We start from the raw sequence: 922,746 nt of genomic DNA on the forward strand, positions 1-922,746 counted from the left end.
AAAACTGTGGCGCACGCGCAGCGTGCGCCACAGTTTTTGGGGTTTTATATTTAATTGCGTCCAGTTACTTAGTACTAAAGCTATATAGCTTGGTTTTTTGAAATTTTTTAGCATAATGCTTTCTTAGAACTAGATCATGAAGCTCTACAAAACAATAAAGAGCGTCTTTTAGGAACGCTCTTTATTAGTTTAAGGAATTAAGGGAATAGTTCTGCTACGAGTAAATTGCTCATAGGCGGACTCTAAATTTAGAGGATAGATACCTTTAAATTTGTAGTCTTTGTAAGCATCAGGTACTTTCGCGAATTTCTCCAATACTTGCTCCTTTGTTAAAATCTGAGCTTTCCATTCCAAAGCTGTGCGCTCTAACCAACTGAAATAAGCCTGCTGAGCTTGTAAACCAGTTACATCAGTGACATCACCATGTCCGGGGACAACCTTCGCTTCAGGGAAAGTGGCAATCAAGCGATACAAGCTGCCTTGCCATTGACGAATATCGCTATCGCCAGTGTAGGGAATTCGCTTATTGAAAACCATATCGCCTGTAAATAGGACTTTGGCATCGGGAACATAGGCAACCAGATCCGTACCCGCCGAATGTCCATCGACACGTTCAATGCGGACTTGGCGATCGCCTAACCAAATATCAGTCTGGCTATTAACAATCACCGTTGGTGGGGTAATGCCATTAGTATTATTTTTTCCGCTCTGGATATATTCACGAATTACACCACGTCCAATCACAGGAATATTTTGCTTTACAAAGGCAACGTTACCGCCTGTATGGTCAAAGTGATAATGGGTATTCAAAACATACTTGATTGGCTTATCTGTCAAGGATTTTACTGTCGCAATCAATAGTTCAGCTAAATCTGAGGTTTGAAATGGGTCAATCACCAATACACTCTCGCTACCGATAACAATCCCACCATTGGCGATCGCGACCGCAGGACTCGCAGGTGGGAAATCAGTACTAGCAATCAGTGCATATACACCTTGAGCAACCTCTTGTAACTGTAAACCAGCATTTTGCAAACTAATAGTTTGAAGTGGTGCTTCCGCAGGTTTTTGGGCTTGCTTTTGAACTTGATTTTGTGACTGATTTTGAGCTACCACAGGCTCCCAACTTTGCCCAATTGTCATTGACATGATGGCAGCGATCGCCGCAAGGGCAAAGGCAAGAAGGTGTTTAAGCTTTAGCTTTTTCAGCATTTTTATTCCGTATATATTTCACTAATATTTACTAATAACCAGAAAACCAGAAACTTCCTGCTTAAGTATAGGAAAACGGCTCTTTTCCCATTACAAATAAAACCATATTTGTGACGAAATATAAGTTCTGCAAATGACAGGGATTTACTTTAATCCCAAATCTTAAAGTAGTAATACCAAAACTAAAAATGGCGTAGCCATTTTTAGTTTTGGTATTACTTGGTAAGCAATAAAATAAGGGAGGTGCTACACCTCCCTTATTTTATTGCTTTGATGAGAAAAACCCAGAGTTATGAAAGCAATACTTGAATACTTCCATAATTCTGGGCTTTTCTTGAAGGTTGAACTTTAGAGTTTTACTTCGATATCGACACCAGCAGCAAGATCGAGCTTCATGAGAGCATCGATGGTTTTTGCGGAAGGTTGATAAATGTCGATAATCCGACTATGGGTACGAGTTTCAAAATGTTCGCGAGAGTCCTTATCTACGTGGGGCGATCTGAGAACGCAGTAGATGCGACGGCGTGTTGGCAGAGGAATAGGGCCAACGGCAGCCGCGTTTGTACGATTAGCAGTTTCGACGATTTTTTCGCAGGAAGAATCTAGCAGGCGATGATCGAAAGCTTTGAGACGAATCCGAATCTTTTGTTGTTGAGGTGCCACAGTCTTAGGGATGTATTCGGGTAAAATTTTCAGCGTTTCTTATGTTAGCACCCTAACAAACTAAAATCAAACACAAATTTTGCTAGATTCTATGCAACCTAAAAATCTGGTAGTCCGATTTTCTGTGTTAGGGATGGGCGGCTGCCCATCCCTAACACAGAAAATCGAGATGGAACTTTGGTCATGTTGATTTTTTGAGTTGCGCGATTACTATACTGTTACAATCTATTAACAGATACACCTACACAATCCTGTATAGAAATATGTCGTTTCTTCTCTCTGCCCCAATGCTTGCCGCAATTGTGTATGCCGCGATCGCAGGTACATATTTACTTGTTTTACCTCTGATCATTTTGTTTTATTTCAAGGCACGTTGGTACAAAACAGGCTCTCTTGAAAGAGTATTCATTTGTTTTTTAGCCTTTTTCTTCTTCCCCGGTTTATTAGTACTCTCACCCTTCTTTAACTTCCGCCCCGAAGCACGCACTATTTAAAGCACTAGTTAAAAATGCCTTTAAATCAGCGCTTAGCGCTGATTTAAATAAATATTTGAGAGATTGAAGATTATGCGCCGCATTGATGCCATAGCAATTATGGTTGCTTTTTTTGGATTTGGTGGAGTTGCCTTTTGGGCTTTTCGCGCCTACGGCTTCGATGCAACCAATGCAGGCGTTTGGAGTCAGGTTGTCCTTGTCGGTGTGTTGCTAGCTTGGATTTCTACCTATGTCTTTCGAGCCGTCACTCAAACCATGACCTACAATCAGCAACTTGATGATTACAAAAAGGCAGTTTTGGCAAAGCAACTTGAGGAAATGTCTCCCGAAGATCGCGAAAAGTTGCTTGCTGAGGTAGAGGCAGAAAAGAAACTAACTCAAAATGTCGTCAAAGATGAATGAATCAGCGATCGCCCTATTATTCTCTGTTTCATCCTAAGCCGCTCGCGAGGCGGGTTAGTTCCTTTGGCTTTCCGAGAGACTTGGGCGATCGCTTTCAAATTATTCAACGGTGGTTATGCTTTGCCAATGATGGCGAACCGTCGAATCTAATTGCGGAAGCGCAGTTTTTACACGATATTTTTGTTGATATTTTGGGGTACAAATCCCCCTTCGAGACGGCAGGGGGGGCTTGGGAACTAGAGCTACATCCCAAACCTGCCGTAGGTTTTTTTACAGAAACTTCGGTTAATGTCATTGCCGAAATTATTGTTAATGCTGCCGAAGAAGGGGCGATCGTCAAGCCTGAGCCGCAGCATGAGACGACTGAATGGATGATCGTGCTGGACTATCGTGAGATCTGTCTTTACCATCGCGATGTTTCAGGACTGTTTTGCCAAAGATTTGCGTGGGAATCGCTGGCGGATTTAGAACAACTTAAGGCTTTTTATTTTTTACTATCGCGGCGGACACTTTTGCGGGGCATTGCTAATAGTGAGGAGCGATCGCGTACCACCCAGCTATTAGAAGAATCACACCAACTGGAAGCTGAAGTTCTTAAAAATTTTCACAGTCACTATTACAAAATTCGTAGTCAGTTAATTAAAGATTTTCGCTATCGTTTGCTCTTGCTTGCCCAAGCCCCCAATACAGGCAATTTGGACTCACATCTGCAAATTAGTACCGAAGATGTCATTGCGATCGCGATTTATCAAGCCCAGAAATTATTGAATCGCATCTTATTTGTCGCTTGTTGTGAAGATCGCGGATTACTGCCTGAACATCTGATTAAAGATGCTTACGAGTTTATCAATCCCTATGTAGAGCAACATATTTGGGAAAATTACAAGGCGGTTTTTCGTTGGGTACAAAAGGGGAATCCCAATTATCACAATCCGATTAATGCTTATCCATCGAGTTTATTTGAAAGCGATCGCATTTTAGATGGTGCGCTGTTTGTGGGGGATGAGCTATGTCGTCAGATTAAAGAGATTGCGCGGTTTGACTTTGGGGAAGATATTACTCGCCATATTCTGACCGCACTTTTTGATGATTCCATTAAAGAATTGTCGCAATATCGCAAAGATCTGGGCAATCTCAGCAAAAGACGTACTCCTAAGTTACCTTGCAAAGCAATTCTCCACAGTGAGTCCGTTATTCGCACTTTACAGCAGCATTTGTCTCTAGGAAATAAAGATGACGATCGCGATCGCCAGTTTGCTCAAGACACCTTGGCATATTGCAAAGCATATCAAGAGCGTTTACTCAATATCAAAATTGTGCATCCAAAATGTGGTGCAGGCGTATTTCTGACTACGGCACTGGAGTTTTTAATTTCTGAACATGAGCGTATCCATCATCTCTTAACCAAATTCTCTCCCCATCCTGAAGTCCTTGTGCATAGGAATCCCACGGAAGTAATCGCACATATTTTGCAGCATAATCTCTTTGGCTGTGATGTGGTCGAGGAATCTATCGAAATCACCCGTCTATCTCTATGTTTGCGATCGCTCGAAATCAATCCCGCCATTCCCAATTTTGAGCAGAATATTCAATTAGGTGAGTTGGTAAATTGTGATTTTGGTGAAGAGTTTCAGCAAGCAAGCGATCGCGATGAGATCGTAATTCTAAAATAAGGCAATGGCGGCGCGAAGCGCCGCCATTGCCTTTTAAGGTAGAATATTCACTCTTACTGTGATTGTGGAATAGTTAAAAGGCTTATGCTGGCGAAACGGATTTTGCCTTGTCTTGATGTAAAAGCAGGTCGAGTCGTCAAAGGGGTGAACTTTGTCGATCTCAAGGATGCTGGCGATCCCGTAGAACTAGCACAGGCTTATAACCAAGCAGGAGCCGATGAACTAGTATTTCTTGACATCACTGCTACCCATGAAGATCGCGGCACGATTTTAGATGTGGTCTATCGTACTGCTGAGCAAGTTTTTATTCCCCTCACCGTTGGTGGTGGTGTCCGCAATCTCGACAATATTCGCGAACTGTTACGGGCAGGAGCCGATAAGGTCAGCATGAATTCCGCCGCCGTTCATGATCCTGACCTCATTAATCGCAGTAGCGATCGCTTTGGTAATCAGTGCATTGTTGTAGCGATCGATGCCCGTCGCAGAAACGATCCCCAGAATTTAGGCTGGGATGTATATGTACGTGGTGGGCGTGAAAATACGGGTATTGATGCGCTCTGGTGGGCGCAGGAAGTTGTTAAGCGTGGTGCAGGGGAAATCTTGCTGACCAGTATGGATGCGGATGGAACCAAAGCTGGTTACGATCTCGAACTTACGCGCCAAGTTGCGGATTTAGTAGAAGTGCCTGTAATTGCTTCAGGTGGGGCAGGTAATTGCGAGCATATTCTCCAAGCCGTGACAGAAGGTAAAGCCGAAGCAGCATTGCTAGCCTCACTACTACACTATGGCGAATTAACGATTACTGAAATTAAAGAATATCTCAGCGCTCATCAAGTGCCAGTGCGATCGCTTTAGAAAAAATTCTGCGCCGCAGAATTTTTGGCATTCATATACTTAACACACCAAAGTCATCTTTGCCCTCACCCCTAGCCCCTCTCCCGCAGGAGATGGGAACAAGAAATCTTACTCCCCTTCTCCTGCGGGAGAAGGGGGTGGGGGATGAGGGATGCGTCAAGTATATTAACGCAGAATTTTTTAGGGGGTAACTTTACTAGCGATCGGCATTCTCCAACCAGAGCCAAAGGCGCGATCAGTAATTTTTAAACCAGGGGCAGCTTGGCGGCGTTTGAATTCGGCAATTTTGACCAGACGCACTACGCGATCAACCGTTGCTTGCTCATGTCCAGAGGCAATGATTTCGGCTGCCGATAAATGCTGGTTAATTAATTTATGCAAAATATCATCGAGAATATCGTAGGGCGGTAGGGAATCTTGATCGACTTGATCGGGCTTTAGCTCTGCACTAGGGGGCTTTGTGATGATATTTACAGGAATAACTTCCGCAACACCCTGCTTAATTGCTAGCGGTGAATTAGTGCGATTGAGCCATTCGCAAATCGAAAATACTCGCGTTTTTGGGACATCAGCGATCGCCGCCAGACCACCATTCATATCCCCATAGAGAGTGCAATAGCCCACGGACACTTCAGATTTATTACCCGTAGAAATTAGCAAATGTCCGAATTTATTGGAGATCGCCATGAGCAAGCTCCCCCGAATCCGCGATTGTAAATTCTCTTCAGTGACATCACTGGCGCGTCCCGCAAATAGATGCGCCAAACTATGATCAAAAGCCGACATCATTGGCTGAATGGGAATTGTTTCTGTGGTAATTCCTAAATTCTGGGCAAGGGCGATCGCATCGGTAATCGAATGATCGGAACTATAGGGAGAAGGCATCATCACACCCAAAACATTCTCTTTGCCGATCGCCTCTGTGGCGATCGCCGCAACTAGCGCTGAGTCAATACCGCCACTTAAACCAATGACGACCTTCCGAAAGCGACATTTCTGCACATAGTCCCTTACACCAAGAACTAGAGCCGCAAAAATTTCCGCATCGTCACTTTCATAGCTTGATAAATTTGGACTCTGACCAACTTGCTCAAAATCAATTACAAGTAAATCTTCATCAAAACCTTTGCCCCGCGCCACAATTTCGCCATCGCGATTAAACGCCATACTGCGCCCATCAAAAATCAGATCGTCATTTGCGCCGACCTGATTGGCATAGAGCAAGGGCAAGTTATGCACGATCGCACTATGGCTGAGCATGGCTTCACGTAATTTCTGCTTACCGACAGCATAGGGAGAAGCGGATAAATTAACCAGCAAATCCACTTCTTTTTGCGCTAGTTCCGCCACAGGATCATCCGCATAGTTCCGTTTTCCCCAAAACTTCTCATCATTCCAAATATCCTCGCAAATGGTCACGCCCACTCGCAATGACGCTTGGTCTGACAGCTTTAATGTAAAAACTTGACTCCCCTCACCCACCTCAAAATAACGATCTTCATCAAATACGTCATAGGTCGGCAACAATCGCTTATGGAAAATTTGCTGCACTTTGCCATCCTGTAACAAAGCGGCACTATTAAACAGAGGCTTGCCCCCCACCTGACTTGCCTGCGGATTTATGGAAACTGTCCCCACTAGTACTGCCACATCATGGGGAAGTTTCTTGGCTAAATCGGCGATCGCTGAGTCCATATCGCGCACAAATTGGCGACTCATCAATAAATCGCGAGGCGGATAGCCACAGATAGATAGTTCAGGGGTGAGGACTAACTGCACACCCTGCGCCGCCAAATTTTGGATCGCAGACAACAGGCGATCGCAGTTACCCACCAAATCACCAATGATCGGATTAAGCTGGGCGATCCCAAATTTTAAGGTCATATCGGTATATCTCGTTGGAAAGTAGCTTTTGGCTGTTAGCTTTTGGCTTTTAGCTTTTAGTGATTAGCTTTTAGCTTTTGGATTGCTATATCTTAAAAAAGGTATTGTGAGATGCTTGTCTTGCAATATCCTCACAATACCTTTTTACCTTTTTAGTCATTCATAGCTGCAGCTACTTTCCATAGCCAAAAACTAACAGCTAATCGATAACAGCTAAATTAACGCAAGAAACAAGCATGGAGCCACATGACTAACAAAATAATTGCCATTTGGATAGGGCTAGGGAAAAATCCATCGCTTACCAAACGGGACAATACTAAAACTTGGTTAGTCAAAGCCGCAAGCACTACCCCCACAGTGATCCCCGACAAGGAAATCAACAGAGCGCGTCCAAAACGATTTTCTTTGCGAGTGAGTAAATAGACACTAACAATCAAGCCAAATGAGAGCCAAGTGGTGGTGGCGGTTGGTACAAAAAAGCTGATTGCCCCAAGTCCAGTAAAAATCCCCAGAGAAATGTAAATGTCTTTTTGACTAGGACTGTCTAGTAATCTTGATAACCAAGAGGGAGCGCGACGTTGGGGATTATTTTGTAAAGCCGCAGGAATCGCTGTCGATAGGCGTTCAGGATAGCGAATCCGATCGGGAACAGCTATTTTGCCTTCTTTACGGGCGCGTAAACGATCCATAAGGATGGCATCGTAGGCAACCTCGATCACTTCTTGTTGAGACTCATCCCCCTCATATTCGCGCAATAGGCGATCGCGTGCATCACGCACTTCTTCAAAGGAGGCTTCGTCATGGACTCCTAGTTTTTCGTAGGGAGTTGGTTCGCTCATTTTTCCAACTGTAATTTCTAACTTTAAGTGTTTGTAGAATTCACTATGGAATTCACGCAAAAGACAGCCTAGCAACTAATCAGAAAATAGTATGCAGCCTATATCTAACCATAGTATAACGCTTGATTTAAAATCCTTATGTGAATTTTTAGATATATAGCGATCGCTAGTCTAATGAGGCAAATTTCCCCTCTTCGGCGAGAAATTTGTCCTATCTGCTTGAAAATCGCTAACTAGCGATCGCTATATTTCTATAAAAGTCATGTTTAAAATATTATAGTTACTGCTCTTCGCGCTGTAACTATAGAAATAGCAATCGCTATTTCTATAAAAGTCTTGCCCCAATCATATATCTACTGCGCGAAGCGTAGTAGATATATAAACTAGCGATCGCTATATTTTTGTAAAAGCCATGCCCCAACCTCAGATTGAGATTTTTCGCGGCTGAGTCTTAGGGCAAATTCGAGATCGGCGATCGCTAAACCACCTAGCAACTTCGACTCCGTAATCTGACGACTGCCACCATTGAGCATTTCAAAGGCAATGATTCTTACTTCTTGGACATCAACAACCCAATATTCATTAGTTCCCAATTGCTCATAAAGTAATCGTTTCTTGCCTAAGTCGTCGCCTAGCGTAGAACTAGATATTTCGATCACCAAATTAGGAACGGCAAATTCATCGAGATTTACTACGAAGTTGCTGCGTGGCACTAAACTTGCAGATTCACCGATGTAGTAAGAGATATCGGGTTGACACCCTTGAACTCCTGTTTTTGTATAGCTGCAATTGATCAAACCTCTTGCAGGAATAGCAGCTGCCAATGTGCAGTACAAGCTAATTGCAAAAAGAGTCATGCCATGATCGAGTGCGTGTGCAGAGTTAACTAACTCTGTTTCAATCCTCATTTGCCTAAATTGATTTTTGTCGTAATAACATCGCGAGTCTGCATATAGAGGATTTTCGAGAATCTGCACAAACTCTTCCCATGTTGCGCTAATCCATTGATCGGTAAGGAGTGGCTGGGATATTGGCTCTTGATTTTTGAGACGAGGAGTAGCGATCGCTGTCATCTTGATAATCTCCCAAAGACAAAACTTTGATAAAACCCAAAAAGTTGTGGCGCACGCTGCGCGTGCGCCACAGCTTTTTGGGTTTTATATTTGCGCCTAGCTAGTCATATGCTATCAAACCAAAGCAGTGAAAAGAGCCACCTTGCAAGAGTTTTCATTTCTTTGAGTTGATGAAATCTGTAAGCATGTGACCCTAATAACGCATTTGCGATTGAGATCGCCATACAATTCTGTAGACTGACATCAGGTATTAATTATTTAAAAAATTACTTCTGCACAATTTGTTTCTAAAAAAATCTTTTATTTTTATATGGATCTGTCCACATGGATTTAGACCTAATTGTTTCTAATGTTCTCAATCCGCCGATCTTGTTCTTTTTCTTAGGCATGATGGCAGTATTGATTAAGTCGGATTTAGAAATTCCGCCGCCAATTCCGAAATTATTCTCACTATATTTACTTCTAGCGATCGGCTTTAAGGGTGGTGTCGAGCTTGTCAAAAGCGGGATTAGCCAAGAAGTAGTACTGACAATGGTTGCAGCAATCCTCATGGCTTGCCTTGTCCCCGTCTATTCATTTTTCATTCTCAGAATTAAGCTTGATGCCTATAATGCTGCTGCGATCGCCGCAACCTATGGCTCGATTAGTGCTGTTACCTTCATTACCGCTAGCTCATTTTTGGGACAGTTAAATATTCCCTTTGATGGCTATATGGTCGCTGCTTTGGCGCTGATGGAGTCCCCCGCAATTATTGTCGGATTGATCCTCGTCAGTCTATTCACCGCCGCAGAAAAAGCCGAAAAAGGCGAAGAACGAGAATTTGCATGGGGGGAAGTCCTCCGTGAAGCTTTTCTGAATAGCTCCGTATTTTTGCTAGTTGGTAGCTTAATTATTGGCTGCCTCACAGGGGAAAGAGGTTGGCATGTCCTGTCACCCTTTACCCAAGATATGTTTTATGGCGTGTTGACTTTCTTCTTGATGGATATGGGATTAGTCGCCGCAAAACGTATTAAAGATTTACAAAAAACAGGCGTATTTTTAATTGCCTTTGCGATTTTGATGCCAATCTTAAATTCGGGTGTGGGGATTGCGATCGCCAGATTAATTTCGATGTCTCAGGGAGATGCCCTTCTATTTGCAGTGCTATGTGCTAGTGCATCTTATATCGCCGTACCTGCCGCGATGCGTCTGACCGTGCCAGAAGCAAATCCCAGCCTCTATGTCTCGACTGCCCTAGCTGTCACATTCCCCTTCAACATTATTGTCGGAATTCCTTTATATTTATATGTAATCAATTTATTTTGGGTCTAGACTCAAAATAATCTTCTAAATGCCTATTGATATAGTGCTTTTCAAGCTAGCGAGGTACAGAGAGTTGTGTCCTCTCTAAAGGCGAGGAAACAAACCCTTACTTCCCTAAAACTAAGAAACGCTATATTTGCCAGTAAGGTGATTTCCTAAAAAGCTTGCAAAACAAGTCTTTGAAGAAATCACTAGGGTTTCTAGTAGTACAAAGCAATATAAACAGTCTTGTCATGCAAGGCTGTTTTTTTTAACCAAATGTTAACTAGTCCGAACTTACGTTAAATAAAATGCAAGATCATCCACCTTACGAATAAAAGCACCCATAATTTAGGTGGATCTCCATATTTAGAATAGATAGCGCCAAGCGTTAGTCATTCTAGAATTTATTATTTTAGTCGAGATAAAACTATGCACGCGGTGAAAAGGATCGAAATTGTATCTGATTCTGTCGAATCCCATAAAATCATCAAGGTTTTAGAAACCGTTGGGGTTTTAAACTATACGGTCATCCGTAATGTGGTGGGCAAAGGAGTCAGTGGTACAAACTCAGGTGATCTGGATATGAGTATGCTGGAAAATGATTATGTGATTGCATTCTTCTTGGCAGATAAAACCAAATTATTAGTCGAAAATCTCAGACCAGTGATTAATAAATTTGGTGGTGCTTGTTATGTTTCCGATGCAATGGAAATTAATTCTATTCAATGTGTCGCTTCGTAGTGCCGCTTCGTAGAAGTCCTAAGAGAGATGTGGCGCAAAACTTCTCATCTCTCTTGTAAATGTGCAAAGCGCTATAGTAGTAAGCAAATGTAATTTGAGCAGCTATGACTCCATTACCGAAATATCGACCGAAACAGTTATCGCTTGGTCCCTTAGAGTCGGAACTCCTCAATATTATTTGGGATAGCACAAGAATTAGTGCGACGGATATCCACGATCGCATTCTTGCCGATCCCGATCGCGAGTTAGCCTATGGCTCAGTGATGACAGTATTGCGCCGCCTCGAGCAAAAGGGTTGGATCGCCTGCGATAAAGAGGGACGTACCTTCTATTGGCAGACCCTAATTTCCCGAGAGGAAGCACAAGCCTTAACTGCTTATCACCAACTCAATCGTTTCTTAGAAGTGGGTGATGCGGACATTGTGGCAGCCTTTGCCAATGATCTTGATCGCGCCAGTATGGACAAGCTTGAAGCGATCGCGACACGTCTCAAAACTATTCGCCAATCTAGAGAACAGTCACAGGAAGGTTAGCCATGCTATTTTTCTCGATGCATTCTGTGATGCTTGTGGGTTCTCTCGGCTTAGCGTGGGGTTTGCGTTACGGTTGGCAGAGTAGCCATAATTCATCATTAACTTGGCAAATGCGTTGGCATAGAGCCTTATTTTGCTTTGTACTGCCGCCGATGCTAGTCGTCACGACCGCGATCGCCGTGCTATGTATGGGAGCCGAAGGTCAAATGATCGGTTTGCAAGCTGGCTATGTCAGCTATGCGATCGCCTTTATATTTTTGATGTATAGCATTTTTCGCAGTGGACAACTTGCCTTGATTGGCTGGCAATCCTTACAAAAATTGCAAAAGTTAGTTATCAATAGCGAAGTAGCAAATAGCTCAGATCCCATGCAGTTGCTAAATATTCCAATGTTGTTTGCCGCGCAAATTGGGTTTTGGAAATCAAAGCTTTTTGTGAGCCAAGGTTTGCTCGATACCCTTGATGCCGAACATCTCGAAGCAGTTTTACTCCATGAACGCGCCCATGCCCATTACCACGATACATTCTGGTTTTTCTGGCTAGGTTGTCTCCGTCAAATTATGCCTTGGTTGCCCAATACCCAAGAACTTTGGGAAGAGTTGCTACTATTACGTGAACTACGTGCTGATCGCTGGGCAGCTCAATATTTAGATGGCTTATTACTCGCCGAATCACTATTAGAAATGGTCAGCTATAATATGCTGCCATCCGAAACCTTTGCCGCCGCTTTTGGTTCAACAAATACAAGCGATCGCCTAGAAGAACGGATTAACTTTTTATTAGCTGAACCTGAGCCACTGCCCAAGTTTTCTTGGCGATCGCTATTTTGGCTAGGATTTTCCTTATTGCCACTTACTGTATTGCCATTGCATTCCTAAATATTAGAGAGGAAAAAAGCGGCATTTTTATTTTGGGGTTTAGCATTACTACATTTCTTAAGATAGAGGTGACGCAAAGCAACACTTCTATCTTTTTAGTTTAGCGCTAAAGTATGTATTAGATTATCTGAGCAAAACTACAATTCAGCTATGCTCAAGGCGAGCAACTATGAATCAACTGCCCAAGGAGCAAAAGCTCCAGTTTATCCGCATTGATCGAGGTATTAGTCAGTTTAATCATGACTATTACGCTGCATTGGGTTTGCCAATTATCACTAGCCCCATTTACATCCGCCATGTCTATCTGAGCATTGCTCGTATTTTGCACCCCGATGTTTACGGGTTTTCGCCAGAGGAAAAGGCAGTTGCAACGCAGTACCTCGCAAAGCTAGTCAATCCTGCCTATGACATCTTGATGAAAGAGCAGGAACGCCAAGCCTATCAAGGGATATTTAAATTACTTGCTAAGCGCCTCATGCAGAAGTCCCGCAATGTGCCGATTCATTCAGCGATCGCCTGTGAGTTACTATTTGCGCCTAATGATGGTTTGTATGAGCGTTCAGTTTCTGCGATCGCTAAGGTGCAATATCAATCTCTAGACAATATTTTGCAATATACGGGACAAATTAGTGAATTGAATCTGGTCTACATTCTCTACAAAGAAGGGTACATATACGGTGTGCCGAATATGCCACCTGTCCTATTGCCAATGATTCAGCCTAAAAATGCGTACTTCCCACCAGCCTATCCCCCATCAGCAGTACAAAATCCTTATACAAATTCTACTTACGCCAATGTGAGGTCTACATATCAAACCTATCAACCAACAGCAAATAGCCAGAATGACGACGATGCAACAGTAATTCAGACTAATGAAGAAGTATTAAATAACAAGGAGATCGCAGATCGCTTGAAAATCTGTGAGGTGTATATCAGTCAAAACGACTGGAAAAATGCTCTCAAGGAATTACGCGAAGTTTTGCAAATGAATAAAGATAATAGTAAATGTCTTGCAATGTTGGGTGTGGTTTATAAAAATACTAATCAGCCCCAAATGGCAAAAATTAGCTTTCAGCGATCGCTTCAACTAAACCCTAAAGAGCCACTAGCCCTAAAACATATTAAAGATCTAGGTAATTCTAATCCTGAGCAAAAAAGTGAGCCAAAGCCAAAGCCTGCTATTTCTAATGAGAAAAAATCTCTCCCACCACCCCAACAACGAGGTTGGTTATCCAATTTGCTCGGATGGGCTTCTCCTAATGATCCTAAATAAATGATGGATAGAACGAATCGCCACTCATCATTATAAGTAGGTGGGCGCAATTAAATATAAAACCCCAAAACCTGTGGCGCACGCGCAGCGTGCGCCACAGGTTTTGGCTCTGATTTTTAATTATGCCCAGCTACTTATTTATGACAAAATATTCAGTAAGCTGCAAAATATCAAAACCCTTTAGATTATGTCCAAAACCAATTTAGCAACGATTACTTTAATAGTTAGTTCTTTGATTGGTATGAGTGAGTTATTTGTCAATAAATTTAACTTTGTCAATCAAGCAAATGCCCAAGATTTAGATTGTTTCATGGTTAATTCTAAAGGGCGGCGCATCGATCTCAGTGGTCTATGTAGCGGTAGCCAAAATGAAACAGTCAGAATTCCCATTAAGAGACGTATGCGTGGTATTCCTGTTGTTGAAGTAACTTTTAATGGTAATCGTGTCTATGAAATGATGTTAGATACTGGAGCAAGTAGAACTTTAATTACTGCCGAAATGGCTCAAACACTGAATGTTGTACCCGATACTTCAGAGGAGTTTGATATTGCCGATGGAAGTAAGGTTAACTTTCCTATCGGCAAAGTAAAATCAATTTCATTGGGCTCTCTCAAAGTTCAAATGATGCCTGTCCCGATCGCCACGAAAGCAAATATAGGATTGTTAGGTCATGATTTCTTCGGCAATCTCGATATCAAAATCGGACGGAATGTGATTGAGCTATCTCCTCGTAGATTTTAAAGTTTTTATAGTTGAGCAAAACTCATGCTTAAAGAGGATCTCCTCAAAAATCTCTACAAATGATGATTGCGAAATTAGTACTTTATTGGATAGACAAAGAGACTGTTCCCCATGAGGTGCAGTATAGTCCATCAGATCGAAGTTCGGCAACTGCATAGGAAGTATGGGGAAAGCCATGTTGACGCGCAAAGGTAAAACTAACATTTTTTAAAATACTCGGCAACATAGCCAAATATAAGCCTCCATGAGCAACTAGAACAACATTTTGATCAGAGTATCTTCCATTTTCTACTAATCTTTCAATAAAGGGATTGAACCTTGCTTGAATTTCGCGAAAGCTCTCTCCGTTTGGCATCTTACTATCAAGGTTTTGATGAATAAACCAGTCATCTTGAACTTGATGGTGCAGATCCCATCCAATTTGAGCAGTTGTACCTTCGTAAATACCTACGCTCCATTCTTGTAATGCTGGTGTGATTTCTAGAGGTGCTTGTAAGTGGTCGGATAAAATTTGGGCAGTCTGTAAGGCTCTCAAGATAGGGCTAGAATAAATCTGGGTAATCTGCAAACTAGACAATTGATTTGCTAATGACTTCGCTTGATTGATTCCATTCTCAGTTAGAGGATGTTTGCAGCCAGTGTTAGAAAATTCTTGGAGCAGGTTAGCGAGACTTTCACCATGACGAACAAAATAGAGTTTTAGCATCACAATTTTTAATTGTTTATCTTAAGGGACTCTCTCAAAAAGGCTAAAGAAGTTGTGCATTGTCAACATGATCAGAAACTCGGTCGCTTTTGAACCTTGCAACGCTTTGCATCCACAAAACGTTGCTGAATAACTATTCTGCTAATTGGGCTAATGCTGCACCCGTAACCCGACAAATGCGCCAATCGGGAAGAATTTCTGCGCCAATGCGAGTATAAAAGGCGATCGCAGGTTCATTCCAATCCAAAACTGACCACTCAAAGCGACCATAGCCTCTGGATACTGCAATCTGAGCAAGGTTAGTAATTAGAGCTTTACCAATGCCGATACCTCGATATTCCGATAGTACAAATAGATCTTCGAGATAGATGCCGCGACGGGTGAGGAAGGTGGAATAGCTGGTAAAAAACAGGGCAAATCCTACAATTTGATTCGGTTCTATCTCCGCCACGATCGCTTCAATACAAGGATTTTCGCCAAATAGATCTGCTTGGAGAGTTTGACTATCGCCTGTGACCTGATCCGAGAGTTTCTCATAGTCAGCAAGGGCAAGAACTAGCGAAAAAATGGCTGGAACATCCTGAATTGTAGCGGGACGAATCTTAAATTGCGGTTGAGTCATTTTATTAGAGGTAAGAGACATGCAGGAAAATAAAGAACCGATTTTTAGTGGCGCGGCTTCGCCGCGCCACTAAAAATTTGGTTCCTTATTAAATCGCAGAACCCTAAGTCGATTTTTCCTGTAGGATAAGCTTAACAAAAGTTAACTTTATTGATCGCATATTTCGACAAACTGCTATGAGCCTGACTTTAACTCCATCACAAATACTACTCTATGGAATTGCGATCGCTGGGGGATTGATCTACTTGCCTTACATCGTTGTCGCCTATGGACGAGTGAGTGTTGGCTATGACGTAAATGCACCGAGAGCAATGTTCGATCGCTTGCCTGACTATGCCAAACGCGCTACATGGGCGCACCAAAATTCCTTTGAAGTATTTGCCTTATTTGCGGCTGCTGCCCTCACGGCCTATGTTAGTAACTCTGCCTCTGATAAGACTTCCCTCGATATATTGATATTTTTAGCAGCAAGGGTTTTGTTTACCTTGTTCTATATTCTTGATTTACCTTGGTTGCGATCGCCAATGTGGGCAATCAGTATGGTCTGTATTGGTGGTCTATTTTCTGCAAGTCTTTTCTAAAAAACTATTTCATGAAGGCGGCGCGAAGTGCTGCCTTCATGAAATAGTTTTTTACTTTCTTCCCAAATAAAATCCCAATGATGTGCCAGTCATGGCAATCAGCGCCACCAAGATCAGGCTAAAAAAATCTTTAGCTTCCGCAAAAGTAACTTTATTTAAAGATACTGCTAATGTCAGCAAAATCAATGACAGTCCGCACACTGAGGCAAAGGTAATCACCAGAATTAGCGTGATCGCATTACTAATCTTGTCTGGCAAAGTTCCTAGATGGTCTTTTTTAGCTAATTTACTTTCTTCTATCTCGATCAGTTTAGACTCTTGCGAATTTTCATAATTCATGGGTATTGGCATTTACTTTGGGAATATTTTTAGGGAAGAATAAGCGCCGCTTATCCTTCCTGATCGTCACCGAAAAGGCTGTCCACTGGGTAGCTTTTTTATTTTTGGAAGGCAGAAAGATCCAATCCGTCAATGGGTTGTAAGAAAGCGAATAATTGATTTGTAATCTTGGCAACGCCACCTTGAATATTCGATTCAATATTTAAAGGCATTACAGGATCATGTAATGAGAGCCGTAGTAGAAACCAGCCATTCTCATCATCAGCAGTACAGGAAACGCGGATACCTTCATAATTATTCGGTACGATCTGCCAATCGGTTTGGTTCGAGGAAAAGTCTTGTAAATCTTTAATGACCTTCTCTCCTAAAGATTTAAAATCCTCTACCAGCATTTTGATACGAAACTCTTCGCTTTCGACTGGCTCTTGTAAGTTGGCAATTAAATCGGTGAGCGATTTTCCCGCTAATTTAGACTTGGCTAATTCAATCAGGAGCTTACTTACCAAATAAGCGCCATCATCAAGGAAATAGTTCTCCTTCATTGCACCGTGTCCTGAAGTCTCGATCGCTAGCCAAGACTCTTGCCCTGATTGATTAAGACGGATTGACTCGTTGATTACATTTTTGTAACCACGTTTGAAGCGATGGTGCACACCTTGCAAATCCTCGGCAATGAATTTAGCCAGTCCATCGGAGGTAATCGAATCAGTGACAATGGCTGAGTTGGGATGCTCCTTGAGGACGATCGCCGAAATAAGCGCAATTAAGCGATTACGATTAAGCTCTTTGCCAAATTGATCGACCGCTGCACTGCGATCGACATCAGTATCAAAAATAATCCCAAAATCTGCTTGATGTTTAACAACTGCTTCACAAATAGAAGCCATTGCTACTTTATCTTCAGGATTGGGAACGTGATTGGGAAATGTGCCATCGGGATCGAGAAACTGGCTACCCGTAATATCTGCACCGAGAGGTTCTAAGACTTTACTAGCATAGAATCCACCAGCCCCATTCCCTGCATCAACGATGATTTTTAATCCCTGAAGTGGTTGTTCGTAATGGTCGGGATGATTGACTGCTTCACGAATTTTGGTGACAAATTGATTCGCATAGACTGAGATAAAATCATGCTTGGTGATATTTCCTTGAGAAGCGGAAATTACAAATTCGTTCTTCTCGGCAAGATTGAGAATATCAGTAATATCTTTTTTCTCTAAGCCACCTTGAGCCGTAAAAAACTTTAAGCCATTGCGATTGAAGGGTAGATGACTCGCCGTGAGCATAATTGCCCCATCACAGTTAAAGCCATCGGTAACAGTACTCATAAACATCGCTGGTGTCGATGCGATCGCAAAGTCATATACCTGACTACCAAGGGACGTTATTCCTTCCATTACTGCTTGCATTAACTCCGCACCCGATAGTCGACTATCGCGCCCTACGGAAATTAGTAAGTTTGAGGTAGGTTTGTCTAGTTTCTGAGATAGCCAAATTGCAAAAGATTGTCCGAGGATTTTGGCAATGGCAGGAGTTAGGTTTACGTCTTCATTGGGTACGCCTGCGATCGCTACGCCACGAATATCTGAGCCATTTTGCAGCTTTTTCCAATTGAAATCTTGCATCGTTATCTTGCTTTCATACGCTACTACTAAGTAGTTCAGCATAAGTAAACTAAAAACCTGCTTGTGTCGCCCGCTACGCGGGCGACACAAGCTCTGTTTTTGGGGTTTTAACGATGCTGAACTACTTAAGTAGTCTAAGGTTCTAATCCAAGACTTATGTAGATCGATATTATTTATCCATATTTCGAGCTTAAGGAATTGCAGCGCATCACGCAGCAATTCCTTAACTATAATATTACTAATCAAAATAGTTCTAATAATAATCAAATGACCTCAACGCAGAATAAATCTGTCCAAGCTGCCCGTGAAGCCTTTATCCCAACAATGCGCGAATTAGTCAGAACCTATCAAGCATTGTCGGCTTATTCCGAAACCCATATCCGCCAATTTGATCTTACGCCTGCTCAGTTTGATGTTATTGCTTCCCTTGGTAATACCAATGGCATGAATATGGGGGAGTTAGGCGAAAAAACTTTAATTACTAAAGGGACTTTGACTGGGGTGATCGATCGCCTAATCCAAAAAGAATTAGTAACCAGAGAAACTCCCTTAGATAATCGTCGCTGTGTGAACGTGCAATTAACGACAAAGGGGCAAGAGGTTTTCGAGCAGGTCTTTCCAGCCCACATTGCTCATATTAAAGAACGGTTTGAGAAACTTGAACCTTCGGAGCTAGAGTTACTCAAAGTTTTACTCAGTCGTCTTAGACAAGCTTTTTAAAGATGAGTTGCTGCGCTTCGCGCAGCAACTCATCTTTCTGAGCTATTGACAACCTAAATTACAGGCACTAATCTATGAACATAGTTCTAGCTAGAACTATTCTATATAAAACATATATATGGACAGCTTACCCGCAATTTTCTTATCCCACGGTGCGCCAGATTTACCGATTCGAGATGGTACTGTTAGTGATTTTTTGAGATCGCTACATCAGCAATTTCCTAAGCCCAAAGCAATTTTGGTGATCTCGGCACATTGGCATTCTGATCCCCCAATGGTGAGCGCTGCGACTCATCCCAGAACTATCTATGACTTTTCAGGATTTCCCAGCCAACTCTATGAACTGAACTATCCTGCATTGGGATCACCAGAACTTAGCGATCGCGTAGTTACATTACTGACGCAAGCAGGTATTCCCTGTGAAACGCATCCCACAAGAGGCTTGGATCATGGAGCTTGGACTCCGTTGTTTCTTGCCTATCCAGCCGCCGATATTCCTGTGACGCAGCTATCGATGCAGTCCTACCGCGATCCTCTCCATCATTGGCAAATAGGCAAAGCCCTAGACCCCTTACGTCATGAAGGTGTATTGATTATCGGCAGTGGTAGTGCTACTCACAATATGTATGCTTTTGGCAAATCTTATAATGCCGAACCTCCCGATTGGGTGCGCGTTTTTGATCAATGGCTTGCCCAAAATATTTCTGAAGGCAATCAGGAAGCACTATTGCAGTACCGACAACGCGCTCCCTATGCCAAAGAGAACCATCCGACAGATGAACATCTAATGCCTTTGTTTGTAGCTATGGGCGCAGGAGGTGCGAAAGGGAAGCAACTGCATAGTAGCTATATCTATGCCGCTTTTAGTGTGGCAGCTTACGCATTTACGAGTTGAAGTGGTTACTTTGCGATTACTTCAATAAAATTCAAATGAGAGAGGATCATGTCAGTGTGTATCTACGCAGTTCCATTTGCTTGTAATCCATTGATGGAACCGTATAGTTCTAAGGCAAAATCTGGATACTATAAAAAAGGGCAGTAGTCCTAAAACGCAATGCCCAAACTGCAACAAATAGCAATGATTAGTCAAATCAGGAACGAGAGTTCGGATTATTGTCAAAAGCCTATTGACCAAAGTAAAAACAACACCAAAATCATTTTATAAATTTTCTGAAAATCAAAATAGTGATTATTAGCTAAAGTTTTGTGCCGATAAGCAATAAAAAATTATAAATTTTTTGGAAAAATGCGATCGCTAAGTGGTATAGGGGTCTAGCTTTAGGCAGAATTTGGTAACTGTATTAGCGATCACTTCGGTTATCCGAAGCTTGTATCCTCAACAGTCGGGTAATATATACTTGTAGTCCAAAATCGTATTAAATATCACGTTTGGCGCAATTCTCCGTTTTTAAATCCCCGTTTTAACTGCATTCGGTAGCTATGTTTAACCTAAAAAACCTGATTGGCGATCCTAATAAGCGCAAGCTCGATAAACTCCGTCCCGATGTGGCACTCATCAACTCCCTCGCCCCAGAGTTAGCGGCGCTGAGCGATCGCGAATTGCAAGGAAAAACAGGAGAGTTTAAACAGCGACTCGAAAAAGGCGAACCCCTCGATGACTTACTGCCCGAAGCCTTTGCTGTAGTCCGTGAAGCAGCTACCCGTGTTTTAGGATTACGGCACTATGACGTGCAAATGCTTGGGGGCATGGTCTTGCATCGGGGGGAAATTGCCGAAATGAAAACAGGGGAAGGCAAAACCCTCGTCGCCACATTGCCTAGCTACCTCAATGCCCTCTCAGGTAAAGGCGTGCATGTAGTTACCGTTAACGACTACCTAGCGCGACGTGACGCAGAATGGATGGGGCAGGTACATCGCTTTTTGGGTATGTCGGTGGGCTTGATTCAAAACTCGATGGAACCAATTGAGCGACGCAAAAACTATAACTGTGATATCACTTACGCTACTAACAGTGAACTAGGGTTTGACTATTTACGCGATAACATGGCGACCAGCATCGAAGAAGTGGTGCAGCGTCCCTTTAATTTCTGTGTCATTGACGAAGTTGACTCGATCCTGATTGATGAAGCCCGTACTCCGCTAATTATTTCGGGTATGGTCGAGCGTCCAACGGAAAAATATTTGGGTGCAGTAAAGATTGCCGAGCAGTTGCAACAAGAAACTCACTACGAAGTTGATGAAAAGCAACGTAATGTAGTGATGACCGATGAAGGCTTTGAACTTGCCGAAAATTTACTAGGGGTTAAGGATTTATTCGATCAACAAGATCCTTGGGCGCACTATGTATTTAATGCTCTCAAAGCTAAAGAGTTATTCCTCCGTGACGTAAATTACATTGTCCGTGATGGCGAAGTAATTATTGTGGATGAATTTACAGGGCGCGTCATGCCTGGTCGCCGTTGGAGTGATGGCTTGCATCAAGCGATCGAAGCAAAGGAAGGTGTACCCATTGAAAATGAAACCCAAACTCTAGCAACAATCACCTATCAAAACTTCTTCCTGCTTTATCCCAAATTAGGCGGCATGACTGGTACTGCAAAAACAGAAGAGGCAGAACTAGGCAAAATCTACAACCTTGAAGTAACCACTATGCCCACTAATCGGAAGAGTGGACGGGGTGACTGGTCGGATGTGGTTTACAAAACGGAAGCAGCAAAATGGCGCGCTGTAGCTGAAGAATGTCGCGAAATGCATGAAACAGGTCGCCCTGTTCTAGTGGGAACTACAAGTGTTGAGAAATCAGAAGTTCTCTCACGGTTATTAACTGAGAAAGGAATTCCCCACAACTTGCTGAATGCGAAACCTGAGAATGTAGAACGAGAAGCTGAAATCGTGGCTCAGGCAGGTCGTAAAGGATCGGTGACGATCGCTACCAACATGGCTGGTCGTGGTACAGATATTATCCTTGGTGGTAATGCTGACTATATGGCGCGTCTGAAGGTGCGGGAAAACTTTATGCCGCAGATTGTGCGCCCTGAAGATGATGATGACTTTACCAATGAGGGGCAGCGCATGTTTAGCGATCGCCCCCAAAAAGGACAGGGCTTTGGTGACACCTCAGAAACTAAAAAGAAAAAGACTTGGAAAGTTTCTGATAGTCTTTATCCCTGCGAACTGTCTAAGGATGCTCAAATTCTGTTGAAGGAAGCAGTTGACTTCGCAGTTGCTAAACTGGGCAGAATGAGCCAAACGGAACTTGAAGCTGAGGAAATGTTGGCTGTTGCCTCAGAAAAAGCACCGACCGATGACGAAGTCATTCAAAAATTGCGCGATGCCTTTACATTGATTAAGCGTGAATATGAAACTGTCACTGGTGCAGAACATGAGGAAGTAACTAAGCTCGGGGGGCTCCATGTGATTGGTACTGAGCGTCATGAATCGCGTCGTGTGGATAACCAATTGCGTGGTCGTTGCGGTCGCCAAGGTGACCCCGGTTCGACCAGATTTTTCCTCAGCCTCGAAGACAACTTGATGCGGATTTTTGCAGGCGATCGCGTGGCAGGTTTGATGAATGCCTTCCGAGTCGAAGAAGATATGCCGATTAGTTCAGGAATGCTCACCAGCGCTCTCGAAAATGCTCAGAAGAAGGTGGAAACCTACTATTACGACATTCGGAAGCAAGTGTTTGAGTACGACGAAGTGATGAACAATCAGCGTCGTGCGATTTACGCCGAGCGTCGTCGGGTGCTAGAAGGTGAAAACCTCCGCGATCGCGTCATCGAATATGCCGAGCGCACGATGGATGATATCGTCAATGCCTACGTCAACCCAGAGCTACCTCCCGAAGAATGGAACCTCACCGCTATGGTGAAAAAGGTCAGAGAATTTGTAAATCTCTTGCAAGACCTTGAGCCAGAGCAACTTGATGATATGTTCTTGCCTGAAATGCAAGCCTTCCTCCGTGAAGAAGTCCGTCGTGCCTACGAAATTAAAGAAGCACAGGTAGAAGCATTACAAGCTGGTTTAATGCGCCAAGCCGAAAGATTCTTTATCTTGCAACGGATTGACTCACTCTGGCGCGATCACCTCCAAGCGATGGAGGCATTGCGTGAGTCCGTTGGTCTCCGTGGCTATGGTCAGAAAGATCCTTTGATCGAATATAAGAGTGAGGGCTACGAAATCTTCCTCGATATGATGACCCAAATCCGCCGCGATGTGGTCTACTCACTCTTTGAGTTTGATCCTCGTCCTAAACAACAACCTGAAGCGATCGAAGCTGAGTTTGTCTAAAAAAAGGGGGAGCGCATAGCGCTCCCTTTTTTTAGATGGCGAGAAAAATCTTCTTGCTACCTAAGATGTTATTTTCCCATTGCTTTGACTAAGAAAATACCACCAAAGTACAGGATGCCAACTGCACCTGCAAGTAAACTCTGTGTCATTGGATCTGTGGAAGGCGTGAGGACTGCCCCAAGAATGACAGCGCCAAGCACAACATAGCGCCAGCCTGCCAACATCCTTTCTGAGTTAACGATGCCTGTAAGTGCCAATAACGCCTGAATAACGGGGATTTGAAAGGCGAGCCCTGTGCTAAACAGTAACAGCAACACAAACTCAAAATAGCGATCAATTGACCAAAACTGCTCAACTACATCACCGCCATAGCTGATAAAAAAGTTTAGGGCAGCAGGAATTAACAATTGATAAGCAAAAACAATGCCTAGTACAAACAAAATACTAGAGCCAAATACTATCGGCGCGATCGCTCGTTTTTCCTTGCGGGTCAAGCCAGGTAAGATAAAGCGCACAATTTGATACAAAATGGCAGGGCTAGAAACTAATAGCCCGCTATAGCCTGCAACTTTAATCGATACGAAAAAATATTCCCCTGGAGCCAGTTGTAAAAACTTTACCCCCTGCGCAGGGATTTCCAGTAGCGCCACGATTTTATTAACAAAGGTAAAACAGACTATCACACCAATAAAAACTGCGATTAAGGCGTAAAAAACCCGCGATCGCAACTCTTCAAGATGATCGAATAGAGACATCTCTACGTCATCAAGGGCATCAAGATCATCTTCAACGGATGCTGGCTCGGCAATAGCGATCGCTGACTCATTTACATCCTCAATCGCTGCCGCATCCGAAAGATCCTTTGGTTGCTCTGCTTCACTTACCGTCTCTAGCATGGTGTCATTACTAAAATCTACTTATCGATTACTGCTTAACAAACTATCAAATAATCGAAGTCTTATCGATACTATAGCAATCAAAAGCGTTTTACAGCGCTTTGCGCTCAAACCCGAACCAAGAAAATTTTTTGAAAGTGTTGCAAAGCAACACTTTCAAAAAATTTTCTTGTGGTTCATTTAAAAACTCAAAAATAAAAGCCTTGCGTAGCAAGGCTTTTATTTTTGAGTTTTGAGATAGGGTTTGCTATGCAAACCCTATCTCAACAACCAGTTTCAAATTATCCCGAACTCGCGTTACAGCCTATTTAGAGTTTGTGTAGTACAGATAAATTTTGAAAAAGCTTGCGAAGCAAGCTTTTTCAAAATTTATCTGGTTTTTGAGAAAGCGCAAAGCGCTGTACTTATTATGCAGAGCAGCAAATGCAAACCTTGTACTTCTCTAAAATTATGTAAACTTTATGACATTTGGCGGTAAATATTTAATACCAATGTTAGTTTTAATAAGAGTGGGCTAAATAAGGTGTCATGTTGCGGTTCACCATGTAAAAGCTAAGGAAGGTTTAAATGGCTTTATTCAAAATTCTGGGGTTTTTAGCGATCGCAGGTAGTGCTTTTTCTTTAAATGTGGGGCAGAGCGACGCGCAAGTAAGTATTGGGAGGGCGCAATCTAATGATTTATCGCCTGCTCAGCAAATCCTCTTAGAAATGCAGCAAACCAATGCACCAGCAGTAGGCGGCGGTAGTATGCAGTTGTTACGGTTCACCGATAAAAACGTATCATTTGCACCTTTAGAGGGTTTAGATCGACTTTTTAATTGGCAGATTTCAGATGACACAGGAATTCCGTCTGAGAAAACTATGGGCGATCATGTTGAAAAATTTAAACAAGATCAACGTCGGCAAATAATTTCTGATAGCCAGATGCTTGAAGCAATTAATCGCATTTATCGACCTGTTGATAAATAGGTTAATGGTCAGTTAAAGCATGAAGGAATCGTATTGGCATGAACCTGCGATCGCCTTTTATACTTGCATTAGCTCAGAAATTCTTCTCGATTGGCGCATGTCGGCTTATCTAGTGCAGCATTAGTCCCATTAGCAGAATAGTTATTCAGCTACTTTGTGGATACGAAGTGTTGCTAGGAAAATGACTATGGCAATCAGATATAGCAATAAAGCGATGGGAAATGATGTTTCTACTATTTCCCAATGAGGGGTCTTATTTGCAAAATCCCTAAGATTCTCATTGCTTAAAAGCTCTTGAATAAAGGAGTAACAGCTTCTGCCTTGATTCCAGCCATAGCAACTAGCGGGACTGGTCAAGATTTTGATGCCTTGAAATAGCAAAATACATCCAAGTAGATATTTGTTATACCTAACCGTGGCATGACGATTTTTTAAATTAGTGCTAACTATGGAAGCAATACAAAGGCTATAGAAAGGTAAAAGGACAAAGATGACAATAATACCAGCAGGAGAAGTGAAGGAAGTTAGCAGATAAACGAATAGACTCGCAACTGTATAAATACAGAAGTATCTAGTAAATTGCTTAAGAGCGATCGCCTTAGACATGATCAAGATCACAATCTATATCAATTTTCAAATAAGCATATAGCGTATACCAATCTATTGAAGTAGAGGATTGTGTCCCCGCCTGCGGCGGGGACACAATCCTTTGTAACTCGTGGCTTATTTGAAAACTAAACAATCACACATTAAAATCAAGCCCATAGGAGAGTTGCGCCGCAACTCTCCTATGGGCTTGATTTTACAAAAAGCTTTAACAATCACGATTAGATATGAGTCCATCAGGCAAGACGGTTTTACATAGTTTTGCTTTTGCTAATTGAACTTCTGATATGGTTGCACTAGTGAGATCGGCTTCTGTCAAATCAGTTTTATCAAAAATTGCATTCGTAAAATCGGTGAGTAACAGTTTAGTATGCTTGAAATTAACATAGCTAAGATTCGCTCCATTCAGATTAGCGCGACTCAGATTTGAAAAAGTAATATTGGAGCCTACTAAATTAGCTCTACTCAGATCAGAAGACAATATAAACGCATAATCTAATTTACTAACGGGTAAATATGCCCCTGTTAAATCGCAAACTTGGCAGGCTTTAGTAGTTTGTAACTTGACAATATGGCTAGGGTTCGCGGCTATTGCTGGTAAGGGAAACAAAAGCAAAATGATAAGTAGCGCGATCGCCGAATAGATGCGATATTTCATAGCTAAAGTTCTCTTAGAGTTAAATTTTAGAGATTTTGGGTGTTGTGGAAGATCGCCCCAAAGGATTACTCTTCCACAAAATATTTTTGATTAAAGCGTAAATCACCATATTTAATCAATCGTCACAATGACGGGAGTATGATCGCTCGGTTGCGTTAACTTACGTGGCTCAACATCGATTTCACAAGCAGTTGCCCTTTCGTAGAGAGATTCCGTCAAAAAATGATAATCAATTCGCCAGCCACGATTACGTGAAAAACCTCCAGAACGATAATCCCACCAGCTATAGTACCCGCCATCCGATTCAAACTTCCGAAATACATCCTTAAATCCCAGATTCAAGACTTCTGCTAGAGCCTCTCGCTCAATATCCGTGGACATCACCTTTTTCTCGCGCCCCTTGGGATCGTAAATGTCGATATCAGCGATCGCTACATTAAAATCGCCGCAAATCAGGACATTGGCATTTTTGCTGAGCAAAGTTTGCAAATATTCTGTTAAGAGCTTCAGCCAGCGCAACTTGTAGGCATATTTCTCACTATCGACCTCAGAGCCATTGGGGACATACATATTCACAATTTGGACATCACCAAATTTAGCCGCAATCAAACGCTTTTGGTCATCTAGGCTAGGGTCAGCAATTTCTCCCAATACCGAAACAAAGCCAGTTTGAATATTTTCTAAAGGCGATCGCGAAATTATTGCTACCCCGTTATAGGACTTCTGCCCATAAATATAGGTCTGATAGCCCAAATCGGTAAAAGGCTGATGGGGAAAGTCTGCATCAATTACCTTGGTCTCTTGTAAACACAACAGATCGACATCAGGATTTGCTTGTAACCAATCACAAACATGATTGATCCTTGTGCGAACTGAGTTGACGTTCCAAGTTGCGATTTTCATTAAATCCCTAAATCTCTGTTGCTAATCAAAAATTTTCATAAAATTAAGTGTCTGGGCAAAATTAACAATCAGAGTTAAAACCTGTGGCGCACGCGCAGCGTGCGCCACAGGTTTTAGTTTTTGATAATTATGTCCAGCTATTTAGCAAGGTAGCACAAATGCTAAGTCCCTAATCTGGCAATGTGGCACAATGTGAACAGCCCAATTTAGATTTTGTAAATATTTGAGTTTGCCCAACATGATTTCTCACAACTACATTGCCGAATTAATTCGTACTGCTTTACCCAATGCCAAAGTTCAGGTTGAAGATCCTAATCATGATGGTCAACACTTTGCTGCGATCGTGGTTGCTGAACAGTTTGAAGGCTTATCGATGATTAAGCAACACAAATTAGTCTACGGTGCAATTCAAGAACATCTCGATACTGGCGCAATCCATGCCCTACAGCTAAAAACCTATAGCCTCTCTCAATGGGAAAAGATGCAAGTTCAAGTTCTCTAAAAATCAAAACCCAAGCTAAAGGTGCTTTGCGCCGCCACCTTTAGCTTGGGTTTTATGTCCTAAGTAACCTTAGATAAAAATCTAAAATAGAGTTGCGCCGCAACTCTATTTTAGATTTTGATATCTTTAGAAATTCCCCAATCTCGCCTTAACGATTAAATCAATATTCTGCCATTCTTCAATAGATTGAGATAAGGATAGATACTTCTGCGAACCCAATTTCAACGTGTCTTCAATCTCATAGTACAGGTCATGTTGATTTACAGATGGAGCCGACAAAGAATACTCAACTATGGCAATATTGATTGCAAACCACAGGCAATAAATCAAGTAGCAATAACTATCATTTCCCAATTCCCCTAAAGCCTTTTCTATTGTTGATGCAATACTAGCGAACTCTTCTTCTGCTTTTGTATTAGCCACTCCCATTTCGCATACCAGATCATAGTTGAGATCAGAATATTTATTTTTTGCCTTAGTCCAGAATCTATTAAAAAGTTCATCGCTATTAGCTTTTTTGGAGTTTTCTCGTTCATTAACGATTCTACAAATTGAGTTTACAAGATCATCAATTGCAAAATATAAAGTGTAAACTTTGGCTTTATTGTTCATATTTAATCGCGCCCAGCTAATTATGAGCCTCATTCAGTTGAACCACATTGCCTGCAATGAGTTGCCATTGACCATTTAACATCGCCCAAGTTCTTCCATATCGGTAATAGCTATGAAAGTCTTGACCATTCATAGTGCCACTGATTTCCGCTTTAACGGTTAGGTAATGTGTCACAATTGTTGGAGCATTCAAAGGGATTGAAACGAAAACTCATAGCTGTTGATAAACAGACCAATGACAATATCATGCATCACAATGGATTTAGAAAAGCAAATCGTCTTTCTAGCTAAACGCTTAATCCGCGTTCGCAAAGTTAGATATTTTCGTTCAATTTTCTGAGTGTTTCTCTTGCCAATTAGGTGAGTGTGAGGCTCAAGAATCCTTTCGTATGCACCCCATGCATCGGTGAAAAAATGCTTGATCCCAAAAGGTTTTAGCAGATTCACCAGTTTAATCAAGGCTTCATCTTTATGTGGGGCTAAAACATAAGCTAAAACCCTTCCAGTCAGATGATCAATAGAGGGCGCATAGCCATCTTTGCTGTTTCTTGCTACCAACAAAACTCCACATTTCATCCATTTCTGCGTCGTCTACTTGATAAAGGTCAACATCAAGTGTTTCTATATCAAGTTGCTCTAGCAGAGGATAGTTGACGGATTCAATGTCTTCCTCTTTTTTTTAACTCTTTGATCACCAATACTTCGGACAAAATTAGAAAGCAATAGCGCCGTAAGAACAAAGGTCTGGGAACCTAGGATGAGATTTAATCAAAGTAGAATCCAAATCTAAGAGGGAAATAAAGCGTTCCAGTAAATGCCGATTTAGAGCCAGACGTTTGAAACTAGCCATAGAGAAAACAAAAGGTTTAGGTGATTGATGAAGTTGACATGCCTCAAACTTAGCGAGATTTAGAGCCATGAGACTAGCATTGAAATGGAAATCAAGCTTAGTCAAGTCACGAGCTTGACAATCGGTTAAACCCGTAAACTGTTTAGCGTCACGGAATATGAATTCAATCTGAAAACGAGCTTTATAGAAATCTAAAATATCAGTTGCGTCAAGGTGAATATCGGTTGAGAACAAAAGTACCCGACCGATTCGTTTTGGATCACGACAGTCCAGCAGAAAAGCAAGACGAACTTTACGTTTAAGGCTCAACGACCAGACAACAACATCGTACAAAAATAGGTTAGGTTCAAGCTCACGGACTAGAGACATGCGACTGACATCAGTCAAATCCACCTTGCCGTCGTATTTGCGATGTCTACCGAGAGGCTTCTGAACACCTGTATAGACATAACGTAAATCAGCATCGCATCGTAATTTGCTAATCACAGCCAACTTCAAGGCAGTGACACCATTAACCCATTTAACTTTGCTGTAAAAGCCATCACTGACTACATAACGGGTTGATTTGGGTAGATAAGGATATGTCGCTTGGAGATGCTCCAAATAGTTATCAATCCGCGTCGTCTCGGTCATTGGTTTTGCAGGTGGAGTTTGCTGTACTGACAAGGTATAGCCTTGCTTTGCATCAACATCCACTATTGCCAATACCGAAATCTCTAGTCCCTTTTCAGCACGTCCAGCACAGCCATTATAGAAATGCTCTATCCCATAGGTTGCTTTGCCACTTTTCGGTACAAATGAGCAGTCAGTCGCGATGATCTGACGAGCAGTTGCTGGAATAGCTCGTTCTATCAGGTCGGCGTTACCTTTGATAAAGTTGAAGGAACGCTGGAATTGCCGACGATAGCTCCGTTCTGATATTTCACTATACCGACTCAGGTTAGTAAAGTTTACTTTTCCGCACACTACAAATATGGTCGAAAACAGCGTTATCAGAAACTTTTGTTGTGGTTTACTCAGTAGACTGGGTAATATGAAATTTAAGCTATTCATTCGGTGCTGGTGTTCAATAACCGCACCTTATACGATGAATAGCTTTTTTTCTATATTTTCTAATTCTGTCCGAAGTATTGATCACAGTATTGGGACTAATCTTTAATACTCGACTTGTATCCCTAATGCCACTGCCATTGACTGCCATTTCTGCCACTTGTTGTTTTACTTCTGGACGATACCCTTGATAGCTGTAATCAAGAATAAATGTCTTTCGCATACAGTTAGTATTTAGACAAATGTATCTTTTCTTGCCTGTGGCGCTTTGTCCATATCGGTGGATATCTACTCCTCCGCAAGTTGGACATTCGACTGCTTCAAATACCATCTTTTCTCTCTTTCCCTAACTTTTTAGGACTTACCTATTGTTATTACACTTTACAACAAATGTGATACACTACCGTCTACTCATGCAAGAACAATATCCAGAATACAAGTTGTATCTAGCTATTCCTGTAAGTGCCTATGACTCTTTTTTCCAACTTCCATTTGTACAAACAACTATTGAGCAGTATCAATTAAGGCTAGCAATTTATGTACCTGAAGAGGAGACGATCTCAAAATGGCTAAACTAACTGAATATCGTGAGAAAGTCCAAAATTTACTGACGGAACTGGCAAATTATGGTTCTTCAGATCATGAGGTTGAGTCACAGTTGATTTTTGATACTGAACGCGATCATTATCAATTAGCTCATGTTGGTTGGCGCAATAAACGACGGATATATGGTTGTGTTGTACATCTCGATATTAAAGATGACAAAATTTGGGTGCAGCATAATGGAACGGAGTTTGATATTGCGATTAGGCTTGCTGAGATGGGAATTCCTAAGCAAGATATTGTTAATGGTTTTCACTCAAGTTATATGCGGCAATTTACAGAGTTTGCTGTAGGCTAAAAGATAACTCCTAGCAAGTTTTGCTAGTACTAAGCTCTAAGCTGACTAGATTATCTGTCAATTTAATTTTAGTGAGTTATGGCTCAACGATTACCCATATTGATACCTAAAGAAGCGATCGCTAGTTTTTGTCAGCGTCATCATATCCGTAAGCTGTCTTTGTTTGGCTCGATTTTGCGGGATGACTTTAGTAGCTCTAGCGATGTTGATTTTCTGGTGGAGTTTGAGCCAGAACATATTCTGGGGTATTTTCATTTGATAGGAATAGAGATAGAACTATCAGAAATGATTAATCGCAAAGCTGATTTACGCACCCCAAAAGAATTAAGCCTTTACTTCCGTCAACAGGTTTTACAAGAGGCGATTGTGCAATATGAATAGAGAATCTATTGCGCCCATCTCTCTGAATTGTTACTCCCATTTTTATTTGCAAAGGCTGAACCCTTGATGCAATTTACCGATAAATGTAGGACTGCGGTTGAGAATTTGTGGTGCGAATGTTGGAGATTTAGGGCAGAGCATTCCCGATGTGAGGTTGTCTGTAAATTGGTGAATTGTGACGGGAATGCTCTGCCCCTACAGGAATCTTTAAACTTTTTGGTAAAAGAATCCTGATATATTTATTAAACTCTCAATGCTTGCAAATAGAGATCTTTAACTTCAGTCAGTTAACCCAAACTTCATGGCTCTATCCTTTGTCGGTCAAGACTTGCGTAATCGCTCCTTTCGTGGACGTAAGGACTTAGCAGGTGCAGATTTTACAAATGCAGATATACGAGGCTGCGATTTTCGTGACGCAGATTTAACTGGTACAAATTTTACGAACGTCACAACTGGCAAAAGCTACAAACAGGTGATTGTTTTAATTGGAATTTCTGCTGCATTTATTCTTGTTTTCGGAACCACATTCTTAGCAATATCTAGGTTTATTTTTATTACTCCAGTTGGCATCCTTTTAGCTGTACTTATTGGCATATTAATGGTTATATATGCTACATCAGATGGTTTTACTTCTAGTTTTTCAATTATTTCAGTTTCACTTGCTTTTAAAGTTGCTTTTATCTTTGCAAGGAAATTTGCATTAATTGCTACGAGTCCAATTTTGATTATTGCTGTATTTGAACATGCAAAATATGCTTATAGTGCATTTATTGGAGGGAACACTTTTTTAATATTAATAAACACTATAATTACGCTGATATGTATTAGTCTTACATTGTATATATGGCGGGGATTAGACACCATGATTCAAAGCGCAACGGGTATAGATTTTGCGCGTGCAGATTTAACTGGTGCTAAGTTTGTCAATGCAAAACTACAAGTTTCTGACTTCACTGATGCCATCTGTGATTTAGTTAATTGGGAGGGTACAGAGTTTAAGCTTTGCAAGTTACCCGCAATTATAGAAGATAGTAAAGTTAGATATCTATGTTGTAATCCTAAAGAAGGCAGAGGTAAAAACTATACATTGACGAACTTTCACAAGGTATTTTTGCAAAATGCCGATCTTGTCGATGCTATTCTCCGTAATGCAAATTTTAACGGTGCTGATTTGCGTGGTGCAAAAATTACTAATGCTGACCTCAGCAACTCGCAAGCATTAGGAACTGATTTCTCAGGTGCAACTCTCACAGGCGCAAGGATATTTAATTGGGGAATTAATCCTGAAACCAAATTTGAGAATGTTATTTGCACGCACGTTTATATCGATGAAGCAGGAAAAGAACGCAAACCTGCGAGTGGTGACTTTGCTGAAGGTGACTTTGCGCTTTTAGTTGGAGAGTTTACCAATACACTCGATTTTCTATTTAAAAATGAAATCAACTTCAGCGCTTTTCAATATGCTATGCAGCAAATGGCAATCAAAAATCCTGAAGTAGAACTATCCATCAACCAAACTAAATTTCTCGGTCAAAATAAAGACGCTCTCAAAAGAAGCTACGATGTAAGCCCTGATGCAGACAAAGGCAAACTCCATGCTGACTTTTCGGAATCCTACGACATTTACAAACGCCTTCATCCAGAAGACAATCAACTCATCAGGGATTTAAACAGAAAAGTCACATTTTTGGAAGGTGAAGTAAAAACTTTAAAAGTTCTCAATGCAGAAAAGGATGAACGTATTGCCGATTTGAAAGATGCAAATGCAGGATTCAAAGAAATTGCCAAAACCCAAGCAACCAAATCTAACGATAAAATCATTATTGGACAAGTTCAAGGAGATCCCATGTCTGACAAAAATCAAAATATTTCGCTAAAATCCGACGGCAACATGACAGGCATAACCGTCGCAGGTGGCGATATTAGCGGCACTGTCACCGTCACGATTCAACAACTCCGTGACAGCGACACCCCCGAAGCGCCAAAACTTGCCGATCTCCTGACTGACTTACAAAAAGTTATTAATGAATCTACGGAATTGACAGAAGAAGACAAGGCAAAAGCTTTGCAATACATCGATACGATTGGCAAGTTTGCTAACAACAAAGAAGATCACGACATGATTGGCACAGTAATTGACAAAATCATCAAAGTTGTTAGCAAAGCTGCAAAATTACTTACCCCCGTCCAAGCGATCGCCGATGGGTTGCGAAAGATTCTACAGCTATGAGGGCGAGAGACTGACAGTGAGTTGTTATAGGATCACTAGCCTCTGCTTTTGATTTCGTTTTTGATCGCCTGTAAAGTATCATTCAACGCATCCTTAAAAATGCCATAAAAAGCATCCGCAGGAGTAGAATCACTCGGCTGAGCATTCACAGTATAAGTAATCAAAACCTGATTAGCAGGACGATTGGGGATTGCAGAAACAGGTTCTATTTTCCAATAACCTTCCATTTTCGATAGATCACCATCAATGAGACGGAAATCAATCTGTTTGCGATCAGTTTCCTCAATAGCAAGCTTGGTGCGAGAAACGATGGAAACAATAAAGACTTGGCGCGTATCTACCTGCTCAATCACCTTGCGATTACCATAGCTCTCAAGGACTTTGCTAGAGGTCATATTCGGGATAAATTTAGAGAGATTGGCATAGTCAGTCAAAACCCGCCAAACCGCATCAGGGGAAGCCGTGACTAATACCCTTGCGACATACTTTCCTTTTTCCCCTGTAACTACCGTTTGCCCATTACGCAAAGAATCACGCTCGATCGCAGGTAAGCGATCAACTGGCCCATCAAAGAGCGCCGCACGGACGGGCATAGTCGGTGTGCAACAGGCGATCGCGATCGCCATCACCACCGCCGAACCAGTAGAAAATTTCGTCATAAACTTTGAGACTAAATTCTGAGAGGACTGCATGGAATTTGGATAGGATGAGTACTTTGTCATGAAATATTGTGCTTGTATGTATATCAAAATTTGCGGGCTTACGAAAATCGATCAGGCTCAGGCGATCGCCCAAATGGGAGTTAACGCAATTGGCTTTATATGTGTCTCGTCCTCACCACGATATATCACTACCTCCGCGATCGCCCAGATTACAACTAGCCTAATACCTGATTATCCTATGCTTGATTTGATCGGGGTATTTCTCAACGCTAGCGTCGAGGAAATTTGTCAAACCGTAGAGCAAGGGGGACTAAATGGCGTACAACTACATGGCGATGAATCACCAGAGTTTTGTCGTGAGGTGCGATCACATCTCGATCAACTGAAGCCAAATATCAAATCAAACCTTAAACTCATCAAAGCCCTCCGAGTCAAAGATCAAACAGGCTTAGAGGAGGCTCAACGGTATAGTGATGTGGTTGATGTGATTTTACTCGATGCCTACGATCCACAAATGGCGGGAGGCACTGGCAAAACTATCGATTGGCAAATGTTGCGCAATTTCCGTCCCCATTGTGACTGGTGGCTAGCGGGAGGGCTATCTCCAGAAAATGTCGAACAAGCGATCGCGCTGGTATGCCCAAGTGGTTTAGACGTATCAAGTGGGGTAGAACGTTCCGCAGGAGACAAAGATCTATCTAAAGTTCAGGAATTTATGCAGAAGTTGGTAAGACCCTCACCCCTAGCCCCTCTCCCAAAAGGAGAGAAGGGAACAAAAAATTAGCTTTACTCCCCTTCTCCCTTAATGGGAGAGGGGGCTGGGGGGTGAGGGTTCCAAACATCAGTTAGAATTAAGATAGATTAAGGAGCTAATTCGCGTTTGTTTGCGTCACATAGTCCCATCGATCGCGGAAACTTAATCAACAGCGTTGAGGAGCTAAATTATGAAAATGCCAGTTTTAAGTAAAGGTACTTGGTTAGGGCTAGTTGGAGCAGCGCTAGTTGGTGGTTCGGCAACGGCAGTATTGCTCAATAGTCATTTTAATCAACCTAACCAACCCAATCCTCAGATATCTGCTCCCGCGTCAGTAAATCAAATTAGCCAGTCCCCACCAGCACAGCGAGCCGTAGATGGTGAATTGGCTGTTTATTGGATTGAATCTAGCAAAAATAAATTAAAGGCTGTCCCGATCGCCATCAAAGCGAAAAGTAATGACGAAGCGATCGCTTCTGGTTTAAATACTTTGATATCTGAAAAGCCATCGGAATCGAGCCTTTATAGTGCCATTCCCGCCAATACAAAAGTCCTAAAGGTACAGGCTAAGGGCAAAGAAATTCGGATTGATCTATCCAAGGACTTTACCAAGGGTGGTGGTGCTGCTTCGATGCAGGGCAGGATTATTCAGGTGCTTTACACAGCAACTAGCCTAGAACCTGAGGCAAAGGTTTATTTATCCGTTGAAGGTAAAGCTTTAAAATATATCGGCGGCGAAGGTTTAGAAGTACCACAACCGATGACACGCAAAGATTTTGCGCTAGAGTTTTAGGGATGCGCGGTGCTTATTGCCGCATATAGTGTTTTCATGTTTCCCCGCCTTCGGCGGGGAAACAAACCTGAAGCGCTATATTGTTGTTTATTTTTTAGTGACTATGCCGATCCATTTGCCTGATATTGATACGTTGAGCCTCGTTGAGCAAGTCTCGCAAATGTTGGTTGTTCGCACCTGTGGAATGCTGTACGACCATCAGATTCAATATCCACAGTGGGAATTAACAAGTAAACAACTACAAATCCTCATTGGTGAATATGGGGTTGGTGGCGTAATTTTAATGGGTGGTAGTGCGGCGGAAATTGCTCTCAAAACACAGCAAATGCAGTCATGGGCAAAAGTACCTTTGTTGATGGCAGCCGACATCGAAGAAGGCGTAGGACAGAGGTTTAGTGGCGCGACATGGTTCCCACCACCGATGGCTTTGCAAGATGTCGGGATTGACTATGCCGAAGCAATGGGGCGCGTTACTGCCGAAGAAGCTTTGGCGATCGGGCTAAATTGGGTACTTGCGCCAATTGTCGATGTCAATAATAATCCGAGCAATCCTGTAATTAATGTGCGTGCCTTTGGCGTTACCGTTGGCGAAGTTATGGGGGCAACAAGAGGATTTATTGCAGGGGCAAAGCAATATCCTGTACTGACAACGGCAAAACATTTCCCCGGACATGGTGATACTGCCGTGGATTCACATTTACAAACGCCGACCTTGACTCACGATCGCTCAAGATTTGAAAATCTAGAATTTCTGCCTTTCAGCAATGCGATCGCCGCAGGCGTAGATACGATCATGAGCGCCCATGTCTTCGCCCCAAATTTAGATCCGCAAAACATAGCTACTTTATCGCCGCATATTCTTACAGAAATTTTGCGTGACCAATTGAGCTTTGAGGGGATTATTACCACCGATGCGCTGATTATGTCGGGCGTTGCTAACTTGAATAGTCCTGAAGCGATCGCGGTACAAGCAGTGAAAGCAGGCGCAGATATTTTATTGATGCCCGTCGATCCGATCGCTACGATTGAGGCAGTATGTGCAGCCGTGGAGTCTGGGGAAATTAGTCGCGATCGCATTAAGCAGTCGGTGCAAAGAATCTGGAAAGCGAAACAAAAAGTATGTGGCATTCCTACGGATTTAAGCAAACTAGGCAATCCCGAAAATCTCGAAATTGCTAAGGTGATCGCGAATAAGTCAATTAGTGTCTACTCTGCAATTCCCCATTTACAATCTGGCGGTACTTCACAACGGCTAAAAGCTAATTACCTCAATCTGATCATTGTGGACGATCTGCTTACCTGCGGCGAATTTCTCAACTCGCGATCGCCTGCGGTGCTATTCCCCAAGAATAGTGGCTATCAGAGAATTATTACCGATGGTCAGACAATAGAACATCTTCAACTGAAGCAATTTACCGATATATTTATCCAAATGTTTAGCCGTGGTAATCCATTTCGCGGAAACACCAATCTGCACGCCAAAACACAGACCTTAGCCAATGCACTCCTAGCAAGCGAAAAATTAGAAGCAATGGTTGTCTATGGTAGTCCCTATGCCCTCGATCCATTTCTGCAAATTTTGCCCGCCAATATTCCTTGGGGTTTTGCCTATAGCCAACAGCCAGAGGCACAGGCAGCAGTTTTAGAAAAATTAGGGTTTGGATAAATCCACTTATGGCAAATTTATTTCGGTTGCTTCTGATTGCTGCAATTACTGTCTCCACTTTAGTCGCTTGTAGTCTTTGGGAAGAGCGCAAACCATTGCTAAATAAGTCATTAGAGAATACGCCACTGCCGTCAGTTCCCAACGTTAACCCTAAAACCATTGATCCAGAAAATCTTCCCGATGCACCTTATCTCCAATCTCCCCGTCAAGTTGTGATCAAAATGCTAGAAATGGCAAAGGTGAAGCCCAATGATGTCGTTTACGATCTCGGTAGTGGTGATGGCAGAATTGTGATTACTGCCGCGCAAAAATTTGGCGCAAAGGCGATCGGGATTGAGATTGATCCTGAATTAATTAGAGAATCTGACAGATCAACAAAGGCAGCACTCAATGAAACACCCCAAATTCGCAATCAAATTAAATTTATTAAGCAAGATCTGTTCAAAGCTGATTTACGTGATGCTACGGTAGTTACGCTATATCTCAGTGAAAAAGCCAATCTGCGAGTAAGGTCAGAACTATTACCCAAATTAAAGTCAGGAGTAAGAATTGTATCGTACCAATATGATTTGGGGGATTTACCCGCTACCCGCACCGAAAAGATTAAAGTTGGCGATCAAGAACATATGATCTATCTATGGATTTTGGATTAAATTAGTGTCGTTAAATTCTGATAAGTAGCTGGGTGCAATTAAATAGCGCATACCAATCTAGTGAAGTACAGGATTATGTCCCCGCCTTCGGCGGGGACATAATCCTCTTTACCTCGCTTCCTTGAAAAGCGCTATATATTTGAATTAAGCCTACTTACTGATCACCTATCTGAGATTCATCAATACTTTCTAGTGGCTTCATCGATTCAATGCAACTTCTGTCTAGCTCATCTATTTGCTCACGTTTTATTTGTCAGTTTATTAGGCGAAATTACCAAGATTCCTTCAATTCATTATTTGTAGCGATCGCCTTAGTTACAATTCCCTTAACAACAACGCTTCCTGCCAATGCCCAGATAAATTCTCAATCAGCGCCAAATCGAATTTGTCCTGCTCAATTGCAACAGGAAGTGGAAAAAATTGCCCAAGCGCCCAAATTAAAACCATCTCGCATAGGAGTATTTGTCCAAACCAGTGAGGCTAAGCCGCAAGTATTAGCCAATCTTGATGGCGATCGCTATTTTATTCCCGCCTCTAACGCTAAATTATTTACCACTGCGATCGCCTTAAAAGTTCTGGGAGCAGACTATCGCTTTGCAACCAAGTTGATGTCCAGTAATTTGCCTAATCCTCAAGGCACGCTAGAACATGGTTTATGGCTAATGGGATCGGGCGATCCCAGCTTTAACTCAGAGACAGGCTTAAAATCCCTCGTTACCCAACTCAAAAATAAAGGGGTAAAGCAGATCAATGGTGGAATTTGGACAAAAACTTCTCGCAAGGGTGACGAACTTGTAGATAGTTGGGAATGGAAAGATCTCCAAGAATATTACGCCGCCAAGGTATCTCCCTTCACGATTAATGAAAATGCCTTGAATTGGACAATCCGTCCTAACAAAATTGGTCAACCCGCCATCTTTGAATGGGAAAATCCTGCATTGGCTAACGATTGGATTGTGGAGAACAAATCCTACACAGCCAGTGATGACTCTACGTTATACATGCTGCCTGATAATGTTTTGAGCGTTGTACGACCCTATGGGCAAAAAACACTGATCATCAGTGGTGGAATTTCTGACAAGGCGGAACCAGAAGAGGGTAGTGTCGCAATTCCTGATCCTAAAGCTAATTTTTTACGCCTATTGCGTAAAGAACTGGACGCACAAGGAATTAAAGTCAACCCATTTACCAATAGCTCCCCAAAGCTTCCACCGACCCAAGACTTAGCGATCGCCTATTCGCCAAAGCTCTCAGAACTCGTCACCACAACCAATAAGGACAGCAATAATCTCTATGCCGAATTATTACTTAGAGCCTTAGGTGAAAAATTTTATGCCAACCTGTTACAAAAAACCTTAGGCGATCGCTTCCATGAAGCTGTTAACTTGAACGGTGTGAGTGGGGGAATTGCTTCCATCAAGGAATATTTGGCTTCTGTGCATATCGATCCTAGTACGGTGGTGCTAGCGGATGGATCGGGACTATCACGGCATAATCTGACTACTCCTAGAGCGATCGCCCAGATCTTACAGCTCGTTGCCAGCGATCGTAATTTTCGGAAATCCTTACCCATTGCCAATGTCGATGGTACATTGGCAAATCGCTTTAAAAATACTGTAGGGAAGGGGGTGATCCAAGCTAAAACTGGCACATTCACAGGGGCGATCGCTTTATCAGGATATGCCAATCCGCAAAATTATCCCGAAGTCATTTTCAGTATTATGATCAATAACAGTACCCTTTCTAGCAGAGAATTACAGCAATCCACCGATGCGATCGCCCAGTTATTACCACGACTTGAAAATTGTCAATAATGTAATCAGTCCCAATCAAGAGAGTTAATGAAAAAATGGTCTACTCCTCATCAAAAATTTCTAATTACAACGATTGGAATTTTGGCATTAATTACTATATTTCTAATTACAACAAGTTCTGTCCCTGATTCGTCAAACAAAACCTTTTCTCTATGTCCAGCTATGACAGAACCAGCAAGCAATTCCAGTAGTCTCCAGTTTCATCCTATTAAAATTGTGGCTGAACCTTGGCGAGGTGAGCATCATGTTTACGCCATATTTGCCCTGCCTTTAAAATATAAAGACATTTACTACCGCTCCAAATTGCGCGTTAAAGGTAGTGATGTTGATTGGTATATCACCATCACCGATGGCAAGAAGTTTGGGGCATCTGCGCCCGAAGGGCATTATTTAGTGATTGGCTTCTTTCGGACTCGTCTCGCCTTGTGGTATTGGCTCCGTGGTAGATTTGCCGACCTGCAACAGCCTTGCAACTGGACACTTTATTTTTTCCCATAAATATTTGGTAGCTCGGCTTCGCCGAGCCACCAAATATCGGTTTCTTGATTAAATCGTAGAACCCTAAGCACAATGTCGCAGTTTCTACTAAAGTTACATTAGAGCGGCTATATGCAAGTAGCGACAGCTATAAGAGGAGAAAGCCCAAATTTTTCCTCAGGGTTTTCCTCTGACAACTTCCTGCTACAGATTAAATTTTTTGGTAAAACGTGGAAATTTTATGTATTAGTAACGGACATGGTGAAGATATCATCGCTGCCCGTATTTGCATTGAACTAGAAAAATTAGGATTTTCAGCGATCGCCTTGCCGCTTGTGGGGGTAGGTCATGCTTATACCAAAAACAATATCCCAATCATTGATCAAGTCACACAGGCGATGCCTTCGGGGGGATTTGTCCGTATGGATAGTCGCCAACTCGCCCGTGATGTCAAAAGTGGATTAGTGGGACTAACTCGCAAACAATTAGGCTTCGTGTGGAAGTGGTCGCGGGAATCACGCAGGGGGAAAAGATTAATTTTGGCAGTGGGTGATATTGTGCCATTGCTATTTGCATGGTTACCCGCAAAGTTTGGTGGTTGTGATTTTGTGTTTGTTGCCACGGCAAAATCAGAATATTTTTGGCGCGATCGCCGAGGTTATTTACCCCATGTCAAAAAGCCCTTTGGGGGATCAAACTTTTTCCCTTGGGAACGAGCCTTGATGAGTAGCAGTCATTGCAAAGCCATCTTTGTCCGCGACTTGCTCACTGCGGAAATTTTGAATAAGGATTTTAAATTACCTGCCATTTATCTCGGTAATTCGATGATGGATGGACTAGAGCCAAAGGGAATTGATTTTGGTATTGACGAAAATGATTGGGCAGTGGCGATATTACCTGGTTCGCGATCGCCAGAAGCCTATGACAACTGGATGACTCTAATGCTCTGCGCCCAAGTCGTTGCGCGGACAATTCCCCATAATGTCCATTTTTTAGTAGCGATCGCCCCAGATTTAGATCTAGAAGTAATCGGACAGAGCATCATTCAAAAAGGTTGGCTCCGCATCGATGAAACCACCTTTAAAGTCCAGAATGCAAGGTTGGTTTTATTACAGGACGGATTTAGTGATTGCCTCCATCAATGTCATTTAGGCTTGGCGATGGCAGGTACAGCGACGGAGCAACTAGTGGGCTTGGGCAAGCCTGTAATTACGATCGCAGGAAATGGTCCCCAATTTACGCGCAAATTTGCCGAAGAACAAGCAGATTTATTAGGCTGTTCTGTAAACTTGATCGATAAACCAGCACAGGTTGCCGATGTCCTCAATCGTATTTTGCAAGATCCTGACTATTTCCAAGAGGTGGGTCGCAATGGTGCAGAACGGATGGGGGCAGCAGGTGCATCAGCAAGTATCGCCAAATATATTGCCACCAAGATTTAGCCAAATGTGCGGCACATTTGGCTAAATACCTATCGCCAGTCTCGTTAGCAAAGTGGCGGCGCGAAGCGCCGCCACTTTGCTTTTCGGGTTTGTAACATCACAAAGCGGTGTAGTTACGGTATAGTACAGATCATTAGCTTCACCAAAATTCAAGATGCTGAATTTAAACGAAATTATGTCACTGGCTCGTCCGATCGCTTGGGGAGCAGGGGACATTCTGATGAAGTATTATCAAGCGCCACAGGATTTAAAGATCACATTTAAGGGTGTTGAAGATGGTAATGTCACATCCGCCGATTTAGCCGCTAATGATTTTATCTTGGGGCAGTTAAAGCAGACCTTCGGCACAGAAAATTTTGCCTATCTCAGCGAAGAAACCGAAGACAGTACCGATCGCCTCGATCATGAATGGGTATGGATCATTGATCCGATGGATGGTACGAGCGACTTTATTCGGCGGACTAATGAGTTTGCTGTACATATTGGGCTGAGCTATCGCCAACGTCCTGTACTGGGATTGGTGGCAACTCCTGCTCAAGATCGCCTGTTTCAAGGGGTTTTGGGCAATGGTGCATATATGGAAACAAGAGATGGCACAAAGCAGCGTATCCATGTCTCTGATAAGGTTAATCTTGAAAAAATGGTGGTGGTGGCAAGTCGTAGCCATCGCAATTACCAGTTAGAAAGTATTCTTCAACAATTGCCCAAGGCAGCAGAAATTGCGGTAGGTAGTATCGGCGGCAAATTTGCCGCGATCGCTTCAGGTAATGCTGATGTTTATATCTCTGTTTCAGGTAAATCTGCTCCCAAGGACTGGGACTATTGCGCTCCTGAAATCATCTTGACTGAAGCAGGGGGGCAACTTACCCACGCTGACCTATCGCCACTGTCCTACAACAATCTCGAATTGCGGCAATGGGGAACCATCGTAGCTAGCAATGGTCATTGTCACGATCAGATTTGTCAAATTAGCCAAGATGCGATCGCGCCAATCAAAAAGTGAAAGAATTATTGGTGCGTGGCTTTGCCGCGCATCAATAATTCTTTCAGTGAGAAGGGCGTATGAAATTACAAGCAATTTTAATTGGTGCTGCTGTCGTTGTTGGTGTAATGGCTATCACCAATCCCAGTAAAGAGCGCTATATCACATATGCCACTGAGCAATTTTCGGAAACAGGGAAAACATCTATTTGTGCTGGTGAGAATATGCCTCTTGCAGCTCAGCAATCCTGTAAATTTGTGATTGCTCAAGGTAAAGGCGTAATTAAGTCAATTGTTGAGAACTCCACAAAGCAGCAAAATTATGTATTGTTCAGCCTTTACGAAACTGATCTACCGAATAAAAAAGTAACGACGATCGCTGCCTTTGGTAATTTTCATATGCTCAAATAAAAACAAGGGGCTTAAGCCCCTTGTTTACTAAGGATTTTACTAAGGATTGTCTTGATCGAATTGCTCCAACAGTTTCCAGACTGATTGCAAGAGCTTGTCTAGCCCCTTTTTCGAGGCAGCCGAAATCGCGAGGATCGGGATATCAAACTGTGACGCAATTTCCTCAACATCTTCAGGCAACATTGCATCAATTTTATTGAGAGCCAGAATCTGGGGCTTATCATCTAAGCCATGACCATAGGCAGCTAACTCTTCTTGAATCGTATGATAAGCCGCTAAAGGATCATCTTGAGTCACATCTATTAAGTGAATTAAGAGCTTAGTGCGTTCCACATGGCGCAAAAAGTCATGTCCCAAGCCAATGCCATCGGATGCACCTTCAATAAGGCCAGGAATATCCGCAAAGACAATACCATCACCTGAAGGCTTAGACACTACACCTAAATTTGGTACTAGTGTGGTGAAAGGATAATCTGCAATTTTGGGACGGGCTGCCGAAACGACTGAGATCAGCGTTGATTTACCAGCATTTGGTAACCCAATAATCCCCACCTCAGCAATAAGTTTTAGTTCTAGATAGAGAGATAGCTCCTCTCCGGGTAATCCAGGTAAGGCATAGTCAGGGGCACGATTTTGATTGCTCAAGAAATATTTATTACCTAAGCCGCCTTTACCACCTCTAGCTACTACCAAGGTTTGATCAGTATCAGTGAGATCACCCAAAACTTCTCCTGTTTCCGCATTCATTACCACCGTACCCAATGGCACTTTGATAATGCGATCGCTGCCACGTTTGCCCGTCATGTTGCTAGGGCCACCACGTTCGCCATCTTCTGCTTTAAAAATATTCTCGAAGCGAAAGTCTAGCAGGGTTTGCAGATCGGTAGTTGCCTGTAAAATCACTGAACCACCATTGCCGCCATTACCACCCGCAGGCCCACCCGCAGGAACATATTTCTCACGGCGAAAGGCAACTAGTCCATCTCCACCATTTCCTGACTTTACTTGTATCGTAACGCGATCGATAAAATGCATTGCTAATCCGATTAATTGCTCTGAGGAGTTCAAGGAAAGTTTAGAAAGGCTGGCTTTGCCAGCCTTTCTAAACTTTCCTTGGGTTTTTAAGTAAGCGCAAAGCGCGCTATATGGGATAACGCAATTTACTTGCAGCGTTATCTTTAATTTAGTTTTATCTCTATTATGCAGTGCTAAAGGTATTCATAACAATATTTAGGTGACGCGAAGAGTCACCTAAATATTGTTTTATGGAGCTTGGCATTTGGTTTCTAGAACACAAGGATGATCGCGATCGCCTGTTTCAATTTGCAATGTGGTATGGGCGATCGCAAAGTGCTGTTGTAAATCTCGACTAATTTGAGCAAGAAATTCATCACTATTGCCTGTGGGCATCACCAAATGTGCTGTTAGAGCCGTTTCCACAGTACTCATATTCCAGATATGCAAATCATGGACTCCTGTTACGCCATCTAGTTCTAATAGATAAGTCCGCACTGCTCGCTCATCAATATCATTAGGCACGCCATCGATCGCTAAGTTAAATGAGTCCTTTAATAGCTCCCAAGTACTGAAAATAATTAGAGCGCTAATCACTAAGCTAAAAACGGGATCAAGCCAAAACCATTTGGTAAATATAATCGCGATCCCCGCAAGGACAACCCCAAGAGAAACTAAGGCATCGGCTGCCATATGTAGAAATACAGCCCTGATATTTAGATCGCCTTTACTACCAGAGGCAAACAATAGAGCTGTTGCCGTATTAATCACAATGCCGAGCGCCGCCACAGCAATAATTACACCACCTTCAACCTTGCTTGATGGTTCCAACAATCGCTGAATTGCCTCCCAGACAATCCCGCCTGTGGTGACTAGTAAAAAAATCGCATTGAGAAAAGTAGCCAAAATCGATGACTTGCGCCAGCCATAGGTATAGCGGCTAGAGGGTTGGCGACGCGACACTAAAATTGCTACCCATGAAATGACTAGCCCCAAAACATCACTGAGATTGTGAGCAGCATCGGCAATCAGTGACACAGAGTTAGAGAAAAATCCAAATCCAAACTCCGTAACCACAAACCCCACATTCAGAATAAAGCCGATGATGAAGGCTTGACTATAGTTAGTTGGAACCGCATGATCATGCCCATGATGGGAGTGACTATGCCCTTTGTGCGAATGGTCATGGTGTTTATGGGAATGCTGATGGGGCATTGTGGCAAAACCTCAAATATTAACCTTTTATAACAAATCACGAAAGTGTGACAACACTTTTGTGATTTGAAAACCAAACCCAGTGAGGTTTTTCAATGAAGAAATGGCAAAGCCGTTTCTTCATTTGATATTAGCTATGACGCGATCGCCCAGCCTGCAGAGTCTTGAGAACTAATGCCATATCATTACTTAAAATTGCGTTGACATCCAGCCACAAACCTACAAACTCTTGGCTACGGATAATTCCTGATTCGTCAGGTTCTAATTTCTCATATTTGCCATTGTCGAAAATAAACCAATCGATTTGACGGTCTAAGGTGCGCCAGACAATGTATTCCTTTACGCCATTACGTTCATAGATACGTTTTTTGCTATGCAGATCGTAGGACACGGTGCTGGCGGCAATTTCGGCGATGAGTTCTGGTGCGCCTGAAATATAGCCATCGGTATCAATTTTTGCATTGCCATCGACACGGAAAAGTACAGCATCAGGCTGAGGCTCGTTGTCATCATCAAGGCGAACGGTTGGCTCAATGCCAACTTCTAGACCAGCGACCATCGATTGATATGTACCAAGCCAAGTGATGATATTGCTATGGGGTTTGCCATGAGGAATAAAGCGGAGAGGAGATGCCACGTGTACGATGCCTTCAATGAGTTCTGCTTTCTTGATATTAGATGCTGTATAACGTCGCTCAAATTCGTCTCGATTGAGGCGATCGCCATTTTCGAGGATGGTTAGTGGTGATGGAGAGTTGGCAATAACCATAGCTTTTAGAGGTTGCGCTTTTGTTGATCTTAACAGTCTTGACTTTAGATACAGCAACTACCGATCAACCAAAACAAGAAGAATTTTAAAAGCGTTGCTTTGCAACGCTTTTAAAATTCTTCTTGTTTTGGGTTTAAGCGAAAAGCGCTGTATCTAAAAAATGGCATAGCCATTTTTTTATTCTTTGGTGATATTGCCAGATCTAACCCAACCTTCTTCTTTGGTGTTTTCGTTGCGAACATATACCCATTCGCGATCGGGGGCTTCTCGAATTACAGAAACTTTAGTATTAAAGTCCGCACCACCAACACTCTTAGATGATTGGCTTGGATCAGCACGAAATACTAGACCAATGCTAGCGTTAACCTTACCTTGATACTTAGCATCATTAGTTTTAGGTTTTGCCTTGACCGTAGGTTGAGGCATCGGCGCAACTTTAATGGCAGCGATCGGTGGTGCTGGTGCTGGAACCGACTTTAGATCATTGGAAAATACAGGTCTTTGGGGATGTTTCTGAAATGGCAAAATGACGTAATACCAGCCTGTCGCCACGATCGCCACAATTATCCCTAGGCTAAAAGCTAAACTTGTACTCGATTTTGCAGTTTCGGGAAATCTCATTCAGGCACACCTATCTCTATCAAAAATCACTAGCAAAATGGATGAGAGATTTACTAAATGAAGATCCAATTATTGGATCTTCATTTAGTAAATCTCTATCTACGCAAATTTGATGATTGGTTGAATAGATTACCTTAAGTTCTCCAAATTTGACACATTTAATTGACATTTTTCCAAGGAACTAACCTGTCACTTGTGGCGGGGTAATTCCTCAGAATTTATACATCTATTGTTTCTGAGACGATCGCCCCGTCACTACTGACCCACGCAATCTGGGGAATGCCACGCGATCGCGCATGGTCACGCACAACATCAGCATCACGAAACTCTAGCTCTAGCTCGATCGCCTCTATTTGCGGTTCTTGGCGTAATTTCGCAGCATGGGCAAAGGCGGCTTGCATCGCATCGGGAGTCTTGGCGACAACTAACCAGCTTGATGTGATGAGAGTTTGGGGTAATTGTTTTTGCAATGCTTGTTGCAGGTCTTCGAGATTAATACAAAAGCCAATACTGGGATAGCTGACATTTTGGGGATGGTAGACACCGAGCAAGCGATCGTAGCGTCCGCCTTGGGCAACGACATAGTTATTACAGGCGACCTCAAAGACGATCCCTGTGTAGTAGTCGAAGGTTTGCATAAAGCTAAGATCGAGGATGAGGCGATCACTAGCATTTTGATTGGTACTTTCCCAGAGATCGATTAAGGATTTGAGATAACTAATTTCGCCTGTCAGTCCTGATGTCCATTTGCTCGTGGAGAGACGACTCAAGACATCCTTGGGCTTGCCACGCAGGTCAACCAATTCAAGGGCATAGCCTTTGACATCTTCGGGTAAGTCCATCTCACTAATGGCAATGCGATCGAGCTTCGCAAGACTTTGGCGGACTTTGGCGCGATATTGTTCTGGCAATAGATCGAGCAATGCGCCTGTGAGTCGAGCATCGCCGAGGATGATTTGCCAATCTGGTAGTTCTACGCGATCGAGGCTTTCGGCTAAAAGCAATAAAATTTCGCCATCGGCTAACAAACCTGATGCACCCAGCAATTCCACGCCAGCCTGAAAGGATTCCTCGGAGTTGCTATTGGCACGCCGCCGAAATACATTGGCGTTGTAATAAAGTCGCTGCGGACAGGTTGCCACATGGCTACCCAAACGGGCGGCATAGGCTCTGGCGATCGAGGCGGTAAATTCGGGACGCAATCCTAAAATATCAATGCTGTTGCTATGCAGTTGGATCACAGATTTAGGATCGACGGCTCCGCCTGCGGTGAGCGATCGCAAATGTTCAACAGTTGGGGTAATGATGCGTTGATAGCCCCATGACTGAAAAACTTGTTGAATGCGGCTCTCGATCCAACGCTTTTGAGCAACGTCTAGGGGAAGTAAGTCTTTTGCGCCAGTCGGCAGTTGATGCACCATACAATTCTCTCAGTCTTCGCCTTTTATCCTATCGCGAATGCTTGCAGAAACAAAAATATAGAGATTTTCATTTTGTCTGCGACAAAATGAAAATCTCTATATTTTTGTCCCTATGTTTTAGTATTTAGTAATATGGATATTGATCCTGATATACCTATACAAACTCAACTTGCGGGTTTGGGACAGTTACGAGATTTGCGGGCTAATCCAAATCTCAAAAGTGCCGATATCAATTTTTTGCTTCAACAAACACCTAGAGAGTTAGAGAGATTCCTCCGAATTGGTGAAATTGAGTCAAAGACTTATAAACAGATTATGAAGGCATTTGAAGGACGTGATCTCGGAAAAAGAGGTAAAAGAAAATGATTAATTCATCAATTATTCGGATCAATATCAGCTACAAGTTGCTTGATTCTCAAGAATGGAAATCTATTGATCTTTTACCTGAAAGCTATTTTGATTTGGAGTCAGATGAGATAGCAAGTTTAGACTCAACTCCTTTCTATAATCACGCGACTGAATATCTTGTAGAAGATTTGCAAATCCAGAAAGAGTCTATTCTGATGACAAAGCTACACCTATGTGATGAGTCAACTCAACATGAGTGTTTAATTACAGAAAGCTTTTGGAACTACGGTCGTAATCGGCTAATTGAACGTCAAGATATTGGTGATAAACCATATTCAGAAATTATTTTAGAAATGTTAGTGAGTGAAGTGCCTGAAGTATGGGAGGTGTTACGGTGCGATCGCCTGTCGGGAGTTCTCAGTCCTTCTTATCATGCAAAGATCCAAGAACATGAGGATGGTTCACAAACAGAGCATCATATAGGTTTAGCGATTAAGTCGGAGTCTAGCTCTTTCAGTCAAGTTGCGTGAAGGCGATCGCTAAATTTTTACATCTAGCGATCGCCGAAAAACATATCAATCCTGTTCTGATGAAGGTAATCGCTGACGTGCTGAAGCGATCGCTTGTTGGAGTTTCGCTGGGAGTAATTCTGGTGGTAAATAAGGCACTCCATCAATTTTGGCCAATTGCATATTCGTCATTTGTAGCCTGCTGCTTGCAGAGAAAAAAGATGGGCATAGCGTCCATCGGTAGCCAATAACTGCTCATGACTGCCCTGTTCGATAATTCTGCCATCAGCCATCACGATGATTTTATCTGCCATGCGGACAGTGGAAAATCGATGGGAAATGAGAACTACCATCTGATCCTTAGTGAGCGAACGGAAATGATTGAAAATATTCATCTCTGCTTCCGCATCCATTGCCGCAGTTGGTTCATCGAGGACGAGAATATCTGCTTGCGATCGCATAAAAGCTCTAGACAGAGCAATCTTTTGCCATTGACCACCTGATAGTTCTTGACCACCCTTAAACCATTTGCCTAGCTGGGTACTAAATCCTTTGGGCATATTGTTAATAAAGGGTTTTGCCATCCCTTTTTCTGTGGCAACTTCCCATTCTTGATACTCATTTAAGCGTTCCACATCCCCAACACCAACATTTTCTCCTACAGTAAATTGATACTGCACAAAGTTCTGAAAAATCACACCAATTCGCTTGCGCAAAACATCAATATCCCAATCATTGAGATCAACGCCATCTAGTAAAATCCTGCCGCTTGTAGGAACATATAACCGCGTCAAGAGCTTAATCAGAGTAGTTTTGCCCGAACCGTTTTCGCCGACGATCGCTAGTTTTTCGCCATGCTTGAGATGTAGGGAAATATCCTTTAAAACTGGCTCTGTACTTTCGGGATAGCAAAATGAAACATTTTCAAATCTAATCCCATCAGGCTCAATACCTCTAGTGATATAACCTTCTAATTTAGGAATTGGTTGTTCGAGAAATTCGTAAAGATTCGCTAAATAGAGATTGTCTTCATACATGCCACCGATGGAAGTTAGCGCCGCCGCAAAAGTAGCTTGACCTTGACGGAAGACAACGAGATACATCGTCATTTCCCCTAAGCTGATTTTGCCTGCGATCGCTTCGATGACAATCCATGCGTAGGCAGCATAAAATGCGCCCGTACTCAGCAATCCTAGCAAATAGCCCCAAATCCCTTTTTGAATCGTGAGATTGCGATCTTCATCATACAAACGATCAAAAATATCTCGATAGCGCCGCAATAACATTCCACCCAATTGATAAAGCTGCACTTCCTTCGCATAATCTTCTCGCGCCAGTAAAGTCTCTAGATAATGCTGTTGACGTGTTTCAGGCGATCGCCATTTGAAGAGACGGAATGAATGTTCGGAGAACTTGGTTTCTGCAATAAAAGAAGGAATAGCAGCTAATACCAAAACAATTACTGCCCAAACTGAAAACTGTAATAGCAATCCACTAAAGGTTAAGAGCGTTAGTGCTGACTGACCTAAACCAAAAATGCGGCTAATTAAGGATAATGGACGGCTAGAAGCTTGCGATCGCGCCTGTGTCATCTTGTCATAAAATTCCGAATCCTCGAAATGGGCTAGTTCTAAAGTAAGCGCCTTCTCCAAAATTAAGACATTCACCTGCTGTCCCAATAGCACTCTGAGCAAAGATTGCGATACATTCAATCCCTTTTGAGCCGCCGCCAAAATCACAATTAATAGCGCCTCAAATCCTACATAACTAAGCGCCAAATTGCGATCGCTAATTAAACCACTCCGTGAAGCTAGCACCACGCCATCCACGATTAGCTTACCCACATAGGCGATCGCCGCAGGGAGCAGTCCACTCATCAGCGTAAAAATAGCGATCGCCACAGTTAATACGGCGCTGGTTTGCCACACTAGTCCTAAAGCTTTAATACCATAGCGGAAGATCGACAAAGACTTTCGCATCGTCTTGCCAATCGATTTCCATCCCTTCAATTCACTTTTTTTCTTTTTTGCCATGCAATCTATGTTATCTCAATCATCTTCAACTAAGTGGAGTTAAACTCCACTTAATTTACTGATGTTACGTGGAAGTCTATAAAGCCCTCACCCCTAGCCCCTCTCCCGCAGGAGAGGGGAACGAGAAAACAATATGGGTTCTGCTCTCCTTCTCCTGCGGGAGAAGGGGTTGGGGGATGAGGGTTCCACGTAACATCGTTTAACTTGATTAAAGCCCTTGCCCAGTCAGGCTTTTGGATTTTTAAAGAAATGGCAAAGCCATTTCTTTAAAAATTGTTGTAATTCTCCGCCAATAGGCTTGAAATGGAAACTGGACATAATCTTGGGTAATTGATAACAACACAAATAGATGACCAAAAAATGTCGCGATCGCCCAAAACTTGGGCAACCATGCCAAGGGAACATCAGGCTCGGTTGGGAACAAATAAACAGCAAATGAGGCGATCGCTGTTGGTACTAATACTAATAAAATTCCCACTACAACTAACCAACGACTGGTAAATACCTGAACTTCATTGGCATTTTCCCAACCCTTACCATTCCAAACCCAGCGCAATGTCGAGATCGTATCCGCCATTCGCAAAATTTGGCGCATGGAGTTTGATTCTTTTTCAATGACAAAAATGTGATTACAAAAATTGCAGCCCAGTGAGTCCATCATGGGCATTTCCGCGATCGCTCCATACCTACAGATGGGGCAAGGCGCAGACATAAAAGAAACAGGTGATCGCGAACTAAAGTAATTCATTGTTTAAGTCATCTTACAAAATTGGTATAGGTTATTGGCAGTTAACATGAAAGCGCCTATGATCCGACTTAACAGATTATTTATCCTAAGCTCAGGAAATTATGTAAAGATATTTGCCCAAATCTTAAATTGTGGATATAAGCTCTTTCCCTAAATTACCTGAGTATTCATAAAATTTGTGGTGTAAAGAATATCATGCTCAATCGAATCACAAGGCTATCATTAACATCTACATTTTTAGCTGCTAATGTTGCTCTATTATCTATTACAAGCGGTAGAGATGCTGCTCAGGCAGAAACAGCACCATCTCAAAAAGCTAATGAATTATCTAACGCATCATCTTTAGTAAAAGCGATCACTAACGACCCAATATCATCGCGATCGCAAACACAAGTTATCCCTGCTCCTGCATCCGATGAATCCGCCCTAGTTCAGAGACTCAACCAAGAGTTGAATGAAACTCTATCCTCGGACAAATCCGCTCAAAATAATGTTACCTCTGTCTCACAACTGCGAGATGTGCGCCCCACTGATTGGGCCTTTACCGCATTGCAGTCCTTAGTAGAGCGTTATGGTTGTATCGCAGGTTATCCTGACCGCACTTTCCGAGGCAATCAAGCAACTAGTCGCTATGAGTTTGCGGCAGGCTTAAATGCTTGTCTTGATAAGATTAACGAAATTATTTCTACGGGCTTAGCCGATAAAGTCAGCAAGGATGACCTCACTACTTTACAAAAATTGCAAGAAGAGTTTGCCGCAGAGCTAGCAACTTTGCGAGGTCGTGTTGATGCTCTAGAGGCAAAAACTGCCAAGCTCGAATCGCAACAGTTTTCGACTACAACAAAGTTGTTTGGACAAGCGATCTTTGGATTGCAAGGGCGTTTCAATAACTCTCCAAGCGTCTTCGGGGTGAAAACTCCTGACACAGGTACAAATCTTACCTTCGGAGGAAGTGTTCAACTCAATTTACTGACTGAATTTACCCCTCGCAGTGTATTGCTTACAGGTATTAGTATTGGCAATATCTCTACAGCCGCAACTGGCAACAGTGGTTTTAACAACACTTTCACCCGCTTAGGCTATGAGTCCTTAACAGGAGAAACGGGCAATACCGTTGTGATTAGTGATCTCACCTATCGCGCTCTTGTAGCTAATAATTTGGCAGTTATTGCAGGACCTGTAGGTGTTAGTCCAGTTTCTGTTTTTCGTGGTCCCGATCGCTATCAGAGTGCGGGGCAAGGTGCAATTTCCCTATTTGCTCAGCGCAATCCGATTTTAAATCTTGGTAGCACCACAGGTGGCGTGGGCTTTGACTGGCAAATTGCCAAAAGAACCAGTTTACAAGGTGTCTATTCCGCAGGGACACCACAGACGGCTAATGGTAATGGCGGTTTGTTTGGTGGCAACTATACCCTAGGTGCACAATTTCTCTTTGCCCCCGTCGAGCCTGTAGATGTTGCTTTGTATTATCTACGCTCTTACACAAACAACTCAACCGTCCCACAATATGGCAGATTACTGACGGGGGTTGGGGATGATATTGTGGCAATTAACGCATTGGGCGGTCCTCTACCTGTTAACACCGATGCTTTTGGCAGCACAGTTAACTGGCGCATTACACCTAAACTAAATTTGGGTGGATGGGTTGGTTTTACAACTTCGACTGTTAGTGGCTTGACAGGCAGTGTTCAAACTTTTAACTGGATGTCCTATCTCACTTTCCCAGATTTATTTAAGGATGGTAATTTGGGCGGTATCTATGTTGGACAACTTCCTCGGATTACAGGTAGTGACTTGAGTAATAATAGTAATGTCCCTGATTATCTCAACAACCCAGTAGCATTAACATCTGGCGCTGCTTCAGGTAGCCAGACTGCTGCTACAACCCATGTGGAACTATTCTATCGGCATCGTCTTTCTAACAATATTAGTATCACACCTGGTTTGATTTTCTTATTTAATACAGGGAATAGAGTTGGTAGTGATACAGTTACGATTGGTGTGCTGAGAACAACTTTTACTTTCTAAACCTGTCATGGAGCTTCCTAGTCATGTTTAAAAAATTATTTATAGCTATTCCCATTTGTGGGATTAGCTTTTCCTCTACACTTTTAACGTTAGTCACACCTGCTAAAGCAGATTCATACGCTGTTGTATTTTCAACTAATATTTATTCCGAAATTAGTTCTCCAATCATTAACATGATCAATAATGAGCAAGGGAATGAAAGTATTGAAGTCTTAACAACAAGTGTTAACTCTCCTATTAGTTTGCCGGGATTACCACCAGTACCGCCACCACCGCCACCACCGCCACCACCGCCACCGCCTCCACCTCCACCTCCAAAACCAGAGCCTGTACAACAGCCAGCCTAGTTAAGGTTTACAAAATAGCTACAGCCTGATTAAGGCTTAAAGTAGTACAGAGAAATTTTTAAAAGCGCGGCTTCGCCGCGCTTTTAAAAATTTCTCTTGTTTTCAAGTCAGCGCAAAGCGTTGTATGCCCTATTGTGATCGGGGAAGGGACTGTTTAAATTAACAAAAAGAAATCTGTAGCATAATCACGCAATAAAGTGTTGTCACCAAAGCGAAATCACTCTTTCTCCTTTAAACAGTTTGCGATCAATCAAGATCAATGTGCGATGAAAGTGGGGACGGATGGAATTTTATTGGGGGCTTGGGTGAATGTTCCTGAGAATGCCCAAATCTTAGATATTGGCAGTGGTACAGGATTACTCGCCTTGATGCTGGCGCAGCGATCGCAAACTTCGGCGATCACCAAAATTGATGCCGTCGAAATTGACTATGCAGCCTATAGGCAGGCTCAGGATAATATTCAAAATTCACCTTGGGGCGATCGCATCAATATCTATCATGGAAAAATTCAGGACTTTGCGGCTACTTGTCCCCAGCAATACGATCTGATTATTTCTAATCCGCCATTTTTTGAAAAAGCCTATAAAGCCTCAGAAACATCGCGAACCTTAGCGAGACATAGCGACAGTCTGTTACAAACGGATATTCTCCACATAGCCAGTCACTTACTCAAACTAGATGGGCATTTAGCAGTAATTTATCCAACAGATTTAGCCCATAAGTTTTTGAGTAAGGCTAGAGATTTTGGCTTGTGGTTCGATCGCCAAGTAAATATCAAACCAATACCGCACAGTCCTATCAAACGAATTGCCTTAGAACTAAGCAAAACCCAATTTCCTCCGCAAGAAACTACGCTTACAATTGAGGAAAGTAAACATATTTATACAGAAGATTACATCTCTTTAGTTAAAGACTTCTATCTAAATTTGTAGGTAAAAACCAGAGAAATTTTTGAAAGCGCGGCGAAGCCGCGCTTTCAAAAATTTCTCTGTACTACTTCAAGCAGTAACAAGCTGTAATATCGCTATCTATTGGTCAACCTAGCTAGAGCTAAATCCCATGCCATCTAATAGTCCGACTATGCCATCTACACAACCTGCGATCGCGAAGGGTACTTTACGACGAGTGCATCATATTGCTTTGAATGTGCGGAATATGCAGGCTTCCTGTGATTTTTATGGCAATATTTTGGGACTGCATCAACTTGTTGGGGATGAGGTTCCCAGTACTCTAATCGATTTAGTCGCAGCAGGCAAAGTGGCGAATTTTAGAACTCCCGATGGCACGATTCTTGATTTATTTGGGGAACCAGAACTTACGCCGCCCGATCCCGATCCACAGCGACAATTTACTCGTGCTAATCATCTCGCCTTTGATATTGCACCTGATTTGTTTGAGCAAGCCGTGGCAGTATTACGATCGCACCAAGTCCAAATCGAGGGTGAACCCGTTACTCGTCCCACTGGTAGAGGCATTTATTTCTATGACCCCGATGGATTTCTGATTGAAATACGCTGCGATCCTAGTTGATACAGAACTCACAAAGTGAGTTTTGTATCAATGAAATTTTGCCAAGTCTCATTGGGTTTCCAGATTTTATGTAAGTCACCGATCGCCTGTTCATGTTCACAATTTAAGTGCAGGCGGCGATAGAGATAGATAAAGGCAGAAACACGCATATTCTTAGCACAATGGACAAAGATTTTTTGATTTTGGCGTTGTTCCATTGCTTGTAGGAATTCATCTAAATCCGCCATCGTGGGACTTTCCCAATTCACAGGAATGGCAATATATTCCATCCCCAAGGATTCCACTAGTTGGTCTTCATTGGCGATCGCGCCGTCAGAAGTCGGTAGCGCCAGATTAATCACGGTTTCGTAACCAGCATCAGCAATTGCTCGCAACTGCTGGACAGTTGGCTGTCCTGCCGTAGCGAGTTTGTCTGAAATTTGCAGGAAATTGGTGATTTCTGCTAGGCGATCGCTATCTTGATTCATAAATCGGTTCATAAACAACTTAGTTCCCATTTCTGTCTTAGCTGAGAAGATGAGGTATAGAATCAAAAATGTGATTCCTCCCAAAAGTTGAAGCCAACCATTATCCATTACATTTGCTGTAAATATTTTTCGCTACCCAGCGACTCTAATTTCTCTTGCTTTTCCATCACCATATCTTTGAGGGATGTGCGATAGGCAATCACCTGTTCGAGCAGTTCAGGATTATGACTAGCTAGGATTTGGACGGCTAGTAGTCCCGCATTATCGGCATTACCGATCGCCACAGTCGCCACAGGAATTCCCTTGGGCATCTGCACGATCGAATAGAGGGAATCTACGCCACTCAATTGACGAGTAGTAACGGGTACGCCAATTACGGGCAAAGGTGATAACGCGGCAACCATCCCTGGTAAATGGGCGGCTCCACCTGCACCTGCAATAATTACCCGAATACCGCGAGTATGGGCAGTTTTGGCAAATTCCACCATCCGTTCTGGTGTGCGATGGGCGGAGATAATTGCGACTTCGTGGCGAATATTAAACTGTTGGCAAATGGCGATCGCGCCTTGCATAGTGGGTAGGTCGGAATCACTACCCATGATGATGCTGACTTGGGGTTGATTGTTCATTATCGTTATGTGATTAGTGTCGTGAACTGAAGCAAGGGGCTTAAGCCCCTTGTTTTAAATGTGATCGGTGTCGTGGACATAGACAAGGGGCTTAAGCCCCTTGTCCTAAAAAGTTGAGGATAGCTTGGGAAGTAATATTGGGGCGTTCTAAATGGGGAACATGACCGCTATTATCAATCCAAACTAGTTTGTTATTGGGAATGATGGATTGGAACTTGGCTGCGTCTTTTGTGCCGAGAATGCGATCGCGATCGCCCCAGAGAATCAGCGTTTCTTGCTGTAAATAGGCTAACTGCTCAGCAAAGGAACCATAGCCGCCACTCTTGGTAAAGGAGATTAATGCTTCATTCCAGCGTGGCATCGCTAAATGGAGTGCGGCACAGACCTCAGCATCACTAGTGACAAAACTAGGATCAGCATAGGCTTTGAGGCTGACTTCTCGCCGAACTTTGGGACTGCGGAGAAAATCAGTTGCCATCCGATCTAAGGGTGGTACAAGGAATTTACCTGCGGCAGTTCCCTTTCGCATTCCTGCACTACCGATGAGAACTAGCTTCTTGACGACTTCGGGATAGGTGAGGGCAAAGTCAATGGCGGCGGCTCCACCCATTGATGCGCCCACGAGAATGATCGGTTTAGCGATCGCGGTTTTCCAGAAATAATAGAGATGATCTTTGATCGTTTCAGGGCTAACTTGACCATCGACAAGGCGCTCAGTTAAGCCAAAGCCAAATAAATCCATCGCAAAGGTTTGATGTGTTGGCGCAAGCCTTGGAATGAGGCGGCGAAACTCAAATAGAGAGCTATCAAACCCATGCAATAGCAAAATCGGAGCTTGCTCATCTCTTGGCTGACCATCACAAACATAGCTCGTCAAAATTACTTCACTGGTAAAGGAGGTTGAGACTAAGCAAAATTGGATTTGGTCAGCAAGGGCAATCGAAGTCGCTTCTGTAAGTTGCGATCGCAGTGGGATCACTTCAGGCGGTAAATTGGACATTAACTATCTACAATGATTCCGAAATCTCATTACTTTCATTATTTAAAGTGAGAGCAGGTGGGGCTGCCTCTACTTTAGCTTGGCGATGTAAACGCATTTTTGCAAGGGTTGCTCCTGTAATCGTGGCATAAAAAGGGGTAAATCCTAGGAAAAACCAGAGAATTCCTCTCAAACTACCCATGCCTCGAAAAATTAACATAATGGCGATCGCGCTAAAGAAGACTAAAGCGACATTCACGACAATCCACCAAAATAATCGCCGCTTAGAAACTGTATTGCCTACACCATTCCAAAGAATCAGCCATTGCAAAATCCCTAATAAAAGCCCTGCTGCAACTAACCATAGGGAATTAGTGACTAATACAGGAAGGCGATCAATGATATTACTCTCAGCGAAAGACCCATCGGCACTGATCACAAACCCAAATTGGGCAGTATGGGCTAAACTCGTTGCCGCAAAGCCAATCCAAGTCCAACCGAAGGTACTTGCCATGATCCACCATGCAGGTGATCGCAGAAAACGGCGCAAAACCAAATATTGCATTAAGCCTACAAATGCACCTACAACCAGAGAACCACTGACAATGCCAGTGGTGACGGGACAGGTAAGACTACCAAAACCTGTATGACAAATTTTTAAATCGATGAGGCGATCGCTTAGGTAATAGACTCCTGCAATACAAGCGAGTATCCCTAAAATATTACCGATCGCAGTACCGACAAAGGTTGCAAGTACCCAGCGCCACCATAGACCTACAGCAGATAAAGGACGTTGTTTTTGCATTGTGTATTCTCATTCCGCCTTGATTTTGCTTTAGACAAAATTAAACTCACGATGATTCCTAGATTAGCTCTTCCGTTACAATCCTACGCAAAATTTCCGTAACTGTAGCAGCCATGCGGGAATCAATTTCTAAAGCTTCGTGATCGGGATCTTTGAGATCAAGGGCTGCCCTGAGGGTCATATTCACAGAACGAAACTTCGGTAAGGGCTGATCGTGGGATGTCGCAAGGCGATCCACAAATTGAATACATGCCGTATAGGTCAGTTCCGAGCGTTTCCGTTGATCGCTATAGCCAAATCCCATTTTCGAGATCACGACGGGATCGCCAATAAAATATTGCAATCCCAAAGCTGCGATCGCTGCATCCACATATCTGGCGGTATCTTGCCCCATCGCATTGATTAAATTACTGAGGCTATGCCATTGAGCATAGGGTAAGCGATTGGTCGGTGGAATATGCCGATGCCATGCCACTAAAGACATAACTCTAGTTAGATCGTATGCTGAAATTAAATTATCACCCCGATGCGGTTCCTTAGTGGGTGGAATTATACTGTTACCGACAACATCTAGTAGTACGGGCTGCTCAATATAGGGCTTTTCGCCATAACGACCTTGAAAAGAGAGTTGATTATTGCCTGTAAGGGATATCAACCAATTTTGTAATTCTAGGGGAGTTGCAAATTGCTTAAACATGGCAGCTAAAGAGTTAGAGGTCATCCCCTCCGAATCAACATAGTTACAAATACGCTGCGCTAGTTCTGAGAAAGAACGTGTTTGTTGCTTGCTACTCGGATCAGTGACTGCACAGTTCGAGATCCCCTGATTGGGTTCTGTTTGGTTTGCCTTACAAATGGTGTATAGCAAAGGCAAGATCTTGGTCGAACTCCAAAACTGGGCATTTCTGAGCGGATTTTTGCCAATCCAACGGGCAAGCATCTGACCATTGACGACACTACCGATGCAGATACATGCCTCTTGAATGCTTTCATGGAGAAACTCTAACCCAATATTTTCGATATTCGGGATTTGTCCAAGGTTAGGATAGGGGCGAAAGCGCACTCTGATCTGAGTTCCCGCCAGCATCGCAATTTCACCATAGGAAACGACATTGACCCCGTCAGGCAAAGTAGAGAGACGGGTGGGATAGGCAGGAATATGACCTAATAAAGGCGATGGAGCAAAGTTACGATTGGGGAGACTTTGCATCGATCCCGCCGCACAACCCGTCACACCACGATCAAGAAAGCCAAGGTGATGGGAGTCGGATTGCCCCATATTCACGAAAATGCGCTGGGAGTTAGTAAATTTTTGTAAGAGGCGATCGCCTTGCCCTAAAATTTCTAGCAAATGTCGGACTACCGCAGGAATTTGCAACAGGCTATTGGTAATTGCTTGGGAATTGGCATCTAAAATGGTGTCGATACTGAGGGCATTGGCAAACTGCACAAATGCAGCTTCGGTTAACTTGCCATAGATGCCATCTACTTCGCCATCATATAACCCTAACTGGAGCAAACCTGCTTGAGCCTTGGTTAGTTCATCCAGCGAAAGCTTGATATCTGTCACCGCCATTAAATTCCTCTACAAAAAAAGCCTCAGTTTGATCGTAATAGTGGGACTTGACACAGCCATTACTATTACTAGTTTATCGAGAAGCTTGACGATTTCAATGTGTTCCCAGACTCATTTGAGAATTAGGACTCAGGGGCAGGTTTTCCGAAATTACCCATACCTAAATACAATTCGGCAACTTCAGGATCATTTAGTAAATCAGTTCCTTTGCCTGTAAATTCATCTTTGCCCAAGTGCATCACATAACCTCGATCGGCGATCGCTAGAGCCTTACGTGCATTCTGCTCCACTAAAATAATCGATGTCCCCGTTTGATTAATCTTTTGAATCAAATTAAAAATGTCCTGCACCAAAATGGGTGATAAAGCTGCCGATGGTTCATCCAAAATCAATAGCTTTGGTTCTAGCATCATCGCTCGCCCCATCGCCAACATTTGCCTTTCTCCACCTGACAATGTGCCTGCTCTTTGATTGCGCCGCTTCGCTAATACTGGAAATGTTTTATAAATTTTGTCCTTGAGATCCTTGATATTGCCATCACGGGTATAAGCCCCCATATCCAAATTGTCGGAAATACTCAGCGACGGAAACACATTGGCGATTTGTGGTACATAGCTAATCCCTAAGCGCACGATTTGCTCTGGCTTCAGCCCAATTAAGTTACGATCGCCAAATAATATTTCCCCAGAGCGCACTGGCACTAGCCCAAATATGGCTTTGGCAAAGGTGGATTTCCCTGCACCATTGGAGCCAATCACTGTTACTAGTTCGCCTTCATAGACCGATAGATTTGCCCCTTGCAAAATATCTACGCCTTCCACATATCCTGCCACAACATTACGGGCTTCAAGGATCAGATTTTGGGAAATTTGGCGATCGCTTAGATCAGCAGATTGACTGGCATTCATAATTGGGATTAAACAATTGGCATTAAACGGCTGCAAGGTTAATATTATCTTTTATATTGCCGAAATGACTACACGGAAGCCGATGTCATTGTAGCGATCGCCTTGCCAATGCCAATCACGACTCGCTGAGCGACATAATTTTGCCTCGTTACTCCATGAGCCGCCCTTCCGCACGCGTCTGCCTGAATTTCCCTCAATCCAAGCTGAACCATCCGCAGGTGCGCCCTTAAAATTATCGTGCCAAGCATCCTCGCACCATTCCCATACGCCACCATGCATTTCGTAAAGTCCCCAAGGATTAGGAACTTTCTGTCCAATCGGTTGCGATCGCTTATTGGAATTATCGACAAACCATGCGTAATCTGCGAGTTGAGCAGGGCTATCACCGAAATGGTAAGCCGTATTTGTGCCAGCGCGACAGGCATATTCCCATTCCGCCTCGCTGGGTAGACGATAAGCATAGGCATGGGGTGATCGCGCAGTTAACCGACGACAAAAATCCTGTGCTTCGATCCAAGAAATATTTTCCATAGGCGCTTGCAAACTTTCACGAAAATTGGCAGAATTGCTACCCATAAGTACTAGCCATTGCTCCTGTGTGACTATAAATTTGGCGATGTAAAAGGCTGGTATATTGACTTCCACTAGAGGAGATTCATTGTCTCTTCTACCAATCTCGTTTAGTGGCGAACCGAGGGTGAATTTCCCCGATGGAATCCTTACCATTTCCATATAGATTCCATTCCCTAAATCGTCTCGAAATGCTTTATCGCCCCTCTTAATTGGATCTCGGGGAGGTTCTGGCAGTTTTGGAGCTTCAGCTATGACGATTGGTTGAGGCTGAGGTTTGAGTTTTTCTAAAAAAAGAGCTATAGCAAACCCTGCGATCGCAGTACTTGTATGGGTCAACAATTGGCGGCGATTGAATTTAATAGGTATTTTCTCTAAGGATTTCACCAATGATTGCGCGATCGCCACTGCCTTGATCGTTGAAACATCTGAACGCTTTGGAGATTTTTCCTCAGTTTTACTGGTTTCACTCAAATTAGGATTATTCTCAATTTGACCAAATTCGTTGCGAAATTCTTCTAAATAGGCGTAACCTTCCAAATATTCACGTACTAAACAATAATAATCATCTTCATTAAAAAAAGCCTGCACCCTTGGCGCAAGGGTATAGTTCTGTCCAATTTCATAAAGCCTATTAGAGATTGACCCATGATCAAAGCCATTCTCGATATGCCCTTGGGCAACAATTTGCCAGCAATAAATTACACATAGCGGCTTAGGTGTGGTGGGTATCTCTAAATTTTCAGCGAGATAAATTGATATGGCGATCGCGCCAATTTGCGCACTATCAAGACATTGCTGAATGTGGTAACGATTGCTGAGAATGGTATCTAAATCCATGATTTAACATTGATCATTTTCCAGACTACTTGTTAGTAATCAAGGTCTATAGAGCTTTTCAAGTAAGCGAGGTACAGGGTTGTATACCCGTTTTCGGCGGGGACGCAACCCTGTACTTTGATATACGCTATATAACTATAATCAGTTAAAAATGGCTAAATAATGCTTCCTCCTTTTATTGTTTTAGATCCGATCCTTGAAGAATGGCTGCGCGAAGATATTGGACGTGGCGATCGCAGCACTAATGGTTTATTCCCAGATGGTAATGCGCCCATCGGCAAAGCGGTATGGATTGCCAAGGCTGATGGCGTAATTGCAGGCTTACCGATTGCGGCTAGAGTATTTCAGTTATTAGATCGTTCCGTAAACTTTGTGGCGATCGCACAGGATGGCAAGCCCGTAAAATCTGGTGAACTGATTGCTGAGATTACAGGTAGTCTTGCCACATTGTTAATGGGGGAGAGGGTTGCACTTAATCTGGTCATGCGTTTATCAGGAATTGCTAGTACTACGGCGGAATATGTTAAGGCGATCGCTAGTTCTCAAACCCGTTTAGTCGATACGCGCAAAACGATTCCCGGAATGCGATTGTTAGAAAAATATGCCACATTTATTGGTGGCGCAATCAATCATCGTTATGGTTTAGATGATGCGGTAATGCTCAAGGATAATCACATTGCGGCGGTGGGAGGCATTACGGATGCAGTGCAGCGAGTGCGCGGGAATATTCCTTTTACGACATCGATTGAAGTGGAAACGGAGTCAATCGTCCAAGTAAAGGAAGCGATGCAGCTAAATCTCGATGTGATCATGCTAGACAATATGCCATTATCGATGATGCGCGAGGCGATCGCTCTCATTCGTCAACATAGCCAACATACCAAAATCGAAGCTTCAGGGAATATTACTCTGACTACTATCGCTCAAGTTGCAGAACTAGGCGTAGATTATATTTCCACTTCGGCAATGGTGACGCGATCGCCTTGGCTAGACATTAGTATGCGGATCAAAACATAAAATTTGTCCATTTACGCCAGAACAGGTTTTAGATATAGATTATCTACCTAGTTGAGAGAAGCGGTGCTTTGCGTCACTAGTTGTTTTCGCATTTTGCTAAAGAGAAAGATTAATAATTATGGAATATGCAATCGATTTTGGAACGAGTAATACTGTTGTTGCGAGAATAAATGAGAAATTAGAAATAGAAACTGTCAAATTAGCTGATTACAGTAGCCTCATCGCGGATAATCCACCATTAATTCCTAGCTTTGTCTATGTACAGGATGCCGTCAAAGAGCAGGTGCTAATCGGTCAAGAAGTTAGCGATCGCGGCTTAGATAACAAAAACACTAAAGGCGAACCGCGATTTTTTAAAGCTTTTAAACGCGCGATCGGTTCAAATGTGTCGATGTTTGTGCCAGAAATCGATGGGTGCGAAGTAGAATTTGAACTAGTCGGAGAATGGTTTTTAAAGAGAATCATTGATCGGCTGCCTGATGTGGACTCGCTGATCTTCACGGTTCCCGTCGATAGCTTTGAGTCCTATCGGAATTGGCTTGGTGGAGTCTGCGAGAAACTAACCGTCAATCAAGTGCGAATCATTGACGAACCAACCGCCGCCGCTCTGGGCTATGGTCTTAGTGGCGGTGGTGAAACTCTCTTAGTTGTGGACTTTGGTGGCGGAACCTTAGATTTATCTTTAGTGAAATTGTCCCTTGCTCCAGCTCAACCAGAATCCAGTCAGGCAAAATCTCCCCTTGGCTTTTTATTAAAATGGGGCGATCGCACCGTTAAAAATTCCTCCGATGCTAATAGCCAAAACTCACAAACTGCTAAAGTTTTTGCGAAAACAGGTCAAAATCTTGGCGGGATTGATATCGATAATTGGATTATTGATTATTTCCATAAAGAATTAGGAGTACCTAAAAATTCTCTCGTAACTCGCTTAGCGGAACGGATTAAAATAGCTCTTTCTAGTAGTGAATCTGCGACAGAAGTTTACTTTAATGATCAAACCTTTGAGTCCTATGATTTAACTTTGACTCGATCGCAGTTAAATCAAATTCTGGAACAGCAGAAATTTTTTACCAATCTCGATAGCGCCCTTGATCGCATTCGCCAGCAAGCAACTCGCCAAAATCTTGACCTAGATCAAATTGATGCAATTCTCTTAGTGGGCGGAACTTCCCAAATCCCTGCGGTAAAAGACTGGGCATTACTACATTTCCCTAGCGAGAAAGTAAAAGCTGATAAACCCTTTGAAGCGATCGCCCATGGTGCAATTTCCCAAGGCTGGGAACTCAAAGATTTTCTCTATCACAGCTATGGGATTCGCTATTGGGATAAGCGATATAAAAAGCACAACTGGCACACCATCGTTAAATCTGGTGCAACCTATCCCTTAGAAAAGCCAGTAGAACTAACTCTTGGCGCATCGATTCCCAATCAACCAAGTATTGAGCTAGTCATCGGTGAGCTAGGTGAAACCAATGTGGAAGTCTATTTTGAAGATCAACGCCTTGTTACCCGTGTACTAGAGGGCAAGCAAGTTGCAGTCCAAATTCTCAATGAAAATAGCAAAGTGATTGCCAATCTCGAGCCTCTGGGTCAAACAGGTAGCGATCGCATTAAAGTCTTTTTCCAAGTTGATGAAAAACGTACTTTACGAATTACAGTTCTAGATTTATTAACAAAGCAGGATTTGCTAAATAATATGCCTGTTGCACAACTAATGTAAAAAGTAAAACCCATATTTCTATATTGTCCGCTTAGCTGGCAATATAGAAATATTTACTTAATTCCACTTGGAAAGGTAGAGTCAAAGATTTGTTCAATTGAGTAGGGGCATTCCTGCGGCAAATCTTTTTCATCTAGGGGTGTTTCTTTTAAAACTAGATCAATCCCATCTTGAAATGCTTCTAAAACTGCTTGGTTGAGATATGACTTCAAACTAGGATTTTCGAGCAGGTGTTCCTTGATACGACGGCGCTGTTCTCGAATAGTGACTCTCCAACTTTTACTCCGAAAATCTGGTTGATATTCCCATTTTAGCAAATGTCCAATGAGAACTCCCAATCGATTTCTGAGTTCCTGTTTTTGCTGCTTTCCCAAAGACCGAATCTCCTCCACTAAATTGGTAATATCTAGGGCATTCAACTTCCCAAGTTGCAATAACTCAGCTTGCTCCTGTGTCCAAGCATAAAAATCAGTTTCATATAAAACTGACTGGTTATTTATGGGTTCCGTAGCGATCGCTTCTAACATAAATAAAATTTAGAAAATGTAAGAGTTAAGGGCAAATTTTATTAATTTTAACCTTCATCCCCAAGATATGCTTCAATCACTGCTTGATCATTCTTCACAATTTCAGGCTGACCGATCGCAATTAGCTGTCCAAAATCTAACACGGCTATGCGATCGCAAAGTCCCATCACCAAAGGTACATGATGCTCGATTAAGAGAATTGTCAAGGCTAAGCGATCGCGCAAGCTCCGAATGAAGTCACTTAATTGTCCCTTTTCATTGGGGTTCATCCCTGCGGCAGGTTCATCTAGTAATAATAATTTGGGCTGCAAAGCAAGAGCGCGGGCAATCTCAAGACGACGTTGATCGCCATAGGAGAAGTTTTTGGCTTTGACATCAGTGCGATCGCTTAAGCCCACTAGTTCTAATAATTCATAGGCGCGATCGTAGGTTTGTTTTTCTTCTTTATGGGTGGGTGGTAAACCTAAAATTCCATTCCAAATGCCTGTTGTGGTACTTAAGTGTCTAGCGATCGCCACATTCTCTAGTGCCGAAAGTTCACCAAATAAGCGGATATTTTGAAATGTTCTGGCAATTCCAAATTTTGCAATCTGATGAGGACGAAGATTAGTAATTTCTGTCCCATCGTAGAGAACCTTCCCACTACTAGGTGCAATTAACCCTGTAATCGTATTAAATAGAGTCGTTTTCCCTGCTCCATTGGGTCCAATTACACCAAAAATCTCATTTTCCTGCACCTCAAAGGACACCTCATTCACTGCCACTAATCCACCAAAGCGACGCGTTACTTGTTGAATGGCTAGGGTTGTTTTACTGCTCTTGTCCATAGAAAATTGCTAATGCTCAATCTGGATTGATCTAGTTTGGGGAAACCCCGATTTTTTAGGGATATTAAATTGATTATCTGTTAAGCATAACCATAACAGTTAGTCGTCATCTGTACCAGCTTTGAGGGACTAAAACTCTTGAAAATTTCCTTCAAGACAAGGAGGTAAGGATGGACGGCGCAAAGCGCCGCCCATCCCCTTACCATATAAATTCTTTTCTCTAAAGACAAGTAAAATATAAAAAGTAAGTAGAATATAACTTTTGTATAACTAGTAATTAACTATTAGCTAACTTTATGGAGACATTGGGCTTCCTCTAGCCTGCGATAATAATGACAATAAAAAAATTCATTCTCATAGACTAAAGGGGGTTTATCAAAATGAAAATTTCTCATCTAATCGGTAGTGCTTTAGTTGCCTCAAGTGTTGCAGCTTTATCTGTAGTTGCATCTCCTCTCACCGCAAATGCTGCCAATTTCAACTTCCAAAACATAATTGGAGGAGACACAGGTGGCGATAGTGTTGTTAGTCAGTTCTCTTTTAGCGTGACCGATAATGGTGCTGGCAAAACATTGTGGAAGTTCAAGAATGCCGCTACTCCTACAAGTAGTAGTGCATCTGTTATTGCTCAAATCTATTTTGAGTGGGCTAAACCAGTATATGCACTAAGTGTTGCTCAACTTAATTCTGGTAACGTTGGAACTGTGAATTTCAGCACTTTTTTCAATGCACCAAATGCCCTCCCACAAAAAAACAGCATTAATGATCTCGCAATTGGGGCTACAAATCCAGCACCTGCTAAGGGTGTGAATTTGGGTGAAACCCTTGGTGTTATCTTTAATAGTGCTAGTGCTAACGATATTGAAACCGCTATTAATAACGGCGATCTGACTGTTGGTATCCATGTCACAGGGATTGCTGCTTATAGTGGCAAGAGCGATTCCTACATTACTGTTCCTCCTACTACTAAGCCAGTTCCCGTACCAGGACTGTTACTTGGTGTAATGGCAGCAGGAGTATTTGGTGGCAAACGTTTACTCAAGAATAAAAAGCAAGTTGCTTAAACTAATTTTCAGTTCAACGAAAGCAGCCAATGGAAAGAATATTTTAGCGATTTTTTTAATTTGCTGCTATTTGTACTGTGATTTACAAGGCACAAATGGCTATATAGCGTATAGCAATCTAGTGAAGCACAGGATTATGTCCCCGCCTGCGGCGGGGACATAATCCTGTGTAACGCGCTTGCTTGAAAATAGATATAAGGAACCGATTTCTAATGGTGCGGCGAAGCAGTGCTATTAGAAATCGATTCCTTATTTTACGCTGAAGTCCTTAGTGCAGATTCTTTTAGAGTTAATGCAAAATTTGAATAATTGTGCCACGCTGTAATAACGGATAGATTTCATCTACATCTTTATTCTTTAGAGATATACATCCCCAAGTCCAGTTGATTTTGCGATCAATCAGCCAGTCTTGAGCTTTCTCCACACCATGAATGCCAATTTCTCCACCAATGTCATCATTTACCTTGACTTCGCCCCTAGCCTTTGCCTGTAAGAATTTGCTCCAAGAATCTTGATTGGGATAATCTAGCAAAATAAACTTTGACCATTCCGAATGGTAATAAAGTTCTTTAACTCGAAATATGCCCTCTGGTGTTCGCTTATCACCTTGGCGTAATTTGTCATCCTTGGGATTTGCGCCCAACACGATCGCATAGGATTTAATCGGCTTTTTTTGATAATAAACCGTAAGCTTATATTTAGATTTTTCGATCACAAGGGAGATTGCTTTTTTATCAAGCTTTTTGAGATTAATTAAACTCGCGATCGCCTTATCTTGATTGAGTAATTCATTAGCTGCTTTTGCCTCGCAGTTAATTAGGCAAGGCAGATAGCCATTTAAATCAGGATTGGCGATCGCATAAATTCCTAATAGACTCGCTACCAATGTAAGGGAGCTAAAAATTTTTAGCGATCGGCGGTGGTTTATGTTGGGTTGTGACATATTTGCTTCATATCTCAGAGGCAATCAGGTTAAGCCCCTTGTTTATGTTTAATAAATATCTTGCGAGTTTTGCGCTTACACCAATCTAAAAATTCGGGAGTAATAATTCCTTTGGGATAAAAAATCGTGCCAACCACGATCAGCACTCCAAAAATAATTAAACGCCCATCTTTCAGAAATTGACCTAACCATGCAGGAACCCCAGTACTCGCAATCCCTCGCAAAGCTTCAGGCAAAGCCGTGAGGAGAATGCCACCAACTACAGGACCCCAAAAAGTACGTGAGCCACCAATCAAGACAAAGGATAAGAAGATAATACTGGCATCAAAAGTTCCCTGACGCGAATTCCATGTATTCAGGAAATGTGCACTCACGGCTCCAACCATACCCGCCAAAATTGCTGCTAGGGTAAAGGCTAATACCTTGTAATAAGTAGGATTGATTCCCATCGAATCAGCCGCTAGTTCATCCTCTCGAATCGCGATTAATGCTCGTCCAACCCGAATTTTTTCGAGGCGATACATAAATGCCATACTCAAGCCCAAAAGAGGCAAAGCTATCCAAAGGTATTCTAAGGCTGATTGAAAGGGTTGAGGAATACCAAAAATCCCGATCGCACCACCAGTGATCTCTAAATTCAGCGCAACCACCCGCAAAATTTCTACAAAGGCAATGGTGGCGATCGCGAGATAAATTCCGCGTAGTCGTAATACAGGAATCCCTAGAATGACAGCCAGTAGACCCGATATTACACCCGCTGCCAACATTTCGAGCAATACCCACCAGATTGGCAAAGTTCCTGTAGTCGCGGGTAAAATCTTAGTAGAGGCGATCGCCGCGATATATCCACCCAATGCATAAAATCCCGGTGTCGCCAGTGACAATTGACCTGCCATCAATGGTAAATAGACGGAAATCCCTAGAATTGCTCCAAAAATTGCCGATACAATTAAAAAGCCATAGGTATTAAAAAATTCAGCCATCGGTTAGATTTGTTATTTTTGAAGAGAGGATGATTAGCACTCCTCTTAAAAAATAACCTCCCATCGCACTAATTAGCTATCATTAGTCAATAAGCAACAGTATCTTAAGAAAGTATTAAGATTTTCTGTAAACCTAAGCACAAATCAAGCAGCAATCATCCTGCGATCGCTGCTTAAAACATCAAACCTTCGCGTAAATCTTTCAAGCAAGATTTTTACGTCAACCTTCGCAACTGGTGAATTTATGATTGGGTCGCATTTTGCACCACCTAAATCATAAATAGCACTACCCAAACCTTAAATTCTAGAGAAGAGAGTATACAAACAGTGGACATTCAAATTGGGCGCGGTAAAACTGCACGCAGAGCCTATGGCATCGACGAAATTGCACTAGTACCAGGGGGAAGAACCCTCGATCCCAACGTTGCCGATACATTTTGGGAAATTGGGGGAATTCGTCGCGAAATTCCGATTATTGCTAGCGCTATGGACGGCGTTGTCGATGTCGATGCAGCAGTGAGACTGTCGGAGCTAGGTGCATTAGGTGTTATCAACCTCGACGGTATCCAAACCCGCTATGACGATCCCAAGCCAATCTTAGAAAAAATTGCCTCCGTGGGTGTTACTGAGTTTGTCTCACTTATGCAACAACTCTATGCTGAACCAGTTAAACCTGAGCTAATCAAAAAACGGATCCGCGAAATCAAAGAAAAAGGTGGTATCGCCTGTGCCAGCAGCATTCCCGTTAATGCTTTTAAATATGGTTTAATCGCTGCTGAAGCGGGTTGTGATTTGTTCTTCTTGCAATCTACCGTAGTCTCTACTACTCACATTGCTGCTGAAGGACTAGTTTCCCTCGATCTCGCCAAATTCTGCCAAGAAATGCCGATCCCTGTCCTCATGGGTAACTGTGTCACCTATGATGTCACCTTAGAATTGCTCAGAGCAGGAGCCGCAGGTGTACTTGTTGGTATTGGACCTGGAGCCGCCTGTACATCTAGAGGTGTACTCGGTGTGGGGATTCCTCAAGCTACAGCCGTTGCAGACTGTGCTGCTGCCCGTGAAGACTTCTTCAAGGAAACTGGTAAATATGTCCCTATCATTGCTGATGGTGGATTGATTACAGGTGGTGATATTTGTAAATCGATCGCCTGTGGTGCAGATGCGGTAATGATTGGCTCCCCCTTTGCGAGAGCCGCCGAAGCCCCCGGACGTGGTTTCCACTGGGGTATGGCAACACCTAGCCCTGTATTGCCACGCGGGACTAGAATCAAGGTTGGTACAACAGGTTCTCTCGAACAAATTTTGCGTGGACCAGCAGGACTTGATGATGGTACGCATAATCTCTTAGGCGCACTCAAAACTAGCATGGGAACTCTTGGTGCAGCCAATATCCGCGAAATGCAGCAGGTAGAAGTGGTAATTGCTCCTTCGCTCTTAACTGAAGGTAAGGTTTACCAAAAGGCACAGCAATTGGGTATGGGTAAATAAGATAAGCAGAAAGTCTTTCATTGTGAGCCTTTCTGTTCCCGAAAATGTAAGATGCGGGTACGAAGTTACTGCACTCATATTTTTGACTAAGTAGTCAAGCATAAGTAAACTTAAAACCCATATTTCTGTACCGTCCGCGTAGCAGGCAGTACAGAAATATGGGTTTCGTTTATAACTATGCCGAGCTACTTACTAAATAGCTATTTAACGTGAGTTAGACATAGCCATATACACCGTGCAAAGCATGGCGTATATGTTGCAACATAGGAAGAATTACTGTGCAATTCTTCCTATGTAATTTCGCCATACTGGCGTTATATTACTGAAGAGATGAGGGTAATATATAAACTATTGCTAGTGTAGAGAGGCGTAATTTTTAGAGCTGATTTTCTGGGGGCGCACAACTGGGGATTACCTAAATCAATATGGCAAAAATTCTGCTAGTTGAAGATAATGAAATGAACCGCGATATGTTATCGCGACGATTGATGCGTAGGGGATTTGAAGTAATAGTTGCCGTTGATGGGGAATTGGGGGTAATCACTGCTGAATCAGAGCTTCCTGATTTGATCGTGATGGATATGAGTTTGCCAGTTTTAGATGGTTGGGAAGCGACAAAACGCTTAAAGCAAATACCTGCTACTTGCAATATTCCGATAATTGGTTGCTCGGCTCATGCGATGGTTGGCGATCGCGAAAGGGGGATCGAAGCGGGCTGTGATGATTACGACACTAAGCCGATTGAATTTGCCCGATTATTAGGAAAAATAGAGAGGCTGTTGGAAAAGTATGCCAGAGATTAGTGAATCTAGCTTGCTAATTGTTGACGATGATCAGATGAATCGCGAGCTTCTCTATCGCCATTTAAAAAATTTGGGGTATGACAATATAATTCTAGCTGATAGCGGTAAAAGAGGACTGGAGATAGTTGATTCCCAAGCGATCGATTTGATCTTGCTAGATATGATGATGCCAGTGATGAATGGATTAGAAGTGCTCGATCATCTCAAATCCCATCAAGAATGGCGAGTTATTCCTGTAATTATCATCTCGGCATTAGATGAAAAAGAGATGATGCTTTCCTGTATTCAAAAGGGGGCTGAGGACTATTTAATCAAGCCCTATGATCGGGTTCTTCTCAAAGCGAGGGTCAGAGCTTGTCTAGATAAGAAAATGCTGCACGATCGCGAAATTTTACATAATCAAAAACTCGAAGCTGCCTATAAAGAACTGGCGATCGCCTACTATGAGTTAGAAATTGTCAAAAATGAGCTAGAGGCACTATCCCATCGTGATGGTTTGACGGGAATCGCCAACCGCCGCTACTTTGATACAGTGTTGGAAAGAGAATGGAATGCGGCGAAAAGAGAACAGAAATTTCTATCGCTAATATTATTTGATGTAGACTATTTTAAGAAATATAATGATACCTATGGGCATCTAGCTGGGGACGACTGTCTATGTCAAATTGCGATCGCGGCATCACGAGTGATTAAAAGACCAAGGGATACCTTAGCAAGATACGGAGGTGAAGAGTTTGCAGTAATTTTGCCAGACACAGACTCAAGGGGAGCCAGCTTTTGTGCTGAACAAATTCGCTTTGAGATAGAAAACCTGAATATTATTCACATATCTTCACAGATAAATTCCTATGTTACGGCTAGTTTAGGAATATCGGCAATCAATCCTCATACAGAATTCACAACTTCTCAGCAATTAATTAAAGAAGCAGATCTTGCGCTCTATCAAGCAAAGCGAGAAGGGAGAAACTGCGTTAAAGTATGGTCTAACAACGGTTAAGAACGGGTGGTCAATATGGTAATGCCAAACTTCCAAGTATTGATAGTTGACGATAATGAAATCAATCGAGATATGTTAGCCCGCCGCTTACATCGAAAAGATTTTAATTTATCGATGGCATCGGATGGTCGGGCTGCCCTATCTATGGTGCAGGTGAATCGCTATGACTTGATTTTGTTGGATATCATGATGCCTGAGGTTGATGGATATGCAGTGTTGCGATATTTAAAACAAGATCCTAGCTTACGGAATATTCCTGTGATCATCATTTCAGCCCTTGAAGAAATGGATAGCGTCATGCAATGTATGGAAATTGGTGCAGACGACTATCTGACTAAGCCCTTCGATCCCGAAATGTTGAAATCGGCAATCAATCGATGCTTGCCGAGTCGCATTCAGAATCCACCACATAATCTTGGTTCTAAAACTACTGATTTATCTACGTTTGTGCCTGTTGATGTTGGGGAGCAAATCACTGCCTTTAATTTACCTGAAGATACTACCCGTGGAAAATCCACCAACTCAATTACACTAGATGAAGTAGTATTGCGAATTATGCAGTCGGGCATTATCAATCGCAAAAGTTATCTATATTTTAGTAAAGCGATTTATAACAACTTATTTGAGAATGTAGGCTTAAGCGAACAAGAAGTTTATCAAATTCGTTCTGTATTTGATGCGATTCAATCAGGGAGGATTAGGGTAATTGATGCAAATTATCCTAGTAAGCTCTAGGAACTTAGAGAGCGAAATTCAAAGCTATTCTAAAAATTTTGGAGGTTATGGCAAAGTGGCGATAAATTGAAGTCATCAAATCCTTTAGCGCTTGATACCTATGGCAATTCCTCAACATTTAACCAAGATCGTTGCCACAATTGGTCCCGCCAGTCGATCGCCTGAAGTATTTCGCAAAATGGTAGAGGCGGGTATCACCGTAGCCCGATTGAACTTCTCCCACGGCAGCTATGCTGATCATGCTAAGACAATTGCAATGATTCGAGAAGTATCGGAAGAACTAGATGTGCCGATTACAATTTTACAGGATTTACAGGGTCCCAAGATCCGCGTTGGTGAGTTGTCTGAAGCTGGGCTTGAGCTAGTTGAGGGTAGATCGATTACACTCATACCCAAAAATAATCCGCAACAAAGCGATCGCCCTGATCAAAAGTCCATCACAATCGATTATTCCTATGTTGCTGAAGAAGCTACTATTGGCACGCAGATCCTCTTAGCTGATGGCATTTTTGAACTCAAAGTAAGTGGTATCGAAGATAATGCAGTTCATTGCGAAGTTGTCAAAGGTGGTATTCTCACAAGTCACAAAGGTGTCAACTTTCCCAGTTTAAATTTGCGCTTACCTTCAATGACCGATAAGGATCGGCAGGATTTAGAATTTGGTCTAGCGCAAGGTGTCGATTGGGTTTCGTTGAGTTTTGTCAGACAAGCCGCCGATGTCAAGTTGCTCAGAGCCTTAATCGCTGAGCAGGGAAAATCGGATGTATCGATCATTGCGAAAATAGAAAAACCTCAGGCGATCGCTAATCTTGAAGAAATTCTGGCGGTAGTTGATGGGATTATGGTGGCGAGAGGAGATCTCGGTGTAGAGATGCCTCCTGAGCGAGTTCCCATGATTCAGAAACATATCATTCGTCGTTGTAATGAAATTGGTATTCCCGTAATTACGGCAACGCAGATGCTAGAAAGTATGATCCAAAATCCGCGCCCAACCCGAGCGGAGGCGAGTGATGTGGCAAATGCGATCATGGATGGTACGGATGCAGTGATGCTCTCAGGAGAATCGGCAGTGGGTGCATATCCTGTGCAGGCGGTGGAAATGATGACCCGCATTGCTTCTGAAGTGGAAAAGGATGTCCAATTTGCCAATTATCCTGCCTCCAGAACCGATGAAGTTCATGCGATCAGTGAAGCAATTCATGCCGTTTCCGATGTGATCGATTTTCGTTGTATCGTCGCCTTTACCGCTAGTGGATATACTGCCATCCTTGCATCAAAGGAACGACTCACAATTCCCATTATTGCCCTTACGCCTAGTATCAATGTTTACCATCGCCTCAATTTAGTTTGGGGTGTAAAGCCTCTATTGCTAGATCAGGAAGTGAATTCCTTTGAGATGGTCATTCAACAGGTAGAAGCTTATTTGCTGGGGCGTAATTTGGCAGCGACGGGAGATCGCGTTTTGATTGTTGGTGGTATTCCGATGGGTGTAAAAGGAGGCACAAACTTCCTCAAAATCCACATCCTGCCTTAGAGCGTGTTTGAGAAGTTTTAACCCCCTCTAACTCCCCCTTGCAAAGGGGGAGAATTTAAGTTTCCCCCCTTTGTAAGGAGGGATTAAGGGGGGAAGCAGAAATTCATGCTAAACGGGATACTTTTCAAACACGCTCTTAAGGATAAGCGGCGCAAAGCGCCGCCATCCTTAAACTCTTGTTTCGCGATCGAGAACTTGTTCTACCTGTTCATAGATAGCCTGCGCTTCTGCGGGACTATTGCCGATACTCGTTAATCCTAATTTGCCAAATTCGGATAGGCAACTCATGAGATGGAATACAGTTCCTGTTTCGGTACTGCTATCGAAATGGAGACGATGATAGGCGATGATATCCATCAAATCATGGGGTAAAAGTCCTTTGTATTGAGGCTTTTGCAAGTTATCCGTTGCTACATAATATTTTTCTTGGCCTTGACGACTGTAAAATTTGCCATCTTCAAGTTGGAATTTGCCATTAGTCAAAAAGCGTAAAGTCATAAAGGGATGGGTCGTTCCCCCTTTACGAAGATTAATCTCGATCGCTTGTAAATTCCAAGTCCCATTTGGTTGTTTCACTGCCACAAAATCTACCCCATAGCGTTCTAATACTCCTTTCTTGGCAAGATTCTGACCGATCGCTAAACCGATTTCTTGTAGCTGAAGGCGATAGGCAGCATCCGCAGGAAAACTACAACCTAGATATACTTGACCATCAAGCCCTCCCAAAATTTGATCGTGGGTGGAGAGGATTTCGATCTCGCCCGTTGGTGCAATGCGACCTTGGACACTGGGCGATCGCTTTTCTTCCCCTTCAATAAATGCCTCGACGATTGCTCCTAGTTCAGGAATCTGTCTGGCATAGTTTGCCCATGTTTCGTGGTTCGACTGAAAGCGCATGGTGGCAAAACTTTCCAAAATCGCGGCAATGCGATCAGCGAGACTTACTTGCCCAATGGGATGCAATTTTTCTGTGAGTTCCTCTAAACATAAAACCGCATTGCCCTCCCCCGAAAATCCTTCATTGAGCTTGACAACCATTCGTTGCAGATGGGGCTGTCTTTCCCACAGTTTGGCAGCCGCGATCGCTAAATCCTGAGATGTCCATACGAGTTGACTACCATCAGGGTGAGGAATTCCTGTTTCCGCAAATACTTGTCGGCTACCGCTTTTGGTTCCTAAATGTAATAAATCGGGATCGACAGCCCATAGAGGAATATCTAACTGGATCGATAACTCACGCTCTAAAGGAGTGGAGTTAAAGCAAATCATATAAGCTTTATCGATGCGTAAGGATTGACGAATTCGCTCAATTAAACGCGGACGTTCGAGAATCTTTTGAGTGAGTGGCTTTTCGGCGGCATCATAGGTAGTGAGGGTGACTAAGCGTTCTCTGGCATGGGAGAAGGGAATCCCCGGTAATAATTGCAGATAGTAATCAATGATGATCGGTGCTAGCGGTTGGGAAGTGATATAAACAAGACGGTTGCGAGGATTGCGAAGACGGATTAGTGAAAAAAGTAAGCGCTCTTCATAATGGTGGCTACCTTCAACTTTTTTGAGTTCCGAGGGATCGAGGGTTAAGGAAGGAACTACGAGAATATCGTAATCACTATGATCAAATTCTTCGATATTCAGCCAGCGATCGCGTAGTTGTGTTTGCAAATCCCGAAATCTAACTGGCGATTCCTGCGAAATGAAGCCATATTTATTCATATGCTAACGACCTCCAGCGATCGCCTATCGATATTTTGTCATGTTGCTTGGCAACATAACAAAATAATAATTGTAGATTTTGATTTATAAGTAGCTGGGCATAATTAAAAAATAGAGAAAAGCTCTATAGGGCAGGGATAGCTACTTATTCTATTAGTTACGAATAGTTAAGAATGGAATTGACCAAGATCGCGATTTGGGTTCTATTTCGCAAATTTAATTGACTTAAAATATTTGTAATATGATTCTTTACAGTTCTTGTCGATATATAAAGTTGATTAGCAATTTCCTCATTATTTGCTCCCGTAGCAACTAATTTGACGATTTGTTGCTCTCTGGGGGTGAGCTTATCCCAATCAGTTGTAGAAACCTCCGAGGTTTCTGGAATTCGTGCAATCACCTTTCTCCCTAAGTTCAAATCTAAGTGCATATAGCCACGATATACAGCTTGAATTGCAAAGGATAATTCCTCTGGTGGGGTATTCTTTAAAATATAGCCAGATGCGCCATATTTCAGAGCTTGCGAGATATATTCTTCGGTCTCATCCACGGTGAGAATCAATACTTTCGTATCTGGAAAACGCTCCCCAATTTGCTTAGTTGCCTCCACTCCATCCATCAGTGGCATTTGGATATCCATCAGCACGACATCGGGCTTGAGAGTCTCCACTTGCGCGATCGCTACCTGCCCATTTTCCGCCTCTCCCACAATTTCTAGAGTTGATTCATCACCGAGGGAAATCCTCAGGGCGCGACGGATAAAGGAATGATCGTCAACAAGTAAAATACGAATTTTCATGGGAATTACCTATTGCAGTTCAGGCGATCGCTTAATACCAGAACTAAAAATGGCTACGCCATTTTTAGTTCTGAAAAACCTCACTGGGTTTGGTTTTTAATCCACGAAAGTGTAATAACACTTTCGTGGATTGGTATAAGTTCAGATTAGCTGCTTCAATCATAGTAATCAAGTGGCGATAGTCCCAATTAAGAATAGGACTAAAGTACTAAGCAAATTCAGGACTTAGTCTTCATGTGGGATTTCTATTTCACCCATAGGATGGAAGAATCGAACTGAGAGGATTACTTCCATGTCCAAAATTCTTGTTGTTGAAGATAGTAAAACTCAAAGAGAATTAATTGCAAATCTGCTTAAAAACAATCAATTTGAAGTGATGACAGCTAAAAATGGGGTTGAGGCTCTTTCTCAAGCGGAAGTGCAACATCCTGATCTGGCAATTTTGGATATTGTGATGCCTGAAATGAATGGCTATGAGCTTTGTCGCAAACTCAGAGATAATCCTGAAACTTGGAATATCAACATCATTATATGTTCGACGAAATCCACAAGTGTCGATCGCCATTGGGGATTTCGCCAAGGGGCAAACGCCTATATCAGTAAGCCTTTTGTGCCAGAAGATTTAGTTGACACGGTAAAAGAGTTGCTAAAAATAGCATAGAAGAGCAATGCCTAGACAATTCGTGACTATGGTGATTTTCATTTTGCCGTAGACAAAATGAAAACTCAAAACCTTTAGAGCATGTTTGAGAAGTGTCCTATGAGGCAATAAATGAGTATGCACGCATTTGCAAAACGCTATAACATAGAAAAATGTTAGACATTAGCTAGCTTCATTGGCTGATGTCTTGCCCCCAAAATAGCAATCTACGAAAAGTGATAGAGAATCAAGTGTCTGGGAACGTATCTACAAATTTGGCAGAAAACCTAGCTGCATCGATCCAACGTACTCGCACCGCCGCGATCGCCCTAGCAAAATTGCCAACTGCCTCCAAAAATGCTGCCCTAGAAGCGATCGCGATCGCCCTAGAGCAAAATGCAGAAACAATTTTGGCAGCCAATCAAAAGGATGTCATTGCCGCGAATGCAGCCCAGTTACCCAGCGCCTTGATCGCTCGTCTCAAGCTTGATACCAATAAGCTCAAAAGTATGGTTGCAGGTGTGCGCGATGTCATTCGCCTTGCTGATCCCATTGGCGATCGCCAGATTCATCGCGAGTTAGATGCTGGATTAGTTTTGGAACGTCGATCCTGCCCCTTGGGTGTAATTGGAGTCATTTTTGAAGCACGTCCCGATGCCGTGACACAAATTGCTGCTCTGGGGATTAAATCGGGCAATGGGGTCATTCTTAAAGGTGGCAGTGAAGCTGTAAATTCCTGTGAAGCGATCGCGGCGGTGATGCGTGAGGCACTAGAGAAACTATATGCTGCAACTCAAGGGGTATCGCCTAATGTGGTGCAGCTATTAACCACCCGTGCGGAAACTCTGGCGATTCTGAAAATGGATAAATTAATCGATCTGATTATTCCTAGAGGTTCTAATCAGTTTGTGCGTTATATCCAAGACAATACGAATATTCCCGTTCTCGGTCATGCCGATGGGATTTGTCATTTGTATGTCGATGCTACTGCCGATGTCCACAAAGCCGTAGCGATCGCTGTAGATAGCAAAACCCAATATCCTGCGGCTTGTAATGCGATCGAGACTTTATTGGTACATAGGGCGATCGCTTCTCAATATTTACCTTTAGCTTTAGAAGCTTTGCAGAAACACAATGTGAAATTACTCGGATGCGATCGCACTCAGCAAATTATTGATGTGCAACCTGCAAAGGATTCTGACTGGTCAACGGAATATTCGGATTTGATTCTCTCGATTAAAATTGTCGATTCTTTAGAAGAAGCGATCGCTCACATTACTACCTACGGCTCTAAACACACTGAGGCGATCGTTACCGAAGATCAAGCCAATGTCGATATCTTTACCAGTGATGTTGATGCTGCGGGTGTGTATCACAACTGCTCTACCCGATTTGCCGATGGGTTCCGTTATGGCTTCGGCGCAGAGGTAGGCATCAGCACCCATAAAATGCCTCCAAGGGGGCCTGTGGGATTAGAAGGCTTGGTCACTTACAAATATCGCCTTGTGGGGAATGGGCATATCGTCTCTGACTATGCAGGGACAAATGCCAAAGTATTCACTCATAGGGATTTATAAATATGCCAAATAAACCCCATTACGAGTACCATTTCGCATCGAGCGAATTCGTCCGCGATATTGTCATTGGCATGTCAGATTGATTAACTGTCCCTTTTACCCTTGCCGCAGGACTATCTAGCTCATTTACCTCAATGCCTTTGGCTATGTAAAGGATAGATTTACAGGTACAACGCCGATCCGCAGTGTTATTCAGACTGTGTTAATTTGGGGGATTGCGGCGGCAGCAGCTTTCTTTATTGCTAAAGCAATCTCGCATTAATTAACGATGGACATGAACCTATGGAAACGGTCTTTCTCTTCCTAGATATTGATGGCGTAGTGAATACAAGCGTTAATGCTGCCTCGCAGTTTCTTGGGACATATCAAGGTAGAGATTTGCGGGGTTCCCCATCGCCCTATGTGCAGCCTTTTCTCCATGCTGTAGATCGAGCAGAACATATCAAGCCGTTTTGGATGTCATCAGGTTGGCGAGAACATTCCAATATTTGGAATCGCTGGGCTGGGATTGCGCCTTGGACTGTGGGCTATCCGATTGATTTCGCGAAGGCGCGATATGTGATGGGACGCTATGGCAAACAGCTTAATCTTGATGAAATCGATGATAGCAAGACTATCGCTGTTCTCTATCATTCTGGCAATACTTCAAAAATCGTCTGGATTGAAGATGGCTTTTCTCAATCTGCTATGACTTGGGCAAAACTAGATCCTAGAGTCACTTTAATTAATACAATCCATTCTGAAGATCCTTCCCTATTAGGGATTCAAAATTGGAATATTGGCTTAATCTCAGAGGTTCTAAATATTACGCTGGAAATAGTTTAGAGAATCTATCTTCTTGGCGATAATGTTTAATTAACTCACCTTACGCAGATAGAAAGCGTCCGAAGAAACGAGTGAGAATGTATACTGGAAATAGGTTTGAGAGTAATTGCTTTGCCGAAACCAAGCTAAGACTAAGAAAGAAGATAAAACCATGAAGACGAACATGTTAGATCTTTATAGTGACTATCTAATTAGTTCTTTTGGAGCAACAACTGCAACAGGATTAGCCAAACTATTGAAGGGAGACATAAATCATGACGAAGTGACGCAATGGCTGGCGCACAAAGAAAGAACATCAGCCGAATTTTGGGTAAAAGTAAAACCGTATGTACGGAAAATTGAAAGTGAAGAAGGAGTCCTAATCATAGATGACAGTATCGAGGAGAAACCCTATACAGACGAAAATGCTCAAATCTGTTGGCACTATGACCACAGTAAAGATCGGCAAGTAAAAGGGCTCAACTTTTTGACAAGCCTGTATAGCAATCAAGATATAGCAATACCAGTGGGGTATCAGCTAATTAGCAAGACCGAATATTATGTGAACAAAAAGACAGGAAAACCAAGCCGTAGGAGTGAGAAAGGGAAAAATGAATATTTTCGAGAATTAGTTGCCCAAGCGGTGCTAAATCAAATCCAGTTTTGTTATGTCCTCAATGATAGTTGGTTTGCTTCAGCCGAAAATATGAGATTCATCCAAGGAGAGCAAAACAAAGACTTCATCATGCCCTTGAAAGGTAATCGGAAGATAGCATTGAGCAAACAAGACAAAGCCCAAGGCAAGTATGTGCAATTAGAAGCAGTGAATTTAGAGGACAATATCAAGAAAGAGATTTATCTTGAAGGAGTTAAATTTCCCTTAGCGAGACTGTCAAGTAAAATGTGTAAAGTCTAGAAGCTAGACGTGGAGACGATCCTCGAAGAGGATGGCAAAGCGATTAAGAGCAGGTTTCCAATCACGAATCGGCATCGTCCACTTCTTCGAGATATTCCGCATTGCTAAATAAACGAGCTTGAAAGCAGCATCATCAGAGGGAAAAATCTGTTGGGATTTAATCACCTTCCGCAAACTACTGTTCATCGACTCAATCGCATTGGTGGTATAAATCGCCCTGCGAATCTCGGTCGGGAAAGCAAAGAAGGGGATAATGTTTGCCCAATGACTGCGCCAAGACTTGGAGATTGATGGATATTGCTTGTCCCACTTTTCAGCAAAGAGTTCGAGATTAAACTCAGCCTCCGATTCCGTCGCCGCGCTATAAATAGCCTTGAGGTCAGCACAAACTTGCTTGCGTTGTTGCCAAGGTACAAAAGCGACCGAGTTTCTGACCATGTGGACAATGCATAACTGCACCTGAGTTTTAGGAAATACCGTCTCAATCGCATTAGGGAAACCAGTCAAGCCATCGACACAGGCAATCAAAATATCTTTGACCCCACAGTTGTGAATTTCGGTGAGTACTGACAACCAGAATTTCGCACCTTCATTCGGAGAAATCCACATACCCAGTAATTCCTTGTACCCGTCCATATTCACGCCCAAGGCAAAGTACAAGGATTTGTTAATCACTCTGCCATTGTCTCGGACTTTGATGACTAGACAGTCCAGAAAGACGATTGGATAGACTGCTTCAAGGGGACGGTTTTGCCATTGCTTCACCTCGTCAATTACTGCATCTGTAACATTGGAAATAAGTGTTGGTGATACTTCAACACCATACATTTCTTGCAACTGGGCTTGAATATCCCTGACACTCATACCTCGTGCGTAGAGAGCAATGATCTTTTCATCTAGTCCTGACAAGCGACTTTGTCCTTTCTTCACCATCTGCGGTTCAAACTCCCCTTGCCGATCTCGGGGGACTGCGATTTCGGCTACGCCAAAGTCACCTTGCACTTTTTTCTGGCTATAGCCATTGCGACTGTTGGTTTGTCCTTCTGGTCTTGGTTCGTGCTTACCGTATCCCAGATGGGTTGATAGTTCTGCTTCCAAGGCTCTCTCCACCAACGCGGTTGTCAGTTGTTTCAGAATGCCTCCTTCTCCGAATAGGTCAGGTGGTGTTTTACATTCTTGCAGCAATTCGTCGAGCAATTCTTTGCGTATATTCATCAGTTTTAGTGTTGGTAATTGTGTGTCTAGATCATCTCTCTGTATATATCCCAGACTTTACACACTTCACTTTACACTCTCCCCTTAGCGCTAATTAAGCAAGTCTTCGTAAACGAAGATCACAGTATTGGTATTCTCTATCTAGTCACTAGCGACCTAACAATCACCTACAAGCAAATTACAACAATCTACCGTAAACGCTGGAAAGTTGAAGAATATCACAAGTCTTTGAAGCAAAACGTTAGTCTATGCAAATCACCGACCAAGACAGTTGATAGTCAAGCCAATCACTTCTTTGCTGCTTTGTGGGGATATGTGAAATTGGAGGTTCTCAAACTTAATTCTAAACTCAATCATTTTGCTCTCAAATCCAAGTTATATATCAAGGCTTTGCAGCAATCTTACTTGGAATGGCACTCCCTGAAACCTTTTTAGACTTCTGCGTAATATGAGTAATTAAATTATGCTGATCAAATGCTTTTTTGCTAATCTTTTTTTCAAGTTTATTCATGTTCTCCCCAATTGCGACTAACATCATTGCAATTCCATCTAGTCGATCCAGTCCATTATCATCACACAGAAAGTCTTCAGGCGAGTTGATGTCTGAAAATCTTCTCTCAATTCTTCTAATTGCTTCCTCAATTTCAAGGAACAACTCTAGAAGCATTGTCCGGCTGATTTAGCTGCGGATTTATTCTTGATTAACCGTGTGATTACTGTCATTGGTCAAGACAATAGCTCTACCCATACCTCTAAGGCGGTACAACTCAAAATTCCTGAGTGGGAACGTAAAGGCTTATTTTTATTTCAATTGCCTACCTATTGCTCTGAGATGAATCCCATTGAATTGGAGTGGTTGCATTTAAAGCGTGACCATCTTTCTGGACAAATGTTTGACTCTGAGGATTATTTATTGTGGGGTATCGAAGATACTCTTTTTTCCCGTTACGATTCTCTTGGCTTTGATACTTCTTATTTTGAGTTTTCGTAATTGCTCAACCTAAAGCAAGCAATGATTTGAGAGGATTCAAAGCGATAAGAATCGACTCAAAAGCAGAGAAGCCTTGTCTTTTTCCAGTATTGACAATCGAGCGAACAGCCGCAAATAAGTCACGTCCCCAATCAGAGCGAAACCCATTCGTAACTTTTCTAAAAATGAGACTCCAACGCAAAGCCTGTTCGCTAGAGTTATTAGTCGGTGGGATCGTGGGGTCATCCAAAAACAGAAATAAGTTTTCTCGTAACTCCAGATAACGTTTCTGTAATCTCAGTCCATCTTCTTGAGTGGGTAACAGAGAGAGAATACTGTCGAGATCTCGAAACAATCGACATCGGTATTGGTAACGGGTAGAGTCAGCTAAATCCGACCATCGCCTTCGCAGCACCAAAGCTCGTAGCAGCAGTTTTTTCATCCTGCCAGAGAAAATATGGTCTCCTGCATCAATTCCATACTGACAATCTCTGAGTTGATGGGCAAGACAAACTTGCCATGCTGTCGCTGGATTGGTCTTTTGGGCGCTAAACAAATCTGATACCCATACCTCTGGTTGATGCTCTGCCATTACTTCGGTGATGACATCTCCACCTCTAGAAGGTCGGATGATATGAAAACATACTTGCTCATTCTGGAATACCCATTCCCATTGATTTTTGCCATTAACCCTTGCACTGGTTTCATCACTGCATACTAATCGAGATGTCCTCAGAGCTTGGATTATTCCTGATACTTCAGATTCTAGTTGTCCTTTTACTCTTGTTAAGAGGTTGGAGATTGCTCCTTCCGATATTTTTAACCCAAATACTTCGCTCAGCATTTGCTGCATTCTTCCATAGCTTATCCCGTGACTGTATCTCATCGTTGTCACTAGCGCGGCGATTCGATCTCCAAAGGGACTTCCTACTTCAAGACCTACGGGTACTGCTGCGATTTGTTCCTGTCCGCAATGCTCACACTTGCATCCATACCTTTCGATTCTAGTCACGATTGGCTTGATTGGTGGTATGTCGATCTTGTCGTATCTTTCCAGTAATACTTGTATTGACTCGCTAATCTCTTTCCCGCATTCTGTACAACTTTTCACGGTTGCTTTGATTGTTTGGTCTGGATTTTCACTCAGTTGACGACCTCCTCCGTCTCTACCTATGCTTCCTGCTCGTTTGCCTTCTATTTCTTCTGGATTATTGATTTCGGCTTTAAATCCTTTGGCTGGTGGCAAACTTGAGTTCTTTGCGGTCTTCTTTGGTTTCTTTTCTAGCTGTTTCTGTAGTTTTTGTAGTTCTTCCCATAACTTCACTATCAAAGCTTCTTTTGCCTCGTCTGTTAGTTCTTTTAGGTTGGGTAGTTCCTTCATTTCTTTAATTTATCAGCTTTTGCCTTTTTGTCAATTTTCCTATGTTGAGCTATTACGAGTTTTCTTATGCCTAGCTACTTAACTGTAGTTAGAAATCGATAATTTAGAAAGATTGAGATTCCGACTTTATTCTCTATAAGCCATTTTGTAGACCACAAAAAAATCGGAGATATGAACCTCGACAACTCGCTTTTAATTTAAAAATAGTGAATAAACTCGCTACAAACGCAGCAAAGTGGAACTTACTGCCCATCTATGCGATTAACTGTCTAAAACTTGGTAAATCTCACCCCTGCTTGAAAACTTATTCTAAACTTTACAGAAACAAAAAACGAAAAGCAAGTCCTTAAATCAATACGATTTGTGTCGAGTTTTTAGATGTATGATTTTTAAATAAGAAGGCTATACTTTTAACTCTGTCAAAAAAATGGTGATCATAATGGTGATCATTATGTAACAGGGGTTTTAAACATTTTGGATGCCAATAGGAAAGTTCTCATCAAAAATTTGTTCAATAGAATAAGGACATTCTTTTGGTAAATCCTTGGGTTTAAGACGAGTTTCTTTTTCTGCAAGAACTAAAGCTAACTCAAAGCCATCAGTGATCGCTTCCGATAGATAGGACTTTAGGCTAGGATTTTTTCGGATTAGTTTTTTTATTTGAATTCTTTGCTCTTTGATGGTCAGTCGCCAACTTTTACCGCGCAACCTCGGCTGCAAATCCCACTTAATCAAATGCCCCAACAAAATTGCTAAACTATTTTCCAACTCAGACCTTTTTTGGCTCCCCAAAGCTTCAATTTCCTCAGCTAAATTTTCTATATCTAAGCCATCCCATTTCCCTAAACGTAAACGCTCAACCTGCTCAACCGTCCAACGATAAAAGTCCGAATCATATAGTAGTGTTGACATCATCAAAATCACCTTTGTTAATCAGATGCTAAGTCAATATTATAAATCTGCTCAACTTATTTTTATAAAGCGATCCCTTCACGGCGTACTTTACTCGCAAAAGATGCCGAGAGATCGCTAAACTCATCTAGCGACATTGGCATAATCGAAACCAACTCGCCAAACTCAGTAGCTAGGCATAATTAAAAAATAGAACCAAAAGCTGTGACGCACGCTGCGCGTGCGCCACAGCTTTTAGGGTTTTATATTTAATTGCGCCCAGCTACTTCTAACAAAAAATATAAGCGAATATCTGCCATCCGCCGAACCTCTTGAACTGGCAACACTTGCTCTTTTAGAACTACTAACACATCAATATCTGAATCAGCAGTTGCTTCGCCTCTAGGGACAGATCCATATAGCAACACTGAAAATAGGCGATCGCCATAAAGCTCTTGCAATTGTGATTTTAGTTCTTGCAAAAGAATCTGTAAGCGATCGCTAATGTTTAGAGTGTTAGTGAGCATAAATTTGGAAATATCTAAGCTTAATAATAGAAAGGCTCGCTTAGCGAGCCTTTCTATTATTAAGCGTTCTTTTTCAAGATTTCTACTTTGTCTAAGCGTTCCCAAGGAAGATCGAGATCGTTACGACCTAAGTGACCATAGGCGGCGACATTTTGATAGAAACGACCACCTCTAGTACTAGGTAGATTTTGTAAATCAAAATTCTTGATGATTGCCGCAGGACGCAAATCAAAATTGTCTTTGACTAGACGTAATAGGGTTTCTTCATCCACCTTGCCCGTGCCAAAGGTATCGATGTGCATACTGGTAGGACGTGCCACACCGATCGCATAACTGATTTGTAACTCGCACTTGCTAGCCAAACCTGCTGCCACAATGTTTTTCGCTGCATGACGCGCCGCATAGGCAGCACTGCGATCGACCTTTGTGGGATCTTTGCCAGAGAAAGCGCCACCACCATGACGAGCATAGCCGCCGTAGGTATCGACAATAATTTTGCGTCCAGTGAGACCAGAATCACCTTGAGGTCCCCCAATTACAAATTTGCCTGTGGGGTTAACCAGATAGCGAGTTTGGTCATTAGGCTTAACAGAAGTATCAGCAAAGCTAGGCAAGACTACATGAGTCCAGAGATCAGCTTTGATTTTTTCCTGTACTTTGGCTTCGTCAGTAATGCCATCGATCACTGCATCATGCTGGGTCGAGATGAGGATGGTGTCGATCGCAACGGGCTTATCACCTTCGTAAACTACAGTAACTTGGGTTTTGCCATCGGGACGTAAATAAGGTAATGTGCCATTTTTTCGGACAACCGATAGCTGACGGGCGAGGCGATGGGCGATCGCGATCGGCATGGGCATAAATTCAGGTGTTTCGTCACAGGCAAACCCAAACATAATCCCTTGGTCACCAGCACCCACTGCTTCGAGGGCAGCATCTTCTTCTTCACCAGTACGGGCTTCGAGGGCAACATTCACGCCCTGAGCAATATCTGGAGACTGTTCATCAAGGGCGACGATTACCGCACAGCTATTTGCCGAGAAACCATTATCAGCATTGGTATAACCAATTTCAGCAATTTTTTTACGGGCAATATCGACGTAATTGACATGCGCTTTGGTTGTAATTTCCCCTGTGATCAAGACCAGACCAGTGTTTACTACAACCTCGGCAGCGACACGCGATCGCGGATCTTGAGCCAACAAGGTATCAAGAATCGTATCGGAAATCTGATCGCAAATTTTATCAGGATGTCCTTCCGTAACCGATTCAGATGTAAATAAGAAGCGACTAGCCAACTATGTTTCCTCCTAAACGTAAGAAGTGTAAGGCAAATTTTTGTATCTCTTAAGATTTATCCATCATAGTACAAGGCGTTATTGCTTTATGACGGGTTTAATTGCCGTCGATCAACCGCGAAAAAGAAGATGGCACTGATTGCCATCTTCTTTTTCTTGGGAAATATTCAAATAATGCTTGGAAAATGTAACTGCCTATGGGTATAGTTCTGATTAGCTTAGCTACTATACTGATTGCCAAAATCGCCCAGTTTGATCAACCTATGGAGGCAAATAACTTGAAATTCCAAACTAGCGCTCAAGAAGCCTGCTATGAAAAAGTAGTAACGTGGATCCAAGAGATTTTTGGCAAATATCCCTGCGCTCGCCAAGATTTCCCCGGATTAGGAATGTTTGTTGGATCAGCCTTAGTAGAAATATTAGTTTTTCCTTGGGACGAAAATGACGCGGTAATTAATACGCGATCATATGTAGTGGTCGGAGCTGAATTAAAACCTGAACTGATGCGATATTTATTAGAAGAAAATGCCAAGATGATTTTTGGTGCTTTTGGAATTTCACCAGACAATGAAATTCTCTTTGAACATTCCATCGTTGGTTCAACTTGCACCATGAAAGAATTGGAAGCTTCGGTAAAGGCGGTGATGGAAATTGCTGATGAATATGACGATAAAATTGTCGATCGCTGGGGTGGTAAAAGAGCCTTAGATCGCATCCATGCAGGTACATTGTCTAATAACGGTTGGTCACTGCCCACATTTTGAGTAATGGGAATTTGCTCCACAACTTCTCATTACTCATTAAATTCTCAAGCGCTATATTTCTAGATAATTTCAATTCAGCAAAGTCCTATGCCCCAAACGATCGCCGATATTAATGACAAAATCAAAGCTGGTAAGGCTAAAGTCCTAACTGCGACTGAGCTTAAAACCCTTGTTGCCGATATTGGGGTTACGCAGGCGACAAAAAAAGTAGATGTGATCGTTACAGGCACATTTGAACCCATGGAATCATCGGGGGCAATTCTCAATTTAGGACATACCGATCCACCGATCAAGATTCGCACTTGCTGGATTGATGGTGTACCTGCCTATGCGGGATTTGGAGCTGTTGATATTTATTTAGGTGCAACCCAAGAACCAGAGGCTAATGATGAAGGTGTCCAAAATCGTGGCGGCGGTCATGTGATTGCGGATTTAATTGCAGGCAAGACAGTTAACTTTAAAGCGATCGGACATCCTAACGATTGTTATCCGCGTGCTAATTTTGAGACGACAATTACGAAGGATTCGATCAATCAGTTCTATCTTTTTAATCCTCGCAATCTCTATCAAAATTTTATTGTCGGTGTGAATGGAGGTGAAGAAACTCTTTACACTTATTTGGGTCCACTTCAGCCACGCTTAGGAAATGCAGTCTATTCTAATCCTGGGGCAATTTCGCCATTATGGAATGATCCTGATTTGCAATTGATTGGGATTGGTACACGTATCTTTATGGGTGGTGGTATTGGCTATGTGGCATGGGAAGGAACCCAGCATTTCCCATTGCAAAAGCGTTTAGAGAATCGTACCCCGATTGGACCTGCGGCGACTTTGGCGCTAATCGGTGATGCTAAGCAAATGACTCCTGAATGGGTGCGTGGTTGCTATTTCCGTAACTATGGTGCGTCGCTGATGATGGGTGTTGCCGTGCCTTTACCTGTAATTGATGAAGAAGTAGTTGCTAGAGCTGCTGTAATAGATGAACAACTCGTTGCACCTGTAATCGATTTCTCCATCCCCCGACGGGTGCGTCCAATATTTGGTTCTGTTTCCTATGCTCAGCTCAAGTCTGGCAAAATCGAAATTTCAGGCACAACTGTACGAACTGCACCTCTTGCTAGCCTGCATCTATCGGAAGAGGCGGCGAAGACTCTCAAGGATTGGATTGTTAAGGGAGAATTCACGCTGACAGAACCTGTGGCACTTTTGCCAAGCGATCGCACCTTTTTACCTCAAGATGTGCGTGGATTTTAAGAGTAAGTTAGGCAAAGCAGATTCTATTAGCTCTTGAGGGCAGATATTGGCTTAATTTCTTCTATCTCTAATACTTCTTCCGATTCCCAATGACTAAGGATAATCGCATTTACGCTATTACCAATAATATTCACGACGGTTTTTAAACCATCGGTAAGTCGGTCAATTCCTGCTACTAAAGCGATCGCTTCTAATGGGAGTCCCGATGCCGAAAGTACTGTTGCCATTGTAATCAAGGCAGCACCAGGCACTCCGGGGGTACTAAAAGAAACAAGTAGGCTACTCAGGGCGATCGCCATTAGTAAGGAAGGAGTTAAGGGAACTTGATAGATTTGCACTACAAATAAAGCATTAAATCCCTGTAAAATTGCTGCACCATCGCGCTTAAGGGCAGTACCTAAAGGAATTGCAAAACTAGCAATCTCTTCGCGTAATCCATAATTCTCTTGAATATTCTGTAATACGACAGGTAAAGCGGCATTAGAGCTAGCCGTACCAAAGGCTAGGGCGATCGCCTCGGACAGACTCCGCAAAAATTTAATCGGGTCAGCTTTGAGGGCAAATAAAATTAGCATATCTAAGCACAGCATGATACTGGAGGATATGACTAAGCCCACTACATAAAGGAATAATTTCGCAACTAGGTCTAAGCCTTGAGTAGCGATCGTTGAACTCATTAAGGCAAATACTCCCAAGGGTGCAACATAGAGAATTACGGATAGAGTTTTCTCGCTAATGTGATAGATACTCTCAATGAATTCCACAAATGGTTTGGCTTTATCCGCAGCAAGTTGGACACCAATCCCTAATAAAACGGCTGAAAAAATGATTTGTAATAAATTCCCATTACTCAGGGCTTCTAAGGGATTGACAGGAATAAGACTAACTAACCAAGATATAAGAGAAGGTGCTTCGGTGATGTTAATCGTCTCAGATACGATCAATCCCGTTACCCCACTCCCTGGTTGTAAAAAATAGGCAGTTCCCATGCCCACGCCTAGAGCGATCGTACTAGTAACCACGTAGCTCGTCATTAATTTGATCGTATATCGCCCAACCTGCCCTGCTCCTTGAATTCTCGTTAAGCCCATGATTAGTGAAGAGAAGACAATAGGAACTACCACAAACTGAATCAACCTTAAAAAAGATTCACCAACTGGAGCCAAAAAAGTTTGATTAATGAGTTCAATATTGTCAGGAAAAGTTGTATTGAGCAAAGTTCCAAAAACAACACCAACACCAAGGGAAAGCAAGATAAATGTAGATAGATTCATATTCCAATTTGCTAATGTAAAAATCGCCAGTCAGATATCAATCAAAGATGCAATTTGTGGTAAGTATTGGCGACCCTATCTCAAGTTAACTTAATAGGACATCTAAGAAAGTCCAATATGAACGGCGATCGCGTTTTATGTTATACCCAGTGCGACATTCGCTTATCTAGGTTTATTATGGCGATTGCTATATAATCAATGCTGCTAGGTTTTCCCCTCTTTAAAAAATATTTAAATTACGAAAAAAGATGTTATGGCGGATCGTTATGTTCGCGTAAAAACTGCCCAAGGACAAGTTTATTACGGGTTGTTAGAGTTAAATCAAGCCGTAAAGGTACTCAATACAGCACCTTGGCTGGGAGGGGAGCCAAATGGTGAATTACTTGCTCCAGATACTTATCAACTTTTGTATCCGTGCGAACCCAGCAAAATTGTTGCTGTGGGTAAAAACTATTCGGCTCATGCAGCCGAGATGGGTGGTGAAGTACCCAAGGAGCCGATTTTATTTTTAAAGCCAACGACGACATTAATTTCTCCTGATGATGAAATTGCCTTGCCACCGCAGTCTAAACGGGTGGAGTATGAAGGCGAACTGGCTTTAGTAATTGGTGAGCGTTGTTTTAACTTGACACCCAATCAGGCGATCGCCGCAATTTGGGGTTATACGATCGCTAATGATGTCACCGCTAGAGATCTTCAACGCAGTGATAGTCAATGGACAAGAGGCAAGGGCTTTGATACTTTCTGTCCCTTAGGTCCTTGGATTGTGCGTGAGATTAGTCCTACCGCAGTATTGCAAACTTTTGTGAACGATGGCAAAAAACCACTGCAATCTGCCGCCATTGATGAGATGGTCTTTTCGCCAGAATATATCGTGTCCTACATTAGCCAGATTATGACCTTACTCCCTGGGGACATTATTATCACTGGCACGCCTGAAGGAGTTGGTCCTATGCAGGAAGGCGATCGCGTATATATCGAAATCGAAGGTATTGGGAAACTGCAAAATACTGTAATTTTGCGAGAACCTTTACCTGTAGAAGCGGAAGTTGAAGAAGGTGAAATTGATTAAAATAAATAGGTAAGGATGGACGGCGCGAAGCGCCGTCCATCCTTACCTATTTAAATCTAGGACTACCGTTAAAACATCCTCTCTTAACTTGTGAAGATTTTGTGAGGATGTGGTAGTGAATTACTTGGAAACATTTTCGCTAAAACCTATGTCATTAAGATATGGTTAGCCCCATAGTTGAACAATATTTTCCATAGACTCACAGCATAACGCCACCATACAAACAAAATAGACATAAAAGCCTTGGGGGGAGATTTATGTTTCGCCATTTGTGATTGATTCACCACTTGATTATTAACCACTCCTTACACACCTGCTAATCCTATGAAACTCCAATTGTCTCCAAAATTTCGACGATCTGCTGTTTCCCTATCAGCGATCGCCATGAGTTTCCCGCTAGCGATCGCGATCGCCTTACCAAGTGTTGCCCAAGTTATCCCCATTGAAACTAATCCCAGTTCTGCACCACTGCCATCTGATAAGCCCAATGATAAAGCCGCAAATCCCACTGACAACAAAACGGCAAGATTTAGCTGTCAAGTGCGTGATGGTCAATATATTGTCGTCTATCAGCCGAAGAGTCAGCCTCAAAAATACTTCCCTTGGGCTGCCCCCAGCGCAATGGGTGATGGTTGGTCACCTGAACGTCGTTGTAATGAAATCAGCCGCCGTCTCGAATCCTATCGTCCTGATGGTTTAGTAGAAATGCGAACCAGTACTGAGAATGGCTATAACGTCATTTGTGCTACGACGGACAAAAATTCTGCTTGTCGAATTGTCTTGACAGTCCCCAATGGTCAAGATCCCATCGCCACTCGCGATCGCGTATTTGGTAATCTCACCACCGCTGATAGTGGTCAGCAAACTACAGCAGTAAATACCTATCGTGGGCGCGATCGATCATTAGGTGACATTACTAGTGACCTCGGCTTGGGTATTGATCTCTCAGGGATCAATGGTGTTCTCAATTCAGTACTATCTTCAAACCGCCCAACAGCTACCACTAATATTCGTGGTGGCAACTTGTACTTGAAGCCCTTCCTTGATCCTAGCGATGGTGGTACTGGTGCAAGTCTAACCAACAGTGGTTTTACGGGTAGCAGTGGCAGAAGACTCAATCCTGATAATTTCCGCTAAATAAAAAAGGGTCGCTCAGCGACCCTTTTTTATTTAGCAAGGCTAATTGAAAAATTAAGCTTCGTTCAAAGCAGCAATACCGGGGAGGATCTTGCCTTCGAGCAATTCTAAGCTTGCACCACCACCAGTGGAGATGTGGCTCATCTTTTCAGCAACACCAACCTTCTCAACTGCGGCTACGGAGTCACCACCACCGATAATGGTGATTGTGCCTTTGCCAGTCAAGTCTGCGAGGGTATGGGCGATCGCTTCAGTACCAACGGCAAACTTATCAAATTCAAATACACCCATAGGACCGTTCCAGATTACGGATTTGCAATCTGCAAGCGCATCTTGGAATACCTTAACGGAGTCAGGACCAATATCTAAGCCCATCCAACCATCGGGAATAGCGTTAATGCTAACGGTTTGAGAATCAGCATCAGGCTTGAAGTTATCAGCAACTACCACATCGGTAGGGAGCAAGAACTTAACACCACGTTCTGCTGCTTTCTTTTCGAGAGCGCGAGCGAGGTCTAGCTTATCTTCTTCAACGAGGGACTTACCAACACTTAAGCCACGAGCTTTGTAGAAGGTGAAGATCATGCCGCCGCCAATGAGCAGTACGTCAACCTTATCGAGCAAGGTTTCGATAACGCCAATCTTGCTGGAAACTTTGGAACCACCAACGATCGCGGCGAGAGGACGCTGAGGATTGTCGATCGCACCACTGAGGTATTGCAATTCCTTGTCGAGCAAGAAGCCTGCAACGGAGGTGCTGATGTACTTGGTTACGCCTTCGGTCGAAGCATGGGCGCGGTGAGCAGTACCAAAAGCATCATTTACATAGATGTCAGCCAAGGAAGCTAACTTTTTAGCAAATTCAGGATCGTTCTTTTCTTCTTCAGGATAGAAACGAACGTTTTCTAGCAAAGCCACATCACCATTGTTGAGGGCATTAACTTGAGCTGCGACCGCATCACCGATACAGTCATCGGTCTTGACTACAGACTTACCGATCAATTCTGACAAACGTGCAGCTACAGCATTGAGGCGAAGACCTTCGGTAACGCCCTTGGGTCTGCCGAAGTGACTGGTGAGGATGACACGCGCACCAGCATCGGTCAAATACTTAATAGTTGGCAACGCTGCACGGATACGGGTATCGTCGGTAATTTTGCCAGTTTCGTCTTGAGGAACGTTGAAATCGACTCTGACTAATACCTTTTTGCCTGCCAAGTCATCAGCAGTCAAGCTTGCTAGATTCTTTTTTGCCATAAAAATTTAAGTTTTTAGTATATAAAGTTGCTTTTTTACAAAGTCTTAATAATTTTACACAAATCTGTCCATCTTGAACTAGTCATGAGTAAAAATACTTATCGTTAAGTTGCTGATTATTTTGGGATAAAAAACACTTGTCCAATGGGTTAGTACCAAAAATGCAGCGATCGCCCCTCAACTCAATCTCAACAACTCGCAATCAATACTTTGTATTGTTCTTAACTAAAATAGGTATAATTTCTACAGGAAGTTTCTCTTTATTGAATGCCATTACATTAATAAACATCAAAATATTGGGATGGTCAAATGACGATTAGAGACCAACTTAGTAAAGAACTCGAACAAATTCCTGACTCGCTAGTTGAGGAAATTCTTGACTTTTGCATATTTCTCAAACAGCGTCAACAAGCTAAAACTAAGGATGTAAAAATTTTAGAAGGTAATTCTGTTTTAATTTCTGAAGATGAATGGCGCGGTATTCAGGAAACAATATATTTGCTCTCAATTCCTAAAATGCGTGAATCAATTGTTGAAGGTTTATCAACTTCTGTTCATGATTGCAGAGAGACATTAGAATGGTGATGTGGAAATTGGTATACACCAAGCAATCTCAAAAAGATGCAAAGGAAATATCTGCAAGTAATCTCAAAGGTAAAGTTGCCGAACTTCTGTCTATAATTCAAATAAATCCATTTCAGAATCCACCACCCTATGAAAAATTGGTTGGTGACTTCTCAGGTGCATATTCACGCAGAATCAATGTTCAACACCGTCTTATCTATGAGGTGATTGAGTCTGAGAAGACTATTAAAATAATTAGAATGTGGACTCATTATGAGTAAGTGTGATCGCCCTCAACTCAATCCCAACAAATTGCGATCGCCTCAATTTGTACAAAAATTATACTGTGACTAATTGAGCTTTGGAATTAGGTAATATTGGCTCGAAATGTAGAATCATGAATTCTTCTGGAGTTAATCCTAATGATTCGTATGTGCGACCATTGCGATCGCTAAACTCGACTTCAAAGGCTTGACCATTGGCAAGTATCTCAACGACTGTGCCAACTTGTCCACGCCATAGATTATCTTGGGGAAGATCGACAGTCAGAGCTACGACATCTAGAAGTTTTACTGAACTTGTTAACATATTTATCATCTCCACTGACTATAGAGGGTAGCAAGTCGTTAGTTTTGGAATATCTGAACCATGTTCAATAATCCATCCACTCCGCAGGATTGCATTTCTATTTTGCCATGTAATCTCAAAATCCACAGTGTATCGTTGCCCAAATCTATCAGATCTGCCTAATTTAGCTTCATGTGTTGTGATAATCTCTAGCAGAATTAGTCTTAATTCTTCAGCATTTTCTGCTTTCATGCCAAGCATTGAGGCGAATAGTCTGGCTTTATGTTTGCCGTCATCATGTTCTAGATTAAGACAGTAATCCCGCAATTTACGAATGTCAACAACAGCGTTGTTAGCGTTGGGAATTAACATATCTAGCTATGACTGTAATCATCGTTTTTATTTTGTCATGCTTGATTATTTTGTAAAAGCGATCGCCCCTAACTCAATCTCAACAACACGCGATCACCTAAAACTCAACTCATCAAAAAGCGATCGCCCCAAAGAAATACATTACAGGGATAGCAAAAAAAGCCAATCCGAATAGCACAGCAATAACTTTAAGTTGATCCCAAATTTCTATTTCCTTTATTAGTAGGCTCCATAGTTTGTCTTTTCTACAAAGAGGTGGTTGGGGTGGATCATAAATCCGTTTCCATATACTTTTCTCTTCCTTCTTGTCATTTTTTCCGCGAAGTATATTATCAATGCGGAATACTCTCTTCCTAAAATTCTTTGACCTATCCCAATTTCTTTGAATGTGATGCCCTGACTCTGAGAGCATTGAAAATGAGTACCAGCAAATAGCCAAACCTGCAAAAGCCGCACTAATAACAATCACATAGAGTTCCAATTTCGCTTTTGATGCATCATAATTAGCAAAATTGGCAAAGATAAAACTGAGAAGTGCGACTTTAAAACCTACAAGCCAAGTGAACATACTAAGCATTGCTGCCTTGATTTTGTCAGCCCTATCTTCAAAGTACATCCACAATTTAAAGTAGTCTTCATCTTTTAGTTCGTACAACATAATGGGGTATCTCTACAACAATTGAATAAAAAGGTGAATAAAAAGGAGTTTTGTCTTAACAGTGAATAGCATCTAATTCTTGCTCAGAAGCGATCGCCAAATCAACCTGTTCTTTATTTACTGCATAAAATCTCAATGCTTCCGTTACCTGCTCCTCGGATAAATCGTATTCATCAGCAATTTGAGCAACACTCATGCTCCACTTGTGAGCAGCGATCGCTAATGTCTGCACCCTTACTGCCGTTCCCTTAACCACAGGAAAAATTTGTCCACTTGCCCCTTGACGATAAGCAATCAGAGAAAATGATGCTTTAAGCGTACTGACCTTTTCTGTAACAGCCCACAGTACAAACTGATCCAGCGAAATTCCCTGACTTTCGGCTAACTGTTCGACTTCCTGCTTTAAGTGATCGGGTAAGTTTAAGGCGTAGGCTGTCATAATTTATGCCATTTGATTTATTTCTAGTTTATCTGATTATGATTTGTATCTATCAGCCAAAGCCAACATCGCATCAATTGAGAATCCATCAACAGACATTGCTCCAAATGCGCAATATCTAGATGTTGTAGACCTGAAATTTTATACGTCCTTGAAAGGACTGAGTATAAGCGCCAGTAGAAACAAACCGAATACGCTTGAGCATGAAATATTGCCCTAACAATGCACTAAGTAAAATGCTGCTAGGCGATCGCTACACTTGCAACGCAAAAATAAGATTAGTTGATTGACCTTAAATATAAAGCCAAGATAAAATAAGATTAGTTGACTAATCTTATTTAAAATTTATGCTTGAAATTTCAGAAGCAGACATTTTATCCCGACTTCGGTTTGATAATCCTTGGTGGGAACAGGGCAGAGAAGGAAAAATAACTTACGAAGATACACCTCGACGTAAGTACTTCGAGACTTTTTATGAAAATATTTTGGATTCAAATGTTCGCCGAGCGATCGTTTTAATGGGACCAAGGCGAGTTGGGAAAACTGTTATGGTTTATCACACCATTCGCGCACTCCTAGATTCTGGTGTAGAAGCAACCAATATTTTATACATTCCCCTTGAAACTCCAATCTACACAGGATTACATCTAGAAAGGATACTTAATTATTTTCAGAAACTTTTTGAACATAAACGCAATACCAAACTATTTATTTTCTTTGATGAAATTCAGTATTTGCGTGATTGGGAAATACATCTTAAATCTCTAGTTGACTCCTATGCAGACTATCGCTTTATTGCTACAGGTTCTGCGGCAGCAGCATTAAGACTAAAGAGTAATGAGTCTGGTGCTGGGCGCTTTAGTGATTATGTTCTACCACCGCTAACTTTTGCTGAGTACTTGATGTTTATTGGCAGAGAAGCGGAACTTGTAGCAGAGCTAGAATCACATATTTATGGAGCTTCAGCTATAAATTATTCTGCCCTAAATATTGCTGCTCTCAATGAGGAATTTATAAACTACTTGAACTTTGGTGGATATCCAGAGGCAGTTTTTTCAGAAACTATCAGACAAAACCCCAGCCAATATATTAAGAGTGACATTATTGATAAGGTGTTACTCCGAGATCTCCCAAGCCTTTACGGTATTAACGACATTCAAGAATTAAATAGACTATTTACGACCTTAGCTTACAACTCTGGGAATGAAGTAAGTTTAGATGGATTATCCAAATCCTCTGGGGTTGCCAAGAATACGGTTAAGCGTTATCTAGAATATTTGGAGGCTGCATTCCTAATTCGGCGAGTTGAAAGGATAGATAACAATGCGAAGAGATTTAAGCGAGCAATGTGTTTCAAGGTCTATTTAACCAATCCATCTATGAGGGCTGCATTATTTGGACAAATTGATGCGAATTCTGAAGCTATGGGATCTATGACTGAAACGGCAATTTTTAGTCAATGGCAACATAGTCAAGTTACGGAACTTTATTATGCGCGATGGAAGTCGGGAGAAATTGATATTGTGCATTTGGATAATGTTAGCCAATTACCCTCTTGGATTGTGGAAGTTAAGTGGAGCGATCGCCCCTATCGGATACTTGCTGAACTTGATAATTGTGTTGAATTTGTGAATAAACATCCCAATATATCTCAACCAATTTTGATTACTAGTCAAACTATTTCAGATAAAGACATTAAATATAAAGGAGTAGAGTTTAAATTTAGCCCCTCTAGTCTTTACGCTTATCTACTAGGCGCAAATTTATTGAAGTATATTGACAATAAGCTGGTTAAGCGGAGAGTTTCAGAAGAAATTTGATGAAAATGCTATGTTTGCCAAAAGTGATCGCAGCCATAATTTTCTCAGATCAGGATCAATGTAACAGTGGTAACGGTAAATTAGTAGTTAGAACCAAAAGCAAAAGCAAAACTAGATATGTTTGATGAAATCGCCGATAAATTTGAGGCGGCTTGGAAAAAGTTACGCGGACAGGACAAAATCTCTGACTCCAATATACAGGGCGCGATTCGTGAAGTACGCAGGGCGCTATTAGAGGCAGATGTCAACTTACAGGTTGTCAAAGAATTTGTCGAAGAAATCTCCAAACAGGCTCAAGGGGCTGATGTAATTGCAGGTGTACGCCCCGATCAGCAGTTTATCAAGATCGTCTATGACGAATTGGTAAAGACGATGGGCGAGGCAAATGTGCCACTTGCTGAGGCTGCCAATGCACCGACGGTAATTTTGATGGCAGGTTTGCAGGGTACAGGTAAAACCACTGCTACGGCTAAATTAGCTTTACATTTACGCAAACTAGAGCGTACGGCGTTACTAGTCGCGACTGACGTATATCGTCCTGCGGCGATCGACCAGTTACTCACCCTCGGTAAGCAAATTAATGTGCCAGTCTTTGAAATGGGCGCTGATGCTGACCCTGTGGAGATTGCCCGTCAAGGTTTGGCAAAGGCAAAGGAATTAGGCGTTAATACTGTGATCGTCGATACGGCGGGACGCTTGCAGATCGATCGCGACATGATGGAGGAGTTAAGTCGGGTTAAGGATGCGATTAAGCCCGATGAAGTGCTGCTGGTTGTCGATGCGATGACTGGTCAAGAAGCAGCAACCCTCACCCGTACTTTCCATGATGAGATTGGGATTACGGGCGCAATCCTCACCAAGATGGATGGCGATACTCGTGGTGGGGCGGCGCTATCGGTGCGGCAGATTTCGGGACAGCCGATTAAGTTTATCGGTGTGGGCGAAAAGGTGGAGGCATTACAACCCTTCTATCCTGAGCGCATGGCTTCACGGATTTTGGGCATGGGTGATGTGCTGACGCTGGTGGAGAAGGCGCAGGAAGAAATTGATATTACCGATGCTGCAAAGCTCCAAGAAAAGATTCTCAGCGCCAAGTTCGACTTTGACGACTTCCTGAAGAACACCCGCATGATGAAAAACATGGGTTCTTTTGGTGGAATGTTGAAGATGCTCCCGGGGATGAAAATCAATGACGCGCAAATTCAAGAAGCGGAAAAGCAACTCAAGCGTTGTGAGTCGATGATTGCGTCAATGACGAAACAGGAACGCAAAGATCCTGACCTCATTGCCAAGAGTCCTAGCCGCAAACAACGGATCGCTAATGGTTCGGGTTACAAGCTTCAGGATGTGACGAAGTTAGTCGCGGATTTCCAGAAGATGCGATCGCTGATGCAGCAAATGGGACAGGGCAAGATGCCGAATTTCCCCGGAATGCCAAATATGGGCGGCGGCGGATTTCCCGGAATGGGCGGTATGGGCAACCAATCTCCTGCGGGCAATCCTGTTTATGGCAAGAAGAAGAAAAAGAAGAAGGGATTTGGAGAATTGTAATGTTTTTAAGCTGTTAGCGATTAGCTGTTAGCTGTTGGCTTTTTGGTGATTGGTGATTGAGAATGAAAAGTCACCTTCAAGAATGAAACCCAACTTCCAATTTCAAAAAGCTAAAAGCTAATCGCTAAAAGCTAATCGCTAAAAGCTAATCCCCAAATTACCCATCCCCAATTACCAATTACCAACAAAAAATGCAACCCAAAATTATCATTCATGGCGGTGCTGGTAGCACTGTTGAGAGCAAAGGTGGTTACGAGCCAGTTCGTAAGTCATTGTTTGCTGTTTTAGAAACTGTTTATCCGATGCTGCTTGATGGCGCGAAGGCGATCGATGCGGTGGTCAAGGCTTGTCAAATGCTGGAAGACGATCCTCGGTTCAATGCGGGGACTGGCTCAGTATTACAGTCCGATGGTCAAATCCGCATGAGTGCTTCGATTATGGATGGCGATCGCCAAAGTTTTAGTGGTGTGATCAATACGGCAAGAGTTAAGAATCCGATTGATCTGGCTAAGCATTTGCAGACTAGCGACGATCGCGTTCTCTCTGATTACGGCTCGGCGGAACTCACTCGCGAATTAGGCATCCCGATTTACAATCCCCTCACCGATGAACGCCTTGCGGAATGGTTAGAGGAGCGCAAAACAAACTTCAATCGCAAAATGGCAGATGTGGCGATGGGAACGATCGGTGCGGTAGTTCTCGATCAATATGGCAGCATTGCGGCTGGCACATCCACAGGCGGACGGGGCTTTGAGCGCATTGGCAGAGTTAGCGACTCGGCAACCCCTGCGGGGAACTATGCCACCAAGTTTGCAGGCGTAAGTTGTACAGGTGTCGGTGAAGACATTCTCGATGAAGGCTTTGCGACTAGAGTGGTGGTGCGCGTTACCGATGGCATGACCCTTCAGCAAGCGGTCGAAAAATCTATTAATGAAGCAAAAAGTCGCGATCGCGATTTTGGTGCAATATGCCTTGATGCTACTGGGGCGATCGCGTGGGGCAAAACCTGTCCCGTATTGTTCGCTGCATATCATGACGGCGAAAAAATGCAAGATACACTATAGGTATCACTAGTTTTTTAGAGTTTTAGGCTCTGAAAAACTAGTTTTGATTTTGTCGCGATTAATTCAAGATGAGCTAAGCTCTTCAAGAGGCATGAACTGAAAATTTATGAAAGATGTAATCGTGATCGGCGCAGGGATGGCAGGCTTAATCTGCGCTCAAAAACTCAAGCAAGCGGGACTAGATGTCACCATTGTGGAGAAGTCCGCAGGTGTGGGTGGAAGGATGGCAACTAGACGCTTGCAAGGCACTTGGGTCGATCATGGCGCACAACTTATTTCTGTAAAAAGCGACAGTTTTGGTAGGTTTATTCGCAAACTGACAGAAAAGCACATCGTCCAAGAGTGGACTCGCGATGTCTATCAGCTTTCTGCTTCAGGTTTATTCCCCCCCGATGCGGATAATCGGCATACACGCTATTGCTGTCCTATGGGCATGACGGCGATCGCCAAATATCTCGGTAGTGAACTGGCGATTATTAACAACACCCGCATTATTGGGGTAAATCACAAAGAGGCGCAATGGCAATTAGTCACCGATCGCCAAGATATCCTTGAAACCAAAGCGATCGTTTCTACCATTCCTGCGCCACAGTTTTTGCCACTATTTGAGGAAGTCCTCGCCGCAGCCCCCAGCTTCTTGCAAGCCCTACAGTCGGTCAAATTTGCCCCTAGTGTAACGATTATGGCAGGCTATAACGCTAGTAACTCTGTACCTATGGAGTGGCAAGCAATTCGATGTGTTAATGATCCGATTCTGGACTGGATTAGCTACGACAGTAGCAAACATGCCGAAAAAGCAGTACAGCCAGTTTTTGTTTTACAAAGTACTGCCGAATTTGCTAAGCAATCGATGGAAGAGCCAGATCTAGAAATTGCGGGCAAACCCTTGCTGAATCAAGCAGGTAAATTATTAGCAAAATGGCTAGCTAGTCCTGAATGGTGGCAAGTGCATCGTTGGCGCTATGCGATCGCCGAAGAATCTTTGGGGGTTTCTTGTCTATCCACATCAATTCCCTTGTCGCTAGTCTGTGCAGGGGACTGGTGTGCTGGCAAAAATATTGAAGCTGCCTATCATTCAGGACTTGCGGCGGCTGAGTCAGCGATCGAGTTACTAAAATAAAACCCAAAATTGTTTCGGTGGGCTTTGCCCACCGAAACAATTTTGGGTTTTATTCCTATGCACGAAGAGAGTGATGGCACTTTAACATAGGCGATGACAGCTATAAGCAAAGCAAAGTTGAGATCAAATCGTAACTTTACCTTGCTAAATCATTGACAATTGATGTGATCTTTTGAGATGATTGATGATTGTGAGATTTTATTGAGCAGCAAGACTCTTGGCTAATGTAATTGTTATTGGGGCACAGTGGGGTGACGAAGGTAAAGGCAAAATCACCGATTTGCTGAGCCGCTCCGCAGATGTCGTTGTTCGCTATCAAGGCGGGAATAATGCAGGACATACGGTCGTCGTCAACGATCGCACCTTTAAGCTACACCTGATTCCTTCGGGAATCCTGTATCCCAAAACGGAATGTATCATTGCCAGTGGCACAGTGATCGATCCGAAGGTGCTTCTTGAAGAAGTGGATCGACTCAAAGATTTGGGTATATCGACGGACAACCTATTTATTGCCGAAACCGCCCATGTCACCATGCCATACCATCGTGTGCTAGATCGCGCCTCAGAGGATCAGCGAGCTGAACACAAAATTGGGACAACAGGGCGTGGTATCGGTCCAACCTACGCTGACAAATCCGAGCGGGTTGGCATTCGGATGATTGATTTAATGGACGAAAAGCGCCTAGCTAAAAAGCTACGTTGGGCGATCGAGCAGAAAAACATTGTTTTACAAAAGCTTTATAATTTAGAACCGCTCGATGCTGACGCGATCATTGAAGAATATCGTGGTTATGCTGAGCGTTTACGCCCCCATGTAGTTGATGCTTCATTAAAAATTGATGCTGCTATCAATGAGCGTCGCAATATTTTGTTTGAAGGTGCACAGGGTACATTGCTAGATCTCGATCATGGCACATATCCCTATGTCACTTCATCAAATCCCGTTGCAGGCGGCGCTTGTATCGGCGCAGGTGTGGGACCAACCTGCATCGATCGCGTCATTGGTGTTGCCAAGGCATACACAACTCGCGTAGGTGAAGGACCATTCCCCACCGAGCTACATGACGAGATTGGCAATCAGATCGGCGAACGTGGAGCCGAATTTGGTACAACTACAGGGCGTAAGCGCCGTTGTGGTTGGTTTGATGGCGTAATCGGTCGTTATGCGGTTCGCATTAATGGTCTTGATTGTCTTGCTGTCACCAAACTTGACGTACTCGATGACCTCGAAGAAATCAAAGTTTGTACCGCCTACGAACTCGATGGCAAGGTGGTTCGTGACTTCCCCAGCGATGCCCGTGCCTTCGCTAGAGCGATTCCTATCTATGAAACCTTACCAGGTTGGAAGCGATCGACTAGCGAATGTAAAACCGTTGACGAGTTACCCCAAGAAGCTAAGGAATATCTCAAGTTCCTTTCTGATTTAACGGGTACTCCGATCGCCATTATCTCTCTAGGCGCAAGCCGAGGACAAACCATTATCGTCGAAGATCCAATTCATGGACCCAAGCGTGGTTTGTTGAGAAATTAAAACTAAGCAATCATAAATTACCCAAATGCAATTACAAATTAACGCCTCTACTCGTACCCTATCCAACAATCGTACCCTCCGTCGCAATGGTCAAATCCCTGCGACCGTATATGGACATAAAGGTGCTGATTCGATCTCAATTACTTTAGATGCTAAAGAAGCAACTACTTTGTTACGTGAAGCAACGATTAATAACACATTGATCGAAGTAAATGTAACCGATGGCGACTTTAAAGGCAAAACACTATTGCGTGAAGTCCAAAACCATCCTTACAAAAACTCCATTTATCACCTCAGTTTCTTTGCGATCGAGTCGCAATCGAAGATTGAAGTAGATATTCCTCTCCACTTTGTTGGCGTACCTGTCGGCGTAAAAGTTGGTGGTGGTTCCGTTGATACCATCAAGAACTATGTACGTGTATCTTGCGCTCCTAATAACGTTCCTGAAAGCTTCGAGCTAGATATTACTTCTCTCGAAATTGGTAAGGGTATTCACGTTAGCGAAATTCCTTATCCTGAAGGTGTTAAACCTGTAACTGAAGGTACTGCTCTTGTAGTTACTATTCTCAAGAAATAAAATCGCAAAGCACTTTGCGTATAAAAAAGGGGGCGCATTGCGCCCCCTTTTTTATACGAGGATAATATGCCGATCGCGATCAACTTTGAGCCAACCTTCATCTTGCAATAACTTCATTGCTCTGGTGACGGTGACGCGAGTACTGCTAATAGCACTGGCGAGATGTTGGTGAGTGAGGCGTACAGTGAGACGAGTACCGCCTTCAACAGGAATACCAACCTCTTGTTTGAGCAACAGTAATATTTGCCGCAACCGCTCCTCCACCCGTTTATTACTGACTAGCGCTAACAAAGCTTCGGTCTGCTGAAGACGACGATTTAGATGTTGCAAAATTCCTTGATAAAGTTGTGGAGATTGCTCCAGCTCAGTAAGGGTAAAACGCATCAAGTCCACATCGGAGAGGGCGATCGCCTGATATGGCTCTAGATTAGTGAGGGGTAAACCAAAGGGCATAGCTTGCACGGCAAAGCCAACCAGCACTTCATCACCTGAAGGATGCAGAGTATTTAGTTGTACGACTCCACGACAAACTACCCATACTTCATGGGAATACATAGGAATAATTTGTCCACTTTTGTAAGTGTGCATGGTTCGACCGCGATAAATTTCTTCGAGCGATCGCCGCCAATCAATTACAGAAGTTTTGGAATTAAGATCGAAATTAGAAAACGTGTATGTCATATCGGCGTGAGGTAGACATTAATGATCCTATGTGTTTCTCGACACTATCAGGTTAAGCTCAGTTTATCAAATCAATAAATTCTTCTTAAATACATATTTCAAGGATTTTTTCTTTTAAAACTCATGCCTTGAAGCTACTTACCAAAGATTTCATCTGCCGTAGGTCAGGGATTCATAACAATTATAAAACTCCAAAAGTAAAGAAACGTCAGTTCGACAAAGGCGGAAAATGGTAAAAATCGCTAAGCGATTTTTACCATTTTCTGCCATTTGTGCGGCGCGAAGCGCCGCACAAATGGCGTTATCGAACTCACGTTAAAGAAGCGGTGCTTATGCACCGCTTCTTTACTTTTGGAGTTTGGTATTACTTGATAACTTCATTGCGATCGCTATCTCGCCAAGGGGTTTCAGCGAAGCTGGGACTCGGAGACTTGAGCAAGCCCCACTTAGCCACTAAATTTTGCAGTACATTGTCTTGCGATCGGTGGAAATCGTCGATATTTCCCTCACCACGATTGACAAGTGCAAACCAAATGGGGCCATGCTGCTGGGTTTGCACCACACCTGCTAAAGCACTGACATCAGATAATGTCCCTGTCTTAACAATTGCTCCCTTTGGCATTTTACGTCCCTCGATCGTGCCGCAGTTACAATCACTAATGGGGAACAGATCCGCAAGGGTTAAGCCTTCGACTTGGGCGCGATTATGTACTGCCATCAGTACTGCAACTACAGCGCGGGGAGAAATTTGATTCGCTTGTCCCAAGCCTGAGCCATTAACTAAGTTAATTTCTGAGATGGGTATCTCTGTGGCATTTGCGGCGATCGCCGCTACTTGTCTACCGCCACCTAATTGAGAGGCAAGCATCTCCGCCATCTCGTTATTGCTAAAGGTATTCATGCGTTTGAGGATTTGCCAAAGAGGTAATGACGCATGACGAATTAATGACTTGCTAGAGATATTGCTGGAGGCAAGGCTGGGGACAGTCCGTATATTTCCAAGAATTACCAATTGTGGTTTTGGCGTTCCCACAGGCATCGTTGCATATTGCTCCGCAACTTCTCCTTCCCATCGGCTGCTATCAAAGGCTAGGCGCAAAAAATTCGCCGCCTTTACCAAGTCAGTTTCAAAATTCATGGCAAATCTACCTGTAACGATCAGATTGCCTTGAATGCGTTTGATTCCCAATTGGTTGATCTTATTTGCCAAAGCGATCGCTTCTTCCCACACAAAAAATGGATCGCCACCACCTTCAATGATCAAGTCACCTTTGAGCGTATCGCCAACCAGATTTCCCGTTATGCTGATATTGGTAATAAAGCGATAGTTCGATCCCCAAGTTTGCAATGAGGCAAGGGTTGTGACAATTTTTGTTAGCGATGCTGAGGGTAGAGGGCGATTTGATAAATTTCCTGAAGCGATTACCCCATCATGGGATTGAATCCATGCACCTTGGGCAGGATTGGGCAGTCCTAATTGTTTGAGTTCATTGAGCATATTCGCGATCGCCTGTTTAGCCACAGGATCAGGCGTAGTATTAGCGCTTACCTCTGAGGCTAAGACAGGACGGGTGGCATAGCTCATTAGCGATCGGGGTACTGTGGCGACCGCACGACCATCGAGAGCTTGGGTCGAAACCGACAATAGTAAAGCGCCAACTAAACTCCACATAGTCATAAAGAAAACCAAAATTAGATTTGTGCTTGTTTCAGCAAAGCTAGTATAGCTGTCGTCGCTTATATATAGGTGTATAGCGCACCATACACCTAATTAAACATAGCTGTTTCGAGTTGATGCATCGCAATTTCTAAGTCGTCATTGACAATGGTGATGTCAAATTCATTGGCAGCCGCTATTTCCAGTTTGGCATGGTGCAAGCGTTTAACAACTTGTTCATCACTATCGGTACTACGTTGGCGCAACCGACTTTCGAGAACTTCCATTGATGGTGGCGCAATAAAAATTCGCTTGGCACTAGGAAATGATTGGGCAACCTGTCGCGCCCCTGCGAGTTCAATTTCTAAGAGAACAATTTGCCCTAAAGCGATCGCCTGATCGATGGCTGGCTTGGGAGTACCGTAGAGGTTGCCCGCATATTCCGCCCATTCGAGAAATTCACCAGCATCTCGCTTTTGTTCAAACTCATCACGGCTCCAAAAAAAATATTCCCTGCCATGTTCTTCCCCTGCACGGGGCGATCGCGTAGTTGCAGAGATGGAAAAGAGAATGCGATCGGGATAGCGTTCTAGTAATTTTTGTAAGAGTGTCCCTTTACCGACCCCACTGGGACCCGTGACAACAATGAGTTTGCCTTCGCCTAATTGACCTTCGCTCAACGTTTCGTAAATTCCTGTAATGTTTATTTATAGCGCTTTTCAAGCAAGCGAGGTGCAGAGGGTTGTGTCCCCGCCTTCGGCGGGGACACAACCCTCTACTTCATCTAGATTGGTATACGCTATAAATCATTCTAGATGACAGAGTCTTATGCGCTGTCATCATAACTAAGATATTTTATTGATATTTATTTGAACTAAGAGGGTAAATACCCCACCGCTCTGCGGTGTGAGTATATTCTAGTAAAAAAGAATTTGATACCCCGTCCGCTTGCGGCGGGGTGATTCATTAAAAATGCTACTTTGACTCACTTTAATCATGAATATCCTAATAGAGGTTTGCCAATGAGTGTATACATGCTCATTGGCAAACTAAAAATCAATCCTAATTAAAAGTTTTTAGGTTGCATTTTGCCATAGGCAAAATGCAACCCGCTATATGCTTATTTTGGGCATAAATTGCTGTAAATACTTGAGATTAAGCGAAATTAAGGCTCCTCAACTATTAAGGAGCCTTAGTTTCGTTTAATCCGTTGCGCCTTCTTTACTAATTACAAAGCGATTGGCAACGGTTTCAGGTTGAATTGCGGATAAAACGACATGACTAGAATCGGTGACAATTACAGCTCTAGTCCGCCTACCATAGGTTGCATCAACCAACTTACCGTGCTCACGCGCGTCGCTAATAATACGCTTAATCGGGGCAGATTCAGGACTAACGATCGCCACAACTCGGTTCGCGGAAACAATATTGCCAAAGCCAATGTTGATGAGCTTGATATCCATAATTTTATCGACCTAAAATCGATTTAGAGGTAATGTAGCTTCATTTTTGCAAGTATTATTGCATTGTCCTACAAAAATCGACTAGCTACGATATATTTTGTCATGTATAGCAGCTATACAGATTGTCTCCAGATTAGGAACATATACTTAGTAATTTTTTTTATGGCAGATGACAAATGAGTAAATACTTAATTTGTCTTAATTTGTGATTGATGTGATCAAGTAGTTCTGTATAGTTAAAGTCCAAAATCGGAGCTTGGATCGCCCACTACGCAAACGATATAAGATGCTAGGACTGAAGCTTGCTTATACCTAGCTACTTATTTATGAAATGAACAAATAAATCAGTTGCAGTATAGGTTGAGGAGCTTTTGTTTGATGGTGGGTAAAATAGATTCCCCTATAAATTCACAATAAGCTTTCTTAAATTTATTATCGAGAATCATTATAAATCTATTTCTTTGATCTAAACTCGAAATTCTAGAACCTCGGTTGTGGTGATAACGAATTCACATCACCGCAATAGAGGTTTTGCCATTTTAGAACGAAAAGATTATGTCAGATACGATCGCACCTTCTTCTGTTCAAGACAATGTTAGAGATGTCGTGATAATTGGTTCAGGTCCCGCAGGCTATACTGCTGCCATCTATGCTGGACGTGCCAATCTCCATCCACTAGTATTTGAGGGATTTCAAAAAGGGGGGATTGCTGGTGGGCAATTGATGACCACGACCGAAGTAGAAAACTTTCCCGGATTTCCCACTGGGATAATGGGACCTCAATTGATGATGCAGATGAAGGAGCAAGCGAGTAATTGTGGTGCAGAGTTGGTGATGGAAGATGTGGTTGCTGTAGATTTTAGCGATCGCCCCTTTACTATCAAATCCTCATCACGTTCAGTGCAAGCCCATAGCGTGATTATCGCCACAGGTGCGACGGCGAAAAGACTCCATTTGCCAAGCGAAACAAAATATTGGAATCGAGGAATTTCCGCCTGTGCAGTCTGTGATGGGGCAGCTCCTATCTTTCGGGGCGTGGAATTAGCGGTGGTTGGTGGCGGTGATACGGCAGTTGAAGAAGCCATTTTCTTAACTAAATATGGCTCAAAGGTACATTTATTAGTACGCAGCGATCGCTTGAGAGCTAGCAAAGTTATGCAGGAGCGCATCTTCAAGCATCCTAAAATTACTGTGCATTGGCATTCTCTTCCTGTTGATGTCTATGGCGAAGAGATTGTACAGGGAGTTAAGATTCGTGATGCGATCACTAATGAAGAACGTGATTTAGCTGTGGGGGGACTTTTTTATGCGATCGGGCATACACCGAATACAGAATTATTTACAGGACAGATAGAACTTGATCCGACGGGTTACATCATTACTAAAGGAAAATCAACAGCCACAAATATTGAAGGTGTTTATGCCTGTGGGGATGTCCAAGACCATGAATATCGCCAAGCAATTACTGCTGCTGGGACAGGATGTATGGCGGCTTTAGAAGTTGAACGTTGGCTTTCTAAGTAGCTAGGCAATAGAATCAAAAGCTATAGCGCACGCGCAGCGCGCGCTATAGCTGAGCAAGATAAACTCACAATTTGCCAGAGAGTCCGGACAGGGACAAGATAAAACCAAGCAAATTTGTTATTCTAGCTACAGTGCCATAAGCACACCAACCAAGATTTAATAGTAGCTAACTCACCAGTCAAGACTCACCGCAATGACCACAACGCCGATCGCTCCCAAAACAAACCCCACTCTCACCAATCGTCCTGACGCATTAGGACGGTTTGGCATTTTTGGTGGCAAATATGTCCCCGAAACCCTAATGAGCGCTCTTACTGAGCTAGAAACCGCTTTTTATCATTATAAAAATGATCCAGATTTTAACAACGAGCTAGACGGCTATTTGCGGGACTATGTGGGCAGACCTAGCCCTCTATACTTTGCGGAGCGATTGACACAGCACTATGGCACGGCCCAAATTTATCTCAAGCGCGAAGACCTCAACCACACAGGCGCACATAAAATCAACAATGCCCTTGCCCAAGTCCTCCTCGCCATCCGTATGGGGAAAAAGCGCGTAATTGCTGAGACAGGCGCAGGACAGCATGGAGTCGCTACTGCTACAGTTTGCGCTCGCTTTGGATTGGACTGTGTGATTTATATGGGTGTACAGGACATGGAGCGCCAAGCCCTCAACGTCTTCCGCATGAAGCTTATGGGCGCAGAAGTGCGTCCTGTCGAAGCGGGAACTGGCACACTCAAAGATGCCACCTCTGAGGCAATTCGTGACTGGGTAACAAATGTAGTCGATACCCATTACATTCTCGGTTCCGTTGCAGGTCCTCATCCCTATCCGATGATTGTGCGTGATTTCCATGCTGTAATTGGCAAAGAAAGCCGCCGTCAGAGCCAAGAGAAATGGGGTGGCTTACCAGATATTCTGCTTGCCTGTGTTGGTGGTGGTTCCAATGCGATGGGGCTATTCCATGAATTCGTTGATGAGCCTTCCGTTCGCTTGATCGGTGTAGAAGCGGCAGGCAAAGGTACAAATACCGAATTTCACGCCGCAACCTTGACCCTTGGACGTGTGGGTGTGCTACATGGCGCAATGAGCTATCTATTGCAAGATGAGCAAGGACAGGTACAAGAAGCCCATTCTATTAGCGCAGGTTTGGATTACCCCGGTGTAGGTCCTGAGCATAGTTATCTCAAGGATCTTGGTCGTGCGGAGTACTATAGCGTCACCGATCAAGAAGCTCTAGATGCGTTTCAACGCCTATCTCGTTTAGAAGGAATTATTCCTGCGTTGGAAACATCCCATGCGATCGCCTATCTCGAAACCCTCTGTCCACAGTTAACTCCCGATCAGCGAATCATCATTAACTGCTCTGGGCGTGGGGATAAGGATGTAAATACCGTCATTCAACATTTACATCTCTAAGTAGTTTAAGAGCAACCTTTTGGGTTTCTCTTAAATAAACGTGAGTTCACAATACTGCCATTTGCGAGGCGCGAAGCGCCTCGCAAATGGCGGAAAATGGTAAAAATCGCTAAGCGATTTTTACCATTTTCCGCCTTCGTCGAACTGACGTTAAATAAAGCTACAAAAGATTTAGGCATGAAAACGTTTATTCAGTTTACCTACTGTGCTTTCTGCCAGAGTTCTCGCAACTATTTTCTCTATTGTCGTCAGTGCGATCGCTGTTGGCATTCTAACTTATCCTTTTTGGGTTAAGTTACGCCGCGATCGCCTCATCGCAAAACCATTTCCTAAGCATTGGTTAGATATTGTCGAGAGCAATGTTGCTATTTATCACTATCTCTCCGTTGAGCAGCAACAACAATTACAAGGCTATATTCAAATATTTCTCAAGGAAAAGCAATTTATTGGCTGTTTGGGTTTACAAGTCACCGAAGAGATGAAGGTCACGATCGCCGCGATCGCCTGTTTATTACTATTTAGCGATCGCAAAACTTACTTCCCAAATTTGCGTTCCATTCTGATTTATCCCCATGCCTATATTGTTAACGAAACAGTAATCACCGATCTTTACGTGGTTGAAGAAAGAAGAGTTGCAAGGTTAGGTGAATCATGGACTAAGGATCAATTAATTCTCTCTTGGGAACAGGTCAGTCAGGACTTACTTAATTGGCAAGATGGACATAACGTGATCCTCCATGAATTCGCACATCAACTCGATCAAGAAGATGGACAAGCAGAAGGTGTACCAATTCTATCAAGGAAATTGGATTATGCTGTATGGGCAAAGGTAATGACAGCCGAGTATTTGCAATTATGCGATCAAGTAGAACGTAATCAAAAGACAGTAATGGATAGCTATGGAGCAACAAATCCTGCGGAGTTTTTTGCCGTAGCAACGGAAACCTTTTTTGAAAAGTCTAAACAGTTAAATCAAAAGCATCAGCCTCTTTACGAACTTCTAAAGAGACACTATCGACTTGATCCTTTGCAATGGCTCTAATCCACACAGTAAATTTTTGGGGTAGTCCTAAATAGGTAAGGATGGACGGCGCGAAGCGCCGCCCATCCTTAACAAAATAAATCTTTTACTTTCTAGTACTACCATTTTTTTGAAAAGACTGCTTTGTAGGCTTTTCAAAAAATTTATTTAAAGTCTACTATATTATAAAATCTATGGGGGCAAATGCAGCCTTCATCGAAATTCTCATCAAATTTAGCAGATTAACTAGTTAAATAGATTGGCTCTACCGAATTCTCGACTTAAAGCATTTTGCTTAATCATTGCCACCATCGCGACAATTGTGGCGATCGCCGCAATGTATTTAGAACATGATGAATTGGTGTATGTCAGTCTTGGCGTGATCTCTGTGATCGTCTTACCAATTCTCTTACCACCATTACTGACGACAATCATCAATTCGCCATTAGGAAAGCATTGGGATATTACCTTATCTAGTGTTATCGCGGGGATTGCCGTGCTAGTTTCTGCCCATGTCACCCAATTTGATGCGGCTTTTATCCGATGGTTTGACAGCCTTAAATGGGAAGCTTTAGGGGCGGTAGGACAAATTTTAATTGCAGTTTTAGCGGTTTGGGTGGCATGGCGACAAAATCAAATTTCAGAAAGTTTAACAGGGCAGCAAAATGTCATTACCCAACAGCAAACCATTGATGCCTATTTTCAAGGGATTTCTGATCTAGTTCTCGATCCCCAAGGTCAATTGGAAGACTGGCCCTTGGAAAGAGCGATCGCTCAAGCGAGAACCGCAGCATTACTGGGGGGCTGCGATGCCGATGGACGTGCCAAAATTGTCCGCTTTCTATCCAGTGCCAATTTACTAACTCCCCTCAAGCGTGATGGATTGCTGGGTCGTCCGATCCTTGATGGGACTGGCGGCTATGTCGTTGATCTTGCCAATGGTGTGCGGGTAGTGAATTTAGGAACTATGTTGGCAGGTCGTGATATTGGTAATACTGATTTGCGAAATGCCGATTTAAGCGGAGCTAACTTACTCAAAGCGAATTTCAATAATTGTGATCTTACAGGTGCGAACTTTGGCGGTGCAATCTTGGCTAAGGCAAATCTGCGTGGTACAGATCTCAGTCGCGTCAAGATGTTTTACGGCAAGTTAGAAACTGCGACTCCCCGCGATCGCCTCCATGCACCAAATTTCGAGACAGGAGAATATACAGGCGCAGTTGTGGAAGATGCCGACTTTAGTAAAGCGATCGACCTATCGGAAGAAACTCGCTGCTATCTATGTGCTTGGTGTGGTAAAAAATCTCGTAAAACTATCCCTGGAGGCTGCGAAGATGTACCAAATCGATTGGGACGTTAAAGATATTAATAGTTCACGGAATAAACTATTGCCTATATTATTTCCTATGAGAAAGAGAAACTTAGCGATCGCCACTTTTATCGGTTTCCAGATCGCCACTCTATCAGTTCCCAATCAAATATTTGCGGAAAACAAGTCTCCATCTCTACAAGAAGATGCTCCCGAAGAAGTTCTGCGTGCAGAAATTTATACCGATGCGCGATCGCCGATTGATGGAAAACAACTATCCGCTGCCGAGTATACCGAACTCATGGAAAAAATGCGATCGCTCGACAATATCCCTCCCGAAGACCTAGTTTCACCTAAAGTCCGAGAAGTAATTGATTTACTAAAGTTGCGTAAATTCCTCCGTCAATTTATTCCATTTATTCCCTAAGCTGCCAGAACTTGAGAATATTCAGGAATAATTAATCAAGCACCTAAATCAGGTGCTTGAGTTGAAAAAAACACAGAAATTCATATAACTTTTGGATAACTTTTTAGGGTTTACTTCTAAATATTTTGTGGTAACTTAATAAAAAGTTCGGCTACAACACAAAACAGAAAATAACGGTCAGCAACAACAAACTCAAACTTATAACTGTTGTGCACTGGGGGGACGTTCTAGTCTGTATGTTGCTAGCCTAACAGGTCGGGGTTACACCATTTAAACTAATAGGGAATAAACACTATGTCTGGCAGTCAGAATACAGGCTCAACCTTTGGTTTGAGCAGTGGGGGTGATGCTTCAATTTTTGGAACAAATCAGCTTCCAGATGTCTTAGGTTTAGTTAGGGAAAGGCTTCAGCAAGCGGCAAGTAACTCCGACCTGTTCGCGCAGGTTTTTGGAGATAAAGCAAATACGGCTGAACTGCAAGCAGTGCGATCGCAGTGGTCTGTAGGCGATTTTAGCCAATTACCTGCCATCCAAATTCTTTCAGCAGCCAACACTAATGGCGCTTTTGGACTATATGCTCATGATACTCAAACAGTTTATCTATCTGACTCGCTATTTCAAGCAAATGCTGCATCAACTAATTCCTTATTCGGAGCAGCAGGCGTTTTAATTGAAGAAACTTTTCATTGGCTAGATGATCGTGTAGGAACTGACACCAAAGGAGATGAGGGAGAACTGGCTCGAAATTTGGTGTTTGGGGCTAATCTTAACAGCACTGAATTAGCGCGTATTAGAGCGGAAAATGACAGTGGGATTATTGTGCTGAATGGTCAATCTATCTCTGTTGAGATGAATGATACGTTGGCAACTGCTGAAAATTTAGGTAGTCTTAATACAGCTTGTTATTATAAAAGTGGCTGGGTAGCTAATTATGTTCCCAACGACTATTATCGTTTTCAAATTAGTAATACCACTCAACTTAACTTGAATTTATCTAATTTAAGTTCTGATGTTGATCTGTATCTCTTAAATGCTAATGGTTCTATTATTACTTCTTCTATTAGATCTGGTACATCTAATGAGAATATTTCATATCAATTGAGTGCTGGCACTTACTATATTCAAGTTCGTCAATTCAGTGGCAGTAGCAATTATAACTTGAGTATAGATTCGACAGTCACACCTCCTGACTATGCTGGGAACAGTACAAGTTCTGCTCGTTACATTGGTACTTTAGGCACAAGCAACGCTAATTATGGTGATTGGGTAGGTAGTGTTGATACTAATGACTACTATCGTTTCGACCTTAATGGCACTCGCAACTTGCGTTTGAGTTTAACAGGCTTAACTGCTGATGCTGATGTTCAGATATTGAATAGTGCTGGTGCTGTAATTGGTAGTTCTGGGGCTAGCGGAACAAACTCAGAAGCGATTAATCTGGATAACTTGGCAGCAGGAACCTATTATGCAAGGGTTTATCGTTTCAGTGGCGATACCAATTACACATTGGGTTTAAGAGGAGAGATTCCTGCACCTCCTGACTATGCTGGGAACAGTACAAGTTCTGCTCGTTACATTGGTACTTTAGGCACAAGCAACGCTAATTATGGTGATTGGGTAGGTAGTGTTGATACTAATGACTACTATCGTTTCGACCTTAATGGCACTCGCAACTTGCGTTTGAGTTTAACAGGCTTAACTGCTGATGCTGATGTTCAGATATTGAATAGTGCTGGTGCTGTAATTGGTAGTTCTGGGGCTAGCGGAACAAACTCAGAAGCGATTAATCTGGATAACTTGGCAGCAGGAACCTATTATGCAAGGGTTTATCGTTTTAGTGGCGATACCAATTACACATTGGGTTTAAGAGGAGAGATTCCTGCACCTCCTGACTATGCTGGGAACAGTACAAGTTCTGCTCGTTACATTGGTACTTTAGGCACAAGCAACGCTAATTATGGTGATTGGGTAGGTAGTGTTGATACTAATGACTACTATCGTTTCGACCTTAATGGCACTCGCAACTTGCGTTTGAGTTTAACAGGCTTAACTGCTGATGCTGATGTTCAGATATTGAATAGTGCTGGTGCTGTAATTGGTAGTTCTGGGGCTAGCGGAACAAACTCAGAAGCGATTAATCTGGATAACTTGGCAGCAGGAACCTATTATGCAAGGGTTTATCGTTTTAGTGGCGATACCAATTACACATTGGGTTTAAGAGGAGAGATTCCTGCACCTCCTGACTATGCTGGGAACAGTACAAGTTCTGCTCGTTACATTGGTACTTTAGGCACAAGCAACGCTAATTATGGTGATTGGGTAGGTAGTGTTGATACTAATGACTACTATCGTTTCGACCTTAATGGCACTCGCAACTTGCGTTTGAGTTTAACAGGCTTAACTGCTGATGCTGATGTTCAGATATTGAATAGTGCTGGTGCTGTAATTGGTAGTTCTGGGGCTAGCGGAACAAACTCAGAAGCGATTAATCTGGATAACTTGGCAGCAGGAACCTATTATGCAAGGGTTTATCGTTTCAGTGGCGATACCAATTACACATTGGGTTTAAGAGGAGAGATTCCTGCACCTCCTGACTATGCTGGAAATTCCATAGGTGCGGCTCGTAATATTGGTACTTTAGGCACAACCAACTCTAATTTTAGTGATTGGGTAGGTAGTGCTGATACTAATGACTACTATCGTTTCGACCTTAATAGCACTCGCAATTTGCGCTTAAGTCTAACAGGCTTGACTGCTGATGCTGATGTTGAAGTACTTAATAGTTCTGGCACAGTTGTCGGTTATTCTCGCTTAGGTGGGACAAGTTCAGAAACAGCTAATATTAATAATTTAGGAGCAGGAACTTACTACGCGCGAGTTTCTGCTTTCAGTGGATTGAATACTAATTACAATCTCAGCCTGAGAGGTGAGATTCCTGATCGCGTTCAGACGAGCTTAGGATGGACTAATGGTGGAGTAGAAAGACATCTTACTTTTCAGCGTATTAACAGTCCAGGATTCATTGAAAATAAACCAACATGGTTAGTTATTCATGGATGGAATGGTGAAGCAGGAAACTTCAATGACTTAGCATCTGCTATTGAAGAATATGATGGAATTCGTGGAGGTGGTAACGAGCAAGTTCTAACTGTTGATTGGAGTGCAGCAAGAACAGGTGGAACATCTCTAAATGCTGCCGCAGGATGGATCGATACCGTAGGGGAATCTATCAAGAATATGATCCAAGCTTGGGGAATTTCAGCATCTAATATTAACATTGTTGGACATAGCTTAGGTGCTTATGTAGCTTATGAAGTGGCTGAGCGACTCAACGGAATTAATCGGCTTGTAGCATTAAACCCTGCTACTACTACTGCTGGTGGTTATGACTTAAATCAGGTTAATTTCAGTCGGTACTCTACATGGTCATGGGCTTTTTGGCACAATAATACAACTGATGGTGGCAATCAAGCCGTGACTGCTGACGAGTCTTTTGTACTAGACCTGCCTTTTGCAAATGTTTCTGAAGGTCATGGCGCAGCTAAAGTACTGTGGACAAATATGCTTAGAGATAGAAACGGTTCAACTAGTTCAATCAATCAATACTTTGGTCTTGAAGACATGACAAGCACTGCCAATAAACCATGGGGACAAAGATCTGGCTGGGAGGCTAGAATTCGTACAAGAGATAACCGAAATGGAATTGGAGATCCAGATTGGGTAGCAACTGGATGGACTGATCCTGGCTTTGTAAATATTGGTTAATAGATTAGTTCGGTAGGTTTCATTAAGGTAATGTAATGCACGCAAATCTTTTTCATACTAATTATTTGTGCATTACACCACTTTTCAAATAAGCGAGGTACAGAGGTTTGTTTCCCCGCAGCATTCGAGAAACAAACCCGTACTTCCCTAGACTGGAAAACGCTATATACTCCGCTAACACGTACTATTAGATTAAATACGATAACAGGATAATTGTTTGATTTGAGATTTAGATGGTATTTGCCCTTCGAGTTTAAAAACTTGAGAGATGATTTGTGTGATATGAGAGGAGATTATTTGTTTTTGATGGAATGAAGGGCTTACTTTTCACGGCATCTTTTTTATTTCAGTGCAACCATCAATATTCCTAACGTTACAAGCCTTATTCTACCGTTGCACATTGTCATTAAGTAAAACTTATTGCAAATATACTTGTTTTAAAAACCCTTGTATATAGAGTATTTTAGAGATGTCTAACAGCAATCTCTAGTTTCGTGAAACGAATCGAAAAATCATTGGTTTGTAGAGTGAGGGGCGATCGTTGTTTGATAGGTGAGATCGGATCGTTGATTTACGGTGTGAAGAGGCGTTCGTTTCGTTGGGGGAGATCGCTTTTTGAAGGGGTAATGTGGTGATCGCTATTTGATTTAAAATTAGGAGTGATCGCTTTTCATTTTAAATAGAAGTCTCAATCAATAAAAGCTGATAATATTATGAGGGAAAGTACTAAGACTTCAGATAAATATGCAAGCAGTAGAAATTAATGGTGGTAAATTTCGGGCAGAAATATTGGTTGAGAAATTGGTTACTTATGGCATGATGCCGCAATTGGTTAGGGAAATGACCCTCGATCGCGTGACATCTGACATATCACTTACTCCCGAAGAGCAGAAAACTGCCCATCAACAGGCTTTTCAACAATTAGGAATTGATGCAGATGAAAAGCTGAGGGTATGGCTAAAACAGCAAGGGATGACCCTTATCGATTTAGAAAAGCGAGCCGAAAAATCGTTGAAGTTAGCTAAGTTTAAACAGGAAACATGGGGAGGTAAAGTTAATTCTATTTTTTTAGAACGCAAAAAACAACTAGATCGCGTTATTTACTCGCTAATTTGTACTAAAGATTTTTGTATTGCTCAGGAACTATACTTTCGGATTAAAGAAGGAGAGCAATCCTTTGATGAACTAGCAAGGGAATACTCACAAGGTCCAGAATCACAAACGGGAGGATTGATTGGACCTGTAGAAATTGGTTCAATTCACCCTAATTTAGCAACGATGTTGATTGCTAGTGATATTGGACAAGTACAACCTCCGACTATGATTGGTGATTGGATTGTGGTGGTGAGACTTGAGAAGTTGTTGCCAGCAATTCTTGATGAAGCAATGCAACGACGGTTAATAGATGAAGGCTTTAGTAAATGGTTAGAAGAAAATGTGGCGCAACAAATGGCAACATTTGTGAGGGTATAAATTAACAATAGTTGAAGGTTCTAGTTATTTAACAACACTTTACGTCAAAATATGGCAGGATTAGGTCGTAAAAAATTTACCTTTTCCTAAAAAGCTAGAGCATTACATCAAAATCGTTTCACAAACGTTTGTATGACATCTATAACACCTCCTATTCAAGACTTTCTCGCCCTTGTACCAGAGCTACAAACGGTCGATCGCCTGACTTTAAAAGAATTAAGTGAACGAGTTCAGCCTTTACGCTATCGCATGGGACAAGTGATTTTGCGCCGAGAAACAATGCCAGCGCAGATCTTATTTTTGATGGAGGGACAAGCAAGGTTACTGGGACAAGTTCCTAAAACAACATCGCCGAATACTTTAGAGATTCTCAAGCCGAATGCGGTCATGGGTTGGGTAAGTTTAATTCGTAATGTACCTTGTGAAACGGTAATTGCTTCTGTAGAAAGTACTTGTTTAGCATTAGAAGCATCAGACTTTTGGCAATTTTGCGATCGCGATCCTGCTTTTAAAGCTGCTTTTACCAATAAAGTGGGCTTGATCGAAGTATTTGACCTCCTTGCCGCAGAAATGTCTCGGCGGGCGCAGATTCCTGCCAATTTAGCACAGCTAGCGCGTGAAGCATTACCAGAGGCATCGGTGATGACCTTGGCAGCAGGTAAAATGCCATTGTCTAAACTTGATCGCGAGTGTGTATGGCTAGTTAGTGGTAGTGGTCATTTAGGTATACCTGTGGGTAGTCGCATTGAGTCGGTAAATGATAATGACTTCCTTGAAGTTCCACAGGATGGGAATGTTCGTTTAATCGGTTTGCGAGATAATTTTGCGATCAAAGTAGAAGTAGTGGAGGAAATGCCAGTACTAACCGCTCTAGATATTCCCTATGCTCCTGAATTACCGACGGTTGGAGAGAGGGCTGAGCCTAAAGGTACTGATTATCCATATTTTTATGGTCGAGGTCCCGTTGATGCTTCCCTTGCTTGCTTCCAAATGTTGGCGAGGTATTGGCAAATTCCTTTTTATCGCCATGTAGTCAAGCGTGCCATTGATAGTCAATTTGCCCGATCACCTAAATTATCATTACAGCTATGTGGGGCGATCGCGGAACTGATGGGCTTAAATGGACAGCTCCTATCGATCCCCGCTAGCTCGATCTCCCAAGTGCCAACACCTGCTTTATTACCTTGGCAAGATACCTTTGCGGTACTTTACAAGGCTAGCGATCGTGAACTGGTTTTAGGTATTCCTGAACAAGGGATCGTTACTAAAAAAACGGCTCAATTTGCCGATCTTTGGGGCGATTCAGGACAAATTTTATTAGTGCAACCAACCAAGGATACACCCCAACAAAAGTTTGGTTTATCGTGGTTTTTACCATCCCTCAAGCGCTATCAGAATACTCTTATCACCGTATTAGTTGCCTCCTTCTTTGTGCAACTATTAGGGCTGGCAAACCCTTTGATCACACAGGTAATTATTGATAAGGTAATTATCCAAAATGCCCCTGCAACGCTGAATACTCTGGGTATTCTCCTTGTGACGATTTCTATATTTGAAGCAGTCATTAGTGCCTTACGAACCTATCTCTTTGTCAATACCACCAACCGTATCGATTTAACCCTTGGTTCCGAAACTATCGATCACCTAGTGCGATTACCTCTGCGCTATTTTGAAAAGCGATCGGTTGGGGAACTATCTAGCCGCATTGGTGAGCTAGAGAATATTCGCCAATTTCTTACAGGAACTGCCCTGACTGTCGTTTTGGATGCAGTTTTTTCCGTGATTTATATCGTTGTCATGATTTGCTATAGCTGGTTGTTGACCCTAGTAGCGCTAGGAACAGTTCCATTATTCGCCTTGCTCACGTTTATTGTGTCGCCAATTATTCGGGGACAATTGCGAACTAAAGCAGAACGCAATGCCACTACACAATCCTATCTTGTGGAAGTCGTTTCAGGGATTCAAACAGTTAAGGCTCAAAGCATTGAGTTAAAGGCACGGTGGGAATGGCAACGTCGCTATGCTCGTTATGTTTCCGCAGGTTTTAAGAACGTTGTGACTTCCACCACTGCGGGATCAACCAGTCAATTTCTCAATCAATTGTCCAACTTACTGCTGCTCTGGGTCGGAGCCTACCTAGTACTTGCTAATAAATTAAGTCTTGGCGAGTTAATCGCTTTTCGGATTATTGCAGGCTATACAACAACACCACTATTGCGATTGATTCAGCTTTGGCAGAACTTCCAAGAGACTGCGCTCTCCCTTGAACGCCTGAGTGACATTATCAATCACCCTCAAGAGCAGGAAGAAGCAGGTCGTCGTAATATCCCGATGCCCGCGATTATGGGCGCAGTCAGATATGAGAATGTCCATTTTCGCTTTGTTCCAAATGGCAATCTCCAACTAAATAACGTCAGCTTAGAAGTTCCTGCGGGTAAGTTTGTTGGGGTTGTGGGGGCTAGTGGTGCGGGTAAGAGTACCCTCACGAAGCTCCTATCGCGGCTATACGAGCCAGAATCAGGACGTATTCTCGTTGATGATTATGATGTTAGTAAAGTGGAACTTTATTCCCTGCGTCGTCAGATTGGCGTAGTTCTACAGGACACTTTGCTCTTTGATGGTACGGTTCAAGAAAATATTGCGCTGACTAATCCTGATGCCACGCCCGAAGAAATTACGGAAGCAGCAAGGGTGGCTTGCGCCCATGAATTCATTATGCAGCTACCTCAAGGTTATGAATCACGGGTGGGTGAGCGTGGGGCAGCCCTCTCAGGGGGGCAAAGACAAAGGATTGCGATCGCTCGTACAGTATTGCAAAAGCCGCAATTACTAATCTTAGATGAGGCAACTAGCGCTTTGGACTACAATACCGAGCGTCAAGTCTGTCTCAACCTTGCCGAAGAATTTCGCGGGCGTACCGTCTTTTTTATCACCCATCGCCTTGCAACAATCCATAGCGCTGACCTAATTTTGGTAATGGATGCGGGACGAGTTGCGGAACAGGGAACCCATCCTGATTTGATGGCAAAACGGGAGAGATATTACACGCTTTATCGCCAACAAGAGGCAGCAGGTGAATCATGATTGATAAGTTACTGATAGAAAGCGAACACCACAAAGCACCATAAGAATTCTTAAATAGGTTTTAGTAGATACAGGTGAAGTGATTATGACTGATGTAAATGTGAAAGCTGTAAATAACGGTTCGAGTCCAGAAGCCAATCGTCTCCAATCTGACGGATCTAATGAAGACAACGAGGGCAAGGCTTCTGAGACTAAAGCTCAGGCTTTTGATCAGCCCCTAGTCCTACGTCAATCACCAAAATGGACTCAGGCAATTTTATGGACTCTGCTAGGTTCTGTTACCTTTGGACTAATTTGGGCTTCGATCGCGAAAATCGAAGAGTCAGTACCAGCCCAAGGCAAGTTAGAACCACAGGGGACGGTCAAAGAAGTCAAAGCGCCTGCCAGTGGTGTACTTAAGGAAATTTTGGTTAAGGATGGCGAACGGGTCGTTGAGGGGCAAGTCCTATTACGCATTGATGCCACTGCGGCAAAAGCTCAGCTTGAATCCTTGCAGAAACTGCGCCAGAACCTCCAAGAAGAAAATCAGTTTTATCGATCTGTTCTCAATGGCGATCGCGCACCAATTACCACTAAAAAAGCTGTAGCTGTCCCTGCCGAACTATTAGCATTAGCCCGTAACCGTGAGGCGCTTGTTTCGGAATCACAACTCTATCGAATGCAGCTTAATGGTGGTGGAGCCGATCTTTCGGGCGATCAGAGGGATCGACTCAGAGCGAATCAATCGGAACTAAGTTCGCGATCGCAAGCGGCGGAGGCGAGTATCTTACAAACGATTGAACAGCTTAACCAAACTCAAACGAAACGGCTTGGTCGGCAAGAATCTCTAGCGATCAATAAAAGGATTCTTGATGGCATTAAAAGCGCCTTTGATGAGGGGGCAATCGCACGGATTCAGTATCTCAAACAACAGGAAGAAGTTAAGAATACTGAGTCAGAAATCCGTCAACTGCAACAGGAAGAAATGCGTCTTAGGGCAGCGATCGCAGAAGGGCGATCGCGACTTAATAACACCTTTGACACTACTCGCAAAGAATTGACAGTGCAAATTGCTGACAATACCAAACGAATTGCCGAAATCGATAGTCAGCTTACTAAGGCCTTAGTCGATAACAGCAAACGTCTTGCCGAAGTTGAGGGGCAGATCAGCCAAGCGGCTGTCACCCTAAAATATCAAGAGTTACGCGCTCCTGTTTCAGGCACGGTTTTTGAGCTAAAAGCAGGGCTAGGCTATGTGGCGAATACTAACGCTTCTGAAAGTGTTCTTAAAATAGTTCCCGACGATCAATTGGTTGCCAAAATATTTATCACTAACCAAGATATAGGCTTTGTTAGAGAAGGAATGCCCGTTGATGTGCGGTTAGATTCTTTCCCTTTTAGCGAATTTGGTGATATTAAAGGCAAACTCGTTTGGATTGGTTCCGATGCGCTTCCTCCCGATCAAGCTAATCCGACCTATCGATTTCCTGCCAAAGTTCAGATTGAGAAACAAGCCATCAAAATCAATGAGAATAGGAAAATTAATTTGCAGTCGGGGATGTCTTTAACTGCCAATATTAAAATCCGCGATCGCACGGTTATTAGTCTCTTTACTGATTTCTTCTTCAAGAATACCGAAAGCCTAAAATATGTCCGCTAAAAGAAAAGAGTTGCCTTGCAACTCTTTTCTATGCGGTGCATAGCCTCAATATTAAAGTGAGTTCGATAATGCCATTTGCGCGGCGCGGCGCGCCGCGCAAATGACGGAAAATGGTAAAAATCGCTTAGCGATTTTTACCATTTTCCGCTTTCGTCGAACTGGCGTAATATTAAATAGAACGAATGGGGATTTGGACTTCGCGCCGCTTGAGGGGGGCTGGTGTATAGGGAGAATCATAGAGAAATTCCCTTGGTTCCCCTGCGATCGCATATTCAGGATGCTTGGCTAGCCATTCCTTTAACTTGGCGATATGTCCTTGATAGCTCTCATAGCCATAGGCTCCCTGCAATCCCAAACTCACAACTAACATCAGTGGATGATCTTCCACTTGAATATCTGATGATATTTGCTGAGGACTAATGCCATTATTGTTGTACAAGAAAGACACCTTCGCTTTACCCCTTTGCACTGGCTGATCGATAGTCTCACTGGGATAACGAGCTTCCACAGGTGTTGTCATCGCAATATTGTTACTACTGATATGCCGAAATAGTGGATTGAAAGCATAACCAGTTGCTTCACTCAAATTGCCCTCATAGGTATATGTCCCTGAGCGATAGGCAGGATATTGCTTTACTTCGATGATGCCGTGAGGTGTGGGTGCGGGAAAGCCGACGGGGAGAGAAGACATATTAATTTTTAGATTGGGCTATGAAGTAAATGCGATCGCTTAACTGTCTTAATAGCTGAGCAATATCGCCATCGGTAGATTGTAGTTGGGCGACCTTTTCGCAGCTATACATCACCGTTGTATGGTCTTTACCACCAACGGCTTCACCGATTTTGGGAAGACTGAGATTGGTATGTTGGCGCATTAAGTACATTACATATTGACGCGCTTGGCTGATTTCACGGCGACGGGAATTGCCTAAGAGATCGGCTAAATCGATATTTAGCATTTCCGTCACCACACTCAAAACCATCTCGGCGGAGACTTCCACAGGTTCCTTGGGAGGATTGAGAACGGGTGCGACATTTTCTACCGTCATTGGTAAGCCTGAAATGGAAATATAGGCAACGGTTCGCACTAAGGCTCCCTCCAATTCACGAATGTTGGAGGTATAGCTAGCTGCAATGTAATGCAGTACATCAGCAGGAATTTTAAGATTGTCGTATTCGGCTTTTTTCTGCAAAATTGCCATACGGGTTTCTAAATCAGGAACCTGAATGTCGGCAATTAATCCCATCGAGAAGCGCGAACATAGGCGCTCTTGTAAACGGGGTATTTGAGCAGGTGGGCGATCGCTTGCCAGCACAATTTGTTTACCCGCTTCATAGAGAGTGTTAAAAGTATGGAAAAACTCCTCTTGGGTATATTCCTTGCCCTCAATGAATTGAATATCATCGACGATCAGCATATCGATCTCGCGGTATAACTCCCGAAATCTCTGCATACTATCCTTGCGAATCGCGGCAATCAGATCATTAGTGAATTGCTCTGTGGACACATAGGCAATCCTTGCCCTCGGTTCGATTTCCAGATGGTAATGGGCGATCGCTTGCATGAGATGAGTTTTACCTAAGCCCACACCGCCGCAGAGAAATAAGGGATTAAATTCGCGTCCGGGGGACTCAGATACAGCTAAGGCGGCGGCATGAGCCATGCGATTGGTAGAACCAACCACAAAGCGATTGAAATTGTACTTAGGATTGAGATTATTATGGCGTGGCGAGCTATGGCTACTCTCAATCTGCGGATCGCTTTGTACCTTGGTAGTAGGAATTGATGCTGCCATCGCCTGCACGGTTTCGGTAGCGATCGCCGTTTCCAAGAGGCTCTCTTGATTGCCTTCCCCCTCGGTTACCTCATCATCGGGCTGACCACTGGGGGGCGCACCACTGGGATCGGCGACAATATAGACCTCGACGGGATAGCCTAAAATTTCGGTGACAGCATCGGTAATGTTTTGAAAATAATATTTATGCAACCAATTTTTAGCAAAAAGTGATGGCGTGCGAATCGTCAAGCGATCAGATGTCAGCTCATCAGCCACAACAGTCTTGATCCATCCTTCATATGTAGGGCGGCTAAGTTGGCTTTCAAGAAGTTCAAGGACTTGATTCCAGAGTGTTTCTAAGGAAATATCAACAGACATTGTTGGTGGTGGTCAAGAGGGCTAACAGCGAATTACGATCTTATCGTGTGTACTAAATTTTTGGAGAATTACTTAAGTGAACATTCTGCGGCATTCATCTTGGAAATCTAAACCCCGAATAGCTCTCACTATAGGTGATCCCGCAGGAATTGGAACGGAAATCATTCTAAAATCTCTTGCCGATCACAATTTACTTGCCCTAGATGCTGAGTTCACAGTGTTTGGCGATTGCCGATATCTGTTGGAAACCTATAAATTATTAAAAAACTTAAAAGATCATCATAGGGCGATCGCCGATCCCAATCATTTAGAGATTATGGATATTTGCACCGATGGCGAAATTTCTCTAGGTGTTGGCAATCGTGAAAGTGGGGCAGCAAGTTTTGCTTATCTTGATGCCGCGATCGCCCAAACTCTGCTGGGAAAATTCGATGCGATCGTCACCGCACCAATTGCCAAATCAGCATGGAAGCAAGCAGGACATGACTATGCGGGGCAAACTGAGTTATTGGCTGAACGTAGTCACATCGATGATTTTGGGATGCTATTTGTTGGCAAATCACCCCATACGGACTGGGTATTGCGAGCGCTATTAGCAACGGTACATATCCCTTTGGGCGAAGTGACCAAACAGCTTACACCTGAACTGATCGAGCAGAAATTAGAATTATTGCGCCGATCGCTATTACAGGACTTTGGGATCACCCATCCGCGCATTGCGATCGCGGGGATCAATCCCCATAGCGGCGAGCAGGGACAATTGGGGATCGAGGAACGCGACTGGCTGCAACCATTAATTGATCGCTATCGCCAACAGCACCCCAACGTCCAAATTACTAATCCGATCCCGCCCGACACCATGTGGGTTAACCCTGTCAAAGCTTGGCGCGATCGCGATCGGGTCGGACTTGGCTACGATGCCTATCTTGCTATGTATCACGACCAAGGTTTAATTCCTGTCAAACTTTTAGCCTTTGATCGGGCAGTGAATACCACGATTGGTTTACCCTTTGTGCGGACATCTCCCGATCATGGTACTGCCTTTGATATAGCAGGTAAGGGAATCGCCGATCCTGCGAGTACGATTGAAGCGATCGCTTTAGCGATCGAACTAGCCCAAATAAGGCAAAAAAATGCAAAAAAATAAACAAGGGGCTTCAGCCCCTTGTTTTATTAAATAAGGCGGCGCAAAGCGCCGCATCTTTGCAACTAAATTATTCAGGAACGACTTGAACTTTGATCGTTGCAGTAACTTCAGCATGAAGCTTGATCGACACATCGTAAGTACCTGTTTGATTAATTTCAGGAATTGTAATGTCGCGGTGATCGATTTCTAACATCGACTTAGCGGTGATCAATTGAGCAACTTCGCGATCGGTTACAGTACCGAAAATTGCATTACCTTCGCCAACTTTTTTCTTAATAATAAAGCCGCCAATGGTTGCGAGAGCGGTCTTACGGCTTTCAGCTTCCTGACGAATAGCGATTAAACGTTGACGCTCAACTTCTTTGCGTCTTTCAACTTCTTTAACAACACCTGCGGTTGCACGAATAGCTAAACCTTGAGGTATGAGGAAATTTTGAGCATAACCAGGCTTTACAGCTACTAAATCGCCAAGTTTACCTAATTTTGTAACATTTTTGGTCAGCATGACCTGCAAATTACTCTTTGCCATGTGCTTTTGACTCTTACTCGTTTAAAGATAGATTTACATCTATGGGGGGTGTGCCTTAGGTACAATCCCTCATAGATAATAATGAGAATTGCGGCTAACTATGGTCAAACAACAATGTTAGACCTAATATAGATACATTAGGATTTACGGTTTTAACCAGACTTCCTAGTATAGCGAAAAAACTGGCTTTGTAGACTCTACAAAAAATTTACGATGCAGCGATGGCAGTTACTTAAAATCTCTAGGCACTTTTGTAGACATTATGTGCCTCTTCTGGTCTTATTTCTAACAGCCACAACGCTGCCTAGTTGTACGATCAGTCAGCCCGCTAAGCCCTTTAGCTCTGAAGCTTTACCGACCGAAGCGATCGCCGAAATTAGCGAAATTCGCAGCTATCCAGTAAGGGTTAAGTATATTAACTCTACATCCGCAAGACCTGCAACTGTTGGTGTACCGCTCAAAGTCAACGAAAGTGTCAGCACCGAAGACTCCTCAACCGCACAAGTAACTTTAAAAAGTGGAGCCATTATTCGCATTGGTGGGAGTGCTAACCTCACCATCAAACCGCAAAACCAAGTGGAGTTTGATTCAGGACGTTTGGTAGCATGGGCTGCCAAAGATAGCAAAGCTCCTGCCCAAATCAAAACCTCCTTTGGCGAAATTTCTAGCAATGATGGAACTCTATATCTAGAAATCCCCGCTAAGGCTGCGGAAGATCGTCGTCTTATTGCCCTCGATGGCACTGTGACAGTCTTACTAAAAAGTACATCGGAAATAGTAACCATTGGCAAAGGAGAGGAAATTAGAATCAAAGCCGATGGTAAGGCAACTACCCCCAAACGTATTGATAAGGAAGGTATTGATAAGCGGATTGCTAATAATGCTCTGATTTTTGGATTTAGCACTCAGCTTGCTAGTCTGCCCCAAATCACCTCCGAATTTGGCGTTACGGCAACGGTCAAAGAAGCAAGCACAATCCAATTCCGACGATCTGACTTACCAAATAAGCCTAGTGAGCCTAAGTCCAAGCCTACTTACACTTCGGGTACAGCTAATAGCGATCGCCGAGAAGAGACTTATGATCGCAGACGTGAAGACTCTACAGCAACGAAACCAGCAGAACCTGCAACCACTGCTAAACCCAATAATGATCCAACACCGACGACAACTACTGCACCTGCGTCACCGACTCCTAGCAATCCCCAACCGACCCCAATCACAACTAATCCTTCGCCCAAACCTGTAGAACCTGCGCCACAACCTGCACCTCTAGAGCCACCACCACAGCCCGTGCAGCCTGAAATTCCTGCCCCTGAGCCACCACCTGTTGCTCCCAAACCTAAGAATTAGAAAAGGGGCGCAATGCGCCCCTTTTCTAATTTGTGGGGCAACCAACATAAAATGATTATTTCTTGTAATTTCTAGTAATTTTGATGTAGCGATCGCAATCTCTTGTGTTACCATCTGACGCTTAAAAGAGTTTAAACAGCGTCTAGAGATAATGGTCAAGATGTTTGCAGCCCCAAAAACGCCAAAATTAAATGTCTCAAATGCGATCACCAAAATAGGCTTAGCTTTAGCAGTAAACATAGCTAGCTGGTTAGCCCTGAGTTATAGCAGTACTAACAACGCTCAAGCCATAAATATCAAAAGTACTAACAATGAGCTAGTGAAGCAAGGAAATTTACTCTCACCATCTACAAGGGTAAATTCTCCGATTGCAAATAGACCATCATCAAGTTTCGATGGTCGCATTAGTGCCACCTTAATTGATAGTCGCGATCGCTTTTGGGTGGGAACTTGGCAAGGTTTGATTCAACTAGATCCGCGCACAGGTCGAGCGATCTCCTCTATATCTTTACCAAATTCTACCGTCACTGCTTTATTGGAGGATAACCGAGGCTATTTTTGGGTTGGTACAACTTCAGGCTTATATCAGATCAGCCCCAACTCAGGCAAAATTGAAAATATTGCGATTCAGCTATCCTCTAGTCGCATTTTGAGCTTAGCGATGGATCGCGCAGGTTTTATTTGGGTGGGAACCGATCAAGGCATTACCCGTATCAGTCCCTATAATGCTGAAACCTATGCGCGAATGCCCAATATTCCAGGGACAGCCGCTAATGTGATGCAGGTCGATCATGCTGGCAATATTTGGGTTGGTACATTAGATGGACTGTTTAAACTCAATCCCGGAACAGCGAAAATTACAGCAAGGATTCCCTTTGTATCTGGACAAATTGTGCAAGCTCTGGCTGTTGATCCGTCAGGGAAAATATGGGCAGGTACACCCCGCAATGTGATCGAAATTAATCCCAAAACCAATAAGGCGATCGCCCGAGTTAATCCCGTCACAGGTAGAGATATCGTCGCTCTAGCAAGTGATAAAACTGGCGAGTTGTGGATTGGCATGAGAGATGGGCTAGTCCTTGCCAATACTTACAATGGCGAAATTACCTCGTTTATCAATAATCTTCCCAATAGTTCTGTTCTCAATTTACTCATTAGCGATCGCGAAGTCTGGATTGGTACTTCGGGTGGATTAGGCAAAATCAATGCCAAACTCAAAACATCACAAATTCCCAACGCAACTGCGACAGTAGTTTATACAATACAGAAGTAGATCAAAAAAGCCTTACAAAAATTGTGGTAAGTATAGGTGGCGCAAAGCGCCGCCCATATTTACGCGCTATCATTTTTTTTGATTGTGTTGTGGAGAGTTAAGCGGCAATGGATGTTTTATTAGAAAAACTGCATGATATCTTCACAGCCCAAGTTTTAGATATTGGAGGAACTAAATTTTCGATCGCCTCGATCGCCATTTTGCTAGGACTGCTTGTCTTGGCATTTTTTATATCAAAGCTAATTAGTGAAACTCTCAGGCGATCGCTACTTAGAAAACTGCGGATCAATCGGGGGCTACAGGAAGCCATTACTGTATTTATTAAATACTTACTGATTACCCTTAGCTGCACAATCATTTTACAAACGGCTGGCGTTAACCTTAGTTCTCTAGCCGTAATTGCGGGAGTCATCGGGATCGGAATTGGCTTTGGTCTCCAAAATCTTTCCAGTAATTTTATCAGTGGCGTAGTATTACTATTTGAGCAAACTCTCAAGGTTGGCGATTATATTGAAATTGGTGAGCTGAAAGGTACTATCGAAAAAATATCCATTCGCTCCACAATTCTCCGCACCGATGATGATCTGTTCGTAATCGTTCCCAATCAACGCTTAATTGAGCATAACACCGTTAACTGGAGCTATGCAGGACATACTTGTCGCATCCATATTCCAATTACCGTAGCCTTAGATACCGATCTACTAGTTTTAACAGAAGCCTTACTCACCGCATCTCGCCACGAACCTCATGTATTACAGTCACCACCGTCAGAAGTCCGATTTCTCAAGTTTAATCGTGAAGCCCTCGAATTTGAACTGTTAGTCTGGATCGATCATCCTGACAACCATGAAGCAATCCGTAGCTCGCTTAACTTTCGGATTGCCTACGAAATTCGCGAAAGAGGTATCCAAATTCCGTTACCAACTAGAGAAATTGTAATTCGCAACCCTGAATTAATTCACGATATTTCTTCTCCCAATCTTTCTCGTAAACCCAAATTACGGCTCACACCAAATCAATCAACAATAGCAGTTACAAATCCTCTTGATGTATCTCCATCTACTGGGATCAATACAAGAAGCCTCCATGATTTATTGCGGAAAATATCTTACTTTGAACGCTGTACGGAAGTAGAACTATTTGCCTTAATCGCAAGGGGGTATCGCAAACAATTTGATATTAGTGAAGTGATTTGTCAAGAAAATGACCCCAGCGAAGAGTTTTATATTATTCTGTCTGGAGCCGTAGAAGTTTTCTCAGAGCGGAATAATCAGGCGATCGCGACATTAGGCGAGGGAGAGTTTTTTGGTGAAATCGCCTTATTAACTGGTACACCTCGAACAGCTAGTGTTCGCGCCCTATCATCGGATACAGTTCTATTTGTAGTCGAACGTCAGCAATTACAAAAACTCCTCAGCGAACATAAGGAGTTAGGCGAGCAAATCGCGTTGAAATTATCGGAGCGGCAGCAGATTTTGATTAGTCTCGGCTTACTCAACGAAGAAGAATTGCAAAGATCTCAACATGCCGCATTATCATGGGTACGCGATCGCCTCAATGCGATCTTTGGAATTAATTTAGGTAAGAGCTGAGTCAGGATATAGGATACAGATAAAATCTTGAAAGTCTTGCAAAGTAAGGCTTTCAAGATTTTATCTGTATCTCTATAAAGTGGCGATCACTTACGAAAATCAAAACTGTTGCTGGAAAATTGTGGGGGTATTGATCCGAAATGGTTCTGCACCTAAGGATGTGGGATCAATCCGCCAACGTTCTTCCTGAGTGCTATATTCTGCTAGTTTCTGATCGCGGCGATTGTGGAGCAGCACATTAAAGTTCTGCTTTTGTGCCTCAGTACCTAGCTTAAATAGGAAACTAAATCTTGTTAGATAATCCGATGTTGCCCATCTAGTTGTATTGATCTTCACGATCGCTTGTTTTGTGGCGGGATCAATCGTGATTTTTTCTACCCATCCTTCCTCAAGGCGTTGTGACTTCCACCAAAGACTTGGTTCAACTAGCTGCTGTGGAATATTGATATCTTCCTCAGCGATCGCCTCAGAATTAGTAAATATAATCGAAATAATCGGAGCGATCGCGCTAATCGTAATTCCTAAGAGGATATGATGAACAACTGGCTTGGCAACCATCTTAAACCTCAATAATACGTTTTCCAGAATTTACCCAATTATAGCGATTATTATAACTGGCGTTCAGAAGAGAATTACAACACCAAGGGTTGTAATTCTCTTCTGGTCATAATTTGCGATCGCTATCCCAAAAAATTGCTATCCAAAAAATTGAGACGGGGTGCAAGCTGCTTCGACTCCACTATGAGTTAATTAGTTCCCAATACAGCGCTTTACGCTGACTTGAAAACCAGAGAAATTTTTGAAAGCGTGGAGAAGTCACGCTTTCAAAAATTTCTCTGTACTACTTTAACGTGAGTTCGATAACCCCATTTGCGCGGCGCTTCGCGCCGCGCAAATGGCGAAAAATGGTAAAAATCGCTTAGCGATTCTTACCATTTTTCGCCTTCGTCGAACTGACGTTACTTTAAACCTGTATATAAAAGAGCCTATGTCGTCCGTAAACGGGCGGCATAGGCTCTAACTACGGAACACTTAGCGCTGCTATGAGAATTAATTCAACCGTTCATTGCCGTGATCTAGAACTTCATAATAAAGGGGTAAATATCCTGACTTGATACCGCCATCTTCCTTAGCTTTGTCCAAATTACCGCTTAGGGTATGGCTATTGTGAACGCTATAAATTTCGTAGCGATCGCCAATAAATACATAGTCAGCAACATCGGTAAATTCTTCACCCTTGACTAATTGCCAGCGATCATTGGCATAGACAAAGTGATAATCTGCCAAGTCTGGACTAGAGGATGGGCGCTCTACGGCAGCCGAAATTTCGGCTGTGTAATGGGGATTTTTGTCGCTGGGTGGAATGATTTTACTGGTGACATTGCGATAGAAGCAGCTCTCGTTGTAGCAAAAGCGGAGTTTTGCCATTTTATTTTTGATAGATTCAAAGCGATCGATGATTTGGCTTGAGGAAAGTTCGTTAGCTGACGATACATTTGGCACAAAGGTATTGGCAAAGGTGATGCCAATACAAATTACACAAATCAAAAATATCTGGGTAAGCGATCGCCAATATTTACTGGCTGTTGTGCTGTTTATAAATTGCATATTTATATAACTTAATAATATGCCTTTGATTCTAACCATTTGGGAGATCTTTTATCCAAAACAGCTCCATAAAAATCTAAATAGGTAAGGCGACGCGAAGCGTCGCCTTACCTATTTAGATCAATAATTATTGAGCTTGTAATTTTGCGTCGATCGCTTTGGTAATTCGATCACTTGTCTCTTCGAGATGGGCTTTGGTGTAAGTGTCGAGTTTGTCACTGCGATCGCGTAAAACATTGGCAAGGCGATCGCGTAGTTGGCGGAGTTGATACCATGCTAGTGTTCTGGCATCTTCGGGTGGATTGATCGTGCGGATACCAACGACCAAATCTAAAAAGTTATCGATCTTATCCATGCTGAACCGATTGCGTAACGCCAGATTGACTAACAAATTCATATGTTGACGCTGAAGCGATCGGCGCAAACTAGAGATTTGAGTGAGATCATTAGTGGGGGCGAGAATTTCTGTCCAAATCCCTTGCTGCAAATTCTCAAATAGCTCAGGAAGGGTGAGGGCATCCCCAGCATTGGTTTTGAGTTCTGTATCACGCAATCTTTGCAAACGATTTGAAGAGAGTAAATCACTTAAGACAAAAGTTTGTAAGGACAAAATGCGGCGGTGAATTGGATAATCGAGGGAAAACTCATCGGGAGAATCGCCCCAATGATTCCAACGAGAAGGAGCCAATTTATTGAGCAGATTTGGTGAAAAGCTGAGGGCATCTGCTGCAAACAGATTTTTTTGAATTGCTGCTAGTGCTTCTCTCTGTTTCGTCACGGGCAATGGTTCAAAGGGCAATCTCCCAATGGCATCGCCAGAGCGATAACGATTAAAAGCTTGACCACCAACATAGGGAACTAACGAATAGAGATTAGCGGCGTAATATCTAAAAACTTGATTGAAAGCAGTTTTTGTATCATCGAAACTCGCACCTTGACCAGGGTAGCGTTTTTCGATGCGATTCCACATCATCCGCGCATTATCAAACTGCCACTGAGCATAGGTAACTAAATCATTGCTCAAATCGTGAGCTTGGGTAAGGGGATCAAGTCCAGCAGATTCATCCTCATCAGTGGCATAGGCGAGTTCTGGCTTGGCAGCAAGACTGGCAATTTTGGTTAATTCTTTTAGTTCTCCTGAAGGCACGATCGCATTGATGGGAGTATAGCCATAGGCGATCGCCCATTCATCATAGGCTCCGACTTTGCTCGTAAAGAATTCACCTTGTTTTACTCCCTGTGGGGCAAGATTCACGCCATTGTAGTCCATGACCGAGGCTGATAAACCTCTTTTGCGGGTGATTTCAGGGTTGTTTAGCTCATCGGGAGAGAGCATCCCACTACCATGAAAATTATGCCGTAAACCGAGGGTGTGACCGACTTCATGGGCAGTTACTTCACGCACAAATTGGTTGATATATTCCTTCATGCGATCGCTACTGGGCAACACGTTATCAAAGAGGGATAGAGACATTGCTCCTAATTTAAACTGAGCCACTGCCTCCATGCCATAGCATAGGTCACTGGCACTAGACATAAATAGATTGTCATTGCGGACTGGAGCATCCGTAGATAGGGCGATCGCCTGTTTTTTGAGAATGGCAAGCTTGTCATACTGCAACCGACGGGCATTCATGCCATAACTACATAAATGGGAATCTCCCGTTAAAAGCGAGAGAAAAGGCATATTTTGCCAATGATTTTGTTGAGCAATATTTCCATAATCCTGTTTAATGGAGCGAATCAAATTACTATCGATGATAATATCGGCATCCAAAATTTGACCCGTGAGAGGGTTCACCCGTGATGGACCCATCGCAAAGAAGGCATCTACAGAATTAAACCAGCGAATCGTGTTATAGCGGATATCGGCAGGGTCCCAATCAGCGCGATCGGGCATCTGTTTGACGACGATCGCATCTTTAAATCCAATTTTTTCAAAGGCACTATTCCACATCAATGCGCCTTCTCTCACGGCATTCCGATATTCTAGAGGAACTGTATTCTCAATCCAAAAGGTAATCGGCTGTTTTGGTGGAGAAATCTGCTCATTAGGATTTTGCTTTTCTAAATGCCAACGATTGATATAGCGGACAAAGGGCGTTTTCGCTGATTTCTTGGATAGGTCTTGATAGGCGGTGACAAAGTAGCCAACCCGCTCATCGGCAAGGCGAGGACGATAGGCATTTTGAGCGGGAAGTTGTGAAAAGCTATAGCGAACTTTGAGGGTAAAGGCATTGCTATCAGGCACAGTAGTGAGGTCGGGAAGGCTGAAGTCTGATTTTGGCAATGTTGTTCCTGCAAAGCCAAATACAGATTCTATTTCAATGTTTTGAGGAAATGTTTGAGCATTGCTGAGATAGGATTTGTTAGGATCTGCCATAAAAGGCGCACCCAGTCGATTAGATAGGGTTTTATTTAAGTTGGTTAAAGCATCACTCAAGATTAGGGGATCGATATCAATTAATAGGGATTTGCTTTTAGGATGAATACTATGGATCGGCAGCGATATCAAAATGGAATCGCTAAAGGATTGGCTGAGCGATCGCTCCTGTGGATCGCCCATTTGCGTGCGAAAGTTGGTATTAGGAATGACAAATTGTAAATTGTTTTTCAGTCGCCGAAAGTTGAACATCAAGTCATTGAGAGGAATACCACGATAAATGCCGCGCTCGCCCAGTCCTGATTCAAGGGTCATCACTGCCAAAAAATTGCGATCCAGTTGATCGGGTCTAATTTCTGCTAAGACCTTACCTGTTTCTGGATGACGGTAAAGAGTGAATAGTCCTTGTAACTTTTCGTGGTCTTTGATAGCTTCATCAAAGGGTTGAAGTTCGGGCTGTCCTTGATTAGGTACAGGCACATTGGTGATCTGAGAAACCTGTGCTGCAACGGGAGAAAGTCTTTCGAGTAATGGTTGAAAAATCAAAATAAGTAAAAAACTGAGGCAAATGACTATCCAAAATCGAACTTTCTTCATTGCAGCGCCTTTAACATGATTTAGTTAAAACAGACTACCCATATTAATTGAAATTAATGGCAATTAATGTCAGTTAGTTTAAATATATAAAATATATAGCTGTAGTTACTCAAATCACGACATAAAAACCTAATAGAGAGTTGTGGTGCTTTGCACCACAACTCTCTATTAGGTTTTAAAATTACTGGCTAAAAGCAGTCAAGTATAAGTAAACTTAAAACCCATATTTCTGCACCGCCCGCGTAGCGTGCGGTACAGAAATATTAGCTATATTTATAAATTTTTCATCTTGTGGCATAGATTTTGCCAATGAGTCCAGATGATTACCATTGCCATCGTATCTAGTCGGCAATATTGATACAGCAATTCCTTCCATTGCGATCGCACGGATGGATCATCGAGATCCCGCAACTCACCATACATTAAGTCCTGATAGGCAAGCATTGCCCCCGCCCCTTCATTGACAACTTGGATGCGATCGCCAATTTGCAACTGTGGTAACACATCATAGGGACTAAAAATTTCGCCATCAACTTCGCGATAATATTCTTGGAAATAAGGAATTTCGTGGAGATAGGGATTAGTTTTCCAAACCGCAGGTAATACACATTTTAAGGAGGTGCGTCCTTTCATTAAGGGATGGAAGTAATGTTTGAGAGTGAGGGCATTCATATCCACTAAATGGGATTTACCCTTATTGCCAAGCTTGGCAGTATTCGCCAACCATGTTTGCAGTTGAGGATTATGGTAGTCATAGGTTTGCATCTGATAATAAATATCCCGCAGGACGCTGTTTTCGTGGGTTGCCCATGTCAAAATTGTGCCGCGATCGCCCAGACATTCCATCAGTGATTCGGCAAATTGAAAATTCGGGAAAATGTTGTTGAGATCGAGCCATTCCGTTTGAATTGGCTCCGCATCTGGTGCAGGAATTGTGTGACAACTCCATTGAAAGGCAACTTGCTCATAGGGTCGCATACCTGCCCGATAGGGAATTGCCATGCGGGAGGTTTCAAAGTCAATAAAGTGAATTGGGTATTCAATCTGTTTGACGATCTGGGGAAGATGCTCGGAGATCCATTCTTTATTTTTTTGCGTATATTCAATTTGAATTAGTTGTCGATAGCTGTAGGTATAGTCATTCAATTCTTCTAAGGGAACATCAAACATGCTCACCTTCTTTTGCTGAATCATTTCATTGACTAACGGTGTTTCATGACCACCAATTCTACCCATTTGATAGAGTTCTAATACATGGTTTTCGACATCCGCTAGATCGCCCCAACATTCCTTGAATCCATCACGGGGATCGCGATCGCTAGCTCGATATTCACAGCCTTTGCAGCTTTTGCTGATCGGTGCAAAGAGTTCGGGGGATTGCTCGATCAGGTAGTCGATATATTTGTGGGCGGAGGCGATCGTTGGTGAGATTAATTCAGATACTTCCGTTTCGATGTTAACTTTGGTAAGCAACTGATCATTATAGATTTCTTGAAGATCTCCCGTAAAATTGACCGCAATGCCATTAAATTTGGAAAAGGAATTGCGATGGGTCGATAAACGCTGAATTTGGAAATAGGAAGCGAGGTGATCAATTTGTGTCGTCTTGGCTCTGTCAGGAACCAGCAGATAGGGGGAAATCTGCATATCTACACTGGGTAAATGTTCTGCCAGCATTTCCTGCAAAATGCCTACTTGATAGGCGATATCTTCAATGATATATCTCCATTCACCACCGACTTTGCCAGTACGTTTGTTGCGAAAGAGCGAGAGATTGCGATATTTAATCAGGTCTTCATGGGCAGCACTATCAAACCCCTTGGCTCTAATTTCAATAATCTCGATGCGATCGCCATGTTTGACCAGAATATCGGCACGGGCGAGTTTATGGGCTGCATAGAGAACAGGCTCAAAGAGAACGATATGCTCCTGTTGTAAATAGGCGATCGTTTCTTGGGCAGCATTGGCAATGCTTTCATCGGAGTTGAGATTTGCAGAAATATAAATGCCTTCAGGATAGAGAAGGTGGGCAATCTTACTGATGATGAAATTCCCATCCGCTAATATTCTGGTATATGGATCTACACGATCAACTGTTGGATAGCCCAACTTCTTGTAATAGAGTTTAGTTGAGCAACTGCGAGCAGTCTTGAGATCAGATTTCGTCAGATAAATAGGATGGGGCATATTGCCTAATATTTTAAAATATGAGTTTTTAGTTAGGATGGGCGGCGCATTGCGCCGCCCATCCTAACTAAAAACCTGTGAACTAATACAAATCTAGCTTTAAAATTTGCAAGTTAGGATTGTAAATTACAAATGTAGATTAAATAAGACCTAAATTTGTTTGGCGCATGAAATCTACCGCATCAAATTTGAGTTTTCAAAGACGCTCGTTATATTACTAAATTTTTGGGAGAGGTGATCATGCTGTCCAACTTCAAAAGGCGATTAAAAGCTTTGTTAAGTCCCAAGTTTATTGGCTATGGGTTGGTGATGACGATCGCCAGTTTAAGTGCGATCGCGACAGGTTTGGGTCTCAATGAAGTAAAAAACCTTGAACGACAAACTCAATCCACCTTTTTTAATTGGCGTGGTCCGATCGCTCCTCCTAAGGACATTGTGATTTTAGCGATCGATGATTTGTCTTTGCGCCAAGGTGAATTTTATGACCCAAAAACTCGCCCTTTTTTAGAACCATTCCGTACTACGACTTGGAAGCGGGTGGTCTATGCTCAAGTATTAGAGAAGTTAGTCAAGGCAGGGGCAAAGGTCGTTGCCTTTGATATTTTATTTGTGACTCCGGGGGATCATGGAATTGCCGATGACGATAAGCTCCAAAAGGCAATTACAACCTATGGCGAAAAGGCAGTATTTGCAGCTAGTTATGAATTTACCCAAATTGGCGAAGCAAATATTTTACAACTCGCTTCTCCTGAATCAATTTTCCAGATCAAACCCAATACATTGGGGCTGATTAATTTTCGCCCAGAAGTGACAGGTAACATTCATCGCTTAGGTGTGCAAGCACCTCCTGATAGTGGTTTGCCGATAGTTCCTACCTTTGCATCCGCTATTCTGGATGTTGCCAAAATTAGTTATCCTAAACCCAAGGGAGATGGAATCTATTTTATGGGAGGAGCTAATACATGGGTGAATGCTCAGCAGCAGATTCCCTTTTATTATGTTGTTGATCCTTATAATTGGAATAGTGAACAGCTTCAGGGAGGTAAGTTCTTTAAAGATAAGATTGTCTTGATTGGGGCTACGGCAGCATCAAAACAGGATATCCAAAACTCGGCAATGGGGAGAATGGCGGGAGTTGAAATCCATGCTAATGCGATCGCAACGCTCATGCAGGGTAAAAGTATGGCGGAATTGTTGCCCACACCTCTACAGCAAGCTATATTTATCTTTTTGCTAGTGGGCATTTCAGGGGGCATCCTCTGCTGGCTCAAACGTCCAAGTATCCAGATCTTAACTGCCTTCGGGATTATGATCGCTTGGATTGGAATTGGCTATGTCAGCTTTATTTATAGCAGTACAATCTTACCTGTGGCATTGCCTGCGATCGCGATCGGTTTAAATGGAGTTGCCCTGCTTGCCACAGGTTCCATCGCCGATCAGATTGATAAACTTTTGCTGCGACGCACCCTAGAGCGTTATGTCGCTGCTCCAATTGTCGAAGAGATTGTCCATCAGCCTGAAGGTTTTCGAGATCTCTTAGAAGGTCGCACGATTAAAGCGGCAGTTCTCTTTTCTGATATTCGCGGATTTACGACCCTTTCTAGCCGTCTACCTGCTAAATTTTTGATTCAGCAATTAAACACTTATCTTGGTGGCATGGTGGATGCCATTTTGGAGTATCAAGGCACAATTGATAAATTCATTGGTGATGCGATTATGGCGGAGTTTGGTTCGCCAGTTTCGCGAGGGGAGAAGGCGGATGCGATGAATGCGATCCATGCTGCCCTGAATATGCGATTGGCACTAATGGAACTTCGCAAAGTCTGGCAATCAGAAAACAAAATTCCTTTCTCCAATGGTATTGGTATTAATTATGGCGAAGTTACCGTTGGTAATATTGGCTCTACACGCCGCCTTGAATATGCTGTAATTGGGGATACGGTGAATGTGGCAAGTCGAGTGGAAGGGATGACTAAGGAACTTGGTACGGATATTGTAATTACGGGGGCTTTGTATGAGATTGTCAAGGATGAGATTGATGTAGTTGATTTTGGAGAACATGCGCTCAAAGGTCGAGTGGGTAATGTGCGCCTGTATGGTGTGATTGGAATCAAAGGTAGCGATCGCAGCATTTACGAGCAAGTGCAAAATGATCTCAAGCGGCATACGGCAGTGATTGATATTCTCAAAAAAGGACAGATTCCAAAATTACGTGAATAATATAAACATCTGTGCGGCGCAAAGCGTCGCACAGCATTTTATAGAGGTCTAAACTTTACTTTGAGTCCATCTTTGGGGCGGAGTGTGGGAATTGGGAATGGTTCGAGATTTTGGTCCGGCAAGATTTCCCAGTGATAGCGGCGCAGGAGATGGGAAGCAATAATCTTCATTTCTAGCTTGGCAAAGGCAATACCGATGCAAATGCGTGCGCCGCCACCAAAGCCAATCAAGCTAAAGGGTTTTTGTTTATGTTCTTGGCGATCAGGACTAAAGCGATCGGGATCGAACTGATCGGGATTGGGATAGATATCTGGTTGTTTGTGGGTAATGATAATCGAATAGAGTGCTAGCCAACCTTTGGGAATGTGATAGCCATTAAACTCAAAGGGTTTGACGACACCACGAAAACCGCCACCAACGGGAGGATGCAAGCGTTCTATTTCTTGGAGAATTTGATCTAGATAGGTCATTTTCCCAATTTGCTCTAGATTTAGTTCTCCTGTTTGGGCTAAGGCAATTTGTTCTTGGCGAGCCTGTTCTAATACTTGAGGATGACGACCTAATTCGAGGCAAAACCAAGTGAGCATTGAGGTGGTGGTTTCATGCCCTGCAAAGAGCATCAGCATGGCTTGAGCTTTGAGTTCTTCTAGACTAAAGCGGCTACCATCTTCGTCTTGGGCTTGGATTAGCATACTCAATACATCATGGGTGGGATGTTGTTGGCGTTCTTTGACGACTTTCGTAAGGTGTTGCAAAAGGCGATCGCGTGCCTTGATAGCCTTGCCTAAGGTGGTAAATGGCAGCTTTAGAGGCAAAATCACAAATAAACCATTGGTTAAGGTGGTAAATAGTTGGCTAAGTCTTTCTACTTCTACCTCATCTCCAGCTTTGGAACCAATTAAAAGCTGACTGGCAATCTCAAAGGTGAGTTTTTTGAATTCATTAAACCAAGTAAATTCTCCCTTTTCTGTCCATTTATCTAGATAGCGCTGGGTGATCTCATCCATAGTTGAGATGTAGCCATTCAGGGCTTGTCCATGAAATGCGGGCATCATGAGCCGACGGTTGCGCCGATGTTCTTCGCCATCTTGCAAGAATAGGGATTCTCCGAGCAGCATTTTGAAGTTGTCGGGCCATCCTTCTTTCCAAGAGAAACATTCCATCTGACTAGATAGGACACATTCGGCAGCCTCAGAACCAATCATCATGACCGTTGGTCTACCGAGCAGGTTTGTTTTGGATATTGCGCCATATTTGGCATATTGCTTGGCGGGAAAGTTGCGATCGAAAAGAAATTGCAGAGTCTGTCCCAAAATTGGTAAGCCCATGTCTCCGGGGGGTAAGGGTTTCTCAATCGGTTGTTCTGCTGGATATCTAGTCATGACAAAGTTGGTATTACAAAAGTCCTGATCAATTAGTGTAATTGATAGTGCTTTGTATCAACGGGTGGAGAAGTTATCAGCCGCATCTGAGAAAACCTTGGTATGCGCTATTCATCTTGCAAAAGTTAGTTTTAGAGCAAGTAGTCAGGGAGTACTTGCTCTAAGGTTTTGACCTTTTACTTTTTGTCTGAGGATGGGCGATCGCGGAGATTGCGAATTACGCGAATCAAAAATGTAAGTGTAAAAATTGTTGATAGGCTTGGATCATGGGCAAAGTTAGGAGGGATGATTGGGTAGGCATGATTAGCTGGGGCGATCTCTTGAGTTGTGACTTGTTGTTGCTCTGAGGTAGACAAATTAGAGGAGGTTTCCGACCACTCAAACTCATTCACTTGTTTCTGTTGAGTTTCTGTCTTTTGATTATGGAGATCTGTGCTTCTGTGAAGTTTGTCAACAAGCTTCCTTACCTTATTTGCCAATCTCACAAATTTCCTCAGCCTCACAATAGTGTTTGTAGCAAGAATGACTTGAGATTGGACTCGTTTTTGATTTTTAACTTGCTTTGAGTCAGACATAATTTTTTGCTCCGAAATAAACTATGCCAACGCTATTAGATGCTTGCTTGAATGACTTTGCGTGACTTGAGTAACTTGCGTGGGTTTGTGGCAAAAGTAAACTTAAAAATGTAGAGATTGGAGATCTCCGACTTTTTCTATCAACTTGCAGATTCTTTTAGGTAGCACAGAAAAAGTCGGAGATCTGGGACTTTAGAGGTTACCTGTGCTTGCCTAATCTTGTTTTTCGCAACTAAATTTTTGTGTGACTTTAGAAAAATGCCAAAATAGTTTTTAGATGTTTGAGGATTAGCAATGTCTAGATCGCTACGAGCTTCTGAGGCAGGTATCAAGCAGATTAAATCGGCGATGAAGCAAGGTGGTTTTACACAAAAGGCTCTCGCTGAGGCTTTGGGGATTTCGAGATCTGTTATTACAGTTTTATTTAGAGGCGAGGCGATCAACAAAGAAAATTTTGATCGGCTTTGTGATTTTCTTTACCTTGATTGGCAAGAAATACGGAGTGAAGAAGCTGACAATGACAAGCGTGGTGACGATCTTGATCGCCTAGTCCAAGAGGTGAAGCAAAAAATCGCGGCGGATGTGACCGATCGCTGTGGAACGATGCGGGTGTTGGATATGACGCAACCTGTCGATCTGGATCGGATTTATACCGATGTGAATATCATTAAGGATGTGACTGGGCGGCGGCGGATTGGGTATGACGAGGTGATGGAGGTATGTACCCGTGAGCATTTTGATCGCTTTTTAGTGGGGACGATTAAAGAACGGGTAAAGGGATTTGAGGCGGTTGAAGAATTTCAAAAGTTGGTAGTTTTGGGTAAACCAGGGGCAGGGAAAACCACGTTTATGAAATATTTGGCGATGTCTTGCCTTGCGGGGAGGTTTCATGGGGAACTTGTACCGATCTTTGTGACGCTGAAGGCTTATGCGGAGGAGAGGGGACAGCCATCGCTAGAGAATTATATTTTGACGGAATTTGCCAAGCGTAAGGTATCACAGGATGTCGCGAAACAGTTACTAGATAACGGTAAAGCCTTGATCCTGTTGGATGGATTGGATGAGGTGAAGAAAGAGGATGATCGGCGCGTTAAGCAGGATATCGATCAATTTTCGCGGGATTGGCTAAAAAATCGCTTTGCGATTACCTGTCGGATTGCGGCGCGAGAATATCAGTTTGAGAGGTTTACGGAAGTTGAGGTTGCAGATTTTGATGATGGACAGATTGAAACATTTGTGAATAATTGGTTTCGGGAGAGAGATGAGTCAAAGGCGGAACGGATGTTAGAGAAGTTGAAGGGGAATGAACCTGTTAAGGAATTGGCTAAAAGTCCTTTGTTACTGACGCTGTTGGGTTTGGTGTTTGGTGAGCGTAACGACTTCCCGCTGAAGCGATCGGAACTGTATAAGGAAGGTCTGGAAGTATTGATGAAAAAGTGGGATGCGAAGCGGAATATCGAACGGGAGATAATTTATAAACATCTGTCGCCACAAAACAAGGAGGATATGCTGGGACAGATTGCCTTTAATACCTTTGTGAATGGCGAATATTTCTTTCGGCAAGAGGATTTGCAACGCCAGATTAAGGACTATATCTGCAATCTCCCTGAAGCTTCCGCCGATCCTGATGCGTTGCGGATTGATAGTGAGGTGGTGCTAAAGGCGATCGAGCATCATCATGGGTTGTTAGTGGAGAGGGCAAGAAATATTTATTCTTTTTCCCATTTGACTTTTCAGGAATATTTTGCAGCAAAGGCTATTGAGCGTGGTCAGCAATTGGAAATATTGGTGCAGAATATTCTTAATCCAAGATGGAAAGAGGTGTTTTATTTGACTGCGGAAATGTTGTGGCGATCAGATAACTTTTTGCAGTTAATGAAGGATCGCATTGATGGAATGTTAGCAGATGATGAGAAGTTACAAGCATTTCTAGAATGGACAGATCAAAAGACAAATTCTGTGGAATTTAGCTATAAAGCTGTGGCAGTTAGAGCTTTTTATGCATACGTTGAAGCCCGCGACCTCGCGCGCGCGCGCGACCTCGCCCAAGATCTCGATCTCGGAAGAGGTCTCGTCTTCGGACGCGACCTCTTCCTCGTCTACAAGGTTGATCTCGACCGAGACCTCGACCTCATCCTCGACCGCGCCCTCATCCTCGACTTCGACCACGCCAGCCACCTCACTTCAGCTCTGAATGATGATGTATTGCGACAAGCCCTGCTAGCACTTAAGTCTAAGATTCCTAACAACCGAGAAAATGTCTATGCTTGGTGGAAAAATTATGGAGAGGAATGGAAAAATGAATTGCGCCAGGTATGTATTGATCGCCGCAATATTGGTCACGACTGGCAATTTACTAATGAGCAAGTAGAACTTCTCAATCAATATTACGAAGCCAATCGCCTCCTTGTCGAGTGCATGAACCGTAGCTACGTCAGCAAACAAGTCCGAGAAGAAATCGAATCAACGATGCTGTTGCCAAGTAAAAAGTAGAAAGACAAAAGGAAAAAAATAGGCGATCGCGCTAAAATAATTGCATCGGCAACATGAAATCTTGCAATGAAGACGATTATATGCCATTAAAAGAACTCTTAAACGAAGCTAAAAATTTAGACCTTCAAGAGCAAATTCAACTAGCCACACAACTATTGCAATGGGTAGAAATAAAAATCAATCAAAAGCCTCAAGACCCTTCATCCAAACGCTTACGGCAAGCAGGACTAGGCTTAGGAACTTGTATATTTACGACTGACTTTGACGATCCATTACCCGACGAATTCTGGCTCGGAGAAACATGAAATTATTACTAGATACCCACACTTTTATGTGGTGGCATAATGCAACTTTAATTAGCCGAGACTCAGTTTTTAAAAATTATGAATGTTCTTTGATTTGGTAATGGTTATATACAGGAAAGCGACAGTCCGCCGAACCACTATAGCTTTTCAGGAAAATAAAAATGTCTAATGTAATTGAAATCAAATATCAGGATAGACAAGGCACATCAACCATTGAATTGATCGACCTATTAAACCTGATTGCACAGGACAAACAACAACTCTCTCAAACCAGACATAGATCTTGATACACCTTGCGAAATCGTTTTAGAACTGATTGATAGTTCCGTTTGGCGCATCTATTCCAAAGACGAAAGATTATTACAACACTTACAGCATGAGTTTAGCAATGTTCGGCATGATAGGTGCGTTAGCATTGCTAACACACCTTAACTATATCGCCTTGAACATCCTGAGAGAGCAAGATCTAAAAACTACAGGCTTGCTGCAACCAAGCATTTTCCGCCTCAGTGAGCAAAGGCGATAACTTCTCGATTACCGCCGCATAGTAACTCTCTAGCCATGCAATCTGCTGAGGATTGAGCTTGTGGCGATCGATTAATTTCTTGTCAAAGGGAATGTAGGTCAAAGACTCAAACTCATACCAAGGCGTTTTATTAGGATTATCACCTTCAGCCTTGGGCGATTCCTGCTTAACTTCCTTTACAAAATAGAGATTCTCCAAACGGATACCACCCCATTTCGGTTGATAGTACCCCGGCTCAATGCTATTGATTGTGCCAAGATCGAGGGATTGATTGACGCGCTTGCTGATGCCATTGGGCCCTTCATGGACATTGAGGAATACGCCCACACCATGCCCAGTGCCATGTCCATAGTCCAGCCTACTTTGCCAGAGAGAAGAACGAGCAATACCATCGATTTGGCTACCTGTCGTGCCTTTAGGAAATCTCTGCATCGCACAATTAATATGGGATTTGAGAACCTCCGTATAGCGATCGCGTTGTTCCGCAGTCGGTTCCCCAATGCTCATAGCGCGAGTATCATCGGTCGTGCCACCGTAAAACTGTGAACCTGAATCTAGCAGGAGTAAATCGCCATTGATCAGTTTGCAAGCTGGGTTGGGGTTACTGTAATGCACAATCGAGCCATTCGCACCCGTACCTGCGATCGTTGGGAAACTGAGGTCGATAAAGCCTTCCTGTTGCTTATATAAACCTTCGATTTTGTGAGCAACATCCCTTTCGCTAATGACATTACCTGCGGTAACCTGTTCTTCGATCCATTTAATTGTCAAGGTCTTTGCCCAGCTAGCCTTGAGATTAGCTTTTTGCATCTGTGCGATTTCGACAGGATTCTTATGGGATTTGAAAGTCTCAATGGGATTATCACCATCAACAATTTTTGCCTTGACTGCCTTTAGTTGCAGATATGTACCGTAAGTAGTTTGCGGTGCGGCTATTAATACAGGTTGATGATCAGCAGCTAGCGATCGCAATGTTGGTAAATATTGCTCATAGTCAAGGATCTGCACTTGCCTCGCAAGGGCTTGCCGCACCGCTTCATCAATGCGCGAAGTATTGGTAAAGAGATAAGCATCGGTCAAAGTGACGATCGCATAGCTAATAAATACGGGATTGCACTCGACATCACGACCGCGCAAATTATAGAGCCATGCGATCTGATCCAGCTTGGTGACAGGTAAAATCGCCGCCTTCTTTTTCCCTAAAGCCTCACGCACCCGTTCTAATTTCTTGGCTAAGCCCTCACCTGTAATCTCATCAGGCAAAGCAATGATCGGTTGATCGCCAAAGGCAGGTATAGGCTCACTCTCCGCCCAAGGACTTTGCGATCGCACCGTATCCACCAAATTTTCGAGGATCGGCACAATCTCAACACCACTAGTATTTAAGCGATCGGCAAAGCGCCGATATTGGGAAATGGTAATCGTAAAGGGATCGATGCCGAGGCGAAAGGTTTTCTCTTGCTTGGTGGCATTTGTTCCCAATTCTTCAAGAACTTCTTCTACGGTCTGATGATCTTCCAATCCCACTTTGCAGACCTTTTGCAACATTTCATCCACCTGCATATCCGCCTGCTCGTAATAGCGCGGATCGACAAATACCCAAGCTTGGGCAGTACCGATTAAAAAATCTCCAGCCGAACCCGTAAAACCACTAATCCATTGACGACGCTGTTTCGCTTCGGGCAAGTACTCATTGAGATGCTCATCCGCCGAAGGAACAAAATAGGCATCAAGTCTATGTTTCGCCAATTGCGATCGCAAAGCCGTAAATTTCTGGGCAACTCCCATTAATTCAGAGGATTGTGGTGATGTGGTGGTTAAGGGCTGCAATAAAACCATGAAGTTTATCTGTGGGTAGAGATTGATCTATCCAAATTTTAACCGATCTTATTTGGAAGGCACAAAACCAGAACTTGTACCCCCTGAGTAGCGAGAGGCACAAGCTTTTAGGTCTTTAGCTGGATAAAGAATTAATAGCTCATTTGCTATAATCTCTTTTCCTATAGCCACTTTGGGATAAAAGTCCCCTTTTATCTAACCCCATAATTACTGCAATGTTAATTACCGAAAATATCGAAACTCGCGATCGCCTCCACAGCTCATTGTCAACATGGACATGGCAAGGACATCAAATCCAATATTCCGTCACGGGTTCAGGTATACCTCTAGTGTTGATTCATGGCTTTGGCGCGTCCATCGGTCACTGGAAAAAGAATATTCCCGCATGGGCTGAAGCTGGCTATCAAGTATTTGCCCTCGACCTCTTAGGCTTTGGCGCTTCCGCCAAACCTTCCCTCGATTATTCCCTCGAACTTTGGGAAGAACTACTTCGTGACTTTCATCAAGAACTAGTCCAACGCCCTGCAATCTTCATCGGTAATTCCATTGGTGCATTGCTTGCCCTGATGTTAGCGGCGAATTCTCCCGAAATTGCGATCGGTGCAGTTTTGCTCAATGCCGCAGGTGGTCTAAATCATCGTCCTGACGAATTGAATTTGCCCCTGCGTTTAGTGATGGGAGCCTTTGCCAAGTTAGTTAGCTCCGAAGTCACAGGCAAGTTTGTATTTAACCAAGTTCGCCAAAAGCGGAATATTCGCAATTCCCTTCGTCAGGTCTATCGCAATCATCAAGCGATCGATGATGACTTAGTAGATATGCTCTATCAACCATCCTGTGATGAAGGCGCACAAAAGGTCTTTGCCTCCATTCTCACCGCTCCTGCTGGTCCTCGCACTACAGATCTTTTAGCCAAGATCGAAAAGCCCTTGTTAGTACTCTGGGGTGATGCCGATCCTTGGACTCCGATCAATGGCGCAAAGGTCTATCAAGAAGCAAGTAAAACCAAAGATATTCAACTCATTCCCATTCCCAATACAGGACATTGCCCCCACGACGATCGCCCTGAAATCGTTAATGCTTTGGTAATTCACTGGCTGCAAAAGTTAACATAAGAATATAGAGAGCTACGCTCTCTATATTCTTATCTGACTCACCAAAATTAAATAGTGATCGCTCTCTCAATTCTAAAAAAAATCACGATTACCATTATCTCTAGATCCCTAAATAATTATTGAAGAGATAAAATAGTCGAAGATTATGAATTCTAGAAATTTGTCGCTAAATATTTAATATGGAAAATCCTGCAATTACCAATCACGAAATTCATCCCTTAATCGCTCAACGTTGGAGTCCTCGTGCCTTTGATAGCAAACTTGTAGAACCTGAAAAACTTGCCCAATTATTTGAAGCCGCACGCTGGGCTTCCTCTTGCTTTAACGATCAGCCTTGGGCATTTATCGTAGCGACCAAAGATGATACGGTGAACTATCAGAAAATGCTGGATTGTCTTGTACCTTTTAATGTGTCGTGGGCACAAGTAGCTCCCGTACTCGGATTAGTGATTGCTCAAAAGAACTTTAAGCACAATGGCAAACCCAATGCTTGGGGTGAATATGATGCAGGTCAAGCAGCAGCAACTCTAGTATTGCAAGCTACAGCTTTAGATCTAGTCGCGCACCAAATGGGAGGTTTTGACGCAGATAAGGCGATCGCTACTTTCAATATTCCTGAAACCGCGAAACCAATTGCTGCGATCGCGATCGGTTATGCAGGAGAACCTAGTAATTTGCCCGCAGAACTACAAGAGAGAGAAACTGCTCCTCGTGCGCGTAATCCCCTATCAAGCATTGTCTTTACAGGTGAATGGGGAAATTCGGCTACGTTTGTCTAGCACTAAAAAAAGAGAGTTCGCTATGCGAACTCTCTTTTTTTAGCTTATAGCAAACCTGCTTGAGACAAGCCCAAAATCCAACCTGCACCAAGGATGTGTCCTAGGCAAGTTACACCAAGCAATTCAGGAACACCAAAGCCTTCAAACAAGCCAGGTAGTTCTATAGGCAAGTTGGGACCAACACCTTTGACTTTAATGCCGTAGCGAGCAACAACTAATGCAAACAAGTTAGCGGTTACCATGATCAAACCAACACCAGCAGACCATGTTGGAGTAGCGGGAACTGCGGCAAGTAAGTTAAGAGTTAGATGTGTCATAAATTTGATTTCCTGAGTTTAATTACCTATTAAAATTTTTTTAACTGCCATAATCCTAAAGTTAAGTACAGACATCAGGAAATTGTTCTTAAGTTAAATTCATTAAACTTAGTAATCGTTTACAGTCAATCAAGAAATTCACTTTACTCACTTCTTTATTTGGCTTAGATTTCTTCTAATACTTTAAAGCGAACATGATTGAGAGCTAATTCACCAATGGAATAGGGCTGAGGTTGAATTGTTTCAAAAAAGATACCTTTACCAATTTCCACATGATACCAAGGAAGTCCCATAAACCAGCGTGTAGGATAGGGGCGATCGCCTGTATCATCAGGATTCGATTCCATTGGCAACCAACCGATACTAGGAATATAGAATTCAATCCAAACGTGGTTATAGTATTGGTGTAAGGGAACGTTCAACATTAAGTCGCCATCATGGGGACATTTATAGCGTCCGACTGTACGGCAGGCAATTCCATTCAATCTTGCAAGAGCGAGTAATAAACCGACATATTCCCCGCAGGAACCTGTACCTCTAAGCAAAACTTCTTCTGGAGCCGCAATATATGGTGTAACGCGATAAGACAGTTTATCATACACATAATCGCGAATTAGGAGCATTTTTCGCAAAATATTAGTCTCATCACCGACGGCTTCTTTGGCGGCGGCTTGAATGATCGGATTGTCCATGCTCAAGCCATCATCATCAATGAGATAGAGCTTCTGCATTTCAGGAGATAGATCTGGTACAAATTCCACTTCACTATCCTTGAGTTCGTATTTGATGCCATGCAATTCCAAAGTTGCTTTCCACCCAAACATACGTGCTTCTTCGGGTTTGAGATTGCCAAGCTTAAAGGCAGCAACTTTCTGTCCATCGACAATTTCCTCCTCAAAGGGAATGCCGATTGGCTCGATCGCTAATAGTTTTTGACGATAGGTATCGGTGGGATAGGCAACTCGCCATGTGAGGTTATAGACAGAAGTTGGTTCCTCAGAAGAGAGTTCTTCAAGATAGATCATTTCCACTTTGTAACCAGAGGTGAGCGTGTAATTTAACTTCCCATCTTGGTATTGATCAAACCTCAATCGATGAATAAAGGTTTTTTCACGGGCTGCCACGGAAAATGGCTCATCTAAATCGTTAGGACTTTCGCGAATGTAATTCTCATCGCCTGAGTAAACTACATATAAATCATCTCCTAGAAATCCTAATCCCATCGGATTGGGGAAAGGTGTCAAGCCACGTTGCAAAATTTCGCCAGACTTTGCCTTGAGACGATAAACAGTTTCTTCGGTGCGATCGCTTACCCACAGTTCTTCACCCACTAAAGTTAATGCTTCAAAACCTGCTCCGGGGGCATCCATAATTCGCAGTAAGGTGCGGGTAGCACGTCCAAATACAAAGATCTTACCAACCTCCCTAGAACTTACATACACGCCACCTTCGGATACGGCAATGCCATCAACCCTGTTAGGCAGTTCCATAAATGGCTGCAAATCAAAGTCAACCATATTGCAGTAATAAATCCCATTGTCCTTAGTAATCCAAAGTGTCTCTCCTGCGATCGCTAAACCTGTTGCGTCTCGAAACTGCGCTGCTGTGTAATTATTCAGTACCGTTGCGCCTTCGGAAAATGGATCGATTTTGAGGAGATGCCCTTGATAGGCATCAACACAAAGCGCATAGGGTTTGCCCTGAGGCGCATCATTATTTGCGTCGGTTTGCCACACTAAACCGTGAAGGTTATAAGCGCCAATGGGATAAATCGTGCTTGGTAAGCTAGGCATAGGGTATTAGGCGAGGGGTTTGATTTGTAATTTAGACAGATTTTCGATTTTCTGCAAATCTTGATCTGACTTTAAAAGCAATATTACTTCCGTAGCGAAGGTAACAGTAGTTAAGTAGATGAGCATAAATGAACCTAAAACCAGAGATTGTTCCGCCCGCTACGCGGGCGGAACAATCTTTTCAGTTTTCAGTTTATTTATGCCTAGCTACTTAGAATTGCACGCTGAGTGTGTAATTTTCAAAAGCACAAGAATTTTTTAAAAGTGTTGGCTTAAATCCATAAAAGAATGGATTTGGTACTTTGTACCAAATCCATTCTTTTATGGATTAGTGGTGGTGATGCCTAATTCAGGACAGGGAACCATTTTTTTGCCTGACCAATTTGTAAATGTAGTTTCATCAAGGTAATGACGTGGGGTTTGTAGCATTAATTTCCATGCTTTATCGGCATCGACCAAGTTAAAGCGATCTGGATAGTGAGTTAATAATAATTCTTGCACCATCGGATAGTAACTTGGATTCATCCCTGGGAAAATATGATGCTCTGTGTGATAAGAAAAGTTGATATGGAGTAGATCAAATATTTTCGGTACACGAATCGAAAGGCTATTAATTAAAGCATCATTTACTGTTGTCATCCGACATAGCATGTGGTTTGTGTAAATGTAAAACATTAAACCCGCATGTCCAATCCAAATTGGAAGAAAATAACTAAGTAAGAGCTTAATAGGAGAAAACTGCAAGCTCCCTAAAATAGCTAGATGTAGGCTAATGATTGTCATTAGTTCACCTACGATTGCCAATCTTTCTTTTTCACTAATGCTGAATGCAAATACTGGATATTGTGCATTTTGTTTATTAAAGAAAAGAACGGATGTAAGGTTACGAAAGGTATGTACCCCCCAAGCATGACCCATCCCAATGGTTAACAAAAATGGATTCACTTCTGATGATGGTACAAAAGCATTTTGAATCCATTTCCCCCAGTTATTTGGTTGTGAAGATAAATAGTTGCGATCGGGATCTTGCTCAGAATTAGTTTTACTGTGATGTTCACGATTATGAACAGCCTTCCACAAAGTTGGTGGCATCCAGAGCATTGTCAATCCTAATAGACTAACTAACTGACGCAACCGAGGGTTACTAATCGCAGAGCTATGTAATAGATCATGGGTGCTAAATAGCAACACAATGATGCTGTTTGCCATAACGATCGCAATTGGTAAATATAGCCAGAGATATTGCCAAGCCCACCGATCTAGATAAGATGCGATCGCCCACCCCACGATCAAGAGCATCAAATTAATTAATAAAATCCAAACTTTGTTGGAATCTGGGAGAAAAGCCTCTGCGGGAAGAAATGGACGCAATTTTTTGGCATAGTCAGCCTGTGTGATCAAGACTGGTTGATCGACAAGATTATTATTCATTATTCACTGTGTAAAGGTCTCACAGCTCGCTATGTTGAAAAATTTTGCCAAGCAAAATTTTTCAACATAGCGAGCTATAGGGTCTCAAAAATTCCCCTTTATAGACTTAACACATGATCTAGAGCTAAACTTAACGATATATTCCAGATTTCGCTTAAATATCTGTAATTTCTAGCTAAATTTACTAAGAACTTTTAAAAGAGTTTGAGTACGTGGCGTAAGCAAAGTTTTTCGATAGGCATCGGCAGCTTTTTTGATCGCATCAGCTTGGGTGGGGTAGGAATGGATCACACCAGAGAGAGTATTTAATCCCTGTTTAGAGGCGATCGCTAAAGTGATTTCGCTAATCATTTCCCCTGCATGACGCGCCACAATGGTTGCCCCAAGAATGCGATCGCTGCCGCGTTGATGCAAGATTTTGACAAAGCCTTCAGTCTCGCCATCATAAATTGCGCGATCGACGGAACTAAAAGGAATCTTAATTTCATCGGTTTCTAAGCCTTGCGCCTTAGCTTCCTTAGCATATAGACCCACATGGGCAATTTCAGGATCGGTATAGGTCACCCAAGGCATGACTAAATCACTGAGCTTACTTTTGCCCAAACCAAAGGGAGAAAAGAGCGTATTTTTAATCACAATCCGCGCCGCCGCATCAGCAGCATGGGTAAACTTCCAGTTCATACAAATGTCCCCTGCGGCGAAAATTCGGGGATTGGTTGTTTGCAGATAGTCATTGACGACCACACCAAGCTGTTTGCTGTATTCCACACCCGCAGTTTCTAGATTTAGTCCTTCCACATTTGGCGATCGCCCTGCACCGACGAGAATTTCATCGACTTCTATTTGATGGTTAACTCCATTTTGTTGATAATGGATGATTTTGCCATTGCTAGTTTTGGTGACTTGAGCGATCGCACAATCCAAAAGCAAATGCACACCTTCACGGAGAAATACCTGTTGCACAATTTCGGCAGCATCAGCATCTTCGCGATCGAGTAAGTGCGAATTTTTGTGCAGTAACGTCACTTCGCAACCTAAGCGCTGAAAAGCCTGTGCTAATTCACAACCAATTGCACCGCCACCAATGACGGCTAATCTTTTGGGTCGCTCAGTGAGGGAAAATACATTTTCATTGGTTAAATATCCTGCTTCGGCAAGTCCTGCTATTTGTGGATCAGATGCTCTTGCACCTGTGGCAATTACCGCTTTTTTAAAGTGCAATTTGATGGTTGATTTGATGTTTGATTTGGTGTTATTAACAGCGATCGCCTTGTGATCAATAAAACTTGCCGAGCCAAGAAACACATCTACACCGAGATTCCGAAATCTCTCCGCCGAATCATGGTGGCTAATGCCAGCACGGATTTTTCGCATCCTTTCCATTACGGCAGCAAAATCGATATCAATATTCTGAGGTGAATTAATGCCAAACCTCGCAGCATCGAGGATATCCGCGACTACTCGCGATGAACGAATCACGCATTTAGAAGGAACACAACCAACATTGAGACAATCACCGCCCATAAGATTCTTCTCAATTAGCGCCACTTTCAAACCTAAACCTAATCCTGCCGCCCCAGCCGCGACAACCAATCCCGCCGTTCCTGCACCAATCACGACCAAATCATAAAGCGCCGCAGGTTGAGGATTGACCCAATCGAGAGGATGCACATTCGCGATCAAATCACGATTATATTCATCCACTGGCTGAATGAATTCTGCATAGCGATCGCTGGAATATTCTGAGGATTGAGTCATGACTTGATATGAGTGAGCTAAAGATAAATGATTGTCGAGAGATGCGAAGCAATGCTTTTTAACTCTTTTTGGTATACCACCATGCCCAAGCAATTAGGACTACTTGCAGTGGCAACCGTCCCCATCGCAATAGGTCTGAGTCAGGGATTCCATCCATTTGAATGCGATTAACTGCCATATTGATATTGGCAGGAAATACGGCAATAAATAGCGCAATCAATCCCCATGCGGCGGCTTGACTAACCATAGGAACGAGTAAACCAACTCCTCCTAAAATCTCAAATATGCCACTGATATAGACCAACACTAAAGGAGCAGGTAAAAAAGAAGGAACGATCTTGACAAAGGGATCGGGTGTTACCCAGTGGAGTGTCCCTGCGGTGATCATAAATATCGCAAGCAATACCCGCAAGACTGATTTAATTGTGAGCATGTTAAAAGAGGGTTAATTGTTGTGGTGGCGGAGTGAGAGCGTCCCAAGGCAATGCTGGCACTGGAACATTCGCTTTTTCTAACATTTCCTGAAAGTACCTTGCATTATCGGGCGATCGCTCTTCGATCGGGCAGTGCATAAAGAAGTATATTTGCTTTCCCTGTGTGAGCCATGCTCGTAAATAAGTTTCCCATTCTTGCCAAAAGCGAATATTCAGATTGCGATCAGGGTGGCTAATAAACCGCACAATACTAAAAGGGGCTGTCACTACAGGTTGCAAAGGCAAATTGGGTTTGCGGCGTTCCTGTTGAACTGGGATCGATAAAGCTGGATCAATGTCATCACCAAAGGGCAAATCATATATGGGGCGCGAATCTAGCAATACCCGACCGATTCCTAAACTCTGTAATAACTGATTGAGGCGATCGCTATGATTCGGCTTAAACCAATCGGCATGACGCACTTCTAGAGCGATTTGATAATCCTGTGTTGGTAATGCTTTGAGGAAATTTTCGAGATCAGTAAAATTCGCAGGGCTATAGCTAGGCGGTAACTGGATAAAGGACACACCCAAGCGATCGCCAAAACCCGATATCAAATCTAAAAACTGGAAAGCCTGCTCGATAAATGGCATCAGCAAACCATTATGGGTGAAATGTTTCGGGAATTTTGAACAAAAGCGAAATTCTGTGGGTGTATCCTTTGCCCAACGCTCGATGGTTTGGCGATCGGGGATCACATAAAAAGTGGAATTTACCTCCACCGTCATCAGGCGATCGCTATAAAGTGGCAAAAATTCCGTTGAACGACTTCCCTTCGGATAAAAATCACCAACCCAACCCTTAAAAGCCCAAACCGCACAACCTAAATAAAATATGTTAGACATTATAAAAACTAATGAAATTATGATTGTGTTATAAATACAGCCTATGTTAATTTGAGTCCATGTTTTTTAGTGGATGAAATCTAGATATGCAACAGTTAAATAAACTCATTGATGCTCCTGTTGATGAACAAATCAATCCCAATCAAGACAAAAATACTTTACGTTATCGGATTGTCCACACTTTAGAGCTAGTCCAAGACGCGATCGCTATTTCTCTATGTATTGGGCTATTCTGCGTCATGGTGTTGCAACTTAAGGAGATTTTCTTATCATTAATTACAACCTTGCGATTTCATGAAATTACTGCCGATATTTTATTTATTCTCATCTTAGTAGAACTATTTCGGCTATTAATTATTTACCTTCAAGAACAACGAGTATCGATAGGGGTTTCTGTCGAAGTGACAATCGTATCGGTCTTGCGGGAAGTAATTGTTAAAGGTTTGCTAGAAGTTGAATGGAAACAGGTATTAGCAACTTGCGCCTTCTTAGTTGCCCTAGCATTACTCTTAATCGTCCGAGTTTGGCTTCCCCCCACATTTGAAGGCATCGATCCCGAACAAAAAGCATCACTACGTTTCAAAGGGCGGAAATAAAAAAGGGGGACTATGCCCCCCTTTTTTATTTCTATTTGACCTGACTAAGTAACTGCTTAATGGTTTTGATTAATTCAGGTGGGTGATAAGGCTTAGTTAAGTAAGCATCTGCCCCCTGCTTCATACCCCAGTACTTATCAAATTCCTCACTTTTGGTTGTACACATAATTACGGGTACATCCTTCGTAGAGGCATTATTTTTGATCCAACGGCATAACTCATAACCATTCATTTGAGGCATGACCACATCGGTAACAACGAGATCGGGAGTAAAAGCCTTAAGCTTTTCTACTGCCTCAGCACCGTTATTAGCTTCCGTAACTTCCATACCATGTTGTTTTAAATGTGCCGAGACCATCTCCAACACCATCGGACTGTCGTCCACTACGAGGACTTTTACCATGACTGCTTTCCTTCTTTTCCAGTTGTGCGTTAGCGTAAATCGTCATCAAAGCCCAACGCCCTTAAGAATTGAGGCAATTTAGAACGATTAATTGCTAAAGCAATCGTAAATTTTCTAAAACCCTAAAAATAAGATAAGGTTAAGAATATTGCCTAATCAACATTAGGTGTTTTTTGATTGTGTCTTTACAGAATTGCTGATCCAACTCTAAATCATCAATGAAAAACATCGATATTGTTGACAGTATATCAGAATGCATCTTGGTTAAAGTGCTATGGCGGCGGTTACAGTTGAAGGTTTGAGCAAAATTTACAATATTGCAGTCAAAGATACGGGACTAGTTGGCACACTCAAGCATTTTTGGCATCGTCAATATCGGCAAATTGCGGCCGTTAAAGATATTTCCTTTGCGATCGCCTCTGGTGAAATGGTGGGATTTTTAGGGCCAAATGGCGCAGGTAAAACTACAACTCTAAAAATGCTAACGGGTTTAATTCATCCATCATCGGGCAATGTCCAAGTCGCAGGGCATATCCCCTTTCGGCGTGATGCAGGCTTTCTCCAAAAAATTACCTTGGTGATGGGTCAAAAACAACAACTAATTTGGGACTTGCCAGCCCTAGACTCATTACGCATGAATGCGGCGGTATATGACATCCCTGACAAAGTATTTAAGCATCGTGTTGGCGAATTGACCGAGATGCTATCGCTTGAAGGGAAACTATCGCAACCAATGCGGAAACTCTCCCTCGGTGAGCGCATGAAGGCAGAGTTGCTAGCGGCGCTATTGCATCAACCGCAGGTTTTATTTTTAGATGAGCCGACCTTGGGGCTAGATGTCAATGCTCAGGCAAGTGTACGTGAATTTTTGCGGGAATATAATCAACGCTATCAGGCCACGATTTTGTTAACTAGTCACTATATGGCAGACATTACCGCTTTGTGTAAGCGCGTATTGCTGATCCATCAAGGGGGACTGATCTATGATGGCAGTCTGGATGGCTTGCATGATAACTTTGCACCCTACCGAGAAGTGCGGGTGGAGTTAGCTCAACCGATAGGCGATCGCAATGATTTACAGAAATATGGTCAGATCCTGAATATTGATGGTCAAGCGGTTTGCTTTTTAGTGCCACGCGAAAATTTGACAAAGGCGGTTTCTCAGATTCTTGCCGAGTTAGAAATCTTGGATTTATCGGTAAATGAACCTGCGATCGAGGAAGTCATTGGCAGCGTTTTTCGAGCTGGTACTGTCAATTAAAGAAATAGTGGACGCTTAGCGCCCACTATTTCTTTATTCTCAAGCATTGCTATAGATTTTTGTGAGGATATCGTGATGTTTAGGAGATTGTAACTTTTGTGTAACCAATAAGTAACTTTCAGGTCTATCCAAAACTTGTGAGCAGCATTAGTGTCTTACTCAGTAGTTAGATTTGCTGATCGATAATTGCATGAAAAAATTAGCTCTAACGAGTAAAGATACCAAATGAGTTCTATCTTTAGTATTACTTCCAGAAAGCCATGTTAAATGCTCCTCAAATATTTCCACGATCTCGCACCTATGGGGAATCTCAGACTGAAAACTTGATGTTTCATGAAATGTTGAAAGAGTTTTCTTTGCGGGTTAGCATTATCTATAATCTGCAAACTAGCGGTGACATCTCACAAAGTGAAGCTTTCTTGCAACTTGCAGAGCTATGGCAACAGCTAGAAAAATCTGCAAACTCCTCAATACCTAAACTCCACAACTAATTGAGGTACTTAGCAACCTCATCAACTGTGAGCGGTTCGTTGGATGTACTGGGGACATCGACAACGATCAAAAATCCTTCAACTTTGCCCTTACCAACGGTATTTAGAGCATCAAGAATCTTAGGCATATCTGCCTTGAGCAAGCTTCCGCGCTGATCATAAAGTTCTAGAGCCGAGAGACAGCCTAAAGTCGCATTCCAATCAAAATATTTTGCCTTGACCACTTTATCTTTATTACGGAAGAAGTCGATCGCTGCACCACTGCCATGAATGCGAAATAGCGATCGCCCGACATTACCTGCCCAATAGCTTTGGAGAATAGGTTGATAGTTGCGCCATGTGGGAGGGAGGAGTGCTTGATAGGATTGGAGATTACCTGTGAATTTTCCTTTTTGATTGGGTAAAAAAGCCTGAACGCCATCCTCAAAAGGCATAAATAGATTCACCAATGAAAATTGTCCATAGGCGTGAAACAATTCATCATCGGGTTGCAAGGAGACTCCTTCCATGCGATAAATTCCCTGTGGTGTGCGTCCATTGGTAAAGTACCAATCGAGATTTCGCAAGGATTGCAGTAATAGCGGAACTGACCAAAGTTGTTTACCGCGTTTTAGGAATTTCCCATTGCTATCCTTAACGATTGCCAAACATAAAACCTCACGATTGGGACGGCAAAGAACGTACATATGGGACTGTTGTGGTGCAATTTGCCATTTCAACAAATCCGCAAGATTGGGAATTGTGGAGCCTTGAGTAGAGTTATCATTACGAGCGGTTTGGATGGTTGCTCGTAAATGTAAGTCCTGCTGCCAACTGGGAAAACGTTGCTGAATTTTGAGAATGAGTTTGTCAAGCTGTGCTTTGCTAAGACTTTGAGCAGGATCGGTGGATTTAGCTAAAGCTGACAGCGATAGTGCTATCCATTGGGAATCGCTACTTTCATTGACTGTGCGGACAAAGTAGGGTTTGAGCTTGCCATATACCGCAGGTTTGAGGGTGTATAGCTGCATCCCTACCTGCATTGCTGTATCGATGATGCCCTTTTGCGGATCGGTGAGATTCGGAGCTGTTGTCATCTGCAAAACATTAGTTAAGGCTTGCACGGCATAGGTTTCTTCAGGTGCTAATACACCGATCGCCCATAGAGAATCTTGCCAATGCGCGGCATTACTGTCAGTAATCGGATATTTTTTGAGATCAAATCTACTAGGATGTGCCTTTTGCTGTTGGTCTTGAATTTGGGCGTTTCTGGCTGTCTCAGTGGCTTTGGGCTGATAGGAACGGATCGGCGGAGTCTGCGCCTTCGCCATTTGAGGTGAGGTAGAGGCGACAAAAAAGGCGATCGCTGCCAAAGCACTAGACATGAATTGATACATAGTTTCTCGAACCGCACAGTGTTCGTGTAATGTATCACAAACTTTTTTTCTCAAAAATAAAGAGATTCCTTAGTAGATGATTTGGTAGTGCTAAATAGGTAAGGATGGGCGGCGCGAAGCGCCGCCCATCCTTACCTCAATAAATCCTTTCCTTTTTAGGACTACCGATGATTTTACCTAAGGCAAAATCATCTACTAAGATTTGGCTTTAGAAATGAGTATCTACTGATTTCTAAAGCGCTATGTTGAATATGGAGCTAAGGGAACTCGAATCCCTGACCCCCTCAATGCCATTGAGGTGCGCTACCAACTGCGCTATAGCCCCGAAATTTGATTTAGGTGCTAATCAATTTATTAGCTTGTCTATAATCGCTCAAATTGGATTTTATGTCAAATGCGATCGCCTAAAAATTGCAAAAAATTTTACTCTAGCAATGTTAAGAGATAGCTAGGACAAATCAAAACCCAAATAAGTGAAGGCGGCACTTCGTGCCGCCTTCACTTATTTGGGTTTTATGTCCTCAGCAATCCTTACATTGCTAGAGCAGTCCTAAATCATTTGTAGATTTTTGGGTTTGTGGAAGCGCACCCCTTCGGGGTGCGCTTCCACAAACCATTTAGGATTGCTATATTGCCAAAGTGATTGGCATTGTTAAGGGACATAAAGGAAAATAAGGAACCTATTTATGTGGCGCGGCTTTGCCGCGCCACATAAATAGGTTCCTTGCGAACTAAACCTAAATAAAATACAAAAATAAACATATGTCAGATCCCGTAAGCAAACCTCTCACCACCTACGAGCGCTACCTTATTTTCGTTGAGCGGATAATTCTCAACATAAATAATGGCAAATTGCTATCTAAAGAACATGTCTATCGCATTCTCAGTGAAAGCTTAGAATCTGGCACAGGGGAAATTTTTGAGCGATCGCTTGCCGAACATAGCAATCTGTTGCAAGCAAATTTTGATGCTCAGACCGATACAGTCAAACAAGCTAAGGCAACCCAAAGCCTGCGTGCTATGAAAATCCTCAAAGATGCGTGGGAGCAGTGGCAAACCAACTATCAAGTTCAGGATACCTGTGCTAGAGGTTTACAGAGGATATTGGACGCTGAGGCGCAAGATCGCTTATTGACTTTAATCCAAGTTCTTGACCCCAATCACACACCTGTTTTTGAACGTCAGCATCTTCAAATCCTTACGGAATTGTTGCAAAAAACTGCGGAGACATTGGTTGATGATTCGGAAGCTTTTCAATTGCGTCAATTTGCGATCGGGCTAACTCGTGGCTTAGCATCCTTTGACCTATTGGAAGGATTTCTCGTCAGTTGGCTCTATGCGTCACAGCGACAGGTGGGCTTTGAACGAACAAAGGTAGCTGGTCCTTGGCAGATCTGGGCGCAGCAGATTGCGAGTCCTTTACCCAAGGAGCTATTTGCTGGACAGTCTCTCAATCAATCGGCAGCAGCGATCGCCCAATCGCAACGGAGCATCGATATTAGTGCTTGGGTAGAGTTATCAATTCTCTTGCGATATTTACAGAATGGGCTAGTGCGCTGGTTTGACCAGCAACCCTATGATGCGAAAGCAGGATTGCATGTGACGGGTATTACCTTTGTTGTCTTTGCGATGATTTGGGGGGAACTCAGCAGTGGCTTCCAAAATGCTCAGAATTTATCAGAACGCGATCGCCAATATTTTGCCAAAATTTGTTTCCGTCTGAGTCTCCAAACTTTGCGAACCTTTGCCCAACGCGAAAACTTTCCCCTCTATGGTGGTGTATTTGCCTCATTCTCAGGGGAAAGCTTCCGCGAAACGATTAACTATCTCGATCAACCTCTTAAGGAAGCAGAAAATACTCAAGAGAAAGCCCGTATCCTCACAGTATTAGGCTATTCCCAAGCTTGGATGGGGCAACATAATCAGGCGATCACACTGCATCAAGAGGCGTTAACCCTTGCCCGTGAAGTCGGTGATCAACGTTGCGAAATTGCTAATCTCAATCATCTGAGTCGGATTAGACTCATACAAAAGGATTTCAGCAATAGTGAATCTCAAGCTCAGAGAGCGGTGATTTTAGCGCGGCAAAATGGCGATCGCCAAGGAGAGGCTAATGCTCTGGCAAATTTAGGTTATAGCGAGGTGATGCTGGCGCGACAACAGGAATATGTGACTCCCGAAGAGATGGAAACGCCGATCAATCATTTAGAACGCGGACAAAAGCTATCTGAGAAATTGAATGATTTGCAAAATCAAGCTCTTTGTTGGGTAGGTTTGGGAACTGCCTATGTGGCGATCGAGCAACCCCAGCAAGCACAAATCCATTTAGAGCAAGGCTTAGCTATCACTCAACAAATTGGCGATCGCGATTTACAAGCTCTCAGTCATGCCTATCTCGGTGAGGCTTTCTATCAACTTAATCAACTAGAATCTGCGACTTATCATGCTTGTTTAGGAATGTATTTGCTAGAACAACGGCATAGCAAAGCATGGCAACAGTCCGCAGCTTTGGTCGTGATTTTGCAAGGGAAATTAGGCTCTGAGGCTTTCTCTAATATTCTGCAACAAATGCGATCGCAGTTTATTGCTCTCATTGGTATCGATGGATTTGATCATTTACCAAATTTAATTGAACGTTATCGCCAAGGAGATATAAAACCATCTTAAAATTTGGTGATGATATCGTGTTTGTGAAGCTAGAGGGCAAGCGTTATGGAATATCTCAGGTCTTGTCTCCTCTAGTTAATCAAAGCGATTTAGAGATGGCATGGCGAGTTTTACGCAAGATTGCAGAAATAGAAGTTTAATTTTTGGATGTTATTAAGCAGGTTGTTTTTCCTGAACAGTTACTGAGAGTTTTAGCCCTAATTGGTTTAGTAATTTAGCAATGGTCAGTAACTCACTGGACTGTTGTTTCGGAAGTAGCTGAGGGTTGATATCTAAGTTCAGATTATTGTTTTTTGAATTGTTTGTAATATCTTGTTGAGCTTCTGCAACATTTTTCAAAGCCAATAAAATATGCTCGAAGTTTCCATCTTCTAAGACTGCATCTAGGTAAGCAGCAGCTTCTAAGGGATCTTTTAAGGATTCAATTAGGTAGGAATGATAGCTTTTATAGGTTGGCATTTTCTCTCCTCTGAAAGTCTACCCAGTAATGCTTTGCTCTGATGATATCTTGATTTTGGGTGTTTTTGTCACCGCCACACAGCAAAAGAATTATGGTTGCTCCTGCTTGAGCAAAATATATGCGATAACCTTGTCCATAGTCAATTCTGAGTTCCATGACGGGTATGTGGATTTCTCCGAATGAAGGTGCGAAATTCTGGTTGTCAGTACTCACCGAAATTCACAACCGTGGGGTCAAAGATATTTTGATTGCCTGTGTCGATGGCTTGACTGGTTTCCCTAATGCGATTGAGACGGTATTTCCTAAAACTCAGGTGCAGTTATGCATTGTCCACATGGTCAGAAACTCGGTCGCTTTTGTACCTTGGCAACAACGCAAGCAAGTTTGTGCTGACCTCAAGGCTATTTATAGCGCGGCGACGGAATCGGAGGCTGAGTTTAATCTCGAACTCTTTGCTGAAAAGTGGGACAAGCAATATCCATCAATCTCCAAGTCTTGGCGCAGTCATTGGGCAAACATTATCCCCTTCTTTGCTTTCCCGACCGAGATTCGCAGGGCGATTTATACCACCAATGCGATTGAGTCGATGAACAGTAGTTTGCGGAAGGTGATTAAATCCCAACAGATTTTTCCCTCTGATGATGCTGCTTTCAAGCTCGTTTATTTAGCAATGCGGAATATCTCGAAGAAGTGGACGATGCCGATTCGTGATTGGAAACCTGCTCTTAATCGCTTTGCCATCCTCTTCGAGGATCGTCTCCACGTCTAGCTTCTAGACTTTACACATTTTACTTGACAATCTCAACGAGTATGATTTAGCTCTTGCTATCATCTCTGGTATCGAAGCTCGTAGTTCTGTAGGTGGTTATCCCATCGAACGTTTTATATTTAATTGTGCCTAGCTACTTATTCGGAATAATTCTCTGATTTAGAGTCTTTTCTTTCTCAACTATTGCAACCATAATTACTTGTCTCCAATTTTCAAATTCCTGCTTTCACAAAAAACTGTTCTGCTGTCACTGCTAAATCTGGGAATAACTCATCGGTTAATAGGCGATCGCCTTGATAAGTTTCAGGTGGACGATCGGGATAGAATACCGTGAAAGTTCTGCTCATCGGATCAATAACCCATACTCGTAATATTCCAGACTTCAAATAATCACCAGCCTTTGCCACAAATTCCTTAAAAGTCTGTCCTTCTGACATAATCTCAATTACTAACTCTGGCGGTACTGGACACATTTCATTACCGACATCACTAGGCAATCGTTCTATCGAAATGTAGGTCAAATCAGGTACGGGACACCAATCTTGATCGTTGCGTGTTAGCACTATTCCCCATTCAGGATAAACAAAACCTTTGCCTTGAAACAAAGTTCGTAAAAAAATCAATAATTCTGCTTGTAAAGATGCATGAAATCTTTTTGGTGACATTTTTCTGATAACTTGACCATCGATAAATTCATAATTCTGATCAGACTCAGGGCTTGCCAAAAATTCCGCCAATGTCATTCGCTGTGATGTTACTGTCTCTATCACTGACGATTGAATCGCTGTAGTCATTTTCGTACTCCTTTTTTGCAAAAAAAATCTGTCCCGATGTAACCACAGATTCGAGATTAAATTAGAGATTTGCGAAACTCTCTTAACATGGCGCTTGTACCGATCGCGATCGCTTGATTTACAAGCTGTGGAATTAGGGTATTGATTGGTATATCTGGAAAAAGCAAACTACTCTCTGACTCTAGATAATGTCCATCGGTCAGTAAAAATATCTGCAAACTATCATTACGATAAATCCAAACTTCAGGCACGGAGATCGCTTCGTAAGCAGATAATAAGGTCTTAGAAGTGACATCCGACTCGATCGCCAAATCAGGTGGCGGATAGATATCCACATCAATACGTTCTTGACAATCACGCACTAAAGGTGAATTGGTAATATACAGACAAGTATCAGGTTCCACACCAGCACTTCCTTTTCGATAAAAGGTAGTTGAGCCAAAATCTTCCCAATCTCTCCCTTGCGCATCTAAAATTGCCGTTACAATATATCTCGCGAGACGATGGGGACGCTCATGTTGGGATAATGGGGAGATAATCTCTAAAGTGCCTTGATAGTATGCAATGCGAGTATGGCGATCTTCACCTAGCTCATTAAGGATGTCTTCACAATCATGCCAACTCTGAGAATGAATGGCGATCGCACTACCATGTCGTAGGTCAATAGATTTGATGGGAATAGTGACGGTCATGCGCTTTCTTCTGCTGATATATAGGTTTTTAAGTTTGCCTATAGCTATCATCAGTCGTATTTTATCAGATATTTTTGATTGTACTTTTCAGGGAATCGCCTGTTCGAGCAAGTAACCAATCAACAAAAAAGCAGCCTGTTTGACGGGCTACTTTTTTATGAGGCGATCGCGTCCCCTAGCTGTTATACCAATTCACGAAAGTGTGACAACACTTTTTTGAATTGAAAACCAAGCCCAGTAATGATTTTAAAAACTAAAAATGGCGTAGCCATTTTTAGTTTTAGTATGAGTAGGGGGGAAGGAAGGCAATCTTGCCAAGTTTAGACCAGTTTTTTCCGCTCATCGACCACCTTCCACCCTAAAGCATCTTTCACCAAGGAAAGGTCTCGCAATCCATCCTCTAGTTCCACTGGGGATGTACTCTACATAATCCCAGTACACTGCTTCCCCGTCACTTTCACGCACGGCGGCTCCAATATCGTAACGCAGTCCGTTTACTCTTTGTCCCACTAAGACATAGCCAACGATATCAAATTCAACTCCGGGACCAGAGCGCATGTTAACCCGTGATCCTCTTTCTTGACCAACAACATCAAAATTGCAACGTCCTCGGACTATGGATTGGGCATTGGCGATCGGGGTGATTTGAGGCAGGAGAGTAATGAGAGGGGCAATGGTTGCTACCAGAATTTTAGTTAATTTCATAGATTTGGATTTAGCTTCAATTATTTATTACAAGCAAGATGGCTAAATAAAATCTTTGTTCCCAATTGATCGCGTCCTCTAAGCAATAGGGAAGCAGAACTATACTGGAGGCAGAGACAATTTAACGTGTTTGCAAATCGTATCCCCTAGCAAGTAAGGGAAACAGATTATAATTGTAGTCCATCTGAGGAGGATGAATAGTTTCTAATTGATCGCGTCCTGCAGCGAGTAGGAGACAGATCTACTACCTTGCTCTAATTGTGGCGATCACAAGTTTCTAATTGATCGCATTCCCTAATGAGCAGGGGAATCCCAAAATGTATTTTGGGCATAGTCAAATTTTACACGTCTCCGACGATTTGGTGCTCTGTTGATTTGATATTGAAGTAGAGATAGTACTGAGAGAGTAATAGATATTTAAACTTCAAACTTTCCCCTTTTTTGTTTGTATCAACTTTCCTCCCTTAATGATTACCAAGGTAGATATAGTAATTGCGACGATCGCTATCAAGATGGTAACAAAGAATTGAGGTATACAATTCCTTAGTGGACAAAATAGAACAATCGCGATCATCAGTTCAATTAGTGTCAATATTATGGCTATGGAACCAGTAATGCCTGCCAAAATCAGAATAAACCCAAGAATTTTTTTCATAGTCATAGATCTTACGGTATAGCAGTGGTTGCGATCGCTCAGAATTAATGCTCCCTGAAGCGATCGCTAACGAGTAGCGAATTTGAAGAAAAATCCTTGGAAATGGAAAAACATGGAAGTTCCCAATTGATCGCGTCCCCTAGCGAGTAGGAGAAGCACTCCAATTACAGATCCAAACAAAGCTAGTTTTGTTTCCAATCGATCGCGTCCCCTAGCGAGTAGGAGAAAAGCTGACTTAAAAGCTAAGCGCGATCGCATGATGTTTCCAATCGATCGCGTCCCCTAGCGAGTAGGAGAAAAGCTGACTTAAAAGCTAAGCGCGATCGCATGATGTTTCCAATCGATCGCGTCCCCTAGCGAGTAGGAGATCCCTACGCCACAATCCGATTCACGCGCGTTCGCTCGGGTTTCCAATCGATCGCATCCCCTAGCGAGTAGGAGACTCTCCAAGCGCGATTTTATTCAAGTGGTTTGGAAAGCAGAGAAATTTCCAATCGATCACGTCCCCTAGCGAGTAAGTACTGTAATACTCATACGCTATTATCTCCTGAGATATCATCAATTAAAAAAACTATGGCTTTATTTCTCGTAACCAGTCTGATCGATGAAGGCATCTATGACAGTAGATTTGAAGTAGTTGAAGCAAATTCCAAGTTAGAAATTGCTGCTCACATGATTAGCAATTCATGGCAATGGGAGCGTTTTTTGCGTAACTCTGTTCCTAGCGATTGGCGTGGCGGTGGCGTGAATTATGGCACTTTGTTAGATTGCGTCAGGCGATCGGACATCACTCCCGAAAGGCTTTTAGAACTAATCGACATGACCAGAGTTGATGGTGATTCTGATGCTCAGTTGGCGATTCATGAGATTACACCAATATCTTTACAGGCGGTGAATGTGAATAAATTTTGATTTTAATTGTTTTTATTGGTAGGGATCGCCTTAATCACCTCTTCTAAATTTTTATAAATCTGTGACAGTAAATTTAATTCTATTCCTGATTATATTTTTTGAAATTTTCGGCTTGTTCAAAAATCTCTTTAAATACTTCATCTTTAGGAACTGGTGGATAGTCGTTTTCGGCAAGGATGAGAATCAAATCTACTTTTAATTCGGCTTTGATATCGTCTCTTTGTGACCAGTCTGTATATTTGGCTTTGTCATCGACGATCGCTTTAACTTCACGGGCAAGCTTAATTAGTTTGTCTTCTGGATAGGGGAACTCGTATTTTTGAGCGACGGATTTTAAAATGTCATAAAAAGCTTTTTCTTCAAAATTGATACCTAGCTCGATAAAGGAATCACGCTCTCTTTGCAATTCTTTGAATAAGTCGGCAAATTGTTGAGCGACATCATCGAGGACATCGTTAGCAAAACCAATATATTCTTTACGCTCGTTATATCTATCTACTAAGGCTTTGAGCTTTTTGGAAAAGTCGATCGCTTTGATTTTGTTGACGCGCTTATATTTGGCAATCGCCTTTTTTAAGAGGTTTTGCAAAAGTTTGATTTTCGTATTTGGCAATTTGATTTTGTCGATTTTTGCCATGTACTCATCGCTAAAGATGTCGATATCAGCTTCTTGATCATCTTGACCGAGTTTAAAGATTTCTTCTACACCGTCACTAACTAGAGCTTCTTTGATCATTTCCCTGACGCGCTCATTCATTTGGGAGCTATCGGGAGCATCGCCTTTGTTGAGTTTAAAGACGATCGCTCTGACCGCAAAGTAAAAATGGATATAGTCGCGTTCTAGTTCTGAAATTTGTTGGCTAGAGCAGCAAAGTTTATAGGCTGAACGTAATTTTTTGACCATGCCCATAAAGCGCTGTTCTAACTCATTGGTTAGCTGCACAAATTCGGCGGCGCGGTTGAGACATTGTAATTTTTTTAAGGGAGTTCCATTAAAGAAGTCATCGCTATTAAATTGGATCAATAATTTGGCTAACAAATCTAGTTGATCTTTGACGATCGCAACGGCTTGATCGATATCTTCAAAGTCATTTTCGCCAACGCTCGAATATTTCTTGAGCGCGAGATTCATACTGGTTTTGATGCCGATGTAGTCCACGACTAAGCCGCATTCTTTGCCTTCGTAAACGCGATTTACTCTAGAGATAGTTTGGATTAGTGAATGTTGTTTAATCGCCTTGTCAATGTAGATGGTGTCTAAAAATGGCACATCAAAGCCTGTCATCCACATATCGACAACGATCGCAATTTTAAAGTTAGATTTAGCATTCTTAAATTGCCGATCGAGTTCCTTGCGATTTTCCTTAGCGCCGATCGCATCGTATAGTTCTTTCGGATCATCCTTATCGCGGGTCATCACCATCTTGATTTTGGCGATTGGTTTGATTTCTTGACGTTCTCTTTCGGTGAGTTCTACGCCTTCATCACATTCTCTGGGTTCTGCCCATTGGGGACGCAGGGCAATAATTTCTTTGTAGAGGTTGTAGGCAATGGGGCGACTTGATGCCACAAACATGGCTTTGCCTTTGATGGTTGCGCCTTCAGATACACGGGTTTCGTAATGTTCTACAAAGTCTTTGGCAACGGCTTTAAGGCGATCGGGATCGCCCAAGATTACTTCTAGATTTGTATTTGCCTGTTTGCTTTCTTCGATTTGATATTGATTAGTGCCTTCTTCAGCACATTTTTTATAATAGGCTTCTATCTCTTGGAGTTTGTCTTCTTTTAAGAGGACTTTGGCGGCTCTACCTTCATAGACAATGCGAACGGTGATTTCATCATCTACGGATTCTTTCATAGTGTAAGCATCGACTACACCGCCAAATACTGCTAATGTTCCGTCAACGGGTGTGCCTGTAAAGCCGACATAGGTGGCATTGGGTAAGGAGTCGCGGAGATATTTAGCAAAGCCATATTTTTTGTCAACGCCTTCTTTGGTTACTTTTGTTTTTTGATCGAGGTCGATTTGAGTGCGGTGGGCTTCGTCTGACATACAAATTACGTTGCTTCTGGTGGTCAGTAATTGCGTGTTTTCCGTAAATTTCTGCACGGTTGTGAGGAATACGCCGCCACTTTTGCGATTTTGAAGGTGTTTTTTGAGGTCTTCGCGGGATTCTACGCAGATGATGTCTTGATCGCCGATGAAGCCTTTGGCGTTGGTGAATTGTTCGGATAGTTGATCGTCTAGGTCGGTGCGATCGGTGATCAGGACGATGGTGGGGCTGGCGAAGTGGGTGCTTTTCATCAGCAAGCGCGTTAGATAGAGCATGGTGTAGCTTTTGCCGCAGCCTGTCGCGCCGAAGTATGTGCCGCCTTTACCGTCGCCGACTGGGTGCATATTGGTTTTGATGCTTTCAAATAGTTTGGTGGCGGCGTAGTATTGCGGATAGCGACAAACGACTTTTTCGTTTTTGGTGGAGGTGTCGGGAAAATGGATAAAGTCTTTGATGATGTCGAGTAGTCTTTGGCGGTTAAACATTCCCGCGATCATTGTATAGAGTGAGTCGATGCCATCGGCGGATTTGCTATTGATGTCGGTTTTGCGCCAAGCATAGAAGTCATCGTAATCGGCAAAGAGTGAGCCGCTTTTGTTATTTACGCCATCGCTGATTACACAAAAGGCATTGTATTTGAATAGTTCGGGAATGTCTCTTTGGTAGCGAACTGTGAGTTGGGTATAGGCATTTTTGATGGTGGTGTTTTCTTTGACTGCGCTTTTAAATTCGAGGACGACTAGAGGCAAGCCATTAATATAAACAATGGCATCGGGTATCCGTTTTTCATAGCCTTGGATTTCTAGTTGATTAACGATTTTGAAGTTATTGTTTTTAATAGTTTGGTAATCAATCAATTGAATAAATAGGTCTTTTTGGTTACGATCTTCGCGTTTAAATAAAAAACCATCGGCGATTAATCCCATAATCGCTTTGTTGCTATCGTAAAGTGTGGAGCTTGGATAGGTTTCTAGTTGGCGAATAATGGTGGCAATTTCGTTAAGGGTGATGTCTTCGTATTGATTGATTAGAAATGCTTTTAAGTCTTCTTTTAGTAAAACTTCGCTGATTTCTTTGTGGATATGCAAGCCGTTATGATGAGTTATTTGTTCGGTTTCAAATAATTCTAAGATGGCTAATTCTAGAGACTCTTCTGTGAATTTCATTTTTTAATTCTCCATTGTTGCCAGTTTTGAAAGTAATAAGTTTTTAAGAATGTTCAATTTTTGATTCTGCTCAATTTCACATTCAATTAACTTAATAACTTTGTTTAAATGACAATCATAGATTTTTAGAATATCCTTGGCAGGTTTAATAATGATCATATTATTTAAGTAAGCCGTTGTCATACTTGGCACAGCAGAACCGACATCTAAAGAATTGAAATTAATTGATTTTAAATAGTAGTAAACATAGCAACCACTATATAAATTTTTAACTATAGAATAAAACATTGTATCAACCGACCAAAAAGGCTTGTTTACAAATAAAATATTATTTAAAGAGCCTTTTCTTGGAATTAAAATTGTTTGCTTATCATATAAATATTTATCTACATATCCCATAATTCCGCCTGAACCATACAAGGGGATTTGTCCATTTTGTAAATGCTTATAGTCTTTGCCATATTTAACTTCAATTAAATTCTCTAGTTTTGTAACTTCCCAACCTTTCGGAATCTCTCCCAATTCACTCTCTACCATTTCACCGCCATTTGATTTATAAGGCTTTCCGTCTTCATCAGGAAACTCAAAATCAACAAACCATTGTTTATAAATCGCTTGAGCCGTTTCTTCTAACTTTTGATTCAGTACAGTCCATTGAGGGATTAAGTAGTACAGTAACAACACTTAGTAAACCAATTTTTGAAGAAATCTTTTTCTAACAAGTAAGGGAAAACGTTGATTAAATGCTGAAGTAGTTTTTGAGAATGAGGTCTAAGCAATCTAATAAAATATTTGAGAACCGACCACATCATCTCAATTGGATTAAAATCAGGAGAATAGGTGGGTAAGTACAAAATCTTAGCACCTGTCGCTGTAATTGCTTTTGCGACCCCCTCAACTTTATGGCAGTTGAGGTTATCCATGATGATCCTATGCTCAGGACGTAATTTAGGTACTAGGTCATCTTGGACAAAGGTGAGAAAATCTGCTCCTTTCATAGAACCCTGAATCGTTTTCAGGCAAACAATCCCATCAACTGAAATAGCGCCAATTATTGTGTATTTCTGACCTTTGTAAAAGGGACGAAGACTGAATACTCTTTTGCCACATTCACTTCTTGCCACAGAGCGTTCCATCCCCTGCCATACTCCCGTTTCATCAATACAAATCAGATCTTCAGCTTTCACTTCATTCAATGCTTCCCAAAATTCACATCTTTGCTGTTGTACTGCCTCACTTTTTACCTTTTCATGGCGATAGGTCTTTTTTTTAGAGTGATGTTATGCCTCTGGAAAAATCGGCACATGCTGCCTGTGGTCACTGATACTCCTGTTTGTTCTGCTACTTCTTCACAGTACTGCCATAGTGTCCAATCTGGATGCTCTGAGACAATTTCGAGGATTTTCTCCTGATGCGCTTCGAGGGGACTTTTGATTGGACTACCTAATGGTTTGTGGTTTAGTTCTCCTGTCTCTCGGTATTGATTCAGTAGTTTTTGCACTGTTTTCGTCGCGACTTGAAATTGCTTCGCTACTTCCCGAATCGATGTATTTCCTGCTTCGTAGTTTGCTACGATCTTTTCTCTGAGATCTAGTGAGTAAGGTGCCATTTTTTACTCTCTTTTGGGTTTTGCTATCCTAGCTTATCTTGTACTACTCTTTCCCTCAATAGGCTGTAAATTATTCAGCGCGATCCGATTTACCAATACATTGTATTCCTTGACAATTTCTCTCTGCTTCCCAATATCAGGAACAGGAAGCTCCATATTACACATCTCTTCCCAACTGAAAATTTCTCTGACACTTCCGTAAGACATAAATCTTGCATAGCGATCAAATTCTGGTCTTCTAAACCACATCATCAGATATTCGGGCAGCAATTTCTCTGTATTTACAATTTCAAAAACTGTATAAGCTTGCGAAACTAAGCCATGATCTTCATCTTCTAATAAAGCGATCGCTATTTTGTCGCCACGTCTTGAAGTATCAGGCACATAAGTAAATTGACGCTTTTTAACAATTTTGTAACTTCTAAAATCTGTGCCTACCGTATTAGCAATTGATTGTATAAATACCTTTTGAGTTGAAACACCAAGCAAATTATCTTTTTTATCTTCTGTATTTCTGATGTCAACTTCACGAATATAAGCACCCAATTTTTTATAATTTGATCTCATAACCCAACTCCTTAAATACAGCCAGTAAATTCTTCTTAGAATGTTCTTCAGCCTTCAATAACTCCGTAAACTCTACTTGCAAAGACAGCATCTTCTCATCAAAATCAATATTTTCATCTCGATTAATAAACTCAATATACTTACTCGGTACAAGCGAAAAATCTTTGTTTTTAACCTCATCAAATGAAGCACTATAACAAAACTCTGGAATATCTTGATAAGTTTTCTCATAATTAGTTGACTGCCAATTGTGGTAAGTCGTACTTATCTTTTGAATGTCTGAATCAGCAAATTGTGTATATTTTTTCTCAAATGGTTCACCCATTTGGCGCAAATCCATAAACAGAATCTCATTCTCTCGATTTCTGTATCTTTTTAACTGCCCATTAAGTTCAACAGTTCGCGCCTTTTTATTTCTATTTAAAATCCAAAGCGTCACACTAATATCGGTAGTGTAAAACAAATTTCGAGGCATCACTAAGATTGCTTCTACTAGATTATTCTCAATCAACTGCCTACGAATACTATACTCAGTCCCCCCACCCGACAAAGCCCCATTTGCCAAAATAAACCCCGCCACCCCATTCACCGACAGCTTAGACACAATATTCAAAATCCAAGCATAATTCGCATTCCCAGTCGGCGGCACATCATAACCCAACCATCGCGGATCATCAACTAACTCATTCGCCCCTCTCCATTCCTTCTGATTAAAAGGAGGATTCGCCATAATATAATCCGCCTTCAAATCCCGATGCTGATCCTTCCTAAAAGTATCTTCAGGCACATCACCCAAATTCGCCGAAATCCCCCTAATCGCCAGATTCATCTTCGCCAGCTTATAAGTAGTCGCCGTATATTCCTGACCATAAATCGAAATATCCTTTTGATTACCATGATGGCTCTCAATAAACTTAATCGACTGCACAAACATCCCCCCCGACCCACAAGCAGGATCGTAAATCTTCCCCTTGTAAGGCTCGATCATCTCCGCAATCAAATTAACGATACTCTTCGGCGTATAAAATTCCCCTTTGCCCTTCCCTTCCGCCAAAGCAAACTTACTCAAAAAGTACTCATATACCCGCCCCACAATATCCTGTTGCTTATCCTGAAGTGTATTAATGTTATTGATCGTATCCAACAAAGAAGCCAACTTACTAACATCCAGACTCAAACGCGAATAGTAATTGTCAGGCAAAGCCCCCTTTAGCGAAGGATTATTTTTCTCCACCGTAAACAAAGCCGTATCAATCTTTAGCGCAATATCAGCCTGTTTCGCGTTTTCCATCAAATAACCCCAACGCGACAACTCAGGCAGATAAAACACATTCTTCATGGTGTAAAACTCCACCATATCCAAATACTTATCCTTTCCCTCAGCGATCAACTCCTGCCGCCTCTCCTCAAACTTATCACTCGCAAACTTGAGAAAGATCAACCCCAAAACAACGTGCTTATATTCCGAAGACTCCACCGAACCCCGTAACTTATTCGCCGAATCCCATAGCTGAGAACTTGCACCATTCTGGAAAGGGGTTGCAAAGAGAGTAAAGATGTGAAAAAAAGGGCGTAGTAGTAAATTAAATAACGATTATGGAAAGCATCGTTAAGCACGCCCAAGGTTTAGTGTATAGCCTAATTTGTCTGATGCCAAGTGTGTATCAAAAAGCAAGTCTGAATGCAATATTAGGGCTATTTCTGGAAGCGCAAGGGCATCCCTATCCAGAACATACACAGGTAAAATCAGCGAGTGCATTAAGCCGATTTCTCAATCACTATAACTGGTCAACAAGAGGACTAATTCGAGCAACAAGGCTGTCAATTTTGGGGCAAATCGCCAAGCATCGCCCATCGAAGAGAGTGCCATTAAAGATACTGATAGACCTGACCACCTTAGAAAAAAGCGGCAAGTTTTTACATTTGAGCAATCCCACCCCAAACGAACCAGACCCATGGGTGAGAATCCTCAACGGAAAGCGAGGACTACATCTGGTTGTACTGTATCTGGTCTATGGAGAGTGGCGCGTACCATGGAGTTTTAGAGTATGGCGCGGCAAAGGATACTCCAGTCCCTCTGACTTAGCTTGTAAGTTATTGGGGACAGTACCCAAGCAACTAACCCAAGGCAAGACTGTGATTGTCCTTGCTGATACTGAGTTTAGTACGGTGAAGTTTTTCAATGCTGTCCGCGCCAAGTCTTGGCGCATCGTTGTCGGTGTCCGCAACAATCGTAAACTTCAAGATGGACGTACCGTCAAACAACTTTATCCCCATGGCAAACGTGGACAACTAATTTTACTGGAAGGGCTAAGTACGCCTTTGACGATCTCTTGGTTCTGGCTCAAAAGAGCCGATAGTAAACGGGAGTTACGCTTTGTGGTCTCTTCTCATCCTTATTCTGGCGCTTATCTGGTGATGTTAGGTCGTAAGCGTTGGGCGATTGAGGGATTCTTCAAAACCATCAAACATCGCTTTGGTTTGCATTGTTTTGGGCAATCTACAAAACTTGGCGTTTATCGTTGGCTTATCCTCTCTCTGCTTTCTTATCTTTTGGCTCATTGGATTGATCAATGGTCGTTTCCTCCCATCTTGGACTGGAAAGCTACCTGTGATTTAACCCTTTCTGTTTTATTCCCTTCTGTCCTTTGGTTGAAACTTCTCAGGTATCTTCAAATTAGTGCCGATATTGCTGCTCGTCATGGCTTTGAAATTATTCTCAAACCCATTCCCACTTGACTCTTTCACGAATGCTGCAAGATCTCAGATAGAGTTTCTTCAATGCTTTTTTGTTTAGTTTGCTTTGCCATATCAGTTTTTAAGCGATCGCGTCCCCTAGCGAATAACAATAATCTCTATTAAACCTCATATTTTGTTCATGGTCTAGATGAAATCTCTGAAGCTAGGAAGCTTATATGATACTTCTCAATAAATTCACTGTAGGAGAATCAGCGAATTTATAACAAGGCGATCGCGCATAAACTTAGCGCTTCTGTCCATTCAACGATCGCACCATAACTATCGCCAGTATGTCCACCGATGCAACGATTGAACCAAGCACCAATTAACCACGCAAAACTAAAACCAATTAAGGTTAAGCCAATTCCTAAATACATAGATTGGCAAATATAGCTGATTATCAAATTGCCCATTGTTAATAAAATCGCCACTAGCCACACTTGCCAATGATGCAAATCCTCTTGATGGAATTTGCCCTTACCGATCACTTTGAGATAGGGATAAACCATAATCGCCCTTAACTGTCCCCACCTTGCCCAAGCCCATACACTAGCTAAAATCCAAAAGCGCTGATCTCTGATTGCCGCAAGCGCAACTACTTTTAAGAATAAAATTGCGATCGCTGCCATTGCCCCAAATGCTCCCGTATTACTATCCGCCATCACCTCAAGGCGACGATTCGGATCGGTGACTGCTAACCCATCAGCCGTATCCATAGCCCCATCGAGATGCAATCCCCCCGTAATTAATAGAGCTAATAAAATCGTCAGTAGCGATCGCAGATAAACGAATTCAGGCGCAGGTTTAACGATTCCTAGCAGCAGATCTAAACAGGCGATCGCGCTACCAATCAAAATTCCAACCAATGGCGCATAGACAGCTATTCCCCGAAAATCTAATGCACCCTGTGGACTCAAAGGTAAACAGGTATAAAAAATTAAGGCTGCTTGAAATTTCCGCCAATACTGCATTTACTAAAAACTCTAAAAATCAAAAAAGACACTTCGTATCCTTTCTAATTTAGCGTCAGTTCGATAAATGCGGAAAATGGCTGCTCGAAATCATATTAATTTGAGGGAGGGGCGGCACGAAGCGCCGCCCCTCCTTACCACAATTTGTTAGGACTACCATTTAATTGACATTGAGGATAAACCCTAGGAGCGTTTTCGATCAAAGAAAGATTAGCTAGGATAGAGACAATAGTTTTTTTGCATCGAGAGTTTGCGTAGAGAGCATGATAAAACAGCGTCGTATTTGGTCTTGGCTTGTGATTGGTTTAATGGCGATCGCCGTCCAGTTTTTTTGGATCGGTGGCGCAAATGCTGCGGTTACAGACTATTTGCAGGAACAGAAATTTCTAACCAATGTTTGGCAAATCGTCAACCGATCCTATGTGGATGATGATTTTAATCATCAAAACTGGTACAAAGTGCGTCGTCAATTTATCAATCGCAAGTTTAATAGTCGCGAAGACACCTATGCGGCAATCCGTGAAATGCTTGCCACACTGGATGATCCCTTCACGCGCTTGCTAGAGCCAGATAAGTTTAGAAGTATGCAAACTAGCACCTCAGGAGAGTTAACAGGCGTAGGTCTGCAAATCGCAGTGGACGAACCTGATAATACCGTGACGGTAATTGCCCCGATTGAGGGTTCGCCTGCGGATGCAGCAGGTGTCAGATCTCGCGATCGCATTGTTGGCATTGATAATATTCCCACTAAGGGCTTAAGTCTTGATGAATGCGCCACCAGAATGCGCGGGGCAATTGGTTCAGAAGTAAAGCTCAGTCTGGAACGTCCGCTTGCGGATGCGAAAGGTTTCGAGAAGCTTGATGTGGTAATTAAACGCGATCGCATTGCCGTTACACCAATCATTGCCAAAATCAATCAAGAGGAAAATCATAAAGTCGGTTATATCCGTTTGAATCAATTCAATGGCAATGCGGCGGCAGACATGGAAAAGACTTTGAAGAAGTTCCAATCTCAAGGTGCAGATCGTTACGTTCTCGACCTACGAGGCAATCCTGGAGGACTATTTGACGCAGGTTTACAAATTGCGCGGATGTGGATTCCCGAAGGTACTGTCGTTTATACCGTAGATCGTCATGGCGTGCAGGAGAGTTTTGAAGCTAAAGGAGATGCGATTACCAATGCGCCGTTAGTGGTACTCACCGATGGCGGTACAGCTAGTGCTAGTGAAATCCTTGCTGGGGCTTTGCAAGAGAATAATCGCGCTCAGCTTGTGGGAACGACAACCTTTGGTAAGGGGTTAATTCAATCTTTATATGAATTGGAAGATGGTGCAGGTTTGGCGGTCACTATTGCTAAGTATGAAACCCCCCAACATCATAATATCCACAAGCGCGGCATCATTCCCGATATTGAAGTCGAGCTAACTCAACCTATTACTCGCAAACAACTCGGCACAAAGGAAGATCCTCAATATGTGGCGGCGCTATCAGTTTTAGATGGAACCTATAAAAACATGGTAGCAAAATCATAAATTAATCGCCCCCTAGCCCCCAATTCTGGGGGAACAATAATTTTCAAAGTCCCCCAGAATTGGGGGATTTAGGGGGCTTGATAAATCACAACAAAGATAGAGAGATTTGTGTGTATAAGATAGATTTTTATGTGGAGTATAAACTCTGTAGAGTTGGAATAAAGGAAGGATAGGAAATTGCGGCGGATTCGGCACGGTTGATTGAGGTTTTGCCTTTGGCAACTAGAGCCGCGATCGCTAAACTCATGGCTATACGATGATCGTCATAGCTATCGACCTCAGTACCCGTCAGCGCTTTACCGCCGACGATTTCCATGCCATCGGGTCGCTCAGTCACATTTGCACCGAGTTTGGTTAATTCCTTCACCATTGCCACAATTCGATCGCTTTCTTTGACCCGCAGTTCTTCGGCATCCTCAATAATGGTTGTTCCTTCTGCACAACTAGCGGCGATCGCTAAAATGGGAATCTCATCAATTAAACGAGGAATGACCGCACCACCGATGCGGCAAGCTTTGAGAGATGCCGAACGCACATGTAAATCGGCAACGGGTTCGCCTGTAACTTCGCGTTCATTTTCATAGGTAATGTCGGCTCCCATTTCCGCAAGAACTTCTAAAATCCCTGTACGAGTGGGATTAATTCCCACATTCTCAATTACTAAATCAGAATTGGGAACGATTGAGGCAGCGACTAGCCAAAAAGCAGCAGAACTAATATCTCCGGGGACGGTTACTTCTTGACCAACTAATTTTGCACCACCTTTAACGGAGACCGTATTGGTGTCAACATCGACACTGACATTCGCGCCAAAAGCTGCCAACATTCTTTCACTGTGATCACGCGATCGCTCTGGCTCGGTGATAATCGTTTCGCCATCGGTCATCAAACCTGCCAGCATGATGCAGGACTTGACCTGTGCCGAAGCGACGGGGGATTGATAGTGAATTGCTTTGAGATTTTGTCCTGAAATGGCGAGGGGTGCACGCGCTCCATTTTCTCTACCCCAAATACTAGCTCCCATTTGGCGCAAAGGATTGACGACGCGGGACATGGGACGCGATCGTAAGGAAGCATCACCTGTGACTGTAAAGAAGCGATCGGGATGGCTCGCTAAAATGCCTAACATTAACCGTAGCGTAGTGCCTGAATTACCTGCATTGAGCACATCTACGGGTTCCTTGAGATTCCCTAGCCCAATCCCCTTGACGATCACTAAATCTGAATTTAGCTCAGATATTTCCGCCCCCATCGCCGCAAAACAAGCTGCGGTACTACGAGGATCTTCCCCCAGTAGTAGCCCACGAATTCGTGTTTCTCCTTCGGCAAGGGAGCCAAGCATTAACGCCCGATGCGAAATGGATTTATCCCCCGGAATCGTAATTCTGCCCTGTAACCCCTGAGGCAACTGGCTAGAGTCAATAGTGAGGATATGGTTGGGGTGCGTAGTGGCAAGGTCAATCATGTTAAAGTCAGTTAGCAATTACTATTAGATTACAGTGCTTTGCGCTCTCCGTAAAACATAGAGTTTTGTTGAAAGTGTTGCCAAATAACCCTTTCAAGAATAGTTGCTCATAGGAAGAAACCATGAATGCCACGCCCAATCCTGAAGATATTAATGCGATCGCTCCTGATAGCAGCACCGATAGCAATACCAGTAGCAATGCTGAAAGTGTTACTCTTCCCGCACCACCACAAAATTTAGGGACATTTCTCGATCGCCTATATGGGACATTATTTTTGCCCCAAGTAACCTTTGAGCAACTCAAGGCACATCCGTCCTTTGTGCAAGCAGCGATCGTGATTGCTTTAGTCAATGCTTTGGAAGCCATTCGCCTTGATCATTTATCGATTGTGAGAATTATCGGCTCGGTGATTGGTGGGAGCATTGGCTGGGTATTTTTTACATTTTTATTGAAACAATTGGCTAATGTGTTTCAAAAGAATGTGGAGATGCTGGAGTTACTGACCCTCACGGGTTTTGCGAGCTTACCTTGGATATTCATGGCTCCTGCCCTCAGCTTGCCACCCCAATCCCGTTTTCTTGGCGCGATCGCGGTGATCATCTGGTTTATTGTCTGGCAGGTATGGAGCGCATCGGTAGCACTAGGTATTAAAAGCTGGAAAACTTTAGCGATCATTCCTTTAGCGATCGCTGGTGGTATCGTTGCCCTGATTTGGCTCGGTAACACCATCAAGTTGCTATTGAGCATTAGCTTTTAAGTAGCTAGGAGTAATTCCAAAATCTGTGGCGCACGCTGCGCGTGCGTCACAGATTTTGGGTTTTATATTTAATTGCACCCAGCTACTTAAAAGCTTTTAAACTAATGTTGGCTGAGAAGTTTTGATTGTTTGTTCGTAATATTTTTGTAACTGGCGCGTGGCAGCATCCCATCCCCATTTTTCTGCTTCGAGACGGGCTTCAATGCACATTGCTTCATGGCGATCGCGTAATAGATTTTGAGTAGCTGTCACCAAGCCATCGCGATCGCTTGGCTCAAATAAATAGCCATTAACGCCATTAGTGACAATATCAGGGATGCCACCTGAGTTTGCGGCGACAACAGGACAACCTGCTGCCATTGCTTCTAATAGCACTAAGCCGAGGGTTTCGGTACGGGATGGGAATAGAAAGGCATCGCTAGAGGCAAAGGCAGAAGCAAGATCATCACCACGCAGATAACCGACAAAATTAGTATTTGTCCCTGAAAAGATTTTCTCTAGCTCCTGACGGTAGGGCCCGTCACCGACGAGGGCAAGGCGACTATTGGGAATAGCCTGTAACACGGGCAGGATTTGCTGAATCTCTTTCTCCGCTGACAGTCTACCTACATATAAAAACAAAGTATCTTCGGGATGTCCTTGCGTAAGGCGCGATCGCATTTCGTCACTTTTAAACCTTGGATGAAACTGCACCGTATCCACACCACGCTGCCACAGGTCGAGCCTTTCTACACCATGCGATCGCAATTCATCGATCATCGCTGTGGACGTACAGAGATTTAACACAGCCTGATTATGCGTATTTTTTACCAAGTCCCACATCAGCCCTTCGAGAAAGCCTAAACCGTAATGCTGTAAATATTGGGGCAAATGCGTATGGTAAGAAGCCATCAAGGGGTAATTCATCTTTTTGGCATAATAAATCCCAGCCATTCCTAAAATTGCAGGATTGACGACATGGATCAAATCAGGTTTGAACTGTTCTAGGGCATGACCAATTGAAGGGCGCGGCAAGGCTAGTTTTAGTTCTGGATATAGGGGAAAGTCAAAGGCAGATACCCCGTAAATCTGAGCGCCGCAATATTCCGTAAGTCCCCCGTCGGGCGAAAATACGAGGACTTGATTACCGAGATTGACCAAATACTCAACGGTATATTTGAGGCGGGTGACGATGCCATCGATTTTTGGCAAAAATGTCTCGGTAAATATGGCGATACGCATAGTTATAACTGCACGGAATCGTTGTCTGTAAGTTGACAGCATCATAAAAGAAAAAGCACCCTATAGGGTGCTTTTTCTTGAAAAGCCTCAATTGAGGAGACTACTAAAGATTAGATAAAGCGCCTCGCGCCCCGTCACGGGAAACTTTGAGATATTCCGTATTAACCCCTGATTCACGGGTAAGCGAAACCTTGCCAGTACGCGCAATTTCGCGAATGCCAAACTTATTTAACATCTTCAAGATCGCCACCATCTTACCAGGGTCACCCACTACCTCGATAGTTAAGAAATCGTCAGCTACGTCAACGATCCGAGCACGGAAAATTTGCGAGATCTCGATAATTTCTGATCGCACATTTGGGGCAGCATTTACCTTAACAAGCATCAACTCACGCTCAACACAAGGAATATCGGTAAAGTCGAGAATAGTGATCGTATTAATTAGTTTTTGCAACTGCTTGGTGATTTGCTCAATCGTATGATCGTCGCCTGAGACAACCATCGTAATGCGCGTAAATCCATCTTGCTCAGCCGTCCCGACCGCAAGGCTCTCGATATTAAAACCTCGGCGGGCGAACAAGCTAGCAATGCGGGTCAGCACGCCTGCCTCATCTTGGACGACAACGGAGAGAGTATGTTTCATGGTGACAAATTCGGCAAATAAACAGCACAGTAGACTATATTAATGACTTTGGTTACTTTATTGCGACTATCAAGCTACATATTGCATAGCCAATTATCTTAGATTTCTAAATTACGCACCAGATTTTCAAAGTCATCACATAATTTATTGACTAAATCTTCTATTTCTTTGAAGAAGGAATCTCCAACTTTTTTACGGTATAAGACTTTGTACTTACGATAGATTTTAGAAAAATCGTCATAAATCTCTTCCTCTGAGACGTTAGATTTTATTTTGGTAATTAATCGTTTACCATCATCAGAGGAAAGAATATAGGCAAAAAATTCATATATCTTTGCCTTAAAGTCACGAATACGCTCTCCCTTTAATTCTTCTTGCTCATTCCGTGCTTCGAGGATGGCAAGAATATCAAATTGATGAACTGTATAGGGAGATTTACCTTCAGCTATTTTGATTGGAGGTTTTGGTTTGGTTTCTTTGGGCTGGGTTTGGACTTCGATAATGCCGATTTGATTGTCAAAATAGACCTCGATCGCATCTTTAATATCATCGGTGCGATGTATCTGATTGTAGATTTTGTTGAATAGGCGCAGAAAATTTAAAAAATGCGGTTCGCTGTATTTTGGCTCTAGAGCAATTACATATTCAATGCGATTGAGAATGGTGAAATATTGGGCGGTTTTGGCTTTGGTGTCGGCAGTGGGTTTGGGATTAGCCTCGATATACTTTTCGATGTTGCTTTCGAGATCTAGGTAGTTTTCGGGATTGTTGGGCTTTGTGTCATCGTGGGCGATCGCCACAAATATATTGAAAAACTCTGCGTAAACATCAGACTTTTTGAGCATTGTGAAGAGAATTTCTAATATGCGTTTATCGCTGAAGGGATCGAAGTCACTCACGACAACATCTGAGAAATGCTCGAAGGCTTCTTTGATATTTTGGACGTTGACATTGTTGTAGGAGAAGTCAACGATTTTGCATTCATTTTTATGTTTGGCGGTGCGATTGACTCTGGATATTGCTTGAATGGCGCTAATACCTTTGATTTCTTTGTCTAGAAATAGGGTGTGCAGTCTTTTTTCGTCGAATCCTGTTTGCAGTTTGGCAACCACGATAATTAAGCCATTTTTCTTGAGGGCAAAGTTTTCTAAGACTTTTTCTTCGGTGAGTCCGTCATTTAGTCCTGTGGCGCTTTGCTCGTCTTGGTTGCTGGAGTAGACGATGTGAATAGGTGCTTCGGCATATTTAGCGTATTTATTTTGTTTGACGATTTCTTGGAAATGTTTAGTGATGGCTTGTTTGTATGCGATCGCTGCCTTAATCGAGTACACGGCAAGCATGGCTTTTGCCGTGCCGCGAATTTTAGGATAGACATCTTTTACGAGTAGATCGGCGATGTATTTGGCGATCGCATTAATTCGTTCTCTTTCTTCATAGATTTGCTTTTTGTCAATATCTTTATAATTAGGTTGCTCAAAACCTTCCATTTTGTTTTGAGGAAGGTCAAATAACATTTTGGAAGCAACAGGGATAATATTTTCGATAGGATTATGAATAAAGCCGTCTTTGATTGCTTCATTCATGGTGTAGGAATCGAAGGGAACCCACAGCTTTTCGCTTTCGGCATAGCCGCTAAATTCACCAAAACGGGCGAGGGTATGGTCGTCAGGTGTGGCGGTGAAGCCGATAATTAAATTCTTTTTGGTACGGAATAGGCTGGTTTGAGTGTCAAAGGGTGTTTGCAGTTCATCGAAGATATTGACCATTTCTTCATGTTGCTCACCACTGTTGGAACGGTGGATTTCATCGATTAGGAAGACAATACGCAATTGCGAGAGTTTTTGCATGGTGTCAGGGGCAAGCATTTCTGCAACTGCACCAAATTTTTGCAAGTTGACGATCACTAGGCGGGTATCGGATTCGAGGGCTTTTTGGAAACTTGCCTTGTTATTTGCTTCCACATACATCCGATTGTCGATGTTCATATTTAGCATTTTTGAGTCGATCTGGCTGCGGAGTTGCAGGCGATCGACGACAATCATGATTTTGTCATAGACATATTCACCATTGCGGCGTAGGTCTTTGAGTTGCAGTGCTGTCCAGCCAATGATGTTGGATTTGCCAAATCCTGCGGCATATTGCAGGAGGAGCGAATAGATATTTTTGTTGTTGGCGTAGGCTTTACGCTTTTCGATGAGTTCGGCGCGTTTGCTAGGGGCGACATGGGCGAGTTGTCGCTCTAGTTGTTTGATGAAGTAATCATCTTCGGTTTCATGATCGAGAAATTCATCGATTTTGGCGAGAATTTTGTCTGTGCCAAATTTTTGTTTGGGACGGGGCGAGATGAGGTGTCCTTTTTCGTCTTTGAGTTCTTTTTTGCCATTAACAAAATAGACATCACGCTCGATGAAGTTGTAATAGAGAATTTCCTTTTCGATGAAGCTTTTGCCGTAATGGTATTTGAATATTTCTTTGAGTTTGTCTTTTTTGTCGGCGTTAGGATTTAGCAGGGGATAGGGTTTAAATACTTTGATGGCGTTTTTTTCGTATTCTTCGCGATCAAACTCTTTATCGCGGCAGGTGGTGAGAATCTCATCAAAAAAGTCAGAGATGGTGCGGATAACGTAGGTTTCGCCGAGGTCGGTGCTGGTGATATGGATTGCTTTTTCAAATATTTTTAAGAAGTCTTTGCGATGAGATTCTTTTTCTTTATCGCTGAGATAGAGATGGCGATCAAAGTTTTCGTAATAGACTCTGACGGCTTCAAAGTAGTCTTTGATGACTTTACCGCGTCCGTTCTTTTTGGCGGTTTGGTTGCTGAGGTTAGATTTTAGTTCGCTATAGCCGAGATAGATGCCATTCACAAATAGGCAAATATCAGGGCGAAAGGAGAAGATGATTTTGTTTTGATATTTGTATTTGTAGGGTAGTTCTTGGACTACGGAAAATATATTTTGATTGAAGAGATTACTATCATGAATTACGCTGTCATCGGTATAAAACAGATGTAGTTTTACACCTTGGAATGTAATGGATTTATTGGCATTAATAAACAGTGCCATGTTGCGACTACTGGCGATTCGTTCTTGGATTAATTCGATGAGTTCTGCTAATAGTTTTTTGCGATCGCCACTATATTTTTTGAGCAGGAGTTCGTAATTTTTTTGATTGAGTTCAGTTTCAGAAATGAAGGTTTGAAGGTCTTCTTCGATGATCAGGGAGTTGGTGACGGTGTTGGCTTTAACTTCTTGATAGCCTAGACTTTCACGAAAGAAGGGGATCAGGAATTTGTCTTGAAGGTGAGTTTCGTTCATGAGAAGCTTTAACCAGTAAGAATATGATAAAGTAAGGATTCCTTACACTGTATTTAATCGAGTTAGAAGGTTTGCGATGCTTGCTAAGTTAACTGCAAAAAATCAGCTTACTTTACCTAAAAGTATCACACGAGAAATTGGTGATTCTGAATATTTTGATGTAAAAGTCGTGGATGGACAAATAATTCTTACGCCTGTGAAAATTCAAAGGGCTGACGCTGTAAGGGCTAAACTGGCGGCTTTGGAGTTAAGCGATCGCGATATTGACGATGCGGTAAATTGGGCGCGGAAGTGATGACCGATCGCATCCGAGTTGTGATTGATACGAATTTATTGGTGTCGGCTTTGATATTTGGGGGGAATATGGCGAAGCTGCGTTTTGCATGGCAAGGCGATCGCTTTATTGCTTTGGCTTCTAAGGCAACGGTTACGGAGTTAATACGGGTGCTTGCTTATCCAAAATTTAAGCTGACGAGGACAGATCAAGAGGATTTATTAGCTGATTATTTACCATTTTGCGAAACGGTTTTGATGCCTGAGCAGTTGCCTGTTATTCCGCAATGTCGCGATCCTTTTGATGAACCTTTTCTAATTTTGGCGCTGGTGGGTTGTGCTGATTATTTGGTGACAGGCGATCGTGATTTGTTATGTCTTGCGGATAGTTTTGCTTGTCCGATTGTGACGTTTGAAGAGTTTTTTAAAGTTGTGAAAATTGTTTGAACACGGATTTTTGAGATTACACAGATTTCACTGATGTTTGAACACAGATTTTTAGGGATTACGCTGATTTCACAGATTTTTTTGGATGCTCGCAAGAAAGTTAAAATCTGTGTAATCCTTTAATCCATCTAATCTGTGATTCAGACTCTTATTAATTGTTGGAACACGGATTAGACAGATTACTCCGATTTCACGGATTTTTTAATTTGTGTAATCCTGTAATCAGTTTAATCTGTGTTCTAAGGTTGTGTGAGTGTATGGAGAATTTTAAGTATGCGGATATTACTCAGAAGATTATCGGGGCTAGTTTTGAGGTGCATAAGTTTTTGGGTAATGGGTTTCAGGAGGTGATCTATCAGAGGGCTTTGGCTTATGAGTTGGGTCAGGCGGGGTTGAGTTTTGCGCGGGAGATTGAGCAGCATATTTTTTATAAGGATTTGCCTGAGCCGATTGGGACTCGTCGGGCTGATTTTGTGGTGGAGGATAAGGTTTTGGTGGAGTTAAAGGCGGTTATTCAGCTTGAGGATGTGCATTTGGCTCAGGCTTTGAATTATCTGAAGGTGTATAAGTTGGAGGTTGGTTTGCTGATTAATTTTGGTAGCAAGAGTATGACGTTTAAGCGGTTGGTGAGGTGATGGTTTGAACATGGATTAGATTGGATTACGCCGATGTTTGAACACGGATTAGACGGATTAAAGGATTACACTGATTTTTGAACACGGATTTGATGGGATTACGCTGATTTCACGGATTTTTTTGGATACTCTCAAGAAAGTTAAAATCTGTGTAATCCTTTAATCCTTCTAATCTGTGATTCAGACTTTTATTTTGCCTGTGACGACATCGTTGATTAGGGTTTTACGCAATTCTTTGAGTTTTTCGATTTGGGTGTTGATGGTTTGGATGATTTGGTCTATTTGTGCGGTTTTCTTATCAAGATAATCTGCGATCGCCTTTTGTTCGGAGAGTGGAGGAACAACAATTGATATAGAACGAAAATTATCTTTATTGAGCTTGGGTTGTGCAGTAGCAGTCATTTGTACTCGAAATTGTTCAAAGCAGCAAATGCTACTAAGATGATAATTGATAAATCTTTTAAATAATCTATTGCTGAAAATTGCTAAGAACATATTAGGACCTAAAGTGGCTTTGAAATTAATTTCAGGAACCATCTTGACCAATCCTGTATAGGCTCCAACATTTGCAATCAATATTTCACCACCATTTATTTTGGTTTTTGCGAGGAATTCATAAGCATTTTTATCCACATACAAACCATCATTTGTTAAGTCATGACGCAAATCAGTCAACCTTACAAGTCGAGCATAGCCATTCTCTTGATAAGTAACGTTCTCAGCTAAACTCGCAAATGATCCATTAGCTGTGTAGTCTGTAAGTACTCGCAAAGAACGTTTTATCAATTCACAACTCCAATGCTCAGGAATTTCACCGATCCACTTAATGCCGCTATCTTTCATCGGCACAGACTTATCAAGCCCGCGAGTCACGGTTTCATTGATGAGAGACTGTTTGAGCTTGCCGTATTGTGTTGCTTTTTGGGTGAGCAGGTCAATTTTGCGATCGCATTGTGCTGTTTTGGTATCGAGGTAAGTAGCGATCGATTCTTGTTCAGAAATAGGGGGAACTAAAATATCAATATTTGATAGGCTATTAAGGTAAATACCTGGCTGAGCGGAATAACTGGTATTAGACCATAATACATTTTGGAAATAAGAAGAACTAACAAAATAGAAGAAAAATTTGCTGTTTAAAATTTTAATAATTGGTCTTAAAGTAGCAAGACTTCTTTGGGTAACAAATTCAGTCATACCTGAAGAGACTAATGCAACCTTCCCCAGAGAGTGTAAAGTGAAGTGTGTAAAGTCTGGGATATATACAGAGAGATGATCTAGACACACAATTACCAACACTAAAACTGATGAATATACGCAAAGAATTGCTCGACGAATTGCTGCAAGAATGTAAAACACCACCTGACCTATTCGGAGAAGGAGGCATTCTGAAACAACTGACAACCGCGTTGGTGGAGAGAGCCTTGGAAGCAGAACTATCAACCCATCTGGGATACGGTAAGCACGAACCAAGACCAGAAGGACAAACCAACAGTCGCAATGGCTATAGCCAGAAAAAAGTGCAAGGTGACTTTGGCGTAGCCGAAATCGCAGTCCCCCGAGATCGGCAAGGGGAGTTTGAACCGCAGATGGTGAAGAAAGGACAAAGTCGCTTGTCAGGACTAGATGAAAAGATCATTGCTCTCTACGCACGAGGTATGAGTGTCAGGGATATTCAAGCCCAGTTGCAAGAAATGTATGGTGTTGAAGTATCACCAACACTTATTTCCAATGTTACAGATGCAGTAATTGACGAGGTGAAGCAATGGCAAAACCGTCCCCTTGAAGCAGTCTATCCAATCGTCTTTCTGGACTGTCTAGTCATCAAAGTCCGAGACAATGGCAGAGTGATTAACAAATCCTTGTACTTTGCCTTGGGCGTGAATATGGACGGGTACAAGGAATTACTGGGTATGTGGATTTCTCCGAATGAAGGTGCGAAATTCTGGTTGTCAGTACTCACCGAAATTCACAACCGTGGGGTCAAAGATATTTTGATTGCCTGTGTCGATGGCTTGACTGGTTTCCCTAATGCGATTGAGACGGTATTTCCTAAAACTCAGGTGCAGTTATGCATTGTCCACATGGTCAGAAACTCGGTCGCTTTTGTACCTTGGCAACAACGCAAGCAAGTTTGTGCTGACCTCAAGGCTATTTATAGCGCGGCGACGGAATCGGAGGCTGAGTTTAATCTCGAACTCTTTGCTGAAAAGTGGGACAAGCAATATCCATCAATCTCCAAGTCTTGGCGCAGTCATTGGGCAAACATTATCCCCTTCTTTGCTTTCCCGACCGAGATTCGCAGGGCGATTTATACCACCAATGCGATTGAGTCGATGAACAGTAGTTTGCGGAAGGTGATTAAATCCCAACAGATTTTTCCCTCTGATGATGCTGCTTTCAAGCTCGTTTATTTAGCAATGCGGAATATCTCGAAGAAGTGGACGATGCCGATTCGTGATTGGAAACCTGCTCTTAATCGCTTTGCCATCCTCTTCGAGGATCGTCTCCACGTCTAGCTTCTAGACTTTACACATTTTACTTGACAGTCTCGGACGATGCCGATTCGTGATTGGAAACCTGCTCTTAATCGCTTTGCCATCCTCTTCGAGGATCGTCTCCACGTCTAGCTTCTAGACTTTACACATTTTACTTGACAATCTCCTTCCCCATAGTCGCTCCAACAACTGCTAATTGTAAATCACCTTCCTTAATCTTCAATGATTTTGATATCGTTTTATAATCTTCTTCTGAGATAAAGCTATCGTCATCTAAAAATATAAATTTTGAATTTACAATGTTTCTAACGCTTAGTAATGGATAACCAATATCTACCCTACTAAAAGATCCATGAGTTCCATCTCTTATATGTGAACATATAGTTTTCGCTTTTCTAACTTCCCAATGCTCAGGCACATCACCCAACCACTCAATCCCACTATCCTTATAAACTGGATACTTTTTAACCGACAATTGATAATTATTCATTAAATACTATATCCTCATAAACCTGTTCAATCTGGCAATTGAAATTAACACTTTTTAGCTCGATCGCATCCCCTTTTTGATAGTTAATAATTCGCCAGTCACCCGTTTCAGTTTTGCGGAATAATTCGATCTCGATCGCATCTACACTGACTAAAACATATTCTTGCAAACTAGGATTACGGCGGTACATTTTAAACTTGTTGCCGCGTTCGCATAGCGTCTCCGAAGGAGATTCATAGGCTTCTGTGCTGGGGGATAAGACCTCAATGATCAGACAAGGATAGGTAATGTATTGGTTTGTCGTCTTATCGCGATCGTCACAGGTCACACTGATATCTGGATAGACATACTTCGTCGCGCCGACAATACTTACTCGGCAATCAGAATTAAGAGTTTTACAGCCGCTTCCGCGCAGATGAGTTTTAAGTAGAGCCAGAAAGTTTCCCGCAATATCCCCATGATCGATCGTGCCGCCACTCATCGCATAAACTTCGCCATCGATGTACTCATGACGTTCTAATTGTTTTTCCTCCCATGCGAAATATTCTTCGGGAGTAAACTTCGGAAAATGTTCTTTTAATGCAATCATCTAAAAAACTTTAAATATTTACTCAAATTTTATTCTGCATGGCAATCTCTAGAAACACAAACATGACATTTAAACATTTAAATAAGCCTTATTTGCCTCAGCATAAATCTTTAAAGCCATAGCCATCTGACGCTCTGCCGAATCCCCCTGAGACTCAAACCACGCCAACACATCTTGATCAATCTTTAACGTTATCGTTGCCTGACTCTTAGGAGCGCGACGTACCACAGCCTTAGCAAACATCTCTGGTGTAACCTCTGGGCAATCAGAAAAATCAATATCCTCATCAGACATTGCATCCAATCTCGCCAAATCAGTTTCAGACTTGTTCAAAATAGACTTGTTGTTCATATTTAGTAGCCTTTCTCGCAGAAATAATACGGACTAAATCATCATTCTCAGTATGAACGACAGCAATTACCCGACCCTGAAACAACCCAAAAGTTACAAATCGCTGCTCACCATAATTATAGCGATCGTCCTCGACTGTTACAGTATCGCCATCAAAAACAGATGAAACATCCGCAAAGTCAAAACCATGCTTACGAATATTAGTTAAACGCTTATTTTCATCCCATTCAAATCTCATGATTAACTATCAATTATTAATTTTTCCAATTCTTGTAGCTCCTGATCGAGAGATGCAATTTCTCCCAAAATCTCCTCAACCGATCGCAACTTTTCAGGCTTATAAAACACCTTATTAAAATTAATCTCCACACCCACCACATTCTCCAAATACTCAAACGGTTTCGTAATATATTTCGCCATAAACGCCGCGATCGCCTCCCGATTTGTCACCTCATCGCGATGAAACGGAATAATCTCATAATCCTTTTGGTAGTCAGGAGTTAACTCCACCGTAATCTCAATGCGTTCTGCCTGAGTTTTAGACGCTTTTTTAAAAGCCGACTTCACCACAATCTTTCCGCAGCCTAACTCATCACGCTTCGAGCCAGATTGTTTGATAATTGTTTCGCGATCGCTATCAAAACTATAAACAGCCTTATCCGTCGTCACCACCAACGGCTGATCCTTATAGTCCAACGAGTCCACAAACGGCTTAATGTCCTGCTCATACAACTCAGCCAACGAGCCAAACTTAGCCGCGTCATAATCGGTGATTGTAAACTCAGTCAGCGATCGCACCCCGTTGTCTAACGCGATCGGCGCTAACTTGAGACTAGTCTTACCATCCTTGAGATGACTCGCAAAACTCCGACCCTGCTCATCCACATTCGTGAGCATAATCCCCTGCTTATTGAAATAGAAAAACTCCTTGTCAAACACCCGCGCATAGTCATTGTCCACAAACCGCGCCAAAGTTTCCGCAATTTCTAAACGGCTTGCCTCATCAATTTCCTTGCGCTTTGAACCCTTGTTTTTCTTGAGCGGCTTAAACTTTTCACTCGCATTAATCAGCATCACCTTATCCTTGCGATCGCTCGACTTGCGCTTATTCAACACCCACAGATAAGTATAAATACCCGTATTAAAAAACTCATCCGTCGGCAACTGGATCACCGCCTCCACAATATCGATATCCAACATCCACTTGCGAATATTGCTCTCCGCCGAACCCGCATCGCCACTAAACAGCGTCGAGCCATTGTGAACTACCACACCCATACCCTGCTCACTCAGCTTCGAGATCAAATGCTGCATAAACAACAACTGACCATCAGAAATTGACGGCACATACTGAAAGCGCTGTGTCTTATCGTCCTTAATTGCTTTTTCGTAACCCTTCCAACTCACCCCATAGGGCGGATTGGCAATCACCACCTCAAATTCATCATTGTAAAACTTGTCATCCGTGAGCGTATTGCCATGCTCGATCTTAGAATCCAACCGAAACCGACTCTCAATCTTTGCCAACGCATACAGCGCATCATTCCAGTCCTGCCCAAAAGTCTGAGTCAGCCGTTGCACCTTGGCATTAATCCGATCCTCCACCCCAAACAGCAAATTTCCGCCACCACAGGTGCAGTCATAAATTTTTAAAAGGCGATCGCTATCCTCAATCTTCGAGGCAATAATTTCCGCAATCAGCCCGATCACATCATCAGGCGTATACTGTTCCCCCGCAGTCTCCGCCGAAATATCCGCCCAACGCCGCTTAATATGCTCCTCTAAAGTCGTGATTGCCGAGTTATCAAAGGGCTTTAAGTCAATACCACTCCATTCTTTGGTGTAGCCCAGCAAAACTTTTTTCGCCTTTAGTTTCGCAATTACACCCTTGATATCCAGAAACTTTTCCCCATCCGTCGCCTCAACGCCTAATAAATCTCTAGTTTCTCCATCAAAACCATGCAAATAAGCCTCAAAGTCAATATCAAAGGATTTATCATTCTGGCAAATATCCTTCAAGGTCTGATTCTTCTCAAAAATAAACTTGTTATAGCCCTGACCGCGATCTTGAATTAGCGTCATCCGATCCTCTGCATCCAGATCCGCCAACTCAGCCTCCCCAATTTCGGCAGTCAGTTCATCCAGCATCCTGATCAAACGACTTTCGATCATCACCAAAGCAAAAAAAGGCATCATGTAAGACGGCCATTCTGACTCCTTAATCCCACAGCCGCGCAGTAGATCCGCCGTTGCCCAGATCCTTGATTCGTATTGAAGAATGTTATTGTTATCAGTCATGCAAAATTTTTTAGCTACAGCTTTTGAAAGTATAGTAGCTACAAGCCACCAAGAAAGATTCGCCCAAAAATTCGATTCAGCTAAACATCAAAAGTATGACTGCTCAGTTTCATCATGTCCCCGTCCTTGCCGAACCCACGATCGCAGGTTTAGAAATCGTTGCAGGTGGAATATATCTCGATTGCACCGTGGGTGGTGGTGGTCATAGCGCCTTGATTTTGCAAGCGGCGGAGAATGTGAGCTTAGTGGGAATCGATCGCGATGAAATGGCGATCGCTGCGGCTAGTGAAAATCTCAAAAACTATGCAGATAGAGTTAGTTTTTGGCGGGGCAACTTTTGTGAATATAAACCCGCACCAGATTTAAAGTTTGATGGCATTCTTGCAGATTTGGGGGTGAGTTCAACCCAGTTTGATGTTGCCGAGCGAGGCTTTAGCTTTCGAGAATCTGGCGATCTCGATATGCGAATGGATAATCGCCAAACCCTTACAGCCGCCGAAATTATCAATCACTATAAAGAAGCGGAACTTGCGGATATCTTTTTTAAACTTGGTGAAGAAAGATTATCGCGAAGGATTGCGCGTCAGATTGTGGAGAAGCGTCCTTTTAGAACTACTTTAGAATTGGCTAATGCCATCTCCGCTTGTGTTCCCGCCAGCTATCGTCATGGCAGGATTCACCCCGCCACCCGCACTTTTCAGGCTTTACGCATCGCCGTTAATCGCGAGTTAGAAAGTCTCGAAAAATGGCTAGCCGTTGCACCCAATTGGTTAAAAACTGGCGGCAAAATTGCGGTGATTACTTTCCATAGTTTAGAAGACCGCATTGTCAAACATACCTTTCGCGAAGACGATCGCCTTCAAGTAATCACCAAAAAAGTGATCATCGCCACCGATGAAGAAATTCGCGCCAATCCGCGATCGCGATCGGCGAAATTACGCATCGCACAGAAAAAGGAATAATCACAACGCAATGTGTTGTGATTACTTTGCCTCCATCCAATTTTTGCCAGTGTGAATATCTACTTCTAGCTTTACCGAAAGCTCTAAAGCTGTTTCCATTGCTAGCTTGATCTTCGGTTGCAATTCCGCAACTTCATCAGGAGGAACCTCGAACACTAATTCATCATGGACTTGCAAGAGCAATCGTGCTTGATAGTCTTTGAGAAGATCATGTACTCTGAGCATGGCAAGTTTCACAATGTCAGCACTGGTTCCCTGTATCGGTGCATTGACTGCCGATCGCAATAGAGCCGCTTTTTGATAGCCAGCCATATCTTTGAGATTGCGGAAATATCGTCTTCTACCTAGCACAGTCTGCACATAGCCATCCCGTTCCGCTTCTATTTCCACGCTTTGCATATAGGTAAAGATCCGTTCATAGCGTTGGTTGAATTTCTCAATGAATTGCTTGGCTTGTTTCACTGGCACACCAATATCACGGCTAAATTTTTGCGCTCCCATGCCATAGATCACCCCGTAGTTAATGATTTTGGCAAGGCGACGTTCTTCACTATTTACTTCTTCTTTTTCTAGAAGTAATTGCGCTGTGACTGTATGCACATCCTCACCAGCGTTAAAGGCTCGCATTAATTCAGGCTCTTGGCTTAAATGAGCAAGAATCCGCAATTCAATTTGAGAATAGTCGGCAGCTAGTAAAATCCAATCTTCTTTGGGTAAAAATCCTGCGCGAATCCGCTTACTGAAAGCAGTACGGATAGGAATATTTTGTAAGTTGGGATTGGAACTGCTTAAGCGACCTGTGGCGGTAACAGTTTGATTGAAATCGGTATGCACGCGCCCCGTTTTGGGTTGAATCAGCGAGGGCAAAGCATCGACATAGGTGGATTTGAGTTTGGCAAGGGTACGGTTTTCAAGGATTGTGTCAATGAGAGGATGATCTCCTTCCAATTTATTGAGAACCGCCACATCGGTGGAGTAGCCTGTTTTGCTTTTGCGAGATTTCTTCGTGAACTTTTCGCCAAGTAGTTCAACTAAAATTTCGCTTAATTGCTTCGGGGAGTTAAGGTTAAACTCTTGTCCTGCCTGTTGATAGGCAGCGATCGCTAAAGCATCTAGGTCTTTCTCTAATTCCTTAGAGAAAATACCCAAATAGTCTTTATCAATCCTAATCCCTCGCCATTCCATTTCTGCAAGAATCGGTTCTAGGGGAATTTCCAGATTTTGGAACAATTCCCACAATTCGGGAACAGATTTTAGTTTCTCTTCTAAAATTGGTCGAATGTGATAGGTGATATAAGTATCCATGCCGCAATATTGAGCGACAGAGGGAATATCTACTTCAGCGATCGATTTAAGTTTGCCAACAAGGGTTTTATAGCTCACGGTGCGGATTTGCAGGAAGTCCATCGCCAGATCGTCAAGCTTATGACTAGCTTCAGGATCGATGACATAGCTAGCGATCATCGTGTCGAATACCACACCTGCTAGTTCAATCCCTGCGGACTTAAACATCAAGCGATCAAACTTGGCATTCTGCAAGTATTTAGTATAGCTAGCATCTTCGAGAATGGGCTTGAGAATCGCGCTTACTTCTTCCCATCGCAGGTTTTGCCCTGAATTATGGCTTAAGGGAATATAGGCAACTTCACTAATAGAATTACCCCAACAGCAACCAATACCAACTAACTCCGCCTCAAAGGGATTTAGCGCCGAGGTTTCCGTATCCCATGCCGTCGGTTGCTTATTATTCAGGATTTTGCATAAATCCTCTAATTTAGAAATTGTGTCGATAATCTGTACATCTAATTTCAAAGAAGCAGTTGCGGCGATCGCTTGATTTTCCTCTTGCTTAGCAAAGTCAAACCACAACTCCTCATCCTCCCCATTCGGAGCCGATGTTTTGCTCCCCTCTCCCTGTGGGAGAGGGGCTGGGGGTGAGGGCTTCTTCTCATAATTCCCTGACAACTTAGCCTGAATTTGATCGACTCGCTTGATAAAATCCTTTAGCTCAAGTTCCTCTAATAGCGGAACTAACTGCTCCGTATCAAAACCTGTCAACTTACAATCAGCGATCGCGACAGGAAGCGGCACATCGGTTTTAATTGTCGCCATGAATTGTGAATGCTTAGCATCCTCAATTCCTTGCTCTAGCTTGGTTTTAACTGCTCCCTTCATACTAGGCAAAGCTGCCAACACATTCTCTAATGAACCATATTCCGTAATTAATTTAACCGCAGTTTTTTCGCCAATCCCTCGCACCCCTGGAATATTGTCGGAAGCATCACCGCAGAGAGCTTTATAGTCTACAACCTGCGTGGGCAATACTCCTAGCCTCTCTTTTACCTGATCGGCATGGTATTCCACAATCTTATCTTTTTGTCCTAAGTTCAGTACCGAAATCCGCTTTTCGGCATCAATTAACTGAAACAAATCGCGATCGCCACTTAAGATCTTGACGGTGTAACCCTCCGCACTCGCCGCCTGTGAGAGCGTTCCCAAGACATCATCCGCCTCAAAACCTGCTTGGGTAATTGCAGGCAAATTCATTGCTGCTAATACTTTTTGTAAGTTCTGAATATCAGGAATAAAGCTCTCAGGGGTTTCTGAGCGATTTGCCTTGTAGGTATCGTCAATTTCATGGCGAAAGGTGGGCTGAGCAAGGTCAAAGGCGATCGCTACAGCAGCAGGTTTTTCGCGATCGAGCATCTCAATTAATGCCTTCAAAAAGCCAAAACAAACACTGGTGGGGATTCCTGTCGAGGTACGCAAGCCGCCTTCGGGATGTTTGCCAAAGGCATAAAAGGCACGAAACGCGAGAGAATGTCCGTCAACTAGTAGAAATGTGGGATATGTTTGTTCGCTTGACATATTTGACATATTTTAAGATAGTTCTCCGATCGCATATTCGATTAGTTTTAACAAAGCCTTGCTCATTTGCTCAAAGCCTTGACGCTTCAGGGCAGATATGGCGATCGCATCGGGATATTTCTCTAAGAGTGCCTGAGGATCTGCAACCGCATCAATTTTATTAAACACTAATAAAGTCGGCCCAACTGCAATCGGCATATCTTTGAGGATTTTATCCACCGATTTAAGCTGATCTTCCCATGCAGAATGGGACGCATCAACGAGATGGACTAATACATCGGCTTCCGATACTTCTTCAAGGGTGGCACGAAACGCATCAACGAGGGATTTGGGAAGTTCGTGAATGAATCCCACGGTGTCGGTGAGTAGAACTGTATGCATTTTGTCCTCTTCACCTGTGAGCGTCAGGCGGCGCGTGGTGGGGTCAAGGGTCGCAAATAACTTATCGGCAGCATAAACATCAGCCTTAGTCATCGCATTCAATAAAGTTGATTTACCTGCATTGGTATAACCAACGATCGCTACCGTCGGCACTTCTTGATCAACCCGTTTTTGACGAATGCGCGATCGCTGAGCTTGTAAATGATTGACTTGCTGTTGAAGGAAGGTAATCCGCTTTTGGATCACACGGCGATCGGATTCTAACTTAGTTTCCCCAGGCCCGCGAGTACCGATACCACCACCGAGTCTGGATAGGGCTTGTCCATGTCCTGCGAGGCGTGGCAGACGATATTCTAGTTGGGCTAGCTCAACTTGTAACTTCCCTTCCGATGATTGAGCGCGTTGAGCAAAAATATCGAGAATAACTTCCGTGCGATCGCTAACTCGTAAGCCGATCATTCTTTCGATATTACGAGTTTGAGAAGCCGTAAGTTCGCGATCAAACACTACGAGATTTGCGCCTTTTGTTTGGGCAGCGATCGCTAATTCTAAAACTTTACCTTCACCCAGCACAGTTTGTGGATGGGGACGTTCTCGCTTTTGCCAAATAGCATCAAGAACTTTACCCCCTGCACTTTCCACCAATTGACCAAGCTCGATCATCGCAAAGGGCATGGAGTCCGATTTCTCTTTTTGGCGCATTAAGCCCACTAGCACCACCCGATCTTGGTTATCGTCGGTAGTACGTCCTGCAAAATTGCGGCTAAATTCTTCTTCTAGCCCTTCCACTAACTCTAAGAAATCTTGCTTCGATAGGGCATCTACCGTCATCAGTTTAGACACGCGCCAAGCTTCTTGCTGCTCAGGTAGTTCCGTATCCGTAGCTGGTAGTAAATGCGCCAAATAGCCACGCTCAGTATAGCCTTTGGGATTTACTGGCAAAATCACCAACGCATCAAGGCGCTGCATCAACATCGCCGTTAAGTCGGTAGGATTTGGATACTCAGCATCGGGGCTAGCACAAATACACCTAATCCCACTGAGGCGATCGCTACCATAGCGCGGTAACTCTAAGGGTGGAATTTTGGTTTGATTGGGCGAACCGATCGCCACGCGGATCACCTGTCCACGGCGATTAATATACAGACAGATCGACTCCTTTAGCTCAGCACTGACGGCGGCAAGGCGTTGAGCCAATTCGGGAGTGGTGAGGCTATCTTGAGGCAAACGCGATCGATAGAGCCGATCTAATTGCTTTAATTGATGAGCCTTGAGTCCTTGGGTTTTTCCGTAAATAGTTTCGATATGCGTTACTCGTTATAATTGTGACTAGTGCTGTGTAAGTAGGCATAATTAAATATAAACCCCTCAAACCTGCGCCGCAGGTTCGATATCTGGATTTTAATTATGCCGAGGTACTTAAAAGCAAATATTATAATTATACTCAAGAGTCTATGAACGCCACCGCGCTTTTTTTTGTAACGCATGGTAGTAGCGACCCCCGTTCGTGGTTAGGATTACAAGATCTAGTTGCCATAGCGCGATCGCAAAGCAATCTCTATATTAGCGGCGGATGTCTGGAAGGTCAGCCCCTTACCCTAGCTCAGCAATTAGAAAAATTTGCCTATGAGATGATTGCTCATGGCATTTCTACCATTGCTGTCTTGCCATTGTTACTGTTGGAAGGAGTGCATGTTAGCGAAGATATTCCCGCAGAGGTAGCGATCGCCCAAAGCAAATTTCAAGATCGCTTGAGTTTTCGGACAATTGCTCACTTAGGAACGCATTCTCAAATTCCTGATTTACTGTTACAGCAATTTGAGAAATATACGGATGCCCCAAGTCAAGAAAAGCCATCTCGCATTTTAATTTCCCACGGAAGTCGTCGAACTGGGGCAAATCATGTGGTTGAGAACTTAGCAAGATCTAGCCAAGCGATCGCTGCCTATTGGGGGATTGAACCCAAAATAGAGACCCAAATTGAGTATTTACTTGCCCAAAACATTTATAAAATTAACGTATTACCTTATTTTTTAACCGAGGGTGGTATTACTGAAGCGATCGCAAATAAACTAAAACCCTATAGTGATCGGGCGCAGATCCAACAGTTGCCAGTACCATTATCAAATGAGCAGCTTGTAAGTTTAGCTTTAAGCATGATCTAGTATATAAACAACTTTAACCGACAAGGGAAACACGTTGGCCGAAAGGTATAAGCATCTAAATCCAATCTATCAAGAGATTCTCAAACAAGAGCGTCTCAAGAATTTAATGCGTATTGCTAAATGTATTGAAAATAGTACGGTTGGAGTTTTTGAAACAGATTTAGATGATCACATTCGGGAAGTAAGTGTATCCTTCTGCGATCTTTTAGGATATAGAGCTTCACAAATCTGTCAACTCAAATACGAGGAAATCTGTCATCCCGATGACCTATCAGCCTACTACTTCCTTAAGGAAAGATTACTATCAGGAGAAATTGATCACTGCTATCTCAATGTACGCTACATCCGTGAAGATGGGCAAATTGTGCAGGTATTACAAAGCACAGATCTCTCTATTGATAACACCAAGGAGCCATACTTTGTCAATAGATTTGAAGATATAACGGATTGGGAACAGACTTCTAAAAACCTACAGGATACTGACAATCGCACACGCTATCTATTTGAGAACAATCCTAATCCGATGTGGATTTATGATCTCGAAACGTTGAGATTTTTAGCCGTCAATCAAGCTGCCATCAATCACTACGGTTATAGTAAAGAAGAATTTCTCTCTATGACTTTGCAAGATATTCGTCCTCCCGAAGATATTCCTAAACTTTTGGAGGCGATCGCTAATGCTAGGGTCTCAATCGGTTTAACGGAACCTGAATTATGGCGACACTGTAAAAAAGATGGTAGCCAGATTTTTGTATCTGTTTCATCGCACACTCTTATTTACAATAATCGTCAATGTAAAATCATTTTAATTAATGATATTACCCAAAAGATACAAGCTGAAGAAGCACTAAAGAAGGCTGAAGCTAAGTATCGCAGTATTTTTGAGAATGCTGTAGAAGGGATTTTTCAGTCTTCAGTGGATGGTAAATTCTTAATTGCTAATCCCATGCTTGCGAAGATCTATGGGTATGATACCCCTGAAGATTTGATTGCGAACCTTACAGATATTGGGCATCAGTTATATGTCAATCCTCAACGCCGACTGGAGTTAGTCAAGCTGTTGCTAGAACAAGAGGATGTCAAATTATTTGAATCTGAAGTCTATCGCAAAGATGGTTCGATTATTTGGACTTCAGAAAATGCCCATGCGGTTTATGATGTCGTGGGTAATCTACTCTATTTTGAAGGAACAGTGGAGGACATTACCGCTAGCAAAAGGGCTAAAGCGGAGATCGAACATCTTGCCTTTCATGATTCGCTCACCAATTTACCAAATCGAGTTCTATTTCGTGAGCGTCTATCCTCAGCTCTAGAACATGCTGCGGAAAAGCTGCAAATCTATCTTGATGAGGTTCAGGAGGTGGCAATTAAGTTGATCCCTCCTTTACTTGCTGTATTGTTTCTCGATCTTGATCGTTTTAAATTAGTCAATGACACAATGGGTCATGCCGCAGGCGATCGCCTGTTGATCGAAGTTTCTAAAAGGTTGAGTGAGTGCATGTTTGAAAGTACTTTCTTGGCAAGGATGGGGGGCGATGAATTTATGATCTTTGTTTCTGACTTGCAAAGTGTGGAGTCAATTCAGCAATTTGCCCAGTTAATTTTGCAATCCTTTGAAGTACCATTTTTTGTAGAAGAAATGGCACTTTATATCGGTACAAGTATCGGCATTAGCCTCTATCCCAGTGATGGCATGGATCACGAAACCTTGATGAAACATGCTGACACGGCAATGTTTCGCGCTAAGGAGCGGGGCAGAAATCATTATCAACTATATAATCATGCGATCGGCGCAAAGGTGATCGAATATGTAGCGATCGAGAATGGGATTCGTCAAGCCTTTGAGCGCTCTGAGTTTCAAGTGTTTTATCAACCCCAGATTAATCTAGCTACGGGGGAGATCGACGGTATGGAGGCTTTGGCAAGATGGCTACATCCTGAGCTAGGCTGGGTTCCGCCCAATCAGTTTATCCCTGCGGCGGAGGAGCATGGTTTGATCGTGAGGTTGGGTGAATTAATTTTACGAACTGCTTGCGCTCAAAATCGGTCTTGGCAACAACAGGGGCTACCCCCAATCAGAATCGCGGTAAATTTTTCTGTTAAACAGTTCCAATCACCAAATTTATGCGATCGCATTATGCAAATTCTTGATGAGACGAATTTAGAGCCGCAATATTTGGAATTAGAAATTACCGAAAGCTTAGTCATGCAAGACCAAACGACCATCATTAAAATGTTGCGACAATTGCAAGCCTTGGGCATGTGCGTATCCATCGATGACTTTGGGACTGGCTATTCTTCCCTCAGTTATTTACGATTATTACCCGTCAGCAAAGTCAAAATCGATGCTAGCTTTGTCCGCGAAACTCCTCATAATCGGGATGATGCCGCCATTACATCGGCAATTATTGCAATGGCGCATAATCTCAATCTCATTGCGATCGCTGAGGGAGTAGAGCGAAAGGAGCAGCTAGAGTTTTTACGCGCCCATCATTGTGACGCAGTACAGGGATATCTCTTCAGTCGTCCAGTTCCTGCCCACGAAGCCACATTATTACTCAAGGCTCAATTTAAATAACCATTTGCGCCGTGCAAAGCACGGCGCAAATGTGTGGGCTATGAGAGAGGATTTGCTACGCAAACCCTCTCTCATCAAATTATTCCGAACTCGCGTTAATTATTGGTGGAGAAGGAATACTTACCAAAGTACTGTAAAAATGGTAATAGGTTTTGTGCGAGTGTAACAGGATCGACACCCATAACCGTAAGCTGATGGGAAGTCCAGATCGCTGTTTTTGAATGCCAGACCGTGGCAGCGATCGCCACATCACTTGCTGTCATCCCTTGGGCTAGTAAACCCCCAATCATTCCTGCTAGCACATCACCACTACCACCTCTAGCTAGTGCAGGCGTACTTTCAGGATTAATCCATACTTGCGAATCAGTAGCATGGGGGAATGCGATCGCAGTTCTGGCTCCCTTAAGTAAAATTGTTGATTGGGTAAGATTTACGACTGTTTGTAAGGCTTCTATCCGTTCAACTTCGCGTAATTCTGGAAAGAGACGACAGAACTCTCCCCAATGCGGCGTGAGAATCGTTGTATTCTTTCTATTCTGTAATTGAGAAATTCTTTGATCTTGCTCCAATGCTGCTACGGTATTTAAGCCATCGGCATCTAGAACTAATGGGCGATCGCTATCTAAGAGCCTTTGGACAATTTGCCTTGCCTCAAGAGAGATCCCACAACCACAAGCAATTGTCTGATATTTCTGCAAATCAAGATCAGGTAATTCGGCGATCGCCCCAGACTCAGTTTCGGGACAGCCAATGACGAGGGCATCAGGAATCTGTGCCAAAATGAGCGATTTGAGGGAATGCGGAACGGCGATCGATAACATACCGATGCCCGTTGCCTTTGCCCCCATTGCTGCTAAAAGTGCGGCTCCTCCATATTTTTGAGAACCGACAACTAGGAGCAAATGCCCGATTTCATACTTATGGGTAGTCGGATGACGTTTAATGGGCAAGCGATCGCTAAGTATTTGCTGGGGATCGATGCGCCAGAGTGGATGTGCATTACCTAGTACTTGCCGAATAAATTGTTCGGGAATATTGAAGTCGATTCTTTCAAGTTCGCCGACATAGGGAGTTGCTAATTCTGTCAGTAAGCCCCGCTTCCATAATCCCAAACAGAAGGTATGCGTGGCTCTAATTGCAATGCCCATTACCTTCCCGTGATCAGTATGGATTCCTGATGGTAGGTCAATACTGACAATTGGGACTTGCCAATTATTGATTGTATTAATGGCGATCGCCACATCTCCAACTATATCCCGTTCTAATCCAAATCCAAAGATACCATCGACAATGAGATCACATTTCTGTAATGATTCTAAGGATACAAAGGGAATTCCTAAGCGCTTGGCATAACAACTATGTACCCTTGTTAAAGGCTTGGATTTCGTAAATGGCGTATAGATACGCACCTCTCGCCCTTGATGATGGAGTTCTCTCGCAACAACTAGCGCATCTCCGCCATTATGTCCCGGACCAACGAGAATACCCACATGCCCATAAACTTCAGCAGGATAGAGTTCCGTTAATCTCTGGGTAATCCGCAGTGCAACTTTCTCCATAAGAGCAGCAACGGGCATTCCTGCTTGGAAGATAAGCTGCTCGATCGCCTGCATCTGAGCAGCAGTAGCGATCGCTTGAGAGGAGAGACAATCGATCATTTAGGGATTTGGCGGTACAAATTTTTTGAGACTTGTTGGCACATGTTGACGCACCCAGTCCTTTACTTGAGGAAATTGCAGCGCCGCAAAACCGCTACCGAGCAATAGAGCAACTAAAATCAAAATGATCATAAATGCTTTATTGGTCTGTCTTGGGAGTCCCAGTTCTGTTTTTGCGGAGTCCATATCATCCATATCAAATCCAGCAGCATCTGTGCTAGATTCAGCAACATCTGCGGCAGTTTCCGAATTATCAGTAATAGGTTCTGTCGTCACTAAAGCTCCTGCTGCATCCACCGCATGATCAGGATTAGGCAAGATATCTTCAGTATCGGCATCATCTTCGTCATCGGAAGCGGTGATCTGCTCAACCATATCCTCATTAGGATCGGGCGGTGCAAAACGACAGCGCATCAGGGCGACGGTAATGTTGTCATGACCATTTAGCTCATTAGCCTGATCGATGAGATCTTGGCAGCTCCGATCAAGAGATTTATCTTCGGTCAAAATTGGCAGCAAATATCTTTCATAAAGCTGCTCAACCCGATCAAAGTCACTTAAGCCATCGGAGCAGAGAAGTAGCACGCAATCTTCATCAATAAAAAATCTTTGCACCCTTGGGACAAGCATATCGGAACCTCTAGTTCCTAAAGCCTGAATTAAGGCTCCACCATCAATGCGTTGTGAGGAGTAGGCGTAAAAGTTGTATCCCAATGTGGTTTCGCGAGTTGCCACATCATCATCGAGGGTGACTTGACGTAAATTATTTTTACTGACGCAATAGAGACGACTATCGCCCACATGCACCACATATACTTCATTACTAGGATGTCCGTGGGGATGGGGTATCACTGCCATTACCAAAGTTGTCCCCATCCGTTGTTGGGCATGACGTTGCTGTTGATCGTTGATGGCAACAATTTGATTGTTGACAACGCGAGCCACCATTTCTAATTGGGCAATAAACCCTTGGGCGGAAAAATCAGGATCATTCTCTGCTTGATGCAGCAGGGTTTTTAGTTGCTGCTCGAGGGTCTTGATTGCCAAGGAGCTTGCAACTTCTCCGCCATCATGTCCACCCAAACCGTCACAGACGATCGCTAGACGATCGCGCAGACTCTCAGCCTGTTCAGTCCGTTTTTGGCGCTTAATGTCAGGATAGCAAGCGTCCTCGTTATGGTCACGCTGTTGACCAACATCAGTAGCACTAGCAATGCGTACTGTGAGCGGTTGCTCCTGCATGATCTTTAATGACAACTGATCGAGATAGGCGATCGCTGTATTTACGTCATATTCCCCTCGTCCCAAACTATAGAAAAACTCAGCGATCGGCTCGGCAATTTCGGGCTTAGCCAGATCTAGCCACTGTACCCAAATGTCTCCTAATTGCGAGATATGTACCGCCGATACATCCGCTTGCAATTCCAACAGGCGCACCCACATCCCATCAACCCTGACCAATTTGGGTTCAATCAAAGTGCGCGTCATATTTTGTTCGGCGAGGGGTTCCCAGAGATTGAGGACTTGCCAGAGCAAATTAATTTGCCTTAACGCCGATGCTTTTCCCCAACTCTCAGCTAAGGTCGGACAAAGATTGCCTTGGCGATCGATGGGGACATTTTCTAATAAAAAGATTTCTGAAAGGTTTAGCTCTTCACCTAGCAACAGCAAACCATAGGGACGCGGTAAATGTAGGCTTAATCGTGATAGCTTCAGGTAAGACACTACATAAGTCTGAAATTCAAGGGGTAACTCAGGTAGTGTGAACGCATCTGTGTCAACGACAATTTGCGAGGACAGGACACGGTAGCGATCGCCAAGTAGAGATGCAGGGGGAAATGCTTCGGTATCTAGTCCGACAGCCCAAAGATATTGCTGCTCAACTGCCGTAGTTTGCTCTTGATTTTCCATGAAGATGTTAGTACTTACCAAACTCAATGGTGAATATATAGATGAAGCTAGGGTATGTCTAAGACATAACAGTATGGACTGATATTATCTGAGAAACTACAGTATTAAATGTTTGGTCTATTTCTTCAAGAGACATTTGGCTATTGTAGCGAAACAAAGTCACAAATTTAGTGGATTTTGCGATGTTTCATGTACTGCCAATCGACAAAGTATGAAGGTCAATCCAACTTACCACTGGATTTCTTGAGAATCTAGGTATGGTAATGGTTAAACTCTTAAGTTATAGAAGTTAAATTTAACAATAAAAACTTAATACTTACTTAATACTTGTTTAATACCTATTTTTATTCTGCTTATTTTTTAATTTATTTTTGCAATTTACATTCAATTTTTATCAAAAAACCTTTATTTATTACCTCTTAGTTAACTCTTAGTACTTTTCTAACATTATTTCTTTACCACAGACTATGAACCCTCAACTTACCCATCGTGAACAAAAAGTCCTTTGGGCAACCATCGATCACTATATTCAAACAGCAGAACCTGTTGGCTCCAAGGCGTTGGTATCTGAGTATGACTTTGATATTAGCCCTGCCACAATCCGCAATGTGATGAATATGCTCGATCGCATTGGTTTGTTATATCAACCCCATACTTCGGCAGGGCGTGTTCCCTCAGACTCTGGCTATCGTGTCTATGTAGATAAGCTGATCGATCCTGCTAGCGAACTCACCTATAGTACCCACCAATTTCTCGCCAGCAAAAGCGATCGCCTTGGCAAGTCCAGCCTTGATGGCGTAATGCGTGATGTTGCTCAAATTTTGGCGACCCTAAGCGGTTGTATTGCTGTAATTACTGCCCCAAATATGCAAAAAATGCGAATTAGGCATTTGCAATTAGTCATGGTCGATGAACGAAAGATCATGGCGATCGCTGTTAGTGACACTTACCACACTGCCTCGGTGACGATGGATTTACCTAGTGAAACAAAGCCAGAGGTATTAGAAGGGGAATTAAATATTCTCAATAATTTTTTAAATGAGCATTTACGGGATAAAAACTGGTCAGACTTAAATAACGCATTGCAATGGGACGATCTTGATCGCCAGTTTCAGCAATATGCAGTGTTATTGCAGCAGTCCTTACAGCAACTGATGAAATTATGTGATCGCACAGCTTTGGGACAAATGTTTATTAGTGGCTTAACGGAGTTATTACGTCAACCAGAGTTTTCTAATTTGCAACAGGTGCAAAATATTGTGCAGTTACTCGAAGCTGATCGCGCTTCGTTGATGGCTCTGATTGTCGATCAACCTAGCCCCTCTGCAAATTCAGTCAGTATCAGAATCGGTTCCGAAATCTCTATTGAGCCAATTCAGAACTGTACTTTTATCTCTAGTACCTATCTCTGTGATGATAAACCTGTAGGAACGGTTGGAGTTCTCGGCCCAACCCGTTTGGGTTATACAAGAGCGATCGCTTCAGTACAGGCCGCAGCATTGCATCTCACTGACGCGATTAGTAAATGGTAGAACTTTGGGTAGGGATGGGCGGCGCTTTGCGCCGCCCATCCCTACCTACCATACAAACCCTGAAATAGCAGGGCTTGTATTTTGAATTAGGCAGCGATCGCTACAGGACTATCGAGCTTTTTCAATTGCTGAACGAGGAGACTGAGGAAGAGCCCGACATCGGTGACTACGCCGACGGACTCTACGGAACCGCGATCGGAGAGTTTCGTCACAACGGCGGGATTGATATCAACGCAAACCATCTTTACACCTGCGGGAGTCATATTGCCTACACCGATGGAATGCAGCATTGATGACAGCATCAAGATCATATCGGCATTGCGAATTTGTTCGCTATAGAGGCGTTGGGCTTCTAGCAAATCCATCACCGTGTCAGGTAAAGGTCCATCATCACGAATGGAACCAGCTAGAACAAACGGAACATTATTCTTGACACATTCGTACATTACGCCAGTCTTCACAAAGCCTGCTTCCACTGCTTTGTGGATGCTGCCATAGCGACGGACGGAGTTAATCACTTTGAGGTGATGGCGATGTCCACCCTTGACACTGACACCACGCTTGAGGTCAACACCGAGGGAAGTTCCCATCGAGGACTGTTCCATATCATGGACAGCGATCGCATTACCACCGAGCATCGACTGCACATAACCTTCACGAATCAAGTAGGCAAGGTGAGGAGCGCCACCAGTGTGTACAACTACGGGACCACAGGAGACAACTAACTTGCCACCGCGATCGCGAATTTGGCGCAGTTCCCATGCGATCTGTTCGACGACAAGTTCGACACGACGTTCGCTAGATACACCTGCACCCATGAAGGAAAATTCTTCTTTCTTGGCATTGTCTCGTGCTTCAGGTTTACGAACTGTCCGTACGCCATCGTAACCAACTACGACGCGATCGCCTACGACTAAATCACGCAAGAGCTTACAGGTGGCAGTTTTGCCATCGGGACTAATCGCGATCGCCGCATCCATCCGTTGATTAGTGCAACGAATCCATTCACCATCGACACAGGCATCGGTGGGATAGATGGTGGTGACATAAAAGTCATCGGGGGCAACGCCATCTTGGAGGACTGGCTCAAGATTGGCATCGGAGGTATCGCGATCCTGTAGGACTGCACCAATTTCAATCAATTCGCCCATGATGGTTTCCATGAGGTCATGGGATGGGGCAGAAATGCGAATCCTTGCTAAGGATGTACTTTGTCTCTGTTCACCAAGATTAAATTCTAAAACTTGGAAGCTACCACCATTATCAGTAACTAGATCGAGCGCCCGATTGATAATTCCAGAATCCAGTAGATGTCCTGTTAATTCGACAATTCTTGCTTCAACACCACTAGGCTCAAGATCAGGCTGTTCACTAGTAATGGGAACTTCAACAGTTCTGAGGGTTAAGCATTTAGCGGCTCCACCTGCTTTGAGGAATTCCGTAAGCGGTGTTTCGATCACATTAAAGCCAGCCTTCGTAATGCGCTGTTTTAAGCCATCGCTAATTTTGTTCATGACAACATTGCGATCGACATTTACAGCATTACAAGCAAAGTTCACCGCATCGGCTTCCTCAATGGCAATCCGCTTTTCCGCAGGAACCCGCATCTCAATCAAACGATTAGAATAGGAATCAAAGGCAGGAGGATAGTAAAGTAAATAGCCATCGGTTAATGGGCAGAAGCAGGTATCTAAATGATAGAAGCGATTATCAATGAGGCGTAGAGATAGTACTTCTACATCTAACCATTTTGCGAGATAAGGATGAGCATCTAGTTCTGAACGGAAGCCATAACCAGCCCATAGCCAGCCACCTGCGCGATCGAATAGAGCGTCACCTGCGCCTTCAAAGGGTAAGTCCTTGGGCAGCTCATACACCGTAAAACCCTTCGACTCAAACCATGCTTTGAAATAGGGTTCTTCGCCCTGACGCTCTTTATGGAGAAAACGGCTTAATACTGCTTTGTCACCTAGTACCAATCCTGCATTTGCCGTAAATACCATGTCTGGCCATCCCTTAGCAGGGGGCACTAGCTCTACATTAACTAAACCCTTGAGGACTCCATATAGTTTTTGCCATTGCTCAACAGCGCGATCGCGGCTAGATTTGTGGACATTGCCTTCCATCCAAGGATTGATCACATAATCTACATCGTAGTGATCAGGGGCGCACATCAGATAATTCAGTGGGGAAGTCATAAATAACAAGTAAATACAAGTAAATATTTGAGGAGGGAATGGTTGAGGGGTAAATACGAAATTTATCTCAATTCTTAAGTGGCAGCTACCAGAAATTACCAAACAATGGTGAAGCTACCAGTCATTAATGATACCGAATACGCCAGACCGTAATCCCTTGTAAAAGTTATCATCTCTTGATAAATGACAAGAGCTATAAAGCGACTCTCTATCATCTATTAAATTTTTTTTGGACTAACTCTTGCAAATAAGTGCTAACTAATGTAGATTAATAGCAGGGCTATCCTATTCCCCCCCGTGTAGCCCTAGTATCCCCGAAATGGCAATTACTTCCGAAAGGGGTAAGCGCAAATCAGTAGACCTAGAGCTATCCGCTACACATACGGTATGGTGGCTACTGATGCCGAAGGGATATTTTGTACTCTTACAACTAAATAAACAAATAAGGCTCGCATAGCGAGCCTTATTTGTTTATTAGACTAAAAGAGAGTGGTAGTGCGAAGCACTACCACTCTCTTTTAGCCACCAATTTGGGACATGGTACGAAAATAACTTTTTTGCTCACCAATGCCGCGATCGCGTTCTTTAAAATTAATTTCCTCTTTTAAATTAAGTAAATCCCGCACTGCCATCCGTAATTCGGCAAAATTTTTGCCCTGACGCAATGCAGTTTTGAGATCAATCTGTCCTGACTCATTTAATAAACATGGTCGCAATAAGCCATCCGCCGAGAGCCGCATCCGATTGCAGCGATCGCAAAAACATTCCGACATTTGACTAATAAAGCCTAAAGTCCCCTTGGCATTGGGGATTTGAAACACATCGGCGGGACCATTGCCCTTGCAGTTGCCAGTATCTAAACCATAGCGATCGCTAATTTGTTGCCGCAAGGTTGCCGAATCCACCCAGCCCTTATGGGTAAACAGGTTGTCATTACCAATGGGCATAAACTCAATAAAGCGAATATGCCAACGGCGATCAATACTGAGGGCAGCTAAATCCAATATTTCGCGATCGTTCACATCTGGCACAACAACCACATTTAATTTTAGCGGATCGAACCCGACCTCATGAGCCGCCAAAATTCCCGCCCATACCTTTTCCCAGAGGTTACGTCCTGTAATTTGGCGAAATACATCGCGATCGAGGGAGTCCAGACTAATATTAATCCGTCTCAAACCTGCTTCGTATAAGGGTTTTGCTAAATCACTTAATAAAAAACCATTAGTGGTCATTGACAGATCTTCCACACCTTGGAGATCAGCGATCGCTTCTACTAACTGCACCAAATCGCGCCTCAATAAAGGCTCTCCCCCCGTCAGGCGAAATTTTTTAAACCCTAATGGAATAAATACCTCTCGCAACAAGTTAATTAATTCAGTATTGGTAAGGCTTTCCTGTGCTTGGATATAATCGACTTCCGAGCCTTCTGGCATACAGTAAGTGCAGCGAAAATTGCAGCGATCGATCAAACTGATGCGAAGGTAGTCAACATTGTTCACAGGGTTTTGTCCTCATGGCTTGCATTTAAGAAATTAATTTTGATACGAAGCATCAAAATTAATTTCTGGGTTTTAATTTGTCATAGCTATATGATAGAAAAATAATTGATCAAGATGTGTTAAACCATGACCTCACAGTACGCCTATATACGTGGAACGTTTGTCCCTCTCGAAGATGCCACAATCAGTGTCCGCACCCACGCTTTTCTATATGGCACGGCTGTTTTTGAAGGGATTAAGGCGTATTGGCTACCTGAAGAAAACCGCATGGCAGCATTTCGCCTAAAAGAGCATTATCAACGCTTAATCCAAAGCTGTCGCATTATCGGTTTGCAACATCCTCTTGATGTTGACACAATGATCAGCCTTACTACCGAGTTATTACATCGCAATCAATGTAACTCAGCGACATATATCCGCCCGATTATCTACAAAGCTGACCTTCGTATTGGACCAATTCTCAAAGTTCCCCATACCCATGATGATTTCTGTTTGTTCAGTGTCCCGATGGATGGCTACCTCGATACTAGCAACGGTATTAAAGTTGGTGTGTCCTCGTGGCGGCGTTTAGATGACAATGCCATTCCTGCAAGAGCAAAAGTTAATGGTGCTTATGTAAATACTGCCCTTGCTAAGACTGATGGCTATGCTTCTGGCTTTGATGACGTTGTCGTTTTGACTAATGAAGGTCATGTTGCAGAAGGAAGTGCGATGAATCTCTTTTTGGTAAGAGATGGAAAGCTGATTACTAGTTCTATTACCGATAATATTCTCGAAGGTATTACTCGCAGTTCGATCATTGAGTTAGCCGCAAAAGAATTAGGACTAGAAACGGTATCACGCACAATCGATCGCACTGAGTTGTATATTGCCGATGAAGCATTTTTTGTTGGTACTGCGACGGAGCTTGCTCCAATCACTAGTTTTGATCATCGTCCTGTTGGCGATGGAACCATTGGTGAAATCACTAAGAAACTCCGTGATTTGTACAGTAAAGCTGTTCAAGGTCTCCTGCCCGATTATCATCACTGGCTAACTAAAGTCTAGAGATCTCTAGTATCAGCAAGAAAATATAGCTATAGCTAAAAGTTAAGATAACCCAAGTTGCTACCTATTCATTCAATACTAAAGTTAAAATAAAAAATGCTAGATTTTTATATAAAAATAGCGTCATTTTGGACTTAGCGAGGCTGTTTTTAACTTGTTTTGAGCCGATTTTTAATAGGTAGCAACTTGGGTTAAGATATAAAAACGAAAAAAGGATTACGGCGCTTTGCGCCGTAATCCTTTTTTCGTTTTTGGTTTTGTCCTAGTGCTAAAAACCTAAAAATAAACAGAGATTAAACTTTTTCACAAAAATTGTGTGTGCGTTTATACCAATCAAGTGCGATCAAATCGGTATCTTTTTTATCTATTTGATAAATATATCTTGAGTATGATTAGAAAAACTTGACAATATCCCTGAAAACAACCATGAGCGGAAACGAGTCACGCATTCAAGCCATTTATCAGATCACCAATCGCGAGCCACAGCCCAAGAAAGCACCAAAGCGGTTGGAAGAATTGTGGGCGACCGATGTGTTTACTCTGAGCAAAATGCAGGAATGCCTGCCTAAGCCAGTCTTTAAATCAATTAAGAAAACCATTCAAACTGGTGAACCCCTTGATAGCTCAGTAGCCGATGCGATCGCACTAGCGATGAAAGATTGGGCAATCTCTAAGGGTGCTCTATACTATGCCCACGTCTTTTATCCTTTGACCAATGCTACAGCCGAAAAGCATGATGGCTTCATTTCAGTCCAAAGCGATGGTTCGGCAATCTCAGAATTTGCAGGAAAATTATTAGTCCAAGGTGAACCCGACGGTTCTTCATTCCCCAATGGCGGTATCCGCTCCACCTTTGAAGCCCGTGGTTACACTGCATGGGATGTCACCAGCCCTGCATACATCATGGAAACCGACAATGGTTCTACCCTGTGTATTCCTACAGTTTTCGTGTCTTGGACTGGTGAAGCTCTTGACAAGAAAACCCCTCTTCTCCGCTCCAATGCAGCAATGAACAAAGCTGCAACTAGAGTTTTAAAAATCTTGGGTGAAAAGGAAATTGCTCCTGTTAACTCTAGCTGCGGTGCTGAGCAAGAGTACTTCCTCGTTGATTCCAACTTTGCTAATGCGCGTCCTGACTTGTTACTTGCAGGTCGTACCTTGTTTGGTAAGCCTTCGGCTAAGGGTCAGCAGTTTGATGACCATTACTTTGGTGCAATCCCTGAGCGCGTGCAAGTTTTCATGCAAGACGTTGAAGAGCGTCTATATCGCCTCGGTATTCCTGCTAAGACTCGTCACAACGAAGTTGCCCCCGGTCAATTTGAAATTGCACCTGTATTTGAAGCCGCTAACGTAGCTACAGATCACCAACAAATGATCATGACCATGCTGCGCTTCACTGCTAAGAAGCATGGATTTGTTTGCTTGCTGCATGAAAAACCCTTTGCAGGTATTAACGGTTCTGGTAAGCACGTTAACTGGTCAGTTGGTAACGCTACTCAAGGCAACCTACTCGACCCTGGTGACACCCCTCACTCCAATGCTCAGTTCTTGGTGTTCTGTGGTGCGGTCATCCGTGGTATTCACAAGTATGGTCCTCTACTCCGTTCAGTAGTGGCAACTGCTAGCAACGACCACCGCTTAGGTGCTAACGAAGCTCCTCCTGCGATCATCTCGGTATACCTCGGTTCACAGCTTGAGGATGTATTTGAGCAAATCCGCCAAGGCGATCTCAAGAGTTCCACTGGCAAAGGTCAAATGCATATTGGTGTAGATACCTTGCCTGTTCTGCCTACTGACCCTGGCGATCGCAACCGTACTTCTCCCTTTGCATTTACTGGTAACCGCTTTGAGTTCCGTGCTGTTGGTTCTGGTCAATCGGTAGCTGGTCCTCTCGTTGCCATGAATACCATCTTGGCAGATTCCCTCAATTGGGTTGCCGATCAATTAGAGGCTGAAATCTCTAAGGGTAGTGATTTGAATACTGCTATTGGCACTGTGCTAAAACAGGTGATGGAACTGCATGGCGCAATTATCTTCAATGGCAATGGCTACTCTGAAGAATGGCACAAGGAAGCAGTTGAGAAGCGTGGTTTACGCAACCTCCGTACCACTGCTGATGCTTTGCCTGTACTCAAGGAACCTGAAATCATTGACTTGTTTGGCAAGTTGAATGTACTCTCTCCTGTAGAGATGGCTAGCCGCTTTGAAACTTATGCTGAGCAATACATTAACTCTATTGCGGTAGAAGCCAAGCTAGTTGTGAGCATTGTAAAGACTTTGATTTACCCTGCGGCAACTCGTTATTTGTCTGAATTGGCAAATACTGCTCTGAGCCTCAAGGAAGTTGGTGTTGATTTTGATAAGGAAACCCTTGACAAGGTTTCTTCACTCACCAAATTGGCGATTGATGGTGTTAGCAAGTTGAGTGATGCTTTGACTAAGCATGACTTTGCTTCTACTGAAGATCATATGCAGTTCACGGCTCAAACTGTGCGTCCTTTGATGGATACAATCCGTGGATATGTCGATGCCCTAGAAGCTGAAGTTGCTGATGATCTATGGCCATTGCCTACCTATCAAGAGATGTTGTTTATTAAGTAATCTCTCATAATTCCCAAAAAAAGCGACGCAAAGCGTCGCTTTTTTTGCGGCTATTTGCGCTGTGCAAAGCACAGTGCAAATAGTTATATTCATTAGTTATTGATTTCGGCGATCGCTTTACGCGCAAGGTTAGTCACATACAGCGTTACGACAATTGTGGCGAGAAAGCCGAGTATCCGAATTGCCCATTGCAAGGTGGTACTTGTAGATTGCTCACTACCAATACGGGCAAGATCGCTAGCTAGAGAGCCAATATAGACATACAAAACAGTTGCGGGAAGCATTCCAATGGAAGCGATCGCATAGTCCTTTAGCCTCACACCCGTAATGCCAAAGGCGTAATTTAATAAATTAAAGGGAAATACTGGAGACAATCGCGTTAGTAACACGATTTTAAATCCTGAATTGGCAACGGCTTGGTCGATCGCCACAAATTGTTGATTGCCCTCGATCCTTTTACCAATCCAATCGCGAGCTAAATAGCGTCCAATTAAAAAGGCTGCGATAGCGCCTAAGGTTGCTCCCACAAATACATAGAGCGAACCCCAAAGCACTCCAAACACAGCCCCTGCTCCTAAAGTCAACGCTGAACCGGGAATAAAGGCAATCGTCGCGATGATATAAATAAGAATAAAGGCTATCCCTCCGATATAGCCTAAGTCTTCAATCCATTGCAAGGTATCACGAAATAACGTCTGAAGATCGAAGGGGTGAACCGTCAAGCTATCTTGGGCAAAGGCAGGGCTGGTGGCGATCGCATTGATCAATAAAAAGGCGATCGCTGCACCAATTATCCATACAGAACTTTTTCTTTCTTTCCCTTTAAGAGAAGGACTAGGGCTAGAAGAATGACTATCCATTAGCAACAACCTCCACCGTTATAGTGCCAATTCGAATCAGTCACAATTATTTCCTGAGGGAACTTATGAGCTAGTTTTGCTGCGGTTTTATCACAGACAGAGAGAGGATTGCCTCGTTGCAAAATATGACCTGCGCGATCATCTAGACAATCCTCAGAACCGCTATAAATTGCAGTTTTACCTGTAAACACGCAAGCTCCATCACTAGGAACGGGAACCTTAAAGGAGACAGAATCTAAACTCTCTAATAGAAGTGGTGCATCTAAATCAAAGCTATGAGTATCAAGCAATCTATAGGGACGACGAGCGCGTACTTCGATTTGTCCAAAACCTGCATCAATGAGATGCTGAATGTAATCCGCATAGGTCATCGCACCCGATAGACACATAGCCCGTAAGCGCTCATCAGCTTGCAGATTGGCTGGAATAGGACGAGTGGCGATGGGATCACTCATAATCAATCTTCCCCTCGGTTTAAGAACGCGATAGACTTCCTTTAATGCTCGATTCAAATCCTGTGGCTCAAAGATATTAAATAGGCAGTTCTGAGCAACTACATCCACCGAGGCATCAGGTACAGGCAAGGCAAAAGCATTACCTTCGAGAATTTCCACAAATTCGCGATCGAACCAAGCATTCTCCTTTGCCGCTAGTTGTAGGTTCTGATCAGCTACTTCTCGCATGTCTACCACTGGATCAACAGCAATAATACTGCGTTTGCGACGGCAGAAGTAGGCAAATTGCAAAGCTTCTAAACCACCGCCAACACCGATATAGAGAACCGTAGGATTGTTGCGTAATTCTGTAGGATGAATAGTTGTACCGCAGCCATAATTCATCTGCTGCATGATTTTGGGAATCTTGAGGTCAGGATATTGCAGGGGTGGTGTGCTAATGCAACACAACCCTACTTGAGGATTTTTAGCAGCTTCTGAATAAAATTCGGCAGTAGTTTCGAGATAACTCATGGAGATTGATGCAATTAATTAGGATTGTCGGCTCTATGTAAATAGATGGGCATAAATAAAAACCCAGAGATTGTTCCGCCCGCTACGCGGGCGGAACAATCTTTTCGGTTTTCAGTTTATTTATGCCTAGCTACTTACCAACTATCCTATGTTAACGTGAGTTCGATAACGCCATTTGCGCGGCGCGAAACGCCGCGCAAATGGCGGAAAACGGTAAAAATCGCTTAGCGATTTTTACCGTTTTCTACCTTCGTCGAGCTGAAGTTATGTTAGAGCAATTCTGTAGAACGTTCTGCTAGTGCCGATCGCTCGCCTTTGCTAAGAGTAATATGACCTGCTAGCGGATCATTCTTGAACCGTTCCACCACATAGGTGAGTCCATTACTCGCAGCATCGATAAAAGGACTATCGATTTGTTCTGGATCACCTGTGAGGACTACCTTGGTTCCTTCTCCCGCACGGGTGAGAATAGTTTTCACTTCATGGGGAGTGAGATTTTGAGCCTCGTCAACGATCAGAAACTGCTGGGGAATCGTGCGCCCACGAATATAGGTCAAGGGCTCAATCTGAAGGAGTCCTCTTTCGATCAAGTCCTCATGGCCTCGGCGCACATGGGTATGCAAATTGCGCTTTTCCTTCGGATCTTTAGAAGACTGGGCACCAAAAATTAGGTCGAAGTTATCATAAATAGGCTGCATCCAAGGGGTGAGCTTTTCTTTGATGTCCCCTGGTAAGTAACCAATATCTTTGCCCATCGGAATGACAGGACGCGAAATGAGTAGTCGGGTATAGGTGCGTTCATCGGCGACTTTATGTAATCCCACAGCGATCGCTAATAAAGTTTTCCCTGTACCCGCCTTGCCAACAAGGGTTACTAAGGGAATGTCATCATTCAGTAAAAGATCAAGGGCAAATTTCTGTTCACGGTTGCGGGCATTGATTCCCAAAACGCCTGCATTGACAAGTTTATTAATGGCAACCAACTTACTGGAGCCTTGACCATTACTATCCTTGACGATCGCGAGAGCTGTATGGGAAGGATTAAATTCGTCAATCAGCATCACCGCTTGATTGGGACAGAAATCACCCTCAAGGGTAATCGCATTATTTTTAAAGAGTTGATCAATGTTGGCAGCCTTGACCATCACCTCTGCAACACCTGTATAAAGCTCGGAAATATCGACTTTATTGGTTTCATAGTCTTGTGCTTCCAATCCTAGGGCATCTGCCTTAATTCGGAGGTTGGTGTCTTTGCTGACCATGACCACACGGCATTGACAATTATGCTTGAGTTCAAGGGCTACAGCTAGAATGGCATTGTCATTATGATCGCCTTCTAGTTCAACGGGTAGAGTTTTTAAAGTTTCGCGATCGCACAGAGCAACTCGCAGCAATCCCCCATTTTCTAGATCAATACCTTGGATGATATTCCCCTGACTGCGCAATTCGTCTAGTTCACGAGAAACCTGTCGCGCATTACGTCCGATCATTTCAGGCTGTTTTTTGAAGCGATCAAGTTCCTCGATGATCGTCATCGGTAGGACAACTTCATTATCCTCAAAGCGCTTCATGGCGGTTGGATCGTACAACAGCACATTGGTATCAAGTACAAAAATCTTTTTCATAGCATCGAATTCCCTAGCTAAATTTCAATCTTGACACTTTTGTGATGATTATGATGATTATATGTAGCAATCGCTACAATGCTTAACTCAATGAAACCTAAACGCAAAAAAGGACGCAAAGCATCCTTTTTTGTATGTTATTCAGTAATCATGTGTCACGCTTTACAGCATTCCACTTAACATTAATTAGTTAGAAAAATGTAGAACTATTTGGACGCAAGTCTTTGAAATCAAGAATCTTACGGACAACATCAATAGTGGAGTTGCTGTTATCTACAGGAATCAGAGGCGATAGCTGCCCTGGTAAAACCTGCATCACAGGAGGCATATCTCTTGTAAATACATTGATGGCACGTTCAACTAGAGTTTGCTCACCCTTAAAGAAAGCATTGGTGTAGCTACCTTGGGTGGGAACGGAAGGTAAACCTGCCACATTAAATAGATTGGTAGAAATACCTTGAGAGGAGGTTAGGAATCTTGCTACTGTTTGAGTGATGGTAGTTGTCGTCTGAATTTGGGTGAAATAGTCATAGATTCTCACATTGTTGTCAATGCGACCAATGCGCTGAGAGTCAATACCTGAGACAGTCCTTAATATGCCGTAGGCAGAGGGATCGCTAGGCAAAATTAGACTGATCGTCGAAAAATCTTTGAGCAACTGTACTTCGGTGTAGCCCAAGGGACGATTTTGTAAATCAAACAACCGCACAACTAAGCGATCGCCAGGGTTCAGCCCACGAATAAAGGTGGCACGTTGATTAATTGTGAAGCGGTAATCGCCAACAAAGCGCTCCTGTAGGAATCCTTTGGGACGTTTAGATTTGATTGATACACGAGCAATCACTTGAGACAGACGATTGGGAGACTGTAAAACGGCAAGGCTAAAGTGGCCGCGATGAGGATTTTTCTTCGATAATTCAACACCTTCACGATACTTGCAGTTTTTGAGATCGCGGCGATAGTCATTATCACGCTTGTTGTCAGTACTGCGGTTGTCATAACGAATATTCCCGTCTTTATCATCGGTACGACGGTTATCATGACCATTGGAGCGATCCTTATCATCGGTGCGACGGTTGTCCCAATGGGCTTTACGATCCTTATCATCATCGCGATGACTATCCTTGGAAACCTTACACTCATAGTAATCATCTTCGTCGTCATCGTCATCATTTTGACGAACGAGGATTGGCTTCATTTGCTGGGTTTGCACCGTCGTGGTTTGTACCGTCGTTTGTGAAGTCGTAGTTTGCGAACTATTGGAAATACCTAAATCGCGATCAGAGATACTAGTATTGTTTGTAGATGAACTTGTGGCGATCGATGTGATGCGTCCAGCAATTATCTCAGAAGAATTAATAGTTGTGATTGATGAAAAAGATTTAATCTCTTCGATTTCAAATCTTGCGTCCTTAACACCATTGGGCAAGTCATAGCGGACACTGGTAATTGCCTTGAGATCACCATTGTAAATATCATCTAGGGAAATCTTCTCGCTTAGAGTACTCAGAGAAATAACTTCAACGGGAGTAAAGAATCTACCTGCCTGTTTAGAAAGTAGCCTTGCTCCAGAATTGGTATAAACTTCGCGCCATTCCCCAGCACGTCGTACATAAAGCTGATAAACCACATTGGCATAGTTTGTGCTTGGTTTATTCAAGACATCAAATAAAATACCAACACTTGAAAGGTTCCCCGAATTATCTAAAATTCTCAATAGTTTTACCCCTGTTTGCCAGTCTTGAGGAACTTGGGCAACGATTTGGGGAACAGATGGTGCAGCGATCGCTTCTAAAGTAGAAATAAAAGGTGCAGTGGCAAGGGTTGCGGCCAAAATAGATAATGAAGTCCGATGAAAAGTCCTACTCAGTTGCTTCCGAAAATTTTTCTGAAAAATATTCATTGTGATTTTATTCCTAGCGTAATTTACTGCATGATTTACTAGAGACAGCTTAGTCTGCTGATCTTAAGTTGACGCGGCTATACAAGCGCTCGATACGTCGCAACAATAAGTACAAAAGCCTCTAAAGCAAGCAGACGCACTAATTAGTTTTTTGTTTCAATATTTCTAAAAAATGCTAGTCCTCAAAAGAAAGGATTTATAAGTTAAGTAGGGGCAGCGCTTCGCGCCGCCCCTACTTAACTATTTGGCACTACCTCATTTTTGATGTTTTGATTTTATTTTTCTAGAGAAATCTTGATATTTGAATTTGCGCCCACAGGTTTTGGAGGCGATCGCTCAAACTAGCGATCGGAAATTTTGGTTGGGTTTGCCATTTATCTAGTAAAAAATGCCCCATCGGGGTGAGTCGAAAGCTATCGGTGATGCCTTGTCCATCAACTTCACGGCGTAACACCCCTACTTGAATCAGCCATAGTAAAGCATTTTCAGTAATAATTAAGTTACTGGCACGGGTCAGGTATTGATTTTTGAGACCTTCATTACCAGCGATCGCTCGTAGGTTTACCCCTTGAGTTGCCATATCTGCAAATAATTTCACGGTAAATGGCGCACAGCGTAAAGCAATTTCTGCTCTTTGCACTATATGTGCATCATAGTCAGCAAAATCTTTATTTTGATTTGATTGATTGAGGATTTCAGTAGACATTACAGTTTGATCGCAGCTTTTAATTTCTTAATTATCACTGATGTCATGGGGGAGATCGCTGATAAATTCCTTAAATTGCGATTGCTCTGGCATTGAAAGAATGAAAGACGGTGCTTTGCACCGTCTTTCATTCTTTCAATATCGGTAATTGGCATAACCTATCATTTTAGGATTAGTTATATCTATTAGGATCTTTCTTTTCCTTCTTTTCGGAAGGATCTTTTTTTGGCTTCTTCGTCTCTTTATTGCCCTTTTGTTCTTTTGACATGATTTTCTCCAGTGCAGATTAAAGAGGATGGGATAAGCAGCTTTTAAGCGTACTTATCATTTCCATTCTAACTCAGTCCTACTCAGTACTAAATAACGTGAGTTCGATAACGCCATTTGCGCCGTGCAAATGGCAGAAAAAGGTAAAAATCGCTTAGCGATTTTTACCTTTTTCTGCCTTCGTCGAACTGACGTTAAATAATTCGTGAGATTGTCTATAGGCAAAGCGATGGCTCCAATAGGGTGAAGCGAAATTTGGGGCGATCGCCTTATATTTAAATTAACTGCTACAACCAGCTAAATGTCCAGCTAGAGAGCGATTGTGATGATGTCCACTAACCCTAAAATCCACTCTCCTACACACAATGCCTTCGCAAGGGGAATAGCATTGAAGAAAATGTATGAGCTGGGACGTAAAGATTTTGATTCGGAGAATTTTTCAGGTTTGAAACTATCTTGCTGCAAGCTACCAGCGATTAATCTCACAAGTTCTGATCTGCGAGATGCTGATCTTGATCTAACTGATTTAAGTGGAGCCGATCTCAGGGGGGCAAATTTAGAACGATCCAGTCTCAGTTTTAGTAATCTCAGCAATGCCGATTTGAGTCATGCGAATTTACGGGGAGTGAATCTAGGGGGGGCAGATTTAAGTGGAGCAATTCTCAGGGGGGCGATTCTTAAAAATGCGAATTTACGGGGTGCAAATCTAAGTAATGCACATTTAGAATTTGCTGATATGCAGGACGCAGACTTAACGGGGGCAAACTGCTTTTCTTGCAATCTGAGCTATACCAATCTTACCAATGCCAACTTGACGGAAGCCAATCTGAACAATTCTAATCTGCTCAAGAGTGATTTTACTAATGCGGTACTAGAAGGAACAAGTTTGAATAATGCAAATTTAGTAGGGGTAAATTTGCCAAGTAATACAGAGCAATTTTAGTGGGGGCGGTCTTAATCCAAAAGATGAGAGGCGGCGCAAAGCGCCGCCTCTCATCTTTTGGATTTTAAAGAGTTTGCTCGTTGTTGGGGCGTGGGCGTACACGACTCGGCGTTGTATCTGGCTCAGGTAGAGGCGTATACTGATTACCAGTAAAATCTTTGCTGACTCTGAGACGCTGACTCGTGATTGTAATTCCTGATTCGCGTACTAGCACTACGGAGATCCAGCGATCGCCCGAAGCAAAAGGTGCTTGTCCAATCTTAAATAAACCACCAGCCCGCAAAGGTTTGAGATTGATCGTATTGTCATTAAGATAATTTTTAGCTTCGACGGGTTCTTCGATTGCTGCTCCTAACAATAGGCTTGTACCCAGTGGCTCAGTCACGATCGCATCAAGCACATACTGGCGACCAACACCAATGAGTTCAGGAGCTTTGAGCTTGACAGGAGGGGGAGCATCACCTGTACTCAGCGAAGATTGTTCTGAGAGAACTTGTTGCGATATGACCTGCAATTGACCATTGATCGTTTTATAGGTCTGGGTGGAGATTAATCTGGCATCTAATTTAAAATTGTCGTTCTCAGCCGCCTTTGCACCCTGCACCATCGTGACTGTTTCAGCCGTAATGAGATCGCCTTGTTTTTCCCATTTAGAGATTTCGGTACGATAGCTAATATTTTTGTAACGTTTCCAGAGTTCACTCAATACTTGCTTGTAGCGATCGCGATTTAGCCCATCGGCATGATTAAACGTTGGGGCATAGTATTTCATGACCGTTTCAATATCTTGGCTACTGGCCGCTTTGTCCAGTGCATACACGATATTTGATAACTCAGGTGGGGCTGGTTTCGATGATTGGGCAGCAAGTACGGGATTGGCGATCGGTGCTGCGATCGCGGAGACTGCGGCAGAAGCAAGTAACAGAGCAATTCGTTTGAACATGCGTAACTCTAATCAATGACCTGTGAAGATGGCTGGATGTTAAACAATTTGTCGTAGACAAGCTGTTCAATTTAGTATTTAAGAATGTGACAAAGCAAGAAATTGTTTCTCATTTATACGCCCTGATTGGAATAGTGTCTCATTTATTTCCGAGATTTTTAACACCGCATGGGGTGAATATCCACTTTCTTGGAGGCGATCGCATACTCCTGCCTCATGATCGATAAATACGACGATATCGCTTACCTTGAGACCACAGCTTTCAATTTTTTTCGCCCCCTCGATCGCGCTTTTACCAGAAATTAAAATATCATCAACCACGACAATGGTTTCACCCGCTTCATAATTGCCTTCGATCAAACGTCTTGCACCATAGGCTTTAACCTCCTTGCGTGGAAAGATAAGCGGGAAATTTAGCCTTAGGGCTAAACCTGAAGCCGTGGGTAATGAACCATAGGGAATGCCTGCAATGCGATCAAATTTAAGTTCTTGTAAAATCTCGGCATAGGTTCCAATCACCGCATCAAATACTTGGGGATTGGAGATGATTTTGCGTAAATCAATGTAATAGGGGAAAACTTGCCCAGAAGCTTGCACGGTTTCTTCAAAGGTGATGCAGCCAATATCAAATAATTGCAAAATTAAATTTGCATGGGGATGTCCTTGGCGATCTAATAAACAAACATCTGGCATCCATAGCTCGCAACTGGGTCGTTGATGGGCGGTTGCGGCGATCGCTTGATTGACCTCATCCCGTAGTGATCGCACAAATTGGGCGGGGTCACCGATTGCCAGAGCATCTTGATTCACAGGCAAAATCAGTCCGTCTCCATTGGCATCTAGTCCTGAATTGAGGATTGCTGCGAGGTTTTCGATCTTGTATTGATTGGCTTTACCTTCGCTATTTGCCCAAATACTTCGCGCCAAGATTAATCTTTCTGGCGCTAGCGATCGCACCTTTGCCAAAGCCTCAGGATTTGCTGCCCCCACTTCTAAAGCTAAATTTTCCATCCCTGCCCAAGCTTGGCAATTTTGCACCACATTTAGATATAGAGGATTGTCTAGATTTGGATATTCCTGAAAATCTTGGGCAGTGGTGTTCGATGAATAGCAGCTCACTAAAACTGCTTTATCGGGATACATCAAAAAACGTGCGGCTAAATCTTGACCGACATAGGGGCTGAGGGTAATTGCATCTACACCCCATTCCTCAAAGGCTGTCTTTGCCATGACCGAGCTGCTATTGAGGTCAGCATGTTTGGCATCGAGGATGATCGGGATTTCTGGAGGAATTGCCGCAAGAGTCTTTGACAGTAGATCTAAACCCGATGCCCCCAATGCCGTATAAAAACCCAAGGTCGGTTTATAAGCACAGACCAGATTTGCCGTGGACTGAATAATGAAATTCATCCATTCCCATAGAGAATCAACATCATATTTCGCTTTATATTTGGCAGGCATCACTTCAGGATTTGGGTCTAGCCCCAAACATAAAATGCTCTGATTAGTGGCGATCGCTGCCCTGAGTTTCGAGGCAAAGCCCATATATTTAGAAGTTATTTAGAAGTTATTTAGCGGCTTAGTTGGAGGCATAGATTTTTAGCTTGCAACAAATATACTGCTTCGGTCTTCATTATTTTGATGAAAGTAGAACATGGTAAGAATCTCCAAGCGATTCTTACCATGTTCTGCTATTTGCGATCGCTACAAAATGTGGTGATGACAAAAGCTGGCTATATCTAGATATGTTCTTGCAAGAAAAAATAATTTTTTAGCTGGTTAATGATCGCGAGTTGTCATATTTTCTCAAAATTGATGTAGAATCTCACTCGTTCTCGTTACGCAAATTTCCAGAGTATTTATCCCTAGTCTTCTACAAGTAATCTAGCGGCTATGACAGTTGGTAAAAAGCGCCTCTCTGCATAATCCTATCCACTTTTGTACTGCTTGTAGCTTGCTCTTAACCTTCCTTTAGTGCAACGTTCCAATGCAAAACTTTCTTTCCCGTTTCTTAAATCTGTCTAATCAATTGCCTAGCTCCCGACGAAGTATCAAGGCTAGATCTATGAATCTGCGTCTATTCTCTCTGACCCTTGGTGGATTGGTTAGTAGTTTAGCGATCGTGGCTCCCATCGCCCATGCCAATCGTCTTGAGACCTTTGTTTATGATTTGACCGATAGCAAGATTGAGTTTTCGCTGAAAAATGACATTGAACCTAAGGGCTCAGTAATTAGCAATCCCACCCGCATCGTCATTGATTTACCTGGAATTGTTTACCAAGGTCCAACGGTGCGCCGTAGAGTTGGACGGGGTGTGCAAGCGGTACGTGTTGGGCAAGTTGATGCCAATACCACAAGAATGGTGGTTGAATTTTCACCCGATGTCACCATCAATCCGCAGCAATTAAAACTCAAGTCCAGACAGCCTGGAAAATGGTCAATGCAATTGCCCCAAAATATTGCCGCGATCGATTTGAATAGTATTTCTAACTTTACATTGCCAATCTCAGGAGCAGTGATTAGCTCTGGATTTGGTTGGCGTGTACATCCCGTCACAGGGGAAAGAAAATTACATAAAGGCGTAGATTTTGCTGCTCCTACTGGCACACCGATTTTTGCGGCGGCAGATGGCGTAGTTACCGATGCAGGATGGACAGATGGTGGCTATGGCAATATTGTCGAATTGCGTCATGAAGATGGTTCGGTAACGCTCTATGCCCATACTAATAGGGTTTATGTATCTAAGGGGCAGGTAGTTAATAAAGGACAAGCGATCGCTGAAGTTGGTACAACAGGACGCAGCACAGGACCTCATTTACACTTTGAAGTCCAGCCCGACGGCAAAACTGCGGTCGATCCAATGGATTACTTGCAGATGCGCCAAGTAACTCTCGATCTAGCTTCTAATAGCTTTAAAGATTAATACCAAAACCCAAAAACCTGTAGCGCACGCGCAGCGTGCGCTACAGGTTTTTGGGTTTTATATTTAATTGCACCCAGCTACTTATGGCAAGTTTGGATATTGGCGAAAGTTGGGCTTGCGCTTTTCAAGAAATGCTTGCTTACCTTCCTGCGCTTCCTGTGTCATATAAAACAATAGCGTCGCATTGCCTGCTAGTTCCTGAATACCTGCCTGTCCATCACATTCAGCATTAAAGGCAGACTTGAGACAACGAATTGCTAAAGGACTCTTATCTAAAATTTCCTGCGCCCATTGAATGCCTTCTGCTTCCAATTGCTCTACGGGTACAACCTTATTCACTAAGCCCATTTCTAAAGCTTCCTGAGCATCATATTGACGGCAGAGATACCAAATCTCGCGTGCCTTCTTCTGTCCTACCAACCTTGCTAAATAGGAAGCTCCAAAACCACCATCAAAACTGCCGACCATTGGGCCAGTTTGTCCAAAAATGGCATTATCCGCCGCGATCGTCAGGTCGCAAACCACATGTAGTACATGACCACCACCGATCGCATAACCCGCTACTAAGGCAATCACAGGCTGAGGCATGGTGCGAATCAGTCGCTGCAAATCAAGCACATTTAATCGTGGTACGCCCGACTCTGAGATATAGCCACCATCGCCACGTACTTTCTGATCACCCCCTGCACAGAAGGCATATTTCCCATCGGGGGCAGGACCTGCACCTGTCAACAAAACTACGCCAATTTCGACATCTTCTCGCGCATCAGCAAAGGCGGCGATCATTTCCGTAATCGTTTTAGGGCGAAAAGCATTACGAACTTGAGGTCGATTGATCGTAATTTTTGCCATTCCATCGGCTTTGTGATAGAGAATGTCTTCAAATTCGGCGGCGAGTTGCCAGTCGGTCATGGGTTTGGATATGAACAGTACAGGGAAAGATCCTATCAAAATCAAGCCCTAAAAAGTAATTTGCTAAGCAAGAAAATGGGAGATGGCGCAATGCGCTATCTCCCGTTTTCTTGTTGAAGGTTGAAGTAGTAAAGAGAAATTCTGGAAAGCGCGGCTTCGCTGCGCTTTCCAAAATTTCTCTGTTTTTTAACTCAGCGTAACGCGCTGTATAGCTGTAAATAGTTGTTAATTTTTGTCTTGGATCATAACGGTGTTTTATAACGTACTAAGCTATATATATGTAGATACAGCTAGAAAAATGAGTTTGGGAGGAAGACAAAATGGTTATTGTATGGAACAGCTTTTTCTTAGGAGTTTTGTCTGCTTTTGCTTGCTCTAGTTTAGTTTTGGGGGTTTTAGTAGCGATCTCTTTAGGTAAATCCCCACTAGAATTCAAATAATCTTCAAATATTTTTCGTGTTTTTGTTCTATCAAAGAATTTACCATAACTTTGGCATAATGATTATAAGAAAGTAGAGTCAGTTTTGACAACTCCTCTACTTTCTAAGTTTTACTTACTAGCGATTGCTATAATTAAAATCTGAATTTTTTTAAGTTAAGGGCAAATAATGGCAACTCCTCACAGGACAAAACAGGTAAATCTTCGTTTTCCTCTGCCTTTATTGAGCCAAATTAAATCTCAAGCTGATGCAAAACAACAGGCGATCGCTGATTGGATTTTAGCGGTAGTTAGTCGCGAATTTGACCAAGATTCCGAAACCATCACCGAAAAAGCAACTGAACCTACTCCTTTTGTTCTACATCCTGATCTTGTGACCTATGTGGATAGTTGCTTGGCTCCATTGCTATCGCAAATTGGAGAACTGAGGACACAATTGGGGGAGTCCAGAGCCTGATTGACAAAGGGAAATCTAGTCAGGCGCATGAATCTGTCCCCAATGAGTCGAGCCGTAGCTCTGAGGCTAATGGCAATCATAAGACAACCAATAATGTTGATAATGCGGGTGTTTGGTCATCTAGCAACGCTAAACCTTTGTTTAATTCTTTAGCAGGATTTGCACTAGAGGTAGGCGATCGCCTATTAATCAATGGGGAGGAAGTCATTTTTAAAGGATGGGTCGATCAATCTCAAACAGCGATTGAGGTAAAGGCGATCGCCGATAATTCCTCTGAAGTCAGAAAAATTCGGGCTAAAGAGATCAAAAGTTTAGCGCGATCGCAAGATATTGCTAGCAACACACCTTCCTCAACAAAACAAGAACCTTCGCAGTCTGGTGATACCAAAGTTGATGCCGCCGCCAATACTGTAGTGAATGAACAAGTGCCTTCAGCCTCAGAGAATCAAAACAGTGGCGATCGCACAAATCTTGACGAAAAATCCTCAAATAATTCAGATCAGCCAGAAGAGACTCCACACATAGAGGAATCGCCTGAAATTCCTAAGGAACCAGAATACAATGCTTGGGAAGTTTGGACTTATCTCGAACGCCAACGAGTGAAGACGCTCAAGCTAATTAATACCTTCCATGCAGAATGGGAGGCAAATCGATTTGTGCGTGAAGCGGAACGTAGTACTCCCCCAAATTTAAGGGTGCATTACGAGATTCGTCCTGTTTTGCTAGATGAGTCTGAACTCAACGGTTCTTATCAAGATGTGGAGAATTCTCATAAATCTCAGGATAATTCACCTGAACGTGAAGAAGAAGATTATGCCGATGCGATCGATGTAGAGGTAATCATTTGATTTTGAGATGCCTATAGACTAGTCTCAAATCCTGAATCTAAAGCTTATATTTTTTGCAGTGCGGCAGCTACACCGCAAAAAATATAAGCTTTAGACCTGCTATATGTGAGCTATCTTTTACTGTAAAATTCCTAAAGCAATATTAAGCAATATTATTTATTTTAAAGAGAAAATTATGGGAGAAATGGTTAACGCAATGGTCTTGTGCATGGTACTGATTCCTGTCGGTATTGCATTTGGCTACTTTTTGCTAAAGCTACAAGGCGAAGAAAAAGAAGAAGCTTAAAAGTCTTTACAAATCAAAGAGGGGTGCTCTGCTTTGCAGCACACCCCTCTTTGTATGAAGAAATCTTTTTTTATGCTTTGGAATCTGACTTGAAGCTTAACTCAGTACCGTTGAGAATACGCTCGATATTAGAACGATGTAGCCAGATTACGAAGATACAGCCTACCGTGACAAAGCTGGAATAAATTACATTGCCCTGCAAAGACCACATGAAGATAGGGGCAGCCGTTGCTGCTGCAATTGAGCTAATGGAAACAGTGCGCCAAATTGCCATTGTTGCTAGCCACACAGAAAAAGCAGCGATCGCCACAATCCAATTCAACATGAATAGAATGCCGACACCTGTTGCTACTGACTTGCCACCCTTAAAACCAAGCCATACAGGGCGACTATGACCAATCAAAGCTAGCATCCCTGCACCAATTACAAACAGAGATAGATTGTCGATCGCTATATTTGCCGTCAAACCTAAACTGGTGCTTAACCAATTCGCTTGCTGCATTAAGTAAATGGCGATCGCCCCTTTTGCAAAATCAGTCGCAAATACACTAATTCCTGCCAACTTACCCACGTTGCGCCAGACATTCGTTGCTCCCGTCGAACCTGAGCCATGCTCACGAATATCAATTCCCGCCATCCTTCCCACCAGATAACCCGTAGGGAAAGATCCTAAAAGATAGGCGATCGCAAGCAAGAAATAAGGAAACCACATAAGTTGTAATTAAAAGCATGAAACTACATAAATTTTAAGGCTCGCTAAGCGAACCTTAAAATTTTATTTTTTATAAAAGGACTGCCCCGAAGGGTAGACTCTTCTAAACATTAGTCAATAGAAATTGATTGTGGACCATCATTTTTGCCACTATTGCTAGCAGAAGATGCTGTAGTCGGCGTTGCCCCTTGCTTTTCTAGCCAACCCTTTAAAGGATCTTGTTGGAGATCGAGCTTAAGAAAGCCCGAAACGAGTCCACCAAAAAATGCAACGGGTTGCCCTAAGAACTCATTGAGAATCGGTTTTAGCTCGTCCATAAGTGTAGAAATTGTAATTTGGGTTAGATAATAGAAATATTAGAAATACTAGTAACTATGCCAAGGGCTGTAAGAATTACTTACTACGATTGTATCTCAATCATCTAGAGATTCTCCATGATATGTAAGAGTGTGCAGCAATTCTCAGTATAAAAATCGGTTTTTTGAAAGCCTGCCGTAGGCAGGCTTTCAAAAAACCGATTTTGGTGCTGGAAACCCTAAAATCGGTTTCATTATGAGAATTGCTGAAGAGTGCGCCCCTACAAGGCAAAATCTTATAAGCCAAGTATCTATCTAAAACTAAAAATGGCGTAACCGTTTTTAGTTTTGAAAATCCCTACTGGGTTTGGTTTTTAATTCATAAAAGTGTGAACACACTTTTGTGAATTGGTACATAGCGCTTTTCAAGCAAGCGAGGTACAGAGGATTGTGTCCCCGCCAGCGGCGGGGACACAATCCTCTACTTCACTAGATTGGTATACGCTATAAGTATAAAGACCCAAGCATAGAACAGTCCCCAACCGTTCATAGATACTTTTTGACTAGTGATTGCTACAATTTCTAATCTTATCTAACAATTTCTAGCCATATCATAGTTAAATCGATCAATGCACTCTTACGAACTTCCGAAGAGTGGCTAATCTAGAGAAAATTTTCGATGACCACGCTAAACCGATCTACTCTTCGTCGCCTTAAAAAACTCAAGCAGTCATCTGCCGTTTGGGAAGGCGATCGCCGTGCTTTACCAGCCAAAATTCGCCAACCACAAGACTCTTCTAATATTATTCCGCTCCACGCCCATGATGAAGAGTCCAAACCCCACTGCATTTTGTGGGTAGATGGCTCGATGGGCATGGTACGGTCGATGGATGTAGTCGATTCGGTTGTGGGGCAAGAGGCTTTTGTCCGTGCCTTATTGCAAGCGATCGAACATCCCCAAAGTCCCGCTCAGCCATCTTTACCGCAAAAGATTTTAGTATGCGATCGCGAACTCCAGTTTTATCTGCGAGGTGTGTTGCAAGATCTCGAAATCTCCGTTGAATATATCGAACGACTGCCTTTAATTGATGAAATTTTTTCGCATATCTTAGAGAGCTTTTCTACAAGTCCTCCCGTTGTACCAGAAAGATTTGCGGCTGCTTTACATCAACAGTCGGAGCAGCTTTGGCATAACGCTCCTTGGAATTCCCTGTGGGATCATCAAGTAATCGCCATTAAGCTAAATAAATGGGATCTAGAAACCCTCTATGCGATCGTTATGGGCAAGATGGGTCTAGAACAGGGCGTAATTTTTTATCGGACAGAAGAGTCTCTAGTCCAGTTTCGACATCGGATCGTTTCAGGCAGTTCTGAAGATGAAATTGAAGAGACTTTTTTACATCAAGACTGTTTGTTTAATTTGTTTGAAACCCCTGACTTGGAAATAGAAGATGATTTCCCCCCATTTCCATTTCGGGGTAAGGTACGTGCCTTGGCTCTTGCTTCTACGCCGATGAAGCCGATCTACGGTGCGCTACATCCCCTTGAAGGTGGTAGACCCTACCTATACGATGAAGAAGCGATCGCTCTGACAGTTGCCCTAGAAGCATTAAATAACTTCTGGGAGCAGTACAGCAAACAGATCAAATCTAGCTTTGGTAATCTCACAGGCACTTACAAGATTTATGCTCCTAGTCTAGATAGTGATGTTGAAGAGAGTATTGAAGTCGTTGTCCAGACGATGCCTGAGCTATCTAACGATTTGCACAACTTGGTTGATGAAGATGATGACGACGATGATTCGCCATTAATTAATGAGGATCTCTGGCCAGAAAATGCCTTGATCCATATGATGACGATCCCTTGGGCGCAGGTAGAGTTTTTACGCAGTACCAATATCCATCGTCAGATCTATGACAAGCCTATAACCGCTACTGCGGCTCAGAAAAGTGAAGGCTTAGCAGGTCTAATGATTCAAACTTCTCGTCCTAAAGCCTTGGAATTGATTGACCAAATTAATAAATTGGGTGGGATTAGAGCTTTATGTTTCAATCCTGCGGAAGATATCCTCGGCAATGCTTGTCAATTGGGATTAATGGTGATGGGCAATGATGATCTGCATCTCTTTGGCGAATTTGATAAAAGAGCCCTCAATAGTGATCATCACAAACGCTGGAAGCAACGTGCCAAAAATACTAAAGGTAATATCTGCGTCATTATTGCGATGGGCATTACAGGTGGTTCGCGGGGCAATCCTGCACCCCAACATATTTTGGGTTATTACGAAATCAAGCTGATGGATGATAAAGAGTTAGGTTTAGGCAAATTACGCGCCGAACCTGCCTTTGACTTCGACTTTTAAACTAAGAGGAGCGTGTTTCGCACGCTCCTCTTAATTAGAAAAAAGAAAAAAATTTCCCTTTTTGCTACATGTCTCAACAAATTATTTATCGCATCCTTGATGCCAATCTCGATCGCGCCCGCGAGGCAATTCGCACCATCGAAGAATGGTGTCGCTTTGGCTTAGAAGATCTCGACCTTTGCGATCGCTGCAAACAGATGCGCCAAGAACTCGCCCAATGGCATCGTGAAGAATTCCGTCGCGCCCGTAATACTCCTGATGACCCTGCCACGGGATTAAGTCACGCGAATGAAGTAAGTCGTGCGGATGTACAGTCTGTATTGCGAGCAAATATGGGACGCTTGCAGGAAGCTCTCAGGGTTTTAGAGGAATATGGCAAAGTTGTTGATCCCAGTTTTGGGGCAGCAATGAAGCAATTGCGGTATCAGGTCTATACCTTAGAGAGCCAATTACTCAGGTATGAAGCAACCAATATTGGACAGATGCGCCGCCAAAAGTTACAAGCGGCAAGTTTATATCTGGTGACTATGCCTGTGGATAATATTGTCTCCGTGGTGGAGTCAGCGCTGCAAGGTGGGGTGCAGATCGTGCAGTATCGCCAAAAGGAAGGAGAAGATGGCACTCGTTTACAGCTTGCCCAGCAACTTTGTGACATTTGCCATAAATACGATGCGCTATTTCTGGTGAACGATCGCGTGGATATTGCGATCGCCGTTGGAGCCGATGGCATCCATGTGGGACAAACGGATTTACCAGTTGCCGCAGTACGTCAAATCCTCAATGCTAATGGTGGTGATGCTTCCCAATACATCATCGGGCAATCCACCACTAATCCTCAAGAATTGGCGATTGCTCTGAATAATCAAGTGGATTATGTCGGTGTTGGCCCCGTCCATGCCACACCCACTAAACCGAATAAGGCAGCCGCAGGTTATGAATATGTCAATTACGCGGCACAAAATATCCAGATACCTTGGTTTGCGATCGGTGGCATCGATGAACATAACTTAGAGGAAGCGATCGCCGCAGGGGCAAAGCGAGTTGCTGTAGTACGTGCCTTGATGAAGGCTGAACATCCTGATCGCGTAGCAAAACAAATGCGATCGCTATTAAAGTAGTCAAAATGTTTGAAAGCACCGCGAAGCGGTGTTTTCAAACATTTCTCTTGGTTTTGCAGCGCAAAGCATTACCTCGCAAGATCATTCCCTCGTAAGGAACATTGCATGATCATGTTTCAATATGTAGTATATATACTACATATTGAAACATCGTTAAAATTATGCCTTTTCAAAAATTAGATATTTCCACACCCAAGCCAGTCTTGTCTTGGGCAGATCATAACCTCGGTCATGCTGAAACTCAAATGGCAAAAAATGTTGCCTCCTTGCCCTTTGTATTCAAACATGTTGCCCTAATGCCCGATGTTCATCTCGGTAAAGGCGCACTCGTAGGTTCCGTCGTTGCTACAAAAGAAGCGATCGTGCCTGCGGCTGTGGGCGTGGACATTGGTTGCGGTATGGCTGCGATCAAAACTCCATTTCACTATGAACAGTTAGAAGGAAAACTCAAGCAAATTCGTTTAGAAATTGAAGCCGCGATTCCTGTCGGTTTTAATGACAATAAAGAAGTAGAAAAGCCTGTCCTCAACTGGCAAGGATGGCGCGAATTCCGCGATCTGCATAGTGGCGTTCAGCACCTAGAAAGCAAAGCGATGAAGCAAATGGGTTCCCTCGGTGGAGGAAATCACTTCATCGAAGTCTGCATAGATACCGATAATCAAATATGGCTAATGCTACATTCTGGTTCTCGGAATATCGGCAATATGCTAGCGCAAAGACATATTGAGACGGCAAAGGATTTAGCAAAACTAGCAGGAACTTCTCTACCCGACAAAGACCTCGCCTATTTTGTAGCAGGTACTTCCGAATTCACTGCTTACTGGCGTGATTTGCAATGGGCGCAAGCATATGCACATTTCAATCGTGATGTCATGATGGCGCGATTTAAGAAGATTATCGAGAAGTATGCTAGCGGTGGTAAACCCTGTAAGCCTTTGCTAACAGTCAATTGTCATCACAACTACGCAGAAAAAGAAACTCATTTTGGTGAAGATGTGTATGTCACGCGCAAAGGTGCAGTGAGAGCGAGAACAGAAGACTATGGCATTATCCCCGGTTCAATGGGAGCAAAATCTTTCATTGTTAAGGGGAAAGGCAATGCTGAAAGTTATTGTTCCTGTTCGCATGGCGCAGGACGGTTGCTATCTCGCAGTAAAGCGAAGGATCAGTTCACTTTAGATGATTTGATTCAGCAGACTAAAGGAATTGAATGTCGCAAGGACACAGGCATCATTGATGAGATTCCTGCGGCTTATAAACCGATTGAGCAAGTGATGAATCAACAATCCGATCTCGTAGAAGTAGTTGCGACTTTGAAGCAGATTATCTGTGTGAAAGGTTGAATAAATAAAAAAGGACTGCGATCGCAGTCCTTTTTTATTACGGAGAGAGGGAGATTCGAACTCCCGTTAGGTGTGACCCTAAATCTGATTTCGAGTCAGACGCATTCAACCACTCTGCCATCTCTCCAATATGCTGTTTTAGCGTCTTTGATTAGCAAAGCAGTTGACACTATATCACAGTATGTGTTCAAAACCAAGTAGGTAAAAACAGCACGTAGGGCAACCGCACACGTTTCTTAACAATTAACGAGATTTAGACAGCGACTATGTTTAAGGCACTTAGGACATCCTTAAGATAGTTATTGTTCCAGCCAGCTTTAAGACGTTTAGTCTTGACCCCGACCTTACTAGTTTTATCTCTTGACAACAAATTTAAACTGATATGACGTATAACAGCTAAGTTTTCGGCAATATAGCCTCGACAGGATTGAGAAGCATCCTCATTAAAGCCAACATCGAGAATCCAATGTAGTCGATTTTCAATACTCCAGTGATTTCTGACAGATTGGGAAAATCTGTGGACATCACTCTCAAGACTAAGCAGATAGTATCGCTGTTCAGTAGAAATAGTTCCATTTATAATTCGATCTGATTCAACCATACCAATACTTTTCAAACCTATCCATTTCTCCGCACCAATTAAGTATTCGGTATTACCCATTGTCCAATAGCGACGGGTTTCAATGCGCCCATGTCCTTTCTCAACCGTTTCATAGAACTGATGTTCAATATTTTTGAAGTTCTGTTCTCGTGCAGAGGTAAATAGTTCACGCACATCTTTATGGAGATTACCTTGATTGCCTTTCAGCGCTAACACATAATCTGCTCCCTCTTCGATGATTGTTTTCGCGATTTCGGTCTGACATCCCATTGCATCTATGCTCACCACTGAACCTCGTATCGCTAACATTTTTAGCAATGATGGAATCGCTGTTATTTCATTGGATTTCTCGTCTACTTTTTTCTGTCCCAATACCAAATGTTGTGATGCTGACCACACACTCACCATATGAATCAGACTACGTGAATTTCCTGATCCCTTTGCCCCTCTCAGAGTTTTGCCATCTATGTTAATCAATTCTCCATCGGTTGATTTATGGACTGCTTCCATCCAACTAATAAAGCTTTTTTGCAATTCTTCTGGCTTTAGTCTCGCAAATAATCTCTCGAATGTATCTACTGATGGTATGCCGTTGGCTAATTCCAAAAATGTCTTTAACCATTCTTCTTTCTCTTTGCCATATTCGGCGATTGCGATGAAATTATCAGCTCCACAGATCACTGCACAAATCGTGATTATCAATATGTCGAGCAGCTTATGCAGGATACCGTGTGCTGCTCTGGGATCTTGCAAGTTCCCAAAGTGGGTTTCGATTAATCCGATGGGGTTGACTGTATCTAGCATTTTGGGCTGCTCATTCTAAATATTCTCTATTCTCTCGTTTCTACCTTTTTCTCCTTGTTAAAAATGCTTACTAGTTTGTTAAGAAACGTGTGCGGTTGCCCTAAAACAGCACGAAGTGCTGTTTTTACCTACCTAAACCCCTTACCCTGTGATGACTCTGTCCAAAGCATTAGCTGACCGTCAGCATTGGCGGCAACTAGCTTTTTGCCCTGTGGTTGCCATTGCAAAGCTGTAATCTCGCCCATCGGAGTCTCAAGCGCCTGTACCCAGTCCTTCGCATTTTTCCAAATGGCGATTCTGCCATTTTCATCGGCGGATGCTAAGGTTTCGGTCTTAGGCTTAAAGGCAACAAAGCCCACAATGTTGTTATGTCCCTTAATGACCTCACCTTCCCAACCAACATTTAAGTCAGCGTGTTTTTCCCATACCACCACATCGGAACCACTTGAGGAAGCTAATAGGGGCGATGTTTTACTAGCTGTCCAGTCAAAGTAGCGAATCTTGCCCGGAAAACCCTGCATCCGCCAAGGAGAAGCATCAAAATCCTTTCCGAGCCACTGCATCACCACCACTAAGTTATCAAGGGTGCTTGCCACTAGATATTCCCCTGAGGGATTCCAAACTATCTTTGCCGCAGCAGTGGGCATTTCAAAGAGAATAGGGTCTTCATACCAATCTTGGGCTGCCCAAACCTTAATCCCTCCATCACCACCAACGGAGAGATACTCACCACTGGGATGCCATGCGATCGCTAAAACCGTTGATTGTTCAAAATGTAAAGTGGTCACAATATCCAGAGTTTCCGCACTCCAGACCTGCACATATTTCCCCAAGCCAAAGGCAAATTCGGAGCGGGTAGGATGCCAAACGAGATGCTCGATCCATGTTTTACCAAGATCGATCGTTGAGGCGATCGCAGGTTGTACTCCTGCCAAGTCCCAGACGCGCACTTTCCCATCCTGTCCCCCAGCCGCCAGCCAACGCCCATCGGCGGAAAATCCCAGACAATCCACAGAAATTTCCGTTGGTGCTTGTAATTCCGTTTGTTTTTGAGCAAGGTCATTCCCTGCCTTTGCCTCATCGATCAGGACGATCTCTCCTGAAGCAGTAGCCGCAGCTAGATATTTACTATTAGCTGACCATGCGATCGTGGTGATGTATTCGCTGAGGGTAAGTTGGGATTGGGGTTTGGAATTCAGGATGAGATTAGTTTTAGGCTTTGGCATAGTCGTTATTATTTTGGCTCACTAAGCATTTTATAGCCATAGCCACTTGTATTGAGTTAAATCAGAAAGCAATCCTAGCAGAGGTGTGCCAAGTACAATATGACTGTCATTTTGTGCCTTTGTATTATTTAGCGATCGCATAGACAGTGCGCCAAGATGTAATTGTGCTTGGGCTGACTTCCGCAACAATGGGACTGCTCAGGTTAAAATTGTTACCCATTGCGGTCATCGCGGATGACATATCTTGGGCTTCGGGATTGAGGGTAGCTCTCACATAGACTGAATTAGGCTGGGCTGCCCGCAGGGTCTGTGAAATTTCAGGAGATACCACAAATCCATCTTTGTTTTTTGTCAGCTTAAAAGCTTTAGAGCTAACTTTAAGTTCCAATTCTTGAGCAGGAATCCGAGACTCTGTAGTAGAAAATTTACAAGAGGGGGTAGCAGATTGTTCTGAGGGTAAAGCATTTCCTACAAGACCGCCAAACATATCCAATGCACCACCAATCATCCCAATGGATTCTGCTCCTGGAATCATTGAAGCCATAGAGGTGAGAGAAGTGAGCGAGCCAAGGGCATTAAGTGGTGAGCCACCATTACTATTGGGCATGGCGATCTGTGGTACACAGGTGCTGATAGAAACTACTATATAGGCTTTTACTAAGGTGGGAGACCATTCCGTAACTAGCGCATTTTCACTGCTGAACATCTGCGCTTCTTCGGCATTAGGACTCTTAGAAGTCGCTACAATTTGGCGATCAAAGACCTTGGTGATATCCCCGTCAAAGGGATCGCGAATAACTACTACTTTCCCCCAAGGAATTTGTGCCTTCTGATTTTGTAAATCAATAGTGGTAATGATGCTGGGCTTGGATGTAGAACTAGATGTAGGAATTCCTGTAGATTCGGTCTTTTCTACTTGGGTTTGAGAATGCGCTGGCTGCACAAATGAAACCATCAATCCCCCGATCGAAATGATAGCAACTAACTTAGTTAATTTAGATAGCATTGACTTCTTCATATTTACACTTAACTACGCTAAAAACGAATTAGCAATGAAATTTTAGTACAAAATTCTAGCGATCGCAAATCTTTCTGGACTTATTCCGACTTAATTTGCCTTATTGGTGGCGATGCGGTTGCGATTGACTGCCAGCTTTTTGCTCAAGAACGCTCCAGTGATCGCAATACCAATGAAAGCGCCACCAATCGGCACGGGGCGAGGCTGAAGCCCGACGAAGCGATTGTTTACAATTTGTCCATCTTTTGAGTTAACAGTCCAACCTTCGGGCAGATTGAATACATCGCCAGACTGAGCAAAGGAAAGCGTATTAAAAAATTTGGCAACACTAAAAGCAGGTGTATTGTTGCGTTCTATTGCTTGCCCTTGTAGTCCAAGACTCAAGCTCACTCTTTGGGTTTGACTGGGATCAAAGGAGAATGTAGGACTGGTGATGAGGTTGTAAATAGTAGGATCGTAGTTAGCCAGCAAGCCTTCACGATAAACCTCTCCATTGACTCGACTTATTCTGCCTTGAGCCGTTACTCCATCGTAACCACTGCCCCATTTAAAGCCTAAGCCAATCGATACAAAGTTAGAAGGGAATGGATTGCTAGGAGCGCCATCACTGTAGAAGTTGCCATCCATTGTTAAATTGAGGGAAGTGGTAATCGTGCGGAGAGTAGTCGTCCCTGAAAATACAAGATCATCTAAGGTGAAAGCTGCACCCGCAAAAGCTCTGGCATCAACCTGATTAGCAAGAGCCTTTGCTTCATACTCCGCTTTGATGATGCCATAACCAGCGTAGCTCCTCGCACTAGCACTTCCATTCTGGTTGCTAACATTTGCGGAAAAGAGGATAGGATTGCTGGCGGTGTCATTAAATGACTGACCTAGATTCACTCCATCTCTATTAAAGAGTGTGGTTTGGCTAATCGATGTAAAACTACTGGCTTCAACGGGTTTAGTCTGAGTGACTAGGGATGTAGCATTAATGCTAGCGAATGAGATCGCAGCGATCGCCACGTTGCGATTGAGAAATTTGGTAATCATGGAAAATCCTAATATTAAGCAGTAGCTTTAATTTCGTTAAGGAAGGCGGCATAAGTGCTAGAGCGCATAAACTGCAAATAGTTTGCTGCCATATCATCGGTAATCAGTTCAATCAGCAGGCTATTCTCTAGCCAAAACTCAATTAGCTGAAAAGGACCGCGATCGCAAAATCTCACCAACCAACCTTCACGAATCCCAATCTCTTCAATCCTTTCGCGACTAATGGGGACAGAAATAGCAGCATGGACAGAATGTAACGCTGGTGCTTGTTCTGTCTCTTTGACCTCAACCTCGGTCATACCTGCCACCCATACGGCTTTTTGGGGTAAAATCTCAATGGCTGTACCATAGGTATCGTCAGCGATCGCAATGTATGCGCCTTGATGGATGGGAAACTCAAAAAACTGTCCATTCATTAATTCGGCAAGTATTTTGGCAACACGAAAGGGGTTGGCGACGGCAATGGATAAATGATGAATCATGGTGATTTACTCCTGTAGTAATTAATGTTGTTTTCCAATTTGGGTTTAATTTGGGTCTAATTTGAGTTTGCTTAACTCCTCACGTTTTTAGTATTGCGGCGATCACTAAATAAGACTAGGGAAGATAAGGTAACTTAAGAGATAAAAATGGTAACTTAAGGTTATTTTGTGCCAATAGTGCTGTGCGAAGCACAGCACTATTGGCTATATCAAACCGATAACTAAGCAGCAGTAACTAATGCCAGAAAAGCGTAATTTGCGGAAAAGGGGTGTCATCTTGACTCCGCATGGTCAAATTAGATTGCAGCAAGCAAGACGGGAAAAGGAAATCGCGGAAAATTTTGCCGATCGCTTTACCCTTGAAGAAATTAGCGATCGCAAGGGGTTATCGATCAAAACTATTACTAAGGTATTGGAGGCAAAAGTCCCCGTAGATAAGCCTACGATTGAGGCGTTTTTTCATGGATTTGGCTTGCTTTTAGAGCGAGATGATTACCAACAGCCCGATCAGACTGAGCTAACGGGGACTTCAGCAACAGCCAATATTTTGTCTAATCAGGAATCAGAAACACAACTAGAACCCCAACCCGAACCGCAATTAGAACCGCGCCCAGAAAGACTATTGCAAATTGACTTTGGCGAATCTCCAGATGTGTCAATGTTCTACGGCAGGCAGCAAGAACTGAATCAATTAATGCAGTGATTAGATTTAGATGTAGATCAAATTGCTGCAACTCAAGAAATTGCGGAACCAGCAAAACGCTTAATTGGTATTTTCGGGATGGGATGCATGGGTAAGCCTTCCATTGTAACCAAACTCTTACATACTGGAGATCTCCCTCGAACTTCCTAAAATTTAGACAATTATCTCTGGCGGAGACTAAAATAAACCCATTAATTACCACTTCCTACAGATCGAGTGAATTTATGCCAAACTTAATGCAGATTCAGAGCAATGCTCAAATAGTTATCAATGCGGAAATTGCAACCGTTTTTGATGCATCAACAGATTGCAAAAATTTGCCAAAATTCTTTACTGGCTATCAAAGTATCCCTGCAATTGTGGGGGCAAAAACTATAGATGAACTGCCTCTTCATGAGGGAAGCATACGAATTGTTGACAATAGTGATGGCTCCTCAATTGAAGAAGTAATCGTCTTGTTGGAAAGACCAAGCACGCAAAAATACAAGTTGATTAAAGGATTTAAACCACCATTTTCTTGGCTAGTCAAAACTGCATCTGGGCAGTGGTCATACGAAGATCTAGATAGCAAAACAAAAGTGATCTGGAATTTTTATTTTGAGATGTCTAATATTTTTGCCTATGCCATTTTTCGCTTGGCAGTGCTGCGTCCATTTCAAAAAGCCCAAGACATCTGTCTGAGAAACTTAAAGGAGTATGTTGAGGGGAGTGACGGCAGATTATAGGTGGTCATTTGCCTGCAAGGACACTCTAACCTTCTCAGGTAATACCAAAACTAAAAATGTCTACGCCATTTTTAGTTTTTAAAATCCTTACTGGGTTTGGTTTTTAATTCACAAAAGTGTTGTCACACTTTCGTGAATTGGTATAAGCTCGAAAGAATCATTGCTTCTGATGCGATCGTTGGTACTCGTTATGATGAGGGGCAAATGCGACGATGGGATTGCTCAGGTTGAGACTGTTGCCCATTTAAGCAGTAAGTTAATGTTATTTTGCGCCTATGGTGCTAAGGTCTTTACAACTTAATAAAGAACCAGTTTTTGGGTGGCGCGGCGAAGCCGCGCCACCCAAAAACTGGGTTCTTATTTTATTGCGAAGCTCTAACACCATGCGCTATGTCAAACCCATAACTAAGCAGCAGTAACTAATGCCAGAAAAGCGTAATTTGCGGAAAAGGGGTGTCATCTTAACTCCGCATGGTCAAATTAGATTGCAGCAAGCAAGGAGGGAAAAGGAAGTCGCGGAAAACTTTGCCGATCGCTTTACCCTTGAGCAAATTAGCGATCGCACGGGGTTATCGATCAAAACTATTACTAAGGTCTTGGAGGCAAAAGTCCCTGTAGATAAGCCCACGATTGAGGCATTTTTTCATGGATTTGGTTTGCTTTTAGAGCGAGATGATTACCAACAGCCTGATCAAACTGAGCTAACGGGGACTTCAGCAACAGCCGATTTTTTGCCTAATCATGCATCAGAAACACAACTAGAGGCGCAAGCAGAAACGCGCCCAGAGAGAATACTGCAAATCGACTTTGGCGAATCTCCAGATGTGTCAATGTTCTACGGCAGGCAGCAAGAACTGAACCAATTAATGCAGTGGTTACATTTAGATCAAGATGCTCAAACTCAAGAGAGTCGGGAACCTGCAAAACGCTTGATTGGTATTTTCGGGATGGGAGGCATGGGCAAAACCTCCCTTGTAACCAAGCTCTTACATGAAGTGATTCAGCAGCAGCAGCAAAATGCCTCCGAACCATTTCGTTACATCATATGGCGATCGCTACGGAATGCCCCTAGTTTCGAGACGATTTTAGGGGATTGGCTAGGAATTTTGTCGGCACAGCAGGAAATTCAGCCCAACTTACAGAAGTTGCTCCAGTATCTCCAAAAGGAACGCTGTCTTTTGGTACTAGATAATTTTGAGACAATTTTGGATCGGGGAATTGTTGGCTTCTATCGTCAAGGCTATGAGGCTTATGGAGAACTGTTGCGGTTAATTGGCGAGACTTCGCATCGTAGTAGTTTGATCATCACCAGTCGCGAGAAAGCTAACGAATTTAATGTTTTGGAAGGAGAAGATTTGCCCGTATGGTCCTTAGCAATTCAGGGATCGGATCAGGCAAGTTTGGGATTGTTGCAATCTAAGGGGATTAAGGGAACTTCTGAACAGGCTAAAATTCTAGGCGATCGCTATGGGAATAGTCCTTTAGCGATCAAAATTATTGCCGCGACAATCCGCGATTTATTTGATGGCGAGATTGCGCTGTTTCTCAAAGAAGATGCAATTCTATTTAGTGGCATTCGCCGCCTATTAGACCAACAATTTATAAGACTTTCAGAACTAGAACAGGCGATTATGTTTTGGTTAGCGATTAATCGCGAATGGACAGATGTGGAAACTCTCTGCACAGATTTATTACCCAATGTTGCGCGTGCCAAAGTATTAGAAGCGATCGCTAGTTTGTATTGGCGGAATCTTATCGAAAAAAGCTTTGAGAATAGCTTGGGAATTTACACGCAGCAACCAATGCTGATGGAATATGTAGTTGAGCGCTTTACCGAACAGGCAAGTACAGAGTTGTTAGAGCGCCATACTCTAGGACTTTTGCATCATTACGCCTTCCTCAAAACCACCGTCAAGGAGCATATTCGCCATAGCCAAAGTCATCTGATCGTAGAGCCGATTGTCCGCCAACTGCAAGCGAGATTAGGTTCCTATCCAGCGATCGCGCAGCACTTAAAATCCATTCTCAATCAAATTCGTCCTCAAAATCTCACCCCAGATCATCAACCCACGCCCAGCTATGCCGCAGGCAATCTCATCAATCTGCTCTGTCATCTCAAACAAGATCTTACAGGTTGTAATTTTGCAGGTTTAGCGATTTGGCACGCCTACGCCCCCAATGTGCCGATGCCCAAAACCAGCTTCGCCCATGCTGAATTCCAACATACTCAGCTAACGGAAACCTTTGGCGCAGTCTTTGCCGTTGCCTATAGTCCCGATGGCAAATTGTTTGCGACAGGCGAGTTAAGCGGTTATTTGCGCCTATGGCGGATCAGCGATGGGCAGTTACTATGGGCAGTGCGTGGTTCGCTGAGTTGGATTCGTACAGTGGCTTTTGCCCCTGATGGTCAAACCTTGGCGATCGGTACAGGCGAACATCTAGTGGCTTTTTTTGAGGTTGCCACTGGTAGAGCCTTGCAAACCCTATCTGGACATACTGACCAAATCCACGCGATCGCCTTCCATCCACAGCAACCCCTCCTTGCTTCAGCCTGTGGCGATCAAACTCTACGGCTATGGGATGTGCAGAACGCCGAATGCTTGCATATTCTCACTGGACATACCGATCAGGTGCAGAGCGTATGTTGGAACTATGCAGGAGATTTGTTAATTAGTGGTAGTAGCGATCGCACAGTGCGAATTTGGCAGCTAGATCCTCAAGGGAATAAAGCCCCGATTTTAGTCCAAACTATTACCCAAGAAACCCATGCTGGACATAGCGATCAGGTCTTTGGTGTGCATTTCCATCCCAATGGGGAAATCTTTGCCAGTGGTAGCGCCGACAATACGGTGAAAATATGGCAATTGTCCCGTAACTTCACTCAAAATACTTCCATCAAACTTCTACATACCCTCAAAGGACATACAGCCCATCTTCTATTTGTGCAGTTTAGCCCCGATGGCGAAATGTTAGCCACAGCCAGCAGTGATATGACTATTCGGCTTTGGGATGCCGCGACAGGAGCGCTATGCAAAACCCTTAAAGCCCATGCCAACTGGGTGAGGGCTGTGCAGTTTAGCCCCGACGGGCGAACAATGCTATCGGGCTGTAGCGACTACACGATCCGTCTCTGGGATTGGCGATCGGGATTGGTTTTGCGAACTTGGATGGGTTATAGCAATTGGATTTGGGGTGCTAAGTTTAGCCATGATAGGAAGACGATCGCCTGTGCTGGGGGTGATCAAACTCTACGACTTTGGGATGTTGCTACGGGTAAATGCGTGCAAACCATTGGCGGTCATACCACTTGGATTTTAGCCGTAGTTTTGGATAGTCAACGCGACTTGGTGGCAACGGGTAGCGGTGATACTACGGTGCGCCTATGGCAAGCCAGCACTGGCAAGCAGCTAAAAATCCTTCAAGGGCATAAGAGTCAGGTGTTATCTGTGCAGTTTAGTCCCACCGATGCCATCCTTGCCAGTAGCAGCAGTGACTATGCTATTCATTTGTGGGAAATTCCAGAAGGAAAGTTATTACGAATTTTAGAGGGACACCAAGACTGGATTCGCTCCATTAGTTTTAGCAATGACGGTCTTTGGTTGGCGAGTGCTGGACAAGATGCCACTGTTAAGCTCTGGAATGTCTATACAGGTGAATGTGTTTACACTTTTAGCCAATTTGAAACTTGGGTTTGGGGTGTTGTCTTTCATCCCAATGGCGAACTATTAGCGATCGCTTCTGCGAATGGGATTACGATCTGGAGTCTAGAGACTAGAGAATTAATCAAAACCTACAGCGCCAGATCGAAATGGATTCGCAGTATAGATATTAGTGCTGATGGCAAATGGTTAGTCGCAGGCGATCAAGATCGACTCATCCATCTATGGAACCTCAAAACTGATGAATTAGTTCACTCTCTCCATGGTCATCAAGATCAAGTTCTATCCGTTCAATTCAGCCAAGATAGCCGCTATATCCTCAGTGGCAGTGCCGATGAAACCGCCAAAATTTGGGATGTGCATACTGGTAAATGTCTTAACACTTTTAAAGCGGAAGGCATTTACGAAGGCATGGATCTCACGGGTGTTAAGGGCTTAACCAATGAGGTGATCGCTATGCTGCAATCTCTCGGTGCTATGAAGTTATAGAGAACTACATACTAACTAGCACAACAGGGCTGGAATTTCTTCCACGTAACATCAGTAAATAAGTAAACCTAAAACCTGAATTGCTTACGAAATAGCAATTCAGGTTTTAGGTTTATAACTATGTTGAGTAACCTAGAGCATTACGATTTGATTAGTTGCTGCTGACTTCTCCGCCGCGTTTGCTACGGCTAGGGAATGCAAAATACTTTCGTGATTGGTGTAAAGCGGAGTACCTGTAAACAAATGAGAAAGGACATTCTCTGTATCTTTCTTAAACAATCCTCTCGTTGTCCCTGCATCCAATTCCATTTCGCCATCGGCAGTAATCAGCTTACCTTTATCAGCAGAGAAAATTAAAGCGCCTTGACTTCCCTGCAATTCCATAATTCGCTCTGGTTGCCAGAAGTTTTCACCCTTGCTGTAGCTAATATCTGCAAGTACTCCATTCTCAAACTGAAGTTGAGCATTGCATACACAGGAAGTAAAATGATGGGGCAGATTTGCGCCGCTGTAGCGCAATTGACAGGAAACTGCTTTAACTTTTCCAAATAAAACAATAATGCGATTGAGTCGAGAAACTGCTGCCGTTAAAGGGAAGCCAAACAGGTCAGGCTTATATGTCCATTTATCAGGCACAGGACGCTGTGGGCTTTTGGTGGAATATCGCGCATAGAAGGGAGTTCCCACTTTCGCTAGATGTTCCATTACTAATTGATGTACACCGCCTAATAGCTCAATATGCTCAACATGGAGCAATAAATTCTGCTGTTGAGCCAGCTTTACTAGTTCTTCTGCTTCAGCCAAATTGAAGGAAAGTGGATATTCGACAATTACGTGCTTGCCCGATCGCAGAGCTTGCCCGACTACGGCTCCATGATCGCGATTGACATTACATACCACCACCAAATCCACATCAGGACGCACCACCAACTCTGACCAATATTGATGCACCTTCGGAATATTAAACTCTTGGGCGATCGCCTGTGCTTTTTCGGGAGTACCAGCGATCGCTACTAGCTTAATCCTTGCATCTTGGCTCAAAATTTCGGCGCGGAGCTTAGCAACAAAGCCCGAACCAACGATGCCAACTCGCAAAGGTTGGTTTAATGATGCGTAGGTCATGGTGTGAGAATTCTCTTATTTATTTGGGGGGATTGCGGGTAATTTATTTCAGACGATTTAACTTAGAAGGAGGCAATAGTTTGCGCTCTTGGACGACTTTAGGACGAGGCGATCGCACATAGAAAATTTTGCGTCCTGTGGTTTCATTGACCCAACGGGCAAAGCGATTCCAGACTTTTTCTGATAAGTATTTTTGAGCCACGATCGCTAAACCAATGACAACTCCGATGGGAAATACTGTATCAAAGGGATTGCCATCACGACTACCCACAAATAACAGTACTACCGAGGAAATTAGCGCCGAGATTAGTAAAAATTGAAATTTAGACATAGGGTTTCCTGAAGTATTTTGTTTTTTGCTGTTAGCTGTTGGCTGTTAGCTGTTAGCTAACAGCTAACAGCTAATAGCTTAACTAGAGATTCTCTTAATTTTCATGGATTCTACGTTTGATAACCCTTAATAAGTGAACTACATCCAAAAGCCAATCGCTAACAGCTAAAAGCTAATCGCTAAAAGCCAATCGCCCTACCGAGTTTTGAATGTTGTACCATCTTTGGCGATCGCTAAACATTTTGTCACAGCATTAACACCAATTGCTTGCCATGCCTGACTCATTGCTTGGGCGACTGCCTCTATTGTACCCATTGGCGCTAAAGAAAGTAGGGTGGGTCCCGCGCCACTAATTACCAAGCCATAGGCTCCTGCGGCGATCGCGGCAGCTTGAACCTCTGCCATGCCTTTTATCAAACTTTGGCGATAGTTTTGATGCAGTCGATCCTGCAAGCCCGCCTTCACCCAATTCACATTTCCTGTCTGAATCCCATGACTTAGTAGCGCCAAGTGGGAGGCATTAAAGACCGCATCATGCATCGAAAATTGCTTAGGCAATACTTCCCTTGCCTTGGCTGTCGATAGCTCAAAGTCAGGAATTGCCACAACTAGCCCAATACTTTCATGCCAATTCAAATCGCAATATTCCCAACCACCCGCTTGATTGGATGCCATCAACTGACAACCGCCCAACATCGCAGGTGCGACGTTATCAGGATGCCCTTCCATTGCGATCGCTAAATCCAACAATTCCAAACGATCTAGCGGTGATCCTGCTAACAAGTTCGCGCCGACAACACCGCCTACAATCGCAGTTGCGGAACTGCCTAACCCACGCGATAGGGGAATCTTGGTATCTGTATGAAAGGCGATTGGCGGAACTGGGCGATCAATGTGCTGATAAAATTTAGCGATTGCCTGATATACCAAGTTTGTTTCGTCCCGTTCCACCTTATCTGCACCTTCACCCGATGCTGTGATTGTGAGGCGATCGGCGAGGGAAAATTCAAAATGGTTATAAAGTGTTAGGGCTGCGCCAAGGCAATCAAACCCTGGACCAATATTAGCAGTAGTAGCAGGAACGGAAACTTCAAAAATGGTCATGTTGAAAATCTAAAATACACTGGAGCCAAGAACTATTGGTTATCTCCGTCAACGTAGGACATTATATAGCTCATTGAATATCTTTTAAATTTGTGAAACTATATGCTTTAAAGATTGTCTATATTCTTATTGGATAACATGTGCTTCTTTAAGTCGTTCTCTTCAAGGAGTTTTTCAAAAACTAATGGTTCAAGTTTATTCTGTTTTCTCAAAGCAGAAATTACTGATGTAACAGAAAAACTATCTTTGATTTGATCGTTAGCCCCTATCCCTTTAACTATTTTTTTAATTTGATCTGAAGAGTAATCATCGGAATTTCTTATTATAAATTTACTCCAGTTATTAGAGTATTCGTATGAGTTGGAAGATAAGTAAATCTCTATACTTCTATCTGCAATTATTGGATGAAGAAAAAATACTACCGTAGCATCTAGTTCTTCTTGTTGATGTATTTTTCTAAGCCTTATTTTTGCGTGCGATTGTAAAGGTTCAAAATCCAGAAAATTATCTAAGATTACCAAATCTTTAATTGGAAGATTTTGCACATAGTTCTCTATTTTTTGTTTCACATCTCCATCTGCATAACTCCAAAGCTCAGGATAAAAAAGGATGATCCACATAATTTTATGTAAATTATAATCTTTTATTGATCTTAGTAATTCTGATAATTTTTTGTTTAATGTATCATCAAAGATTTCCTTGTGCATTAATTCTGTTGCTTTTAAAGCACTGATATATCTTTGTCTTTCTTTGTGTTCGTCAACATCATTTACTATCTTTTTTAGAATTACAGTTATAAAATTTCTGACAAGACTCTCTCTTGGTTTAAATAATGGGCTTTTTCTTAGAGAAATTTGAGCTTTTTGGGGAGTATCTGGAAAGTATTCAGAATCAACTTCGGATAAAAGTTTATCTAATGCATATTTACCTTGTGCAGGTGGATACTGTAATAAATATTCAACAGCATTTCTAATATGGACTCTAGACAACTCAGCAGGAGGATTAAATATTTCTCCTTCAGATGTCATTGAGGGATGAGCGCACCGATCTCGGTCTTGCTTTAAACGTTCTAAGTCTAAGCACTCAATATGTGAGATTAATTCAAGTTTATCTTTGGAAATTCCCAAAATCTCTCTTTCAAATTTTAATGCACTTGTAATATCATTCTGTCTTCTCGCTTTTTCAAAGATTTCGAGTTGGTTTTCGGCTTCTTTATCACCAGATAGAGCAAGCTCTTTAATTTTGTCGATTATATCAAAGGTTACTGCAATCCATGTTGAAACAATTGCCGATCTGAAAGCTCCTGCTTTGTAACAAGATACAGCCTCTCGAATATATTGCTTGGATTTTTCATCTCGACATTTCAAAACTAATTCATCTAAATCGGCTAACGGTGAAGCCATAATTTTTCCCTCCAATAATTTACGATGCTATACATTCTTCATAGTGATAAATAGTCAACGTTATCATGAGAAGAAACGCTCGTAATCATCATGACTCCCAATCCAAAACCAAGTCACCATATCGCCTTCTAATATTCCAAGCGCTCGATAATTCCTCGTCACCCTCACAGACCAGATAGCCTCATCGCTATTTATACACTTGAAATGCAAAGAAGGATGAAATGAATTTTCTGCCCACAATCTATAAGCTTTTCTAGCACTTTGTCTGACATCATCATCAAGTTTTCGATACTCAATCCAAAATGAAGGTAAGATAAACGATTTCATAGCTGTTCGTAGTCAAGAGCAACAGCTTTTCCCTCAGCGATTTCTTGCTTAGCACGCCTAGCTGCCATAACCAGTTTAGATTGCGTCTTTTCAAATGACTTGCTCCATTTAATCTCATCTTGCAAGTCATAAATATACTCTCTCAAATGTTCTGTAACCTTCTCCTGTAGACTGTCAGGCAAAGTCTCCATTATCTTGACTAGCGTTGTAATTTGAGGTGACGACATAGTTTTAATGGTCTAGAGAAATGTTCTGATTTTAAAGCTAGCACAAATTTACTTTTGCATGTCAGTCTAGGCGAGCTTATCGATATATTCGAGGCATTTACGCATTTGTTGTTGCATGGTGGCGCGATCACTATGAAATCTTCTACCGTGACCGGGAAGCACCCATTCAAAATTGTAAGTGGCTAATCTTGCCATTGACTTACCGAGTTCTGTCCACGAATACCAACAAGCATTCCGAAAAGCGTGAAGCTGCTGTAAACGATCTGACCATGCCAAATGATCGCCACTAAATAGAAACCTCTTCTGATAAAGTAAAACCGTGTGTCCTTTGGTATGACCAGCAACAGGAATAATCAGTAAATCATCATCCAATTGATAATTCTCCACACCTTGCAATTGAAGCTCTATGGATTTAGTTCCTGTGGAAATATCGTCAATATGGAGAATGCGATCGCACTGAAAATGTTGATGATACTTCTCATGATCGGCAACATCATCACGATGGGTGAGATACATATAGCGAACTCCACCCATATTCTCAATTTGCTTTACAAGCGGTGGTGCAAAGCGAGGAGAATCCACCAAAATATTTCCTTCGGGACGTTGAATCAAGTAACTTGCTGCACCATAGGAACTCTCAGAGTGATAACCACAGTGATAGACGTTTTCAGCAACTAGTAGAGGGAATTGCTCTTGGATAGCTTTAATATCGGTTGGTTTCTCGACAGTGCCAATTGATGCCGTAGGACAAGACAATAGCGCTTGCATTGCTTTGATTCTTTGCAAATCATCCTGTGGTTGTTGGTAAACTGCTGATTGGTCATCCTGCCAGTTAAAGACTTCTGGAGCCATCCAACGACAGGTATCGCAATCAATACAACTACTATCTACATAAAAATCACCAGCAATATTTTGCGATCGACGATGTTTGAGGTTAGCCATAGCAGCACAAGGATAGATATTTAGAATTGAGGATTAGCGGGAGGTGGAGAGATAAAAATCGCGATCGCATTGTGAACAGGTGCAATCTCAGTTATAGGACGATTGAGGATATTGCCACCGAGGAACAGAGTCGAAGAACTGCCTCCATCGAGATTTAGTGCATCAACTGCACCGATCTTTCTGAGAACTTCCGCAGTTTGTAAAAGATTGGGAGCAACGCCTTCGGGAGCCGCTTGAACTGTGGCGAGAAGTAGTTTGCCTTTTTCCTTGGTGGTAGCGATCGCACTGCGATCGGCAGCTTGCGTATCAAACCCTGCTTGGAAAGTTTCTAATTTGCCATCTAGGGATATATTGCCATTTTTTAGTAACAGGGGCCCCGCACCAATTAAGTTAGGGAAGTTAGAAAATTTTTCTGGAACGAAGGCTTGACGACCGCGCACAGTCATCCCTACAGGTAGTTGTTTTGCTGCTTCAGGAGATTGTCTTGCCACTAAAACATAACCATCGCTAGGAATAGCAACCTGTCCCACACCGACTGCACCACCTTGGTACTGAGCAACTACGCGATCGCCACGGACTACGATCAGCAATTCATTCTCAGTCAATGGCGTATAACCACTGCCCCAGTTGGGAGTATAACGAGCAATTCCGCGTTGGACATAACCACTATTGAGATTTGTGAGCGTGATTTTGGTTTGATTAGCAGTAGTAATTTCTTCATTAAAATTGAGGCGATCAATCAGGGTTTCTCCCTTCTCATTCCATGCGATCGCACCTCTGACTAAAGCCGTTCCCGCGATCCAGCGATTACCTTCACGGATTGCCCCAACAGGCAATTGACGAATCCGATTAAAGAAACCGCCATTAATTGCCCCTACAGCTTGAGCCTTTTCCACCATTTGCGGAACTGGTAATAAACCGAGGATGCCATTGGGTGAGCCATCGGGATTACTCCAAATCGGACGCAATTTTAAACGTGGTTGCTTGAGATCAACTTCCAAAGCTGTAACCGAGAACTTAATCGTTTTGGGATCTTTATCTGTTTTCGGTTTATTGGGGATTTCGACAATTTTTTCAATCCTTCTCAATCCATCTGCCCATTGCACCGTTAAGCTTGGTGGCACATAGTCACGGCGCAGATCAATGACCATGCGGGGCGTGGGACTACTCAGCAATTCGATCGCAGGATCAATTGATTCCTTAGTTTCAATCTGAATTTGGGTTAATTTGCCCTGTGGTTGCACCGTTACCGATTTTACGAGATTGCCTGCGGTGGTATTTGTGCCAATCGGTTGATCGGCAGCCATCTCTGCTGACACCACGACATTAATCACATTGCCTTGATGACTCACTCGCCAAGGAGTACGACGATTGAGATCAATCACAAGGCGATCGCCCCAAGCCTGTTTACTGCGACGTACCGCCTGTATTTTCGTGTCAGGAGTGTAGATATTTAGGGAATTGCCAATAATTTCTGTCCGCCATTGCTCGGCAAAGGGAGTGAGATCGAGATAGCGAAATCTACCTGTACCATCAAAAGCTACTCGCGAAAAAGTGGGGCTAGAAAACCAGCGCACCCTTTGGCGATCGGCTTTTTCGGAATCCATCATCTGTACACCTAAGCCACCCGTCAGCCAATCTTCCTGCACATACAGATTTTGCTGACCCTGTTCCACTCTCCTAATCCAACGACCTGACCAAGGCTGTCCATTGAGTTGGATTACATTGCCGCTCTCAGGTATGGGTGCGGAAGGAGCGCTATCCGCAATGAGGAATTGGCTAAAACTGACAGCAATAATGGAGATTAGCGTTTTACGGTATGTCATTTTCATGATGCTAAACGGTGACTAATTTGCATAATTTTGATGACCTCAAAATTATGCAGAAATAATTTAAGGAGCAGGATTAAAATAGCGGGCATGAACTTGATCGATTTCTGCCAAAATCTCAGTATTTAGCTGTACTTTAGCACTGTCGATATTTTCCTTGAGTTGTTCCATCGTGGTTGCGCCAATAATTGTACTAGTAACAAACCAACGACTTCGCACAAATGCTAGCGCCAATTGGGTCGGAGATAAATCATATTTTTGTGCGATCTCTGCATATTCCGCAGTCGCCGCCTGTACATTTACCTTCTTATAGCGCTGCCCAAATTGCGGGAATAGGGTAATGCGGGTATTGCTGGGCGAACCTTGGACATATTTGCCTGAAAGATGCCCAAAGCCCAAGGGACTATAGGCTAGTAGCCCCACTTGCTCACGATAACAAGCTTCGGTCAGCCCCATTTCAAAGGTGCGATTGATCAGGTTATAGGCATTTTGAATCGAGACAATTTTCGGTAAACCTAACTGCTTGGCAGCATGGCTAAATTCGCAAATGCCCCAAGGGGTTTCATTGCTGACTCCTAAATGACGAATTTTACCTGTTTGAATTAATTCTGCAAATGTGGCTAATTGGTCAGCGATCACTACCATTTCCCGCTCATTTTGAGGCTCAAATGTGACCTGCCCAAACATCGGTACATTGCGATCAGGCCAATGGATTTGATAAAGATCGATATAGTCAGTTTGCAATCTCTTGAGGCTATCATCGACCGCTTGCAAAATATTTTTACGACTTAAAGCCGCGATCGAGTCATCCCGCAACCAACTGTAATTGCGCCCCGTGCCAATAATTTTGGTGGCAATAATTAATTTATCTCTTTGTTGCTTAATGTGTGGTTGGGCTAGCCATTCTCCAATATATTGCTCAGTCCTACCCTGTGTTGCAGCATTTGGCGGTACTGGATACATTTCCGCAGTATCAATAAAATTAATCCCCTGCGCGATCGCATAGTCTAGTTGCTCATGGGCTTCTGCGATCATATTTTGCTGTCCATAGGTCATTGTCCCTAGACATATTTCGGACACCAACAGTTCACTTGTGCCAAGTCTCTTGTATTCCATGTTTGATGCACATATATTGCAAACATAACAATACTATGGAAGTCTATCTTCAGATTGGTCAAATCTCTACACGAGACAAGAAATAGACTTGTCGGGGAACAAAAGCAAGGTATAGAAGCAACTTCACATTTATTTCTGCACTTCAAACCCTACTTAAACAGACATACGCTCATCGAAATAAATTGAAGCATAACAGAGATTCAATTGCGGTTATCATCACCCTAAAACAATCGAAAAAAGATGCTCAAGCTAGAAAAGATTTTAAAACAAGATAGGCAAATACGAGCAACCACAGGGCTAAACCGTCAAGCATTCGAGGCGCTGTTACCAAACTTTGAAGAAGCGTACCAGCAAATGCTCATGAAGAAGCATACGATGGCGAACATTAGGAGGTGGTAGGAAAGCAACACTGAGAAGCAGTGCAGACAAATTATTTTTCATCCTGTTGTACTGCAAATGCTATCCCACCTTCGACTTAATGAGTGTGTTATTTGAGTTTGACCGTTCCTGCGCTCATGATTGGGTACATCGACTAATGCCAATACTGGAAACAGCGTTGGGACAGAAACAAGCACTACCAGAGAGAAAGATTCATAGCATTGAGGGATTTTTAGCAAAGTTTGCTGATGTCCAAGCAGTAATCATTGATGGGACAGAAAGACCAGTGCAACGTCCGCAAGATATTGCTTTTGTTTCCCAACAGGTCTAATTACGATAGTTTGGGTTAGCATCATCTTCGTTAGGAATTACTTGCTCTAACTGCGAAATTAGCAAGGGAAAATCTTCAACAATTGTTTGCCAAACCACATCTAAATCAATGCCAAAATAACCATGAGCAATGCGAATCCTCATGCCAATAATTTGTTGCCAATAAATGCCTGTTAGCTCAGCTTGCTTTTGCTTAGATACATTAGTTGCTGCCTCACAAACAATTTCTATCAATCTGACTAGAGTTAATGACAACAAGCGATCGCTATCCAAATCTTCTCTACTTTTTCCTTGGACAAATGCAACTGATTCCCTAGCCGCATCAAGCATATGATGTAATTGCGTTGCATCATCAATTTTTGACATATTGCACAACAGCCTCTTGTAAAACCTGCTGACGGAAGTAATGGCTTAATTCTTTTGGGGTGCGTAAATCAGCTTTGCGATTAATCATTTCCGATAGTTCTATCTCCATTCCTGTTAAGCGAAAATACCCCAGAATATGTTCTGGCTCAAATTCCACCAAAAAATCAACATCGCTAGAGTTACTGAAGTCATCACGCAAAATCGAGCCAAACAAAGACAGCTTACGAATATGATGACGCTGACAAAAACTAGCGATCGCTTCTTTAGGTATCAATATGGGTAATCGTTGAGCCATAACTCACTAAAAATTAAATTGACATAAAACCTAAGCCGATAACATCTTAGCACTAGCAAAACTTGCTAGGATTAGGCATACAAAATTGTCTTCGCAAAATATCGAAACGCAATGGCTCCAGAAACTCAAAACTCTCAAGGTTCAGCACTAGATACTCTGCAAGTAAGAGCCGTAGAACTGCGGAAGATTTTGCAACGGGCTAGTTATGAATACTATGCCCTTGATGCTCCCACGATGGAAGACTCAGTTTACGATGCGCTCTACCATGAATTACTGGATCTTGAAAAGCAATATCCACAGCTAATTACACCCGATAGCCCCACTCAGCGCGTCGGTGAAAAGCCTGTGAGCCAATTCGTCTCAGTTCAGCATCATGTTCCACTTTATAGCTTAGAAAATGCTTTCACTACCGATGATGTAAACTCATGGCAAGAGCGTTGTCAAAAAGGATTAAATCTTGAGAAACAAATTGCTTTGCAATCCGTTTCTCAAATGGAATATGTTTGTGAATTAAAGATTGATGGCTCAGCGATCGCTTTAACCTACGAGCAAGGCATACTCGTACGTGGCGCGACTAGAGGTGATGGTGCATCAGGGGAAGATATCACCACCAATATTAAAACCATTCGTTCCATTCCCTTAAAGCTTAATTTAGAAAATCCTCCCGATCGCTTAGAAATTCGGGGGGAAGCATTTCTGCCGATCGCAGTTTTTGATGAGATTAACCAAGAGCGATCGCAACAGGGAGAAGCCCTCTTCGCTAATCCTCGCAACGCCGCCGCAGGTACATTACGCCAACTCGATTCACGCATCGTCGCCAAACGCCGCCTCGATTTCTTTGCCTATACCGTCCACATTCCCGAATCTAAACTTTCTCCATCTAATTTTCCCTTATCAGATTTACCTTTATTTTTGCCCCCCTCGCCCTCTGGGAGAGGGGCTGGGGGTGAGGGTATTACTATTTTCTCTCAATGGCAAGCCCTAGAATTTCTGCAACAAATTGGATTTAGGGTCAATCCTAATAAAAAGCTCTGCAAATCCATTCAAGAACTACAGGACTATTACGACCATTGGGCAACCGCACGCCATGACCTGCCCTACATGACTGATGGCATGGTGATTAAGCTTAATTCCTTCCCACAACAGGAGCGTTTAGGATTCACGCAAAAAACACCACGTTGGGCGATCGCATGGAAATATCCCGCCGAAGAAATGCCTACGGTAATTGAATCCGTCACTGTCCAAGTGGGACGCACAGGTACTCTCACCCCCGTTGCCGAACTGCGTCCCGTTCTCCTTGCAGGTACGACAGTCTCTAGGGCAACTTTGCACAATAGCGATCGCCTCGCGGAACTAGATTTACATATCGGTGATACTGCGATCGTCCGCAAAGCTGGAGAAATCATCCCTGAAGTGGTGCGGATTTTGCCTGAACTGCGTCCCTATAGTGCCACCCGTTTTGTGATGCCCACCCATTGCCCAGAATGTGGTCAGACTGTTCTCAAACCTGAAGATGAAGCGGCAACCCGTTGTATTAATCTTGAATGTCCTGCGATCGTGCGGGGGGCGCTAGAGCATTGGGTGAGCCGTGAAGCTCTGGATATTAATGGCATTGGTGAGAAATTAGTTAAACAATTAGTTACGGAAAATCATGTTACTTCCGTTGCCGATTTATACACACTCACTAGCGAACAATTGCAAACCCTCGATCGCATGGGACAAAAATCTGCTGACAAAATTATTGCGGCGATCACCCAGTCCAAAACTAAACCTTGGGCGCGAGTCCTCTATGGCTTAGGCATCCGTCATGTGGGTAGCGTCAATGCCCAAACCATTGCCGACAATTTCCCCAATGTGGAACTATTAGCAAGTGCGAATAAAGAAGCGATCGCTTCTATCTTTGGCATCGGTGAAGAAATCGCCCAATCCATTTATGACTGGTTCCGTAAAGACATCAATCAGCATTTAGTAGAACGCCTTCAGGGTGCAGGTTTACGGTTTATGAGTGAGCCAAAAGAGGGCAAAGCGATCGCGCTCAATCCGAATATTGCAGGCAAAACCTTTGTGGTGACAGGTACATTACCAACCCTCAAACGTGATGAAGCTAAGGATTTGATCAAATCCGCAGGTGGTAAAGTCACGGATTCTATTAGTAAAAAGACAAATTATCTAGTAGTTGGTGCAGAGGCTGGTTCCAAGCTCGAAAAAGCTCAATCTCTAGGTGTGACCTGTATTTCAGAAGAGGAACTGCTACAATTATTAGGATAGGCGACGCTTTGCATCGCCTATCCTAAAGCAATTTTCTGACTAAACGAGCCAAGAAATTTTTTAAAAGTGTTGCTCAGCAACACTTTTAAAAAATTTCTTGGTTTAGTGTTGAGCGCAAAGCGCTTTAATATAATGGATGAGAACTGAGTAAATATGATTGAATTTGCTGTTAATGGTACTTTGATGCGAGGTTTGGAATTAAATGGGAACTTACAGAAAGTTGGTGCTACCTTTGTCAGAGAAGACATAACTGCTCCCATTTATCGGCTTTGGTCGATTAGCGATCGCCATCCTGCCATGCTCAGAGTTAGCGAAAACGGACAAGCGATCGCCTTAGAAATCTGGTCAATTACTCCTGCTGCCCTTGGGGAAATTCTCTTGTCAGAACCTGCGGGGTTATGTATTGGCAAAATTGTTCTTGCAAATGGTCAGGAGGTCTTAGGGGTTTTAGGAGAGCCATTCCTCTGTGAGGGACAAACGGAAATAACATCCTATGGTGGTTGGAGAGGTTATATCAATCGGGTATAATGCCACTATGTTAGGCAAGCTCCTCGACCGACGATATCGCATTATTAGAGAACTCGCAGAAGGTGGATTTTCACAAACTTACCTTGCTGAAGACACCCGTTTACCTAAAAATCCTAAATGTGTCGTCAAGCATCTCAACCCCACCATTGATGATCCTGTTTTTACGCAAAAGGCGCTTGAACTATTTAAAGCGGAAGCAGAAACCTTGCAGGAATTGGGAAGGCATGATCGTATTCCCCAACTTTATGCCTATTTCCAAGAGAATAAAGAATTTTATCTGGTTCAAGAATATATTGCAGGACATCCCCTCAGTACAGAAATGTCCCCTGGAAGCCAAATGGCAGAGGCGAGAGTAGCTCAAATTGTCAAAGAAGTTCTATTGATTTTGCAGTTTGTCCATCAATACAATGTCATTCATCGCGATATCAAGCCTAGCAACTTAATTCGTCGTCATAGTGATGGCAAGCTAGTTCTCATTGACTTTGGTACTGTCAAACAAGTACAGATGGAAGTTGCTAACGCCCATAATAAAGCGAGGGTGACATTGCCGATCGGCACTCCTGGATATATGTCCTACGAACAAGAACGTGGACAATCTGTATCCTGTAGCGATATTTATTCTTTAGGAATGGTAGCTCTGCAAGCATTGACAGGTAAGCATCCGAGCCAATTTCCTAGAGATCGTGACAATGAGATTATTTGGCGTAGCTATGCCAAGGTTAGCCGTGAATTTGCCTTGGTTTTAGATCGGATGATCCGTTGTAATCCTCGCGATCGCTATCAAACTGTCGAAGAAGTTCTCAAAGATATCACGAAACTTCCTAAGTTAAGTACTGCTTCCCCTAGAATTACTGATGATCGCGAAGTTAAGCCTGATCACCTATCGTCATTATTCTTGCCAGTGGCGATCGCATTGCTCTTATTAGCAACGGGAAGTTATTTGTTATCTAGGGTTTGGAATCCTTTTGGGAGCGATATTTCTCTTAATATTAATTCCACTTCTAGCCCTAGTCCCTCGCCGAGCATCTCTCCAGAAGCCACGAACCCTCAGACATTGCCGAGTCTATCTCCAGACCGAAAAACTAGTTATGATCAGCTTAGTAGCTATCTCGCGGCAAAGAATTGGAAAGCGGCGGACAATGAAACCTATCTCTTGCTTCTAAAAGCCGCAGGAAATCAATCCTATAATGATGGAACCTTTCATCCTGATGAATTTAATCGAATTACCTGTGCGGATTTGGTCTTAATTGATCAACTATGGACAAATGCAAGTAATGGTAAGCAGGGATTAACTGCACAGAAAAAAATCTATGATGGAACTGCGAAGGATATTCGCAGAACCTACGAAAATATTGGTTGGTTTAACTCATCGGACGAACTTCTAATCGAAACTGCCTACAATCGTCAAACCTCGCGTTGGGAATATATTGAAGGTCGCCAACCTAACTTCAAATCTCCACCTGTTGGTCATTTCCCATTTTTATTGCGAGATCCAACCAGCAAGAATTTAGAAAAAATAGTTACAACCTTCTATCGATGCTCGTCCTAAAAGCCATTTGTATCGTGTTTCGCACGGTGCAAATGGCGTTATCGAACTGACATTTTATTAAGGTCAGTTCGGCGAAGGCGGAAAACGGAAAAAATCGCTAAGCGATTTTTTCCGTTTTCCGCCATTTGTGCGGCGCTTTGCGCCGCACAAATGGCATTATCGAACTCACGTTTTATTAGCAGGAATATTGCTATAACAAACCTACGATCGCAGTTTGCACAGGATAGCCCAGATGCTTCCATGCGGCTGCCGTAGCCACCCGCCCGCGTGGGGTGCGATTGATATAGCCAATTTGCAATAGATATGGCTCATACACTTCTTCAATCGTATGAGCATCCTCACCCGTCGCCGCCGCTAAAGTATCCAAACCTGCGGGACCACCATTAAAGTTTTCGATTAATACCGTTAGCAACTTGCGATCGATCCAATCTAATCCTTTAGGATCGACATTAAATAATTCCAGTGCCGATTCCGCGATCGCACCTGTAATTTGTTCACCCTTTGCCTTGACCTCGGCATAGTCCCGCACTCGTTTTAAGAGACGATTGGCAATCCGAGGCGTACCCCTTGATCTGGCAGCGATCGCGATTGCGCCATCATCATGGATTGGGGTCTCTAGAATTTTGGCACTGCGAGAGACAATCTGGGTGAGTTCATCCTGCTCATAGAAACGGAAGTGTTGCACAAAGCCAAAGCGATCGCGTAATGGCGAAGATAAAGAACCAATTCTCGTAGTCGCGCCGATTAGTGTAAATTTATTTAACTGCACACTGCGAATTCTTGCCCCTTGCCCCTTCCCAATCGTAATATCTAGTCGATAATCTTCCATTGCTGGATAGAGAATCTCTTCGGTCACACTCGGTAAGCGATGGATTTCGTCAATAAAGAGAATGTCTCCCTGTTGTAGAGAAACTAGTAAACCAGCCACATCACGGGGACGTTCAAGGGCAGGCGCAGAAGTGATTTTGCATTGCACGCCCATTTCCTGAGCAATGATCAAAGCGAGGGAAGTTTTCCCTAATCCGGGGGGACCATAGAGTAGTAAATGATCGAGGGCAGACGATCGCGATTTTGCCGCCGCGATCGCAATATGGAGTAATTCCTTTAAATCTTTTTGCCCAATATAATCTTGCAGATTTTTAGGACGGATATTAATATCAGATCCGACTTGAGCAGCAGCTACCGTATTATCTTTCGCTAATTGATCCTCCAACTTCTCCTCTGGAGTAGCTTCCGCTTGCAATAAATCTAGCGCCTGTTGCATTTCGGGTGATGGTTGATCTTTCTTGGCATTGCGACGGGATGATTTTTTGCTAGGAGTTTTGTCCAGAGATTTTTCAGAGACTAATGCGGGATTTTGAGCAGTTTGATCGCCAACCTGATCACCATTGCGATCGCCATCGGGATTTGGATTTGGTTTAGAGGAGATGATTGCCATACGCCTTGGGTTGCTCAAACTTATAGATATCTTTGATCAATTCTGTCCAACCATCAACCAAAGAAGCCAAAATCTTTTCGCCTTTTTCCTTAGTTGCTACCCTAGCATCACCCAAAACTCCACTCTGAGTCAAATCTCGCGTTACCCATGCAAAGGGATTTGCCCCTTCCATACTCAGCATACTTTGTTCAGGTAAGCCATAAGGATACTCTGTTACGGCTTTGTCCATATCTACCTGTTCAGGCAAAAGTGCCAACATCAAGCTAGTTTCCGCATCCCCTCCATGAATTCCCAATTCTAATTCCTTTGTGGTTAATAAATCCTTCGCCACATTCGGAACGCGCCAAGTAAAGAGAGGAAAAATCATCAAATCTGGATATTTCTCATGCAGATCGCGAGCAACTATTTCGAGAATCTGCGGCTGTCCCCCGTGGGAATTCATCAACGCTAATTTCCGAAATCCTGCTCGATAAACGCTTTCGGCAATATCTGTTAATACTGCTAGCATCGTCTGCGTACTCATCGTAATCGTTCCCGCAAAGGTACTATGCTCATTGGATTTGCCATAGTACAGAGGTGGTAAAGCATAGGCAGGAATTGTAGAATCTAACTTTTCTAAAGCTTTTCCTAATACGCCAATACTAATTGCCGCATCAACAATCAATGGCAAATGTGCACCATGCTGCTCGATCGCGCCCATAGGTTGAATAATCACCACATTTTCCTTGTTGGGCATTGAGGCGATCGCAGGTGATGTTAAATAAGCAAAGTAACGATTTGCAGGAAAATAATTCAAGGGTAGTTTTACCAGTCGAGGTAATAGAAATTAATAAATTAATAAGTTTTTTGCTAGAACACGTACTTAGCTGAGACGAGACGATATTTGCCACTTTGAGGATTATCAATAGGCTTAAATTTATAGTCTTTAACTGTCTCTCTGACAATATTAACTAGTTCTTGATCAACGGTGTTCTTAAACTCTACAAATTTCTTTTCCACTTTGCCATCAGGAGCAACAAGCCAAGCATAAGTGACAGTACCACTCTTACCTGAAATATTTGCTGCTTTTGCTGGAATCCAATCTACACCTTTTTCTCTTCTTTCATCGGGATAGGGAATTAATACATCCTTGGCAGCAATTTGGGTCTCTTTGAGTAAACCTTGTTGCCTGAATTTGAGAATATCTGGATCAGTCAACATAAACGATGTAAAGTCAATAATTTTTTCGTCATTGCCAGTTTTAGGGGTTACAGCTCCTTGATTGTTTTGAGTCGTCGTCTTACCATTTTGGTTGCCACTAGGAGGTACATTTTTTACGCCATTACCTTGCAATTCAGGTTTTATATTGCTGCTGGCAGTTTTTTTAGAGGTAGTGTTATCAATCTGTCCAGATTCGGTAAATCGCGATGGGGGCGAAGGTTTAGGTTTTGTGATAGGAGCTTGGGTTTTACTAACTTCGGTGGGAGTGGTGGTAGGCTGTGGATTTAAAAATAAAGAATCGTCAAAGGTAGTATTGTTGTCTGCTAGAGGGAATTTATCTACACGATCTAAGATATTTGAGGAACTTGTGGATAGATCGATTTTATTATTTGCTGGTTTGACAAATAAATTGTCAAAAATCGATTTATTAACTTTTGGGGGATTACTTAGTTGTGCAGGTGGTAACTTTACGGTTGGGACTATAATTTCAGGAGGTATTTCTGTTTTTGGGATGGGATTTGGAGCAAGCATTACAAACGCTGTATGGACTCCAAGAGAACCAACTACCAGTACCCAAAAAGGATTCTTCACAACGAAATTGCCTACTTTTCTAGCAAACTGACGCATTGCTACCTTGTTCAAAGCTTTATGGGCGGCAGATGCCACAGGTTGCTCCGATGGACTTACAATTAGTTGGCTTTTAGGTTTGGTCGGCAACATTGTTTTCTAGTAAGTTTTTAACTTATTTTACAACTTGACTAAATTATGAAGATCTAGAGGTGGCGATCGCGACACGATTACCAGCAATTCCTCTTAGCTCGGCAAGACGATTGATTACTAGTTGATAGGAGACGTTAGTATTATCGGCGCTCAATACAACTACTCCCCGTGATGAAGCTGCCAAAAACTTACGAATATCTTGCTCTAGCTGTTGAGGTGCAATAGATTTGCCATTGGATAACATCTGCCCATTAGGATCAAGGGTAATTACAAAAACATCTTCAGGTTTGAGATCGCCTGAGTTTTGGTCAACATTGCTGTTGCGATCGCTAATTGGTAAATCAATACCAATACGGCTAGGCACGATTAGAGCTGATGATAGCAAAATGAAAAACGCCAAAATCGAAAACACCACATCCAACAAAGCTGTCAGATTTATTTCTGCGTTAGCCGATGATTGGTACTTCTTGCGAATTTTCATAAATTAACATCCAGACTATTGTGACGTATCAATCAATATTATTGTTCCTTGATGGTATGTCCTGATTTTTAGATTGCCAAGAAGCATAAGCACTGTGATCATCCTAGCGCAGTTTTCATTTTGTCTAAATCACAATGAAATCTAGCGAAGTACAGAGAGTTGTGTCACCGCCTTCAGCGGTGACACAACTCTCTGTACTTCAAGTAAGAAAAACTAATCAGTGATTGGTTTGGTGTAATTGACTTCTACCACTGTATGGACATTACCACGAGGGCTAAAATCACCTTTGACATTGATTCTGATGGGATCACCTGCTTTGACAAAATCATCCAAAATTTGGTTGACTGACTCCTCATGCGAAATAAAGCGATCGCGATAACTATTGATATAGAGCTTAATTGCTTTAAGTTCAACCAATACTTTATTGGGCGTATAGGTAATATAAATGGTCGCAAAGTCTGGATAACCTGAAAATGGACATTTGCAAGTAAATTCAGGAAGTGTGATTTGAACGCTATAGTCTCTGCCAATTCTAGGGTTAGGAAAAGTGGTGAGGGTTGATTCTGCGATCGCTTGTTCGCCGTACTTAACAGTCATGTCTGCTCTAAAGATAAAAAATAAAAGTGAAAAGATTAAACCCAAGATGGGGTCTAGTCTTCTATAGCTGTAGCCACTTGTAAGAAGCGAGTGGCGGCACTTTGTGCCGCCACTCGTATTCTGGGTTTGTGTACTAACAAGACTGGCTATAGCTATAGCGTAACAAATACAGACTAAAAAAGGGCAAGATTTGACCCATAAAAAAGAAGGGGCGCAAAGCGCCCCTTCTTTACAGATTAGGATTAATGTTTTTTATTGACATCATGGGGTTGAATTACACCATAGCCACCATGATTGCGTTCATAGACAACGTTGATTTCCCCTGTATCAGCATTGCGAAAAACGTAAAAATCATGATCGATTAACTCCAACCGCTCAAGAGCCTCATCCACAGACAGGGCAGGCATGGCGAAGTATTTGTTGCGTACCACCTGAGTCGGCAGTTCAACCACACGATTGCCGTTTGGTACTGGTACAGGAGGTTGCTCAACAACGGCAACACTGGTCTTAGCGGCAGCGCGATCGTTCTTGCGCTCCTTGAATTTCCGCAACTTGCGGGCAATTTTGTCAGCAACTAGGTCGATACTTGCATACAAATTCTCGCTCTTTTCCTCGGCGCGGATCACAGATCCATTCGCATACACAGTTACTTCAGCCGATTGACTAGAAGCGATGCGAGGATTTCGAGCCACCGATAGATGGACATCCACTTCGGTAGTTAATGCTTGGAAATGGCTCACCGCTTTGTCAATCTTTTGTTCGACATATTCGCGGATAGCTTCCGTGACTTCAATATTCTTGCCTTGAATTACAAGTTTCATCTCTATGACCTCGATTCTGAGTTCCAAATCAGTTAATTTAAAATTGACACGCGCAATCTTGTTTTTTATTACCCCATTGCGCCGAATAGCTGATTTGGCTATGAGATCACCATAACACTTTGCTGGTGTTATGAAGTAAGGTTTGATGCACTTCTTAACGTAGATTTACAGCGATTTAACCTAGATTTACAGCGATCGCTGTTTTTTAGGCGTTTTTAGCCTCAGAGGTAGAAAACATACAAGATGACCCTGCTACTTTTTGTATGAATAAGATCAAACAAGGTTGCTATTTATCGCTTACGATTGGCATTGTGCATCGTCTGTTTTAAGCATGTGAGGTTCGTATGAATTCGGCTGTGGAACTATGGCAACGTTACCAAGACTGGCTATATTACCATTCAGAGCTAGGTATATACTTGGATATCAGTCGGATCAGGTTTACGCCAGACTTCGTAACACAGATACAACCTAAGTTTACTAAGGCTTTTTCAGATATGAAAGCTTTAGAGTCTGGGGCGATCGCTAATCCTGATGAACAACGCATGGTTGGACATTATTGGCTACGATCACCAGAAATTGCCCCTACCGAAGAGTTACGTAAAGATATTACGGAAACCCTTGATCGCATTGAAGAATTCACTCAAAAAGTCCATACAGGGATCATTCATCCCCCTAATGCAGCAAGATTTACGGATATTTTGTCCATTGGCATTGGTGGATCGGCATTAGGTCCCCAGTTTGTCGCGCAGGCTTTGGCTAAAGCTGATGTCCCTCTCAAGATTAGCTTTATTGATAACTCTGATCCCGATGGTATCGACCTAGTCCTCGACCTATTAGGCGATCGCCTCAGCAGTACTTTAGTACTAGTGATTTCTAAATCTGGAGGCACACCTGAAGCTGCTAATGGCATGAAGGAAGCGGAATTTGCCTTTCAAAAAGCAGGTTTAGATTTTGCGAAACAAGCGATCGCGATTACGGGTGTTGGCAGTGCCTTAGAGAAATATGCGATCGGTAATGGCTGGCTTGACACTTTTCCGATGTATGACTGGATTGGTGGTCGAACCTCAGAACTATCGGCAGTTGGTTTAGTACCTGCGGCATTACAGGGAGTCAATATCCGCGAAATGCTACGGGGCGCGAACTTAATGGATGCCGCTACCCGTGTAGAAAATCTGCGTCAAAATCCTGCGGCACTGCTAGCGATGTCATGGTACTTTGCCTGCAATGGCAAGGGCGAAAAAGACATGGTGATCTTGCCATATAAAGATCGCCTCCTCCTCTTCAGCCGCTATTTGCAGCAGTTAGTAATGGAATCCTTAGGCAAAGAGCAGGATCTTGATGGTAATTTGGTTTATCAGGGAATTGCCGTCTATGGCAATAAAGGTTCTACTGACCAACATGCCTATGTGCAGCAACTTCGCGAAGGTGTGCCTAATTTCTTTGCTACTTTTATCGAAGTTCTCCAAGACTCTGCTAAACCACATCCTGAAGTAGAAGAAGGAGTTGTTACAGGTGACTATCTGCTAGGTTTTCTCCAAGGCACTCGCAGCGCTCTTTACGAAAATGGGCGAGACTCGATTACGGTGACAATTCCAGTTGTTTCTGAACTCACTATCGGGGCATTGATTGCTCTGTACGAACGAGCGGTTAGTTTCTATGCTTCGCTAGTAAATATTAATGCTTACCATCAGCCAGGGGTTGAAGCGGGTAAAAAGGCAGGAGCCAAAGTATTAGCGTTACAAAAGAAATTGGTTGCAGCCTTAAAGTCTTCCACAGTGTCCCTTTCTTTAGAAGAGATTGCTACAAAAATAGGTGCACTGGATGAAATTGAGTCCCTGTACCATATTGCCCGTCATCTTCATGCGAACTGTAAGGTTTTATTAGAAGGAGATCTCGCTAAACCGATAACCCTAAAACTGATGCTAATTGAGTAAATTGTATTTTTTAAAATCAAAGGTGAAGATTGATCTTTGTTTTTGATGGTTGCGTTAAATTAGTTATTATTGATGGCGTAATGTCTTTAAGTAACTAGGCTTAACTAAATATAGAATTCTAAAACCTGCGGTACATGCCTAACTTGCAACGTAGGTTTTAGATTTGAGTTCTAGTTATATGGATTTACTTAATAGAATACTGTTGAGCAATTCTTAAAGATGTGATGATGCAGATAAAAGCAACTAAAAAGTACGCCATATCAACGCATCCAAAATTATTCTGCATGATTTCTTTTGTGATACCAAATCTTGAAATCAAAATTTCTTAAATTTTTTAATTATCCTTGTCCTTTTTATAAAAGGATCTGCAAGAATATGGTTTCTTATATGTAATCCAGTTATAGAGGTTGAAAGTGAAGAAAATTTTACTTTTCTTTAGTGAACTTAACAATGGCGACCTTGACTGGTTTGTCCAAAAAGGTAAAAAGGAAACAATCCAGCCTAATCGTTTATTAATGCGAGAGGGGCAGGTGAGTGAGGCTTTATATATTGTTGTAAGCGGTTCATTTAGTGTCGTGATTGAGTCACAGGATCACAAAGAATTGGCAATGATCTCCGCAGGTGAAATTGTTGGTGAAGTTTCCTTTATTGATACTCGTCCACCGCTTGCTAGCGTGCGATCGCTAGAGGAAAGTGTTGTCTTATCAATCCCCAGAATGCAACTTTTATCTAAGCTTCAACAGGATCTTGGGTTTTCCTCACGATTTTATCGAGCTATCTGTCTTTGTCTTTCTGATCGTCTGCGTGGGACTGTCAACCGTCTTGGATATGGTTATGACGGTGATGATTTAGCGTTACATTTTGGAGAATTCGGGCAATCAATGATTAGTAATCTAGAACTAGCTGAAGCAAAATTTAATTGGTTAATTAAAAATGTACGTGGTTCTTAATCTGGCGAGGTACAGGCAAGGGGCTGAAGCCCCTTACGCCAAGGAATTGAGATGTACCTCATAGGATTTATGCACTGAATTTATTTAGGAAGTGTGAAAAATAATAACGCCCAGAATTGATTCAAGAACTGTAGCCACTAGTAAACCAGTCCAGAATCTTCCTGCGGCGCGACTAAAGCCTAGGGCATTGTCTTCACGGCTTGCAGTAAAAAATAAAGACCAAGCTTGGGTTTCACTCAACCGTGCAAATTGATTAAAGTCTTCACGAAAAGCGATCGGAGTGAATAGATCTTTGCCGCTAAAGTCAAATTTGGTTTCCATTGGTTTCCCCTGAATATGTGAATTTACTTGATGTTTGATGCACATATCTTAATAATTATTTACAATTAAAAGCAATCCTTCTGAGGGGATGTTTGATGCGATCGCGATGCATTCCCAAAGTGATAGCTGTTGCTAGACTTGCTATGACACAAAAACAGAAGATGGGTGGCGGCGCTTTGCGCCGCCACCCATCTTCTGTTAATAAAAAAGACAAGGGGTGTAAGTCCCTTGTCTTTAAATAAAAATTAGCGCTTTGAGCTACTTTTTTAGTTAGGTTCAACTCGCATTAAAACTTGACCATATTCAACTGGTTGAGTATTCTCAACCAAAATCTCTACGATTTTGCCACCAGACTCAGCTTCGATCTCATTCATTAGCTTCATTGCCTCGATGATACAAACAGTACTGCCCTTCTTGACGGTATCGCCAATTTCGACGAAGGGTGCTTCATCGGGTGCAGGTGATCGATAGAAAGTACCGACCATTGGCGATGTAATTTCGATTAGCTTCTTCGCAGGAATAGCATCAGCGATCGTGGTGGTATGCACTACAGGATTACTCTGTGTATTATCGATCGCTACAGAATGAACTGTGGACACAACAGCAGGTGCAGCATGTACCACAGGCGCAACTTTAGTTTCGCTTTTGCGGATGCTCAGACGTAAATCACCTGATTCTAGAGTGAGTTCGGTAATATCCGTCTTGTTTAGAATCGTGACTAGTTCACGTAATTGCTCTAAGCTAAATTCCACCTAATTTTCACGCCCCAAATACGTGTCTTCACGAGTATCAATTTTGATGCGATCGCCAATGTTCACAAAGAGAGGAACGTTGATCGATGCGCCTGTTTCCACCTTAGCGGCTTTACTGCCACCAGTTGCAGTGTCACCTTTTAAGCCTGGGTCGGTTTCGATGACTTCTAGCACGACGGTATTAGGCAATTCCACGTCAATTACTCTGTCACCCCAACGGACAACGTTGACTTCCATGCCTTCTTTGATGTACTTGACACGACTACCAATTTGGGAAGCGGTCAAATTAGCTTCTTCATAGCTCTGCATATCCATAAAGACATAATCTTCGCCATCTTTATAGGTATGCTGCATGGAGCTTTTTTCGAGCACAGCCTGAGGAACCATTTCCCCAGCCCTAAAGGTTCTTTCTAGGTTTTTACCTGTCATGGCGCTTTTTAGCGTGGTGCGTACAAAAGCCGAACCTTTACCAGGCTTTACGTGTAAGAATTCAACTACACGCCAGACTTCGCCATCGAGTTCAATTGTTACGCCGGGTCGAAAATCGTTACTAGAGATCATTGCGGATTGAGTAATAGCCAGAGCTTATTCTAGCCTAGAGGTGTAACCTTTGCGACAAAAAAATTTAAACCTACAGCAACGCAAGAGTACGCTGGCACAAATCAAAACCCAAAAGATGAGATGCGGCGCATTGCGCCGCATCTCATCTTTTGGGTTTTATGTCCATAGACAAACTCAACAACTGCTGAGAAGCGTCTTCCTACTTTTTTGGGAATTGCTATAGAATTGAATTTTTAAAGGAGCGATCGCCTCATGTCAGTAACAAAGCAGTTTGGTAGTTTTGACGAGTTGTTAGAAAGTTCAGAATTGCCTGTTCTTGTAGATTTTTATGCACCTTGGTGTGGTCCTTGCCAACTCATGACAGGAATTCTTGACAAGGTAAGTGAAACTATGAAGGATAAGGTACAGATTGTGAAAATCAATACAGATAACTATCCTGATCTTGCTTCTCAATATAAAGTCTACGCTTTACCAACTTTAGTTCTATTTAAAGACGGCTCACCCGTCGATCGCGTTGAGGGGGTCATCCAAGCCGATCAATTATGCGATCGCTTAGCGGTTCATGCTTAAAACCAAAGAAGCGGTGCATTGCGCCGCTTCTTTGGTGATTAGACGAGACAATCGGTAAGTTCAGCAAATAACTCTTCTCGGTGTAAATTGCGTCCGATAATCACTAGCTGATTATTTAAAGATTTGCCGCGATCATCATTTTTTAGCTCATAGCGTTTGCCACTCAGTTGAAATACATAGCGATTATCAATATTTGCAAAGTGCAAAATGCCTTTAGCTCGGAAGACATCTATTGGCAATTTTTTGTCTAAAAAGTTTTGAAATTTATCAAGATCAAAGGCGCGATCGCTTTGAAATGATATAGATATAAATCCGTCGTTTTCTAGGTGATCGGAATGATGATGATGCTCATGGTGGTGATGCTCATGGTTACATTCGGGATCGTGGCATTGTTCATGGGAGTCTGGGCTGCCATGATCGTGATGTTCATGTTCGTGGTGAGCATGATCTTTATCTCTTTGACTAGGCGCGATCGCTGATTGGTCGATCTTCACATCAAGAATTAGGGGTAATGGCACGATCCCCAAATGCGATCGCAAAATTCTCGCTTTAGTTTTGGTCTTATTAATGAAAGCTTCTAGCTCTTGGAGTTTTTCTTCAGTGACAAGATCGGTCTTGTTGAGAATAATAATGTCGCCATACATAATTTGGGCATAGGCAGCATCACTATTGAAATGCTCTGAGGTAAATGCTTCGGAATCAACTACAGTCAAAATCGAGTCGAGGCGGGTTAAATGCTGTAGCTCTGTACCTAAGAAAGTAAGGGCAATGGGTAGGGGATCAGCGACACCTGTAGTCTCGACGATCATGTAATCAATGCGATCGCTTCGTTCGAGAACATTGTAAACAGCATCAACCAAGCCATCATTGATCGTGCAGCAGATGCAACCGTTGCTCAGTTCCATCATGTTTTCATCCACTGCCACCAACAATTGGCTGTCAATATTGATATCGCCAAATTCATTTACTAAAACTGCAACTTTAAGATCCTGCTGGTTTTGTAAAATATGATTGAGTAGTGTAGTTTTACCACTGCCTAAAAATCCTGTGATGATGGTGACGGGCATCCCGCGTTTGGGTACATCCACATCAATAATGTCCTGTGTAAGATCTTCTGTAACATTGCGATCGGAAGTAAGCATGGACTTTATGCAAGAATAACTTTATTCTTCATCTTAACAGTCGCCATACGCTAGTAGAAATCGCCCAGTTGTGGGTTGAAAGTTTTTTAAAGTTTGTAGGAATTCCCCCTTCGAGGACGCTTCTACAAACAATTTAAGATGGATATATCTGCATAAATTACAACCTAGTACGGAGCATTATGTCAGTTTCCGAATCTTGTACTGTGCTTAGTCTTAACGATATCTTAGCCGCTTTAGAACTACAACTAGAAATAGAAGAGGTGATCACTAAATTACCTTTGACCCATGCTTTAGAAAAATGTTTATTATTTGCCCAAGCTCATAATTTGCACGACCTAGCTCAATTCGTAAAACAAGAGCTAGAGGGTTACAGTGGTCAATCACCGAGCGATCGCATTGTCCAACTAAATTATTTTGATCATGGGGGACAATTGATCAATGGCTTAAATCAATATCGGGTTTATCCTTTAAATACAGGGGTTCGTAAATTAGAACTACACCTCAAAAATGGCTTGACTTTAAGATTGCCTCAGCAAATTTTGAGGTTTCTATCAGAAGCTGCGGGACGTGAGGTTGATAGTGGACATGTTTCACCATCAGAGATTATTTATCTTTTAGATAATATTCGATTTCTCGTATCTAAAAGATTAAAAGCGATCGCAATAAACTAGATTCTCACTAAACCCATTCTAATTTTAATGCGGGCATTAAACGTTGCAAATTTTTAAGGGACTTTCCCTGCCAAGGTACAGTATCCGAACCTTGAACTGTAATACTAATTTTTTCTTTCTGGCGAACTTTAATTACAAATTTAGATAGTACATTAATGCCTGAACTATTTAAAAATTCTAATTGACAGAGATTTAAAATAATGCGTTGAGGTGATTGCTCAATTACATGCTCTAAAATTTGGACAATTGGAGCATACTCTTCTGTGCCTGCTAATCGTAAAGAGCCTTGACAATAAATACTTGAGTCTGATGCGTTATACCAGACTTTATAATCATCTCCTTTAACTTCCATTTTTAAAATTCTCCTGATAAAAGTTTGATCTGTTTATTTAATCTATTGATCTGCTAGATCATTTATTAAATATTTACTAAAGAGGTAACTGTACCATTGTCGTTACCATTGTTACATCCCTATTATTTTGAGACTGCTCAAACTTCCATCCTAAAACAGCATCATAGTCCATGATCATTGTAAAATAACCAAGTCCAGAGTTTACTTCTTCTTCATTAGTGACACTTTTTTCTACTTGATTGATATACATTTCACCAATATCACCAGTGGTAATTTCTTGGATATAAGCCTGAAAACTAGCGATCGCATCTTGATATACACTATTTTTAGAGAGAAATACGAGACGCTCGCTAAACAAATGTACCTCTAGATTAACTGGTTGACCTGCACTGTCATCACTATATTTCATTGCATTTTCTAATAACTCATTGGCAATGAAACTAACCGCAGCTCCTATTTCAGCCTGCTTAGTTATATCAGCATTTGTATCACCAGGAAAGAAGTTTCGGACATAGTCACCAAGGAAATCTGCTGATAGTCCATTTGTCTTCCAACGTAATTTAATTGGTAATGAAGAAGGCGAAAATCCTAAAACTAAAAATTCGCTTCGGTCTGAAAAATTTTCTGTGAATTCTCCAAAAATTTGCGCCATAATTAACGCCATTTCTTATATTAATTGTTGTGAGGACGGTTCAGGACTTTGCAATAAAGCAATAATTTAAGTCACAAATCTATGATTTCTTTTACTATGTTTAGGGACTCAACGCAACCTGCCATCAGGGTAGAACTTATAGAGCTTTATGATCGGAGTTGTTTCCTCGCCTTCGGCGAGGAAACAACCATTTGGACTTGAAAAGCACTATATTAAAATCCAGAGAAATTTTTAAAAGCCTTACGAGGTAGGGCTTTTAAAAATTTCTCTGGATTTTCTAGTTATGCAAGGTACTGTAAGTGACATCTGATAGTCTGAATAGTCCTAAAGATTCGCAAGAATCGATCACTGCTGAGCGCTGGTTTATAGGTAAACGTGCTGACACGGGTATCTGTGAAATTGTCAAAGGTAATAGCCCAGAAGATCTCACTGATTTTGTAGAAACTTGGGGTGCATTTAGCTCTCAGGGTGAGGCGATCGCTAAGCGTGTTGGTCTTATCCGTGCAGGCAAATGTCAACCACTATAGCGCGTTGCCGTGAACTCTAGCTTTTGCCATAGCTGTAACAAGTCACCGTGAAGCGCTACTATAATACGGGACTACTTTTTCTGGAAATTTTTAAGTCATGATATCCGTTTCCGCTCGATTTGAAGAACTGCGAGCTAGAGGGCAAGCTGCTCTGATTCCTTTTATTACGGCTGGTGATCCAAACTTGGCGACAACAGCAAAAGCTTTGCGGGTCTTAGATCAAAACGGCGCGGATTTGATCGAGTTAGGTGTACCCTATTCCGATCCCTTGGCAGATGGCCCCGTAATTCAGGCGGCGGCAACAAGGGCTTTGCAAAATGGGACGACATTGGACAAGGTGTTAGATATTGTCCGTGAAGTTGCGCCAGAATTGCGATCGCCAATTATCCTTTTCACCTATTACAACCCGATTTTAAATATTGGGGTCGAAAAGTTTCTCCAAAAAATCTATGACGCTGGGGCGCGTGGCTTAGTTGTACCTGATCTCCCCCTCGAAGAATCCCATGTGTTGCTAGAGCCTGCGGCAAAGGCAGGTATTGAAGTAATTTTATTAATTGCGCCCACTAGTCCACCTGAGCGGTTTGCCGCGATCGCCGAGAAATCACAGGGCTTTATTTATGTGGTTAGTGCGACGGGCGTAACGGGTGTGCGTACCGAAGTCGCAAAAGGCGTAAAGACGATGATCGAACAACTCAGAGAGATTACTGACAAACCGATCGCTGTTGGTTTTGGCATTTCGCAACCTGAACATGCGAAACAGGTAATTGACTGGAGTGCTGATGGTGCGATCGTCGGTAGTGCGATGGTGAAGAAATTAGCCGAGCCAGATGGTGGGCTGCACGCGATCGCCGAGCTTTGCAAAACTCTCAAACAATCTATTCGTAGAGACTAATACCAAAACTAAAAATGGCTGCGCCATTTTTAGTTTTAAAAAACCTGACTGGATTTGGCTTTTAATTCACAAAAGAGTTGTCACACTTTCGTGAATTGGTATAAAAAGTAGGAATTAAGAATTAAGGCTCATGAATATTTTGATTGGTTTGGCTATAGCGATCGCGATTTTTGGTGGCATAGTTTTATTACTATGGTTGCTATTTGAGTGGCAATATAAAACAAGACAAGGCAACTTACTAGAATTTGATAATGGGGCTTGGCAGTTTCTGACCTATGAGCCAGATCATTATCGACTGGAACTGCTGCTAACTGCGACGAACAAAACTCGTAAGCTTGATGTTTTTCTCGTCGAAGTCAATCCTGAACTATCACTTCTATCGAGCGATAGTCTTGATGGTATTCATACTCAAGTGCAATTGCGATCGCGCCATCCCAATGTGGCAAGTCGTAACGACAACTATTGGGAGTCCTATATTGTTACTCCAAATAAAAGCACGGGTGTAGAGATTCAAATTGATATCAGTGGAAAGAATCTCGAAGAACTTAAAACTGCTTGGGTGCGTGTCCATTACACGATCTATGGACCTGCGGGACGCGAAGAAAAGGTCAAGCATTGCATCATTCCTCTACAGTTCCCCGATGCCAATCAAAGGGAACGTTGGCGACCCACTCCTGATGCAGATGTATTACCCATTCGCACCCACATTCTCTCAGCGGGTGATACACCCGTGGATGTGATGCAGCGCTATGTAATGAGCCATGCTCAAGCAGGAGATATTGTCACGATCGCCGAAACTCCGATCGCAATTATGCAGGGTAACTTCTATCATCCCAGCGATATTCATCCCCAATGGTTAGCGAAACGACTCTGTTATTACTTCAAGAGTACTTCCAGTCTTGCCACAGCATGTGGTTTGCAATCCTTAATTAATGAGTCAGGAGCATGGCGCGTCGCTTTTGCCTTCATCATCGGTTCCCTTGCTAAGGCAATCTTCCGTGTTCCGGGAGTATTCTATATGTTGGCTGGTGAACAGGCGAGATTAATCGATGATGTGACTGGGACTTTGCCACCCTACGATCAATTCATTGTGCTAGGACCCAAAAATCCGCAAGCTGTAGTCGATGAGATCAAGGCTGGTACGGGACTCGAGGCGGCGATCGTGGATGTAAATGATTTACGTCGCGTGAAAGTTTTAGCGGCAACTTCTGGAGCTTCTGAGGAATTACTCAATCAAGCCTTAATTATGAATCCTGCGGGTAATGCCGCCGAGCAAACGCCGATTGTCTTAATTCGTCCGAATAGTGGAGCATAAAAATTTAGATTTTGTCTTGACCTATTGGGAACTTAAGACAAAACCAGTTTGTTATAACGCCCGCAATGTGGGCGTTATAACGTTGTTTATAAATTTGATCTATGTCGCTTTTGTTATATCGCCCGCTATGCGGGCGATATAAAGTTTATAAATTGCTTTTGTGTATATCGCCCGCGTAGCGGGCGATATAAAGTTTGTAACTTTGAGATACGTCGCTTTAATCCTTGTGATGGTGGCAACTCAGGAACTTATCCTAAAACTTGTAAAGCTAGATGCAATGCAGTGATTGATTTAGCATCGAGGCTAGTATCTGCACTTTGCGATCGCAATAAATTATCGATTTCTTCCCGACTGAGCATTACTACTTCTATCTCTTCATCTTCATCTTGAGCAGGAGGTTGTTCCAATTTGGTGAGATCCTGTGCGAGATAGGCATGGATAATCTCATCGGAATAACCGGGGCAAATGTAGAATCCGCCGAGATATTGCCATTTACTAGCACTGTAGCCTGTCTCTTCTTCGATTTCCCGCTTAATCGTCACATCATGGTTTTCGCCTACTTCTAAAGTTCCCGCAGGAAATTCTAATAAGTAGCGCTGAATTGCAAATCGATATTGCTTTACTAAGACAAACTTGCCATCGGCAGTGACAGGAACCGCCATTCCTGCCCCAGGGTGTTTGATATAGGAATATTCGCCGATAACGCCATTGGGTAACTTAATGCGATCGGTATGAAAAGAGAATTTACGACCTTGATAGCTGAGACGGTTTTGCAAAATTGTTGCAGGTACGAGATCAGACATAAATTTTGTGAATTGATTTCAGCCCATTGTGTCATATAGCGGTTTTCATTTTGCCTACGGCAAAATGAAAACCGCAAACCCTTACTGTGATTCTTTTTTGTTTTACAAATGAGTATGCACTCATTTGTAAAACGCTATATAGCAATCCTAAATGGTTTGTGGAAGCGCACCCCGAAGGGGTGCGCTTCCACATCTACAAATGGTTGACATCTATATGCAGCATTAGTACAGAGAAATTTTTGAAAGCACAGCTTTGCCGTGCTTTCAAAAGCGTAATTCAGCGCGTTGACTAAAAAATAAATTAGAGTTAAGGCACTTTGCTCCACAACTCTAATTTGTGGTTCTAATCCAAACTGAAACAGAGCCACCATTGCAACAAAATTCTGCCCAGCCATCATCATTCGTTGTGATTGGTTGCTCTACCTGCTTGGTGATATCGATATAGGTGCAATTAGGCTGACCAATTTCCATCCATTTTCTTCCTTCTTCAGCATTGCTTAATACCACTGCCATTCCTCCCTGATGCTCATCATCTCCTAGTCTTGTCCAGCCGATGGTATTGGGATGATCAAAGTAATCAAGCTGCTGACCATAGGCATAGTTTTGACGTACTGATAGAAACTGATCAAGTAGCCATTGATGACTATCAATCCAGATTTCATATTCATTTCCATCTTTGCCATAGTCTTGATAATGTGCGCCATAGTAATCGGCTGCAAAAATGCAAGGATATCCCTCTTGGCGCAACAAAATCAGTGCATAGGCAAGAGGTTTAAACCAAGACTCAACAATTGACTCTAAGGACTGCAATGGTTGGGAGTCATGATTATCGACAAAGGTGACTGCTAGAGATGGTTGATGCTGAACTAATGTATTTTCAAAGATTTGGCTAAGGTCGTAGTCTTCTCGTGATTGACTTGCCACATGAAAATTTTGATGCAAAGGCACATCAAATAGACTAACTGTGCCATTGGTAACATCGATGAAATTATGCAAAGCTTCCATTTCATAGGACCAATACTCACCCACGGCAAATAGATCTCGCTTGGCATAGTTACGCATATGTTCTAGCCATTCCTGAAAGAACTGTGCGGAAACATGTTTGACTGCATCAAAGCGAAAGCCATCAACATTGGTCAGATCATAGTTCCATTCTCCCCAATACTTGAGTTCGCCTTGTACTTCTGAGTTCTGGATGTCAAGGTCACAGCCCATCAAATAGTCAAAATTACCTTTCTCAAGATCAACATTTTTGTCAAAGGATTTGCCTTTGAGTAAATAGACTGCGTCTTCTCCTTCATTGTAAGCATTGTAATCGATCGCATCAAAATGCCACCAATGCCATTCCATTTCGGAATATTTGCCTTTACGCCCTTCAAACGTAAAGTGAGTCCAAGCTTGAATGGTTTGATAATCACCGATCGCCTGATTGCGATCGTCCATACTCATCGGTGTGGCTTCTACCTCTTCCGAGCGATCGGCTCCCATTTTGTGATTAAAAACCACATCAGCATAAATACTCAGCCCTGCTTGATGAGCCACTTTAATCGCCTGAATGTATTCATCTTTTGTGCCATATTTCGTTCTGATCGAGCCTTTTTGATCAAACTCACCCAGATCAAATAGATCATAAATGCCATAGCCCACATCCAGACCACCTGACTTCCCCTTGTAGGCTGGGGGCAACCATAGAGATGTAATACCAGCCTTGGCTAAGTCTTCAGCCTTCTCTGCTACTTGGTTCCACAGACTACCATCATCTGGCAGATACCAGTGAAAGTACTGCATCATGACACCGTTTTGATGAGACATTTTTAGTTCCTTAATAAGGGTTTTTGGCTTGACAAATTTCTCTTTGTTACATTTTGTGTCGTAATTCATCAATTCACTCAATAAATCAATCACCCCCCGATCAAGATAGTCAGGTGAATAAAAAATCAAAGAGATTAATTTTCGACAAAAAAATAATCTTGTATAAAAAACAAAATATAAAAATATAAATTTCGGTTTAGATTTTTATTTGAGCTTCAATTGCAATGAAGCCTATTTGAATAGATAGTTTTTTATTTTTTTTATTTATCAAATAATACATATCATACAAACAAACAAAATTACAACTTTGTTTGTTTGTCAATTAAGATCTTCGATGTATATTTATATCTTATGTCTTGAGATGGATGAATAAGTTAATCAAATAAACAATAATGAAGATGTTAGAAAAGAAGTTGTAAATTCGATTTTGTCTTTTATAGCATTTCGTTAAATATCAACACAAATAGAGGACATTTATTATGAGTTTACAAGAACGTGCTAAAGCTGCTGCTAAGGATCTTGAAGGTAAGGTCGAAGAGGCAGTAGGTAATGTCACAGGAGACACTGGTAAACAGGTTGAAGGTCAAGCTAAGCAAGCTGAAGCCCGTGTTCGCAATACTGCTGAAGATGTAAAAGACAAGGCTAAAGATGTGGCTAACGATATCAAGAAAAAAGCTAAAGATGCTATCGATTAAATAGTTAATTACTACATATCTAATTGATAAGTAGTCTTGAAAAATATTTGAGCGATTTGATTTTATTTAATTGGATTGCTCAAATATTTATTTTTTTTGATTTTATTTTGATTGTCCCTTAAAAAGAATTCTATTCTGTATATCTTTCTCTATAGATTCTTGATCATATCAAAATAAAATTTATGCTCGATAAACTTTAGGGCAGCTAAAATGATTTCACAAATTTACAGATCTTTATTAACTATCGGCTGCATTTTATTCTTATCGTCTGTCATTGTCTTTGGGCTACCTGTTAATAAAGGTTGGGCAGCAAATTCATTTACTCCGATCGCATCGATAGAGAGAGTAAAGGCAGGGGTAAAAGATCTTGAAGGTAAAACTCAAGAAGCGATCGGCAATGTCACTGGTAATGCTAAAAATCAAGTCATGGGCAAAGCTAAACAAGCGGAAGCAGATGTTCGCAATGCGGCTGAAGATGTTAAAGACAATGTGAAACTGCCAGAACGAGTAAAGGCTGGTGCGCGAGATCTTGAAGGCAATACTCAAGAAGCGATCGGTAAGGTGACAGGCGATCGCCAAGATCAAATTGTTGGCAAAGGTAAGCAAGTGGAATCTAAGACTCGCAACTTACTAGAAGATGCGAAAGATAAAGTCCAAGAATTGTTTAAATAATTTTCTAAATCAGGAAGGAAGTATATGAGTTTTATTTGGTTTATTTTGATTGGTTTAACTGCTGGCTGGCTAGCGGGTCAACTGGTTAAAGGTGGCGGCTTTGGGCTAATTGGAGACATCATTGTTGGCGTAATTGGCGCATTGCTTGGTGGATTTCTCTTTAGTGCTTTGGGTTTATCTAGTGGGGGTGGATTACTTGGCAGTTTGATTGTCGCCACCATTGGTGCAGTTGTGCTGTTATTTGGTTTACGCCTGATCAAGTCAGCTTAATAGACAGGACTTAAGCAAAATGACCAAGAACTCCAGTTCTTGGTTCAAAGCTAAAGCAGACTGAAGAACTTCTATGTTAAACCCGTTGAAACGGGTTTAAGCTTTCAGCCCGTAATTTATGACATTGCTATTGTGTAAGTCCGAAATTTCTTGAATATCAATTCCTATATGAAGGATTAATTATTATGTCCGATGAAATTGAAAGAGAAGTTACATCCAAAAAAGTAACATCACTTCCCAATAATTCTGTAAATGGAAGTAGAGTTTCTGAGCAGCGTACTACTAGAGTAACTAATGACAGTAGTATGGCTGGAGTAGTAATTATTGTTTTGCTAGGATTAGCACTTGGCGCTGGGGCGATCGCCTATTTCCTCAACACTCGTCCAGCTCCAACCCCCGTCTTAATTCCTAGCGCAACTGATACGGTGAAAGAGAATAAGTCAACGGTGATCGAAAGGAATAACACCACTATTAGAGAGGTTAGTCCTGCAACACCACAGCCTACTCCGACAGTGGAAATTAATCTTCCTCCTGTGACGATCACACAACCACCTGCGGTAGCTCCTGCACCTGCAGCAACTACACCACCACAGGCCGTGACTCCAGCCGCTACTCCAAAAGTAACAGCACAGCCACAGACTACAACACCATCACCAAAGGTTGGTAACTAAACGTCAGTTCGGGTTAAGCTGGCAAATTTTCAAAGCCCAAAAGTAAAAGCATTGCGTAGCAATGCTTTTACTTTTGGGCTTTGAGAGAGGGTTTGTGTAGCAAACCCTCTCTCAAAACCTGTTTCAAATCATCTCGAACTCGCGCTACCCATCTTTATGTTTTAACAACAAGAATAGTTTCTAGGCTTTCATCACTCGCACCATTGATGATGCCGCCTGATCGCAAAATACATTGCAACATCTCCACCACTTCGGCTGTAATTTCCTCGCCTATACAAATTAAGGGAATTCCCGGGGGATAGGGACAGAGAGATTCCGCACTAATGCGTCCGATCGCTTTCTCTAGGGGTAGGCGATCGCTTTTCGCAAAATAGGCTTCACGAGGACTTAGGTTAGATTGGTAATTGGTGATTGGTAATTGGTAATTAGTAATTGGACTTAATTTTTCTTGTTTCTTGTTTCTTTTGCCCTGAGTGTCCTGAGCGATTTGTTTAAACGCAAAAATTAAGCGATCAATATCTGCTTGAGTATTGCCAAGGCTAAGAATGAATACTAATTGATTAAGAGTGGGCATTTCTGCCATAACATCCAGTTGAGAATGTAACCAGATATCAGCTTCAAATCCTGTAATTCCCAATTGATCAACTAAAAGTGTTAAGCGAGTGGGATCGAGAGTGGGAACTTCTATGTGATCGAAGGTTCGTAGACCAGAAACTTGCAGCAGAAGCGATCGCGCTTCTTTGGCTAGGCGTAAGGTCTCACTTAATAACCCTTTGCCTTGAATCGCCATTTGTCGCCGTGCGACATCTAGAGAGATTAGTAATAACAGATTTGGACTGCTGGATCGCAGTACTTGTAAAGCACGATCAACCTGTTCGGGAGCAATGCGATCACCTTGTAAGTGCAAAATTGAAGATTGGGTGAGGCTACCTGCGACCTTATGAGTGGATTGCACCACCAGATCGGCTCCTGCCTGTAATGCGGAAATTGGTAAATCTGGATGAAAGCCTAAATGTGCGCCGTGGGCAGCATCGACTAATAGAGGCACGTTATAGGCATGGGCGATCGCTACAAGCTGCTCAATTTCGCCACAGACTCCAAAATAATTGGGGCTGACGACTAGTACGGCTTTAGCATCGGGATGTTGCTGTAAAAATGCTTCGAGGGTAGCAGGACTAACACCCAAGTCCAAATCGAATTCTGATAAATATTCAGTGGGTAAATAGATGGGAACTGCTCCCGTTAAGATCATGCCTGCAAAGGCTGATTTATGGCAATTACGGGCAATCAAGATTTTGTCACCTGCTTGGCAGTTAGCCAGTAACATTGCCTGTACCCCGCAGGTGGAGCCATTTGTTAAAAACCATGCGTGATCGCTACCATAGGCTGCTGCGGCTAATTCCTCAGCTTCAGCAACAGGCTCTTCGAGATCGGGCATTTCAGGTAAATCGAGTCGAAAAAAAGTTTCGCCAAGTAGATCTACAAATTCGCGATCGATGCCTTGACCACGCTTGTGACCGGGCATATAAAACGGCGCGTGATCGATATCAAGATATCGCCGCGCCGCTTCTAGTAATGGAACTGAATGCTGATTCATTAAAATTTTAGGCTTTAGGCGATCGCGTTTTGCTTTCACTTGCTATATTCAATGCTAAGTTTAGAGCTAAGTTACATAAATTAGCGATAATTAGCGATCGCCTTGCTATAAATCCCCGAAACCTATGACCACTTCATCTTATAAACGCTATATTTTAAATTGAGAAGCCTGACTAAACAAAGAGGTGCGCTCCATGCTAGTTCAAACCAAGCACTTTACGATCGCCGAATACCACCAGATGATCGAACTAGGGATATTACAGCCAAGCGATCGCATTGAATTAATTAGAGGAGAACTGCTATCGATGGCAGCAAAAGGCACTAAACACGTAGTCTGTTGCAGTAACTTAAATCGTTTGCTTAACAAATTAGTTGATCAGCAAGCGATCATCCGTTGCCAAGATCCCATTTTTTTGCCACCCGACAGTGAACCCGAACCAGACTTTGCAATTGTCCGCGATCGCGCCGATGATTACCTAACAGGACATCCATTACCCGAAGACATTCTATTAATCATTGAAATTGCCGACTCCACCCTCAAATATGATCGTGAGGTCAAAGGATTACTCTATGCCGAAGCAGGGATTCCCCATTACTGGATATTCAATTTAATCGACTATCATCTAGAAGTTTATCGAGAACCCTATCGTGATGCTAAAGGGCAAGGCAATTACGCTCAAAGGGAATATCTATTACCCCATCAAGCGATCGCCTTACCCAATATTGCTAATAGCATCATTGAATTAAACAAAGTTTTCCCTACCATTTCAAAGTTGTAGGGAGATTATTTCATAAGGCTTGGGCGTTTTCATTTTGCCTACGGTAAAATGAAAAACATTTAATTGCGGATAAGCTCCAACACCCAGCAGTTAAGCCAAATATTTCTCCAAAGCTGCTTCCACAATATCCTTCATCGATGAACCTTGTTCTTCGACTGCTTTCTTGAGAAGCTCAAAGGACTTAGCAGAAAGAGTGACGCGATGGCGAACATCTCGGCGCTTACCTTTAGCTTTTTCTTCGGGCAGTTCCGACACATAGGTTTCTGCAAACTGGCGAAGATCCTCGATGCCTTTGCGATCGCAAAAATCACCAAAGCTTTCGCCTTCTGCGCGATCCTTCTTGAAATAGAAAAATAGAGGTTCTAAACCTTTTTCCAAATTATTAATATGGAGGCGCTGCACAAAGGGCTGAGCTAAACGAGTGGAATTAAAACTACCACCTAACCAAACCTGATATTCATCAACAGCACTACCAACAAAGGCAAGTTCCGCCATATAGGGTCGGGCGCAACCATTGGGACAACCTGTGATGCGAGTAACAAAGGTTTCATCTTCCAAACCTAAACGCACCAACAATTTACGAATCCTTGCCAAAATATCAGGCAAAGCGCGTTCTGACTCCGCGATCGCTAACCCACAAGTTGGGAAAGCAGGGCAAGCCATCGAGTAACGCACCAAGGTATCGATCTGGTCAGGGGCTAAAATACCGCAGCGATCAAGAATTTTCTGGATTTCTTCTTTTTCATCGGCAGCAATTTCGGTAATCAGTAAATTCTGATTGGGGGTCAAGACAAAATCATGGTGAAATTTCTCGCTAATTTCGCGCAAGGCTGTTTTTAGTTGCAAACCTTCGCGATCGAGTACCCGACCACTCTCAATGGAGACACCAACAAAATACTTGCCATCTCCCTGCTCATGCCAGCCCAGATAATCTTGATATGTGAAAGGAGGCAGTTCACGGGCAGGAGCTAAAGCTGTGGGGTAATATTCCAACAAAACATGTTTAAACTTCTCCACGCCCCATTCTTCCAAAATATATTTGAAGCGGGAGTGACGACGGTTGTGGCGATCGCCATAGTCACGTTGCAAAGCAACAATCGCTTTCACCAGATCGTAAACCTTTGCCACAGGGACAAAACCAATGCTGTCAGCAATCCGCACAATCGTCGCATCATTATTATGGGCGCGACCTAAACCACCACCAACATAGACATTAAAGCCTTCTAACTCATTAGCCGCATTGGTAATTACCACCAACGACAAATCATTGGTATAGAGATCAACGGAGTTATCACCAGCGACAGCGATCGCAATTTTAAATTTGCGGGGTAAATACTGTGTGCCATAGATTGGCTCAATATCGCTGATATTAGTTTTTGCGGTTCCTGCACCTTGACGCTTTCTTGCTTCAGTTACCTCTGGCGCTTCCGATGCTGTTACCGCCACTTCACCATCAAGCCAAATATCGTAATAGGCTCCTGCCTGTGGTGCTAACAAATCGGCGAGCTTAACTGCATATTCCCGCGCATAATCATATTCAGGCTTATTTTTAAATGGGGCAGGTGGAGCCATTACGTTACGGTTAATGTCACCGCAAGCTCCTACGGTTGATCCCATATTCTTAGTGATATCAACGATCACCGCTTTGAGATCTTCCTTGAGAATTCCGTGAAGCTGGAAGCCCTGTCTAGTCGTGGCGCGTAAAGTGTGATTGCCATAGCGATCGCTTAATTTATCCAAAGCGACGTACAACTGCCAAGGAATAAATCCTCCAGGACTACGAGTCCGCAACATCATGCTGTATTGGGCTTCTTCCCCTTTTGCCTTTGCTTTCTCTAAATCCCGATCTTTTTGTTGATAAGAACCATGAAACTTTAAGATTTGAATCCCATCCTGACTGAAAAACGGGTTGCCATCATTTAATTCTGTATTGATTGGTCCCCGCAAAAAATCACTTTTTTGTTTAAGGACTTCAACCTTAGATACTTTTCCAGCATTGATCAGATTGTTTGTCATGGTTCAACTATCGAAACTGATAAATTTTTAATTTCTTTGCCCCACAATTATACCCCGATAATCCTATCGGAATTCGGATGAACTTTACAAAAAGCAATCCAAATATTTAAAAGCTAAAGGCGATCGCATTCGCGATCGCCTTTAGCTTTCTGCAATTTAATAAAGAACCAAGTTTTGATGGTGCGGCGAATCCGCAGTATCAAAACTTCGATATCTTAGAAAAAATTATTCGCTTTCTTTTACAAAACCAGAATAAGCTTCCATGCCATGTTCAGATATATCAAGTCCCTTGAATTCTTCTTCTGTTTCTACTCGAATACCGCCTGTAATCAAGGAAATTACATACCAAGCAATGAAACTAAATGCAACGGTAAAACCACCAACAGAGACAACTCCTAGTAGCTGATATAGAAGTTGATCAAAGCCACCACCGAAGAATAAGCCAGCTTTAGGCCCTGCTCCAGCTTGGAGAATGTAACCGCCACCAATGTCTGTTTTTTGACCAACTGCAAATAGACCAACCGAGATAGTCCCCCAGATACCGCAAACTAAGTGAACTGAAGTCGCACCTACAGGATCATCAATCTTGAGTTTATCGAAGAATCCAACTGCAAACACCACAATAGTTCCACCAATCGCGCCAATAATGATCGCACTAGGTAAAGTAATCCAAGCACAAGGAGCAGTTACAGAGACTAATCCAGCCAAAATACCGTTAACGATCATAGATAGGTCAGGCTTACCAAGATATAACCAAGCCACAATTGTTGCTGCGATCCCACCTGCGGAAGCACCCATATTGGTGGTCAAGGCAATATGGGCAATTAAGCGACCATCAGCCGTCATAGTTGAACCGGGGTTAAACCCAAACCACCCTAACCAAAGAATTAAACATCCTAGAGTTGCCAGACTCATACTATGTCCAGGGATAGCACGGTTTTTGCCATCTTCACCATATCTGCCAAAACGTGAGCCAAGTAATGCAGCACCAACAAGTGCTGCCCAGCCGCCCGAAGAATGAACTACTGTCGAACCAGCAAAATCATAAAAACCAACTTTGGATAGCCATCCTCCGCCCCAAATCCAATGTCCTGTGATGGGATAGGACACAGCAACTAAAATAAAGCTAAAGAGCATGAAGGCAAGGAACTTAATCCGCTCAGCTACTGCACCTGAGACAATGGTTGCGGCGGTTGCAGCAAACACCAACTGGAATAAAAACTTCGCTTCTAGTGGTACACCTGTCCAGTTAAGTCCGGGGAAATCACCTTTATAAGCATCAAGGGTTGCAGGACTATTGTCAGCACCACTTAAGAAAAATCCTTTCAGACCAATAAAGAGATTGCCACCACTGTCACCATACATAAAGCCAAAACCAACTGCCCAGTAAGCAATGGTAGCGATCGCAAATACAATTAAATTTTTGGTGAGAATGTTGACCGTATTTTTGCGACGACAAAATCCAGACTCAACCAAAGCAAACCCAGCATTCATAAAAAAGACGAGGAAAGCTGCAACTACTACCCAAAGAGTATCCAATCCAACTTTGAGAGCATCGACACTTTCCTTAACTTTCTCAGCAGTTAAAGGTTCAGGAGTAGGTGTAGCGGCAGTTTGAGCCGTAGCTGCATACACCCAAAAAACACCGATAATTGCTGCAAGGGGAATACAAGCAGTCCAATTGACTGAACTTTTAAGTCCCCTTCTTTGATTTGTTTTATAAACCAACACTCTAAAACTCTCCTCAGCGAAGTAATATACCGATGCAAATAAAAAGAATACAAAGCCTAATTACTTTCATAACACCAGATTCAAGTATGTACACTTTGTATAAACATATACATTTTGGACTCTAACAATTATTTCCAAGCCCAAAATAGCAACGAAAAAAGGCTATGAAAAGCATAGAAGAACTTGGATGTTATCCGATTGATGTTCTATGCTTTTGACATTAACGGGAAGCTCGTAGAACTTACTGTTAATATGTATGAGATTATTTTCAGGAAAAATCTTAGTCTTCAGAGGACTTTGAGCTAGCAAATACGCCAGAACCAAAGTCACTACCATAACCTTCTTCACCATGCACAGGTAAATCGATACCCTGCTCTTCGATCGAAGGTGCTACTCTTAATTCCATAAATAGTTTTAAGACTTGAAGAATAATAAATGTGGCGATCGCTGCAAATATATAGGTAACAGCAACACCTTCAAATTGCTTCCAAATTAAACCAGGATTGCCATCTAAAAGTCCAAGACCAGCTTCTCCGCCAAAAGCAGCTTTTGTTGCAAATACACCCGTTAACATAGCGCCAACAGTTCCACCAACACCATGCACAGAGAAAGTATCAAGCGAATCATCAAACTTGAATTTGGCACGTAAACTCACAGCAATAAAACAGCACACAGATGTAATCGAGCCAATTAGAATTGCACCAATGGGAGTTACAAAGCCTGCCGCAGGCGTAATTCCAACTAATCCAGCTAAAAATCCGCTAGCAATACCGACTGCCGTTGGCTTACCACGTAATATCCATTCAACTAATAGCCATGTGAGTCCACCAGATGAAGTGGAGACAGTAGTTGACACAAATGCAACAGCTGCGAGTGGTCCAGCCGCCAGAGCGCTACCAGCATTAAAACCAAACCATCCGAACCAAAGTAAGCCAATTCCTAAAAGTACATATGGCACATTGTGGGGAGTATGTGGTCTAGTTGCAAAGTCTTTACGAGAGCCAACTACTAAAACAGCTACTACAGCAGCAACACCAGAACTGATATGAACAACTGTTCCGCCAGCAAAGTCTAAAGCTCCAAGTTCTTGCAGAAAGCCACGTCCCCAGACCATATGGGCAAGAGGTGAGTAAACCAAAGTTGACCAGAGCAGAATAAACCAAAAATAAGCCTTGAAGCTCATCCGTTCAACGATCGCACCCGAAATTAATGCAGGTGTAATGATCGCAAACATCATTTGGTAAACCATGAACACAGCATGGGGGATCGTACCTGCATAACCAATAGGATCGGGAGCATCAAACTTAACCCCATTGAGAAATACCCAATCAATTCCACCAATAAACTTTTCTAGCCCTTGTCCAAAAGTACCCTTAGCCACTTCAGCAGTTACATCAAAGGCGAGGCTATATCCCCATAACACCCAAGTAACACCGACAACTGCCATGAGCAATAAACTCATCATCATCGTGTTCAGCACATTTCGGGTTCTGACTAAACCTCCATAGAAAAATGCTAACCCTGGAGTCATCAACAAAACCAGCGCAGCAGCTACCAGCATAAATGCAGTATCGCCAGCAACGATTGGTGAAGGTTTAAGCAACTTATCAAGTCCTTCTTTCTCCTCTTTAGTTAGAGTTACACCACTAGATGCTGGTACTGATGTAGGCGCAGGAGACACACTAGGTGAAGGAGAAGCTGAAGCGCTAGGCGAAGGGCTTGCCGAAGGAGAAGCCGTTTCTGTAGGGCTAGCTGTGGCAGAGGGGGAAATCGTTGCTTGCGCCCAAGTTTGACCTGTAAAAGGAAAACTCACTAACCACAAAACTAGCAACGCACTCAGTAGAAATTTTTTGATCACAGACTCTATCCTTTCGCAAAATTTTCTTGTTATCACAATAAGGCGACATGAGTTGGTTAAGCACCGTTTCTGAGAGCATTCCATGACTGAAAGCTAAAAACTTAATGGTACTCAATACTCATTTTTTATAGTTACCATAGAGAATTTATTCAAGAATGATTTCATCAACTTATAAGGCATCAATTTGTATTAGAAGTTACATTCACAACTTAGAAGCGACAAAAACTGGTAATTACTGCTCAAATACCCCAGAGGATAAAATCTCTAAAGACCAAAATGCAGTAATTCTTAATTCCTTTTGTGAATTTCATCACACGCTGAAAAACTCCTGTGCTAGAGTTGGTGTAATTTTAAAATCTCGCATTCCTCACTCACATAACTTTTCAGGAAGTTGACATGGCAAAAGGCGGACTTGTACTTGGTACAACAGCAGCATTAGCGGCGGCTGTCGCAGTTGTTGGTTTTCAGCTAGCAAATCCTAGCATCGCCGCATTTCGGGATAGCCCCAAAGAAATCGTTGACGAAGCTTGGCAGCTTATTAATCGGGAATATGTCGATGGCTCTTTTAATAAAGTAGACTGGCGGCAAGTTAGACGGCAGTATGTCGAAAATCGTGACTACTCATCCAAGGCTGAAGCCTATCGCTCAGTTAGGGAAATGCTCAAACTACTTGATGATCCATACACACGCTTTATGGATCCTGAACAATTTAAGAGTATGCAAATCGACACTTCGGGGGAACTTACAGGGGTCGGTATTCAACTTGGTATGGATGATGCAACTAAGCAACTAACAGTTGTTGCACCCATCGAAGATTCGCCCGCAGCTCGGGCTGGGGTTTTGACTAAGGACATCATTACTTCGATCGCCAATAAATCCACAGATGGCATGGATATTAATCAAGCCGTGGCACTAATTCGTGGACCTGCTGGCACAAAGGTTAAGTTGGGGATCAAACGTGGCGATCGCCAATTTGACATTGAGCTAGAAAGAGCTAAGATTGAAATTCACCCAGTCAAGGCGGAATTGCGCGATACCAATATTGGTAAAGTGGGCTATATCAGCCTGCGTCAGTTTAATGCAAATGCAGCAAGTGATATGCGTAAGGCAATCCAAGATCATATCAGTAAAGGTGCAGTGGGCTTTGTCCTAGATTTACGCTCTAATCCCGGAGGTTTGCTCTATTCCAGCGCAGAAATTGCCAGAATGTGGCTTGATAATGCCACCATTGTTTCGACCATTGATCGCAAGGGCGAAAATGAGCGTCTTACTGCTAATCGCCAATCTCTGACCAATAAGCCATTAGTTGTTTTGGTTGATGGCGGTTCCGCCAGTGCCAGCGAAATCTTGTCTGGGGCTTTGCAAGATAACAAACGGGCAGTCATTGTCGGTACGAAAACCTTTGGTAAAGGTTTAGTACAGTCGGTACATTCCTTGAGCGATGGCTCAGGCATGGCGGTAACGATCGCGAAATACTACACTCCTAGTGGTCGCGATATTAACCACATGGGCATTGTGCCTGATCGTATAGTTGAGTTGACTAAGGAAGATCTCGAAAAACTCAATAAAAATCGTGATCTTGTCGGAACGACTGCTGATCCACAATTTGCCAAGGCGATCGACATCCTCTCTAGCGAACTGAAAAATGTAAGCTCTCGTTAAGCTAGTTAACGTCAGTTCGGGTTAAGCTGGCAAATTTTTTTAAAATCCCAAAAGTAAAAGCCTTGCTTAGCAAGGCTTTTACTTTTGGGATTTGAGTTCGGGTTAAGCTGGCAAACTCTCTCTCAAATCCCGTTTCAAATTATCTCGAACTCGCGTTAGTTAGTAGTTTATTTGAGTGAAGCGCCCCCTAGATGGCGCTTCACTCATTTAGGATTCAACACGGGTTAGAACTGCTTCCATAGTGCTTTCGAGATTTTGTCCTGCAATAATGCCGCTAGCTAGAGAATAAATATTACTATCGCGACGATAAAGCGTTTGAAAGCCTGTACGCATTCTTTTGTCGCCCATGACCCAATAGCGCTGAATAATTGAATCTGGTCCAATTATACCTTCGCCTTCTACTTTGCCCAGAGAGCTATCATCAACTACATAGGTAAAACGGCGCTCATCGGAGTCAATGCGACCTTTATAAGCCATGGTCAACTCTTCGCGATCACTATTAGGAAAGGTCAGCTTCGTGACCATCGTAAACCAGAAATTATCCCTCGACCAACCTACTAAAGTTCTACCTTTGACCTCAATAGGCAGTGAGTCTCTCTCTATCCAGTTGCCTTCGAGAGTCCATTTCCCAGGTTGAACTAAAAAGGTATGCGCCACAGTGTTTATCAGCTTAATTTATTACCTATTATATCTCTCGGTAGCAACTGTCAGTACAAAAGCGAGAAAGTATGAGCAGTAAGAAAAATTCACTTTAACTGACGAGTCCTGAGCGTAAGGCAATAACGGCAGCCTGTACGCGATCATCTACAGAAAGCTTGTTCATAATGCCACGTACATGGGTCTTAATCGTATTAGGACTGAGGTAAAGCTGTTTGGCAATCTCAGGGTTACTTTTTCCTTCAACGATTAGTTTCAGTACTTCTAGTTCTCTTTGGGATAAATGGGAAGTGTTCTCAGCTTGGATGGGTGGCTTGAGATGATCCATGACTTTGCGAGCAATTTGAGGATCGAGGTAAGTTGCACCATCCTTTGCCGCCGCAAAAGCCGCTAAAAGGCTTTCTGTATTTGTACCTTTGACGCAATAGGCATCAGCACCACTTGAGAGGGCAGCAATGATTTCTGTGTCATCAGTATGTGAGCTGAGCATCACAACATGTACATTCGGTAGACTAGTCTTAATTTTTTGAGTTGCAGAAATTCCATCTAGTCTTGGTAATCCAATATCCATCACAATAATGTCAGGTATTAATTCCTGCGCCATTCTCACACCGATATAACCATCCTCTGCGATGCCGATCACTGTGATATTTGGTGCTTGAGAGAGGGATTGTTCTAATCCAAGTTGGATCAATGGATCATCTTCAACAATTAGAACTCTCAGAGGTTTCGAAGCTTCTGTCACAGTCATAATTCTAAATTTCTCTCAATTTAGTTTGTTTGTCTTAGATTATATATAGCTGTCGTCACTTTGGTTAAGTAAATTGAGAGGTGGTAAGCATTGCTACTTTTCAATTTGCTATAGTCCGTAAAACAAACGAATTGCTATACTAGCGATCGCTAGCCACTGAAGTATAGCGGTTTTCATTTTGACTACGGTAAAATGAAACTCCAAAGCCTTACTGTGATTTATTTTTGGTTTTTAAATGAGTATACACTCATTTAAAAACTCCTATAATCTAGAGGAAAGAGAATGAGTGCTATCGACTTGGAAAAAACTGATCAATTAGTTGCAGAAGGATATATCACCAAGCGTCCTCATCCTAGTGGTGAACTCTTTATCTATAACTACACGGCTAAAGCTCAGTATGATCGCCTATGGACACCTGAAACGATGCAATGTCGAGGTTTGATTTTAGACCGTGAGGGTGCGATCGCGGCTCGACCTTTACCAAAGTTTTTTAACCTTCAAGAATATAAGGAATCGCTACCAGCAGAGCCTTTTGATGTTTATGAAAAGCTAGATGGCTCCCTAGGGATTCTCTATTGGTATCAAGACCAGCCCTACATTGCTTCTAGGGGTAGTTTTAATTCTGACCAAGCAGATAAAGCAAATAAGATATTTCAGGAGCGTTATTCCGATGCAATTCCATTATTAGACAAATCGCTAACTTATTTGTTTGAAATTATCTATCCTGCTAATCGGATTGTGGTCGATTATGGTGCATATGAGGCGTTAGTACTATTAGCTGTCATTGAAACGGCATCGGGTCGGGAACATCCCATCGAAGCATTTACTCATTTGGGTTTTCCCATTGCTAAAAAATATGATGGCTTAAAAGATTTAGAGGCGATCGCTAATCTTAATGAACAGAATCAAGAGGGATTCGTGATTCGCTTTGGAAGTGGATTACGACTGAAGTTTAAGTTTGCTGATTATGTGAAGTTACACCGTGTCTTGACTCAAGTAACTAGCAAAGTGATTTGGGAAATGCTGCGCGATCAGACTCCCTTTGAAGATATTTTAGAGCGAGTTCCCGATGAGTTTTATAACTGGGTTAAGGAAACGAAAGCTTCTCTCCTTGCTCAATATCAGCAAATTGAGGAGAATGCCAAGGATGACTTTGAGAGGATTGTCGCAATTGTAGATCGGAGCGATCGCAAAGAAATGGCAAAACATATCCTAACTTGCCAAAATCACACAATTTTATTTTCTCTACTAGATGGTAAAGACTATAGTGACTATATTTGGCGCACGATCAAACCTGCCCATGAAAAGCCTTTCATGGATGATGAGAATTAAAGATAGGTGGCGCTTCGTGCCATCTATCTTTAATTTGTTCAATTTAGAGATTACAAAACAATGCTAACAGTCTATTTCACAATTGGTCTACCCGCTTCAGGCAAATCCACATGGGCAAAAAACAAAGTCGATAAGGCTCCTAATAGCATTAAACGAGTGAATAAAGACGAACTTCGCGCCATGCTGGATAATTCTTATTTTTCTAAAGGGAATGAAAAATTTGTCCTAGATATTCAAGACTCGATTATTAAAGCTGCTTTAGAAAATGGGAAGCATGTGATCGTTGATAATACCCATCTTGCACCTAAGCATGAAGCCAGAATTCGAGAGCTAATTAAGGGTTTAGCGGTACTAGAAATAGTAGACTTTCGCCATGTGCCACTAGAGATTTGCATCGAGAGGGACTTGAAGCGAATGAACTCCGTGGGCGAGAAAGTAATCCGTGACATGTATAACCAATTCATTGCTCCACCAAGAGCGCCGAAACCACCTTATAACCCTAATCTTGCTGATGCAATTATCTGTGATTTAGATGGAACACTGGCTTTGATTGGCGATCGCAGTCCCTACGATGCCGCTAATTGTGAGAGAGATATCGTCAATGAGCCAGTACGTTCTATTTTACAAACTTCAGGTAAGGCAATCCTATTTGTATCGGGACGAGAGGATAAATTTGAACCACAAACCTTAGCATGGTTAGAGAAGCATAATATCTCTTTTGATGGGATCTATATGCGAAAGTCTGGGGATTTGAGAAAAGACAGCATTGTGAAGAAGGAAATTTATGAAGAATTTATTCTTGATAAGTACAATGTGGCTTTTGTCCTAGATGATCGCGATCAAGTCGTTAAACTCTGGCGTGATTTGGGTTTAACTTGTCTCCAAGTTGACTATGGCGATTTTTAGGGTGCTGAACCTATAATTTAGATATTTGCGGCGTTAATCGACATAACTATCTAAATTGTGGGTAGCAAGATATTCTTACAGAGTATTGCGAGAAACATGTTTTTGGGAATTACGTGAGTATAATTCAAGGGCAAGCCAATCAAAACTCTCTACAGAGTCAATTAAAATGAGTGCAGAGCAAAATTCAGGTCTTGGTGGATTCGTTAGTGGTTTACAGCAAAAGGCTAGTGAACTTTCTGAAGGGCTGAAGGATCAAGTTGAGAAAGTTGTTGGTGAAGAAAATGTCAAAAAAGTCACTGATGTCTTAAATACTGATGTTGGTGCGATCGCTAAAGATTCTACTGGTAAAGCCATTGATGCTTTAGAAACTGCTACTGGTCGTGATATTGACGGCGATGGCGATATTGGTGGCAAACCCCAATCTTAATGTCTAGACAGGAGCGACACTTTGTGTCGCTCCTGTTTAATCTAGATAACGACGAATTGACTGAAGATCTAGATGTTCTTCTAGTAGATCTGCCATGCTGTTATAGAGATTTTGTTGATGACATTGCCAAGAGATAGCGGCAGGTTGATGTTGAGATATATTGGCTAATTGAGTCAAAGCCTGACGCGCATGGGCTGACTCAAAGAGACCATGTAAATAACTGCCCCAAACGCGATCGCCTTTGATCCCTTCATCGTAATATTCGCGATCGCCATCTGTTTGTAGCACTTGCAGTAAAGGCTGTACCTGATGAGATTCTATTCCATCAATTAATTTCGTTACGCCCATATGGATTTCGTAAGCCATCCATTGGTCAATAGATTGTGCTGATTTCCAGATCGCTTGTACTTGACGCACCTGTTTTGATGCGAGAAATTCTGTGCTAATTGGTAATAGCCCTAGCCCTGCTACTTCCCCTGATGTCCCAGCAACACCTTCGCGATCGCCTAGATATTTGCCTAACATCTGATAGCCTCCACAAATGCCGACTATCGGTATACCCTGTTGGTGCGCATTGAGAATTGCGCGATCTAAGCCCGTAGTTCGCAACCATTGCAAATCGCTTAGAGTGTTTTTGCTACCGGGGAGAATAATAATCCGCGCATTCTCTAGTTCTGCAACCGTTTTTACCCAAACAGTTTCAATTCCTGAATCCAATTGCCAAGGTTGACTGTCTTGTGAATTTGATAAATGAGGAAACCGAATCCATGCAATTTTCGCTCCTTTCCCTTTAGATTCCGCTTCACTGCATAAACTATCTTCGCTCTCAGGCTGAAGGTCTGTGGCATAGGGAAGTACACCCAAATAGGGAAAGTGTGGCATATGCTCACGAAAGTGTTTCTCGGCATCGCTAAAAAGGCGCAAATCTCCCCGAAATTTATTGACAATAAACCCTAATCCTAATTCCTTCGCAGATTGGGGAATCAAATGATGTGTACCAATAATCTGTGCGAATACACCTCCTTTTTCAATATCGCCAACTAATAACCATCTTCCCTGTAAATATACAATCGGTCGTAAGTTTACGAGATCGCGCTGCATGAGATTTAGCTCTACGGGACTACCTGCACCTTCTAGCAACAAAACATCACAGCGATCGCGCCAAAATTCGAGAGTGTCACGCACAGTTTCCCAAAGAGTTTCGATATGTCGATAATAATCAACGGCGGCGATATGTTGACGGGCTTCTCCTAATAAAACTAATTGCGAAGTTCCATTTCCTGATGGTTTTAAGAGAATCGGATTCATTTCGGCGATGGGACCCATCCCACAGGCGATCGCTTGAACTGCCTGTGCTCGACCGATTTCTCCTCCTTCCAATGTTACATAGGAATTATTCGACATATTTTGGGCTTTAAAGGGAGCAACTTTTACACCATTGCGTCGCAGCCATGCCCCTAATGCTGTCACCATCCAGCTTTTACCAGCATTCGATGAAGTTCCTAAAACAGAGATGGCTTTCATAAGATTATTACGATAAGTTAGGATAGGCAGCGCTTTGCATCGTCTACCCTAACTTATCATTGACTTTTAGTGCTAGAACTATCTCCTAATTTTCTGATTTTAATTTTTGCGGCAATTCTCGATCGCTTAATTGGTGATCCTGTTAATTGGTTACATCCTGTACAGGTCATGGGTTGGATGATCACTCAATTCACTAATTTGGTAATCATTCAAGATGCTGCTACTAATAAACGGATTCCTCGATTATCGTCATTGATGATGAGAATTGCAGGATTTGTCTTAGGTGTCAGTATGGTTTTAGGAAGTGGGGCAGTAACTTGGCTGATGCTCATCATTGTTTCCAAATTTCACCCATTATTTGCGATCGCCCTATCCAGTATTTTATTAGCCTCATGTTTTGCGGGGCGCAGTCTCCGAGATGCCGCAGAATCCGTTTTAAAAGTATTGCAAACAGGAAATCTTGAGCAAGCTCGCCAAGAACTCAGTCGTTATGTGGGGCGCGATACGGCAGACTTGTCAGAGATAGAGATTTTACGAGCAGTACTGGAAACTGTCACTGAAAATGCGATCGATGCTGTGACATCACCCTTGTTTTATGCCTTGATTGGTTCCTTCTTGTTTCCCTATGGTGGTGTTGCCCTTGCGATCGCTTACAAAGCATCTAGCACCCTTGACTCGATGGTGGGCTATCGCGAAGTTCCCTATAGTGATTTAGGGTGGTTTAGCGCCAAAACCGATGATGTATTGACTTGGATACCCTGTCGGTTAACAGTAATTACCTTAGCCCTAGTTTCAGGAAAATCTCTTGCTGTCTGGAAAATTTGCCAACGCGATGCCTATCAAGACCCTAGCCCCAATTCTGGCTGGAGTGAATGTGTGTATGCAGCAATCTTGCAAGTGCAATTAGGAGGCGAAAATCGTTATCGAGGCATCATCAAGTACAAGCCTTTATTAGGGGATGCGATCAATGCGATCGCTCCAGACAAAATTCAGCAGGCGCTTAACTTAACACGAATTTGTTTTTTGTTGTGGCTGAGTTTGGCGATCTTAATTGCAACTCTATTTACAGCCTATTTAGGGTTTGTGTAATACAGATAAATTTTGAAAAAGATTGCGAAGCAATCTTTTTCAAAATTTATCTGTGTTTCGAGAAAGCGCAAAGCGTTGTAATGATTTACTTACTAATTTGGCGACATTCTTCAGCAGATATGGATTTAGTTTTGCCATCAGGTAAAACCTTAACACAGGTAATATCTGCTTTTGGGGCAATAAAAGTATAGGCAATACCACCACCAGTAATTAATATCAAAGCTGTAGAAACTAAGACTTGCCATGATAGCCAAGCAGGACGTAGCTTCTTCTTAATATTGGCTAACTTCTTTTGAATGTTAATAATATTGGGATGGTCATTGGCAAGCGATCGCTTGTGAATTTTCAAGGCTTTCTCATAGAGGTTTTTGACTTCCTGATAGCGCTTTTGAGCGTAGTAAATAGCGGCAAGATCAAGCATATGGGCAGCTATTTCTGGATGATGATCGCCCAATAATTTCTGCTTAATTTCTAGAGCTTGTAAAAATATTGACTCAGCTTTTGTATGTAGATTTTGAGCATTATAAATTGCTGCCAAATCGAACATCACACTGGCAACATCCAGATGTTCTTCTCCAAGAACTTTTCGGCGCAAAGAGATTGCTTGTAAAAATAAAGGCTCAGCTTTCGTAAAGTTATTTTGTGAATAATAAAATATAGCTAGATCAATTAAGCAATTTGCCACGTTGGGATGATCTTTGCCATAAAATTGCTCTGTTAAAACTAAAATTTGTTGGAGTGTTCCTTCCGCCGCATTCGTATAATTTCTAGCTTTAATATAAGTCTTAGCTAGTTTTTTTAAACAATCTAAAAAAATGTCGATTTTGCCATTTACATAGGGTGGTTCTGGCTCAATTCGATAGTATGCCGAAGTATCACTACTAAATACAATTTCATCGCCGTGCATTAATACCCAATTATCACGACGTTCACCATTGATATGTAACCCATTGGTACTTTTTCCTGTTTCGAGATCGCCATCACTAAGTCGAAACATTTGAAATAAAGGAGGATCGGTTAATATACCCGTCAAAGTTGCATGTTCACGGGATACTAACTGAGATCGCAGCACAATATCGTTTTTAGGTGATCTACCAATCTTATAAAATCGATCATCTAACAAGATTCCTTGCATACCTTCAGGATCTTTAACCACCAGAGAATGCTCAAATTGACTACCTTCAACTACAGTCGAATCTTGTAAATACATCTCTTCTTGATCAATCATAGGAGCAGTCGATACATTCTAGAGTTTATAACACGCAAACTTTTTATGAAATAGCGCTTTTACGAATTTCACATTATCTATCCATAACAAAATTTCAATTACAACAGGCTAAGCTATTTTGCGGGATTTAAGCACTTTTGAAAAAACGAATAATTTCACGAACATGTTCTAAAAATTGACTGTCGGTGCTGAGTTGGGCGATCGCCTGTCGAGACTCCCGCACTAATCGCTCATGCTCACGATCATTGGTTGCCCGTAAGTCTTCAATATTTGCTCCTAATTTTGATAAGTCCTTGCGTGTCTCATCGGCAAACTGCTCATATTTTGATAGCCATGAATAGGGATTTTCTTTGCTGAGTAATTCATCGTTAATTTGGCGGACTGAGTTTTCTAAATTGGCAAACCTCTGACGCAATTCTGTAATATCTTCGCGCGGATACTCAATTTGCTGCGAAATTGACCTTAAACGTTGCGATATATAATCATAGGCACTAATCGCAGGACGCAAAACCGTTAGTAATAAAGCCGCAATCGCGCCGACATAACCCACTGTCCCCACGCCACTTGATGCTAAAGCATATAGAGTGATCGCGGAAATTACATGTAACCCAAGGGCTAAGCCAAGCGATCGCTGGGCTAGCGATCGGACATAGGGCAGTTGTTTTTCATCAATATTGATGCCACGCTCTTGAGAAATAGTAGCTTGGTTGAGAACGGCTTTGGATTGAAAGTAAAGATTCCAAGGCACTGTGACAATGATAATTAACCATACAAAGATACTTGCCCCAATTACCCAATCGATGAAATTTCCAAAGGGCAAATTTAGCCATTGAGTTAGTCCAAATCCTGCCAAAAATATCAATAGCAAAACACCAAGCCAACCAATGAACTTACTCATAGGAATGATCTCAATAAGTTATCAACTATTCTTATAGCTTTCCCAGTCTAGTGAAGTTTGAGTTTATTTCCTGCGAAATTTCTGCAACTCGCTTGCTTGAAAAGCTCTATATAGCAAGCATATGAATTATGGACTTAGGAACTCTACATGTAGTTGAAAATTAGACAGAAACTTTACATCTAATACCTTCGTCTAGTATATAGTCAAATTTCATAATTACTAAGAAGTCTTAGGGGCATAAAAAATCAAACATAGTTTAGGATGGGTTGCTGTGCATCACGCCGTTCGTACTATGCCATCTGTAGCTCTAATGTAAATATCTAAATTTAGGAGATTGCAAATGCCGCGAATCGAATTGATACGTTTCATATTCTGTAGCGCAACTGTATGCTTAGCTCTGTCTCTTGGGGAATCAGCACAGGCATGCCCCGAAATCAATTTCTGCCAATATCTCACCAATGGCTCTCCTTGGGGGAGAACAATGTCAAACGAAGGAGAAAGAATAAGACCTCCAGAGCGTCGCTATGACCCAATGCAAGGCAAGATCAATCAAGCAGTCGGCATCATGAAGCTTGTCGCCCTATCGGCTGAGAAAGTGGATAAGCTTACCAAAGATCCAAGATTTCATAGGTATCACAATGGTGGCTGGGATTTCTTTCAGAGTGCCAATAACGCAGCACCAGGAGAATATTGCACTGCCTTTTTTTGGAAGAAAGATGGGCTAGTTAGAATATCGGGACCAGGAGGAGATTACAAAGGTGCACTTCTGACATTTTGGGGGCAAGATATTCCACGTCCTGAGAATATGGAAACTATCAGGGCAACACTATCCCAATCTGATGGATCACCACAAACTGTGAAAGTATTTAATTACATACTACCTGGTGATACCTATGGGGCAATTTCATTTGCCGTGCCGACCATTGAAGCAGCTTTAGATGCGATGAAGGATGTTGAAAGATTTGATATCGAGATTGAGGGTAAGTCAGTTGCCAAGGTTGAATGGCATAGCGGGCTGATGGCACGTGACAAATTGCGTGAATGTGTAAACGCCAGAGCAAGTAGATAACCCAAGTTGCTACCTATGGTAACAAGAAAAAAATGCTGCTACAAAGGACAAAAGCCGAGTAACAGCAAGAAAAATGAATGATGAAATTGTAGCGATTTATTGCCTCTGTGACGATATTCTCCGAGCGATGAATCATCAAGGTGATATACAGCAACAGATGAGTGATGCCGAAGTAATGACTACAGCTATAGTTGCAGTTGTATATTTTTGTGGAAATTTCGAGAAGGCAAGAAAACAGCTGTCAGAGTCACAATACATGCCAAATATGCTGAGTCGGAGTCGGTTCAATCGCAGATTGTATAGGGTGGAACCGATGCTATTGATGTTGTTTGAAGCTTTGGGACAAGCATGGAAACAACTGAACACCGAATCGGTTTACAGCATTGATAGTTTTCCGATCCCCGTTTGTGACAATATTCGCATATCAAGGTCAAAAATCTATGATGGAAATGAAGAGTATCGAGGCTATCAAGCCAGCAAGAAACGGTACTTTTACGGTATTAAAATTCATTTGATGGCGACAGAGTCGGGAGAACCTGGAGAGTGTAAAGTGAAGTGTGTAAAGTCTGGGATATATACAGAGAGATGATCTAGACACACAATTACCAACACTAAAACTGATGAATATACGCAAAGAATTGCTCGACGAATTGCTGCAAGAATGTAAAACACCACCTGACCTATTCGGAGAAGGAGGCATTCTGAAACAACTGACAACCGCGTTGGTGGAGAGAGCCTTGGAAGCAGAACTATCAACCCATCTGGGATACGGTAAGCACGAACCAAGACCAGAAGGACAAACCAACAGTCGCAATGGCTATAGCCAGAAAAAAGTGCAAGGTGACTTTGGCGTAGCCGAAATCGCAGTCCCCCGAGATCGGCAAGGGGAGTTTGAACCGCAGATGGTGAAGAAAGGACAAAGTCGCTTGTCAGGACTAGATGAAAAGATCATTGCTCTCTACGCACGAGGTATGAGTGTCAGGGATATTCAAGCCCAGTTGCAAGAAATGTATGGTGTTGAAGTATCACCAACACTTATTTCCAATGTTACAGATGCAGTAATTGACGAGGTGAAGCAATGGCAAAACCGTCCCCTTGAAGCAGTCTATCCAATCGTCTTTCTGGACTGTCTAGTCATCAAAGTCCGAGACAATGGCAGAGTGATTAACAAATCCTTGTACTTTGCCTTGGGCGTGAATATGGACGGGTACAAGGAATTACTGGGTATGTGGATTTCTCCGAATGAAGGTGCGAAATTCTGGTTGTCAGTACTCACCGAAATTCACAACCGTGGGGTCAAAGATATTTTGATTGCCTGTGTCGATGGCTTGACTGGTTTCCCTAATGCGATTGAGACGGTATTTCCTAAAACTCAGGTGCAGTTATGCATTGTCCACATGGTCAGAAACTCGGTCGCTTTTGTACCTTGGCAACAACGCAAGCAAGTTTGTGCTGACCTCAAGGCTATTTATAGCGCGGCGACGGAATCGGAGGCTGAGTTTAATCTCGAACTCTTTGCTGAAAAGTGGGACAAGCAATATCCATCAATCTCCAAGTCTTGGCGCAGTCATTGGGCAAACATTATCCCCTTCTTTGCTTTCCCGACCGAGATTCGCAGGGCGATTTATACCACCAATGCGATTGAGTCGATGAACAGTAGTTTGCGGAAGGTGATTAAATCCCAACAGATTTTTCCCTCTGATGATGCTGCTTTCAAGCTCGTTTATTTAGCAATGCGGAATATCTCGAAGAAGTGGACGATGCCGATTCGTGATTGGAAACCTGCTCTTAATCGCTTTGCCATCCTCTTCGAGGATCGTCTCCACGTCTAGCTTCTAGACTTTACACATTTTACTTGACAGTCTCGGACGATGCCGATTCGTGATTGGAAACCTGCTCTTAATCGCTTTGCCATCCTCTTCGAGGATCGTCTCCACGTCTAGCTTCTAGACTTTACACATTTTACTTGACAATCTCAGAACCTGTGGAGTTTTTTCTAACTTCAGGCTCATTTGCTGATGTTAGAGGGTTGAAAGTATTTCCATTTGCTTTACCTGAAGGCTCTGTAGTCTATGCAGATAAAGCTTACAACGATTATGAAGTGGAAGATTTATTGCTGGAAGCCGAGAATATCCAGCTCTCAGCTATGCGAAAACGCAATTCAAAACGACCTGTACCTGCCTATGTTCAATTTCTCCAGCACCATAAGCGCAAAGTAATTGAAACCACTGGCAGTTTGATATCACAACTTTTACCTAAATCGATTCATGCTGTTACTGCCAAGGGATTTGAGCTTAAAGTCATGCTCTTTGTCCTTGCTCTTAGCGTTAATCTATGGGTAGCAACTTAGGTTAGATAGTAATTAAAAGAAAGCGGTGCTTTGCACCGCTTTCTTTTAATTAACGCGATTTCGGGATAATTTGAAACGATTTTTGAGAGAGGGTTTGCGTAGCAAACCCTCTCTCAAAAACTAAAAGTAAAAGCCTTGCTTAGCAAGGCTTTTACTTTTGGACTGTTAAAATTTGCCAGCTTAACCCAAACTGACGTTAATTAGGGAACTTTTGAGGGAATTGGGCGGTTTCTACATTTAAAGCTACGGTTTGACCATTCCGTTTAACTTCCATCCGAATTTTGTCGCCAACAGCCCGATCTTCTACTAGTTGTGTGACTTGATCCGCTGTCAAGATATCTTGATTATCAAACTTGATGATCACATCACCACGTTTCGCACCTGCTTTTGCCGCAGGAGAATCATCAACTACTCTAGTAATTAATACCCCTTTATCTTCAGCGATTTTAATACCTAGATCAGAGTCTTGATTGACTTGTTTCTTGACATTTGGATCAACCGTTACCATTTGGATACCCAGATAGGCTCGGCTCACCTTGCCACTTTGGATCAGTTGTTTAGCTATGCGTTGGGCTGTTTCAATAGGAATCGCGAAACCTAGTCCCTGTGCGCCTTGAATGATGGCAGTATTAACACCAATGACTTCGCCATTTTGGTTAAGTAAAGGACCACCAGAGTTTCCAGGGTTAATTGCGGCATCGGTTTGAATAAAACTAACGCGCTTATCTACACCAATTTGTCCACTCTTGCGCCCGATCGCACTGATAATGCCCGCCGTCACCGTATTGTCTAGACCGAGGGGATTTCCGATCGCGATCGCCCAATCTCCGGGTTGTAAACTTGCTGAACTACCAATGCTGACAGTGGGTAGATTGTCCGATTTAACTTGGATAACAGCAACATCAGTGAGTTCATCGCTACCAATCACCTTACCTTCAATTTGACGACCATCCTTGAGGATAACGGTTACTTTATCGGCTCCACTGACAACATGGGCGTTGGTGATAATATCGCCTTCTTTGTTGATGATGAAGCCTGAGCCAGTACCCCGTTCAACCCGTTCCTTCGGCATTCGTTGCAATTGATCACCAAAAAACTGACGAAACATAGGATCTTCTAAAAATGCGTCAGGAATTTGCTGATTGTTGGCTACGGTGCGGGATGCGTTAATTCTGACCACAGCGGGACCTGTCCGATTCACCGCATCAACAACATAATTACGAGGGACAGAGATGGATTTTGCCTTGTCGCTATCTTGGGCGATCGCAGGCGATATCGATGCCACTTGGGGTAAAGGGGTAATGGCTGTCGTATTTGGCGATCGCACTCCAGATACAACTGCCCATGCACCTAAAATCACACCTAGCAGCAGCATTGAAGCATAGATCAAAGGTTGCTTGTAACGAGATTTTTTATTCGAGTCTCTCATAGCTATTTCCGCGACCAATAATATTTAGATTCTACAAAATTTTTTTGATGATTTAACTCTTTGGGTTTAGACGGAAAACCGTCAATAAAAGATCAAAACAAAGATCAAAAAAGCGTGCTCAGCACGCTTTTTTGAATTACTTTGTATTCATTGACTTCGGTAACGGTACTAATGGCTCTTCCATAGCAATTAGCACAGGTTCCTCAGCAACTGAGGTAGGAGCCTTGACGCTATTGGCAACAGGGCTAAATTGTGGGGATGAATTGAAGGTAAATAATGAACCAAATACACCAACGACAGCCGCTACAGATATACCAATACCTGCAAGTTTCCATTTGCGGCGCTGTGATCGCTTGTCAATTTCTGCAAATACGCGATCGATCATGACCTCTGTTTCTTTCTTTGCAGAGGAATTAGCAACTACTGGTACAGGTAACTCGATTAGCGATTGTCTCAGTTTCATTTGTTGCTGGTAGAGGCGACGAAAATCAACATCGTCCGATAGCCATTGCTCGACAAGTTGCTCTTCTGTCTCGGTTACTTCACCATCTATATAAGCACTGAGCAACTCAAAGCGCTCATCTGGAGTAGTCATAGAATTATTAGAAATTTGGTTAGCACTCATAACTTAAATACACCCCCTTACATACTAGACAAATAGGGTTGTAATTGCGCTTGGAGCTTCAATCTTGCTCTAGCTATACGTGATTTTACTGTACCAAGCGATACACCCGTAAGTTCCGAAATCTCTTCATAAGATAAGCCTTGAATCTCCCTCAAAACTATGGTTTCTCGGAAGCTAGCAGGCAGGTCAGTAATAGCTTGGCGGAGTTGTTCGTAGAACTCCTGCGTGGACATATTATCTATCGGGCTAGGGGCTGAGCTAGGCAAGTCCCAAGACATTTCATCGCCATCACCAGACATAAACGGTGCATCAAGGGATACAGAGCTACCTACCCTTTTCCGTTTACGCAACTCGTCATAAAACAAGTTGGTGGCAATGCGACTGAGCCAACCACGAAATTTTTCGGGTTCTTGCAAACGCTTGATATTTTTATAGACACGCAACCATACCTCTTGAGCGAGGTCGGCGCGATCTTGCCAATCGGGAGCGAGCTTATACAAAACCTGATCGACGTAGGATTGATTACGTCGCATAAGTTCTGCGAACGCAGACCTTTTCGGCTGCGCTTCCTGCTGGCACAGTTGTACCAATTCAACGATGGGGAGCTTATCAACGGACACGGAGTTGGAGGGCGTGTACCCTCCGATGCTGGTTGACCAAGATAGGCTGTAACTCATCAATCAATCGCTCCTACTGGACTTTAATCAGCAGTAGATCTACCAGAATTAGATGATCTGTATCTCTATGCTCAAGTGTCAGGACGAAGTAAGAGAAAAGTTTGTTCCTATCAAAATAGAGCTTGTCTGCATTATTTAGAGATTAGGATAATTTCTGCTTAGCAGAAATTATCCTAATCTCTATAAATATAAACAGAAAGATATTTCAAGAGGGATAATAGCAGTTAGTTTGTGTGTTTTTGATAATTCATAGATTTTCTTAGATTTTTTACTTAATTCTTTTACTTAAATTTACGTATGCAGCGATCGCAGTGGATATCAGTACTAACAGGCGTTATCGCCGTGATTTTGGGATTAGGCTATTTGATTTTGGTTCAGATACTAGATTGGCGAGGTGGTGAGATGTTACCTGCCCCCGTTGATTTGTCTTTTCTTTTTTAAAGTTTGTCGATAGAGATGCTATTTAAGTTCGTGAATAAATTTAGCCAAGATTCACAAGGTGAATCTTGGCTAAATTAAGTGGGTTTTATGAAACTAACCAGAAAAGGTCATTACAGTGTGAAGGCGATGCTCGATCTGGTGGTTTGGGCAAAGCGTAAGCCTGCATCTGTAAAAGAAATTAGCGATCGCCAATCAATACCTGCTCCATATTTAGAAAAAATTTTAATAGCCTTGCGCCAAGCGGATTTAGTGGAGTCCGTGCGGGGCGTACAGGGGGGATATAAGCTGAAGCGATCGCCTAAAGATATCTCTCTCGGTGAAATATTATCTGCTGTTGGTGAAGATACCCATCCCTTACCCAGATTAAAGCCACAGGAAAAACTAGCCTCCGATTGGGTCACATTTGCGCTCTGGCAAAGACTTGATCGCAAGCTTAAGGATGCACTCTATGGAATTTGTTTAGAAGATTTATATTACGATGCCCGCAGTTGGCAAGCCTCCCAAGGACAAAGTGCTGGATTTATAGTTTAGAGAGGGCTGTCGCTTCGCGACACCCTCTCTAAACCTTTAAGCAGATTTACTGCGAATTTGGCGCATGAGGTTTGCCATTTCGATCGCACCCATGCCAAACTCCCAACCCTTATTGCTCTTGATGCCAGCGCGTTCGAGAGCTTGCTGCATCGTGTCAGTAGTCAATACCCCGAAAATGATTGGTACACCTGTTTGAAAAGACGCGGCAGCAACACCCTTAGAAACTTCATTGGATACATAGTCAAAGTGTGGTGTATCGCCACGAATCACCGCACCCAAGCAAATAATCGCATCATAACGTCCTGAAACGGCTAATTCCTTTGCCACCATGGATATTTCCAAACTACCCGGAACCCATGCGTAGTCAACTTGACTGCCATTTTCAGAAACATCAACGCCATGGCGCAATAGTGAGTCTTGACATCCTTGGAGGAGCTTACCAACGATCAGGTCATTAAACCGAGCAACCACGATTGCAAAACGCAAACTATCAGTATTGGTAAAGCTACCTTCAAAAACTGCCATAGAGTTAAATTAAGTCAAAAGTAAAGTCGAAAATGAAAATTTAAGTATTTGATGGAGCGCCAAGCGCTCCATCAAATATTGATTAAGCTACAAAAGAATTTAAGATGCCGATGACGATGACAAAAGCTACCCAAATTAGGGAGCCAAGAAACAAGAGGGGCTTGGTTTGATTCCAAGAGCTAGGAGATGCGTATGCGACGGGTACGCCAATCACCAAAACGAAGGAAAACAGCACAAATGCAGCTAATAAAAGCTGAAATAAAATAGTCATTTTTTTAACTCCAAGTACTAAAACAAAATACCAAAATAAATCCTTTACACCAAATTAGCAGAAAATGCGTCTCTCTTAAGGGCTGAAGCAAATAGGGCAAAGAGCCGACTTTTGTGGCGTGGCGAAGCCACGCCACAAAAATCACTGGTTGTTAATTACAAAGCTCCTGCGGCAGTGCGATCGAGAATACCTTCAGAAAGATGGGTGGTGATATTGCAAGACTGTAAAACGGGTTTACCCTGTGCGCCTTGAGGATAGTCAATGACACTCACGCCGCCATTACCTTGTTTAAAGATCCAAAATTGCTCTGGTGTAAAGCCAAATAATAAACAAAGAATTGCTTTGTTCACAGCATCATGGGCGACAACTAGAGCCGTTTCTCCTGCGGGAACTGACTCCACAATTTTTTGCCAAATTACCTCAACACGATCCCATACCTGCTGTAAATTCTCGCCTTCAGGCATTTGCACAGTTTCGGGTTGTGATTGCCAAAGGGCTAGCTGACCTGCAAATTCGGCTTCGATTTCATGCTCAAATTTACCTTCCCAGAGACCGTGGGAAATTTCTTTGAGTTCATCAAATAGCTCAAGTTTGATATTGGGATGCTTGCTTAAAATTTCTAGTGCTGTATCCTTGGGACGGAGCATGGGACTGCTGAAAGCCTTGTCGATTTTGACTTTGGCGAGAAACTCACTAGCGCGTCTTGCCTGAGCATGACCATTGTTATTGAGGGGAACATCAATTTGCCCTTGGAATCGTTTTTGGCGATTCCACTCGGTTTCACCGTGGCGTACTAGCAATAGACGGGGCCCATTGTGGTTTTTCTTGAGGGGGGGCAATGGTGATTCAGTAATGTCTTCAAGGTGACTCGCAAGGTTGAGAGACTCTAGTTGCACGCCATCACTAATACTTGTGCCTTGAAAATTGAGGACGCTAATGGCGCAATTCACTTGCTGGATATTGTGATACAGGCTAATGGGGATACCGATCGCTGAGCAAATTAGCGCCCGATTAATACCACTATGTCCCACTAGTAAAATAGTTTTGTCTTGATGCTTAGGCAAGATTTCTGCCCATAGAGCCTTAGCTTGCTCGAAAAGATCAAGAATTGGATAGCGATCGCCTAGTTGAAATTTTTCTGGCTCATTTTGCCAAAGATGATATTTTTCAGGAAATTGCTCTTTGACATCACTCGCGATCATCGACTCCCACTCAGTGAGGTCGATTTCGAGCAATCCCTCAGTAGTATTTAATGCTGGTGGTTGACAATTTTCGGACAAAATAATCTGAGCAGTATGCTGAGCGCGAACTAGAGGGCTAGCATAGGCGGCATCGATACCTAAGTTGGCTAAAGCTTTTCCTGCGAGTTTAGCTTGATGTTTACCTTTGTCAGTTAATACGGACTGCAATTCTGGGCGATCGTAATTGCCCCGTCCTTGGATTTTGCTCAGGATATTGAAATTACTTTCGCCGTGACGGACGATAACTACTCGCGTACTCAGAACCTTACCCTCATCTTCATTTAAAGTTGGATAGTTGGGACAACCAGCATATCCAACACAACTACCTAATATTAAAACACTATTAAGAAATAGTAACGCTCAATGCTGCGCTATAATACTACGATAGGCTTAAGATAGCTGCTAGCTAAAATGCATCTAGCTAAAGTGCATCTAGCTGTTAGTTAAGCGCTCAAGCTTACCTACCATAATCATAAACTTGAATCATCAAGTACGCTGTTTTACCTATAGGCTGAATGCTGTAGGCAAATGGTGTAAGCACCTTCTAGATAGTTTAATAAAAGTCAGTCTAAGAAATAACCTTAGCTTTTAACGAAATCCCACCAATCTTTCCAACAACTATATTCATACTGCATTGCCATAAGTATTGCCATGAGTATTGCTCGCTCAGGTTAATGATGATAAGCAAAGCTTAGAGTCGCTAATCTGTAAGATTTTTAAAATTTAGTTTTTACACAAAGTAGATAGTAAAACCTACCTATTTCGTATAGAAACTAATTTACTTAAAAACTAAGAGCGTCATAGTTTTTGGTATCTAAACCATTCCGAACAAATCAACATGTCTCAACTATCGTGATGTCAGAGCAGACAAATTGCCCAATTACTAGCTCGGTACATAGCTAAGTATTAGGTTTACGATAAGGGCTATTTGTAATCGAAATTTTTTTCTTACTTTCGTTATTGGTATGTTCTTTGTTAAAGCCCCCTATGAATCTTTGAGGTTTTTGAGCAGGGGTCTGAAAATATTTTTCTAAACATTTTTCTAAAGTTTGTGTAAAAAAGTATTTTTCAGATAAGTTCTTAGACTGGCTCTTTTGAATCGAAGAAATTCTGAGGAAATTGAATGCCAAAGCAAATAATTATTGCCGAGCAGTATCGAATTGCTGCCGTATTTAGTGAAGATCAAATTGAAGAAATTGTTGTTGCCGCAGGAACTCACCAAGTTGGGGATGTTTACTTGGGCGTTGTCGAAAATGTTTTAACGAGTATTGATGCTGCCTTTGTAAATATTGGTGATGGCGATCGCAATGGGTTTATTCACATTACTGACCTTGGTCCCTTAAAAATGCGGCGATCGTCTGGCTCGATCAGCGATCTGGTCGTACCGCAACAGCGTGTGTTGGTTCAGGTTATGAAAGAACCAACGGGTAATAAAGGTCCCCGTTTGACGGGAAATATTTCGCTACCAGGCCGTTATGTGGTGCTACTACCCTTTGGTCGTGGGGTGAACTTATCCCGACGCATTCGCAGTGAGGCTGAGCGTAATCGTCTGCGGGCGCTGGCGATTTTGGTTAAGCCTGCGGGTATGGGTATTTTGGTGCGGACTGAGGCGGATGGGATGCCTGAGGAGCAGATTATTGAGGATCTTGATAATTTGCAACGTCAGTGGGAAGGCATTCAGCAGGATGTGGCAACCACTCGCCAGCCAACCTTGCTTGATCGCGAAAGAGATTTTGTCCAACGCGTGCTGCGTGACCTCTATAGCACTGAGGTAAATCGGATTGTCACCGATTCTAGTGATGGTTTACGCCGCATTAAGCAGCATTTACTCAACTGGGGTGATGGCAAAATTCCTAGTGGACTGCTACTCGATCATCACCGTGAACGCACTCCGATTTTGGAATATTTCCGAGTCAATGCAGGTATCCGTGAAGCGTTGAAGCCTCGCGTCGATCTGCCTAGTGGTGGCTATATCATCATTGAGCCAACCGAAGCATTAACTGTCATTGACGTTAACTCTGGCTCCTTTACCAAGTCCCAAACCTCTCGCGAGACGGTGCTTTGGACAAACTGTGAAGCGGCTGTAGAGATTGCCCGTCAGATTCGCTTGCGAAATATTGCAGGCGTGATCGTGGTGGACTTCATTGATATGGATACGCGCCGCGACCAATTGCAGTTATTGGAATACTTTAATAAAGCTTTGCGATCGGATAAGTCACGTCCGCAAATCGCGCAGTTGACGGAGTTAGGACTGGTTGAGTTGACCCGTAAGCGCCAAGGTCAGAGTATTTATGAATTATTTGGTCGTCCCTGTTCGACCTGTGGTGGTCTAGGACATTTGATGCATTTACCTGGGGAAGCCGCAGGTCAGCCCGTAGACTCGACTTCACGGACTTGGGAATCGAAGCAGTCTAACCAACTCGACTTTACCTCTGAGTATGAGGATGGTGATTCGGAGTTAGGTGGTGGACTAGAGCCAAATTTGGTCAATCATCCGAGCTATCAAGAGCGGGGCAATTTACGCAGACGTAGCAAGCGTACATTACTCAATAAGGATTCTCGCGAGTTGCGTGAAGTGGAAAAGGTTGCACCTGTGGATGTGCGATCGCGGGTTGAGCCACGCTTTGAACCTCGGGTTGAGCCACGTTTTGAGCCACGTATCGAACGCGATCGCGAAATTATTGAGCGAGCAGTGCCTAGTAAGATCTCCTTACCAAGCATTACCCAAACCAAGCACATTGCTGAACCTGTCGAAGAATTAATTGAGGTGGTCGAGCCTGCACCGATCGCAACGGTGGAGAATGTACCTGAACGTCCTAATAAACGGGAATTACGCACTAAGGTTGTGGAGCCACCAGAGGTCGTTGTCGTAGAGATGACCGAGGAAGAGCAGGATGTATATTCCTTGCTCGGCGTTTCACCCTTAGTACTAGTTGAGCACGAAGTCAAAGATCCTCGTAATGTGATTGTCACTGTTGCTTTACCGGGGCAAGCTCCTAGAATTGCAAATGCCATCAAATCTAGTCCTATTGTTGAAGCTAATGAATTAGCCACCGAAAACTCGCTCGCTCTTGAGTCTGATGACGGGGCTGAGATAGATACTGTGGTAACAATCTCTGAGGTTGCGATTAGTGAATCACCGAGTGCAAATATTAGTAATGGCATTACTAATCCTAATGGTGTGATTTTGAAAGTCAATCGGGCGCAACCAGTTGGATCTATTGATACTGAATCAGATACCGATTTAAGAACTGATTTGTTAGATAACTCTAAAGAATTTGTGCCAATTCAATCGCCCGAAGCATCACGCCGTAAGCGTTCTTCCGCTTCACAAGCTTAAATAAAAATAACGTCAGTTCGGGTTAAGCTGGCAAATTTTAAAACCCAAAAATCTTGCTTAGCAAGGCTTTTGGGTTTTGAGAGAGGGTTTGCGTAGCAAACCCTCTCTCAAAACCCATATCTCGAACTCGCATTACAAATAAGAACAAAAGGGACGCAATGCGTCCCTTTTGTTTATGGATTGTTAAAAGACTAGATCTATAGCTAACTTTTTGAGATTAATTACATGGAGCTTATAACCTGAGATGTCATTAGTCGCGATCGCCACTAAATTAATATCAATTGGCGCGATCGCTGTAACTTCACCATCAATGATTAAGTTGCTAATATTATTGCCGCGTAAATCTAGCAACATTAAAATTGTTTGATAAGCGTTGTAATTCGCTGTAATCGTATAGCCCCAAGGCGTAGCTGCCATCAAGATGACTTCATACTCTAATGGTATTCGCACTAAACGATAGGGTTTGAGATCGAGCAAATAAAGATTTTGACTATTGCCTGCTTCTCGTAAAAGTACGCGATCGCTAGTAAAAGTGGCGATACCTGACTCGATCGGTATCGGCAAAGCCAGACGATACATAATATTGCAACGACGGGAAATGACGATCGCGCGACTTTCATTAGTTTCGGGTTTATTGGCGATCGCAACCAGATGATGCTGATCAAAGGCAATAATGCAGCTTAAATCTCTAGTCGCAAACTCTAAACGCATCGCCCTGCCATAGACAAGATTTCTAATTTCAAGTTGCTTGCCTGTGGATATTGCAAACCAATCTCCGTGAGGTGAAACCGTCCATTTAAATGGCTGGGTAGATTGATATAAAGATTTTGGTTTACCCTGTACAAACTGATAAAGCGATCGCTTCGTCAGAGCAAATAAAGACTTTTTCGTAAAGACAATCTCCTCAATTTGGTGTTCAGATTTCGCAATTAACTCTTCTTGATCAAGGTTGAGACTATGCCAACGTAAATGCAAACTTGATGTGCTATAAAAACGCGCTTTACCTGCCCCCGCTAAGCCCACAATTCTCTCAGACACATCTTTTTGGGCAAAATTATTTGTATGTTGAGAAAACAGAACTGTTGTACAACTTTCGATATCAGATCCTGATTTGAACTGACCAAAATTTATCTGACTAAAATCTTCAGAATTAATAGCTGCTAACAGATCTAAACGCATCTCTTGAGCTGATGTATAGCGGCGCTTAGGTAGTTTTTCCAGCGATCGCGCAATTACTGCTTGTAGCGATCGGGGCAAACTATCAGGAACAATTACCCTTTGATTTAAATGGGCGTTCATTAGTTCAGTAGGCATCCCTGAAAAAGGTCGCTTACCAACTAACAGCTCATACAAAATAATGCCCACCGCATAAAGATCTGACCCTTCTGAAAATTGACCATAAAATCGTTCAGGAGCCATATAACCAGGGGAACCTGTATTACTACCATCAGAGCCAATTTCTTGACTAAGACGGGCAATCCCAAAATCAGAGATCTTTGCCTTCCAACCCTTGGCAGTAATCTTTAATAGGACATTTTCAGGCTTGATATCACAATGAATAATATTGGCGGTATGGGCATGTTCTAAACCCAGCAAAATATCATTAACTAAATCAAAGCATTGCTGTACCGATAATGCCTTGGGATAGTTCATCAAATCTCGGAGAGTTCCACCCTCGCAATAGTCCATCACCAAATAACGGTAATTGAGGTGATGCACCAATGCCGTACAAGACACAATATTTTCATGTTGTAGGGTCAATAAAAATCGTAACTCTCTTAACAGTTTGCTCGTAGGAAACCGCTTGTTTTCCAGTTCCTTAAGGGCAACCAGATTTCCTGTATCTCGTACACGCGCACACAAAACTTTTCCGAATTGACCTCTGCCAACTAAGCCTAAAATCCGATATTTAGAGAACTGTGAGTTAGCTTTTGCATTCATACGAGCAACTTCAAGTCTCAAAAACTGCTTTCTTCGTGCGCTTGAACAAGGCAGTTATCTAACTCCTGTTAAATTTAATGATATTTCCTGAAATGATGGTACGACAATCACTAGGCTAAAAATAAAAAATAGTGAAGCAAACTGCCTCTATTCCATTACTTTTAGGGTTTTCGGATCATAGCGATCGCATTGCTTAACATTTCGTTGCAAAACATCTAGAGAGATGTCCAAAGATTGTCGATATCATGGTAAAGATTGATATATAAAACGTAATATTTCTCAGCTAAATCGTTCTTCAACGTTAATTCAAATTTATGAGTCAAGCTTCTGCATCCGCCGATGTTCCTAGCATTGGTCGTCGTCGATTTCTAAACCTAGTTTTAGGGGGGTCTGCTGCCGTAACCACCCTTGGTGCTGCCTACCCATTCTTGGCATATTTTGTACCTCCATCTCGTGGTGGCGCTGGCGGTGGTGTATCCGCTAAAGATGCCTTGGGTAAAGATATTATTGCTTCGGCTTTCTTGGCAAGTCATCAACCCGGTGAACGTGAGCTTGCTCAAGGACTTAAAGGCGACCCCACCTACATTGTTGTTACTGAAAATAGAGAAATTGCTTCCTACGGATTAAATGCAGTTTGTACTCACCTTGGTTGCGTTGTACCTTGGAATGCTGCCGAGAACAAGTTTATTTGCCCTTGTCATGGCTCTCAGTACAACAACGAAGGTAAAGTTGTCCGTGGTCCTGCGCCTCTGTCCCTTGCTCTTGCCCATGCCACAGTTGAGGATGACGTTGTACAATTTAGCACTTGGACGGAAACTGACTTCCGCACCAATGAAGCTCCTTGGTGGTCTTAGTAGTTTGCCAGAACTCTTTGCAATCGGTATTTAAATCACATTTGAACTCATACATGAAAAAAGCTTTATCCCGTGCTAAACGACTACTTGTCGGCGTTAGCCTATGCGTCCTCACCAGCTTGACTTTGTTATTTGGACTGAATAACCAGTCTGCCTTTGCTTATCCTTACTTTGCCCAAGAAGCTTACAAAACTCCTCGTGAAGCAACTGGCAAAATTGTCTGTGCTAACTGTCACTTAGCGAAAAAGGGGATTGAGCTAGAATTGCCTCAATCTGTTAAGCCCGATTCTGTATTTGAAGCAGTAGTAAAGGTTCCCTACGACCACACCAAACAGCAAGTAGCTGCTGATGGTAGCAAAACAGGTTTGAATATTGGTGCAGTTTTAGTATTGCCTGAAGGTTTCAAGATTGCTCCTGAAGAGCGCTTATCTGAAGAATTAAAGGAAAAAACTAAAGATATTTATTACCAACCCTACAGCGACGATCAAGAAAATATCGTTCTTGTTGGTCCTATCTCTGGTGATGAGTATTCCGAAATTGTATTCCCAGTCCTTTCTCCTGACCCTGCAACAGACAAGAATATCCACTTCTTGAAGTATTCTGTATACGCAGGTGGTAACCGTGGTCGCGGTCAAGTTTACCCCACTGGTGAAAAGAGCAATAACAACGAATATACTTCTTCTGTTTCTGGTCTAGTTACTCAAATTAGCCCGATCGCTCCTAATGAAGATGAAGGTATCTATGGCGGTTATGAAATCTCTATCCAAACTACCGATGGCAGCATTGCCGTAGAGAAGGTTCCTGCTGGTGCTGAGCTAGTTGTCGAGCCTGGTAGTGAGGTTAAGGTGGGTGCACCTCTAACTACTAATCCTAACGTTGGTGGTTTTGGTCAGCATGATGGCGAAATCGTTCTTCAAGACCCTCGCCGCATTCAAGGTTTACTAGCATTCTTCGCCGCAGTAATCGTTACTCAAATTCTGTTAGTACTGAAGAAGAAGCAAGTCGAAAAGGTTCAAGCTGTAGAAATGAACTTCTAAAAAACAAACACCCAATGGGTGCTTGTTTTGTAATTAAAGGCGGTGCATTGCACCGCCTTTAATTTTTGAATGTTAGATTGTGGAAATTTCTTTTTCTTTTTCGGCAGTTACCTTATCGATAGTTTTAACGAATTTTTCCGTTAACTTATCTACTTGCTCTTGTTGACTTTTAGAATCATCTTCAGAAATTTCTTTTGCTTTTTCTAGCTTGCGAATTGAATCGATCGCATCCCGACGCACATTCCGAATTGCAACTTTGCCTTCTTCGGCAAGCTTAGCGACCATCTTTACCAACTCTTTACGACGCTCAGTAGTTAAAGGTGGAATATTTAAGCGAATGCTCGTGCCGTCATTATTAGGGGTTAGCCCAATATCAGACTCAGAAATGGCTTTTTCGATCGCCCGCATGGTTGAACGATCAAAGGGTTGAATTTGCAAGGTGGTTGCATCAGGCGAAGAAATATTTGCCAAAGCCTTGAGATGCGTTTCTGCACCATAATATTCCACCGTAATCCGATCTAACAGCGAAGCATTAGCACGCCCCGTTCGCACACTATTAAAATTGTGCTGGGTCGCTTCTACAGCTTTCTGCATTCGCGCCTCAACATCAGTTAACTTCACAGGAACCTCCAACATAAGTACCAATCGATTCTCCCATGACGACGCGACGAATGTTACCTGTTACACCGAGATCAAACACAATAATTGGGATGCCATTTTCTTTGCAAAGTGCAAAAGCTGTAGCATCCATAACGCGCAGATCATTGATGAGAGCATGGTCAAAACTAACGGATTGAAACCGCTTTGCCTCAGGATTTTTCTTGGGGTCGCTGTCATAAATACCATCGACCTTGGTTGCCTTCAGGATGACATCGGCATTAATTTCGGCTCCCCGTAAAGCGGCAGTTGTGTCAGTGGTGAAATAAGGATTACCTGAGCCTGCGCCAAAAATAACCACCCGATTGTTTTCAAGGTGGCGAATGGCACGACGGCGGATATATGGCTCTGCGATTTCCTGCATGGCGATCGCTGACATTACTCGGGTGGGAATCGGATCGTCCAAATGCTCAAAGGCATCTTGTAAAGTCAGAGCATTCATCACGGTGGCGATCATACCAATGTAATCAGCCGTAGCGCGATCCATACCCTTGTCCGCACCATTAATACCCCGAAAGATATTACCTCCACCAACAACGATTGCTACCTCAATGCCATCACGAACAATTTCGGCAACCTGTAAAGCAATATTTTGAACAACTTCAGGATCAATACCAAAACTGCGAGCGCCCATGAGCGCCTCGCCACTGAGTTTTAATAAAATGCGTTTATATTTTGGGAGTTCTTGACTTGTAATGACTGCGTTCATGTTTCATTCCTACTAGTTATTTAAAAGACGGCAGGATCTTCGGTTTAGGAGCGGCGTACCTATCCTAATTTCTAGATCACCATCTATAGAGCGATCGCTGTTTATGGTTTTCTCTCTCTAGATCAGACGTATCTACATACCATTGCGGTTTCTACGACAAATGGCGTAACTTAACTAACTCTACATAATCTATTTAGTCCTTTGCATACTCTGGACGGTGATTGTTGTCACCATCAATGCCTTGCAGAGAAGCATTAGAAAAATCTGTGCAATTTAAATTTGTGCCATTGAGGTTAGTTCTTAGTAAAGATGCACCTTTAAAATCGGCTTTATAGCAATTGGATTTACTAAGATTTGCGCCATCGAGACGCGCTCTACCTAACTGAGCATCAATCAAAAAAGCTCCATTAAGGTCGGCTTCCTGTAGATTGGCATCATTAAGATTGGCACTACTTAGATTTGCCCCACTGAGATCAGTTTTGGACAATAAAGCATCACTGAGATTGGCAGCATACAAATTCGCATGGGAAAGATCAGATGCGGAAAGATTTGCCTGACTAAGATTAGCTTCACTGAAGCTTGCCCCACTCAAATTAGCGCCTTGAAAATTTGCACCGTTTAGTTTTGCCCCATCTAGATTTGCTCCTTTCAAAAATGCTTCGGTGAGATTTGCGCCTTCTAGGTTAGCTCCGACTAGAGATACACAACTTAAATTTGCTCCTGTTAAGTCCGAATTTACAAGACTCACAGCATTTAGATTAGCGCCAGTGAGGTCAGCATCTTTGAGATTAGTCCTTTCTAACCTAGCACCATGCAAATCAGCCTTAATCAGACTAGCACCATTTAGATCTGCCTCACAGAGATTTGCATCATTTAGACTTGCTCGATATAGAACTGCCGCATTTAGCTTTGCGCCATATAAATTTGCTTCATTTAAAGTGGTTGCCGATAGGTTAGTTTCACTGAGATCGGCGTTATTGAGGGCGATCGCTGTTAATCCTGCACCACTGAGATTTTCACCACTGAGATCGATTTCACTAAAATCTCGAAAGCCCTTGTTATAGCGATCGACAAGTTCTCTAGCTTTCATTACTCTTTCACACCATGTTTTTGTTGATTCAGCTTCTCGCAAGGATTTATTTATCTGTTGGCAAAATCGCGCCTGTCATGTTTGCTCCATCTAAATTTGTCCATAACATGAAAGCCCCTTTTAAATTTGTCCACAGCATAAATGCTCCCTTAAGATTTGCACCTGTCAAGCTGGCTCTGGTGAGATTGGCACGATTGAGATTCGCTCGGTTTAAGCTGGCTCCGTTTAATACTGCTTCATCGAGATTTGCACCCGTCAAATTCGCTTCATTCAAAATCGCATTATGCAAATTGGTGCGAATTAAATAAGCACCGCGCAGATCGACATTACTGAGATCCGCTCCGCTTAAATTTGCGCCCATCAAATTTGCACCACTCAAATTTGCACCACTGAGATTGGCATTAGAAAGATTTACCCCGTTCAAATTTGCACCACTGAGGTTTGCCTTCATCAAAAATGCCCCCGTGAGATTTGTCCAGCTCAAATCGGCTTCGATAAGATTGGTTTCGTTTAAATTTGCCCAGCTCAGGTCGGAACCAATGAGATTGGCTTTCTCTAAGTTTGTACCCTGCAAATTTGCCCAACCTAAATTTGCTCGACTCAAGGAGCCGCCACTCAAATTCGCATGAACTAGATCGACGGCATTGAGATTCGCTTCATTGAGAATTGCACCACTAAGATCGACTCCATGGAGTTCAGCACCCGTGAGATTCGCTTCTGTCAAATCAACATTCATCAAGCTGGCTTGACTCAGATTTGCGCCACTAAGATTTGCCTTAATCATTAATGCGCCTGTAAAGTCAGAGCTACTAAGATCGGCTCCTAGCAAATTCGATTCGATAAAAAATGTGCCATTGAGCTTAGCCTGACTGAGATTTGCTCCATTGAGGCAGGCTCCAGTTAAAGTGGCAAGACTAAGATCTGCATTGATTAAAGAAGCGCTCGTCAGATTGGCACTATTGAGATTTGCTGCCACTAAATAAGCATCATTCAGGCAAGCTCGTTGGAGGTCGGCACTGATTAACAGCGCAGAAGTGAGATTAGCTTCTGTGAGATTAGCTTCGACTAGATTAGCGCGACTAAGATCGGTTTCATGGAGAAATGCCCCTGTCAGATTTGCTTTTGCAAGCATTGAGTCTGCAAGTTTGGCGTTACTGAGATTCACGCGCTTAAGATCTGCCCCCTTGAGGTTGATTCCTTCTAGGCTAGATTTGGTAAGATTTGCTTTGGTAAAGTCGGTAAGAAGATTCACGCCTGCCTCATTTTGATTCGTTGTACTCGTTACATTTCAAGAAGATTTTTGAGCATATAAATGTTCCTTTAGGTTCCCTAATTTCTCCTTGATTGGGCTTAACAAGATGGCTGCGTCTCAACTTAATACAATTAGAATACATGAGGAAAATGGTGATGCGATCGCCTTGCAATATTTGGCTTAGATGCTGGCTGAGATACTAAGGTTTTCATAACGAATGACAAATATAGATGTAGATACAAATCAACAGGATTTACGAGAAGATTTGCACCAACCTGTTATGGGTAAGGTGTATTTGGTAGGTGCAGGTCCTGGAGATGCGGGCTTAATGACTCTTAAGGGTAAGGCACTATTAGAAACCTGCGATGTGGTGCTGTACGATGCCCTAGTCAGTGACGAAATTCTTGCCATGATTAATCCGATCGCTGAAAAAATCCACGCAGGTAAGCGTCGTGGTAATCATTCGCTTTTGCAGGAGGAAACCACCCAGCTATTGATCGAAAAGGCTCAAGAACATGCAATTGTTGTACGTTTGAAAGGGGGCGATCCGTTTATTTTTGGGCGTGGTGGTGAAGAATTGGCGGATTTGCGAGCCGCAGGGATAGCGGTAGAAGTTGTGCCAGGAATTACTTCAGGGATAGCAGCTCCAGCCTATGCAGGAATTCCCTTGACTCATCGCGATTTTAGCTCGTCGGTTATTTTTGTCACTGGGCATGAATCAGCAGGGAAATATCGCCCACAGGTGCAATGGACAGCGATCGCGCAGGCGGCGGAAACGATTGTGGTATACATGGGACTGCATAATTTGGGGGAAATCGTTACCAAATTAGAATTAGCAGGTTTGCCAGAATCAACACCTGTAGCCTTAATCAGACAGGGGACACGCGCCGATCAGTCAGAATTGATTGGCTGTTTGGGTAATATTGTCGGATTGGTGCAGGAGGCAATGTTTGCTCCACCTGCGATCGCCGTTATAGGCAATATTGTCAATTTTCGCAATTGCACCCAAATGTTAAACTAATCTTTTTAAGGGAAAAAAGCTAATGGGAACCAGTGAAGTGAGTATTCCTGCTGAAATAGATGACAATAACCATCGTCTTGAAGTTCAGATACACGATATTTTAGAAGCGCTTACTGCAACTGAGTCATTTGTAGCGGGGATAGATTTTTTAGAGTTTAGTCGCGATCAAAAGACAATCTTTGCAGTGGAACGAGCGATCAGTATTATCGGAGCAACGGCAAGACGGTTGCCGATTAGTTTTATGGATCGATATCCCCAAATTAATTGGCGGAGCTTAACTAGTGTCGGTGATAGCTTGATGTTTGGTTATTTAGAAGTTGATCTGAATACTTTATGGAAGTTAACTCAGCAGGATGTACCTTTTATTAAGGCACAGATGAAAAAAGCGATCGCAAATTTATAGAATTTGAGAGTGAGTCCTTTTGGGACTTACTTTCTTAAATCAGCTTTCCGCAAATCCATCCCTCGAGGCGATCGCAGGTTTCGGGAATTCCATAACTTGGTTGTTGCAATGTCCATGCGGTTTGAATTGCAGCAAATAAGGCATCTATGGTGTCGCCTGAAGCATCTTGAGTGCATTCGGAGGCGAGAGCATTGTTGATATTGACACCAAAGCTGTATGCCTCTTTGAAACTAGGCGATCGCACTTGATTAATCATCTCTTGACGTAAAAGTTGCATCTCTAGGGTTTGTTTGCGCTTTTCGTCAGATTTATAGCCGTGTTTACCAATGAGACTTCTGGCGATGATGGCAGGATAAACCTCAAGGATGATGCGTGGATCGTTGGTGGGATGACAGGGCAAAATGCTAAATCCTGCTGCTAGCATTCTTGGTGCGCCTTCAAAAAACATCTTGCCCACTGGCACACCATAGATTTTCATGGGACTAATTGCCCCTGTGAGTTTGTCCGTATGTCGCAAATGTTCGCGATCGCCGATCGCGCGATCTTGACGGTATTGATTTAAAGTTGCCACAAATTCAGTCTTAGACATTTGCCCGACGATCTGGACATATTCTGCCCAAGTCTTGCCCCATTGCAAATTTTCTATTAATTTACGCGGTTGTCCGAGGGGGAAGTCAACTCCTGCTATCCAAGTAGGCGATCGCCTTAGGAATTCCATAAAAGAGGAAAAGTCGATAAAGCGATAGAACTTCTCAATATGTAAAATATCTACTTCTATCCAAGCCTCTGCTAAGACGATTGCCTTCGTTTTACTAGGAGCGCTTGTAAAATCAATTCCATATACTTTCATATAGCTTTATGAAACAGAAAAGGCACTTTGTGCCTTTTCTGTTTTTATCTATTGGGACTTACACAATGCTAACGAATTTACTAGGTTTCGGATAGATGTGGTGCGGGCTTTGCCCGCACCACATCTATCCGATGCGTAAGTTTTATCTATTTCTAACTTTGATTTCAATTTGTGGTGGAGGCGGGGTTGGAGTTGGTGAGGGAGTAGTGGGTGTTCCTGTGCTTTGTGGAGTTGGCGGTGTGGGTGTTCCTGCGGTTGGCGTTGGTAGAACCGATGATGGAGTCGTTAAAGGTGTTGGTGCTGTAGAACTCGCAGTATCTTTTAGTCCAAGAGTTAGCTGATAGGGAACTTCTGCATTGCCTCCTAGCCCCTTTACTTGAACTGTATACTCACCATCTGTGGCGATCGGTACATTTGCACTCAAAACATTAGAGGCATCAGGCAGAATGATGCCTTGAGCATTAAAAACTGTGATTAATACTCCATTACCTGCAACTGTGCTGTTGAGAACCTGTCCAGCCTTAGCTTGAATCCTGTAGATGTGAACTGCATTACCAAATATGTTTTTGGGAATTGTCAGCTCCTTATTTACTTCCAGATTGATTGCTTGATTAATTGATTCACTAGAAGCTGTCTTGGGTATTTGCGTAGAAGTTGCGTCAGTTGTGATCGGTTTTACAGGCGATGGCTGATTATTGATAATTACTGATGACTGATTACTTCGCATCATCGCAGGCAGTGCAAAAGCTGCAATTACGGCTACCACTGCCAGCAGTCCTCCAAATAGAAATAGAACTCCTGAGTTAGAGCTAGACGAAGAAGATGCAGCTACCGATCTTCGGCTTGGTGGGCGATCTGTAGACTTAGCATTAGATTGAGAAGTTGTTAACCGACTTGACTCCGTTAAAATTGTTGATCTAACGAGCTTGCTTGTGGTGGCTTGGCGTTCAACTTCGGTCATCGTGGCAAAGGTGGTAATACCTTGTTTGACCTCTCGGACAGACTGATAGCGTTGAGTATAGTGATAGCGCACCATTCTGGTTAAAACCATAGCTAAGCCATTACTGACTCTAGCTTTGTCCCGCCACACTAATTCTCCTGTCGCAGGATCGGTGGGTAAGTCGGTAGGTGCATAACCTGTGAGCGCCTTGATTGCTACCATTCCTAACGCATAAATATCACTACTGTAATTTGGTCTACCTGCACATTGCTCACTGGGCATATAGCCGGGGGTTCCAATGGTTACGGTAAATCGAGATTCCCCTTTCTCATTAGCAACTAGTTGGGTATTAGCATCCTGCATGGCTCGTACTGCGCCAAAGTCAATGAGGACAATTTTTTGGTCTTTCTTGCGGCGAATTAAATTATCTGGCTTAATATCGCGGTGAATGACTCCTTCAGAATGCACAAACTCTAAAACTTCTAGGACATCTTTCAAGATTTTGAGTACTTCAACTTCGCCAAGTTGCTTGTCTCTAATCGGTGCATCAATATTTTGGAGTTCCTCTAGAATCTTTTCTTGGGTTTGATTATCAAGATCGGATACTTCAGGTAAGGGGGCTTTTAATTCTTCATGGAGCGATCGCCCTTCGACAAATTCTTGAACTAAGAAAAATTGCTTGTCTTCTTCAAAATAGGCGAGCAACTGGGGAATTTGATCATGCTTACCGAGTTTTTCGAGAGTTTCTGCCTCAGTGTTAAATAATCGTCTAGCCTCACGGATAAAAGTTGGATCATCACTTGCGGGTTTGAGTTGCTTGACTACACAAGGGGGTGAACCGGGACGACGCATATCCCTAGCGATGAAAGCCTGCCCGAATCCTCCTGCGCCGAGCTTTTTGATCAGTTTGTAACGTCCATCGAGTACTTTGGCTGGCATGGCGATCGTCTCTCTAGTTATGAGCTAATTATGGGCTAGTTATGGGCAAGGATTATTTCAGGAGGCATCTCATGTTTATAAATAGCTATATTAAGTCGTATCATGGGGATCTAGACAAAATATTTTCAAGTTTCAAAGTGAATGAATCTGATTGTGGAAACGGATGTACTTGCTCAACAAATCCATCAAATTGATGATGAATTATCTAAGCGATCGCTAGCTCTCGATCCCAGTGGCTACTTTATTATTTATGTTGATCGCCAACAAAACCTAATTTGTGCGAAACACTATAGTAATTTCATCAATGAACAAGGTTTAGCAGTTGATCCTGAAACTGGTAAACCAATTCCTGCTAAAGGCAAGGTAGACCGCCAAGCTATGCAATTGTTTACAGGTAGAACAGCCAAGGAACTCTGTGTAGAAATTTTTGAGAAAACCCAGCTTTGTCCTGTTACACTGTTCGACCATGCGGCTTATTTGGGACGAGAAGCGCAACGTGCAGAATTAGCGTTGTTGCAACAGCAAGAATATATCCAAGACTGATCAAGACTTGAGCAAGATAAATACTTACGATGAACGGCGCTTGCCGAGAGGCATCGTAATCCTATAGATATACTCATAGTCATAAAATAATCATAACTACATTAGTCATAAGCGCCAGATGTCACCTTCGAGCATCATCATCAATAACTGGTGGGAAATCCAAGTCCTCGCTGAACAGTCTTTAGAAGAGCAAATTTTTTGGCGACTACAAAATTTTGGTTGCCAAGGCATGGTAACTCATAAAAAAGATGGACAGATCCGAGTGAATAGTTACTTGCCAATGGAGAAGGGAACTGTTTTGGATTTAGCGGCTCTGGCTCTATGGCTCAAACAAGATGCGATCGCCTGCAATTACGAAGCTCCGATAACTCAGTGGACAGTCATTAATGATGAGGACTGGTCATCGAGTTGGAAGCAGCATTGGAGTCCGCAGGAAATTGGCGATATGTTGGTGATTTATCCTGCTTGGATTGACCCACCGACAGATAGCGATCGCAAGATCTTACGGCTTGACCCCGGTAGTGCCTTTGGTACGGGCGCTCATGCAACGACACAGTTATGTTTAGAAGCCTTAGAAATGCGTCTTTGGGGGGCAAAGCCTGAGGATAATATTGTGGTTGCCGATGTGGGTTGTGGTTCAGGGATTCTCAGTATCGGTGCTTTGTTAATTGGTGCTAGCCAAACCTATGCGATCGATAACGATATTTTGGCGATTAAGGCGACTAATCATAATCGTCAACTTAATAACATCCCTGAGGAAAAAATCTGGGTACAGGAAGGCAGTATTCAAGATTTAATTGCAAATATGCCTGCTCCTGCCAATGGTTTTACCTGTAATATCCTCGCTGACATTATTGTTGATATGGTTCCCTATTTCGATAAGCTAGTTGGTGGAAATGGCTGGGGGATTTTGAGTGGGATTTTGATCGAGCAAGTACCCAAGGTTGCCGATGCCCTTGATGCCCATAAGTGGGTGGTAGCAACTTTCTGGAAGCGTCAGGAATGGGCATGTTTAACGATTAGGCGATCGGAATATTAAAAAAAGGAACGTGCATAGCACGTTCCTTTTTTAAGCGCGCAAGAGGGTTTAAGGATTGATTGGGCGTACTACCATAATGCCGATCGCGTGATCGACACGCTCGACATAACGCTGTAAATCAGGAGCAATTTTTACCTTTCCTGATGGCGAGGCATGGATAAAACCTGTATCTTTGGCAGTGAGATAGACTAATCCTGTATGGGTGGTATCTAAACCTTTGAGATCTGTGACTACAGCAATAATATCGCCAGTTTTTAATGAGGGATAGATCGAATGGATTTTACGAGATGGAATATATCGCAATGGCTGCGATCGCATTTCTAGTTCCATTCGCTTTTCCATCGCCAAAATACATTGATAATTGGCTTCGCTATTCTTGAGACGAGGATATTTTTGCCAATGACTACTCATAAAGTTTAGGGTCTTGTTAAGTGGAATGCCCCCTAGTTCCTCAGTGCGATCACTCACAATACCTCGTTTCTGATTATCGCGTATCCATTCCGAGAAATAATGCAAACGACTGCAATAGCCATCTAGCTTACCGTCCGCATAACGCACTTCTTGAATATTCTGGACAAAGTTCTCATAGGAGGGATTCACTGCTAATAAATTCCGTGAGAATGCTAAAACTGTTTCCACAAATAGCACACAGTCAAATTCTGTAAGTGAGACAAATAGCTTTTCAGATTCCCCTTGATCTAATAATCCTTCACGATAGCTTGTCCCAATAAACTGTGCAGAAACGGTTTGAATAACTTCACTAAATGATAATTTTGATAATTGGTGATCGCTTAATACTTGCATCAATCGCTGATATTCTAGCTTTTCAGCAGAAGATTCTATAGACGAATTTTGGGAAGAGTTAGGAGATGAAGCTTTGTCCTCAATCTGTGTATTTTTTGCTGTGACAAGAATCTGATCTTTTTGATCAATATTTTTGACATTGGGAATGAAGTAATCGCTAAAAGATAGTCCTACTAAAATAATTAGTAAAAATGGTTTGATCGTTTGGGGCATGAATTCCTAATTTGTCGTTTAGGCGTTGTAAGTTGCTTGATGACTGATCCCAAAAAAGATGTAAGCATGAAGCCGCATCTCTCAGTATAAATCTTGTTAAGTAGCTCAGAAAACAAAGGCAAATTATTGGGCTGTCCGCTTAGCGGACAGCCCAATAATTTGCCTTTGCTGCGTAAGACCTAAGTGGGAACAAGTTCACCGGGGCGCAATTTAGTCCATTTTCCCATTTCGGAGACAAAGCTCTCACAACCAACAACATCCCATTCCATTTGAATATCGTCAGTAGATTTTGTACGGATATTAACGTTGATTGTGGGAGAAATTGCCTCAAAGTCTGGAAGATCGGTTAAATGAGGTTGCAGATGTAAAGCTTCGACTGAGTGGTAAGTTATGCAGCGATCGACATAGGTGCAATTGACGCAGATACACATGGCAGTTATACCTAATTCATGGGGCTATCCTAACAAAAAAATCCTTGAGGTGTTTACCAAAAGTCTGTACAGCAAACCTACAACGCTTTGCGCTCAAAACCAAACAAGAAAAATCTTGAAAACTTTGCAAGGCAAAGTTTTCAAGATTTTTCTTGTGATTCGTTTGGTCGTGCTGTAGGTACTGGTCAGTTAAACAGTGACACCGCGCAATGATCACAACTCCATTATGGAAATCAGTCGATGATATAGCCAAATCGCGAGACAGGCGCTAAGGTTTTGTATTTGCCAACCTATTATCCTGATTTTAATCCGATTGAGATACTGTGGTCGGTTTTCAAATATTTGATTAGGTTATTTAGATTTCATTCTCATAGAATGCTTCAGTATTTAATCAATGGTTTTCCTTTTTTGTTAGAAAAACTTTTCTTCAAAAATTGCTTTACTAAGTATTGTTATTATGATGCTTAATCTGTCAATAGACTGTAGTAGATTAAAAATATATCAATTACACAATGTAATATATTACATTGTGTAATTGATATATTTTATGTTGATTTTAAGCTAATTTTCTTAGTAGCTTGTGAAACCCTGATTAAATAAAATTGTGACTTTATCTTTAGATCAAATAACGCATCTCCTCAATGGTTTAAAAAGCTTGCCGCCTTTACGAAAGCAAGAACAGACATTTATGGAGATTGCGGGATATCCACACTTCGAGAATGTTTGTAGCAATATACTTCAGTTTTATCTTCAACCATCTAACGAACATGGATTTGGTTCACTTCTGTTAGATTCGCTGTTTACACTCATCAATGAAAAGAATGAAAAGGTAGTAACTAATGGTCAAAATATTGATGTGCGACGTGAAGAATCTACCTCTGAAGGTAAACGTATTGATCTAATAATCGAATCAGATGATTTTCTTTTGGGGATAGAAAACAAGATTTTTGCTGATGCTTATAATCGGTTCGATACAGCCTATTGAGGGAAAGAGTAGTACAAGATAAGCTAGGATAGCAAAACCCAAAAGAGAGTAAAAAATGGCACCTTACTCACTAGATCTCAGAGAAAAGATCGTAGCAAACTACGAAGCAGGAAATACATCGATTCGGGAAGTAGCGAAGCAATTTCAAGTCGCGACGAAAACAGTGCAAAAACTACTGAATCAATACCGAGAGACAGGAGAACTAAACCACAAACCATTAGGTAGTCCAATCAAAAGTCCCCTCGAAGCGCATCAGGAGAAAATCCTCGAAATTGTCTCAGAGCATCCAGATTGGACACTATGGCAGTACTGTGAAGAAGTAGCAGAACAAACAGGAGTATCAGTGACCACAGGCAGCATGTGCCGATTTTTCCAGAGGCATAACATCACTCTAAAAAAAAGACCTATCGCCATGAAAAGGTAAAAAGTGAGGCAGTACAACAGCAAAGATGTGAATTTTGGGAAGCATTGAATGAAGTGAAAGCTGAAGATCTGATTTGTATTGATGAAACGGGAGTATGGCAGGGGATGGAACGCTCTGTGGCAAGAAGTGAATGTGGCAAAAGAGTATTCAGTCTTCGTCCCTTTTACAAAGGTCAGAAATACACAATAATTGGCGCTATTTCAGTTGATGGGATTGTTTGCCTGAAAACGATTCAGGGTTCTATGAAAGGAGCAGATTTTCTCACCTTTGTCCAAGATGACCTAGTACCTAAATTACGTCCTGAGCATAGGATCATCATGGATAACCTCAACTGCCATAAAGTTGAGGGGGTCGCAAAAGCAATTACAGCGACAGGTGCTAAGATTTTGTACTTACCCACCTATTCTCCTGATTTTAATCCAATTGAGATGATGTGGTCGGTTCTCAAATATTTTATTAGATTGCTTAGACCTCATTCTCAAAAACTACTTCAGCATTTAATCAACGTTTTCCCTTACTTGTTAGAAAAAGATTTCTTCAAAAATTGGTTTACTAAGTGTTGTTACTGTACTACTTAATCCCTCAATGGACTGTAAGTATGCAGAACATCTTAATAAGTACTTGCGGAAAGATCGCCAAGTTTACAAGGTATTATTATCAGTCTTCCCTATAGATACATCAAAGGTTAAATTACATGGATTTAAGCCTATTACTTATCAATTGCTATTTGAGCAAGTGTTCGCGAATATTGGCTCTTATTTTCTGACTGGTCGTGAGCCACACACAATATTTTTGCGTGACTTTATCCAAACCATACAAAATTTACAAGAGGCAACTTCTATGGATGAACAATGATTACTATATTTTGCTGATAATCAGAAAAGTATTTCAAAACTACTTGCTGAAGTGATTGAGATGCAAAAGGATATGAGAAAAAAAGTAAAGCAATTAAATGAAGTTGTTCTTTCCGATGATGTCTTTTCCCAATCCCCTTACCCGATCAAATCTGGCTTCTGGTTGCCTTCGGCTTATTTGGTGGCTGTATCTTGGTACACAATTGTCATAAGTGATTCCTTGTCATTACAATTCAACGTAGTGCTAACTCCGAAAGGTTGGTATTTGGACTTCTTTGATCTTAAGCTTAAGAGGACTTCTAAACAAGTCGAAGATTGGGTTAATGATCGCAAAATAAAGTTTAAACTCAACAGTGAAAAAAATAGACTTATCTATATAGGTGAAAATGACAGTTTGCCATATAGTGCGAGTCCTGAAGATTCAGGGAAATGGGCACTTGATATGTTGAAAAGACTGACAGCCACTTTAGACTGATTGATTAGCCTCTTTATTTCATTACATTTTTAGATCGACAATGCTTTACCCCTAACCTATAAGTCAATACTGGCAAATATTACTGTGCTACTTACGCTCGAAACTGCTAAATTTAATTAATAATTAACATAAGGATGTAGTCAAAACTACACTTTTCTGCTGTTTTTTAGATCTTTGTAAAGCTAAGCCCCCCGTAAATCATATGCCTAAGAAGTCCACAGTTATTTCTCCCTCGATCCTTTCTGCTGACTTTAGCCGTTTGGGTGACGACATTCGTGCAGTTGATGCGGCGGGTGCGGATTGGATTCACGTTGATGTGATGGATGGTCGTTTCGTTCCAAATATCACCATTGGTCCATTGGTTGTGTCAGCAATCCGTCCTGTAACCACCAAAATTTTAGATGTGCATTTGATGATTGCTGAGCCAGAGAGATATGTACCTGATTTCGCTAAAGCTGGTGCAGATATCATTACTGTTCATGCAGAGCATACCGCTTGCCCTCATTTACATCGCAATCTTTGCCAAATCAAAGAACTTGGTAAATTAGCTGGTGTATCCCTCAATCCTTCCACACCTTTGAGCTTCATTGAGTATGTTCTCGACTTGTGTGACTTGGTTTTGATCATGAGCGTTAACCCCGGATTTGGTGGTCAGAGCTTTATTCCTAACGTTATTCCTAAGATTGTGAAGTTGCGTCAAATGTGTGACGATCGCGGACTTGATCCTTGGATTGAAGTTGATGGTGGTTTGAAGGCAAATAATACTTGGCAGGTTTTAGAAGCTGGTGCTAATGCGATCGTTGCGGGTTCGGCAGTATTTAATGCTCCTGACTATGCTAAAGCGATCGATGGTATTCGCAACAGTAAGCGCCCTGAGTTGGTAACAGCATAAATTACAGCTTTTTAAAAGTGTGGCGAAGCAACACTTTTAAAAAATTGATTGGTTCAAGATTAAAAAAGAAGCGGTGCAATACACCGCTTCTTTTTTATATGAGCAACTTGGGTGGAATCGATAAAAAGAGAATTCCGTTGGCAGTCCAAGGTTGAGATTCTGGTAGTACTAAACCAATAATGCCAGCTTTTTTCAATACTAATGCTCCCTTAGCCTCTCCCCAAAGCAAGGTTTCTGCCCATGTGGTCAGGTCAGGTTCATGACCAATTATCCCTAGAGATGCCCTAGCAGGTTGGGGATGTTGACTGAGCCATTCTGTAGCCCATTGGAGCCAAGCTTCAAAACTTCCTTCTGGAGCAAGTTCTGAGGATTGCTGCACAGGACTACTAAAGACATTAGTGAATATCTCGGCGGTTTGCTGAGCACGAACGAGAGGGCTAGTTTGCAATAGGTCAAAGCGCAAGCCTAAATCATAGAGACGCTTCGCAACTTGTTTCGTTTTCTTCCGCCCCTCATCGGTGAGAGGACGCAGAGTATCATCCTCATAGTTCTCGCGATTCTCAGCAATGCCATGACGGATTAAATAGAGGCTAGGCATTGACTAACAACCCTTCAAGAAGTCCTTCAAATAAAGCCTTGCCGTCAGTCCCGCCCAAAATGCCTTCAGCAGCACGTTCGGGATGGGGCATCATGCCCAAAACGTTACCTTGTTTGTTGCAAATCCCTGCAATGTTAGATATTGAGCCGTTAGGATTAGCATCATCGGTGATATTGCCGATCGCATCACTATAACGGAAAACAACTTGATGGTTATCTTCCAGTTCCTTGAGCGTATCCGCATCTGCAAAGTAGCACCCTTCACCATGGGCGATCGGTAAAGAGATTACCTGTTGCTTTTGATATTTCTTGGTGAAAGCTAAATCATTGCGCTCAACTCGCAAAGGTGCGCGATCGCAAATAAAGTGTAAGTCACGATTTCTAACTAATGCACCTTGCAATAAGCCTGATTCAGTCAAGATCTGAAATCCATTACAAATGCCAAGTACATACTTCCCTTTAGCGGCGTGTTCTTGCAAAGATTTCATTACAGGTGCAAATCTAGCGATCGCTCCACAGCGTAAGTAATCACCGTAGCTAAATCCCCCAGGGACAACGATGACATCACAATCGCTAATATCGGTGTCACTATGCCAGATCAATCTCGTGGGCTGTTGCAGAATTCCACTAGTAACCGTAGCAACGTCGCGATCGCAGTTGGAACCGGGGAATACGAGAATACCAAATTTCATATTGTCAATTCCTAAGCGATTGGGGTTAATTCAACGCGATAATTTTCGATAACAGGATTTGCCAGCAGCTTGTCCGCAGCTTCATCCAATTTCTGAGATGCTTCAGACTCATTATCAGCATCAAGAACAATTTCCACATACTTACCGATGCGAACCGAGTCAACGTGATAGTCCATTTGCTTGAGTGCCGACTGCACAGCCGTGCCTGCGGGGTCGAGAACCGATGGACGTAAGGTGACAAATATACGGGCTTGATACTTCATGCTGAGGAGTTAATGATCTGGCAATTGTTTAGAAGCGATCGCTATGTATAACTGAATATATAAGCAATCAATGCGATCGATCATATCGTAAATTGCAAAGCTCTACTTATTTCTCAGCTCAGTGATTTGTTCCAGACTAAGTCCTGTAGCTTGAATAATTGCCTCATCATCTAGAACTGCTAGTAATTGTTTAGCAATTTCTAGCTTTGCTTTAAGCTCACCTTGCTCTAAGCCTTGCTGTAGTCCTTGCTCTAATCCCTGTTCCAAACCTTGTTGCAGTCCCTGTTTTACAGCTTTCTTGATAGCATTGCGTTGATCATGGATAAATATTTCATGATGCTCAAGTTCATCCAACTCTTCACGGGTAAGGTTGGCTTGATTGGCAATTTCAAAGGCTTTTTGAATGGCTGGGACAGAACCCATCACGGGAGGCACGATCTCTAGCTTTTTGGCAGTTTTTAGGAAATATAGCCATTTATCCGTTAAAGTTTCTAACTCTTCTAACTGTTTACGAAAATTTGGCAGTTCAATAAATACCAATTCGATATCATAGATGGGATAGTCAGTGAGATAGGTCTTTTCCTTAAGAATAAAGCGAGAGATAAGCTGATTTAGTTCTGGGAACATCGGGAAATCAGTGATAGTAAGGGCAATCACTGGTTCAAGATCTATATAATCTTCACCAACTTCAAGCTGATTTGAATAGGTTTTAGCCGCATTATAGAGAATTCGTTTTTCAAAACCTTCTACATTTAAAACCTGCATTTCAATAATGACATTGGTAGTGTTATTAATCGTAGCTTTAACATCTAGATAGGTATCTTTGATCCCGCGAATACGTGGAGCAAGATAGGGATTCAGGATTTCGATCGCTGTAATCGTATCGTTGCCTTCGTAAAGCATGGCATTGAGAAAGCTAATCAGAATATCGTGGCTTTGTTCAGAACCAAATATTTTTTTGAAAGCAAAGTCAGTTTTAGGATTAATAAAACGCATATTTTTTAACGCATATTTGTACTAAGGGCTTTGCAACTTAATTTTGATGGTGCGGCGAAGCCGCACCATCAAAAAATTGTGTTCTTATATTGTTATAAAACATATCGCCTATAAAAGAGAGAGGAGCGCGATCGCGCTCCTCTCTCTTTAGTTAGTCTTCATCATCGAAATCATCGTCATCTTCTTCATCGTCATCATCATCGAATTCCACATCATCATCCACTAGCTCATCGTCAAAGCTGCGACGACTACGAGGCTTATCAATGACGCGGATTGGCTCGATGCGAGGCTCAATGATTTGATAATTACGGGCAGTATTGTCATCAATGATTACATCATCCGCTTCTTCGTCATAGCCGAGATCTGGCTCATAGCCAGTATCCACATCAACGATTGGCGTATCGTAAGCATTGAAGCCAGTACCCGCAGGAATCAGACGACCGATAATCACGTTTTCCTTCAGACCACGCAACCAGTCAGACTTACCTTCGATCGCTGCCTCGGTGAGAACACGAGTAGTTTCTTGGAAACTCGCTGCCGAGATAAAGCTGTCGGTATTCAAACTTGCCTTGGTAATACCCATCAACACAGGTGTGTAGTCCGCAGGTGCGCCACCCGTAATTTCCATTGCTTCGTTGATTTGCTCAACTTGATGGAGTTCTACAAGTTCCCCTGGTAAGCGAGTGGTGTCGCCACCATCCTCAATACGTACCTTAGAGGTCATCTGCTTGACGATTACTTCGATGTGCTTATCGGAAATATCCACACCCTGAGATTGGTATACCGATTGGACTTCGTTCATCAAGAACTCTTGTACCTTCTGTAAACCAAGGAGTGCTGCTTGACGAACGCCAAGGGATTCCTTATAAGCATGGAAGTAAATGTCGAGAATATCATGAGGATTCGCGGGACCATCGGTAATCGCTTCACCAGCCAAGACTTTTTGACCATCGGAGATAATCACACTCTGACCCGCATTGAAGGAATAGTCGTCATCCAATGTGCCATCATCGCCAAGAATCTTGACTTCAGGATTATCATCAGAGTCATAGGTAACTTGAGCAGTACCTGAGGTACGGGCAAGTACGCACATTTCCTTGGGCTTACGGGCTTCGAGCAATTCTTCAATCCGAGGTAGACCTTGGATAATGTCCCCTGTTTTTGCACGCTCAAATACCAGTAGCGCAATGTTGTCACCCCGTTGGACGAGGTCAGCATCATGGATTTGTAGCAGTGCGCCGGGGGACACGAGGTAAGGACGACCGATACGAAAGACAACCTTGCCATCTTCAACTTTGAGAACTTGACCCGATTCTTCAGTAATTACACCTGCGCCAATTTCGTCACCTGCTCTTAGCAAATCTCCAGGTTGAACGCTGGGGCTAGGACAATCGGTGGTGATGCAATCAGCTTCAGTGACTACGAGCAATCGACGTACTACTTCTGAGCCTTGGCGAATACCGCGAATTTGTCCCGCACGTTTGCAAAGAATTTCGGTACGAGCAACAACTGCTCCGGGGTCAATGCGATCGCCGTCATTTACGAGTAAACGAGTCCGCGAATTGCTATGGGCAGGATCGCCAGAGGTATCTTGACGAATCACGAGGGATTCGAGAATTACTAACTGTAAACGCAAGCTACCAGGGTCTTTGTCGTTAGGAATAAACTCGATATCGGCTGCCAATTGAGGCGCATCGGTATCAACTTCTAACAACAATTGGGTTTTGAGTAACTCAACGCTATCGATCGCCTTCACGCGATCGCCATCCTTATAAGGAATGCGTTGCACAGCTCGCAAACCGATGGAACGACCTTCTTGGTTTACCGACTCTTGGCTAGGAACCGTAGGAACATCAGGTACTTGGTACTCTTCCACAGGACGCAAAAGTAACGCAGGACCTTCTGTGGAATCCAAATACTCCACATAGCGCAATTCAGGGGAAACCAACCCGGGCATAATTTCTGTGCCAGGGTAAGCCAAAGAACCATTCTTTTGCATTGCCGTTTGAGGATCGTCAACCAAGTGTAAATCCCCTGGTTTGATCACGATTTCACGCAAAATATCGTTCTTTTGGAATACTTCGACAACGCCTGCGGTTTGGCTGAAGATATCCTTCACAACTTCAGTACCAGCTTCGATGAATTGGTTTTCTTCGACCATCAACAACGAAGCATCTTTGTTGACTTCATGGGTTTCTTCAGGAACCCAGAGCAATGTACCGCCCTTGACAACTTCGTAGCCCTGTTTGCCCTTGCTGCGCTTGGCAACTTCCACGCCTGCAAATTTGATAATACCGCCACTCTTCGTGTGGTAAGTATCATCAATCAGCTCTGCCACCACCTGATTATTAGTCAGCTTAGTTCCGGGGGAAGCCTTGAGGGAGAAGCTTTGACCGCCTTGGGTTTCGAGAATATAATGCTCACGACCTTGGTAGCTTTCTTCCTTAACGATCGCCTGATCAAGCACTACCGAAGCGGTAATAATTTCCACCTCACGATTATGGCGGCTGTCTTCTTCGCTCAGACGTACCACACCACCATGCTCAGTAATCAAGCGAGTTTCGGCTAAAACATCACCTTCAACAACTTGTTGTTCATTCTTGACAGTTGGTTCAGCACCGGGAGGAAGATTATAAACTTCCCCAGCCAAGACCCAAACCCGACCTTTTTCACCACGAGCTACATAACTAGTGTTGCCTTGACGGTCTTTCTTCTCTTCGATCGCCAGATCTGAGAAGAGAACTTCACCAGCTAAACCAGTATTCAGCGCTTTAGTTGCCTTTTCGGTCGTCTTACGAGAAGTCTTACCTGTTGCCGAAACCTCAGCCATTAATTGAGCTTGAGTAACTTTCTGTCCATCCCGTACTAGCAAGGTCGAACCTTGGGTAACAGCATAAACGCGCTTACCCTCAGCACTTTCGAGCGTGAAGTCGCCGTTAGATTCGACGATAAACGCATCTTCACCGTGACGAGTACGCATAGGGCGGACTTTCAGCTTCTTACTGTATTTGACTACACCATCATAGGGAGCGCGTTGTTGTTCAGCAACTTCCCCAGTAAATACACCACCAGTGTGGAAGGTACGCATGGTTAGCTGTGTACCAGGTTCACCGATGGACTGGGCGGCAATAATCCCCACAGCTTCACCGATATCTACTAATTCGGCATGAGCCAAGCTCCAGCCATAGCACATCTGACAAACCGATCGTGTCGATTCACAGGTAAATGCCGAGCGGACACAGACCTCTTCAACGCCTGCCTTTTGGACTGCCAAGGAGAGATCTTCAGAAATCTCTTGGTTCCGCATGACGATCACTTCGCCAGTATTAGGATCGACAATATCTTCAGCAGCGACACGACCAAATAGGCGATCGGACAGCTTAATTAAGGTCTTTTCCCCATCACGCATTGCTTTGAGCTTAATGCCGCGAGTAGTACCGCAATCATTTTCCCGAACGATCACATCCTGCGATACGTCTACCAGACGACGGGTGAGGTATCCAGAGTCGGCAGTCCGTAGCGCAGTGTCTACCAGACCTTTACGCGCACCATAGGAAGAAATGATGTACTCGGTAACAGTCAGCCCTTCACGGAAGTTGGTTTTAATCGGTAAATCGATGATTTCCCCTTGAGGATCTGCCATCAAACCGCGCATACCGACTAACTGACGTACCTGCGAGATATTACCCCGCGCCCCAGAGAACGCCATCATGTACACGGAGTTAAGAGGGTTATTACTCTTAAAGTTTTTTACCACCTCATCCTTGAGGTTCTCGTTAGTGACGTTCCATGTGTCAATTACCTTTTGGAAACGTTCTACTTCTGTGATTTCGCCTCGGACATAACGATTCGCAGTTTCTTCAATCTCTTGCTCTGCCGCCGCAAGTAGAGCCTTTTTACTGGCAGGTACTTGTAAGTCATCAATACTGATCGATACCCCAGCCTGAGTTGCGTAGCGAAAACCTAACGCCTTCAGTTGGTCAGCAACATTAGCAGCGCTAGTGGTTCCATAATGGGTAAAAGCCCAAGCAATCAGCTTTTTGAGTTGCCCTTTGTCAATGGTGCGGTTAATAAAGCGTTGAGGCTTCTTTTCTTCAGGCGAATCCGTGTTGCTAATCGTGAAATCTGCCATGGTATTAAGCTATTAAATAATCTTGTAATTAGTTCAAATTTTTATGCTGTAAGAGAAATAGTGCAAAGCACTGTTTCTCTTACCATTTAGCTAGCTAGTGATGCATAAATTGCCTGATTGAAAATCACCCGCCCAGGGGTAGTTTTGACATACTGCGAAATCAATCCACCTTCAGCATCTTCACGAATACGGCGGAATGGAAATTCCTTAACCTTAGTCCCATCCTCTAAAATCGTAACCTTAGGTTCTTCGCTGTCTTTCTCTTCACCCTGACCTTCGATAATGCCTTCAAAACGTACCCATACACTGGAATGAATATCGATTTCCTTCTGTTCGTATGCCATCACCACATCATTGAAATTGGCGAAGTAACGTCCTTCACCCCTCTGGGTATAGGGATTTTCGGTAGTGAGATAGTAACAGCCTAAAACCATATCTTGGCTAGGTGTGACGATCGGACGACCCGTTGCAGGCGAAAGGATGTTGTTAGAAGCCAGCATTAGTAACCGTGCTTCAGCCTGTGCCTCAATAGATAAAGGTACGTGAACCGCCATTTGGTCACCGTCAAAGTCGGCGTTAAAGGCGGGACATACAAGGGGATGCAATTGAATCGCACGACCACTAACTAGCAAGGGTTCAAAGGCTTGAATACCTAAACGGTGAAGCGTTGGAGCGCGGTTCAGCATTACGGGATGTTCGCGGATCACATCTTCGAGTACGTCCCACACGGCTGGATCATTACGTTGAATTAGCTTTTTCGCAGCCTTGATATTATTCACCAAGCCTGTTTTGATCAAGCGATGAATTACAAAGGGTTGGAATAGCTCGATCGCCATTTCCTTGGGCAGACCACATTGGTGAATCTTCAGGTTAGGACCAACGACGATAACCGAACGTCCAGAATAGTCAACCCGTTTACCAAGTAAGTTCTGACGGAAACGACCTTGCTTACCTTCGATAATGTCTGATAAAGACTTAAGGGGACGATTATTTGCACCCACTACCGTCCGACCACGACGACCGTTATCGATCAAGGCATCTACGGCTTCTTGCAGCATCCGCTTTTCGTTACGGACAATGATTTCAGGAGCGAGAATTTCCTGTAAACGCGCCAGACGATTGTTACGGTTGATCACACGACGATAGAGGTCGTTCAAGTCGCTAGTAGCGAAACGTCCACCGTCCAACTGCACCATTGGGCGCAGGTCGGGCGGAATTACAGGAATGACATCGAGTACCATCCAGTCAGGCTTCGAGCCAGTCGCCACAAAGTTATCAACCACACGCAGACGCTTGATTAATTTGGCGCGTTTTTGACCCTTGGAGTTTTCAATATCAGTACGCAGACGCTCAGCTTCTTTTTCCAGATTGATATTTTGCAATAATTGCTTAATTGCTTCAGCGCCAATACCAACTTCAATACCATCCAAGACAGGATCTTCAGCATAGATTTGATCCTCAAGATCGATCCATTGATCCTCAGAAAGTAATTGCTTGTAAGAGAGATTGTAGGCACTAGCGATCGCCTCACCCGCTTCAACCACCTGATTCTCATGCACCGTTGGTACATGCTTCGGATGTAACAAGTGAGCACGTTCTACACCATCAATACCCCGAATCCGAATCTCACGGCTATTGACGGATACAACAACCCCATCTACCTCAGTTTCAATACCAGGATTGAGGACAACGTAGGCGTTAAAGTAAACAATTTGCTCGACATCACGCAAAGGCATATCCAGCAGGGTTGCCATATAACTAGGAATACCCTTGAGATACCATACATGGGTAACTGAAGCGGCTAGCTTAATGAAGCCCATGCGGTGACGGCGTACTCGCGACTCCGTAACTTCTACACCGCAGCGTTCGCAAACAATACCACGGTGGCGCACACGCTTATATTTGCCACAATGACATTCCCAGTCCTTAGCAGGTCCAAAAATTCTTTCACAGAACAAGCCATCCATTTCTGGCTTGAGTGTGCGGTAGTTAATTGTTTCAGGTTTTGTGACTTCACCAACCAAACTGCCATTTGGTAGAACACGTTCGCCCCATTTACGAATGCGATCGGGTGATGCCAAGCCAATCTTGACATAGTCAAATCGCTGTTCCACTTTCGCCATACGTTACAACGTCCTTAGTAAATTGTTTAAGTAAATTACTTACTTTTATTGATGAATTTTTGGGCTATTAGCCATTAGCTATTAGCCATTAGCTTTTTTTCGCGATCAAATTCAATTAATTTTGGAACTATTAGCAATTAGCTATTAGCTTTAATTTTGGATATCCAAACAGCTAACAGCTAACAGCTAATTGCTAATAGCTAAAAACTAATCATCATCCTCATCAAAGTTAATGTCGCCTCGATAGATTGACTCGTAGGTTGGGCGACTAGGGGTGCGGCGAGAGCCAACATCCACCATTAGATCAACTTCGGTATCTTGGTTACTGCCATCTTCTGATAGTTTATGAACTGACACATCTAAGCAGAGAGACTGAAGTTCGCGTACCAATACCTTGAAGGATTCAGGTGTACCAGGACGAGGAATTGCATGACCTTTAACGATCGCATTGAGGGCTTCGTTACGTCCCGTCATATCGTCAGACTTGACCGTGAGCAATTCTTGGAGAATATAGGCAGCACCGAAGGCTTCCAACGCCCATACTTCCATTTCTCCGAAGCGCTGACCACCCTGCTGGGCTTTACCACCGAGAGGTTGTTGGGTAACTAGAGAGTAAGGACCAGTAGAACGCGCATGGATCTTGTCATCGACAAGGTGAACTAGTTTCAGCATATATGCTTTACCAACGGTCACAGGCTGATCGAAGGGTTCGCCAGTGCGTCCGTCATAGACGGTCAATTTACCGGGGAATCCATCATTAAAGATCCAGTCCTTGCCAGTGTGATTACGGGCATGTTCTAGCTGACCATGTACCAACTCACGGGATGCTTCTTCGCCATACATTTCATCGAAAGGTACGATCTTAAAACGAGCATTCAAGTTTTCCGCAGCCCAACCGAGCAAGCATTCAAACACTTGTCCAACGTTCATCCGTGAAGGCACACCCAGAGGGTTCAACACGATGTCGAGGGGAGTGCCATCGGGCAAGAAAGGCATATCTTCCTTCGGTAAAATGCGGGAAATAATGCCCTTGTTACCGTGACGACCTGCCATCTTGTCGCCGACTTGGATCTTGCGTTTTTGAGCGACATAAACACGGACGACCATGTTTGCTCCAGGGGGTAATTCATCGCCTTGTTCGCGAGTAAATACGCGCACATCAACGACCCGACCCTTTTCACCGTTTGGTACGCGCAAAGAGTTATCACGGACATCACGAGCTTTTTCACCGAAAATTGCTCTTAACAGTTTTTCTTCAGGAGGCTGATCGGATTCACCCTTCGGTGTGACTTTACCGACAAGGATTTCACCAGAACTTACCCAAGCACCAATGCGGATAATGCCCTGTTCATCAAGGTTACGCAGAGAGTCTTCCCCAACGTTTGGAATTTCGCGAGTGATTTCTTCAGGACCTAATTTAGTTTGACGCGCTTCAATTTCGTATTTTTCAACGTGAATTGAGGTGTAAACATCATCAATTACGAGACGCTCATTAATTAGGATTGCGTCTTCGTAGTTGTAGCCTTCCCAAGGCATATAGGCAACGAGGATGTTCTGACCAAGAGCAATTTCACCACCTTCGGTTGCCGAGCCATCAGCTAGCACTTGTCCAGCGACAACACTATCACCGACCCAAACGAGAGGACGCTGATTTAAGCAAGTGTCTTGGTTCGATCGCTGATACTTTTGCAGACGGTAGATGCTCTCGATACCCGTATCATCGGCTCTGACGCGAATTTCATCGGCAGAAACATAGGATACTTCACCTGTAACTCGCGAGACGATCACCATCCCTGAGTCACGGGCTGCCTGTGCTTCCAGACCAGTACCAACTAGGGGACGCTCAGGACGCAAGAGGGGAACTGCTTGGCGTTGCATGTTTGATCCCATCAGCGCACGGTTAGCATCATCATGTTCTAAGAAAGGAATCAGTGATGTTGCCACTGAGATGATCTGTACTGGCGAAACCGCCACATAATCAATTTCTTCAGGAGAAGCTGTACCCCATTCTTGACGATAGCGAATTGGGACAATTTCGTTAAAAATGTAACCTTCTTCGTTAGTTGCTACGTCACCGGGAGCTACTCGGAATTCATCTTCCTCATCGGCTGTCATGTAGATCGGTTCTTGGTTTTTCAGTACCTTGCCGTTCTCGACTGCATAGTAAGGAGTCTCGATGAACCCATACTGATTAACACGGGCGTGGGTAGCCAAGGAGCCGATCAGCCCTGCGTTAGGACCTTCAGGAGTTTCAATGGGGCAGATGCGACCATAGTGGCTAGGGTGAATATCCCGTACCGCAAAGCCTGCACGTTCACGGGTCAGACCACCTGGACCAAGGGCGCTGAGACGACGCTTGTGGGTAAGCTCAGCGAGAGGATTGGTTTGATCCATAAACTGCGAAAGTTGGCTGGAACCAAAGAATTCCTTGATTGCAGCAACTAGGGGCTTAGGGTTGACCAAGGATGCAGGCGTAAGGGCATCAACATCAGAAACAGTCATCCGTTCACGGATGATTCTTTCAAGACGATTTAAGCCTACACGAACTTGGTTTTGCAGCAATTCACCAACGGAACGCACGCGACGGTTGCCTAAGTGGTCAATGTCGTCGATTTCGCCGATATCAAACTTGAGGTTAATCAAGTAATTGATTGCGGTGAGAATATCCTTCTCAGTCAATACCCGCACTGAATCAGGGGTATTTAGGCGCAGTTTTTTGTTGAGTTTGTAACGTCCAACTTTGCCGAGGTCATAGCGCTTAGGATCGAAAAAACGCGATCGCAGTAGTTCACGACCACCAGACTCAGTAGGTGGCTCACCGGGACGCAGCTTGCGATAAAGCTCTTTGAGGGCTTCGTCTTCGTCAAACTGACCTTCTTTATCAATGGTCTTTTGGAAATACTCACGGTGAGTAAGCGCGTCAAGAATTTCGGCATCGCTTAAGCCGATTGCTTTGAGCAATACCTGAGCAGAAAGCTTACGGGTTTTGTCGATACGCACCCAGACAAGATCATTCTTGTCAGTTTCAAACTTCAGCCATGCGCCTCGGTTAGGGATGAGGCTGGCGTTGTAGGTACGGCGACCGTTTTTGTCGATTTCTTGTTTGTAATAAACCCCAGGGCTACGGACGATCTGATTGACGATGACTCGCTCAGCGCCGTTGATAATAAAGGTTCCACGATCTGTCATCAGGGGCAGATCGCCAATAAAAACTTCTTGCTCTTTTATTTCTCCTGTTTCTTTATTAATAAGCCTCGTGGGAACGTACATCTGTACGGCATAGGTGGCATCCCGACGTTTGGACTCATCAACACTATATTTTGGACGCTTGAGTTTATAATCTTTGGCAATAAAATGGAGTTCCATTTTGCCCGTATAATCTGTAATCGGTGAGAAACTCTCAAGCTCTTCAATAAGTCCTTCTTCTAGGAACCATCGAAAACTCTCCCGCTGGATTTCTACAAGATCTGGTAGAACGAAGGCAGGAGTAACAAGAGTAGGCTTATTCATGCACTAATGACTGCAGTTTTAGTGGGCGGAGTATATGTCTGATTTTGAGTCAAGACATAAGCACATTATCGTAACGTGGTTGCGATCCGATTGTCAAGCTATTTTGACGCTTTACTAAATGAGTCAACACAAAAAAAGAGGAAGTGCAGTGCGCTTCCTCTTTTAGTCTAAAAATAGTCTAAAAGATTTTAGTCAGAAGGAGGGCTGACTTGCTCTTTGAAAGACTTGCCAGCGGAGAATGCTGGGACTTTGGTAGCGGGGATTTCCATCTTTTCGCCTGTCTTAGGGTTGCGACCTTCACGGGCTTTGCGATCGCGAGCTTCAAAAGAACCGAAGCCAACCAAAGTTACTTTGTCTCCGCTAGCTACAGTATCGATGATTACTTCAAGCGTTGCTGAGAGAACTTCGTCGGCAGTCTTTTTGTTGACTGTTACGCCTTTCTCTGCTGCCTTTTTAGCAATAGCATCAACTAGTTCACCTTTGTTCATAGGTTTCCCCTTAATATATAGAAGATTTGTGAGTATGAGTTTAATGTCAAAGAAATATTTGTGCGATCGCTTTTAGTGAAAGCCGCACTGACTATGACTTCTGTTTGATCATTCTAATAGCAACTTGCCACTTGTGTATATACACAACGGTTAATTTATAGGGATTTGAGCAGTTTTTTTTGATTACTTATTGCCATAATTCTTGTTCGGAGCGCTCAAACCCTTTCAGACAAATGGTTTCAGGTCTTGGTGTTTATCGTCAATCAGTGTAACCCAGACAGGGTAAGCACTTCACAAAAGTTCAAATTTTTATGGCAAATTTCTAAATTGTGGCAACTTGCCCCACCGAAAGGAAAGGATTTATTGTGGTAAGGATGGGCGGCGCGAAGCGCCGCCCATCCTTACCTATTTAGCACTACTGAGATTCATGTGTTTGTGGAGGTGTGTTCCAAAGAGTTATTCTTTCATGAATCCTTTAGGATTGCTGCGTATATCTAAATTTGGAAGTAATTTGCGTTCCTTTCGGTAGATTGTCTTCGCTTTGTTGGCTATGATTCAAAATTCTGGGTTTTGATCGAGATAGTATTGTGAATACTTCTTATCATCTTCGCAATCAAACTTTGCATTCCATTCACTATTCTCGAAAATAAGTTTACAACTCTATAAATAAATATGCAGTCATCCACGCCAGCTAGTACCAATGAGCTAAACCGTCAGTCTCCCCTCATAATTGCGCCATTTTTTCTTTGGGGAACGGCGATGGTCGTGATGAAGGCTTTGTTGCCTCAAACTAGTCCCATGTTTATGGCAGCAGTAAGATTACTTCCTGCGGGGTTGTTACTGATTTTGGGTGGGGCTTATTTTGGCAGAAATCAGCCTAAAGGTTGGCAAGCGTGGTTATGGATTAGCTTATTTGCCTTGGTTGATGGCACTATGTTTCAAGGCTTTTTAGCGCAGGGTTTGGTACGTACCAATGCGGGACTTGGTTCATTATTAATTGACTCACAGCCTCTAGCGGTTGCAGTACTAGCGTCGGTTTTATATAAAGAGAAAATTGGTATTGGCGCAACCCTTGGTTTATTAGTGGGAGTAATTGGTATTGGCTTAATTGGTTTGCCGTCGGAGCTTATGACAGCATTGTTGGCTGGCGACTTTGCCACAATTTTAGAGGCGGGAGTGTTTACCCTTGGTGAGTGGTTTATGCTCGGTGCATCCTTGTCAATGGCGATCGGCACAATTTTAATTAGACCTGTAGTGCGCTATGCCGATCCAGTCATGGCGACAGGTTGGCACATGGTGATTGGTGGTTTACCTTTATTACTCATTTCTAACCAGATCGAGCAGAATCAATGGCAAGCTGTCACTTCTTGGGGATGGCTAGGCATGGCTTATATGGCGATTATGGGTAGTGCGATCGCCTATGGGTTATTTTTCTTTTTTGCCTCATCAGGAAGTTTGACTACCTTAAGCGCCCTGACATTCTCGACACCAGTATTTGCCCTGATGTTTAGCAGTCTCTTTCTTGGTGAAAACTTGACTTTAGTGCAATGGATCGGTGTGATTTTGACGCTAACGAGTATTTATCTTGTCAGTGTCCGTGGCTCAGAATCAGTTAGCAGTGAAGTAAATTCTGAATCGGAAACAATGACGGAAGCTAAAATTTTGACTGCGGCTGAGCAAGTGGCGGTTAGTTCTGCTGTGCCAATTTTGCAACAACCTGTTAATGAGTCCCTAATCAATGAACGTCAGTTTGATGAACGCGGAAAATGGTAATAAGTGCTTGCCATTTCTTACCATTTTTCGCCATTTGTGCCATATGAAATTCTCGCCGCAGTTAAGAATAACGCGAGTTCGGGATAGTTTGAAACAGGCTTTGAGAGAGGGTTTGCGTAGCAAACCCTCTCTCAAAGCCCCAAAATAAAAGCCTTGCTTAGCAAGGCTTTTATTTTGGGCTTTTAAAATTTGTCAGCTTAACCCAAACTGACGTTAAGAATAAGAAACTGGGCTTAATCACTATATTTTTGTTGAAAGTTTAGAAAAGCAGCATCTTCAACACAATATATTTTTTTATTTTAATTAAAGTATCTCATCTTGATATATTTGAGAATTTTAAGCAGTTGCTTAAACTGATACTTTGTGCGATTTCTATGGATCGAATCAAACCCAAATATCTGCAATCGCTTTACGATCTCAAGGCAGTTTTGATGAAGGTGTTTTTAACCTTTGCTGTTTTAGCGATCGCAGGAATATGGTGGATAGAAGGATTGGAATCACATATAAATCCGATAGATCACATTGCTTACCCAAGCATGATTGCAGTATTTGGTATCAGTGCCTTCTGGTTGCATCTAAAGCCCAAAAGCCTAAGAAAAGTTGAGTATATTACCTTTACTACTTTTGCTACCTACTGCTTTGTTAATTTTCAAGCAATGCTTTTTGGTCTACCTTTGTTTATTGTCGATCTATATAGCGTCGCCACGTTCTTACAATGGCTACCGATGGTCTATATATCAGCATTCATTATGCTGGAAATTCGCAATGCTATTATCGCTTCAGGATTGTTTTATTCATCCTTAGTCATCTCCATTATTTTGTACAGGAGCGTTCAGTATGTTCCTGATTTAGCATTAAATAAAATATATCTAACAGCAATGGTGGTCTGTTTTGCTCATCCAATTTATATCTTAATGCTTTTAGGAATAGCTCTTTTAAAAGAACAACTTGTGCAAATAAAGAATCAGGCTGAAAATATGTCAGTTGCTGCAACAACCGACTACCTCACAGGTCTTACAAATCGAAGATTTGCTGCTCAATCCCTCGATCACTTACTTGAACTAGCAAAAACAGAAAATTCTCATCTAACGTTATTTGTATTAGATATTGATCATTTTAAGGAAGTTAACGACTCTTTTGGTCATGATGTCGGCGATCGCGTACTGATCTGTCTTGCCAATTTTTTGCGTCATAATCTTCGTGATTCCGACATATTAGGAAGATGGGGCGGCGAAGAATTTATCATAATTTTACAGAAAACCGATTTGCAGACAGCTTGTCATCTAGCCGAGCGTCTATACGAACGAAATTCTGAATGGGTCTACGAAAAAGTTGGTCATGTGACGTTTAGTATTGGTATTGCCACACCAAGACCAGATGATACAACCGACTCATTGTTTAAACGTGCAGATGCTTCTCTTTATCAGGCTAAACAGAATGGGCGCAATCGCTTTGAGATCGCAGTTTAAGTAACGGTAAAAGATAATGTGCTGTGCTTAACATGACACATCATCACATTTAAATCATTAAAAATAATCAGCTCAATTAAATTCATGCCCACTTTATATACTGCAATTACCAATCATGGCTTTGGTCATGCGACGCGCACTGCGGCTGTCCTTGCTGATCTGCAACAGCGATCGCCTGATATTAAGTTAATTATTGCGACGACGGCTCCACGTTGGTTATTGGAGGAATATATCGCAGGTGATTTTATTTACCATCAACGAGTGTTTGATGTGGGTGTAATCCAGATTGATAGTTTGGTTACTGATCAAGAAGCAACCTTTGCGGCATGGCAAACAATTTATGAGCAACAGGCAGACTTGATCACTGAAGAAGTGAAATTTTTGCAAGAGAATAAGGTTGATTTGATTTTTGGAGATATCCCTCCCATGCTGACGGAAATTGCTAAAGCAGCGAAGATTCCTTGCTGGATGGCAGGCAACTTTGGCTGGGACTTTATCTATCGAGATTGGGGTGGTAAGTATGCAGAACTTGCCGATCGCCTATCGGAAACCTACAGCCATTGCGATCGCTTATTTCGCTTACCCTTTGCGGAACCCATGACTAGTTTCCCCAATATTCAAAATGTGGGACTAACTGGCGCAAAACCTAACCATTCCCCTAAATATTTACGTGAGAAATTTAATTTAGACAGCGATCGCCCCACGGCTCTACTCACCTTTGGAGGGTTGAGTTTGCAATCGATTCCCTATCAAAATCTCGCCAAGTTTCCCGAATGGCAATTTATCACCTTTGATCGAGGTGCTCCTGACCTACCAAATTTGACTAAAGCCAATTGCGATCGCCTTCGTCCTGTGGATCTAATGGTGGTATGCGATCGCGTCGTCACGAAACCGGGGTATGGCACATTAGCGGAAGCTCTGCGTGTTGGGGTTCCTGTTGTTTGTCTGACCCGTGAAGGATTTTTAGAGGCTGAGACTTTAATAGCTGGAGTAAAGAACTACTCAGAACATTTGATTATTTCTCCCCAAGAGTTTTATGAAGGTGATTGGTCATTTCTCAATGAGACCTGCCTCCCTCCAGATTTAGCAGAGGCAAAACAGCTAGATATGCACGGAGAAGAAACTATTAATCAGGCGATTTTGGACTATTTCGCCTAAACTAAGAACTACCCAAGTTGTATCTCTACCTAATGAATTAAATTTGCCGAGTCATTTATGACTTGCCTGTTTTGATACACTTGGGATCGATCGCCAGCGTAAAATCAAAATCTCTGTCGCTGTGGAATCGACAAACTATGGAAATCGATCAATGCTACCAACTCTTCGGTTTGACATCTAATGCGACCTTAGAAGATGTCAACAAGGCTTATAAAGCGCTGGCTATGCAATGGCATCCCGATCGCATCCCCAGAGAGAATGTGCAACTGCAACTACAAGCACAGGAAAAACTCAAAGAAATTAACCATGCAAGGGATAGCTTGCGAAAAGCTGCTGAGCAGAAAGCATCAGGTTCACAAAGATATTCGCATCAAAATAAACAAACTCATCAACATCAAACGAAATATCACAGTAAATACCAAAGTGCTTCTCAAGGCTATGCTCAACAAAAAGCAGCAGACCGTACTTCAGATCGCACTTCGGAACGCACTTCGGAACGTTATTACTCCTATCAATCGCGATCGCAATCTCAGTCCTATCAACCCTATCAGTCTTACCAAGCACGTCAGCAAACCAGTAAACATACCCCTGAGCCGTTCCAACATAATCCATCATCAGAGCCACAACAGCGTCCTAAAACAACGGATCTCACTGGGGCAGATTTTCGTGGGGCAAATTTACGCGAAAAATATCTTGAAGGGAGGAATCTCAGCTATGCCAATCTTAGTAATGCTGACTTAACCGATGCATTTCTCCACCGTGTCAACTTTCAAGGGGCAAATCTGCAAGGGGCAAATCTATTTAGAGCGAATCTATTTCAAGCTAATCTCCAAAATGCGGATCTACGCGGAGCTAACTTAATTGGTGCAGACCTAAGTGGCGCAGACTTAAGTGGTGCAAACCTGACTGGAGCAAAGGTAGGTTTTGGCGAAAAAATAATGGTCAAGCTGACCAATGTTAATCTCAAGGGAGCGACTATGCCCAATGGGTCTATCTATAGCTAAATTAAAAGCCTGTGGCACACACATATGCAGAGTGTGTGTGCCACAGGCTTTTAATTAACGCGAGTTCGATAACGCCATTTGCGCGGCGCGAAGCGCCGCGCAAATGGCAGAAAATGGTAAAAATCGCTTAGCGATTTTTACCATTTTCTGCCTTCGTCGAATTGACGTTTAATTATGCCCAACAAAATAAAAATAGCGGGCATCGCCAGTTTTTAGTTAGCAATCCACGCTATAGAGGAATTATCCGAGACATTAAATAATCGTAGCAACCAGCTAATTGACTCAACATCCGCAAAATTGCTGGACTTACTGGAAAAATCTCTCTAGATGGAGATCATCTGTCATATCAGTGGGCTTTTCGCGACTTGACCTGTATTTTCGCGATCGCCCACTGAAGATTACTCATATAGCGTATACCAATCTAGTGAAGTACAGAGCCTCTGTACTTCACTAGATTGAAAAGTGTCACATGACTCAATGGTTATAGAAATTTCCAAAATGGCAATGTCGTTTTGGAAATTTCTATAACCATACATAAAATCCTTTGAAATCCCTAAAATTTAAGATTGATTTAATATTGTGAACTCCATTTAAATTAGTGATTAATCGAGTAGTCACAAATCAGAAAGACTCAATTAGCGTAAACCTTGAATATATATAGATTGTAAGCAATATATATCAATAATTAAAAAGCGGTTGAATATGATAACGAAAGGTATGTTTAACAAGTTTTAACTGAAGTTTGAGACCAAATTGGACAAGGTTAATTTTATATCTTTCTAAAGGATGATTTATGATCCCCACTAATATCGTAGTTTAAAACAACAGCAATTATACTTAAATGCTTTTTAGCCTTATGTATAATTCCTGCCAAATAAAAATAGCTTGATTTAATCCTAAATTTTTATTTTAAATCATCCTATTTTTGGGCTTTAAAACAAATGTTTTCTCATCAGCTATATCTCATTTGTTACTTAACGAACATCTTTGTTTCATAATATATAAATACATGTCCAGAATATCTACACTATGGGCGATTTCTTTGATTTCGCTAATTTCTAGTGTCTCACCATCAATATTTGCGACTGAAATTGTTGATAACAAAATCAATTATGATCTCAATGAAATTTATCCAGACAACCCATCGATAAATTCCCACTTGATTCGTAACATATCCAAGGAAACACAACCTAAATATGTCATTGAGTTTCAAGCAAAGTCATCTAGTAAATGGATAATTAGCATAAATCGGCAATCTATATTTTGGGTTAAAGATTTGCCTAGTGCGGCGATCGCTACAACTAAACTTGCCATAATTCTCAACTCGCCAGATTTTGATCCCAACCAGATTGAGCCTTTGGTAGTAGGAGGAGAATATATTGGCAAATATAAAGATACGGTCTTATTTCGTATCCCTAAATCAGATGTTTTAAACCCTTCTCTAAACTTAACCCAATGGATTAATAACCTCAGGGTTGCGGTTGGGGCAGAGCCAATGACGCTAGTGGAAGCACAAAAGCAAATGTATCAATTGGCAGTTACTAACGAAAAAATTGATGGTATCGCTTCTTGGTATGGTCCCTATTTTCAAGGCAGACAGACCGCGTCGGGTGAGCAGTTTGAACAACAGGATTTCACAGCTGCCCATCCCAGTCTCCCCTTTGATACCTATCTCAAAGTTACTAACCAACAAAATGGGCGGTCAGTGGTAGTAAGAATTAATGATCGTGGTCCCTATGTTGGTGAGCGTAATCTTGACTTATCCCATGCTGCTGCGATCGCTTTGAACAGTGATGAAGTTGGCGTTGTACCGATTACCGCAACAGTACTTTCCCCATTGAGATAAAAGATAAAAGAGCGGCGCATTGCGCCGCTCTTTTATCTGAGATTTTCAGTGCGAGTCCCGATATCTAGAAACTGAATTAGTTTGACAGGATCGGCATTAAACATAAAAGCTCTTGCGTCGGGAGCTATCTTATAACCTTCTTTTTCGGCTGCTTTTTGAGCGGCATAGGGCAGAGGGCTTGATAGCTCAAACATTAAACGCGCATAGGGATCGCTCAATACTTCTACCGTATTAGGGAAAGACACTGGCTGGGTATATTCTGCGGAAAGATGGATGTTATAAAGTAAAACAGAACCGTCGGAAGTACACAACTTTTTGAGATTCATCGCTTCTTCCGTAGGATTGCCATCGGTAGATTCACCATCGGTAATATTGATAATCGTTGGTGGGTAGCTATTGGGATGTTTTTCAATCCAATCTTCTAAAAGGATACGTGCCATTGCAAACACGCTACACATTGCTGTACCACCACTTGCCACTGGCTTAAACCAAATTGGGAAGTCGTTATACACTTCGACCAAACCACCCATCCCATCGGGTAATTTTTGAGCACGTTTTTCTAGTTCGGTCGGATTTTCGTAGATCTTTCCAATCGGAGCAATCACTTGATCGCCAGTAACACCATTGAGGGCTGAGGCAACTTCGCTGTTGTATCCGATTACGCCCACATCAAAATAATCGTAAATCTCGTTCCCTTTAACACATCGTTGTCCAAGGGAGTCAAGCAAACGATTGACCGCATCGGCAACTGCCTGCGCCTTTTGAATAGATTCACTCGTTTTGTGCAAGCTTTCATTTGCTCCTTTGGCTGTCCCCTTGCTTGCACTTTCGCTAGAAAATGCGTCTGCCATCGATCCTGATTGATCGATTAAGAAGAGAAAACAACTAGGTTGGCGACGACTGATCTCTGCTGAGTAAGGCATATTAAACTTACCCGATTCCTTATTTGTAGTATGTCTCAAGAATTAAACTCAGTCTAGCAAAGGTAAGCTCAATAAACGTTTCCCCAACGAAAATTCAGCTATTTATCCTAAGCGATCGCTTCTATAGCTGTTGCCATTATTGTGAGGACATAAAGCCCAAATAGTGTAAGGTGTCGCTTCGCGCCACCTTACACTATTTGGGCTTTGATTTGTCCTGATACAGTTGACTACAGCTATATATAGCAGACTAATCCTAACTGCATCGCGAACATCTAAGGTTCATTACGAAGGGCTAAATACCTTGTTTTCCTATCAATGATTAAGTATTGCTATTTCTTTCTAAGCATTATGGCGATTGCTTCTATTTTGTTAGTTATTATGATTAGGATAGGCAGTGCGAAGCTATACCCATCTTAATGTTATAACTATACAATTCTTAACCTATGTCATCCGTCAGTCTCAACAAGATACTTCTAAAAGGAGAAGTATTGTCCTTATTGAGAGGATTAATTACTACAATGACTTCTCCCATAATGATTCAAGATCACAAAGGGAAAGTTTTAGTTTCAGACCTTGGCATAGACAAAGCTAATGAACAAACTCTTGAGTTTTCTAGTTCCACCAGTGATGACAGTAACAGGGAACAATCCCTAAAAGTTCCTGTTTTGCTGGAGGAAGAATTATTAGGTTGGGTAATTGGAACTAAACAGGTTGAGCAGGTTGCAAACTTTTTAAATTACATAGTCAAACGCGAATTTGAACGTAAGACCCTTGCTGCCGATGCCTTAGATAAATATCGTGAGATTAGTTTGCTCTATACGATCTCCAGTAAAATGTCTAGCTGTCTAGATGTGCAAGAGATTGGGACTCTGGTAATTGAAGAAGCTAGTCGGCTGATTAAAAGTACTAGCGCATCAGTGATGGTGCATAACCCACAAAATAATTCTCTTGAAATAGTCTCTGCCAAGGGAACAGCCGAAGAACTTAAATATAGTCCAATGGGTGCGAATGAAGGAATTGCTGGACATGTCTTTGCTACTGGTAAACCAGAGTTAGTCAATGATGCTACTCAAGATCCTCGCTATGCTGTCAATGAGACTGAATCCTACGCGATTATTTGTGTACCAATTCTGACGAAGGATCGCACCATAGGGGTTGTGAATATTAGTAATTCTGAGCCTATTAACTATACATCTCAAGATCTTAAGTTATTTACGGCGTTAGTCACTCAAGCCTCTGGAGCGATCGAGAATGCGCTTCTCCATGAAAATAAATTACGGGAAGAGAGAATCAAAAACAATTTAGAACGATATTTATCACCACAGGTTGCACAAGCTGTTATTAATCAAGCTGATCAGGTCTCTCTAACTACCAGCAAGCGTAGAATTGCGATGTTGTTTTCTGATATTCGTAATTTCACAACTAAGTGCGAAGAGTTAGAACCAGAAGATTTAGTTGCTTATCTTAATGAGTATTTTACCCAAATGGTGGATGTAATTTTTAATCATCAAGGAACGGTGAATAAATTTGTAGGTGACATGATTGTGGCGATGTTTGGCGCACCTTCAGCGATCTCTGATCGTGAATATTGGGCGATCGCGGCGGCAATTAATATGCAGAAACGTATCAGAGAAATACCAATTGCTTGGATTCGTGAGAACTTCATTACAGGGATTGGCATCAGCTCTGGGGATGTAATTGTCGGTAATATTGGTTCGCCTCAACATATGGATTACACGGCGATCGGTGATGAGATGAATATTGCTTCACGCTTGCAGGGATTGGCACAGGGAGGACAAATCCTAGTGACGCGAAGTGTGTATGAGGCAACCCAAGCTAACTTTCAATTTAGAGAGTTTGGAACTTTACCTGTAAAAGGCAAAAAGAATCTAGTGGAAATCTTTGAAGTGATCTACTGATTAGAGACAGACAGGAAAATAATGAGCCGACTTTTGGTGGCGTGGCGAAGCCACGCCACCAAAAGTCGGCTCATTATTAAATGCTAGAACCCTTACCTCACCACAAATCAAATTACCTCGTCCATAAACAGATGGGTTAACTAGTAAATGTGGTACTTCATGCCACTTTTACTAAGTAGCTAGGCGTAATTAAATATAAAACCCAAGAAACTGTGGCGCACGCGCAGCGTGCGCCACAGCTTTTGACTCTGGATTTTAATTATGCTCAGCTACTTAGTAGATTATTTTGGCGCAAAGCTCTGTAGGTGATACATTAGTTTTGAGAAACCTCAAAGTCTTTTAAAATGTCTAAAAAGCTATTAATCGTTGATGATGAGCCTCATATCCGTTTGCTATTAGAGCAGACCTTAGAAGAGTTAGAGGACTATGATGTAGAGCTATTAACTGCAACTAATGGGTTAGAAGCACTAGAAACGATTCAGCGTGAAAAGCCGAATTTGGTCTTCTTGGATGTGATGATGCCTAAAATGAATGGCTATGAAGTTTGCCAAACCGTTAAAGGCGACCCTAGTTTAAGTGATGTCTATATCATCATGTTGACTGCCAAGGGACAAGAATTTGATCGTGATCGTGGTAAGGATGTCGGGGCAGATATTTATATGACTAAGCCCTTTGATCCTGATGAAATATTGGAAAAATCCTGTGAAATTCTAGGAATAGAAGCTTAAATGAGCGTAAATCTGACCTGTAAGTTAAGTGATCGCCATCTCGATAGCAATCAAGGCAACAGTCAGCGCCAATTAGCGATCGCGGTGTCAGCTATTAGCGGCGTTGGCATCAATAATGCACCGCTAAATTTATGCCTTGTTTTAGATCATAGTGGCTCCATGGGGGGGCAGCCATTGGACACTGTAAAACGAGCAGCTCGCGACCTAGTTGATCAGATGTATCCCCAAGATCGGATTAGTGTCGTAGGTTTTGACCACAAAGCTAAGGTGGTCGTCGAGAATCAACCCGTCGAGCGTATCGAATCGATTAAAGAAAAAATTCAATCTCTCAAAGCATCAGGGGGAACCTGTATTGACGATGGTATTAAACTGGGCTTACAGGAAACTAGCAAGGGAAAAGATGGCACTATTAGCCAGATTTTTGTGCTAACTGATGGCGAAAATGAGCATGGTGATAATGAACGTTGTTTTCAGTTTTCGCGCTTAGCTACTGAATACAACATGACCCTACATAGCCTTGGTTTTGGGGATAGTTGGAATCAAGATGTACTAGAACGTATTGCTGATGCTGGTGGTGGTGCTATGGCATATATTCCATCACCTGAGGCGGCGGGGGCAGAATTTCAAAAGTTATTGAAGCGTGTCCAAGCGATCGGGCTAACCAATGCCCACTTAATCTTGCAGCTTGCCCCCCATGTTAGGCTTGCAGAATTAAAACCGATCGCTCAAGTTGCCCCTGATACAATCGAATTACCCTATCAAACTGAAGGAGATGCCATTATTGTCAGACTCGGTGATCTGATGACCGATGTGGAGCGAGTAGTACTGTTTAATCTCTACATCAGTCCTGCTAGTTACATTGCCAGTTATCCTGATCAATCCGAAATTCCACTCTTGACTGCTCAAGTCCGTTATGACATTCCCTCACTTGCTCAAATTAATTCACTATCACCATCAGTGGCGATCGCCGCCGAGCTAGTCAAAGACTTTACGCCACAGGTTGATCCCCAAGTCCAAAATCATGTATTAGCTTTAGCGAAATATCGGCAAACCCAACTTGCAGAGCAAAAACTGCAAGAAGGCGATCGGGCTGGTGCAGCAACAATGTTACAGTCTGCGGCAAAAACGGCTTTGCAAATGGGTGATCATAATGCTTCGACGATCTTGCAAAATAACGCTACCCGCCTACAAGAAGGCACATTTCTCAGTGAATCGGAGCGCAAGAAAACCCGCATCGCTTCCAAAACTGTTCTGCAAGCACCGACGAATCCTTAAATGCAGGAATTACGTCACTGTAATCTCGAAATGTCTATGTTTTCTATCTTAAGTTGCTCTTATGATTACCTGTCCTAATTGTGCTCATTCTAATCCTGAAGGAGCTGTCAACTGTGAAGCTTGCTTTACGCCATTACCGATTGTTAAAAGTATTCAATGTCCTAGTTGCCATGCAACGGTGTTATCCGATGCTAAATTTTGTGGTCATTGTGGGTTTAATCTGAGTGCGGCAACTGCTGGCAGTCTACACCAAGAAGCTCATGAAGAAGGAGGTGTAATTAGTCCATCCCCCGATCTGTCTACTGAAGTTTTCCCCATACTACCCATTTCAAGCGCTATGTCTAATTCTGTACCTAATGAGCCGACTGAAGGAAATGCTACGTCAAACTCGGCTGTGAATTTAAGCGCAGAGGTGCAAACTATTCCTAATGTGAATGAGGAAGAACTATTTGTTGGTGAACAACCTACTGCACCTGCGAGTAATCCGATCAATGTTGTTGCATCTGCATCGATTGGTGCCAAAACTCAGTTGCAACAATTTTCGGCATCTTTGCTCCATGTCCAAACCAATCTCAGTATCGAAATTCCTGCTCATCTCCCCGTTGTCCATATCGGTAAGCCCAATACGGTAATTCCACCTGATATTGATGTATCTGGATTTCCTGATTCAGATATTGTTTCGCGTATCCATGCTGATATTCGTGCTGAAGGTGGCGCTTTTTATTTTGAAGATACAGGTAGCTCGAATGGTACTTATATCAATAATTTACCTCTGCCTGCGGGCAATCGCCATAAGCTCAGAGCAGGCGATCGCATTTCTCTAGGCAAAGGAGATAAGGTGAGTTTTATCTTTCAATTAAATTCTTGACTTTTAACTGTGACAGTAGGCTGTCCTAAAAAAGAGAGGAGTGAAATTTGCTCCTCTCTTTTTTAATGTCAGTTCGGGATGATTTAAAATCCCAAAAGCAAAAGCCTTGAGTAGCAAGGCTTTTGCTTTTGGGATTTTAAATTTGCTATGGGGAATGGAAGTTATGAATGTCTTAGCTTAAAGAATTGAAACGAGCTTCTACCTATGTATAGCCTTTACTATAGCCGCGAAAGTTTTGCTGTAAAGCCCAGATAAACAAAAGCGTTGCGCCGCCTTTGTTTATCTGGATTTGTCCTAGCTATCTCTTTCATTGCTATAAAAAGTAAAAAACCTTATCTCTGTATATTGATTTGTTAAATAAAGAAACCTATTTAGTAAAAGTCTTTTATAGGCGCTATTATATATTTTAGTTCTATTCAATGTTTGCCTTATATCTGTATTCTCAATCACATTAGTTTTTTACAGAAGAGTACAGATTATCGTTAGAAAAATCATGATTTTAGGTGATGTCTAAATGTAGATTCATTACTTCCTAAAATACTAAAGTCATGAGCATTCTATTTAGTAGACAATTGAAAATTCACTAATCCCATCGTTGTTGGAGATGTTAATTATGGATACGCAATTACTCAAGCTAGAAATCGACATGCAGAATCACTATACAGTTTCAACTCTCTATCAAGCAATTCAAGATGAGTTGAAACAGCATGGACGACCTCTTAATTGGATTGTGTCTGGAGTTGATAAGGATAGTCAAAAGGTTTACGTTAATGCAATTTTTTTAGCGGTGGAATTGAATTGGCGTAATTGCTTAAACTAATTTTGATTGATTTGTAAAGATGTGATGATTTAACAGAACAAAGTGCATTACATCATCATTTTGATTGTTTAGTTTAGTGATTTTTAGCTTTTTAAAAAATCCCTTATAAAAGGTCAAATTGTATGGATGAGAATCAGTTTGATCGATCGCTATCAATTAGTGATTATGCCTATCGTATTATCCAGCAAAATTTTCAACGCTTTGTTGATCTAGAAGAATCTGTTTTTAAAGATCAGGATACAGAACCTTTACATCAGATGCGAGTTGGAATGCGTCGCTTGAGAACTTCCATTCAAGTGTTTGGTAATGCGATCATCCTACCTCAGGGAGTGAATAATTCATCGATTGGGAAAATCGCTAGGGTTTTAGGAGAGACAAGGGATTTAGATGTCCTAAAGCAGGATCTGATCACGCGCTATCAGCCTCTATTGCAGAAGTCAGAGCAAGCTAAGTTTGAGCAAGTAATTAATCATTTACATCAGAAACGAGGTCAGAGCTTTCTGAAATTAAAGAAAACCTTAAAAGGCGATCGCTACCAAAATCTCAAACAGTCTATTCAAGATTGGCTAGCACAACCCACCTATACAACAATGGGTAATTTACCAATCTTAGAAATCTTGCCAGATTTACTACTGCCTTTGGTTTGCCAGCTTTTTCTTCATTCGGGATGGTTGGTTGGCACAACAATGCAGACAGGTAAAGTCTCTTTAATCCCGATTGAGAATTCTGACGAACTACATCAACAATTAAGGAAGTTCAGTCATTTTTTGCATGACCTCCGCAAGCAAATCAAAGGAGTGCGGTATCAGACAGAGTTTTTTGCTGATTTCTATGTAGATTCCTATCGTGAACGAGTTGCAGAGTTTAAACAGATTCAAGAAATTTTGGGAACACTCCAAGATCATGTAGTTCTCCGTCATTTTTTAGAGAAGACATTGAAGACCGATGTTAGTAAGGTACTGCCCAGCATTGACCAAGCCATGCAGGAGGAGAGTCGTATTTTTTGGCAAAGTTGGCAGCCTTTACAAGCGCATTATCTCTCTTTGGAATTTCGCCAATCCTTGCGATCGCTACTTACAGAAACAATGTCATAGAGAAGGACTACACTTTATGCTACAAAAAATTTGCATGGCTATTACATCGCTTAGGTTTCTGAGATTTAATAAGGAACCAAATTTTTGTGGTGCGGCTTTGCCGCACCACAAAAATTTGGTTCCTTATTTTCCTGTATGTCCTTAAGGCTGTATTTGCAGAATTAAATTGACTTTTCCTGTCATCGAACTAGGCGATCGCCATTGGCGAAGGATATTTTCTAGTTCGGCGATCGCCCGATCATCTTTTAATGTCGAGTTTTTAATATCCGTTGATATATTGCTGATGCGATCGCCTGAGATCTCAAGGTCGAGAATGAGTGTTCCTGTCTCTATTAGAGTAATTCGTTGTTCTTGCACATAGCGCACTAGATTTGTAGTGATGTCACTGGGTAGTTCTGATTGAAGCTGTAAAACCTTGATATTAGTGGTTGAGCCAATATCTGCATTGGCAGCACGGGAAACTGTGGATGGAATCGATATCTTTTGAGAAGGGGCAGAAGGTGCAGGCTTAGCAGATTCTGCACTAATTGAGGAGGAGGAAATATCTTTGTTAGGTTGTTCTGAACGTCTTAATTGTGGGGACATTCTACCTGTGGTTACACCATCAGCAATAGAAGGAGAACTTGTGGGAGGGTTTTGGCGATAACTATATACATTCCCAGTGGGAGTATTGATTGCGACCTTATCAGTTCTCTCCCGAATTTTTGATTCAGAGGCTGTATCTTTTGGTTGAGAAATATTTGGAGATTTAGGTGCGATTGCTGCATTAGGAGTGGATGGATTTATCGTCTGTGGTGAAGTTGCAACTTTCAAATCACTTTCTACTTTGTTAGCTGATTTGTCTAACTTGTTATTTGAGCTAGCAACAGAAGGTGCGGCAGCCTGTTCAGGAGATGAAGCGTTAGGAGATGAAGCGACTTGGAAGGTGGGTTGTTCACCAAGGGGAGGATAAATTAAACGGATTGCACCAATACTAACTCCGACGATCGCGATCGCCCCTGCAATAACCTTAAGCCAGTTGAGATTGAGGCGGCGTACTTCTAGCACTACATTGGGCAAAATCACAAACTCATTGGCACAGAGTTCCAGACTTTCGTAAAGGTCAAATAATTGCAAAGTTGAAAGATGCAGTTTGGATAATTTCGGGATTTCAATGGCATGATCAAGGGTTTCAAAATCATCCTGAGCCAGCCAGCGATCGCAGTAACTAGTCACTGCTTCGATCAAATTGGCGATTTGCTGTTGATTGCCTTTAATTACTTTGCGGCTATTAGCCAATTGCAATTGAAATCGCATATTTTGCGCCACAATTTGGGACTGCCAGTCAGATAAAGGCGATCGCTCTGTCCAGACCTCTAATGAGCAGGTTGGTAATTCATAGCGACGGCTGAAGGTATTTGATTCTGACGATGAATAGCGCATATTTTTTATTTTTTAAATTTTGCCTCGCAAAATTTAAAATCTCTAAAATCTCATTGACTTCGTTCAAACAAGGCAACCCAAAGGCGACGAGAACCAATTTGGGAACTGTAAAAAAGCAGATCTATTAATAATTTTAACGCTAATTTTTGGATTGCGTCAGGTTTTGCTTGCTCCTCCTCTGCCATGCGTTCTTGGTAGAGCGTATTAAAGCGATCGAGATAGTCGCCGAGGATGGGTTCACGATAGGGGAGACGTTTGAGAGCAGTACATTTCTCTAACTGAGCAACCGCATTGCGAATGGCAAATTGTTGCTGGGCAGCGAGGGTGCAACTAATTAGGGTCATGGCTCTAGCTTCATCAACATCGAGTTTTTTGCGCCCTTTACCTTTTCGTAATGGACTCGCCTGCCGCAACCGCCAGAGCGTAATGCGATCGCTCAAAATTTCCTCTAAACCTAATTTCTCGGCAACCGCTAGCATTTCATCGGAACCAAGCCCCGTTAAGGACTCTAACGCCAACAATACTAAATCCAAATGCGCCTTGATTGCCTGCAACTGCGGCAAATCAGGATTATTATCAAAGGAAGTAGCAGAATTGGGAGTCATGAGTCTGAGCTAGATTTGATTTGCGGTAAGGGAGGTAATGGTAGAGGGCGATGCTTGCCATTGGCGCTGTCAACGGTCTTGCTGATGGACAAATCAATTGACTTCTCGATCGCCACTTTAGTTGCTTGTTTCAGCACACTAAGATCCTTTGCCTGATGGGAATTACTACTTGGTTTCGGATTCGGTTGCCCATTTGATTCCCCTCGCGAAGCACTTCTTGCTCTGCCTTGAGTTGCCCAAGCTTGCATGAAACTAATCTGTTCTCTGGCAGTACTAGCCAAGGGATAGGTTTCTTTAATTGCGCCGATAATATCTTCGGTACTCACATCCCTTTGTTCATGGAAAGCTCGATACATCCCTTCCACGATAGCCTGTTCGATTTCTGCCCCACTAAATTCCTTGGAAATTGCTGCCATCTTATCAACATCAAAGTTTCGCAATTCATTCGGGCGAAATCGATTCAAATGGAGTAGAAAAATTTCTTTGCGCTCTTCGTTCGTGGGCAAATTGATAAAGAACAATTCATCGAATCTCCCCTTACGTAGTAATTCTGGTGGTAAGGCATGGATATTATTGGCAGTGGCGACAACAAATACAGGACTAGACTTTTCCTGCATCCATGTTAAAAGTGTGCCTAGTACGCGCTGACTAGTTCCCGAATCCCCCATGCTACTGGAAATCCCCCCAAAAGCTTTATCGATTTCATCAATCCAGAGAATGCAAGGGGCAAGGGCTTCGGCTAGCTGAATTGTCTGACGGGTGCGGCTTTCAGACTGTCCGACTAAACTACCAAATAAGCGCCCCACATCCAATCGTAAAAGAGGTAAGCGCCAGAGATTAGCGATCGCCTTCGCGCAAAGACTTTTGCCTGTACCTTGAATTCCCAATAAGAGAACGCCCCTTGGGTTTGGTAAGCCATAGGCTCTGGCTTCATCGGAAAAGGCTAACTGACGCTGCATTAGCCAGAGCTTGAAATTATCTAAGCCGCCAATACTATCTAGGGTTTCATTGGGTGTAAAAAATTCTAAGAACTCCGTTTGGCGAATCCGTTTTTGCTTTTCGATCAGAACACGCTCAATATCCGATTCATTGAGGTAATGTTTCTGGACAATTGATTTAGAAAGGGTGTGACAGATGCGATCTCGAGTCATCCCCATACAGGCCTTCACTAGTTGTTCGAGGCTATTACCTGCCAAGCGCAACTGCTCTGCGGGAATCATCTGTTCGATAATATTGCGAATTTCTGAAGTTTCGGGTAATGGGAAATAGAGTACGGCAACTTGCTCTTCCAGCTCAGAAGGCATTTCTAGCAGAGGACTGAGTAAAATCAAAGTCTTACGTGAATTGCGAAAACTTCGATAGAGATTTCGCAGTTGCCGCACAAAAATCTCGTCAAGACGAGGTGAGGCTAAGCGCCGATGGAGATCGCGAAATACATAGATACTTGCCGTTTGGCGATCGCTATTTTCGACAATTTGCAAGGCTTGCAATAAATTATTTTTGCCTTCCTGATTATGCTCAAATCCCCGTACCAAATCGTAGTAGAGCATTTGACGGGCTGGACTGCATTCTTGGGCAACTTGGGCGATCGCCTTTTCCGCACGCTCTTCTTCCCATGTCACGACATAAATAATCGGACATTTGGCACGGATGAGTAAACTCAGTTCTTCTTGAAAATTAGGAGATTTCATTATTGCGGGCGGAATGTCTGGGATCTATCAAAAATACACTCAAAGCATCTTTTTGATCACTTTGATCAGTGAAATTGATCAATTTTGATCAATTAAATCAATTAAGTTTAGAAGAAATCGTCATTACTTGCCGATTGTTTATGGGGTGTTGGCAAGGATTTTAAATGACTGAGAAACTGTAATAACTCCTCATTGGTTAACTGTTGGCGAGATTTCTTATCAAAAGTTCGTACTAAATAATCACGTCCCTGCGTCTTTGTCCAGCTTAGACGATCCATCTCCACATCGATCTTAGAAATCGCATCGGACAGATCGATCGGTTCAGGCGCGATCGTGGGTGCGGATGCTTTGATCGGGGCAAACTGTGGCTCAGAATGATGTGACATTATGCCTAATTCCTCGCTGGACTTACTTGGCTGATCAACAGGCGGATAGTGCAAATTTTCTACAGGCGCATAGGTGTTGGCACTTTTATTGGTGCTATATTCACTGGTATAGTCGAGGGCAGGTTCTGACTGAATGGTATGTGTAGTATGATGTCCAGACCCTAACTCACCCAAGTTATTTAAGTTAGCCGATGGCAGTGAATTGACGGTTGATGGCTCGCGGGAAACCTGTGTCAAAATTGGCGATCGCCCTGCATATCCCCCATAGTTGTTGTCAAAGCCGTTATCAAAAGAAATGCCTGCGATCGTCAGGGCACGTTTGACTGCGCGATCTTCCGCTATTTCCAGATCGCTATCAACAGCCGTAGCTGTTCCCATGATCGCATCACCCTGAGCGACGATCGCTCTAAAGGCATGGAGACCATCAATTTTAGGTAGCATCTCAGTCTGGATGCGCCCCTGTGGATATTGAGAGCGAAACTGAGCAAACATAAGTAAGTACAAAATCAATTTTTAGTTGTGATAAATTTCAAGATCAAGCCTATCTTCGAGATCTTGGTATGCAGATGGTACTTTGCACTACTCCTATACACTTTAGCAAGCCCATCTTCGCAAGCTGTTTATGGAGATGGTTTTACAACAGCCCTGTGAGTCTGTTAGCTAGTGCTGAAAAAATAAGCAAAAGGTGGGGTATATCCGGGGATATTATTTTCATCGACTTCATCAATCTGATCGGGATCGAGATATTCATTGGCATAGCGTAAATAAACTTTTTCGCTAACAAATAGATCAAACAGATCAGGATCAATATGGTTATCTATCTTCATCTTACCGAGGATATGCAGGCATTCTGTCAAAGTTTTACCTTTTTTGTAGGGACGATCTTTGGCACTTAGAGCTTCAAAAATATCGGCAATTCCCATCATTCTGGCAGGTAGAGACATTTGCTCTCGGGTCAAGCCTTTGGGATAGCCTTTACCATCCATACGTTCGTGATGCCCGCCTGCATATTCTGGTACACGGCGGAGATTGCGCGGATAGGGCAATTGCTCCAGCATTTCGATGGTAACGACGATGTGATCATTAATAATTTTGCGTTCTTCCGCCGTCAGCGTTCCTCTAGAAATATTCAGATTGTAGACTTCATTATCAGTTAGGAAATTGGTTTCCACGCCTTGAGGATCGATCCAGCGATATTTAGCGATTTGCTGGAGCCGTTCCTTATGCTCAGCACTCATGAACTCACCACCGATATTACAGATACGCAGGAAATTCTGATCGCTGGAATATTGGGCAAGTTTTTGTTGTAGAGCATCTTCAAGATCTGGGATGACGCTGAGATTTCCAGATTCGATCGCTGCAATTTTTTGGTTGAGAAAACTAATCTCTGCATCCCGCTTCAGCACTTCAAAGCGCGTATTGACCAAATGAATGCGATCAAAAATGGTTTCTAGTTTTGTTGCTTTGTCGATCACATGTACAGGCGTAGTTACCTTACCGCAGTCGTGGAGCAGTCCTGCAATCTTGAGTTCATAGCGCTGATCTTCATCCAATTTAAAATCTTTGAAAATGCCATACTCCGCCTTGCAAGCTGCGTCGGCAATCATCATGGTCAAGGTCGGTACGCGGCGACAGTGAGCACCATTGTAGGGTGATTTTTTGTCGATCGCCTCAGACATGAGATTAATAAATGACTCAAATAGCTCACGAAACTGTCCGATCAGTTTGTTATTGGTCAAGGCGATCGCCGCTTGCGATGCCAAGGATTCGGCAATGCGCTGGGAGATTTGCGAGAACTCAATAATTTGATTGGTATGGGCATCTTTGGCATTAATTAACTGCAATACCCCAATCAGTTCATTTTCATGATTGAGCATTGGTAGTGTCAAAAATGACTGCGATCGATAGCCTGTTCTCGTATCAAAAGCTCTAGTCCCCGAAAAGTCAAAAGTTTCCGATGTGTAGGCATCAGGAATATTAATGGTTTGCTTGTATACAGCCGCACGGGCTGCCACCATTGTTTCATTCGCCTTTCCCTTGTCATCATAAAGTGGCAAGGGGGGGAAGGGGATGGGCTCATCTGGCTTAGAAACTAAAATCGTCCCTAATGAATCGTTCATCATGATTTCAAATTGAAGAAACCGTTTATCCTCAGTGGCAAGATAAAGCGTCCCTGCATCGGCATTTAAAATTGTTTTTGCTCCCCTCAAAATCATTTCTAATAACTTGGGCGTATTTTTTTCCGCCGACAGAGCAATACCAATTTCGTTTAATTTTTCAATTAGTGCAAATGATTCTGATTTGGTGTCGCCAATGTCCATAGTTTGCGTCCCTATTTGCCAACAGTGTCTTTTGTGAATTTCTTAGGAGGGAATCTATTCTTGAAGTTTTGTAAGATTGAATGGGTCAAGCAATATATTTTTAATAGTTTTCTGGTGATTTTTTGATGAAAAAAGTTGATTTTTGATCTAGAACTGTTGAAATCTTTGAGACTAAACCAGAAGCCATTCAAATAGTAAATAACTAGGATTGTATTAAATCTTGTATTACATCTATAGTATCGGTTTGATGAAAATATTGGCTAACTGTTTAGTTTAGTTTTACTTTTAACTGTTCAACAAATGACGATAATTGCTTGCCTTTAAATTTGGTGATCAATTTGATCAATATTGAAACTTAATTTTGCCTTACGACTTAGATTTTGGCTAGCCTTAATCCCTCAAAACTAGCGACCTCGAAACTGACCACTCGAGGTCGCTAGTTTTTATCTGTCTACTATTTTGGCAATCGTGAGCCTTGCCAATTACCAAAATTACTAGTGCTGTCCCCAGTTCCGTAGCTACCATAAAATTCTTTACAGCCTTCACCAAAAATCAGAATCCCCTTGCCCTGTTGTGGTGGTTGCTGATTGGGAGTCTCTTTCCAATCAAAATTAACAACATTGTTACTCAGCTTGCCTTTCAACTCACCAGAAATTTTGCCACGATCAAAGTTTGTGTATTCATATTTCCCTGAAACTAGATCCCCTTGATCTTCTTTCAAAGTGACTTTGCCGATGGGTGTTTGCCAATCGCCATTAATTTTCGATTTGCAGGTAAGGTTACTGTCTGGAGTTGATTCAGGGGCAGTGAGATACTGCAAGCCGAAGATGGTAACGATCGCAATTCCACCTAAACCTATTGCTAGTATTAACCATACAGGCGAAATTTGCCATTCTGAAGCTTGGGGGGATATTTGGGAAAGATATTTTAAAATCCCTGTTTTAGTAACTTGAAAATTACCAGTATCTCTGGCTACTGTTTCCGAGTCGCTAATCACAGGAGCAGTGGGTTCCTGTATAGAGTCTTCTTTTGCTGGAGAAGATGGGTTGATATCTTCTTCGGGTAGCAATGGTTGCGATCGCTTGCTTTTAAACCAAAGTTTTTGCATAGTTAGGCAAAATTTTGCTGCCGACAATGAACCTATTGATAAATATTGTCGCATGAGGATTCAGCTCTCGCCTATTAATTCGCTCAGCGATTGTGCTGATATCTCTGCAAGATATAGCTGTCGCCAGTCATGTTAGGACAAAATCAAACCCCAGAAGAGAGTTGCGGTGCTTTTACACCGCAACTCTCTTCTGGGGTTTATACCCAAGATAAAGGGCAGTGCAACGCACTGCCCTTTATCTTGGGTAGGAAGACACCCGCGCATTATGATGATTTCTGTAACTCTTCGGTAAAAGTTTTAGGTAAAACCATGTCTCAACCTTCGGAAACTGATGTCCAACAGATTTTCGATCGCATTGCGCCAGTTTACGATCGCTTCAATGATCTCCTTAGTTTAGGTCAACATCGCATCTGGAAAAAAATGGCATTGCGTTGGTGTGAGCCACAGCGAGGAGAAACATGGCTTGATCTCTGTTGTGGATCTGGAGATATGACCGCTCTGCTCGCTCAAAAAGTCGCACCGACGGGGCAAGTGATCGGTGTGGATTTTTCTAAAGAACTTTTAGCGATCGCGGCGGACAAAGCGCGTAATTATTTACCGAAAATTCAAAAAAGTCTGACATGGCAAGAGGGTAATGTGTTGAATTTGCCCTTTGCCGACAATAGCTTTGATGGGGCGACCTTGGCCTATGGGTTACGCAATGTGACTAATATCCCACAATGTCTATCGGAGTTACATCGAGTCTTAAAAACTGGAGCTAAGGCAGCAATTCTTGACTTTCATCGTCCTAGCGATCGCCTGATGCAAACTTTTCAAGACTTTTATCTGGATCGAGTAGTTGTGCCACTAGCTGATCGGTTCTCAATGACTGCCGAATATGCCTATATTGCGCCGAGTTTAGCGAGATTTCCAATTGGTTCTGAGCAGGTCAAACTCGCCAAATCCGCAGGTTTTTCTCTTGCTACCCACTATGCGATCGCCAATGGCATGATGGGAATATTAGTTTTGCAAAAGTAGAGTTGTGAGTCTACGCTCTGATGGCACAAACAGTTAGCAATCCCATAACCTTAGCTGAGTTTCTCCAACAACCAGAAACTAAGCCCGCTTGTGAATATATTGATGGTCAGATCTTACAGAAGCCAATGCCACAGGGAAAACACAGTATCTTGCAAGGTGAACTTGTACCTAAAATTAACGGCATCTTAAGAACAAAACAGATTGCTTGGGCTTTTCCTGAACTGCGTTGTACCTTTGGCGGGCGATCAACTGTACCAGATATCGCAATTTTTGAATGGGCGCGGATTCCTAGTGACGAATATGGTGAAGTGGCAAATATATTTGCGATCGCTCCAGATTGGGTAATTGAGATTTTATCGCCCGACCAAAGTCAAACCAGAGTTACCAAAAATATTTTGCATTGCTTGAAATATGCAACCCAAATGGGATGGTTAATTTATCCCAGAGAAAGAACTGTGTTTATATACCGCCCCAAGCAAGAGATTGAGGTATTTGACGATCCAGAATCGGTAATTCCTGTGCCATTATTTGCCAGCGAAATCCAGATCAAAGTTAAAGATTTGTTTAGTTGGTTACTAAAATAGATCATAGCTTCGCTATTTAGTGCTGAATTTATGATCGTAAAGGGTTTAGAACTACCAAGTTGGGAAAATATCAAACGGGAGTGGCGTGATGCGGATCCGTTATTGCTGTTATTCCCAATTTTATTGACAGTTTTAGGTGGTATTGCCATCTATAGTTCTGACTATAGTGCAAAGCGCACAGAATGGTGGCAGCATTGGGTAACGGGTGTGGTCGGCTTAACTGCGATGTTTGCGATCGCCCGTTTTCATTATGATCGCCTGTTGCGCTTGCATTGGGTTACCTATGCGATCACCAATATTTCTCTGATTTTAGTCCTAGCGATCGGGACAACGGCACTAGGTGCAGAGCGCTGGATTACCATTGGTGGGTTTAACATTCAGCCATCGGAATTCGCCAAAGTCGGGATCATTATTTCCCTCGCCGCCGTAATGCATGATCGACCGATCCAAAATCCCATTGATGCCTTTAAAGTGGCTTGGGTGACTTTGCCGCCTTGGATCTTGATTTTTTTACAACCGAACCTAGGTACGGCGCTAGTATTTGCGGCGATCACTATTGGAATGCTCTATTGGGCAGGGGCGAGTGGTGGCTGGCTAGCCTTGATCTTTTCGCCAATTGTTTCGGCGATCCTGTTTTCGATCTATTTACCTGCGTGGATTATCTGGGTAATTCTCATGGGTGTTGCCGCATGGATCTCTTTACCTTGGTTTCGAGTGGTTAGCACAGTCATTGCAGTAGTTGTCAATCTGGTCGCAGGTCAAGCAGGAATACTGCTCTGGAATGTTCTCCATGACTATCAAAAACGGCGACTTTTGCTCTTTATTGACCCGAACCAAGATCCTCTTGGAGCAGGCTATCACGTCATTCAATCACGCATTGCGATCGGTGCGGGTAAGCTTTGGGGGCAGGGTTGGCTTAAGGGTACGCAGACCCAATTAAACTTTATTCCTGAACAACATACCGATTTCATTTTTTCTGCGATCGGTGAGGAGTTTGGCTTTATCGGTTGCCTATGCGTCCTATTGCTGTTTGTAGGAATTTGCTGGCGGTTACTCGTAATTGCAGTGAATGCACGGGATAATTTCGGCTCACTATTGGCAATTGGCGTATTTTCCTTTGTGCTATTCCAAACCTTTGTCAATATCGGCATGAATATCAATGTTGCACCTGTTACAGGTATTCCTTTGCCGTGGCTCAGTTATGGACGATCAGCCTTAATTGCGAATTTTATGGCGATCGGTTTAGTTGAATCTGTAGCCGCCCATCGCCGCACGATCAAATTTTAAATATATAAATACATGGCAACACACATTCAAGACTATCGATCGCCTAAAGTGACGATCATCGGTGCTGGAAATGTGGGCGGAACCCTAGCCCATCGCATTGTCGAAAATGGATTAGCGGATGTGGTGTTGTATGACATTGTGCTGGGCAAGCCGCAGGGATTAGCTCTTGACCTGATGCAAACTCAGGCGATCGTCAATCACGATCGCCAAATTATTGGCACAAATAATTACAGTGATACTCAAAATTCTGACATCATTGTCCTAACCGCAGGTTTACCGCGCAAAGAGGGTATGAGTCGCAATGATCTATTACGGATTAATGCGTCCATTGTGAAGGATGCCATCTCTCAAGCGATCGCCCAATCCACTGAGGCAATCTTGATCGTGGTCACTAATCCTTTAGATGTGATGACGCATTACGCATGGCAGGTGAGTGGATTGCCAACCCATCGGGTTATGGGCATGGCAGGGATTTTGGATGCGGCAAGGTTTCAAACGTTTATCGGTATGGAGTTAGGCATCTCCAGTGCTGACATTAGGGCGACCGTTTTAGGTGGTCATGGCGATACGATGCTTCCATTACCACGCTTTTCCACAGTGAATGGTATACCAATTACGGAATTATTATCCCAAGACGCGATCACTAAACTTGTAAATAGAACCTGTAATGGTGGCGCAGAAATAGTCAAATTGATGCAAACTAGCGCCTACTTTGCACCATCAGCATCAGCTTATATGATGGTTGAATCAATTCTCTGCGATCGACAGCGTGTTGTCCCTGTGGCGGCACACCTCATGGGTGAATATGGGTTAACCGATATATTTATGGGTGTACCTGTGCAGTTAGGCAAACGGGGAATTGAAAAGGTGATTGAACTGCAACTAACATCCGATGAACTTGCTGCCTTACATGCTTCAGCTAAATCAATTCAAGAAAATATTAAGTTGCTTCCCTAAATCTTGACCTTTTCTAATTTTTTGTGGCACGGCGAAGCCGCGCCACAAAAAATTTGGTTGCTTTATCCCTAATTTTACATTTTAAAGAAAATTTGAATAATTAGCGATCGCGGTATCATTGAGAAAGCTACTAAATGAATTGTCAGTCCATCCTCCAACACCAACCATGACCAGTGCTGAAGCAATCCTTGCAGGGCGATATAAAATTGTAAAACCACTTGGTGGCGGCGGTTTTGGGCAGACATTTTTGGCTATAGATTTACAACTCCCCAATCAACCCAAATGTGTAGTTAAACAATTCAAGCCACAGTTTCAGAAACCACAGGAATTAGGGGTTGCGAAGCGACTATTTGATAATGAAGCTAAGACTTTGCATGATTTGGGAGTACATGATCAGATTCCGCGATTATTTGCTCACTTTGAGCAAAATGGTGAATTTTATTTAGTCCAAGAGTTTATCGAAGGTCAGACTTTAGATCGTGAAATTATTGCTGGGCAACAATGGTCTCAGCAAAAATTGATTTCTGGTTTGCGAGATATTTTGAGAGTGCTAGCTTTTGTGCATAGCTGCCAAGTAATTCATCGGGATATCAAACCAACTAACTTAATTCGTCGCCAAAGCGATCGCAAAATCGTACTGATTGACTTTGGTGCAGTCAAGGCTTTAGGTACAGATTCGTTTGAACACCTGATGGAAGACGACAATCAAACTCGCAGTGTTGTGGTTGGTTCCCTAGTTTATATGCCCAATGAACAACTAGCAGGACATCCAAGGTTTTGTAGTGATGTCTACGCCTTGGGGCTAATGTGCTTACAGGCTTTTACGGGTTTGACCTTTAAGGAACTCCCCAAAGATTCTCAAACTAATGAATATAGTTGTGCTTTAGCTGCTGCCAAAGCTAAAGTGAAAATCCATCCCAGTCTAGCCGCAATTATTGACAAAATGGTGCGTTATGACTATCGCCAACGCTTTATAGATGCAACTGAAACTTTACAAACTTTAGAGCGATTACTCAGCAATTCCAATGCTATTACTACGGTTTCTTCTCAGCCACCACCACAGCAGCAACAACTACAATTAGAAGAACCCGAAGGTCAAGTAGAATTAGGCTCCCGTTTTTATATTCAGCGCCCACCCATTGAAAAAGATAGTTGTGAAACGATTCTCAGACCTGGTTCTCTAATTCGGATTAAAGCTCCACGCCAGATGGGGAAATCATCTTTACTATTAAGAACTCTTGCTTATGCTAAATATAAAGGTAATCAAGTTGCCCATCTATATTTTCAGGAAGCAGATAGTGATGTGTTCAGTGAACTTGACTCTTTTTTGCAGTGGTTCTGTGCCAGTATCGCTTCTGAACTGAATCTAGAAGATAATTTAGAGCAATATTGGCAAGGGGTCTTAGGTAGCAAAAACAAATGTACTAAGTATTTTCAACGCTATTTGCTGACAGTTACCGAGGTGCCTTTAGTATTGGGTCTGGATGAAGTCGATTTGATTTTCCAATATCCCAAAATTGCCTCTGATTTTTTTGGATTGCTGCGAGCTTGGCATGAAAAGGCAAAAAATGAGGATATTTGGAAAAAACTAAGATTAGTAATTGTGCATTCTAAAGAAGTTTATATACCTTTAAATATTAATCAATCTCCATTTAATGTTGGTTTACCGATCGAATTACCTGAATTAACAGGTGGTCAAATTGCGGAATTGGTGACTCGCCACCAACTCAACTGGCAGCCCTCTGAGGTGGAGCAGTTGCTATCGCTCACAGGTGGACATCCCTATCTAGTCAGACAGGCTCTCTATCAAATTGCCCGTGGTCGGATTAGTTTAGAGAAGTTACTTCAATTAGCTCCTACCGAAGAAGGCATTTATAGTGATCATCTGCGTCGTCAATTAAGCTATTTAAAAGAAGATCTAGAAATGATGGAAGCTTTTAAAAATTTGGTATCTTGCGATCGCCCTTTACACTTGGAGAGTCATTTAGCATTTAAGCTCCGCAGCATTGGCTTGGTGAAATTTCAGGGAAATCTGGTCATGCCTATGTGCAGCCTCTATTATCAATATTTTCGAGAATGTATTTAGAAAAGTAAGTAGCTCAGCTAACCAAACCCATATTGTTGAGATGCCTACATAGCTAGCGGCACAACAATATAGGTTTTAGGTTTACTTATGCTTAACTACTTATATGAAATATATTTCTCTAAATAGATAGCTATAGTCAGTAATGTTAAGAAAAACACACAACCCAATCGAGAGTTGCGGTGCGAAGCACCGCAACTCTCGATTGGGTTTCATATCCTGACTTAAGTGGCTACAGCTATATTTGGAAATTTAAAAAATTGAGCATGTCTAGCGCAAACTGCTGTACATCATAAGCAATGATGAGCCTAGAAAGAAACACAACTTATCTCTATCAAGTTGGCGGTAGTCTATCTATAGATGCACCTACCTATGTGGAAAGACAGGCTGATAAAGATCTCTATGAAAGCTTGAAGGCAGGAGAATTTTGTTATGTCCTCAATTCTCGCCAGATGGGTAAGTCTAGTTTACGTGTTCGCACAATGCAGCGTTTGCAGAAGGAAAACTATACCTGTGCTGCGATCGATATTACAGCGATCGGCACATCAGACATTAATCCTGAACAATGGTATGCAGGTCTGATTGATAGTATCGTCAGTAGCCTCGATTTATACGATAGCTTTGATTTGGAAGAGTGGTGGGAGCGCAACCGATTACTATCTCCCGTGCAGCGTTTTGGTAAATTCCTTGATGAAGGTCTACTCAAAAAAATCGCTACCCCAATTATTCTGTTCGTTGACGAAATTGATAGTATTCTCAGTTTAAATTTTCCCGTTGATGATTTTTTTGCTTTAATTCGCGAAGCATTTAATCGACGCGCCGATCGCATTGCCTATAATCGGTTAACCTTTGCCCTATTTGGGGTAGCGACACCTGCGGATCTTATTCGTGATAAGCAACGTACTCCTTTCAATATTGGTCGAGCGATCGAACTAAAAGGCTTTCAGTTAAAGGAAACTAAGCCCCTAATGCGTGGCTTGCTATCGAAGTCCACTAACCCTGTGGCGCTCCTGAAAGCAATTATTGCCTATACAGGAGGGCAACCCTTTCTCACTCAAAAAATTTGCCAACTAATCATTAATTCTCCAGATCCGATTCCTGTGCAGCATGAACTCGTCTGGGTAAATAATTTGGTGCGATCGCAATTAGTCTCTAATTGGGAAATCCACGATCAGCCTGAACACTTCAAAACCATCCGCGATCGCATTCTTTGGAGTAGCGAAAATCGTCAAGGGAAATTGCTTGGTCTCTATCAACAGATTTTAACTTCTGAACCATCTTTAAAAAAAAATTTAGAGGGTGGCATTATTGCCGATGATAGTCCCGAACAAACAGAATTACGAATCACAGGATTAGTCGTCAAACGGGGTGGGAAATTAAGGGTTTACAATCCCATTTATGCAGCTATCTTTAATCAAACTTGGGTAAATCAAGCTCTCGCTAATTTGCGTCCCTACGGTGAATCATTCAAGGCTTGGATGGATTCTGATTACAAAGATGAATCTCGATTGCTACGTGGGCAAGCTCTACAGGATGCACTGGCATGGGCATCTGACAAAAATCTAAGCAACTATGACTATCATTTCTTTTCAGCTAGTCAAGATCTCGAAAAACGGGAAGTGGAAATAGCTCTTGTTGCCCAAGCTGAAGCTAATCAAATCCTGTCTGCGGCGAAATTAAGACTAGAGGAAACCTTAGTAGCAGAGAAAGAAGCCAAAATTCGATTAGTGGAAATGCAGCAACGATTGCAAGCGAGTTTAACCGAAGCAGAAGTCGTTCTCAAAAGTGCCTCGGCAAAAGCGACATTTATTCTCAATCAGCAATTTGAGTCTCTATTAGAGTCACTGGAAGCTGCTAAAAAATTACAAGAATTAGAAACTTCCATATCTCAACAAGTAAGCTTGCGAATGCACGGGATTGCCGCACTACATCAAGCAGTCTACAATGTGCAGGAGTATAACTATATTGCCGCCCATTTAGATATTGTCACCTGTATCGCTATTCAAGATAGCGATCGCTTGATTGCTTCAGGAAGTAGCGATCGCACGATCAAGATTTGGGACACTAAAGGAAATTTGCAACAAACCCTTGTTGGTCATACCAATTGGATTACGAGTCTTAGTTTCAGTAACGATGGTCAATATCTAGTTTCCGCTAGTCGTGATGGCACAATCAGACTTTGGAAACTTGACCGTTCCAAAAAATTCTATTTAGAACGCCCAGTTAAAGTTATTAAAGATCATCAAGCCCCTGTTTTAGCAGTCAAATTTAGCCCCACATCTTCCATTTTTGCATCCTGCGGCGAAGATGCAAAGGTTAGACTATGGCTGAATGATGGCAGACCTTTCAATACCTTTGGCAGTGGACATCACAAATGGATTACCTGTCTGTGTTTTAGTCCCGATGGTGAACGAATTATTACAGGCAGTGCTGATCGTACCTTAATTATCTGGAATATTGATGGAACTTTGATCAGAAATATTAAAGCCCATGATAGCTTCATCGAAGATGTTGCTATTTCTCCATCAGGTAGGATCATTGCTTCTGTAAGTCGTGGTCGTGATATCAAACTTTGGAATATGGAAGGAAATCTACTTGCAGTTTTAGAAGGGCATACCGATAAAGTTTTGGGAGTACGGTTTCATCCGAAGGGGCAAACTCTTGCTTCTATCAGCAGCGATCGCACTATTAAAGTTTGGGACATTAAAGGGAATTTACTCAAAACTCTATATGGGCATAAAGGTGGTATCTATAGCATTGTTTTTAATGTCAATGGCAGCAAGATGATTACAGGCAGCCAAGATACGACTATTAAGTTTTGGCATACTGAGGGCAACACGAATACTCAGTTAGTTGGGCATGTAGACGAGATTAATTGCATTGCTTTTAGTCCCGATGGTCGATTTATTGCCGCATCTAGTAGCGATTGCACCATCAAAATTTGGTTTGCTAATTCTGCAAAATTAATCACGTCCTTAGAAGGTTATAAAGAGAGCGTAAATAGTATTTGTTTTAGTCCAAACAATCGCTTCCTCTTGTCAGTTAGTAGCGATCGCGCCATTAAGGTTTGGAATTCTCAAGGGAGATTACTTAAAACGATTTATAACGAACATGAGGCTGCTATTTACAGTGTTGCCTACCGTATTGATGGAGAATTGTTTGCCTCCGCAAGTGGTGATTGCACAGTCAAATTATGGAATAAAAATGGGGAATGGGTTCATACATTAGTTGGTCATGCTAATGCTGTTTATCAGGTCTGTTTTAGTCGTGATGGTAATATGATCGCCACAGCCAGCCAAGACAAAACCGTAAAAATCTGGCATTGGGATGGCACTCTATTAGATACCTTTGTGGGGCATACGGGAGAAGTCTATAGTGTGTGTTTTAGTCCTGACAATAAAACCGTAGCTAGTAGTAGTAAAGATGGTAGCGTCAAGCTATGGAATCTCGAAGGTAAATTATTGAGAACACTCAATGAACATAGTGCGGAAGTAAGGAGTATTTGCTTTAGTCCTGATGGTAATACCCTAGCCTCAGGTGGTAGTGATGGCTTAGTTAAAATATGGAGTATAGATGGGAAGGAACTCTTGACTTTGCAAGGACATCAATCATCGGTCAAAACTGTTTGCTTTAGTCCCGATGGTAATACCCTTGCATCAGGTAGTGTTAATGGGCGCATCATATTATGGGATTTTAATTTAGAGCATCTTTTACAATTAGGAAATAATTGGATTCAGGAATATTTGGAAACCCATGAGGTTGCATAGCCATAGACCAAAAAAAATTAGCGGCGCGAAGCGCCGCTAATTTTTTTGGTCTATGGCTATATAGCGATTAGAGGATTGTGACCCCGCCCTCGGTGGGGTCACAATTATATATTTTCTAGGTATTATGATGTAATTAGCACTTGTAATGACTATGGTGCTGCGATCAAACTAAACTTACTTAAAATTGCTATGGTTAATTCTAGTTCTGAGCAATTACCTGACCATTCCAGCCAAATCATCACAGTTCGTCCTGACAGTGAAACCGCCACTCTACAAAAGCTGCCCTATTTTGTTGGTATATCTGGCACTACTGCGGGTGCAAAGGGAATTTCGATGAATCTGGTGATCATTCCCGCAGGAGGTAAAGCGGAGCCTCATTTTCATCGGGACTATGAAACTGCAATTTATCTAGTCAAGGGAAGGGTAGAAACTCGCTATGGAAAGGGTTTAAGCCAATCAGTAATTAATGAAGCTGGTGATTTTATCTTCATTCCCGCAGGTGTGCCGCATCAGCCCTATAACCTCAGTGATACCGAAGCAGCCCATGCGATCGTGTCCCGCAATGATCCCAATGAACAAGAAAATGTAGTTCTCTACGATCCAAGTGTTTATAGTTAATTGTAAGAGAAAGAATTACAGATTTCCTAAACCCCCATTTGTGTAACTGCAATTTTTCCAGAGAAGCAGACATCGACATCGGTATTGGGAGCGCGATCGCGGAGATTGTAACGACCCGCATAGGTTACGCGATCGCCATCGACTTTAAACCCTAATGGCAACGGCTGACTCGACTTTTCGCAAAATACAATTTCAGGAATGGGATCAAGCTCTGCCATCTCTAGATGGGGCAAATTCACATTCCAATAGGACTGCGGCGGAAGTTGAATTTCTAACAAGTGCTTAATTACCCTAGCGGAAGTCTCGGCTGCCCAAGTCCAGTCAAACTCTCTACGCCGATCGCGATAATGGGAAATAGCGATCGCAGGAATATTATGAAAAGCTGCCTCGCGTACCGCCGCCACTGTCCCCGACATATAGACATCTACGCCCATATTGCCACCATGATTTATGCCTGATAGCACCAATTTCACATCGCTATATAAATGTGCGATCGCTACACGCACACAGTCCGCAGGCGATCCATCAATGGCATAGGTATGTTCCCCCAGTTCTTCCCTTGGCTGAATTGCGATCGGGGCATGGGTAGTGACTTGATGACCACAGCCTGAATATTGACGTATCGGAGCAGCGATCGCCCCCTTAGTTCCAAATACTAATTCTGTAGCTTTTTGCAAAGACCAAATTCCCTCTGCATCGATACCATCATCATTAGTCAAAACAATGGTCATGAATTTATTAATCTCTATGATTTCATTCGCAATCAAAAAGCTCACCCTAATGGTGAGCTTTCTATAAACTATGCTGCTTGTTCTTCTAATTGATCCTTATGGAGCCAAATTACAGGGGTTGGTACTTTACCAAACTTGACTTGGACATAATCACCACGAAACTCCAATACTTCGCCCCATGTCTCAAAGATATAGGAAGACCAGCGCGTATCATTAGCCGTAGCTTCAATGCTATTTTCGAGCTTCTCGCGGATTGCGCGAACGAGTGTACCTTTCTTTAGTGCCATAGGATTTAATACAACAAATTATTAAGAAATTAAAACTGCTAATAGGTATTGTATAGCAATCTGATGGGAGAGGTATAGTTGCCGTCGCTTGTATCAATACAAAATAGAAGAGAATGGCGGCGCGAAAAGCCGCTATTCTCTTCTTGGGTTTTGGTGAGTGTCTTTGCAAGATGGACTGAATCACTAAGTATCTAGGCGTAAATGAATAACCTCGCCGCTTGCGGCGGGGTTATTCATTTACGCCTAGATACTTAGTGATTCCTAAATGTTAATCATAAATAAAAGTATTGTGTAGGTCAAAAATCCTAACAAGATACAGCTTGGTAAAGTTAACAGCCAAGCTAACAACAAATTTCTTAAAGTGTCGAACTGTAAACCAGAACGATTTGCAACCATCGAGCCAGCAATACCAGAAGAGAGAATATGTGTAGTACTCACAGGTAGTCCGAAATAATCAGCAACACTAATTGTCGTCATCGTGATTAGCTCGGCGGAAGCTCCTTGAGCGTAATTCAGATGCTCTTTACCTATTTTCTCGCCTACGGTAACGACAACTCGCTTCCAGCCAATCATTGTCCCTAAACCGAGAGCCAGAGCGATTGTGATTTTGATCCAATAGGGAATAAATTTGGTGAGATGATCCAATTGATTGCGATAGTTAGTAATTATTTCTGGATGTTCAAAATTAGCTAATAGTTGTTGTTTTTCTAGTTTGGTAATAGTACTAGCGACAAGATAAATATCATCTCTAACTTGGTGGCGATCGCTTGCAGCAATATCCATCAAATTATTATTAGCCGATAACTTCTCAGCAATGATTTGACTCTCAACAACCAGCGATCGCCAAATATTTTCATTCACCTGTCCCTGTGGTTTGAGAAACTGACTAAGTTCATCACGACTGTTAATCAAAGATATATCTTGATTAGTATTAGCAATAAATTGCGAAGATAAAATGGGAATTGCAGAATTTGATGAGGCGACTAATTGCGCGATCGCTTGAGGACTCGTATTTAAATTTAAAGAAAAAACGCTGGGTAAAATCGCAACCAAAATTAGCATCATTAAACCCATTCCTTTCTGCCCATCATTAGATCCGTGAGCAAAACTCACACCCGAACAGGTCAAAATCAACACAGCACGAATCCATAGCGAAGGAACATTCTCTTCTGGAGCCGTATAAAGTTCCTCTTGGCGGATTAAATGTTTGGCAAGTAGAAATAGAATTGCTGCGCCGCAAAATCCTAGCAATGGCGAAATTACCAGCGAAATCAAGATTTCCTGCATCTTCAGCCAATTAACGCCATCCCACCAATAACTATTTGTCGAAGAGAAAGAATTTATTACAGAATTAGCAATCCCAATTCCAGTAATTGAACCAATTAATGTATGGGTGCTGGATACAGGCAATCCCAAATACCAAGTTCCTAAATTCCAGATAATTGCCGAGAGGAGTAAAGCGATCGCCATTACTAAACTCTGTGATGACGAGCTATTCACCACCAGATCTACAGGCAACAGGGCAATAATCGCAAATGCAACTGTCCCGCTAGAAGTCAAGACTCCTAGCAAATTAAAAATTCCCGATAGAACAACTGCATATGTAGGCTTGAGCGTATTTGTATAAATAACGGTAGCCACAGCATTAGCTGTGTCATGAAATCCATTCACAAACTCAAAGCCAATGACTAAAGTGATCGCTAAACCAAAAAATAGATATTCCATCTGCCTATTTTAAAACCTGTGCTTTGCACAGATTTTAGTCTTCTGGTCTTGCCATTGAGCGCCACCAACGGCTAAGCGGGAAATAAATCACTGGCGACCATAAGCTACTTAAAATTGCGGAACTTAGGGCAATTCTTTGTTGCAAAATCCATACATTATCTATTTTTGCACCCATCATGGTTAGCTGAACGGCGTGCATTGTCTCCACAATTACCGCCATCCCAAACACAATTAAGGCGATCGAAATAAAATCTTCCTGTACATATCGCTGTTTTTGCAAGAGTGATGTGATCCCGCCAGCGATCGCTAGTCCTAAAACATGGGTCGGTGCAACGCGCACATCCGCAAAGGTCATCGCATCCTGTACCATACCCAGCGCAATACCAACCATCACCGATAAAAAAACAGGACGATTCACACTCCAAGCTACCAACCAGATCAATAACCAGTTAGGCGCAATTCCCATCAAAGTCATCCCCGGAAATCGGGTATACATCGCTAAGATACATGCCAATAGTGAACCAAGGGTTACCCCCCAGTTTAAGAGCTTTTTGGATAAGGAAGTATTGCGATCGAGCATTTAGCGCTTTTCTTGAAAAGGATAAACTTTTACATATTCCAAAAGACCAAGAGGAGTAGAAAACTCAACGATCGCTTCAGGGGAAGGTTGTTTATCGAGGTTAATAGATTTAATACGACCTACAGGCACATTCTCAGGAAATAGTGTACTAAATTGCGAAGTATGGACAATATCTCCAACCTTAACATCGGGATCTCGTTCAAAAAATTCTAAGATCGCCGTGTTTTGGCTTTGTCCCTTCAGCATTCCACTAAAACGACTACGGCTAACAATCACCCCAATTTGACTATTGGGATCGCTAACCAGCAAAATTTGACTACTATTTGGGGAAACATGGGTAACTCGCCCCACTAATCCGCCTGGAGCAACGACAACAGCACCTGCTTTAATGCCATCATTACTACCTTTAGCAATTAAGATTTGATTCCACCAAGAATCAGCTCCACGACCAATTACCGTCGCCCAAACCCCTACATCTGTGGAACTAGCTTTTACTTTGAGCAGTTCTTTCATGCGTTGGTTTTGTGACTCCAGTTCAGTCAATCGGTATTTCAACTCACGTACCTGAGCATCCTGTATTAACTCTTGCTTAGATACTGTTGACTGGAAAGGTTTGCTGAGAAACTGATAGGTTTCCATAATCGCCACACCCTGAGTTTGGCGAATTACCCAAGCTAAACCTATACCAGCAGCAACAATGGCGGTCTGAAAACTATAGCGCTCCCACCAACTCCGAATTGAATCCATGAAAAAGTTACCTATAAACTTTTCAAACGGCTGGTTAATACACGACCAAGGTTCTTATAATCTTCGAGTACACGACCAGCCCCAATGACGACACAGTTAAGTGGCGCTGGAGCAATATGCGTCACAATTCCAGTTTCGTGACTGATTAGTGTGTCAATGCCATTAAGCAATGCACCACCACCAGCTAGCATGATACCGCGATCGATAATATCGGCAGCAAGTTCAGGAGGTGTACGTTCGAGAGTGCGTTTAACTGCTTCGATAATGACCGAGAGTGGCTCACTCATGCTTTCACGGATTTCCGAAGACTTGACGGTGACGGTACGAGGCAAACCTGACAATAGGTGTAAACCTCTTACTTCCATCGAAGTTTCTTCTTTAATGGGATAAGCAGAGCCAATTTTGATTTTGATTTCTTCGGAAGTGCGTTCCCCGACAACGAGGTTATGTACAGTCTTCATGTACTTCATGATTGCTTCGCTGAGTTCATCCCCTGCAACCCTTACAGATTCACTCAAAACAATCCCTTGCAAACTCATGACAGCAACTTCAGTAGTACCACCACCGATATCGATGATCATGTTACCCGTGGCTTCAGTTACAGGCAGACCTGCACCGATCGCTGCGGCAATTGGTTCGTCAATGGGATAAACTTCACTAGCTCCAGCGCGACGGGCAGCATCCATGACGGCGCGCCATTCTACGCCTGTAACACCGCTAGGAATACCGATCGCAATGCGCGGATTAAAAACACCTTTTTTGACTTTTTGGATGAAGGCTCGCAACATCAATTCGGCTGAGTCAAAATCAGCAATTACACCGTCTTTAAGAGGACGCACGGCAATAATGTCACCAGGTGTGCGCCCGATCATTTTGTTTGCTTCATCTCCAACTGCGTAGGCAGTTTTGTCTCGTTGATCGATCGCAACAACTGATGGCTCTTGCAACACGATACCTTCACCAGACACATAAATAAGTGTGTTGGCAGTACCGAGGTCAATGCCGATATCTTTTGTAAAATGGCGTAATAAACCCACAGTAAACTCTTCCAGTGGTCAAACTAGCTATGTCGTCTTAACATTTTATTACGATTGTTGTCACTTAGTCTAGTCTTATGACTATTCCCTAAGCGGTACATTACTTTTATGGTTATCACCACGTTTACCTGAGAAGAATATGAATGACAGCGCGATTCGCGCTGTCATTCATATTCTTCTCAGGTTTTAAACCCCAGAAGAGGGGTGCGGCGCTTTGCGCCGTACCCCTCTTTAAAATTCAACCTTTTGGGTGCTTTCTTTCCTATACGAAATCTGGGATATGATTGGTATAGATAACAATTATTAACAATTAACTATTATCCAATGAGTGACTGGCTAGAACATACCGTCCAAACTGAAGTAACTATTCCCGTGGAATATGCGTGGTCGTTATGGTCAGACTTAAGCGCAATGCCCCGTTGGATGAAGTGGATCGACTCCGTAGTCATAACAGATGATCCTGAAATATCGGCTTGGAAACTTGGCACAAACGGTTTAACTTTTACTTGGAAATCTCGGATTCTTAAACAAATTCCCAACCAAATTATGCAATGGGAGTCAATTGGGGGATTACCTAATCGTGGAGCAGTGCGCTTTTACGGTCGCCCCAATAATATAACTATTGTAAAGCTAAGTATTGCTTATGCTATACCTGCGATCGGACAGTTGATGGATAATTTGTTTTTAGGACAACTCGTAGAATCCACCCTGCAAGAAGATCTAGAGAGATTCCGCGTTTATGCTCAAGCGGATTTTGCAAAAGAAAATCAATCAGCCGCTAGCTAGAAATCATTTAAAAAATCGAGCGTTGCCCTTCTGGGCTGACCCCAATAATTGTTAGTTGGCAATCTAGGACAGAGAAGCCATATTTGTCGGCAACTTTTTTGCTAATTGTGAGAATCTGGTCGTTTTTAAACTCAATTACGCGATTGGTTTTTACACAGACTAAATGGTGATGATGGTGTGGTTTAGGCTGATTAATTTCATAATGTTTGTGGTCTTCGGTGAGTTCTAGTTCACGCAAAATGCCCATGCGTGCCATCATTTTGACGGTACGGTATATAGTTGAAAGGCTGATATTTTCACCCTGTGCTTTTAGTCGTTCATATAGATCCTCGGCACTTAAGTGTTCACCTTCAGGAAGGGTCTGGAATGTACTTAAAATAACTTCGCGTTGGGGTGTCATGCGACAACCTTTGGAATTAAGTTCAGCCTTGAGGGCCTCAGGTGAATAGGTGGTCTCCACAGAAGTCATAGCATTATCAATAACGATAGCTTCTTGAGAATAGCATAATTAAAAGCAGCGCTTAGCATTGCTTTTAATTACTGAAAAGGCTCAAAAAATGTGGTGTACATACAGCGTGCGCCACATTTTTTGAGTGTAGCTACTTATGCTATGGTTAAAATCCTGTGTAAATTAAAGTAATTAGCTATGCCATCGTTGCCCCGTGCGATTATTCATCGTAAAAAAGTCGATGCGGTTCAGCGTTTTCATCCTTGGATCTTTTCAGGCGCGATCGCTAAACTCCAAGGTGACGTTCATGATGGCGATTTGGTCGAAGCCTATAGCGAGGATGGCAGATTTTTAGCGATCGGCTTGTGGGGCATGGGTAGCATTGCGATTAAGGTGCTATCGTTTCAGCCTGTGGAGTCGATGCAAAGTTTATTGCGCGATCGCCTGAAGCAAGCATTTATTTTGAGAAAACAATTAGGTTTAATTGATAATCCAGAAACCAATTGCTATCGGTTAATTAACTCGGAAGGCGATGGCTTAGCAGGATTAATTATTGATGTGTATGGTGATACGGCGGTTTTGCAATGCCATTCTTTGGGAACTTATCGCTATCGTCAGGATATTGCAGAAATCTTGAAGGATATCTATGGCGATCGCTTGCAGGCAGTTTATGACAAAAGCTCGGTAACGCTTTCGCGCAAATCACAAACCCAGTCTCAGGATGGTTTATTAATTGGCGAGAAATCTGCCGATAGCGCTGAGGTTTTGGAATATGGGCATCGCTTTATTGTCGATTGGGAAAAAGGTCAAAAAACAGGATTTTTCTTAGATCAAAGAGAAAATCGTCGGATGTTTGGTAAGTATGCATCGGGGAAAAAGGTTTTAAATACCTTCTGTTATTCGGGTGGTTTCTCGGTTTATGCAGTGGCGGCGGGGGCAAAGGAAGTCCATTCGATCGATAGTTCGGCAAAGGCGATGGAATGGACAGATCGCAATATTGCCGCAAATTTTGATCGCGATCGCCAAGCGATTCATCAATCCTTTACAGGCGATGTCTTTGATTTTCTAAAGCAATGCGACTCTGATTATGAGGCGATCGTGCTTGATCCTCCTGCTTTTGCTAAGAGTCTATCCGCAAGGCATTCGGCGATGCAGGCATACAAGCGCTTGAATTTACAGGCGATGTCGAAATTAAAGACTGGTGGATTGCTATTTACTTTTTCCTGTTCGCAAGTGGTGAATGTGGAGAATTTCACAGGAGCAGTTACTGCGGCGGCGATCGAGTCGGGTCGGTCAATTCGCATTTTGGATCATCTCAATCATCCCGCCGATCATCCCACAAGTATTTTTCATCCTGAAGGGGCATACCTGAAGGGTTTAGTTTTGAGCGTGACCTAATGAGTGGCAGCGCTTCGCGCCGCCACTCATTAGATTTAGGCTGTCATAATCTGCTCGACTGTGAGATTTAATTCTGGAAATGTTGCCAAAATTAGGCGATCACTATTTTGAAATCTAGTCATTTGATATTTCCCTTCTGCATCTAAGGTAAATATCAGCACAGAAGGAAGTTTAGGTTCTCCTAAATAGTTGCGCGAACCGATCGCTAAATAATCAACGATCCAATATTCAGAAATTCCTAAACGCTCATATTCTTCGAGCTTATCAATATAGTATAGTCATCTTCCCAATTTGGTGATACCACCTCAACCGTAAGCTGAATTGGTTCACGGATACCCCGATGATTAAGGTGATCGCTCCGCCAAACATCCCGATTAATTACGCTGACATCTGGATGTCTGCCCTGTTCTTTTCCTTTTTTATTGGTGGTTAAAACTGCGGCTACGTCATTAACCACGTAGTTTAAATTTAGGCGCTCAATCTCGTCACTCATTGAGTCCATGACTAAGCCAGCAACATCGTAATGAAATCTAGTTGCTGGTATTTTTAGCATTTTGCCATCCACTAATTCATAGCGACCATCCTCAGGACATTGTGCCAAGAACTGGTCAAAATTTAGCTCTAGATTCGTCTCTTGGGATGTTTCTGAATCAGATCTTGGTTGCGTGAGTGTAATCATAGATTTCCTCAAAATGCTTAGCCTAAATTATATCAAAGTGCTTTCCACAGAGTTGTGGCGCTTTGCGCCACAACTCTGTGGAAATAAATGTCAGAAAAAGTCAGAAAACTTCTAGAAAAAATTGCTTTTATGTCGCTACAATATGTCCACCTTATTGGTGAGGATGTAGGGATATGTATAGAAAGCGTCAGAAAATGTCGGTTGCTAACATTGGGGCGACGATTTTGGCAGCCTTTGTTGGAGCGATTGTAGTGCCAATGCCAATGCAGGCACAACAAGTAACGATCAATCCCGAAAATCGGGCGGTACGAGATGAAGCCGATCGCTTACTGGATGTTGGCTATACGCAACTGAAGGACGGCAAACCCCGTGAAGCAATTAAAACTTGGCTCTATGCGATCGGTTACTATCGGCGTGTCAATGACCAAGCAGCAATTTCCTATACTCTGGCGCGAGTGAGTGATGCCTACGAATTACTGGGGGCAAGCAATGCGGCTCAAGATACCAGTCGTCAGCGCATAGGCTATGCCAATACTTTGCAAGATAATGGGGCAAAGCTTGAAAGCTCGAACAACTTAGTAAGCTTTGAGATTGCGCAAGGTAAGCTAGAATCGGCTTCAAAACTCAACAAGGTAACCCTTGAGTTATCTACCAAAAACGAGCAAGGGCTGAATACAGCGATCGCTTTAAATAACAAAGGTTTAATTGCAGAGCGCTATGGCAATCATTTAGAGGCTCTCAAACAATATTACGCATCGATTAAAGTGCATCCCATCCGTGAAGCGATCGGGGAAGGCTATACATACATCAATAGTGGCGATAGTTTGATGGCTTTGGACAATTACAAAGCTGCAATCACCGACTATGGCATGGCGCTAACGATCGCTCGTCAACATCGCAATTACAAACTGATGTCGGTAGCTAGTGATCGCATTATTGCTGCTTATCTCGAAGTGCCTAATTTCTATCGCATTGAAGAGCTATTGCAAAACCGATCTAGCTTGGCTTTGGTAATGGGCGATCAAGAAACCGCCGCGATCGTGCAGCGATATCTAGGTGATTTGTACTTATCTTTTGGAAATCTGCCAAAAGCACGCGCTGCGTACCAAGAGTCCTATGATTTTGCTGCTATGCTAGGAGATAATACAAGCTTGCCCCTGCGAGAAGCTTATTACAAATTGCAGGAACTAGAAAGATTGTAAGTATCGAACGATTTTGCCTCGCAAATTCTGTCGATGTGTATTTTTTAATTCAGCTAACAAGAACTTGATTTGAGGAGATTATAACAACACCTCCCTAAATTGGTATAACCTTAAATTAGTATCAGGATGGGCGACACCTAGTGTCGCCCATCCTGATACTAAAACCCTGATATAAAAAACTTAATTTCGCTCGATTCTGCTTTTTATTTAAAAAATTTAGTAAAACCCTAATTTTGCCATGCCAGCGATCGTCGTTCCGCGTCGGTTAGATGTAGCTGTGACCGATCATGCACTCAATGATCTAGCTACTAGAGCGCAGCTATCTGCGCCTACTCAACATGTTCTACCCAATGGAATTAAGATTATTGCCGAACAGATTCCTGTAGATGCGGTCAACCTGAGTATTTGGGTTGATGTTGGCTCTGCCGTAGAGAGCGATGACATTAACGGGATGGCGCATTTCTTGGAACATATGGTTTTCAAGGGTAGCGATCGCCTTGCATTGGGAGAATTTGAACAGGCGATCGAGTTCCACGGTGGTAACACTAATGCGGCAACCAGTCAGGACTACACGCATTTTTATATTAATGTTGCACCTAAAGATTTCGCAAAACTCGCACCCTTGCAACTGGATGTAGTCCTAAAAGCTAGCATTCCCGATGAAGAGTTTCAGCGTGAACGTCATGTGGTGCTAGAGGAAATTCGCCGTAGCGAAGATAATCCTGATCGCCGCATTTATCGCCATATTTCCGAATTGGTATATGAGCAATTGCCCTATCGCCGTGCGGTATTAGGTCCCGTTGATGTCATTGAAAAAGTCACATCTGAGCAGATGAAGTCTTTTCATCGTCAGTGGTATGCACCGCAAAACATGACGATCGCTGTGGTTGGCAATTTGCCAGTGAGCGAGATGATCGGTGTAATTGCTAATTACTTTGAAGGAGATGCGATCGCGGATAAACCTCAGCCTAAGACTTTCACTCCCGAAAAGCCCTTTACCGAAATTGTGCGGCGCGAAGTAACCGATACCAGTCTCAAGCAAGCTCGATTGAGCATGACATGGCGCGTTTCTGGCTTGACCGAGCTATCAGAAACCTATCCTCTGAGTATTCTGGCAAATATTCTCGGTAGTGGACGTACTTCGCGGATGGTGCAGGACTTACGCGAAAATCGGCGCATCGTCGATCGCATTTCCGTTAGTAATTCAGCAATGCGTTGGCAAGGTAATTTCCAAGTATTTGCGAAGTTAAATGTGGAGGATGTAGCGATCGTTGAAGAAGCGATTCGTGAGCATATTCGCCAACTGCATGAAGTGCCTGTCACCGATGAGGAACTTGCCAAAATTCGCACTCAAGTCAGCAATCGCTTTATCTTCGGCAATGAGTCACCCAAGGAACGCGCAGGGATCTACGGCTATTACGATCGCATTGTCGGTTCGCTAGAGCCGGCCTTAAACTATCCCGATTTAATCAAATCCATCACTAAAGAGGATATCCAAGCCGCCGTTCGCAAATACCTCAATCCTGATGCCTACGGTATTTTGATTGTCAAACCTTAAGTGTGAAATTGTGCGATCGCTATGCTTAAACACATCAGCATCAAAGGCTTTAAATCAATTAAAGAATTAGAATTAGATTTATCTCCCATCAACGTTTTAATTGGCGCGAATGGTTCAGGTAAATCTAATTTTATTTCTTTTTTTAAGTTATTGAATCGGATGATGCAATCTCAAGGTGAATTGCAACTTTTTGTTGCACAATCAGGAGGTGCAAATTCTTTTCTGTTTGATGGAGCAGAAATTACTCTCCAAATTGAATCAGAACTTGAATTTGAAGTCAGTAAAGATAAATTTGACTATGCTTTTAAAAATGATAGATTTGACTATTCATTTAAACTTTCTTATGCAGCATCGGACACATTTGTATTTGCTGAAGAGAAGTGTCGTGATTTTAATATCATGTACAATGTTTGGTCAGATTGGATGACATTACTATCAGGTCATAGAGAATCAAAGCTGCTTGAATTCACAATGTTCGCACAAAAAAAAATCTATAGCCTGATACGAAATTTTATTGTGTATCAGTTTCATAACACTTCAACCACTTCAAGAATTAAACAAAAGTGGAATGCTGATGACAATCAATATCTTAAAGAAGATGCTGGTAATTTAGCACCATTTCTCTTAAGAATTAGATCAAAAGAACCTCGTTATTATCAAAGAATTATAGAAACAGTTTCACAAATCTCACCATTTTTTGCGGATTTTGTACTAAATCCTACGAGTAAAACAGTACTTTTACAATGGAGAGAAAAAGGAACTGATTTGATATTTAGTCCACATCAAGCATCGGATGGAACATTAAGAGTAATGGCTTTAGTAACGCTTTTATTACAACCTCCTGACAGTCTGCCTGATGTTTTAATTTTAGATGAGCCAGAGCTAGGATTACATCCCTACGCTATTAATATTATTGGTAGCTTAATTAATAGTGTTGCTAATCGCTGTCAAGTGATTTTAGCAACTCAATCACCATTATTAGTAGATTGTTTTGAACCAGAAGATATTATTGTTGTTGAAAGAAATGAGCGAGAATCTACTTTTAAAAGGTTAGTTGAAACAGATCTAGAAGACTGGCTAGAAGAATATTCATTGTCTGAGTTATGGAATAAAAATGTTATCGGTGGGAGACCTAGCCGATGATTCGTTTAAACATTATTGTTGAAGGGGAAACAGAAGAATTATTTGTAAACAACACTTTGGTCGATCATTTAGGACAATTTCAAATTTCTACATCTGCTTGCCGCGTAACAACTAGCAAAGCTAAAGGCAAAAAAGGTGGATTAGAAAATTATGCAAAAGTTGAAAATGATATTAATCGCTGGCTAAAGCAACAAAGTAAACAAGATGCAAGATTTACAACTATGTTCGATCTATATGCTTTACCAAATGAATTTCCATCATTTGAGCAAGCTAATAAATTATTAGATCCTTATCATAAAGTTGGATTGTTAGAAACTGCTTTTGCAAATAGTATTAATGATAATCGTTTCATTCCATATATTCAGTTGCATGAAATTGAATCTTTGATTTTTACAAATTTAGAGGAGATATATAAAAGCTTTCCTGAATATGATACATACCAAAATGAAATCAATCGATTGTCCACAGAATGCAGTAGTTATTCATCTCCTGAACTAATTAATCAAGGAATAACTACGGCTCCTTCTAAGCGACTTGCAAAAGTTATCCCCAGATACGACAAATTAAAAACCACTTTAGCTCCTCAAGTAATCCAGAAAATTGGGTTGGTAAAAATCAGAGAAAAATGTCCACATTTTGATCAATGGGTAACACGTTTAGAGAGATTGGAAATTTGATGTTGTAAGCGGAATGTAAATCTGAGAAATGCAATACCAATTAGCCGCCAATAACAAAGTTACGTCCGAACTCTAGAGGCTATAATTACACTAAATCTCTACCGATGAGTAAACTTTATGACGCAAACTTTGACTCTAGAGTTGAATGACCAGTTTTTTGCTGCTCTTCATCAGCAAGCCCAAAGTATTGGCATTCCGCCAGAAAATTTAGTTGTAAAGCTGCTTGAGCAAAACTTTGCCCAAATGTTTAAGCTCTTACCAAATGATGCAGAAAAAGAACGCAGAATATCGAAATTTGAGCGTCATTTTGGAGAAATTGATCTAGGTATTGCTATGAATTTAGACAACGAAAGTATTGATGCTGACTTAGCAAAAGAATATGCCAGTAACCACGGGGACGAATAATGCTTCTCGATACGTCAGGGTTACTTTGCCTCCATTACAAAACTGAACCTCTCCACACACAAGCTTGTAACGAATACAAAAAATCCTTAACTCGACTGACGCATAGCTATATCATTGTTGAATATGTAGCCTTAGCTAACCCAAGTTGCTACCTATTCATTTAAGACTAAAGTTAAAATAAAAAATGCTAGATTTTTATATAAAAATAGCGTCATTTTGGACTTAGCGAGGCTGTTTTTAACTTGTTTTGAGCCGATTTTTAATAGGTAGCAACTTGGGTTAGCTAATGCGAGAAGACTTCCGCGTGATTTCATGCTTGCTTTCATCGTTGATTTATTGGATAACCCAGATATAGAGACAGTTTGGATAAATGAACAGCTACATCGAGAAGCCATTGAGCTATTAACTTTAAGACTGGATAAAACTTACTCTTTATGCGATGCAGTCAGCTTTGTTTTGATGAAGCAAAGAGGAATTACTGAAGCATTAACAACTGATCGCCACTTTGAGCAAGAAGGTTTTACTCGATTGTTGCGCCCAGAAACTTAAACGCATCCCCTAGCGATCGCCTATATGCCAAAATGAGAACATTGAAGATATTGATTGAGCCATGCAGCAGTTACTTTACATCGAGATCCCTACGCCTCAAGTTGCAGCCGTGAAAACATGGCTCCAGACTGAGTACCAACCTCCCTTTGGGAAAAAATCCGTTGCTAAGCATGGCTTTATCCTCGATCGCCAAAATCGCTCAGGAGCGATCGCGCAATTATCAGTATTTATTTGGACATTGCAGCGCACGACTTACCTCAAAATATTCCGATGGTCGGATGAGGTCATGGATGGAGAAAAGGAATTTCTTGAGCATTTCACGAAAGCGGTGCGTCAAGCTTTTCCCTACGAGTTTAAACAGCCGCCTTCGATCGCCCCAAATCAATCAATTTTTGAAGCCTTAGCTGAAGAGTATCCGCTTACGGTTAAATTCTTTCAACGGATTCCCAATGGTGAATATGACCTTAATCGCGTCTATTGGTGGGAAAAGCGCTGGCGGGAGAGTGTTAAAAATCCCGAAACTCCCAAGCAAGTAATTTTTGAAGATTCACAAGCTAATTCTGCCAAATCAGATGTGATCTATGACATCGTGTATCTGGGCGGAGCATTGGGGGCGATTCATGCGGCGATGATGGCGAAGTTAGGCTATCGCGTTTGCTTAGTAGAGCGCATTCCCTTTGGACGGATGAATCGGGAATGGAATATCTCTCGTGCAGAATTTCAGAATCTCATCGATTTTGGACTCTTCACTAAAGAAGAATTTGAAGCGATGATTACGGCGGAATATGTGGATGGATTTAACAAATTCTTTGATAGCAATAATCCCCCACATCTGAAGGCGAAGGTGCTGCATACGCCAACGGTTTTAAATATTGCGATCGATACTAATCGTTTGTTAGAAATTTGTAGTAAAAAATTACATCAATATGGTGCAGTAATTTGCGATCGCACCGAGTTTCAGAAAGTAGTAATTAACGATCGTGGTGCAACCATCTTTGCTAAGAATCTAGAAACCAATACCGAGGTAATTCTTAATTCGCGCTTAGTGATTGATGCGATGGGATCGGCTTCAGCGATCGCGCAACAACTCAATGCTGGTCAAGCCTTTGATAGCGTTTGTCCAACCGTGGGCGCAGTTCTTGAAGGTTTTGATAAGCACGTTTGGGATTCCCAATATGGAGATGTTCTGTTTAGTCATGGTGATATTTCGCGAGGACGGCAATTAATTTGGGAACTCTTTCCAGCAGAAAAGGATGAACTAACGATTTATCTGTTTCATTATCACCAAGTCCATCCCGAAAATCCGGGATCGTTACTGGAAATGTATGAGGACTTCTTCACGATTTTGCCTGAATATCGTCGTTGTGACATGGAGAAACTGACTTGGAAGAAGGCAACCTTTGGCTATATCACAGGACATTACAGCCTCAATGAAGATTCTAAAAAATGCGCCTTTGACCGCATCTTAGCGATCGGTGATGCTGCCTCTTTACAATCGCCCCTAGTCTTTACAGGCTTTGGTTCCCTCGTCCGCAACTTGCCCCGTCTAGCGACTTTGCTGGATACGGCTCTCAAGCATGATTTGCTCAAAGCCGATGATCTCAGCCAGATTAATGCCTATCAAAGTAATATTGCCGTTACTTGGCTATTCTCAAAAGGAATGATGGTTCCAACGGGAATGTATTTACCTCCTGAGCGAGTGAACTCAATGCTCAATACTTTCTTTGGATTACTAGCCGATGAGCCGCAACCCGTCAGCGATCGCTTTATCAAAGATCGCCTCAATTGGTTAATGTTTAACCGACTTGCCCTGATTGCTGCTTTTAAAAATCCGAAATTAGTAATTTGGATTTTGGAAATGGCAGGGATACAGGACTTGCTGAAATGGCTATCTAGTTATGGAGCCTTTACTCGCAGTTCTTTAACTAATGCGCTTTTAGGAGGATGGTTGCCTCAGATTTTGCGAAGTTGTCAGACATGGTTGGAACCTGCTAATCCACGTTTATGGCTACGTCTACTAAGTTGGAGCTATGCTATTAACTATTCCGTTGGTAAACCAAAATGAATCCCACCGTCGCAGGCATGTGGATTTATTAAATTAAGAGGGTAAATAATCTACCACTCTTCGATACGATTCAATTATAGTAAAAAAAGACTTAATACCCCATCCATTTGCGGTGGGGTGATTTATTAATTGATACTAACTAACAATATTTCTTAAAGTGATCGTAAAGCCATCACCTAACTTAACAGCTATTACTTGATAGCAACTATTGTTTTCTGAAGAATAGGAGATTTTTGTATCCAAAGTCCGACCTGTTTCTACTACCTCAACTAATTGTTGAAATAGATCAGGCTTGACTCGTTCGAGAAACTTTCTTAGTACTAATTTGCCAATTAAATCTTCGCGACAGCGATCAAATAGTTTTGCAATGACATGATTTACCACAAGACAACGGAAATCTATGATGTCACCTGTGGTGGGATCACGGACAGCCTGCACTGCGGCAATGCCATCGGTTACGCTATTGATGACACTTGTGAGTAATGCTCTAGACTGATATAACATTTCTTCAGTTTCTTTGCGTCTAGAAATTTCATCGCGCAATGCTTGCTTTTGCCGTTGAATCGTTAACTGGTTTTCTAGTCTTACTACCACTTCTTCACTCTGAAAAGGCTTGGCAATATAATCAACTCCACCTGACCAAAAAGCTTTTACTTTATCGAAGACATCATCAAGCGCACTAATAAAAATTATGGGTATATCGCGTAAATCTTCGTCAGCTTTGAATGCTTGACAAACCTGATATCCATCCATGTCTGGCATTTTAATATCTAAAAGGATCAAGTCTGGGCGTTTTACCTTGGCTGTTTTTAGCGCCATGCGTCCACTCGTAACACTGCGAATACTATAACCAAGTGTGGTCAATAAATCACTTAATAGTTGTAAGTTTTCAGGAAGATCGTCTACTAAGAGAATATTGCCAGTGATTTCAAGTGAAGGATTGTAGCTCATGAATTAATAAGTTTAGGATAATAGTGGTTCAACTAAATCGATTAATTTCTCAAATTGGAAATTACGAGCAAGCTTGTTTAGAGATCTCACTAAAACAGTTTCATTTTCTGGAATTTCTCCAATTAGTTTCATTACTGAGCTTTTATCAGCTTCGAGAGCTGCGTTACATAGTTGGTTTAGCCATTTATTGGGCATAACTTTTAAATTATCAGATGTTAGTGGAGTTTCTACGCAAATATCTATGTCAGATGCATAATTAGGACTTTTCTCGTATATATATTTGACTCCAAGATGTTTGGCAAGTGTATCAAAAATACTTTGTTCATTAAATGGCTTACGCAGAAAGTCATCACATCCTGTTGAAAGGACAACGGCTTTTTCTTCTTCTAAAACGCTTGCGGTAAGGGCGATCACAGCGGTGGCATTACCTTTGGTTGTAGATTTAATATATTTAGTTGCTTCATAGCCATCCATCACAGGCATTCGCATGTCCATCCAGATGAGGTGTGGTTCCCACGTATCCCAAACTGCGATCGCCTCTTGCCCATTGCTAGCTTCTTTGACCTCAAAACCCATAGGAATTAGTAGTTTAAGCAATAGTTGACAATTAATTGGTTTATCATCAACTACTAAAATTCTGTAACTAGGCTGATTGGGGGCAATGGCTAATGCACGTTTTTTCTGAGTATCGCCATTGATTGCTTCTTTGCCCATTTGGACATGGATTTGAAATTGGAAAGTTGTGCCTTCACCAACTTTGCTAGCAACATTAATATCACCACCCATTAGCTGCACGAATTTGCGGCTGATTGCTAAACCTAAACCTGTGCCTTCTTGTTTTTCTCGACCTGCTTGAGCCTGCGAGAAGGAAATAAATAGCTCAGACAATTCTTCTTCTGCAATCCCTACCCCAGTATCACGAACACTAAAATTTAAAATGCTGTCTTTGCTTGAGTTACTACTTGCCTTAGTGATGTAGACAAAAACTCCGCCTACTTTAGTAAATTTAAGTGCATTACCAATCAAATTAATTAAGACTTGGCGAAGCTTAATTTCATCTGTATAAATGTATCGAGGTACGTCATAATCTCGTTCAAAACTTAGTTTTAATCCAGCATTAGTTGCACGTAACTGGAGCATATCTTCAATGTCATCCAATAAAAGGTATAAATCAAAATTTTGAGGATTAAGAGTTGCTTTACCTGCTTCAATTTTTGATAGATCCAGAATATTGTTGATTAATGTTAGTAAATAATCACCACTACGATAAATAATACTGGCATTTTCATACTGTTCTATTGGTAGATTACTAGTTCTTAACATTAACTGTGAAAAACCAATAACTGCATTTAGGGGTGATCGTAGTTCATGACTCATATTAGCAATAAAAGCACTTTTCGCGAGATTAGCAGCTTCAGCTTTCGCGGCTAAATCCAATGCTTTGGCTTCGCTTTCGCGTAAATCGCGAGTGCGGTCAAAAACTCGTTGCTCTAAATCCTCATTGGATCTTTGTAAGCGCAGATTTGCTTTGTTATTTTCTTCTACAATTGCAAGAGTAATGATTGTCGTCATCGCAATTACACTCATAAAAATTTGTAGCAATAATAGAGAATCGCCTTGGGCTACAGCCTTATAGAAAACTCCAAACTTATAGGCTGTTGACACAGAAGCAGCCATGCTCACAAGCACAATCAGAAAGGTGGTTAGCTTTGCCCCAAATCGAAAAGCCGACCATAGCAATGGTGGTAATAGTAGATATTCGAGGGGCTGACCTTCGTAAAAAGATAGATAGGCAACAAAAACTAAACTGCTTACAGCCGTTATGAATTCCCAATTAAATATAGATCTGAGATTTATCTTTGGGTGCGTTCGCAGCCATGTCAAAGTTAGGGAGGCGAACAATAAAATACCAACGGAATCACCAATCCACCATGGCAAGAAAAGATCTTGAAGAAGGTTATACCCAACGACATATCGATTGTTGATCACATAGAAACAAATTCCAGTTATGGTTTGGAAAATCGTACCGCTAAATATGGAGCAAAGGGCAAATATGACTACATGGCGGACTTTCGAGAAGGGGTTATTTGTACCTGTAAATTTCAAAATTAGCGAGACTATGATTAATGTACCGATAGTCGCACCAGTACTTGAGCCTAGGGCGGGAATTACAGCCTATTGAGGGAAAGAGTAGTACAAGATAAGCTAGGATAGCAAAACCCAAAAGAGAGTAAAAAATGGCACCTTACTCACTAGATCTCAGAGAAAAGATCGTAGCAAACTACGAAGCAGGAAATACATCGATTCGGGAAGTAGCGAAGCAATTTCAAGTCGCGACGAAAACAGTGCAAAAACTACTGAATCAATACCGAGAGACAGGAGAACTAAACCACAAACCATTAGGTAGTCCAATCAAAAGTCCCCTCGAAGCGCATCAGGAGAAAATCCTCGAAATTGTCTCAGAGCATCCAGATTGGACACTATGGCAGTACTGTGAAGAAGTAGCAGAACAAACAGGAGTATCAGTGACCACAGGCAGCATGTGCCGATTTTTCCAGAGGCATAACATCACTCTAAAAAAAAGACCTATCGCCATGAAAAGGTAAAAAGTGAGGCAGTACAACAGCAAAGATGTGAATTTTGGGAAGCATTGAATGAAGTGAAAGCTGAAGATCTGATTTGTATTGATGAAACGGGAGTATGGCAGGGGATGGAACGCTCTGTGGCAAGAAGTGAATGTGGCAAAAGAGTATTCAGTCTTCGTCCCTTTTACAAAGGTCAGAAATACACAATAATTGGCGCTATTTCAGTTGATGGGATTGTTTGCCTGAAAACGATTCAGGGTTCTATGAAAGGAGCAGATTTTCTCACCTTTGTCCAAGATGACCTAGTACCTAAATTACGTCCTGAGCATAGGATCATCATGGATAACCTCAACTGCCATAAAGTTGAGGGGGTCGCAAAAGCAATTACAGCGACAGGTGCTAAGATTTTGTACTTACCCACCTATTCTCCTGATTTTAATCCAATTGAGATGATGTGGTCGGTTCTCAAATATTTTATTAGATTGCTTAGACCTCATTCTCAAAAACTACTTCAGCATTTAATCAACGTTTTCCCTTACTTGTTAGAAAAAGATTTCTTCAAAAATTGGTTTACTAAGTGTTGTTACTGTACTACTTAATCCCTCAATGGACTGTAGTACTTTTAACCAGTTGCGATGCAGGTTGAAAACCAATACACCTAAAAAGACCCCAAGCCAACGCGATCGCCCCCAAGCTAACAGAAACCCGACATTAAATCCTGCCCCTGGCCAAACGGGGGAAGGTCCATAGATTCTAGGAATAGTAACGGACAGTACCCAAGAGGAGGCAAAATATATGCAAGCGATGCAGAGTATCTGCCCCCACCAATGGGGATCGTTAAGTTCTATCCCAAATTTGGCTAGTTTCCACTTTGAGTTATTAGATGCAGTTACGGTAGATAGTTGATTGATCTTCATTACTTTCTCTTGACTAACAACCAAAAAGCAAAGGTATCGGGCTGATGCCTTTGCTACCTTTGCTTTTACCTAAACTCGCTCAGCCAGTTCTAGCCAACGCTCAGTGGATTTATCGATCGCTTCAGTAAGTTCTGCTAAGCGATCAGATAGCTTCTGGAGTTCTATATGTCCACTGGGGGGATTGTGATAAAGTTTCTTCTCGATTTGTACTTTTTCAGCTTCCATTTGGGGAATTTTCACCTCAAGTTCTTCATACTCACGTTTCTCTTTGTAGGAAACTTTTGTTGGCTTGCGGGTTTCAGTTTTAGGCTTGGAGCTGTCAGGAGCAGATGTTTCTAGATTGGTGACTTTTTGATCCCTTGAAACTTTATTGCCTTGATCTTTGATGTTATTGCTTTCCTGCTCCGCTTCGTCTTTTTTATAATCTAAGTAAACAGAATAGTTGCCGGGGTATAGGCGGACTTCGCCATCAGCCTCGAAGGAGAACACCATATCAACTGTCCGATCTAGAAAATAGCGATCGTGGGAAACTACAATTACGCAACCGTTAAAGTCTTCGAGATATTCCTCTAAAACTGCGAGAGTTTGCACATCAAGATCATTAGTCGGTTCGTCAAGGATTAAGACATTGGGAGCTGCCATCAATACTTTTAGAAGGAATAAGCGTCGTTTTTCACCACCAGAGAGTTTATTGATCGGTGCATATTGCTGATTACCGGGGAAGAGAAATCGCTCTAGCATTTGCGAAGCTGTAATTATGCTGCCATCAGAGGTCTTGACGAGTTCTGAGACATCTTTGAGGTAGTCGATGACGCGCTGATTACCATGTTCGAGGAGATCATCGGAATGTTGATCGAAATAGCCAAAGTGGATCGTTGTACCGATTTCCACTGTTCCTGCATCGGGCTGTAACTTACCAGTGATCATATTCATCAGCGTGGATTTACCAGCACCGTTGCTGCCGATGATCCCAATGCGATCTTCAGGGGTGAAGTTATAGGAGAAGTCTTTAATTAGAGTGCGATCGCCATAGGACTTGCTAATGCGATCAAGTTCTACTACTTTTTTGCCAATGCGTCGCCCTGCGGTAGTGATATCAACCTTAGCATTGGCTTGTTTAAATTCCTGAGCTTGTAAAGCATGGGCGCGATCAATGCGAGCTTTTTGTTTGGTACTACGCGCCTTTGGTCCTTTTTTGAGCCATTCTAGTTCTCGTCGTAATAGCCCTGCATGTTTGCGCTGAGTGCTTAATGCTGATTCTTCCGCTTCGGCTTTTTTTTCTAGATAGTAGGAGTAATTCCCTGAATAGGAATATAAATCGCCACGATCAATTTCGATAATTCGATTAGTGACTTTATCGAGAAAATAGCGATCGTGGGTAATCAGCAGTAAGGCTCCGCGATAACGATTGAGATAGCTCTGTAACCATTCCACAGAAAGGGCATCAAGGTGGTTGGTTGGCTCATCCATCAGTAAGACATCGGGAGCAGAGAGCAAGGCGGAAGCGATCGCAATTCGTTTACGATATCCACCTGAAAGGCTGCCAATTTTTGCTTCTAAATCATCAATACCAAGTTTCGTGAGAACGATTTTGGCATTGGTTTCCAAATCCCATGCACCAGTTTGATCCATGCGTTCCGATACGCTCGATAACTGGGCTAGTAGCCGATCTTGATCCCCATGACCGTGGGATAACTTATCGGAAATTTCTTCATATTCTTTAACCAGAGCCATTTGTTCACCACTATCGGCAAACACCTGTTCTAAAACTGTATTTTCCTCATTTAGGTCAGGTTGCTGTGGTAAATAGATAATTTTGGCACTGGAATTTACCCATAGCTCCCCACCATCGCTATGTTCTAATCCTGCGATCATTTTTAGTAATGTGGATTTGCCTGACCCGTTTGTACCGATCAGCCCGACTTTGTCACCTTCATCAAGGCTAAAACTAGCATCTTTGAGAATTTCCTTAATGCCAAAATCTTTTCGGAGCGATCGCAATGTAAAAAGTGCCATGCCTTATAACTGATGAACTAAAAAATCAACTTGGAATCTAGTTTAGCGTGAGTTCGATAGATGCTGATAATTGCCATTTATATCGTTAGAACCAGAAATAGAGCGATGGCAGCGATATAACGTACAAATAACGCACAAATAGCACGTAAATTTATGCACAAGTATTGCTAATGGCATTCTGTAGAGAGGGTGGCACATCATCAGTAATTCAGTAATATCGACGTTCTCGCAAAATTAATAACAGGGCAAGTCCTGTGAGCAAGCCGTAAATTGTGCCGACAACCAATATCAATAAATATCCTAATGTGTTCATTAACAAACTGCCAATGAGGATGCTGATATACCAACTCACTGTCGAAGCGACAATCCACCAGTCTGCAAACTTACTGTATTTCCGTAAAACAAGCCATTGCGCTACTCCTGTTGAAAGTCCGCGCAGGCAGCCATAGATCGTTAAAAGATCCACAGCATCACCGTAGGTCACTGCGAGCTGAAAACTAGCCCAAGAACTAAACGCACCTCCTAAAGTTCCACCTATCAATGTTGTCCATAGCCAGCCTCTACCGATAATTTTGGTTCTGATCACTAGCCACTGGGCTAAGGCGAGCGCCATGCTGATCATGCCAAAGCTTAGGATAAGTCCCAATTGTCCGCCCACGGATCTGGCAATGATCCCACTAACGAACCCACCACCTGCATAACCGATTGCTGTGGCAACAATCCAAAGTGACAGAAAACTTAAATAGGAGTTTCTTGTGGTTTGCCCTTTTGCCCTAAACTGCTTTAACAAAGACTTAATCCTGATTATTTAACTAGCTGAATTAGCGCCCCCTATGAGAAGACTATACTTTTTACTGCCGGGAACCACCAATAAATTTGCCTGTGGGGGGCTATGGGCGGAGTTGAAAACCTTAAAACTAGCTCAGCAGGTTTGTACGGCGGAAGTTGTCACCTATCGTCAACGGGAGTCAGAGTATTTATGGTTGGATGATTTACTAAATGCTCATAGTTCACCACAGACCCTTGATGATGCCATTTTTGTTATAAGTTGGGGCTTTGATGCTGCGAAACTTGCCTCGAAATTAAAGAATTTTCATGCAATTTACCATGCCCATAGTGCAGGCTATGGCTTTAGTCTCCCTGCAACTGTGCCAATTATTACGGTCAGTCGCAATACTCTCGGTTATTGGGGACAGCGATCGCCACATTCCTTAATTTACTATTTACCTAATGAGATTTCTGATAAATTTACAAATTGGCATAGCGATCGCGATATTGATGTTTTAGTCCAAACCCGAAAATCCTCTAGATATTTGATGAATCAATTAGTGCCTGCTTTACAGCAAAAATGCCGAGTGGAAGTAGTTGATTATTATGTAGAAGATTTAGAAGGATTATTTAATCGCGCTAAGGTGTATCTTTACGACTCCGCAGAATATTGGGCAGTACAGGGAGTAACGGAAGGATTTGGACTACAACCAATGGAAGCGATGGCTTGTGGCTGTCAGGTTTTTTCGAGTGTTAATCATGGCTTATCTGATTATTTAGATCCTGCTTTCAATTGTCATAAAATCGCAGGATATTCTCAAGAATTTGACCTGCAAAGGATTCTCAACGTAATTCAAAAAAATCAAACAGCTTCTTTACCATCCTCAATATTAGAAGAATATCGTTCTGCTAATATTATTCATCGTTTACAAATAATTTTAGAAGAGGTAAATGAATTTTTTGACCACAAACAAAAACATCAAGGCGATATTCCTGACTTGAACTATTGGCAAATCACAAAACTGCGATCGCAAAGAATATTATCTAAGCTCAAAAAGAAATTGAGGCTTAAATGAATCTATATTCTTGTAATTGGGATCAGTGCTGTAAAATCATCACAGGGGTCAGGAATAAGCACCTATAAATAGATACTCAATATCAAGCTAGAGCATGGTTGAAGTAGATATCTTGCAGCTAAAGATTACGGAACTAGAAGCGAAAAATCTTTCGTTAAGGGAGCTTCTGGCGCAAATTTCTGCGGATCGACTTAAGAAGTATAAATCTGAGTTTTTAATTGCAAATTTATCTCAAAACCTAGTTGAAAATATTCAAACAGGTATCATTGTCCATGGCGCTGATACCAAGATTTTGTTTGCCAATCCTGCGGCGGCAAAATTCTTAGGGATGATGCAATCAGAACTAGCAGGCAAGGACAGTAGTGATCCTAATTGGAATTTTTATCACGGCGATGGTTGTCCAATGCCTCTAGAGGATTTTCCAGTTAATAAAATATTACGCGATAAACAAGTTCTCACTAATTATGAGATGGGCTTGTATCGTCACGAAACTAATGATTTTGTTTGGGCTTTGATTAATGCTTATCCTGAACTTGATAAGATAGGTATCATTACGCGCATCGTTGTTACATTTATCGATATTACTGATCTCAAGCAAACAGAGATTGCTTTGCGAGAAGGCGAAAAGCGTTATACCGCCCTAGCCTCAGAACTGGAAGCTACGCGCAATTTTTTGCAAAATGTGATCGATCACTTGCCCGTTGCCGTGTTTGTTAAAGATGGCAGAGACGCACATTTTGGGGAAATGTTACTGTGGAATCGCACCAGTGAGAATATGTTTGGGATCGCCGCCCAAGATGCGATCGGCAAGACCGTATACGATCATCTCCCTAAAGAACAGGCAGATTATGTCCGTCAAAAGGATTTAGAAGTTTTTGCCAGTGGATTGCTTGAAGATATTCCTGAAGAACTGATTGATAGCCATAGTTTAGGTTCCATAATTCTCCATACTGTAAAAATTCCTCTCTATGATTGCAACGATCATCCGCAATATTTACTCTGCTTTGCTGAAGATATCACTGAGCGCAAGAAAGCAGAAAAGGCTCTCAGAGAAAGTGAAGAGAGATTTCGACAAATGGCGGAAAATATCCATGAAATATTTTGGATGATTGATGCAGATTTTACAAAGTTTATCTACGTCAATCCTGCCTACGAAAAGATCTCAGGATGTTCCTGTGAGAGTCTCTATGAACATCCTCAATCATTTATCAATGCAATTCATGAAGAGGATCGCGCAAAGGTACTCACGATTTATCAGCAGTATCTACAAACAGGGTGGAGTCTCGAATATCGCCTAGTACAGCCTAATGGTGAAGTTAAATGGCTATTTGAAAGGGCAGTTCCTATTCGTGATCCATCAGGAGAGATTCAAAGTATTGTTGGTATTGGACAGGATATTACCGATCGTAAATCTAGTGAAGAGCAACTCATCTATCAAGCTTTTCACGATAGTTTAACGGGTTTACCCAATCGCACTCTCTTTACAGATCGCCTTGAAATGGTGCTAAAAAAATCTAAACGGATAGCAGAGCATCGCTTTGCCATTCTATTTATTGATTTAGATCGCTTTAAAGTCATCAATGATAGCCTTGGTCATCTTGTCGGCGATCGCCTCTTAATCAAAATCTCCCAAATTCTTGAAAAGTCAGTGCGTTCCTTTGATACGGTGGCAAGGTTAGGGGGCGACGAATTTACAATTCTCCTTGATGATATTGATAATTCCCATGAAGCGATTGAGGTTGCCGAACGCATTCATGCGCGACTCCAAAACGAAATTGAAATCGATGGGAATAAAATTTTGACTAGTGCCAGTATAGGTATTGTCTTTGGTTCCCATGACTATGAAAATGCCAGTGATCTGCTTAGAGATGCCGATATTGCCATGTATCGAGCGAAGGATCAAGGTCGAGCATGCTATGAAATCTTTGATCATACGATGTATGATTTACTGCTCAGTCGTCTTCAGCTTGAAAATGAATTACGAAAGGCGATTACTCATGGGGAGTTTTTGGTTTATTACGAACCAATCGTTTGCCTTAAAACGATGAATTTATGCGGATTTGAAGCCTTGATACGTTGGCAGCATCCTACTAGAGGTTTAGTTTCTGCGGGTGATTTTATTCCTACTTGCGAAGAAACAGGAATGGTTGTAGCTCTTGGGAAATGGGTATTGCAGACTGCTTGTGATCAAATTCAATTATGGTTATCAGAATATCCATCGCTCAAACTAACGATTAATGTTAATTTTTCAGGTAAGCAGTTAAAAGATCCCCAAATCATTTCTACAATTGATGAGATCTTACAAACAACAGGGATTTCCCCCACCTGTTTAAATTTGGAAATTACGGAAACTATTCTCATTGAGAATACAGAAATTGCGGTTAAAGTCTTTCAGCAGTTACGCGCACGCCATATTCAATTGAGCCTTGATGATTTCGGCACGGGCTTTTCATCCCTGAGTTATCTTCAAAGATTTCCTGTGAACATCATTAAGATCGATCGCTCTTTTATTAGTCAAATCCATTCAGGCGATCGCAATATCGAAATTGTGAAAGCTATCATTGCCCTTGCCCATGCCATGAATATTAAAGTTATTGCCGAAGGTATAGAGCTGCGAGAACAAATATCTCAACTGCAAGCATGGGATTGTGATTTTGCACAGGGCTATTATTTTGCGCGATCGCTAAGTGCTGAAGCCGCTTCAGCCTTGTTAGAAAGAGCGGCGCAAAGCGCCGTCTTTTCCTAGATTGAGTTTTGGTTTAATTTACAAGACCTGTTAATGGCGAACTGGCACTGGCATAGGACTTGATAGGAATTCGACCTGATAGATAGGCAGTACGTCCCGCTTCACAAGCCATCCCCATCGCTCTACCCATCGCCACAGGATTATTTGCACAGGCGATCGCGGTATTGATCAACAAGGCATCTGCACCTAGTTCCATTGCCGCTGCCGCTTCACTAGGTACACCGATTCCCGCATCGACAACTACAGGCACTTTCGCCTCTTCGATAATGATCCTGATATTTGCGGCATTGTTAATCCCTTGACCTGAACCAATGGGTGAACCAAGGGGCATCACTGTTACACAACCGATTTCTTCAAGGGTTTTCGCCAATCTGGGGTCAGCATTAATATAAGGTAGTACTGCAAAGCCTTCTTTCACTAATTGTTCAGCAGCTTTACAAGTGCCGAGGGGATCGGGCAGTAAATATTTCAGATCAGGAATAACTTCGAGCTTGACGAAATTATTATCTTCTTGTCCCAAAATCTTTGCCATCTCACGCCCCAGTCTGGCGACCCGCACAGCTTCCTCAGCAGTTTGACAGCCTGCGGTATTGGGCAGTAGCCAATATTTGCTCCAGTCGATCGCTTCTGCTAGACCTTCATGCCCCGCCGCATTGGTCTGGACACGTCGTACTGCCACGGTGACGATCTCGCAACCACTAGAAGCGATCGCCTGACGCATGATCTCAAAGTTGGCATATTTACCTGAGCCAGTCATTAAACGCGATTTGAATTTACGTCCCGCAATTTCGAGTAAATCGTCTGATAAATCAGCAGGATTAGATATTTGGTTATTTATTGTAAAAAAAGGCGAAGAAGCGACCATATCAAGGTGTTAAAAGATTATTTGTGGATTTGTGACATTTAGATACACTAACGTGCATCTAAATGTCACAGGAATCAATTTCAAGGATATACAACAGTTTGCAGTTTGAAGGTGCAATTTTTTATTAAGATAATCAAGATACTTTAGTGTCTTTTGTAATATCCCAAATTTTCCATAGTATTCCCATAGCAAGTAGCAATTTAGTTTCATGGCTAACCTCAAATCCATCCGCGATCGCATCGGCACTGTTAAGAATACTCGCAAGATCACTGAAGCAATGCGTCTTGTCGCCGCCGCAAAGGTCAGACGCGCTCAGCAGCAAGTTTTAGCAACCCGTCCCTTTGCCGATCGCTTAGCTCAAGTTCTATACCGTCTCCAGCAGCGCATCGCTTTCGAGGATGTCAGTCTGCCCCTACTCGATAAGCGTCCTGTAAAAACCGTTGGTCTACTGGTAATTTCAGGCGATCGCGGTCTTTGTGGTGGCTATAACTCAACGATTATTCGTCGTGCCGAAGCTCGCGCTAAGGAATTAAAAGAACAAGGTATTAATTACACCTTTATCTTAGTCGGTCGTAAGGCTGCCCAATACTTTGCCCGTCGCGATCAACCTATCGCCGCAAAGTTTACCAACTTAAACCAAATTCCTAATGCTGCTGAAGCCAATGCGATCGAAGATGAAATTACCTCAGCATTTTTGGCTGGTGTAATTGATCGTGTTGAGTTGATCTACACCCGCTTCGTATCTTTAATTAGCTCTCGTCCAGTAGTCCAAACCCTATTGCCTCTTGAGCCTCAAGGTCTAGAACCCCATGACGATGAAATTTTCCGTCTGATCACCCGCGGTGGTAAGTTCCAAGTCGAGCGTGAAAAGCGCGAAATTACTGTTAAGGAATTGCCCAAAGAATTACTTTTTGAGCAAAATCCTGAGCAAATCCTCGATGCTTTATTACCTCTCTACCTCAGTAACCAAATCCTCCGTGCATTACAAGAATCCGTAGCTAGCGAACTTGCGGCACGGATGACCGCAATGAATAATGCAAGTGATAACGCCGTTGACTTAATCAAGTCCCTCACCTTGCAGTACAACAAAGCTCGTCAAGCCGCAATTACTCAAGAAATTCTTGAAGTTGTCGGTGGTGCATCCGCCTTGACTTAAACAAAAAAGGCGGCGCGATGCGCCGCCTTTTTTATGTGGAGAAAATTAAAATGGCTTATAGTGACTTCAATCTATCCCGTGTTCGTGAGACTTTTGGGCTAGTTGTCGCAGAACCCAAAAGCCTTTTTGACAATATTAAGCCTACGATCGCTAGTGATTATTTACTAACATCACTGGATGAGAATCTCGCCCTAGCAACTGCAATCAATACCGAGAAAGCCCGCTCCGAATTAGTGATAGCTCCTGTGCTATTAGAAGTACGTCGCCAACTCCATTATGAAATTGGGTTTTTCTCTGGAACAGAATTTAATATTGATGCTTCTCAAGGTTTAACTGGTTACTGTGATTATATTCTTAGTGCAATTAAAGATTCCTATGAAGTGCGATCGCCTGTTTTGATGTTAGTGGAAGCAAAAAATGAAAATATCAAGTCAGGATTGGGGCAATGTGCCGCAGAAATGATCGCGGCGCAGATGTTAAATGCGAAATCAGGTTTAGGTGATCGCCCTGTATATGGTTGTGTAACAACGGGGACAGATTGGAAGTTTTTAGAATTGCGCAATCGCCTTCTCAAAATCGATCAACGAGATTATTTCATTAATGAGGTTTCCTTATTGCTCAGCATTCTCTTACTTCCCTTTCAGCAACTATCATAAAGATTTAATTGCTCTGCCTCGCAAAGCGAGGCAGAGCAATTAAATCTTTTCTGGAACATCAATCCATTTTTTTTGCTGATGAGACTCTTGGGTTAAATCCATGAGTAACTGTGACCATGCACCCTCATACAGGCTTGGTGTCATTGGCTGTCCAATTTGAATTGCCTTGACCCAGCGATCGCATATGGCAAGCACAGGCGCAAGCCTACCATCGGTATAGTTTTTCGTTAAGTCGTATTCGGGTGGTATCGGTACAATTTCCATTTCTGAGCGATCGAGTTTGCCTTGGCGCAAGCTGAAACCATGCACATAATCCGCTTGATTAGAACTTCCTAAAACTAGGGTTCCATTTTCGCCATAAACCGTCAGCCAATGTCCACGACCGCGATAGGTGACGGTGCTGAGAGAAATATTGCAAGGTGTGCCATCAGCAAGTTCCAAGAGAATATTGCAGGTATCATCGGCATCCACGGGGCGCAGAATCCCATCAGCATCGGGACGTTCAGTAATACCTGTACTGAGTTGTCCAGATAGACTTTTTATATCGCCAAATAACCAGCGCACATAGTCAAAGGCATGGGAACCGATCGCACCCAATGCGCCTCCACCATAAGCCTTTTGACTATACCAATTCCACACGCGCTTAGGATCGGCACGCCCCTGCACTAGCCAATCAATGGTAATCATCCGCTTTTTGCCCACATGATTGTGATCTAGCAAATGTTTAAAGTATTTCCATTGCGGTACACAACGAAACTCAAAATCTGTTGCTGTAATTACTTGTTTCTCTTGAGCAAGACGATATAAGGCGATCGCTTCTTGAAAGTTCATCGTTACAGGTTTTTCTAGCAAAATATGCTTGCCTGCTTCGATCGCCATTTTTGCCTGTTCATAGTGAAAGCTTGGCGGCGTAGAGATGGTTACGGCTTGGACTGACTGAAGCACAAGTAAATCTTCTAGGCGATCGCAAGCATGGGGAATTCCAAACTTATCCGCAATTTGCTGTGCTTTGATGCGATCGCGATGGTAGACCGCGACAACTTCTGTATCTGGATGAATTTGCAGAGCAGGAATATGGATAATCTGTCCAAACCCCGTGCCAATAATACCAACACCAATTTTTGACATATTTCTCACTACTTTAGCGACATGAAATTTTTTTAGAAATAATGCTTTGCATTATTTCTAAAATTCGATTCCTGCTTGAGCCTTGACACCTTGCTCTCTAAAGGGATGCTTGACTAGTTCCATTCTTGTGACCAAATCTGCAACTTCGATCAGTTTCGTAGGCGCGCCACGACCAGTCAGAATTACATGGGAATCCGCAGGTTTCTCCTTTAGCCCAGCAATCACTGTTTCCACGTCGAGATAGCCCAATTTGAGCGCAATATTTACTTCATCCAGCAAAACTAACTTATATTCAGGATTTTTGATATAGCCAAGTCCCACTTCCCATGCTTCCTTGGTTTTGGCAATATCGCGATCGCGGTCTTGAGTTTCCCAAGTAAAACCCTCACCCAGAGCCTTAAAAACCAGTTGATCTTGCCACATTTCAAAAACCTTCTTTTCCGCAGGCTCCCATGCCCCTTTAATAAACTGGACGATCGCCACTTTGTAACCATGACCAAGCGATCGCAACACCATTCCTAAAGCCGCAGTCGTTTTTCCCTTACCGTCACCTGTATTGACGATGATCAGCCCCTTTTCGAGTTTGCGCTCAGCAATCCTCTGATGCTGTACCTCTTGTCGGCGTTGCATCTTGACACGATGTTGTTCGGCGGTAAGTTCAGTCATAAGGATTTCTTGTAAGTCGCGATAAACCAACATTTTAAAGTGTAATACGCAAACTTGCGATGCTGCTTAGTGATTTTAAAATCAGCAAATCCTGATTTTAAAACGCCAAAATTAGTCATATAGCCACCGTCGCTTGTATTAGGACAAAATCAAAACCTAAAAAGAGAGGGACGGCGCGAAGCGCCGTCCCTCTCTTTTGGCTTTTACGTCTTAATACACTTGACGGTAGCGATATCAAGGGTTATGAGTTTTCATTTTACCTACGGCAAAATGAAAACTGCTATATCATTACGTTGGTACATTTACCCTTGACACTACAATGGCTGGTTATGTTTAAGAACATCTTCTCCTTTGGTTTACTTGTGTTTGTCCCGATTTCAATCATTGGTCATTTTCTCGGATGGGATTCTACGCTTATATTTGTCACTTCAGCGATCGCCATTTTGCCCCTAGCAGGTTGGCTGAGTACGGCAACTGAGGAGATTGCGGTAGTACTTGGTCCCTCGTGGGGCGGATTAATGAATGCTACTTTTGGTAATGCAACCGAGCTAATTATTGCGATCGTGGCGTTAAATGCAGGATTTACCAGCGTGGTAAAAGCAAGCATCACAGGTTCGATAATTGGAAACCTCTTGCTAGTCATGGGATTATCCATGTTTTTGGGTGGACTGCGCTACAAAGAGCAAGAATTTCAGCCAACTATGGCAAGATTAAATGCTTCAGTAATGAATTTAGCGGTAATTGCAATTTTATTGCCCACAGCAGCAAATTTTACAACTGTGGGAATTAGCGAAGAGATTTTGCAAAAATTATCTCTGTCTGTAGCGATCGTGCTGATCATTGTCTATTGTCTCACACTTCTATTTTCGATGAAGACCCATGCCTATCTCTATGATGTTGGTAAATCGGAAGCTGATGACGCTGAGGCAGAAGAAGGTCATCCTCAAAAAGTGAATCTACCACTATGGATTGCTGTTCTGTTTGGAGTAACGCTATTAGTTGCCTTTGAATCGGAACTGTTAGTAGGCACTTTAGAAGAAGCAACTGCTCAACTAGGTTTAACGGAACTATTTACTGGGGTAATCCTCTTGCCAATTATTGGTAATGCGGCGGAACATACAACGGCAATTACCGTAGCAATGAAGAACAAAATGGAACTATCAGTATCAGTCGCTGTTGGTTCCAGTATGCAAATTGCCCTCTTTGTCGCACCTGCGCTCGTAATTGTCGGTTGGTTCCTTGGTAAGCCCATGGATTTAAACTTCAATCCCTTTGAATTAGTAGCGGTAGCAGTAGCAGTTTTGATTGCCAACTCAATTAGCTCTGATGGGCGATCTAATTGGCTAGAAGGTTCTCTACTCGTAGCAACTTACGCAATTCTAGGCTTTGCTTTCTATTTCCAACCAGTTTAGTCAAACTCTGATTTAGCAAAAAAGGCGGCGCATTGCGCCGCCTTTTTATGTTAGTTAGCCACAAGATTTAGTGCGATCACATCTTTAATGCGTTGAATCACAAAATCTTTTTCTAAATAAGAAAGTAAACTACCTGCTTTTGGTCCTCGCTCCTTATTTAAGAAAGTGTAGTAAACCGCCGCAAATGCACTCTTTTGAGAAACTTCAACTTGCTTAGAAGTACTGAATAGTAAAGTTTGGAGTTCTTCCCCATCCCAATTAACATCACCTGCGAGGTTAGCTGCCAGTGCCTCAAGATACGTGATTTGCTCAGCAGTAAGGGTTTTGGCTTTTTCAGGAATAGAATCAAGATACAAAACTAGCTTCTCTTCTTCATCAGCATAGTCTTGCAGCCACTTTTTGCCCACACGGATGCGATCGCGTACCACTGCCCAATCGCGATCGCTAAGGGGATTGGCACTTCTCGCAGCAATTTCGGCTTCGAGATCGAGGTGAGGAATTTGCAGCAAAGAAATTAAAGTACTAAAGTCAAAGGCTTGATAACCTTCCACTTGTTCCTCTGTATTCAACTGTGAATAGACGAGGGGAACTAGTTCTTCTTGAGCCTTTTCATCTTTTGGTGCATCATCTTGATATTTGCCAATCAAAGTATCATAGTCACGGAAGAGGCGGGTGACGGTTTCATAGTTGGGCATGAAGTTAATCACACTGCGAGGCTGTGTCCGCAACATCAGGAATCGCAATAGTTCAGGGGGTAATAAATCCGCAATTTCCTTGGCACTAGAACCAACTCCCTTAGAAGAACTCATCTTCGTTCCATTTACCAAGATAAACTCATAGGGAGCATGGGTGGGAGGATTCTTCTTGAGGACTTTGCGACAGATGGAGTTAGCCACATCACGGGAGCCACCCTTTTGGGAGTGATCCTTACCAGCGAGTTCGATCGATACGCCGACGACTTCCCATTTGGCAACCCATTCTACTTTCCAAGGTAGCTTACCATTGCCATCAAAAGGTGATACCCAGCCTGTATGACCGCAACCCTTGACATATTCCATAGCGTTGGGCTGACAGGTATAAAATACTTTGCCATCTTGGTAGTCAGTGACAACAGTAGTCGCGATCTTGCCGCAGTTTTCGCAAATGGTCTGGAAGGGATACCAATTTGAGGGGCGATCAGCTTTGCTGACTTCTTTGTAGGCTTCACGGACGAGATGAGCATTATTTAAGAAGAGATCGATGTAGGGATTCATTTTGCCCGAACGATAGAGATCGCGCAGGTAATAGATTTCAGGACGCACGCCTAAATGCTCAAATACTTCCAAAAATTCGCCCATGAAGTACTTGGCATAGTCAGTCGCTGTCGCTTCAGGTGAAGGAACATTACAAAGGGGATAGCCAAGATAGGGCGAAAATTTCTCTTTGTCTAAATAATGGGGTACGGTGTCGAGAGCGTCATAGTCATCAACACCATAGGTAAAGGTGACGGGTTTGCCTGCGTGTTTAAGGGCGCGATAGATGGCATCGTGAATCACAACCCCGCGCAATGAGCCGACATGAACGCGCCCAGAGGGGGTTTTAGAATCGTTAACAATAATGCGATCGCCGCTTGCATCTGCTGCAAATTTATCCGCCCAGAACATAGTGGTAATTATCCGAAAATCTTTCAAAAGTTAAGTTTGTGACGCAAAGTTGACGGGTTACACAATTTCGCGCATTTACTAGTCTAACAGTAATCTCGCTGTCGCCACAAAAACAAAAAAGCGGCGCTTAGCGCCGCCTTGTGAAACTTGTCCCATTTAAAACCGATTCTCGTATTCAATGGAAATCCCTTTATTTCCGTCAGATCCGTAGTTACCGCGCAACAAAATGTTTGGATCAACACGATAACGAACCGAGAAATTAGTTGGTTGAGTGGAATCGTTGATAATCCGTTGTAGAGCCACTGAAAAACTATTACTGACATTGATGACAGCTTCAGCCGATAGACCAAGTGTTCCTGTTCTACTACTACCTGAGGTATTGGTCGTGACAGGACTAAGGTTAAACTCAGCAAGATTGAGTGCATCACCGATCGCATCTTGTAAAAAGTTTAATACGGTACTACCTGCAAAGTTAGCAAGGGCCGCAGCAGGATCGGAAGCTCCTTGTTTTTGTAATACGCCACCACCAATGAGCGCAATAATTTCCGCTTGACTACGAGGTGGACTACTAGATAGGCGAATATCGGGTGCGAGGGCAGTACCCGTCACACTGGCTTGGACTTGTAGGGTGCGCTGTGCGCCCAAATTGCTAACAGGGACTTCGTTAGGACTAAACAAATCATTGGGACGATTAGAGTTGATCGGGACACGTGTGACCTCGGCTACAGCTCCCGAAACTCGGACATTGAGGCTAGGGTTTAGACCTTGCGCGGGTTTAAAGTCTACAAAGTTTTCGTAGGAGCGATCGAGACGGAATCTTGCCGAAATCGCGTTGAACTGACCACGGGTGATTTTAACTCTGCCCTCTGGTTCTGGTCTTTGTAGGGTTCCATTGACAATCAGAGTGCCTTCACCAAGGAAGTTAAAGATAGGGAAGCGCGTTACCTGCATATTTTGTAATTTAACCGCAAGGCGCTCAAAGGCGACATCAGGCACATCACTGTTCGCACTAGCATTAGCGGCACTATTGGGGTCGGCATCATTGCCAATAACTACTCTGCCATCACCTAGCAGCACTTCGCCCGTGATTTTCGGTGTTAGTAGTGAGCCAAGGATGATCACCCGACTATTGAAGTTATCGGAGCTAATGTCACGAATATTTAATTTCAACTTATCGGCATTAATCGTTAGGGCTTGTTGATATTCAGGAGTATCGGGTTTGAGGAGATTGGGGTTGCTAATGGGCAGAATTCCCTTTAACGCTAATTTCCCTTCACTAAAGTTGCTGGTGATGTTGCTAATTAGGCGATCGCTAGTAAAAGCAATGTCCCCTTGCACTTCCGTAAAGTCCCCCGGTAAGCCTGCAATTTTGACTTTGGCATTATCGACGGTGATTTTTCCTGCAATCTTGGGATCTTTAAAGGTTCCACTTGCCGTGATGTTAATATTGCCCTGACCATCAACCCATCGTACAGGTTGATTAAAGATATTGATAAAGGCAATTCCTTCATTCTTGACATTCAATTTCACATTGAAGTTACCAAAAACACCAACATTACCCGAAGCGACGACGGCCTCTTTGCCTGAAGTCTTCATATTTGCGTTGAAGTTGACATTTAATTTGTCATAGTTAAATTGAACGGCAATAAATTCAATCGGTTGGCGATTAACCGTACCATCGGTCAAACTTAGTTTGCCAACAACTTTAGTATCAAAAAGATTTGTTCCCGTAATGGAGAGATTGCCGTTGATTTTACCTGTCAAATCAACGGGAATAGCACTAAAGAATGGCAATGGACGCAGAGACTCAATGGGGAAATCCTTCAGCTCAATTTCGCCACTTTGCTCACGGACACGCAGTAAGGGATTAGAGGCAGGAGCAAGTCTGAGCCGAGCTTTGGTGATTTTGCCATAGCTCTTGTCGGACTGGAAGTTGGCATTGGCGATCGAAAACACACCATTAAAATAACGTCCCACCACTTTGACATCATCAATGGCAAACTTCCCATATTCAAATTTTTTGCCAACGAGGTCAAAGCCTAAGCGAATGCCTCGGCGTTTATTAAAGCCAAAGGTAACTTTGCCTTTGATATCACCACGAAAATCGGTTAGGGGCGGTAAATTGAAGTTGCGAGATGAGTTGGCAGTTTCCTGCTGTTCTTGGCGAAGTTCAATTTGGGTGAGATATTGTAACTGCTTGTAGAGAGGTTCACCTAATAGTTTAATGGCTTCTAGAGGTTGTAAATCTGCGGCTCTGGTCTTCGTTAAACTAAATATCTGAGTGGCATCAACGACGTTTGCCCATTGCAGAGTCGCAAATACATCCTGCATTCTCCCTTGGGCAATTTCGACAACCCCAGCAAGCGGATCATCAAGAGCGGGATTGTAGGTCAAGCTGAACTTGTATTCATTAGTGGATTCACCTTGACGTACACTCAAATTGCCGTCACGCACCGCAAACACCCCATCGGCATAGGCTACTTTGGCTACGGCTCGTTCTGCGATAAAACGCCCGAATCTGGGACGTTCCACTATAACTTCGCCACTGGCACTGGGATTATTACTAAAATCTACGGTGAGATTGCTGGAAATCTTGCCACTAAGATCATTTTGTCCCGTAAAGGAGGCAATGAGGGGGAGGGGCAAATTGGCAACGGCTACTTGTAAGCGATTGGGATTGTTCTCTAAACGTCTACCACGGGCTGTGGCTTCACCCAAATTCACAGTGAAGTCAATGGGTCGAAAAGAGGAATCGAGTCTTGCGGCAATGCGATCGCGATTGCCACGCAGATCAACATTTACGCCTTGATTCGCATTAAAGTTCACTTTGCCTTCTAAACGCGGATCGAAGGCAAGTTTATCCACTCTCAAACCTGCTAAGAGGAGATCGCCAGTAGCTTGGGGAACCTGACTAATTCCATCGAGAACACCATTAAAGTTGAGGCTATCAAGTTCTACTTGATTGACCTTTAGAGCCGCTATGCGTAAATTGCCAACTAGTCGAGGATCGGACAAATAGCCATTAACGGAACCATTAAAATTGAGAGATCCTCTAGACGGTGCTACTAATCCTTGTTTGGCTAATCCTGAACCAAGAGAAGCCAGATTAACATCATCTAGTTGCAGGGAACCAGCAATTTTTAGCTGATCGATCGCCCCCGATAGATTGCCACGAAAGTTCAACAGTCCCGATGCCTGTGGAGATATGGCACTAGAGAGAGAGGCTAGGCGACTAATACTGACATTGCGCGAAATCATGTCAAGATTAATTCCTGCAATCCCCGTGGGTAGTTGATTGGGCGAATTATTGGGGAAAGCAAGATCGATCTTGCCATTTGCGGTTAAATAATTGCCAACTTGCAGGGAAGGGATTAGCAGATTTTTGCCATCCCATGTGAGATTAGCAGCGATCGCATCGGGAAGTTCAGTGAGTCCCTGTGGTAGCTGGATCGAGGCATCGCCAATGATATCAGCCAAGGAAAAACTACCGCGATCGCTTCGTAGATTAATTAAGCCTTGGAGAATCCCTTTTTGATTGGGGATGAAAGCGGCTAGGGGAATGCCATTACTATTTAGCTGTGTTTTCCATGCGCCACTGGCGATGTTATAAGTACCTGCTAGTCCTACCTCACCAATGGGAAACCGAACTCTGGCATTACGAATCGTCGCTAAGCCATCATCGACAAATACCTCGCCACGGGCGGGATAGGTCGCATTGGGAGCTTCAATCTGGGCGAGAACTTGAGGATTATTGAGATTGCCAGTAATTTGTAGAGAACTGGTTACTTGTCCGATTGTTACTGGCAGCTTTGCCCCATAGAGATTCGTAAATTCTTCGGCAACACCCACCAAACTAGAATTAAATAAAATTTCCGCAGGTTTATCTTTTTGTGGCAGTTTAATTTGTCCTTCGCCTGTCAAGGTTGCGCCTGTGGAAGCTGCTTGAACTTTCTTGATCAGTACTGTATTTATATCCTTCAGTTCAATCGTGGCAAGAAAGCGATCAACTTTTATGCGATCAAAGCTAACATTCTTAGGTGTAGTGATATTTAAGCTCAGGGAAGGCTTTTGGAGAGTTCCTGTCAGCTTCCCACCAACCTTAATCTCCCCTGCGATCGCTACAGGAGTTTTGACTCCGAAGCTCTCGATGCCTTTAGCTAAATCGAGCGCTGCCGTGGAAAAATCGAGATTAAAGCCCTTTTGTTGATTAAACGTGCCAGTAACGATTCCCTTTAGTAACCCATATTGAGCATAAAACTCCGTTAAAGTAGCCGTTGCGCCATCAAAGCTAACTTTGCCACCAATTTCGGTAATTGACTTGGCTAATTGTGGAACTTTAATTGCACCTTCACTGAGCTGGGCTGTTAGGGATATGTTAGGAGACTCTTTGCCTGCAAGTATGGCAACTTTTGCTTCAAAATCAAGTAAACCTTGCTGAATTTCAATGGGTGAATTTACGGCAAATCCTTGGACTGCGGCGACTTGTAGATTCGGAGATTGGATATCGACTGTACCTTGTCCTTTGGTCAAGTCCCAATCAACACCAAAAGAGACACTCCCTCTGCTGCCATCTTTTTCTGTGTTAGCAGTTTCGATCGCCTTTTTTAATTGCTCAGGATTTGGTGGCGTAGCGATCGCGGCAAGATTTGGTAAAGTCACATGTCCTTTACCGTTCATTTGTACACTTTGATTATTGAGATCGACGATTTTCCAATTGCTATCGATCTGGACTTGACTTAGGGAAATCAATTCACCCTTAGCGATCGACTGGATCGTGATCTGGGCATCGGTGAAGGTAATTGTCCGTAAATCGATAAAGCCCTCTTGGGTGGGGCGTTCGGGTGGTGTGATTTTTGGTAATTGCAGGAAACCTGTAACGTCCTGCTTCAGAAATACCTGTGGCTGTTCAACGATCGCATCTAATCCAATTTGGCGACGGGTGAGATAAGTCCAAGGATCAACCTTAACTTCAATGGCTTCAACGGCTAGAAAATTGGACTCCTTATCGGTTGGCGGCACTATCGACTTACCAAACCTGATGCTAGACATGCCCACTCGCTCGACTTTGCCAAGCTGTAAAGGGCGTTTGAGGGCTTTGGTTAACTCCACCTCTAACAAAGGTGATAGCCGCTCATTCAGAAAATAGCGTCCATACCAAAAAGCTCCTAAGCTGCTTGCCGTTAATGAGATCGCTAGTCCAACACCTACGCGCCCAAGGTTTCTGGCGAGTGTAGAGTTGGCTGGTTCCTGCGGTGGTAGTTGAGCCTGTCCCACAAATTTTCACTCCATTGATGCCCTCACGACACCATTTTTACACATGTACGCAATTTTCAGATTTTAAGTCTTTGCTTTGCAAAGACTTAAATGATTGTATTTAGTTTCATCTGTATCGCTAAACACAATCATCACTTAACCAAAACGATAGCCCTTACCATATACCGTATTAATCAGAGAGATTTGCCGATCGCGATCAATTTTGCGACGTAGTAACTTTATTTGGGCGGCGAGGGCATTACTAGTGGGCAAATCTTCACCTTCTTTCCATATATATTGCGAAATCTGCTCATGACTTAGCAACTGATTGGGATGGAGCAGGAAATATTCTAAAAGTTGATATTCTCTTTCGGTTAAAGCGATCGCCACCTGATCTCGATAGACTAATTGATTTTCGCGATCGAGTTCTAAATCCCCATAGCTCAACCGAGCAGTTTCACTGGTTGTAGCGATCGCAGTTGGGACGCGGCGCAACAAAGCTCTGACTCTAGCTAATAATTCTCGCAATTCAAAGGGTTTGACCAAATAGTCATCAGCTCCGCTATCTAAACCCGTCACGCGATCGTCGAGGGTATCTTTGGCGGTAAGCATCAGAACTGGGGTGCTATCTCCTTTTTGGCGCAAATCTCTACATATCTCAATACCTGATTTTTCTGGCATCATCCAGTCCAAAATCAGCAGATCGTATTCGCCAACCTGTGCCAACTCCCAACCGCGATCACCACTATTGGCACTATCCACCACATAGCCCTGATTGGTCAAAACCCTCTGCAAAGGTTCCGCCAATTCTTCCTCATCATCCACCAACAAGATTCGCATAGGTTTCCTTTAAAAATAAAGTCCTGCCTTTGGCAGAACTTTATTTTATATCTAAGCTTCGTAGGCTTCTATGGGTAGGCAAGAGCAAACAAAATTGCGATCGCCAAAAGCATTATCAATGCGTCCCACGCTTACCCAGAATTTATGCTCCTTCAGCCAAGGGGCAGGATAGGCGGCTTGATGGCGACTATAGGCATGATCCCAGTCATCGGCAAGCAAACTTTCGGCAGTGTGTGGTGCATTTTTAAGCGGATTGTCCAGCCTGTCGAGATCACCAGAGGCGATCGCATTTACCTCTTGCTTAATTGCAATCATCGCATCACAGAAGCGATCGAGTTCCGCTTTGGATTCACTTTCCGTAGGTTCGATCATCATCGTTCCTGCCACTGGCCAAGAAACCGTCGGCGCATGGAAACCATAGTCCATCAAACGCTTAGCAATATCATCCACCTCGATTCCTGCAATATTCTTACAATCATGGAGGTCAATAATACATTCATGGGCAACTAAGCCATTTTTGCCTGTATAGAGAATCGGATAGTGGGGCGCAAGGCGTTGAGCCATATAGTTGGCATTGAGAATCGCCACTTCGGTCGCCAGTTTCAATCCTTTCGCGCCCATCAAAGCAATATATACCCATGAGATCGTGAGAATACTCGCACTACCCCAAGGTGCTGCCGAGATTGCATTTGGTTCTGCAACTTCTGCCAAAGGATGCTTTGGTAAAAATGGAACTAACTGCGAAGCCACACAAATGGGGCCCATCCCCGGACCACCACCACCATGAGGAATGCAGAAAGTCTTGTGCAGATTCAAATGGCAGACATCCGCACCGATATCTCCTGGACGACAGAGACCGACTTGAGCATTCATATTCGCGCCATCCATATATACCTGTCCACCGTAATAGTGAACGATATCGCAAATATCCTTAATTGATTCCTCAAATACACCATGAGTAGAAGGATAAGTCACCATCAGAGCCGCGAGTTCATGCTGATACCTCTCCGCCTTTGCTTTGAGGTCAGCAACATCAATATTTCCTTCGCGATCGCAATTTACGGTTACCACCTTCATCCCTGCCATAACTGCACTTGCAGGATTAGTACCATGTGCCGAGGTGGGAATTAAGCAAATATGGCGATTGGTTTGTCCGCGATGTTGATGGTAGGCTCGAATTGTGAGTAACCCTGCATATTCCCCCTGAGACCCTGCGTTCGGTTGCAAAGATACACCCGCAAAGCCTGTGATTTCCGCAAGCCAAGCTTCCAATTGTTGAAACAGAATCTGATAGCCTTGGGTTTGCTCCAATGGCACAAAGGGATGAATATTGCCAAATTCTGCCCATGTCACAGGAAGCATCTCAGAAGTGGCATTGAGCTTCATCGTACAGGAACCAAGGGGAATCATCGATGTAGTCAGCGATAAATCTTTCGATTGGAGACGATAAATATAGCGTAGTAGTTCTGATTCAGAATGATAGGAATTGAATGTAGGATGGGTGAGATAGGGAGAATTACGAATTAGGGAATTGGGAATTACGAATTGAGAATCAGAAGCTCGTAATTCGTAATTCGTAATTCGTAATTGATCTTCAGAGAATATAGAAATCAGATCAAGCAAATCCTGTTTAGAGACGGTTTCATCGAGACTGATGGCGATCGCATTATCTGCTAAATACCGTAAATTAATTTGTTTAGCGGCGGCTCTAGCTTTAATCTCGTCGCTAGAAATGCCCTTTGGCTCAATGCGAATCGTATCGAAGAAAGCTTGATGCGTAACTGTATGACCAAGATCGGCGATCGCTTGGGCAAGACTTGCAGTTAAAAGATTAACTCGCTGAGCAATCCGTTTTAATCCCTCTGCACCGTGATAAACCGCATACATACTCGCCATGATCGCCAGCAATACTTGCGCCGTACAAATGTTACTGGTTGCCTTATCGCGACGGATATGTTGCTCGCGGGTTTGCAATGCTAAACGCAGTGCAGGACGACCATGCACATCCTTGGAAACTCCCACTAAGCGTCCGGGCATTTGTCGCTTGTAGGCTTCCTTAGTTGCCATATAAGCAGCGTGAGGACCACCATAACCAAAGGGAACGCCAAATCTCTGGGCGCTACCGATCGCAATATCTGCTCCCAACTCAGCAGGAGATTTAATCAATGTAAGCGCTAATAAATCAGCAGCAATAATCGCTAAACCGCCTTGAGTATGAATCTGAGCAATCACATCGGTGTAGTCATAAATTGCGCCATCGCTAGCAGGATATTGCAGCAATGCACCAAAATAATTCTTATCAAATTCCAATTTGTCATGCTTAGCAATCACTACTTCAATTCCCAAGGGAATCGCACGAGTTTTGACGACAGCGATCGTTTGGGGATGACAATCACTGGATACAAAGAACTTATTTCCCTTGTTCTTAGCAATCCCTGCCGCCATCGTCATCGCTTCTGCCGCCGCTGTTCCTTCATCTAAAAGTGAAGCATTGGCAATCTCTAAGCCTGTTAAATCAATAATCATGGTTTGGAAATTGAGCAAAGCTTCCAAGCGACCTTGAGCAATCTCGGCTTGATAAGGAGTATATTGCGTATACCACCCCGGATTTTCCAAAATATTGCGTTGAATAATCGGTGGTGTGATGCAGTTGTAATAGCCCGTACCGATATACGATCGCCAAACTTGGTTTTTCGAGGCGATCGCCTTCAATTCTTGTAATAGTTCATATTCCCCGCGCGCTTCCCCTAATTGCAATGGCTGCTTGATTCTGATCGCCGTAGGCACGGTCTTATCAATCATTTCATCGAGAGAGTCACAACCGATCGCTATGAGCATCTGCTGAATTTCTGTGGATGTTGCGCCAATGTGACGACGAACAAAGCTATCAGTGGGTGCTAGTACATCATCACTGAGGCAATCTGCTAGATAGTCATTATGCTGAGCATGATTTGAAAAGGCTGGAACCCTCAATTCTTTGGTTTCTGTGGTTTCTGCGATCGAAGAATCTGGGGTTGTCACGGTAAGCGAAGGTTCCAACATAGATTTTGTAACTTGTGTAGATATGTCTATGCTATTACAAAAATATTACAAAGTGTTAAGCATTACTTGGATTTGTTAATCCAAAAAAGTGTTCCTACTGAGGATAAGGCACTAGACGGTTAAAGCGTGATCGCCGTATTTGTGTCTTTTGATCGACAAGAAATGGACGTTTCAGCACCCATCCCCGCTTAGCTGATCAATCCCAAGATCAGGATTTACAGGTTTCTTTTGATGACCTACTTGGTCTTATTTAGACCCATTTTCATTAAAGTAGTTGGGTGCAATTAAATATAAAGCCCAAAAAGCTGTAGTGCACGCGGCGCGTGCGCTACAGCTTTTTAGTTCTGGTTTTTAATTATGCCAAGCTACTTATTCAGATTAATTAATTGTGCAAGGCGAGTTAATTCTTCCGATGGAACAGACGTATAAATCGGTAAGTAAAGAACGCTATTCATTAACTTAGTTGCAAATACTGCCTCTTTTGCTAGTGACTTTAAGCTGGTAGTTCCTGTAGTCGAGTCAAATCCTGCTTTCCTTAATTTCCGCATTAACATCTCTGGATTCTCCATCATCAAAGGAACTACCCAATAGGAATGTCGCATTGCATCTTTCCCAATACTTGCAACCGAATTCTCCAATAAATTAAGAAAGTCTCTAGCAACCTGCGATCGCTGTTCATAGTGGGAAGCATCAAGATGCTCTAACCGATGTTGTAAGAGCTTGAGCATTCCATTGGGAGGTCGATATCGTAACTGAGCCTGAATATCTCCTTGCTGAAACCCACGAGTTAGCGCACTAATAAAATTATTGGCATCTATTTTTAGCAAATCTAAACAAGCGATCAGCATTCCAAAGGCTAAAGGAGTCGAAAGTGCTTTAAGACAGAGATATTTGAGAAGTCTTTTAAAGAACCAAGAATCAGTTTTAACTGGATAGCTTTGCTCGATATCACGCATTTTCTGGACCAAACCTTGATCTTGGACTATGGTGATCGAACCACCTAAAGCTGTACAGGATTTGATCGAACCAAAACTAAAAAGACTAATATCTGCATCAGGATGTCCAAGATAATGGAGTCCATCAAAAGCTTGAGCGCAGTCTTCTACAAGCAAAATATTATGGCTCTTGCATATCTCTACATAGCTATCAAGTGATGCGATCGCACCAAATAGATGCGCCACAACAAATAATCGACTGCGCGGAGAAATGGATGACTCGAACAGTTCTAAGGATGGTGCAAGGGTCTCTAAGTCAATATCTATGGGAACAGGAATCAAATTATGCTTTTTGACAATTTCTTCCATATGAACGATATTCACAGCACTCATCATAACTTCTGAGCCAGCAGGCAAGCATAAAGCTTGAAGTAGTAGATCGAAAGAAGTTCTGACGCAAAGTGTGACCAAGACCTCTTTCGGTGTATGCCAATGAGATTGAATCTGAGCAATTATTTTCGCTCGATCAGACCATGTAAAGGAAGAAATTAGGCTTAAACTTAAATCCTTAATAGAGATATCTAAGTCAATGCGTGGATATACTTTCATGGCGATCGCTCTCAAGGAAACTAATTTTTTGCTCTTGACCATGCCATAGGCGATCGAGGTTGCTGCGATGTCGGTAAAGTATGAGCAGACTACCGACACAAACCATCAATTTATAGGCGAAGGGTGATTGACTTAAAAGCATTAGACTTGGAGCTGCGATCGCTGCCAACAAAGAACTGATCGATGTCGTTCGCCACATGATGACTGTCCCTAACCAGAGACCAAATGCTCCTAATGCTACGCTCCAATTCAAAGCCAATAGAATTCCCAAGCCTGTAGCGACGGATTTTCCACCTTTAAAATCAATCCAGCATGAGTAACTATGCCCCACAATTACCAATAATGCTGAACTTACTACAATCCATTCATTCTGGAGTTGAATATCCATCTCTAAACTGTTAGTAAGCAATGCATTTGTGATGGGTTTGAATTTACTAGCAGACTGGCTTAGTAAGATGGTTGTTAATCCTTTGAGCAAATCAACCGCAAATACAAAAATGCCTTTATTCTTGCCAATTGTGCGCCAGACATTGGCGGCTCCAGTCGAGCCAGACCCATGCTCTCTAATATCAATCCCTGCACTTCGTCCTACCAAGTAACCTGTCGGTATCGAGCCTATAAAATAAGCAAGAATCAATAAGCCAAGTTCCATAATTAATCTCGCCAAGAGAGTGGTTTAGCAGTTAAATTAAGACTCATTTCCGGTAAGGAATTGTTAGTGCAGGATCAAGTCTTGCATCACTAATTATTCACCTTATTATGCCTATTTTTGACTAAAAAGAGAGTAAATTAGGTAAAATAAATTAAATATTTAAGATAATCACAGCTCAAACTTTTGCTATGACTGAAACCTACTGTTAATTAAGCTTAATTGTGACTACCTCATAGCGTGATTGACAGACTGTTATGATTGTAGATTTTCCTTGCTTATTGTCTTGTCTATGGCAGTCCTCAATGGTTTGTAGAAGCGTATCTGCAATGGTTGCGCTTCCACAAACCCCAAAATCTACAAATGATTTAGGACTGCTATAGAATTATAACTAACCAGAACTTATCCCGAATAGATTATTTTCGTTAGAACAAAAATAAAGCGAATTAATGCAATGTAAGCCACCTTATAAGATTAGCGATCGCCTACTTTGCAAGGCGATCGCGCTATACGGCTAAGTTATTTTAGCTTTATTTTATGGAACTTTATGACTAGAACTGAGGTTAAGCCATGTTAATTACAGAAACTTCTACACAAATAAATGTTAGACAGGCGTTAATTCAAGAAATTGACCAGACTTCAGATTCTCTCTTAAGCGAAGTTCTAGACTTTCTTTTATTTATTAAAGACAAGCATTCATCAGCACAGTTGGTCGTTGTCAAATCTATCTTTTCAAGATAATCCTTCATTTGACTTAATTCTTGGCTATTGGAATTTTCTCCTTCAAACGATGGTTAATATTGGTAAGATTTTTGTAGATTAAAAGATTATAATTTTTCTCAATTTTTGAGTCTAGTAATATTATTTGCCTGACCATTTTAAATTATCCAAACCACACTAATCCCACTCCATATTTTAGATCTTCTATGCAGACCAATGTAAAACTAAAACGACAAAAACTAGGTAAGAAATTTTCTTGGACTCCATATTTATTTCTATTACCAGCGATCGCATTTCTATTTTTGACATCATTCTTACCAGTATTCCAAGCCATATATTTAAGTTTTACGAATTATGATTTTGTCGGTAGTCCAACTTTTATTGGTTGGAAAAACTATCTAACGCTTTGGAATGATCAAACCTTTTGGAAAACCTTAAGTAATACCTTAATCTATTTGATATTTGCAGTTCCTAGCCTTGTAATTTTGCCATTAGCTTTAGCAATCCTAGTCAATCAAAAATTACGCAGTATCAAGTTCTTTCGCGCTATTTACTATTTTCCTGTAATTGTCTCCGTTGTTGTTGCAGGGATAGCTTGGAAATGGGTTTATGCCCAAAATGGCATCTTAAATTATTTTCTATCAACGCTATCATTTCAAGACATTAAAATCCCTTGGTTAACTGATCCCAAGACTGCTATTTTTGCGATTATTGCCGTGGTGATTTGGCGTGGTGTTGGTTACTATATGGTCATCTATCTAGCAGGGCTACAGGCGATACCCGCAGATTTATATGAAGCGGCGGCGATCGATGGTTCTGACGGTTGGCAAAAGCATTTAGATATTACGATTCCATTAATGAAGCCTTACATTATTCTCGTAGCTGTAATTTCTTCAATCGGTGCAATGAAGGTCTTTGAAGAAGTTTATATCATGTCTCAAGGGGGGCCTGCTAATAGTACGAAAACTGTAGTTTATTATTTATACGATAAAGGCTTTACGAGTTTAGAAATGGGATATGCCTCAGCGATTGGAGTATTTCTATTCCTAATTATTTTTGTTATTTCGATTTTGACTTTTAAATTTATTAATCCAGCTAAAACTATTGGTGAAGGAAATTAGTTAATGAAGTTATCTATGATTAAAATTTTGCTGGCTTTAGTTGGTATTACTTGCGCGATCGCACAGCCTATTTACGCAGAAACCCTGTCTCCAAACACTGCTCCTAAATCTAATCTCATGTTTCAATCCCAGTTCTCGCGGAATATGGCTCAAAACCTCCAAGCAGCGAAATCTGAAGGTTGTTTTATTTTGTATGACTTAAAGCGCAATCGCTATATTCGCTATAACTCTCAACATTGCCAAAAACGCTTTATTCCTGCATCGACATTTAAGATATTTAACTCACTGGTTGCCCTCGAAACTAAAGCGATCGCTGATGAAAACACCATAATTCCTTGGAATGGCGCAGTTAACAATGAATTTACCGCATGGAATCAAGATCAAACTATGCGGACAGCCTTTACGCGATCGGTCGTTTGGTTTTATCAAGAGTTAGCTAGACGGGCTGGTAATGAAAGGATGAGTAAGTATATCCAAGCTGCTGGCTATGGCAATCAAGATATCGGTGACAAGATTGATTCTTTTTGGTTGAAAGGTAAACTGAGAATTTCGCCAGAGGAGCAAATTAAATTTTTAGTGAGGCTATACAAAGAAGATTTGCCCTTCTCGCCTGCGGTAATGCAAACAGTTAAGGACATTATGGTAATTGAGCGCCAAGATAATTACACGCTCAGAGGTAAGACTGGTTGGGGTAGAGATGTTGATGGGATGAAAAATATTGGCTGGTATGTTGGCTATTTAGAGCGAGATAATGATGTTTATTTTTATGCGCTGAATATTGTTAATCAAGATCCAAATTTTCCGATGATTCCTACTCGCAAGAAGATTTTATTTGATACTTTTAAGGATTTACAACTCATTGATTAACAAATAAATCCATCAATATCATTGCATCTAAATCATGAAAAATAAAAAGCTAAAATCATCATCAAATATCCTTAATAATATTCCTCAATTTATTGTTTTAATTGCGATCGCAACTTTAACGGTATTTCCTTTACTCTGGCTAGTAAGTACCGCCTTTAAGTCCCCCACCGAAAATATTTTTCAATCTGTCCCACAGCTATTACCATCACAACCCACCTTAGATAATTTCATCAAGGTCTGGAAAAATTCTCGTTTCGATCTTTATCTCTGGAATAGTTTTTTGGTTGCTAGCATCACCGTCATTTTAAATTTACTATTCTGCTCTCTCGCTGCCTTTCCCCTTGCAAGATTGGACTTTAAAGGACGCGATCCCATCTTTTGGGCGATCGTTGGCACGACGATGATTCCATTTCAAATCACGATGATTCCTCTATATATTCTTGCCGTGCAGCTCAATCTCAAAAACACCTATGCTGGTTTGATTTTCCCCTATGTCATTTCTGCCTTTGGCATATTTCTATTACGTCAAGCTTTTCAAAGTGTCCCTAAGGAAATGGAAGAAGCCGCACGAATGGATGGTTGCTCTAGTATGGGAATTTGGTGGCATGTGATGTTGCCTGCGGCGCGTCCTGCCCTGACGACCCTTGCAGTTTTTACCTTTGTGGCGATGTGGGGCGATTTTCTCTGGCCATTGGTGATTGTTGATAAGGCTGAACTTTATACATTGCCAAGGGGGATTGCCAGTCTTGCTAGTGCCTTTTCTGAGGATTGGCGCTTAATTGCCGCAGGTTCCGCCATTTCGATGTTGCCCGTATTTATTGTGTTTGTGTTTCTCCAGCGCTACATTATCCCGACCGAGGCAAGTATTGGTGTTAAAGGTTAGATAAAAGAGGGCAAAGCTAAGCTTTGCCCTCTTTTTTGTTTTAGACTTGCCACAATTTTGAACTTAGGGTAGTTTATGATTCTTAAGACTTGTCTTTTAAATTTAATCTAGATTTAATATTTTCAGTCGCCTCGACTCCTATCCTGTTCAGCAACTTCAGCAAATTTATGGGAAGCAATCCGTACATGAAAATAAGCATCCGTCAGACATCTCAAGGCTCTAGTTTTCAAGGTTTTTATTTGCTTCCTATCGTGATCCTGTCGCCGAGCTTAGCGATCGCCACACCAGTCATTGCTCAATCCCAAGTATCTCCAAGTTCGCAGAGTAGTCCTCAAGCTACCCAAAATATCATCTATGTAAATCCGCAAACGGGTAGCGATCGCCCAGATCAAGGCAGCAATATTGCCCCATTCAAAACGATTACCTATGCTATCAGCCGCGCTCAGGCTGGGCAAATTATCCAACTAGCCTATGGAACCTATAGTAATGCTACGGGTGAGAAGTTCCCAATTCGAGTACGCCCAAATGTGACTTTGCGGGGAAATGAAGCTGAGAAGGGAAAAGGGATTGCGATCGTCGGTGGTGGAACACTATTAACTGGTTCTGGATTTCCGCAAAATGTGGCGATCGCTCTCGCAGATCGTGCCGAACTGCGGGGCGTAACTGTAACAAATCCTAACTCTAGAGGTTATGGGCTATGGATTGAGAATGCTAGTCCTGCGATCGCTAATAATACCTTTATCGATAATCAGCAAGATGGCGCATTAATTACGGGTAAGTCAGCCGCCATTATTTCCACCAATCAATTTTTTCGGAATGGAACCAGTGGCTTAGCGATCGAGGGGGAATCAAGTCCAGATATTCGTGGCAATCTCTTTCAGCAAACTACTTTTGGGATGAGTATTCGCCAAGATGCGACTCCCCAAATTACCGAAAATACCTTTACTCAGAACCAAAATGGCATTTTAATTCAAGCTAATGCTAAGCCCGTTTTGCGGGGTAATGCGATCATTAACAATCGCAATTATGGACTCACAATTTCCGATATGGCGAGCCCTGATTTGGGAAAGGTGAATGATGATGGCAACAATACTTTTCAGGGAAATGGCACATTTGATGTGCAAAATGTCAGCCGTAATGCGGTTGCTCTGAGCGGGAATCAATTAGACAGTAAGAGAGTGAAGGGAAATTTGCAATTAGGGAATGTGCGTCAGCCATCCAATCTATTTGCCAATAGTCTTGCGACAAAGCCTACTGCGAGTAGTCCATTACCGAATATAACTGCCCCAAGTAGTCCTTTGATCAAAAGCGATCGCTTCGCCAATATCAATCAACAACTCGAACAACAGATTGCCAGCAGTCAGCCCATGAACTTTGCGCCGAACCTCGATACTCCGCCAGCATTAGTCAGAAATGCTTCATCAAGTCTCAGTAATAACTTTAATTCCACAACCCAAGCTAATAATCCTTTTTGGTATGAACCTGTAACTTCTGTAATCGTTAGAATCACTCCTAAGGGACTCAATTCCCCAATTCCCTCTAATACAGAAATTTCGTCAAACTTACCACCTGTATTAGCATCTCCTCCTAGCGGTGAACCTGTCAATCAACCGATTCAGATTGCGCCTCTTTCCAATACTAGCTTCACTCCACAAAATCCTCCCAAGTATCGTGTAGTTGTGCCTGTTTCTTCCAATAGCGGTGTGGCTCAAGTCCGTCAAATTGTGCCAAATGCTTTTGCATCGAGACTCAATGGTTATTTAGTTGTACAGATTGGAGCCTATAGCGATCGCCGCATTGCCGAAGTACAGGTATCGCGCCTCGCCCAACAAGGTCTATCCGCAAGAATTGAAACAATTAAACCATAACCTTACCTAGCTGATGCCATCGCTTATGAAGAGAAAGGCGGCGCAACGCGCCGCCTTTCTCTTCTTGGTGATACACTTGGCGACAGCTATAAAACTTATGGAATACGTGCAGCATGTTCCATAAGTTTTTTATATTTAATTGCGCCTAGCTACTTACAGAGCAAATCAGAGAAATCTTTGAAAGTGTTTCTTCACAACACTTTCAAAGATTCATTAGACTGGGAAATGCTATATAAAATCAGAATTATTAAGATTAATCCTTATACCCAAGTGTTGACCAATTGCTTTTCTTTAGAATATCTGAGCAGCTTAAAAGCCAAATCCTAGATAAAATTTGCGCTTATATGGGGAAGCAGGTGAAATGGCAAAATAGGGGGGAGTCATTTTCATGAATCGGTAAAGATGCGATGATCAAATTTCCCCTGACAAAATTATTAGATGAGCAAGCCAGCTATGAATGGTTATTAGAAATTCTACATCCGAAAGGATTGTATTGTCCCAATGGACACGCAATACCAGTGGGACAAGCACCGCATGATCGCCAACGCGAACCAATCGTCAAATATAAGTGTCGGGGATGTGGGAAAGTGTTCCATATTTTTACAGGAACAGACTTATCAGGAAGTCATTACACCTGTGGTCAGATCGTGCTGATATTGCGTGGATTCTTACAAGGACAAACGACCCAACACATAGCCGAGGAACTAGGACTCGACTATGGGACATTATTGTCTTGGCGGCATCGCATCCAACGACGAGGATTTGCCCATTTGATTAATGGTAATCTGCCCGATGCTGAAACCGAGATGGACGAGATGTTTCAGAATGCAGGAGAAAAGGGAGCCAAAAAAAAGATCCAATAGCAGACCCACCAAGACGACGAGGGAATCAACGCAAAGGCAAAGGAACAATGGCAAATGACCGTCCACCTGTTGTCGGCACGGTTGGACGCAACAGTGGTCAGATCCGCATGAAGGTCTGTGACAATACTCAACAAATCACGATTCAGCCGCAGGTAGAGGTAACAACTTTACCAAATACAACAGTCTATACCGATGAATCTGATGCTTACAATCGCATACCTGATTCTGGTCGTGAGCGTCAAACTGTTTGTCACTCTCAGCGCGAGTATGCTCGCGATGACGATCAAGATGGCTTTTGTGAGGTTCATTGCAATACTATGGAGGGGATTTGGGTTGGTTTACGCAATTTCCTGCGTCCCTTTCGCGGTATTCACAAAAAATATTTGTATCTGTATGTAGCCATGTTTGAGTGGTCATACAATCTGCGTTAGATTGATTTTGACTTTCTGCGTCGTCTTCTTTTTCCTCCTTCCACCTATTTCCCTACATGAGCGGATGTTTTACTTCGTTGTTAAATCCAGAGAAGATAATTAACGATCTCAAAGACAAATAATTATTAAGTGATCGCTGTATAATAGTTGACTGGAGCGGAGAAGCGCATAGTATTATTTAGATGAGAGTGAAATATCTTTTACCACTCAATTAAGTCGTTAGGCTGCAAGCGAATGATATGAGAAGAGTGTAAAAGCCTATAACCAATCTGGATTTATGCTGTATGAAAATATAACTTAGCTCTTAAATAGGAGGTTAGATGGGTATATATCGACAGGTCGTAAAAAGAATTGACCCTGAAACAATGCAGTATATTAGGAATCGTCTTGAAGAGGGCAAAGAACTAATTAGTACAGCAACTCCTCAACTAATTACTCCGCAACATATTGCATGGATTGATTCTTTCATCTCTCTCATTCAAACGCTCGATCCTTTAGGGGATGGCGTAAATGATGATGGACTTGCGAAGAGTTGGTGGGAGGCTAAATGGCACGATGGAGGCGACCCCTTCGACAAAAAAGGAATCGCATGGGTATTTGCCAAGAAGCTTGCTGTTATCAATTCCTTACTGCTTGGTCAAATAAGCGTCGCGGATCATCTTGCTATCCACGATATTGGAGTCAATCCAATTTTTGGTCGTCCCCAAAGTTCTGAAGAGATGCCTGAAGTTTTTGTGGTAATGCCATTCTCTAACGACTTGCTTCCTATCTATGAAGATCATATTAGACCTACAGTTTTAAATACCAACTTAACGGTTAAGCGTGGGGATGATTTTTTTGCCGCAGAGGCAATAATTTCGCAAGTGTGGTCGGCAATCTACAATGCCTCGATAGTAATTGCGGAATGTACACGTAGAAATGCGAACGTATTTTATGAAATTGGGATTGCTCATACTTTAGGTAAACCCACAATCCTAATATCCCAATTTCTGAGACTGTCAAGTAAAATGTGTAAAGTCTAGAAGCTAGACGTGGAGACGATCCTCGAAGAGGATGGCAAAGCGATTAAGAGCAGGTTTCCAATCACGAATCGGCATCGTCCACTTCTTCGAGATATTCCGCATTGCTAAATAAACGAGCTTGAAAGCAGCATCATCAGAGGGAAAAATCTGTTGGGATTTAATCACCTTCCGCAAACTACTGTTCATCGACTCAATCGCATTGGTGGTATAAATCGCCCTGCGAATCTCGGTCGGGAAAGCAAAGAAGGGGATAATGTTTGCCCAATGACTGCGCCAAGACTTGGAGATTGATGGATATTGCTTGTCCCACTTTTCAGCAAAGAGTTCGAGATTAAACTCAGCCTCCGATTCCGTCGCCGCGCTATAAATAGCCTTGAGGTCAGCACAAACTTGCTTGCGTTGTTGCCAAGGTACAAAAGCGACCGAGTTTCTGACCATGTGGACAATGCATAACTGCACCTGAGTTTTAGGAAATACCGTCTCAATCGCATTAGGGAAACCAGTCAAGCCATCGACACATGCAATCAAAATATCTTTGACCCCACGGTTGTGAATTTCGGTGAGTACTGACAACCAGAATTTCGCACCTTCATTCGGAGAAATCCACATACCCAGTAATTCCTTGTACCCGTCCATATTCACGCCCAAGGCAAAGTACAAGGATTTGTTAATCACTCTGCCATTGTCTCGGACTTTGATGACTAGACAGTCCAGAAAGACGATTGGATAGACTGCTTCAAGGGGACGGTTTTGCCATTGCTTCACCTCGTCAATTACTGCATCTGTAACATTGGAAATAAGTGTTGGTGATACTTCAACACCATACATTTCTTGCAACTGGGCTTGAATATCCCTGACACTCATACCTCGTGCGTAGAGAGCAATGATCTTTTCATCTAGTCCTGACAAGCGACTTTGTCCTTTCTTCACCATCTGCGGTTCAAACTCCCCTTGCCGATCTCGGGGGACTGCGATTTCGGCTACGCCAAAGTCACCTTGCACTTTTTTCTGGCTATAGCCATTGCGACTGTTGGTTTGTCCTTCTGGTCTTGGTTCGTGCTTACCGTATCCCAGATGGGTTGATAGTTCTGCTTCCAAGGCTCTCTCCACCAACGCGGTTGTCAGTTGTTTCAGAATGCCTCCTTCTCCGAATAGGTCAGGTGGTGTTTTACATTCTTGCAGCAATTCGTCGAGCAATTCTTTGCGTATATTCATCAGTTTTAGTGTTGGTAATTGTGTGTCTAGATCATCTCTCTGTATATATCCCAGACTTTACACACTTCACTTTACACTCTCCAATTTCTCGATGATGTACCATTTGATTTAAGGCATCTCCGCCACATAATCTACGAATATACGCCTCGTGGAATGAGTAAATTTAATGAGCATCTTTCTAATGCCTTAATAGCCGAAAAAGCTCATTTGAATAAGAACTATAGATAGCTGGACGTATGTGATGACAGACTAAAAGGCAATTATATCGGACTCCGCTACGCTCCACATCTGAACGTGAAAGTTTTACCAAACCGATACGCCTGTTAAAGTGCGATCGCCGATCTTGTAGCGTGCGTTAATGAAATGTAGCGCACATTTTTGATATTTGTTGTTAATATTCCACTAAACACATGCTAAAACTAGGCGATCACAAATTTGTTAACCACAAAGTAGAAGCTCTAGAAAGATGAAGTATGCCAGGGCAACCGCATAAAAAAATTGAGATCCTTAACTATCAAGCACCCCAGAAATCGATAAGTAAAAATACTTAGGAATGAAATCCTTACTGCGTAAGCCATCTATTTTTTATGCGGTAGCCCTGTGAAGTATGCGTCTCGAAACTTCACTTTCAGACTATGCGCTTTATAGTTAGACTAGACTGAATTTTTTAGTCTAATCCATAGTTTGGCTATCAAAATACGCTAATCGTCATTAAGAAGAAATAGGATAACTGCCCAAGTACAAGTCATGGTGGAAATGAGAGATATCGCGATAGTGACTGCTGATACACCCCGTACTCTAGGATGGTTGCGGTTAGTGATCGTTTCTGACACACATAATGTTGATCTACCTATCTCTCTTTTCCCTGAAGGGGATTTGTTGATTCATGCAGGAGACCACACAAAGAATGGACTTCTTACTGAGCTTACTGATGCGGCAACATGGCTACGTTCGCTAGCGACTCGTTTCACCTACGGCGTTGTGGCGATCGCAGGAAATCATGACAAGCCTCTAGACGTAGAAACATGGCTCCAAGTCGCCTCCCTTTCGCACCCAGAAGAACGATGGAGCAGTGAATTGATGACTACTGCACAGAACTTGTTCAAGGACAACGAAATTGATGGTCTCTCTGCGCCCATGCGTCTACTTCAGCATTCTGCCGAAGAGATAGCAGGGTTGAAATTCTTTGGTTCACCATACATAGGTTTGACACCTCGCCGACAGGCAATGCCCCAAGATAATCCTCTGCGCTACGAGGGTTTTGCTCGCGACCCTCAGCGTTTGATAGAACTTTACGCTGATATACCCTCTGGACTGGATGTGTTGATCACCCATAGCCCACCTCTGGGAATTCTCGACTCCAGCGTGCAATATGGTGGAGTTCTGAGGGAAAAGCCGATTGCAATTGGCAGTGTAGCTCTGCGGGAGCGCCTGCGGGGACTGCTCCCAGATGAGCGCCCCCGACTCCATATTTTTGGGCATGAGCATGACTCTAGAGGTGTATTTTGGGATGAGGAATTGGGAATTCTCTTTGTCAACGCAGCAGCAGTAAATGGCGATCAAAGCATCATTAAGCAGGGAGGGGATTATGTCATGAAGGAAGGCTTCCGTCCTTGGGTCATCGACATCAGGGTGAATCCCTAGTCCTATATTAAAACCTACATGGGTCTGTCTGCTTAACTATAAAGGTTCTTTCTCGTTTAGCCAGATGGCGCGGACGATCTTGATTTCATCATAGCTATATTCCTCTCGTAGATGATCAAAGAGATTGCGGAGCGAATCACCACCGATCGCTTCAAGGGCTTCATAAATGACATTTTGACGTTCGGGAGTGACAAGGCGATCGCAATTAACCGCATAGCCTGCTTCAATTAGTTGCACCAGATGTGTCCAGACTGTCGCAGGTTTCAATCCGCGATCGCGAGCGATTTCATCAATATCTAGACCATTCTCATACATCGCCAAGGTTTCACGCTGGGTACTTGCCTTAGATAGTTTTGATTTGGGTGTGACTGATTCTTGCTTAACCCTAGAATTTGTCGATTCTTCAGGTTCTGCAGGTGGATATTTGAGATGATGTTCGAGAATGATCGCAATAAAATCATCAGCATACTGCTCTAATTTTTTTGCACCAACACCCGATAATTTCGCAAATTCCTTGCGGCTTGTCGGTTGCTGCTCTGCCATTTGATTGAGCGTGGTATTACTAAAAATCACGTAGGGTGGAACTTCCTGCTCATCGGCAAGATTTTTGCGAAGTAGGCGCAATCTTTCAAAGAGAATTTCCACATCAACAGGTCGTTCGCTCGTTTCGCGTTCGGTGACTGTTACAGGCTCCGTATCCCGTTCAATCGGTAATAGCACATTACGCTGACCGCGCATCACTTCCCAACTACGATCATTGAGCTTGAGAATGGCGTAACCATCGGTAGTTTGGGTTAAATAACCCTGATGGATTAGCGATCGCGAAAGTTGTCGCCATTCATCGAGACTGCGATCTTTGCCGATACCGTGAGTAGAAAGGTTTTCATGCCCATGTTGCAAAATCTTTTTATTCAGCGAACCTCGCAAAATATCAATCACATGACCTGCGCCAAATCGCTCTTTTACTCTCGCCACACAGGATAAGAACTTCTGCGCTTCCACTGTCCAATCTTCCATTGGCTTCGGCGTTAGGCAGTTATCGCAATTGGCGCAATCTCCTTGAAAATGTTCGCCAAAATAGCGTAAGAGAATCGTGCGGCGACAGGCTAAACCTTCGGCATAGTCAACGACTTGTCGCAATTGCTGTTGAGCAATTCTCTGTTCTGCTTCCAACGGCTCATTGGTATGCGGATCGACCTTTTGAGCAATCAGATACTTGATCGTTTCTAAATCTCCATAACCCAAAAACAAAGTACAGTGCGAATCTTCCCCATCACGCCCAGCCCGACCCGACTCTTGATAATAGCCTTCAATATTTTTCGGCAAGTCGTAATGAATCACAAACCGTACATCAGGTTTATTGATTCCCATTCCAAAAGCGATCGTGGCTACCATTACCTGCACATCATCCCGAATCCATCGGGTCTGATTTTCTTCCCGTTCCTTAGCACTTAGCCCCGCATGATAGGGAATTGCGGCAATTCCATCCTCTCGTAAGCGTTCGGCGATTTCATTGACACGCTTACGACTGAGGCAATAGACAATCCCTGAGCCTTGCATTCTCTTGATTTGCCTTAGCAAATCCACATAGGATTGCTCCGTTCCTTGTTTCGGAACAACTTCATAATAAAGATTATTGCGATTGAAGCTAGCAACATGAACGTAGGGCTGTTGTAACTGCAATTGTTGAATGATGTCTTCCCTGACTCGCTCTGTCGCTGTAGCCGTCAAGCCAATGACGGGGACATCGGGATAGAACTGCCGCAAACGACTCAATTGACGATATTCAGGACGAAAATCATGTCCCCATTCTGAGACGCAATGGGCTTCATCGATCGCAAATCCTGCAATGCCAATCTTGTTTTTAACAATATTTAGAAATTCGATAAACTGCTCGGCAAACAAGCGTTCAGGTGCAACATAGATTAATTTAGTCGCTCCATTTAAAATTGCTTGCGATCGCTGATTAGTTTCTCGACCTGACAAAGTACTATTTAAAAAAGTAGCCCCAATCCCATTCTCTTTCAGCGCCGTAACCTGATCCTGCATTAAGGCGATCAAAGGCGACACCACAATCGTTACGCCAGTTTTTAATAAAGCTGGCAATTGAAAGCAAATGGACTTCCCGCCCCCTGTGGGCATAATCGCTAAGGTGTCTTGCCCCGCAAGATGGGCTTCGATAATCTCGCGCTGACCAGCACGAAAGGAGTCATAACCAAAGTATTGTTTGAGAGCTTGCTGTAAAGGATTGCTTGTCATAGATTAGGATTCAGTCGGAGATTTCGCGAAAGTCTGAAATATCCATTTGGTGATTTCACCGTCATTTTGAGCATAACTTAAATGTAATGCTTCTTCGACTTTAGATATGTCTAAACCTTTCAGAACTTGTGATTGCGTAATCCTTCCACTATGCCCATCAGCGATCGCAAAGGCAAATATCTCTGAAGTGCTAGCATTGACCGCCCAATATTCTTGAATTCCTAAACGTTCATAGAGCAGTCTTTTATAACCTAGATCCTCTTGAATTGTCGTTGCGGAAATTTCCACAACTAAAGTGGGTAAATCAAACTCATTTAAATCAACTGGTGCATTATTTCTAGGAGGAATTTTTAAGTCAGTCCCTATATAAAACACCATGTCAGGTTGAAATTCTGCATTACCTGTCTTTCTGAAACTACAGTTAAGGTACTCATAAATACAAATGCCAGCAAAAGCGGCAAATACACTAATTACTTTATAAACAACTCCATTCTCGTGAGCGTGAATTGGTCCAACGGGAGACATTTCAATCCTCATTAAATGCTGGTCATAATAAAATTTAGCCTTATCTAAGCTTGGTTCTTCAGCAAGAGCTAAAAATTCTTCCCAAGAGGCTCTTGCCCAAACATCAGAGACAATTTCTGGCTTGACTTCTCTAATCTCTTTAGGATCGTCTGTTTTTGCGCTAACCGTAATAGTCATAGTTAATCCAGTTAGTTGTGACTCTTAAACATTTTAACATAGCGTTTCTAGGTGAGTCGCAGCCGAAGGCTGCGACTCACTCAATTACTTCCCAATACAGAATCTACTGAAGATTTGATCGAGGACTGATTCTGTTACTTCTTCACCTGTGATTTCCCCGATCGCACTGATGGCAGCCCGTAAATCAATTGTCCAAAAATCAAGTGGCAATTGATCGGCGATCGCAATTTCGACATTCTCTAAAGATTGCACAACCCTTAATAGACAGGCTTTCTGGCGTTGATTAATTGCCACATCAAGATTTGCAGCAGCGATCGCATCTTGATGAATACATTTAAGAATAGCGGTTTCTAAATCCTCAATACCCTGATTTTGAGAAGCTGCGGTTTTTACGATGGGAATTCCCTCACCCCCAGCCCCTCTTCCAAAGGGCGAGGGGAGCAAATTCTGATTCCCCATCTCCTGTGGAAAAGGCGAGGTGAGAGCAAGATCTATCTTATTCATTACAAAAATCAAAGGGCGATCGCTAACAATCTCATAGATTTCTGTATCCTTCTCAGTCCAGCCCAGACTCGCATCAATTACCATTAGCACTAAATCAGCAGACTGAGCCGCTTGGCGCGATCGCTCTACACCGATCTTCTCTACAACATCTTCTGTTTCGCGAATGCCTGCTGTATCGAGAACTTGAATGGGAATTCCGCCAACTACCAATTGCGAATCGACCACATCGCGAGTTGTCCCTGGTAAATCTGTAACGATCGCGCGATCGCTCCGACTCCAAGCATTTAACAGGCTCGATTTGCCGACATTCGGACGACCGACAATCGCCACTTTTAAGCCTGTGCGTAGTAGTTCACCACGATCTGCCGTTGCTAAAATTTGTTGTGATTCCTGTGCTACAAACTTAATTTCTGACTTCACCCATTCCACATCAAGGGGTGGTAAATCATCTTCAAAATCAATTCTTGCTTCTATTTCCGTGAGCAGATTTAAGCATTTGCCGCGCAAATATTTAAGCGAATTAGCTAACTTACCACGCAAAGAAGCGATCGCTGATTGTGCCGCCTGTGCCGATTTTGCTCCTACTAAGTCATTAATACTTTCTGCCTGTGTGAGATCAATGCGACCATTGAGAAAAGCCCTTAAACTGAACTCACCAGCCTCCGCCAACCTTGCGCCATTCTCTAAACAGAGGTTTAGCACCTGTTGCACCGCCATAATTCCCCCATGACAGTGAAATTCCACCACATCCTCACGGGTAAAAGAACGGGGTGCTTTCATTAATAGCAACAGGCTTTCGTCAACTATTGCTTTAGTCGCAGGATTACGTACATAACCATAGAGAATCCGATGACTTTCCCAAACTTGTTTTCCCCCTGCATGGAATATTTGCTTGGCGATCGCCTCTGCACGATCGCCTGATAATCTCACAATACCCACACTGCCCTGTTGTGGAGAAATAGCCGTAGCGATCGCCGCGATCGTGTCAGATAGACTCATTCGTAATTTTTCTAAATTTGAAAAAATCTTAAGGTAATAACGTTAATTCTATAATAACTGCTCTAAGTAGTTAAGAAGCACAAGTAACCTTAAACTCCAGAAGTTGTGCTAGCCAGTGCAGATGGCATAAGAGTGTGTTTGAGAAGTTTTACCCCCTCCAACTCCCACTTATTAAAGTGGGAGGATTTGAGTTTCGAGGGAGAAACTCTAGCTCTTAAAAAATATAGGACTTACGCAAGTCCAACGAATTTACAGGTTTTTCATTAGATTAGATTAGATTTGATGCGAGCAAAGTCCACGCCAAATCTAATTATTGCGTAAGTCCTACAAGATATAAGCTTGTTAAAATCTAGTGTTCCATGAAATTTTTTATAGCCCTCATCCCTAGACCTTCTCCCGTCAGAGAAAAAAGAAATCAAGATAGGGTTTGTCCTCCTCCACCAGTAGCTAAAATTAAATCCTTACTGATATTAATCAAAGCAAACTTTCATTAATTTTTTGGCTAACCCTTGCTGCATAGGATTTAAAATATAACTAGAATAGTTAAAGAATGAGATTGTACATTTTAGAGCTAAAAACTTAGTTCTAACCTCATAGGGGGAGAATTTTAAAAGATTTAAACTCGTTAATTGATTATCGATTTACCAACAACTTTGGATTAATTTCGCATCTGGGTCTTACTGAAACTATGCTTATATCTACTAATGGTGATTTACCAACTTGCCCAGAAAAAAGTAAATTTGCTTCTAAGAAGGTAGCTACAAAAAAATCATCATCAAAAAAAAATACTCAAGAATCTCTAGGATTGCATCAGGCAATTTTGGATAGTGCAAACTATTCAATTATCGCGACAACAGTGGATGGGGTAATTAGTGTTTTCAACAAAACCGCAGAGAATTGGTTGGGGTACAAAGCGTCAGAACTTGTGGGAAAATTTACTCCCGAACGTTTTCATGATCCTGAAGAGGTTAAACAAAGAGCGATCGCTTTAACCGAGGAACTCGGTATTCCTGTTGAGGCAGGATTTGAGGTATTTGTCGCTAAGACAAAACTAGGTCAAATGGAAGAAAGTGAGTGGACATATATCCGCAAAGATGGCTCAAGATTTCCTGTTAAGCTTTCTATTTCTGCATTACGTAATGAGGCAAATGAAGTCTCAGGCTTTTTAGGTATTGCCAATGATGTCACCAAACAGAAACAATCTGAGCAAGAATTACAGACAATCTTGCGAGAGTTAGCGTTTCAGAAGTTTGCCCTTGATCAAGCAGCAATCGTAGCTGTAACTGATCTTCATGGCGATATTATCTATGCCAATAATAAATTTTGTGAGATTTCTGGATATAGTCAAGAGGAACTCTTAGGCAAAAACCATCGGATACTCAATTCGCAATATCATTCTCAAGAGTTCTTTACCAATTTGTGGGATACGATCGCTAGTGGAAAAGTATGGCGTGGTGAAATTCGGAATAAGGCTAAGTCTGGGAATTATTATTGGACAGATAGTACGATCACCCCTCTCCTCGATGATCATGGAAAACCCATGAAATACTTGGCAATTCGCTTTGACATTAGCGATCGCAAACAAGTTGAAGAAACTTTGCGACTCAGAGAAAGAGCGATCGCTGCTAGTCATAACGGAATTGTCATTACTGACTGTAAACTCCCGAATAATCCAATTGTCTATGTCAACGCTGCCTTTGAAAAAATTACTGGCTATTCTGCTGCTGATATCATGGGCAAGAATTGCCGTTTTTTACAAGGAGATGATGTATTCCAAGCAGAAAAGGAAGTAATCCGCGCAGCAGTATTAGCGGGAAATCCTTGTAATGTCGTAATCAGAAATTATCGAAAGGATGGCACATTATTTTGGAACGAGTTAAATATTTCACCAATATTTGATCATCATGGCAACGTGACTCACTTTGTGGGAATTCAAACTGATATTACAGAACGAAAAGAAGCCGAAAAGGATTTAAAAAGGCAAATGCGCCTCACCGTTTTACTCAATCGGATTACCGATGAAATTCGGCAGAGTCTTGATGTTGAAAGCATTTTTCAGACTGCGGCACACCAGATTCAATTAGCTTTTCATTCTAGCCGATGTCTGATCTATCGGCTAGAATATCCACCAGCTAGTAAAGAGCAACAAACATTGACTCAACCCCAAGTTTCGCTGATGTCAGAGCAATTAGCTGACAGGATCTTTTCGGTTAAAGATATTGAACTACCCCTTTTAAATAGTAGCTTCGGACAGAAAATAGCGAGTCAGGATCAAGCGATCGCCATTACCAACGTTTATACTGAACCTGAATTAGATGAATTTGGCGACCTATTCTATCGGATGCAGTTGCGATCGCTATTAGCTATTCGTACTTCATCCCATGGCATAACCAATGGAATTATTTTGTTACATCATTGCAACAGTTTTCACAAATGGACAATTGAGGAAAAACAACTCCTCGAATCCGTTGCCAATCAGGTCAGTATTGGTCTATCGCAAGCCCAATTACTGATTCAAGAAACAAGGCAAAGAGAACAACTAATTAAGCAAAATGCAGAATTAGAAGAAGCAAAAATAATTGCAGAGGCAGCAAACCGCTCTAAAAGTGAATTTTTGGCAACTATGAGCCATGAGATTCGGACTCCCATGAATGCTGTAATAGGAATGACAGGAGTTTTACTAGATACAAATCTCACTAAGGAACAACGTGAATTTATTGAAATCGTACGCAATGCTGGCGATACTTTACTAACTATTATTAATGATATTTTAGACTTTTCTAAAATTGAATCGGGACATCTGGAATTAGAAGAACAAACTTTTGATTTGCGAATTTGCCTAGAAGATACAATTGAACTGCTCTCAGCAAAAGCGGTTGAGAAAGGTATTGAACTCGGTTATTTGATCCATCCTGATGTGGAATTAATCGTCATTGGCGATATGACCCGACTACGTCAAGTTTTAGCAAATTTGATCGGGAATGCAATTAAATTTACGAATCGAGGTTCTGTAAATATTTCGATCACCCAATCGCCGATATTCCATTACGAACGATGCGATCTCCAAAGCCATAAAGAAGATTCCCAATTACTGCGGACATTACAGTTTGCAGTGAGAGATACTGGGATTGGTATCCCTAGCGATCGCCTTCATCGATTGTTTCAGCCTTTTAGCCAAGTGGATGCTTCCACCACCAGACAATATGGTGGCACTGGACTAGGCTTAGCCATTAGTAAACGTCTATGCGAACTCATGGGCGGCACGATGTGGGTGGAAAGTGATCTTCATCAAGGCTCCACTTTTCACTTTACGATTACAGCCCCTACAAACAACTGGGAACAATTTCCCCCAATTAGCATTGCTAATTCGCAAGCAATCTCCCCATCAACCAATGGGAAATCACTTACAGGTCAAGGGATTAGTCATATTAATGCTGAGCGTTATCGACGGAATTATAACTTTGATCCGAAGATGGCGAGAAATCATCCACTGCGCATTTTGATCGCAGAGGACAATGTGATTAATCAAAAAGTTGCTATTCATATCTTGCAGCAGATGGGCTATCGTGCTGATGTTGTCGCCAATGGATTAGAAGTTTTAGCTGCCCTCTCTCATCAGACCTATGATCTGATATTTATGGATATGCAGATGCCAGAAATGGACGGGCTAGAAGCTACTCGACAGATATATCAGAATTGGGAGCATAAAAAGCTCACTAATAGACCCCGTATTATTGCGATGACAGCAAATGCCATGCAGGGCGATCGCGAAATTTGTTTAGAAGCAGGTATGGATGACTATCTGAGTAAACCAATTCGTAACTCTGAACTGGTGCGCGTATTACTGGCATGTCAACCAGCGACAAATCCTCCCGCGCATTTATCATCAATTAATATGGGTACGCTTCACGAAACTGCTAATGATATTGGGGGGGAAGATCCATCTTTTTTAATTGAGCTAATCGATAGTTATTTAGATAATACGCGATCGCTCCTCCAAGAGTTATATACTAGCTTTGCACAGCAAAATTTTGATTTAATGCTACGAACTGCCCACACCTTAAAATCTAGTAGTGGTGTTATTGGTGCTGAAGAGCTATCAGAAATGTGTCGTGATCTGGAGATGGGTCTCCGTAGTAAAAATTATGAGGACTTAGATATCAAAATCAATAAAATAGCCGATGAGTATGCAAGCGTTAAATCTGAACTAGAGCAGGAAAAGTATAATTAACGCTATTGCCATCTCCTAGTTTTGTCCAATACTGTCCAGTTATGTAATGACCATCGAAGATCGCGATCACAATAAGCATCCGCCCCAAGAAGTAAATATTTCAGAAACAACCGCATCCGAACCCGCATTGATTTTAATTGTGGATGACGATCTGTTTATGCGAAAAATTTTGGTGCGTTATTTGGAACGCGAAAACTATCGAGTAGTTGAGGCGGCTGATGGGATGGAGGCATTACAGATCTATCAAGAGCGTCAACCAGATATGATTTTACTGGATGCGATGATGCCTGTCTTGGATGGATTTGAATGTTGCGCGAGGTTACAGCAACTTCCGCATGGAGATCATACACCTGTATTGATTATCACAGCACTGGAAGATCGCGAGTCTGTTGATCGCGCATATGAAGTGGGGGCTTCGGACTATGTAACTAAGCCAATTCATTGGGCCGTATTGCGCCAAAGGGTAAAGCGCTTACTCGAACAAGCAAATTTACGTCAGCAACTAGAAGCCGCAAATAAGCGTTTGGCAGTAGTAGTCAAGGAACTTCAGCGATTGGTATCTATTGATGGATTGACGCAAGTAGCCAATCGTCGCTGTTTAGATGAATATCTCGAACAAGAATTTAGGCGTTCTAGTAGAGAAAAAGTCCCTATTTCCTTGGTGTTATGTGACATTGATTTTTTTAAAAACTATAACGATAACTATGGACATCAAGAAGGGGATCTCTGTTTACAATCCGTTGCTCAAGCAATTAGTAAAGCGACAAATCGTCCTGCCGATTTAGTCGCTCGCTATGGTGGGGAGGAATTCGCAATTGTTTTACCGAATACAGATCGAGAAGGGGGAATGAATGTCGCGATGAGAGCGAACGAGATAGTGCGATCGCTACAATTGCCCCATGAGCATTCTGAAGTTGCTAACTATGTAACCATTAGCTGTGGTGTCGCTACCCTTTTTCCCCATCAGCATACTCAAGCTATAAATTTACTACTTAAATCTGCCGATCGCGCTTTATATGTAGCTAAGGCTGAAGGACGCAATTGTGTAAGGCAAAGTGATAGTAATCTAGAAGAAATCGCAAAAACATAAAAAAGAGATGCAGCGCTTGGCACTGCATCTCTTTTTTATGTTTTTGCTATAGTGTTCGCTATAATCACAAAGCAGCAAACTAATGGTTAGGGTATAAAGTACATATCCTTATCATTTAGATATTTAATTGAGACATTAAGCAAAATCTATGGAATGGCATATTACCGATGCACAAAGCTTAGCCATCATCGATCAAGAAATTGGTGAGCATTCCCTATCTCCATCCGAATATGAGATTGTGCGCCAAGTAATTTATGCAACCGCCGATTTTGAATATAAACACCTTGTCAGATTTTCTGAAAATGCTTTACAGGCAGGCGCATCGGCTTTAGCTACTCGTACTACAGTGGTTGTGGATGTCCCCACTGTACAAGCAGCTATCTTCCCTAAGATTTGTGACACATTTGCCAATCCAATTTACTGTGGTGTGGATGCAATTACTCGTCCCCAAAAGGGTAAAACGCAGGCAGCTTGGGGAATTGAGACTCTAGCTAAGCGCTATCCTGAAGCCATATTTGTGATTGGGGAGTCACAACCTGCTTTAGCAACTCTTGTAGATTTAATCGAAGTAGAAGAAGTAAAGCCTGCGCTGGTGATTGGCGCTCCTGCTGGTTTTATTGATACCGATGTGATTAAGTCTCGATTGCATGATTCGCAAATCCCCCATATTCGCGTGGATGGGCGAAAGGGCAATGCGATCGCTGCCGCCGCAATATTTAATGCTCTTGTAAGTTTGGCATGGCAGGCCTATGGAACCAAATAAGTAGGCAGAAACAATTAAAACTGACCCGCTTGCATATCAGTTACAGCAGTTTTTGAGCAAAAGAACCACAAGAAAATTTTTAAAAGCGTTGCAAAGCAACGCTTTTAAAAATTTTCTTGGTTTGGGTTTGAGCGCAAAGTGCTGTAGTTCAAAGTTTGATTGGGTACTTAGGTAGCTTGGCATAATTAAAAACCAGAACCAAAACCTGTAGCGCACGCGCAGCGTGCGCTACAGGTTTTGGGGTTTTATATTTAATTGCACCTAGCTACTTAGTGATGTTTTGATGTTGCCGTCGAAGTCGGGAACATCCACAAGAAAAGCTATAAAATGCAATGTGTTAGGACTTATGAGGATTGTATAGACCTATGAACTTTAGTCTGAACTTAAGTCTAAGTTTAGGTCGCGTTTGGGCGATCGCCACTAATGTCTTTCGCGAAACAGTGCGTGAGCAAGTGCTTTATCTTTCTTTGTTATATACATTGATTGTGGTGTCGGCAATGCTGATGCTACCAGAGTTTTCCTATGACTCTTCGGCAAAGATGATTGTGGATACTGGCATAGCTGCGATCGAGGTGGTGAGTTTAATTGTGGCGATATTGGTTGGTACTAATCTGATCAATAAAGAAATCGATAAGCGAACAATTTTTATTCTCATTGCTAAGCCAATGCACCGAGCTGAGTTTGTCCTTGGTAAGCATCTGGGCTTGACTGCTGTAGTTGGTGCGCTGGTATCAATTATGAGCATAATTTTTATTATCTTGATGGCGATCAAGCAAATTCCGATTCCCACTCCTGCGATTCTCACCGCCAATTTTTTTATATTTTGGCAAATCATGCTGCTAGGAGCGATCGCTATTTTCTTCGGCACATTTACAGGTTCACTAATTGCCTCTTTGCTCACCCTTGCTGCCTATGTGATCGGCAACTTCAGTCGCGATCTACTGTTACTGGGTGAAATTTCTAAAAATCCTAGTTTGCAGGCAGTTACACGCACTTTTTATATGATTTTGCCTGATTTATCACGGGCTAATCTCAAAAATGAGGCAGTTTATAATATTCTGCCAAGTCTGACCGATATGTTTAGTAATGGGATCTATATTTTGAGTTATGCGCTATTAACCTTAGCGATCGCCATTCTTATCTTTTCACGCCGCCAGTTCTAAACAACAAAAAAGCCTCGCAATGCGAGGCTTTTTTGTTGTTAACGTGAGTTCGGGTTAAGCTGACAAATTTTAAAAGCCCAAAAGTAAAAGCCTTGCATAGCAAGGCTTTTACTTTTGGGCTTTGAGAGAGGGTTTGCGTAGCAAACCCTCTCTCAAAGCCCGTTTCAAATTATCCTGAACTCGCGTTTGGTAGCAACTTACAAAGCTGCTTCTTTCTTGAGATTATCGCGATCGCTTACCTTGGTAGTAGGTGTCTGAAGCGCGAAGTAGAGTTTATTTAAAGCACTGAGATAGGCTCTTGCCGAGGCAACAATGACATCGGTATTCGCTGAATGTCCAGAGAGCGTACCAACATCAGGATGCTTTAGACGAATGGTAACTTCGCCGAGGGCATCAATACCTGCGGTCACAGACTGCACCGAGTACTCGATCAAATTATTGGGTACATTGACGATGCGATTGATGGCTTTATAAACTGCATCCACAGGACCAGTTCCCACAGAGACATCGGTAATTTCTTGACCATCGGGCATTACGACTGTAACCGTTGCTGTGGGAATTGCGCGATCGCCACAGCTTACCTGCACCTGCTCGAGTTTGAAGGCTTCAGGCGCATGACGAATTTCATCATTGACGATCGCTTCTAAGTCGCGATCGCTAATTTCGCGCTTCTTATCAGCCAACTCCTTAAAACGCACAAAGGCAGCATTAAGTTCTTGTTCAGAAAGTTCAAAACCAAGCTCCTTAAGGCGAGAACTCAAAGCATTGCGACCAGAGAGCTTACCAAGAACGATCAAGTTATCGGTCAAACCAATGGATTGAGCATCCATGATTTCGTAAGTGAGGCGATTTTTCAATACGCCGTCCTGATGGATACCTGACTCATGGGCAAAGGCATTTGCACCAACGATCGCCTTATTAGGCTGTACCAACATTCCCGTGAGATTAGACACAAGGCGCGAGGTTTTGTAAATCTGCTTAGTGTCAATGTTGCAGAGAGGGGCAGTCGATTCCGCAGGACGACCGAGATAGGCATTGAAATAAGCACGACGCACATGTAACGCCATTACCAATTCTTCGAGAGCGGCATTGCCTGCACGTTCACCAATACCATTGATTGTGCATTCCATTTGACGTGCGCCATTCTTAGCGGCTTCAAGGAAGTTTGCCACTGCCAAACCGAGATCATTGTGACCATGAACAGAAATAATCGCCTGATCAATATTGCGCACATTATCTTTGATCCCCTTGATCAAAGCTCCAAACTCCGATGGAGTCAAATATCCCACAGTGTCGGGAATATTCACTGTCGATGCACCCGCAGCGATCGCCGCCTCTAGCACTTGGTAGAGAAACTCAGGATCGGAACGTCCCGCATCTTCAGGAGAAAATTCAACATCGGCAACTTTTGATTTAGCATAGGCAACCATCTCTGGCACAATCGCTAAAACTTCAGCGCGAGTTTTTCGGAGTTTGTATTCCAAGTGAATATCGGAAGTTGCGAGGAAGGTATGAATTCTTCCTTTGGCAGCAGGTTTAACCGCTTCAGCTGCCGCATCAATATCACCTTTAGTAGCACGGGCTAATCCACAAATCGTTGGTCCATTCTCAGTACCAACGAGTTTTGCGATTTCTTGAACTGCATAAAAATCACCTTTACTAGCAAAGGGAAAACCTGCCTCAATGATGTCTACACCAAGTCGAGCCAGTTGCTGAGCGATTAGCAGTTTTTGCTCCACGTTAAGAGTTGCGCCGGGGGACTGTTCACCGTCGCGTAGGGTGGTATCAAAAAAGATAATGCGATCTTGAGCAACATTAGACTCTTGAGGTGTTACTGATGTAGACATAATGCGTTAATTCATGAATGGTTAATGTGAAAATGTAACTATGGAGATATTCTTAATTGTGATTGTAAACAGAACACAAACACATTAAGTTATTTTCAATCTTAGCCCTTTTCTTTAAAAATTGGTAAGTCAATTTCGTTTTGTCTTAACCAATTGTCCTAGGCAAACTGGCAAGTATCATCATCGCTGTTACGGAAGATTGCACTTGGCTGGGTAAAATCATCATTGTTATCTTGAGAGGATAGTAAACCACCCTCCGCAGGATGCTGCATTGATTTCGCTTCTAGTTGATCGTAGAGATTCTTAATAACTTGGAGAATATAATTAGCTGACTGTTCATAGGCGCTAGCTTCACTCAGCGATCGCGCAGTTTGCCAAATTCCATGCTCTACCCGATCAAAGGTGGGATAAGCATAGAATAGTTGTCGAAGTAGCCCATCTAGTTCATGGGTTCGTAAATCTTGCCAGCTATCGTGGTCAGGATTAAAAGGATAGTAAAGTGTAGAGAACAATAAAATTTTGGTTCGCATCGCATTAGTAAACCGCATCAGTTCTAAGCGTAAATCAAAAAGATCATTGGCAATTTGAGAGTCAAAGGGAATTTTGTTTTTTATCTGATTATCTAGATAAGCATTAGCTCCATTAGTGGGATAGACAGGCGGTGCGATCGCTTCGACATAATTATTAGAGTTATTAGAGCTATCAGAGGCGCTATCAGGATAAAGTTGTTCTAATTTTGTGAGCAACATGTTACCAATCACAGCATATTCCACAGGCTTAGAAACCCTTTGTACTGACTCTTGAATTAATGCTCGCAATTGAGGGAAAGTGGGCATAAAGGAAACTAATTCCTTGAGCAGTCCTGCCCAATCCACACTATTTAACTGACGGGGATCACTTTCCCAAATATCTTGATAGGTATATAACAAAAGCTTTTTGAGACGCATCTGTTGAGCATCCGTATCAATATCATGGGCTACCAAAGTATAGATATCAGCAATGTCCGCATCTCCGTAAGGATAGGGATCAAGAAGCGATAGTTCATCTTCAGTAAATCCCATTAATTCTTCATAGGAGGGAAGATCTGGATTGTTATCGTTAAAAACTTCCTTTTCTACCTTATTGGAATTCTGTTGCGAAGTGTCAAGTGGAGCAAGGATTTGCGCTGAGCCAGCATTAATTACTAAATTGCTAACTTGATATGATGTTGGTGTGCTAGCTGATGGTGGATGAGCAGATATTTGAGAAGAACTAATAGGCGTAGCGATCGCTGCTTTCTCGTAGAGCCTAGAAACCATCTGAAAAACCATTTTGGCAATAATCAAATATTGGCGCTGCTTCGGAACTGCGATCGTTTTTACTGATTTGACTAAGTTCTCTTTTAGGGATTCTATGGTCGGATATTGCTGATATAAATCTTGTAGCAATTCCCCAAAGGTAAAGTTATCCAAACGGTGCGAATCATTTTCCAAAATGCCAGTACAAACTAAGCATACTAACTTCTTGGCTCTGACAGGATCTTCACTCATCTCAAGATCATCGGAAATATCCTCAATTAGAATTTCCGTCGGAGTCTTAGCATTATTTTGGGGATTAGGACTATTATCAGAAGTTAATGACAACTCTTCTGGTAGAGATGGTGTAATAACACTAAAAACCGTTTGGGCAAGGGACTGGGAGAGTAGAGGTTGTAGAGCTTCTAATACTTCATTAGCTGATTGGTAACGCTGGCGAAAATCAAAGCGCACCATTTTATCAATAATATCTGCCAATGTGGGGGTTACTTTTGCATAGTCCCGCCAGCGAAACTCACTAGTGAGTGGATCTTCAGGAATTTGATTTGGTTGTAAGCCCGTCAATGCTTGAATTGCGATTATACCGATCGCATAGATATCACTGGCAAACATGGTTTTGCCACTATATTGCTCATTGGGCATATACCCTGGGGAGCCAATCACAAGGCTAGAGGTATTCCCAAATTGACTAATCGGTTGAGTACTAACTTCTTTAACTGCCCCAAAGTCAATTAAAACAATTTTGCGATCGCTAGCCCGACGAATTAAATTACTTGGTTTAATATCACGATGGATGACCTGCTGACGATGTACAAAATTAAGGGTTGATAAGATATCCGTCAAAAATTCAATTGTGTACTTTTCGCCTAAGCAGATGCCCCGTTTAATCTCTTGAGTCAAGACATCGCCTTCAATCAATTCCTGAGCCAGAAAGAACTCTTCATCCTCTTCAAAGTGCGCCAATAAACTAGGAATACACTCATGTTTGCCCAAGCGATAAAGTACCTTAGCCTCTTTATCAAATAGTTCTCGTGAAATTTCTAATACTTCTATTTGCGATGAAGCAGGTTTAAGCTGCTTGATCACACAGGAAGGTCGATCAGGCAAGTATCCATCTTCAGCAATAAATGTTTGGCTAAAGCCGCCACCGCCAAGCTGTTTGACGATCTTATAGCGCCCAGTCAGGGTTTTGCCGAGCATAATCATTTTAGCCAGTACCAACGGGGAATGTACTTAGGATGGGCGGCATAAAGCAGGATCTATCCTAGGTGGTAATATTTTGACATCTGATTAACCTGATAGCAAGTTAATTTTCGTTAGATCTTTAGGGGTAGAGTGATACCTTGCGCCGTGGCGTAAATCATCACCTTTGCTAGATTGAATTAACGCTAACGCGATCATCAAATACGAAGCACTCACCCTCCCAAACACTTTCTTCTGATGGCACTTCTTCTAAATATTTGAGAATGCCACCCTTAAGGTGATAAACCTCAGAAAATCCTTGAGATAACATATAGGCACTAGCCTTTTCGCAACGAATTCCACCAGTACAGAACATCGCAATTTTTTGATGTTTCTCAGGATTTAATTGCTCCTGCACATAGGTAGGAAATTCCCCAAATGTTTCGAGATTAGGGTTGATCGCACCTTGAAATGTACCGAACTCCACTTCATAGTTATTGCGCGTATCAATCACAATTACTTCAGGATCAGCGATCAAATCGTTCCAATCCTTGGGATCAACGTATTTACCAACGCGATGACGCGGATCAATATCTGGGACTCCTAAGGTAACGATCTCTTTTTTTAGTCGTACTTTCATGCGTTGGAATGGAATCCCTTGGCAATAGGATTCTTTATGTTCTAGGTTTTGGAGACGGGGATCACTCCGCAAATAGCTCAGCAAGGCATCGATCGCTGCACGGCTACCTGCGATCGTGGAGTTAATGCCCTCTTTGGCTAGTAGAATTGTGCCTTTGAGTTGATGAGTATCACAAAATTCCTTGAGAGGATTCCGCATAGTTTCATAATCGGGCAAGTCTGTAAAATGATAAAAAGCTGCCACTACACAAAGCTCAAGATCGTCTTGATTATTGGCTTGAGCCTTTGCTTTTGCTTCTATAACTTGTGCTTGCAGACGATTGATTTGCTTAATCCTACTCATTTGCCCATTCATTTTTAATATTCGCGATCGCCTTTTTATAAGTCCTAATACATCAAATATAGCGCTTTGCGTTCTAGTTGTCCCATTCCTGAGTAAGTAAACCACTATCGAGCTTGTCGCGAATGAGTTGCCGCACCAATGTCACTTCTTCGACTAAAACTTTACCATCAGCATGAATAGTCCGATCAATTACCTCCATTTCGTATTTAGAAATTCTACCGTCAGCGATCGCTCGATCAATTACTGCCTGAAGTTTTTGCAAACTTTGTAACTCATTAGGGGTTAATTCTTTGCGGTTAGGATGTTCAACTAACATTGTTCCAAATCCAAACTCATCTATTCCCACAATAGCGAAATTGATTAGGTTTTGGGATGCATCGATACAAGCTGTTACATTTGTAACCTTGTATCTAGATATAGCAATACTAAAAGGCTTGTGGAAGTGCACGCCTAAGGCGTGCACTTCCACAAGCCCCAAAATCCACAAATGATTTAACGTCAGTTCGGGTTAAGCTGGCAAATTTAAAAATACCAAAAGTAAAAGCCTTGCATAGCAAGGCTTTTACTTTTGGTATTTGAGAGAGGGTTTGCGTAGCAAACCCTCTCTCAAATACTGTTTCAAATTATCCCGAACTCGCATTGATTTAGGATTGCTGTATAAGTAAAGCTAACAATCAAGGTAACGCATTGCGTTACCTTGATTTATTTAATCTGGATTAGGAGGACACCAGAAGAGATTTTGACTGGATATACCTAGAGATTCCAAAATCTCTTTCATCTTTTGGGTACATTCCATCCAATAGTCGAGACTGTCATACATCCAGTCAGGACTAAAGTGTAAATCATAATGGAGTAAGTATGGGATATCCGTAAACTCATCGGATGTTTGCTTGGAAATGAGTAAGACTCGGAAGGGCTTGCCCTCACATTTAATTTTGAGCTTATCAATTAAATCGAGAACATAGTCGCGATTAGTGACACCAGTGCGAATGAAGAGAATTTCATCACTATGTTTGAGCGTATATAAAAACCTCTTGGCACGGGCAGAATAGCGCACGCGCATCCGTTCATAGATCGGCTGCATATTGTTAACTGGATCATCGGAATCTTCAACTTCATGACCAAAAGATAGTCCTGACCATTTGGAATGATAAACACGACGATCAGTAGGATTGTAATGTAGGTAGGCAGGATTCCACATATCCTGAAAGTCATTGACTACTAAATCAGTAACATCACCAAGATTTGTAGAACGCGCTAAGTCAAAAGGAAATGCGGGCCCATCATATTCCATTTTATACAGCAGCATTCTCGCCGCACAACGATCGCCTAGGGGCAAAATAGCAATTCGATGTAGCTCTGACAATTTGCACTTGTATTTAAGTAGCATCGTTGATTTGGCAGGGGCTTTGACCCGACTCTCCAAACCGCGATCGCCAATAATCATCGTCCGAAAAGGTATGTCAGGATGAATAGGATCGTTATATACCGCCGCAGGCATCGCGGCTAGAGCCGTGCGAATTTCTTTCCACATGGGATGGATATTATAGGCTTCGTTAGATTCGTTGATAATCCGAATTGTGCGATCGCCTTCTTTAAGAATCCCTAAATATCCATCATAGTAAAGAATCTCAGAGTTTTGAGGGGCAAAGAATTTCAAGGCGGAGCAGTATTGTAAATCCATATCAACAGGAATTGCTACCGTATTCTCTATTGAACCATTCACCCCAACTGTCAATAATGGCAAGGTTCCCAACTCGTCATTTTTGGAAATATAGGTTCCCGAAATCAGTTCCGCTTTACGTTTTAAAGCTGCTTGCAATTCATTCCAAGTAGGAGTGATATTATAGGGATGCTCAGATTTATTGATAATTCGTAGGGTTTGTGCTTCAGGACAGGCAAATACTTTAAAACCATACTTATCTTCGTAAATAGAAATCTCTTCTATTTTTTGACTCTGCAATAAGGATTTCTGATCCTGTAAACGATGCTCACGAGTGATTTTGAATAGATCAAGATTGATGGATTCAAACATCAGACGATGCCCTGCGGTATTAGGATGAGCCACATCTAAAGATATGTTATGCTTCCATCCACCATAGCCATTATCGATCGCATCTAACCAATTAAGAATGGGAACTTCCCAAGTTAACATCCGATGATGGGTATCACGCAACAGCCAGTTATGCTCTGGGTTGTAATCACCATTAGGATATAGACCCCCAATAATAGGAATTGCTCCCAAATCTTGAGTCATTTTCACTAGTTGCTGTAGCCCACTCTCAAAGCGTCGTTGAACTGCGCGGCGATCATGGGGACGGCAATAGGCTAGTCCTTCATTACCGAGGGAAAGCGCAATAATCACAATATCTGGTTGTTCTGGGACAACCACAGAAGCAAAGCGCTCGATAGTGTTACTGACAGTTGCACCTAATTGTGAGCGGTTGACCAGTTGATGACCATATTTTTCCTGTAACGCTTCGCCTAGCTGACTTGCCCAGCCCCTAAGTAACCAAGCACTACATCCCATCGCCACCGAACTGCCAAGAACTAAGACTTTAATCCCACTCGCTGGATTTTGAAGTTTAGGAACTGTAGCGATCGCATTCTCTAGATAGCCGTAGGGGAAAGCATGAATATAACTAAATGCACCATCATCAATAACAACTGTAGAGCTTGTCGAATTAATATATTCTTGTTCAATAGGAACCCATCGATTTTCACCACGTTCAGATTCCCATTGCACTTTTCCATTGGCAGCAATCCGCACATACTTATACTCAATCCGATCTAGTGGATTCGGTAAGCCTAAAGGGTCAATTGCGACTTCTACAGACCAAATAGGATAGCGATCGCTAGATGTGTTTAGAGATAGATATTTATTAACATCCCACAATCCTAATTGAGGAACTGAACCAACTATACCAATCATTTCCCCATCTTGGGTGGGAGCCTTTACCTGAAATCGATACATAGAGATGTCTTCTCTGGATAAGGAGGTAGTAATTATGCCTAATAGAACTTCCACAGTCACGATAGGCATGAACCATTTTTTAAGCTATCACCTATTGCGCTCTAAGTGTGTTTTAGAAATTACAGCATTATTGCTAAGTTGTTCTATGGCAAAAAATAGATAGACAGGGCAAATTAAAACCCCAAAGACAAGTGGCAGCGCAAAGCACTGCCACTTGTCTTTGGGGTTTTATGCCCTAAGCAGCTATTTTTTTGCTATCTCAAATAGTTTGTGGAAAATTAACCTTTTAGGGCGCTCTTCCACAAAACAGAAAATGATTTTTTACTACAAGACTCTCGTTAGCCGATCACCAAAATATCCGCTAAAATATCCACTAAGGGGCTGTCGAATCCACTTGGTAGGTAATCTGCACCAATCCTGTATTAAATACTTGCAAATCCTCTAATTTTAAATTTAGTGTAGGGAGAGGGGGCGGAAATAGAGCTATACCCTCGCCTAAAATTATGGGATGGATCGATAGGATCAATTTATTGACTAGATTATTTTCTAAACAAGTTTTGGCGATCGCAGCTCCACCAACTAGCCAAATATCCTTACCATCTTGATTTTTTAGATTATTAACAAAACTCACTAAATCACTAGATACAAAAGTCACATTATCATCGCGATCTTGCTGAATATTTCGTGAAAATACAAAACCTTGCTTGTCTGGGTAAGGATAATCGCCCCAAGACTTGATCTGCTCATAGGTAGTGCGCCCCATCAAAAGGCGATCGCAGGTCTCATAAAAAGCCTCATAGCCATAATCCTGATCAGTAAAAAGCCAGTCTACTGCACCAGAACTACGGGCAACATAGCCATCCAAGCTCGTTGCAATATACAAAATCAATTTACCCATAACAGAAAATCTAATCGTTTTCGGCAAACCAGCGATCTTTCGATCCCCATTAAATGATATTTTGAGAAGCGGTTAGCTTTATATGTGAGTGCAAACAATCAGACTATGAGTTTCAACCAAAAGTTAAACTTTTTATAGTTTGATATTTTGATGTATTGCATTTTCTTGCATATATCTGCTTGTACGTCATTTCATTGCAAATTTTTTAGATTCTGAGTTAAGAGGCTGGAGTAAACAGCAAGCATGGTAACAACCGCAGAGAAAGTATCAGTCGGGCGCATCACCAAGATCATCGGTCCTGTGGTCGATGCCGAATTCCCCAGTGGCAAAATCCCCGAAATTTATAATGCCGTCGTCGTCAAAGGCAAAAACTCCGCAGGACAAGACATCAACGTCACCTGTGAAGTACAACAATTATTAGGCGATAACCAAGTACGTGCAGTTGCAATGAGTACCACTGACGGCATCGTTAGAGGTATGGATGTAACCGATACAGGCGCACCGATTAGTGTTCCTGTTGGTCCTAACACCCTTGGTCGTATCTTCAATGTATTAGGCGAACCTATTGATGAATTAGGTCCTGTTACCACCGAAGAAAAATTCCCCATTCACCGTCCATCCCCTGCATTTACATCCCTCGAAACCAAACCTAGCACCTTTGAAACGGGCATTAAGGTAATTGACCTTCTTGCACCCTATCGTCGTGGTGGCAAAATTGGACTATTCGGTGGTGCTGGTGTAGGCAAAACCGTATTAATTCAAGAATTAATTAACAACATCGCGAAAAAGCACTCTGGTGTGTCGGTGTTTGGTGGTGTAGGCGAACGTACCCGCGAAGGTAATGACCTCTACAACGAAATGAAAGAATCGGGCGTACTTCAGTACCTCGCTCTCGTTTACGGTCAAATGAATGAGCCACCCGGAGCACGTATGCGTGTAGGCTTAACCGCTTTGACCATGGCGGAATATTTCCGTGATGTGTCCAAGCAAGACGTATTGTTGTTCATCGACAATATTTTCCGCTTTACTCAAGCTGGTTCTGAAGTATCGGCACTACTTGGTCGTATGCCTTCAGCTGTAGGTTATCAACCTACTCTTGCCACCGACATGGGTGCTTTACAAGAGCGCATTACCTCAACCACCGAAGGTTCGATCACCTCTGTACAAGCGGTGTATGTACCTGCGGATGACTTGACTGACCCCGCTCCTGCAACCACCTTTGCTCACTTGGATGCAACCACCGTATTGTCTCGTGGCTTGGCTTCTAAGGGGATTTATCCTGCGGTTGACCCCCTCGATTCTTCTTCGACCATGTTGCAGCCAGGGATTGTTAGCGATGAGCATTACCGTGTAGCTCGTGGCGTACAAGCAATTCTTCAGCGCTACAAAGAACTTCAAGATATCATCGCCATCTTGGGTCTAGATGAACTCTCTGAAGAAGATAAGTTGGCTGTAGCCCGTGCTCGTAAGATTGAGCGCTTCTTGTCTCAGCCCTTCTTCGTAGCAGAAGTATTTACTGGATCTCCTGGTAAGTATGTCACCCTCGAAGAAAGCATCAATGGTTTCGATCGCATCCTTAAGGGTGAACTCGATGATCTCCCTGAGCAAGCTTTCTACCTCGTTGGCAACATCGAAGAAGCGATCGCTAAGGCTGAAAAGCTCAAGGCTGGTAATTAGGCATTAGCTATTAGCGTTTAGCTGTTAGCGTTTAGCTCATGAAAGCTAACAGCTAACAGCTAACAGCTAATAGCCAGCAGCTATCAAGTTAAAACCTATTACCAAATATTTTAAAAATGACCCTAACTGTAAAAGTAATTTCCCCAGATCACACAATTCTGGATACTGTCGCAGAGGAAGTGATTTTACCTAGTTCCACGGGGCAACTTGGTATTTTAACTGGTCACGCTCCTCTGATTTCCGCACTAGAAACAGGTGTATTACGTTTTCGGAAAGATAAAGCTTGGGCAGCCGTCGCTCTTACAGGTGGTTTTGCTGAAGTTGAAGAAAATGAAGTAACCGTTTTGGTGCGTAATGGCGAACTTGGCAGTGAAATCAATCCTGAAGAAGCTCGTCAGGAGTTGGCAAAAGCTGAGCAAGATCTCGCAAATATTAAGCCTGAAGATAAGCAAGGCAAGATTCAAGCTGAGCAACATTTGCGTACTGCTCGCGCTAGAGTCCAAGCAACTACTCCTATCTAGTAATAGTTTTCGCTTAGCGAAAATTTTTACTGAATAAAAAAGTGATCGCCATAGGTGATCGCTTTTTTATTGTTTTAGTAGTAATTTTCACATTCAAGGAATCAATTTTTTAAAGGTGAAATAAAAAACTATAAAAAGGGTAAATTATATCTAAATAACTACAATACTTATTTAAACAGGCACTCTAAAATATGAATAAGCCTTTTTTTCTATTCCTTCTTATTTCTTGCTTTTTGGCGATTTTTCCAATCGATTCAGTTTTTGCTGACAATACGAAATGTAAGCTCACAATACAAGAAATAAGATCGTCTTTAGAAGAAAAGAAGATTTACATAAAATCAGTAACATTTAGACTTAATTCTTCTTCTCCCTATAGGAATGCCAATCAAGAGGTTATTTTTGTTTTAAGCGGTGGACGTTTTGAGAATCAGAAATCTTTAGATTTTTTAAACAGTAGAAAACTTCAGTTAGATATAGCAAGTCAAGTAGTAGAAGTATGTGATCCAGTTGTTAGGGTTGTATTCGGTTTAGATCACAGTGATTTTACTAATGGCTATTCCTACCATAAAGGTATGGGTGTGAGAAAAGACGAATGCAGTGAATATCAACCTAGGGGCAATAATTATCTTAATTGGGGGGAAGAGCGTTGTTTGTGAACAATCCTTTCTTATTGGAAATATTTAGATATTAGTCAATCTAAGTTATGTGGAATATCATAAAAAAATATCATTGATTATGTTGACGCAATTAAAATTATGACTAAATTACTTGAAAAAGCCTTTAAAGAAGCCCAGAAGCTCTCAAATAATCTTCAAGATGAAATTGCGCGGCAATTGCTGGAAGATATTCAGAATGAGTTGAATTGGCAAAAAACTTTATCTGATCCAGACATTGATCTAGGTATATTTCAACAAATGGCTCAAGCAGCTATAAAAGATGATGATGCGGGTGAAACCGAAGAGAAGGGCTTTGGGCAGGAATGATGAGATCTTCTCGAACCAAAGATTTTCAGAAATTATTTGTAAAGCTACCTCAACACGTCAAAGAAACTGCCAAAAAAAACTACGAACTCTGGAAAGATAATTCATCTCATCCGAGCCTAGAGTTTAAAGAAATTATCCATAATCAAAATATTTGGTCTGTTAGAGTGGGTATTGGCTGGAGGGCTTTAGGTGTTATCAAATCACAAGAAGAAAAAATCGTATGGTTTTGGATAGGTTCACACGCTGAATATGACAATATTTTAAAAAAGAAATGATGGTTATAGTGAGAGGTGGCGCGAAGTGTCGCCTCTCATAGGGTTATTCAATAGGTGTAGCCAAAATCTTTTTGAGGGCAGTTAAGCCTTTTTTGAGCTGTCGTGACACCGTAACTGCACTAATTCCTAAGGTGTCGGCAACTTCGCGATGGGTAAATTCTTTTAAAAACACAAATTCCACTACTTCACGGGTGCGATCTTCTAGAAGATCGAGAGCTTGCTGCAAACGAATATTATCTTCTTGGGCAAGTTGAAAACTTTGATATTTTTGATCAGTGACCAGATCGCCAATCGATGTAGTGCTATCTTCACTCTGATCAACGGGGGTATCGAGACTAATGGGTGATCGGTTTTGGCAAGCAAGTTTAATGTCATACCACTCGCTGACAGTAATACCTAGCTCTTTAGCAATTTCTTGGCTAGATGGTTCACGCCCAGTCTCAGTGCGCTTGTTGCGAATAATTTTGCAGCCTTGGTTGTAGGTGGCTAGCCAAGCACGGGGCATTCGCACCGTTGGGCTTTTATCCCGTAAGTAATGCTGAATTTCCCCCTTGATATATGGCACAGCAAAGGAGCTAAAGGCATGACCCTTGCTCACATCAAATCGTTCGATCGCATTGATTAAACCAATTGAGCCAACCTGCATCAGATCTTCAAAACTCTCTTGGCATTGATTTTTCCAGTGATAGGCTTCACGACGAACTAAGCCAATATTCAGATTTACCAGTTGATTACGGAGTTTTGTCGTGGGCTTAGCACGATAGGCTTGTAAAATTTCGAGAGTTTCCTGTTTACGATTAATCGTGGGGGTAATATCCACATCTTGCTCGCCCTGCGGCTCATTGCGGCTATCCAGATTTTGTCTTTGCAAAAAATTCTCTAGGTGTTGATAGATTTGTGATCGCGCAAATTCCGAAAAATTTGTATCTTGCTCAGGATTAAATTGAACTAGAGCTTTTTTAAATCCTATTTTGCCGATTTCGAGTAGCTCGCGATCGCTTTCTCGACGTTCCCCTGTTCTGCGATTGGACACACGACGCTCAGCTGCCACTGGACGATCTCTAGATCGGCGATCACCAATCCTCGTCTGATTAATTAGCGATATGGGTAGGTCAGAGATCGTTTCACGGATTAAACCCATATAAATCTCGACAATCTGCTCTTGCAAGTTTGCCGATGGAGAAACTCTATATGCCCTCAAGAGAGGCAATATATTCTCATTCGCTAATTGATTTGAATCTGATGGCATACGGCAGACATCCTCAAAGATGTAAGCGGCTAGAAGATATGCCCAACACATAAGATGAGAACTTTGCATACATGTGCTTTATACCGATAGTTTTCACTTGCACACAGAATCTAACAGAGAAGGCTGTATTGCCTCACTTTTTGCTAGCCCCAATTTAATTAGTGTAAGAACATTTTAAAGATATAAACAATATAAAAACATAAATCTTATATAGTTTACATTTTGCGCCCATGTCAATGCTCTAGATTATACATGTATAGCAACATGTAGAGAGAATTCAGAAGTTTTTTGACAATACTCCCTTAAATCATCATTATTTGCACTTCATCTCCTGCGGGTACATAGGTCTGATTTACACGCATTACAGCCATTGCATTTATGCCGATCGCACTAATCAAATTGCCAGAAATATCGTTCTGAGTTGGCTGAAAAATTGGACTTCCGTTCTGATAGGTGAGTTGTCCCCATAGGTAAGTTTCTCTCCTACCCTGTGCCTGTAAATCTTCAGTAGTCATAGCTTTGACGAATTGGGGATACCAGTAAGTGGGATTAGCTCCATTCAGTTTCGCGATCGCCCCCCGAATAAATCTCCAGAAACTCAGCATTGCCGAAACAGGATTTCCTGAAACTCCGAAATAGAGAACTTTATCCTCACTTCTGTTCACATTAGGATTCACATGAAGAGAGGGAGTGAGGGAAGCTACAGTAAGAGGTTTTCCGGGCTTAATCGCTACTGACCGTACATGAATATCAACTCCGATTTTTTCTAAAACTTCTTCGACATAATCATAATCACCAACAGAAACTCCTCCTGATGAAATGACAATATCGGCACTAGAGAGCGCTTGTCGCATGATAGTTTCTAGCTCTGCGCGATTATCACGAACTGCACCAAAGGGAAGAGCGATCGCCCCTGCTTGGGTAATTAGTGTTGACAGGGCATAGAGATTGGAATCAATAATTTGTCCTAATTGAAGTGGTTGAGAACTCCCAAGACTGACTAATTCGTTACCTGTGGAAATAATTGCGACTTTGGGCTGACGATAAATTTGCACCTGTTGACATCTTGAGGAAGCTAAAGCACCTATTTCTGTTGCTCCTAGTTTTATACCTGCACTGATGAGAACTGTACCTGCCTTAATAAATTCACCTTTTCGGCGCACATATTCTCCTGGGGTGGGCTTAACCTTGAGATATAAAAAATTGCCTATGCGTTCCGTATCTTCCTGCATAACTACGGTATCTGCGCCCTTTGGCAGCATCCCACCTGTAAAAATTCTGGTACATTCACCTTGTTTTAGGGATGTAGCAATGGTCGTACCTGCGGGAATTTCATGGGAGGCGATCGCTAATTTAAAATTTTGCCAATCAGTAACATCAGCAATATCAGCATAACGTAGCGCATAGCCATCCATCGCTGAGTTGTCCCAATGGGGAAAGTCTAATTTGCTTGTAATATCCTCTGCTAAAATTCGGTTACTAGCCTGCGACAAGGGCAAAATTTCACTATCAATTTCAGGTGCAAAAGGTTTTACCAAATTTAAAATTATTTTTTCGACTTCAGATACAGGCAACATAGCTACATTAAAGGTAGAGGGCAGCGCGTAGCGCTGCCCTCTACTATAGAATTTATTTATGCGTATAGATATTGTCACCCTATTTCCTGAATTTTTTACATCGCCTTTGCAGACCAGTTTGCTAGGAAAGGCGATCGCTAATCAAATTGCTGAGGTACATCTCACTAATCCTAGAGATTTCACCACAGACAAACACCATCGTGTTGATGATGAACCCTATGGGGGCGGTGTAGGCATGTTAATGAAGCCTGATCCTATTTTTGCGGCAGTAGAATCTTTGCCAATTTTGCCCAAGCGCGAAATTATCTACATGACTCCGCAGGGTGAGCCGATGAAGCAGGAGATGTTTAAAGAGTTGGCTAATTACGATCAGCTAGTTCTCATTTGTGGTAGCTATGAAGGTGTGGACGAACGGGTATGTGAACATTTAGTAACTCGCGAAGTTTCCCTCGGTGATTTTGTGCTGACCTGTGGTGAGATTCCTGCGCTAGCACTCATTAATGGAGTAGTGCGCTTGCGTCCGGGAACAGTGGGGAAAGAAGATTCTCTCAAGTTTGAGAGTTTTGAAGATGGATTGTTAGACTATCCACAATATACGCGCCCATCCATATTTCGGGGTTGGGAAGTTCCCGAAGTATTGCGATCGGGCAATCATAAATTGATTGCTGAATGGAGAAAGGAACAACAAATTTTAAGAACAAAGCAACGCCGTCCCGATTTGCTATAACCCAAAATACAAGTAGCGACGCGAAGCGTCACTACTTGTATTTTGGGCTAGTTCATGCTGTGCCGCCCGCCTAGCGGGCGGCACAGCATGTATTTATGCTGAGCTACTTAATATTTGCGTGGGGTATAAACCCTCAAGCGATCGCCTAATTCTAAAACCTTAGTCTTGCTCGATCCCACGATAATCACCGTTTGCATATCGGCAAGTTCAGGCTCTAATTCCGCAAGCGTAATCACCTTCACATTTTCGCCTTTACGTCCCATCTTATGACCGAGAACTACTGGTGTATTAGGCGATCGCCATTTTAATAACGTATCTTTGGCGGCTGGGAGTTGCCATTTGCGCTGTGTGGAAATGGGATTATAAATCGCAATCACAAAATCTGCTTGGGCAGCGGCGGATAATCTCTGCTCGATAACTTCCCAAGGTTTGAGAATATCTGATAGAGAAATAGTACAGAAATCATGTCCAATGGGTGCGCCAATGGCGGCGGCGGCGGCTTGGGCAGCAGATATGCCAGGGGCAACATGAATATCAATCTGGTTCCATTTGGGACTATCTTGATCAACTACTTCAAATACAGCAGAAGCCATGCCATAGATTCCCGCATCTCCCGATGAAACGATAACCACAGATTTCCCTTCGGTAGCTAATTCAAGGGCATGACGAGCGCGATCAAGTTCGACCCGATTATCGGAAGCATGGATCGTTTTTCCTTTGGTAAATTCTTTAACTAGATTCACATAGGTTTTATAACCGACAAAATCTGTAGCCGCTTCCAAAATTGCCTTGACTTCGGGCGACATCCATTTCGCTGCCCCCGGTCCTGTGCCAATAATCGATACTTTACCGATGCTGCTGGGATTTGGAGAGGATTCTGTTTGATATACCAAGTATTTAGAGCTTAGTTTAGAAGCGATCACCTCTAATTTCACTTCCTCAGAAATTACTTCGATTTGATGTGTAGCATCATCAGCAAAGGGAAGATTGCTATCGCTTAGCCAAGTTGCCTCACCGATGAGCTTAACCCTTGCTCCTGCTAATAAATCTGCCAAAAAGGTCTTTGCTTCTTCATCGGAATTTAACAACCGATAATTAGGAGGTGGGGCTAACAATGAAGTTTGAAAGCGTAAATCGCCTGTGGTTGTGATTGCTGGTTGGACTTGCAGTGATTTGGCGATCGCTCTTGCAAGGTCGTTAGCGCCATTTAATCCGCCCAATAGCGGCACAACTGCACTGCCATCTTCTGCGATCGCAATTACGGGTGGTTCGGCGCGTTTATCTGAGAGGAGAGGAGCTAGCGATCGGATGAGGATACCTGCGGCACAAATGCCAATGATTGCATGTCCTTGGCTAAATAGTTCATTGACAGTTTCGCTAAATTTGTCATAGGTATGATCGGCGGTTTGGGTGCGTGAGGCAAGCCCATAAATTGTGGCGTTAGGAATTACGGTTTGCACTTGTCTCGCGATCGCAATACTCTTTTCCCCTAAGACAATGATTACAGATGATTTCATTTGTTTTTTGCTGTTTGACTGCTATTTTTACTGTTTATTTATTAATTTGTTCCTAGATGAAATAGGGGCAATTAGTAATATTTTTGAGGAACAGATCGTCCTAACTTTAGTGTAGTTTTTTGTAGCTTTTCTTGACTTAGCTTTTTAATTTGGCTATATTTTAATCCATAGATTGTCAGCAAAATTTCCTCTAAAATTACTGTGTCTTAAAACTTGATGAGCCGCGTAAATCCCACCTTAGGTGAAATTAACCAGTGGTTAAATGAATTGCCAACGATTGAAGATCTTAAGCAAGTTCCGGGGTTTGAGATTGGCAAAGCATACTATTTTGTGCGAATTGGTGGCAAATGGCGCATTGGGAAAGAAAATCCATATGTTGATGTCAAAAATATTGCAGGTAAAACCGATAATATTCTTTGCTTTGCAGATGGTGATGAAATCAATAAAAGAATTGCGGGTAAAAGAGACTGTGAATCAGCGAGTCTGCATACCATTAGAATAAAAGCCGAAAAAAAAGATGCTAATAGCTTAGATAGGTTGTTGGTAGGTATAGGCTTACGCAAGGAGTTTTTAGAGTTTGTCTGGGATAAGAGTCCAAGGGAGCTTTATGAGAAGCAGATTGCAGACTATAAAAAATCACATAATATTAATAATGGCATAACAATCCTCGCTTTTCTGATTGTTGTTGTAATTATGATGTTCCCCTATGGTAATAAATTGATATCTTTTGATTTCACAGGTAATCTCCAAATTTCTAATGATAGCTTGATGGATGGACTAAGTTGGAAATATCAAAACCTATCACCAGATAAGAAAATCTTGTTTTTACAAAAAGCTGGTTTAGATAGGACACTAAGTGCAAAATGTACTCTTGAAAATAGTGATTTAAAGGAGCTAATTTCAAGATACTTAGATAGTAATAAAGAGCGATTTAATGACAATACGCAAAGGGATCTATTTTTGAAAAAGCTATCTAATGAAATTAGCCATATCCAATAAAAAGCCCTCATGCGATCGCATGGGGCTATGAGGGAGTTTTCAAACAGTTCGAGAAGCCTTAACTAACCTAAGTTGCTACCCATAGATTAACGCTAAGAGCAAGGACAAAGAGCATGACTTTAAGCTCAAATCCCTTGGCAGTAACAGCATGAATCGATTTAGGTAAAAATTGTGATATCAAACTGCCAGAGGTTTCAATTACTTTACGCTTATGGTGCTGGAGAAATTGAACATAGGCAGGTACAGGTCGTTTTGAATTGCGTTTTCGCATAGCTGAGAGCTGGATATTCGAGACTGTCAAGTAAAATGTGTAAAGTCTAGAAGCTAGACGTGGAGACGATCCTCGAAGAGGATGGCAAAGCGATTAAGAGCAGGTTTCCAATCACGAATCGGCATCGTCCACTTCTTCGAGATATTCCGCATTGCTAAATAAACGAGCTTGAAAGCAGCATCATCAGAGGGAAAAATCTGTTGGGATTTAATCACCTTCCGCAAACTACTGTTCATCGACTCAATCGCATTGGTGGTATAAATCGCCCTGCGAATCTCGGTCGGGAAAGCAAAGAAGGGGATAATGTTTGCCCAATGACTGCGCCAAGACTTGGAGATTGATGGATATTGCTTGTCCCACTTTTCAGCAAAGAGTTCGAGATTAAACTCAGCCTCCGATTCCGTCGCCGCGCTATAAATAGCCTTGAGGTCAGCACAAACTTGCTTGCGTTGTTGCCAAGGTACAAAAGCGACCGAGTTTCTGACCATGTGGACAATGCATAACTGCACCTGAGTTTTAGGAAATACCGTCTCAATCGCATTAGGGAAACCAGTCAAGCCATCGACACAGGCAATCAAAATATCTTTGACCCCACGGTTGTGAATTTCGGTGAGTACTGACAACCAGAATTTCGCACCTTCATTCGGAGAAATCCACATACCCAGTAATTCCTTGTACCCGTCCATATTCACGCCCAAGGCAAAGTACAAGGATTTGTTAATCACTCTGCCATTGTCTCGGACTTTGATGACTAGACAGTCCAGAAAGACGATTGGATAGACTGCTTCAAGGGGACGGTTTTGCCATTGCTTCACCTCGTCAATTACTGCATCTGTAACATTGGAAATAAGTGTTGGTGATACTTCAACACCATACATTTCTTGCAACTGGGCTTGAATATCCCTGACACTCATACCTCGTGCGTAGAGAGCAATGATCTTTTCATCTAGTCCTGACAAGCGACTTTGTCCTTTCTTCACCATCTGCGGTTCAAACTCCCCTTGCCGATCTCGGGGGACTGCGATTTCGGCTACGCCAAAGTCACCTTGCACTTTTTTCTGGCTATAACCGTTGCGACTGTTAGTTTGTCCTTCTGGTCTAGGTTCGTGCTTACCGTATCCCAGATGGGTTGATAGTTCTGCTTCCAATGCTCTCTCCACCAACGCGGTTGTCAGTTGTTTCAGGATTCCTCCTTCTCCGAATAGGTCAGGTGGTGTTTTACATTCTTGCAGCAATTCGTCGAGCAATTCTTTGCGTATATTCATCAGTTTTAGTGTTGGTAATTGTGTGTCTAGATCATCTCTCTGTATATATCCCAGACTTTACACACTTCACTTTACACTCTCGGATATTCTCGGCTTCCAGCAATAAATCTTCCACTTCATAATCGTTGTAAGCTTTATCTGCATAGACTAGAGAGCCTTCAGGTAAAGCAAATGGAAATACTTTCAACCCTCTAACATCAGCAAATGAGCCTGAAGTTAGAAAAAACTCCACAGGTTCTCCCGACTCTGTCGCTATCAAATGAATTTTAATACCGTAAAAGTACCGTTTCTTGCTGGCTTGATAGCCTCGATACTCTTCATTTCCATCATAGATTTTTGACCTTGGTATGCGGATATTGTCACAAACGGGTATCGGAAAACTATCAATGCTGTAAATCGATTTGGTGTTCAGTTGTTTCCATGCTTGTCCCAAAGCTTCAAACAACATCAATAGCATCGGTTCCACCCTATACAATCTGCGGTTGAACCGACTCCGACTAAGCATTTTGGGAATGTATTGTGGCTCTGACAAATGTTTTCTTGCCTTCTCGAAATTTCCACAAAAATACACAACTGCAACTATAACTGTAGTCATTACTTCAGCATCACTCATCTGTTGCTGGCTATCGTCCCGATGATTCATCGCTCGAAGAATGTCATCACACAGGCAATAAATCGCTACAATTTCATCATTCATTTTTCTTGCTGCTACTTGGCTTTTGTCCTTTGTAGCAGCATTTTTTTGTTATAGCTATTAGGTCGCAACTTGGGTTAATTTATCAATAATCATGACTGTAGATGTGCTTTTTCTTTTTCATCTACTTTAGGCAGTTTATATCTCTTTTACTCTGCCTTTTTTTCCTTTTTTAGTCTAGACTCCAGTTTTTGAGGGGTGTTTTTTAACGGTCGGATAGCGAATACGAGGAGGAAGGCGATCACCCTTGGAGCGCTCAGGGGTGATCGCGTAGTTTAGGAGGGATTGCAGGAGTACCAATCGCGGCAATAATTACCGCAAAGGATTGAGCGACCCGACCAGGAGAAAGATTATCCTGAGGAGACTGCCAAGGTAAAGGAGAATCAACACAATCGAGGTGAGCGAACCAAAGTTGCCAAGTCATTAAAGGCATCAAAGCACTCCAACGCTCAGTCGCCTGAGTGGAGGTAATCTGGGGCAGAGTCCAATGTAGACGTTGCTTAGCAAAACGATACCAATGCTCTAGGGCAAAGCGACGCAAGTATTTTAAAAACAGGGTCTCCAAAGCAGGTCTCGTTTTACCCAACCAAGCCAACCACATGGGCTGAAACTTACGGTTGCGTCCCAAGGGTTCAATCACCTCAACTCTAAAAATCTGCATTGGTCGTTCTGGAGAAGTACGGAAATGAAAGTCACGCCAATGAGTTACCTGTACCCGACCGATTTGGGGGTCTGTAATTTCGATGGTGGTGTCGGCAACAGACCAAGTTTCTGGGGCATTCAGTTTGAATTTATGACCATGCTTACATGGTGCGCCACGACCACTATAGGCTGGCGGAACTCCCCAAACACAGTGATTAGATGCCAAACGCAGCAATAGATCTGCCTCAATATTCGCTGTTGCTTTGACAAAACTAGCATTCCCATATCCTCGGTCATAGACAGCTAGTGGGCGTACGCTTAACTGCTCTGTGACTTGTTTGAGTTGGAAGGCTGCTTTACTCACAGGAGTCTCGAAACTGCTGATCCGCTCATGTTTTATCGGTAGTGCCCAACTCCCACTTGCTTCGGGAATCCACGCAAAGGTGCTGTAGCTTTGTCCTACGTCGATACTTTCGTCTTTGCCATGATGGAATCCTCTTTCCTTCAGTGTTTCTGCATCTGGTCGCAACCATACGCTATTATCTCCTGCTAACAAAGGTTGCTCTTCCGTGGGCAACTCTTGCACCATCAGTTTCATCAACTTTGCTCTGACTGGTCGACTATCCCGCAGTCCCTCATAAATACTTGACCATTTTCGCCGAAATAATGGATTCATTGATAGACTCACATACGAGCTAATGCTCGGACTTGTCAGGACGGCATCCATTATTTCAAATACTGCATCTTTTCCTGTCCCAAGGTATTCATATATCGACTTGCGAAATTCTTGTAGTTTTTGGAAAATCATAGTAGTCAATGTCAATTTGGTTTATTGATCATTGCTCTTTTGGCAGTTTGTGCCTAGCACTTCCTGCCTTTCTTTTCTTCTTTTTAGTCTAAAGTCCAGGGAGTAAGTCACAAACACTTTGAGCATTGATGTAAGAATCATTAGTCACAGTAATCAACTCATGAGTAACAGCATTAAGTGCACCGAGGACATTAAAACGCTGCCTTCCAGCCCCAGATTTGACAAACAAGCGTTCAAAACACCACAAAAAGCCTAAATAAGCACCGAGGACAAAATGTGCCGCATCGACAAAGAAAACGGCTCTTTGTCCAGATTTAGTTTCCTCTAAGCGTGGTTCTAGTTTTTTTTGAGAAATTCCTCTTGTGCTGCTGGGTCAGCCTTAGCAGGTATTAGACCCACTCGGTGACAACTCATTCCCATCGATTTCAGGAAATGACGCACCTGTTCTCGACTTCGGACAATCCCTGTCAACTCGCTAATTTTTGCTGCTGCATGAGCTAGTGTTTTGGGTGGATGTTCTCGAAAATATATCTCTATACTTTCTTGATGCTTTTTTAGTTCACTCTGGGGGCGATTAAAGGTTAGTTCTTTGAGTTTGCTTATCCCACCTTCTTTATAATCTCGTAAATAGCTCAACAGTGTCGGTTCACTGATTCTTAGCAGTTTTGTGATTTCTTTGTGTGGGTAGTTCTGACTTTTTAGGTATAGTGCTTCCATTTTTCTCTGTACTCGTGGATGCGGATGATGGAATCTTTCGTAATGTAGCGCATCTATTTCTTCTTTGGTAAATGTTAGTCGGATCATCTTGGAACAAAGTTAACGTTTCTTCCATTCTTCCCCTTTTGAAAAATAAAGTCTACTCCCAGTCAAAGTATACAAATATTTTTTGTGAATACCGCGAAAGGGACGCAGGAAATTGCGTAAACCAACCCAAATCCCCTCCATAGTATTGCAATGAACCTCACAAAAGCCATCTTGATCGTCATCGCGAGCATACTCGCGCTGAGAGTGACAAACAGTTTGACGCTCACGACCAGAATCAGGTATGCGATTGTAAGCATCAGATTCATCGGTATAGACTGTTGTATTTGGTAAAGTTGTTACCTCTACCTGCGGCTGAATCGTGATTTGTTGAGTATTGTCACAGACCTTCATGCGGATCTGACCACTGTTGCGTCCAACCGTGCCGACAACAGGTGGACGGTCATTTGCCATTGTTCCTTTGCCTTTGCGTTGATTCCCTCGTCGTCTTGGTGGGTCTGCTATTGGATCTTTTTTTTGGCTCCCTTTTCTCCTGCATTCTGAAACATCTCGTCCATCTCGGTTTCAGCATCGGGCAGATTACCATTAATCAAATGGGCAAATCCTCATCGTTGGATGCGATGCCGCCAAGACAATAATGTCCCATAGTCGAGTCCTAGTTCCTCGGCTATGTGTTGGGTCGTTTGTCCTTGTAAGAATCCACGCAATATCAGCACGATCTGACCACAGGTGTAATGACTTCCTGATAAGTCTGTTCCTGTAAAAATATGGAACACTTTCCCACATCCCCGACACTTATATTTGACGATTGGTTCGCGTTGGCGATCATGCGGTGCTTGTCCCACTGGTATTGCGTGTCCATTGGGACAATACAATCCTTTCGGATGTAGAATTTCTAATAACCATTCATAGCTGGCTTGCTCATCTAATAATTTTGTCAGGGGAAATTTGATCATCGCATCTTTATCGATTCATGAAGATGACTCCCCCCTATTTTGCCATTTCACCTGCTTCCCCATATGAGCGAAAACATCTTTACTCGCCTAATATTTACTAAAACAGAGATAAGTTTAAAAGATCGTGTTGGTTTGGCTTGTTATATATTTAAACAATGGCAAAAGCAAAAAGTCGATATGTTTGTAATAACTGTGGTGAAGACTTCCCGCAGATGTATGGGAAATGTCCTGCTTGCTCCAGTTGGGGAACATTGCAAGAGGAACTTATTCCTGTCATCTCCACAAATACCAATGCGATCGCTACATTCTCGCATCTCGGTACAACCAAATCCACAGGTAAAGCCAAACCTAGAGAATCCTTAACCCTCTCGCAAATTACCGATAACGACCAAGCGCGATCGCCTTCTGGTTATGAAGAACTCGATCGCGTATTAGGTGGAGGCATTGTCGCAGGTTCCCTTGTGCTGATTGGTGGTGAACCGGGGATTGGTAAAAGTACACTCTTATTGGGTATGGCGCAAAAATTGATGAGCCGCTATCCCACGCTCTATGTCTGTGCCGAGGAGTCAGCGCAACAGGTAAAACTGCGATCGCAACGATTGGGAATCTTAGAGGAGAATTCCGATGATCTCTATTTGTTAGCGGAAACAGATTTAGAAACGGTCTTGAGAGAATTGCAATCTCTTCGTCCCAAGGTTGCTGTAATCGATAGTATTCAAGCCCTCTACTTCTCCAACTTAAATGCTGCCCCCGGTTCCGTTTCGCAAGTGCGGGAATGTACGGCAGCTCTGATGCGGGTGGCGAAGCGCGAGAATATCTCGCTATTTATCGTTGGTCATGTGACTAAGGAAGGCTCGATCGCGGGGCCAAAAGTATTAGAACATATGGTCGATACAGTTCTTTATTTTGAAGGCGATCGCTTTGCTACTCACAGATTATTGAGATCGGTCAAAAATCGCTTTGGCGCAACGCAGGAAATCGGTGTATTTGAGATGATCGATCGCGGCTTGCGTGAAGTTTCCAATCCTTCCGAATTATTTCTCGGCAATCGCGATGAATCTGTTCCCGGAACCGCCACAATTGTCGCCTGTGAAGGTACGCGCCCAATTGTGGTGGAATTACAAGCCCTCGTCAGTCCCACCAGTTATTCTTCACCACGCCGCACCACTACTGGTATCGAGACTAATCGTTTCCTACAAATTCTCGCGGTTCTCGAAAAGCGGATTGGGATTCCTTTATCAAAACTTGATGCCTATGTAGCGGCGGCGGGTGGCTTAAACGTAGCGGAACCTGCGGTGGATCTAGGAGTAGCGATCGCAGTGGCAGCAAGTTTTCGCGATCGCACCGTCGATCCGCGTACAGTGATGATCGGTGAAGTGGGTTTAGGTGGACAGGTGCGCCCCGTATCGCAATTAGATATGCGATTAAAGGAAGCAGCAAAATTGGGCTTTAAACGGGCGATTATTCCGAGTATGCAGGTGATGCAAAATTACGGCATGGAAATAGTGCCTGTAACTAAGGTTTTAGATGCGATCGTGGCAGCTTTACCTCGCACCAAGTTTGAAGCTTCTAAGCCAAGTGATGACTCACTGGATGAATAAAAAGCCGAAATGTTGTGTCACATGCTTAGCATGTGGCACAACATTTCGGCTTTTTATCAACTCGATCGCAGTTCTAAGCCTAATACCTGAGTATGAGCGCCGCGTGCTTGAGTTACGCCGATGGTGCGCTCAGAGGCTTCGATCATGGGACGACGGAGACTTACTACGATGAATTGGGCAAGATTGGCTTGCTTGCGTACCATTTTCGAGAGGCGCTCTACATTTGCACCATCGAGGAACATATCCACCTCATCAAAGGCGTAGAAGGGAGAAGGACGATAGCGCTGGAGAGCAAAGATAAAACTAAGTGCCGTGAGGGATTTCTCGCCACCAGACATGGATGAAAGGTGTTGTACCTGTTTGCCTTTGGGGTGGGCAACGAGGGTTAAACCACCACTGAGAGGGGCATTGGGGTTTTCTAATTGCAGATAGCCATCACCATCGGAGAGTTCAGCAAAGATCTCTTTAAAATGTCCATTGACAGCATCAAAAGCCTGCATAAAGGCGCGTTGACGCAAAGTTGTGAAGTTCTCAATTCTAATTAGCAGTTCAGTCCTTTCTTGATTAAGGGTTTCCAGACGGCTACTGAGTTCATCGAGACGTTCGGATGTGGCTTCGTATTCAGCGATCGCCATCATATTGACAGGTTCCATTGACTGAATGCGTTTCAGCAAGCGACGTTGCTCTAGTTGTAACTGTTCTAGAGTCATCGTCTCAGGGACTTCAGGCAATGGATCAGGTAGTTCAATTTGCTCGAGTTGTTCTTTATACTGAGCGATTTGTTGTTCTAATTCAGCTTGACGCTCACGATTTTTCTGGAGTTGCCATTCCTGTTGCTGTTGCTGTTGCTGTTGGGCACGGAGCGATCGCTCGACCGCATCACGTTCTTGTTTTGCCGCACCGATGGTTTGTTCGAGAACTTCTAGGCGCGATTGGTAAGAGGCGATCGCATTTTCAGTTTGTTTAATTTGATTTTGGATTTGGGCAGTACTATTGATCAGTTCTGTTTGGGTGCTACGCAGTTCTTGGAGACGGGTCTGGCGCTGTGCCATTTTTTCTAGGGCAAGTTTATGTTGATTTTCTAATTCACCCAATTGTTGTTTCGCAGTCCGCAATTCAATTTCGGCACTATTGAGCAGAGCTTCTTGACCTTGCAAAGCTTCTTGACCTTGGAGCCAACGGGAATGCGTTCCCGACTTCTCTAATTCCGCAAGCTCGGCACGTTTAACCAGTAATTTTGCTTCTAGTTCGGCAATGTTGCCATCAAGGGTATTTAGTTGTGCTTGCCCGATTTCAATAGCAGCACGGGTTTGTTGAATTTGATCTTGGAGGCGAGAGCGATCTCGGCTGTTACGTTCGATTTGTTCGTAAATGCGATCGCGTTTGAGTTGTGCTTCACGGTGGGTGGTTCTGGCGGCTTGCAATTGCTCCTCATACTTAGCAATGCCTGTCAATGCACCACGTAACCGTTGATTTAGTCGCGCTAACATTTGATCGATTTCCAAAAGGCGATCGCGCAATTGCTTAGTTTCTGAAGATTCCGCAGGCTTGGCATTACCGAAATGAAGGCTGGTATGCAAAGGTGCGCTCCCGCCCGTCATCGCCCCTGAAGTTTCGAGGATTTCGCCTTCGAGTGTGACCATGCGATATTTGCCAATGTGGAATCTCGCTTGATCAAGATTCTCAAAGACGAGGGTATTGCCAAATACGAAGGAAAAGACATCTTGATAGCGATCTTCATAGGTGACAAGATTAAAGGCGTAATCAATTGCCCCTAATTTCTTCGCTTCTACCCGTGATGGAAATTTGGCAGGCTGTAATTTATTTAATGGTAGAAAAGTTGCCCTTCCTGCCCTTTCTTTTTTGAGTAAGGCGATCGCCTCAGCAGCTACCTCATCGCTCTCAACGACAAGGTTGCCTAAACGCCCACCTGCACAGATTTCTAGCGCCAATTGATAGCGAGGTTCCACTAGCCCTAATTGCGCGACCAGTCCATAAACCCCTGACATATCTGCTTCGATAATCACTTGTGAAGCTTTAGTTCCTTGAACCTCTCGACTTGCCTGTACCTGTGCCTCTAGTTTATCCAGTTGGCGGGTTTTGATGCGTTGTTCTTGATTAAGACGATCAATGGTTTCATTCTGAAGTTGTACTTCTAGTTGGGCTTCCGCAAGATTTTTAGCGAGGGTTTGGACAAGGGATTCAGCCCCACTAACTTCTGCTTCTTGTAAACGCAAAGCATCTTCTAAAGACTGATTAGAGAGCATATCCACGGCATAGCGACCTTCACCAGCCATGATTTCTTGCAGTTCCTTTTCCTGCGATTCTAATTGGAGCGATCGCTGATTGAGTACTTCACGAATTCTAGTTTGTTCCTGCTTTTGCGGATCGAGTTCAGCTTGAGCGCTATCTACATCTTGTCTGAGTTGTGTTTGTTGGCGCACCCATTCCGACGAAGCAGAGGCGATCGCTTGGACTTCCTTACGATATTGGGAAACAATCGCAGCCTGTTGATCGCGAGCCTTTTCCGCAGTAGCTACTGCTTCTTCTTTAAATTGTTTTTGCGATTCTAATTCTTCTGCTTCCCTTAGAAGTCGATCAATTTCCTCTTGGGTGTTAACAATGTGATTTTGATTGTTTTGATAGGAACTAGTTAGGGACTGTTGTTGCCTTTGTAAACCACGCAATTCTGCCTGTTGTGCCGATAGATTGCTGGAAACCGAGAGATATTCCTCTTCGCCAAGGGTATGTACGCGATCGCTAAGTTCATTAAGCTGAACCGTTCCCGTTTCAATTACCTGTGCGATTTCCGCTAAGGACTTAGCTAAATTACTACATTGCTCCTTATTATTGACCAGTTCGACATTGCGGATTGACTGCTGATAGGTAATTTCCCTTTGTTTGAGTACCGCTTCCGATGCTTCCATCTGTTCATATTCAGCTCGTAGCGCCTTATACTTCTCAGCCTTAACGCGATCGCCCTTTAGTTTTTCTTTATTGGCAACTAGTTCCTGTTCAACAATCCGAAATCTCTCTTCTTGAGTTTTGACATCATCTAATTTGTCCTTAGCTGTAGAAATCTTGCGATCGAACTCGCCGACACCTGCCAACTCATCAATAATCTCGCGACGTTCTCGCGAATTCATGGAAATAATTCCTGTAACATCCCCCTGTAATACCACATTATAGCCTTCAGGATAAATGCGGAATTTGGCTAATTGTTCGTGCAATTCACTTAAATTGCAAGGTGTGCCGTTGATGTAATAGGTGGAAGTATAAGTACCCTGACTGGTCACGCGCAGCTTCCGCATTACCGTCCATTCGCCAATAGTTTGTCCCTCAGCCTTAGGAATATCTACCCCTTCGCTCTGCAAAGCCGCCATTTCTTCTTCTTCGAGGGCAAAGGTCACGGTTACACTCGCCTCGACCATTCGCCCCTTTTTGCTATGGGCTTGGTTGACCAAATCTGGCAAGCGATCGGCGCGCATCCCCTTTGAGCCTGCTAGTCCTAGCGCAAATAGCAACGCATCAAGAATATTTGACTTGCCCGATCCGTTAGGACCCGAAACCACCGTAAACCCTTGCAACAGTGGTATTGATGTGGTCGAGCCAAAGGACTTAAATCTGGTGAGTTCTACATTTTTAATGTACATAATGGCGATCGCGGGCTGACCGAGGTATGACGAGCATTGGGGATAGGACTATGCGCGAGGTCAATTTTGACAGCACGAAAGTGCCAATACGTTATCACAACTTGGCGAAAATGGCGTATTGATCCTCAAGATTTTTGCATCTATAGCAAATGATATCCCTCACTCCAAGGCTACTTTGTACAGATTAAGTTGTGAGTTCGATAACGCCATTTGCGCGGCGCAAATGGCGAAAAATGGTAAAAACCGCTTAGCGGTTTTTACCATTTTTCGCCTTCGTCGAACTGACGTTAAGTTAGCAATATCATGAGTTACCAAAAATCTCCCTAAATCCCACTTTTTAACGGCATTTATACTTGATGTACCAAATCTTTACCCCCTCTAACTCACCCTTGCAAGGGTGAGGATTTAACTTTCCCTACCTTTCAAGGCGGGACTGAGGGGGTAAAGATTTGTACGGTGTGCCAAGTATATGAGTGCTGTTTTAAGGGAGACTTACGTAAGAAGCTCTAAAACTTAGATAGGCGACTTATGTAGCAATTGGAGGGGAATATCACTGCTTTTTTGTCAAATTTGTCAGAGTAGTTAAAGAATCGTCTGAATCTGGAGTTTAGCTGCTAGAACCAGAGCCAAAACGAATTGAGTATACTTCCTGCTCTTTGTCGGTGTAGATTTCGACATCGGACTTGGGATATGACACGCAGAGGAGAATATAGCCTTTAGCATCTAGTTCTTCACCCATGCCGCCAATACCCATGCCTTGGCTTTGGTCAACTTCACCCTTCACAATTTGAGCAGCACAAGTTGTACATACCCCTGCATAACATGAACAGGGTAAATCCACACCTGCGGCGATCGCTGCATCAAGAATTGCTTGATCTTCGGGGACAGGGACAGTAAAGGTTTGTCCTTGGTGGTGAAGGGTAGCTGTAAAGGTCTGAGTCATTTTTTATAAGTTACAGTGCGTAAAGTGAATGATAAGATATGCAATTGGCTTAATTTTATCTCCTCATATGCAACCCCGCCACATCGCCCGCGAACTCGCACTATTTAGTATCAACCAGTTACCTAGCCAATCCCAAAAGCTAGAGACTAAAACCCTTGATGACATCATTACCGCCGTTGTGCGATCGCTACATGATGAGACCAAGGAATTATTGCAAACTGCCAGCGCTGAGTTGCAACGTGGTCAAGAACGCATATCTTCTAGCGAGACTCGGACTGGTGACATCCGCCAAGATATTCAAGCTGTGGAAGGGATGGTGCGTGAGGCGATCAATCTCACTAAAAATGCGATCAACAATATTGGCTCGGCTCTAGAGTTTCCGATAACGCTAGTACTATCTCAACGTGCTGAAGTTCGTAACTATACGATCGATATTCTGAAAACTGTAAATACTAAACGATCGCAGATTGATGAAACTATCAGTAGTGCCTTAGTTAATTGGCAAATTGATCGCCTTGCCCAAGTTGATAAAGATATTTTGCGGATTGCCACTGCGGAAATGATGTTTTTGAATGTAGCGAGTAAAATCGCGATCGATGAAGCGGTGGAACTAGCTAAGCGTTATAGCAGTGAAGATGGCTATCGATTTATCAATGGTGTTTTACGCCGCATTGACGATCAACTTAAAGAATCCCGTAAAGCCAAATAACTGATATTACATGGAACCCTCATCCCCCAACCCCTTCTCCCGCAGGAGAAGGGGAGCAAGCCCATATTATTTCAATAAGTAAGTATGGGCGGCGCGAAGCGTTGCCCATACTAAAATACTTTTATAGAAAAGTATCATCTAAAGATGTCTTCACAAAAAATATACAGCCTGCGATCGCTGTTGGTGAATGAACAGATCCAGCCTTGGAATAAAGATAGTCCCCTGCTTTATAGGTAACACCGCGATCAATTAGCTCACCTTGGAGCATAAAAATTTCTTCCCCTGTTGCATGGTGATGGGATGGATACTCAACATCCTCATCCGCACGGATTAGGGCTGATATCTCGCGTTTTTTGGGATCAATTTTTAACACAGCCATCATTAAACCTTTGACAGGATGAGGTTTCCACTTCAGTTCCCCCGATCGCAAAGCCACATAATCTAAGACTTCTGTTTCCTGTTGAATGCGATTAAATAGTCTTTGTTTGAGACCAGCAGGAACATCTAAAGGAGTTTCAGTATAGGCGAGGGTTGCCACAGTATTCTGGAGTGATCGCAGTTCTTGCTCTATTTCTGGTGATGCGGCAGCAAGTTCTTCCACGGATTGGATTTCGTCAGGAGCGATCGCTGCAATGGCTGATAAGGCTAATAGATTTTGAAGTTCTTCTTGGTTCATGCAGTTTAGATCCTGATTTTTTTGCTATTGGCTTTTAGCTATTGGCTATTAGCTGTTAGCTTTGTTGATATTTGGTTTAGTGGTTATGGTTAGCTTTCCCTAAAAGTTAAACCACTCGTCGCCGATCGCTTCGCGTAATTTTTTTAGTCCCAGACGAATTCGGGTTTTCACCGTGCCAAGGGAAATACCTGTTTTCGCAGCAATTTCACTATGGCTGAGTCCACTAAAGTAGGCAAGTTCTAGAACTAGGCGCTGTTCTTGGGGGAGTTCGGCTAGACAAGTTTTAATGTAGGAACTACGCTCTTGCAGTAAAACATCTTCTTCGGGGCTATCGGTGTGTGAGTGGATCTTGAGAACATCTTCAGAAGCTGCTACTGCTTTGTCAAACCTTGCATGACTGCGTAGCCGATCTAGGGCGCGACTGCGTGTAAGCATAAATAGCCATGTGTCTACTCTGCCCTTTTGGAAATTGTAGTTTTTGGCAATCCTCCATACTTGAGTAAATACGTCTAAAACAATCTCTTCGGATTCCTCTGAAGAATTAAGAATTTTATAGGCAATCGTATAAATAACTTTGGCATAGCGATCGTAGAGTAACGATAGGGCGGATTGATCCTGCTCCGCAATGCGACTAATGAGGGTAAGTTCATCTCGCTTGCTTTCACTGTCTATTTTAAGAAATTTGCGATCGCATGAATCCAAGATCAGATCCTCTTCGTATTCTTATTTGAATCAGCGATTTCAACGATCTCTAGGAGCTTGTCTTTTGCACTAGGCAACAGACAAACTCAAAACCCTCGCTGACCAGCCACAACTGATTTTTTAACTATATATTATCTGGTGAAAACCATGTCTAGAACAGAAAGATCTTCTCGTTCCGCTTCGCGCCGCGAATTAATTAAAGCTGGGTTATTTGGAGCAATGGGGATTGCGGCTAGTACCGCAGTTGTTCCTGCGGTGATGGCAAAACCTAAGGGTGATGTGGCTAATGACATCAAGGTACTCAATAAAGCTCTATTTTATGAACATCAAGCGATTTGGGCCTATGGATTTGCCGCAGGTAAACTCACTGATAGCAATGTGGGCAAGGCAGTTTTGGCGATCGCTTTAGCGAACCAATCCGATCACAAAGCCCATCGAGATCTACTCGCGAGTGTCGTGAAGCAGCTAGGTGGTACACCTGTAACTGCGAAGATGGAATATCTGAAAACTGTTACTCCCTACATTGAGAAAGGTGAGGGGAATTTAGATTCTGATGTGAATATTGCGAAGCTTGCCCTTGCGCTGGAGGTCGATGCTGCGATCGCCTATGGTCGAGAAGTGGCTACTCTCAAGAATCCTGATCTCATCACCGCAGGTGCAAGTATTGGTTCCACTGAAGCTTCCCATGCCACGGTAATTCGTGCCGCATTCCAATCTCTAGGTGTTTCTTTGAATGTTGTTCCTGCTGCTTTTGTGAGCAAAGATACTCGCAATGATTGGATTCTTAAAGTTTAAATAAAATTTGGGAAGTATTGCAAAGTAATACTTCCCAAAGATTTTACTAATTATAAATATCGCGACTAATGCTGCAAACTACTGCTTTCCCAAGTCCTCCGACTAAAATTCTTTGGCGACAAGTCTGGGGACTCGCCGCCCTATTAGCTGCTATTACCTTTAGCTGGATTGCTTACGGATTTTATCAGCCGCGAATTTTGGCAAGGATTGGATTTGTAGATTTAGCTGCATGGCTAGGCATTTTTCAGGGATTGCTGGGAGCAGTTGTGGAACCAATTGTCGGCTGGTTTTCCGATCGCCTTCTCGGTCGATTTGGGAGTCGTTTGCCGCAGATTGTTGTGGGCGTGACTCTCGCAGGACTCATTTTTGTGATTGTTTCTTGGTTAGTCGAAGTGCAGCTTGCTGAGCAACTACGTTGGATTGTGCCAGTAATGATGACAATTTGGGTAATCGCCATGATTATCTTTCGCGGGCCCGCGATCGCCTTACTTCAAGGGTTTGCGCCAACGAGTCAACTACCTCAAGCTAATTCCATTTTAGCGCTTGTATTAGCAGTTACGAGCGCCACCAGTCCCATATTAGGACTCATCCTCAAACAGCTTGGTGCTTCTCTTACTTTTATTTTGGGAGCGATCGCACTTTTAATTGGTTCAGTGTTGCTATGGGCATCCATGCCCAGACATTTAGCAACGGCAACAAGCCCCGAACCTACCATCGCAAATTTAACGCCAAATTCGGCGATCGCCTACAGCTTGCCTTTTGTGGTTGGTCTAGGCTCTGGCTTAGAAATTAATTTACTACTCCATATCCTCCCCCATCATCTTTTTGCAGCAATTGCTCGTCTTCCAGTGGAATATTCTCAATCAGGAATACTGTTAATTGCTGGTTTGGCGACATTACCTTTGCGATCACTATTTGGTAGACAGAAAACAGCCTTTGGCATGGGCTGGGGATTAACCATAATTGCTGGTTGTCTTACGCTTTTATTACTGAGCGAAAATGGAATTTATTTAATATTGATAAGTGCGATCGCTTCTATCGCGCTAGGTTTAGTTTTAACTAATACGATTCCCTTAGCCTTAGCGATGGTTCCGCCACATCAAGCTGGCTTTGGGACAGGATTATATTTTGGCGGCAGTGGTTTAGCAACAGCAATTTTTGCAAGTGGTGTTATTGCACTAGGAGAAATTCCTGTCATTTATGGAGCATTTTTGAGCGTATTTGCCTTAGCTATTTCTTTAATCTGTTTAAAGAATTTCATAAACTCCACAGTGTAAACAACAAAATTAAACCCAACAAAGTTTTGAGGGTTTCAATTTGCCTATGGCAAATTGAAACCCTCAAAACTTTATGAAGCTACTTTTCTTGATTTCCCTCTAATTGCCTAACTGCGGCTAATTCTCTTTCTAATAAATTTACACGCTCTAATAATTGTTGGTTAGAAGCGAGTAATTCCTGCGTTCTTGAAGACAAATAGGGATCAGACTCCCACCAGTTAATCCCGATTTCTTTCGCTTTATCCACCGAGGCTACTAGCAATCGAATTCTGATACTCAACAACTCCACACTGCCCACGGACACTGTGATATCACCCGCAATGACAATGCCCTTGTCTAATACTCTTTCCAGAATATCGGCAAGGGAAGAGCCAGTTGTACTAGTGTTTATTGCTTGAGATTTAATCGCTTGAGACATTAAGGTATTTGATCCAATAATTTAGCGAGTCCAAGTTCCGACTCAGGCTCACCACTACCATAGCGAGAAATCAACACATCAAAGCACAGTGCGCGGAAGTCATCATCTTTGCCAGAGACAGGAATTTCATGCTCAACGCAAATCTTACCAATCAGCAAACAGGCTCTCAAACTCGATGCTTTGCTGCATTGCACTTGACGACGATAGCCACGAATCAAGTTGATCAATTTCAGGGCTTGAGTGCGATCTAAGCCTACGCGATTCACCAAAATTTGCTTTTCGGTTTCAACGTCCGCTTCGCCAATATTAATGGTGATCATGCGATCGAGTAGCGCGTCCTGTGTGGGATGTACCCCTGCATATTCCTCAGGATTGGAAGTAAAGATTGCCCGAAATAAGGGATGTACCCGCACATATTCCGATTGGGAACTGTCAGGAGGCAAGACGATGAGCTTCTCTTCGAGAGCGCTGAGCAATACGTTATTTACTTCAGGGCGCGATCGGTTGAACTCATCATAAATCAGTGTGAAGCCTTCCTTTGCTGCCAAAGTTAAACGCGAGTCTGTCCAATTTTGACGCAGATCATCTTCAACTTTCAAAACTGAATGGATATAGTTATCGACAACTTTTTTACGGGAATAGCCTGAGTTAGAACCAACCAATTGGGACGATCGCAAGTCTTCATCACCATAGATCAAAACCATTGGTCTACCGACTAAGCCTGCAAGATGCATCGCTAAAGTAGTTTTGCCCGTACCAGCAGGCCCGCGCAAATGAATTGCAAAGCCCGATTGTAAATAGCGTAGCGCCCGACGGACAATTTGCTTAGTAAAGTCCGTGCTGACAAATTGACGCGCATTGGCATGGAGAACTGTGGTCATGTTGATGAGCCTTCTGCCATTTGTAGTAAGGTGTTCAGGATATCAGAAGGATCGACTTTGAGCGTGTTTGCACCTTGAGCCAGTAAATCTCTAACGGTGTCGCGATCGTTGACAACTTCTAACAGGCTAGAGTTTGTCGATAATTGAGCCACATAGTCAACCACAAATTGCTCGATTTTGCTGGAGGCTTTGGGAGTCTCCTTAGGAGTTTCCTTAGGAGGCTCCACAGCAACAGGCTTGGCAATCTCTGGCTCTGGGGTTACAACCACACTTTCCGATTTAGAACCTTTCTTTTTCGGCTTAGGGCTAAGGCTAGCGGAGTTGTCATCGGCAGTGTTGGCTGATACCTTGGCAATAGGCTGAGATACAGCAACAGAGCGGGAGCCAGCCCAAACTGAAGCACTTAAGTTAGCACGGAAATTGTTTAGTTTGGTCGCCTGCGCTTGAGCTTCGGCAAGACGAGTGGATTCAAGTTGTTCTAAAGATGTTTTGACATTTGCTACGCGATCGCTAAATTCTTTAGCTCTTGATGCAGTATCTTGTTTTGCTTGGGCAAGTCTTTGCTCAGTCGTAGCTTGGATTTGGGCTGAGACTTCAGCCGTTCTTGCTTGTACCTCTTGAGATCTCTGATCTGCCGCAGCCTTCGCATTAGCTAAACGCGCCTTATTGAGATCTTCGATTTGCATTTGCGTAAAGGCAGCTCGCTCTTGAGTAAGTTGTTGACGTTGATCACGATCCGCTTTCCCCATGCGAATCCTTGCTTTGTGGATATGTTTTAACTGCGATCGCGTTTTGAAAGTGCGAGTTCTAACTTCTTGGGCACGTTCTTCGCTGTCTTCGGTAGCTTGCTGAGCACGATTTGAACTGAGATCTTGCAAATATTGCAATACCTGATTAGCACGATTTTGCAGTTCTTCCTGTCGAGATGCCAAAGCATTTTCAGCGATCGCCTGTCTACCTTGTTCCCATGCTAGACGAGTTTGCTCAGCATGAGCCAAATATGCAGCCGTAGCTTCCGACTGTGCTTGTAGAGCTTTTTCTCGCTCTTGTCGTGCCAACTGTTGCTCAGCTAAAAAATTTGCACGCTCCTGTAGTCGTTGTTGCCTTGCTTCTGCAAATTCTTGCATCAAAGAAGCCATAACGTTATCCTCAAATTCACTCTTTCAAATCAAATTTATCAAATCAACATAGATTCGACTCTATACCAACCACCCGTGCAAAATGATTGCTCAACTTTGCTCGCCCTAAACTGTTTCATCCATCAATAAACTGAGTCAAACCCAAAAATCAAACTTATGAGAACTTATATCCCTCCTCACTATACTAATACCCTGCTAACAAATTGGCGTTGCATTATTTTCATAATGAAACTGTTAGAGACAACCCCCCGCGGTTGTCCAAAAGCTCATAGGGTAGGTACGGGGACGCTACTCCACGGGATAAATCCAGTAAATCACTACTATGTTTTGCAACGCCCAAGATTTACTGTTTTGTCAATAAAAAATTAACAACAATAAACTACAAAATCAACAAGATATTTATTAGTGAGAAGGGAGCAAAGAAGAATTCGGTAGGCTAATAGATCTATTGTTTAGTAACTTATGACTAGCATTGCTAGATATACTTACTAAGCAGCAGGTACTGCCGCCGAGGCTGTGAGACCAACTGCTTCAGCATATTTGAGATATGTTTCCACAGAGGCAATGACGACGCGAGCTTCAATTGATAGCAGTTCGATTCCCACCAATGAGACTCGTACCCATGCATCAATGACAATGCCCTTATCCAAAATACGATCAATAACTTCCGCTAGACTAGAGGAAGAGTTGACTTTTTCGACTGCCATAGTAATGTTCTCCTTGAATTAACTATGTTCGGCATTTAAATTCTGCCTGTGCTTACTGTACTACACAACAGCAAAATTACTTATACTGATTTTGTACTAAATTATCCTGACTAGAAGATCAAGATATTGTATTAATTCTATAGGTTATAGCTAATGTTGATGATAAACTTTCTTTAAGGAAATATAAACAAGACAAGACTAATTTTTAACTAACATTCCTTAGTTATGAAGTTTGGCTTATAAAAATAGCAATCTAACTATGTATCTTAGGTTACCTATTGTCTAAAATACTTAACATTCATTTTTAACTCTAGATAAATTACTACAACTAAAATAATGAATAGCGATCTAAACACCGAATCGAATATCCCTAGCAACAATAGCAGTAATACCATTAGCAAACAATCGACTAGTCAACCGCAAGACAGTTTTGTCAAAATTGCTATGCGCAATATGGTCAAGAAAGGTAGTACTTCTTTATTCCATTTTTCTTTAACTATTTTTGGCGTGGTCGCTACCTTGCTAGTACTTGCGATTATTTTTCACTAACAATTCAAAAAGAGTCAAGAATATTCTATTCTTGTCAAGGAACACATAGCCTAACTCTAATCCAATTAGAAATTTTTATTTGAGAATAAAGTCGATAACTATCAACTAATTAAGTTTTGTTAAATCGACTTTTTGTGAATTTGTAGAGATGATTCGCAACAGGATTATGATTAATTAGATCCGTTTTTTACTTTTGTTTTTACTGATACCAGTTGTCCCTTTTCTTTATATTTATTGAGGTTCCCAATCATTGAGCTTTGATCTATATTGCGAAATCTATCCTGAAGTTGCCGATCGCCATCCTGTTAAAGAAGAACAATGGCAAGATTGGTTTGCTACTTGGGAGAAGTACCTTGCATCTGAGCAAGTGATCGTTGATGGAGAATATGAGCTATCCCTCGCGATTACTGATGATGCCACAATTCAACAATTGAATCTGCAATATCGTCAGCAGGATCGCCCGACGGATGTTTTATCTTTTGCGTCTTTGGAATCAGAGGTTCCCGAAATTCCTGTAGATGAAGATGATTATGTTGAACCAACTTATTTAGGCGATATCATCATCTCCCAAACAACAGCGATACGCCAAGCTCAAGAACGTGGTCATTCACTGACCTATGAATTAGCTTGGTTGGCAGCCCATGGATTGTTACATTTGCTTGGCTGGGATCATCCCGATGATGAAAGCCTAGAAGCTATGCTTAAACAGCAGGATCTCATGCTAAACCTGATTTTACTATAAATCAAGACGGAAGCAGTTGAAAATAGCTAGGATTGAGCGCATAATTTCGGTAAACTAATCTCCAGAATCTTGACAATTGCTTGGCAAAATCTAGTTGGAATTACATCCATGAATATCGATTTACCGCTTTCAAGACTACTTTTAATCAAATCGACTTCTTTATCCGAGCAAATGACACAGATCGACGAGTTTGAAGAATCTGAAGAAAAAGCGATTCAGCGTAGTGATTCTTTTCAAATTGCCACAAATTTATTCCTGAGTTTTAAATATGCTGGACAGGGTGTCAGCTATGCCTTTCGTACTCAGAGAAATTTTCGGATTCATTTGCTAATTGGGGCGATCGCTTTATCCCTCAGTCTTTATTTCAAGTTGTCTGCTGTCGCCTGCTCGATTATTAGCTTGACGATCGCCCTAGTTTTAGTACTGGAATTACTAAATACAGCTTTGGAAGCGGTAGTAGATTTGACGGTGGGTCGCGAGTTTCATCAGTTAGCCAAAATTGCTAAGGATTGCGCGGCTGGGGCAGTACTTATTGCGGCGATCGCTGCTCTACTCATTGCTGGAGCATTGTTATTGCCGCATATTGTGCTTGCAATTGCCTAAGCCCCAAAGAGAGTGGCGGAGCAAGGCTCCGCCACTCTCTTTGGCTTAAAAAGCCTAAAGGTTAGTCATAGCAACAAACAGAAATTTTGGTAAGGCTTATCTTAGAATATACTTGAGCTTATGATAGGTAATGCAATGTGCTGCCTATTATGGCTAGAACTAAAATATTTCAGCAGTCAGTGGCTAGATCTATTGCTTAACTCTTCATTCTTACATCTCAGCCATGCTGCTATCCATATCTGACTTTTTTATCAGACGACCTGTGTTTGCGACAGTCTGTTCTGTCATCATCACATTATTGGGAACGGCTTGTATCTTTATCTTACCTGTTGCTCAATATCCTGAAATTACGCCACCTAAGGTAACGGTTACGGCAAACTATGTCGGTGCAAATGCCGAAGTTGTGGAATCTACAGTTACTAATATTCTCGAAAGAGAATTGAATGGGATTGAAGGAGTTCGCTACATTACTTCCACTAGCGCCAATAACGGAACTAGTTCTGTCAACTTAGTTTTTGACCTAGGCAAAAATAAAGATATTGCCGCCGTGGATGTGCAAAATCGCGTCTCCAGTGTGCAATCACAGCTACCTGCCCCAGTTCAACAAACGGGAGTCAGAGTCAGTAAGGAATCATCAGGATTTCTCTTTGCGATCGGTGTTTATTCCGAGAAGGGAGAATATGACGATCTATATTTGAGTAATTACGCTGATCTCTATATTGTCGATGCGATTAAGAAAGTCAAAGGCGTTGGTAATGTGATCATCTTTGGTGAACGCAAGTATGCCATGCGGGTATGGCTTGATCCTAATCGGCTCTCTGCAAGAGGCTTAACGGCTCAGGATGTCGTAGCGGCGATTCAGCAACAAAACTTGCAAGTGGGTGTCGGACAAATTGGACAGCAACCCAATCTCCCAGATCAACAATATCAACTATCAATTTCTGCTACAGGGCGTTTAAAAAACACTGAAGAATTTTCGGATATTGTGATTAAAACTGCGAGTGATGGCTCACTGATCAAGCTCCGTGATGTCGGAAGGGTAGAGCTAGGTGCAGAAAACTATGGATCAGCTCTAAGGTTTAATGGTACTCGTGGGATTGGTTTAGGTGTATCTCAATTGCCTGATGCTAATGCCTTAGATGTGGCTCATGCTGTAAAACATGTTCTAGAAGATTTGAAGCCAACTTTTCCTCCTGGTCTAAACTATGAGATTGCCTTCGATACCACTAGTTTTATTGAGGCAGGAACTGAGGAAGTAATTATTTCGCTACTGATTGCGATCGCTCTCGTTATCGTCATTATTTATCTGTTCCTGCAAAATTGGCGCTCTACGTTAATTCCTGCGATCGCTATTCCTGTTTCTTTGATTGGGACATTCATTTTCATCAAGCTGCTGAATTTTAATATCAATACCCTGACGCTATTTGGCTTAACCCTTGCCACAGGGCTAGTGGTTGATGATGCGATCGTGGTTGTAGAGGACGTGACACGCCGCATTCAAGAAAAAGGAGAAACACCTGTTAAAGCTGCGATCGCGGCGATGAATGAATTGCAGGGGGCAGTCATTGCTAGCTCGATGGTGTTGATTGCGGTGTTCGTGCCTGTTGCTTTTTTCCCTGGAACAACAGGGCAATTGTATAAACAGTTTGCGCTAACGATTGCTTTTTCGATTACTGTTTCCACTTTCAATGCTTTGACTCTTTCGCCAACCTTAGCGGCTTTCTTATTAAAACAGGAGACACCACGTAGCAATTGGTTTTTTGATCGCGTGAATTGGGTGATTGATGGCACAAGAAATCACTACCAGAAGATTCTCAATAGGTCAACCCATTTAAAAGGCTTGGTAATGCTCCTATTTGTGCTCTCTCTGTTTGCTACCTATTGGGTATATACAGTTGTGCCAAGAGGCTTTTTACCTCAGGAAGATCAGGGCTATTTCATTACGATTGTCCAAGCTCCTGAAGGTGTATCGCTTAATTACACTGAAAAGGTGCTAGAAAATATCGAAGGTATTATGCTTCGTAAAGATGAAAAGGGAGAACCAGTTTATCCTGAAATCTCGAATATCTTTGCGATCGCAGGATTTAGCTTTAGTGGCAATACGCCCAACAATGGCATTGTATTCACCACACTGAAACCTTGGAAAGAAAGATCGCGATCGGCTTCGGAGATAATTGGTGGATTTACGCCCAAGCCCTTTGGTTTACTGCCTTCTCTCATTTCCATTAAAGATGCTTTTGTAGTTCCCTTCCCACCACCAGCAATTCAAGGCTTGAGTAACTACGGTGGTTTTGAATATCAGTTACAGGACAAAGCGAACCAAGGCTTCCCAATCATCGAGCAAACCATGGGAGCCTTATTAGGCAAGGCAAGTACCTATCCTGATCCCAATCGTCCGATGCTGGCAGGGCTACGCCCAAGTTTTAATGGCAATACGCCACAGTTGACCGTCGATGTTGATCGCGTTAAGGCAAATGCGCTGCAAGTATCTTTGCAAGATATTTACAACACCTTGCAGACATTGCTTGGTTCTCAGTATGTCAATGATTTCAACACCTTTGGGCGTACCTATCGCGTCTATGTCCAAGCCGATGCTCAATTCCGTGCTAATCCCGACGATATCAATAAGCTCTATGTGCGATCGCGGACAGGACAGTTAATTCCCCTCAGCAATTTAGTTAAAGTTACTCAAACCGTTGGTCCTTCGATTATTAATCACTATAATCTCTTCCGATCTGTGCAAATCACAGGTAATACTGCTCCGGGAGTCAGTTCAGGACAAGCGATCGATATTATGAACAAGATTTCTAAGGAAGTTCTGCCCAAGAGCTTTAGCTATGAATGGTCAGGCTTATCTTTAGAAGAAATTGGTTCGGGTAGTAGTGCTTTCTTCATCTTTGGTTTAGGAGTTGTATTTGTATTTTTAGTACTGGCGGCTCAATACGAAAACTACATCGATCCCACGATCATCATGCTCACTGTGCCCCTTGCTGTACTGGGCGCACTTTTAGCGGTAATGTTCCGTGGCTTATCGAGTCCCAATTTTGCTAATGATGTTTATACCCAAATTGGCTTGGTGATGTTAATTGGTATGGCAAGTAAAAACGCTATTCTGATTGTAGAGTTTGCCAATCAGCTACATGAAAGTGGGTTGAGTATTACAAAATCTGCAATTGAGGCTTCTCAACAGAGATTACGTCCCATTCTAATGACAGCTTTTTCGACTATTATCGGGATTTTTCCTTTGGTGATTGCCACAGGTGCAGGTGCGGCAGCTCGTCAATCAATTGGGACTGCAGTGATGGGTGGCATGTGTGTGGCGACATTCTTAAGTCTCTTCATCGTCCCCGTTCTATATATTGTCGTGAAGACTATTGAGAAACGGATGAAATTAGATGTCCATGATCCCAAAACTATAAACATTGTTGAGTCGGCTCTAGTTGCTGAGTATGGTGATAGTTACAGCAATCACTTTCATAGTGTTCATGGTAATTCAAGCAGATTGAATCAGGATCAATTGAATGGCAATCATGACAACCCCAATAGCAACTCACCTAGCAATCATAGTGACTCTTCAGAAAAGTCACAGGAAGACAACAAACCTGTATAAATAGCATTAGTTGGGGTTAAGCTGGCAAACTTTAAAAGTCCAAAAGTAAAAGCCTTGCTACGCAAGGCTTTTACTTTTGGACTTTTAGATAGGGTTTGGCAAGCAAACCCTATCTAAAAGTCCGTTTCAAATAAAGAAGAGGGTGCTTTAGCACCCTCTTCTTTTATGGATTTATAAGCTCTTTCATTTCCCGAATCGCTTTATCTAAACCTACTAACACGGCACGGCTAATAATGCTATGTCCAATGTTTAACTCCTCCATTCCCTTTATTTGTGCCACAGGACGAGTATTCCAATAGGTTAAGCCATGCCCTGAATTCAGTCTTAGTCCTAAGCTAATTGCTAATTCTCCACCTTTAGTCAATAGTTCTAGCTCACGGGTATGCTCTTCTTCATTTTTGGCGTTGGCATAAGTACCTGTATGTAATTCCACAAATTTTGCGCCAGTTCTTGCGGAAGCTTGCAATTGCTCTGGCTCAGCATCCACAAACAGGCTCACAGGTATACCTGCACCTTGCAATTGATGCACAAATTTACCCAAGCGATCGCATTGTGATTTTACATTTAACCCACCCTCTGTCGTGATTTCTTCGCGCCGTTCAGGTACGAGGGTAATATAGTCAGGCTTGACATCAAGGGCGATCGCGACCATTTCAGGGGTTGCTGCCATTTCGAGATTGAGCCTAGTACGGATAGTTTGTCTGAGTAATCGAACATCTCGCTCTTGAATATGACGACGATCTTCACGTAAATGAACGGTAATGCCATCAGCCCCTGCTAATTCGGCGATCACTGCGGCGGCGACGGGATCGGGTTCGACACCTCGACGCGCTTGGCGAATAGTCGCAATATGATCGATGTTTACTCCCAGAGTAGGCAAAACTTTATTCCTCAAAATTTTTCAAAATTTGTCATATATCTATACTTTACGATAGCAATCGTCATAATGCTTAGAACAAATCACATCGCTTTTTACAGCACTTTGCGCTCAAACCCGAACCAAGACAAGAAAATTTTTAAAAGTGTTGCAAAGCAACGCTTTTAAAAATTTTCTTGTGGTTCTTTTGATCAAAAACTGCTGTATGACCAAGTTTTGGAGAGGTAGTCCAATGCCCTACCTTTGCATTTGGATATCGACTAGACAAAATCAATCAAATTCGCGTAGGATCATAAGCCGCCAAAAAAATCCCATAGACTAATGACCTCTGACAAAATGAAACTGCTGGTTGCAGAAGCAGTTACAGCCCTTGCGCCTACTTTCACTAAAATCGATCTTCATGTAAAAACAAATCTCGAAAGAGTTTTGCAAGCTTTTCGCGATCGCCGTGTGGGCGCACATCATTTTGCCAGTGTGTCAGGCTATGGACATGGGGATATGGGACGCGATGTCTTGGATGAAGTTTTTGCACAGGTTATGGGCGCAGAGTCCGCCGCCGTGCGGGTGCAGTTTGTCTCAGGAACCCATGCGATCGCCTGTTGTCTATTCGGGATTTTGCGGCCCCTTGATGAGCTTTTATCTGTAGTCGGCGCACCCTACGACACCCTCGAAGAAGTCATTGGCTATCCCCTCACCTCCGATAGTACAGGTGCTAACTATGCAGGTTCGCTCAAGGATTTTGGAATTACCTATCGTCAAGTAGAACTCACCCCTGAAGGCGGCGTAAATTGGGAAGCTTTAGCAAAAGCAGTCAAACCCCAAACGCGGATGGTTTTAATCCAGCGTTCCTGCGGCTATGCGTGGCGGCAGAGTTTATCGATTGAAGATATCGAAAGAATTATTCAATTGGTTAAGCAACAAAATCCGAATACTGTCTGTTTTGTCGATAACTGCTATGGCGAATTTATTAGCGATCGCGAACCAACGGCAGTAGGTGCTGACCTCATGGCAGGTTCCCTGATCAAAAACCCAGGGGGAACGATCGCTACCGCAGGCGGCTATGTGGCAGGCAAAGCCGAATATGTCGAACTTGCTGCCCAAAGGCTCACTGCCCCCGGAATTGGACGAGAAGGCGGCGCAACCTTTGACCTTAATCGACTTCTATTTCAAGGTTTATTCCTTGCACCACAAATGGTTGGCGAAGCGATGAAGGGGAGTCACCTTGCAGCCTATGTCTTTGATAAATTGGGCTATCAAGTCAAACCCCTACCCTACGAGCCTCGACGCGATATTATTCAAGCGATTCAATTGGGCGATCCGAAAAAATTAATTGAATTCTGTCGTAATCTTCAGCGCTTTTCCCCCATTGATTCCTATGTCGATCCTGTCCCTGGGGAAATGCCAGGCTATGTTAGCCAGTTAGTCATGGCAGGGGGAACCTTCATTGATGGCAGTACCTTAGAGCTTTCCGCAGATGGTCCCCTGCGTGAACCCTATACTGTATTTCTCCAAGGCGGAACCCATTGGACGCATGTTGCGATCGCCCTTGAGAATTTCCAGATTGATGATTTACAGTAGTTTTTAGTTTTATAGCTGTCGCCAAGTGTATTAGCACATAAAAGCCAAGAAGAGAACGGCGACGCTTTGCGTTGCCGTTCTCTTCTTGGCTTTTGATTTTGTCTTAACACAAGCGACGATATAGGCGCAATTAAATATGAAACCCACAAAACTGTGGCGCACGCGCAGCGTGCGCCACAGTTTTCTACCTAACTATCAGTCATAAATACCTTATTGTTTTCCAGTACTTGGTAAGCAGATTCAGTATCGAGAGGCTTAGAAAATAAGTATCCTTGTCCATAACATTTCGTGAGAGAAGAAGAAAATAGAGTTTTGAGCATTTTTAATTGTGAAAGTGTTTCTATTCCCTCAACTACAACACTTTTTCCTAAAGTAAAAGCTAGAGAACCAATAGCTTTGACAATTATCCACTCTTCATTGTAGATAAAAGAACGATCAATCTTGAGAATATCAATGGGAAAATCCGTTAATCTCCGCAAAGATGAATAACCTGTACCAAAGTCATCAATGCAAAACTGAATATCTAAATCTTTAAGTTGATGAATAATTTGCAAAGTGCGATCGCGATCGCCCATGACCGTAATTTCCGTGATTTCTAACTTTAAGCAATTAGGATTAATTTGATAATTGTCTAAAATTTTTCTTATGTTTTCCACTAAATTAAACTCTGTTAGTTGTTTTGTGGATACATTGACACTCATGGTCAAATTGACATAATTAGGAAACTTTTGTTGCCAAGATTGGAGTTGCTTACAAGCAGTCTCTAAGACCCATAGACCAATCGGATATACTAAGTTGGTTGTTTCCATAAGTTCCACAAAGCTTACGGGTGAAAGAATACCATGTACGGGATGCTGCCACCGAATTAGGGCTTCAAATCCAGTAATTAGCTCTGTTCTTAAATTGACAATTGGTTGGTAAAATAATCGTAATTCTTCGCGCTCAATAGCACTTTTTAAATCTGCATATAAATCCCAATTAAATCCCGTTAAATTGGAAATTTCTGTTTTTAAAATCAGATTTTGATTCTCTAAAAGTTGAGTTTGCTCTAGAAGTTGAGCTTGCAGAGAACTAATTCGCAGGTGAGTTTCGATTCTTGCTAATACTTCAACTAAATGAAATGGTTTATTAATAAAGTCAATCCCACCGACAGCAAAAGCTTCGACTTTTTCTTCGATTCTATCAATAGCACTAATAAAAATAACTGGTATTTGCTGGGTTAATGGATCGCTTTTTAAGTTAATACAAACTTCATAACCATCCATATCTGGCATTTTAATATCCAGCAAAATTAAACTTGGTATATTCGTCTTAGCAAGATTAATCGCACTGATACCATCTGTTGCTTCTAAAACATCATAGCCTTGGTTAATAAGAATATTTGAGAGCGTTTGTATATTGTATTGTGTATCATCGACAACAAGAATGGTCGCTTTGTTTTTGATCATCAGAGATTAAGATGCCAAAGTAGTAATCAAAAATTATATAGCGTTTATAAAATTACTAATATTAACTGATGTTACGTGAAATTAAGATTTACATGCTTTGATCATGGCTAGTTTCAAGGGTTGGATAACAATGACTTTATTGACTTCCCATAAAACTAATAATATGCATATAGCAATCCTAACTCATCTGTAGATTTTGGGATTTGTGGAAGTGCACCTCATTGGAGTACGCTTCCACAAATAATTTGGGATTGCTAGATTCAGTAGCTAGGTACCATTAAACATAAAATCTCTAGAAACTTTGCTTACGAGCAGTGTGCGTATAATTGCCCAAATATTTATCTAGTCTTCATGCGTTAAATATTGTTTTTTATTTTATCTACGGTAAAGTAAAAATCTTCGTAGTATTTATGATCTTGGAATGTTGATTACAGTTAATGCAACGTCTTAGTTTGAGGTATAGGTTCTCAGCTAAGTAGTTGGGCATAATCAAAAAACAGAACCAAAACCCGTAGCGCACGCTGCGCCTGCACTACGGGTTTTGTTCTTTTATGTTTAATTGCACCCAGCTACTTAGCTGAGAACCTCCATGTTAAGAAATTAGTATAAAATGAGTAAGCCCGATGCGATGAGAACTTTATGGAGTCCGATCAATTTCCCGTAGAAGAAAATTTAAATCCATCTGACCAAGGAGAATCCCACGCAGAAATTACCTCATCAGTAAGTTTAGAAGAGCTTAGCGCTGAAAATATTGCTGATACGACCTTTCCGCATAGCGATGAAGTCATACCTGAAATTGCAGAGATCTCTAGTGAAGCCAATAAAGAAGCTCACTATGAAACTGGTGACGAAAGCAATAAAAATGATCATTCCGACTCTGTAGTCATTGCCGAAACTACAATAGAAGCAGAACCTGAAACCATAGAAACACCTGAAATATCTAAAATATCTGAGATATCAGAAAAATTGGCATATATTGACAAATTAAAACAAGAAGAAGCTGCCCTAAAGTTGGAACTAGAGCAACTTAAAACCACAAAGTCTAAGATTTTGCAAGATCAGATAGATGATCTCCAGTCAGGGATTATCCGTTTGGCTCAGGCGGATGTGGCAAGGCTCGAATATCAAAAGCAAGAGTTGCAAGCAGCGATCGCTGTTCTTGAGAAGCGCAAGGATCGCCTTGATAAAGAAATGACTAGTACCTATGCGGGAGCCAACAAGACATTGCGGTGCGGGTACAGGGCTTTAAGGATTATCTTGTCGGTAGTTTGCAAGATTTAGTTGCTAGTGCTGAGAAACTTAATCTGGTTGCGCCGCCAACTAAACCTGAAGCCGAAGTAGTAGTTACTGAGAAGAAACCCGCCAAGGAACCAGAGCCTCCCATCCTATCTGAACAGACCTTTGCTGAATATAAACAACGAGTGGAGCAGCTCTTAGATCGTTATCGAACTCTACCTGACTATTATGGTCCTGCATGGAAACTGCGGCGTACCTTTGAGCAAGTTCACGCCGATCGCGTATTCAAATGGTTTTTTGAGCAGTCAGGTCGTGGAGCTATCCGCACAATGGGAACTCGTCTGCAAAATATTCTGGTTACATCGGCGGCGATCTCTGTCCTCAAAGCCATTTATGGGGAAAAATTGCGAGTACTTGTTTTAGCAACTTCTCCTGAACGTCTTGGTGAATGGCGACGGGGTTTTCAAGATTGTTTAGGCTTGACCAGAGAACATTTTGGCTCCGATAAAGGTATTGCTTTGTTTGAAGATCCTGAGCCTCTAGCTACTAAAGGCGATCGCCTTGTCAAAGAAGGACTTAGCCCTTTAGTTGTCATTGATGAATCAGAAGAATTAATAGCCGTAGACTTGCTACGTTTCCCCTTGTTAATTGCCTTTGGTGGCGCACCTGATGTTAAACCTGCGGCTCCTTCAACTTACATAAATCGCGATACTAATCGTGATTCCTATCGAGACAATCAAAATAATCGTGATTACACCCGTGAACCCCAGCAAGACTATTCACGCAATGTCAATAGAGATGCAAATCGCGAACCAAATCGTGATTATGGTGTGAGAGAACGAGATAGTCGTGACTATGGCTCAAGAGACTATTCCAGCCGTAATTATGGTGATAATCGTGATACTGGATATGGTGGTGGTCGCGGTCGCAACAATCAAGATTCTGATTGGGACTGGTAAAAAAAAGCATTAACATACTTGACGCACCAAATCTCTAAAAACCCCCTCTAACTCCCCCTTGGAAGGGGGAGAACTTAGACTTCCCCCCTTGAAAGGGGGGACTGAGGGGGGTAAAAATCTGCGCAGTGTGTCAAGTATATTAACGCAAAAAAAAGAGGGCGCTTTGCGCCCTCTTTTTTACTATTTCTTAGGAGTTGCCTGAGGTGCTAGTTGGGGATTAGCAGATTGCTTGCTATTTTTGAGAATGTACTCAAAGGAAGTTCGTGACGGCACAAACTGGAAGCGATCAACTTCAGGATTGGGTTTGTTATCCTTAGAAACCATTGAGTCTAGGACTTGGAACAAAGATGCCACTTGGATCTTTGTTGCCTTGGTGATATCAGGTTGATCTTTGCTAGCGCGATCGAGCAAATTTTGCAGATCAGACTTATCAAGGAAGAAAGGAACTACTTGCTCCTTCTTGCCATTTTGATCAATGCTCATGGTTAACAAGCCTTGATTTTTATCTTGACCACCGATCGCAAAGAAAACAGGAACATTGGGAATTTTATCAGCCGCAACGCCTTGAGCTGTCAAGATGGTTCTCGCTGATTCGATGCTAGCTTTAGCAGGAATAAACTGGAACAGCACCTTTTTGTCCTTGTTTTGGCGGATCACTTGATAGGCATCATTCATTGATCTCACAATGATCTGTGCTTTTTTGCCCACTTCAGGATTAGATTTCTGAACCTGACTTAGCATTTGCTGCGCTTCATCGGGACCAAGGAAGAAGAATAATAGCTGACTATCATCAGCCTTAGCATTGGGTTGCTGAGGTACTGCACCCAATAGAGGCGAACCCTTATCATCGGTGATCGTAAAAACAGGAATACTTCCCAACCGTTCTAAAACTTGCGCCTCAGTTAGAGCTTCAGCCTTGAGAGTAAATATGGGACTAACAGCGATCGCACCTGCAACACTTGCGGTGGCTGCTAGTTTAACCAACGACTTGAATACGGACATATTTCTCCTAGCTACAATATGCTTATGGGGTTTGTTTGGGAAAGTTGAGTGAGACACAAGTAAAGGCAAAAGGTAAAAGCGAAAGAATTTAGTTACTTAAGAGTTACTTGGGCGCAACTCTAACAAGATCCTGCTTCAAAAGGCAACCTTTTTAGATCAGCTTTAGTGCAACTCGACATTGAGTTGTTACCCTTTACGACTCGAATATCATAATTATAGTTCCTGCAAAATAGTTACCACATAAGATTCCCAAAATCCTAAAAATCTTCATACAACTCCTAAAACTAAATCCTAAAACCATATTTATGCCTAGCGATGTTATGCCACAAGATGAAAATTTTCTCAGCTTTGACGAGATTTTTGAGGAACTAAATTATCGCCAAGCGCAACGGACATTGCGCGACATTGTGGCTAATTTGGACTTGTCCGAACGGGAACGGCGTGGGCTAGAGGAACCCCTCGAAGAACTTCAGCAAATGCTCGATAAACTAGAGCGTCAAGTCCTGCAAATAGCTGTATTTGGCATGGTCGGTCGTGGTAAATCGTCAGTGCTGAATGCCTTGATGGGAGGACAGTTTTTTGAGACTGGCCCCCTACATGGGGTGACAACGAGTCGGCAAGCGGCGGAATGGCAGATTTCCCGCGAGGCGATGCAGTCTAATGGCGATCGCACTATTCTCAAAGCCTCATTTCAGGGACGTGGCGAGGCACGGATTGAATTAATCGACACCCCCGGAATTGATGAGGTTGACGGCGAAGGTCGTGCGGAACTTGCCAAACGGATCGCGCAACAGGCGGATTTAATCTTGTTTGTCGTCGCAGGAGATATTACTAAAGTTGAGTATGATGCGCTTTCGGAACTACGAGGTGCTAGTAAACCGATTTTGTTAGTATTTAACAAAATCGACCAATATCCCCCTCAAGATCGGATGGCAATCTATGCCAAAATTCGCGATGAACGGGTGCGTGAACTATTAACTAAAGATGAAATCGTGATGACCGCAGCTTCGCCCCTTGTGGCTAAGGCGATCCGTCAGCCCGATGGCTCCTTTGAAGCAGAACTAGTCAATGGTAAGCCGCAAATTGAAGATTTAAAGCTGAAAATCCTTGAGGTACTTGATCGCGAAGGGAAATCGCTCATTGCCCTAAATACAATGATGTTTGCGGATATGGTGCAGGAGCGGGTAGTCCAACGCAAAATGTTTGTGCGCGATCGCCAAGCCAATCGCATTATTTGGAATTGTGTGATTACTCAAGCCGTAGCGATCGCGGTTAATCCCATCACTGTAGTTGATGTAATTACCAGTGCGATTATCGACGTGTCGATGATCGTGGCACTATCAAAGCTCTACGGCATTAATATGAGTAATCGTGGCGCAATTTCTCTGATGCAAAAAATTGCACTGGGTATGGGCGGCATCGGCGCAAGTGAATTTCTAGCTACCTTCGGCTTAAGTTCTCTCAAAAGTTTGCTCGGTATCGCTGCCCCTGTAACGGGTGGTCTCACGATGGGTGGTTATGTGTCAGTAGCGATCGCCCAAGCAGGCGTAGCAGGTTTCTCCACCTATGCGTTGGGACTAGTCACGAAGGAATATCTCGCCAATGGCGCATCATGGGGAGCCGATGGACCTAAAGCTGTGGTTAAAAGAATTTTGGAAACCATTGACGAAGATTCGATCTTGGCAAGAATCAAAGATGAACTCCGCGCCAAAATTGATTTGCGTAGGTTGAGAAAGATCTAGCGATATGCCCCTGCGATCGCTGTACTGCAATAGTCATTCGCTGCTAGACTAGCAAAAGAAAAATTTTTAAGATTAGCACCAGTACTGAATCGATGCCTCAAGATACCGTTGCAACTGTTTCGACTTCTGCACCTAACATAACTACAGAAGAAGCCCTAATTGTTTACGAAGACATGGTACTGGGGCGTACTTTTGAGGATAAGTGCGCGGAAATGTATTATCGCGGAAGAATGTTTGGGTTTGTGCATTTGTACAATGGTCAAGAAGCCGTTGCTACTGGCGTGATCAAGGCAATGCGCCCCGATGACTATGTATGTAGCACCTACCGCGATCACGTTCATGCCCTCAGTGCAGGTGTTACCGCCAATGAAGTCATGGCAGAACTTTTTGGTAAAGAAACAGGATGCAGTAAGGGGCGCGGCGGCTCCATGCACATCTTCTCCGCTAAGCATAATTTCTTAGGTGGCTATGCTTTCGTTTCTGAAGGTATTCCCGTAGCGGCAGGTGCAGCATTTCAGTCCAAATATCGCCGCGAAGTAATGGGCGATCCTAATGCCGACCAAGTGACTGCTTGTTTCTTTGGTGATGGTGCAAGTAATAATGGTCAATTCTTCGAGACGCTGAATATGGCGGCTTTGTGGAAGTTGCCAATTATTTTTGTAATCGAAAATAATGACTGGGCAATCGGCATGAAGCATGTTCGCGCAACTTCTGATGTCCGCATCCATAAGAAAGCAGAAGCTTTTGGGATGCCCGGATTTGAAGTTGATGGTATGGACGTAGTCGAAGTGCGGAAATATGCTCAAGAAGCAATCCGCCGCGCTCGTGCTGGTGAAGGACCTACGGTTTTAGAATGTATGACCTATCGCTTTAGAGGTCACTCCCTCGCTGACCCCGATGAGCTACGCAGCAAGGAAGATAAGGACAAGTGGTTTGGACGCGATCCGATTAAAATCTTCGCTAGCTATGCGCTTGAGCATGGTTTAGTCAATGAAGGTCAGTTAAAAGATATTGATAAGAAGATCCGCGATGTGGTTGAGGAATGTGTTCGCTTTGCCGAAACTTCTCCTGAACCCGATCCTAAGGATCTATTCCGTTATCAGTTCGCTGAAGACGAGTAAAAGACGATTTAAAAAAGAAGGGACGCAAAGCGTCCCTTCTTTTTTAAAGGGGCGATCGCTATAATTTGCATCGTGATATTTGGGCTTGTTCCCAATTAACGTCATCTGTAATCGCGTTAGTAAAATCACAACTAATTAAAGTGGCATTCTGAAATGAGGCTTTAGTGAGATCGGCATACTGAAATTGTGTGCCTATAGCTGTGCGTGAGGCATTGATAGCAATACGAAATAAGTAGAGACTGCCAAAAACTTGTAATGGCTCGATCGCTAAAAAAGTGAGTAAAGCCGTGAAGCTATTAAATTTAATCGAACCAGCGATCGCATTAAAAGCACCAGAAACTAAGATTTTCGTAAATGTTGAGCCAAAGTATCCTGACACAAAGGCAATAATCAGAGTAATAGGAATTGCGGTAAGAATTCCTTTGCTATGAGAGAAAGTGAAGTTGATGGTAAAAGCGATCGCAAAGCCTACGGCAAATACCACTATCGCGATAATCGCCACCCAATAGATCGTCTCGCGATTGACAATATTTGTACCAAAGATGAACGTGAGAATAAAAGTGATCAGTAGGATCGTCGCAATCAAGGCTGTTCCCGCAAACATCAATGCCATCACAAACGAGGTAAAGTTGGCGATCGCGATTTGCCTTGGGCTTTTGCCAGTTCGCACATTGGCAAAATTGGCAAACTTTAATTGAGAGCGATAAAAATTACATCCACGTAGATCCGCGCCGCTAAAGTCAGCCCCGATCAGGTTTCTACCTTGAAAGGAGCGATCGCGCAAATCTTGGTTTGCAAAGTTAAGACCTTGACTCATAGAGTCCTTGGATATGCTTTGAGTTTATTTGAGTGTATTTTATGTGAGAGCCATGTCTGGCATAGATCTCAAATAGTAGGTGATTTTAAGACCAATCAGCTGAAGTTGGCTTAGAAATATGTGGCAATCCCCACCCTAACTTTTCCCGTAAGACTTTAAAGAATTCACCTTTTTGAAGGCGAATAAACCTTGCAGGATATTGCGATCGCTCAACCTCAACCCGATAATCAGGATAAACATAGCAACCTGCATTACCATCGACCACTAACACCAAACGGTGACGATTGGCGGGAGTAACGATCGCTTTTTCGGTATTAGCAAATACTAAAGCCCGTGATGCCATGGAATGGGCGCAAATGGGAATTAGCTGAAATACAGGAATGCCGGGTTCAATGACGGGACCACCTGCCGATAGGGCATAGGCAGTTGAGCCAGTGGGGGTGGAAATGATGACACCATCTGCCGCAATATCTACAGGCATGTGGCGACCAATCTGCACCTCAAAATGACACATACTGGTCAATGGCTCACGATGCAATACCATTTCATTGAGCGATAGAGCCTCCCACAGTAGACCTTGGCTATCGTAGACCCGCACGGTCATCATCGATCGCTGTTCAACGACATATTGTCCCTCGACAATTTGGGAAATTGCTTCTTCCCAGTTCGTCAAGTAAGTTTCTGTTAAAAAACCCATATGCCCTGTATTTACATTGAGCAGGGATAAACCTAATGGGGCAATTTGGCGACAAGCTGATAAGACAGTACCATCTCCGCCTAAAGCCACCACAAACATAATGTCGCGATCGAAGCCTATGGGGACTAGGCTTTCGATTGGAGTGTGGCATACGGGAGCATCTGGCTTACCATAGCCCAAAATACCGCCATTTCCTGTCGCCAGCACAGTCTGAATATTGCGCTTTTCAAGCCACAACTTCATATCTAATGCGACCTGCTCAGCGACTGGTTTTGCGTCGTTATAGACAATACCGACTTTTGGCACGCTCAATGACTACCTAGACTATTCAAAAATTTTGTCTGTTGGGTAATTATAGCTTTTAGCAATTAGCTTTTAGCAATTAGCTCTTAGGCTTTTAGTAATTAGCTGTAGGCTTTTGGCGATTTGCTTAACGTGAGTTCGATAACGCTATTTGCGCGGCGCGAAGCGCCGCGCAAATAGCGTTATCGAATTGATGGTGATCAAGATCACTATCAATGTAGCAATTAATCACAAGATAGGAGGACAACAGGAGCAACAATAATATCGATTGAATCTGGATGTATGGAGTTTTTATGAACTGCCGATTCTGTAAAAATTATGCTCCACAAGGTCGAAACGGCGGATATTGTAGTTTGTTGTCAGTTCCAGTTCAAGGTAAATGGGAGTCTTGCCGCTTATATTTAGCGAGCTTTCCTGAAAAGTCTTCACCTATCGTAGTATCCAGTAATATCACCCCTCATCTAGTTTTGTTATAGCTATTAAAGAGTGGCGGAGCATTTCGCCACCACTCTTTACTTTGAGCCATGCTTTGCCCGTTTTAAAGTGTGACTAAATAGTAAAAACCTGTGGCGCACACTGTATATGCCCCACAGGTTTTTAAGTTTTATATTTAATTACGCTTAGTTAATCAACCCAAGTTGCTACCTATTAAAAATCGGCTCAAAACAAGTTAAAAACAGCCTCGCTAAGTCCAAAATGACGCTATTTTTATATAAAAATCTAGCATTTTTTATTTTAACTTTAGTCTTAAATGAATAGGTAGCAACTTGGGTTAATCAGTGGGAAGACAAGTTAGGGAAATTATCAACTTTTGTTTCTTTTGCTTCTTTAGTTTGATTCCAAAGCATCATTCCTAATACACCATCCAGCAAGCCGCCGCCGCGATCGCCACCATTAACTGCGACATCTGGCACGACTCGGACTTTACCTTCACCGATCGCTTGCATCATTTGTAGCGCCACATAGGAATTACCACCGAGGGCATTGACCCCAGCACGATAGGCATCAGCTTTAGCTTCACCAGTAACACGAATTGCTTCCGCCTCACCACTTGCCTCCTTGACTTTGGCATTAGCTTGTAGTTCGGCAATGCGAACACCCTGCTCTGCGGTAACAACTTCCCTCTGAATATCGGCAAGCGAAGTTTCCCGTACCAGTTCTTGACGCTGCGTTTGGGATATACGCTGGACTTCGTAGGTTTTACGCTGTTCTTCGGCAATTTTGCGATCGGTCAGCGTTTGCATTAGGGTTTCTGGTGGCGCGATCTGCCCTAATAGCGTATCAACGGCTTGGACATCATAGGATTGCAAAGCCGTATGAATAAAATCAGCGGCTTCCGCTTGGCGATCGCTACGAGCGATTAGGAAATCCAACACGGTATAAGCCTGTGCAGAATTACGGAAGTAATTGCCAACGGTCGGACGCAGTACATGATCGACAAGATTTTGCATGGAACCAACCCTTGAAATCACTCTAGGGGCATCTAAGGCTCCCACATGAATGATCTGGGCTACTTCCAAATTGAACGCAAAACCATCAATCGATCGCACATTCAAGGCTTTGAGCTTAGAGTCATAACCATGCTCTTCGTTACGATCGCTAAAGTTCAGCACAATATTGGTCGTGGGTACGAGTTCCACTTTCATGATGTGCGTATTGAGAGGATGTTTACCGGGGTAAAGCGGCTCAATCCATACACCTTTATCACCGACATTCACTAAATGCCCGTGGGTAAATAGAGCGCCACTGACATCATCTTGAGCGCCACCGACAAAGGAAATTACTACGCCCACATAACCAATGGGAATCTCGGTCATTTTCACCTGTTCCACTTTGGCAAACCAAGGATTGAGATTCCATGAACCCGATAGAATTACTTGCTCCTGTAAGCCCCGCCGACCGCCGCCATCGATGAATAACTGAGCATTTTGGAAGTTATCATGTTCAGGAATAATCGCCCCTGCGATTGCCCCTGATTCAATGGGAATGCCATCTAAAGTGGTGACAATACCTACTTTTTCGGTTTCCACAGAATAGAGTTTCAGGTCATTGGGTGACATTCCATTTTGACCAGCATTCACCGAAGTAATAATTGTAAATAGAGCCGTATTAATCCGATAGGTTCCTGCGGTTAAGATGCCAATCTGTCTACCCTTTTCACCACCAGCTAAGAGGAACTGTCTCGCATTTTGGAAGTTGTCACAGGGAACGGTTTTGCCGAGAATGCGATCGGGGGGAATGGATTTACCATCGTTAGCAATAATTAAGCCAATTTCGCCTTGGGGAATTACCACTACCGATTCTTTGCGAATTCCATATTGCCAAGGATAATAGCCAAAATACCAACCGGGGGCAAGGGTATCGGCTTGATAGCCTGCTTCGCCATTGATGGCAACTAATTGTCCGGGAGGTAAGTCACCACGGAAGGAGAATTTCTTAACGACGATGCCGACTTCGCGCTCACCAATTACAATTAAGCCTAAAATCCATCCCACCTGTGGCAAAAATACAAATACCAACACCACGCCACCAATTACCCATACCCAAATGGGAAAGTTAAAATCGCCTGCCTGCATTAACTGCATTTGCGGGGCTTGAGCAGAGTTCGATCGCTGCTGTGATTGATTTTGTTGAGCAATGAGTTGATTGTTTTGCTGAGCGATCGCTTGATCATTACCATTTACTACAGTCCATGTCACTGTCCCAAGCATGGCGATCGCTGCCCCTGAAACAAGCGATCGCGCCCAAAACTTTTTGCTAATTTTTTTGATCAAGTTTTGGTGAATATCCTGAATCTGCATTAGTTTTTTCACGGGAGGAACCCCACTTTCAGAACTGCTGCTAATCTAGCGCAATTGTCAGAAAATCCTCAAAACTAACTAAAAAAATTAATAACCCCAAACAAAAACTGGTCGCTTCGCGACCAGTTTTTGTTGTGCGGCAATTAACCCTTAAGTTCAAAAATTCGATTGATCACATCTTCGACAACGCGATCGGGGGTGGATGCGCCTGAAGTTACGCCAATCTTGATTTTGCCTGCGGGGAGCCAATTAGTGGCTTGCTCGATCGATTTTCCTAATGGCTTATGTTCAATTACTTCAGCCGAAATAATCCGATGCACATCATCAATGTGATAGGAAGGAAGATTGCGCTCGATCGCAATTTCTTGTAAATGGGTGGTATTAGAAGAGTTATAACCACCAATCACGATCATCAAATCGATCGGATCTTCGACAATCTCGAACATCGCATCTTGACGCTCTTGAGTAGCATCACAAATGGTGTTAAAAGCGAGAAAATGCTCATTGAGATGTTCGACACCATACTTCTGCATCATTGTGCGTTCAAACAGCTTGCCGATCGCTTCCGTTTCGCCCTTGAGCATCGTGGTTTGATTAGCGACACCGACTCTTTCTAAATCACGATCTGGGTCAAAACCGACGGACATGGCTTTGCTGAACTTCGCGATAAATTCTTCTCTGTCGCCGCCATTGAGCATGTAATTAGTCACATATTCGGCTTCCTTCATATTCAGTACTACTAAATAGCGATTGGCGTAGGAACTTGTGGCGATCGTCTCTTCGTGATTATATTTACCATGCACAATCGAGGTGAAATCTGATTTCTTATGCTTCTCGACCCGATTCCAAACCTTGGATACCCAAGGACAGGTGGTATCAACAATTTTCGTGCCAAGGCGATCGAATAATTGGGTTTCCTGAACGCTAGCGCCAAAGGCAGGCAAAATCACCACATCACCCTGCTCAATGCCTGAGAAATCCTTAGTTCCATCACTATTTACAGGAACAAATTGAACTTCCATTTCCTTCAATTTGGCATTAACGGAAGGATTGTGAATAATCTCATTGGTAATCCAGACTTTTTCTGTCGGAAACTGGGTACGGGTTTCATACGCCATGGCTACTGCTCTTTCGACACCCCAGCAAAAGCCAAAGGATTTCGCTAAATAAATCGTGACATCGCCTTGCGTGTAGATATAGTCATGCTCACGAATAGTTTGGATCAGGTCACTATGATATTGCGATCGCATGGTCGATTCGGCTGCTTCGCCATGCCCAAAGCCTTGACGGAAATAGTTGGGAGACTTTTGCAAAGATCTCCGTATTGCTTGTGTATCGAGCGTATTGTCCATGCGCTTAGATGATTCTAGGTAATTGTGCTGAAAGTATTATATAGCCCATCGTGGTTTGCAAATGAGTACGCCCTCATTTGCAAACACAAAATCCAAAACTCTTATTGTTTATACCAATCCTTGCGCCATTTCTTCATTTGATCAATTTCAGTTTGTTGAGAAGAGATAATTCCCTTTGCTAATTTCGTGATGTCTGCTCGCTTTGACTTAGCGATCGCATCCTCTGCCATCACCACTGCCCCCTCATGGTGAGGAATCATCGCATTGATAAATCTCAAGTCAAAATCTTGACCAGCCTTACCCAAATCCAAATCCATTCGCATGGTTGCTCTTTGTTCGGCAGTCATCGGCATCATGTGATTCATCTCCTTATGCCAAGCCATTGGCGTATCACTGACATTGGGATACCATGCTTTACGCCATTTCTTCATTTCTGCAATCTCTTTCTCTTGCGCCTGAATAATCTCATTGGCAAGTTTTTTCAATTCTGGACGTTGAGAATTTTGCAAGACTGCCTTTGCCATCACCACTGCCCCCTCATGGTGAGGAATCATCGCATCAATAAAGCGCAAATCATAATCAGAATCGGCTGCCCCTAAACTCATTTCTCCATGATTCATCCCACTATGGTTTGTGGTTTTAGCGGTAGTCGGACTGGTTGAGCTGACAGGCTGAGTTTGCGCTTTTGGAGCTTCAGTACTTGGAGAATTCGTCGCAGTGTCATTAGGGTTACTACAGGAAGTACTAAGTCCACCAATAGCGATCGCTACTAGCAGCGATCGCTTTAGCGACTTGGGAAACTGATCAAACCCTAAGGAATTGAGAATCTTCATTATTAAAATGCTAACTTACAGTAAAAAAGCTAAATTTTAAATTTAAACTTACAGAATATTATACTTTTCTTCACAAGCTTGATAGGTTCTCAACAGGAACAGTTTTATCGTTAAAAAATAGAGCCAATAGCGCACGATGTGAGTGCGCTATTGGCTTTGAGTTAGCTACTTAAGCCATTTTGCGAAAAGCTTGTCATTTATGACTGGTGTTACGTGGAAGGTTGTAAAGCCCTCACCCCTAGCCCCTCTCCCGCAGGAGAGGGGAACAAGAAAATAATATGGGTTTTGCTCCCCTTCTCCTGCGGGAGAAGGGGTTGGGGGATGAGGGTTCCACGTAACATCATTCATGAATTGCATTAAGTTTTATTGAATTAAGATTGCTAGATCTGGAGTTTCATTCCGAGTTCATTTTTTTGAACTAGGCTAGAGATATGAGTTCAGGAGAACAGTTATGAAATCAACAGAACCTAGAGACTCTAATCTAAAACGTCCACCAGTAAGCGATCGCAAACACTATCGATTATGGATCTTAGCGATCGCTGGTATTGTTGCTGGTGGTGCGATCGCCATGACAAGTGCAATGACAAACCTTGTCCAAGCACAAACAACGAATCCTCCCAAGAAGCCCCTTGATGCTGCTGCTTGTCCCAACGCCACAAATGCTGCCATAAGGACAAATCAAGGGATGCCCAATCACATGATGATGAGTGGCGAATTTGCTGATCGCCACTTCATTGAGATGATGATCCCACACCATGATGGAGCTGTGAAGATGGCGGATCTGGCGCTGAAGCGATCGAAAAATGCTGATGTGCTGAAACTAGCGGCAGCAATCAAACGTGACCAAGTTCTCGAAATTACTCAGATGCGAGATTGGTATAAGGAATGGTACAAAGCTGATGTCCCCGATATGCCTAGCCGTCCTATGAAATCCTCTAATTCCATGATGGGTATGAATCACGGCAAAATGGGCATGGGCAACATGATGGGTAAGCGTAATATGATGGCTACCGATCTCAAAACACTCGAAACCGCTAATGATCGTGATTTTGACAAGGAATTTTTAGCAGAGATGATTCCCCATCACAAGATGGCATTGATGATGAGCAATATGATCGTGGATAGCGATCGCCCTGAAATGCGTAAGCTTGCTCAAAACATTTTGCGATCGCAAAGCCAAGAAATTGACCAGATGCAAGGCTGGTACAGCACTCTTCGCTAAAATTCTGCCAGTGCCGCAAAGCGGCACTGGCAGAATTTTTTGTTTACCCCTTGACTCTCCATCTCACTGGAGAATGCATGATATATCCAGTCCAATCAAGAAGTGTTGCGAAAAACGCGACACTTCTTGATTCTATAAGAATTTCAAGAGGTAAACATGGAAACGACGACGCTGAAATTACGAGGGATGAGTTGTGCTTCCTGTGCCAGTAGCATTGAAAGAGTCGTTAGCAATGTCTCAGGTGTTGAAGTATGTAATGTCAACTTTGGCGCAGAACAAGCCACTGTCACCTATAACCCTAGAGCCGTTGACGTTAACAAAATTCAACAGGCGATCGCCGATGCAGGCTATTCTTCGCAATTACTAAAAGAAGAAAATCCCTTAGTTACTGATGACGAGGAGCAGGCAACTCGACGCAAAGAAGAACAGGATCTCAATCGGAAGGTGAGCGTTGGTGGTGCGATTAGTCTATTTCTAGTAATTGGCGGATTACCGATGATGACAGGACTGAGCTTGCCCTTCATTCCTGCATGGATGCATAATTCTTGGTTGCAACTAGTGTTGACGATTCCTGTGCAGTTTTGGTGTGGTGCAAGTTTCTATATTAATGCCGCCAAAGCTTTCAAACGTCACGCTGCCACGATGGATACTTTGGTTGCCACTGGCACAGGAGCCGCCTACGGATATTCCATTTTTGCTACGGTTAATCCAGCCTTTTTTACTTCGCAGGGTTTAACTGCCGATGTTTATTTTGAAGCATCCTCGGTGATTATTACTTTGATCTTGCTCGGCAAACTCTTTGAGAATCGCGCTAAGGGAAGCACCTCTGAGGCAATTCGCAAATTAATGGGTTTGCAAGCGAAAACGGCACGAGTGATTCGGCATGGTCGAGAAATGGATATTGCGATCACCGAAGTACAACTCGATGATGTGATCTTAGTACGTCCGGGGGAAAAGATTCCCGTCGATGGCGAGATTATTGAAGGCAGTTCCACCATTGACGAAGCGATGGTCACAGGCGAAAGTGTTGCCGTGAAGAAGCAAGTCGGTGATGAGGTGATTGGCGCAACCATCAATAAAACTGGTAGTTTCAAGTTTCGCGCTACCCGCATCGGCAAGGACACTTTCTTGGCGCAAATTGTGAAATTAGTGCAGCAAGCCCAAGGTTCTAAGGCTCCGATTCAACGCCTTGCTGATCGCGTCACAGGTTTCTTTGTGCCAATCGTGATTGCGATCGCCATTTCCACTTTTATCATCTGGTATAACTTCATGGGTAATGTCACCCTTGCGGTGATTACCACCGTCGGCGTGTTGATTATCGCCTGTCCCTGTGCCTTGGGCTTAGCCACCCCCACATCGATTATGGTGGGAACGGGCAAAGGTGCAGAGAATGGAATTCTGATCAAGGGTGCGGATAGTTTGGAACAGGCGCATAATTTGCAAACAATTGTTTTAGATAAAACAGGAACAATTACCGAAGGTAAGCCCAGTGTCACCCATTTCGTCACCACCGCAGGAATGCCCGATCGTAAGGTTTTAGAACTATTAAGCATGGTTGCCACCGTGGAACGCTATTCTGAACATCCCTTAGCCGAAGCGATTGTACGTTATGCCAAGGCGCTCAAAGTGGAATTAACTGATGCTCAAGATTTTGAAGCGATCGCAGGTAGCGGTGTACGTGCCTATATTGGCGAACATTTGGTACAAATTGGAACCTATCGCTGGATGCAAGAGTTGGGAATTACGACAGAATCGTTAGAACAAACTTGGGATACGCTAGAGAGAAAAGGTAATACCGCAATCTGGATTGCCGTCAATGGCAAAGTCCAAGGCGTGATGGGCATTGCCGATGCGGTCAAACCTTCATCAATCAGAGCGATCCGCACATTACAGCGCATGGGCTTAGAAGTGGTGATGCTCACAGGCGACAATCGTCGCACTGCCGAAGTAATTGCCCACGAAGTTGGAATTGATCGCGTGTTTGCGGAAGTTCGTCCCGATCAGAAGTCTGCTCAAATTCAGCTTTTACAAAATGAAGGTCGTCAAAAAGATAAAATTGTGGCAATGGTGGGCGATGGCATCAATGATGCGCCTGCCCTTGCTCAAGCAGATGTCGGCATTGCGATCGGTACGGGTACAGATGTAGCGATCGCCGCCAGTGACATCACGCTCATTTCGGGCGATTTACAAGGCATCGTCACCGCGATCCAACTATCTCGCGCCACCATCCAAAATATCCGCCAAAATCTCTTCTTCGCCTTCATCTACAACATCCTCGGCATTCCCATCGCCGCAGGGATTCTCTTCCCCTTCTTCGGTTGGTTGCTCAGTCCCGTGATTGCAGGCGGCGCAATGGCATTTAGTTCTGTTTCAGTGGTGACGAATGCTTTGCGATTGAAGAATTTTAAGGCTAGCGATTAGCGATTAGCTTTTAGCTTTTAGTGATTAGCTTTTAGCTTTCACACTACTAATTTTGCAGACCATAAACTGTTTATTTTTTCAACTCCATAGCTAACAGCTAACAGCTAACAGCTAATAACTAACAGCCCATTAATCAAGGAAAACTATCATGTTAAAAAAAGCTACATTCTTTGGAACTCTAGTTGGTATTGGCTTTCTGTTCGGAGCCATCTCTGGGGCGATCGCTTCTGAAAAAATGCCTGATGATCACAATATGCAAACTGAGACTGCTAAACCTACTCAATTTAAGGTGATCGATCAACCACTAGCAAACAAAATTATTGTTACTGTGGTTGGTGCTGGATTAATCGGTGCAGAGCTTTGGTGGTTTCTCCTCAGTAAGCCTAAGTCTAAAAAAGCCGAATCTGAATCTGGTATTCAAGAAGTAACCGTCGTCGTTGATGGTGGTTACGAACCTTCAAGAATTGTCGTCAATGCTGGTCAACTTGTGCGCCTCAACTTTCTCCGCCGCGATCCCAGCAGTTGCTTAGAAGAAGTCCGACTCGCTGATTTCCACATCGCCCAGTATCTAGAATTGAATAAAACTACAACCATCGAATTCACGCCGCCCAAGGCTGGAAACTATGAGTTTGCCTGTGGCATGAATATGTTTCGCGGTGCGATCGAGGCAAAATAATAGAAATAAGGTAAGTAGCTAAACCTGTGGCGCACGCTCAGCGTGCGCCACAGGTTTTTTGGTTTTATAACCCAAGTTGCTACCTATTAAAAATCGGCTCAAAACAAGTTAAAAACAGCCTCGCTAAGTCCAAAATGACGCTATTTTTATATAAAAATCTAGCATTTTTTATTTTAACTTTAGTCTTAAATGAATAGGTAGCAACTTGGGTTTTTATATTTAATTGCGCCCAGCTACTTAGCTTCAAAAAAATAGTCAATTTGTTTGAGATCAAAAATTACCTGTAATCTATAGAAATCTACTTATTTGTATTGGCGAAAATATGTCTAGCTCTGAAACCATCCTTGCAGGAAGATATCAGATCATTAGCCCGCTAAGAAGTGGTGGTTTCGGGCAGACTTTCTTAGCAAAAGACAATCATCTATTTGGTTCTTCCTTATGCGTTGTTAAACAACTCAATCCTAAATTTGATAACCCACAAGACTTAGAGATTGCTAAGCGCTTATTTGAACGCGAAGCAAAAACGCTGCATTATTTAGGTAGTCATGATCAGATTCCACGTCTGTTTGCCCATTTTGAGCAAGATGGTGAGTTTTATTTAGTACAGGAATTGATTGAAGGGCAATCCCTTGAGAGCGAAATTGTTGCTGATAAAACATGGACTCAATCTGAAGTAATTGCATTCCTTGAAGATATTCTTCAAGTTCTAGCTTTCGTTCATAACTCTCAGGTGATTCACCGTGATATCAAACCTGCTAATTTAATGCGCCGTAGTAGCGATCGCAAAATTGTTCTGATTGATTTTGGTGCAGTTAAGTTATTAGGGACAGGAGCTACTGCAAGATCAAGCAACGAACAAACCTCAAGTCAAACTGTAGTAGTTGGTTCTCCTGGCTATATGCCTAGTGAGCAACTTGCAGGTAATCCTCAACCTAGTAGCGATATCTATGCGATCGGGATGGTCTGTATCCAAATGCTGACGGGCATTAAAGATTGCCTCACAATTCCCAAAGACAACCGCAGCGAAATAAATTGGCAAAATCTTGTTGGATCTTCTATTAGTCCTCAACTTATTACGATTTTGGATAAGATGGTTTGCTATGACTATCGTCAACGCTTTGAGAATGCCACGATTGCTTTAAATGCACTATCAAACTTGCTAGCAAATAGCAACAGAACCACAGTAATGACTAATCTTGAGCGTCCTTATCCTTTAGAAGAGCCTGATGGACAAATTTCTTCAAATTCTCCCTTTTATATTGATCGTCCGCCCATAGAGCATGACTGCTTTGAAGCAATTGAGAAAACGGGAGCGCTTATCCGCATTAAAGCACCTCGACAGATGGGCAAATCTTCACTGATGGGCAAAATTTTGCACCATGCTTCCAGTCATGGATGTCAATCTGTTTCTCTCAACTTTCAAAGTGCTGATAGCTCTGTGTTTGCCGATCTAGATAAATTTTTACGATGGTTCTGCGCCAATGTAGGCAGACAACTCAAACTCAAAAGTAGAATTAGTGACTCTTGGGATGAGATTTTTGGCAGCAAAGATAATTGCACGGCATATTTTGAGGATTACATTTTCCCAGAGATTGGTGGAGCGATCGCTCTGTCACTGGATGAAGTGGATTTGATTTTTCAATATCGCGCGATCGCTGAAGATTTTTTCGGCTTACTGAGAGCATGGCATGAAGCCGCAAAAAGTGATGATTTATGGAAGCGCTTGCGGCTGATAGTTGTTCATTCTCAAGAAGTATACATTCCATTAAATATCAATCAATCTCCGTTTAATGTAGGACTTCCAATCGAATTGCGAGAATTTTCGCGTGAACAAGTGACAGATCTTGTGGGGCGGCACAGACTAAAATGGACAGATAGTGAGATAGAGCAACTTATGGCGATGGTGGGTGGTCATCCCTATTTAGTCCGTGTTGCTCTGTACTACATTGCGCGAAATAATATCAATCTTGTCGATGTGTTAAAAAATGCCCCTACTGAGGCAGGTATCTATAGCGATCATCTCCGTCGCCATTTATGGAATCTTGAACAAAATCCCAAACTGGCGGAAGCAATGAAAAAAGTTGTCAGTAGTAAAGGACCTGTGCGATTGCCATCAGAAGAGACTTTTAAACTGGATAGCATGGGCTTAACATTGCGTCAGGGAAATGATGCGATCCCGCGTTGCAATCTTTATCAACTTTATTTTAGCGATCGCCTTGAGGTGGTTAGCAATCTATGACCAGTCTGAATTACAGCTATCAAGCAGGAGGCTGTCTTCCTGCCAACGCTCCTACTTATGTTCGGCGACAAGCTGACGAAGATTTGTATGAAGGCATTCAGGCAGGAGAGTTTTGTTATGTGTTGAATTCAAGACAGATGGGTAAGTCTAGTTTGCGAGTGCAGACAATGAAACGTTTGCAAGCAGAAGGGTTTGCCTGCGTTGAGATTGATATGACTTCCATTGGTAGCCAAAATCTTACCGCCGATCAGTGGTATGCCAGCATCGTCCGCAATTTAGTAAGCGGCTTTAATTTGGGAGAGAAAGTTAATTTAAGAACTTGGTGGCGCGATCGCGATCTCATTACCTCGGTACAAAGGTTTAGTGAATTTATCGCAGAAGTTTTATTAGAGTACGTCCCGCAAAGAATTGTGATCTTTATCGATGAGATTGATAGTGTACTGAGTCTTCCCTTTAATGCTGATGATTTTTTTGCATCGATTCGGGCATTCTATAACAGCCGTGCTAATCGTCCAGACTTTTATCGACTGACTTTTGTTTTACTTGGTGTTGCAACTCCTTCTGATCTACTTAAAAGTAAACATATCAGTACGCCTTTTAATATTGGTCGGGCGATCGAGTTAAAGGGATTTGAAATTGATGAAGCTCAATCTCTTGCAGAGGGTTTATCAAGCAAAGCTGCAAGCCCTCGTGCGGTAATACGGCAAATTCTTTACTGGACAAAAGGACAACCTTTTCTTACTCAAAAGGTCTGTAGGCTGATTATTGCTTCTGAGGATTATATTGAGTCAAATACAGAAGCAAAATATGTTAAAAATCTGGTTTGGGAATCAATTATAGAAAATTGGGAAAGTCAAGATATTCCCGAACATTTACGGACGATTCGCGATCGCTTGTTGTGGCGTAGCGATCGGACAAGCCAGCTTTTGGGGCTTTATCGTAGTGTTTTGATGAAACAGGTAGTCATATTTGATGGCAATAGCCAAGATCAAATGGAATTGCGGCTATCTGGTTTAGTGATTAACTATCAAAATCGATTAATCTCTCATAATATTATTTATCAAAAGATATTCAACATTGCTTGGATAGATAGTATAGTGACAAATCTTTGTCCCTATACTGAAAAAATGTCTGCTTGGTTTGCTTCTAATAAACTTGATGACTCATTTTTACTTTATGAGGAAGAATTACAATTAGCTCTAGAGTGGGCAAGGGATAAATCTTTAAATGTCAATGATTTTCAGTTTCTTACCGCTAGCCAAAACCACGATAAAATATCACTTCGTCAGGAATTGGAGATTGCTAGAGAGCAATTTAAAAGATTTGAGCAAAAACATAATATCCAGAAAAAAGCAACACAGTCAGAAATTCAAACTTTAGATGCGGTGGCAAATAGGGCAGAAGTGGCAAATAGAGCATTAGACATGTTTGAATCTCAAGAGCTAGAATCTTTAGTTTTAGCAATGCAAGTAGTGCAAGATCTTAAACTACTAATTGATAAACAAACCTATCCTGAGAATTATCCTACATTTACTCCTAAGTATGTCTTACAAACTATTTTAAGTAATATTCACGAGCGAAATTGTTTGATAGCTCATCGACAGGGGGTTAATGTTGTAAGATTCAGCCCAGATGGCAAGATGATTGCAACAGGTGGTGGTGATGGAACTATAGCTCTATGGGAGCTATCGGGGCAAAATATTATTAAATGGAATTGTAATAAAACTCAAGTTAATGACTTATGTTTTAGTCCAGATGGTAAAACGATCGCTTCATCTGGTTTTATGACTGGAGATGTTCATTTATGGGATCTACAGAGCAATAAAATTGCTGTTTTTAGTGGTCATCAAGGATCGGTTTGGAACGTGGCATTTAACGCAGATGGTCAACAAATTGCCACAATGGGTGAAGATTCCACAGTCAGATTTTGGAGTATATCTGGTCAGCAAATAGAACAGAAGAATACTAATCATGGCGTAGGTAGAGGTATTAGCTTTAGTCCAGATGGAAGATATATCGCCTCTGTAAGAGAAAAGGGGGTAGTTTATCTTAAAAGCTTAATTCAGGGAAGAAAATTTGATCGATGGGTAACTCATCAAGACTGGGTTAAAAATGTAATTTTTAGCCCTGACAGTCAAAAATTTTTAACTATCAATCAGGATCTCAAGTTAAGAGTTTGGGACTTAGATGGTAAAGAATTAGCAAGATTTAAATGCTATCCCCACATGATAACAAGTGCTTGTTTCAGCCTAGACAGTCAGAAAGTTATTACTGGTGACACATCGGGAGCAATCATAATTTGGGAGATTTCAGGGAAAAACACGATTCATTTAAACGGACATGAAAAATCGGTTAGGAGTTTATCTTTTAGCCCTAAAGGGGATTTACTTATCTCTGGAGGTTCAGATAGTACACTTCGCTTTTGGGATTTATCAGAAAAGGGTTTAGTTCACGAGATTGAAGATCTTGAAAAGCTTTTGTCTGATAAAGATAAGCAAGAGAACTTTGTTGGTCTAAGTTTAAATCTCTTGCTTATAAAAGGTTATCAGTGGTTAGAAGATTATCTTGTAATTCATCCCGAAAAATTAGAAAAACTGGATATAAACAAAAACTTAATTACTAGAAGTGATTCCAGTAATGACAAGTTGATGAGTCAAGTTGAGCAAGCAGTTACTTATTATGACAAGACCGTAGAAACTGAATTAGACGATACAGGTAAAGAAGAGAATATGAATCTAACTTTACTTGATTTGCCTCCATTAATTGAGCGCGATCTCAGGAATAATGACTATAAACGATTAAGAGAGCTGCTATCAGCTAAGAGATGGGAAGCAGCAAATAGAGAAACCAACTTTCTCATATTAAAATTAGCTAATCGCTCAAAAGGAGGGTTTCTTAGAGAAGAAGACATCAAAAACATTTCTCCAATAGAGATTTGTACTATTGATAGACTATGGCTAATTTATAGTAATGGACATTTTGGTTTCAGTGTCCAGATGAGGATTTGGAATAGTAGTATCAAAGATGGGAACTATAAAAACTATGAATTTGCTGATCAAGTTGGATGGCGTATTCATTATTCATGGTCTCTGGGGAACCATATGAACTATTCCTTAAGCGCCCCTAGAGGACATCTACCAATTTTAGGGCTGCATAGATTAGGCTCGGAAGAATTTTTGTTTTTTCTGCAAAGTTTTTTTGCTTATTTTGAAGATAGTCTTCAGCTATATAAACATAATGCTTTGATTGTTTCAAATCAGGTATTACAACCATTCGCTAATGTTAGTGAGAGTGTAAATTTAGAGTTGCCTGATTTGTCTACACAATCTGATAATAAACTTATCTCCTTTGTGGTTAATACTAATAGTTCTGAAGATATAGTTTTGTTTCTCCCTAATGATGTCAAGCTAGAATTAGTTAATATTCCCGATGGCAACTTCATGATGGGAAGTGACGAAAATATAAATGAAAGCCCAATGCATAAAGTTAATATCAAAGGATTTAAAATGGGGAAATATCCGATTACTCAGAAACAATATCAGGCAGTAATGGGGAAAAATCCGTCGTATTTCCGAAATAATGATAACTTGCCAGTGGAATCTGTATCATGGGATGATGCAACTGCTTTCTGTAAGAAACTCTCATTAATGACTGGACAAAAAATACAACTTCCCAGTGAATCACAATGGGAATATGCTTGTCGTGCAGGTAGTTCTACCAAATATTATTTTGGTGATGATGTTAATAATTTAGAAGATTATGCATGGTTTGCAAATAACAGTGGAGATACATCAATTGATGATTTAGAGCTTTGGGAAAATGATCAGAAAAAGTCTTGGGAATTGCTCAACACCTATAACTGTAGAACTCATATGGTCGGAGAAAAGTTACCCAATGCTTGGGGACTATATGATATGGGTGGCAACGTCTATGAATGGTGTGAAGATATTTGGCATGATAATTATATAGGCTCACCAAATGACGGAAGTGCTTGGCTAATGAATGGTGAAGCATTTATGCGCTCGATTAGAGGGGCAGCTTGGTATAGTCTCAATCGATATTTTTATTCAGCATTCCGCAACAAATTTGATGAACATGGACGATTTTATGGAATCGGTTTCCGAATTGTAGTTTTAGATTTTGGGGAGGTACTTCGTGGTCACTGGACAGTTAAAGAGGGATAAATACTGAAACGCCCATTTCATGACGATGAAAAAGACGCAAATACGTCGATCACACTTTAGCTTTCCAGTGCCGCTTAGCAAAAACACCCTAGAGTGAAATTAGAAATGCTGAGTGCGATCGCAATAAAAACGAAAAAGATGTGGCGCAAAGCACCGCATCTTTTTCGTTTTATCCCCTTGACTCTCCAGTCGAATAGAGAATGTAGAGTTGTTTTTGGATAGAGAAGTCGGTGTTTAATTTCTCTTTTTAGTCCAAAAATAGAAGTTATCTAAAACTATGACTATTCAACTCACAGCCCCTAAAATTGCCTGTTCTAGCTGTGTCAATACAGTTACAGCCGCAATTAAAAACGTTGATGCTAACGCAGAAATTCAAGCTAATACCAAAACAAAACTGATTGTTGTTGAAACTCAAGCATCGGAGTTAGCAATTCGAGAAGCTCTTATCAATGCTGGCTATCCAGTCGCCTAATCATTTACAGAAATATGCGTTCAAATCTGAAAGCATATTTCTATCGCTCTTTAACCCGCAAAAGCATTATAAATCAAGGAATAACTACGATGAACAAACTAATTACCGCGATCGCACTGACCTCTGTTTTGGCATTGACTCAAGCTTGCTCCTCATTGTCCACCATATCTAATGCCGAAGAACCAAAACCTGTTGCTAAAGACAATCATGCTAATAAGCATGGAGAACATAGTGACCACCAAAAGACATCATCGGAAACAACAATTGCTGAGGCAAAGTTGACGACTCCCCTCAATATACTTCCTAATACTACTGTGCCATTATTGATCGATGTTCAAGACCTCAATGGCAAAGCTGTTGAAAAATTTGAGGTGTTTCAAGAGAAGCTGATGCATTTGATTGTTGTCAGTGATGATCTTCAGTTCTTTGATCATATTCATCCCAGCTACCAACACAATGGACGATTTAAAGTGTCGGTGAACTTTCCACAGGCGGGAAAATACACCTTGTTTAGCGACTACAAGCCTGCTCAGTCTCTAGAACAAATTTCCGTTCTTAAAACACAAGTTATTGGCGAAAGTCCATTGGATAAACCGATTAACTTCGATCGCACCAAGACCTTTGGCAAAACCCATATTAATTTGAGCAGTTCTCAAGATCACATTAAAGCTAGTGAGGAAGTGACCTTAACCTTTGACCTCAAAGATACTGATACTAATCAGCCGATTACTGATTTGCAACCCTACTTAGGCGAAAAAGGACACCTTGTGATCATCAAAAAATCAACCCCATTGACTGCCTCTGATTATATTCATGCCCATGCATTAGATAGTAGCTCTGAAGGGAAAGTTACTTTCATGACCAAGTTCGCAAAATCTGGAGAATATAAGCTCTGGGGGCAGTTTAACCGCAATGGCAAAATTGTCACGGCTGATTTTGGGATTCATGTGCGCGATTGATAGAATGGTTGTGGTAATTCTAAATGTAGGGGCAATTCATAAATTGCCCCTACATGAAATCAAGTTTTTAAGGTGCTTTTGCGTAATTCCTAAAAATACAAAAACAGAGAGAAAAGAGATATGCAAGCTCAAGAGGAACTCAAACAAATTGGTGCGATCGCCAAAGAAAGCGGTATTCCTATCAAAACAATTCGCTATTATGAGGAGCTAGGTCTATTAGAATCATCAGGAAGAACTGAAGGTGGATTTCGATTATTTGCCAATAATGTCATTAATCGCCTCAGTTTTATTAAACGTTCTCAAAGTCTAGGCTTGAGTTTATCGGAAATCAAAGAGTTTCTATCCATCCATGATCAAGGCGAGTTACCTTGTGTTCATGTCAAGGTCAAACTCCAAGATAAAATCGCTGAAGTCGATCGCCAAATTCAGCAGTTACTAACTCTGCGCTCTGATTTAGAGGCACTCCTTGTTGGTGAACCGCTAGTCTCAGAGAATGCTGAAACAATCTGCCCCATAATTGAACTTGCCGAAGTCAAAGAATTAGCAGGTCATAATGGTATGGGTTCCCTAAAAAAATATTAGCCCCAAAACAGATTACTATTTTTTACAGCAATACCCGATCACACAAAGCAAGAAATTTTTAAAAGTGTTGCAAAGCAACACTTTTAAAAATTTCTTGATTCGGATTTGAGCACAAAATGTTGTAGATACCCATCGCATTAGCTAATTCAAAGCTGTTCTCTAATTTTTCAATGAACTATCTTTATTTACATGGCTTTGCTTCTAGTCCCAATTCCTATAAAGCTAACTATATGCAGCAAAGGTTTGCGGAATTAGGACTAACCTTGCATGTGCCAGATCTGAATCTTACTGATTTCTCCAAAGTTACCCTTTCTGAGCAGCTAGCTTACCTCGATCTCACCTATCTCAAAACCCATGAACCGATCGCTGTAATTGGCTCGAGCCTCGGTGGATTTTTAGCGGTATTACTTGCAGCCCAAAATCCCTTAGTCCAGAAATTAGTACTATTTGCCCCAGCTTTTGGCTTTGGCGATCGCATTACCCAGAATATCGGTGCAGAGAATGTCGCGCAATGGGAGCAGGATGGCAGCCGTGAGTTCTACCACTACGGATTAAAACGTAATGTAAATTTACAATTTCAGTTTTTAGTTGATGCTCAAAAATATTCAGAAGCTCAACTCACGCGAGCACTACCAATTCTGATCTTTCATGGCATCCACGATGATGTTGTACCCGCATCCATGAGCGAAGAATTTGCCAAAAGGCGATCGCAAGTAATCTTAAAATTACTCAATGATGATCATGCCCTTGGTAGTGATTTAATAAATATTTGGCAAGATACCAAACAATTCTTGGAAATCAGCTAGAGTTTAAATACTCATTCCAAAGGGTAGTTTCCTTTGATACAAAATATCCGCTAGGATTTGAAATAAGCAGTTGCATTTAAGAAAAAGGTTTAAAAACCGTTGAAAAATATCATCAAAACGCTGCAAGCCGACTTCAAGATCATTTTTGAACGTGATCCTGCTGCCCGTAACTGGCTAGAAGTCTTGTTATGCTATCCCGGACTCCATGCCATTTGGCTCTATCGCTTTGCCCATTGGCTAAATATGCTCAAGCTACCTGTGATCCCTCGGATGATCTCACAGATGGCAAGATTCTTCACAGGCATTGAGATTCACCCTGGGGCAAGAATTGGTAAGGGTGCATTCATTGACCACGGTATGGGCGTAGTAATCGGCGAAACAGCGATCGTTGGTGAATATGTGTTGATCTACCAAGGTGTCACCCTCGGCGGCACAGGTAAAGAATCAGGTAAGCGTCACCCCACCCTTGGCGACAACGTGGTTATTGGCGCTGGAGCCAAAGTCCTTGGCAATATCGAAATTGGCAGCAATTCACGGATTGGTGCTGGCTCTGTCGTTGTCAAATCCGTTCCTCCCGATTGCACGGTAGTGGGTATCCCCGGGCGGATTGTGCATCGTCATGGTGTCAAGGTTTCGGCTCTCGATCATAGTCAAGTTCCCGATCCTGAAGGTGATGTCATTCGTTCTCTGATTGGTCGTGTGGAGCAACTAGAGAAAAATGCTGAGTTGCATAGTTTACATCCTGTCAACAACTACATTATTGATTCAGAACTGCTCAAAAATGTCCGCCCGCGCCATCTCGTACCTTCTGATCATTCTCCAAAACCATTTGACCGTCATCAAGAGTATGAAGGATTTTCCGAAGGCGGCGGTATTTAAAAAATATTGTCCAAAATTCATAATAAAAAGGCTCGCATTGCGAGCCTTTTTATTATGAATTTTGGACAAGCCGCTATAATGCACTCAAAAATGCATTACTAACAAATTCTATGGATCACCAGTTTCGATCGCGTCGTCAAGGTTTTCGGTACTTCTGGAAAAATCTCTGGCGCAGAATTTTGTCTAACAAAATGTCCAAGCAATTCTGGCAACGCCCGATCGCTTGGTTGATCACAGGATTATGTCTATTTTTGTGTTTATTTACTCTCGCCGCCTGTGAGCCAGTCCCAACGCCCGATCAAGTCAATGGAAACAGTGCTGGAAATCGCGACTACCTCAAAACTGTGTTGAAGCGGGGCAAATTAAATTGTGGAGTTAGTGGTGAGTTACCTGGATTTAGTTTTGTTAATAAAGAGGGCAAATATTCGGGGCTAGATGTTGATATTTGTCGGGCGATCGCTGCTGCATTATTTGATAATCCTGATGCCGTACAATTCCGTAATCTCAATGCGAAAGAACGCTTCACTGCTTTGCAGTCGGGGGAAGTGGATGTGCTGAGTCGCAATACCACATGGACATTGAGTCGTGATACGAGTTCGCGCCTATCGTTTATGCCCGTAGTTTTTTATGATGGACAGGGGCTAATGGTTCGCAAAGATAGCAATATTAAGGAGATCGGTGATCTTAAAGATGCTGATATTTGCGCTCAAACAGGGACAACTACTGAACAGAACCTCGCTGACCAGATGCGTAAGCGCAACATTCCCTATAAGCCTGTGGTATATGAAGAGGTCAATGCCACCTTTAATGCCTACCAATCAGGACGTTGCAAGGCAATTACCGCCGATCGCTCAGCCTTAGTAGTACGTCGTACTCGTCTTGCCGATCCTGAGAATCATGTAGTTTTAGATTTTGTAATTTCTAAGGAACCGCTTGCGCCAGCCGTTAGTGATGGCGACTCGAAATGGTCAGATATTGTGAAATGGATTATTTTTTCAGCGATCGAGGCAGAGGATTTAGATATTTCTTCAGCCAATTTAGCCACGCAATTACAAAGTAAAAATGCGGAAGTGCGCCGATTTTTAGGTGTGGACGGCAGCCTTGGCAAGGATATGGGTATTAGTAATGACTTTGCGGTAAAAGTGATCAAGCATGTAGGCAACTATGCCGAAATCTACGATCGCAATCTCGGTAAAGACAGTGCCTTTAAATTACCGCGAGGACAAAATGAACTCTGGCGAAATGGTGGGTTAATGTACGCTCCACCATTTCGCTAATCAATTAGCTCGGCATAGTTATAAACAAAACCCATATTATTGAAACGCTCGCTACGCGAGCGTTTCAATAATATGGGTTTTGAGTTTACTGATGCTTGACTAGTTACCAACCAAAAACCGAAGCGATCGCTGGTTGAGAATTATCACTTGCTACAGCCTCAACTTTATCTTCATTCATCAGTTGTTCAGTGCAGAAAGTCGCTTGACTAAATCCGCCGAAACGTTGCACCGTGCTAGCCCTTACCCTTACATTTGGTGCAGGGAACCAAAAACGCTCATAGGAACTCATCGATGGATAATCAGTGATGAGCACTAGAGCTTCTTCGTCATCAATTTCGTAACGACCAATTACAGGCATGACTTCCGCATAGCCCACTTCCCGTAACAACTTGCCTTTGCGACCTGTCTCATCATCTGGGACAAGGGCAAATACTGTTTCCCCTGAGTGGGTTTCCCCATCATCTTTATCCCATGCCATCGTGCCATCCCATTTCACATAGGCTCCACCGATCGCATTAGTGGGTTCAATTTCGTGCATTTGGCAAATTTCGATGACCTTAGGATCGTCGGCATTTAAGGGATTAACCAAAATTTCGGAGCCACCTCTCTCAGCACGACGGAAGGCAAGGTGATGGGTCGTACGTTGCGATCGCCATTTGCCTGCGCTCTTTTGAAAAAATTCTAATGCGTTCATGTTACTCAATCAAAAATAAATCAAAAATCTAATTATTCCTATGGTATAGCAATGAAAGCTTTGCTTAGGACATAAAACCCAAAAGATGAGTTGCGGCGCGAAGCGCCGCAACTCATCTTTTGGGTTTTGAAGTGTTATAAAGAGTTCCAACGTTCGGCAGCCGAGGCGATCGCTTTGTCGCTAGGCTTTTCCTTGAGCATCGCCAATTGCAACTCCTCATAGATAATCTTCCGCAATTTCTCAATATCCTTGGCTGGGGGAATCAAGACTTCAGATTGCGATAGTTGTGAGGCGCTAATGACTCTGGCGCGATCGAGTAATGGTGCATCTTTAGGAGCTTCCGTAAAATAGCGATCGCTCACACTCTTAATTGTTGATGGCAAAGAATTTTCAATTTTGGAAAAGGTAAGTTGATTTTCTGCATTAGTTAGATAGAGGGCAAACTTGACTGCAAGGGCTTGATTTGAGGATGTCGCTGGTACGGCAACATTCATCACCGCTGCACTCTTTTTGCCAGTTGAGCCAGTAATTTGTGCGCCCACATCGGTGACTTTGGCGACCTCTGGCGCATTCAGGGCTACTGTTTTTAAAAACTGGGGACCAGTCAATAAAATCGCTAACTCACCCGATTGATAAAGTTCGATCGCTTTACGATGGCTTTCCGTCAAAATTTCACGGGGAATCAATTGCTTCTCAAATAGATTTACCCAATAGTCAAAGGCTGCTTTCCCTGCCGCATCATTAAAGGCAGCCTTGCCATTGGCATCGAGCAACTTCATGCCCATTTGTACCATTGCTTCGAGAACTTGACCACCATCCATTGTTAAGAGGAAGGCATATTTACCAGTTTTCGCCTTGATCTGTTCCGAAACCTTAGTAAGTTCCTCAAAAGTTTTAGGAGGCTTTGCGGGATCTAAACCTGCCTTCTCAAAAAGAGAACGATTGTAAATGGTGATATCTGTGGCTACATACCAAGGCAAGCCAAAGGTAGCGGTATCCAATTGATTTGCTTTCCATATATTTGGGAAATAGCTCGATTTATCAGTTTCAGAAATGGTTGCCGCCATATCTACTAACGCCTTCTTCTCCGCTAGTTTTGATGCAAACTGAGGATTGAGATTTACCACGTCAGGAGCCGTTTTAGCCGCTACAGAACTCAAAATCTTAGTTTCCATTTCGCCCCAAGGTACATCCACCCATTCCACTTCCGCCGTTGGGTTCTCTTTGACAAAGGCAGCAATTAAGTCCGTCATGTATTTATCAAATTGCGGCTTTAATTGCATTGTCCAAAAGACAATTTTACTTTTACCTGAAGTGCTTGTAGATTGCGTAGTCTGCGCTCCACAGGCTCCAAGTAAAAATAGAGTAGAGAATCCAATAAACTTACGACGATTGAGATTTTGCATGGGAATTAGGTGATATATCAAAATAAGCAGACATATTTTAATCATTAATTGAGAAGCGCAAAACACCCCTCAATTAGTGATTAAGTTGATCTCATGGTAAGCGATCGCTTGAGATTTAGCGTCACATTATTATCTTTAGGAGGCACATCGCTAAAGGCTTCAAAATATTCCTGAGCCACTTTGGGGAAATGGGGAAAATGGAAATCAGCATCACCATCAGCGATATATGCCCAAAAGTAACGTAGGTCAGGGGTAAGCTTCTCAGCGACCTCTAGAGGCAAATTGAGAGGTGGATGCGTCAGTAGTCGCAACACAAAGGGATGCGAATGATTGCCCATCCATTCCCGCGAGAAATGCAAGAAATCAGCCTGTTCAGGAATTGATTTCACACGGAAGGATTCTACTTCTAAGCGATCGCCTAAATCATCGGAAATATAATTCAGGACACGATAGGGATGAGGATAGCTGACTAGGGAGCCAGTAGTAATGTCGTAGAGATCATAGCGATCGCTATAGGCAATATCCTGCACGTGGAGATGTCCTGTGAAAACCATCTTCACATTAGCTCGATGCAAAATTTCGCATAATTGCTGCGTATTACCCAGCATATAGCGCTTTCCGAGGGCATTGCGTGACTGATCATGCATATGTTCCAGCACATTATGATGAATCGTCACCAAGTTCAATTCGTAATCTTGGCGATCGAGAACAGTCTGCAACCACTCTAACTGTTCCTCATCAATCCAGCCAATCTGCTGACCTTCCTCATCAAAGCGATTAGAATTCAATCCAATTAGCCTTACATTAGGCAATACTTCACATTCGTAATAGAGTTTGTTGGGTTCGCTAATGCCTTCGTTGAATCCAAACTTTGTATAGTGCGGCGTAAACTGATCGAAGGTTTCGACCCTTGGTACATCATGGTTTCCTGCGATGACGTAGACAGGATAGGGAAGCTTTGCAAGGCGCTCCGCTAGCCATTGGTGGTTTTCAGGTTCGCCATGCTGAGTGAGATCCCCAGGTAATAGTAAAAAATCTAAGTCTAGGGTAGCCAGATGGGACAGCACCTCTTCAAATGCGGGAATGCTGTACTCAACAAGATGAAATCGCGCAGGATGTTGCCAAATCGTGTGGGGCAATGCAATGTGCAAATCCGAGGCGATCGCAAATTTAAACTTAAGTGCCACCTAGATCCAAACCATAAATAATTACTTTTTGATTATAGGCTATAGCTAGTATAGTGTGATCGGTTTTCTAGCGCCATAATTCTATTTCGCCCTACTATTTATTGAGTTGTACCATTTGTTGATTGAGGTTTGGACCTAAATAAATACTTAAAATACAATGCACTATGAAAGATGATGAAAAGCGCAAAATAGGTAAAGCAATCAAAATACTCAAACAATACAAACGGCTCACCAAAAAGTACCAAGCAAATATAAGTATCCAAAGACAAAAAGAGTTGGATGATATGATAGATTCAGGATCTATTAAATCTAGTAATTTACCAGCTAAATTATATAGAGAATTTCCCACAGAATATAAAGATCTGACTCTGAGTGAATTAGAGAATCTATTTAGAGAGCTATAACGCCATCTTTTCCAAACTATAGGGACTTAGAGATGATTATTACACTTGAAACCAATAATTTAACCAAGCTTACATCCCTATTTACATCAGAACCAACCGATGGAGAAGCCTATGCGGACGCTTACTATCAGGACATTGCTGATCGCTTGTTTCAACAGGGAAGTGAAGGCTGGTTATACTTAGAACAAGTACTTCCATTTTATGATCAACAATCTCGTGATAATCCTTTAGATTTATTGAATCAAGCAAGAGTTAGAGCTATTCTATTCGCCTTATCTCAAGTTAAGTCACCCCGTAAAAAGGCAGAGATTATCGGTTTATTAGAAGGGTATTTAGAAGATTTTCGTCCCAATATTGTCGCTGAAGTGATCGATGGGTTATGTTACCAAAAAGCGAAAAAATATAATATTCGTGTTTTATCGCTTCTAAATCATCCATCTCCTTTTGTACGTGGTAGTGTTTTAAGATATTTTGCTACGCTCTATCCAGAACAAGCTTTACCGATTCTATTAAGGTCTTTAAATGATAGTGATCCAATTGTGCGAGAAAATGCTGCTGATGAGTTAGGTGATTTAGGCTGTGATGATGCTATTCATCCATTACAAACACTTCTTAAAAAAGAGAAAAATCAAAATGTCCGTGAAGCTGTTTCAACTGCTTTAGAAAGCTTGCTACATTAACTCAATATAAGCCTAAATTCTATAGTGATCGCTTGAGTGTCACCGCAAAAGTGCTTCCCTTACCCACTTGACTGATCACATGGATACTACCTTCCATTTTTTGGACTAACTCATTAGCGATCGCTAGTCCTAATCCTGTACCTGCAATCTCACCTTCCGCTTGTCTACCACGGAAATTACGTTCAAATAAGCGCGGCAAATCTGCATCTGGAATGCCTACACCCGTATCTTGGACATAGATATAAACCGTGTCAGGCTTGACGTCTGCACCTAATAACACATAGCCACCCTTGGGAGTATATTTGAGAGCATTCTCAGCAAGATTTCCGATCGCTTCTCTGAGAGCAGACTCGTTACCTAAAACTTTGGGTAAATGGGAAGGGATATTTGATAGAAACTGAATATTCCGTTCTTGAGCGATCGCACTGGCAAAGTTTGTAATTCCATCCAAAATTTCACTCAGATCAATCTCGGTTAGCTCCATTGTTGCCGCAGGTAAGAGCGCTTTTTCATGTTCGGCTTCCGATAGTAAGAGGGGCGCAGGGCGATCAGCTTCACTGAGCAAGTCTTGAATATGCTGAGTTTCGCGCAAAATTCCCGTTACAAACTTTTGATTAGGATCATCAGCAACAATTCGCCGAGATAATAGCTGGGCAAAGGTGCGAATTGCGGTGAGAGGATTGCGGAGTTGATGCAGCAGTGAGGCTAAAAAGTTACTTTGTTCTTCGTAATTGCGCTGTTGATTAGCTGCTAACCATTGATTGCGGCGATCAAGCGCACAGGCGATCGCTAAAGTATTGGCGATTTGCTGAATTTGAGATTGTTCATAATCGAACCAGTCCCGATCTTCCCGTCCCGTCATCAAAAAACCTAAAATTGCCTCTTCATAAATTAAGGGCAAAATAAAGCGACGTTGTCTGACTAAACCACCAGTCCCCATCGATAAAGTTGGCAAAGCCTCAGTCGTAAAAGTCTCAGGTAAAGCGATCGCCCCCTCCTCAGGAAACACAGCAACTTCGATCAAATTGGGTGGCATACCATCGGCGACATTTTCAGTGATATACATAGCGCTAGCGACTGCCCCCAAACTTTGGGTCAGTAAAATAATTTGTGATCGGGCTAGGGCTATAAGGTCGGGACTCGCGGAGAGCATGGGAAAGTAAAAACTATGTAAATCTCAGTATAACTCTCTGATGAGTTGATGCTAGTATCTGTAGCAATTCATGAATGTGATCAGACATTCCTTTGCTCTATGAAAAAATCGTCCTTAGCTCTTTTAAGCAGCCCTGCTGTATTGGCAACATTTTTAGTGTCAGGGAATCCTGCCTTCGCAAATACCAATAGCATTAGCTCCAGTACAAACAAAGAGCCAGATACCTATGCAGAATCAGTTGTAATTACCAAAACAACTACTGAGTCAAACAATCAATCCCTTAGCGATCGCAATGATCGTACCAATATTCTAACCAGCGATCGCATAGGTGATCTTGCCATTAGTAAACTTGGCTGTGACTGTATGGGATGCCGCCAAGTGGTTTTGTCACTATTCTCAAAGTAATAAAAAATAATCAAAAAAGAGGTGCTTAGCACCTCTTTTTTATTACTAGGTTTTAAGAACTGCGATCGCGATGAACGTTTGTGGGGTGCGCTTCAGTTAAACTAAAGGAAGTTATTTTATAAAAATAAGTATATATGCGGTTAAGTGAAGTTACCCACCCTAACCAGTTACATGGTTTGACGATCTCGCAATTGGAATCTATCGCAAAGGAAATTCGGCAAAAACATTTAGAAACGATCGCCGCTACAGGCGGACACCTTGGTCCGGGGCTAGGCGTAGTCGAGCTAACCCTAGCTTTATACCAAACCCTTGATTTGGATCGCGACAAGGTGGTGTGGGATGTGGGGCATCAAGCCTATCCCCATAAATTGATCACAGGACGCTACAAAAATTTCCATACTTTGCGCCAAAAGGATGGGATTGCAGGTTATCTCAACCGTCGCGAAAGTGAATTTGATCACTTCGGGGCAGGCCACGCATCGACTAGTATTTCGGCGGCTTTGGGTATGGCGATCGCCCGTGATTTGCAAGGTGATAATTATAAAACTGTAGCGATTATCGGTGATGGCTCCTTGACAGGTGGCATGGCGCTAGAAGCCATCAACCATGCAGGACATCTTCCCAAAACGAATTTATTAGTTGTCCTCAATGACAATGAAATGTCGATTTCCCCCAATGTGGGCGCAATTCCTAAGTACCTGAATAAAATGCGCCTCAGCCCACCGATGAAATTCATCACCAACAATCTTGAAGGACAAATCCGCAATATTCCCTTTGTGGGCGAACAGATCAGCCCTGAGATTGAAAGAATTAAGGACAATCTCAAGATTGTGACAATGGTACAAAACAAAGTCGGAGCCGTATTTGAAGAACTTGGCTTTACTTACATTGGTCCCGTCGATGGTCACAATCTCAAGGAACTGATCGATACCTTCAAGATGGCGCATACGCTCACAGGTCCCGTGATGGTTCACGTTAGCACCACTAAGGGCAAGGGTTACAGCTATGCAGAAGCTGATCGCGTTGGCTACCATGCTCAAAATTCCTTTGACCTTGCTACAGGTAAAGCAAAACCCTCGGCTTCCAGTGGCAAACCCAAACCTCCCAGCTATTCCAAGGTTTTTGCGGATACGCTGATTAAACTTGCTGAGCATGACAAGCGTATCGTTGCCATTACCGCCGCCATGTCGACTGGTACAGGTTTAGACAAATTCCAAGCCGCATTGCCCAATCAGTTTATTGATGTTGGCATTGCGGAACAACATGCTGTTACTGTAGCCGCAGGTATGGCTTGCGAAGGAATGCGCCCCGTTGCCGCAATTTATTCCACCTTCCTCCAACGCGCCTACGATCAGATCATCCATGATGTCTGTATCCAGAATTTGCCCGTCTTCTTCTGCCTCGATCGCGCAGGTATTGTCGGAGCCGATGGACCTACGCACCAAGGAATGTATGACATTTCCTATCTGCGCTGCATTCCCAATATGGTGCTGATGGCTCCCAAGGACGAAGCCGAAATGCAAAGCATGATCGTTACGGGCTTAACTCACAATGGGGCGATCGCCATGCGTTATCCTCGCGGTAATGGCGTGGGCGCACCATTGCAAGATGAGGATATCGAGCCATTACCAATCGGCAAGGCGGAAGTTTTGCGTGAAGGTAAGGATGTACTGCTCCTCGCCTATGGCTCAATGGTTTATCCTTCCTTGCAAGTTGCGGAACTTCTCAATGAGCATGGAGTTAGCGCCACTGTGGTGAATGCCCGCTTTGCGAAGCCCCTAGATACTGAGCTAATTCTGCCCCTTGCTCAGAAAATCGGTAAGGTAGTCACCCTTGAAGAAGGTTGCTTGATGGGTGGATTTGGTAGTGCGGTTCTAGAAGCAATGAATGATGCGAATGTATTGGCTCCCGTTTACCGCATCGGGGTTCCCGATATTCTCGTGGAACATGCTTCTCCAGAGCAGTCCTTTAATTCTCTTGGTATGTCTAGCGGACAAATTTGCGATCGCATTCTCAATCAGTTTGCCTTTAACAAGCAAACTGCGGCAAGTGCTAGTTAAGTCTACAAAATTTGTCTAGCCAGACTTCGATTGTATAGACAAGGAGATTAATCTCCTTGTCTATAATTTTTTATATCAAGGAAAAGACAATTCATCATGGCTTACAGTGACTTTACATTAGCGCGAGTTAAAGAAGACCTAGGTTTATTGATCAAGGAAGGTGAAAGTTTATTTGCAGAAGTTGAGCCAGTAACACCATCTGATTATCTTCGCGAAACTTTGAAACGTGCAGAATCCTTTGTAACTTTAGTCAATACTGAGAAAGTACGCTCAGAATTTTTGATCGCGCCAGTTTTAGGAGAAGTGAGAGCGCAATTGCAACCATCGGTTAGCTTATTTTCTGGAACTGAGTTTAATGTTGATGTCTCGCTCGGATTGCAGGGCTTTTGTGATTTTATTTTGAGCAAGTCATCGGAACAGATAGACATTACGGCTCCTGTAATTGCGATCGCTGAAGCCAAAAATGAAAGTATTCGCAGTGGTTTAGGTCAATGTATAGCAGAAATGTTTGCTGCCCAAATCTTTAATCAACGTCATGGGCAACCATGCGATCGCATTTACGGTGCAGTTACCACAGGCAGTTTATGGCGCTTTCTGATACTCAAAGATAATATTGCGTATATTGACCAACCTGAATATTTTATCGGTAATGTTGATAAGATTCTTGGTATCTTAATGCTGCCATTTGCATAGACTTTTTCTAAAGAAGACCATTTTGAACTTTGCAAATTGCTTTTAAGACTTGCAATAGTTTTTCAGAAGACTCAGGTTCCATTAAATGCAACGATGGTAATGGCTGATAAGTGGAGTAGGAGTCTTGATCAACACTTTGTTGGATATACACAAACTCGTAGTACACACCATTGGTGGTTAAACCCCATACAGTTTTTTGATTTTCTAAACTTTTATAGGCATAGGTCAAGAGCTGAGGCAATCCTTCCGAAGCGCTGATACTCGTATTCTTCGATTCGATCGCTAAAACCCAAAAGGCAATGTCATTCATTTTTGGGCGATCTTTATTAACACAGATGAGATCTAATCGTCCCGTAATACTTATATCCTCATCTTCAATATTAATCCGATCTATTTCCTGCTCCATCTGCATCTTGATTGGCGCACGATAAAAGCCTGCTAATCTTAACAATGGCAAAATTGATAGTGCCTTGACCATGCCTTCTAAGACTTTTCCATCTGTCAAATAATTTTCAAAATCATTCCGAATTTGAGTAAGTTCAGCAATCTCAAATTCAGACAATGGTTCTAACTGAAGTAACGATTTAAAAGAGCTATAGGATAGCTTTTGAAATTTCAGGTAATGATAAACCTGATCTAAAGTCAAGGTGCTGGCGTTAAGGACAGTCATTATTTTTGCCAAAATACTTAATCTGAATTATATCAATTCAAAACTCAAAATAGAATTAGCAATGCTAATTCGGTAGTGCTAAATAGGTAAGGATGGACGGTGCTTCGTGCCGACCATCCTTACCACAATAAATTCTTTCCTTTTTAGGACTACCGCTAATTCTTCTAGCTACTGTAATGAATTAAGGACAACGTTAGATAATTTTTCAATCTGCATAAATCTCTGAAGGAACTTGACTAAAATCCCTAAATAATCAATTTCAATCTGCTTAACTTTTAGCCAAATCGCGGTGAGATTAACTGCTAAACAGATAATTCCTAAAAACATCAAAATAAACGTGGGAGCCATGACTACGCCGACGATGTACCAGCTAATTACATGGGCAATCATGAGTAATGCGTAAATAATCGCACTAGCGCTAATTGTGAAAATCTCAACAGGCGATCGCTTCAAGATCGTCAATAAAATTGTTTGTGAGGTGGCGATTAAGTTAGCGGGTACGAGGAATGCACAAATAGCTACACAATGCGATCGCGAAAAATCTCCCACAACACTACTTAAGCAATGCAAATCAAACATTCAATTAATCCTTATCTATTCCCTCAAGGATTTCTCAAAATATAGATGAGTGAATCCATTGTTAAAACTGCATATAGCACTGTTCAATCTAGTGAAGTATCGGGTTATGTCCCTGCCTTCGGTAGGGACATAACCCGATAACCTATATACCGTAGCATGGTGATCTCAGCCCATGAGTATTTGTAACTAATCGCAAACAAAAAGAGCGCAAAGCGCTCTTTTTGTTTGCGATTACTCAATGATTAGATTTGCGTAAGTCCTATTTGATTAGCTTTTAGGTCTGACAATACCAAAGACTGAGGTATAACCATGTAGAAATGTTGTGCCACTGACGGGACCAATTTCTCCTGAACAGAAAAAGCCACTAAAGGGAACTAATCCAATATGTTTTTGCAATAATTCTGAATCAAAATTGGGCTTGCCATAGAGACGCTCACCACGACCCATACAGGAAAACATTAGCGCGGCAGTGGGTGTTACATTAGGAGCCTCTAAACTTAACTGATTCATATAATTGGTCAGTGCTTCTTCTAGATCCTCTGCTGAGGCTTTCCCATCGCGTAAATGAAGCTGAATTCTCTGACCCGGACGCATCCGATCGCCAACTGCGATCGCTCCAGAACGTGGATCGACACCAATAATATTGCGGATTAAGAAATCTCCCTGTGATGGATTTGCCTTAAACTCATTCATTACTACGCCGATGAATAATGAATGCTGAGCCAATTCGCGATCGCTTTGGCTCAAATCACCAACGGTATCTTGTAGTAAAGATAAGGGTGGCTTACCCTCTAGTCCTAAAATCAAATTCCGCTCACACTCAGAAACTTGCATGATCTTGCCAATGGGACGACATCCCTGAGCAACTACGGGATCAATTGTCACATCACCCCATAGCGCTACACCAAGCAAGCCTGTGCGGTAAAGCTTATATTTGTGCTGCTCGTGGAAGCAGAACAAGGCATTAGCTCCCATGCCTCCACTGCTAGCCAAGCCACCGACTTTCACCGCATTGGGATAGGCAAAATCTAGCCCTTGGATTAAATCGTTAATGGGAAATGAAAAAGGGTCGCCAACTAAGACAAAACTAGGGGCAAGAGATGGTGAGACTTCGGTTAACTTTTCCCAACGATCAGGAGAGCTATCTAAGTCAGGTAAATCATTATCATTTAAGTGAAATACTTTAGCTTCAGTATTTGGTAAATGTCCCACTAGCAAGGCGATCGCAGGTTTATCTTCAAACTCGCGCCCATTACCGACAATGCCACCCCCCGAACAACCAACTAATTTTTTGATTGGTAATTTATCGGCAAGTAGCGGTAACAAACGTGGATAGTCACTGGCAAAGGCAGTGGATACAAATAAAAAACCTAAATCAAGCGATTTGTCTCCAAGCGCTATCAATACTTGCTGAGATAGGTCTTGCACCGCAGCTTCCAAAGATATTTTTGTCGAAAGACTAGTTACCCACTTCATACACCTAGCCCCAAATCAAGTTCATTTCCAGACATTTCCTTATAAATTGCTCGAAAAGGTTTCCGTAAAACCGTCTATATCTAGCTTAGTATCTAAGCTTACCTTGCAGTGAGAACATTCCTACATTTCCTACAGCATTGCTGCAATTCTTAGAATTTCGCCCCGAATCGACTTTCTGGTAATGTTGACTAATGTGGCGTTTGGTAAACCAAGATTTGGTGAGACGCTGAAACCACAGTAAAATAGCTTCGGTAATACCAAAACACAAAATGGCGTAGCTATTTTGCGGTTTTAAAACCCTTACTGGGTTTGATTTTAGTTCACGAAAGTGTGACTACACTTTTGTGAATTGGTATAACTGCCCAAAGGACAAGTTATTAAGTTTAAGTTATATATAGTTTACAAACTTTACAAATACATTTACAGATACATTTATTACAGCTAAATCAACGGAGAAAACTATATGCCACAGGATGCAATCACTAGCCTGATCAGTACATACGATGCTACTGGTAAATATTTTGATCGCGATGCCTTGGATACCCTCAAGTCTTACTTTGCTACAGGCAATGCTCGTCTATCTGCTTCTGCTGCGATCACCGCTAATGCTGCATCGATTGTCCGCAAGGCTGGCTCACAATTATTTGAAGAAGTCCCCGACCTCATTCGTCCCGGTGGCAACGCTTATACCACCCGCCGTTTTGCCGCTTGTTTGCGTGACTTGGACTATTACTTGCGCTATGCCTCCTATGCTCTAGTTGCTGGTAACAATGATGTTCTCGACGAAAGAGTATTACAAGGTTTACGTGATACCTACAGCTCTCTGGGCGTAGCCATTGGACCTACTGTCCGTGGTATCCAAATCCTAAAAGAGCTAGTTTTTGATTTAGTAGGTGAAAGTGCTGACTGGCTCGGCGCACCTTTTGAATATATGGCTAGTGAATTGGGCGAAAACAATCTATAGATTTCTCTAAAGTACCTCGGCGCAATTAAATATAAAACCCAAAAACCTACGGCGCACGCTGCGCGTGCGCCGTAGGTTTTGACTCTGGTTTTTAATTATGCTCAACTACTTATAGCGATCGCTAGATTAAAAAAGGGCTGTGCTTAGCACAGCCCTTTTTTTTGATTTATTTAATCTTCAAAATGATTTAAGATTGTTAATAATCGCATAAGCTCGATTTTGTCTAGGAGAGATTTTATATATGGCTTTAGTACCAATGCGCCTGCTGCTCGATCACGCGGCTGAAAATGGATATGGCATTCCTGCATTTAACGTCAACAACATGGAGCAGATCCAATCGATCATGCAGGCTGCTAATGAAACCAACAGCCCTGTAATCCTACAAGCATCTCGTGGCGCGCGCAATTATGCAGGCGAAAATTTCTTACGTCACTTAATTTTGGCTGCTGCCGAAACTTATCCCCATCTACCCATCGTGATGCACCAAGATCACGGTAATGCTCCTGCAACTTGCTACTCAGCAATCCAAAATGGCTTTACCAGTGTCATGATGGATGGCTCTTTGGAAGCTGACGCTAAGACTCCTGCTAGCTATGAGTACAACGTAGCTGTTACCTCTGAAGTTGTTAAAGTCGCCCATGCGTTTGGCGCAAGCGTCGAAGGCGAACTAGGATGTCTAGGCTCCCTCGAAACAGGTAAAGGTGAAGCTGAAGATGGACATGGTTTTGAAGGTGCTTTGGATCATTCTCAACTTTTAACCGATCCTGAAGAAGCTGCTGACTTCGTAGAGCGTACTCAAGTTGACGCTTTAGCAGTTGCGATCGGTACTAGCCACGGTGCTTATAAGTTTACTCGCAAGCCTACTGGCGAAATCTTGGCAATTAGCCGCATCGAAGAAATTCACCGTCTCTTGCCTAATACTCACCTCGTCATGCATGGTTCTTCTTCAGTTCCTGAAGATCTACTTGCGATGATCAATGAGTACGGTGGTGCTATTCCTGAAACCTATGGTGTACCTGTTGAAGAAATTCAAAAGGGTATTAAGTCTGGTGTTCGTAAGGTTAATATCGATACCGACTGCCGTCTTGCAATCACTGCTGCGGTTCGTGAAGCTTTGACAAAGAATCCTAAGGAATTCGATCCTCGTCATTTCTTGAAGCCATCGATCAAGTACATGCAAAAGGTATGTGCCGATCGCTATGTTCAGTTTGAAGCTGCTGGTCAAGCTAGCAAGATCAAGCAAGTTAGCATTTACGACTTCGTTCCTAAGTATGCTAAGGGCGAATTGAAGCAAGTTCGTCGTCAAGTTGTTGGCGCTTAATTCCTAAATATCAGCAATAGCTAAACTCTTGCTTGATAATTTATTGACACAAGGGGCGCATTGCGCCCCTTGTGTTTTAATGGCATTACGATGATTTGTGTTCAGGTTTCATTAAATTTTGCTCATGAGTACACCTTTATTTTCTGCTGCTAAGCTAAATAAGGCTAATCCCAACCAAAAGCCAAAGATTTTGGTAGTGGATGATGAGCAAGATAATCTTGATTTGCTATATCGGACTTTTCGTAAAGAATTTGTGGTTTTTCGTGCGGATAGCGGCTTTAAGGCGCTAGAAATTCTCGCCCAAGAGGGAGAAATGGCGGCGATTATTTCCGATCAACGAATGCCTGAAATGAAGGGTACAGAGTTTCTGCGGCTCACTGTTTCTGATTTCCCTGATACGATGCGGATTGTGTTGACTGGTTATACAGACATTACCGATCTCATTGATGCCATCAATTCGGGGCAAGTTCACAAATATATTACTAAGCCTTGGGAGCCAGACCAACTGAAGTCAGTAGTGGTAGAGGCAACCCAAAATTACGATCTGCTGAAGCAACGTTCTGAGGAGTTGAGCCGATCGCAGGCTCAGAATGCTCTGTTATCAACAATTGTCAAAATTGCCCAAGAATCTGAACAGCTAGCGGATTGCATGTTGCCCTTAGCAAATGCTTTCCTTCAGAATTTTGGTGCAGATGCAGTGATTTTGCAATTAGTGGAGCATGGCTCTTTGATCGACATGCAGGCTATATGCGGTGATTATTCCAGAGATTTGGTGGGCAGCCCTTTAGTCAAAGAGATACTCGCATCGGGAGAATCACAAGTCTGTCTTGATCAAGCTGAGACTGAACAGTCATGTAAAACTAAGATCGCGATCGCGATTAAGTTCCGTGGAGAGATTTTGGGCATATTATCTATGGGATGGTTGTGTTCAAATCCTATTAGCTCTAGTAATATTGCTGCAATTCAGCAATGTGTTGATGAAGTAGCGATCGCTCTTACCTGTATCCGTTTCTATGTCAAACTTTGAAGCAAATTTAAAAACTACGATTCATCCTGTAGATGAAAAACTTCTTGCTTTAGCGATCGCGATCGCTACTAAAGCCCATGATGGTCAATTTGATAAAGCAGGTAAGCCCTATATTTCGCATCCCTTAACGGTGATGGCGCAGATGGACACCCTCGAAAGTAAGATTGTGGCGGTTTTGCACGATGCGATCGAAGATTCTGATCTGAAGATTACAGACCTAGTACAGCAAGGATTTCCCGACTTTATCGTTAAAGCGATCGCTGCTATTACTAAGCTAGATGGTGACGCGTATGAAGATTACATTTTGCGGGTAAAGTCTAATGCGATCGCCCGTAAAGTCAAGATTGCTGATGTAACTCACAATATGGATATTAGTCGAATTGCTAATCCGACAGAAAAGGATTTTCAGCGTTTAGAGAAATATCAAAAAGTTCTTCAAGAATTAACTACTAACTAAAAAAAGATGCGCGAAGCGCATCTTTTTTTAGTACTTAAAAACTGCCCACGCTTAGGGGAACCCAATCGCCATTAGTGGTTAAACCTAAAAACATTGATTCTTGCGATCGGATTGCTTTACCAGTGAGAGCGCAAGATTCATCTCGCTGAGCCGTTGCGGTGACACTGGCGCGAATTTGTTCTAGGGAAATCCGCTTTTGTATTGGTGAGGGTTGCCTATTTTCAATGTAATCCCAGAGAACACCACGGATTAGAGCCTGATAGCCTTGCCCGCCCGCCAATTCTTTGAGCTTTTCCTTTAGTTCCCGCTCTAGGCGAATGCTGGTAACTTCCATGTCTGTGGTCGCAGGCATTTGGTGTAGTGTCTGCATAATTTTTCTCCTAGTTAGTTTACAAAGTTCGATATCTATGTTTATACTACAAGTGTAGTATGACTATCTAAGAAATTCCAAGTACATTCCCATGAAATTCTATTTGTCCATCGGTCAGCATCAGATCGGATATCACCAAGTTTGGCAGCGAGCCAATTTCTTGGCAATATCTGGCTTTGCAATGACCATTTCGGACAGAGATGCGATCGGGATTTGTGGCGATATTTTTGGCGATCGCGGGAACTTAGAATCCCCCGAACATTCAACCAAACAAGACTTGCGGAGAGATGCTCTCACGACCGTTAGCAGATTTATTAGTGCAATTAATCCAGAGACATACCCAAGCGGGAGGTATCGGCAGATCGCCGTACCCACATAACGATTAGACAATTAAGTCTTTCGCCCCCGCTTTCACACCTAAGAAAGCGGGGGCATTTTTTATAAGGGTTTTCCAATGAGTATGCACTCATTGGAAAACCCAAAAATCGATCCTAGTAAAAGTTTTGAGATTTCTTTTTGCCTATGGCAAAAAGAAATCAGCTAAATCGTGAGGAGAAGCCAATGCAGCTTATTAACCAGTATGAACCAGATGTATTGAGGCAATCGGTAGTCGTGTTTTCGCAAAACTATCTGCCTGTGAGCCGTATCAATATCAAACGGGCGATCGCTCTGTTAGTTACAGGTCGCGCCGAACCCTTGGAACTAATGAGCCAACAAACTTGGCAAGTTGTTTCCCCCAGACTCGTCCTGCAAGTGCCAGAACATATCCGTTTGACGCTAACGAAATCAGAACGATTTTGGCGAGTTCCACCCGTCGCCCGTAGAGAAATCCTGCGCCGTGACAATCACACTTGCCAATATTGCGGCAGTACCAAAAAACTGACGATCGATCACGTCATTCCTCGCTCTAAGGGTGGTCTGAATACTTGGGAAAACGTTGTAATTGCTTGCGAATCCTGCAATCAACGTAAGGGCAATCGCACTCCTCAGGAAGCAAATATGACTTTGAGGACTAAGCCGAAAGCACCCGTTCATCCCACCGTTGCTTTTGCGGAACAATTCTGGCGATCGCAACAAGAAATAAACAGCGGATAGCGATCCTCGCGATTTTCAAGTTACCTACGGCAGCTTGAAAATCGCCCCCCTAATTAGATTGATAGATTCTGGAGCATCAATCACCATGTTGAAACTCACTTATACCGAAGCTGGATTGCATTTGGAGAAATTAGATATCTCCTTAGAGGAATTCGTCACCAATCGGATGTTGCTCAGTTTGCGTTCTGGCTCATCGATCCATATCGAATCCAGTCGCGCTGCTTTTCTCTTGACTGCGGATGTCGTTGATTTGTTATTACTCAAGTCTGTTATGTCCGATCAGATCGCGACCAAGCTGAGTGTGGATAAGGTTGACGATCGCTATGTTGAGGTTTGTTTTAGTGGTACTTGGATCGCTAACGATCTCTCTGCTGAAGAAGGAACTCTCGTTACGGCTTTAGGCGATCGCGTCGAGTTCTATTTGCACAAGCTCTGGAAACTCAGCGAGTCCGCTTTAACATTCGCAAACTTCTAGAAAGGAAGCGCTAAGCGCTTCCTTTCTAGAGAATTAAAAACATTTTGAGAAACCTCTTGACAATCATGTAGTATATATAATACAAATATACTACAAAGCAATTACAAAAGCTTCTGCACCTTGAAAATTGAATATTTACATTAGATAAATCCGCAGCAAGTTTGATTTTTTCAAAGATAAATTGAACTTTGCTCAACCTTCCCTTGGTAGCTCAGTTGGTAGTAGCGCCTGTCTGAAGAACAGGAGGTCGTCAGTTCAATTCTGACCTGAGGGGTTTTTAGTTCAAAAAATTTGCTTAGCAAATTTTTTTGAACTATCAGAGTTGCCTTGTAGCTCAGTGGTAGTAGCGATCGCCTGTTAAGCGAGGAGTCGTAGGTTCAATCCCTACCAAGGCAGTTTAGCTCCTGTAGCCCAATGGAAGAGGCGTTCGGCTTAGAACCGAAGCGTTGGAGGTTCAAATCCTCTCAGGAGTATTGAATAAAAGCATTGCATACCAATGCTTTTATTATCTTTTCCAGGTGTGGCGCAGAGGTAGCGCGGCTGCTTTGGGAGCAGAAGGTCATAGGTTCAATCCCTATCACTTGGATACAGCGCTGAGCGCTGAGAGCAGTTCAAGCAAAACTTGCTTTGCAAGTTTTGCTTGAACTGGAAAAGCTATGCAGGGATGGAGCAAGGGAGGCTCTTGAGACTCATAACCTCAAAATCGGCAGGTTCAACTCCTGCCTCTGCAACCAAATATCACTGAGATTAAGCGTGCTTTGCACGCTTAATCTCAAAATACTTTTGCTGGTGTAGCTCAACTGGCAGAGCATCTGTCTTGTAAACAGAATGTTACAGGTTCAATTCCTGTCATCAGCTTAAAACTCGTAATGGAAGTTTCCTACGGCAACTTCCATTACTTAACTAATTTAAGGAGAACAATCATGTTGCATTTTTACTCACCAGATTTCTTGAAATTTTTTTACTTCATTATCAACTTTCAAAATTCCGTTATTAGATATTTGAGATTATGAGCGAACATCGCCTAGAAGAAATTGTGATCGAACGTCCGCGTGGTGGCATGAGACAAAGCTCTCGTAGATTAAAAGGTGTGCGAAAGAAACTCGAGCGTTTGACCCTTGTGGCTAGCGAAGATGGTTTACTCAGTCCCTACTTAATCAAAGTGAGACAGAAAACCAAATATTTCTCCGATCATCTGGCTCCATTACGGCGATTTTTGCGATCGCATGTTGGTCAATCTTGGGATTTGGTGTATAGCAAACTATGTGATCGCCTTGACCAAAGAACTGTGACTGGACAGCATGTGGTTACACATCTCTGGCAGTATGTGGAACGCTATGTCGAAATTGTCGATGGTAAGCCCTGTCGGAAGCCATATCAACCTCGCTACCTTGGCGATGGCTGTTTTGGCAAAAGACATGACGAATTTTATGTTCATCCTGAAACAGGACTGCTATGCGAAGCAAAGCGATCCAAATAAACAGAGTGAGTGCTTTGCACTCACTCTGTTTATTTGTTTGTAAAGGAGGATGGGTTTTCATTTTGCTGTAGGCAAAATGAAAACCGCTATATTTTGGGAATGTCGCCTAATGGAGGGGCATCGATCTTCTAAATCGATCTGTGTAGGTTCGAGTCCTACCATTCCTGTTTTGATAACTAAAAAACCAAAGAAGCTGATTTGTCCGCTTCGCGGACAAATCAGCTTCTTTGGTTTTATTAAACCGATGCACTTACAACTCACGCAAAACATGAGATTATTTAATGAAAGTTTGATTGGTGATAGCGATCGCATTATGATATTTGCACTGTAAATAGTATGCGTACTGAGAGCGAGGTTAATGACTGCCCAAGCAACACATCACAAGTCTGAGCATGAGCCAAGTAGCCCAAAGGACTGGTCGTGGAAATTTTGGCAGGTTGTGCCGCTTTATCCCTATGGTCAAAGACGCACTCTTCGCAAAGAAATTGTCAAGGATGCGATCTGGACTTTCGAGCAGATTCAGGGGATTTTTTATGTAGTTGTACCGATCAGAATGACGGTAGTGAAGTTGTCGGCTGGAGGACTGCTGGTATATGCGCCCGTTGCTCCGACTCCCGAATGTATTCGCCTCGTAAATGAACTGGTTGCCGAGCATGGCGAGATCAAATACATCATTTTGCCCACTGTGTCAGGAATTGAGCATAAGGTGTTTGTGGGACCTTTTGCACGGCAATTTCCCAAGGCTCACGTGTATGTCTCGCCTCACCAATGGAGTTTCCCATTCAATTTGCCGCTTAGTTGGCTAGGTTTACCTTGGGGACGCACATCGCTGTTGCCTGAAGATAGCTCAAAGGTTCCCTTTGCCGATCAGTTTGACTATGCGGTTCTAGGTTCGATCGAACTGGGCTTAGGAAAATTTGCAGAAGTAGCACTATTGGACAAGCGATCTCAAACTCTTTTAGTTACGGATACAATTGTTTCTGTTCCCGAAAAGCCACCAGAAATATTACAAATTGATCCCTATCCATTACTATTCCACGCTAGGGATGGCGCGGATGAACCAATTGTTGATACAGAAGTGAATCGGATTCGCGGTTGGCAAAGAACGGCTCTATTTCTTTTCTATTTCCGTCCTCAAGTTTTGGAAACCGTTTCCTTTTTTCAAGCTTTATTGGATATTACCAAAGCCCCAGAGCGATCGCGCAAAGCCTTTTTCGGGCTATTCCCGTTTCGCTGGAAATATAACTGGTATCAATCCTTTGAGGCTCTACGCGGCAATGGACGCATTTTCGTCGCGCCAATTTTGCAAACTCTCATTCTCAATCGCGATCCGCAAACTGTAATTGCATGGGCGGATAAGGTTGCTAGCTGGAATTTTGTGCGGATTGTTCCTTGCCACTTTGATAATGCGATCGCAGCAACACCTACTGATTTTCGCCGAGCCTTTAGCTTTTTAGAAAAGAATCCGCAACTATCATATAGTCCAAACCTACCTGAAGAAGATTTTGCCGTTCTCAATCAAATCAATAATATTTTGCAAAGCAATCGCATTACTACAGCAGCAAAGGAAAAAATCTAAATGTTTATAGATTCCCTCAATCGAAATCGTAGTGGCATACCATCTGAAGGATAAATCAGTAGGTTCTGTTGTAAATTTTCTAGGGATGCACGACCATTGACTAACTCCCAGTCAAAATTTCGTAACAGTTGCGCCAACATAATCGTTGCTTCTAACATTGCTAAATGTTCACCGAGACAGCGATGAGAACCTGATCCAAAATCAATCATCGGTAGTGAAAAACTCCCATGACCTTCTTCTAGCCAACGCTCTGGTAGAAATTTATCGGGTTGGGCATAGGTCTCAGCATCCCTGCCAGCAGCCAGCATCGACCAAAATATTTTCGTACCTACAGGAATAGTATTTCCCTCAATGGTGGTTGTTTTCACCGCTTGCAACGAGGTAGAACCAGATGCAACGGCATAAAGGCGAAGGGTTTCTTTAACAATGGCGCGGATATAGTTAAGTTCTTTTAGACTTTCGATAGAGATTGCTCCATGCTTTTGCCATGCCTGATCAGCGATCGCCTGTGCCTTCTGGAAAACCTCTGGATGAGCGGCTAATTCACCAACAGCAAAGGATAGAGTATGCGCTGTGGTATCAGTCCCAGCAATCATTAACTCAATTACCTCAGCAATCAGTGTCTCCCTTGTGTAACGAGGTTCCTTAGAGGCAATTTTGACCAACATTGACTCTTGGAATAGAGTAGAAATTGAACTGGAATCTTTAACCTGTTGATCTCTGAGTTGTAGAGCAAGGTCTACACGAGGAGTGAGAAATTGTTCAATATATCGTCGTGCTGCCCAATAATCACGGGACGATTGGGTAGGCAAATATTTCATCCAAGTCTTTTCACTGGTGGCAACACGTAGAAATCGATAGCCTAGCACTGACATTGCTTCGTAGACTTTGGGAACATCAAGGGGCGCTCCTTCAGGACTAACAACTCGGCTATCTACAGGAATGCCTAACAATAAGCTAGCAATTACCCGCATTGTCAATTCCACAAACAAGCGATCGACAGGAATTGCATCTGAAGAGACATCGGCTTTAATTTTGTTGGTGATTTGCGAACAGGCTTGCTCCACAACACCGATATATGCCGAAATTCCCACTGGACTAAATTCTGGATTCCAAGCCTTGCGTCGCCATTGCCATTCTGCTCCACTTTGTCCGAGTAAAATCTCGCCACTAATATCATTCCAAGCACGAGTTGCAGTTTGAGACCGAATTAAACTACAGTCTCTCATGCCGTTAATAACTGTGCTTTCAATGACTGAAGGCTTACTTAAAATGACAACAGGAGCGCCCGCCCAATAAACATAGATAGAACCATATTGCTTACTCCAATCAAACAGTAGTTGAAAAAATTGTTTTTTCTTTACTGCTGCCAATACTTGAGGAATATTGCCTAATAACCAGTGTCCTAAAGGAGAAGGTAATGCTTTAAGAGATTGATAACGTTTTCTTTTTGCCCAATATTTCCAGCTCAGTATTCCTGCAATAATGATGATTGTCGTAGGGAATAGATAAGGGAATACTGTAGATAAAGAAATCATTGCAGGACTCAATAATGTGGGCATGAATTCACCTTAATCTTTAAGTTAGGTGATTAAATTATATCTTGCAAAGTGATCGCCTTATTTTTAAAGCAAAAGACAAAATCTAAAAATTGAAACCAAGTTCAATATGTTTGAATTATGTCCTACAGAATTGGTGATCGCCTGTTTATAAAGTTTTACCGCGATCGCATGTCCGTCTAGCAGTTAAGATGAGAAGTTATTGAAACCAAGCTCAATAGATACAGCTTTCTCAATTTCCTTCCAATAAATGTCTTCTAACACGCCCTGTTTATTCTTGATTCTTCGAGCATCTACAGACCTCATTTGGCTTAAATTAATATGGCGATCGCCACTTAGTCCATTCTTCGGAGTCGGTACAACATTTACAACAAATGGATAAGTTTTTTTGTTAGGCAGTAATGGCGCGACTATGATGGTTAATCCATTTTGATTGCCAATGTCATTTTGCAAAATTAAGCAAGGACGTTCTTTGTCAGTCTCACTGCCGATAGTTGGGTTCAGATCAACCCACCATATTTCTCCTCGCTTATAGGTTAAGGTTCCATTAGGCATTTAAACCATCTTCCACTGTAATGTCCCAAACAGAAATCTCTTCTTGAAATATTGGATCATTTGCTTGTTCTTTATAAGCATCTTCCAGTTCTTTTATGAAAATTCTCTCCTTCTCTTTTAAGAGGATATCGTTGATAAAACTACTACGATTACTTGCTAACCGATCAACAAAGCTGAGAACTTCGTCATCCAAGGTGATGCTGACTTTTTTACTCATTGCTTAATTTGCCTACGACAGTTTAGTAGGATTATATTATCATACTACTCAATCCTATAGTAATTGTCAACGTATGAACATAACCTAGCAAAGCAGCGATCGCACTACAAAATTGGCGATCGCACTCAAGAAATTTGAAACTAATAACCAACCTCGTAGCGAGTGTTAGCGAAGCGTAACGCACCAATCAAAATCATCAGAAATGTGCGTTACATTGCATTAACGCCCCCTACTCGATCGCACTAAAGGTGATGTCAAATTATCGAAGACCAACAATTACAGGAGGAACTTATTTTATTACCCAAGTTACCTATCAGAGGACTCCTTGGCTGTGTAGTGATTTGGGACGTATAGGATTGCGAGAGGCGATCGCTAAAGTTCGGGAGAAATATCCATTTGAAATAAATGCTTTTGTTCTATTGCCTGATCATTTCCATTGTTTGTGGACTTTGCTAGAAGGAGATAAAGATTTTTCAGTGAGATTACGATTAATCAAAACTTATGTCACTAAGCACTATGGGGATAAATTAGGTATTAATGTAGAAGTTTCTCTGTCGCGACAAAAACGACAAGAAAAGAATCTATGGCAGCGTCGTTTTTGGGAGCATTTAATTCGAGATGAGCGAGATTATGCTCTCCATTGCGATTATATTCATTACAATCCAGTACGACATGGATTATGTTCAAAAGCTGAAGATTGTCAGTTTTCCAGCTTTCATCGTTTTATCGCACAGGGGCAATATCCACCCGATTGGGGGGGCACAGAAGTTCCAGAAAAGCCTCAAGATATTTGGGGTGAATAGCCCTCGGTATGGTGTGTTATCGTAGCGTAACGCACAAACATTTGTTATGGCAAAGGTTGTAAAAGGTTCATCTAATTGATATTAAAAGGGTGCGTTCATGAAATGTAACGAACCCTAAGCTATCATAGAACGCACTGATGAAGCCAGATTCTGCATATGACCAAATTAAACATCTTAGGTAATGGAGAATGTCTCATAAATTCTTTTTAAAGTGTTAAAGTCTTCAGAACTAGTAATTTGATAATTTGAATATGACTTATAAACTAGTTCCTTGTCACCTTTGTCATTTTTTGTAACTGTATCCAACACAAATATTTCACGACTAGAAAGAGACGAGTCAGGAACCCGAAAACTGATAAACGGATACAAAGAAAGAAAGTCTCCTGTCCAATTGCTCAAGTAAACCTTACCATCGATAAGTCTTTGTTGAGAAGAAAGCTTTTTGATATTTGAAGGTACAGCAGATCCCATCAGACTACCAACTTCATAAACATACCATGGATCTACACGCTCTTCTTGGCTATACATTCGCAGTAAGTCCATCTGTTCTTCATCATGTTGTGTTTTTTCTACAACAAATAAAGGATAACGAGAGAGAAAGTTCAACCGATCTTTAAATTGAAGAAATAACGGCTCTATTTCTTTAGCAATTTTTTCGCGTATTGCTGGCTCTGGACTATTTGTTGCGTGACCTATAAGGTCATTACGAATAATATTAAATTCTTTTAGAAAATCTTCCAATTCTACTTTGCTGCTGTTTGGATCTATAAATCCATGCAAAAAACCAAGAAACGGCAGTGGCATTACTAAGTTTGAATCAGTCATCAACAACGGCTCATCAAATATTTTTTTGATTTCAGGAACAAAATAAGCTTTCCCAGTTGAATTGTGACTAATCATAGTTTTCAGGTTTTTTAACCAACCTCCAAAACCAAAATTAGAAGCCCCTCCAAGATTTATTTTTTTTGAGAAAGTTCCTACGTTATTGTATGCAATATCTGCAATGAGGATTATAGTAAGATACTTAACAACAGCCTCAATAAAATCTTTGATTTTGAATAGCTTTTCATAATCAGGGGAAACATTAAAAGCTCTTATGCTCTGGGTTAATGTGTAAGGTAAAGGTCTATTTCTGATAAAGTCGATAATATTCTTATAAGTTTCTTCTATTTTAAAAGCGGTTACTGGCTTAGACTGAGAGTCAAAGTAATACCCTAACTCGCGTACTTTTGTAGCTAAGTTAGTAAATTTATCATCATCAAACCCTGATATTAAGGCAATAAAGAGATTGTCAAGATGTTTAGGTAGGCGATCAATGAGTTCATCACCATACCTCGTATCGCCATATTCAGGGTCGTTCTTTAGTTCAAAGTCTAGTAGGATAGCATCAATATGGGTATCGCTCAAAAGCTCTAGTGCAAAACCTATATTAGTAGCAGTTAAAACTTTTAAGCTATGTTTGTTATCTTGCGCGAGTCTATCCAATTTAGTTTTAATAGTAGATATAATTCTCTCTTCGTCTTCAACTATCAGAATAGTGACTGCCAAACTCATAAATTTATTCCTCGCTTTTTAAAAGTTAAAACTTGAACTGTTCCACTGTTTATACCACGGTAACGATTTTTCTCACGACATGTAGTGATTTTCCCTCCATTCGCTCTAAGATAGCTTTTGATTGTAATACCTCCATGTCCATGATCTTCTATCAATTTACCAGATCTAATAGAGCAACGTTCTTTATAGAGGATATCAATAATATCCGGATGGATACCAATACCGTTATCTTCAAGTTCAATTATTAGAGAATCAGAATGTTCTTTGATCAGATTAATCATTATTACGCCTAGGTAATTATTAATGCCAACTTTTTGCCTTTCTTCTCTAGCTTCTCTAATAGCTTTCACAGAGTTATCAAAAAGATTACGGAAAACTATCTGAATATCTTCGGGATTAGCATAAATTTTAATGTCCTTGAGATTTGGATCTAATTTGTACTCAATATTTGAAATCTTAGGACGATTATCCATCATATTTCTAATAAGAGAATATAACTCAATGTTTTCAGGGTAAGAACCCATAGTCAAATTTTTTATATTATTGATAGTCGCTATAATCTCTTGGTCATGCTTTTCAAGAGCATCTATTATAGAATTTAGTTCTTCCACCGAAGCTTGTTTTTCTTCTAAAGTCGGAAATTTACTACTCAAATCATGACGCAAACTTTTTAATCGTTCATTGTGGTTCATTCTTGGTTGAATGATGTTACGGAGACTAGCGATTGTGCTTGAAAGATTTGCATCTTCGATAAGAACTAAATCCTCAGTAAAACTCTTAAAAAATCTTAATTTTTCTTCCCAAGCAGGTAAACCACCTTCTAAAATTTCAAACATGTAATTTACTATTTCTGGATCATTTAACTTTCCAGAATGACGCTTACCACCATAGTCACTAGGACTTTCCATGACTATAAGGTTAGGTTTAGCAACTCCTAAACCCATAACTAAGCCAGAATTATGAGTTGCCAAACCCAAAACTTTCTGTTTGCAAACCTTTAGGAGAGTAGGAGTCAAAATTTTTGCTGTTGCATAGCTATCAAGATTGTCCTCTGGTTGATCAATCAAAACTATGTCAACATTAGTCATTGTTAATACAATTGTTAGTATAATACCACTCTTCTGACCATAAGAAAGCTTGTCAAAAGATCTATAAGTGTTGCCTTGTTTAAGTTCAACGTCTATTGGAAAATCAATAAAGTCGCTTCTAAGTAGCTTTAATTCATAATCATCTATAGTATTAAATTTATTAAATATATTTCTTAAATCTGAGATTGAGGAATTATAAGATTGAATAAATTCAATGCAGCTTCTTAAATCTTGATTTGGAGAAACCACATTCAAATCTTGAAGATTGGAACTAAGTAGTAATTGATAACGCTCTTCATTCTGTTTTAATGAATCTCCTAAACTTTGATTGTCAATTGAAGTAGTACAAAATCGAATTTTTTGTTCTTCTAAAAAAGATAAACATCTCTCTATCTTTTGGCTATAATTTTTTTGATTCCTAATTAATTCGGATTGACTGTAGAAAAAAGATGCTGCTTGATTACAGAAGCCTTTCAAATCATTATTCCACTCATAAAGATATTCCAAACTTGTCTGAATTTCAGAAAGTATTGAAAGTCTTTCCTCTAAAATGAAAAATATTTTACTGAAATCCTGTGAAAGACTTGGCTCAGATTCTTTTGCATTATATTTACTGTTTTTGAGTTGATTAATTTCTTCCTTGAGAAATCCAGCAATTATTCCTATATATAAACACCACAAACCAGCTTCCCCAGATTTAAATAACTTTAGACAAGATTTTTCTGGAAGTAGCCATTTTATTTGCTCGTATTTTTCAAAGTAAGATTCAATGCTATTCCATATAATTTTAGGGTTGTTACTTCCTTTATAGGCAATTTTAATCCGTTCTAAATCTCTCCTTTGATCCCTAAGAAAATCATCAATTAATTGATTGTCTAACCTAAATAATACCCAGCCTTTTTCTACCTCTTTTTTGTTTACTTCATTTTTTAGATCTAGATCATATTGAGAATTATTTGCTATGTTCTGATTATCTTGAGTGTTTTTTTCTATTAGCTTGTATTGTCTGACTAAACTATCAAAAGCTGTAAGCAGACTATATCTATCATCTCGAAGAGAATGATTTAGTCCTTCAAACAATTGATTGTAAATCAATCTATTTCTGCTTTCGGTAATACGAAAAATATCTCCTTGCCTTAAGATTAGTAATTCTGGGAACACTTCTATTGGACTATTATGGCTGATTAACCAACTGCCATTGTGTAAATATAAAAGGCACCATTTCTTAGTCTGTGTATTAGCATAAAAAGCATATAAATAACCATTGCAGTAAAAATAACACACATATTTTGTAACGCCATAGTCTTTCAATATCCTTGTAATTCTTCCATTTCCATAACTATCAAAAATTCTTCTATTTGGATTAATCCACTCTGTAATGTCATCTTCCTGACCACTTTTTCGAGAAGAATCTAATAGCAAAGACAACATATCAAGAACAGTTGATTTCCCCGAACCTCGATCACCAACAAAAATATTTATACCTGATTGCATTGAAATTATTAAAGGAGAATCTTCAAGTTTACTTTCTCCACGTAGAAACCCGCCAGAACAAGCAATTCCTAATAAAGGTGACTTTATAGAATCCTCAATAAATTCTTCTTCTAGTATCCTTAGATACCAATCTTGTACATTTTTAATTAATCCTAAAAGATCTGAATCTTCTAGATCATCAATCAGTTTATCGTCAAAGTATTCTTCGTTAGATACTCGATTTAGGGGGATATCTCTAAAATAGCTAGGAAAATATTTTATTTTACTTAGATTTAGCTCTTTACCTACAATAGTGTAAAAAATATTCTTAGCATCTTTTGTTGATATTACTGTTTCCCAAGAAGGATCAAAGATTTCTTTGCCACTTTTTTTTGACTTCAACAAACGTTGAATATCTTTGATATGACTGATTGGATAACCAGCATTTTGCAACTCTTCTTTTAGATCATCAAAACAGATAAATTTATTGGTTTGGTCTTCTTTTGTAAATTTACTAGTATTGTTACGTCGTTTGAAATTGCTTGACATATTTCATTCTCCTTGAATCAAACATTTGTTTTCTGTAAAATTTAAGTTAATCAAGGTTATTATAAATACAAATATTTTAGCAGTGTTGTTAAATACAATAACTTAGCTAAATCAGTACTTTATCTTGTTATCGTCTGACTCATAGATTTGGTAAAATGTCTATGTAACAAAGTATGACTAGATCATCTGACTGATTAGCTTATGTGGGAAGAGTTCTGAAACATCGATTTGACGACTACTTTAATCCCAACAATGAAAGCACTCAATACAACAATCCAGATTTAGCTGACTACTAACCTAATTGCCTACTCACTCCCACTCAAAACAAAAAGATACAAAAAGATATTTTTATTTACATATATAATAAATTTTAAAAGATGCCATCAGCAAAAACATCATACCCAACTTAAAAACTTGCCATGTCTCTAAGTACTCACAATGAAAGCGCACCCCATCATGTTGTTATTATTGGCGGTGGCTTTGGGGGATTATATGCCGCCCAAAAACTAGGCAAATCAAAGGTTCCCCTCAAAGTCACCCTCATCGACAAACGTAACTTTCACCTCTTCCAGCCCCTACTTTACCAAGTCGCCACAGGCAGCCTCTCCCCCGCCGATATCGCCTCACCATTGCGGGCAGTCCTCGCCGAAAACAAAAATACCAGCGTCGTCATGGGCGAAGTGCTAGATATTGATCCCCAAGAGCAGGTAGTTAAATTAAAAAATCACTTAGACATAAGCTATGACTCGCTGATCGTGGCAACAGGAGTTAGTCACCATTACTTTGGTAACGATCAATGGTCAGAGCAAGCCCCCGGCTTAAAAACCATTGAAGATGCGATTAATATGCGTCGCCGCATCCTGAGTGCTTTTGAAGCTGCCGAAAAGACTCATGATCCTCAGTTTAAAGAAGCATTGATGAACTTCGTGGTCATCGGTGGAGGACCTACAGGTGTAGAACTTGCAGGAACCTTAGCGGAACTTGCCCATCGTACCCTCAGTGATGAATTTACGAATATAGATACTAAAAAAGCGCGAATCATTTTGATTGAAGGAACCGATCGCGTATTGCCTCCATACCATGCGGATCTCTCTGAGGCTGCGAAACAATCCCTCCTGAAGTTAGGTGTGGAAGTCAAAACCAGTGCGATGGTGACGAATATTGAAGATCATGTCGTCACCTTCAAATGTGGTGAGCAAGTTGAGCAAATTCAAGCGCAAACAATTCTCTGGGCGGCAGGTGTCAAGGCTTCACCGATGGGCAAAGTATTAGGAGATCGCCTTAATGCAGAACTAGATCGCGTTGGTCGTGTGGTTGTTCAGCCTGATATGTCGATCGCCAATTTTCCTAATGTTTATGTGATTGGTGACTTAGCGAACTACCCACACCAAGGCGATCGCCCACTTCCGGGGGTTGCGCCTGTGGCGATGCAGCAGGGAGAATATGTCGCACATCATATCGAAGCGAAGGTACAAGAAAAGGAACCTGCAAAATTTAGGTATTGGGATTTTGGAAGTCTGGCTGTCATTGGTCGCCATGAAGCGGTTGTGGACTTCAAGTTCTTGCGTCTGAAGGGTTGGCTAGCATGGTTTATTTGGACATTTGTCCATGTTTACTATCTGATTGAATTTGATAATAAGCTAATCGTGATGATTCAATGGGGATGGAACTATTTCACCCATCGCCGTGGTGCGAGAATTATCACAGGTCGATACTTACAGGTATTAGAGGAAATGGAAGGAATCCGTGCAGGTGGGCTTTCATTAGAAACAAGGGAACCAGCCGAGGTTGCTTAATAAATCTGCCCTCATCCCCCAACCCCTTCTCCCGCAGGAGAAGGGGAGAAAATTTTTCTTTTTCCCCTCTCCTGCGGGAGAGGGGCTAGGGGTGAGGGCTTTACCAAACTCCAGCTACCTATAAAAAAGGAGTCGCAAAGCGACTCCTTTTTTATACTTCACCCATTGCTACCATTTGGATCGCACGGGGCATTGCGGGATCGAAACCTCCCATATCCCAAGAATTAGGATCTTTGGGATCGACTAGCGAAAGCTTGTAGGGAGCCAAGGTCACATAGATCGCCTTCGCATTAGCGTTCACCTTGCGACGATATTCTGCCAAGGCTTCACTAGGATGACGACGACCTGCCCAAGATTCGGAATCAGTCCAGAAGCAGAATACATCCGCATAGAACTTATTCTTGATCGCCCAATCGTATGCTACCGATGCATCTGTACCACCGAAGTTTTGGTTCGATGCTTTTTGCATTGCCGATGTGAAGGAATCCTTTTTAGTGATTCCCAAATCGCGGAAGTCGGTCGCAAATCCACGGATCGCGTAGTTGGTTTCCGCCTTCACCGTTGCCAAAGCCATCGTTGCCGCAATTTCGCAGCAGGTCAAGCCAATGGAACTTACAGTGTAGTAAGACATCGAACCCGACACATCGATCGCATGGAGGAAAGTCGCACCCGTAGGCGCGATCGCATCGAAGGACATTTCTAGAGCAGTTTCCAGAATATCGACAATGCGAGGAATTAGTTGCCAAGTCTTTTGGCTACGTCCGAGCGCACCACCAGACTGATAGGTCTTGAGAGCTTTCAAAACATCAATGGGGTGAATGCGTCCCTTCTTGAGGCGATCGCGATTGTTCAAGACATTGGCGACATGCTTCAAGTTATCCTTGTTTTTCGCAGTCAAGATACCAAGTTCGGTCAAGGAGCCAAGGTTCCGCAACAATGCACCGATGGGCATTTCGTTAAAGAGCAACTGCCATGCACGCACATCCATCTGTCCGATGGGAGCTGCCATTTCATGGGTGAGCTTACCCTTCGCGATCGCTTCATGGGTCTTGTCAGGGTGACGCTTTAGCCATTCATACCACCAGATTTGCGCCAGCGCATCCGATGGAATTCGCGAAGGAAGTTCATCCCAACCCTTGACCACCCATTGATAGAGCGCTTGTTGATCGTCGGTTTCAGGCTTGACGTGAAACAAACGCAACGCATCACGGTGCGAGAATCCTTGCCGTTGTTGGTATTTCAGCAATTGATAGGCTAACACCTTGGTGTCGGGATTGGAGAGCCATGCCTTACCACTTTCACGAATGACTTTACCGAAGCCACGCATGGACTTGGTGTAGTTCATCCATTCATAGAAGTGGCTACCCGTGCGGACAACTTGCGGAAAGATTTCCATGAAGTTCCGCTTCGCCGCTTGGCTGTCGCCCATCGATAGCAAGACTAGAGCCAGAATGGGAGCGCTGTTATTTACCGCCCGACCATCGCTAGCATAGAGAATTTCGCTTGCCATGCGATCGGGATTTTCGGCGACACATTTCTGCACCGTATCAATGAAATCGGCGGACAGTTCGTGCTTACCAGCGTAGTAGGTGCTTTGAGCCGTGCCAATCAGCAAGCAACGACGCAACATGCGCCGGATACCCGCATCAAAGGCAAAGCCACCCGATCGCCCTTGGATCATTTCAGCTTCACGACCTGCGATCGCTTGAGTTTGCGGTGTACCTTTGGGTTTCTGGAATAAAAATTTATAAGACATGACATTCTCCGTCCCGTAAGGGAAAGTTAAAGAGAACTTCCTTCGCCTCGACCAAAGAGAAGGATATTTTCAAAAATTTTAATTGCACTTGCAGTGCAATTAAAATTTTTGAAAACCTAAAAGCCATTAGCTTTTAGAAGGGGGTGGAATGGGACTCGAACCCACATCTCGCGACATAAAGGGGGGAATCGTTAAAAGCGATAACCTTAAAGTCTGCGTCCCTTGCGGGCAAAAGTGCGTTCTACCAGTTGAACTATCCACCCCAAGATTTGGGGTAGAGCTAAAGAAGTAGAGATTTTGAGTAATGAAGTGCCACACTACGCGCAACACTCCATTAATTCTTTAGGACTACCGATTTAGAATTTTGATTTTGTGCTTTGTTAAGGAAAGATGGCAACCCACAGGCAAAACATCTAGTTTAGGAAGGGATGGGAATTGAACCCAATCACCTCATGGAGGTGATGCAACCAAAGCGATAACCCTAGCCAATTCGTCCCTTGAATTAATGTGTTGTGCTTCGCACCACACATTTTTATCTTGGGCAAAGAGATGTTTCGATTGCGATTGCATAACTATCTCTCCAAAACATTACTCAAAATCAAACTCCCAATTGACGGAGAGGGACTCGAACCCTCGACACTTGGCGTTTCAGGCGATAACCCTAAATCTGCGACCTTTGCAGGTAAGTGACGAAAAAGGATGTTTTCAATGCTCTACCCACTGAGCTATCCGTCAATGTTTATCGAATTTGAATTTTGCCATAGGCAAAATTCAAAATGAGAGTTTTGGTTTGGGGATAGATGCCACTTGCGAACAAGCAGCACCTATCTGGGGCAATAACCCTGAATGCTTCAGCCCAAATAGGCAAGTCATTGCATAAAGGAATTCAGCAGTTCGCGAGGCTGCATCTCCTTTTCTAATTGCTTCACAAATACTGGAGTAGTACCTGTAATGGCAATTAGACTAGGCGTTCTACGCGCTTGAACTACGTTGCACTACATTTATACTACATGTACTACAAGAATGCAATAGCGATCGCAAAATATTTTTTTCGCCATCACATTTCTTTTTAACGTGAGTTCGATAAACTAAAAGCAAGCAGGAAGTAGATAAGCATTTGTGCATAATCTCCAAAGCAAGTTGAGTTCCACAATAGGTATAGGCAACTAATCATAAAGGAGGCTAACAATGTTCACAGTTACGAGACAAATCTGTTGGTGGTTTTGCCCACTCCTCTTATTGGATTGGGCGACCGATTTCGACAGCAACCATAAAGGTATTTTCTCTTCTCTATTGTTGCATTTGCGAAAAAAATAAAGCTTATTGTTAGGTATAAGTGTCTTTTTTTACTTAGTAGAAAAATAAAGCTTATTGTTAGGTATAAGCGGCAATAGATTTAATAAAAAAGATACATATTTGTAAAAATTGTTAAGGTTAGCAAATATTGCAACGACATTGTAGTTAGATAAGCGAATAACACAAAGGTTATTCAAAATTACCTTGATAACTATTTTCTAAAAATTGATATAACTAAGTTTAGACTTGTCTAAAACAGATTTAAACTTGCTAATTCTTATTTAGAATGACTTTAGATCTTCACATTTTTAGACCTTCACATTAGTTTCGACTTATGTGAAATCTTTATATATAAAACCTACTTTTTATGAAATTTTTTTCAAAGAAAACCTATGAAAAATCGGGCAAAAACATTAGATGATGTTGCCGCCGATCGCTGGCGAATTTCTATTTGGCTAACAGCGATCATGATGGTAATTTACTTCGGTTTTATCCTTCTAATTGCTTATAACAAACCACTACTAGCGACACTGGTAACTTCTGGACTCTCCCTAGGGATTTTGTTAGGAGCATTAACAATTGTGGCGGTTTGGGTACTGACTTACATTTATGTCCATTGGGCAAATACAACCTACGATCTCCATGTGGCAGAGTTACAAGCATCGCTACGCAACAGTGCGAATGGCAATGGGGATGGATATCTTCCCAATGAACAAACATTTACGGAAGACACAGGAATTAATGGAAACGAGCATGAAAGAGAAGGTGACGCATGAATGTAAACATTGAGCAAGTTAATCCACCTGCAATTTTATTAGCATTGGAGAATGTGCAATCGGCTTTATTGAATACCAATTTGGGACAATTCAATCCCCTCGCGATCGCCTTTTTTGTAGTGTTTGTGATTTTTTCCCTTGGTATTACCTACTGGGCAGCAGGCAAAACTAAAAACACATCCCACTTCTATACCGCAGGTCAAAGTATTAGTGGCTTCCAAAATGGTCTTGCCCTTGCGGGTGACTTCATGAGTGCGGCTAGTTTTCTCGGTATAGCAGGACTAGTTGCCCTCAAGGGTTTTGATGGATTAATTTATTCCATCGGGTTTCTCGTCGGCTGGCCATTGGTGATGTTCTTAATCGCTGAGCCACTGCGTAATTTAGGGAAATACACCTTTGCGGATGTAGTCGCCTTTCGATTTCGGCAAACACCTGTACGCATTGCTTCTGCGATCGGTACATTAGCAGTTGTCTCCTTCTATCTCATTGCTCAAATGGTGGGAGCAGGCAATCTTGTCAAACTTCTGTTTGGAATTGACTATGAACTTGCCGTACTACTGGTTGGGTGTGTCATGCTTGCCTATGTAATTTTTGGTGGCATGATTGCGACTACATGGGTGCAAATCATCAAAGCAGTACTACTTTTAGGCGGTACGATTTTACTATCACTTTTAGTTTTATCCAAATTTGGATTTAATCCCCTCGAACTGTTCGCGGCTGCTTCTACTAAATATGGTGCAGGTGTACTTGCCCCTGGAAAACAAATTTCCGATCCTTTAGATGCTATTTCCTTGGGACTAGCCCTGATGCTTGGTACAGCGGGTTTACCTCATATTCTGATGCGCTTTTACACTGTTCCCGATGCGAAAGCAGCGCGTAGTTCTGTAATGTATGCGACGGTATTCATTGGTTTCTTCTATCTACTCACTTTCATTCTTGGCTTTGGCGCAATGGTATTAGTGGGGCAAGACCTCATCACACAGATTGATAAAGGTGGGAATATGGCGGCTCCATTGTTAGCCGAAGCTTTGGGAGGCAATGCTTTTTTAGGATTCATTGCGGCGGTTTCCTTTGCAACGATTTTGGCAGTTGTAGCAGGGTTGACCCTTTCTGGGGCGGCGACTCTCTCCCATGATCTATGGGTGAATGTTGTTCGTGATGGTAATTCCGATGAAAATGAACAGTTAAAAGTTGCCAGAATTGCGACTATGGCTCTAGGTGTTGTCGCGATTATCTTAGGAATTATCTTTAAAGGTCAGAACGTTGCTTATATGGTGGGGCTTGCCTTTGCGATCGCGGCTAGTGCCAACTTCCCATCGCTATTGCTGTCAATGATCTGGCGCAAATTTACTACCAATGGTGCAGTGGCAAGTATTGTGGTAGGTACAGTATCAGCACTGGTACTCATCTATTTATCACCCACAATCCAAATCGATATTCTCAAGCAAACTACAGCATTCTTCCCACTCAAGAACCCCGGAATTGTGACTATTCCTTTATCCTTTGCAGTAGGAATTATCGTTTCTTTATTAGGTAGTGATCCTGCGGCAGATGCTAAGTTTGCGGAAGTCGAACATCGGATTCATACAGGTATGGGTCGGCAAGAGGTGGTACCTGATAGATTAAGGCGGCGCGAAGCGCCGCCTTAATCTATTTTGCTTAGTTATCTCTTGCATTGCTATAGCTGCCGTCGAAGAGAATGGCAGCTATATTTTCTCAACAAGATCAAAATACAAATTAGGGTTGTCAAAAAAATGACCTCTCGATGGAGGTCATTTTTTTATGCTTGTTTTGCTTCCGAACCATCAATGATACGTTGGAATAGATACCCTGTACCTCTTGCCGTCAGGATGAGTTCAGGGTTACTAGGATCTTCTTCGAGTTTTGCTCTCAGACGGGAAATGTGAACATCGACAACGCGAGTATCCACATGACGCTCAGGCGTATATCCCCAAACCTCTTGCAAGATTTCTGCTCTTGAGAAAGCTTCACCCGATCGCCCGACTAAAAGCTCCAATAAACTAAATTCCATACCCGTTAAGCGAATCCGCTCATCGGACTTATAGACTTGACGCTTATTAGTATCAATTCTGATCGTATTAATATGAATCACACCAGAACTGGGGATACCTGATGTGCCATTGCGATCAAAGCGGCGCAATACTGAACGAATCCGAGCTTCTAGCTCCTTAGGAGAAAATGGCTTAACGACGTAATCATCTGCACCTAATTCGAGCCCTGTGATACGGTCAGCAACATCGCCCAGTGCTGTCAACATAATGATCGGAATATCAGATTCTTTGCGGAGCTCTTGACATACCCCGTAGCCGTCGAGCTTTGGCATCATTACATCAAGAACCACTAAATCAGGGTTTTCTTTATGAAAAACTTCGATCGCCTCTTCGCCATCTGCGGCAGTAACGACCTCGTAACCGATCATTGACAGACGAGTCTCCAGAATCCGACGAATACTTGCTTCGTCGTCTACAACTAGAATTTTTTCCTTATGGTTTTCCAAGCCAGTTTACACTCCACTATGTTGCTAGCTGCAATTCAGTAAAATTTTATGATTTTACATATTTATTTAGCTAAGTTTACAAGAAATCGGTCGTTACAATCCGAAAACAAAACTTAAAGTTTCAGAATAAACTTAATCTGAATTTTTTAGATAGCGATCGCGAAAATAACATCAAAAAAGCCGCCAAAATCTAGGAAGGTTGGGAAACGTCGTCTCGACTCTATGGGTTAGAATTATATAAAGTTTTATGTGAAATAAGGATTTTTGCGATCATGACTGAACCAACTCAAGTACCACAGGCAACCGATCCTAAAATGGGATTTAACACCTATGCAGAGCGCTTAAATGGTCGTGCTGCCATGGTTGGTTTCATTCTTGCCGTAGTGATCGAGTTTGTCACTGGTAAAGGTTTATTGGCATGGCTCGGTCTCATTGACATTGGCTAACGCCCAAGGCTTCTTCGTTTTGCGAAGAAGCTGAATCTACGAAACTTGTTTAGTTACTTCCTATTACTTATCTATGGCATCTGGCAAAATCGAGAACTCTTTCTACTGGATTGCGGCAATTTTGGGATTAGTTCTCGATCAAGCCTCTAAATATTTAGTTGTGCATTACCTTAAGGGTGCTCGCTCATTCCCCGTAATTGATGGTGTATTTCATCTGACCTATGCTACCAATACAGGGGCAGCATTTAGCCTGTTTAGTGGTCAAATTGACTGGCTGAAATGGGTGTCAATGCTAGTGAGCTTGGGTTTGGTTGCCTTTGGCATATTTGCGAAAAATTTAAATCGATGGGAACAAGCGGGCTATGGTTTCATTTTGGCAGGAGCCGCAGGTAATGGGATTGATCGCTTTGTGGCGGGATATGTAGTGGACTTTATCGATATCAGGATTATTCGCTTTGCGATTTTCAATATTGCTGATGTTTCGATCAATGTTGGACTTGCCTGTTTAGCTATCGCTGTTTTATTTGCCACAAAACCTTCACGCAAAGCCCCTAAACTTTAAATAAGGGGATAGCGCTATTCCCTAACTCAAAAACTATTCAAAAAGTAACCACTATGGCAAATTCCCCAACCAATCCCCCCAAAATCGTGGTTGTTACCAATGGTAAAGGGGGTGTAGGCAAAACTACAACAGCGATCGCCTTAGCAGGAATTTTGGCGCAGGAGGCAAAAGTGCTGGTTGTGGATGCCGATGTACAGGGGAGCTTGTCTTGGTGGGTAGGGCGCAGCGACAAAAATATGGGTTTTGATATTGCTAAAGAAATCGATCCCACCCATTTAAAAAAACTACCGAAACTTAGCAGTTACGATCTAGTATTGGTAGATACCCCACCTGCACTACATTCCCATGCGCTTTCTACGGTTGTGGCGATCGCTGACTATTTAGTTTTGCCGACACCTCCTGCACCAATGGATCTCACCGCTCTCGTTGAAACGGTCAAAAGTACTGTGCGACCTGCCCAAGTCCCCCATCGAGTTTTACTCACCCGTGTTGATCCACGTTGTCTCAATGAAGCCCTCGAAGCGCAAAATACCCTACTGGAGGTCGGAGTACCTGTGTTCCATGCCTTTGTAAGAGCTTACAAAGCCCATGAACGGGCAGCCCTCGAAGGGAAGTTAGTAACTGAATGGAAAGGAAAAAATGCGCGAGAAGCGGAGGCAGACTATCGACGGGTAGTTGATGAGCTACGGCGAGATATTCTGAAGTAATAGAAAAATAAGCATTACTAGTTCTCAATAACTACATCTAAATATCACTGCTAAACAGCTAAGTTCAAAATCAAATAAATTCAAAATCAAATCATTCTCAAAAATATGTCAACTAAAAAAAAGGTCGGAATTTCAGATTTATTGCGTGATGAAGCTCAAAAGGTAGCCGATCCCAATATCATTGAAGTCCAAGCTGAAGATGTAACTGATACAGTCAGTCAGCCACCTAGTCGCAACACCCTAAGTGCAGGAAAATCACAGAATAGCGATCATGGCTCACAGGCAAAAATCATCTCTCTAGAGTCAGCCCTAGCGCAGTCTCAAAAACGTGAAACGGAACTTTCTCAAACAATTGCTGATTTGCAAAAAGATTTGAAATTTAGCCAAACTAATGTAGAACTTTTGCAGAAGTCATTGGCAGCGATCGAGCAGCTAAAGAATGAACTAGATCAACAACTTGTGGAAGTTAAGCGCGATAACTTACGCCTTGCTGAGGCAAATATTCAACTTTCAGAACAAGTCAAGACGATGGAAGCCGCCAAAGCCCCCGTTGTTGAAGAGCCTACCTCTTCGCAATTAGTTTCCCAAAATCCCCAAAATCAAAATAGAGCAACTCCTCGTAAGCAACCCGTCGAGCAGCCCTACCCCCATCGAGATCGCAATCCTTATGCCCGTCCTACTGGTTCTAATGAGCAATTGCAACGGATCAATAATCGTAATATTGGATGGATGGACTAAAACTCAATTAGATAACATGGGGTGTTTTGCACCGCATGTTATCTAGAAAAGATTATAAATTAGAGAGAAATATAAGCCGCTCTCTTGGAGAGTCTTACGACTATTTTGCACAGATACAATGGGAAACCCATAATCTAATCTACCTGTTAAGCGATTGCCCATTGTCCAGCGCAAACCTAATCCAGAACCAATTAGAGCATTAGGATTAGGATTTGCTTCACCTGAACTAGCCCAAACAAGCCCCGCATCGATAAATGGAGTCAGTTGTAGTAAGCCTTCGATTTCGGGTACACGCAATACAGGCACTCTGAACTCTACAGAGAGATTGGTACCATTATCTCCAAATAGAAAATCTTGGCGATAACCCCGTAAACTATCTTGCCCACCAAAGCCAATTTGTTCTAAAGGTAGCAATGCACGATCAGCTAATTGTAGATCACCACGTAAAAGTAATAGGGTTTCTGGAGCAAGTAAACTGACATACTGAGCTTGTCCACGCCATGACAGGAACCTGCTATCAGGAGCTTGCTCATTGATAGTTGCACCTAACACGCCAATACCTAAACTGAACTGCGATCGCATTGCAAAAACTGATTGTCCACTACGCTGCGTATATTCCTGAAAGAAACGCAAAGCTGTTAGTTTCGTTACGCCATTGTTATCTGCACCTGCGGAAAGTGGAAAAGGAATTTTTAAAATACTGGCTAAGCTTTCGCGATAGGATGTGGTTAGACCAATGCTAAATTCTTGACTAGGGGTTTGCACGATTGGTTGACGATAGGTCAAATCATAGGCAGTGGAATTGGAATAGATATCAAGGCTATTAAAGGGCTGTTCAATAACGTTACTATTACTATTGCTAAAGGATAGAGTAATTGCGCCATTATAGGGATTAATTGGGATGTTATAGCTGAGATCGTAAGCATTAGAACCATCCGTATTGCTATATCCCACTGTGATGCTATCACCAAGTCCTGTTAGGTTATTTTCGCTAAATTGCAATCTGCGGCGAAAGGTTCCCACACTGGGCGCACGGTTATTATCTAGATTTAATTGGAGGTTTGATGATTTTGCTTCCGTAAATTTGATATCTAAGATATTTTGTCCGGGGCGATCGCCTGCGGCTAACTCCGCCGATAAACTAGCAATCAGAGGGTTAAGCTGCAATACCTGTAATGCTTCAACTAAGCGATCTCGATTAAGTGGTTTTCCTGTCGCAATATTTAAACGCGATCGGATATAGTCTGGGCTAAGTCTCTCGTTCCCTGACACTCTGATTTCTTGAAGACCACCTTCAACAACTTGGATTTTGACCACACCTTCATTGAGGTTCTGAGGAGGAATAAAAGCCCCTGAGGTGATGTAACCTTTATTAATATAAAAATCGGAAATTGCAGAACGTGCTTGGAGGAGTTCCGCAAAAGTAATTGGACGCTTGGTATAGGGTTCTAGAACCTGATTGAAATCTTCCTTACTAAAAACTGTACTCCCAACAACCTCAAAACGTTGAACTACGATTTTTTCGGCTATATTTGAGTTTTCTGGAGGAGCCTGATTAGATGGACTAGAGGGCTTTAGTAATTCATTAGGAGATGGAAGTTGCGTTGGTGTTTGGGGTAGAGATGGTGACTGTGATGGTGAAATAATTTGTGGCTTGATCAGGATTTGATCTTGGGGTATGGGTAATGGTGCTTTATTTTGAGCGATCGCAGGAGATAAATCGCCAAAACTAATGCACAGACAGCCAACTTGCACAGCAGTTAGACGGAGCAAGACAATTTGTAGACTATTACACAATGTCATGGTTTTCATTATTTTTTATAACCAGTTACCAAGCAATACAAAGGGAGCCCAAAAATAGGGATGAGAATATTTTTGACTATTCAGTAAATTTAGCTGAGCTGTTCTTAGAGACTCAGATTTTGTAACTTGGGTAGTAGATAAACTTTTATAAAGGGCAATCATAAACTGTGAAGTTGCCTCATCATCCACTGACCATAGAGAAGCGATCGTACTTCTTGCTCCAGCTCTCACCGCCATACCCGCCATACCAAGCGCCGCTCTTTTATCCCCAACAGCAGTTTGACAGGCACTGAGAATTAAAAGTTCTACTGGTTCTGAATCTAATTGATTTTTAGCTAATAATAATTTGGTAAGACTCTCAATATTGAGCTTACCGTCATAGGTAAGGAGAAAAGTATTTTCTGCTTGAGAACTAAAGTTGCCGTGAGTTGCCAAATGAATAATGGGAGTAGAAGTACCCTCAAGCGCCTTTTCTAAGTTGTTCTTGGTGAAGTTCGCATTCAGTAATAATTTACTAGATGGAATTTGATTTTGGACTTCCTGAAGTTCCTTATTGACGCTAGGAAGAGCGGAAAACCCCTGACTAGCTTCCGTAAGTCCACCTGTAAGTGCCGCTATTTTTTGTCTAGCGATTGGTTTGGGATCGATTAGTTGTAAACCTGGGGTGAGGGCAAGACTGTATTTTTCTACCAGAAATTGTTTGCCATCATTGAGAACAGACATGGGAATATTCCTTAGAGAGCCATCTAAAACAAATACAATTGTTTTAACTTGAGATTGCTCCAACTCGCTTTCCGTAGGACGAATCAATAAGTTGTAAAGCTTTCGGGAATATTCGAGATAATCCTGTGATGAAGTATCTCGCAAATCACTTCTTAGCTCGGCAACAATATTATCAATCTCTTGGGGTAGGATCTTAGAGGAATAATGACGAAGTGGTTGTTTTGGCAGGCTAATAATTACCTCTAGCCTATCTTCCAGTAAAATTGGATAAATAACAGCAGCAGTGCGATCTAGTTGATTAATATCAACCTGAACCGCATTCAGACAATCAGAACGGAAAAAGTTAACCAATTCGGCTAGTTGTAAGGATTCAATGCCAGCCTGTGCTTTTAGGAGATTTTTTTGTTTATCCTCATCACTCTCCTGATTTGTGCTATCGGGTTGCAATAATAGACTGACAAGTTGTCGATAAACTGGCTCAACTCTCTCTCGAAAAGAAAACTGTACATCGGAGTTGATAAATGCTAAATCACTACGGAGTTGTCTTAAATTTTGGATAGCTTCAGTGTAGGATGCGATCGCCGATTTACGATCTCCCTTAGCTTTTAACAACCGCCCCAGTTGCCATTGCCAGCGATAGGCAATATCAGGGGCATTAATGCTTTGAGAGATCGCGATCGCTTGCTTGGTGAGTTCAATTGCTTCGTTTACTTGTTGAGCTTGCTCATAAACACTACCCAAACTACCTAGTGAATAAGCAAGTAGAGGCTGAGATTTAATAGATTGCGATTGCTTAACTGACTCTGCCAAAACTTTTGCGGCATCTGTCTGTAGAGCCAAATATTCAGCTTTAGGCAATAGTTGCGACAATTTAAGAATACTTTCTGCATAATTAATACGCGCTCGAATTCCAGCATCACTAACCGATAAATTTGCAATCTTAGGTGAAATTTGAGGAAGTATTTCTAAGACAGAATCTAATTTTTCCGATTCAATCGCTAAACTGAGCAGGTTAAGCTTACCTTGTAATTTAGTAATAGGCTGCTGCCCAACTTCTACCGATTGATTATAGAGATCCACCGCTACAGCTAGATTATCATCAACCCTTTCTAAATTACCAAGATTGAGTAAAACGATACTTTTCTGTTCATTAATTTCAAGGTTTGTACTATCAGGAAGACTTTGGAGGATCTGAAAACTCTCTTCTAGCTTCTGTCTCGCAAGACTAATATCACCAGTTAGAGATAGCATCTCACCATAATGACTAAGAGTGATCGCCTTCAGCAAAGAATCTGGCTGAGTTTGTAATTTAGGTAAGAGATCTTCCAGTGTTTGTAGCGATCGCCGATAAAACCCTTGACTTTTTAAAGCCTGCTCTTGATTTAGAGTATTACGGATTTGATTGGAAAAATCACCAAGTTGATTATGCAAAATTGCCGCTTGTTTCCACAAATCAAGGGCATTTTCTGGATTTCCAACTAAGAGTGCAAGACGACCTTTCGTATCCAAAGCTCTTGCAATTTCTTGTTGACTAGCATCTGTTGGTGGTGATATTGATTTAGCGATTTGCAAGCTACGATTAACACTTGTTTCCGCTAGCTGCCACTGCCCTAAAGCCTGATATGCTAACGATAAATTGCTCAAAGTCGTAGATAAAGATATTGCATCATCTTGCTGTTGGTAGAATTCGGAAGCTTGTTGCCAAGCTTGTACAGATTCATCAAATTTGCCAGTATTATAAAAAGATTGACCTTGATTAAATAAATCTGAAGGATGTTCCCTAGAATGACCAGAGATCTTCAGATTAATAGAATTAATAGAAATAGATTCTTGAGATGGATTAATGGATTGAGCGATCAAAGGATGAAGTGAGGAAGCGATCGCAAATATAAACAAAAGAATTATATTTTTTTTGATGTCAACTTTGAAGAATTTAAATTTTGATATTATTTTTATTACTAGATTGCAGGATATTTCTGAAACTTTCTTAGAAATACTATTGACTATTTCGTTATATTTTGAGCTAAATAATTGGCTTAATATATTGATGATTTTGATTTTCATAAAGTCTGTCTCTCCTCAAGAATAACTATGCAGAATACTCATAATAAAATCTCTTGATACAGCCAACGAATATAGTGGGAATCATTGCGTTACAAAATTTCTCGTACATTAGTATAACCTTACGAAAAAAGCAATAAAATCACCAGAAAATCTATATAATTGCAATCTCAAGATATTATAAAAAGCAAATAAGGGAATCAGCACTTTGTGCTGATTCCCTTATTTGCTTTTTATAATATTAAACTTGTAGTTCAGTGATTTCTGAAGAAGCTACTCTTTTCTTCTTTCTCGAAATGCCTAGTAGTCCTCCTGCTACAATTACCCCAATAACAGCACCTGGAACAGGTACAGGTGTAGGAACGGCTCTCAAAGACTCTAATCTCATTAGCTTAGTGCCGCTTTTAGCACTACATGTTGCCAATACAAAGGTCTCAACACCAGTAGGTACACAATCTGGTGGATCAAAAATATTGAAATCACCACCATAGTTAGCAGGTTTTAGATAAGAGGTTGAATAAGAAGTACCAGGTGGAGTAGAAACAATAGTTCCCCATGGAAGCCCCTGTGTTGGTTGACCAACTAGTTCTTTAGAGAAATCCAAGGATACACCGTTAGTATTCCAAATTACACCCCCATCAGGGTAATCATCTAGTGTATAGGTTCCATCTCCTAAGCCAGAACCTGTTACAGTAATTGTTAATGCTTTGATTAAAGAAGTAATAGGAGACTTTGCGTTAAAAACTGGATCAGTTGTGTTGTTGATAGAAATGTTAGGAACAGAAAAGTTAGATGGCTTATTACCAGGATTAGGTAATGCTGCTGAATCAATAGTAAAGTATCCTACCGCAGAAGCCGTATTAAAAAAGTAGGTTCCACTCCAAACCGCTTTAAAAGTAATATCAGCAGCTTGGGATGCTGATGGCATTAACAATCCAAAACCAACAGCAGAAAGTCCTAAAAAGCTGATTTTGCAAGCTAAATCTGATAAATGCTTAACTAACTGTTTCATTATTACCATTGCCTCAATTCTTTAAATTAATGACTAGCGCGTATCCGAGTAGAAAATATCAAGTAGAAAATATGAACAAGAGCAGGAATGTACGATAACTATCCTTTTAGAAGGTTTCTATCCATTTCATTATCTTGACTAATTGGTAGTGATCCAGCTAAGCTCGATACTATCTAGAATCTGATAAATTTTATCTCGAAACCTTCAATCTAGACCTTTATTTATTGACCTTGATTGTAAATTAAACTTGAATTTCATTGCTTTAGTATTTTGCGCGAAAATATAAGTATCTACAATCCTAGGAAGTTAGTCAAAAGATAGATGAAAGTTAGGAGAATGTTAGTTATATGTTACTTGAGAGGTTATTAAAAGGTTACTTGTTATAATTGATACAAATATCATAGCAATCCCTAATGGTTTATATAAGCGTACACTGAAGAAGTATATTTCCATAAATCCCAAGCTATATAAATAATTTAGAACTACTATAAGAGTATTTTTCTAGGAATGTTCTCAAACAATTCTAATGTTATCACCCAGTATTTTTAAATACATTTAGGTTGATTTGACCAAATCCAATTAGGAGCTAGTGACTTAGATACTAATGAAACCCTACCCGATTTATCTACTATCCATCCCTCTATCTCAACTATGCGATCAAGTGGGGAATCTTGAAAGTAATCTTGATTTTGTGTTGACGAAGTAATTTCAGAACTGTGGACATTTTGATTGCTTTGTGCAGATGATTGAGCATTACTAACTGAGCCAACATTAGCTAAAATTTGTGTGGTTCTATAAATTGTATCTGAAGGGCTAGGTGGTAGTCCACCACGACCTGTTATAAAAAATTTACTCCCTGTATTATCGGCAACACAACGTTGAGAGATTAACTTACTAGAATCAGTTACATCCACAGGTAATTTACCAAGTCCTTTGCTCGGATCTACACCAGGAGTATTGATTGTAACAGTTCCATTTATGCCAAACTGAGAACTTGCGGTAATGTCACTTAAAGGAGTTAGTTGAGGGCGGTATTCTAATCCAAAGATTCCTTGAGTGGTAATTGCAATATTTCCTCCTCTACCTTTGAATGCATTTGCTGTAATATCACTATTTTCTGTAGCAAAAGCTAGAACAAAGTTGGCGCTTAGATCAATGTTTCCACCATTACCATTATTACCTGCGGTAGCACTTACAAGACTGGCATTCCTAAGCCAAAATAAATCCTTTACTTGTAAAGTAATATTTCCTCCGTTCCCATTGGCAGTTTCGGCAGTAATTGAGCTACTGTTAAGAGATAAAAGCCCAGCAAGCACTGTAATATTGCCACCATCACCTGAACCTAGACTGCTCACAGAAATTTTTGCTCCATTTGTTAATGTTACAACTTCAGGATCGATGAAAATAGAACCACTTTTGCCAGTTGTATTAACACTTGTTGATGCCGATATTCTAGCTCCATTGCTAAGAGATAGATTTTTGCTAACATAGATATTAATATTTCCTCCATTGCCAATAGCACCTGTTCTAACGGAGCCAAAAATACCACTGGTACTATTTATACCCAATAGAGTTCCTATACCATCAATTGTTAATGTGTTAGAAGTGATAGAAATCTGCCCTCCATCACCTTGTCCAGCTACCGCAGAGCTGATCTGCGTGCCGTTCACCAGAAATACATCTTTAGCTGTAATCTCTACATTGCCAGCATTTCCCTTGCCATTTGTATTTACCGATGATGAAACTAAGCTCCGATCAAAATTAGCAGTATCTCTAACTTTAATTGTAATATTGCCAGCATTACCGACTCCACTAGTGCCAGCATTAATTTGAGATTCATTATTGAGCGAAAGTAACTGAGAAATGACTGTTATATCTCCACCCAAGCCTTTCCCACCAGAATTAATTAAAGAAGAAATTTTACCTAAAGAATCAAATAGCACTGTTCCCAAAGCATCTATAGTCAAGCTTCCTGCTTTGCCTTGTCCAGTCACCGATGTACTGATTTGTGACCCATTAAGTAGTGACAGATTATTAGTATAGATATAAATATTACTACCTTGACTGTTAATATTTGTGCCTAAGACTTCTGTGCTAATTTGTGCGCCATTGGTTAAGGATAGGTTAGTAGTTTGGAGCTTGATTTGGTTACCGTTACCAGTTGCACCTGCGAGGATTTGACTATTGATACTGCTCTTATTACCATCAAGGCTAACCGAGTTTGCTAAAATGCTAATCTCTCCAACTTTACCGCTTCCTTCCGTACTAGAGGTGATTTGAGCGCCATTCTTAATGGATAAAGAATCTACTTTCTTGGATTGATTTTCTCCATTGATGATTATATTTCCGCTATTCCCTTGTGCAGTGTTAGTAAATGCTTGACTCCGAATTTCGGTTGTAGCATTGCCTAGGCTACCATCCAAATTGATAGCACCAGAAATGTTAAGCTGAATATCACCTGCGTTCGCTTTCCCAGAAGTACTAGTAACAATTTGAGAAGCAAATGTATTAGAGGTGTTTAAATTAAGTGAAGTTGCAGCAATATGAATCTTTCCACTGTTCCCATTACTATTGGAGGCTGTACTAGTGCTAAAAAGCTGTAGTCCTTGAGTAGAAATCGTCCCACTACTAATAAGATTAATCTGCCCCCCTAAATTAGTTCCATCTGCTTTGATTTGTACATTTTGACCCAAATTAATTTGGTTCTTGGCAAGTAAATCAATATTTCCTGCGTTTGCATCTGCCAAGGTAGAGCTAGTCAAAATAAGTGTGTTAGGTTGCATTACAATATTTGAGCGGGAATCTATATATAATGAGCCTCCATTCACTATAGAATTAATACTGCCTGTAGGGACTAAACTTATACCGGCTATTGGAAGAGTAGCCGGACCAGTTCCCGTGATCGTAATATCACTATTGCCTGTAAGGCTGGTATTTGGCATGTAATTATTAGTTAGTAGAACGACTGCATCAGGTCTTTGAATATTAATCTTTCCAATTGTAATTCCACTTTCCGTCGGATTTGAAGATGAAGATGGTATGACAGGAATAACTCGTGTTGTGAAGGCACTATTGAAGTAGCAACTTATACTATTACCATTAGCACAGGTTGGCCTTGAGCCTGTAGTTGTTGCAACTGGTGTTATACCAGATGTACCAATAATTGTTGAATCGACACCTGCCCGAATATCTAGCGTCGGCTTTGCACTTCCATCAATAATTAGGGACTTGCCACTAGATAGGGTGACATTAGCTAGAGATTGGGTTTGTGGATTATTGGGATTGATTGAGTTGTTAGTTGTATCAGCGTTGGTGATTTGAGCAGCTCCAATTGTGACCTTGCCACCTGCAATAATATGTAAAGATCTGCCTAAATACACACCGAGGTCTACATTGCCGGAAGAGCGAATTATAGGATCGGTTGGGCTTTCGAGGTTGCCAATAGAGCCATCTAATTTTTCAACACGGAAGTTGCCATTAGCATAGTAATGGGCATCACCGATGATGGTATTAGCGGAACGAAATACCATATCACTACCTGAGTAGAGTCCACTGTCGGGATGGTTGAGTATAAAAAGATCAATCAGACGATCGCCTTGGACTGTAAGTTTCTCTCCTGCGGATGCAATAAATGGACGCTCAGCAGTATCTCTTGCAATAACAGAATCTTTAGCAAGGAGATTCAAGTCGTTGATTGTGCCAATTTGACTACTATTTAGGATTAGATTGCGATTGGCACTAAATGTGGCAGTATTGGCGATCGCATCTTTAATTTCTATATCGCCAGTAATAGACTCTACTCGCAAATTACCCTGTAGAGCAGATAGAGTGCCATTACTGATCACATTCCCAGAGGATAGAGTTAAGTCTTTATTGACACTTAAGTTTCCATCATTGCGAATAAATGAGTTATTCTCTTTGCCATATTGCAAGCCAATGGGAGCGCTAACCGTTAGCAGTGGTGTAGATTGGGGATTAGTAGCACTAAATTCTTTTCCATCGGCAAACTTAATACTATTGGCAGTAGATGCTGTAAAGGAACCACCAATCTGTAACTGAGCATTTTTTCCAAAAATGATGCCATTAGGATTAATTAAAAACAGATTTGCCTGTCCATTAGCCTTGATTAATCCATCAATGTTAGAAATAGAGCTACCTGTAACACGACTAATGATATTGGTGACATCATTACCGTTATTAAAATATGCGGTGTTACCTGTTGGGACTGAAAACTGTTGAAAACTATGAAATTGGTTACCTCCAACCTGTGTTCCACCTGTAATATTGAAAGTGGTTCCCTGATTATTAACGATCGTATTAATAGGTAATGTCTTGTCACCAATGACTTGAGCGTGAAGTGGTGCGGCTGAGATTAGGCTACAGGCGATCGCTACAGTACTAAATCTGATGCTAGTTTCTTTCATGGTGAGTTGAAGGTATTCACTATTAAGCATTACTACTATTATTCGCGATAACTTATACCAAGCTATAAACCTTCATTTTAAATAATAATTTAAAAAATGAGAATTAGAAGAAGACTATTTCAGCAATTATGCTTATAAAAACTGTTTTTAATAAGACCTATATCGCCTAGACGGATCAGTTTCTGTAAATTTAGGCAACAAAATTCTAGGGGGAAATGATCAACAGTGGTTATTATCGCGATAAGCCCCTACAAAAAGAAATAAAATGTAACATTGTCCCCAAATTTAATCTATATGCGTTAGACTAATCTCCGTAAGGTAAAAGTATTCATCGGTTGTAGCAATTGTTTTCTGTACTGGCAGTTTTTTTCTGTTTCATCGTGACAAGCTTCTCTCCGACATCTCTAACTCTACATACTCATTGAATTCTTGGAGAAAGCATAATGTCTATTTACGTTGGTAACTTGTCCTATGAAGTTACTCAAGACCATTTAAAGCCAGTGTTTGAAGACTACGGCAAGGTCACTCGTGTTCATTTCCCTACAGATCGTGAAACTGGTCGCGCTCGCGGCTTTGCTTTCGTTGAAATGAGCCAAGACACCGAAGAAGATGCTGCAATCACAGCATTGGACGGTGCTGAGTGGATGGGTCGCGTCCTCAAAGTTAACAAGGCTAAGCCTCGCGAGAATAATGACTCGTTTGGCGGTGGTAACAGAGGCGGCGGCGGCGGTCGTGGCGGCTATGGCAAGTCCGGCGGCGGTCGTTACTAAATCTAAAAAATAAATACTGTCGAAAATCAGCAATATTTATTTCTTTAAAATAGAGCCAAAAGCTTAGCTTTTGGCTCTATTTTGCTATGCTATGCAAAAGTATGACGCTTAACGTAGGTTTAGCATGGATTTGCAACCATTAGGCATTGTTGTTCAGGGTTCCTTAAGCGATGGCTTAGAAGTGAGGCTGAATGGTGAAATTTCAGTCGAAGATATGCGCGTCGGTAAGTTTTTGGTGGTGCATGGTCGCCATACGCGCTTTTTCTGTATTCTCACCGATGTCACCCTTGGCACTGCTAGTCCGCGCATTCTCATGAATCCGCCTGATCCTGAGAACACTTTCTTAACTGAGATTTTGGCAGGAACAGGAACCTTTGGCACAATCAATCTAACGCCAATGTTAATGTTTGTGCCGTCTAATCCTTTTGATCTGCTAACGCAAAGGGCAAGTAGCGATCGCGTTAAAAAGACAAAGCGCAAAAAATCACCAGTTTATGAATCTGTAGAAGAAATCAGTGATTTTCAACTCCTGCCAGTAAAAACGATCCCCAGCCATTTCTCACAGGTATTTGATGCGACAGAGCGTGATTTTCGGATTGTGTTTGGTTGGGAAGATGATCCGCATAAGAGAAATTTTGCGATCGGGCAGCCGATTGATATGCCTGTACCGATTTGTCTTGACCTCGATCGCTTTGTAGAGCGCAGTAATGGCGTATTTGGGAAATCTGGCACTGGTAAATCATTTTTAACTCGGCTATTACTATCAGGGATCATTCGTAAGCAAGCCGCAGTGAATCTGATTTTTGATATGCACTCGGAATATGGGTGGGAAGCGGCGACTGAAGGTAAAAGATTTAGTACGGTTAAAGGTTTACGACAGCTATTTCCCGCACAGGTACAAATTTATACCCTCGATCCTGACTCGACAAGGAGGCGCGGGGTGCGTGACGCTCAGGAACTTTACATTAGTTATGATCAAATTGATGTTGAAGATTTAATGCTGATTCGTGACGAGTTAAATCTGTCGGAAGCAAGTTTAGAAAACGCAATTATTCTAAGAAATGAGTTTGGTAAGACTTGGATTTCGCGATTGTTGGCTATGACTAATTCGGAAATTCAAGAATTTTGCGAACAGAAAATGGGGAGTAAGTCCTCAATCATGGCGTTACAGCGGAAACTCACACGCCTTGATGATCTTAAATATTTGCGTCAGACTTGCCCCGAAAATTATATTAAGCGGATTCTTGATGCGATCGCTGCGGGTAAACATATCGTGATCGAGTTCGGCTCACAGTCCAATTTGCTCTCTTATATGTTGGCGACAAATATTATTACACGGCGGATTCATCATTCCTATGTGCAGCAAGCTGAGCGATTTTTGCAGACTAAGAATATTAGCGATCGCCCCCAACAGTTAACCATCACCATTGAAGAAGCACATCGTTTTCTGGCTCCGAATACGGCTAGACAAACGATTTTCGGAACGATTGCCCGTGAGATGCGGAAATATTTTGTAACTTTGCTAATTGTCGATCAGCGTCCTTCAGGCATTGATAATGAGGTAATGTCACAGATTGGAACCAGAATTACGGCTTTGCTCAATGATGAGAAAGATATTGATGCAATTTTTACGGGTGTAGCTGGTAGTGGTAATTTGCGAACAATTTTATCGAAACTAGATTCTAAGCAGCAAGCGTTAGTATTAGGTCATGCCGTACCAATGCCTGTTGTAGTCCAAACTCGCCCCTATGATGAGACTTTCTATCGCGAGATCGGAGAAGTCCCTTGGGAAGAAATTTCGACTCCAGAAGTTTTGCGAGTTGCCGAAGCAGCTAAAGCAGATTTAGGATTTTAATCACGAGAGATGTGGCGCTAAGCGCCACATCTCTCGTCTAAGTAATCATGAGGTTAAAAGATGACTAGTGTTGTGATAGAAAAATCTCAAGAACAAGCTAATCCCAATGCACAGGTAATTCCCAAACTGACTCTAGATGAGTTTTTGAGTTTGCCAGAAAATGATGAAAGTTATGAACTAGTTGATGGAGAGGCAATTAAGAAAGTGTCACCAAAGTTTTTTCATTCTTCTTTGACAACGGTATTTTGGGTTGATCTTTCAGCGTGGAGTGATGGAATTGGGAGCGTAAGAGTGGAATGGTCAGTAGTTTTGAAACGACGTGGTCAAGACTGGGTTCCTGTACCTGATTTACTTTATGTTTCTTATGATCGCCTTGCCTCAGATTGGCGTGAGGATGCGCCATGTCCAGTCTTGCCTGAGTTGGTGATCGAGATTGTCTCACCTGATCAGACATTTAATCAATTAGCACAGAAAGCAACCGATTATTTAAGTGCAGGTGTGGATCGGGTGTGGGTAGTTTACCCACCCATGCGAAGTATTACCGTGTTTTTCGGCGATCGCCCACCTGAGACTTATCGAGGCGATCGCCTATTAACGGATGAGTTGTTCCCTGATCTAGCAGTCACATCAGAACAGTTCTTTGTCAAAGCAGGTATTTAGCGGGCGGTACTGGAATTACGATTAAGTCGAAATACTAGAAATTGAGTGAATTGGCGATCGCTAAAATTATCATCACTTACCAAAATCAGACTTTGTGAACCATCGGCTAAACGGGGACCGATCGCCATTCCTTTTAAATTGTCTAATTTAATGCCAAGGATTGCTAAGTCTAGAACTAGTTTTTTGCGGATTGATCGCACGTTGGGGCTAGAGCGAAAGCTTTTAATTGATGAGGTGTCATCAGCACTGCCCGTAGCAATTTGCCAGATTTTCGCACTCAGTCCTGCTGTGCCATTGGATCGCTCAAGGGTGAGGAAATGTCCACCGCGATCGAGTGCGACCAGATCATTTACGCTGATTTGGGTAACAGGTAGAGTCATCGCTTCGACAGGATAACGATGCTCTGCGACGATTAGCGGTGCAATATTGCCAACTAGATAATGCAAAAATCGACTTTCCGATGGTTGGCTTTCATCGGATTGAGTATCCTGAGCTAGAGCATTTTCGGTAATTGTAAAAACGCGATAGGGATCGCCGATTGAGTCACGAATTACTGTGAGGGATTCAAAGCCAAGATTATCTCTTACTCCCTGTGGCTCCGATTTAGAAATCTGATTTTGGTTGGAATTTGATTCCTTTTTTGGCTCGAACAAATAGCGCTGAGGAATTGGTAAACTGCGTAGCCATTTACCTGTCAATAGATCGAACTCATCGATAAATGGCGGAATGTCTTTGCTAGTTACACCTTCACTGGAAATTAGTACCGTGCGATCGCCTGTTAAGGCAATTCCTTCGGGATCAACTTCGCCCTTAGGATAGGTATTGCCTGTTTTATCTTTGAGGAAGTCCACACCGATTACTTCCACATCCTCGAGATTAGGATGCTCTGGTTCAGAACTGAACTTCAACTTGAGAGCATAAAATCTCGCAGGCGCAAATTCACTGCGATCATCAGAAATTGCGTAGAAAGTATTTTCAAATCGATCATAAGTGAGTCCTGATAGCCCACCGACGGGCGTATTCTCAAACTCTTGTTTTGGTAATTTATACTCATTAATGAAGTCTAGCGATACCTTCAGAAAGGTGCGATCGCTTGCTGCTATAGCTGGTAAATGAGCAATGCTAAAGACTGTCAAAAATACGAAGCAGCAGCCAATTAATAACTTCCAAAACTTTTTCAATGAGAACATATACTTATTCACAGGATTCACAACTAGGACGCGCTACTAGATTTTCGTATGGTTCGATCGCAAAGGGAAGTTCGGGATTTGTCAATAAATGGCGATCGCACAAATCAAAAAGCTCTTGCTTTGACTGTACTAAGCGCATTCCCGCTAAAAACTTGCCTTCGGGATCGATGCCAGTACCAATAAAGTTCAAGAACTTCTTCAAACTATTTACATGGGATTTCTCCCTGAGCGTATCTTGGCAAGTAATCGCAAATAGATGCTGTATATATTTATAGACATCAGCAAGGGTAACTACTTGAACAGGTTTACCTGCAAAGCGATCGCGAATTTGTTGAAAGATCCAAGGATTGCGAATCGCCGATCGCCCGATCATCACTCCTGCCGCCCCTGTTTCTTGAATAACCTGTTCGGCTTTGAGGTAAGAAGTCACATTGCCATTGGCTAACACAGGACAATTAACAGTTTGTACGGCACGACGGATCAAGTCATAATGCACTTCGCCACGATATAACTCCTTAACCGTGCGCCCATGCAAGCTCAGCATATCAATTTGATATTGATTGATTAATTGTAGAAGTGTTTCAAAATTATCGGTCGAGTCAAAGCCTACGCGCATTTTCACCGTAAAGAGTCCCGAAATTTGCGATCGCAAAGCATCAAAAATCCGTTCAATGGTTTCAGGTTCGCGCAATAGTCCACCCCCAACATTTTTGCGATAGACACGCGGCGCAGGACAGCCAAGGTTGAGATCGATTCCTGCGATCGGGTATTTGGTAAGTTGCTGAGCAATCCGCAACATATCAGGAATGCTTTCGCCAATTAGCTGTGCAAATACGGGTCTACCCGTCGTATTACAGGTGATTGACTTGAGAATCTTTTTGTCGAGATTAGAGTTGGCATATACCCGAAAATATTCAGTCACGTAATAATCGGGACAGCCATATTCACTGAGCATTTGCATGAAGGCAAGATCGGTTACGTCCTGCATCGGGGCAAGGGCAGTCAGTGGTTGTCCAGATAAAATTGGAGATGGTAGAGGTCGGGAAGGCACAATTTTAGAAAGTGATTGTAATTTGAGACTAATCGGGTAAAAAACTATCTAGCAAAACTTCCTCAGAAGTATAGGGAGCTATATCTGGAAATACATCCAACCCTGTTTCCCTTGCAGCACTAATAATTGCCAGTTGATAGGCATCTTCAAAAACATCAGGAATTGCCGCTTTTAGACTAGGATTTTGCTTGAGGTGCTTTTGTAAACGTAATCTTTGTTCTTTAATAGTTAATTGCCAACTGCGCGATCGCTTACTAGGTTGAAATTGCCACTTCAAGAGGTGCATTAATAAAATTTCTAAACGGCTTTCTAACTCACGCCTTTCAGCACGCCCCATGTCTTCTATTTCTTCAGCTAAATGTTGAATATCAATTAATTGCAGTTGTCCTGTTCTGAGCAAATGAGATTGCTCCTGTGTCCAAGCATAAAAATCGCGATCGTAACTGTTGGACTGATTAGGATCTGTAGGATTTTCTCCAATGGTAGATAACTGCTTGATTGCGATCGCCATAGGTCTACACTAGCTAAGTTATAAACAAATTAACATATTAGTCTTCAAGTCTATGAGCGATCGCCCCACCCCCTATAACAGTAAAAAAGATCAGACAAGTGATTTCAGCCATTTGTCTGATTCTCCATATAGTTATGAACAGGGATCGCTCTTTAGTGAAGGAATCCAGCGTAGTTCGCGAGTTTATGACAGTGGCGCTAGTTACGAAATGGGAAGCCAGTCATTGCAGGTGTGGAAACAGGCGATCGCAAAGTATCAAGATTCCATCACCACAATGATCCCCGCAGTGCAAACTTCTCTATTTGACATCCCGTCTAGTCATTGCGATCCTGATGTAATTAACCCTTTCGGATTACCGATCCAACCTGCGGAATTCTATCGCTTACCTAGTGCCGATGCTGGCGATGCTTGTGTGTATTTTGTTATCGATTTAGTCGCACCAGCCCAATTACCCATGCTACTGTATATAGGAGAGACCTGTCGTTCTCATAAACGTTGGAAAGGGCTTCATGACTGTAAGAGATATCTCCTAAATTACCGAGAACTACACAATACCCATAATCTAACAACCCAAATTGTGATGACATTCTGGTGGGATGCTCCGTCATCCACAGTTGCTCGACAACGACTAGAAAGAAATTTAATTGCCAAATGGCGCTCGCCATTTAACAAAGAAAACTGGAGCTTTTGGGGAACTCCTTTCGTAAACTAAATCGTCTGTAATACCAGCTACCTAACATTTCAAGCAAGACATATGGCTCCTCGTAATTTGAATTCTGATCAAGATATTAGTGAATTATGGTTTACCAAATTCTTTATCGGCAGCATGATCTCTATCGCTTTTTTGACAATCCTTCTATCGTTTTTGCCATCGCCATCAGGATTACGAAACCAACCACCGAATAAGGTCTCGACTATCCCCACGAATCTATTACAAGAGATGACTTTGCAAGTTAGTTAAACATCATTCTCAAATCTGGAATATATCTGGAATATATACTTATCGAGATTTGTCAAAGAAGTTATGATGCCCCGCGTAGAGAAGTGAAATACATCATAACTGCATTGATCATTCTGCTTAATGTCCTAGTACTTTGAGGAAAACTTCTTCAGTTTGGGCAGCAAGTCGATCCCATGCAAAGCGATCTCTTAGCTCTGATTGGGCATTATTAACTAGAGTTTGGGCATATTCCTGATTACGCAAAATCTCAATTATTCCCTCTGCCAAAGAATTAGCATCATTAACTTGGGTGACACAACCTGTGACCCGATGACGCACCACCTCCGACAAACCACCTGTATTGGAAACTACAAGGGGAATCTTTGCAGCAAAACTTTCTAAGGCAACAATCCCAAAGGGTTCGTACAAGCTTGGGAAAACGGCACAATTGGCGATCGTTTGAAATTTCCAAAAGTCCGCATCTGCCATAAAACCTGTAAATAAAACTTTATGGTAAATTCCTAAATCCCAAGCTTGACGTTGCAATAGGATGGAATACGCATCGCCAGTGCCAATAATCACAAGGCGGACTTGATCATTCATCGCCGCAATTACTTTAGGCATTGCATTAAGCAACACATAAATCCCTTTTTCAAAGGTAATCCGTCCAACATAGTAAATGATTGCTTCTTCGGGTTTAGCATATTTCTCCCGAAGCGCGAGACGATCAAATTCTAGTTGATGGGCATCAATGATATTTTGCCAACGTTCAATACTCAATCCGTTGTAAACCACATCAGTTTTGATCACAGGGCAATCTAGCGCTCTTTGTAGTTCACCACGCATATATTCCGAACAAACAATCACTCTCTTGGCTGCTTGCGTTAATCTAATTTCTCTCTGATGGATATACCTTTGCGTATCATTATGAATCCCATTACACCTTCCGTATTCCGTAGCATGAATGGTGGCAACGAGCGGAATCTGAAATTCTGTAGTTAGGGCGATCGCAGTTTCTTCGACTAACCAATCATGGGCATGAATGATATCAATAGACTGCTGATCCAAAAATTTCCTAGCAGTTAAGAAATCTCTGGCAAATTTCAGCATATTGCAGTTCATTTGCACTACCCATTCAAAAAAATCATGATTTTTTTCAACAGGAACACGATGAACATGAATTCCATTGATAATTGCTTCTAATGGCTCATTTTCAACCGCAACGGTGATTAAATGTACTTCATGTCCGCGCTTAACAACTTCAGGATATAGCTCTGCTACATGACGAGAAATTCCTCCAATGATGCGCGGGGGGAATTCCCAAGCTAGAGCAAGAATACGCATGATATTTTAAGTAATGTTTGATAGGAACTAAGTAGCTATGCTTAGTTAACTATAAAGCCAAAAGAGGTTGTACCAAACCTTGTAGTTGTTACTAAGTCTTTATATTTTTGCAATACAACAAAATCACGCAAGGTCGCATCTTGCCTAGTTCAGGACTTAATGATTAAGAAACTACTCAAGATATGTTATTCTCCCTGCATAATTTGTGATACTTTACATGGCAATCGTGTGAATTGTGACAGGAGGCAGATGTGTCAGACAACAAAACTAAAGAGGTAATCGATCGCGTTTCTCAGCAAGTGGGGCAAACTTGGACAAAGGTACAGCCGCAGTTGCAAGCGTTATTACTGAAGCTGATTAAAAGTTTGCTGCCTGCTCTGCGTAACCTGCAAACGAAACTAACGCCATCGGATGCCACGACAGAAACAAGTCCAGCTAACGAGCTTTCTAGCAACCCAGCAATCAACAATGCACTGAAGGCAGGAAAGACGCTCTCAGCTAAGGCGATCGCTACATTAATTGTAGCTTTGACAAAATTACAACAAAGCTTAGAAAGTCAAGAAGGTACGCTTGATACGACGGGTGAACCTGCCGCTTTGCTTAATGCCTCGACGGAAAGCTCAGAATTAGCCGCACAAGTTAAGCAAGAATTTGGCATTGCTTGGAAATTTGTCAAGGAGCAAGTCACACCCAAGGTTTTAGAGTTTTTACAGTTCTCCGTAGATAAGCTTGATCCGATCGCTACGAATATTTGGCAAAAGGTTTCGACTAAGGCAGCCGCAACCCCTTCTTTAGTGGAATCTTGGGAAAAGCTCCAAGAAAATGATGCTTGGAAAAAGACTGTAACTGCCACTGCCCCAATTTGGAGATCAATTACTGGAGTTGCGACACAGGTTCCCCTTTCCGATGATGTGAAGCGAATTCTCGATAAGCGTGCAGGAACTATTGCCCTAGTGACGCTTTTCTCACTCTTGATCATTCTCAAACCTTCCCATGCCCATAGTCAAAATATCAAGACTGCCGCTAAATCTCCAGCACCCGTTAGCACTGTCGCCCAAAAGCAACCTAACGCTGTAAAGACAGCTCCTGCGGCAAAACCCGCACCTTCAGTAAATGATTTGGTAAAGCCAGAACGTGGTGATGCGCCATTAACATCTGAACAGATTGCGATCGCCAAAATCCAAGCCCAAGTTTCAGAAGTCGCCAACCAGTATGGAGAATCTCTATTGGGTTCCGTGCAGACCAACTTTAAGCGTGGGCGTTTGATTGTGGCGCTTAATGATGGTTGGTATCAATTAGATCCCCAAAAGCAAACACAATTGGTGACAGATCTCCAAAATAGAACGCGATCGCTCAATTTCAAGAAGTTATTGGTTGCCGATGCCCAAAATCATCTGATTGCTCGCAGTCCTGTCACTGGCAATGAAGTAATCATTTTGAGAAATTAAATTAATCAAGTAGGTTGCATTGCGCCTTATTTGATTTTAAATTTATGGCAGAAGTCAAAGATCAAAGACATCCTCAATACACCAAAGATCGGCAAATACTAAATGAATTATTAACGCAAAATTCACCTAGTAATCGTGATTTTGCCGATCTTGCTCGTTTAATTATTCGTTACAAGGGCTTTGTAGGGGCGCGAGATATTCAGACCGATCTCCTCAAAGTTTTGCAAAACTGGCAGTTTACCGAAGAAGAGTTATTTGCTAAAACCAGAGCGATCCATGCGATCGGTAAGGTTTATATGGCTCAAGATGAAGGACAGGATGATTGGGCTTAGTCTACAAAAATAGAACCAAAAGCTGTGAGGCACGCTGCGCTTGCCTCACAGCTTTTGGTTCTATTTTTTAATTATGCCTAGCTACTTATGAAGTCCGAATCTGTGGAATCTACACAGCATCCGTCACAGGTTTTGAATTTAGGTTTTGATTAGGCGGATGTATTTAGTAACTATTATTTTCGCGATATAGCCAATTAGGGAAAACTATCTATAATGCACTAGTGGGGTATTTCATTTTTATAAACTGTCAATGTTTAATTCCTCAAATAGTCAGATCTTTAGCAATGACTCACAATCATTAAATCCCCACGTAGCAGTTTTGATTGTTGAGGATAGCGCAAGTCATCGGACTATTTATCGACGTTACCTACAATCCGATATCACCACTCGATACCATATTATCGAAAGCGTCTGTATTAAAGAAGCCCTAGAGTTTTGGCGATCGCATCAAGTAGATTTAGTTGTCCTTGATTTTAACCTACCCGACGGGACGGCACTAGATTTTTTAGAAGCCGTTAGCGAAGGAATTACTGATCCGAAATTGCCAGTAATTGTCTTGACTGGTCATAAAGACGGTCTAGCCGCAGCAAATGCTATTAAATTAGGAGCTACCGATTATTTAATTAAAGATGAAATTAATTTCGCTTTATTTTGCCGTAGTATCCATAGTCTGCTAGAGAAATTTACATTGCTTCGTAAGTTGCAGCGATCGCAGCAGCAAGAGGCTTTAATTTCAACAATTGCCCTCCATGTCAGACAGTCCTTAGATTTACAAAAAAACTATGATGCGATCGTTCAAGATGTCAAAAAATTTTTGAATGCCGATCGTACGGTAATTTATAAATTTAAGCCGAATATGAGTGGCACTATTGTCGCTGAAGCTGTTGATCCTCCTTGGAGCAATAGTTTACACGCAGATATTGTGGATACCTGTTTCCGTGATAATTTGGGTGGTGAGTATCGACATGGCAAGATCTTTGTAGCGAATGATATTTACAATGCAAATCTCAGTGCTTGCCATATTCAACTATTGGAAAGTTTTCAAGTCAAGGCAAATCTCGTTGTTCCTATTCTTTTACCCGAAAGTTCGACATATTTTAATAATTCTAGGGTTGAGACTCAAGATTCTCCCAGCGAGACTATTGATTCACCATCACTATGGGGACTCTTAGTTGTTCACCAATGTTCAACTATCCGCAATTGGGAAGAAGTAGATTTACGTTTACTTCAACAGTTATCAGTGCAACTAGCGATCGCGATTCAACAGGCAGAACTCTATCAAAATCTCCAAAAACTTAATTTATCCTTAGAAGAAAAAGTCCAACAACGGACTGCGGAATTACAAGATCGAGAACAAAAATTACGCCAAAGCGAGGACTTGTTAAAAACTTCCTTTAATAATGCTCCTGTAGGCATGGCAACTCTTAGTTTGGAAGGTAAATTCCTAACGGTGAATCAAGAAATTTGCAAAATATATGGATATTCTGCAAGAGAATTACTCCACATGAAGGCGATCGACATTACGCATCCAGACTATATAGACATAACTATAGATTCCTTGAACAAATTAATATCTGGGGAAACAGCAAATATCACCATAGAAAAACAATATATTCATAAAGATGGAAAACCTATTGATGCAGTTAGCCATGTGAGCCTAGTGCATGATATGGATAATAACCCTGTTCAGTTTGTGGTGAGTGTGGAAGATGTCACGGAACGGAAACTGAATGAAGCAAAATTGGCGGCTGCGAAAGTTGCGGAGGCTTCTAACAAAGCAAAGAGTGAATTTTTAGCAGCGATGAGTCATGAGCTTCGTACTCCGATGAATGCGGTAATTGGTATGACTGGGCTATTGAGTAATACCCAACTTTCCAGTCAACAGCAGCAATTTGTATCAGTTATTCGTCAGGGTGGCGAAGTATTACTGTCGGTAATCAATAAAATTTTAGACTTCTCTCAAATTGAATCGGGCAGTATCGAATTAGAAGAGAGTTCCTTTGATTTAAGGAACTGTATTGAAGAGATTCTCGATTTGATGGCATCTAATACTGCGGAAAAGGATTTAGATCTGTCTGTGTTGATTGATGTTGATGTACCCGAATATATTATTAGTGACTCTACCTGTCTACGTCAGATTTTAGTAAATCTGATTGGTAATGCGATTAAATTTACCCCAAGTGGTGAAATTGCTATTACGGTCAGTTCTACTTTGATAGAACAAACCACAGATATTTACCAACTAAATTTTACTGTCAGGGATACGGGAGTTGGCATTACCCCTGAGGCAATCTCACGACTGTTTAAACCTTTCATGCAGGCAGACAGTTCCATTACCCGACAATATGGAGGCACTGGTTTAGGCTTAGCAATCTGCAAAAAACTTTGTAATTTAATGGGGGGAGATATTCAGGTCGAGAGTGAAGTTGCTCAAGGTACGACTTTTTCCTTTTCGATCCGAGTTCAAGCGATCGCGACAGAATCCTTAGCGATCGCCTCTGAACTAAAAAACAAACATATTCTGGTTGTTAATACCAACCCTACTATTCAAAAAATTATTCTAGTTTATGCACAATCATGGGGAATGCTTGTGCAATCTGCCTACTCTGAAGTAGAAGCCCTAAAGCATTTAGAACTATTAGACTTTGATGCTGTGATTATTGACTGGAATTTACCATCCGTTGATATTCTCGAATTAGCTAGAAATATCCATGATATTTTCCCTTCTTTACCCCTGATTCTTCTATCATCAGTATCTAATAATAATTGTCCTAGCCCTCATTTATTTGCTGGATATTTGATCAAACCAATTACTACTTCCAAACTTTATCAATTATTCTTAAATTTATTTGCGATTAAGCAACCCCCAATTCAACTACAGCAAAATTTTACATTAGATAGTGATTTTGCCCATAAACATCCTTTAAGAACTTTAATCGTTGAGGATAACTCAGTAAATCAGCAGATTCTCCTACTCATGTTAGAACGATTAGGATATCAAGGAGATGCCGTTAGTAATGGATTAGAAGCTGTATATGCCTTAGAAAGACAAGCTTACGATTTAGTCTTTATGGATATTCAAATGCCAATTATGGATGGATTAGCAGCTTGCCAACGTATTCGCCAATTGCCAGAACGGAACCCTTGGATTATTGGAGTTTCAGCAAATGCTTTTCGAGAATCCCGCGAGGTAGCTTTAGCGGCTGGGATGAATGATTATCTAACTAAACCCTTAAAAATTGACGATTTAATCATTACTTTAAGCAATGTATCTGGACATTTAAGAATAAGTCAAAATATAAATGAACAGACTTTAGAGCAACCTAAATTACAATCACTAAACAATTTATATCAATCTGAACTAGCATCTCAAAATTTAGACATTAGTTTAGACTTGGAAGTTGATCCGTTAATAAATCAATTGCCATCTAAAGCTCTAGAAAAATCTGTAATACCCTTCGGTATTTATATTCAAAACGACTTTGCTATTTCTAATCTAGATGTGATTAATACTTCTACACTTAGTATGTTGGAGCAATCTGTAGGTAAAATATTTTTACCTGAAATTATAAGTTCTTATTTGTCAGAGGCAAACAGAGCGATCGCCTCTATGCAGGAAGCATTTAAACAACTAGATTTTGAGAAAGTTAGTTTTGAAAATCATTCCCTTAAGGGAGGCTGTGGCACTTTAGGCGCTGACAGAATGTTTGCGATCTGTAAAGATTTACAATCTTTATGCAAAGCTCAGGATCATCCCAGCAGGACTCATTTGATAGAGATAGCACTGCAAAAGCTAGAATTTGAGTATGACAAGGTCTATCAATTTTTTCATCAGTACTGATGTTATATGGAAGTTTGTAAAGACTTCACCCCTATCTCCTCTACTGTGGGGAAGTAGAAGAAGAAAATAATATAGATTTTACTCTTTTTTCCTGTGGGAGAAGAGTTTGGGAGATGAATGTTCCACTTAACGTCAGTCAGTAATCAAAGAAAATGGAGGAGTTAAATTAGCGTTATTCTCTTTTGTGTCTTATTTCTCAACTAAAGTAATTGTATAGAAAGACTAAATCATTTGTAGATTTTGGGATTTGTGGAAGCACACCCCTGCGGGGTGCTTCCACAAACTATTTAGGATTGCTATAGCTATATCCTAGTTATCGTGATTTCTTATCAAATTATTGGGTTTTCGTTTAGGGCGCAAAGCGCTATAGTTATGTTCAGTATCGTAATATTCGCAATATTATCAGGGGCCTCAGCTTATGTCAGCCGCAACCAAAAAATACCGATTAATTACCCGAAGTGATTTTGACGGTGTTGTTAGCGCAGTATTGCTAAAAGAACTGGATATGATCAACGAAATCCTATTTGTACATCCCAAAGATGTACAGGATGGGAAAGTAGAGGTTTGCGATCGCGATATTTTGACCAATTTACCCTATATAGAAGGTGCTTACTTAATTTTTGATCACCATATGAGTGAGACCATGCGGGTTTATGATACACCTGAGAACCATATTATCGAAGGTGAAGCCCCATCAGCCGCTAGAGTAGTTTATAACTACTATGGAGGAAAATTAAAGTTTCCCAATATCTCACAAGCGATGATGCAGGCGGTTGACAAGTGTGACTCGGCTCAGTTCGACATGGATGACATTCTGCATCCTCAAGGTTGGGTATTGTTAAGTTTCTTGATGGATTCACGCACAGGTTTAGGAAGATTTCGCGAGTTTAGTATTTCCAACTATGCGTTGATGATGGAGTTAGTGGAAGCCTGTCGGACGATGACAATTGAGGAAATCATGGAGCTTCCTAATGTCAAAGAGCGGGTAGAACTCTATTTTGTGCAGCAAGAAATCTTTAAGAAACAGATTCAGCATTGTGCCGAAGTTCACGATAAGCTAGTCGTTCTGAATTTACAAAATGAATCCACGATCTATGCTGGCAATCGGTTTATGGTGTATGCCCTCTATCCTGATTGTAATATCTCGATCCATCGGATGTGGGGCAGACAACACCAAAACACCGTATTTGCGGCAGGGAAGTCCGTTCTCAATCGTACCTGTCCAATCAATATCGGTGAGTTGATGTTGAGGTACGAAGGAGGGGGACATGCTAATGCAGGTACTTGTCAGATTGACAATGAGCGAGCGGATGAAGTTCAGCAAGAGCTAATTGACATCATTACGCGGAATAATGTGGTGCAATCAGTGACTCTAACTTAGAGCGCAGGATAGTGAGAGCATTTGCCCGATGGCTAATTTGCGATTTTACTTCAGGGGCGATTTCACCAAAGGTTTGCTGGAGATCTGGCACTAAGAAAATCGGATCATAGCCAAACCCACTATTTCCCCGTGGCATATCGGCGATGATGCCTTTACAAATACCAACGGCATCGGCAGTTATCTTGCCATCGGGTGAGGCGATCGCGATCGCGCAAACAAACTGGGCTTCGCGATTAGGATGATCGCCAAGTTCCTTTAAAACGCGATTGATGCGATCAAGATCAGTCTCTGCATATCTCGCCGAAAGTACTCCTGGAGCACCATTAAGGGCAATTACCTCTAGTCCTGAATCATCAGCGATCGCCCATTCGTTAGTAGCGATCGCAACTTGAGAGGCTTTGAGATGAGCATTCTCAATAAAAGTTTCTCCTGTTTCTTCAACATCGATACTGTCAGGCTTGGCAATTAGAGTTACGCCTAGATTAGCCAAATAAGCACGAAACTCTTCTATTTTTCCAGCATTTCCACTGGCAATTACTAACTTTTGCAATTGACTTGATAACTCGGACATTTTTAAACCATTGTTTTTTATAAATCTTAACGTCAGTTCAAAGGAACTGGAAAGTGTTAAGAATCGCTATAAAATTCTTACCACTTTCCGCAATTAGCGCCGTACAAAGCACGACACTAATTACTATGAACTCACGTACTTGTTAATAGCTTCCTAGTGCTTGATACCCAAGAAGAAATCAGACTGGAAGCGATCGCTAGTTTCAGAATAGACAAAAACAGCACCACCTAGTTTATTGATTGCTCTTTGAATAGGTTCAGGCAACTCAGATGGTTTGCTCGGATTGTCTGAATTAGGTGCATCAATATTAGGGAGGAACTCTGACGACAAAAACTTCGCTACTTGTTTGGCAATCGCATTGGCATTGAGATAAAAGTAACCAAAATTAGGTTGAGGCATATCGGCGATCGCATCGCGGAAATCCTCGGACTCCGCAAGGGCAGGCTTAGGGATGGGAATAAAAGCAGAGGCAGTACTTGCGCCCAAAGTTAGTAATAAAGTTTGGCGATCGCGCCATCCATAGGCAAAAATACTTTGAGTTTTACCAAGTTCGCGATTGTCAGGGAATTCAAAACTGGTCAATAAAGTAGTGCCAACTTGACGTTTTTTTACTTGGATGAAATTTTTCCCAACCTTGGTAAGATATTTCGTCAATTTATTGAGGGTAGCATTGGCAGCTTCAGGCTTTGATGTACGGATTAATGCTCCCACGGTAAGATCAACGCCAATCTCTTTAAATGGAGCGCGATCGCTAGGGAATAATACCAATGCATATTCGCCATCAATCCAAGAAATAACATCCTTCTCAAGGTCAATATCTAATCCAGAACCAACAATTAAAGGAGCAAGCATTCGGAATCCCTCAATCAGGATTTTGTAGCTTGGCTGGAGCTTTGACTCTTCCACAAACCACTGCCATTGACGATTGAGATTGCGGCTAGTAATGGCTCCGTAAACATTGGAAGGCAAAAATGAGAGGAGACGATCACGGGTTTGTGTATCCTTGGGTTGTGGCGATCTCACTTCCGAAAAATAGCTATTACTCTGACTCCGTATCCCCTTTGGCGTTATCCATGTAAATAGATCAACACTGTTATACTGGCTCAAGGTATATTTCAATCCCTGAATATATTCTTCACGGCTAAATCCAGGGATTTCGGTGGTTTCAGGGATCTCCGTAGCAAGCGCTTCCCATAGTTGACCGATATTTTTAAAATCTCCATACCCTGCAATCAGAGAACGATTCCATAGGGGATTATTCAGCGATCGCAAAAAGAGTTGATTATCTGCTAGTGATGGCAAAGCTTCCTCAGGTTTTGAGGCTAACTGCTCTGGGGAATTAGCAGTAGCGAGATCAATCATCTGCTGAATCGCCTGTTGATCCGAAGCAATTACTGCAACTCCACTGGGTAACTTGGCGATCGCCAAACGTTTAAATCCAATTTCTGGGAATTTCGGGATATTATCCGCACCTGTATCAGAATGATGAGGTTTTTCTTGGGGGTCTTGCGCTGAATGGTTAGCGATTGGAGCTTGTAAGCGCTTGAGATTTGGAGATTTTACGGCCTTAGATGGTAATGCTTGCGGAGATTCTTCTGGTTCTGAGATATCCGTATCTTGTAATTGCCATTCCCAAATCTTGACATTTCGGTATAGCCTTTCCGTGGGTTTTGGCAAATCCAACCCTTTTAACTTTTTGATAAAAGCTTCAAATTGTTGATGATCACTCACCGCAGATAGAGCCGCAAATGTTACTTCTACTTTCCGCTCAGGATTGTCCAAAAATGCGATCGCCAATTCTGTACCTAGCCAAGGCTGGACATCTTTAGCAAATGATAGTTGTGAAGATTGACCCAAAAAGCTAAGTAATTTATCTATCGCCGCAAGAGGATTTTGGGCAGGAATTTTAAATTGTTCAGTTGTTTGCCAAGAATCTTGATTTACATCAACAATTAACATGCCAAGGACGCTATTAGGAAGCTGTTTTGCCATATTTAAAGATCGTTGGGCAAACGTATATACCCTAAGCTCTCTAGACTCTATAAAATTATTCGTTGTCCGACCAGGCAAAACGCTCTGAACCTTCAGATCTTTTGATGTTTGACCTATGGGACTATTACTGAATGTCGATAGACTATTAACTGAGGTAGCGATCACGGGCAGAGCCGATGCACTTGCCGTAACCGCAAAAATCGTAGCAAACAAACTCCTCACTGAAAACCCTCTTGAGAATTTATTGAATACAGCGTCTAAATAATTTATGGCAAATTACAACTTGAAAGTTTCGCTAAAAATGTTAAATACTGAGCCTGAAACTCTTTTGCCTTCGCATCTTTAGATTGATGCCACGATGCCAACCACAATGGTGTGGGGAAATGCCCATCAGGAGGATTCTGTGAATGCACTGCATTGGATGGAATCCACGAACCATTTTGTCGCCAACCGACGCGATCGCTAAAGGATTGCCAACCCTTCATGGCTTTGTCTTCTTCGATAACTGCCCCAAAGATATTACTGACTTCATCGGCGGAAGTACTTGGAGCAGAACTAACGGGAACCTTAGCTGTCACAGTCTGCTTGTTGGCATCAGCAGGAATTAACTGCAACAACTGTTGGGAAACCTTAATTTCATTTGCCTTCTGCGCTAGAACCTGTTCTTGAGCCTGTTTTACTTCCTTAATCAGAATTGGAGCAAGATTGCGAAATTGATTGTTAGGATTGGTGACTGCCGAACGGACGGACTGAATCATCACTGACCAAGCGACAAGATTAAAGCGATCGCCCATTTCCTGTAACTGTGCACAAATGTTTTCAAGATTTTGGCGACTGCGAGGGCTATCTGGTTGCTTGAATAATTCCAGCATATTGCGTAGCTTAATTGGCACTTCCGACTGGAAGACTCCCAGCATCGCTCTAGTGTCCGTCTTCGGTGCTGATTTAGCAACGAGTACAGTTTGGGTGTCGATTTCTTGCCCTGAAATTAAATTTTGTAGGTGGGCTTTCAAGTTCGCAAAGATTTGATCGGAGCCAGACATAATTCCATCAACGGCATCTTTGGTTAGTCCATAGGGACTTTGAAGCAGTTCTACTAACTCTTGCAATTTATCAAAGGCTTGCAAAAACAGTGTTTGTAGATGCTGATCAACTTGAAAGTCGTTATTTTCACGCATAACTTTGAAATAGTCTTCAAAATTATGTGCAACATGTTGAATACTGCTAAAGCCCAACATTGCAGCTCCCCCCTTAATTGAATGGGCTGCACGAAATATCTCATTTACCGACTCCGCATTCCCCATGAGCGATTCTAAATTCAGCAGCCCCGATTCAATAGTTTGCAGATGCTCTTTGGCTTCCTCGATGAAGTACATCGTAATCTGCTTTTGCTTATCTTGATCCATGACACTGATCCCTTTAAATCTTTAAGTTTTTATTGCTAAAGGATTAGCGACGCATTGCGCCTTTTCTCCTAACTCAACCCAGAATGGACGACATATAGATTTGATTTTGAGAGCTAAATCCATAATGTCCTTGACTATGTTTCTGCCACAGTCCATCGATAGTTTGCAGGACTTCACAAGGAATTTGTTTAATATCCTCTGCCGAAAGTACTGAGCCAAGATTTTTGTTGGCAGCTTGGCACATCAGATTCCATGTTTCTTGATTTGCGTCCTGCCATTTGCTATTGGCTAGCAAATTTTGTAATTTATCGTAACTGATCCCTGTACTAGGGATTAATGCTGCGGGTGCAGAACCCGCACTTACCACAACTTTACTGGAACGACGAAATCTTAAAGTAATCGCACCATTGCTTTGTCCATCACCCAATAAAACAGCTTCACCCGTAGCTGTTAGTTTAATTGCTACTTCGACCTCATCTAGAGCTAGCCCATCAGATTGATTAGTAGTACTTTCAGTCGCCAGTTGTTGGACTAAGTTGGCAACTCGTTGAATACTTTCTTTAACCTTGTTGGTGCTGATTGACTTGATCGACTCACCGTGGGTGCGATCGCCATTTGCCACAAATTCAATTAGTATTTCTTCGCTATTCATGACATCCTTGTGTGGGCTAGTTACTAGATTAAGACAATTTCTACTAAAATTTTAGGAGGAAATCGTCTCAGAGCTATGAGTATCTAATTCTCTCTGTAAATTGTGATTGGAGGGGGTATGGAGAGCATTGGTTAAACTATTGTCTTGATCAAGGCTCTTATCATTACCATTATCGTTACCATTATTGCTAGAACTATTATTCCCAGCAGTTTCTTCATGTCGATGCTCATTATTATGGCGATTATTGCCATTAATAGCATTAGCATTAGTACTGGTATTAACTATATTTAGCGCATTGGTTGCGATAGTTGCATTATTAGAAATGCTTTGACTCGGTTTAGTCGCTGTAATTCTAGCAGCGATCGCTCGTTTTGTTAGCGCTGTGTTATAGGCTGTTGTAATTGCAAGCCGATCAACCATACCAATCACTCGTTTCGGTTGATTACGATCAACTACGGGCATTTGGCGTAAATCCCTTGTTGCCATACGCTTAAGAGCTTCAGCGAGAGATTCATCGGCAAAAGTGCAAAGAACCTCGGCTGTACAAATATTCTGCACGGTCATTTCTTCAAACGTATTATCGCTAGTGGGTGCAGATAGCACTCGCTTGAGGTCTTGAGTGGTGAGAATACCCTGTAAGTGGTTAACATCATCAAATACTAAAGCACTGTGATGATAGCCACTGGTGATAAACTGTGCAGCTTGAAGCAAAGGCATTGAGTATTTGACCGAGGCAGGGTTAAGAGTCATGACCTCCGCAATTTTAATTTTTTCGAGGACTTCGATATCGGCTGGCAAATTTGACCACTGCATGATCATGCGATCGGTTTTGGATGTATCGAGCTGATCGAGTACCCATGCACAGAGACCTACAGCAGCCATTAGGGGTAAAACGATGCGATAGTCACGAGTCATTTCAAACAGTAATAGTACTGATGTTAGGGGAGCGCGCACTGTACCTGCTAACACTGCTGCCATACCAACGAGGGCATAGGCAGGAGAAGCAGCGATCGGAATTGAGGCAGGCAATAAACTAGCGATCGCCTGTCCATATAAACTACCAAGTACTGCCCCTAGAAAAATTGAAGGCGCGAAGATTCCCCCCACAAAGCCACTGGCTGAACTAATTGCTGTCAGTAAAAGTTTAATAACTAATAAAATGCCTAACAACGGAATGGTGAAAGGTGTATCTTGCAGAATTGACTCTACGGTTTCATAGCCAATGCCGATCGCTTCAGGAAAAGTTAAAGCGATAATCCCCACACATAGACCACCAATCAGCAATTTAACTGGCATCGATAGCTTCTGCATAAATGGGGCGATTGCCCATTCTCCTGCAAAAAACTTTTTAGCCTGTTTAATGGCGCTAGTAAACATGAGCGCCACGACACTAGCCAAAATGCCCAAACCTAGATAGATCGGCAACTCCCAATAACTTCGCACTTCATACACAGGCAAGCTAAAGGCAGGACGCTCACCAAGGCTTATTTGCGAAACTAATGCAGAAATTACGGAGGCAATAACCACAACACTGACATCAGAATTGGGACTCGATTTATTGGTGCGATAGGAATCGCGCAGCAATACTTCAAGGGCAAAAAATACACCTGCGATCGGGGCATTAAATCCTGCGGCTAAACCTGCGGCTCCCCCTGCGCCAATCAACAGTCGAATACGTTCACTAGAAAACTGCAACATTTGCCCCAATATAGAGCCAATGCTGCTACCTAGCTCAACACTAGGACCCTCAGGACCAAGAGAAGCTCCCGAACCGAGGGAAAGTGCCGCCGCAACTGTTTTTAACGGAGCTTGAGAGTAGGGTAATTGCCCGATATCACGGACAACCTGTCCTTTACCCACCGCTTTAGCTTCTATTTGATCGAGCCTAAAACGTACAAGGCTAACAACTAATGCGCCTAGCATGGGAATAAACATAATTGCCCAATGCCATTGGGTACTAAGAACTACTGCGAGGCTATGCCAGTAGATTTCTTGAGCAATTAAAATCAGTTTGCGAAATAGGGTAACACCAGTGCCACTAATCACGCCAACAGCGATCGCAGAGATAAGCATAACCGTCTCCGCAGATGGCTGAAGACGGTTTAAGACAGTCACCAGTAGGCGAGAAAGCGACATGGTGGGAACTCGTGGGGATGAGGTAATGATGACTTGCGAAATTATTCGATATTTGCTGCCTCGATTTCTTCAGGAGTCTCCAAATCAGATTCTGAAATAGAACCTAAATTAGAAGAATCGCGATCGCCTTCAGAGGATGTTACAACTGCCACCAAATCAATTTGTTGGCGATAATAATCTACACCCTTAACCTGTACTTCAACGCGATCTCCCAAACAATATTGACGACCACTACGACGACCCACTAGTAAAGTCGAAGCTCTTGCTCTCCCCTTACCATTAATCAATGGGAACTCATACCAATCATCCTTAAGTGAACTGACATGTACTAGTCCTTCTACTAATAGAGATTCAATTTCAACAAAGAAGCCATAGGACTGAACACTAGTAATGATCCCGTAGAAGTTCCCACCTGTGTGAGATCGCATAAATTCGGCTTTGCGTAATCCATCAAGATCAGAAATTGAGCGATGGTATAAGGCATCGGCTTGATTGAGCTTTGGTAGGATTGCTTCTAAATCCTCAATCAACTGACGCTCTGTTTCAGGAGGTAAGACGCTCCAATTGACCTGTCCATGAGCGCTAGAACTCCGTAAATTCACACCATCCTTAATCCTGATGCTACGGCGATCACGTCCTTCTTCAAACACCGTGTGCAGAGTACGCTGAACCAGCAAATCTCCATAATGATGTTGGGGAAATACACCATGTACATAGGGCTGATCGATCAGTCCCAAACCAAAATGTAGAGAAGGTGTCAGGACATATTCATTAGGCTTAAACATTGACAGCAAAAGATACTTGAGAATATCGCGAGTTGCTTCTTGTTCCAGTTGATTGACCTGTTGCAAAATGCCATGTAAATCGGCAATCTGGATTTGCTCAGGAGTTTCCAACTGCGCAGAAATACTCATGCTTTCCAGTAGCTTTGTCCAATCATCCACTTTGCCTTGGTCAGGAGGCACTTGACGTAGATAGATTGCGGGAATTGCTAAGGATTGAAGATGCAAAGCGATCGCTTTATTTGCCAAGATCATCACTTCCGTCACAGTGCCAGAGATCGGCAGAGTTAAAGGAACCACCGTCACTCCCCTAACTCCCTCATCAGCCTCTTGAGAAGGAATCTGTGGCAGTACTAGCCTAATTGCATTGGAATGACCTTGTAGCAATGCACCTACCTTCGCAATTAGATGCACCAACTCTTCTACTTCTGTATCTATTTCTTGACTTGGAGCATCTTCATCAACAGCCACCTTACCATCGAGAATCTGTTGCGCTCTCTGATAGCTGAGGTTTGCACGTACCAAGATTGCTGAAGGCTGAATCTCAAAGGAAAGCACATTGCCATCATGATCCAGTTTAATCAGCACTGACATCGTTAGATATTCAGGCTGATTAAAAACATTCATCTCAGGCAACATCGGCAAAATCGTATCACCTAAGAAAAATGACCGCAGACGTTTGCGAGCTTCTAAGTCCAAAGGTGAACCTGCTGTTACATAGGTAGCAACATCAGGAATATGGACTCCTAAATCCCAGCCATTTTCACTCTGAACAATGGAAATTGCTGCCGCATTGCCAATTCTGACGGTCAGAGTTTTGCGGAGATCCAGACGATGTTTGAGATCAGCCTTTCTGACTCCCCTCGGCAAACTTGCTGCTGCCGTCAAAGCCTTAGCACTAAATCTTCTTGGCAAATTATGCTTGCAACAGACCAAATCAATGTCATTGGTAGATTCGGCATCGTCCCCTAAAATCTGTAGGATTCTTCCTAAAGGTAAATGATTGCCTAGGGAAAATCTCACCATCTCTAGATGAACTAGTTTGCCCACCGCCACGTCTAGATCGGGGGTTTCTTCGTCTGGGACTAGCTCAACTTCAAATAATAGGCGATCATCTAGAGGGACAGCTCGATAACTGCCATCGGTGAGTTTCACAGTCGAAAGTAAAGTGGGATTGGAACGCTCAAGGATTAACCGCACCTCACCCTCAGGCGATCGCCGTCTCACTCCATCTTTAGTAACTCGCACCAAAACGCGATCGCCATTCCAAGCATTGCTTAAGCGGCTCTCACGTACATAAATATCCTCTGCCCCCTCAACATCTTGGATGGCAAAGCAAAACCCTTTACTGGAACAGCGTAAGCGACCTTCCACCAAGCCTTCCTCATGAATGCGGCGGTAACGTCCTTTATCTTTTTCGAGAATACCAATTTTTTCGAGAGCATCAAGGGCTACTTGGAGCCTACGAACGCTTTTACTATCGTCGCTAATTCCAAGTTTCTTTTCGATCGCTTTGGGCGTAACTAGCTTGTCATCAGAGAAGTTATCTAACAGTTGAGTAATCGAGAATTCCATGAGGCGAGGGTCGAGCGATGGTTTAAGGTGAGCAAATTAAAGCAAACGAGGGGTTACAAAATAACAAACTACAAACACAATCTTTAGAAACACAAACTAGAAACACAACCTAACATCTCAAATCATCGCAAATTTCGATGCCTACCTATGGACTGTTAACTCCTAGAGATTCGACTTATCAAAACGAAACAATGGGAGCCGACATATCTTTGTAGAGATGTCCCTGATCGCTCAGAAGATATCATTTCAGACTCAAAGTACAGCTTATTAGGAAATATATGGATCGAAAAGCATATCTCTATAAGACATACTGAAGAGCTTTCTAAGATAAATGTCTATGAGCCGTATAGGGTGTCTAGCAATAGTTCCTTGTAATGTTTATGAGACTTAGATGGTTTACGAATTTGCAGAGTTAGCTTGTATAGTGTTCCCCTACTCGTAGTATTTTAGCCCAATTGCTCCAGCAAATATCCTTATATTGATCAATTTTCTAGAAACCCCAAAAACATTAGTTTGCGATAGTTGCCAACTTTGACTGGAATCGGCTCTCACGGTTTGTAACATGCTCCCAGCGTTTGAATCAAAGCTGGCAAATTTTAAAAGCCCAAAAGTAAAAGCCTTGCTTAGCAAGGCTTTTACTTTTGGGCTTTGAGAGAGGGGTTGCGTAGCAACCCCTCTCTCAAAGCCCGTATCAAATTATCCCGAACTCACGTTAAATACAACGCCCGAAGATAATTGGCAACAATTAAGAGCATTTTAAAGTGTTGCTCTTCTGCAAACTCTAAAAATCCCTAAATAATTTAGGTCTTCTATATCTGTCTTTGTGTATATGCTGTAACTGATATTTTGCTGGTTTACTGGTTTCTAGCGTAAATAGATGGCTAATGTATCTAGCAACACTTAACTTTTTGCTGCTAACATTGATACATTTAGGTAGGCTAGATGTACAATAGTCATATTGTGAGGAATGATAAATCAAATGTCTAAGTTTTCTAAGAAAAATCAAAGCCTAGTTACTCCAGTAGTAATTTCGGCTGCTGTTGCTGCATCTGCGCTCATTAGCGGTGCTGCCAATGCACAGTCACAAGTTTCCCCTTCTGAGCAAGTACAGTTGCGTCCTAGTGCTGTAGCTCAAAACGTTACCTCTGTTTCTCAGCTCAGTGATGTTCGCCCTACTGATTGGGCATTCACCGCATTGCAGTCCTTAGTAGAGCGCTATGGTTGCATCGCTGGCTACCCTGACCGTACTTTCCGTGGTAAACAAGCAACCAGCCGTTATGAATTTGCTGCTGGTTTGAATGCTTGCTTAGACAAGATCAATGAAATCATTTCGGCAGGTTTAGCCGACAAGGTTAGCAAGGAAGACCTCGCTACCTTACAAAAACTTCAAGAAGAATTTGCTGCTGAACTTGCAACTCTTCGTGGTCGCGTAGATGCTCTTGATGCTAAAGTCACCAAGCTCGAAGCACAACAATTCTCCACCACCACCAAGCTACGTGGCGAAGCAATCTTTGGTCTAGTTGCTGGTTCTGATGGTACTACCACAACAGGTGTTGATAAGACTAACGTTGTTTTCAACTATCGCGCTCGTCTTAACTTAGATACCAGCTTCACTGGTAAGGACTTGTTGAGAACTCGCTTGCAAGCTAGCAATACTGCTAACTTCAATGATTTAGTTGGTGGAACCGCAGGTAACAGTACTCGTCTTTCCTACGATGGATTCTCGACTGCTGCCAATACCTTTGAACTCAACCGTTTGTACTACAAGTTCCCAGTTGGCGACAACTTAACAGCTTACATCGCCCCAATTGGTCAAACTGAAGATATCATCAATCCTCTAAATCCTCTTGAAAGCGACAGCCAAGCGACAATCTCTCGCTTTGGTCGTTTTAACCCCTTGATCCGTATTGGTTCTAGTGGTAACCCAGCCGTTGCTGGTTTTGACTGGAAACTTTCTGACAAGGTAAACTTCCAAGCTGCTTACACTGCATCTAATGCTGCTGCTGCAACAGGTGCTGGTGGTGTAACTGGTGGTGATACTAAGATTGCTGCTCAGTTTGTCTTCAAGCCTGCTGATGCACTAACCCTTGGTGTTGGCTATGCAAATGCTTATACCAATAGCGCAGGTCTAACTGGCAATGGTCTTGGATCTGGTCTTAACAATGAATCTGTTGTAACTGGAATCTCTGGTGTTAAGAGTGATACCGTTGTTGGTAGCTTGATTTGGGACATCACCAAGAAGTTTACCTTCAATACTTGGGGTTCTTGGACTTTTGCTAACAACTCTGCTGGTTCTGCAACTCTTACAAGTTGGGTAGCTGCTCTCTCTGGTAAGGACTTGTTCACCGAAGGCGACCTAGCTGCGATTCTGTTTGGTCAACCTCTGTTCACAAGTAGCACTAGTGGTATTACTGCTAGCACTGATACTCCTTATCACCTCGAAGCTTTCTACCGCTTCCGTGTTTCTAAGAATATCAGCATCACTCCTGGTGTATTCTTCGTATTCAATCAAAACAGTGCAAGTACCAATGGTACAGCAACTGTTGGTGTAATCCGTACCACATTCTCCTTCTAAGATTTGGTAGTTACATTCTAAAAAAGAGAGGCGCTAAGCGCCTCTCTTTTTTTATTTTAAAAATGGGTTAGAAATTTATATCTTAAAATCCTGCAAATATTTTTTATTCTGCAATTGAGGATAAAAATGCTTTGGCTGTTTCTGAAACTTGAGGCATAGGATCATTAACGAGTTTTTCTAAAGCTTCTTTAGCATCGTTGCCACCCAGATGTGCTAATGACTGGGATACACGATGTCTTACTTGCCAATCAGAGTCGTCAATAAGGGCAATTAAGAGAGGGACAGCTTCACGGTTTCCTAAGTCACCAAGGGAACCGATCGCCGCAATTTTGACTAAGTCATTAGGGCTTTGTAAGGCTTTGACAAGAAAATCAAATCCTTGGGGTGCGCCTAGTTCACCTATTGCCGCGATGATACTAAATTGCAACATCCAGTCATTTGTAGATTCGTAGGCAGCTTTTAGTAAATCAAAAGCCTGAGTCAGTTGTAGAGAGCCAAGGGAGGCGGCGGCGGCGGCACGGACATCTAACTCAGAATCAACACGTAGGCGATCGCTTAAAATTTCAAAGGAATTTTCTAAGTCAACAGTACCAACAGTACCAATTTGACTTACCGCATCATAACGAATACGGGCATTGGAGTCGCTCGAAGCGATCGCTAGTAAAACAAAACGTTCAGACATGGGAAGAGAGCGACTAGCATGGATTGCCTTCATCCGTAGACCGATGTCATCCTTGGCTAGTTGCTCTCTTAAATTTTCAAAGGTTTCGCTCACAAGAAAATCTCGCAATTAATACGCTAACGTTTCTAGTGTCTCACGTAAGTAGCTACGCACGAGATCATCGAGAACGCCTTCTTGTGCTACCAAAATTTCTTTAGGTTCACCGTGACGGGAGCGCTGCCATTTATCAAATCCTGAACTTGTGGCGATCGCTTGTTTGAGATCGCTCCAGACCTTAGGATCTTTGGCAGCTTCGCGCAAAGGTAGAGCCAAGTCATTCACTGTTGAGGATAAGTTCATAGAGATTCCCTAAGCTTGTGTAGATATTACGAAGTCTTGACCAAAATACATTAAGTTAAAAATAAGTTAACTAAAATGGATTATTGGCTTACTAATATTGATTTTATCACTTCAATAAAGGAGCCATAGATTTAGAATTAAATGTATATCTATAGATAGAAATCAATTATTTAAATCATAATGACTACTTCAAATCCTTTTATTGATCCTAAGATTGCATCGCAGGCTACAGAACTAAATCCAAGCTATGCAATACCTGTTGTACTAGTATTGGCAAGCATACCGCTAATTTGGGTACAACCAATTGCTGCGGGGGTAGTTTCAATTTTTGGATTGTTTTTAGTTTATCAAGCAGCGACCATTCGTTTAGTATTTACGGCAACAGATTTAGAGGTTTATCGATCACAAGAAAAATTCCGTACTTTCCCCTATCAAGAGTGGCAAGACTGGAAAGTATTTTGGTTTGGATTTCCAGTTTTATTCTATTTTAAAGAGATAAAAAGCATTCATTTCTTGCCTATTTTATTTGATGTAAATGTGCTAAGAACTTGCTTGGAAAAATATATTTCCCTCAAGAAAGTCTAGTTATAAAAATTGTTTAAGCAGGCAAGGGGCTTTAGCCGCTTGTTCTCACTAATGAGACATTTACAGCGCTTTGCGCTGACTTGAAACTCAGAGAAATTTTTGAAAGCGCGGAAAAGCCGCGCTTTCAAAAATTTCTCTGTACTACTTCAAACTTCAACAGGCTGTAGTTGATGAATTATTTTTTAGGGATTGATTTTGGGACTTCAGGGGTACGAGCGATCGCGATTGACATAAATAGTGAAATCGTTGCTATTGCCCGCTCTGACTATGAGATACGGGATTGGGCATCATGGCAAAATGCGCTTTATGCAGTAATTAATAGATTGCCGCAGCATATCAAACAAAATATCCGTAAAATTGTCATTGATGGGACTTCGGCAACGGTTTTAATTTGCGATCGCAATGGCACAGTAATTACTTCGCCGATGATTTATAGTGATGCCTGTAAACCTGAGATTTTAGAGCAAGTAAAAAAAGTTGCACCAATCCATCATTCAGTTTGTAGTGCCACTTCGAGTTTTGCTAAATTAATTTCTTTACTTGTCAACGGAGATCAAAACTCTTCATTGATATATTTCCTACATCAAGCCGACTGGCTAAGTTATTTGCTTCATGGCAAATTAAGCGTAAGTGATTATCACAATGCTCTGAAGTTGGGGTACGATCCCGCAGCATTAAGCTATCCTGATTGGTTCAAGGCTTGGAGCTTAAAAAATTCTAATTTGGTCTTACCAGAAGTATTTTCACCTAGTACAACTGTGGGGCTGATTCAAGAAGGAATCGCTACGCAGTTAGGTTTGCCCCTAGATTGTGAAGTTGGCGTAGGAACAACAGATAGTAATGCCGCTTTTTTAGCTTGTGTGGGGACAACCGAGCCTGAGATCGGCATAGCCGTGACATCTCTTGGTTCAACTATGGTACTTAAGGTTTTAAGCGATCGCCCCGTTAATAATTCCATATATGGCATCTATAGCCATCGCTTTGATCATCCCAAGTTAGGATGTCTATGGCTTGTGGGTGGAGCATCAAATGTCGGTGGGGCAGTATTACGACAGTTTTTTAGTGATCAGGAATTGCAAGAGCTGAGCGATCGCATTAATCCCGATCTTCCTAGCCTGCTTGATTATTATCCTTTACCGAAAATAGGCGATCGCTTTCCGATTAATGATCCTAACCTCGCGCCACGTTTAGAACCGAGACCTGATGATCCCGTAGAATTTTTACATGGGTTACTGGAAAGTATGGCAAGAATAGAGGCGCAAGGCTATAAACTTTTGCAAGAGTTAGGTGCGTCACCCATTCAACAAATTTATACCGCAGGTGGTGGGGCGCAAAATCAAGTATGGACAAAAATTCGCGATCGCTATCTTCAGATCCCGATGCAAAAGTCTATACAAACCGAAGCGGCTTATGGTGCGGCGTTATTGGCTAAAATACCCCTATGATTACTCCACTCAAACGTAAAAATTTTGATGAACTGATCCCTGCTGTTCCTACTTCTGAGCAGTACCAATACTATTCGGGAAATGGACAGAATGTGTTTCGGCGGGTTGCCATTTCGATCGCTAGTGTGATTATTTTCACGATTCTCTACAACCGTGTTCATGAAAATAATCCCAGCAGTTTTGCCGCATTGGCGATGTTTGTCTGTGCTGCACTGGGAGGTTTATATTGGATGCTCGAACCCGTGGTCTTAGCAAGTATCCGTAATGCTAAGTTGCGGCGCTTTGCCTATTGTGGCTTTTGGCAAGCAGAGGTGCTGGATGTGTATGTCTCCCAAGAGGTCTTGGCAAGAGAAGAGAAGGTCGATTCGCGGGGAAGAATGGATGTTAGTTATGATGCTGAAAGCTTTTTGAATATTGAGCTTGGGGATGAAACGGATTTTGTGACGACTTTACGTTTACCAATGAGACGTGAACTCAAGCGGATTCAACCAGAACAGACTGTATATATGTTGCTGTTTTCTAATGATCGTCGCTTTGGTCGTGTTAGTCGCCAAACTTCGGATGCTTATATCCCGCAATACAATCTTTGGGTTGGCGATTATCCCTATTTACGTCGTGATGCCTTTGTTGATCTCACTAAATATATGGTTAAGCGATCGCAAAGGGTGGCTAGATAAAAGTACAAACTTCGTTTTGTACTTTTATCTGCATTTGGTCAAGCGATCGCAAAGAATAGCTAGATAAACGCAAAAAGAGGTTTTTGCCTTGTTTTTGCCTTTATCGCAAACAGCGATCCCAAAGCTTAAGAAACTTGGAATATGTGCGCTATATCACCGCTAGCCATGAGACGATCCCCTACTCTGGGATCATGAGTTGGCACAGATAGCGATTATTCACAGGTAAATACAATGTTAGATATTCAAGCATACAAAACTAATCCGAACAACCTACAAAATCAAGTCAAACAATTAACTTGTATTTATCGCAACGAAAGCGAAGTGATTCAGATTGTGCGGATATCTCAACCTAATAGTTCTTTTTTTGAAAGATCCGTTTTGCCGAATCAATATATTCATTTCTCTACGTCAGCAAATGCGCTATTAGAGATCTATGAAGGCATAATGTCTGGATTAGTTCATGCAGATACGATTCCTTGCTATCAACTGGCGATGCCCACGGACATAGACAAATCAGCAAATTTTCCCAATACCAAAGAACCTAGTAAAGAATCAACTAAAAATTTACAAGGCGTATTTGCTAAAGTTGCCTAGATTGTTGATATGTAAAAGAGAAAGAGAGCGCTTTGCGCTCTCTTTCTCTTTTATGGTCATGATTCATCACGTCCCGAAAAAAACTACAATGAAAACCAATAGCAATCGACGATAAATTACAAGAAATTAAGACTGTGACATATAAAGTTGGACTTCTCGGATTAGGAACCGTTGGTACTGGTGTTGCCAAAATCTTTCAAGACCCTGCGGGTCGTCATCCCTTACTCCCTGATATTGAAATTGCGCGTGTGGGTGTACGATCGCTAAATAAGCAGCGAGATGTGGCGATCAATCCCCATATAGTTACAGATGATTTGGAATCTATCGTTAATGATCCTGAGATCGATATCGTGGTTGAGGTAATTGGCGGGATCGAGCCAGCGAAAAGTTTAATTTTAAAGGCGATCGCAAATGGTAAGCATGTCGTTACAGCAAACAAAGCTGTCATCGCTAGACATGGTAATGAAATTTTCTCTGCTTCTAAACAAAAAGGTGTATATGTAATGTTAGAAGCGGCGGCTTGTGGCGGGATTCCCGTGATTCAAGCGCTGAAACAAAGTCTCGGTGGTAATCGCATTAGTGAGTTGACAGGTATTGTCAATGGCACAACCAATTACATTCTCAGCCGTATGTATTTTGAGGGTGCGGATTTTGAGGCAACTCTTGCTGAAGCACAAAAATTGGGCTATGCAGAGGCTGATCCCACTGCGGATGTGGATGGTTATGATGCTGCCGATAAAATGGCGATTTTGGCGAGTCTTGCCTTTGGCGATCGCGTCAATCTCGAAGATATTTACCGTGAAGGAATTCGCTCGATCACCAGTGCCGATATTGGCTATGCCAAAGAACTTGGCTTTACGATTAAGCTTTTAGGAATTGCGAGAAGAGTTACAGATCAGGATGATGGAAATCTCGAAATCCGTGTCCATCCCACTTTAATTCCGATTCAGCATCCTCTTGCCAATATTCATGGTGTAACTAATGCTGTGCGTATTGAGGGTGATCCCGTTGGTGAAGTTGTATTTTCAGGCCCTGGGGCAGGTGCGGGTGCAACGGCTAGTGCTGTAGTTGCCGACATTATCAATGTTGTCGCAGCTTTGAAGTCTGTCCCTAATAACATCAATCAACTGATGGGCTGTTCCCATGAACACTATGCCAAGATTGCGCCCATTGAAAATACGGTGACGCAGTTCTATGCCAGATTGCTCACCCACGATAAACCGGGGGTAATTGGAGATCTTGGTACTGCCTTTGGTAATCACCATGTTAGTTTGAATGCGATTTTGCAAAAAAATACGATTCACGATGGTCTAGCCGAAATTGTGGTGGTGACACAACAGGTGAGCGAGTTGAATTTCCAACAGGCGATCGCTGCCATTCGTGAGCTATCTACATTGCATAGTATTCCTACTGTATTACGGGTTTTGTAAACAGAAAAAACGGCACAAAATGCCGTTTTTTCTGTTTTTGTTAGCGCTTGAGTAGAGTTGTGACACTTTGGGATGGTGGACATAGTGGCGGTTGTCTAGTCTGAGCCGAGATATATGGTCTATATATTTGAGCCGCCTTACCAGCTCTAGCTCCACCGATCAGTCAAATCTTGTACATTAATCCGTAAAAACCTACCTAAGTTTTGCGCTATATTTTGGGCAACTGTTATAGAAACAAAAACCAAAGGAATAGGACTTTTTTTCCCAGCAATATAGATTTTTATGTAATATAAAATTCCACTTTTACTTCCTCTAACTTTTGTTAACTGAGATCTTGCAGCATTCGTGAAAGAGTCAAGTGGGAATGGGTTTGAGAATAATTTCAAAGCCATGACGAGCAGCAATATCGGCACTAATTTGAAGATACCTGAGAAGTTTCAACCAAAGGACAGAAGGGAATAAAACAGAAAGGGTTAAATCACAGGTAGCTTTCCAGTCCAAGATGGGAGGAAACGACCATTGATCAATCCAATGAGCCAAAAGATAAGAAAGCAGAGAGAGGATAAGCCAACGATAAACGCCAAGTTTTGTAGATTGCCCAAAACAATGCAAACCAAAGCGATGTTTGATGGTTTTGAAGAATCCCTCAATCGCCCAACGCTTACGACCTAACATCACCAGATAAGCGCCAGAATAAGGATGAGAAGAGACCACAAAGCGTAACTCCCGTTTACTATCGGCTCTTTTGAGCCAGAACCAAGAGATCGTCAAAGGCGTACTTAGCCCTTCCAGTAAAATTAGTTGTCCACGTTTGCCATGGGGATAAAGTTGTTTGACGGTACGTCCATCTTGAAGTTTACGATTGTTGCGGACACCGACAACGATGCGCCAAGACTTGGCGCGGACAGCATTGAAAAACTTCACCGTACTAAACTCAGTATCAGCAAGGACAATCACAGTCTTGCCTTGGGTTAGTTGCTTGGGTACTGTCCCCAATAACTTACAAGCTAAGTCAGAGGGACTGGAGTATCCTTTGCCGCGCCATACTCTAAAACTCCATGGTACGCGCCACTCTCCATAGACCAGGAGAGTGTAAAGTGAAGTGTGTAAAGTCTGGGATATATACAGAGAGATGATCTAGACACACAATTACCAACACTAAAACTGATGAATATACGCAAAGAATTGCTCGACGAATTGCTGCAAGAATGTAAAACACCACCTGACCTATTCGGAGAAGGAGGCATTCTGAAACAACTGACAACCGCGTTGGTGGAGAGAGCCTTGGAAGCAGAACTATCAACCCATCTGGGATACGGTAAGCACGAACCAAGACCAGAAGGACAAACCAACAGTCGCAATGGCTATAGCCAGAAAAAAGTGCAAGGTGACTTTGGCGTAGCCGAAATCGCAGTCCCCCGAGATCGGCAAGGGGAGTTTGAACCGCAGATGGTGAAGAAAGGACAAAGTCGCTTGTCAGGACTAGATGAAAAGATCATTGCTCTCTACGCACGAGGTATGAGTGTCAGGGATATTCAAGCCCAGTTGCAAGAAATGTATGGTGTTGAAGTATCACCAACACTTATTTCCAATGTTACAGATGCAGTAATTGACGAGGTGAAGCAATGGCAAAACCGTCCCCTTGAAGCAGTCTATCCAATCGTCTTTCTGGACTGTCTAGTCATCAAAGTCCGAGACAATGGCAGAGTGATTAACAAATCCTTGTACTTTGCCTTGGGCGTGAATATGGACGGGTACAAGGAATTACTGGGTATGTGGATTTCTCCGAATGAAGGTGCGAAATTCTGGTTGTCAGTACTCACCGAAATTCACAACCGTGGGGTCAAAGATATTTTGATTGCCTGTGTCGATGGCTTGACTGGTTTCCCTAATGCGATTGAGACGGTATTTCCTAAAACTCAGGTGCAGTTATGCATTGTCCACATGGTCAGAAACTCGGTCGCTTTTGTACCTTGGCAACAACGCAAGCAAGTTTGTGCTGACCTCAAGGCTATTTATAGCGCGGCGACGGAATCGGAGGCTGAGTTTAATCTCGAACTCTTTGCTGAAAAGTGGGACAAGCAATATCCATCAATCTCCAAGTCTTGGCGCAGTCATTGGGCAAACATTATCCCCTTCTTTGCTTTCCCGACCGAGATTCGCAGGGCGATTTATACCACCAATGCGATTGAGTCGATGAACAGTAGTTTGCGGAAGGTGATTAAATCCCAACAGATTTTTCCCTCTGATGATGCTGCTTTCAAGCTCGTTTATTTAGCAATGCGGAATATCTCGAAGAAGTGGACGATGCCGATTCGTGATTGGAAACCTGCTCTTAATCGCTTTGCCATCCTCTTCGAGGATCGTCTCCACGTCTAGCTTCTAGACTTTACACATTTTACTTGACAGTCTCTAGACCAGATACAGTACAACCAGATGTAGTCCTCGCTTTCCGTTGAGGATTCTCACCCATGGGTCTGGTTCGTTTGGGGTGGGATTGCTCAAATGTAAAAACTTGCCGCTTTTTTCTAAGGTGGTCAGGTCTATCAGTATCTTTAATGGCACTCTCTTCGATGGGCGATGCTTGGCGATTTGCCCCAAAATTGACAGCCTTGTTGCTCGAATTAGTCCTCTTGTTGACCAGTTATAGTGATTGAGAAATCGGCTTAATGCACTCGCTGATTTTACCTGTGTATGTTCTGGATAGGGATGCCCTTGCGCTTCCAGAAATAGCCCTAATATTGCATTCAGACTTGCTTTTTGATACACACTTGGCATCAGACAAATTAGGCTATACACTAAACCTTGGGCGTGCTTAACGATGCTTTCCATAATCGTTATTTAATTTACTACTACGCCCTTTTTTTCACATCTTTACTCTCTTTGCAACCCCTTTCCAGAATGGTGCAAGTTCTCAGTTAATGTAATTTCCCTAATATCCATTAATAAAAATTGATAGCTCTTGCGACCAAAAATTGTTTGCACATCCCAAACTAAAGATTGCTCATCGTGATCAAAAGTTAAGCAATGCCATTGCAATATAAGATAAGTTAGAAATAATCCAATTATAGGAAAGAGAATAATTAGACAGGGTAGAAAAGCTGCTGCCATCCACTGTTGGCTGACAGGATAAGTTAATTCTATTTTTCCCTCACTAGAATTAACGAATTGATTAAACCTTGCTACCCATGAGGTTAACTCCTCCGTTTCCATATTGAGATTGAGATAGCTACTACCATCACTAAATATAGGTATCTCTTTGTCCTTAGTTGTTAAAGTAATCCATTGTTCGTCACTACCTTTCTTACGTGGGACTAGATGGAAATTAGCTTTGGTAACGTTTTGCAATGTCGTCTCTTCAGGTTTTGCATATCCCAATAAATGCTCAGAGCTTTGTTTGCAAATGACTTTCTTCGATTGATTATGCTCGCAAATTAGAGTCCTTGTACCAAGGGAATAGAGACTACTATAGGCAATAAAGGGAAATGAGAATAATGGAGAGATGAAAGCAGAACCAAACACACCTAAAATGACAATCGCAAAGACTTCGGGTTTCCCTTTAATTGTCATTTTTTGGTGGTTTTCACTTTGGACTATGTTGTATTCCATGAGATTCTCAATCTTAAAGATTCAACAAAAAAGCACCCCATTGGAGTGCTTTCTGGATTTAGATATGTGCTGCGCGTTTGTAAGCTTCATCCAAGACTTCGCTGAGCGTTGGGTGCGCGTGAACAATCGTCGCTAACTTCTGTACCGTTTGGCGATCGCGTATTGCTGCCGATGCCTCATGAATCAAGTCTGAGGCATGGATACCAATGATATGCACGCCCAAAAGTTCGCCCGTATCTTCACGGTAAACAATCTTGGCTAAGCCTTCGGTTTCTCCCTCAGCGATCGCTTTAGAATTGCCCTTAAAGTAAGACTTGGCGGTAGCAACCTTGAAGCCTTCCGCTGCACCCTTTTCCTTAGCCTGTGGTTCGGTCAAGCCGACAAAGCTGACTTCAGGATGGGTGAATGCTGCCGCAGGGATACTTTGATAATCAACTGTAGTCGCACGACCGCACATATTTTCGACAGCAACAATGCCCTGAGCCGAAGCTGCATGAGCCAACATCATCTTGCCTGTCGCATCTCCGATCGCCCAAAGATGAGGAACGGAAGTCGCCATTGTGTCATCCACATCAATGAAGCCCCGCTGATTCGGCGCAATACCAACGCTTTCTAAACCAAGATCCTTAGTAAGCGGGATTCTTCCTGTGGCAACTAAGCAAGCATCCACTTCCAGAACTTCCACTACCTTCTTGGTCTTGGCATCAGTCAGTTCAATTTTGACAGGAGAACCTGCGGTGATCTTGGTGGCGAATACACCTGTTCTGGTTTCGATATCGCGAGGTTTGAGAAGTACACGCTCGGCAATCTTGGCAATATCAGGATCGAAGCCGGGCATCAAAATATCTAAGGCTTCGATCATCGTCACTTCAGAACCTAGTGCTGTGTAAACATCGGCAAATTCTAGCCCGATGTAACCACTACCAATAATTGCCACCCATTGGGGCAAGGTTTCTAGACGCACAGCCTGATCGCTGGTGTAGACAGTTTTGCCATCGATTTGAATACCACGAGGCACGAATGGCTCGGAACCTGTGGCGAGAATAATGTCTTTGGCGGTGTAAGTCTTATCGCCAACGCTAACTTTCTGCACGCCAGCCACACGACCACGACCTTCCAAAATATCTACGCCTAATCGTTTGAGGCTATTGGTCAAGTCGCCGCGCAATTTTAGTACTAAGTTATCGGCATGACTAGCGATCGCCCCGCGATCGAAATTCACTTCACCGACATCAATGCCTAATGCCTTTAGGTGAGACTTTGCCCGCATTTCGCGCACCCGTCCCGAAGCTGCTAGCAATGCCTTGGAGGGGATACAGCCACGATTAACGCAGGTTCCGCCCATTACGCCATCTTCGACGATCGCAGTTTTTAAGCCACAGGCGACGGCATGGAGGGCTGCGCCATGTCCACCAACGCCAGCGCCAATAATGATCAAATCGTAATCAAATTTGTCCGACACCTAATCTTTCTCCAGTAGAATCGATCTACTATTTTGACACCGTTTGCGCCTCCTGTTAGCTCTGGCAAGATGTAGCTGTTAAGGAAATTGCCATAGTTTGCTCATAAGATTCGTCAAAATATCTTAACTGCAATAATTACTTAGGCAGAAGTTTGTAATGATTGGTAAGGCTGAATCAGGATCTCTGCGGGAACTCCAAGTTCTTTATGTAGCTTTCTAATCATTTCTAGGGTTAGAGAAAACTTACGCGCTAATATCTCAGTCGAACTAACTCGACTACCAAGACAAGATTCCAAGTCATGGTGTGACCATCCACGCGCATCCATGTAGTAACTGATTGCTTCAATCGGATCGGGAAGTTCTATGGGAAAGTGTAATCTTTCATAGGATTCCGCTAAGGTGCTAAGAATATCTAGGCGATCGCATTCGGGGGTATTCGGTTCAGCATCAAATAATAATTCAATTTCTTGGAGGACTTGTTGATAATCTGCTTCAGTCCTAATGGGGCGCAGTTCCATAGGTTTACCTTCACTAGAGTAATCACTAAATTGTTGCTGCATCTACTCCGTCATATTCGGTATGAGTGCCAATAAACTTGATAAACACAGTGCCAATATCATAGCGAATTGCCACAATTAGCCGATAGCTGTTGCCTTTGATATTAAAAACCACGCGATTATTGGCAATGATGCTGGCGTTACGATGATTAGCTTTTATATCGGCGGGACTTTGCCAATTGGCATGAGAGGCTTCGTAATACCAAGTTTTCAGAGCTTCTTCGGCATCTGGATGAGATTCCCAAAAGTCTCGCAATGTATTGCGGGATAGGATACGCATTGTGTTTTTGAAATAGTTACCAGAATAGTCTGCAAATTTTTTTGATTATTTAATCATTGCAAGTTTTGTCATAAAGTCTCAGTTACAGCTAAAATTTGGTAAACTGAAAATACTAATTAGGGCTAGATGAGCTATGACCCTTGCGATCGCACAAGTACAGCATCAACCTGTCAGCCTAGATGAGTTTATTGCCCGTTATGGTGGTGATAATCGCTATGAGTTGATTGATGGAGAGATATTCGACTTGGAACCAACGGGGCAGCATGAAGAAGTTGCGGCTTTGATCACGGCAAAAATCTGTGTGCAGATTGATCGATTAGGTTTGCCTTGGTTTGTGTTGCAAAGGGGTTTGTTTCGTCCCTCAAGTGCAAGTATGACGGCTTTTCGTCCTGATGTGATGGCTGTAGATCGGACGGAAGTTGCAAAAGAATCTCTCTGGCAAGAACAATCGATCATCTCAAGGGGTAGCTCAATCAAGTTTGTTGCAGAAGTTGTAAGTAGTAATTGGCAAAATGATTATGCGCGTAAGGTTGAGGATTACGCAGCTTTAGGTATTCCTGAATATTGGATTGCCGATTATTTAGGTTTGGGTGGGATTCGACATATTGGTAAGCCTAAGCAACCTACTCTTTCTGTTTGTACGTTGGTAGATGGGGAGTATGAAATTAATTTGTTCCGCGATAATGATGCGATCTTTTCGCCCACATTTCCACATTTGAACTTAACTACTAAACAAGTTTTGAATGCAACTCCGTAAGCATAATATCTGAAACTTTGTATACTAGGGGCTGCAATTAAAAGTTGTCTAAATAACAAGAAATATGATTATTTAAATTAGTTAAGTATCGAAATTTATTGTGATTATAAACGATTATAGATGTTATAATCTGATATTGTCATCTATATTTCATCTTAATGTTTAATAATGAGCGATAAGTCCCCCCTATTTGTAAGTTCGATGGAATTGATCGCACATGCAGTTGAGCTTTATCTGGCAAACAAACCTCGTAAATTCAAATTTGTTATTCTACATCTTGCGAACTCTATCGAACTCATTCTAAAGGATTTGTTGCTTGACAAGGGTGAGAGTATTTATAAACATAAACAACAACAAACGCTTGGTATTTGGGAATCATTTGATAAATTAGCCGATTACAATGTAATCATTCCAGAACGTCCTATTATTGAATTGCTTGTTGATGACCGAAATACAATTCAACATAGATTTGGCTTTCCTGATGCAGAGAGTGTCTTCTATTACCTAGAATGTGTAATTACATTCTTCAAACGTCTATTAAAGGATGAATATGGTGTTGATTTGGCAGAAGTTCTAAAGTCTCATTTGTCACAAGATGATCTCGCATTTATTGGGCTTTCTCAGAAGCTTGCCGAAAATGAACATGCGCTAGATCCGTTGTTTCAGATTTCACCTGAGTCCGCTTTACTTCATGCTTATAATTTAGTCGAAGAACGTGTGTTGCGGCTGACATTGAAGGCAGATGCTCCAGTTGATCGTCAAACATTGATTGGATTGTCCCGTAAGCTTCCTTATCTTATCAAAAACCTTGAAATTAAAGGATATATTCCAAGGGAGACTGCACATGAATTCCAATTCTTTCGCGACCTACGAAATCGTGCTGCCCATTCGGCTCATTTCAGAGGTGAAGACCAAGATGTTGATTGGGCTAAGGGATTAGAATTAGCTAAGAAGCTTCTCGAAAGTCTTGATCGTGCTATAACAGATGACTTTGACCCATCAGAGCCACAAGATGTTGAATAACAAATCTTTTGGCTCTGAAGAGAGCCTTGCTTGGTTTAATGATATTTTAGTGTTTTATGTATAAAAACATTGATATTCTCACTGATGAGCAAGCAACACAACTTTATGAGCTTTATCAGCATGAGTGGTGGACGAAAGGAAGAACATTAGATGATGTTCATAAGATGTTAATTAACTCCGATTATATATTCGGAATTTGTGAATCTCATGCTCAGAAACTTGTAGCATTTGCGCGTGTTGTTAGCGATCGCACCTATAGAGCGATCGTCTATGATGTCATTGTGGCAGCAGATTATCGCCATCAAGGGTTAGGTTCATTACTTATTGAGCAAATTGTGTCACATCCCGAAATATCACAGCTTGAGTGTATTCAACTATTTTGCTTGCCAGAGATGATACCTTTTTATCAAAAATTTGGGTTTGCCAAACCTGAGACATCTTTGTTAGTGCGCCAAAGAGTAGAAAAAAGTTAACCTGTTTTTTTGATTACTTATCGCTTTTGCTCTTCCTAATAATCTCTTTTTAGATCGAGTTGAGTTTGCAAATTTAAATCTTTCTTCGTAACTTTAATCAAATTAAGAAAAGACAACTATGCTGCCCACAACAACTTTTCAAAATATAGAAAAAAGCTTAAAGCAACTACCTGATTATTTACAAATTGAGGTACTGCATTATATTGAATTTCTTAAGAGTAACTATGTAAAGCAAATTGATAGTAAAACTCAATCTCTTGATCAAGCCAGTATAGAAGCTCTGGAAGATAAAAAAGTTAAAAAGCGTGATGGATTTGGTATTTGGCAAGGTCAAATCACAATGTCAGAAGATTTTGATGTGTCAATGGAAGAACTTGAGGAGTATATGTAAATATGAATGTACTGTTAGATACACATACATTCATTTGGTATATTGAAGGCAATTTAAGCCTGACAGAAAAAGCTAAAGATACTATTGAATTTTCTGCGGATAATGTCTATTTGAGCATCATTAGCCTTTGGGAAATTGCAATTAAAACAGGCAAAAATAAGCTGACTATGCAAAATGAATATGATGATTTGTTAGACGTTCTAAATTCATTGAATATTGAGATTTTACCAATTATCTTTGCCGATACCCAAATCTATAAAAATTTACCTTTGCATCATGGCGATCCCTTTGATCGCATGATAATTTCTCAAGCAATAAATAACAACTTAACGATTATCGGCTGCGATCGCGCTTTTAATGATTATTCAGTACAAATGCTGTGGCAATGAATCAGTCTTTATTTGATGAAGATTATATACTTTGGGTTCAGGAAAATGTCGCCAAGCTTAAAGCCAAGGATTTTGAAAATCTGGACTTAGACAACCTGATTGAAGAATTTGAAAGCTTGATCTATATCCTCAAAAGAGATTTAGATGACGATCTGAAAAATCTGCTCGTAAATATGCTCAAACGGCTATATGTCCCCTTACCCAATCAATTTGAGAGATGGCTAAGCGACATTAGCTTTTATCGATGCGGTATTGAGCTTATTTTTAGAGATGCCCCTAGCTTAAAAGAAAATTGGGATGAAAGATTTGACTTTAACTACTCATCTGCACTCTACGCTCTAACTGCTGACTATCCAGATACGAATTTTCCTGAAACATGGGAATTTGAGAGATATTGAGACAATTTTGAATAAAAGATTTTGGCAATAGCGATCGCAAAATTATGTACCAGTTCTCCAATAAACGCAGATTAAAATTCCAGATTATTAGTAAACCAGCATTAATTCGTCTAGCTATATTCTTCGGGATTTTACTAATTCTCAGTGCATGGGGATGGTTCACCATGTTTGCGATGCCAGCACAAAGTTACAGAGGTCAATTTACAACTTTAAATAATGAAGAAATAGCATTGCAAGCTTTGCTAAAACAGGACATTCAAAAAATCGCCTCGGAAATTGGAGCTAGAAACTCTGGACAATATACAAAGCTAAATGCTACTAAAGCTTTTCTTGAAGAAGCTTTTACTAAAGCAGGTTATAAGCCAAAATTACTTGAGTACAAAATTCGGGGCAAATCATACTACAACTTAGAAGTTGAAAAAATAGGAACCGATAAGCCTCAAGAAATTGTGGTAGTGGGCGGTCATTATGACACCGCTTTTAGTAGTCATGGTGCTAATGACAATGCTACAGGCGCAGCAGCAACCCTAGAGCTAGCGAGAATATTTGCCACAAAACCCACAAAGAGAACTATTCGTTTTGTGGAATTTACTAATGAAGAACCACCCTATTTCTGGACAAAGGACATGGGAAGTTTAGTGTATGCCAAACAATCACACCAGCAAGGCGAAAATATTGTGGCAATGTTGAGCCTAGAGACGATGGGATACTTTTCAGATATTGAGAAAAGCCAGAAATATCCTTTTCCTATCGGCTTACTTTATCCAAACCAAGGGAATTTCATTGGTTTTATTGGCAATATCCAATCTGGAGATTTGGTGCGAAAAGCGATCGCCTCTTTTCGTAATCATGCCCAATTCCCCTCTGAAGGCGCTTCTTTACCCAATTGGATACCTGGAATTGGTTGGTCAGATCATTGGTCTTTTTGGCAACAGGGATATCCTGCAATCATGGTTACAGACACTGCTACTTACCGCTACCCGCATTACCATACAGAACAAGATACTTTTGACAAAATTAATTTTGATAAGTTTACAAGAGTTGTAACTGGCTTAACCGAAGTTATATCTGACCTAGCAAATTAGATTGTGGATGAACTCTATCCGCAATCACCTGTAACCACCTAGCATTAATTATTTATGACACTGACAAGTATTTCTAAAGAACTCTCAACTCTCGCGTCATGGATGTCAGGAGAATTTAGCAACCGTGAACAATCGCTAGATCAACCTGTTTGGTTTGTGAATTTAGTTTGGTGGCAGCGTCCCATCCGATTTAACGTTTTGGGCAGCATTGCTATCTTTGCTGAACAAGCCAATGCCCTGATCCTCGATCGCCCCTATCGTCAGCGTATTTTGCAATTTGTGGAAAATGACGGCAAAATTCAAGTGAAATATTGGGGATTTAAAGATCCTGTGGCATGGACTGGGGCTGGACGCGATCGTGATCGGCTTAATCAGATCACGATTAATGATATTGAACCCCTCGCTGGTTGTTTACTAGATATCTCATTTGCCAATGGTCGCTACAAAGCCGAAATGCCCAAGGAGGCAAAATGTTGTTTTCAATATTTAAACGAATCGCGTCAAGTTGTCTTAGGCTTTGAGGTTAGCGCTGATGAATTTTGGAGTGGCGATCGCGGAGTCGAGCCTGAAACAGGCACAGCCATCTGGGGCGCAATCATGGACTTTTATAAATTTAAAAAAATCCATGATTTTAGTCCTGAAATTACCCATCACTAATGCTATAGCAATGAAAGAGATAGCTAGAGAAGATATGAATGGCAGCGCTTCGCGCCGCCATTCATATCTAACTGGTTTTGGGGCATCATTAGCAATGACCGTACTTACCGAACCGCGACGATTAGTGACATAATATACGGGAAAACTTAGAACAAGACTGATACTGCTATGTCAGACGGAAAAGGATTTGGCTTTGGTTTAGGCAAAATGAAAGAAGCCTTCCAAAAAGCGCAACAAATTCAAGAAGGCGCTAAAAAACTACAAGAAGAATTAGATCAACTACGTCTAACTGGCGAATCGGGCGGCGGCTTAGTCAAAGTAACCCTAAGTGGCAACCAAGAACCCCAAAGTGTAGAAATTGCCCCTGAAGCCTTGAATGAAGGTGCAGAAGTTTTATCAGACTTGGTACTTGCAGCACTAAAGGATGCTTACCAGCTCTCTACTGGTACTATGAAGCAAAAAATGGAAGACCTCACTGGTGGCTTAGGTTTACCCGCAGGTTTCTAAATAATTTCCAAATAAGTATGCCAAATATGCTTATTTTAATTAGTCAATAATTTTCTCAAATGATCAAATAAGGGCGCTGTGCGCCCTTATTTTGATTACTAACAATAGGTGTTTTGAAATATGAATAACCCCGCATTACGTGTACAGCGACGTAACGAACCAGCAGCATTGATCCCCACAAGACAACAAGCATCAATTCTTGATTGGCTTGAGTCCACTGGTCGTCTCATTGCTAGAGAAGGTACAGAGTCCAGCTTGAAGTTTGATGATGAAGCTGAAGAACTAAGCGAATTAATGCTTGGTGATGATGCTAGCTACATCGATGATGATGATGATGATCTTGATGATGATGATGTTGACTAAAAAATTGCCCTAGGGCAATTTTTTGGTGAAGGTTTATGCCCAAGAAACAAAAATTTCCTCATTTAATTGGATCAAAATGGACTGCCATGCAGGAAACCTTCGGCTGGCGACATTTTGTCGTGGTCAATCGCAAAAACGAAGGGGATTTAGTTTTTGCAGAAATCAAAGCTGCCTGTGATGATTCGGTGAGATTTTGGCTCAATGCGAAATCACTAAAACGAGCATCACTATGGACACCTGGTTGGAAAACTTTAAATGAGATGTAAAAAAGCCTGCTCATGAGCAGGCTTTTTTAGCTTAGAGGGTGGCATAAGCCTTAATATTCATCAGTTTTAAGAAGCGATCAAAATTAAAGTGTTTAGCCATCATGTCGCAAATGCTTGTGACCTTCACTCCTTCATGGAGACGGACTTGACCTAGACAGCTCTCAATAATACTCACAGTGCTGAGGGTATCTTTATTCACAGCGAGAACAGGTACACCTAGTTCCATCGCTTTATGGGCAACATCATCACTAATATAGGGGCGACCTGTGAGAATTAAACAATTGGTGGAGGTTTCTAAAGCCGCAAACTGAAGGTCAATGCGACTGCTACCTGTAATTACAGCTTTGTTATAGGACTTGCGAAAATAGCTTTGGGCAGAGTTAACATCCATTGCCCCAATTTTCAACTCTTCGACCATCACTTTGCTTAAATCAATATTTTCGGGACAGCTAAGGATGGTTGCGCCAAGTTGATCGATGAGTTCGGAAACACTGACGCTTCGCAAAGTACGATTTTCAGGCATGAGCGCAAATACAGGAATGCCTTGCTCTTCGAGGTAAGGATGCAGAATTTCGATCGCCGTTTCATACTGGTCATCAGGAATATCATTGATTACCACACCCAAGAGGCGATCGCCAAAGCGATTTTTTGCCATCAAGATATGGTCAACAACTAGCAATGATCCAAACCGCATTACTAATAGAATTGGCGCATCTAAATTGTCTGCCATCTGTTCTAAGGACAACCCAAAAATCGTTCCTTCAGCAGTATTTGCAGGTGCTTCTAAAAGAACAAGATCGCCTTCAATAATTTTTTTGTATTCCTCCAGTTTGGTACTGTAATCAGCTTTATCTTCACCAGAGAGGCGACGCTGGAGGGCGGCGCGGTCAAGATTGAGGAGCGTGGGACGCAACAGTGACGATGGCAAATTTAGCGTTTGCTGAATGAAGTCCACATCAGCTTCGCCATGCTCTGCTGATTCGGGTAATTCTTTGGTCGTAAAGGTGCCAATTGGTTTACCGTAGCCAACTTTGTAACCCTTGGCTTGCAAATGATATGTTAAACCCAAAATAGTTGCTGATTTCCCACTACCTGCTCTGGTAGAACCAATCAACAAATGCTTAGCCTGTGGCACGTCTTGCCCTCTAAAAAATGATTACAAACTTTACAAGATTGTATTAAAGCCTACATCCTGTTTGGTTATTGTAACTGATGGACTGTAACTGATCCTTTTTGTTCTGTGCTAATTGTGCATAGAAATGATGCAATTTATGCGATTATCGCCAAATTGCATCACTCAAACGACAAGCATCCGCAATTTCTTTAGGATCGTGAACACGCAAAATATCAGCTCCACCTGCGATACAGGCCGTGCAAGCAGCGATTGTGCCATAGAGTCGATCGCTAGGCTCTGGGCGATCGCAAAGTTTACCAATAAAGGTTTTGCGAGATACCCCTAACAAAAGAGGTGCTTTAATCGTCTTAAAAACACTTAAATTTCGGATCAGTTCCAAATTATGTTCTAGGGTTTTCCCAAAGCCAATCCCAGGATCGATCGCGATGAGATGTGGTGGAATGCCCCAAGCCTTGGCTACGGAAATTGCATCAATGAGAAATTGCTTCACGTCCTGCACGACATCGCGATACTGGGGATTGACTTGCATGGTGCGAGGTTCCCCTTGCATATGCATCAAAAAAATTGGTACTTGCAACTTTCCTACTAAGGGCAGCATATCGAGATCAAATCTGCCTGCGGAGACATCATTGAGCATATCTGCGCCTGCGGCGATCGCTGACTTTGCCACACTTGCCTTGACGGTATCGACAGAAATCGGCAAATTCGGATATTCGGCACGGACTGCTTCGATAATCGGCAAAATGCGATCGCTTTCTTCGGCAGCACTAACGGGCTGAGCATTTGGTCTTGTCGATTCGCCGCCAATATCGAGGATGTCAATATAGGGCAACATTTGCGCCACCTGTTGTAGCGCTGCATCCCGTGAGTTAAATTGACCACCATCGCTAAAGCTATCGGGCGTAACATTCAAAATGCCCATGATGTAGGTGCGATCGCCCCAAATAAATTGGCGATCGCGAATTATCCAAGGTTCAGCAACGGGCTTAGTGATACTTGGTTCCAATTTAATAAACCTCAAACATCCTTTTAGATATCTGCTAAAACTTGGGCAGGATGTAACTCTGCTTTAACGCCAAGATAAATTTTTTCAATATTACCCTCTGCATCAATCACAAAGGTATTACGGAAGACACCCACATATTCTTTACCCATAAATTTTTTGAGTCCATAGCTCTCGTAGGCTGTGGCAACTTGACCATCGGCATCGGTGAGTAATGGAAAGGGTAGATCAAACTTTTGCGTGAATTTTTGATGAGACTTTGCATCATCGGTACTGATACCAAAAATCAAAGTATTTTTCGCTTGGAATTGAGCGTAATTATCGCGAAAACCGCAGGCTTCCTTGGTGCATCCAGGGGTATTGTCACGAGGATAGAAATATAAAACTACACGGCTACCTTTGAGACTAGAAAGAGTCACGATGTTGCCGTTAGTATCTGGCAAGCTAAACTCTGGAGCGCGATCGCCAACCTTTAAAGCCATAAATTTTCTTGATAAATAATCTTTACAATCGTTTACTCAAAGCATACAGCGCTTTGCGCTTACTGAAGCCCTAGAGAAATTGTTGAAAGTGCGGCTCCGCCGTGCTTTCAACAATTTCTCTGTATTACTCAAAACCTCAATAGGCTGTAACGCTTGGTGCAGAAAAAACATGAAGCAATGCTAGGCAATGCTTCATGTTTTTAGTCTTCAATGCCCATTGCCAATCTGGTATAAACCGTCGCTAGAGCATTTGCATCACCCACGTTTCCGGGAAACAAAACCACAGGTAAATCAGGGAAACGGGGATGATCGGCGGGAGTACGGACTACGGAGCAACCTGCCAAAATTTGACCTAATAGCCTTGCCGTGGGCAGATTTAAGCCTGTACTCAAGACATCGTTAGAAGTAATGCCACCTTTGCTAATCAAAAAGCCAATATCGGTAGGTAGTCCCTGCACGATCGCCATTAGTAATGCCGATACCGACTGACCAAAAGCGAGGCGAGTGGAGGTATCCGCAAATTCTAATTCTTTGCGACTGGTAAACACGACGGCGGTTTTCCCTGAGGCGTGAGCCTGTGTAACTTGGGCTAGGGCTTCCTGTTTGAGAATTGCCGATTGGGCTTCCGTATCGCTCAATAAACGCGCCACGTCAATCTCAACGGGAACGGTATTGGGAGCCTTGAGTAGATTCTCCAACTGCTCGGTGGTCTTTTTGACATGGGAGCCAACGATCGCAACACCAGCTTTGTGCGATCGCATATATTTAGACATTTCTTCCGCAGGAATGGGTTGCGGTGGGAGCTTAGCAAGGGCAGTCAACAAACTCGCTGCACTACGGAAGAGAAAGCGTTTACCAGTAGCGGCGATCGCTAAAACATCGGAGGCAAATTGATTGAGGTCAGCTTGATTTTCGGCATCAACCACACCACATTGATTGTTATGGAGTCTCGCTAAGCGTAACCGAATCCCTGAGCGAATATCCCCTAATAAAAATCGCTCCACCTGATCCGCAGGAATGCGTCCCTGAGTTTTTTCTTCAACATAATCGGGCAAGTAGCTATGCTTGTAGCCAAATACTGAATCCTTGGCAAATTCAGTCTCATGCACTGGCGTAGGCACACCATTAACTACTAAGTAATGCACACTTGATTTGGTAAAGCGCCCACCTTCAAAAAATGCTGGCACAAGAAAATGTGCATCAAAGTCACCCAATTCCTCAGCGATCGCATCGGTTTCAACTGGATAATGTCCCCGCAAAGTCGAGTCCGAACGACTGACGATCAAAAATTCATGGATGCCTTCTGCTTCCAGTGCAGGTTTGAGATTGCGGCAAACTTCGCGGGTGACTTTGGTTGCATCTTCGGGAGTCAGCGATCGCGTATTTGTCAACACAAACATAATTGGAGATTCATCGGCTAGCCCAATCCGTAGGGTTTCCACATCCCATTTCGTAAGCAATAGGCAGCTATGCACAGTCTGCGAACCCGTCGGATCGTCATCAAGAACAATAATTTTCGGCTTGGAGGAAGAATTAGCTGCCATTAAGTTTCATCTAAGTGGTTGATCTTCAGTCTACTAAAAAAGCGATCGCCAATACTCAGGAGGTTCTAGCGCTTTTCATAACAATTTTTGTGAGTTATGAATAAAAAATAAAGCACCCCATTTGGGCGCTTTATTTTCAGTCTTTATTTTTGATCTTCTAGTCTGGCTTGCAGCAAAGGCACATAATTGGTGTAAACGTGACCCTGTCTAAATTCCTCATCATCTAAAACCTTTTGATGGAAAGGAATTGTCGTCGGTACGCCTGTAATTGCACATTCACGCAAAGCTCGCTTCATCCGCAAAATTGCGGAAGGGCGATCGCTACCCCAGACAATTAACTTGGCAATCAGCGAATCGTAATAGGGGGGAATTACATAATCGGTATAAACGTGGGAATCCATACGGACACCCGGACCTCCAGGGGGCAAATAGCCACTAATCCGACCGGGGTTAGGACGGAAATTGTGATCGGGGTCTTCAGCATTGATCCGACATTCGATCGCATGACCACGGATTTCAATATCCTTTTGCTGGAAGCGAAGCTTATCACCTTGGGCAACGCGCAACTGTTCCGCAATCAAGTCAATTCCTGTGATCATTTCTGTTACAGGATGCTCAACTTGAATCCGAGTATTCATTTCCATAAAATAAAACTTGCCATATTTATCCAGCAAGAATTCCACAGTCCCTACGCCAACATAGTTAATTGCCTTAGCCGCTTTTACCGCCGCTTCCCCCATTTTTTCGCGCAATTTTGGATTAACAGCACTGCTAGGAGCTTCTTCTAATAATTTTTGGTGGCGACGCTGAATCGAGCAATCCCGTTCGCCCAAATGCACCACATGACCATGCATATCCGCCAAAATCTGAATTTCGATATGGCGAGGATCTTCGATCACCTTCTCGATATAAACCCCACCATTGCCAAAGGCAGCCTCTGCTTCACCTTGGGCAGCCCGAAGTAGACGCAATAAATCATCGGGATTGGTGACTAGACGCATCCCCCGCCCACCACCACCTGCGGTAGCCTTAATCATTACTGGAAAGCCAATATCATGGGCAATCTTAATTGCTTGTTCTTCCGACTCGATTAAGCCTTCACTCCCAGGAATAGTTGGCACGCCAGCCTTTTGCATGGTCTTCTTAGCTGTAGACTTATCACCCATCGAACGAATCGAATTAGGGCTAGGGCCAACAAACAATAAGTTGTGATCGGCGCAGATTTCTGCAAATCGGGCATTTTCTGACAGGAATCCATAGCCGGGGTGAATGGCTGTAGCGTTGTGGGTCAGAGCTGCCGAAATGATATTTGGGATATTCAGATAGCTTTTGCTGCTGGGTGAATCGCCAATGCAGACCGCTTCGTGGGCTAGCTGTACATGCAACGAGTTGCGATCGACATCGGAATAAACAGCAACTGTTGGGATTCCTAGTTCTTCGCAAGTCCGAATGATTCGGAGGGCAATTTCACCTCGATTGGCAATCAGTAGTTTGGCGATGGGAGCCATGTTTCGGTTTCTTAATGAACAGTGTCTATTTGGTGATTGGTAATCGGTTATCGGTAAATATTTGATTTGATTTGGTAAGCTTCAAATCCCGATCGCGCTTTGAGTTATCGATTAATGCTGTTGTTAGTAGCTGATGACTTAGAGCTTTTGAATTTTAACTTTTTTTGGTCTGCTTATTTCAGGAGAATCAGACTTTGAATTTGAAAAGACTTAGAAAATTAGAGACAGTGCATCGTGCTGCTTAATTATTACTACTACTAATCAAATTTTTGGCTCCCTTAGATCTGAGTGGCTGGTGCATCAGATCTAAGAGAGCCGTTTTCTATTTTAGGTAATCGCATCTATATTCAAATTTCCCCTTGTTGCAACTTAAACGCTTACAGTAGCAATATCTCTAGTTCGTGAGTTATTGCTTTGGCGTTGAGGTAGGGAAGCGAGACGAGTAGCTATTGGCTGGAGTGGTCGTGGTGATGGTAAGCCTGGTGCATAGGACTCTAGTACATGACCACTGCGAGTACACATGACTAATAAATAGTCACATTCTTCGCATTGGGTTTTGACTTGAGCAAGGTAGGCAAGATGGTGGCGCTCAGCGATCGAACCACAATTAGGGCAGCGAATAGATTCAATCATTTTGAGTAGCTCCTTTTTATAGGGTAAATTTAAATGTTTTATTTATAAAAAACTTGTAAATGTAGTTTTAGGGTGATTTTAGATGTTTTTTGAACGAACTAGCACTCTATGCACAATCTGATTCAGTTATTTAGCGATTGTCACGGGTTCACTACAGTAACAAGTTGGATTTCTTAGGAACTAGAAAGTTAGCAGGAATTAATTGAAGGTATTTATAAAGGAGTAGTTCCCAAAAATTAGATTTGTTTAAAAATTCAGTTTCAGATAATTAGGTATCTGATAAATTTTTAAATCCTGCATTAGCTATGTAATGATTATAAGCATAAAAAATGGGGATCATTACTAGATGAGCGATCCCCGTCTCAAAAAAGATAAGAATTAAATGCCAGATCTTGCGTAGCTGTAAGGAATCAATCGATGATTAAAAAATAGTTAAGCATCAATATTTATTGGAATTCCCTTATAAATCTTTACAGGTTTTTTATCCCCACACAAATATAAATATTTTTAAAGACAAATGTATATCTTTAAATATTTCTTCACAATGCTATTGTAACTGCTGAGCCTATTAATATTTATTCTCAAATCATATTAAAAGCTGTACCTTACTACAAGGTTGCCTCTCATAAACAACATTGCCACGAATATATATTTGTCGTTTTTGTGAAATTTGCAAATATAGCTATGCTCGTATGGTCGTTTTAGTTAAGATACAAAGCCCCAAAGAGATTTACTTTGCAAATCTCTTTGGGGCTGTAATTTTGTTTAAAGTCAGTGCAAATGGCTATATCAAACTCACTTTAATAAAAGTCAAAAGAGGGGTAGTACTTTGTACTACCCCTCTTTTGGTTCAAAATCTCTTATTGCAAAATTTGCCCACGTCCTAGCCATAACTCTAGCAACAGGATCAAGAATCCGAGCATTGCTAAGCGTCCATTCCATACTTCTGCGGAAGGAGTCATGCCCCATTCCCAACGTTCTTGAGGATAGAGTTTGGTGTTTTTCTGCGGTTGAATTGTTGCTGAGAATGGGATTGGGCGATCACCTAAAGCTTTAAGTACCACATCAGCTAAGGCTTGGATAAATGTGGGGTCAGTATCTGGGGCAGGGACTCGCGCAAAGGTCTCAATTCCCGCATGTTCAGCAATTTCTCGATATTCCATATCGATTTCTTCGAGGGTTTCGATATGCTCCGAGACAAAACTGATAGGTACTACTACTAACTCCTTAACCCCTTGTGCTGCTAATTCTTCGATCGCGACATCGGTGTAGGGTTGCAACCATTCAACGGGTCCAACACGACTTTGATAAGCCAACTTATAAGGATTTGGTCGATTTAGCTTTTGCATAATTAAAGCTGCACAAGCCTCGATTTCCTTTTGGTAAGGATCACCTGCTTCTTCGATGTAACTAACTGGCACACCGTGGGCGCTAAAAAAGACATGGGCTTTGCTAGGGTCTTTGACCTGATCAAGTTTAGTGGCGATCAGGTTTGCCATTGATTGTAAATACCATGAGTTGTCATACCAAGAAGGCACAACTGTATATTTGATCTTCTGTAATTCAGGATCGGTTTTCCAAATGCGATCTAGTAAGCGGAAGCTGGAACCTGTAGTGCTGATCGAAAACTGTGGATACAAAGGTAGAACTACTAATTCTTCAATTTTGTCCTTTTTGATCTGAGCGATCGCCTCTTCAGTGAAGGGATGCCAATAGCGCATTCCCACATAAACTTGAGCTTCATGTCCATTTTGGACGAGCTGTGTACGCAATGCCTGAGCTTGAGCCTCGGTAATGCGACGGAGAGGAGAGCCACCACCAATTTTTTTGTAGTTTTGCTGAGACTGTTTAGCACGGAGACTGGAAATGAGCCATGCGAGGGGTGCTTGCAACAATGGCGATGGCAAGCGAATAATTTCTGGGTCAGAAAATAAGTTATACAAAAATGGGCGGACATCCTCTAACTTGTCTGGTCCACCGAGGTTCAGCAGTAAAACTCCTAATCGCCCCATATCAATCGCTATATCCTTTTATACAATTTATATACTATGAGTTTGTTCTATGTAGCACTGATAAAAAGCTCTAAGAATCTTTGATCAATACTCTAAAATTTTGCCAGTAGTGCTGAACAGCATACTGAATCTTGTCAGTACTTAAACAATACATTTATTTGGCAGACGGCAAAACTAAATTATTGCCATTTATTTTCATTATGCCAATAAGTCTATCTCGTTAGCCTATGGAACTGTTAGCAATCCTAACGCATCGGTAAGATTTTGCTGGTTATAGGAAACACATGACTAAGTTATGCAGATTTCTGTACCCACTCGCATAGCGTGCGGGTACAGAAATCTCGGTTTTAATTTTACTTATGCTTGACTACTTACCTATCATAGGTTGCAGATTTCTCTACCATGGCTATTACCAACCACATCCCAGAAATGAGTGATGAAGCGAAGCGTCGCCACTCACTTCTGGGGTGTAGATTTCTCCTAATGTTAAGTGACGATAGCTATATATTTTTTAGGCTAGAGAATTTGTTTTAGTAGCCATTTTTACGGAATACTTATATAGACAGATTCTTTAGATAAATTATTTTGACGTGTGATCGTAAAAATGCGATCGCTAGGATGAGTTTGATATGAAAAGTGTAGATATTGATTCTGTAACTCCATCTGTGGATGATTACAGAAACCACCAAGTCCAAATTGAGTTTACAGGTGGCATTCAGCAAGGAAAAGTGCAAGGCAAGACTCAGATAGTCACTATTGCCTATAGCTCCCTTTCCAAAAGAATGCAAACAATTCGTCGGCTAGGTGGAAAGATTGTCAATGTCTCTATTCTTCGCTTTCAGGCTGATGATATATCAAGGATTGACGATGAGCATGTTGATGCTAATCCCGCGATCGCAACCAGTATTGACAATATTCATACGATCGCAGAATCCGCAGCATCTATCGAGCCATCCGATAAGGCGATCGATCAGCCTGCTGAGGTGAACACAGAAAGTACTTTTTTAGAAGAATCTCATACACCTATTGTTGAAGAGATTGCTACTGAGCCATCTCTTGCTCAAAATGAGCATCATAGCCATGATGTAGAAAACTTGGAGAGTAATGCAGATATTACTTCGCAAGATATTTCGGAAGATATTGTTGTAGTAGTGCCAGAAGCGATCGCCCTTGTCTCTGAAGTTACGACTGAAGAGACTTTAGAAATGATTGCTGAGCCTAGAGTTATTCCTGAGAATATTCTTGAGGAGCCTGTAAAAACTGTTGATGAACCAGAAACTATTTCTAAAAATGTTGCAGAGCCGACGGTAGAAACTGTTGCGAAAAAGGGGGATATCGCTGGAGAAAATATAGCAGCAGAAATATTACCAATAGCTGCTCCGAAAAAATCCAAGTCTAGCTTAGTAGCACCTAAGTCCAAAAAAACACGGACTTCCGCTAAACATGGGTTTAATAAACTTGATTCTAAGCTCAAAACCCACGAACCTATAACCAATACCCCTATAGCTCCTATAGCCAATATAGAGTTAGAGATCGCAATACCAGCGCCAGTGGTAGAACCAGAAATTTATACGCCAGTGGTAGAGTCAGTCCCAGAAATTGACGTGAAGATTACCGACCCCGTGATAGAGGCTTCAGAAACTGTTGTAGAAGAAGCAGTTGTAGAAGAAGCAGTTGTAGAAATTCATGGAGCAACTAATGTAGAAAGCATAGAAGAAGCAGTTGTAGAAACTAATCCAGAATCTGTAGGTGAATCTGTAGAGACTAATCTAGTAGAAGAAGCAGTTGTAAAAACTAATCTAGAAACTGTAGATGAATCTGTAGAAATTCATCAACCTGTTGTAGAGCCACAAAACCAGCATGTTGATGAGGTTATTCCAGAACCTGAGTTACAAACAAGTCTTGCTGATGTTGTAACGCCAGATCCAGAGACAGTTAACGCAGAGACTCCTGCGATCGCAGATGAACACACATCTATAGCTCTTCCGCAAACCGAAGTCATTGCCACATCAGCTAAATCTAAAAAATCAAAAACTGCTAGTAAATCGGGTCATGGTTTTAGTAAACCTAAATCTCGTAAGTAGCTGGGTGCAAATATAAAAAACCAAAACCTGTGGCGCACGCGCAGCGTGCGCCACAGGTTTTGGTTTTTTAATTATGCTTAGATACTTAAATGAGCCCTAACTTAGTGAGGTCTGAAAATCTGCAACTTTAATAACTTTGCCATTTGAGTAATTAGTACTAGAATCTTTTAGTGACTCAGAGGTTAGGATAGATTGCACAAAGCGCTCCTATCCTAGCGTCGTCATAAATACCAACTTAATTGTCAAAGTCTACATAGGGCAGTACATTTATAGATTTGGTATAAGCTAGGAAAAGCTTGAGATACTGTTCGTTAACAAATCAATGGATAGGGCAATGGATGAATTAAGCAATGTTCTGGCATTGGCAACCGATGAAGAGCTATATCAAATTGCGGATATACTGTTTCGGCGTAAATTCAACCCCATTGATTATGTGGCTACCCCGCCTGTGCAAGAGTTACAAAGCTGGGATCGAGATGAACTAATTGAGGCGATCTCAAAGCGTTTTCGATTTTTGGCTGCCGATGGCTTGACGGTGCTCCGCCGCAAAACTAGTGATGTTAGCTATCGAGAAGTCCTAGAGCGTGTCTGTCAGCACCTCAATATTAAATATTCCAAGAAGCAAAGTGTTGAAGATATCGAGTCTGAATTATTTCTCAATTTAATTAGCAATTCATGGAAAAAGCTCTCACCTCAGGAGCGTTCTAGTATTGATGATTCTGTCCAAACAGCTCTTACGGAGTCAAATCTTAAAAAATCCTTGCCCCTTGATGCTCAGCGTAACCCGATGAGTTTGCTAGTCAAAGGTGGTAGTGCGATCGCGGTGAGTACTGTCATTCGTTCGGCGGTATTAAATGCGATCGCCCGCCAAATGGCATGGCATTTTGCCTCTTACCAAGTGGGCTATGAAGTTTTGAAGGCAGGAGGCACAGCGATCGCGACAAGGTTAAATGCCTATGTCTCTACCTATTTAGCAAAACGTGGGATGGCAGTTGCAGCAACCCAATACACCGCCGCTAGAACCGTTTTTTCAGTAATTACGCCTGCGCTTTGGGGGTTATTTTTTGCGGATCTGGGTTGGCGGGCGATCGCTACTAACTACGGACGGATCATTCCTGCTATTTTCATCATTGCTCAAATCAGATTATTGAGAATGTCTTAGTATTTATCGCTGAGATGCAAATAAAAAAGAAACTCGCATAGCGAGTTTCTTTTTTATTTGAACTACAATAGAGAATATGTTACGGATTGTTAAGAGAAATCCTGTATGACCCTCACCTCAGCTCAAAGCATCCAAAGTACTACCGCTCGACCTTGGAATCGGATTGAAGAACCCATGTGGCAAGGCAGCGAAGATGATATTCGTAAAGGCTTGCCCTTTAATTTGCTATCTCCGACTTGGCAAATGTTTTTAATGGGCGATGGTGCGCCGACGCGACATTTACAGCTATTGACTCAATCAGATATTTCGGTTGAGGTGCTAGCAATGACTAATATTGGTGATGATGACGACAATGCCCCATCGGATATTTCCTTGATTGCTGCACCAAGAATTCGTCGCCAAATCTTTTTGCGATCGCAAAAGACAGGAGAGATTTTTTCCCATGCGACTTCATGGTGGTCAGAGGCAGCGATGCAAAAATATTTGAAAGATCCATCTTTGCCGATCTGGGTCAGTCTCAATCAAAAGTACACGGAGCTTTATCGCGATCTCAAAGGTATTTACAAGGGTGCTTGTCCTCAATTAGCACAGGCTTTTGGCTATCCAGAGGTTAAGGAGTACTGGGCAAGACATTATTTGCTATGGCATGGCGGCGAACCAATCACTATGCTCTATGAAATTTATTCGCCAGCGATCGGCAAATATCTCGGTTCAAGCAGCCTCTAACCCCAAAGCTAAAAATGGCTACGCCATTTTTAGCTTTGAAAAAACTTAAAAGAAGCACCACACTTTGTGTGGTGCTTCTTTTAGGCGCAGTAGCGCTATATAATCGCGTTGTAGCGAGTCGGTGACTGCATTGATTGCCATTTATCCAGGTAGTTTCGATCCAATTACCTTTGGGCATCTCGATATTATTAAGCGCGGCAGTCATCTTTTTGATCGTGTGATTGTTGCCGTATTACGCAATCCCAATAAAACGCCTCTCTTTACGATGGAGGAACGGATGACACAGATCCGTGAGGCAACACGACATTTAGATAATGTTGATGTCGATACGTTTACGGGCTTAACTGTCACCTATGCCCATCTCATGAAAGCGCAAGTTCTGATTCGAGGTTTACGCGCAGTTTCCGATTTTGAAATGGAATTGCAGATGGCGCATACCAATAAGACCTTAGCTAATGATATTGAAACAGTATTTCTCTCTACTTCCAATGAATATAGTTTCTTGAGTAGTAGTGTAGTTCGGGAGATTGCCAGATTTGGCGGCGAGATCGATCATCTGGTTACTCCCGAAGTAGCGATCGCCCTAAGACAAAAGTTTCTCTAATACCAAATCAAAAAAGTGTAACTACACTTTTTTGATTTGGAAAACAAACCCAGTATGGATTTTGAAATAAAGAAATGGCTACGCCATTTCTTTATTTGGTACAAAACAAAAGCCTCGCATCGCGAGGCTTTTAACTATAAAACGCTAGCTAGCAAAGCTTTTTGGGCATGGAGGCGATTTTCTGCTTCATCCCAAATACGTGACTGATCACCTTCCATCACTTCATCGGTAATCTCTTCGCCGCGATGGGCTGGCAAACAATGCAAAGCGATCACATCGCGATCGGCTAAAGCCATAAGTTCAGAATTCAGTTGATAGGGTTGGAAAATTGGAATGCGATCTTCTGCTTCCGACTCCTGCCCCATACTTGCCCAGACATCGGTATACAACACATGAGCCGCTTGGGAAGCGAGTTTAGGATCATCGGTGACAATGACTTCAGAATTAGTTGCTAAAGCCTTTGCCTGAGCTACAACTGCGGGATCTGGTGTAAAGTTTTTCGGAGAAGCAATCCGCACATTCATGCCAACGAGCGCACAGCCAATCATCAGGGAATGCGCCATATTATTACCATCACCGAGATAGGTCAGGGTCAGCCCTTTGAGTGTGCCGAAATTTTCTAATACGGTGAGCAAATCAGCTAATACTTGGCAAGGATGCTCTAAATCACTCAAAGCATTAATAATGGGAATCTTAGAAAATTTGGCAAAGGTCTCTAGCTCCGCTTGCTCAAAGGTGCGAATGGCGAGAACATCCAAGTAGCGATCGAGAACTCTGGCAGTATCTTGTATTGGTTCACCACGACTGACTTGGGTCACACTTGGATCAAGATCGATGACATGTCCTCCCAATTGATGCATGGCAACGGTGAAGCTCACACGAGTTCGGGTTGAGGCTTTGCGAAACAGCAAGCCAAGGGTTTTGCGCTGAAAGTCAAACTTTACTTCTCCTGCCTTGAGTTGTTGAGCAAGGGTGAGTAATTCTTGAATCTCGTTGGGTTGTAAGTCTGCCAGACTAAGAAGATCGCGTCCCTGAAGGTTTCCCATTGTTGTTATTAAATTAAATAAGCTTGTGATGAATTGATCTTGAGATTATAAGTTACCGAGCAATTAGACAAATAACTGTTCTACCAACACAAAATTTAAGGCAGTGCTTTGCGCTGCCTTAAATTTTTGTTGACTTCTAAATCTTGACCCCAGATTTGCGAGCGATCCAAATTTCCCAATTGCGGAGGAAGCTCGATCGCGCTTTAAAAATAGTTGCAATATTAGGTTTAAATACTAGCTCCTCACAAGGAGGCTGTACCAAAATCGTAAACAAGCCAAGACGATTGCCTACAATCGTATCGGTGAATAGGCGATCTCCCACCATCGCAACTTGGGCAGGTGGTATTTGCATTGCTTCGAGAACTTGACGCACGACGCGGCGGGATGGCTTACCTGCGCGACTACGATAGGGAAGATTGAGGCTTTCGGCGACCTTTTGAATGCGGCGATCGCTAAAGTTATTACTTGCTAACCAAATGGGATATTGCTGGCGCATTAGTTCTACCCATTGACGAATCTCATCTGAAACATCGGACTCATCATCACCGATGAGGGTATTGTCAACGTCCAAAATGAGACCACTTAACCCATGTTTTTGCATTAACTGTGGAGTAATCGTGTAAATCGGTGCTGACAAAACTAAGTCAGGAGCAATCAGTCGCCAAGGTTTCACAAGGATTTTAGTGTTTTAATTAAATAATTAAGAATATCTTAACTCAGAATTGCCCCAGTAGCATGAAGTGCTATAGCAAGCCACGATAGCGAATGAAGACTAAAACAACTGACCATGAGCCTAGCGCCACCTTAATCGCAACAAGCATATTCAGAATTGGGATGATGCCACCACTAATTAGCTCTCCCATTTGACCATGGGGTAGTTCTATGCCAGAAAGTGTGATTACTGATAAAACAATAAAAATTAGAACCGATATCTTTTCCCAAGTTGCGGCGTACCATCGCTTATACAGGTTCTGAAGTCTCTCTGGAGAAGAAGTAATCGCAATCAAGCCGATCGCCGTTCCACCTGCCACACCTGCGGCAAAGCCTCCTCCTGGACTGAGATGCCCACGAATTGCTAACTCGATCGCTACCAATGCCGCAATAGTAGCTCCCAATTGAGCAAGGACAATCGAAGTTTGATCGGTAAATTGGTAAATCCTTGTAAAGGGTTTCTCATTGGCAAGTAAAAAGTTTGCCCCCATAATTGCGATCGTAAAGACAATTACTTCAAAAATGGTGTCATAGAGGCGATTGCGAAAAATGATTCCTGATACGACATTACTCACACCACTATCTTGGGCGATCACCTCGACAATCGAGAAAGGCAAACTAGGCGCGGGGTTGGGCAGGAATAGCATTTTTATAAAAAAAGCAATCCCTGCGATTATATAAATCCATTTCATTGTTCTTGGGGGAGTAATTAAGATGGTAGGAGTTTAGAGTTATCGCAAAATTAACCGCTAGATGCGAATTAATTGGACATTAGCCAAATCTGGATTCGCTTGCATAATCTCATAAAGCCGACGCAAACGGATTTTGATTTGATAGAATCTGGCTTGATTAACTTCTTGAGTCTCAGCATCATGCAAAGTGGCATGAACAAGCTTATCAATTAATGCTTGTTCTAATTCTGCTTCGTTCTCATAGGGAACTAATTCAACTCTCATATAGTATTTACTGAAAGTATTTTTGAGGATATCGATCAGTTTCTCAAAATTAGATATAGAGGCATAATCTTGATCTATTCCATTATCTATAACCGAATGTTCGTCAAACTGCTCAGGTTGTTGTAATTCTTTTTGCTCTAATTGCTCAAAGGGAAGATCGATCTTATCTAATTCTTCTTCTAAATCGTGAGCGATCGCCATCTCCTCAACCACACCCAAACGCAATACTAAAGAGGATCGTACCGCAACCGCTTGGAGCATTGTCGCTAAAAAAGCTCCGACTAGAGCCTCGGTCAGCGCTACATCCGCCGCGCCTAAAATAGTATAGACTAGCGCTGATATTGCTCCTAAAATGCCACGAATAACTAGAGCTTTGTAGGGATTAGTTTGGAACACCAACATTGATGCTGATATTGGTAGCAGCACTGCGATCGCATAGACATAACCATCGTAATTACTAATCATTTACTGTTCTAATCTGGGGGAATGCTTAATTGTTTTTAGGACGTGTTAATGCAACGCAACGAATCTATTTCTTCTTAGTCGTACTGCTAGAACAGTACGCCAGCACATAGCACAGCATCGTATTCCATAGAGCTAAGGAAATAATTGCCAGAATCAGTAATGGCAACTCCTTGGGGCGAAGTAAAACTAAGCCGAATATAATCGCGATCGAGCCAAGGGTGTCCGATACCGAAAGGCTATGAAGTTTAAAAAGTACCGATCGCTTTGTTAGTAAAGCTGAGGTTCCCCAAAACCAGAATACTAATCCACTTAGAATACAGATATAGCTGAGGATATGGACTAACGTTGTCATGGTTATGGACATGGTTATAGCTCTCCTGTGCGTTGAATGATATGGGCTAGGAGCATAAATCCTGCATTACCCACACTCAAAATAATCACGCCGATTACGCCAATCATCCAATCGTCTCGCAACACTGCGATTACTAAAATCATCACTGCGGATTTGGCAGCAATACTAGAAAAAGCAAGCATAATTTCCCAAATATCGCCATCGTATTTCCAAGCCTGATAAAGGGGAATTAGTAAAGACAAAACCATTGCGCCGACGACAAAATTTAATACAAAATTGGGAGATAGATCGATATTCATGAATTACGCCTCCTCTGGATGCGCCGCACAACATGATGCACCACATACCAGTCATCTTCTTGATGTCTCAACACAACAGTTTTAGGTGTGAAAGTAATCAAGAAAATATCCAAGAAAACTAGGGCTGCTGATCGACGATTTTTAGCTTTTTCCATAATCACTTCTTCATGTTTATGGGGTTGACAGATCATCTCGATTGCTTCGATATAGGCTTGAGGAACTGCCACAATTATCTTTTTGATGCCATAAATAACATCCTTAAACTGAATCGCTTCCGATCGGTAATAGGGCATGAGCAGAGAGATGCTTACACCAATGATGATATTGGTAATACTTAAATTAGCGGTTAACAAAAACCAGATCACGATTCGCAAAATAAATTGTCCAATCATGCCAGCACCATCCAGAACAGTAGAATTAACGTCAGGCTCATAACACCAATCAGATTCTCAAAATCCTCGAACAACGTGGAAAATTTGACCACAGCGTGTTTAAAAATTAGCCAATATGCTATCCAACCGATCGCGATCGTTGCCAGAGGTTTGACGGCATTTTCCAGAGTATAGGCTTCATAGTAAACGGCATTTGCCACAAACAAGCCACCCAATAAAATGGCGATCGCTACCCAAAACTCACCCCGCAAGGGTGCTTTAATCCCTGATTGAGCTTGATGGTTATGGGGCAAGAAAATAAACTTAGCAAAGGAGATCGCAGTACCTAAAGCTGCAATGTTCATGCCGATCACCTGCCAAGGCTGAAGATTTTCCATAGTTAATACTTTTGCCCCAAATCCAGATAGTAAGGGAAACCCAGAAATGGAAAAGCTAGCAATCACCAAAGGTATCCAGAGTTGGGTAGGAATAGGCTGATGCTGCAATTCTTTGAGGTTACGGCTAGGCAAATTGCCCACAATTAGAAATAGAGACGATTTGACTAAGCCATGGGTGAGCGCATAGAAGCCGCCAACCTCTGGTGCAGCAAGGATAAAACCTAACTGCGAAATGGTATGAAAGGCTAACATCCGCTTGGCATCTTTCTCAAACACAGCAAAAAAAACGCCAAGTAGGGCTGTTAAAACCCCAAATATGCGTACGATTGGGTCAAGTTCTTCGATCAATAATGCACAACGCACTAATGGCAAAATTCCCGCCTTTACGACTACTCCCGACATCAGTGCCGAGACTGGTGACTCGGATTCGGCATGGGTTAATGGCAGCCATAGTCCTGATACAAAGATGCCGCCCTTGGCTAACAGCCCTAAAAAGATCAAGGCAATCGCTTCGGGAGGTGAGCCTCGCAGTCCGCTAAAAGTAAAGGAATGGTTGGCTTTATATACCAACACTGCGCCAATTAAATAAAATAACATGGCGACATTGCTGACAAATAAATAGCGCAAACCAATCCAAATGGAGCGATCGCTACGGGGATAGGCAATCAATAAAAAGCTGGCAATGCTAATTACTTCTAGAGCCACATATAAACTGATGAAGTCAGAGCAGGCAAAAGCCGCATTGATACTGCCATGCAGCAATATGACTTGAGCATAAAAAAAGGCGGTGCGATCGCTATTCCAGCAGTAAATAATCACGGCTGCCGTGACCAAAGCATTGGTCAAGATAAAAAATCCTGCCAAGGGATCAAGAACCAAGGTCACACCAAAGTTATCGAGCAATTGTAAGTTGATCGGTGTTTGCTGGACAAACAGAGGAATCACGTATAGTGCCGACGCAAATGTACCGACTAAAGCCAAAATGCGATCGCACTTTGGAAATATATAGATAATGAATCCCACCAAAAACGGCAAGACAATCCAGAGCAAAGTTAGAAAAGTCATAACAAATCACTCTTCTCAATCTCATGAATTTCCAATGTGGGATTATTGCGTGCGAGTTTGATCACCCCAACCAACATCAAGGCTTGAATTGAGAAGCCAATCACGATCGCTGTCAAAATTACAGCCTGAGGTACTGGATCAGCATAGTTAGTCCTTGGGATATCACCAAGGATGGGTGTAAATACTCCTTGTCGGGATGCAATTACTACAAAATAGGCGATTACGCCCGTACTCATCACATCCATAGAAATGATTTTCATAACAAGGTTCTTTTTAAGAATAATTCCTAAAAAGCCACAGAGTATAGTTGCAAGAACAAAGGCTTCTAACACATCAATTTTCTCTGACAGTATTACTAATAGAGTTTACTTTAGGCTTTTATGTAGCTTTTACACTCCGATTAAACCCAGAAAATTCTCTATATATAGCTGCTATAAAAAACTAAGAGAGAGTCGCAGCACAAAGCGCTGCGACTCTCTCTTAGTTTTTTTTGCTTATTGTTTTGGTGTTTTTTGTTGGATCTTTTTATCGATCGCCTGTAATGCTTTTTCGTGATCTTCTAAATTACGGCTAAAGACATGACTGCCATCATATTTAGCCACAAAGAACAGATAGTCAGTACTGGCAGGATCAAGCGTTGCCTTAAGGCTAGCTAATCCCACTGAAGCGATCGCCCCCGGAGGTAAACCTTCATTGAGATAAGTGTTATAGGGCGAAGATGTCCGCACCTGATCTAGTGTCAGTGGATTTTCGGGAGTCTGCTTAATATTTAAGCCATACTCCACGGTGGGATCTGACTCTAGGCGCATATTCTTTTTCAGGCGATTCCAGAAAACCCCCGATATAATGCGACGCTCTGAATCAATTACTGCTTCTTTTTCGACAATACTCGCCAGCGTTACCCAATCTTTGAGACTAACTTTAACCTTTGGTTTACCAGATTGATTGTCTTTGTAAACAGGTAAAGCTACTTGCTCAAAGCGATCAAGCATCAGATCAATAATTCGATCTGGAGTTGCTTCCGATGGCAGAATTTGATAGGTATCAGGAAATAGAAATCCTTCTAAACTGGGGATATCCTCAGGTAGCCAAGGACGACGCTTGGGGCTAGTGCGTTGAGCTGCTGCCACAAAGTCCTTTGCTGCAAAAAAACCTTGCTTCTCAAATAGATCTGCCATCTGAGCGATCGACCAACCCTCAGGAATTGTGAAGCGAACTTCTGTCAATTTCGCTGTTTGGATCTGGGCAACGACTTCTGGCAAAGATTGGTTAGTGGAGAAATCATAGGTTCCCGATCGCAAGGAGACTGCTTCACTACCTCGCAAAGATTGCCATTGTAGCCACAGGCGCAACGCTAAGCTAGAGCGAATTACGCCTGCGGCTTCTAGCTCTTGGGCGATCATTTGAGTTGGCATCCCGTCAGGTATAGTAAGTCTGACTTTTGCTCCAAAGGTGCTAGGAGCAGCACTTGCCCAAATCCACCAAGAGCTACTGACTAGGCCAGTAAATAAAATCGTTAGTGGGAAAGCAACACCATAAAACAGCCAATTAGAACTCTTCTTCGGCATCTTCTGTGCTGAGGACATGGTCTAGATATTGCTCCACATAAGGCTCAAGGGCTGCCATTTCCGCAGGGGTAAGAACTTCAGGTTGACCATCATCTCCCACCTTGGCAATAAACATTAGAGGGTCAAGGGCAGTAAATACAGAAAAAGCCTGCTCTTCATAGTAGAAGTGGGCTAGCTCTTGGAACTCGCCACAATTACCATCTTCTTCAGTATCAATTTCGATGATATCTTCTTCAGTTGGCTCAGGTAATTCACCTGAAACTGTTAATGTGTAAGCAGAGCGCCGTAACGTAAGGTTTTGTTCCGATAAAACAGCTTGAGCAGTTGAGAAAATTAAATCGATTTCTTCTTCGGTGACATCGACTAATTCAGTTTCTTCTTCGTCATCTGTTTCTTGCCATGCAAAGATTTGCACAGAAAAGTCAACTGGTTGCAGCAACAAGTATTCGGTGCTGTCCACTTTAAACTTGGTTTCGACAGTGCAAGGCAAGCTCTTACCTGTTTCATCCGTGAGTACAATCGTCGATCCTTCCATAGATTGCTTTTTTGTATCCTATAGCACTACTAGCTCAGAGAAACCCTCTTATATAAGGCTTTTGGCGCTCTTAAGCATTATGACAGCAAAGGGGACAAAAAATTAGAGACGCTAACAAGCTCTATAGGAATGCTTGATCAAAAAATGATGGCAGTGCGAAGCACTGCCATCATTTTTTGTGGAAATTTGCAGTAAAACAAAAACTGGAAGTAGAGTCATGGTGCGAAGCACCATGACTCTACTTAATTGATTGCTGTTTGATGGCTAACCATTGTTGCAAGATAATGGCGGCGGCTTTACGATCAATCATCGCTTTGTTTTCTCTAGTGGAAATACCTTGCGATCGCATTATTTCTTCAGCCTCATAGGAAGTAAGGCGTTCATCGACAAATTCTACGGTTATACCTAAATGTTTCGCTGCGCCATTGGCAAATTTTTGGACTTGCTTGGCTTGATAGCCTAACGATCCATCCATGTTATAAGGTAAGCCAATTACGAGGGTGTCAATATTGCGCTCAAGAATCAGTGATCGCAGTTCTGCCATGTCGTCTTGCCATGACTTACGGATAATTGTGGTAATGCCATGGACAGTGATGCCAAGGCGATCGCATCCAGCTATGCCGATACGTTTGCGACCTACATCTAGTCCTAGTGCTGCATACTGCATAAATCTTCTAGGGATAAGGGGCGTTTCATGGTACTTATCCCGCCTGAAATGGTTGAACTTTTTGAATTAAAGCTTGCGATCGCGAAATAATTGTTGTCCAGTCATCCTCAGCGATCACCTCTGGTGAAAATAAATGGCTAGAGATACCTACTGCGATCGCCCCTGCCGCTAGAAATTTATCGGCATTTTGGAGACTAACTCCACCTGTAGGAATGAGAGGGATATCACGTATTACTGGTTGTAAGCATTGGATATATTCCACACCACCAATAACTTTGATTGGAAAAACCTTGACAGCAGCAGCGCCTGCTTGCCAAGCCGTAATAATTTCTGTCGGGGTTAAAGCCCCTGCAATTACAGGAATATTATTTTCTAAACCCTTAGCAATGAGTTCAGGATTGGTATGGGGCGTAAATAGAAAGCTACATCCACAGGCGATCGCGCGTTCAGCATTCTCAAGATCTAAAACCGTGCCTGTACCAATTTTGCAATCTGGTAGTTCCTGTTGCAGCTTAGGAATCAATGATTCAGCGCGATCGGTATTCCATGCAATTTCAATCAGCTTAATTCCCCCTGCCGCTGCTGCAAGTGCCATTTCTCTAGCAATACTGACATTATCTGCCCGAATAACGGCAATAATGCGATGCTGCTGCAACAAACTGAGCCAAGGATTCACAGGATTTTGTAAAAAAGGACGATCCAATTAACTGCCACAGATCATGGCATAAGGACATGATTTTTGAAAGTGCTACAAAGCAGCACTTTCAAAAATTGGATTGATCTAGATAATGGTGTTATCAGGGATCACAGCATTTTTAACGACGACAACGATACCATTGCAAATGCAATAGCCTTGTTCTTCACGATTGACATCTTGGACGCGATCTTTATTGATAATCTGCACATTTTTACCAATTCGTGCATTTTTATCGATAATTGCGCGACGGATGATTGTATTTTCGCCGATTCCCATAGGCACTTTGTTAGTAGCAAGATCGGAAGCACGCTCTTCCTGTGGTTGATAAAAATCACAACCCATCAGTAGCGTATCTTCAATTGTGCAATTGGCTTCGATATGCATTCTGATACCAACTACTGAGTTAGTAATGGTTGCTTGGTTGAGAATACAGCCTTCACCAATGACCGAATCTTTAACTTTACAATCATGAACCTTGCTAGGTGGCAAATAACGAGCGCGAGTATAGATGGGCTTTTCGGTCTCGTAGAAATTAAAGGCAGTAGCAGGATGACGAGTTAAGTCAAGATTGGCTTGATAGAAAGATTCGATGGTTCCAATATCTTCCCAGTAGCCAGAATATAGGTATGCCTGTACATTCAAGTTTTGAATTGCCGCAGGGATAATTTCCTTACCAAAATCTGTATATTCTGGATTATCACTGAGCAATTTCATCATTGCTTGTTTGTTAAAGACATAGATACCCATCGACGCAATAAATGGATTAGCGATCGCTTCAGTAGCATCTAAGCCAAGCTTGGTGGTATCTACTCGCATTCCCTCTAGAGCTTCACCCTTAGGCTTCTCAAGGAATTTAATAACTTTGCCTTCGCTGTCAGTTTTCAATAAACCAAAGGCAGATGCTTTTTTCTGATCGACAGGTAATACAGATAGGGTGATGTCAGCGCCTGTTTCGCGGTGATGTCTGACAAATTTTTCATAGTCCATGTTGTACAGATGATCGCCAGAGAGGATCAAATATTCACTTACGTTCCATGATTCTAAAAGCCACGCATAGCGACGTACTGCATCGGCTGTACCTTGGAACCAATCTGGACTATCAGGGGTTTGTTGAGCCGCAAGAATTTCTACAAATCCGTCAGAATAGGACGCTGGACGATAGGCCTGATTGACATGGCGATTGAGAGAGGCGGAGTTAAACTGTGTCAGGATATAAATTTTTTCAATACCTGAGTTGATACAGTTGCTCACAGGAATGTCGATCAGTCGATATTTTCCTGCTACGGGGACTGCGGGTTTAGCCCGTGTTTTTGTGAGGGGATATAGTCGGCTTCCCTGTCCACCGCCCAGAATAATAGCCAGTACGTTTTTCATAAATTCTTCGGATTATCTTGGCTTTTTTATATGCTTACTTTTCTGAATGCAAACATTGTCTATCTTTGCGGGGATCGTTGCAAGTGATGTAAGAACACAATGCCCATAAATCAAAAAAGTTGAGACTCCTGAAAGTAATAGGCTAGAGAAGCGCAGCAAAATTAAAGAACCAATTTTTGGTGGCGTGGTTTTGCCACGTCACCAAAAATCTAAACCTCAAAACCTTTTATGGACGCAAGGCAATTCTTCGCATCTATAACAAAGGTTTATATAGCATGTAGATTTTGGGGTTTGTGGAAGTGCATCCCGAAGGGGTGCACTTCCACAAACCATTTAGGATTGTTATAGGAACAATATGAACAATAAATACGTCGAGCGGGGTAAAGTTACAATCATGCGATTAGGAAAATTCTGAAGATGCTTGTAAAGAAAATGTCGGCTAATTCATGGATGATTAGCATTGGCTTAGGGGCGATCGCTTTAACAAACATCGCTACACCGCAGGCTAGAGCTGAACAGCCCATTTTAGAAAACCTTGTCCAGCAAGCAGCATCCAAGGATCAAACCACATCGCAACAGGCGATCGCCAAATTACGGGAATTTAAAAATGCAGGGGTGGATGTATTTTGGACTGCCTACCAAAAAGATTTGCCCAATAATTCACAATTACGAGCTACTTTAGATGCCATTTGTCAGCAAAAGGACTGTGATGCCTCCCGCTTATATTGGTACAAGGATTTGGAAGCTGCAAAGACTGCTTCTAAAGAAACTGGCAAACCAATTTTGTCTCTGCGTTTACTTGGTAATCTCGCCGATGAATTGAGTTGTGCTAATAGTCGATTTTTCCGCACTGCTCTATATCCTAATGCGGAGGTATCGCAACTACTGCGCGATCGCTTTATTCTGCATTGGCAGTCAGAGCGCCCTGTCCCCAAAGTCACGATTGATTTTGGGGATGGTCGCAAGCTAGAGCAAACGATTACGGGTAATAGTATTCATTACATTCTTGATAGTGAAGGTCGTCCCATTGATGCGATTCCGGGGTTATATAGCCCACAGGCTTTTATAGACAATCTCAAGGATGCTGAAGGTGTCGCGCGATCGCTGCAAACTAATAATGTGAACCGGCGTGAAGTGGTAGTTAAATACCATCGCGATCGCTATGCCAAGTTAGAGAAAAAATGGCGAGCCGATTTAACACGCTTACGCTTGCCGCTACAGCCATTACTACCTCTAGCAGTGACAGATCCTAAAGCTAGTGCTGCTCTTGCTAGTCGGTTAACAGTGGGCAAAATGATGGTGGAATTGCCAACATTAAGCCGTACCGTTGGTGAACCCTTAACTGAACTCAATCCCACCTCTCCCTTTGACAAACTCAGTGATGCTAATTGGGCAAGATTAGCAAGTCTTTATCAAAATCGGGTCTATCTCGATCAAGGTAGTCTAAAAGTGATGGAACGTAAGCTCTCACCTACTGCCTCCATGCGTACCGTGGTGAATAGTTTTGAAAAGGCGATCGCGCAGGATACAGTTCGTAATGAATATGTATTTCATGCCCAAATCCATAACTGGTTTGCTAATGGTGAATTTATCACTGGTGATACCAACCTGTTAACAACACTCAATCGGCGCGTCTACGATCAACTGTTTTTGACACCTGCTAGTGATCCTTGGTTAGGATTAGTTAATGAGAATATCTATACAGGAATCAGTAAAGCCCAATAAAAATAAGCCCTGCTAGCAGGGCTTATTTTTAGGCATATATATTTTGGAGGGATTATTTATGAGTCGCAATATTCGCGATCGCATTCTGCAATTTAACGCTAGTAAATCGAGAGATCCCATTCCCAATCTGCTCGAAGCCAAATATGCCGCAATGCGGGAAGATAAAGAAAATCCCTTCGTTTTCTTTCGAGCAACTTGTCATCTTTTTTATGAAGATTTACCCATTGTTTCTTGTTTTAAAAATGCTCCATTAGCATGGATATGCGGCGATCTACATATTGAGAATTTCGGGAATTATAAAGCGGATAATCGTCACGTTTATTTTGATATCAATGACTTTGATGAAGCAGTACTAGCCCCATGTACTTGGGATATTACAAGACTATTGACAAGTATTCTTGTTGCCTGTCAAACGTTTTCCGTCAAGCAATCATTGGCGGAAGAGCTTTGTCAGAAATTTCTCCATGTCTATGCCCAAACGATTATTGAGGGGAAAGCCTATTGGATGGGAGCCGATACTGCTCCTAAGGTGATCGCTGATTTGTTATCTCGCAAAACAGAAGTCAAACGCAAAGAAATCCTTGAAGAACGCACGGATCTAAGTAAAGACAAAAAAAATCGAGCAATTAAGCTTGATGGATGTAAGGCACAAGAGATTTCTGAAAAGAAAAAACAGAAAGTAAAAGATGCGATGAAAGTGTTTGCGGCTAAGCAGTCTAATCCTGATTTCTTTAAGGTGTTAGATGTGGCACAACGGATTGCGGGCAAAGGAAGTTTAGGGCTTGAGCGTTATGTTGTGTTGGTGGAAGGTAAAGGTTCCCCCGATGAGAACTATCTCATCGATCTAAAAAAATCAATGCCTTCGTCCTTAGAACCCTATGTTATTTGGGAGCAACCAAAATGGAATAATGCATCCGATCGCATTGTGTCAATTCAAATGCGATCGCAAGCGATACCAAGCGCATGGCTAGAGACTGTAACCATTGGTAAAGACTCTTTTGTATTGCGAGAGTTGCAATCTACTCAAAGTCCAACGGATCACTTAAAAATCAAAAAATGGGATGATCAACTAGAACAGTCTGAAGAATTGATGCAGGCTTTGGGACAGGTAGTTGCTTGGTCACATTTGCGGAGTAGTGGTAGACAGGGTTCTGCTATATCTGATGAATTAATTGATTTTGCAAACCAATCTCAATGGAAAAATGAAGTCATGGAATATGCTAAGTCATATAGCCAGCAAGTTCATCAAGATTGGCAAGAGTTTTGTCATGACAAATAGAACATTGCCTCTAGCTCATTCTTGAGATCGGCGCGTGTTAGCATAAATTAATGCGTGTAAATGGGTGTTTTTGTTAATGCTAACCCAGCACCGCCTTAGACCGAATCATTCAGACAATCAGCACAGAAGCTCAGAAAAATGACCAATTTGTTTTCCCTCCTCGCCGCATCCGATCCTACTATCGCAGGCTTTATCGGTAAAGAAATCGAGAGACAGCGCAACAATATCGAACTCATTGCCAGCGAAAATTTTACCTCCCTTGCGGTGATGGCAGCGCAGGGATCAGTTTTGACCAATAAGTATGCCGAAGGTTTGCCCTCTAAACGCTATTACGGGGGGTGTGAATTTGTAGACGAGATCGAGTCGATCGCGATCGAGCGCATCAAAGAATTATTCGGTGCTGCCCATGCAAACGTCCAGCCCCACTCTGGCGCACAGGCAAACTTTGCCGTATTTCTCACCCTGCTTAAACCAGGGGATACTTTCTTGGGTATGGACTTGTCCCACGGTGGACATTTGACCCACGGCTCACCCGTGAATGTGTCAGGGCTGTGGTTTAACAAAGTCCATTACGGCTTAAATAAAGAAACTGAGCAGCTAGATTTTGATTTGATTCGTGATTTGGCGTTGCAGCACAAGCCCAAATTAATCATCTGTGGTTATTCCGCATATCCTCGGATTATTGATTTTGCGAAATTTAGAGCGATCGCTGATGAAGTCGGTGCATATCTGATGGCAGATATTGCCCATATTGCAGGGCTAGTTGCTTCTGGTCATCACCCTAATCCCATCCCCTACTGTGATGTCGTCACCACTACTACCCACAAAACCCTACGCGGGCCCCGTGGTGGTTTGATCATGACTCGCGATGCAGCCCTCGGCAAAAAGTTTGATAAGTCGGTTTTCCCTGGATCGCAAGGTGGTCCCCTCGAACATGTGATTGCCGCTAAAGCTGTTGCCTTTGGTGAAGCCTTGCGTCCTGAGTTCAAGACCTATTGCGGACAAGTAATTGCTAACTCCCAAGCCCTTGCTGCCCAATTACAAGAACGTGGTTTGAAATTAGTTTCTAATGGCACTGACAACCACTTGCTGCTAGTTGACCTACGTTCCATTGGTATGACTGGTAAGGTTGCTGACCTATTAGTAAGCGGTATCAATATCACGGCTAACAAAAATACAGTTCCCTTCGATCCTGAATCGCCTTTTGTCACCAGTGGTTTGCGTCTCGGCTCTCCTGCAATGACCTCTCGTGGTCTCAAGGAAGCTGACTTCCGCGAAATTGCGAATATCATTGCCGATCGCTTACTCAATCCTGAAAGTGATGCCGTCCAAGCGGATTGTATTGCAAGAGTTCAAGCTCTATGCGATCGCTTCCCTCTCTATCCTGAATTGGATTACCCCACGATTGCTGATAAAGAACCTGCCTTAGCAGTTTAAAGTCAAATAAAAAAAGCTAGGGGGCTTTGCCTCCTAGCTTTTTTATTTGTATCTAAAGGTGTAGGTTGCAACTCCAACTCGAAACATTCAATCCTGTATGATCTGATCGTTATTTTAAAAAACTTTACAAATCTTTCATACTCAGGAGTATCTAGTCATGGCTAAAGTCAAAATCGCTACCACTAAAGATGTCAGTGCTGACAAGGTCTTGAAAACCAGTGCTAATGGTCAATCAGTGATCGTGGCAAAAGTTGGAGACAAACATTGCGCGATCGCTAACAAATGTCCTCACCTTGGACTGCCTTTAGCTAAGGGTAAATTTGAAAATGGTGTCATTACTTGTCCTTTTCATGGTTCTAAGTTTGAGATCTGCACTGGTAAAAACGTCGAGTGGGTAGATTCTGTCGTAGGTATTCCCTTGCCCGATTTTGCCAAGAAGATTGTTTCGATGGGCAAATCTTCTACCGATGTTGCTAGCTTCACTGTTACCCAAGAAGGTGAAGATCTATTTATTGATGCTTAATCACAAGCTGTTTCCCCTTCTTTGGCAGGAAAACATCTTGCTGGAAAAATGCTACCTTGAATTAGCACTACAAGTATTTTGAATATGGGCGACGCTAAGCGTCGCCCATCATTGTCTCAAAGGCTTGCTAGGAAAGCTTTTGCCAAAATAAAGTAGTATGGATATATTATGGCGCGATCGCAATTTCAAAATCTTCAAAAGTATCTCCGTCCTTACTGGAGTGACTTAGCTATTGGCACAGTTGCCCTACTACTGGCAAATATTCTGGGTACATATATTCCTTCACTGATCAGGGGTGCAGTTGACGATCTTGGTAAGATTAAAACTGGGGATTTTCATCACCTGATGAATTACGTGTGGCTGATTGCGGGTTTGTCATCATTGATGTGGGGCATCCGCATGACATCCCGCGTCTGGATCTTTGGAATTGGGCGCAAAATCGAGTTTAGTCTCAAGCAGCAAATTTTCGAGCATTTACTCAAGCTCCCCCCAAGCTACTTTGCCAACAATTCCGCAGGGGAAACGATCAGTATTGTCACCAGCGATGTCGAGAATATTCGCCGCTTGATGGGGTTCGCACTACTCAGTATCATCAACTCAGTATTTGTCTATAGCCTGACATTGCCAGCAATGGTGGCAATTGACCCTTTATTAACTTTGCTATCAATTTCGGTGTATCCGATCATGTTAGCGATCGTGCAGCGCTTTAGTGGTCAGTTGCGCGATGAGCAGTTAGAAGTGCAGGAAGAGCTATCGCAGGTTAGTTCCTTGCTCCAAGAAGATCTCAATGGCATGGCACTGATTAAAACCTATGCACAGGAGCAGAATGAACGGGATGCGTTTGGTAAGCTAAATGATCGCTTGCTCGATGCCAATTTACGCATGGCGCGTAGTCGTAATATTTTATTTCCATTACTCGGTGGTATTGCCAGTATTAGCTTTTTAGTATTGATTTGGTTTGGTGGCGAAAAGCTCGCTAACCCCGCCAATACTACTTTTAAGATTGGTGATCTACTAACACTAATCATTTATGTAGAACGCTTGATCTTCCCAACAGCGATTTTGGGATTTGTGATGGTGACTTATCAACGGGGTATCGTCAGCATTGAGCGAATTCAGGGTATTCTCGATATCCCCCCTGCGATCATCGATCCACCCAATGCGATCGCCCTCAACAAAGAGCAAGTTACAGGCAAAATTGAGGCAAGAGATCTCTGTTTTACCTATCCTAATGCGAGTCAACCTGCCCTTGATCATGTCAGTTTTATGATTCATCAAGGAGAAACGGTCGCAATTTTAGGAACGGTAGGTTCTGGAAAATCCACGTTAGCTAGTGCCTTGATGCGCTTAGTGGAAGTTCCATCGGATCAAATTTTTATCGATGGGGTGGATATTACCAAAATGCGGATCGAAGACTTGCGATCAATCATTTCCTTTGTACCACAGGATAGTTTTCTATTCAGTGCCACCATGCGTGACAACATCCGCTATGGTAAACCCCAAGCCTACGATCATGAAGTAGAAAACTTCGCGAATCAAGCTCGTATTGAGCAGGAAATTTTAAAATTTCCTAAGCAATACGATACACTGGTGGGTGAACGTGGAATTACCTTATCTGGTGGGCAAAGACAGCGCACTGCCTTAGCTAGAGCCTTGCTAGTGGATACGCCGATTTTGGTACTAGATGATGCACTGTCTAGTGTTGACAATCAAACAGCAACGGGAATTTTAAGTAATTTGCCGCGCAACAAAACAGTTCTCTTTATTACGCATAATCTATCGGCTGCCTCAACTTGCGATCGCATTATTTTGATGGATGCAGGCAAAATTGTCCAAGTAGGCAATCACGCCGAATTACTCGCCGATTCGTCGCTCTATCAAAAACTCTGGAATCAACATAAACTTGAAGTTTCCCTTCGCTAATAGAGACTTAGGCTAAAGGATATGCATAAAATAAGGAGCCAGATTTTTGGTGATACGGCAAAGCTGCACCGCCAAAAATCTGGTTCCTTATTTATTAAATCGCAGAAACCTAAATGTTAACTTGGCAAGCGATAGTATCCCTAGCGACCTTCATAAGTGTCATCTTTTTACTGATTACTGAATGGATACATTTTGTAGTAGCCGCTTTTCTTGGCGCATTGCTTCTGATTATTACTAACGTAATAACTATGCCTGAGGCGATCGGCTATATCGGCAAAAGTCACGGTACGTTGGGGCTGTTCTTTGGTGTGATGGTGATGGTACGCGCCTTTGAACCTACAAAGGTCTTTGAGTACCTTGCCACCCAGATGGTGATTCTTGCCAAAGGAAGAGGCGATCGCTTGCTATTAGGAATAGTCGCAATCACCACACCGATCTGTGCCGTTTTACCTAATGCCACTACGGTGATGCTACTTGCACCATTAATTCCACCAATGGCACAGGAAATCGGCGTAGATTTTGTACCACTGTTGATTTTGATGGTATTTGTGGCGAATAGCTCAGGCTTGCTTACCATCGTTGGCGATCCCGCTACTTACATTGTTGGTGATGCCATCAATATGAGTTTTGTAGACTATCTCATGAAACTTAGTCTTGGGGGCGCGATCGCTGTTGGTGTGATTGTGGCAATTTTGCCTTTCCTATTTCGCAAAATCTGGAATAAGAAGTTAGAAAATCTTGAACGTCTTCCTCATCCCAAGATTAATCATCCCCGCACTCTGATTATTGGCGCAATTATTACTGCCTTTGTGCTGACATTTTTTGTGATTGGCGAAACCTTACCAGTTCCCGTATCACCCGCAACTGTTGCTTTGCTCGGAGCTGCTCTCGCTCTCATGCTAGCTCACCATAGCAAAATGGATACCGTACCGCATATTTTGCGAGATGTTGATTGGAGTACCCTGATTTTCTTCATGTGTATTTTTGTGCTGATTGGCAGCTTAGAGAAAACAGGTGTAATTGCCAGTATGTCTGGAGTTTTAGCAATCGTATTAGGAAAAAATATTGCCCTTGGTTCTATCTCTTTAATCTTTTTTGTAGGATTAATTTCCAGTGTAGTTCCGAATATTCCTCTTGTGGTGGCGATGGTTCCATTGCTTAAGCAATATGTCGTTAATGTCGGTTTAGCCAGCCCTGAAGTACTTGCGACCGATTTTGCAGGACAATTTCCCAGCGTAGTATTACCACTTTTCTATGCCATGATGTATGGCGCAACCTTGGGAGGCAATGGAACTTTAGTCGGGGCTTCCTCTAATATTGTCGCGGCTGGAGTTGCCGAGCAGCATGGCAAACGCATTTCCTTTAAGGTGTTTTTGCGCTATGGCATTCCCGTCATGATTTTGCAATTGATTGCCGCAACGATCTATGTCACGCTCAGATTTTTGATAGTTTAGAAATGCTTCCCCTCTCTCTGAGAAAGCATTTCTAAACTTAAGGTTGAGGCAGTTCCCAAATATCAATGCTCTTATCTTGACTACTACTAATCAATTTATGATTATCGGGAGTAATTATCAGAGAAGTTACCAAGTCCGTATGACCAATTAAATTCCAAATCGATGCTCTAGTTTGCAGATTCCATAGACGAATGGAGTTTCTACTATCTTTATCCCCACTTACTAAATATTTCCCATCACTAGTAATTGCGATCGCCCCAATCATTTCATCATGCCCCGTTAAAATAAATAGCTGCTTGCCTGAAGCAAAATCCCACACCCGAATTGATTTGTCATTACTACCACTGATGATCTTCTTGCCATCAGGCGTAATCAACACACAGGTAACATCCGATAGATGTCCTGAAAGAATTTTTAAGGTTTCTCCCGTTTTGACATCCCAAATCCTTAAGTGTTTATCCCGACTAGCACTGACGACGTATTTGCCATCGGGCGAAATGGCAACCCCCAAAACTTTATCAGTATGACCTTTGAGAGATCGCAACAGTTTGCCAGTAGAGATTTGCCAGAGATTGACCGTATTGTCATAACTACCACTGACCAACAGATCACTAGCGGTTGCGATCGCTAAACTATTCACCAGATTGGTATGACCAATTAAGGATTTGACGACTTTACCTGACGCAAGATCGATGATTTTGATGTTTTTATCTTGACCTGCGGTGGCAATCTGAAGATCAGAGATAAATACTACCGCACGTACCCAACCACCTTGATCTTTAATCTCGCGAATGGAATTGCTGTTGTCACCTTCCATCTCCCAAAACTTGACTGTACCATCGTCACTAGCACTAGCAATGGTTTTGCCATCAGGACTTAGGGCTAAATTCTGAATATTGTCCGTATGTCCCGATAAAGCCCTTTTGGGGGTTAAACGTTTTTGTTGAAAAATCGGCAGTTGAAAACTAATTTCTTCACCAATAGCTGAGACTTTAATAACAGTACCAATGCCCAATCCCAAGGCTGCCGCAATTATTACGGATATGGTTAGCAAAACTGGTGAAGTTGCTTTACGGGTGGACTCCTTGATCGCTTTCTTGATTGATTTTCGTTTAGCGTTAGTCTTACCACTAGGAGCTAATTTTTCAAGTTGTTCCATCTCTTTGAGAATCTTTAAGATGGCTTCACAGTTGATTGGGCGATCGCTAGGCTTATGAGCAATCAAAGCATCAATGAGATCGGCTAGTTCTTCAGAAATTTCAGGAGCGTGCGATCGCCATTCCAAGACATCGCGATCGGGATTATAGGTGTCAAGGGGATATTTACCTGTCACGAGATGGATCATCGTGCAGCCGAGGGAGTAGAAATCAGACTGCGGCACGGCAAAGCCTTTTTCCTGCTCAGGGGATGTATATCCCACTGAGCAAATACTGGTAACTCCTTGGATACCGCCAATTTTAGCAAGATAGGTGTGGGTTGCCTCACGAGCAGTCCCAAAGTCAATCAACACTAGTTGCCCCGATGGAGACAGCATCACATTCGCTGGTTTAATATCACGATGGAAATAGCCTTTGCTATGGACTAACGCCAGAATTTCTACCAATTGCCGTAGCCAGACGATCGCTCTTTTTTGAGCGATCGGTTGCCTGCCACGCTGATTGATCCATTGTTCAAGATTCACCCCCTCAATTTTTTGCATAACGATCCCATGCAGCATCTTGCCATTTTCCAAGGTGTGATGCACATAGGTTTCGATTTTTGGTATTCCCGCATGTTCGATTTGCCCCAAGACAAAAGCCTCCTGCTGAAACAGCGAGACTGCTTTGCTATCCTCATTCAAATCCTGTTTCAAGATTTTGAGGATCTTGGTTTGTCCTGCGGGATTCTCAGCTTCATATACGACTCCAAAGCCCCCAGAGTCGCTCAATAATTTAGTTACCGTATAGCAACCATCGATTAACAACTCCGAGCCACATCCTTGACAAGTTGGATAATTGTCATTGTCGGGATGGTCAGGAATTGGACATTTCGGATTAATACATAGACGCATGGTGTTTTAAAGCGTACCAGTCTAGACTTACTATAATCTCTAGCGCAGTCAAATTTATCGTAAGGGTTATGCGATTTAATAAAGAACCGATTTTTGTGGCGCGGCTTCGCCACGCCACAAAAATCGGGTTCTTTGTTGTACGGCATGTCCTTAAGCCTATAAAAAGCCCATAAAAGCAAAAAGATTGCTTAGCACCTTGTTACCGAATAATTCATGATCGAATACATCACAACACTTGTTATCAATGCAGCAATCTTTGCTCTATTTAGTCTTGGACTCAATCTGCAATGGGGTTTCGCAGGATTAGTCAATTTTGGGCATGTTGCCTTTATGACTGTCGGTGCATATACCACCGTTTTACTAAGCCTCAATGGTGTGCCTTGGTTCCTTGCTTTTTTAATAGCCGCCGCGATCGCAGGTTTACTCGGCATCCTCATTGGCAGCACAGCACTCAAACTGCGCGAGGATTATCTTGGTATCGTCACCATTGGTGTATCGGAAATGGTGCGCCTCTTTGTCAATAACGAAGAATGGCTGACCAAAGGTACAGGTGGCGTACAGGACTTTCCGCTTCCACTGGTCAATATTGTGGCTCGTCAGAACTATTCCTTTATTCTAGCTGCCCTATTAATAGTTGTCGTGGCGATCATTTATTGGCGCTTGGAATGGCTAGTGCGATCGCCTTGGGGAAGAGTCCTCAAAGCGATCCGTGAAGATGAGGAAGTGGTTAAGGCGCTGGGCAAAAATGTATTTTGGTATAAGTTACAAGCCTTTGCGATCGGTGGTGCGATCGGTGGTATGGCAGGTGCATTCTATGCTTGGCAATTAACCACGGTCTATCCCGATAACTTTATTCCCCTGATTACATTCCAAGCATGGACAATCGTGACCATTGGCGGTGCTGGCAATAACCTTGGCGTGATCCTTGGCGCAGCATTATTTCAGTTTTACAATGCTGTACCCAGATTTCTCCCTGAACAAATACGTGCCGATGGTGGCAGATTTGAAGCAATTCAGTTAATTTTAATTGGCTTGACCTTAATTATCCTGATGCTCTGGCGACCACAGGGAATTTTAGGCAATAAAGATGAATTAACTTTGAACAGATAAAAAAAGAGGTTGCTAAGCAACCTCTTTTTTTATCTGTTCAAACCCCAAATAAGTGAAGGCGGCACTTCGTGCCGCCTTCACTTATTTGGGGTTTATGTCCTAAGCAAAACTTACATTGCTATAGCAAAAGAAATGCGTTTTTAGTATTTGGGAACCGAAGGATCGATTTGATCGCTCCATGCGTTAATACCACCCTGTACATTGATCCCATCGATGCCAGCTTGCTTGAGAATGCCAAGAGCCTTCATCGATCGCCCACCCATTTTGCAATGCGCGATTAACTTATGCCCATTGAGCAAAGACTTGACCTTTTCTACACCATTACCATTTTCGATTTCTGGCAAAGGCACTAGCACGGTATTAGGGATTTTGCCAATTTCCCATTCATTAGGGTTACGCACATCAATGATTAGATAATCCGATGCACCAGCATCAATGATCTCTTTAAGTTCTTTGACGTTAATTTCGGCGATCGCCTTTTGTGCTTCCATTTCAGTTTCTTTTTGTTGGGGAATACCACAGAACTGCTGATAATCGATCAATTTCTCAATGACAGGACGTACTGGGTTAGGACGTAGCTTGAGTTCGCGGAAAGACATCTTCAAGGCATCGTAAAGTAACAAACGTCCACTCAGGGTATTGCCTTGTCCGAGAATAATTTTGACGGTTTCCGTGGCTTGGATCACACCAATGATCCCCGGCAAAATCCCTAGAACTCCACCTTCAGCGCAGGAAGGTACTAGTCCGGGTGGTGGTGGCTCTGGATAGAGATCGCGATAGTTAGGACCACCTTCATAATTGAAGACCGTTGCCTGTCCTTCAAAGCGAAAAATTGAGCCGTAGACGTTAGGCTTATTTAGCAATACACAGGCATCATTGACGAGATAGCGTGTGGGGAAGTTATCCGTACCATCAACCACAATATCGTAGGGAGCCATGATCTCCAAAGCATTAGCTGAAGATAGATGGGTATTGTACAGATCAATTTGGCAATAGGGGTTGATCTCCAAGATCCGCGCTTTTGCCGACTCGATCTTAGGTTTACCAACTGTACTAGTGCTATGAATGATTTGACGTTGAAGGTTAGAGGTATCCACCACATCAAAGTCTACGATGCCAATGCGTCCGATCCCTGCGGCAGCGAGGTATAACAACAAAGGTGAACCCAAGCCACCCGTACCGATACATAGTACGCTAGCAGCCTTGAGTCGTTTTTGTCCTTCTACCCCAACTTCAGGCAAGATTAGGTGACGCGAATAGCGTTCGTAGTCATCTTGAGTAAGTTGAATCGAATTTGGGTCTGGGTTGAGCATGATTAAATGAATCGCACTTTGTTTTGCATAGGAGATCAGGAGATCGCTTATGCTGATTTGGCGTATTTTTATATTCCTATTGTAGTTTCCTAGTTTACGCTTTAATGCAATGTTGTATGTTTGTTGCGGTTAGTTTAACTGCTATAACTACGATCTAAGATTTACAAAAATTTAGATTACCAATTATTGCTAAGTACCTAAACAAGCTTTTGCAGAGCTTATGGGGTTTTATACTCTATTTAGAGCGTTACTAAATCCACGCAGTACTATGGAGCTTATGGATACCCCTTACATCTACTACATTCCGATTTACCCTGACGATGATAGTTCCGAAACTCTCATGCACTTATTTACTGGTCAGCCCGGTTTAGATAACGAGATTATTAGTTTATTAGAAGCCCTTGACAGTCGTGAGCATGAGGGTGAAGCCGTTGATTATATTCACGAACTTGAAGAGAAAGTTGGTTTAAAGCGTCTTTCAGTCAGATATTTACCACGTAAACGCGATCGCGCTGTACCGATTATGACCTAAACAAAAAATCGCGCAAAAGAAATCGTGTTTTGCGCGATTTCTTTTGTAAGGGTGTGATATCCCCACTTCGGATAATTTCTGTAAAGTTGAGTCAGCTTGTAAAATTAGAATAGATGTAAATAAAAATAGATGTAAGTAAGACAGAGAGTTAAAATGGCATTTTTTGATTCTGAGATTGTCCAAGACGAAGCACGTAATCTATTCCAAGATTATCAAGCATTGACGCAGCTTGGTGGTAGTTATGGCAAGTTTGATCGCGAAGGCAAAATCCTCTTCATTGAAAAGATGGAAGAGATGATGGATCGCTATAAAATTTTTATGAAGCGTTTTGAACTGTCCGATGATTTTATGGCTCAAATGACCCTAAAACAACTGGAGACTCAGTTAGGTAATTTTGGGATTACCCCACAGCAAATGTTCGACCAGATGAATTTGACTTTAGAAAGAATGAAGTCTGAACTAGAACTCCACAGCTAGGCTATTCTTTTTTAGCTGTTGGCTTTTATCTGTCAAATTGGGGACGGGCAAGTACAACTACGCTCCGTACAGCGATGTTACTAGCCTTGAGAGTAGCGATCGCTTCGCGGATAGTTGCGCCACTCGTATAAATATCATCAAATAGAATTACCTCTTGCTGATCAGATGATTGAGTTGATGGAACTGCAAAGGCTCTAGATAGATTTTGTTCACGTTCTTGTTTACTCTTGGTCTGCATTTGCGCTTTGGTCTCCTTAACTCGTTGCAACAATTTTGGATTGCATCGGAGCATAGTGACATCGCAAAAGCGACGAGCAAGAATTTCAGCTTGGTTAAATCCGCGAACTTTTAGCTTACTGTCATGTAGAGGAATGGGAACCACAAAGAGTTTTTTATATTTTTTAGTCAGTGATAGAGTATGTGGCGATCGCTTCCATGTATCGGCAATTTTGACTGCGATCGCTTCCATAATTTCAGGATGATTTTCATATTTGCAAGCAGCGATCGCCCGTTTCAATGCGCCATCATAAATTCCCCAACTATAAAGCGGAATCTCTGGAGCAATGGGATTATCTTTCTGCAAAAATTCTGTTGCTTGATAAGCAGTAATTTGGCGATCGCAGTCTTTGCATAAAATGCGATCGGCAGGACGTTTACATAATGGACAATTGGCTTGCCAGAGAGAATCTTTAACAGTATTAGATAAATTTTTGAACCATTGCATGATTTTCACCCTATCTAAGGGTGGTGCAATGCACCACCCTTAGCAATTATTCAACTGTGACAGATTTGGCAAGATTTCTGGGCTGATCGACATCTAAGCCACGATGTGCTGCTACATGATAGGAAAGTAGCTGTAATGGAATTACAGTGAGAATTGGTGAGAAAATCTCATCAACTACAGGAATTGGCAAAATGTAATCAAATACCTCGTGAGCAGCAGGATCATCTAAAGGTGCAACCCCAATTAATTTTGCATCTCTAGCCTTCGCTTCTTGAGAATTTGAGAGAACCTTCTCATAGACACTACCGGGAGTAGCGATCGCAACTACAGGTACATCTTCATCAAGCAATGCGATTGGACCATGCTTCATCTCACCTGCGGGATAGCCCTCAGCGTGAATATAGCTAATTTCCTTGAGCTTGAGCGCACCTTCGAGAGCGATCGGGAAATTGATGCCACGACCTAAGAAGATGAAATCTTTCGTATGGGTAAACTGGCGCGAAAGTTCCTCGATATAACGCTCTTGACTTTCGAGAATTCGTTCCATGTAGGCAGGAAGTTGACGTAATCCTTCGATTAATTCTTGGGTTCTCGTTGCTGACAGATTACCCTTAGTAACCCCAAACTCGATTGCCAATAAATAGAACATTAATAATTGAGCAACAAAGGTTTTCGTTGCTGCTACACCGATCTCAATTCCTGCTTGGGTATCAATCACCGCATCGGCAATACGCCCAATGGAGCTTTCAGTACGGTTGGTAATACCTAGACAGCGATCGCCTCTTGATTTTGCCAATTCCAAAGCGGCTAAAGTATCAGCAGTTTCACCCGATTGAGTTACGCCAATAACAAGTGTATTCTTTAAAAAAGGTGGTGGTGAATAGCGATATTCCGAAGCATACTGCACACTGGTTGGGACACCTGCAATCTGCTCTAGGAGATATTTGCCCACCAAAGAAGCGTGCCAACTGGTTCCACAGGCAAGAATTTCTACCCGTTCAATGGAGTTGATAAAGCCTTCGGGAAGTCTCAACTGAATTTGATTGTTGTCGCTAATATAACTAGCGAGACCTTCGCGAAATACCCCCGGTTGCTCATAAATTTCCTTGAGCATGTAGTGCTTGAAGCCTTGCTTCTCCACCATTGTTGGATTCCAGTTGAGGGTCTGGGGCGCACGGCGGAGGCGATCGCCTTTAGCATTAAACACCTGCACTGAGTCTTTCGTAAGTCGGGCAATTTCCCCATTTTCTAAAGGAATGACTGTACGGGTATAGGCAACTAACGCAGGTGTATCCGAAGCACAGAAATTTTCATCTTTGCCAATACCAATAACGAGAGGAGCCTGTTGGCGCACCACGATCAGCTCGTCAGGATAATCGGCGTGAATAACCGCGATCGCATAGGCTCCTTGCAACTTGGCTACGGTTAGGCGCACTGCTTCAAATAGAATCGAAGGGGATTTTTCAGGAATAACATCGCCTAAATTCTTTAATTGCGAAAGAAATTCCGCAATCATGTGGGGAATTACTTCCGTATCCGTTTCACTGACAAAAACATGCCCAAGTGCTTTTAAATCAGTCCGCAGTAGGTGATAGTTTTCGACAATGCCATTCTGAACTACAGCAAGGTTTCCCATCGTATTGGTATGGGGGTGGGCATTATGCTCTTCAGGTTTGCCGTGGGTTGCCCAACGGGTATGCCCAATGCCAATGGGTGCTTGGGGAGCCGTATCCGCATTTAATTTTTCTTCAAGTTGAATCAGCTTGCCCTTAGCCCTGACTCGATGCAGACTGCGATCGCCTAGGGGAATTGTGGCAACGCCTGCGGAGTCATAGCCGCGATATTCCAGTTTGCGTAGCCCTGAGATTAAAACTTCATTTGCCGAGCGATGTCCGATGTAGCCAACAATTCCACACATAATGTCAAGTTGAAGTAGATACAGTAATAAATTTTGCGGACTTTGTACACAAAAATTTATTACTGTATTTAACCATGCAAAGCCGTGATTCCTAGTCTATCGCGATAATTTAGCGACAATTTATGGCTAATTACCTCGCACTAATAAATCACCCCGTCCATAAAACAGACAGGATAGTTCATTTATACCCACCTAATTACAGTCCTAATTACAGTACTTTGCACAGCCAATATAGCTATAGCATTTCTAATTTCAAAACTAAAAATGGCTACGCCATTTTTAGTTTTGAAAACCCTTACTGAGTTTGGTTTTTAATTCACAAAAGTGTTATCACACTTTCGTGAATTGGTATGATTTTTGGGATTGTGGAAGCGCCCCACAAGCCATTTAGGATTGCGATATAATCTTCTATTAATGTTTATGGTTTATGATTAAAACTTTAGTCAATTATTAAATTTTTAGATCATCAACTGTACATAAAGAATGCGATCGCTGGCTCTTCTGATCAAAAATTGCTTATTAGATGTAGGCATTAAAGTAAATGTTACAGTTCGACGCAAGCGGAAAGAATTGCATGTTTTGCTAGAGTCTACCTATTTTGGCGATCGCCAATTGCTAGTGGAAGAGATCACTAAATGCTTTACAGATATCGACGATAGTTTAGAAGCCGCTAGAATTTACACCTTTCTATTTGGTCAACCATTACCACAATGGGTAGAAAAAATTGATTTTTCTCATCCTCATAGAAATCCGCAAGATCATTTAGATAAAGAGAAGCAATCAGATCCAAATGTAGATATAAACTCAAAAGAAACAATTGTATGCGATCGCTTTATTGTCTGTGGATTAGGTAGCTTAGGGCAGCATATCGTATTTAATTTAAAAAAGTTTGCCTATAAGGAATATGAAGTCAAAGTCTGTGGAATCGACAAAGTACAACCCGAAATCACAGAGTTTGATCACTTTGCTGAACTTCTCGATGACTCAATTACTTTGGGAGATTGTCGCCGCACCGAAGTATTAATTAAGGCAGGAATTGATAACTGTCGGGCAATTGTTCTTGTTACTAGTAATGAGAATGTAAACATTGAGGCGGCGATTGCAGCCCGACGGCTAAATCCCAATGTCCATATTGTGGTGCGGTCTTCGCGACAAAACCTCAATCAATTACTTAAGGATCAACTCGGAAACTTTGTTGCCCTCGACCCTGTAGATCTTCCTGCGGCTGCCTTTGCGGTAGCAGGTTTAAGTGAAGGCACATTAGGTCTATTTCAAATTGGCGATCTCAAATTGCGAATAGTGGAATGCACTGTGACAGCAGATGACTATCGCTTTGTGAGAAATCCTGCCTATCTACTACACAAAAAACATTTACGACTATTGAGTATCGCCGATCTAAATAATGATCGCTTATTCTTTCAATGGCATCCTGAGCAATTTGTGCAGGTTGGTGATAGGGTTACATTTATTGAATATGTTGATCAAGATTTCATTACTAACCATCGTTATGTTGAGCTAGCTTATTATTCCCAACCTCCTCAAGCCTCGAATTGGCAAAGACTTGATCAACTATTACAGAAATATACAGGTTCAACCTTTTGGAAATTCCAATGGAAGCAGATGATTGCTTGGTTTCAGGCAGTGCGATCGCGCCGTCTCATTCTCTGGGGCATCATTACCGTGATTGTTCTATTAGGTCTTAGTTCCGTAATTTTGTTTTTCAATGTGCCGAATATTTCATGGCAAAAGGCAATCTCAACCAGCATGATCTTACTGTTAGGTGGTTATGGTGATGTCTTTGGAGGACTAGGGGAAGACCAAGTGCCTTTATGGGTAATGCTCTTTTGTCTAATGATTACTTTAATTAGCTTGCTATTTGTCTTAGGTGTTTTAGGACTCATTGCCGATCGCATTCTCAGTTCCAAATTTGAATTTTTTAAGCGATCGCTACCTTTGCCCACCCATGATCACATTGTTCTCATAGGATTTGGTAGACTTGGACAGAGAATTGCTGATCTCCTATTCAAGCTCCAACTTCCATTTGTCATCGTTAGTGAAAATCCTAATGATTGCGATCTGGCGGACAAAGTGCCTTGGTTTACTGGCAATATTATCGAAGAATTATCGAAAACCAACTTGGCAAGAGCCAAAAGTATTCTATCTGTTACCGATGATCAAATGCTGAATCTCGAAGCTGCCTTGCTAGCTCGTGATGCTGCGAAAAAGATTAACCGTGACATGAATCTTGCCATCCGCACTTACGATCGCTACTTCAGCGAAAACTTGGCGGAACTCTTGCCCAATTCCCAATCTTTTTGTGCCTATGCCCTCTCGGCAGAAGCATTTGCAGGGGCGGCATTTGGTGAAAATATGTTGAGTCTATTTCGGCTCAATCAGCGCACAGTCTTAGTCGCCGAATATATTATTTCTGAGCAGGACACTTTGATCGGCAAAAATCTCTCGCAAATCGCCTATGGCTATACGGTTGTACCGATCTATTTAAAAACCTGTGAGCCAAAAGCCAATGGTCATAGTGAGTTCTTTATGCCATCAGATGATGAGGTAATGAAAATAGGCGATCGCCTAACGATTTTGGCTTCGATCTCAGGACTACGACGAATTGAGTTAGGCAATCTCTATGCTCCCAAGCGTTGGCAGTTACGCGCTAAGCCTCCCCTCAATTCTAGTGTGCTACTTGATGCTGGCAATCAACTCAAAAATATTTCAGGTTGCGATCTAGAGCTTGCCCGTCGGTTTATGCAAAGTTTACCCGCCGCGATCGAGTTGCCGATGTATGACACTCAAGCCTATCGCTTAGGACAAGCCCTAATGAGACTGCTGCCAATTAAAATCTATCCGTTATAAAAGAAAGCATAGTAAGCCTTACAGTGCTTTCTTTTAACATCAGTTCGATAGGAGTGATCGCGTTTAATCCTAAATGGTTTGTGGAATCTCACCCTAAAAGGGTGAGATTCCACAAACCATTTAGAAATCACGTAGAAGAATTGGTGTGAAACAGTCGTGATGTGCTGCATTTGCCACACTCAGTAAAGAACTGTAAACCACTCTTCCGAATCTTTTCGCGATCGCCACAGCTTGAACAAATATTTTTAATTGCCGTATTTTTATCGCAGTCGTTACATTTAAAAAAGTAACTATGCACATACAAAATTGACAGATTTGAGCTTTGACAATGGGAGCAAATATTTTGAGAACTTGGATTGATTTTTACGACTGGTTTTACGACGGGTTTATGGTTAATATCTGCTTTTTGGGGCAATTCTGAGGTAGTAGAAATAATTTTCTTTTGAGATAAATCTGGTTTTACTTTAGTGATCGATTTCAAATTTGGGTCAGATCCAACACCTGTCGGAGGAACATTAGAAACTATGGGTGTGCTATCACCTTTCATTGAAATGACTTTAGCTTTTGCTGGTTTATGTTGTGTTAGTAAGAACTGACTAATTCTTAGGACTTCATCTTTAGCCAAATCATAGGGAATCTCTAAACTAAGATTGAATAAACTATCTTTTTTGCGATACTCTGTCACGATTGCCTGCACCCTTGTAGCTACTTGATCGGCTTTGCAAACAATATCAAGCTTGTCATTCTTCGGACGATTAATAATGCCAGAATCTGAAATCGCTACTAACACATTGATCGGCATTTTTGTAAAATGTGACTGTCTGCCGATAATTGTCTTATTGAGGAGATCTCCAACATGATCCTCCAAGTAGTCTTTGAGAAATTTCCCTTGTCGTTGCGCTTGCAAAATTGGTGATGGCATTCCTTGCCAAGAATTGTTAAACCACCGTTTCCATTCACCGAGTTCATTTACTTCTACACGAGTTGTAACGCTCTTACTTTCAATGATGACCATTCCATACCGATGTAATAGCAAATGATCGATCTGGCAAGCATCATCATCTTTTTCCAACCGTAAATTGTTGAAAACTAGTATTTGTGGATCGTCTTTAAATTCTCTTTTTAAATAAAAAGCTAGCTGAGATTCAGCATGATATCCAGCCTGTCCAAATTTATCGGTTGCTTCTATGTGATCTAGTTCTTTAATAATCATTGCTTTTATAAACCCCCAAACGCTTTTTAACTTTTATCCCAGCAGATATACAGCATTCCTAAATCATTTGTAGATTTTTGGGTTTGTAGAAGCGCATCCCTTTGGCATGCGCTTCTACAAACCCTTTAGGATTGCTATAGAAACCCTTAGTTATTCATTTTAGGCTAATTTTTAGTCATTAAAGTAATCGTTTAGATCGGGATTTTGTGAAATTATGCAAGGTTTTTCTAGCAATGGAATAGCTTGCATCGCAAAAAAGGATGATGCAAGGCGAAGATCTGTATCGGTTTCTTTGCCTCAGATTATCTTCACTTTTATTCTCTATATTGACTACAGAGTTACAACCCCATGATTACGAAGTAAAATTTTACTTCTAAACTAAATGACAATAGAATCTCAAAAGAATATTGTATTGATCGATGACGATGAACATATTTGCGAAGTTGTGCAGTTTTGTGTAGAAATATTCAGCAAATGGAAAGTGATAACTGCTAGAACAGGACAAGAGGGATTAGCCGTGATTTCCTCCGTCAGACCTGACGCGATTTTACTGGATATACAAATGCCAGAAATGGATGGTTTTGCTGTTCTCGAAGAACTAAAGGCTGATCCTCAGCTTGTGAATATCCCTGTTGTGTTATTGACTGCTCTCGTCGAACTAACCGAACCTCAAAATATTGCTCAGTTAAGAGTCAAAGGAGCGATCTCTAAACCTTGTCATACCACCCAAATTTCTTCTCAAATTGCTCAGATTCTCGGTTGGTAAAATAACGTCAGTTCGGGTTAAGCTGGCAAATTTTAAAAGTCAAAAAGTAAAAGCCTTGCTATGCAAGGCTTTTACTTTTTGACTTAGAGAGAGGTTGGCGTAGCACCTTCTCTCTAAGCATCTCTATCTCTTGAACTGTAACAAAAAAGAGGATGTGCAAAGCACATCCTCTTTTTTGTTAGTAGTTAGCTAAACTGCTTTGTTAGCAGCATCGACTTCAGCGAAAGTTTTATAGCATTTCTCAGAGTCGTAGATATGACAGCGATCGCCAATATCCTTCATCAGTTCCCATGAAAACTTAGTCTTATACATATACTGTCCCCAATTTTCATCTAGAGACTTGTGCGCTAGACGCAAGTTATAGGAAGGAATACCAGTAGAAACATGGTGAGGAACATGCACATTAATATCGTGACATAGCCATTCCACCCAAGCTGGATAGTCGCAATGCACAGTTCCAGTTAGCTGATCAGTTGCAGCTTGCCATTTGTCTGGACTCTTAAACTGAATATCTGGCATCGTGTGGTGAACGATGGTGAAGGTACTCATCCAGAAGTGATAAACTAACCAAGGCATCAAAAAGAAATTGATAAATCCTAAGAAACCTGTGGTGTAAATCAAAACAGGAATCGCGATCGCGCCAAACACGATCACTAAGCGATAGGAAAACTTCACTTGTTTTTGTTGACGCTCAGGATAGAGACTGGCATCGAAGTGTAAATTTGCCCAATGAATAATCGATCCAATCCACCAAAAACGGGTACGAATTAGACGATATACACCAGAAATCAGTCCCTTACCTTGTTCATACTCTTCGACAGTGAAGGGATACCAAGCATTATCTTCACCCATTTTATTGGTATGCAGGTGATGGTGATCATGCTTGAAACGCCAACCGTGGAAAGGATATAGGAGTGGCAAAAAGGCAATATGCCCAACGAGGTCATTTACCCAGCTCTTGTTAGAAAAGGAGCGATGTCCACAGTCATGACCGATTACGAACCAACCTGTTAGGGCTGTACCTGTAAAAATCCAAGCGAAAGGTAACAAATACCAAGGCGAGAAGGCAATGCTGGCATAACCAAGCGCGGCGGCTGTTACGGAAAACAATACACCCAACCAAGCTTTGAGAGGCTTTTTCTCAAAGTATTCGGAGGGGATAGTTTTAATGATGTCGCGGAGGGTGGTCTCAGGCGTAAGAGTGTGTGAGGAGTTTTGTATGGCAACCACTACTGAGCACTCCCTGCGGTGGTCAATCTTTGACGGCTCAAGCTTTGCAATTGCTGAAAAAGAACATCAATGTCGGATTGCAATTCCGCTAGTTCAGCTTGAACTTCTTCGGAATATAACTTTTTGGCGGTTACGTTCAATGTAGAAATCTCTTTTGTTGGGGCTTCAGTTTGTTTGCTCATACTTTCCTTTAAAACGCTTTTAAAACGTTGCGATCACACCACAAAAATATTTATGACTCAGATTCTAGCCTATGTTATGTGTATTTTTGTATACCCATAAACATATCTAATGAGTAATTATACGGATATGGATAATTTCCTCTGTCGCTTGCGCCACACTTATACCTAGAGATAAGTTGTAGCTAAACAGACAGGTTGTAGAAAACTATTGTTCCTCTAGTTGCGAGATGGTTGCAGCTTATGATCAAGCTTAGTATTTAGTGCCAAGAGGGGTATCAGCAAATAGAATTGGCGCGATCGCGGCAGCCGATCCCAAGCGATCATCAAGATATTCTTCGAGACTGTAGTACTGATCCATGCGATCGCATAATCCTTCTGGGCTAAGGCTTTGGATATTGTGACTGATGATATAGCTTTGGGCAGCCGAACCACGGAAGGCGGCAAAGGCTTCTTCGCAATAAGCCTGTTTAGAATCACGGGAAGCTGAGATCCAATCAGAGCCGTGCATATTACCACTGAGAATCGGTTGACCATTGGCTGGAATCACGGGACGACGTTCTGCGGCGATCGCTGGATTCGATGTCATGCAAAGGATCGCCACAAGAATTAAGCAGCAATTAATCAGGATACCTAAAATTTTGTTCATAATCCACTTGAAGTTAATCAAAAATTAATAAAAAGGCTTTGCGAAAAGACAGCTTCAATATTGATACAAGTCTTGTTCCTCAAGGGTTTGCCAAGGTTTAGCAATAGGGTTGTCAATCATAATCTTGAAAAATTTGAAAAATTTTTGGAGTTAACTGATCCCAGCGCACAAGGCATTAAGGTTTGATAACAATTACTGATTAATCGCACAAACCATATCAAAATGGTAATTGCAATGCTATCGAATAGGTTGTGCAATCAAATTTCTAGGGATTTTTAAAATTTTTCTTAAAAGCTCAGTTATGATGATTTCATTAAACTGGTGTTGTATACGATACAGAAAAAATTCATTTCTTCAAAAGGATTTTGTGCTTAGATAAAATCTTGTGCTTTTCCTCGGATAACTCTCCAAGAACATTAATTTATTACATTCCCAAGCCCGCCCAATGTCCGAACATTATCTAAATCATCCTACTTTTGGCTTGCTATCTCGCCTATGTAGGGTCGATGAGTTTCGTAGTTTATTTACTACGCTCTACGCACAAAGGTTATTCTTTCTGATTACCAATAGTCCTGAAGGTATTCAATTTGAGCCTGTCTCGCGAGCAGATGCTAAGCTCATGGTTGAAAATCAGATGCGATCGCTACGTCGCATTGGTTCTGATACGGATCAAAAAAATCTCCAACATATCTACAAACGCACTTTTTCCCAATGACCTCGCGTATTTCTCTCAAGGCTGCGGCAAAAATTAATCTTTACCTAGAGATTACGGGCAATCGACCTGATGGATATCACGATTTGGTGATGATCTTGCAGAGTATCGATCTATGCGATCGCGTCGATATTCGGAAAATTGGTATAGATGATATTCAAGTAACTTGTACTAATCCTGAAGTACCTTGTGATCGCAGTAACCTTGCTTATAAAGCTGCTGCCTTGATGCAGAGTAACTTTCCAGAAATTGGGGGAGTCGAGATTGCGATCGACAAACAAATTCCGATGGGAGCTGGTTTAGCTGGGGGATCGGCAAATGCGGCGGCGGTTTTAGTGGGAATTGATCGCCTGTGGAATTTAGGACTTACCCAGTCACAGATTTGCGAGCTTGCGGCGCAGTTAGGTTCTGACATTCCCTTTTGTGTAGTTGGTGGTACAGCTTTAGCGACAGGTCGTGGAGAGATTTTATCGCCATTACCTGATCTCAAGGATTTGGTTCTCGTAATTTGCAAACCTCGTCATATTTCGATCTCCACCGTCTGGGCATATCAAACCTTCCGATCACAGGGTTTGCTAGCGAACAATCCTGCTAAACATGAGGCGCTCTCTAGTCACATGGTGGCGGCGATCGCGGCGGCTGAAGAATCTACACCCACAAAAATCGGGCGGTTGCTGTATAACGATTTAGAACGGGCGGTATTGCCTGAGTATCCTGAACTTGTAGATCTAAAAAATAAATTGCTGGAACAGGAATGTCTCGGTGCAATGATGTCAGGTTCTGGCTCAACGATGTTTGCGATCGCCGCAGATTTAGATCGCGCCCATCAAATCGCTGAAGCCGTCAGAACCGATGATATTGATGTATGGGTCGTGAAGAGTTTAGTTAGATCGATTTTTGATGCTTGATTTTTACCTTAGACAAGGGGCTTAAGCCCCTTGTCTAGAATTAATCGCTAGTTTCTTGTAAGCGATCACGATCTAGTAACTCTATCTGTGAGCCATTGATAGCGATTAAGCCTTCACTATTGAGCCGATACAAAGCCCTTGATAGAGTTGCGGGAATTGTTCCTAATCTTGCGGCTAGTTGAGTTTTCGTGACATCTAAAGTGATGATATTCGATTGATGGTGGCGATCGCTTAAATCTAATAGGTAAGAAGCTAATCTTTGCGGTACATCTTTGCATGACAATTCCTCGACCATATGCGCCAGTTTGCGCGAATGTGTAGCCAGACTCATCAGCATATTAATGGTGATCGCAGGATATTGATGGAGCAATGCTAGAAAAGCTAATCGAGGGAAAAAGATTAACTCTGTATATTCCAAAGCGATTGCGGATGCGGGGAAACATTTTCCATCGAGGGCAGGGACTTCGGCAAAGTAATCGCGCACACCTAGCAAATGCATGATTTGTTCTTTACCGTTAGATGCCATTTTAAATACCTTGACTCTCCCCTCTTGCACCACAAAAAATCCCGTTGCTTCACTGTCTTGGATAAAGATCATTTCTCCCTTTTGAAACTTTTGCAGTTGCGAAATTTGGACTAGTGGCTCAAGCTGCTCTAGAGATAATCCTTGAAAAATTAGAGTTGTTTGTAACCAGTTACTTAATTCGGATTTATGCACTATCTGCCTCAATGTGATCGCCAGCGATTTTTACAGGTGATTGACATCTATTCTCTCAAAAATCACAAGATATAGCAGTCCTAAATCATTTGTGGATTTCTAGGTTTGTGGAAGCGCACCCCTTTGGGGTGCGCTTCCACAAACCATTTTAGGATTGCTATATCTGCGGGGCAACTTTATTTGCAGTTTTGACTTAAATCAAAGGATTTTAGTGGATATTCTCCTATGCTGTCCTCACAAGACAAAAGGAAATTCCATGACAACATTGTTTGAAAAACTTGGCGGTGCTGAGGCTGTTGACCTAGCAGTAGATCGATTCTATGAAAGAGTATTGCAAGACGATCGCATCAAACACTTTTTTGCGGATACCGATATGGCAAAACAGCGATCGCACCAAAAAGCCTTTCTCACCTACGCCTTCGGTGGTACGGATAAATACGATGGTCGCTATATGCGCGAAGCTCACAAGGAGCTAGTGGAAAAGCAGGGCTTAAACAGCAGTCACTTTGATGCGGTTGCCGAAGACTTAATGATTACGCTCAAGGAGATGGGAGTTTCCGATGAACTCTTGGCAGAAGTGGCAGCAGTAGCGGCGGCTCCACAACATAAGAAAGATGTTTTGAATGGCTAAATATTTGCCAAGATTTCGGCGGAGCCGAAATCTTGGCACAGATAAAAAGGAGATAAAAGATATGACCACTTTTCAAATTAGTGACACCGTAGGTGACATCGTTCGAGATCGCCCTTCCCTTTCACGGTTGTTTGAGCAAGCCAAGGTTGACTATTGCTGTGGTGGCAAGAAAACACTTGATGAAGCATGTCGTAAACAAGGGATTGATCCTCAAGTATTTCTCACACAGTTAGAAGCGATCGCTACTGTAAGTCAGGAACCAGAGCTAAACATCACAACTTTATCTCTAACGGAACTAGCTGATCACATCGAGCAAACCCACCATGCTTACCTCCACACAGAACTTCCTCGTTTAGAACGAATGGTCACAAAAGTTGCGGCGGTACATGGCGATCGGGAACCACGTCTACATCAAATAAAGGATATCTTTTTAGCGGTATCCCAAGAACTAGCAACACATTTGCAGAAAGAAGAACGGATTTTATTCCCAATGATTCGTCAGTTAGAAGCTAGTGCCACAACTCCACAATTCCACTGTGGCACGATCGCTAATCCTGTGCGTCAAATGGAATTTGAACATGATGATACAGGCGTTGCGCTGGGTCAACTGCGTCAACTCACTGAAAATTACACTCCCCCTGACTGGGCTTGCAATACCTATCGAGCCATGCTGGATGGATTGTTGAATTTTGAGCAGGATATGCACCAACATATTCACAAGGAAAACAATGTGCTGTTTCCTAAGGCGATCGCTCAGGAGCAATCCAAAGCTAATTAGAGACTAAGCGATTAAGGCAGGTCTCGCCTGTAAATCACAAAACATTAAATCACAAGCTTGTAATTTTAGGCGTGACACAATTCGCAATTCGTGAGGATAACGAGGACGCGGATCACCTACTAACCAGATTGGCGGAACCATCGTTGCCTCATACCAATCAATCTCGTATAAAACATCTGGTTTCGCTTTGAGTTCTACTATGGTTCTAGGTAGATATTCAAATACTTCATCCCAATCAATCCCTGTATTCATAGTTTGCGCCCCTTGATGAAAGTTTTTTAAATTAATTGTTAGTTGTCAAAGCCCAAAGCAACTGCATAAAAATATAATTATTTTTGTATTTATTTTTACTAAATTTTAGGGTGATCACCAATGCTGCGTCCATAAGTCAACAAATCTTGATATAAGGTATTCCAATGTTATTTAAAATTTTAGTTGTTTTGCATATTTTGGGAGCCACTGTCTGGACAGGCGGGCATCTGGTGCTAGCGGCAACTGTTCTACCTCAAGCACTCAAACACCAAGATCCCGATCGCATTCATCAATTTGAAGAACATTTTGAAGGATTTGGACTGACGGCTCTGTTGTTGCAGGTGACTACAGGGCTATGGCTGACATGGACTTATTTCCCGAACTTCCAAAACTTTTTTGCCTTTGATTCCTATCTATCTACTTACATCGGTATTAAGTTACTTCTATTATTAGGAACGATCGCATTAGCAATTCATGCGCGTTTTTTCATTATTCCCAATCTTACGAAAGAAACTTTGAATTCCTTGGCTTATCACATTATCGGAGTTACTACCTTAGCTGTTTTATTCGTGATTTTAGGCGCAGGTATTCGTGTTGGTGGTTTTTAGATGGGCATGATTAAAAGACTAATTCTCAATTTTCCTGATTGATTATGGAGTTTGCCCTATGACAATTTCTCCTACTAACTCTAATTCCGCCGATGCTGTCTCTCTAAGCGAACCAACTCACAATTCCCATTCTCATTGGTATCGTCTCACCTTTTCCCCTGAGCATGGAGTTTATATTGTTCTATTTGGCTCATTTCTCACAGGAGCAGCATTAGCGCAACAATGGACGCTTAACACTACGCTTGCTCTAATTTGTACCTTTGCGGGATTTCAGGCAGAACATCCACTGGTATTGCAAATTAGACAGAGACGGAGTTGGAAGCCACGCTTTTTAGTGTGGGGTGGCATTTATGGTGGCATCTCATTAGGGATTGCAATTTATCTGTATCTGCAAACGCCTGTGTTGCTATGGCTATATTTGGGCGCGATCGCTACCCTCGTGATTGATGCGATCGCTGTTTTCTATCGTCAGCAAAAAGCGATCGCTAATGAAATCCTCACCTTTGCTGCCGTTTGTCTTGCTGCACCCTTTGCTAATGCTGTCGCTAGCGACACGATCACTATTTCTGTATTGGGATTGTGGCTATTAAATACGCTCTTTTTTAGCAGTGCGATTTTTACGGTAAAGCTGCGTAAACCGAAAACTGCTTCCTTGATGCCGAGTTTGATTTATCATGCGATCGCGAGTTTCGTTATTGCAGGACTTTGGTATTACGATTGGCTGAACGCATTCTCAGCTTTAGCTTTTGGAGTAGCACTACTTAAGTTTGGATTGATTTTAGGACTGCGCGAATGGTATCAGACCACGCGAATTCAAAATGTGGCGATCGTTGAAACCATTTCGGCAATAATCTTCGTGGTGATTGTATCGATTTCTCTCCTACCTGCTCATCTTTAAAGAATTGCGTTGTACCAACAAGGCTCTCTATTTTCGTTTAGATTTACCAAGCCCCCTAAATCCCCCAATTCTGGGGGACTTTGAAAAAAATTATTTTCTTGTTCCCCCAGAATTGGGGATTAGGGGGCAACTAATTAGAGAAGTTCTTTCAACTTCGCTTGATATTCATCAGGGGTAATGTTACCTGCCTTTAGTTCCTCATTGAGCAATTGCACTTGAGGCTCGATCGCTTGTTTCTTCTCGGCAATTTCTTCGGCTTTAGTTTTGTAAATTGCTTCACCCTCTTTTTTAGCTTGCTTGAAGGCTTGGCGGAGGCTAAAGGCATCCATTTCACCACCTGAGGCAAAATATTCGTTAGCAACTTTACCGAGTGCCCATGTACTGGCATAGGCAGTGGTTGCGCCGACGACCATGCCAAAGACGGGAACAAGCTTGGCTAGATTGCTAACGGCGATGCGGGTTCCTGTGATCCCCAAGCTGCCAAAGAGTGCCTTGCGAAGGTTTTCATTGTCGCGATCGTAGCCCCAGCTTTGACCGATGGTTTGAGCGAGGTCGAGTTGGTTCCAATAGATCAACATATCGAAGGCGATCGCGATCCCCGGTAAGGGAAATGCGCCTAGCACGGCATTGAGGAAACAGGTATCGGTAATGGCGTTCTCCACTTCGATCGCGCGTTTGTCGGGATCATCAATTTGGCGCACTTGCTCAGAGATTGATGATCGCGTGGAGCGACGTTCTAGGGTTTCCAGCCATTCTTGTTTCCCCCATAGTTTAGAACTGGTAAAGGTTGTACCAATTTTGTCTAAAAGTTCTTGTTCTTCAGAACTACAGTCTCCATCGATATTTGCCATTGCGTAGGCTGACTGGTAGACCATTTCCTGTGCGATTTCGCTGGTGATTTGCGAAAGTAATGTGTCGATGGGTTCGTCTTCTTCGTTCAATAGGCGATCGACGGTAACTCCTTCAGGGAGATGAATTTCTTCAAAAGTGTCGGCGAGACTGGCGAACTCTTCTTCGAGCAGTTTGCCGTCGGCTTTTGCCATGCTTACCAATACCTTAAAGCTTGCTAAAACTTCTTGCTGATTGACTGCGGACATCGAATGCTTACTCCTTTCCAGAAATTATCACTGATGATAACCGCGATCGCGATCTAAGTTTGTATAAAGCTAGTCTTCAGGTGCGATTTACTTGTTGATTTCTGGCGGTTTAAGCGATCGCTATCCAATAATTTAAGAAAGAATTAATGTAATGTTTATTTCTGCGTGCTGACGGACAGCTTTAATTTTGTTCATAATCTCAGGGGCTGTTATTAAATTCTTGAGATCTAATTTTAGTTCCATTTATAGTTCCATTTAGATGGGAGCTTTAGCTACTTTTGCGCGATTGCTAGGATGTAGTTTTTGTAATGTTGTAATCAGTTGTTCTAGGGTTGTCGGTAATTGAATAATAGGTCTAATCATCCAAATCTACCGAATTTTATTCTACATCTCTAAACTCAACTTCAAGAGACCAAATCACCTTTTACCTTTTTACTTGGCATCAGCAGACTTCCCTTAATCTCTTGTATTGTCTCACAACGCACATAACAGTAAGTCTTCAGACATTCCACTTCATGTAAGTTTTGATTCGTAGAACAAGGTAAAACTTACATTGCAATACTTATAAAATCAGTTTTTATTGTTAATTAAATATAATCATTCATATGATACAATAAACCTGTATTAACTTAAGCCCAAATAGAAAAAAATTAATATGGGTGACCTAACCAGTTTTGAGAACTTATTTGAAACACCAGAAGGGGAGATGATTCTAAAGAAACGTATGGCTGAGCTTTTAAAGGCTTTAACGCTAGACTTCCCAACTCAGGGTGGACAGACCGCCTTGGCAGATGAAATTGGAATTAAACAGTCGGCGCTTTCTGGATACTTGAATCCTGAAAAAAAAGATTCTAGGATGACAAGCAAGGACACTGACGCTTTAATCGTCAAGTACCTAAAAAAAACTAAAAGTTCAAAATGGAGCCTTCAAGAACTTTACAACTTTTTAGAATCTGGAGATTCATTTGAGACGTTTTCGGCTAAGTTAGAGCGTCAAAATTTATCAAAGGAGAACCTTACCGCAAAAAACCTTGTTGATTTTTTGAGTCCAGAAGAACAGGTTGAAGCGGTTCAATATATCTTCAATAGACTTAAAGAGACGGTTTCCAATGTAAGAAAAGTGGTCGGTAATGCTTGATCTCGATATTAATCTACCTTTGTTTTTATAATTACTGTTTCTTATAATAATGTATGTGATATGGTAATCCCATGTCAACTTAAATCCAAATACAAAAGTAATTAATTATGAGTGACCTAACCAGTTTTGAGAAATTTATTTGTCCCCCTGAGGGGAAGATAATTCTAAAGAAGCGTATGGCTTAGCTTTTAAAGGCTTGCATCAAAGCCTTTAAAAGCTAAATGGGGGCAAACCGCCTTGGCAGATGCAATTGCGATCAAACAGTCATCGCTTTGATAACACTGAGAAAAAGGATTCTATGAGCCTTTGATACATAAGAGTATAATTTATTTATTGATTATTTTTAAAGTTTGTTATATTGTAAATAAATGATAGTACTTAAAACGTGAACACCACAAGAGGATTAAGTATGGAACCCCTAACAGTGATCGTAACGCCTAAGGTTATCGAACTATTCTTTAACGAATTTGTTAAATCTGGTGCTGGAGAACTTGGGAAGAAAACAGTCGGTGGAGCGATCAGCATAGTAAAAAATATGAGTGACAAAATTAAAGCCAAATCTCAAGGAACCGAACGGGCAGAAAAAGCCTTAACGGAAGTTGACCAACAGGGTAATTCAAAGACACTAGACAAAGTTACTAAACATCTAGACCTTATCAACCGAGATTAAATCGTTCAAGCTATCTCTTTCGTTGCTACACATAACCCTTACATCATACTGTGGACTTGATTTGTGATGGTTAATGTCAATCTAAAAATGTACCCAATCAAACAAACACATGGAAACGCAACAAGTCACCAGCCAACCTGCTAACCTCTCTAATCAATCAACTACAATGGTTAGCCTATTAAGCCCAATCAGCTACTCTCTAGCTGCGGTAATCGTCCTTGCTGGTTTAGGTGCTTTTCTCCGTCAACTATTTCATCTTGGTAAATAGCCATGAGTGCCATTGCGATCTCCTATTGGTTAAGCGCATAGGCGATCGCAATTAGCTATATAGCAGTCCTAAAATGATTTGTGAGAAAGTAGAAGTTAGAAAAAAATTTTTAGAGAAGAAGGTAATATCAAAAGAACTGCAAGAATTTATCGAGGTAAATTGAGATGCAAGAGAATTCAAGAGAAGTGTATCGGTACAAATGGATCTCGAAGTAAGCATCGAGATACCAAAGATGTTTTGGGATTGGATTCGGGATATATCAGATCTCAACTCATTTAGGATTTCTATAGACGATAAAACAATCAAAAAATTAGCAAAAAAAAGGGGCGCTTAGCGCCCCTTTTTTTATTGTGCAGTTGTTGGTAAGACTGCTACTGATTTTGCATTTGGTGCTTTAGCTTGAAGAAACTGGGTTTCTTTTACGGCTTGATTTGAGAGGGAGAAGAGAGGGTTAGAAGCAATACCAGCGATCGCTGTGAAGATCAGCGTAAAGACGATCGCAGCTTGGAGAGGCTTCATACCTACTTGAGTCCATGTAATTGCTGGATAGTTCTTGACAGAAGCAGACATTTCTTGAGGCTCCTTAACTACCATCATCTTAACGACGCGGATATAGTAGTAGAGAGAAACCACACTCATGACTAGAGCCAGTAAGACCAATCCGTAGGCTTGAGCTTGCCAACCTGCCCAGAAAATGTAGAGCTTACCAAAGAAACCAGCGAGGGGAGGAATACCACCGAGGGAGAGGAGACATACACTCAAAGCGAGGGTCAGCAAAGGATCTTTTTGGTATAAGCCACTGTATTCACTGATTTGATCAGTTCCTGTGCGGGAAGCAAACAGAATCATGCAAGCGAATGCTCCCATGTTCATGAACAGATACAGGATCAAGTAAAACACCATGCTGGCGTAACCTGCTTCGGAATCGATCGCCATGCCGAGCATCACAAAACCTGCTTGACCGATAGAGGAGTAAGCCAACATCCGCTTCATGCTGGTTTGGGCGATCGCTACCACGTTGCCCAAGACCATACTCAAAACGGTCAATACGACAAAGACGTAATGCCATTGGAGAGAAGCCAGAGGAAACGCAGTAATCAAAAATCTGAGCGCTAGACCAAACCCAGCGACTTTAGAGCCAATCGATAAAAAGGCAACTACAGGCGTTGGTGAACCTTCGTAAACGTCAGGAGTCCATTGGTGGAAAGGTACTGCGGAGAGCTTAAAGGAAACGCCCGCAATCACAAATACCATTGAGATGATTAGAGCCGTGTTGCTAACGGTAATCTTTGAGGCGATCGCGGATAAAGAGGTTTCGCCGCCCGAAAGTCCGTAGAGCAAGGACATCCCGTAAAGGAAAATCGCCGAGCTTGCCGCACCGACTAATAAATATTTGAGTGCCGCTTCATTGGAGCGTGGATCGCGTTTGGTGTAACCCGACAGCAAGTAAGACGAAATACTCAGGGTTTCAAGGGAGACAAATACCATCACCATTTCGTCGGAGCCAGTGAGGAACATGCCGCCGAGGGTAGCACTGAGCAAAATGACTAGATACTCGCCAACTACTACGCCTGACTGCTCTAGATAACGGATCGAAACGAGGATCGTAAATAGAGCCGATAGGGCAATAATGGCGCGAAAAATAATGCTGAGTTTGTCACTATTAAAACTGCCCAAAAAGGCGATCGGATTTTCTAAGCCCGTCCATTGCCACACAAGGGCGGCTGTGGATGCGACTAAACCAGCGATCGCAATATTAGGAAGAACATTTGCCGACTTGCGCCCTGATGCAATCAGATCGACGACTAGCACGAGTACCAATGTCCCAATGACAATGAGTTCTGGCAAGATCGCGCCACTATTGAGTAGAGCATTGAGACTTGCTGTATCCATACTTAATTTATGTGTTGTTTCTATGGCAATTGTATAGCAAAACTTGAAGCCCCTCTAATTTCTTGTTTTCTCTCTCTATAGCAAAGAAATCGAACTAGAATCAGGGTTTTACAGCTTCTAAGAAGCTCTCAATGAGCTATTGAGTTTGTTATTAGTTTATACAAGCCATATTATAGATTGAATACTATGATTTTTTTAAAAATAATAGTCATTACACTATAAAAACTGATTGTGATGGCGCACCGTAGCTGCACCATCACAACCAGTTTTTAGGAAACAGTTAGCGATGTCGCAATACCTGAATTTCTAGGCAACCTTCCTCAAACTCTATCAGGCTAGTGTTTGGTTTTACCGCCTTTGGCGGTAAAACCAAACTATGCTTGGCGATCGCGTTGAGACTTTGCGGAGCCTTTCGCTGAGGTGTTAGCTGAACTATTTGCTGAATTTGCAAAGGGTTGCAAATTCCAACCAAACACCATAAAGCTTTTGTGCTTGCGTTGCATCTGACGCAGGATCTTGACCACTTCCATCAAATCTTCGCGGTTGTCTGGAGGTTTCTTGGTGCGTAGCCTTGCAAAGGGCAACAGCACGCCAAATTGAGCAGCAGCATTGCAAAAGGAATTAAGCATTGCGCGTTCGGGGGCATGGACTCCGATGGTTGCCTCGCCTACCTGAATCAAACAGCCTTTATCACTGCCTGTCGCCTCACGGGTAACGCGATCAATCGTCAGCGAACAACGCATCGTGATGTAGTCCGACACCGCCACAGGATCGGAGAAACTCACATTCCAATCGTGGCTCAGTGCATCAAGCCTTGAGCAGAGCATCAACCAAACTGTAAAAAATTCGGAATAATTTTGGCGATCTCCTTCACTGCAAGAACTACTCTGGGTGGCAATACCAAACGAGCGAGCCTTAGATGCTGACAGCAACAAAATGGGAGCGGAAGCATCAGAAACATGAGTCATAGTCAAAACCAAAAAACTCTTTGAATAATGTACATTTATCAAAGAGATCTGTCACCTGTCATTTATGACTAGAAATAGGCAAAATCCAGCAAAAAATTGTTTTCTTTGATTTAGGCTAGCTTTCTGATGGAATTACTTGCAAAACTGACTTTGGTAACAGCTTGTCTTTGAACCAAACTGTTAATGCTGGAGTATCGCTTACCTTCACACCCGCTTTTTCGAGATTTAGCCGCTCGGAAATTGCCAAAATCAAATTTTCACAATTAGCCTGTCGTACTTGCGAAAACTTTTTACGTAAATATTCAGGTCGCCAATAGCCAACAATCTCTAATAAATAACTGCGTCCGTCAGGATGCACTAACCGAAAATCAGGAATCATCACGCTTCCAGGAATCGGAATTAAATCCACTTCTCTTTCTAATTTCCACTCCGTTTTTAAATCTGCCCATTTCTCCGCAAAGGATGCCTCAAGCGCACTATCATACATTTTCCCCGCAGGATAATGGCTAACTAACCCACATTCCGAATCAAGGGTAAATAAACCTTTACGCTTTTGTTTAGAATAGGTATCTTTTTCAACGAGCGTGGCTTGCAGACTCCATTTTGTGACATGGAGTAAAGCAGGGAGAAGCTTAGCGATCGCTAGTCCATAGCGTGTACTTGTGCCAAATAAACTGGTCGCACCATCCACAGTAATCGTAAAGCCATAATCCACATCCCCTTCGATATAGGACATTAATTGAAATAGCTTGAGATAGCGAAAGAGCAGCTTATATTCCCCAGGGTCATTGCGATGCACATTCAGCGTCATGTGACTAGCGCGATAAAAAATACCTTGTACTTGCGAGAGATTATAGCGATGGATGAGGTCTTCAGTAGTTGGCGTATCAAATTGCGTTAGAATCCGATTCTCCATGAGATCTGCATAAAGTCCTTGGGTGATTTGAGAAGGTAGCACTTCGCGATTAAGTTCTTGAGTGAGCTTATCTGCAAGCTTTGCTAACATTTCGCTAGTAGCTTGTTGACTAGGAATGACTTGAGCCGAAAGTTCAAAGACGCGGCGGCGCAATTCCTGCGGTTCTAATGGACTAATAATTTCAAAGGTGCTAAAGCTGGATTTGAGAATATGCGCTAATCCCCTCTTCACGCGATAATCGGGCGTGTCACCTTCTAGTTCTTGCAATTGGCGATCGAGTTCACTCTGAGGCTGCCCCTTGCAACTTTCAAAAATAGCAATTAATTCCGTAGCGATCGCCTGATGCTGATCATCCAATTTCAATCTTTTGGGAATGACAGTTTCGCCATTCATTCGGTGCATCAAGAGATCGCTAGGGAGCATAGATATTTTATGGAAACTCTAATGTGAAAGCAGCATATTTATAATCATGAATTCAGATTCTATATTAAATATCTTCTAAAGCTACCAAATCTAGAAACTCTAGAAACCTAAGCCAATAAGTTAGAGGTGTGCGACTTCGCGGCACTGGTCAGTAAAGGAGTGAGGGTTAAAATAAAGGGTGTGACCAAAATTTGATGTAGCAATTAGAGAGAGAAACCATAACGATTGATTTTAGACCAGAATTGCTGCCAACGCCCCTTGGTATAAGACAAAGATCTAAGGCTCAAAACTACAGAAGCACCCCAATCTTTCCATTTCATGCCAGAACAGCCCAGTCGAGCCTTGATAATAACTTTGCAAGCAGCTTCGGTGATCCCCGAGCCGATGGGTAGATTGGAGGAAATGGCTTCAATATAGAGCATCTGGTGATGATGATTGCGAAAATAAGTAATAGCATCTTGAAGCCCTTGAAGAATCGATTGAGAAACACGCTTGGGTTGAATAGTTTGCATTTCTGTGAGTATCCTTGATGCTGCACCAACTTCATGTTTAAGGCTGTGACAACGATTATCCATCCAAGCTTTTTGAGCCTGTTCATCGCGTGGATAAATCGCCTTAGCTGCTTTGTCTAAGTACTGGGTGGCATGGTAAAAGTCCAATGTTTGGGTATCGGTTACAGTATTCAGAAAAGCCCAGTTTTCGGGAGCACCATCGGCTAAACCTTGATAATGCGCGTTGGGATACAATTGTTTGACAGTCTCAACTTCCCGTCGCAGTCGTCCTAAAAAGGGGTAAGACCTCATGCGGGCTTAGGCAAGAATAAGACTCCAGCTATGGCGATTGGTCTATATCATCGTCCGCTTTCCATGTTGGAGTTGCTCTCATTACGAGGCTTTACTTCTCTCACGGGTTAACTGACCAGTGCCCGACTTCGCCGCACACCTCTAACTTATTGGCTCCATAACATCTAAGTAGCTGGTCATAATTAAAACCCAAAAAGCTGTGGTGCACGCGCAGCATGCGCCACAGCTTTTTGGGTTTTATATTTAATTGCGCCCAAGTACTTAATCTTTAGGTAAAAAGGGATTATGTATTGAGATTTGTCAAAAAAAGAATGACCCTACTTAACTTGATTAAATAGCGGTCATTCTTTTTTATGCTGACAGTACTTTAGTTCTTTTAGCTAGCCTTAGCAGCTTTTTTCTTGAAAGCACGTTTCCCTAAAACACCTGAGGCTACAAACATACCAATCAGCATTCCGGGGACAGGTGCTGGCTTAGAATCAATAGGAGGATTGACAATAACTTCTGGAGGCATTTTAGAGCCTCTTAATCCAGTCATATCATTGAGACACTCCAAAATTAAAGTAGCAACATAATTACCATCTGGAACTAAATTTCGATCAAATTTAAATCCAAATGTATTACTTCCGGAAAATCCGAAATTACTTCCTTCAAAACCTGCATTTGCTAATTCTGAAGCATTGAGTAGATTGATATCACCAATTTTATTGCCCGAAGCAATCACATTCGGATAAAAGAAACTACTGGATGGATAGCTATAGTAAGGGTCATTCCAAGCAAATTCACCAGTTGTTGGATCAAGACCTGTTCTAGCTTTTACTGTGTTACGGTTAGAATCTGGATTCCAGTAACCCGCATTTGAGCCTACGACACTTTTTGCTCGAACATTAGCATAGATGCCTAGCGCGGCAGCAGCAGAGTCATTGTTTGCTGCAAACTTAATCGCAAATAGACTTGATGAATTGCTAGCGTTCACAAAGTTGCTATTACCAAAATCAAAGAAAAAATCACCATATCCAATGTTTTGATTAGAAACTTGATAACCTCCATAATATGGCCCTGTAAATAAGCCATTGATGGGAAGATTTCCATTGATGGCAACCCAAACATAGCTGTTATCTACTTTGACTGCTGTTCCACCGAGATTAAATATACTAGAATTCCCAACAGCGAGACTGTCATAGCTTGGGTCAGATGCATAGTTCCAATTGTTGTAAAGATTCCCAGCGTTGACACTATCTGATTTTAAAAGAGTAAACCCTACATTTAGAGTTCCTAGTAAAATGAGCGGCTTAATTAGCCATTTGCCCATTGTATATAAACTTGTAAATCTTCTCATTTTTATTTACTCAGTAAATATTGAGAATATACGATCTAAAAATCCCTTAAGTCACTAGAAAACCATCCTGATTTGTACGTTATTTGTGCGGTTGATTGCACGCTTAACAGCTAGTCATTTATGATTTGCTTAGTTACATCAATTTGTGCTGAAATATACAGCTAAGTGAAAATAGTCGGTTAATAGGTATAGACGAGTGACGGTAAGAAACAGGCAAAAGCTTTTTAGACTAACAAAAATCGGACATCAGCTAGTTAAAGAAGCATTAAAAGACTACGATTCAATTAATTGGTTTTGCGAAATACATAGAAAATGTATTCGTCGCCAGACTTTTACCAATTTCTACAATGGTGACGGGGTAAAGCGAGAGACTGCTGAGACTTACTGTGATGTGTTAAAGATCCCGAACTGGCGTGAAAAGTGGGACACAATTTTTGAGCTTTTACCTGTAGCGATTGCCGATTGGAGTGTTTATGATGATCGCTGGGTGGGGCGCAAAAAATTAGTGAGCGACTTAACCAAGAAAATTCGTAATAACTGTCGATTACTTCTATTACTAGGGATTACGGGGATTGGGAAGACGGCTTTAGCTGAAAAAATTGCTGATGACATTCAATCACGATTTGGCAAAATTTTGCGGGTGAATTTTGATAGCGATGATCATCCAAGGGACTTTGTGGGAGTAGCAAGTCGTTGGTTAGAAGAATTAGGTGAGAGTCTATTACTCGAAGATAAACAACCAATGGCAATATTAAAGAGATTGATGAATCAGTTGCGAGAGGAGCGTATTCTAGTTTTAGTTGACTCTCTAGAAGCACTATTAACCGAAAATGAAGATGGCTGGGGGGATTTTGAGGATGAATGGTGGACAAAATTTTTTGCATATTTTTTAGCGATCGCCTCTTCTCAAAGCACATTGATTATCACTTCTCAAGATCTTCCAACTAAAATCCAAAGTTTAGCTTCGCGCTATCCTAATATCTATCATCGTGAGATTTTGCATGGGTTACTTGATGATGAACAAGTTGCTCTATTTGAGAAAGTTGGTTTGGACATGAGTTTGACATCAGCAGATAGACCAATCTTGATGCGAATCGGAAAAATATATCATGGACATCCATTGATGCTCAGAGTATTGAGTGGCGAAATCGTTGAGTCTTTTGCTAGTAATGCTCGTGCTTTTTGGGGAAATGTAGGAGAGGAAATCGAGTTAGTTGAAAAGCATTTGGCTGAAGCTGAGGCGGGGGCTAAATTAGAAAGTGCGAATGATGATTGGAAATTACATAAATTGACACGTAGAATTTGGATGAAGGTTTATCGGCGTAGGCTCGATGAGGTTTTTAAACGGTTGAAACGACAAAATGCAGATGCCTATCTCTTGATTTGTGTAGCAGCAATCTATCGTCGTCCTGTGCAGGAGAGTGGTTGGTTATTGCAGCTAGATAGCTATATCCAACGCTTAAGGAATGAGGTTTATAGTAAAGAGCGACAACTACAAGTATTAGAGGATTTGTTTGGACGTTTTTTAGTGGAGACATCCATTAACCATAATGATCGCCGCCTTCTAGGAATGCACAACTTGATTCGGAGTGTGGCTCTAGAACATCGTCAAGAGTTATTTGCCGAATTTGGATAGAGGCTCATTATGAATTTGACCGCAGGACAGAAACTTTATGCTGCTTTAGAAATTGATACAAGGCTTGTTCCTCTCGATCGCCTTAATGCTTATAATGCGATCGCCTATTTCTTGACCGTTGAGGATGAGCCACCAGAGCAAGCAAAAAATCTCGAAAGAGTGGATCGCTATTTACAAGCTTTTCATCATCTTTGCGAAATGTCAGAATGGCAAAAGGCAGGACAGATTCTATCATTTTGCCCAATATCAAAGGAATTACACGATCAGTTAAGAATTTGGGGATACTATCGAGAACAGATTGGGCTATATCAAGATCTTTTGGGAAAGGTAAGTCCAGAGCAAGATTTGGTCTGTCTGAATGGATTGGGACGAGCTTTTTATAATCTCAGTGATTTTGATAAATCTTGGGGTTATTATCAACAGCAACTACAACTCTCTCGTCAAGTCAATAACCGCAAAACAGAAGCACAAGCGATCGGTGGTTTGGGTGATATCCAACATATGAGACAGAATTATTCTGAGGCGATCGCCTTGTTTCAGCAACAGTTAGATATTGCTCGTAAAATAGGCGATCGAAAACAAGAAGGTTATGCTTTGACTAGTTTGGGATGTGCTCTATATAATTTTGGGCTGACTCGAAACAAACAAAATTATCATCAAAACGGATTGAATTATCTGCAAGAATCGTTAGGGATTGCTCAAGAACTTCAAGATCCAGAAATGGAAAGCTTCTGTCTTACCAATGTTAGAAGAGCATATTTTGATCGTGGTCAATACGATCAAGTATTGATATTTATCCAACAGCAACTGGATATTTGCGACAAAACCAATGATAAGCGTGGTAGATACTTTGCCTTAGAAGATTTGGGTCAATGCTACAGTATGCTCAGAAAATATGATCAAGCTCTTTGCTATGCTAAAGAAGCTTTGAGTATTGTCCGTGAATTTGGTGATAAGTTTTACGAGAGCTGCACTCTCAATAACTTGGGTGTAATTTATTGTTATAAATTGCATCGCTATCAGGAAGCTCTTTCATACTTTGAGAAATCATTGGAGATATTACAGAAAACTGATAGTCAAGAACGAATTGCCTTAATTGTAGTGAATATATTCAATTGTCATTGTTTTCTAAAAAATAAAGAGCAATCAGATTTCTATCTCAATAGGGCTAAGTTGTTTATGGCAAAATCCGATTCTTTAGAAGATAAGGGACTAGTGACAATGGCGATCGCCAATGCCTATTGGGGACGTAATGAGTTTTGGTACAAGGCATGGGGAATTGTTTTAGTGATCAAAGGTCTTCTCATGATGCCCCCTTGGCGTAGTGTTAATGGAAGGCTTGCAATGGAAGTAACAATTAAACAAATATTTGGCTTAGCAAATTAGATAATCCTAAAAAAGAAAGGATTTATTGTGGTGAGGATGGGCGGCGCGAAGCGCCGCCCATCCTCACCTATTAAGTGAAATTAAAACTACTAATTTTGCAAAATATTGATGGAATATATCTATGGTTTAAGTGATTTCCTTCACGATCGCTTTACCAATTTCTAAGGAAGAAGTAGCTGCGGGAGATGGGGCATTACAAATATGGACAGAATTTCGATCTTTAATGATTAAAAAATCATCAACTAATTGTCCATTCGGTTTGAGGGCTTGGGCACGTACACCTGAATGCGTTGGGACTAAATCCTCTGCTTTTACTTCAGGAATTAGTTGCTGAAGACTATGGACAAATGCAGCTTTACTAAAAGAACGAATGATTTCTTGAATACCATCTCTCGAATACTTTGATGCTAGCTTCCAAAATCCAGAATAGGAAAAAATTTCGGCAGCATCTTGAAAATCAAAATCCATTTTTTGATATCCCTCACGTTTGAGGCTAAGGACGGCATTTGGTCCAGCATGGACAGTACCATCAATCATTTTGGTAAAATGAACACCTAAAAAAGGAAAATTAGGATTAGGAACAGGATAAATAAGAGTTTTTACTAAGTAGCGCTTTTCTGGCTTTAACTCGTAATATTCGCCACGAAAAGGAATAATTTGTGCCTGTGGATCAACATGATCTAATTTGGCTAGGCGATCGCTTTGTAGTCCACCACAATTGATCAGCATTCGAGTTACAAAAGTTCCTGCATTTGTAACAATCTCTTTGCCTCCAGAAATATCTCTGATCTGTGTAACTTGAGCATTGAGTAAGATTTCAGCCCCTTTATCCTGAATTAGTTCGACTAGCTTGGTACATACTTGGCGGTAGTTGACAATCCCTGTAGAAAATACACGTAGCCCCGCAACACAATTTACATAGGGTTCAATTTCTCTAACTTCTTCAGCACTGATTTTTGTTACTTTAAGTCCATTGGCAAGACCCCGTTGATACAGATTTTCAAGTAACTGCAACTCTTGGGGATGGGTCGCGACAATTACCTTGCCACATATTTCGTGAGCAATATCATATTTCTGGCAAAACGCCGTCATAGAGGTATTACCATCACGACAGAATTTAGCTTTAAAACTATCTGGTTTATAGTAAATACCAGAATGAATCACCCCGCTATTATTGCCTGTTTGGTGTAGCGACCATTGGTTTTCTTTTTCTAAAATCAACAGTTTGGCATGAGGATGTTGCTGACTCAAAGTCATTGCCGTTGCAAGACCAACAATTCCACCACCTATAATAATGAAGTCATACATGATACATTCCTCTTTGCTTAGTCTTGTGTTGCCTTAGCCATTTAAGTAGCTAAAAGCTGTGACGTACGCTGCGCGTGCGCCACAGCTTTTGATTCTGCTACTTAAATGCTATTAAACGATTAACTACAGGCTAATTTCTTTCAAATTAATGTCTTTCAAAACTTTACCTTTAAGCGTTACCAACAAACTCAGCATTATGACAGAGTGATCCATTTTAGGTTTTTAGGAGTTGATTAGGAGTAACAATGATTCGATATTTGCCCCTTGTTGTGGGGATAGTGGGTGGATTGGCGCTATTAGCTAATCGGATGGTGACGGCAAATCTTACCTCTAGTCAGTCACGGGCTGATGCCTTGGGAATTTTATTAAGCGCAGTTTTGATTTTGATTGGTTTGCTATGGCAGCAAGTACAACCAAAACCACCCGATGCCGTAACTTTAGTAGGGGAAGAAGGTTTTGAAATTGAAGAAAAGTTGTCAGAGGCAGTTAAGACAGAATTAGCTTGGGCTTCGCATATTTTGCTAACTAACACAGTTACCAAAGTGGTCACTGTTTATTACGATCGCCAAACTATCCTCCGTAGAGGGATTTTAGGCAAAAGCAAACAAGTCAATATTGGCACGATCGCGCAAAGGGTGATGAAAACCCAAAAGCCTGTATATCTGGTCAAATTAGAGCTTTATCCTGGACGAGTGGAGTTTGACTATTTACCCGAAAATACTCAGGGCGTAATCGTGCAACCTCTGGGCGAAAAAGGAGTCATGGTATTAGGCGCTAATGCCCCCCGTAGTTATACAAAACAGGATGAAAATTGGGTAACAGCGATCGCCGATAAACTTGCTTACAATCTCGACAAATCTCAGTAGTTGGGTTAGTTTGCAACAATCCAACATAAACACCATCTACTTACTACAACCATGCTAAATCGTATTTTTGCAACCATTACCATTTCTGCATTACTGACAACTGCGGCACTACTGCCATCATTAAGCTTAAATAAGGCGATCGCTCAAGTTCCGCAAGAGAGTAGTGAAACAAAGAAGCCAACCGAATCAGTCTCACCTGTAATTTCATCAGAAAAGCGTGAATTGATTAAAGAACTGTTGGAAATTACTGAATCAAGTAAAAATGCCAACCAAATTATGGACGCGATGGTACGGGCAGAATTACCAAAGCTAGTATCAACAATTTTGAAAACCGTACCTGCTCTAGGTAATGATCGCCCCGAAGTACAGAAACAATTTAATGACATCGTGTCGCGGATGGCGATCAAATATCGCGATCGCGTACTGAAAAAGATTGATCTCAATCAGTTGGTGGAGCAAGTTTCCTATCCTATCTATGACAAGTATTTTACGGAGTCAGAACTGCGCGATATCATTGGTTTTTACAAATCCTCAACAGGTAAAAAAGCAATTAGTGTCTTGCCACAGATTGCAGTTGATTCGATGAGCCGCACTAACGATATCCTGTTGCCCAAACTATCAAGCATCATGACCGAAATCATTACTGAAGAGCTATTGAACGCTTTACCAAAGGCAAAGTGAACTTTGTAAACCTACTTTGTATGTCTGAACCAATTCAATTTACGCTTATACTGTAATGCTGACGGCGTTTACTCGCCTTCGCAATTTTTTAACCTTTAAACCTATTTCAACCGTTACATTCAGCAAATACGCATGGCAATTTTAGATCGGCAAGGTCGTTTATTTGGCAAATTTAGCATTTTGGACATCGGCGCGATCGCCACAATCCTGATCGTCCTCATCGGCTTATTCGTTGTCCCCGGTAATAGCGGCAGTTCGATCGCCCAAATGTTATCTGCCGAAAACAAAACTGTCCAAGTAGACATGAATGTACGTGGTTTGAGTGCAACTAATCCCCAAAATCTGATCAAGATTGGCGACAAAGTAAATATCATCATTCGTAACCAGCCACGGGGCGAAGTCACCATTAAAAAAGTCAGCATCTCCACCCCTCAAGTTGTTGCCGCCAAAGCCGATGGTTCTCCAGTTTTATTTGATGATCCCCGTGCGGTGTCCACATCCCAGTCTGACCTAGCCCTCACCCTTGAAGCTACCGCTAGAGTCACCAATGATGGTGTTGTATTTGGTAATGAAAAGGTCAAGGTTGGCACATCCATTGATATTGAAGGCCCCAAATATTTGATTCGTGGTAGCGCAATGGCAGTAAGGTATTGATTTTTTAATTACGAATTACGAATTACCGATTACTAATTACATAACAATGCAACCCCCATTCCCCCAAGGTTTTGTTCTTAAAGGTCGCTATGCTATCCGCTCAACGATTGGACAGGGTGGTATGGGGCGCACTTATCTAGCGCAAGACCTAGAGCGCTTTAACGAAACCTGTGTTCTCAAAGAATTTATTCCTCCCCAAGATTCCCTAGAGGTATCCGAAAAAGCGAAGGAATTGTTTCGGCGTGAAGCTACGGTACTATATCAAATTCGCCATCCCCAAGTACCAGAGTTTCGCGCTACCTTTGAGTCAGAGGGAAGGCTACTCCTAGTTCAAGACTATGTAGAAGGTAAAAATTATCGCAATTTGCTCCTTGAGCGATTAAAAGCAGGTCAAACCTTTTCCGAAAATGAAATTTTTGCCTTGATGCAGCAGCTTTTGCCAGTGTTGAGCTATCTGCATAGTCACAACATCATTCACCGCGATATTTCTCCTGAAAACCTGATGTTGCGATCGCAGGACAATTTACCTGTGCTAATTGATTTTGGCGTTGTCCAAGAAACTAATGCCAAACTCAATTCCCAAATGGGTATACCTGCATCAACAGTGGCAGGTAAAGCAGGCTATGCACCACCAGAACAATTACAGTCGGGCAATGCCTATGCCAATAGCGATCTCTATGCCCTTGCGGTAACTTCCATCGTGTTAATGACGGGAAGGGAACCCTCAGAACTATTTGATAGCATCAATCTGGCGTGGAATTGGCAACAGTTTACCAATGTTAACCCTGCCTTTGCGAGAGTAATCAATCAAATGCTGAGCTACAAACCCACCAACCGCTATCGATCGGCAGATGAGGTGATGCAGGCTCTACAGGTTGCCCAAGCTTCTTTCTCAGGGGCAAAGACCTATGCAGTCGGGCGGGCAGTACCATCGAATGTTGCAGCGACAATTCCGCAAAGAACTGTAGTGGCGGGAGCAAATAACCGCAATCCTGCCAATTATGGAGCTAGCAACCCCAATCGCGTTAATGAATCTAGTAATGGTGGTGGTGTGAACTGGTTTGTCGGAGTTCTGATCATTTTAGTTGCAGGGATTGGCTCATGGGCAGTTACTTCCTTCTTTTTTAGTCGCAATCGTCTTACACCCAATCCGACGGAAACAGCAATTACTTCGCCAACTAGCGCCGCAAGCGATCCAACTGTTACTAATATCAAGCTTGATCTCAATGATAACGAAGGCATAAATCGCAAATCTATTAGCGATAAGATTGTGGCAGGTAAAATTGTGAATGTTCGCCTTACTGGAGAAAGAGACGACTTTTTGACCGTATCTCTTACCAATGGCGACAATTTGCAAATGACCATTGAAAGTGCAGATCAGGTCAGCTTAGATAATGCAGCTAAAGATAATAAAACAGGGTATTGGGAAGGTAAATTGCCCAAATCTGGAACTTACTACATCAAGATCAAAACTACTAGCTCTCAAGAAACTACCTACAATCTAGAGGTAACTCGCAAAGTTACCCCTAAACCACAACCAACACCAACCAAAACGCCCACATCAACACCTACAGTCAAACCTAGCGCCACAGCTACACCTACAGAATCACCCACAATTAGCCCATCAGCTGATCCTTCCAATAGTCCTAGAGCTACGGAATCCCCAAGATTCCCTCCTTCACCCACTCCTAGTTCTACTGAACCAACGCGATCGCCATCGCCAGTTCCTAATCCTATCGAACCCGCACCCGAACCACGGCAACCCATCTCTACCCCTAAAAATCCCAATACTTTTTAGTTCTACCCCCTTCCCAGTGAAAGATTAGACATTGCGGCGCTTCGCGCCGCAATGTCTAATCTTTCACTGGGCTAATCATTTAGCACTACCTTAAATTCATGCAAACCGTAGAAATTAAATTCCAAAAGCTACATCCTGATGCACAGGTTCCCAGCTATGCCCATATTGGCGATGCTGGGGCTGATGTCTATTCCGTCGTTGAAGTCACTCTGCAACAAGGCGATCGCGCCGCTATTCCCACGGGTTTAGCCGTAGATATTCCCCTTGGTTATGAGATCCAAGTGCGCCCTAAAAGTGGATTAGCGCTCAAACATGGTATTGCCGTTCTTAATTCCCCTGGTACTGTTGATGCGGGCTATCGTGGCGAAATTCAAGTAATTGTGATTAATTTGGGTAAGAAAGCCTATACCTTTGCTAAGGGACAAAAAATCGCTCAGTTGGTCTTGAAACCAGTAATTCAAGCTCAATATATCGAGGGAGAATTAGGAACAAGCGATCGCGGATCTGGTGGATTTGGTAGTACAGGTCTAACTTAAGTTTTTGCTAATTTTTACATGGTTCCCCCAGAATCAGGTAATTTAAGGGTCTATGCTTCTGGATTTTTAAACGCAATTCTATGGCACAAATGAAGACAAGGGGCTTTAGCCCCTTGTCTTCATTTGTGCGCTAAACCGATCGCTTGTTGAATGTTATCTAAACCATGAGCATCTAGGTTAGCTACTAAGCCTTGCAAAATCTGCTTAACGACTAAAGGTCCTTCATAAATTAAACCTGTGTAAACCTGCACGATCGCCGCACCAGCCGTAATCTTTTGCCAAGCATCCTCTGCTGTAAAAATGCCGCCTACACCAATGATCGGCAAATTACCATTTGTGGTTTTCCAGATGAGATTAATGACTGCCAAAGAGCGATCACGTACAGGCTGACCACTGATGCCGCCTGCCTCTTCAGTCACAGGTTTACCTGTCATTGACAGATGTGTAGTTGTGAGATTTTGGCGAGAAATCGTTGTATTCGTGGCGATGATTCCAGCCACACCATAGGACTGACTAGCTTTAACAACTTCGATAATGTCCGCGTCATTCAAGTCAGGGGCAATTTTTACGAGAATGGGTTTATTCGCACTATTAATTGGTTGTAATTCCGCCAGAATTCCGCATAACTGCTCAGTAGCTTGTAGATCCCGTAAATTGGGCGTATTGGGTGAACTCACATTAACCACAAAGTAATCGCCGAACTCATAGAGCGATCGCAAACTTTCGGCATAGTCAAATTTCGCATCGGCAAGTTCGGTAACTTTGGACTTACCGAGATTAATACCGAGGGGAATGCTAAGTTTATGATTTGCTAAATAATTTTGGAGGTCGATCGCTGTAGCGGCTGCACCACGATTATTGAAGCCCATGCGATTTAGTACGGCGCGATCGCTCGGTAAGCGAAATAATCTTGGTTGGGGGTTGCCTGACTGTCCCTTTGCAGTAATTGTCCCTACTTCTGCAAAACCAAAGCCTAGATTTTCCCATGCCCCGATCGCTTCAGCATTTTTATCAAAACCTGCGGCTAAACCTACAGGATTATCAAATTTTAAGTTCCATAGGGTTTGTGATAGCCGTGCATCGCTATAGTAAAAGGTGGACTTGGCGATCGCTTGGAGTATTGAGGATTCACTAATGCGACGACAAGAGGCGATCGCTAGATGATGGGCAGCTTCAGGATTGAGCGAAAATAGAAGGGGACGTACCCCATATTGATAAGCAAGGTTTAGCATAGATTACGAGTTTCATCATTAGTATGTTCTGATTGACAAGACATACTAAATTTCACAATTAAATTTCATAGCAGAGAGTACATTTTCCTATGGTATGGCAACTACTGACAGCACCGCTTGATGGTTTACTCTGGATTGCAGAACAAATCGAAGAACGGGCAACTACAGAATTAGAAAAAACTGAAAATCTTCAAAAACGGCTTACCACTTTACAGCTTCGCTTCGATCTTGGTGATATTAGTGAAGAAGATTTTATGGCGCAGGAACAAGAGATTTTAGAAGCAATGGAAGCAGAAATGGATGAGAAAGAACAAGAGCAATAACATATAGCGTATACCAATCTAGTGAAGTAGATGGTTGTGTTCCCGCCGAAGGCGGGAACACAACTAATTGCTCCCAGCTACCTATTACATGTGTTATTACTTAACGAAACGTTAGTTCGGCGAAAGCGAAAAATGGTAAAAATCGCTAAGCGGTTTTTACCATTTTTCGCCATTTGCGCGGCGCTTCGCGCCGCGCAAATGGCGTTATATAACTCACGTCAACGCAATTTATCTCTTGAAAAACTTATGGAAGTCAGTGAACTAATCAACAGCTACCATTCAGGTCGCCGCAACTTTGCGGGAGTCAATCTTAGCAAAACTGATATGAATGGAATTGATTTAAGCCATGCCGATCTCAGTGGAGCGAATCTCAGTGAATCCAGTCTCTATGGCGCAAACTTAAGCAATGCTAAACTCAATGGGGCAGACCTCAATGGGGCAAAGCTTTATCGCGCTACGCTCATTAGTGCAAATTTTAGTGGTGCTGATTTAGGGGAAGCTGACCTCAGTGAAGCAAATCTCAGTGAGGCAAAGCTATATGGTGTGAATTTATATAAAGCTATTTTGAGTAAGGCAAAACTACCCCGTGCCAAGCTGATTGGAGCAAATATGGGCAAAACCAAGCTAAATCGTGCAGATCTCAGTGAGGCTATGCTCAGGGATGCCCGTTTGTTTGGCGCTAACCTCATTGAGGCAATATTACAACGGGCGGATATGAGTCGCTGTAGTCTCAATGGTGCAAATTTGAATAAGGCAACTATTTCAGAAGTGGATTTAACTTTTGCCAGTCTATATGGGGCAAGCCTCTGTGATGCTGATTTGAGCGAATCTGACTTAACTAGCGCGAATTTACAAGGTTCTGATCTCACCCGTGTCAATTTTTACAAGGCGAATTTAAGTAAGGCTAAACTTGCCGATGCTGTCACCGATGCAATGCAAACCCAAGAGGCAAATTTATCAGGTATTATCTGGACTTAAACATCTTAAAGACATGCGGTGTATATCTTTAAAGATGAACCTAATCATAAAAATCAATAATGAATAACTTGCCATCAATTCTTCCCTTTATCCAAGAACTAACTCAACAAGTAGGCGATCGCTTGCTTGCCGATTTTGAACAGGCGCGAGTGGCGATCGCTAAGGATGACGGTAGCCTTGTCACCAAAAGCGATCGCTGGGCGGATGCCTATATCAAATCAGCATTAGAAAAAGAATTTCCTGAATTTGGTGTTTTAACAGAAGAATCAACGCAAATTTTGCCCGATTGCGAATGGGCTTGGGTAGTCGATCCTCTCGATGGTACAACTAACTTTGCACGCGGAATTCCAATTTGGGGAATTTCTCTAGGCTTATTGCATTATGGTACGCCTGTATTTGGCTATGTTGCCATACCGCCATTACATCAAAATATTTACGGTTGGTCAGATGAAAATGGTTCAGCCGCTTTTTTCAACGACCAGCCGATTCACTTACCTGAAACTTCACCCGATCCTGATGCCCTCAGTAATTACTTCTTTAGCGCCTGTTCCCGCAGTCTCGAAAAAATGGGCAGATCGAAGTTCCCTTTCAAATTACGGATGTTAGGTGTCGCGAGCTATAACATTTTAACTGTTGCGATCGGTTCCACTATTGGTGCAGTGGAAGCTACTCCAAAGATTTGGGATATCGCGGCTGTATGGGTGATATTGAAAGCGATCGGTGCAATCTGGGTTCCCCTAGAAGCTTCTCAAAATATCTTTCCATTAGAACTTGGAAAAGACTATAGTAGCCGCAATTTTCCAACTTTAGTAGTGAGCCATGCTGAACTCTTGCCAATGGCTCAGGAAATAGTAGGCAGTAGAGTGGGCATTGCCCACCCTACTGCCTAGATATTGTGCAATCTGTTAGAATTGCGATAACTTAATACCGCGCTTGTACAAGCTATGGTTAACCTCACTTATCCAACTAATCGGATTCTTCCTACTGCTGAAGAATTGCCATCATCTGACGAAACGCCTGTGGATAACCAGTTACAGAATGACATCCCCAATTTACTGCTAAGTTTATTAGCCTCTATTTGGGCAGATCGTGATGATTGGTACTTTGGCGTAGATATGGGTATTTACTATAATCCTGATGAACCTGCGATCGTGCCTGATGGGTTTTTGGCAATTGGAGTAAAGCATGATACGGGGGAAAGAGGAAGGCTTAGTTATGTGCTGTGGGAAGAGCAGAACATTATGCCGATCTTTGCCCTAGAGGTTGTCTCTGAACGCTATAACAGTGAATATGAGGACAAGTTAGTCGATTACCAAGCATTAGGTATTCCCTACTATGCGATTTACAATCCCTTAAGTGGACGTAGAGGAAGATTTAAAAATAGGCAGAGATTGGAAGTTTATCGACTAATTTCTGGTAAATATGAACTTTTACCCATTGAGAATAATCGCGTTTGGCTACCAGAAATTGATTTAGCTCTCGGTTATGAACAGGGAGAACATATTGCTTGGCAGCGTGAATGGCTCTATTGGTATAACGCTTCAGGCGATCGCTACTTGACTGCTAATGAGAGAGCAGTTAATGCTGAAATCATGGCTGCTAAAGAACGGCAACAAAAGGAAAAATTAGCAGCTTATTTACGGTCAATAGGCGTAGATCCTGATGCAATTTAATTTAGTGGGGCGGCTTAGCCGCACCACTAAATTAAATTGCAGAACCTTTAGTCGCAATGCGATCGTCAAAGACAAAGCATTCACCTTGCCACAGACTCTCTTCGGGAGGAACTTCCGCTAAATATTTGAGAATTCCTCCTTTAAGATGGTAAACCTGATCAAAACCTTGAGCCAACATATAGGCACTTGCTTTCTCGCAACGGATGCCACCTGTGCAGAACATGGCGATTTTTTGCTGCTTATTAGCACTTAAATTTTCCTCGACATATTTGGGGAATTCATGAAAGAAGTCGATATTGGGATCGATCGCTCCTTTAAAAGTGCCAAACTCTACTTCGTAAATATTGCGCGTATCAATGACAATCACATCGGGATCGGCAATTAACGTATTCCAATCCTTAGGATCGACATAGGTTCCCACCTCTTTACTAGGATCGATGCCTGATACACCAAACTTTACTAGTTCCTTTTTGAGCCTTACTCGCAACTTGTTATAGGGCATAACATTGCAGTAAGTTTCCTTATGTTCCAAATTATGCAAACGCGAATCGGCGCGTAAATAGCTTAATAAAGCATCAATGCCTTCTCGACTACCTGCGATGGTAGAGTTAATTCCCTCTGATGCTAATAAAATTACTCCCTTCAGTTCATGGCGATCGCAAAAAGCGGTAATGGGCGATCGCATTTCCTTGTAATCCTCTAACTCCGCGAAATGATAGAAAGTTGCTACTACAAATTGATTTTTCTCTAGGTAGTTGCCTAGATACTTTTCCATCACAAAGTTAGTCAATTTTTCGCCTCGGCAGGATACTTGCTGCTCCTTTACTACTGCAAATCCGCGACTCTTAAAAAATGCTCTTGCTGTAATGCTCACTTCCACAAATAGGCGTTCTATCTTTAATTCTAAAGCCTTTGCCTCGATCGCGCGATATAGCCGCGTTCCCACACCACAGCGCTGATAGTCCTTATGACAAAAGAAACAGTCAATGTGCCCATTGGGTTCTAGTTGGGCAAAGCCGATAATTTCTCCTGCTTCTTCGGCAACATAGGTGAAGCTATTCGTGCAGTCTTCTGTCCAGTTGGTGAAATAGAGATCATCGGGAGCCCATGCCTTTACCTGCTCAGGTGAGTAATCACGAATATTCACCTCGCGCACAGTATCATGAAATAGCTGGGCGATGCGATCGCTATCTTGGCTTTGGAACAATCGAATTAACATAGTCTTTTTATTATCGTTTGCAATTACAACAATTTACGTTCTCACTGGTGTTACGTGGAAGCTCACACCCTCACCCCTAGCCCCTCTCCCAAAAGGGGAGAGGGGAACAAGAAACTAGTCTTACTCCCCTTCTCCCTTAATGGGAGAAGGGGCTGGGGGATGAGGGCGATATTTGTTCACGTAACATCAGTTCTCACTAGATTTGCTGTTTCTGGATCATAGCGAAATTGGTCGAGGTTCCCTTCTTTGATTTTTGTAATCACACTTTCTACTACTTCTAAAGGCACAAGAAACCATTCTCTCGGCTTTACGGGTATCCCAAAGCGATCTTGCAATTGGACATCTAGCCTAACGTGATCAAAGAACTTGTGAAGTAGAGCTTCCAATTTTTTGGGGTTAATATTGGCTAATTTAAAGGTGGTAATAATTTCCACATCTGCGAGCAAATAAGTAGGATCTTTAGGTGCATTAGCAACACGCTTTTTCACATCACCACTGGTGACACCAATTTTATGAATGATCGAGTGATTTGCGACGATAAAAGGATCATCTGATTTACTCCGCAGTACATAAATATAACCAGTTACCAAATCATCTTTTGCTGGTGTATCCGAAAATAGGGGACCTAAATCGGGTGTGGTAATACGGCGACTGGTTTTGTCCTTATTTAAGGCTCGTTGGAGCGATCGCAATAATAAATCGCTCTCTGTACCATTGTCATAAACAACCCGTAAGCGAGAGTTAGGCAGACCGTAATCGCTGGTAAACCACTTTCCCATTTCCGCGACGATCACTTTCTGACCATCGAGAATAAAGAGATCCCCTTGATTGATGGCAGCATTGTCCTGATATTTGATGGTTTGGCGTTGACCACTTTTTAAGTCTTGTTGGACTTGATCAAAGATGGGCTTAAATTCGGCAAAGTCTGCACATTGGTTTCTTTGGGCAATTTCTTCGGCAGTTTTGATTTCTTGACGCGATCGCACATGGGTCAGATGGGTAATATCTTGTGCTGGGTCAGTTTCCGCTCCAAGAGCTGCCAATAGCTCAGCATCAGTAATCTCAGCAATATCTGATTCCGAAGATTGATTAATATTATTTGCATCTAATAAGCCTCCCGCATCTAGCCCCTTCAACACTTCACGACATTCTGACGATTCGCGGAGACGATCGAGACGCACTGCATAAAGGCGTTCAAAAATATCGCGATCGCTACCATGTTGAGGCATTCTGCCTTGCTCTTCCACAAATCGCTGGATTTCCTCAAAACCAGCAATAATGCGTTCTTCTCTGGCGGAGAGTTGGTCAGTCTGATCGGTAGTAATCTCTAAGCCCAATTCTTCTAATAGGGCGAGATCATCATCAGTGGTGTATTTAGGCATCTTTTTCTCTTTCTTACTAATGTTAACCCTCACCCCCCCAGCCCCCTCTCCCATGAAGGGAGAGGGAGTAAAACTAATTTCTTGTTCCCCTCTCCCAAAGAGGGAGAGCAGGGTGGTTTCATTTTCGGGAGGCTTGTATCTCCGCCCTACAGCCTGTCTCAGAAACGAGAAAGTTAAAAAAATCTAAAATCAACCAAGATCTTACATTTTTTGCTTGTATTTCGTTCAGAGTAATGTGGCTAGAACATAGCCCCGTAGAACGTTTCCGAAAATGAAACCACCCTGCTCTCCCAAAGAGGGAGAGGGGCTAGGGGTGAGGGCTAAAGATTATGATCTTCCTTGACTTTGCGTTGCAAAAAGGCGACTCCTTCCGCCATGCGTTTTTCCCAAGGATCGGAAGCGGTGAGGGAGGGTGGTCTGCCTCTTTCCTGTTTAAACCTTAGCGCCCGTTTCGCTAAATCTCTTGCTTCTTCTAAGGTGAGGCTAATGCCTTTTGCAGCAATCACTTCGGCGATCTGCTTGAGCCTTTCTTCGGTCATGGACTTGGCGAGAATGGCGTAGGCTTCGCCAAAGGGATTGATGCGATCGATCAGATCCATGTTCAACTCGGTGACGGAGAAGGCAAACTGGCGCACACCATCAATAAGAGCCGTATTTGGGGTTGGCTCACTTTCTAGCCGATCGCTAGTTGGAGTATCTGGCTGATTTGTCGGATCAGGAAGATTGAGCAGACTGGGAGTATAGCTTCCACCTGTTTCATTGAGGGTTTTCTTGGCTTGCTGAATCATATTTAGAGCCGCGATCGCGTGTTGGCGGACGGCTTCTTGATCTTGTTCTTCGAGGATGGGAAATTTCTCTTTCACAATTTTACCCATACGGACTTGGGTTAATTCTTCGGGGACTAACTCCTCATCAAATAGACCACGCTCGATCGCCTGTTTATCTTGGACAAAAGCTGTCACTAGTTCCGTGAGATCTTCGCGACAAATCCGTTTTGCTTCCTTGCTTTTGGGTTCCGCTAATCCTTTAATTTCTAATTGTATCTGACCAGTCTCTGGGTTGAAGCCCACATTACATTTATTGGGATCGTAACCATTTTCACCATAGTCAAAGCCTTCTGTGGGTTGGTTATTGGGATTTTTAGGTTTGAAATCAAAGCGAGGCGCGAGGACTTGTTCCATTAACAAACTGGCGGCGATCGCCTTGAGGGTATCATTGACTGCTTCAGTGACGGCTTCCTCAGAGGCATCGGGTTCGGCGATGAGATTAGTAAAGCGGGCGCAGGTTTTGTTGGGTGCGTCACGGGTGGCGCGTCCGATGATCTGCACAATTTCGGTCAAGCTAGAGCGATAGCCAATCGTCAAAGCGTGTTCGCACCAAATCCAGTCAAAGCCTTCCTTTGCCATGCCGAGGGCAATAATCAGATCGACGCGATCGCGATTATTTTTATGATTAGGATCTTTGAGGGCGGCACTGACGCGATCGCGTTTACTAGGGTCATCATCGACGAGATCGGCAATTTTGAGGATCGTGCCGTCAGTGGTTTTGACTAACTGAAATCCTGTTTGCGGATCGGCTCCTTGCCATTCGCCTAGTGCTTCAATAATATGTTCTACTTCTTTTATTTTATCTTTGGTGCTTTCGCGGGAATTGACGTTAGGAATATGCAGAATTGTTTTTTCTTTGGGATTTAAGATTTGCATAATTTCATCGGTATAACTCCCAGAGTAGAAGTAATAACCGATGTCGAGTTGTTTGAGATATTGATAGCCATTAAGTTGTTCGTAGTAGGTGTAGGTAACAGTTTCAAATTTGGCTTCGTCTTGGGGATGCAGCACAGCGATCGCATCGCCACGAAAGTAAGAACCAGTCATGGCGATAATATGGGTTTTGTCTCGCGCCATCAGTTGACCGACATATTCACCCAGTTTGTTATTGGGATTTGCGGAAACATGGTGAAATTCATCAATGGCGATCAGGCGTTGATCGAAGGCTTCAATCCCAAATTTATCGACGGCAAAGCGGAAGGTGGCATGGGTACAAATTAGGACTTTGGCGGTGCTATCGAGAAATTTCTGAACAGCATTGACCTTGCCGCTATCGGTTCCCGATGCGTCGCAAAGGTTCCATTTCGGTTCGACGATCCAATCTGCCCAAAATCCAAACTGGGTGAGGGGTTCATTATGGAAGCTGGAGCCGATCGATTTTTCGGGAACGACGACGATCGCTTGTTTGAGTCCTTGATTTTCCAGCTTGTCGAGGGCGATAAACATGAGGGCGCGACTTTTGCCAGAGGCGGGGGGAGATTTGATCAGCAAATATTGTTCGCCGCGTTTTTGGTAGGCGCGTTCTTGCATGGGGCGCATACCGAGGGCATTGGGCTGGGTGGATGTGCCGTTGTGGGCGTAGGTGACGGATACGGAGGGGATGGCTTTGGGTTTACTCATTGTTTAGTTGATGGTTTCGCTGGAGTTTTCTGGCTGGTCATTTTTCTAATCCTGTACCTGATAGTTCGCGATCGCGCATATCAAAAGTAAAAAATGATATAACTTAGTTAAACTTACTACTAACTTTTCCTCTATAACAAGGTTATGAAAGGTATTGAATATATCATAGACGACCAAGGAGAGAAGACTTCTGTTGTCATTAATTTGAAGCAATGGGGTAATGAATGGGAAGTATTTTATAATCTTCTACTAAAGCGGTCGTTCCCTTCTGAAAGCTGGGTACATGAAGATTCTTTCTCAGAAAAACTGGATCAGGCTTTGCAGTGGAATCATAATCACTCTTCTCAAATATTAGAAATATAATTAATTTGGTAGGGGCAGAGCATTCCTGCGACTATTTATTTGGATCGCTAAGTTTTATATACAGGAATGCTCTGCCCTAAACTTAGGGCGATCGCTGGTTAATTCTCAACTGCGGAAATGGTAATAATCCCCACGATCATCTACAAGACCCTCACCTCTAGCCCCTCTCCCAAAAGGGGAGAGGGGAACAAGAAATTAGTCTTGCTCCCCCTCTCCCCTTTTGGGAGAGGGGGCTGGGGGGTGAGGGCGATATTTATGACTTGGTTTTTCGTTTGCTAGCTGGTTTCCCTGTCTCTTGTTTACTGGTCATTTTGCTGTACATCTCAAACAACTTCTCTAATCGCTCGGTGTCGTTTTTAAACCGCCGCCCGATGTAAATCCGTTCAATGATTTCGTCATTTCTCTCGTGGGCTTGTCTGACTAATGGAAATTCGCTGTCCATTCTGTCGCGATCGTACATATCGGCGATGGTGGCAGGAAAGTAATGCTCTCTAGCTAACAGTATGTCTTCGGCGCAACGGGTGAGGTCGGTTTTGTTTTGTTCGGTGAGGGTGGGGACGGGGAAGGTGTTCCAGCCGAGGGTGTTGGAGTAAGAGAATCGCATTTCTAGCCGCACGCAAACTGTACCGATCCAGACCCAATGGAGGCGTGAGGCGATGAGTGCCATGTTCCAGAGCGGGGCATCGTAGAGAGCATAAAGTTTGTTTGTAATTGTTTCCCATGAATTTAATAAGCCACAAGGAAGAAACTCGCGATTTTCAGATGAAATAGCTGCAACTGTAACGGTTTGCTTTGTTCCAATATTCATCTCACGCATTTGATGATAACGATCAGCTAGAGCATTAGCATCTTTGGCTCGACTATTTAAACGCATTTTACGAACTCCTTCAATCCGTTGTCTAACAGGTTCAATTTTCAAAGCTTCATCTAAGTCTTCATCTTCAATCCATAAGCAATAACGAGATAATCCCCGAATAAATTCTGCTGATCCATAAATTCGTTTGATAAACTTATTTTTTTGCTCTTGGTTCAGCCCTATTCTATTTACTTCATCATAAGAAAGGAGCAAATTACCGCCATCCACAGGTTTATTACCAAAATTCATGGCAGGAATATCGCACAATGGCTTTGCTGCTTTTTCAATAATTACAGTTGCACCCGAAACCAAGTAAGCATTAATATTTTCAGCTTCCTTTACAATAGTTTGATTTTTCTCATCAATAGAAAATAGATATTTAAACTTTCTGGAATGATTAGAAATTCCCACAATAACCACTGTCACCCCAGCATTATGACTCGCTAGATTTGCCCATTTAAAAGAAGTATGAGCAAAAGCAATTTCATGACCAGTTGCAAAAATTAGTGACCAGAGAATTGGTACTTGTTGCCCCTGACAAATGGAATTAGTCGAAACAAATGCCGCCGCCGCTTGGGTTTGGGTTCCATAATCAGCAGCCTTCATAAACCAACCCGCCACATAATCTAGCGACTTCCATAACTTAGTACGTCCATCAAAAATTTGTTTTAAATCATCCTTCTGTTCCTTCGATTGCCAAGTAGAACCCAAATAAGGCGGATTTCCACAAATATAAGTTTCTCCTCCCTCATTTTTAAAATCAATCTCAGCCTCATCCCGCGTCTCTTGCCACAAATCCAAATCCTCACGCTGCACCCTTACCCCCGTTCCCGTTGGCGGACACAGACTCAACCAATCCAACCGCAACGCATTCCCACAAGTAATCCAATTATCACTCTTTAACGGCAAAAACTCCGCCAGCGCCAACATTTGCCCCCGATACAACACATCACACTGATACTCCGCAATAATCAACGCCAACCGCGCCACCTCCACCGCAAAATGCCGAATCTCAATCCCCCGAAAATTGGTTAACGGAATCTCAGACTTGCGATCGCCCTCACCCCGCCGCCGATTGATTTCCGCCTCAATGCCGCGCATCTCCTTATAAGCAATCACCAAAAAATTCCCCGACCCACAAGCAGGATCAAACACGCGAATCTTCGCCATCCGTTGCCGCAAATTCAACAACTTCCGCCCATTGTCCCCCGCCGCCTCCAACTGAGCGCGAAGATCATCAAGAAAAAGCGGATTAAGAACCTTCAAGATATTCGGCACACTCGTATAGTGCATCCCCAAAGTGCCGCGCTCCTCATCATCAGCGATCGCCTGAATCATCGACCCAAAAATATCAGGATTAATCCGCTTCCAGTCCAGATTGCCAATATGCAGCAAATACGATCGCGCAATCTTGCTAAAACGAGGAACTCCCTCACCCCCAGCCCCTCTCCCAGAGCGGGAGAGGGGAGTAAGAGGAGATTCTTGTCCCCCCTCTCCCTCCTTGGGAGAAGGGGTTAGGGGATGAGGGCGATCTACCAATTGAAGACCCTCACCCCCAGCCCCTCTCCCATTAGGGGAGAGGGGAGTAAGAGTCTTTTGTCCCCCTTCTCCCTCCTTGGGAGAAGGGGTTAGGGGATGAGGGCGATCTACCAATTGAAGACCCTCACCCCCAGCCCCTCTCCCAGTAGGGGAGAGGGGAGTAAGAGATTCTTGTCCCCCCTCTCCCGTCTTGGGAGAAGGGGCTAGGGGATGAGGGTTAAACCCCTGCCGTACAATAGCCAACGCCTCATCTAGCCTCGTTTCAACTAGCTCACTGGATACACGAACCACTCTCAAACCCAAGGATTCAAGTAGCTCTTGTCGTTGGCGATCTGCTTCTTGTTGTGAGTCATGCACACCGCCATCCACTTCAACAATTAGCCGTTCTGCCCCACAGAAAAAATCAACAATGAACGCTCCAATTGGCTGTTGTCGCCTGAATTTGCGCCCTTCTAGTTTGCGTCCACGTAGAGCTTGCCAGAGAATGCTTTCACTGGGAGAAGGTTCTTTGCGAAATTGACGCGCCACCTCAATCATTTTTTCTTTAAGAGCAGAAGAAATTTCCCAGTATTCGCCTGAATTAATTCCCTCACCCCCAGCCCCTCTCCCAGTAGGGGAGAGGGGAGTAAGAAATCCTTCTTGTCCCCCTTCTCCCTCCTTGGGAGAAGGGGCTAGGGGATGAGGGCTAAATAGCCCTCCATTCACATAGGGAAACACATTCGCCCAATTACGAATCCCTAACGCCTCGCGTTCCTGTAATGGTGTCGCCATCGCCCGAAACAACTCCGCCAAAACCTCATGGGTATTTTCACCGTCACTCATCTGCGCGATCGTCTGCGTAAACAGCCCATCCCCATGAAAAATATTCGTATCCTCCGCAAAAAAGCAGAAAATCAACCGCGCCATAAAATGATTAAAATCTTCACGGCGATCGCCCTGATCCCAATCAGGATTGTCCTTTAGCAACTCCACATAAAGCCGATTTAGCCGCCCCGTCGCCTTAATATCAAAGGCATTCTCCCGAATCTGCTTAACCGTCGTAATCCCTGCCAACGGCAAGAAAAAGCCAAAATGATCGGCAAATTGAGGATATGCACAGGCGATCGTCTCCCCATCGCCCATACTTTCTGCCTCAAAGTCTTGCCCATCCGTCGCCAGAACAAACTTGACCTTATGCTTGGTCGTGGCTGGACTTGTCCGCAAAGCCGTGAGCGTTGCCCCCACCTCTCCCACATTACAAACCTTAATATGAATGTTATTGCGCTGAAGCACACCACCTAGATCTGACAGATTTGATTCCGCACTTTTGAGTCGCTTGATCGTCGTCGCCTTGTTCCCAAATGCCTCTAAAAAGGCAAAAGGAAACTCGCTAGCATCAAAAGGTGTCTCAGCTAAATTAGAAACTGCTTCTTCAATTTCAACGGCATTCATGGACAGATATCAGTTAAAGGTGATAGGTTACGCGATCGCTCAACCATCCTACATTTAATTCCCACAACCTAGGGCTTCACAGTAGAATAAGAACCCAGTTTTTTGATGGTGCGGCTTTGCCGCACCATCAAAAAACTGGTTCTTTAATGAAAATGAGCTTTCTGGTTTCTGATTTTGGACATGGACATGACAGAGATGTATGATGCCAATGGGCTGACACCTGTCATTATCAAAAAATGTCAAGGATGGCAATTCCCTTTGGGCATGAGTAAGCACAGATTAAATTTTGACTAGAATTTTAGGCAGTATATATAAATCGCCCAAATCCCCATCCGCACTATCAATTTTAGGAAAATATGTTGCAACAAGGACAAAAAATTACGCTCACCATTGATGACCTCGCCGATAGTGGCGATGGAGTGGGTCGTTACGAAAATATTGCCATCTTTGTGCCGAATACTGTCCCTAGCGATCGCATTGTTGCCAAGCTAGAGTTTGTGAAAAAGAATTTTGCTAAGGCAAGCATTGAAAAAATTTTAACGCCATCAAGCGATCGCGTCCGTCCTAATTGCATTGTTGCTGACAAGTGCGGTGGTTGTCAGTGGCAAGCCGTCAGCTATCCTGCCCAACTGCGAACCAAGCAAAACATTGTTCTTCAAGCATTACAAAGAATCGGTGGCTTTGATGCTGATCTTTTAGAAGAACTCATTTCCCCGATTGTCGGTGCGAAAGATAGCTTGCACTACCGCAACAAAGTTACCTATCCCCTAGCTACTGGCAAAGATGGCAATCTTAAAGCAGGCTACTACCAGAAAGGAAGCCATAAGATCGTCAATCTCAATCAATGCCCTGCTCAAGATGAACGCCTCGATCCGATGCTTGCTGAACTTAAAATGGATATCCATAACCAATGTTGGGAAATCTATGATGAGAATGCTCATACAGGCTTACTACGGCATTTAGGACTGCGTATCGGCAGACATACAGGCGAGATTCTGATTACTATTGTCACCCGTGATTGGGATGTACCGAACTTAGGAGTATTTGCCCAGACATGGCTAGAGCGCTATGACAAGGTGGTGGGTGTAATTCTCAATTGCAATCCTGATAAAACCAATGCCATTTTTGGACGTGAGAGCCGTTGCATTGCGGGTAAAGACTATCTTTTAGAAAAATTTGCGGGTCTTACCTTCCGTCTGCGTGGAGATACTTTCTTTCAGGTTTATACAGAGCAAGCAGAGAAGATGTTCAACATTATCGAATCAGAGTTGCAACTAGAAGGAACAGAAGTTCTCTTAGATGCCTATGCTGGTATTGGCACGATCGCTTTACCCCTAGCCGAACAGGTCAAGCAGGCGATCGCGATCGAAATTCAGCCACAGGCTACTGCTCAAGGTAAGCTCAATGCGGAACTCAACGGTATTGATAACGTGGTTTTCCACACTGGTAAAGTCGAAGAATTGATCAGCACTCTCAATGTACAGCCTGATATCGTGATCCTCGATCCTCCCCGCAAAGGTTGTGAACCTGAAGTAATTACCTTTCTCCGCGAAAATGCTCCTGAACGTATTGTCTATGTCAGTTGCAATCCCGCCACCCAAGCGAGAGATCTCAAGTTGCTATGTGAAGGTAATCTCTATCAACTCACTCGCATTCAACCGATTGACTTTTTCCCGCAAACCTCTCACGTCGAAGCGATCGCTTTTTTGGCTAAGGCATAAATCAAAAAAGTCTTGCTGCGTTAAAATACACCAATGACTACTAGGGCACTGGTCAGTAAAGGAGTGAGGGTTAAAATAAAGAGGTAGAGACAAGGAAGCAAAGATGAAATGTCCGCACTGCCAAAGTGAACAGGTGGTCAAAAATGGCAGAGATTACCACCAAGACGGCAAAGCAATCCAAAATTATTTATGCAAAGGATGTGGCAAAAGATTCAACGAACGGACAGGAACAGCGATGTCAAGGCTAAGAACCCCAGCAAGTATCGTGTCCTATGCCCTGAAAATGAGGACAGAGGGGATGGGAATCAGAGCGAGTGGGAGAGTCCTAGAAAAATCGCACACCAGCATCATGAGATGGGAGCAAAAATTAGCACATCAAGCACAGCAATGGAGTCCAGATGCGCCAGCAGGAGGAGAAGTGACTATTGAAGGAGATGAAATTTATACTCGCGTAGGCGAGAACCTTCCCCCCCAGTGAATCAAAAGGGTGGACAGTAGTATTTATCGAACGTAACAGTCGCTATTGGATTGAAGCAAAGGCAGGACAGAAAACCACTGAACTATTTGCAAAAGCAACGAAAACAGCATGGCAGTGGGCACTGGTCAGCTAAATCGTGAGAGACATATTTGAGTCTTTTTTATCGACATGAAATGGACGTTTCAGAACTCATCCCACATTAGCTGACCAGTGCCTTTTTGCTCCCATCTCATGATGCTGGTGTGCGATTTTTCTAGTACTCTCCCACTCGCTCTGATTCCCATCCCCTCTGTCCTCATTTTCAGGGCATAGGACACGATACTTGCTGGGGTTCTTAGCCTTGACATGGCTGTTCCTGTCCGTTCGTTGAATCTTTTGCCACATCCTTTGCATAAGTAATTCTGGATTGCTTTGCCATCTTGGTGGTAATTTTTGCCATTCTTGACTACTTTTTCGCTTTGGCAGTGCGGATATTCCATGTTTTCTTCCAACTCTACCTCATTTATTTTACTCCTCACCCCTTTACTGACCAGTGCCGAGGCATATCAACATAGATCCGCTTGATTAGATGTTCTAGCAAAGTTTTGAGCCGATTTCTAACCTCCTTTTTTTCAGAACGCCCCAATGATTCGATCTCCTCTATCAAGTTTTCCAAGTCTACATGGTCAAAATCCCTAGCCTTGAGCTTGGCTGCAGTTTCCTCAGTCCATAGCAAAAAGTCTGTCTCATATTAGAGAGGCATTGAGAGATTTACGAGTTATCGCCTGTGTCATTTTGATTTAGCTCCTTTGCCATAAAGTCCCAAAAAATTTTTGAAAGCGTCGCTTTCAAAAATTTCTTGGGACTTTGCTTCAGCGCAAAGCACTGTAATTGTAATTATAAAGGCATAGAATATAACTCTGTGTCTTCATCACGAATCAAGCAATCACAATGGACTTCGAGCCAGCCTACAGTCGCTATCCCCTTGCCACGGTCAATCAACGCCTCGGAGCGCTCATCGTAGACTTTTTAAGTTGTTGGTTTATTTCCGAATTAACCGTCTCAATATTATCGATTGACCCTGCTAATCCCCTGCATCTATTTATATTTATCTCGACATGGTTTGTCTTTCGTGTATTTATCGCCGCACGCGCACAGGGACAGAGCTTTGGCAGATGGCTGATCAGCATTCGCGTGATTGATGCGGAATATGGCAAAACGGCTGGACTTGGCGCATTTATGAAGCGAGAGATTTTTGTCTTTGTTTGCTCCATTTTTCTGATTAAAACCATCACCTCGACCCTGATCGTCTTTGCATGGATTCCCTTTGTTGCCGATGCTGCCTTTGCGATCGTTGATAACGAAAAGCGTCAAGCCTTCCACGATCGCATTAGTGGCACGATTTCCATCCAGACCCGCAAAGGCTTTGCGATCGATGAAAAGCTAGGCAAACTCTTTAACCAAGCAGGACAACAAGCAACTAAGCTCTACCAAAGTCGTCAAGAGCGTGATTTATATGAAGATGAATATAGCGCTCCTCGTCCCAAACCTAAGCGCCGCCCTCGCACCAAATCACGCCCACCCCAAGATTTTAATTTTGATCGAGAAAGCGAATTTGATCGGTCTTATCAAGATAGTTACAAAGATCCCTATGCTGAGCCTTTAGATCCGCCCAGAAATGTCTACAAAGGCGATGTGGATGGCTTCGATGATTGGGATAAGGATGATTTTCGTGATGACTATCGTGATGATCTGCGCGATCGCCCTAAGTCCTACGGCAATACTTACGAAAAACCTTACGAAGATGAACCACCAATTAAGCGATCGGCACGTCGTCCCAGACGCAGATAGTTATTAACATATGCGATTCAAACAGAGTTTGCTACCACGATTAATGCAAATTTGAGATAAAGCGTATTGCCAGAGTTTTCTCAGAACTACGTTGTACTTTTTGGGGGTATGTCTATTGTTCCAGATATATACCGTATACGGTATATCGGTTTTTCGGTAATAGGAGGCTATATATAGCAGCCCTAAATCATTTGTAGATTTTTAGGTTTGTAGAAGCGCACCCCACAAGAGTGCGCTTCCACAAACCATTTAGGATTGCTATAAGTGAAGCAACGATTTTGCTAAAAACAATCTTGACTCCTTGATGGTAGGCATCGAAAAGAATCATGCTTAAAACTTTGTAAAGTTTAGTACAATGCTTAACATTCCCTTGGTAAGTATTTATTCTCATTGACATGACATTAGACCAATTTCCTTGGCTTACCGCGATTGTCCTGCTCCCCCTCATAGCTTCCTTGCTAATCCCCATATTGCCAGACAAAGAAGGCAAAACTGTGCGTTGGTATGCATTAGGTGTAGGCATCGCTGATTTTATTTTGATGTGCTACGCCTTCTGGAAAAACTATGATCCGAGCAGTGCAACCTTTCAACTCGCGGAAAAGTACACATGGATACCCCAGTTAGGTCTCAGTTGGGCGGTCTCGGTCGATGGCATCTCTGCACCCTTAGTACTACTTGCAGGACTTGTTACCACGCTATCCATCTTCGCTGCGTGGCAAGTTAATATCAAACCCCGCTTGTTCTACTTCCTCATGTTGGTGCTGTATTCTGCACAGATCGGCGTATTTGTTGCCCAAGATCTCCTGATGTTTTTCATCATGTGGGAAGTAGAACTAATTCCTGTGTATTTGCTCGTTTCCATCTGGGGCGGTCAAAAGCGCCAGTATGCAGCCACAAAGTTTTTGCTTTACACCGCCGCCGCTTCCATTTTTATCTTGGTGGCAGGCTTAGCAATGGCTCTCTATGGCAATAACCTTACCTTTGACATGGCGGAGCTAGCGCTCAAAGAATTTCCTCTGTTCCTAGAGCTTCCCCTCTATGCAGGTTTGTTAATTGCTTTTGGTGTCAAACTCGCAATTTTCCCTCTCCATACTTGGTTGCCCGACGCTCATGGCGAAGCATCTTCACCTGTATCAATGATTTTGGCTGGTGTCCTGCTAAAAATGGGTGGATATGGTTTGATTCGTCTAAATATGGGATTGCTTGAACATGCTCATGTTTACTTCGCACCCGTATTAGCGATGCTAGGCGTAGTCAATATTGTCTACGGGGCAGTAAATTCCTTTGCCCAAACCAATATGAAGCGCCGCCTTGCTTTCTCCTCAGTTTCGCACATGGGCTTTGTCCTGATTGGGATTGCCTCCTTCACTGACTTGGGAATCAGTGGGGCAATGTTGCAAATGCTTTCCCATGGATTGATTGCCTCAGTCTTGTTCTTCCTTGCTGGTGTTACCTACGATCGCACCCACACAATGTTATTGAACGAGATGGGCTACATCGGTAAGGTCATGCCTAAGGTATTCGCTCTCTTTACGGTTGGCGCATTGGCATCTTTGGCTCTTCCTGGAATGAGTGGGTTTGCTAGTGAAATTGCTGTATTTGTAGGCATGACCTCTAGCGATGTCTATAGCTCTACTTTCCGCACAGTTACAGTATTCCTCGCCGCAGTGGGCGTAATTCTCACTCCGATTTATTTGCTGTCAATGTTGCGTCAGATTTTCTACGCCTGTGAGGGTAATCCTACCTGTGATATCAATCCTTCCTGCGATATCTCAGACATTAGTCTTAGATCACAAGGTAACCAAGAAGTAGTTTGTTTCGGTACAAGTTGTGCCTTGCCTAGTGAATCTGACTTTAGTGATGCGAGACCTCGTGAAGTATTTATTGCGGTTTGCTTCTTAGTACCAATTATTGCGATCGGTGCTTATCCCAAGATGGCAACCAATATTTACGATGCGACTACGGTGGTAATTAATTCGCAAATGCGTCAAGCCCATGCTGATGTAGCATCGTCGAAAAAGTCTCCCATCTTAGCTCATCCATCTTCTTTCCCTACACTTTCAGAAGTTAAGGTAAATGCAGTTTTAGCTAACAAGTAACACCAATCTCAAAATGGCAATGCCATTTTTGAGATTAAAATTTTTGTCAAATAATATAAATAGAGAAAGCCTCGCATTGCGAGGCTTTCTCTATTTATATTATTTGAGGCTTTGCGACAGCTATAGATACACTTGATTATAGAGTTTAAGAGTTTTAGGTTTAGTAGTGATTCTTGAATGCAACCAGTTAATGCCAACAAAACGAGTCCTATTTATCAGTAATGGTCATGGTGAGGATTTAAATGCTTGTGAAGTCCTGAAAGCTTTACGACACAAGTATCCCCATGTAGAGACGATCGCTTTACCACTGGTGGGAGATGGTAATGCCTATCGTCGGGCAGGGGTAGAAATCGCGACACCGACTAAAGCGTTACCATCGGGGGGATTTGGCTATATGAGTTTGCGTAAGCAAATTGAGGATTTTCAGTCGGGTTTGCTTAGCTTGACTTGGCAACAAATTAGAGCCGCGAAAGCCTGTGGTCAAACCTGTGATTTTGTATTTGCGACTGGTGATGTGCTACCTGCCATTTTTGCCTACTTGACAGGGTTGCCCTACGCAATATTTTTGGTATCCTCATCAGGTTTTTATGAAAACCGCTTTATTCCGCGTTGGGAATTAGCGCTGATCATGCGATCGCCGCGTTGTCGCCAAATTTTGACCCGTGATGCCTATAGTGCGAAGCTGCTGCAACAAGGGGGATATCAAAATGCTAGTTTTGCGGGCTATCCGATCATGGATGTTTTGGAACCAACGGGAAAGCATTTGCATTTAATTCCAAATGTGCCAACGATCGCTTTGTTGTCGGGGAGTCGTTTGCCTGAAGCTGCGGAAAACTTGGCATTACAATTGCGCCTATGTGTCGTGATCGCCAAAGAGTTTTCACCTAATCCTGTTCAGTTTCGTGCAGCTCTCGTACCCAGCCTGATACCGCAATTGCCTGAACTTGCCACCAAGTCAGGTTGGGAATATATCGATGGCAAATTCTATCAAAGGGATTCTGATATCAGCGTCCTTTGCTTTAGTGATGCCTTTCCTGATATTTTGCAGCAATGCGATCTAGCGATCGGCATGGCAGGAACCGCCGTTGAGCAGGCTGTGGGATTGGGAAAACCTGTAGTTCAAATTATGGGAAATGGTCCTCAATTTTCCTATCGATTTGCCGAAGCACAGGAAAGGTTGCTGGGTCTATCAGTCCAAACCATTGGCAAAAAATCCGCTACACCTGAAATTTTGCGAGAAGCAGCAAAGTGTGTCAAACGGACTTTAGGCGATCGCAATTATTTAGAACGCTGCAAACAAAATGGTTTAGAGAGGGTTGGTACTAAAGGTGGTTCCGAAGGCTTAGCCGATGCGATCGCTAGTCAAATATTTCATGATAGTGCGATGCAGCATTAGTCCTGCAATAGCTTGAGGTACTTGACACCGCAATTTTCATAAATACATCTCGTACAGTTCTGCGGTTTTATTGAGCATAATTTCGCTGGAAAACATTTGTTGATAACGGCTATAGGCATTTTGGGCAAAGAGATCGCGTAGGTTTTGATCGGCAATTAATTCTGTCAGTTTTGCCGCAAGATGATCAGGATCGCGGGGCATGACAATAAAACCTGTTTGGCGATCGCTAACCTGTTCAGCAATACCACCCACACAAGTGCCAACTACGGGCTTACTTTGAGACATTGCCTCAGCACAGGCAAGGCTACAAGCTTCTTGCAAAGATGGCAGTACGAAAATGTCAAACAATTGCATTAGATTTGGTAAGTCATTGAGATAGCCTGTAAAAATTACGCGATCGCTGATACCTAAATCTTGAGCTTCTTGCTTGAGGCTAGCTTCCAAATCACCATTACCTGCAATGACTAGACGGAGATTAGTTTGTCTCGCAGCAAGAGATTGATAGCCACTACCTGTCCCTTGTCCTACTAGAGCAGGAGTTGGCACTGATAGACGGGTGAGCTTGGCAAAGGCTTGGAGTAAGTAAGTTAAGCCTTTCGCCTCCTCAAGACGAGCGGCTGTACCAAGAATGAGTTGCGTCGATGGATCAAGCTGGTATTGGCGGGCAAGACTTGCTGATTTAGCAAGATCCAGAATTGGCTCTTTAACACCGTTATAAATTAAATGGAGCTTTTTCTCATTTAGCCCAAATTCGCGCAAGAGGTTATATTCCGATTCACATACACTAATTACGCGATCGGCAAACCAATTGCTAAACCAGCAAGAACTTTGATAGCTAAGCTGCATATTTGGCTCATGGTAGCCATGCACTGTAAAAATAATTGGCACTCGCCCCAATACCAAACGCACAGGTAGCATCAATTCATGGGCTCCATGAATATGTACAAGATCGATCGCCTGTTCCTGCTGAAGTTCTCTAATACCCGCAATCAGTTCGGGCAAACCTTTAAAAAAATTATGATCCCATTGAGTAAATGCTCTTTGGGCAATTGGTAACGCTCGAAATGCCGCAGCACCGTTACCATCGGGAGCTAATAGGGAGATTTTGTAGCGATCGCGCAATCCTTCAATCAGACTAAGAGCTTGTTTTTCCGTACCACCTTGGTTGAGATAGGGCAAGATAAAAAGAATATGTTTCATTGGTTAAGACTGAGGGGCATTTCGAGAGAATGGGCTAGCAGAAATTCGCGATCGCTTAATATCTGTTTGGTGTTGCCGTCATAGACGATTTTGCCTTCACTCAACACAATCGTGCGATCGCATAATTCTAGAACTAAGTCCAGATCGTGCGTAGCAATTAACTGAGTTTCAGGCAAAGTTTGCAAAAGCTGAATTAATTGACGACGGGATCGTGGATCGAGTTGGGCAGATGGTTCATCAAATACTAAGACCTGTGGCTGCATCGCTAATACTCCTGCGATCGCCACACGTTTCTTTTCACCACCAGATAGGTTATAGGATTGGCGATGTGCGTATTTGGTAACATCGAGACCAACGGCAACTAAAGCTTCTGACACAAGAGTTTTCAAGTCAGTTCCCTTAAATCCTTGATTCATCGGGCCAAAGGCAACATCTTCCCAAACCGTAGGCATAAATAGTTGATCGTCAGGATTTTGAAACACCAAACCGACAAAGTTCCTAATTGCTAACAAATTATTTGGTATTAATAGCATCTCGCCGATCACTATGTCGCCTTGCTGCGGCATGAGAATCCCATTGAGATGCAGTAATAATGTTGATTTGCCAGAACCATTTGCCCCCACGATCGCAACTCGTTCCGTTGCCCCAATCTGGAGACTAATCCCTTTCAAAGCCTGAATACCATCAGGATAGACATAACTGAGGTTTTCAATAAAGATAGGGTTATGGTGCATATATATTCTATTTAGAGTGCGATGCGCTCTAAATAATAAAAACTTGAAAAACTTGACCGACTAAAATAACGATCATAACGCATCCAATCGCAAGGCGATCGCGCCAGTCGCTAGAGCTTGTTTCATTGACTACAGGAATGCCTTGATATCCCCGTGCCAACATTGCTTGGTAAATGCGATCGCCGCGATCGTAGGTACGAATAAATAATACTCCGAGCATATTACCTAACACCTGCCGCTGCCATGCGTGATCTTGTCTGTAGCGATCATAGAGATTTCTTGGGGCAAAGTTTCGGGCAGTTGCCGCACGCCGCATCGCCTTAAATTCATTGGTTAAAACACCAATATAGCGATACATAGAAGCGAGAATACTCACTAATAGTGGAGGTGTTTTGAGGGTAACGAGTGCTTGTAACAATAGAGAAACGGAAGTACTCAGGGTGAGGATATTTAATAATAGTAGAGATAGAAATGACTTAATACTGACACTTACTAATACAGTTAAACCGTAAGTGGTAATCTGCATCCATCGCCATTGCCAGATTACTTCCCCACCACCCCGAAAGAGCGTACCTAAGAGAATAACACTGACAAACGCTAGTTCAATTGCCATCCGCTTTGTCAGTATTCCCCAATCAAATCTGCTCCAATAGATAATCGGCACAATCGCGATCGCATAGATTAACCAAGTCCACCATCTGCCCATTGGTGTTAAGGCGATCGCAAATACTAGTAGGAATACACATAACATACGGGTATGTACTGCCAAACTCGTCCATATATTCAAGCGATCGCTAGGCTGTAGAGATTGGCGATCATTGGTTTCGACAAGGTTAATATGTAGCAGCATAGATTTCACAAAATATAGAAGATTATGCTGACCTCTACGCGATCAGCATAATCTTCTGGGTCTTATCACTGTGATTCAGATTTGCGAGTTGCAAGTTTGCCAATGCCCCATGCTAAGCCAAAGACAACCATAGTACCTGTCACACCTGCAATTGCTGTGGATACTTTTTGATTAGGAATAAATTTAATCGAATATTCTTCAAAAATCTGAGCAAATGGAAGTTGCTTAGTTGGTGGTTCCGCAGCAGCTTTTGATTCAAATTTTAAATCCTGAGAGACCCGATCTAGTCCATCGGGAGACTTACTAGCAAAGGGAGAGAGAAATGCAGCAATACCTAGAGCGCAAGCTAGACCTGAGATTATCCATATACTATTTTTATTCATCTTTATTGATCGTAACCCTTGAAGATTTGTAATTTGGAGAATCGTAAATTAGTTCAGGACGAGTACGCCAGAGAAAGCTTATGACAGCTAGGGTAATGAATGCTTCGCCAATACCAATCATACAGTGCCAAGATAACATTGCAGTTAGCCCTAATACTAAGGGAACAGTATCAGAGATAGCTAGGAGAACTGCACAGACTGCTGAGGCTACAACTAAACTTGACCATGAAGCGATCGCCGTTGCCACACTCATCCCAAGCCAAGTATTTCTGCCCACGAGCGATCGCAAAAGTCGATAGAGATAATAGCCACCAAAGGTTCCAATCAATCCCATAATCGCGATATTTGCACCTAAAGCCGTTAGTCCACCATCCTGAAACATAACTGACTGGACAATAAAAACTACTGACATCACCAGCGAACCAGCCCAAGGACCTAGCAAAATCCCCGCCAGAGTGCCACCTAGCAAATGCCCCGATGTTCCGCCAATAATTGGAAAATTCACCATTTGGGCAGCAAAAATAAAAGCAGCACTAACTCCCATCAAGGGAACAGTACGTTCTTTATATTCTGATTGCACATGACTGAGGGAGAGAGAAATAAGAGCGATCGCTATACCTCCTGTCACTAAACTCACTGGCAAACTGAGATAGCCATCGGGAATATGCATGGCTAAATGAATGGGTAATGAAAACATCTATAATTCTCAAGGTTCTTGAAAATTATAGTAATGATGATGTGTAGGTTTCGCATCGAAAACAACAAAAAAATTAATGGATAGGATGTTCTCACGGCAATTAAATAACGCGAGTTCGGGATAATTTGAAACGTTCTTTGAGAGAGGGTTTGCGTAGCAAACCCTCTCTCAAACCCCAAAAGTAAAAGCCTTGCTTAGCAAGGCTTTTACTTTTGGGGTTTTAAGATTTGGCAGCTTAACCCCAACTGACGTTAAATATATTCGGGCTAATTCTGAATTGACAAATATTCTCCTGTAATTGTCCTGACGGGTTGTGTGATGGGCGGCGATCTCGAGAGATATTTAGAAGCAGGCGCGAATGAATACCTAACTACGCCTGTCAAACTCAAGAACTTAACCAATAGAATCCAGTAATTTTTATATTTTATAGTTGTGCCACGCGGAGCGTGGCACAACTATAAAAATTGCCAGAGATTGCTAGACCTATTGATAACGCTGAAGTAATTCCTCAAGTTTAGTCACAGGCGATCGCGGTGGAAATCTTGGTAATTCCTGCTCCTGTTGGCGATCGTTCAGTACACACAAGACAGGAATTTCGTACTGGTAGCGATCGAACCAGTCTGAGCTAGTGGTGATATCCCTAATCTCTAACTCAAAGACAACCTTTTTGACCGCTTGTAATTTTGTCAGCAAACCCTCACATAAACAACAACCTTGCTTGCTATACAAAATTAATTTCATAGATTTTGATATTTTTTGTTGAATTCACCTTGACTATGTTATATTATTAATCCGTCAGAACGCATAGCTCAGTTGGTTAGAGCACCACGTTGACATCGTGGGGGTCGGTGGTTCGAGTCCACTTGTGTTCATTGTGATTTAGAGATTGTCTGTTTTTTTAAGCGGTATCTAAGCAATTTCTAGCAACTTCTTTTTATTAATTAAATATCCACATATTTTTTATAATGTTAAATAAAAATCATTCTTTTGTATTGATTATTGATATTAAATTGACAGTAAGATTGAAAAAGGTTAGTACCTACAGAATTTCTAGTGACAAAAATTTATGACCAGCCTCAAAAATGCCCTTGAGGAAATCGTTGTCGTAGAGGTACAGGAGCAGATCAAGCACCTGAACCAACAAGCACGCGAAGCAATTAACCTTAGTGAGGTGACTGCCTTTGCCCTTAATCGATTGCCAGTTCTCTACGCAAGTACTAGTCGAGGTTGGTTACAACAGCGTAAACGCGCCCATAATGATTTAAAAAATCAAATTGTCAGTACTGTTCAACATGCACTACTAGGAGTCAAGCGTGATTCTTTGCGACAAGTAACTAAAATTGCTGCTAGCAAAATTGAAACTCCTGCACATGTTTTAACGAAGCTCCAACGTCTTTTTAGTAAGCCATCTCTAATATGGCAAGATGTACCTCAGTCTTTTCAAGAAACCCTTACTTTAGTCACCCATACTCCAGAATATGCGGGTTTAAGTGTTAACGATCGTCGTCGTATTCACGAGATTAAAGGCTATTTACACAGAAAAGAAAATGCTCATAGTCATGCTGATTGGCATACTAATGTGGAATTACCCAATCCTGAACTGACCTCATATATTATTTCTGCTTCTTATTTCCTTATTAACGTTTTAGAAGACCTAGTAAAACAAGAAATCCAAAACCAATTGGTGCATATGGCAAATATGTTGCCACGCAAGGTGGGGATTGATGATGTTGCTGCCTATGTGCTGAATCGCTTGCCTCCTATGTATGCAACTACAGAGCAAGGAGTAATTTGGCAAACTCAGAAAGCGAAAGAGGAGTTATCTAGCCAAATTGAATCAACGGTAATTCAGTCCATGATGACCTTGAGCAAAACACCCCGTCGCCTTGCCGATCCGCTACCATTGCTTAAGTTTGAAGAGGATTGTGAACAGGCAATGAGGGAATTACGCCTCATCTTTCAACGGGATGATATTACATGGCGCAACATCGCTTCTTTAGCAGAATATGCGATCGCACAAGAGCGTCAAGGTATGACCTATTGGCGACAACATTGGCGTATGTTAGGACAGATTTATAGCGAAATGTATCTGAAACCTGGGGATGCAGAATTATCACTTAGCAATAGTAGTGAAGGAGAAATATTAATTATCCGAACCCATACTAAGTCTGCTTTTGGCTGGTTAGCAGATAATCCTAAAAACTTAGGGATTAGTACTTTGCGACTTTTTCCTGCGGTTGCGGCGATCGAACTTTATGCGTCTTTTTTAGATTTCACGGTTAGTTATACCCGTGAAGAAATGGCAGCAGACGGAATTATTTGAGCTACTTAAATAGTGTTTCCCAGTCTAGTAAAGTAAGGTTTTGTTTTCCTGCCGAAGGTAAGAAAACAAAACTCTTTAAGACGATACATAAGGCGGTAAAGTAGAGCCAGATCTAAAAGCTTTTGTATTTTGTCTATGGCTTTTCAACGTGCTAGTGGAATTTTGTTACATCCAACCTCATTGCCCAGCAAATTTGGGATTGGGGATTTAGGAGAGACGGCTTATCAATTTATTGAGTTTTTATCCCGTAGTGGTCAGAAGCTTTGGCAAGTGCTGCCCCTTGGCCCCACAGGATACGGTAATTCTCCCTACATGAGTTTTAGTGCGATCGCTGGCAATCCCTATCTCATTAGTCCAGAGCTTTTAGCGAAGCAATATTTACTTAAAGAAGAAGATTGGGAAGATATTCCTGATTTTGACCAAGATCGTGTTGATTTTGAGACAGTGATACCTTACAAACGTAAGTTATTAGAACTTGCCTATACACGCTTCAAACAGGGTTATGTCGATCAAGATCCCCAACATCATCATGATTTGTATTTAATCCAAGAGCAGTTCAAAAAGTTTTGCTATGAAGAGGCAGACTGGCTCGAAGACTATGTGTTGTTTGTCGCATTGCATGAAGAAAATCCCGAAATCCTTTGGAATCAGTGGGAACCTGCGATCGCCAAACGGGAACCCCAAGCATTGCAACAAAAGCGCGAAGAATTGCATGAGCAAATCGAGTTTCAGAGATTTGTGCAGTTTCTCTTTTTCGATCAATGGTTAAAACTCAAGCAATATGCCAATATGCGAAATATTCGGATTATTGGCGATATTCCCATCTATGTCTCTCATAACAGTGCTGACGTTTGGGCAAACCCTGAAAACTTTGCGCTCGATCCTGAAACCTACGAAGTCACGCAGATGGCGGGAGTACCACCCGACTATTTCAGCGCAACAGGTCAGCTCTGGGGAAATCCTGTCTATAACTGGGATTATCTTCAAGAAACTAATTTTGCTTGGTGGATCGATCGCTTCCGATTTTTAAATCGCTATGTAGATATTATTCGCATCGATCACTTTCGAGGTTTTGAATCATTTTGGCAAGTTCCCGCAGGTGAGGAGAATGCCATCAAAGGTGAGTGGAAGCTTGCCTTGGGAGATGAGCTGTTTACGAAGCTCAATGAAGTAATGGGTGAGTTGCCAATTCTTGCCGAAGATCTTGGGGTGATCACTCCTGAAGTCATCAAATTACGGGATGATTTTGGCTTTCCGGGAATGCAGGTGCTACTATTTGCTTTTGGTGGTGACTCTGGCAACTTTCATTTACCCCACCACTACAGACACAATAGTGTTGTTTACAGTGGGACTCATGATAATGACACCGCAGTGGGTTGGTGGCAACGTTCCAGCAATTATGAAAAGCAATTGTTTTATAAATACGTAGTTGGTTTCGCCACAGGGGAGCCGATTAACTGGGCATTAATCCGCATGGCAATGGCATCAGTAGCTGTAATTGCGATCGTTCCTTTACAGGATGTTCTCGGTTTAGACAACAGCGCACGGATGAATGTCCCAGGTACAGCTACAGGTAACTGGGGCTGGCGCTATAGCGATCCCGATTTACTAAATCAAGATCTTAGCGATCGCTTGTTGGATGTGACCCAACTCTATAGCCGTTAAAAAAAAAGGTGTGACACGAAGTGTCACACCTTTTTTGAGTCTTGGGAAACTTGACACAAAATTTGGTATGAGAATATATAACTATCATTAACCAATTTCTCAAACGATTCCCATAAGGTCGTTCTGCTCTAAAAACAATGTCTTCCCTCGCTTTTGAAGCTTTATTCATTATTTTGCTGATTATTGCCAATGGTGTATTTTCGATGTCTGAGCTAGCCATTGTTTCAGCTCGAAAAGTACGCCTAGAACAATGGGCAAAAGAAGGAAATGCAAAAGCTAGAGCTGCTTTAAGGCTAATCAGCTCACCCAACAATTTTTTGTCAACCACCCAAATTGGCATTACTTTAATCGGAATTTTGAGTGGTGCTTTGGGTGGCACAACTGTAGCAAAGAGCCTTGAAAGGGTATTAGATACTATACCTCTGGTAAAACCCTATAGCGAATCTCTTAGCTTTGCGATTGTGGTAGGACTTATTACTTACCTATCGCTAGTCGTGGGTGAACTTGTACCCAAGCGACTAGCAATGAGTAATGCTGAGCGCATTGCCTGTAGTGTTGCCCCACCGATGCGATTTCTTGCGAATATTGGTACTCCGATCGTTTATTTACTTAGTATTTCCACTGAAGCCCTACTCAGCTTATTGGGAATTCAGGCAAATGAAGAAGCGCAAGTCACTGAAGAAGAAATCAAAGTAATGATTGCTCAGGGCGCAGAGTCAGGGATGTTTGAAGAAGCAGAGCAAGATATGGTGGAGCGGGTATTTCGTTTAGGCGATCGCCCCATCAAAGCTCTGATGACTCCCCGCACCGAGATTGACTGGATTGATATCGATTCTCCATTTGAAGAAACACAACGCGAAGTTTTAGAGAGTGGTCATTCGCGATTTCCAGTGGCTAGAGAAAATCTTGATGACTGTGTAGGAATTGTTGATATTCGTGAATTTCTAAATGCAAGTATTCACGGAACGCCTATAGATCTCTTAAAAGTTAGTAGTCCTCCTCTGTATGTAGCTGAAACTGCTAGTGCTTTAAGTGTATTAGAGCAATTTAAACAGTCGGGTGATCGCGTTGCTATGGTGACTGATGAGTATGGTGGTGTCGAGGGAATGGTAACTCTCACTGACCTACTTGAAGCAATCGTGGGTGATTTGCCATCAAGCGATCGCCAAGGTGATCCCGATGCAATTCAAAGAGAAGATGGTTCTTGGCTAATTGATGGAATGATTTCTAGCGATCGGCTCAAAGAGATTCTTGAAGTCGAAGATCTCCCATATGAAGAGGAACGCAATTACCATACTCTCGGTGGACTGATGATGACTTATCTCCGTCATATTCCTATGGTTGGCGAACATTTTACATGGGAGAGAATCCGTTTTGAAGTTGTGGATATGGATGGCAATCGAGTGGATAAAGTGTTAATAAATTTATCGCCACCTGTATCACTACCAGATGAAGATCTCAAAAACAACTCCAAAAAATAGCCATTTTGCAATTCTAAAACCCTTATTGAGTGTATTTTTTAATTTGCAAAACGTGAATTTGATATAGCTACTGCGTAAAAGAAGCAAAACGGGAAGAATCGCTAAGTGATTCTTCCCGTTTTGATCTTTTGCCCAACTGATGCTAAAGAGAGCGCATGAAAAGCGATCGCACTCCTTGATATTTTCGGTAGTGCTAAATAGGTAAGAATGGGCGGCGCTAAGCACCGCCCATTCTTACGATAATCCTTTCCTTTTTAGGACTACCAGATTTTCTTTGTATGTGACAGAAAAATACTGTATGGTATTTAAGTACGGTATTCCCGCAGCAATACCGTGGATTATTTTCTTAGAGATGCGCTCATGAGTTTAAGTCAAAATCCTTTCAGCAATTTGAAGTTGCTAGCCAAGGCGATCGCTCGAATATTTGTCCGAATATTTATAGATCTCCCAAATATGTTCACTCACAAATATCAACAGGAGAATAAATGGAAAAAATGGGGACGTAAATTTGTCTCTTTCTTCTTAGTGGGTACGTTAATTAGCTTCACTATGGCAGCTTGCACAGGCATAAAATCTAATGCAAACAGTCAAAAGGATGTTGAACTAACCCTAGTTTCCTTTGCTGTCACTAAGCAAGCCCACGCAGCTATTATTCCCAAATTTGTGGAAAAGTGGCAAAAAGAACATAATCAAAAGGTTGTATTTAATCAAAGCTATGGTGGTTCAGGTTCACAAACCCGTGCCGTCATCGACGGTCTAGAAGCTGATATCGTTCATCTTGCCCTTGCCGCAGACACCGCAAAAATTGAAAAAGCAGGACTAATCGATAAAGGTTGGGAACAAGAATTTCCCAATGAGTCAATTGTTTCTAAATCTGTTGCAGCACTAGTAACCCGTGAAGGCAATCCCAAAGGTATTAAGGATTGGGCAGACTTAGGAAAAGATGGTGTTAGCCTGATTACTGCTGATCCTAAAACTTCTGGAGTGGCTCGTTGGAATTTTCTTGCTCTATGGAATGCTGAATTCAAGAAAGGTGGTAGTGATGCAAAAGCTGAAGAAGCACTAGTTAAAGTATTTAGGAATGTACCAATTTTGACTAAAGATGCTAGAGAAGCAACCGATGCCTTCTTTAAGCAAGGTCAAGGGGATGTATTAATTAACTATGAAAATGAGGTTGTTCTTGCTTCCCAAAAAGGACAGAAGGTCAGCTATGTTATTCCTGATGTGAATGTTTCAATTGATAATCCCATTGCGGTGGTGGACAAGAATGCTGCAAAGCATGGGACAAAAGAAGTCGCTGAAGCATTTGTCCAATTTTTATATACACCAGAAGCACAAATTGAGTTTGCTAAACTTGGGTTCCGTCCCGTTGAGCAGTCTGTAGCTCAAGAGAAGCAATTTGTCGATCTTTATCCCAAAGTTAAAGAACTCGCAACCGTGAAAGACTTTGGCGGCTGGGATGAAATCAATAAAAAGTTTTTTGCAGATGGTGCAGCCTTTGACAAGATTCAATCAAAAATCAAGCGTTAAGGTTCTGCGATTGTTGAATAAGGAAGCAAAATTAAATATAAAACTCTAAAATTTGTGGTGATCGCACAGTTTGCTTTGTAGATTTTAGAGTTGGATTTAAGTTATGCCGAAGTAATAACTAAATTTATAGAAAAATTTATAGAACTTTAGAGAATTTTTTATAAAACTTTGTATTTTGTCCCATGCCAAAGCCCAAAACTTTATTTAAGACCATATGGTAACGATCAAACCCTCCTCACCAAAGAAATCCAATCCTATACTGAAATATCTATCCAAAATTCCTTGGACATGGATCATCACCATCGTCTATCTAGCCTTGCTCCTGATACTACCGATCGCCGCCATGCTCACCAAAGCATCCAGCGAACCCTTCGAGAGTTTCTGGAAAACCGCCACCAGCCCCATCGCACTGTCTAGTTACGAAATCACTTTCATCACTGCCTTCGCCGCCGCCGCCATCAATGGCGTATTTGGGACGTTAATCGCATGGGTGCTCGTAAGGTATGAATTCTTCGGCAAACGCTTTCTCGAAGCGGTTGTAGACTTACCCTTTGCTCTACCTACTGCTGTGGCAGGGCTTACTCTCGCTACTGTCTATAGCGAGAAAGGCTGGATTGGGTCACTGTTTGCACCGATGGGCATCAAAATCGCCTTTACCCGTATCGGCGTTTGGATCGCGATGATGTTTATCTCTCTACCCTTTATCGTCAGAACGGTACAACCTGTTCTCACCGAACTAGAAAAAGAAATCGAAGAAGCGGCCTGGTCACTGGGCGCATCAAAACTCCAAACCTTCATCCAAGTAATCCTGCCTCCTCTGACACCTGCGATTTTGACAGGAGTAGCGCTTGGATTTTCGCGAGCCGTAGGCGAATATGGCTCAACGGTAATCATTGCATCCAACACGCCATTTAAAGACCTGATCACGCCTATTTTGATCTTTCAGCGTTTGGAACAGTATGACTATGTAGGAGCAACGGTCATTGGCGTAGTGATGTTAGCTATATCCTTTGTGAGTCTCCTCGCTATTAATCTCTTACAGGCTTGGAGTAAACGATATGGCTAATTTGGATAATTCTGTAAAGAATTTTGAGAGCGATCGCTCTCAAAATTCTTCGCAACCAACTAAAATTCCTCAGAAGAAAAGTTTTGCTCCTGCAATTTTAATTGCGATCGCTTTTCTTTATCTTGGTCTAGTGCTGCTTCTACCTGCGGCTAATGTATTTGTCACTGCTTTTAGCAAGGGCTTTAGTCCGATTCTTGAAGCGATGAAACGTTCTGATTTCCAAAATGCGATCAAGCTAACTGTTTCTCTCGCTGTTATTGCTTTGCCTCTAAATACTATTTTTGGTTTAAGTGCTGCTTGGGCGATCGCTCGTAATAAGTTTCCAGGTAAGGCTCTTTTACTTAGTATCATCGATCTTCCTTTCTCTATCTCTCCTGTGGTTGCGGGTTTGATGATTGTTTTGCTTTACGGTAGGCTCGGTTGGTTTGGCTCTTGGTTAGAAGCTAATGATATCAAAGTCGTATTTGCTTTTCCTGGTATGTTACTTGCCACCATCTTTGTGAGTATGCCTTTTATTGCTCGTGAGGTAATTCCTGTCCTTGATGAAATGGGTACAGATCAAGAGGAGGCGGCACGTACTCTTGGCGCTAATGATTGGCAGATTTTCTGGAGGGTTGTTTTACCTAATATTCGTTGGGGGCTTCTCTATGGTTTGGTTTTAACTAATGCTCGGGCTATGGGTGAATTTGGCGCGGTATCTGTGGTTTCAGGTAATATTGCTGCTAAAACTCAGAGTTTACCTCTGTTTGTTGAGGAATCCTATAAGCAGTATGACACGGAGGTTGCTTATTCTGCTGCTGTTCTCCTTGCTCTGTTGGCTGTTGTTACTTTGATTCTCAAGGAAATTCTCGAACGCAGAACAACTCATAAGAAAAAAAGCTAATCTCTCCCAAAATATTTTTGTCTTATGGCAATCTAAGTTTTGCTTATAACTTAAGCCCCAAGGATAAGTGGTGACACTTTGCGTCACCACTTATCCTTGGGGGTCTTATTTCTCCTAGCTATTTCTGGCATTGCTATAGAAAACAGAACCAAAACCTATAGCGCACGTAGATTGTGCGCTATAGGTTATTTAACGTCAGTTCGACGAATGCGGAAAATGGGGAAAATCGCTAAGCAATTTTCCCCATTTTCCGTCATTTGCGCGGCGCTTCGCGCCGCGCAAATGACCTTATCGAACTCACGTTTATTTAACGCAAGTTCGGGATAATTTAAAACAATCTTTGAGAGAGGGTTTGCTACGCAAACCCTCTCTCAAAGATCAAAAGTGAAAGCCTTGCGTAGCAAGGCTTTCACTTTTGATCTTTTAAAATTTGCCAGCTTAACCAGAACTGACGTTAGATTTAACTGCGCCCAGCTACTTATATTCTGAGTGAGGTAAAAATATTTTGGGTTGTTTGCAACTAGTGACCTAATTTGTTATAGTAAATATCCGTTCGGCGGCATAGCCAAGTGGTAAGGCAGGAGTCTGCAAAACTCTCACCCCCAGTTCAAATCTGGGTGCCGCCTTCAATTAAAAAAAGACTGATTGCTTTGCAATCAGTCTTTTTTATTACCATGCTGAGGTATCCTCAGCAATTTGTTTACCTTCAGTTTGTAGATATTCTAAAAAAGTCTGTGCTACTACTGATAGCTGTTTGCCAGCAAGATGAATCACATACCAATTGCAAGGAATTGGGAAATGTTCGACATCCAAAATAGCAATCTGTCCTGAAGCCCCCTCTAAGGCAATCGTATGTCGCGATAGGATCGAAATTCCTAAACCACCTGCGATCGCCTGTTTAATTGCCTCATTGCTGGATAGTTCCATCTTGACTTTGGGCGTAATTTTATGAGCATCAAATAGCTTCTGTACATATCCTCTGGTTCCTGAACCAGATTCTCTGGTGATAAAAGGTTGATCAGCTAACTTTTGAATAGGAATATTTTTTTCATGAGCCAAAGGATGATCATGATTAGCAAGTACAACTAGGGGATTTGCCAAAAATGGATGGGATTTCACATCTGGTTCATCAGGAACTTGACTGAGAATATATAAATCATCTTTATTCTCAGATAATCTTTCTAAAACACCGCTATGGTTTGTCACTTTCAGCGATATTTCCACCCCTGGATAGCGCTGACAAAAAGGACCTAGCAAACGAGGAATTACATATTTTGCTGTCGTTACCACAGTAATTTTTAAATATCCCTGCTTTAACCCCTTCATATCAGCAACACTCATTTCAAATTGTGATATGCGACCAAATATTTCTTGACAGGTTGTAAACAACTCATTACCAGCCTGAGTGAGAAATAGCCTTTTCCCAACCTGCTCAAATAAAGGCATTCCAATTGCCTTAGTAAGATGCTTGATTTGCATGGAAACCGTTGGCTGCGTGAGAAATAGTTCCTCTGCGGCGCGAGTGTAGCTACCATGCCGAGCTGCCACTTCAAAAACCTGTAGCTGGTGCAACGTAATGTGGCTTGCTAATTGAGAATCGGATAGGCGGTAACTCATAGTAAGTGACAAAATCATAGACTGTATTCTATGATTTTAGCATTAATATATATTTTTATTCTATGTATTTGATTTATATAATCACCTATAGCGTTTTTGCATTCCCATGAAGTATCAGCTTGTATTCCTACCTTCAGCAGATGTACGTTAAGATTTTAAATTAGGGCTTCACAATGAGACTCAGGCAGAAAATTACAAATTTATTACGCTATTTCGCGATTAGCTTTAAGGATGAAAGCTTTTTAAACGCCATCAGCAAAATTGAAAATATTGTTTCCAAAATATTGGCGATCGCCCTAATATTCGTGATCTTTATTGCCCTCTTTGACCTATTGAAGCTTTTGACGATTGACTTGTTTATTACCGATCCCAAAGGAGTGTTTACTGCACCACTCCTGAAGATCTTTGGCATGTTCCTAAATGTGTTAATTGCCTTGGAACTTATGGAAAATGTCACGGCTTACCTACGGCAGCATGTCATTCAGCTAGAGTTGGTAATTATTACTGCCTTAACTGCGGTTGCTCGGAAGATCGTTATTTTTGATAGTAAAACTGAGGGAGATTTAACTGGTCTAGCGATCGCGGTTCTATCTCTTTCCATTAGCTACTGGATTGTCCGTAGTCAAAATCAATCCCATAAGCATTAATACTTAACGTCAGTTCGGGTTAAGCTGGCAAATTTTAAAAGCCAAAAAGTAAAAGCCTTGCTAAGCAAGGCTTTTACTTTTGATTAGATAGGGTTTGCGTAGCAAACCCTATCTAAAAGCCCGTTTTAAATCATCCCGAACTCGCGTTATTTAATGCCATTTTCTGCCATTTACGTCGAGCTTCGCCTGACGTAAATGGCTATATCAAACTCATGTTCATATAAGTATGGATGATGCCCTCAGTGTGGCTCAATATTGTTATACGAATTGGGATATGAGTAGTTGCGATACCTGATGCTGCCTGATGTTAAAATTGTGCTAAGTATTTAATCTGTAACATATCAACTTTACCTACAAACCTATATGACACAATCTTTAACTAACTTTCTAGGCAGCCTTGTCGCAGGTGCTGTAGTTCTTGGTCTCATTTTCGCAGCATTGTATGTTGTTAGCCAAAAGGACAAAGTTATCCGTCGTGGTTAATATAAGCTTGTAAGCAAAAAAGCCTCGCTTTGCGGGGCTTTTTTAGAGATAGTCTACCTCAGGCAATCAATAGCGCTGTCTTGCTATACTGATTGGTAAAGTTTACCTACTTCACCACCTATTTGTTCCAAATCTTTGAGCTATAACCACAATTTCAAAGAAATGACAACAAAACATTCAGATTTTTAAACTCTCAAAATAGCAATGCCATTTTGAGAGTTGGTATTAGTTTGGTGGGAAAATAGCGACCCAAATAGCGATAAAAAAGCAATTCTTTAGGAGAAATATAGAACCATGATCAACATCGGTGGCAACCCGCTAATGATTCTTTTGGCAATCGTTGCCGCTTTAGGAGGTGTGGGTTTATATTTTGTGCGAAATTTTCGACCCGAATTAGCCCGCGACCATGACATATTTTTCTCAGCGATCGCTTTGGTTTATGGAATTATTCTGCTAGCTTTTAATTTTCGGATGGAAATTACCACTCAGCTAGCACAGGTTCTGGTAGTCGGATTTGCTGGTTGGTTCGCAGTGGAATCTTTAGTCCTGCGTCAAGCTTTAGCTAATCAGGCACGTAGAGCGCCATCCAGCCCATTGGTTGATGACGAAGAACCCATTGGATCTGACTATCGCGTGGAAATTGATCCCACTCGCGAAATTGCTCCCCGTCGCGATCGCGACTCTGCGAGACGGATGCGTGGTTCTATCCCCAACAGTGCAGAAGCCAGTGAACTCAGAGGAGATACTACCGATGAACGTCGGTCACGCCGCCCTAAACGTAATACTGGCAATAATGATTCAGTTATTGATATCGACGAAAGTGATATTCGTCCTGTAAGTCCCAAGCGTCGTCCACGTCCTAGTGGTGATAATGCCAATGGTGATCGTCCTAGAAATCGCAATAGTGAAGCCGAGGGTTTTACTAATAGCGATCCCTCTAGCAAGGATAGTGTTACATCTGGACGCAGACGTAGACCATCAACTCGTCCATCCTATCCAAATACTGAAATTTCCGATACTGACGATTTTTAAATTTATTTGCTAGAGTTAATCTCAAGTTTGTAGCTTAGCTATATCTTTGACATTTCATAATTGGCATTTACCGAGATTTACTAAATCTATTTGTTTGATTTTCCAGACATCGACTTAAATTTATCCTAGAGATTTGTGATGCTTATACCATTGGTATATGGCAATAGCCGCTTTCAAAGCTCTAAATCATGAATTATTGCTATAGAATCTTTGAAAGAATCTTTAAAATTGATTTAAGCTAGAAGTCTATGTAAGGTAAATGACAAAGCAAAATGTCGTTAAAGCCTTACAAATTTATTTGATCAACCATCACTTGGGCTTTCGATCAACCGTGAGTTATTGCGTTAATCCGAACTGTGCTAATCCAAATAATGAACCATTCGCTGCTAATTGTGCGACCTGTGGTTCTAATTTAAAGCTGCGAAATCGTTATCGAGCAAGTCGTCCACTGGGTAAGGGTGGATTTGGTGCAACATTTCTTGCTGCCGACGAAGGACTTCCTGGATTTCCCTCCTGTGTAGTCAAGCAATTACGCCCAAATACCCAATCACCCAGTGTGATGAAAATGGCAAGGGAATTATTTGAGCGTGAAGCCTATACCCTTGGCAAGATTGGTAGTCACCCTCAAATTCCTCGTTTACTAGATTATTTTGAAGAAGATGGTAATTTTTACCTAGTTCAAGAATTTGTCGATGGGGAAACTTTAAAACAAGAATTTGAACGTCGTGGAGCCTTTAGCGAAATTGAAATTCGGAAAGTGCTTGCAGAAATTTTTCCAGCCCTTGGTTTCATGCACCAAAATGGAGTAATCCACCGTGACATTAAGCCTGCCAATATCATGCGGCGCAAACAGGATGGTCAGTTGGTGCTAATTGACTTTGGGGCAGTGTCTAGCCAACTAAATAAACCTTCCGCAGATGATGATCCCAGTGGCTTATTAACCAATTTTGCGATCGGGACTCCGGGGTTTGCGCCACCAGAACAGATGGCAATGCGTCCTGTCTATTCTAGTGATTTGTATGCGACGGCGATGAGTTGTCTCTACTTAATGACAGGGCGATCGCCTAAGGACTTACCCCATGATCCTTATACAGGAGAGATTAATTGGAAATCTCAAGTTAAACTTAGCGATCGCATGAGGTTTGTGTTTGAGAAACTGCTGCAACAATCAGTATCTCAACGTTTCCGCTCTGCTGAAGAAGCATTGAAAGCATTGGAATCTGGTGGTATCACCGAAGAAGCGCCAAAAACTGTCGCTCCAGTGGTTACTAACAATGTGTCATCTGCGCCATCATCGGTAAGCATGAGGGCGGCGAACACACCAATGCCCAACTCGCGTATTCAAACACCGAAGTATGGCAGTGGCACACAGGGAACGCAATGGGATAATAGCGGTATGCTCACAGCAGGCAATACCCGTGCTGGTAGTAGTCGTCTCAGTGGTGAACTCAAAGGTGGACGCAAAGTCATTGTTGAATATAGTCAAGGCAAACGTAACTTTGCAAACCAAGACTATTCTAAGGCTGCCTTTGGTAGTGCAACCCTTTCAGGGATTGTAATGAGTCGCTCCAAGTTAGTTGAGGCAGATTTTTGCCATAGCGATTTAGTAGGTGCAAGCTTCCAAGGCGCAAACCTATCTCAGGCAAAACTCAATAGTGCGAATTTACGAGAAGCAAAAATGCAACGGGCGATCTTGATTAAGTCGGATCTTGGTAGTGCTTCGCTGATCTTGGCGGATCTGCGCGAGGCTAATTTGCAATCAGCCTATATGAGCAAAGCTGACTTATCAGGAGCAAATTTAAGTGGGGCAAACTTAAAGGGAGCCTATCTCAGCCAAGCAAATCTCAATGGCACAAATCTTTGTGGAGCAGATTTGAAGGGGGCGAAAATCTCCGATGAGCAGCTAGCTCAGGCAAAAACTAATTGGGGGACAATTCGCCCTGATGGTAGTAAGCGCCTATTTTAAAGCTTATTTTAAAAATATTTTAGCTGGTGCAAAGTGCCAACTAAACTGGGATATGTATGTACGGATATTAACCTTGTGAGACTTACAGATAATCAATTAGTTGCACTGTTTACAGAGCTTTTGGGAAATGATCAAGTTATCGCTTTTGCTAGCCTCAAATCCCATTTGCATGATCGAATCGTGCAGAGTCTTACACCTGATAGCCTCCCGCCTGCCTGTGTAATTTATCCCCAAAGTATTGATGAGCTATCTAAGGCGATCGCCTTAGCCTATGAACATCGATTACGAGTATTACCTTGCGGTAATGCCACAAAATTAGATTGGGGTGGTTTGGTCAGTCGTGCTGATGTGGTGATCAGTACAGCGCAGTTAAATCAAGTCATTGAGCATTGTGTGGGCGATCTGACGGTGACGGTACAAGCGGGAGTGAAATATCAGGATTTACAAGCAATCTTAGCGAAGGAAGGACAATTTTTAGCGATCGATCCACCCTATGAGACAGATGCAACGATTGGGGGGATTTTAGCAACGGGTAGTGCAGGTTCCTTACGGCATCGTTATAACAGTGTGCGTGATATGTGCTTAGGCATTGAGTTTGTACGCTCCGATGGGGAAGTAGTAAAGGCAGGGGGGCGCGTCGTAAAAAATGTGGCTGGCTATGACCTGATGAAATTATTAACAAGCTCCTATGGCACATTGGGCATTGCCTCAACGATTACCTTTAGACTCTATCCCTTGCCAGAATTTACACAAATTGCTCTAGTGACTGGTACGGCAGATGAGATCGCCCAATTGCAGCAGCAAATTAGTAAATCTGTATTGACTCCGACAGCTTGCGATCTGTTATCAGCTTCAGTAATTACGAAATTAGGTTTAGGAGAAGGTGTTGGATTAGTGGTGCAATTCTCAAGCCTGAAAGTTAGCGTCATCGAACAGGGCGATCGCATCGCATCTCTTGCCAAAGCATTGAATCTACAAGTTCAGATTATTGATGCAGTTTCTGATTTTTGGCGATCGCTAAATAATCTAATTTGGCAAAGGGAGCTTCGTAATGCGGCACAATCAATGAGTAATCATGTTGTTTGTAAACTAGGTATCTTGCCATCGTCTAGTGTGTCGCTAGTTGAGCAATGCGAAAAAATTTTTAGCAATCAAGAATATTATCTCCAAGTTCATGCTGGTAGCGGGTTAGGGCTGTTACGAGTAGAAAATTCACAAGATATAGATGAGCAGCTAGCACAAGTCAGAACTATTGCAGAAGCTCAGAGTGGATTTTTGACAATTCTCGAAGCACCCCAAAATTTGAAATTTAATAGTATTTTGAGCGATGTTTGGGGATATAGAGGCAATGCTCGCGATCTGATGATCAAAATTCAACAACAATTTGATCCCAGAGGATTATTCAGCCCTGCGCGACTTTTTTAACATTAATCACAATTCTCTAATCAGTTTTTTCATCACTAATAACTATCCATATGCAAGTTTCTGACAAGCCTAATTCTGAAAATATAGCGGCAAATTTGACTAATTCATCTAATTCAATCTTTTCTGAAACCTTTGACAGCAAAAATCCTCCAAGTCCAGAATTAATCGATGCTTGTGTCCATTGTGGCTTCTGTTTGTCCACTTGTCCTAGCTATAGAGTAATTGGCAAAGAGACAGATTCCCCAAGGGGTAGAATCTATTTGATGGATGGAATTAATGAAGGTGATATTCCCCTATCCCCTGCGATCGCGCAGCATTTTGACACTTGCTTAGGTTGCTTAGCCTGTGTGACCACTTGCCCCTCTGGTGTGCAGTATGACCAACTCATCGAGGCAACTCGCGCCCAAGTTGATAGAAATCATCGGCGATCGCTACCTGAAAAATTGTTGCGTCAATTTATTTTTGCCACATTCCCCTACCCAAATCGTCTTAGAATTCTACTTGCCCCTCTACTGGCTTATCAGAAATTAGGTTTACAAAAACTATTGCGATCGACGGGTTGGTTAGAGAAGTTTCTGCCTGAGCAAGTTGCCGCTATGGAGTCGGTATTACCAGAACTAACCGCCGATGCTTTTAAAGATAATTTGCCTGAAATAATTCCTGCAAAGGGAGAAAAGCGCTATCGCGTAGGCATGATTTTGGGATGTGTACAACGTGTATTTTTGCCAGAGGTGAATAATGCGACGGTTCGTGTATTAACTGCTAATGGTTGCGAAGTTGTGATTCCTAAACTGCAAGGCTGTTGTGGTGCTTTGTCCCATCACCAAGGTCAGGAGACACAAACCCTAGAACTAGCTAAACAAACTATCGATGTGTTTGCAGATTTGAATTTGGATGCGGTGTTAATTAACGCATCAGGTTGTGGACATACACTGAAGGAATATGGACATATTCTCAAGGATGATCCCCACTATGCCGAAAAAGCGAAAGCATTCTCTAGTCAAGTTAAGGATGTGCAGGAGTTTCTAGATAATGTTGGTTTGACGGCAAAGTTATCACCGTTACAAGACGCACCTTTGGCGATCGCCTATCAAGATGCTTGTCACATGCTGCATGGACAAAAAATCAGCCTTGAACCTCGTCGCCTGTTACGTCAGATTCCCAATGTACAGTTAAGAGAATCTATTGATGCTTCTCTTTGTTGTGGCAGTGCAGGAATTTATAATATTTTGCAACCAGAAGTTGGTCATGAGTTAGGCGAGATGAAAGTAACTAATCTCACGGACACTGGCGCAGAAGTAATTGCTTCGGCAAATGTGGGATGTATTACCCAAATTCGTAAGCATTTGAAGTTGCAGAATAAAAATGTTTTGTTGATGCACCCAATGGAACTTTTAGACCATTCTATTCGCGGCAAAAAAATTAGATAATCCTAGATATTAAGATGAGCGGCGCTTTGCGCCGCCCATCTTATATAACAGGCAGCGCTTTGCGCCGTCCATTATTTTTTAAGCATAATCTTGTAGTGCAGTTACAGAAATTGCTCCAGATTGGAGAGAACGAATGGCAGCGATCGCCGCTTTTGCCCCTGCAAGGGTGGTAATCACAGGGATTTTGTAAGCTAGAGCTGTCCGCCGAATCATTTTGCCATCAGTTTTTGCCTCCTCGCCACTTGGTGAATTAACGATCAGTTGAATCTGACCATTTTTCATCGAGTCGCCAATGTGGGGACGACCTTCATGGACTTTGAGAACCTGTTTGGATTCGATATTGTTGCGACGGAGGATTTTATAGGTTCCTTCGGTTGCCACAATTTTAAACCCAAGCTCGACAAAGGCTTCAGCAACGGCAGGAATGCCGCTTTTATCGCGATCGTTAACTGAGAGAAATACAGTTCCCTCTAGTGGCAAATGTGTTCCTGCGGCAATTTGCGCTTTCGCAAAGGCTCGACCAAACTCAGTGTCAATACCCATAACTTCGCCCGTCGATCGCATTTCAGGACCCAAAATCGTATCGGTTCCTGCAAACTTGGCAAAGGGTAGCACCGCTTCCTTAATCGAGATATGCTTCGGAATTACCTCTTCTGTTAAACCCAACTCGGCGAGAGTTGCGCCAGACATAATTCGTGAAGCATAGTTCACGAGGGGAACGTTAATTGCTTTGCTAACATAGGGAACGGTGCGTGAAGCGCGAGGATTGGCTTCAAGAATAAAGACTTTGCTTGCCTTGGGATTGCTATTATTCAACTGCACCGCATATTGAATATTCATCAAACCAATCACGTTTAGAGCTTTAGCGAGGCTAATTGTCCATTCACGGATTGTCGTGAGAACTTCGGGTGGTAATGAGAATGTCGGGATAGAACAAGCGGAGTCACCTGAGTGAATTCCTGCCTCCTCAATATGCTCCATGATGCCGCCGATGGTGACATTACCAAGTTGATCGGCGATCGCATCCACATCCACTTCGACTGCACCTTCAAGGAACTGATCGATGAGTACAGGGTGTTCAGGCTCGATGATAATGGCGCGACGCATATAGTCTTCGAGTTCGGCATCGGAGTAAACTACCTCCATACCGCGACCACCGAGAACATAGCTAGGACGTACGACGACGGGATAGCTAACACGCTGGGCGACAGCGATCGCTTCCTCTTCGGAACGGGCTAAGCCATTATTAGGCTGTAGGATGCCCAACTTTTGACAGATTGCCTCGAAGCGTTCCCGATCTTCGGCAGTATCAATGGAATCGGGAGAAGTTCCCCAAATCTTAGTTGTAGAATTATTCTCTTCCAAATAGCGCAGAAGCGGCACTGACAGCTTCAGAGGTGTTTGTCCACCAAACTGAATGATCACACCTTCAGGATTTTCTGCTTCGATGATGTTCAATACATCTTCGCGAGTCAATGGCTCGAAATAGAGGCGATCGCTAGTGTCGTAATCGGTGGAAACGGTTTCAGGATTGGAGTTAACCATGATCGTCTCAAAACCTGCGGCGCGTAAAGCGTAGCTGGCATGACAGCAGCAATAGTCAAATTCAATCCCCTGTCCAATCCGATTAGGTCCCCCACCGAGAATCATCACCTTACGTTTGGTCGAAGGCATGATTTCCGATTCTTCTTCGTAGGTGGAGTAGTGATAGGGAGTGAGCGCTTCAAACTCGGCGGCACAGGTGTCAACGGTTTTGTAAGAAGGAATTACACCAAGGGATTTGCGATAGGCACGCACTGCATCTTCATTTGTGCTTGTAAGATAGGCAATTTGGCGATCGCTGAATCCTAGTCGTTTAGTTTCCAGCATCTCATCCTTGAGGATACTTTCAAGCTTCCGACCTTTGATCGAGAGTTCCACATCGGTAATCTCACGCATTTTTTGGAGGAACCAAGGATCGATATTGGTTAGCTCAAAAATGGCTTGTACTGACAGCCCCGAGAGGAATCCATCACGAATCGAGAAAATGCGATCGGGGTTAGGAGTCCGCAGACTATATTTGATTTTGTCGAGATCGGGCAGAGTCTCTTCGCGATCGCCCCCAAAACCAAAGCGACCAACTTCTAGCGATCGCAAAGCCTTTTGGAATGACTCTTGGAAAGTCCGACCGATTGCCATCGCTTCACCGACGGACTTCATTTGGGTGGTGAGAACTGGCTCAGAACCGGGAAATTTCTCGAAGGCAAAGCGAGGAATCTTGGTAACGACATAATCAATGGTTGGCTCGAAACTGGCGGGAGTTTTCTTGGTAATGTCGTTAGAGATTTCATCAAGGGTGTAGCCAACGGCTAGTTTCGCCGCAAATTTAGCGATCGGGAATCCTGTGGCTTTGGAGGCAAGTGCCGAACTGCGGGATACACGAGGATTCATCTCAATGACCACCACTTCGCCATTTTCAGGATTGATCGAGAACTGAATATTCGATCCGCCAGTTTCTACGCCAATTTCGCGAATGATTTTAATTGCATAGTCACGCAAGCGCTGATATTCCTTATCGGTCAAGGTTTGAGCAGGTGCAACTGTAATCGAGTCACCCGTATGAATACCCATCGGATCAATATTTTCGATGCTGCAAATGATCACCACGTTATCGGCGAGGTCGCGCATTACCTCCAGCTCGTATTCTTTCCAGCCAATTAGCGATCGCTCGATTAGGATTTGCGACACAGGACTTGCTTCGAGACCAGAGGCACAAATTTCTTCAAACTCCTCTTGGTTGTAGGCGATCCCGCCGCCCGTACCACCCATCGTGAAGGCAGGACGGATGATCAAAGGATAAGTACCAATTTCTTGGGCGATCGCACGGGATTCTTCCATCGTTGTCCCCAAGCCCGATGGACACATGGCAACGCCGATCCGCTCCATCGCCTCTTTAAACAGTTTGCGATCCTCTGCCATCTCGATCGCATCTAGTTTTGCGCCAATTAGTTCAACGCCATACTTTTCTAAAACACCATTTTTAGCAAGGGCTACGGCAGTATTTAGCGCTGTCTGTCCACCCATCGTGGGGAGTAGTGCATCAGGTCTTTCTTTTTCAATAATTTGGGCGACAACTTCGGGGGTAATTGGCTCAATGTAGGTGCGATCGGCGGTAGCGGGATCGGTCATGATCGTAGCGGGATTGGAGTTAACTAGGATCACGTAATAGCCCTCGTCCCGTAGAACCTTACAGGCTTGGGTTCCCGAATAGTCAAATTCGCAGGCTTGCCCGATCACGATCGGACCAGCGCCAATCAGCAAAATTTTCTGAATGTCATTACGGCGGGGCATATAATCTTGTATTTCTTAGGTAACTCGCAATACATTTTATAGCCTCATGGCGATCATTCATGATGTAGCGCATGATGCTAATTGGGGCGCTACTGAACAGGTGAAGGATTTTTGGGAGGATTTTAAATTAGTTGTTATGTCTAGTCCAATGATCCACCTAGACGAAAACTCATCAGAATGATGGCAAATTTACACTGGCAAAATCTCAATTAGCTGCATAAATGCATCATAAATTCATCTTAATAAAATACCTTGAGCTAGAGAACATCTAAGGAAATCTCATTGTTACAAAAAGTCTTAATTAACCTAAAGCAAACTCTGTATACTTTCTGGCATAGGGTGCATGATACGCCAAGACAATATCTTGCTTAGGTACGCCGCGATCTATTAATTCGTTAGCAACAGAATACTCAGTTCCATCATATTGAATCCATATTTTCCCATCTTTAATATCCACATGAATTAAGCAGCCATACATACGAAATCCATTTTCCCAACCGACACTAATCACTTGATAGTGATCACCTTGCATATCAAATACAGTATAGGTTTCCATTCCTTCACCGACAGGATCGAGCTGACAGTGATGCGTTAAAATAGATTGGATATGTTGACGATATAGAGTTAATTTATCCATTGTAAAACTTCCTCTCGTTGAACATCAAAAACCATTATTTGAAGATTGTATTCAGCAACGCTCAGCAGAGTAAATTCTTCCGTAAAGAAACTCTGATGAACTTCCTTGGGAATAGCTAGAAATAACTGTCGATGAGGTTGTTTAAGTTTTAGGGCAAGTCGGTAGTTGAGAAACTGTCCAAGAGCAGTATGAAACTCAGATAGGGTAGAAGGCACAAGAAACGTTTTGATCTCAACAGCAATATATTGGTTTTCTTTCTCAGCACCGATCAAACGTTCTGCCCCTAAATCAATTTTTAATTGACGCTTAGGAATAAATGTCAGAATTAATGGATCATCCGTAATATTCCAACCATCCTTTTGCAGAGCAGTCTTGACAACATCGTGGTAAATATCTTTAGCAGACATAAGAAAGTTAATAATTGCACAAGTGCTTAACTCCTATTTTACATAATCTGAGATTCATCAACATTTAGCCATAAGACTGTTCCTAGCAGTCCAATCCAAAATCCTTGATGCGTTTTAAGAAACTTCTGGCATAATACTAGGGATTTTTTTGAGGCGTGGGATGTCCGAACTAAGAGACTATCAAAAACGGGTCATCGACGAGATTTATGAAACTTGGCGCATGGGCAAACGGGCGATCTTGCTAGCCATGCCCACAGGTTCAGGCAAAACCCGCACTTTTAGCGAACTCGCCAAACATTTTTACGATCGCCATCAGCGTGTTCTCCTACTAGTTCACCGTGAAGAACTCCTCTGGCAAGCAAAAAATACTTTAGAAAAAACTTTGCGATCGCCCGTTGGCATCATCAAAGCCGATCAGCCCATGCATCTAGCGAATCCTGTGCAATGTGCCTCCGTACAAACCTTGGTGAAACGCCTTGCGAAGCAAGAAATAGATCTAGGTGAGATTTCTCTTGTGATTGTTGATGAAGCTCACCTTTCCCTTGCCCCAAGTTATTTAAAAATTTTGAGTTACTTTCCCGAAGCCTTAATTTTGGGCGTTACGGCTACACCTTCGCGACTGGATGGTAGAGGATTTGATCGTCTTTACGAAGCATTAGTCGTAGGACCTTCCGTATCCGAATTAATTTGGCGCGGATTTCTCGCCGATTACGATGTGCTTGCACCTGAAAGCTTTTTACCTACAGAAGAAGGAATTCGGATTGCAGGGGGTGATTTTAATTCAGCGGACTTAGCAGAGCGTATTGATCGTCGCTATGTAGCTGGTTGTGCTGTCGATGCATATTTGCGTCATGCCCACTCAAAGCGCTGTGTCGTATTTGCGATCAATTTAGACCATTCCAAGGCAATCGCCGAACGCTACCGAACCGCAGGCATTGCCGCCGAACATATCGATGGTGAAACTATCCCCAAAGAGCGTCAAGCGATCCTCGAACGCTTTCGCTCTGGCGAAACTAACGTACTCTGTAATGTCAATTTGTTCACTGAAGGCTTTGATGTTCCCGAAATCGAAGTAATCCAGCTTTGTCGCCCCACTAAGTCCGTGGCTCTGCATTTGCAAATGCTCGGTCGCGGCTTACGTCCCAAGGGTGGACGCAAAGCACTAGTTATCGATCATGCAGGTAACTGTTTACGTTTAGGTGGAGCCAAGGCAGAACGGAATTGGACATTGCAGGGTTTAGTAGAAGAAGTTCCTGAGCTAGAACCAGTTTTAGAAGTCTTCACAGAAGAACCTATTACCGTTATTGCAAAACCACAAATTGATTTACCCAATTTCCCTAAGCGTCGTGTCGAAATTTATGAAACCGATGCCGATTTCTACAACATCCCCACTCATACTGAACTCGAAACTCATCTAGCTCAACAAACCTATCGTCAACCTACTCAATCAAGACCTATTGCAAATAGACTGCCGCGATCGCCATTAGACTCGCCTCAGCCCCAGCCACGTCCAGCCGCTCCAAACCGCAAGGTTGCCACCCGTCCATCTCGAAAGGTATCTTCAACCAGCCGAGCTAGCCGCCCATCTCGCCAGTTATCACCTTTGCAAAAGGTAAGTAAAGCAGCGATCGAGCTAGCGGAAATGCTTGAAAATATTCTGGTTTGGGTGTGGCGATCGTGGTTTCCTCCTAAACGTCAAAAAGTCGATGTCTCTCGTAAGTACAAACGTCAGTAACCTTAAAAGTGTGGGTCGCCCACGTAGCGGGCAACCCACACTCTAGTTTTGGTTTTTAATTATGTTGAACTACTTAGTAGAAGTTTGTCATGTTTTGCATAGCCTCATCGAGCTTAAGATCGTGCTAATCTAGCTACTTAGATTTGATTTGTAGAGCGCTATGACTGGATTTGTTGGATTACACGTTCATACCGAGTACAGCCTGCTTGATGGGGCAAGCCAAATTCCTGATCTAGTTAGCCGTGCGGTGGAATTGGGGATGCCTGCGATCGCCTTAACCGATCATGGGGTGATGTATGGGGCGATCGAACTAATCAAAACCTGCAAATCTAAAGGAATCAAGCCAATTATTGGCAATGAAATGTATGTGCTTAATGGGGACATTACTAAGCAAGAGAAAAAGAAAAAATATCACCAATGCGTTCTCGCTAAAGATACACAGGGCTATCGTAATCTCGTCAAATTAACTTCCATTTCCCATTTGCAAGGCTTTCAAGGGAAAGGAATCTTTGCTCGTCCCTGCATCAGCAAAGATTATCTGCTGCAATATAAAGAAGGTTTGATACTTACTTCGGGATGTTTAGCAGGAGAAGTCCCACAGGCAATTATGAAAGGTGATCCTGAAGAAGCGAGACGGGTAGCGGCTTGGTATAAAGAACATTTTGGCGATGATTATTATTTAGAAATTCAAGATCATGGCTATCCTGAAGATCGGATTGTGAATGTGGAGATTTTCAAGATTGCAAGGGAATTAGATATTCGCGTCATTGCCACTAATGATTCTCACTTCACCTCTTGCTCCGATGTGGAAGCCCACGATGCGCTACTCTGTATCCAAACAGGAAAGCTAATTTCCGACGAGAAACGTCTCCGTTATAGCGGTATGGAATATCTCAAATCCTATGATGAGATGAAGCAGCTATTTCGCGATCATTTGGAAGATGAGTTAATTGAGGAAGCGCTCGCGAATACCCTCCATGCCGCCAATAAAGTCAAGCCCTACGACCTTATGCGCGATCCCCGTGCTGCTGACTATCCGATTCCTGAAGGACATACTGCGGACACCTATTTTGAAGAGGTCACATGGCAAGGTTTACTCCAAAGATTTAATGTCAAAACCCATGCAGAAATTCCTCAAAACTATCAAGAGCGTCTGCGCTTTGAATTGGGAATTATCATGCAAATGGGCTTTGCGACTTACTTCCTTGTGGTGTGGGACTATATCAAATATGCTAGAGATAAACAGATTCCTGTAGGTCCGGGGCGTGGTAGTGCGGCGGGTTCTCTCGTTGCATATTCCTTAGGAATTACGAATATTGACCCGATCCATCATGGACTTCTCTTTGAGAGATTTCTCAATCCTGAACGGAAGTCGATGCCTGATATTGATACGGACTTCTGTATCGATCACCGTGGCGAATTGATTGATTATGTGACTCAGCGCTATGGACAGGAAAGGGTCGCGCAGATTGTTACCTTTAACCGCTTAACTTCTAAAGCTGTGCTTAAGGATGTTGGACGAGTGCTAGATGTGTCCTACAGCGAAGCCGACAAGATGGCGAAGATGATTCCTGTGTCGCGTGGCAAACCTGCGAAGTTAAAGGTGATGATTTCGGAGGAGTCGCCAGCACCAGAATTTCGCGATCGCTATAAGCAAGATGCCAAAGTCTTTGAATGGCTAGACATGGCAATGCGGATCGAAGGTGTGAACAAAAGTTCGGGCGTTCATGCGGCAGGGGTGGTAATTTCTCCGTTTCCATTGGATGAAGTTGTACCCTTACAGCGCAGTAATGAAGGGCAAGTGGTCACCCAATACACGATGGAAGATTTAGAATCCCTTGGTCTATTAAAAATGGACTTCTTGGGATTACGGAACTTAACCACGATTGAGCATACGAGTAAGCTAATTCGAGACAATCAAGATCCGCAATTTCATATTGATGCGATCGCCCCTGATATGTCCACGGAGGCAAATCAAAAAACCTATAAGCTCTTAGAAAAAGGCGATCTCGAAGGTGTCTTCCAATTAGAATCGTCAGGTATGAAGCAGATCGTTAAGGATCTCAAGCCTTCTAATATTGAAGATATCTCTTCAATTCTAGCGCTCTATCGTCCCGGACCTTTAGATGCAGGGCTAATTCCGAAGTTCATCAATCGTAAGCATGGACGAGAAGCGATCGAATATCAGCACCATACGCTAGAACCTATTCTAAACAATACCTATGGTGTGTTATGTCTTGCTAAAGGAACTTTAATCGCTAGACCAGATGGCACAAGTACAACAATTGAGAATATTCGCAAGGGTGATCTAATTCTTTCTTCAGATGGGAAGCACGTATGGTCAGCAAAGGTTGCAAAACAATGGCAAAGCGGCATTAAATCGATTGTTAAAATCACGCTTTCAACAGGCACAGAAATTTACTGCACACCAGAGCATCGTTTTCTCACACCACAAGGCGATCAGTTTGCCTATGAATTAAAGCCATTGGGCAATATCAAGAATGCTCATGTCAACGGTTCAATCATTTATGAAACTTGGCAAACTTCTAAAAATAATAAATCACTTAACCCGAATGAAGCCTATCTATTAGGTTTATTAGTTGGTGACGGGCACTTGACCTCTAGTTCTCCTAATATTGCTTGCTCTAGTGAAGAAACTGCTATTTGGGTTGCTAATCTGATCGCTGAGACATGGAAAGGTGAACCGAAGCATTATTTTCATACCCGTTGCTGGTATGCCTATACAAAGTTCAATACGCAACCACAACCAACACCGTTAACTATTTTCATGGATAAAATCTATGGCGGTAGAAATTGGAAAGTTAATTCTAAAGATAAGCACTTACCTGTTGACATAGTTGATTATCAAGAACGCGATCGCATTGATGTTTTGCGAGGTCTATGGGATAGCGATGGTTCCTATACGCAAAATCCTTATTTTCGTAGTATTTCTACTCAACTAATTAAACAAGTAGGACTATTGCTAAGTAGTCTAAAAATTTCCTACTCATTGCATTCAACCCATGTAATGATTACGGACATTGCCCGTTTTTATCAGCTAATTGGGGAGCCAAGATTACCCAATAAACTGATTGGAGAGAAAAAGAATAATTTTGTTCCTGTTCCATCTCTAAGAATGCAGGAAGAGTTAGAAGAGGCGATCTCTACAACAGATCGAGAAAGTCGTAAAACCGCAAAACGTTCTCTGCAATCAGGAGTAATGGTTAAGCCTGTGCGATCGCAATATGCGACAAAAATTACAGGTTGGGCTGAAGCGTATCAAAAAATTTATACAGAGACATATCTACAGGATGCTCGTCCAGTATTTGTGGTATCCGTTGAAGATTGGGGAGAATCTGAATGCTTTGATATTGAAATGGCAGATCAAAGTTCTCCCTATTTTCTTGCTAATGGAGTCGTTACTCATAACTGTTATCAAGAGCAGATCATGAAAATGGCTCAGGAATTAGCGGGATATTCCCTTGGTGCTGCGGACTTATTGCGTCGAGCGATGGGTAAAAAGAAACCTGAAGAAATGGAAAAACAGCGTTCTATTTTCCTTGATGGTTGCGCGAAAAATGGAATTAGAAAAGAAATTTCTAACGATCTCTTCGATCAGATGGTTCTCTTTGCGGAGTATTGCCTCAGTTACGATACTTTGGTGCGAACTGTGGAATATGGCTTAATGCCCATCGGTAAAATCGTAGAACATCAAATTGAATGTCAGGTTTACAGTGTTGATGAGAATGGATTTGTCTATACGCAACCTATTGCTCAATGGCACGATCGCGGCAATCAAGAAGTCTTTGAGTATGAGCTAGAAAATGGCGATCGCATTAAAGCTACCAAGGATCATAAGTTTATGACCACTGATGGTGAAATGCTGGCGATCGATGAGATTTTTGAACGTGGGTTAGATTTGGCGATCGCTAGACTAAATGTTCAACTTTACTGAGTTAAAATCAGAATAGAATGTAAGCTTTGGGAGCGAAAACTAATGGTTAATGTTTTGCAAATAGGAAATGTTGGTACAGAGCTATCCAAACTCGTCCATGAGGTAAGCGATCGTCAAACTCAAATCGTGATTGAATCAGAAGGTAAGCCTGTGGTGGCAATGGTTCGTTATGATTATTTGGTGAATTTACTTGAAGCGTTAGAGGATGCGATCGATAGCAAGTTCTTAAAACAGGCTGTTGCTGGTAATGATGAGTTTTTTAGCTTTGAGGACGTTATCGCGGCTCACAATAATGCTCATAACGTAGAGGTGCGATTAGAGGACTTTGCAAAAGTATGAGCGATCGCTATACATTACAGTTTGCTAGAGATGCGAAAAAATCGCTTGCAGATTTACAACCAAAACAATTCAAACAAATTGCAACTAAAATTTTTGCATTGCTAGAAAATCCTCAACCACAGGACTGTAAAGCATTGAAGGGATATCCTAATGGTTATCGTGTTGACTCTGGTGAGTATCGAATTTTGTATACTTTGGAAGATGGGGAAATTCGGATTTTTAGAGTTGGGAAACGAAATGATGATGAAGTCTATCGCAATTTGTGATTAGGGTGCATAAGTTTATGACGACTGACGGTGAGATGCTGGCGATCGATGAGATTTTTGAGCGTGGGTTAGATTAGGTGATTGCTAAGGCTTTTTAGAGTTGCGCGATCTTCTTTGGCTTGTTCAATATTATTAAGGTAAAATCAGAATAAATAATGAATTTAGCCTAATTTTTATTGGTTTGATTTATTTGTTGCCACAAAATTAGATCTTTCAACAACGGACGAAGATATGAGTAATGAGTCTGGACTTTCCATCAAGAAGCCTGTTCCTGTACTTCAGAAATCGATTACGTTGAATTTTAAGGATTTTTCTAAGGCGTTAGGCAAAGTAGGCATAGACGTTGCTTTTGGCAAGTGGGATAGCATTGGAGGGGATGGGATTGACGCTCTTGCTGCATTAGGTTTAGCCGCAGGTGCTGAAGAAACTTCTTGGTTGTTGGTTTATCGCTCGTTGCTTCAGGCGATGAAGACTTTAGTTGATGAAAAAACGGAATTAGAGTCGAGCAAGTTTAATTTCAAATTACTACAGGAGCAAATCAATGCTGCTCTAGCAAACAGTAGTTTATCGATCAACAACGATTTTTTTGAACATCCTGAAAGATCATCGGTTATTGAAATAATTCAACCACCTTTTGCTGAGTGGCTACAAGGTTCTGGGTTGAGTGAGGTAGAAGCAGGTGCAATTAGCCATCGCCTACCAATTTATTTTGCATTGGCGTTACAGGATGAATGGGGAAAGCATTCAAAGGAATATGGTGCGCTTAAAGAAAAGCTGGATACTCCCTTTACTAAAGCTGATGAACGGGCAAGGGGTTGGTTGCGCTATTTAACTTGGTTACAAAAGCAGGTTGAAGAACCGATGTTTTTGGAAGCTTTCAGTTTGAAGCAAGTGTTTGTGCCGCTTCGGGCTTACTACGAGCGCAAAGTAGAAAATCAAAAAGATGACGATCTCGAAGGGAGGAGCATGGGAAGCAAACAATGCGAAAAAGTTGTTGTTGATTTGGAAACTGAGTTAGAGAACTGGTTAAGTAAACCCAAAAAAGAAGATGCTATTCGACTCATTAGTGGGGGACCAGGGAGTGGCAAGTCTTCTTTGACCAAAATATTTGCCTCGAAGTTGGCTGAGCAGGGCAGTATCAAAGTTTTGTTTATTCCGTTGCATCACTTCGAGCCATCGGAGGATCTGATTGATGCGGTGGGGAAATTTGTAAATTTAGATGGTTTCTTACCCCACAATCCTTTGGATACCGATCATCGAGAAGATCGCCTGTTGATTATTTTTGATGGCTTGGATGAGTTAGCGATGCAGGGCAAGATTGCGGAGAAAACGGCTCAGGACTTTGTGCGTGAGGTACAGCGCAAAGTAGATAGATTTAACCAGCAGAAAGCCTGTTTACAGGTGTTAATCAGTGGTCGGGAACTGGTGGTACAGGCAAATGAAACTGCTTTTCGGAAAGAAGGACAAATTTTGTATGTGCTTCCTTACTTTTTAGCTGAAAATGAGCGCGAACAGTATCTCGATCCTGAAAAGCGACTAGAGCAAGACCAAAGACAGCTTTGGTGGCAGTACTACGGTAAAGCAAGTGGGCGTGGTTATGATGGTTTACCACTAGAGCTAGACCAAGGAAATCTAACCGAGATTACGGCGCAACCATTGCTTAATTACCTAGTTGCGCTGAGCCTTCAGCGTGGTGAGTTAAAGTTTTCAGAGGAAACCAATCTGAATGTTGTATATGCTGATTTGCTCAAAGCCATTCATGAAAGGGGTTGGGCTGGTTATCAACACGCTGCAATACAGGGGATTGAAGAGAAAGACTTTGTGAGGGTGTTAGAAGAAATTGCTCTTGCTTCTTGGCATGGGAATGGGCGAACTACTACTGTCAAGGACATTGAAAAGCACTGCGATAATAGTGGGTTAAAAAGTCTGTTAACTCGTTTCCAAACTGGGTTTCAAGAGGATTCAAAAACTAGTGTTACGCGCTTATTGACTGCGTTTTACTTCCGTCAAAGTGGACATGATCATTCGGGTGAAAATACTTTTGAATTTACTCACAAAAGTTTTGGTGAATATCTGACGGCAAGACGGATTATACGAGAGGTAATGCTTATTGACAAAAAGTTAGCAGAGCGTAAAAACGATCCAGATGAAGGATGGGATGAACGTCAAGCATTGCATCGATGGGCGCTACTCTGTGGCGCATCCGCAATGGATGAATATTTATTCAACTTTGTGATGGATGAAGTGCGTTTACAGATGTTGCATGATTCCTCTGAGGTTGCGAAATGGCAGAAAACATTTTGTGAGCTAATTGGATTCATGATGAAGCATGGAATGCCAATGGAACGTTTAAGTCCTAGACCAGACTTTCAGGAAGAAAATCGACAAGCTTGCAATGCTGAAGATAGCTTACTGGCTGTTTTAGGCACTTTTCAGCGTTCGACTAAAACAATATCAGAAATTCAATTCCCCACCGTGCAAGCTTTTGGATCTTTGCTAGCAAGACTTCAGGGGCAAAGAATAGGTAATTCTAATCCTATGTCTTTTTATTGTCTAAGCTATTTAAATCTATCAGAATGTATTTTGCACGTAAGAGATTTTTATGAGGGGGATTTTAGCGATTCTGATCTGCGATACTCAAGATTTGTTTTAGCTTGCCTTACGAAAGCAAATCTTGTGAAAGCAAATCTCGCAGAAGCAATTCTCGCAGAAGCCAATCTTGAAGGAGTAAATCTCACAGAATCCAATCTTGTGAAAGCAAATCTTATGAAAGCAAATCTCACAGCAGCAAATCTTGTGAAAGCAAATCTCACAGCAGCAAATCTTGTGAAAGCAAATCTCACAGCAGCCAATCTTGAGTTAGCCAATCTTGAAGGAGCCAATCTTGAAAGAGCCAATCTTGAAAGAGCCAATCTTGAAAGAGCCAATCTTGAAGGAGCCAATCTTGAAGGAGCCAATCTTGAAGGAGCCAATCTTGAAGGAGCCAATCTTGAAGGAGCCAATCTTGAAGGAGCAAGTCTTGAAGGAACAAATCTTACAGGGACAATTCTAGAGGATAAAGAAGTTATTCAAGAAGAATTGTCTGTTAAATGAGATCTAATCAAAACAATAGGTGAAGTGTCACAACTCAATTACCATATATATTTCACCACATCACTCATCCCAATTCGCCGCCACACCTTGCAGAACTTGCAGAAACAACTGCTCATATTCGCGATCAGCGATCCGTCCGACTTACCACCAAACAAACCCTTCAACCAACTCATCACGCACCCAACCTCGCTATAAGCTCCTGAAATTTTAGCAATTTTTTCCGTAGGGGCTAAGCATTCCCACAAATGTTTATGAATTTTTAAATACCCTCAAATTGGGAATGCTTAGCCCAAAGCCTCACACATTAGCCCAAAATCCCAAACCGCAGGAATAATTTATCGATAAAAGCAAAGAGGGTTCAGCATTTGCAGATCGAGATTTTTTGTGGTGTGTTTTGCGATCGCAGCGCAAATGCTAAACCCCTACATTTGGGATGTGGGCGATTGGATGTATTTAATTAATGTGTTGGGCGATCGCTGCATCTATCGACATATCTCGACTTGCCGCAACCTCTTCAAGAGATCGCTGAATGCATCTTACTGGAATTCCTTTAATCATAATGACCAGCGATCGCAAATATATAAACGTACTTATCATCGAATTTATAGACGAGTCGATCTTTCTGAGAAATTCGCCTTGACCATAAGCCAGACAAATTATGCTTTAGCGGCTCTGGTTTACCTATACCCTTAGCAGGATCGTCCCGCAGTAACTCTTTGATGATTTTACAAAGATTCTTGTGAAGGTTCTTATCTTTCTGTCTGAGATCCTCATAAGCCTCCCATGTATCACCCTCAAAAACTAAGTATCTCATCCATCTCTTCCTTACTAGGCTGATAACCTTGTCGTTCTTCATGGGTTGCCATAGAACGAGATATCTGTTTCATAAGATCATCATTTTGTAAAACAAACAAAGTTTCCTGATATTGTTCCCAATCTTCAGAACTAATTGCCGTAAAACTTGATTGCTTAGCAAACTGCCAAATCTGCATAAATCTAATCAGCGATGATTCAGGTGCTTGCTCAATTTCGCGAATTAATTGCTCTTTGATCGTCATACATTTATCCTCCTTGCCATTTAAGCATAGCTTATAAATTTTTACCGAGCTATACATAACAGCGATCGCCTAAGAGTTTTAATAACCTCTGCTCATCCCAATTCTCCGCAACACCTTGCAGAACTTGATCAAATAACTGCTTGTATTCGCGATCGGTTAAAGGAACAAGAGACTGCGACCTGTCCGATTTACCACCAAACAAACCCTTAAACCAACTCATCACGCACCCAGCCTCGCTATAAGTTCCTAAAATTTTAGCAATTTTTTCCGTAGCGGCTAAGCATTCCCGAAAATGTTTATGATTTTTTAGATACCCTCAAATTGGGAATGCTTAGCCCAAAGCCTCACACATTAACTCAAAATCCCCAACCGCAGGAATAATTTATCGCTAAAAGCAAAGAGGGTTCAGCATTTGCAGATCGAGATTTTTTGTGGAGAGATTTGCGATCGCTAAATTTTTTAAGCGTAGTTTCTATTAGATTTCTATCAACTTAGCCACATTCTTGATAGCTATAGGACTGTAATTTGTAAATGTGATAGAACAATTGCCAAAAGTACTTCTCGGTCAAGCCGCAAGTAGATGCACCACGAAGTACCACATTGGAATACCAATCATTCGGCGCAAGTTCGCGAGCAAGCTTATTAACAACGCTATAGGTTCTCACATTTGGATAAACCTTGTCATCAACAGTGACATTGATCAACTCATGTTGATAGCCACCGTGCGATACATCTTCACGAATATCCAAGCGATCGCTTAAACGCATCGGTAAGCAATATAAAACCCCTTCTACATAGGAATTGGGATCTTTAACAATATCTAAGCAACCACAACCACGATGAGGCGATCGATAGTAAAAACCAAGTTTATAACCACTTAAACGCGCCACACCAACAACATAGTTATGAGTTGGCTCACCCAGAGTTCTCTTTAAATCCACAGGACACATACAGGAGCCATAAGCAAAGTAGTAAAACATCGGCTCAGATTGACGACATAACTGCGAATCAGGATTTGCTGAAGTCTGTAACTGTTGTATCTGCTGTGATTTAAGCGAATCTACCATATCTGTTGCTTGGCAAAAACTATTTAGTATTCTGGGATACCTACAAGAAGTATAGGGCTTTGTGTATGCTCATCAGAATTAACTATTAGACGAGTTTTTTAGATCCTTATAGACCCTATTGATAGGTTAACTAACTGAGTATGTCGCACATAATTAGAAAAAAATATGCCTGAGTATACAAAACACGATTCGGAACCAGAAAATTTCTTAGATGCTCAAGCTCAGGAAACTCAGTTATCTAACAAGACTTCTTTATGGGATTTAGCCTTAGTTTTTGCCAAATTAGGAACGATCGCCTTCGGAGGTCCTGCTGCCCATATTGCTCAGATTGATTTAGAAGTAGTCCAAAATCGTCGCTGGCTCAGTCGAGAGAAACTTTTGGATATGTTGAGTATTAGCAATTTAATCCCTGGACCAAACTCAACGGAGTTAGCAATCCATGTGGGTTTAGAACAAGCAGGATGGCAAGGGGCAATCGTAGCGGGAGCTTGCTTTATCATTCCTGCGATGCTGTTGGTATGGGGATTAGCAATTATTTATATGGAATACCAAACAGTGCCTGCGGTTGGTTGGTTGCTGTATGGAGTCAAACCTGTAATTATTGCGATTATTGCTCAAGCGCTATGGAAGCTAGGAAAATCAGCATTAAAAAATATCCCAACTTGGTGCGTAGGCATTTTCGTTTTAGGTTTATATTTTCTCAAAATCAATGAAATTGTGCTGATGCTAGGGGCAGGTGTTGCTATTAGTCTAGTAGGTAATTTATCTAAAGGAAACTCCAAATCCCTCTCAATCTTCCTTTTTCCTCTTTCCTCTTTTCCCTTAGGAGCGATCGCTACTGAAGCCCATCCTAAAACTTGGACAGCCGTATTTCTCAGCTTTCTCAAAATCGGCTCTGTTCTCTATGGTAGTGGCTATGTACTGTTAGCTTTTGTACAACAAGAATTCGTCGATCGCACCCATTGGCTAACTTCACAACAGTTATTAGATGCTATAGCGATCGGGCAGTTTACCCCAGGTCCAGTATTAACTACAGCTACGTTTATCGGTTATATCTTGGCAGGGCATTTGGGCGCGATCGCCGCCACGATTGGAATTTTTTTGCCAGCATTTATTCTCGTTCCTGCCATTAATCCCTTTGTCTCCCAACTACGAAAATCTCCTTGGACAGCAGGTTTTCTTGACGGAGTGAATGCAGCTTCCATTGGTCTAATGGCAGCCGTAGCTTGGGAGCTAGGACGTGGCACTTTGATTGATATTTGGACAATCGTGATTGCGATCGCTAGTCTTGCCATTCTCCTGAAATTTCCTAAAGTTAATTCAGCTTGGTTAGTAATCGCTGGCGGCGCGATCGGTTGGCTGCTTAAGTTTAATCATTGACTTAAAACTCAATGATATTCTTCTCACTTGTACTAGCACCAGTACCAGAGAGATCAAGATAATTAACTTCTATCTGTTTACGAATTTCCGCTTTACGTTGTCTTGCTTCCTTAATTTTGGCTTGACATTCATAACCAAACTCTGGATTAGCAATTACATCAACAGTTTGATATTTGCTGAGCCAGTCCTTTTCATGTTTCTCGCACATGATGTATTGAATCTTGGCGATCGCAGTTCTGACAACAATTTGCGGACGCAATAAACCAATACGGGAGTTTTCATCAAGCCAGAGTAAATGCTGCAATTGTTGGGCAACATCTTCCTTCTCGGCACAGAGAATCTGTAATTGCTGCACTAAATGATCGGGATAGGGTTCTTCGGCAGCAAGGGAAGTTTTGTTTGCTTGGAGCAGATTGAGAATTGTTTGCCAAAGATAGCGATGATTAGATTGCGTAAATTCAATATTCTCTTCTTCGGCAATCTCTTGATATAAATAGGCGCGATGCTGGGGAAAATGGAGATAGATTTGTAAAAGTTGAGTTTCGGCAATATGTAAGGCGTTGGTGGTAGTGGTCAGAGAAGGGGCAGGCTTATTGCTATTCCAGCGTGTATTGCGTAACTGGCGGCGGAGATCTTGCTCTAGGCGCAATGCTAAATAGGAATTTCCTTGGGATAACTTTTGAGCAGAAGTATGAATGTAATGGGTGCGAAAAAAGGAATCAACGGGTAGATTATTTAATAATTGGGCGATCGCTTGACTACTCTTTTGAAAGCGATCGGCTTGGTTAAGATCCTGCCCTGCAAGGATTTGATCAATCTGCCAATCGAGAAATAGGGACGCATTTTTGAGCAAATCTCGATATGCCTCAGCGCTGTGTTGTTTGAGATATTCATCGGCATCTTTGCCATCGGGCATCGTCAACACCCGTAATTGCACCATGCCGTTAAAGACTAATTCCTTAAAACCTGCGATCGCCTTTTCTGCTGCCGTAATTCCTGCCTTGTCCGCATCGAAGTTTAAAATTACATTTTTCGATTCGGTATAGCGCAGTAGTTGCTTCATTTGGTCGGCATTGAGGGCGACACCCATCGTGGCGATCGCTTGACCAATTCCTGCTTGATGCAACGCGATCGCATCAAAATAGCCTTCCACCACAATCGCTTGATCGGATTTGGCAATTTCATCTCGTGCCTTATCCATCGCAAAGAGAACTGTCCCCTTACTAAAGAGTTCCGTTTCAGGAGAGTTTAAATATTTAGGTTCTTCATCACCAAGGGAGCGCCCACCAAAGGCAATTACCCGACCGCGAGTATCGTGAATGGGAATCATCAAGCGATCGCGAAAGCGATCGTAAAAGCCATTACCTGTTTTACGCGGCACGATTAGCCCCGCTTCTTCCACTAACTTCATGGGAATCTGTTTTTGCTGCACTAGATATCCCGTCAGGGTTTCCCAACCCGCAGGCGCATAACCCAGTTGAAATTTCTGAATTGTCTCTTTGCTCATTTGCCGCTTTTCGGTGAGATAAGCTAGAGCCTCACGTCCCTGTGGCGCATACAGTGCATGTTGATAAAAACTTGTCGTTAATGCCATCACCTCGTATAGGCGATCGCGATGGGAAATTTGACGCTGGATTTCCTTCGCTTTTTCTGGCTCAACGGTTTGAATGGGAACGTTATAGCGTTTTGCTAAATCTAAAACTACGTCAGAGAACGATCGCTTATCGATCTCCATTAAGAACTTAACTGCACCACCTGCTGCCCCACAGTTAAAGCAGTGATACATTTGCCGCGATGGATTAACCGTTAAAGCTGTGGCGTTTGTCCCATTATGAAAAGGGCAGGCTCCCCGAAAATTCGCCCCACTTTTGCGTAGCACAACTCGTTCAGACACGATATCTACAATGTCTGCTCTTTGACTTACTTGGTCAATAGTATCTTTGTGGATCTGGAATTGTGCAGACATGATCGCGATCGCCTATTTGAAAACCGCAGTTATGTTCTTATTATTTTATCGCAGTCAACATCATAATTTCTGATCCCCTAAATTGATAGTCATAAAGATAATCGGCGCTTCGCACCGACTATCCTTTTAAATTACCCCTAAAGATGGTTGGCGCTTTGCGCCAACCATCTTTTTAAATTACTTCATTAACAGGGAAGCGATCTATTAACTGAGCAGCTTGTTTGGCGGTTTGATAAAGCTGTGATGGCAAATTCGGCACATGGGGAATTTGGTATAGCAAATCAATAGTGCGGCGCATGAGGCGCACAATATCACCTTCATCAAGATTTGTGTTTTGACATAGCTCCACCCATTCCATTCCCAACGCCCACTGCTCGACTAGTCCCGTCAGCTCGTAATCTAACCATGCAGGAATATCGACTAAATGACGACGCTGTACCTGCATCAACTCACGACGGCGATCGCGTAAACCATCGAGGGCATCTTCAACCGTTGGCGATAAACCAAACTTGATCCAGTTGTCTGGACGACTATTTTCACTAACGATCGCGGCGCAGACAGTAGCAAGATGATGGGGTAAGAGATTATCTAACTCGCCTGAAATCAGGGCTAGTGCTAACCAAAGTTCATTTTCACCCCGTAATGCGGCGACAACTTGACCCGTTGCCGTCGGCTGAGTTTCTTGAAGGCAGCCATAGGATTGCAGAATATTGACTAAGCTCATGAACTCTTGCCAATGTCTCTGTCGGCGTTCATTGACCACCTTTTGCTGAAATTCGATTTGGCGTTGCAACTGTTCGAGGCGATTTACTTTTTTGAATACTGCACCGCGATCGCTCATTTTCGAGACAGGATGCTTATCCATTTCCGATTCGATCGCCATCACTTTTGCCTGTTGCTTGATCACTTCAGGAGCTAAATCTGGATCGGGCAGTGGCGTAATTTTTTGGGCGATCGCTAAACTAGTCTCATCGCCATCAATGGATTGCCCCGGTTTTAATGTCAACTTGGCTGGATATTCGATATCACCGTCAAGTAGTAAATCACTACCAACGAGGACAATATCTTTGTAACCTGCCACATACCAGCGATTATCGCGCCCAAGACAGACAAACCAAGGGAATTGTCCAGAACCTTGCACCTTTGCTGCCAGCACCGTATGTACGATCAAGCCTTTATTGGTGCGAATTGTCAGCGGTGAACCTGATAGTAAATAGGGCGCATAGGATGCTAAATCATGGAGACGGGTCTCTTCAGCTTGCTGGGCAAGAAGCTTGAGCAGTCGCCGTTCTTCTCGAAGGCGATCGCGTAATTTGTCATAAACTTCCAATTGTTTCAAATCAACGGAAGCAAGATCCTTTTCTAATTTAGCAATTTGTTCTATTACCAATTCTAGATTCTGGATTTGAGGTGCAAGATTAAGATCAGCGAGATATTGACCAAAGCTACGCTCTACCAGATCTCTAGCTTGATCGAGGGAGTGAGTTTGCAGCAAGTTCATCACCATCCCGTAGCTAGGTGCAAACTGGCTCACGAGCGGATCAGCAGAGGATGTGGCAAGATGGGCGGCTTCCTTCGCACCTTCAAAGGGAGTTTGTACTGTCACAACATAGCCAACTTCATCCATTCCTCTTCGTCCTGCTCTGCCTGCCATTTGCAGAAACTCCGAAGCAGTAAGCAACCGATGTCCGCGATCGGTACGTTTGGAAATACTGGAAATCACTGTAGTTCTAGCGGGCATATTAATTCCTGCTGCCAGAGTTTCCGTCGCAAATACAACTTTAATTAGACCTTGTTGAAACAACTCTTCGACAAAGCCTTTCCATGCGGGTAAAATCCCTGCGTGATGGGCGGCGATGCCACGATAGAGGGCATCAATATGCAGAGGTTTACCAATCTCAGGATTCGCAGCGATGAAGGCATCAATTTGGGGTTTGAGGCGCAGTGACTCTTCGGCATTAACGAGAGAGACATTACCTAAATCGGCTACGGACTTATCACAACCCCGACGGCTAAAGATGAAGTAGATTGCGGGGAGCATATCTCGCTGACGTAGATGGGAAATGACGGCTCCGATCGCAGGAACAATTTTATGTCTTTCTTCTTTGGTTGGTGGTTTATTGGTAAGAGGCTTGAGGCGCGGATTAATTTTTTGATTGGAACTGTCTAATAGAGGGAAGAAACCTTTGCTATTACAAAAAGAATGTTGTAGAGGAACTGGTCGAAAATCTGAATAGATTAATTCTGTATCACTATGTACTTTGTGAATCCAGTCGGTTAGTTGTTGGCTATTTGCCACGGTTGCTGAGAGTGCCACCAACTGCACTTCCGCAGGACAATACACAATGGATTCTTCCCAAACTGTACCGCGTTGGCGATCGTTCATGTAGTGGCATTCATCCAGTACTACCACTTCCACGTCCGTGAGGGAAGTACCCACTTCACCAATGGGAGTGCCATAGAGCATGTTCCGAAAGATCTCGGTGGTCATCACCAAAATCGGTGCATCACGATTTACAGAGGTATCCCCCGTTAGCAAGCCCACATTGCTCTCTCCAAACTGTTGCCGAAAGTCGCGCAATTTCTGGTTGGAGAGGGCTTTGAGAGGCGTGGTATAAAAAACGCGCCGATTGCCTGCTAGTGCTGCATGGATAGCATATTCGCCGATTAAGGTTTTTCCTGAACCAGTGGGCGCACAAACAACGACCGACTTACCTGCTTGCAAGGCGGCGATCGCCTGTAACTGAAACTGGTCAAGTTGAAATGGATATAGTTCTTGTGGGTCTAATGCTTGCACGCACTTCTGCCTGAGTAAATATACTTGAGTCTGATTCTATCTTTTCGCTAATTACGGTGCTGGGCGTAGCAATTAACGAAAATTTAAAGATTGAGCGAGTTGCAAGTGACTGTAAATACTTGCTTAGCCTTCTATAGTATCCCATTGCTTAGAATTGCCAAAACTAATACCAATAGGACTGTAAGTAGCTGAGCGCAATTAAATATAAAACTCCAAAACCTGTAGCGCACGCTGCGCGTGCGCTACAGGTTTTGGCTCTATAGCCAAATTTTGTTTAGGGACGCACATGAATTAAAAGAATGAAAAGGGTTGCTTTGCAACCCTTTTCATTCTTTTAATTCATGCTTAAGGCTTACCGATCTCCTTAAGGACAATATTATATTGTTCTAAATCACCTTGCTGCTTAAAGAGTTCAGCAGCTTTCTTTAAGTCTGATTTTTCTCCCTGTTTGTCTTTTAAATTAGATTTGGCTAAACCACGATTGTAGTAGGCGGCGGCAGCACTTCTAATTCCCCAATTGCGATCAATCTTCAGCGCTTCGTTATAATCAGCGATCGCTCCCTTCGGATCACCTAAGGTATATTTCGCAACCCCACGATTGTAGTAGGCAAGAGCAAAGTCGGGCTTAAGGCGAATCGCTTCATTCCAGTCTGTGATCGCGCCCTGATAATCTTTTAAGGTGTACTTTACGAGACCGCGATCGCTATAGGCTTTAGCATCATCGAGTTGAGAGCTGATCGCTTGCTTGTGATCATCCTTCTTAGCAGCTTCGCGATTGTAAGCATAAAGAAAATATTCAGGATTGAGCCTGATTGCGTCACTCCAGTCCACGATCGCCCCTTTGTAATCTTTCTTCGCAGCTTTTTCGCTACCACTGTTGGCTAGGGCTTGGGCTTTGATATCTTTGTCGGATTTAGGTGTTGGTGCAATCTCACTTGTTGGCGTTAAAGCAGGATTGTCTGTCTTGGGTTGGAGTAGAAAATAGGTTACTGCTGCCAATCCACCAACGAGCAAAAAGACAACTATGAAAACTACGATTTTTTGATTACTTTTTGCCATAGCTTGAGATTAATGAGTCGAAGCGATTATTGAGTTGTTTTAGAAGATGATCTAGTTCATCATTTATTTCTCTGTTAGTCTCCATACGCCATCCCAGTCATCCTCAGGAGCATTAAGCAAGAAGTGTTGACAACGGGTAATATGAATATTTGCAGCCTTATTACTCTTGTCCAGCTCTAGCACCTCGGCAAATTCAGCCACCGCTTTACTAAACTTGCGAGCGAGGTAATGCTCACGCCCTGCATGATAATGCTCAATAATCCGCGTTTGAATTTCACTTAGAGGATCGGACTTTAAACCGATTAATTCATAAACACTGACGGGCTGATTTTTTCCCTTAACTTGGATGCGATCCAGTTCGCGTACCCAGATGCGATCGCCACAAAGTTTGTAGGTAGTCTCGCTAATAATGGCATCAGTACCATATTGTTTACTAGCTCCCTCCAGCCTTGAGCCAAGATTGACCCCATCACCGATCGCTGTAAATTCCATACGCCGTGTTGAGCCAATATTGCCACTGATCACCGTATCGGAGTTAATGCCAATCCCGATTTTGATCGTTGCCATATCGATTTCTTTCTGGGTCTGAGGCTTTAGCTTCTCGATACGCTTGATATTAAACTCTTGCAGACGATGGCGCATATCGATCGCCGTCTGCACAGCCATCCACGCATGATCGGGAATTGGCAGAGGTGAGCCAAAGACCGCCATAATTGCATCACCAATATACTTGTCGAGTGTGCCTTTGTAATTAAAGACCGCCTCCACCATCGTTTCAAAATACTCGTTCAGCATCATGACCACATCTTCGGCAGCGAGGGATTCCGTCAACGTCGTATAGCTGCGAATATCAGAAAAGAGTACTGAAACCTCTTTGCGATCGCCACCCATTTTGGCATCACCACCCGCTAAGAGCTGTTCCGCCAGTTCTTGAGTCATGTAGCGGTACATCGTACTTTTCAGCCGTTTTTCTTGGCTAATGTCTTCCATGACTACGAGTGCACCGCGGACACCTTCACCCTCATCACCTTCGGACATAGTATTGATGGAGATATTGATGCTGTGCTGCTCACCATCGGTAGAACGGAGGGTTTGGTCAGGATAATATTGCTTGCGAGACTTATCATCGCCACCCGCTAAGCTAGTATCAAACCACTTTGTAAAGTTGGCAGTTTCAATATCAATGAGTTCATAAACTGATCGCCCTTCGAGGGAAGTATTGCCCACGCCGAGTAAGTCATAGGCTCGTTCATTTGCGGCGATGATTTTGCCATGCTTATCCGTAGAGATCACACCATCGGATAGACTCCGCAGAATATCCTTCTGCATTTGCTGCTCTTGTTTGACCTTCGCGAACAATTTGGCGTTTTCCAGAGCTACGCCAGCTTGTACGTTGAAGACCTTCATAAATTCTTCGTCATTGCTATTAAAGCTAGCTTTGAAGCGATCGGGAGCTGCGGGCCATTTGGTGGGATCATATTCAGGAAAATCACCACGCTGCACTTTGTTAACCAGTTGCGTAACCCCAATCAATTCTTTATTGGAGTTAAAAATTGGCATACAAAGCAAGCTGCAAGTACGATAACCGTTGGCTTGATCAAATTTCTTCGAGTTATCGGCATCGGGATGTTCGTAAAGGTCAAAGGGAATATTTAATACTTCGCCTGTAATCGCCACACGCCCTGCATAACCGACACCCATTGGCACGCGCAATTCTTTGGTTAAGCCATGTTGATCGACAATTTGTGTCCAGAGATCGTTACGATCGCGATCGATTAACCACAATGTACTGCGATCGGCATTCATCAGGAGCTTGGCTTCATCCATGACCTTTTTCAAGGTTGCCTCTAGGTCTAAACTCTGTCCTAGGGACATCGCCGCTTTCATTAGCGCATCCGCAGCACGTTGCTTTTGGGCAGCAGAATAAAAAGCCTGTGAGCTTTCTAAAATGAGCCGCATTGATGGCGCAAACTGAGCAAATAGGGCTTGATCTTCCTCGGTAAAGCCAATGTTATCGACGCGATCTTCTAGGGGAATTGAAGGATCATTAATCTGTAATTTATTGATTAGTTGCACCACAGCCACTAGTTGATCGTTATCGTTCAACAAGGGCATGGCAAGCATAGAATAGGTACGATAGCCTGTGCGCTCAAATTGCTTCTTGGCTTGAGCCGATCGCGGATCGTCAAAAAAATCGAAGGGAATGTTAACGATACGTCCGTAGGTAGCAACTTCACCTGCGATGCTGGTTGGCTCAGTGGAAATGCGAATTTCAATATTCTTGCCATCTTCGCTGGGTACATTCGTCCAGAGTTGATTTTTATCGGCATCTAATAAAAAAATTGTGGTGCGATCGGCGGAAAGTAGTTCACCAATTTTGCCGCGAATCGCTTGCAGCATTTCATCAAGGATCACATCAAAATCGGTATTGAGCATTCCGAGGGTTTGATTGACGATCCTCAGCCTTTGTTCAACATCATTAACAACTTGGCTGAATTTTTCGGGAGTTAGTGGGGCAAGTACGGATGCAAAATTACCAGCCTTTGTTACAGCTAAAGCGCTGGAAGTAGGATCGGAATTATCTGGAAAACTCGATGGAACTAATGACGTTTGGCTGTGCTTGGCAGATGGAAATTCACTCTCTGCAATCACATCAATCGTAGCGGGCGTATCTATGGATGGTATGCGAGAAGGGGGTGATTGTGTCATATCAGCACTAAGATTTTCGGTTAGTCCCAACTTTAAAATTCTTGATGTTTCAGACTTGATGTTGATCCAAGCACTCTTGTTCCACTTTTATAGGTTTTCTTAGGACTAAGTAAAGTCACTCTGTAGTCAACCAGATAGTCAAACAGAAAAAAATATCTTAGCATCCCTCAGATTGTGAGCGCAAACCTAGAAGATCAAGGCGGCGCTTTGCACCACCTTAGATACTAATGGTCATGTTTAAGGCGATTAGGCTCAAGTCGGTTCAGGATCATATCGAGAAGGCGATCGCTAATATCTTCGGGCGTTTCATCGGCATTGACCATGATTGAGATGTCTGCTTGGGCATAGCGATCGCGCCTTTGTTCATAGATATCGCTCAAGCGTTGCAAAGGATCTTCAGTTTGCAAGAGGGGACGATGCTCAGATTCGTTTTTAAGGCGATCATACAAAATTTCGACGGGGACATCGATCCAAACGACGATGCCATCGTGCAAATGTGACCAATTCAGCGATCGCAGGACAATGCCACCACCTGTCGCGACAACTAAACGGGTATAGGCCGATAATTGTGAAAGTACCTGCTGTTCGAGATCACGAAAAGTATCTTCGCCATCATCGGCAAAAATTTCAGTAATTGATTTGCCTGCACATTGCTCGATCAATGGATCCGTATCGACAAAGTTGTAATTTGCTTTGTGCGCTAAAAGCTTGCCGATGGTGCTTTTGCCAGCCCCCATCATTCCAATCAAAAAAATATTCGTTCCGTTGAGCATTTACTTAGGATTCTGCGATTTAATAAAGAACCAATTTTTTTGTATTGTGGCAAGGTCACAATACAAAAAAATTGGTTCTTTATTTTACTGCACGTCCCTTAGAGTAAAAAATTAGCATAGGCATCGCTTAGAAGCGTCTATTCCCATCATTCTAAGAAAGTGGTTTAAAAATCACCTAGAATCATTTATTGTCATCCTGACGTTTGTTGTGAAACTGAAAAAGAGTACGTTGTGAATGCTGAACTCGCGCATGGTCTTGTCTCGCAAAAGTTGGTTTATCGGTTTAGGAGTTGTCAGTGTTGCCGCGATCGCTAATGCGCTGTTTTCACTGGAACATGATTGGCACTTGCTCACTATTAGCACCCTGATGGTTGGTGGCACACTTTTGTTCGCAAATGTGCGCCAGAGTTTTGCGGCAGTGGTTGATCAGCCCCAAGTCATTGATCGCAATTTTTTGTTTAAAGAATTGCAACAGGTGCAGAAGGCGATCGCTAAAATTGCTGATGCTAATAAACGGGCAGACTTAAACGAGCAAGCTCAACAAATTACCAGCAATTTACAAAAAAATAATTTTCGGATCGTTATTTTTGGTACTGGCTCCGCAGGTAAGACCTCAGTAATTAATGCTCTATTGGGGCGCAAGGCAGGCACGACGGGAGCAGCGATCGGCACAACGATTACTCGCGAAGAATATAGCTATCAAGGTATTGATTTCTCGCCTGTCGGGATCACCCCGATTCATACTGAAAAGATCAAGCGTCAAGTTTCTCTGTTAGATACATCAGGGATACAGGAAATGGGCGAAATGGGGCAAGCGCGTGAGTTAGAAGCCCTAAAACTTGCTCAAAATGCAGACCTTATGGTGTTTGTGACTTCAGGGGATTTGACTAATACTGAATATTGTGAACTCGATCGCCTTGCAGGTTTGGGTAAGCGCGTCATTCTTGCCTTTAATAAAACGGATTTATATTTACCAAGCGATCGCGAACAGGTTTTAACGAAACTCAAGGAACGCACTCAGCAATTTTTAACAGCACCTGATATTGTGGCGATCGCCGCCAAGCCAAGTCCCATCAAAGTGCGTCAATATGCCAATGCCGAAGCTTCGGTCAGTCATAACGCTAGCCAAGAATGGTGGGAAGATGTGCCACCCGATGTGTCAGCTTTGAAAGAACGTATTGAAACAATTTTGTCTAACGAGTGGGAAGAGCTACTAATTCATAACACCCATCTCCAAATCCAAAACCTGCTACATGAAATCAATGGCACAATTAACCAAGAACGCCGCCAAGATGCCACCACAATCATCAATCGCTACCAAGTACTTGCTGCTACTACGGTTTTTGCAAATCCAATTCCTGCAATTGATTTACTCGCAGGAGCTGCCATTAATACCCAAATGTTGATCGATCTCGCCAAAATTTATGATCGTCCCTTAAATTTCAAACAGGCTCAGCAACTTACAATGACGATTGCTCAGCAATTATTACAACTTGGCTGCATCGAGATTGCCACTTCCGCGATCGCTTCTTGCTTTAAGGTAAATGCGATCACCTACGCGATCGGTGGTTCGATGCAGGCAGTTACAGCCGCCTATCTGACCCATATTGGCGGGATGAGTTTTGTGGAATATCTAGAGCAGCAACCTCAAGCCGCTATCAGTGATAATCCTGAAATCACCAACAAACTGCAACAAATATGTGACAGGACATTTAAAGCATTACAAAGCGATCGCTTCTTCATTGATTTTGTCACCAATATTTCCAGACGTATCGCCATCACATAAAAACAAAAAAGCCTCGCATTGCGAGGCTTTTTTGTCGGTTAGTGAAAATTATAGGTCGCCACTGTTAGCGGATAGTAAGAAGATGATGACGGGGCCAGAGATAACAATCAAAGCTAAGCTGGTCAATTGAAAAATTAGCTGAAAGTTGATGCTCGACAAGGCAGAAGTTACAAAGTCCATAGCAGTTTTCTTAAATATGATTAATTAATCGAACAAAATTCTAGAGTTATTCTAGCAAGCATCGCTACTCAAAAAAACGTCTCCCGCACATAAAACTAAAAGAACATGAGTTCAATGTAATCATTTGCGCCATGCTTTGCACTGTGCAAATAGTAGAAAATGGTAAGAACCGCTTTGTGATTCTTACCATTTTCTACTTGTGTCGAATTGATATAAAAACAGCGTAGTACTGCAAAGTAGCACCACCCTCTTTTTTACGGTTTTGATAAAGAAGCGCTATCATTTGAAATACATACATCCACAATTGGTAAGAGTTATACCTGTGCGTTATCGAATTTGGTTGCTGTCAATTCTTGCGTCTGTTAGCGTTGGAGCCTCTCCACTACTCGCTCAAGCCCTTCTACCCCATACAACTCGGATTAACTTTGGCAACTTAGAAGAGCAAGCGCTCAACTTGGCAAGGGAGGCAGCACAACTTGCTCAATTTGAACAATTTGATTTGGCTTTGCCCCGTGCGCGTCTCGCTGCCCAATTAGCACCTAAAGCCTTCCAGACTCAAGGAATTCTCGGTAGTATTTACCTACGCCAAGAGAAATATGCTGAGGCGATCGCTGCCCTAACTACGGCAAATACGCTCAAAAAGGATGAACCCACAATTTTATTTAGCTTAGGGGCTGCCTATCTGCGTAACAAAAACTATCCTGAAGCCATCGGCAACCTCAAAAAAGGTTTAGCGCTTGAGCCAAAAGCGGCTTCGGCGATGTTTGATCTCGGCAATGCCTATTTCTTAACAAAGCGTTATGACGAAGCAGTAACTATTTACAATGATGTCCTCACCCTTGATACAAAATTCTGGGCAGCTACGAACAACATTGGTTTAGTTGAATATGAGCGGGGCAATATCGATCAGGCAATTACCAAATGGCAAAATTCGCTCAAGCAAGCTGAAAAAGTTGAGTTTCTAGCGGCTGAGCCAACCCTTGCCCTTGCGACTGCTTTTTACCGCAAAGGCGATCGCGACAAGGCAATTCAGCTAGCAGTTCAGGCGATGAAAATTGATCCGCGCTACGGCAAAGTTTCCTATTTAGTAGAAAATCTGTGGGGTGATCGCTTAGTTGCGGATGTGCAGTTAGTTTTGTCGCACCCTCAAGTCAAGCAAATTTTGGACGAGAGCGACCTTTCCACACGCCAAGTCCCAAAATTACGTCGTAACTAACAATTTTGTATTTATACCAAGAAGAGAATTGCGGCGCTTCGCGCCGCAATTCTCTTCTTGGGTTTTGATTTTTAAGGCTTGAGTTTGAGTTGCTCCACATTCCACAATGCGCCTGTCACGCCAGTACTACCAGCAAGGGCAGATGGTTGGACATTTTCTACGCGATCGCGGACAGCTACTAAGTATAGGGGAACCGTTAAATGAATAAGCGGTAACTGCTCCTGTACTAACTGCTGATATTCAGCATAGATTTCTTTGCGCTTGGTTTCATCGAGTTCTTGAGCACCCTTAATCATGAGATCGTGAATTTTTTGTTCCCAGTCAGCGACCTCGCGATCGGGAAAAGGTTTTTCATCCCCAACGGGTCCCTTATTAAACAGATGAGAGTCGCCATCAGTTGCCCACAGATTAATGCCACTATTGGGTTCTGCGCCACCAGTAAATCCGAGGAGTGACGCATCCCACTGCTTAGAGTTATCGAGCTTATCCGTAATAATCCGAAAATCAACGGGATTAAAATCAACTTTCATCCCAATTTTTTCGAGGTCATTTTTAATTTGTGCTCCCATTGCGACCCTACCACCTGTGGGAGCCATCAAGGTAAAGCGGACTAGATTTCCCTGAGCATCAAGTAACTGCTGTTCGGAATCATATTTATATCCTGCCTGTAAGAGAATTTCCTTTGACTTCTCAGGCTGATAATCATAAACCTTGAGTCCCTTTTCGGGAGGTAAGAAATAGGGACTAGGAATAGAAATTGGTGAGTTTTGCGTTTGAGCTAAACCACGAGAAAGATTGGTAATTATCGCTTCGCGATTAATAGCATAGGCAACTGCACGACGGAAGTTGACATCATTAAACCATTTCGATTTGATCGGTTCTACGAAGGGTTGATTGGTTTTCGGATCTTTACCTTTGTTGAGGTTAAACATCAAGAATGCTTGTCCTGTAGCAGGTCCAGCATTGTAGATTTTGTAGCGATCGCGCTTTTCAAACCGCTTGAGTAGTTGGTAATCTTCTCCACGCAAACGATACATATCGAGATCGCCTGAACGAAACCGCAATAGAGCTGTGTCAGGAGATTCCACAATCTGCATTACCAACTTGTCAATGTAGGGAGTTCCCTTTTTCCAATAGTAGGGATTGGGTTTATAGATTAACCGTTCCGATGGGCGATATTCTTGAATGAGATAGGGTCCATTCCCCACTAGCTGGCTCACAGGAGTACTGAGAGTCCATGTTTCTAGGAACTTTAGTTTTTTGTCAGTAGAGCTTTCTGTGAGGGTTGGCGCAAAAACATGCTTAGGCAAAATACCAGTGCCGCCAATGGTTCGTAGGGCTGGCGCAAAGGGTTCATCCATAAAGAAAGAGATGCGGCGATCGTCTAACTTCTCAACTTTAGGTAAAGTCTGTGACTTGCCAATTCTTAATACGTCTCGACTGCCTGAAGGAATCTTCTCATTGAAAATGATGTCTTTGAAAGTAAATAGCACATCATCGACAGTGAGTGGATATCCATCTGACCATTTGAGATCTGGACGCATCGTGAAAATAAGTTGCTTTCCATCTTGTTGAAATTCCCATTTCTCAGCTAGTTCAGGATCTAGGTCTTTAGTAATCGCGTTTTCAGTAATCAGACCAGCTAGGGTATAGCCAATCGCAATACTACTGTAGGCATCATTAATTAAAACAGGATTAAAGGTTTTAATATCACTATCTAATGGAACTACTAAGCGATCTTTGAGAACTTCCGATTTAATCGAGCAACCCCAAAGCAGCAGCGAACACATGCCGATAATCAGCAGCAATAACATTGCTTTCCACTTTTTGACCTTAACCCGTTTCGGCATACTTCTTTTCACGATCGCCATCTTTCCTCAAAAAATAAACACTAGTATCTGAACAAGTTAATAGCTAATTACTAATAGCTAATTACTAATAGCTATTCACCTTTAACCAACAACACCACTGCATGAACAGCGATCGCCTCCTTTTGTCCGATCGCATCCTGTCCTTCATTGGTAGTAGCCTTAACACTGACACAATCAATCGGTAAATTCATCGCTTCAGCTAGGCGATCGCGCATTGCTTTAATATGGGGTTTAAGTTTAGGAGCTTCAGCGATCACCATGGCATCAAGGTTATTCACTCGCCAGCCCTGTGCGCCAATCAACTCCTGTACCTGTTTCAATAGCATAATGCTATCGGCTCCTGCCCATTTAGGATCAGAAGGCGGGAAATAATGCCCAATATCACCGAGGGCAAGCGCTCCCAGCATGGCATCCATGATCGCATGGGTTAATACATCGGCATCGCTATGTCCTAGCAGTCCTTTTTCATGGGGGATTTCGACACCACCAAGGATCAAGCGGCGATCGCTAACGAGTCGATGCAGGTCATAACCATTGCCAATGCGGATATTCATAGATGATTTCTGTAGCTTAACTATCTACCATATTAGACAAATTTGAGGCGATGATTTTGAAGTTTTGAGAACTTGCGGTACATAACCATCCAAGATAAACCAAAATCAATTTCTATAGCTGCCATAATTTAGCTTAGTTATTGACAAACTGTATGAGCGATCGCCTGCAAAAACATCTCATCGACAAAAATGTAGATACGACTGCTGAATTCTCGAACCTATGTCATACCCTTGAAGGCTGTGTGTTAGTTGTTGATGACAATCCCACTAACTTGAGTGTATTGGTCAATTTATTACGAGATGTGGGACTAAGGGTGTTAGTGGCAACCGATGGCGAAAGTGCGATCGAGCAAATTGCATATGTCAAACCTGATTTGATTTTGCTAGATGTCATGATGCCTGGAATCGACGGTTTTGAGACCTGCCAACGGCTCAAGGCAAATGTTGATACGGCAAAGATTCCGATCATTTTTATGACCGCACTTTCGGAAACAGTGGATAAAGTGCGTGGTTTGTCCTTGGGGGCAGTGGACTATGTGACGAAACCCTTTGAGCATGAAGAGGTCTTAGTGAGGATTCGTACCCATCTAATGCTGGCAAAACAGCGACAAACCATTGAATTACAAAATATCGAACTGCAAACAGAAATAGCTGAACGCAAACGTGCTGAAGAAGCATTAACCATTTTTCTCCATGCTGTTTCCCATGATTTGCGCAATCCTGTTACAGGATTAATGATGGTGCTTGAGCAGTTGAGTAATAACAGTAAGACAGCTGACGAGCCTATTCTCTTACCAAGAACAACTCTGGAACGAATGCGCCAAAGTGGCGATCGCCAGTTAGCCTTAATTAATTCGTTGTTAGAGTCCCATGTGAATGATGTGCATGGAATTATCATCCATCCTCAACTTGTGGCAATTGGAGATATCATATCGGCGGTTATCTATGATCTTCAGCCCATTTTAGAAAAAGAAGATGCAACGGTAGTGGTGCAAATTGAGCCTGAATTGAATCCTATTTTGGTTGATGCGGCTCATATCTATAGAGTCTTCCAAAATCTGATTGTTAATGCCATTAAACATAACCCACCTAACCTCAAGCTAACGATTTCGGCACAGAGCCACACTGAGAAGATGATCCTGTGCGAGGTGACTGATAATGGAGTAGGTATGACGCATGAACAGAGCGAAACCCTATTTGAACTATATGCTCAAGGTAATGCCCAAAACAAACTTAATCGGCGATCCCTTAGTCTCGGTTTAGGCTTGTATATCTGTCGCCAAATTGTGCAAGCTCATGGTGGTGCGATCGGTGCAGTTGGCGAACTAAATGTTGGCTCTCGTTTTTGGTTTACCTTAGCCAAGTCCTAACATAACGTGATACAGCCACTTGCGTCATACAAAGCACGGCGCAAATGGCTGTATCAAACTCACGTTACTTTAATGAGATTTATTGTAAAATTAAATTTCCAGAATCTTGACTATGACTAGCTTATTGTTTTGCAATGAGTATTTACTTATTGCAAAAGATTATCTAATCTGAGATAGTAAAAATAAGATTTATAAATAAATCACAAACAGCTTGGTTGTTATGAGGTTAATGGAATATCAATGAACATTTGTATGAAAATATGTATTTAAGAATACAATTTATGTATATAAGTTCTACCTATAGTTAACCTTAATAACTGGTAATATCGAGCAGCCTAAACCGAGACATAAATTCTAAATATCCATTTTTATCTAGAGATTGGCTCTGAAGTACTTCTCTAAATTTAATGGACAAAAGGCATCCTAAAGTATGTAAACCAAGTACCTTAGGAAGGGGGATATTCTTATCTTTACTATATCAAGGTAAGACTTACAACAATTTATATTGGCATTTAGCACGGTAAGTCCATGCAGGGTAATCTCAACAATCCATATAAGTTACTGCAACTTATTGTTCAACGAGAGCTAACGGGATGTCTATCGGTAACAATCCCCGAAGATAATTCAGTTGGTTGGCAACTATATGTTGGTGGTTCACGGCTATACTTTGCCACTATTACTAATTTTCGTCCTGAGCGGTTTAGTTTGCTTTGGCAACAAGTTATGCCAGATTTATCCGTGCCAAGGATGAATTCTGATTTATCAGAATATGAGAATCTTTATGAATGGCAACTTGAAAACCATATTTCTCTCACTGAATTTCGGCGAGTTCTGCTCCATTTTTCTAGAGAAGCATTGATCCATGCCCTCTCCCATACTAGTGCTTATGTGAAGTTTGAACCTAACATTTGTATTAAACCTGTACTAATTGCCGCACCATTACCCGATTTAATCAAACCAATCGCTCAGCATGTTAATTTTTGGAAAAAGCTGCATAATCATATCTCTTCGCCTTTTTCTCGAATTTATCTAGATTCTAGTAAGGCAGGAGAGTTTAATCGATTCTTAGATAATTCCCACAATGTAACCATAGGAAAAGTATTAGCTCAAAGTATTAGCCTATCTATTTGGCTGAAAATATTAGAGCAGAAATTGAGCATCTATGAAATTTGTCAACAACTAAAAATGGAGCCGCATTTTCTAGCATTATGGTTGTATCCATTGCTTAATGATAAAACACTGGAAGTAATTCCTGCTGAGCACAATTCGGGGGCGACATCCCAAATCCCCCCTAAACCATTAATAGCCTGTATTGATGATAGTCATACTGTGCAACGTCAAGTCAAAATGGTACTAGAAGCCTCTGGCTTTCAAGTATTAGGAATTACTGAGCCGACGAGCTGTTTAACTTCCTTAATCAGGCAAAAACCTGACCTAATTTTGATGGATATTACGATGCCTGAAATAGATGGTTACGAACTATGCAATATGCTGCGGCATTCCCGCCATTTACGAAATGTACCAATCATTATGTTTACAGGTAGGGAAGGAATCATTGACCGTATGAGAGCGCAACTTGTAGGAGCAAATGACTACGTCACCAAGCCTGTAAACACAGATAAGCTAATTACTAAAGTTAAGCGATTAATTCAAAGCAGTCAAAAAACCGTTAATCAACAAGAAAAAGAATCACTTAAAGCCCTATGAAAACAGTACTCGTTGTTGAAGATGGACATGCAGAACAACAACTTATTTCTAGTCTATTATCGCGTTCTGGCTTTGATGTTGTTTTGCAGTCAAATGCTGAGGATGCTTGGAAATGGCTATCAAGTCACACTCCTCCCAATTTGATTGTTTTAGATGTAATTATGCCTGGTCAAAGTGGATTAGATTTATGTCGAACGATTCGTGATCAAGATCAGTTAAAGCAGGTTCCGATTGTATTTTGTACTTCCAAAGATCAAGATTTTGATCGATTTTGGGCATTGCGTCAGGGGGGGAATGCCTATTTGACTAAACCTTTTGCGCCTAAACAACTATTAGAAACTGTTTATCAGCATGTTAGTTAACTATCTCGGCATAATCAAATCCCTAAAACCTATGGTGCATTTGCTATGTGTACCGCAGTTTCTAGGGCTTTATGTTTGAGTCAATCTGCTAGTAGGAAGGCTTAATTATTTGTAGGATGCGTTAGTGCAATGTAACGCATCCATTATTTAAAGATGATGGGTTACGCGATCGCTAACCCATCCTACATTTAATTCCCACAACCTACTTATAAGTACGCTAACAGAAGTGAGTTTGAGTATTTACTCCTAAACCTATATTCCTAGAATTATGCTCCAAGAATATTGCAGAATGAAAGTCTCACCATTATTGTGGGTTGTCTTGCCAGTGAGCTATGTTGAAGAAGTTGTCCAGCTAAAACCTCAAGACATTAGCCCGATTCCCGCAGTTAATCCTTGTTTGTTAGGACTTACTAATCAAAGGGGGAAATTACTATGGGTACTGCACTTGGAGAGCTTTTTGGGAATTAAGCCTACACCTTTGGCAAAACAAATTTCGGCGATCGCTATTCGTACACAAGTGCCGAATGTCGGTATCTGTCGTATTGCCTGTGTGGTGATGGCGTTGGAAGAGATTATCACCCTTGATTCTCAAAAATTTGTCCCTGTCCCTAAAAAAATTCCTACGAGGGCGAAAACTTTATTATCGGGTTTAGTTAACTTCGATAAGAAGACCTATGGGATTTTGAATGTGAATGAGGTATTTCGGATTTTAAATCCATCTATTGTTGGAGGGGACACAATAGGAACTGTGGCTAATGATCTGGCAGATCTCTCAACCGCATAGGGGGAGTGATAGATAATTTGGATTTTCACCTTCTCTCTAAGCAATTTCTTTACCCTATTTACCCTATATAACCGCTATGACTGACAAAACCGACACTTTCAATTCAGCGCTCCTTACTTCTGATCGATATGCTGCCAATGGCAAGAATAATGGGGATTCTGCCCAGCCTAACGATCCGATGTCTCAAATTCTCTATGCCTATGATTTAGAAAGTCGAGGTGATGTCAGTGCGGCGAGGGAAATTTATCAACAGGTAATTGCTGAAGATACTGATGGAACCTATGCGGCGATCGCAGAAAAAGCAATCAATGCAATGGGAGAAGTTCAGGACAGTGGTGACTCTGTTGGGATTTCTCAAGCGCAAGGCAGGGTCAATGTTCCTCTATCAGGAAAGGTATCACTAGAGAGAGAGCCACAGCAAAAAATCAAGGATGTTAAATCTTCCAAAATCACATCTAAGCAAAAAATTTCTGCCCTGAGTTGGTTCTATAACCTATCAGTTGGACGTAAACAGCTTTTTGCACTGATTGCTTCTGAATTTCTATCTCTGTCACTGGTCGGGTTTGGTGCATTTTTAATTGGGCGATCGCTACAGGATCAGTTGTTCAAACAGGCTCAGTCTGAGGTGTCGGTTATGGACATCAACTACAACATCAAAGTCAATCAGATGGGTTTTGGTTTCCGAGGTCAGTCAGACAACGCGGCGGTAATTAGTGCAGCAAGTACCTATGCCAGTAAGCAACCGATTCCTGCACCATTAAGAGATCAAGTCAGAAAAATTCTCGAAAATGAAATTAAGGCTCGAAAAATTGAGTATGCGACCTTAGTGGGGACGGATGCAAAGATCATTATCAATGCAAATAGCGATCGCACAGGTCAAGATTTTGATCCCAATGGTCTAGTTAGTGACATTCTCAAGGATCCTAATCAAATTAAGGCAACAGCGATCGTCAGTGCCGATGATCTACAAAAGGAAGCCCCACCACTGCCCGACGGATTTACACCAACGGATTCCCTAATTCGCTACACGGCAACTGCGGTGAAAGATCCTACGTCCCAGAAAACCATTGCTGTACTGATTTCAGGAGATATTGTCAATAAAAAACCGCCAATTGTGGAAAATACCCTCAAGGCATTAGCAACGACTGCACAGGATACGGGGAAAAAGGGATTAGGTGGTTATAGTGCTGTGTACTATCGCAAACCTTCAGGGGAATTTGTTCTTGCCACTTCTGCTGAACAGCCTGATTTCGAGGCTGGCACTTTTAATCTACCCATCTCTGGTAAAGAGGCAGATGACTTACTCAATCGCGCGACAAACGCCGAAAATGGGCAGCCCGTGACAGGACGTGTTTTAGTTGGGAATACTTACTATACGATGTCAGCTAGAGCTGTTCCCAATCGTATTGTTGAAACAGATAAGGGTGCAGTCCCACAATACAAAGCTCCCGTTGCGATTTTGGTGCGTGGTACGCCTGAAACCGAAATGAGCGAATTATTGAGAAGAACATGGATTATCCTTGGAATTTCCTCAATTGTTGTTATTCTTTTGGATATTCTACTATCGCGCTTTTTGGATCGCGCTATTGGTAAACCTGTAAAAGCCCTGACACCGATCGCTAAACGTTTTACTCTAGGCGATCGCAAAGTCCGTGCTGAAGTCTTTGCCAATGACGAAATTGGGGAATTAACGCGATCGTTTAATACAATGGCAGACAGCATTGAAATGTCAGAACAAGCTCTGGCACAGCAGTCTTTACTTAAGGAGCAAGAAGCCGAAATTCAACGCAAAGAAAAAGAACTTCTACAAAGAGAAGTAATTAACCTCCTGCTAGAAATTGAAGGCACACAAAAAGGAGATTTGACGGCAGAGGCACAGGTAACGGATGGGGTAGTGGGATCGATCGCTGATGCGTTTAATGCCACAATCAGGAAATTGCGGAACTTAGTTAAGGAAGTTAAAGCTACGGCAGTCCATGCGGAATCTCTAGCAAAAAATAGTGAGCAATCCGTACAGAAGTTTTCTACTGCTGCCCTAGCCCAGTCTGATGGAATTGCCCAAGCCCTAGAAGCCGTAGAACAAAATACCCAATCGATCGCCCAAGTAGCACAATCGGCTCAGGATGCAGCAGATGTGGCGAGACGGGCGGCGATCGCTGCCCGTGAAGGCGATATGAAAATGGATCGTACCGTTCACAGTATCAAAGCGATTCGCTCTACTGTGGCGGCAACGGCTAAAAAAATGAAGCAATTAGCCGAATCATCGCAGGAAGTTTCACAAATTGTGGCAATTATTTCTAATATTTCCGAAAAAACGAACTTACTGGCATTTAATGCTTCCATTGAAGCTGCTAGAGCTGGGGAGAATGGTCAAGGTTTTCGGGTCGTTGCCGATGAGGTGCGGCGATTGGCTGACCGTGTGACCGATGCAACAAAAGAAATTCAATTATTGGTTAACAATATTCAGCATGAAACAACGGAGGTTTTAAAAGCGATGGAAGTGGGTACTTCTGAGGTTGTATCAGGAACCCAATCCGTTGAAGAAACTAAGGAAACTCTCAAGGATCTAGCGGATCTGAGTCAGACTATTGATAAATATTTGCAGACAATTTCGATTAGTACGATTTCGCAAACGCAAGTTTCTCAAAAGGTAAACAGCATCATGGAAAATGCCAATATGATTGCTCAAGGTACGGCTACTGATACTCAAAATGTAGTTAATTCGCTACAGGTACTAGTGGGAGTAGTTGATGAGTTGCAGGCATCTGTACGTCAGTTCCGCCTAGAAAAATCTGAATAGTACAAAATCATGCCAATGAAATCTCTCAATCTAGAAGTTCTCAAAGAGATCGCGATTGAAACTCGTCAATGTTTTCTTAGCGAAGATGCACCCACATATTTAGCAAATTTTCAGAAAGGCTTAGCTCAACTGCAATCGGGCAAACCTGACTATGTTTTTTTGATGCACGCCGCCCATTCGCTCAAGGGTGGCTCGGCGATCGCAGAACTCAATAGCCTGAGTCAAATTGCCCATAAGCTAGAAGATCTTTTAGAGATTTTGCAACATAACGAGTTTTGCGATCGCGCTACGATTGCGGAGGTACTTAGTCATGGTATTGATGAAGTTGCATCTGTTATCTCCCAAGCCGTTAGTTTACCAGCTCATAATCTGGCTGATATTAAGGTTGATCCCGAACTTTTACAGAAATTAGACTCTTTACTGGCGATCATTAAAAATCCTACTGAGCCGTCAGCATTTGCTCAGGGAGAGTCCCCAGAAGTAGAGAAGCAAGAAACTGTCTCAAATCACTCTACTCCGCAAGAGCCGAAAGCATCAAAGCAGAGTGCGATTATAATCTCTTCCTTAGAAAAGGATTTAGAGTCCTGCATGAGACAAGTGGAAAATCTGTTGTCTAATCCTTCGGCTTTATCAGAATCAAAAATTAAAGAGGAACTACAGTACTTTTGTGAAGAATGCCTACTGCTTGGTGATGCCCTAAGTATTGATTGGCTAGTTAATACGGTTGAACCCTTTGAGGGAAAGCTCCAACAAGGATTGCCGATCGCTAATTTATTAGCAGACACCAAAGAAGTTATTGACAATTTGCGATCGCAGCGTTCTCAATATCTCTATCCTGAATCTAATAAGACTCATACAATAGTAAAGGATATAGAGAATGTAGAGAATGAACCACTCCCTAGCAAAGTAGAAGCAGTAAATTCGCAAATAACACCATCTATTCCTGAACTAAAGGAGAATTCTAACCAAAGCCAAGCTGCCATTGAAAATCAGGCGATCACCACATCCCCAATTGAAGCGATTTCATACTTACGGATCCCCTCATCGCAGATTGAAAGTATGACCAATACGGTTGCGGAGATGATTTTGCGCCATGAACGTTTACTCAGACAACAGCAGCAATTAGGGCAAGCTAATAAAAATCTACAGGCGCTTGTATTGCAAATGATTCCCCTGCAAGAGCAAGTCCAGACACTTTACGATGAATTGGCGATCGCTAATCCCATAGGTAAGTCTAATAGCAATACCCATAATAATGACTATAACAATACAGATATTGTTGATCGTACCAACTTAAATGATGCTTTTGAGCAGGATGACTTTGATCAATTAGAGCTTGATCAATACTCTTCTTCACATACTACTCTCCAAAACCTACAGGAAGTTCTATTAAGAGTGCGTGAGACCCGTTATGACATTGATCTTAGCTATCGAGATTTTGGTGAAGAAATCCAATATTTACGCCAAGATCTTGATCGTCTTTATGCAGAATTAACCCAATCTCGTCTTGTTCCCTTTAAGACAATTGCTAATCGTTTCTTCCCACAACTAAAGCGCCTTTGTCAACGCAATAATAAGCAAGTTGAATTGGTAATTGAAGGGGAAGAAGTTTTAATTGACCAAGTAATTTTAGAACAACTCCAAACACCTCTAAATCATCTACTCATCAATGCCTTTGATCATGGTGTAGAAGCACCTGAAGTCCGACGTGAACTAGGTAAATCTGAGACTGCAAAAATCATTTTGAGTGCTTCTTTATCTGGCAATCAAGTAATTATTTATCTTCAGGACGATGGTGATGGTATCAATCTGAATAATGTATATACAAGAGCTGTTGAAAAAAACATTTGTCCAGCTGAAATACCTATGGGTAAAATCCCGCGCCAAGAAATTCTCAATTTTATCTTTCAACCCCATTTCTCGACTCGTAATACAGTGACGGATATTTCTGGGAGAGGTATGGGTTTAGATATTGTCCGATCGCAGATTAATCGTTTACGGGGCAATATTCAAGTTGAGACATTACAAGGTCGGGGAACAACTTTTACGATCCGTTTACCACTTGGCTTAAGTTTAGTTACTTTACTGATTTGTACAATCAATGAAAATTTAATTGCTATTCCCATTAATGATATTTTAGATATCTTTGCCTACAATGAAGAGCTAGTACATTACAATCCTAATTTTACTGAAATTGCATGGCGAAAGAAATTAATTCCCTTGATATATTTAAAGCAAGCTTTAAACTATGGTCAAAATCAGCAGGAATTAATTAATAGCAAAGTTTGTTTAGTTATAAATCAGGCTAATAGACCCATTACTATAGTAATTGACTCAATTGTTGAGGAACGACAATTAATTATCAAACCCTTTGATAATAGTGTTGCAGTTCCTAGTTATCTCATGGGATGTACATTATTAGGTACTGGACAAGTTGTACCTGTTTTAAATTCCGATAATTTACATATTCTCTTAAAAGAAAGTATTGAAAGAAATATCAAACAAAATACTAAAAAAATAGATAAAAATACTGATAACTCCAATTTATTAAATAATCAAATATCAACTAAAACAATTTTAATTGCGGAGGATTCGATCGCTACCCGCAACATGCTGGAACTTGTGCTAAAACAATTAGATTTTGAAATCATTTCCTGTCGTGATGGGCAAGAAGCGATCGATATGCTCAACCGATTACAGGGCAAAGTCTCAATGGTGATTTCTGATATAGAAATGCCAAGAGTAAATGGTTTTAATCTTCTGCAAACAATCCGCACCCACGATAATTGGTACGCTATGCCTGTGGTGATGCTGACCTCACGCACAGGCGATCGCCATCGACAAAAAGCAATCAGTCTAGGAGCAAATCAATATCTGAGTAAGCCAATTGTGGTTAATGAATTGATTGAATGTTTAGGAGAGATTTTCAAATAAGTGACATTGTTATAGAGCTAGTGAATTACAGAATTATGTCCCCGCTTGCGGCGGGGACATAATTCTCTGTACCTCGCTTGCTTGAAAAGCACTATATTCGTGATAGTTTTATTCGGTGGCAGGATGAAAATGATTATAAATATGTTGAGCTAATTTCTTTCCAATACCATCTGTTTCCGCAATCTGTTCAACGGTAGCTTGGCGAATATATTCAACTGAGTGAAACTTCTCAAGTAGTAATTTCTGGCGATGATGCCCTAAACCCGTAATCTGATCGAGATGCGATCGCTGCATCCTTTGGCTCCGTTTTTGCCGATGGAAGGTAATTGCAAAACGGTGCGCCTCATCCCGCAATCGCCGCAACACCTGCACTCCTGCTCGTTCGGGATCGCCACTGATCAATGGCTCTGACTGCTCAGGCAAGAAAATTTCCTCGCGCTTTTTGGCAAGACTAATTACAGTTAGGCGATCGCGCAAACCTAACTTATCGATTATTTTCATCACCGATGACAATTGTCCCTTGCCACCATCAATCATGACAACATCAGGGAAATCTATTTCTGGGGAGTTAGAGGATTGATGATTGGCATGATTTTTGAATCTTCTCGCAATTACTTCCGCTAAACTGGCAAAATCATCGGAATGACCCGCTTTAACATCAGGATTACGGATTTTGTAATGGCGATAATGTTGTTTTGCGGGAATACCATCGATAAATACAACTTGGCTAGCTACAGCATCAGAACCTTGTATATGGGAAATATCATAGCCTTCGATCCGATGGGGTAGACTATCGAGATTGAGAAGTTCGGCTAAGTCTTCCAATCCTTGCAAATTGCGATCGCTTTGTTTTTGAATTCTTGCCAATTCATACTGGGCATTGCGTTCCACCATTTCGATTAACTCTGCCTTGAGTTGGCGTTGGGGAGTGGCAATTGCCACTTTACGCCCCTTGCGATCGCTCAGCCATGCTTGCAATATTTCCACCTCAGGAAGTTCTAGTTGCGTATGGACTTCATTGGGAATTTCCACAGGATCGCAGTTTTGATAATGAGCCTCTAAGGTGCGTTGCAAAATCGCCTCTGGGGTATCGCTCTGACTATCTGCTAAAAAGGCTAACCTGCCCACCAAACGACCTGCCCTAATTTGGAATAGCTGAATACAGGTATGCTGATCGTCATAGGCTAGGGCGATCGCATCACGCGAAACGGTATCGTCAGGTAGCGATACCTTTTGATTAGAGTTGAGGTTTTGTAAAACTTGAATGCGATCGCGCAGATCCGCCGCCTTCTCAAATTCCAAATTCTCCGCCGCTACTTCCATCTTTTCTGTAAAGGCTTCCACTAATTCGCTGGATCTTCCTTGAAAGATCATTGCTACCCTTAGCATCGTTTTGCGATATTCCTCAGGCGAAATCTTCTCTTGACATACCCCCGGACATAAGCCCATGTCATAGTTGAGGCAGGGACGATCCTTAAACATTGGTATCGGTCTTTGTCGCAGGGGAAAAGCGCGCTTAATAATTCCCAAAGTTCGTTTGAGATTAAAGACATCTACATAAGGCCCATAGTATTTATCCTTTGTGCCGCCCATCCTGCGTTTACGGGTAATGAAAATACGCGGATAGTCCTCTGACCAAGTAATACAAACGTAAGGATATTTTTTGTCATCCTTTAGCAGCACGTTGTAATAGGGCTGATATTGCTTAATAAGATTTGCTTCGAGAGCAAGGGCTTCGGATTCAGAGTCAGTGACAATAAACTCGATTTCATGCACCAGTTGCACCATCATGGCGATGCGTGGCGATAAGTCTTGACTACTACGAAAGTACGATCGCACCCGATTGCGTAGAGCCTTTGATTTACCAATGTAGATGACACCATCATGGCGATCGCGCATAAAATAAACCCCTGCTTCTAGAGGTATCTCTTTCAATCGCGCCTGTAATTTTTCAGGATTTTGCAATAATGGCTCAGTCATTACCCAATCATATCAAGGTAGGGATAAATAGGTAAGGATGGGCGGCGCAAAGCGCCGCCCATCCTTAAGTCATCAAAACAGTTTTGCGGAACGAACAGTAATTTATAGAGGTTTTCATTGTGCTGTAGTCACAATGAAAACCTCTATAATTACTGTCATGAGGTTATTTTCTCCAGTTTATGGCTACCTTGGTTGGTAGTTCTAAACCAGTAATGAATTTCTGTGTGGAGCAGAGCATTTCATTACCAAAATGGTACTTTTTAATGAGGTTTTTCAAGTATGGATGCAGCGCTCACTCCTCAAGATATTTTGCGACGTTATGCAAAAGGCGATCGCGACTTTAGCGGCATCAATCTTACTGGCATCAAACTCAGTGGCGCAAATCTCAGCCGTACCGATTGGTTAGATGTCAATTTATCTAAAGCTTACCTCAACAGTACCGTTTTAACCTTTGCTTGTCTAACTCGTGCTAATTTGCGTGGAGCCGTGATGATGGGCGCACATCTATGTGGAGCCAACCTCAACCAAGCGAGTTTAAGTAATGTCAATCTGTCCAATGCTGATCTGCATGGTGCAAGTCTCCAAGGTGCAACTCTATTTGGTGCTAATCTCAGTTTGGCAAATTTAATGGATACAAACTTAATCGAAGCTGATATGCGAACGGTTAACTTAAATGGAGCTAACCTTGTTGGAGCCTGCATGAGAGGTGCAAACCTCAGACAGGAAAGGGCTGTTGGCGATCAGCATGATCTTGATTCTAATAGAAAAAAGCGCAGTATTGCCAGTCTGAATGGGGCAAATCTATCTGGGGCTGACTTGCGGGGAGCCAATCTATCTGGAGCAGATTTGCAGAAGGCAGATCTCCGTGGAGCTAATCTTCAAGAGGCAACTCTTAGTGGAGCAAATCTCCAAGAAGCAAAACTGAATAATGCTAATATGCAGGGGATCTTTCTCAGTGAAGCAAATCTCAGTAATGCAACGCTGTCAGGTGCAGTTCTCAATAATGCCAAATTAGAAAGAGCGATTCTCATTGATGCTGACTTTAACGGTGTGTCGTTGCGGAGTGCAGTGATGGCAGACATTAAGGCAAGCCGAGTTAAGATGCAGGGGACTGACTTAACTGATGCCAAGTTTTCCCGTGCTGATCTCAGTCGTGCGGATCTGAGAGATGCAATTTTGGTGCGGACTAATCTCATTGAGGCATATCTCGCTCGAACAAATCTGGCTAATGCAGATTTAACCGATGCAGTTCTCAATCGTGCGGAATTAAGCAGTGCCAATCTAGTTGGTGCAATTCTCAAAGGTGCAACCCTACCCGATGGAAAAGTCCACAAATAATAGAGGAACGCAAAGCGTTCCTCTATTATTTATGCAGCTTTAGCGATTACTGTCCGATGGCGCGGAGTGTTGGCAGTAATGCTAGGAGCTTCAAAACCTGCGGCAACTAACTCTGCTGCAAGATCAAAGGAGAAGTATTGATCGAGATAGGGTTCTGTACTTTTGAGTAAAGTCAGAATGTAAGGGGGCATTTTGAGATAGATATCCGAGTAGGGATTCATATCCATAAGTGTGAAGTAACCATTGGGACGCAGGACACGACGGATTTCACGCAAAATTTGGCGCGTCGCATCTTGAGGCAATTCGTGAAATAGGAGAAAACAGGAAACAAAATCAAAGGAAGCATCGGGTAAGCCTGTATTTTCGGCGGCGGCGTGAATCCAGTTGATTTGTTGTGATTCTATTAACTCAGGATGCTTAGTGCGCGTATTGTAATTTGCGATCGCTAAAAAATGGGGAGATAAATCCAAGCCTGTAATTTTTGCCTGTGGATAAGCATTGTGTAATACGAAAGTACTCATCCCCACGCTGCAACCAATATCGAGAATATCTTGAGGTGCATTAAGAAGCTTTTCTTTGACAATATCAATATAGCTTTGACGTAGACGGGAATCACCTTTTACAGGAGGTTCCGCATCATTCCAAATCCGTGAATGCACAGCATAGGCAGCAACTTCTACTTCCGTTGCAGGTAGCCAGCCGAGATTGCCTTCTTCATAGGCGTGGAAATGCTTGAGGTAATATTCGGGATACTTAACATTAGGATTTTGGACTTTGGCAAGTTCGCCATCAAGATCTTGTTTTTGCAAATCAGCAACAATTTGTCGCCAGTTTACGCCCATTGACTCGGCGCGTTCGATCATCATCTTCCGAGCGCGTTGTTTGGCAATATTAAATAAAGGGCTAATCGCTAAAATGCCATTAACTAATCGTGAAGCTAGTCCAATTTTGGGGCTAGGGGCTGAATTGGCAACAGTCATAATAATTTAAAAAATATAATTTCTAAAATCAAAGAGTAGCAAGCTTAGCTTGCTACTCTTTGATTCTACGTGACTTAACGGCGATCGCAGGATTGCCCATATAAATTGTCATTGGTTCTAGCGATCGCGTCGCCACACTGCCTAAGCCCAAAACTGCTCCTTGACCGACTCTAACCCCTGCGGCAATAGTTGCACGGGCAGCAATCCAACTGCCTGATTCGATATAAATGGGGGCAGTACGCAAAGCAAAATCGCGATCGCCCCAGTCGTGATTGCCAGTGCAGAGATATACACCTTGGGATATGCAGCAATGGCTCTCAATCGTAATTAAGTCAAGATTATCTAGCCAAGTATCTTCACCAATCCAGACAAAATCTTTGATAATTAGCCGCCAAGGAAATTTAACGCGCACACCTGTTTTAATCCGCACACCCTGACCAATTTTTGCGCCGAACCATCGCAAAATAAGTACTTTCAATCCCGAAAAAGGGATCAAGTAACTCCGCACAATTGGTGCGCCGATAAAGTACCAAATCACTTGTTTCCAAAGTGGTGCGCCGATGGTGTAAGTTCCTGTGGTGTAGCGATCGAGACGCAAAGTTGCAACTCCCCATTAAAAATTTTTAATCATCGCTAAGCTGGTAGTCTGTATTGTGGTAAGGATGGGCGGCGCAAAGCGCCGCCCATCCTTACCTACTTAGAGTTCGCCCATAGGGTGAGCTTAGCGATAGGTATATAAGCGTGCTATACAATATTAAGGCTTTTCTAATGGTCGAGTTTTTTCTATGCAAGTTTGGGTATTGCTGTTTAACGCCAACACCGATAATGAAGGTATCTACACCCTAGAAATTGAAGGCAACAACATTGTGATTGCTTTTGAGCAAGAGGATGATGCAATTCGTTATGCAGGTCTACTAGAAGCGCAGGATTTTTTATCGCCAACAGTAGAAAGCATTGACAGTGAAGATTTAGAAGCATTTTGTCGAGATGCAGACTATGAACTAAACATTGTGCCAACCGAAGGTCTGCTAGTTCCCCCTGAGAAAAATGTTGATAAAACTGATTGGTCTAAGGATCTTGAAAAGGATCAGTCAGAACCAGAAGAGGAACTCATAGTCGAAGATCCCGTAATTGCCATGATGCGTCGCCGCCTAGAGAATTTACTGTAGTTATTTATTCTAGGTATGACCACAATGGCAGATTTACCTTCTACAACTCTAACCAGTGAGATTACTAAATTTCAACCAACTAATACCAATGATGGTTGGTTTAACTACCCTGTGCGGGTCTATCCCCACCATACGGACTATTCAGGTGTAGTTTGGCATGGTATGTACTTAACTTGGATGGAAGAGGCAAGGGTAGAATGCTTGCGGACAGTGGGGATGAGCTTTGAGGAACTAGTCTCGGCAGGGGTGGATTTACCTGTAGCAGAGATGTCTTTGCGTTATCACCGTTCAGCAAGGATGGGAGATGATGTGCTGGTCATGACGAAGCTTGTGCCAGATAAGGTACGTCTAAACTGGGAATATCAAATTCGTACAGAAACAGATCTATGTGTAACAGCAACGGTGACACTCGTACCTGTAGATTTTGAGAAACGTAAGTTGTTGCGATCGCTACCAAGCTCTTTAGAAGGGGCGATCGCCAAACTTACAGGAATTTAGATATTGAGCCACGCTTAGCGTGGCTCAAATGACTATTAAATGAGGAAATTAAGAAAATTATGGCAGATTGGCAAGTAATTGCAGGCGGCGTGACTGCCGCTAAGGGCTATAAAGCTGCAGGAATCACCGCAGGATTGAAACCATCGGGCGCACCTGACTTAACTCTAATTGCATCTGATGTACCTGCGATCGCCGCAGGAGTATTTACCAAATCCTGTGTTCGTGCTGCCTGTGTGGACTTTAATCGTGAAGTCTTAGCCAAGGGTGGTAAGGTCAGCGCAATTCTCTGCAATGCGGGTCAAGCCAATGCCAGTACAGGCGAAGAAGGTTGGCGTAATGCCGTGGAATGTGCGGAACTCGTCCAAAAAGCTTTAGCTACCGAAGATGGTGTTTTAGTTGCATCAACGGGTGTCATCGGCAAGCAACTGCTCATGGACAAAATGCGGGCAGGCATTGCCAAAATTGCAACCCTAATTTCACCCGATGGTGGTGAAGCTGCCTCCAAAGCGATCATGACTACCGATACTGTGCCGAAAAGTATTGCCTTGGAAACCGTAATTGATGGTAAGCCTGTGAGAATTGGCGGCATCTGTAAAGGTTCGGGCATGATTCACCCCAATATGGCAACGATGCTCGGATTTGTCACCTGTGATGCGGGTGTCGAACCCAAGCTCTGGCAAAAAATGCTGTCAAGCTCAATCGAGGCAAGTTTTAACCAAGTCACCGTCGATGGTGATACTAGTACCAATGACATGGTGCTAGCCCTGAGCAATGGACAGTCAGGCGTAAACATTGATGACGAAAGCTCTCCTGCGGCGCAACAATTACAAGCGATGCTGCAAGAAGTATGTATGAGTCTTGCTAAGGCGATCGCTCGCGATGGCGAAGGCGCAACCTGTATGATCGAGGTCAATGTTTCAGGAGCATCTAGCACTGAGGATGCTCGTAAAATTGCCAAAACCATTGTCGGCTCATCATTAGTAAAATCTGCTGTCTTTGGTAATGATCCTAACTGGGGCAGAATTGCTGCCGCTGCAGGACGCGCAGATGTGAACTTTAATCAAGATGTGTTGAATATTCAACTAGGTAATTTTGTGATGATGCAGGATGGCACACCACAGGATTACGATCGCGCCGCCGCCAGCGACTACCTCAAAAATGACACCGTGATCATCAATGTCGGTGTGGGCGATGGCGATGGCAGTGGCACAGCTTGGGGCTGTGATCTCAGCTACGATTACGTCAAAATCAACGCTGAATATACGACCTAAAGTTAGGGTTAGGCTAGGCATTGCTGAGCAATGGAATTAAATAATAAATGAGGGCAGTGCGTAGCACTGCCCTCATTTATTCAGCATGATCCCAAAGAAATTGCTAAAAGATTGCAAACAATTGCCCCTCATTCTGGAATTAGATGCAAGTATAGACACTATGTCAATCTGTCCTAATTCTCAAAATATCCGCTAGGACGCTCCCATTGATTTCGATTCACTTTGTAGGAGCAGCACGATAGGGCAACCTCACCATGAAAGTAAACAACAAACTAATTTCCATAGTCGTCATCATTGGGCTGATCATTGCCGCCAGCATTTGGTATGGTCGCAACAATGGCTTGCTTCCCGTTGCCGCAGGTGATGAAGCTACTCTGTATGACGGCTTATTCAACACGATCCTCGCGATCGCGGCGGGATTTTTCCTCATCGTTGAGGGAGTCTTGCTATATTCGATCATCAAATTTCGGAAGCGCAAAGGCGATGAAGCCGATGGACCTGCAATCCACGAGAACCTAACCCTCGAAATAGCTTGGACAGCAATTCCTACCGTAATTGTGATGTGGGTCGCGATCTATAGCTTTGATGTCTATACTGCGATGCAAGGTACACAAGATCTGAGTGGTATGGCTCATGGTGGAATGCACAATGCCGTTGCCCATGTAGATCATGCTGCCCATCATGAAAGTGGTGGAATGCACTCAAACTCTATGACATCGAAAGCAACACTAGCTTCGTCGAATAATAATGGCGTAATGATGGCGGGGGTCATACCATCAGAGGATTCCGATGTTGTCGCGATCAATGTCAGTGCCATGCAGTTTGCTTGGGTTTTTAACTACACTGATGAAATTGCCACTGCGGAATTACATGTGCCTGTCGGCAAAAAGATTCGTTTAAATATGAATGCTGTTGATGTTCTCCATGCTTTTTGGGTTCCTCAATTACGCATCAAACAGGACGTAATCCCCGGACGTGAAACCTATCTCGAATTTACGCCCCGTGTTGTTGGGGAATATCCTGTCGTCTGCGCTGAGCTGTGCGGTTCCTATCATGGCGGTATGCGTACCACTATGGTGATTGATACTCCCGAAGACTATGCCAAGTGGCTCAAAGAACAGCAAGAAATCGCTAGCAACGATCCAGAAGCGATCGTCGCCTCACGTCCTCCATCCCAAATGTCAGAGCAGGAATACCTTGCAGGCAAGGTCGCTCAGATGGGCATAACAAGTAAAAAGTAAAAAGTAAAAAGGCAAAAGTAAAAAGGCTAAAAAAGCCAAAAGCCAATCCCCCATTACCAATTACCAATCCCTCATTACCAATTACCAATCTCCTCTATGACCCAAACTCTCACTCCAACTCAAAGCTCGACCGCAGGGGCAGAACCCCAAAAGACTCCTTGGTGGGAGTTCTTTACCTTTAGCGTCGATCACAAAGTAATTGGGATTCAATATCTCGTTACGTCATTTATGTTTTATTTGATCGGTGGGGCGCTCGCCTCGGCGGTGCGTGTGGAGCTTGCTACACCCGATTCCGATCTCGTTGATCCCGCTTTTTATAACAGCCTGTTTACCATGCACGGTACGGTGATGATCTTTTTGTGGATCGTGCCTGCGGTAACGGGTGGTTTCGGCAATTACCTTGTGCCTCTGATGATTGGGGCGCGCGATATGGCTTTCCCAAAATTGAATGCGATCGCCTTTTGGTTGACGATTCCTGCGGGACTCCTGCTCATGGGCAGCTTCTTTGTAGGGCCTGCTTCCACAGGCTGGACAGCCTATCCACCTTTGAGCATTTTGACCGATGAGCATGTCGGACAAGCGATTTGGATTCTCAGCATCCTTTTGGTGGGGACTTCATCAATCTTGGCGGCGGTGAATTTTATCGTCACGATCTGGTCAATGCGGATGAAGGGGATGGATCTGTTCAGTATGCCTCTATTTTGCTGGGCGATGATGGCAACATCGGTATTGGCGCTATTGGCAACCCCTGTATTAGCTGGCGCAATGGTGCTGCTAGGATTTGACCTGTTGATCGGTACTAACTTCTTTAATCCCACAGGCGGTGGCGATCCCGTTGTCTATCAGCACTTATTTTGGTTCTATTCTCACCCTGCCGTCTATGTGATGATTTTGCCTGTATTTGGGATTATTTCTGAAGTGATTCCACCTCACAGCCGCAAACCGATTTTTGGATATAAGGCGATCGCCTATTCCAGCATGATGATTTGCGCTTTGGGCTTATTTGTGTGGGCGCACCATATGTTTACCAGTGGTACACCTGACTGGTTGCGCGTATTCTTTATGGTGGCGACTTTGCTAGTTGCCGTGCCAACTGGCATCAAAGTATTTAGCTGGGTTGCTACGCTTTGGGGTGGTAAGTTGCGCTTAGATAGTCCCTTGCTTTTTGCGATGGGCTTTATCTCCACCTTCTTAATCGGTGGTTTGAGCGGCGTTATGCTGGGTTCGGCTCCCGTTGATATCCATGTTCATGATACATATTTTGTAGTGGCTCACTTCCATTACGTCCTCTTTGGTGGCAGTGTGTTTGGCATTTATGCTGGTCTATACCACTGGTTCCCCAAGATGACTGGACGGATGTTGAACGAATTTTGGGGCAAAATACATTTTGTGCTGACCTTTATCGGAATGCACTTAACCTTTGGTCCGATGCATATTCTTGGTTTGCAGGGAATGCCGCGCCGCGTTGCCCAGTACGATCCGCAATTTGCGCCCATTAATGTGATCTGTACTATTGGCGCATTGATCTTGGCATTTTCTACAGTTCCTTTCGTGATCAATGCCGTTTACAGTTGGTTTAAGGGTGAGCAAGCTCCCGATAATCCTTGGAATGCCCTAACTCTGGAATGGACAACCTCTTCGCCTCCTATTCCCCATAACTGGGTTGGCGATCCTGTACTAGCGACAGGACCTTATGACTACGGTGAAGAGTATAAAGAAGATCGTCAAGAAGCGATCGCCGTATCTTAATTCCTAAAACAAGAGGCTTAAGCCTCTTGCCTAATTCCTAAAACAAGGGGCTTAAGCCCCTTGTCTAATTGAGTCCAAATTATCCAAACATTTACCTATGCAAGGATCGATCGCTACCACTACGACAATCTCTGAAGATACAATTCATGCCCATGAGTCAACGGGTCATGCCGAACATCCTGACCTAAGGGTTTTTGGACTAATTGTCTTCCTGATTTCTGAAGGAATGCTCTTCTTCGGGCTGTTCGCCGCCTACCTGACCTTTCGCTCTGTCGCCACCTCATGGCCGCCCGAAGGCACACCTGAACTCGAACTTCTGTTACCCGGAATTAACACAATCATTCTGGTATCGAGTAGCTTTGTGATTCACCAAGCCGATAGCGCGATCAAAGAGAATAAAGTTAAAGCTGCTCAGCTATGGTTTCTCGCGACCTTCATCATGGGCGCGATCTTCATTGCTGGGCAGATCTATGAATACCAGCATTTAGAATTTGGGCTGACCACAAACCTATTTGCGAGTACCTTTTATGTCCTCACAGGCTTTCATGGTTTGCACGTCATCATCGGTTTGACCTTAATTGCTTCCGTATTGGTGCGATCGCTTAAGGCAGGACATTACAGTAGTACCAGTCATTTTGGCATCGAAGCTGCCTCCATCTATTGGCACTTTGTCGATATTGTCTGGATTATTCTATTTCTGTTACTTTATATTCTCTAATTCCAATTCCAAAAATAGTCATTGCTTTAGATTTCAGAAATGGCGTTGCTGTTTTTTCAATCTAAAAACCTTACTGGATTTGATTTTCAATTTTCTGAGGTATGGCTATATAGCTATCCTAAATGCTTTGTGGAAGCGCACCCCTTTGGGGTGCGCTTCCACAAACCTAAAAATCTACAAATGATTTGGGATTACTATACTTGTGAGAATATGATAAAAGAGGCAGTGCAAAGCACTGCCTCTTTTATAGTTAAAGATAATCTTTTAAATCTAATTAGCCATGCTCAACAATATTTTGCGCGGTGACTTTACTGATTTCCTAAATTCCTTACAACAAACATTGCGGAAATTAGAATTTTGGTTACTAGCAACATGGGTAAGTCTCATCGCCATTAATGTCGCACTTCAATGTCGTCTGGGGGATAATCTTGACGATACAGCGATGGTAATTTTGACTTGGGCAGTAGCGGTTTTATTAGTAATTCGTAATCGCCACAATTTCAAATTTGAGACAACACCATCAGCGATTGCTACTGGTGCATTATTAATTACTTGGGTACTAATTAAAAGCTTATTAACCCGTAGAGTTTACGATATTCTATTTATCCTTACACCTGTGATGTCAACGATTGGGATGGCACTAATTGCCTCAGGTTGGAAAGGATTAAAGCAATATTGGCAGCCGATTTTGCTGACAGCAACGCTAGGAACACCTGTTCCATTTTTATTCTCAGCGATCGAAAAATTTATCCCCGTTAATGCCTTTACTGCTCAATTTGCTAATTCTGTATTGTGGTATGGAGGCTTAAAAGTTGTGCAACAGGGAGTAACAATTCTCAGTCCCTATGGTGCGGTGGAAGTTGCTAGAGGTTGTGCAGGACTGCCACCAATTTTCATGCTCCTTCGCATTACTTTGATGTTTGTCTTAGTTTTTCCTGTATCCCGATTCCATATGTGGATTATGTTTCCTTCGGCTGTAGCGATCGCTTTTATTGTTAATTCCTTGAGAGTGTCATTGCTGGTGACTATTTCTAACCAAGCAGACCTATTCAAATATTGGCATGATGGGGATGGTTCACAAATGTTTTCAGTTATTTCTGTATCGGCTCTATTAGCTTTCTGTAATTGGCTAACTAGAGATGACGATGATGAAGGTGAATACGAAGAAGCCTAAAAAAAAGAGGGGCGCTTAGCGCCCCTCTTTTTTGGAAAAATTACTTTTCGATTTTAAAAGAAGTAATAAAGCGATCGACATCAGTAGCTGCTAGCTTATCCTTTGCTCCTAAGGCAAACACCTGATAGAGTCGATTGTCGGCAAGGCAAAACCTTCCTTTCATTGATACATCTGTCGTTTTGACCTTTCCAATAGCTTCAAAATCACGGCAAGGAATATCACCAAGAGTAGATTCTTTCTCAGACTTAATTTCTCCCTTCAGATTACCAACGGAGCCTTTTACCGAATCTGAGAGTCCCTTCTGGACATCCGCAGGATTAGCGATCTTATTAGGAAAGTCTGCATAACCCACAAAATAGCCTGAATCATTAGCTTCCGCAATTACCATATTTAACTTAATCGTTCCCACATCAGTTTTCTGATCTTGGGACTGTTCCTGTGGCTTGCTAGGTAACTGGATACTAAATTTCCCAGCCGCAGATTTGTAGTCTTGCCAACCCTCAGAATTGGTGGTTGGTTTGTCAGATGCTTTGGGTGTTGCACTATCCTTGGGTTTTTCTGAAGGCTTTTCTGAGGATGTTGCTGTAGGTGATGCGGATTTTGTAGGGGTGGCATTATCAGCTACAGGCGTAGAGGGAGTGCAAGCACTGACTGCAAATAAGACTAAACCAGCAGCAAGGGAAATATACTTTTTCATATCTAATTTAAGCTATGACCTTTGATTTGGGGACAAGCATAAAGCTCGTTAGCTACTATATCGCGCCTTGCAAAAGTATTAACAGAAATTAAATGAATGTGCAAAGCACATTTCTTCGTGGAAGCGCACCCCTTCGGGGTGCGCTTCCACAAAACATTAATCCAAATCTTCATCTAAATTTTGATGTTCACTGCGGCGCGACTCACGACGGTAGCGCTTTTTGAGTAATCTTGGCTCCTGTTGTTTCCCATCACTGGCATCTTTAACTTTTAGCGAAGAATCAGCTGTAGTAGTATTTTTGAGCTTTTGTTGATAGGCGATCGCCTCTTCGAGATAGGCGAGGTAATGCTCGTAACGTTCCCAATCACCGCGTACTAAGCAATTAGGCTCGTCGCGACGATGTAAACAATTATTAAAATGACAGACATCGCCAGCGCTTAATCTTTGCTTAGCTTCAGGAAAACAATCCGCTAATTCTTGCGGAATTACGGTGAGATTGGGCTGCATGAATCCGGGGGTATCCGCCAGATAGCCGCCCGCAGGCAAAGCAAAGAGTTCAACATGGCGCGTTGTATGTCGCCCATGCCCCAATCGCTGAGAAACTTCACCAACACGAACTTGTAAATTGGGAATTAATAAATTAATTAGACTGGATTTACCAACGCCCGATAGCCCTGCGACGACGGTGACACCAGTTTGTAAATGTTGAGCTAGTTCATTAATCCCTTCATGGGTATAGGTGCTAATGGCAACTGGAGGATATCCCCAAGACTTGAGGCGATCGCTCCAAGACTGCCATACCTCATCACTAACTAAATCGCGCTTATTCAGGCAAAGCAAAACCTCAACCTGAGTGCTTTCAGCTTTAACCAAAAAGCGACTAAGTTGGTGCGGATCAAGATTTGGCTCAGCAAGGGCAAAAACTAATAAGATGCGATCAACATTTGCTACCGTTGGACGGTCTAGCAAATTACGGCGTGGGTCTACTTCTGAGATTGCCCCCCTTCTACCATGCCAGTCGGGTTCCTCGATAGTAACGCGATCACCTACACAGATTTGCTGCCCAATTTTTTTTAGTCTTGCGCGTCTTGTACAGAGGAGTTCATCAATAAGCTGACTAGTATTTTGTCCAAATTCATCAAGCAACTCTAAACGGAAAGCTCGATCTAGCCTGACCCGATAAAAGTTGGCTTGTACAGCCAAGACCGTACCTTTTAGAGCCAACATAGGAACACTTGCATCATGCTTTTTGGACTGTTAATGCGAAAAAGCGATCGCGCTCTTCAATCCCCTTAACCTTATGTCCATCAGAAATAAGGCTATTGGGGACTTGCTCAATCGGCTCCCCCCCATCGAGCAGAACCTCCAGCAGTTGTCCTGTTTCCAATTTTTCTAAATGCAATTTTGCCCGCACAAAACTAAGAGGACAGGGAACACCGCGTAAATCGATTGATTGGATAGCCTGAATGCACATATATCTCTGAATTGTTCTTGAAAAAAATATTATAAATTTAAAAAAGCCTTGCTTTGCAAGGCTTTTTTAAATTATTAGGTTTTACTTTTGGTTGCCAAATATGCCGCCTAAAATATCGCCAATGCCACCTTTAGCAGCATTCCCAAATTGCTTTTCTTTGAGCTTTTCGAGGACTTCCCGTTCTTCACTACCGATTTTGGTCGGAATATCAATCTTGACTCTGATTAAATGATCGCCACGAGCGACGGGATTGCCCAATTTAGGTACACCTAATCCCTCTAGGGTCAGTACTGTATCAGGTTGCGTACCTGCGGGAATTGTGAGCGGTTTCTTGCCATCAACGGTGTTAATTGTAATCTTGTCACCAAGGATGGCTTGTAGGTAGCTAATCTTGATTTCCGAAAGAATGTTAATGCCTTCGCGCTCAAACTCGTTGTCAGCTTGGACGAATAGATAAACATAGAGATCGCCCGAAGGACCTCCACGCTGTCCTGCATCACCTTCGTTAGATACACGCAATCTTGTACCACTATCAACACCTGCGGGAATGGTGATTTTCAGTTTCTTGGTAACTTGATTGAGCCCTAAACCATTACAGCTTTCGCATTTGTCCTCAATGGTTTGACCAGTACCATTACAGGTAGGACAGGTAGAAACCTGCGTAAAACTACCAAAGGGGGTACGTGTGGCGCGACGTACTTGACCAGTACCGCTACAAGTGCCACAAGTACGCGGTCTAGTTCCTGCTTTTGCCCCCGAGCCGCTACAAGTGCCACAGGTTTCTAAGTGCGAAATTTTGATCTGCTTTTCGCCACCAAATACGGCTTCACGAAATTCTAACTTGAGATCGAAGCGTAAATCTTCGCCGCGAGTAGGTCCACTGCGACGGCGTGCTTGCTGTTGCCCCGTATTAGAAAAGCCACTAAAGAAGCTTTCAAAGATATCAGCAAATCCACCCATATCGCCCATATCAGGTGCGCCACCGCCGCCTGATACGCCAGCTTCGCCAAAGCGGTCATAACGTGCACGAGTCTCTGGTTCTGAGAGAACTTCGTAAGCACGATTAATTTCTTTAAATCGTTCATCTGCCCCCGCTTCTTTATTGACATCGGGGTGATATTTTCGAGCTAAACGTCGATATGCTCGTTTGATTTCCTCTTTGTCAGTATTGCGATCAACTCCAAGGATTTCGTAATAATCACGCGCCATAGGGGGTTTCTCTGTCGCCTAAAGGATTCATGGACAATTATTCTAGTTTAACCTAGCACTTATCGTTTGTTTGTGGATATTTGTAGGGAGTACGTTTTACCGCACATATCGCACATATCTCTGTGAAAATCTCAGCAAAACCGAGATTTTCACACAAAACTAGGGCTTTGTCTTTACGCTAACATCGCCGTTAACTAATGTCTGACAAGCAAGACGATAGTTAGCAGATTTATTTTTAAGCTTTTTTTCTTCAAATTCAGTTCTAGGGGATAGATTTTCTAGTCCATCCACAATCTCGACAACACAGGTGGCACATTGTCCATAACCATTACAGTTAGTGAGCTTCGCAACAAATTTGTAGATATCGATATTGTTTTCGAGAGCCTTGATGCGGAGGTTTGCGCCATCCATAGCGATCGCTTCCTTGCCTTCATTCACAAACGTAATGTTTGCCATAACTGAGTATTAATTCTTTGTTAATTTTTATTACTTAGTAAGTATCTTACGAAATGGTTGCTTATCGCAATCTAACCAAAAACGTAGATGCCAAAGTATAACCATAAATATATAAAACCCATAGGAGAGTTGCGACGCAAAGCGTCGCAACTCTCCTATGGGTTTTGATATTGAGTGCGAGGATCAAGCTCCCTCATCTACTAAAATGATATTTATGGCTATAATTCCTTCAACTTCAGATATTAAAGCTCTTGCAGAAGATTTGCATAAGCTGGTTGATAATCTCGAATCGACCGAGCATGGAGAGCTAATTTACAGTGCCTTAAAGGCGATCGCCCAACTTAGTCAGACCGATGCTGAGCGTCTCGACTGGAAAATTTTGACGGGTTCTTTGCAGGATATGCAAAAGGCGATCGCCATGTTTTATCCGTACCGTTTTAAGCGCAAGGTGAGTATTTTCGGCTCGGCACGTACCCACTCGGATGCCCCTGAATATCGGCAAGCCTATGAGTTTGCTGAGCAGATTACCCAAAGGGGCTTTATGGTAATTACTGGAGCTGGGGGCGGTATTATGGCGGCAGGTAATGAGGGATCGGGAGAAAATTCCTTTGGCTTAAATATCAGTTTGCCCTTTGAACAAACCAGTAATGGTTTTGTACCTGAAGATTCTCGTCTGGTTAAGTTTCGCTATTTCTTTACGCGCAAATTATATTTTGTGAAAGAGAGTGATGCGATCGCGCTTTTCCCTGGGGGATTTGGTACGCAGGATGAATTTTTTGAATGTTTGACGCTTTGCCAAACGGGACGGACTACGCCACGCCCGATGGTGTTAATGGATAAGAAGGGCGGTGATTACTGGAAGCAATGGGATATTTTTGTCCAAGAGCAGTTGATTGCAAGGGGATTGATTGTCAAGGAGGATCGCAGTCTCTACAAAATTACTGACGATATTGATGAGGCTTGTCAATATATTTCTTCGTTTTACAGTGTTTATCATTCCTGTCGATGGGTGGGCGATTTGTTTGTAATTCGCTTAAATTTTGAAATTACTGATGAGCATCTTGAGCGCTTAAACGATAACTTCAGCGATATTTTGATCAAGGGTAAAATAGAGCGTAGTCAGGCTTTGCCCAAGGAAGCTAATGAGCAACATATTATCGATTTGCCACGGTTAACTATGCACTTTAATCAACATAGTTTCGGGCGGTTGCAAGAATTGATTACAGCAATTAATGACACCTGTGATAGTGGTAATCCAATGGTTTGCCACCCTGAACAACGTTAATCAAGCAGCGATCGCTAATGGTTAAAATGTTATCAAGAGCTTTCAGCGCCAATCAGTAAACAGATCTAGGAAAAACACATCATGAGAGGCGGTATCCGCATCGGCAGCATTTTTGGTATCTCACTATATGTAGATTCATCATGGTTTCTTGTACTTACTATTCTTGCGATCTTACTGGGAAATGCCTATGCCAAGTTGTCGCCATCCTTTTCCCTAGGTTATGGTGTGATTACCGCCATACTCTTCTTTTTGTCGATCGCATTTAATAAAATTGCTCATGCCCTTATGGCTAAGCTTAGGGGGGTCGAGATCAATGCGGTTAACATTCAGTTTATTGGTGGCGCTAGTACTGAGCAGGAAGCCAAAGATCCATTCTCCGTATTTAGCATTGCTATCTCTGGTCCATTAGTTAGCTTAGTTTTAAGCGTGATCGGATTTACGATTGCTTGGCTAATTGCAGGAGACTCCCTTCTTTCCAGTAATCCTAAAGCCATCGAAAATTTGCCTACAAGCATCGGTAATATTCGTGCTATCTGGGCAATAATCACTTTGTATTTTGCCCAAATAAACCTATTTATTGGCGTGTTTAGCCTCATTCCTGCACTTCCCTTTGCAGGCGGTCATATTCTCAAAGCGGCTATTTGGAAATTAACTGGCGATCGCTTTACGGGAATTCGCTGGGCAGCGCGTTCAGGGCAGGTAGTTAGCGTAATCATCATGATTTATGCAGGACTAGTGTTTGCCAGTAACTTGCTATTCGGCATATTTTTTCTATTGTTAGGCTGGCTACTATTTGGTAATGCAGGTAGCTATTTGTATATAAACAACCTCCAGCAAGCACTACTAGCCATTAATGCCGAATCAGCCATGACCAGAGATTTTCGCCTAGTTGATGCTGATATCTCATTACGTGACTTTGCAGACAAATTTCTTCTTATGGAAGAAAAAGATGCCAATCCTATTTATATTGCTTCTGCAAATGGAAGAGATCGTGGTCTAGTGTCATCAGAAGCGATCCGTCATATTGACAGTCATGAGTGGGAAGCAAAATCTTTACAGACCTTAGTAACCCCCTTAGATGAAATTGACACAGTTGATCTCAAAGCTCCCATTTTCAATGTGATTAGTCTCATGGAACAAAAACAGTTGCGCTATGTAATTGTGCGATCGCCTGTAGGCTCAGTTGCAGGAGTTATTGATCGTGGTGATATTATCAAAGCTCTTGATGGCAAACTACTATGGCGTATTCCTTCTGAATTCATCAAACAGATCAAAACTGATGGAAAGTTTCCACCCAATTTGCGCCTGAGTGAGATTTGTGAACAGTTAATACAAAATGAGAAATAGGAAAATGTTTGTAAGTATCTATTGGAGACTAAAAGCCTAAAGAATCTAAGTCTCCAGACAGGTCTTCCAAAGTCACCATAGAAGGATTAGAGTCTGACTCAACCTTATTTAGAGAAATAGTCCCCATATTTCCCAAGATTCGCTCTATCGTGATCGCTCCTAGATCAGTAATTTCTGATTTTGTGGTTTTAGGGATGTCTGCTTTTATGTCTGAGTTTTGATTGCGCATAGCTGGATCTTCTGCATTTGTCTGATCCTCTTCATCCATTAATAGGAGCAATTTATCTAGATCCTGTTTAGGAATTCTTGATTTTATTGAGTCGATATCTTCTTTTAGATCCGTTTTGTCTGATGTAAAAGTATCAGATGATTTTTTCTCACTCCCAATTGACGGCACATCAAAGGAGAAATCATTGAATAGGTCATCATCTAAATCCGTAGGTGCAGTCTCATCATTCACCCTATGGAGTACAGTTGGATTAACAGGTAGTTCCTCTAACTCCTTGCGATCGCTAATCCCCATCTCGCTATAACTATTAGCTGACCCAGCAGTCATAAAGTCATCAAATAATGATTCGACAGTAGTGGAGCTTTGAGAGTCTTGAGAACGATCGGAGCCGTTATTGGCTAATGGAGAAGATGGTTTGTCTACTGATGAAATATTTGGTGGCAAATTTGGTGACGGAGACTCCAGAAAATCTTCAAATAGGGTGTCTGCTGTATTAGAGTCTAAACTAGACTGTGATGCAGTACTTAATGATGAAGATTCTAGAAAATCTTCAAACAGGGCATCTGCTGTATTGGGACTTGTACCAGATACTAATGGAACTTCCTTTGCATTAAAGTCAGGTTTTTCTGTTTGCGGAGGATTGGGAGTTATTACTTCAGAATTAGAATTTTCTAGAACAGGATCCGTGATAGTTTCATCAGATATAGATTGTGCTATTTCGGGTTTTGGGCTTTCTAAAACAGGATAAGAACTAGGTTGGGGTGGTGTTTCTTGCAAGTCTAAAGTAATACCTTGGTGGTTTACTTCTGTATTCTCTTGATCTTGAGCAGGTTCTAAAAATATTTTAGTAACAAGTCGAACCTTCGCTTTTTGCCATTGTTGCCCAGGTTGTAATATTGATAGGTTTGTAATTACTTGATCGCCATTTTCGTCTGTCTTGCTAGATTCAGCGATCGTATCGAGTAAACTTCGTAGGTTTGGATTGGAAGCTACTGCTGCAAATAAAAAGCTAGGCTTACTAATTACTTGAATTAATTCCGTGAGAGTAGTCAAGCATCGGACAGTGCCAACATGCTCATCGGTAAACCGCACAATAATATCTTGATATTCCTGCAAGTTTTGCTGAATTTGAGACAACTTTTGTACTAGGATAACCCCTTTTGGATTACTGACAAGATTCATATTTGGATCTTGTACTAAATTTGAGGAATTAGCAATTACTGGGCTAGGTAATGATTGTCTGGAATGAGGATTTAGGAAAATCTCATATTGCCAAGCTAGGTAATTATTGTCAGAGCGATAGGTCAAAATCTTGACCCGTTTGATTTGCTCCACCTGCAAAATCAGCATACCCCGTTGAATAATTGTAATTACTGCTTTTTGGTTTGGTATCTGTGATGCTTGTAAAGAAATTTTGAGACATTCTCCCTCAAGTGCTGCTTGGGCATGGATGCCTTTAGATTCTAAAGAGCGATTTATCAAAGTAGCGATCGCTTGGGGATCACCCTGCTTTGCCAACTCCATAACGCTTAGTTGTGTCATACCCTATTCCCAATTGGCTCCAAGTTGCTGACGATTCCTATTTCGTAATCATTGCGATTTTCTCATTGGTATAGAAAATATCAAACCGCAAATTAACTCAACTATAGGCTTTGCAGTTTTCACAATGTAACTGACAATTTTACAAATTTGTGAATTTAGAGACAAATTTTAGCGTAATCCTAGTCCCAAAGAAGAAAGGATGCGCAAAGCGCATCCTTTCTTCTTTGGGACTAGGAGCAAAAGAGAGATAACGCATGGCGCTGCCTCTCTTTTGTGGATTTCCTAGATAATTAATCTTCGTATAAACGACATTCAGCAGCGTCAGGATTATCATCGCAATAGATTTCAAGGGAGTTCTTGGGCTTATCTTGTTTTTGGTGCGATGCTTCAGCTTGTAACTCTTCTACTGCATCCCATGCAGCAGCACATTCCTTAGAGCCAGTACCGCTAACTTCACAGGTTTCTCTAGCTTGCTGTACTTCTTCTAGAATTTTCTCTTTAATATTGCTCATGTATTTTTTGTTTCTACTATTCTGTAATCTAGATCCTATCAGACTTAATGCTTGCTAGCCATCTTACGTCAGGAGTAGGAAATCGCCTTCAAGAATGAGGGATTTAGCCTAGGCTGAAGGTCGATGGAAGCATTCCCGCCAGTATGATAAAGCCGATCCATACATTTTGACCGAAAGCCTTTTGGTATAACTCGGCAGGAATTTCAGCTTGGGTCAGTCTGTTACATTGCCATATCCATATTACTCCTGCCGTCAAGCAAGCAAAGTAGTGTGTGTAACCGAGCTGCATCTCCCAACCTAACCAAAGTAGGCTTCCTAGGGTAATTGTCAAAAAAATGGCGATCGCAAACGTTACATATCTTCCAAAAAAGAGCGCACTGGAATTAATTCCAACCTTGAGATCATCCTCGCGATCGCTCATGGCATAAATAGTATCAAAACCCATTGTCCAAGCAATTACCGCTAACCATAATGCCCAAGCATAGTGATCGAGTCCACCTGTAACTGCACTCCAAGGAATCAGTACCGTAAAGCCCCATGCGATCGAAAGTACTAGCTGTGGTACTGGGAAAAAGCGCTTACAGGCAGGGTAAATGGCAATTACAGGGGCAGCAGCAAAACATAAGCCAAAACTAAGGGGACTGAGATAGGTTGATAGTAAAAATGCACAGAGTCCAGAAACTAGCAAAATGGCGATCCCCACTTGTATCGATAGCGATCGCTCAGCAAGGGGTCGATTTTTTGTGCGTTCTACTTGTGGATCAATATCGCGATCCCAGAGATCATTAATGACACAACCTGCGGCACTAGTTGCCAAGCTCCCAAGAATCACTACACCTAATAAATCAAGTGGTGGCAGTTGGTGCTGTGATTTAGCGGCTGCTACGGTTGCCCATAGCGCAGGCAACATCAAAATCAATCTGCCTGCGGGTTTATGCCAACGCAAGAGACGCACAACCTTGTGAAATGTTGATTCGTTATTGGTGATGCCTGAGTTCATAGTGAATGATTGCCAAGTCTACTGAATAAAAGATTTTAATTCCTGTGGACAGGATTTCATGCTGCCCACAGGAATCTTGATTGCGCTGCCTATTCTATTTTAGGCAAAGTTGCTGATTACAACGGTTTTCATCATTGTTAAGGTCATGATGGAGTTACGAGCATCTCTGTAACTAGTTACAAGCAGTAACAGAAACAATTAACAAAATCATGAGGTTTTGAGATGCGATCAATTAATAAACATATTTCTAAATTTAGCTTGCAACTTATTTCTCAAAAGGCTCTAACTGCCCTGTCGTTAGGATTATCTTTGGCTTTATTTACTATTGCAGGTAAAGCTTCTGCGGAACATTTAGTTACTGGCTTGACCAATGAGTTAGCTAATGACAAAACCTGTGAGGGGACAGGTGGCATTCTCGCCTATGCGGAAACTAAGGACTATGCTTTGTATATTTGTGCTGATCTTAAGGATGTTTCACAACCAAAGCACTATCGCAGTGTGAACAAAAATGGCACTACTGGGGTAAAACTTACTGCGAGAACCTATAACCCCAATCAAGGTACTTATTTTGAATTTCATAATGGCGATTATGTGTACATGCTTCAGATTCCCTCCGAAACTATTAAAAAACCTGTACTAATGGTTGAGTTTCCCGATGGTTCAGGGTATGAACAGCCCATAACGCGGTTTTTGATGAGCAGTGAGTTGCGATCGCCGATTTCTACCAATAAGTAAACAAGGCGGCACTGAGTGCCGCCTTGTTTTTGAAATATGCTAATATACATATCCTAGATTGGGGAATTAGCTCAGTTGGTAGAGTGCTGCGATCGCACCGCAGAGGTCAGGGGTTCGAGCCTCCTATTCTCCATTACTTATAAATTAAGTTGCCTATCAAGCGTAATTCCAGATTGCGCTAGTTTTCGTGATTGGGGACTTCCTTTTAAAATATTATTACCACCTGAACTAATCCAATAAAAACGCTTTTTTGGCTGTTGATTTAATTCAGGAGCATCTGTTACTAAAAATTCTTTTAACCAGCTAAATTTTTTTAAAACCGATGTAACCTCAGATGTATCAGCGCTATGCACCTCAATGAAATATGTTGTTCCGTCATAGCCAATTGCATAATCCCAACGTGAAGCATTACGGTAAATATCCTTAACAGCAGTATCAATATCGACACTACCTTCACACTTTTTCGTGTCAGAAGGTCTAACTTTGTTACTATAATTTCCTAACGCTTGTAAGCCATTTCTATAAGCATCTTTTAGTAAAGGTGTTGCAGAAACTGCTTCTTTAAAATCCATTTTTAAAACTTATAATTTGTCTTGAACTGCCTGAGAAACAACTTCAGAAGCTCTACTACTAAAACTAGTTAAACCACCCCAATCGGCTGTTGATAAATCTTCATCAAATGGATCTAATGATGAAATATCACGCACCTCAACACCATCTTCTTTTTGGTCGAAATAATAAGTAGAAAATTTCTTGTTTTTGAGAATATTTTCAAAAAGCTCGGTAATCAGTGGTGATGGTTTTAAATCGAAAAGTTGATAGAGATATTTAACATCAGAGTTATTATTCTGTAAGTTGCGAATTGCCCAAACTGCTTCTAAAAGAACAGGTGAATGTGTCGAAATAAGTAAACGATAACCTCGGTGTAAAAGCTCTAAACACATCAAAATAACTGACAAAATTGCACGAGGATGCAAACCCATTTCTGGTTCTTCAATAACTACAAAATCGATATCAGGTTTCTTTGAATCCTCTAATACGGGCATTAGCCAATAAAGACCTAGGAGTAAAGGCATAAATTCTCTTTGCCCAGCCGACCAAGCCATAAATGGCAACAAATTACCATTAACATTAATTTGAATGCGTTTACGCATCCCAACTGTATTTAATTCAACTTTAGCACCATGAAAAATACTTGCATTAATAGCATCACTTATATCTTGTCTGAGTTGTCCTGTTTGAGGAAAAACAGCGTTATCTTTATTAATAAATCCCTGTTGCATCAATAATTGTAGATGTTCACTAAATTGACGAACAACATAAGGATAGTCAATCGCAAAACTAGTAAATGAACGCGGCCATCCATTCTCAAGAGTCAACACACGTTGAGCAGGTACAAAAAATATACGTTCGGGATCACTACTGAGATAGCGATTTTTTAATAATTCATCTAGAGGATTTCTTATGTTGTCACAAATTATTTCTGTACTGTCGCTCAGTAGATTACGCATTCCCTCGCCAAAATAAAGCTCACTGAAATTAGATACGTTCATATCCCAGTCATAGCCATATTTTAAAAGAGTATCTTTAATATTACTGATATCAAATAACAATTTTATGAGTTGTAATAAAATGCTTTTCCCTGTAGCTTGCGCTCCAACAAAAAGAGTTAGATCTCCAAAATCTATATTTGCACTTTTAATTTGACCTAGATTTTTAATATTAAGCTGTGTCATAAGAATTAGCTCATACGTCAATTAGAAAATGCTAGAGGATAGATAAAAGATCGATTAGAGCCTGATTTTGTTCGTCAGTACCAACGGTAATGCGGAGCTTATCAGCTAGCCCTGCTTGATTGAAATAGCGGACTAAAATGCCAGATTCTTTGAGTTTTAAATAAATCTCTTCGGCGTTGCCTTTGGGTGGAGTGGCAAGCACAAAATTGCCGTGGGACTCTAGTACGGTATAGTCGAGATTTTTGAGAGCTAAAGTAAGTTTAGTCCGTGAGGTTTTGACTTTTTCGGCATTGGTAGTTTTGTATTCTTGATCGCGCATGGCAGCAGTACCGACTGCGATCGCTACGGCATCAATGTTATAGCTATCCTTGACCTTAAATAGCCCAGACAGAAGCTTGGGATTAGCAATGCCAAAGCCTAGACGCAACCCTGCAAGAGAATAACCTTTGGACAAAGTGCGTAATACGATTACGTTGTCAAATTCTTGCACTAAGGGCAAAGCCGAGTATTCTGCAAAATCGACATAGGCTTCATCGATCGCCACAATACCTGAAACTCTTTTTGCCAATTGGCGCAAATCATCAAGAGGAACGGCATGACCCGATGGACTATTGGGTGAAGCAATAAAAGTTACTGCGCCATTTGCCGCTACAAGTTCATCAATGGGCAACTGAAAATTTTCACCATAGGGGACTTCTACGGTTTCCGATGGTTGCATTGCTGCAAGGGTGCGATATAACACATAGGTTGGCATCGGATAAACCACCTTGCGATCGCGACCTTCCGCACAAGCCCTGATCAAAATATTTAAAACATCATCACTGCCATTGCCCACAATCACCCAATCTGTAGGCACACTGAAAGCATCACTTACCGCTTGACAAAATTCATGGGCGAAAGGGTCGGGATAGCGCCGCAATGAATCACTATCGATAGTTTGCAAGGCGGCGATCGCCTTTGGTGAGGGTGGATAGGGATTTTCGTTAGTATTCAGTTTGATAACTTTAATCCCCGACTTGGGTTGTTCCCCAGGAACATAGCCAGTCATCGCATCGATAGCAGGGCGGAAGTAGCTCATAACGCAGAGTGAAATTTATGTCAGGTTTACCATTGTATCGCAATCACCATTAAGTAAAAGGGGGCGCTTTGCGCCCCCTTTTACTTATTACTAAGCCTTGTCTCGAAATATTGGTAGAACTTCGTTACAAAAAGCCTCCGTTGCCTTAGACCGATAGCGATTGGGATTACGAATTTGTAACAACATGCGCTTAATTACGACCCCATCAATCCTGACCTGCTGCAAAGCTCCCATTTGCAGTTCCTTTTCGATCGCCGTCACTGACAAAAATGCTGCCCCCAAACCCGCCTGTACCGCATTTTTAATCGCTTCTATCGAATTTAGCTCCATCGCGATTTCTAACTGACGGGGATCAACGCCGCTATCTAACAACACCCGATCAATCGCCTTACGAATGGTTGACTGCGAGTCTAGGGTAATAAATTGCAGCTTATATAACTCATCAATGGGCAATGCCCCGACCTGTGCTAAAGCATGAGAAGTTGGTAGAATTAGCGCTAGCTCATCTTCAGCATAGGGGGTAACCTCTAAAGAATCCACCAAATCCGCAGGAATCTCGCCACCAATAATTGCCAAGTCTACTTGCCCATTCGCAACACTCCAAGCCGTTCGCCTTGTAGAATGGACATGGAGTTGTACCGAGACTTCAGGGTATTTTTTACGAAATAAACCAATCATTTGTGGTATTAGATAGGTTCCAGTTGTTTGACTAGCACCTATAATTAGAGTCCCACCATTGAGATTTTGTAAGTCATCAATGGCACGGCAAGTTTCCTGACAAAGGCTTAAAATGCGATCGCCATAGGAAAGTAACAACTGTCCAGCCTCCGTCAACTGTGCCCTTCTGCCCCCGCGATCGAACAAAGGTACATCTAGCTGTCGTTCTAGATGTTGGACTTGCAAGCTAACGGCGGGTTGAGACACATAAAGGCTATCGGCGGCGCGTTTAAAGCTACCTTCAGCAGCGATCGCCTTGAGAATGCGTAATTGGTCTAGGGTGAACGGTATGTCGATCATAGAAGCAGCGTGAGAAAAGATGAGTCGGGAGGTCATTCAGGATTTTTTGAATTTAGCAGGAGTTGTGGGGATCGCCCTCACAAACCGCCGTATGCGCCCCTATTTTTACGGACTAGATACCGTATTAGATAGGACTAAACAAGCATTAGGTCAGGGAGTGCTGCAAGTTGTCGAAAACTTACCAGAAGGATTTGAATCCTTTGAGTTTCACTTTGCAGGTCATATTGTATTTATCTACAAACTGACGCATGGGTTAGTACTGCTAGTACTTACAGATAGTGAGCTTGCATCAGTCGAGTATCGGCGCTGTATTACCAAAATCAAATATCTGATCGAAACAGATACATACAACACAGTCGCATACTTTAAGCTCTTATTAGGTTCGGTGACCCAGCAGTCTTTGCCAAGCACAAGTTGGACGGCAAATAGTACCAAAGTACCAGCCCAAGCAGCAGTGGCAGATAGTCCAGCCACCCATAACTTTACTAATCTCAAGCAATCTGCACCACCTGCAAGTGCAAACGGACAAACTCAGCAGACAAATATAACTAAGCCAAGCACAACTAAGCCTCAAACACCTCCTGCATCATCTACAGCAGTACCAGTTAATAGTGCTGCTACTAATAAAGCTACTGATAGCCATACTAAGCAAGTATCAGCGAAAACTGGTACACAAGAGTATAAGTTAGATGAACTTTTATCGGCCTTAAACAAACTCAGCCACTTTACTACCCAATACCTTGGCAAGGTTGTTGTCACTAATTACTGGAAATCGAGCCGCCCAGACTCTACTTGGCTCCAAGAGTTTGAAGTTGATCGAAATGGACAAATAACTCATCCCAAGCAAAGTGCGATCGCCTGTACTCCAGAGCAACTTCAACAAATTCAGTCATGGGTTTCGGCATATATCAAGCGATGTAAACAGGTAATTCGTAATTTTGATCAAATGCTCGAACAAGATTGTCTCGATAGTCGGCAAAAGCAGATCCTTACACCATCTTAATTAGGCTTAACAATTCTAAGCAATTTGGCGGGAAGTACTCTACGCATAGACATTAAATGCGTTAAACTAGCCTTTAATATTAAGGGGAACCATCGCAGAGGCAAGCTAAAAATGGCTAAGCGTGTAAGAATTGAGCCTATTGCTCAGACAGCAGATATTGCAACAAATGGTGCATTGCTCTCTGGATTAATGGGGGACGAGCTACATATTTTGAAAGAATGCGGCGGACGTGGCATGTGTGCGACCTGCCACGTTTATATTCAGGAAGGAATGTCTTCACTTAGCCCAATGGGTAAGCGTGAGCAGCGTACTTTAGAAGTAATTACTACCTGTAAACCTAACTCTCGGCTTGCTTGTCAGGCTAAGGTTATGGGTGAAGGAATTGTGGTTGAACTGCCTATCGGTATGTATGTCCAATCGATTCAGGACATTGAAGCGCTGATTGGACGACGCTGTGAAAAACCACTACTTAGCCCGATCACAGGTCAGACATTGGTAGAGGTGGGACAGCTAATTACGCGATCAGTAGTGCGTCAGTTGGAAAATACCAACTTTAGTGTTGGTGAGCAATTGGCAAACACCAAAAGAGCTGATATTTTCGAGTAAAAATAGTCGCATGACTAAAAGTATTTCTTTACACTCAACAACCTTAACTACTAATACTAGTTTTGATCTCAATAATTTTTTGGATTAGGAGTATTTACTTATGACTGTTGCCGTAGATCATCCAAATATTGCAGCCAAGCACAAAAGAAAAAATAATCATTACAGTCTGCAAGATTTTTTCCTGCCTAATTTTGAAAAAGGAATCATTGAAGACTGGAATGGGTTGAGAAATATCTTCACTAGTGAAGACTTTATCATTGGACTACAAGAGGGGCTAGAAGATGAAGTGGGTGACGCTTCAGCAGCAGTTATGTATTCGATTGGTTGTGAGTGGGGCTTGCAAGATGCACTATTTTTTACCAAGTGGTTTGAAAGGGATTTTGGGCGCAGTATTCGCCAGACTAATTTGCCCTTCTTGTTAGAAACTTGGTGGTGGCCCTTTACCTCGCAGGGTTGGGGACGGTGGCAAGTGGATATGAGCGATCGCAAGCAGGGCTTTATGTTTATTAGCGTGTTTGACTCGGCGGTTGCCCGTAGTCTTGGCGATGTCGGTAAACCCGTTTGCCATTTGTATGCGGGTTTATTTTCAGGATTCTTTACCCATCTCGTGAATAAAGAACTAGAGTGTATCGAGATCCAATGCTATTCCATGGGCGAAAACTACTGTAAATTCTTGCTTGGTGGCAAAAATCGCATTGATGCAGCCTCATTCTGGCTCAATGAAGGCGCAACAACTCGTGACATCGAAGGACGTTTGCGAAATGGAGAATTTCTAAAATGAACAGTTCCGATTGGCGCTTACAGCCGTTACGCAGTTTTTGGCAAGGTGTAAATTGGGAAAATCAAGTGCTTGCCCCAGTCATTGTCAATACTCAAAATGGTAGCTATCCAACTTTGAGTTTATTGATGCCCGTAAGGCAATATTTCCGAGCGATCGCTTGGAATGGAGTTCCTGAAATTGCCGCCACAAGTCATGACTCTGCCCCCAGTGTTAATACTGTTGATGACAATAGCGTTACTGTTGAAGATTTTCTAGATGATATTTCTAAATTCTTTTGAACTAAGTCATTTAGAAGGTTAGCCGTTGCTGGGTGAAACACAAAAAATCTTCTTGATTTCTCACTTTAGATTTAGACACTTAACATCTACCTGTTGCTACTTTGCTTAGGAAATAAAATCTCAATAATTCTCACCGTAAGAACTATGATTCCGAAGATTCAAGAATTAATTAACCAAGCGCAGGATCGATATCTTGCATCGGACGAGCTTGGACTCATGGAAAGCTATGTGAGTTCATTACCCGATCGCCTTAAACTCTATAAACTAATCCGCGATCGTGAAATTGATATTTTGCAAAGCGTTGCCGATCAAGTGCAATCAGAACTACCCAATGTAGCGGTAGAAGATCTAGAAGTTGGCATCAAAAATCTTGTTCTAGTTCTACGCTATAGCTCAATGGCAATGTTATTAAATGACGAAAACTTTTTAAAAGAAAGGTTGCTCAGTTGGTTAGAAGGAATCATGTCCATGCGCGATATGCGCCGCCTCAATGATGCTCTCTACAAATTGCTCAATCAAGTACTGCGCCAACAGTTTAGCCCTAATCAACTAGCCCTCCTTCAGCCTTTGATTACTGCCGCCCAAGTCACGCTAATTTACTAGGAGACTAACTAACATGATTTCTGTCGCCGATCTCATTAAAGAAAATCGCATCCCTGCCAATTTCTTTGACTACAATGCCTATGTTAAGGGAGATCTGGAAATTGGACTATTAGAAAATCGTCGAGGCGATCGCCTATTAGCGGTTCCTGACACTTTAATCTCTTCACTCTATGCAGGCTTAGCTAAGGAGACAGGACAAGCATCAAGACTAGTACTATTTAACTGTGGTAAATGGTGGGGCAAAAACTTTTATACAAGATTTACGGAGTCCCTTGAAGAATATTATTCCCAGACCTTAGCTGAGATGGATATGATCACCTTCATACAAAGCTTAAAAGAATGTTGGAAAACCCACGGCTGGGGTAAGTTTGAGTTTGATCCGCAGCATCAAGCTCAAGGCTTTATTTTGATCAAGACCTACAACTCCCCCTATGTCCGTAAGATTGCTGGTAATTCACTACCAACAGGTTATCTAGAGGCAGGTATTCTCACTTCATTTTTTACCCGCTTAACAGGGCGTGAGTTATTAGCAGTTCAAACAACCTGCGAATCCTTGGATGCTAGCCACAACACTTATATCATCGGCTTACCCGAAAGACTCCAAATTGTTGATTCATTCTTGAACGAAGGTTTAGATCACGCAACAATTTTACAAAGGCTACTCAAGTAAAAAGAAACCCGCATTGTGCGGGTTTCTTTTTACTTTTTGGATTACTTTTTAGATTGCTGACCAGCTTTGACAAGTTGCTGTTGTGCCTTCCAAGATTCCTTTAAATACCCAAAGTTTTTGCTAAACTCTTCGCCGCCCCACCAGCTACCAACGCGCCCCTCATCCCAAGAAGCGGAAATAGCACCGTAGCTGAGACCGACAACTCCCAAGCCTAAAAACAACATACTTACTAGCACCACTGCGGAGGTAGGCAACTCAAATATATGTCTGCTCACAATGATGTAGCTAACGACAAAGGTACTAATACCTAAGGCTGTAGGAATACCACAGAATAAAGCTGCCCGTCGAACAATCCGACGATTCACTTCATCAGGAATACCTAAAGAATCATTTCGCTTAGGGGATGATTTTGTAGTCGTTTTGGTAGTACTTGTGTTGGGTTTCGAGTTACTTGTATTTGCCGCAGTAGGAGCAACAGGGGGCTTTTTAGTTTCCTTAGCTTTTGCTTTTTTACTACGATTATTTGGCTCGAAAGGGATACGTTCAGTTGGCTTACTCACTTTTGTTCCTCACTAGCGCTAAAGAAGTTGTAATAGTATTCGTGTTTTGCACGAATACTATTTAAAAACTAGCCTCTTACACCCAAGCTTTGGATGAGTTGTTTGTAATGAGCGCGATCTTGATTACGAACATAAGCTAGCAAACGCTTACGTTGACCAATGATTTTGAGCAAACTACGACGAGAAGAGAAGTCCTTAGGATGTAGCTTGAGGTGAGTGGTCAACTGGTTGACGCGCTCGGTGAGCAATGCAACCTGAACATCAGAAGAACCAGTATCGGTAGGATGTTTTTGGTATTCGGAGAAAATTTCGAGCTTGCGTTCTTGCAAAAGTGCCATGATAAAAACTTGAACGTGTTTTGAGGTGGACGTGACTAAACCCGACAATCAACGCACTTAGGAGTTAGAGAGCGAGTACCCAAACTCACGATTGGGCATTCCTAGTTATTCCCATCTCTGGGTTTGCGCCACTTATCGAGAGCAATATGTTTGCTAACTCGACAGATCGACTGCATAGGCGGTTTCCGTTTCTCAGTAGTCTCTGAGTAGGATGTATGGCGATCGCCAATTCTTTAAAGATATTAGCTTTCAGACAGACTAGCTTAACATGTTGACCACATATTTTTGTACGTCATTAAAAAATAAGGCGGTGCATTGCACCGCCTTATTTTTTAATGAGCAGAACCATTGCCATGATATTTGTCGGTGTCGTAAAAGCCGTTACGAGTGCCGAAAAATAGACAGCTAATGGTAAAGACGATAGTTAGAATAGGCAAAATAACTTTGAGATCGAGCATGGTTTCAATATCTGAAAGAATGATGACCTGTATATTTTAGTCTGAACTCAAGAAGCAGAAAGTAGCTTATAGGTGCTTTCTTAACAATTACAGCAATTTATCTAGGTTATAAAAAACGGAGAGTGCATTGCACTCTCCGTTTTTTTAATTGTTTAAATCTGTATTATCGGCGGCACTATCTGCATTAGGACGATAGCTTTGCTCAAAGGCGTAGCGCACAATCTGGGAACGATTTTCCAAATTCAGCTTAGTCATGATGCTGCTGAGGTGAGTTTGGACTGTGCGTGGACTGATCTGGAGGCGTTTACCAATTTCTTTGTTAGTAAAGCCTTGGACTACTTGCCAGAACACGCGCTCCTCAGAAGGCGTAAGGGTAGTGCGGGAAACAGGAGCAGTGGGTTGATGGAATAACCGCATATGCTCACTGGGAGTGCGGTGGGGTTCACGTTTGTGAGGTGAGAAGAAATCAATATCAGTTTTGCCAATGGTCATGCGATCGCCACTTTTTAGCAAAATCGGGAAGGTAATTCTCTGTCCACGCATGAAGGAGCCATTACGACTACCAAAATCTACTAGATAGAAACTACCTGACTCATTGTTAGTAGTGCGTGGTTTGGAATCACCTCTCATAGATGAGTCAAACCCATCGTTTTTGGAAGCGCCTACAATTTGCAATGTAGCGTGATAGCGTGAAACCCATTTATCTGTTAGTACAATTGAGTTATCATAACCCCTCCCAATTGTCCAAAAATCTGCGTTTATAAGCGGAATCATCTGCTGCCCCTCATCAGCATGAACAATTAGATAGGGGTGTGGGTGTAGAAGGGTCACTGAACCGTTAGACAACTTTGTTGTGTGCATCTCAATCAATTGCCAATATAACCTATTTATATATTGTGAGACGTGTTTAATAAATTTTGAGTTCCTTTTCCAGATTCATGGCTTTTGCTGACATATTCTGTCACTAGCAGAAACTGAATTTAGATTAAGCAAAATCTATGAATATTCTACCCTTTTTATAGCAATTAGATAACCTTGGGATCACCAGTTAGATAGGATTGCTATATACTCCTCATAGAATTGAAAGCTGTTATAAACACCAACGGTTAAAAAATCAATCAAAACAAACCACACAAAAAATCAGATAAAAAAAAGAAGCATATGTTACTTTTTTTCTGTATTACAAATCTTAAAAGTCCTATGGGTTCTTGTTAAAAAAATGATTTGGATTGCGATCGCCTTACAGTTAATACTTAGTGCAGGATTGCTATGGGCAGCATGGCAGGTTTGGCTGCTCAAAAAAGCACTTACTGCCACTGTAAAGACGGTAGATGGTTGGACAGAAGCTTGCCAAAGTGGTTTACAGGTCTCTTCCCCCAGTCTTGAGGTAGCGCGTGGTGGTGTGGGATCTCTGCGAGAGCAATATCAAAAGTTGCAAATGCAGCTAGAAAGAATTCGGAAATTATTGTCTATGCTTGGACGTGGTGTATCCTTTTTAGGGAGTCGTTGGCAAAAGTCTAGCAAAGGTTCGTCAAACTCTCTCAATAACAAATCAAGTCATAGGTCGTCAGGCAGCAAGTCGTCAGGGAGCAAGCATAATGTCAAACGGCGCAGGTAAATTTTTTGGTGGATTGATTGTCGGTACTGCGATCGGTACGGCTGTGGGTATTTTATTTGCGCCCCGCTCAGGCAAGGAAACCCGTCAGGTTTTAAAGCGCTCTGCTAAAGATCTACCCAAAATAGCGGAGGAAGTAGGAGCTAATGTGCAGTATCAAGCCGATCGCTTGACTGTACAGGCTCAACGAACTCTTGATGAGGCATTGATAAGATTGCAAGAGGCGATCGCTACTGGACAGGAGGCTAGCCGCAAACTCCAAGATGAATTAATTCTATCGATGGCAAATACATCTAATAACTCATCCATCGAAATAGACGATATTCCAGTTGAAGATGAAGATTAGACAATTAAAGAGCAAGTACTTAGTCAAGCACTTATAAGAAATTATGTCAGAAGCTATCTTCCTGCTAGGTTTATCCTTTTTATTAGTGGTCGTTTGCCTGACAATTCTTTTGCTCACGGCAATTCCCACATTTCAAGAGTTAGCGAAAGCTGCTAATAGCATTATTCGTCTTGCCGATACTTTAACTAGAGAATTACCTGCCACCCTTGAAGCTATTCGGATGACTGGTTTAGAGCTAAGTGAGTTAAGTGATGAACTAAACCAAGGAGCAAAAAGTGCAGGTGAGGCAGTTAAGCAGGTAAATGATGGTATTAAGGGTGTGCGTCAAAGTGCTTCCAGTGCCACGATCGCTACTAAAAGTGCATTTGCTGGTATCAAGGCAGGATTAAAATCTTTGGGTCGTCGTCCTCGACAAAGACGTACAGAGACTTATCAAGAAAATCTACGTAGCAACAACCAATCTATTCGCGATTTAGGTAGTTCCTCTATAGACGATGAAGAGGATATTACTAATCAAGGCAGACTAATCACGCCCGATGACATCCGTTCTGAGGGATTTATGGGGGATTTAAATTCAGAAGATTAAAAAAGGAGTGCGTAACGCACTCCTTTTTTAAGGACATTTTTTTAATGACATTACTTATTGCAGCGATCGCAGATACCGCTAACAGTCACTTCATAATTATCAACCTTTAGTCCTGAGCGAATTTGCTGGAAGCCTAGTCCTTCAAAGGCATTCCAAGCAATATCTTCGATTTCACCACAGCATTTGCATCGGAAGTGGTGATGTGGCTCAACATTGGCATCATAGCGACATACGCCCTGTTCTAATAAGACTTCGCGGACGAGTCCTGCATCTCGCAAAGTTTGTAGAGACAGATAAACTGTTGCCTGTGACGAGGTGGGTGCGTTTTGGTTGAGATCGTTCAAGATTTGCTCAGCAGTAGGATGATCTTGGCGATCGAGCAGGTTTGCATATACAGCAAAACGCTGGGGTGTAACACGCAACCCCTTTGATTTCAGTATTTGGACAACCCTATCCGCTTGCTTTTGCATGATCTAATCTGAAAGTTTTAACTAAAGTCTTAGTTGTCTAGGACACAATCATAACACCCCTATCTAGGAACAACAACTTTATTAAACTTTTTCTAATAATTGAATATTTCTAGCTATTGACTAATTTCTAAATAAGAATTATTCTTAGATAAATCAAAAAGTTACCTAAACTAAAAAACTATGGCAGTTATCGACACATTACCAGATGTAGTATTTAAGACTCGCGTGCGTGACGAGTCCGTCGGTGGTCCTAACCCCTATCGTTGGCAAGATCGCACCACTGAAGATCTTTTCGGTGGTAAGAAGGTAGTACTTTTCTCTTTGCCTGGTGCATTTACTCCTACCTGTTCTTCTAATCACTTACCTCGCTACGAAGAGCTTTATGATGAATTCAAAGCTTTGGGCGTTGACGAAGTCATCTGTGTTTCTGTAAACGATGCTTTCGTGATGTTTAAGTGGGGCAAAGAAATTGGTGCTAAGAAGGTATTCTTGCTCCCCGATGGTAACGGCGAATTTACTCGTAAGCTTGGTTTCTTGGTTGACAAGTCCAATATCGGTTTTGGTTTCCGTTCTTGGCGCTATGCAGCCGTAATCAGCGATCGCAAGATCGAGAAACTTTTCGTTGAGCCTGGTTTTGGTGATAACGCTGGTGATGATCCTTTTGAAGTTTCTGACGCTGATACCGTCTTGGCTTACCTCAAGGGTGCTGCACCTGCTGGCGTATCTGCTCCTCGCTTAGCATTTGAAGGCTAATCACTAAAATAAGAAAGTGCGCTTGGCGCACTTTCTTATTCTTATTAACGTAACTTAAAGTGGGGTGGCTATGAAACTTTCTAGCAAAAATCTAAACGAGCGCCTTGATACTGTCTACGATGCGATCGTGGTTGGTGGTGGCATGGGTGGACTATCAGCAGCAATCTATCTTGCTCGCTATGGTCTAAAGTGTCTAATTGTCGAAAAAGGCAAAGGGCGATCGCTATGGATGCAAGATTTGCGTAATTATGTCGGACTCGACCCCACCACCCCCGGGCGCGACATCCTCAATCATGGGACAAAGACAGCTTTGGATTGGGGAGCCGATCATTTGCGCGGCTATGTGGAAGAAGTCGTCGATGAAGGCGAAACCTTTGCGGTGAAAGTAAAAGTTGGCAAAACTAACAGTATTTATCCCGTATTTCGTAGCAAGTATTTAGTTGCCGCTTCAGGAATTATCGACAATTTGCCCCAATTAGAAGACATGCAAAATGTCTATGATTATGCAGGCTATACGCTTCATGTCTGCATGATCTGCGATGGTTTTGATATGTGGGATCAGAAGGCTGTGTTGATTGCGAATACAGAAGGACAAATTGGTGCTGCCTTTGTCTTGAACTGGTTCACTCCCTATATTTCCGTTTTGACGCATGGCTTATGTGAAGTCAGCGATAAAACAAAACAGAAGCTTGCAGAGCATGGCTATCCATTGTACGAAGCACCGATCGCTAAATTCCACGGTGAAAATCATCAACTCAGTGGTGTAGAACTCACCGATGGCACAATTGTGGAAGCAACCACTGGCTTAGTGGGTATGGGTTCGATTTACCACAATCAATACCTCAAGGGAATTGAAGGATTGGAATATGATGGGCAGAATCTTGTAACTAATGATATGTGCAAGACTACCCACGATCGCATTTTTGCCCTTGGCGATTTGAAGAGAGGCTTGAATCAAGTTTCGATCGCTGTAGCGGATGGAACTTTAGCCGCAACTCAAATTTGGCGAAATATCCGACGTGCTAGTCCTCCTCGCAAATGGGAAGAAAACATCAAAGTTCCTACTACAGTTTAAAAAGAAGCCTCGCATTGCGGGGCTTCTTTTGTAGGGAGTATTCATTTTGCCGTAGGCAAAATGAATACCATGCAATTTGCTGTACTAGAATCGAGAATTATTCCCAATTCTCTGAGGTTGTTGGGGGTGAAAGTAGCACTCACTGAGGACATATAAAACTTCTGCTTATTAGTGTCATAGGGAAATTAACATTTGCGATTAACTTACAAGTATCACCGTCGTATTTGCTAAAATTAAATACAGATCTTTAAGGTTTAGCTATGTCTGATGTCGCTATAACTATAAACAAGAATACTCATGAAGTTCTTTTAAAACTTTCTAAGCAGTCTGGTGATAATTTGCAAACTTTGTTAGACAAGGCAGTGGAGCAATATCGTAGACAGTTGTTTCTCTTGCAAGCAAATCAGGCTTTTGCGGCTTTAAGAAAAGACGAGTTATTGTGGCAAGATGAGCTTAATGAGCGTCAGGAGTGGGAGCAAACTTTAGCTGACGGGATTGATGATTAATGCCTCAAAAGATTGCAAGGGGAGAGGTATGGTTAGCAGATCTTAATCCCGTAAGAGGTCACGAACAGGCGGGGAAACGTCCTTGTTTGGTAGTTTCTGTAGATTTGTTCAATCAGGGATCTGCTGGATTAGTGGTTGTTGTTCCTATCACTTCAAAGGATAAATCAATTCCTTTTCATGTTGCGGTTAATCCTCCAGATGGAGGTTTGAAGGTGAGGAGTTTTATTAAGTGTGAAGATGTGCGATCAATTTCTGTAGAGAGGTTAGATAAGCGCTTAGGATACTTGTCTACTCAGGTGTTTGCAGATGTAGAAGATCGATTACGAATTTTGATGGGGCTATAGTTGATTTCGATAGCTAGGAACTTCATAAAGCTTGCTCTACCTGACGCGCAATTAATCTATCGCGCAATCCTTGAGGATCAAATTTTGCCTCGTTCATTTTACGGATTGTTTGCGCTTGATCTTGCCTTTGCTGTAAATATGTTTCAACCTCTTGTTGATGATTGAGGTAAAAGCTAATGGTGGTATAAACATCGGCTAGTTTCAAGGATGGATAGCGATAAACAATTTCTTCAGCCGTTGCACCATTCTGAAAGGATTTGATGACTGTATCTAGGGTGACACGGGTTTTGCCAACGCGCACTACGCCATCGGTGTCGGTTTTGAGTGGAACTGGTTCAGCAGTAACTACTAATGTCATGATATTTTTAGATTAAATGATGTTAAATATCGTTCAACTTTTGCTGATCTAGGCTTGCATCATAATCACTATGTATGCCAATCCAAGACTAGACAATATTTTAATTTGCTAGCTCTGCTTCGTACTCGCTATCAATCTCATCTAGTAATTGATTAAGCTTTCCAGAGTCAAGATCATGTTCTATTTGCTGATCCCATATTTGCTCACGGTAGTCTATTAGCCATGTTGTTAGGTTATCTAGTTCCTTGCCAGACAGTTTTTTTATTGCTATTTTAAGTTCTTGAATACTCATAGCTTTGTAGAAATATCTAAAAAATATTCTTCGTAAGCCAATCTGCTCCTTGAATTAGTTCTTCTACTTGCTCTTTTGTTGGTTCAGAATCTTTCTTGTGAGAGCAGAGGTTTCGGAGATCTGCCAGAAATGAAATTTTTCGCCACTCATGCGTATCAATTACACCAGCAGACTTCAAGGGATCATTCAAATCTGCAATTGTTGGATTTTTTTTTGCAACTTGGATACTGTGACTAACTACTACTTTTTGAAGATGTCCCTCAATAACAACTCCAGCAAGCGCCCCAGCAGCACGGTGATTAATCTTTACTAATTGTCTAGCAGCTACTAACTCACTATCTTTTAACTCTGCATACAACTCACCCTCAATATTTGCGATTACTGAATCTATGCGAGTCTCAATTGATTTTAGTATTGTAAGCTGGTTCATGAAGCAGACTAAAACTCTTTCTTTTGCATTAAAATCGGAAATTTGAGAGGTAGGGGTAAACTTTATAAAGTCTTGAATTACGAAGGTCTCATTGTTAATATACTTTCGTTTAGGATCAATCTCATAGTAATTCCGAAATTCTTTGTATCGATCTGGTGCAAGAGATTCTATAGCTTTTAGAGATTTCGTATACCAAAACTGGTAATCGAAGTGAAATTCCAAACCCAGTTCATTTTTAAAATCTAAAGCTAGCTCTCCACCTTCTTTACATAAAGCTAGTATCTCGGCATGAATAAGTTCTCGTTTAGGCATTGAATTTTCTAAGTGTAAGTGTGAGGTTGACAAATACTGTGTATTGTCCGCATGGTCATGAGTAATAAAGTCATATTACTATCTACACCCACGAGTCTAAAGAGAAAGTGTGTACTTGATAAACACGCCTAAAATCACTGTCAGCGGAAACTAAAGTCAAATCATACTGAATTGCTGTTGCTGCAATCCAAAGATCATGATCGGTGAATCCTAGATTTTCAATAGTTACACTTCGGCGTTTACTTTTATCCTTTGGAGCAAATTGGTTAAAAACTTTTGCCTTAAGATTGCTGTAAATACTGGCAGTTTCTTCATCAAGAAAATAAATCTCTACCTCAGATAAAAAACTTTGAATTGCCTCTAGATTTTTCTCCTTTCGTGCTGATCTTTCAGCCATGTACAACAGTTCCGCTTGAGTGATAATGCTAACGCCAACTGTTTCAGAAGATATGGATTGTAATTTATCCGTAATCTTAGGATCACCATTGATAATGTAGCTGCAATGGTTTGTATCAAGTAAATAAGCCATAAATCAATGCTAAAACTCAGTTTTAGAGCGTGTTTCTCGCACAAAATCAAGACATTCAGCTAGATCATCACCTTGCCAAGTTCCCGTATAACGTAACAAATCGCTGGCTTTTTTATTGCGCTTCAGTGGTGGAATACGGCGAAATTGTTTATTACTTGCATCCTCTTTAGACTCAATCGAATCAATAAAACTACTAACCAAGAAAAGGCGCTCTAGCGGTAATTGAGCTATTTGCTGTTCAACTTTTTCGCGTAACTCAGAGTAAGTCATATGCACCTCCTTGGGTTAGGTAAAACAATAGCAAACCTACTCTAATCATTATGTCATAGCTTATTTGATTGCATTAGCATGGTATGGCGATCGCCTAAAAGCTATAATCAACCGCAAGTCTATAAATTTTTGTAAATATGTCGTCTCCAACCCCTGACGTACCAGCGAGCGAGTCTCGCGATGCCCGTACCCGCCAAATGCTCGGAATGAAAGGTGCGGACATTAAAGAAGCTTCGATCTGGAAGATCCGCTTGCAATTGATGAAACCGATTACATGGATACCCCTGATGTGGGGCGTACTCTGCGGTGCTGCCTCCTCTGGCGAGTTTATATGGTCAATTGAAAACGTATTGCGATCGCTACTTTGTATGCTCATGTCAGGTCCTCTACTGACGGGCTATACCCAGACGATTAATGATTATTACGATCGCGAAATTGACGCAATCAACGAGCCATATCGTCCGATTCCATCGGGAGCAATTCCCCTCAATCAAGTCATTGCTCAGATTTGGATTTTGTTACTCGGCGGTATTGGTGTAGCAGCAATTCTCGATATCACCGCAGGTCATGCCGACTTCATCATGACCAAATTAGCGCTGGGCGGCTCCTTCGTTGCCTATATCTACTCTGCACCACCTTTAAAGCTCAAGCAGAATGGTTGGCTTGGTAACTATGCCCTTGGAGCCAGCTATATCGCGTTACCTTGGTGGGCAGGTCATGCCCTCTACGGACATCTCAACTGGACAGTGGTAGTTGTGACCTTGATTTACAGCTTCGCAGGTTTAGGGATTGCGGTAGTTAACGACTTTAAGAGCGTTGAAGGCGATCGCGAATTAGGATTGAACTCTTTGCCCGTAATCTTTGGTGTGCAGAAGGCGGCGTTGATCTCCGCAACAGCGATCGATGTCTTCCAAATTGGAATTGCGGTGTATCTCGTCACGGTCGGACAGCAGCTATTAGCTAGCTTGATCGTGCTATTAGTGATTCCGCAGATTACCTTCCAAGATATGTACTTCCTGCGCGATCCACTTAAGAACGATGTCAAATATCAGGCAAGCGCTCAACCATTTCTGGTGATTGGGATGCTAGTCGCAGGTATTGCTATGGGACATGCGGGAATTTAATAAATTCCAAGAAATAGCGACGCTATTTCTTGGAATCAAAAACATTGGAATGCTAGTCGTAGGCATTGCTATGGCACATCTGGGAATTTAATCGATTACCAAAAATAGCGTTGCTATTTTTTAGAATCAAAAACAATGCTGTGTATTGTTTTTGACTATATGTGATAAAGGGAGCCTAGCGCTCCCTTAAAATTTGGGGATGAAATAGCTCCCAAAGGGTGATTTTTGTAAGCTTATTTATTGGTATAGATCAATAGGCTAATAGCACCGATACATCAAAAAGACTTTGCCAATATTCATGATGAAACCTCAACTCCCACAGCCGATCGCTACAAGAGACAAATCTCTCAGTCATAAATCATGGAACAAAGCCTTAGGTGCTGTAATTAGTGTTTTGCTAGTTTCTTGCTCAGGCAATGCACCCCAAGCAGGATCTAGAGCCGTACCTGTCCCAATTGCTGCGGTTGAAACAGGTACAGTTAGCGATAGTTCTGACTATATGGCAAATCTACAATCGCGCCAATCGGTGACATTGCAGCCGCGAGTTGATGGCTATGTGCAAGAGATATATGTCAAGGCAGGCGATCGCGTGGAAGCAGGTGCACCAATTTTGCGAATCGATCCTGCAAAGCAACAGGCTGCATTGCAGCAGTCAGTAGCAGTTGTGGCAAGCTCACAGGCTGATTTTGAAAGTGCCAGAGCCACACTCGCTCAATTGCAAGCCGCTAAAGAATCCACCCTATCCAGTCTCGATTTTAATCAAAAGGAATTTAAACGCTATTCCGATTTGGCTTCGCAGGGTGCGATCGCTAAGCAAAAACTTGATGAAGTTTCAAATAGCCTCAGAAATGCAAGAGCCGAGCTAGGAAAAATTGATGCTCAAATCACTGCTCAGCAAGCCAATATTAATAGTGCTGCCACAAGAATCGAAGCATCTCGCTCTGGGGCAATTCAACAGGAAGTTCAGTTGGATTTCTATACGGTGACAGCTCCCTTTGCGGGAATTGTTGGCGATATTCCCATCAAGGTTGGCGATAATGTCAACAGCACAACTCAACTAACAACGGTGACACAAAACCAAGTATTGGAAGTTCAGATCTCTGTTCCCGTTGAGAATGCACCACGGTTGAAGATGGGGCAACCTGTAGAACTGTTAGATACGCAGGACAAGCCTCTAGTTAAAGGCAATATTGCTTTTATCTCGCCAAATATCAATCCACAAACGCAATCGGTTTTGGTGAAAGCAAATTTTAACAATGCCAATAATCAACTCAAGGCAAATCAATTTGTGAGAGCGCGATTGATTTGGTCTTCGCGTTCTGGCGTGCTAGTCCCAACTTCGGCAATTTCCCGTCTTGGCGGTCAGGACTTTGTATTTGTTGCTGAAACTTCTCCCGATGGCAAGTCGTTGATTGCGAACCAGAAGCCCGTCAAATTAGGAAAGATTACTGGCAATAATCAAGAGGTATTGGAAGGTTTAACTGCTAAGGACAAAATCGTAACTGGCAACATTCTCCAATTACGCAATGGTGCAGCGATTATGGATGCGGCAAATTTACCGAAAAAATAACTAGAAACAAGAAGTGATGCTCCGCATCACTTCTTGTTTCTAGGACGACTTTCTTGCCAAGCAGTCCCAATCCCTTGCAATACACCACGCCCGATTAAGCCTATTCCGCGCCCAATCACATTAGTTAAGACATACACAAATCCACTACCGAGAAAAGCGATCGCGGATTTTAGTCTCGGTGCGATCGCATCTTGAAGTTCTAACACTAGAGTTACCGCCAGTTGAATTCCTTCTAATTGTTGTAGTTCCTGACTACGTGGCGCATAGATACTGACTTGTTTAATTCCAGAATTCGCAAAAGCAAACAGCACTTGGCGGCTTTCAAAAATTAATTGCGGATTAGTAATATATTTCTCTAAGCGATATTTCCAAGACAAATTATTACGAAATCGTTCAATCTCACGGGTGGGCAATAGATTGTAGCGATAGAATTTGTGCTTTACCTCTTCCAAATCAGCAAAATGATTTAAAAGTGGTTGGATTACACCATTGGCAATTTGAATCAATAAATTGTCGAGAATCAATTCGGATCGCTGCATGGCTTCGGGCGTACCGATCGCTAAATTAGCATTATTAACTATTAATTCTGTCTCAAAAAGTAAATGGGATAGAAAATTCTCAATTTGTGGAACTTTATTTAAAAAAGCAGCTTGCACAATTGCGACATCCTTCAGTAATACATCAACAACATTTACTTCTGAATTATCCAAAGGATGACTCAGGCTATAGTATTTACCAAAAAAGTTAATAACCGTTTCTTGCCAAATATTTCTTAAAATCGTTGGTATTTGATCATGCAATTGGGATGCTTGAATTTCAGAGAAACGTAGCTCCGTCAAGCTTTGCTCCACCTGCCGCAAAGCAATATATAACAGTTCTCGCTTTTTCTCATCCTTTAAAATGTCAATTTCTAAAGGAGTCCTACTCAAATTCGCTAAATTTGCCTGCAACTTTTCAACAGTCCGATCCCATAAACTCGCTTGAATAGCCAGAATATTTGACTCTTTTGTGATGCCAGTTATTTCCACTTGAGAATTCGCAACTTCTACGGACAAATCACTGGCTAAATTAGTAGAACTTACATCATTTGATTGTGAAAGAATATGTGGTCTTTTTGATGGCTTCCATAGTTGATGAATCAACCAACGCGCAGCCTGTAACTCGCGCACTTGCCCTGCTAAAACTAACTGAGCAAAGCGATCGCTAATTTGTTGAGTCTTGGCTCCCTCTAAACTTGACTTCACTTCCTCTAAAGCACGATCAATACGCCGCAGTCCCGACAAATAGAAATTATGCCGAATGATCGCTACTACGCTGACGGGTTCATCGGGTAGATTTGTAAATGCTTGCTTAGATTGCTTAATCTGAGGATTATCGCGATCGCCTAAATAGATCTCTCCTGACGCAACTTGACGAATCGCAATAATTAATTCTTCAGGCTTAGTTCCTTTTAGGCAATATCCCTCAACACCAGTCCGTAAAGCGATCGCTACTAATTCAGTCGGTTGGGGTGAGCTTAATAACAAAATGGGTAAATCTGGATACCTTGACTTTAGTTGTTGGCAAAGTTCTAAGCCTGATAGATACTCATTACTAACTTCAGAATCTCTTTCTTCTAAGTTGAGATCAAGTAATATCAAGTCAATAGCTATTGCATCACCACTTAAAAATTCTAAAGCTGCCTCAGCAGTATCTACCTCCGCCACAACTTCCAAATCAGAAAACTGCGCCAACCAAGACCGCATCCCCATCCGAAAAATGCGATCGCTATCAATTAAAAGTAACCTATATAACTCATTACTCATTGAGGAACTGGCGTAATAGAATTAGCGCTAATAGTTTTCAAATATACAACTATGCAAAATACTCGTATCAGCACCATTGTAAATGTTGCCTCTGGACAGATATCTCGTTGGTCAAGTCAATCTTGGCGACGAAAGTCTTTAATATTAATCAGTTTGTTATTAGGATTTTTTCTAGCATCTGTTATCTCAACTTCTACTGGTGCTAAGTCCAATTTAGACGTTGAGGTAGCGGCAGTTACAGTTTTTATTGTGGAAATGATTAGCAGGTTTACCTATAGCATGAAAAGAGTAACTCTTGCTGATGGTAGCTTAGCGCCCAGAAAATTAATCTATGAAATGTTGAATTCACTAAAGATAGGTGTTACCTATGGATTATTTTTGGAAGCCTTTAAGTTGGGGTCTTGAAAATCTGCTCAGCGCTATTTCTTATTTCCCAAAGATTGCCAAGTTTTTGCAAGACTTTGCGCTAAACCCAGAACCAGAGAATTTTTTGATAGTGATGCGAAACAACACTATCAAAAAATTCTTTGATTCTGGGTTGTTTGATAATAGCTGTCAGTTAATTGCGGCGGTGGGTAACCTGATCCGCATAATCAGCAATACTTTCTGGCATAGCAACTCCCGTCAAAATGATATTCACTTTAGGCGATCGCGTTTCTAGCACATTGAGCAACTCTTCTTCAGTGATTAGTGATCGTGCCACGAGTAAATTTGCCTCATCAAGGACAACTAAACCTGCATTACCAGATTTAATAACAGCTTTGGCATAGTCCCACAATTCTAAAACTGCGGTCTTTTCTTCATCGGTCAACTCGATCTCTGGGTTAGATAGATCGCGCTGAGCATCACAACGTAGCCATTCGAGATTTTCTACCAACCGACGGGGATTACTCAAGCCTTGATTAATACCTGCTTGAAAAAGTTGGACGAGTAATACCTGTGTACCTTGCCCTGCTGTCCGTAAGCCTTGGGCGATGATATCAGTATAAAGATTACGATGAGGCGCAATAAAAACCTGAACATTGCCTTTAATTGGGGTCACGAGAGATGTGGTTTTTTGTAAGTTGGTAACTGTCGGATTCGTCTTAGTATGATTAGATTGATGCTGATTGGTTTGATTTTGATTGGTCTTGGGCTGATTCGTCTTGACCTGAGCCGTTTTAATTTGAGCCACCATAAACAAATCTAGTGTTTTATTTTCCACTAAGCATCATAGCAGACACTAGATATAGAATATGTTTGCTGAGAGGATTTGAAGTATATACCTAAATTTTACACTTCGGCAAATAGAGGGTTATGCGAGATTTTGCTTTAGGCGATCGCAATAAGTAGCTCAGCATAGCTATAAACCAAACCCATTATTGTTGTGGCGATTACATAGCGATCGGCATAACAATAATGGGTTTTTAGATCCGAAAAATGGTTATACAAAAAGGGGATGCAAAGCGTCCCCTTTTTGTTAATTTGAGCGTAATTGTTCTAGTTCAGAACGTAAGCTCGCTAGCTGCTGTGTAAGCTCTGCAATCTCATCTCGCATACTAGCTTTCACTTTTTTGTCAGGCTTATCCGAAGTATTATCTGAACTATTGTCATCAACAGTTTTGGCAGTGGTAGTTACTGTGGTGAGACCAACAGATTCAATATCAGTGGTAGTTCCGTTTACCTGTTGAGCGATAAACTTATCCACATAGCTACGAGCCTCTGCTTCAGTCGTCACACCCTTTTCGGCAAGCTCCTGCGTAATCTCATCGAAACTGCGACCTAACCTTCTCAAATTTTCTTCGCGTTTGGTGGGGTCTTGGATTACCTCAATTAACGATGAAGTTGCGCCCAGAGTGACGTAGTAGCCTCTTTGCAAAAGCTTTTCTAAGTCGATGGTATCCATAAAACTCCTGCGAGTATGTAGTTTTGTAATATATTCTAATCGATATTTTTGGGTTAGAGCTAAAGTACGCTGACTGACAACGCACTTTAGAACTTTAGATCTAAGGCTTCAACACATTTGCAGGAAACTTACCAAGTACATTCCCCGCAGGACTGTAATGGCAAACTACATAAAAAGCATTAAATTTTGTGCCATTCAGGGTTTTAGTACCCTTAGATGCACCACATCCTAGTTGAGTACTGCCCTTCCATACCACTTGTGTAAAGTGACCAGTAGCCGAAGAAAATCCGGGAGCAGCATAATTATAAAGCTTCACCTCGTTATACCAAGAATCTATTGCCCCTTTAGCGAGGTTGTCGGAAGTAACAGAAGTTGCAGTTGTGTAGTAGACATATAGATTCTCCCCAGCACCATTTCTCTGAGCAGAAGAACTATGGGCAAATGTCCCCGTAGCAGCTAACCGATCTGCCCAAGCCTGTGCCGTAATATTCACTGAATTGTTGAGTGTCATTGCAGGACTGTGATGGATACTGCGATAGGCATTGTGTTTAGATAGGGCAGTACTGCGAAAAGTAGTCAAGTTAATCGTTTGTGCAGATGCGACATCGCAATTCAGAGCGACTAGTGGCACAATGGCAGCCAACCCTGTCAGAGTTAAACCGATGTATCGTTGCTGATTGATTAACATTTCGTAAAAACACCAAATTCATTAGCAGATATTTTAGCTTTTCTTTTTTGATCGATAATTTATGGATATGGATTATGTAGTAGCCCAGTCAGCACAGGACAAGAATATAATCAACGATTTACAGCGTGATTTTCAAATAGTTAATCGAGCTTTGCGTGTCCTGAGTGCTTGTACCCAAGCTGTGATTCGTGCTGTTGATGAAAACACCTTGTTGCAAAATCTTGTGCAACTAATTACTGATGAAGCGGCCTATCGCATGGCATGGATTGGGTATGTGTGTTATGACGCAGCTAAATCAGTAAAGCCTATGGCTTGGGCTGGCTATGAGTCAGACTATCTCAAGACAATAAATCTCACTTGGGACAATGATCATCCTCGTGGACAGGGACCTACTGGCAAAGCAATTCGTTCGGGGCAACCTGTAGCCTGTCAAAATATGCTCGAAGATCCTCAGTTTGAGCCTTGGCGTGAAGCTGCTCAGCAAAGGGGCTATCAATCATCTTTGGTGCTACCTCTTCTCAATCACGGTTCAGTCTTTGGTTGTCTAAATATTTATTCAGGAGAATCCGAGACTTTTAATCAACGAGAAGTGGAACTACTGCAAGAACTTTCTGATAGTTTGAGCTTTGGTATTGTCTCTTTACGCACCAAGCAGGAACGGAAACAGGCGGAAGTAGAACTACGGATGTCGGAAGAAAAATTCTCCAAGGTTTTTTATGGCAGTCCGATCGCCAAAGTTATTGCCAAAGTTGATGATGGAAGATATATCGATGTCAATCACGGTTTTGAAAGACTTTTTGGCTTCGAGCGCTCGGAGGTATTAGGACGTAACAGTTTGGAACTAGGCATTTTGCGGAGTCTAAGCGATCGCCAAAAAATGTTGCAGAAATTTGATGTGGATGGCAAGCTTGTAAATTACGAATTACCTTTGTACAAACGTAATGGGGATATGCTTATCTGCCATGTTTCTGCGGAATTAATCCCAATTGGTGATGAAATTTGTCGGCTTCTTGTGGTTTTGGACGTTACAGAACGTAAACAAGCCGAAATGATGATTTTGCGTCTTAATGAAGAATTAGAGCAACGGGTCAAGGATCGGACTGCGGAATTAACCCAAGCTACGGAACAATTGCGACTTACTAATCAGGAATTGCTGCGCTCAAATCAAGAACTGGAGCAATTTGCCTATGTTGCTTCCCATGATTTGCAGGAACCCTTACGGGCTGTGATGGGCTATACCCAATTACTCATGAGCGAATATGGCGATCGCTTTGATGACGTAGCAAATTCCTATGCCGAATATGTGATCGATGGGTCTAAAAGAATGCAGCAGTTGATCCAAGATTTACTTGCCTATTCACGGGTTAGTACCAGAGGCAAGGATTTTGCTCTCACTGACGGTAATGCTGTAGTCCAAGCAGCCATGCGAAACTTACAGTTAGCGATCGCTGAGAAAAATGTAGAAATCATTATTGAGCCACTACCTGTAGTTAATGGCGATCGTAGCCAACTGGTGCAGCTATTCCAAAATCTGATCGGTAATGCGATTAAATTTTGTAAAGCTGAACAGCCTCATATTCACATTTGCGCCACTAAAGTTGAGGCTCTTGGCGATCTTGAAGGAAATGAGCAAGTCCCGCATTATCTCTTTCAGGTAAGAGACAATGGTATTGGTATCAAGCCCCAATATCTTGAGCGCATTTTTGAAGTGTTTAAACGACTGCATACGCGGCGAGAATATGATGGTACTGGAATTGGGCTAGCTATTTGCAAAAAAATTGTCTTACGACATGGTGGGCAAATTTGGGCAGAATCGATGCCTAATGTGGGAACAACCTTCTTTTTTACAATTCCCTTATCCAGTACAGTCTATTGAGGCTTTGAGTAGTACAGAAATATTTTTGAAAGCGTTGCTTCGCAACGCTTTCAAAAATATTTCTGGGTTTTAATTAAGCGCAAAGCGCTGTAATGTCGAAAATGTCGAGGTTTAGTATTTGACCCTATGAGCAATAATCAGAATAATTATCCTTATCGACCAATTGAAGTTTTACTGGTCGAAGACTCTCCTAGTGATGCGAATTTGACAATCCGAGAGTTCAGCAAAGCCAAAATTGCCAATAAATTATATTGGGTTGAAAATGGGGAAGATGCCATGGACTATCTCCATGGTCGGGGGGAGTTTATCGATGTTGCGCGTCCAGATTTAATTTTGCTGGATCTGAATTTGCCTGGCATGGACGGGCGGGAAGTTCTCGCAGAGGTGAAGGCGGATATAGATTTAAAACAAATTCCAATTGTGATCTTAACTACGTCCACCGATGAAGAAGATGTGTTGCGCTCCTACAATCTCAATGCTAACTGTTATGTCAGTAAGCCCATTGATATTCATGAATTTATGCTTGCAGTACAAAGAATTAACGAGTTTTGGCTCACTACAGTTAAATTACCTCATAATTAATTAAAGGTAACATTGAAAGGAAAGTTTATAGCGCATTCTGCGAATGCACCATAGGCTAATTAGATTTTAACCAACTTGTTCTCGTTTAGCTGCCCATGAATCCAGAATCTCTCCAAGTTTTATTAGTCGAAGATAGCCCAACCGATGCGCGGCTATTTCAGCAAGTATTTCTTCGCTCCTCTGTAGGGAAGTGGTCATTGGAGATCGCTGAGCGACTAAGTGATGCAATTGGATATTGTCAATCGAACGACTTTGACTTGGTGTTACTGGATTTACAATTGCCTGATTCGGAAGGTTTAGATACCATCGCTCAATTTAATCAAGCATTTCCTGACATTCCCATTATTATTTTGACAGCCTTTGACGATGAGGAATTAGCGCTGCAAGCAATGGCTAAGGGAGCACAAGATTATTTAGTCAAAGATCAAGTCACTACATATCTTTTGAGACGTAGCATTCGCTATGCTATGGAGCGATCGCAAATTGTGCAAAGGATTAGAGATAGTGAACAAGCTACATTAAAAGCGCTAGAGAAGGAAAAAGAACTAAATCAACTCAAATCATATTTTGTGTCTATGGTTTCCCATGAGTTTCGCAATCCTTTGACAGCATTACAACTAGCCAGTGACGTTATTCTTTCATCAGGACATCAATTAACACCCGAAAAAAAGCAAATTTATGCAAGGAGAATTAACACATCTATAAAAAATATGTGTCATCTCTTAGACGAAGTAATTCTATTAGGAAAAGTTGATACAGGTAAATTTGAAATTGCATTTGAAGATATGAATTTTCAAGAATTTTGTGAGCAATTGATCAGTTCACTTAGTTTTAGCGATGATAACAAACATCCTATAAATTTAAGTTGTCATGCAGTTCCTACTTTTCTCAAACTTGATCCTAATCTCTTAAGACATATTTGCACCAATCTCATCTCTAATGCACTCAAATATTCGCCTGTGGGAAATGAAGTTAATGTTGTAGTTGATTATTTAGAGATTGATAATAAATTGATATTTAGTGTCAGCGATCGCGGCATTGGTATTCCTGAAGCTGAACAAAGTCGATTATTTAATACCTTTAGCCGATGTAGCAATGTTGGCAAAATCCAAGGAACTGGTTTAGGCTTAGCGATCGTAAAACGCTGTGTTGATTTGTGGGGCGGCGAAATCCAAGCGGAAAGTAAAGTTGGTACTGGCACAAAATTCACGGTGACTTTATCCGTGGGTTCCATTAGCACCAAATCATAGTGTGCTAATTTCTGAATCAAAACCAGATAAAATGGTAAGACCCTTGCTTTATAAGGCTTTTAACATTTTTTATAAATATCATCATGGCAGCTCAATTAGCTAACCAATTAGAAGAAAAAATTATTTTAGTCGATACTAGCGATCGCCAGATTGGGACTGCTGAGAAATTGCAGGCGCACCGCGACGGGCTATTGCATCGTGCCTTTTCGATTTTCGTGTTGAATTCCCAAGGACAGCTTTTGCTGCAAAGACGCGCCAAGCATAAATATCATTCAGGTGGACTCTGGACAAATACCTGTTGCAGTCATCCTCGCGATGAAGAATCAACCCTGCTCGCCGCCCATCGTCGATTGCAAGAGGAAATGGGCTTTGATTGTGAATTGAAGGAGTTGTTTAGTTTTGTCTATCGGGCTGAGTTAGATAATGATTTGATTGAGTATGAGTTTGATCATGTGTTTGTCGGTTATAGCGATCGCGAACCAATTCTCAATCCTGATGAAGCCGATGATTGGCAATGGATAGATTTACAGGTTTTACAATCGGATATTAAAGAACATCCCGAAGCCTATACCTATTGGTTACGCGATTGCTGCGATCGCTTCATTGCTGCTCTATAGCAGGATTAACTTTGCCTATGGCAAAATCAATCCCGAAAACCCTTGCTGTGATTGATTTTGGGTTTTCAAACGAGTATGTACTTATTTGAAAAACGCTATAACTGTAGAATGCGTTAATGTAATGTAACGCATAAAGCAAGCCATATTCTAAGTTTACTTGCACCAACTGACTAAGGAGGAAAATTATGGATACTTATTCCGAAGAACAGGTTGATCAGATTCTCCGCTATGCTCTCGCTAAGAGAACTAATGGTCAAAACCTCACCAAACAGCAGATATACGAGATTGCCTCAGATATGGGTGTAAGTGAGGCTGATTTCCTCGCCGCAGTTCAGGAATGGCAATCTAAGCAAGCTGTACGCAAGGAGCAAGTAGAATTCGATAAGTACAAAAAAAAGTCTTTTAAATCGAATTTGTTGAAATTTGCGATCGTCAATTCTTTTTTAGTGGCGTTAAACTTATTTACCTCTGGTCATATTGGCTGGGCAATTTATCCGCTCTTATTTTGGGGCTTAGCAGTGGCGCTAGACGCATGGGTGACGTATCAAACCGATAGCGAAGAATATGAAAAACAATTTCAAAAATGGATGCAAAAACAAAAACGCGATCGCTTAACTGCTCAAATTACAGGCAAATTAACGACTAGCCTCGAAGAATGGTTGAAATAATTTAAGGAAGCATTGCTAAGCAATGCTTCCTTAAATATAAACCGCAATGGGAACACGCTTAAAAGCAGGTGTGCCGCAATGTTCGTCAATGGGAGCGCTAAAAATTGCATTGACTTCTGGATAAAACATTAAAGCCGAACCTTCGCGAATCTGTCCATAGATGATTTCTACATTTGCCATTTCCCCTGCATTACCTCTAACCATTACGCGCTGATGTTCTTGAAAACCTGCGCGATCGCCATCGGCTTTACTCATTAAAATGCAGTTGCGGTGAGGCATTCCGCGATAGTAGTCACCATCCTTATACACAACCGTATTATGCTGAGAATAGCTGCGCCCTGTGCCAAGAATGAGTGCGATCGCTTTTGTATATTCAGGTAAATTGAAACTGGCAATCGTTGGTAATTCTAGCTTGGGTAAAGGAGTGATGAACATTTTGGCTCTGCCCGATCGCGTTGGGAAATTGGGCGTGTGGAAGATGCGATTAGTGATCGTAAATTCTTGATTGGTATCGTCAATTTCGCCGATTTTGGCATAGTCGGGAATAGTTTTGGCAATCAGTTGGCGGATGTATTTGGGATCTTGTAGCGATCGCCAATTAATGACATCGTGACCATGTAGGCGATCGGCAAGTTCGGAGAGAAACTCTACTTCGGAAATTAAATCTGTACCTTCGCGTTGATGGAGATGCGATGTCCCTTCATCATTGAGACGTACAAAGTTATTGCCAGACTCGGTTGTGGTTTTATGGGGATTCTCAAAGCGGGCAAATACAGGCAGGATTAAAGTATTCTCTTTCGCGAGTCCATGAAAATGTCCAAGATTGGGCTTGGTGGAAATATAAATAATCGTTTCGATATTACCGAGAGCGCGTTTAGCTTGGGTGAGATCGGGATTTGCCGCATAGATATTGCCACCCAGACAGATCAAAGTATCAATTTCATGGCGATCGCTTGCCTCGATCAAAGCGCGAGTGTCATAGCCCTGCACCCGACTCAGCGATCGCTGCAATAATTTCTCTAAAGCCTGCATGATCTCTTCCTTGAGGCGAATCGTCACCCCCATCGAGCCAAAACCCTGCACATTGGAATGTCCACGAATCGGCATCGTTCCTGTGCCTTCTTTGCCTGCATTACCCGTTAATAGAGCGGTATTAGCAATACTAAAAATATTGTCCACCGCATTAGAATGCTGCGTGATGCCCATCGCCCAAGCAAAGACAACCCGTTGCGAAGTGCCAATCATCTCAGCAGCAATTTCTAGTTCTTCGCGAGAGACTCCGCAGGTATTGATAATATCTGCCCAATCTAGCGATCGCACCTGCTCAATGACTGCTTCCCAACCTTCTGTATGCTGCCGAAGGAATTCATAATTAATCCAATTATTCTCCAGCAAAGATTTTTGAATACCTAGCAAAACCGCAGTATCACTACCTGAAATCGGCTGAATGTAATGGGAAGATATTTCCGAACCTTTGAGAAAGGATTTGATCGGATAGGCGGGTGAGGCGAATTTGACCAAACCCACTTCAATCAAGGGATTAATCACGATGACTTTGCCACCGCGATCGCGTAGTTTAATTAGTTCATTCATCAAGCGCGGATGGTTGGCAGGCGCATTAGAACCAATCAAGACAATGCAATCGCTCTGTTTCAAATCTGCAAGGCTAACCATTGAGGTTCCTGAACCAAATACTTGTTTCAGTCCTACCGTTGAAGCTGAATGACAGAGATCGGAGCAATCAGCAAGATTATTAGAACCAAGCGATCGCATGAGCAATTGCAAAAGGTATGCTGCCTCATTGGATGAACGCCCTGAACTGTAGGATCCGAGACGCTCTGGTGCTTTTTGAAAGGCTTTGGTGACGATTGCATAGACCTCATCCCATGTGATCCGTTCGTAGCGATCGCTATTAGCACGTTTAATTACTGGAAAGCTCAAGCGACCTAAGCGATCGGCTTCCATCGAATTTAATTTTTGCAGTTCAGGAATGGAATATTGCTCAAAGAAATGTTGCGGAATCGGTTCCATTAACTCTGAGGCGATCGCTTCCACACTTTTGGCACAACGTTGTAAATTTTCCTCATCCTCATTCTGAAATCCTCCCTTTTGTCCACCTGTTCCCCATGCACAGGATAGACAGGCACTCTTATGCAGCAACGTTTTCCAGAGCATTCCCCCTTTGACATCTAAGGTCTTTTCTGCCCAGTAGCTAATGACTTGCCATCCTCCACCCATCGCAGGTTTACTGGTATCTAGAGTGGGGTTCTCTGTCTCAGTGTTAAAAGGATTGGTCATAGATTTGGATGAGTTCTACTACAAAAACTATATAGGAACACAATGCTCATTTGGTTAGTCTACATCGGTGGAGCAAAAATTATGTAAATTGCTATTACAATTTCACAAAATCCCGTAGATAAAATATTTTTGCGCTAAATTACTACCATCTCAATCTTGAAATTTATCCAAAATCTATATGCCATTTTTCTCAGTTCTTCTTGCCTTGCTGAGCGATCGCGATCAGTTCATCAAAGAAATTTATGATGACGTTAAAATTAACACCAAAATAGTTGGCTTATTAATATGTAGTTCTATATTTTTAGCAATTTATGGTGGCTTAATTGGAGCGATTAGCTCTTGGATGCAGATCATCTCTTCCGCCGCAAAGCTACCATTTCTATTTTTAATTACATTAGCAATTTGTTTGCCAGCACTCTATTTCTTTAATGTTTATTTTGGCTCAAAAACTACTCTAAGCCAATATGCAGCAATTTTGCTTTGTGCAGTCACAATTACTAGTACATTACTATTTGGTTTTGCTCCAGTTACTTTGTTTTTCTTAATTACAGCCGACAATTATTCGTTTTTTCTGCTATTAAATGTCGCCATATTTACTCTGACAGGCATTATTGGGGTTTACTTTCTCTATCAGGTTTTACTACCAAAAACCGAAACTATTATTGCCGACAAAGATTTGGCAATTGATGATACAGCCATTGATAAGAACCGCAAAATTCGCATCTCTATCCTCAAGTTCTGGCTAGGACTCTATGCTTTTGTTGGTAGTCAGATGGCTTGGACATTGAGACCATTTTTCGGTTCCTTTGGCTCTAAATTTGATGTTTTTCGACCCCGTGAAGGCAATTTTTATCTGGCTGTATGGAACGCGCTTAAGAACTTATTTTTTACATAAATCTGAGACTGCCTAACAACTATGCAAACAGATATTAGGAATTTGCAGATTACTGAACAGGATTTAGAGAGGGTTACTGGTAGAGAAGTCACTCGTTTATTTATAGGCAGTGTATATCGAATTTCTCTATTAAATAATCCTAAATATTTAGTTCCTTTTTTGACAAGTGAGGCGATCGCTTTATTTTTGATTGCGATCTTTAGTTTGCCAATTAGCATCCTCCTATTTCAATCTCTTGGTAAGTCCATCGATACTCGGCAAGAGCAGATCGGGTTTGCTATTTTTGTATTTCTGCTTGTATTAATTCTGTTTGCAGGTTGGAATTTTGTTGCTTGGATTCGTGCAAAAAATATGTCTTGTTTGTCCCATCTGTTAGATGAGGTCGATAAATATAATCAGGTGATTGCGGCGGTAGATCTGTGCGATCGCCTGAAGTCTGTCGGTAATCAATCAGCAAATCTTAATCATCGTGAGGATATATTACAAGCGCTGGAGTTAACTAGAGATAGTCTGATTTGTGGTCTGACTACCGAAAAAATTCTCCGAGAGCATCGTCGTTTCCTCAGTGGTCAGCGTGAGCTTTTTCATAATATCGAGCAGAACCTGATCGCATTAAAGTCCTTAGATGTGCAGAATCAGGCTGACCAATATAGTTCTCTACTCAGTGATGCGCTAGTGATTGGGATGAATGTGCAAACGGAGATGATGAAGTTGCAGACAAGGGAAGTTGTATAGATATAGCGATCGCATGGCGATCTTCCTAGCCGTAAGTATTTAAGAAATGTTGCTGAATATCACAAGATCATCACGATTAAATCTGGAAAGCGTAGCAGTAAGCCTTGCATAAGAGGAAGCTGAACGCGAGCTAGCTACTAAGCTGAAATCAGTTGAAGGGTTTGTTGATTTTGTAAATACTCTAAGACCAATAATCTGAGATAGTCCAACATACAGATATATGACTGCATCTGTGGATAATGCGATCGCGCTTCGCTGTAGAGTTGAACGATGAGGTGGTTGTTAAATACGCTTAGTTTTTAGAGTTCGGTGGTTTTTCTATCAATACTAGGTCTAGGTTTGAAATCTGATTTATGAGGTTGTTAACCAAGCTAAAATCTCGTCAATTATTAATTCAATACTTGGTAGTGGATAGACGATGATTTCTCCATTTTGTAGATGTTTATGTTCTTTTTCTGATAGTGGTGGTTTGTGAGCGGCATTATCGTAACGAAAAATCAAACTTTCTCCTGCATCTTGATATTGGTAGGCATAGCTGAAATGTTCGATCCGTTCCTGCTTGGCGGAAATGTATTCTCGAATAAAAAGTACAGAGTTATCAATTAGTTCTACTTTGATATTGATGAAGAGTTCACCTGATGGACGAGATTCGCTATTGGATGTGATTGTTTTGGCTAAACCGTAATCTTCTAGTCGAGAAACTGCAATAACTAAGTCTTGAAAATATCTAAATACTGACATTTTGGCTGATGTTTTGTAGGCTTAGGAGAATTTGTAAGTCTTGAGTAATATTTTCTAAACAGCGATATTCGCCAAACCATTCAATATATTCTAAGTCTTTGCCTTCTAGATTCTCTGCTGTCCAAGAGGTGACAAACTCACTGGAGGAGATTTGATATTTTTGCTCGAATGTTTTTAATTTTTGTTCTATTTGTTTTTTACCTTGTTCCATTCGTAGGATTTCGGCACGGATTGTTTTTTGGAGAATTGCGATCGCACGATCGGGGTATTCGGTAAGGATTTTTAACTCGTTCATTGTCAAGTTGCGATAAAGTTTTACTGCTATTTTAGTCTTTTTAGATCTTGCCGATCGCTAATTACGTCACTTTTCAGGCAAATAGGCGATCGCTATGAATATTTACAACATCCATAACTTACCTCCAATTTTTACTTTTTACTTTTACCTTTTTACTTGATCGAGGATCGCAAGGACAATTTGAGAATGATCCATATCCAATCCTTCGCAGAGAATATCTTCATCACGTTCTCCGTTGAGGATTTGCCGAGTCGCATTACATCCCATATTTTGACATTCGGGATCGACTGCTTGTAATTGAGATTCTAATTGCTGTCTGACCTCGGCATCGTCAACCGCCATCACTACACCCTCGATAAACTGGCTGTGTTGGCGTAGCTCGTACTCAGTGCCTGCAAATTTGGCGCAAGCAGTGCGCGAAAGGCGGCGATATTCTTTTGCTTTGGCTGGATCTCCTTGTTTATCGCTAATTCGTGCCAAAAGTTCGTAAGTATTCCAAATCTGAGCCGCAGCAGGATCAAGGGTTTGCTTAATTGCTAAGGACTCTTCAGCTAATTGTTGTGCTTCGTTGAGACGATTTGGAAATTTTTGGATTAGATTAGCAAGGTTACTGAGATAGCTGGATACCAAAACGAGATCGCCAATTGAGAGTGTAAAGTGAAGTGTGTAAAGTCTGGGATATATACAGAGAGATGATCTAGACACACAATTACCAACACTAAAACTGATGAATATACGCAAAGAATTGCTCGACGAATTGCTGCAAGAATGTAAAACACCACCTGACCTATTCGGAGAAGGAGGCATTCTGAAACAACTGACAACCGCGTTGGTGGAGAGAGCCTTGGAAGCAGAACTATCAACCCATCTGGGATACGGTAAGCACGAACCAAGACCAGAAGGACAAACCAACAGTCGCAATGGCTATAGCCAGAAAAAAGTGCAAGGTGACTTTGGCGTAGCCGAAATCGCAGTCCCCCGAGATCGGCAAGGGGAGTTTGAACCGCAGATGGTGAAGAAAGGACAAAGTCGCTTGTCAGGACTAGATGAAAAGATCATTGCTCTCTACGCACGAGGTATGAGTGTCAGGGATATTCAAGCCCAGTTGCAAGAAATGTATGGTGTTGAAGTATCACCAACACTTATTTCCAATGTTACAGATGCAGTAATTGACGAGGTGAAGCAATGGCAAAACCGTCCCCTTGAAGCAGTCTATCCAATCGTCTTTCTGGACTGTCTAGTCATCAAAGTCCGAGACAATGGCAGAGTGATTAACAAATCCTTGTACTTTGCCTTGGGCGTGAATATGGACGGGTACAAGGAATTACTGGGTATGTGGATTTCTCCGAATGAAGGTGCGAAATTCTGGTTGTCAGTACTCACCGAAATTCACAACCGTGGGGTCAAAGATATTTTGATTGCCTGTGTCGATGGCTTGACTGGTTTCCCTAATGCGATTGAGACGGTATTTCCTAAAACTCAGGTGCAGTTATGCATTGTCCACATGGTCAGAAACTCGGTCGCTTTTGTACCTTGGCAACAACGCAAGCAAGTTTGTGCTGACCTCAAGGCTATTTATAGCGCGGCGACGGAATCGGAGGCTGAGTTTAATCTCGAACTCTTTGCTGAAAAGTGGGACAAGCAATATCCATCAATCTCCAAGTCTTGGCGCAGTCATTGGGCAAACATTATCCCCTTCTTTGCTTTCCCGACCGAGATTCGCAGGGCGATTTATACCACCAATGCGATTGAGTCGATGAACAGTAGTTTGCGGAAGGTGATTAAATCCCAACAGATTTTTCCCTCTGATGATGCTGCTTTCAAGCTCGTTTATTTAGCAATGCGGAATATCTCGAAGAAGTGGACGATGCCGATTCGTGATTGGAAACCTGCTCTTAATCGCTTTGCCATCCTCTTCGAGGATCGTCTCCACGTCTAGCTTCTAGACTTTACACATTTTACTTGACAGTCTCCGCCAATTTTTTGACTGACATTGATCGCCTTGCGATACCATTCCTCACCCTCTTTCAGTTTCCCCGAACCTTCACGCATGATCGCCAACTGATTCCAAGTCGTTGTTGCTACAGCCAAATTACCTTGCGCTTCGTCAATCTGTGCAGACTGGCGATAAGCTTGCTCTGCGGCTTCCCACTGGCGCGCTTTTTCAAAAGTCATTCCCAACTGATGCCATACAGTTGCTTCTAATTCGGGTTCGTTGAGTTGCTGAGAGGTTATGAGTGCTTCGTGATAACTTTGGATGGCTTCGGTGAGATTGTTCTGTACTTGTGCCAAGGTTGCTAGTTGGATTTGTATTACAACTTCATTTCGTCGATCACCCAATCCTTTTATAATCGCTAACGCTGTCTCGTAGGACTCACGGGCGCGATCGTAGTCCCCAATTATCACCAATACATCCGCTAAGTCTGCCTGACATGCTCCTATTTGTCGCTTCACGTAGTTATCTTGCTCTAGCAGTCCCGCCACTTTTAACGCAAGGCGATACGTTGCCGCCGCCAGTTCTAGCTGTCCCGTTGACCCATAGCAACGTCCAAGCCTACCCAGCGTAAGACAGCGCTGATAGCTAGGAGTCGCACCTAAGCCTGCCAAAACCTCCTGAAACACCGCCTCTGCTTTGGCATAGTGTCCTGCATTAAACAACTGTTCACCGCGATTATCCCTCGTCGTAAACCAAGTTGGAGAGCCAATCTCACCGCCCATGTGTTGCATCATTGCTGTCAAGTCTGCCCGATCTTGATTCAGCCCGAAGTAGTCAAGAAACTTGTTAACGTTATCCACAAAATTGACAGCAAAGTCTTCGCCTGCGGTAATGCTGCCGCGCACCGCATACAGCAAATTCGGTAGTTCCCGTTGGGCTACGGCTCTAGCAAAGAAAGGATTTTCAGCATCCTCGAAATACAAATAACGTGACATTTGATAATAGCGTTGGTGATGGCGGCTGAGGAGTTGCTGTTGTTCGGGTTCAGTCAACCGTGACCACATCACAGGGGCAAGCGTAGGATGAAATTTGAGAAAAGGCGCAGTCACCCCCACATGAATCAAAGATTCAGCCAGTCCCGTTGCCTCTAGCTGTGTTCTGAGTGCATTCCATTCCGTTTCCGCAATTTCCGTAATCGCAAGTAGGTAAGGTTCCATCGCTCCACCCTGAAACACTCCCAACCGCTTAATCCATTCCTGTGCTTGAGGATCGAGCCGACTCACCGACAGATTCAGCGAAGCCAGCAAAGGATTATTTGGAGTATCCGCCACTAACTGCGCTAACTCCCGATGCACCTCTAGCGCCCTTCTTTGCTTCAGTTGCCCCGCCAACAACCCCAACGACAAAGGATGATAGTCCAGCAACTTAAACAACTCCAACAAACCCTCACGGGGCGGCAAATCAAACTGTGGCTCTGGTGGCAACTTGATCAAACTTTGGAAATAGTCCAGCGCATCATCTTTCGATAAACCACCCAAAGGAGGTAAAGCAATATGCTTCAAACTCCCCTGATTGGGATAATCAGAATGCTGCAAATCCGCCGCCCTCGTCGTCAGCAACACCCGACTATTTCCCGCCTCCGACCATTCTTTTGCGATGTCGAGCAGGGCTTGATCCCCCCTACCCCCCTTAGAAAGGGGGGCTTGATCGGAATCTTCTTCTTTGCCCCCCTTTACAAGGGGGGGTAGGGGGGATCTAATTGTCTCCAAATTATCCAAAATCACCAACACAGACTGTTCCCTCAGCGCCCTAGTCGCCGCCGCCCCATCAATCAAATTCGTATCCAACACCGTCGCCAACACACTCACCGCATAACCCACAGGATCGACACCCTGAAAATCCGCAAAACTGATAAAACACACCCGCGCAAACATACCCGTCAGCAACAGCCACCGCCCCACCTCCTCAGCCAGATAGGTTTTCCCCATCCCCCCAAACCCCGAAATCGTAATCCGCCGCGCCCCCCGCACAAACGCCCTCTCGATCGCCCACAACTCCCGCGACCTACCCCAAAAACCTGCCTCCTGAACCTCACGGAGATTGCCCTCACCCCTAGCCCCTCTCCCAGAGGTAGAGGGGGACAAGAGATCTGAATTCTCCTCTTCTCCCCTCGCCCCTTGGGAGAGGGGCTGGGGGTGAGGGTTGAATAACGCTCCATCATTCCCCACCTGATACAAAGCAGGTAAAAACCAATCCTGCACCTTCAAAACCACCCGATCCTTACCCCTTGGGCGATCACCCCGTTCTTTATTGAGATACAGATCCCGCCGCGCATTTTCCAACGCCTCACCCACACCCTGACCCCGCAGCAAAAAGCCATAAAACTTACCAAACAACTGCCGCGCCGTCACCGCCAACACCGAATATTGCATCGCCAACACCGACGGCATCCCCGCCTGAGTCAACCGCGCCGCCACACTCCCCAAAGCATCATCACCACCGACCGCCGCCGACTGACAAGCCGACAAAATAATCGCACTCACCCTTTGCCGATTCAGCATATCCCCCAAGGTTTCCGCCGTAATCAGCGCCGATTTGCCCTCACCATCCTCAAACAACAAATAGCCCGTATTCGCCGCCGCCTTTGCATCCGCCTTAGTAGCGGCAACAGGATCGCTCAGCTTCGCCCGTTCATGCAAACTGCCATCAGGATCAAACGCCCCATGTCCATCAAAATGCACAATATCCACCGCAGGTAAGCGATCGTTCTCTAAGCGATCGATCAACTTATCCAAAGTCGCAGGACGCAAAAATTCTACGGCAACACGCTCACCCACCTCACCGATCGCCTCCAACAATGCCAATCCTTCTGCCCTCGGATCGAGAAACCCTGCATCACTAGGACGACTGACCACCATCAACACTCGCAACTGTTCTTTCGGATTTACCCGCGCCGCACTGCGACCACCACCCACACCCGCAAACTTACGCCGAATCGCAATACGGGGATTTTCATGTAACAAATATGTCCCCCTCGGATCGCGCAACAATTCCCAAGGCAAAGACAAAATAAGCGGATGACTTGCCCCAATAGTTAAAATCTTGCCCCGTCCATCACTATCCTGAAAATCATTAAACATCCTCGCCGCAGCGCGATCTCCAAAAATCGCCTCAAACAAAGCCTCTCCCCACTTAGGCAACTGCGCCTCAATTCTCTCCGCCTTGCGATCATCCACATCCATCATGTAATCTGCCGCATAGCTCTCCAAATACCACCGCATCTCAGCGCGATCGCCATCATTCACAGGCGCGATAAATTCCAGCGCATCCGTCTCGCGATCGTCGAACTTAATGACAAAGCGATCGCTACTCGTAAACCGCACATTTAACTCAATCATCAATACACCTCATCGTTAAGGGCGATCGCCATATTCATCACAAAATGCCTTCACGCCAATATGCAGCACAATTACAACTACTGCTACCAAAACCGATTGTAATAAATTACCAGTTAGTCCCAATCCTGTTAAAACCACCTTAAATTTATCCATCGCCTCCTTATTATCCAAGTCACCCCACTTCTTCCATTGCTTATACAGCACCCCATCTTCCTCACAGAGATCCGCCTTTGCCGCTTTCCAAAACTTTTGCAAAAAACTCTTCGCTGGTTCCTTAGTGGCTGTAGCGATCGCCTGATTTTGTTTGACCAATTGCGCCTCTTTGTCACCAGATTTTAGAGACGCATCACCAGACAGCGATCGCAACTCCAATAACTGAGCATCAATTTCCGCCGCTAATGCAGCAATCTCTTGATCAGAAAACATCGTCATTTGTTTTAGCCTCCTTGTAAAATTTGAGCAGCAGTTAACTTGAAATCAGCAAATACTGGAGAAACAATCTCGCGATCGCCTTCATATACCTGCTCCTCATAAAAACCATCCACCCATTCCAACACCGTCACCCGTCCCAGAATCGGATCAACGATCCAATATTCAGCAATACCCCTCGCTGCATACTCAGAACGCTTGTAGCGATAATCACGACTACTCTGATTGGGACTTACCACCTCAACCACTAATAACGGAGATGGCATTTCCGATAGAACCGTAGATCTGGTCGCTCCCTCCATAGCGATCGCCAAGTCCTCAGAAAATACTACTAAGTCTGGAACACGCACCCGTGAGCCAGTAGTTACAATTTCCGTTTTCATCGACAAGCGATAGGCTGGGATACCCTGCTGCACAAAGCAAACCAAAATAAACATCGCAATACGCCGATTAAGCTCGCTCTCAGCCGTCATTAAAATCAACTCTCCATCTTCAAACTCATACAAGGCATCAGTCCCATCGTCATAACTCAAGAACTCTGTAAGAGTCATCGTCTGAGAAGCTGCTTTATCTAATGTGATTGCCATAAGCGCCTTCTAGATCTCATTAATCAATTGTAACAACGCATCGGTGGAAACCTTGCCACTCATATCTGTACCTTCCAACAGGCTATCGGCAAGATCGCGCTTGTGATGGTGTAGATCGACGATTTTCTCCTCGATCGTTCCCTTTGCCACAAGACGATAAATTGTGACAGGGCGCTTTTGTCCGATGCGATGGGCGCGATCGCTTGCTTGATCTTCCACCGCAGGATTCCACCAAGGGTCCATATGGATCACATAATCGGCAGCCGTGAGATTTAGCCCTGTACCACCAGCCTTGAGACTGATCAGGAACACATCACCTTCACCTGCTTGGAAAGCTTCTACCCGTTTTTTGCGATCTTTGGCGGGAGTACTACCATCGAGGTATTGATAACTAATTTTTTGAGAATCGAGATAGTCACGGATGATATGCAGATGATCGACAAATTGGCTAAATACTAGTGCCTTATGTTTGTTATCTAGCAACTCACTGACGACTTCACCGAAAAGCTGAAGTTTAGAACTGGGTAAGGGAATATCGGGGCGTACTAGTTTGGTATTGCAGCAAGCGCGACGCAATTTCATGATTTCCGCGAGCACCTGTAAATGCTTTTGTCCTGCGTTGGCTGGGGTGTCGGCAAGTTTAGCGATCGCCTCACGACGGAGCGCTTCATAAAAGGCAAGTTCCTCTTTGCTGAGTTCCACTTGTAATGTAACTTCAGTGCGCGATGGTAACTCTTGCAATACTTGGTTCTTCGTGCGACGAAGAATGAAGGGCTGAATTAGCTTTTTCAATTGATTACGCGCTTCTCGATCCTGCGATCGCTCGATGGGGTTGGCATAGTTGGTATTGAAATTATCAAGGGAGCCAAGTAGTCCGGGGTTAATAAAGCGGAACAGATTCCATAACTCGCCGAGGTGATTTTCGATGGGTGTACCTGTGGTGATTAACTTGAAGCCACTTTGCAAATTCATCGCCGCTTGCGATCGCTTAGTTGCCGTATTTTTAATTGCCTGTGCTTCATCGAGAACAACGGTTTGCCACTCTACTTTTGCTAGCATTTCACCGACTTCCTCTTGCTGCATCAAGCCATAGCTACAGATCACCATGTCAAAGGGTTGGAGATTGTCAAGCACCTTTTGGCGATCGCCTGTACCAAATACAATCACATTCAGAGTTGGCGCAAATTTGGCAGCTTCAGAAATCCAGTTCATGCAAACCGAAGTAGGCGCAACAATCAGGGTGGCTCCCTGAGGGGCGCGGGTGAGGATTAGCGCTAAAGATTGCAGGGTCTTACCTAAGCCCATATCATCAGCTAAGCAAGCACCCACACCCCAATGGGCTAATCTCGCTAACCATTGAAAACCTTCGATCTGATAATCGCGGAGATCGGCTTGCAAGGTTGATGGTAGCTGCGGCTCAAAGTTCCGCATTTCTTTGATTCTTTTAATATGGGCTTTCCAATGCTTATCGACTTTCAGATCATCAATTTCATCAACAAAATCTTCAAGGGCTAAAGCTGCTAAAGGATGGAATCTCGTGCCTTTACCATGCTTCTCCGATAGGCGACGGAACTCATCTAAGCGTTTGCGGAACTGTTGGGTTAAGGCGATAAACTGACCATCACCAATGGGAATGAAGCGGCTAGGCGTTTTGTCCAGCAATTCCAATAGGCGCTGCATATCAATCACTTGGTCATCACCGAGGCGTAACTCCCCTTCGGCAGCAAACCAATCACGGCTTTGATTGATCGACATACGGAAATCGCCAAAACCAGCACGATGACTGATTCGCATCTTTTCGCCTTCTGGCCATTCCAAAACAATGCGATCGCCTAAGGCTTGCAATTCTAGTAGGAGTTCCAAGCAAAACTCAGGATCATCAATGACCCATTCACTTTCCTCTTCTTCAAAATTGCTGAGGGTGGGACAAGCAGCGATCGCTTCATTGGCAAGTTTTTTCTCTTCTTTTAAATTCCTTGTCGCTTGCAAACGTTTACCATCGATTTCGGCAAGTACGGTTGCACCACCAGTCCCCGGACGATAATAAGAGCCAGCATTAGCAAAGGGACGCGCAAGGATGGCAATTTTTAGACCATCCCCTGAGGGCAAAATATGCACATGGGGCTTGCTGTCCGATGGCACTTCCTCCGCATCACTCACGCCACCGCCGATATCAGAATGTACCGTCACAATTGAAGAGATCGAATGAATCGCTTCGAGAACTTTATCTTTCGCGGCAACAGGAATTTCAAGACGATTTTTGCGCCCAATAATTTCGGTGATCCGCCGATGGGATTCATTCACCTGTGTAACTTTGAGGCGAGTAGGGCTTTCTTTGGTGACAACAAAACTCTGACCATCCTTTAACTCTGGCGAAAACTCTAAAAATAGGCGATCGCCTTTTCCCGCCTTGACCAATAGTTCTGGTTCACCCTTGACGATATCTACACGAGTTGTGGGCGAGTCTTCCCAAAACACAAGCGGATGTCCAATTAAAGCGCAGATTGTCTCTTCATCAAATTCATATTGCGACTGTCCATAATAGCCATAGGAGGAATAGGCTTGGATATGGGAACAGGCAATAATATCCTGTGGTGTTAGATAGGGAAACTCATGGCTATTTTCTTTGAGGCGTTTGAGAGCAATATTCCGTCCCGTGCTCCAGACTCCTTTAGCATTAATCTTCTGTTCCTTCGGCTGTACGGTATAGCCCCCCTTCACAAAGCTAATTAGCCATACTAGACGCTGGGGTGAATTATTGGCTGCCTTGCTTGTCTCCTGTGGCGATTTGGTGAGATTGAGCAACGCATTAAGGCTCAGTTCCCAAGTTTCCCTTGGACGGATGAGGTTGACAATTGTAGGGATTTGAGTCTCTTGGCGTAACTTTTGAGCGTGTTTTTGATGGATGGAATTAGGGGACAGTTCTCCTAAAAGTTCAGCAGTTTCCATTGAGAGCCAATGGTAGCCAGCGGTTACTGATTGTTTGAGTAATGGTTGTAGAACCCTTGATAAATCCACTCGCGCTTTTTCAGGGTTGACCCAATAGAGACAAAGCGCACTAAAAAACACTTCTAAGCAATGGCTTTGGGTATGATCATGGAGATATTCATTACTGAGTAGATCCTTTTGAGGAATATCCCCCAATTGAAACTTCAAAACCCTTTGCAGTCTGCTATAGGTGATTTGCAACCAATGGTGAGTTTGCTTCACCATCAGTGCGGCATAACCTTCAGCTTCACGCATACTCTCGGCTGTTCCCTCCTGAATCAGCGCTAGGATAAAAAACAATCCCGGTTCACCACTGAAATAGATTTGACGTTTACCTGTAGCTTTTCGGATCGATTTGAGGGATAGGCGAAATTGTGTAATTGCTAAAGCGCGATCGCCTTTCAGAAAATGTAGCCAAGAGAGTAAGGCATTACCTGCCTCTTTGTAGTCACTGGACAGGCGATCATAGGCAGCTTGAGCAGTTTTTAAATCCGCACGCAATAGGCTTTGTTCGATTAATACCAATAGCAAGGGATCAGTGCAGCGATCGCTATTTTCTTGAAAACTTCTTTGCAATAGGGCTAAAGCTTGATCGGTATTTTTTAACTTAAGCATTCCATTGCTAAGAATGGTGCTTAAGCCGACCTCATAAAATGTTGAATCTAGGGTTTGAAACCAGTCTGGATCAAAAGGATTATTACAGATTTGAAATAGAATTGCATCTAAGGTGATTTTCTGTTGAGAATAGCCAAATCGGTAGAAATCATCAAATTGCTTAGCAACAAAATCCACATCCTGCCGATAAATCCCAATCCTGACTTCGCGAACAAACTGTGATTCACTCCTGAAAGTACGTGAACCTATCTTGCCGTAGGATGGTACTGGTATTTTTGCTTCGATGACTTCGACAATTTCTTCAAACTTTCCTTTCTGAATGGCATCGCGGACAGCAATATCAACCAACAACGAATTACATTGCACACCTTGAGAACGATCTTGATTGAGTAGATTTAACTTTAAGAGGCGATCAATATATGTTTTTAAAGCAATGGGCGATAGAGGCTTATCCTTATCCTTAACTCCAAAATAGATCAGGCAGTCTAGAATGACAGTACGATTCAGTGGTTCATAGGCGATCGCACAAGTGCGGATGATCTGTTGCTCTAACGCTGACAATTTATGATAGAGAGATGTTAAGGTCTCGTAGAGTTTGGCAGAATCAACTTGGAAATCAGGCATATCTAAAAGTTTGTATTGTGATTAGAGAAAGTTGCGATCATTAATTCTTGGAGATAGATGGAGATAGATACTTAGGATATCCTGTGGTTATTTTTAGTTCATAGTGACTCAATTAGTTATGGTGCTTTTTATATTACGAAATATTAACAGCAACAAATATCTAGATTTCATCATAGTTCAAGATAGTTCAAGGTTTGGCAAGCTGATTTAAGTATTTTCCTGTAAGAGCGCACAGTCAAATAAGAAACTGATGTTTGGTGGCGTGGCGAAAACAAAAAATCTGGTTCTTGATTAAATCTAGGTTCTAGAGATTATTGAAGCTTGAAGTGTTTTTGGAAGCACTACTTCGTCAAGGTTTCAAAAATTTCTCTGGTTTTTAATTCAGCGTAACGCGCTGTAGTGTCTATTTAATGCGTACAATACTAGATCTAGTATTTAACCAAGCATTACAAGATTTCGACTCATGGAAGATAAGTTGATGTTAATGATTCCAGGTCCAACACCTGTGCCTGAACAGGCACTGTTGGCTCTGGCAAAAGCTCCGATCGGACACCGTAGCGGCGATTTTAGCAAGATCATGGCAGATGTGACTGCCAAGCTCAAATGGCTACACCAAACAACTAATGATGTATTAATCCTCACCGCTAGCGGAACTGGTGCGATGGAAGCAGGCATCATTAACTTTTTAAGCAAAGGCGATCGCGTCCTTGTTGGTGATAATGGCAAGTTTGGCGAACGCTGGGTCGAAGTCTGTCAAGCCTATGGCGTAAATGCTGAAGTTATCAAAGCTGAGTGGGGTAAGCCGCTAAATCCTGAAGATTTCCGTGTCAAGCTAGAGGCTGATACCAATAAAGAAATCAAAGCCGTAATCATTACCCATAGTGAAACCTCGACAGGTGTACTTAATGATCTTGCTACCATCAATCGCCATGTCAAAGCCCATGAAAAGGCTTTAATTATTGTCGATGCGGTAACTAGCTTAGGTGCGATTAATATTCCTATCGACGAACTCGGTTTAGATGTAGTCGGCTCTGGTTCGCAAAAGGGTTATATGATTCCCCCTGGATTAGGATTTGTGGCTGTTAGTCCCAAGGCATGGGAGGCTTATAAAACTGCCAACCTACCTAAGTTCTATCTAGATTTGGGCAAGGCGCGTAAGGATGCTGCGAAAAACTCTACCCCGTTCACGACTTCAGTGAATATGGTCATGGCTTTGCAGGCTTCCTTAGAAATTATGCAAAGGGAAGGTTTGGAAAATATCTTTGCCCGTCATTTGCGCCATCGTGATGCGACTCGTGCAGCAGTCAAGGCTCTAAATCTAGGGCTATTAGCTCCCGATGATGCTGCTAGTCATTCGATTACAGCGGTAGTTCCTCCCGAAGGATTAGAAGCAGAAAAGATTCGCGCCACGATCAAGAAGAAGTTTGATATTGTCATGGCTGGTGGTCAAGATCACCTCAATGGCAAGATCTTCCGCATTGGACATTTAGGCTTTGTCGGCGATCGCGATATTCTCACTGCAATTGCGGCTCTCGAAGCATCGATTTCGGCGCTTGGTTACACTAATTTCACCTCTGGTGCTGGTGTAAAGGCTGCGATCGAAGTTCTGAATCAATAGTCACGATAAATTGCCTTTCTAGAAAGGCTTTTCTAAAGAGGAATAGACAGCAATTAGCGGTTATTCTTCTTTATGGTTTGTTATTAAATCTGTTATTCCTAAAAGAGGATGGTGACGTGATATGCCACCATCCTCTTTTAGGAATATTTACTATTTGGGTAAAATACATAGATAATTCATGTAATTTAAATGTTAATCAACTTATAATATCGTTATTGGCGCTCCTGTGTCGGCAAACATCTATCAATTGTTCTACCGTATTGTTTAGCAGGTTATATGATTTCCAGAGCGTCTTACAGAATACGAGCTTATGCGATCGCCATACTATTAGTACCGATCGCGACCCTATTGACTTATTTCTATAGTCACTTTTTCTTGCAATACCCGCAGGGTTCTCCAATTATTGCTTTCTTTTGCATAGCGGTAGCCCTAAGTACTTGGTATGGTGGTAGATATGCGGGATTGACCACAACTTTCTTATCTACGATAGCAATTGACTTTTATTTCCTCCTTCCTCTTTATACTTGGGAGATATCTACTGCAAATGTATGGCAGTTAGTGGGTTATACGGGTGTAATGATTGCTTTCAATTGGCTAATACTAAAACTCGTTAGCTCCCAAAATCAAATTAAAAAATTTAGTCAACAACAAATCGCACAGAATCAAGAACTACAGCGATTGAATCAGGAACTAGAAACTAAGGTAGAGCAGAGGACATTAGCATTACAGGAAAGTGAATCCAGATATCGCGCGATTGTTGAAGATCAGACCGAACTAATCCTCCGCTATTGCCCTGACGGTAAGATTGTATTTGTCAATGACGTATATTGTCGTTACTTCGGAGTGAAACGGGAGGAAGTTATTAACAAAAGCTTTGCTCCCGTTGTGTTTCCAGATGATTTGGAATACGTTAATCAACAAATACAATCGATCACGGCTGCAAATCCAATTGCGACGATTACCAATCGGGTGGTCGCCAATGGTGAGATTCGATGGACACAGTGGAATAACCATCTATTAGTTGATGAGAATGGAAATGCGTTAGAACTGCAAGCCGTTGGTCGGGATATCACAGCTTGGAAACAAGCAGAAGAGGCTCTCCAAGTTAGCGAAGAACGTTTAAAGCTTGCTTTAGAAAGCACTGGCGATGGGTTGTGGGATTGGGAAATTGCTACTGGTGAAGTGTATGTAAACCAAAACTGGCTAGCAATGTTGGGCTATACAGAGAATGAATTGTCTATTAATGTGAGCATTTGGGACAAGTTAATTCACCCCGATGACAAGCCCTGGGTATTCGATTTGCTCGACGCGCATCTTCAAAATAGTGATAATCCCTATGCCTTCGAGTATCGTGTTCAAACCAAGTCAGGGGAATGGAAATGGATTGCCAACTTTGGCAAGGTTGTAGCTCGTGATAAGGATGGTAAACCATTGCGAATTGTGGGGACTCATAAAGATATTAGCGATCGCAAAAAAGCTGAGGAACAGTTACGGTTAAGCTCTGACAGGCTCAGCCTTGCTAATGCCGAGCTATCCAGAGCCGCTCGACTAAAAGATGAATTCCTTGCGGGTATGAGCCATGAACTCCGCACACCCCTAAACGCTATTCTAGGAATGTCAGAAGTCTTAATCGAAGAGCTTCATGGCAGGCTTAATAATCGACAGCAACAATCTGTCAACCTGATTGATAGTAGCGGCAAGCATCTATTAAACCTAATCAACGATATTCTTGACCTGTCAAAAATCGAAGCGGGTAAAATGGAACTAGAAATAAGTTCCGTTGAAATTCAGCAGCTATGCAAAGATAGTCTGAGTTTCGTCAAAGAAATGGCATATAAGAAAAATATCGCGATAAGCTGCGATATTGCTCAAAATATTGACCATATCGGACTAGATGAGCGTCGAATTCGGCAGGTGTTGATTAACTTACTAAATAACGCCGTTAAATTTACGCCCGAAGGCGGTAAGGTAAAACTATCTGTAAACTGTCCTGAACCTGAAAAAATAGAATTTGCCATCTCTGATAATGGGATTGGCATCGCCGCCGATCAAATGGATAAACTATTTCATCCCTTTGTGCAGATTGATAGTAAACTCTCTCGTCGTTATTCTGGCACGGGATTAGGACTATCCCTAGTAAGACGAATTGTGGAACTACATGGTGGCAGCGTTATCCTAGAAAGTGAACTCGATCAAGGCAGTTGCTTTACTGTAACTCTTCCTTGTCAAACTAATTTCTCGTCTCAGTTTAATGCGATCGCATCATCGGGAGATGATCATCCATCATCGATCCAACAGGCACTCATTATCGAAGACAATGAAATTGCCGCCAATCAACTTTCCCGCTATTTGGAAGAAATAGGCGCTAAGACATTAGTACATCCTTGGGGGCATGGAGTGATTAATGTCGTACTCGCAATGAAACCCGACTTGATTATTCTTGATATTTTACTGCCAGATTTACCAGGGTGGGAGGTATTGATTGAGCTAAAACGCAATCCACTTACCAAAAATATTCCAGTAGTGATTGTTTCTATCATTGACGAGCGACCTAAAGGCTTTGCGCTCGGAGCCGCCAATTATCTAGTTAAACCAATTAACCGTATACAACTACAACAATCCATAAATAGCATTATAGAAATTCCCGAAAAAGCCCCAGCAACTGCACTGGTGATTCCTACCCATCAAAATATCAAAGCTCCATTGATCGTACTTGCTGAAGATAACGAGGCTAACATTACAACCATGCTCAGCTATTTAGAGGCTTACGGACTAAGAATGGCGATCGGTCGTAATGGATTAGAAGCAGTGCACTTAATCAAGCAATGCCAACCAGACTTAGTACTAATGGATATTCAAATGCCTGAAATGGATGGGTTAGAAGCCATTCGCCAAATTCGCGCCGACAGTAGTTTTGCAAATCTTCCCATTATTGCTTTGACAGCCTTGGCAATGCCCGATGATCGAGAGCGTTGCCTCAACGCAGGAGCTAATGAATATCTAACTAAACCTGTGAGATTAAAACAAGTCAGACAACTGATTCAACAATATCTACCGCATTGGCAGTTACCGTAAGTTATTAGCTGGCTTACTTAGGACATAAAACCCAAAACACAAGTAGCGGCGCGAAGCGCCGCTACTTGTGTTTTGGGTAAATTATGGACTAATTGAAGTATATGTATTTGGACATCGATATCCTTCATCCTGTTTTTGAACTTGAGATGGAGGATTTCGGGTGGCAAGATTGCTTTCACACATCAATAGTTTCGTGACCTTCTGATTTTGGTTATCGCTAGCGATCGCATAGACAATGCCCGTATAAGCTTTAAGTCCCTCCTTAACAGGAATCGCAGTATTTTGGACTAGTAATCCTGAAGCTGTATCCAATACCGTAGCTTGGTAATTATAGAATTCCGAGTTAAGTTTTAATCCTGATGATAATAGATTGATATCCGTTGAGAATTGTCCCTTCTCTTGAAATATTTGCTGCTGCGATCGCATGATGGCGCGAATATAGGACTTACTCTCAGCTTCGTGAATCAATGCTGATGAAGCAGCTAAATCTGGCGATCGCAGGATTTTGATATTACGGTCAATGGTTGTGTTTTCCGAAACTTTAGTCAACAGTTGGGGTTGAGCATCTAAAGTGGTGGGACGAGGCTGATCGGGAACAGCATTGGCAATTTTTAGCTGTCCATCGTTACCAATTTCATAGATCGTTTGCGTAGTGAGATCCCCAAAAGTCAGATCAAGTTCTGGTGGATACTTATTAGGATTGGCTTTATATTTACCAGCGATCGCCGTTTTACCCTCTGGCAAATCATTACTCAAAATATAGATATCGCCATCAATACCATTTTTTGTATCAAAAATTGCTGTTCCTGCCTTAGCTCCATCTTGATTTTTAAATTCCCAAGTTCCTGCTAGCTTTTGACTGTTTGCATCTTTAGGACGATCGCCTGTATTGCAACCAACTAATAAGCCAATTGTGAGATAGGGGATTGCGATCGCTTGGCAGACTCTCACAAAAACAGGTTTGATATTTGATCGGGAATTTGGCTGTCGCATATAAGCCCTAATAAATATATTTAATAATCACAATCAAAATCGAAGCGATCGCAGAAAAGGAGAGAATCAATTCAAACTTTTGAAAATGCTTACCCTTAATCGGCTTCAGGTAACTGGATGGAAATAGTGACTCATCTTCCTCATCAAACACCTTAGTCTCGTATAGACCTAAAGCTTTTTCGACGCGAACCGAAATACCCATAGTTTTGATATATCCTCTCCGAATATCGATCAAGATCAGCAAGTTACCAATCCAAAACATCAAGATAATACAAACAAAGAGAAGTGTTTCAGGAAGAGAGAACTTAGCCACCCGTTGGACAATCCAACCAATAAATACTGTAAACAGAGTGATGGCAGTACTCACAATGCTAAAAACCCGCGATCGCATTTCCCTTAAGCTTTCTTGAGTTGTACCACGTACTGCTAACAAAATTTGCCTTTTATCATCACTCATAGCCAATTTCTAAGTAAAGGTCATAATCCGTCAGAATGGATAGCACTTTGCACCGATCATCCTAACCTCACTCCTGCGTAAACAACCGTAGTTCCGAAGTAGGAGAATTGAGAAATAAATCGGCTCTTTTCAGGACTGATGGCGAGATCGTAATTTGTTTCAGCATCACTAGTCCTTCCGCCACAAATGATTGGCAGAGTGCGGCATTGTTCCCTTTATTAAAACTAGTCTCGTAGTAAACTTCGCGAATACCTGCCGATACTACCAACTTTAGACAGGAAATGCAGGGTTCTAAAGTTACATAAATACTTGCGCCATCGGTGGAAATACCATGTTTTGCAGCTTGGGCGATCGCATTAGCTTCAGCATGAACCGCCCTTGAGGGGAATTCCTTACTCGCATCACAAGTACTGACATTGGGATAGCAATAGCCTTGGGTGGTGCAATGCACAGAACCTGATGGGGAGCCGTTGTAGCCTGTAGCCAATACTTGCTTGTCCTTAACAATTACTGCGCCCACAGGAAAGGCTAAGCATGTAGATCGCATGGCAGCAAGTTTAGTGAGCAGCATAAAATATTCATCCCATGTGGGGCGTTGTTGATATGCAACTTGATCGATCAATTCAGGCATGGGTAAATATAATGATTCCGACTTCGCGAATCTATCATGCGTTGAATAAATTCCTGTGTCAATTGCTTGTCATAAACTAAACCCAGATTATTGGTTCTCCCGCTACGCGGGAGAACCAATAATCTGGGTTTTAAATCTTTGGTATTTGATTAGAAAGAAGTTCCCATGCGGCGTAACCAATGGAAGTGGGAGAGGCAACCCGCCCAGAAGGAACGGTGATAGTTATATCTCACCCCAAATTCTTGGCAGGTTTGCTCAACTATTTTGGAGATCTCAGGGTAATTGATATGGCAAATATTGGGGAAGAGATGATGCTCGACTTGAAAATTTAAACCACCGAGCAACCAAGTTAGAAAGGGATTGTTCCGTGAAAAATTTACTGTAGTTTCGATTTGGTGAATTGCCCAATCTTTCTCAATTAAACAGGTCTCTGCATCAGGAATAGGGAAATCTGCTTCTTCGACCACATGGGCTAATTGGAAGACAACACTTAGGACAAGACCTAGGGTAAATGCGACGAGACTATAGCTAGCTAAAACCAGCCAAAACGAATGAAATAGTGAGGGAATCACGAAAGCAATCGTCAGAAATACTAACTTGCCCGCAAAGAAGGTGACTAAATTGCTATTTTTGGGGCGAGGATAGTTGCGATCGCTAATTTTGCCAGTAATCAAGTTATTAAAATCATCGAAAAAATGCCACTTGATTGCCAGAAAACCATATAACAGCCATAGGTAATAATGCTGCCAACGGTGAAATGGAAGTTTTTGATGGGATGGAGAAAGCCTTCCAAACATTCCCACTTCTAAATCCATGTCATAGCCTGCAATATTGGTATAGGTATGATGTAAAACATCATGTTTCCAATGCCAAATATAAGAGCTACCACCGATGAGATCGAGGCTCATCGACATGAGTTTATTTACCCATAGGGAATTGGAATAGGCGTGATGAGCGCCATCATGCTGAATGCTAAACCCAATACCTGCGGTGATCACACCCATCAAGATACATAGCGGAACAACCTGCCACCATGTCTGGGCTAAAAAAATTAAGGCTGCATAGGTTCCAAAAAAGCCAATTAACAGGGTCGCGGTCTTGGCATACATTTGGGGACAATCACGCTCTTTGAGATTACTGTTTTGAAAAAGTTCGTCAACCCGTCGTCTTAGTTCTACCTGAAATCCACTATTCTTGGCAAATTTCAATTTTTTCGCTGATTCTTTTTCGAGAACCGTAGACTGCGAGGATTCATCTCGATCTTGCATCTTTTACCATGTCTAACTAAATGTCGTACTTATAATTCTTTCACTTATACGGTAGTGCCAAAGATGGCAGCATTTTAGTGAATACGGACGGTATACCACCCATATTTCCTAAGCCACTACCCACATTCAAACTCAAATTCGTAATGCTTGTAGCAAAAAGTCAGTTTTTATTTGGCGCAAAGACCTGTAGTAGCGATCGCAATATGTTTCTGATGTTACATGATTCATTGGGAAATTCCTGAATCGATTTGTAAAATGCTACCAATGGAAGCAGATTTTTGACATTAAGTTCTGCTTTTTTCTATTTTTTATGTCATAAATTGCAATTTTTGCGTATACTCTGATGATAAGCGTACGTTATTCATGTATCGATCTCAAGTGTTGTGCTTTGGACTGCACTTTACAAAAATCTAGAGCTTAGGAGTTACATTGCTTTCTGGCACACCTCCTAAGCCTTAAAAAATCCTGCCATCTTTGGTAGTCCTAGATTTACATGATAGTGGTAGGCGGCGCGAAGCGTAGTCCACCCTTACCAGTTTAGTACTACCCCAAAAATCATAAATAAAGCGATAAATCTGGAGAAAATAATATGCCAAGAGGAGGAAAACGCGCAGGTGCAGGTCGCCCTCAAGGGACTGGAAAATACGGTGAAGCTACTAAAGCTGTACGACTACCCATCAGAATAGCTGACGAAATTTTAGCGGCTTTGGCTGGGGGAAGCCAAGAAATCGAATTAGGAACTATGGTTCAATCCATCTTCAAGCCCGAAAGAAAGACTAAGGTGAGCTTGCCTCTATATCTCAACCCAGTTGCAGCAGGGCTTCCTACTCTAACCGAAGACTATGTGGATGATAATATTGATCTCAATCGTCATCTGGTGAAGCATCCTGAAACCACATATCTGGTGCGTGTGGTTGGAGAATCAATGATTGATGCAGGGATTCATCCCAATGATATGTTGATTGTCGATCGCTCGATTGAAGTTACCAATGGTCAAGTTGTGATCGCCGTGGTGAATGGAGAATTAACGGTAAAAAGAATTCGTAAGGATAGAGATAAACTATGGCTTATGCCTGAGAATGAAGCTTTTAAACCTATTGAGATTGATGAACATACCGATCTCCATATTTGGGGCGTAGTTACCAATGTAATTCATGCACTTTAGAATTACAGCGCTTTGCGCTGACTTGAAATCCAGAGAAATATTTGAAAGCGCGACTAAGTCGCACTTTCAAATATTTCTCTAGACTCCTTTAAGCCGTTGCTGGAAACTCCAAGCTATACTTCAATTTATGAATTTAAAATAATGATTTCCCATCATTTTTGCGTCATCCCTATAAAATTAAGGGACATGCAGGGAAATAAGGAACCGATTTTTTGTGGTGCGGCTTCGCCGCGCCACAAAAAACTTGGTTCCTTATTAAATTGCAGAATCCTAATCACATTTAGTGAATGAATTATGCGCTATCGTCGTTTTGGCAAAACTGAGATGCTTTTGTCCGTATTCTCCTTAGGAGCAATGCGCTATTTAGAATCTGCGGCGAATGCAGAAAAAACGATTTGGCACGCCTTAGAAGTTGGCATTAACCATATTGAGACAGCGCAGGGCTATGGCAAGAGTGAGGAATTCATTGGTCAGGCAATGCGAAATGGGCTTAGCAAGCAACGCGATCGCTTTTATCTGACGACCAAAATTGGTCCTACCAAAGATGCAGACTCTATGCGTCGGCAAATCGAACAGTCCCTCAAAAAGATGAATGTGGACTATATCGATAACTTCGATATTCATGGGATTAATCTATACGAACATCTCGATCTGGTGAAAGATCCCAATGGATGTATGAAAGCGGTTAGGGAAGCGATCGAGCAAAAGATGATTGGACATGTAGGCTTTTCTACCCACGGTTCACTTGAAGTAATTTTAGACACGATTCGTACTGACTTATTTGAGTCCGTTAACTTACATTATTACTACTTCAATCAGCGTAATGCCCCTGCGGTACAACTCGCCCATGAAAAGGATATGGGGGTATTTATCATTTCGCCATCGGATAAAGGCGGGATGCTCTATAACCCTTCCGAAGAACTATCAGGTGTTTGCTATCCATATACAGCCTTATACATGTGCGATCGCTTTTTGCTGTGTGATCCGCGTGTACATACCCTCAGCCTTGGTGCAGCCAACCCTAGCGAAGTAGATTCCCATCAGGACGCATGGGATAACGATGCCCCGATGTCTGAATTAGAAGCCGCAGTTCTCGATTGCATGAATCGCCGCTACACACTCTTAGAAAACGATCGCTGTTCACAATGTTATCAATGCCTACCCTGTCCCGAAGGCATTAATATTCCTGAAGTCCTCAGACTCAGAAATTTAGCGATCGGCTTTGATATGGTGGAGTTTGGGAAATATCGCTATAAAATGTTTGAGAATGCAGGACATTGGTTTCCGGGGAATAAAGCCATTCGCTGTACTGACTGTGGCGACTGCTTACCAAGATGTCCTGAAAATCTTGAAATCCCTAGACTTTTGCGGGATACCCACGATCGCTTACATGGTGAGGAAGGTCGGCGACTATGGGAATAGGTTTGTGGAAGCTCACCCCTTCGGGGTGAGCTTCCACAAACCATTTAGGACTACCGTTTTTTGGTAGGATGAGGAACGCAAAACACTGCTGCTGCTCCTGCTGCTTTGTGATCAATAAAACCTGAAATAAATCTATGGCTTCCAGTTATTCCTTTGACATCGTTAGCGATTTTGATCATCAAGAACTTGTCAATGCGATCGATCAAACTCGCCGTGAAATTGTTAGTCGCTATGACTTAAAAAGTACAAATACAGAAGTTGAACTTGAAAAAGAACTCATAACCATCAAAACTAATAGTGAAATGACACTTACCTCGGTTGTTGATGTGTTGCAATCTAAAGCAATCAAGCGTAACCTATCTCTAAAAATCTTTGACTATGGCGAAATCGAATCCGCTAGCGGTAATCGTGTCACCCAAAAGATTAAACTCAAGCGGGGTATTGAGCAAGATCAAGCTAAAAAACTTTCTAAAACCATCCGCGATAATTTCCCTAAAGCTCAAGCCTCTATTCAAGGTGATGCTTTGCGAGTTACTTCCAAATCAAAAGATGAACTTCAAGAAATTATCCAACTCGTAAAAGGCGAAGACTTCCCCCTCGCTCTCCAATTCACAAACTACCGTTAACAAAAAAGCGGCGCGAAGCGCCGCTTTTTTGTTATGAAGCTTTAGACATTTGTTCGAGAATTCTCTGGACAATTTCAAAGCCTGTCAGGGTTTGCCATACAAAAATGCCAACTAATACAGTATTAACTGCAATATGAGTACTCCTCGCCCATTCCTTGCCCTGTTGCAGTATAGGTGCTAACGCCGCCGATAATGCAGCTAAGAATGTGAGTCCTAAACCAGCAATCAAATGCGCTCCTACAAACAGCTTGCCATTGTTGTTGTAAGTTACAGCCATACCACCGATCGCACCTGCCACCATTAACAATAAAAACACCGAACCCAGATTGTGATGGAGGAGGTTATATTTCTTGGAGATCAGCGCTTTTTTCTCTTCGCCCTCAGTGCTACGAATTCTGCGGTATTGCCACCCAACGTAACCTGCATACAATGCCAAAATGAGGGTCAGGGTCATGAGAATGGGGTGAGCAAAGGTCACCACCGTTTGAAGTGGTTCGGGAATTGCAATAATCATAAACTCGGCGGGGTATCTATTGGAGTGAGCAGTGTAAAGACTTTGTCGTAAATCTTATCTAATCGTTAATAATTTTAATACATGCTTGAATCATAAAGCTGTGCTTTGCTGGGCAAACCTAAAAATCAGTGCATTCTATGGGTGTACTAAGTAGCTGAGCATAATTAAAAACCAGAGCCAAAAACTGTGGCGCACGCGCAGCGTGCGCCACAGTTTTTGGGGTTTTATATTTAATTGCGTCCAGCTACTTAATCCATTGTGGGGCGATCGCTTCCCAATCTCGAAAAGTTGCAGCTTGTCCCCAGAGTTTCCCCTCTTGATCGACCACATTCCAGATAATTGCTTGATTAATATAAAAGCGATCGCCATTACTCGCAATCCGAATACCGCGATAGTTGTTGATATAGCCCTGAGATTTTACCTGTACTAGGATTTTTTCCCTTTCGTCACGTTTTAGAGGTTCAGCCGTATAGCGTGATGGTGTAGATATGAAAGTTTGCCAATCCATTTTCCAGAGATCGAGAGCCTTTTGATTTCCATAGTTCAGAATTGGATCGGCTTGAGTACCGTGAGAAACCACCACAAAATCGGCATTAAACAGTAAATTGGCGACTTCTAAGGATGACTGATCGTTGGAGATTAGGATTAATGGGGTTCCAGTCCAATGCTGAAAGCTATAGCAGAGAAGCTGAATATGTTGCACTAGTTCAGGTTGGAACCAAGGCTGAGATTTATCTAAATTCACAATTTGTCTAAAAGCAATCTGCATCAAGCTTACGACAAATTACACTTACAGCAAATTACAACTTGTAATACAACTCATAAATAGCTAGGCATAATTAAAAAATAGAACCAAAGCCAAGAATCACCCATCATTCCCAAAATTTGCAATAAAGTGTGTAAATAGATTGCTATTTCCTAATCTAAAAACTATGAATGCTGAGTATTTGCGGTGGCGATCGCAATTTGTGCGAAAGAGATTACAGATTGTCACTGCGATCGCGGCAGTTTGCATTTTGAGCTTTATGGCATTTGCCTTAACGGGGAATAAAGGGGATATTCCTCTCAAAACTGACATTAGCCTTACTTTAGATTTGAGTATTGAGACTGTGTTAATCGCAGTTTTCTTCCTATTGCGATCGCGCTTTGCCAATACCTATGTCTATCCGATCTTCTTCATTGTCCCGACCCTGATTATATTGACGATGCAGATTAATGCGTCATCAGCAGGAATTATTGCGCCCTTTTTCATACCTTGGGTATTGGTATTTGTTGCCCAAGCCACTCTTGTACCTGTGTGCTGGCATTTACATTTAGCTATACAGCTATTTACCTTTGTTAACTACTTTTTGATTAGTAACTACTTTGGCTATAGCGTGAGCGATATTTTTGGACTGAGCAATCGCCTCACTTTAGGGAAATTGATACTACCCATTTCTCTAATCTTCATGTTTATTGGCTGGATTTGTATCATGGGAGATATATCAGTTTATTTGTACGAACGTCTACAACAGAGTGAATTCTTCGCCAAGAAGGAATTAGAAGAACAGAAAGAACGCTCGGAACGCTTACTGCTCAATGTTCTACCGCAGTCGATCGCCGATCGTTTAAAATTAGAATCTGATCTGATTGCTGACAACTTCCAAGAAGTAAGCGTTTTATTTGCCGATATCGTCGGGTTTACAGTACTTTCGAGCCAAATACCTCCTGAAGAAGTCGTTGGTTTTCTCAATCAAATCTTTTCCCGCTTTGATCGTCTCGCCGAAAAGTATGGATTAGAAAAAATCAAAACCATTGGCGATGCCTACATGGCAGTGGCAGGATTACCTTTTGCTCAGGATAATCATGCTCAAGCAGCAATCGAAATGGCGATCGCCATGCAAAAGGAATTAAATCTTTTCAATCAAGAATGTCACCAAAATCTCAAAATTCGCATTGGTATCAGTTCGGGACCAGTTGTAGCTGGTGTAATTGGCATCAAAAAATTTACTTACGACCTTTGGGGTGATACCGTCAATACCGCAAGCCGTATGGAATCTCACGGGATTGCAGGCTGCATTCAAGTTTCAGAAAGTACCTATCAATATTTACGCGATCGCTATCATTTTGAAGTCCGCGATCGAGTTGTTATCAAAGGAAAAGGGGAAATGACTACCTACGTTTTAAAATGATGGCAAATGACAAAAATCACCAAGCGATTCGTCTCATTTTTCGCTTTCAATGAGATAAGTAGCTAGGCGCAATTAAATATAAAACCCCAAAAGCTGTGGCGCACGCGCAGCGTGCGCCACAGCTTTTGGTTCTATTTTTTAATTATGCCTAGCTACTTATTACATTTGGTTTGCCAATGAGTCCGAAAATATGGCAAATTAGAGGATCAGATCAGAATTGTAAACTACCATAGCGATAAACGAAGTTAAACTTAATGACATTAAAAGTTGGAATTTTAGGATTTGGTGGATTAGGTCAGGCGGCAGCAAAGTTGCTCAGCGCTAAGCAGGAAATGCAACTAGTCGTAGCAGCAGACAAAGAAGGCTTTGCCTATGACCCACAGGGGCTAGATGCTAACAAGGCGATCGCCACTTACCAAAACCAAGGCTCACTGGGCTATCTCGAAGGATTAGGTACTCTTACCCAAGACAGTATTGATAAAGCGATCGCTACGGCAAAAGATGTTGATGGTTATTTCCTCGCATTGCCCAACCTACCCAATACCTTCATGGCAAGCGTTGCCAAGCAATTCATCGCTTCAGGTTGGAAAGGTGTGCTAGTCGATGCCATCAAGCGTACCAGTGCCGTTGAACAAATGATTGCCCTTGCCCCAGAACTGGAAGCCGCAGGGATTACTTATATGTCTGGTTGTGGTGCAACCCCCGGTTTATTGACTGCTGCTGCTGCGATCGCGGCTCAAAGTTTTGCAGAAGTCCACAAGGTTGAAATCACCTTCGGAGTCGGTATTGCCAACTGGAACGCCTACCGCGCCACCATCCGCGAAGATATTGCCCATATGTCTGGCTATACCGTTGATATTGCCCAAGCCATGACTGACGAGGAAGTAGAAGCACTGCTCGAAAAGACCAATGGCTTAATCTCGCTGGAAAATATGGAACATGCCGATGACATCATGCTAGAGCGTGTCGGTATTTGCGATCGCGATCGCGTCACCGTGGGCGGCGTAGTTGACACCCGCAATCCTAAGAAGCCCCTCAGTACAAACATGAAACTGACAGGTCGTACCTTTGAGGGCAAAATCTCCACTCACACCTTCACCCTCGGCGATGAAACCAGCATGGCAGCAAATGTATGCGGCCCTGCCTTTGGCTATCTCAAGGCTGGAAAACAATTTCACCAACGTGGTATTTACGGTCTGATGACTGCTGCTGAAGTGATGCCTGCCTTCGTTCGTTAAAACAAAAGAGAAGCCATGCAAAGCATGGCTTCTCTTTTACGATGGATTTTGAATTATGCCCATAAATAGAATTGTGCCAGTTTGCCGATCGCTAATTGCGAAGAAAAATGGGCGATCAACAATCATTTGAAATGGAGGTTCTTCACTAGGTCTGGCTGAAGTTACGCGCATCTCAACGGAAGTAACTGCTGCCGCTTCGGTACCTTCTTCATTGACATCAACAAAGGTTTTATGCTTGACATCACTGATGTAAGCCTTCGTAGTTGCGAGATTGCGAAAATCAGCTTTGTTGGGATTAAAAGCGATCGCCATACCTAAATTCTGCAAAGTTTCTTTGAGACTAGTCTCATATTCCACTTTAAAGCGGGGTAATTGAATAGATCCAGTTTTGCGGATGAATTTGGTTGACCATTCTTGCCAATTCTTAGCGTTGAGTTGCTGCTGGAATTCTCCTAAATTAGATTTTGGTTTGGGTAGGAAAATCTCCATACTGAAACGTCCAGAGCCATAGGGAAGACTAATTGCTTGAAAGGTTGGTGCATCGTAGTAGCGATATTCTCCCGATCTCGACATGGCAGGATGTTGGATTTTTGTACCATCGATGAGCGTAAAGGGTTGCGGTTTGGTAAGGGCTTGATCAAAGGGAGCTTCCCATTTACCTTTAAAGTACACAGCATTAATTAAAAATAGTAAACTATCAGAATTAATGCGATCGACAATTTTCTCGATTTTGGCTTTGGTTTGCTGCTTCACCCAAGCATTAATCGTATTCACAGAATTAGAATCGCTGAAGTCAAGATTAGTAATTTCTGCTTGATAGAACTCCTTCACTTTATTTAAGAAATTTTGTTCTAAAGCAATATCCTTCCGCGCCCAGAGTGAATTGGCAATATTTAACTCAACGTTTTTATCACCATTCGCTAACAGTTGCTGAATGTTTCGATTAAAGACATTCACATCATTGATTTCAATGCCTTGTAAATCTAAGGCTTTAGCGATCGCCTGTTGAGTTTCGCCACTCGCACCGTTATAGGTCATCGATAGGGCGATCGCTACACTCGATGGTGATATGAAAATATTTTTATTAGGATTTTGTTTAGCAATCTGCTCAAATAGATTAAATCCAAAGCTAGTACTTGCCTTAACTAATCGTTCATCCAGTTTTACCTTGAGATTATTGGTGCGATTGTTAGTAAGATTACGGCTGATTGGTTTGGGAGCTATAGCGGTATTTGTAGGGGATGGACTTACTGTGCTAATTAGTGAAATTTGAGGATTAGGAGTATCTGCGATTGTACATCCCATCAAAACTATAGCTAATAGACTAATTATCGTAGCGCGATTGTAAGCTTGCATAATGCTAATTTCTAAACCTCTAGATTGCTACATTTTTAGCTTAGGACATGATTTGCGATCGCCTATCGCCGTTACATTTTCTGTAACTTAAAAAATTCGTGCTGCAATTCCAAAGAAAAGCTTTATCCTAGAGAGTCTGCCAATAGCATCACCTGCGTGCATGTATCTCAAATCTCTCCACATCAAGCAGTTTCGCAATTATATCGATCAAGAAGTTATCTTCACTGCGCCTAAAACAGTCATAGTCGGTAACAATGCCCAAGGGAAATCGAACTTGCTCGAAGCCGTTTTGCTATTAGCAACCTTGCGATCGCACCGTGTGAGTAAAGATCGAGACTTAGTACGCAATGGGGAAGCGATTGCCGAAATTATGGCACTCTGTCAGCGATCGCGATCGCCCGAAAGCTATCCTGTGGAATTGGGAATGCGAATGCGATCTAGTGGTAAGCGCACCTTAACTGTAAATGGAGTAAATCAGGCAAGGCATTTGGACTTTTTAGGTAATCTCAATGCCGTTATGTTTTCTAGTCTAGATCTTGACTTAGTGCGCGGAAGTCCTGAAAGTCGGCGCAATTGGCTGGATACTGTGCTAATTCAATTAGAACCAATCTATATCAATCTCTTACAGCAATATAATCAAGTTTTACGACAACGGAATGCTTTGTTGAAGTCCATTAAGCAGGGACAAACTAACTATGAGCCGCAACAAATGGCACTATGGGATGCTCAGTTAGTAACTGCGGGGACAAGACTGATTAGAAGGCGATCGCGTTTACTAGAAAGATTAACGCCGATCGCTAGACATTGGCATCAAGCCATTAGCGGTGGTAGTGAATATTTAGAAATCACCTATGTTCCCAAGTTTTCCTTCGCCCCAACGGATACAGTTGAAAATATTCATCAAGCTTTTTTTGAGGCACTTTTACAAAAAGCAATTGTTGAACAACATCAAGGTGCTAGCTTAGTTGGTCCCCATCGTGATGAAGTTGTATTGACGATTAATAATACTCCTGCCCGTGAATATGGGTCTCAGGGGCAACAACGCACTTTAGTACTTGCTTTAAAACTGGCGGAGTTAGAGTTGCTCGAATCAGTAATTGGAGAGCCACCACTATTATTATTAGATGACGTACTAGCTGAACTTGATCTACAAAGACAAGATCATCTATTAAATGCAATTGGCGATCGCGTCCAAACAATAATTACCACAACTCATTTAGGATCGTTTGATGCTCAATGGCTAAACTCCGCCCGAATTTTTCAAGTAGAAAGCGGTAAAATTTCATCTTAAAAAATAAAAAACAAGCTCGGATTGTAAGCTTGTTTTTTATCGTTATTCTTCGTCATCAGCACCTACTTGACGTAGGTGAATATGTTTACGACCAAGACGAATTTCTAACTCATCACCAGCTTTTAAACCCATCAGTTGTGTATAAGCTGAGCCAATTAATAGGTTGCCATTTTTCTGTACACTTACGCGGTAACTAGCACTACGTCCACCTTTGCCACTACCTTTAGCTTCAAGCTCAACTCCATCTGCTTCCATCAAAGCATTATAAAATTTCATCAAGTTAACACGAGCTTGATTATTTTTAGTGATGGTTGCGTATCCGCAGGCTTTAGCTTTTTCTTCTTTTGACAGATGCTCTAGTTCTTTGACTTTTTGTAGTAATGCTTCGCCAGAGAGTTGGACAGGTTGCTTAACTTTTGCCATTGGTTTCTAACAGTTTTGTATCTAATAATTGTATTTCAGTATCTAAGATAAATGTACTATTCGTCAAATTTTTTAGATAAACTTGCAACCTATTTATTTTTACTTTATCCGCAACTATCATCTATTTCTGATTACCTATAGTGATCGCTGATAAAGTATTATTCCTAATCAACCTATTTTTATCGATTTAAGCTTTTGGATGATAACTTAGTTATAGGATATTTATTAAAATAGAAATATTTTTAACAATTTTATCCCACTAATTGGACGGTTGAGCCTTCATCATTTTTAGAGACCTCAATGAGTGTATTAAACGCTTCCTTCATTTGGGGCATATGAGTGATTACAAGAATACATTCAAAATCGGGCGCGATCGCATTAATGGCACTGACAAGGCGATCGCATCCTAATTGGTCTTGACTACCAAATCCTTCATCAATAATTAGGGTTTGGAGCGTACTGCCTTTGCGCTGGGCTAGTATACGGGAAAGGGCGAGGCGCACCGCAAAATTAATCCGAAAGGATTCTCCTCCCGAATAGGTTTCGTAGGGTCTTGTACCTCTCGTATCAGCTATTTCAATATCCAGAGTTTCGATGATGCGATCGCTTTTTTTGCCAGATTTTTGGGTAATAAAACGGACATTTAATTGGCGATCGCTGAGTTGCGCGAGAATTTGATTTGCTTCTACTTCAATTTGGGGTAAAACATTTTCGAGCATCAGTGCTTGAATGCCATTTTTACCAAAGGCTTGATGTAATTCGGTATGAATGCGTTGACGATGACGGGCTAGTTCGATTTGAGCGAGGGTTTCCTGTTCCCGTTGACGACTTTGCTCTAGTTGTTGTTGGGCTTGCTGAAGGCTACCGATTTGGGCAAGGAGTATATCCATTTGTGATCGCCAGTTTTGCAGATTTTGGCGCAAAGCATTTATTTCCTGAGCATGATCGCCTTGCAAAGCTTGAACTTGAGACTGTAATTGTGTAATTTGCGCCGTGATAGTTTGCAATTCCTGCTGATAGGTGTTTTGGGTTTGTTGCAAATGGTTCACCTGTTGCTGGATTTCGGGATATTCCTGTTCGGCGCGGGTGAGTTCTTGATAGCGCAGAAGTGATGGCGTAAGTTCTTGTTTTTGAGCGCGAAGTTGTTGATGGTGGTCAGGCTCGTAGGCTAGCTGTGTGAGGGCGCGATCGCATTGTTCGAGTTCATGCTGGACTTCTAGATCGATCAAATTTTTCGTTAAGCGTTCCTGTAGTTGATTAATTTTGGTTTGCAGATCAGGGATTTTCTGTGAGAGATTATCCGCTTGTCGTTGGGCATTTTTTAATTCCGATTGTTTAACCTCTGCCCAGCGCCATCGTTCCACATCACCACGGGCGAGGGCATGATTTTTTTCATCATAGGCGAATTTATGAATATTTTTATCAATGAGTTCCATTTCCTCCCACGCTTCACGCATATAGTTTTGATTTTGCAAACAGTCATTTAATGCCGCAATTTCTAGATCAATCTGCCCTAGCCTCTGCTTTGCCTCGGCGATCGCCTTGAGCCTTTCCTGCAAAGTTCCCTTACGCTGAATCAAATCATTAAGCGGTGCAAGCTCCTTTTTTAAAACACGATATTCTTCTCGCAACACTTCAATTTCACAATTAGAGGCTGCCTGTTGTTCTTTCACCACCCAAATATCTGCTTGCAGGTCGCGAGATTCCTGTTTGTGTTTTTTCTGCACTAATTGCCAGTGGTCTGCATCGAGGGGGCGATCGCACAATGGACAAGGCGCATTTGGTACAGTTAGCTGACGCATTTTCGATTCTAATTTATGAAAAGCCGCTTCACTATCTGCCAATCTTGTTTTTAATCTTTCCAAAAAATCCCGCCGTTCTAACCCTTTTTCATGGACACGCTGTTGATAAACTTGTTTTTTTTGTAATGCTTCAATCTGGCGATCTAGCTCTTGAGCATTGATCAGCAATTGATCGTGGTTCTTCACTTGCAAATACAACTGTTCCCTTTTGGCAATTAGTTCTTCGAGTTTTGCCGAAAGTTTAGTTTGCTCTCGTTCCAATTGATGCTTCAACACCTGATGACGATGAATTAGGGGGGTAGATTGAGCATGGAGGCGATCAAATTCCTGTAAGACTGCCCTTGCCTTGTGTAATTCGGCGATCGCGCCTTCAATTTCGGAGCCTCGATTGAGAATAACCGTTAACTCAGTTTCCTGCTGAACCAATGCCTCTAACTGCGCTTGATAATGGCGTAATTGCCCCTTGAGTTCACTTTGCAAGCTCGCAAGTTTATGACTAAATTCTCCTCGCCGATCGCTAAGTTGTTGATATTTTTGCAACTTGCGTTCTAGTTCAGATTCTTGCATAGATAGCAATTGATAGCGTTCGTAATCTTGCAAAATTTGCGATCGCTGAGCGAGGCTAGCCTCTAACTGCTGCAATTGCTTTTGGAGGTTCGTTAGCTGTCGTGAACCTTGAGCAAGATTTCCTGTAATTGAATTATGTTGTTGCTGTTGCCAAGTCAACTGCTGCGATACATGTTGATATTGCTTTTGCAAATCTTCCACAACTTGCAATCGGGCGCGATCGCGACTTTCCCACACTTGCAAATCTGTTAATTGCGATCGCAAAGTTTCTAACTGCGGCGCAATCTCCGCTCCTGATTGAATCTGCTCCCGTAAATGTAACAATAAATTCTCTAAAACCGCCGATTCTGCCTTGCTAGTCCTTGCAATATCCTTCGCCCGTTCCGCCAACTCGTCATACTGCGACAAAGCCAACATATCCGCAAGAATCTGTTTGCGATCGCTCGGACGCTTCAGCATAAATTCGTCAGCACGACCTTGACGTAAATACGCCGAATTAACAAAGGTTTCATAATCCATCTTTAGGTGCGAAATGATAGTCTGCTGGGTTGATCGCACCTTGCGCTCAGTGAGGGATTTAAATTTTCCTTCACTCTGCACCTGAAATTCTAGAGAGGTTGAACTATTGCGCGATCGCGTTCTGATCACCCGATAGACTTCGCCACCTGCGATAAACGTGAAATCTACTTGAGTTTCTTTAGAACCAACATGAATGACATCATCTTCACTCGCTGCCCGACTTATTCCCCACAATGCCCAAGAAATTGCTTCTAATAATGAGGATTTCCCCGCTCCATTTGCACCACAAATACAAGCAACATGCAGCCCACTAAAATCTAAGGCTAATTGTTGATAGCTCAAGAAATTTTTTAATCTTAATTTCTGAGGGATCATTTGGGTATGTCAGAATCTATATTATGCAGTTATACTATTTATTATTTAATTATCATAATAATGTATTGTCTAACAAAAGTTCATCCTCTAAGACTCAGCAGTAGCAATTCATAAATTGTCCCTGCTAAATTTTAGAGATTGTGATCGCTACACAGGATAAATACCTAGAAGCTGAGAGCATTATGGAAATATGGGAAGAAATTAGTCACCAAAGAGTCAAGTACATTGTCGATAGCTATCAGTTAGATGGCGATGATAATGAAGATTTTTATGACTATTTAGAAGATCTCTTGCAAGCCTATGCACCACCACAAATTGAGTTAGCACTTGTAGAAGTCCTGATTGAAGGTTGGCGAAATTTTCCCCTTATACGTGGTGTTCAATTTCTAGAGCGATCGCATGAGCTTTTAAAATCTTGGGAAAATAAAACAATTAACCCAAAGGTTTCTGCTACTCATTTTCGTCTGATTACGGGGCTCGATCCCACCCCTATCTTTGGTATGAGTATCCCTCAGACAACTAGAAGTATATTCCCTTCTATCAGTAAGTGATTTTCGATTTATTTCTTTCAATCAGCAGCATAAAATCGTCATCACTAGACTATAGCGATTTTCGTTCTTTCTATAGCAAAACAAAAAATTAAAACCTTTGCTAGGACTGATTTTCGATTTTCAAATCGTTTTGCAAACAAGTATGTACTCATTGAGAAAATGCGCTATTTTTAGAAATTGAATTCTATACGAAGTATGAATTCAATTTATAGGCTGCAATTTATTGATGACATGAGCGATCGCTAGCGATTACTATGGTTATAGTTCTTGATTATTAACTTATGCAAAGTTATGCCAACAGTAAATTGTTTACCTTCCTTGTCTCTCATAAAATTAGTCAATAGTCTGTGAATTGTTGAACAAGACGGCTACTCATTGGTTTACTAATTTACTAGGGGGATTCGCCTTTTTATCAGCTAACTAGAATGTATAGAAGGCGAAGCTGTTTTATATGAATCTTTCTTCATTATTTCCACTAATTTCCAGATTAACCAACAGTATGTTTAAAGGTGAATTGACCTTTAAAAACTTCTTAGTCTTCTTATTGTTTGCCACCTTGGGGTATTTGGGCAACTATCTAAGGCTGCCCCTATTCTTTGGAGTCGATCTTCTATTTGGTAGCATTTTCGTTTTAATTGCAACTTATCTCTATGGGATAAGAATGGGGGCTATAGTTTCTGCGATCGCCAGCGTTCACACATATTTTCTGTGGGGACAGCCCTATGCCGCAATTTTGCTATTTTTGGAAACCCTTTGGGTAGGTCTCGGACTCAATCATCAAAACAAAAACAAGCGTCCTTACAACATGGTTTTGCTGGTATTGTCCTATTGGCTATGTTTAGGCGCTCCGCTATGTTTTCTCTCCTATTACTTTTTTCTTAAGTTTGGGCTCAGCTCCGTTATCTTAGTAGTCCTGAAGCAAGTAATTAACGGTGCATTTAATGCGCTCATTGCCAATTTGTGTCTTTACTATTTACCCATACGTCAGTGGTTTCAGTATCATCCAAGAGATCAGAAGCATCCCCGCATTCAGCAAATATTGTTTCATTTGCTTTTAGCATTTGTATTTTTCCCTCTTCTCATAACAGCAACTTTGAATGGCTACCAAGCCCTGCACTATATTGATAATGAAATTTATACCCAACTGCAAGTTAGTACTACCTCTCTAGCATCGGACTTAAAGGTTTGGCATCAAAGTAATTTGCGAACCTTAGAAGAGCTAGCTACATTAGCAGGAGAGGAAAAAAATTGGGAACAGTTACAATCTTCTACTCTTGCCTTAGGCAAAGTCACTCCATCTTTACTGAGTATTTATATCACGGATGCCCAAAGTAACGTTATATCAACGTTTCCTATAATTTCTAATACAGAAAGAGCCAATCTTAGTACATATATAGCTAGTGAAAATCTTTTTCAAGAGGCTCGTTCCACCCTAAGCCCTGTTTTTAGCAAAATTCATAAAAGCGAGAATATCTTAGAGGCTATTCATGCTGATGTAGCTGTCCCAGTCCTAAAAAATAATGTCTTCAATGGTGTCGTTATTGGCGCATTAGACATTAATCAGGCTAATGATATTTTGACAAAAAATGCACTAGTCAGGCATATTGACGCATTTCTAATTGATCGCAATAAAGTAATTATTGCTAGTTCTTCGCCGAGTCTTACAGTAGGGAGTATTTTTAATATAGATCAAGGGGGTGAAACCTTTGCTTTTAAAGCCAATCAGGTGCAATGGTTTCCGCAGATGAAAGGTGCGGCGATCATGACTCGATGGCGCAAATCCTACTATATTCAACAAAATGCTATTGATCCGCAAAATCCTTGGACTTTAGTTGTCCGTTTATCGCCTGTTAGCTACATAGATCTCCTCGAAAATCTATATACCTATATTTTGGCAATTGTGCTGACGATTGTTTTATTAGCAACCTCTGTTGCCAATTCTCTCAGTCAGCGTTTAGTCAAACCAATCTCGAAATTGATGCGGCTTACCACCGATCTACAACAAAATCTCTCTGGTGATTCAGATTTTATCTGGAATTCCAACAGTTTTGCGGAAATCGATACGCTAGGTTATAACTTTCAGGTTATGGCGATCGCCTTACGTGACAAGTTCCGCGAAATCCAACAAGTCAATCTCGGTCTCGAAAAAAGAGTTCAAGAACGTAGTGAAGAACTCCTCAAAAGCGAGCTTAGACTCAAACAAATTACTGATGTCATCCCCAGTGCGGTGTATCAGTTTCACCGTGATATCAATGGCAATTACTCTGCTCCATTTATGAGCAGAGGGGTTTACGATATATATGAAATTACGGCAGAAGAAGCATATCAAGATATTTATAAAGTCCTTAATCTTACTCTTCCTGAAGACCAAGCAGAATTTGTCAAATCAGTTAACGATTCAGCAGAAACCTTGACATTCTGGACACAGAAATATCGTATTAAAACCCCAAGTGGTAAAGTTAAGTGGATATTTGGTCAGGCACAACCATTATTGCAAGAGGATGGCAGTATTATCTGGCATGGGATTATTACTGATATTAATGATGTCAAACAGATAGAATTAGCTTTAAAAAATAGTGAAGAAAGATGGCAATTAGCGATTCAAGCTGCTGATGACGGAATTTGGGATTGGGATCTAGAAACAGGGGTAATATTCCGCTCAGCACGTTGGCGCACAATCTTAGGGCTAGATGCAAATGCTGACAATGAGCAAATAATAGATTGGATAGATCTAATTCATCCTGATGATCGTGATATGGTCTTAAAAGCCCATACCAGTTATCTCAACCGTGAAGTTCCGCGCTATATCATGGAACATCGCATGAGACATCAAGACGGAAGTTATCGATGGATCTTAACGAAGGCTGTAGCTCTGTGGGATGAGAATGGAAAACCCCTACGTTTAGTTGGCGCAAACAGCGATATTACTGAGCGCAAACTAGCAAGTACTGCTTTAGAAAAGCGAGAAAGCTATCTGGCGATGCTGGTAGATATCCAGCACCATCTCATTGCCGAGAGTGTCAGTATTCAGGAATATACCAATATTTTAGAAATATTAGGTAAGGTTTCTGACTTCTCAAGCATCAAACTCTTTACCTGCGAAGAAGATCCTAGCGATACTTTTAATATTGATCTGAGTGATGCTCTTGGTACTACTTTACATGTTGGTTTATATGCTGCTTGGTATCGTCAGGAATCACGGCATCCCACATTTTCGGAGCAAGCAAAATTTATTCAAACTCTGAATACCTCTCAATGGCTACGCCGACTTTCACAAGGGGAGCTTATTAATGAGTCCTTGTCTACAATCTCCGAATCTGATCGATCAATTTTGACATCTAAAGGAATTTGCTCAATTTTAATGATGCCAGTGATTGTGAATAATAACTTTTGGGGATTTCTAAGCTTTCATGATTATCAGAGCGAGCGCCTGCGTGATTATGCTGAGGTTAGCCTATTAACAATTGCGGCATCTTCCCTAGCACTGCATTTAGAGCGCCAACAGGCAAAAATGGAAATGTTGCAGGCCATGGAATCAGCGCAGGCAGCAAACCGAGCTAAGAGTGAGTTTCTGGCTACGATGAGCCATGAAATTCGGACACCGATGAATGCCGTTATTGGAATGGCGAGCTTGCTATTAGATACCGATCTTAGTTCAGAACAACGGGAATTTGCAGAGATTATCAGATCAAGCGGCGATAACTTGCTCACAATCATTAGCGATATTCTGGACTTCTCTAAGATTGAATCAGGTCGATTTAGTTTAGATATTCATCCTTTTAATTTGCGGCATTGTATCGAAGAATCCCTTGAATTATTATCAACTTACGCCTTATCGAAGGAACTAGAATTAGTCTATTGTATGTCTGATGGAGTGCCAGAATGGATTTTAGGAGATATCACGCGCCTACGCCAAATCTTAGTTAATCTGCTAAGTAATGCAATTAAATTTACCCATCAAGGATCTGTCAGTGTCAGAGTATCAATACAGCAAGTTGATGGTTCTAGCAATAGTTCTAATTTAGAAACATCGTACCAGTTGCTATTTACTATTCAAGATACTGGTATTGGTATTCCCCGCGATCGCTATGATCGTCTATTCAAACCTTTTAGCCAAGTGGACTCTTCTACCACACGTCAATATGGGGGCACAGGACTAGGACTAGCTATTTCCAAACATTTGACAAATATTATGGGTGGTGAGATATCCTGCGAGAGTGAAGTTGGGGTCGGGTCTACGTTCTCCTTTACGATCTCTACATCTACCGCACAGCCTGAGTCACCAAATTCTCCGTGGGAGCCAAGTTTGGCAGGACAGCGCTTATTAATTCTTGAGGACAATGAGATTAGCAGAGAGGAGTTAATTAGATTTGCGCAAGTATTGCAAATGGAAGTAATTACAGCAAGCTCTACTCAGCAAATAATCGGTTGGTTGCAGGAGGGTCAGCAGTTTGATTTAGCAATTTTTGATGCTTGTCTTTCAGGGGCAGAAGCATCTGGTAAAATTCACGATCTGGGCGATCAAAGTGATCAATCCGACATTATCAAATTCATCCGTACGCAATCAAACTTGCTACCGATAATTTTATTGACCAATCATCACAATGGTAGTGCTTGGAGAGATAGTGACACAATAGTTTCTCTCAACAAACCAATCAAGCGATCGCTACTATATAGTTCTCTACTAAAACTCAATAGTAGACGCGCCCAATTAGAAGTAATAGCAAAACCCAAAGATAGTACCATCTTTGATGCAAATTTTGCTAATAAATTTCCTTTGAAGATTTTGCTAGCTGAAGATAATATCGTCAATCAAAAGGTGGCAACTCATTTTCTCAATCGCTTAGGCTATCGAGTTGATGTTGTTGCTAGCGGTATTGAAGTATTAGAGTCTATATATCGTCAACCCTATGATGTGATTCTCATGGATGTCCATATGCCAGAGATGGATGGGCTAACTGCAACTAGACGCATTATTGCTGAGTCATCTACTCAAACACCTTGGATCATTGCACTTACAGCCAATGTGGGAATGGGCGATCGCGATATATGCCTAGAGGCAGGGATGCAGGATTACATAAGTAAACCCATCCAAGTACCAGATTTAATTCAAGCTTTGGAGAGAGCATTCCAAAGTAAGAACAGTTCCTAAATTTAACCAAAGGCAGCGCTTTGCGCCACCCTTGATTTACTGACTATCCGCAGAAGCATCATTTGAGGTTTCAGTATTAGAGGCAGTTTCTTTTTGGGAGCGTTTTTTGCGCTCAGCTTCTACCATATCGGCAATCATTTGACGTGCTTGTTCAATTTTATCGAGGTTAGAGCGATATAAATCGATATCCTTGAGTAAGCGATCGCTACCAAATTTCAAGATGTCACCGACTAACTTGAGGGTTTCTTCACGTTTTGTATTATCGGCGATTGTTTCAGGATCAACGATTTCGAGCAAAGCATATAGTCCAACACCGAGCAAGCGACTATATTTAAAATTTTCTTTGTTAGCGATCGTATGGAGTTGACCCGATAGAGGCTCAAGATGGATTCCAGATTCGAGGTTAGTCAACAGAGTTTTAACTTCATTGGGTGATCTCGTAGCAAGATCGCTGAGGGTCGTTGCGTCTTGACGCACACGATCAGAATCAAACTGAAGCGCTGAACATAATGCATGAAATACGGCAAAGCGATCGGTCTCAGGTTTATAACCAACGGTAAAACGATCAAAAGTGGTTACTAAACCTAAGGCAAAAATTGAGTCATAAACAAATGTTTGATTGACTTTCAGCAAATGTACTTCCACCAAAAGCTCGTCTATAACCCGTCGATAGACTGAATTGACTGGCTTTGGGAAAGCTAAATAAAAATCTTTTTTGGTATCAGAAACAGTACGAACGGTATTCACAGTCAACAAAACCTGACGACAAGATAGTGCAAATTATCATCGCACAGATAGCCATAGCATCAGTCTATCGCTGTAGATAAATTTTGATCTATAGCATCAAAACCTAAATAAGTGAAAGCACGAAGTGCCGCCTTCATTTATTTGGGTTTTATGTTCTAAGCAAAACTTACATTGCTATAGGTTTGATTTAAGCAGCGCTTTGTGCCACCGAAATCAATGTTTGTGTTTGGGCGGGAAAACGCTATATTGTGCATATTTATAGCTGCCGCCAGTTATGTTAGGACAAACTCAAAACCCAAAAGAGAGTTGTGGTGCTTTGCACCACAACTCTCTTTTGGGTTTTACATCCTGAGACACTTAGCGGCAGCTATATAACTTGTCAAGCCGTTACTTTTAGGTAAATCCAGTCATGAACTTAGCTCGGCTAATTTCTGAAATCGCTGCTAAATATACTGATAAACCTGCAATCATCTTTGAAGGCACAACTTGGACTTACCAAGATTTCGATCGCCAAGTACAGCATTACGCCTTGATGCTCACACACCTCGGTATCAAAAAAGGCGATCGCGTAGCGGTGCAACTACCAAAATGTATCGAGGTTTTATTTTGGCACTTTGCCATTCTCTCTATCGGCGCGATCGCCTTACCCCTCAATCCCGACTATCGCCCCGAAGAAATAGTTTATTTTTTGACAGATTCGAGCAGTTCCCTATTTATAACGACTCGCCATCTCTACAGCAAAGTCCAATCCGCAGTTCAACATTTATCGGATTTACAAATTCTATTTAATGGGGAGACAACAGCACCACAAGCAGCAGAATTTACACCTGAATATGCCACTTGTGGCGATGATATCGCGATGATTTGTTACACCTCTGGCACGACAGGACGTTCTAAGGGTGCAGCAATTTCTCATCGCAATCTGATTGCCAATACACAAGCCCTACAACAAGCATGGGCATGGAGCGATCGCGATGTCTTGCTCCATGTTCTGCCATTATTTCATGTACATGGTTTAAATGTGGCGACTCTAGGTTGTCTTCATGCAGGGGCAACGATGATCATGTTTGAGAAATTCGAGCCGCGCCGCGTATGGGAAACCTTAGCCGCAGAGCATTGCACTATATTCATGGGTGTTCCCACTATCTATCAACGACTAATTAATGAATGGGAAAAATTAGAACCAAAGCCAGATTTAGCGCAAATGCGCGTATTTATCTCTGGTTCTGCACCCCTGAGCGATCAACAATTCTATCAATTTGAAAAGCTCACTGGATTTCGCATTCTCGAACGCTATGGCATGACCGAAACAGGTATGAATGCCTCTAACCTAATTACACCAGAACATCGTAAAGCTAAGAGTGTTGGCTTCCCATTATCAGGGGTGAAAATTCGCATCGTTAATGCCAATGGTCATGATGTGGATGTATCTCAAGTTGGCGAAGTTTGGATTCGTGGCGCAAATGTATTTCAAGGATATTGGCAAATGCCCGAAAAGACTGCCGAAGCCTTTGTGGATGGATGGTTTCGCACAGGTGATCTTGGTTTTCAAGATGCTAATGATAATAATCGGCTCTATTTAGTCGGTCGCGCCAAAGAGTTGATTATTACGGGTGGATTTAATGTTTATCCCAAAGAAGTCGAGAATGTTTTGGAAAGTCACGATTCGGTTAAGGAATCAGCCGTAATTGGACTCCCTGATCAAGATTTTGGCGAAAAAGTTGTAGCAGCGATCGCTCTCAAAGATGGGATAAATACCACCCCTGAAGTATTAATCGAACATTGCAAAGGTCGTCTTGCCTCTTACAAATGCCCAAAGCAAATCTTTTTTGTCACCGAACTTCCCCGTAATGCTATGGGCAAAATCCAGAAAAATATCTTAGCTCAACAGGTTCAATAAAAGGAGCCGCGCTAAGCGTGGCTCCTTTTATTGAACCTGTTGAGGCTTTGAGTATTACAGAAATATTTTTGAAAGCGGTGCGAAGCGCCGCTTTCAAAAATATTTCTGGTTTTTAATTAAGCGCAAAGCGCTGTAATGTTATTTAGCCGAAGCATTGAGGTTACTAGACTGTTGTAAACTCGCAACTTGTTGCTGTACCGAGGGAGAATACAAGCGTAAATAGTTCCAATAATTACCTAAAACCTTCGATACATAATCTCTAGTTTCTTCATAGGGAATACTATTTACAAATTCGTCTGGATCACCAACTCCACGCGCTTCTACCCATCTACCCACAGCTCCAGGTCCCGCATTATAACTAGCAACAGCTAGCATCGAGTTATCACCGTAGCGACTATGTGTATAGTCCAGATACCAAGTTCCAAACCTGATGTTATCGGAAGGATTATCGAGATTGTAGTTACTTACACCCTTCTTGCTAGCAATCCATGACCCTGTATCAGGCATAATCTGCATCAAGCCGATCGCTCCAGAACGGGAACGAATTTGCGCCTCAAATCTTGACTCTTGACGCATCAGACCAATAACTAATGCAGGAGAAAGCTTCCGCTCTCTCGCCCAGTTAGCGATGATATCCCAGTAATGGAATGGATAGAGGGACTGCATATAGGCAGGATGCTGTTTGATTTTGGCGATTTCCGCTTTTTGAGCAGCAGAAACATCGATTAAATCCAAGCTTTCGATGGTTTTAATACCAATGAGATTATCTTGAACAGCAACACGCAATACACCATCGGTGAAAATTTCACTAGGTTCCAAATTGCGCTTTGCAGCTAGTTCTGTTTGCCAATGCGATCGCGCATCCCGATCTAATCCAAGCACATATAACTCTTGAAGCTTTGCAGAACCAGCAGGTAATGGAACTCTAGCACTAGGAATAGCGATCTCTGGTGCAGTATAACGGGCAGTAGTAAACGTTCCTACTTGCCAACCCAGCGAACCTGCCGCTCTCCATGCATAGTAGGATTCTGGATGTTGACGAATTGCAAATTCAAAAAATTTCTTGGCTCTAGATTTGTCACCAATTTGATTAGCCCATTTACCAGCCCAGAAACTTGCTTCCGCTGATGCGTTACCATCAGGACTATTGGCAATCAGTGCGTCAACGGTGGCGATCGCATTATTTAATTGTCCGCCTCGCGCCTGACCTTGGGCAATGCGCCAGCGCAGTTGACTAGCGGCATCACTATTACCATAGCGCTCTAGCAACAGTTTGCGGGTATCACTTGCAGATTTAGGACTATCAAGTTTATCCTGCAAGACGGCTGCCTTGATTAGCAGAGCTTCGCCTGCGGTGTCAGGATAGTTGGCAACAATGCGATCGGTCGCCGCGATCGCCGCATTAGGACTATCAATTTGGGTAATCCGAATTAGTGCTCGTGGGGCTTGAGGACTGTTGGGAAATTGCTGAACTACACGATTGTAAGCAACGATCGCCGCATCAATTTGTTTACCACGATGTAGGCTACGGGCATATTGATAGGCGGTGAGTGGGTTGACGGTAGCACGGGTATAGGCATTAGCCGCCTTACCAAATTCAAAATTTTTGTAATAGGCATCAGCGATCGCCCACCATTGATCACTAGTAAGTGCAGGTGAGCTAGCCACTAGACGATCTAATATCGGTAAAATATCCTTAGCATCACTAAAATAGGTGGCTAAATGTGTCATTAGATCAACTCGGTTCGGAGCTTGAGCTAAAAGACGGAGAGCAACTTCTCGAGATCGGGGATGAGCAGGAAATTTATCTAAAAGCTGTTGTTTTTGTCCTAAGGCAAACATCGCTTCGGCGGCAGCAGGACTAGTTGGGAAGTTAGTCAAAAGGCTTTGCCAAGTTTTGGTTGCTGATTGCAGATCTCTCAATTGCGTTTGCGCCTGTGCGCGTTTCAGCAAAACATAATCAGCTAAGACGGGATATTCTGATTCTAGTTTGTCAAGGGCAGCGATCGCTTCACGGAATTTACGATTGTTCAGATGGATATCTGCAATCACCAACCTTGCACGCACACGATCAATATTTGCTGAAGTCTGTTGAGCTTGGGTTTCTAATTTGGCAAGTCTTTGCTCGACTGGCGAGTAGGTAAGAGGATCAAAGGACTTGTTGTCTCGGTTATTCGCTAAGCTTGCATTGAGAGCAAGATCGGACTCAGAGGAAGCTGTAATTAGTGGAGCGCTAGCTCCTACTAATGTGGCACTGAGCATTAGTACAATTGACCAACGCATTAAATTTTTCATCCCGATACGTTCTTAATGTCGAGCATATTAACATTTTTTAATTATTATGACCTAACAAAAAGGGGGGCGCTAAGCCCCCCCTTTTGTTGTGTAGAGATAATTAAGACTTAATTTTGTCTTTATGTTGAGGGCAGGCGATCGCCACACTAGAACCAACGACAAAGCCAGTATATTCCTTCAACTTGGTAAGTTTATCAGCAGGGAGAGAGCTACCTTGCTTATCAAATTCCTTTTCTAGAGCATCAATCAAAGTCGCAAAAGGAACACCCTGATCTAAAGCTTTGCAAGTCTCTGTTTCCACTAGACCCACATACTTGATCCCCCCAGTAGCTTCATACATTTCTTTGTATTCAGCATTTTCTTTAATAAAGGCATCGACATCTTTTGTCTTGGTAGAAGAAGGCGCATCTGATTTAGAAGTGTCTGATTTAGGTGCATCAGAGGTTTTAGGCGATTCAGAAGCTTTAGGTGACTCAGAAGCTTTAGGTGACTCGGAAGCCTTTGGTGACTCAGATGCCTTTGGTGAAGCAGATGCTGTAGCAGAAGGACTAGCTGAAGCTGAAGCTGACGGAGAAGAACTGGTAGTTGCACTAGGCTGCTGGCATGATGCGACTGCCAATGCAACGGAGACAGGCAGTAACAAGTGCTTAGCGAAGTGTTTAATCATACTTTAATATTTAGATTTTAGAAGTGATTTCATACCAAATGATACTACTCTAACCATAGTGTCCATATAGTACTTTTTGCTGCAACAAAATAAATAAAAAACAAATATATAGCAATCCCAAATCATTTTTAGATTTTTGGATTTTTGGAAGCGCACCCCTGCGGGATGCGCTTCCAAAAACTATTTAGGATTGCTATATAAGGGAGCCAGATTATTTGTAGATTTTTGGGGTTTATAGAAAACTTCTCTGAAGGAGAGCTTTTTTATAAATTATTTGTGATTGCTATATGATTTCTAAAAAATTATAGGGGATCGCACCAAAATTAAAAGTTAGGCTTATGATTTAGGGTGAATTTTGGCTTTACATGGGCATACAAAGATTTATGTTTAATGCAACTGAGCTTCTGATTAGTAATTTTGTAGAACAACTAAAGCAAGGATATCGCCGTACCTATGGTGGCTACCTGCATGATTACGAAGATATCATCGGTTGGGCTGGCAACATGGCTCTTGAAAATATCGCTAATAGTGATGCGCTTTATCACAATGTTGAACACACAATCTTAGTAACGCTAGTTGGTCAAGAGATTTTACGAGGCAAACATATTCGTGAAGGTCGAGTTTCACCTGAAGATTGGCTACATTTTATTATTTCCCTCGTTTGCCATGACATCGGCTATGTCAAAGGGGTTTGTCTCCAAGATGGGAATGGCAAGTTTGCTACTGGCATCGGTGATAGCATGGTGGAACTACCCTCAGGGGCATCTGATGCGGGTTTAACGCCCTATCATGTCGATCGCGCTAAATTATTTGTGAATCAACGCTTTGCCAACCATTCCCTAATCAAGGCTGAGAAAATCTGCCGCAATATTGAACTAACGCGGTTTCCTGTGCCGAAAACTGGCGATCATCAAGATACGACTAACTTCGCAGGGCTAGTGCGATCGGCAGATTTAATCGGACAGCTCAGTGATCCTCGCTACCTGAAAAAAATTGGGGCATTATTTTATGAGTTTGAAGAAACTGGTGTCAATGAAGCATTAGGTTATGCTCACCCCGGAGATTTACGCCGCAACTATCCCAAATTCTATTGGACAAGCGTATATCCCTATGTCAAGGATGCACTGTACTATTTGTCGCTCACTCAGCAAGGACAGGAAATTGTTGCTCATCTTTATTCCAATGTGTTTGTAGTTGAGCATGAAAAACCAGAATATCAGCAGACACTTACTACTATGCCAATTACAAATCCATAAAACATCTAGAGCATTTCCATACTAAAAAAAGCAACCTAAATTGAAAGTTGTGACGACTGTCAAGAATATCTCCATGAGTCAAGAACAAGAATATGATGTTGTGATTGTTGGTGCTGGTCCAGTGGGATTAGCAACAGCGATCGCTTTATATAAACGTGGTACTGATAATATTTTAGTCATTGATCAAACCCGCAAATTTCGTCGTGTTGGTCAAGTAATTGACCTCTTGCCAAATGGTTTAAAGTCAATTAAATATATCAGTCCTGATGCTTATCAACAAGTTAAAGAAACTGCTTTTCAATCTCTAAATTCTCCGCTCAGAAACAATGCTCCTAGTAATAGCAATGAGAGCGAAGTTAAAGAAATAAAATCACCTCCAAAAAGACAATGGCATCATAAAAACCTTCAAGGAGAAATAACAAGATCAGTTGATTTGGATTTCGATAGTTGGTTTAATCGCTACGGAGAAGGAAGAATTTCTATATCTTGGTACGATTTACAAACGACATTGAGAAATGTATTGCCAGTAGAAATTATCCAAGCAAATCATCGTTGCATTAATATTGAGCAAAATTCAGCAGGAGTATATTTAGACTGTATCTCAGATGCCACAATTACTAATAATCCTTTTGCCCATTGGGAAATGGATACAGCTAATTCTAATGATTTGGATGTTTCAGACAAGAGGCAAGAGGATTGCCATAAAAGGTTTCGTGCCAAGTTAGTTATTGCGGCTGATGGCATTAACTCAACAGTTCGGCAGATTATTTATGCAGAAACAGACTTACAAGAATTTGCAAAACCTAAATATTCTGGCTTTGTTGCGATTGGCTGTTCGCAAATTGAAGCAGTCCCCAATGCAATTAGAGAAGAATTAGAGTCTAAATATTTTCAAGGCGATCGCGTTATTACTTTGTCCAATGACGCTATTACTTCTACTGATTTTGACTTTCACGGTTTAGATCAATTACGGATTATTTTATTTTGCAAGCCAGACCAGAGCATCGGTTACTTGCTTCATACACCCTTGGGATTAGAAGCATTTCAAAATAAGCAACCATCTGAAATTATTAATCTAGGCATTGAATGCTTGAAAAATGCTGGATTTCCTCCTGTTTTTGCGGATTTACTCAATTTATCAAATCCAGAAAAATTAATTCATCGTCCCTACTATATTCATCCAGCAAATACGCCATCTGCTCGTCAACCATTCTGGAGTTGTGGTCGTGTGGTTTTAGTCGGAGATGCAGCCCATGGAATGCCCCCATTTATGGCTCAGGGTGCTAATCAGGGTCTAGAAGACGCAGCGCTGATTTCGAGTTTAATTACTCAGCTGATTCAAGATCACTGTTTAGACGACGAACAAGCGATCGCTAAAGCATTTCATAAATATGAGGAAGTGCGTGTTCCTTTTATGATGAAAATCCAAGAAGCCACGATGAAAAATAATCACTGGTCACAGCAACAATGGGATCAATACAGTGAGATGGTCTATAGTCGTAGCTATAGCAGTAACTATTTGCAGTAAGATATAAGCTTATACTTGTTTGCTGCTATCAACTTTTAAAAGGGCAATCGACCTTTTAAAAAGACAAAAACCTAGACTCAGACTAGGTTTTACAGTTTGTATAGGGCTAAACTAGATTCGGTAATTTATAAATTTTTTTAGCCAGAAGAAAGCGTGATTGATACTCGTCTCGATCTTTACCCTGCCTCTACAGTTCCTAATGGTTGGCCCGGACTGATATGTCGCTATGCGGATTATTTGCCAGTTACAGACCAAACGCCGATCGTAACTTTGCATGAAGGCAATACCCCCCTCATTCCTGCGATCGCTCTTAGTGAAAGACTGGGACGCAATATCAAAGTCCTGCTCAAATACGACGGACTCAACCCCACTGGCAGTTTTAAAGATCGCGGTATGACCATGGCGATCTCCAAAGCGAAAGAGGCTGGTTCACAGGCGGTAATTTGCGCGAGTACAGGTAACACCTCAGCAGCAGCAGCAGCCTATGCAAAACGTGGTGGACTCAAAGCTTTTGTATTGATTCCTGATGGCAAAATTGCGCTCGGTAAGTTAAGCCAAGCTTTAATCTATGGAGCAGAGGTAATTGCGATCGATGGCAACTTTGACCAAGCTCTGGAAATTGTGCGGGAAATGTCCGAGAAATTCCCGATCACCTTGGTTAATTCCGTCAATCCTTACCGTTTAGAAGGTCAAAAGACTGCCGCCTTTGAACTGGTTGAAGCGATCGGCGATGCTCCTGACTGGCTATGTATTCCTATGGGTAATGCAGGTAATATCACTGCTTATTGGATGGGCTTTAATCAATATTATGCGTCAGGCAAATCTAAAAAATTACCGCGTATGATGGGCTTCCAAGCCGCAGGATCTGCACCTTTGGTGACGGGCCAAATCTTCGAGAAGCCTGAAACGATCGCTACAGCGATCAGAATTGGTAATCCTGCTAACTGGCAGAAAGCCCTTAAAGTCCGAGAAGAAAGTGGTGGTGAATTTAATAGCGTCACCGATGTTGAAATTTTGGCGGCTTACAAGTTCTTAGCAGGCGAAGAAGGCGTTTTCTGTGAACCCGCTAGTGCAGCATCGGTAGCAGGTTTACTGAAAGTCAGCGATCAAATCCCTTCAGGTGCAACTATTGTCTGTGTCTTAACAGGTAATGGTATTAAAGATCCTGACACCGCGATCGCGGCGGCTGATGCCAAATTACATAAAGGCATTGCCCCAGATATTACTAGCGTTGCCAAGGTCATGGGCTTTTAGAGGGCGTTAATATACTTGACGCACCCCCTCATCCCCCAGCCCCTTCTCCCGCAGGAGAAGGGGAGTAAGATATTTTTCTTGTTCCCCTCTCCTGCGGGAGAGGGGCTAGGGGTGAGGGCAAAGAGTTCTTTGGTGCGTCAAGTATATTAACGCCAAAAATAGGCGATCGCACTATGAACTTAATTTCATCATTCGTGAGATAACTAATCAAGCAAACTATGGCTCTTGGCAATGAAACTATTCCTCGGATCACTCTGGAGTCAAGCATCCTTAAACGTTGGACAGCTAACGATTATCGCCGCATGAGTGAATTAGGAATTTTGGATTGCAATGAGCGCACTGAACTGATTGACGGACAAATTACTTTAATGGCAGCCAAAGGAACGCCCCACGTTACTTCGCTACATTTGCTTGCCAATTTTTTCCGCGATCGCCTTGGCAATTTTGCCTTAGTTCGTACCCAAGATCCCATTCATTTAGATGATTTCTCGGAACCCGAACCAGATTTAGTGATCGCCCAAGGAACAGTTTTTGACTATACCGATCAACATCCATATCCTGAGCAAATCTATCTCGTAGTAGAAGTTGCTGACTCCACATTAAAGCAGGATTGTGAAACCAAAGATAAACTCTATGCTAAAGCAGGTATTGCTGACTATTGGGTATTAGCTCCTCAAAAACGTCAACTGCATATTTTTCGCAAACCAATAGCAACAGGTTACATCGAACATCTCATCCTTTCCGAGCCTAGCCAAGTTTCGCCTTTAGCATTTCCTGATTGTGCGATCGCCCTAACTTCAATACTGCCTCCCATCTCATGAGTCTCAGCTCGCTAAAGCCCCGATTTTTGATATTTGAGACTGTAAACGTCTCTCAAATTCAAGGCGATCTAAGCGATCGCCATTTTCCAGAATCGTTAATGTTGGCGGAGAATTGGCTATAACCATCGCGATTACAAAACGATTACAAATCCTTTAGACGTAGGCTAACTGAGTCACCGTGAGACGGTAAGCCTTCGGCTTCCGTGAGCAAAGCGATCGCCCCAGATACTTCCTTTAGAGCTTCAGGGCTGTACTGGATCAAACTGGAATGCTTGAGGAAAGTTTCGACCCCAAGGGCTGAAGAATAACGCGCACCACCACAGGTCGGCAAAGTATGATTTGGTCCTGCTAAATAGTCCCCCACAGCTTCAGGAGTAGAATGTCCGATGAAAATTGCCCCCGCATGACGGATTTGATCAATCAATTGCCAAGGTTCTTCGACTTCTAGTTCTAGATGTTCTGGCGCAAACTGGTTAGATAGCTCCGCAGCAGTCTTCAGGCTATCAACAACCACAATTAAGCCATAATGGGCGATCGCCTTTTCGGTCATCATCCGCCGAGGATGATTTTCGAGCATCCGATTTACTTCTTCCGAGACGCGATTAGCGAGGCGCGAATCATTGGTGAGCAGGATTGATGCTGCCATTTGATCATGCTCTGCTTGGGCAAGCATATCGGCGGCAACATAGGTAGGATTTGCGCTGGCATCAGCAATGATTAATACTTCTGAAGGTCCCGCGATCGAGTCAATACCAACACGACCGAATACTTGTTTTTTGGCGAGAGTGACATAGATATTGCCTGGTCCTGTGATCACATCAACCTTGGGAATCGTTTCAGTGCCATAGGCTAAGGCGGCGATCGCCTGTGCGCCACCGACACGATAAATTTCTTCCACCCCAGCTACCTGTGCTGCTACAAGAATTGCAGGATTAATTGTGCGCTCCTGACCGGGAGGCGTAACCATCACAATCTTTTTAACCCCTGCCACCCTTGCAGGTACAGCATTCATCAAAACGGTACTTGGATAAGCTGCTTTCCCCCCTGGAATATAAATACCCGCAGCATCTACTGGTGTATAGCGTTTGCCTAAGACTACATCCTTGTCACCAAAATGCACCCAACTTTTAGGCACACGCATTTTGTGGAATTCTTCGATGCGCTGATGCGCCATCTCGATCGCTTTCAGCAGACCACCTTTGACCTGTTGATAAGCAGCATCAAGTTCCGATCCACTTACGCGCAGTTCTGCGGCTGTAAAGTCTTGACCGTCAAATTCAGAGGTATAGTGCAGCAGGGCTGTATCGCCTTTGCGTCTTACCGTTTGGATGATTTCGGTGACGGTGGCTTCCTTGTGGATCATCTGATCGTCATAAATGCGATCGCAAATCCGCTTGATTTCTGATTCTGCTTCAGTTCTCTGGGTGACAATTCGTAGCATAGATTGTGACGTAAGAAGCGATGATTAATCCTAGCTTAACCTGTATTCCCGTAAGTTGTGTGACCTAAAATCTAAAAAAGAGAGCTAGGATTTTTATTACAGCGCTTTATACTCAAATCCAAACTGAGAGATTTTTTGAAAGTGTTACTAAGCAACACTTTCAAAAATCTCTTGGGGTTCGGTTGAAGGAAAGAAAATGATCAGTTCCCATGATTTAAAAACTTACATTGCAGGGGCAAAGCAACGCCAACGGCAAAAACAAATCTTGCTAGATGATCGCTATGAGCTTTTGCAGACTGTTGCTCAAAAGGGAGCAGAAATACTTAAAACTGATTTTGCTGCTCATAAAGTTTGGTTGTTTGGGTCTGGACTATGTCGTGATTTAATTCATATGGAAACAATGGTGAGTAATGGTTAATGATCTCAAGCAAGCATCGCGTCCAATTCATGGGGGAAATCGTCAATGGGCGGCGAGTATGGCTGGTATATCACCAGAACAAATCTTAGATTTTTCGGCAAGTATTAATCCCCTTGGCACACCTAAATCAGCGATCGCTGCCATCCAATCCCATTTAACCGATCTCAGTCATTATCCTGACCCCGAATATACATTACTCAGACAAGCATTAGGAAAGTTTCATCAACTGTCGCCAGAATGGATTTTGGCTGGTAACGGTGTGGCGGAGCTATTAACTTGGGTGGGGCGTGATCTTTCGCAACTATCTTCAACGATTCTATTTACACCAGCCTTTACCGACTACTATCGCGCTCTGAAAACCTTTGATTGTCAAGTAGAAAGGTATCCATTTCTATTGAGAACTCAAGACGTAAGTTTTGATTCTGAACTGCCAGAAATTACGAATTCCCATACCAAAGGAATCTTGATCAATAATCCCCATAATCCTACGGGTTACTTATTTTCTAGAGATAGTATCTTGCCCTATTTAGAGAGGTTTGCCTTGGTGGTGATTGATGAAGCTTTTATGGATTTCCTCACACCAGACCAGCAGCAAAGTTTAATTGATTTAGTTCCATCACATCCAAACTTAGTGATTTTGCGATCGCTGACTAAGTTTTACAGTTTGCCAGCGCTGAGACTTGGCTATGCGATCGCCCATCCCAAACGTCTGCAACGCTGGCAAGCATGGCGCGATCCTTGGTGTGTAAATAGTCTGGCAGTTGCCGCAGGGATTGCTGTTTTAGAAGATGTGGAATTTCAGCAGCAAACATGGGACTGGTTAAAGCGGGCTAAACCGCAACTATTTACAGGCTTATCACAAATAGCAGGATTAAATCCATTACCAAATGCTGCAAATTATCTATTAGTCCAAACAGAAATATCAGGTTCACTTTTACAAAAGGAGTTATTGCAAAAAGATAAAATTCTCATTCGCGATTGTTTGAGTTTTCCAGAATTAGGCGATCGCTATTTTCGAGTAGCTGTACGTCTCGAACATGAAAATCAAAAATTAATAAATGGTCTATCACAACTCAGTTAACCCATTAAACTGCAATAGTGTATGGGGATATTGCCCAATCACTCACACCATCCAAAATACGAGCATAAAATCACCACAAAAAAGTAAAACATGATCGCCAAATGCATCTACTTTCTCCATTCGATATGTCCGTTAATATTAAAATCTTCAAAAGTGTTCAGGATTTTTATGCAAAAATCTTGTAGTTCCTGATTGTTTTCTTTTTTAGCAAGTTCGTAGAGACGGATAAACATTTTTTTACCTGTTTCGGTTTGCTTAAGATTTTTCTTGAGGAAGTTATGCTGACTGCACAAAGTTTGACCGTTTTCAATGGTAGCTAATCCACCCATATCTTTAGGTTTAATATGATCAACGTGTAACTCAACTCCATTCTCTCGGCTTGCTCCACAGATTACGCATTTGTAGCCATCTCGCCTTAAAATTTCTTTCTTTTGAGTACTTGTAAAATCTTGTTGCTGCTTATTTTGAGCATATTGAGGATCGTATTTATAAATTCCTTTTGATATTTTCTGTAGGAAACCCCTTTGATATAGAGATCTAATTCCTCTGTCAGGATCTCTAAATATTTTTCCAGTACGTTCTAGATATGTTGAAGTGACCCAATCAACAACATCTTTAGTATGTATCTCAATATCAGGATGCATTTCAAAGTACTCCTTAATAATACTGATTTGAGCTAAACTTTGCTCTTTAGATTTATCGTTATTAGGCACCAATTAATCTCCTTTTATCTAAAAAATCATCTAAAACAACTTTATGATTTCTTAATGAAGTAATTAAGTTTATAGCAACTTGTCGAACAACTGGAACTGCAACCGAGTTCCCAAATTGTCTATACATTTGGGTTCGAGAAACAGGGATAACAAAGCTTAAAGGATATCCCATGATCGATTTACATTCATTTTCACTAAGCAATCTAATTCCAGTTTCTCCATCTTTAACAAAGGTTCCTGTCAATCTCTGGATTTTGTGATAGGTAGAGCATAACGTTTTAACTTGAATCTTAGAATTCCGATCAATTAATTCTGGTTTTCCATCATCTAGTTTAAATAGATACGAATCTTGTAAGTGTTTAGATATTGAATAACCAATTATATTTTCTTCTACATAAGAGCCTATATATTCTTTATGTTTAATAGGCGGAGGAAACATAAAATTAGGCACATCTCTAGAAATATCCTCAGATATACCTACTATAAATATTCTTTTCCTAACCTGTGGTACACCATAGTCTTTAGCATCTAAAACACTCCAAAACACATGATATCTAACATCAGGTTGACTAAAAAAAAGGTATTGTCCATTTATAGATATAGATAGAGTGTCTAATATAATTCTTAGGGTTTTTCCACCATCATGTGTTATTAGTCCTTCAACATTCTCTAAAATAAAAGCTTTAGGGTTTTTCTCTTTTAATATCTTTACTACGTCATAAAATAAAGTACCTTGTGTGGGATGTTCAAATCCTTCACGTTTGCCAATTGAACTAAACGGTTGACAGGGAAAACCAGCAGTCAATATATCAATATCTGGAATTGAGGATGGTTCAATCTTTGTAATATCTCCGTAGGGAATATCGCCAAAATTAGCTCTGTATGTCATCTGTGCATATTTATCCCACTCAGAAGAAAATACACATTCTCCTCCTATACTCTCTAGAGCGATTCTAAATCCGCCAATACCAGCAAATAAATCTGCAAAGACAAAACTCATTGTTATTTTTAAATCTCTATCACTGTTTACTATACACGCTATTGATTTATCAATGCGATCACCCAATCATGCACCTCATAAATATCAGGATTAAATCCGTTACCAAATACTGCAAATTATCTATTAGTTCAAACAGAAATTGCAGGTTCGCTTTTACAAAAGGAACTATTGCAAAAAGATAAAATTCTCATTCGCGATTGCCTAAGTTTTCCAGAATTAGGCGATCGCTATTTTCGAGTGGCTGTGCGTCTAGAACATGAAAACCAGCAATTGCTGAAAGCTCTAGTTAAAAATGTATAACAGCCTAACCAAGCAAATAAAGAGGGACATAAGTCCCTCTTTATTTAAAAATTACTTGAAAATTACTTGCCTTGTAACTGGGCTAAACGTGCTTTGAGAATCTCTTGCTGTTTTAGGGATTCTTCCAACTCAGCCCTTGCCGTTGCCACAACTTCAGGAGGTGCTTTTTTGATATAACCTTCATTGTTTAATCGACCTTGAGTAGAAGCGATCGCCCCTTCAAGTTTCGCTAGAGTGCGTTCCAATTTTGTAACCAATTGACCGATATCAACCACACCAACCAGCGAGACAATTACCTGAATCGTACCAACGACACCTGCGATCGCTTGCTCAGTTGCGGATGCATCGACAGTCGCCACAACTGCTAAATCTTCAACCCTTGCCAAATCGAGAATATAGCTTTGTCCTGCTTCGAGGAGACTGCGTTCGCGATCGCTATCGGATTGTAAAATCGCCTTGACCTTGGCACTAGGCTTAATTTCAGCCTCAGCACGAAGATTGCGAATTGTGCGAATTGTGCCAATCAATAAATTGAATTGTTCTTCTAATTCTTCGTTGATATAGCTGGTATCAATTTCAGGATAAGGTTGAATTGCTAGCACAGGGCGATCGCTAGATGGTTCGCTCGTTCCGTAAGTGAGTAATTGCCAAATCTCCTCAGTGACATGAGGCAAGAATGGATGTAAAAGGCGCAAAATACCATCAAGGACAAATCTGAGAGTTTGCTGTACGGTTTCGCGAGAAGTGGGATCGGCGGATTCTTGTAAACGGGATTTGACTAGCTCGATATACCAATCGCAGAAATCGCCCCAGAAGAATTCATAGATGCTTCTCGTTGCTTCGCCTAAGCTATAGGCATCAAGCTGTTCGCGGACTTGCAATACAGTTTGAGCATAGCGCGACAAAATCCAGCGATCGGCAAGTTCTAACTTTTCAGTGCTAATCATGGCGGAGCCATGATTAGCACTGAGGTTCATCATTACAAATCGCGACGCATTCCAGAGCTTATTCGCGAAGTTTCTGGCAGTCTCTACGGTTGTGGATTCATCGGTTTTGCGATTGTAATCAAGACGAATATCTTGACCTGCTCCCGTTACTTCCTTAACGAGGGAATAGCGCAACGCATCGGTTCCATACTTATTAATCAGCACTAACGGATCGATGCCATTATTCTTCGATTTGGACATCTTCTGATTATTCTCATCGCGCACCAGTCCATGAATATAGACCGTATTAAAAGGCATCTTGCCTGTAAAATAGCCTGCCATCATCGTCATCCGCGCTACCCAGAAGAAGATGATGTCAAAACCTGTAACAAGAACACTAGTAGGATAGAAAGTTTTCAAATCCTGCGTTTCTTCAGGCCAGCCAAGGGTCGAGAATGGCCATAAACCTGACGAAAACCATGTATCCAACACATCAGGATCGCGTTCTAGCTTAACATCTTCGCCAAATTTAGCTTTTGCCTGTGCATAGGCTTCTTCTTCCGTTCTCGCTACAAAAATTGAACCATCGGGAGAATACCATGCAGGGATCTGATGTCCCCACCACAACTGACGGGAAATACACCAATCCTTAAGGCGGATCAACCAATCGCGATATACCTTACCCCAGCGATCGGGAACAAAGGTAGGTGAGTTCTGCTTATCAAATTGCTCTAGGGCAAAGTCTGATAGGGGCTTAATCTTCACAAACCATTGGATCGATAGCAATGGTTCAACGGGAACTTTGCCACGTTCCGAATAGGGAACGGTGTGATTATAATCTTCAATCTTCTCTAATAAGCCCAGTTCATCCAACTTCTTCACAACATTCTTACGCGCCACAAAGCGATCTTGACCTTCAAATTCGCCACCATTGGCATTAATTGAACCATCTTTATTGAGAATATTGATTAAGGGCAAGCTATGGCGTTGTCCCATTTCAAAGTCGTTCGGGTCATGGGCTGGTGTCACCTTGACACAGCCGCTACCAAAAGCTTTATCCACATAGCGATCGCCAATGATCGGAATCTCACGATTCATAATTGGCAACATAATTGTTTTGCCAATCAAATGCTTATAGCGATCGTCTTCAGGATTTACGGCTACGGCTGTATCACCTAACATGGTTTCGGGGCGAGTAGTTGCGACTACTAAATAACCCGAACCATCGGCTAAGGGATAACGGAAGTTCCAAAGATGACCTTTGACCTCTTTATTGTCAACTTCGAGATCAGAAACCGCAGACTGAGATTCAGGACACCAGTTGACCAGATATTCACCCCGATAAATTAGCCCTGCTTCATAGAGTTTGACAAAGGCTTCGGTAACGGAATTGGATAAGCCTTCATCCATCGTAAAGCGTTCCCTTGTCCAGTCTGCCGAGACCCCAAGGCGGCGCAGTTGCGAAACAATCGTTCCCCCTGATTCAGCTTTCCACTTCCAAGCCCTTTCTAGAAACTTTTCGCGCCCAATTTCTTGATTGGTTTTACCTTCAGCCTTAATTTGTTTATCAAGAATCGTCTGCACGGCGATACTGGCGTGGTCGGTTCCAGGGAGCCAGAGGGTATTCAACCCACGCATACGGTGATAGCGAATCAAGATATCGATCAATACTTCCTGAAAGGCATGACCCATATGTAGACTACCCGTGACATTGGGCGGTGGAATCATGATGCAGTAGGGCTCTTTATCACTTTGACTCTCTGCTACAAATACGCCACTTTCCTCCCAATATTTTTGCCACTTGGCTTCAGATTCGAGAGGATTATATTGTTTTGGAAGTTCGTTCGTACTCATAACAGGTTATTTACAGAATTGTGCGGATCGATTGAAGTTTACACTCAGCTTATATCTTATAGTGTTTCCCAGACTAGCGATCTTAATAATAAACTTGAGCAGATCTCATACAGCAATTACCGATCAAACGAACCACCAGAAAAATTTTGAAAGCGTTGCTTTGCAACGCTTTCAAAATTTTTCTGGGTTTGGGTTTAAGCGCAAAGCGTTATAAGTTATGGCGATCGCAAATTTGTTAGCGTAACTTGGCAATTACCTACACGCAAGATATATAGCAATGAAAGATATAGCTAGAACAAATCAAAACCCAAATAAATGGAGGCGACGCAAAGTATCGCCTCCATTTATTTGGGTTTCATGTCCTAAGCAAAACTTTCATTGCTATATAAGAAGTGATACAAGCACTATAAGTTGAGGATGCTTAGAAAATAAATTCGTATTGCTATAAAATTGGTACTGATATAAAACAGATGTTTGTATAAATTAATGACTCTAAGCTTGTTAAATAACCTGATATTTAATAGGATTAGCAAGGGGCAATAGCTTTATGCTTAGGACATAAAAGCCTAACATGAGTTAAACTCATACCTCACACATCAGCTCTAGAAATCTTATACGCTGTTAGCTACACAGTCTATTTGACAGTCATATTTGTAGGAGTAAATGAATTGGAAGTCGATCAGCTATTAGAACTATATAGACAAGGACAGCGAAACTTTTCCAATATAGATCTTAGTAATGCTCAATTACGCAGTGTTACCCTAATTGGTATCGATTTACGTGGGTCTACTTTGAATAAAGCTGATCTGAGTAGCGCTAATTTAATTGATGCTAACTTGACAGGGGCTAACTTAATTGAGACTAACCTCAGAGGAGCATTACTCAGAGGCGGTAATTTCTCTGATGCCGATTTGAGTTGGGCAAATTTAACTTGGTCAAATTCATCTAATACCAAATTTCTGCGTTCTAATTTGAGTGTCACTAACTTTAGTGGTGCAAATTTAATTGAGGCAGACTTTACAGGTGCAATTATGAAAGGTTCCAATTTACGCGGTACTAATTTGCGGGGTGCAATTCTCAAGAACTTACGTACCTGTGCAGATACAGAGTTTACAGGTGTTAGAAACCTAGACGATCGCACTCGGTTATATCTCTGTACGATCGCTAGTGGTACACACCCATTTACCAAAAATGACAGTAGACAAACTTTAGGCTGTCCTATTTAAAGCTTTTTAGAAAAAGCTTTTCAGAACTAATAGATGCAAATTGATGGGGAGTAAAGTTTGTTTTAGTTGATTTAGGGGACTTCTGTAACTTGCAGTAAATATGGGAAGGAAGCATTTTCTTCATAGGAGCCAACCCACACTTCATAGGTTCCTTCTAGCCAGTCACCACTAATCTCTGGATTGCGATCGCTGGTATCATCATTACACCAACTACCCCCAGGACCTCGGACTAGCAAGATCGTATCGCCAGAACTTTTAACTTGCAGCTTGAGATAGCGAAATGGCTTGGTTAATGTAATTTTATGGTCAGGTTCTTTATCAATAAAGCCAATACATTCTCCTGTTTCCGTAGATTTGCGCCCTGATTTTTTTTGAGTTGCAACTTCGCCACCACTAATTCCCCGCAACTCAATTACTTTCGGGGTGAAATTTGGGGCGATCGCGATGTCTTCAAACATGCGGACAAAACTAGCTTTTTTATTATTTAAAGGCAGTTCATTTGTCTGAGGACGTGAGATTTTTACCTCGACGGGATTTCGAGTTGGTGTGACCTTAGGATCTACAGATTGCTGGAGAGGAGATTTTTGAGTAGTGGGTGGCTGCGATCGCACAGGTGCATCAACAGCGATCAGGGCGGTGATTATAGCTGCTAGGGTTAATAGCGATCGCGTTGAGGAATGTCTCATGCCACAAAGTATCCACAGAATATATTTTTGATCTTTTGCAAGGAATTAGATTCTAGCATTCTGGCAAGTCACTAAAAAAGAAGGACGCTAAGCACCCTTCTTTAACTAAGAAACAAGGGACAGCGCTTTGCACTGCCCCCTTGTTTCTTAGGACACAAAACTAGCGATCGCCTGTTCGACAATAGCTAAAGCTTGATCGACTTCGGCAGCCGAAACGGTCAAAGGTGGCACAAAGCGCACTACCTTAATCCCCGCAGGCACAAGTAATAAGCCATGCTCAATACCTGCGGCAACGACATCACGGGCTTGGATATTGCTGGATTCTTGGAGTACTAAACCATCGATCAAGCCCCAACCACGTACCGAGGCAATATGTTGAGGATATTTCTCGGCGATCGCTTGCAGACCAGTGCGAAGTTGTTGACCACGCTCTCTAGCATTGGTGATTAGGTTGTCCTTTACCATCGTGTCGCAAACGGCGATCGCTACGGAACAGGCAAAGGGATTTCCACCAAAGGTACTAGCGTGATCACCTGCTTCAAAGACATCACAGGAAGCTTTGCACATCATTGCGCCGATGGGAATGCCGCCGCCTAAACCCTTTGCTGAGGTAAAAATATCAGGTTGAATGCCCAGATTTTCGTAGCCCCAGAGCATTCCACTGCGTCCCATGCCCACTTGCACTTCATCAATAATTAGTAATGCTTTGGTTTCGTCACATAGTTCACGAACACGGGCAAAATAAGCGCGATCGCCGGGGTTAACACCACCCTCACCTTGTAGCGGTTCGAGCATAATCGCCGCCAATCTACCCTCGTATTTTTTCACCGCCGCTTCAAGGGCAGCGATATCGTTGTAAGTAATGTAGTCAAACCCTGCGACAAGGGGCGCAAAGTTCTTGTGATACTTGGGCTGACCTGTTGCAGTCACTGTGGCGAGGGTGCGTCCATGAAAGCTAGCATTGGCGGTCAAAATTACGGGATCATCAATGCCAAGTTTGGTATGGGCATATTTACGCGCTAATTTGATCGCCCCTTCGTTGGCTTCCGCACCAGAATTACAGAAAAATGCTTTATCCGCGCAAGAATTTTGTACCAGCCATTTAGCCAATTGACCTTGGGGCGCAAAATAAAACAAATTAGAAGCGTGATGCAAAGTTTGGATTTGATCGGTTACAGCCTTGACCATCGCAGGATGCGCATGTCCCAACGTACAAGTAGCAATGCCCGCAACAAAATCTAAATATTCCTTACCTGTGCTATCCCATACGCGGCAGCCTTCGCCACGCTCTAGGGCGATCGGAAAGCGAGCATAGGTACTCATCACATACTGATTAAATTCAGCGATCGCATCAGGTGCAGAGTTAGCATCTACCTGAGATTGAGATTGTACTTCTAGCGTAGTTGGCGACATGGATAAAAATGTGATAATGCTGTTATTTCATTATCAATGATATGAGAGTTTTCGCGGGTACTTCTGTAGTGGAATTAGCGAATCAACCTTTAACTTTTAGATGCAGCTCTGCCCCATCTGAAGGCAACTGATATTGCAATAAGCGCAGCAGGTAAAAATATGCCATATATTATTCAAAATCAAGGAACTCCTCAAGAACGAATCTGCGATCTGCGGCAGGGTGTAAATACGATCGGGCGGGGGCTAGACAATAGTATTGTTGTGGAAGATGATGCCCGCAGCTTATCGCGTCATCATGCTGAGATTCATCTGACAGATAAGGGAATATATGTCACTGATTTAAATAGTAGTAATGGCACTTTTGTTAACCAAACCAAGATTGTTCAACAAAAACTGAATCATGGTGATACGGTGCAGTTTGGCAGTGTCATCTTTAGCCTCGTAGATGACTTGCAAGCTACGGCTAGTTCGGGGACTAGCCAAATTCCTACTAGTTCTAATTCGGGACTATCGATTTTGATGCGAGTTTCCCCAGAAAAATCTCGCTTAAATATGCAGGATCTATTACAACACCAACAGTTAGCGCCCAAGGGATCGGTATTACTGATTCAGGGTAATGATGAAACACAGCGGACATCGGCTAAGTTGCGAGTTTTACTAGAGGTCAGTCAAGAACTGTCTTCCCCAGAGGCTTATTCAGCTTTACCAGAAAAGATTCTGGAACTATTGCTCAAAATCATGTCAGTGGATCGCGCTGTATTGTTGCTTGTCAATGAGAAAACAGGTCAACTAGAGCCAAAGGCATATAAATTTAGCGATCCTAATGCCACAGCCGATTTGGATTTTTATAGTCGCAAAATCACAAATTTTGTCTTGAAACAAGGAGATGCGATTATCAGTGATGATGCGTCTCTCGATCGCCGTTTTGATAGCTCGCAGTCAATCATTCAGCAATCGATTCAAGCTGCCATGTGTGCGCCTTTGAAACCGAGAGATCATGCGATCGGTGTGCTGTATGTCGATAACCTATCGCGTGGTCATGCCTATCATAAGGAAGATTTAGAATTTTTGAGTAGTCTTGCCAATCAAGCCGCGATCGCGATCGAAAATGCCAATCTCTATCGGAATATGCAGGCAGAAGTAATTCGCAGAGCTAAGCTAGAGCGATTTTTCCCCGCTGCCGTTAGCCAAAAAATCGAAGAAGGTTGGGACTTAAATCGGATCGTAGAAACAGAAGTAACCGCTTTGTTTTCCGATATTAGCGGTTTTACAGAAATGACTTCGCAAATGCAACCACGCAAAGTTTTGGAATTTCTGAACGAATATTTTAAGGTAATGGTCGAAGATATTGTCTTCCCCTTTGGTGGCACATTAGAGAAGTATATTGCCGATGCCCTATTAGCAGTTTGGGGTTCCCCCTACCAAAAGGATGATGATGCGATCATGGCAGTAAATGCCGCGATCGCTATGCAATGGGCAATGCGGCAGCTCAATCAAGAATGGACAGCACAGGGACGCGATCTCCAAATCCAGATTCATATTGGCTTAAATACAGGAATGGTAGCTTCTGGGAATATTGGCTCAGAAAACCTCATTCAATATACAAACATTGGCGATACGATGAATGTAGCAAGTCGTATCTGTACTGCGGCACAGGCAGGAGAAGTCTTTATTTCCGAAAGTACAATGTCTAAAATTTCCGTTCTAAACTTACCCTTAGAGAAATTAGATCTGATTAAAGTGAAAGGCAAAGACGAGCCATTACAGTTATATCGAGTCCTCTGGGAAAATGTCGATCTTAGGGAAATGCTGAGTAAAACTAAAACAATCTTTCCAAAGATGTAGTTGTAGTCATTTTTGAGATAGGGGTTGCGTGGCAACCCCTATCTCAAATCCAAAAGTAAAAGCCTTGCTAAACAAGGCTTTTACTTTTGGATTTTTAAAATTTGCCAGCTAACCCGAACTAATGTTAGTTAACATGAGTTCGATAACGCCATTTATGCGGCGCGAAGCGCCGCATAAATGGCGGAAAATAGTAAAAATCGCTTAGCGATTTTTACTATTTTCCGCCATCGTCAAACTGACGTTTAGTTAAGAGCAAACAATGTAAAGGCGTTACTGGTGGTCTGTTCAGCGAGTGTACTTAACTCGACATTGCGTAACTTTGCGACACTCTCCGCCACATGCAGCACATAGGCAGGTTCATTGCGCTTGCCTCGTTTTGGTACAGGTGCGAGAAATGGACAATCAGTCTCTACTAGTAGGCGATCGCTAGGCACAATTTTCGCCGACTCATGAAGATCATGGGCGTTTTTAAAAGTAACCACGCCGCTAAAACTGATATACATCCCCAGATCGATAAACCATTGTGTTTCCTCTGGATTTCCTGCCCAGCAGTGCATCACACCCCGAATTGGTTCTTGGGGAGATTCGCCATTAATTTCTTGTAATACTTCACGGGTAGCAACTGATGCCTCGCGAGAGTGAATAATTACGGGCAAATTTAGCGATCGCGCTGTGCGTAGTTGCGATTTAAAGGCTTCAATTTGTGCAGATTTACTATCAGACTTAAAAAAGTCTAACCCCGTCTCACCGATCGCCACCACTCGCCGATCACTAATTGCTAAAGTCTTAATGCGATCGCCAATTTCAGGATTCCAACCCGTAGCATTAAGGTGCTTATCTAAAGGATGTAGTCCAACCGCAAAACTGACTTCAGGAAATTGATCCGCGATCGCTTGAATTTGTGTAAATTCGTCAGGACTAACACAGGAATGCACCAGCTTAGTTACACCATTATTTAGCCAGCGATCGCGCACGGCATTAAGATCTTCCTGAAAATCTTTGAAGTTAATATGTACGTGAGTATCTACAAGCTGCATAGAAAGAAAACCTACGAATCAAAAACACAAAAAATCAGAATAAAGAAAAAACGAGAAAATTAAATACTTTATCCTTAAGCATTATTAATCTTCTCGCTCAGTTGTACTAATTAAAATTAAATAGTTAATTGATTAAACTTAAAGCCTAAAAACCTTAGATATAAGATCACTTGCAGCGGATAAGCTTAACCATAGTCACTATATAGATTTACATGAATGTCTTTATTCTTCTCCATCTTCTGGTTGATCGTTAGTCAACTGGATTAGATGAATATGCTTGTATCCAAGCTTAATTTCAAATTCATCCCCTTCATTCAACCCCATTGATCTTGTATAAGTAGAACCAATTACAATTTGCCCATTTTTATGGACGCTAACACGAAACGTTGGTTCACGACCGCGCCCATCTTTGTTCTGTTCAGGATTAATCGCAAACCCTCTAGCAGCAAGTACTGCCTCATAAAACTCTGTTAAATTAACGCGGTCTACACCATCTTTCCCCCGAGTAAAATACCCACATTTTTTAGCTTGTTCACGCTTAGGCAAGTTATTTAGCTCTTTTGCCTTTTGAAGAAGAGCCTTTCCTGTTAAAGGAGTAGTTACATTGTCTGTCATAGGATTATCAGAAATTTCAAGGTTTCAAAGTTGAAAAGCTTTCTCTAAATAAACAGGAGAAATTTTCAAGTCTGGGGATATTTTAATCCACTTAGAATTACATACTTATTGTCGTACACTTTTAAGCATATTGGACAAAAATATTAGATAAAGTTAGAAAATGTTTTTAAAATCACCAAATGATTAAAAAAATCTGACTTATGTAAAATTATCCAGCCACAGTAAATACATGGAAACACGAAAAAAATATTTCTAGTATTGAGCTTATTTTCAAGGGGTGTTATCACAACAAATGATACGCAGGCTAGTGTAAAACGTTTTTTACTCAATGATGTCTAGTTATTTTCTGTCCCCCTAGTAGTAGCTTTGATTTATTTTACTAAACTTTATTGACGTTAAATTGCTGTATATACTTGTTCAAAATAAGCAGCAAGACATTACTTTTATTTGTCTATTTTCTTCAACAATCATTGCGATATCAAAACTTCACACAAATTAAAGCTATATTTCTTCACCCACATAGGTGATTTATCAATTTTGCAATAAATCGCAACTATTATCAGACTGAGGATGTTTTGAGAGATTGACTTTGCTTGCAATGCTCTAGACCTGTTGAGCCTCAAGATTCCTTAAATTTGAATAATTGGGTAAGTAGACTCGATTAATTATAAAATTTTAAAACCTGTAATGCAGGCGGTGCAGGTACTACAGGTTTTAGATTTGGGTTTTAAGTATGCCAATGTACTAATAACTATCCCGACAAAATCTAAAAAGCTTTGATTGTGCATCAAATGTTTCTGTACGAAGTGCACTTTACATTTACGGTAATGGGATTAGATATGTGAGTCATTTTTCACAACATATCCTAAATCAATAGAAAAGTCTGTAGAGCTTTTCCAGTCCGTGAGTTGTAAGGTTTATGTTGTCCTCACAGTTGGCAACACAAACCATTACTCTAAATAGCCTAGAAAACCCTATAGGGTTTTCTAGGCTGAACTGAGGTTAAATACTTGGCTTATGCTAAGTTATTACCCCAAACTCGAAAAGCATTTTTAATATTTTTGATGGAGTAAATTTATGAGCGCACAGAATCGGATCCCCGTAGGTATTATTGGCGCATCAGGTTATGGGGGTATCCAATTAGTCAGATTGCTGCTAGAGCATCCATTAGTAAATATTACTTATATGGGTGGGAGTGGTTCTGTAGGTCAAAATTTTGCAGACCTTTATCCCCATATTTCCCATGCTGTGAATTTACCCATCGAAAATTTGGAACCTGAAGAGGTGGCCGATCGCGCTCAGGTTGTCTTTTTATCATTACCTAATGGTCTAGCTAGCAAAATCGCGCCAAGATTGTTAGCTAAGGGCTGTAAAGTGCTTGACCTCTCCGCAGATTATCGTTTTACTGACCTACACATCTATGAATCTTGGTACAAAGAAGCACGTACCGATGCCGAAGTTAATTCTAAAGCGGTTTACGGCTTACCCGAAATTTATCGCGATCGCATTGCCACGGCAAATCTAGTTGGTTGTGCAGGTTGCTATCCCACAGCGAGTTTACTAGCGCTGCAACCATTACTCAAACAAGGTTTAGTTGATCCTAGTACAATCATCATTGATGCAAAGTCGGGGACATCAGGGGGAGGTCGTCAGCCCAAAACCAATTTATTACTTGCCGAAGCCGATGGTTCCCTTGGAGCCTACGGTATTGCCAATCATCGCCATACCCCTGAGATCGAACAGGTTTGTAGTGATCTAGCAGGTCAAGAGGTGTTAGTCCAATTTACACCTCACCTAATTCCGATGATTCGTGGCATTCTTTCGACGGTATATGCAAAGTTACGCGACCCCGGTTTAGTCAAAGATGATGTGCTGACGATCTATAAATCTTTTTATCGCAATTCTGAATGGGTACAGGTTTTGCCCAAAAATATTTTTCCACAAACGAAATGGGCATTAGGGACAAATCTCTGTTATCTCGGTGTGGAAGTTGATCCGCGCACAGGTCGCGTCATTGTAGTTTCAGCGATCGACAATCTTATGAAAGGTCAAGCGGCTCAGGCTGTGCAATGTATGAATATTATGATGGGTTGGGAAGAGTCATTAGCTTTACCTAAGCTAACTTTCTATCCATAATTGAATAAGGGGCTTCCGCCCCTTGTTCTTTTAAAAAATATGACTGCAACAATTAAAAGTTTGGGTGAGCAAGGATTGCTGAAAATATTTCGGCAATACTGTAGTGATGTAGTTGGCGATGACGCAGCACCGATGGGGACAACCTTGCCAGAGCATCAGATGGTCGTTACTACCGATATGTTAGTGGATGGAGTCCATTTTAGCGATCACACTACGAATCCTGAAGATGTCGGTTGGCGTGCGGCGGCTGTGAATTTATCAGATTTGGCAGCAATGGGGGCTAAACCTTGGGGATTAGTGATGTCTGTGGGCTTGCCACCTGATACAGAAGTTGCATGGATTGAAGGCGTATATCGAGGCTTTAGTGAATGTTTGCAAACCTACGGTACAGAATTAGTGGGTGGAGACACGGTGCGATCGCCAATTCGGACTTTATCCGTAACAGCGTTTGGACAAGTTCATCAAAGTCAAATCATTCAAAGACATACGGCACAAGTTGGTGATGCGATCGTAATGACGGGGGTACATGGACTCTCAAAGGCAGGGTTAGAACTTCTATTTAATGCAAACTTAAAAGAGAAATTATTAGCTCCACTCAAAGTTAGGAATCGTATTCTTGCTGGGGAAGGTTTAGTTGAAGCGATTTGCCGTTGTCATCAGCGACCAATTCCGCGTTTTGATGCGATCGCCCTTTTACATAAACTGCTCAAACAACATAATCATTTAAAGGATTTCCCGATTTCAGGCATGGACAGCAGTGATGGTCTTGCCGATGCGATCGCCCAAATTTGTCGATCTAGTAAAGTCGGCGCGAAAATATTTTGGCGATCGCTGCCAATTCATCGGGCAGTAAGGACATTAGCAGGTGAGAGTGCCTTAGATTGGGTTTTGTATGGTGGTGAAGATTTTGAACTAATTTTATGTATGCCTTTTAAGTTAGCCGAGCCATTTGTACATCAATTATCTAATGCGGCAATTATTGGCGAAATTATCGAAGGGAATCAAATTGACGGATTAGAAATGCGATCGGCTTTCCAGCATTTTTCTTAGCGAGACTACACAAAAGTATTTCTAGCATAGTTATAGACTAAACTCAGGTTGTTGTGCCGATCACTAAGCGGCGGCATAACAATTTTGTAAATCACGTTTTTTCAACTAGTTCGCCTTTCAAATATTTATGAAGAATATCTTGAGCAAAGCTAGATACAGATTTACCAAGTTGATTCGCCAAGCCATAGATTTTATCAGTATCCTGTATTGACATCTGGACTTCAATCTTTTGTCTAGACATTTGACTAATAGCCATTTCCTGAAAATGTTTCATTTCTTCTTTTTCGTTAGGAATACTGACCCATTCATCATTTTCGATACTTTCTAGTAAAGCCTGTTCTTCTTGATCTAACTGGAGAGAGATAGTAAGTTCATCAATATTCATATTGTCAAAGTTCAAGTTAGTCATCCTCTTGATCTCCTAGAAATCTTTTTTTCATTTTTCGACTAGGAAAAATAGTCTTTAAAAAAGTTACAGAGCCATCTTTGATAAAAGGAACACAATAAACGTAGTCTTTAATTCTAACCACTATAACAGACTGATTTGGATACTTTTCTAAGCTTGATGTTCCAACTATTCCAAGTATCTGACCATTTTCAATAGCTTGAACTATATCTTCAAAAGAAATATTTCTTGTTTGTAGTAAATACCTGTTTTTCTCATCATTCCATCTATATTCTTCCATATATAGCTATCGCCAGCCTTGTGATGACACAAAAATAGAAGATGAGTTGCGCTGCAACTTGTTTCTCGTTTTTTGAGAAGTAGGGGCAATTCATGAATTGCCCCAAAGGCTTCTATTCTTCTTCAAGACCAAATACTTGATTGAAGGTTTTAAGAACTTTGTAGCCTGAATCAATGGATTCTAGAGGATCTTTGCGGAGACGGTGTCGTAGGCAGAGACCTATTACGGCTTTGATATCATCTACTTCTACTTCTTTGCGTCCTTCCGAAGCCGCATAAGCCTTGGCTGCACGGGTAGTGACGATATCACCACGCAAACCATCAATATTCAGATCAGCACAAACTGTCGAGATTTTTAGACGCAAATCGCGATCAATATTTACTTCATTGAGGATAGTCTGTGCTCTCACGATTTGTTTTTGCTTTTCAGCCTGTTGCTCAGACTTTTCGGCGAGAAATGCGTGGGGGTTATTATCAAAGGTGGTGCGATTTTCGACAATTTGTAAACGCAATTCAGGATCGCGAGCGGTCTTGATTTCGGCATACATCCCAAAGCGATCGAGCAACTGTGGACGCAATTCGCCTTCTTCAGGGTTGCCTGAGCCAACTAGCACAAAGCGGGCAGGGTGGCGGATCGAAATCCCTTCACGCTCAACGGTATTCCATCCAGAGGCGGCAGAGTCTAACAACACATCGACGAGATGATCATCGAGGAGGTTAACTTCATCAATGTAGAGAATGCCACGATTTGCCTTGGCAAGTAGTCCAACTTCAAAGGCTTTGACACCTTCGGATAGGGCTTTTTCGATGTCAATTGTGCCGCAAACGCGGTCTTCGGTTGCACCAAGGGGTAAGTCCACCATGATGACTTGCTTGGTTGTCACGGGTAGCTTCTCACCATTGGCAATGCGTTGGCGGACTTCTTCGCTTTGTAGGTCGCCATCGGTGGGGTGGCTGCTAAAGGGGTCGTCGGCAACAACTTCAATTTCGGGTAGGAGGTCGGCTAGGGCGCGAACGGTGGTGGATTTGCCCGTACCGCGATCGCCCATTACCATGACTCCACCAATCTTAGGATCGATGACGTTGAGCAACAGGGCGAGCTTCATCTCTTCCTGTCCGATCACGGCGGTGAAAGGAAATACAGGTCGTCTTGTCGTTGGTTTAATGGGAGTTGCAATCAAGGTTTTTTAAATTTTGGATCAATAAATGGGTCACTCTAGCCAATATACCGCTTTTCATAACCCAAAAGAATAGGACAGTTACTAAGCTCTATTTCTATTTCGCAAACTCAAACTCCGAGAGGGAGTTGTATCGCTTTGCGATACAACTCCCTCTCGATAACTTACGTGGCGATCAATACAGCAATTTACACTGTGCCTAAGCACAAATGGTGAACAATGGTAAGAATCGCAAAGCGATTCTTACCATTGTTCACTTTCGTCGGACTGACATTAACTTACGTAGCGATCGCTATGGTTTTCTGAAAAACTACGGATAGATTATTCGATGGCATAGGGTGCACTTTTTGCAATGTCAGGTTTTGCTCAGCCGCAACAGCGATGACTTCTTCAAGGTTCCGTACTCCCCATTCTGGATTTTGATAACGCAAACTAGCATCAAATTCGGCATTGCTAGGCGAAGTATGTTTACCATTTTGTTTATATGCGCCGTAAAGATACAAAATGCCTCCTTCAGGCAAAATCCTGTTTGCGCCAGACATCAAACCGAGGCAAGCGGTCCAAGGGGCAATATGAATCATATTGATATTTACGATCGCCTGAATATTTTGATCTTGCAGTTGATGGCGATCGCTCCAGTCAGGTTCTGTCACATCGATAGTTAGAGGCGCAACGAGGTTCGGTGATGGTTGATGTTGTTGCCAAGCAGTGATACTAGCAATAGCGATCGGGTTAGGGTCAGAGGGTATCCATTGTCGTGGTTGCAGGTGTGGAGAAAAGTAGACAGCATGTTCACCAGTACCACTAGAAATTTCGAGGATACTACCTGTTGTTGGCAAAATTTGTGATAGTACTTCTAAAATTGCATCACGATTTCTGGCGGTAGCTGGAGCATATTGTCGAGCATCTTGCATAGCTTCTATATGAATCAAATATTTTTATTTAGAGGTTCCAATAATTTGTGGCAAAAGATTTTGCAAGATTTGATTATCTAGGCTTTCTAATTTACCAAGTTTTTTAATTACAAGTTTTTGCTCTAGGGTTGTGATAATTGGGTTGCTTACTGAAGGCTTAATTAATAATTTTTTCAACATTTTTTCTTGGTTGAAAATTAGCTATACCTATAGAAAGCTTGGTCAACTATTAGCGATCGCTCACTTGTAAAAAATAAGAGAGTGCTAGCGCACTCTCTTATTTTTTATTAAGCTTTATTCCCAGACTTAGGCGATTGGGCGAGATACTTTTGTAACTGCTCCATGGCAAGCATCAACTGCGGCGTAGGATCGATAGCTACGAGACCATCCTTCATCTTTTGCCAAATCTCGAAATGTAAATGGGGGCCAGTTGCTAAGCCAGTACTACCGACTAAACCGATCACCGTTCCCTGCTTGACCTCTTGACCTGTCTTAACCAATACCTCAGACAAGTGGGCATAGCGAGTCTCATGGGTATCTCCGTGGGAAATAACGACAATCAAGCCATAACCACCAAGCCAACCCGCAATTTCTACTCGACCACTAAAGGCGGCGACTACAGGTGTGCCTTCAGCAGCAGCAAGGTCAGTACCTTGGTGAAAGCGAACTTGCCCAGTGACAGGATGGACGCGAGTTCCAAATAACGAACTAATAGCCGTTGGGGCAATCAATGGGAAGAGCATTTGCTTATCGCCATTGCTAGGTAAGCTCATTGCCGCAATCTCTTCTGGTGTGAGGCGGCGAACTTGTACGGCGGTCTCGCCCGAGGCAGCAGCATAGAGAACATTGCCATTTTGGTAGTAGTTTTGCCGATCGCTAATTGCTACTTCAGGGGCGCAAAGATTTGATCTGCGACTTGACAGATTACTCGCTTTAGTTTGACAACCACTCGAGCGATTTTCAAGAACAATTTCTACAGGTTGCGATCGCGAAGACTCTGCTCGTGCCGATCGATTAGATGTAGTTTCAATATTGACCTGAACCGATTCGCCATTACTTCTAGAATTGCTAGAACTATTAGTAGGCTCAGATTTATAGGCTTTTTCGGTTTTGATTTCGACAGTGGTAGGCGCAGGAGCGATCGCTGGTTGAGGTTGCGCTTGGGGAACTGGAGCGGAAGTCTGAGATACTGCAATATCAGGGGAAACGGCTGATTTGCTTGCGGCATATGCTGAGCTAACTAGGAGATAGTTATTTGTGGAGAAGCAAAGCAAAGTCGCTAAAGTAATGGTAGAAAGAGTGGATTTTCGCATATTTGAGTCTACTGATAGCCGACAGAAAAGTTTTGAGGCTGATAGATCGCATCTTGGGTGTTGCCCTCCCATCTTACTACCAGTTCGCCTGTTGGTCTAATGTCGATAATTTGACCTTGAAGTTCCCGACCGTCAATCGTTTTACGCACATAGCGTTCACTTAGCATCTCTAAATATTCCGCCAAAAGGCTGGTGATCCCTTCGCGATCGCAACGAGTTTGCCCCATTTCAATCCCCGTTAGCACCACTTCGATTAATTCATCCATACTTGATAAAGTCGTTGGCAACTCACCTAAAGCGATCGCACCATCAGGAACTTCATTTGTCCAGTTAATCCCAATCCCCACCACCGCATAGAGGATTTTGTTTGCCTCAATCTTGGTTTCGGTGAGAATGCCTCCCAACTTACGGCGATCGATTAACAAATCATTGAGCCATTTCAGCTTCACATTTGCCCCTGTCTGATTCAGAGCCTTAGCAATGCCCCAAGCTGTCCATAGCGTAATTTGATGCGCCTGAGATGCAGCTAAATTAGGTTGCAAGATCACGGACATGAATAGTCCACCGAGATCTGACTGCCAACTATGTCCGCGTTGTCCCCTTCCCTTAGTTTGGCGTTTGGCAATAATTACAGTATTTACAGAATCCTGATGACGCTCAAGCAGTCGCCATGCCTCACTATTAGTCGAGTCAATTTCTGCATATCTAATTACGGTAAACATTGGACGATGCAATACAGGAGTAAGCAATTTAATAAAAAAACGATTTTACTGCATGGATTCGCCTCACTCCAAAAATCGGGGCTTTATTTTACTGTGCGACCCTAAGCAATGCTTAGATATGGAAATTTGTGATTATCCTAGTAAATGTTTGGTGCAAAATCCTGTAGGCAAAAATAAGGAAAGTAAAGATGCGTAGATTAGGTTGGTTTGTCGGTTGGATTTTGCTCAATATTTCCTCCCATATTGCCACTAGCCCCACCAGTTGGGCTTTAGACAAATCAGTCGATCGCCAAGGGATTGATGCACGTGTTTTACAAAAAACGCCCTATAACCTCACAGGCAAAAATGTATTTATTGGGCAAGTTGAACTCAGCCGCCCTACTCGATTTGCTGTCGATAAAATATCGAACAAACTTTTGCAAATTGATCGCGCGATCGTCCAACCTTACGAAGTATTTTTTCGTGATGGTAAAGCTATCCCCAATAAAAATCTAGACGATCACTCGGCTCAAGTTGCAGCCGTGATCATTAGTCAAGACAAAATTCGGCGGGGAATTGCCCCCGATGCTAAGCTACTTTCTTCAGCATATTCACAGCGTCGGCAAGATGGACAGCCCGAAGCTTGTCTAGCAGCTCAGTATGTCGCTCGACAATATAACAGCACCGTTCGCGCCATCAATTTTAGCTTTGGCGAACTACTAAGTGAAGATCCAAGACCCAAACCACTTTTAGATGGTAATGCTCTGCTTACCCTCTGCGTTGATTGGGTAGCCAACAACTACAACACCTTGCCCATAGTTGCAGGCAATCAAGGCAAAGGAGGTATCCCCATTCCCACGGATCTATATAACGGTTTTACAGTCGGCTTTACTCGCGAGGTCGATGGCATTTACCGTCAAGCTGATCGCGGCAATCTCATTGATGAACCCTTCATTGATCGCAATGACAATGGCAAATACGATCAAGGAGAAGTATTCAGTGATCTGAATAAAGACGGCAAATGGACAGCAGGTGTAGAAAGCCCCATTAATAGCAGGCGATCGCTTGCACTCCTTGCCCCCGGGAATAACCTCAAGCTCCCTACGCTCCAGAGTAAATTTAAAAATGCCAATGGCTCCAGTTTTGCCGCCCCCCATGTCGTCGGTACGATCGCCCTTTTACATGAATATGCCAATCGCCAAATTGAAGCTGGCAACTGGAGCATTGATGCGCGTCGTCACGAATTGATCAAAGCTGTCTTGATCAACTCTGCGGATAAAATCCAAGATCAAGGGGATGGCAAAATTCTCGGCATGTCTAAAACTATTCTCGATGCCTTTGGTAAAACATGGATTGACACCGAAGCCTACGTCAGTCGGACTATTCCCCTCAGTCGGTACCTTGGCGCAGGACAACTCAATGCCCATCGGGCTTTTCTGCAATACCAAGCAGGACAGCAATTGCCCAATACTTCTCAAAACAATATTTCAGAAAATATCAAAGCGATCGGATGGGACACCAATATTGTCGAAGTTGATCAATACCAAGACTACGTGTTTGCCAAACCTCTAGAAGCTGATAGCTATATCTCGGCGACTTTAACTTGGGATCGTCAGGTCAAACTCAATGATAAAAATGGCAATGGTTTATTTGATATTGGTGAAAGTTTTACCGACGAAGGCTTTAATAAACTCGAATTGTATTTAATGCGATCGCAAGATACCGATATTTCTCAAAGTATTTGGTCATCGGTTAGCCAAGTTGACAACTTACAGCATATTTTTATCAAAATCCCATCTACAGACAAATACAAACTCCGAGTTGTATTTAAGTCTCCTCAAAAAAATTCACCAAGCCAACGTTACGGTTTAGCTTGGTGGGCAAAAAATTCTTAAAAGTCAAATAGAGGGTCGCGCCGCGACTCTCTATTTGACTTTTGTTTTTTTAAGGTGTAGCGGCACTGGGGCGCACATACTGAGCATCAACAAAACCTAGCTCAAATAATTGTTGATAAGCCTGTTGTCCCAACTCTCTGGTTGGCGCTTGGCTACGGATCAATTGCACCAATAGAGGTATTGCCAATTCAGGCTGATTCTTAGCACGATAGACCACCGCAAGCTGGTAGGTCGCATCATCCCGTAACTGAGCCGTTTGCAAAGCCTTCCGACGATGACTATCAGAGATGCGATTATCAATACCAGAAAAGCTTGTCGTTAGCTCTTGATAAAAATTTGATAATTGATTAAATACTTGACGAGCATCTTGCAGCTTGGTCACAGCCAAATCATAGTTTTGTTGACTGACTGCGGCGGCTGACTCCGCTACCAATCGCTGACCACCTGAAATACTAAATACACTATTTTCAAGGGCATTAGGTTTAGGAGATTCTACAGGCTGGGATTGAGGCTTCTGTGGCGAAGCATTTTGCGCGATCGCCCCTAAAGGCAACAAAGCAGCAGAGGAAATAACAGACAAAACTGCGGCTTGGAAAGCAAACTGAAACGAGCGGGGCTTAGCAGGTGTGGACATAGGTTGCAAATTCTGAATGCTCACAAAAAGTAATGAATTTTAGATGAATGCTGAGAGTGCTTAAAATCTTAAAAATTTTTCGACAAAATTTTAAGAAATCTTTAGAAAACTTGGCAACATTTAGTCTAAAACTTTTTGCTATGGTAACACCCCAACATAGACGAAATACCTAGTTAAAAATATCCGCCAAAAAGTATAGGAGCAGGCTTCACACTCCTACTTACTTATTTGTTGAAGAGTTGTAAAGCAAATGTGACATCTTGCGTGATATGCTTAGCAACGGTGTAGGCAGCTACATCCAAGTTTTTGGATACCCATTTGAGTACTGTCTTAAGTACTGGTTCTTCACTCAAAATAATCAGCAATTTTCGCTAAAAGTCAACAGTGAAGATTATCCCCGCAAAAAACAGTACAGCTTCGCAGACGGTTGCCGAAAACTCCTCCGTATCAGTTACTGATGCTCTGGAAGAATACAACCGCCTTAAGAAGAAGCTGTTAGTACTAACCCTTGCCTCTGGATTGATTATCGGTCTAGTGGTCTGGTGCGTGTATGGACAAAAAATTGCACTTAGCTATTTTATAGGCGCATTGTTTGGCGCTATCTATCTCAGAATGTTAGCTAAAGGAGTAGATCGGCTTGGAAAGCAGTCCAAGCGTCTCGGTTATGCTCGATTTGGTGTATTTGTCATCCTGATTGCGATCGCTGCCAAGTCCGAACAATTGCAGGTTTTACCCGCTTTTTTTGGATTTATGACCTATAAGATTGCTGTAATTGCGATTCTTGCTCAAGATCTGACAAGTAAGTCCGATTCTCGCTGATTTGACCTCCTATAGGTTGTAACATATCGAACATGATCGATCCATTAATTTTTAGCCAACAAAACAGTTTCGCCGCGCTAGAAGTGGGCAAACACCTTTATTGGCAGTTCGGCAACCTAGCGGTACACGCTCAAGTATTAATCGTGAGTTGGATCGTAATGGGCGTAGTCATCGTTGCTGCACTTATTGCGTCCAGCACCGCCAAAGCCGACCAACGTGTTCCCGCAGGTTTTCAAAATTTCATGGAATACGCTCTGGAGTACGTCCAGAGCATTGCCAAAGACCAAATCGGCGAGAAGCATTATAGAGAATGGGTACCATTTGTTGGTAGTCTGTTCTTGTTTATCTTCGTATCAAATTGGTCAGGGGCATTAATTCCTTGGAAGCTAATTAAATTGCCAGAAGGTGAGCTTGCCGCTCCTACTGGTGATATTAACACCACTGTCGCACTGGCTCTGTTAGTCTCCCTAGCCTATTTCTACGGCGGATTGAAGAAGCGTGGACTGGAATTCTTTACCAGATACGTTCAAGCGTCTCCATTCCTTCTTCCTTTATGGGTTCTAGAAGATTTCACCAAGCCTCTATCCCTAAGCTTCCGTCTTTTCGGAAACATCCTCGCTGATGAGCTAGTGGTAGGTGTTATGGTTCTCTTAGTACCTCTATTCGTTCCTTTACCATTGATGGTTTTAGGACTCTTTACTAGTGCAATCCAAGCACTGATTTTCTCAACATTGGCAGCATCTTACATTGGTGAAGCAATGGAAGGTCATGGCGATGAAGGTCATGAGCATTAGATAGTATCAAATCTATTTAATTTTCTCTTTGAGATCTTCACTTTTGACTTCTCTATAACTTCGCAGGTGTATATCTGCTGTGTTAAATAAATTCTACTCTCAACAAATTAACTAAAAAGTAAGTAAAAACATGATTGATCCATTAGTAGCATCAGCTTCTGTAGTCGCCGCTAGTATTGCTGTTGGTCTTGGCGCAGTTGGACCTGGTATCGGACAAGGTACTGCTGCTAGCCGCGCTGTTGAAGGTATCGCACGTCAACCTGAAGCAGAAGGCAAAATCCGTGGTACTTTGCTTTTGAGCTTTGCGTTTATGGAAGCTCTTACCATTTATGGTCTAGTTATTGCTCTAATCTTACTTTTTGCCAACCCTTTTGCCTAAGAGCTAATTCACAAGAAGCTATGAGTACTTGCTCCTAGCTTCTTATTGACTCTAGCAACCGAATTTTTTTGGCAAAATACCTATGATACTTTTGAACTTTGTCTCAAATGTTCTGCTTGCTGCGGAAGCTGTTGAGCAGAAAGGTGGATTATTTGACGTTAATGCCACTCTCCCAATTATGGCGGTGCAGTTCATCGTCTTTGTCGCTATCCTCAACGTTATCTTCTTTAAGCCTCTAACCAAAGCGATCGATGATCGCGATGATTATGTTAGAGCGCAGATTATAGGCGCGAAGGAGCGTCTAGAGAAGTCAGAACTAGTTGTAAAGCAATATGAGCAAGAGCTAGCTGCTGCTCGTAAGGCAACTCAAAATGTTTTGGCTAATGCTCAAGCGAGTGCAAATAAGATTCGCAAAGAACGTATTGACGCAGCTACGGCAGAAGCAAGAGCAAAAGTTGCTAGTGCGAAAGCTGAAATCGAAAAACAAAAGCAAGATGCCACAGCATCTTTAGATGCAGAAGTAGATTCACTCAGTCGCCAAGTTCTCGAAAAGCTACTAGGTAATTTAGTAAGATCCTAGTCTTCATAGTCCTATGATAGTTTCTGTCTGGCTTCTGGCTGATATTGAGTAATAGAAATAACGTTTATGATTAGCAATTTCGTTTTACTTGCTAGCGAAGCAGGCGAATCTTCAGGAATTCGGTTAAATACCGATATTCTTGAAACTAATGTAATTAACTTAGTAATTGTCCTAGCTTTTCTGGTATACGCAGGTCGCGGTTTTCTTGGCAAAATTCTTTCATCACGTTTAGAGTCGATTCAATCGGCGATCGCTGATGCAGAAAAGCGTCAAAATGAAGCTTCGGCTAAGCTTGCAGAGCAACAAAATAAATTGGCTCAGGCTCAGACTGAGGCAGAAAAATTGCGCCAGCAAGCTGAAATCGATGCGAAGAATGCGGCTGATTTAATTTTGGCGACGGTTGATGCTGATATTGCACGTTTGCATGAAGCTGCCGATCAAGAAATTGCTACTGAGCAAGAACGTGTCATTGTGCAATTGCGTCAGCAAGTTGCTGAAAAATCTCTTGCCAGTGTACAGGCTTATTTTGATCGTGGTTTGAGTGAAGATGCTCAGATCGAATTAATTGACCGTAGCATTGCCCTTTTGAGTTCTGACTAGGAGAAAACATGAAATCTAATTCTGTTAGTCAAGCGGTCGTTGCTCCCTATGCCGACGCTTTGATCTCTTTGGCTCAAGAGCAAAATAGTCTCGATGCGATCGCCAGAGATGTACGACTAATTGGCGATACTCTTAGCGATTCCGTTGAATTAAGCCAACTATTTGCAAGTCCTCTCATTGGTGCGGATGTCAAAAAAGGCGTAATTGAAAGTGTTTTTGGTTCGCAAGTAAATGCGTTTACCAAAAGCTTTTTACTTCTCTTAGTTGATCGCAAGCGCATCGCCTTCTTAAATGAGATCGTTCAACAGTTCCAAGCTCTATTGCGTGTGATTGATGGCGTTGCTCTTGCCGAAGTTACTTCTGCTTTTCAATTGAGCAGAGCGCAAGAAGATTCCTTACGCGATCGAGTCAAAAAATTGACTGGTGCTAAGGCAGTCGAACTTTCGATTACAGTTAATTCCGACTTAATTGGTGGTGTCATCATTAAGGTTGGTTCTCAGGTAGTAGATGCCAGCATTCGCGGACAACTACGTCGCATCAAGAGCAGCCTCGCTGCTGCCTAATAAGGAAAAGGGTAAAAGGCAAAGGGAAAAAGTTATTACCGATTCGCAATCACCAATTACCCATCACCAATTTCCAATAGCTAAAAGCTAATCACTAATAGCTAACCCCCTCAAATATTAAAAATAAAATCGATCGCTGATAACTGGTAAAACACAACTATGGTTAGCATCAGACCTGACGAAATAAGCAATATTATCAAGCAGCAAATTGCTAATTATAACCAAGAGCTGCAAGTTTCCAACGTTGGTACTGTCCTGCAAGTCGGTGACGGTATCGCTCGTGTCTATGGCTTGGAACAGTGCATGGCTGGCGAGTTGCTGGAATTTGAAGATGGTACTGTCGGCATTGCGCTGAACCTTGAAGAAGACAACGTTGGTGTTGTGTTGATGGGTGAAGGTCGTAAAATCGCTGAAGGTAGCTCTGTAAAGGCAACTGGTAGAATCGCACAGATTCCCGTAGGTGAAGCATTCATTGGTCGTGTTGTTGATGGTTTGGCTCAGCCTATCGATGGTAAGGGCGACATCAAATCAACCGAAACTCGTTTAATCGAATCCCCTGCTCCTGGCATTATTGCTCGTAAATCCGTATTTGAACCCCTCCAAACGGGTATTACTGCGATCGACGCAATGATTCCTGTTGGTCGTGGTCAACGCGAACTGATTATTGGCGACCGTCAAACAGGTAAAACTGCGGTGGCGATCGACACAATTATCAACCAAAAAGGTTTGGATTGTATCTGCGTATATGTAGCGATCGGTCAAAAGGCTTCCACCGTTGCTAACGTGGTTAACCAACTCCGTGAAAGCGGTGCAATGGAATACACCATCGTAGTTATGGCAAGTGCTAACGATCCTGCTACCTTGCAGTACCTTGCTCCTTATACTGGCGCAGCATTGGCTGAGTACTTCATGTACCAAGGCAAAGGCACTTTGATCGTCTATGATGACTTGTCGAAGCAAGCTCAAGCCTATCGTCAAATGTCTCTCTTGCTCCGTCGTCCACCAGGTCGTGAAGCATATCCTGGGGATGTATTCTACTTACACTCTCGCTTGCTCGAACGTGCAGCAAAGTTGAGTGATGAACTTGGTGGTGGTTCGATGACCGCATTGCCTATCATCGAAACCCAAGCTGGTGACGTATCTGCTTACATTCCTACCAACGTAATTTCGATTACCGATGGTCAAATCTTCTTATCTTCTGACTTGTTCAACGCTGGTATTCGTCCTGCGATCAACCCTGGTATCTCGGTATCCCGTGTTGGTTCTGCGGCACAAATCAAGGCAATGAAACAGGTTGCAGGTAAGATCAAGCTAGAACTAGCTCAGTACGATGACCTCGTAGCTTTCGCTCAGTTCGCGTCTGATTTGGATAAAACCACTCAAGCACAACTAGCTCGTGGTCAGCGTCTTCGCGAAATTCTCAAGCAACCACAATACTCTCCATTGCCCGTATGGGATCAAGTTGCGATTATCTACACCGCAATTAATGGCTATCTTGATGAATTGGAAGTTGAGCAAGTTGGTGCATTCAACAAGGGTCTGCGTAACTACTTGGCAACCAGCAAGCCTAAGTATTCCGAAATCGTTAAGGCTGAGAAGACCTTGACTAAGGATGCTGAAGCAATCTTGAAGGAAGCGATCGCTGAATACAAGAAAACATTTTTGGCTTCTGTCTAATCCACAAACAAGCTAATAAAAAAGAGGGCATATGCCCTCTTTTTTATTGGGGAGAATTTTAGTACAGGAAAAAAATTAGCCTACTAAGCCAATATCAACTCAGCGATCGCCTAAATCAAAACCCAAATATATTCGCGATCGCTTGCGTACTTTAACAATTACGGATGCGCGTAAAATCTCCCGTTATGATATTTCTGTGAAGCGATCGCTCAATAATTCCAAGGATTAATAATTGTGATTTGACAATCTAGGAAATCGTCAACATTGCGAGTTACGATCGCTGCATTATTAGCTAGACATATAGAGGCAATCAAAGCATCAGCTTGAGCTATTGGTTTCCCTTTTTTGCGGCGATCGCTTGTGATTTGAGCAAAACAGTTTGCTGAGTCTGAGTCAAAAAATAAAATCTGTCCCGCGAAGTCTTCATTAAACATAGCCTGTGCAGATTCTTGTAAAGCTTTGCTACGTTTACCTTCGGGCATAATAGCGATGCCACCAAGGATCTCGGCTTGGTTAATACTGGTGGTAAATAGGTTTTCTCTAGGCTGGGCAGCAACCCAAGATTTGACTGTTTGTGAACCTTGGGGCTTCATCAGTTCTGACAGGACGTTGGTATCAAGAACAATTTTCATAGATCGCCCATGTCAAATGTTGGTAAGGAACGCATGGGTTCTCTAGGCATTTCGGGAATTTCAAAGTCTCCAAAGTCTGCAAAGCGTCTATTAATGGCAGTGGCGAGGTCAGTATTGCTTGGCTTTTTGGGCGCTAATACGCTTTTGAGAATTGCCTTAATTTCAAGCTCGATGGTGCGACCATGTTGGGCGGCGCGTTGTTCTAACTGTTGGGCAATGTCTGGTTCTAGTTGATGAATAGTGATGGTTGACATGACGTTGGGGAGTAGTAGCAAGGTGTCACTAAAATTGTAACAATCCATTGCAGCCAAGTAAGCTTGAACTCTCCACGCTCGCCTTTATCGTCAAGTAGTTTTTACAGGTAAAGAAAGATTCTGGAGGCGATCGCCTAAATCAAAACCAAAATACACTCGCGATCTAGTCTATTTCTATTCTCCATAATGAGTTCTTGCACGAATCACTAAAATGACCAAATCTTCATTGTAGATTTCATACACAAGACGATCTGTATATCTGCTCCATGCTTACAGTTTCTCCTTCCAGATATTCTTGTCTTGCTATTTCGATTTGTTGGAGAATGTTAGGAGTTTGCATAATCATCGCGGTTTCCATAAGTGATTCCCATTCTTCTTGGGCAATCAAAATATAGCTGCGGTTTTCACTAACGATCGCTACGCCTTCAGATTCTTTTGTAGCCCGATCGCATAGTTCATCAAGGTTCTTTTTGGCATAATCAAAAGTAACTTGATACATATATTTTATTTGCCTAAGATACTTTTTTTGATTAGCTGCATTATATCATCAGGAGAAAATCGCCTATATCAAAACAAAAATACACTCGCGATCACCTGCTTTAGAAATTACAGATGCGCGTAAAATCTACTTGGATTGAGCGCAATTTTGCCGTGATATAATTACAAAAATACAGCTTTGGTATTGGCAAGAAGAAAGTTTATTATTGGCTTGACAGATGACTGTTTTAAAATCTTGGGATGAAAAAGTTTATATGCGATCGCTTGTCACTGAAATAATTAATGGCGAATCCTATAGCTACTATCCACTAGGGCAGTATGTTGTTCGGGCTATGGGGGTTTGTGGCGATCGCCCAACTTTTAAGTACACTCGGATTGAGATTGCGGGTGTGATGGAGCGATTAGCTAAGGGAGAAAATGTTGAAAGTATCGTGCTTGGTTTTCGGGGAAGGGTTTCGCGTGAGGCGATCGCTGAGGCGATTCAAGTTGTGACAACTCATTTTCTTGAGAGTCTTCCTATTTTGAGTGCAGCATGATTGTCCTTGACGAACAGCTTTTAGGAGCGAATCTGGAACAGGCGATCGGCAAGTGGTATCAGGGTAATGTTTGCTTTATTACGGACTTGCGACCTAATTCGATTATTAAAGATGAAGCGATTCCTATGTTGTTGCGAAAAGAAGCGCAACCCACTTTTATCACGATAAATGAGCGAGATTTTTGGCGAAAAGTGGCAGTAAGTGAATATTTTTGTATAGTCTGTTTTAATTTGCCAGATTCGCGTGCTTCCGAAATCTCTTTTCTACTCAGAAATCTCTTCCGTCACTCTGAATTTAATGTAAAAGCAAAGCGGATAGGAAAGGTGGTGAGGATTGCGGATAGTAGTGTTAGCTATTATTCTACTAGCAATAGAGAAATACAAGAATTTACTTTACAGATTCAGTAACAATTCCACGCCTAAATCAAAACCAAAATACATTCGCGATCGCTTTGCTGCTTTAAAATTTACAGATGTTTTTTGTGGTGATTAGGCGATCGCATAGCCTGATACTTGACGAATATAAACGGGCTGAAAACCGATGACGATATCTTCTTTGGGTACACCTTTCTCGACGAGGGATTGACCAATATCGAGTTCGGTATTGTTGATTTGAATCCAAATTTTGCCATTTTTAATATCTAAGTGCATGGAAACACCATAAACTCGTGTTTTTTGATCCCATCCCACACCTAATACTTGATAGTGATCGTGTTCTGTATCCGATAGAAACTGCATCTCGATCTCACCATGAGAGGGTTTGTAGGAGGCATAGTGTCCCAAAATCTCTTTGATAATGGTGCGATACTTGGCGAGTTTTTCTAGATTTTCCATGTGATAATTACCTCGTTTTCGATATCGTAAACAAAGATTTCCAATTTATATTCAGCAATAACCATATATGCAAACTCTTTTTGGAAAAAGCTTGCATACGCAGTATTGGGAACTGCTAAAAATAGTTTGCGTTTTTCCTTTTAACTTTTTCCTTTTTAGAAACCATTTAAGAATTGTAATCTTAGCCCCCCTAGCCCCCCAATTCTGGGGGGAACCAGATTCAAGTCCCCCAGAATTGGGGGATTTAGGGGGGCTATTGGTAGACTTTTAAACGAAATTTCATATGTCATGTAATTCTTAAATAGTTTCTTGGAGATCTGGGTCATTGCTGGAATAATCGCATTAATGCATCAGGATTATTTTGAATCATCTCTACTAAGGCGGTAGCATCTAAACCCGTAATTGCTTGCAGTTTCAGCAGCATCAATGCACTCATTACACTTTGAGTATAGGGATGATTTTCGCCAACGGTTGCCATCAAAATTGCTAACGCTTCTTGATACAGCGGTTCCGCTTCTTCATATCTCCCTTGCGATTTGTACAGCCCTGCGAGGTTGTTGAGACTGGATGCGACATCGGGATGGCGATCGCCTAACAGTTCTCGCATCAACTGCATCGCTTCTTGATACAGCGGTTCCGCTTCTTCATATCTCCCTTGCGATTTGTACAGCGCTGCGAGGTTGTTGAGACTGGATGCGACATCGGGATGGCGATCGCCTAACAGTTCTCGCATCAACTGCATCGCCTCTTGATACAGCGGTTCCGCTTCTTCATATCTACCTTGCGATTGGTACAGCGCTGCGAGGTTGTTGAGACTGGATGCGACATAGGGATGGCGATCGCCTAACAGTTCTCGCATCAACTGCATCGCCTCTTGATACAGCGGTTCCGCTTCTTCATATCTACCTTGCGATTTGTACAGCGCTGCGAGGTTGTTGAGACTGGATGCGACATAGGGATGGCGATCGCCTAACAGTTCTCGCATCAACTGCATCGCTTCTTGATACAGCGGTTCCGCTTCTTCATATCTACCTTGCGATTTGTACAGCGCTGCGAGGTTGTTGAGACTGGATGCGACATAGGGATGGCGATCGCCTAACAGTTCTCGCATCAACTGCATCGCTTCTTGATACAGCGGTTCCGCTTCTTCATATCTACCTTGCGATTTGTACAGCGCTGCGAGGTTGTTGAGACTGGATGCGACATAGGGATGGCGATCGCCTAACAGTTCTCGCCACAACTGCATCGCTTCTTGATATAGCGGTTCCGCTTCTTCATATCTCCCTTGCGATTCGTACAGCGCTGCGAGGTTGTTGAGACTGGATGCGACATCGGGATGGCGATCGCCTAACAGTTCTTGCGTAGCTTTCAAACATCTTAAATGCGAATCTTCTGCCAGTGTGTAGATTCCTTGTCCGTAATAAAACCTTCCAACCCCTCCAAATGCCCAATACAAATTGTTATCTTCTTCAGGATTGAGAATATCACCTAGCATTTCGCGGCTCAGCATATCCAAATGGGGAATCGCAGGGGCTACTTCTGCAATCAAATCTCGCGTTGGTGATTGGGGAATTTGTTTTGCTATAGCGAGCAAACTGTTTATAAATGCTTGACGAAACTGATGATTTTCTTCAGCTTTTAATAGCTTGGCTCCGAAGAACTCACGGACTAGCGTATGAATTTTATAAAAGTTGCATTCTTCATCAACTGGTTGAATCAAATGCAAACTGTCTAACTGCCCCCTTGCCTCATTGAGTTCTGCTTCTGTAATTTCGGCACTTGCCCCAATCTCAGCCACCAACTCCCACAAAATCTCAACAGGTGCAAACAGTCCTAACAGCATCGCCACTCTCTGAGAACCAGCACTAATGTCATCCCAACTCAGTTGGATTGCTGCCTCTACACCACGATAGCCATAGGACTTATAAGCGCTGCGATCTTTTGCAAGCGATGCATCCGCTAGATTTAACCTTTCGGTTAACTTCGCAAAGGTCAAATGGCGATTTTTAACCAGATATTCGCCCATCAACTCGATCGCCAAAGGCAAATAACCCAACTTTTTACATAGTTCCGCAACTACACGATTTTCCTTTTTAACCTTAGCAAGACCCACAAACTTGATAAACAAAGTTATCGCTTTGCCTTGGGTTAGCACCTTCAATAACAATTGCTTAAAATCTGACCTCAGCGATCTTTCCCGCGTCGTTACCAACACCTTTACCCTCGGAGCGATCGGCATCGCCAGATCAGGAATGCTCTCCGCCTTTGGCACATCATCGAGAATCACCAATAACTTGCCAGACTCAGGCAACCAGTTTTGCCAATACCATGCCGCCTGTTCATCCAGACTAGCCGACTGCATCGCTTCGGGTAAGTCCAGATAAGGACTAGCCATAGTCACCACAGCCTGAGCCAATCCCATCTCCCGCAAAGACAACCAATACCGCGCCACATATTCCTGTTGATAGCGAGTCGCATATTGCAGCGCTAGTTCAGTCTTACCGACACCACCCATCCCCTCCACTGCACAGACGATTACACCCTGACCTTCTTGCAACTTTGCATGAATTTCCGCAAGCTCATCCTCTCGCCCCACAAAGTTAGGCGAACCATGCCGCACATTACTAGGAATGCTCTTAGGAGAATTTAACTTTGTCCGCGCTCCCGATTCAGACGAGTTTAGTCAATCATCATCACTTGTCCCAAAATACATTTTTTCGGCAATGTATTGCTTTCCACCCTGCTCAGCCTTAGCCTGAACATTCATGTTGTTATCACCCGTGACATTCTGCACCATATTGCTATTGTCTTGCAGTTTGCCAGCTTGAATTTCTTTGGCTAGCACTTTCAACTGTTCGGCAAACTCTGGCTCATCATCTAGCACCACATCTAGATTTTTGGCAATAGTTGATATGGCAGTGCGATCGCCCTGCTCGGCTTTTGCCAATGCCTCATCCACCTTTGCCGACCTGCCACGCAGCTTATTCCAGATCGCTTGACGCAACTCATCCATCTTCGCGATCGCCTCAGCAGTGAACTTCTTTGCCAATTCACCAGCACCCGACTCGATAAACTTCTGAAAAGCCAAATTTGCGATCGCCCCAGCCGTCAACGTTAAAGGATCTGCCATATTAAAAAGCTAAGAAATTTGTGGTTATTATGATATAGCAATCAACTATTTTGCTCAATTACTTCAGTATTAACTACAAAAACTAGAGTAATCACCCAGATCGAAGCTAATTTAATTCTTGTATTAATGCTATCTGTATCAACTCCCAAAAACAAAGTAATATTACTTACGGTCTTCGTCTAGAGATGTATAAAATATGATGCGAATACTGGCATTGGTTCCAGGTGGGACTGGCGATCAGTTACTGTTTTTCCCGACACTGGATACCCTCAAACAACAGTATCCCAATGCCGAAATTGACGTGGTGGTTGAACCACGCGCGATCGCTACCTATCGCATTAGCCAAGTGGCAAATCGCGTACTTAAATTTGATTTTAACGATCGCAATTCTTTGGCAGATTTTGGCAACTTACTTGGGACAATCCGCGATCGCGAATATGATGCGGCAATTCTTACCCAGCCAAGCTTCTCGATTAATATCTTGTTATGGTTAAGTGGTATCCCCAAGCGGATCTCCTTTGCAGGGGCAGGCGACTTCTTGCTAACGGATATTATTCCCACAGCTCCTCAAGAATATTTAGCAGCACAGAATCATAGCTTGCTCATAGCACTAAATAATCAGCAACCATGTCCACCTATCAAGGTTAATCTCCCTAAAAATGATTTAGATTGGGCGGCAGGTGAACAAAAACGGCTTGGCATTCACCAAAGCGGTTTTATCTTGCTTAACTGTGGTGCTTATGCCAATTATCCTGCGGACAGTTGGGCAACAATTGCCAAAGACATTCAATCAAAATTGCCAAATTTACCGATTGTGGCGATCGATAGTGTCAATAATGCAGACTTGCTCAAGCAACTCACTACTAAAGTTCCAAATATTTTGATTACTAGCCCCACCGATATTGGTAAGCTCACAGCCATGATTGCCTCGGCAAATCTCTTTATTTGTGCGGAAGGCGATGCGATGCAGTTAGGTGTTGCGGTTGGCACTGCTTTAGTCGCGATTTTAGGAGCAAATACATCGGCGGCGACATTTTTGCCAATCCAAGAAAAGCGCGTGAAGTATGTGCAGGCTAGCAATGGTCAATCACTGAAAGATATCTCGCCTAAAATAGTCCTTGCCAAGATTTGGGAAGGATAGGAAAAAAGGCTTGCTTGGCGAGCCTTTTTTCTTGGAACGTTTGTCAACGTTTGGCATTTTCTAGAAGAGCGCCATCAAGTTTGGCAGCGTGAAGATCGGTGTTTCTCAGATCCGCTTCTTTGAGCTTTGCGCCATTAAAATCAGTTTTGCGTAAAACTGCTCCACTGAGATTGGCTCTGGTTAAATTTGCACCACTGAGATTTGCCCCACTTAACTCAGTTTCGCAGAGGGAGGCATTACTCAAATTTGCCCCATTCAAATTTGCCCCACAGAGATTTGCGTCACTAAGATCGGCATTAGTAAGATCTGCGCCACTCAAGTTAATTCCCATTAAATTGGCATTACGAAGGACTGCACCACTTAGGTTTGCACCACTGAGGTTTGCGAGACTGAGATTAACCGCACTGAGATTTGACAAGCTAAGATTTGCACCACTGAGGTTTGTCATGCAGAGCGTGACATCCTGAAATGTTGCCAGACTTAGATTTGCACCACTGAGATTGGCGAGGGTCATATTTGCTTCTCGGAGATTTGCACCCACTAAGTTTGCCCCACCCAGATTTGCTAAGCTGAGATCTGTACCACTAAAGTCAGCCTTACTAACTTCAGCATAGGCAAGATTTGCTTCGCTCAGGTCGATAGAGATGCGATACTCTTGCGATCGCCAAAAATTCCAACTACTTACCCCATTTTGTAGCTGAGTCAGATGTTCTTTATTTGCCACGATCTTACCTTCGCTTTTAAGTACGGCGATTAGTAAAAATTTACAGAAAGAAATTTATATAGTGCAGGCGGTATAGGCTACTGCTTCTACTCTATAGAATAAGTCAAGACTGAAAAAGTTTGATTTTGTCATGACAATTCGCAATATAAAGTGGTATATCTCAATCAATTATTGGCAACAAATTGCTGATCTAGATAGTGATAAACATAGCTGCTCTAGAGGGAACAGGTTTAGGATGATCAAATCGTTAATCTTCAATAGCAATTCATCATGGGTGATCGCTGCTAATTTTTTGCTCATGACTGGGTTTGCCTTCAGTGATATATCATCGGTGCGATCAATGGCGATCGCTGAACCCATTGCTCAAGCACCCTTACCGACAAACAATTGCTCCCAATTGACCAATCGCCGCTATGTGACTCTAATTGATCGCCCTGCCAATTCGCTGCCACAGTTGCCTCGATATTTAGTACTAGCCGCAGTACCTTGCAATTATCTCAATGGTTCGATGACCTTCTTCGGGGGATTTGATAACGTTAAGACCTCAGCATTTCGAGCAAGTCAACTACGTGAACTTGGACTAGATGCAGTTGTCTATTCCTTCAATGCCAAGGTGAGTGATGTGCCTGCCAATGTGCAGGCGGCGGCGGTTTTAGTAGAACTAAATAATGAGCCTAATGTAGTAATTCAGAAGGTGCAATCACTCACTGGCAAAAGTGCAGTTTTAGCAACCTTTGGCAATCGCTCGGTAATTGTCGCTGCCCCACTATCGAGTCAGCAAAGTGCCAATGCGATCGCTACATTACTACGTCGGCAAGGTTTTGCCGCACAGGTTATTAGTGCCGATATTATTGCCCCACCTAGTACCAATACAAGTAATACACCGCCCACTTCGGTTCCAATTTCTACCCCTTCTAACCCAACAACTAATACTAGACCTACCATTTATCGCGTGCTAGTTCCCAATAATACCGCCGACACCTTGAAAAAAATACGGGCATCTGCTCCCGATGCGTTTGTGACGATTTTTCGAGGGCAATCTTATATTCAGGTGCGTACCTATACCAACCGCGACAATGCCCACCGTGAACGCGATCGCTTAAATGCTATTTACGCAGGTACAATTCTGCTCCGAGACTAGCAACGACGATTAACTAAAGATTAGCTAAAAAATAACCCATGCCATCTATAGCATCTCGTTCTCAATCTTTAATTAATTCGCAAATTAATTTAGAAAGCAATCCAGATTTGCCAGCCTATACTGTGCGTGTAAGCGATCGCGCTAAGTGTGTACGCCTTGCCCTCTCTGTCGAAAATGGGTTAGAGGTAGTTGTCCCTGCTAATTACGATCACCTCAAGATCCCTGAAATCATTCACCAAAAACGTAATTGGATCAATCGCAATCAGCGCAAACTCAATGAGCGGGAGGCATTTTTTCAGTCCCAATCCCCCCATGAACTCCCAGATCGACTTAAGCTGCGATCACTAGGCGAAGAATGGCAAATTGTATATCAGCAAACTGTCACCAGATTTGGCTCGATCACCATCAAAGAGAACAGAGAGCAGCTTCAGTTGGTGATCAGTGGCGATATTACTGATGTCAGATCCTGCAAGGCTCTAATTAAACAATGGTTAATGAAAACAGCAGAAAAGCAATTGTTTAGTTGGTTACGCAGACTTAGCCTTCAGACCAATTTGCCCTATCGCACAACTGCAATCCGTGGTCAAAAAACTTTGTGGGGTAGCTGCTCTAGCGATCGTAATATTAGCCTCAACTATAAACTTCTATTTCTCGAAGCTCAAGTTGTGGAATATGTGTTGATCCATGAGTTATGCCATACCGTTCATATGAATCATTCAGCCAAATTTTGGAAGTTGGTCAGTAAGTTTGAGCCAAATTACAAAACCATCGATAAATCCCTCAATCAAGCATGGCAGATTATTCCTGCATGGTTGAGTTTGTAAGCCATCCTAAAATGAGTTACACCTTCGGGACGCTCTTTTAAAAAATTTGAATCATACTTTAGGTGGATTTTCTATCCATCTACTATATTTTTAGGTGGTAAAAAGTTTCTTAAAAGCATTGTCACACAAGCAAATAAGAACCTGACCTAAGTTAACTATGTGAGCAAGCTCACAATGTATCTGTGCATCAAGTCTATGGGGATTTGGGGTTAAGCACTATACTGACATCTTGCAACTGACAAATTTGAGGTCTCATTATGACTGAAAGAAAAACGAATTTACTACCTATTATTGGTGGTGCTGCTGTAGTAGTTGCTGGTGGTGTAGGAGCCTATTTTTTCTTCAATAAACCAGCCATTTTGCCTACTGGCACTAGTGTATCGGGAACTCTCACCGTTGTCCCTAAACAGTCCTTGATGGCAATGTCCATCTCTACCGATGGAGCGGCACTTTCGCAAATAGAGCAATTTCTGTCTCCAGAAACCAAAAAGCTTTACGATACCGAACTTGATAAGTTTAGAAAGAATCTTTCTTCGAGTGATTTTGACTATGACAAGGATGTAAAGCCTTGGATTGGCAAAAATGTCACGATCGCCTTTTTGCCATCGGGTAAAACTGCCAATCTCGTCCCCAATAGATCCCAATCTGCTCTTCAGCCACGCTATGTCCCCATGAGCAATACAGGTTCAATCCAGTTTGTTCAAAATAAAGAGCCAGAGAAAGCTGAATCTGCCTCAGCCCCTAACGTTCTACTTGTGATTGAAGTAAAAGACAAGGCGGGAGCTGAGAAATTTTTGTCAGAAAAAGTCAAAACTAAGGCTGGTGGCAAAGAAAAGCAGTCGGAATATAAGGGCGTAAAAATTACGCAATATGGCGAAGGATCAAATTCAAGTGCGACGGCAACCGTGGGAGATTACTTAATCGTTACTCCCCGTGAGCAGCTTACGCAAAAGGCGATTGATACCTTTAAAGGTGAACCTTCGTTAGCAAGTTCCATTAGTGCTGATGATCTCAAACTCAAAAACACTGTTGCTCAAGTTTACATTCCTAATTTTGGCGAATCAATCGTTGAGCTATCAGCGTTAAATCCTAAGGCTGAAACAATTCCTCCTGAATCTTTGGAGCAATTGAAGAAAGTTAAATCAATTAACTTAGGTTTTGGTATTGATGACTCAGGTATTCGCTTTAAGGCATTGGGTAAATTCGACCCAGAAGCAATTGCTGCCCTCAAGAATTCTCCTAACAAAATTATTGGTCAAATCCCTTCCCAAGCATTTGCCGTAATCACTGGATTCAATATCAAGAATTCATGGGAACAGTTTGCAAAGTCAGCAGAGAAGAATGCCGAAATCAAGAAAAGTCTTGACGAAGCCAGAACTCAACTGAAGTCCTCACCATTAGCACTCGATCTGGATAAAGATATCTTTGGTTGGATGGATGGTGAATATGCGATCGCCTCAGTATCTGGTAAACCCGAAGGCATTTTAGCGCAGACTCAAGGGCTTGCACCTGTACTACTACTGCAAACCACCAATCGTTCTGCGGGTGAATCTTTGCTTAAGAAATTGGATGATTTCATCTCGAAGAATGGCGGCAAGGTTGACAAGAAGGATGTTGGCGGTGTTGCCGTCACCGAATGGTCAGTACCAGGCGCACCAGGCGCGATCGTTTCTCACGGTTGGAGTCAACAAGACACATTATTTCTCACGGCTTCACCAATTGTTTCCTTGTTTGTACCGAAGCCTACTAGTGCTCTCGAAGCAGATTCTACCTTCAAGTCGGTAGTAAGCACTCTACCTACTAACAATGTGGGTTATTTCTATATTGATGCCGATAAAACATGGAGCATCGTTCAGAGCTTTTTACCTGCTGCGGAGAAAGAAAAGACTCCTCCCGAAGTGAAGGCTTTGATTACTTCTATCCGTGGATTGGCAGTAACTGCTGCTTATCCAAAGCCAGATACTGCTGAAGTCGAAGCAATTCTTGCATTGAAGAAAGGTGGCAAATAAAGCATAGCTTTGTTTCTAGTGTTTCTAAATAACGTCAGTTCGGCTTAAGCTGGCAAATTTTAAAAAAATAAAAGTAAAAGCCTTGCGTAGCAAGGCTTTTACTTTTATTTTTGAGAGAGGGTTTGTTACACAAACCCTCTCTCAACGTCTGTTTCAAATCATCCCGAACTCGCGTTAAATAGAACAGGCGCACTATGTGCGTTTGTTCTATTTTTGCTCTAAATATTTTCTGCCCCAAAGGTGCATTGCATCTAGTACAGGTTGTAGAGTTTTGCCTAAAGCAGTCAGCGAATATTCCACCTTAGGCGGAACCTGCATATAAATTTCACGATGAATCAAGCCATCTCTCTCCATCTCTCGTAACTGCTGCGTGAGCATCTTTTGAGTGATTCCATGTAAGCTACGATGCAATTCTCCAAAGCGTCTTGTGCCATTAAATAATTCATGCAAAATCAAAACTTTCCAACGCCCACCGATCGCATCAAGAGTCGCCTCAACAGGACAGCTAGGGCGATCGCCTTGATATGAGCCACTACAAATAATTTCTGGATCAGCCTCAATAAAGGTATTCGTCGTTTGGTTCATAGTATCTTTTTGGTATGTACCTTACAAAAAAGTGCATACTTTACGTTAAGAGTGTATGTCAATTATATTGGAATGGTTGAAAGTTGAACCAATTACCACAAGGAATAAGGGAAAATGAGCGAGCCTAAAATTGTTGATAAGAAGCCTGTTGTATTGGAACTAGAACCTAAAACCTATTATTGGTGTACCTGTGGAGCATCCACCAACCAGCCCTATTGTAACGGCGCTCATAAAGGAACAGAGTTTACGCCCCTTGCCTTTGAAGTGACAGAAACCAAGAAGGTTGCACTTTGTCTATGCAAGCATACGGGCAATGCTCCCTTCTGTGATGGCGCACATACCAAACTTTAACTTTTAACTTTATTGTCGATTGTCGGTATTTTGTACCCACAAATCAACTAGGAGAGAATCTATGCTCACTATTCGGAAATCAGAAGAAAGAGGACATGCCAATCATGGTTGGCTCGATAGTTATCACACCTTCTCCTTTGCGAACTACTACGATCCGCAGCATATGGCGTTTCGCTCACTGCGTGTAATTAATCAAGATGTGATTGCTGGTGGTAAAGGATTTGGCACGCATCCCCACCGTGACATGGAAATCATTACCTATATGCTAGATGGAGCCTTAGAGCATAAGGACAGCATGGGTAATGGCTCAATCATTCATGTTGGTGATGTGCAGAGAATGAGTGCAGGTACTGGGATTACCCATAGTGAGTTTAATCATTCATCGACAGAAACTGCTCATTTATTGCAAATCTGGATTTTGCCCAATCAACAGAATGTCATGCCCAGCTATGAGCAAATTTCTTTCTCGCGAGAGGAGAAGCTAAATCAGTTAAGACTGATTGCTTCCCCTGACGGACGCGATCGCTCAGTGACGATCCATCAAGATGCAAATATATATGCCTCGATCCTTGAAGATGGCGCAGAGGTAACTCATCCAGTCAATCCTAACCGCTATGCGTGGATACAGGTTGCTAGAGGGAATGTATTAGTTGGCGATCGCTTGCTCAATGCTGGTGATGCAATTTCTAGCGATCAAACTGGCGATTTGAAAATCACTAGTCAAGGTAATGCAGAAGTTCTCGTCTTCGATTTGGCATAAATAACTTAAGATGAGGATGTTGCGCCACAGCATCCTCATCTTAAGTCTTAATACAGGGCTGATAATGGCTCATGGCTTGATAATCAAGCTGCCATGTAGATGATGAATCTAACTCATGTTTGATATAGCGCGAAGTTTGCACCACCCAACCCGATAGATATTGCGGATCGGGTGGATGGAGATGCTCAATAATCTGAGACTCAACTTTAACTTCCCAAGGTTTTGGGATAGCCCCCCAGAGACTAGATTCAACTTTACGTTCTTGTTCTAATACGCGAAATCTTAGTTGTAAGGGAATGGAAGTATGGTTGCGAACTATTAAGTCTTTGTAGCCATTGGCTACGGCAGCATCTTGCCCCAAGGGGTAAAACCTTGATTCTCCATAGGCATCAATGCTATGGCAATGTCTTTCTAAAATCTGACAGCCAGCATAAAGCAATGTATTAAAAATATTGGTGGCAACTAAACATAAGCCACCACCCACATCGGTAAGTACCTGTCCACGCACAAACACTGGGGCATCTCGGAATCCATTGGATTTGGTGGGATTGCCAACGCGATCGCTAAAGCTAAAGATCTTATTGGGGGCAAAGTTCAGGCAGTCAATTCTCTGAGCAGCTAGTTGTAAGTTCCAAATTCGATTAGATTTAATTTCCGTTGTGCCGCGATCGGGAATTAGAGTACTAGTTTCTATCCATTTATGGGGATATTGATCTGCATCATCGTGATTTTGCTGTCTAGCATAATGAAAAGGATATCCCTTAGCTAGAGATTTAGCATATTTAAGGCTATTGCGAATTGGCTTTTTAAAAGTTTGCCAGACTTGCTGCATATCCTAAACTCTCATAGATCTAAAATATGAGGATAGGCAACATATGTAGCGTTTCACAGTCCAGTGAAGTATGGGATTATTTCCCCGCCTTCGACGGGGAAACGCTCCTTTGTACCTCGCTTGATTGAAAAGCGTTATATTAGCTGTTGCCAAGTATATTACAAAGAGAATAACGATGCTTTTCGCTGCCATTCTCTTCTTAGGTTGCAAGCAATGGCAGCTATATTGTTAATTTTCACATAATAGATCGCTTATGGCAAAAAACCGAAATGTTAAGATAGCTATAAAAACAGAAGCAAGTTGCGGCGCTTAGCGCCGCAACTTGCTTCTGTTTTTTGACATAGCTGGCTACTGCTGATTGATGGTGCGGGGCAAAGCCTCGCACCATCAATCTTTGTTTTTTATATTTGGAAAATTGCGATCAAATCGTTACAATACTCGCAGTGACGAATCCTTAATTCGTCATATCCAAATATTTGCAACATCTAGAGACTTGTAATAACTGTGGGCGCAACTAATCACACCGACAACCAACCGAATTTACAATCCTTAAAGAAACCTAAAATTGTATTAACAGGTGGTGGTACTGGTGGTCACGTTAGCCCCAATCTTGCTTTAATTCCTGCGCTCGAAGCTGATGGTTGGGAGATTTTTTATATCGGCTCTAGCAATGGCATTGAGAAGCAACTTGTTGCAGAAGTGGGACTTCCCTACTACGGCATCTCTTCAGGGAAATTGCGCCGTTATTTTTCTTGGCAGAACTTCATCGATCCTTTCAAAGTGATTAAAGGCATATTTGATGCTTTTTGGGCGATCGCGAAAATTAAGCCCCAAGTTGTCTTTTCTAAAGGCGGCTTTGTGACGGTTCCTGTGATCTTTGCGAGTTGGTTACAACGGATTCCTGTAATTATCCATGAATCGGATTTTTCTTCAGGTTTAGCCAATCGCCTCTCACTTCCCTTTGCCACTAAGGTCTGTGTTACTTTCCCTGAAACCGCTAAGAAATTGGCGAAATATGGCTCTAAAGTGAAGCATACAGGATTGCCCATTCGTCCTGATATACGGAATGGCAATGCCGATAGAGGGAGATCTTTTTGTGGTATTTACGGAGACTTGCCAGTTCTATTTGTAGTAGGCGGTAGTACAGGCTCTGCCAAAATCAATCAGGCAGTGCGATCGGTTTTAGATACACTCACTCAAAAGTATCAGGTGGTTCATGCCTGCGGTAAGGGCAATCTTGATCCCAATCTCAAAGATCATCCGCGCTATTGTCAATTTGAATATTTAGGAACGGAACTGGCGGATGTGTTAGCACTGGCGGATTTAGTAGTATCCAGATCGGGCGCTAATGCCGTATTTGAGTTTCTGACTCTACGCAAGCCGAATTTGTTAATTCCTCTATCAAAATTATCCAGTCGGGGTGATCAGATTCTGAATGCGAAGTCTTTCCAAGCGCGTGGCTATAGTGCTGTTCTCTTTGAAGAAGATTTAACTAGTGAGAGTTTATTAACAGCGATCGCTGATTTAGATGCTCGTCGTGATGAATATATTCAAAATATGAACCAAAGCGAAGATGCCAATGCGATCGCCCAAATTGTAGAACTAGTTAAAGCTTTTTCCGAAAAATAATAATTGTCCTGTCACTATTGCGAGCGATCGCTTCAGGAATATTGCCATGAAGCATCTGTTGGAAAAAGTTTTCATGGCTTGCACCAAGCATAATCACATCGCTGCGTTGCTGATTGGCGAGATCGACGATCGCATCGGCGGTTGATTTGGCACAAACAGCAATTTGTCCTACGGAGAAACGCAAAGATTTATATAAGGATTCTGCATATTTTTCCATTTGACTAAATTCATAATCTTTATCGTTAGGAGAAAAGACTTGACAGAGATAAATTTCGGGATAGGGTGCAAGATTAATTAATGCAGGAAGTAGTAATAATGCATTTTCAGTATTGGAACTACCAGCAATAGGAATTAACCAACGATTGAAGGAAATATTTGGCTTCTTAAATTCCTGTTTAAAGGGATTAAATTTTTGGAGGCGATCGCTAAATTTCACTAGCATCACATCACAATTTGCCTGTTGTACTACCGCATCTACGATATCGCCGAGGATTCGCTGTGGTGATACGGACTTGCCATGCCAACCAATTACCAATAGATCATTGTTGCGATCACCAGCGACTTCTAAAATGGCTTGGCTGATATCATGGGCAACTCGCACCTGTGTATGTAGAGAAACCTGTTTCAATTTCGCTGCCACAGTTGCCGTTTGCAAAAGTTCTAAACTAGGATTTAAATCGACAGGGGTTTCCGATAGGGATAGATGGGATGCGAGGGTAATAATATGCAGACATTCTAATTCGTAGTTACGAGCGACCGCGATCGCTAAGCCAATTTCAATTAAGTAGGGTGCTGTCTGGGGATTACTCAAGGGTAATAGCAGTCGTCCTTTGCCTGTGGCAGTACCCCGTCTCTGATAAACCAGATAGGAGGGTTTGGTAGTTTTAGGACTGACTCCCCGTAAGCGTTTAGCTTGAGCACGGAGAATATCGCTACGGGTAATAATCCCAACTAGTTTATGGCGATCGATCACTGGTAAACGGGACAACTTGTAATAGGAAAGCAAATAGAGAACCTGAGATAGACTTTCCTCCGGACTGACGGTGATCGGTTTGGTAGTCATGATTTGAGAAATCTCTATATCTCGCGATAGCTTTCTCTCCTGCACTTTCACCAAATCCATTTGGGTGATGATGCCTACTAATTCATCATTGGCAACGACAGGAAAACCACGATGGCGCGATCGCCCAAAAAACTGCATCGCTTCATCGATGCTCATCTGCTCAGGTAATGTCTCCACTTGCCTCTGCATAACATCCGCCGCTCGCATTCCATTCCATAATCCTTCGGTCACAATTTCCGTTTGCAGATAAATGCCCTTTAGCTCTAATAATCTTGTATACAGAGAGTGAGGCGCATATTTTTCTGAGCAGAGATAGGCAACCACGCTGGTAATCATCAAGGGCAAGATGATATTAAAATCCATCGTGATCTCAAATACAATCACAAAGGCTGTGATGGGAACCTTTGCCACTGCCCCAAAAAATGCTCCCATTCCCGAAAGTGAATAGGTCGCGAGAGTTCCGATGCCCAAGAAAGAATGCTCTAAATTTCCCACCAATGAACCTAGTGCTGCCCCCAAAATCAAACTCGGTACAAATAAGCCCCCTGGAGTCTCCGCGCTACAGGCAACCAGCGTCAAGATAAAGCGCACTACAAAGGCTCCTGCCGTAATTTGCCAGTCCGATTGACCCATCGCTAAAAATAGCTGTAAGCCAGAACTGTCACGAAAGTCAATGGGCAACATTGAGATCACGATTCCTGATACACAACCTGCGATCGCAATTCGCCACGACAATCCCATCCGAAAGGTTTTGCGATTCCATTTGGTTAAATTAATCACGCTGTTATTAAATAGCGCCGCAAACCAGCCAACTAGTATGCCCAGCAGTAATAAAAATGGAATTTCTTGAGCCGAGAATTGCACCTGAGGAATGACTTGGCTCAAACCCTGTCCTGTCAAGATTCGCGAAACCACACCACCAATAAACGAGGCAAGAATCGCTGTGCCTAAGGTCAAGCTAGAAACATCATGCAGCAATTCTTCGATCACAAATAGCACCCCTGCGATCGGCGCATTAAACCCTGCGGCGAGTCCTGCGGCGGCTCCTGCGGCGATTAATTGCCTTTGATATTCGGGCGAATTGGGAATCCATTGGCTCACCTGTCCTGCGATCGCTGCTCCAATC

830 protein-coding genes, 14 tRNA genes and 18 pseudogenes (1 of these 862 cut by a window edge) are annotated in these 922,746 nt (G+C 42.4%); 436 read left to right on the top strand and 426 right to left on the bottom strand.

Translation table 11 applies throughout. From position 1 onward, the window contains the following. Positions 1–189: 189 nt before the first annotated feature. Positions 190–1,212 carry an MBL fold metallo-hydrolase gene (locus NMG48_RS13490; protein ID WP_271252041.1) on the bottom strand — a complete coding sequence of 341 codons (1,023 nt, stop codon included), beginning with the start codon at positions 1,210–1,212 and terminating at the stop codon, positions 190–192. Positions 1,213–1,560: 348 nt separating this feature from the next. Continuing rightward, the gene (gene rpsJ, locus NMG48_RS13495; RefSeq protein ID WP_009625825.1) at positions 1,561–1,875 is read right to left on the bottom strand and encodes a 30S ribosomal protein S10; all 315 of its coding nucleotides are present in this window, start codon (positions 1,873–1,875) and stop codon (positions 1,561–1,563) included. Positions 1,876–2,138: 263 nt separating this feature from the next. On the opposite strand from rpsJ, the gene ndhL reads away from it, so the two are divergent. From ndhL to hisF, 4 genes are all read left to right on the top strand, one after another. Continuing rightward, entirely contained in the window at positions 2,139–2,369 is a 231-nt protein-coding gene (gene ndhL, locus NMG48_RS13500) for an NAD(P)H-quinone oxidoreductase subunit L (protein WP_169365856.1), read from the top strand. A gap of 72 nt (positions 2,370–2,441) precedes the next feature. Then, a complete protein-coding gene (locus NMG48_RS13505) occupies positions 2,442–2,771 on the top strand; it encodes a DUF3007 family protein (RefSeq protein ID WP_271252042.1) in 330 nt (109 codons plus the stop codon). Further along, entirely contained in the window at positions 2,768–4,444 is a 1,677-nt protein-coding gene (locus NMG48_RS13510) for a hypothetical protein (RefSeq protein WP_271252043.1), read from the top strand. Before NMG48_RS13505 ends, NMG48_RS13510 begins: the two co-directional genes overlap by 4 nt. Before the next feature lie 84 nt (positions 4,445–4,528). Next, on the top strand, positions 4,529–5,299 hold the full coding sequence (hisF, locus tag NMG48_RS13515; RefSeq protein ID WP_271252044.1) for an imidazole glycerol phosphate synthase subunit HisF: 771 nt from the start codon (positions 4,529–4,531) through the stop codon (positions 5,297–5,299). Positions 5,300–5,479: 180 nt separating this feature from the next. On the opposite strand, the gene NMG48_RS13520 is transcribed toward hisF, so the two are convergent. From NMG48_RS13520 to NMG48_RS13530, 3 genes are all read right to left on the bottom strand, one after another. After that, positions 5,480–7,183: an NAD+ synthase gene (locus NMG48_RS13520; protein WP_271252045.1), complete on the bottom strand. Its 1,704-nt coding sequence runs from the start codon at positions 7,181–7,183 to the stop codon at positions 5,480–5,482. Positions 7,184–7,401: 218 nt separating this feature from the next. After that, positions 7,402–8,022 carry a CPP1-like family protein gene (locus NMG48_RS13525; RefSeq protein ID WP_126385655.1) on the bottom strand — a complete coding sequence of 207 codons (621 nt, stop codon included), beginning with the start codon at positions 8,020–8,022 and terminating at the stop codon, positions 7,402–7,404. A 383-nt stretch (positions 8,023–8,405) separates the two neighbouring features. Beyond that, on the bottom strand, positions 8,406–9,095 hold the full coding sequence (locus NMG48_RS13530) for a Uma2 family endonuclease (RefSeq protein ID WP_271252046.1): 690 nt from the start codon (positions 9,093–9,095) through the stop codon (positions 8,406–8,408). Between the two features lie 324 nt (positions 9,096–9,419). Between NMG48_RS13530 and NMG48_RS13535 the strand changes: the two genes are divergently transcribed. The 6 genes from NMG48_RS13535 (at position 9,420) to NMG48_RS13560 (ending at position 14,546) form a co-directional block, all read left to right on the top strand. Beyond that, on the top strand, positions 9,420–10,406 hold the full coding sequence (locus tag NMG48_RS13535; RefSeq protein ID WP_169365862.1) for a sodium-dependent bicarbonate transport family permease: 987 nt from the start codon (positions 9,420–9,422) through the stop codon (positions 10,404–10,406). Between the two features lie 402 nt (positions 10,407–10,808). After that, positions 10,809–11,120, top strand: a complete 312-nt coding sequence (locus NMG48_RS13540; protein WP_271252047.1) for a P-II family nitrogen regulator — start codon at positions 10,809–10,811, stop codon at positions 11,118–11,120. Between the two features lie 104 nt (positions 11,121–11,224). Continuing rightward, complete coding sequence (locus NMG48_RS13545) at positions 11,225–11,653, top strand: BlaI/MecI/CopY family transcriptional regulator (RefSeq protein WP_271252048.1); 429 nt, start codon at positions 11,225–11,227, stop codon at positions 11,651–11,653. Positions 11,654–11,655: 2 nt separating this feature from the next. Then, complete coding sequence (locus NMG48_RS13550) at positions 11,656–12,531, top strand: M56 family metallopeptidase (RefSeq protein ID WP_271252049.1); 876 nt, start codon at positions 11,656–11,658, stop codon at positions 12,529–12,531. A 169-nt stretch (positions 12,532–12,700) separates the two neighbouring features. Then, complete coding sequence (locus NMG48_RS13555; protein ID WP_271252050.1) at positions 12,701–13,804, top strand: DnaJ domain-containing protein; 1,104 nt, start codon at positions 12,701–12,703, stop codon at positions 13,802–13,804. Positions 13,805–13,991: 187 nt separating this feature from the next. Next, positions 13,992–14,546, top strand: a complete 555-nt coding sequence (locus tag NMG48_RS13560; protein WP_271252051.1) for a retropepsin-like aspartic protease family protein — start codon at positions 13,992–13,994, stop codon at positions 14,544–14,546. A gap of 82 nt (positions 14,547–14,628) precedes the next feature. Here NMG48_RS13560 and NMG48_RS13565 read toward each other — a convergent pair whose 3' ends face one another. Then, entirely contained in the window at positions 14,629–15,252 is a 624-nt protein-coding gene (locus NMG48_RS13565) for a histidine phosphatase family protein (RefSeq protein ID WP_271252052.1), read from the bottom strand. Positions 15,253–15,385: 133 nt separating this feature from the next. Then, complete coding sequence (locus NMG48_RS13570) at positions 15,386–15,874, bottom strand: GNAT family N-acetyltransferase (RefSeq protein ID WP_271252053.1); 489 nt, start codon at positions 15,872–15,874, stop codon at positions 15,386–15,388. Positions 15,875–16,050: 176 nt separating this feature from the next. On the opposite strand from NMG48_RS13570, the gene NMG48_RS13575 reads away from it, so the two are divergent. Beyond that, positions 16,051–16,455 carry an MAPEG family protein gene (locus NMG48_RS13575; RefSeq protein ID WP_271252054.1) on the top strand — a complete coding sequence of 135 codons (405 nt, stop codon included), beginning with the start codon at positions 16,051–16,053 and terminating at the stop codon, positions 16,453–16,455. Between the two features lie 51 nt (positions 16,456–16,506). Here the strand turns inward: NMG48_RS13575 and NMG48_RS13580 are convergent, their stop codons facing one another. Further along, positions 16,507–16,806, bottom strand: a complete 300-nt coding sequence (locus NMG48_RS13580; protein WP_271252055.1) for a hypothetical protein — start codon at positions 16,804–16,806, stop codon at positions 16,507–16,509. Positions 16,807–16,892: 86 nt separating this feature from the next. After that, a complete protein-coding gene (locus tag NMG48_RS13585) occupies positions 16,893–18,419 on the bottom strand; it encodes a phosphomannomutase/phosphoglucomutase (RefSeq protein ID WP_271252056.1) in 1,527 nt (508 codons plus the stop codon). Between the two features lie 267 nt (positions 18,420–18,686). Here NMG48_RS13585 and NMG48_RS13590 point away from each other — a divergent pair, with 267 nt between their 5' ends. The 3 genes from NMG48_RS13590 (at position 18,687) to secA (ending at position 23,390) form a co-directional block, all read left to right on the top strand. Next, positions 18,687–19,139, top strand: coding sequence for a MarR family winged helix-turn-helix transcriptional regulator (locus tag NMG48_RS13590; protein ID WP_271252057.1), 453 nt, complete (start codon positions 18,687–18,689; stop codon positions 19,137–19,139). Between the two features lie 118 nt (positions 19,140–19,257). Then, a complete protein-coding gene (locus tag NMG48_RS13595; RefSeq protein ID WP_271252058.1) occupies positions 19,258–20,034 on the top strand; it encodes a DODA-type extradiol aromatic ring-opening family dioxygenase in 777 nt (258 codons plus the stop codon). 545 nt (positions 20,035–20,579) lie between these two features. Then, positions 20,580–23,390 carry a preprotein translocase subunit SecA gene (secA, locus tag NMG48_RS13600; protein WP_271252059.1) on the top strand — a complete coding sequence of 937 codons (2,811 nt, stop codon included), beginning with the start codon at positions 20,580–20,582 and terminating at the stop codon, positions 23,388–23,390. 68 nt (positions 23,391–23,458) lie between these two features. Here secA and tatC read toward each other — a convergent pair whose 3' ends face one another. Further along, a complete protein-coding gene (tatC, locus tag NMG48_RS13605) occupies positions 23,459–24,145 on the bottom strand; it encodes a twin-arginine translocase subunit TatC (RefSeq protein ID WP_345961267.1) in 687 nt (228 codons plus the stop codon). 708 nt (positions 24,146–24,853) lie between these two features. Between tatC and NMG48_RS13610 the strand changes: the two genes are divergently transcribed. Next, complete coding sequence (locus NMG48_RS13610) at positions 24,854–25,255, top strand: hypothetical protein (protein WP_271252061.1); 402 nt, start codon at positions 24,854–24,856, stop codon at positions 25,253–25,255. A 141-nt stretch (positions 25,256–25,396) separates the two neighbouring features. On the opposite strand, the gene NMG48_RS13615 is transcribed toward NMG48_RS13610, so the two are convergent. The 3 genes from NMG48_RS13615 to xth all read right to left on the bottom strand — a co-directional run bounded on the left by NMG48_RS13615 (position 25,397) and on the right by xth (position 27,422). Next, positions 25,397–25,873, bottom strand: coding sequence for a hypothetical protein (locus tag NMG48_RS13615; protein ID WP_271252062.1), 477 nt, complete (start codon positions 25,871–25,873; stop codon positions 25,397–25,399). Positions 25,874–26,069: 196 nt separating this feature from the next. Continuing rightward, positions 26,070–26,519, bottom strand: coding sequence for a pentapeptide repeat-containing protein (locus NMG48_RS13620; RefSeq protein WP_271252063.1), 450 nt, complete (start codon positions 26,517–26,519; stop codon positions 26,070–26,072). Positions 26,520–26,630: 111 nt separating this feature from the next. Further along, positions 26,631–27,422 (bottom strand): exodeoxyribonuclease III, encoded by a 792-nt coding sequence (xth, locus tag NMG48_RS13625; protein WP_271252064.1) that lies wholly within the window; start codon positions 27,420–27,422, stop codon positions 26,631–26,633. 238 nt (positions 27,423–27,660) lie between these two features. Here xth and NMG48_RS13630 point away from each other — a divergent pair, with 238 nt between their 5' ends. Next, positions 27,661–27,924: a BolA family protein gene (locus tag NMG48_RS13630; RefSeq protein WP_126385673.1), complete on the top strand. Its 264-nt coding sequence runs from the start codon at positions 27,661–27,663 to the stop codon at positions 27,922–27,924. Positions 27,925–28,050: 126 nt separating this feature from the next. Here NMG48_RS13630 and NMG48_RS13635 read toward each other — a convergent pair whose 3' ends face one another. From NMG48_RS13635 to NMG48_RS21820, 5 genes and pseudogenes are all read right to left on the bottom strand, one after another. Next, entirely contained in the window at positions 28,051–28,536 is a 486-nt protein-coding gene (locus tag NMG48_RS13635; protein WP_271252065.1) for a hypothetical protein, read from the bottom strand. A gap of 16 nt (positions 28,537–28,552) precedes the next feature. Next, entirely contained in the window at positions 28,553–28,711 is a 159-nt protein-coding gene (locus NMG48_RS13640; protein ID WP_271252066.1) for a hypothetical protein, read from the bottom strand. A 14-nt stretch (positions 28,712–28,725) separates the two neighbouring features. Then, a pseudogene (locus NMG48_RS13645) lies at positions 28,726–29,215 on the bottom strand (IS1 family transposase); the annotation flags it as partial. A gap of 33 nt (positions 29,216–29,248) precedes the next feature. Continuing rightward, a complete protein-coding gene (locus NMG48_RS13650; protein ID WP_271252068.1) occupies positions 29,249–30,352 on the bottom strand; it encodes a transposase in 1,104 nt (367 codons plus the stop codon). 124 nt (positions 30,353–30,476) lie between these two features. Beyond that, positions 30,477–30,767, bottom strand: a pseudogene (locus NMG48_RS21820) (IS1-like element transposase); the annotation flags it as partial. An 82-nt stretch (positions 30,768–30,849) separates the two neighbouring features. On the opposite strand from NMG48_RS21820, the gene NMG48_RS13660 reads away from it, so the two are divergent. The 4 genes from NMG48_RS13660 to NMG48_RS13675 all read left to right on the top strand — a co-directional run bounded on the left by NMG48_RS13660 (position 30,850) and on the right by NMG48_RS13675 (position 33,948). After that, positions 30,850–31,014 (top strand): element excision factor XisH family protein, encoded by a 165-nt coding sequence (locus NMG48_RS13660; protein ID WP_271252070.1) that lies wholly within the window; start codon positions 30,850–30,852, stop codon positions 31,012–31,014. Further along, the gene (locus NMG48_RS13665; RefSeq protein WP_271252071.1) at positions 31,002–31,337 is read left to right on the top strand and encodes a XisI protein; all 336 of its coding nucleotides are present in this window, start codon (positions 31,002–31,004) and stop codon (positions 31,335–31,337) included. Before NMG48_RS13660 ends, NMG48_RS13665 begins: the two co-directional genes overlap by 13 nt. A 78-nt stretch (positions 31,338–31,415) precedes the next feature. Continuing rightward, on the top strand, positions 31,416–31,718 hold the full coding sequence (locus NMG48_RS13670; protein ID WP_271252072.1) for a nucleotidyltransferase family protein: 303 nt from the start codon (positions 31,416–31,418) through the stop codon (positions 31,716–31,718). A gap of 301 nt (positions 31,719–32,019) precedes the next feature. Continuing rightward, entirely contained in the window at positions 32,020–33,948 is a 1,929-nt protein-coding gene (locus NMG48_RS13675) for a pentapeptide repeat-containing protein (RefSeq protein WP_271252073.1), read from the top strand. 35 nt (positions 33,949–33,983) lie between these two features. Here NMG48_RS13675 and NMG48_RS13680 read toward each other — a convergent pair whose 3' ends face one another. Then, the gene (locus NMG48_RS13680) at positions 33,984–34,670 is read right to left on the bottom strand and encodes an SRPBCC family protein (protein WP_271252074.1); all 687 of its coding nucleotides are present in this window, start codon (positions 34,668–34,670) and stop codon (positions 33,984–33,986) included. Positions 34,671–34,686: 16 nt separating this feature from the next. Between NMG48_RS13680 and NMG48_RS13685 the strand changes: the two genes are divergently transcribed. The 9 genes from NMG48_RS13685 (at position 34,687) to NMG48_RS13725 (ending at position 43,601) form a co-directional block, all read left to right on the top strand. Continuing rightward, the gene (locus NMG48_RS13685) at positions 34,687–35,394 is read left to right on the top strand and encodes a phosphoribosylanthranilate isomerase (protein WP_441339192.1); all 708 of its coding nucleotides are present in this window, start codon (positions 34,687–34,689) and stop codon (positions 35,392–35,394) included. Positions 35,395–35,554: 160 nt separating this feature from the next. Then, positions 35,555–36,157 (top strand): GerMN domain-containing protein, encoded by a 603-nt coding sequence (locus NMG48_RS13690; protein WP_271252076.1) that lies wholly within the window; start codon positions 35,555–35,557, stop codon positions 36,155–36,157. Between the two features lie 103 nt (positions 36,158–36,260). Further along, complete coding sequence (locus NMG48_RS13695; RefSeq protein ID WP_271252077.1) at positions 36,261–37,823, top strand: glycoside hydrolase family 3 N-terminal domain-containing protein; 1,563 nt, start codon at positions 36,261–36,263, stop codon at positions 37,821–37,823. 8 nt (positions 37,824–37,831) lie between these two features. Continuing rightward, positions 37,832–38,476: an SAM-dependent methyltransferase gene (locus tag NMG48_RS13700; protein WP_271252078.1), complete on the top strand. Its 645-nt coding sequence runs from the start codon at positions 37,832–37,834 to the stop codon at positions 38,474–38,476. Positions 38,477–38,685: 209 nt separating this feature from the next. Beyond that, positions 38,686–40,290 (top strand): D-alanyl-D-alanine carboxypeptidase/D-alanyl-D-alanine endopeptidase, encoded by a 1,605-nt coding sequence (dacB, locus tag NMG48_RS13705; RefSeq protein WP_271252079.1) that lies wholly within the window; start codon positions 38,686–38,688, stop codon positions 40,288–40,290. Between the two features lie 162 nt (positions 40,291–40,452). Then, complete coding sequence (locus NMG48_RS13710; protein ID WP_271252080.1) at positions 40,453–40,788, top strand: hypothetical protein; 336 nt, start codon at positions 40,453–40,455, stop codon at positions 40,786–40,788. Positions 40,789–40,997: 209 nt separating this feature from the next. Beyond that, positions 40,998–42,209, top strand: a complete 1,212-nt coding sequence (locus NMG48_RS13715) for a lipid-A-disaccharide synthase-related protein (RefSeq protein WP_271252081.1) — start codon at positions 40,998–41,000, stop codon at positions 42,207–42,209. Positions 42,210–42,363: 154 nt separating this feature from the next. Next, the gene (locus NMG48_RS13720; protein ID WP_169361996.1) at positions 42,364–43,212 is read left to right on the top strand and encodes a 3'(2'),5'-bisphosphate nucleotidase CysQ family protein; all 849 of its coding nucleotides are present in this window, start codon (positions 42,364–42,366) and stop codon (positions 43,210–43,212) included. 59 nt (positions 43,213–43,271) lie between these two features. After that, the gene (locus NMG48_RS13725; protein ID WP_271252082.1) at positions 43,272–43,601 is read left to right on the top strand and encodes a DUF4359 domain-containing protein; all 330 of its coding nucleotides are present in this window, start codon (positions 43,272–43,274) and stop codon (positions 43,599–43,601) included. A gap of 39 nt (positions 43,602–43,640) precedes the next feature. Here the strand turns inward: NMG48_RS13725 and obgE are convergent, their stop codons facing one another. From obgE to NMG48_RS13750, 5 genes are all read right to left on the bottom strand, one after another. Continuing rightward, entirely contained in the window at positions 43,641–44,636 is a 996-nt protein-coding gene (obgE, locus tag NMG48_RS13730; RefSeq protein WP_271255276.1) for a GTPase ObgE, read from the bottom strand. A 228-nt stretch (positions 44,637–44,864) separates the two neighbouring features. Next, entirely contained in the window at positions 44,865–45,830 is a 966-nt protein-coding gene (locus NMG48_RS13735; protein ID WP_271252083.1) for a cation diffusion facilitator family transporter, read from the bottom strand. Between the two features lie 130 nt (positions 45,831–45,960). Continuing rightward, complete coding sequence (locus NMG48_RS13740; protein WP_271252084.1) at positions 45,961–46,599, bottom strand: Uma2 family endonuclease; 639 nt, start codon at positions 46,597–46,599, stop codon at positions 45,961–45,963. Positions 46,600–46,776: 177 nt separating this feature from the next. Beyond that, a complete protein-coding gene (locus NMG48_RS13745) occupies positions 46,777–47,220 on the bottom strand; it encodes an SH3 domain-containing protein (protein ID WP_271252085.1) in 444 nt (147 codons plus the stop codon). Positions 47,221–47,438: 218 nt separating this feature from the next. Continuing rightward, positions 47,439–48,641 carry an ATP phosphoribosyltransferase regulatory subunit gene (locus tag NMG48_RS13750; protein ID WP_271252086.1) on the bottom strand — a complete coding sequence of 401 codons (1,203 nt, stop codon included), beginning with the start codon at positions 48,639–48,641 and terminating at the stop codon, positions 47,439–47,441. 132 nt (positions 48,642–48,773) lie between these two features. Between NMG48_RS13750 and NMG48_RS13755 the strand changes: the two genes are divergently transcribed. Beyond that, entirely contained in the window at positions 48,774–49,007 is a 234-nt protein-coding gene (locus NMG48_RS13755; protein WP_271252087.1) for a hypothetical protein, read from the top strand. After that, on the top strand, positions 49,004–49,519 hold the full coding sequence (locus NMG48_RS13760; RefSeq protein WP_271252088.1) for a hypothetical protein: 516 nt from the start codon (positions 49,004–49,006) through the stop codon (positions 49,517–49,519). Before NMG48_RS13755 ends, NMG48_RS13760 begins: the two co-directional genes overlap by 4 nt. Before the next feature lie 167 nt (positions 49,520–49,686). On the opposite strand, the gene NMG48_RS13765 is transcribed toward NMG48_RS13760, so the two are convergent. Next, complete coding sequence (locus NMG48_RS13765; protein ID WP_271252089.1) at positions 49,687–51,531, bottom strand: ABC transporter ATP-binding protein; 1,845 nt, start codon at positions 51,529–51,531, stop codon at positions 49,687–49,689. A gap of 241 nt (positions 51,532–51,772) precedes the next feature. Then, entirely contained in the window at positions 51,773–52,279 is a 507-nt protein-coding gene (locus NMG48_RS13770; protein WP_271252090.1) for a hypothetical protein, read from the bottom strand. A gap of 195 nt (positions 52,280–52,474) precedes the next feature. Between NMG48_RS13770 and NMG48_RS13775 the strand changes: the two genes are divergently transcribed. The 4 genes from NMG48_RS13775 (at position 52,475) to NMG48_RS13790 (ending at position 56,184) form a co-directional block, all read left to right on the top strand. After that, positions 52,475–54,307, top strand: coding sequence for an iron uptake porin (locus NMG48_RS13775; protein WP_271252091.1), 1,833 nt, complete (start codon positions 52,475–52,477; stop codon positions 54,305–54,307). A gap of 23 nt (positions 54,308–54,330) precedes the next feature. Beyond that, the gene (locus NMG48_RS13780; RefSeq protein ID WP_271252092.1) at positions 54,331–54,654 is read left to right on the top strand and encodes a hypothetical protein; all 324 of its coding nucleotides are present in this window, start codon (positions 54,331–54,333) and stop codon (positions 54,652–54,654) included. A 200-nt stretch (positions 54,655–54,854) separates the two neighbouring features. Then, positions 54,855–55,586, top strand: coding sequence for a tRNA1(Val) (adenine(37)-N6)-methyltransferase (locus NMG48_RS13785; RefSeq protein ID WP_271252093.1), 732 nt, complete (start codon positions 54,855–54,857; stop codon positions 55,584–55,586). A 127-nt stretch (positions 55,587–55,713) separates the two neighbouring features. Continuing rightward, entirely contained in the window at positions 55,714–56,184 is a 471-nt protein-coding gene (locus NMG48_RS13790; RefSeq protein WP_441339173.1) for a VOC family protein, read from the top strand. An 8-nt stretch (positions 56,185–56,192) separates the two neighbouring features. Here the strand turns inward: NMG48_RS13790 and NMG48_RS13795 are convergent, their stop codons facing one another. The 7 genes from NMG48_RS13795 to NMG48_RS13825 form a co-directional block, all read right to left on the bottom strand. Beyond that, a complete protein-coding gene (locus NMG48_RS13795; protein ID WP_271252094.1) occupies positions 56,193–56,663 on the bottom strand; it encodes a protein tyrosine phosphatase family protein in 471 nt (156 codons plus the stop codon). A 95-nt stretch (positions 56,664–56,758) separates the two neighbouring features. Further along, entirely contained in the window at positions 56,759–57,280 is a 522-nt protein-coding gene (purE, locus tag NMG48_RS13800; RefSeq protein ID WP_169362194.1) for a 5-(carboxyamino)imidazole ribonucleotide mutase, read from the bottom strand. Between the two features lie 91 nt (positions 57,281–57,371). Further along, a complete protein-coding gene (locus NMG48_RS13805) occupies positions 57,372–58,280 on the bottom strand; it encodes an alpha/beta fold hydrolase (protein WP_271252095.1) in 909 nt (302 codons plus the stop codon). A 7-nt stretch (positions 58,281–58,287) separates the two neighbouring features. Next, a complete protein-coding gene (locus NMG48_RS13810) occupies positions 58,288–59,064 on the bottom strand; it encodes a hypothetical protein (protein ID WP_271252096.1) in 777 nt (258 codons plus the stop codon). Positions 59,065–59,122: 58 nt separating this feature from the next. Beyond that, a complete protein-coding gene (locus NMG48_RS13815; protein WP_271252097.1) occupies positions 59,123–60,634 on the bottom strand; it encodes a peptidoglycan-binding domain-containing protein in 1,512 nt (503 codons plus the stop codon). 128 nt (positions 60,635–60,762) lie between these two features. Then, positions 60,763–61,548 (bottom strand): ABC transporter ATP-binding protein, encoded by a 786-nt coding sequence (locus NMG48_RS13820; protein WP_271252098.1) that lies wholly within the window; start codon positions 61,546–61,548, stop codon positions 60,763–60,765. A gap of 51 nt (positions 61,549–61,599) precedes the next feature. Further along, a complete protein-coding gene (locus NMG48_RS13825; protein WP_271252099.1) occupies positions 61,600–62,958 on the bottom strand; it encodes a formylglycine-generating enzyme family protein in 1,359 nt (452 codons plus the stop codon). Positions 62,959–63,120: 162 nt separating this feature from the next. Between NMG48_RS13825 and nadC the strand changes: the two genes are divergently transcribed. Continuing rightward, positions 63,121–63,975: a carboxylating nicotinate-nucleotide diphosphorylase gene (gene nadC / locus NMG48_RS13830; protein WP_271252100.1), complete on the top strand. Its 855-nt coding sequence runs from the start codon at positions 63,121–63,123 to the stop codon at positions 63,973–63,975. A gap of 118 nt (positions 63,976–64,093) precedes the next feature. Next, complete coding sequence (locus tag NMG48_RS13835; protein WP_271252101.1) at positions 64,094–65,695, top strand: Hsp70 family protein; 1,602 nt, start codon at positions 64,094–64,096, stop codon at positions 65,693–65,695. A 53-nt stretch (positions 65,696–65,748) separates the two neighbouring features. Here NMG48_RS13835 and NMG48_RS13840 read toward each other — a convergent pair whose 3' ends face one another. Together NMG48_RS13840 and NMG48_RS13845 are read right to left on the bottom strand one after the other, a co-directional pair. Further along, a complete protein-coding gene (locus tag NMG48_RS13840) occupies positions 65,749–66,222 on the bottom strand; it encodes a DUF29 domain-containing protein (protein WP_271252102.1) in 474 nt (157 codons plus the stop codon). Between the two features lie 47 nt (positions 66,223–66,269). Continuing rightward, on the bottom strand, positions 66,270–67,049 hold the full coding sequence (locus NMG48_RS13845; protein ID WP_271252103.1) for an ABC transporter ATP-binding protein: 780 nt from the start codon (positions 67,047–67,049) through the stop codon (positions 66,270–66,272). 380 nt (positions 67,050–67,429) lie between these two features. On the opposite strand from NMG48_RS13845, the gene NMG48_RS13850 reads away from it, so the two are divergent. After that, positions 67,430–68,113 carry a hypothetical protein gene (locus NMG48_RS13850; protein WP_271252104.1) on the top strand — a complete coding sequence of 228 codons (684 nt, stop codon included), beginning with the start codon at positions 67,430–67,432 and terminating at the stop codon, positions 68,111–68,113. A 289-nt stretch (positions 68,114–68,402) separates the two neighbouring features. On the opposite strand, the gene NMG48_RS13855 is transcribed toward NMG48_RS13850, so the two are convergent. Further along, a complete protein-coding gene (locus NMG48_RS13855; protein ID WP_271252105.1) occupies positions 68,403–69,056 on the bottom strand; it encodes a L,D-transpeptidase family protein in 654 nt (217 codons plus the stop codon). 29 nt (positions 69,057–69,085) lie between these two features. Beyond that, on the bottom strand, positions 69,086–70,039 hold the full coding sequence (locus tag NMG48_RS13860; RefSeq protein ID WP_271252106.1) for a branched-chain amino acid ABC transporter permease: 954 nt from the start codon (positions 70,037–70,039) through the stop codon (positions 69,086–69,088). 327 nt (positions 70,040–70,366) lie between these two features. Between NMG48_RS13860 and NMG48_RS13865 the strand changes: the two genes are divergently transcribed. The 5 genes from NMG48_RS13865 to pyk all read left to right on the top strand — a co-directional run bounded on the left by NMG48_RS13865 (position 70,367) and on the right by pyk (position 75,599). Beyond that, positions 70,367–71,530: a GuaB3 family IMP dehydrogenase-related protein gene (locus NMG48_RS13865; protein WP_126387558.1), complete on the top strand. Its 1,164-nt coding sequence runs from the start codon at positions 70,367–70,369 to the stop codon at positions 71,528–71,530. Positions 71,531–71,955: 425 nt separating this feature from the next. Next, positions 71,956–72,333: a response regulator gene (locus NMG48_RS13870; RefSeq protein WP_271252107.1), complete on the top strand. Its 378-nt coding sequence runs from the start codon at positions 71,956–71,958 to the stop codon at positions 72,331–72,333. Then, positions 72,320–73,330 carry a diguanylate cyclase gene (locus NMG48_RS13875; protein ID WP_271252108.1) on the top strand — a complete coding sequence of 337 codons (1,011 nt, stop codon included), beginning with the start codon at positions 72,320–72,322 and terminating at the stop codon, positions 73,328–73,330. Before NMG48_RS13870 ends, NMG48_RS13875 begins: the two co-directional genes overlap by 14 nt. Positions 73,331–73,345: 15 nt before the next feature. After that, a complete protein-coding gene (locus tag NMG48_RS13880; RefSeq protein WP_271252109.1) occupies positions 73,346–74,065 on the top strand; it encodes a response regulator in 720 nt (239 codons plus the stop codon). A 100-nt stretch (positions 74,066–74,165) separates the two neighbouring features. Then, entirely contained in the window at positions 74,166–75,599 is a 1,434-nt protein-coding gene (gene pyk / locus NMG48_RS13885) for a pyruvate kinase (RefSeq protein ID WP_271252110.1), read from the top strand. A gap of 168 nt (positions 75,600–75,767) precedes the next feature. On the opposite strand, the gene NMG48_RS13890 is transcribed toward pyk, so the two are convergent. Beyond that, positions 75,768–77,312: a peptide ligase PGM1-related protein gene (locus NMG48_RS13890; protein ID WP_271252111.1), complete on the bottom strand. Its 1,545-nt coding sequence runs from the start codon at positions 77,310–77,312 to the stop codon at positions 75,768–75,770. Positions 77,313–77,469: 157 nt separating this feature from the next. Beyond that, positions 77,470–78,111 (bottom strand): response regulator transcription factor, encoded by a 642-nt coding sequence (locus tag NMG48_RS13895; protein ID WP_271252112.1) that lies wholly within the window; start codon positions 78,109–78,111, stop codon positions 77,470–77,472. A 292-nt stretch (positions 78,112–78,403) separates the two neighbouring features. On the opposite strand from NMG48_RS13895, the gene NMG48_RS13900 reads away from it, so the two are divergent. The 6 genes and pseudogenes from NMG48_RS13900 (at position 78,404) to NMG48_RS13915 (ending at position 82,048) form a co-directional block, all read left to right on the top strand. Beyond that, complete coding sequence (locus NMG48_RS13900; RefSeq protein WP_271252113.1) at positions 78,404–78,772, top strand: response regulator; 369 nt, start codon at positions 78,404–78,406, stop codon at positions 78,770–78,772. Positions 78,773–78,954: 182 nt separating this feature from the next. Beyond that, a complete protein-coding gene (locus NMG48_RS13905; protein WP_441339174.1) occupies positions 78,955–80,328 on the top strand; it encodes a glutamate-5-semialdehyde dehydrogenase in 1,374 nt (457 codons plus the stop codon). Between the two features lie 2 nt (positions 80,329–80,330). After that, a pseudogene (locus tag NMG48_RS21825) lies at positions 80,331–80,408 on the top strand (VIT1/CCC1 transporter family protein); the annotation flags it as partial. A 98-nt stretch (positions 80,409–80,506) separates the two neighbouring features. Continuing rightward, positions 80,507–80,590, top strand: a complete 84-nt coding sequence (locus tag NMG48_RS21715; protein ID WP_345961268.1) for a hypothetical protein — start codon at positions 80,507–80,509, stop codon at positions 80,588–80,590. A 20-nt stretch (positions 80,591–80,610) separates the two neighbouring features. Beyond that, positions 80,611–81,153, top strand: a complete 543-nt coding sequence (locus NMG48_RS13910; RefSeq protein ID WP_271252115.1) for a hypothetical protein — start codon at positions 80,611–80,613, stop codon at positions 81,151–81,153. Between the two features lie 151 nt (positions 81,154–81,304). Further along, on the top strand, positions 81,305–82,048 hold the full coding sequence (locus tag NMG48_RS13915; RefSeq protein WP_271252116.1) for a transposase: 744 nt from the start codon (positions 81,305–81,307) through the stop codon (positions 82,046–82,048). Between the two features lie 3 nt (positions 82,049–82,051). Here NMG48_RS13915 and NMG48_RS13920 read toward each other — a convergent pair whose 3' ends face one another. Beyond that, positions 82,052–83,263, bottom strand: coding sequence for an IS256 family transposase (locus tag NMG48_RS13920; protein WP_271252117.1), 1,212 nt, complete (start codon positions 83,261–83,263; stop codon positions 82,052–82,054). Between the two features lie 186 nt (positions 83,264–83,449). Here NMG48_RS13920 and NMG48_RS21720 point away from each other — a divergent pair, with 186 nt between their 5' ends. Then, on the top strand, positions 83,450–83,698 hold the full coding sequence (locus tag NMG48_RS21720) for a hypothetical protein (protein WP_345961269.1): 249 nt from the start codon (positions 83,450–83,452) through the stop codon (positions 83,696–83,698). Here the strand turns inward: NMG48_RS21720 and NMG48_RS13925 are convergent. Further along, a complete protein-coding gene (locus NMG48_RS13925; protein ID WP_271252118.1) occupies positions 83,646–83,930 on the bottom strand; it encodes a hypothetical protein in 285 nt (94 codons plus the stop codon). The two genes, NMG48_RS21720 and NMG48_RS13925, sit on opposite strands and share 53 nt — an antisense overlap. Positions 83,931–83,972: 42 nt before the next feature. Between NMG48_RS13925 and NMG48_RS13930 the strand changes: the two genes are divergently transcribed. Then, on the top strand, positions 83,973–84,254 hold the full coding sequence (locus NMG48_RS13930) for a transposase (RefSeq protein ID WP_271252119.1): 282 nt from the start codon (positions 83,973–83,975) through the stop codon (positions 84,252–84,254). Positions 84,255–84,258: 4 nt separating this feature from the next. Here NMG48_RS13930 and tnpC read toward each other — a convergent pair whose 3' ends face one another. The 4 genes from tnpC to metK all read right to left on the bottom strand — a co-directional run bounded on the left by tnpC (position 84,259) and on the right by metK (position 88,330). After that, positions 84,259–85,614, bottom strand: a complete 1,356-nt coding sequence (gene tnpC / locus NMG48_RS13935) for an IS66 family transposase (RefSeq protein ID WP_271252120.1) — start codon at positions 85,612–85,614, stop codon at positions 84,259–84,261. A gap of 465 nt (positions 85,615–86,079) precedes the next feature. Next, positions 86,080–86,529, bottom strand: coding sequence for a DUF29 domain-containing protein (locus NMG48_RS13940; RefSeq protein WP_271252121.1), 450 nt, complete (start codon positions 86,527–86,529; stop codon positions 86,080–86,082). Positions 86,530–86,774: 245 nt separating this feature from the next. After that, positions 86,775–87,032, bottom strand: a complete 258-nt coding sequence (locus tag NMG48_RS13945; protein ID WP_271252122.1) for a nucleotidyltransferase domain-containing protein — start codon at positions 87,030–87,032, stop codon at positions 86,775–86,777. 59 nt (positions 87,033–87,091) lie between these two features. Continuing rightward, positions 87,092–88,330, bottom strand: a complete 1,239-nt coding sequence (gene metK / locus NMG48_RS13950) for a methionine adenosyltransferase (protein WP_271252123.1) — start codon at positions 88,328–88,330, stop codon at positions 87,092–87,094. A 263-nt stretch (positions 88,331–88,593) separates the two neighbouring features. Between metK and NMG48_RS13955 the strand changes: the two genes are divergently transcribed. Further along, a complete protein-coding gene (locus NMG48_RS13955) occupies positions 88,594–89,094 on the top strand; it encodes a T3SS (YopN, CesT) and YbjN peptide-binding chaperone 1 (RefSeq protein ID WP_441339193.1) in 501 nt (166 codons plus the stop codon). Between the two features lie 87 nt (positions 89,095–89,181). Beyond that, entirely contained in the window at positions 89,182–90,348 is a 1,167-nt protein-coding gene (locus tag NMG48_RS13960) for a homocysteine biosynthesis protein (protein ID WP_271252125.1), read from the top strand. 26 nt (positions 90,349–90,374) lie between these two features. Here NMG48_RS13960 and NMG48_RS13965 read toward each other — a convergent pair whose 3' ends face one another. Beyond that, positions 90,375–91,622, bottom strand: a complete 1,248-nt coding sequence (locus NMG48_RS13965) for a dicarboxylate/amino acid:cation symporter (RefSeq protein ID WP_271252126.1) — start codon at positions 91,620–91,622, stop codon at positions 90,375–90,377. A gap of 253 nt (positions 91,623–91,875) precedes the next feature. On the opposite strand from NMG48_RS13965, the gene NMG48_RS13970 reads away from it, so the two are divergent. Continuing rightward, complete coding sequence (locus NMG48_RS13970; RefSeq protein ID WP_271252127.1) at positions 91,876–92,694, top strand: fumarylacetoacetate hydrolase family protein; 819 nt, start codon at positions 91,876–91,878, stop codon at positions 92,692–92,694. Between the two features lie 324 nt (positions 92,695–93,018). Continuing rightward, positions 93,019–93,831: a COP23 domain-containing protein gene (locus tag NMG48_RS13975; RefSeq protein WP_271252128.1), complete on the top strand. Its 813-nt coding sequence runs from the start codon at positions 93,019–93,021 to the stop codon at positions 93,829–93,831. A 54-nt stretch (positions 93,832–93,885) separates the two neighbouring features. On the opposite strand, the gene NMG48_RS13980 is transcribed toward NMG48_RS13975, so the two are convergent. After that, complete coding sequence (locus NMG48_RS13980) at positions 93,886–95,088, bottom strand: phosphoglycerate kinase (RefSeq protein WP_271252129.1); 1,203 nt, start codon at positions 95,086–95,088, stop codon at positions 93,886–93,888. A gap of 309 nt (positions 95,089–95,397) precedes the next feature. On the opposite strand from NMG48_RS13980, the gene NMG48_RS13985 reads away from it, so the two are divergent. After that, positions 95,398–95,673 carry a type II toxin-antitoxin system Phd/YefM family antitoxin gene (locus NMG48_RS13985; protein WP_271252130.1) on the top strand — a complete coding sequence of 92 codons (276 nt, stop codon included), beginning with the start codon at positions 95,398–95,400 and terminating at the stop codon, positions 95,671–95,673. Then, positions 95,670–95,933, top strand: a complete 264-nt coding sequence (locus NMG48_RS13990) for a Txe/YoeB family addiction module toxin (RefSeq protein ID WP_345961271.1) — start codon at positions 95,670–95,672, stop codon at positions 95,931–95,933. Before NMG48_RS13985 ends, NMG48_RS13990 begins: the two co-directional genes overlap by 4 nt. Positions 95,934–95,991: 58 nt before the next feature. On the opposite strand, the gene NMG48_RS13995 is transcribed toward NMG48_RS13990, so the two are convergent. The 4 genes from NMG48_RS13995 to NMG48_RS14010 all read right to left on the bottom strand — a co-directional run bounded on the left by NMG48_RS13995 (position 95,992) and on the right by NMG48_RS14010 (position 97,688). Continuing rightward, on the bottom strand, positions 95,992–96,240 hold the full coding sequence (locus NMG48_RS13995; RefSeq protein ID WP_271252132.1) for a DUF4926 domain-containing protein: 249 nt from the start codon (positions 96,238–96,240) through the stop codon (positions 95,992–95,994). An 18-nt stretch (positions 96,241–96,258) separates the two neighbouring features. Continuing rightward, a complete protein-coding gene (locus NMG48_RS14000; RefSeq protein WP_271252133.1) occupies positions 96,259–96,591 on the bottom strand; it encodes a DUF6883 domain-containing protein in 333 nt (110 codons plus the stop codon). A 112-nt stretch (positions 96,592–96,703) separates the two neighbouring features. Continuing rightward, positions 96,704–97,249: a hypothetical protein gene (locus NMG48_RS14005; protein WP_271252134.1), complete on the bottom strand. Its 546-nt coding sequence runs from the start codon at positions 97,247–97,249 to the stop codon at positions 96,704–96,706. Between the two features lie 55 nt (positions 97,250–97,304). Next, complete coding sequence (locus NMG48_RS14010; RefSeq protein WP_271252135.1) at positions 97,305–97,688, bottom strand: DUF433 domain-containing protein; 384 nt, start codon at positions 97,686–97,688, stop codon at positions 97,305–97,307. A 347-nt stretch (positions 97,689–98,035) separates the two neighbouring features. Here NMG48_RS14010 and NMG48_RS14015 point away from each other — a divergent pair, with 347 nt between their 5' ends. The 6 genes from NMG48_RS14015 (at position 98,036) to NMG48_RS14040 (ending at position 105,351) form a co-directional block, all read left to right on the top strand. Next, positions 98,036–99,508 (top strand): ATP-binding protein, encoded by a 1,473-nt coding sequence (locus NMG48_RS14015; protein WP_271252136.1) that lies wholly within the window; start codon positions 98,036–98,038, stop codon positions 99,506–99,508. Between the two features lie 117 nt (positions 99,509–99,625). Then, positions 99,626–101,059 carry a signal recognition particle protein gene (ffh, locus tag NMG48_RS14020; RefSeq protein WP_271252137.1) on the top strand — a complete coding sequence of 478 codons (1,434 nt, stop codon included), beginning with the start codon at positions 99,626–99,628 and terminating at the stop codon, positions 101,057–101,059. 191 nt (positions 101,060–101,250) lie between these two features. Then, on the top strand, positions 101,251–102,123 hold the full coding sequence (locus tag NMG48_RS14025; RefSeq protein WP_271252138.1) for an isoaspartyl peptidase/L-asparaginase: 873 nt from the start codon (positions 101,251–101,253) through the stop codon (positions 102,121–102,123). A 106-nt stretch (positions 102,124–102,229) separates the two neighbouring features. Next, positions 102,230–103,243: an NAD(P)/FAD-dependent oxidoreductase gene (locus NMG48_RS14030; protein ID WP_271252139.1), complete on the top strand. Its 1,014-nt coding sequence runs from the start codon at positions 102,230–102,232 to the stop codon at positions 103,241–103,243. A 217-nt stretch (positions 103,244–103,460) separates the two neighbouring features. Then, a complete protein-coding gene (locus NMG48_RS14035) occupies positions 103,461–104,774 on the top strand; it encodes an adenylosuccinate synthase (protein ID WP_271252140.1) in 1,314 nt (437 codons plus the stop codon). A gap of 25 nt (positions 104,775–104,799) precedes the next feature. Beyond that, positions 104,800–105,351 carry a 50S ribosomal protein L25/general stress protein Ctc gene (locus NMG48_RS14040; protein ID WP_126385773.1) on the top strand — a complete coding sequence of 184 codons (552 nt, stop codon included), beginning with the start codon at positions 104,800–104,802 and terminating at the stop codon, positions 105,349–105,351. Positions 105,352–105,402: 51 nt separating this feature from the next. Here the strand turns inward: NMG48_RS14040 and NMG48_RS14045 are convergent, their stop codons facing one another. The 4 genes from NMG48_RS14045 to remA form a co-directional block, all read right to left on the bottom strand. After that, positions 105,403–106,032, bottom strand: a complete 630-nt coding sequence (locus NMG48_RS14045) for a Crp/Fnr family transcriptional regulator (RefSeq protein WP_271252141.1) — start codon at positions 106,030–106,032, stop codon at positions 105,403–105,405. A 364-nt stretch (positions 106,033–106,396) separates the two neighbouring features. Beyond that, positions 106,397–107,704, bottom strand: coding sequence for a D-alanyl-D-alanine carboxypeptidase (locus NMG48_RS14050; RefSeq protein WP_271252142.1), 1,308 nt, complete (start codon positions 107,702–107,704; stop codon positions 106,397–106,399). A 95-nt stretch (positions 107,705–107,799) separates the two neighbouring features. Then, the gene (gene gmk, locus NMG48_RS14055) at positions 107,800–108,369 is read right to left on the bottom strand and encodes a guanylate kinase (RefSeq protein ID WP_271252143.1); all 570 of its coding nucleotides are present in this window, start codon (positions 108,367–108,369) and stop codon (positions 107,800–107,802) included. 522 nt (positions 108,370–108,891) lie between these two features. Next, positions 108,892–109,152: an extracellular matrix/biofilm regulator RemA gene (gene remA / locus NMG48_RS14060; protein WP_009629073.1), complete on the bottom strand. Its 261-nt coding sequence runs from the start codon at positions 109,150–109,152 to the stop codon at positions 108,892–108,894. A gap of 555 nt (positions 109,153–109,707) precedes the next feature. Here remA and trxB point away from each other — a divergent pair. The 9 genes from trxB (at position 109,708) to NMG48_RS14105 (ending at position 124,814) form a co-directional block, all read left to right on the top strand. Then, complete coding sequence (gene trxB / locus NMG48_RS14065) at positions 109,708–110,676, top strand: thioredoxin-disulfide reductase (protein ID WP_271252144.1); 969 nt, start codon at positions 109,708–109,710, stop codon at positions 110,674–110,676. Between the two features lie 193 nt (positions 110,677–110,869). Continuing rightward, positions 110,870–112,096, top strand: coding sequence for a tryptophan synthase subunit beta (gene trpB / locus NMG48_RS14070; RefSeq protein WP_271252145.1), 1,227 nt, complete (start codon positions 110,870–110,872; stop codon positions 112,094–112,096). A gap of 205 nt (positions 112,097–112,301) precedes the next feature. Continuing rightward, positions 112,302–113,138: a zinc-dependent peptidase gene (locus NMG48_RS14075; RefSeq protein ID WP_271252146.1), complete on the top strand. Its 837-nt coding sequence runs from the start codon at positions 112,302–112,304 to the stop codon at positions 113,136–113,138. A 238-nt stretch (positions 113,139–113,376) separates the two neighbouring features. Beyond that, positions 113,377–114,477, top strand: coding sequence for a pentapeptide repeat-containing protein (locus tag NMG48_RS14080; protein ID WP_441339175.1), 1,101 nt, complete (start codon positions 113,377–113,379; stop codon positions 114,475–114,477). A gap of 46 nt (positions 114,478–114,523) precedes the next feature. Next, entirely contained in the window at positions 114,524–114,853 is a 330-nt protein-coding gene (locus NMG48_RS14085) for a hypothetical protein (RefSeq protein ID WP_271252147.1), read from the top strand. 294 nt (positions 114,854–115,147) lie between these two features. Beyond that, a complete protein-coding gene (locus tag NMG48_RS14090) occupies positions 115,148–118,618 on the top strand; it encodes a pre-peptidase C-terminal domain-containing protein (RefSeq protein ID WP_271252148.1) in 3,471 nt (1,156 codons plus the stop codon). A gap of 744 nt (positions 118,619–119,362) precedes the next feature. After that, a complete protein-coding gene (locus NMG48_RS14095; protein WP_271252149.1) occupies positions 119,363–120,091 on the top strand; it encodes a peptidylprolyl isomerase in 729 nt (242 codons plus the stop codon). Between the two features lie 132 nt (positions 120,092–120,223). Next, positions 120,224–123,175: a peptidase domain-containing ABC transporter gene (locus NMG48_RS14100; RefSeq protein ID WP_271252150.1), complete on the top strand. Its 2,952-nt coding sequence runs from the start codon at positions 120,224–120,226 to the stop codon at positions 123,173–123,175. An 85-nt stretch (positions 123,176–123,260) separates the two neighbouring features. Next, the gene (locus NMG48_RS14105; protein ID WP_271252151.1) at positions 123,261–124,814 is read left to right on the top strand and encodes an HlyD family efflux transporter periplasmic adaptor subunit; all 1,554 of its coding nucleotides are present in this window, start codon (positions 123,261–123,263) and stop codon (positions 124,812–124,814) included. A 169-nt stretch (positions 124,815–124,983) separates the two neighbouring features. On the opposite strand, the gene NMG48_RS14110 is transcribed toward NMG48_RS14105, so the two are convergent. Further along, positions 124,984–125,505 carry a heme-binding protein gene (locus tag NMG48_RS14110; protein WP_271252152.1) on the bottom strand — a complete coding sequence of 174 codons (522 nt, stop codon included), beginning with the start codon at positions 125,503–125,505 and terminating at the stop codon, positions 124,984–124,986. A 1-nt stretch (position 125,506) separates the two neighbouring features. Next, positions 125,507–126,970, bottom strand: a complete 1,464-nt coding sequence (gene dnaA, locus NMG48_RS14115) for a chromosomal replication initiator protein DnaA (protein ID WP_271252153.1) — start codon at positions 126,968–126,970, stop codon at positions 125,507–125,509. A gap of 76 nt (positions 126,971–127,046) precedes the next feature. On the opposite strand from dnaA, the gene pdxA reads away from it, so the two are divergent. Continuing rightward, the gene (gene pdxA / locus NMG48_RS14120; protein WP_271252154.1) at positions 127,047–128,117 is read left to right on the top strand and encodes a 4-hydroxythreonine-4-phosphate dehydrogenase PdxA; all 1,071 of its coding nucleotides are present in this window, start codon (positions 127,047–127,049) and stop codon (positions 128,115–128,117) included. A 67-nt stretch (positions 128,118–128,184) separates the two neighbouring features. Here pdxA and rplI read toward each other — a convergent pair whose 3' ends face one another. After that, entirely contained in the window at positions 128,185–128,646 is a 462-nt protein-coding gene (rplI, locus tag NMG48_RS14125) for a 50S ribosomal protein L9 (RefSeq protein WP_271252155.1), read from the bottom strand. Between the two features lie 264 nt (positions 128,647–128,910). Between rplI and NMG48_RS14130 the strand changes: the two genes are divergently transcribed. The 3 genes from NMG48_RS14130 to NMG48_RS14140 all read left to right on the top strand — a co-directional run bounded on the left by NMG48_RS14130 (position 128,911) and on the right by NMG48_RS14140 (position 132,861). Then, the gene (locus NMG48_RS14130) at positions 128,911–129,996 is read left to right on the top strand and encodes a FecR domain-containing protein (protein WP_271252156.1); all 1,086 of its coding nucleotides are present in this window, start codon (positions 128,911–128,913) and stop codon (positions 129,994–129,996) included. 160 nt (positions 129,997–130,156) lie between these two features. After that, positions 130,157–131,269: a ligand-binding sensor domain-containing protein gene (locus tag NMG48_RS14135; RefSeq protein ID WP_271252157.1), complete on the top strand. Its 1,113-nt coding sequence runs from the start codon at positions 130,157–130,159 to the stop codon at positions 131,267–131,269. Between the two features lie 107 nt (positions 131,270–131,376). Next, a complete protein-coding gene (locus NMG48_RS14140; RefSeq protein ID WP_271252158.1) occupies positions 131,377–132,861 on the top strand; it encodes a cyclic nucleotide-binding domain-containing protein in 1,485 nt (494 codons plus the stop codon). A 99-nt stretch (positions 132,862–132,960) separates the two neighbouring features. On the opposite strand, the gene NMG48_RS14145 is transcribed toward NMG48_RS14140, so the two are convergent. The 4 genes from NMG48_RS14145 to NMG48_RS14160 form a co-directional block, all read right to left on the bottom strand. After that, positions 132,961–133,419 (bottom strand): hypothetical protein, encoded by a 459-nt coding sequence (locus tag NMG48_RS14145; protein ID WP_271252159.1) that lies wholly within the window; start codon positions 133,417–133,419, stop codon positions 132,961–132,963. A gap of 492 nt (positions 133,420–133,911) precedes the next feature. After that, on the bottom strand, positions 133,912–134,469 hold the full coding sequence (locus NMG48_RS14150; RefSeq protein WP_271252160.1) for a hypothetical protein: 558 nt from the start codon (positions 134,467–134,469) through the stop codon (positions 133,912–133,914). A gap of 127 nt (positions 134,470–134,596) precedes the next feature. Beyond that, complete coding sequence (locus NMG48_RS14155) at positions 134,597–137,449, bottom strand: zinc-dependent metalloprotease (protein WP_271252161.1); 2,853 nt, start codon at positions 137,447–137,449, stop codon at positions 134,597–134,599. A gap of 273 nt (positions 137,450–137,722) precedes the next feature. Beyond that, positions 137,723–139,636, bottom strand: a complete 1,914-nt coding sequence (locus tag NMG48_RS14160; protein ID WP_271252162.1) for a DUF2779 domain-containing protein — start codon at positions 139,634–139,636, stop codon at positions 137,723–137,725. A gap of 240 nt (positions 139,637–139,876) precedes the next feature. Between NMG48_RS14160 and NMG48_RS14165 the strand changes: the two genes are divergently transcribed. Beyond that, positions 139,877–141,856, top strand: coding sequence for a CHASE2 domain-containing protein (locus NMG48_RS14165; RefSeq protein WP_271252163.1), 1,980 nt, complete (start codon positions 139,877–139,879; stop codon positions 141,854–141,856). 38 nt (positions 141,857–141,894) lie between these two features. Here the strand turns inward: NMG48_RS14165 and NMG48_RS14170 are convergent, their stop codons facing one another. Both NMG48_RS14170 and NMG48_RS14175 read right to left on the bottom strand, forming a co-directional pair. After that, the gene (locus tag NMG48_RS14170; RefSeq protein WP_271252164.1) at positions 141,895–143,238 is read right to left on the bottom strand and encodes a cytochrome P450; all 1,344 of its coding nucleotides are present in this window, start codon (positions 143,236–143,238) and stop codon (positions 141,895–141,897) included. Positions 143,239–143,414: 176 nt separating this feature from the next. Next, on the bottom strand, positions 143,415–143,813 hold the full coding sequence (locus NMG48_RS14175) for a hypothetical protein (RefSeq protein WP_271252165.1): 399 nt from the start codon (positions 143,811–143,813) through the stop codon (positions 143,415–143,417). Positions 143,814–144,107: 294 nt separating this feature from the next. Between NMG48_RS14175 and NMG48_RS14180 the strand changes: the two genes are divergently transcribed. Together NMG48_RS14180 and NMG48_RS14185 are read left to right on the top strand one after the other, a co-directional pair. Next, complete coding sequence (locus tag NMG48_RS14180) at positions 144,108–146,306, top strand: NACHT domain-containing protein (RefSeq protein WP_271252166.1); 2,199 nt, start codon at positions 144,108–144,110, stop codon at positions 146,304–146,306. A gap of 53 nt (positions 146,307–146,359) precedes the next feature. Then, on the top strand, positions 146,360–146,611 hold the full coding sequence (locus NMG48_RS14185) for a hypothetical protein (protein WP_271252167.1): 252 nt from the start codon (positions 146,360–146,362) through the stop codon (positions 146,609–146,611). Between the two features lie 466 nt (positions 146,612–147,077). On the opposite strand, the gene NMG48_RS14190 is transcribed toward NMG48_RS14185, so the two are convergent. Beyond that, positions 147,078–148,976, bottom strand: coding sequence for an aminopeptidase P family N-terminal domain-containing protein (locus NMG48_RS14190; protein ID WP_271252168.1), 1,899 nt, complete (start codon positions 148,974–148,976; stop codon positions 147,078–147,080). 215 nt (positions 148,977–149,191) lie between these two features. On the opposite strand from NMG48_RS14190, the gene NMG48_RS14195 reads away from it, so the two are divergent. Continuing rightward, positions 149,192–150,088, top strand: a complete 897-nt coding sequence (locus NMG48_RS14195) for an alpha/beta fold hydrolase (protein ID WP_271252169.1) — start codon at positions 149,192–149,194, stop codon at positions 150,086–150,088. 179 nt (positions 150,089–150,267) lie between these two features. After that, positions 150,268–150,867, top strand: coding sequence for a nitroreductase family protein (locus NMG48_RS14200; RefSeq protein WP_271252170.1), 600 nt, complete (start codon positions 150,268–150,270; stop codon positions 150,865–150,867). Positions 150,868–150,911: 44 nt separating this feature from the next. On the opposite strand, the gene psaK is transcribed toward NMG48_RS14200, so the two are convergent. The 6 genes from psaK to NMG48_RS14230 all read right to left on the bottom strand — a co-directional run bounded on the left by psaK (position 150,912) and on the right by NMG48_RS14230 (position 157,485). Next, entirely contained in the window at positions 150,912–151,184 is a 273-nt protein-coding gene (psaK, locus tag NMG48_RS14205) for a photosystem I reaction center subunit PsaK (RefSeq protein ID WP_169361931.1), read from the bottom strand. Positions 151,185–151,348: 164 nt separating this feature from the next. After that, positions 151,349–152,977, bottom strand: coding sequence for a transglutaminase-like domain-containing protein (locus NMG48_RS14210; protein ID WP_271252171.1), 1,629 nt, complete (start codon positions 152,975–152,977; stop codon positions 151,349–151,351). A gap of 321 nt (positions 152,978–153,298) precedes the next feature. Then, positions 153,299–154,408, bottom strand: coding sequence for a fatty acid desaturase family protein (locus tag NMG48_RS14215; protein WP_271252172.1), 1,110 nt, complete (start codon positions 154,406–154,408; stop codon positions 153,299–153,301). Between the two features lie 171 nt (positions 154,409–154,579). Next, on the bottom strand, positions 154,580–156,166 hold the full coding sequence (locus tag NMG48_RS14220) for a mercuric reductase (protein ID WP_271252173.1): 1,587 nt from the start codon (positions 156,164–156,166) through the stop codon (positions 154,580–154,582). A gap of 58 nt (positions 156,167–156,224) precedes the next feature. Beyond that, on the bottom strand, positions 156,225–156,599 hold the full coding sequence (locus NMG48_RS14225; RefSeq protein ID WP_271252174.1) for a DoxX family protein: 375 nt from the start codon (positions 156,597–156,599) through the stop codon (positions 156,225–156,227). A 1-nt stretch (position 156,600) separates the two neighbouring features. Continuing rightward, complete coding sequence (locus NMG48_RS14230; RefSeq protein WP_271252175.1) at positions 156,601–157,485, bottom strand: DUF72 domain-containing protein; 885 nt, start codon at positions 157,483–157,485, stop codon at positions 156,601–156,603. 86 nt (positions 157,486–157,571) lie between these two features. On the opposite strand from NMG48_RS14230, the gene NMG48_RS14235 reads away from it, so the two are divergent. After that, positions 157,572–158,081, top strand: a complete 510-nt coding sequence (locus NMG48_RS14235; protein WP_169361937.1) for a phosphate-starvation-inducible PsiE family protein — start codon at positions 157,572–157,574, stop codon at positions 158,079–158,081. A 31-nt stretch (positions 158,082–158,112) separates the two neighbouring features. On the opposite strand, the gene NMG48_RS14240 is transcribed toward NMG48_RS14235, so the two are convergent. Beyond that, positions 158,113–158,484 carry a response regulator gene (locus NMG48_RS14240; RefSeq protein WP_271252176.1) on the bottom strand — a complete coding sequence of 124 codons (372 nt, stop codon included), beginning with the start codon at positions 158,482–158,484 and terminating at the stop codon, positions 158,113–158,115. 274 nt (positions 158,485–158,758) lie between these two features. Between NMG48_RS14240 and NMG48_RS14245 the strand changes: the two genes are divergently transcribed. Together NMG48_RS14245 and NMG48_RS14250 are read left to right on the top strand one after the other, a co-directional pair. Next, positions 158,759–159,745: an ABC transporter ATP-binding protein gene (locus tag NMG48_RS14245; protein WP_271252177.1), complete on the top strand. Its 987-nt coding sequence runs from the start codon at positions 158,759–158,761 to the stop codon at positions 159,743–159,745. Between the two features lie 260 nt (positions 159,746–160,005). After that, positions 160,006–160,236 (top strand): DUF7219 family protein, encoded by a 231-nt coding sequence (locus NMG48_RS14250; protein WP_271252178.1) that lies wholly within the window; start codon positions 160,006–160,008, stop codon positions 160,234–160,236. Here NMG48_RS14250 and NMG48_RS14255 read toward each other — a convergent pair. Together NMG48_RS14255 and NMG48_RS14260 are read right to left on the bottom strand one after the other, a co-directional pair. Beyond that, entirely contained in the window at positions 160,233–161,612 is a 1,380-nt protein-coding gene (locus tag NMG48_RS14255; RefSeq protein ID WP_271252179.1) for a hypothetical protein, read from the bottom strand. The genes NMG48_RS14250 and NMG48_RS14255 overlap by 4 nt on opposite strands. 252 nt (positions 161,613–161,864) lie before the next feature. Next, positions 161,865–161,937 (bottom strand) — tRNA-Ala (locus NMG48_RS14260). Between the two features lie 437 nt (positions 161,938–162,374). On the opposite strand from NMG48_RS14260, the gene NMG48_RS14265 reads away from it, so the two are divergent. Continuing rightward, positions 162,375–164,279, top strand: coding sequence for a tetratricopeptide repeat protein (locus tag NMG48_RS14265; protein ID WP_271252180.1), 1,905 nt, complete (start codon positions 162,375–162,377; stop codon positions 164,277–164,279). Between the two features lie 17 nt (positions 164,280–164,296). After that, complete coding sequence (locus tag NMG48_RS14270; RefSeq protein WP_271252181.1) at positions 164,297–164,419, top strand: hypothetical protein; 123 nt, start codon at positions 164,297–164,299, stop codon at positions 164,417–164,419. Between the two features lie 13 nt (positions 164,420–164,432). Here the strand turns inward: NMG48_RS14270 and NMG48_RS14275 are convergent, their stop codons facing one another. Further along, positions 164,433–164,738, bottom strand: a complete 306-nt coding sequence (locus NMG48_RS14275) for a helix-turn-helix domain-containing transcriptional regulator (protein ID WP_271252182.1) — start codon at positions 164,736–164,738, stop codon at positions 164,433–164,435. Further along, positions 164,725–164,898: pseudogene (locus tag NMG48_RS14280) on the bottom strand (type II toxin-antitoxin system RelE/ParE family toxin); the annotation flags it as partial. The pseudogene NMG48_RS14280 and the gene NMG48_RS14275, both read right to left, overlap by 14 nt. Before the next feature lies 1 nt (position 164,899). Here NMG48_RS14280 and NMG48_RS14285 point away from each other — a divergent pair. After that, positions 164,900–165,508 (top strand): annotated as a pseudogene (locus NMG48_RS14285) (IS256 family transposase); the annotation flags it as partial. A gap of 212 nt (positions 165,509–165,720) precedes the next feature. Here the strand turns inward: NMG48_RS14285 and NMG48_RS14290 are convergent. The 4 genes from NMG48_RS14290 to NMG48_RS21830 all read right to left on the bottom strand — a co-directional run bounded on the left by NMG48_RS14290 (position 165,721) and on the right by NMG48_RS21830 (position 168,612). Beyond that, positions 165,721–166,302: a Uma2 family endonuclease gene (locus tag NMG48_RS14290; protein WP_271252184.1), complete on the bottom strand. Its 582-nt coding sequence runs from the start codon at positions 166,300–166,302 to the stop codon at positions 165,721–165,723. A gap of 56 nt (positions 166,303–166,358) precedes the next feature. After that, the gene (locus NMG48_RS14295) at positions 166,359–166,994 is read right to left on the bottom strand and encodes a Uma2 family endonuclease (protein ID WP_271252185.1); all 636 of its coding nucleotides are present in this window, start codon (positions 166,992–166,994) and stop codon (positions 166,359–166,361) included. A 339-nt stretch (positions 166,995–167,333) separates the two neighbouring features. Continuing rightward, positions 167,334–167,699, bottom strand: coding sequence for an SH3 domain-containing protein (locus tag NMG48_RS14300; RefSeq protein WP_271252186.1), 366 nt, complete (start codon positions 167,697–167,699; stop codon positions 167,334–167,336). Between the two features lie 721 nt (positions 167,700–168,420). After that, the gene (locus NMG48_RS21830; protein ID WP_441339176.1) at positions 168,421–168,612 is read right to left on the bottom strand and encodes a hypothetical protein; all 192 of its coding nucleotides are present in this window, start codon (positions 168,610–168,612) and stop codon (positions 168,421–168,423) included. 315 nt (positions 168,613–168,927) lie between these two features. On the opposite strand from NMG48_RS21830, the gene NMG48_RS14305 reads away from it, so the two are divergent. Next, positions 168,928–169,266, top strand: a complete 339-nt coding sequence (locus NMG48_RS14305; protein WP_271252187.1) for a hypothetical protein — start codon at positions 168,928–168,930, stop codon at positions 169,264–169,266. 79 nt (positions 169,267–169,345) lie between these two features. On the opposite strand, the gene NMG48_RS14310 is transcribed toward NMG48_RS14305, so the two are convergent. The 6 genes and pseudogenes from NMG48_RS14310 to NMG48_RS14335 all read right to left on the bottom strand — a co-directional run bounded on the left by NMG48_RS14310 (position 169,346) and on the right by NMG48_RS14335 (position 176,139). Further along, positions 169,346–172,486, bottom strand: a complete 3,141-nt coding sequence (locus NMG48_RS14310; RefSeq protein WP_271252188.1) for a type I restriction endonuclease subunit R — start codon at positions 172,484–172,486, stop codon at positions 169,346–169,348. Between the two features lie 3 nt (positions 172,487–172,489). Continuing rightward, complete coding sequence (locus tag NMG48_RS14315; protein WP_271252189.1) at positions 172,490–173,170, bottom strand: restriction endonuclease subunit S; 681 nt, start codon at positions 173,168–173,170, stop codon at positions 172,490–172,492. Next, a pseudogene (locus tag NMG48_RS14320) lies at positions 173,149–173,697 on the bottom strand (transposase); the annotation flags it as partial. The gene NMG48_RS14315 and the pseudogene NMG48_RS14320, both read right to left, overlap by 22 nt. 29 nt (positions 173,698–173,726) lie before the next feature. Next, a complete protein-coding gene (locus NMG48_RS14325) occupies positions 173,727–174,095 on the bottom strand; it encodes a helix-turn-helix domain-containing protein (protein WP_271251623.1) in 369 nt (122 codons plus the stop codon). Positions 174,096–174,128: 33 nt separating this feature from the next. After that, entirely contained in the window at positions 174,129–174,662 is a 534-nt protein-coding gene (locus NMG48_RS14330; RefSeq protein WP_271252190.1) for a hypothetical protein, read from the bottom strand. Continuing rightward, positions 174,646–176,139, bottom strand: a complete 1,494-nt coding sequence (locus NMG48_RS14335; RefSeq protein WP_271252191.1) for a type I restriction-modification system subunit M — start codon at positions 176,137–176,139, stop codon at positions 174,646–174,648. The genes NMG48_RS14330 and NMG48_RS14335 overlap by 17 nt, the downstream gene beginning before the upstream one ends. A 119-nt stretch (positions 176,140–176,258) precedes the next feature. Between NMG48_RS14335 and NMG48_RS14340 the strand changes: the two genes are divergently transcribed. Beyond that, positions 176,259–177,401 (top strand): transposase, encoded by a 1,143-nt coding sequence (locus NMG48_RS14340; RefSeq protein WP_271252192.1) that lies wholly within the window; start codon positions 176,259–176,261, stop codon positions 177,399–177,401. A gap of 218 nt (positions 177,402–177,619) precedes the next feature. On the opposite strand, the gene cobS is transcribed toward NMG48_RS14340, so the two are convergent. Beyond that, positions 177,620–178,372 carry an adenosylcobinamide-GDP ribazoletransferase gene (cobS, locus tag NMG48_RS14345; protein ID WP_271252193.1) on the bottom strand — a complete coding sequence of 251 codons (753 nt, stop codon included), beginning with the start codon at positions 178,370–178,372 and terminating at the stop codon, positions 177,620–177,622. Positions 178,373–178,635: 263 nt separating this feature from the next. Between cobS and NMG48_RS14350 the strand changes: the two genes are divergently transcribed. Beyond that, positions 178,636–179,904, top strand: a complete 1,269-nt coding sequence (locus NMG48_RS14350; RefSeq protein WP_271252194.1) for a S41 family peptidase — start codon at positions 178,636–178,638, stop codon at positions 179,902–179,904. 127 nt (positions 179,905–180,031) lie between these two features. On the opposite strand, the gene aroA is transcribed toward NMG48_RS14350, so the two are convergent. Beyond that, complete coding sequence (gene aroA, locus NMG48_RS14355; protein ID WP_271252195.1) at positions 180,032–181,369, bottom strand: 3-phosphoshikimate 1-carboxyvinyltransferase; 1,338 nt, start codon at positions 181,367–181,369, stop codon at positions 180,032–180,034. Positions 181,370–181,491: 122 nt separating this feature from the next. Between aroA and NMG48_RS14360 the strand changes: the two genes are divergently transcribed. After that, the gene (locus NMG48_RS14360; RefSeq protein ID WP_271252196.1) at positions 181,492–182,127 is read left to right on the top strand and encodes a YIP1 family protein; all 636 of its coding nucleotides are present in this window, start codon (positions 181,492–181,494) and stop codon (positions 182,125–182,127) included. 96 nt (positions 182,128–182,223) lie between these two features. On the opposite strand, the gene NMG48_RS14365 is transcribed toward NMG48_RS14360, so the two are convergent. From NMG48_RS14365 to NMG48_RS14375, 3 genes are all read right to left on the bottom strand, one after another. Continuing rightward, positions 182,224–183,348 carry a glycosyltransferase gene (locus tag NMG48_RS14365; protein ID WP_271252197.1) on the bottom strand — a complete coding sequence of 375 codons (1,125 nt, stop codon included), beginning with the start codon at positions 183,346–183,348 and terminating at the stop codon, positions 182,224–182,226. A 103-nt stretch (positions 183,349–183,451) separates the two neighbouring features. Next, entirely contained in the window at positions 183,452–183,991 is a 540-nt protein-coding gene (gene ilvN / locus NMG48_RS14370; RefSeq protein ID WP_126385734.1) for an acetolactate synthase small subunit, read from the bottom strand. Between the two features lie 98 nt (positions 183,992–184,089). Next, positions 184,090–187,305 (bottom strand): DEAD/DEAH box helicase family protein, encoded by a 3,216-nt coding sequence (locus NMG48_RS14375; RefSeq protein ID WP_271252198.1) that lies wholly within the window; start codon positions 187,303–187,305, stop codon positions 184,090–184,092. Between the two features lie 76 nt (positions 187,306–187,381). Between NMG48_RS14375 and NMG48_RS14380 the strand changes: the two genes are divergently transcribed. The 3 genes from NMG48_RS14380 to NMG48_RS14390 all read left to right on the top strand — a co-directional run bounded on the left by NMG48_RS14380 (position 187,382) and on the right by NMG48_RS14390 (position 188,660). After that, positions 187,382–187,600, top strand: coding sequence for an AbrB/MazE/SpoVT family DNA-binding domain-containing protein (locus NMG48_RS14380; protein WP_169362273.1), 219 nt, complete (start codon positions 187,382–187,384; stop codon positions 187,598–187,600). Continuing rightward, positions 187,600–188,025, top strand: a complete 426-nt coding sequence (locus NMG48_RS14385) for a putative toxin-antitoxin system toxin component, PIN family (protein WP_271252199.1) — start codon at positions 187,600–187,602, stop codon at positions 188,023–188,025. Before NMG48_RS14380 ends, NMG48_RS14385 begins: the two co-directional genes overlap by 1 nt. Positions 188,026–188,282: 257 nt before the next feature. Further along, positions 188,283–188,660 (top strand): GxxExxY protein, encoded by a 378-nt coding sequence (locus tag NMG48_RS14390; RefSeq protein ID WP_271252200.1) that lies wholly within the window; start codon positions 188,283–188,285, stop codon positions 188,658–188,660. A 180-nt stretch (positions 188,661–188,840) separates the two neighbouring features. On the opposite strand, the gene NMG48_RS14395 is transcribed toward NMG48_RS14390, so the two are convergent. Beyond that, entirely contained in the window at positions 188,841–189,854 is a 1,014-nt protein-coding gene (locus NMG48_RS14395; RefSeq protein ID WP_271252201.1) for a restriction endonuclease subunit S, read from the bottom strand. 110 nt (positions 189,855–189,964) lie between these two features. On the opposite strand from NMG48_RS14395, the gene NMG48_RS14400 reads away from it, so the two are divergent. Continuing rightward, on the top strand, positions 189,965–191,176 hold the full coding sequence (locus NMG48_RS14400; RefSeq protein WP_271251743.1) for an IS256 family transposase: 1,212 nt from the start codon (positions 189,965–189,967) through the stop codon (positions 191,174–191,176). A gap of 130 nt (positions 191,177–191,306) precedes the next feature. On the opposite strand, the gene NMG48_RS14405 is transcribed toward NMG48_RS14400, so the two are convergent. The 5 genes from NMG48_RS14405 to NMG48_RS14425 form a co-directional block, all read right to left on the bottom strand. Beyond that, complete coding sequence (locus tag NMG48_RS14405; RefSeq protein WP_271252202.1) at positions 191,307–191,645, bottom strand: hypothetical protein; 339 nt, start codon at positions 191,643–191,645, stop codon at positions 191,307–191,309. Next, positions 191,638–192,234 carry a Uma2 family endonuclease gene (locus NMG48_RS14410; protein ID WP_271252203.1) on the bottom strand — a complete coding sequence of 199 codons (597 nt, stop codon included), beginning with the start codon at positions 192,232–192,234 and terminating at the stop codon, positions 191,638–191,640. Before NMG48_RS14410 ends, NMG48_RS14405 begins: the two co-directional genes overlap by 8 nt. 69 nt (positions 192,235–192,303) lie before the next feature. After that, on the bottom strand, positions 192,304–192,585 hold the full coding sequence (locus NMG48_RS14415; protein WP_271252204.1) for a BrnA antitoxin family protein: 282 nt from the start codon (positions 192,583–192,585) through the stop codon (positions 192,304–192,306). Next, positions 192,554–192,823 carry a BrnT family toxin gene (locus tag NMG48_RS14420; RefSeq protein WP_271252205.1) on the bottom strand — a complete coding sequence of 90 codons (270 nt, stop codon included), beginning with the start codon at positions 192,821–192,823 and terminating at the stop codon, positions 192,554–192,556. The genes NMG48_RS14415 and NMG48_RS14420 overlap by 32 nt, the downstream gene beginning before the upstream one ends. Before the next feature lie 2 nt (positions 192,824–192,825). Then, on the bottom strand, positions 192,826–194,883 hold the full coding sequence (locus tag NMG48_RS14425) for an HsdM family class I SAM-dependent methyltransferase (RefSeq protein ID WP_271252206.1): 2,058 nt from the start codon (positions 194,881–194,883) through the stop codon (positions 192,826–192,828). Positions 194,884–194,978: 95 nt separating this feature from the next. On the opposite strand from NMG48_RS14425, the gene rsmH reads away from it, so the two are divergent. Continuing rightward, positions 194,979–195,845 (top strand): 16S rRNA (cytosine(1402)-N(4))-methyltransferase RsmH, encoded by an 867-nt coding sequence (rsmH, locus tag NMG48_RS14430; RefSeq protein WP_271252207.1) that lies wholly within the window; start codon positions 194,979–194,981, stop codon positions 195,843–195,845. Between the two features lie 21 nt (positions 195,846–195,866). Here rsmH and polA read toward each other — a convergent pair whose 3' ends face one another. Beyond that, positions 195,867–198,713, bottom strand: coding sequence for a DNA polymerase I (polA, locus tag NMG48_RS14435; RefSeq protein WP_271255279.1), 2,847 nt, complete (start codon positions 198,711–198,713; stop codon positions 195,867–195,869). 12 nt (positions 198,714–198,725) lie between these two features. Then, positions 198,726–200,399 carry a GTPase HflX gene (gene hflX, locus NMG48_RS14440; RefSeq protein ID WP_345961272.1) on the bottom strand — a complete coding sequence of 558 codons (1,674 nt, stop codon included), beginning with the start codon at positions 200,397–200,399 and terminating at the stop codon, positions 198,726–198,728. A 149-nt stretch (positions 200,400–200,548) separates the two neighbouring features. On the opposite strand from hflX, the gene NMG48_RS14445 reads away from it, so the two are divergent. Beyond that, entirely contained in the window at positions 200,549–201,259 is a 711-nt protein-coding gene (locus NMG48_RS14445) for a sirohydrochlorin chelatase (RefSeq protein WP_271252208.1), read from the top strand. 34 nt (positions 201,260–201,293) lie between these two features. Then, positions 201,294–203,837: a sensor domain-containing protein gene (locus NMG48_RS14450; protein WP_271252209.1), complete on the top strand. Its 2,544-nt coding sequence runs from the start codon at positions 201,294–201,296 to the stop codon at positions 203,835–203,837. Between the two features lie 95 nt (positions 203,838–203,932). On the opposite strand, the gene NMG48_RS14455 is transcribed toward NMG48_RS14450, so the two are convergent. Together NMG48_RS14455 and NMG48_RS14460 are read right to left on the bottom strand one after the other, a co-directional pair. Next, positions 203,933–205,495 (bottom strand): NAD(P)H-hydrate dehydratase, encoded by a 1,563-nt coding sequence (locus NMG48_RS14455; protein ID WP_271252210.1) that lies wholly within the window; start codon positions 205,493–205,495, stop codon positions 203,933–203,935. Next, entirely contained in the window at positions 205,496–207,406 is a 1,911-nt protein-coding gene (locus NMG48_RS14460) for a protein phosphatase 2C domain-containing protein (protein ID WP_271252211.1), read from the bottom strand. 467 nt (positions 207,407–207,873) lie between these two features. On the opposite strand from NMG48_RS14460, the gene hrcA reads away from it, so the two are divergent. Continuing rightward, the gene (gene hrcA, locus NMG48_RS14465) at positions 207,874–208,938 is read left to right on the top strand and encodes a heat-inducible transcriptional repressor HrcA (RefSeq protein ID WP_126385676.1); all 1,065 of its coding nucleotides are present in this window, start codon (positions 207,874–207,876) and stop codon (positions 208,936–208,938) included. An 86-nt stretch (positions 208,939–209,024) separates the two neighbouring features. On the opposite strand, the gene argZ is transcribed toward hrcA, so the two are convergent. Then, entirely contained in the window at positions 209,025–211,136 is a 2,112-nt protein-coding gene (argZ, locus tag NMG48_RS14470; protein WP_271252212.1) for a bifunctional arginine dihydrolase/ornithine cyclodeaminase, read from the bottom strand. 518 nt (positions 211,137–211,654) lie between these two features. After that, positions 211,655–212,638, bottom strand: a complete 984-nt coding sequence (gene moaA, locus NMG48_RS14475) for a GTP 3',8-cyclase MoaA (protein ID WP_271252213.1) — start codon at positions 212,636–212,638, stop codon at positions 211,655–211,657. 126 nt (positions 212,639–212,764) lie between these two features. Here moaA and NMG48_RS14480 point away from each other — a divergent pair, with 126 nt between their 5' ends. After that, positions 212,765–213,685, top strand: coding sequence for a branched-chain amino acid transaminase (locus tag NMG48_RS14480; protein WP_271252214.1), 921 nt, complete (start codon positions 212,765–212,767; stop codon positions 213,683–213,685). Positions 213,686–214,111: 426 nt separating this feature from the next. Beyond that, positions 214,112–216,286, top strand: coding sequence for a glutamine synthetase III family protein (locus NMG48_RS14485; protein WP_271252215.1), 2,175 nt, complete (start codon positions 214,112–214,114; stop codon positions 216,284–216,286). A 92-nt stretch (positions 216,287–216,378) separates the two neighbouring features. On the opposite strand, the gene NMG48_RS14490 is transcribed toward NMG48_RS14485, so the two are convergent. The 5 genes from NMG48_RS14490 to NMG48_RS14510 all read right to left on the bottom strand — a co-directional run bounded on the left by NMG48_RS14490 (position 216,379) and on the right by NMG48_RS14510 (position 222,348). Continuing rightward, positions 216,379–217,146, bottom strand: coding sequence for a TVP38/TMEM64 family protein (locus tag NMG48_RS14490; protein ID WP_271252216.1), 768 nt, complete (start codon positions 217,144–217,146; stop codon positions 216,379–216,381). After that, positions 217,146–218,114: an arsenosugar biosynthesis arsenite methyltransferase ArsM gene (gene arsM / locus NMG48_RS14495; RefSeq protein WP_271252217.1), complete on the bottom strand. Its 969-nt coding sequence runs from the start codon at positions 218,112–218,114 to the stop codon at positions 217,146–217,148. The genes NMG48_RS14490 and arsM overlap by 1 nt, the downstream gene beginning before the upstream one ends. A 269-nt stretch (positions 218,115–218,383) precedes the next feature. After that, positions 218,384–219,739 carry a PhoH family protein gene (locus tag NMG48_RS14500; RefSeq protein ID WP_271252218.1) on the bottom strand — a complete coding sequence of 452 codons (1,356 nt, stop codon included), beginning with the start codon at positions 219,737–219,739 and terminating at the stop codon, positions 218,384–218,386. A 190-nt stretch (positions 219,740–219,929) separates the two neighbouring features. Beyond that, complete coding sequence (locus NMG48_RS14505; RefSeq protein WP_271252219.1) at positions 219,930–221,642, bottom strand: hypothetical protein; 1,713 nt, start codon at positions 221,640–221,642, stop codon at positions 219,930–219,932. A 283-nt stretch (positions 221,643–221,925) separates the two neighbouring features. Then, on the bottom strand, positions 221,926–222,348 hold the full coding sequence (locus tag NMG48_RS14510) for an Npun_F0494 family protein (protein WP_271252220.1): 423 nt from the start codon (positions 222,346–222,348) through the stop codon (positions 221,926–221,928). Between the two features lie 592 nt (positions 222,349–222,940). Here NMG48_RS14510 and NMG48_RS14515 point away from each other — a divergent pair. Beyond that, positions 222,941–223,558 carry a pentapeptide repeat-containing protein gene (locus NMG48_RS14515; RefSeq protein WP_271252221.1) on the top strand — a complete coding sequence of 206 codons (618 nt, stop codon included), beginning with the start codon at positions 222,941–222,943 and terminating at the stop codon, positions 223,556–223,558. 64 nt (positions 223,559–223,622) lie between these two features. Here NMG48_RS14515 and NMG48_RS14520 read toward each other — a convergent pair whose 3' ends face one another. Together NMG48_RS14520 and NMG48_RS14525 are read right to left on the bottom strand one after the other, a co-directional pair. Then, on the bottom strand, positions 223,623–224,501 hold the full coding sequence (locus NMG48_RS14520; RefSeq protein WP_271252222.1) for a hypothetical protein: 879 nt from the start codon (positions 224,499–224,501) through the stop codon (positions 223,623–223,625). A gap of 78 nt (positions 224,502–224,579) precedes the next feature. Then, positions 224,580–226,046, bottom strand: a complete 1,467-nt coding sequence (locus NMG48_RS14525) for a bifunctional orotidine-5'-phosphate decarboxylase/orotate phosphoribosyltransferase (RefSeq protein WP_271252223.1) — start codon at positions 226,044–226,046, stop codon at positions 224,580–224,582. 520 nt (positions 226,047–226,566) lie between these two features. Between NMG48_RS14525 and NMG48_RS14530 the strand changes: the two genes are divergently transcribed. Further along, a complete protein-coding gene (locus NMG48_RS14530; protein WP_271252224.1) occupies positions 226,567–227,424 on the top strand; it encodes a peptidoglycan DD-metalloendopeptidase family protein in 858 nt (285 codons plus the stop codon). A gap of 81 nt (positions 227,425–227,505) precedes the next feature. Here NMG48_RS14530 and menB read toward each other — a convergent pair whose 3' ends face one another. Then, complete coding sequence (menB, locus tag NMG48_RS14535) at positions 227,506–228,336, bottom strand: 1,4-dihydroxy-2-naphthoyl-CoA synthase (protein ID WP_271252225.1); 831 nt, start codon at positions 228,334–228,336, stop codon at positions 227,506–227,508. 608 nt (positions 228,337–228,944) lie between these two features. On the opposite strand from menB, the gene NMG48_RS14540 reads away from it, so the two are divergent. The 3 genes from NMG48_RS14540 (at position 228,945) to petM (ending at position 230,366) form a co-directional block, all read left to right on the top strand. Next, the gene (locus NMG48_RS14540; protein WP_271252226.1) at positions 228,945–229,232 is read left to right on the top strand and encodes a hypothetical protein; all 288 of its coding nucleotides are present in this window, start codon (positions 228,945–228,947) and stop codon (positions 229,230–229,232) included. Then, positions 229,166–230,080, top strand: coding sequence for a hypothetical protein (locus tag NMG48_RS14545; RefSeq protein ID WP_271252227.1), 915 nt, complete (start codon positions 229,166–229,168; stop codon positions 230,078–230,080). Before NMG48_RS14540 ends, NMG48_RS14545 begins: the two co-directional genes overlap by 67 nt. A gap of 175 nt (positions 230,081–230,255) precedes the next feature. Next, positions 230,256–230,366: a cytochrome b6-f complex subunit PetM gene (petM, locus tag NMG48_RS14550; RefSeq protein WP_126385698.1), complete on the top strand. Its 111-nt coding sequence runs from the start codon at positions 230,256–230,258 to the stop codon at positions 230,364–230,366. A 70-nt stretch (positions 230,367–230,436) separates the two neighbouring features. Here the strand turns inward: petM and plsY (NMG48_RS14555) are convergent, their stop codons facing one another. Next, positions 230,437–231,078, bottom strand: a complete 642-nt coding sequence (gene plsY, locus NMG48_RS14555; RefSeq protein ID WP_271252228.1) for a glycerol-3-phosphate 1-O-acyltransferase PlsY — start codon at positions 231,076–231,078, stop codon at positions 230,437–230,439. Positions 231,079–231,188: 110 nt separating this feature from the next. Continuing rightward, entirely contained in the window at positions 231,189–231,395 is a 207-nt protein-coding gene (locus NMG48_RS14560) for a hypothetical protein (protein ID WP_271252229.1), read from the bottom strand. A 658-nt stretch (positions 231,396–232,053) separates the two neighbouring features. Between NMG48_RS14560 and NMG48_RS14565 the strand changes: the two genes are divergently transcribed. From NMG48_RS14565 to NMG48_RS14575, 3 genes are all read left to right on the top strand, one after another. After that, positions 232,054–233,736 carry a DUF6930 domain-containing protein gene (locus NMG48_RS14565; protein ID WP_271252230.1) on the top strand — a complete coding sequence of 561 codons (1,683 nt, stop codon included), beginning with the start codon at positions 232,054–232,056 and terminating at the stop codon, positions 233,734–233,736. Positions 233,737–233,804: 68 nt separating this feature from the next. Then, a complete protein-coding gene (locus tag NMG48_RS14570) occupies positions 233,805–234,854 on the top strand; it encodes a thiamine phosphate synthase (protein WP_271252231.1) in 1,050 nt (349 codons plus the stop codon). Between the two features lie 161 nt (positions 234,855–235,015). After that, positions 235,016–236,197: an RtcB family protein gene (locus NMG48_RS14575; protein ID WP_271252232.1), complete on the top strand. Its 1,182-nt coding sequence runs from the start codon at positions 235,016–235,018 to the stop codon at positions 236,195–236,197. A gap of 40 nt (positions 236,198–236,237) precedes the next feature. Here NMG48_RS14575 and NMG48_RS14580 read toward each other — a convergent pair. The 6 genes from NMG48_RS14580 to NMG48_RS14605 form a co-directional block, all read right to left on the bottom strand. Then, positions 236,238–236,324 (bottom strand) — tRNA-Ser (locus NMG48_RS14580). A gap of 126 nt (positions 236,325–236,450) precedes the next feature. Beyond that, positions 236,451–237,602, bottom strand: a complete 1,152-nt coding sequence (locus NMG48_RS14585) for an ISAs1 family transposase (RefSeq protein WP_271252233.1) — start codon at positions 237,600–237,602, stop codon at positions 236,451–236,453. 128 nt (positions 237,603–237,730) lie between these two features. Next, complete coding sequence (locus tag NMG48_RS14590; RefSeq protein ID WP_271252234.1) at positions 237,731–238,828, bottom strand: WD40 repeat domain-containing protein; 1,098 nt, start codon at positions 238,826–238,828, stop codon at positions 237,731–237,733. 124 nt (positions 238,829–238,952) lie between these two features. Then, positions 238,953–239,846: a hypothetical protein gene (locus NMG48_RS14595; protein WP_271252235.1), complete on the bottom strand. Its 894-nt coding sequence runs from the start codon at positions 239,844–239,846 to the stop codon at positions 238,953–238,955. Positions 239,847–239,936: 90 nt separating this feature from the next. Beyond that, positions 239,937–240,878: a hypothetical protein gene (locus NMG48_RS14600; protein WP_271252236.1), complete on the bottom strand. Its 942-nt coding sequence runs from the start codon at positions 240,876–240,878 to the stop codon at positions 239,937–239,939. 14 nt (positions 240,879–240,892) lie between these two features. After that, positions 240,893–241,360 carry a hypothetical protein gene (locus tag NMG48_RS14605; protein ID WP_271252237.1) on the bottom strand — a complete coding sequence of 156 codons (468 nt, stop codon included), beginning with the start codon at positions 241,358–241,360 and terminating at the stop codon, positions 240,893–240,895. A 238-nt stretch (positions 241,361–241,598) separates the two neighbouring features. Here NMG48_RS14605 and NMG48_RS14610 point away from each other — a divergent pair, with 238 nt between their 5' ends. From NMG48_RS14610 to NMG48_RS14620, 3 genes are all read left to right on the top strand, one after another. Continuing rightward, complete coding sequence (locus NMG48_RS14610; protein ID WP_271252238.1) at positions 241,599–242,063, top strand: hypothetical protein; 465 nt, start codon at positions 241,599–241,601, stop codon at positions 242,061–242,063. Between the two features lie 224 nt (positions 242,064–242,287). Further along, the gene (locus NMG48_RS14615) at positions 242,288–242,788 is read left to right on the top strand and encodes an SRPBCC family protein (protein WP_271252239.1); all 501 of its coding nucleotides are present in this window, start codon (positions 242,288–242,290) and stop codon (positions 242,786–242,788) included. Positions 242,789–243,210: 422 nt separating this feature from the next. Next, a complete protein-coding gene (locus NMG48_RS14620; RefSeq protein ID WP_271252240.1) occupies positions 243,211–246,936 on the top strand; it encodes a WD40 repeat domain-containing protein in 3,726 nt (1,241 codons plus the stop codon). Between the two features lie 132 nt (positions 246,937–247,068). Here the strand turns inward: NMG48_RS14620 and NMG48_RS14625 are convergent, their stop codons facing one another. The 9 genes from NMG48_RS14625 to NMG48_RS14660 all read right to left on the bottom strand — a co-directional run bounded on the left by NMG48_RS14625 (position 247,069) and on the right by NMG48_RS14660 (position 255,337). Continuing rightward, a complete protein-coding gene (locus tag NMG48_RS14625) occupies positions 247,069–248,058 on the bottom strand; it encodes a Gfo/Idh/MocA family protein (protein ID WP_271252241.1) in 990 nt (329 codons plus the stop codon). A gap of 43 nt (positions 248,059–248,101) precedes the next feature. Beyond that, positions 248,102–248,389 (bottom strand): hypothetical protein, encoded by a 288-nt coding sequence (locus NMG48_RS14630; protein ID WP_271252242.1) that lies wholly within the window; start codon positions 248,387–248,389, stop codon positions 248,102–248,104. 195 nt (positions 248,390–248,584) lie between these two features. Continuing rightward, positions 248,585–249,493: a homoserine kinase gene (gene thrB / locus NMG48_RS14635; protein ID WP_271252243.1), complete on the bottom strand. Its 909-nt coding sequence runs from the start codon at positions 249,491–249,493 to the stop codon at positions 248,585–248,587. Between the two features lie 107 nt (positions 249,494–249,600). After that, on the bottom strand, positions 249,601–250,896 hold the full coding sequence (locus tag NMG48_RS14640) for a hypothetical protein (protein WP_271252244.1): 1,296 nt from the start codon (positions 250,894–250,896) through the stop codon (positions 249,601–249,603). Positions 250,897–250,959: 63 nt separating this feature from the next. Continuing rightward, entirely contained in the window at positions 250,960–251,223 is a 264-nt protein-coding gene (locus NMG48_RS21725) for a ParE family toxin-like protein (protein WP_345961215.1), read from the bottom strand. Then, a complete protein-coding gene (locus NMG48_RS14645; protein WP_271252245.1) occupies positions 251,220–251,450 on the bottom strand; it encodes a hypothetical protein in 231 nt (76 codons plus the stop codon). The genes NMG48_RS21725 and NMG48_RS14645 overlap by 4 nt, the downstream gene beginning before the upstream one ends. Before the next feature lie 66 nt (positions 251,451–251,516). Beyond that, on the bottom strand, positions 251,517–252,392 hold the full coding sequence (locus tag NMG48_RS14650) for an MBL fold metallo-hydrolase (RefSeq protein WP_271252246.1): 876 nt from the start codon (positions 252,390–252,392) through the stop codon (positions 251,517–251,519). Between the two features lie 20 nt (positions 252,393–252,412). Further along, entirely contained in the window at positions 252,413–254,218 is a 1,806-nt protein-coding gene (locus NMG48_RS14655) for a phosphodiester glycosidase family protein (protein WP_271252247.1), read from the bottom strand. 66 nt (positions 254,219–254,284) lie between these two features. Continuing rightward, complete coding sequence (locus tag NMG48_RS14660; RefSeq protein WP_271252248.1) at positions 254,285–255,337, bottom strand: NADP(H)-dependent aldo-keto reductase; 1,053 nt, start codon at positions 255,335–255,337, stop codon at positions 254,285–254,287. Between the two features lie 445 nt (positions 255,338–255,782). Between NMG48_RS14660 and NMG48_RS14665 the strand changes: the two genes are divergently transcribed. Then, on the top strand, positions 255,783–256,046 hold the full coding sequence (locus tag NMG48_RS14665; RefSeq protein WP_271252249.1) for a helix-turn-helix domain-containing protein: 264 nt from the start codon (positions 255,783–255,785) through the stop codon (positions 256,044–256,046). Here NMG48_RS14665 and NMG48_RS14670 read toward each other — a convergent pair. Together NMG48_RS14670 and NMG48_RS14675 are read right to left on the bottom strand one after the other, a co-directional pair. Then, positions 256,043–256,411, bottom strand: a complete 369-nt coding sequence (locus NMG48_RS14670) for a HepT-like ribonuclease domain-containing protein (protein WP_271252250.1) — start codon at positions 256,409–256,411, stop codon at positions 256,043–256,045. The two genes, NMG48_RS14665 and NMG48_RS14670, sit on opposite strands and share 4 nt — an antisense overlap. Beyond that, positions 256,398–256,706 (bottom strand): nucleotidyltransferase family protein, encoded by a 309-nt coding sequence (locus tag NMG48_RS14675; RefSeq protein ID WP_271252251.1) that lies wholly within the window; start codon positions 256,704–256,706, stop codon positions 256,398–256,400. Before NMG48_RS14675 ends, NMG48_RS14670 begins: the two co-directional genes overlap by 14 nt. 111 nt (positions 256,707–256,817) lie before the next feature. Between NMG48_RS14675 and ligA the strand changes: the two genes are divergently transcribed. From ligA to NMG48_RS14690, 3 genes are all read left to right on the top strand, one after another. Beyond that, positions 256,818–258,974 carry an NAD-dependent DNA ligase LigA gene (gene ligA / locus NMG48_RS14680; protein WP_271252252.1) on the top strand — a complete coding sequence of 719 codons (2,157 nt, stop codon included), beginning with the start codon at positions 256,818–256,820 and terminating at the stop codon, positions 258,972–258,974. Between the two features lie 153 nt (positions 258,975–259,127). Further along, positions 259,128–259,502 carry an allophanate hydrolase-related protein gene (locus NMG48_RS14685; RefSeq protein ID WP_271252253.1) on the top strand — a complete coding sequence of 125 codons (375 nt, stop codon included), beginning with the start codon at positions 259,128–259,130 and terminating at the stop codon, positions 259,500–259,502. A 7-nt stretch (positions 259,503–259,509) separates the two neighbouring features. After that, positions 259,510–261,051: a protein kinase domain-containing protein gene (locus NMG48_RS14690; RefSeq protein ID WP_271252254.1), complete on the top strand. Its 1,542-nt coding sequence runs from the start codon at positions 259,510–259,512 to the stop codon at positions 261,049–261,051. Between the two features lie 190 nt (positions 261,052–261,241). Here NMG48_RS14690 and ruvB read toward each other — a convergent pair whose 3' ends face one another. From ruvB to hpf, 6 genes are all read right to left on the bottom strand, one after another. Next, positions 261,242–262,489, bottom strand: coding sequence for a Holliday junction branch migration DNA helicase RuvB (gene ruvB, locus NMG48_RS14695; protein WP_271252255.1), 1,248 nt, complete (start codon positions 262,487–262,489; stop codon positions 261,242–261,244). Further along, the gene (locus tag NMG48_RS14700; protein ID WP_271255281.1) at positions 262,470–263,225 is read right to left on the bottom strand and encodes a creatininase family protein; all 756 of its coding nucleotides are present in this window, start codon (positions 263,223–263,225) and stop codon (positions 262,470–262,472) included. Before NMG48_RS14700 ends, ruvB begins: the two co-directional genes overlap by 20 nt. 113 nt (positions 263,226–263,338) lie before the next feature. Continuing rightward, a complete protein-coding gene (locus tag NMG48_RS14705; protein WP_271252256.1) occupies positions 263,339–264,409 on the bottom strand; it encodes a hypothetical protein in 1,071 nt (356 codons plus the stop codon). 43 nt (positions 264,410–264,452) lie between these two features. Beyond that, positions 264,453–264,890, bottom strand: coding sequence for an ExbD/TolR family protein (locus tag NMG48_RS14710; RefSeq protein ID WP_126387478.1), 438 nt, complete (start codon positions 264,888–264,890; stop codon positions 264,453–264,455). Positions 264,891–265,103: 213 nt separating this feature from the next. Further along, on the bottom strand, positions 265,104–265,487 hold the full coding sequence (gene queF / locus NMG48_RS14715; RefSeq protein ID WP_271252257.1) for a preQ(1) synthase: 384 nt from the start codon (positions 265,485–265,487) through the stop codon (positions 265,104–265,106). A gap of 242 nt (positions 265,488–265,729) precedes the next feature. Continuing rightward, positions 265,730–266,308: a ribosome hibernation-promoting factor, HPF/YfiA family gene (gene hpf / locus NMG48_RS14720; RefSeq protein ID WP_126387474.1), complete on the bottom strand. Its 579-nt coding sequence runs from the start codon at positions 266,306–266,308 to the stop codon at positions 265,730–265,732. Positions 266,309–266,652: 344 nt separating this feature from the next. On the opposite strand from hpf, the gene NMG48_RS14725 reads away from it, so the two are divergent. Continuing rightward, entirely contained in the window at positions 266,653–268,242 is a 1,590-nt protein-coding gene (locus NMG48_RS14725) for a glucose-6-phosphate isomerase (RefSeq protein WP_271252258.1), read from the top strand. 413 nt (positions 268,243–268,655) lie between these two features. Continuing rightward, positions 268,656–269,192, top strand: a complete 537-nt coding sequence (locus NMG48_RS14730; protein WP_271252259.1) for a cyclic nucleotide-binding domain-containing protein — start codon at positions 268,656–268,658, stop codon at positions 269,190–269,192. 84 nt (positions 269,193–269,276) lie between these two features. On the opposite strand, the gene NMG48_RS14735 is transcribed toward NMG48_RS14730, so the two are convergent. From NMG48_RS14735 to efp, 3 genes are all read right to left on the bottom strand, one after another. Then, positions 269,277–269,513: a hypothetical protein gene (locus NMG48_RS14735; RefSeq protein WP_271252260.1), complete on the bottom strand. Its 237-nt coding sequence runs from the start codon at positions 269,511–269,513 to the stop codon at positions 269,277–269,279. A 266-nt stretch (positions 269,514–269,779) separates the two neighbouring features. Next, complete coding sequence (gene accB, locus NMG48_RS14740; protein ID WP_271252261.1) at positions 269,780–270,265, bottom strand: acetyl-CoA carboxylase biotin carboxyl carrier protein; 486 nt, start codon at positions 270,263–270,265, stop codon at positions 269,780–269,782. Continuing rightward, positions 270,266–270,826, bottom strand: coding sequence for an elongation factor P (efp, locus tag NMG48_RS14745; RefSeq protein WP_126387464.1), 561 nt, complete (start codon positions 270,824–270,826; stop codon positions 270,266–270,268). Positions 270,827–271,078: 252 nt separating this feature from the next. Here efp and trxA point away from each other — a divergent pair, with 252 nt between their 5' ends. Further along, positions 271,079–271,396, top strand: a complete 318-nt coding sequence (trxA, locus tag NMG48_RS14750) for a thioredoxin (protein WP_126387462.1) — start codon at positions 271,079–271,081, stop codon at positions 271,394–271,396. 38 nt (positions 271,397–271,434) lie between these two features. Here the strand turns inward: trxA and NMG48_RS14755 are convergent, their stop codons facing one another. Further along, entirely contained in the window at positions 271,435–272,538 is a 1,104-nt protein-coding gene (locus NMG48_RS14755; protein ID WP_271252262.1) for a CobW family GTP-binding protein, read from the bottom strand. A 179-nt stretch (positions 272,539–272,717) separates the two neighbouring features. Between NMG48_RS14755 and NMG48_RS14760 the strand changes: the two genes are divergently transcribed. Next, positions 272,718–273,209 carry an AbiTii domain-containing protein gene (locus NMG48_RS14760; RefSeq protein WP_271252263.1) on the top strand — a complete coding sequence of 164 codons (492 nt, stop codon included), beginning with the start codon at positions 272,718–272,720 and terminating at the stop codon, positions 273,207–273,209. Positions 273,210–273,216: 7 nt separating this feature from the next. Here the strand turns inward: NMG48_RS14760 and NMG48_RS14765 are convergent, their stop codons facing one another. Both NMG48_RS14765 and NMG48_RS14770 read right to left on the bottom strand, forming a co-directional pair. Continuing rightward, positions 273,217–273,561 (bottom strand): slr1659 superfamily regulator, encoded by a 345-nt coding sequence (locus NMG48_RS14765; protein WP_271252264.1) that lies wholly within the window; start codon positions 273,559–273,561, stop codon positions 273,217–273,219. Between the two features lie 76 nt (positions 273,562–273,637). Further along, a complete protein-coding gene (locus NMG48_RS14770) occupies positions 273,638–274,213 on the bottom strand; it encodes a slr1658 superfamily regulator (protein WP_271252265.1) in 576 nt (191 codons plus the stop codon). Between the two features lie 299 nt (positions 274,214–274,512). Between NMG48_RS14770 and NMG48_RS14775 the strand changes: the two genes are divergently transcribed. From NMG48_RS14775 to NMG48_RS14785, 3 genes are all read left to right on the top strand, one after another. Next, entirely contained in the window at positions 274,513–274,740 is a 228-nt protein-coding gene (locus tag NMG48_RS14775; RefSeq protein ID WP_271252266.1) for a DDE transposase family protein, read from the top strand. Between the two features lie 97 nt (positions 274,741–274,837). Then, complete coding sequence (gene trpA / locus NMG48_RS14780; RefSeq protein WP_211167839.1) at positions 274,838–275,632, top strand: tryptophan synthase subunit alpha; 795 nt, start codon at positions 274,838–274,840, stop codon at positions 275,630–275,632. 130 nt (positions 275,633–275,762) lie between these two features. Continuing rightward, on the top strand, positions 275,763–276,947 hold the full coding sequence (locus NMG48_RS14785; protein ID WP_271252267.1) for a F420-0:Gamma-glutamyl ligase: 1,185 nt from the start codon (positions 275,763–275,765) through the stop codon (positions 276,945–276,947). Positions 276,948–277,195: 248 nt separating this feature from the next. Here the strand turns inward: NMG48_RS14785 and NMG48_RS14790 are convergent, their stop codons facing one another. Beyond that, positions 277,196–277,750, bottom strand: a complete 555-nt coding sequence (locus NMG48_RS14790) for an NUDIX hydrolase (RefSeq protein WP_271252268.1) — start codon at positions 277,748–277,750, stop codon at positions 277,196–277,198. A 330-nt stretch (positions 277,751–278,080) separates the two neighbouring features. Further along, complete coding sequence (locus tag NMG48_RS14795) at positions 278,081–279,562, bottom strand: alpha-amylase (RefSeq protein WP_271252269.1); 1,482 nt, start codon at positions 279,560–279,562, stop codon at positions 278,081–278,083. Positions 279,563–280,041: 479 nt separating this feature from the next. Between NMG48_RS14795 and NMG48_RS14800 the strand changes: the two genes are divergently transcribed. The 4 genes from NMG48_RS14800 to NMG48_RS14815 all read left to right on the top strand — a co-directional run bounded on the left by NMG48_RS14800 (position 280,042) and on the right by NMG48_RS14815 (position 281,870). After that, complete coding sequence (locus NMG48_RS14800) at positions 280,042–280,257, top strand: CsbD family protein (protein ID WP_169362293.1); 216 nt, start codon at positions 280,042–280,044, stop codon at positions 280,255–280,257. 210 nt (positions 280,258–280,467) lie between these two features. Further along, positions 280,468–280,929 (top strand): CsbD family protein, encoded by a 462-nt coding sequence (locus NMG48_RS14805; protein ID WP_271252270.1) that lies wholly within the window; start codon positions 280,468–280,470, stop codon positions 280,927–280,929. 24 nt (positions 280,930–280,953) lie between these two features. Continuing rightward, positions 280,954–281,199 (top strand): GlsB/YeaQ/YmgE family stress response membrane protein, encoded by a 246-nt coding sequence (locus NMG48_RS14810; RefSeq protein ID WP_271252271.1) that lies wholly within the window; start codon positions 280,954–280,956, stop codon positions 281,197–281,199. Positions 281,200–281,384: 185 nt separating this feature from the next. After that, entirely contained in the window at positions 281,385–281,870 is a 486-nt protein-coding gene (locus tag NMG48_RS14815) for a hypothetical protein (protein ID WP_271252272.1), read from the top strand. A gap of 154 nt (positions 281,871–282,024) precedes the next feature. On the opposite strand, the gene NMG48_RS14820 is transcribed toward NMG48_RS14815, so the two are convergent. Continuing rightward, on the bottom strand, positions 282,025–283,467 hold the full coding sequence (locus NMG48_RS14820; RefSeq protein ID WP_271252273.1) for an aminotransferase class I/II-fold pyridoxal phosphate-dependent enzyme: 1,443 nt from the start codon (positions 283,465–283,467) through the stop codon (positions 282,025–282,027). Between the two features lie 193 nt (positions 283,468–283,660). Here NMG48_RS14820 and NMG48_RS14825 point away from each other — a divergent pair, with 193 nt between their 5' ends. Further along, positions 283,661–284,245 (top strand): Uma2 family endonuclease, encoded by a 585-nt coding sequence (locus NMG48_RS14825; RefSeq protein WP_271252274.1) that lies wholly within the window; start codon positions 283,661–283,663, stop codon positions 284,243–284,245. 90 nt (positions 284,246–284,335) lie between these two features. Here the strand turns inward: NMG48_RS14825 and sir are convergent, their stop codons facing one another. From sir to NMG48_RS14840, 3 genes are all read right to left on the bottom strand, one after another. After that, the gene (gene sir, locus NMG48_RS14830; protein ID WP_271252275.1) at positions 284,336–286,261 is read right to left on the bottom strand and encodes a sulfite reductase, ferredoxin dependent; all 1,926 of its coding nucleotides are present in this window, start codon (positions 286,259–286,261) and stop codon (positions 284,336–284,338) included. A gap of 225 nt (positions 286,262–286,486) precedes the next feature. Continuing rightward, positions 286,487–287,992: an ammonium transporter gene (locus NMG48_RS14835; RefSeq protein ID WP_271252276.1), complete on the bottom strand. Its 1,506-nt coding sequence runs from the start codon at positions 287,990–287,992 to the stop codon at positions 286,487–286,489. 280 nt (positions 287,993–288,272) lie between these two features. Next, positions 288,273–289,595, bottom strand: coding sequence for an ammonium transporter (locus tag NMG48_RS14840; protein ID WP_345961274.1), 1,323 nt, complete (start codon positions 289,593–289,595; stop codon positions 288,273–288,275). A gap of 651 nt (positions 289,596–290,246) precedes the next feature. Between NMG48_RS14840 and ctpC the strand changes: the two genes are divergently transcribed. Next, complete coding sequence (ctpC, locus tag NMG48_RS14845; RefSeq protein WP_271252278.1) at positions 290,247–291,512, top strand: carboxyl-terminal processing protease CtpC; 1,266 nt, start codon at positions 290,247–290,249, stop codon at positions 291,510–291,512. 207 nt (positions 291,513–291,719) lie between these two features. Here the strand turns inward: ctpC and NMG48_RS14850 are convergent, their stop codons facing one another. After that, positions 291,720–292,169, bottom strand: coding sequence for a hypothetical protein (locus NMG48_RS14850; protein ID WP_271252279.1), 450 nt, complete (start codon positions 292,167–292,169; stop codon positions 291,720–291,722). 94 nt (positions 292,170–292,263) lie between these two features. Continuing rightward, positions 292,264–292,920 (bottom strand): response regulator transcription factor, encoded by a 657-nt coding sequence (locus tag NMG48_RS14855; RefSeq protein WP_271252280.1) that lies wholly within the window; start codon positions 292,918–292,920, stop codon positions 292,264–292,266. 282 nt (positions 292,921–293,202) lie between these two features. Here NMG48_RS14855 and NMG48_RS14860 point away from each other — a divergent pair, with 282 nt between their 5' ends. The 3 genes from NMG48_RS14860 to NMG48_RS14870 all read left to right on the top strand — a co-directional run bounded on the left by NMG48_RS14860 (position 293,203) and on the right by NMG48_RS14870 (position 295,585). Further along, positions 293,203–294,252 (top strand): T4 RnlA family RNA ligase, encoded by a 1,050-nt coding sequence (locus tag NMG48_RS14860; protein ID WP_271252281.1) that lies wholly within the window; start codon positions 293,203–293,205, stop codon positions 294,250–294,252. A gap of 60 nt (positions 294,253–294,312) precedes the next feature. After that, positions 294,313–295,158 (top strand): phosphatase domain-containing protein, encoded by an 846-nt coding sequence (locus tag NMG48_RS14865; protein WP_271252282.1) that lies wholly within the window; start codon positions 294,313–294,315, stop codon positions 295,156–295,158. Positions 295,159–295,324: 166 nt separating this feature from the next. After that, a complete protein-coding gene (locus NMG48_RS14870) occupies positions 295,325–295,585 on the top strand; it encodes a hypothetical protein (protein ID WP_169362224.1) in 261 nt (86 codons plus the stop codon). A gap of 36 nt (positions 295,586–295,621) precedes the next feature. Here NMG48_RS14870 and NMG48_RS14875 read toward each other — a convergent pair whose 3' ends face one another. Next, positions 295,622–297,109 carry a cobyric acid synthase gene (locus tag NMG48_RS14875; protein ID WP_271252283.1) on the bottom strand — a complete coding sequence of 496 codons (1,488 nt, stop codon included), beginning with the start codon at positions 297,107–297,109 and terminating at the stop codon, positions 295,622–295,624. A gap of 69 nt (positions 297,110–297,178) precedes the next feature. On the opposite strand from NMG48_RS14875, the gene cbiB reads away from it, so the two are divergent. After that, on the top strand, positions 297,179–298,198 hold the full coding sequence (gene cbiB / locus NMG48_RS14880) for an adenosylcobinamide-phosphate synthase CbiB (protein WP_271252284.1): 1,020 nt from the start codon (positions 297,179–297,181) through the stop codon (positions 298,196–298,198). Positions 298,199–298,283: 85 nt separating this feature from the next. Here cbiB and NMG48_RS14885 read toward each other — a convergent pair whose 3' ends face one another. Next, positions 298,284–299,426 (bottom strand): tetratricopeptide repeat protein, encoded by a 1,143-nt coding sequence (locus tag NMG48_RS14885; protein WP_271252285.1) that lies wholly within the window; start codon positions 299,424–299,426, stop codon positions 298,284–298,286. Between the two features lie 127 nt (positions 299,427–299,553). Then, positions 299,554–300,324 (bottom strand): hypothetical protein, encoded by a 771-nt coding sequence (locus tag NMG48_RS14890; protein WP_271252286.1) that lies wholly within the window; start codon positions 300,322–300,324, stop codon positions 299,554–299,556. Between the two features lie 481 nt (positions 300,325–300,805). On the opposite strand from NMG48_RS14890, the gene NMG48_RS14895 reads away from it, so the two are divergent. The 4 genes from NMG48_RS14895 to NMG48_RS14910 all read left to right on the top strand — a co-directional run bounded on the left by NMG48_RS14895 (position 300,806) and on the right by NMG48_RS14910 (position 303,743). Beyond that, the gene (locus tag NMG48_RS14895) at positions 300,806–301,393 is read left to right on the top strand and encodes a hypothetical protein (RefSeq protein ID WP_271252287.1); all 588 of its coding nucleotides are present in this window, start codon (positions 300,806–300,808) and stop codon (positions 301,391–301,393) included. Positions 301,394–301,466: 73 nt separating this feature from the next. Beyond that, positions 301,467–301,982: a transposase gene (locus tag NMG48_RS14900; protein WP_271252288.1), complete on the top strand. Its 516-nt coding sequence runs from the start codon at positions 301,467–301,469 to the stop codon at positions 301,980–301,982. Positions 301,983–302,013: 31 nt separating this feature from the next. Then, entirely contained in the window at positions 302,014–303,225 is a 1,212-nt protein-coding gene (locus NMG48_RS14905; protein ID WP_271251743.1) for an IS256 family transposase, read from the top strand. 134 nt (positions 303,226–303,359) lie between these two features. Then, positions 303,360–303,743: a hypothetical protein gene (locus NMG48_RS14910; RefSeq protein WP_271252289.1), complete on the top strand. Its 384-nt coding sequence runs from the start codon at positions 303,360–303,362 to the stop codon at positions 303,741–303,743. A gap of 196 nt (positions 303,744–303,939) precedes the next feature. Here NMG48_RS14910 and NMG48_RS14915 read toward each other — a convergent pair whose 3' ends face one another. The 3 genes from NMG48_RS14915 to NMG48_RS14925 all read right to left on the bottom strand — a co-directional run bounded on the left by NMG48_RS14915 (position 303,940) and on the right by NMG48_RS14925 (position 306,474). After that, positions 303,940–305,172: an HhoA/HhoB/HtrA family serine endopeptidase gene (locus NMG48_RS14915; RefSeq protein ID WP_271252290.1), complete on the bottom strand. Its 1,233-nt coding sequence runs from the start codon at positions 305,170–305,172 to the stop codon at positions 303,940–303,942. 136 nt (positions 305,173–305,308) lie between these two features. Continuing rightward, on the bottom strand, positions 305,309–305,767 hold the full coding sequence (locus NMG48_RS14920; protein WP_271252291.1) for an anti-sigma factor family protein: 459 nt from the start codon (positions 305,765–305,767) through the stop codon (positions 305,309–305,311). A 47-nt stretch (positions 305,768–305,814) separates the two neighbouring features. Continuing rightward, a complete protein-coding gene (locus NMG48_RS14925) occupies positions 305,815–306,474 on the bottom strand; it encodes a sigma-70 family RNA polymerase sigma factor (RefSeq protein ID WP_126387401.1) in 660 nt (219 codons plus the stop codon). Positions 306,475–306,771: 297 nt separating this feature from the next. On the opposite strand from NMG48_RS14925, the gene NMG48_RS14930 reads away from it, so the two are divergent. Further along, entirely contained in the window at positions 306,772–306,915 is a 144-nt protein-coding gene (locus NMG48_RS14930; protein WP_169362217.1) for a hypothetical protein, read from the top strand. Positions 306,916–307,002: 87 nt separating this feature from the next. Next, positions 307,003–307,446: an RrF2 family transcriptional regulator gene (locus NMG48_RS14935; protein WP_169362216.1), complete on the top strand. Its 444-nt coding sequence runs from the start codon at positions 307,003–307,005 to the stop codon at positions 307,444–307,446. Positions 307,447–307,482: 36 nt separating this feature from the next. Here the strand turns inward: NMG48_RS14935 and ribH are convergent, their stop codons facing one another. The 3 genes from ribH to NMG48_RS14950 all read right to left on the bottom strand — a co-directional run bounded on the left by ribH (position 307,483) and on the right by NMG48_RS14950 (position 309,744). Then, positions 307,483–307,971, bottom strand: coding sequence for a 6,7-dimethyl-8-ribityllumazine synthase (gene ribH, locus NMG48_RS14940; RefSeq protein ID WP_169362215.1), 489 nt, complete (start codon positions 307,969–307,971; stop codon positions 307,483–307,485). A gap of 82 nt (positions 307,972–308,053) precedes the next feature. Continuing rightward, positions 308,054–308,242, bottom strand: coding sequence for a photosystem II reaction center protein PsbZ (gene psbZ, locus NMG48_RS14945; RefSeq protein WP_126387395.1), 189 nt, complete (start codon positions 308,240–308,242; stop codon positions 308,054–308,056). Between the two features lie 155 nt (positions 308,243–308,397). Next, positions 308,398–309,744, bottom strand: a complete 1,347-nt coding sequence (locus NMG48_RS14950) for a histidine phosphatase family protein (RefSeq protein ID WP_271255282.1) — start codon at positions 309,742–309,744, stop codon at positions 308,398–308,400. 862 nt (positions 309,745–310,606) lie between these two features. On the opposite strand from NMG48_RS14950, the gene NMG48_RS14955 reads away from it, so the two are divergent. Then, positions 310,607–312,823, top strand: coding sequence for an Rne/Rng family ribonuclease (locus tag NMG48_RS14955; RefSeq protein WP_271252292.1), 2,217 nt, complete (start codon positions 310,607–310,609; stop codon positions 312,821–312,823). A gap of 183 nt (positions 312,824–313,006) precedes the next feature. Here NMG48_RS14955 and NMG48_RS14960 read toward each other — a convergent pair whose 3' ends face one another. After that, positions 313,007–314,764 (bottom strand): serine/threonine protein kinase, encoded by a 1,758-nt coding sequence (locus NMG48_RS14960; protein ID WP_271252293.1) that lies wholly within the window; start codon positions 314,762–314,764, stop codon positions 313,007–313,009. A 314-nt stretch (positions 314,765–315,078) separates the two neighbouring features. Here NMG48_RS14960 and petC point away from each other — a divergent pair, with 314 nt between their 5' ends. After that, a complete protein-coding gene (gene petC / locus NMG48_RS14965; protein ID WP_126387392.1) occupies positions 315,079–315,618 on the top strand; it encodes a cytochrome b6-f complex iron-sulfur subunit in 540 nt (179 codons plus the stop codon). A gap of 53 nt (positions 315,619–315,671) precedes the next feature. Beyond that, the gene (locus NMG48_RS14970; RefSeq protein WP_271252294.1) at positions 315,672–316,655 is read left to right on the top strand and encodes an apocytochrome f; all 984 of its coding nucleotides are present in this window, start codon (positions 315,672–315,674) and stop codon (positions 316,653–316,655) included. A gap of 72 nt (positions 316,656–316,727) precedes the next feature. Here the strand turns inward: NMG48_RS14970 and frr are convergent, their stop codons facing one another. The 4 genes from frr to NMG48_RS14990 all read right to left on the bottom strand — a co-directional run bounded on the left by frr (position 316,728) and on the right by NMG48_RS14990 (position 320,363). After that, a complete protein-coding gene (frr, locus tag NMG48_RS14975) occupies positions 316,728–317,276 on the bottom strand; it encodes a ribosome recycling factor (RefSeq protein ID WP_271252295.1) in 549 nt (182 codons plus the stop codon). Further along, a complete protein-coding gene (pyrH, locus tag NMG48_RS14980) occupies positions 317,263–318,021 on the bottom strand; it encodes a UMP kinase (RefSeq protein WP_271252296.1) in 759 nt (252 codons plus the stop codon). Before pyrH ends, frr begins: the two co-directional genes overlap by 14 nt. 193 nt (positions 318,022–318,214) lie before the next feature. Next, positions 318,215–319,111 (bottom strand): pentapeptide repeat-containing protein, encoded by an 897-nt coding sequence (locus NMG48_RS14985; protein WP_271252297.1) that lies wholly within the window; start codon positions 319,109–319,111, stop codon positions 318,215–318,217. A gap of 46 nt (positions 319,112–319,157) precedes the next feature. Next, a complete protein-coding gene (locus NMG48_RS14990) occupies positions 319,158–320,363 on the bottom strand; it encodes a pentapeptide repeat-containing protein (RefSeq protein ID WP_271252298.1) in 1,206 nt (401 codons plus the stop codon). Between the two features lie 280 nt (positions 320,364–320,643). Here NMG48_RS14990 and cobA point away from each other — a divergent pair, with 280 nt between their 5' ends. Further along, entirely contained in the window at positions 320,644–321,384 is a 741-nt protein-coding gene (gene cobA, locus NMG48_RS14995; RefSeq protein ID WP_271255283.1) for a uroporphyrinogen-III C-methyltransferase, read from the top strand. Positions 321,385–321,406: 22 nt separating this feature from the next. Beyond that, complete coding sequence (locus NMG48_RS15000) at positions 321,407–321,787, top strand: HepT-like ribonuclease domain-containing protein (protein WP_126387382.1); 381 nt, start codon at positions 321,407–321,409, stop codon at positions 321,785–321,787. A 34-nt stretch (positions 321,788–321,821) separates the two neighbouring features. On the opposite strand, the gene NMG48_RS15005 is transcribed toward NMG48_RS15000, so the two are convergent. Both NMG48_RS15005 and NMG48_RS15010 read right to left on the bottom strand, forming a co-directional pair. After that, on the bottom strand, positions 321,822–322,637 hold the full coding sequence (locus NMG48_RS15005) for a DUF429 domain-containing protein (RefSeq protein ID WP_271252299.1): 816 nt from the start codon (positions 322,635–322,637) through the stop codon (positions 321,822–321,824). Positions 322,638–322,779: 142 nt separating this feature from the next. Next, complete coding sequence (locus NMG48_RS15010) at positions 322,780–324,516, bottom strand: serine/threonine-protein kinase (protein ID WP_271252300.1); 1,737 nt, start codon at positions 324,514–324,516, stop codon at positions 322,780–322,782. A 141-nt stretch (positions 324,517–324,657) separates the two neighbouring features. Between NMG48_RS15010 and NMG48_RS15015 the strand changes: the two genes are divergently transcribed. Further along, positions 324,658–325,059 carry a DUF4346 domain-containing protein gene (locus NMG48_RS15015; RefSeq protein ID WP_271252301.1) on the top strand — a complete coding sequence of 134 codons (402 nt, stop codon included), beginning with the start codon at positions 324,658–324,660 and terminating at the stop codon, positions 325,057–325,059. Between the two features lie 118 nt (positions 325,060–325,177). Further along, positions 325,178–326,098 (top strand): 50S ribosomal protein L11 methyltransferase, encoded by a 921-nt coding sequence (prmA, locus tag NMG48_RS15020; RefSeq protein ID WP_271252302.1) that lies wholly within the window; start codon positions 325,178–325,180, stop codon positions 326,096–326,098. 48 nt (positions 326,099–326,146) lie between these two features. Here prmA and NMG48_RS15025 read toward each other — a convergent pair whose 3' ends face one another. Continuing rightward, positions 326,147–327,115 (bottom strand): N-acetylmuramoyl-L-alanine amidase-like domain-containing protein, encoded by a 969-nt coding sequence (locus NMG48_RS15025; protein ID WP_271252303.1) that lies wholly within the window; start codon positions 327,113–327,115, stop codon positions 326,147–326,149. 179 nt (positions 327,116–327,294) lie between these two features. Continuing rightward, positions 327,295–327,546: a Ycf34 family protein gene (locus tag NMG48_RS15030; protein WP_271252304.1), complete on the bottom strand. Its 252-nt coding sequence runs from the start codon at positions 327,544–327,546 to the stop codon at positions 327,295–327,297. Positions 327,547–327,828: 282 nt separating this feature from the next. Between NMG48_RS15030 and NMG48_RS21835 the strand changes: the two genes are divergently transcribed. From NMG48_RS21835 to rpe, 7 genes and pseudogenes are all read left to right on the top strand, one after another. Continuing rightward, positions 327,829–328,014, top strand: coding sequence for a hypothetical protein (locus NMG48_RS21835; protein WP_441339177.1), 186 nt, complete (start codon positions 327,829–327,831; stop codon positions 328,012–328,014). 136 nt (positions 328,015–328,150) lie between these two features. Continuing rightward, positions 328,151–328,531 (top strand): PD-(D/E)XK nuclease family protein, encoded by a 381-nt coding sequence (locus NMG48_RS15040; RefSeq protein ID WP_271252305.1) that lies wholly within the window; start codon positions 328,151–328,153, stop codon positions 328,529–328,531. 55 nt (positions 328,532–328,586) lie between these two features. Continuing rightward, the gene (locus NMG48_RS15045; RefSeq protein WP_271251623.1) at positions 328,587–328,955 is read left to right on the top strand and encodes a helix-turn-helix domain-containing protein; all 369 of its coding nucleotides are present in this window, start codon (positions 328,587–328,589) and stop codon (positions 328,953–328,955) included. Between the two features lie 29 nt (positions 328,956–328,984). Next, positions 328,985–329,533: pseudogene (locus NMG48_RS15050) on the top strand (transposase); the annotation flags it as partial. 7 nt (positions 329,534–329,540) lie between these two features. Then, positions 329,541–329,810: a hypothetical protein gene (locus NMG48_RS15055; protein ID WP_271252306.1), complete on the top strand. Its 270-nt coding sequence runs from the start codon at positions 329,541–329,543 to the stop codon at positions 329,808–329,810. Positions 329,811–329,861: 51 nt separating this feature from the next. Beyond that, the gene (locus NMG48_RS15060; protein ID WP_271252307.1) at positions 329,862–330,284 is read left to right on the top strand and encodes a hypothetical protein; all 423 of its coding nucleotides are present in this window, start codon (positions 329,862–329,864) and stop codon (positions 330,282–330,284) included. Positions 330,285–330,486: 202 nt separating this feature from the next. Continuing rightward, on the top strand, positions 330,487–331,176 hold the full coding sequence (gene rpe / locus NMG48_RS15065; protein ID WP_271252308.1) for a ribulose-phosphate 3-epimerase: 690 nt from the start codon (positions 330,487–330,489) through the stop codon (positions 331,174–331,176). Between the two features lie 94 nt (positions 331,177–331,270). Here rpe and sixA read toward each other — a convergent pair whose 3' ends face one another. From sixA to NMG48_RS15105, 8 genes are all read right to left on the bottom strand, one after another. Continuing rightward, a complete protein-coding gene (gene sixA, locus NMG48_RS15070) occupies positions 331,271–331,774 on the bottom strand; it encodes a phosphohistidine phosphatase SixA (RefSeq protein WP_271252309.1) in 504 nt (167 codons plus the stop codon). Further along, positions 331,767–332,465 (bottom strand): phosphoribosylformylglycinamidine synthase subunit PurQ, encoded by a 699-nt coding sequence (purQ, locus tag NMG48_RS15075; protein WP_271252310.1) that lies wholly within the window; start codon positions 332,463–332,465, stop codon positions 331,767–331,769. Before purQ ends, sixA begins: the two co-directional genes overlap by 8 nt. A gap of 11 nt (positions 332,466–332,476) precedes the next feature. Beyond that, positions 332,477–332,728 (bottom strand): phosphoribosylformylglycinamidine synthase subunit PurS, encoded by a 252-nt coding sequence (gene purS / locus NMG48_RS15080; protein WP_271252311.1) that lies wholly within the window; start codon positions 332,726–332,728, stop codon positions 332,477–332,479. A gap of 102 nt (positions 332,729–332,830) precedes the next feature. Further along, entirely contained in the window at positions 332,831–333,724 is an 894-nt protein-coding gene (locus NMG48_RS15085; protein WP_271252312.1) for an Rpn family recombination-promoting nuclease/putative transposase, read from the bottom strand. A gap of 151 nt (positions 333,725–333,875) precedes the next feature. After that, positions 333,876–337,856 carry a DNA-directed RNA polymerase subunit beta' gene (locus tag NMG48_RS15090; RefSeq protein ID WP_271252313.1) on the bottom strand — a complete coding sequence of 1,327 codons (3,981 nt, stop codon included), beginning with the start codon at positions 337,854–337,856 and terminating at the stop codon, positions 333,876–333,878. An 86-nt stretch (positions 337,857–337,942) separates the two neighbouring features. After that, positions 337,943–339,979: a DNA-directed RNA polymerase subunit gamma gene (gene rpoC1 / locus NMG48_RS15095; protein ID WP_126387370.1), complete on the bottom strand. Its 2,037-nt coding sequence runs from the start codon at positions 339,977–339,979 to the stop codon at positions 337,943–337,945. A gap of 207 nt (positions 339,980–340,186) precedes the next feature. Further along, positions 340,187–343,489, bottom strand: a complete 3,303-nt coding sequence (gene rpoB / locus NMG48_RS15100) for a DNA-directed RNA polymerase subunit beta (RefSeq protein WP_271252314.1) — start codon at positions 343,487–343,489, stop codon at positions 340,187–340,189. Between the two features lie 188 nt (positions 343,490–343,677). Further along, the gene (locus NMG48_RS15105) at positions 343,678–343,977 is read right to left on the bottom strand and encodes an HU family DNA-binding protein (protein ID WP_126387368.1); all 300 of its coding nucleotides are present in this window, start codon (positions 343,975–343,977) and stop codon (positions 343,678–343,680) included. A 672-nt stretch (positions 343,978–344,649) separates the two neighbouring features. Between NMG48_RS15105 and NMG48_RS15110 the strand changes: the two genes are divergently transcribed. The 5 genes from NMG48_RS15110 (at position 344,650) to NMG48_RS15130 (ending at position 351,227) form a co-directional block, all read left to right on the top strand. Then, positions 344,650–345,750, top strand: a complete 1,101-nt coding sequence (locus NMG48_RS15110) for a DMT family transporter (RefSeq protein ID WP_271252315.1) — start codon at positions 344,650–344,652, stop codon at positions 345,748–345,750. A gap of 374 nt (positions 345,751–346,124) precedes the next feature. After that, complete coding sequence (locus tag NMG48_RS15115) at positions 346,125–347,219, top strand: GGDEF domain-containing protein (protein ID WP_271252316.1); 1,095 nt, start codon at positions 346,125–346,127, stop codon at positions 347,217–347,219. Between the two features lie 84 nt (positions 347,220–347,303). After that, positions 347,304–348,377, top strand: coding sequence for a glycosyl transferase (locus NMG48_RS15120; RefSeq protein ID WP_271252317.1), 1,074 nt, complete (start codon positions 347,304–347,306; stop codon positions 348,375–348,377). A gap of 137 nt (positions 348,378–348,514) precedes the next feature. Beyond that, positions 348,515–349,381, top strand: a complete 867-nt coding sequence (locus NMG48_RS15125; RefSeq protein ID WP_271252318.1) for a pentapeptide repeat-containing protein — start codon at positions 348,515–348,517, stop codon at positions 349,379–349,381. 1,009 nt (positions 349,382–350,390) lie between these two features. Further along, complete coding sequence (locus tag NMG48_RS15130) at positions 350,391–351,227, top strand: septal ring lytic transglycosylase RlpA family protein (RefSeq protein WP_271252319.1); 837 nt, start codon at positions 350,391–350,393, stop codon at positions 351,225–351,227. 32 nt (positions 351,228–351,259) lie between these two features. On the opposite strand, the gene NMG48_RS15135 is transcribed toward NMG48_RS15130, so the two are convergent. Further along, positions 351,260–352,189 carry a vWA domain-containing protein gene (locus tag NMG48_RS15135; RefSeq protein ID WP_271252320.1) on the bottom strand — a complete coding sequence of 310 codons (930 nt, stop codon included), beginning with the start codon at positions 352,187–352,189 and terminating at the stop codon, positions 351,260–351,262. Positions 352,190–352,668: 479 nt separating this feature from the next. Between NMG48_RS15135 and NMG48_RS15140 the strand changes: the two genes are divergently transcribed. The 6 genes from NMG48_RS15140 (at position 352,669) to NMG48_RS15165 (ending at position 358,854) form a co-directional block, all read left to right on the top strand. Further along, complete coding sequence (locus NMG48_RS15140; RefSeq protein ID WP_271252321.1) at positions 352,669–354,069, top strand: adenylate/guanylate cyclase domain-containing protein; 1,401 nt, start codon at positions 352,669–352,671, stop codon at positions 354,067–354,069. A 344-nt stretch (positions 354,070–354,413) separates the two neighbouring features. Next, positions 354,414–354,797: a response regulator transcription factor gene (locus NMG48_RS15145; RefSeq protein ID WP_126387361.1), complete on the top strand. Its 384-nt coding sequence runs from the start codon at positions 354,414–354,416 to the stop codon at positions 354,795–354,797. After that, positions 354,798–356,072, top strand: coding sequence for a vWA domain-containing protein (locus NMG48_RS15150; protein ID WP_271252322.1), 1,275 nt, complete (start codon positions 354,798–354,800; stop codon positions 356,070–356,072). A 61-nt stretch (positions 356,073–356,133) separates the two neighbouring features. Next, positions 356,134–356,940: an FHA domain-containing protein gene (locus NMG48_RS15155; RefSeq protein ID WP_271252323.1), complete on the top strand. Its 807-nt coding sequence runs from the start codon at positions 356,134–356,136 to the stop codon at positions 356,938–356,940. 613 nt (positions 356,941–357,553) lie between these two features. Further along, positions 357,554–357,760: a hypothetical protein gene (locus NMG48_RS15160; protein ID WP_271252324.1), complete on the top strand. Its 207-nt coding sequence runs from the start codon at positions 357,554–357,556 to the stop codon at positions 357,758–357,760. A gap of 122 nt (positions 357,761–357,882) precedes the next feature. Then, positions 357,883–358,854: a CHAD domain-containing protein gene (locus tag NMG48_RS15165; RefSeq protein ID WP_271252325.1), complete on the top strand. Its 972-nt coding sequence runs from the start codon at positions 357,883–357,885 to the stop codon at positions 358,852–358,854. Between the two features lie 141 nt (positions 358,855–358,995). Here NMG48_RS15165 and NMG48_RS15170 read toward each other — a convergent pair whose 3' ends face one another. From NMG48_RS15170 to NMG48_RS15195, 6 genes are all read right to left on the bottom strand, one after another. After that, a complete protein-coding gene (locus NMG48_RS15170; protein WP_271252326.1) occupies positions 358,996–360,276 on the bottom strand; it encodes an after-VIT domain-containing protein in 1,281 nt (426 codons plus the stop codon). A gap of 50 nt (positions 360,277–360,326) precedes the next feature. Then, on the bottom strand, positions 360,327–360,881 hold the full coding sequence (locus NMG48_RS15175) for a DUF3038 domain-containing protein (protein WP_126387355.1): 555 nt from the start codon (positions 360,879–360,881) through the stop codon (positions 360,327–360,329). Beyond that, positions 360,878–362,572 (bottom strand): AAA family ATPase, encoded by a 1,695-nt coding sequence (locus tag NMG48_RS15180; protein ID WP_271252327.1) that lies wholly within the window; start codon positions 362,570–362,572, stop codon positions 360,878–360,880. Before NMG48_RS15180 ends, NMG48_RS15175 begins: the two co-directional genes overlap by 4 nt. Before the next feature lie 107 nt (positions 362,573–362,679). Further along, complete coding sequence (locus tag NMG48_RS15185; protein WP_271252328.1) at positions 362,680–363,450, bottom strand: hypothetical protein; 771 nt, start codon at positions 363,448–363,450, stop codon at positions 362,680–362,682. 164 nt (positions 363,451–363,614) lie between these two features. Then, positions 363,615–365,279 (bottom strand): GAF and HD-GYP domain-containing protein, encoded by a 1,665-nt coding sequence (locus NMG48_RS15190; protein WP_271252329.1) that lies wholly within the window; start codon positions 365,277–365,279, stop codon positions 363,615–363,617. A 454-nt stretch (positions 365,280–365,733) separates the two neighbouring features. Beyond that, a complete protein-coding gene (locus NMG48_RS15195; protein ID WP_271252330.1) occupies positions 365,734–366,387 on the bottom strand; it encodes a hypothetical protein in 654 nt (217 codons plus the stop codon). A 309-nt stretch (positions 366,388–366,696) separates the two neighbouring features. Here NMG48_RS15195 and ubiE point away from each other — a divergent pair, with 309 nt between their 5' ends. The 7 genes from ubiE (at position 366,697) to NMG48_RS15230 (ending at position 376,700) form a co-directional block, all read left to right on the top strand. After that, a complete protein-coding gene (gene ubiE, locus NMG48_RS15200; RefSeq protein WP_271252331.1) occupies positions 366,697–367,404 on the top strand; it encodes a bifunctional demethylmenaquinone methyltransferase/2-methoxy-6-polyprenyl-1,4-benzoquinol methylase UbiE in 708 nt (235 codons plus the stop codon). Between the two features lie 20 nt (positions 367,405–367,424). After that, positions 367,425–367,988 carry a Uma2 family endonuclease gene (locus NMG48_RS15205; RefSeq protein WP_271252332.1) on the top strand — a complete coding sequence of 188 codons (564 nt, stop codon included), beginning with the start codon at positions 367,425–367,427 and terminating at the stop codon, positions 367,986–367,988. Between the two features lie 30 nt (positions 367,989–368,018). Continuing rightward, positions 368,019–369,275 (top strand): rod shape-determining protein RodA, encoded by a 1,257-nt coding sequence (gene rodA / locus NMG48_RS15210; protein WP_271252333.1) that lies wholly within the window; start codon positions 368,019–368,021, stop codon positions 369,273–369,275. A gap of 12 nt (positions 369,276–369,287) precedes the next feature. Next, positions 369,288–370,232 carry a malate dehydrogenase gene (gene mdh / locus NMG48_RS15215; RefSeq protein ID WP_271252334.1) on the top strand — a complete coding sequence of 315 codons (945 nt, stop codon included), beginning with the start codon at positions 369,288–369,290 and terminating at the stop codon, positions 370,230–370,232. Between the two features lie 166 nt (positions 370,233–370,398). Then, a complete protein-coding gene (locus NMG48_RS15220; RefSeq protein ID WP_345961275.1) occupies positions 370,399–372,318 on the top strand; it encodes an AAA-like domain-containing protein in 1,920 nt (639 codons plus the stop codon). A gap of 296 nt (positions 372,319–372,614) precedes the next feature. Further along, positions 372,615–376,082 (top strand): AAA-like domain-containing protein, encoded by a 3,468-nt coding sequence (locus NMG48_RS15225; protein WP_271252336.1) that lies wholly within the window; start codon positions 372,615–372,617, stop codon positions 376,080–376,082. A 189-nt stretch (positions 376,083–376,271) separates the two neighbouring features. Beyond that, entirely contained in the window at positions 376,272–376,700 is a 429-nt protein-coding gene (locus NMG48_RS15230) for a cupin domain-containing protein (protein ID WP_271252337.1), read from the top strand. 26 nt (positions 376,701–376,726) lie between these two features. On the opposite strand, the gene surE is transcribed toward NMG48_RS15230, so the two are convergent. From surE to NMG48_RS15260, 6 genes are all read right to left on the bottom strand, one after another. Continuing rightward, on the bottom strand, positions 376,727–377,431 hold the full coding sequence (gene surE, locus NMG48_RS15235; RefSeq protein ID WP_271252338.1) for a 5'/3'-nucleotidase SurE: 705 nt from the start codon (positions 377,429–377,431) through the stop codon (positions 376,727–376,729). 68 nt (positions 377,432–377,499) lie between these two features. After that, positions 377,500–377,718, bottom strand: a complete 219-nt coding sequence (gene ndhO / locus NMG48_RS15240) for an NAD(P)H-quinone oxidoreductase subunit O (protein ID WP_271252339.1) — start codon at positions 377,716–377,718, stop codon at positions 377,500–377,502. Between the two features lie 261 nt (positions 377,719–377,979). After that, on the bottom strand, positions 377,980–379,443 hold the full coding sequence (locus NMG48_RS15245) for an inorganic phosphate transporter (RefSeq protein ID WP_271252340.1): 1,464 nt from the start codon (positions 379,441–379,443) through the stop codon (positions 377,980–377,982). A gap of 34 nt (positions 379,444–379,477) precedes the next feature. Continuing rightward, positions 379,478–380,023, bottom strand: a complete 546-nt coding sequence (mreD, locus tag NMG48_RS15250) for a rod shape-determining protein MreD (protein WP_271252341.1) — start codon at positions 380,021–380,023, stop codon at positions 379,478–379,480. Further along, positions 380,024–380,770, bottom strand: a complete 747-nt coding sequence (mreC, locus tag NMG48_RS15255; protein WP_126387337.1) for a rod shape-determining protein MreC — start codon at positions 380,768–380,770, stop codon at positions 380,024–380,026. It abuts the gene before it with no gap. An 11-nt stretch (positions 380,771–380,781) separates the two neighbouring features. Then, a complete protein-coding gene (locus NMG48_RS15260) occupies positions 380,782–381,777 on the bottom strand; it encodes a rod shape-determining protein (protein WP_345961276.1) in 996 nt (331 codons plus the stop codon). A gap of 354 nt (positions 381,778–382,131) precedes the next feature. On the opposite strand from NMG48_RS15260, the gene NMG48_RS15265 reads away from it, so the two are divergent. Then, on the top strand, positions 382,132–382,593 hold the full coding sequence (locus NMG48_RS15265; RefSeq protein ID WP_271252342.1) for an SRPBCC family protein: 462 nt from the start codon (positions 382,132–382,134) through the stop codon (positions 382,591–382,593). A gap of 7 nt (positions 382,594–382,600) precedes the next feature. On the opposite strand, the gene NMG48_RS15270 is transcribed toward NMG48_RS15265, so the two are convergent. Continuing rightward, positions 382,601–383,062 carry a Fur family transcriptional regulator gene (locus NMG48_RS15270; protein WP_271252343.1) on the bottom strand — a complete coding sequence of 154 codons (462 nt, stop codon included), beginning with the start codon at positions 383,060–383,062 and terminating at the stop codon, positions 382,601–382,603. Between the two features lie 177 nt (positions 383,063–383,239). Between NMG48_RS15270 and NMG48_RS15275 the strand changes: the two genes are divergently transcribed. Continuing rightward, positions 383,240–384,439, top strand: a complete 1,200-nt coding sequence (locus NMG48_RS15275; RefSeq protein WP_271252344.1) for a class I SAM-dependent rRNA methyltransferase — start codon at positions 383,240–383,242, stop codon at positions 384,437–384,439. A 35-nt stretch (positions 384,440–384,474) separates the two neighbouring features. Here the strand turns inward: NMG48_RS15275 and NMG48_RS21840 are convergent, their stop codons facing one another. Together NMG48_RS21840 and NMG48_RS15285 are read right to left on the bottom strand one after the other, a co-directional pair. Continuing rightward, the gene (locus tag NMG48_RS21840; RefSeq protein ID WP_441339194.1) at positions 384,475–384,708 is read right to left on the bottom strand and encodes a Uma2 family endonuclease; all 234 of its coding nucleotides are present in this window, start codon (positions 384,706–384,708) and stop codon (positions 384,475–384,477) included. Then, positions 384,678–385,118, bottom strand: a complete 441-nt coding sequence (locus NMG48_RS15285) for a Uma2 family endonuclease (protein ID WP_271252345.1) — start codon at positions 385,116–385,118, stop codon at positions 384,678–384,680. The genes NMG48_RS21840 and NMG48_RS15285 overlap by 31 nt, the downstream gene beginning before the upstream one ends. Positions 385,119–385,312: 194 nt before the next feature. Between NMG48_RS15285 and NMG48_RS15290 the strand changes: the two genes are divergently transcribed. From NMG48_RS15290 to NMG48_RS15320, 7 genes and pseudogenes are all read left to right on the top strand, one after another. Then, entirely contained in the window at positions 385,313–386,320 is a 1,008-nt protein-coding gene (locus tag NMG48_RS15290; RefSeq protein ID WP_271252346.1) for a hypothetical protein, read from the top strand. Positions 386,321–386,558: 238 nt separating this feature from the next. Beyond that, complete coding sequence (locus NMG48_RS15295) at positions 386,559–387,878, top strand: M16 family metallopeptidase (protein WP_271252347.1); 1,320 nt, start codon at positions 386,559–386,561, stop codon at positions 387,876–387,878. A gap of 21 nt (positions 387,879–387,899) precedes the next feature. Beyond that, the gene (locus NMG48_RS15300) at positions 387,900–389,021 is read left to right on the top strand and encodes an AAA family ATPase (protein ID WP_271252348.1); all 1,122 of its coding nucleotides are present in this window, start codon (positions 387,900–387,902) and stop codon (positions 389,019–389,021) included. After that, positions 389,018–389,698: a DUF4276 family protein gene (locus NMG48_RS15305; RefSeq protein WP_271252349.1), complete on the top strand. Its 681-nt coding sequence runs from the start codon at positions 389,018–389,020 to the stop codon at positions 389,696–389,698. Before NMG48_RS15300 ends, NMG48_RS15305 begins: the two co-directional genes overlap by 4 nt. A 117-nt stretch (positions 389,699–389,815) precedes the next feature. After that, positions 389,816–390,103: a hypothetical protein gene (locus tag NMG48_RS15310; protein ID WP_271252350.1), complete on the top strand. Its 288-nt coding sequence runs from the start codon at positions 389,816–389,818 to the stop codon at positions 390,101–390,103. Between the two features lie 273 nt (positions 390,104–390,376). After that, a pseudogene (locus tag NMG48_RS15315) lies at positions 390,377–390,652 on the top strand (type II toxin-antitoxin system VapC family toxin); the annotation flags it as partial. Between the two features lie 61 nt (positions 390,653–390,713). Further along, the gene (locus NMG48_RS15320) at positions 390,714–392,717 is read left to right on the top strand and encodes an NAD(P)/FAD-dependent oxidoreductase (protein WP_271252352.1); all 2,004 of its coding nucleotides are present in this window, start codon (positions 390,714–390,716) and stop codon (positions 392,715–392,717) included. A gap of 135 nt (positions 392,718–392,852) precedes the next feature. Here NMG48_RS15320 and NMG48_RS15325 read toward each other — a convergent pair whose 3' ends face one another. Next, a complete protein-coding gene (locus NMG48_RS15325; protein WP_271252353.1) occupies positions 392,853–393,668 on the bottom strand; it encodes a response regulator in 816 nt (271 codons plus the stop codon). Positions 393,669–393,680: 12 nt separating this feature from the next. Beyond that, positions 393,681–395,774 carry an ATP-binding protein gene (locus NMG48_RS15330; protein ID WP_271252354.1) on the bottom strand — a complete coding sequence of 698 codons (2,094 nt, stop codon included), beginning with the start codon at positions 395,772–395,774 and terminating at the stop codon, positions 393,681–393,683. A gap of 131 nt (positions 395,775–395,905) precedes the next feature. Here NMG48_RS15330 and NMG48_RS15335 point away from each other — a divergent pair, with 131 nt between their 5' ends. After that, entirely contained in the window at positions 395,906–396,274 is a 369-nt protein-coding gene (locus NMG48_RS15335; protein ID WP_271251623.1) for a helix-turn-helix domain-containing protein, read from the top strand. Positions 396,275–396,303: 29 nt separating this feature from the next. Then, a pseudogene (locus NMG48_RS15340) lies at positions 396,304–396,852 on the top strand (transposase); the annotation flags it as partial. Here NMG48_RS15340 and NMG48_RS15345 read toward each other — a convergent pair. The 3 genes from NMG48_RS15345 to NMG48_RS15355 all read right to left on the bottom strand — a co-directional run bounded on the left by NMG48_RS15345 (position 396,796) and on the right by NMG48_RS15355 (position 399,976). Further along, positions 396,796–397,170: a hypothetical protein gene (locus NMG48_RS15345; RefSeq protein WP_271252355.1), complete on the bottom strand. Its 375-nt coding sequence runs from the start codon at positions 397,168–397,170 to the stop codon at positions 396,796–396,798. The pseudogene NMG48_RS15340 and the gene NMG48_RS15345 sit on opposite strands and share 57 nt — an antisense overlap. Before the next feature lie 69 nt (positions 397,171–397,239). Beyond that, positions 397,240–399,186, bottom strand: a complete 1,947-nt coding sequence (locus NMG48_RS15350; RefSeq protein ID WP_271252356.1) for an ABC-F family ATP-binding cassette domain-containing protein — start codon at positions 399,184–399,186, stop codon at positions 397,240–397,242. A 208-nt stretch (positions 399,187–399,394) separates the two neighbouring features. Then, positions 399,395–399,976: a hypothetical protein gene (locus NMG48_RS15355; protein ID WP_271252357.1), complete on the bottom strand. Its 582-nt coding sequence runs from the start codon at positions 399,974–399,976 to the stop codon at positions 399,395–399,397. 43 nt (positions 399,977–400,019) lie between these two features. Between NMG48_RS15355 and NMG48_RS15360 the strand changes: the two genes are divergently transcribed. Then, positions 400,020–401,030, top strand: a complete 1,011-nt coding sequence (locus NMG48_RS15360) for a glycosyltransferase (protein ID WP_271252358.1) — start codon at positions 400,020–400,022, stop codon at positions 401,028–401,030. A gap of 94 nt (positions 401,031–401,124) precedes the next feature. Continuing rightward, the gene (locus tag NMG48_RS15365; RefSeq protein ID WP_271252359.1) at positions 401,125–403,776 is read left to right on the top strand and encodes a sensor domain-containing protein; all 2,652 of its coding nucleotides are present in this window, start codon (positions 401,125–401,127) and stop codon (positions 403,774–403,776) included. A gap of 13 nt (positions 403,777–403,789) precedes the next feature. Here NMG48_RS15365 and NMG48_RS15370 read toward each other — a convergent pair whose 3' ends face one another. Then, a complete protein-coding gene (locus NMG48_RS15370; protein ID WP_271252360.1) occupies positions 403,790–404,641 on the bottom strand; it encodes a thiazole synthase in 852 nt (283 codons plus the stop codon). 208 nt (positions 404,642–404,849) lie between these two features. Between NMG48_RS15370 and NMG48_RS15375 the strand changes: the two genes are divergently transcribed. Together NMG48_RS15375 and NMG48_RS15380 are read left to right on the top strand one after the other, a co-directional pair. Beyond that, the gene (locus NMG48_RS15375; protein WP_271252361.1) at positions 404,850–405,797 is read left to right on the top strand and encodes a F0F1 ATP synthase subunit gamma; all 948 of its coding nucleotides are present in this window, start codon (positions 404,850–404,852) and stop codon (positions 405,795–405,797) included. A 50-nt stretch (positions 405,798–405,847) separates the two neighbouring features. Continuing rightward, complete coding sequence (locus NMG48_RS15380; RefSeq protein ID WP_271252362.1) at positions 405,848–406,453, top strand: hypothetical protein; 606 nt, start codon at positions 405,848–405,850, stop codon at positions 406,451–406,453. Positions 406,454–406,492: 39 nt separating this feature from the next. Here the strand turns inward: NMG48_RS15380 and NMG48_RS15385 are convergent, their stop codons facing one another. Next, on the bottom strand, positions 406,493–407,581 hold the full coding sequence (locus NMG48_RS15385) for a Gfo/Idh/MocA family protein (protein WP_271252363.1): 1,089 nt from the start codon (positions 407,579–407,581) through the stop codon (positions 406,493–406,495). Positions 407,582–407,638: 57 nt separating this feature from the next. Next, the gene (gene cobO, locus NMG48_RS15390; RefSeq protein ID WP_271252364.1) at positions 407,639–408,247 is read right to left on the bottom strand and encodes a cob(I)yrinic acid a,c-diamide adenosyltransferase; all 609 of its coding nucleotides are present in this window, start codon (positions 408,245–408,247) and stop codon (positions 407,639–407,641) included. A gap of 329 nt (positions 408,248–408,576) precedes the next feature. Between cobO and cax the strand changes: the two genes are divergently transcribed. Continuing rightward, complete coding sequence (cax, locus tag NMG48_RS15395; RefSeq protein ID WP_271252365.1) at positions 408,577–409,659, top strand: calcium/proton exchanger; 1,083 nt, start codon at positions 408,577–408,579, stop codon at positions 409,657–409,659. Between the two features lie 50 nt (positions 409,660–409,709). Here cax and lysS read toward each other — a convergent pair whose 3' ends face one another. The 6 genes from lysS to plsY (NMG48_RS15425) form a co-directional block, all read right to left on the bottom strand. After that, positions 409,710–411,302, bottom strand: a complete 1,593-nt coding sequence (lysS, locus tag NMG48_RS15400) for a lysine--tRNA ligase (RefSeq protein WP_271252366.1) — start codon at positions 411,300–411,302, stop codon at positions 409,710–409,712. A gap of 156 nt (positions 411,303–411,458) precedes the next feature. Continuing rightward, positions 411,459–416,576 (bottom strand): translocation/assembly module TamB domain-containing protein, encoded by a 5,118-nt coding sequence (locus NMG48_RS15405; RefSeq protein ID WP_271252367.1) that lies wholly within the window; start codon positions 416,574–416,576, stop codon positions 411,459–411,461. A gap of 135 nt (positions 416,577–416,711) precedes the next feature. Continuing rightward, complete coding sequence (rppA, locus tag NMG48_RS15410) at positions 416,712–417,395, bottom strand: two-component system response regulator RppA (RefSeq protein WP_271252368.1); 684 nt, start codon at positions 417,393–417,395, stop codon at positions 416,712–416,714. 51 nt (positions 417,396–417,446) lie between these two features. Continuing rightward, positions 417,447–420,437 (bottom strand): aminomethyl-transferring glycine dehydrogenase, encoded by a 2,991-nt coding sequence (gene gcvP, locus NMG48_RS15415; protein WP_271252369.1) that lies wholly within the window; start codon positions 420,435–420,437, stop codon positions 417,447–417,449. Between the two features lie 365 nt (positions 420,438–420,802). Continuing rightward, positions 420,803–422,023, bottom strand: coding sequence for a DegT/DnrJ/EryC1/StrS family aminotransferase (locus tag NMG48_RS15420; protein ID WP_345961277.1), 1,221 nt, complete (start codon positions 422,021–422,023; stop codon positions 420,803–420,805). Beyond that, on the bottom strand, positions 421,959–422,633 hold the full coding sequence (gene plsY / locus NMG48_RS15425; RefSeq protein ID WP_271252370.1) for a glycerol-3-phosphate 1-O-acyltransferase PlsY: 675 nt from the start codon (positions 422,631–422,633) through the stop codon (positions 421,959–421,961). The genes NMG48_RS15420 and plsY (NMG48_RS15425) overlap by 65 nt, the downstream gene beginning before the upstream one ends. Positions 422,634–423,200: 567 nt before the next feature. Between plsY (NMG48_RS15425) and NMG48_RS15430 the strand changes: the two genes are divergently transcribed. The 8 genes from NMG48_RS15430 to NMG48_RS15465 all read left to right on the top strand — a co-directional run bounded on the left by NMG48_RS15430 (position 423,201) and on the right by NMG48_RS15465 (position 430,405). Continuing rightward, positions 423,201–423,371: a hypothetical protein gene (locus NMG48_RS15430; RefSeq protein WP_271252371.1), complete on the top strand. Its 171-nt coding sequence runs from the start codon at positions 423,201–423,203 to the stop codon at positions 423,369–423,371. Positions 423,372–423,556: 185 nt separating this feature from the next. Then, positions 423,557–424,471 carry a carbohydrate ABC transporter permease gene (locus tag NMG48_RS15435; RefSeq protein ID WP_271252372.1) on the top strand — a complete coding sequence of 305 codons (915 nt, stop codon included), beginning with the start codon at positions 423,557–423,559 and terminating at the stop codon, positions 424,469–424,471. A gap of 3 nt (positions 424,472–424,474) precedes the next feature. Next, positions 424,475–425,338, top strand: coding sequence for a class D beta-lactamase (blaOXA, locus tag NMG48_RS15440; RefSeq protein WP_271252373.1), 864 nt, complete (start codon positions 424,475–424,477; stop codon positions 425,336–425,338). A 34-nt stretch (positions 425,339–425,372) separates the two neighbouring features. Next, positions 425,373–426,221 (top strand): carbohydrate ABC transporter permease, encoded by an 849-nt coding sequence (locus NMG48_RS15445; RefSeq protein ID WP_271252374.1) that lies wholly within the window; start codon positions 425,373–425,375, stop codon positions 426,219–426,221. Positions 426,222–426,406: 185 nt separating this feature from the next. Then, positions 426,407–428,089, top strand: a complete 1,683-nt coding sequence (locus NMG48_RS15450) for a DUF1565 domain-containing protein (protein WP_271252375.1) — start codon at positions 426,407–426,409, stop codon at positions 428,087–428,089. 407 nt (positions 428,090–428,496) lie between these two features. After that, positions 428,497–428,952 carry a hypothetical protein gene (locus NMG48_RS15455; protein WP_271252376.1) on the top strand — a complete coding sequence of 152 codons (456 nt, stop codon included), beginning with the start codon at positions 428,497–428,499 and terminating at the stop codon, positions 428,950–428,952. Then, a complete protein-coding gene (locus NMG48_RS15460) occupies positions 428,949–429,383 on the top strand; it encodes an IS1595 family transposase (protein WP_271255227.1) in 435 nt (144 codons plus the stop codon). Before NMG48_RS15455 ends, NMG48_RS15460 begins: the two co-directional genes overlap by 4 nt. Positions 429,384–429,748: 365 nt before the next feature. After that, complete coding sequence (locus NMG48_RS15465; RefSeq protein ID WP_271252377.1) at positions 429,749–430,405, top strand: hypothetical protein; 657 nt, start codon at positions 429,749–429,751, stop codon at positions 430,403–430,405. Positions 430,406–430,408: 3 nt separating this feature from the next. On the opposite strand, the gene NMG48_RS15470 is transcribed toward NMG48_RS15465, so the two are convergent. Then, complete coding sequence (locus NMG48_RS15470; RefSeq protein WP_271251743.1) at positions 430,409–431,620, bottom strand: IS256 family transposase; 1,212 nt, start codon at positions 431,618–431,620, stop codon at positions 430,409–430,411. A gap of 756 nt (positions 431,621–432,376) precedes the next feature. On the opposite strand from NMG48_RS15470, the gene NMG48_RS15475 reads away from it, so the two are divergent. After that, positions 432,377–433,264, top strand: a complete 888-nt coding sequence (locus NMG48_RS15475; RefSeq protein ID WP_271252378.1) for a metallophosphoesterase — start codon at positions 432,377–432,379, stop codon at positions 433,262–433,264. A 36-nt stretch (positions 433,265–433,300) separates the two neighbouring features. Here NMG48_RS15475 and recQ read toward each other — a convergent pair whose 3' ends face one another. The 3 genes from recQ to mnmE all read right to left on the bottom strand — a co-directional run bounded on the left by recQ (position 433,301) and on the right by mnmE (position 437,728). After that, positions 433,301–435,523: a DNA helicase RecQ gene (gene recQ / locus NMG48_RS15480; protein ID WP_271252379.1), complete on the bottom strand. Its 2,223-nt coding sequence runs from the start codon at positions 435,521–435,523 to the stop codon at positions 433,301–433,303. A 3-nt stretch (positions 435,524–435,526) separates the two neighbouring features. Next, positions 435,527–436,225 carry a Uma2 family endonuclease gene (locus tag NMG48_RS15485; RefSeq protein ID WP_271252380.1) on the bottom strand — a complete coding sequence of 233 codons (699 nt, stop codon included), beginning with the start codon at positions 436,223–436,225 and terminating at the stop codon, positions 435,527–435,529. A gap of 84 nt (positions 436,226–436,309) precedes the next feature. Next, positions 436,310–437,728 (bottom strand): tRNA uridine-5-carboxymethylaminomethyl(34) synthesis GTPase MnmE, encoded by a 1,419-nt coding sequence (mnmE, locus tag NMG48_RS15490; RefSeq protein WP_271252381.1) that lies wholly within the window; start codon positions 437,726–437,728, stop codon positions 436,310–436,312. 688 nt (positions 437,729–438,416) lie between these two features. Here mnmE and NMG48_RS15495 point away from each other — a divergent pair. The 4 genes from NMG48_RS15495 to NMG48_RS15510 all read left to right on the top strand — a co-directional run bounded on the left by NMG48_RS15495 (position 438,417) and on the right by NMG48_RS15510 (position 444,975). After that, positions 438,417–441,959 carry a PAS domain S-box protein gene (locus NMG48_RS15495; RefSeq protein ID WP_271252382.1) on the top strand — a complete coding sequence of 1,181 codons (3,543 nt, stop codon included), beginning with the start codon at positions 438,417–438,419 and terminating at the stop codon, positions 441,957–441,959. Positions 441,960–442,005: 46 nt separating this feature from the next. Further along, a complete protein-coding gene (locus NMG48_RS15500) occupies positions 442,006–443,049 on the top strand; it encodes a response regulator (protein ID WP_271252383.1) in 1,044 nt (347 codons plus the stop codon). 148 nt (positions 443,050–443,197) lie between these two features. After that, on the top strand, positions 443,198–443,812 hold the full coding sequence (locus tag NMG48_RS15505; protein WP_126387295.1) for a precorrin-8X methylmutase: 615 nt from the start codon (positions 443,198–443,200) through the stop codon (positions 443,810–443,812). A gap of 365 nt (positions 443,813–444,177) precedes the next feature. Further along, positions 444,178–444,975, top strand: coding sequence for an ABC transporter permease (locus NMG48_RS15510; RefSeq protein ID WP_126387296.1), 798 nt, complete (start codon positions 444,178–444,180; stop codon positions 444,973–444,975). Positions 444,976–445,172: 197 nt separating this feature from the next. Here the strand turns inward: NMG48_RS15510 and NMG48_RS15515 are convergent, their stop codons facing one another. The 6 genes from NMG48_RS15515 to NMG48_RS15540 form a co-directional block, all read right to left on the bottom strand. Continuing rightward, a complete protein-coding gene (locus NMG48_RS15515; protein ID WP_271252384.1) occupies positions 445,173–446,822 on the bottom strand; it encodes a 2-isopropylmalate synthase in 1,650 nt (549 codons plus the stop codon). A gap of 158 nt (positions 446,823–446,980) precedes the next feature. Next, positions 446,981–449,317 (bottom strand): serine/threonine-protein kinase, encoded by a 2,337-nt coding sequence (locus NMG48_RS15520; RefSeq protein WP_271252385.1) that lies wholly within the window; start codon positions 449,315–449,317, stop codon positions 446,981–446,983. Between the two features lie 172 nt (positions 449,318–449,489). Further along, positions 449,490–450,281, bottom strand: a complete 792-nt coding sequence (gene trhO / locus NMG48_RS15525; RefSeq protein WP_271252386.1) for an oxygen-dependent tRNA uridine(34) hydroxylase TrhO — start codon at positions 450,279–450,281, stop codon at positions 449,490–449,492. A gap of 73 nt (positions 450,282–450,354) precedes the next feature. Continuing rightward, positions 450,355–450,597: a hypothetical protein gene (locus NMG48_RS15530; protein ID WP_271252387.1), complete on the bottom strand. Its 243-nt coding sequence runs from the start codon at positions 450,595–450,597 to the stop codon at positions 450,355–450,357. Positions 450,598–450,987: 390 nt separating this feature from the next. Continuing rightward, complete coding sequence (locus NMG48_RS15535; RefSeq protein WP_271252388.1) at positions 450,988–453,324, bottom strand: DUF1796 family putative cysteine peptidase; 2,337 nt, start codon at positions 453,322–453,324, stop codon at positions 450,988–450,990. A gap of 304 nt (positions 453,325–453,628) precedes the next feature. Continuing rightward, positions 453,629–454,153, bottom strand: coding sequence for a dihydrofolate reductase family protein (locus NMG48_RS15540; RefSeq protein ID WP_271252389.1), 525 nt, complete (start codon positions 454,151–454,153; stop codon positions 453,629–453,631). 243 nt (positions 454,154–454,396) lie between these two features. On the opposite strand from NMG48_RS15540, the gene atpD reads away from it, so the two are divergent. The 5 genes from atpD to NMG48_RS15565 all read left to right on the top strand — a co-directional run bounded on the left by atpD (position 454,397) and on the right by NMG48_RS15565 (position 457,609). Then, positions 454,397–455,830, top strand: a complete 1,434-nt coding sequence (gene atpD / locus NMG48_RS15545; RefSeq protein WP_271252390.1) for a F0F1 ATP synthase subunit beta — start codon at positions 454,397–454,399, stop codon at positions 455,828–455,830. A 116-nt stretch (positions 455,831–455,946) separates the two neighbouring features. Next, positions 455,947–456,351: an ATP synthase F1 subunit epsilon gene (gene atpC, locus NMG48_RS15550; protein WP_271252391.1), complete on the top strand. Its 405-nt coding sequence runs from the start codon at positions 455,947–455,949 to the stop codon at positions 456,349–456,351. A gap of 191 nt (positions 456,352–456,542) precedes the next feature. Beyond that, on the top strand, positions 456,543–457,007 hold the full coding sequence (locus tag NMG48_RS15555) for a hypothetical protein (protein WP_271252392.1): 465 nt from the start codon (positions 456,543–456,545) through the stop codon (positions 457,005–457,007). Positions 457,008–457,106: 99 nt separating this feature from the next. After that, a complete protein-coding gene (locus NMG48_RS15560) occupies positions 457,107–457,334 on the top strand; it encodes a hypothetical protein (RefSeq protein WP_271252393.1) in 228 nt (75 codons plus the stop codon). Further along, positions 457,334–457,609 carry a ParE family toxin-like protein gene (locus tag NMG48_RS15565; RefSeq protein WP_345961278.1) on the top strand — a complete coding sequence of 92 codons (276 nt, stop codon included), beginning with the start codon at positions 457,334–457,336 and terminating at the stop codon, positions 457,607–457,609. The genes NMG48_RS15560 and NMG48_RS15565 overlap by 1 nt, the downstream gene beginning before the upstream one ends. A 43-nt stretch (positions 457,610–457,652) precedes the next feature. Here the strand turns inward: NMG48_RS15565 and NMG48_RS21730 are convergent, their stop codons facing one another. Further along, a complete protein-coding gene (locus tag NMG48_RS21730) occupies positions 457,653–458,858 on the bottom strand; it encodes an RNA polymerase sigma factor SigF (protein WP_345961216.1) in 1,206 nt (401 codons plus the stop codon). A gap of 302 nt (positions 458,859–459,160) precedes the next feature. Continuing rightward, a complete protein-coding gene (locus NMG48_RS15575) occupies positions 459,161–460,435 on the bottom strand; it encodes a molybdopterin molybdotransferase MoeA (protein WP_271252395.1) in 1,275 nt (424 codons plus the stop codon). Between the two features lie 58 nt (positions 460,436–460,493). On the opposite strand from NMG48_RS15575, the gene trmD reads away from it, so the two are divergent. Then, positions 460,494–461,162: a tRNA (guanosine(37)-N1)-methyltransferase TrmD gene (gene trmD, locus NMG48_RS15580; RefSeq protein WP_271252396.1), complete on the top strand. Its 669-nt coding sequence runs from the start codon at positions 460,494–460,496 to the stop codon at positions 461,160–461,162. Between the two features lie 107 nt (positions 461,163–461,269). Here the strand turns inward: trmD and cobJ are convergent, their stop codons facing one another. Continuing rightward, the gene (gene cobJ, locus NMG48_RS15585; RefSeq protein ID WP_271252397.1) at positions 461,270–462,679 is read right to left on the bottom strand and encodes a precorrin-3B C(17)-methyltransferase; all 1,410 of its coding nucleotides are present in this window, start codon (positions 462,677–462,679) and stop codon (positions 461,270–461,272) included. Positions 462,680–462,895: 216 nt separating this feature from the next. Here cobJ and NMG48_RS15590 point away from each other — a divergent pair, with 216 nt between their 5' ends. After that, positions 462,896–463,678 carry a hypothetical protein gene (locus tag NMG48_RS15590; RefSeq protein WP_271252398.1) on the top strand — a complete coding sequence of 261 codons (783 nt, stop codon included), beginning with the start codon at positions 462,896–462,898 and terminating at the stop codon, positions 463,676–463,678. A gap of 67 nt (positions 463,679–463,745) precedes the next feature. On the opposite strand, the gene NMG48_RS15595 is transcribed toward NMG48_RS15590, so the two are convergent. The 7 genes and pseudogenes from NMG48_RS15595 to NMG48_RS15625 all read right to left on the bottom strand — a co-directional run bounded on the left by NMG48_RS15595 (position 463,746) and on the right by NMG48_RS15625 (position 469,076). After that, positions 463,746–463,949 (bottom strand): hypothetical protein, encoded by a 204-nt coding sequence (locus tag NMG48_RS15595; protein ID WP_271252399.1) that lies wholly within the window; start codon positions 463,947–463,949, stop codon positions 463,746–463,748. A 53-nt stretch (positions 463,950–464,002) separates the two neighbouring features. Continuing rightward, positions 464,003–465,214 carry an IS256 family transposase gene (locus NMG48_RS15600; protein WP_271251743.1) on the bottom strand — a complete coding sequence of 404 codons (1,212 nt, stop codon included), beginning with the start codon at positions 465,212–465,214 and terminating at the stop codon, positions 464,003–464,005. A 31-nt stretch (positions 465,215–465,245) separates the two neighbouring features. Beyond that, positions 465,246–465,911: an IS982 family transposase gene (locus NMG48_RS15605; RefSeq protein ID WP_271252400.1), complete on the bottom strand. Its 666-nt coding sequence runs from the start codon at positions 465,909–465,911 to the stop codon at positions 465,246–465,248. 174 nt (positions 465,912–466,085) lie between these two features. Continuing rightward, positions 466,086–467,358: pseudogene (locus tag NMG48_RS15610) on the bottom strand (NF041680 family putative transposase). A 103-nt stretch (positions 467,359–467,461) separates the two neighbouring features. Continuing rightward, positions 467,462–468,162 (bottom strand): annotated as a pseudogene (locus tag NMG48_RS15615) (helix-turn-helix domain-containing protein); the annotation flags it as partial. Between the two features lie 12 nt (positions 468,163–468,174). Then, on the bottom strand, positions 468,175–468,573 hold the full coding sequence (locus NMG48_RS15620; protein WP_271252402.1) for a transposase: 399 nt from the start codon (positions 468,571–468,573) through the stop codon (positions 468,175–468,177). Between the two features lie 152 nt (positions 468,574–468,725). Further along, positions 468,726–469,076, bottom strand: a complete 351-nt coding sequence (locus NMG48_RS15625) for a hypothetical protein (protein ID WP_271252403.1) — start codon at positions 469,074–469,076, stop codon at positions 468,726–468,728. Between the two features lie 155 nt (positions 469,077–469,231). On the opposite strand from NMG48_RS15625, the gene radA reads away from it, so the two are divergent. Next, complete coding sequence (radA, locus tag NMG48_RS15630; protein WP_271252404.1) at positions 469,232–470,677, top strand: DNA repair protein RadA; 1,446 nt, start codon at positions 469,232–469,234, stop codon at positions 470,675–470,677. Between the two features lie 56 nt (positions 470,678–470,733). Here the strand turns inward: radA and smc are convergent, their stop codons facing one another. Together smc and NMG48_RS15640 are read right to left on the bottom strand one after the other, a co-directional pair. Further along, on the bottom strand, positions 470,734–474,330 hold the full coding sequence (gene smc, locus NMG48_RS15635) for a chromosome segregation protein SMC (protein WP_271252405.1): 3,597 nt from the start codon (positions 474,328–474,330) through the stop codon (positions 470,734–470,736). 607 nt (positions 474,331–474,937) lie between these two features. Beyond that, a complete protein-coding gene (locus NMG48_RS15640; protein ID WP_271252406.1) occupies positions 474,938–475,273 on the bottom strand; it encodes a 2Fe-2S iron-sulfur cluster-binding protein in 336 nt (111 codons plus the stop codon). 67 nt (positions 475,274–475,340) lie between these two features. Here NMG48_RS15640 and nusB point away from each other — a divergent pair, with 67 nt between their 5' ends. After that, on the top strand, positions 475,341–475,982 hold the full coding sequence (gene nusB / locus NMG48_RS15645) for a transcription antitermination factor NusB (protein WP_271252407.1): 642 nt from the start codon (positions 475,341–475,343) through the stop codon (positions 475,980–475,982). A 121-nt stretch (positions 475,983–476,103) separates the two neighbouring features. On the opposite strand, the gene NMG48_RS15650 is transcribed toward nusB, so the two are convergent. Both NMG48_RS15650 and NMG48_RS15655 read right to left on the bottom strand, forming a co-directional pair. Further along, a complete protein-coding gene (locus NMG48_RS15650) occupies positions 476,104–476,658 on the bottom strand; it encodes a cupin domain-containing protein (RefSeq protein ID WP_271252408.1) in 555 nt (184 codons plus the stop codon). 99 nt (positions 476,659–476,757) lie between these two features. Next, entirely contained in the window at positions 476,758–477,360 is a 603-nt protein-coding gene (locus NMG48_RS15655) for a sigma-70 family RNA polymerase sigma factor (RefSeq protein WP_271252409.1), read from the bottom strand. A gap of 147 nt (positions 477,361–477,507) precedes the next feature. Between NMG48_RS15655 and NMG48_RS15660 the strand changes: the two genes are divergently transcribed. Both NMG48_RS15660 and NMG48_RS15665 read left to right on the top strand, forming a co-directional pair. Then, complete coding sequence (locus NMG48_RS15660) at positions 477,508–478,155, top strand: ferritin-like domain-containing protein (RefSeq protein ID WP_271252410.1); 648 nt, start codon at positions 477,508–477,510, stop codon at positions 478,153–478,155. A 68-nt stretch (positions 478,156–478,223) separates the two neighbouring features. Continuing rightward, entirely contained in the window at positions 478,224–479,432 is a 1,209-nt protein-coding gene (locus NMG48_RS15665; RefSeq protein WP_271252411.1) for an MFS transporter, read from the top strand. A 79-nt stretch (positions 479,433–479,511) separates the two neighbouring features. Here NMG48_RS15665 and NMG48_RS15670 read toward each other — a convergent pair whose 3' ends face one another. From NMG48_RS15670 to gvpA, 4 genes are all read right to left on the bottom strand, one after another. Further along, entirely contained in the window at positions 479,512–479,850 is a 339-nt protein-coding gene (locus NMG48_RS15670) for a gas vesicle protein (protein WP_126387278.1), read from the bottom strand. Then, positions 479,850–480,731 carry a gas vesicle protein GvpN gene (gvpN, locus tag NMG48_RS15675; RefSeq protein ID WP_126387277.1) on the bottom strand — a complete coding sequence of 294 codons (882 nt, stop codon included), beginning with the start codon at positions 480,729–480,731 and terminating at the stop codon, positions 479,850–479,852. The genes NMG48_RS15670 and gvpN overlap by 1 nt, the downstream gene beginning before the upstream one ends. Further along, positions 480,728–481,870, bottom strand: coding sequence for a hypothetical protein (locus tag NMG48_RS15680; protein ID WP_271252412.1), 1,143 nt, complete (start codon positions 481,868–481,870; stop codon positions 480,728–480,730). Before NMG48_RS15680 ends, gvpN begins: the two co-directional genes overlap by 4 nt. A 488-nt stretch (positions 481,871–482,358) precedes the next feature. Continuing rightward, entirely contained in the window at positions 482,359–482,577 is a 219-nt protein-coding gene (gene gvpA, locus NMG48_RS15685; protein ID WP_009626980.1) for a gas vesicle structural protein GvpA, read from the bottom strand. A gap of 336 nt (positions 482,578–482,913) precedes the next feature. Between gvpA and NMG48_RS15690 the strand changes: the two genes are divergently transcribed. From NMG48_RS15690 to NMG48_RS15705, 4 genes are all read left to right on the top strand, one after another. Continuing rightward, positions 482,914–483,126 carry a DUF3285 domain-containing protein gene (locus NMG48_RS15690; protein WP_271252413.1) on the top strand — a complete coding sequence of 71 codons (213 nt, stop codon included), beginning with the start codon at positions 482,914–482,916 and terminating at the stop codon, positions 483,124–483,126. Between the two features lie 250 nt (positions 483,127–483,376). Next, positions 483,377–483,868 (top strand): rRNA maturation RNase YbeY, encoded by a 492-nt coding sequence (gene ybeY, locus NMG48_RS15695; protein ID WP_271252414.1) that lies wholly within the window; start codon positions 483,377–483,379, stop codon positions 483,866–483,868. A 171-nt stretch (positions 483,869–484,039) separates the two neighbouring features. Then, positions 484,040–484,471 carry a diacylglycerol kinase family protein gene (locus NMG48_RS15700; protein ID WP_271252415.1) on the top strand — a complete coding sequence of 144 codons (432 nt, stop codon included), beginning with the start codon at positions 484,040–484,042 and terminating at the stop codon, positions 484,469–484,471. Positions 484,472–484,694: 223 nt separating this feature from the next. Continuing rightward, positions 484,695–488,081 carry an efflux RND transporter permease subunit gene (locus NMG48_RS15705; RefSeq protein WP_271252416.1) on the top strand — a complete coding sequence of 1,129 codons (3,387 nt, stop codon included), beginning with the start codon at positions 484,695–484,697 and terminating at the stop codon, positions 488,079–488,081. A gap of 163 nt (positions 488,082–488,244) precedes the next feature. Here the strand turns inward: NMG48_RS15705 and NMG48_RS15710 are convergent, their stop codons facing one another. Further along, the gene (locus NMG48_RS15710) at positions 488,245–488,961 is read right to left on the bottom strand and encodes a pyridoxine 5'-phosphate synthase (RefSeq protein ID WP_271252417.1); all 717 of its coding nucleotides are present in this window, start codon (positions 488,959–488,961) and stop codon (positions 488,245–488,247) included. Between the two features lie 318 nt (positions 488,962–489,279). On the opposite strand from NMG48_RS15710, the gene NMG48_RS15715 reads away from it, so the two are divergent. Further along, positions 489,280–490,536 (top strand): methionine gamma-lyase family protein, encoded by a 1,257-nt coding sequence (locus tag NMG48_RS15715; protein WP_271252418.1) that lies wholly within the window; start codon positions 489,280–489,282, stop codon positions 490,534–490,536. 188 nt (positions 490,537–490,724) lie between these two features. Here the strand turns inward: NMG48_RS15715 and NMG48_RS15720 are convergent, their stop codons facing one another. Then, positions 490,725–491,984: a two-component system response regulator gene (locus tag NMG48_RS15720; RefSeq protein ID WP_271252419.1), complete on the bottom strand. Its 1,260-nt coding sequence runs from the start codon at positions 491,982–491,984 to the stop codon at positions 490,725–490,727. 639 nt (positions 491,985–492,623) lie between these two features. Between NMG48_RS15720 and NMG48_RS15725 the strand changes: the two are divergent. After that, positions 492,624–494,179 (top strand): annotated as a pseudogene (locus NMG48_RS15725) (DUF3086 domain-containing protein). A 180-nt stretch (positions 494,180–494,359) separates the two neighbouring features. On the opposite strand, the gene NMG48_RS15730 reads toward NMG48_RS15725, so the two are convergent. After that, positions 494,360–495,181 carry a Tic22 family protein gene (locus NMG48_RS15730; RefSeq protein WP_271252420.1) on the bottom strand — a complete coding sequence of 274 codons (822 nt, stop codon included), beginning with the start codon at positions 495,179–495,181 and terminating at the stop codon, positions 494,360–494,362. A gap of 305 nt (positions 495,182–495,486) precedes the next feature. On the opposite strand from NMG48_RS15730, the gene NMG48_RS15735 reads away from it, so the two are divergent. Together NMG48_RS15735 and pdhA are read left to right on the top strand one after the other, a co-directional pair. After that, positions 495,487–496,923: a GTP-binding protein gene (locus NMG48_RS15735; protein ID WP_271252421.1), complete on the top strand. Its 1,437-nt coding sequence runs from the start codon at positions 495,487–495,489 to the stop codon at positions 496,921–496,923. Positions 496,924–497,015: 92 nt separating this feature from the next. Continuing rightward, on the top strand, positions 497,016–498,044 hold the full coding sequence (gene pdhA / locus NMG48_RS15740) for a pyruvate dehydrogenase (acetyl-transferring) E1 component subunit alpha (RefSeq protein WP_271252422.1): 1,029 nt from the start codon (positions 497,016–497,018) through the stop codon (positions 498,042–498,044). A 58-nt stretch (positions 498,045–498,102) separates the two neighbouring features. Here the strand turns inward: pdhA and NMG48_RS15745 are convergent, their stop codons facing one another. The 5 genes from NMG48_RS15745 to NMG48_RS15765 form a co-directional block, all read right to left on the bottom strand. Continuing rightward, positions 498,103–498,861, bottom strand: a complete 759-nt coding sequence (locus NMG48_RS15745; protein WP_271252423.1) for a pentapeptide repeat-containing protein — start codon at positions 498,859–498,861, stop codon at positions 498,103–498,105. 85 nt (positions 498,862–498,946) lie between these two features. Continuing rightward, complete coding sequence (locus NMG48_RS15750) at positions 498,947–499,864, bottom strand: NAD(+) kinase (RefSeq protein WP_271255287.1); 918 nt, start codon at positions 499,862–499,864, stop codon at positions 498,947–498,949. Between the two features lie 773 nt (positions 499,865–500,637). After that, positions 500,638–502,572 carry an SPFH domain-containing protein gene (locus tag NMG48_RS15755; RefSeq protein WP_345961279.1) on the bottom strand — a complete coding sequence of 645 codons (1,935 nt, stop codon included), beginning with the start codon at positions 502,570–502,572 and terminating at the stop codon, positions 500,638–500,640. Positions 502,573–502,805: 233 nt separating this feature from the next. Continuing rightward, complete coding sequence (locus NMG48_RS15760) at positions 502,806–504,014, bottom strand: 4-hydroxy-3-methylbut-2-enyl diphosphate reductase (RefSeq protein ID WP_271252425.1); 1,209 nt, start codon at positions 504,012–504,014, stop codon at positions 502,806–502,808. A 101-nt stretch (positions 504,015–504,115) separates the two neighbouring features. Beyond that, positions 504,116–504,847 (bottom strand): DUF305 domain-containing protein, encoded by a 732-nt coding sequence (locus NMG48_RS15765; protein ID WP_271252426.1) that lies wholly within the window; start codon positions 504,845–504,847, stop codon positions 504,116–504,118. 451 nt (positions 504,848–505,298) lie between these two features. Here NMG48_RS15765 and NMG48_RS15770 point away from each other — a divergent pair, with 451 nt between their 5' ends. The 11 genes from NMG48_RS15770 (at position 505,299) to NMG48_RS15820 (ending at position 520,564) form a co-directional block, all read left to right on the top strand. After that, positions 505,299–506,069: a DUF305 domain-containing protein gene (locus tag NMG48_RS15770; protein WP_271252427.1), complete on the top strand. Its 771-nt coding sequence runs from the start codon at positions 505,299–505,301 to the stop codon at positions 506,067–506,069. Positions 506,070–506,225: 156 nt separating this feature from the next. Next, positions 506,226–508,490 (top strand): heavy metal translocating P-type ATPase, encoded by a 2,265-nt coding sequence (locus NMG48_RS15775; RefSeq protein WP_271252428.1) that lies wholly within the window; start codon positions 506,226–506,228, stop codon positions 508,488–508,490. Positions 508,491–508,638: 148 nt separating this feature from the next. Beyond that, positions 508,639–509,166 (top strand): cupredoxin domain-containing protein, encoded by a 528-nt coding sequence (locus tag NMG48_RS15780; protein ID WP_271252429.1) that lies wholly within the window; start codon positions 508,639–508,641, stop codon positions 509,164–509,166. A gap of 322 nt (positions 509,167–509,488) precedes the next feature. Next, complete coding sequence (locus NMG48_RS15785) at positions 509,489–511,405, top strand: AAA-like domain-containing protein (protein WP_271252430.1); 1,917 nt, start codon at positions 509,489–509,491, stop codon at positions 511,403–511,405. Continuing rightward, the gene (locus tag NMG48_RS15790) at positions 511,402–515,589 is read left to right on the top strand and encodes an SUMF1/EgtB/PvdO family nonheme iron enzyme (protein ID WP_271252431.1); all 4,188 of its coding nucleotides are present in this window, start codon (positions 511,402–511,404) and stop codon (positions 515,587–515,589) included. Before NMG48_RS15785 ends, NMG48_RS15790 begins: the two co-directional genes overlap by 4 nt. Before the next feature lie 277 nt (positions 515,590–515,866). After that, positions 515,867–516,061, top strand: a complete 195-nt coding sequence (locus NMG48_RS15795) for a heavy-metal-associated domain-containing protein (protein ID WP_271252432.1) — start codon at positions 515,867–515,869, stop codon at positions 516,059–516,061. Between the two features lie 89 nt (positions 516,062–516,150). After that, positions 516,151–517,020: a hypothetical protein gene (locus tag NMG48_RS15800; protein ID WP_271252433.1), complete on the top strand. Its 870-nt coding sequence runs from the start codon at positions 516,151–516,153 to the stop codon at positions 517,018–517,020. A 120-nt stretch (positions 517,021–517,140) separates the two neighbouring features. Next, positions 517,141–517,602, top strand: coding sequence for a heavy metal-responsive transcriptional regulator (locus NMG48_RS15805; protein ID WP_271252434.1), 462 nt, complete (start codon positions 517,141–517,143; stop codon positions 517,600–517,602). Between the two features lie 170 nt (positions 517,603–517,772). Then, positions 517,773–518,408 (top strand): YqiA/YcfP family alpha/beta fold hydrolase, encoded by a 636-nt coding sequence (locus NMG48_RS15810; protein WP_271252435.1) that lies wholly within the window; start codon positions 517,773–517,775, stop codon positions 518,406–518,408. 108 nt (positions 518,409–518,516) lie between these two features. Further along, entirely contained in the window at positions 518,517–519,287 is a 771-nt protein-coding gene (cysE, locus tag NMG48_RS15815; protein ID WP_271255288.1) for a serine O-acetyltransferase, read from the top strand. A 110-nt stretch (positions 519,288–519,397) separates the two neighbouring features. Further along, positions 519,398–520,564, top strand: a complete 1,167-nt coding sequence (locus tag NMG48_RS15820; protein WP_271252436.1) for an amino acid ABC transporter substrate-binding protein — start codon at positions 519,398–519,400, stop codon at positions 520,562–520,564. Between the two features lie 103 nt (positions 520,565–520,667). Here NMG48_RS15820 and NMG48_RS15825 read toward each other — a convergent pair whose 3' ends face one another. From NMG48_RS15825 to NMG48_RS15835, 3 genes are all read right to left on the bottom strand, one after another. Further along, complete coding sequence (locus NMG48_RS15825) at positions 520,668–521,258, bottom strand: phycobiliprotein lyase (RefSeq protein WP_271252437.1); 591 nt, start codon at positions 521,256–521,258, stop codon at positions 520,668–520,670. Positions 521,259–521,392: 134 nt separating this feature from the next. Further along, a complete protein-coding gene (locus tag NMG48_RS15830) occupies positions 521,393–522,664 on the bottom strand; it encodes an ABC transporter substrate-binding protein (RefSeq protein ID WP_271252438.1) in 1,272 nt (423 codons plus the stop codon). 80 nt (positions 522,665–522,744) lie between these two features. Further along, positions 522,745–523,851: a metallophosphoesterase family protein gene (locus tag NMG48_RS15835; protein ID WP_271252439.1), complete on the bottom strand. Its 1,107-nt coding sequence runs from the start codon at positions 523,849–523,851 to the stop codon at positions 522,745–522,747. Positions 523,852–524,015: 164 nt separating this feature from the next. On the opposite strand from NMG48_RS15835, the gene NMG48_RS15840 reads away from it, so the two are divergent. Both NMG48_RS15840 and NMG48_RS15845 read left to right on the top strand, forming a co-directional pair. Then, positions 524,016–524,255, top strand: coding sequence for a hypothetical protein (locus tag NMG48_RS15840; RefSeq protein WP_271252440.1), 240 nt, complete (start codon positions 524,016–524,018; stop codon positions 524,253–524,255). A 32-nt stretch (positions 524,256–524,287) separates the two neighbouring features. Continuing rightward, on the top strand, positions 524,288–524,935 hold the full coding sequence (locus NMG48_RS15845) for a HEAT repeat domain-containing protein (RefSeq protein ID WP_271252441.1): 648 nt from the start codon (positions 524,288–524,290) through the stop codon (positions 524,933–524,935). A gap of 19 nt (positions 524,936–524,954) precedes the next feature. On the opposite strand, the gene NMG48_RS15850 is transcribed toward NMG48_RS15845, so the two are convergent. Then, positions 524,955–526,001: a sensor histidine kinase gene (locus tag NMG48_RS15850; RefSeq protein WP_271252442.1), complete on the bottom strand. Its 1,047-nt coding sequence runs from the start codon at positions 525,999–526,001 to the stop codon at positions 524,955–524,957. 186 nt (positions 526,002–526,187) lie between these two features. Here NMG48_RS15850 and NMG48_RS15855 point away from each other — a divergent pair, with 186 nt between their 5' ends. From NMG48_RS15855 to NMG48_RS15865, 3 genes are all read left to right on the top strand, one after another. Continuing rightward, positions 526,188–526,493 (top strand): hypothetical protein, encoded by a 306-nt coding sequence (locus tag NMG48_RS15855; protein ID WP_271252443.1) that lies wholly within the window; start codon positions 526,188–526,190, stop codon positions 526,491–526,493. A gap of 134 nt (positions 526,494–526,627) precedes the next feature. Next, positions 526,628–528,553: a 1-deoxy-D-xylulose-5-phosphate synthase gene (dxs, locus tag NMG48_RS15860; protein ID WP_271252444.1), complete on the top strand. Its 1,926-nt coding sequence runs from the start codon at positions 526,628–526,630 to the stop codon at positions 528,551–528,553. A gap of 96 nt (positions 528,554–528,649) precedes the next feature. Continuing rightward, entirely contained in the window at positions 528,650–529,246 is a 597-nt protein-coding gene (locus NMG48_RS15865) for a hypothetical protein (RefSeq protein WP_271252445.1), read from the top strand. Between the two features lie 7 nt (positions 529,247–529,253). Here NMG48_RS15865 and NMG48_RS15870 read toward each other — a convergent pair whose 3' ends face one another. From NMG48_RS15870 to NMG48_RS15880, 3 genes are all read right to left on the bottom strand, one after another. Beyond that, entirely contained in the window at positions 529,254–529,916 is a 663-nt protein-coding gene (locus tag NMG48_RS15870) for a restriction endonuclease subunit R (protein ID WP_271252446.1), read from the bottom strand. A 168-nt stretch (positions 529,917–530,084) separates the two neighbouring features. After that, entirely contained in the window at positions 530,085–530,495 is a 411-nt protein-coding gene (locus NMG48_RS15875; RefSeq protein ID WP_271252447.1) for a hypothetical protein, read from the bottom strand. Between the two features lie 267 nt (positions 530,496–530,762). Beyond that, a complete protein-coding gene (locus NMG48_RS15880) occupies positions 530,763–531,971 on the bottom strand; it encodes an FIST signal transduction protein (protein WP_271252448.1) in 1,209 nt (402 codons plus the stop codon). Positions 531,972–532,434: 463 nt separating this feature from the next. On the opposite strand from NMG48_RS15880, the gene apcB reads away from it, so the two are divergent. The 4 genes from apcB to NMG48_RS15900 all read left to right on the top strand — a co-directional run bounded on the left by apcB (position 532,435) and on the right by NMG48_RS15900 (position 535,740). Continuing rightward, a complete protein-coding gene (apcB, locus tag NMG48_RS15885) occupies positions 532,435–532,935 on the top strand; it encodes an allophycocyanin subunit beta (RefSeq protein WP_126387237.1) in 501 nt (166 codons plus the stop codon). A 241-nt stretch (positions 532,936–533,176) separates the two neighbouring features. Further along, on the top strand, positions 533,177–534,256 hold the full coding sequence (fba, locus tag NMG48_RS15890; RefSeq protein WP_271252449.1) for a class II fructose-bisphosphate aldolase: 1,080 nt from the start codon (positions 533,177–533,179) through the stop codon (positions 534,254–534,256). A gap of 124 nt (positions 534,257–534,380) precedes the next feature. Next, positions 534,381–535,283 carry a response regulator gene (locus tag NMG48_RS15895; protein WP_271252450.1) on the top strand — a complete coding sequence of 301 codons (903 nt, stop codon included), beginning with the start codon at positions 534,381–534,383 and terminating at the stop codon, positions 535,281–535,283. Next, positions 535,270–535,740: an HD domain-containing protein gene (locus tag NMG48_RS15900; RefSeq protein ID WP_271252451.1), complete on the top strand. Its 471-nt coding sequence runs from the start codon at positions 535,270–535,272 to the stop codon at positions 535,738–535,740. The genes NMG48_RS15895 and NMG48_RS15900 overlap by 14 nt, the downstream gene beginning before the upstream one ends. Before the next feature lie 34 nt (positions 535,741–535,774). On the opposite strand, the gene NMG48_RS15905 is transcribed toward NMG48_RS15900, so the two are convergent. Beyond that, positions 535,775–536,110 (bottom strand): hypothetical protein, encoded by a 336-nt coding sequence (locus tag NMG48_RS15905; RefSeq protein WP_271252452.1) that lies wholly within the window; start codon positions 536,108–536,110, stop codon positions 535,775–535,777. 91 nt (positions 536,111–536,201) lie between these two features. On the opposite strand from NMG48_RS15905, the gene NMG48_RS15910 reads away from it, so the two are divergent. The 12 genes from NMG48_RS15910 to NMG48_RS15965 all read left to right on the top strand — a co-directional run bounded on the left by NMG48_RS15910 (position 536,202) and on the right by NMG48_RS15965 (position 540,739). Continuing rightward, on the top strand, positions 536,202–536,489 hold the full coding sequence (locus tag NMG48_RS15910; RefSeq protein WP_271252453.1) for a hypothetical protein: 288 nt from the start codon (positions 536,202–536,204) through the stop codon (positions 536,487–536,489). Positions 536,490–536,671: 182 nt separating this feature from the next. After that, positions 536,672–537,205: an HNH endonuclease gene (locus NMG48_RS15915; RefSeq protein ID WP_169361849.1), complete on the top strand. Its 534-nt coding sequence runs from the start codon at positions 536,672–536,674 to the stop codon at positions 537,203–537,205. An 85-nt stretch (positions 537,206–537,290) separates the two neighbouring features. After that, positions 537,291–537,680, top strand: a complete 390-nt coding sequence (locus NMG48_RS15920) for an alr0857 family protein (protein ID WP_271252454.1) — start codon at positions 537,291–537,293, stop codon at positions 537,678–537,680. Positions 537,681–537,880: 200 nt separating this feature from the next. Then, positions 537,881–537,954, top strand: a tRNA-Phe gene (locus NMG48_RS15925). 49 nt (positions 537,955–538,003) lie between these two features. Continuing rightward, positions 538,004–538,076: transfer RNA gene (locus NMG48_RS15930), tRNA-Asn, on the top strand. A 4-nt stretch (positions 538,077–538,080) separates the two neighbouring features. Further along, a tRNA-Leu gene (locus NMG48_RS15935) sits at positions 538,081–538,153 on the top strand. 41 nt (positions 538,154–538,194) lie between these two features. Continuing rightward, positions 538,195–538,266: transfer RNA gene (locus tag NMG48_RS15940), tRNA-Pro, on the top strand. A 71-nt stretch (positions 538,267–538,337) separates the two neighbouring features. After that, positions 538,338–538,414 (top strand) — tRNA-Met (locus tag NMG48_RS15945). A gap of 51 nt (positions 538,415–538,465) precedes the next feature. Continuing rightward, a tRNA-Thr gene (locus NMG48_RS15950) sits at positions 538,466–538,538 on the top strand. Positions 538,539–538,689: 151 nt separating this feature from the next. Further along, positions 538,690–539,160, top strand: a complete 471-nt coding sequence (locus NMG48_RS15955; protein WP_271252455.1) for a hypothetical protein — start codon at positions 538,690–538,692, stop codon at positions 539,158–539,160. 95 nt (positions 539,161–539,255) lie between these two features. After that, a tRNA-Arg gene (locus NMG48_RS15960) sits at positions 539,256–539,327 on the top strand. A 191-nt stretch (positions 539,328–539,518) separates the two neighbouring features. After that, complete coding sequence (locus tag NMG48_RS15965; RefSeq protein ID WP_271252456.1) at positions 539,519–540,739, top strand: DUF4336 domain-containing protein; 1,221 nt, start codon at positions 539,519–539,521, stop codon at positions 540,737–540,739. Here NMG48_RS15965 and NMG48_RS15970 read toward each other — a convergent pair. The 3 genes from NMG48_RS15970 to mazE form a co-directional block, all read right to left on the bottom strand. Then, positions 540,736–542,301 (bottom strand): cytochrome P450, encoded by a 1,566-nt coding sequence (locus tag NMG48_RS15970; RefSeq protein WP_271252457.1) that lies wholly within the window; start codon positions 542,299–542,301, stop codon positions 540,736–540,738. The genes NMG48_RS15965 and NMG48_RS15970 overlap by 4 nt on opposite strands. Before the next feature lie 183 nt (positions 542,302–542,484). After that, positions 542,485–542,853: a type II toxin-antitoxin system PemK/MazF family toxin gene (locus tag NMG48_RS15975; protein ID WP_271252458.1), complete on the bottom strand. Its 369-nt coding sequence runs from the start codon at positions 542,851–542,853 to the stop codon at positions 542,485–542,487. Beyond that, positions 542,846–543,070, bottom strand: a complete 225-nt coding sequence (gene mazE / locus NMG48_RS15980) for a type II toxin-antitoxin system MazE family antitoxin (protein ID WP_271252459.1) — start codon at positions 543,068–543,070, stop codon at positions 542,846–542,848. Before mazE ends, NMG48_RS15975 begins: the two co-directional genes overlap by 8 nt. A gap of 251 nt (positions 543,071–543,321) precedes the next feature. Between mazE and NMG48_RS15985 the strand changes: the two genes are divergently transcribed. Continuing rightward, positions 543,322–543,873, top strand: a complete 552-nt coding sequence (locus NMG48_RS15985) for an REP-associated tyrosine transposase (RefSeq protein ID WP_271252460.1) — start codon at positions 543,322–543,324, stop codon at positions 543,871–543,873. Positions 543,874–544,047: 174 nt separating this feature from the next. Here the strand turns inward: NMG48_RS15985 and NMG48_RS15990 are convergent, their stop codons facing one another. Together NMG48_RS15990 and NMG48_RS15995 are read right to left on the bottom strand one after the other, a co-directional pair. Further along, positions 544,048–545,427 carry a response regulator gene (locus tag NMG48_RS15990; protein WP_271252461.1) on the bottom strand — a complete coding sequence of 460 codons (1,380 nt, stop codon included), beginning with the start codon at positions 545,425–545,427 and terminating at the stop codon, positions 544,048–544,050. Further along, positions 545,424–548,537 (bottom strand): ATP-binding protein, encoded by a 3,114-nt coding sequence (locus tag NMG48_RS15995; protein WP_271252462.1) that lies wholly within the window; start codon positions 548,535–548,537, stop codon positions 545,424–545,426. Before NMG48_RS15995 ends, NMG48_RS15990 begins: the two co-directional genes overlap by 4 nt. 419 nt (positions 548,538–548,956) lie before the next feature. Here NMG48_RS15995 and NMG48_RS16000 point away from each other — a divergent pair, with 419 nt between their 5' ends. Beyond that, a complete protein-coding gene (locus NMG48_RS16000) occupies positions 548,957–550,333 on the top strand; it encodes an NAD(P)/FAD-dependent oxidoreductase (RefSeq protein WP_271252463.1) in 1,377 nt (458 codons plus the stop codon). Between the two features lie 151 nt (positions 550,334–550,484). Here NMG48_RS16000 and NMG48_RS16005 read toward each other — a convergent pair whose 3' ends face one another. The 3 genes from NMG48_RS16005 to NMG48_RS16015 all read right to left on the bottom strand — a co-directional run bounded on the left by NMG48_RS16005 (position 550,485) and on the right by NMG48_RS16015 (position 552,824). Beyond that, complete coding sequence (locus NMG48_RS16005) at positions 550,485–552,089, bottom strand: TROVE domain-containing protein (protein ID WP_271252464.1); 1,605 nt, start codon at positions 552,087–552,089, stop codon at positions 550,485–550,487. Between the two features lie 140 nt (positions 552,090–552,229). Beyond that, positions 552,230–552,352: transfer RNA gene (locus NMG48_RS16010), tRNA-OTHER, on the bottom strand. Positions 552,353–552,699: 347 nt separating this feature from the next. After that, positions 552,700–552,824, bottom strand: a tRNA-OTHER gene (locus tag NMG48_RS16015). 953 nt (positions 552,825–553,777) lie between these two features. On the opposite strand from NMG48_RS16015, the gene NMG48_RS16020 reads away from it, so the two are divergent. Further along, positions 553,778–554,161: a DUF485 domain-containing protein gene (locus NMG48_RS16020; protein WP_271252465.1), complete on the top strand. Its 384-nt coding sequence runs from the start codon at positions 553,778–553,780 to the stop codon at positions 554,159–554,161. Then, positions 554,158–555,810 (top strand): solute symporter family protein, encoded by a 1,653-nt coding sequence (locus NMG48_RS16025; protein ID WP_271252466.1) that lies wholly within the window; start codon positions 554,158–554,160, stop codon positions 555,808–555,810. The genes NMG48_RS16020 and NMG48_RS16025 overlap by 4 nt, the downstream gene beginning before the upstream one ends. A gap of 131 nt (positions 555,811–555,941) precedes the next feature. Here the strand turns inward: NMG48_RS16025 and rpaB are convergent, their stop codons facing one another. Next, positions 555,942–556,679, bottom strand: a complete 738-nt coding sequence (gene rpaB, locus NMG48_RS16030; RefSeq protein WP_126387218.1) for a response regulator transcription factor RpaB — start codon at positions 556,677–556,679, stop codon at positions 555,942–555,944. Positions 556,680–556,951: 272 nt separating this feature from the next. Here rpaB and NMG48_RS16035 point away from each other — a divergent pair, with 272 nt between their 5' ends. The 4 genes from NMG48_RS16035 to NMG48_RS16050 all read left to right on the top strand — a co-directional run bounded on the left by NMG48_RS16035 (position 556,952) and on the right by NMG48_RS16050 (position 559,132). Then, complete coding sequence (locus NMG48_RS16035; RefSeq protein WP_169364873.1) at positions 556,952–557,125, top strand: hypothetical protein; 174 nt, start codon at positions 556,952–556,954, stop codon at positions 557,123–557,125. Between the two features lie 73 nt (positions 557,126–557,198). Next, the gene (gene lspA / locus NMG48_RS16040; protein WP_271252467.1) at positions 557,199–557,687 is read left to right on the top strand and encodes a signal peptidase II; all 489 of its coding nucleotides are present in this window, start codon (positions 557,199–557,201) and stop codon (positions 557,685–557,687) included. A 53-nt stretch (positions 557,688–557,740) separates the two neighbouring features. After that, positions 557,741–558,394, top strand: a complete 654-nt coding sequence (locus NMG48_RS16045; RefSeq protein WP_271252468.1) for a ParA family protein — start codon at positions 557,741–557,743, stop codon at positions 558,392–558,394. Positions 558,395–558,499: 105 nt separating this feature from the next. Next, on the top strand, positions 558,500–559,132 hold the full coding sequence (locus NMG48_RS16050) for a hypothetical protein (RefSeq protein ID WP_271252469.1): 633 nt from the start codon (positions 558,500–558,502) through the stop codon (positions 559,130–559,132). Positions 559,133–559,174: 42 nt separating this feature from the next. On the opposite strand, the gene NMG48_RS16055 is transcribed toward NMG48_RS16050, so the two are convergent. The 4 genes from NMG48_RS16055 to NMG48_RS16070 all read right to left on the bottom strand — a co-directional run bounded on the left by NMG48_RS16055 (position 559,175) and on the right by NMG48_RS16070 (position 569,155). Then, the gene (locus tag NMG48_RS16055) at positions 559,175–560,944 is read right to left on the bottom strand and encodes a ShlB/FhaC/HecB family hemolysin secretion/activation protein (protein ID WP_271252470.1); all 1,770 of its coding nucleotides are present in this window, start codon (positions 560,942–560,944) and stop codon (positions 559,175–559,177) included. A gap of 6 nt (positions 560,945–560,950) precedes the next feature. Continuing rightward, positions 560,951–563,518 carry a CHAT domain-containing protein gene (locus NMG48_RS16060; protein ID WP_271252471.1) on the bottom strand — a complete coding sequence of 856 codons (2,568 nt, stop codon included), beginning with the start codon at positions 563,516–563,518 and terminating at the stop codon, positions 560,951–560,953. Positions 563,519–563,960: 442 nt separating this feature from the next. Next, the gene (locus NMG48_RS16065) at positions 563,961–564,731 is read right to left on the bottom strand and encodes a hypothetical protein (RefSeq protein WP_271252472.1); all 771 of its coding nucleotides are present in this window, start codon (positions 564,729–564,731) and stop codon (positions 563,961–563,963) included. A 545-nt stretch (positions 564,732–565,276) separates the two neighbouring features. Next, positions 565,277–569,155 (bottom strand): two-partner secretion domain-containing protein, encoded by a 3,879-nt coding sequence (locus tag NMG48_RS16070; protein WP_271252473.1) that lies wholly within the window; start codon positions 569,153–569,155, stop codon positions 565,277–565,279. A gap of 443 nt (positions 569,156–569,598) precedes the next feature. On the opposite strand from NMG48_RS16070, the gene NMG48_RS16075 reads away from it, so the two are divergent. From NMG48_RS16075 to NMG48_RS16085, 3 genes are all read left to right on the top strand, one after another. Continuing rightward, positions 569,599–569,925 carry an RNA recognition motif domain-containing protein gene (locus tag NMG48_RS16075; RefSeq protein WP_126387211.1) on the top strand — a complete coding sequence of 109 codons (327 nt, stop codon included), beginning with the start codon at positions 569,599–569,601 and terminating at the stop codon, positions 569,923–569,925. Positions 569,926–570,049: 124 nt separating this feature from the next. Next, positions 570,050–571,780, top strand: a complete 1,731-nt coding sequence (locus NMG48_RS16080; RefSeq protein ID WP_271252474.1) for a helicase HerA domain-containing protein — start codon at positions 570,050–570,052, stop codon at positions 571,778–571,780. A 60-nt stretch (positions 571,781–571,840) separates the two neighbouring features. Further along, positions 571,841–572,440: a Uma2 family endonuclease gene (locus NMG48_RS16085; protein WP_271252475.1), complete on the top strand. Its 600-nt coding sequence runs from the start codon at positions 571,841–571,843 to the stop codon at positions 572,438–572,440. Here NMG48_RS16085 and NMG48_RS16090 read toward each other — a convergent pair. From NMG48_RS16090 to NMG48_RS16100, 3 genes are all read right to left on the bottom strand, one after another. Next, entirely contained in the window at positions 572,437–573,630 is a 1,194-nt protein-coding gene (locus NMG48_RS16090; protein WP_271252476.1) for an esterase-like activity of phytase family protein, read from the bottom strand. The genes NMG48_RS16085 and NMG48_RS16090 overlap by 4 nt on opposite strands. Positions 573,631–573,634: 4 nt before the next feature. Further along, complete coding sequence (locus NMG48_RS16095) at positions 573,635–574,618, bottom strand: tRNA dihydrouridine synthase (RefSeq protein WP_345961281.1); 984 nt, start codon at positions 574,616–574,618, stop codon at positions 573,635–573,637. Between the two features lie 91 nt (positions 574,619–574,709). After that, positions 574,710–575,192: a DUF29 domain-containing protein gene (locus NMG48_RS16100; protein WP_271252478.1), complete on the bottom strand. Its 483-nt coding sequence runs from the start codon at positions 575,190–575,192 to the stop codon at positions 574,710–574,712. A gap of 52 nt (positions 575,193–575,244) precedes the next feature. On the opposite strand from NMG48_RS16100, the gene NMG48_RS16105 reads away from it, so the two are divergent. Both NMG48_RS16105 and NMG48_RS16110 read left to right on the top strand, forming a co-directional pair. Then, positions 575,245–575,904: a GIY-YIG nuclease family protein gene (locus tag NMG48_RS16105; RefSeq protein WP_271252479.1), complete on the top strand. Its 660-nt coding sequence runs from the start codon at positions 575,245–575,247 to the stop codon at positions 575,902–575,904. Positions 575,905–575,946: 42 nt separating this feature from the next. Next, positions 575,947–576,153, top strand: a complete 207-nt coding sequence (locus NMG48_RS16110; protein ID WP_271252480.1) for a hypothetical protein — start codon at positions 575,947–575,949, stop codon at positions 576,151–576,153. A 117-nt stretch (positions 576,154–576,270) separates the two neighbouring features. Here the strand turns inward: NMG48_RS16110 and NMG48_RS16115 are convergent, their stop codons facing one another. Next, positions 576,271–577,476, bottom strand: coding sequence for a glycosyltransferase family 4 protein (locus NMG48_RS16115; protein ID WP_271252481.1), 1,206 nt, complete (start codon positions 577,474–577,476; stop codon positions 576,271–576,273). Between the two features lie 251 nt (positions 577,477–577,727). Here NMG48_RS16115 and NMG48_RS16120 point away from each other — a divergent pair, with 251 nt between their 5' ends. From NMG48_RS16120 to NMG48_RS16135, 4 genes are all read left to right on the top strand, one after another. Further along, on the top strand, positions 577,728–578,924 hold the full coding sequence (locus NMG48_RS16120) for a hypothetical protein (protein WP_271252482.1): 1,197 nt from the start codon (positions 577,728–577,730) through the stop codon (positions 578,922–578,924). 44 nt (positions 578,925–578,968) lie between these two features. Beyond that, complete coding sequence (locus tag NMG48_RS16125; protein WP_126387204.1) at positions 578,969–579,256, top strand: DUF3288 family protein; 288 nt, start codon at positions 578,969–578,971, stop codon at positions 579,254–579,256. 250 nt (positions 579,257–579,506) lie between these two features. Next, complete coding sequence (locus NMG48_RS16130; RefSeq protein ID WP_271252483.1) at positions 579,507–583,097, top strand: response regulator; 3,591 nt, start codon at positions 579,507–579,509, stop codon at positions 583,095–583,097. A 418-nt stretch (positions 583,098–583,515) separates the two neighbouring features. Beyond that, positions 583,516–584,478, top strand: coding sequence for a DHH family phosphoesterase (locus NMG48_RS16135; protein ID WP_271252484.1), 963 nt, complete (start codon positions 583,516–583,518; stop codon positions 584,476–584,478). Here the strand turns inward: NMG48_RS16135 and rdgB are convergent. Together rdgB and NMG48_RS16145 are read right to left on the bottom strand one after the other, a co-directional pair. Continuing rightward, positions 584,438–585,049, bottom strand: coding sequence for an RdgB/HAM1 family non-canonical purine NTP pyrophosphatase (gene rdgB / locus NMG48_RS16140; RefSeq protein WP_271252485.1), 612 nt, complete (start codon positions 585,047–585,049; stop codon positions 584,438–584,440). The genes NMG48_RS16135 and rdgB overlap by 41 nt on opposite strands. A 153-nt stretch (positions 585,050–585,202) precedes the next feature. After that, positions 585,203–587,041 carry a DUF3352 domain-containing protein gene (locus NMG48_RS16145; RefSeq protein WP_271252486.1) on the bottom strand — a complete coding sequence of 613 codons (1,839 nt, stop codon included), beginning with the start codon at positions 587,039–587,041 and terminating at the stop codon, positions 585,203–585,205. Between the two features lie 115 nt (positions 587,042–587,156). Between NMG48_RS16145 and NMG48_RS16150 the strand changes: the two genes are divergently transcribed. Beyond that, positions 587,157–587,306: a hypothetical protein gene (locus tag NMG48_RS16150; protein WP_271252487.1), complete on the top strand. Its 150-nt coding sequence runs from the start codon at positions 587,157–587,159 to the stop codon at positions 587,304–587,306. 1 nt (position 587,307) lies between these two features. Here NMG48_RS16150 and NMG48_RS16155 read toward each other — a convergent pair whose 3' ends face one another. From NMG48_RS16155 to NMG48_RS16170, 4 genes are all read right to left on the bottom strand, one after another. Continuing rightward, positions 587,308–588,447, bottom strand: coding sequence for an Hpt domain-containing protein (locus NMG48_RS16155; RefSeq protein WP_271252488.1), 1,140 nt, complete (start codon positions 588,445–588,447; stop codon positions 587,308–587,310). Positions 588,448–588,520: 73 nt separating this feature from the next. After that, positions 588,521–589,099, bottom strand: a complete 579-nt coding sequence (locus tag NMG48_RS16160; protein WP_271252489.1) for a GUN4 domain-containing protein — start codon at positions 589,097–589,099, stop codon at positions 588,521–588,523. A 51-nt stretch (positions 589,100–589,150) separates the two neighbouring features. Beyond that, on the bottom strand, positions 589,151–591,235 hold the full coding sequence (locus NMG48_RS16165) for a chloride channel protein (RefSeq protein ID WP_271252490.1): 2,085 nt from the start codon (positions 591,233–591,235) through the stop codon (positions 589,151–589,153). Between the two features lie 41 nt (positions 591,236–591,276). Continuing rightward, the gene (locus NMG48_RS16170) at positions 591,277–593,592 is read right to left on the bottom strand and encodes a ribonuclease R family protein (RefSeq protein ID WP_271252491.1); all 2,316 of its coding nucleotides are present in this window, start codon (positions 593,590–593,592) and stop codon (positions 591,277–591,279) included. A gap of 979 nt (positions 593,593–594,571) precedes the next feature. Between NMG48_RS16170 and NMG48_RS16175 the strand changes: the two genes are divergently transcribed. Next, on the top strand, positions 594,572–596,167 hold the full coding sequence (locus NMG48_RS16175; RefSeq protein WP_271252492.1) for an iron uptake porin: 1,596 nt from the start codon (positions 594,572–594,574) through the stop codon (positions 596,165–596,167). Positions 596,168–596,270: 103 nt separating this feature from the next. On the opposite strand, the gene NMG48_RS16180 is transcribed toward NMG48_RS16175, so the two are convergent. Both NMG48_RS16180 and NMG48_RS16185 read right to left on the bottom strand, forming a co-directional pair. Further along, positions 596,271–596,942: a HEAT repeat domain-containing protein gene (locus NMG48_RS16180; protein ID WP_271252493.1), complete on the bottom strand. Its 672-nt coding sequence runs from the start codon at positions 596,940–596,942 to the stop codon at positions 596,271–596,273. Between the two features lie 15 nt (positions 596,943–596,957). Next, a complete protein-coding gene (locus NMG48_RS16185) occupies positions 596,958–597,188 on the bottom strand; it encodes a hypothetical protein (RefSeq protein WP_126387194.1) in 231 nt (76 codons plus the stop codon). Positions 597,189–597,368: 180 nt separating this feature from the next. Here NMG48_RS16185 and NMG48_RS16190 point away from each other — a divergent pair, with 180 nt between their 5' ends. The 5 genes from NMG48_RS16190 to NMG48_RS16210 all read left to right on the top strand — a co-directional run bounded on the left by NMG48_RS16190 (position 597,369) and on the right by NMG48_RS16210 (position 601,919). Beyond that, on the top strand, positions 597,369–597,773 hold the full coding sequence (locus NMG48_RS16190) for a DUF3119 family protein (protein WP_271252494.1): 405 nt from the start codon (positions 597,369–597,371) through the stop codon (positions 597,771–597,773). 170 nt (positions 597,774–597,943) lie between these two features. Further along, positions 597,944–599,218, top strand: coding sequence for an FGGY-family carbohydrate kinase (locus tag NMG48_RS16195; protein ID WP_271252495.1), 1,275 nt, complete (start codon positions 597,944–597,946; stop codon positions 599,216–599,218). Further along, complete coding sequence (locus tag NMG48_RS16200) at positions 599,215–599,895, top strand: hypothetical protein (protein ID WP_271252496.1); 681 nt, start codon at positions 599,215–599,217, stop codon at positions 599,893–599,895. The genes NMG48_RS16195 and NMG48_RS16200 overlap by 4 nt, the downstream gene beginning before the upstream one ends. A 231-nt stretch (positions 599,896–600,126) precedes the next feature. Further along, a complete protein-coding gene (locus NMG48_RS16205) occupies positions 600,127–600,489 on the top strand; it encodes a DUF1830 domain-containing protein (RefSeq protein WP_271252497.1) in 363 nt (120 codons plus the stop codon). A 134-nt stretch (positions 600,490–600,623) separates the two neighbouring features. Then, positions 600,624–601,919: a homoserine dehydrogenase gene (locus NMG48_RS16210; RefSeq protein ID WP_271252498.1), complete on the top strand. Its 1,296-nt coding sequence runs from the start codon at positions 600,624–600,626 to the stop codon at positions 601,917–601,919. A 354-nt stretch (positions 601,920–602,273) separates the two neighbouring features. Here NMG48_RS16210 and NMG48_RS16215 read toward each other — a convergent pair whose 3' ends face one another. Next, positions 602,274–602,915, bottom strand: a complete 642-nt coding sequence (locus NMG48_RS16215) for a transposase (RefSeq protein ID WP_271252499.1) — start codon at positions 602,913–602,915, stop codon at positions 602,274–602,276. A 171-nt stretch (positions 602,916–603,086) separates the two neighbouring features. On the opposite strand from NMG48_RS16215, the gene NMG48_RS16220 reads away from it, so the two are divergent. Beyond that, positions 603,087–604,298: an IS256 family transposase gene (locus tag NMG48_RS16220; RefSeq protein ID WP_271251743.1), complete on the top strand. Its 1,212-nt coding sequence runs from the start codon at positions 603,087–603,089 to the stop codon at positions 604,296–604,298. A gap of 33 nt (positions 604,299–604,331) precedes the next feature. Here NMG48_RS16220 and NMG48_RS16225 read toward each other — a convergent pair whose 3' ends face one another. The 5 genes from NMG48_RS16225 to NMG48_RS16245 all read right to left on the bottom strand — a co-directional run bounded on the left by NMG48_RS16225 (position 604,332) and on the right by NMG48_RS16245 (position 607,827). Then, on the bottom strand, positions 604,332–604,751 hold the full coding sequence (locus NMG48_RS16225) for a hypothetical protein (RefSeq protein WP_271252500.1): 420 nt from the start codon (positions 604,749–604,751) through the stop codon (positions 604,332–604,334). 42 nt (positions 604,752–604,793) lie between these two features. Next, a complete protein-coding gene (locus NMG48_RS16230) occupies positions 604,794–605,528 on the bottom strand; it encodes a hypothetical protein (RefSeq protein WP_271252501.1) in 735 nt (244 codons plus the stop codon). A gap of 58 nt (positions 605,529–605,586) precedes the next feature. Further along, a complete protein-coding gene (gene lpdA / locus NMG48_RS16235) occupies positions 605,587–606,990 on the bottom strand; it encodes a dihydrolipoyl dehydrogenase (protein ID WP_271252502.1) in 1,404 nt (467 codons plus the stop codon). A gap of 140 nt (positions 606,991–607,130) precedes the next feature. Continuing rightward, complete coding sequence (locus NMG48_RS16240) at positions 607,131–607,508, bottom strand: helix-turn-helix domain-containing protein (RefSeq protein WP_345961282.1); 378 nt, start codon at positions 607,506–607,508, stop codon at positions 607,131–607,133. 25 nt (positions 607,509–607,533) lie between these two features. Continuing rightward, on the bottom strand, positions 607,534–607,827 hold the full coding sequence (locus NMG48_RS16245; RefSeq protein WP_271252504.1) for a type II toxin-antitoxin system HigB family toxin: 294 nt from the start codon (positions 607,825–607,827) through the stop codon (positions 607,534–607,536). A 133-nt stretch (positions 607,828–607,960) separates the two neighbouring features. Here NMG48_RS16245 and NMG48_RS16250 point away from each other — a divergent pair, with 133 nt between their 5' ends. The 12 genes from NMG48_RS16250 to NMG48_RS16305 all read left to right on the top strand — a co-directional run bounded on the left by NMG48_RS16250 (position 607,961) and on the right by NMG48_RS16305 (position 614,136). Continuing rightward, positions 607,961–608,584, top strand: coding sequence for a Uma2 family endonuclease (locus NMG48_RS16250; protein WP_271252505.1), 624 nt, complete (start codon positions 607,961–607,963; stop codon positions 608,582–608,584). A gap of 168 nt (positions 608,585–608,752) precedes the next feature. Next, complete coding sequence (locus tag NMG48_RS16255) at positions 608,753–609,607, top strand: hypothetical protein (protein WP_271252506.1); 855 nt, start codon at positions 608,753–608,755, stop codon at positions 609,605–609,607. Positions 609,608–609,663: 56 nt separating this feature from the next. Continuing rightward, on the top strand, positions 609,664–610,080 hold the full coding sequence (locus NMG48_RS16260; RefSeq protein WP_271252507.1) for a GNAT family N-acetyltransferase: 417 nt from the start codon (positions 609,664–609,666) through the stop codon (positions 610,078–610,080). Between the two features lie 118 nt (positions 610,081–610,198). Next, complete coding sequence (gene vapB, locus NMG48_RS16265; protein ID WP_271252508.1) at positions 610,199–610,471, top strand: type II toxin-antitoxin system VapB family antitoxin; 273 nt, start codon at positions 610,199–610,201, stop codon at positions 610,469–610,471. A gap of 2 nt (positions 610,472–610,473) precedes the next feature. Continuing rightward, positions 610,474–610,860, top strand: a complete 387-nt coding sequence (locus NMG48_RS16270) for a type II toxin-antitoxin system VapC family toxin (RefSeq protein WP_271252509.1) — start codon at positions 610,474–610,476, stop codon at positions 610,858–610,860. Then, positions 610,857–611,258, top strand: coding sequence for a DUF29 family protein (locus tag NMG48_RS16275; RefSeq protein ID WP_271252510.1), 402 nt, complete (start codon positions 610,857–610,859; stop codon positions 611,256–611,258). The genes NMG48_RS16270 and NMG48_RS16275 overlap by 4 nt, the downstream gene beginning before the upstream one ends. A gap of 44 nt (positions 611,259–611,302) precedes the next feature. After that, positions 611,303–612,343 (top strand): M28 family peptidase, encoded by a 1,041-nt coding sequence (locus tag NMG48_RS16280; RefSeq protein WP_271252511.1) that lies wholly within the window; start codon positions 611,303–611,305, stop codon positions 612,341–612,343. Positions 612,344–612,397: 54 nt separating this feature from the next. Then, entirely contained in the window at positions 612,398–613,000 is a 603-nt protein-coding gene (locus NMG48_RS16285) for a chromophore lyase CpcT/CpeT (protein WP_271252512.1), read from the top strand. Positions 613,001–613,010: 10 nt separating this feature from the next. Next, positions 613,011–613,133, top strand: a complete 123-nt coding sequence (locus NMG48_RS16290; protein WP_271252513.1) for a hypothetical protein — start codon at positions 613,011–613,013, stop codon at positions 613,131–613,133. 35 nt (positions 613,134–613,168) lie between these two features. Beyond that, positions 613,169–613,507, top strand: coding sequence for a YbaB/EbfC family nucleoid-associated protein (locus NMG48_RS16295; protein ID WP_126387178.1), 339 nt, complete (start codon positions 613,169–613,171; stop codon positions 613,505–613,507). A 120-nt stretch (positions 613,508–613,627) separates the two neighbouring features. Beyond that, a complete protein-coding gene (locus NMG48_RS16300) occupies positions 613,628–613,870 on the top strand; it encodes a DUF3134 domain-containing protein (RefSeq protein ID WP_126387177.1) in 243 nt (80 codons plus the stop codon). Between the two features lie 35 nt (positions 613,871–613,905). After that, complete coding sequence (locus NMG48_RS16305) at positions 613,906–614,136, top strand: TIGR02450 family Trp-rich protein (protein ID WP_271252514.1); 231 nt, start codon at positions 613,906–613,908, stop codon at positions 614,134–614,136. A gap of 31 nt (positions 614,137–614,167) precedes the next feature. On the opposite strand, the gene NMG48_RS16310 is transcribed toward NMG48_RS16305, so the two are convergent. The 7 genes from NMG48_RS16310 to hemH all read right to left on the bottom strand — a co-directional run bounded on the left by NMG48_RS16310 (position 614,168) and on the right by hemH (position 622,453). Further along, positions 614,168–615,271: a phosphotransacetylase family protein gene (locus NMG48_RS16310; protein ID WP_271252515.1), complete on the bottom strand. Its 1,104-nt coding sequence runs from the start codon at positions 615,269–615,271 to the stop codon at positions 614,168–614,170. 142 nt (positions 615,272–615,413) lie between these two features. Then, positions 615,414–616,277, bottom strand: a complete 864-nt coding sequence (gene folP / locus NMG48_RS16315; RefSeq protein ID WP_271252516.1) for a dihydropteroate synthase — start codon at positions 616,275–616,277, stop codon at positions 615,414–615,416. A 23-nt stretch (positions 616,278–616,300) separates the two neighbouring features. Then, positions 616,301–616,756, bottom strand: a complete 456-nt coding sequence (bcp, locus tag NMG48_RS16320) for a thioredoxin-dependent thiol peroxidase (RefSeq protein WP_271252517.1) — start codon at positions 616,754–616,756, stop codon at positions 616,301–616,303. 200 nt (positions 616,757–616,956) lie between these two features. Continuing rightward, a complete protein-coding gene (locus NMG48_RS16325) occupies positions 616,957–618,300 on the bottom strand; it encodes a four-carbon acid sugar kinase family protein (RefSeq protein WP_271252518.1) in 1,344 nt (447 codons plus the stop codon). A 143-nt stretch (positions 618,301–618,443) separates the two neighbouring features. After that, a complete protein-coding gene (gene accC / locus NMG48_RS16330; protein WP_271252519.1) occupies positions 618,444–619,808 on the bottom strand; it encodes an acetyl-CoA carboxylase biotin carboxylase subunit in 1,365 nt (454 codons plus the stop codon). A gap of 369 nt (positions 619,809–620,177) precedes the next feature. Continuing rightward, complete coding sequence (locus NMG48_RS16335) at positions 620,178–620,441, bottom strand: hypothetical protein (RefSeq protein ID WP_271252520.1); 264 nt, start codon at positions 620,439–620,441, stop codon at positions 620,178–620,180. 860 nt (positions 620,442–621,301) lie between these two features. Then, positions 621,302–622,453: a ferrochelatase gene (gene hemH / locus NMG48_RS16340; RefSeq protein ID WP_271252521.1), complete on the bottom strand. Its 1,152-nt coding sequence runs from the start codon at positions 622,451–622,453 to the stop codon at positions 621,302–621,304. A 629-nt stretch (positions 622,454–623,082) separates the two neighbouring features. Here hemH and NMG48_RS16345 point away from each other — a divergent pair. The 4 genes from NMG48_RS16345 (at position 623,083) to coaD (ending at position 627,029) form a co-directional block, all read left to right on the top strand. Further along, positions 623,083–624,537, top strand: a complete 1,455-nt coding sequence (locus NMG48_RS16345; RefSeq protein ID WP_271252522.1) for a phycobilisome linker polypeptide — start codon at positions 623,083–623,085, stop codon at positions 624,535–624,537. Between the two features lie 334 nt (positions 624,538–624,871). After that, positions 624,872–625,699, top strand: coding sequence for a YaaW family protein (locus tag NMG48_RS16350; RefSeq protein ID WP_271252523.1), 828 nt, complete (start codon positions 624,872–624,874; stop codon positions 625,697–625,699). A 105-nt stretch (positions 625,700–625,804) separates the two neighbouring features. Continuing rightward, positions 625,805–626,425, top strand: coding sequence for a chorismate lyase (locus tag NMG48_RS16355; protein ID WP_271252524.1), 621 nt, complete (start codon positions 625,805–625,807; stop codon positions 626,423–626,425). Positions 626,426–626,555: 130 nt separating this feature from the next. Then, positions 626,556–627,029: a pantetheine-phosphate adenylyltransferase gene (gene coaD / locus NMG48_RS16360; RefSeq protein ID WP_169364400.1), complete on the top strand. Its 474-nt coding sequence runs from the start codon at positions 626,556–626,558 to the stop codon at positions 627,027–627,029. 134 nt (positions 627,030–627,163) lie between these two features. Here the strand turns inward: coaD and argF are convergent, their stop codons facing one another. From argF to NMG48_RS16430, 14 genes are all read right to left on the bottom strand, one after another. Further along, complete coding sequence (gene argF / locus NMG48_RS16365; protein WP_271252525.1) at positions 627,164–628,075, bottom strand: ornithine carbamoyltransferase; 912 nt, start codon at positions 628,073–628,075, stop codon at positions 627,164–627,166. 136 nt (positions 628,076–628,211) lie between these two features. Then, entirely contained in the window at positions 628,212–628,748 is a 537-nt protein-coding gene (locus NMG48_RS16370; RefSeq protein WP_271252526.1) for a YqeG family HAD IIIA-type phosphatase, read from the bottom strand. 70 nt (positions 628,749–628,818) lie between these two features. Beyond that, a complete protein-coding gene (locus tag NMG48_RS16375) occupies positions 628,819–629,478 on the bottom strand; it encodes a Na(+)/H(+) antiporter subunit B (RefSeq protein ID WP_271252527.1) in 660 nt (219 codons plus the stop codon). A 57-nt stretch (positions 629,479–629,535) separates the two neighbouring features. After that, positions 629,536–630,207 (bottom strand): DUF4040 domain-containing protein, encoded by a 672-nt coding sequence (locus NMG48_RS16380; RefSeq protein WP_271252528.1) that lies wholly within the window; start codon positions 630,205–630,207, stop codon positions 629,536–629,538. Between the two features lie 64 nt (positions 630,208–630,271). Further along, on the bottom strand, positions 630,272–630,571 hold the full coding sequence (locus tag NMG48_RS16385; RefSeq protein WP_271252529.1) for a monovalent cation/H(+) antiporter subunit G: 300 nt from the start codon (positions 630,569–630,571) through the stop codon (positions 630,272–630,274). A 2-nt stretch (positions 630,572–630,573) separates the two neighbouring features. After that, positions 630,574–630,858 carry a hypothetical protein gene (locus NMG48_RS16390; RefSeq protein WP_271252530.1) on the bottom strand — a complete coding sequence of 95 codons (285 nt, stop codon included), beginning with the start codon at positions 630,856–630,858 and terminating at the stop codon, positions 630,574–630,576. Next, on the bottom strand, positions 630,855–631,250 hold the full coding sequence (locus NMG48_RS16395; protein WP_271252531.1) for a Na+/H+ antiporter subunit E: 396 nt from the start codon (positions 631,248–631,250) through the stop codon (positions 630,855–630,857). The genes NMG48_RS16390 and NMG48_RS16395 overlap by 4 nt, the downstream gene beginning before the upstream one ends. Next, complete coding sequence (locus NMG48_RS16400) at positions 631,247–632,692, bottom strand: cation:proton antiporter (RefSeq protein ID WP_271252532.1); 1,446 nt, start codon at positions 632,690–632,692, stop codon at positions 631,247–631,249. The genes NMG48_RS16395 and NMG48_RS16400 overlap by 4 nt, the downstream gene beginning before the upstream one ends. Continuing rightward, positions 632,689–633,024: a cation:proton antiporter subunit C gene (locus NMG48_RS16405; protein WP_271252533.1), complete on the bottom strand. Its 336-nt coding sequence runs from the start codon at positions 633,022–633,024 to the stop codon at positions 632,689–632,691. The genes NMG48_RS16400 and NMG48_RS16405 overlap by 4 nt, the downstream gene beginning before the upstream one ends. 162 nt (positions 633,025–633,186) lie before the next feature. After that, positions 633,187–634,278, bottom strand: a complete 1,092-nt coding sequence (gene mltG, locus NMG48_RS16410) for an endolytic transglycosylase MltG (RefSeq protein ID WP_271252534.1) — start codon at positions 634,276–634,278, stop codon at positions 633,187–633,189. Next, positions 634,241–634,795, bottom strand: a complete 555-nt coding sequence (locus tag NMG48_RS16415; RefSeq protein ID WP_169361606.1) for a DUF3727 domain-containing protein — start codon at positions 634,793–634,795, stop codon at positions 634,241–634,243. Before NMG48_RS16415 ends, mltG begins: the two co-directional genes overlap by 38 nt. 238 nt (positions 634,796–635,033) lie before the next feature. Further along, positions 635,034–635,462: a Holliday junction resolvase RuvX gene (ruvX, locus tag NMG48_RS16420; protein WP_271252535.1), complete on the bottom strand. Its 429-nt coding sequence runs from the start codon at positions 635,460–635,462 to the stop codon at positions 635,034–635,036. 34 nt (positions 635,463–635,496) lie between these two features. Continuing rightward, positions 635,497–636,138 (bottom strand): bifunctional 4-hydroxy-2-oxoglutarate aldolase/2-dehydro-3-deoxy-phosphogluconate aldolase, encoded by a 642-nt coding sequence (locus NMG48_RS16425; protein WP_345961283.1) that lies wholly within the window; start codon positions 636,136–636,138, stop codon positions 635,497–635,499. Positions 636,139–636,243: 105 nt separating this feature from the next. Then, positions 636,244–637,533, bottom strand: a complete 1,290-nt coding sequence (locus NMG48_RS16430) for a glucose-1-phosphate adenylyltransferase (RefSeq protein ID WP_271252537.1) — start codon at positions 637,531–637,533, stop codon at positions 636,244–636,246. 417 nt (positions 637,534–637,950) lie between these two features. On the opposite strand from NMG48_RS16430, the gene NMG48_RS16435 reads away from it, so the two are divergent. The 6 genes from NMG48_RS16435 to NMG48_RS16460 all read left to right on the top strand — a co-directional run bounded on the left by NMG48_RS16435 (position 637,951) and on the right by NMG48_RS16460 (position 645,874). Then, positions 637,951–639,258 (top strand): hypothetical protein, encoded by a 1,308-nt coding sequence (locus NMG48_RS16435; RefSeq protein WP_271252538.1) that lies wholly within the window; start codon positions 637,951–637,953, stop codon positions 639,256–639,258. A 58-nt stretch (positions 639,259–639,316) separates the two neighbouring features. After that, complete coding sequence (locus NMG48_RS16440; RefSeq protein WP_271252539.1) at positions 639,317–640,537, top strand: DUF2252 domain-containing protein; 1,221 nt, start codon at positions 639,317–639,319, stop codon at positions 640,535–640,537. 138 nt (positions 640,538–640,675) lie between these two features. Beyond that, positions 640,676–641,974 (top strand): serine hydroxymethyltransferase, encoded by a 1,299-nt coding sequence (gene glyA, locus NMG48_RS16445; RefSeq protein WP_271252540.1) that lies wholly within the window; start codon positions 640,676–640,678, stop codon positions 641,972–641,974. Positions 641,975–642,131: 157 nt separating this feature from the next. Next, positions 642,132–642,497 carry a Rieske (2Fe-2S) protein gene (locus NMG48_RS16450; protein WP_271252541.1) on the top strand — a complete coding sequence of 122 codons (366 nt, stop codon included), beginning with the start codon at positions 642,132–642,134 and terminating at the stop codon, positions 642,495–642,497. Between the two features lie 168 nt (positions 642,498–642,665). Further along, positions 642,666–644,420 (top strand): ABC transporter ATP-binding protein, encoded by a 1,755-nt coding sequence (locus NMG48_RS16455; protein ID WP_271252542.1) that lies wholly within the window; start codon positions 642,666–642,668, stop codon positions 644,418–644,420. A 113-nt stretch (positions 644,421–644,533) separates the two neighbouring features. Continuing rightward, positions 644,534–645,874 carry an SLC13 family permease gene (locus tag NMG48_RS16460; protein ID WP_271252543.1) on the top strand — a complete coding sequence of 447 codons (1,341 nt, stop codon included), beginning with the start codon at positions 644,534–644,536 and terminating at the stop codon, positions 645,872–645,874. 37 nt (positions 645,875–645,911) lie between these two features. Here the strand turns inward: NMG48_RS16460 and NMG48_RS16465 are convergent, their stop codons facing one another. Beyond that, a complete protein-coding gene (locus NMG48_RS16465; RefSeq protein ID WP_271252544.1) occupies positions 645,912–647,924 on the bottom strand; it encodes a serine/threonine-protein kinase in 2,013 nt (670 codons plus the stop codon). A 213-nt stretch (positions 647,925–648,137) separates the two neighbouring features. Between NMG48_RS16465 and NMG48_RS16470 the strand changes: the two genes are divergently transcribed. Further along, positions 648,138–649,034 (top strand): branched-chain amino acid ABC transporter permease, encoded by an 897-nt coding sequence (locus tag NMG48_RS16470; RefSeq protein ID WP_271252545.1) that lies wholly within the window; start codon positions 648,138–648,140, stop codon positions 649,032–649,034. A 140-nt stretch (positions 649,035–649,174) separates the two neighbouring features. Here NMG48_RS16470 and moeB read toward each other — a convergent pair whose 3' ends face one another. Beyond that, positions 649,175–650,347, bottom strand: a complete 1,173-nt coding sequence (gene moeB / locus NMG48_RS16475) for a molybdopterin-synthase adenylyltransferase MoeB (protein WP_271252546.1) — start codon at positions 650,345–650,347, stop codon at positions 649,175–649,177. Positions 650,348–650,624: 277 nt separating this feature from the next. Here moeB and NMG48_RS16480 point away from each other — a divergent pair, with 277 nt between their 5' ends. After that, positions 650,625–650,879 (top strand): hypothetical protein, encoded by a 255-nt coding sequence (locus tag NMG48_RS16480; RefSeq protein ID WP_271252547.1) that lies wholly within the window; start codon positions 650,625–650,627, stop codon positions 650,877–650,879. A gap of 153 nt (positions 650,880–651,032) precedes the next feature. Then, entirely contained in the window at positions 651,033–651,356 is a 324-nt protein-coding gene (locus NMG48_RS16485) for a DUF1825 family protein (RefSeq protein WP_126387152.1), read from the top strand. Between the two features lie 25 nt (positions 651,357–651,381). Here NMG48_RS16485 and NMG48_RS16490 read toward each other — a convergent pair whose 3' ends face one another. Continuing rightward, positions 651,382–652,080: a ComF family protein gene (locus NMG48_RS16490; protein ID WP_271252548.1), complete on the bottom strand. Its 699-nt coding sequence runs from the start codon at positions 652,078–652,080 to the stop codon at positions 651,382–651,384. A gap of 46 nt (positions 652,081–652,126) precedes the next feature. Next, on the bottom strand, positions 652,127–653,998 hold the full coding sequence (glmS, locus tag NMG48_RS16495) for a glutamine--fructose-6-phosphate transaminase (isomerizing) (protein WP_271252549.1): 1,872 nt from the start codon (positions 653,996–653,998) through the stop codon (positions 652,127–652,129). A 483-nt stretch (positions 653,999–654,481) separates the two neighbouring features. Here glmS and NMG48_RS16500 point away from each other — a divergent pair, with 483 nt between their 5' ends. After that, entirely contained in the window at positions 654,482–656,863 is a 2,382-nt protein-coding gene (locus NMG48_RS16500) for a potassium channel family protein (protein ID WP_271252550.1), read from the top strand. Positions 656,864–656,990: 127 nt separating this feature from the next. Here NMG48_RS16500 and NMG48_RS16505 read toward each other — a convergent pair whose 3' ends face one another. Further along, positions 656,991–658,076 (bottom strand): nuclease-related domain-containing protein, encoded by a 1,086-nt coding sequence (locus NMG48_RS16505; RefSeq protein WP_271252551.1) that lies wholly within the window; start codon positions 658,074–658,076, stop codon positions 656,991–656,993. Positions 658,077–658,458: 382 nt separating this feature from the next. Between NMG48_RS16505 and NMG48_RS16510 the strand changes: the two genes are divergently transcribed. Next, complete coding sequence (locus NMG48_RS16510) at positions 658,459–658,842, top strand: response regulator (protein WP_271252552.1); 384 nt, start codon at positions 658,459–658,461, stop codon at positions 658,840–658,842. A gap of 189 nt (positions 658,843–659,031) precedes the next feature. Here the strand turns inward: NMG48_RS16510 and NMG48_RS16515 are convergent, their stop codons facing one another. From NMG48_RS16515 to NMG48_RS16525, 3 genes are all read right to left on the bottom strand, one after another. Next, on the bottom strand, positions 659,032–660,072 hold the full coding sequence (locus NMG48_RS16515; RefSeq protein ID WP_271252553.1) for a fatty acid desaturase: 1,041 nt from the start codon (positions 660,070–660,072) through the stop codon (positions 659,032–659,034). After that, the gene (locus tag NMG48_RS16520; protein WP_126386423.1) at positions 660,072–660,254 is read right to left on the bottom strand and encodes a hypothetical protein; all 183 of its coding nucleotides are present in this window, start codon (positions 660,252–660,254) and stop codon (positions 660,072–660,074) included. The genes NMG48_RS16515 and NMG48_RS16520 overlap by 1 nt, the downstream gene beginning before the upstream one ends. 250 nt (positions 660,255–660,504) lie before the next feature. Then, positions 660,505–660,840 carry a hypothetical protein gene (locus tag NMG48_RS16525; protein WP_271252554.1) on the bottom strand — a complete coding sequence of 112 codons (336 nt, stop codon included), beginning with the start codon at positions 660,838–660,840 and terminating at the stop codon, positions 660,505–660,507. 505 nt (positions 660,841–661,345) lie between these two features. Between NMG48_RS16525 and pipX the strand changes: the two genes are divergently transcribed. After that, positions 661,346–661,615, top strand: coding sequence for a transcriptional coactivator PipX (gene pipX / locus NMG48_RS16530; protein WP_271252555.1), 270 nt, complete (start codon positions 661,346–661,348; stop codon positions 661,613–661,615). After that, a complete protein-coding gene (ispE, locus tag NMG48_RS16535) occupies positions 661,612–662,520 on the top strand; it encodes a 4-(cytidine 5'-diphospho)-2-C-methyl-D-erythritol kinase (RefSeq protein ID WP_271252556.1) in 909 nt (302 codons plus the stop codon). The genes pipX and ispE overlap by 4 nt, the downstream gene beginning before the upstream one ends. Before the next feature lie 40 nt (positions 662,521–662,560). Here the strand turns inward: ispE and NMG48_RS16540 are convergent, their stop codons facing one another. After that, complete coding sequence (locus tag NMG48_RS16540; RefSeq protein ID WP_345961284.1) at positions 662,561–663,241, bottom strand: Crp/Fnr family transcriptional regulator; 681 nt, start codon at positions 663,239–663,241, stop codon at positions 662,561–662,563. 253 nt (positions 663,242–663,494) lie between these two features. Here NMG48_RS16540 and NMG48_RS16545 point away from each other — a divergent pair, with 253 nt between their 5' ends. Both NMG48_RS16545 and ric read left to right on the top strand, forming a co-directional pair. After that, a complete protein-coding gene (locus NMG48_RS16545; RefSeq protein WP_271252558.1) occupies positions 663,495–663,869 on the top strand; it encodes a group I truncated hemoglobin in 375 nt (124 codons plus the stop codon). Between the two features lie 61 nt (positions 663,870–663,930). Further along, complete coding sequence (gene ric / locus NMG48_RS16550; protein ID WP_271252559.1) at positions 663,931–664,647, top strand: iron-sulfur cluster repair di-iron protein; 717 nt, start codon at positions 663,931–663,933, stop codon at positions 664,645–664,647. Between the two features lie 3 nt (positions 664,648–664,650). Here ric and NMG48_RS16555 read toward each other — a convergent pair whose 3' ends face one another. After that, complete coding sequence (locus NMG48_RS16555; protein WP_271252560.1) at positions 664,651–664,899, bottom strand: hypothetical protein; 249 nt, start codon at positions 664,897–664,899, stop codon at positions 664,651–664,653. A gap of 164 nt (positions 664,900–665,063) precedes the next feature. On the opposite strand from NMG48_RS16555, the gene NMG48_RS16560 reads away from it, so the two are divergent. Together NMG48_RS16560 and NMG48_RS16565 are read left to right on the top strand one after the other, a co-directional pair. After that, positions 665,064–665,507: a CopD family protein gene (locus NMG48_RS16560; RefSeq protein WP_271252561.1), complete on the top strand. Its 444-nt coding sequence runs from the start codon at positions 665,064–665,066 to the stop codon at positions 665,505–665,507. A 58-nt stretch (positions 665,508–665,565) separates the two neighbouring features. After that, positions 665,566–666,405 carry a YwiC-like family protein gene (locus tag NMG48_RS16565; protein WP_271252562.1) on the top strand — a complete coding sequence of 280 codons (840 nt, stop codon included), beginning with the start codon at positions 665,566–665,568 and terminating at the stop codon, positions 666,403–666,405. A gap of 134 nt (positions 666,406–666,539) precedes the next feature. Here NMG48_RS16565 and NMG48_RS16570 read toward each other — a convergent pair whose 3' ends face one another. Then, on the bottom strand, positions 666,540–667,502 hold the full coding sequence (locus tag NMG48_RS16570) for a hypothetical protein (protein ID WP_271252563.1): 963 nt from the start codon (positions 667,500–667,502) through the stop codon (positions 666,540–666,542). Between the two features lie 655 nt (positions 667,503–668,157). Here NMG48_RS16570 and NMG48_RS16575 point away from each other — a divergent pair. The 3 genes from NMG48_RS16575 (at position 668,158) to NMG48_RS16585 (ending at position 669,578) form a co-directional block, all read left to right on the top strand. Then, the gene (locus tag NMG48_RS16575; RefSeq protein ID WP_271252564.1) at positions 668,158–668,640 is read left to right on the top strand and encodes a hypothetical protein; all 483 of its coding nucleotides are present in this window, start codon (positions 668,158–668,160) and stop codon (positions 668,638–668,640) included. Between the two features lie 409 nt (positions 668,641–669,049). Further along, complete coding sequence (locus tag NMG48_RS16580) at positions 669,050–669,310, top strand: hypothetical protein (RefSeq protein WP_271252565.1); 261 nt, start codon at positions 669,050–669,052, stop codon at positions 669,308–669,310. Positions 669,311–669,419: 109 nt separating this feature from the next. Further along, positions 669,420–669,578: a hypothetical protein gene (locus NMG48_RS16585; protein WP_271252566.1), complete on the top strand. Its 159-nt coding sequence runs from the start codon at positions 669,420–669,422 to the stop codon at positions 669,576–669,578. 345 nt (positions 669,579–669,923) lie between these two features. On the opposite strand, the gene NMG48_RS16590 is transcribed toward NMG48_RS16585, so the two are convergent. The 4 genes from NMG48_RS16590 to NMG48_RS16605 form a co-directional block, all read right to left on the bottom strand. Next, positions 669,924–671,471 (bottom strand): NAD(P)H-quinone oxidoreductase subunit N, encoded by a 1,548-nt coding sequence (locus NMG48_RS16590; RefSeq protein WP_271252567.1) that lies wholly within the window; start codon positions 671,469–671,471, stop codon positions 669,924–669,926. Positions 671,472–671,845: 374 nt separating this feature from the next. Further along, a complete protein-coding gene (locus tag NMG48_RS16595) occupies positions 671,846–672,439 on the bottom strand; it encodes a hypothetical protein (RefSeq protein ID WP_271252568.1) in 594 nt (197 codons plus the stop codon). A 115-nt stretch (positions 672,440–672,554) separates the two neighbouring features. After that, positions 672,555–673,778, bottom strand: a complete 1,224-nt coding sequence (locus NMG48_RS16600) for a DUF790 family protein (RefSeq protein ID WP_271252569.1) — start codon at positions 673,776–673,778, stop codon at positions 672,555–672,557. Between the two features lie 203 nt (positions 673,779–673,981). Further along, entirely contained in the window at positions 673,982–674,581 is a 600-nt protein-coding gene (locus tag NMG48_RS16605) for a hypothetical protein (RefSeq protein WP_271252570.1), read from the bottom strand. Here NMG48_RS16605 and NMG48_RS21845 point away from each other — a divergent pair. Next, positions 674,570–674,692 (top strand): annotated as a pseudogene (locus tag NMG48_RS21845) (IS1 family transposase); the annotation flags it as partial. The gene NMG48_RS16605 and the pseudogene NMG48_RS21845 overlap by 12 nt on opposite strands. Before the next feature lie 265 nt (positions 674,693–674,957). Here NMG48_RS21845 and NMG48_RS16610 read toward each other — a convergent pair. Then, positions 674,958–675,920, bottom strand: coding sequence for an XDD3 family exosortase-dependent surface protein (locus NMG48_RS16610; RefSeq protein WP_271252571.1), 963 nt, complete (start codon positions 675,918–675,920; stop codon positions 674,958–674,960). Between the two features lie 196 nt (positions 675,921–676,116). Here NMG48_RS16610 and NMG48_RS16615 point away from each other — a divergent pair, with 196 nt between their 5' ends. Beyond that, positions 676,117–677,556 carry an ATP-binding protein gene (locus NMG48_RS16615; RefSeq protein ID WP_271252572.1) on the top strand — a complete coding sequence of 480 codons (1,440 nt, stop codon included), beginning with the start codon at positions 676,117–676,119 and terminating at the stop codon, positions 677,554–677,556. Between the two features lie 9 nt (positions 677,557–677,565). Continuing rightward, positions 677,566–678,942: a tetratricopeptide repeat protein gene (locus NMG48_RS16620; protein WP_271252573.1), complete on the top strand. Its 1,377-nt coding sequence runs from the start codon at positions 677,566–677,568 to the stop codon at positions 678,940–678,942. Positions 678,943–679,068: 126 nt separating this feature from the next. Here NMG48_RS16620 and lhgO read toward each other — a convergent pair whose 3' ends face one another. After that, positions 679,069–680,250 (bottom strand): L-2-hydroxyglutarate oxidase, encoded by a 1,182-nt coding sequence (lhgO, locus tag NMG48_RS16625; protein ID WP_271252574.1) that lies wholly within the window; start codon positions 680,248–680,250, stop codon positions 679,069–679,071. Between the two features lie 245 nt (positions 680,251–680,495). On the opposite strand from lhgO, the gene NMG48_RS16630 reads away from it, so the two are divergent. The 5 genes from NMG48_RS16630 to dut all read left to right on the top strand — a co-directional run bounded on the left by NMG48_RS16630 (position 680,496) and on the right by dut (position 684,785). Beyond that, on the top strand, positions 680,496–681,116 hold the full coding sequence (locus NMG48_RS16630; protein WP_271252575.1) for a cofactor assembly of complex C subunit B: 621 nt from the start codon (positions 680,496–680,498) through the stop codon (positions 681,114–681,116). Between the two features lie 51 nt (positions 681,117–681,167). Continuing rightward, positions 681,168–681,797 (top strand): DUF2059 domain-containing protein, encoded by a 630-nt coding sequence (locus tag NMG48_RS16635; protein WP_271252576.1) that lies wholly within the window; start codon positions 681,168–681,170, stop codon positions 681,795–681,797. A 132-nt stretch (positions 681,798–681,929) separates the two neighbouring features. Further along, complete coding sequence (locus NMG48_RS16640; RefSeq protein ID WP_271252577.1) at positions 681,930–682,451, top strand: DUF4330 domain-containing protein; 522 nt, start codon at positions 681,930–681,932, stop codon at positions 682,449–682,451. A 46-nt stretch (positions 682,452–682,497) separates the two neighbouring features. After that, positions 682,498–684,249 carry a serine/threonine protein kinase gene (locus NMG48_RS16645; RefSeq protein WP_271252578.1) on the top strand — a complete coding sequence of 584 codons (1,752 nt, stop codon included), beginning with the start codon at positions 682,498–682,500 and terminating at the stop codon, positions 684,247–684,249. 98 nt (positions 684,250–684,347) lie between these two features. Then, the gene (dut, locus tag NMG48_RS16650; protein ID WP_271252579.1) at positions 684,348–684,785 is read left to right on the top strand and encodes a dUTP diphosphatase; all 438 of its coding nucleotides are present in this window, start codon (positions 684,348–684,350) and stop codon (positions 684,783–684,785) included. 119 nt (positions 684,786–684,904) lie between these two features. Here the strand turns inward: dut and NMG48_RS16655 are convergent, their stop codons facing one another. Beyond that, positions 684,905–686,017, bottom strand: coding sequence for a quinone-dependent dihydroorotate dehydrogenase (locus NMG48_RS16655; RefSeq protein WP_271252580.1), 1,113 nt, complete (start codon positions 686,015–686,017; stop codon positions 684,905–684,907). Positions 686,018–686,106: 89 nt separating this feature from the next. On the opposite strand from NMG48_RS16655, the gene NMG48_RS16660 reads away from it, so the two are divergent. From NMG48_RS16660 to NMG48_RS16675, 4 genes are all read left to right on the top strand, one after another. Continuing rightward, complete coding sequence (locus tag NMG48_RS16660) at positions 686,107–686,340, top strand: gas vesicle protein GvpG (RefSeq protein ID WP_271252581.1); 234 nt, start codon at positions 686,107–686,109, stop codon at positions 686,338–686,340. 132 nt (positions 686,341–686,472) lie between these two features. Next, positions 686,473–687,318 carry a pentapeptide repeat-containing protein gene (locus NMG48_RS16665; protein WP_271252582.1) on the top strand — a complete coding sequence of 282 codons (846 nt, stop codon included), beginning with the start codon at positions 686,473–686,475 and terminating at the stop codon, positions 687,316–687,318. Between the two features lie 59 nt (positions 687,319–687,377). Then, positions 687,378–688,208 carry an inositol monophosphatase family protein gene (locus NMG48_RS16670; protein ID WP_271252583.1) on the top strand — a complete coding sequence of 277 codons (831 nt, stop codon included), beginning with the start codon at positions 687,378–687,380 and terminating at the stop codon, positions 688,206–688,208. Positions 688,209–688,262: 54 nt separating this feature from the next. Next, the gene (locus NMG48_RS16675) at positions 688,263–688,991 is read left to right on the top strand and encodes a Uma2 family endonuclease (RefSeq protein WP_271252584.1); all 729 of its coding nucleotides are present in this window, start codon (positions 688,263–688,265) and stop codon (positions 688,989–688,991) included. Between the two features lie 31 nt (positions 688,992–689,022). Here NMG48_RS16675 and trhO (NMG48_RS16680) read toward each other — a convergent pair whose 3' ends face one another. The 3 genes from trhO (NMG48_RS16680) to NMG48_RS16690 all read right to left on the bottom strand — a co-directional run bounded on the left by trhO (NMG48_RS16680) (position 689,023) and on the right by NMG48_RS16690 (position 694,039). After that, entirely contained in the window at positions 689,023–690,210 is a 1,188-nt protein-coding gene (gene trhO, locus NMG48_RS16680) for an oxygen-dependent tRNA uridine(34) hydroxylase TrhO (protein ID WP_271252585.1), read from the bottom strand. A 176-nt stretch (positions 690,211–690,386) separates the two neighbouring features. Beyond that, positions 690,387–691,592 carry a GIY-YIG nuclease family protein gene (locus NMG48_RS16685; protein ID WP_271252586.1) on the bottom strand — a complete coding sequence of 402 codons (1,206 nt, stop codon included), beginning with the start codon at positions 691,590–691,592 and terminating at the stop codon, positions 690,387–690,389. A gap of 320 nt (positions 691,593–691,912) precedes the next feature. Continuing rightward, positions 691,913–694,039 (bottom strand): DEAD/DEAH box helicase, encoded by a 2,127-nt coding sequence (locus tag NMG48_RS16690; protein ID WP_271252587.1) that lies wholly within the window; start codon positions 694,037–694,039, stop codon positions 691,913–691,915. A 144-nt stretch (positions 694,040–694,183) separates the two neighbouring features. Between NMG48_RS16690 and NMG48_RS16695 the strand changes: the two genes are divergently transcribed. Then, entirely contained in the window at positions 694,184–694,402 is a 219-nt protein-coding gene (locus NMG48_RS16695; RefSeq protein ID WP_271252588.1) for a hypothetical protein, read from the top strand. 253 nt (positions 694,403–694,655) lie between these two features. Here NMG48_RS16695 and NMG48_RS16700 read toward each other — a convergent pair whose 3' ends face one another. Next, entirely contained in the window at positions 694,656–698,228 is a 3,573-nt protein-coding gene (locus NMG48_RS16700) for a DNA methyltransferase (protein WP_271252589.1), read from the bottom strand. Between the two features lie 356 nt (positions 698,229–698,584). Here NMG48_RS16700 and rlmD point away from each other — a divergent pair, with 356 nt between their 5' ends. After that, complete coding sequence (rlmD, locus tag NMG48_RS16705; protein ID WP_271252590.1) at positions 698,585–699,949, top strand: 23S rRNA (uracil(1939)-C(5))-methyltransferase RlmD; 1,365 nt, start codon at positions 698,585–698,587, stop codon at positions 699,947–699,949. Between the two features lie 103 nt (positions 699,950–700,052). Beyond that, a pseudogene (locus tag NMG48_RS16710) lies at positions 700,053–700,545 on the top strand (transposase); the annotation flags it as partial. 97 nt (positions 700,546–700,642) lie between these two features. On the opposite strand, the pseudogene NMG48_RS16715 reads toward NMG48_RS16710, so the two are convergent. Continuing rightward, positions 700,643–700,906, bottom strand: a pseudogene (locus NMG48_RS16715) (transposase); the annotation flags it as partial. 35 nt (positions 700,907–700,941) lie between these two features. Then, entirely contained in the window at positions 700,942–701,142 is a 201-nt protein-coding gene (locus NMG48_RS16720; protein WP_271252591.1) for a DUF29 domain-containing protein, read from the bottom strand. Positions 701,143–701,357: 215 nt separating this feature from the next. Between NMG48_RS16720 and NMG48_RS16725 the strand changes: the two genes are divergently transcribed. The 3 genes from NMG48_RS16725 (at position 701,358) to NMG48_RS16735 (ending at position 705,752) form a co-directional block, all read left to right on the top strand. Further along, entirely contained in the window at positions 701,358–702,257 is a 900-nt protein-coding gene (locus NMG48_RS16725; RefSeq protein WP_271252592.1) for an RDD family protein, read from the top strand. 395 nt (positions 702,258–702,652) lie between these two features. Next, positions 702,653–704,356 carry an NAD(P)H-quinone oxidoreductase subunit 4 gene (locus NMG48_RS16730; RefSeq protein ID WP_271252593.1) on the top strand — a complete coding sequence of 568 codons (1,704 nt, stop codon included), beginning with the start codon at positions 702,653–702,655 and terminating at the stop codon, positions 704,354–704,356. Positions 704,357–704,546: 190 nt separating this feature from the next. After that, the gene (locus NMG48_RS16735) at positions 704,547–705,752 is read left to right on the top strand and encodes a lipid-A-disaccharide synthase-related protein (RefSeq protein ID WP_271252594.1); all 1,206 of its coding nucleotides are present in this window, start codon (positions 704,547–704,549) and stop codon (positions 705,750–705,752) included. Between the two features lie 36 nt (positions 705,753–705,788). On the opposite strand, the gene NMG48_RS16740 is transcribed toward NMG48_RS16735, so the two are convergent. The 6 genes from NMG48_RS16740 to NMG48_RS16765 form a co-directional block, all read right to left on the bottom strand. Next, positions 705,789–706,952, bottom strand: a complete 1,164-nt coding sequence (locus NMG48_RS16740) for a glycosyltransferase family 4 protein (RefSeq protein WP_271252595.1) — start codon at positions 706,950–706,952, stop codon at positions 705,789–705,791. Next, a complete protein-coding gene (locus NMG48_RS16745; protein WP_271252596.1) occupies positions 706,949–707,686 on the bottom strand; it encodes an energy-coupling factor ABC transporter ATP-binding protein in 738 nt (245 codons plus the stop codon). The genes NMG48_RS16740 and NMG48_RS16745 overlap by 4 nt, the downstream gene beginning before the upstream one ends. A gap of 28 nt (positions 707,687–707,714) precedes the next feature. Beyond that, positions 707,715–708,533, bottom strand: a complete 819-nt coding sequence (gene cbiQ, locus NMG48_RS16750) for a cobalt ECF transporter T component CbiQ (protein WP_441339195.1) — start codon at positions 708,531–708,533, stop codon at positions 707,715–707,717. A 68-nt stretch (positions 708,534–708,601) separates the two neighbouring features. After that, positions 708,602–708,919, bottom strand: coding sequence for a PDGLE domain-containing protein (locus NMG48_RS16755; protein WP_271252598.1), 318 nt, complete (start codon positions 708,917–708,919; stop codon positions 708,602–708,604). Further along, positions 708,912–709,616 (bottom strand): energy-coupling factor ABC transporter permease, encoded by a 705-nt coding sequence (locus NMG48_RS16760; RefSeq protein ID WP_271252599.1) that lies wholly within the window; start codon positions 709,614–709,616, stop codon positions 708,912–708,914. The genes NMG48_RS16755 and NMG48_RS16760 overlap by 8 nt, the downstream gene beginning before the upstream one ends. A gap of 483 nt (positions 709,617–710,099) precedes the next feature. Beyond that, a complete protein-coding gene (locus NMG48_RS16765; RefSeq protein WP_271252600.1) occupies positions 710,100–710,357 on the bottom strand; it encodes a glutaredoxin family protein in 258 nt (85 codons plus the stop codon). Positions 710,358–710,414: 57 nt separating this feature from the next. Here NMG48_RS16765 and NMG48_RS16770 point away from each other — a divergent pair. The 8 genes from NMG48_RS16770 to NMG48_RS16805 all read left to right on the top strand — a co-directional run bounded on the left by NMG48_RS16770 (position 710,415) and on the right by NMG48_RS16805 (position 719,190). After that, positions 710,415–710,488: transfer RNA gene (locus NMG48_RS16770), tRNA-Val, on the top strand. Between the two features lie 194 nt (positions 710,489–710,682). Further along, the gene (locus NMG48_RS16775; protein WP_271252601.1) at positions 710,683–711,939 is read left to right on the top strand and encodes a late competence development ComFB family protein; all 1,257 of its coding nucleotides are present in this window, start codon (positions 710,683–710,685) and stop codon (positions 711,937–711,939) included. A gap of 135 nt (positions 711,940–712,074) precedes the next feature. Then, positions 712,075–713,604, top strand: a complete 1,530-nt coding sequence (gene malQ, locus NMG48_RS16780; RefSeq protein WP_271252602.1) for a 4-alpha-glucanotransferase — start codon at positions 712,075–712,077, stop codon at positions 713,602–713,604. A 137-nt stretch (positions 713,605–713,741) separates the two neighbouring features. Continuing rightward, positions 713,742–715,085, top strand: coding sequence for a hemolysin family protein (locus NMG48_RS16785; protein WP_271252603.1), 1,344 nt, complete (start codon positions 713,742–713,744; stop codon positions 715,083–715,085). A gap of 453 nt (positions 715,086–715,538) precedes the next feature. Continuing rightward, positions 715,539–716,615 (top strand): sulfate ABC transporter substrate-binding protein, encoded by a 1,077-nt coding sequence (locus tag NMG48_RS16790; RefSeq protein WP_345961285.1) that lies wholly within the window; start codon positions 715,539–715,541, stop codon positions 716,613–716,615. A gap of 214 nt (positions 716,616–716,829) precedes the next feature. Further along, positions 716,830–717,681 carry a sulfate ABC transporter permease subunit CysT gene (gene cysT / locus NMG48_RS16795; RefSeq protein ID WP_271252605.1) on the top strand — a complete coding sequence of 284 codons (852 nt, stop codon included), beginning with the start codon at positions 716,830–716,832 and terminating at the stop codon, positions 717,679–717,681. Then, the gene (gene cysW / locus NMG48_RS16800; protein ID WP_271252606.1) at positions 717,674–718,564 is read left to right on the top strand and encodes a sulfate ABC transporter permease subunit CysW; all 891 of its coding nucleotides are present in this window, start codon (positions 717,674–717,676) and stop codon (positions 718,562–718,564) included. Before cysT ends, cysW begins: the two co-directional genes overlap by 8 nt. 555 nt (positions 718,565–719,119) lie before the next feature. Further along, a tRNA-Cys gene (locus tag NMG48_RS16805) sits at positions 719,120–719,190 on the top strand. A 43-nt stretch (positions 719,191–719,233) separates the two neighbouring features. On the opposite strand, the gene NMG48_RS16810 is transcribed toward NMG48_RS16805, so the two are convergent. Next, complete coding sequence (locus tag NMG48_RS16810; protein ID WP_271252607.1) at positions 719,234–720,181, bottom strand: LysR family transcriptional regulator; 948 nt, start codon at positions 720,179–720,181, stop codon at positions 719,234–719,236. A gap of 173 nt (positions 720,182–720,354) precedes the next feature. Between NMG48_RS16810 and NMG48_RS16815 the strand changes: the two genes are divergently transcribed. From NMG48_RS16815 to NMG48_RS16840, 6 genes are all read left to right on the top strand, one after another. Then, positions 720,355–720,828: a phosphate-starvation-inducible PsiE family protein gene (locus NMG48_RS16815; RefSeq protein ID WP_271252608.1), complete on the top strand. Its 474-nt coding sequence runs from the start codon at positions 720,355–720,357 to the stop codon at positions 720,826–720,828. 363 nt (positions 720,829–721,191) lie between these two features. Next, on the top strand, positions 721,192–721,311 hold the full coding sequence (locus tag NMG48_RS16820) for a photosystem II reaction center X protein (RefSeq protein ID WP_126386443.1): 120 nt from the start codon (positions 721,192–721,194) through the stop codon (positions 721,309–721,311). A gap of 294 nt (positions 721,312–721,605) precedes the next feature. Then, the gene (locus NMG48_RS16825; RefSeq protein ID WP_271252609.1) at positions 721,606–722,343 is read left to right on the top strand and encodes a Ycf66 family protein; all 738 of its coding nucleotides are present in this window, start codon (positions 721,606–721,608) and stop codon (positions 722,341–722,343) included. Positions 722,344–722,602: 259 nt separating this feature from the next. Beyond that, positions 722,603–724,309 carry a serine/threonine-protein kinase gene (locus NMG48_RS16830; protein WP_271252610.1) on the top strand — a complete coding sequence of 569 codons (1,707 nt, stop codon included), beginning with the start codon at positions 722,603–722,605 and terminating at the stop codon, positions 724,307–724,309. A 33-nt stretch (positions 724,310–724,342) separates the two neighbouring features. Then, the gene (locus NMG48_RS16835; RefSeq protein WP_271252611.1) at positions 724,343–725,734 is read left to right on the top strand and encodes an FAD-binding oxidoreductase; all 1,392 of its coding nucleotides are present in this window, start codon (positions 724,343–724,345) and stop codon (positions 725,732–725,734) included. 50 nt (positions 725,735–725,784) lie between these two features. Then, positions 725,785–727,164, top strand: a complete 1,380-nt coding sequence (locus NMG48_RS16840) for a (Fe-S)-binding protein (RefSeq protein WP_271252612.1) — start codon at positions 725,785–725,787, stop codon at positions 727,162–727,164. A gap of 78 nt (positions 727,165–727,242) precedes the next feature. Here NMG48_RS16840 and carB read toward each other — a convergent pair whose 3' ends face one another. Continuing rightward, complete coding sequence (gene carB, locus NMG48_RS16845) at positions 727,243–730,494, bottom strand: carbamoyl-phosphate synthase large subunit (RefSeq protein WP_271252613.1); 3,252 nt, start codon at positions 730,492–730,494, stop codon at positions 727,243–727,245. A gap of 46 nt (positions 730,495–730,540) precedes the next feature. Here carB and NMG48_RS16850 point away from each other — a divergent pair, with 46 nt between their 5' ends. After that, positions 730,541–730,675, top strand: coding sequence for a hypothetical protein (locus NMG48_RS16850; protein WP_271252614.1), 135 nt, complete (start codon positions 730,541–730,543; stop codon positions 730,673–730,675). Positions 730,676–730,795: 120 nt separating this feature from the next. Here the strand turns inward: NMG48_RS16850 and NMG48_RS16855 are convergent, their stop codons facing one another. Further along, entirely contained in the window at positions 730,796–731,131 is a 336-nt protein-coding gene (locus tag NMG48_RS16855) for a XisI protein (protein WP_271252615.1), read from the bottom strand. Further along, complete coding sequence (locus NMG48_RS16860; protein WP_271252616.1) at positions 731,119–731,538, bottom strand: XisH family protein; 420 nt, start codon at positions 731,536–731,538, stop codon at positions 731,119–731,121. Before NMG48_RS16860 ends, NMG48_RS16855 begins: the two co-directional genes overlap by 13 nt. Before the next feature lie 160 nt (positions 731,539–731,698). On the opposite strand from NMG48_RS16860, the gene NMG48_RS16865 reads away from it, so the two are divergent. The 6 genes and pseudogenes from NMG48_RS16865 (at position 731,699) to NMG48_RS16885 (ending at position 740,926) form a co-directional block, all read left to right on the top strand. After that, on the top strand, positions 731,699–733,273 hold the full coding sequence (locus NMG48_RS16865; protein ID WP_271252617.1) for a DEAD/DEAH box helicase: 1,575 nt from the start codon (positions 731,699–731,701) through the stop codon (positions 733,271–733,273). Positions 733,274–733,433: 160 nt separating this feature from the next. Further along, positions 733,434–735,503, top strand: a pseudogene (gene dnaE, locus NMG48_RS21850) (DNA polymerase III subunit alpha); the annotation flags it as partial. Further along, a complete protein-coding gene (locus NMG48_RS21855; protein ID WP_441339196.1) occupies positions 735,501–737,228 on the top strand; it encodes an LAGLIDADG family homing endonuclease in 1,728 nt (575 codons plus the stop codon). The pseudogene dnaE and the gene NMG48_RS21855, both read left to right, overlap by 3 nt. Positions 737,229–737,270: 42 nt before the next feature. Further along, positions 737,271–737,567 carry a hypothetical protein gene (locus tag NMG48_RS16875; protein ID WP_271252619.1) on the top strand — a complete coding sequence of 99 codons (297 nt, stop codon included), beginning with the start codon at positions 737,271–737,273 and terminating at the stop codon, positions 737,565–737,567. Next, entirely contained in the window at positions 737,564–737,833 is a 270-nt protein-coding gene (locus NMG48_RS16880; protein WP_055076953.1) for a type II toxin-antitoxin system RelE family toxin, read from the top strand. The genes NMG48_RS16875 and NMG48_RS16880 overlap by 4 nt, the downstream gene beginning before the upstream one ends. Positions 737,834–738,064: 231 nt before the next feature. Further along, on the top strand, positions 738,065–740,926 hold the full coding sequence (locus tag NMG48_RS16885; RefSeq protein WP_271252620.1) for a pentapeptide repeat-containing protein: 2,862 nt from the start codon (positions 738,065–738,067) through the stop codon (positions 740,924–740,926). A gap of 38 nt (positions 740,927–740,964) precedes the next feature. Here the strand turns inward: NMG48_RS16885 and NMG48_RS16890 are convergent, their stop codons facing one another. From NMG48_RS16890 to NMG48_RS16910, 5 genes are all read right to left on the bottom strand, one after another. Then, on the bottom strand, positions 740,965–741,099 hold the full coding sequence (locus NMG48_RS16890; protein ID WP_271252621.1) for a hypothetical protein: 135 nt from the start codon (positions 741,097–741,099) through the stop codon (positions 740,965–740,967). 377 nt (positions 741,100–741,476) lie between these two features. Next, entirely contained in the window at positions 741,477–741,740 is a 264-nt protein-coding gene (locus NMG48_RS16895) for a Txe/YoeB family addiction module toxin (RefSeq protein ID WP_271252622.1), read from the bottom strand. Continuing rightward, the gene (locus NMG48_RS16900; protein ID WP_271252623.1) at positions 741,721–741,984 is read right to left on the bottom strand and encodes a hypothetical protein; all 264 of its coding nucleotides are present in this window, start codon (positions 741,982–741,984) and stop codon (positions 741,721–741,723) included. The genes NMG48_RS16895 and NMG48_RS16900 overlap by 20 nt, the downstream gene beginning before the upstream one ends. A 49-nt stretch (positions 741,985–742,033) precedes the next feature. Then, positions 742,034–742,204: a hypothetical protein gene (locus tag NMG48_RS16905; RefSeq protein ID WP_271252624.1), complete on the bottom strand. Its 171-nt coding sequence runs from the start codon at positions 742,202–742,204 to the stop codon at positions 742,034–742,036. A gap of 271 nt (positions 742,205–742,475) precedes the next feature. Further along, positions 742,476–743,051, bottom strand: coding sequence for a gamma-glutamylcyclotransferase family protein (locus NMG48_RS16910; protein ID WP_271252625.1), 576 nt, complete (start codon positions 743,049–743,051; stop codon positions 742,476–742,478). 165 nt (positions 743,052–743,216) lie between these two features. Here NMG48_RS16910 and NMG48_RS16915 point away from each other — a divergent pair, with 165 nt between their 5' ends. Next, positions 743,217–744,431, top strand: a complete 1,215-nt coding sequence (locus tag NMG48_RS16915) for a chromate transporter (RefSeq protein ID WP_271252626.1) — start codon at positions 743,217–743,219, stop codon at positions 744,429–744,431. 1 nt (position 744,432) lies between these two features. Here the strand turns inward: NMG48_RS16915 and dnaG are convergent, their stop codons facing one another. From dnaG to NMG48_RS16940, 5 genes are all read right to left on the bottom strand, one after another. Then, positions 744,433–746,397, bottom strand: a complete 1,965-nt coding sequence (dnaG, locus tag NMG48_RS16920; protein WP_271252627.1) for a DNA primase — start codon at positions 746,395–746,397, stop codon at positions 744,433–744,435. Positions 746,398–746,569: 172 nt separating this feature from the next. Continuing rightward, entirely contained in the window at positions 746,570–749,194 is a 2,625-nt protein-coding gene (locus NMG48_RS16925) for a DEAD/DEAH box helicase (RefSeq protein WP_271252628.1), read from the bottom strand. A 345-nt stretch (positions 749,195–749,539) separates the two neighbouring features. Next, positions 749,540–750,253 carry a tetratricopeptide repeat protein gene (locus NMG48_RS16930; RefSeq protein ID WP_271252629.1) on the bottom strand — a complete coding sequence of 238 codons (714 nt, stop codon included), beginning with the start codon at positions 750,251–750,253 and terminating at the stop codon, positions 749,540–749,542. Positions 750,254–750,316: 63 nt separating this feature from the next. Then, positions 750,317–752,962 carry an adenylate/guanylate cyclase domain-containing protein gene (locus tag NMG48_RS16935; RefSeq protein WP_271252630.1) on the bottom strand — a complete coding sequence of 882 codons (2,646 nt, stop codon included), beginning with the start codon at positions 752,960–752,962 and terminating at the stop codon, positions 750,317–750,319. A gap of 224 nt (positions 752,963–753,186) precedes the next feature. Beyond that, on the bottom strand, positions 753,187–753,735 hold the full coding sequence (locus NMG48_RS16940; RefSeq protein ID WP_271252631.1) for a shikimate kinase: 549 nt from the start codon (positions 753,733–753,735) through the stop codon (positions 753,187–753,189). Between the two features lie 235 nt (positions 753,736–753,970). On the opposite strand from NMG48_RS16940, the gene NMG48_RS16945 reads away from it, so the two are divergent. Next, a complete protein-coding gene (locus NMG48_RS16945) occupies positions 753,971–755,521 on the top strand; it encodes a YcjF family protein (RefSeq protein WP_271252632.1) in 1,551 nt (516 codons plus the stop codon). Positions 755,522–755,569: 48 nt separating this feature from the next. Here NMG48_RS16945 and psb30 read toward each other — a convergent pair whose 3' ends face one another. After that, positions 755,570–755,701: a photosystem II reaction center protein Ycf12/Psb30 gene (gene psb30 / locus NMG48_RS16950; protein WP_126386416.1), complete on the bottom strand. Its 132-nt coding sequence runs from the start codon at positions 755,699–755,701 to the stop codon at positions 755,570–755,572. A 322-nt stretch (positions 755,702–756,023) separates the two neighbouring features. Between psb30 and NMG48_RS16955 the strand changes: the two genes are divergently transcribed. Continuing rightward, positions 756,024–756,917: a tetratricopeptide repeat protein gene (locus NMG48_RS16955; RefSeq protein WP_271252633.1), complete on the top strand. Its 894-nt coding sequence runs from the start codon at positions 756,024–756,026 to the stop codon at positions 756,915–756,917. Positions 756,918–756,988: 71 nt separating this feature from the next. Here the strand turns inward: NMG48_RS16955 and NMG48_RS16960 are convergent, their stop codons facing one another. After that, positions 756,989–758,788, bottom strand: a complete 1,800-nt coding sequence (locus NMG48_RS16960; RefSeq protein WP_271252634.1) for an ABC transporter substrate-binding protein — start codon at positions 758,786–758,788, stop codon at positions 756,989–756,991. Between the two features lie 71 nt (positions 758,789–758,859). Continuing rightward, positions 758,860–759,342 carry a 2-C-methyl-D-erythritol 2,4-cyclodiphosphate synthase gene (gene ispF / locus NMG48_RS16965; RefSeq protein ID WP_271252635.1) on the bottom strand — a complete coding sequence of 161 codons (483 nt, stop codon included), beginning with the start codon at positions 759,340–759,342 and terminating at the stop codon, positions 758,860–758,862. Positions 759,343–759,494: 152 nt separating this feature from the next. Here ispF and NMG48_RS16970 point away from each other — a divergent pair, with 152 nt between their 5' ends. The 6 genes from NMG48_RS16970 (at position 759,495) to NMG48_RS16995 (ending at position 769,299) form a co-directional block, all read left to right on the top strand. Then, positions 759,495–760,712 (top strand): hybrid sensor histidine kinase/response regulator, encoded by a 1,218-nt coding sequence (locus NMG48_RS16970; protein WP_271252636.1) that lies wholly within the window; start codon positions 759,495–759,497, stop codon positions 760,710–760,712. Positions 760,713–761,240: 528 nt separating this feature from the next. Beyond that, complete coding sequence (locus NMG48_RS16975; RefSeq protein WP_271252637.1) at positions 761,241–762,419, top strand: response regulator; 1,179 nt, start codon at positions 761,241–761,243, stop codon at positions 762,417–762,419. Continuing rightward, positions 762,416–762,781: a response regulator transcription factor gene (locus tag NMG48_RS16980; protein WP_271252638.1), complete on the top strand. Its 366-nt coding sequence runs from the start codon at positions 762,416–762,418 to the stop codon at positions 762,779–762,781. Before NMG48_RS16975 ends, NMG48_RS16980 begins: the two co-directional genes overlap by 4 nt. 289 nt (positions 762,782–763,070) lie before the next feature. Next, on the top strand, positions 763,071–763,565 hold the full coding sequence (locus NMG48_RS16985; RefSeq protein WP_271252639.1) for a chemotaxis protein CheW: 495 nt from the start codon (positions 763,071–763,073) through the stop codon (positions 763,563–763,565). Positions 763,566–763,641: 76 nt separating this feature from the next. Next, entirely contained in the window at positions 763,642–766,365 is a 2,724-nt protein-coding gene (locus NMG48_RS16990; protein WP_271252640.1) for a methyl-accepting chemotaxis protein, read from the top strand. A gap of 9 nt (positions 766,366–766,374) precedes the next feature. Further along, on the top strand, positions 766,375–769,299 hold the full coding sequence (locus NMG48_RS16995; RefSeq protein WP_271252641.1) for a hybrid sensor histidine kinase/response regulator: 2,925 nt from the start codon (positions 766,375–766,377) through the stop codon (positions 769,297–769,299). A gap of 108 nt (positions 769,300–769,407) precedes the next feature. Here the strand turns inward: NMG48_RS16995 and uvrC are convergent, their stop codons facing one another. Continuing rightward, a complete protein-coding gene (gene uvrC, locus NMG48_RS17000; protein WP_271252642.1) occupies positions 769,408–771,279 on the bottom strand; it encodes an excinuclease ABC subunit UvrC in 1,872 nt (623 codons plus the stop codon). Positions 771,280–771,558: 279 nt separating this feature from the next. Here uvrC and NMG48_RS17005 point away from each other — a divergent pair, with 279 nt between their 5' ends. Next, entirely contained in the window at positions 771,559–772,617 is a 1,059-nt protein-coding gene (locus NMG48_RS17005; protein WP_271252643.1) for a pentapeptide repeat-containing protein, read from the top strand. Between the two features lie 29 nt (positions 772,618–772,646). Here NMG48_RS17005 and NMG48_RS17010 read toward each other — a convergent pair whose 3' ends face one another. Further along, positions 772,647–773,597, bottom strand: coding sequence for a class I SAM-dependent methyltransferase (locus tag NMG48_RS17010; protein ID WP_271252644.1), 951 nt, complete (start codon positions 773,595–773,597; stop codon positions 772,647–772,649). Positions 773,598–773,649: 52 nt separating this feature from the next. Continuing rightward, positions 773,650–774,195 (bottom strand): WcaF family extracellular polysaccharide biosynthesis acetyltransferase, encoded by a 546-nt coding sequence (locus NMG48_RS17015; RefSeq protein WP_271252645.1) that lies wholly within the window; start codon positions 774,193–774,195, stop codon positions 773,650–773,652. 187 nt (positions 774,196–774,382) lie between these two features. Between NMG48_RS17015 and NMG48_RS17020 the strand changes: the two genes are divergently transcribed. The 7 genes from NMG48_RS17020 to crtA all read left to right on the top strand — a co-directional run bounded on the left by NMG48_RS17020 (position 774,383) and on the right by crtA (position 781,417). Continuing rightward, on the top strand, positions 774,383–774,766 hold the full coding sequence (locus tag NMG48_RS17020) for a DUF3110 domain-containing protein (protein WP_271252646.1): 384 nt from the start codon (positions 774,383–774,385) through the stop codon (positions 774,764–774,766). A gap of 24 nt (positions 774,767–774,790) precedes the next feature. Further along, complete coding sequence (locus tag NMG48_RS17025; protein WP_271252647.1) at positions 774,791–775,264, top strand: acyl-CoA thioesterase; 474 nt, start codon at positions 774,791–774,793, stop codon at positions 775,262–775,264. Positions 775,265–775,323: 59 nt separating this feature from the next. Beyond that, complete coding sequence (gene argJ / locus NMG48_RS17030) at positions 775,324–776,535, top strand: bifunctional ornithine acetyltransferase/N-acetylglutamate synthase (protein ID WP_271252648.1); 1,212 nt, start codon at positions 775,324–775,326, stop codon at positions 776,533–776,535. Positions 776,536–776,789: 254 nt separating this feature from the next. Next, on the top strand, positions 776,790–777,776 hold the full coding sequence (locus NMG48_RS17035; protein ID WP_271252649.1) for a cytochrome c oxidase subunit II: 987 nt from the start codon (positions 776,790–776,792) through the stop codon (positions 777,774–777,776). A 96-nt stretch (positions 777,777–777,872) separates the two neighbouring features. Next, positions 777,873–779,525 (top strand): cytochrome c oxidase subunit I, encoded by a 1,653-nt coding sequence (gene ctaD, locus NMG48_RS17040; protein ID WP_271252650.1) that lies wholly within the window; start codon positions 777,873–777,875, stop codon positions 779,523–779,525. Positions 779,526–779,622: 97 nt separating this feature from the next. Continuing rightward, entirely contained in the window at positions 779,623–780,243 is a 621-nt protein-coding gene (locus NMG48_RS17045) for a cytochrome c oxidase subunit 3 (RefSeq protein ID WP_271252651.1), read from the top strand. 280 nt (positions 780,244–780,523) lie between these two features. After that, the gene (gene crtA, locus NMG48_RS17050; protein WP_271252652.1) at positions 780,524–781,417 is read left to right on the top strand and encodes a cyanoexosortase A; all 894 of its coding nucleotides are present in this window, start codon (positions 780,524–780,526) and stop codon (positions 781,415–781,417) included. Positions 781,418–781,457: 40 nt separating this feature from the next. On the opposite strand, the gene NMG48_RS17055 is transcribed toward crtA, so the two are convergent. From NMG48_RS17055 to NMG48_RS17075, 5 genes are all read right to left on the bottom strand, one after another. Next, positions 781,458–782,114: a PsbP-related protein gene (locus NMG48_RS17055; protein ID WP_271252653.1), complete on the bottom strand. Its 657-nt coding sequence runs from the start codon at positions 782,112–782,114 to the stop codon at positions 781,458–781,460. A 156-nt stretch (positions 782,115–782,270) separates the two neighbouring features. Continuing rightward, on the bottom strand, positions 782,271–783,341 hold the full coding sequence (gene rsgA, locus NMG48_RS17060) for a small ribosomal subunit biogenesis GTPase RsgA (RefSeq protein ID WP_271252654.1): 1,071 nt from the start codon (positions 783,339–783,341) through the stop codon (positions 782,271–782,273). Between the two features lie 13 nt (positions 783,342–783,354). Further along, on the bottom strand, positions 783,355–783,588 hold the full coding sequence (locus NMG48_RS17065) for a sulfurtransferase TusA family protein (RefSeq protein WP_126387131.1): 234 nt from the start codon (positions 783,586–783,588) through the stop codon (positions 783,355–783,357). 81 nt (positions 783,589–783,669) lie between these two features. Continuing rightward, a complete protein-coding gene (gene dnaJ, locus NMG48_RS17070; RefSeq protein ID WP_271252655.1) occupies positions 783,670–784,797 on the bottom strand; it encodes a molecular chaperone DnaJ in 1,128 nt (375 codons plus the stop codon). A gap of 159 nt (positions 784,798–784,956) precedes the next feature. Next, on the bottom strand, positions 784,957–785,253 hold the full coding sequence (locus tag NMG48_RS17075; protein WP_126387129.1) for a 2Fe-2S iron-sulfur cluster-binding protein: 297 nt from the start codon (positions 785,251–785,253) through the stop codon (positions 784,957–784,959). 214 nt (positions 785,254–785,467) lie between these two features. On the opposite strand from NMG48_RS17075, the gene NMG48_RS17080 reads away from it, so the two are divergent. Together NMG48_RS17080 and NMG48_RS17085 are read left to right on the top strand one after the other, a co-directional pair. Then, positions 785,468–786,538, top strand: coding sequence for an LOG family protein (locus NMG48_RS17080; protein WP_271252656.1), 1,071 nt, complete (start codon positions 785,468–785,470; stop codon positions 786,536–786,538). An 81-nt stretch (positions 786,539–786,619) separates the two neighbouring features. Then, the gene (locus tag NMG48_RS17085; protein ID WP_271252657.1) at positions 786,620–787,885 is read left to right on the top strand and encodes a site-2 protease family protein; all 1,266 of its coding nucleotides are present in this window, start codon (positions 786,620–786,622) and stop codon (positions 787,883–787,885) included. Positions 787,886–787,913: 28 nt separating this feature from the next. On the opposite strand, the gene NMG48_RS17090 is transcribed toward NMG48_RS17085, so the two are convergent. The 3 genes from NMG48_RS17090 to NMG48_RS17100 form a co-directional block, all read right to left on the bottom strand. Continuing rightward, positions 787,914–789,656 carry a hypothetical protein gene (locus NMG48_RS17090; protein WP_271252658.1) on the bottom strand — a complete coding sequence of 581 codons (1,743 nt, stop codon included), beginning with the start codon at positions 789,654–789,656 and terminating at the stop codon, positions 787,914–787,916. A 290-nt stretch (positions 789,657–789,946) separates the two neighbouring features. Next, positions 789,947–790,168: a Calvin cycle protein CP12 gene (locus NMG48_RS17095; protein WP_126387125.1), complete on the bottom strand. Its 222-nt coding sequence runs from the start codon at positions 790,166–790,168 to the stop codon at positions 789,947–789,949. A gap of 103 nt (positions 790,169–790,271) precedes the next feature. Next, positions 790,272–791,168 carry a 4-hydroxybenzoate solanesyltransferase gene (locus NMG48_RS17100; RefSeq protein WP_271252659.1) on the bottom strand — a complete coding sequence of 299 codons (897 nt, stop codon included), beginning with the start codon at positions 791,166–791,168 and terminating at the stop codon, positions 790,272–790,274. Positions 791,169–791,390: 222 nt separating this feature from the next. Here NMG48_RS17100 and NMG48_RS17105 point away from each other — a divergent pair, with 222 nt between their 5' ends. Both NMG48_RS17105 and NMG48_RS17110 read left to right on the top strand, forming a co-directional pair. After that, entirely contained in the window at positions 791,391–791,903 is a 513-nt protein-coding gene (locus NMG48_RS17105; RefSeq protein ID WP_271252660.1) for a hypothetical protein, read from the top strand. Positions 791,904–791,963: 60 nt separating this feature from the next. Next, positions 791,964–792,036, top strand: a tRNA-Ala gene (locus tag NMG48_RS17110). Between the two features lie 4 nt (positions 792,037–792,040). Here NMG48_RS17110 and NMG48_RS17115 read toward each other — a convergent pair. The 4 genes from NMG48_RS17115 to NMG48_RS17130 all read right to left on the bottom strand — a co-directional run bounded on the left by NMG48_RS17115 (position 792,041) and on the right by NMG48_RS17130 (position 795,734). Next, entirely contained in the window at positions 792,041–792,475 is a 435-nt protein-coding gene (locus NMG48_RS17115) for a hypothetical protein (protein ID WP_271252661.1), read from the bottom strand. 9 nt (positions 792,476–792,484) lie between these two features. Then, complete coding sequence (locus NMG48_RS17120; RefSeq protein ID WP_271252662.1) at positions 792,485–793,639, bottom strand: AAA family ATPase; 1,155 nt, start codon at positions 793,637–793,639, stop codon at positions 792,485–792,487. A 31-nt stretch (positions 793,640–793,670) separates the two neighbouring features. Then, the gene (hisC, locus tag NMG48_RS17125; protein ID WP_271252663.1) at positions 793,671–794,717 is read right to left on the bottom strand and encodes a histidinol-phosphate transaminase; all 1,047 of its coding nucleotides are present in this window, start codon (positions 794,715–794,717) and stop codon (positions 793,671–793,673) included. Positions 794,718–794,807: 90 nt separating this feature from the next. Next, the gene (locus NMG48_RS17130; protein ID WP_271252664.1) at positions 794,808–795,734 is read right to left on the bottom strand and encodes a LysR family transcriptional regulator; all 927 of its coding nucleotides are present in this window, start codon (positions 795,732–795,734) and stop codon (positions 794,808–794,810) included. 19 nt (positions 795,735–795,753) lie between these two features. Here NMG48_RS17130 and NMG48_RS17135 point away from each other — a divergent pair, with 19 nt between their 5' ends. The 6 genes from NMG48_RS17135 (at position 795,754) to NMG48_RS17160 (ending at position 799,675) form a co-directional block, all read left to right on the top strand. After that, positions 795,754–796,737, top strand: a complete 984-nt coding sequence (locus NMG48_RS17135; RefSeq protein ID WP_271252665.1) for a hypothetical protein — start codon at positions 795,754–795,756, stop codon at positions 796,735–796,737. A gap of 111 nt (positions 796,738–796,848) precedes the next feature. Then, the gene (locus tag NMG48_RS17140; RefSeq protein ID WP_126387116.1) at positions 796,849–797,343 is read left to right on the top strand and encodes a 2Fe-2S iron-sulfur cluster-binding protein; all 495 of its coding nucleotides are present in this window, start codon (positions 796,849–796,851) and stop codon (positions 797,341–797,343) included. Positions 797,344–797,443: 100 nt separating this feature from the next. Next, positions 797,444–798,124 carry a V4R domain-containing protein gene (locus NMG48_RS17145; RefSeq protein WP_271252666.1) on the top strand — a complete coding sequence of 227 codons (681 nt, stop codon included), beginning with the start codon at positions 797,444–797,446 and terminating at the stop codon, positions 798,122–798,124. Next, a complete protein-coding gene (locus tag NMG48_RS17150; protein WP_271252667.1) occupies positions 798,121–798,402 on the top strand; it encodes a hypothetical protein in 282 nt (93 codons plus the stop codon). The genes NMG48_RS17145 and NMG48_RS17150 overlap by 4 nt, the downstream gene beginning before the upstream one ends. Positions 798,403–798,546: 144 nt before the next feature. Then, positions 798,547–799,005, top strand: coding sequence for a hypothetical protein (locus NMG48_RS17155; RefSeq protein ID WP_271252668.1), 459 nt, complete (start codon positions 798,547–798,549; stop codon positions 799,003–799,005). 13 nt (positions 799,006–799,018) lie between these two features. Then, entirely contained in the window at positions 799,019–799,675 is a 657-nt protein-coding gene (locus NMG48_RS17160; protein WP_271252669.1) for a 4-vinyl reductase, read from the top strand. Positions 799,676–799,716: 41 nt separating this feature from the next. Here NMG48_RS17160 and NMG48_RS17165 read toward each other — a convergent pair whose 3' ends face one another. The 4 genes from NMG48_RS17165 to NMG48_RS17180 all read right to left on the bottom strand — a co-directional run bounded on the left by NMG48_RS17165 (position 799,717) and on the right by NMG48_RS17180 (position 801,892). After that, on the bottom strand, positions 799,717–800,235 hold the full coding sequence (locus NMG48_RS17165) for a PAM68 family protein (RefSeq protein ID WP_271252670.1): 519 nt from the start codon (positions 800,233–800,235) through the stop codon (positions 799,717–799,719). Between the two features lie 68 nt (positions 800,236–800,303). Further along, positions 800,304–800,573 (bottom strand): 30S ribosomal protein S15, encoded by a 270-nt coding sequence (rpsO, locus tag NMG48_RS17170; protein WP_009628343.1) that lies wholly within the window; start codon positions 800,571–800,573, stop codon positions 800,304–800,306. 332 nt (positions 800,574–800,905) lie between these two features. Beyond that, on the bottom strand, positions 800,906–801,031 hold the full coding sequence (locus NMG48_RS17175) for a hypothetical protein (RefSeq protein ID WP_271252671.1): 126 nt from the start codon (positions 801,029–801,031) through the stop codon (positions 800,906–800,908). Between the two features lie 144 nt (positions 801,032–801,175). Beyond that, positions 801,176–801,892, bottom strand: coding sequence for a LuxR C-terminal-related transcriptional regulator (locus tag NMG48_RS17180; protein WP_126387110.1), 717 nt, complete (start codon positions 801,890–801,892; stop codon positions 801,176–801,178). A gap of 358 nt (positions 801,893–802,250) precedes the next feature. On the opposite strand from NMG48_RS17180, the gene NMG48_RS17185 reads away from it, so the two are divergent. Genes NMG48_RS17185 through NMG48_RS17195 form a run of 3 tightly spaced genes read left to right on the top strand, consistent with a single transcriptional unit; the run spans position 802,251 to position 803,578 of the window. Next, positions 802,251–802,649, top strand: a complete 399-nt coding sequence (locus NMG48_RS17185) for a hypothetical protein (RefSeq protein WP_271252672.1) — start codon at positions 802,251–802,253, stop codon at positions 802,647–802,649. Further along, positions 802,630–802,992, top strand: a complete 363-nt coding sequence (locus tag NMG48_RS17190; protein WP_271252673.1) for a YtxH domain-containing protein — start codon at positions 802,630–802,632, stop codon at positions 802,990–802,992. The genes NMG48_RS17185 and NMG48_RS17190 overlap by 20 nt, the downstream gene beginning before the upstream one ends. Before the next feature lie 43 nt (positions 802,993–803,035). After that, a complete protein-coding gene (locus NMG48_RS17195) occupies positions 803,036–803,578 on the top strand; it encodes a DUF948 domain-containing protein (RefSeq protein WP_271252674.1) in 543 nt (180 codons plus the stop codon). Positions 803,579–803,628: 50 nt separating this feature from the next. Here the strand turns inward: NMG48_RS17195 and NMG48_RS17200 are convergent, their stop codons facing one another. Then, positions 803,629–804,048: a Fur family transcriptional regulator gene (locus tag NMG48_RS17200; RefSeq protein ID WP_271252675.1), complete on the bottom strand. Its 420-nt coding sequence runs from the start codon at positions 804,046–804,048 to the stop codon at positions 803,629–803,631. 180 nt (positions 804,049–804,228) lie between these two features. On the opposite strand from NMG48_RS17200, the gene NMG48_RS17205 reads away from it, so the two are divergent. The 4 genes from NMG48_RS17205 (at position 804,229) to NMG48_RS17220 (ending at position 806,726) form a co-directional block, all read left to right on the top strand. Continuing rightward, positions 804,229–804,801: a peroxiredoxin gene (locus NMG48_RS17205; RefSeq protein WP_271252676.1), complete on the top strand. Its 573-nt coding sequence runs from the start codon at positions 804,229–804,231 to the stop codon at positions 804,799–804,801. 70 nt (positions 804,802–804,871) lie between these two features. Then, complete coding sequence (locus NMG48_RS17210; RefSeq protein WP_271252677.1) at positions 804,872–805,876, top strand: NAD(P)/FAD-dependent oxidoreductase; 1,005 nt, start codon at positions 804,872–804,874, stop codon at positions 805,874–805,876. Between the two features lie 260 nt (positions 805,877–806,136). Beyond that, positions 806,137–806,382, top strand: a complete 246-nt coding sequence (locus NMG48_RS17215) for a hypothetical protein (RefSeq protein WP_271252678.1) — start codon at positions 806,137–806,139, stop codon at positions 806,380–806,382. Further along, the gene (locus NMG48_RS17220; protein ID WP_271252679.1) at positions 806,382–806,726 is read left to right on the top strand and encodes a type II toxin-antitoxin system PemK/MazF family toxin; all 345 of its coding nucleotides are present in this window, start codon (positions 806,382–806,384) and stop codon (positions 806,724–806,726) included. Before NMG48_RS17215 ends, NMG48_RS17220 begins: the two co-directional genes overlap by 1 nt. A gap of 22 nt (positions 806,727–806,748) precedes the next feature. On the opposite strand, the gene NMG48_RS17225 is transcribed toward NMG48_RS17220, so the two are convergent. The 5 genes from NMG48_RS17225 to NMG48_RS17245 form a co-directional block, all read right to left on the bottom strand. Beyond that, on the bottom strand, positions 806,749–807,084 hold the full coding sequence (locus tag NMG48_RS17225) for a DUF433 domain-containing protein (protein WP_271252680.1): 336 nt from the start codon (positions 807,082–807,084) through the stop codon (positions 806,749–806,751). 100 nt (positions 807,085–807,184) lie between these two features. Continuing rightward, the gene (locus NMG48_RS17230; RefSeq protein WP_271252681.1) at positions 807,185–807,376 is read right to left on the bottom strand and encodes a hypothetical protein; all 192 of its coding nucleotides are present in this window, start codon (positions 807,374–807,376) and stop codon (positions 807,185–807,187) included. Positions 807,377–807,392: 16 nt separating this feature from the next. Then, positions 807,393–808,118 carry a hypothetical protein gene (locus NMG48_RS17235; RefSeq protein WP_271252682.1) on the bottom strand — a complete coding sequence of 242 codons (726 nt, stop codon included), beginning with the start codon at positions 808,116–808,118 and terminating at the stop codon, positions 807,393–807,395. 82 nt (positions 808,119–808,200) lie between these two features. Then, positions 808,201–808,647, bottom strand: coding sequence for a type II toxin-antitoxin system VapC family toxin (locus tag NMG48_RS17240; protein ID WP_271252683.1), 447 nt, complete (start codon positions 808,645–808,647; stop codon positions 808,201–808,203). 9 nt (positions 808,648–808,656) lie between these two features. After that, a complete protein-coding gene (locus NMG48_RS17245) occupies positions 808,657–808,917 on the bottom strand; it encodes a hypothetical protein (protein WP_271252684.1) in 261 nt (86 codons plus the stop codon). Positions 808,918–809,054: 137 nt separating this feature from the next. Here NMG48_RS17245 and chlG point away from each other — a divergent pair, with 137 nt between their 5' ends. Then, the gene (gene chlG / locus NMG48_RS17250) at positions 809,055–810,041 is read left to right on the top strand and encodes a chlorophyll synthase ChlG (RefSeq protein ID WP_271252685.1); all 987 of its coding nucleotides are present in this window, start codon (positions 809,055–809,057) and stop codon (positions 810,039–810,041) included. A gap of 298 nt (positions 810,042–810,339) precedes the next feature. Beyond that, complete coding sequence (locus tag NMG48_RS17255; RefSeq protein ID WP_271252686.1) at positions 810,340–811,611, top strand: efflux RND transporter periplasmic adaptor subunit; 1,272 nt, start codon at positions 810,340–810,342, stop codon at positions 811,609–811,611. 26 nt (positions 811,612–811,637) lie between these two features. On the opposite strand, the gene NMG48_RS17260 is transcribed toward NMG48_RS17255, so the two are convergent. After that, the gene (locus tag NMG48_RS17260) at positions 811,638–813,416 is read right to left on the bottom strand and encodes a DUF3685 domain-containing protein (RefSeq protein WP_271252687.1); all 1,779 of its coding nucleotides are present in this window, start codon (positions 813,414–813,416) and stop codon (positions 811,638–811,640) included. A gap of 51 nt (positions 813,417–813,467) precedes the next feature. On the opposite strand from NMG48_RS17260, the gene NMG48_RS17265 reads away from it, so the two are divergent. Then, the gene (locus NMG48_RS17265; RefSeq protein ID WP_271252688.1) at positions 813,468–813,821 is read left to right on the top strand and encodes a DUF565 domain-containing protein; all 354 of its coding nucleotides are present in this window, start codon (positions 813,468–813,470) and stop codon (positions 813,819–813,821) included. A 154-nt stretch (positions 813,822–813,975) separates the two neighbouring features. Here NMG48_RS17265 and NMG48_RS17270 read toward each other — a convergent pair whose 3' ends face one another. The 3 genes from NMG48_RS17270 to NMG48_RS17280 form a co-directional block, all read right to left on the bottom strand. Further along, positions 813,976–814,593 carry a cob(I)yrinic acid a,c-diamide adenosyltransferase gene (locus tag NMG48_RS17270; RefSeq protein ID WP_271252689.1) on the bottom strand — a complete coding sequence of 206 codons (618 nt, stop codon included), beginning with the start codon at positions 814,591–814,593 and terminating at the stop codon, positions 813,976–813,978. Positions 814,594–814,875: 282 nt separating this feature from the next. Beyond that, on the bottom strand, positions 814,876–815,301 hold the full coding sequence (locus tag NMG48_RS17275) for a hypothetical protein (RefSeq protein WP_271252690.1): 426 nt from the start codon (positions 815,299–815,301) through the stop codon (positions 814,876–814,878). Between the two features lie 100 nt (positions 815,302–815,401). Continuing rightward, positions 815,402–815,989: a CAP family protein gene (locus NMG48_RS17280; RefSeq protein WP_271252691.1), complete on the bottom strand. Its 588-nt coding sequence runs from the start codon at positions 815,987–815,989 to the stop codon at positions 815,402–815,404. Between the two features lie 61 nt (positions 815,990–816,050). On the opposite strand from NMG48_RS17280, the gene NMG48_RS17285 reads away from it, so the two are divergent. From NMG48_RS17285 to NMG48_RS17305, 5 genes are all read left to right on the top strand, one after another. Beyond that, the gene (locus tag NMG48_RS17285; RefSeq protein ID WP_271252692.1) at positions 816,051–817,865 is read left to right on the top strand and encodes an ATP-binding protein; all 1,815 of its coding nucleotides are present in this window, start codon (positions 816,051–816,053) and stop codon (positions 817,863–817,865) included. 126 nt (positions 817,866–817,991) lie between these two features. Beyond that, a complete protein-coding gene (locus tag NMG48_RS17290) occupies positions 817,992–818,447 on the top strand; it encodes a response regulator (RefSeq protein ID WP_271252693.1) in 456 nt (151 codons plus the stop codon). Positions 818,448–818,542: 95 nt separating this feature from the next. Beyond that, positions 818,543–819,697 (top strand): hybrid sensor histidine kinase/response regulator, encoded by a 1,155-nt coding sequence (locus NMG48_RS17295; RefSeq protein ID WP_271252694.1) that lies wholly within the window; start codon positions 818,543–818,545, stop codon positions 819,695–819,697. Positions 819,698–819,780: 83 nt separating this feature from the next. Beyond that, on the top strand, positions 819,781–820,314 hold the full coding sequence (gene idi, locus NMG48_RS17300; protein WP_271252695.1) for an isopentenyl-diphosphate Delta-isomerase: 534 nt from the start codon (positions 819,781–819,783) through the stop codon (positions 820,312–820,314). Positions 820,315–820,499: 185 nt separating this feature from the next. Continuing rightward, on the top strand, positions 820,500–820,982 hold the full coding sequence (locus NMG48_RS17305; RefSeq protein ID WP_271252696.1) for a 2TM domain-containing protein: 483 nt from the start codon (positions 820,500–820,502) through the stop codon (positions 820,980–820,982). 30 nt (positions 820,983–821,012) lie between these two features. Here the strand turns inward: NMG48_RS17305 and NMG48_RS17310 are convergent, their stop codons facing one another. Continuing rightward, positions 821,013–823,280 carry an FdhF/YdeP family oxidoreductase gene (locus tag NMG48_RS17310; RefSeq protein WP_271252697.1) on the bottom strand — a complete coding sequence of 756 codons (2,268 nt, stop codon included), beginning with the start codon at positions 823,278–823,280 and terminating at the stop codon, positions 821,013–821,015. 178 nt (positions 823,281–823,458) lie between these two features. On the opposite strand from NMG48_RS17310, the gene NMG48_RS17315 reads away from it, so the two are divergent. Both NMG48_RS17315 and NMG48_RS17320 read left to right on the top strand, forming a co-directional pair. Continuing rightward, positions 823,459–824,175 carry an actin-binding WH2 domain-containing protein gene (locus tag NMG48_RS17315; protein WP_271252698.1) on the top strand — a complete coding sequence of 239 codons (717 nt, stop codon included), beginning with the start codon at positions 823,459–823,461 and terminating at the stop codon, positions 824,173–824,175. A gap of 21 nt (positions 824,176–824,196) precedes the next feature. After that, on the top strand, positions 824,197–824,910 hold the full coding sequence (locus tag NMG48_RS17320) for a hypothetical protein (protein WP_271252699.1): 714 nt from the start codon (positions 824,197–824,199) through the stop codon (positions 824,908–824,910). Between the two features lie 351 nt (positions 824,911–825,261). On the opposite strand, the gene NMG48_RS17325 is transcribed toward NMG48_RS17320, so the two are convergent. The 3 genes from NMG48_RS17325 to NMG48_RS17335 form a co-directional block, all read right to left on the bottom strand. Then, complete coding sequence (locus NMG48_RS17325) at positions 825,262–825,651, bottom strand: toxin-antitoxin system TumE family protein (RefSeq protein WP_271252700.1); 390 nt, start codon at positions 825,649–825,651, stop codon at positions 825,262–825,264. Then, positions 825,638–825,946 (bottom strand): hypothetical protein, encoded by a 309-nt coding sequence (locus tag NMG48_RS17330; protein WP_271252701.1) that lies wholly within the window; start codon positions 825,944–825,946, stop codon positions 825,638–825,640. Before NMG48_RS17330 ends, NMG48_RS17325 begins: the two co-directional genes overlap by 14 nt. Positions 825,947–826,090: 144 nt before the next feature. Further along, the gene (locus NMG48_RS17335; RefSeq protein WP_271252702.1) at positions 826,091–826,651 is read right to left on the bottom strand and encodes a hypothetical protein; all 561 of its coding nucleotides are present in this window, start codon (positions 826,649–826,651) and stop codon (positions 826,091–826,093) included. Between the two features lie 22 nt (positions 826,652–826,673). Here NMG48_RS17335 and NMG48_RS17340 point away from each other — a divergent pair, with 22 nt between their 5' ends. After that, on the top strand, positions 826,674–827,885 hold the full coding sequence (locus NMG48_RS17340; RefSeq protein WP_271251743.1) for an IS256 family transposase: 1,212 nt from the start codon (positions 826,674–826,676) through the stop codon (positions 827,883–827,885). On the opposite strand, the gene NMG48_RS17345 is transcribed toward NMG48_RS17340, so the two are convergent. Genes NMG48_RS17345 through NMG48_RS17360 form a run of 4 tightly spaced genes read right to left on the bottom strand, consistent with a single transcriptional unit; the run spans position 827,882 to position 836,523 of the window. Beyond that, a complete protein-coding gene (locus NMG48_RS17345; protein ID WP_271252703.1) occupies positions 827,882–831,280 on the bottom strand; it encodes a CHAT domain-containing protein in 3,399 nt (1,132 codons plus the stop codon). The genes NMG48_RS17340 and NMG48_RS17345 overlap by 4 nt on opposite strands. A gap of 15 nt (positions 831,281–831,295) precedes the next feature. Then, positions 831,296–831,712, bottom strand: a complete 417-nt coding sequence (locus NMG48_RS17350; protein ID WP_271252704.1) for a hypothetical protein — start codon at positions 831,710–831,712, stop codon at positions 831,296–831,298. A 5-nt stretch (positions 831,713–831,717) separates the two neighbouring features. Further along, on the bottom strand, positions 831,718–832,296 hold the full coding sequence (locus tag NMG48_RS17355) for a Uma2 family endonuclease (protein ID WP_271252705.1): 579 nt from the start codon (positions 832,294–832,296) through the stop codon (positions 831,718–831,720). Positions 832,297–832,305: 9 nt separating this feature from the next. Beyond that, a complete protein-coding gene (locus NMG48_RS17360; protein ID WP_271252706.1) occupies positions 832,306–836,523 on the bottom strand; it encodes a DEAD/DEAH box helicase in 4,218 nt (1,405 codons plus the stop codon). A 463-nt stretch (positions 836,524–836,986) separates the two neighbouring features. Between NMG48_RS17360 and NMG48_RS17365 the strand changes: the two genes are divergently transcribed. Beyond that, positions 836,987–838,141 (top strand): pyridoxal-phosphate-dependent aminotransferase family protein, encoded by a 1,155-nt coding sequence (locus tag NMG48_RS17365; protein WP_271252707.1) that lies wholly within the window; start codon positions 836,987–836,989, stop codon positions 838,139–838,141. 276 nt (positions 838,142–838,417) lie between these two features. Beyond that, positions 838,418–841,216: a response regulator gene (locus tag NMG48_RS17370; protein WP_271252708.1), complete on the top strand. Its 2,799-nt coding sequence runs from the start codon at positions 838,418–838,420 to the stop codon at positions 841,214–841,216. A gap of 81 nt (positions 841,217–841,297) precedes the next feature. Here NMG48_RS17370 and NMG48_RS17375 read toward each other — a convergent pair whose 3' ends face one another. The 4 genes from NMG48_RS17375 to NMG48_RS17390 form a co-directional block, all read right to left on the bottom strand. Continuing rightward, positions 841,298–842,209, bottom strand: a complete 912-nt coding sequence (locus NMG48_RS17375; protein ID WP_271252709.1) for a type IV pilin-like G/H family protein — start codon at positions 842,207–842,209, stop codon at positions 841,298–841,300. Positions 842,210–842,216: 7 nt separating this feature from the next. Beyond that, positions 842,217–842,666 (bottom strand): hypothetical protein, encoded by a 450-nt coding sequence (locus tag NMG48_RS17380; RefSeq protein ID WP_126386965.1) that lies wholly within the window; start codon positions 842,664–842,666, stop codon positions 842,217–842,219. Positions 842,667–842,733: 67 nt separating this feature from the next. After that, positions 842,734–843,297 carry a deoxycytidylate deaminase gene (locus NMG48_RS17385; protein WP_271252710.1) on the bottom strand — a complete coding sequence of 188 codons (564 nt, stop codon included), beginning with the start codon at positions 843,295–843,297 and terminating at the stop codon, positions 842,734–842,736. A gap of 149 nt (positions 843,298–843,446) precedes the next feature. After that, a complete protein-coding gene (locus NMG48_RS17390) occupies positions 843,447–844,565 on the bottom strand; it encodes a fatty acid desaturase family protein (RefSeq protein WP_271252711.1) in 1,119 nt (372 codons plus the stop codon). 589 nt (positions 844,566–845,154) lie between these two features. Here NMG48_RS17390 and NMG48_RS17395 point away from each other — a divergent pair. From NMG48_RS17395 to NMG48_RS17405, 3 genes are all read left to right on the top strand, one after another. Then, positions 845,155–845,730, top strand: a complete 576-nt coding sequence (locus tag NMG48_RS17395) for a LexA family protein (RefSeq protein ID WP_271252712.1) — start codon at positions 845,155–845,157, stop codon at positions 845,728–845,730. A gap of 294 nt (positions 845,731–846,024) precedes the next feature. Next, positions 846,025–847,152 carry an aldo/keto reductase gene (locus NMG48_RS17400; RefSeq protein WP_271252713.1) on the top strand — a complete coding sequence of 376 codons (1,128 nt, stop codon included), beginning with the start codon at positions 846,025–846,027 and terminating at the stop codon, positions 847,150–847,152. A 134-nt stretch (positions 847,153–847,286) separates the two neighbouring features. Next, positions 847,287–847,778, top strand: a complete 492-nt coding sequence (locus NMG48_RS17405) for a YajQ family cyclic di-GMP-binding protein (RefSeq protein ID WP_169361705.1) — start codon at positions 847,287–847,289, stop codon at positions 847,776–847,778. A 31-nt stretch (positions 847,779–847,809) separates the two neighbouring features. On the opposite strand, the gene NMG48_RS17410 is transcribed toward NMG48_RS17405, so the two are convergent. After that, complete coding sequence (locus tag NMG48_RS17410; protein ID WP_271252714.1) at positions 847,810–848,292, bottom strand: DUF4079 domain-containing protein; 483 nt, start codon at positions 848,290–848,292, stop codon at positions 847,810–847,812. A gap of 244 nt (positions 848,293–848,536) precedes the next feature. Next, positions 848,537–849,061 carry an MEKHLA domain-containing protein gene (locus NMG48_RS17415; protein ID WP_271252715.1) on the bottom strand — a complete coding sequence of 175 codons (525 nt, stop codon included), beginning with the start codon at positions 849,059–849,061 and terminating at the stop codon, positions 848,537–848,539. A 163-nt stretch (positions 849,062–849,224) separates the two neighbouring features. Between NMG48_RS17415 and NMG48_RS17420 the strand changes: the two genes are divergently transcribed. Both NMG48_RS17420 and bioU read left to right on the top strand, forming a co-directional pair. Continuing rightward, the gene (locus tag NMG48_RS17420) at positions 849,225–850,463 is read left to right on the top strand and encodes an adenylate/guanylate cyclase domain-containing protein (protein ID WP_271252716.1); all 1,239 of its coding nucleotides are present in this window, start codon (positions 849,225–849,227) and stop codon (positions 850,461–850,463) included. A 254-nt stretch (positions 850,464–850,717) separates the two neighbouring features. Next, on the top strand, positions 850,718–851,701 hold the full coding sequence (gene bioU / locus NMG48_RS17425; RefSeq protein ID WP_271252717.1) for a (S)-8-amino-7-oxononanoate synthase BioU: 984 nt from the start codon (positions 850,718–850,720) through the stop codon (positions 851,699–851,701). 36 nt (positions 851,702–851,737) lie between these two features. Here bioU and NMG48_RS17430 read toward each other — a convergent pair whose 3' ends face one another. Next, positions 851,738–853,057, bottom strand: a complete 1,320-nt coding sequence (locus NMG48_RS17430; protein WP_271252718.1) for a serpin family protein — start codon at positions 853,055–853,057, stop codon at positions 851,738–851,740. Between the two features lie 160 nt (positions 853,058–853,217). Between NMG48_RS17430 and recF the strand changes: the two genes are divergently transcribed. Beyond that, positions 853,218–854,348, top strand: coding sequence for a DNA replication/repair protein RecF (recF, locus tag NMG48_RS17435; protein ID WP_271252719.1), 1,131 nt, complete (start codon positions 853,218–853,220; stop codon positions 854,346–854,348). Between the two features lie 42 nt (positions 854,349–854,390). Here the strand turns inward: recF and NMG48_RS17440 are convergent, their stop codons facing one another. Continuing rightward, positions 854,391–854,771 (bottom strand): AbrB family transcriptional regulator, encoded by a 381-nt coding sequence (locus NMG48_RS17440; protein WP_126386977.1) that lies wholly within the window; start codon positions 854,769–854,771, stop codon positions 854,391–854,393. A 251-nt stretch (positions 854,772–855,022) separates the two neighbouring features. Next, the gene (locus NMG48_RS17445) at positions 855,023–858,034 is read right to left on the bottom strand and encodes an AAA family ATPase (protein ID WP_271252720.1); all 3,012 of its coding nucleotides are present in this window, start codon (positions 858,032–858,034) and stop codon (positions 855,023–855,025) included. A 140-nt stretch (positions 858,035–858,174) separates the two neighbouring features. Between NMG48_RS17445 and NMG48_RS17450 the strand changes: the two genes are divergently transcribed. Beyond that, entirely contained in the window at positions 858,175–858,585 is a 411-nt protein-coding gene (locus NMG48_RS17450; protein WP_271252721.1) for a hypothetical protein, read from the top strand. A gap of 451 nt (positions 858,586–859,036) precedes the next feature. After that, positions 859,037–863,737: a PAS domain-containing protein gene (locus NMG48_RS17455; RefSeq protein ID WP_271252722.1), complete on the top strand. Its 4,701-nt coding sequence runs from the start codon at positions 859,037–859,039 to the stop codon at positions 863,735–863,737. A gap of 36 nt (positions 863,738–863,773) precedes the next feature. Here NMG48_RS17455 and psb29 read toward each other — a convergent pair whose 3' ends face one another. Next, entirely contained in the window at positions 863,774–864,484 is a 711-nt protein-coding gene (gene psb29 / locus NMG48_RS17460) for a photosystem II biogenesis protein Psp29 (RefSeq protein WP_271252723.1), read from the bottom strand. A gap of 409 nt (positions 864,485–864,893) precedes the next feature. Between psb29 and NMG48_RS17465 the strand changes: the two genes are divergently transcribed. Next, positions 864,894–866,384 (top strand): class I adenylate-forming enzyme family protein, encoded by a 1,491-nt coding sequence (locus NMG48_RS17465; protein ID WP_271252724.1) that lies wholly within the window; start codon positions 864,894–864,896, stop codon positions 866,382–866,384. Positions 866,385–866,522: 138 nt separating this feature from the next. Here the strand turns inward: NMG48_RS17465 and NMG48_RS17470 are convergent, their stop codons facing one another. Beyond that, positions 866,523–868,667 carry a transglycosylase SLT domain-containing protein gene (locus NMG48_RS17470; RefSeq protein WP_271252725.1) on the bottom strand — a complete coding sequence of 715 codons (2,145 nt, stop codon included), beginning with the start codon at positions 868,665–868,667 and terminating at the stop codon, positions 866,523–866,525. 112 nt (positions 868,668–868,779) lie between these two features. Further along, positions 868,780–869,019, bottom strand: coding sequence for a hypothetical protein (locus NMG48_RS17475; protein ID WP_126386984.1), 240 nt, complete (start codon positions 869,017–869,019; stop codon positions 868,780–868,782). A gap of 4 nt (positions 869,020–869,023) precedes the next feature. On the opposite strand from NMG48_RS17475, the gene NMG48_RS17480 reads away from it, so the two are divergent. From NMG48_RS17480 to NMG48_RS17500, 5 genes are all read left to right on the top strand, one after another. Next, the gene (locus NMG48_RS17480) at positions 869,024–869,353 is read left to right on the top strand and encodes a hypothetical protein (protein ID WP_271252726.1); all 330 of its coding nucleotides are present in this window, start codon (positions 869,024–869,026) and stop codon (positions 869,351–869,353) included. Between the two features lie 376 nt (positions 869,354–869,729). Next, complete coding sequence (locus NMG48_RS17485; protein ID WP_271252727.1) at positions 869,730–870,602, top strand: Npun_R2479 family HD domain-containing metalloprotein; 873 nt, start codon at positions 869,730–869,732, stop codon at positions 870,600–870,602. 73 nt (positions 870,603–870,675) lie between these two features. Beyond that, positions 870,676–872,130 (top strand): FAD-dependent oxidoreductase, encoded by a 1,455-nt coding sequence (locus NMG48_RS17490; RefSeq protein WP_271252728.1) that lies wholly within the window; start codon positions 870,676–870,678, stop codon positions 872,128–872,130. A 153-nt stretch (positions 872,131–872,283) separates the two neighbouring features. Next, positions 872,284–873,384, top strand: a complete 1,101-nt coding sequence (gene thrC / locus NMG48_RS17495) for a threonine synthase (RefSeq protein WP_169361697.1) — start codon at positions 872,284–872,286, stop codon at positions 873,382–873,384. A 218-nt stretch (positions 873,385–873,602) separates the two neighbouring features. Beyond that, positions 873,603–874,205, top strand: a complete 603-nt coding sequence (locus NMG48_RS17500; protein ID WP_271252729.1) for a Uma2 family endonuclease — start codon at positions 873,603–873,605, stop codon at positions 874,203–874,205. Positions 874,206–874,208: 3 nt separating this feature from the next. On the opposite strand, the gene NMG48_RS17505 is transcribed toward NMG48_RS17500, so the two are convergent. Together NMG48_RS17505 and hisD are read right to left on the bottom strand one after the other, a co-directional pair. Then, on the bottom strand, positions 874,209–874,331 hold the full coding sequence (locus NMG48_RS17505) for a hypothetical protein (protein ID WP_271252730.1): 123 nt from the start codon (positions 874,329–874,331) through the stop codon (positions 874,209–874,211). 16 nt (positions 874,332–874,347) lie between these two features. Then, positions 874,348–875,646 carry a histidinol dehydrogenase gene (hisD, locus tag NMG48_RS17510; protein ID WP_271252731.1) on the bottom strand — a complete coding sequence of 433 codons (1,299 nt, stop codon included), beginning with the start codon at positions 875,644–875,646 and terminating at the stop codon, positions 874,348–874,350. 196 nt (positions 875,647–875,842) lie between these two features. On the opposite strand from hisD, the gene NMG48_RS17515 reads away from it, so the two are divergent. Together NMG48_RS17515 and cobD are read left to right on the top strand one after the other, a co-directional pair. Then, a complete protein-coding gene (locus NMG48_RS17515; RefSeq protein WP_271252732.1) occupies positions 875,843–876,064 on the top strand; it encodes a hypothetical protein in 222 nt (73 codons plus the stop codon). Next, positions 876,057–877,145, top strand: a complete 1,089-nt coding sequence (gene cobD / locus NMG48_RS17520) for a threonine-phosphate decarboxylase CobD (protein ID WP_271252733.1) — start codon at positions 876,057–876,059, stop codon at positions 877,143–877,145. The genes NMG48_RS17515 and cobD overlap by 8 nt, the downstream gene beginning before the upstream one ends. A 107-nt stretch (positions 877,146–877,252) precedes the next feature. Here the strand turns inward: cobD and NMG48_RS17525 are convergent, their stop codons facing one another. Continuing rightward, positions 877,253–877,789 carry an HNH endonuclease gene (locus tag NMG48_RS17525; protein WP_345961286.1) on the bottom strand — a complete coding sequence of 179 codons (537 nt, stop codon included), beginning with the start codon at positions 877,787–877,789 and terminating at the stop codon, positions 877,253–877,255. 61 nt (positions 877,790–877,850) lie between these two features. Continuing rightward, positions 877,851–878,858: a DNA cytosine methyltransferase gene (locus NMG48_RS17530; protein ID WP_441339197.1), complete on the bottom strand. Its 1,008-nt coding sequence runs from the start codon at positions 878,856–878,858 to the stop codon at positions 877,851–877,853. A gap of 81 nt (positions 878,859–878,939) precedes the next feature. On the opposite strand from NMG48_RS17530, the pseudogene NMG48_RS21860 reads away from it, so the two are divergent. Further along, positions 878,940–879,158: pseudogene (locus NMG48_RS21860) on the top strand (threonine-phosphate decarboxylase); the annotation flags it as partial. A gap of 62 nt (positions 879,159–879,220) precedes the next feature. Here the strand turns inward: NMG48_RS21860 and NMG48_RS17540 are convergent. Continuing rightward, positions 879,221–881,938 carry a valine--tRNA ligase gene (locus NMG48_RS17540; protein ID WP_271252737.1) on the bottom strand — a complete coding sequence of 906 codons (2,718 nt, stop codon included), beginning with the start codon at positions 881,936–881,938 and terminating at the stop codon, positions 879,221–879,223. A gap of 638 nt (positions 881,939–882,576) precedes the next feature. Between NMG48_RS17540 and NMG48_RS17545 the strand changes: the two genes are divergently transcribed. Beyond that, positions 882,577–883,164, top strand: coding sequence for a pentapeptide repeat-containing protein (locus NMG48_RS17545; RefSeq protein WP_271252738.1), 588 nt, complete (start codon positions 882,577–882,579; stop codon positions 883,162–883,164). 71 nt (positions 883,165–883,235) lie between these two features. Here NMG48_RS17545 and NMG48_RS17550 read toward each other — a convergent pair whose 3' ends face one another. Together NMG48_RS17550 and NMG48_RS17555 are read right to left on the bottom strand one after the other, a co-directional pair. Then, positions 883,236–883,850, bottom strand: coding sequence for a hypothetical protein (locus NMG48_RS17550; protein ID WP_271252739.1), 615 nt, complete (start codon positions 883,848–883,850; stop codon positions 883,236–883,238). Positions 883,851–883,997: 147 nt separating this feature from the next. Further along, entirely contained in the window at positions 883,998–885,263 is a 1,266-nt protein-coding gene (locus NMG48_RS17555) for an aspartate aminotransferase family protein (protein ID WP_271252740.1), read from the bottom strand. A gap of 159 nt (positions 885,264–885,422) precedes the next feature. Here NMG48_RS17555 and NMG48_RS17560 point away from each other — a divergent pair, with 159 nt between their 5' ends. Further along, entirely contained in the window at positions 885,423–887,108 is a 1,686-nt protein-coding gene (locus tag NMG48_RS17560) for an adenylate/guanylate cyclase domain-containing protein (protein WP_271252741.1), read from the top strand. A gap of 242 nt (positions 887,109–887,350) precedes the next feature. On the opposite strand, the gene NMG48_RS17565 is transcribed toward NMG48_RS17560, so the two are convergent. Together NMG48_RS17565 and NMG48_RS17570 are read right to left on the bottom strand one after the other, a co-directional pair. After that, a complete protein-coding gene (locus tag NMG48_RS17565) occupies positions 887,351–888,145 on the bottom strand; it encodes a TatD family hydrolase (protein ID WP_271252742.1) in 795 nt (264 codons plus the stop codon). Between the two features lie 222 nt (positions 888,146–888,367). Beyond that, complete coding sequence (locus tag NMG48_RS17570; RefSeq protein ID WP_271252743.1) at positions 888,368–888,760, bottom strand: AbrB family transcriptional regulator; 393 nt, start codon at positions 888,758–888,760, stop codon at positions 888,368–888,370. 1,077 nt (positions 888,761–889,837) lie between these two features. On the opposite strand from NMG48_RS17570, the gene argC reads away from it, so the two are divergent. Next, positions 889,838–890,896, top strand: a complete 1,059-nt coding sequence (gene argC / locus NMG48_RS17575) for an N-acetyl-gamma-glutamyl-phosphate reductase (RefSeq protein ID WP_271252744.1) — start codon at positions 889,838–889,840, stop codon at positions 890,894–890,896. A 39-nt stretch (positions 890,897–890,935) separates the two neighbouring features. Further along, a complete protein-coding gene (thiL, locus tag NMG48_RS17580; RefSeq protein WP_271252745.1) occupies positions 890,936–891,946 on the top strand; it encodes a thiamine-phosphate kinase in 1,011 nt (336 codons plus the stop codon). Positions 891,947–892,037: 91 nt separating this feature from the next. Here thiL and NMG48_RS17585 read toward each other — a convergent pair whose 3' ends face one another. The 7 genes from NMG48_RS17585 to NMG48_RS17615 form a co-directional block, all read right to left on the bottom strand. Further along, positions 892,038–892,355, bottom strand: a complete 318-nt coding sequence (locus tag NMG48_RS17585; protein WP_271252746.1) for a hypothetical protein — start codon at positions 892,353–892,355, stop codon at positions 892,038–892,040. Next, complete coding sequence (locus NMG48_RS17590; RefSeq protein ID WP_271252747.1) at positions 892,348–892,632, bottom strand: toxin; 285 nt, start codon at positions 892,630–892,632, stop codon at positions 892,348–892,350. The genes NMG48_RS17585 and NMG48_RS17590 overlap by 8 nt, the downstream gene beginning before the upstream one ends. Before the next feature lie 112 nt (positions 892,633–892,744). Further along, positions 892,745–893,812, bottom strand: a complete 1,068-nt coding sequence (bchI, locus tag NMG48_RS17595) for a magnesium chelatase ATPase subunit I (RefSeq protein ID WP_271252748.1) — start codon at positions 893,810–893,812, stop codon at positions 892,745–892,747. 275 nt (positions 893,813–894,087) lie between these two features. Continuing rightward, entirely contained in the window at positions 894,088–894,732 is a 645-nt protein-coding gene (locus NMG48_RS17600) for a DUF938 domain-containing protein (RefSeq protein WP_345961287.1), read from the bottom strand. 15 nt (positions 894,733–894,747) lie between these two features. Next, positions 894,748–894,903, bottom strand: a complete 156-nt coding sequence (locus NMG48_RS17605) for a hypothetical protein (RefSeq protein ID WP_271252750.1) — start codon at positions 894,901–894,903, stop codon at positions 894,748–894,750. Positions 894,904–895,010: 107 nt separating this feature from the next. Continuing rightward, a complete protein-coding gene (locus NMG48_RS17610) occupies positions 895,011–896,036 on the bottom strand; it encodes a M23 family metallopeptidase (protein WP_271252751.1) in 1,026 nt (341 codons plus the stop codon). A gap of 8 nt (positions 896,037–896,044) precedes the next feature. Beyond that, positions 896,045–896,758 (bottom strand): biotin--[acetyl-CoA-carboxylase] ligase, encoded by a 714-nt coding sequence (locus NMG48_RS17615; protein WP_271252752.1) that lies wholly within the window; start codon positions 896,756–896,758, stop codon positions 896,045–896,047. Between the two features lie 188 nt (positions 896,759–896,946). Between NMG48_RS17615 and NMG48_RS17620 the strand changes: the two genes are divergently transcribed. Then, positions 896,947–898,632 carry a S8 family serine peptidase gene (locus NMG48_RS17620; RefSeq protein WP_271252753.1) on the top strand — a complete coding sequence of 562 codons (1,686 nt, stop codon included), beginning with the start codon at positions 896,947–896,949 and terminating at the stop codon, positions 898,630–898,632. A 49-nt stretch (positions 898,633–898,681) separates the two neighbouring features. On the opposite strand, the gene NMG48_RS17625 is transcribed toward NMG48_RS17620, so the two are convergent. Next, positions 898,682–899,266, bottom strand: coding sequence for a hypothetical protein (locus NMG48_RS17625; RefSeq protein WP_271252754.1), 585 nt, complete (start codon positions 899,264–899,266; stop codon positions 898,682–898,684). 384 nt (positions 899,267–899,650) lie between these two features. Here NMG48_RS17625 and NMG48_RS17630 point away from each other — a divergent pair, with 384 nt between their 5' ends. The 7 genes from NMG48_RS17630 to atpA all read left to right on the top strand — a co-directional run bounded on the left by NMG48_RS17630 (position 899,651) and on the right by atpA (position 904,678). Beyond that, positions 899,651–900,085: an ATP synthase subunit I gene (locus NMG48_RS17630; protein WP_271252755.1), complete on the top strand. Its 435-nt coding sequence runs from the start codon at positions 899,651–899,653 to the stop codon at positions 900,083–900,085. Between the two features lie 32 nt (positions 900,086–900,117). Then, positions 900,118–900,879, top strand: coding sequence for a F0F1 ATP synthase subunit A (gene atpB / locus NMG48_RS17635; protein WP_126387012.1), 762 nt, complete (start codon positions 900,118–900,120; stop codon positions 900,877–900,879). Between the two features lie 133 nt (positions 900,880–901,012). Continuing rightward, the gene (gene atpE / locus NMG48_RS17640) at positions 901,013–901,258 is read left to right on the top strand and encodes an ATP synthase F0 subunit C (protein ID WP_126390241.1); all 246 of its coding nucleotides are present in this window, start codon (positions 901,013–901,015) and stop codon (positions 901,256–901,258) included. An 82-nt stretch (positions 901,259–901,340) separates the two neighbouring features. Continuing rightward, on the top strand, positions 901,341–901,838 hold the full coding sequence (locus NMG48_RS17645; RefSeq protein WP_126387013.1) for a F0F1 ATP synthase subunit B': 498 nt from the start codon (positions 901,341–901,343) through the stop codon (positions 901,836–901,838). 66 nt (positions 901,839–901,904) lie between these two features. Next, entirely contained in the window at positions 901,905–902,438 is a 534-nt protein-coding gene (locus NMG48_RS17650) for a F0F1 ATP synthase subunit B (protein WP_174235261.1), read from the top strand. Between the two features lie 8 nt (positions 902,439–902,446). Then, complete coding sequence (atpH, locus tag NMG48_RS17655; protein WP_126387014.1) at positions 902,447–903,001, top strand: ATP synthase F1 subunit delta; 555 nt, start codon at positions 902,447–902,449, stop codon at positions 902,999–903,001. Positions 903,002–903,160: 159 nt separating this feature from the next. Further along, on the top strand, positions 903,161–904,678 hold the full coding sequence (atpA, locus tag NMG48_RS17660) for a F0F1 ATP synthase subunit alpha (protein WP_126387015.1): 1,518 nt from the start codon (positions 903,161–903,163) through the stop codon (positions 904,676–904,678). 209 nt (positions 904,679–904,887) lie between these two features. Here atpA and NMG48_RS17665 read toward each other — a convergent pair whose 3' ends face one another. From NMG48_RS17665 to NMG48_RS17675, 3 genes are all read right to left on the bottom strand, one after another. Beyond that, complete coding sequence (locus NMG48_RS17665; protein WP_271252756.1) at positions 904,888–905,310, bottom strand: type II toxin-antitoxin system VapC family toxin; 423 nt, start codon at positions 905,308–905,310, stop codon at positions 904,888–904,890. Next, positions 905,307–905,612, bottom strand: a complete 306-nt coding sequence (locus tag NMG48_RS17670) for a FitA-like ribbon-helix-helix domain-containing protein (RefSeq protein WP_271252757.1) — start codon at positions 905,610–905,612, stop codon at positions 905,307–905,309. Before NMG48_RS17670 ends, NMG48_RS17665 begins: the two co-directional genes overlap by 4 nt. A gap of 187 nt (positions 905,613–905,799) precedes the next feature. Then, complete coding sequence (locus NMG48_RS17675; protein ID WP_271252758.1) at positions 905,800–906,063, bottom strand: type II toxin-antitoxin system Phd/YefM family antitoxin; 264 nt, start codon at positions 906,061–906,063, stop codon at positions 905,800–905,802. Between the two features lie 217 nt (positions 906,064–906,280). On the opposite strand from NMG48_RS17675, the gene NMG48_RS17680 reads away from it, so the two are divergent. Together NMG48_RS17680 and NMG48_RS17685 are read left to right on the top strand one after the other, a co-directional pair. Then, a complete protein-coding gene (locus NMG48_RS17680; protein WP_211167851.1) occupies positions 906,281–906,598 on the top strand; it encodes a DUF433 domain-containing protein in 318 nt (105 codons plus the stop codon). Further along, entirely contained in the window at positions 906,595–907,005 is a 411-nt protein-coding gene (locus tag NMG48_RS17685; protein WP_271252759.1) for a hypothetical protein, read from the top strand. The genes NMG48_RS17680 and NMG48_RS17685 overlap by 4 nt, the downstream gene beginning before the upstream one ends. Positions 907,006–907,086: 81 nt before the next feature. Here NMG48_RS17685 and NMG48_RS17690 read toward each other — a convergent pair whose 3' ends face one another. The 4 genes and pseudogenes from NMG48_RS17690 to NMG48_RS17705 all read right to left on the bottom strand — a co-directional run bounded on the left by NMG48_RS17690 (position 907,087) and on the right by NMG48_RS17705 (position 910,561). Beyond that, positions 907,087–907,431 carry a XisI protein gene (locus tag NMG48_RS17690; protein ID WP_271252760.1) on the bottom strand — a complete coding sequence of 115 codons (345 nt, stop codon included), beginning with the start codon at positions 907,429–907,431 and terminating at the stop codon, positions 907,087–907,089. Then, positions 907,419–907,508, bottom strand: a pseudogene (locus NMG48_RS17695) (fatty-acid oxidation protein subunit alpha); the annotation flags it as partial. The gene NMG48_RS17690 and the pseudogene NMG48_RS17695, both read right to left, overlap by 13 nt. 245 nt (positions 907,509–907,753) lie before the next feature. After that, on the bottom strand, positions 907,754–910,051 hold the full coding sequence (gene fxsT, locus NMG48_RS17700; RefSeq protein WP_271252761.1) for an FxSxx-COOH system tetratricopeptide repeat protein: 2,298 nt from the start codon (positions 910,049–910,051) through the stop codon (positions 907,754–907,756). Between the two features lie 63 nt (positions 910,052–910,114). After that, on the bottom strand, positions 910,115–910,561 hold the full coding sequence (locus NMG48_RS17705; RefSeq protein ID WP_271252762.1) for a hypothetical protein: 447 nt from the start codon (positions 910,559–910,561) through the stop codon (positions 910,115–910,117). Between the two features lie 196 nt (positions 910,562–910,757). Between NMG48_RS17705 and NMG48_RS17710 the strand changes: the two genes are divergently transcribed. Beyond that, positions 910,758–911,702: a glycosyltransferase family 9 protein gene (locus NMG48_RS17710; RefSeq protein WP_271252763.1), complete on the top strand. Its 945-nt coding sequence runs from the start codon at positions 910,758–910,760 to the stop codon at positions 911,700–911,702. 43 nt (positions 911,703–911,745) lie between these two features. On the opposite strand, the gene NMG48_RS17715 is transcribed toward NMG48_RS17710, so the two are convergent. Beyond that, positions 911,746–912,426 (bottom strand): pentapeptide repeat-containing protein, encoded by a 681-nt coding sequence (locus NMG48_RS17715; protein WP_271252764.1) that lies wholly within the window; start codon positions 912,424–912,426, stop codon positions 911,746–911,748. Between the two features lie 235 nt (positions 912,427–912,661). Here NMG48_RS17715 and NMG48_RS17720 point away from each other — a divergent pair, with 235 nt between their 5' ends. The 3 genes from NMG48_RS17720 to NMG48_RS17730 all read left to right on the top strand — a co-directional run bounded on the left by NMG48_RS17720 (position 912,662) and on the right by NMG48_RS17730 (position 916,400). Next, positions 912,662–913,567 carry a hypothetical protein gene (locus NMG48_RS17720; protein WP_271252765.1) on the top strand — a complete coding sequence of 302 codons (906 nt, stop codon included), beginning with the start codon at positions 912,662–912,664 and terminating at the stop codon, positions 913,565–913,567. Positions 913,568–913,605: 38 nt separating this feature from the next. Beyond that, the gene (locus NMG48_RS17725; protein WP_271252766.1) at positions 913,606–914,391 is read left to right on the top strand and encodes a M48 family metallopeptidase; all 786 of its coding nucleotides are present in this window, start codon (positions 913,606–913,608) and stop codon (positions 914,389–914,391) included. A gap of 257 nt (positions 914,392–914,648) precedes the next feature. After that, entirely contained in the window at positions 914,649–916,400 is a 1,752-nt protein-coding gene (locus NMG48_RS17730; RefSeq protein ID WP_271252767.1) for a DUF3352 domain-containing protein, read from the top strand. A gap of 207 nt (positions 916,401–916,607) precedes the next feature. Here the strand turns inward: NMG48_RS17730 and NMG48_RS17735 are convergent, their stop codons facing one another. Next, positions 916,608–916,985, bottom strand: a complete 378-nt coding sequence (locus NMG48_RS17735; RefSeq protein WP_271252768.1) for a winged helix-turn-helix transcriptional regulator — start codon at positions 916,983–916,985, stop codon at positions 916,608–916,610. Between the two features lie 114 nt (positions 916,986–917,099). Between NMG48_RS17735 and NMG48_RS17740 the strand changes: the two genes are divergently transcribed. Next, positions 917,100–917,336: a CDGSH iron-sulfur domain-containing protein gene (locus NMG48_RS17740; RefSeq protein ID WP_169365050.1), complete on the top strand. Its 237-nt coding sequence runs from the start codon at positions 917,100–917,102 to the stop codon at positions 917,334–917,336. Positions 917,337–917,397: 61 nt separating this feature from the next. Beyond that, positions 917,398–918,096 (top strand): pirin family protein, encoded by a 699-nt coding sequence (locus NMG48_RS17745; protein ID WP_271252769.1) that lies wholly within the window; start codon positions 917,398–917,400, stop codon positions 918,094–918,096. 40 nt (positions 918,097–918,136) lie between these two features. On the opposite strand, the gene NMG48_RS17750 is transcribed toward NMG48_RS17745, so the two are convergent. Beyond that, positions 918,137–918,928: a VanW family protein gene (locus NMG48_RS17750; protein WP_271252770.1), complete on the bottom strand. Its 792-nt coding sequence runs from the start codon at positions 918,926–918,928 to the stop codon at positions 918,137–918,139. Positions 918,929–919,432: 504 nt separating this feature from the next. Here NMG48_RS17750 and NMG48_RS17755 point away from each other — a divergent pair. Further along, positions 919,433–920,557 carry an undecaprenyldiphospho-muramoylpentapeptide beta-N-acetylglucosaminyltransferase gene (locus NMG48_RS17755; protein ID WP_271252771.1) on the top strand — a complete coding sequence of 375 codons (1,125 nt, stop codon included), beginning with the start codon at positions 919,433–919,435 and terminating at the stop codon, positions 920,555–920,557. Here the strand turns inward: NMG48_RS17755 and NMG48_RS17760 are convergent. Further along, positions 920,535–922,746 carry the 3' portion of a chloride channel protein gene (locus NMG48_RS17760; RefSeq protein ID WP_271255289.1) on the bottom strand. 380 nt of this gene lie beyond the right edge of the window, so only the last 2,212 of its 2,592 coding nucleotides appear in the window; its start codon lies off the right edge, out of view; its stop codon occupies positions 920,535–920,537. The genes NMG48_RS17755 and NMG48_RS17760 overlap by 23 nt on opposite strands.

It is taken from the genome of Pseudanabaena sp. Chao 1811 (genome assembly GCF_027942295.1).
Classification (GTDB): domain Bacteria; phylum Cyanobacteriota; class Cyanobacteriia; order Pseudanabaenales; family Pseudanabaenaceae; genus Pseudanabaena.

Bases quoted from the DNA above. Each gene is read 5' to 3' on its own strand.
- NMG48_RS13490 (WP_271252041.1), bottom strand. From the start codon at position 1,212: ATGCTGAAAAAGCTAAAGCTTAAACACCTTCTTGCCTTTGCCCTTGCG.
- ndhL (WP_169365856.1), top strand. From the start codon at position 2,139: ATGTCGTTTCTTCTCTCTGCCCCAATGCTTGCCGCAATTGTGTATGCC.
- NMG48_RS13505 (WP_271252042.1), top strand. From the start codon at position 2,442: ATGCGCCGCATTGATGCCATAGCAATTATGGTTGCTTTTTTTGGATTT.
- NMG48_RS13510 (WP_271252043.1), top strand. From the start codon at position 2,768: ATGAATCAGCGATCGCCCTATTATTCTCTGTTTCATCCTAAGCCGCTC.
- hisF (WP_271252044.1), top strand. From the start codon at position 4,529: ATGCTGGCGAAACGGATTTTGCCTTGTCTTGATGTAAAAGCAGGTCGA.
- NMG48_RS13520 (WP_271252045.1), bottom strand. From the start codon at position 7,183: ATGACCTTAAAATTTGGGATCGCCCAGCTTAATCCGATCATTGGTGAT.
- NMG48_RS13525 (WP_126385655.1), bottom strand. From the start codon at position 8,022: ATGAGCGAACCAACTCCCTACGAAAAACTAGGAGTCCATGACGAAGCC.
- NMG48_RS13530 (WP_271252046.1), bottom strand. From the start codon at position 9,095: ATGACAGCGATCGCTACTCCTCGTCTCAAAAATCAAGAGCCAATATCC.
- NMG48_RS13535 (WP_169365862.1), top strand. From the start codon at position 9,420: ATGGATTTAGACCTAATTGTTTCTAATGTTCTCAATCCGCCGATCTTG.
- NMG48_RS13540 (WP_271252047.1), top strand. From the start codon at position 10,809: ATGCACGCGGTGAAAAGGATCGAAATTGTATCTGATTCTGTCGAATCC.
- NMG48_RS13545 (WP_271252048.1), top strand. From the start codon at position 11,225: ATGACTCCATTACCGAAATATCGACCGAAACAGTTATCGCTTGGTCCC.
- NMG48_RS13550 (WP_271252049.1), top strand. From the start codon at position 11,656: ATGCTATTTTTCTCGATGCATTCTGTGATGCTTGTGGGTTCTCTCGGC.
- NMG48_RS13555 (WP_271252050.1), top strand. From the start codon at position 12,701: ATGAATCAACTGCCCAAGGAGCAAAAGCTCCAGTTTATCCGCATTGAT.
- NMG48_RS13560 (WP_271252051.1), top strand. From the start codon at position 13,992: ATGTCCAAAACCAATTTAGCAACGATTACTTTAATAGTTAGTTCTTTG.
- NMG48_RS13565 (WP_271252052.1), bottom strand. From the start codon at position 15,252: ATGCTAAAACTCTATTTTGTTCGTCATGGTGAAAGTCTCGCTAACCTG.
- NMG48_RS13570 (WP_271252053.1), bottom strand. From the start codon at position 15,874: ATGACTCAACCGCAATTTAAGATTCGTCCCGCTACAATTCAGGATGTT.
- NMG48_RS13575 (WP_271252054.1), top strand. From the start codon at position 16,051: ATGAGCCTGACTTTAACTCCATCACAAATACTACTCTATGGAATTGCG.
- NMG48_RS13580 (WP_271252055.1), bottom strand. From the start codon at position 16,806: ATGCCAATACCCATGAATTATGAAAATTCGCAAGAGTCTAAACTGATC.
- NMG48_RS13585 (WP_271252056.1), bottom strand. From the start codon at position 18,419: ATGCAAGATTTCAATTGGAAAAAGCTGCAAAATGGCTCAGATATTCGT.
- NMG48_RS13590 (WP_271252057.1), top strand. From the start codon at position 18,687: ATGACCTCAACGCAGAATAAATCTGTCCAAGCTGCCCGTGAAGCCTTT.
- NMG48_RS13595 (WP_271252058.1), top strand. From the start codon at position 19,258: ATGGACAGCTTACCCGCAATTTTCTTATCCCACGGTGCGCCAGATTTA.
- secA (WP_271252059.1), top strand. From the start codon at position 20,580: ATGTTTAACCTAAAAAACCTGATTGGCGATCCTAATAAGCGCAAGCTC.
- tatC (WP_345961267.1), bottom strand. From the start codon at position 24,145: ATGTCTCTATTCGATCATCTTGAAGAGTTGCGATCGCGGGTTTTTTAC.
- NMG48_RS13610 (WP_271252061.1), top strand. From the start codon at position 24,854: ATGGCTTTATTCAAAATTCTGGGGTTTTTAGCGATCGCAGGTAGTGCT.
- NMG48_RS13620 (WP_271252063.1), bottom strand. From the start codon at position 26,519: ATGAAATATCGCATCTATTCGGCGATCGCGCTACTTATCATTTTGCTT.
- xth (WP_271252064.1), bottom strand. From the start codon at position 27,422: ATGAAAATCGCAACTTGGAACGTCAACTCAGTTCGCACAAGGATCAAT.
- NMG48_RS13630 (WP_126385673.1), top strand. From the start codon at position 27,661: ATGATTTCTCACAACTACATTGCCGAATTAATTCGTACTGCTTTACCC.
- NMG48_RS13635 (WP_271252065.1), bottom strand. From the start codon at position 28,536: ATGAACAATAAAGCCAAAGTTTACACTTTATATTTTGCAATTGATGAT.
- NMG48_RS13660 (WP_271252070.1), top strand. From the start codon at position 30,850: ATGCAAGAACAATATCCAGAATACAAGTTGTATCTAGCTATTCCTGTA.
- NMG48_RS13665 (WP_271252071.1), top strand. From the start codon at position 31,002: ATGGCTAAACTAACTGAATATCGTGAGAAAGTCCAAAATTTACTGACG.
- NMG48_RS13670 (WP_271252072.1), top strand. From the start codon at position 31,416: ATGGCTCAACGATTACCCATATTGATACCTAAAGAAGCGATCGCTAGT.
- NMG48_RS13675 (WP_271252073.1), top strand. From the start codon at position 32,020: ATGGCTCTATCCTTTGTCGGTCAAGACTTGCGTAATCGCTCCTTTCGT.
- NMG48_RS13680 (WP_271252074.1), bottom strand. From the start codon at position 34,670: ATGACAAAGTACTCATCCTATCCAAATTCCATGCAGTCCTCTCAGAAT.
- NMG48_RS13685 (WP_441339192.1), top strand. From the start codon at position 34,687: ATGTATATCAAAATTTGCGGGCTTACGAAAATCGATCAGGCTCAGGCG.
- NMG48_RS13690 (WP_271252076.1), top strand. From the start codon at position 35,555: ATGAAAATGCCAGTTTTAAGTAAAGGTACTTGGTTAGGGCTAGTTGGA.
- NMG48_RS13695 (WP_271252077.1), top strand. From the start codon at position 36,261: ATGCCGATCCATTTGCCTGATATTGATACGTTGAGCCTCGTTGAGCAA.
- NMG48_RS13700 (WP_271252078.1), top strand. From the start codon at position 37,832: ATGGCAAATTTATTTCGGTTGCTTCTGATTGCTGCAATTACTGTCTCC.
- dacB (WP_271252079.1), top strand. From the start codon at position 38,686: ATGCAACTTCTGTCTAGCTCATCTATTTGCTCACGTTTTATTTGTCAG.
- NMG48_RS13710 (WP_271252080.1), top strand. From the start codon at position 40,453: ATGACAGAACCAGCAAGCAATTCCAGTAGTCTCCAGTTTCATCCTATT.
- NMG48_RS13720 (WP_169361996.1), top strand. From the start codon at position 42,364: ATGCTGAATTTAAACGAAATTATGTCACTGGCTCGTCCGATCGCTTGG.
- NMG48_RS13725 (WP_271252082.1), top strand. From the start codon at position 43,272: ATGAAATTACAAGCAATTTTAATTGGTGCTGCTGTCGTTGTTGGTGTA.
- obgE (WP_271255276.1), bottom strand. From the start codon at position 44,636: ATGCATTTTATCGATCGCGTTACGATACAAGTAAAGTCAGGAAATGGT.
- NMG48_RS13735 (WP_271252083.1), bottom strand. From the start codon at position 45,830: ATGCCCCATCAGCATTCCCATAAACACCATGACCATTCGCACAAAGGG.
- NMG48_RS13740 (WP_271252084.1), bottom strand. From the start codon at position 46,599: ATGGTTATTGCCAACTCTCCATCACCACTAACCATCCTCGAAAATGGC.
- NMG48_RS13745 (WP_271252085.1), bottom strand. From the start codon at position 47,220: ATGAGATTTCCCGAAACTGCAAAATCGAGTACAAGTTTAGCTTTTAGC.
- NMG48_RS13750 (WP_271252086.1), bottom strand. From the start codon at position 48,641: ATGGTGCATCAACTGCCGACTGGCGCAAAAGACTTACTTCCCCTAGAC.
- NMG48_RS13755 (WP_271252087.1), top strand. From the start codon at position 48,774: ATGGATATTGATCCTGATATACCTATACAAACTCAACTTGCGGGTTTG.
- NMG48_RS13760 (WP_271252088.1), top strand. From the start codon at position 49,004: ATGATTAATTCATCAATTATTCGGATCAATATCAGCTACAAGTTGCTT.
- NMG48_RS13765 (WP_271252089.1), bottom strand. From the start codon at position 51,531: ATGGCAAAAAAGAAAAAAAGTGAATTGAAGGGATGGAAATCGATTGGC.
- NMG48_RS13770 (WP_271252090.1), bottom strand. From the start codon at position 52,279: ATGAATTACTTTAGTTCGCGATCACCTGTTTCTTTTATGTCTGCGCCT.
- NMG48_RS13775 (WP_271252091.1), top strand. From the start codon at position 52,475: ATGCTCAATCGAATCACAAGGCTATCATTAACATCTACATTTTTAGCT.
- NMG48_RS13780 (WP_271252092.1), top strand. From the start codon at position 54,331: ATGTTTAAAAAATTATTTATAGCTATTCCCATTTGTGGGATTAGCTTT.
- NMG48_RS13790 (WP_441339173.1), top strand. From the start codon at position 55,714: ATGCCATCTAATAGTCCGACTATGCCATCTACACAACCTGCGATCGCG.
- NMG48_RS13795 (WP_271252094.1), bottom strand. From the start codon at position 56,663: ATGAACCGATTTATGAATCAAGATAGCGATCGCCTAGCAGAAATCACC.
- purE (WP_169362194.1), bottom strand. From the start codon at position 57,280: ATGAACAATCAACCCCAAGTCAGCATCATCATGGGTAGTGATTCCGAC.
- NMG48_RS13805 (WP_271252095.1), bottom strand. From the start codon at position 58,280: ATGTCCAATTTACCGCCTGAAGTGATCCCACTGCGATCGCAACTTACA.
- NMG48_RS13810 (WP_271252096.1), bottom strand. From the start codon at position 59,064: ATGCAAAAACAACGTCCTTTATCTGCTGTAGGTCTATGGTGGCGCTGG.
- NMG48_RS13820 (WP_271252098.1), bottom strand. From the start codon at position 61,548: ATGAATGCCAGTCAATCTGCTGATCTAAGCGATCGCCAAATTTCCCAA.
- NMG48_RS13825 (WP_271252099.1), bottom strand. From the start codon at position 62,958: ATGGATTTAGATACCATTCTCAGCAATCGTTACCACATTCAGCAATGT.
- nadC (WP_271252100.1), top strand. From the start codon at position 63,121: ATGCTTCCTCCTTTTATTGTTTTAGATCCGATCCTTGAAGAATGGCTG.
- NMG48_RS13835 (WP_271252101.1), top strand. From the start codon at position 64,094: ATGGAATATGCAATCGATTTTGGAACGAGTAATACTGTTGTTGCGAGA.
- NMG48_RS13840 (WP_271252102.1), bottom strand. From the start codon at position 66,222: ATGTTAGAAGCGATCGCTACGGAACCCATAAATAACCAGTCAGTTTTA.
- NMG48_RS13845 (WP_271252103.1), bottom strand. From the start codon at position 67,049: ATGGACAAGAGCAGTAAAACAACCCTAGCCATTCAACAAGTAACGCGT.
- NMG48_RS13850 (WP_271252104.1), top strand. From the start codon at position 67,430: ATGAAAATTTCTCATCTAATCGGTAGTGCTTTAGTTGCCTCAAGTGTT.
- NMG48_RS13855 (WP_271252105.1), bottom strand. From the start codon at position 69,056: ATGTCACAACCCAACATAAACCACCGCCGATCGCTAAAAATTTTTAGC.
- NMG48_RS13860 (WP_271252106.1), bottom strand. From the start codon at position 70,039: ATGGCTGAATTTTTTAATACCTATGGCTTTTTAATTGTATCGGCAATT.
- NMG48_RS13870 (WP_271252107.1), top strand. From the start codon at position 71,956: ATGGCAAAAATTCTGCTAGTTGAAGATAATGAAATGAACCGCGATATG.
- NMG48_RS13875 (WP_271252108.1), top strand. From the start codon at position 72,320: ATGCCAGAGATTAGTGAATCTAGCTTGCTAATTGTTGACGATGATCAG.
- NMG48_RS13880 (WP_271252109.1), top strand. From the start codon at position 73,346: ATGGTAATGCCAAACTTCCAAGTATTGATAGTTGACGATAATGAAATC.
- pyk (WP_271252110.1), top strand. From the start codon at position 74,166: ATGGCAATTCCTCAACATTTAACCAAGATCGTTGCCACAATTGGTCCC.
- NMG48_RS13890 (WP_271252111.1), bottom strand. From the start codon at position 77,312: ATGAATAAATATGGCTTCATTTCGCAGGAATCGCCAGTTAGATTTCGG.
- NMG48_RS13895 (WP_271252112.1), bottom strand. From the start codon at position 78,111: ATGAAAATTCGTATTTTACTTGTTGACGATCATTCCTTTATCCGTCGC.
- NMG48_RS13900 (WP_271252113.1), top strand. From the start codon at position 78,404: ATGTCCAAAATTCTTGTTGTTGAAGATAGTAAAACTCAAAGAGAATTA.
- NMG48_RS13905 (WP_441339174.1), top strand. From the start codon at position 78,955: ATGTCTTGCCCCCAAAATAGCAATCTACGAAAAGTGATAGAGAATCAA.
- NMG48_RS13910 (WP_271252115.1), top strand. From the start codon at position 80,611: ATGGAAACGGTCTTTCTCTTCCTAGATATTGATGGCGTAGTGAATACA.
- NMG48_RS13915 (WP_271252116.1), top strand. From the start codon at position 81,305: ATGAAGACGAACATGTTAGATCTTTATAGTGACTATCTAATTAGTTCT.
- NMG48_RS13920 (WP_271252117.1), bottom strand. From the start codon at position 83,263: ATGAATATACGCAAAGAATTGCTCGACGAATTGCTGCAAGAATGTAAA.
- NMG48_RS13925 (WP_271252118.1), bottom strand. From the start codon at position 83,930: ATGCTTCTAGAGTTGTTCCTTGAAATTGAGGAAGCAATTAGAAGAATT.
- tnpC (WP_271252120.1), bottom strand. From the start codon at position 85,614: ATGAAGGAACTACCCAACCTAAAAGAACTAACAGACGAGGCAAAAGAA.
- NMG48_RS13940 (WP_271252121.1), bottom strand. From the start codon at position 86,529: ATGATGTCAACACTACTATATGATTCGGACTTTTATCGTTGGACGGTT.
- NMG48_RS13945 (WP_271252122.1), bottom strand. From the start codon at position 87,032: ATGCTCACTAACACTCTAAACATTAGCGATCGCTTACAGATTCTTTTG.
- NMG48_RS13955 (WP_441339193.1), top strand. From the start codon at position 88,594: ATGGAGGCAAATAACTTGAAATTCCAAACTAGCGCTCAAGAAGCCTGC.
- NMG48_RS13960 (WP_271252125.1), top strand. From the start codon at position 89,182: ATGCCCCAAACGATCGCCGATATTAATGACAAAATCAAAGCTGGTAAG.
- NMG48_RS13965 (WP_271252126.1), bottom strand. From the start codon at position 91,622: ATGAATCTATCTACATTTATCTTGCTTTCCCTTGGTGTTGGTGTTGTT.
- NMG48_RS13970 (WP_271252127.1), top strand. From the start codon at position 91,876: ATGGCGGATCGTTATGTTCGCGTAAAAACTGCCCAAGGACAAGTTTAT.
- NMG48_RS13975 (WP_271252128.1), top strand. From the start codon at position 93,019: ATGAAACTCCAATTGTCTCCAAAATTTCGACGATCTGCTGTTTCCCTA.
- NMG48_RS13980 (WP_271252129.1), bottom strand. From the start codon at position 95,088: ATGGCAAAAAAGAATCTAGCAAGCTTGACTGCTGATGACTTGGCAGGC.
- NMG48_RS13985 (WP_271252130.1), top strand. From the start codon at position 95,398: ATGACGATTAGAGACCAACTTAGTAAAGAACTCGAACAAATTCCTGAC.
- NMG48_RS13995 (WP_271252132.1), bottom strand. From the start codon at position 96,240: ATGTTAACAAGTTCAGTAAAACTTCTAGATGTCGTAGCTCTGACTGTC.
- NMG48_RS14000 (WP_271252133.1), bottom strand. From the start codon at position 96,591: ATGTTAATTCCCAACGCTAACAACGCTGTTGTTGACATTCGTAAATTG.
- NMG48_RS14005 (WP_271252134.1), bottom strand. From the start codon at position 97,249: ATGTTGTACGAACTAAAAGATGAAGACTACTTTAAATTGTGGATGTAC.
- NMG48_RS14010 (WP_271252135.1), bottom strand. From the start codon at position 97,688: ATGACAGCCTACGCCTTAAACTTACCCGATCACTTAAAGCAGGAAGTC.
- NMG48_RS14015 (WP_271252136.1), top strand. From the start codon at position 98,036: ATGCTTGAAATTTCAGAAGCAGACATTTTATCCCGACTTCGGTTTGAT.
- ffh (WP_271252137.1), top strand. From the start codon at position 99,626: ATGTTTGATGAAATCGCCGATAAATTTGAGGCGGCTTGGAAAAAGTTA.
- NMG48_RS14025 (WP_271252138.1), top strand. From the start codon at position 101,251: ATGCAACCCAAAATTATCATTCATGGCGGTGCTGGTAGCACTGTTGAG.
- NMG48_RS14030 (WP_271252139.1), top strand. From the start codon at position 102,230: ATGAAAGATGTAATCGTGATCGGCGCAGGGATGGCAGGCTTAATCTGC.
- NMG48_RS14040 (WP_126385773.1), top strand. From the start codon at position 104,800: ATGCAATTACAAATTAACGCCTCTACTCGTACCCTATCCAACAATCGT.
- NMG48_RS14045 (WP_271252141.1), bottom strand. From the start codon at position 106,032: ATGACATACACGTTTTCTAATTTCGATCTTAATTCCAAAACTTCTGTA.
- NMG48_RS14050 (WP_271252142.1), bottom strand. From the start codon at position 107,704: ATGTGGAGTTTAGTTGGCGCTTTACTATTGTCGGTTTCGACCCAAGCT.
- remA (WP_009629073.1), bottom strand. From the start codon at position 109,152: ATGGATATCAAGCTCATCAACATTGGCTTTGGCAATATTGTTTCCGCG.
- trxB (WP_271252144.1), top strand. From the start codon at position 109,708: ATGTCAGATACGATCGCACCTTCTTCTGTTCAAGACAATGTTAGAGAT.
- trpB (WP_271252145.1), top strand. From the start codon at position 110,870: ATGACCACAACGCCGATCGCTCCCAAAACAAACCCCACTCTCACCAAT.
- NMG48_RS14085 (WP_271252147.1), top strand. From the start codon at position 114,524: ATGAGAAAGAGAAACTTAGCGATCGCCACTTTTATCGGTTTCCAGATC.
- NMG48_RS14090 (WP_271252148.1), top strand. From the start codon at position 115,148: ATGTCTGGCAGTCAGAATACAGGCTCAACCTTTGGTTTGAGCAGTGGG.
- NMG48_RS14095 (WP_271252149.1), top strand. From the start codon at position 119,363: ATGCAAGCAGTAGAAATTAATGGTGGTAAATTTCGGGCAGAAATATTG.
- NMG48_RS14100 (WP_271252150.1), top strand. From the start codon at position 120,224: ATGACATCTATAACACCTCCTATTCAAGACTTTCTCGCCCTTGTACCA.
- NMG48_RS14105 (WP_271252151.1), top strand. From the start codon at position 123,261: ATGACTGATGTAAATGTGAAAGCTGTAAATAACGGTTCGAGTCCAGAA.
- NMG48_RS14110 (WP_271252152.1), bottom strand. From the start codon at position 125,505: ATGTCTTCTCTCCCCGTCGGCTTTCCCGCACCCACACCTCACGGCATC.
- dnaA (WP_271252153.1), bottom strand. From the start codon at position 126,970: ATGTCTGTTGATATTTCCTTAGAAACACTCTGGAATCAAGTCCTTGAA.
- rplI (WP_271252155.1), bottom strand. From the start codon at position 128,646: ATGGCAAAGAGTAATTTGCAGGTCATGCTGACCAAAAATGTTACAAAA.
- NMG48_RS14135 (WP_271252157.1), top strand. From the start codon at position 130,157: ATGTTTGCAGCCCCAAAAACGCCAAAATTAAATGTCTCAAATGCGATC.
- NMG48_RS14140 (WP_271252158.1), top strand. From the start codon at position 131,377: ATGGATGTTTTATTAGAAAAACTGCATGATATCTTCACAGCCCAAGTT.
- NMG48_RS14145 (WP_271252159.1), bottom strand. From the start codon at position 133,419: ATGGTTGCCAAGCCAGTTGTTCATCATATCCTCTTAGGAATTACGATT.
- NMG48_RS14150 (WP_271252160.1), bottom strand. From the start codon at position 134,469: ATGCAATTTATAAACAGCACAACAGCCAGTAAATATTGGCGATCGCTT.
- NMG48_RS14155 (WP_271252161.1), bottom strand. From the start codon at position 137,449: ATGAAGAAAGTTCGATTTTGGATAGTCATTTGCCTCAGTTTTTTACTT.
- NMG48_RS14160 (WP_271252162.1), bottom strand. From the start codon at position 139,636: ATGCCCCATCCTATTTATCTGACGAAATCTGATCTCAAGACTGCTCGC.
- NMG48_RS14165 (WP_271252163.1), top strand. From the start codon at position 139,877: ATGCTGTCCAACTTCAAAAGGCGATTAAAAGCTTTGTTAAGTCCCAAG.
- NMG48_RS14170 (WP_271252164.1), bottom strand. From the start codon at position 143,238: ATGACTAGATATCCAGCAGAACAACCGATTGAGAAACCCTTACCCCCC.
- NMG48_RS14175 (WP_271252165.1), bottom strand. From the start codon at position 143,813: ATGTCTGACTCAAAGCAAGTTAAAAATCAAAAACGAGTCCAATCTCAA.
- NMG48_RS14180 (WP_271252166.1), top strand. From the start codon at position 144,108: ATGTCTAGATCGCTACGAGCTTCTGAGGCAGGTATCAAGCAGATTAAA.
- NMG48_RS14185 (WP_271252167.1), top strand. From the start codon at position 146,360: ATGAAATCTTGCAATGAAGACGATTATATGCCATTAAAAGAACTCTTA.
- NMG48_RS14190 (WP_271252168.1), bottom strand. From the start codon at position 148,976: ATGGTTTTATTGCAGCCCTTAACCACCACATCACCACAATCCTCTGAA.
- NMG48_RS14195 (WP_271252169.1), top strand. From the start codon at position 149,192: ATGTTAATTACCGAAAATATCGAAACTCGCGATCGCCTCCACAGCTCA.
- NMG48_RS14200 (WP_271252170.1), top strand. From the start codon at position 150,268: ATGGAAAATCCTGCAATTACCAATCACGAAATTCATCCCTTAATCGCT.
- psaK (WP_169361931.1), bottom strand. From the start codon at position 151,184: ATGACACATCTAACTCTTAACTTACTTGCCGCAGTTCCCGCTACTCCA.
- NMG48_RS14210 (WP_271252171.1), bottom strand. From the start codon at position 152,977: ATGCCTAGCTTACCAAGCACGATTTATCCCATTGGCGCTTATAACCTT.
- NMG48_RS14215 (WP_271252172.1), bottom strand. From the start codon at position 154,408: ATGAATAATAATCTTGTCGATCAACCAGTCTTGATCACACAGGCTGAC.
- NMG48_RS14220 (WP_271252173.1), bottom strand. From the start codon at position 156,166: ATGACTCAATCCTCAGAATATTCCAGCGATCGCTATGCAGAATTCATT.
- NMG48_RS14225 (WP_271252174.1), bottom strand. From the start codon at position 156,599: ATGCTCACAATTAAATCAGTCTTGCGGGTATTGCTTGCGATATTTATG.
- NMG48_RS14230 (WP_271252175.1), bottom strand. From the start codon at position 157,485: ATGTCTAACATATTTTATTTAGGTTGTGCGGTTTGGGCTTTTAAGGGT.
- NMG48_RS14235 (WP_169361937.1), top strand. From the start codon at position 157,572: ATGCAACAGTTAAATAAACTCATTGATGCTCCTGTTGATGAACAAATC.
- NMG48_RS14240 (WP_271252176.1), bottom strand. From the start codon at position 158,484: ATGGTAAAAGTCCTCGTAGTGGACGACAGTCCGATGGTGTTGGAGATG.
- NMG48_RS14245 (WP_271252177.1), top strand. From the start codon at position 158,759: ATGGCGGCGGTTACAGTTGAAGGTTTGAGCAAAATTTACAATATTGCA.
- NMG48_RS14250 (WP_271252178.1), top strand. From the start codon at position 160,006: ATGTTAAATGCTCCTCAAATATTTCCACGATCTCGCACCTATGGGGAA.
- NMG48_RS14255 (WP_271252179.1), bottom strand. From the start codon at position 161,612: ATGTATCAATTCATGTCTAGTGCTTTGGCAGCGATCGCCTTTTTTGTC.
- NMG48_RS14265 (WP_271252180.1), top strand. From the start codon at position 162,375: ATGTCAGATCCCGTAAGCAAACCTCTCACCACCTACGAGCGCTACCTT.
- NMG48_RS14275 (WP_271252182.1), bottom strand. From the start codon at position 164,738: ATGCCAACCTATAAAAGCTATCATTCCTACCTAATTGAATCCTTAAAA.
- NMG48_RS14290 (WP_271252184.1), bottom strand. From the start codon at position 166,302: ATGACTACAGCGATTCAATCGTCAGTGATAGAGACAGTAACATCACAG.
- NMG48_RS14295 (WP_271252185.1), bottom strand. From the start codon at position 166,994: ATGACCGTCACTATTCCCATCAAATCTATTGACCTACGACATGGTAGT.
- NMG48_RS14300 (WP_271252186.1), bottom strand. From the start codon at position 167,699: ATGAAATTAACTAAAATTCTGGTAGCAACCATTGCCCCTCTCATTACT.
- NMG48_RS21830 (WP_441339176.1), bottom strand. From the start codon at position 168,612: ATGCGATCGCGCTTAGCTTTTAAGTCAGCTTTTCTCCTACTCGCTAGG.
- NMG48_RS14305 (WP_271252187.1), top strand. From the start codon at position 168,928: ATGGCTTTATTTCTCGTAACCAGTCTGATCGATGAAGGCATCTATGAC.
- NMG48_RS14310 (WP_271252188.1), bottom strand. From the start codon at position 172,486: ATGAAATTCACAGAAGAGTCTCTAGAATTAGCCATCTTAGAATTATTT.
- NMG48_RS14325 (WP_271251623.1), bottom strand. From the start codon at position 174,095: ATGGCACCTTACTCACTAGATCTCAGAGAAAAGATCGTAGCAAACTAC.
- NMG48_RS14330 (WP_271252190.1), bottom strand. From the start codon at position 174,662: ATGAGATCAAATTATAAAAAATTGGGTGCTTATATTCGTGAAGTTGAC.
- NMG48_RS14340 (WP_271252192.1), top strand. From the start codon at position 176,259: ATGGAAAGCATCGTTAAGCACGCCCAAGGTTTAGTGTATAGCCTAATT.
- cobS (WP_271252193.1), bottom strand. From the start codon at position 178,372: ATGCAGTATTGGCGGAAATTTCAAGCAGCCTTAATTTTTTATACCTGT.
- NMG48_RS14350 (WP_271252194.1), top strand. From the start codon at position 178,636: ATGATAAAACAGCGTCGTATTTGGTCTTGGCTTGTGATTGGTTTAATG.
- aroA (WP_271252195.1), bottom strand. From the start codon at position 181,369: ATGATTGACCTTGCCACTACGCACCCCAACCATATCCTCACTATTGAC.
- NMG48_RS14360 (WP_271252196.1), top strand. From the start codon at position 181,492: ATGAATGCCACGCCCAATCCTGAAGATATTAATGCGATCGCTCCTGAT.
- NMG48_RS14365 (WP_271252197.1), bottom strand. From the start codon at position 183,348: ATGCGTATCGCCATATTTACCGAGACATTTTTGCCAAAAATCGATGGC.
- ilvN (WP_126385734.1), bottom strand. From the start codon at position 183,991: ATGAAACATACTCTCTCCGTTGTCGTCCAAGATGAGGCAGGCGTGCTG.
- NMG48_RS14375 (WP_271252198.1), bottom strand. From the start codon at position 187,305: ATGAACGAAACTCACCTTCAAGACAAATTCCTGATCCCCTTCTTTCGT.
- NMG48_RS14380 (WP_169362273.1), top strand. From the start codon at position 187,382: ATGCTTGCTAAGTTAACTGCAAAAAATCAGCTTACTTTACCTAAAAGT.
- NMG48_RS14385 (WP_271252199.1), top strand. From the start codon at position 187,600: ATGACCGATCGCATCCGAGTTGTGATTGATACGAATTTATTGGTGTCG.
- NMG48_RS14390 (WP_271252200.1), top strand. From the start codon at position 188,283: ATGGAGAATTTTAAGTATGCGGATATTACTCAGAAGATTATCGGGGCT.
- NMG48_RS14395 (WP_271252201.1), bottom strand. From the start codon at position 189,854: ATGACTGAATTTGTTACCCAAAGAAGTCTTGCTACTTTAAGACCAATT.
- NMG48_RS14400 (WP_271251743.1), top strand. From the start codon at position 189,965: ATGAATATACGCAAAGAATTGCTCGACGAATTGCTGCAAGAATGTAAA.
- NMG48_RS14405 (WP_271252202.1), bottom strand. From the start codon at position 191,645: ATGAATAATTATCAATTGTCGGTTAAAAAGTATCCAGTTTATAAGGAT.
- NMG48_RS14410 (WP_271252203.1), bottom strand. From the start codon at position 192,234: ATGATTGCATTAAAAGAACATTTTCCGAAGTTTACTCCCGAAGAATAT.
- NMG48_RS14415 (WP_271252204.1), bottom strand. From the start codon at position 192,585: ATGAACAACAAGTCTATTTTGAACAAGTCTGAAACTGATTTGGCGAGA.
- NMG48_RS14420 (WP_271252205.1), bottom strand. From the start codon at position 192,823: ATGAGATTTGAATGGGATGAAAATAAGCGTTTAACTAATATTCGTAAG.
- NMG48_RS14425 (WP_271252206.1), bottom strand. From the start codon at position 194,883: ATGACTGATAACAATAACATTCTTCAATACGAATCAAGGATCTGGGCA.
- rsmH (WP_271252207.1), top strand. From the start codon at position 194,979: ATGACTGCTCAGTTTCATCATGTCCCCGTCCTTGCCGAACCCACGATC.
- polA (WP_271255279.1), bottom strand. From the start codon at position 198,713: ATGTCAAGCGAACAAACATATCCCACATTTCTACTAGTTGACGGACAT.
- NMG48_RS14445 (WP_271252208.1), top strand. From the start codon at position 200,549: ATGAACGCCACCGCGCTTTTTTTTGTAACGCATGGTAGTAGCGACCCC.
- NMG48_RS14455 (WP_271252210.1), bottom strand. From the start codon at position 205,495: ATGATCGATTGTCTCTCCTCTCAAGCGATCGCTACTGCTGCTCAGATG.
- NMG48_RS14460 (WP_271252211.1), bottom strand. From the start codon at position 207,406: ATGGAAAATCAAGAGCAAACTACGGCAGTTGAGCAGCAATATCTTTGG.
- hrcA (WP_126385676.1), top strand. From the start codon at position 207,874: ATGAACCCTCAACTTACCCATCGTGAACAAAAAGTCCTTTGGGCAACC.
- argZ (WP_271252212.1), bottom strand. From the start codon at position 211,136: ATGACTTCCCCACTGAATTATCTGATGTGCGCCCCTGATCACTACGAT.
- NMG48_RS14480 (WP_271252214.1), top strand. From the start codon at position 212,765: ATGACCTCACAGTACGCCTATATACGTGGAACGTTTGTCCCTCTCGAA.
- NMG48_RS14485 (WP_271252215.1), top strand. From the start codon at position 214,112: ATGAGCGGAAACGAGTCACGCATTCAAGCCATTTATCAGATCACCAAT.
- NMG48_RS14490 (WP_271252216.1), bottom strand. From the start codon at position 217,146: ATGGATAGTCATTCTTCTAGCCCTAGTCCTTCTCTTAAAGGGAAAGAA.
- arsM (WP_271252217.1), bottom strand. From the start codon at position 218,114: ATGAGTTATCTCGAAACTACTGCCGAATTTTATTCAGAAGCTGCTAAA.
- NMG48_RS14500 (WP_271252218.1), bottom strand. From the start codon at position 219,739: ATGAAAAAGATTTTTGTACTTGATACCAATGTGCTGTTGTACGATCCA.
- NMG48_RS14505 (WP_271252219.1), bottom strand. From the start codon at position 221,642: ATGAATATTTTTCAGAAAAATTTTCGGAAGCAACTGAGTAGGACTTTT.
- NMG48_RS14510 (WP_271252220.1), bottom strand. From the start codon at position 222,348: ATGTCTACTGAAATCCTCAATCAATCAAATCAAAATAAAGATTTTGCT.
- NMG48_RS14515 (WP_271252221.1), top strand. From the start codon at position 222,941: ATGATGTCCACTAACCCTAAAATCCACTCTCCTACACACAATGCCTTC.
- NMG48_RS14520 (WP_271252222.1), bottom strand. From the start codon at position 224,501: ATGTTCAAACGAATTGCTCTGTTACTTGCTTCTGCCGCAGTCTCCGCG.
- NMG48_RS14525 (WP_271252223.1), bottom strand. From the start codon at position 226,046: ATGGGCTTTGCCTCGAAACTCAGGGCAGCGATCGCCACTAATCAGAGC.
- NMG48_RS14530 (WP_271252224.1), top strand. From the start codon at position 226,567: ATGAATCTGCGTCTATTCTCTCTGACCCTTGGTGGATTGGTTAGTAGT.
- menB (WP_271252225.1), bottom strand. From the start codon at position 228,336: ATGACCGACTGGCAACTCGCCGCCGAATTTGAAGACATTCTCTATCAC.
- NMG48_RS14540 (WP_271252226.1), top strand. From the start codon at position 228,945: ATGGCAACTCCTCACAGGACAAAACAGGTAAATCTTCGTTTTCCTCTG.
- petM (WP_126385698.1), top strand. From the start codon at position 230,256: ATGGGAGAAATGGTTAACGCAATGGTCTTGTGCATGGTACTGATTCCT.
- plsY (WP_271252228.1), bottom strand. From the start codon at position 231,078: ATGTGGTTTCCTTATTTCTTGCTTGCGATCGCCTATCTTTTAGGATCT.
- NMG48_RS14560 (WP_271252229.1), bottom strand. From the start codon at position 231,395: ATGGACGAGCTAAAACCGATTCTCAATGAGTTCTTAGGGCAACCCGTT.
- NMG48_RS14565 (WP_271252230.1), top strand. From the start codon at position 232,054: ATGACCACGCTAAACCGATCTACTCTTCGTCGCCTTAAAAAACTCAAG.
- NMG48_RS14570 (WP_271252231.1), top strand. From the start codon at position 233,805: ATGTCTCAACAAATTATTTATCGCATCCTTGATGCCAATCTCGATCGC.
- NMG48_RS14575 (WP_271252232.1), top strand. From the start codon at position 235,016: ATGCCTTTTCAAAAATTAGATATTTCCACACCCAAGCCAGTCTTGTCT.
- NMG48_RS14585 (WP_271252233.1), bottom strand. From the start codon at position 237,602: ATGCTAGATACAGTCAACCCCATCGGATTAATCGAAACCCACTTTGGG.
- NMG48_RS14590 (WP_271252234.1), bottom strand. From the start codon at position 238,828: ATGCCAAAGCCTAAAACTAATCTCATCCTGAATTCCAAACCCCAATCC.
- NMG48_RS14595 (WP_271252235.1), bottom strand. From the start codon at position 239,846: ATGAAGAAGTCAATGCTATCTAAATTAACTAAGTTAGTTGCTATCATT.
- NMG48_RS14600 (WP_271252236.1), bottom strand. From the start codon at position 240,878: ATGATTACCAAATTTCTCAATCGCAACGTGGCGATCGCTGCGATCTCA.
- NMG48_RS14605 (WP_271252237.1), bottom strand. From the start codon at position 241,360: ATGATTCATCATTTATCCATTGCCGTCGCCAACCCCTTTCGTGTTGCC.
- NMG48_RS14610 (WP_271252238.1), top strand. From the start codon at position 241,599: ATGCCAGAAAAGCGTAATTTGCGGAAAAGGGGTGTCATCTTGACTCCG.
- NMG48_RS14615 (WP_271252239.1), top strand. From the start codon at position 242,288: ATGCCAAACTTAATGCAGATTCAGAGCAATGCTCAAATAGTTATCAAT.
- NMG48_RS14620 (WP_271252240.1), top strand. From the start codon at position 243,211: ATGCCAGAAAAGCGTAATTTGCGGAAAAGGGGTGTCATCTTAACTCCG.
- NMG48_RS14625 (WP_271252241.1), bottom strand. From the start codon at position 248,058: ATGACCTACGCATCATTAAACCAACCTTTGCGAGTTGGCATCGTTGGT.
- NMG48_RS14630 (WP_271252242.1), bottom strand. From the start codon at position 248,389: ATGTCTAAATTTCAATTTTTACTAATCTCGGCGCTAATTTCCTCGGTA.
- thrB (WP_271252243.1), bottom strand. From the start codon at position 249,493: ATGACCATTTTTGAAGTTTCCGTTCCTGCTACTACTGCTAATATTGGT.
- NMG48_RS14640 (WP_271252244.1), bottom strand. From the start codon at position 250,896: ATGGCTTCACCGTTAGCCGATTTAGATGAATTAGTTTTGAAATGTCGA.
- NMG48_RS21725 (WP_345961215.1), bottom strand. From the start codon at position 251,223: ATGAAATCGTTTATCTTACCTTCATTTTGGATTGAGTATCGAAAACTT.
- NMG48_RS14645 (WP_271252245.1), bottom strand. From the start codon at position 251,450: ATGTCGTCACCTCAAATTACAACGCTAGTCAAGATAATGGAGACTTTG.
- NMG48_RS14650 (WP_271252246.1), bottom strand. From the start codon at position 252,392: ATGGCTAACCTCAAACATCGTCGATCGCAAAATATTGCTGGTGATTTT.
- NMG48_RS14655 (WP_271252247.1), bottom strand. From the start codon at position 254,218: ATGACATACCGTAAAACGCTAATCTCCATTATTGCTGTCAGTTTTAGC.
- NMG48_RS14660 (WP_271252248.1), bottom strand. From the start codon at position 255,337: ATGGAATACAAGAGACTTGGCACAAGTGAACTGTTGGTGTCCGAAATA.
- NMG48_RS14670 (WP_271252250.1), bottom strand. From the start codon at position 256,411: ATGTCAAAAATTGATGATGCAACGCAATTACATCATATGCTTGATGCG.
- NMG48_RS14675 (WP_271252251.1), bottom strand. From the start codon at position 256,706: ATGGCTCAACGATTACCCATATTGATACCTAAAGAAGCGATCGCTAGT.
- ligA (WP_271252252.1), top strand. From the start codon at position 256,818: ATGGCTCCAGAAACTCAAAACTCTCAAGGTTCAGCACTAGATACTCTG.
- NMG48_RS14685 (WP_271252253.1), top strand. From the start codon at position 259,128: ATGATTGAATTTGCTGTTAATGGTACTTTGATGCGAGGTTTGGAATTA.
- NMG48_RS14690 (WP_271252254.1), top strand. From the start codon at position 259,510: ATGTTAGGCAAGCTCCTCGACCGACGATATCGCATTATTAGAGAACTC.
- ruvB (WP_271252255.1), bottom strand. From the start codon at position 262,489: ATGGCAATCATCTCCTCTAAACCAAATCCAAATCCCGATGGCGATCGC.
- NMG48_RS14700 (WP_271255281.1), bottom strand. From the start codon at position 263,225: ATGCCCAACAAGGAAAATGTGGTGATTATTCAACCTATGGGCGCGATC.
- NMG48_RS14705 (WP_271252256.1), bottom strand. From the start codon at position 264,409: ATGTTGCCGACCAAACCTAAAAGCCAACTAATTGTAAGTCCATCGGAG.
- NMG48_RS14710 (WP_126387478.1), bottom strand. From the start codon at position 264,890: ATGAAAATTCGCAAGAAGTACCAATCATCGGCTAACGCAGAAATAAAT.
- queF (WP_271252257.1), bottom strand. From the start codon at position 265,487: ATGACTGTTAAGTACGGCGAACAAGCGATCGCAGAATCAACCCTCACC.
- hpf (WP_126387474.1), bottom strand. From the start codon at position 266,308: ATGAAACTTGTAATTCAAGGCAAGAATATTGAAGTCACGGAAGCTATC.
- NMG48_RS14725 (WP_271252258.1), top strand. From the start codon at position 266,653: ATGAATTCGGCTGTGGAACTATGGCAACGTTACCAAGACTGGCTATAT.
- NMG48_RS14735 (WP_271252260.1), bottom strand. From the start codon at position 269,513: ATGGAAACCAAATTTGACTTTAGCGGCAAAGATCTATTCACTCCGATC.
- efp (WP_126387464.1), bottom strand. From the start codon at position 270,826: ATGATCTCTAGTAACGATTTTCGACCCGGCGTAACAATTGAACTCGAT.
- trxA (WP_126387462.1), top strand. From the start codon at position 271,079: ATGTCAGTAACAAAGCAGTTTGGTAGTTTTGACGAGTTGTTAGAAAGT.
- NMG48_RS14755 (WP_271252262.1), bottom strand. From the start codon at position 272,538: ATGCTTACTTCCGATCGCAATGTTACAGAAGATCTTACACAGGACATT.
- NMG48_RS14760 (WP_271252263.1), top strand. From the start codon at position 272,718: ATGTCAGTTTCCGAATCTTGTACTGTGCTTAGTCTTAACGATATCTTA.
- NMG48_RS14765 (WP_271252264.1), bottom strand. From the start codon at position 273,561: ATGGAAGTTAAAGGAGATGATTATAAAGTCTGGTATAACGCATCAGAC.
- NMG48_RS14770 (WP_271252265.1), bottom strand. From the start codon at position 274,213: ATGGCGCAAATTTTTGGAGAATTCACAGAAAATTTTTCAGACCGAAGC.
- trpA (WP_211167839.1), top strand. From the start codon at position 274,838: ATGATATCCGTTTCCGCTCGATTTGAAGAACTGCGAGCTAGAGGGCAA.
- NMG48_RS14785 (WP_271252267.1), top strand. From the start codon at position 275,763: ATGAATATTTTGATTGGTTTGGCTATAGCGATCGCGATTTTTGGTGGC.
- NMG48_RS14790 (WP_271252268.1), bottom strand. From the start codon at position 277,750: ATGTCTGATCTCGTACCTGCAACAATTTTGCAAAACCGTCTCAGCTAT.
- NMG48_RS14795 (WP_271252269.1), bottom strand. From the start codon at position 279,562: ATGTCTCATCAAAACGGTGTCATGATGCAGTACTTTCACTGGTATCTG.
- NMG48_RS14800 (WP_169362293.1), top strand. From the start codon at position 280,042: ATGAGTTTACAAGAACGTGCTAAAGCTGCTGCTAAGGATCTTGAAGGT.
- NMG48_RS14805 (WP_271252270.1), top strand. From the start codon at position 280,468: ATGATTTCACAAATTTACAGATCTTTATTAACTATCGGCTGCATTTTA.
- NMG48_RS14810 (WP_271252271.1), top strand. From the start codon at position 280,954: ATGAGTTTTATTTGGTTTATTTTGATTGGTTTAACTGCTGGCTGGCTA.
- NMG48_RS14815 (WP_271252272.1), top strand. From the start codon at position 281,385: ATGTCCGATGAAATTGAAAGAGAAGTTACATCCAAAAAAGTAACATCA.
- NMG48_RS14820 (WP_271252273.1), bottom strand. From the start codon at position 283,467: ATGAATCAGCATTCAGTTCCATTACTAGAAGCGGCGCGGCGATATCTT.
- NMG48_RS14825 (WP_271252274.1), top strand. From the start codon at position 283,661: ATGCTAGTTCAAACCAAGCACTTTACGATCGCCGAATACCACCAGATG.
- sir (WP_271252275.1), bottom strand. From the start codon at position 286,261: ATGACAAACAATCTGATCAATGCTGGAAAAGTATCTAAGGTTGAAGTC.
- ctpC (WP_271252278.1), top strand. From the start codon at position 290,247: ATGGCAAAAGGCGGACTTGTACTTGGTACAACAGCAGCATTAGCGGCG.
- NMG48_RS14855 (WP_271252280.1), bottom strand. From the start codon at position 292,920: ATGACTGTGACAGAAGCTTCGAAACCTCTGAGAGTTCTAATTGTTGAA.
- NMG48_RS14860 (WP_271252281.1), top strand. From the start codon at position 293,203: ATGAGTGCTATCGACTTGGAAAAAACTGATCAATTAGTTGCAGAAGGA.
- NMG48_RS14865 (WP_271252282.1), top strand. From the start codon at position 294,313: ATGCTAACAGTCTATTTCACAATTGGTCTACCCGCTTCAGGCAAATCC.
- NMG48_RS14870 (WP_169362224.1), top strand. From the start codon at position 295,325: ATGAGTGCAGAGCAAAATTCAGGTCTTGGTGGATTCGTTAGTGGTTTA.
- NMG48_RS14875 (WP_271252283.1), bottom strand. From the start codon at position 297,109: ATGAAAGCCATCTCTGTTTTAGGAACTTCATCGAATGCTGGTAAAAGC.
- NMG48_RS14885 (WP_271252285.1), bottom strand. From the start codon at position 299,426: ATGATTGATCAAGAAGAGATGTATTTACAAGATTCGACTGTAGTTGAA.
- NMG48_RS14890 (WP_271252286.1), bottom strand. From the start codon at position 300,324: ATGAGTAAGTTCATTGGTTGGCTTGGTGTTTTGCTATTGATATTTTTG.
- NMG48_RS14895 (WP_271252287.1), top strand. From the start codon at position 300,806: ATGTCAAACGAAGGAGAAAGAATAAGACCTCCAGAGCGTCGCTATGAC.
- NMG48_RS14900 (WP_271252288.1), top strand. From the start codon at position 301,467: ATGAATGATGAAATTGTAGCGATTTATTGCCTCTGTGACGATATTCTC.
- NMG48_RS14905 (WP_271251743.1), top strand. From the start codon at position 302,014: ATGAATATACGCAAAGAATTGCTCGACGAATTGCTGCAAGAATGTAAA.
- NMG48_RS14915 (WP_271252290.1), bottom strand. From the start codon at position 305,172: ATGAGAGACTCGAATAAAAAATCTCGTTACAAGCAACCTTTGATCTAT.
- NMG48_RS14920 (WP_271252291.1), bottom strand. From the start codon at position 305,767: ATGACTACTCCAGATGAGCGCTTTGAGTTGCTCAGTGCTTATATAGAT.
- NMG48_RS14925 (WP_126387401.1), bottom strand. From the start codon at position 306,474: ATGAGTTACAGCCTATCTTGGTCAACCAGCATCGGAGGGTACACGCCC.
- NMG48_RS14930 (WP_169362217.1), top strand. From the start codon at position 306,772: ATGCAGCGATCGCAGTGGATATCAGTACTAACAGGCGTTATCGCCGTG.
- NMG48_RS14935 (WP_169362216.1), top strand. From the start codon at position 307,003: ATGAAACTAACCAGAAAAGGTCATTACAGTGTGAAGGCGATGCTCGAT.
- ribH (WP_169362215.1), bottom strand. From the start codon at position 307,971: ATGGCAGTTTTTGAAGGTAGCTTTACCAATACTGATAGTTTGCGTTTT.
- psbZ (WP_126387395.1), bottom strand. From the start codon at position 308,242: ATGACTATTTTATTTCAGCTTTTATTAGCTGCATTTGTGCTGTTTTCC.
- NMG48_RS14955 (WP_271252292.1), top strand. From the start codon at position 310,607: ATGCCAAAGCAAATAATTATTGCCGAGCAGTATCGAATTGCTGCCGTA.
- NMG48_RS14960 (WP_271252293.1), bottom strand. From the start codon at position 314,764: ATGAATGCAAAAGCTAACTCACAGTTCTCTAAATATCGGATTTTAGGC.
- petC (WP_126387392.1), top strand. From the start codon at position 315,079: ATGAGTCAAGCTTCTGCATCCGCCGATGTTCCTAGCATTGGTCGTCGT.
- NMG48_RS14970 (WP_271252294.1), top strand. From the start codon at position 315,672: ATGAAAAAAGCTTTATCCCGTGCTAAACGACTACTTGTCGGCGTTAGC.
- pyrH (WP_271252296.1), bottom strand. From the start codon at position 318,021: ATGAACGCAGTCATTACAAGTCAAGAACTCCCAAAATATAAACGCATT.
- NMG48_RS14985 (WP_271252297.1), bottom strand. From the start codon at position 319,111: ATGAAAGCTAGAGAACTTGTCGATCGCTATAACAAGGGCTTTCGAGAT.
- cobA (WP_271255283.1), top strand. From the start codon at position 320,644: ATGGGTAAGGTGTATTTGGTAGGTGCAGGTCCTGGAGATGCGGGCTTA.
- NMG48_RS15000 (WP_126387382.1), top strand. From the start codon at position 321,407: ATGGGAACCAGTGAAGTGAGTATTCCTGCTGAAATAGATGACAATAAC.
- NMG48_RS15005 (WP_271252299.1), bottom strand. From the start codon at position 322,637: ATGAAAGTATATGGAATTGATTTTACAAGCGCTCCTAGTAAAACGAAG.
- NMG48_RS15010 (WP_271252300.1), bottom strand. From the start codon at position 324,516: ATGCCAGCCAAAGTACTCGATGGACGTTACAAACTGATCAAAAAGCTC.
- NMG48_RS15015 (WP_271252301.1), top strand. From the start codon at position 324,658: ATGAATCTGATTGTGGAAACGGATGTACTTGCTCAACAAATCCATCAA.
- prmA (WP_271252302.1), top strand. From the start codon at position 325,178: ATGTCACCTTCGAGCATCATCATCAATAACTGGTGGGAAATCCAAGTC.
- NMG48_RS15025 (WP_271252303.1), bottom strand. From the start codon at position 327,115: ATGCCCCAAACGATCAAACCATTTTTACTAATTATTTTAGTAGGACTA.
- NMG48_RS15030 (WP_271252304.1), bottom strand. From the start codon at position 327,546: ATGTGTATCTGCGTCAATTGCACCTATGTCGATCGCTGCATAACTTAC.
- NMG48_RS15045 (WP_271251623.1), top strand. From the start codon at position 328,587: ATGGCACCTTACTCACTAGATCTCAGAGAAAAGATCGTAGCAAACTAC.
- NMG48_RS15055 (WP_271252306.1), top strand. From the start codon at position 329,541: ATGGACTGTAAGTATGCAGAACATCTTAATAAGTACTTGCGGAAAGAT.
- rpe (WP_271252308.1), top strand. From the start codon at position 330,487: ATGCCTAAGAAGTCCACAGTTATTTCTCCCTCGATCCTTTCTGCTGAC.
- sixA (WP_271252309.1), bottom strand. From the start codon at position 331,774: ATGCCTAGCCTCTATTTAATCCGTCATGGCATTGCTGAGAATCGCGAG.
- purQ (WP_271252310.1), bottom strand. From the start codon at position 332,465: ATGAAATTTGGTATTCTCGTATTCCCCGGTTCCAACTGCGATCGCGAC.
- purS (WP_271252311.1), bottom strand. From the start codon at position 332,728: ATGAAGTATCAAGCCCGTATATTTGTCACCTTACGTCCATCGGTTCTC.
- NMG48_RS15085 (WP_271252312.1), bottom strand. From the start codon at position 333,724: ATGCGTTTTATTAATCCTAAAACTGACTTTGCTTTCAAAAAAATATTT.
- NMG48_RS15090 (WP_271252313.1), bottom strand. From the start codon at position 337,856: ATGGCAGATTTCACGATTAGCAACACGGATTCGCCTGAAGAAAAGAAG.
- rpoC1 (WP_126387370.1), bottom strand. From the start codon at position 339,979: ATGGCGAAAGTGGAACAGCGATTTGACTATGTCAAGATTGGCTTGGCA.
- rpoB (WP_271252314.1), bottom strand. From the start codon at position 343,489: ATGAATAAGCCTACTCTTGTTACTCCTGCCTTCGTTCTACCAGATCTT.
- NMG48_RS15105 (WP_126387368.1), bottom strand. From the start codon at position 343,977: ATGAACAAAGGTGAACTAGTTGATGCTATTGCTAAAAAGGCAGCAGAG.
- NMG48_RS15110 (WP_271252315.1), top strand. From the start codon at position 344,650: ATGCAGTCATCCACGCCAGCTAGTACCAATGAGCTAAACCGTCAGTCT.
- NMG48_RS15115 (WP_271252316.1), top strand. From the start codon at position 346,125: ATGGATCGAATCAAACCCAAATATCTGCAATCGCTTTACGATCTCAAG.
- NMG48_RS15120 (WP_271252317.1), top strand. From the start codon at position 347,304: ATGCCCACTTTATATACTGCAATTACCAATCATGGCTTTGGTCATGCG.
- NMG48_RS15125 (WP_271252318.1), top strand. From the start codon at position 348,515: ATGGAAATCGATCAATGCTACCAACTCTTCGGTTTGACATCTAATGCG.
- NMG48_RS15130 (WP_271252319.1), top strand. From the start codon at position 350,391: ATGTCCAGAATATCTACACTATGGGCGATTTCTTTGATTTCGCTAATT.
- NMG48_RS15140 (WP_271252321.1), top strand. From the start codon at position 352,669: ATGACTTCTCCCATAATGATTCAAGATCACAAAGGGAAAGTTTTAGTT.
- NMG48_RS15145 (WP_126387361.1), top strand. From the start codon at position 354,414: ATGTCTAAAAAGCTATTAATCGTTGATGATGAGCCTCATATCCGTTTG.
- NMG48_RS15150 (WP_271252322.1), top strand. From the start codon at position 354,798: ATGAGCGTAAATCTGACCTGTAAGTTAAGTGATCGCCATCTCGATAGC.
- NMG48_RS15155 (WP_271252323.1), top strand. From the start codon at position 356,134: ATGATTACCTGTCCTAATTGTGCTCATTCTAATCCTGAAGGAGCTGTC.
- NMG48_RS15160 (WP_271252324.1), top strand. From the start codon at position 357,554: ATGGATACGCAATTACTCAAGCTAGAAATCGACATGCAGAATCACTAT.
- NMG48_RS15165 (WP_271252325.1), top strand. From the start codon at position 357,883: ATGGATGAGAATCAGTTTGATCGATCGCTATCAATTAGTGATTATGCC.
- NMG48_RS15170 (WP_271252326.1), bottom strand. From the start codon at position 360,276: ATGCGCTATTCATCGTCAGAATCAAATACCTTCAGCCGTCGCTATGAA.
- NMG48_RS15175 (WP_126387355.1), bottom strand. From the start codon at position 360,881: ATGACTCCCAATTCTGCTACTTCCTTTGATAATAATCCTGATTTGCCG.
- NMG48_RS15180 (WP_271252327.1), bottom strand. From the start codon at position 362,572: ATGAAATCTCCTAATTTTCAAGAAGAACTGAGTTTACTCATCCGTGCC.
- NMG48_RS15185 (WP_271252328.1), bottom strand. From the start codon at position 363,450: ATGTTTGCTCAGTTTCGCTCTCAATATCCACAGGGGCGCATCCAGACT.
- NMG48_RS15190 (WP_271252329.1), bottom strand. From the start codon at position 365,279: ATGGACATTGGCGACACCAAATCAGAATCATTTGCACTAATTGAAAAA.
- NMG48_RS15195 (WP_271252330.1), bottom strand. From the start codon at position 366,387: ATGCAAAAACTTTGGTTTAAAAGCAAGCGATCGCAACCATTGCTACCC.
- ubiE (WP_271252331.1), top strand. From the start codon at position 366,697: ATGTCTCAACCTTCGGAAACTGATGTCCAACAGATTTTCGATCGCATT.
- NMG48_RS15205 (WP_271252332.1), top strand. From the start codon at position 367,425: ATGGCACAAACAGTTAGCAATCCCATAACCTTAGCTGAGTTTCTCCAA.
- rodA (WP_271252333.1), top strand. From the start codon at position 368,019: ATGATCGTAAAGGGTTTAGAACTACCAAGTTGGGAAAATATCAAACGG.
- mdh (WP_271252334.1), top strand. From the start codon at position 369,288: ATGGCAACACACATTCAAGACTATCGATCGCCTAAAGTGACGATCATC.
- NMG48_RS15220 (WP_345961275.1), top strand. From the start codon at position 370,399: ATGACCAGTGCTGAAGCAATCCTTGCAGGGCGATATAAAATTGTAAAA.
- NMG48_RS15225 (WP_271252336.1), top strand. From the start codon at position 372,615: ATGATGAGCCTAGAAAGAAACACAACTTATCTCTATCAAGTTGGCGGT.
- NMG48_RS15230 (WP_271252337.1), top strand. From the start codon at position 376,272: ATGGTTAATTCTAGTTCTGAGCAATTACCTGACCATTCCAGCCAAATC.
- surE (WP_271252338.1), bottom strand. From the start codon at position 377,431: ATGACCATTGTTTTGACTAATGATGATGGTATCGATGCAGAGGGAATT.
- ndhO (WP_271252339.1), bottom strand. From the start codon at position 377,718: ATGGCACTAAAGAAAGGTACACTCGTTCGCGCAATCCGCGAGAAGCTC.
- NMG48_RS15245 (WP_271252340.1), bottom strand. From the start codon at position 379,443: ATGGAATATCTATTTTTTGGTTTAGCGATCACTTTAGTCATTGGCTTT.
- mreD (WP_271252341.1), bottom strand. From the start codon at position 380,023: ATGCTCGATCGCAATACTTCCTTATCCAAAAAGCTCTTAAACTGGGGG.
- mreC (WP_126387337.1), bottom strand. From the start codon at position 380,770: ATGGATTCAATTCGGAGTTGGTGGGAGCGCTATAGTTTTCAGACCGCC.
- NMG48_RS15265 (WP_271252342.1), top strand. From the start codon at position 382,132: ATGAGTGACTGGCTAGAACATACCGTCCAAACTGAAGTAACTATTCCC.
- NMG48_RS15270 (WP_271252343.1), bottom strand. From the start codon at position 383,062: ATGACTTCTGTGGAGACCACCTATTCACCTGAGGCCCTCAAGGCTGAA.
- NMG48_RS15275 (WP_271252344.1), top strand. From the start codon at position 383,240: ATGCCATCGTTGCCCCGTGCGATTATTCATCGTAAAAAAGTCGATGCG.
- NMG48_RS15285 (WP_271252345.1), bottom strand. From the start codon at position 385,118: ATGATTACACTCACGCAACCAAGATCTGATTCAGAAACATCCCAAGAG.
- NMG48_RS15290 (WP_271252346.1), top strand. From the start codon at position 385,313: ATGTCGGTTGCTAACATTGGGGCGACGATTTTGGCAGCCTTTGTTGGA.
- NMG48_RS15295 (WP_271252347.1), top strand. From the start codon at position 386,559: ATGCCAGCGATCGTCGTTCCGCGTCGGTTAGATGTAGCTGTGACCGAT.
- NMG48_RS15300 (WP_271252348.1), top strand. From the start codon at position 387,900: ATGCTTAAACACATCAGCATCAAAGGCTTTAAATCAATTAAAGAATTA.
- NMG48_RS15305 (WP_271252349.1), top strand. From the start codon at position 389,018: ATGATTCGTTTAAACATTATTGTTGAAGGGGAAACAGAAGAATTATTT.
- NMG48_RS15310 (WP_271252350.1), top strand. From the start codon at position 389,816: ATGACGCAAACTTTGACTCTAGAGTTGAATGACCAGTTTTTTGCTGCT.
- NMG48_RS15320 (WP_271252352.1), top strand. From the start codon at position 390,714: ATGCAGCAGTTACTTTACATCGAGATCCCTACGCCTCAAGTTGCAGCC.
- NMG48_RS15325 (WP_271252353.1), bottom strand. From the start codon at position 393,668: ATGAGCTACAATCCTTCACTTGAAATCACTGGCAATATTCTCTTAGTA.
- NMG48_RS15335 (WP_271251623.1), top strand. From the start codon at position 395,906: ATGGCACCTTACTCACTAGATCTCAGAGAAAAGATCGTAGCAAACTAC.
- NMG48_RS15345 (WP_271252355.1), bottom strand. From the start codon at position 397,170: ATGAAGATCAATCAACTATCTACCGTAACTGCATCTAATAACTCAAAG.
- NMG48_RS15350 (WP_271252356.1), bottom strand. From the start codon at position 399,186: ATGGCACTTTTTACATTGCGATCGCTCCGAAAAGATTTTGGCATTAAG.
- NMG48_RS15360 (WP_271252358.1), top strand. From the start codon at position 400,020: ATGAGAAGACTATACTTTTTACTGCCGGGAACCACCAATAAATTTGCC.
- NMG48_RS15365 (WP_271252359.1), top strand. From the start codon at position 401,125: ATGGTTGAAGTAGATATCTTGCAGCTAAAGATTACGGAACTAGAAGCG.
- NMG48_RS15370 (WP_271252360.1), bottom strand. From the start codon at position 404,641: ATGGTCGCTTCTTCGCCTTTTTTTACAATAAATAACCAAATATCTAAT.
- NMG48_RS15375 (WP_271252361.1), top strand. From the start codon at position 404,850: ATGGCTAACCTCAAATCCATCCGCGATCGCATCGGCACTGTTAAGAAT.
- NMG48_RS15380 (WP_271252362.1), top strand. From the start codon at position 405,848: ATGGCTTATAGTGACTTCAATCTATCCCGTGTTCGTGAGACTTTTGGG.
- NMG48_RS15385 (WP_271252363.1), bottom strand. From the start codon at position 407,581: ATGTCAAAAATTGGTGTTGGTATTATTGGCACGGGGTTTGGACAGATT.
- cobO (WP_271252364.1), bottom strand. From the start codon at position 408,247: ATGACTGAACTTACCGCCGAACAACATCGTGTCAAGATGCAACGCCGA.
- cax (WP_271252365.1), top strand. From the start codon at position 408,577: ATGTTTAAGAACATCTTCTCCTTTGGTTTACTTGTGTTTGTCCCGATT.
- lysS (WP_271252366.1), bottom strand. From the start codon at position 411,302: ATGTTCTGGGCGGATAAATTTGCAGCAGATGCAAGCGGCGATCGCATT.
- rppA (WP_271252368.1), bottom strand. From the start codon at position 417,395: ATGCGAATCTTGTTGGTGGATGATGAGGAAGAATTGGCGGAACCTTTG.
- gcvP (WP_271252369.1), bottom strand. From the start codon at position 420,437: ATGTTGGAACCTTCGCTTACCGTGACAACCCCAGATTCTTCGATCGCA.
- NMG48_RS15420 (WP_345961277.1), bottom strand. From the start codon at position 422,023: ATGGTCAAGAGCAAAAAATTAGTTTCCTTGAGAGCGATCGCCATGAAA.
- plsY (WP_271252370.1), bottom strand. From the start codon at position 422,633: ATGGAACTTGGCTTATTGATTCTTGCTTATTTTATAGGCTCGATACCG.
- NMG48_RS15430 (WP_271252371.1), top strand. From the start codon at position 423,201: ATGTTAATTACAGAAACTTCTACACAAATAAATGTTAGACAGGCGTTA.
- NMG48_RS15435 (WP_271252372.1), top strand. From the start codon at position 423,557: ATGCAGACCAATGTAAAACTAAAACGACAAAAACTAGGTAAGAAATTT.
- blaOXA (WP_271252373.1), top strand. From the start codon at position 424,475: ATGAAGTTATCTATGATTAAAATTTTGCTGGCTTTAGTTGGTATTACT.
- NMG48_RS15445 (WP_271252374.1), top strand. From the start codon at position 425,373: ATGAAAAATAAAAAGCTAAAATCATCATCAAATATCCTTAATAATATT.
- NMG48_RS15450 (WP_271252375.1), top strand. From the start codon at position 426,407: ATGAAAATAAGCATCCGTCAGACATCTCAAGGCTCTAGTTTTCAAGGT.
- NMG48_RS15455 (WP_271252376.1), top strand. From the start codon at position 428,497: ATGATCAAATTTCCCCTGACAAAATTATTAGATGAGCAAGCCAGCTAT.
- NMG48_RS15465 (WP_271252377.1), top strand. From the start codon at position 429,749: ATGCAGTATATTAGGAATCGTCTTGAAGAGGGCAAAGAACTAATTAGT.
- NMG48_RS15470 (WP_271251743.1), bottom strand. From the start codon at position 431,620: ATGAATATACGCAAAGAATTGCTCGACGAATTGCTGCAAGAATGTAAA.
- NMG48_RS15475 (WP_271252378.1), top strand. From the start codon at position 432,377: ATGAGAGATATCGCGATAGTGACTGCTGATACACCCCGTACTCTAGGA.
- recQ (WP_271252379.1), bottom strand. From the start codon at position 435,523: ATGACAAGCAATCCTTTACAGCAAGCTCTCAAACAATACTTTGGTTAT.
- NMG48_RS15485 (WP_271252380.1), bottom strand. From the start codon at position 436,225: ATGACTATTACGGTTAGCGCAAAAACAGACGATCCTAAAGAGATTAGA.
- mnmE (WP_271252381.1), bottom strand. From the start codon at position 437,728: ATGAGTCTATCTGACACGATCGCGGCGATCGCTACGGCTATTTCTCCA.
- NMG48_RS15495 (WP_271252382.1), top strand. From the start codon at position 438,417: ATGCTTATATCTACTAATGGTGATTTACCAACTTGCCCAGAAAAAAGT.
- NMG48_RS15500 (WP_271252383.1), top strand. From the start codon at position 442,006: ATGACCATCGAAGATCGCGATCACAATAAGCATCCGCCCCAAGAAGTA.
- NMG48_RS15505 (WP_126387295.1), top strand. From the start codon at position 443,198: ATGGAATGGCATATTACCGATGCACAAAGCTTAGCCATCATCGATCAA.
- NMG48_RS15510 (WP_126387296.1), top strand. From the start codon at position 444,178: ATGAACTTTAGTCTGAACTTAAGTCTAAGTTTAGGTCGCGTTTGGGCG.
- NMG48_RS15515 (WP_271252384.1), bottom strand. From the start codon at position 446,822: ATGTCTACATCAGTAACACCTCAAGAGTCTAATGTTGCTCAAGATCGC.
- NMG48_RS15520 (WP_271252385.1), bottom strand. From the start codon at position 449,317: ATGCTCGGCAAAACCCTGACTGGGCGCTATAAGATCGTCAAACAGCTT.
- trhO (WP_271252386.1), bottom strand. From the start codon at position 450,281: ATGAGTAGGATTAAGCAAATCAATCGTCTGCAAGCACAAGTTATAGAA.
- NMG48_RS15530 (WP_271252387.1), bottom strand. From the start codon at position 450,597: ATGTTAGTTGAACATCCTAACCGCAAAGAATTAACCCCTAATGAGTTA.
- NMG48_RS15535 (WP_271252388.1), bottom strand. From the start codon at position 453,324: ATGCCTATCGTGACTGTGGAAGTTCTATTAGGCATAATTACTACCTCC.
- NMG48_RS15540 (WP_271252389.1), bottom strand. From the start codon at position 454,153: ATGGGTAAATTGATTTTGTATATTGCAACGAGCTTGGATGGCTATGTT.
- atpD (WP_271252390.1), top strand. From the start codon at position 454,397: ATGGTAACAACCGCAGAGAAAGTATCAGTCGGGCGCATCACCAAGATC.
- atpC (WP_271252391.1), top strand. From the start codon at position 455,947: ATGACCCTAACTGTAAAAGTAATTTCCCCAGATCACACAATTCTGGAT.
- NMG48_RS15555 (WP_271252392.1), top strand. From the start codon at position 456,543: ATGAATAAGCCTTTTTTTCTATTCCTTCTTATTTCTTGCTTTTTGGCG.
- NMG48_RS15560 (WP_271252393.1), top strand. From the start codon at position 457,107: ATGACTAAATTACTTGAAAAAGCCTTTAAAGAAGCCCAGAAGCTCTCA.
- NMG48_RS15565 (WP_345961278.1), top strand. From the start codon at position 457,334: ATGAGATCTTCTCGAACCAAAGATTTTCAGAAATTATTTGTAAAGCTA.
- NMG48_RS21730 (WP_345961216.1), bottom strand. From the start codon at position 458,858: ATGCCATCAGATTCAAATCAATTAGCGAATGAGAATATATTGCCTCTC.
- NMG48_RS15575 (WP_271252395.1), bottom strand. From the start codon at position 460,435: ATGTTGCCTGTATCTGAAGTCGAAAAAATAATTTTAAATTTGGTAAAA.
- trmD (WP_271252396.1), top strand. From the start codon at position 460,494: ATGCGTATAGATATTGTCACCCTATTTCCTGAATTTTTTACATCGCCT.
- cobJ (WP_271252397.1), bottom strand. From the start codon at position 462,679: ATGAAATCATCTGTAATCATTGTCTTAGGGGAAAAGAGTATTGCGATC.
- NMG48_RS15590 (WP_271252398.1), top strand. From the start codon at position 462,896: ATGAGCCGCGTAAATCCCACCTTAGGTGAAATTAACCAGTGGTTAAAT.
- NMG48_RS15595 (WP_271252399.1), bottom strand. From the start codon at position 463,949: ATGCGAAAACGCAATTCAAAACGACCTGTACCTGCCTATGTTCAATTT.
- NMG48_RS15600 (WP_271251743.1), bottom strand. From the start codon at position 465,214: ATGAATATACGCAAAGAATTGCTCGACGAATTGCTGCAAGAATGTAAA.
- NMG48_RS15605 (WP_271252400.1), bottom strand. From the start codon at position 465,911: ATGAATGATGAAATTGTAGCGATTTATTGCCTGTGTGATGACATTCTT.
- NMG48_RS15620 (WP_271252402.1), bottom strand. From the start codon at position 468,573: ATGGCAAATGACCGTCCACCTGTTGTCGGCACGGTTGGACGCAACAGT.
- NMG48_RS15625 (WP_271252403.1), bottom strand. From the start codon at position 469,076: ATGATCAAATTTCCCCTGACAAAATTATTAGATGAGCAAGCCAGCTAT.
- radA (WP_271252404.1), top strand. From the start codon at position 469,232: ATGGCAAAAGCAAAAAGTCGATATGTTTGTAATAACTGTGGTGAAGAC.
- smc (WP_271252405.1), bottom strand. From the start codon at position 474,330: ATGTACATTAAAAATGTAGAACTCACCAGATTTAAGTCCTTTGGCTCG.
- NMG48_RS15640 (WP_271252406.1), bottom strand. From the start codon at position 475,273: ATGACTCAGACCTTTACAGCTACCCTTCACCACCAAGGACAAACCTTT.
- nusB (WP_271252407.1), top strand. From the start codon at position 475,341: ATGCAACCCCGCCACATCGCCCGCGAACTCGCACTATTTAGTATCAAC.
- NMG48_RS15650 (WP_271252408.1), bottom strand. From the start codon at position 476,658: ATGAACCAAGAAGAACTTCAAAATCTATTAGCCTTATCAGCCATTGCA.
- NMG48_RS15660 (WP_271252410.1), top strand. From the start codon at position 477,508: ATGTCTAGAACAGAAAGATCTTCTCGTTCCGCTTCGCGCCGCGAATTA.
- NMG48_RS15665 (WP_271252411.1), top strand. From the start codon at position 478,224: ATGCTGCAAACTACTGCTTTCCCAAGTCCTCCGACTAAAATTCTTTGG.
- NMG48_RS15670 (WP_126387278.1), bottom strand. From the start codon at position 479,850: ATGTCTCAAGCGATTAAATCTCAAGCAATAAACACTAGTACAACTGGC.
- gvpN (WP_126387277.1), bottom strand. From the start codon at position 480,731: ATGACCACAGTTCTCCATGCCAATGCGCGTCAATTTGTCAGCACGGAC.
- NMG48_RS15680 (WP_271252412.1), bottom strand. From the start codon at position 481,870: ATGGCTTCTTTGATGCAAGAATTTGCAGAAGCAAGGCAACAACGACTA.
- gvpA (WP_009626980.1), bottom strand. From the start codon at position 482,577: ATGGCAGTCGAAAAAGTCAACTCTTCCTCTAGTCTAGCGGAAGTTATT.
- NMG48_RS15690 (WP_271252413.1), top strand. From the start codon at position 482,914: ATGAATAGCGATCTAAACACCGAATCGAATATCCCTAGCAACAATAGC.
- NMG48_RS15700 (WP_271252415.1), top strand. From the start codon at position 484,040: ATGACACAGATCGACGAGTTTGAAGAATCTGAAGAAAAAGCGATTCAG.
- NMG48_RS15705 (WP_271252416.1), top strand. From the start codon at position 484,695: ATGCTGCTATCCATATCTGACTTTTTTATCAGACGACCTGTGTTTGCG.
- NMG48_RS15715 (WP_271252418.1), top strand. From the start codon at position 489,280: ATGACCTCTGACAAAATGAAACTGCTGGTTGCAGAAGCAGTTACAGCC.
- NMG48_RS15720 (WP_271252419.1), bottom strand. From the start codon at position 491,984: ATGATCAAAAACAAAGCGACCATTCTTGTTGTCGATGATACACAATAC.
- NMG48_RS15730 (WP_271252420.1), bottom strand. From the start codon at position 495,181: ATGTCCGTATTCAAGTCGTTGGTTAAACTAGCAGCCACCGCAAGTGTT.
- NMG48_RS15735 (WP_271252421.1), top strand. From the start codon at position 495,487: ATGCCTAGCGATGTTATGCCACAAGATGAAAATTTTCTCAGCTTTGAC.
- pdhA (WP_271252422.1), top strand. From the start codon at position 497,016: ATGCCTCAAGATACCGTTGCAACTGTTTCGACTTCTGCACCTAACATA.
- NMG48_RS15745 (WP_271252423.1), bottom strand. From the start codon at position 498,861: ATGAGTCAAGGTCTTAACTTTGCAAACCAAGATTTGCGCGATCGCTCC.
- NMG48_RS15755 (WP_345961279.1), bottom strand. From the start codon at position 502,572: ATGCTTGGGACAGTGACATGGACTGTAGTAAATGGTAATGATCAAGCG.
- NMG48_RS15760 (WP_271252425.1), bottom strand. From the start codon at position 504,014: ATGGACAATACGCTCGATACACAAGCAATACGGAGATCTTTGCAAAAG.
- NMG48_RS15765 (WP_271252426.1), bottom strand. From the start codon at position 504,847: ATGAAGATTCTCAATTCCTTAGGGTTTGATCAGTTTCCCAAGTCGCTA.
- NMG48_RS15770 (WP_271252427.1), top strand. From the start codon at position 505,299: ATGAAATCAACAGAACCTAGAGACTCTAATCTAAAACGTCCACCAGTA.
- NMG48_RS15775 (WP_271252428.1), top strand. From the start codon at position 506,226: ATGGAAACGACGACGCTGAAATTACGAGGGATGAGTTGTGCTTCCTGT.
- NMG48_RS15780 (WP_271252429.1), top strand. From the start codon at position 508,639: ATGTTAAAAAAAGCTACATTCTTTGGAACTCTAGTTGGTATTGGCTTT.
- NMG48_RS15785 (WP_271252430.1), top strand. From the start codon at position 509,489: ATGTCTAGCTCTGAAACCATCCTTGCAGGAAGATATCAGATCATTAGC.
- NMG48_RS15790 (WP_271252431.1), top strand. From the start codon at position 511,402: ATGACCAGTCTGAATTACAGCTATCAAGCAGGAGGCTGTCTTCCTGCC.
- NMG48_RS15795 (WP_271252432.1), top strand. From the start codon at position 515,867: ATGACTATTCAACTCACAGCCCCTAAAATTGCCTGTTCTAGCTGTGTC.
- NMG48_RS15800 (WP_271252433.1), top strand. From the start codon at position 516,151: ATGAACAAACTAATTACCGCGATCGCACTGACCTCTGTTTTGGCATTG.
- NMG48_RS15805 (WP_271252434.1), top strand. From the start codon at position 517,141: ATGCAAGCTCAAGAGGAACTCAAACAAATTGGTGCGATCGCCAAAGAA.
- NMG48_RS15810 (WP_271252435.1), top strand. From the start codon at position 517,773: ATGAACTATCTTTATTTACATGGCTTTGCTTCTAGTCCCAATTCCTAT.
- NMG48_RS15820 (WP_271252436.1), top strand. From the start codon at position 519,398: ATGGATCACCAGTTTCGATCGCGTCGTCAAGGTTTTCGGTACTTCTGG.
- NMG48_RS15825 (WP_271252437.1), bottom strand. From the start codon at position 521,258: ATGAACGCATTAGAATTTTTTCAAAAGAGCGCAGGCAAATGGCGATCG.
- NMG48_RS15830 (WP_271252438.1), bottom strand. From the start codon at position 522,664: ATGCAAAATCTCAATCGTCGTAAGTTTATTGGATTCTCTACTCTATTT.
- NMG48_RS15840 (WP_271252440.1), top strand. From the start codon at position 524,016: ATGAAAGATGATGAAAAGCGCAAAATAGGTAAAGCAATCAAAATACTC.
- NMG48_RS15845 (WP_271252441.1), top strand. From the start codon at position 524,288: ATGATTATTACACTTGAAACCAATAATTTAACCAAGCTTACATCCCTA.
- NMG48_RS15850 (WP_271252442.1), bottom strand. From the start codon at position 526,001: ATGTATATCACTGAAAATGTCGCCGATGGTATGCCACCCAATTTGATC.
- NMG48_RS15855 (WP_271252443.1), top strand. From the start codon at position 526,188: ATGAAAAAATCGTCCTTAGCTCTTTTAAGCAGCCCTGCTGTATTGGCA.
- dxs (WP_271252444.1), top strand. From the start codon at position 526,628: ATGCGGTTAAGTGAAGTTACCCACCCTAACCAGTTACATGGTTTGACG.
- NMG48_RS15865 (WP_271252445.1), top strand. From the start codon at position 528,650: ATGGCTTACAGTGACTTTACATTAGCGCGAGTTAAAGAAGACCTAGGT.
- NMG48_RS15870 (WP_271252446.1), bottom strand. From the start codon at position 529,916: ATGACTGTCCTTAACGCCAGCACCTTGACTTTAGATCAGGTTTATCAT.
- NMG48_RS15875 (WP_271252447.1), bottom strand. From the start codon at position 530,495: ATGTTTGATTTGCATTGCTTAAGTAGTGTTGTGGGAGATTTTTCGCGA.
- NMG48_RS15880 (WP_271252448.1), bottom strand. From the start codon at position 531,971: ATGAAGTGGGTAACTAGTCTTTCGACAAAAATATCTTTGGAAGCTGCG.
- apcB (WP_126387237.1), top strand. From the start codon at position 532,435: ATGCCACAGGATGCAATCACTAGCCTGATCAGTACATACGATGCTACT.
- fba (WP_271252449.1), top strand. From the start codon at position 533,177: ATGGCTTTAGTACCAATGCGCCTGCTGCTCGATCACGCGGCTGAAAAT.
- NMG48_RS15895 (WP_271252450.1), top strand. From the start codon at position 534,381: ATGAGTACACCTTTATTTTCTGCTGCTAAGCTAAATAAGGCTAATCCC.
- NMG48_RS15900 (WP_271252451.1), top strand. From the start codon at position 535,270: ATGTCAAACTTTGAAGCAAATTTAAAAACTACGATTCATCCTGTAGAT.
- NMG48_RS15905 (WP_271252452.1), bottom strand. From the start codon at position 536,110: ATGCAGACACTACACCAAATGCCTGCGACCACAGACATGGAAGTTACC.
- NMG48_RS15910 (WP_271252453.1), top strand. From the start codon at position 536,202: ATGAAATTCTATTTGTCCATCGGTCAGCATCAGATCGGATATCACCAA.
- NMG48_RS15915 (WP_169361849.1), top strand. From the start codon at position 536,672: ATGCAGCTTATTAACCAGTATGAACCAGATGTATTGAGGCAATCGGTA.
- NMG48_RS15920 (WP_271252454.1), top strand. From the start codon at position 537,291: ATGTTGAAACTCACTTATACCGAAGCTGGATTGCATTTGGAGAAATTA.
- NMG48_RS15955 (WP_271252455.1), top strand. From the start codon at position 538,690: ATGAGCGAACATCGCCTAGAAGAAATTGTGATCGAACGTCCGCGTGGT.
- NMG48_RS15965 (WP_271252456.1), top strand. From the start codon at position 539,519: ATGACTGCCCAAGCAACACATCACAAGTCTGAGCATGAGCCAAGTAGC.
- NMG48_RS15970 (WP_271252457.1), bottom strand. From the start codon at position 542,301: ATGCCCACATTATTGAGTCCTGCAATGATTTCTTTATCTACAGTATTC.
- NMG48_RS15975 (WP_271252458.1), bottom strand. From the start codon at position 542,853: ATGCCTAATGGAACCTTAACCTATAAGCGAGGAGAAATATGGTGGGTT.
- mazE (WP_271252459.1), bottom strand. From the start codon at position 543,070: ATGAGTAAAAAAGTCAGCATCACCTTGGATGACGAAGTTCTCAGCTTT.
- NMG48_RS15985 (WP_271252460.1), top strand. From the start codon at position 543,322: ATGTCAAATTATCGAAGACCAACAATTACAGGAGGAACTTATTTTATT.
- NMG48_RS15990 (WP_271252461.1), bottom strand. From the start codon at position 545,427: ATGAGTTTGGCAGTCACTATTCTGATAGTTGAAGACGAAGAGAGAATT.
- NMG48_RS15995 (WP_271252462.1), bottom strand. From the start codon at position 548,537: ATGTCAAGCAATTTCAAACGACGTAACAATACTAGTAAATTTACAAAA.
- NMG48_RS16000 (WP_271252463.1), top strand. From the start codon at position 548,957: ATGTCTCTAAGTACTCACAATGAAAGCGCACCCCATCATGTTGTTATT.
- NMG48_RS16005 (WP_271252464.1), bottom strand. From the start codon at position 552,089: ATGTCTTATAAATTTTTATTCCAGAAACCCAAAGGTACACCGCAAACT.
- NMG48_RS16020 (WP_271252465.1), top strand. From the start codon at position 553,778: ATGAAAAATCGGGCAAAAACATTAGATGATGTTGCCGCCGATCGCTGG.
- NMG48_RS16025 (WP_271252466.1), top strand. From the start codon at position 554,158: ATGAATGTAAACATTGAGCAAGTTAATCCACCTGCAATTTTATTAGCA.
- NMG48_RS16035 (WP_169364873.1), top strand. From the start codon at position 556,952: ATGACTGAACCAACTCAAGTACCACAGGCAACCGATCCTAAAATGGGA.
- lspA (WP_271252467.1), top strand. From the start codon at position 557,199: ATGGCATCTGGCAAAATCGAGAACTCTTTCTACTGGATTGCGGCAATT.
- NMG48_RS16045 (WP_271252468.1), top strand. From the start codon at position 557,741: ATGGCAAATTCCCCAACCAATCCCCCCAAAATCGTGGTTGTTACCAAT.
- NMG48_RS16050 (WP_271252469.1), top strand. From the start codon at position 558,500: ATGTCAACTAAAAAAAAGGTCGGAATTTCAGATTTATTGCGTGATGAA.
- NMG48_RS16055 (WP_271252470.1), bottom strand. From the start codon at position 560,944: ATGAAAACCATGACATTGTGTAATAGTCTACAAATTGTCTTGCTCCGT.
- NMG48_RS16065 (WP_271252472.1), bottom strand. From the start codon at position 564,731: ATGAAACAGTTAGTTAAGCATTTATCAGATTTAGCTTGCAAAATCAGC.
- NMG48_RS16070 (WP_271252473.1), bottom strand. From the start codon at position 569,155: ATGAAAGAAACTAGCATCAGATTTAGTACTGTAGCGATCGCCTGTAGC.
- NMG48_RS16075 (WP_126387211.1), top strand. From the start codon at position 569,599: ATGTCTATTTACGTTGGTAACTTGTCCTATGAAGTTACTCAAGACCAT.
- NMG48_RS16080 (WP_271252474.1), top strand. From the start codon at position 570,050: ATGGATTTGCAACCATTAGGCATTGTTGTTCAGGGTTCCTTAAGCGAT.
- NMG48_RS16085 (WP_271252475.1), top strand. From the start codon at position 571,841: ATGACTAGTGTTGTGATAGAAAAATCTCAAGAACAAGCTAATCCCAAT.
- NMG48_RS16090 (WP_271252476.1), bottom strand. From the start codon at position 573,630: ATGTTCTCATTGAAAAAGTTTTGGAAGTTATTAATTGGCTGCTGCTTC.
- NMG48_RS16095 (WP_345961281.1), bottom strand. From the start codon at position 574,618: ATGCAGGACGTAACCGATCTTGCCTTCATGCAAATGCTCAGTGAATAT.
- NMG48_RS16100 (WP_271252478.1), bottom strand. From the start codon at position 575,192: ATGGCGATCGCAATCAAGCAGTTATCTACCATTGGAGAAAATCCTACA.
- NMG48_RS16105 (WP_271252479.1), top strand. From the start codon at position 575,245: ATGAGCGATCGCCCCACCCCCTATAACAGTAAAAAAGATCAGACAAGT.
- NMG48_RS16110 (WP_271252480.1), top strand. From the start codon at position 575,947: ATGGCTCCTCGTAATTTGAATTCTGATCAAGATATTAGTGAATTATGG.
- NMG48_RS16115 (WP_271252481.1), bottom strand. From the start codon at position 577,476: ATGCGTATTCTTGCTCTAGCTTGGGAATTCCCCCCGCGCATCATTGGA.
- NMG48_RS16125 (WP_126387204.1), top strand. From the start codon at position 578,969: ATGGCAGAAGTCAAAGATCAAAGACATCCTCAATACACCAAAGATCGG.
- NMG48_RS16130 (WP_271252483.1), top strand. From the start codon at position 579,507: ATGTTTAATTCCTCAAATAGTCAGATCTTTAGCAATGACTCACAATCA.
- NMG48_RS16135 (WP_271252484.1), top strand. From the start codon at position 583,516: ATGTCAGCCGCAACCAAAAAATACCGATTAATTACCCGAAGTGATTTT.
- rdgB (WP_271252485.1), bottom strand. From the start codon at position 585,049: ATGTCCGAGTTATCAAGTCAATTGCAAAAGTTAGTAATTGCCAGTGGA.
- NMG48_RS16145 (WP_271252486.1), bottom strand. From the start codon at position 587,041: ATGGCAAAACAGCTTCCTAATAGCGTCCTTGGCATGTTAATTGTTGAT.
- NMG48_RS16150 (WP_271252487.1), top strand. From the start codon at position 587,157: ATGGGACTATTACTGAATGTCGATAGACTATTAACTGAGGTAGCGATC.
- NMG48_RS16155 (WP_271252488.1), bottom strand. From the start codon at position 588,447: ATGGATCAAGATAAGCAAAAGCAGATTACGATGTACTTCATCGAGGAA.
- NMG48_RS16160 (WP_271252489.1), bottom strand. From the start codon at position 589,099: ATGAATAGCGAAGAAATACTAATTGAATTTGTGGCAAATGGCGATCGC.
- NMG48_RS16165 (WP_271252490.1), bottom strand. From the start codon at position 591,235: ATGTCGCTTTCTCGCCTACTGGTGACTGTCTTAAACCGTCTTCAGCCA.
- NMG48_RS16170 (WP_271252491.1), bottom strand. From the start codon at position 593,592: ATGGAATTCTCGATTACTCAACTGTTAGATAACTTCTCTGATGACAAG.
- NMG48_RS16175 (WP_271252492.1), top strand. From the start codon at position 594,572: ATGTCTAAGTTTTCTAAGAAAAATCAAAGCCTAGTTACTCCAGTAGTA.
- NMG48_RS16185 (WP_126387194.1), bottom strand. From the start codon at position 597,188: ATGAACTTATCCTCAACAGTGAATGACTTGGCTCTACCTTTGCGCGAA.
- NMG48_RS16190 (WP_271252494.1), top strand. From the start codon at position 597,369: ATGACTACTTCAAATCCTTTTATTGATCCTAAGATTGCATCGCAGGCT.
- NMG48_RS16195 (WP_271252495.1), top strand. From the start codon at position 597,944: ATGAATTATTTTTTAGGGATTGATTTTGGGACTTCAGGGGTACGAGCG.
- NMG48_RS16200 (WP_271252496.1), top strand. From the start codon at position 599,215: ATGATTACTCCACTCAAACGTAAAAATTTTGATGAACTGATCCCTGCT.
- NMG48_RS16205 (WP_271252497.1), top strand. From the start codon at position 600,127: ATGTTAGATATTCAAGCATACAAAACTAATCCGAACAACCTACAAAAT.
- NMG48_RS16220 (WP_271251743.1), top strand. From the start codon at position 603,087: ATGAATATACGCAAAGAATTGCTCGACGAATTGCTGCAAGAATGTAAA.
- NMG48_RS16225 (WP_271252500.1), bottom strand. From the start codon at position 604,751: ATGGAAAGCATCGTTAAGCACGCCCAAGGTTTAGTGTATAGCCTAATT.
- NMG48_RS16230 (WP_271252501.1), bottom strand. From the start codon at position 605,528: ATGGAATACAACATAGTCCAAAGTGAAAACCACCAAAAAATGACAATT.
- NMG48_RS16240 (WP_345961282.1), bottom strand. From the start codon at position 607,508: ATGGAACTGCGCCCCATTAGGACTGAAGCAGATTATCAACAAGTCCTC.
- NMG48_RS16245 (WP_271252504.1), bottom strand. From the start codon at position 607,827: ATGCGTATCCTATCCCGCAATACATTGCGAGACTTTTGGGAATCTCAT.
- NMG48_RS16250 (WP_271252505.1), top strand. From the start codon at position 607,961: ATGACCCTTGCGATCGCACAAGTACAGCATCAACCTGTCAGCCTAGAT.
- NMG48_RS16255 (WP_271252506.1), top strand. From the start codon at position 608,753: ATGAGCGATAAGTCCCCCCTATTTGTAAGTTCGATGGAATTGATCGCA.
- NMG48_RS16260 (WP_271252507.1), top strand. From the start codon at position 609,664: ATGTATAAAAACATTGATATTCTCACTGATGAGCAAGCAACACAACTT.
- vapB (WP_271252508.1), top strand. From the start codon at position 610,199: ATGCTGCCCACAACAACTTTTCAAAATATAGAAAAAAGCTTAAAGCAA.
- NMG48_RS16270 (WP_271252509.1), top strand. From the start codon at position 610,474: ATGAATGTACTGTTAGATACACATACATTCATTTGGTATATTGAAGGC.
- NMG48_RS16275 (WP_271252510.1), top strand. From the start codon at position 610,857: ATGAATCAGTCTTTATTTGATGAAGATTATATACTTTGGGTTCAGGAA.
- NMG48_RS16280 (WP_271252511.1), top strand. From the start codon at position 611,303: ATGTACCAGTTCTCCAATAAACGCAGATTAAAATTCCAGATTATTAGT.
- NMG48_RS16285 (WP_271252512.1), top strand. From the start codon at position 612,398: ATGACACTGACAAGTATTTCTAAAGAACTCTCAACTCTCGCGTCATGG.
- NMG48_RS16290 (WP_271252513.1), top strand. From the start codon at position 613,011: ATGAAAGAGATAGCTAGAGAAGATATGAATGGCAGCGCTTCGCGCCGC.
- NMG48_RS16295 (WP_126387178.1), top strand. From the start codon at position 613,169: ATGTCAGACGGAAAAGGATTTGGCTTTGGTTTAGGCAAAATGAAAGAA.
- NMG48_RS16300 (WP_126387177.1), top strand. From the start codon at position 613,628: ATGAATAACCCCGCATTACGTGTACAGCGACGTAACGAACCAGCAGCA.
- NMG48_RS16305 (WP_271252514.1), top strand. From the start codon at position 613,906: ATGCCCAAGAAACAAAAATTTCCTCATTTAATTGGATCAAAATGGACT.
- bcp (WP_271252517.1), bottom strand. From the start codon at position 616,756: ATGGCTTTAAAGGTTGGCGATCGCGCTCCAGAGTTTAGCTTGCCAGAT.
- NMG48_RS16325 (WP_271252518.1), bottom strand. From the start codon at position 618,300: ATGGCAGCTAATTCTTCCTCCAAGCCGAAAATTATTGTTCTTGATGAC.
- accC (WP_271252519.1), bottom strand. From the start codon at position 619,808: ATGGCTCCCATCGCCAAACTACTGATTGCCAATCGAGGTGAAATTGCC.
- NMG48_RS16335 (WP_271252520.1), bottom strand. From the start codon at position 620,441: ATGATTGAATCTATTCGCTGCCCTAATTGTGGTTCGATCGCTGAGCGC.
- hemH (WP_271252521.1), bottom strand. From the start codon at position 622,453: ATGGGGCGATTAGGAGTTTTACTGCTGAACCTCGGTGGACCAGACAAG.
- NMG48_RS16345 (WP_271252522.1), top strand. From the start codon at position 623,083: ATGAAAAGTGTAGATATTGATTCTGTAACTCCATCTGTGGATGATTAC.
- NMG48_RS16350 (WP_271252523.1), top strand. From the start codon at position 624,872: ATGGATGAATTAAGCAATGTTCTGGCATTGGCAACCGATGAAGAGCTA.
- NMG48_RS16355 (WP_271252524.1), top strand. From the start codon at position 625,805: ATGACCCTCACCTCAGCTCAAAGCATCCAAAGTACTACCGCTCGACCT.
- argF (WP_271252525.1), bottom strand. From the start codon at position 628,075: ATGGGAAACCTTCAGGGACGCGATCTTCTTAGTCTGGCAGACTTACAA.
- NMG48_RS16375 (WP_271252527.1), bottom strand. From the start codon at position 629,478: ATGAAATGGATTTATATAATCGCAGGGATTGCTTTTTTTATAAAAATG.
- NMG48_RS16380 (WP_271252528.1), bottom strand. From the start codon at position 630,207: ATGATTAGTAATTACGATGGTTATGTCTATGCGATCGCAGTGCTGCTA.
- NMG48_RS16385 (WP_271252529.1), bottom strand. From the start codon at position 630,571: ATGTCCATAACCATGACAACGTTAGTCCATATCCTCAGCTATATCTGT.
- NMG48_RS16390 (WP_271252530.1), bottom strand. From the start codon at position 630,858: ATGAATATCGATCTATCTCCCAATTTTGTATTAAATTTTGTCGTCGGC.
- NMG48_RS16395 (WP_271252531.1), bottom strand. From the start codon at position 631,250: ATGATTGGACAATTTATTTTGCGAATCGTGATCTGGTTTTTGTTAACC.
- NMG48_RS16400 (WP_271252532.1), bottom strand. From the start codon at position 632,692: ATGACTTTTCTAACTTTGCTCTGGATTGTCTTGCCGTTTTTGGTGGGA.
- mltG (WP_271252534.1), bottom strand. From the start codon at position 634,278: ATGTCCTCAGCACAGAAGATGCCGAAGAAGAGTTCTAATTGGCTGTTT.
- NMG48_RS16415 (WP_169361606.1), bottom strand. From the start codon at position 634,795: ATGGAAGGATCGACGATTGTACTCACGGATGAAACAGGTAAGAGCTTG.
- ruvX (WP_271252535.1), bottom strand. From the start codon at position 635,462: ATGCAGTATGCAGCACTAGGACTAGATGTAGGTCGCAAACGTATCGGC.
- NMG48_RS16430 (WP_271252537.1), bottom strand. From the start codon at position 637,533: ATGAAAAACGTACTGGCTATTATTCTGGGCGGTGGACAGGGAAGCCGA.
- NMG48_RS16435 (WP_271252538.1), top strand. From the start codon at position 637,951: ATGCTTGTAAAGAAAATGTCGGCTAATTCATGGATGATTAGCATTGGC.
- NMG48_RS16440 (WP_271252539.1), top strand. From the start codon at position 639,317: ATGAGTCGCAATATTCGCGATCGCATTCTGCAATTTAACGCTAGTAAA.
- glyA (WP_271252540.1), top strand. From the start codon at position 640,676: ATGACCAATTTGTTTTCCCTCCTCGCCGCATCCGATCCTACTATCGCA.
- NMG48_RS16450 (WP_271252541.1), top strand. From the start codon at position 642,132: ATGGCTAAAGTCAAAATCGCTACCACTAAAGATGTCAGTGCTGACAAG.
- NMG48_RS16455 (WP_271252542.1), top strand. From the start codon at position 642,666: ATGGCGCGATCGCAATTTCAAAATCTTCAAAAGTATCTCCGTCCTTAC.
- NMG48_RS16460 (WP_271252543.1), top strand. From the start codon at position 644,534: ATGTTAACTTGGCAAGCGATAGTATCCCTAGCGACCTTCATAAGTGTC.
- NMG48_RS16465 (WP_271252544.1), bottom strand. From the start codon at position 647,924: ATGCGTCTATGTATTAATCCGAAATGTCCAATTCCTGACCATCCCGAC.
- NMG48_RS16470 (WP_271252545.1), top strand. From the start codon at position 648,138: ATGATCGAATACATCACAACACTTGTTATCAATGCAGCAATCTTTGCT.
- moeB (WP_271252546.1), bottom strand. From the start codon at position 650,347: ATGCTCAACCCAGACCCAAATTCGATTCAACTTACTCAAGATGACTAC.
- NMG48_RS16480 (WP_271252547.1), top strand. From the start codon at position 650,625: ATGGATACCCCTTACATCTACTACATTCCGATTTACCCTGACGATGAT.
- NMG48_RS16485 (WP_126387152.1), top strand. From the start codon at position 651,033: ATGGCATTTTTTGATTCTGAGATTGTCCAAGACGAAGCACGTAATCTA.
- NMG48_RS16490 (WP_271252548.1), bottom strand. From the start codon at position 652,080: ATGCAATGGTTCAAAAATTTATCTAATACTGTTAAAGATTCTCTCTGG.
- glmS (WP_271252549.1), bottom strand. From the start codon at position 653,998: ATGTGTGGAATTGTTGGCTACATCGGACATCGCTCGGCAAATGAAGTT.
- NMG48_RS16500 (WP_271252550.1), top strand. From the start codon at position 654,482: ATGCGATCGCTGGCTCTTCTGATCAAAAATTGCTTATTAGATGTAGGC.
- NMG48_RS16505 (WP_271252551.1), bottom strand. From the start codon at position 658,076: ATGATTATTAAAGAACTAGATCACATAGAAGCAACCGATAAATTTGGA.
- NMG48_RS16510 (WP_271252552.1), top strand. From the start codon at position 658,459: ATGACAATAGAATCTCAAAAGAATATTGTATTGATCGATGACGATGAA.
- NMG48_RS16520 (WP_126386423.1), bottom strand. From the start codon at position 660,254: ATGAGCAAACAAACTGAAGCCCCAACAAAAGAGATTTCTACATTGAAC.
- NMG48_RS16525 (WP_271252554.1), bottom strand. From the start codon at position 660,840: ATGACATCGAATCCAGCGATCGCCGCAGAACGTCGTCCCGTGATTCCA.
- pipX (WP_271252555.1), top strand. From the start codon at position 661,346: ATGTCCGAACATTATCTAAATCATCCTACTTTTGGCTTGCTATCTCGC.
- ispE (WP_271252556.1), top strand. From the start codon at position 661,612: ATGACCTCGCGTATTTCTCTCAAGGCTGCGGCAAAAATTAATCTTTAC.
- NMG48_RS16545 (WP_271252558.1), top strand. From the start codon at position 663,495: ATGACAACATTGTTTGAAAAACTTGGCGGTGCTGAGGCTGTTGACCTA.
- ric (WP_271252559.1), top strand. From the start codon at position 663,931: ATGACCACTTTTCAAATTAGTGACACCGTAGGTGACATCGTTCGAGAT.
- NMG48_RS16555 (WP_271252560.1), bottom strand. From the start codon at position 664,899: ATGAATACAGGGATTGATTGGGATGAAGTATTTGAATATCTACCTAGA.
- NMG48_RS16560 (WP_271252561.1), top strand. From the start codon at position 665,064: ATGTTATTTAAAATTTTAGTTGTTTTGCATATTTTGGGAGCCACTGTC.
- NMG48_RS16565 (WP_271252562.1), top strand. From the start codon at position 665,566: ATGACAATTTCTCCTACTAACTCTAATTCCGCCGATGCTGTCTCTCTA.
- NMG48_RS16570 (WP_271252563.1), bottom strand. From the start codon at position 667,502: ATGTCCGCAGTCAATCAGCAAGAAGTTTTAGCAAGCTTTAAGGTATTG.
- NMG48_RS16575 (WP_271252564.1), top strand. From the start codon at position 668,158: ATGGGTGACCTAACCAGTTTTGAGAACTTATTTGAAACACCAGAAGGG.
- NMG48_RS16580 (WP_271252565.1), top strand. From the start codon at position 669,050: ATGGAACCCCTAACAGTGATCGTAACGCCTAAGGTTATCGAACTATTC.
- NMG48_RS16585 (WP_271252566.1), top strand. From the start codon at position 669,420: ATGGAAACGCAACAAGTCACCAGCCAACCTGCTAACCTCTCTAATCAA.
- NMG48_RS16590 (WP_271252567.1), bottom strand. From the start codon at position 671,471: ATGGATACAGCAAGTCTCAATGCTCTACTCAATAGTGGCGCGATCTTG.
- NMG48_RS16595 (WP_271252568.1), bottom strand. From the start codon at position 672,439: ATGACTCATGTTTCTGATGCTTCCGCTCCCATTTTGTTGCTGTCAGCA.
- NMG48_RS16600 (WP_271252569.1), bottom strand. From the start codon at position 673,778: ATGCTCCCTAGCGATCTCTTGATGCACCGAATGAATGGCGAAACTGTC.
- NMG48_RS16605 (WP_271252570.1), bottom strand. From the start codon at position 674,581: ATGAGGTCTTACCCCTTTTTAGGACGACTGCGACGGGAAGTTGAGACT.
- NMG48_RS16610 (WP_271252571.1), bottom strand. From the start codon at position 675,920: ATGAGAAGATTTACAAGTTTATATACAATGGGCAAATGGCTAATTAAG.
- NMG48_RS16620 (WP_271252573.1), top strand. From the start codon at position 677,566: ATGAATTTGACCGCAGGACAGAAACTTTATGCTGCTTTAGAAATTGAT.
- lhgO (WP_271252574.1), bottom strand. From the start codon at position 680,250: ATGTATGACTTCATTATTATAGGTGGTGGAATTGTTGGTCTTGCAACG.
- NMG48_RS16630 (WP_271252575.1), top strand. From the start codon at position 680,496: ATGATTCGATATTTGCCCCTTGTTGTGGGGATAGTGGGTGGATTGGCG.
- NMG48_RS16635 (WP_271252576.1), top strand. From the start codon at position 681,168: ATGCTAAATCGTATTTTTGCAACCATTACCATTTCTGCATTACTGACA.
- NMG48_RS16640 (WP_271252577.1), top strand. From the start codon at position 681,930: ATGGCAATTTTAGATCGGCAAGGTCGTTTATTTGGCAAATTTAGCATT.
- NMG48_RS16645 (WP_271252578.1), top strand. From the start codon at position 682,498: ATGCAACCCCCATTCCCCCAAGGTTTTGTTCTTAAAGGTCGCTATGCT.
- dut (WP_271252579.1), top strand. From the start codon at position 684,348: ATGCAAACCGTAGAAATTAAATTCCAAAAGCTACATCCTGATGCACAG.
- NMG48_RS16655 (WP_271252580.1), bottom strand. From the start codon at position 686,017: ATGCTAAACCTTGCTTATCAATATGGGGTACGTCCCCTTCTATTTTCG.
- NMG48_RS16660 (WP_271252581.1), top strand. From the start codon at position 686,107: ATGGTATGGCAACTACTGACAGCACCGCTTGATGGTTTACTCTGGATT.
- NMG48_RS16665 (WP_271252582.1), top strand. From the start codon at position 686,473: ATGGTAAAAATCGCTAAGCGGTTTTTACCATTTTTCGCCATTTGCGCG.
- NMG48_RS16670 (WP_271252583.1), top strand. From the start codon at position 687,378: ATGAATAACTTGCCATCAATTCTTCCCTTTATCCAAGAACTAACTCAA.
- NMG48_RS16675 (WP_271252584.1), top strand. From the start codon at position 688,263: ATGGTTAACCTCACTTATCCAACTAATCGGATTCTTCCTACTGCTGAA.
- trhO (WP_271252585.1), bottom strand. From the start codon at position 690,210: ATGTTAATTCGATTGTTCCAAAGCCAAGATAGCGATCGCATCGCCCAG.
- NMG48_RS16685 (WP_271252586.1), bottom strand. From the start codon at position 691,592: ATGCCTAAATACACCACTGATGATGATCTCGCCCTATTAGAAGAATTG.
- NMG48_RS16690 (WP_271252587.1), bottom strand. From the start codon at position 694,039: ATGAGTAAACCCAAAGCCATCCCCTCCGTATCCGTCACCTACGCCCAC.
- NMG48_RS16695 (WP_271252588.1), top strand. From the start codon at position 694,184: ATGAAAGGTATTGAATATATCATAGACGACCAAGGAGAGAAGACTTCT.
- NMG48_RS16700 (WP_271252589.1), bottom strand. From the start codon at position 698,228: ATGAATGCCGTTGAAATTGAAGAAGCAGTTTCTAATTTAGCTGAGACA.
- rlmD (WP_271252590.1), top strand. From the start codon at position 698,585: ATGTTGCAACAAGGACAAAAAATTACGCTCACCATTGATGACCTCGCC.
- NMG48_RS16725 (WP_271252592.1), top strand. From the start codon at position 701,358: ATGGACTTCGAGCCAGCCTACAGTCGCTATCCCCTTGCCACGGTCAAT.
- NMG48_RS16730 (WP_271252593.1), top strand. From the start codon at position 702,653: ATGACATTAGACCAATTTCCTTGGCTTACCGCGATTGTCCTGCTCCCC.
- NMG48_RS16735 (WP_271252594.1), top strand. From the start codon at position 704,547: ATGCCAACAAAACGAGTCCTATTTATCAGTAATGGTCATGGTGAGGAT.
- NMG48_RS16740 (WP_271252595.1), bottom strand. From the start codon at position 706,952: ATGAAACATATTCTTTTTATCTTGCCCTATCTCAACCAAGGTGGTACG.
- NMG48_RS16745 (WP_271252596.1), bottom strand. From the start codon at position 707,686: ATGCACCATAACCCTATCTTTATTGAAAACCTCAGTTATGTCTATCCT.
- NMG48_RS16755 (WP_271252598.1), bottom strand. From the start codon at position 708,919: ATGAATAAAAATAGTATATGGATAATCTCAGGTCTAGCTTGCGCTCTA.
- NMG48_RS16760 (WP_271252599.1), bottom strand. From the start codon at position 709,616: ATGTTTTCATTACCCATTCATTTAGCCATGCATATTCCCGATGGCTAT.
- NMG48_RS16765 (WP_271252600.1), bottom strand. From the start codon at position 710,357: ATGAAATTAATTTTGTATAGCAAGCAAGGTTGTTGTTTATGTGAGGGT.
- NMG48_RS16775 (WP_271252601.1), top strand. From the start codon at position 710,683: ATGACCAGCCTCAAAAATGCCCTTGAGGAAATCGTTGTCGTAGAGGTA.
- malQ (WP_271252602.1), top strand. From the start codon at position 712,075: ATGGCTTTTCAACGTGCTAGTGGAATTTTGTTACATCCAACCTCATTG.
- NMG48_RS16785 (WP_271252603.1), top strand. From the start codon at position 713,742: ATGTCTTCCCTCGCTTTTGAAGCTTTATTCATTATTTTGCTGATTATT.
- NMG48_RS16790 (WP_345961285.1), top strand. From the start codon at position 715,539: ATGTTCACTCACAAATATCAACAGGAGAATAAATGGAAAAAATGGGGA.
- cysT (WP_271252605.1), top strand. From the start codon at position 716,830: ATGGTAACGATCAAACCCTCCTCACCAAAGAAATCCAATCCTATACTG.
- cysW (WP_271252606.1), top strand. From the start codon at position 717,674: ATGGCTAATTTGGATAATTCTGTAAAGAATTTTGAGAGCGATCGCTCT.
- NMG48_RS16810 (WP_271252607.1), bottom strand. From the start codon at position 720,181: ATGAGTTACCGCCTATCCGATTCTCAATTAGCAAGCCACATTACGTTG.
- NMG48_RS16815 (WP_271252608.1), top strand. From the start codon at position 720,355: ATGAGACTCAGGCAGAAAATTACAAATTTATTACGCTATTTCGCGATT.
- NMG48_RS16820 (WP_126386443.1), top strand. From the start codon at position 721,192: ATGACACAATCTTTAACTAACTTTCTAGGCAGCCTTGTCGCAGGTGCT.
- NMG48_RS16825 (WP_271252609.1), top strand. From the start codon at position 721,606: ATGATCAACATCGGTGGCAACCCGCTAATGATTCTTTTGGCAATCGTT.
- NMG48_RS16830 (WP_271252610.1), top strand. From the start codon at position 722,603: ATGACAAAGCAAAATGTCGTTAAAGCCTTACAAATTTATTTGATCAAC.
- NMG48_RS16840 (WP_271252612.1), top strand. From the start codon at position 725,785: ATGCAAGTTTCTGACAAGCCTAATTCTGAAAATATAGCGGCAAATTTG.
- carB (WP_271252613.1), bottom strand. From the start codon at position 730,494: ATGCCCCGCCGTAATGACATTCAGAAAATTTTGCTGATTGGCGCTGGT.
- NMG48_RS16850 (WP_271252614.1), top strand. From the start codon at position 730,541: ATGGCGATCATTCATGATGTAGCGCATGATGCTAATTGGGGCGCTACT.
- NMG48_RS16855 (WP_271252615.1), bottom strand. From the start codon at position 731,131: ATGGATAAATTAACTCTATATCGTCAACATATCCAATCTATTTTAACG.
- NMG48_RS16860 (WP_271252616.1), bottom strand. From the start codon at position 731,538: ATGTCTGCTAAAGATATTTACCACGATGTTGTCAAGACTGCTCTGCAA.
- NMG48_RS16865 (WP_271252617.1), top strand. From the start codon at position 731,699: ATGTCCGAACTAAGAGACTATCAAAAACGGGTCATCGACGAGATTTAT.
- NMG48_RS16875 (WP_271252619.1), top strand. From the start codon at position 737,271: ATGGTTAATGTTTTGCAAATAGGAAATGTTGGTACAGAGCTATCCAAA.
- NMG48_RS16880 (WP_055076953.1), top strand. From the start codon at position 737,564: ATGAGCGATCGCTATACATTACAGTTTGCTAGAGATGCGAAAAAATCG.
- NMG48_RS16885 (WP_271252620.1), top strand. From the start codon at position 738,065: ATGAGTAATGAGTCTGGACTTTCCATCAAGAAGCCTGTTCCTGTACTT.
- NMG48_RS16890 (WP_271252621.1), bottom strand. From the start codon at position 741,099: ATGAGTTGGTTGAAGGGTTTGTTTGGTGGTAAGTCGGACGGATCGCTG.
- NMG48_RS16895 (WP_271252622.1), bottom strand. From the start codon at position 741,740: ATGAGATACTTAGTTTTTGAGGGTGATACATGGGAGGCTTATGAGGAT.
- NMG48_RS16900 (WP_271252623.1), bottom strand. From the start codon at position 741,984: ATGACGATCAAAGAGCAATTAATTCGCGAAATTGAGCAAGCACCTGAA.
- NMG48_RS16905 (WP_271252624.1), bottom strand. From the start codon at position 742,204: ATGAGTTGGTTTAAGGGTTTGTTTGGTGGTAAATCGGACAGGTCGCAG.
- NMG48_RS16910 (WP_271252625.1), bottom strand. From the start codon at position 743,051: ATGGTAGATTCGCTTAAATCACAGCAGATACAACAGTTACAGACTTCA.
- NMG48_RS16915 (WP_271252626.1), top strand. From the start codon at position 743,217: ATGCCTGAGTATACAAAACACGATTCGGAACCAGAAAATTTCTTAGAT.
- dnaG (WP_271252627.1), bottom strand. From the start codon at position 746,397: ATGTCTGCACAATTCCAGATCCACAAAGATACTATTGACCAAGTAAGT.
- NMG48_RS16930 (WP_271252629.1), bottom strand. From the start codon at position 750,253: ATGGCAAAAAGTAATCAAAAAATCGTAGTTTTCATAGTTGTCTTTTTG.
- NMG48_RS16935 (WP_271252630.1), bottom strand. From the start codon at position 752,962: ATGACACAATCACCCCCTTCTCGCATACCATCCATAGATACGCCCGCT.
- NMG48_RS16940 (WP_271252631.1), bottom strand. From the start codon at position 753,735: ATGCTCAACGGAACGAATATTTTTTTGATTGGAATGATGGGGGCTGGC.
- NMG48_RS16945 (WP_271252632.1), top strand. From the start codon at position 753,971: ATGCTGAACTCGCGCATGGTCTTGTCTCGCAAAAGTTGGTTTATCGGT.
- psb30 (WP_126386416.1), bottom strand. From the start codon at position 755,701: ATGGACTTTGTAACTTCTGCCTTGTCGAGCATCAACTTTCAGCTAATT.
- NMG48_RS16960 (WP_271252634.1), bottom strand. From the start codon at position 758,788: ATGGCGATCGTGAAAAGAAGTATGCCGAAACGGGTTAAGGTCAAAAAG.
- ispF (WP_271252635.1), bottom strand. From the start codon at position 759,342: ATGAATATCCGCATTGGCAATGGTTATGACCTGCATCGACTCGTTAGC.
- NMG48_RS16970 (WP_271252636.1), top strand. From the start codon at position 759,495: ATGAGCGATCGCCTGCAAAAACATCTCATCGACAAAAATGTAGATACG.
- NMG48_RS16975 (WP_271252637.1), top strand. From the start codon at position 761,241: ATGCAGGGTAATCTCAACAATCCATATAAGTTACTGCAACTTATTGTT.
- NMG48_RS16980 (WP_271252638.1), top strand. From the start codon at position 762,416: ATGAAAACAGTACTCGTTGTTGAAGATGGACATGCAGAACAACAACTT.
- NMG48_RS16985 (WP_271252639.1), top strand. From the start codon at position 763,071: ATGAAAGTCTCACCATTATTGTGGGTTGTCTTGCCAGTGAGCTATGTT.
- NMG48_RS16990 (WP_271252640.1), top strand. From the start codon at position 763,642: ATGACTGACAAAACCGACACTTTCAATTCAGCGCTCCTTACTTCTGAT.
- NMG48_RS16995 (WP_271252641.1), top strand. From the start codon at position 766,375: ATGCCAATGAAATCTCTCAATCTAGAAGTTCTCAAAGAGATCGCGATT.
- uvrC (WP_271252642.1), bottom strand. From the start codon at position 771,279: ATGACTGAGCCATTATTGCAAAATCCTGAAAAATTACAGGCGCGATTG.
- NMG48_RS17005 (WP_271252643.1), top strand. From the start codon at position 771,559: ATGGATGCAGCGCTCACTCCTCAAGATATTTTGCGACGTTATGCAAAA.
- NMG48_RS17010 (WP_271252644.1), bottom strand. From the start codon at position 773,597: ATGACTGTTGCCAATTCAGCCCCTAGCCCCAAAATTGGACTAGCTTCA.
- NMG48_RS17020 (WP_271252646.1), top strand. From the start codon at position 774,383: ATGCAAGTTTGGGTATTGCTGTTTAACGCCAACACCGATAATGAAGGT.
- NMG48_RS17025 (WP_271252647.1), top strand. From the start codon at position 774,791: ATGGCAGATTTACCTTCTACAACTCTAACCAGTGAGATTACTAAATTT.
- argJ (WP_271252648.1), top strand. From the start codon at position 775,324: ATGGCAGATTGGCAAGTAATTGCAGGCGGCGTGACTGCCGCTAAGGGC.
- NMG48_RS17035 (WP_271252649.1), top strand. From the start codon at position 776,790: ATGAAAGTAAACAACAAACTAATTTCCATAGTCGTCATCATTGGGCTG.
- ctaD (WP_271252650.1), top strand. From the start codon at position 777,873: ATGACCCAAACTCTCACTCCAACTCAAAGCTCGACCGCAGGGGCAGAA.
- NMG48_RS17045 (WP_271252651.1), top strand. From the start codon at position 779,623: ATGCAAGGATCGATCGCTACCACTACGACAATCTCTGAAGATACAATT.
- crtA (WP_271252652.1), top strand. From the start codon at position 780,524: ATGCTCAACAATATTTTGCGCGGTGACTTTACTGATTTCCTAAATTCC.
- NMG48_RS17055 (WP_271252653.1), bottom strand. From the start codon at position 782,114: ATGAAAAAGTATATTTCCCTTGCTGCTGGTTTAGTCTTATTTGCAGTC.
- rsgA (WP_271252654.1), bottom strand. From the start codon at position 783,341: ATGTTGGCTCTAAAAGGTACGGTCTTGGCTGTACAAGCCAACTTTTAT.
- NMG48_RS17065 (WP_126387131.1), bottom strand. From the start codon at position 783,588: ATGTGCATTCAGGCTATCCAATCAATCGATTTACGCGGTGTTCCCTGT.
- dnaJ (WP_271252655.1), bottom strand. From the start codon at position 784,797: ATGGCGCGTGATTATTACGAAATCCTTGGAGTTGATCGCAATACTGAC.
- NMG48_RS17075 (WP_126387129.1), bottom strand. From the start codon at position 785,253: ATGGCAAACATTACGTTTGTGAATGAAGGCAAGGAAGCGATCGCTATG.
- NMG48_RS17080 (WP_271252656.1), top strand. From the start codon at position 785,468: ATGGCTATAATTCCTTCAACTTCAGATATTAAAGCTCTTGCAGAAGAT.
- NMG48_RS17085 (WP_271252657.1), top strand. From the start codon at position 786,620: ATGAGAGGCGGTATCCGCATCGGCAGCATTTTTGGTATCTCACTATAT.
- NMG48_RS17090 (WP_271252658.1), bottom strand. From the start codon at position 789,656: ATGACACAACTAAGCGTTATGGAGTTGGCAAAGCAGGGTGATCCCCAA.
- NMG48_RS17095 (WP_126387125.1), bottom strand. From the start codon at position 790,168: ATGAGCAATATTAAAGAGAAAATTCTAGAAGAAGTACAGCAAGCTAGA.
- NMG48_RS17100 (WP_271252659.1), bottom strand. From the start codon at position 791,168: ATGAACTCAGGCATCACCAATAACGAATCAACATTTCACAAGGTTGTG.
- NMG48_RS17105 (WP_271252660.1), top strand. From the start codon at position 791,391: ATGCGATCAATTAATAAACATATTTCTAAATTTAGCTTGCAACTTATT.
- NMG48_RS17115 (WP_271252661.1), bottom strand. From the start codon at position 792,475: ATGGATTTTAAAGAAGCAGTTTCTGCAACACCTTTACTAAAAGATGCT.
- NMG48_RS17120 (WP_271252662.1), bottom strand. From the start codon at position 793,639: ATGACACAGCTTAATATTAAAAATCTAGGTCAAATTAAAAGTGCAAAT.
- hisC (WP_271252663.1), bottom strand. From the start codon at position 794,717: ATGAGCTACTTCCGCCCTGCTATCGATGCGATGACTGGCTATGTTCCT.
- NMG48_RS17130 (WP_271252664.1), bottom strand. From the start codon at position 795,734: ATGATCGACATACCGTTCACCCTAGACCAATTACGCATTCTCAAGGCG.
- NMG48_RS17135 (WP_271252665.1), top strand. From the start codon at position 795,754: ATGAGTCGGGAGGTCATTCAGGATTTTTTGAATTTAGCAGGAGTTGTG.
- NMG48_RS17140 (WP_126387116.1), top strand. From the start codon at position 796,849: ATGGCTAAGCGTGTAAGAATTGAGCCTATTGCTCAGACAGCAGATATT.
- NMG48_RS17145 (WP_271252666.1), top strand. From the start codon at position 797,444: ATGACTGTTGCCGTAGATCATCCAAATATTGCAGCCAAGCACAAAAGA.
- NMG48_RS17150 (WP_271252667.1), top strand. From the start codon at position 798,121: ATGAACAGTTCCGATTGGCGCTTACAGCCGTTACGCAGTTTTTGGCAA.
- NMG48_RS17155 (WP_271252668.1), top strand. From the start codon at position 798,547: ATGATTCCGAAGATTCAAGAATTAATTAACCAAGCGCAGGATCGATAT.
- NMG48_RS17160 (WP_271252669.1), top strand. From the start codon at position 799,019: ATGATTTCTGTCGCCGATCTCATTAAAGAAAATCGCATCCCTGCCAAT.
- rpsO (WP_009628343.1), bottom strand. From the start codon at position 800,573: ATGGCACTTTTGCAAGAACGCAAGCTCGAAATTTTCTCCGAATACCAA.
- NMG48_RS17175 (WP_271252671.1), bottom strand. From the start codon at position 801,031: ATGCTCGATCTCAAAGTTATTTTGCCTATTCTAACTATCGTCTTTACC.
- NMG48_RS17180 (WP_126387110.1), bottom strand. From the start codon at position 801,892: ATGCACACAACAAAGTTGTCTAACGGTTCAGTGACCCTTCTACACCCA.
- NMG48_RS17185 (WP_271252672.1), top strand. From the start codon at position 802,251: ATGATTTGGATTGCGATCGCCTTACAGTTAATACTTAGTGCAGGATTG.
- NMG48_RS17190 (WP_271252673.1), top strand. From the start codon at position 802,630: ATGTCAAACGGCGCAGGTAAATTTTTTGGTGGATTGATTGTCGGTACT.
- NMG48_RS17195 (WP_271252674.1), top strand. From the start codon at position 803,036: ATGTCAGAAGCTATCTTCCTGCTAGGTTTATCCTTTTTATTAGTGGTC.
- NMG48_RS17200 (WP_271252675.1), bottom strand. From the start codon at position 804,048: ATGCAAAAGCAAGCGGATAGGGTTGTCCAAATACTGAAATCAAAGGGG.
- NMG48_RS17205 (WP_271252676.1), top strand. From the start codon at position 804,229: ATGGCAGTTATCGACACATTACCAGATGTAGTATTTAAGACTCGCGTG.
- NMG48_RS17210 (WP_271252677.1), top strand. From the start codon at position 804,872: ATGAAACTTTCTAGCAAAAATCTAAACGAGCGCCTTGATACTGTCTAC.
- NMG48_RS17215 (WP_271252678.1), top strand. From the start codon at position 806,137: ATGTCTGATGTCGCTATAACTATAAACAAGAATACTCATGAAGTTCTT.
- NMG48_RS17220 (WP_271252679.1), top strand. From the start codon at position 806,382: ATGCCTCAAAAGATTGCAAGGGGAGAGGTATGGTTAGCAGATCTTAAT.
- NMG48_RS17225 (WP_271252680.1), bottom strand. From the start codon at position 807,084: ATGACATTAGTAGTTACTGCTGAACCAGTTCCACTCAAAACCGACACC.
- NMG48_RS17230 (WP_271252681.1), bottom strand. From the start codon at position 807,376: ATGAGTATTCAAGAACTTAAAATAGCAATAAAAAAACTGTCTGGCAAG.
- NMG48_RS17235 (WP_271252682.1), bottom strand. From the start codon at position 808,118: ATGCCTAAACGAGAACTTATTCATGCCGAGATACTAGCTTTATGTAAA.
- NMG48_RS17240 (WP_271252683.1), bottom strand. From the start codon at position 808,647: ATGGCTTATTTACTTGATACAAACCATTGCAGCTACATTATCAATGGT.
- NMG48_RS17245 (WP_271252684.1), bottom strand. From the start codon at position 808,917: ATGACTTACTCTGAGTTACGCGAAAAAGTTGAACAGCAAATAGCTCAA.
- chlG (WP_271252685.1), top strand. From the start codon at position 809,055: ATGTCGTCTCCAACCCCTGACGTACCAGCGAGCGAGTCTCGCGATGCC.
- NMG48_RS17255 (WP_271252686.1), top strand. From the start codon at position 810,340: ATGATGAAACCTCAACTCCCACAGCCGATCGCTACAAGAGACAAATCT.
- NMG48_RS17260 (WP_271252687.1), bottom strand. From the start codon at position 813,416: ATGAGTAATGAGTTATATAGGTTACTTTTAATTGATAGCGATCGCATT.
- NMG48_RS17265 (WP_271252688.1), top strand. From the start codon at position 813,468: ATGCAAAATACTCGTATCAGCACCATTGTAAATGTTGCCTCTGGACAG.
- NMG48_RS17270 (WP_271252689.1), bottom strand. From the start codon at position 814,593: ATGGTGGCTCAAATTAAAACGGCTCAGGTCAAGACGAATCAGCCCAAG.
- NMG48_RS17275 (WP_271252690.1), bottom strand. From the start codon at position 815,301: ATGGATACCATCGACTTAGAAAAGCTTTTGCAAAGAGGCTACTACGTC.
- NMG48_RS17280 (WP_271252691.1), bottom strand. From the start codon at position 815,989: ATGTTAATCAATCAGCAACGATACATCGGTTTAACTCTGACAGGGTTG.
- NMG48_RS17285 (WP_271252692.1), top strand. From the start codon at position 816,051: ATGGATATGGATTATGTAGTAGCCCAGTCAGCACAGGACAAGAATATA.
- NMG48_RS17290 (WP_271252693.1), top strand. From the start codon at position 817,992: ATGAGCAATAATCAGAATAATTATCCTTATCGACCAATTGAAGTTTTA.
- NMG48_RS17295 (WP_271252694.1), top strand. From the start codon at position 818,543: ATGAATCCAGAATCTCTCCAAGTTTTATTAGTCGAAGATAGCCCAACC.
- idi (WP_271252695.1), top strand. From the start codon at position 819,781: ATGGCAGCTCAATTAGCTAACCAATTAGAAGAAAAAATTATTTTAGTC.
- NMG48_RS17305 (WP_271252696.1), top strand. From the start codon at position 820,500: ATGGATACTTATTCCGAAGAACAGGTTGATCAGATTCTCCGCTATGCT.
- NMG48_RS17310 (WP_271252697.1), bottom strand. From the start codon at position 823,280: ATGACCAATCCTTTTAACACTGAGACAGAGAACCCCACTCTAGATACC.
- NMG48_RS17315 (WP_271252698.1), top strand. From the start codon at position 823,459: ATGCCATTTTTCTCAGTTCTTCTTGCCTTGCTGAGCGATCGCGATCAG.
- NMG48_RS17320 (WP_271252699.1), top strand. From the start codon at position 824,197: ATGCAAACAGATATTAGGAATTTGCAGATTACTGAACAGGATTTAGAG.
- NMG48_RS17325 (WP_271252700.1), bottom strand. From the start codon at position 825,651: ATGTCAGTATTTAGATATTTTCAAGACTTAGTTATTGCAGTTTCTCGA.
- NMG48_RS17330 (WP_271252701.1), bottom strand. From the start codon at position 825,946: ATGAACGAGTTAAAAATCCTTACCGAATACCCCGATCGTGCGATCGCA.
- NMG48_RS17340 (WP_271251743.1), top strand. From the start codon at position 826,674: ATGAATATACGCAAAGAATTGCTCGACGAATTGCTGCAAGAATGTAAA.
- NMG48_RS17345 (WP_271252703.1), bottom strand. From the start codon at position 831,280: ATGATTGAGTTAAATGTGCGGTTTACGAGTAGCGATCGCTTTGTCATT.
- NMG48_RS17350 (WP_271252704.1), bottom strand. From the start codon at position 831,712: ATGACGATGTTTTCTGATCAAGAGATTGCTGCATTAGCGGCGGAAATT.
- NMG48_RS17355 (WP_271252705.1), bottom strand. From the start codon at position 832,296: ATGGCAATCACATTAGATAAAGCAGCTTCTCAGACGATGACTCTTACA.
- NMG48_RS17360 (WP_271252706.1), bottom strand. From the start codon at position 836,523: ATGCCTGATTTCCAAGTTGATTCTGCCAAACTCTACGAGACCTTAACA.
- NMG48_RS17365 (WP_271252707.1), top strand. From the start codon at position 836,987: ATGGAAGATAAGTTGATGTTAATGATTCCAGGTCCAACACCTGTGCCT.
- NMG48_RS17370 (WP_271252708.1), top strand. From the start codon at position 838,418: ATGATTTCCAGAGCGTCTTACAGAATACGAGCTTATGCGATCGCCATA.
- NMG48_RS17375 (WP_271252709.1), bottom strand. From the start codon at position 842,209: ATGCGACAGCCAAATTCCCGATCAAATATCAAACCTGTTTTTGTGAGA.
- NMG48_RS17380 (WP_126386965.1), bottom strand. From the start codon at position 842,666: ATGAGTGATGATAAAAGGCAAATTTTGTTAGCAGTACGTGGTACAACT.
- NMG48_RS17385 (WP_271252710.1), bottom strand. From the start codon at position 843,297: ATGCCTGAATTGATCGATCAAGTTGCATATCAACAACGCCCCACATGG.
- NMG48_RS17390 (WP_271252711.1), bottom strand. From the start codon at position 844,565: ATGCAAGATCGAGATGAATCCTCGCAGTCTACGGTTCTCGAAAAAGAA.
- NMG48_RS17395 (WP_271252712.1), top strand. From the start codon at position 845,155: ATGCCAAGAGGAGGAAAACGCGCAGGTGCAGGTCGCCCTCAAGGGACT.
- NMG48_RS17400 (WP_271252713.1), top strand. From the start codon at position 846,025: ATGCGCTATCGTCGTTTTGGCAAAACTGAGATGCTTTTGTCCGTATTC.
- NMG48_RS17405 (WP_169361705.1), top strand. From the start codon at position 847,287: ATGGCTTCCAGTTATTCCTTTGACATCGTTAGCGATTTTGATCATCAA.
- NMG48_RS17410 (WP_271252714.1), bottom strand. From the start codon at position 848,292: ATGATTATTGCAATTCCCGAACCACTTCAAACGGTGGTGACCTTTGCT.
- NMG48_RS17415 (WP_271252715.1), bottom strand. From the start codon at position 849,061: ATGCAGATTGCTTTTAGACAAATTGTGAATTTAGATAAATCTCAGCCT.
- NMG48_RS17420 (WP_271252716.1), top strand. From the start codon at position 849,225: ATGAATGCTGAGTATTTGCGGTGGCGATCGCAATTTGTGCGAAAGAGA.
- bioU (WP_271252717.1), top strand. From the start codon at position 850,718: ATGACATTAAAAGTTGGAATTTTAGGATTTGGTGGATTAGGTCAGGCG.
- NMG48_RS17430 (WP_271252718.1), bottom strand. From the start codon at position 853,057: ATGCAAGCTTACAATCGCGCTACGATAATTAGTCTATTAGCTATAGTT.
- recF (WP_271252719.1), top strand. From the start codon at position 853,218: ATGTATCTCAAATCTCTCCACATCAAGCAGTTTCGCAATTATATCGAT.
- NMG48_RS17440 (WP_126386977.1), bottom strand. From the start codon at position 854,771: ATGGCAAAAGTTAAGCAACCTGTCCAACTCTCTGGCGAAGCATTACTA.
- NMG48_RS17445 (WP_271252720.1), bottom strand. From the start codon at position 858,034: ATGATCCCTCAGAAATTAAGATTAAAAAATTTCTTGAGCTATCAACAA.
- NMG48_RS17455 (WP_271252722.1), top strand. From the start codon at position 859,037: ATGAATCTTTCTTCATTATTTCCACTAATTTCCAGATTAACCAACAGT.
- NMG48_RS17465 (WP_271252724.1), top strand. From the start codon at position 864,894: ATGAACTTAGCTCGGCTAATTTCTGAAATCGCTGCTAAATATACTGAT.
- NMG48_RS17470 (WP_271252725.1), bottom strand. From the start codon at position 868,667: ATGCGTTGGTCAATTGTACTAATGCTCAGTGCCACATTAGTAGGAGCT.
- NMG48_RS17475 (WP_126386984.1), bottom strand. From the start codon at position 869,019: ATGTATGAAGCTACTGGGGGGATCAAGTATGTGGGTCTAGTGGAAACA.
- NMG48_RS17485 (WP_271252727.1), top strand. From the start codon at position 869,730: ATGTTTAATGCAACTGAGCTTCTGATTAGTAATTTTGTAGAACAACTA.
- NMG48_RS17490 (WP_271252728.1), top strand. From the start codon at position 870,676: ATGAGTCAAGAACAAGAATATGATGTTGTGATTGTTGGTGCTGGTCCA.
- NMG48_RS17500 (WP_271252729.1), top strand. From the start codon at position 873,603: ATGGCTCTTGGCAATGAAACTATTCCTCGGATCACTCTGGAGTCAAGC.
- NMG48_RS17505 (WP_271252730.1), bottom strand. From the start codon at position 874,331: ATGGTTATAGCCAATTCTCCGCCAACATTAACGATTCTGGAAAATGGC.
- hisD (WP_271252731.1), bottom strand. From the start codon at position 875,646: ATGCTACGAATTGTCACCCAGAGAACTGAAGCAGAATCAGAAATCAAG.
- NMG48_RS17515 (WP_271252732.1), top strand. From the start codon at position 875,843: ATGATCAGTTCCCATGATTTAAAAACTTACATTGCAGGGGCAAAGCAA.
- cobD (WP_271252733.1), top strand. From the start codon at position 876,057: ATGGTTAATGATCTCAAGCAAGCATCGCGTCCAATTCATGGGGGAAAT.
- NMG48_RS17525 (WP_345961286.1), bottom strand. From the start codon at position 877,789: ATGCATCCTGATATTGAGATACATACTAAAGATGTTGTTGATTGGGTC.
- NMG48_RS17530 (WP_441339197.1), bottom strand. From the start codon at position 878,858: ATGAGTTTTGTCTTTGCAGATTTATTTGCTGGTATTGGCGGATTTAGA.
- NMG48_RS17540 (WP_271252737.1), bottom strand. From the start codon at position 881,938: ATGAGTACGAACGAACTTCCAAAACAATATAATCCTCTCGAATCTGAA.
- NMG48_RS17550 (WP_271252739.1), bottom strand. From the start codon at position 883,850: ATGAGACATTCCTCAACGCGATCGCTATTAACCCTAGCAGCTATAATC.
- NMG48_RS17555 (WP_271252740.1), bottom strand. From the start codon at position 885,263: ATGTCGCCAACTACGCTAGAAGTACAATCTCAATCTCAGGTAGATGCT.
- NMG48_RS17560 (WP_271252741.1), top strand. From the start codon at position 885,423: ATGCCATATATTATTCAAAATCAAGGAACTCCTCAAGAACGAATCTGC.
- NMG48_RS17565 (WP_271252742.1), bottom strand. From the start codon at position 888,145: ATGCAGCTTGTAGATACTCACGTACATATTAACTTCAAAGATTTTCAG.
- NMG48_RS17570 (WP_271252743.1), bottom strand. From the start codon at position 888,760: ATGACAGACAATGTAACTACTCCTTTAACAGGAAAGGCTCTTCTTCAA.
- argC (WP_271252744.1), top strand. From the start codon at position 889,838: ATGAGCGCACAGAATCGGATCCCCGTAGGTATTATTGGCGCATCAGGT.
- thiL (WP_271252745.1), top strand. From the start codon at position 890,936: ATGACTGCAACAATTAAAAGTTTGGGTGAGCAAGGATTGCTGAAAATA.
- NMG48_RS17585 (WP_271252746.1), bottom strand. From the start codon at position 892,355: ATGACTAACTTGAACTTTGACAATATGAATATTGATGAACTTACTATC.
- NMG48_RS17590 (WP_271252747.1), bottom strand. From the start codon at position 892,632: ATGGAAGAATATAGATGGAATGATGAGAAAAACAGGTATTTACTACAA.
- NMG48_RS17605 (WP_271252750.1), bottom strand. From the start codon at position 894,903: ATGTTGAAAAAATTATTAATTAAGCCTTCAGTAAGCAACCCAATTATC.
- NMG48_RS17610 (WP_271252751.1), bottom strand. From the start codon at position 896,036: ATGCGAAAATCCACTCTTTCTACCATTACTTTAGCGACTTTGCTTTGC.
- NMG48_RS17615 (WP_271252752.1), bottom strand. From the start codon at position 896,758: ATGTTTACCGTAATTAGATATGCAGAAATTGACTCGACTAATAGTGAG.
- NMG48_RS17620 (WP_271252753.1), top strand. From the start codon at position 896,947: ATGCGTAGATTAGGTTGGTTTGTCGGTTGGATTTTGCTCAATATTTCC.
- NMG48_RS17625 (WP_271252754.1), bottom strand. From the start codon at position 899,266: ATGTCCACACCTGCTAAGCCCCGCTCGTTTCAGTTTGCTTTCCAAGCC.
- atpB (WP_126387012.1), top strand. From the start codon at position 900,118: ATGATCGATCCATTAATTTTTAGCCAACAAAACAGTTTCGCCGCGCTA.
- NMG48_RS17645 (WP_126387013.1), top strand. From the start codon at position 901,341: ATGATACTTTTGAACTTTGTCTCAAATGTTCTGCTTGCTGCGGAAGCT.
- NMG48_RS17650 (WP_174235261.1), top strand. From the start codon at position 901,905: ATGATTAGCAATTTCGTTTTACTTGCTAGCGAAGCAGGCGAATCTTCA.
- atpH (WP_126387014.1), top strand. From the start codon at position 902,447: ATGAAATCTAATTCTGTTAGTCAAGCGGTCGTTGCTCCCTATGCCGAC.
- atpA (WP_126387015.1), top strand. From the start codon at position 903,161: ATGGTTAGCATCAGACCTGACGAAATAAGCAATATTATCAAGCAGCAA.
- NMG48_RS17665 (WP_271252756.1), bottom strand. From the start codon at position 905,310: ATGAAAATTGTTCTTGATACCAACGTCCTGTCAGAACTGATGAAGCCC.
- NMG48_RS17670 (WP_271252757.1), bottom strand. From the start codon at position 905,612: ATGGATTGTTACAATTTTAGTGACACCTTGCTACTACTCCCCAACGTC.
- NMG48_RS17675 (WP_271252758.1), bottom strand. From the start codon at position 906,063: ATGTATCAAGTTACTTTTGATTATGCCAAAAAGAACCTTGATGAACTA.
- NMG48_RS17680 (WP_211167851.1), top strand. From the start codon at position 906,281: ATGACTGTTTTAAAATCTTGGGATGAAAAAGTTTATATGCGATCGCTT.
- NMG48_RS17685 (WP_271252759.1), top strand. From the start codon at position 906,595: ATGATTGTCCTTGACGAACAGCTTTTAGGAGCGAATCTGGAACAGGCG.
- NMG48_RS17690 (WP_271252760.1), bottom strand. From the start codon at position 907,431: ATGGAAAATCTAGAAAAACTCGCCAAGTATCGCACCATTATCAAAGAG.
- NMG48_RS17705 (WP_271252762.1), bottom strand. From the start codon at position 910,561: ATGGCAGATCCTTTAACGTTGACGGCTGGGGCGATCGCAAATTTGGCT.
- NMG48_RS17710 (WP_271252763.1), top strand. From the start codon at position 910,758: ATGATGCGAATACTGGCATTGGTTCCAGGTGGGACTGGCGATCAGTTA.
- NMG48_RS17720 (WP_271252765.1), top strand. From the start codon at position 912,662: ATGATCAAATCGTTAATCTTCAATAGCAATTCATCATGGGTGATCGCT.
- NMG48_RS17725 (WP_271252766.1), top strand. From the start codon at position 913,606: ATGCCATCTATAGCATCTCGTTCTCAATCTTTAATTAATTCGCAAATT.
- NMG48_RS17730 (WP_271252767.1), top strand. From the start codon at position 914,649: ATGACTGAAAGAAAAACGAATTTACTACCTATTATTGGTGGTGCTGCT.
- NMG48_RS17735 (WP_271252768.1), bottom strand. From the start codon at position 916,985: ATGAACCAAACGACGAATACCTTTATTGAGGCTGATCCAGAAATTATT.
- NMG48_RS17740 (WP_169365050.1), top strand. From the start codon at position 917,100: ATGAGCGAGCCTAAAATTGTTGATAAGAAGCCTGTTGTATTGGAACTA.
- NMG48_RS17745 (WP_271252769.1), top strand. From the start codon at position 917,398: ATGCTCACTATTCGGAAATCAGAAGAAAGAGGACATGCCAATCATGGT.
- NMG48_RS17750 (WP_271252770.1), bottom strand. From the start codon at position 918,928: ATGCAGCAAGTCTGGCAAACTTTTAAAAAGCCAATTCGCAATAGCCTT.